This window comes from Niallia sp. Man26, assembly GCF_022049065.2.
GTDB lineage: Bacteria > Bacillota > Bacilli > Bacillales > Cytobacillaceae > Niallia.
The window spans coordinates 361,029-1,283,774 of the sequence record NZ_CP095743.1; the positions used below are offsets into that span (position 1 = coordinate 361,029).

At 39.3% G+C, this 922,746-nt stretch carries 869 protein-coding genes, 15 tRNA genes, 6 rRNA genes, 4 pseudogenes, 11 riboswitches and 3 other annotated features (2 of these 908 running past the window's edge); of the genes and pseudogenes, 671 read left to right on the forward strand and 223 right to left on the reverse strand.

The genetic code is table 11. From position 1 onward, the window contains the following. The 24 genes from guaA to purD form a co-directional block, all read left to right on the forward strand. A protein-coding gene (gene guaA / locus L8T27_RS01935; RefSeq protein ID WP_233318968.1) for a glutamine-hydrolyzing GMP synthase crosses the window boundary here: on the forward strand, window positions 1-1,162 show its 3' portion. It extends 389 nt beyond the left edge of the window; 1,162 of the gene's 1,551 nt are visible here — the last part of the coding sequence; its start codon lies off the left edge, out of view; the stop codon is at window positions 1,160-1,162. 180 nt (window positions 1,163-1,342) lie between these two features. After that, a riboswitch (purine riboswitch) is annotated at window positions 1,343-1,445 on the forward strand. A gap of 131 nt (window positions 1,446-1,576) precedes the next feature. Beyond that, window positions 1,577-2,905: an NCS2 family permease gene (locus L8T27_RS01940; RefSeq protein WP_233318967.1), complete on the forward strand. Its 1,329-nt coding sequence runs from the start codon at window positions 1,577-1,579 to the stop codon at window positions 2,903-2,905. A gap of 119 nt (window positions 2,906-3,024) precedes the next feature. Further along, complete coding sequence (glcT, locus tag L8T27_RS01945; RefSeq protein ID WP_233318965.1) at window positions 3,025-3,867, forward strand: glucose PTS transporter transcription antiterminator GlcT; 843 nt, start codon at window positions 3,025-3,027, stop codon at window positions 3,865-3,867. A gap of 191 nt (window positions 3,868-4,058) precedes the next feature. Beyond that, on the forward strand, window positions 4,059-6,122 hold the full coding sequence (gene ptsG, locus L8T27_RS01950; protein ID WP_233318962.1) for a glucose-specific PTS transporter subunit IIBC: 2,064 nt from the start codon (window positions 4,059-4,061) through the stop codon (window positions 6,120-6,122). 346 nt (window positions 6,123-6,468) lie between these two features. Then, window positions 6,469-8,017 (forward strand): 16S ribosomal RNA (locus tag L8T27_RS01955). Window positions 8,018-8,343: 326 nt separating this feature from the next. After that, window positions 8,344-11,278 (forward strand): 23S ribosomal RNA (locus L8T27_RS01960). 190 nt (window positions 11,279-11,468) lie between these two features. Continuing rightward, a 5S ribosomal RNA gene (rrf, locus tag L8T27_RS01965) occupies window positions 11,469-11,585 on the forward strand. Together the 16S, 23S and 5S rRNA genes form the textbook arrangement of a ribosomal RNA operon. 180 nt (window positions 11,586-11,765) lie before the next feature. Beyond that, the gene (locus L8T27_RS01970) at window positions 11,766-13,001 is read left to right on the forward strand and encodes a sugar ABC transporter substrate-binding protein (protein ID WP_237942209.1); all 1,236 of its coding nucleotides are present in this window, start codon (window positions 11,766-11,768) and stop codon (window positions 12,999-13,001) included. Window positions 13,002-13,101: 100 nt separating this feature from the next. Further along, window positions 13,102-13,989, forward strand: coding sequence for a carbohydrate ABC transporter permease (locus L8T27_RS01975; RefSeq protein WP_233316171.1), 888 nt, complete (start codon window positions 13,102-13,104; stop codon window positions 13,987-13,989). Window positions 13,990-14,005: 16 nt separating this feature from the next. Next, window positions 14,006-14,836, forward strand: a complete 831-nt coding sequence (locus L8T27_RS01980; protein ID WP_237940612.1) for a carbohydrate ABC transporter permease — start codon at window positions 14,006-14,008, stop codon at window positions 14,834-14,836. A 167-nt stretch (window positions 14,837-15,003) separates the two neighbouring features. Further along, entirely contained in the window at window positions 15,004-15,564 is a 561-nt protein-coding gene (locus tag L8T27_RS01985; RefSeq protein WP_233316175.1) for a DUF2179 domain-containing protein, read from the forward strand. Continuing rightward, entirely contained in the window at window positions 15,542-15,739 is a 198-nt protein-coding gene (locus L8T27_RS01990) for an NETI motif-containing protein (RefSeq protein ID WP_237940614.1), read from the forward strand. Before L8T27_RS01985 ends, L8T27_RS01990 begins: the two co-directional genes overlap by 23 nt. A 107-nt stretch (window positions 15,740-15,846) precedes the next feature. Continuing rightward, a riboswitch (purine riboswitch) is annotated at window positions 15,847-15,947 on the forward strand. A gap of 127 nt (window positions 15,948-16,074) precedes the next feature. Beyond that, window positions 16,075-16,563, forward strand: a complete 489-nt coding sequence (gene purE, locus L8T27_RS01995; protein ID WP_233316177.1) for a 5-(carboxyamino)imidazole ribonucleotide mutase — start codon at window positions 16,075-16,077, stop codon at window positions 16,561-16,563. Further along, the gene (gene purK, locus L8T27_RS02000; RefSeq protein ID WP_237942211.1) at window positions 16,550-17,704 is read left to right on the forward strand and encodes a 5-(carboxyamino)imidazole ribonucleotide synthase; all 1,155 of its coding nucleotides are present in this window, start codon (window positions 16,550-16,552) and stop codon (window positions 17,702-17,704) included. Before purE ends, purK begins: the two co-directional genes overlap by 14 nt. A 3-nt stretch (window positions 17,705-17,707) precedes the next feature. Beyond that, window positions 17,708-19,000: an adenylosuccinate lyase gene (purB, locus tag L8T27_RS02005; RefSeq protein WP_237940615.1), complete on the forward strand. Its 1,293-nt coding sequence runs from the start codon at window positions 17,708-17,710 to the stop codon at window positions 18,998-19,000. Between the two features lie 111 nt (window positions 19,001-19,111). Continuing rightward, window positions 19,112-19,831, forward strand: a complete 720-nt coding sequence (gene purC, locus L8T27_RS02010) for a phosphoribosylaminoimidazolesuccinocarboxamide synthase (RefSeq protein WP_233316181.1) — start codon at window positions 19,112-19,114, stop codon at window positions 19,829-19,831. Further along, window positions 19,824-20,078, forward strand: a complete 255-nt coding sequence (gene purS, locus L8T27_RS02015) for a phosphoribosylformylglycinamidine synthase subunit PurS (RefSeq protein WP_144456273.1) — start codon at window positions 19,824-19,826, stop codon at window positions 20,076-20,078. Before purC ends, purS begins: the two co-directional genes overlap by 8 nt. Continuing rightward, window positions 20,075-20,761, forward strand: a complete 687-nt coding sequence (purQ, locus tag L8T27_RS02020) for a phosphoribosylformylglycinamidine synthase subunit PurQ (protein ID WP_233316183.1) — start codon at window positions 20,075-20,077, stop codon at window positions 20,759-20,761. The genes purS and purQ overlap by 4 nt, the downstream gene beginning before the upstream one ends. Beyond that, the gene (purL, locus tag L8T27_RS02025) at window positions 20,745-22,961 is read left to right on the forward strand and encodes a phosphoribosylformylglycinamidine synthase subunit PurL (protein WP_237940616.1); all 2,217 of its coding nucleotides are present in this window, start codon (window positions 20,745-20,747) and stop codon (window positions 22,959-22,961) included. The genes purQ and purL overlap by 17 nt, the downstream gene beginning before the upstream one ends. Continuing rightward, window positions 22,946-24,358, forward strand: coding sequence for an amidophosphoribosyltransferase (gene purF / locus L8T27_RS02030; protein WP_233316187.1), 1,413 nt, complete (start codon window positions 22,946-22,948; stop codon window positions 24,356-24,358). The genes purL and purF overlap by 16 nt, the downstream gene beginning before the upstream one ends. A gap of 91 nt (window positions 24,359-24,449) precedes the next feature. Continuing rightward, complete coding sequence (gene purM, locus L8T27_RS02035) at window positions 24,450-25,484, forward strand: phosphoribosylformylglycinamidine cyclo-ligase (RefSeq protein WP_237940617.1); 1,035 nt, start codon at window positions 24,450-24,452, stop codon at window positions 25,482-25,484. A 13-nt stretch (window positions 25,485-25,497) separates the two neighbouring features. Beyond that, window positions 25,498-26,067 (forward strand): phosphoribosylglycinamide formyltransferase, encoded by a 570-nt coding sequence (purN, locus tag L8T27_RS02040; RefSeq protein WP_237940618.1) that lies wholly within the window; start codon window positions 25,498-25,500, stop codon window positions 26,065-26,067. A gap of 48 nt (window positions 26,068-26,115) precedes the next feature. Next, window positions 26,116-27,651 carry a bifunctional phosphoribosylaminoimidazolecarboxamide formyltransferase/IMP cyclohydrolase gene (gene purH / locus L8T27_RS02045; RefSeq protein WP_233316191.1) on the forward strand — a complete coding sequence of 512 codons (1,536 nt, stop codon included), beginning with the start codon at window positions 26,116-26,118 and terminating at the stop codon, window positions 27,649-27,651. A gap of 24 nt (window positions 27,652-27,675) precedes the next feature. Beyond that, window positions 27,676-28,932 carry a phosphoribosylamine--glycine ligase gene (purD, locus tag L8T27_RS02050; RefSeq protein ID WP_233316400.1) on the forward strand — a complete coding sequence of 419 codons (1,257 nt, stop codon included), beginning with the start codon at window positions 27,676-27,678 and terminating at the stop codon, window positions 28,930-28,932. Window positions 28,933-28,966: 34 nt separating this feature from the next. On the opposite strand, the gene L8T27_RS02055 is transcribed toward purD, so the two are convergent. Together L8T27_RS02055 and L8T27_RS02060 are read right to left on the reverse strand one after the other, a co-directional pair. After that, entirely contained in the window at window positions 28,967-29,857 is an 891-nt protein-coding gene (locus L8T27_RS02055; RefSeq protein WP_233316401.1) for an SDR family oxidoreductase, read from the reverse strand. Between the two features lie 203 nt (window positions 29,858-30,060). Then, window positions 30,061-30,420 (reverse strand): YgaP-like transmembrane domain, encoded by a 360-nt coding sequence (locus L8T27_RS02060; RefSeq protein WP_233316192.1) that lies wholly within the window; start codon window positions 30,418-30,420, stop codon window positions 30,061-30,063. Window positions 30,421-30,559: 139 nt separating this feature from the next. Here L8T27_RS02060 and L8T27_RS02065 point away from each other — a divergent pair, with 139 nt between their 5' ends. From L8T27_RS02065 to L8T27_RS02105, 9 genes are all read left to right on the forward strand, one after another. After that, window positions 30,560-32,305, forward strand: coding sequence for an adenine deaminase C-terminal domain-containing protein (locus L8T27_RS02065; RefSeq protein WP_233316194.1), 1,746 nt, complete (start codon window positions 30,560-30,562; stop codon window positions 32,303-32,305). Between the two features lie 234 nt (window positions 32,306-32,539). Next, window positions 32,540-33,592 carry a DUF3048 domain-containing protein gene (locus L8T27_RS02070; RefSeq protein ID WP_237940619.1) on the forward strand — a complete coding sequence of 351 codons (1,053 nt, stop codon included), beginning with the start codon at window positions 32,540-32,542 and terminating at the stop codon, window positions 33,590-33,592. A 31-nt stretch (window positions 33,593-33,623) separates the two neighbouring features. Continuing rightward, complete coding sequence (locus tag L8T27_RS02075) at window positions 33,624-33,941, forward strand: YerC/YecD family TrpR-related protein (protein ID WP_237940620.1); 318 nt, start codon at window positions 33,624-33,626, stop codon at window positions 33,939-33,941. Window positions 33,942-34,184: 243 nt separating this feature from the next. After that, complete coding sequence (gene pcrB, locus L8T27_RS02080; protein ID WP_233316197.1) at window positions 34,185-34,874, forward strand: heptaprenylglyceryl phosphate synthase; 690 nt, start codon at window positions 34,185-34,187, stop codon at window positions 34,872-34,874. 54 nt (window positions 34,875-34,928) lie between these two features. Beyond that, window positions 34,929-37,136, forward strand: coding sequence for a DNA helicase PcrA (pcrA, locus tag L8T27_RS02085; RefSeq protein WP_233316198.1), 2,208 nt, complete (start codon window positions 34,929-34,931; stop codon window positions 37,134-37,136). A gap of 22 nt (window positions 37,137-37,158) precedes the next feature. After that, the gene (ligA, locus tag L8T27_RS02090) at window positions 37,159-39,174 is read left to right on the forward strand and encodes an NAD-dependent DNA ligase LigA (RefSeq protein WP_233316200.1); all 2,016 of its coding nucleotides are present in this window, start codon (window positions 37,159-37,161) and stop codon (window positions 39,172-39,174) included. Window positions 39,175-39,179: 5 nt separating this feature from the next. Continuing rightward, complete coding sequence (locus tag L8T27_RS02095) at window positions 39,180-40,349, forward strand: CamS family sex pheromone protein (protein ID WP_237940621.1); 1,170 nt, start codon at window positions 39,180-39,182, stop codon at window positions 40,347-40,349. A gap of 127 nt (window positions 40,350-40,476) precedes the next feature. Continuing rightward, complete coding sequence (locus tag L8T27_RS02100; RefSeq protein ID WP_233316204.1) at window positions 40,477-40,914, forward strand: YueI family protein; 438 nt, start codon at window positions 40,477-40,479, stop codon at window positions 40,912-40,914. A gap of 216 nt (window positions 40,915-41,130) precedes the next feature. After that, window positions 41,131-41,559, forward strand: a complete 429-nt coding sequence (locus L8T27_RS02105) for an organic hydroperoxide resistance protein (protein ID WP_233316206.1) — start codon at window positions 41,131-41,133, stop codon at window positions 41,557-41,559. Between the two features lie 78 nt (window positions 41,560-41,637). Here the strand turns inward: L8T27_RS02105 and L8T27_RS02110 are convergent, their stop codons facing one another. After that, window positions 41,638-42,075, reverse strand: a complete 438-nt coding sequence (locus L8T27_RS02110) for a MarR family winged helix-turn-helix transcriptional regulator (protein ID WP_233316208.1) — start codon at window positions 42,073-42,075, stop codon at window positions 41,638-41,640. A gap of 205 nt (window positions 42,076-42,280) precedes the next feature. Between L8T27_RS02110 and gatC the strand changes: the two genes are divergently transcribed. From gatC to gatB, 3 genes are read left to right on the forward strand one after another with little or no spacing between them, the layout of a single operon-like run. Next, window positions 42,281-42,571, forward strand: a complete 291-nt coding sequence (gene gatC / locus L8T27_RS02115; RefSeq protein WP_233316210.1) for an Asp-tRNA(Asn)/Glu-tRNA(Gln) amidotransferase subunit GatC — start codon at window positions 42,281-42,283, stop codon at window positions 42,569-42,571. Between the two features lie 12 nt (window positions 42,572-42,583). After that, complete coding sequence (gene gatA, locus L8T27_RS02120) at window positions 42,584-44,041, forward strand: Asp-tRNA(Asn)/Glu-tRNA(Gln) amidotransferase subunit GatA (RefSeq protein WP_237940622.1); 1,458 nt, start codon at window positions 42,584-42,586, stop codon at window positions 44,039-44,041. A 12-nt stretch (window positions 44,042-44,053) separates the two neighbouring features. Next, entirely contained in the window at window positions 44,054-45,481 is a 1,428-nt protein-coding gene (gene gatB / locus L8T27_RS02125) for an Asp-tRNA(Asn)/Glu-tRNA(Gln) amidotransferase subunit GatB (RefSeq protein ID WP_233316213.1), read from the forward strand. Between the two features lie 133 nt (window positions 45,482-45,614). Here the strand turns inward: gatB and plsY are convergent, their stop codons facing one another. Together plsY and L8T27_RS02135 are read right to left on the reverse strand one after the other, a co-directional pair. Further along, window positions 45,615-46,232: a glycerol-3-phosphate 1-O-acyltransferase PlsY gene (gene plsY / locus L8T27_RS02130; RefSeq protein ID WP_233316215.1), complete on the reverse strand. Its 618-nt coding sequence runs from the start codon at window positions 46,230-46,232 to the stop codon at window positions 45,615-45,617. Window positions 46,233-46,382: 150 nt separating this feature from the next. Beyond that, the gene (locus L8T27_RS02135) at window positions 46,383-48,053 is read right to left on the reverse strand and encodes a hypothetical protein (RefSeq protein ID WP_233316217.1); all 1,671 of its coding nucleotides are present in this window, start codon (window positions 48,051-48,053) and stop codon (window positions 46,383-46,385) included. Window positions 48,054-48,272: 219 nt separating this feature from the next. Between L8T27_RS02135 and L8T27_RS02140 the strand changes: the two genes are divergently transcribed. The 17 genes from L8T27_RS02140 (at window position 48,273) to L8T27_RS02220 (ending at window position 69,781) form a co-directional block, all read left to right on the forward strand. Continuing rightward, complete coding sequence (locus tag L8T27_RS02140) at window positions 48,273-48,836, forward strand: RNA polymerase sigma factor (protein ID WP_233316218.1); 564 nt, start codon at window positions 48,273-48,275, stop codon at window positions 48,834-48,836. Further along, on the forward strand, window positions 48,833-49,321 hold the full coding sequence (locus L8T27_RS02145) for an anti-sigma factor family protein (RefSeq protein WP_233316220.1): 489 nt from the start codon (window positions 48,833-48,835) through the stop codon (window positions 49,319-49,321). The genes L8T27_RS02140 and L8T27_RS02145 overlap by 4 nt, the downstream gene beginning before the upstream one ends. Beyond that, on the forward strand, window positions 49,318-50,409 hold the full coding sequence (locus L8T27_RS02150; protein ID WP_233316222.1) for a hypothetical protein: 1,092 nt from the start codon (window positions 49,318-49,320) through the stop codon (window positions 50,407-50,409). The genes L8T27_RS02145 and L8T27_RS02150 overlap by 4 nt, the downstream gene beginning before the upstream one ends. 43 nt (window positions 50,410-50,452) lie before the next feature. Beyond that, entirely contained in the window at window positions 50,453-51,394 is a 942-nt protein-coding gene (locus L8T27_RS02155; RefSeq protein WP_237940623.1) for a hypothetical protein, read from the forward strand. 203 nt (window positions 51,395-51,597) lie between these two features. Beyond that, window positions 51,598-52,545, forward strand: coding sequence for a diacylglycerol kinase (locus L8T27_RS02160; protein ID WP_233316227.1), 948 nt, complete (start codon window positions 51,598-51,600; stop codon window positions 52,543-52,545). A gap of 178 nt (window positions 52,546-52,723) precedes the next feature. Next, the gene (gene rlmD / locus L8T27_RS02165; RefSeq protein ID WP_237940624.1) at window positions 52,724-54,091 is read left to right on the forward strand and encodes a 23S rRNA (uracil(1939)-C(5))-methyltransferase RlmD; all 1,368 of its coding nucleotides are present in this window, start codon (window positions 52,724-52,726) and stop codon (window positions 54,089-54,091) included. Between the two features lie 707 nt (window positions 54,092-54,798). Continuing rightward, on the forward strand, window positions 54,799-56,118 hold the full coding sequence (locus tag L8T27_RS02170; protein ID WP_237940626.1) for a sugar ABC transporter substrate-binding protein: 1,320 nt from the start codon (window positions 54,799-54,801) through the stop codon (window positions 56,116-56,118). Between the two features lie 157 nt (window positions 56,119-56,275). Further along, entirely contained in the window at window positions 56,276-57,568 is a 1,293-nt protein-coding gene (locus L8T27_RS02175; RefSeq protein WP_233316402.1) for a carbohydrate ABC transporter permease, read from the forward strand. Then, on the forward strand, window positions 57,565-58,404 hold the full coding sequence (locus L8T27_RS02180) for a sugar ABC transporter permease (protein ID WP_237940629.1): 840 nt from the start codon (window positions 57,565-57,567) through the stop codon (window positions 58,402-58,404). Before L8T27_RS02175 ends, L8T27_RS02180 begins: the two co-directional genes overlap by 4 nt. Before the next feature lie 169 nt (window positions 58,405-58,573). Further along, entirely contained in the window at window positions 58,574-59,623 is a 1,050-nt protein-coding gene (locus L8T27_RS02185; protein ID WP_237940631.1) for a LacI family DNA-binding transcriptional regulator, read from the forward strand. 84 nt (window positions 59,624-59,707) lie between these two features. Continuing rightward, a complete protein-coding gene (locus tag L8T27_RS02190; protein WP_237940633.1) occupies window positions 59,708-61,459 on the forward strand; it encodes an alpha-glycosidase in 1,752 nt (583 codons plus the stop codon). Between the two features lie 348 nt (window positions 61,460-61,807). Further along, window positions 61,808-62,599 carry a MurR/RpiR family transcriptional regulator gene (locus L8T27_RS02195; protein ID WP_237940635.1) on the forward strand — a complete coding sequence of 264 codons (792 nt, stop codon included), beginning with the start codon at window positions 61,808-61,810 and terminating at the stop codon, window positions 62,597-62,599. Between the two features lie 157 nt (window positions 62,600-62,756). Continuing rightward, on the forward strand, window positions 62,757-64,235 hold the full coding sequence (locus L8T27_RS02200) for a PTS fructose transporter subunit IIC (RefSeq protein WP_237940637.1): 1,479 nt from the start codon (window positions 62,757-62,759) through the stop codon (window positions 64,233-64,235). Continuing rightward, entirely contained in the window at window positions 64,228-64,677 is a 450-nt protein-coding gene (locus L8T27_RS02205; protein WP_233316241.1) for a PTS sugar transporter subunit IIA, read from the forward strand. The genes L8T27_RS02200 and L8T27_RS02205 overlap by 8 nt, the downstream gene beginning before the upstream one ends. 1 nt (window position 64,678) lies before the next feature. Then, window positions 64,679-67,288 (forward strand): glycoside hydrolase family 38 N-terminal domain-containing protein, encoded by a 2,610-nt coding sequence (locus L8T27_RS02210; protein WP_237940638.1) that lies wholly within the window; start codon window positions 64,679-64,681, stop codon window positions 67,286-67,288. Window positions 67,289-67,802: 514 nt separating this feature from the next. Further along, the gene (gene kdgT / locus L8T27_RS02215) at window positions 67,803-68,792 is read left to right on the forward strand and encodes a 2-keto-3-deoxygluconate transporter (RefSeq protein ID WP_237940640.1); all 990 of its coding nucleotides are present in this window, start codon (window positions 67,803-67,805) and stop codon (window positions 68,790-68,792) included. Between the two features lie 41 nt (window positions 68,793-68,833). Next, complete coding sequence (locus L8T27_RS02220; RefSeq protein WP_411411481.1) at window positions 68,834-69,781, forward strand: sugar kinase; 948 nt, start codon at window positions 68,834-68,836, stop codon at window positions 69,779-69,781. Between the two features lie 57 nt (window positions 69,782-69,838). On the opposite strand, the gene L8T27_RS02225 is transcribed toward L8T27_RS02220, so the two are convergent. Next, the gene (locus L8T27_RS02225) at window positions 69,839-70,603 is read right to left on the reverse strand and encodes an IclR family transcriptional regulator (protein WP_237940642.1); all 765 of its coding nucleotides are present in this window, start codon (window positions 70,601-70,603) and stop codon (window positions 69,839-69,841) included. 286 nt (window positions 70,604-70,889) lie between these two features. Between L8T27_RS02225 and L8T27_RS02230 the strand changes: the two genes are divergently transcribed. The 9 genes from L8T27_RS02230 (at window position 70,890) to L8T27_RS02270 (ending at window position 80,270) form a co-directional block, all read left to right on the forward strand. Beyond that, window positions 70,890-71,795: a phosphate ABC transporter substrate-binding protein gene (locus tag L8T27_RS02230; protein ID WP_233316246.1), complete on the forward strand. Its 906-nt coding sequence runs from the start codon at window positions 70,890-70,892 to the stop codon at window positions 71,793-71,795. Between the two features lie 74 nt (window positions 71,796-71,869). Next, the gene (gene pstC / locus L8T27_RS02235; RefSeq protein ID WP_233316247.1) at window positions 71,870-72,793 is read left to right on the forward strand and encodes a phosphate ABC transporter permease subunit PstC; all 924 of its coding nucleotides are present in this window, start codon (window positions 71,870-71,872) and stop codon (window positions 72,791-72,793) included. Next, the gene (pstA, locus tag L8T27_RS02240) at window positions 72,793-73,680 is read left to right on the forward strand and encodes a phosphate ABC transporter permease PstA (protein ID WP_233316248.1); all 888 of its coding nucleotides are present in this window, start codon (window positions 72,793-72,795) and stop codon (window positions 73,678-73,680) included. Before pstC ends, pstA begins: the two co-directional genes overlap by 1 nt. A gap of 18 nt (window positions 73,681-73,698) precedes the next feature. Further along, window positions 73,699-74,526 (forward strand): phosphate ABC transporter ATP-binding protein PstB, encoded by an 828-nt coding sequence (pstB, locus tag L8T27_RS02245; protein WP_237940643.1) that lies wholly within the window; start codon window positions 73,699-73,701, stop codon window positions 74,524-74,526. An 11-nt stretch (window positions 74,527-74,537) separates the two neighbouring features. Next, on the forward strand, window positions 74,538-75,311 hold the full coding sequence (gene pstB / locus L8T27_RS02250) for a phosphate ABC transporter ATP-binding protein PstB (RefSeq protein ID WP_233316250.1): 774 nt from the start codon (window positions 74,538-74,540) through the stop codon (window positions 75,309-75,311). A 15-nt stretch (window positions 75,312-75,326) separates the two neighbouring features. Next, window positions 75,327-75,986 carry a phosphate signaling complex protein PhoU gene (gene phoU, locus L8T27_RS02255; RefSeq protein WP_233316251.1) on the forward strand — a complete coding sequence of 220 codons (660 nt, stop codon included), beginning with the start codon at window positions 75,327-75,329 and terminating at the stop codon, window positions 75,984-75,986. Between the two features lie 139 nt (window positions 75,987-76,125). Then, the gene (locus tag L8T27_RS02260; protein WP_237940646.1) at window positions 76,126-77,925 is read left to right on the forward strand and encodes a methyl-accepting chemotaxis protein; all 1,800 of its coding nucleotides are present in this window, start codon (window positions 76,126-76,128) and stop codon (window positions 77,923-77,925) included. A gap of 172 nt (window positions 77,926-78,097) precedes the next feature. Continuing rightward, complete coding sequence (locus L8T27_RS02265) at window positions 78,098-79,294, forward strand: 3D domain-containing protein (protein ID WP_237940648.1); 1,197 nt, start codon at window positions 78,098-78,100, stop codon at window positions 79,292-79,294. A 157-nt stretch (window positions 79,295-79,451) separates the two neighbouring features. Further along, window positions 79,452-80,270: a MetQ/NlpA family ABC transporter substrate-binding protein gene (locus L8T27_RS02270; protein WP_233316254.1), complete on the forward strand. Its 819-nt coding sequence runs from the start codon at window positions 79,452-79,454 to the stop codon at window positions 80,268-80,270. A 367-nt stretch (window positions 80,271-80,637) separates the two neighbouring features. Here L8T27_RS02270 and L8T27_RS02275 read toward each other — a convergent pair whose 3' ends face one another. The 3 genes from L8T27_RS02275 to L8T27_RS02285 form a co-directional block, all read right to left on the reverse strand. Beyond that, entirely contained in the window at window positions 80,638-81,930 is a 1,293-nt protein-coding gene (locus L8T27_RS02275) for an ABC transporter substrate-binding protein (protein ID WP_233316255.1), read from the reverse strand. Between the two features lie 88 nt (window positions 81,931-82,018). Next, window positions 82,019-82,846 (reverse strand): carbohydrate ABC transporter permease, encoded by an 828-nt coding sequence (locus tag L8T27_RS02280; RefSeq protein ID WP_233316256.1) that lies wholly within the window; start codon window positions 82,844-82,846, stop codon window positions 82,019-82,021. Next, window positions 82,846-83,814: a carbohydrate ABC transporter permease gene (locus L8T27_RS02285; protein WP_237940650.1), complete on the reverse strand. Its 969-nt coding sequence runs from the start codon at window positions 83,812-83,814 to the stop codon at window positions 82,846-82,848. The genes L8T27_RS02280 and L8T27_RS02285 overlap by 1 nt, the downstream gene beginning before the upstream one ends. 245 nt (window positions 83,815-84,059) lie before the next feature. On the opposite strand from L8T27_RS02285, the gene L8T27_RS02290 reads away from it, so the two are divergent. The 6 genes from L8T27_RS02290 to L8T27_RS02315 all read left to right on the forward strand — a co-directional run bounded on the left by L8T27_RS02290 (window position 84,060) and on the right by L8T27_RS02315 (window position 92,923). Continuing rightward, window positions 84,060-85,877: a cache domain-containing sensor histidine kinase gene (locus L8T27_RS02290; protein ID WP_237940653.1), complete on the forward strand. Its 1,818-nt coding sequence runs from the start codon at window positions 84,060-84,062 to the stop codon at window positions 85,875-85,877. Next, on the forward strand, window positions 85,874-87,472 hold the full coding sequence (locus tag L8T27_RS02295) for a response regulator (protein ID WP_233316259.1): 1,599 nt from the start codon (window positions 85,874-85,876) through the stop codon (window positions 87,470-87,472). Before L8T27_RS02290 ends, L8T27_RS02295 begins: the two co-directional genes overlap by 4 nt. A 205-nt stretch (window positions 87,473-87,677) precedes the next feature. Further along, on the forward strand, window positions 87,678-89,348 hold the full coding sequence (locus L8T27_RS02300; protein ID WP_237940655.1) for a glycoside hydrolase family 13 protein: 1,671 nt from the start codon (window positions 87,678-87,680) through the stop codon (window positions 89,346-89,348). Window positions 89,349-89,466: 118 nt separating this feature from the next. Next, on the forward strand, window positions 89,467-90,069 hold the full coding sequence (locus tag L8T27_RS02305) for an SAM-dependent methyltransferase (protein WP_237940656.1): 603 nt from the start codon (window positions 89,467-89,469) through the stop codon (window positions 90,067-90,069). Window positions 90,070-90,249: 180 nt separating this feature from the next. Further along, window positions 90,250-92,295: a bifunctional diguanylate cyclase/phosphodiesterase gene (locus tag L8T27_RS02310; protein WP_233316262.1), complete on the forward strand. Its 2,046-nt coding sequence runs from the start codon at window positions 90,250-90,252 to the stop codon at window positions 92,293-92,295. Window positions 92,296-92,689: 394 nt separating this feature from the next. Continuing rightward, window positions 92,690-92,923 (forward strand): excisionase family DNA-binding protein, encoded by a 234-nt coding sequence (locus tag L8T27_RS02315; protein ID WP_233316263.1) that lies wholly within the window; start codon window positions 92,690-92,692, stop codon window positions 92,921-92,923. Window positions 92,924-93,027: 104 nt separating this feature from the next. Here the strand turns inward: L8T27_RS02315 and L8T27_RS02320 are convergent, their stop codons facing one another. Next, window positions 93,028-93,339 carry a winged helix-turn-helix transcriptional regulator gene (locus L8T27_RS02320; protein ID WP_233316264.1) on the reverse strand — a complete coding sequence of 104 codons (312 nt, stop codon included), beginning with the start codon at window positions 93,337-93,339 and terminating at the stop codon, window positions 93,028-93,030. 154 nt (window positions 93,340-93,493) lie between these two features. Here L8T27_RS02320 and L8T27_RS02325 point away from each other — a divergent pair, with 154 nt between their 5' ends. Together L8T27_RS02325 and L8T27_RS02330 are read left to right on the forward strand one after the other, a co-directional pair. Further along, window positions 93,494-94,345 carry a VOC family protein gene (locus tag L8T27_RS02325; RefSeq protein WP_233316265.1) on the forward strand — a complete coding sequence of 284 codons (852 nt, stop codon included), beginning with the start codon at window positions 93,494-93,496 and terminating at the stop codon, window positions 94,343-94,345. A 156-nt stretch (window positions 94,346-94,501) separates the two neighbouring features. Further along, window positions 94,502-95,344 (forward strand): STAS domain-containing protein, encoded by an 843-nt coding sequence (locus tag L8T27_RS02330; RefSeq protein ID WP_237940658.1) that lies wholly within the window; start codon window positions 94,502-94,504, stop codon window positions 95,342-95,344. A 74-nt stretch (window positions 95,345-95,418) separates the two neighbouring features. Here L8T27_RS02330 and L8T27_RS02335 read toward each other — a convergent pair whose 3' ends face one another. Further along, window positions 95,419-96,111: an aspartate/glutamate racemase family protein gene (locus L8T27_RS02335; RefSeq protein ID WP_233316267.1), complete on the reverse strand. Its 693-nt coding sequence runs from the start codon at window positions 96,109-96,111 to the stop codon at window positions 95,419-95,421. Window positions 96,112-96,224: 113 nt separating this feature from the next. On the opposite strand from L8T27_RS02335, the gene pdxR reads away from it, so the two are divergent. The 4 genes from pdxR to L8T27_RS02355 all read left to right on the forward strand — a co-directional run bounded on the left by pdxR (window position 96,225) and on the right by L8T27_RS02355 (window position 102,505). Next, the gene (pdxR, locus tag L8T27_RS02340) at window positions 96,225-97,613 is read left to right on the forward strand and encodes a MocR-like pyridoxine biosynthesis transcription factor PdxR (protein ID WP_233316268.1); all 1,389 of its coding nucleotides are present in this window, start codon (window positions 96,225-96,227) and stop codon (window positions 97,611-97,613) included. Between the two features lie 87 nt (window positions 97,614-97,700). Next, a complete protein-coding gene (locus tag L8T27_RS02345) occupies window positions 97,701-98,741 on the forward strand; it encodes a SepM family pheromone-processing serine protease (protein ID WP_233316269.1) in 1,041 nt (346 codons plus the stop codon). Between the two features lie 173 nt (window positions 98,742-98,914). Further along, window positions 98,915-99,109, forward strand: a complete 195-nt coding sequence (locus tag L8T27_RS02350) for a Loki-CTERM sorting domain-containing protein (RefSeq protein ID WP_233316270.1) — start codon at window positions 98,915-98,917, stop codon at window positions 99,107-99,109. A 657-nt stretch (window positions 99,110-99,766) separates the two neighbouring features. Then, on the forward strand, window positions 99,767-102,505 hold the full coding sequence (locus tag L8T27_RS02355; RefSeq protein WP_237940659.1) for a tetratricopeptide repeat protein: 2,739 nt from the start codon (window positions 99,767-99,769) through the stop codon (window positions 102,503-102,505). Between the two features lie 42 nt (window positions 102,506-102,547). Here the strand turns inward: L8T27_RS02355 and L8T27_RS02360 are convergent, their stop codons facing one another. From L8T27_RS02360 to L8T27_RS02370, 3 genes are all read right to left on the reverse strand, one after another. Then, complete coding sequence (locus L8T27_RS02360) at window positions 102,548-104,200, reverse strand: glutamine--tRNA ligase/YqeY domain fusion protein (RefSeq protein WP_237940660.1); 1,653 nt, start codon at window positions 104,198-104,200, stop codon at window positions 102,548-102,550. A 199-nt stretch (window positions 104,201-104,399) separates the two neighbouring features. After that, the gene (locus L8T27_RS02365) at window positions 104,400-104,717 is read right to left on the reverse strand and encodes an AzlD domain-containing protein (protein WP_237940661.1); all 318 of its coding nucleotides are present in this window, start codon (window positions 104,715-104,717) and stop codon (window positions 104,400-104,402) included. Next, entirely contained in the window at window positions 104,707-105,438 is a 732-nt protein-coding gene (locus L8T27_RS02370) for an AzlC family ABC transporter permease (protein WP_237942213.1), read from the reverse strand. The genes L8T27_RS02365 and L8T27_RS02370 overlap by 11 nt, the downstream gene beginning before the upstream one ends. 105 nt (window positions 105,439-105,543) lie before the next feature. Here L8T27_RS02370 and L8T27_RS02375 point away from each other — a divergent pair, with 105 nt between their 5' ends. Next, on the forward strand, window positions 105,544-106,092 hold the full coding sequence (locus L8T27_RS02375) for a helix-turn-helix domain-containing protein (RefSeq protein WP_237940662.1): 549 nt from the start codon (window positions 105,544-105,546) through the stop codon (window positions 106,090-106,092). On the opposite strand, the gene L8T27_RS02380 is transcribed toward L8T27_RS02375, so the two are convergent. Together L8T27_RS02380 and L8T27_RS02385 are read right to left on the reverse strand one after the other, a co-directional pair. Continuing rightward, on the reverse strand, window positions 106,073-106,291 hold the full coding sequence (locus tag L8T27_RS02380; RefSeq protein ID WP_237940663.1) for a hypothetical protein: 219 nt from the start codon (window positions 106,289-106,291) through the stop codon (window positions 106,073-106,075). The genes L8T27_RS02375 and L8T27_RS02380 overlap by 20 nt on opposite strands. 110 nt (window positions 106,292-106,401) lie before the next feature. Beyond that, the gene (locus tag L8T27_RS02385; protein ID WP_233316404.1) at window positions 106,402-107,580 is read right to left on the reverse strand and encodes an MFS transporter; all 1,179 of its coding nucleotides are present in this window, start codon (window positions 107,578-107,580) and stop codon (window positions 106,402-106,404) included. Window positions 107,581-107,963: 383 nt separating this feature from the next. Between L8T27_RS02385 and L8T27_RS02390 the strand changes: the two genes are divergently transcribed. The 29 genes from L8T27_RS02390 (at window position 107,964) to L8T27_RS02530 (ending at window position 139,352) form a co-directional block, all read left to right on the forward strand. Further along, complete coding sequence (locus tag L8T27_RS02390) at window positions 107,964-109,313, forward strand: aspartate kinase (RefSeq protein WP_237942215.1); 1,350 nt, start codon at window positions 107,964-107,966, stop codon at window positions 109,311-109,313. A gap of 468 nt (window positions 109,314-109,781) precedes the next feature. Further along, a complete protein-coding gene (locus L8T27_RS02395) occupies window positions 109,782-110,987 on the forward strand; it encodes an amidohydrolase (protein WP_233316276.1) in 1,206 nt (401 codons plus the stop codon). A 50-nt stretch (window positions 110,988-111,037) separates the two neighbouring features. After that, on the forward strand, window positions 111,038-112,252 hold the full coding sequence (locus L8T27_RS02400) for a M20 family metallopeptidase (protein WP_233316277.1): 1,215 nt from the start codon (window positions 111,038-111,040) through the stop codon (window positions 112,250-112,252). Window positions 112,253-112,277: 25 nt separating this feature from the next. Continuing rightward, on the forward strand, window positions 112,278-113,303 hold the full coding sequence (locus tag L8T27_RS02405) for an ABC transporter ATP-binding protein (protein ID WP_233316278.1): 1,026 nt from the start codon (window positions 112,278-112,280) through the stop codon (window positions 113,301-113,303). Further along, window positions 113,300-114,313, forward strand: a complete 1,014-nt coding sequence (locus tag L8T27_RS02410) for an ABC transporter ATP-binding protein (RefSeq protein WP_233316279.1) — start codon at window positions 113,300-113,302, stop codon at window positions 114,311-114,313. The genes L8T27_RS02405 and L8T27_RS02410 overlap by 4 nt, the downstream gene beginning before the upstream one ends. A 20-nt stretch (window positions 114,314-114,333) precedes the next feature. Continuing rightward, window positions 114,334-115,284: an ABC transporter permease gene (locus tag L8T27_RS02415; RefSeq protein ID WP_233316280.1), complete on the forward strand. Its 951-nt coding sequence runs from the start codon at window positions 114,334-114,336 to the stop codon at window positions 115,282-115,284. Between the two features lie 16 nt (window positions 115,285-115,300). After that, window positions 115,301-116,227: an oligopeptide ABC transporter permease gene (gene opp4C / locus L8T27_RS02420; protein WP_233316281.1), complete on the forward strand. Its 927-nt coding sequence runs from the start codon at window positions 115,301-115,303 to the stop codon at window positions 116,225-116,227. Window positions 116,228-116,275: 48 nt separating this feature from the next. Then, window positions 116,276-117,898: an ABC transporter substrate-binding protein gene (locus tag L8T27_RS02425; RefSeq protein ID WP_233316282.1), complete on the forward strand. Its 1,623-nt coding sequence runs from the start codon at window positions 116,276-116,278 to the stop codon at window positions 117,896-117,898. A 219-nt stretch (window positions 117,899-118,117) separates the two neighbouring features. Next, complete coding sequence (locus L8T27_RS02430; RefSeq protein WP_237940664.1) at window positions 118,118-119,848, forward strand: ABC transporter ATP-binding protein; 1,731 nt, start codon at window positions 118,118-118,120, stop codon at window positions 119,846-119,848. Next, entirely contained in the window at window positions 119,841-121,691 is a 1,851-nt protein-coding gene (locus tag L8T27_RS02435; RefSeq protein WP_237940665.1) for an ABC transporter ATP-binding protein, read from the forward strand. Before L8T27_RS02430 ends, L8T27_RS02435 begins: the two co-directional genes overlap by 8 nt. Window positions 121,692-121,882: 191 nt before the next feature. Then, window positions 121,883-122,581: a GTP pyrophosphokinase gene (locus L8T27_RS02440; protein WP_233316285.1), complete on the forward strand. Its 699-nt coding sequence runs from the start codon at window positions 121,883-121,885 to the stop codon at window positions 122,579-122,581. A gap of 205 nt (window positions 122,582-122,786) precedes the next feature. Further along, on the forward strand, window positions 122,787-123,926 hold the full coding sequence (locus L8T27_RS02445) for a DEAD/DEAH box helicase (RefSeq protein ID WP_233316286.1): 1,140 nt from the start codon (window positions 122,787-122,789) through the stop codon (window positions 123,924-123,926). Between the two features lie 130 nt (window positions 123,927-124,056). Then, window positions 124,057-124,293, forward strand: a complete 237-nt coding sequence (locus L8T27_RS02450; RefSeq protein WP_233316287.1) for a hypothetical protein — start codon at window positions 124,057-124,059, stop codon at window positions 124,291-124,293. Between the two features lie 37 nt (window positions 124,294-124,330). Then, window positions 124,331-125,455, forward strand: a complete 1,125-nt coding sequence (locus L8T27_RS02455; RefSeq protein ID WP_233316288.1) for a GerAB/ArcD/ProY family transporter — start codon at window positions 124,331-124,333, stop codon at window positions 125,453-125,455. Between the two features lie 39 nt (window positions 125,456-125,494). Continuing rightward, complete coding sequence (locus tag L8T27_RS02460; RefSeq protein ID WP_233316289.1) at window positions 125,495-126,613, forward strand: GerAB/ArcD/ProY family transporter; 1,119 nt, start codon at window positions 125,495-125,497, stop codon at window positions 126,611-126,613. Then, window positions 126,610-128,208: a spore germination protein gene (locus L8T27_RS02465; protein WP_233316290.1), complete on the forward strand. Its 1,599-nt coding sequence runs from the start codon at window positions 126,610-126,612 to the stop codon at window positions 128,206-128,208. The genes L8T27_RS02460 and L8T27_RS02465 overlap by 4 nt, the downstream gene beginning before the upstream one ends. Next, window positions 128,205-129,401, forward strand: a complete 1,197-nt coding sequence (locus tag L8T27_RS02470) for a Ger(x)C family spore germination protein (RefSeq protein WP_237940666.1) — start codon at window positions 128,205-128,207, stop codon at window positions 129,399-129,401. Before L8T27_RS02465 ends, L8T27_RS02470 begins: the two co-directional genes overlap by 4 nt. 94 nt (window positions 129,402-129,495) lie before the next feature. Further along, a riboswitch (TPP riboswitch) is annotated at window positions 129,496-129,605 on the forward strand. 144 nt (window positions 129,606-129,749) lie between these two features. Continuing rightward, entirely contained in the window at window positions 129,750-130,364 is a 615-nt protein-coding gene (locus tag L8T27_RS02475) for a thiamine phosphate synthase (RefSeq protein ID WP_237940668.1), read from the forward strand. Then, entirely contained in the window at window positions 130,345-131,466 is a 1,122-nt protein-coding gene (gene thiO / locus L8T27_RS02480) for a glycine oxidase ThiO (protein WP_233316293.1), read from the forward strand. The genes L8T27_RS02475 and thiO overlap by 20 nt, the downstream gene beginning before the upstream one ends. 3 nt (window positions 131,467-131,469) lie before the next feature. Continuing rightward, a complete protein-coding gene (gene thiS, locus L8T27_RS02485) occupies window positions 131,470-131,673 on the forward strand; it encodes a sulfur carrier protein ThiS (RefSeq protein ID WP_233316294.1) in 204 nt (67 codons plus the stop codon). A gap of 5 nt (window positions 131,674-131,678) precedes the next feature. Beyond that, window positions 131,679-132,446, forward strand: coding sequence for a thiazole synthase (locus L8T27_RS02490; protein ID WP_233316295.1), 768 nt, complete (start codon window positions 131,679-131,681; stop codon window positions 132,444-132,446). Beyond that, the gene (locus L8T27_RS02495; RefSeq protein ID WP_233316296.1) at window positions 132,443-133,447 is read left to right on the forward strand and encodes a ThiF family adenylyltransferase; all 1,005 of its coding nucleotides are present in this window, start codon (window positions 132,443-132,445) and stop codon (window positions 133,445-133,447) included. Before L8T27_RS02490 ends, L8T27_RS02495 begins: the two co-directional genes overlap by 4 nt. A gap of 149 nt (window positions 133,448-133,596) precedes the next feature. Next, window positions 133,597-133,968, forward strand: coding sequence for a lmo0954 family membrane protein (locus L8T27_RS02500; RefSeq protein ID WP_311315973.1), 372 nt, complete (start codon window positions 133,597-133,599; stop codon window positions 133,966-133,968). Between the two features lie 21 nt (window positions 133,969-133,989). Then, the gene (locus tag L8T27_RS02505; RefSeq protein ID WP_233316297.1) at window positions 133,990-134,637 is read left to right on the forward strand and encodes a PspA/IM30 family protein; all 648 of its coding nucleotides are present in this window, start codon (window positions 133,990-133,992) and stop codon (window positions 134,635-134,637) included. Between the two features lie 130 nt (window positions 134,638-134,767). Beyond that, a complete protein-coding gene (liaF, locus tag L8T27_RS02510; RefSeq protein ID WP_233316298.1) occupies window positions 134,768-135,505 on the forward strand; it encodes a cell wall-active antibiotics response protein LiaF in 738 nt (245 codons plus the stop codon). After that, complete coding sequence (locus L8T27_RS02515; RefSeq protein ID WP_233316299.1) at window positions 135,502-136,548, forward strand: sensor histidine kinase; 1,047 nt, start codon at window positions 135,502-135,504, stop codon at window positions 136,546-136,548. The genes liaF (L8T27_RS02510) and L8T27_RS02515 overlap by 4 nt, the downstream gene beginning before the upstream one ends. Further along, window positions 136,545-137,177 carry a response regulator gene (locus L8T27_RS02520; protein ID WP_237940670.1) on the forward strand — a complete coding sequence of 211 codons (633 nt, stop codon included), beginning with the start codon at window positions 136,545-136,547 and terminating at the stop codon, window positions 137,175-137,177. Before L8T27_RS02515 ends, L8T27_RS02520 begins: the two co-directional genes overlap by 4 nt. A 196-nt stretch (window positions 137,178-137,373) precedes the next feature. Beyond that, window positions 137,374-138,702, forward strand: a complete 1,329-nt coding sequence (locus tag L8T27_RS02525) for a polysaccharide biosynthesis protein (protein WP_233316301.1) — start codon at window positions 137,374-137,376, stop codon at window positions 138,700-138,702. A 98-nt stretch (window positions 138,703-138,800) separates the two neighbouring features. Continuing rightward, window positions 138,801-139,352, forward strand: coding sequence for an RNA polymerase sigma factor (locus L8T27_RS02530; RefSeq protein WP_237940672.1), 552 nt, complete (start codon window positions 138,801-138,803; stop codon window positions 139,350-139,352). A 21-nt stretch (window positions 139,353-139,373) separates the two neighbouring features. On the opposite strand, the gene L8T27_RS02535 is transcribed toward L8T27_RS02530, so the two are convergent. Then, window positions 139,374-139,610, reverse strand: coding sequence for a hypothetical protein (locus L8T27_RS02535; protein WP_233316303.1), 237 nt, complete (start codon window positions 139,608-139,610; stop codon window positions 139,374-139,376). A 146-nt stretch (window positions 139,611-139,756) separates the two neighbouring features. Here L8T27_RS02535 and L8T27_RS02540 point away from each other — a divergent pair, with 146 nt between their 5' ends. Then, entirely contained in the window at window positions 139,757-140,692 is a 936-nt protein-coding gene (locus L8T27_RS02540) for a magnesium transporter CorA family protein (protein WP_245399831.1), read from the forward strand. Window positions 140,693-140,780: 88 nt separating this feature from the next. After that, window positions 140,781-141,284: an acyl-CoA thioesterase gene (locus tag L8T27_RS02545; protein ID WP_237940674.1), complete on the forward strand. Its 504-nt coding sequence runs from the start codon at window positions 140,781-140,783 to the stop codon at window positions 141,282-141,284. Between the two features lie 145 nt (window positions 141,285-141,429). On the opposite strand, the gene L8T27_RS02550 is transcribed toward L8T27_RS02545, so the two are convergent. Then, a complete protein-coding gene (locus L8T27_RS02550; protein ID WP_349238807.1) occupies window positions 141,430-142,341 on the reverse strand; it encodes a DMT family transporter in 912 nt (303 codons plus the stop codon). A 105-nt stretch (window positions 142,342-142,446) separates the two neighbouring features. Between L8T27_RS02550 and L8T27_RS02555 the strand changes: the two genes are divergently transcribed. Further along, entirely contained in the window at window positions 142,447-143,880 is a 1,434-nt protein-coding gene (locus L8T27_RS02555; protein ID WP_233316305.1) for an aminotransferase-like domain-containing protein, read from the forward strand. Beyond that, window positions 143,880-144,155, forward strand: a complete 276-nt coding sequence (locus L8T27_RS02560; RefSeq protein WP_192486536.1) for a hypothetical protein — start codon at window positions 143,880-143,882, stop codon at window positions 144,153-144,155. The genes L8T27_RS02555 and L8T27_RS02560 overlap by 1 nt, the downstream gene beginning before the upstream one ends. A 32-nt stretch (window positions 144,156-144,187) precedes the next feature. Here L8T27_RS02560 and L8T27_RS02565 read toward each other — a convergent pair whose 3' ends face one another. The 3 genes from L8T27_RS02565 to L8T27_RS02575 form a co-directional block, all read right to left on the reverse strand. Then, window positions 144,188-144,826 carry a Bax inhibitor-1/YccA family protein gene (locus tag L8T27_RS02565; RefSeq protein WP_192486535.1) on the reverse strand — a complete coding sequence of 213 codons (639 nt, stop codon included), beginning with the start codon at window positions 144,824-144,826 and terminating at the stop codon, window positions 144,188-144,190. A 69-nt stretch (window positions 144,827-144,895) separates the two neighbouring features. Then, a complete protein-coding gene (gene mscL / locus L8T27_RS02570) occupies window positions 144,896-145,294 on the reverse strand; it encodes a large conductance mechanosensitive channel protein MscL (RefSeq protein ID WP_192486534.1) in 399 nt (132 codons plus the stop codon). A 34-nt stretch (window positions 145,295-145,328) separates the two neighbouring features. After that, entirely contained in the window at window positions 145,329-145,598 is a 270-nt protein-coding gene (locus L8T27_RS02575; protein WP_192486538.1) for an acylphosphatase, read from the reverse strand. A 233-nt stretch (window positions 145,599-145,831) separates the two neighbouring features. Here L8T27_RS02575 and L8T27_RS02580 point away from each other — a divergent pair, with 233 nt between their 5' ends. Further along, window positions 145,832-146,959 carry a DUF4309 domain-containing protein gene (locus tag L8T27_RS02580; RefSeq protein WP_233316308.1) on the forward strand — a complete coding sequence of 376 codons (1,128 nt, stop codon included), beginning with the start codon at window positions 145,832-145,834 and terminating at the stop codon, window positions 146,957-146,959. A gap of 53 nt (window positions 146,960-147,012) precedes the next feature. On the opposite strand, the gene L8T27_RS02585 is transcribed toward L8T27_RS02580, so the two are convergent. Then, window positions 147,013-148,245: an aminopeptidase gene (locus L8T27_RS02585; protein ID WP_192486532.1), complete on the reverse strand. Its 1,233-nt coding sequence runs from the start codon at window positions 148,243-148,245 to the stop codon at window positions 147,013-147,015. 291 nt (window positions 148,246-148,536) lie between these two features. On the opposite strand from L8T27_RS02585, the gene pgmB reads away from it, so the two are divergent. After that, window positions 148,537-149,202 carry a beta-phosphoglucomutase gene (gene pgmB / locus L8T27_RS02590; RefSeq protein WP_237940676.1) on the forward strand — a complete coding sequence of 222 codons (666 nt, stop codon included), beginning with the start codon at window positions 148,537-148,539 and terminating at the stop codon, window positions 149,200-149,202. Between the two features lie 36 nt (window positions 149,203-149,238). On the opposite strand, the gene L8T27_RS02595 is transcribed toward pgmB, so the two are convergent. Then, window positions 149,239-149,676 (reverse strand): MerR family transcriptional regulator, encoded by a 438-nt coding sequence (locus L8T27_RS02595; protein ID WP_192486530.1) that lies wholly within the window; start codon window positions 149,674-149,676, stop codon window positions 149,239-149,241. A gap of 197 nt (window positions 149,677-149,873) precedes the next feature. On the opposite strand from L8T27_RS02595, the gene L8T27_RS02600 reads away from it, so the two are divergent. Further along, window positions 149,874-151,064, forward strand: a complete 1,191-nt coding sequence (locus tag L8T27_RS02600) for an MFS transporter (protein WP_192486529.1) — start codon at window positions 149,874-149,876, stop codon at window positions 151,062-151,064. Window positions 151,065-151,092: 28 nt separating this feature from the next. Here L8T27_RS02600 and L8T27_RS02605 read toward each other — a convergent pair whose 3' ends face one another. Further along, a complete protein-coding gene (locus L8T27_RS02605) occupies window positions 151,093-153,183 on the reverse strand; it encodes a DNA topoisomerase III (RefSeq protein ID WP_237940677.1) in 2,091 nt (696 codons plus the stop codon). A 162-nt stretch (window positions 153,184-153,345) separates the two neighbouring features. Continuing rightward, window positions 153,346-153,504 carry a hypothetical protein gene (locus tag L8T27_RS02610; protein WP_233316311.1) on the reverse strand — a complete coding sequence of 53 codons (159 nt, stop codon included), beginning with the start codon at window positions 153,502-153,504 and terminating at the stop codon, window positions 153,346-153,348. 142 nt (window positions 153,505-153,646) lie between these two features. Between L8T27_RS02610 and L8T27_RS02615 the strand changes: the two genes are divergently transcribed. The 5 genes from L8T27_RS02615 (at window position 153,647) to L8T27_RS02635 (ending at window position 158,014) form a co-directional block, all read left to right on the forward strand. Next, a complete protein-coding gene (locus L8T27_RS02615; RefSeq protein ID WP_192486527.1) occupies window positions 153,647-154,024 on the forward strand; it encodes a DnaJ family domain-containing protein in 378 nt (125 codons plus the stop codon). Between the two features lie 219 nt (window positions 154,025-154,243). Continuing rightward, window positions 154,244-155,044, forward strand: coding sequence for a flagellar motor stator protein MotA (motA, locus tag L8T27_RS02620; RefSeq protein WP_192486526.1), 801 nt, complete (start codon window positions 154,244-154,246; stop codon window positions 155,042-155,044). Beyond that, window positions 155,037-155,855: a flagellar motor protein MotB gene (gene motB / locus L8T27_RS02625; protein ID WP_237940679.1), complete on the forward strand. Its 819-nt coding sequence runs from the start codon at window positions 155,037-155,039 to the stop codon at window positions 155,853-155,855. Before motA ends, motB begins: the two co-directional genes overlap by 8 nt. A gap of 135 nt (window positions 155,856-155,990) precedes the next feature. After that, a complete protein-coding gene (locus L8T27_RS02630; RefSeq protein WP_192486524.1) occupies window positions 155,991-157,088 on the forward strand; it encodes a carbohydrate kinase in 1,098 nt (365 codons plus the stop codon). Between the two features lie 14 nt (window positions 157,089-157,102). Then, window positions 157,103-158,014 (forward strand): pseudouridine-5'-phosphate glycosidase, encoded by a 912-nt coding sequence (locus tag L8T27_RS02635; protein ID WP_192486523.1) that lies wholly within the window; start codon window positions 157,103-157,105, stop codon window positions 158,012-158,014. Between the two features lie 93 nt (window positions 158,015-158,107). Here L8T27_RS02635 and L8T27_RS02640 read toward each other — a convergent pair whose 3' ends face one another. Next, window positions 158,108-158,434: a helix-turn-helix domain-containing protein gene (locus L8T27_RS02640; protein ID WP_233316312.1), complete on the reverse strand. Its 327-nt coding sequence runs from the start codon at window positions 158,432-158,434 to the stop codon at window positions 158,108-158,110. 664 nt (window positions 158,435-159,098) lie between these two features. Beyond that, a riboswitch (cyclic di-GMP riboswitch) is annotated at window positions 159,099-159,184 on the forward strand. A 39-nt stretch (window positions 159,185-159,223) separates the two neighbouring features. Here L8T27_RS02640 and L8T27_RS02645 point away from each other — a divergent pair. Beyond that, window positions 159,224-159,343 (forward strand): anti-repressor SinI family protein, encoded by a 120-nt coding sequence (locus L8T27_RS02645; protein ID WP_311315909.1) that lies wholly within the window; start codon window positions 159,224-159,226, stop codon window positions 159,341-159,343. Window positions 159,344-159,561: 218 nt separating this feature from the next. Here L8T27_RS02645 and L8T27_RS02650 read toward each other — a convergent pair whose 3' ends face one another. Then, a complete protein-coding gene (locus tag L8T27_RS02650; RefSeq protein WP_233316313.1) occupies window positions 159,562-159,885 on the reverse strand; it encodes a helix-turn-helix domain-containing protein in 324 nt (107 codons plus the stop codon). Window positions 159,886-160,218: 333 nt separating this feature from the next. Here L8T27_RS02650 and treR point away from each other — a divergent pair, with 333 nt between their 5' ends. The 3 genes from treR (at window position 160,219) to map (ending at window position 162,410) form a co-directional block, all read left to right on the forward strand. After that, window positions 160,219-160,929 carry a trehalose operon repressor gene (treR, locus tag L8T27_RS02655; RefSeq protein WP_237940681.1) on the forward strand — a complete coding sequence of 237 codons (711 nt, stop codon included), beginning with the start codon at window positions 160,219-160,221 and terminating at the stop codon, window positions 160,927-160,929. An 80-nt stretch (window positions 160,930-161,009) separates the two neighbouring features. Next, window positions 161,010-161,525 carry a type 1 glutamine amidotransferase domain-containing protein gene (locus L8T27_RS02660; RefSeq protein ID WP_237940683.1) on the forward strand — a complete coding sequence of 172 codons (516 nt, stop codon included), beginning with the start codon at window positions 161,010-161,012 and terminating at the stop codon, window positions 161,523-161,525. Window positions 161,526-161,651: 126 nt separating this feature from the next. Continuing rightward, complete coding sequence (gene map / locus L8T27_RS02665) at window positions 161,652-162,410, forward strand: type I methionyl aminopeptidase (RefSeq protein ID WP_233316316.1); 759 nt, start codon at window positions 161,652-161,654, stop codon at window positions 162,408-162,410. Window positions 162,411-162,434: 24 nt separating this feature from the next. Here map and L8T27_RS02670 read toward each other — a convergent pair whose 3' ends face one another. Continuing rightward, window positions 162,435-162,659: a DUF1128 domain-containing protein gene (locus tag L8T27_RS02670; protein ID WP_233316317.1), complete on the reverse strand. Its 225-nt coding sequence runs from the start codon at window positions 162,657-162,659 to the stop codon at window positions 162,435-162,437. Window positions 162,660-162,851: 192 nt separating this feature from the next. Between L8T27_RS02670 and L8T27_RS02675 the strand changes: the two genes are divergently transcribed. The 3 genes from L8T27_RS02675 to L8T27_RS02685 all read left to right on the forward strand — a co-directional run bounded on the left by L8T27_RS02675 (window position 162,852) and on the right by L8T27_RS02685 (window position 164,668). Further along, the gene (locus L8T27_RS02675; RefSeq protein ID WP_233316318.1) at window positions 162,852-163,325 is read left to right on the forward strand and encodes a low molecular weight protein-tyrosine-phosphatase; all 474 of its coding nucleotides are present in this window, start codon (window positions 162,852-162,854) and stop codon (window positions 163,323-163,325) included. 35 nt (window positions 163,326-163,360) lie between these two features. Next, window positions 163,361-163,735: a YtxH domain-containing protein gene (locus tag L8T27_RS02680; RefSeq protein ID WP_233316319.1), complete on the forward strand. Its 375-nt coding sequence runs from the start codon at window positions 163,361-163,363 to the stop codon at window positions 163,733-163,735. 111 nt (window positions 163,736-163,846) lie between these two features. Then, window positions 163,847-164,668 (forward strand): YihY/virulence factor BrkB family protein, encoded by an 822-nt coding sequence (locus tag L8T27_RS02685; protein ID WP_233316320.1) that lies wholly within the window; start codon window positions 163,847-163,849, stop codon window positions 164,666-164,668. Between the two features lie 222 nt (window positions 164,669-164,890). Here L8T27_RS02685 and L8T27_RS02690 read toward each other — a convergent pair whose 3' ends face one another. From L8T27_RS02690 to L8T27_RS02700, 3 genes and pseudogenes are all read right to left on the reverse strand, one after another. After that, the gene (locus L8T27_RS02690; RefSeq protein WP_282581414.1) at window positions 164,891-166,816 is read right to left on the reverse strand and encodes a heavy metal translocating P-type ATPase; all 1,926 of its coding nucleotides are present in this window, start codon (window positions 166,814-166,816) and stop codon (window positions 164,891-164,893) included. A gap of 206 nt (window positions 166,817-167,022) precedes the next feature. After that, a pseudogene (locus tag L8T27_RS02695) lies at window positions 167,023-168,197 on the reverse strand (MFS transporter). A 145-nt stretch (window positions 168,198-168,342) separates the two neighbouring features. Further along, window positions 168,343-168,762: a pyridoxamine 5'-phosphate oxidase family protein gene (locus L8T27_RS02700; protein WP_197974718.1), complete on the reverse strand. Its 420-nt coding sequence runs from the start codon at window positions 168,760-168,762 to the stop codon at window positions 168,343-168,345. A gap of 254 nt (window positions 168,763-169,016) precedes the next feature. Here L8T27_RS02700 and cax point away from each other — a divergent pair, with 254 nt between their 5' ends. From cax to L8T27_RS02715, 3 genes are all read left to right on the forward strand, one after another. Further along, on the forward strand, window positions 169,017-170,081 hold the full coding sequence (gene cax / locus L8T27_RS02705) for a calcium/proton exchanger (protein ID WP_192486428.1): 1,065 nt from the start codon (window positions 169,017-169,019) through the stop codon (window positions 170,079-170,081). Between the two features lie 409 nt (window positions 170,082-170,490). Then, window positions 170,491-171,102: a YczE/YyaS/YitT family protein gene (locus L8T27_RS02710; RefSeq protein WP_192486427.1), complete on the forward strand. Its 612-nt coding sequence runs from the start codon at window positions 170,491-170,493 to the stop codon at window positions 171,100-171,102. Window positions 171,103-171,299: 197 nt separating this feature from the next. After that, on the forward strand, window positions 171,300-172,025 hold the full coding sequence (locus tag L8T27_RS02715) for a YfkD famly protein (protein ID WP_396953811.1): 726 nt from the start codon (window positions 171,300-171,302) through the stop codon (window positions 172,023-172,025). Window positions 172,026-172,070: 45 nt separating this feature from the next. On the opposite strand, the gene yfkAB is transcribed toward L8T27_RS02715, so the two are convergent. Further along, window positions 172,071-173,195 (reverse strand): radical SAM/CxCxxxxC motif protein YfkAB, encoded by a 1,125-nt coding sequence (gene yfkAB, locus L8T27_RS02720; protein WP_192486426.1) that lies wholly within the window; start codon window positions 173,193-173,195, stop codon window positions 172,071-172,073. Window positions 173,196-173,298: 103 nt separating this feature from the next. Between yfkAB and L8T27_RS02725 the strand changes: the two genes are divergently transcribed. The 6 genes from L8T27_RS02725 (at window position 173,299) to L8T27_RS02750 (ending at window position 178,636) form a co-directional block, all read left to right on the forward strand. Further along, window positions 173,299-173,790 (forward strand): YtxH domain-containing protein, encoded by a 492-nt coding sequence (locus L8T27_RS02725; protein ID WP_237940685.1) that lies wholly within the window; start codon window positions 173,299-173,301, stop codon window positions 173,788-173,790. A 203-nt stretch (window positions 173,791-173,993) separates the two neighbouring features. Then, a complete protein-coding gene (locus L8T27_RS02730) occupies window positions 173,994-174,179 on the forward strand; it encodes an SE1561 family protein (protein ID WP_192486424.1) in 186 nt (61 codons plus the stop codon). A gap of 134 nt (window positions 174,180-174,313) precedes the next feature. Beyond that, window positions 174,314-175,849, forward strand: a complete 1,536-nt coding sequence (locus tag L8T27_RS02735) for a fumarate hydratase (protein WP_282581415.1) — start codon at window positions 174,314-174,316, stop codon at window positions 175,847-175,849. Window positions 175,850-175,967: 118 nt separating this feature from the next. Next, window positions 175,968-176,726, forward strand: a complete 759-nt coding sequence (gene pdaA / locus L8T27_RS02740; protein WP_237942223.1) for a delta-lactam-biosynthetic de-N-acetylase — start codon at window positions 175,968-175,970, stop codon at window positions 176,724-176,726. A 97-nt stretch (window positions 176,727-176,823) separates the two neighbouring features. Further along, window positions 176,824-177,684, forward strand: a complete 861-nt coding sequence (locus L8T27_RS02745) for a DNA-3-methyladenine glycosylase family protein (protein WP_237940687.1) — start codon at window positions 176,824-176,826, stop codon at window positions 177,682-177,684. Between the two features lie 136 nt (window positions 177,685-177,820). Then, window positions 177,821-178,636 carry a DUF1385 domain-containing protein gene (locus L8T27_RS02750; protein ID WP_248574468.1) on the forward strand — a complete coding sequence of 272 codons (816 nt, stop codon included), beginning with the start codon at window positions 177,821-177,823 and terminating at the stop codon, window positions 178,634-178,636. A 30-nt stretch (window positions 178,637-178,666) separates the two neighbouring features. On the opposite strand, the gene L8T27_RS02755 is transcribed toward L8T27_RS02750, so the two are convergent. Next, window positions 178,667-178,996, reverse strand: a complete 330-nt coding sequence (locus L8T27_RS02755; RefSeq protein ID WP_233316325.1) for a DUF3139 domain-containing protein — start codon at window positions 178,994-178,996, stop codon at window positions 178,667-178,669. A gap of 334 nt (window positions 178,997-179,330) precedes the next feature. On the opposite strand from L8T27_RS02755, the gene abnB reads away from it, so the two are divergent. The 10 genes from abnB to L8T27_RS02810 all read left to right on the forward strand — a co-directional run bounded on the left by abnB (window position 179,331) and on the right by L8T27_RS02810 (window position 190,629). Beyond that, the gene (gene abnB, locus L8T27_RS28615) at window positions 179,331-182,033 is read left to right on the forward strand and encodes an arabinan endo-1,5-alpha-L-arabinosidase AbnB (RefSeq protein ID WP_282581416.1); all 2,703 of its coding nucleotides are present in this window, start codon (window positions 179,331-179,333) and stop codon (window positions 182,031-182,033) included. Between the two features lie 146 nt (window positions 182,034-182,179). Then, a complete protein-coding gene (gene rlmD, locus L8T27_RS02770) occupies window positions 182,180-183,571 on the forward strand; it encodes a 23S rRNA (uracil(1939)-C(5))-methyltransferase RlmD (protein WP_192486419.1) in 1,392 nt (463 codons plus the stop codon). Between the two features lie 244 nt (window positions 183,572-183,815). After that, entirely contained in the window at window positions 183,816-184,616 is an 801-nt protein-coding gene (locus L8T27_RS02775; RefSeq protein ID WP_237940691.1) for an SDR family oxidoreductase, read from the forward strand. A gap of 110 nt (window positions 184,617-184,726) precedes the next feature. Continuing rightward, window positions 184,727-186,658: a BglG family transcription antiterminator gene (locus L8T27_RS02780; RefSeq protein ID WP_237940692.1), complete on the forward strand. Its 1,932-nt coding sequence runs from the start codon at window positions 184,727-184,729 to the stop codon at window positions 186,656-186,658. Window positions 186,659-186,725: 67 nt separating this feature from the next. Further along, window positions 186,726-187,151: a transcriptional regulator GutM gene (locus tag L8T27_RS02785; RefSeq protein ID WP_237940694.1), complete on the forward strand. Its 426-nt coding sequence runs from the start codon at window positions 186,726-186,728 to the stop codon at window positions 187,149-187,151. Between the two features lie 21 nt (window positions 187,152-187,172). Further along, window positions 187,173-187,718: a PTS glucitol/sorbitol transporter subunit IIC gene (gene srlA / locus L8T27_RS02790; protein WP_233316330.1), complete on the forward strand. Its 546-nt coding sequence runs from the start codon at window positions 187,173-187,175 to the stop codon at window positions 187,716-187,718. A gap of 19 nt (window positions 187,719-187,737) precedes the next feature. After that, window positions 187,738-188,739: a PTS glucitol/sorbitol transporter subunit IIB gene (srlE, locus tag L8T27_RS02795; protein WP_233316331.1), complete on the forward strand. Its 1,002-nt coding sequence runs from the start codon at window positions 187,738-187,740 to the stop codon at window positions 188,737-188,739. A 60-nt stretch (window positions 188,740-188,799) separates the two neighbouring features. Then, window positions 188,800-189,159, forward strand: a complete 360-nt coding sequence (locus L8T27_RS02800; RefSeq protein WP_237940696.1) for a PTS glucitol/sorbitol transporter subunit IIA — start codon at window positions 188,800-188,802, stop codon at window positions 189,157-189,159. Window positions 189,160-189,262: 103 nt separating this feature from the next. Then, a complete protein-coding gene (locus tag L8T27_RS02805; RefSeq protein ID WP_233316333.1) occupies window positions 189,263-189,934 on the forward strand; it encodes a transaldolase family protein in 672 nt (223 codons plus the stop codon). Window positions 189,935-189,957: 23 nt separating this feature from the next. Beyond that, entirely contained in the window at window positions 189,958-190,629 is a 672-nt protein-coding gene (locus L8T27_RS02810; RefSeq protein WP_237942227.1) for an HAD family hydrolase, read from the forward strand. Window positions 190,630-190,831: 202 nt separating this feature from the next. Here L8T27_RS02810 and L8T27_RS02815 read toward each other — a convergent pair whose 3' ends face one another. Beyond that, a complete protein-coding gene (locus L8T27_RS02815; protein WP_233316334.1) occupies window positions 190,832-191,602 on the reverse strand; it encodes an SDR family NAD(P)-dependent oxidoreductase in 771 nt (256 codons plus the stop codon). Between the two features lie 414 nt (window positions 191,603-192,016). Here L8T27_RS02815 and nirB point away from each other — a divergent pair, with 414 nt between their 5' ends. Genes nirB through L8T27_RS02840 form a run of 5 tightly spaced genes read left to right on the forward strand, consistent with a single transcriptional unit; the run spans window position 192,017 to window position 197,754 of the window. Then, window positions 192,017-194,422: a nitrite reductase large subunit NirB gene (gene nirB / locus L8T27_RS02820; protein ID WP_237940697.1), complete on the forward strand. Its 2,406-nt coding sequence runs from the start codon at window positions 192,017-192,019 to the stop codon at window positions 194,420-194,422. A 33-nt stretch (window positions 194,423-194,455) separates the two neighbouring features. After that, entirely contained in the window at window positions 194,456-194,773 is a 318-nt protein-coding gene (nirD, locus tag L8T27_RS02825; RefSeq protein WP_233316336.1) for a nitrite reductase small subunit NirD, read from the forward strand. Between the two features lie 3 nt (window positions 194,774-194,776). Further along, on the forward strand, window positions 194,777-196,252 hold the full coding sequence (gene cobA, locus L8T27_RS02830; RefSeq protein ID WP_237940699.1) for a uroporphyrinogen-III C-methyltransferase: 1,476 nt from the start codon (window positions 194,777-194,779) through the stop codon (window positions 196,250-196,252). Next, on the forward strand, window positions 196,207-196,941 hold the full coding sequence (locus tag L8T27_RS02835; RefSeq protein ID WP_237940701.1) for a sirohydrochlorin chelatase: 735 nt from the start codon (window positions 196,207-196,209) through the stop codon (window positions 196,939-196,941). Before cobA ends, L8T27_RS02835 begins: the two co-directional genes overlap by 46 nt. 12 nt (window positions 196,942-196,953) lie before the next feature. Further along, window positions 196,954-197,754 carry a formate/nitrite transporter family protein gene (locus tag L8T27_RS02840; RefSeq protein ID WP_233316339.1) on the forward strand — a complete coding sequence of 267 codons (801 nt, stop codon included), beginning with the start codon at window positions 196,954-196,956 and terminating at the stop codon, window positions 197,752-197,754. Window positions 197,755-197,828: 74 nt separating this feature from the next. On the opposite strand, the gene L8T27_RS02845 is transcribed toward L8T27_RS02840, so the two are convergent. From L8T27_RS02845 to L8T27_RS02855, 3 genes are read right to left on the reverse strand one after another with little or no spacing between them, the layout of a single operon-like run. Continuing rightward, window positions 197,829-198,587: an ankyrin repeat domain-containing protein gene (locus L8T27_RS02845; protein ID WP_481858856.1), complete on the reverse strand. Its 759-nt coding sequence runs from the start codon at window positions 198,585-198,587 to the stop codon at window positions 197,829-197,831. A gap of 33 nt (window positions 198,588-198,620) precedes the next feature. Beyond that, on the reverse strand, window positions 198,621-199,850 hold the full coding sequence (locus L8T27_RS02850) for an amidohydrolase family protein (RefSeq protein WP_237940702.1): 1,230 nt from the start codon (window positions 199,848-199,850) through the stop codon (window positions 198,621-198,623). A 7-nt stretch (window positions 199,851-199,857) separates the two neighbouring features. Then, complete coding sequence (locus L8T27_RS02855) at window positions 199,858-201,087, reverse strand: amidohydrolase (RefSeq protein WP_237940704.1); 1,230 nt, start codon at window positions 201,085-201,087, stop codon at window positions 199,858-199,860. A gap of 172 nt (window positions 201,088-201,259) precedes the next feature. On the opposite strand from L8T27_RS02855, the gene L8T27_RS02860 reads away from it, so the two are divergent. From L8T27_RS02860 to L8T27_RS02870, 3 genes are all read left to right on the forward strand, one after another. Beyond that, window positions 201,260-202,033, forward strand: coding sequence for a DeoR/GlpR family DNA-binding transcription regulator (locus L8T27_RS02860; RefSeq protein ID WP_233316342.1), 774 nt, complete (start codon window positions 201,260-201,262; stop codon window positions 202,031-202,033). 98 nt (window positions 202,034-202,131) lie between these two features. Next, entirely contained in the window at window positions 202,132-202,587 is a 456-nt protein-coding gene (locus L8T27_RS02865) for an AraC family transcriptional regulator (protein ID WP_237940705.1), read from the forward strand. A 230-nt stretch (window positions 202,588-202,817) separates the two neighbouring features. Continuing rightward, window positions 202,818-203,213 (forward strand): VOC family protein, encoded by a 396-nt coding sequence (locus L8T27_RS02870; RefSeq protein ID WP_237940706.1) that lies wholly within the window; start codon window positions 202,818-202,820, stop codon window positions 203,211-203,213. Window positions 203,214-203,486: 273 nt separating this feature from the next. On the opposite strand, the gene L8T27_RS02875 is transcribed toward L8T27_RS02870, so the two are convergent. Beyond that, window positions 203,487-204,890 (reverse strand): MFS transporter, encoded by a 1,404-nt coding sequence (locus tag L8T27_RS02875; RefSeq protein WP_237940707.1) that lies wholly within the window; start codon window positions 204,888-204,890, stop codon window positions 203,487-203,489. Window positions 204,891-205,159: 269 nt separating this feature from the next. Here L8T27_RS02875 and L8T27_RS02880 point away from each other — a divergent pair, with 269 nt between their 5' ends. From L8T27_RS02880 to sspO, 4 genes are all read left to right on the forward strand, one after another. Next, complete coding sequence (locus tag L8T27_RS02880; RefSeq protein WP_237942229.1) at window positions 205,160-207,529, forward strand: polyprenyl synthetase family protein; 2,370 nt, start codon at window positions 205,160-205,162, stop codon at window positions 207,527-207,529. A gap of 366 nt (window positions 207,530-207,895) precedes the next feature. Next, window positions 207,896-208,117: a YdbC family protein gene (locus L8T27_RS02885; protein ID WP_233316346.1), complete on the forward strand. Its 222-nt coding sequence runs from the start codon at window positions 207,896-207,898 to the stop codon at window positions 208,115-208,117. Between the two features lie 228 nt (window positions 208,118-208,345). Then, the gene (locus L8T27_RS02890) at window positions 208,346-209,557 is read left to right on the forward strand and encodes an MFS transporter (RefSeq protein WP_237940708.1); all 1,212 of its coding nucleotides are present in this window, start codon (window positions 208,346-208,348) and stop codon (window positions 209,555-209,557) included. A gap of 71 nt (window positions 209,558-209,628) precedes the next feature. Next, window positions 209,629-209,763, forward strand: coding sequence for a small acid-soluble spore protein SspO (gene sspO, locus L8T27_RS02895; RefSeq protein ID WP_233316348.1), 135 nt, complete (start codon window positions 209,629-209,631; stop codon window positions 209,761-209,763). A 35-nt stretch (window positions 209,764-209,798) separates the two neighbouring features. Here the strand turns inward: sspO and L8T27_RS02900 are convergent, their stop codons facing one another. Further along, on the reverse strand, window positions 209,799-210,959 hold the full coding sequence (locus tag L8T27_RS02900; RefSeq protein WP_237940709.1) for an endonuclease: 1,161 nt from the start codon (window positions 210,957-210,959) through the stop codon (window positions 209,799-209,801). Window positions 210,960-211,150: 191 nt separating this feature from the next. Between L8T27_RS02900 and pepF (L8T27_RS02905) the strand changes: the two genes are divergently transcribed. From pepF (L8T27_RS02905) to L8T27_RS02970, 14 genes are all read left to right on the forward strand, one after another. Continuing rightward, window positions 211,151-212,962, forward strand: a complete 1,812-nt coding sequence (gene pepF / locus L8T27_RS02905; RefSeq protein ID WP_237940710.1) for an oligoendopeptidase F — start codon at window positions 211,151-211,153, stop codon at window positions 212,960-212,962. Between the two features lie 116 nt (window positions 212,963-213,078). After that, window positions 213,079-213,693 (forward strand): acetate uptake transporter, encoded by a 615-nt coding sequence (locus L8T27_RS02910; RefSeq protein WP_237940711.1) that lies wholly within the window; start codon window positions 213,079-213,081, stop codon window positions 213,691-213,693. A 167-nt stretch (window positions 213,694-213,860) separates the two neighbouring features. Beyond that, window positions 213,861-214,034 (forward strand): hypothetical protein, encoded by a 174-nt coding sequence (locus L8T27_RS02915; protein ID WP_233316352.1) that lies wholly within the window; start codon window positions 213,861-213,863, stop codon window positions 214,032-214,034. 773 nt (window positions 214,035-214,807) lie between these two features. Further along, window positions 214,808-215,779, forward strand: coding sequence for an ABC transporter ATP-binding protein (locus L8T27_RS02920; RefSeq protein WP_233316353.1), 972 nt, complete (start codon window positions 214,808-214,810; stop codon window positions 215,777-215,779). Window positions 215,780-215,803: 24 nt separating this feature from the next. Continuing rightward, entirely contained in the window at window positions 215,804-216,808 is a 1,005-nt protein-coding gene (locus L8T27_RS02925; protein WP_233316418.1) for an ABC transporter ATP-binding protein, read from the forward strand. An 85-nt stretch (window positions 216,809-216,893) separates the two neighbouring features. Beyond that, complete coding sequence (locus L8T27_RS02930; RefSeq protein WP_233316354.1) at window positions 216,894-218,627, forward strand: peptide-binding protein; 1,734 nt, start codon at window positions 216,894-216,896, stop codon at window positions 218,625-218,627. A 229-nt stretch (window positions 218,628-218,856) separates the two neighbouring features. After that, on the forward strand, window positions 218,857-219,819 hold the full coding sequence (locus L8T27_RS02935; RefSeq protein WP_233316355.1) for an ABC transporter permease: 963 nt from the start codon (window positions 218,857-218,859) through the stop codon (window positions 219,817-219,819). A gap of 12 nt (window positions 219,820-219,831) precedes the next feature. Beyond that, the gene (gene opp4C / locus L8T27_RS02940; RefSeq protein ID WP_233316356.1) at window positions 219,832-220,752 is read left to right on the forward strand and encodes an oligopeptide ABC transporter permease; all 921 of its coding nucleotides are present in this window, start codon (window positions 219,832-219,834) and stop codon (window positions 220,750-220,752) included. Between the two features lie 134 nt (window positions 220,753-220,886). Further along, window positions 220,887-222,554 carry a sensor histidine kinase gene (locus L8T27_RS02945; protein WP_233316357.1) on the forward strand — a complete coding sequence of 556 codons (1,668 nt, stop codon included), beginning with the start codon at window positions 220,887-220,889 and terminating at the stop codon, window positions 222,552-222,554. Continuing rightward, on the forward strand, window positions 222,551-223,300 hold the full coding sequence (locus L8T27_RS02950) for a LytR/AlgR family response regulator transcription factor (protein ID WP_237940712.1): 750 nt from the start codon (window positions 222,551-222,553) through the stop codon (window positions 223,298-223,300). The genes L8T27_RS02945 and L8T27_RS02950 overlap by 4 nt, the downstream gene beginning before the upstream one ends. A gap of 152 nt (window positions 223,301-223,452) precedes the next feature. Continuing rightward, window positions 223,453-224,685 carry an L-lactate MFS transporter gene (locus tag L8T27_RS02955; protein ID WP_233316359.1) on the forward strand — a complete coding sequence of 411 codons (1,233 nt, stop codon included), beginning with the start codon at window positions 223,453-223,455 and terminating at the stop codon, window positions 224,683-224,685. Between the two features lie 261 nt (window positions 224,686-224,946). After that, the gene (locus L8T27_RS02960; RefSeq protein ID WP_233316360.1) at window positions 224,947-225,606 is read left to right on the forward strand and encodes a 5-bromo-4-chloroindolyl phosphate hydrolysis family protein; all 660 of its coding nucleotides are present in this window, start codon (window positions 224,947-224,949) and stop codon (window positions 225,604-225,606) included. Next, window positions 225,603-226,682: a toxic anion resistance protein gene (locus tag L8T27_RS02965; protein WP_237940713.1), complete on the forward strand. Its 1,080-nt coding sequence runs from the start codon at window positions 225,603-225,605 to the stop codon at window positions 226,680-226,682. The genes L8T27_RS02960 and L8T27_RS02965 overlap by 4 nt, the downstream gene beginning before the upstream one ends. 18 nt (window positions 226,683-226,700) lie before the next feature. Further along, a complete protein-coding gene (locus L8T27_RS02970; RefSeq protein WP_237940714.1) occupies window positions 226,701-227,180 on the forward strand; it encodes a GNAT family N-acetyltransferase in 480 nt (159 codons plus the stop codon). Between the two features lie 41 nt (window positions 227,181-227,221). Here L8T27_RS02970 and L8T27_RS02975 read toward each other — a convergent pair whose 3' ends face one another. After that, entirely contained in the window at window positions 227,222-227,743 is a 522-nt protein-coding gene (locus L8T27_RS02975) for a QueT transporter family protein (RefSeq protein ID WP_237940715.1), read from the reverse strand. Window positions 227,744-227,750: 7 nt separating this feature from the next. Beyond that, window positions 227,751-227,795: riboswitch (PreQ1 riboswitch) on the reverse strand. 178 nt (window positions 227,796-227,973) lie between these two features. Here L8T27_RS02975 and L8T27_RS02980 point away from each other — a divergent pair. The 13 genes from L8T27_RS02980 to L8T27_RS03040 all read left to right on the forward strand — a co-directional run bounded on the left by L8T27_RS02980 (window position 227,974) and on the right by L8T27_RS03040 (window position 241,570). Beyond that, window positions 227,974-228,801 (forward strand): SAM hydrolase/SAM-dependent halogenase family protein, encoded by an 828-nt coding sequence (locus tag L8T27_RS02980; protein WP_282581418.1) that lies wholly within the window; start codon window positions 227,974-227,976, stop codon window positions 228,799-228,801. A gap of 136 nt (window positions 228,802-228,937) precedes the next feature. Further along, complete coding sequence (locus L8T27_RS02985) at window positions 228,938-230,191, forward strand: M20/M25/M40 family metallo-hydrolase (RefSeq protein WP_233316364.1); 1,254 nt, start codon at window positions 228,938-228,940, stop codon at window positions 230,189-230,191. A 217-nt stretch (window positions 230,192-230,408) separates the two neighbouring features. Next, window positions 230,409-231,410, forward strand: coding sequence for an efflux RND transporter periplasmic adaptor subunit (locus tag L8T27_RS02990; RefSeq protein ID WP_233316365.1), 1,002 nt, complete (start codon window positions 230,409-230,411; stop codon window positions 231,408-231,410). Further along, window positions 231,410-232,111: an ABC transporter ATP-binding protein gene (locus tag L8T27_RS02995; protein ID WP_245399834.1), complete on the forward strand. Its 702-nt coding sequence runs from the start codon at window positions 231,410-231,412 to the stop codon at window positions 232,109-232,111. The genes L8T27_RS02990 and L8T27_RS02995 overlap by 1 nt, the downstream gene beginning before the upstream one ends. Further along, window positions 232,108-233,286 carry an ABC transporter permease gene (locus L8T27_RS03000; RefSeq protein ID WP_237940716.1) on the forward strand — a complete coding sequence of 393 codons (1,179 nt, stop codon included), beginning with the start codon at window positions 232,108-232,110 and terminating at the stop codon, window positions 233,284-233,286. Before L8T27_RS02995 ends, L8T27_RS03000 begins: the two co-directional genes overlap by 4 nt. A gap of 116 nt (window positions 233,287-233,402) precedes the next feature. Next, window positions 233,403-234,092, forward strand: a complete 690-nt coding sequence (locus L8T27_RS03005; protein WP_237940717.1) for a response regulator transcription factor — start codon at window positions 233,403-233,405, stop codon at window positions 234,090-234,092. Next, a complete protein-coding gene (locus L8T27_RS03010; RefSeq protein WP_237940718.1) occupies window positions 234,031-235,566 on the forward strand; it encodes a sensor histidine kinase in 1,536 nt (511 codons plus the stop codon). Before L8T27_RS03005 ends, L8T27_RS03010 begins: the two co-directional genes overlap by 62 nt. 44 nt (window positions 235,567-235,610) lie before the next feature. Beyond that, a complete protein-coding gene (locus L8T27_RS03015) occupies window positions 235,611-236,135 on the forward strand; it encodes an acyl-CoA thioesterase (protein WP_237940719.1) in 525 nt (174 codons plus the stop codon). A gap of 317 nt (window positions 236,136-236,452) precedes the next feature. Then, window positions 236,453-237,649 carry a branched-chain amino acid ABC transporter substrate-binding protein gene (locus tag L8T27_RS03020; protein WP_233316370.1) on the forward strand — a complete coding sequence of 399 codons (1,197 nt, stop codon included), beginning with the start codon at window positions 236,453-236,455 and terminating at the stop codon, window positions 237,647-237,649. A 160-nt stretch (window positions 237,650-237,809) separates the two neighbouring features. Beyond that, window positions 237,810-238,787: a branched-chain amino acid ABC transporter permease gene (locus L8T27_RS03025; protein ID WP_233316371.1), complete on the forward strand. Its 978-nt coding sequence runs from the start codon at window positions 237,810-237,812 to the stop codon at window positions 238,785-238,787. Window positions 238,788-238,796: 9 nt separating this feature from the next. Then, window positions 238,797-240,068, forward strand: coding sequence for a branched-chain amino acid ABC transporter permease (locus tag L8T27_RS03030; protein ID WP_237940720.1), 1,272 nt, complete (start codon window positions 238,797-238,799; stop codon window positions 240,066-240,068). Next, window positions 240,069-240,845, forward strand: coding sequence for an ABC transporter ATP-binding protein (locus L8T27_RS03035; protein WP_233316373.1), 777 nt, complete (start codon window positions 240,069-240,071; stop codon window positions 240,843-240,845). Window positions 240,846-240,859: 14 nt separating this feature from the next. Further along, window positions 240,860-241,570, forward strand: coding sequence for an ABC transporter ATP-binding protein (locus tag L8T27_RS03040; RefSeq protein ID WP_237940721.1), 711 nt, complete (start codon window positions 240,860-240,862; stop codon window positions 241,568-241,570). 44 nt (window positions 241,571-241,614) lie between these two features. Here L8T27_RS03040 and L8T27_RS03045 read toward each other — a convergent pair whose 3' ends face one another. After that, entirely contained in the window at window positions 241,615-242,673 is a 1,059-nt protein-coding gene (locus L8T27_RS03045; RefSeq protein WP_233316375.1) for a lactonase family protein, read from the reverse strand. 228 nt (window positions 242,674-242,901) lie between these two features. On the opposite strand from L8T27_RS03045, the gene L8T27_RS03050 reads away from it, so the two are divergent. Together L8T27_RS03050 and L8T27_RS03055 are read left to right on the forward strand one after the other, a co-directional pair. Further along, window positions 242,902-243,969, forward strand: a complete 1,068-nt coding sequence (locus tag L8T27_RS03050; RefSeq protein WP_237940722.1) for an ATP-grasp domain-containing protein — start codon at window positions 242,902-242,904, stop codon at window positions 243,967-243,969. A 224-nt stretch (window positions 243,970-244,193) separates the two neighbouring features. Then, on the forward strand, window positions 244,194-244,376 hold the full coding sequence (locus tag L8T27_RS03055) for a hypothetical protein (RefSeq protein ID WP_233316377.1): 183 nt from the start codon (window positions 244,194-244,196) through the stop codon (window positions 244,374-244,376). A 305-nt stretch (window positions 244,377-244,681) separates the two neighbouring features. Here L8T27_RS03055 and L8T27_RS03060 read toward each other — a convergent pair whose 3' ends face one another. Both L8T27_RS03060 and L8T27_RS03065 read right to left on the reverse strand, forming a co-directional pair. Next, window positions 244,682-244,807, reverse strand: coding sequence for a YfhE family protein (locus L8T27_RS03060; protein ID WP_233316378.1), 126 nt, complete (start codon window positions 244,805-244,807; stop codon window positions 244,682-244,684). Between the two features lie 61 nt (window positions 244,808-244,868). Continuing rightward, window positions 244,869-245,768: a TIGR01777 family oxidoreductase gene (locus L8T27_RS03065; protein ID WP_237940723.1), complete on the reverse strand. Its 900-nt coding sequence runs from the start codon at window positions 245,766-245,768 to the stop codon at window positions 244,869-244,871. A gap of 96 nt (window positions 245,769-245,864) precedes the next feature. Here L8T27_RS03065 and recX point away from each other — a divergent pair, with 96 nt between their 5' ends. Both recX and L8T27_RS03075 read left to right on the forward strand, forming a co-directional pair. Beyond that, window positions 245,865-246,674, forward strand: a complete 810-nt coding sequence (gene recX / locus L8T27_RS03070; protein ID WP_233316380.1) for a recombination regulator RecX — start codon at window positions 245,865-245,867, stop codon at window positions 246,672-246,674. Between the two features lie 90 nt (window positions 246,675-246,764). After that, window positions 246,765-247,079 (forward strand): YfhH family protein, encoded by a 315-nt coding sequence (locus tag L8T27_RS03075; RefSeq protein ID WP_233316381.1) that lies wholly within the window; start codon window positions 246,765-246,767, stop codon window positions 247,077-247,079. A 41-nt stretch (window positions 247,080-247,120) separates the two neighbouring features. Here L8T27_RS03075 and L8T27_RS03080 read toward each other — a convergent pair whose 3' ends face one another. Continuing rightward, window positions 247,121-247,270, reverse strand: coding sequence for a small, acid-soluble spore protein K (locus L8T27_RS03080; RefSeq protein WP_233316382.1), 150 nt, complete (start codon window positions 247,268-247,270; stop codon window positions 247,121-247,123). A gap of 107 nt (window positions 247,271-247,377) precedes the next feature. Between L8T27_RS03080 and L8T27_RS03085 the strand changes: the two genes are divergently transcribed. After that, window positions 247,378-247,647 carry a YfhJ family protein gene (locus L8T27_RS03085; RefSeq protein ID WP_233316383.1) on the forward strand — a complete coding sequence of 90 codons (270 nt, stop codon included), beginning with the start codon at window positions 247,378-247,380 and terminating at the stop codon, window positions 247,645-247,647. 38 nt (window positions 247,648-247,685) lie between these two features. On the opposite strand, the gene L8T27_RS03090 is transcribed toward L8T27_RS03085, so the two are convergent. Next, window positions 247,686-248,666, reverse strand: a complete 981-nt coding sequence (locus tag L8T27_RS03090) for a metal-dependent hydrolase (RefSeq protein ID WP_233316384.1) — start codon at window positions 248,664-248,666, stop codon at window positions 247,686-247,688. A 268-nt stretch (window positions 248,667-248,934) separates the two neighbouring features. On the opposite strand from L8T27_RS03090, the gene mutY reads away from it, so the two are divergent. After that, window positions 248,935-250,023, forward strand: a complete 1,089-nt coding sequence (mutY, locus tag L8T27_RS03095; RefSeq protein WP_237940724.1) for an A/G-specific adenine glycosylase — start codon at window positions 248,935-248,937, stop codon at window positions 250,021-250,023. Between the two features lie 39 nt (window positions 250,024-250,062). Here mutY and L8T27_RS03100 read toward each other — a convergent pair whose 3' ends face one another. Then, window positions 250,063-250,287: a hypothetical protein gene (locus L8T27_RS03100; protein WP_233316386.1), complete on the reverse strand. Its 225-nt coding sequence runs from the start codon at window positions 250,285-250,287 to the stop codon at window positions 250,063-250,065. A gap of 116 nt (window positions 250,288-250,403) precedes the next feature. Here L8T27_RS03100 and fabL point away from each other — a divergent pair, with 116 nt between their 5' ends. Then, entirely contained in the window at window positions 250,404-251,147 is a 744-nt protein-coding gene (gene fabL / locus L8T27_RS03105) for an enoyl-[acyl-carrier-protein] reductase FabL (RefSeq protein ID WP_233316387.1), read from the forward strand. A gap of 28 nt (window positions 251,148-251,175) precedes the next feature. On the opposite strand, the gene L8T27_RS03110 is transcribed toward fabL, so the two are convergent. Next, entirely contained in the window at window positions 251,176-251,790 is a 615-nt protein-coding gene (locus tag L8T27_RS03110) for a TetR/AcrR family transcriptional regulator (protein WP_233316388.1), read from the reverse strand. Window positions 251,791-251,976: 186 nt separating this feature from the next. On the opposite strand from L8T27_RS03110, the gene L8T27_RS03115 reads away from it, so the two are divergent. The 6 genes from L8T27_RS03115 to L8T27_RS03140 all read left to right on the forward strand — a co-directional run bounded on the left by L8T27_RS03115 (window position 251,977) and on the right by L8T27_RS03140 (window position 257,111). After that, window positions 251,977-252,714, forward strand: a complete 738-nt coding sequence (locus L8T27_RS03115) for an SDR family NAD(P)-dependent oxidoreductase (protein ID WP_233316389.1) — start codon at window positions 251,977-251,979, stop codon at window positions 252,712-252,714. Window positions 252,715-252,753: 39 nt separating this feature from the next. After that, window positions 252,754-253,539: an SDR family oxidoreductase gene (locus tag L8T27_RS03120; protein WP_233316390.1), complete on the forward strand. Its 786-nt coding sequence runs from the start codon at window positions 252,754-252,756 to the stop codon at window positions 253,537-253,539. A gap of 242 nt (window positions 253,540-253,781) precedes the next feature. Beyond that, complete coding sequence (locus L8T27_RS03125; protein ID WP_233316391.1) at window positions 253,782-253,958, forward strand: gamma-type small acid-soluble spore protein; 177 nt, start codon at window positions 253,782-253,784, stop codon at window positions 253,956-253,958. 281 nt (window positions 253,959-254,239) lie between these two features. Next, on the forward strand, window positions 254,240-254,500 hold the full coding sequence (locus L8T27_RS03130) for a YgaB family protein (protein WP_237940725.1): 261 nt from the start codon (window positions 254,240-254,242) through the stop codon (window positions 254,498-254,500). A gap of 185 nt (window positions 254,501-254,685) precedes the next feature. Continuing rightward, entirely contained in the window at window positions 254,686-255,216 is a 531-nt protein-coding gene (ntdP, locus tag L8T27_RS03135) for a nucleoside tri-diphosphate phosphatase (RefSeq protein WP_233316393.1), read from the forward strand. Between the two features lie 146 nt (window positions 255,217-255,362). After that, window positions 255,363-257,111, forward strand: coding sequence for an ABC transporter ATP-binding protein (locus L8T27_RS03140; RefSeq protein ID WP_282581419.1), 1,749 nt, complete (start codon window positions 255,363-255,365; stop codon window positions 257,109-257,111). A gap of 42 nt (window positions 257,112-257,153) precedes the next feature. Here the strand turns inward: L8T27_RS03140 and L8T27_RS03145 are convergent, their stop codons facing one another. Further along, on the reverse strand, window positions 257,154-258,242 hold the full coding sequence (locus tag L8T27_RS03145; RefSeq protein ID WP_233316394.1) for an FUSC family protein: 1,089 nt from the start codon (window positions 258,240-258,242) through the stop codon (window positions 257,154-257,156). Between the two features lie 300 nt (window positions 258,243-258,542). Beyond that, complete coding sequence (locus tag L8T27_RS03150) at window positions 258,543-259,841, reverse strand: glutamate-1-semialdehyde 2,1-aminomutase (protein ID WP_237940726.1); 1,299 nt, start codon at window positions 259,839-259,841, stop codon at window positions 258,543-258,545. A 176-nt stretch (window positions 259,842-260,017) separates the two neighbouring features. Between L8T27_RS03150 and L8T27_RS03155 the strand changes: the two genes are divergently transcribed. The 28 genes from L8T27_RS03155 (at window position 260,018) to L8T27_RS03290 (ending at window position 278,919) form a co-directional block, all read left to right on the forward strand. Next, entirely contained in the window at window positions 260,018-260,428 is a 411-nt protein-coding gene (locus L8T27_RS03155; protein ID WP_233316396.1) for an ion channel, read from the forward strand. 71 nt (window positions 260,429-260,499) lie between these two features. Beyond that, a complete protein-coding gene (gene bcp / locus L8T27_RS03160; RefSeq protein WP_237942232.1) occupies window positions 260,500-260,964 on the forward strand; it encodes a thioredoxin-dependent thiol peroxidase in 465 nt (154 codons plus the stop codon). A gap of 335 nt (window positions 260,965-261,299) precedes the next feature. Further along, entirely contained in the window at window positions 261,300-261,743 is a 444-nt protein-coding gene (gene perR, locus L8T27_RS03165; protein WP_245399835.1) for a peroxide-responsive transcriptional repressor PerR, read from the forward strand. Between the two features lie 217 nt (window positions 261,744-261,960). After that, the gene (locus L8T27_RS03170; RefSeq protein WP_233316423.1) at window positions 261,961-262,836 is read left to right on the forward strand and encodes a nucleotidyltransferase-like protein; all 876 of its coding nucleotides are present in this window, start codon (window positions 261,961-261,963) and stop codon (window positions 262,834-262,836) included. A gap of 301 nt (window positions 262,837-263,137) precedes the next feature. Continuing rightward, window positions 263,138-264,686, forward strand: a 16S ribosomal RNA gene (locus L8T27_RS03175). A 418-nt stretch (window positions 264,687-265,104) separates the two neighbouring features. Next, a 23S ribosomal RNA gene (locus tag L8T27_RS03180) occupies window positions 265,105-268,039 on the forward strand. 132 nt (window positions 268,040-268,171) lie between these two features. After that, window positions 268,172-268,288 (forward strand): 5S ribosomal RNA (rrf, locus tag L8T27_RS03185). Window positions 268,289-268,298: 10 nt separating this feature from the next. Next, window positions 268,299-268,373 (forward strand) — tRNA-Asn (locus L8T27_RS03190). A gap of 5 nt (window positions 268,374-268,378) precedes the next feature. Beyond that, a tRNA-Ser gene (locus L8T27_RS03195) sits at window positions 268,379-268,470 on the forward strand. Between the two features lie 19 nt (window positions 268,471-268,489). Beyond that, window positions 268,490-268,564: transfer RNA gene (locus L8T27_RS03200), tRNA-Glu, on the forward strand. Window positions 268,565-268,583: 19 nt separating this feature from the next. Beyond that, window positions 268,584-268,659, forward strand: a tRNA-Val gene (locus L8T27_RS03205). A gap of 9 nt (window positions 268,660-268,668) precedes the next feature. Continuing rightward, a tRNA-Met gene (locus tag L8T27_RS03210) sits at window positions 268,669-268,742 on the forward strand. Between the two features lie 3 nt (window positions 268,743-268,745). After that, window positions 268,746-268,822: transfer RNA gene (locus L8T27_RS03215), tRNA-Asp, on the forward strand. A 21-nt stretch (window positions 268,823-268,843) separates the two neighbouring features. Continuing rightward, window positions 268,844-268,919 (forward strand) — tRNA-Phe (locus L8T27_RS03220). An 8-nt stretch (window positions 268,920-268,927) separates the two neighbouring features. Next, a tRNA-Tyr gene (locus L8T27_RS03225) sits at window positions 268,928-269,011 on the forward strand. A 9-nt stretch (window positions 269,012-269,020) separates the two neighbouring features. Beyond that, window positions 269,021-269,094 (forward strand) — tRNA-Trp (locus L8T27_RS03230). A 13-nt stretch (window positions 269,095-269,107) separates the two neighbouring features. Beyond that, a tRNA-His gene (locus L8T27_RS03235) sits at window positions 269,108-269,183 on the forward strand. A 44-nt stretch (window positions 269,184-269,227) separates the two neighbouring features. Further along, a tRNA-Gln gene (locus L8T27_RS03240) sits at window positions 269,228-269,302 on the forward strand. Between the two features lie 4 nt (window positions 269,303-269,306). Next, window positions 269,307-269,381 (forward strand) — tRNA-Gly (locus L8T27_RS03245). A 10-nt stretch (window positions 269,382-269,391) separates the two neighbouring features. Continuing rightward, window positions 269,392-269,465, forward strand: a tRNA-Cys gene (locus L8T27_RS03250). Window positions 269,466-269,477: 12 nt separating this feature from the next. After that, window positions 269,478-269,558 (forward strand) — tRNA-Leu (locus L8T27_RS03255). A gap of 595 nt (window positions 269,559-270,153) precedes the next feature. Further along, window positions 270,154-271,011 carry a type II toxin-antitoxin system SpoIISA family toxin gene (locus L8T27_RS03260; protein WP_237940728.1) on the forward strand — a complete coding sequence of 286 codons (858 nt, stop codon included), beginning with the start codon at window positions 270,154-270,156 and terminating at the stop codon, window positions 271,009-271,011. A gap of 79 nt (window positions 271,012-271,090) precedes the next feature. Continuing rightward, entirely contained in the window at window positions 271,091-271,312 is a 222-nt protein-coding gene (locus L8T27_RS03265) for a hypothetical protein (protein ID WP_233319442.1), read from the forward strand. A 64-nt stretch (window positions 271,313-271,376) separates the two neighbouring features. Beyond that, window positions 271,377-271,529, forward strand: coding sequence for a hypothetical protein (locus L8T27_RS03270; RefSeq protein ID WP_233319440.1), 153 nt, complete (start codon window positions 271,377-271,379; stop codon window positions 271,527-271,529). A 341-nt stretch (window positions 271,530-271,870) separates the two neighbouring features. Next, window positions 271,871-275,638 carry a SpaA isopeptide-forming pilin-related protein gene (locus L8T27_RS03275; protein ID WP_237940729.1) on the forward strand — a complete coding sequence of 1,256 codons (3,768 nt, stop codon included), beginning with the start codon at window positions 271,871-271,873 and terminating at the stop codon, window positions 275,636-275,638. Between the two features lie 60 nt (window positions 275,639-275,698). Next, window positions 275,699-277,192 (forward strand): SpaH/EbpB family LPXTG-anchored major pilin, encoded by a 1,494-nt coding sequence (locus tag L8T27_RS03280; protein ID WP_237940730.1) that lies wholly within the window; start codon window positions 275,699-275,701, stop codon window positions 277,190-277,192. Window positions 277,193-277,252: 60 nt separating this feature from the next. Next, window positions 277,253-278,083: a class C sortase gene (locus tag L8T27_RS03285; protein WP_233319433.1), complete on the forward strand. Its 831-nt coding sequence runs from the start codon at window positions 277,253-277,255 to the stop codon at window positions 278,081-278,083. Then, window positions 278,080-278,919 (forward strand): class C sortase, encoded by an 840-nt coding sequence (locus tag L8T27_RS03290; RefSeq protein WP_248574469.1) that lies wholly within the window; start codon window positions 278,080-278,082, stop codon window positions 278,917-278,919. The genes L8T27_RS03285 and L8T27_RS03290 overlap by 4 nt, the downstream gene beginning before the upstream one ends. Window positions 278,920-278,933: 14 nt before the next feature. Here the strand turns inward: L8T27_RS03290 and L8T27_RS03295 are convergent, their stop codons facing one another. Further along, window positions 278,934-281,132 carry a choice-of-anchor I family protein gene (locus tag L8T27_RS03295; protein ID WP_237940733.1) on the reverse strand — a complete coding sequence of 733 codons (2,199 nt, stop codon included), beginning with the start codon at window positions 281,130-281,132 and terminating at the stop codon, window positions 278,934-278,936. Window positions 281,133-281,424: 292 nt separating this feature from the next. Here L8T27_RS03295 and L8T27_RS03300 point away from each other — a divergent pair, with 292 nt between their 5' ends. Further along, entirely contained in the window at window positions 281,425-287,553 is a 6,129-nt protein-coding gene (locus L8T27_RS03300; RefSeq protein WP_237940735.1) for a lamin tail domain-containing metallophosphoesterase family protein, read from the forward strand. Window positions 287,554-287,586: 33 nt separating this feature from the next. On the opposite strand, the gene L8T27_RS03305 is transcribed toward L8T27_RS03300, so the two are convergent. Then, window positions 287,587-288,381: a formate/nitrite transporter family protein gene (locus tag L8T27_RS03305; RefSeq protein ID WP_233317389.1), complete on the reverse strand. Its 795-nt coding sequence runs from the start codon at window positions 288,379-288,381 to the stop codon at window positions 287,587-287,589. A 423-nt stretch (window positions 288,382-288,804) separates the two neighbouring features. Between L8T27_RS03305 and L8T27_RS03310 the strand changes: the two genes are divergently transcribed. Beyond that, window positions 288,805-290,280: an MFS transporter gene (locus L8T27_RS03310; protein ID WP_237940737.1), complete on the forward strand. Its 1,476-nt coding sequence runs from the start codon at window positions 288,805-288,807 to the stop codon at window positions 290,278-290,280. A gap of 234 nt (window positions 290,281-290,514) precedes the next feature. Continuing rightward, a tRNA-Gly gene (locus L8T27_RS03315) sits at window positions 290,515-290,588 on the forward strand. Window positions 290,589-290,787: 199 nt separating this feature from the next. Here L8T27_RS03315 and L8T27_RS03320 read toward each other — a convergent pair. After that, the gene (locus tag L8T27_RS03320; protein ID WP_237940739.1) at window positions 290,788-291,453 is read right to left on the reverse strand and encodes a B3/B4 domain-containing protein; all 666 of its coding nucleotides are present in this window, start codon (window positions 291,451-291,453) and stop codon (window positions 290,788-290,790) included. A 96-nt stretch (window positions 291,454-291,549) separates the two neighbouring features. Here L8T27_RS03320 and queG point away from each other — a divergent pair, with 96 nt between their 5' ends. The 9 genes from queG to L8T27_RS03365 all read left to right on the forward strand — a co-directional run bounded on the left by queG (window position 291,550) and on the right by L8T27_RS03365 (window position 301,183). Then, window positions 291,550-292,683 carry a tRNA epoxyqueuosine(34) reductase QueG gene (queG, locus tag L8T27_RS03325; RefSeq protein ID WP_233317386.1) on the forward strand — a complete coding sequence of 378 codons (1,134 nt, stop codon included), beginning with the start codon at window positions 291,550-291,552 and terminating at the stop codon, window positions 292,681-292,683. A gap of 107 nt (window positions 292,684-292,790) precedes the next feature. Further along, window positions 292,791-293,663 (forward strand): amidase domain-containing protein, encoded by an 873-nt coding sequence (locus tag L8T27_RS03330; RefSeq protein WP_237940741.1) that lies wholly within the window; start codon window positions 292,791-292,793, stop codon window positions 293,661-293,663. A 74-nt stretch (window positions 293,664-293,737) separates the two neighbouring features. Next, window positions 293,738-294,223 (forward strand): tRNA (uridine(34)/cytosine(34)/5-carboxymethylaminomethyluridine(34)-2'-O)-methyltransferase TrmL, encoded by a 486-nt coding sequence (gene trmL, locus L8T27_RS03335; RefSeq protein ID WP_233317384.1) that lies wholly within the window; start codon window positions 293,738-293,740, stop codon window positions 294,221-294,223. Window positions 294,224-294,353: 130 nt separating this feature from the next. Then, on the forward strand, window positions 294,354-295,103 hold the full coding sequence (nfsA, locus tag L8T27_RS03340; RefSeq protein WP_233317383.1) for an oxygen-insensitive NADPH nitroreductase: 750 nt from the start codon (window positions 294,354-294,356) through the stop codon (window positions 295,101-295,103). Window positions 295,104-295,277: 174 nt separating this feature from the next. Next, complete coding sequence (locus L8T27_RS03345; RefSeq protein ID WP_233317382.1) at window positions 295,278-297,173, forward strand: PrkA family serine protein kinase; 1,896 nt, start codon at window positions 295,278-295,280, stop codon at window positions 297,171-297,173. Between the two features lie 238 nt (window positions 297,174-297,411). Next, window positions 297,412-298,587 carry a sporulation protein YhbH gene (yhbH, locus tag L8T27_RS03350; protein ID WP_233317381.1) on the forward strand — a complete coding sequence of 392 codons (1,176 nt, stop codon included), beginning with the start codon at window positions 297,412-297,414 and terminating at the stop codon, window positions 298,585-298,587. A 114-nt stretch (window positions 298,588-298,701) separates the two neighbouring features. Further along, window positions 298,702-299,259, forward strand: coding sequence for a sigma-70 family RNA polymerase sigma factor (locus L8T27_RS03355; RefSeq protein ID WP_233317380.1), 558 nt, complete (start codon window positions 298,702-298,704; stop codon window positions 299,257-299,259). Further along, window positions 299,252-300,808, forward strand: coding sequence for a hypothetical protein (locus tag L8T27_RS03360; protein ID WP_237940743.1), 1,557 nt, complete (start codon window positions 299,252-299,254; stop codon window positions 300,806-300,808). The genes L8T27_RS03355 and L8T27_RS03360 overlap by 8 nt, the downstream gene beginning before the upstream one ends. Before the next feature lie 39 nt (window positions 300,809-300,847). Further along, window positions 300,848-301,183, forward strand: coding sequence for a GNAT family N-acetyltransferase (locus L8T27_RS03365; protein WP_237940745.1), 336 nt, complete (start codon window positions 300,848-300,850; stop codon window positions 301,181-301,183). 58 nt (window positions 301,184-301,241) lie between these two features. On the opposite strand, the gene L8T27_RS03370 is transcribed toward L8T27_RS03365, so the two are convergent. Then, complete coding sequence (locus tag L8T27_RS03370) at window positions 301,242-301,448, reverse strand: DUF5348 domain-containing protein (RefSeq protein ID WP_233317377.1); 207 nt, start codon at window positions 301,446-301,448, stop codon at window positions 301,242-301,244. Window positions 301,449-301,633: 185 nt separating this feature from the next. Here L8T27_RS03370 and L8T27_RS03375 point away from each other — a divergent pair, with 185 nt between their 5' ends. After that, the gene (locus L8T27_RS03375; RefSeq protein WP_237942234.1) at window positions 301,634-302,155 is read left to right on the forward strand and encodes a uridine kinase family protein; all 522 of its coding nucleotides are present in this window, start codon (window positions 301,634-301,636) and stop codon (window positions 302,153-302,155) included. Between the two features lie 96 nt (window positions 302,156-302,251). Here L8T27_RS03375 and L8T27_RS03380 read toward each other — a convergent pair whose 3' ends face one another. Continuing rightward, window positions 302,252-302,398 carry a hypothetical protein gene (locus L8T27_RS03380; protein ID WP_233317376.1) on the reverse strand — a complete coding sequence of 49 codons (147 nt, stop codon included), beginning with the start codon at window positions 302,396-302,398 and terminating at the stop codon, window positions 302,252-302,254. A gap of 44 nt (window positions 302,399-302,442) precedes the next feature. Next, window positions 302,443-302,820 (reverse strand): hypothetical protein, encoded by a 378-nt coding sequence (locus tag L8T27_RS03385; RefSeq protein WP_233317375.1) that lies wholly within the window; start codon window positions 302,818-302,820, stop codon window positions 302,443-302,445. A 272-nt stretch (window positions 302,821-303,092) separates the two neighbouring features. Here L8T27_RS03385 and L8T27_RS03390 point away from each other — a divergent pair, with 272 nt between their 5' ends. Next, complete coding sequence (locus L8T27_RS03390; protein ID WP_233317374.1) at window positions 303,093-303,359, forward strand: DUF896 domain-containing protein; 267 nt, start codon at window positions 303,093-303,095, stop codon at window positions 303,357-303,359. Window positions 303,360-303,421: 62 nt separating this feature from the next. Here L8T27_RS03390 and L8T27_RS03395 read toward each other — a convergent pair whose 3' ends face one another. After that, window positions 303,422-304,036, reverse strand: coding sequence for a cupin domain-containing protein (locus L8T27_RS03395; RefSeq protein ID WP_233317373.1), 615 nt, complete (start codon window positions 304,034-304,036; stop codon window positions 303,422-303,424). Window positions 304,037-304,352: 316 nt separating this feature from the next. On the opposite strand from L8T27_RS03395, the gene L8T27_RS03400 reads away from it, so the two are divergent. The 4 genes from L8T27_RS03400 to L8T27_RS03415 all read left to right on the forward strand — a co-directional run bounded on the left by L8T27_RS03400 (window position 304,353) and on the right by L8T27_RS03415 (window position 305,979). After that, window positions 304,353-304,625: a CD3324 family protein gene (locus tag L8T27_RS03400; protein ID WP_233317372.1), complete on the forward strand. Its 273-nt coding sequence runs from the start codon at window positions 304,353-304,355 to the stop codon at window positions 304,623-304,625. Between the two features lie 109 nt (window positions 304,626-304,734). Continuing rightward, window positions 304,735-305,382, forward strand: coding sequence for a FusB/FusC family EF-G-binding protein (locus L8T27_RS03405; RefSeq protein WP_237940747.1), 648 nt, complete (start codon window positions 304,735-304,737; stop codon window positions 305,380-305,382). Window positions 305,383-305,474: 92 nt separating this feature from the next. Further along, window positions 305,475-305,669 (forward strand): spore coat protein, encoded by a 195-nt coding sequence (locus L8T27_RS03410; protein ID WP_233317370.1) that lies wholly within the window; start codon window positions 305,475-305,477, stop codon window positions 305,667-305,669. 16 nt (window positions 305,670-305,685) lie between these two features. Then, the gene (locus L8T27_RS03415; RefSeq protein WP_233317369.1) at window positions 305,686-305,979 is read left to right on the forward strand and encodes a spore coat protein; all 294 of its coding nucleotides are present in this window, start codon (window positions 305,686-305,688) and stop codon (window positions 305,977-305,979) included. Between the two features lie 517 nt (window positions 305,980-306,496). Here the strand turns inward: L8T27_RS03415 and L8T27_RS03420 are convergent. Continuing rightward, window positions 306,497-306,736: a hypothetical protein gene (locus L8T27_RS03420; RefSeq protein WP_233317368.1), complete on the reverse strand. Its 240-nt coding sequence runs from the start codon at window positions 306,734-306,736 to the stop codon at window positions 306,497-306,499. Window positions 306,737-306,889: 153 nt separating this feature from the next. Here L8T27_RS03420 and L8T27_RS03425 point away from each other — a divergent pair, with 153 nt between their 5' ends. From L8T27_RS03425 to L8T27_RS03445, 5 genes are all read left to right on the forward strand, one after another. Then, window positions 306,890-307,477: a hypothetical protein gene (locus L8T27_RS03425; RefSeq protein ID WP_237940749.1), complete on the forward strand. Its 588-nt coding sequence runs from the start codon at window positions 306,890-306,892 to the stop codon at window positions 307,475-307,477. Window positions 307,478-307,632: 155 nt separating this feature from the next. Continuing rightward, window positions 307,633-308,028: a YbaN family protein gene (locus L8T27_RS03430; RefSeq protein ID WP_233317366.1), complete on the forward strand. Its 396-nt coding sequence runs from the start codon at window positions 307,633-307,635 to the stop codon at window positions 308,026-308,028. A gap of 103 nt (window positions 308,029-308,131) precedes the next feature. Beyond that, window positions 308,132-308,608: a VOC family protein gene (locus L8T27_RS03435; RefSeq protein WP_237940750.1), complete on the forward strand. Its 477-nt coding sequence runs from the start codon at window positions 308,132-308,134 to the stop codon at window positions 308,606-308,608. Window positions 308,609-308,678: 70 nt separating this feature from the next. Beyond that, window positions 308,679-309,590 carry a phosphotransferase gene (locus L8T27_RS03440; protein ID WP_237940751.1) on the forward strand — a complete coding sequence of 304 codons (912 nt, stop codon included), beginning with the start codon at window positions 308,679-308,681 and terminating at the stop codon, window positions 309,588-309,590. A 380-nt stretch (window positions 309,591-309,970) separates the two neighbouring features. Then, window positions 309,971-310,417 carry a DUF6376 family protein gene (locus L8T27_RS03445; protein ID WP_233317363.1) on the forward strand — a complete coding sequence of 149 codons (447 nt, stop codon included), beginning with the start codon at window positions 309,971-309,973 and terminating at the stop codon, window positions 310,415-310,417. 107 nt (window positions 310,418-310,524) lie between these two features. Here the strand turns inward: L8T27_RS03445 and L8T27_RS03450 are convergent, their stop codons facing one another. Continuing rightward, entirely contained in the window at window positions 310,525-310,908 is a 384-nt protein-coding gene (locus L8T27_RS03450) for a helix-turn-helix domain-containing protein (protein WP_233317362.1), read from the reverse strand. Window positions 310,909-311,081: 173 nt separating this feature from the next. On the opposite strand from L8T27_RS03450, the gene L8T27_RS03455 reads away from it, so the two are divergent. From L8T27_RS03455 to L8T27_RS03490, 8 genes are all read left to right on the forward strand, one after another. After that, entirely contained in the window at window positions 311,082-311,309 is a 228-nt protein-coding gene (locus L8T27_RS03455) for a helix-turn-helix transcriptional regulator (protein WP_233317361.1), read from the forward strand. A gap of 235 nt (window positions 311,310-311,544) precedes the next feature. After that, a complete protein-coding gene (gene proC / locus L8T27_RS03460; RefSeq protein ID WP_233317360.1) occupies window positions 311,545-312,357 on the forward strand; it encodes a pyrroline-5-carboxylate reductase in 813 nt (270 codons plus the stop codon). 234 nt (window positions 312,358-312,591) lie between these two features. After that, window positions 312,592-312,675: riboswitch (cyclic di-GMP riboswitch) on the forward strand. Between the two features lie 138 nt (window positions 312,676-312,813). Further along, on the forward strand, window positions 312,814-314,391 hold the full coding sequence (locus L8T27_RS03465; protein WP_237940752.1) for a GGDEF domain-containing response regulator: 1,578 nt from the start codon (window positions 312,814-312,816) through the stop codon (window positions 314,389-314,391). Between the two features lies 1 nt (window position 314,392). Further along, window positions 314,393-315,442: a HEAT repeat domain-containing protein gene (locus L8T27_RS03470; protein ID WP_233317358.1), complete on the forward strand. Its 1,050-nt coding sequence runs from the start codon at window positions 314,393-314,395 to the stop codon at window positions 315,440-315,442. Between the two features lie 61 nt (window positions 315,443-315,503). After that, window positions 315,504-316,856 carry a glycosyltransferase family 2 protein gene (locus tag L8T27_RS03475; protein ID WP_233317396.1) on the forward strand — a complete coding sequence of 451 codons (1,353 nt, stop codon included), beginning with the start codon at window positions 315,504-315,506 and terminating at the stop codon, window positions 316,854-316,856. Then, window positions 316,853-320,110 carry a hypothetical protein gene (locus tag L8T27_RS03480; protein WP_237940753.1) on the forward strand — a complete coding sequence of 1,086 codons (3,258 nt, stop codon included), beginning with the start codon at window positions 316,853-316,855 and terminating at the stop codon, window positions 320,108-320,110. Before L8T27_RS03475 ends, L8T27_RS03480 begins: the two co-directional genes overlap by 4 nt. Before the next feature lie 12 nt (window positions 320,111-320,122). Next, the gene (locus tag L8T27_RS03485) at window positions 320,123-320,491 is read left to right on the forward strand and encodes a response regulator transcription factor (protein ID WP_233317356.1); all 369 of its coding nucleotides are present in this window, start codon (window positions 320,123-320,125) and stop codon (window positions 320,489-320,491) included. After that, complete coding sequence (locus tag L8T27_RS03490) at window positions 320,481-323,342, forward strand: ATP-binding protein (RefSeq protein WP_282581420.1); 2,862 nt, start codon at window positions 320,481-320,483, stop codon at window positions 323,340-323,342. The genes L8T27_RS03485 and L8T27_RS03490 overlap by 11 nt, the downstream gene beginning before the upstream one ends. 47 nt (window positions 323,343-323,389) lie before the next feature. On the opposite strand, the gene L8T27_RS03495 is transcribed toward L8T27_RS03490, so the two are convergent. Then, window positions 323,390-323,962, reverse strand: coding sequence for a YitT family protein (locus tag L8T27_RS03495; RefSeq protein ID WP_233317355.1), 573 nt, complete (start codon window positions 323,960-323,962; stop codon window positions 323,390-323,392). Between the two features lie 170 nt (window positions 323,963-324,132). Between L8T27_RS03495 and L8T27_RS03500 the strand changes: the two genes are divergently transcribed. Then, window positions 324,133-325,104 carry a LacI family DNA-binding transcriptional regulator gene (locus tag L8T27_RS03500; RefSeq protein WP_237940754.1) on the forward strand — a complete coding sequence of 324 codons (972 nt, stop codon included), beginning with the start codon at window positions 324,133-324,135 and terminating at the stop codon, window positions 325,102-325,104. Window positions 325,105-325,132: 28 nt separating this feature from the next. Here the strand turns inward: L8T27_RS03500 and L8T27_RS03505 are convergent, their stop codons facing one another. Beyond that, window positions 325,133-326,131, reverse strand: a complete 999-nt coding sequence (locus L8T27_RS03505) for an inorganic phosphate transporter (RefSeq protein ID WP_233317353.1) — start codon at window positions 326,129-326,131, stop codon at window positions 325,133-325,135. A 15-nt stretch (window positions 326,132-326,146) separates the two neighbouring features. Beyond that, on the reverse strand, window positions 326,147-326,764 hold the full coding sequence (locus L8T27_RS03510) for a DUF47 domain-containing protein (protein ID WP_233317352.1): 618 nt from the start codon (window positions 326,762-326,764) through the stop codon (window positions 326,147-326,149). Between the two features lie 281 nt (window positions 326,765-327,045). On the opposite strand from L8T27_RS03510, the gene L8T27_RS03515 reads away from it, so the two are divergent. From L8T27_RS03515 to L8T27_RS03530, 4 genes are all read left to right on the forward strand, one after another. Further along, a complete protein-coding gene (locus L8T27_RS03515; RefSeq protein WP_237940755.1) occupies window positions 327,046-327,552 on the forward strand; it encodes a GNAT family N-acetyltransferase in 507 nt (168 codons plus the stop codon). Window positions 327,553-327,559: 7 nt separating this feature from the next. Further along, window positions 327,560-328,402 (forward strand): SDR family oxidoreductase, encoded by an 843-nt coding sequence (locus L8T27_RS03520; protein WP_396953794.1) that lies wholly within the window; start codon window positions 327,560-327,562, stop codon window positions 328,400-328,402. Window positions 328,403-328,484: 82 nt separating this feature from the next. Continuing rightward, complete coding sequence (locus tag L8T27_RS03525) at window positions 328,485-329,309, forward strand: aldo/keto reductase (RefSeq protein WP_237940756.1); 825 nt, start codon at window positions 328,485-328,487, stop codon at window positions 329,307-329,309. A 198-nt stretch (window positions 329,310-329,507) separates the two neighbouring features. Beyond that, a complete protein-coding gene (locus L8T27_RS03530) occupies window positions 329,508-329,762 on the forward strand; it encodes a GlsB/YeaQ/YmgE family stress response membrane protein (RefSeq protein ID WP_233317348.1) in 255 nt (84 codons plus the stop codon). A 48-nt stretch (window positions 329,763-329,810) separates the two neighbouring features. Here L8T27_RS03530 and L8T27_RS03535 read toward each other — a convergent pair whose 3' ends face one another. Further along, the gene (locus L8T27_RS03535; RefSeq protein WP_233317347.1) at window positions 329,811-330,737 is read right to left on the reverse strand and encodes an RluA family pseudouridine synthase; all 927 of its coding nucleotides are present in this window, start codon (window positions 330,735-330,737) and stop codon (window positions 329,811-329,813) included. 155 nt (window positions 330,738-330,892) lie between these two features. Between L8T27_RS03535 and L8T27_RS03540 the strand changes: the two genes are divergently transcribed. Both L8T27_RS03540 and L8T27_RS03545 read left to right on the forward strand, forming a co-directional pair. Then, window positions 330,893-331,279 carry a DUF5365 family protein gene (locus tag L8T27_RS03540; RefSeq protein ID WP_233317346.1) on the forward strand — a complete coding sequence of 129 codons (387 nt, stop codon included), beginning with the start codon at window positions 330,893-330,895 and terminating at the stop codon, window positions 331,277-331,279. A 126-nt stretch (window positions 331,280-331,405) separates the two neighbouring features. Beyond that, entirely contained in the window at window positions 331,406-332,953 is a 1,548-nt protein-coding gene (locus L8T27_RS03545) for a bifunctional GNAT family N-acetyltransferase/carbon-nitrogen hydrolase family protein (RefSeq protein WP_233317345.1), read from the forward strand. A gap of 56 nt (window positions 332,954-333,009) precedes the next feature. Here L8T27_RS03545 and L8T27_RS03550 read toward each other — a convergent pair whose 3' ends face one another. After that, the gene (locus tag L8T27_RS03550) at window positions 333,010-333,255 is read right to left on the reverse strand and encodes a YhdB family protein (RefSeq protein WP_233317344.1); all 246 of its coding nucleotides are present in this window, start codon (window positions 333,253-333,255) and stop codon (window positions 333,010-333,012) included. A 175-nt stretch (window positions 333,256-333,430) separates the two neighbouring features. Between L8T27_RS03550 and L8T27_RS03555 the strand changes: the two genes are divergently transcribed. Together L8T27_RS03555 and L8T27_RS03560 are read left to right on the forward strand one after the other, a co-directional pair. Beyond that, window positions 333,431-334,423, forward strand: coding sequence for a M14 family zinc carboxypeptidase (locus tag L8T27_RS03555; RefSeq protein WP_233317343.1), 993 nt, complete (start codon window positions 333,431-333,433; stop codon window positions 334,421-334,423). A 28-nt stretch (window positions 334,424-334,451) separates the two neighbouring features. After that, window positions 334,452-334,781, forward strand: a complete 330-nt coding sequence (locus tag L8T27_RS03560) for a DUF3889 domain-containing protein (protein ID WP_233317342.1) — start codon at window positions 334,452-334,454, stop codon at window positions 334,779-334,781. Between the two features lie 29 nt (window positions 334,782-334,810). On the opposite strand, the gene L8T27_RS03565 is transcribed toward L8T27_RS03560, so the two are convergent. The 5 genes from L8T27_RS03565 to corA all read right to left on the reverse strand — a co-directional run bounded on the left by L8T27_RS03565 (window position 334,811) and on the right by corA (window position 339,662). Further along, window positions 334,811-335,791, reverse strand: a complete 981-nt coding sequence (locus L8T27_RS03565; RefSeq protein WP_233317341.1) for a DUF2705 family protein — start codon at window positions 335,789-335,791, stop codon at window positions 334,811-334,813. Beyond that, on the reverse strand, window positions 335,784-336,695 hold the full coding sequence (locus L8T27_RS03570; RefSeq protein WP_233317340.1) for an ABC transporter ATP-binding protein: 912 nt from the start codon (window positions 336,693-336,695) through the stop codon (window positions 335,784-335,786). Before L8T27_RS03570 ends, L8T27_RS03565 begins: the two co-directional genes overlap by 8 nt. Next, window positions 336,688-337,479 carry an SGNH/GDSL hydrolase family protein gene (locus L8T27_RS03575; RefSeq protein WP_233317339.1) on the reverse strand — a complete coding sequence of 264 codons (792 nt, stop codon included), beginning with the start codon at window positions 337,477-337,479 and terminating at the stop codon, window positions 336,688-336,690. The genes L8T27_RS03570 and L8T27_RS03575 overlap by 8 nt, the downstream gene beginning before the upstream one ends. A gap of 171 nt (window positions 337,480-337,650) precedes the next feature. Continuing rightward, complete coding sequence (locus tag L8T27_RS03580; protein ID WP_396953795.1) at window positions 337,651-338,520, reverse strand: YitT family protein; 870 nt, start codon at window positions 338,518-338,520, stop codon at window positions 337,651-337,653. 191 nt (window positions 338,521-338,711) lie between these two features. Next, a complete protein-coding gene (corA, locus tag L8T27_RS03585) occupies window positions 338,712-339,662 on the reverse strand; it encodes a magnesium/cobalt transporter CorA (RefSeq protein ID WP_233317337.1) in 951 nt (316 codons plus the stop codon). A 146-nt stretch (window positions 339,663-339,808) separates the two neighbouring features. On the opposite strand from corA, the gene L8T27_RS03590 reads away from it, so the two are divergent. Further along, window positions 339,809-340,435: a nitroreductase family protein gene (locus L8T27_RS03590; RefSeq protein WP_233317336.1), complete on the forward strand. Its 627-nt coding sequence runs from the start codon at window positions 339,809-339,811 to the stop codon at window positions 340,433-340,435. A gap of 159 nt (window positions 340,436-340,594) precedes the next feature. Beyond that, window positions 340,595-341,296, forward strand: coding sequence for a response regulator transcription factor (locus L8T27_RS03595; protein WP_233317335.1), 702 nt, complete (start codon window positions 340,595-340,597; stop codon window positions 341,294-341,296). A 38-nt stretch (window positions 341,297-341,334) separates the two neighbouring features. Here L8T27_RS03595 and L8T27_RS03600 read toward each other — a convergent pair whose 3' ends face one another. The 3 genes from L8T27_RS03600 to L8T27_RS03610 form a co-directional block, all read right to left on the reverse strand. Beyond that, a complete protein-coding gene (locus tag L8T27_RS03600; RefSeq protein ID WP_248574470.1) occupies window positions 341,335-342,711 on the reverse strand; it encodes a hemolysin family protein in 1,377 nt (458 codons plus the stop codon). A gap of 441 nt (window positions 342,712-343,152) precedes the next feature. Then, window positions 343,153-344,451 carry a hemolysin family protein gene (locus tag L8T27_RS03605; RefSeq protein ID WP_237942237.1) on the reverse strand — a complete coding sequence of 433 codons (1,299 nt, stop codon included), beginning with the start codon at window positions 344,449-344,451 and terminating at the stop codon, window positions 343,153-343,155. Between the two features lie 178 nt (window positions 344,452-344,629). Further along, on the reverse strand, window positions 344,630-345,187 hold the full coding sequence (locus L8T27_RS03610; RefSeq protein WP_233317394.1) for a GNAT family N-acetyltransferase: 558 nt from the start codon (window positions 345,185-345,187) through the stop codon (window positions 344,630-344,632). A 260-nt stretch (window positions 345,188-345,447) separates the two neighbouring features. Here L8T27_RS03610 and L8T27_RS03615 point away from each other — a divergent pair, with 260 nt between their 5' ends. Then, window positions 345,448-346,716 carry a methyl-accepting chemotaxis protein gene (locus L8T27_RS03615; protein ID WP_233317332.1) on the forward strand — a complete coding sequence of 423 codons (1,269 nt, stop codon included), beginning with the start codon at window positions 345,448-345,450 and terminating at the stop codon, window positions 346,714-346,716. A 159-nt stretch (window positions 346,717-346,875) separates the two neighbouring features. Beyond that, window positions 346,876-347,331: a helix-turn-helix transcriptional regulator gene (locus tag L8T27_RS03620; RefSeq protein ID WP_233317331.1), complete on the forward strand. Its 456-nt coding sequence runs from the start codon at window positions 346,876-346,878 to the stop codon at window positions 347,329-347,331. Between the two features lie 51 nt (window positions 347,332-347,382). On the opposite strand, the gene L8T27_RS03625 is transcribed toward L8T27_RS03620, so the two are convergent. Beyond that, window positions 347,383-347,685, reverse strand: a complete 303-nt coding sequence (locus tag L8T27_RS03625; protein ID WP_233317330.1) for a hypothetical protein — start codon at window positions 347,683-347,685, stop codon at window positions 347,383-347,385. A 236-nt stretch (window positions 347,686-347,921) separates the two neighbouring features. On the opposite strand from L8T27_RS03625, the gene L8T27_RS03630 reads away from it, so the two are divergent. From L8T27_RS03630 to L8T27_RS03640, 3 genes are all read left to right on the forward strand, one after another. After that, the gene (locus L8T27_RS03630) at window positions 347,922-349,208 is read left to right on the forward strand and encodes an MFS transporter (RefSeq protein ID WP_237940759.1); all 1,287 of its coding nucleotides are present in this window, start codon (window positions 347,922-347,924) and stop codon (window positions 349,206-349,208) included. A gap of 418 nt (window positions 349,209-349,626) precedes the next feature. Further along, window positions 349,627-351,393: an ABC transporter ATP-binding protein gene (locus tag L8T27_RS03635; protein ID WP_237940761.1), complete on the forward strand. Its 1,767-nt coding sequence runs from the start codon at window positions 349,627-349,629 to the stop codon at window positions 351,391-351,393. Then, window positions 351,390-353,390, forward strand: a complete 2,001-nt coding sequence (locus L8T27_RS03640) for an ABC transporter ATP-binding protein (protein ID WP_233317327.1) — start codon at window positions 351,390-351,392, stop codon at window positions 353,388-353,390. Before L8T27_RS03635 ends, L8T27_RS03640 begins: the two co-directional genes overlap by 4 nt. 61 nt (window positions 353,391-353,451) lie before the next feature. On the opposite strand, the gene L8T27_RS03645 is transcribed toward L8T27_RS03640, so the two are convergent. Continuing rightward, on the reverse strand, window positions 353,452-353,655 hold the full coding sequence (locus L8T27_RS03645; protein ID WP_233317326.1) for an alpha/beta-type small acid-soluble spore protein: 204 nt from the start codon (window positions 353,653-353,655) through the stop codon (window positions 353,452-353,454). 274 nt (window positions 353,656-353,929) lie between these two features. Between L8T27_RS03645 and L8T27_RS03650 the strand changes: the two genes are divergently transcribed. Then, on the forward strand, window positions 353,930-354,169 hold the full coding sequence (locus L8T27_RS03650) for a hypothetical protein (RefSeq protein ID WP_233317325.1): 240 nt from the start codon (window positions 353,930-353,932) through the stop codon (window positions 354,167-354,169). Between the two features lie 38 nt (window positions 354,170-354,207). Here L8T27_RS03650 and L8T27_RS03655 read toward each other — a convergent pair whose 3' ends face one another. The 8 genes from L8T27_RS03655 to L8T27_RS03690 all read right to left on the reverse strand — a co-directional run bounded on the left by L8T27_RS03655 (window position 354,208) and on the right by L8T27_RS03690 (window position 362,514). Beyond that, the gene (locus tag L8T27_RS03655; protein WP_233317324.1) at window positions 354,208-355,305 is read right to left on the reverse strand and encodes an ABC transporter ATP-binding protein; all 1,098 of its coding nucleotides are present in this window, start codon (window positions 355,303-355,305) and stop codon (window positions 354,208-354,210) included. 161 nt (window positions 355,306-355,466) lie between these two features. Continuing rightward, window positions 355,467-356,093: a metal-dependent hydrolase gene (locus L8T27_RS03660; RefSeq protein ID WP_233317323.1), complete on the reverse strand. Its 627-nt coding sequence runs from the start codon at window positions 356,091-356,093 to the stop codon at window positions 355,467-355,469. A gap of 122 nt (window positions 356,094-356,215) precedes the next feature. Continuing rightward, a complete protein-coding gene (locus L8T27_RS03665) occupies window positions 356,216-357,115 on the reverse strand; it encodes a PucR family transcriptional regulator (protein WP_237940762.1) in 900 nt (299 codons plus the stop codon). A 175-nt stretch (window positions 357,116-357,290) separates the two neighbouring features. After that, window positions 357,291-357,461, reverse strand: a complete 171-nt coding sequence (locus L8T27_RS03670; RefSeq protein WP_233317321.1) for a hypothetical protein — start codon at window positions 357,459-357,461, stop codon at window positions 357,291-357,293. Between the two features lie 42 nt (window positions 357,462-357,503). Beyond that, entirely contained in the window at window positions 357,504-358,688 is a 1,185-nt protein-coding gene (locus L8T27_RS03675) for a YheC/YheD family endospore coat-associated protein (RefSeq protein WP_237940764.1), read from the reverse strand. Beyond that, on the reverse strand, window positions 358,685-360,049 hold the full coding sequence (locus L8T27_RS03680; protein ID WP_233317319.1) for a YheC/YheD family endospore coat-associated protein: 1,365 nt from the start codon (window positions 360,047-360,049) through the stop codon (window positions 358,685-358,687). The genes L8T27_RS03675 and L8T27_RS03680 overlap by 4 nt, the downstream gene beginning before the upstream one ends. Beyond that, window positions 360,027-361,121, reverse strand: a complete 1,095-nt coding sequence (locus tag L8T27_RS03685) for a YheC/YheD family endospore coat-associated protein (protein WP_237940766.1) — start codon at window positions 361,119-361,121, stop codon at window positions 360,027-360,029. Before L8T27_RS03685 ends, L8T27_RS03680 begins: the two co-directional genes overlap by 23 nt. Further along, window positions 361,114-362,514, reverse strand: a complete 1,401-nt coding sequence (locus L8T27_RS03690) for a YheC/YheD family endospore coat-associated protein (protein ID WP_233317317.1) — start codon at window positions 362,512-362,514, stop codon at window positions 361,114-361,116. The genes L8T27_RS03685 and L8T27_RS03690 overlap by 8 nt, the downstream gene beginning before the upstream one ends. Before the next feature lie 284 nt (window positions 362,515-362,798). Here L8T27_RS03690 and L8T27_RS03695 point away from each other — a divergent pair, with 284 nt between their 5' ends. Next, complete coding sequence (locus tag L8T27_RS03695; RefSeq protein WP_233317316.1) at window positions 362,799-363,152, forward strand: YlbF/YmcA family competence regulator; 354 nt, start codon at window positions 362,799-362,801, stop codon at window positions 363,150-363,152. An 84-nt stretch (window positions 363,153-363,236) separates the two neighbouring features. Here the strand turns inward: L8T27_RS03695 and L8T27_RS03700 are convergent, their stop codons facing one another. Next, window positions 363,237-363,434 (reverse strand): alpha/beta-type small acid-soluble spore protein, encoded by a 198-nt coding sequence (locus L8T27_RS03700; RefSeq protein WP_233317315.1) that lies wholly within the window; start codon window positions 363,432-363,434, stop codon window positions 363,237-363,239. A gap of 211 nt (window positions 363,435-363,645) precedes the next feature. On the opposite strand from L8T27_RS03700, the gene L8T27_RS03705 reads away from it, so the two are divergent. The 10 genes from L8T27_RS03705 (at window position 363,646) to L8T27_RS03750 (ending at window position 376,546) form a co-directional block, all read left to right on the forward strand. Continuing rightward, window positions 363,646-364,512 (forward strand): Cof-type HAD-IIB family hydrolase, encoded by an 867-nt coding sequence (locus L8T27_RS03705; RefSeq protein WP_237940770.1) that lies wholly within the window; start codon window positions 363,646-363,648, stop codon window positions 364,510-364,512. 162 nt (window positions 364,513-364,674) lie between these two features. Then, window positions 364,675-366,171 (forward strand): coproporphyrinogen III oxidase, encoded by a 1,497-nt coding sequence (locus L8T27_RS03710; protein WP_237940771.1) that lies wholly within the window; start codon window positions 364,675-364,677, stop codon window positions 366,169-366,171. Between the two features lie 193 nt (window positions 366,172-366,364). After that, window positions 366,365-367,663 (forward strand): NCS2 family permease, encoded by a 1,299-nt coding sequence (locus L8T27_RS03715; protein WP_237940773.1) that lies wholly within the window; start codon window positions 366,365-366,367, stop codon window positions 367,661-367,663. Window positions 367,664-367,787: 124 nt separating this feature from the next. Beyond that, window positions 367,788-368,687 (forward strand): ABC transporter ATP-binding protein, encoded by a 900-nt coding sequence (locus tag L8T27_RS03720; RefSeq protein ID WP_233317311.1) that lies wholly within the window; start codon window positions 367,788-367,790, stop codon window positions 368,685-368,687. Then, complete coding sequence (locus L8T27_RS03725) at window positions 368,680-369,924, forward strand: ABC transporter permease (RefSeq protein ID WP_233317310.1); 1,245 nt, start codon at window positions 368,680-368,682, stop codon at window positions 369,922-369,924. The genes L8T27_RS03720 and L8T27_RS03725 overlap by 8 nt, the downstream gene beginning before the upstream one ends. Window positions 369,925-370,043: 119 nt before the next feature. Then, a complete protein-coding gene (locus L8T27_RS03730) occupies window positions 370,044-370,913 on the forward strand; it encodes a S66 family peptidase (RefSeq protein ID WP_233317309.1) in 870 nt (289 codons plus the stop codon). 65 nt (window positions 370,914-370,978) lie between these two features. Further along, a complete protein-coding gene (locus L8T27_RS03735) occupies window positions 370,979-372,193 on the forward strand; it encodes a metallophosphoesterase family protein (RefSeq protein ID WP_237940775.1) in 1,215 nt (404 codons plus the stop codon). 3 nt (window positions 372,194-372,196) lie between these two features. After that, window positions 372,197-375,193, forward strand: coding sequence for an AAA family ATPase (locus L8T27_RS03740; protein ID WP_237940777.1), 2,997 nt, complete (start codon window positions 372,197-372,199; stop codon window positions 375,191-375,193). Between the two features lie 52 nt (window positions 375,194-375,245). Further along, window positions 375,246-376,214, forward strand: coding sequence for a 3'-5' exoribonuclease YhaM (yhaM, locus tag L8T27_RS03745; protein ID WP_237940779.1), 969 nt, complete (start codon window positions 375,246-375,248; stop codon window positions 376,212-376,214). 44 nt (window positions 376,215-376,258) lie between these two features. Then, entirely contained in the window at window positions 376,259-376,546 is a 288-nt protein-coding gene (locus L8T27_RS03750) for a sporulation YhaL family protein (RefSeq protein ID WP_311315889.1), read from the forward strand. A gap of 38 nt (window positions 376,547-376,584) precedes the next feature. Here L8T27_RS03750 and L8T27_RS03755 read toward each other — a convergent pair whose 3' ends face one another. Beyond that, entirely contained in the window at window positions 376,585-377,469 is an 885-nt protein-coding gene (locus L8T27_RS03755; RefSeq protein WP_233317305.1) for a peptidylprolyl isomerase, read from the reverse strand. A gap of 358 nt (window positions 377,470-377,827) precedes the next feature. On the opposite strand from L8T27_RS03755, the gene L8T27_RS03760 reads away from it, so the two are divergent. After that, entirely contained in the window at window positions 377,828-377,911 is an 84-nt protein-coding gene (locus tag L8T27_RS03760) for a YjcZ family sporulation protein (protein ID WP_060670486.1), read from the forward strand. A gap of 52 nt (window positions 377,912-377,963) precedes the next feature. Next, window positions 377,964-378,056, forward strand: coding sequence for a YjcZ family sporulation protein (locus L8T27_RS03765; RefSeq protein ID WP_127736325.1), 93 nt, complete (start codon window positions 377,964-377,966; stop codon window positions 378,054-378,056). 101 nt (window positions 378,057-378,157) lie between these two features. On the opposite strand, the gene L8T27_RS03770 is transcribed toward L8T27_RS03765, so the two are convergent. From L8T27_RS03770 to L8T27_RS03795, 6 genes are all read right to left on the reverse strand, one after another. Next, the gene (locus L8T27_RS03770; protein WP_233317392.1) at window positions 378,158-378,337 is read right to left on the reverse strand and encodes a hypothetical protein; all 180 of its coding nucleotides are present in this window, start codon (window positions 378,335-378,337) and stop codon (window positions 378,158-378,160) included. 157 nt (window positions 378,338-378,494) lie between these two features. After that, complete coding sequence (locus tag L8T27_RS03775) at window positions 378,495-379,040, reverse strand: DUF3267 domain-containing protein (RefSeq protein WP_233317304.1); 546 nt, start codon at window positions 379,038-379,040, stop codon at window positions 378,495-378,497. A gap of 187 nt (window positions 379,041-379,227) precedes the next feature. After that, window positions 379,228-379,797 (reverse strand): HTH-type transcriptional regulator Hpr, encoded by a 570-nt coding sequence (locus L8T27_RS03780; protein WP_233317303.1) that lies wholly within the window; start codon window positions 379,795-379,797, stop codon window positions 379,228-379,230. A 526-nt stretch (window positions 379,798-380,323) separates the two neighbouring features. Next, window positions 380,324-380,686, reverse strand: a complete 363-nt coding sequence (locus tag L8T27_RS03785) for a YtxH domain-containing protein (protein WP_233317302.1) — start codon at window positions 380,684-380,686, stop codon at window positions 380,324-380,326. A 122-nt stretch (window positions 380,687-380,808) separates the two neighbouring features. Further along, window positions 380,809-381,888 carry a 3-phosphoserine/phosphohydroxythreonine transaminase gene (serC, locus tag L8T27_RS03790; RefSeq protein ID WP_233317301.1) on the reverse strand — a complete coding sequence of 360 codons (1,080 nt, stop codon included), beginning with the start codon at window positions 381,886-381,888 and terminating at the stop codon, window positions 380,809-380,811. Window positions 381,889-382,143: 255 nt separating this feature from the next. Beyond that, a complete protein-coding gene (locus L8T27_RS03795) occupies window positions 382,144-382,563 on the reverse strand; it encodes an HIT family protein (RefSeq protein ID WP_233317300.1) in 420 nt (139 codons plus the stop codon). Between the two features lie 615 nt (window positions 382,564-383,178). Between L8T27_RS03795 and L8T27_RS03800 the strand changes: the two genes are divergently transcribed. From L8T27_RS03800 to L8T27_RS03815, 4 genes are all read left to right on the forward strand, one after another. Continuing rightward, the gene (locus tag L8T27_RS03800; RefSeq protein ID WP_237942239.1) at window positions 383,179-383,919 is read left to right on the forward strand and encodes an ABC transporter ATP-binding protein; all 741 of its coding nucleotides are present in this window, start codon (window positions 383,179-383,181) and stop codon (window positions 383,917-383,919) included. Continuing rightward, window positions 383,912-385,129, forward strand: coding sequence for an ABC transporter permease (locus L8T27_RS03805; RefSeq protein WP_237940780.1), 1,218 nt, complete (start codon window positions 383,912-383,914; stop codon window positions 385,127-385,129). The genes L8T27_RS03800 and L8T27_RS03805 overlap by 8 nt, the downstream gene beginning before the upstream one ends. A 105-nt stretch (window positions 385,130-385,234) precedes the next feature. After that, the gene (locus L8T27_RS03810) at window positions 385,235-385,954 is read left to right on the forward strand and encodes an EcsC family protein (protein WP_233317298.1); all 720 of its coding nucleotides are present in this window, start codon (window positions 385,235-385,237) and stop codon (window positions 385,952-385,954) included. A gap of 108 nt (window positions 385,955-386,062) precedes the next feature. Beyond that, the gene (locus L8T27_RS03815) at window positions 386,063-386,719 is read left to right on the forward strand and encodes a phosphatase PAP2 family protein (RefSeq protein WP_237940782.1); all 657 of its coding nucleotides are present in this window, start codon (window positions 386,063-386,065) and stop codon (window positions 386,717-386,719) included. 218 nt (window positions 386,720-386,937) lie between these two features. Here the strand turns inward: L8T27_RS03815 and L8T27_RS03820 are convergent, their stop codons facing one another. Both L8T27_RS03820 and L8T27_RS03825 read right to left on the reverse strand, forming a co-directional pair. Then, window positions 386,938-388,362, reverse strand: a complete 1,425-nt coding sequence (locus L8T27_RS03820) for a recombinase family protein (protein WP_237940784.1) — start codon at window positions 388,360-388,362, stop codon at window positions 386,938-386,940. Between the two features lie 12 nt (window positions 388,363-388,374). Further along, window positions 388,375-389,028, reverse strand: coding sequence for a LexA family protein (locus tag L8T27_RS03825; RefSeq protein ID WP_237940786.1), 654 nt, complete (start codon window positions 389,026-389,028; stop codon window positions 388,375-388,377). Window positions 389,029-389,225: 197 nt separating this feature from the next. Here L8T27_RS03825 and L8T27_RS03830 point away from each other — a divergent pair, with 197 nt between their 5' ends. The 17 genes from L8T27_RS03830 to L8T27_RS03910 all read left to right on the forward strand — a co-directional run bounded on the left by L8T27_RS03830 (window position 389,226) and on the right by L8T27_RS03910 (window position 399,318). After that, complete coding sequence (locus L8T27_RS03830; RefSeq protein ID WP_237940788.1) at window positions 389,226-389,459, forward strand: helix-turn-helix transcriptional regulator; 234 nt, start codon at window positions 389,226-389,228, stop codon at window positions 389,457-389,459. A 52-nt stretch (window positions 389,460-389,511) separates the two neighbouring features. After that, on the forward strand, window positions 389,512-389,679 hold the full coding sequence (locus L8T27_RS03835; RefSeq protein ID WP_237940790.1) for a hypothetical protein: 168 nt from the start codon (window positions 389,512-389,514) through the stop codon (window positions 389,677-389,679). Window positions 389,680-389,873: 194 nt separating this feature from the next. Then, complete coding sequence (locus tag L8T27_RS03840; protein ID WP_237940792.1) at window positions 389,874-390,086, forward strand: hypothetical protein; 213 nt, start codon at window positions 389,874-389,876, stop codon at window positions 390,084-390,086. 231 nt (window positions 390,087-390,317) lie between these two features. Then, entirely contained in the window at window positions 390,318-390,506 is a 189-nt protein-coding gene (locus L8T27_RS03845) for a hypothetical protein (protein ID WP_237940794.1), read from the forward strand. Further along, the gene (locus tag L8T27_RS03850) at window positions 390,490-390,723 is read left to right on the forward strand and encodes a hypothetical protein (RefSeq protein WP_248574471.1); all 234 of its coding nucleotides are present in this window, start codon (window positions 390,490-390,492) and stop codon (window positions 390,721-390,723) included. Before L8T27_RS03845 ends, L8T27_RS03850 begins: the two co-directional genes overlap by 17 nt. Continuing rightward, on the forward strand, window positions 390,707-390,904 hold the full coding sequence (locus L8T27_RS03855) for a hypothetical protein (RefSeq protein WP_237940798.1): 198 nt from the start codon (window positions 390,707-390,709) through the stop codon (window positions 390,902-390,904). The genes L8T27_RS03850 and L8T27_RS03855 overlap by 17 nt, the downstream gene beginning before the upstream one ends. Beyond that, window positions 390,905-391,606: an AAA family ATPase gene (locus L8T27_RS03860; RefSeq protein WP_237940800.1), complete on the forward strand. Its 702-nt coding sequence runs from the start codon at window positions 390,905-390,907 to the stop codon at window positions 391,604-391,606. After that, a complete protein-coding gene (locus L8T27_RS03865) occupies window positions 391,606-392,082 on the forward strand; it encodes a DUF669 domain-containing protein (protein ID WP_237940802.1) in 477 nt (158 codons plus the stop codon). The genes L8T27_RS03860 and L8T27_RS03865 overlap by 1 nt, the downstream gene beginning before the upstream one ends. An 85-nt stretch (window positions 392,083-392,167) precedes the next feature. Further along, the gene (locus L8T27_RS03870; protein WP_237940804.1) at window positions 392,168-394,510 is read left to right on the forward strand and encodes a phage/plasmid primase, P4 family; all 2,343 of its coding nucleotides are present in this window, start codon (window positions 392,168-392,170) and stop codon (window positions 394,508-394,510) included. Between the two features lie 301 nt (window positions 394,511-394,811). Beyond that, entirely contained in the window at window positions 394,812-395,240 is a 429-nt protein-coding gene (locus L8T27_RS03875; protein ID WP_237940806.1) for a hypothetical protein, read from the forward strand. Next, the gene (locus L8T27_RS03880; RefSeq protein ID WP_237940808.1) at window positions 395,241-395,786 is read left to right on the forward strand and encodes an ERCC4 domain-containing protein; all 546 of its coding nucleotides are present in this window, start codon (window positions 395,241-395,243) and stop codon (window positions 395,784-395,786) included. It abuts the gene before it with no gap. Between the two features lie 180 nt (window positions 395,787-395,966). Further along, entirely contained in the window at window positions 395,967-396,167 is a 201-nt protein-coding gene (locus L8T27_RS03885; protein WP_237940810.1) for an XtrA/YqaO family protein, read from the forward strand. A gap of 236 nt (window positions 396,168-396,403) precedes the next feature. After that, the gene (locus L8T27_RS03890; protein ID WP_237940812.1) at window positions 396,404-396,667 is read left to right on the forward strand and encodes a hypothetical protein; all 264 of its coding nucleotides are present in this window, start codon (window positions 396,404-396,406) and stop codon (window positions 396,665-396,667) included. Window positions 396,668-396,746: 79 nt separating this feature from the next. After that, window positions 396,747-397,196, forward strand: a complete 450-nt coding sequence (locus L8T27_RS03895) for an ArpU family phage packaging/lysis transcriptional regulator (protein ID WP_245399838.1) — start codon at window positions 396,747-396,749, stop codon at window positions 397,194-397,196. A gap of 64 nt (window positions 397,197-397,260) precedes the next feature. Continuing rightward, complete coding sequence (locus L8T27_RS03900; RefSeq protein WP_237940813.1) at window positions 397,261-398,244, forward strand: hypothetical protein; 984 nt, start codon at window positions 397,261-397,263, stop codon at window positions 398,242-398,244. Between the two features lie 473 nt (window positions 398,245-398,717). After that, window positions 398,718-399,104 (forward strand): hypothetical protein, encoded by a 387-nt coding sequence (locus L8T27_RS03905; RefSeq protein WP_237940817.1) that lies wholly within the window; start codon window positions 398,718-398,720, stop codon window positions 399,102-399,104. A 16-nt stretch (window positions 399,105-399,120) separates the two neighbouring features. Continuing rightward, window positions 399,121-399,318, forward strand: coding sequence for a hypothetical protein (locus tag L8T27_RS03910; RefSeq protein WP_237940819.1), 198 nt, complete (start codon window positions 399,121-399,123; stop codon window positions 399,316-399,318). Window positions 399,319-399,458: 140 nt separating this feature from the next. Here the strand turns inward: L8T27_RS03910 and L8T27_RS03915 are convergent, their stop codons facing one another. Then, a complete protein-coding gene (locus tag L8T27_RS03915) occupies window positions 399,459-399,635 on the reverse strand; it encodes a DUF8096 family protein (RefSeq protein ID WP_237940821.1) in 177 nt (58 codons plus the stop codon). A gap of 66 nt (window positions 399,636-399,701) precedes the next feature. Between L8T27_RS03915 and L8T27_RS03920 the strand changes: the two genes are divergently transcribed. The 18 genes from L8T27_RS03920 to L8T27_RS04005 all read left to right on the forward strand — a co-directional run bounded on the left by L8T27_RS03920 (window position 399,702) and on the right by L8T27_RS04005 (window position 414,290). Beyond that, window positions 399,702-400,445 (forward strand): hypothetical protein, encoded by a 744-nt coding sequence (locus tag L8T27_RS03920; RefSeq protein ID WP_237940823.1) that lies wholly within the window; start codon window positions 399,702-399,704, stop codon window positions 400,443-400,445. A gap of 46 nt (window positions 400,446-400,491) precedes the next feature. Continuing rightward, window positions 400,492-400,785 (forward strand): HNH endonuclease, encoded by a 294-nt coding sequence (locus L8T27_RS03925; RefSeq protein WP_237942243.1) that lies wholly within the window; start codon window positions 400,492-400,494, stop codon window positions 400,783-400,785. A gap of 4 nt (window positions 400,786-400,789) precedes the next feature. Continuing rightward, a complete protein-coding gene (locus tag L8T27_RS03930) occupies window positions 400,790-400,999 on the forward strand; it encodes a hypothetical protein (RefSeq protein ID WP_237940824.1) in 210 nt (69 codons plus the stop codon). An 86-nt stretch (window positions 401,000-401,085) separates the two neighbouring features. Further along, a complete protein-coding gene (locus L8T27_RS03935) occupies window positions 401,086-401,451 on the forward strand; it encodes a P27 family phage terminase small subunit (protein WP_237940826.1) in 366 nt (121 codons plus the stop codon). Continuing rightward, the gene (locus tag L8T27_RS03940; RefSeq protein ID WP_237940827.1) at window positions 401,448-403,145 is read left to right on the forward strand and encodes a terminase large subunit; all 1,698 of its coding nucleotides are present in this window, start codon (window positions 401,448-401,450) and stop codon (window positions 403,143-403,145) included. The genes L8T27_RS03935 and L8T27_RS03940 overlap by 4 nt, the downstream gene beginning before the upstream one ends. Before the next feature lie 16 nt (window positions 403,146-403,161). Further along, on the forward strand, window positions 403,162-404,370 hold the full coding sequence (locus L8T27_RS03945) for a phage portal protein (RefSeq protein ID WP_237940828.1): 1,209 nt from the start codon (window positions 403,162-403,164) through the stop codon (window positions 404,368-404,370). Beyond that, window positions 404,351-405,049, forward strand: a complete 699-nt coding sequence (locus L8T27_RS03950) for a head maturation protease, ClpP-related (RefSeq protein WP_237940829.1) — start codon at window positions 404,351-404,353, stop codon at window positions 405,047-405,049. The genes L8T27_RS03945 and L8T27_RS03950 overlap by 20 nt, the downstream gene beginning before the upstream one ends. Beyond that, window positions 405,042-406,280: a phage major capsid protein gene (locus L8T27_RS03955; protein ID WP_237940830.1), complete on the forward strand. Its 1,239-nt coding sequence runs from the start codon at window positions 405,042-405,044 to the stop codon at window positions 406,278-406,280. The genes L8T27_RS03950 and L8T27_RS03955 overlap by 8 nt, the downstream gene beginning before the upstream one ends. A gap of 12 nt (window positions 406,281-406,292) precedes the next feature. Beyond that, the gene (locus L8T27_RS03960) at window positions 406,293-406,550 is read left to right on the forward strand and encodes a hypothetical protein (RefSeq protein ID WP_237940831.1); all 258 of its coding nucleotides are present in this window, start codon (window positions 406,293-406,295) and stop codon (window positions 406,548-406,550) included. 2 nt (window positions 406,551-406,552) lie between these two features. Continuing rightward, window positions 406,553-406,843 carry a head-tail connector protein gene (locus L8T27_RS03965; protein ID WP_237940832.1) on the forward strand — a complete coding sequence of 97 codons (291 nt, stop codon included), beginning with the start codon at window positions 406,553-406,555 and terminating at the stop codon, window positions 406,841-406,843. Beyond that, a complete protein-coding gene (locus L8T27_RS03970) occupies window positions 406,840-407,139 on the forward strand; it encodes a phage head closure protein (RefSeq protein ID WP_237940833.1) in 300 nt (99 codons plus the stop codon). The genes L8T27_RS03965 and L8T27_RS03970 overlap by 4 nt, the downstream gene beginning before the upstream one ends. Beyond that, window positions 407,132-407,491: an HK97 gp10 family phage protein gene (locus tag L8T27_RS03975; RefSeq protein WP_237940834.1), complete on the forward strand. Its 360-nt coding sequence runs from the start codon at window positions 407,132-407,134 to the stop codon at window positions 407,489-407,491. Before L8T27_RS03970 ends, L8T27_RS03975 begins: the two co-directional genes overlap by 8 nt. Further along, on the forward strand, window positions 407,488-407,805 hold the full coding sequence (locus tag L8T27_RS03980; protein ID WP_237940836.1) for a hypothetical protein: 318 nt from the start codon (window positions 407,488-407,490) through the stop codon (window positions 407,803-407,805). The genes L8T27_RS03975 and L8T27_RS03980 overlap by 4 nt, the downstream gene beginning before the upstream one ends. A 2-nt stretch (window positions 407,806-407,807) precedes the next feature. Continuing rightward, window positions 407,808-408,392: a major tail protein gene (locus L8T27_RS03985; protein WP_237940838.1), complete on the forward strand. Its 585-nt coding sequence runs from the start codon at window positions 407,808-407,810 to the stop codon at window positions 408,390-408,392. 9 nt (window positions 408,393-408,401) lie between these two features. Then, window positions 408,402-408,746 carry a hypothetical protein gene (locus L8T27_RS03990; protein WP_237940840.1) on the forward strand — a complete coding sequence of 115 codons (345 nt, stop codon included), beginning with the start codon at window positions 408,402-408,404 and terminating at the stop codon, window positions 408,744-408,746. A 237-nt stretch (window positions 408,747-408,983) separates the two neighbouring features. Beyond that, window positions 408,984-411,803 (forward strand): hypothetical protein, encoded by a 2,820-nt coding sequence (locus L8T27_RS03995; RefSeq protein WP_237940842.1) that lies wholly within the window; start codon window positions 408,984-408,986, stop codon window positions 411,801-411,803. Next, window positions 411,793-412,596 carry a distal tail protein Dit gene (locus L8T27_RS04000; protein ID WP_237940844.1) on the forward strand — a complete coding sequence of 268 codons (804 nt, stop codon included), beginning with the start codon at window positions 411,793-411,795 and terminating at the stop codon, window positions 412,594-412,596. The genes L8T27_RS03995 and L8T27_RS04000 overlap by 11 nt, the downstream gene beginning before the upstream one ends. Window positions 412,597-412,607: 11 nt before the next feature. Beyond that, window positions 412,608-414,290: an SGNH/GDSL hydrolase family protein gene (locus L8T27_RS04005; protein ID WP_237940847.1), complete on the forward strand. Its 1,683-nt coding sequence runs from the start codon at window positions 412,608-412,610 to the stop codon at window positions 414,288-414,290. Between the two features lie 34 nt (window positions 414,291-414,324). Here L8T27_RS04005 and L8T27_RS04010 read toward each other — a convergent pair whose 3' ends face one another. Further along, the gene (locus L8T27_RS04010) at window positions 414,325-415,410 is read right to left on the reverse strand and encodes an acyltransferase family protein (protein WP_237940849.1); all 1,086 of its coding nucleotides are present in this window, start codon (window positions 415,408-415,410) and stop codon (window positions 414,325-414,327) included. A gap of 142 nt (window positions 415,411-415,552) precedes the next feature. Here L8T27_RS04010 and L8T27_RS04015 point away from each other — a divergent pair, with 142 nt between their 5' ends. The 7 genes from L8T27_RS04015 to L8T27_RS04045 all read left to right on the forward strand — a co-directional run bounded on the left by L8T27_RS04015 (window position 415,553) and on the right by L8T27_RS04045 (window position 420,809). Then, window positions 415,553-417,451, forward strand: a complete 1,899-nt coding sequence (locus tag L8T27_RS04015) for a phage tail protein (protein WP_237940851.1) — start codon at window positions 415,553-415,555, stop codon at window positions 417,449-417,451. Continuing rightward, window positions 417,451-417,624: a hypothetical protein gene (locus L8T27_RS04020; RefSeq protein WP_237940853.1), complete on the forward strand. Its 174-nt coding sequence runs from the start codon at window positions 417,451-417,453 to the stop codon at window positions 417,622-417,624. Before L8T27_RS04015 ends, L8T27_RS04020 begins: the two co-directional genes overlap by 1 nt. 102 nt (window positions 417,625-417,726) lie before the next feature. After that, a complete protein-coding gene (locus tag L8T27_RS04025; protein WP_237940855.1) occupies window positions 417,727-418,545 on the forward strand; it encodes an SGNH/GDSL hydrolase family protein in 819 nt (272 codons plus the stop codon). A 333-nt stretch (window positions 418,546-418,878) separates the two neighbouring features. Then, on the forward strand, window positions 418,879-419,175 hold the full coding sequence (locus L8T27_RS04030; protein ID WP_237940857.1) for a hypothetical protein: 297 nt from the start codon (window positions 418,879-418,881) through the stop codon (window positions 419,173-419,175). Between the two features lie 113 nt (window positions 419,176-419,288). Further along, a complete protein-coding gene (locus tag L8T27_RS04035) occupies window positions 419,289-419,630 on the forward strand; it encodes a hypothetical protein (RefSeq protein WP_237940858.1) in 342 nt (113 codons plus the stop codon). 11 nt (window positions 419,631-419,641) lie between these two features. Further along, a complete protein-coding gene (locus L8T27_RS04040) occupies window positions 419,642-419,881 on the forward strand; it encodes a transposase (RefSeq protein WP_237940861.1) in 240 nt (79 codons plus the stop codon). 124 nt (window positions 419,882-420,005) lie between these two features. After that, a complete protein-coding gene (locus tag L8T27_RS04045) occupies window positions 420,006-420,809 on the forward strand; it encodes a glycoside hydrolase family protein (RefSeq protein ID WP_237940862.1) in 804 nt (267 codons plus the stop codon). A gap of 207 nt (window positions 420,810-421,016) precedes the next feature. Here L8T27_RS04045 and L8T27_RS04050 read toward each other — a convergent pair whose 3' ends face one another. Beyond that, a complete protein-coding gene (locus tag L8T27_RS04050; RefSeq protein WP_237940864.1) occupies window positions 421,017-421,553 on the reverse strand; it encodes a hypothetical protein in 537 nt (178 codons plus the stop codon). Between the two features lie 357 nt (window positions 421,554-421,910). On the opposite strand from L8T27_RS04050, the gene L8T27_RS04055 reads away from it, so the two are divergent. Further along, on the forward strand, window positions 421,911-422,177 hold the full coding sequence (locus tag L8T27_RS04055; protein WP_237940866.1) for a hypothetical protein: 267 nt from the start codon (window positions 421,911-421,913) through the stop codon (window positions 422,175-422,177). 38 nt (window positions 422,178-422,215) lie between these two features. On the opposite strand, the gene L8T27_RS04060 is transcribed toward L8T27_RS04055, so the two are convergent. After that, entirely contained in the window at window positions 422,216-422,575 is a 360-nt protein-coding gene (locus L8T27_RS04060) for a YhjD family protein (RefSeq protein WP_237940868.1), read from the reverse strand. A 3-nt stretch (window positions 422,576-422,578) separates the two neighbouring features. After that, window positions 422,579-422,908, reverse strand: a complete 330-nt coding sequence (locus tag L8T27_RS04065) for a YolD-like family protein (RefSeq protein WP_237940869.1) — start codon at window positions 422,906-422,908, stop codon at window positions 422,579-422,581. A gap of 112 nt (window positions 422,909-423,020) precedes the next feature. Here L8T27_RS04065 and L8T27_RS04070 point away from each other — a divergent pair, with 112 nt between their 5' ends. Both L8T27_RS04070 and L8T27_RS04075 read left to right on the forward strand, forming a co-directional pair. Further along, window positions 423,021-423,239 (forward strand): WYL domain-containing protein, encoded by a 219-nt coding sequence (locus L8T27_RS04070; protein WP_237940871.1) that lies wholly within the window; start codon window positions 423,021-423,023, stop codon window positions 423,237-423,239. A 2-nt stretch (window positions 423,240-423,241) separates the two neighbouring features. Continuing rightward, window positions 423,242-423,502 (forward strand): YolD-like family protein, encoded by a 261-nt coding sequence (locus L8T27_RS04075; RefSeq protein ID WP_237940873.1) that lies wholly within the window; start codon window positions 423,242-423,244, stop codon window positions 423,500-423,502. A gap of 31 nt (window positions 423,503-423,533) precedes the next feature. Here L8T27_RS04075 and L8T27_RS04080 read toward each other — a convergent pair whose 3' ends face one another. Beyond that, the gene (locus L8T27_RS04080) at window positions 423,534-423,944 is read right to left on the reverse strand and encodes a hypothetical protein (RefSeq protein WP_237940875.1); all 411 of its coding nucleotides are present in this window, start codon (window positions 423,942-423,944) and stop codon (window positions 423,534-423,536) included. A gap of 198 nt (window positions 423,945-424,142) precedes the next feature. Further along, window positions 424,143-424,346 (reverse strand): helix-turn-helix transcriptional regulator, encoded by a 204-nt coding sequence (locus L8T27_RS04085; RefSeq protein WP_237940877.1) that lies wholly within the window; start codon window positions 424,344-424,346, stop codon window positions 424,143-424,145. A gap of 189 nt (window positions 424,347-424,535) precedes the next feature. On the opposite strand from L8T27_RS04085, the gene L8T27_RS04090 reads away from it, so the two are divergent. The 4 genes from L8T27_RS04090 (at window position 424,536) to L8T27_RS04105 (ending at window position 427,000) form a co-directional block, all read left to right on the forward strand. Further along, a complete protein-coding gene (locus L8T27_RS04090; protein WP_237940879.1) occupies window positions 424,536-424,718 on the forward strand; it encodes a hypothetical protein in 183 nt (60 codons plus the stop codon). A 202-nt stretch (window positions 424,719-424,920) separates the two neighbouring features. Further along, window positions 424,921-425,241 carry a hypothetical protein gene (locus tag L8T27_RS04095; protein ID WP_237940881.1) on the forward strand — a complete coding sequence of 107 codons (321 nt, stop codon included), beginning with the start codon at window positions 424,921-424,923 and terminating at the stop codon, window positions 425,239-425,241. Between the two features lie 15 nt (window positions 425,242-425,256). Next, window positions 425,257-426,435: an FtsK/SpoIIIE domain-containing protein gene (locus L8T27_RS04100; protein ID WP_237940883.1), complete on the forward strand. Its 1,179-nt coding sequence runs from the start codon at window positions 425,257-425,259 to the stop codon at window positions 426,433-426,435. Next, window positions 426,365-427,000 carry a replication-relaxation family protein gene (locus L8T27_RS04105; RefSeq protein ID WP_481858857.1) on the forward strand — a complete coding sequence of 212 codons (636 nt, stop codon included), beginning with the start codon at window positions 426,365-426,367 and terminating at the stop codon, window positions 426,998-427,000. The genes L8T27_RS04100 and L8T27_RS04105 overlap by 71 nt, the downstream gene beginning before the upstream one ends. Here L8T27_RS04105 and L8T27_RS04110 read toward each other — a convergent pair. The 3 genes and pseudogenes from L8T27_RS04110 to L8T27_RS04120 form a co-directional block, all read right to left on the reverse strand. Further along, a pseudogene (locus L8T27_RS04110) lies at window positions 426,995-427,873 on the reverse strand (hypothetical protein); the annotation flags it as partial. The gene L8T27_RS04105 and the pseudogene L8T27_RS04110 sit on opposite strands and share 6 nt — an antisense overlap. Before the next feature lie 9 nt (window positions 427,874-427,882). Next, window positions 427,883-429,319, reverse strand: coding sequence for a recombinase family protein (locus L8T27_RS04115; RefSeq protein WP_237940887.1), 1,437 nt, complete (start codon window positions 429,317-429,319; stop codon window positions 427,883-427,885). Window positions 429,320-429,476: 157 nt separating this feature from the next. Further along, on the reverse strand, window positions 429,477-429,899 hold the full coding sequence (locus L8T27_RS04120; protein WP_237940889.1) for a helix-turn-helix domain-containing protein: 423 nt from the start codon (window positions 429,897-429,899) through the stop codon (window positions 429,477-429,479). Between the two features lie 442 nt (window positions 429,900-430,341). Between L8T27_RS04120 and L8T27_RS28620 the strand changes: the two genes are divergently transcribed. From L8T27_RS28620 to L8T27_RS04130, 3 genes are all read left to right on the forward strand, one after another. Continuing rightward, entirely contained in the window at window positions 430,342-430,464 is a 123-nt protein-coding gene (locus L8T27_RS28620) for a hypothetical protein (RefSeq protein ID WP_267913438.1), read from the forward strand. A 15-nt stretch (window positions 430,465-430,479) separates the two neighbouring features. Then, entirely contained in the window at window positions 430,480-430,629 is a 150-nt protein-coding gene (locus tag L8T27_RS04125) for a hypothetical protein (RefSeq protein ID WP_233316634.1), read from the forward strand. Between the two features lie 351 nt (window positions 430,630-430,980). Further along, window positions 430,981-431,841 carry an STAS domain-containing protein gene (locus L8T27_RS04130; protein ID WP_233316635.1) on the forward strand — a complete coding sequence of 287 codons (861 nt, stop codon included), beginning with the start codon at window positions 430,981-430,983 and terminating at the stop codon, window positions 431,839-431,841. Window positions 431,842-431,949: 108 nt separating this feature from the next. On the opposite strand, the pseudogene L8T27_RS04135 reads toward L8T27_RS04130, so the two are convergent. Further along, a pseudogene (locus L8T27_RS04135) lies at window positions 431,950-432,402 on the reverse strand (hypothetical protein); the annotation flags it as partial. A gap of 282 nt (window positions 432,403-432,684) precedes the next feature. Between L8T27_RS04135 and liaF (L8T27_RS04140) the strand changes: the two are divergent. Genes liaF (L8T27_RS04140) through L8T27_RS04150 form a run of 3 tightly spaced genes read left to right on the forward strand, consistent with a single transcriptional unit; the run spans window position 432,685 to window position 435,177 of the window. After that, complete coding sequence (gene liaF, locus L8T27_RS04140; protein WP_233316636.1) at window positions 432,685-433,482, forward strand: cell wall-active antibiotics response protein LiaF; 798 nt, start codon at window positions 432,685-432,687, stop codon at window positions 433,480-433,482. A 13-nt stretch (window positions 433,483-433,495) separates the two neighbouring features. Next, window positions 433,496-434,542 (forward strand): sensor histidine kinase, encoded by a 1,047-nt coding sequence (locus L8T27_RS04145; RefSeq protein ID WP_233316637.1) that lies wholly within the window; start codon window positions 433,496-433,498, stop codon window positions 434,540-434,542. Then, complete coding sequence (locus L8T27_RS04150) at window positions 434,539-435,177, forward strand: response regulator (protein WP_233316638.1); 639 nt, start codon at window positions 434,539-434,541, stop codon at window positions 435,175-435,177. Before L8T27_RS04145 ends, L8T27_RS04150 begins: the two co-directional genes overlap by 4 nt. Here the strand turns inward: L8T27_RS04150 and L8T27_RS04155 are convergent. Together L8T27_RS04155 and L8T27_RS04160 are read right to left on the reverse strand one after the other, a co-directional pair. Next, a complete protein-coding gene (locus L8T27_RS04155) occupies window positions 435,174-435,692 on the reverse strand; it encodes an antibiotic biosynthesis monooxygenase family protein (RefSeq protein ID WP_237940891.1) in 519 nt (172 codons plus the stop codon). The two genes, L8T27_RS04150 and L8T27_RS04155, sit on opposite strands and share 4 nt — an antisense overlap. Window positions 435,693-435,822: 130 nt before the next feature. Beyond that, window positions 435,823-436,446: a spore coat protein gene (locus L8T27_RS04160; RefSeq protein ID WP_237940892.1), complete on the reverse strand. Its 624-nt coding sequence runs from the start codon at window positions 436,444-436,446 to the stop codon at window positions 435,823-435,825. 390 nt (window positions 436,447-436,836) lie between these two features. Here L8T27_RS04160 and hemE point away from each other — a divergent pair, with 390 nt between their 5' ends. The 6 genes from hemE to L8T27_RS04190 all read left to right on the forward strand — a co-directional run bounded on the left by hemE (window position 436,837) and on the right by L8T27_RS04190 (window position 444,493). Continuing rightward, complete coding sequence (hemE, locus tag L8T27_RS04165; protein ID WP_237940894.1) at window positions 436,837-437,880, forward strand: uroporphyrinogen decarboxylase; 1,044 nt, start codon at window positions 436,837-436,839, stop codon at window positions 437,878-437,880. A 34-nt stretch (window positions 437,881-437,914) separates the two neighbouring features. Next, entirely contained in the window at window positions 437,915-438,856 is a 942-nt protein-coding gene (gene hemH / locus L8T27_RS04170; RefSeq protein WP_233316642.1) for a ferrochelatase, read from the forward strand. A gap of 174 nt (window positions 438,857-439,030) precedes the next feature. After that, window positions 439,031-439,606 (forward strand): TetR/AcrR family transcriptional regulator, encoded by a 576-nt coding sequence (locus L8T27_RS04175; RefSeq protein ID WP_233316643.1) that lies wholly within the window; start codon window positions 439,031-439,033, stop codon window positions 439,604-439,606. A gap of 66 nt (window positions 439,607-439,672) precedes the next feature. Further along, on the forward strand, window positions 439,673-441,880 hold the full coding sequence (locus L8T27_RS04180) for a YhgE/Pip domain-containing protein (protein ID WP_237940896.1): 2,208 nt from the start codon (window positions 439,673-439,675) through the stop codon (window positions 441,878-441,880). A 206-nt stretch (window positions 441,881-442,086) separates the two neighbouring features. After that, a complete protein-coding gene (gene lplA, locus L8T27_RS04185; RefSeq protein WP_233316645.1) occupies window positions 442,087-443,076 on the forward strand; it encodes a lipoate--protein ligase in 990 nt (329 codons plus the stop codon). Window positions 443,077-443,215: 139 nt separating this feature from the next. Then, the gene (locus tag L8T27_RS04190; protein ID WP_237940897.1) at window positions 443,216-444,493 is read left to right on the forward strand and encodes a M48 family metallopeptidase; all 1,278 of its coding nucleotides are present in this window, start codon (window positions 443,216-443,218) and stop codon (window positions 444,491-444,493) included. Window positions 444,494-444,615: 122 nt separating this feature from the next. Here L8T27_RS04190 and L8T27_RS04195 read toward each other — a convergent pair whose 3' ends face one another. Continuing rightward, window positions 444,616-444,852, reverse strand: coding sequence for an IDEAL domain-containing protein (locus L8T27_RS04195; RefSeq protein WP_237940899.1), 237 nt, complete (start codon window positions 444,850-444,852; stop codon window positions 444,616-444,618). A gap of 209 nt (window positions 444,853-445,061) precedes the next feature. On the opposite strand from L8T27_RS04195, the gene L8T27_RS04200 reads away from it, so the two are divergent. Beyond that, window positions 445,062-445,559, forward strand: coding sequence for a competence protein ComK (locus tag L8T27_RS04200; protein ID WP_233316648.1), 498 nt, complete (start codon window positions 445,062-445,064; stop codon window positions 445,557-445,559). Window positions 445,560-445,597: 38 nt separating this feature from the next. Here the strand turns inward: L8T27_RS04200 and L8T27_RS04205 are convergent, their stop codons facing one another. Beyond that, the gene (locus L8T27_RS04205) at window positions 445,598-445,960 is read right to left on the reverse strand and encodes a YhjD family protein (RefSeq protein WP_233316649.1); all 363 of its coding nucleotides are present in this window, start codon (window positions 445,958-445,960) and stop codon (window positions 445,598-445,600) included. A 221-nt stretch (window positions 445,961-446,181) separates the two neighbouring features. On the opposite strand from L8T27_RS04205, the gene L8T27_RS04210 reads away from it, so the two are divergent. From L8T27_RS04210 to L8T27_RS04240, 7 genes are all read left to right on the forward strand, one after another. Beyond that, window positions 446,182-448,167, forward strand: a complete 1,986-nt coding sequence (locus L8T27_RS04210) for a S9 family peptidase (protein WP_237940901.1) — start codon at window positions 446,182-446,184, stop codon at window positions 448,165-448,167. 284 nt (window positions 448,168-448,451) lie between these two features. Then, entirely contained in the window at window positions 448,452-449,396 is a 945-nt protein-coding gene (locus L8T27_RS04215; protein WP_233316651.1) for an LCP family protein, read from the forward strand. Between the two features lie 141 nt (window positions 449,397-449,537). Next, window positions 449,538-450,164 (forward strand): TVP38/TMEM64 family protein, encoded by a 627-nt coding sequence (locus L8T27_RS04220; protein WP_233316652.1) that lies wholly within the window; start codon window positions 449,538-449,540, stop codon window positions 450,162-450,164. 31 nt (window positions 450,165-450,195) lie between these two features. Next, entirely contained in the window at window positions 450,196-450,750 is a 555-nt protein-coding gene (gene lepB, locus L8T27_RS04225; protein ID WP_233316653.1) for a signal peptidase I, read from the forward strand. A 137-nt stretch (window positions 450,751-450,887) separates the two neighbouring features. Further along, window positions 450,888-454,385, forward strand: a complete 3,498-nt coding sequence (gene addB / locus L8T27_RS04230; RefSeq protein ID WP_237940903.1) for a helicase-exonuclease AddAB subunit AddB — start codon at window positions 450,888-450,890, stop codon at window positions 454,383-454,385. Continuing rightward, entirely contained in the window at window positions 454,372-458,097 is a 3,726-nt protein-coding gene (gene addA / locus L8T27_RS04235; protein WP_237940905.1) for a helicase-exonuclease AddAB subunit AddA, read from the forward strand. The genes addB and addA overlap by 14 nt, the downstream gene beginning before the upstream one ends. 112 nt (window positions 458,098-458,209) lie before the next feature. Next, window positions 458,210-458,518, forward strand: a complete 309-nt coding sequence (locus L8T27_RS04240; protein ID WP_233316656.1) for an HNH endonuclease — start codon at window positions 458,210-458,212, stop codon at window positions 458,516-458,518. A 19-nt stretch (window positions 458,519-458,537) separates the two neighbouring features. Here the strand turns inward: L8T27_RS04240 and L8T27_RS04245 are convergent, their stop codons facing one another. Genes L8T27_RS04245 through L8T27_RS04270 form a run of 6 tightly spaced genes read right to left on the reverse strand, consistent with a single transcriptional unit; the run spans window position 458,538 to window position 460,584 of the window. Beyond that, window positions 458,538-458,756, reverse strand: a complete 219-nt coding sequence (locus L8T27_RS04245; protein WP_233316657.1) for a spore germination protein — start codon at window positions 458,754-458,756, stop codon at window positions 458,538-458,540. 45 nt (window positions 458,757-458,801) lie between these two features. Continuing rightward, a complete protein-coding gene (locus tag L8T27_RS04250) occupies window positions 458,802-459,251 on the reverse strand; it encodes a spore germination protein GerPE (RefSeq protein ID WP_233316658.1) in 450 nt (149 codons plus the stop codon). A 2-nt stretch (window positions 459,252-459,253) separates the two neighbouring features. Next, a complete protein-coding gene (locus tag L8T27_RS04255) occupies window positions 459,254-459,433 on the reverse strand; it encodes a lipocalin/fatty acid-binding family protein (protein ID WP_233316659.1) in 180 nt (59 codons plus the stop codon). Beyond that, window positions 459,430-460,062, reverse strand: a complete 633-nt coding sequence (gene gerPC, locus L8T27_RS04260) for a spore germination protein GerPC (protein ID WP_233316660.1) — start codon at window positions 460,060-460,062, stop codon at window positions 459,430-459,432. Before gerPC ends, L8T27_RS04255 begins: the two co-directional genes overlap by 4 nt. A 24-nt stretch (window positions 460,063-460,086) precedes the next feature. Further along, entirely contained in the window at window positions 460,087-460,329 is a 243-nt protein-coding gene (locus L8T27_RS04265) for a spore germination protein GerPB (RefSeq protein ID WP_233316803.1), read from the reverse strand. Window positions 460,330-460,362: 33 nt separating this feature from the next. After that, window positions 460,363-460,584, reverse strand: a complete 222-nt coding sequence (locus L8T27_RS04270; RefSeq protein ID WP_144451981.1) for a spore germination protein — start codon at window positions 460,582-460,584, stop codon at window positions 460,363-460,365. A 230-nt stretch (window positions 460,585-460,814) separates the two neighbouring features. On the opposite strand from L8T27_RS04270, the gene L8T27_RS04275 reads away from it, so the two are divergent. The 12 genes from L8T27_RS04275 to L8T27_RS04330 all read left to right on the forward strand — a co-directional run bounded on the left by L8T27_RS04275 (window position 460,815) and on the right by L8T27_RS04330 (window position 470,486). Beyond that, on the forward strand, window positions 460,815-461,711 hold the full coding sequence (locus L8T27_RS04275) for a fumarylacetoacetate hydrolase family protein (RefSeq protein ID WP_237940907.1): 897 nt from the start codon (window positions 460,815-460,817) through the stop codon (window positions 461,709-461,711). Window positions 461,712-461,777: 66 nt separating this feature from the next. Next, on the forward strand, window positions 461,778-462,119 hold the full coding sequence (locus L8T27_RS04280; protein ID WP_233316662.1) for a YisL family protein: 342 nt from the start codon (window positions 461,778-461,780) through the stop codon (window positions 462,117-462,119). Between the two features lie 118 nt (window positions 462,120-462,237). Continuing rightward, window positions 462,238-463,344 carry a sensor histidine kinase gene (locus L8T27_RS04285; RefSeq protein WP_233316663.1) on the forward strand — a complete coding sequence of 369 codons (1,107 nt, stop codon included), beginning with the start codon at window positions 462,238-462,240 and terminating at the stop codon, window positions 463,342-463,344. Then, window positions 463,341-463,985: a response regulator transcription factor gene (locus L8T27_RS04290; RefSeq protein ID WP_233316664.1), complete on the forward strand. Its 645-nt coding sequence runs from the start codon at window positions 463,341-463,343 to the stop codon at window positions 463,983-463,985. The genes L8T27_RS04285 and L8T27_RS04290 overlap by 4 nt, the downstream gene beginning before the upstream one ends. A gap of 76 nt (window positions 463,986-464,061) precedes the next feature. Next, window positions 464,062-464,541 (forward strand): DinB family protein, encoded by a 480-nt coding sequence (locus L8T27_RS04295; protein WP_233316665.1) that lies wholly within the window; start codon window positions 464,062-464,064, stop codon window positions 464,539-464,541. A gap of 152 nt (window positions 464,542-464,693) precedes the next feature. Then, window positions 464,694-465,626: an ABC transporter ATP-binding protein gene (locus tag L8T27_RS04300; protein ID WP_233316666.1), complete on the forward strand. Its 933-nt coding sequence runs from the start codon at window positions 464,694-464,696 to the stop codon at window positions 465,624-465,626. 11 nt (window positions 465,627-465,637) lie between these two features. Beyond that, window positions 465,638-466,903 carry an ABC transporter permease gene (locus L8T27_RS04305; RefSeq protein WP_233316667.1) on the forward strand — a complete coding sequence of 422 codons (1,266 nt, stop codon included), beginning with the start codon at window positions 465,638-465,640 and terminating at the stop codon, window positions 466,901-466,903. Next, on the forward strand, window positions 466,900-467,988 hold the full coding sequence (locus L8T27_RS04310) for an ABC transporter permease (RefSeq protein WP_233316668.1): 1,089 nt from the start codon (window positions 466,900-466,902) through the stop codon (window positions 467,986-467,988). The genes L8T27_RS04305 and L8T27_RS04310 overlap by 4 nt, the downstream gene beginning before the upstream one ends. Before the next feature lie 117 nt (window positions 467,989-468,105). Then, a complete protein-coding gene (locus tag L8T27_RS04315; RefSeq protein ID WP_233316669.1) occupies window positions 468,106-468,696 on the forward strand; it encodes a DJ-1/PfpI family protein in 591 nt (196 codons plus the stop codon). Between the two features lie 15 nt (window positions 468,697-468,711). Further along, entirely contained in the window at window positions 468,712-469,182 is a 471-nt protein-coding gene (locus tag L8T27_RS04320) for a DinB family protein (RefSeq protein ID WP_237940909.1), read from the forward strand. 46 nt (window positions 469,183-469,228) lie between these two features. Then, window positions 469,229-470,080: a pentapeptide repeat-containing protein gene (locus tag L8T27_RS04325; protein ID WP_237940911.1), complete on the forward strand. Its 852-nt coding sequence runs from the start codon at window positions 469,229-469,231 to the stop codon at window positions 470,078-470,080. A gap of 100 nt (window positions 470,081-470,180) precedes the next feature. Beyond that, a complete protein-coding gene (locus L8T27_RS04330; protein ID WP_233316672.1) occupies window positions 470,181-470,486 on the forward strand; it encodes a DUF3243 domain-containing protein in 306 nt (101 codons plus the stop codon). Between the two features lie 32 nt (window positions 470,487-470,518). Here the strand turns inward: L8T27_RS04330 and L8T27_RS04335 are convergent, their stop codons facing one another. Beyond that, entirely contained in the window at window positions 470,519-471,421 is a 903-nt protein-coding gene (locus tag L8T27_RS04335) for an ArsR/SmtB family transcription factor (RefSeq protein WP_233316673.1), read from the reverse strand. A gap of 250 nt (window positions 471,422-471,671) precedes the next feature. Between L8T27_RS04335 and L8T27_RS04340 the strand changes: the two genes are divergently transcribed. Beyond that, window positions 471,672-472,160, forward strand: a complete 489-nt coding sequence (locus tag L8T27_RS04340) for an NUDIX hydrolase (protein WP_237942245.1) — start codon at window positions 471,672-471,674, stop codon at window positions 472,158-472,160. Continuing rightward, on the forward strand, window positions 472,157-472,654 hold the full coding sequence (locus tag L8T27_RS04345) for a GNAT family N-acetyltransferase (protein ID WP_237940913.1): 498 nt from the start codon (window positions 472,157-472,159) through the stop codon (window positions 472,652-472,654). The genes L8T27_RS04340 and L8T27_RS04345 overlap by 4 nt, the downstream gene beginning before the upstream one ends. 42 nt (window positions 472,655-472,696) lie before the next feature. Here L8T27_RS04345 and L8T27_RS04350 read toward each other — a convergent pair whose 3' ends face one another. Beyond that, complete coding sequence (locus L8T27_RS04350; protein ID WP_233316675.1) at window positions 472,697-473,260, reverse strand: DUF2777 domain-containing protein; 564 nt, start codon at window positions 473,258-473,260, stop codon at window positions 472,697-472,699. 243 nt (window positions 473,261-473,503) lie between these two features. On the opposite strand from L8T27_RS04350, the gene asnB reads away from it, so the two are divergent. Continuing rightward, on the forward strand, window positions 473,504-475,360 hold the full coding sequence (asnB, locus tag L8T27_RS04355; protein ID WP_237940915.1) for an asparagine synthase (glutamine-hydrolyzing): 1,857 nt from the start codon (window positions 473,504-473,506) through the stop codon (window positions 475,358-475,360). A 27-nt stretch (window positions 475,361-475,387) separates the two neighbouring features. Here asnB and L8T27_RS04360 read toward each other — a convergent pair whose 3' ends face one another. Then, complete coding sequence (locus L8T27_RS04360; protein ID WP_237940917.1) at window positions 475,388-476,344, reverse strand: AraC family transcriptional regulator; 957 nt, start codon at window positions 476,342-476,344, stop codon at window positions 475,388-475,390. 276 nt (window positions 476,345-476,620) lie between these two features. Between L8T27_RS04360 and L8T27_RS04365 the strand changes: the two genes are divergently transcribed. Together L8T27_RS04365 and L8T27_RS04370 are read left to right on the forward strand one after the other, a co-directional pair. Continuing rightward, window positions 476,621-478,615 (forward strand): glycoside hydrolase family 127 protein, encoded by a 1,995-nt coding sequence (locus L8T27_RS04365; RefSeq protein ID WP_237940919.1) that lies wholly within the window; start codon window positions 476,621-476,623, stop codon window positions 478,613-478,615. Between the two features lie 70 nt (window positions 478,616-478,685). Continuing rightward, window positions 478,686-479,771 (forward strand): annotated as a pseudogene (locus L8T27_RS04370) (DNA alkylation repair protein). Between the two features lie 39 nt (window positions 479,772-479,810). On the opposite strand, the gene L8T27_RS04375 reads toward L8T27_RS04370, so the two are convergent. The 5 genes from L8T27_RS04375 to L8T27_RS04395 form a co-directional block, all read right to left on the reverse strand. Continuing rightward, on the reverse strand, window positions 479,811-480,713 hold the full coding sequence (locus L8T27_RS04375; protein ID WP_233316680.1) for a DMT family transporter: 903 nt from the start codon (window positions 480,711-480,713) through the stop codon (window positions 479,811-479,813). 112 nt (window positions 480,714-480,825) lie between these two features. Continuing rightward, the gene (locus L8T27_RS04380) at window positions 480,826-482,586 is read right to left on the reverse strand and encodes a glycoside hydrolase family 13 protein (RefSeq protein ID WP_237940921.1); all 1,761 of its coding nucleotides are present in this window, start codon (window positions 482,584-482,586) and stop codon (window positions 480,826-480,828) included. Between the two features lie 126 nt (window positions 482,587-482,712). Beyond that, a complete protein-coding gene (locus L8T27_RS04385) occupies window positions 482,713-484,116 on the reverse strand; it encodes an L-cystine transporter (RefSeq protein ID WP_233316682.1) in 1,404 nt (467 codons plus the stop codon). Window positions 484,117-484,355: 239 nt separating this feature from the next. Then, window positions 484,356-485,225, reverse strand: coding sequence for an SDR family oxidoreductase (locus L8T27_RS04390; protein WP_233316804.1), 870 nt, complete (start codon window positions 485,223-485,225; stop codon window positions 484,356-484,358). A gap of 120 nt (window positions 485,226-485,345) precedes the next feature. Continuing rightward, window positions 485,346-485,837, reverse strand: coding sequence for a YajQ family cyclic di-GMP-binding protein (locus tag L8T27_RS04395; protein ID WP_233316683.1), 492 nt, complete (start codon window positions 485,835-485,837; stop codon window positions 485,346-485,348). Between the two features lie 134 nt (window positions 485,838-485,971). Here L8T27_RS04395 and L8T27_RS04400 point away from each other — a divergent pair, with 134 nt between their 5' ends. Then, window positions 485,972-486,847: a CvfB family protein gene (locus tag L8T27_RS04400; protein WP_233316684.1), complete on the forward strand. Its 876-nt coding sequence runs from the start codon at window positions 485,972-485,974 to the stop codon at window positions 486,845-486,847. 30 nt (window positions 486,848-486,877) lie between these two features. Here L8T27_RS04400 and L8T27_RS04405 read toward each other — a convergent pair whose 3' ends face one another. Beyond that, window positions 486,878-487,009 (reverse strand): DUF3941 domain-containing protein, encoded by a 132-nt coding sequence (locus tag L8T27_RS04405; protein ID WP_233316685.1) that lies wholly within the window; start codon window positions 487,007-487,009, stop codon window positions 486,878-486,880. A gap of 102 nt (window positions 487,010-487,111) precedes the next feature. Then, window positions 487,112-487,966 carry a DegV family protein gene (locus L8T27_RS04410; RefSeq protein ID WP_237940923.1) on the reverse strand — a complete coding sequence of 285 codons (855 nt, stop codon included), beginning with the start codon at window positions 487,964-487,966 and terminating at the stop codon, window positions 487,112-487,114. 190 nt (window positions 487,967-488,156) lie between these two features. Between L8T27_RS04410 and L8T27_RS04415 the strand changes: the two genes are divergently transcribed. Then, window positions 488,157-488,981: a YitT family protein gene (locus L8T27_RS04415; protein WP_233316687.1), complete on the forward strand. Its 825-nt coding sequence runs from the start codon at window positions 488,157-488,159 to the stop codon at window positions 488,979-488,981. A 17-nt stretch (window positions 488,982-488,998) separates the two neighbouring features. Continuing rightward, a complete protein-coding gene (locus L8T27_RS04420) occupies window positions 488,999-489,715 on the forward strand; it encodes a BsuPI-related putative proteinase inhibitor (RefSeq protein ID WP_237940925.1) in 717 nt (238 codons plus the stop codon). A gap of 42 nt (window positions 489,716-489,757) precedes the next feature. On the opposite strand, the gene L8T27_RS04425 is transcribed toward L8T27_RS04420, so the two are convergent. The 3 genes from L8T27_RS04425 to L8T27_RS04435 all read right to left on the reverse strand — a co-directional run bounded on the left by L8T27_RS04425 (window position 489,758) and on the right by L8T27_RS04435 (window position 491,079). After that, window positions 489,758-489,943, reverse strand: coding sequence for a DUF3813 domain-containing protein (locus L8T27_RS04425; RefSeq protein WP_233316689.1), 186 nt, complete (start codon window positions 489,941-489,943; stop codon window positions 489,758-489,760). After that, on the reverse strand, window positions 489,944-490,096 hold the full coding sequence (locus tag L8T27_RS04430; RefSeq protein ID WP_233316690.1) for a hypothetical protein: 153 nt from the start codon (window positions 490,094-490,096) through the stop codon (window positions 489,944-489,946). 164 nt (window positions 490,097-490,260) lie between these two features. Continuing rightward, window positions 490,261-491,079: a Cof-type HAD-IIB family hydrolase gene (locus tag L8T27_RS04435; protein ID WP_245399840.1), complete on the reverse strand. Its 819-nt coding sequence runs from the start codon at window positions 491,077-491,079 to the stop codon at window positions 490,261-490,263. 302 nt (window positions 491,080-491,381) lie between these two features. Here L8T27_RS04435 and L8T27_RS04440 point away from each other — a divergent pair, with 302 nt between their 5' ends. The 13 genes from L8T27_RS04440 (at window position 491,382) to clpB (ending at window position 507,730) form a co-directional block, all read left to right on the forward strand. Further along, window positions 491,382-492,167 carry an alpha/beta fold hydrolase gene (locus tag L8T27_RS04440; RefSeq protein WP_237940927.1) on the forward strand — a complete coding sequence of 262 codons (786 nt, stop codon included), beginning with the start codon at window positions 491,382-491,384 and terminating at the stop codon, window positions 492,165-492,167. 146 nt (window positions 492,168-492,313) lie between these two features. Next, entirely contained in the window at window positions 492,314-492,622 is a 309-nt protein-coding gene (locus L8T27_RS04445; RefSeq protein WP_233316692.1) for a metal-sulfur cluster assembly factor, read from the forward strand. A 91-nt stretch (window positions 492,623-492,713) separates the two neighbouring features. Next, complete coding sequence (moaA, locus tag L8T27_RS04450; RefSeq protein WP_237940929.1) at window positions 492,714-493,715, forward strand: GTP 3',8-cyclase MoaA; 1,002 nt, start codon at window positions 492,714-492,716, stop codon at window positions 493,713-493,715. A gap of 16 nt (window positions 493,716-493,731) precedes the next feature. Beyond that, window positions 493,732-494,982 (forward strand): molybdopterin molybdotransferase MoeA, encoded by a 1,251-nt coding sequence (locus L8T27_RS04455; protein WP_237942247.1) that lies wholly within the window; start codon window positions 493,732-493,734, stop codon window positions 494,980-494,982. Between the two features lie 238 nt (window positions 494,983-495,220). Continuing rightward, the gene (gene argC, locus L8T27_RS04460; RefSeq protein ID WP_233316806.1) at window positions 495,221-496,255 is read left to right on the forward strand and encodes an N-acetyl-gamma-glutamyl-phosphate reductase; all 1,035 of its coding nucleotides are present in this window, start codon (window positions 495,221-495,223) and stop codon (window positions 496,253-496,255) included. Window positions 496,256-496,267: 12 nt separating this feature from the next. After that, entirely contained in the window at window positions 496,268-497,509 is a 1,242-nt protein-coding gene (argJ, locus tag L8T27_RS04465; RefSeq protein ID WP_237940931.1) for a bifunctional ornithine acetyltransferase/N-acetylglutamate synthase, read from the forward strand. Between the two features lie 13 nt (window positions 497,510-497,522). Then, a complete protein-coding gene (gene argB / locus L8T27_RS04470; protein ID WP_233316696.1) occupies window positions 497,523-498,293 on the forward strand; it encodes an acetylglutamate kinase in 771 nt (256 codons plus the stop codon). Further along, window positions 498,294-499,451: an acetylornithine transaminase gene (locus L8T27_RS04475; protein ID WP_233316697.1), complete on the forward strand. Its 1,158-nt coding sequence runs from the start codon at window positions 498,294-498,296 to the stop codon at window positions 499,449-499,451. Window positions 499,452-499,530: 79 nt separating this feature from the next. Beyond that, window positions 499,531-500,610 carry a carbamoyl phosphate synthase small subunit gene (locus tag L8T27_RS04480; RefSeq protein ID WP_233316698.1) on the forward strand — a complete coding sequence of 360 codons (1,080 nt, stop codon included), beginning with the start codon at window positions 499,531-499,533 and terminating at the stop codon, window positions 500,608-500,610. Continuing rightward, window positions 500,603-503,713 (forward strand): carbamoyl-phosphate synthase (glutamine-hydrolyzing) large subunit, encoded by a 3,111-nt coding sequence (locus L8T27_RS04485; protein ID WP_237940933.1) that lies wholly within the window; start codon window positions 500,603-500,605, stop codon window positions 503,711-503,713. Before L8T27_RS04480 ends, L8T27_RS04485 begins: the two co-directional genes overlap by 8 nt. Beyond that, window positions 503,710-504,657: an ornithine carbamoyltransferase gene (argF, locus tag L8T27_RS04490; protein ID WP_237940935.1), complete on the forward strand. Its 948-nt coding sequence runs from the start codon at window positions 503,710-503,712 to the stop codon at window positions 504,655-504,657. Before L8T27_RS04485 ends, argF begins: the two co-directional genes overlap by 4 nt. Window positions 504,658-504,834: 177 nt before the next feature. Beyond that, on the forward strand, window positions 504,835-505,014 hold the full coding sequence (locus L8T27_RS04495; RefSeq protein ID WP_127735956.1) for a YjzC family protein: 180 nt from the start codon (window positions 504,835-504,837) through the stop codon (window positions 505,012-505,014). Between the two features lie 118 nt (window positions 505,015-505,132). Then, window positions 505,133-507,730, forward strand: a complete 2,598-nt coding sequence (gene clpB, locus L8T27_RS04500) for an ATP-dependent chaperone ClpB (protein ID WP_237940937.1) — start codon at window positions 505,133-505,135, stop codon at window positions 507,728-507,730. A 50-nt stretch (window positions 507,731-507,780) separates the two neighbouring features. Here clpB and L8T27_RS04505 read toward each other — a convergent pair whose 3' ends face one another. Then, window positions 507,781-507,975, reverse strand: a complete 195-nt coding sequence (locus L8T27_RS04505) for a YjzD family protein (RefSeq protein ID WP_233316702.1) — start codon at window positions 507,973-507,975, stop codon at window positions 507,781-507,783. 220 nt (window positions 507,976-508,195) lie between these two features. Here L8T27_RS04505 and L8T27_RS04510 point away from each other — a divergent pair, with 220 nt between their 5' ends. The 3 genes from L8T27_RS04510 (at window position 508,196) to L8T27_RS04520 (ending at window position 510,860) form a co-directional block, all read left to right on the forward strand. Continuing rightward, the gene (locus L8T27_RS04510; RefSeq protein WP_233316703.1) at window positions 508,196-508,936 is read left to right on the forward strand and encodes a lipase family protein; all 741 of its coding nucleotides are present in this window, start codon (window positions 508,196-508,198) and stop codon (window positions 508,934-508,936) included. A gap of 143 nt (window positions 508,937-509,079) precedes the next feature. Further along, the gene (locus tag L8T27_RS04515) at window positions 509,080-509,850 is read left to right on the forward strand and encodes a hypothetical protein (protein ID WP_237940939.1); all 771 of its coding nucleotides are present in this window, start codon (window positions 509,080-509,082) and stop codon (window positions 509,848-509,850) included. A gap of 44 nt (window positions 509,851-509,894) precedes the next feature. Further along, the gene (locus L8T27_RS04520) at window positions 509,895-510,860 is read left to right on the forward strand and encodes a BMP family ABC transporter substrate-binding protein (protein WP_237940941.1); all 966 of its coding nucleotides are present in this window, start codon (window positions 509,895-509,897) and stop codon (window positions 510,858-510,860) included. A gap of 75 nt (window positions 510,861-510,935) precedes the next feature. On the opposite strand, the gene L8T27_RS04525 is transcribed toward L8T27_RS04520, so the two are convergent. Beyond that, window positions 510,936-511,301, reverse strand: a complete 366-nt coding sequence (locus L8T27_RS04525) for a hypothetical protein (protein ID WP_233316706.1) — start codon at window positions 511,299-511,301, stop codon at window positions 510,936-510,938. Window positions 511,302-511,555: 254 nt separating this feature from the next. Between L8T27_RS04525 and L8T27_RS04530 the strand changes: the two genes are divergently transcribed. From L8T27_RS04530 to L8T27_RS04575, 10 genes are all read left to right on the forward strand, one after another. Continuing rightward, window positions 511,556-512,494 (forward strand): beta-ketoacyl-ACP synthase III, encoded by a 939-nt coding sequence (locus L8T27_RS04530; protein WP_233316707.1) that lies wholly within the window; start codon window positions 511,556-511,558, stop codon window positions 512,492-512,494. A 53-nt stretch (window positions 512,495-512,547) separates the two neighbouring features. Further along, the gene (gene fabF / locus L8T27_RS04535) at window positions 512,548-513,786 is read left to right on the forward strand and encodes a beta-ketoacyl-ACP synthase II (protein WP_233316708.1); all 1,239 of its coding nucleotides are present in this window, start codon (window positions 512,548-512,550) and stop codon (window positions 513,784-513,786) included. Window positions 513,787-514,044: 258 nt separating this feature from the next. Continuing rightward, window positions 514,045-514,467 (forward strand): Fur family transcriptional regulator, encoded by a 423-nt coding sequence (locus tag L8T27_RS04540; RefSeq protein ID WP_233316709.1) that lies wholly within the window; start codon window positions 514,045-514,047, stop codon window positions 514,465-514,467. A gap of 261 nt (window positions 514,468-514,728) precedes the next feature. Then, the gene (locus tag L8T27_RS04545) at window positions 514,729-515,478 is read left to right on the forward strand and encodes a DUF2268 domain-containing putative Zn-dependent protease (protein WP_237940943.1); all 750 of its coding nucleotides are present in this window, start codon (window positions 514,729-514,731) and stop codon (window positions 515,476-515,478) included. A gap of 171 nt (window positions 515,479-515,649) precedes the next feature. Then, complete coding sequence (locus tag L8T27_RS04550; RefSeq protein WP_233316711.1) at window positions 515,650-516,675, forward strand: ABC transporter ATP-binding protein; 1,026 nt, start codon at window positions 515,650-515,652, stop codon at window positions 516,673-516,675. After that, window positions 516,675-517,664 carry an ABC transporter ATP-binding protein gene (locus L8T27_RS04555; RefSeq protein WP_233316712.1) on the forward strand — a complete coding sequence of 330 codons (990 nt, stop codon included), beginning with the start codon at window positions 516,675-516,677 and terminating at the stop codon, window positions 517,662-517,664. The genes L8T27_RS04550 and L8T27_RS04555 overlap by 1 nt, the downstream gene beginning before the upstream one ends. 25 nt (window positions 517,665-517,689) lie before the next feature. After that, entirely contained in the window at window positions 517,690-519,387 is a 1,698-nt protein-coding gene (gene opp4A / locus L8T27_RS04560; RefSeq protein ID WP_233316713.1) for an oligopeptide ABC transporter substrate-binding protein, read from the forward strand. A gap of 39 nt (window positions 519,388-519,426) precedes the next feature. Then, window positions 519,427-520,392, forward strand: coding sequence for an oligopeptide ABC transporter permease (opp4B, locus tag L8T27_RS04565; protein ID WP_233316714.1), 966 nt, complete (start codon window positions 519,427-519,429; stop codon window positions 520,390-520,392). 12 nt (window positions 520,393-520,404) lie between these two features. Then, a complete protein-coding gene (gene opp4C, locus L8T27_RS04570) occupies window positions 520,405-521,319 on the forward strand; it encodes an oligopeptide ABC transporter permease (protein WP_237940946.1) in 915 nt (304 codons plus the stop codon). Between the two features lie 279 nt (window positions 521,320-521,598). Then, a complete protein-coding gene (locus L8T27_RS04575; protein WP_233316716.1) occupies window positions 521,599-522,348 on the forward strand; it encodes a YjbA family protein in 750 nt (249 codons plus the stop codon). 65 nt (window positions 522,349-522,413) lie between these two features. Here L8T27_RS04575 and trpS read toward each other — a convergent pair whose 3' ends face one another. Beyond that, window positions 522,414-523,403, reverse strand: coding sequence for a tryptophan--tRNA ligase (gene trpS / locus L8T27_RS04580; protein WP_237940948.1), 990 nt, complete (start codon window positions 523,401-523,403; stop codon window positions 522,414-522,416). A 112-nt stretch (window positions 523,404-523,515) separates the two neighbouring features. Then, window positions 523,516-523,733: a binding site (T-box leader), on the reverse strand. A gap of 546 nt (window positions 523,734-524,279) precedes the next feature. Between trpS and L8T27_RS04585 the strand changes: the two genes are divergently transcribed. From L8T27_RS04585 to pepF (L8T27_RS04640), 12 genes are all read left to right on the forward strand, one after another. Then, a complete protein-coding gene (locus tag L8T27_RS04585) occupies window positions 524,280-525,896 on the forward strand; it encodes a peptide ABC transporter substrate-binding protein (protein WP_233316718.1) in 1,617 nt (538 codons plus the stop codon). Window positions 525,897-525,989: 93 nt separating this feature from the next. Further along, window positions 525,990-526,925: an ABC transporter permease gene (locus tag L8T27_RS04590; RefSeq protein ID WP_233316719.1), complete on the forward strand. Its 936-nt coding sequence runs from the start codon at window positions 525,990-525,992 to the stop codon at window positions 526,923-526,925. 2 nt (window positions 526,926-526,927) lie between these two features. Further along, window positions 526,928-527,845 carry an ABC transporter permease gene (locus L8T27_RS04595; RefSeq protein WP_233316720.1) on the forward strand — a complete coding sequence of 306 codons (918 nt, stop codon included), beginning with the start codon at window positions 526,928-526,930 and terminating at the stop codon, window positions 527,843-527,845. Between the two features lie 12 nt (window positions 527,846-527,857). Further along, entirely contained in the window at window positions 527,858-528,925 is a 1,068-nt protein-coding gene (locus tag L8T27_RS04600; protein WP_245399841.1) for an ABC transporter ATP-binding protein, read from the forward strand. Window position 528,926: 1 nt separating this feature from the next. After that, window positions 528,927-529,862 (forward strand): ABC transporter ATP-binding protein, encoded by a 936-nt coding sequence (locus L8T27_RS04605; protein ID WP_233316722.1) that lies wholly within the window; start codon window positions 528,927-528,929, stop codon window positions 529,860-529,862. 132 nt (window positions 529,863-529,994) lie between these two features. Beyond that, window positions 529,995-531,197, forward strand: a complete 1,203-nt coding sequence (locus L8T27_RS04610) for a putative glycoside hydrolase (protein ID WP_237940950.1) — start codon at window positions 529,995-529,997, stop codon at window positions 531,195-531,197. Between the two features lie 12 nt (window positions 531,198-531,209). After that, window positions 531,210-531,785 carry a GNAT family N-acetyltransferase gene (locus tag L8T27_RS04615; protein WP_233316724.1) on the forward strand — a complete coding sequence of 192 codons (576 nt, stop codon included), beginning with the start codon at window positions 531,210-531,212 and terminating at the stop codon, window positions 531,783-531,785. Window positions 531,786-532,284: 499 nt separating this feature from the next. Further along, window positions 532,285-532,680, forward strand: coding sequence for a transcriptional regulator SpxA (gene spxA, locus L8T27_RS04620; RefSeq protein ID WP_233316725.1), 396 nt, complete (start codon window positions 532,285-532,287; stop codon window positions 532,678-532,680). 421 nt (window positions 532,681-533,101) lie between these two features. Beyond that, window positions 533,102-533,761, forward strand: coding sequence for an adaptor protein MecA (gene mecA / locus L8T27_RS04625; RefSeq protein WP_233316726.1), 660 nt, complete (start codon window positions 533,102-533,104; stop codon window positions 533,759-533,761). A gap of 192 nt (window positions 533,762-533,953) precedes the next feature. After that, entirely contained in the window at window positions 533,954-535,471 is a 1,518-nt protein-coding gene (gene cls / locus L8T27_RS04630) for a cardiolipin synthase (protein ID WP_237940952.1), read from the forward strand. Window positions 535,472-535,538: 67 nt separating this feature from the next. Beyond that, window positions 535,539-536,711: a competence protein CoiA gene (locus tag L8T27_RS04635; RefSeq protein WP_237940954.1), complete on the forward strand. Its 1,173-nt coding sequence runs from the start codon at window positions 535,539-535,541 to the stop codon at window positions 536,709-536,711. Between the two features lie 165 nt (window positions 536,712-536,876). Next, on the forward strand, window positions 536,877-538,694 hold the full coding sequence (gene pepF / locus L8T27_RS04640) for an oligoendopeptidase F (RefSeq protein WP_237940956.1): 1,818 nt from the start codon (window positions 536,877-536,879) through the stop codon (window positions 538,692-538,694). 36 nt (window positions 538,695-538,730) lie between these two features. On the opposite strand, the gene L8T27_RS04645 is transcribed toward pepF (L8T27_RS04640), so the two are convergent. From L8T27_RS04645 to L8T27_RS04665, 5 genes are all read right to left on the reverse strand, one after another. Further along, a complete protein-coding gene (locus tag L8T27_RS04645; RefSeq protein WP_233316730.1) occupies window positions 538,731-538,910 on the reverse strand; it encodes a hypothetical protein in 180 nt (59 codons plus the stop codon). A 279-nt stretch (window positions 538,911-539,189) separates the two neighbouring features. Further along, window positions 539,190-540,065 carry a ClpXP adapter SpxH family protein gene (locus L8T27_RS04650; protein ID WP_233316731.1) on the reverse strand — a complete coding sequence of 292 codons (876 nt, stop codon included), beginning with the start codon at window positions 540,063-540,065 and terminating at the stop codon, window positions 539,190-539,192. Window positions 540,066-540,083: 18 nt separating this feature from the next. Then, window positions 540,084-540,467 (reverse strand): globin domain-containing protein, encoded by a 384-nt coding sequence (locus tag L8T27_RS04655; RefSeq protein WP_233316732.1) that lies wholly within the window; start codon window positions 540,465-540,467, stop codon window positions 540,084-540,086. A gap of 272 nt (window positions 540,468-540,739) precedes the next feature. Next, entirely contained in the window at window positions 540,740-541,399 is a 660-nt protein-coding gene (locus tag L8T27_RS04660; protein WP_237940958.1) for a lytic transglycosylase domain-containing protein, read from the reverse strand. Window positions 541,400-541,437: 38 nt separating this feature from the next. Then, window positions 541,438-542,022, reverse strand: a complete 585-nt coding sequence (locus L8T27_RS04665; protein WP_233316808.1) for a CYTH domain-containing protein — start codon at window positions 542,020-542,022, stop codon at window positions 541,438-541,440. 156 nt (window positions 542,023-542,178) lie between these two features. Here L8T27_RS04665 and L8T27_RS04670 point away from each other — a divergent pair, with 156 nt between their 5' ends. From L8T27_RS04670 to L8T27_RS04685, 4 genes are read left to right on the forward strand one after another with little or no spacing between them, the layout of a single operon-like run. Beyond that, the gene (locus L8T27_RS04670; protein ID WP_233316733.1) at window positions 542,179-542,547 is read left to right on the forward strand and encodes a UPF0738 family protein; all 369 of its coding nucleotides are present in this window, start codon (window positions 542,179-542,181) and stop codon (window positions 542,545-542,547) included. Between the two features lie 52 nt (window positions 542,548-542,599). After that, window positions 542,600-543,232, forward strand: coding sequence for a GTP diphosphokinase (gene yjbM, locus L8T27_RS04675; protein ID WP_245399842.1), 633 nt, complete (start codon window positions 542,600-542,602; stop codon window positions 543,230-543,232). Window positions 543,233-543,264: 32 nt separating this feature from the next. Continuing rightward, complete coding sequence (locus L8T27_RS04680) at window positions 543,265-544,059, forward strand: NAD kinase (RefSeq protein ID WP_233316735.1); 795 nt, start codon at window positions 543,265-543,267, stop codon at window positions 544,057-544,059. Next, complete coding sequence (locus L8T27_RS04685) at window positions 544,037-544,981, forward strand: RluA family pseudouridine synthase (RefSeq protein ID WP_411229524.1); 945 nt, start codon at window positions 544,037-544,039, stop codon at window positions 544,979-544,981. The genes L8T27_RS04680 and L8T27_RS04685 overlap by 23 nt, the downstream gene beginning before the upstream one ends. A gap of 300 nt (window positions 544,982-545,281) precedes the next feature. On the opposite strand, the gene prpE is transcribed toward L8T27_RS04685, so the two are convergent. Beyond that, entirely contained in the window at window positions 545,282-546,019 is a 738-nt protein-coding gene (gene prpE / locus L8T27_RS04690) for a bis(5'-nucleosyl)-tetraphosphatase PrpE (protein WP_237940961.1), read from the reverse strand. Window positions 546,020-546,266: 247 nt separating this feature from the next. Here prpE and mgtE point away from each other — a divergent pair, with 247 nt between their 5' ends. The 4 genes from mgtE (at window position 546,267) to L8T27_RS04710 (ending at window position 551,136) form a co-directional block, all read left to right on the forward strand. Further along, on the forward strand, window positions 546,267-547,628 hold the full coding sequence (mgtE, locus tag L8T27_RS04695) for a magnesium transporter (RefSeq protein WP_396953797.1): 1,362 nt from the start codon (window positions 546,267-546,269) through the stop codon (window positions 547,626-547,628). A 43-nt stretch (window positions 547,629-547,671) separates the two neighbouring features. Then, the gene (locus L8T27_RS04700; RefSeq protein WP_237940963.1) at window positions 547,672-549,522 is read left to right on the forward strand and encodes a monovalent cation:proton antiporter family protein; all 1,851 of its coding nucleotides are present in this window, start codon (window positions 547,672-547,674) and stop codon (window positions 549,520-549,522) included. A gap of 118 nt (window positions 549,523-549,640) precedes the next feature. Beyond that, entirely contained in the window at window positions 549,641-550,414 is a 774-nt protein-coding gene (gene fabI / locus L8T27_RS04705) for an enoyl-ACP reductase FabI (RefSeq protein WP_237940965.1), read from the forward strand. 200 nt (window positions 550,415-550,614) lie between these two features. Further along, window positions 550,615-551,136, forward strand: coding sequence for a CotO family spore coat protein (locus L8T27_RS04710; protein ID WP_233316741.1), 522 nt, complete (start codon window positions 550,615-550,617; stop codon window positions 551,134-551,136). Between the two features lie 285 nt (window positions 551,137-551,421). On the opposite strand, the gene L8T27_RS04715 is transcribed toward L8T27_RS04710, so the two are convergent. Next, the gene (locus L8T27_RS04715) at window positions 551,422-551,919 is read right to left on the reverse strand and encodes a CotY/CotZ family spore coat protein (protein WP_233316742.1); all 498 of its coding nucleotides are present in this window, start codon (window positions 551,917-551,919) and stop codon (window positions 551,422-551,424) included. Between the two features lie 211 nt (window positions 551,920-552,130). Here L8T27_RS04715 and L8T27_RS04720 point away from each other — a divergent pair, with 211 nt between their 5' ends. From L8T27_RS04720 to spoVIF, 7 genes are all read left to right on the forward strand, one after another. Then, window positions 552,131-552,484, forward strand: coding sequence for a DUF1360 domain-containing protein (locus L8T27_RS04720; RefSeq protein ID WP_237940967.1), 354 nt, complete (start codon window positions 552,131-552,133; stop codon window positions 552,482-552,484). 377 nt (window positions 552,485-552,861) lie between these two features. Further along, window positions 552,862-553,338 (forward strand): sporulation protein, encoded by a 477-nt coding sequence (locus L8T27_RS04725; RefSeq protein ID WP_233316744.1) that lies wholly within the window; start codon window positions 552,862-552,864, stop codon window positions 553,336-553,338. A 13-nt stretch (window positions 553,339-553,351) separates the two neighbouring features. Next, entirely contained in the window at window positions 553,352-553,825 is a 474-nt protein-coding gene (gene spoVAC, locus L8T27_RS04730) for a stage V sporulation protein AC (protein WP_233316745.1), read from the forward strand. Then, window positions 553,826-554,839, forward strand: a complete 1,014-nt coding sequence (gene spoVAD / locus L8T27_RS04735) for a stage V sporulation protein AD (protein WP_237940969.1) — start codon at window positions 553,826-553,828, stop codon at window positions 554,837-554,839. A gap of 17 nt (window positions 554,840-554,856) precedes the next feature. Next, window positions 554,857-555,213, forward strand: a complete 357-nt coding sequence (spoVAE, locus tag L8T27_RS04740; protein ID WP_233316747.1) for a stage V sporulation protein AE — start codon at window positions 554,857-554,859, stop codon at window positions 555,211-555,213. 126 nt (window positions 555,214-555,339) lie between these two features. After that, the gene (locus L8T27_RS04745) at window positions 555,340-555,465 is read left to right on the forward strand and encodes a YjcZ family sporulation protein (RefSeq protein WP_233316748.1); all 126 of its coding nucleotides are present in this window, start codon (window positions 555,340-555,342) and stop codon (window positions 555,463-555,465) included. A gap of 135 nt (window positions 555,466-555,600) precedes the next feature. Then, entirely contained in the window at window positions 555,601-555,855 is a 255-nt protein-coding gene (gene spoVIF / locus L8T27_RS04750; protein WP_233316749.1) for a sporulation-specific transcription regulator SpoVIF, read from the forward strand. A gap of 35 nt (window positions 555,856-555,890) precedes the next feature. Here the strand turns inward: spoVIF and L8T27_RS04755 are convergent, their stop codons facing one another. Beyond that, a complete protein-coding gene (locus L8T27_RS04755; RefSeq protein WP_237940972.1) occupies window positions 555,891-558,197 on the reverse strand; it encodes a UvrD-helicase domain-containing protein in 2,307 nt (768 codons plus the stop codon). A 146-nt stretch (window positions 558,198-558,343) separates the two neighbouring features. On the opposite strand from L8T27_RS04755, the gene L8T27_RS04760 reads away from it, so the two are divergent. Further along, entirely contained in the window at window positions 558,344-558,592 is a 249-nt protein-coding gene (locus tag L8T27_RS04760; RefSeq protein WP_233316751.1) for a hypothetical protein, read from the forward strand. Here L8T27_RS04760 and L8T27_RS04765 read toward each other — a convergent pair whose 3' ends face one another. The 3 genes from L8T27_RS04765 to L8T27_RS04775 form a co-directional block, all read right to left on the reverse strand. Beyond that, on the reverse strand, window positions 558,593-559,267 hold the full coding sequence (locus L8T27_RS04765; RefSeq protein WP_237940974.1) for a DUF421 domain-containing protein: 675 nt from the start codon (window positions 559,265-559,267) through the stop codon (window positions 558,593-558,595). Between the two features lie 101 nt (window positions 559,268-559,368). After that, a complete protein-coding gene (locus L8T27_RS04770) occupies window positions 559,369-559,881 on the reverse strand; it encodes a 2'-5' RNA ligase family protein (RefSeq protein WP_233316753.1) in 513 nt (170 codons plus the stop codon). Between the two features lie 164 nt (window positions 559,882-560,045). Beyond that, window positions 560,046-560,771 carry an alpha/beta hydrolase gene (locus L8T27_RS04775; RefSeq protein ID WP_233316754.1) on the reverse strand — a complete coding sequence of 242 codons (726 nt, stop codon included), beginning with the start codon at window positions 560,769-560,771 and terminating at the stop codon, window positions 560,046-560,048. Between the two features lie 202 nt (window positions 560,772-560,973). Between L8T27_RS04775 and L8T27_RS04780 the strand changes: the two genes are divergently transcribed. Both L8T27_RS04780 and nrdG read left to right on the forward strand, forming a co-directional pair. Then, entirely contained in the window at window positions 560,974-562,818 is a 1,845-nt protein-coding gene (locus L8T27_RS04780; RefSeq protein ID WP_237942249.1) for an anaerobic ribonucleoside triphosphate reductase, read from the forward strand. Then, a complete protein-coding gene (gene nrdG, locus L8T27_RS04785; protein ID WP_233316756.1) occupies window positions 562,815-563,297 on the forward strand; it encodes an anaerobic ribonucleoside-triphosphate reductase activating protein in 483 nt (160 codons plus the stop codon). Before L8T27_RS04780 ends, nrdG begins: the two co-directional genes overlap by 4 nt. A 45-nt stretch (window positions 563,298-563,342) precedes the next feature. On the opposite strand, the gene L8T27_RS04790 is transcribed toward nrdG, so the two are convergent. Next, window positions 563,343-563,864 carry a DoxX family membrane protein gene (locus tag L8T27_RS04790; RefSeq protein ID WP_233316757.1) on the reverse strand — a complete coding sequence of 174 codons (522 nt, stop codon included), beginning with the start codon at window positions 563,862-563,864 and terminating at the stop codon, window positions 563,343-563,345. Between the two features lie 194 nt (window positions 563,865-564,058). Further along, complete coding sequence (locus L8T27_RS04795) at window positions 564,059-564,664, reverse strand: TetR/AcrR family transcriptional regulator (protein WP_237940976.1); 606 nt, start codon at window positions 564,662-564,664, stop codon at window positions 564,059-564,061. Between the two features lie 185 nt (window positions 564,665-564,849). Between L8T27_RS04795 and L8T27_RS04800 the strand changes: the two genes are divergently transcribed. Further along, window positions 564,850-565,608 (forward strand): SDR family oxidoreductase, encoded by a 759-nt coding sequence (locus L8T27_RS04800; RefSeq protein WP_233316759.1) that lies wholly within the window; start codon window positions 564,850-564,852, stop codon window positions 565,606-565,608. 40 nt (window positions 565,609-565,648) lie between these two features. On the opposite strand, the gene L8T27_RS04805 is transcribed toward L8T27_RS04800, so the two are convergent. The 4 genes from L8T27_RS04805 to L8T27_RS04820 form a co-directional block, all read right to left on the reverse strand. Beyond that, the gene (locus L8T27_RS04805) at window positions 565,649-566,377 is read right to left on the reverse strand and encodes an amino acid ABC transporter ATP-binding protein (protein ID WP_233316760.1); all 729 of its coding nucleotides are present in this window, start codon (window positions 566,375-566,377) and stop codon (window positions 565,649-565,651) included. Beyond that, on the reverse strand, window positions 566,364-567,821 hold the full coding sequence (locus L8T27_RS04810) for an amino acid ABC transporter substrate-binding protein/permease (RefSeq protein WP_481858858.1): 1,458 nt from the start codon (window positions 567,819-567,821) through the stop codon (window positions 566,364-566,366). Before L8T27_RS04810 ends, L8T27_RS04805 begins: the two co-directional genes overlap by 14 nt. Before the next feature lie 460 nt (window positions 567,822-568,281). After that, window positions 568,282-568,578: a spore coat protein gene (locus L8T27_RS04815; protein ID WP_237940978.1), complete on the reverse strand. Its 297-nt coding sequence runs from the start codon at window positions 568,576-568,578 to the stop codon at window positions 568,282-568,284. A 22-nt stretch (window positions 568,579-568,600) separates the two neighbouring features. Continuing rightward, entirely contained in the window at window positions 568,601-568,804 is a 204-nt protein-coding gene (locus L8T27_RS04820) for a hypothetical protein (protein WP_233316762.1), read from the reverse strand. A 271-nt stretch (window positions 568,805-569,075) separates the two neighbouring features. Between L8T27_RS04820 and fabI (L8T27_RS04825) the strand changes: the two genes are divergently transcribed. Further along, the gene (gene fabI, locus L8T27_RS04825; RefSeq protein ID WP_233316763.1) at window positions 569,076-569,855 is read left to right on the forward strand and encodes an enoyl-ACP reductase FabI; all 780 of its coding nucleotides are present in this window, start codon (window positions 569,076-569,078) and stop codon (window positions 569,853-569,855) included. Window positions 569,856-569,898: 43 nt separating this feature from the next. Here the strand turns inward: fabI (L8T27_RS04825) and L8T27_RS04830 are convergent, their stop codons facing one another. From L8T27_RS04830 to L8T27_RS04845, 4 genes are all read right to left on the reverse strand, one after another. Then, on the reverse strand, window positions 569,899-571,746 hold the full coding sequence (locus L8T27_RS04830) for a DHA2 family efflux MFS transporter permease subunit (RefSeq protein WP_282581421.1): 1,848 nt from the start codon (window positions 571,744-571,746) through the stop codon (window positions 569,899-569,901). A 9-nt stretch (window positions 571,747-571,755) separates the two neighbouring features. After that, window positions 571,756-572,406 carry an HlyD family secretion protein gene (locus L8T27_RS04835; protein WP_233316764.1) on the reverse strand — a complete coding sequence of 217 codons (651 nt, stop codon included), beginning with the start codon at window positions 572,404-572,406 and terminating at the stop codon, window positions 571,756-571,758. Then, window positions 572,403-572,855, reverse strand: coding sequence for a MarR family winged helix-turn-helix transcriptional regulator (locus L8T27_RS04840; protein WP_233316765.1), 453 nt, complete (start codon window positions 572,853-572,855; stop codon window positions 572,403-572,405). The genes L8T27_RS04835 and L8T27_RS04840 overlap by 4 nt, the downstream gene beginning before the upstream one ends. A gap of 258 nt (window positions 572,856-573,113) precedes the next feature. Further along, window positions 573,114-573,968 (reverse strand): manganese catalase family protein, encoded by an 855-nt coding sequence (locus L8T27_RS04845; RefSeq protein WP_233316766.1) that lies wholly within the window; start codon window positions 573,966-573,968, stop codon window positions 573,114-573,116. Between the two features lie 247 nt (window positions 573,969-574,215). On the opposite strand from L8T27_RS04845, the gene L8T27_RS04850 reads away from it, so the two are divergent. After that, window positions 574,216-575,547 carry a GntT/GntP/DsdX family permease gene (locus L8T27_RS04850; protein ID WP_233316767.1) on the forward strand — a complete coding sequence of 444 codons (1,332 nt, stop codon included), beginning with the start codon at window positions 574,216-574,218 and terminating at the stop codon, window positions 575,545-575,547. Window positions 575,548-575,604: 57 nt separating this feature from the next. On the opposite strand, the gene L8T27_RS04855 is transcribed toward L8T27_RS04850, so the two are convergent. After that, window positions 575,605-576,450 (reverse strand): MurR/RpiR family transcriptional regulator, encoded by an 846-nt coding sequence (locus L8T27_RS04855; RefSeq protein ID WP_233316768.1) that lies wholly within the window; start codon window positions 576,448-576,450, stop codon window positions 575,605-575,607. A gap of 149 nt (window positions 576,451-576,599) precedes the next feature. Between L8T27_RS04855 and gnd the strand changes: the two genes are divergently transcribed. Beyond that, window positions 576,600-577,496, forward strand: a complete 897-nt coding sequence (gnd, locus tag L8T27_RS04860; RefSeq protein WP_237940981.1) for a phosphogluconate dehydrogenase (NAD(+)-dependent, decarboxylating) — start codon at window positions 576,600-576,602, stop codon at window positions 577,494-577,496. Between the two features lie 32 nt (window positions 577,497-577,528). On the opposite strand, the gene gntK is transcribed toward gnd, so the two are convergent. Beyond that, window positions 577,529-579,073 carry a gluconokinase gene (gntK, locus tag L8T27_RS04865; RefSeq protein ID WP_237940982.1) on the reverse strand — a complete coding sequence of 515 codons (1,545 nt, stop codon included), beginning with the start codon at window positions 579,071-579,073 and terminating at the stop codon, window positions 577,529-577,531. Between the two features lie 489 nt (window positions 579,074-579,562). Between gntK and L8T27_RS04870 the strand changes: the two genes are divergently transcribed. The 5 genes from L8T27_RS04870 (at window position 579,563) to melA (ending at window position 584,662) form a co-directional block, all read left to right on the forward strand. Continuing rightward, entirely contained in the window at window positions 579,563-580,867 is a 1,305-nt protein-coding gene (locus L8T27_RS04870) for an ABC transporter substrate-binding protein (protein WP_237940984.1), read from the forward strand. 69 nt (window positions 580,868-580,936) lie between these two features. Continuing rightward, window positions 580,937-581,809 (forward strand): carbohydrate ABC transporter permease, encoded by an 873-nt coding sequence (locus L8T27_RS04875; protein ID WP_396953793.1) that lies wholly within the window; start codon window positions 580,937-580,939, stop codon window positions 581,807-581,809. After that, window positions 581,796-582,683 carry a carbohydrate ABC transporter permease gene (locus L8T27_RS04880; protein ID WP_237940986.1) on the forward strand — a complete coding sequence of 296 codons (888 nt, stop codon included), beginning with the start codon at window positions 581,796-581,798 and terminating at the stop codon, window positions 582,681-582,683. Before L8T27_RS04875 ends, L8T27_RS04880 begins: the two co-directional genes overlap by 14 nt. Window positions 582,684-582,735: 52 nt before the next feature. After that, on the forward strand, window positions 582,736-583,326 hold the full coding sequence (locus L8T27_RS04885; protein WP_237940987.1) for a YesL family protein: 591 nt from the start codon (window positions 582,736-582,738) through the stop codon (window positions 583,324-583,326). Window positions 583,327-583,360: 34 nt separating this feature from the next. Continuing rightward, on the forward strand, window positions 583,361-584,662 hold the full coding sequence (melA, locus tag L8T27_RS04890) for an alpha-glucosidase/alpha-galactosidase (protein WP_237940989.1): 1,302 nt from the start codon (window positions 583,361-583,363) through the stop codon (window positions 584,660-584,662). Between the two features lie 40 nt (window positions 584,663-584,702). Here the strand turns inward: melA and L8T27_RS04895 are convergent, their stop codons facing one another. Then, window positions 584,703-586,247: a glycosyltransferase family 2 protein gene (locus tag L8T27_RS04895; protein WP_237940991.1), complete on the reverse strand. Its 1,545-nt coding sequence runs from the start codon at window positions 586,245-586,247 to the stop codon at window positions 584,703-584,705. 363 nt (window positions 586,248-586,610) lie between these two features. On the opposite strand from L8T27_RS04895, the gene nagA reads away from it, so the two are divergent. From nagA to L8T27_RS04955, 12 genes are all read left to right on the forward strand, one after another. After that, window positions 586,611-587,807 (forward strand): N-acetylglucosamine-6-phosphate deacetylase, encoded by a 1,197-nt coding sequence (gene nagA, locus L8T27_RS04900; RefSeq protein ID WP_237942255.1) that lies wholly within the window; start codon window positions 586,611-586,613, stop codon window positions 587,805-587,807. Beyond that, window positions 587,807-588,559: a glucosamine-6-phosphate deaminase gene (gene nagB / locus L8T27_RS04905; RefSeq protein ID WP_233316776.1), complete on the forward strand. Its 753-nt coding sequence runs from the start codon at window positions 587,807-587,809 to the stop codon at window positions 588,557-588,559. Before nagA ends, nagB begins: the two co-directional genes overlap by 1 nt. Then, window positions 588,556-589,272 carry a GntR family transcriptional regulator gene (locus L8T27_RS04910; RefSeq protein WP_233316777.1) on the forward strand — a complete coding sequence of 239 codons (717 nt, stop codon included), beginning with the start codon at window positions 588,556-588,558 and terminating at the stop codon, window positions 589,270-589,272. The genes nagB and L8T27_RS04910 overlap by 4 nt, the downstream gene beginning before the upstream one ends. Window positions 589,273-589,276: 4 nt before the next feature. Beyond that, window positions 589,277-590,197 (forward strand): N-acetylmuramic acid 6-phosphate etherase, encoded by a 921-nt coding sequence (gene murQ / locus L8T27_RS04915; RefSeq protein WP_233316778.1) that lies wholly within the window; start codon window positions 589,277-589,279, stop codon window positions 590,195-590,197. A 71-nt stretch (window positions 590,198-590,268) separates the two neighbouring features. Further along, window positions 590,269-591,717 (forward strand): N-acetylglucosamine-specific PTS transporter subunit IIBC, encoded by a 1,449-nt coding sequence (gene nagE, locus L8T27_RS04920; protein ID WP_233316779.1) that lies wholly within the window; start codon window positions 590,269-590,271, stop codon window positions 591,715-591,717. A gap of 440 nt (window positions 591,718-592,157) precedes the next feature. Then, complete coding sequence (locus L8T27_RS04925) at window positions 592,158-592,502, forward strand: DUF2294 domain-containing protein (protein ID WP_233316780.1); 345 nt, start codon at window positions 592,158-592,160, stop codon at window positions 592,500-592,502. A gap of 235 nt (window positions 592,503-592,737) precedes the next feature. Continuing rightward, window positions 592,738-593,781, forward strand: a complete 1,044-nt coding sequence (locus L8T27_RS04930; RefSeq protein ID WP_237940992.1) for an ABC transporter substrate-binding protein — start codon at window positions 592,738-592,740, stop codon at window positions 593,779-593,781. An 18-nt stretch (window positions 593,782-593,799) separates the two neighbouring features. After that, window positions 593,800-594,735, forward strand: a complete 936-nt coding sequence (locus L8T27_RS04935) for a nucleoside hydrolase (RefSeq protein ID WP_237940994.1) — start codon at window positions 593,800-593,802, stop codon at window positions 594,733-594,735. Window positions 594,736-594,750: 15 nt separating this feature from the next. After that, window positions 594,751-595,572 (forward strand): ABC transporter permease, encoded by an 822-nt coding sequence (locus L8T27_RS04940; RefSeq protein WP_233316783.1) that lies wholly within the window; start codon window positions 594,751-594,753, stop codon window positions 595,570-595,572. Between the two features lie 6 nt (window positions 595,573-595,578). Next, the gene (locus L8T27_RS04945) at window positions 595,579-596,367 is read left to right on the forward strand and encodes an ABC transporter permease (RefSeq protein ID WP_233316784.1); all 789 of its coding nucleotides are present in this window, start codon (window positions 595,579-595,581) and stop codon (window positions 596,365-596,367) included. Window positions 596,368-596,382: 15 nt separating this feature from the next. Next, a complete protein-coding gene (locus L8T27_RS04950) occupies window positions 596,383-597,444 on the forward strand; it encodes an ABC transporter ATP-binding protein (protein ID WP_233316785.1) in 1,062 nt (353 codons plus the stop codon). 13 nt (window positions 597,445-597,457) lie between these two features. Further along, window positions 597,458-599,167: an adenine deaminase C-terminal domain-containing protein gene (locus tag L8T27_RS04955; protein ID WP_233316786.1), complete on the forward strand. Its 1,710-nt coding sequence runs from the start codon at window positions 597,458-597,460 to the stop codon at window positions 599,165-599,167. Window positions 599,168-599,231: 64 nt separating this feature from the next. Here the strand turns inward: L8T27_RS04955 and L8T27_RS04960 are convergent. Together L8T27_RS04960 and L8T27_RS04965 are read right to left on the reverse strand one after the other, a co-directional pair. Then, a protein-coding gene (locus L8T27_RS04960; RefSeq protein ID WP_237940996.1) for an IS3 family transposase occupies window positions 599,232-600,562 on the reverse strand; the annotation gives its coding sequence in 2 pieces (ribosomal slippage) (window positions 599,232-600,175 and window positions 600,175-600,562; 1,332 coding nt in all). 136 nt (window positions 600,563-600,698) lie between these two features. Then, entirely contained in the window at window positions 600,699-602,192 is a 1,494-nt protein-coding gene (locus L8T27_RS04965; RefSeq protein ID WP_233316787.1) for a peptide MFS transporter, read from the reverse strand. Window positions 602,193-602,482: 290 nt separating this feature from the next. On the opposite strand from L8T27_RS04965, the gene L8T27_RS04970 reads away from it, so the two are divergent. The 4 genes from L8T27_RS04970 to L8T27_RS04985 all read left to right on the forward strand — a co-directional run bounded on the left by L8T27_RS04970 (window position 602,483) and on the right by L8T27_RS04985 (window position 603,542). Beyond that, the gene (locus L8T27_RS04970; protein WP_233316788.1) at window positions 602,483-602,599 is read left to right on the forward strand and encodes a DUF4023 family protein; all 117 of its coding nucleotides are present in this window, start codon (window positions 602,483-602,485) and stop codon (window positions 602,597-602,599) included. A 129-nt stretch (window positions 602,600-602,728) separates the two neighbouring features. Further along, window positions 602,729-602,890, forward strand: a complete 162-nt coding sequence (locus L8T27_RS04975; protein WP_237940998.1) for a hypothetical protein — start codon at window positions 602,729-602,731, stop codon at window positions 602,888-602,890. Window positions 602,891-602,966: 76 nt separating this feature from the next. Continuing rightward, complete coding sequence (locus L8T27_RS04980; RefSeq protein WP_233316790.1) at window positions 602,967-603,176, forward strand: hypothetical protein; 210 nt, start codon at window positions 602,967-602,969, stop codon at window positions 603,174-603,176. Window positions 603,177-603,266: 90 nt separating this feature from the next. Then, window positions 603,267-603,542 (forward strand): YqhV family protein, encoded by a 276-nt coding sequence (locus L8T27_RS04985; RefSeq protein WP_233316791.1) that lies wholly within the window; start codon window positions 603,267-603,269, stop codon window positions 603,540-603,542. Between the two features lie 59 nt (window positions 603,543-603,601). Here L8T27_RS04985 and metG read toward each other — a convergent pair whose 3' ends face one another. After that, a complete protein-coding gene (metG, locus tag L8T27_RS04990) occupies window positions 603,602-605,242 on the reverse strand; it encodes a methionine--tRNA ligase (protein ID WP_237941000.1) in 1,641 nt (546 codons plus the stop codon). Between the two features lie 526 nt (window positions 605,243-605,768). Between metG and L8T27_RS04995 the strand changes: the two genes are divergently transcribed. The 3 genes from L8T27_RS04995 (at window position 605,769) to L8T27_RS05005 (ending at window position 609,564) form a co-directional block, all read left to right on the forward strand. Next, entirely contained in the window at window positions 605,769-607,178 is a 1,410-nt protein-coding gene (locus tag L8T27_RS04995) for a glycoside hydrolase family 1 protein (protein ID WP_233316793.1), read from the forward strand. Between the two features lie 78 nt (window positions 607,179-607,256). Beyond that, complete coding sequence (locus tag L8T27_RS05000) at window positions 607,257-607,958, forward strand: GntR family transcriptional regulator (RefSeq protein ID WP_233316794.1); 702 nt, start codon at window positions 607,257-607,259, stop codon at window positions 607,956-607,958. Between the two features lie 454 nt (window positions 607,959-608,412). Continuing rightward, a complete protein-coding gene (locus L8T27_RS05005) occupies window positions 608,413-609,564 on the forward strand; it encodes a M20 family metallopeptidase (protein WP_237941002.1) in 1,152 nt (383 codons plus the stop codon). Between the two features lie 58 nt (window positions 609,565-609,622). Here L8T27_RS05005 and rpe read toward each other — a convergent pair whose 3' ends face one another. The 3 genes from rpe to pepT form a co-directional block, all read right to left on the reverse strand. Continuing rightward, the gene (gene rpe / locus L8T27_RS05010; protein ID WP_237941004.1) at window positions 609,623-610,270 is read right to left on the reverse strand and encodes a ribulose-phosphate 3-epimerase; all 648 of its coding nucleotides are present in this window, start codon (window positions 610,268-610,270) and stop codon (window positions 609,623-609,625) included. A gap of 221 nt (window positions 610,271-610,491) precedes the next feature. Then, the gene (locus tag L8T27_RS05015; RefSeq protein WP_233316797.1) at window positions 610,492-610,959 is read right to left on the reverse strand and encodes a hypothetical protein; all 468 of its coding nucleotides are present in this window, start codon (window positions 610,957-610,959) and stop codon (window positions 610,492-610,494) included. Window positions 610,960-611,124: 165 nt separating this feature from the next. Further along, window positions 611,125-612,354, reverse strand: coding sequence for a peptidase T (gene pepT, locus L8T27_RS05020; protein WP_233316798.1), 1,230 nt, complete (start codon window positions 612,352-612,354; stop codon window positions 611,125-611,127). A 180-nt stretch (window positions 612,355-612,534) separates the two neighbouring features. Between pepT and L8T27_RS05025 the strand changes: the two genes are divergently transcribed. The 14 genes from L8T27_RS05025 (at window position 612,535) to L8T27_RS05090 (ending at window position 626,807) form a co-directional block, all read left to right on the forward strand. After that, window positions 612,535-613,131 carry a thioredoxin fold domain-containing protein gene (locus tag L8T27_RS05025; protein ID WP_233316799.1) on the forward strand — a complete coding sequence of 199 codons (597 nt, stop codon included), beginning with the start codon at window positions 612,535-612,537 and terminating at the stop codon, window positions 613,129-613,131. Window positions 613,132-613,362: 231 nt separating this feature from the next. Continuing rightward, a complete protein-coding gene (gene isdC / locus L8T27_RS05030) occupies window positions 613,363-614,022 on the forward strand; it encodes a heme uptake protein IsdC (RefSeq protein ID WP_233316800.1) in 660 nt (219 codons plus the stop codon). A 42-nt stretch (window positions 614,023-614,064) separates the two neighbouring features. Then, entirely contained in the window at window positions 614,065-614,526 is a 462-nt protein-coding gene (locus L8T27_RS05035) for an NEAT domain-containing protein (protein ID WP_237941005.1), read from the forward strand. 89 nt (window positions 614,527-614,615) lie between these two features. Beyond that, on the forward strand, window positions 614,616-617,780 hold the full coding sequence (locus L8T27_RS05040; RefSeq protein WP_248574473.1) for an NEAT domain-containing protein: 3,165 nt from the start codon (window positions 614,616-614,618) through the stop codon (window positions 617,778-617,780). A 68-nt stretch (window positions 617,781-617,848) separates the two neighbouring features. Next, on the forward strand, window positions 617,849-618,730 hold the full coding sequence (gene isdE, locus L8T27_RS05045; protein ID WP_233317182.1) for a heme ABC transporter substrate-binding protein IsdE: 882 nt from the start codon (window positions 617,849-617,851) through the stop codon (window positions 618,728-618,730). A 15-nt stretch (window positions 618,731-618,745) separates the two neighbouring features. After that, window positions 618,746-619,729: a FecCD family ABC transporter permease gene (locus L8T27_RS05050; RefSeq protein ID WP_237941007.1), complete on the forward strand. Its 984-nt coding sequence runs from the start codon at window positions 618,746-618,748 to the stop codon at window positions 619,727-619,729. Continuing rightward, a complete protein-coding gene (locus L8T27_RS05055) occupies window positions 619,719-620,489 on the forward strand; it encodes an ABC transporter ATP-binding protein (protein WP_233317180.1) in 771 nt (256 codons plus the stop codon). The genes L8T27_RS05050 and L8T27_RS05055 overlap by 11 nt, the downstream gene beginning before the upstream one ends. A gap of 16 nt (window positions 620,490-620,505) precedes the next feature. Then, window positions 620,506-621,258, forward strand: coding sequence for a class B sortase (srtB, locus tag L8T27_RS05060; protein ID WP_233317179.1), 753 nt, complete (start codon window positions 620,506-620,508; stop codon window positions 621,256-621,258). 8 nt (window positions 621,259-621,266) lie between these two features. Further along, window positions 621,267-622,214, forward strand: coding sequence for an ABC transporter substrate-binding protein (locus L8T27_RS05065; protein ID WP_237941008.1), 948 nt, complete (start codon window positions 621,267-621,269; stop codon window positions 622,212-622,214). Between the two features lie 2 nt (window positions 622,215-622,216). Then, a complete protein-coding gene (locus tag L8T27_RS05070; protein WP_411410690.1) occupies window positions 622,217-623,215 on the forward strand; it encodes a FecCD family ABC transporter permease in 999 nt (332 codons plus the stop codon). Then, the gene (locus tag L8T27_RS05075; protein ID WP_237941009.1) at window positions 623,215-623,988 is read left to right on the forward strand and encodes an ABC transporter ATP-binding protein; all 774 of its coding nucleotides are present in this window, start codon (window positions 623,215-623,217) and stop codon (window positions 623,986-623,988) included. Before L8T27_RS05070 ends, L8T27_RS05075 begins: the two co-directional genes overlap by 1 nt. Window positions 623,989-624,000: 12 nt before the next feature. Then, window positions 624,001-624,333, forward strand: a complete 333-nt coding sequence (gene isdG / locus L8T27_RS05080) for a heme oxygenase (RefSeq protein ID WP_233317176.1) — start codon at window positions 624,001-624,003, stop codon at window positions 624,331-624,333. Window positions 624,334-624,547: 214 nt separating this feature from the next. Beyond that, window positions 624,548-625,429 carry a helix-turn-helix transcriptional regulator gene (locus tag L8T27_RS05085; RefSeq protein WP_233317175.1) on the forward strand — a complete coding sequence of 294 codons (882 nt, stop codon included), beginning with the start codon at window positions 624,548-624,550 and terminating at the stop codon, window positions 625,427-625,429. A gap of 100 nt (window positions 625,430-625,529) precedes the next feature. Beyond that, the gene (locus L8T27_RS05090; protein ID WP_233317174.1) at window positions 625,530-626,807 is read left to right on the forward strand and encodes a glycoside hydrolase family 27 protein; all 1,278 of its coding nucleotides are present in this window, start codon (window positions 625,530-625,532) and stop codon (window positions 626,805-626,807) included. A 38-nt stretch (window positions 626,808-626,845) separates the two neighbouring features. Here the strand turns inward: L8T27_RS05090 and L8T27_RS05095 are convergent, their stop codons facing one another. Continuing rightward, window positions 626,846-627,955, reverse strand: a complete 1,110-nt coding sequence (locus L8T27_RS05095; protein WP_282581422.1) for a GntR family transcriptional regulator — start codon at window positions 627,953-627,955, stop codon at window positions 626,846-626,848. 354 nt (window positions 627,956-628,309) lie between these two features. On the opposite strand from L8T27_RS05095, the gene L8T27_RS05100 reads away from it, so the two are divergent. From L8T27_RS05100 to L8T27_RS05205, 22 genes are all read left to right on the forward strand, one after another. After that, complete coding sequence (locus L8T27_RS05100; protein WP_237941010.1) at window positions 628,310-630,544, forward strand: glycoside hydrolase family 127 protein; 2,235 nt, start codon at window positions 628,310-628,312, stop codon at window positions 630,542-630,544. 263 nt (window positions 630,545-630,807) lie between these two features. Continuing rightward, on the forward strand, window positions 630,808-632,511 hold the full coding sequence (gene araB / locus L8T27_RS05105) for a ribulokinase (RefSeq protein ID WP_233317172.1): 1,704 nt from the start codon (window positions 630,808-630,810) through the stop codon (window positions 632,509-632,511). Then, a complete protein-coding gene (araD, locus tag L8T27_RS05110) occupies window positions 632,495-633,220 on the forward strand; it encodes an L-ribulose-5-phosphate 4-epimerase (RefSeq protein WP_233317171.1) in 726 nt (241 codons plus the stop codon). Before araB ends, araD begins: the two co-directional genes overlap by 17 nt. A gap of 20 nt (window positions 633,221-633,240) precedes the next feature. Beyond that, the gene (gene araA, locus L8T27_RS05115) at window positions 633,241-634,734 is read left to right on the forward strand and encodes an L-arabinose isomerase (protein ID WP_233317170.1); all 1,494 of its coding nucleotides are present in this window, start codon (window positions 633,241-633,243) and stop codon (window positions 634,732-634,734) included. 186 nt (window positions 634,735-634,920) lie between these two features. Continuing rightward, a complete protein-coding gene (locus tag L8T27_RS05120) occupies window positions 634,921-636,411 on the forward strand; it encodes an alpha-N-arabinofuranosidase (RefSeq protein ID WP_233317169.1) in 1,491 nt (496 codons plus the stop codon). 4 nt (window positions 636,412-636,415) lie between these two features. Then, window positions 636,416-636,688: a DUF6171 family protein gene (locus tag L8T27_RS05125; RefSeq protein WP_233317168.1), complete on the forward strand. Its 273-nt coding sequence runs from the start codon at window positions 636,416-636,418 to the stop codon at window positions 636,686-636,688. 44 nt (window positions 636,689-636,732) lie between these two features. Then, window positions 636,733-638,241, forward strand: coding sequence for an arabinosylfuranosidase ArfA (gene arfA / locus L8T27_RS05130; protein WP_237941011.1), 1,509 nt, complete (start codon window positions 636,733-636,735; stop codon window positions 638,239-638,241). Between the two features lie 43 nt (window positions 638,242-638,284). Next, on the forward strand, window positions 638,285-639,331 hold the full coding sequence (locus tag L8T27_RS05135; RefSeq protein ID WP_233317166.1) for an aldose epimerase family protein: 1,047 nt from the start codon (window positions 638,285-638,287) through the stop codon (window positions 639,329-639,331). Between the two features lie 45 nt (window positions 639,332-639,376). Next, on the forward strand, window positions 639,377-640,615 hold the full coding sequence (locus tag L8T27_RS05140) for a sn-glycerol-1-phosphate dehydrogenase (RefSeq protein WP_233317165.1): 1,239 nt from the start codon (window positions 639,377-639,379) through the stop codon (window positions 640,613-640,615). A 508-nt stretch (window positions 640,616-641,123) separates the two neighbouring features. Continuing rightward, window positions 641,124-642,593, forward strand: a complete 1,470-nt coding sequence (gene iolA / locus L8T27_RS05145) for a methylmalonate-semialdehyde dehydrogenase (RefSeq protein WP_237941012.1) — start codon at window positions 641,124-641,126, stop codon at window positions 642,591-642,593. 84 nt (window positions 642,594-642,677) lie between these two features. Further along, on the forward strand, window positions 642,678-643,496 hold the full coding sequence (iolB, locus tag L8T27_RS05150; RefSeq protein ID WP_233317163.1) for a 5-deoxy-glucuronate isomerase: 819 nt from the start codon (window positions 642,678-642,680) through the stop codon (window positions 643,494-643,496). Between the two features lie 18 nt (window positions 643,497-643,514). Then, on the forward strand, window positions 643,515-644,510 hold the full coding sequence (gene iolC / locus L8T27_RS05155) for a 5-dehydro-2-deoxygluconokinase (protein ID WP_233317162.1): 996 nt from the start codon (window positions 643,515-643,517) through the stop codon (window positions 644,508-644,510). Between the two features lie 11 nt (window positions 644,511-644,521). After that, window positions 644,522-646,432, forward strand: coding sequence for a 3D-(3,5/4)-trihydroxycyclohexane-1,2-dione acylhydrolase (decyclizing) (iolD, locus tag L8T27_RS05160; protein WP_237941013.1), 1,911 nt, complete (start codon window positions 644,522-644,524; stop codon window positions 646,430-646,432). A gap of 15 nt (window positions 646,433-646,447) precedes the next feature. Then, entirely contained in the window at window positions 646,448-647,362 is a 915-nt protein-coding gene (gene iolE, locus L8T27_RS05165) for a myo-inosose-2 dehydratase (RefSeq protein ID WP_237941015.1), read from the forward strand. Beyond that, the gene (locus tag L8T27_RS05170; protein WP_233317159.1) at window positions 647,359-648,780 is read left to right on the forward strand and encodes a sugar porter family MFS transporter; all 1,422 of its coding nucleotides are present in this window, start codon (window positions 647,359-647,361) and stop codon (window positions 648,778-648,780) included. The genes iolE and L8T27_RS05170 overlap by 4 nt, the downstream gene beginning before the upstream one ends. Before the next feature lie 62 nt (window positions 648,781-648,842). Next, the gene (gene iolG, locus L8T27_RS05175) at window positions 648,843-649,880 is read left to right on the forward strand and encodes a bifunctional inositol 2-dehydrogenase/D-chiro-inositol 1-dehydrogenase (protein ID WP_237942257.1); all 1,038 of its coding nucleotides are present in this window, start codon (window positions 648,843-648,845) and stop codon (window positions 649,878-649,880) included. A 90-nt stretch (window positions 649,881-649,970) separates the two neighbouring features. Further along, window positions 649,971-650,846 carry a sugar phosphate isomerase/epimerase family protein gene (locus L8T27_RS05180; RefSeq protein WP_233317157.1) on the forward strand — a complete coding sequence of 292 codons (876 nt, stop codon included), beginning with the start codon at window positions 649,971-649,973 and terminating at the stop codon, window positions 650,844-650,846. Window positions 650,847-650,860: 14 nt separating this feature from the next. Beyond that, window positions 650,861-651,706 (forward strand): sugar phosphate isomerase/epimerase family protein, encoded by an 846-nt coding sequence (locus tag L8T27_RS05185; RefSeq protein ID WP_233317156.1) that lies wholly within the window; start codon window positions 650,861-650,863, stop codon window positions 651,704-651,706. Between the two features lie 36 nt (window positions 651,707-651,742). Beyond that, window positions 651,743-652,612 (forward strand): class II fructose-1,6-bisphosphate aldolase, encoded by an 870-nt coding sequence (gene fba, locus L8T27_RS05190; protein ID WP_237941017.1) that lies wholly within the window; start codon window positions 651,743-651,745, stop codon window positions 652,610-652,612. Window positions 652,613-652,808: 196 nt separating this feature from the next. Continuing rightward, complete coding sequence (treC, locus tag L8T27_RS05195) at window positions 652,809-654,482, forward strand: alpha,alpha-phosphotrehalase (RefSeq protein ID WP_237941019.1); 1,674 nt, start codon at window positions 652,809-652,811, stop codon at window positions 654,480-654,482. A 30-nt stretch (window positions 654,483-654,512) separates the two neighbouring features. Next, window positions 654,513-654,980 carry a PTS sugar transporter subunit IIA gene (locus L8T27_RS05200; protein ID WP_282581423.1) on the forward strand — a complete coding sequence of 156 codons (468 nt, stop codon included), beginning with the start codon at window positions 654,513-654,515 and terminating at the stop codon, window positions 654,978-654,980. A gap of 117 nt (window positions 654,981-655,097) precedes the next feature. After that, window positions 655,098-655,913, forward strand: a complete 816-nt coding sequence (locus L8T27_RS05205) for a histidinol-phosphatase (protein ID WP_233317153.1) — start codon at window positions 655,098-655,100, stop codon at window positions 655,911-655,913. A gap of 37 nt (window positions 655,914-655,950) precedes the next feature. Here L8T27_RS05205 and L8T27_RS05210 read toward each other — a convergent pair whose 3' ends face one another. After that, window positions 655,951-656,919: a Gfo/Idh/MocA family protein gene (locus tag L8T27_RS05210; RefSeq protein ID WP_237941021.1), complete on the reverse strand. Its 969-nt coding sequence runs from the start codon at window positions 656,917-656,919 to the stop codon at window positions 655,951-655,953. 280 nt (window positions 656,920-657,199) lie between these two features. On the opposite strand from L8T27_RS05210, the gene L8T27_RS05215 reads away from it, so the two are divergent. Next, entirely contained in the window at window positions 657,200-658,876 is a 1,677-nt protein-coding gene (locus L8T27_RS05215) for a methyl-accepting chemotaxis protein (RefSeq protein WP_349238809.1), read from the forward strand. A gap of 73 nt (window positions 658,877-658,949) precedes the next feature. On the opposite strand, the gene L8T27_RS05220 is transcribed toward L8T27_RS05215, so the two are convergent. Next, window positions 658,950-659,297 carry a hypothetical protein gene (locus L8T27_RS05220; RefSeq protein ID WP_237941024.1) on the reverse strand — a complete coding sequence of 116 codons (348 nt, stop codon included), beginning with the start codon at window positions 659,295-659,297 and terminating at the stop codon, window positions 658,950-658,952. A 173-nt stretch (window positions 659,298-659,470) separates the two neighbouring features. Between L8T27_RS05220 and L8T27_RS05225 the strand changes: the two genes are divergently transcribed. The 4 genes from L8T27_RS05225 to L8T27_RS05240 all read left to right on the forward strand — a co-directional run bounded on the left by L8T27_RS05225 (window position 659,471) and on the right by L8T27_RS05240 (window position 662,793). Continuing rightward, on the forward strand, window positions 659,471-660,493 hold the full coding sequence (locus tag L8T27_RS05225) for a C45 family autoproteolytic acyltransferase/hydrolase (RefSeq protein ID WP_237941026.1): 1,023 nt from the start codon (window positions 659,471-659,473) through the stop codon (window positions 660,491-660,493). Between the two features lie 125 nt (window positions 660,494-660,618). Beyond that, a complete protein-coding gene (locus L8T27_RS05230) occupies window positions 660,619-661,833 on the forward strand; it encodes a Bcr/CflA family multidrug efflux MFS transporter (protein WP_233317148.1) in 1,215 nt (404 codons plus the stop codon). Window positions 661,834-661,971: 138 nt separating this feature from the next. Next, window positions 661,972-662,406, forward strand: coding sequence for a MarR family winged helix-turn-helix transcriptional regulator (locus L8T27_RS05235; RefSeq protein WP_233317147.1), 435 nt, complete (start codon window positions 661,972-661,974; stop codon window positions 662,404-662,406). A 90-nt stretch (window positions 662,407-662,496) separates the two neighbouring features. Beyond that, entirely contained in the window at window positions 662,497-662,793 is a 297-nt protein-coding gene (locus tag L8T27_RS05240) for a putative quinol monooxygenase (protein WP_233317146.1), read from the forward strand. 42 nt (window positions 662,794-662,835) lie between these two features. On the opposite strand, the gene L8T27_RS05245 is transcribed toward L8T27_RS05240, so the two are convergent. Next, window positions 662,836-663,228 carry a tautomerase family protein gene (locus L8T27_RS05245; protein WP_233317145.1) on the reverse strand — a complete coding sequence of 131 codons (393 nt, stop codon included), beginning with the start codon at window positions 663,226-663,228 and terminating at the stop codon, window positions 662,836-662,838. A gap of 164 nt (window positions 663,229-663,392) precedes the next feature. Between L8T27_RS05245 and safA the strand changes: the two genes are divergently transcribed. The 3 genes from safA (at window position 663,393) to L8T27_RS05260 (ending at window position 666,390) form a co-directional block, all read left to right on the forward strand. Then, window positions 663,393-663,983, forward strand: a complete 591-nt coding sequence (gene safA, locus L8T27_RS05250; RefSeq protein WP_233317144.1) for a SafA/ExsA family spore coat assembly protein — start codon at window positions 663,393-663,395, stop codon at window positions 663,981-663,983. A gap of 270 nt (window positions 663,984-664,253) precedes the next feature. After that, window positions 664,254-665,138, forward strand: a complete 885-nt coding sequence (locus L8T27_RS05255) for a cation diffusion facilitator family transporter (protein WP_233317143.1) — start codon at window positions 664,254-664,256, stop codon at window positions 665,136-665,138. A gap of 94 nt (window positions 665,139-665,232) precedes the next feature. After that, window positions 665,233-666,390, forward strand: a complete 1,158-nt coding sequence (locus tag L8T27_RS05260) for an ROK family transcriptional regulator (protein ID WP_233317142.1) — start codon at window positions 665,233-665,235, stop codon at window positions 666,388-666,390. A 41-nt stretch (window positions 666,391-666,431) separates the two neighbouring features. Here the strand turns inward: L8T27_RS05260 and L8T27_RS05265 are convergent, their stop codons facing one another. From L8T27_RS05265 to L8T27_RS05275, 3 genes are read right to left on the reverse strand one after another with little or no spacing between them, the layout of a single operon-like run. After that, window positions 666,432-667,916: a UDP-glucose--hexose-1-phosphate uridylyltransferase gene (locus tag L8T27_RS05265; RefSeq protein ID WP_233317141.1), complete on the reverse strand. Its 1,485-nt coding sequence runs from the start codon at window positions 667,914-667,916 to the stop codon at window positions 666,432-666,434. Continuing rightward, entirely contained in the window at window positions 667,913-668,914 is a 1,002-nt protein-coding gene (gene galE, locus L8T27_RS05270; protein ID WP_237941028.1) for a UDP-glucose 4-epimerase GalE, read from the reverse strand. Before galE ends, L8T27_RS05265 begins: the two co-directional genes overlap by 4 nt. Before the next feature lie 15 nt (window positions 668,915-668,929). Then, window positions 668,930-670,099 (reverse strand): galactokinase, encoded by a 1,170-nt coding sequence (locus L8T27_RS05275; protein WP_233317139.1) that lies wholly within the window; start codon window positions 670,097-670,099, stop codon window positions 668,930-668,932. A 264-nt stretch (window positions 670,100-670,363) separates the two neighbouring features. Here L8T27_RS05275 and L8T27_RS05280 point away from each other — a divergent pair, with 264 nt between their 5' ends. The 9 genes from L8T27_RS05280 to L8T27_RS05320 all read left to right on the forward strand — a co-directional run bounded on the left by L8T27_RS05280 (window position 670,364) and on the right by L8T27_RS05320 (window position 684,019). After that, window positions 670,364-671,356, forward strand: coding sequence for a galactan degradation operon transcriptional regulator GanR (locus L8T27_RS05280; protein WP_233317138.1), 993 nt, complete (start codon window positions 670,364-670,366; stop codon window positions 671,354-671,356). A 186-nt stretch (window positions 671,357-671,542) separates the two neighbouring features. Further along, a complete protein-coding gene (gene ganS / locus L8T27_RS05285) occupies window positions 671,543-672,820 on the forward strand; it encodes an arabinogalactan oligomer ABC transporter substrate-binding protein GanS (protein ID WP_237941030.1) in 1,278 nt (425 codons plus the stop codon). 89 nt (window positions 672,821-672,909) lie between these two features. Then, complete coding sequence (gene ganP / locus L8T27_RS05290; protein ID WP_237941032.1) at window positions 672,910-674,166, forward strand: galactooligosaccharide ABC transporter permease GanP; 1,257 nt, start codon at window positions 672,910-672,912, stop codon at window positions 674,164-674,166. Window positions 674,167-674,169: 3 nt separating this feature from the next. After that, window positions 674,170-675,021 carry a galactooligosaccharide ABC transporter permease GanQ gene (gene ganQ / locus L8T27_RS05295; RefSeq protein ID WP_233317135.1) on the forward strand — a complete coding sequence of 284 codons (852 nt, stop codon included), beginning with the start codon at window positions 674,170-674,172 and terminating at the stop codon, window positions 675,019-675,021. Window positions 675,022-675,052: 31 nt separating this feature from the next. Continuing rightward, window positions 675,053-677,116 carry a beta-galactosidase GanA gene (locus L8T27_RS05300; RefSeq protein WP_237941034.1) on the forward strand — a complete coding sequence of 688 codons (2,064 nt, stop codon included), beginning with the start codon at window positions 675,053-675,055 and terminating at the stop codon, window positions 677,114-677,116. A 131-nt stretch (window positions 677,117-677,247) separates the two neighbouring features. Continuing rightward, entirely contained in the window at window positions 677,248-679,986 is a 2,739-nt protein-coding gene (locus L8T27_RS05305) for a glycosyl hydrolase 53 family protein (protein WP_237941036.1), read from the forward strand. A gap of 273 nt (window positions 679,987-680,259) precedes the next feature. Further along, window positions 680,260-681,843 carry a PTS sugar transporter gene (locus L8T27_RS05310; RefSeq protein ID WP_237941038.1) on the forward strand — a complete coding sequence of 528 codons (1,584 nt, stop codon included), beginning with the start codon at window positions 680,260-680,262 and terminating at the stop codon, window positions 681,841-681,843. A gap of 123 nt (window positions 681,844-681,966) precedes the next feature. After that, window positions 681,967-682,986 carry a threonine aldolase family protein gene (locus L8T27_RS05315; protein ID WP_237941040.1) on the forward strand — a complete coding sequence of 340 codons (1,020 nt, stop codon included), beginning with the start codon at window positions 681,967-681,969 and terminating at the stop codon, window positions 682,984-682,986. A 118-nt stretch (window positions 682,987-683,104) separates the two neighbouring features. Continuing rightward, window positions 683,105-684,019, forward strand: coding sequence for a dihydrodipicolinate synthase family protein (locus L8T27_RS05320; RefSeq protein ID WP_237941043.1), 915 nt, complete (start codon window positions 683,105-683,107; stop codon window positions 684,017-684,019). 157 nt (window positions 684,020-684,176) lie between these two features. Here L8T27_RS05320 and L8T27_RS05325 read toward each other — a convergent pair whose 3' ends face one another. Then, window positions 684,177-684,575, reverse strand: coding sequence for a (deoxy)nucleoside triphosphate pyrophosphohydrolase (locus tag L8T27_RS05325; protein ID WP_233317129.1), 399 nt, complete (start codon window positions 684,573-684,575; stop codon window positions 684,177-684,179). A gap of 421 nt (window positions 684,576-684,996) precedes the next feature. After that, a riboswitch (ZMP/ZTP riboswitch) is annotated at window positions 684,997-685,077 on the forward strand. Window positions 685,078-685,199: 122 nt separating this feature from the next. Here L8T27_RS05325 and L8T27_RS05330 point away from each other — a divergent pair. The 12 genes from L8T27_RS05330 (at window position 685,200) to L8T27_RS05385 (ending at window position 699,262) form a co-directional block, all read left to right on the forward strand. Continuing rightward, window positions 685,200-686,399, forward strand: coding sequence for a phosphoglycerate dehydrogenase (locus L8T27_RS05330; protein WP_233317128.1), 1,200 nt, complete (start codon window positions 685,200-685,202; stop codon window positions 686,397-686,399). Between the two features lie 231 nt (window positions 686,400-686,630). After that, window positions 686,631-686,831, forward strand: a complete 201-nt coding sequence (locus tag L8T27_RS05335; protein WP_233317127.1) for a hypothetical protein — start codon at window positions 686,631-686,633, stop codon at window positions 686,829-686,831. A 114-nt stretch (window positions 686,832-686,945) separates the two neighbouring features. Next, window positions 686,946-688,151: a M20 metallopeptidase family protein gene (locus L8T27_RS05340; RefSeq protein ID WP_237941045.1), complete on the forward strand. Its 1,206-nt coding sequence runs from the start codon at window positions 686,946-686,948 to the stop codon at window positions 688,149-688,151. A gap of 153 nt (window positions 688,152-688,304) precedes the next feature. Beyond that, complete coding sequence (gene pduL / locus L8T27_RS05345) at window positions 688,305-688,871, forward strand: phosphate propanoyltransferase (RefSeq protein WP_237941047.1); 567 nt, start codon at window positions 688,305-688,307, stop codon at window positions 688,869-688,871. Window positions 688,872-689,010: 139 nt separating this feature from the next. Then, entirely contained in the window at window positions 689,011-689,979 is a 969-nt protein-coding gene (locus L8T27_RS05350; RefSeq protein ID WP_237941049.1) for an SIS domain-containing protein, read from the forward strand. 104 nt (window positions 689,980-690,083) lie between these two features. Next, window positions 690,084-690,902 (forward strand): PfkB family carbohydrate kinase, encoded by an 819-nt coding sequence (locus L8T27_RS05355; protein ID WP_233317123.1) that lies wholly within the window; start codon window positions 690,084-690,086, stop codon window positions 690,900-690,902. A gap of 72 nt (window positions 690,903-690,974) precedes the next feature. Next, window positions 690,975-691,685, forward strand: coding sequence for a GntR family transcriptional regulator (locus L8T27_RS05360; protein WP_233317122.1), 711 nt, complete (start codon window positions 690,975-690,977; stop codon window positions 691,683-691,685). A gap of 474 nt (window positions 691,686-692,159) precedes the next feature. After that, entirely contained in the window at window positions 692,160-692,942 is a 783-nt protein-coding gene (locus L8T27_RS05365) for a transporter substrate-binding domain-containing protein (RefSeq protein ID WP_282581424.1), read from the forward strand. A gap of 313 nt (window positions 692,943-693,255) precedes the next feature. Further along, complete coding sequence (locus tag L8T27_RS05370; RefSeq protein ID WP_233317121.1) at window positions 693,256-694,170, forward strand: proline dehydrogenase family protein; 915 nt, start codon at window positions 693,256-693,258, stop codon at window positions 694,168-694,170. Between the two features lie 54 nt (window positions 694,171-694,224). Further along, entirely contained in the window at window positions 694,225-695,793 is a 1,569-nt protein-coding gene (gene pruA, locus L8T27_RS05375; RefSeq protein WP_237941051.1) for an L-glutamate gamma-semialdehyde dehydrogenase, read from the forward strand. A 193-nt stretch (window positions 695,794-695,986) separates the two neighbouring features. Further along, window positions 695,987-697,450 (forward strand): sodium/proline symporter PutP, encoded by a 1,464-nt coding sequence (gene putP / locus L8T27_RS05380; protein ID WP_237941053.1) that lies wholly within the window; start codon window positions 695,987-695,989, stop codon window positions 697,448-697,450. A 144-nt stretch (window positions 697,451-697,594) separates the two neighbouring features. Continuing rightward, window positions 697,595-699,262: a sigma-54 interaction domain-containing protein gene (locus tag L8T27_RS05385; RefSeq protein ID WP_237941055.1), complete on the forward strand. Its 1,668-nt coding sequence runs from the start codon at window positions 697,595-697,597 to the stop codon at window positions 699,260-699,262. Window positions 699,263-699,315: 53 nt separating this feature from the next. On the opposite strand, the gene L8T27_RS05390 is transcribed toward L8T27_RS05385, so the two are convergent. Next, a complete protein-coding gene (locus L8T27_RS05390) occupies window positions 699,316-700,155 on the reverse strand; it encodes a TetR/AcrR family transcriptional regulator (RefSeq protein ID WP_237941056.1) in 840 nt (279 codons plus the stop codon). A 101-nt stretch (window positions 700,156-700,256) separates the two neighbouring features. Here L8T27_RS05390 and L8T27_RS05395 point away from each other — a divergent pair, with 101 nt between their 5' ends. The 12 genes from L8T27_RS05395 to L8T27_RS05450 all read left to right on the forward strand — a co-directional run bounded on the left by L8T27_RS05395 (window position 700,257) and on the right by L8T27_RS05450 (window position 715,571). After that, window positions 700,257-703,346 carry an efflux RND transporter permease subunit gene (locus L8T27_RS05395; protein ID WP_233317116.1) on the forward strand — a complete coding sequence of 1,030 codons (3,090 nt, stop codon included), beginning with the start codon at window positions 700,257-700,259 and terminating at the stop codon, window positions 703,344-703,346. Window positions 703,347-704,286: 940 nt separating this feature from the next. Beyond that, entirely contained in the window at window positions 704,287-705,615 is a 1,329-nt protein-coding gene (locus L8T27_RS05400) for an ABC transporter substrate-binding protein (RefSeq protein ID WP_233317115.1), read from the forward strand. Window positions 705,616-705,674: 59 nt separating this feature from the next. Further along, a complete protein-coding gene (locus L8T27_RS05405; protein ID WP_233317114.1) occupies window positions 705,675-706,622 on the forward strand; it encodes a carbohydrate ABC transporter permease in 948 nt (315 codons plus the stop codon). A 15-nt stretch (window positions 706,623-706,637) separates the two neighbouring features. Further along, window positions 706,638-707,474, forward strand: coding sequence for a carbohydrate ABC transporter permease (locus tag L8T27_RS05410; RefSeq protein ID WP_127735451.1), 837 nt, complete (start codon window positions 706,638-706,640; stop codon window positions 707,472-707,474). A gap of 20 nt (window positions 707,475-707,494) precedes the next feature. Beyond that, window positions 707,495-708,757 (forward strand): arabinan endo-1,5-alpha-L-arabinosidase, encoded by a 1,263-nt coding sequence (locus tag L8T27_RS05415; RefSeq protein WP_237941058.1) that lies wholly within the window; start codon window positions 707,495-707,497, stop codon window positions 708,755-708,757. Between the two features lie 3 nt (window positions 708,758-708,760). Continuing rightward, window positions 708,761-709,399 (forward strand): YesL family protein, encoded by a 639-nt coding sequence (locus L8T27_RS05420; RefSeq protein WP_233317112.1) that lies wholly within the window; start codon window positions 708,761-708,763, stop codon window positions 709,397-709,399. 9 nt (window positions 709,400-709,408) lie between these two features. Continuing rightward, window positions 709,409-710,380: a glycoside hydrolase family 43 protein gene (locus tag L8T27_RS05425; RefSeq protein ID WP_396953773.1), complete on the forward strand. Its 972-nt coding sequence runs from the start codon at window positions 709,409-709,411 to the stop codon at window positions 710,378-710,380. Window positions 710,381-710,677: 297 nt separating this feature from the next. Further along, window positions 710,678-711,658, forward strand: a complete 981-nt coding sequence (locus L8T27_RS05430) for an aldo/keto reductase (protein WP_233317110.1) — start codon at window positions 710,678-710,680, stop codon at window positions 711,656-711,658. A 204-nt stretch (window positions 711,659-711,862) separates the two neighbouring features. Further along, window positions 711,863-713,383, forward strand: coding sequence for a glycine betaine uptake BCCT transporter (locus L8T27_RS05435; RefSeq protein WP_237941060.1), 1,521 nt, complete (start codon window positions 711,863-711,865; stop codon window positions 713,381-713,383). An 83-nt stretch (window positions 713,384-713,466) separates the two neighbouring features. Then, window positions 713,467-714,204 carry a tRNA pseudouridine(38-40) synthase TruA gene (gene truA, locus L8T27_RS05440; protein WP_233317108.1) on the forward strand — a complete coding sequence of 246 codons (738 nt, stop codon included), beginning with the start codon at window positions 713,467-713,469 and terminating at the stop codon, window positions 714,202-714,204. Between the two features lie 186 nt (window positions 714,205-714,390). Continuing rightward, window positions 714,391-714,636, forward strand: coding sequence for a YuzB family protein (locus tag L8T27_RS05445; protein ID WP_233317107.1), 246 nt, complete (start codon window positions 714,391-714,393; stop codon window positions 714,634-714,636). Window positions 714,637-714,677: 41 nt separating this feature from the next. Beyond that, on the forward strand, window positions 714,678-715,571 hold the full coding sequence (locus L8T27_RS05450; RefSeq protein ID WP_237941062.1) for a pirin family protein: 894 nt from the start codon (window positions 714,678-714,680) through the stop codon (window positions 715,569-715,571). Between the two features lie 84 nt (window positions 715,572-715,655). Here L8T27_RS05450 and L8T27_RS05455 read toward each other — a convergent pair whose 3' ends face one another. Continuing rightward, window positions 715,656-716,282 (reverse strand): helix-turn-helix transcriptional regulator, encoded by a 627-nt coding sequence (locus tag L8T27_RS05455; RefSeq protein ID WP_237941064.1) that lies wholly within the window; start codon window positions 716,280-716,282, stop codon window positions 715,656-715,658. Window positions 716,283-716,528: 246 nt separating this feature from the next. Here L8T27_RS05455 and L8T27_RS05460 point away from each other — a divergent pair, with 246 nt between their 5' ends. Both L8T27_RS05460 and L8T27_RS05465 read left to right on the forward strand, forming a co-directional pair. Beyond that, window positions 716,529-717,149 (forward strand): superoxide dismutase, encoded by a 621-nt coding sequence (locus L8T27_RS05460; protein WP_233317104.1) that lies wholly within the window; start codon window positions 716,529-716,531, stop codon window positions 717,147-717,149. 68 nt (window positions 717,150-717,217) lie between these two features. After that, window positions 717,218-717,757: an NADPH-dependent FMN reductase gene (locus tag L8T27_RS05465; protein WP_237941066.1), complete on the forward strand. Its 540-nt coding sequence runs from the start codon at window positions 717,218-717,220 to the stop codon at window positions 717,755-717,757. 46 nt (window positions 717,758-717,803) lie between these two features. Here the strand turns inward: L8T27_RS05465 and L8T27_RS05470 are convergent, their stop codons facing one another. After that, the gene (locus L8T27_RS05470; protein ID WP_233317102.1) at window positions 717,804-718,763 is read right to left on the reverse strand and encodes a ribose-phosphate diphosphokinase; all 960 of its coding nucleotides are present in this window, start codon (window positions 718,761-718,763) and stop codon (window positions 717,804-717,806) included. A gap of 209 nt (window positions 718,764-718,972) precedes the next feature. Here L8T27_RS05470 and L8T27_RS05475 point away from each other — a divergent pair, with 209 nt between their 5' ends. The 4 genes from L8T27_RS05475 to L8T27_RS05490 all read left to right on the forward strand — a co-directional run bounded on the left by L8T27_RS05475 (window position 718,973) and on the right by L8T27_RS05490 (window position 724,036). Then, complete coding sequence (locus L8T27_RS05475) at window positions 718,973-719,656, forward strand: response regulator transcription factor (RefSeq protein ID WP_237941068.1); 684 nt, start codon at window positions 718,973-718,975, stop codon at window positions 719,654-719,656. Then, window positions 719,657-720,673, forward strand: coding sequence for a sensor histidine kinase (locus tag L8T27_RS05480; RefSeq protein WP_237941070.1), 1,017 nt, complete (start codon window positions 719,657-719,659; stop codon window positions 720,671-720,673). Window positions 720,674-720,758: 85 nt separating this feature from the next. Continuing rightward, on the forward strand, window positions 720,759-721,442 hold the full coding sequence (locus L8T27_RS05485) for an ABC transporter ATP-binding protein (RefSeq protein WP_233317099.1): 684 nt from the start codon (window positions 720,759-720,761) through the stop codon (window positions 721,440-721,442). Continuing rightward, complete coding sequence (locus L8T27_RS05490) at window positions 721,439-724,036, forward strand: ABC transporter permease (RefSeq protein ID WP_237941072.1); 2,598 nt, start codon at window positions 721,439-721,441, stop codon at window positions 724,034-724,036. The genes L8T27_RS05485 and L8T27_RS05490 overlap by 4 nt, the downstream gene beginning before the upstream one ends. A 39-nt stretch (window positions 724,037-724,075) precedes the next feature. On the opposite strand, the gene L8T27_RS05495 is transcribed toward L8T27_RS05490, so the two are convergent. Beyond that, window positions 724,076-724,672, reverse strand: coding sequence for a YflT domain-containing protein (locus tag L8T27_RS05495; RefSeq protein ID WP_233317097.1), 597 nt, complete (start codon window positions 724,670-724,672; stop codon window positions 724,076-724,078). Window positions 724,673-724,868: 196 nt separating this feature from the next. Next, window positions 724,869-725,126, reverse strand: a complete 258-nt coding sequence (locus tag L8T27_RS05500) for an excalibur calcium-binding domain-containing protein (protein WP_233317184.1) — start codon at window positions 725,124-725,126, stop codon at window positions 724,869-724,871. Window positions 725,127-725,429: 303 nt separating this feature from the next. Between L8T27_RS05500 and L8T27_RS05505 the strand changes: the two genes are divergently transcribed. The 4 genes from L8T27_RS05505 to L8T27_RS05520 all read left to right on the forward strand — a co-directional run bounded on the left by L8T27_RS05505 (window position 725,430) and on the right by L8T27_RS05520 (window position 728,863). Next, a complete protein-coding gene (locus L8T27_RS05505; RefSeq protein WP_233317096.1) occupies window positions 725,430-726,344 on the forward strand; it encodes a LysR family transcriptional regulator in 915 nt (304 codons plus the stop codon). A gap of 109 nt (window positions 726,345-726,453) precedes the next feature. Further along, window positions 726,454-727,569, forward strand: coding sequence for a 5-methyltetrahydropteroyltriglutamate--homocysteine S-methyltransferase (locus L8T27_RS05510; RefSeq protein WP_237941073.1), 1,116 nt, complete (start codon window positions 726,454-726,456; stop codon window positions 727,567-727,569). 110 nt (window positions 727,570-727,679) lie between these two features. Then, entirely contained in the window at window positions 727,680-728,351 is a 672-nt protein-coding gene (locus tag L8T27_RS05515) for an HAD family hydrolase (RefSeq protein WP_233317094.1), read from the forward strand. A gap of 23 nt (window positions 728,352-728,374) precedes the next feature. After that, a complete protein-coding gene (locus L8T27_RS05520; RefSeq protein WP_233317093.1) occupies window positions 728,375-728,863 on the forward strand; it encodes a methylated-DNA--[protein]-cysteine S-methyltransferase in 489 nt (162 codons plus the stop codon). A 16-nt stretch (window positions 728,864-728,879) separates the two neighbouring features. Here L8T27_RS05520 and L8T27_RS05525 read toward each other — a convergent pair whose 3' ends face one another. Beyond that, a complete protein-coding gene (locus L8T27_RS05525) occupies window positions 728,880-730,592 on the reverse strand; it encodes a methyl-accepting chemotaxis protein (RefSeq protein ID WP_237941075.1) in 1,713 nt (570 codons plus the stop codon). A gap of 360 nt (window positions 730,593-730,952) precedes the next feature. Here L8T27_RS05525 and L8T27_RS05530 point away from each other — a divergent pair, with 360 nt between their 5' ends. Next, window positions 730,953-731,648 (forward strand): glycosyltransferase domain-containing protein, encoded by a 696-nt coding sequence (locus tag L8T27_RS05530; protein ID WP_237941077.1) that lies wholly within the window; start codon window positions 730,953-730,955, stop codon window positions 731,646-731,648. Window positions 731,649-731,695: 47 nt separating this feature from the next. On the opposite strand, the gene L8T27_RS05535 is transcribed toward L8T27_RS05530, so the two are convergent. Next, the gene (locus L8T27_RS05535; RefSeq protein ID WP_237941079.1) at window positions 731,696-732,940 is read right to left on the reverse strand and encodes an MDR family MFS transporter; all 1,245 of its coding nucleotides are present in this window, start codon (window positions 732,938-732,940) and stop codon (window positions 731,696-731,698) included. Window positions 732,941-733,275: 335 nt separating this feature from the next. Between L8T27_RS05535 and murQ (L8T27_RS05540) the strand changes: the two genes are divergently transcribed. The 3 genes from murQ (L8T27_RS05540) to L8T27_RS05550 all read left to right on the forward strand — a co-directional run bounded on the left by murQ (L8T27_RS05540) (window position 733,276) and on the right by L8T27_RS05550 (window position 736,691). Then, complete coding sequence (gene murQ / locus L8T27_RS05540; protein WP_233317089.1) at window positions 733,276-734,193, forward strand: N-acetylmuramic acid 6-phosphate etherase; 918 nt, start codon at window positions 733,276-733,278, stop codon at window positions 734,191-734,193. Between the two features lie 120 nt (window positions 734,194-734,313). After that, window positions 734,314-735,675, forward strand: a complete 1,362-nt coding sequence (locus L8T27_RS05545; RefSeq protein ID WP_237941081.1) for a PTS transporter subunit EIIC — start codon at window positions 734,314-734,316, stop codon at window positions 735,673-735,675. After that, a complete protein-coding gene (locus L8T27_RS05550) occupies window positions 735,672-736,691 on the forward strand; it encodes a MupG family TIM beta-alpha barrel fold protein (protein ID WP_237941082.1) in 1,020 nt (339 codons plus the stop codon). Before L8T27_RS05545 ends, L8T27_RS05550 begins: the two co-directional genes overlap by 4 nt. 190 nt (window positions 736,692-736,881) lie before the next feature. Here L8T27_RS05550 and L8T27_RS05555 read toward each other — a convergent pair whose 3' ends face one another. Beyond that, window positions 736,882-737,352: a hypothetical protein gene (locus L8T27_RS05555; RefSeq protein WP_233317086.1), complete on the reverse strand. Its 471-nt coding sequence runs from the start codon at window positions 737,350-737,352 to the stop codon at window positions 736,882-736,884. Between the two features lie 171 nt (window positions 737,353-737,523). On the opposite strand from L8T27_RS05555, the gene L8T27_RS05560 reads away from it, so the two are divergent. The 3 genes from L8T27_RS05560 (at window position 737,524) to thrS (ending at window position 741,720) form a co-directional block, all read left to right on the forward strand. Next, window positions 737,524-738,285 (forward strand): GNAT family N-acetyltransferase, encoded by a 762-nt coding sequence (locus L8T27_RS05560; protein WP_237941083.1) that lies wholly within the window; start codon window positions 737,524-737,526, stop codon window positions 738,283-738,285. 25 nt (window positions 738,286-738,310) lie between these two features. Then, window positions 738,311-739,210 (forward strand): PhzF family phenazine biosynthesis isomerase, encoded by a 900-nt coding sequence (locus L8T27_RS05565; protein ID WP_237941084.1) that lies wholly within the window; start codon window positions 738,311-738,313, stop codon window positions 739,208-739,210. Between the two features lie 71 nt (window positions 739,211-739,281). Further along, window positions 739,282-739,501, forward strand: a binding site (T-box leader). A gap of 32 nt (window positions 739,502-739,533) precedes the next feature. After that, window positions 739,534-739,742 (forward strand) — a binding site (T-box leader). A 55-nt stretch (window positions 739,743-739,797) separates the two neighbouring features. Further along, entirely contained in the window at window positions 739,798-741,720 is a 1,923-nt protein-coding gene (thrS, locus tag L8T27_RS05570; protein ID WP_237942259.1) for a threonine--tRNA ligase, read from the forward strand. A gap of 81 nt (window positions 741,721-741,801) precedes the next feature. Here the strand turns inward: thrS and L8T27_RS28625 are convergent, their stop codons facing one another. Beyond that, complete coding sequence (locus tag L8T27_RS28625) at window positions 741,802-741,927, reverse strand: hypothetical protein (RefSeq protein WP_267913469.1); 126 nt, start codon at window positions 741,925-741,927, stop codon at window positions 741,802-741,804. A gap of 187 nt (window positions 741,928-742,114) precedes the next feature. Between L8T27_RS28625 and L8T27_RS05575 the strand changes: the two genes are divergently transcribed. Beyond that, window positions 742,115-743,128, forward strand: a complete 1,014-nt coding sequence (locus tag L8T27_RS05575) for an asparaginase (RefSeq protein ID WP_233317883.1) — start codon at window positions 742,115-742,117, stop codon at window positions 743,126-743,128. Window positions 743,129-743,169: 41 nt separating this feature from the next. Here L8T27_RS05575 and L8T27_RS05580 read toward each other — a convergent pair whose 3' ends face one another. Then, window positions 743,170-744,375 carry an MFS transporter gene (locus L8T27_RS05580; RefSeq protein ID WP_233317881.1) on the reverse strand — a complete coding sequence of 402 codons (1,206 nt, stop codon included), beginning with the start codon at window positions 744,373-744,375 and terminating at the stop codon, window positions 743,170-743,172. Between the two features lie 237 nt (window positions 744,376-744,612). On the opposite strand from L8T27_RS05580, the gene L8T27_RS05585 reads away from it, so the two are divergent. Together L8T27_RS05585 and L8T27_RS05590 are read left to right on the forward strand one after the other, a co-directional pair. Next, entirely contained in the window at window positions 744,613-746,592 is a 1,980-nt protein-coding gene (locus L8T27_RS05585) for a methyl-accepting chemotaxis protein (protein ID WP_237941085.1), read from the forward strand. Window positions 746,593-746,810: 218 nt separating this feature from the next. Then, entirely contained in the window at window positions 746,811-748,370 is a 1,560-nt protein-coding gene (locus L8T27_RS05590; RefSeq protein ID WP_237941086.1) for a histidine kinase N-terminal 7TM domain-containing diguanylate cyclase, read from the forward strand. A gap of 32 nt (window positions 748,371-748,402) precedes the next feature. Here L8T27_RS05590 and L8T27_RS05595 read toward each other — a convergent pair whose 3' ends face one another. Next, window positions 748,403-749,605 (reverse strand): MFS transporter, encoded by a 1,203-nt coding sequence (locus tag L8T27_RS05595; protein ID WP_237941087.1) that lies wholly within the window; start codon window positions 749,603-749,605, stop codon window positions 748,403-748,405. A gap of 331 nt (window positions 749,606-749,936) precedes the next feature. Between L8T27_RS05595 and L8T27_RS05600 the strand changes: the two genes are divergently transcribed. The 21 genes from L8T27_RS05600 to L8T27_RS05700 all read left to right on the forward strand — a co-directional run bounded on the left by L8T27_RS05600 (window position 749,937) and on the right by L8T27_RS05700 (window position 777,035). Further along, on the forward strand, window positions 749,937-750,896 hold the full coding sequence (locus L8T27_RS05600; protein ID WP_233317871.1) for a S8 family peptidase: 960 nt from the start codon (window positions 749,937-749,939) through the stop codon (window positions 750,894-750,896). A gap of 142 nt (window positions 750,897-751,038) precedes the next feature. Beyond that, complete coding sequence (locus tag L8T27_RS05605) at window positions 751,039-751,965, forward strand: TRM11 family SAM-dependent methyltransferase (RefSeq protein ID WP_237941088.1); 927 nt, start codon at window positions 751,039-751,041, stop codon at window positions 751,963-751,965. A gap of 106 nt (window positions 751,966-752,071) precedes the next feature. After that, entirely contained in the window at window positions 752,072-755,248 is a 3,177-nt protein-coding gene (locus tag L8T27_RS05610; RefSeq protein WP_237941089.1) for a DEAD/DEAH box helicase, read from the forward strand. 22 nt (window positions 755,249-755,270) lie between these two features. Next, complete coding sequence (locus L8T27_RS05615) at window positions 755,271-755,555, forward strand: DUF3219 family protein (protein ID WP_233317866.1); 285 nt, start codon at window positions 755,271-755,273, stop codon at window positions 755,553-755,555. A gap of 20 nt (window positions 755,556-755,575) precedes the next feature. After that, on the forward strand, window positions 755,576-756,571 hold the full coding sequence (locus L8T27_RS05620; RefSeq protein ID WP_233317863.1) for an LLM class flavin-dependent oxidoreductase: 996 nt from the start codon (window positions 755,576-755,578) through the stop codon (window positions 756,569-756,571). 288 nt (window positions 756,572-756,859) lie between these two features. Then, window positions 756,860-758,626 (forward strand): sensor histidine kinase, encoded by a 1,767-nt coding sequence (locus L8T27_RS05625; RefSeq protein WP_233317862.1) that lies wholly within the window; start codon window positions 756,860-756,862, stop codon window positions 758,624-758,626. Then, entirely contained in the window at window positions 758,605-759,390 is a 786-nt protein-coding gene (locus tag L8T27_RS05630; protein WP_233317860.1) for a response regulator transcription factor, read from the forward strand. The genes L8T27_RS05625 and L8T27_RS05630 overlap by 22 nt, the downstream gene beginning before the upstream one ends. Window positions 759,391-759,521: 131 nt before the next feature. Then, the gene (locus L8T27_RS05635) at window positions 759,522-760,799 is read left to right on the forward strand and encodes an extracellular solute-binding protein (RefSeq protein WP_233317891.1); all 1,278 of its coding nucleotides are present in this window, start codon (window positions 759,522-759,524) and stop codon (window positions 760,797-760,799) included. A 60-nt stretch (window positions 760,800-760,859) separates the two neighbouring features. After that, complete coding sequence (locus L8T27_RS05640) at window positions 760,860-761,738, forward strand: carbohydrate ABC transporter permease (protein WP_233317859.1); 879 nt, start codon at window positions 760,860-760,862, stop codon at window positions 761,736-761,738. Between the two features lie 18 nt (window positions 761,739-761,756). Further along, entirely contained in the window at window positions 761,757-762,653 is an 897-nt protein-coding gene (locus tag L8T27_RS05645) for a carbohydrate ABC transporter permease (protein ID WP_233317857.1), read from the forward strand. 22 nt (window positions 762,654-762,675) lie between these two features. Beyond that, window positions 762,676-764,796, forward strand: coding sequence for a glycoside hydrolase family 52 protein (locus tag L8T27_RS05650; RefSeq protein WP_237941090.1), 2,121 nt, complete (start codon window positions 762,676-762,678; stop codon window positions 764,794-764,796). A 20-nt stretch (window positions 764,797-764,816) separates the two neighbouring features. Beyond that, window positions 764,817-765,449: a YesL family protein gene (locus tag L8T27_RS05655; RefSeq protein ID WP_237941091.1), complete on the forward strand. Its 633-nt coding sequence runs from the start codon at window positions 764,817-764,819 to the stop codon at window positions 765,447-765,449. Window positions 765,450-765,851: 402 nt separating this feature from the next. Further along, window positions 765,852-766,814, forward strand: coding sequence for an ABC transporter permease (locus L8T27_RS05660; RefSeq protein ID WP_233317849.1), 963 nt, complete (start codon window positions 765,852-765,854; stop codon window positions 766,812-766,814). A 12-nt stretch (window positions 766,815-766,826) separates the two neighbouring features. After that, window positions 766,827-767,696 (forward strand): carbohydrate ABC transporter permease, encoded by an 870-nt coding sequence (locus tag L8T27_RS05665; protein ID WP_233317848.1) that lies wholly within the window; start codon window positions 766,827-766,829, stop codon window positions 767,694-767,696. Between the two features lie 83 nt (window positions 767,697-767,779). Continuing rightward, window positions 767,780-769,408, forward strand: a complete 1,629-nt coding sequence (locus L8T27_RS05670) for an ABC transporter substrate-binding protein (RefSeq protein WP_237941092.1) — start codon at window positions 767,780-767,782, stop codon at window positions 769,406-769,408. Window positions 769,409-769,470: 62 nt separating this feature from the next. Continuing rightward, the gene (locus L8T27_RS05675) at window positions 769,471-770,160 is read left to right on the forward strand and encodes a DUF624 domain-containing protein (RefSeq protein ID WP_237941093.1); all 690 of its coding nucleotides are present in this window, start codon (window positions 769,471-769,473) and stop codon (window positions 770,158-770,160) included. A gap of 26 nt (window positions 770,161-770,186) precedes the next feature. Further along, window positions 770,187-772,199, forward strand: a complete 2,013-nt coding sequence (locus L8T27_RS05680) for a beta-galactosidase (protein ID WP_237941094.1) — start codon at window positions 770,187-770,189, stop codon at window positions 772,197-772,199. A 62-nt stretch (window positions 772,200-772,261) separates the two neighbouring features. After that, window positions 772,262-772,933, forward strand: a complete 672-nt coding sequence (locus L8T27_RS05685; RefSeq protein ID WP_233317838.1) for a GntR family transcriptional regulator — start codon at window positions 772,262-772,264, stop codon at window positions 772,931-772,933. A gap of 67 nt (window positions 772,934-773,000) precedes the next feature. After that, a complete protein-coding gene (uxuA, locus tag L8T27_RS05690) occupies window positions 773,001-774,110 on the forward strand; it encodes a mannonate dehydratase (protein WP_233317836.1) in 1,110 nt (369 codons plus the stop codon). Then, the gene (locus L8T27_RS05695; RefSeq protein ID WP_237941095.1) at window positions 774,094-774,939 is read left to right on the forward strand and encodes an SDR family oxidoreductase; all 846 of its coding nucleotides are present in this window, start codon (window positions 774,094-774,096) and stop codon (window positions 774,937-774,939) included. The genes uxuA and L8T27_RS05695 overlap by 17 nt, the downstream gene beginning before the upstream one ends. A 35-nt stretch (window positions 774,940-774,974) precedes the next feature. Continuing rightward, window positions 774,975-777,035 carry an alpha-glucuronidase family glycosyl hydrolase gene (locus tag L8T27_RS05700; RefSeq protein WP_237941096.1) on the forward strand — a complete coding sequence of 687 codons (2,061 nt, stop codon included), beginning with the start codon at window positions 774,975-774,977 and terminating at the stop codon, window positions 777,033-777,035. A 240-nt stretch (window positions 777,036-777,275) separates the two neighbouring features. On the opposite strand, the gene L8T27_RS05705 is transcribed toward L8T27_RS05700, so the two are convergent. Continuing rightward, on the reverse strand, window positions 777,276-778,457 hold the full coding sequence (locus L8T27_RS05705) for an ROK family transcriptional regulator (protein WP_237941097.1): 1,182 nt from the start codon (window positions 778,455-778,457) through the stop codon (window positions 777,276-777,278). Window positions 778,458-778,718: 261 nt separating this feature from the next. Between L8T27_RS05705 and xylA the strand changes: the two genes are divergently transcribed. The 3 genes from xylA to L8T27_RS05720 all read left to right on the forward strand — a co-directional run bounded on the left by xylA (window position 778,719) and on the right by L8T27_RS05720 (window position 782,628). Then, complete coding sequence (gene xylA / locus L8T27_RS05710) at window positions 778,719-780,050, forward strand: xylose isomerase (RefSeq protein ID WP_237941098.1); 1,332 nt, start codon at window positions 778,719-778,721, stop codon at window positions 780,048-780,050. 76 nt (window positions 780,051-780,126) lie between these two features. Further along, window positions 780,127-781,623, forward strand: coding sequence for a xylulokinase (gene xylB / locus L8T27_RS05715; RefSeq protein ID WP_237941099.1), 1,497 nt, complete (start codon window positions 780,127-780,129; stop codon window positions 781,621-781,623). A gap of 21 nt (window positions 781,624-781,644) precedes the next feature. Next, window positions 781,645-782,628 carry an aldo/keto reductase gene (locus L8T27_RS05720; RefSeq protein WP_233317826.1) on the forward strand — a complete coding sequence of 328 codons (984 nt, stop codon included), beginning with the start codon at window positions 781,645-781,647 and terminating at the stop codon, window positions 782,626-782,628. A gap of 48 nt (window positions 782,629-782,676) precedes the next feature. On the opposite strand, the gene dpsA is transcribed toward L8T27_RS05720, so the two are convergent. Continuing rightward, complete coding sequence (gene dpsA, locus L8T27_RS05725) at window positions 782,677-783,537, reverse strand: dipicolinate synthase subunit DpsA (protein WP_233317824.1); 861 nt, start codon at window positions 783,535-783,537, stop codon at window positions 782,677-782,679. A 256-nt stretch (window positions 783,538-783,793) separates the two neighbouring features. Here dpsA and L8T27_RS05730 point away from each other — a divergent pair, with 256 nt between their 5' ends. After that, complete coding sequence (locus L8T27_RS05730) at window positions 783,794-785,386, forward strand: ATP-binding protein (protein WP_237941100.1); 1,593 nt, start codon at window positions 783,794-783,796, stop codon at window positions 785,384-785,386. Between the two features lie 57 nt (window positions 785,387-785,443). Here the strand turns inward: L8T27_RS05730 and L8T27_RS05735 are convergent, their stop codons facing one another. Then, entirely contained in the window at window positions 785,444-787,414 is a 1,971-nt protein-coding gene (locus L8T27_RS05735) for a methyl-accepting chemotaxis protein (RefSeq protein WP_237941101.1), read from the reverse strand. 295 nt (window positions 787,415-787,709) lie between these two features. On the opposite strand from L8T27_RS05735, the gene L8T27_RS05740 reads away from it, so the two are divergent. From L8T27_RS05740 to nadD, 4 genes are all read left to right on the forward strand, one after another. Further along, window positions 787,710-788,507 carry an NUDIX domain-containing protein gene (locus L8T27_RS05740; RefSeq protein WP_233317817.1) on the forward strand — a complete coding sequence of 266 codons (798 nt, stop codon included), beginning with the start codon at window positions 787,710-787,712 and terminating at the stop codon, window positions 788,505-788,507. Between the two features lie 130 nt (window positions 788,508-788,637). Then, on the forward strand, window positions 788,638-789,204 hold the full coding sequence (locus tag L8T27_RS05745) for a cysteine hydrolase family protein (protein WP_237942261.1): 567 nt from the start codon (window positions 788,638-788,640) through the stop codon (window positions 789,202-789,204). A 4-nt stretch (window positions 789,205-789,208) separates the two neighbouring features. After that, on the forward strand, window positions 789,209-790,660 hold the full coding sequence (locus L8T27_RS05750) for a nicotinate phosphoribosyltransferase (RefSeq protein WP_233317814.1): 1,452 nt from the start codon (window positions 789,209-789,211) through the stop codon (window positions 790,658-790,660). 18 nt (window positions 790,661-790,678) lie between these two features. Next, complete coding sequence (nadD, locus tag L8T27_RS05755) at window positions 790,679-791,293, forward strand: nicotinate (nicotinamide) nucleotide adenylyltransferase (protein WP_233317811.1); 615 nt, start codon at window positions 790,679-790,681, stop codon at window positions 791,291-791,293. Between the two features lie 54 nt (window positions 791,294-791,347). Here nadD and L8T27_RS05760 read toward each other — a convergent pair whose 3' ends face one another. The 3 genes from L8T27_RS05760 to L8T27_RS05770 form a co-directional block, all read right to left on the reverse strand. Beyond that, a complete protein-coding gene (locus L8T27_RS05760) occupies window positions 791,348-793,354 on the reverse strand; it encodes a metallophosphoesterase family protein (protein WP_237941102.1) in 2,007 nt (668 codons plus the stop codon). A 100-nt stretch (window positions 793,355-793,454) separates the two neighbouring features. After that, entirely contained in the window at window positions 793,455-794,270 is an 816-nt protein-coding gene (locus L8T27_RS05765; protein WP_237941103.1) for a hypothetical protein, read from the reverse strand. A gap of 103 nt (window positions 794,271-794,373) precedes the next feature. Then, window positions 794,374-795,279, reverse strand: coding sequence for an AraC family transcriptional regulator (locus tag L8T27_RS05770; RefSeq protein WP_233317801.1), 906 nt, complete (start codon window positions 795,277-795,279; stop codon window positions 794,374-794,376). Window positions 795,280-795,449: 170 nt separating this feature from the next. On the opposite strand from L8T27_RS05770, the gene L8T27_RS05775 reads away from it, so the two are divergent. From L8T27_RS05775 to L8T27_RS05830, 12 genes are all read left to right on the forward strand, one after another. After that, complete coding sequence (locus L8T27_RS05775; protein WP_245399847.1) at window positions 795,450-796,157, forward strand: ThuA domain-containing protein; 708 nt, start codon at window positions 795,450-795,452, stop codon at window positions 796,155-796,157. A 25-nt stretch (window positions 796,158-796,182) separates the two neighbouring features. Then, window positions 796,183-797,214, forward strand: coding sequence for a Gfo/Idh/MocA family protein (locus tag L8T27_RS05780; protein ID WP_233317796.1), 1,032 nt, complete (start codon window positions 796,183-796,185; stop codon window positions 797,212-797,214). Window positions 797,215-797,243: 29 nt separating this feature from the next. Then, complete coding sequence (locus tag L8T27_RS05785; protein ID WP_237941105.1) at window positions 797,244-798,212, forward strand: sugar phosphate isomerase/epimerase family protein; 969 nt, start codon at window positions 797,244-797,246, stop codon at window positions 798,210-798,212. Window positions 798,213-798,236: 24 nt separating this feature from the next. Continuing rightward, a complete protein-coding gene (locus tag L8T27_RS05790) occupies window positions 798,237-799,295 on the forward strand; it encodes a Gfo/Idh/MocA family protein (protein WP_233317789.1) in 1,059 nt (352 codons plus the stop codon). 352 nt (window positions 799,296-799,647) lie between these two features. Further along, the gene (locus L8T27_RS05795) at window positions 799,648-800,265 is read left to right on the forward strand and encodes an SGNH/GDSL hydrolase family protein (protein ID WP_233317787.1); all 618 of its coding nucleotides are present in this window, start codon (window positions 799,648-799,650) and stop codon (window positions 800,263-800,265) included. Between the two features lie 20 nt (window positions 800,266-800,285). After that, window positions 800,286-801,284, forward strand: coding sequence for an L-glyceraldehyde 3-phosphate reductase (mgrA, locus tag L8T27_RS05800; protein WP_237941106.1), 999 nt, complete (start codon window positions 800,286-800,288; stop codon window positions 801,282-801,284). A gap of 97 nt (window positions 801,285-801,381) precedes the next feature. Next, on the forward strand, window positions 801,382-802,605 hold the full coding sequence (locus tag L8T27_RS05805; RefSeq protein WP_237941107.1) for a sugar efflux transporter: 1,224 nt from the start codon (window positions 801,382-801,384) through the stop codon (window positions 802,603-802,605). Between the two features lie 456 nt (window positions 802,606-803,061). After that, on the forward strand, window positions 803,062-803,502 hold the full coding sequence (gene psiE / locus L8T27_RS05810) for a phosphate-starvation-inducible protein PsiE (protein WP_396953772.1): 441 nt from the start codon (window positions 803,062-803,064) through the stop codon (window positions 803,500-803,502). A gap of 37 nt (window positions 803,503-803,539) precedes the next feature. Then, window positions 803,540-803,968, forward strand: a complete 429-nt coding sequence (locus tag L8T27_RS05815) for a MarR family winged helix-turn-helix transcriptional regulator (RefSeq protein WP_233317776.1) — start codon at window positions 803,540-803,542, stop codon at window positions 803,966-803,968. 124 nt (window positions 803,969-804,092) lie between these two features. Next, window positions 804,093-805,712 (forward strand): MFS transporter, encoded by a 1,620-nt coding sequence (locus L8T27_RS05820; RefSeq protein ID WP_237941108.1) that lies wholly within the window; start codon window positions 804,093-804,095, stop codon window positions 805,710-805,712. A gap of 20 nt (window positions 805,713-805,732) precedes the next feature. Next, a complete protein-coding gene (locus tag L8T27_RS05825; protein ID WP_233317771.1) occupies window positions 805,733-806,368 on the forward strand; it encodes a biotin/lipoyl-containing protein in 636 nt (211 codons plus the stop codon). Window positions 806,369-806,509: 141 nt separating this feature from the next. After that, complete coding sequence (locus L8T27_RS05830) at window positions 806,510-807,787, forward strand: MDR family MFS transporter (RefSeq protein WP_237942263.1); 1,278 nt, start codon at window positions 806,510-806,512, stop codon at window positions 807,785-807,787. Window positions 807,788-807,802: 15 nt separating this feature from the next. Here the strand turns inward: L8T27_RS05830 and L8T27_RS05835 are convergent, their stop codons facing one another. Further along, the gene (locus L8T27_RS05835) at window positions 807,803-808,567 is read right to left on the reverse strand and encodes a DeoR/GlpR family DNA-binding transcription regulator (protein WP_237941109.1); all 765 of its coding nucleotides are present in this window, start codon (window positions 808,565-808,567) and stop codon (window positions 807,803-807,805) included. A 315-nt stretch (window positions 808,568-808,882) separates the two neighbouring features. Then, window positions 808,883-810,427 carry a DHA2 family efflux MFS transporter permease subunit gene (locus L8T27_RS05840; RefSeq protein WP_233317768.1) on the reverse strand — a complete coding sequence of 515 codons (1,545 nt, stop codon included), beginning with the start codon at window positions 810,425-810,427 and terminating at the stop codon, window positions 808,883-808,885. 264 nt (window positions 810,428-810,691) lie between these two features. On the opposite strand from L8T27_RS05840, the gene L8T27_RS05845 reads away from it, so the two are divergent. The 8 genes from L8T27_RS05845 (at window position 810,692) to L8T27_RS28630 (ending at window position 816,920) form a co-directional block, all read left to right on the forward strand. After that, window positions 810,692-811,588 carry a TetR/AcrR family transcriptional regulator gene (locus L8T27_RS05845; RefSeq protein WP_233317766.1) on the forward strand — a complete coding sequence of 299 codons (897 nt, stop codon included), beginning with the start codon at window positions 810,692-810,694 and terminating at the stop codon, window positions 811,586-811,588. A 144-nt stretch (window positions 811,589-811,732) separates the two neighbouring features. Then, complete coding sequence (locus L8T27_RS05850) at window positions 811,733-812,584, forward strand: GRP family sugar transporter (protein ID WP_233317765.1); 852 nt, start codon at window positions 811,733-811,735, stop codon at window positions 812,582-812,584. A 16-nt stretch (window positions 812,585-812,600) separates the two neighbouring features. Further along, window positions 812,601-813,386, forward strand: a complete 786-nt coding sequence (gene gdh / locus L8T27_RS05855; RefSeq protein ID WP_237941110.1) for a glucose 1-dehydrogenase — start codon at window positions 812,601-812,603, stop codon at window positions 813,384-813,386. A 124-nt stretch (window positions 813,387-813,510) separates the two neighbouring features. Then, window positions 813,511-813,951: a MarR family winged helix-turn-helix transcriptional regulator gene (locus L8T27_RS05860; protein ID WP_237941111.1), complete on the forward strand. Its 441-nt coding sequence runs from the start codon at window positions 813,511-813,513 to the stop codon at window positions 813,949-813,951. Between the two features lie 115 nt (window positions 813,952-814,066). Then, the gene (locus L8T27_RS05865) at window positions 814,067-814,516 is read left to right on the forward strand and encodes a hypothetical protein (protein ID WP_237941112.1); all 450 of its coding nucleotides are present in this window, start codon (window positions 814,067-814,069) and stop codon (window positions 814,514-814,516) included. Window positions 814,517-814,654: 138 nt separating this feature from the next. After that, on the forward strand, window positions 814,655-815,683 hold the full coding sequence (locus L8T27_RS05870; RefSeq protein WP_233317756.1) for an NADH:flavin oxidoreductase/NADH oxidase: 1,029 nt from the start codon (window positions 814,655-814,657) through the stop codon (window positions 815,681-815,683). 119 nt (window positions 815,684-815,802) lie between these two features. Then, on the forward strand, window positions 815,803-816,678 hold the full coding sequence (locus L8T27_RS05875) for an NAD-dependent epimerase/dehydratase family protein (protein WP_237941113.1): 876 nt from the start codon (window positions 815,803-815,805) through the stop codon (window positions 816,676-816,678). Window positions 816,679-816,785: 107 nt separating this feature from the next. Further along, window positions 816,786-816,920 (forward strand): hypothetical protein, encoded by a 135-nt coding sequence (locus L8T27_RS28630; RefSeq protein WP_267913467.1) that lies wholly within the window; start codon window positions 816,786-816,788, stop codon window positions 816,918-816,920. A gap of 32 nt (window positions 816,921-816,952) precedes the next feature. On the opposite strand, the gene L8T27_RS05880 is transcribed toward L8T27_RS28630, so the two are convergent. After that, complete coding sequence (locus L8T27_RS05880) at window positions 816,953-818,311, reverse strand: amino acid permease (protein WP_237941114.1); 1,359 nt, start codon at window positions 818,309-818,311, stop codon at window positions 816,953-816,955. A 262-nt stretch (window positions 818,312-818,573) separates the two neighbouring features. Here L8T27_RS05880 and L8T27_RS05885 point away from each other — a divergent pair, with 262 nt between their 5' ends. The 4 genes from L8T27_RS05885 (at window position 818,574) to L8T27_RS05900 (ending at window position 823,339) form a co-directional block, all read left to right on the forward strand. Continuing rightward, complete coding sequence (locus tag L8T27_RS05885) at window positions 818,574-818,867, forward strand: Dabb family protein (protein WP_233317750.1); 294 nt, start codon at window positions 818,574-818,576, stop codon at window positions 818,865-818,867. A gap of 494 nt (window positions 818,868-819,361) precedes the next feature. Next, complete coding sequence (locus tag L8T27_RS05890; protein ID WP_127735207.1) at window positions 819,362-819,793, forward strand: helical membrane plugin domain-containing protein; 432 nt, start codon at window positions 819,362-819,364, stop codon at window positions 819,791-819,793. A 39-nt stretch (window positions 819,794-819,832) separates the two neighbouring features. Continuing rightward, on the forward strand, window positions 819,833-821,017 hold the full coding sequence (locus tag L8T27_RS05895; protein WP_233317748.1) for an NAD(P)/FAD-dependent oxidoreductase: 1,185 nt from the start codon (window positions 819,833-819,835) through the stop codon (window positions 821,015-821,017). A gap of 227 nt (window positions 821,018-821,244) precedes the next feature. After that, window positions 821,245-821,396: riboswitch (cyclic di-AMP (ydaO/yuaA leader) on the forward strand. 116 nt (window positions 821,397-821,512) lie between these two features. Continuing rightward, entirely contained in the window at window positions 821,513-823,339 is a 1,827-nt protein-coding gene (locus tag L8T27_RS05900; protein WP_237941115.1) for an APC family permease, read from the forward strand. Window positions 823,340-823,379: 40 nt separating this feature from the next. Here the strand turns inward: L8T27_RS05900 and L8T27_RS05905 are convergent, their stop codons facing one another. Continuing rightward, on the reverse strand, window positions 823,380-824,153 hold the full coding sequence (locus tag L8T27_RS05905; RefSeq protein ID WP_237941116.1) for an acetoin reductase: 774 nt from the start codon (window positions 824,151-824,153) through the stop codon (window positions 823,380-823,382). Between the two features lie 190 nt (window positions 824,154-824,343). Between L8T27_RS05905 and L8T27_RS05910 the strand changes: the two genes are divergently transcribed. Beyond that, entirely contained in the window at window positions 824,344-824,829 is a 486-nt protein-coding gene (locus L8T27_RS05910) for a nitroreductase family protein (protein ID WP_233317741.1), read from the forward strand. A 37-nt stretch (window positions 824,830-824,866) separates the two neighbouring features. On the opposite strand, the gene L8T27_RS05915 is transcribed toward L8T27_RS05910, so the two are convergent. Then, window positions 824,867-825,211, reverse strand: a complete 345-nt coding sequence (locus tag L8T27_RS05915; RefSeq protein WP_233317739.1) for a helix-turn-helix domain-containing protein — start codon at window positions 825,209-825,211, stop codon at window positions 824,867-824,869. A gap of 179 nt (window positions 825,212-825,390) precedes the next feature. On the opposite strand from L8T27_RS05915, the gene L8T27_RS05920 reads away from it, so the two are divergent. From L8T27_RS05920 to L8T27_RS05930, 3 genes are all read left to right on the forward strand, one after another. Continuing rightward, window positions 825,391-826,389 (forward strand): asparaginase, encoded by a 999-nt coding sequence (locus L8T27_RS05920; RefSeq protein ID WP_233317737.1) that lies wholly within the window; start codon window positions 825,391-825,393, stop codon window positions 826,387-826,389. Then, window positions 826,359-827,246 carry a YitT family protein gene (locus L8T27_RS05925; protein WP_233317735.1) on the forward strand — a complete coding sequence of 296 codons (888 nt, stop codon included), beginning with the start codon at window positions 826,359-826,361 and terminating at the stop codon, window positions 827,244-827,246. The genes L8T27_RS05920 and L8T27_RS05925 overlap by 31 nt, the downstream gene beginning before the upstream one ends. 330 nt (window positions 827,247-827,576) lie before the next feature. Then, on the forward strand, window positions 827,577-830,570 hold the full coding sequence (locus L8T27_RS05930; protein WP_237941118.1) for an SH3 domain-containing protein: 2,994 nt from the start codon (window positions 827,577-827,579) through the stop codon (window positions 830,568-830,570). 34 nt (window positions 830,571-830,604) lie between these two features. On the opposite strand, the gene L8T27_RS05935 is transcribed toward L8T27_RS05930, so the two are convergent. Next, entirely contained in the window at window positions 830,605-831,726 is a 1,122-nt protein-coding gene (locus L8T27_RS05935) for an NAD(P)/FAD-dependent oxidoreductase (RefSeq protein ID WP_237941119.1), read from the reverse strand. 422 nt (window positions 831,727-832,148) lie between these two features. Between L8T27_RS05935 and L8T27_RS05940 the strand changes: the two genes are divergently transcribed. The 4 genes from L8T27_RS05940 to L8T27_RS05955 all read left to right on the forward strand — a co-directional run bounded on the left by L8T27_RS05940 (window position 832,149) and on the right by L8T27_RS05955 (window position 836,357). After that, the gene (locus L8T27_RS05940) at window positions 832,149-833,435 is read left to right on the forward strand and encodes a coiled-coil domain-containing protein (RefSeq protein WP_237941120.1); all 1,287 of its coding nucleotides are present in this window, start codon (window positions 832,149-832,151) and stop codon (window positions 833,433-833,435) included. Window positions 833,436-833,771: 336 nt separating this feature from the next. After that, window positions 833,772-834,743 carry a metal ABC transporter substrate-binding protein gene (locus L8T27_RS05945; protein ID WP_237941121.1) on the forward strand — a complete coding sequence of 324 codons (972 nt, stop codon included), beginning with the start codon at window positions 833,772-833,774 and terminating at the stop codon, window positions 834,741-834,743. 109 nt (window positions 834,744-834,852) lie between these two features. Continuing rightward, a complete protein-coding gene (locus L8T27_RS05950; protein ID WP_233314692.1) occupies window positions 834,853-835,560 on the forward strand; it encodes a metal ABC transporter ATP-binding protein in 708 nt (235 codons plus the stop codon). Continuing rightward, on the forward strand, window positions 835,506-836,357 hold the full coding sequence (locus L8T27_RS05955; RefSeq protein ID WP_233314691.1) for a metal ABC transporter permease: 852 nt from the start codon (window positions 835,506-835,508) through the stop codon (window positions 836,355-836,357). The genes L8T27_RS05950 and L8T27_RS05955 overlap by 55 nt, the downstream gene beginning before the upstream one ends. Window positions 836,358-836,402: 45 nt before the next feature. Here L8T27_RS05955 and L8T27_RS05960 read toward each other — a convergent pair whose 3' ends face one another. The 5 genes from L8T27_RS05960 to L8T27_RS05980 form a co-directional block, all read right to left on the reverse strand. After that, complete coding sequence (locus L8T27_RS05960; protein WP_237941122.1) at window positions 836,403-837,365, reverse strand: D-2-hydroxyacid dehydrogenase; 963 nt, start codon at window positions 837,363-837,365, stop codon at window positions 836,403-836,405. Window positions 837,366-837,479: 114 nt separating this feature from the next. Beyond that, window positions 837,480-838,283 carry a phosphonate ABC transporter, permease protein PhnE gene (gene phnE / locus L8T27_RS05965; protein WP_237941123.1) on the reverse strand — a complete coding sequence of 268 codons (804 nt, stop codon included), beginning with the start codon at window positions 838,281-838,283 and terminating at the stop codon, window positions 837,480-837,482. After that, window positions 838,280-839,098 carry a phosphonate ABC transporter, permease protein PhnE gene (gene phnE, locus L8T27_RS05970; RefSeq protein WP_237941124.1) on the reverse strand — a complete coding sequence of 273 codons (819 nt, stop codon included), beginning with the start codon at window positions 839,096-839,098 and terminating at the stop codon, window positions 838,280-838,282. The genes phnE (L8T27_RS05965) and phnE (L8T27_RS05970) overlap by 4 nt, the downstream gene beginning before the upstream one ends. Further along, window positions 839,095-839,865 (reverse strand): phosphonate ABC transporter ATP-binding protein, encoded by a 771-nt coding sequence (gene phnC / locus L8T27_RS05975; protein ID WP_233314687.1) that lies wholly within the window; start codon window positions 839,863-839,865, stop codon window positions 839,095-839,097. Before phnC ends, phnE (L8T27_RS05970) begins: the two co-directional genes overlap by 4 nt. Window positions 839,866-840,109: 244 nt before the next feature. Further along, window positions 840,110-841,036: a phosphate/phosphite/phosphonate ABC transporter substrate-binding protein gene (locus L8T27_RS05980; protein ID WP_233314686.1), complete on the reverse strand. Its 927-nt coding sequence runs from the start codon at window positions 841,034-841,036 to the stop codon at window positions 840,110-840,112. 339 nt (window positions 841,037-841,375) lie between these two features. Here L8T27_RS05980 and L8T27_RS05985 point away from each other — a divergent pair, with 339 nt between their 5' ends. The 6 genes from L8T27_RS05985 to L8T27_RS06010 all read left to right on the forward strand — a co-directional run bounded on the left by L8T27_RS05985 (window position 841,376) and on the right by L8T27_RS06010 (window position 847,635). Then, the gene (locus L8T27_RS05985) at window positions 841,376-842,935 is read left to right on the forward strand and encodes a bifunctional metallophosphatase/5'-nucleotidase (RefSeq protein WP_237941125.1); all 1,560 of its coding nucleotides are present in this window, start codon (window positions 841,376-841,378) and stop codon (window positions 842,933-842,935) included. Window positions 842,936-843,081: 146 nt separating this feature from the next. Further along, window positions 843,082-843,798, forward strand: coding sequence for a gamma-glutamyl-gamma-aminobutyrate hydrolase family protein (locus L8T27_RS05990; RefSeq protein ID WP_233314684.1), 717 nt, complete (start codon window positions 843,082-843,084; stop codon window positions 843,796-843,798). A 214-nt stretch (window positions 843,799-844,012) separates the two neighbouring features. Further along, the gene (locus tag L8T27_RS05995) at window positions 844,013-845,944 is read left to right on the forward strand and encodes a BglG family transcription antiterminator (RefSeq protein WP_237941126.1); all 1,932 of its coding nucleotides are present in this window, start codon (window positions 844,013-844,015) and stop codon (window positions 845,942-845,944) included. A gap of 24 nt (window positions 845,945-845,968) precedes the next feature. After that, a complete protein-coding gene (locus L8T27_RS06000; RefSeq protein ID WP_233314682.1) occupies window positions 845,969-846,313 on the forward strand; it encodes a PTS sugar transporter subunit IIB in 345 nt (114 codons plus the stop codon). A 153-nt stretch (window positions 846,314-846,466) separates the two neighbouring features. Then, window positions 846,467-846,733, forward strand: coding sequence for a phosphocarrier protein HPr (locus L8T27_RS06005; protein ID WP_233314681.1), 267 nt, complete (start codon window positions 846,467-846,469; stop codon window positions 846,731-846,733). Between the two features lie 116 nt (window positions 846,734-846,849). Next, the gene (locus tag L8T27_RS06010; RefSeq protein ID WP_237941127.1) at window positions 846,850-847,635 is read left to right on the forward strand and encodes an ABC transporter ATP-binding protein; all 786 of its coding nucleotides are present in this window, start codon (window positions 846,850-846,852) and stop codon (window positions 847,633-847,635) included. A gap of 57 nt (window positions 847,636-847,692) precedes the next feature. On the opposite strand, the gene L8T27_RS06015 is transcribed toward L8T27_RS06010, so the two are convergent. Beyond that, the gene (locus L8T27_RS06015) at window positions 847,693-847,998 is read right to left on the reverse strand and encodes a hypothetical protein (RefSeq protein ID WP_233314679.1); all 306 of its coding nucleotides are present in this window, start codon (window positions 847,996-847,998) and stop codon (window positions 847,693-847,695) included. A 274-nt stretch (window positions 847,999-848,272) separates the two neighbouring features. On the opposite strand from L8T27_RS06015, the gene L8T27_RS06020 reads away from it, so the two are divergent. After that, window positions 848,273-848,785 (forward strand): NfeD family membrane protein, encoded by a 513-nt coding sequence (locus tag L8T27_RS06020; protein WP_233314678.1) that lies wholly within the window; start codon window positions 848,273-848,275, stop codon window positions 848,783-848,785. 48 nt (window positions 848,786-848,833) lie between these two features. Then, window positions 848,834-850,321, forward strand: a complete 1,488-nt coding sequence (locus L8T27_RS06025) for a flotillin lipid rafts scaffold protein FloT (protein WP_233314796.1) — start codon at window positions 848,834-848,836, stop codon at window positions 850,319-850,321. A 240-nt stretch (window positions 850,322-850,561) separates the two neighbouring features. Here the strand turns inward: L8T27_RS06025 and L8T27_RS06030 are convergent, their stop codons facing one another. Genes L8T27_RS06030 through L8T27_RS06040 form a run of 3 tightly spaced genes read right to left on the reverse strand, consistent with a single transcriptional unit; the run spans window position 850,562 to window position 853,528 of the window. Then, the gene (locus tag L8T27_RS06030; protein ID WP_233314677.1) at window positions 850,562-851,440 is read right to left on the reverse strand and encodes a glycine betaine ABC transporter substrate-binding protein; all 879 of its coding nucleotides are present in this window, start codon (window positions 851,438-851,440) and stop codon (window positions 850,562-850,564) included. A gap of 4 nt (window positions 851,441-851,444) precedes the next feature. Continuing rightward, window positions 851,445-852,290, reverse strand: a complete 846-nt coding sequence (locus L8T27_RS06035) for an ABC transporter permease (RefSeq protein WP_233314676.1) — start codon at window positions 852,288-852,290, stop codon at window positions 851,445-851,447. Next, window positions 852,290-853,528 carry a quaternary amine ABC transporter ATP-binding protein gene (locus L8T27_RS06040; protein ID WP_233314675.1) on the reverse strand — a complete coding sequence of 413 codons (1,239 nt, stop codon included), beginning with the start codon at window positions 853,526-853,528 and terminating at the stop codon, window positions 852,290-852,292. Before L8T27_RS06040 ends, L8T27_RS06035 begins: the two co-directional genes overlap by 1 nt. A 351-nt stretch (window positions 853,529-853,879) precedes the next feature. Between L8T27_RS06040 and L8T27_RS06045 the strand changes: the two genes are divergently transcribed. From L8T27_RS06045 to L8T27_RS06060, 4 genes are all read left to right on the forward strand, one after another. Beyond that, a complete protein-coding gene (locus tag L8T27_RS06045; protein ID WP_233314674.1) occupies window positions 853,880-854,419 on the forward strand; it encodes a GbsR/MarR family transcriptional regulator in 540 nt (179 codons plus the stop codon). Window positions 854,420-854,662: 243 nt separating this feature from the next. Continuing rightward, window positions 854,663-854,764, forward strand: a complete 102-nt coding sequence (locus L8T27_RS06050; RefSeq protein WP_233314673.1) for a YjcZ family sporulation protein — start codon at window positions 854,663-854,665, stop codon at window positions 854,762-854,764. Window positions 854,765-854,801: 37 nt separating this feature from the next. Continuing rightward, window positions 854,802-854,939 carry a YjcZ family sporulation protein gene (locus L8T27_RS06055; RefSeq protein WP_233314672.1) on the forward strand — a complete coding sequence of 46 codons (138 nt, stop codon included), beginning with the start codon at window positions 854,802-854,804 and terminating at the stop codon, window positions 854,937-854,939. Window positions 854,940-855,285: 346 nt separating this feature from the next. Continuing rightward, complete coding sequence (locus L8T27_RS06060; RefSeq protein WP_237941129.1) at window positions 855,286-858,828, forward strand: CheR family methyltransferase; 3,543 nt, start codon at window positions 855,286-855,288, stop codon at window positions 858,826-858,828. 9 nt (window positions 858,829-858,837) lie between these two features. Here L8T27_RS06060 and L8T27_RS06065 read toward each other — a convergent pair whose 3' ends face one another. Further along, window positions 858,838-859,443, reverse strand: a complete 606-nt coding sequence (locus L8T27_RS06065) for a hypothetical protein (RefSeq protein WP_233314670.1) — start codon at window positions 859,441-859,443, stop codon at window positions 858,838-858,840. After that, on the reverse strand, window positions 859,440-860,117 hold the full coding sequence (locus L8T27_RS06070; RefSeq protein WP_233314669.1) for a cobalamin B12-binding domain-containing protein: 678 nt from the start codon (window positions 860,115-860,117) through the stop codon (window positions 859,440-859,442). The genes L8T27_RS06065 and L8T27_RS06070 overlap by 4 nt, the downstream gene beginning before the upstream one ends. Window positions 860,118-860,259: 142 nt before the next feature. Here L8T27_RS06070 and L8T27_RS06075 point away from each other — a divergent pair, with 142 nt between their 5' ends. Beyond that, window positions 860,260-860,607 carry a hypothetical protein gene (locus tag L8T27_RS06075; RefSeq protein ID WP_233314668.1) on the forward strand — a complete coding sequence of 116 codons (348 nt, stop codon included), beginning with the start codon at window positions 860,260-860,262 and terminating at the stop codon, window positions 860,605-860,607. Window positions 860,608-860,643: 36 nt separating this feature from the next. Here the strand turns inward: L8T27_RS06075 and L8T27_RS06080 are convergent, their stop codons facing one another. The 6 genes from L8T27_RS06080 to L8T27_RS06105 all read right to left on the reverse strand — a co-directional run bounded on the left by L8T27_RS06080 (window position 860,644) and on the right by L8T27_RS06105 (window position 864,961). Next, window positions 860,644-861,417, reverse strand: coding sequence for a TatD family hydrolase (locus tag L8T27_RS06080; protein ID WP_237941130.1), 774 nt, complete (start codon window positions 861,415-861,417; stop codon window positions 860,644-860,646). Continuing rightward, window positions 861,401-862,162: an ABC transporter ATP-binding protein gene (locus L8T27_RS06085; protein ID WP_237941131.1), complete on the reverse strand. Its 762-nt coding sequence runs from the start codon at window positions 862,160-862,162 to the stop codon at window positions 861,401-861,403. The genes L8T27_RS06080 and L8T27_RS06085 overlap by 17 nt, the downstream gene beginning before the upstream one ends. Beyond that, window positions 862,163-862,924, reverse strand: a complete 762-nt coding sequence (locus L8T27_RS06090; protein WP_237941132.1) for an ABC transporter permease — start codon at window positions 862,922-862,924, stop codon at window positions 862,163-862,165. Then, entirely contained in the window at window positions 862,924-863,214 is a 291-nt protein-coding gene (locus tag L8T27_RS06095) for a thiamine-binding protein (protein WP_233314664.1), read from the reverse strand. Before L8T27_RS06095 ends, L8T27_RS06090 begins: the two co-directional genes overlap by 1 nt. Then, window positions 863,214-864,215, reverse strand: a complete 1,002-nt coding sequence (locus L8T27_RS06100; protein WP_233314663.1) for an ABC transporter substrate-binding protein — start codon at window positions 864,213-864,215, stop codon at window positions 863,214-863,216. The genes L8T27_RS06095 and L8T27_RS06100 overlap by 1 nt, the downstream gene beginning before the upstream one ends. Window positions 864,216-864,372: 157 nt before the next feature. Beyond that, window positions 864,373-864,481, reverse strand: a riboswitch (TPP riboswitch). 72 nt (window positions 864,482-864,553) lie between these two features. Beyond that, window positions 864,554-864,961, reverse strand: coding sequence for a YkvA family protein (locus tag L8T27_RS06105; RefSeq protein WP_233314662.1), 408 nt, complete (start codon window positions 864,959-864,961; stop codon window positions 864,554-864,556). 159 nt (window positions 864,962-865,120) lie between these two features. On the opposite strand from L8T27_RS06105, the gene L8T27_RS06110 reads away from it, so the two are divergent. The 8 genes from L8T27_RS06110 (at window position 865,121) to L8T27_RS06145 (ending at window position 874,169) form a co-directional block, all read left to right on the forward strand. Then, complete coding sequence (locus tag L8T27_RS06110; RefSeq protein WP_237942265.1) at window positions 865,121-865,837, forward strand: NAD-dependent deacylase; 717 nt, start codon at window positions 865,121-865,123, stop codon at window positions 865,835-865,837. A 114-nt stretch (window positions 865,838-865,951) separates the two neighbouring features. Further along, a complete protein-coding gene (locus L8T27_RS06115; protein WP_233314661.1) occupies window positions 865,952-867,535 on the forward strand; it encodes a peptide chain release factor 3 in 1,584 nt (527 codons plus the stop codon). 538 nt (window positions 867,536-868,073) lie between these two features. Next, a complete protein-coding gene (locus L8T27_RS06120) occupies window positions 868,074-869,144 on the forward strand; it encodes an amino acid ABC transporter substrate-binding protein (protein WP_233314660.1) in 1,071 nt (356 codons plus the stop codon). An 87-nt stretch (window positions 869,145-869,231) separates the two neighbouring features. Further along, the gene (locus tag L8T27_RS06125; protein WP_237941134.1) at window positions 869,232-870,404 is read left to right on the forward strand and encodes an amino acid ABC transporter permease; all 1,173 of its coding nucleotides are present in this window, start codon (window positions 869,232-869,234) and stop codon (window positions 870,402-870,404) included. A gap of 9 nt (window positions 870,405-870,413) precedes the next feature. After that, window positions 870,414-871,616 carry an amino acid ABC transporter permease gene (locus L8T27_RS06130; RefSeq protein WP_237941135.1) on the forward strand — a complete coding sequence of 401 codons (1,203 nt, stop codon included), beginning with the start codon at window positions 870,414-870,416 and terminating at the stop codon, window positions 871,614-871,616. A 16-nt stretch (window positions 871,617-871,632) separates the two neighbouring features. Continuing rightward, window positions 871,633-872,412, forward strand: a complete 780-nt coding sequence (locus L8T27_RS06135; protein WP_245399848.1) for an amino acid ABC transporter ATP-binding protein — start codon at window positions 871,633-871,635, stop codon at window positions 872,410-872,412. 201 nt (window positions 872,413-872,613) lie between these two features. Then, window positions 872,614-873,066, forward strand: a complete 453-nt coding sequence (locus L8T27_RS06140) for a hypothetical protein (RefSeq protein ID WP_311315870.1) — start codon at window positions 872,614-872,616, stop codon at window positions 873,064-873,066. A gap of 112 nt (window positions 873,067-873,178) precedes the next feature. Beyond that, window positions 873,179-873,347, forward strand: a riboswitch (yybP-ykoY riboswitch). A 54-nt stretch (window positions 873,348-873,401) separates the two neighbouring features. Beyond that, window positions 873,402-874,169 carry a TerC family protein gene (locus L8T27_RS06145; protein WP_233314656.1) on the forward strand — a complete coding sequence of 256 codons (768 nt, stop codon included), beginning with the start codon at window positions 873,402-873,404 and terminating at the stop codon, window positions 874,167-874,169. Between the two features lie 112 nt (window positions 874,170-874,281). Here the strand turns inward: L8T27_RS06145 and L8T27_RS06150 are convergent, their stop codons facing one another. Next, window positions 874,282-874,476 (reverse strand): alpha/beta-type small acid-soluble spore protein, encoded by a 195-nt coding sequence (locus tag L8T27_RS06150; RefSeq protein WP_237941136.1) that lies wholly within the window; start codon window positions 874,474-874,476, stop codon window positions 874,282-874,284. A gap of 201 nt (window positions 874,477-874,677) precedes the next feature. Here L8T27_RS06150 and L8T27_RS06155 point away from each other — a divergent pair, with 201 nt between their 5' ends. The 3 genes from L8T27_RS06155 (at window position 874,678) to L8T27_RS06165 (ending at window position 876,447) form a co-directional block, all read left to right on the forward strand. Beyond that, window positions 874,678-876,033 carry a TrkH family potassium uptake protein gene (locus tag L8T27_RS06155; protein ID WP_237942267.1) on the forward strand — a complete coding sequence of 452 codons (1,356 nt, stop codon included), beginning with the start codon at window positions 874,678-874,680 and terminating at the stop codon, window positions 876,031-876,033. A gap of 112 nt (window positions 876,034-876,145) precedes the next feature. Next, window positions 876,146-876,304 (forward strand): hypothetical protein, encoded by a 159-nt coding sequence (locus L8T27_RS06160; RefSeq protein WP_233314654.1) that lies wholly within the window; start codon window positions 876,146-876,148, stop codon window positions 876,302-876,304. 2 nt (window positions 876,305-876,306) lie between these two features. After that, window positions 876,307-876,447 (forward strand): hypothetical protein, encoded by a 141-nt coding sequence (locus L8T27_RS06165; protein WP_233314653.1) that lies wholly within the window; start codon window positions 876,307-876,309, stop codon window positions 876,445-876,447. Window positions 876,448-876,480: 33 nt separating this feature from the next. Here L8T27_RS06165 and L8T27_RS06170 read toward each other — a convergent pair whose 3' ends face one another. Next, window positions 876,481-877,506 (reverse strand): acyltransferase family protein, encoded by a 1,026-nt coding sequence (locus L8T27_RS06170; RefSeq protein WP_233314652.1) that lies wholly within the window; start codon window positions 877,504-877,506, stop codon window positions 876,481-876,483. 359 nt (window positions 877,507-877,865) lie between these two features. Here L8T27_RS06170 and L8T27_RS06175 point away from each other — a divergent pair, with 359 nt between their 5' ends. Both L8T27_RS06175 and L8T27_RS06180 read left to right on the forward strand, forming a co-directional pair. Continuing rightward, window positions 877,866-879,737 carry a PAS domain-containing protein gene (locus tag L8T27_RS06175; protein ID WP_233314651.1) on the forward strand — a complete coding sequence of 624 codons (1,872 nt, stop codon included), beginning with the start codon at window positions 877,866-877,868 and terminating at the stop codon, window positions 879,735-879,737. Window positions 879,738-879,841: 104 nt separating this feature from the next. Further along, entirely contained in the window at window positions 879,842-880,423 is a 582-nt protein-coding gene (locus L8T27_RS06180; protein ID WP_233314650.1) for a DUF2087 domain-containing protein, read from the forward strand. Window positions 880,424-880,451: 28 nt separating this feature from the next. Here the strand turns inward: L8T27_RS06180 and L8T27_RS06185 are convergent, their stop codons facing one another. After that, complete coding sequence (locus L8T27_RS06185; RefSeq protein ID WP_233314649.1) at window positions 880,452-881,240, reverse strand: carbon-nitrogen family hydrolase; 789 nt, start codon at window positions 881,238-881,240, stop codon at window positions 880,452-880,454. A gap of 186 nt (window positions 881,241-881,426) precedes the next feature. Here L8T27_RS06185 and L8T27_RS06190 point away from each other — a divergent pair, with 186 nt between their 5' ends. Together L8T27_RS06190 and L8T27_RS06195 are read left to right on the forward strand one after the other, a co-directional pair. Then, window positions 881,427-882,599 (forward strand): pyridoxal phosphate-dependent aminotransferase, encoded by a 1,173-nt coding sequence (locus tag L8T27_RS06190; RefSeq protein WP_237941137.1) that lies wholly within the window; start codon window positions 881,427-881,429, stop codon window positions 882,597-882,599. A gap of 375 nt (window positions 882,600-882,974) precedes the next feature. Beyond that, on the forward strand, window positions 882,975-883,235 hold the full coding sequence (locus L8T27_RS06195; RefSeq protein WP_233314647.1) for an aspartyl-phosphate phosphatase Spo0E family protein: 261 nt from the start codon (window positions 882,975-882,977) through the stop codon (window positions 883,233-883,235). 446 nt (window positions 883,236-883,681) lie between these two features. Here the strand turns inward: L8T27_RS06195 and L8T27_RS06200 are convergent, their stop codons facing one another. Continuing rightward, window positions 883,682-885,169: a PAS domain-containing sensor histidine kinase gene (locus L8T27_RS06200; protein WP_237941138.1), complete on the reverse strand. Its 1,488-nt coding sequence runs from the start codon at window positions 885,167-885,169 to the stop codon at window positions 883,682-883,684. 252 nt (window positions 885,170-885,421) lie between these two features. Between L8T27_RS06200 and L8T27_RS06205 the strand changes: the two genes are divergently transcribed. Further along, window positions 885,422-885,865 (forward strand): MarR family winged helix-turn-helix transcriptional regulator, encoded by a 444-nt coding sequence (locus L8T27_RS06205; RefSeq protein WP_237941139.1) that lies wholly within the window; start codon window positions 885,422-885,424, stop codon window positions 885,863-885,865. Between the two features lie 201 nt (window positions 885,866-886,066). Further along, complete coding sequence (locus L8T27_RS06210; RefSeq protein ID WP_237941140.1) at window positions 886,067-887,764, forward strand: M3 family oligoendopeptidase; 1,698 nt, start codon at window positions 886,067-886,069, stop codon at window positions 887,762-887,764. A 65-nt stretch (window positions 887,765-887,829) separates the two neighbouring features. Here the strand turns inward: L8T27_RS06210 and L8T27_RS06215 are convergent, their stop codons facing one another. Both L8T27_RS06215 and L8T27_RS06220 read right to left on the reverse strand, forming a co-directional pair. Continuing rightward, window positions 887,830-888,102 (reverse strand): DUF2642 domain-containing protein, encoded by a 273-nt coding sequence (locus L8T27_RS06215; RefSeq protein ID WP_237941141.1) that lies wholly within the window; start codon window positions 888,100-888,102, stop codon window positions 887,830-887,832. A 138-nt stretch (window positions 888,103-888,240) separates the two neighbouring features. After that, the gene (locus L8T27_RS06220) at window positions 888,241-889,371 is read right to left on the reverse strand and encodes a CamS family sex pheromone protein (protein ID WP_237941142.1); all 1,131 of its coding nucleotides are present in this window, start codon (window positions 889,369-889,371) and stop codon (window positions 888,241-888,243) included. 267 nt (window positions 889,372-889,638) lie between these two features. On the opposite strand from L8T27_RS06220, the gene L8T27_RS06225 reads away from it, so the two are divergent. Then, window positions 889,639-890,157, forward strand: a complete 519-nt coding sequence (locus tag L8T27_RS06225) for an SF0329 family protein (protein WP_237941143.1) — start codon at window positions 889,639-889,641, stop codon at window positions 890,155-890,157. Between the two features lie 36 nt (window positions 890,158-890,193). Here L8T27_RS06225 and L8T27_RS06230 read toward each other — a convergent pair whose 3' ends face one another. After that, on the reverse strand, window positions 890,194-892,341 hold the full coding sequence (locus tag L8T27_RS06230) for an ATP-dependent Clp protease ATP-binding subunit (RefSeq protein WP_237941144.1): 2,148 nt from the start codon (window positions 892,339-892,341) through the stop codon (window positions 890,194-890,196). Window positions 892,342-892,588: 247 nt separating this feature from the next. Between L8T27_RS06230 and L8T27_RS06235 the strand changes: the two genes are divergently transcribed. Continuing rightward, a complete protein-coding gene (locus L8T27_RS06235; RefSeq protein WP_233314636.1) occupies window positions 892,589-893,629 on the forward strand; it encodes a YkvI family membrane protein in 1,041 nt (346 codons plus the stop codon). 27 nt (window positions 893,630-893,656) lie between these two features. On the opposite strand, the gene L8T27_RS06240 is transcribed toward L8T27_RS06235, so the two are convergent. Together L8T27_RS06240 and L8T27_RS06245 are read right to left on the reverse strand one after the other, a co-directional pair. Then, entirely contained in the window at window positions 893,657-895,018 is a 1,362-nt protein-coding gene (locus tag L8T27_RS06240; RefSeq protein WP_237941145.1) for a PFL family protein, read from the reverse strand. A 17-nt stretch (window positions 895,019-895,035) separates the two neighbouring features. After that, window positions 895,036-895,311 carry an ACT domain-containing protein gene (locus L8T27_RS06245; protein WP_233314633.1) on the reverse strand — a complete coding sequence of 92 codons (276 nt, stop codon included), beginning with the start codon at window positions 895,309-895,311 and terminating at the stop codon, window positions 895,036-895,038. Between the two features lie 246 nt (window positions 895,312-895,557). Then, window positions 895,558-895,633: riboswitch (glycine riboswitch) on the reverse strand. Window positions 895,634-895,820: 187 nt separating this feature from the next. Here L8T27_RS06245 and L8T27_RS06250 point away from each other — a divergent pair. Continuing rightward, the gene (locus L8T27_RS06250; protein WP_233314632.1) at window positions 895,821-895,925 is read left to right on the forward strand and encodes a DUF6254 family protein; all 105 of its coding nucleotides are present in this window, start codon (window positions 895,821-895,823) and stop codon (window positions 895,923-895,925) included. 53 nt (window positions 895,926-895,978) lie between these two features. Here L8T27_RS06250 and L8T27_RS06255 read toward each other — a convergent pair whose 3' ends face one another. Next, window positions 895,979-896,152: a YkvS family protein gene (locus L8T27_RS06255; protein ID WP_233314631.1), complete on the reverse strand. Its 174-nt coding sequence runs from the start codon at window positions 896,150-896,152 to the stop codon at window positions 895,979-895,981. Between the two features lie 448 nt (window positions 896,153-896,600). Between L8T27_RS06255 and L8T27_RS06260 the strand changes: the two genes are divergently transcribed. The 4 genes from L8T27_RS06260 (at window position 896,601) to L8T27_RS06275 (ending at window position 900,374) form a co-directional block, all read left to right on the forward strand. Further along, entirely contained in the window at window positions 896,601-896,795 is a 195-nt protein-coding gene (locus L8T27_RS06260) for a hypothetical protein (RefSeq protein WP_233314792.1), read from the forward strand. 451 nt (window positions 896,796-897,246) lie between these two features. After that, entirely contained in the window at window positions 897,247-897,513 is a 267-nt protein-coding gene (locus L8T27_RS06265; RefSeq protein WP_127735011.1) for a phosphocarrier protein HPr, read from the forward strand. Further along, window positions 897,513-899,231, forward strand: coding sequence for a phosphoenolpyruvate--protein phosphotransferase (ptsP, locus tag L8T27_RS06270; RefSeq protein WP_237941146.1), 1,719 nt, complete (start codon window positions 897,513-897,515; stop codon window positions 899,229-899,231). The genes L8T27_RS06265 and ptsP overlap by 1 nt, the downstream gene beginning before the upstream one ends. A 264-nt stretch (window positions 899,232-899,495) precedes the next feature. Further along, window positions 899,496-900,374 (forward strand): NAD(P)-dependent oxidoreductase, encoded by an 879-nt coding sequence (locus L8T27_RS06275; protein ID WP_233314628.1) that lies wholly within the window; start codon window positions 899,496-899,498, stop codon window positions 900,372-900,374. A 43-nt stretch (window positions 900,375-900,417) separates the two neighbouring features. Here L8T27_RS06275 and L8T27_RS06280 read toward each other — a convergent pair whose 3' ends face one another. Both L8T27_RS06280 and L8T27_RS06285 read right to left on the reverse strand, forming a co-directional pair. Next, window positions 900,418-901,566: an aminotransferase A gene (locus L8T27_RS06280; protein WP_237941147.1), complete on the reverse strand. Its 1,149-nt coding sequence runs from the start codon at window positions 901,564-901,566 to the stop codon at window positions 900,418-900,420. A 129-nt stretch (window positions 901,567-901,695) separates the two neighbouring features. Beyond that, on the reverse strand, window positions 901,696-901,863 hold the full coding sequence (locus tag L8T27_RS06285) for a hypothetical protein (protein ID WP_237941148.1): 168 nt from the start codon (window positions 901,861-901,863) through the stop codon (window positions 901,696-901,698). A gap of 319 nt (window positions 901,864-902,182) precedes the next feature. Between L8T27_RS06285 and L8T27_RS06290 the strand changes: the two genes are divergently transcribed. Together L8T27_RS06290 and L8T27_RS06295 are read left to right on the forward strand one after the other, a co-directional pair. After that, the gene (locus L8T27_RS06290) at window positions 902,183-903,484 is read left to right on the forward strand and encodes an MFS transporter (RefSeq protein WP_233314624.1); all 1,302 of its coding nucleotides are present in this window, start codon (window positions 902,183-902,185) and stop codon (window positions 903,482-903,484) included. A 457-nt stretch (window positions 903,485-903,941) separates the two neighbouring features. Further along, complete coding sequence (locus L8T27_RS06295) at window positions 903,942-904,847, forward strand: chemotaxis protein (protein ID WP_233314623.1); 906 nt, start codon at window positions 903,942-903,944, stop codon at window positions 904,845-904,847. Between the two features lie 57 nt (window positions 904,848-904,904). Here L8T27_RS06295 and L8T27_RS06300 read toward each other — a convergent pair whose 3' ends face one another. Further along, complete coding sequence (locus tag L8T27_RS06300) at window positions 904,905-905,372, reverse strand: YkyB family protein (RefSeq protein WP_248574475.1); 468 nt, start codon at window positions 905,370-905,372, stop codon at window positions 904,905-904,907. 281 nt (window positions 905,373-905,653) lie between these two features. Between L8T27_RS06300 and L8T27_RS06305 the strand changes: the two genes are divergently transcribed. Next, window positions 905,654-907,789 carry an EAL domain-containing protein gene (locus L8T27_RS06305; RefSeq protein WP_237941150.1) on the forward strand — a complete coding sequence of 712 codons (2,136 nt, stop codon included), beginning with the start codon at window positions 905,654-905,656 and terminating at the stop codon, window positions 907,787-907,789. 97 nt (window positions 907,790-907,886) lie between these two features. On the opposite strand, the gene L8T27_RS06310 is transcribed toward L8T27_RS06305, so the two are convergent. Further along, a complete protein-coding gene (locus tag L8T27_RS06310) occupies window positions 907,887-908,594 on the reverse strand; it encodes a C39 family peptidase (RefSeq protein WP_237941151.1) in 708 nt (235 codons plus the stop codon). Window positions 908,595-908,803: 209 nt separating this feature from the next. Between L8T27_RS06310 and L8T27_RS06315 the strand changes: the two genes are divergently transcribed. Together L8T27_RS06315 and L8T27_RS06320 are read left to right on the forward strand one after the other, a co-directional pair. Then, complete coding sequence (locus L8T27_RS06315; protein ID WP_233314616.1) at window positions 908,804-910,021, forward strand: EAL domain-containing protein; 1,218 nt, start codon at window positions 908,804-908,806, stop codon at window positions 910,019-910,021. A gap of 175 nt (window positions 910,022-910,196) precedes the next feature. Then, entirely contained in the window at window positions 910,197-910,817 is a 621-nt protein-coding gene (locus L8T27_RS06320; RefSeq protein WP_237941152.1) for a DUF3993 domain-containing protein, read from the forward strand. Between the two features lie 57 nt (window positions 910,818-910,874). Here L8T27_RS06320 and L8T27_RS06325 read toward each other — a convergent pair whose 3' ends face one another. Continuing rightward, a complete protein-coding gene (locus tag L8T27_RS06325; RefSeq protein WP_233314614.1) occupies window positions 910,875-911,108 on the reverse strand; it encodes a glutaredoxin family protein in 234 nt (77 codons plus the stop codon). A 265-nt stretch (window positions 911,109-911,373) separates the two neighbouring features. On the opposite strand from L8T27_RS06325, the gene L8T27_RS06330 reads away from it, so the two are divergent. The 6 genes from L8T27_RS06330 (at window position 911,374) to L8T27_RS06355 (ending at window position 915,481) form a co-directional block, all read left to right on the forward strand. Then, window positions 911,374-911,610: a YkuJ family protein gene (locus L8T27_RS06330; RefSeq protein WP_127734982.1), complete on the forward strand. Its 237-nt coding sequence runs from the start codon at window positions 911,374-911,376 to the stop codon at window positions 911,608-911,610. A 121-nt stretch (window positions 911,611-911,731) separates the two neighbouring features. After that, window positions 911,732-911,875, forward strand: a complete 144-nt coding sequence (locus L8T27_RS06335) for a hypothetical protein (protein WP_233314612.1) — start codon at window positions 911,732-911,734, stop codon at window positions 911,873-911,875. A 69-nt stretch (window positions 911,876-911,944) separates the two neighbouring features. Beyond that, complete coding sequence (gene cbpB / locus L8T27_RS06340) at window positions 911,945-912,379, forward strand: cyclic-di-AMP-binding protein CbpB (protein WP_233314611.1); 435 nt, start codon at window positions 911,945-911,947, stop codon at window positions 912,377-912,379. A 133-nt stretch (window positions 912,380-912,512) separates the two neighbouring features. Further along, window positions 912,513-913,427 (forward strand): transcriptional regulator CcpC, encoded by a 915-nt coding sequence (locus L8T27_RS06345; protein ID WP_237941153.1) that lies wholly within the window; start codon window positions 912,513-912,515, stop codon window positions 913,425-913,427. A gap of 114 nt (window positions 913,428-913,541) precedes the next feature. Continuing rightward, entirely contained in the window at window positions 913,542-914,252 is a 711-nt protein-coding gene (gene dapD, locus L8T27_RS06350) for a 2,3,4,5-tetrahydropyridine-2,6-dicarboxylate N-acetyltransferase (protein ID WP_233314608.1), read from the forward strand. A gap of 95 nt (window positions 914,253-914,347) precedes the next feature. Beyond that, window positions 914,348-915,481 carry an N-acetyldiaminopimelate deacetylase gene (locus L8T27_RS06355; protein WP_245399849.1) on the forward strand — a complete coding sequence of 378 codons (1,134 nt, stop codon included), beginning with the start codon at window positions 914,348-914,350 and terminating at the stop codon, window positions 915,479-915,481. Between the two features lie 60 nt (window positions 915,482-915,541). On the opposite strand, the gene L8T27_RS06360 is transcribed toward L8T27_RS06355, so the two are convergent. Then, entirely contained in the window at window positions 915,542-916,399 is an 858-nt protein-coding gene (locus L8T27_RS06360; RefSeq protein ID WP_237941154.1) for a mechanosensitive ion channel family protein, read from the reverse strand. A 275-nt stretch (window positions 916,400-916,674) separates the two neighbouring features. Between L8T27_RS06360 and L8T27_RS06365 the strand changes: the two genes are divergently transcribed. The 5 genes from L8T27_RS06365 to L8T27_RS06385 all read left to right on the forward strand — a co-directional run bounded on the left by L8T27_RS06365 (window position 916,675) and on the right by L8T27_RS06385 (window position 922,300). Next, window positions 916,675-917,217 carry a peroxiredoxin gene (locus L8T27_RS06365; protein WP_237941155.1) on the forward strand — a complete coding sequence of 181 codons (543 nt, stop codon included), beginning with the start codon at window positions 916,675-916,677 and terminating at the stop codon, window positions 917,215-917,217. 60 nt (window positions 917,218-917,277) lie between these two features. Further along, a complete protein-coding gene (locus L8T27_RS06370) occupies window positions 917,278-917,736 on the forward strand; it encodes a TlpA family protein disulfide reductase (RefSeq protein WP_233314604.1) in 459 nt (152 codons plus the stop codon). A 198-nt stretch (window positions 917,737-917,934) separates the two neighbouring features. Continuing rightward, a complete protein-coding gene (locus L8T27_RS06375; protein ID WP_237941156.1) occupies window positions 917,935-919,680 on the forward strand; it encodes an ABC transporter ATP-binding protein in 1,746 nt (581 codons plus the stop codon). 22 nt (window positions 919,681-919,702) lie between these two features. Beyond that, window positions 919,703-921,529 carry an ABC transporter ATP-binding protein gene (locus L8T27_RS06380; protein WP_233314601.1) on the forward strand — a complete coding sequence of 609 codons (1,827 nt, stop codon included), beginning with the start codon at window positions 919,703-919,705 and terminating at the stop codon, window positions 921,527-921,529. Between the two features lie 111 nt (window positions 921,530-921,640). Beyond that, window positions 921,641-922,300, forward strand: coding sequence for a potassium channel family protein (locus L8T27_RS06385; protein ID WP_233314599.1), 660 nt, complete (start codon window positions 921,641-921,643; stop codon window positions 922,298-922,300). Between the two features lie 40 nt (window positions 922,301-922,340). Here the strand turns inward: L8T27_RS06385 and rnjA are convergent, their stop codons facing one another. After that, window positions 922,341-922,746, reverse strand: partial view of a ribonuclease J1 gene (gene rnjA / locus L8T27_RS06390; RefSeq protein ID WP_233314598.1) — the 3' end only. Its footprint extends 1,262 nt past the window's final position; 406 of the gene's 1,668 nt are visible here — the last part of the coding sequence; its start codon lies off the right edge, out of view; its stop codon occupies window positions 922,341-922,343.

Here is a 922,746-nt window from a genome sequence, read left to right on the forward strand (position 1 = left end):
GCAAATCGTGTGGATGAGCCACGGAGATCTTGTAGTCGAGCAGCCTGAAGGATTTACAGTAGACGCAATTAATCCTTCTTGCCCAATTGCTTCTATGAGCAACGAGGAAAAAGGTCTTTATGCTGTTCAATTCCATCCTGAAGTGCGCCATTCCGTATACGGAAATGAACTGTTGAAAAACTTTGTTTTCGGTGTATGTGGATGTAAAGGCGACTGGTCAATGGAAAACTTCATTGAAATCGAAATGGAGAAAATCCGTCAAACAGTTGGAGACAGAAAAGTTCTTTGCGCACTTAGCGGCGGGGTAGACTCCTCTGTTGTTGCTGTTCTTATCCATAAAGCAATCGGCGATCAGTTGACATGTATCTTCGTTGACCATGGTCTATTGCGTAAAGGCGAAGCAGAAAGTGTTATGAAGACTTTCACAGAAGGCTTCCATATGAACGTAATCAAAGTGGATGCTAAAGAACGTTTCATGTCTAAATTGGAAGGTGTCAGCGATCCAGAGAAAAAACGTAAAATTATCGGTAACGAGTTCATCTACGTATTTGATGATGAAGCAAGCAAGCTTGAAGGAATTGACTTCCTTGCACAAGGAACGCTTTACACAGATATTATCGAAAGTGGTACAGCAACTGCACAAACGATTAAGTCCCACCATAATGTTGGCGGACTGCCAGAAGATATGCAGTTCGAACTAATCGAGCCATTAAATACATTGTTCAAGGATGAAGTAAGAGCATTAGGTACAGAGCTAGGAATAGCTGATGAAATCGTTTGGAGACAACCATTCCCAGGACCGGGTCTTGGTATCCGTGTATTGGGCGCAATCAGCGAAGATAAGCTGGAAATCGTTCGTGAGTCTGACTACATCCTGCGTGAAGAAATTAAAAAAGCAGGCTTAGACCGTGATATCTGGCAATACTTCACAGTTCTGCCTGACATCCGCAGTGTTGGTGTAATGGGTGATGCGCGCACATACGATTACACAATCGGAATCCGTGCAGTTACATCTATCGATGGTATGACATCTGACTGGGCACGTATTCCATGGGAAGTGCTTGAAGTTATTTCAACAAGAATTGTTAACGAAGTGGATCATGTTAACCGTGTCGTTTATGATATTACAAGTAAGCCACCTGCTACTATTGAGTGGGAATAATAAAGGTTGCCTAAGGGAACGGTCCCTTAGGTAATTTGGTATAATAATTTCCAAATTAATCTAATAGAAATATCCAAACACGAACATTAAGGGGTAAAAAGTAAGCGAACGTTTACAAAAAAATATCCTCTTAATGTTCGTTTTTTGTATTGACGAAAAGAAAACATGCTGATAAACTAAATTTGCAACTAAAGAAATACTCGTATAATTATGGGGGATATGGCCCAAAAGTTTCTACCGAGCTACCGTAAATAGCTTGACTACGAGGTTGTGTATATAAAGGGATACGTATTAGAACTTTTATTCTTTATTATCTAATCCCTGCTATATTTCACAAACCCTAGTCAACGCTCCTACGATAATGGAGTGTTTTTTTGTTCTTATTGAATTGGAACATGAAAGGGGAAAAAAAGAATGAAAAAGTTTTTCAAATTTGAGGAACTGGGAACGAATTACCGTAAAGAGTTTGTTGGTGGTTTTACAACGTTCCTAGCAATGGCATATATATTGGCGGTTAACCCATTTACATTAACACTAGGAGATGTAGCAGACTTGCCGGATGCGCTTCGTATGGATTACGGTGCAGTGTTTGTGGCAACTGCATTAGCTGCAGCAGTTGGATCTCTTATCATGGGATTGTTTGCTAATTATCCAATTGCACTTGCACCAGGTTTGGGTTTAAATGCGTTTTTTGCATATACAGTTGTTTTAACACAAGGTGAGCCATGGGAATACGCTTTGGCAGCAGTATTTATTTCAAGTTTCTTCTTCCTGCTGTTGACGATTACCGGTCTTCGTGAAAAATTAATAAATGCAATACCAGTTGAGTTAAAGCTTGCAGTTGGAGCGGGAATAGGTTTATTCATTACATTCATCGGCTTGCAAAATGCTGAAATCATCGTCGACAATCCTGCAACATTAGTTCATATCGGTGATTTGTCAAAGCCTAGCACACTGCTGGCAATCTTCGGGATTTTCGTAACAATCATTTTAATGGTTAAAAAAATTCATGGCGGCGTATTCTACGGAATGATAATTACAGCTGTGGTCGGAATGATTTTTGGTGTTATTAATACGCCATCAGGTGTTGTATCAGCAGTGCCAAGTATAGAGCCGACTTTCGGTAAATTGTTCTCCGCTTTCGGAGACGGAGCATTCTATACACAAAGCATGCTTGTTGTTATTCTTACATTCTTATTCGTAGATTTCTTTGATAATGCTGGAACATTGGTTGCTGTAGCGAACCAAGCAGGATTAATGAAAGACAATAAATTGCCAAGAGCAGGTAAAGCATTGTTTGCAGATTCTATTGCTTCAATGGTAGGTTCTATCTTCGGAACTTCAACAACGACTTCTTTCGTTGAATCATCTGCTGGTGTTGCAGCAGGAGCTCGCTCAGGTTTTGCATCAGTTGTAACAGCAGGATTTTTCTTGCTTTCCCTGTTCTTCTTCCCGCTATTGGAAGTAGTTACATCTGCTGTTACTACACCGGCGCTAGTTGTTGTCGGAATATTGATGGTATCGTCTCTAGGGAAAATTGATTGGACTAAGTTTGAAATTGCAGTGCCTTCTTTCTTGGTAATCGTGTCAATGCCTTTAACATACAGTATTGCAACAGGTATTGCTGTTGGATTCATTTTCTACCCGATTACAATGCTGTTAAGCGGCCGCAGAAAAGAAATCAATCCAATCATGTATATTTTCTTTGCCATCTTTGCACTATACTTTGTTTTCCTTCAATAAGGAATAAGATTTTAAAGGCTGCTATTTTTAGCAGCCTTTTGTTATTTTTTCGTTGACTTACAAGTTCGACTTTAATAACATTAAATTACCTAGAAGTCTGTCGAAGTGAGGAAAAAATCATGCCAAATTTACTAGTGAAAAAAGCGCTTAATAATAATGTGCTTATTGGTGAGCATCCTTCATATGGAGAAGTTGTGCTAATTGGAAAAGGAATAGGGTTTAACAGAAAGAATGGTGACTCTATTGACGCGGATGTAGTTGAGAAACTTTTTGTTCTTCGCAATGAAAAAGAACAGATAAACTACCTGAAACTCCTTCCTCAAGTAGACAACGATTTGCTAGATGTTATTATTTCTTCTATAGAGCTTATTAAAAGCAAAACAAATGCGATGCTCAATGAGCATATTCATGTTGCGTTAACAGATCACATCATGTTTGCAGCTTCGAGATTATCAAATGGGCTTGTGCTAAATAATCCCTTTTTGATCGAAACGAAGGCTCTATATCCTTTTGAATATAAGATTGCTGAGGATGTAGTAAAGCTAATTAGTGAACAGACAAAAATTAATTTGCCTGTAGGTGAAATCGGTTTCATCGCTCTTCATATCCACAGCGCAATGATGAATAGAAATCTTTCTGAGGTTAACCAGCATTCTCAATTAGTGACACATCTTGTCAATTTAATTGAAGAACAGCTGGAAATCGAAATTGATAAAGACAGCATTGATTATATGAGACTAGTGCGTCATCTTCGTTTTACGATTGAAAGAGTTCATAATGGGGAAAAAGTGGATGAGCCAGAAAAAATAACTTCTCTATTGAAAGATGAATATCCGCTGTGCTATAATCTCTCATGGAAGCTCATTAAAGTGATGCAACAATCATTAAAGAAACCTGTATTTGATGCGGAAGCTGTGTATTTAACAATGCATCTTCAGCGACTTCAAAAAAAGGTTAAATAGTTATTATCTTATAAACGTGTTACTGATTCGATCAGGCATGAGTGAAAAAGATGATTGAACGGAGTTATTTAGGGCAATATATCCCTGAACAGCTTTTTTCAGTTACTTTTTACTCATGCCTTTTTGTTTTGCCTTTTGATAACGCTTTATGGGCTAGAAGAATTTTTTTAATAAAGTAGGAGGAAAAACGAATGTTTAAAAAGATTTTCGGTGTTTTGCAAAAAGTCGGAAAAGCACTTATGCTTCCGGTTGCATTATTGCCAGCTGCTGGTATTTTGCTTGCGCTAGGTAATGCGCTTCACAATGAAGCATTGCTAGATCTTGCTCCATTCTTAGATAATAGTGGAGTATCGATGGTAGCGTCCGTAATGGAAAACGCGGGTAATATCGTATTCAGCAACTTGCCGCTGTTGTTTGCAGTTGGTGTTGCAGTAGGTTTATCTGGCGGTGAGGGTGTTGCTGGTCTTGCTGCAATTATTGGTTACTTAATTATGAACGTAACAATGGGTACTGTTAAAGGCTATACAGCTGAATCTGTTAACGGTATCGATATTGCTAACGTACTTGGTATTCCAACGCTTCAAACAGGGGTGTTCGGCGGTATCATCGTAGGTATACTTGCTTCTATGCTTTATAACAAGTTCTATGAAATAGAATTGCCATCATATTTAGGGTTCTTTGCTGGAAAGCGTTTTGTGCCGATTATTACGGCAGGAAGTGCTGTTATCTTAGGTTTGTTAATGGTATTAATCTGGCCTCCAATCCAAACTGGTCTAAATGCATTCTCTCAAAACATGGTTAATGCAAACTTGACTATTTCAGCATTGATTTTTGGTATCATTGAACGTTCATTGATTCCATTCGGATTGCACCATATCTTCTACTCTCCATTCTGGTATGAGTTTGGACAATACACTACTGCTGCTGGTGATGTAGTACGTGGTGACCAACGTATCTTCATGGCTGAAATTAAAGATGGTGTACAAAACTTGACTGCTGGTACATTCATGACAGGTAAATTCCCGTTCATGATGTTCGGATTGCCAGCTGCAGCTCTTGCTATTTATCATGAGGCACGTCCAGAAAGAAAAGCAGTTGTTGGTGGTTTGATGGCTTCTGCTGCATTAACTTCTTTCTTAACAGGTATTACTGAGCCTTTAGAATTCTCATTCTTATTCGTAGCACCAGTTCTATTCGGTATCCACGCAGTATTTGCGGGTCTATCATTTATGACAATGCAACTGTTGGATGTTAAGGTTGGTATGACTTTCTCTGGTGGTTTAATTGACTATATTCTATTTGGATTAATTAACCCACAAACAAATGCTTGGATTATCATTCCGGTTGGTTTAGTGTTCGCAGTTATTTATTACTTTGGTTTCCGTTTCGCAATCCGCAAGTTTAACTTGAAAACTCCAGGACGTGAAGATGAAACTGAAGAAGAAGAAACTGCAGGCGGCACTACTAGCGACCTTCCATATGAAGTACTAGAAGCAATGGGTGGACAAGAAAATATCGCTCACCTTGATGCATGTATCACAAGACTTCGTGTGTCAGTTAATGACATTAAAGATGTTGATAAAGATCGTTTGAAAAAGCTTGGTGCTGCTGGGGTACTTGAAGTCGGCAATAACATTCAAGCAATATTCGGTCCTCGTTCTGAAACAATTAAAGGTCAAATGAGAGATATTATGAGCGGTAAAAGACCGCGTCCAGCTGCAAATGCTTCAATGGATAAAGAAGTGAAGCAGCAAATTGAAGAGGTAAATCCAAATGCTCTTAAAGGTGATGTTGACGGTGACGATTCACTTGTATCACCAATTAAAGGTCAGTTGGTGCCAATTACAGAAGTTCCAGATCCAGTGTTCGCTGGTAAAATGATGGGTGATGGCTTTGCAATCATTCCATCTGAAGGTACTGTTGTATCTCCTGTTGACGGGAAAATTGTAAACTTGTTCCCGACAAAACACGCAATTGGTATTATGGCAGATTCAGGCCGTGAAATCTTAATCCACTTCGGTATCGATACAGTGAAACTGAAAGGGGAAGGATTCGAAACTCTAGTAGGGGAAAATGACGAAGTTAAAAAAGGTCAGCCTCTATTGAAAGTAGACCTGGACTTCATTAAAGAAAATGCAACATCAACAACAACGCCAATTATCTTCACTAATTTAGCTGAAGGTGAATCTGTACAGATTAATAAACCAGGCGATGTTGATTTGAATGAAGAAGATATTATTTCTATCGTGAAATAAACTTTTTGAGAACCCGGCTGTTATTGCTGGGTTCTTTTTTATATATATAATAGAAGAAAGTGTTTTATGAATGATTTTTTTTAAAAGTTATGTTGACTATTGGGTTAGATGGTGATATTATATGAAAACAGCGTCTTTGAGGAACATCTTGTAAAAAAATAAGCTGTTGACTTTGAAGAAAAATGCTGGTATTATTTAAAAAGTCACTTCTAACAGTGATTTAAAATTGCTCTTTGAAAACTGAACAAACAAAACGTCAACAATAATCGTTTTTATAACTTGCGTTATAAAAATGAAAACAAAGTAACAAAAAGCTAGAGTTTAGCAAATGAGCTAATCTTACTCTTTATCGGAGAGTTTGATCCTGGCTCAGGACGAACGCTGGCGGCGTGCCTAATACATGCAAGTCGAGCGGACTTAAAAAGCTTGCTTTTTAAGTTAGCGGCGGACGGGTGAGTAACACGTGGGCAACCTGCCTGTAAGACTGGGATAACTTCGGGAAACCGGAGCTAATACCGGATAATCCTTTTCTACTCATGTAGAAAAGCTGAAAGACGGTTTACGCTGTCACTTACAGATGGGCCCGCGGCGCATTAGCTAGTTGGTGAGGTAACGGCTCACCAAGGCGACGATGCGTAGCCGACCTGAGAGGGTGATCGGCCACACTGGGACTGAGACACGGCCCAGACTCCTACGGGAGGCAGCAGTAGGGAATCTTCCGCAATGGACGAAAGTCTGACGGAGCAACGCCGCGTGAGTGATGAAGGTTTTCGGATCGTAAAACTCTGTTGTTAGGGAAGAACAAGTACGAGAGTAACTGCTCGTACCTTGACGGTACCTAACCAGAAAGCCACGGCTAACTACGTGCCAGCAGCCGCGGTAATACGTAGGTGGCAAGCGTTGTCCGGAATTATTGGGCGTAAAGCGCGCGCAGGCGGTCCTTTAAGTCTGATGTGAAAGCCCACGGCTCAACCGTGGAGGGTCATTGGAAACTGGGGGACTTGAGTGCAGAAGAGAAGAGTGGAATTCCACGTGTAGCGGTGAAATGCGTAGAGATGTGGAGGAACACCAGTGGCGAAGGCGACTCTTTGGTCTGTAACTGACGCTGAGGCGCGAAAGCGTGGGGAGCAAACAGGATTAGATACCCTGGTAGTCCACGCCGTAAACGATGAGTGCTAAGTGTTAGAGGGTTTCCGCCCTTTAGTGCTGCAGCAAACGCATTAAGCACTCCGCCTGGGGAGTACGGCCGCAAGGCTGAAACTCAAAGGAATTGACGGGGGCCCGCACAAGCGGTGGAGCATGTGGTTTAATTCGAAGCAACGCGAAGAACCTTACCAGGTCTTGACATCTCCTGACAATCCTAGAGATAGGACGTTCCCCTTCGGGGGACAGGATGACAGGTGGTGCATGGTTGTCGTCAGCTCGTGTCGTGAGATGTTGGGTTAAGTCCCGCAACGAGCGCAACCCTTGATCTTAGTTGCCAGCATTTAGTTGGGCACTCTAAGGTGACTGCCGGTGACAAACCGGAGGAAGGTGGGGATGACGTCAAATCATCATGCCCCTTATGACCTGGGCTACACACGTGCTACAATGGATGGTACAAAGGGCAGCAAAACCGCGAGGTCGAGCCAATCCCATAAAACCATTCTCAGTTCGGATTGTAGGCTGCAACTCGCCTACATGAAGCTGGAATCGCTAGTAATCGCGGATCAGCATGCCGCGGTGAATACGTTCCCGGGCCTTGTACACACCGCCCGTCACACCACGAGAGTTTGTAACACCCGAAGTCGGTGGGGTAACCTTTTAGGAGCCAGCCGCCTAAGGTGGGATAGATGATTGGGGTGAAGTCGTAACAAGGTAGCCGTATCGGAAGGTGCGGCTGGATCACCTCCTTTCTAAGGAAAAATGGAATTCGTTCCATTCACAGATTGTTGATGATTTTGTTGTTCAGTTTTGAGGGAGCAATTCCTCAAAACATCAGGGTAATGATTAACATCATTAGCCGAATTTGTTCCTTGAAAACTAGATTATGAATAGTAAGAACCAAGAAAGAAACCGAGTAATCGCCATCTTAGATTCTCTATTATTAGTAGAATTTTAGGGTAAAGAGAAACGAGCAGGTCGAGGAAGCGACTAAACGAGCACCGGAGCGTACGACAGTACGTGAGGAGCGGAGTGAGGGAGCTGACGAAGAGATGCGAAGTTTATCTTTAGCCGAATAAGTTAAGTTAGAAAGGGCGCACGGTGGATGCCTTGGCACTAGGAGCCGATGAAGGACGGTACTAACACCGATATGCTTCGGGGAGCTGTAAGTAAGCTTTGATCCGGAGATTTCCGAATGGGGGAACCCACTATCCGTAATGGGATAGTATCGTTACTTGAATACATAGAGTAACAGAAGGCAGACCCGGGGAACTGAAACATCTAAGTACCCGGAGGAAGAGAAAGCAAACGCGATTCCCTGAGTAGCGGCGAGCGAAACGGGATTAGCCCAAACCAAGAGGCTTGCCTCTTGGGGTTGTAGGACACTCTACATGGAGTTACAAAGGAACGGGGTAGATGAATAGGTCTGGAAAGGCCAGTCATAGAAGGTAAAAACCCTGTAGTCGAAACTTCGTTCCCTCCTGAGTGGATCCTGAGTACGGCGGGACACGTGAAATCCCGTCGGAAGCAGGGAGGACCATCTCCCAAGGCTAAATACTCCCTAGTGACCGATAGTGAACCAGTACCGTGAGGGAAAGGTGAAAAGCACCCCGGAAGGGGAGTGAAATAGATCCTGAAACCGTGTGCCTACAAGTAGTTAGAGCCCATTAATGGGTGATAGCGTGCCTTTTGTAGAATGAACCGGCGAGTTACGATTACATGCGAGGTTAAGTTGAAGAGACGGAGCCGCAGCGAAAGCGAGTCTGAATAGGGCGTAATAGTATGTGGTCGTAGACCCGAAACCAGGTGATCTACCCATGTCCAGGGTGAAGTCCAGGTAACACTGGATGGAGGCCCGAACCCACGCACGTTGAAAAGTGCGGGGATGAGGTGTGGGTAGCGGAGAAATTCCAATCGAACTTGGAGATAGCTGGTTCTCTCCGAAATAGCTTTAGGGCTAGCCTCAAGGTAAGAGTATTGGAGGTAGAGCACTGTTTGGACTAGGGGCCCCCATCGGGTTACCGAATTCAGACAAACTCCGAATGCCAAATACTTATCCTTGGGAGTCAGACTGCGAGTGATAAGATCCGTAGTCAAGAGGGAAACAGCCCAGACCACCAGCTAAGGTCCCAAAGTATACGTTAAGTGGAAAAGGATGTGGAGTTGCTTAGACAACCAGGATGTTGGCTTAGAAGCAGCCACCATTTAAAGAGTGCGTAATAGCTCACTGGTCGAGTGACTCTGCGCCGAAAATGTACCGGGGCTAAACGTATCACCGAAGCTGTGGATTGACATCTACGATGTCAGTGGTAGGAGAGCGTTCTAAGGGCGTTGAAGCTAGACCGTAAGGACTGGTGGAGCGCTTAGAAGTGAGAATGCCGGTATGAGTAGCGAAAGATGAGTGAGAATCTCATCCACCGAATGCCTAAGGTTTCCTGAGGAAGGCTCGTCCACTCAGGGTTAGTCGGGACCTAAGCCGAGGCTGAAGAGCGTAGGCGATGGACAACAGGTTGATATTCCTGTACCACCTTATGAATCGTTTGAGCGATGGGGGGACGCAGGAGGATAGGGTAAGCGTGCTGTTGGATTAGCACGTCCAAGCAGTTAGGCTGGTAATGAGGCAAATCCCATTACCGTGAAGGCGGAGCTGTGACGGCGAGGGAAATATAGTACCGAAGTTCCTGATTCCACACTGCCAAGAAAAGCCTCTAGCGAGATTCAAGGTGCCCGTACCGCAAACCGACACAGGTAGGCGAGGAGAGAATCCTAAGGTGAGCGAGAGAACTCTCGTTAAGGAACTCGGCAAAATGACCCCGTAACTTCGGGAGAAGGGGTGCTCTTTTGGGTGCAAGCCCGAGAGAGCCGCAGTGAATAGGCCCAGGCGACTGTTTAGCAAAAACACAGGTCTCTGCGAAGCCGTAAGGCGAAGTATAGGGGCTGACACCTGCCCGGTGCTGGAAGGTTAAGAGGAGGGGTTAGCGTTCGCGCGAAGCTCTGAATTGAAGCCCCAGTAAACGGCGGCCGTAACTATAACGGTCCTAAGGTAGCGAAATTCCTTGTCGGGTAAGTTCCGACCCGCACGAAAGGTGTAACGATCTGGGCACTGTCTCAACGAGAGACTCGGTGAAATTATAGTACCTGTGAAGATGCAGGTTACCCGCGACAGGACGGAAAGACCCCGTGGAGCTTTACTGTAGCCTGATATTGAATTTTGGTACAGCTTGTACAGGATAGGTAGGAGCCTTGGAAGCCGGAGCGCCAGCTTCGGTGGAGGCATTGGTGGGATACTACCCTGGCTGTATTGACATTCTAACCCGCACCCCTTATCGGGGTGGGAGACAGTGTCAGGTGGGCAGTTTGACTGGGGCGGTCGCCTCCTAAAAAGTAACGGAGGCGCCCAAAGGTTCCCTCAGAATGGTTGGAAATCATTCGTAGAGTGTAAAGGCACAAGGGAGCTTGACTGCGAGACCTACAAGTCGAGCAGGGACGAAAGTCGGGCTTAGTGATCCGGTGGTTCCGCATGGAAGGGCCATCGCTCAACGGATAAAAGCTACCCCGGGGATAACAGGCTTATCTCCCCCAAGAGTCCACATCGACGGGGAGGTTTGGCACCTCGATGTCGGCTCATCGCATCCTGGGGCTGTAGTCGGTCCCAAGGGTTGGGCTGTTCGCCCATTAAAGCGGTACGCGAGCTGGGTTCAGAACGTCGTGAGACAGTTCGGTCCCTATCCGTCGTGGGCGTAGGAAATTTGAGAGGAGCTGTCCTTAGTACGAGAGGACCGGGATGGACGCACCGCTGGTGTACCAGTTGTCTTGCCAAAGGCATAGCTGGGTAGCTATGTGCGGAAGGGATAAGTGCTGAAAGCATCTAAGCATGAAGCCCCCCTCAAGATGAGATTTCCCATAGCGTAAGCTAGTAAGATCCCTGAAAGATGATCAGGTTGATAGGTTTGAGGTGGAAGCGTGGTGACACGTGGAGCTGACAAATACTAATAGATCGAGGACTTAACTAAAACGAAAAGCTAAAAGAACAGCTTAAATCGATAGGATGTTGGAGCGCACGAGAAGCAGTCGCAAGACTGTGCACGAGTGAGTGAAACAGCCGTACGATTTGGCTTCTGCAGCTGGACATGAATGATTACTCATTCTTTCTTCTTACAACATAATCTAGTTTTGAGGGAATAACTCTCAAAATACAAATAGTCTGGTGGCGATAGCGAGAAGGTCACACCCGTTCCCATACCGAACACGGAAGTTAAGCTTCTCAGCGCCGATGGTAGTTGGGGGCTCTCCCCCTGTGAGAGTAGGACGTCGCCAGGCACCTTAAAAAAGAGACAGCAGTCATTTTGACTGCTGTCTCTTTTTTTATTTTGTTTCTTTCAAGTATCGGTTCCTTTGTAATTTGTTTAAAGAAAACGCTTGCAAGATATTAGAAACTAGTTTATCATTTCCTTATCGAAACGTTTCGATAAATCAGATTAGGAGGAATCAATGATGGGCTTGAAAAAGAAGTGGTTTATTTTCGGCATTACAGCTTTACTGGCACTTGGTTTAATGGCAGGTTGTTCACAGAAAAGCAGTTCAAGTGATTCTGATGTATTAACAGTCTGGGGTATGGGAGATGAGGTAAAGCAGCTTCCAAAAATGGCAGAGGAATTTACGAAAGAAACTGGGATTGAGGTTAAAATACAGTCGATTCCGTGGGTGAGTGCTCATGATAAGCTGTTAACGGCAGTCGCCTCTAAAAAAGGACCGGATGTACTGCAAATGGGCACAACATGGATGCCTGAGTTTCAGGCAGCGGGAGCTCTTGCTGATATGGGGGAATACTTGGATAAATATCCGAATTTAAAACCAGACAACTTCTTTGAAGGTTCTGTTGAAACAACTCTTTTCGATAATAAATATTATGGTATTCCTTGGGCTGCGGAAACCCGTGTCCTTTTCTACCGTACGGATATTCTTGAATCCGTTGGATATAAAAAAGCACCACAGACTTGGGAAGAGCTTAAGAATGCTGCTAAAAAGTTATCTGAACGCGGTGAAAACATGTACGGACTTAATGTAGATGCAAAGGAACAAACCTTGGCATTTATGTTTGCAAGACAGAATGGATCTGCTTTGTTGTCTGAAGGGAAACCACAGTTTAATGAACAAGCGTTTAAAGACGCAGTTTCTTATTTAAATGATTTTATTCAAAAGGGTTATGCTCCAAAGCAGGATTTAGGTATGGATGTCTCCCAAACATTTTCAGGTGATGCCATTGTTCCGATGTTTATAAGTGGGCCATGGATGGTCAAGGCAGTGAACGATACAGTTGAAGGTATTGAGGGGAAATGGGCAACCGCGGTTCTTCCAACTGGCGCGGATAATAATCTGTCTAGTTTGGGCGGTTCGAATCTGACCATTTTTGAACACTCCAGTAAAAAGGATGAAGCAGCTCAGTTTATTGATTTTATGATGAAAAAGGAAAATCAGCTGAAATGGCTGGGACTGACTAATGCTATGCCAACAGTGAAATCAGCCTGGGAGGATGATAGATTAGCAAAAGATCCATTATATGAAGTTTTCGGTCAACAAATGGAGGCTTCCCGCTCGATGCCTTTAATACCTGAGTTTGAGGAAATCGCCCAAAATTACTTAAAGCATTTTGAACAAATCTATTTAGGTGGAAATAATGTTGAGAAGGAAATGGAAGCCTTTAATAGAGAGACAGAGGAATTGTTAAATAAGTAATAGATGAGTGAGGGTAGCTTAAACGGGAAGTTTACTCAGCAAGCATTTATTAGCAGCAGTTTAACATACCCTCCTTCATTTACAAAAGGGAGTGCTAGTTATGCGGAATTTTGTTAATAAAAGGGCGCCTTATTTATTCATTTCCCCTGCCTTAATTTTATTAATGATGTTTTCTTTAATACCTATTGTCGTAGCTTTTGTAATCAGTTTTACAGATATTAGCTTAATAGGCTTGGCAGATTGGTCACAAATTAACTTTGTTGGTATTGATAATTATATAGATATTATGACAGATCCTCTCTTTTTAAAATCTATTGGTAATACGTTATTTTATGTCATTATTGGTGTTCCGCTGGTGATTATATGTTCCTTAGGAATAGCTGTATTAATCAACTTTGGCGAGAGTAGAGTCTTTCAATTTTTTCGGCTGATTTTTTATACTCCATCCATTACAAATGTTGTTGCCGTAGCTGTTGTATGGAGCTACTTATATAACCCCAGCTTTGGTTTTCTTAATTATTTATTATCATTGGCAGATATCCCCCCAGTTCCGTGGCTTCAGCATCCAGTTGTTGCTAAAATTTCACTAATAATTTTAGCCCTTTGGCGTGCAATTGGAACAAATATGATCATATTTTTGGCTGCTCTTCAAGGCATTCCAAAAGAGTATTATGAAGCTGCTTCTTTAGATGGAGCTAACAAACGGCAGCAGCTGATTAAAATTACTGTGCCTATGCTGAAATTTGCAATCTTCTTTGTGACAGTCACGACGATGATAGGCTGGCTCCAGTTTTTTGAGGAACCGTTTATTATGACGAATGGAGGACCTCTGGACAGTACTACTTCTGTATCTTTATTTATCTATCGCAATGGCTTTCAATTTAGTAAATTCGGCTATGCAGCAGCAGGATCTTTCCTACTATTTATAGCGATAATAATTGTCACCTTGATTCAATTCCGTATGCAAAAAGTTAAGACGGAGGATTAAATAGAGGAGGGATAAAATGAATACAGCACATAAAAAGACAAAAGCTAGCAAATGGGTTGTTGCCATCATCCTTACTGCAGGCGGTATGCTTATGGTGCTTCCTTTCATTTGGATGTTGTTATCCTCATTAAAAACAGACACAGAAATCATGCAGTTTCCACCAACGATTTTACCGCAAGATCCCACTATGGATAACTTTAAAGAACTATTCTCTGCTTTTAACTTCTTTGTTTATTTTAAGAACACAATGATTATCGTTCTTTGTTCATTTGGAGGACTTTTTCTTAATGCGATGGCAGGCTACGGTTTTGCTAAATACAAATTTAAAGGAAAAAACTTTCTTTTCTATTTAGTGCTTGCAACGATGATGATTCCTGGACAAGTCACGATGATTCCGGTGTATTTAATCTTGAATGCGATGGGATTAACGAATACAATGGCGGGAATAGTCCTTCCTGGCTTAGTAGGTGCATTTGGCATATTTCTGTTTCGGCAGTTTATGTCTACAATATCAAATGAAATGTTTGAAGCTGCAAGGCTGGACGGAGCTAGTGAATGGAAAATCTTTTGGAGTATAGTTCTTCCTGTTTCGCGCCCTGTTCTAGCAGTACAAGGCATACTGACTTTCATTGGAGCCTGGAATTCGTTCTTATGGCCGTTAATTGTCGCCAATGATGAAAAATATTATACACAATCTGTCGGGCTACAGCTGTTAAAAGGGCAATATGCAAGCAATTATGCCTTACAAATGGCTGGTTCAACCTTCATGATTATTCCCATTATCATCGTATTTTTAGTTTTTCAGAAGTATATTTTGCAAGGCTTCAATGTTTCTGGAATGAAGTAATAATAATAAATAATATGAAAAAGGCTTAAAAGGAGATTTTCCTTTTAAGCCTTTTCTATTTTAAATACTCATACATATAAATAGGAAGAGATTTGTTTACAATTAAAAATTAAGGTAATTATAAAAAGAAACGCACAATTAAATGCTGAAAAAAGGGTGATGGATTAATGCTGGAAAACAGTGTTACAATGGTCGTAATCATATTAGTCATTAATATTGTATATGTGTCATTTTTTACAATCAGGATGATATTGACTTTAAAAGGGCAAAGATATTTGGCGGCTTTTCTCAGCATGATAGAAGTAGTTATTTATGTCATCGGCCTCGGGCTGGTATTAGATAATCTTGATCAGATTCAAAATCTAGTGGCTTATGCTGTAGGTTATGGAATTGGTGTTATCGTAGGCATGAAAATAGAAGAGAAGCTTGCGTTAGGATACATAACAGTTAATGTTATTACGAAAGAATATGATAGAGATTTACCTAAGGCCTTACGGGAAAAGGGTTATGGAGTTACGAGCTGGGCTGCACATGGCTTAGAAGGAGACAGAATGGCTCTGCAAATACTGTCGCCGAGAAAATATGAGCTGCGCCTCTATGATACAATAAAGAACTTAGACCCAAAGGCGTTTATTATTGCATATGAGCCAAAGACAATCTATGGCGGCTTTTGGGTAAAGAGCGTAAAGAAAGGAAAGTTATTTAATGGGCAAAAAGATGAAGTTTGAAGTACAAGAAAATGAAACGATTGATCAGTGTTTAGATCGGATAAAGAGTGAAGGCTACACTCCTGTAAAAAGATTAGAAAAACCGATTTTTAAAGAAAATGTAGTTAATGGACAGAAATCTTATGAACCTGTAGCCAGCCAAATAGTGTTTGAGGCGGTTAAGCTGGAACTGTAAATCACGAACAATAAATATGATATTAGTATAATTGTTCGATTTTTATGTTGACAACGGGTGAAAATGCTTGTTAATATGGTATTGTGTTAATAAATAATATAAATGACAAACTAAATTTTAATAGCCCTCATATATAATGGGAATATGGCCCATAAGTTTCTACCTGGCTGCCGAGAACTGCCGGACTATGAGGGAAAGCAATAGAACGCCAGCAGAAGGGATTGGTATTTTTCCAGTCTTTTCAGGTTATTTGAGCTCTGGACGGATGCTTTCTCTCTATGTAGTAGAAACATCTGGGCAGGGCTTTTTATATGTAATAATTCAGGAGGAGAAATATGACTGCTCAAATTGGCGTTATTATGGGAAGCAAATCAGATTGGGAGACAATGAAGCATGCTTGTGACATCTTGGATATGCTGGAAGTGAGTTATGAAAAGAAGGTTGTATCTGCACATCGCACCCCTGATTTAATGTTTGAATATGCCGAGAGTGCTAGAAGCCGGGGACTGCGTGCTATTATTGCAGGTGCTGGCGGTGCCGCTCACTTACCAGGGATGGTTGCAGCAAAAACGACATTGCCTGTGATTGGAGTTCCGGTCCAATCAAGAGCGCTTAACGGGCTTGACTCTCTGTTATCAATTGTGCAGATGCCAGGCGGTGTTCCTGTTGCTACAGTGGCAATTGGTAAGGCTGGTGCGACTAATGCAGGCTTGCTGGCTGCCCAAATAATAGCTGCCTTTGAACCAGAATTAGCTGAAAGAATTTCCTCTATGAGAGAGAAAACTAAAACCGAGGTTATAGAAAGTAGTGATGAACTTGTCTAACTCAGTGATTCTTCCAGGTCAAACTATTGGTATAATTGGTGGTGGGCAATTAGGCAGAATGATGGCATTGGCTGCAAAAGCGCAAGGGTATCGAATTGCTGTGTTGGATCCAACAGAGGACTCACCATGCGGTCAAGTGGCTGATTATAAGATTGTGGCTGCATATAACAGTATGGAAGGCATTAAACAGCTGGCGCAGGTGAGTGATGTTATCACATATGAATTTGAGAATATTGATGCAGAAGGATTGGAATGGCTGCAAACACATGCATATGTACCGCAGGGATCTTCCGTCCTGGAAATAACGCAGGACCGAATTAGCGAAAAATTAGCCATTCAAAAAGCCGGCGTTAAGGTTGCTCCATTCGAGGTAATCGAGGAGCCTGAAGACTTAAAAAAGGCACTGGAAACGATAGGTATTCCGGCTGTTTTGAAAACAGCAAGAGGCGGTTATGACGGTAAAGGTCAATTTGTAATCACTTCAAGCGCTGAAGTACAGGAAGCAGAGAAGCTGCTGACGCAAGGCATATGTGTTCTGGAAAAATGGATTCCTTTTGAAAAAGAAATCTCTGTTATTGTGACAAGAGGCACTAATGGAGAATCAACTGTCTTTCCAGTGAGTGAAAACATCCATATTAACAATATACTTCACCAATCAATTGTGCCTGCCAGAATAAGCGACCATGCAAAAGAGGCTGCGATTCAAAAGGCAGGAATTATCGCTGAACACCTGCAGCTAGTCGGCACATTGGCAGTGGAAATGTTCTTAAGCAAGGGTGACGATATATATATCAATGAATTGGCGCCAAGACCGCATAACTCAGGACACTATACGATAGAGGCATGTGAAACATCACAATTTGAGCAGCATATTCGAGCAGTTTGTGGAATGCCGCTGGGAAGCACGAAGTTATTGAGACCAGCAGTAATGGTTAATATATTAGGTGAACATCAAGCTCCTATTATCAACGTACTTCCAGAACTGCAAGACTGGAAAGTCCACCTTTACGGAAAGCTAGAACCAAAGGAAAAGCGCAAGATGGGACATGCGACGTTGCTGCGTTCGTCTGTTGAAATTGCCCTTGATGAAATAGACAGGTCCAGTATTTGGAGCCTGCAAACAGAAAAAATCGGAGGATAAGATATGATTGATCGTTATACGAGACCAGAAATGGGAAATATTTGGACTGAGCAAAATCGTTTTCAAGCATGGCTGGAGGTTGAAATCCTTGCATGTGAAGCATGGGTGAAGCTAGGTGAAATACCTGAAGAGGATGTTAAGAAAATCCGCGAAAACGCGTCCTTTGACATTGCACGAATTCAAGAAATTGAGCAGGATACACGTCATGATGTTGTTGCGTTCACAAGAGCTGTTTCCGAAACATTGGGAGAAGAGCGCAAATGGGTTCATTACGGATTAACATCAACTGACGTAGTGGATACAGCATTATCTTACTTAATCAGACAAGCAAATGAAATTATTTTAAAGGACTTGGAGAACTTTATTGAAGTCTTGAAAAATAAAGCAATTGAACATAAATACACAGTCATGATGGGCCGTACACATGGTGTCCATGCAGAACCGACAACATTTGGGTTGAAGCTGGCATTATGGCATGAGGAAATGAAGCGCAATCTAGAACGCTTTAAAGCTGCAGCAGCAGGTGTAGAGTTTGGAAAGATTTCAGGAGCAGTTGGAACATATGCCAATATCGATCCATTTGTGGAGCAATACGTATGTGAGCAGTTAGGTTTGCAACCAGCACCGATTTCCACACAAACATTACAGCGTGACCGTCATGCAGACTATATGGGGACAATCGCTCTCATTGCAACATCAATCGAAAAGTTTGCTGTTGAAATCCGCGGACTGCAAAAGAGTGAAACTAGAGAAGTGGAAGAATTCTTTGCTAAAGGGCAAAAAGGTTCTTCAGCAATGCCGCATAAGCGTAATCCGATTGGTTCAGAAAATATGGCAGGTCTTGCTCGTGTTATCCGCGGCTATATGATGACTGCTTATGAAAATGTTCCGCTATGGCATGAAAGAGATATCTCTCATTCTTCAGCTGAACGAATTATCATTCCAGATGCAACAATTGCTATCAACTATATGTTAAACAGATTCAGCAATATTGTTAAGAACTTAACTGTATTCCCAGAGAACATGAAACGCAACATGGATCGCACATTAGGATTGATCTATTCGCAACGAGTACTATTAGCCTTGATCGATAAAGGACTTACAAGAGAAGAGGCTTATGATACAGTTCAGCCGAGAGCAATGGAATCTTGGGAAAAGCAAGTTCCTTTCCGTGAACTAGTAGACAATGACCCAACTATCTCATCTAAGCTGACTAAAGAAGAAATTGATGATTGCTTTGATTACCATTTCCATATCAAGCATGTTGATACTATCTTTAACAGATTGGGACTTTAATAAATTTGGCATAAAAGCACCGTGGGGCGCTTTTATGCCGAATACCCTAATTTAGCAAGTTAATCTTACATTCGTTTTATCCCTAATTTTTTTGATAAGGAGACTCTTCAAATGGAAAAGAGAGCTTTATTGTACGAAGGAAAGGCAAAAAGAGTTTATGGAACGTCTGATGAAAATATCGTCTGGCTTGAATATAAAGATTCTGCAACAGCATTTAACGGTGAAAAGAAGGCAGATATCACAGGTAAGGGCCGTTTAAATAACGAGATTACGAGCTTGCTATTTTTAAAGCTAAAAGACATGGGCATAGAATCCCACTTTATCGAAAAACTGTCAGAAACAGAACAGCTAGTGAAGAAGGTTTCCATCATTCCATTAGAAGTTGTTGTTAGGAATTTAGCTGCTGGGAGCTTTTCAAAAAGATTAGGAATAGAAGAGGGGCAGCCATTATCAAAGCCTCTTGTTGAATTTTATTATAAAGATGACTCTCTAGGAGATCCGATTATGACGGAGGATCATATAGAAGAGCTAAAGCTTGCGACAGAAAAAGAAGTTGCAATATTGAAAAAAAACGCTCTTGAAGTGAATAAAGCATTAAGTGCTTTCTTTGCAGAGTTAGGCATCCGTCTTATCGATTTTAAGCTTGAGTTCGGCAAGGACAGCAATGGAGAAATAATGCTAGCTGATGAGGTTTCTCCTGATACATGCCGTTTATGGGATATAAAAACAAACGCGAAATTAGATAAGGATGTATTTCGTCGCGATTTAGGAAATTTGACAGAAGCATATGAGAATATTCTAGCTAGATTAGGGGGAAAACAGCATGTTTAAAGTTAAAGTATATATCACATTAAGAGAGAGTGTTTTAGATCCACAAGGAAATGCAGTGAAAGGGTCTCTTCATTCCCTTAACTATCAAGAAGTAAATGATGTACGCATCGGGAAGTATTTAGAGCTTACTCTAGAAAAATCGGATAGAAATGTAGATGAGCTTGTAAAGGAAATGTGTGAAAAATTGTTGGCCAACACTGTAATTGAAGATTACACATATGAGGTTGAGGAGGTTGTTGCACAGTGAAATTCGCGGTAGTCGTATTTCCAGGGTCCAATTGTGATGTCGATATGTTGCACGCAATAACGGATGAATTGGGAGAAGAAGCAGAATACGTATGGCATGACGCAGATAGCTTGGAAGGTTATGACGGAATTTTACTGCCTGGCGGATTCTCATACGGTGACTATCTTCGCACCGGCGCCATTGCAAGATTCAGCAATGTCATGAAGGAAGTTGTAAAAGCAGCCGAAGCGGGCAAACCAGTATTGGGTGTCTGCAATGGATTCCAAATTTTACTGGAGGCTGGACTTTTGCCAGGAGCAATGAGACGGAACGATCAGCTTAAGTTCATCTGCCGTCCTGTTGAACTGAAGGTCGAAAACAACAGCACAATGTTCTCCAATGCATATAAAGAGCAGGAAGTCATCACTGTTCCTATCGCCCATGGAGAAGGAAACTACTATTGTGATGAAAAAACGTTAGCTAGATTACAAGAAAACAAGCAAATTGTATTCACATATAATGGCGAAAATCCAAATGGAAGCCTAGAAAATATTGCAGGAATCACTAATGAAAAAGGAAATGTCCTTGGCATGATGCCGCATCCAGAAAGAGCAGTTGATGAGCTGTTAGGCGGAGCGGATGGCCTAAAGATTTTCCAATCAATCGTTAAACAGTGGAGGGAAGCAAATGTCGTTAATGCTTGAGCCAAGTCCAGAACAAATTAAGTCAGAGGAAATTTACAAACAAATGGGTGTTACGGACGAAGAATTCGCTATGGTCGAAAAGATTCTTGGCCGCAAGCCTAACTACACAGAAATTGGACTGTTTTCAGTTATGTGGTCTGAGCATTGCAGCTACAAAAACTCTAAACCAGTGTTAAGAAAATTCCCGACATCTGGTCCGCAAGTGCTTCAAGGTCCTGGTGAAGGTGCAGGGATTGTGGATATCGGGGATGGGCAAGCAGTGGCCTTCAAAATTGAAAGCCATAACCATCCGTCTGCAATCGAGCCGTATCAAGGAGCTGCAACTGGAGTGGGCGGCATTATCCGCGACGTTTTCTCCATGGGAGCAAGACCGATTGCTATTCTGAACTCTCTTCGTTTTGGCGAATTGGATAATGCTCGTACAAAGTATCTTTTTGAAGAAGTTGTTGCAGGGATTGCAGGTTACGGAAACTGTATCGGTATTCCGACAGTGGGGGGAGAAATTGCCTTTGATTCATCCTATGCAGGCAACCCGCTTGTAAATGCGATGTGTGTTGGTTTAATTAACCATGAAGACATTAAAAAAGGCCAGGCACATGGAGTTGGCAACACGGTAATGTACGTAGGAGCAAAGACAGGCCGTGATGGTATTCATGGGGCAACATTCGCATCAGAAGAGCTGACAGAGAATTCAGATGAAAAGCGTCCGGCAGTTCAAGTTGGCGACCCGTTCATGGAGAAACTTTTACTTGAGGCATGCTTGGAACTGATCAAATCAGATGCTCTAGTCGGTATTCAGGATATGGGTGCAGCAGGACTTGCGAGCTCAAGTGCAGAGATGGCAAGCAAAGCTGGATCTGGAATTGAAATGAATCTTGATTTAGTGCCGCAGCGTGAAGTGGGCATGACAGCTTATGAAATGATGCTGTCAGAATCTCAAGAACGTATGCTGATTGTTGTTAAAAAAGGCAGAGAGCAAGAGATTAAGGATCTATTCGATAAATATGATTTGGAAGCAGTTGCTATCGGTGTTGTTACAGATGATAAAATGCTGCGACTTCTTCATAAAGGGGAAGTAGTTGCGAACGTACCAGCTGATGCTTTGGCTGAGGATGCTCCTGTTTACCAAAAACCTTCTGCAGAACCGCAATATTTCCGTGATTTCCAAGCAATGGAGAACACAATCCCTGCAGTTGATAATTTTGGAGAAGCACTTGCTAATCTTCTTAAACAGCCGACAATCGCTTCAAAGGAATGGGTTTATAACCAATATGACTATATGGTTCGCACAAGTACAGTAGTTGCACCAGGATCAGATGCTGCTGTTGTCCGTATTCGCGGAACGAAAAAAGCGTTAGCGATGACGACTGACTGTAATGCGCGTTATCTTTACCTAGATCCAGAAACAGGCGGGAAAATTGCTGTTGCAGAGGCTGCTCGCAATATCGTCTGCTCAGGGGCAGAGCCATTGGCAATTACAGACAACTTAAACTTTGGTAACCCTGAAAAGCCAGAAATATTCTGGCAGATTGAAAAAGCTGCTGACGGTATAAGTGAAGCATGCTTAGCACTTAATGCACCGGTTATTGGCGGTAACGTGTCCCTATACAATGAAACAAACGGAACAGCAATCTATCCGACACCAGTAATCGGAATGGTTGGTCTGATTAAAGATACAAATGATATAACAACACAAAGCTTTAAAGCAAGCGGAGATCTTATTTATCTTCTTGGTGAAACGAAGGATGAATTCGGAGGAAGCGAACTTCAAAAGATGCTTGAAGGCTCCATTTCAGGAAAATCACCTGAATTAGACTTAGAAGTAGAAAAGAGCCATCAAGCTGCAGTGCTTGCTGCTATCAGAGCAGGGGTTGTTGAATCTGCTCATGATCTAGCTGAAGGCGGCTTAGCAGTTGCAGCTGCAGAAAGCTTGTTTGGACCGAACGGTTTGGGTGCGAAGCTTGATTTGGAAGGCAACCCTGTTTCTGCTCTATTCAGTGAATCTCAATCACGTTTTTTGCTTTCTGTTAAACCAGATAACAAAGAAGAATTCGAAAAGCTAGTTCCTGCAACATTGATTGGAAAAGTAACAGACGACAATATTTTTGCTGTTAGCCAAGGGGAAAATATCCTAATTAAGGAACAGGTGGAAGTGTTAGAAGCCGCCTGGAGAGGAGCTATTCCATGCTTGCTGAAATAAGAGGGTTAAATGAAGAATGCGGAGTCTTTGGTGTTTGGGGCCATAACGATGCTGCGCAGCTTGCTTATTACGGGCTTCACAGCCTGCAGCACAGGGGACAAGAAGGTACAGGAATTGTTACAACAGACGGGAAACAGCTAAAAGGCATTAAAGGGGAAGGACTTGTTGCAGAGGTCTTCACACAGGATGCCATGAAGGAATTGACAGGAAAAGCTGCAATCGGTCATGTTCGTTATGCAACAGCAGGAGGTGGGGGCTATGAAAATGTCCAGCCCCTTCTGTTTCATTTCCAAAGCGGAAGCATGGCACTTGCTCATAATGGAAATCTTGTTAATGCTAATGCGCTCAAAAGCCAATTGGAAGCGCAAGGCAGCATCTTTCAGACTAGCTCTGATACAGAGGTACTTGCTCACTTAATTAGAAGAGGCGGTTTTTCTGCCTTTAATGAAAGAGTGAAAAATGCTTTGACAATGATTAAAGGGGCATATGCATTCTTAATCTTGACAGAGACAGAGCTGATGGTTGCTCTAGATCCAAATGGTATGAGACCACTTTCTTTAGGAAAACTGGGGGATGCTTATGTTGTTGCCTCAGAAACATGTGCATTTGATGTTGTCGGTGCAGAATTTATCCGCGATGTCCTGCCGGGAGAGCTTTTGATTATTGACGATAATGGTTTCCGTTCTGAGATGTTCTCAGTGGCTTCCAATATTGCAATGTGTACGATGGAGTATGTGTATTTCTCAAGACCAGACAGCAATATCAATGGTATCAATGTTCATACTGCCAGAAAAAACTTAGGGAAAAGACTGGCTTTTGAAGCGCCAATTGAAGCAGATGTCGTAACAGGCGTTCCTGACTCAAGTATTTCTGCAGCAATTGGCTATGCAGAGGAAACAGGCATACCTTACGAGTTAGGCTTAATTAAGAACCGATATGTAGGACGCACCTTCATTCAGCCATCCCAATCATTGCGTGAACAAGGGGTGAAAATGAAGCTTTCAGCAGTCCGTGGTGTCGTTGAAGGCAAACGTGTCATCATGGTGGACGATTCTATCGTTAGAGGAACAACAAGCAGAAGAATCGTGTCCATGCTTCGTGAGGCTGGTGCAACAGAAGTGCATGTATTAATCAGTTCACCACCTATTAAAAACCCGTGTTTTTACGGAATCGATACATCTACAAAAGAAGAGCTGATTGCATCGAGATACTCGGTTGATGAGCTTCGGGAAATCATTGGTGCTGACTCTCTCATTTTCTTGAGCACAGAAGGAATGGTAGAAGCAATCGGCAGAAATGAAGAAGGGGAGAATAGAGGTTCCTGCTTAGCTTGCTTTACAGGCAAATATCCGACAGAAATCTATCCTTCTGCACTGCAATCATATGAAAAGGTGTAAAAGTAAACAGAAGTGAAAAGCGGCATATGGGTGTGTCGCTTTTCCATTGAAATGCACATAAGAGATGTCTTTGAATAGTAGGAGGATACGTATGGCTGAAAGCTACAAACAAGCAGGAGTTAATATCGAGGCAGGCTATGAAGCAGTTTCGAGAATGAAGAAGCATGTAAATAAAACAATCAGACCTGGTGTAATGGGAGGTCTTGGCGGTTTCGGAGGCATGTTCGATCTGTCAGTATTAAACCTGAAAAATCCAGTGCTGGTTTCTGGAACAGATGGGGTAGGTACAAAGCTGATGCTTGCATTTATGCTTGATAAGCATGATACAATCGGCGTAGATGCTGTGGCAATGTGTGTAAATGATATTGTCGTACAAGGAGCAGAACCTATTTACTTCCTTGATTATATTGCGTGCGGCAAAGCAGAGCCTGCAAAGATTGAAGCTATTGTAAAAGGGATTGCAGATGGCTGTGAACAAGCTGGCTGCGCATTAGTCGGCGGGGAAACTGCTGAAATGCCAGGGATGTACAGCGAAGAGGAATATGACCTTGCTGGATTTGCTGTTGGTGCTTGTGAGAAAGAACGTGTCATTACAGGGGAAAATATTAAGGCTGGAGATGTTCTGATTGGTTTGGCTTCAAGCGGAATTCACAGCAATGGCTATTCTCTTGTCCGCAAGCTTTTCTTTGAAAAAGCTAATATGTCTTTATCTGATTATGTAGACGAATTAGGCTGTACGCTTGGAGAAGAATTAATCAAGCCGACGAAAATCTATGTAAAATCAGTTCTGTCTGCTCTTCAAAAGTTCGAGATTAAGGGATTATCCCATATAACAGGCGGAGGTTTCATTGAAAATATTCCTCGCATGCTTCCAGAAGGATTAGGGATTGAACTTGAAGAAACTAATTGGGAAGTGCCTCCTGTTTTTAAGGTGATGGAAAAAATAGGAGATTTACAGCGCAAGGAAATGTATAATATTTTTAACATGGGCACAGGAATGGTTCTTGCTGTGGACAGCGATGCGGAGCAAGATGTTCTAAAGCATTTTCAGGCAATCGGCGAAAAGGCATATACAATCGGCAAGGTAACAGATGATGGGGAAATCAACATCATTCTGAAACAATAACGGAGGAACAGACATGAAAAATATTGCTGTTTTTGCGTCAGGCAGCGGCTCCAATTTCCAAGCACTTGTAGATGCTGCAGAAAAAAATGAGCTGCAGGCGTCTATTAAATTACTAGTCTGTGACAAACCTAAGGCGTATGTTGTAGAAAGAGCTGCGAACCACAATGTTGATGTGTTTACATTCACAGCCAAAGATTATCCTTCAAAGGCGGAATATGAACAAGAAATACTTCGGAAACTAAAAGATTACGAGATAGAGTGGATTATCCTTGCAGGTTATATGCGTTTGATTGGAGATACACTGCTTCAGGAATTCCCTGGTAAGATAATAAATATCCACCCGTCCTTGCTTCCTAATTTTCCTGGCAAAGATGCTGTCGGCCAAGCGCTTGCAGCAGGTGCAAAGGAAACAGGGGTAACGGTTCACTATGTGGATGAAGGAATGGATACAGGACCGATTATTGCTCAAGAGGCCGTCGGTATCATAGAAGGAGAAACGAATGAAAGCCTTCAAGCGAAAATCCAAAGCATCGAGCATGGACTGTATCCGAAGGTAGTTCAATCATTAGTCCTTTCCAATTGAGTAATTGCAGCAATAGACTACTATATGAAACAGGGGGAAATAAAGGAAATGAAAAAGCGTGCATTAATAAGTGTTTCAGATAAAACAGGAATTACAAGCTTTGCAAAAGAGCTTCATGAATTAGGATTCGAGCTGATTTCTACAGGTGGAACAAAAAAGGCCATTCAAGAGAGCGGCATCCCAGTACTTAGTGTCAGTGACGTAACTGGATTTCCGGAAATCCTGGAAGGCAGGGTAAAAACTTTAAATCCGTATATTCATGGCGGTCTTTTGGCGAAATTTGACGAACCTGGACACCAAGCACAGCTTGAGGAGCATAAAATTCAGCCAATCCAGCTAGTTTGTGTGAATCTTTATCCTTTCCAAGCAACAATTGCGAAGGAAGACGTAACAGTGGAGGATGCCATTGAAAATATTGATATCGGCGGTCCAACAATGCTTCGCGCTTCTGCAAAAAACCATCAATATGTAACAGTTGTAGTGGACCCAAGTGATTATACAACGGTTGTCGATGAACTAAAGCAAGATGGAGAAGTGAAGTTTGAAACAAGAAGAAAGCTTGCTGCTAAAGTGTTCCGTCACACTGCTGCTTACGATTCCATGATTTCTCAATACATGAGCGATCTTTCAGGTGAAGAAAATCCTGAATCATTGACTGTCACATATGAACTGAAGCAATCTTTAAGATATGGAGAAAACCCGCATCAAAATGCAGCGTTTTACCGTAAGCCTTTAGGTTCTGCATTTTCTATTGCGAATGCAACACAGCTGCATGGCAAGGAGCTTTCTTACAATAATATCAATGATGCAGATGCTGCAATTCAAATCGTCAAAGAATTCACAGAACCAGCAGCTGTTGCAATTAAGCATAGCAACCCATGCGGAGTTGGAACAGGCGAGGATATTTTCACTGCGTACACAAGAGCATTTGAGGCAGATCCTGTTTCTATTTTCGGAGGAATTGTCGCATTGAACAGAGAGGTTGACGCTGCAACAGCTCAGAAGCTGCATGAAATCTTTTTAGAAATCGTCATTGCGCCATCTTATTCAGAAGAGGCTTTAGAGATTCTTAAAGGGAAGAAAAACATTCGTCTGTTAACTATTCCATTCTCTGCAGGCAACAAGAAGGAAATGAAATTTACGACAATTGAAGGCGGCTTGCTTGTTCAAGATTTCGACCATTTTACATTGGATGATGCAACAATCACTATCCCAACTGACAAAAAGCCGACAGATGAAGAATGGGAAGCACTGAAGTTTGGCTGGAAGGTTGTTAAGCATGTGAAATCGAATGCGATTGTCGTTAATAATCAGGAAATGACTTTAGGAGTAGGTGCAGGTCAAATGAACCGTGTTGGTTCAGCAAAGATTGCCTTGGAACAGGCTGGAGAAAAGGCAGTTGGAGCAGTATTGGCTTCCGATGCGTTCTTCCCAATGGATGATACAGTCGAAGCAGCAGCAAAAGCTGGAGTCACTGCAATCATTCAAACAGGCGGCAGTATCAGAGATGAAGATTCCATCAAGAAAGCAAACGAGTATGGAATTGCCATGGTATTGACAGGAGTAAGGCACTTTAAACACTAAAAGCTTTGATGGAGGATGGAAATGATGAAGGTACTCGTAATCGGCCGTGGTGGAAGAGAGCATACGATTTGCACAAAAATTAAAGAAAGCAAATTAGTTGAAACTATCTTTGTAGCACCAGGCAATGTAGGAATGACAGATGTTGCCGAACGCGTTTCAATTGAAGAGACAGAAGTAGATAAGCTTGTTGAATTTGCTCTAGATAATAAAGTGGACCTGACGGTAGTAGGACCTGAAGTTCCTTTGCTGTTAGGTGTTGTTGATAAATTGGAGGCTGCTGGGCTGAAGGTTTTCGGACCAAGGCAAAAAGCAGCAGAAATTGAAGGCAGTAAATCCTTTGCGAAGGATTTAATGAAGAAATATGAGATCCCGACAGGAAAGTATGAAACATTTTCTGATTATGAGCAAGCTAAAGCATATATATTAGAGCATGGGGCGCCGATTGTTATTAAGGCAGACGGCCTTGCAGCAGGCAAGGGTGTAACAGTTGCAATGACATTGGAAGAAGCTTTGGCAAGCATTGAAGAAATGCTTGTCGGTGCGAAATTCGGTGATGCATCTGCGACTGTTGTTATTGAAGAATTCCTGGCTGGTGAGGAGTTTTCCTTAATGTCCTTCGTCAATGGGGACACAGTCATTCCATTAGAGATTGCTCAAGACCATAAAAGAGCATATGATGGTGATCAAGGACCGAATACTGGCGGCATGGGAGCTTATTCTCCTGTTCCTCATATCGATGAGAAAATCGTGCAGACTGCCATTGAAACAATCGTTAAGCCGACTGCACAGGCAATGATTACAGAAGACAGATCGTTTACGGGAATCTTATATGCCGGTCTTATTGCTACAGAAGAAGGCCCAAAAGTGATTGAATTTAATGCTCGCCTCGGCGATCCAGAAACACAGGTTGTTTTGCCTAGGATGAAATCTGATTTAGTTGAAGTGCTGCTTGCTATCCTTGAAGGAGAGACTCCTGTTATAGAGTGGCACGATGAGGATATGCTTGGTGTTGTCGTTGCAGCGAAAGGATATCCAGAAAGCTATGGAAAAGGTGCTGTCATCAAAGGTTTAAACACGATGGAGGATGTATCTATTTTCCACGCTGGCACAAGTTTGGACGAAGACGGTAACTTTACAGTGGACGGCGGCAGAGTATTGCTTGTTGCTGCTAAGAGCAAAACAATTAAGGCTGCCCAAGACAAGGTATATAAAGAGTTAGAAAAGCTGGAAAGCGATGGAGTTTTCTACAGAAAAGACATCGGCTTTAAAGCAATTAAATAATATGAAAAAAGATCCCAGTTGGGATCTTTTTTTGTTAGGCTAGTTCAATACCGCCTGTAATTCCATATACTTGTGCTGTTACGTAGCTTGATTCCTCAGATGCAAGGAACACATATACGGAAGACAATTCAACAGGCTGTCCGCTTCGCTGCAACGGTGTATTTTGACCAAATTGTGGAATTTTGTCACTAGGCTGTCCTCCAGTAACCTGCAATGCTGTCCAAATTGGACCTGGTGCCACCGTATTTACACGAATGCCTTTTGAGGCAACTTGTTTAGCCAACCCGCGTGTAAATCCGGTAATCGCAAATTTAGTAGAAGCGTAATCAAGCAGGTTCGGGCTTGGATTATAGCCTTGAACAGAAGTAGTCGTAATAATGGAAGCCCCTTTTGGCAGAAGTGGCAACGCTGCTTTTACAACCCAGAACAATGAAAATACATTAATTTCAAATGTGCTTCGAAGCTGTTCTGTCGTCAAATCAGCAATATCTTCAACTGCTTGCTGCTTGCCTGCTACTAACGCCAGCACATCAAGACCGCCGAGCTCATCATATGCTTTTTTAACTAATTCACCACAAAAAGCCTCATCACTTAAATCACCAGGGATAAGAACAGCTTTTCGTCCTTCCGCTTCAATCAGTTCCTTTACTTCTTCTGCATCGGGCTGTTCTTCTGGCAGATAATTGATTGCGACATCTGCCCCTTCTCGAGCATAAGCAATAGCAGCTGCACGGCCGATACCAGAATCTCCTCCGGTTACAAGAGCTTTGCGGTTTGTCAATCTGCCATTTCCTTTGTAGCTTTTTTCTCCGCAGTCAGGCACTGGCTCCATTTTTTGCTGCAGTCCTGGCGGGTCCTGATATTGCTTAGGGAAGTCTCCTGTAAAGTATTGTTCTAATGGATTGTTTAGATTAGACAATGCAATCTCTCCTTTTTGTTTTATTTCCGTTTACTCTTTTTTCATGCTTCTCTATTTGGATTCCCAATCATACACAACAATAAACAATACTTTGGTGAAAAATTACAAAGAGAAATAAAAGTAAGAGGTATGGATAATGAGTCTTTTGCATATTATTTACGAATACAATAAGAAGCCTGCAGGCTAGCAAGGCTGCAGGCATTAGTGGTTTATTTTTTCATATCCTCAGGTGAAAAGATGGTTGCAGGATTAAATTCGCTCATGATGTTTTGAATGTCCGCAGGAGAAGCTTTTTCACTATCCTTAGGTTTTTCCTTATTTTCCTTGTGGGCAGTGTGCTCATTGTCTTTTTTAGGTGTATGTCCCTTACTGTTGTCAAATAGAGCAACAATCGGACAATAACGCACAATTCCTTCTGCGATTTTCATTCCAGCAAGCATAGCTATCCATAAATAGGATTGCTGATTAGGTCTTTTTGCGAGCTTAGCTGTGCTCCAGGCTAAAAAGGTAAAGCCAAGTGTGATGCGAATCATTGCATTTATCAAGCTGATATTTTGCTTAGGGTTCATAATAAAAACAGCCTCCTTAGAAAATTTAACGCAATAGTAATATTAGAAAAATCTTTCTGTGATAAAATGATTTTAATGATAAACATTTCCATTTTTTTAAAATAAAAACAAAAGCTGCAAATACAAAGGGGAGAAAACAATGTTAGAGCAACGTTACCGTTGGAAAAACAAATTGTTAAGAAAACATGTTTCCGTCCTAAATGGCGAAATTGCGCCATCCATCATATTGCAAAACGCAAAATATCTTAATCAGATTTTGCGAAAATGGATTTGTGCAAACATTTGGATATACCAAGATAGAATCATTTATGTCGGGCAAGAGATGCCTGGAAATGTCCGCGGCAGTGAAATTATTGATTGTGATGGTCAATATTTAGTGCCGGGCTATATAGAACCGCATTCCCATCCTTTTCAAATATATAATCCCCTTACACTTGCTCAATATACATCTCAATTTGGAACAACAACGCTCATAAATGATAACCTTCTATTGGCTTTGCAGTTAGAAAAAAAGAAAGCGTTTTCTTTTATGAGTCAGATGCGGAACCTTCCAACGTCAATGTTTTGGTGGTGCCGGTATGATTCTCAGACAGAGCTTGCAGAAGAGGAAAAAGTATTCTCCCACAGCAATGTTAAAAGCTGGCTTGAGCATGATGCTGTCATTCAAGGTGGGGAGCTTAGCGGTTGGCCGCAACTGTTGGATGGTGATGATATGATGCTCCATTGGATTCAAGAGACGAAACGGATGCGAAAGCAAGTAGAGGGACATTTTCCCGGAGCATCGGAAAAAACATTAGCAAAGCTGATGCTGCTTGGAGTTGACAGTGATCATGAGGCAATGACAGGCAAGGAAGTGCTTGACCGGCTGATGCAAGGTTATATGGTCAGTCTCAGATACTCATCTATACGCCCTGATTTGCCAAAGCTTGTCAAAGAAATGAAGGAGCTTGGAATCAGCCAGTTTGATAAATGCATGCTGACAACAGATGGGTCTCCGTCCTATTTTTATGAAAGCGGGCATATTGACCAGCTTATCCGCATAGCAATGGAACAAGGAATTCCTTCTGTGGATGCCTATAATATGGCAACCATAAATATTGCAAGATACTACAATATTGAGCACCTGCACGGAAATATTGCGACTGGCAGAGTCGCTAATATTAATTTCCTAAAGGACATCGCTGATCCAACACCTCACTCTGTTTTGGCAAAAGGAGTCTGGGTAAAGCGGGCAGGTGAGATAGTGACAGAGGCGTACCCTTCCATTGATTGGGTGGAATTTGGTTTTGAGCCATTAAAGCTGGACTGGGAATTGACTTATGACGATATGCAATTCTCCATGCCATTCGGAATAAAGCTTGAAAACTCTGTTATCACAAAACCATACTCCATTTCCATTGATGTATCTGGTGAGGCGCTTTCCCAAAATCATGATGAGTGTTTCTTTATGCTGTTAGGAAGAAACGGAAATTGGAGAATAAACACACTTCTTAAAGGATTCTCGAAGGAAATAGGCGGTTTGGCAAGCTCTTATACAGGCGATGGAGATATTATCCTCTTAGGAAAAAATCAGAAAGACATGATAAAGGCTTTCAATAGGATGAAAGAGATAGGCGGAGGAATTGTCATATACAAGGACGGCCAATTGGCTTTAGAGCTGCCGCTGCCTTTAAAAGGTGTAATGGCTGATATGTCTGTTAATGAATTGATTAAGACAGAAAAAAAGTTATTACAATATATTAAGGATGCTGGCTTTCCTTTTGACGATCCAATATATACGCTTGTTTTCTTTTCCGCTACCCATCTACCGTATATAAGAATTACCCAGAGAGGTTTATATGATGTCATGAATAAAAATGTACTCTTTCCGTCAATAATGCGTTAAAATATAAAAGAGATCCTTTTATAAATGAGAATATTCTGATATATGTATAAAAAGGCAACAATATAGCAATAAAATATTGATTGTAGCCCGTGTAACAGCAAATCAATCTGGTACGTATTCTTAGTAAGTGCAGCCTTTTTAGCCTATTTTTACAGAGAACCACTGTTTGCCTTCAGCGTTTTTCCGCCCATTCTTCCTAGCAGGTTTAAAAAAAACGCGCTATTAGGAGGATTTATGAAAAAGAGCATAGTATTGTTTTTGGCGGCAGTTTTTCTTTTATTGACAGCATGCAGCAAAGAACCGGAAAGTGTAGGCACACATGATGAAAATCATCAGGGCGGTGATGCTGGCAAGGACGAAGGCAGTGTGGAGGATTTAGGGTATACATTTCCTCTGACAGGCCTGTCTGCAGATGTGAAAAGCAGTGAGCGAGCAGTCAGCGTTATGGTGAATAATCATCCGAAAGCAAGGCCGCAGACTGGTTTAACTGATGCTGATATTGTATATGAGGTTCTGGCTGAAGGAGAGATAACAAGGTTTCTTGCCATCTATCAGAGCAAGGCTCCAAAGCTGATTGGGCCTGTCAGAAGCGCAAGAGACTACTATATTGAACTTGCTAAAGGTTATGATGGCCTTTATATTGCGCATGGTTATAGTCCGGAAGCAAAGAGGCTGTTGACAGAGGGCTTTATTGATAATCTTAACGGTATGCAGTATGACGGAACATTGTTTCAGCGTTCCGCTCAAAGGCAAGCGCCTCATAATTCGTATATCAGCTATAGCAATATATTAAAAGGGGCGCAACAAAATAATTATGATATGGATGTATCACCTAGACCGCTCACCTTTTTAAATGAACAAGAGGTAAACCAAATACAAGGGGAAGCAGCGAATAAAATATCCATATATTATGGTTCGAACCCACAGTACAATTCTTTATTCTATTATGATAAAGACACTGAAAAGTATATCAGGTATTCAAACGGCGAAAAAACCGTGGATTACGAATCCGGCATGCCTGTTGCCGTAAGCAATGTGTTCATTTTGGAAGCAGAACATCACACAGCCGACAGCAAAGGCAGACGAGATATAGATTTGCAATCTGGTGGAGATGGCTACTTGCTTCAAAAAGGCAAGTGGAATAAGGTTGAATGGAAAAACATAGATGGCCGGCTTCTTCCGTTTGACGGTGACCGGCAAATAGGACTTGTTCCCGGAAAGACATGGATAAATATCATACCTTCTGATCCTGGATTAGACGCAGCCGTTTCATTAGAGACACAATAAACTAATATATGTAACCGATGGAGGTCATGAAATGCAAATTGATAAACTAAGAGGGAAAGAGCTGGATCAGCTATTTAAATCCATCCTTTCATTAGAGAATTTAGAAGAATGCTATCAATTTTTCGATGATTTATGCACAGTTAATGAAATTCAATCACTTTCACAGCGTCTTGAGGTTGCAAGAATGTTGCGAGAAGGAAATACCTATCATAGCATTGAAAAAGAAACTGGTGCTAGCACAGCTACAATCTCCCGTGTGAAAAGATGCTTGAACTACGGCAATGACGCCTATGTTATGGCATTGGACAGAATTCAAGAAGACAAGACTTCGGAAGAAGAAAGTGAATAAGATATTTTCCTGAGCAGGCAATGATTGCCTGCTTTTTTGTTTAGTTAAAAAAGCTGAGCTTGCTGAAACATTGTCTCTTACAAAATCGTCCTATTATAAAGCAGAACTACGTGAAACTTATTGTTATTCATAACGAAATATCCTGCAAATATTTACATGCATAATTCCCGCCTTTCATTTCTTTTTTGTAACATACACAAATGCTATAATGATGTAATGGAAGTTAGAATGGAGGATTTTTGCATGTACAATGTCCGTGAGTGGCGTCACGTTTTTAAATTAGATCCGAATAAAGAAATTTCAGATGAACATTTAGAGAAAATAGCTGAATCAGGAACAGATGCGATTATCATTGGCGGGACAGATGGGGTTACGCTTGAAAATGTGCTGAGCATCATGTCCCGAGTCAGAAGATATACAGTTCCTTGCATACTAGAAATATCAACAATCGATGCTATTACTCCCGGTTTTGATCTTTACTTCATACCAACTGTCTTAAACAGCAAGGATACAAAATGGGTGACAGGTCTGCATCATGAAGCAGTAAAGGAATATGGTGAGATTATGAATTGGGAAGAGATACTTGTCCAAGGCTATTGCATCTTAAACAGTGATTGCAAAGCAGCTAAAGCAACAGATGCGAATACCGACCTCGATGCCCTTGATGTTGCTGCATATGCAATGATGGCAGAGAAAATGTTGCACCTGCCTATTTTTTATCTTGAGTACAGCGGTTCTTACGGAGACGTGGAGGTTGTCAAGGCAGCGAAAAGAAATCTGACCGATACTGTCCTTTTTTACGGCGGAGGAATAAGATCACTGGATGACGCGCAGAAAATGGCGCTCGAGGCAGATGTAGTGGTTGTTGGAAATATTATTTATGATGATATAGCGGCTGCTTTAAGCACCGTGAAAATAAAGAATCTGCATTGATTACAAAAACGGAAAAAGGTATTATAGAATATATGTTCTTATGGCGGTGAGATAATGCAATTTTTAACAGATAAAATATTAAATGGTTTAAATCCTGAACAGCAAAAGGCTGTTAAGGCAACAGAAGGCCCGCTTCTTATAATGGCAGGAGCAGGAAGTGGAAAGACAAGAGTGCTTACACAAAGAATCGCTTATTTGATGGTTGAAAAAGGGGTTAATCCATACAACATCTTAGCGATAACATTTACGAATAAAGCAGCAAAGGAAATGAGACATAGGATTGCAGGAGTGCTTGGCGGCGCGAGCGAGGATATCTGGATTTCCACATTCCACTCCATGTGTGTCCGCATCCTGAGGAAGGATATCGACAGAATCGGCTATAACAGAAACTTTACGATTTTGGATACGACAGACCAACAGTCTGTAGTAAAGCAAATTTTAAAGGAAAGAAACATCGATCCGAAGAAACATGATCCTCGGGCGATATTGGCAAGCATCAGCTCTGCTAAAAACGAACTGATTACACCAGAGGAATATGCAAAAACAGCAGGGGATTATTTCGCTCAGATTGCCAGTGATGTATATACCGAATACCAAAGACGTTTAAGAAAGAACCACGCTTTGGATTTCGATGACTTGATTATGCAGACAATCCACTTGTTCCAGCGTGTACCGGAAGTTCTTGAATTTTATCAACGCAAGTTCCAGTATATTCATGTAGACGAGTATCAAGATACGAATAGATCTCAGTATATGCTTGTAAAACTGCTTGCAAGCAGATTCCGCAATCTTTGTGTTGTAGGTGATTCTGACCAGTCTATTTATCGTTGGCGCGGGGCGGATATTGCCAACATCCTTTCATTCGAGAAGGATTACCCGAACGCAACGGTGGTCATGCTTGAGCAAAACTACCGTTCTACGAAGAAGATTCTTCAAGCTGCCAACAAAGTTATTGAAAACAACACAGGCAGAAAAGATAAAAATCTGTGGACGGAAAATGAAGATGGAAATAAAATTCATTACTATCGTGCAGACAGTGAGCAAGGGGAAGCACAATTTGTGATTGGTAAGATCCAAGAAATCAGAAGAGAAACCTCAAAAAAACTGGCTGATATTGCGATTCTTTACCGTACAAATGCTCAATCTCGTGTAATGGAAGAAATGCTTCTAAAATCAAATATTGAATATTCCATTGTCGGGGGAATAAAGTTCTACGATAGAAAAGAAATTAAAGATACACTTGCTTATTTAAGACTGATTGCAAATCCCGATGATGATATTAGCTTGCAAAGGGTCATAAATGTGCCGAAACGAGGGATTGGTTCAAGCTCTATCGATAAAATCGCTAATTTTGCAGCAATGCATGATATGTCTATGTATGATGCGATTGAATCAGTTGAGCTAATTGGATTAAGCCCAAAAATCACAAAATCAGTAGCAGAATTCCACAACTTCATCCGTAAGTACAGTGAAATGCAGGAGTACTTGTCTGTAACGGAGCTGGTGGAGGAAGTGATTGAAAAGTCTGGTTATCTAGAGGCGCTGAAAGCAGAGAAATCGATTGAATCCCAAAGCAGAATTGAGAATATCGAGGAGTTCATGTCTGTTACGAAAAACTTTGAGGACACGAATGAAGACAAGTCTTTAATTGCCTTCCTGACAGATTTAGCTCTTGTTGCAGACATCGATAAGCTTGATGATGACGGCAATCAGGCAGATGCTGTTGTACTAATGACGCTCCACTCGGCAAAAGGACTGGAGTTTCCAGTAGTATTCTTGATTGGTCTGGAAGAAGGAGTTTTCCCGCATTCCCGTTCCCTTATGGAGGAAGTGGAAATGGAGGAGGAAAGAAGACTTGCCTATGTTGGGATTACAAGGGCAGAACAGCAGCTGTTCATAACAAACGCTCAAATGAGAACATTGTTTGGTCGTACGAATATGAATCCTCCTTCCCGTTTCATTAAGGAAATACCAGAAGATTTATTAGAAGGAGTTCCAGAAAGAAAGAGCGAATCGAGATTCAGTGCCAGACCGGCAGCACCTGCAGCAAGAAAAGCAGTTATACGCCCTGCGGCAAGGACAACAGGTGGAGAGGATATTGGCTGGAATGTCGGAGATAAGGCGGTTCACGGTAAATGGGGAACCGGTACGGTAGTAAGCGTTAAGGGAGACGGAGACTCCAAGGAGCTTGATATTGCATTCCCAAGTCCGGTAGGCATAAAGAGACTATTGGCGAAATTTGCGCCGATCCAAAAAGGCTGATGAACGAGAAAGGAATGGAAGTATGGATCTACAAGCAGCAGAAAAAAGGGTAAAGGAATTGCATAACCTTTTAAATAAATATAACTATGAATATCATGTACTTGATAATCCCTCTGTTCCCGATGCAGAATATGATGCTCTTTTAAAAGAGCTTGTTGATTTGGAACAAACATTTCCTGAATTAAAGACAAGCGACTCTCCTTCCCAAAGGGTTGGAGGGGAAATTTTGGATATGTTCTCAAAGGTCCAGCATGAGACACCGATGCTTAGTCTTGGGAATGCCTTTAATGAAGCTGATTTACGTGATTTTGACAGAAAGGTGCGCCAAGCAATTGGAGACAACTTTTCTTATGTTTGTGAGCTGAAGATAGATGGACTGGCTGTGTCGCTTCGCTATGTAGATGGATTGTTTGAACTGGGAGCGACACGCGGTGATGGCACTACTGGGGAGGATATTACAGCGAACTTAAAGACAATTCGCTCCATCCCTCTTCGGTTAAATCAGCCTGTAAGCATTGAAGTGCGAGGCGAAGCCTTCATGCCGAAGAAATCCTTTGAAGCACTGAATAAAGCAAAAGATGAGAACGGAGAAGAGCCGTTTGCCAACCCAAGGAATGCGGCAGCTGGCTCTCTCAGACAGCTTGATCCGAGGATTGCGGCTTCCCGAAATCTTGACATCTTCCTTTATGCGATTGGAGATCCTGGAGAAACAGGTGTGCGATCTCACAGCCAAGGACTTGATTTGTTAGATGAGCTAGGCTTTAAAACGAATAAAGAAAGACAGCGTTGTGCAACAATTGAGGATGTACTTCAGTATGTGGAAGGCTGGCAGGATAAGCGCCCTCATCTTCCATATGAAATCGATGGAATTGTTATTAAGGTTGACAGCTTGGAGCAGCAAGACGAGTTAGGTACTACTGCGAAAAGTCCAAGATGGGCAATCGCCTATAAGTTCCCTGCTGAAGAGGTTGTCACAAAGCTCCTTGATATCGAGCTAAGCATCGGACGAACAGGTGTGTTGACGCCGACAGCGTTGCTTGCCCCTGTTAAGGTGGCGGGGACTACTGTCAAACGGGCATCTTTGCATAATGAAGATTTAATTCGCGAAAAAGATATTAAAATCGGCGACAGTGTTGTTGTAAAAAAAGCGGGCGACATTATTCCTGAGGTCGTGAATGTTCTTGTGGAAAGACGAACAGGCGAAGAGCAGGACTTTATCATGCCGACTGAATGTCCTGAATGCGGCAGTGAACTGGTAAGAATTGAAGGAGAAGTGGCTCTGCGCTGCATTAATCCTAAATGTCCTGCCCAAATAAGAGAAGGGCTAATCCACTTTGTGTCCCGCAATGCCATGAATATTGACGGACTTGGCGAAAGGGTTGTTAGTCAGCTGTTTTCTGAAAAGCTGATTGAAGATGTTGCTGACCTCTATAAGCTTACATATGAGCAGCTTATTAATCTGGAAAGAATGGGCGAAAAGTCTGTGACGAACTTGTTGAATGCTATTGCTGCATCTAAAAGTAATTCCTTAGAGAGGCTGTTGTTTGGGTTAGGAATTCGTCATGTTGGAGCGAAGGCTGCTAAGACGATTGCGATGGAATTCAGCAATATGGACGCATTGGCTAATGCGAGTGTTGAAGACTTAAAAGCAATTAATGAGATAGGCGATAAAATGGCTGATTCAATTGTTGCATTCTTCGAGCAGGAAGAGGCTGCAGAGCTGATTGAGGAGCTTAAAGCTTCTGGAGTAAACATGGAATATACAGGTGCAAGACCTGTTGCACTTGAGGATTCAGACAGCGTGTTTGCCGGAAAAACAATTGTTTTAACTGGTAAACTAGAGCAGCTTTCCCGTAATGAAGCGAAAGAAAAAATCGAGCTTTTAGGCGGGAAGATTACGGGAAGTGTCAGCAAAAAAACAGATCTCGTAATCGCCGGTGAGGATGCAGGCAGCAAATTGACGAAAGCAGAACAGCTGGGAATTGAAGTTTGGGATGAGGATAAGCTGTTGGAAGAACTAAAGGTTAAAGGTGTGTAATGTTGATGAAAAGAAGCTTTTTATTTATAGCCAGTCTCGTTTTTCTACTTACTGCCTGTGCCCCCAACTTCCAGAAAGAAGAGGAAGTAAAGAGTGAAACAGGCGATAATGAAACGGAGACAGCCATCCTGCCGAAATTCAAAATATCGGATGAGTATTACAGCATGAGTCTTCCTTTCAAAACATCGGAGGCGAGAGGGCTTGTCGTCAATAATTTAAATTCAAGGTACGACATCAGTGAGTTTGAGAGCGGTTTGATGCGAGTTGCCCAAAACACATTCAGTACAGAAAACTATTATTTTCAAGAGGGGCAGTATTTGAATAGTTCAACAGTTGCTTCATGGCTGAACAGAAAGTACACAGCGAAGGAACTGAAAGATAAGAAAATGTCTGAAAGTGACAATGTCGGGTTGAATCCTTCTGATGAAGATAAGAGCCAAGCAGAAAGTGGAGAGATGGATCCGATATATCTTGCACATATTCTCGAGCATGATTATTTAGTGAAAAATGAAGAAACAAATAAATTGGAGCTGGGCGGTGTGACAATCGGCCTTGCACTAAATTCGGTTTATTATTATCAGGAAAAAAATAACGGATCTACAAAAAAGAAAGATATTAGTCAGCAAACACTTCAAAGAGAAGGGAAGAAAATTGCTGCAGAGGTTATCAAAAGGCTCAGAAAAATCGAAGGCTTAGAAAATGTACCAATCAACATCGCCTTGTTTGAACAAAAAGAGACGTCCTCTGTTGTACCAGGCAATTTTATTGCTTATGCGAATGCAGGAAGTGGAGAATCTTCTTTAGGTGAGTGGAAAAGTATAAATGAGAAGTATGTGATTTATCCGAATAATGATAGCCAGTATAAAACAGAAAATGCTGCCTTCTCAAAATTTCAAAATGATATTGAAGAATATTTCCCGAATTTCAATGGTGTAATCGGCAAAGGATTTTATATAAACAATAAGCTGCGGAGCCTCAGCATTGAGATGAAGATACAATTTTATGGAGCGACAGAAGTCATCGGTTTCTCCCAATATGTAGCTGGGAAAGTGATGGATCGTTTCAAAGACACAAACCAGGCAGTACAGGTTAGCATAACTTCTGCAAATGGAGAAGAAGCACTGATAGTCAGAGATGCAGGTCAGGATGAACCGTTCGTTCATATTTATCAGTAAGGTATAAAGATTATCCCAATACGGGGTAGTCTTTTTTATTTTCCTTTTTTTGCAACAATTTCAATGACTGTAGGTGGAATTTTTTTAGTATAGTGGTAAAGAGTATCTATATAAGGAGTTGGAAAGAATGACAAATCCAAATTTAGATGATTACCTGCAGCAAGGTATGTACGGCACTAAAGAAACAAAGCCTGAAGAAAGAAGGCAGTTTCTCGGAACAATCAGGGAAAGGATTGTTCTTGCTTTGAGGCAGAGCCAAGTAAGAGAACCAGATGTCTATAAAGAGGCAGAGGAAGCTATTAAAGGCAATAAGGGGGCAAAACTTTATTTAAACGGCCACTTGGATTATTCCTATTTGTCTAAGTACTTAAAAATCGCCAATCAGCAAAACATGGAATATACAATTGTAACAAATAACGATTATAACAGTGATATCGGTTTGCTGATAGCATATGACCATGCAGTAGACAAAGAAGATATTTATGTAACAGAAAATTCAGCAGAAAAGAAGGCAGACGAACCGAAAGAGAAAAAAGGATTTTTTGCTAAGCTCTTCAAAAGATAATAAGGTTTATGGCGAGAGGGAAAAGAATGCTGATTCTTTTCCCTTGTTTCTTTAGATGAGGTTTAAAAGGGACAGGCACGTGATATACAAAAAACAACAGGATATTTCGTTTATTTATGGGAAATGTAAAAAAAGTAAGTTATATAACTTGTAATGTAAAATTAAATTGTGTACAATACAATTGTGTAAAACATTATTTAATTGGAGGGTTTAACTATGTCAGAAACATTGTTCACTACATCTGTAAAAGCGGTTGGCGGAAGAGAAGGAAGAGTAGAATCAGAGGATTATGTCATTCAATTAGAAACAGCAATGCCTGGCACACCAAGAGCAAAACAGCTTGAGGATGCAACTAACCCAGAGCAGCTGTTTGCAGCAGGCTATGCAGCTTGTTTCGATGGAGCTCTTCAGATGATCGCAGGAAAAGAACGTGTGAAATTTGAATCAGAAGTGACAGCAAGTGTCAGCCTTATAAAAGATCCAACAGACCAAGGTTTTAAACTTGGTGTTAAATTGTCTGTCAAAGGTACTGGCGTAGATAAAGCTACTTTAGAAGATCTTGTTCATAAAGCACATAATTTCTGCCCATACTCTAAAGCAACTAGAGGCAATATTGACGTTACACTTGAAGTTATTGCTGCATAATAAATCAAAAAACCATCGCCTACATGTGATGGTTTTTTTATACCTAAAAAGAAGCGCCTTTTTAAAGACGCTTCTTTTTTATTTGGCAAGCTGCTGTAAAAGATGAGCCAGGGAATTTTTTAACTGACTAAATTCCTGTGGTTCTTTATTAGAAAGCTTGAATATTTCTGCTGGAATGCAGGCTGCTTTTTCTTTAAGGCTTTTGCCTTGTTCTGTTAACGATACCATAACAGAGCGCTCGTCTTCTTGGGAACGTTCCCTCTTGATAAGACCGTTCTGTTCCATCCGTTTTAACATTGGAGTTAATGTGCCTGAATCAAGGTACAGCTCTTCTCCCATGCTTTTCACACTTAGCACCTCATGCTCCCATAATAACAGTAGAACTAAATATTGAGGATAAGTCACATCAAGATCCTCAAGCAAAGTTTTGTATTTTTTAGTCATTTCTCTTGAACTGGCGTAAAGCAAAAAACAGAGCTGATTTTCCAGTTTAAGCATATCTATTTCATTTGCCATTGTAGTTCACCAACTTTAAAGTATCTTAATAATATTACTATTGTAATCCAATTATAGCTTTTTTCCTAATGAAGTAAATTGGGGCAGCCTTATAAAGGCAAGATTTTTGGAAGGATAACAAATACTTCATTGTTCTTGTTGCCTTAATAGAGGCTTGTTTGATATCATCAGATTATTGCATGGAACGTACTTGGAGGTGACAATTATGTCAAGGATTACAAAAGAAGAAGTAAAGCATGTTGCAAACCTTGCGAGGCTTGCGATTACAGAAGATGAAGCTGAAAAATTTCAGAAACAGCTTGATGCAATCATTTCATTTGCTGAGCAGTTGAATGAGCTGGATACAGAAGGTGTTGTACCAACATCCCATGTGCTCGATACGAAAAACGTATTGCGTGAAGATGTTGCAGGAAAAGGCCTGCCAATCGAGGATGTCCTGCGAAATGCTCCAGAGCATCAGGACGGCCAGATCAAGGTGCCATCAATTATTGAGTAAGGAGGGAAGAGGATGAGCTTATTTGATCAAAAAGCGGCAGATTTACAAGAAATGCTGCTTAAAAAAGAACTTTCTGTTACAGATTTGGTGCAGGAAGCATACACGAGAATTAAGGACGTAGATGAAAAAGTACAAGCCTTTATGACATTAGATGAGGAAAATGCCTTTAATCAGGCGAAGCAGCTTGATGCAAGATTGGCTACAGGTGAAACGACAGGTCCACTGTTCGGTTTGCCAATCGGGATAAAGGATAATATTGTCACTAAGGATTTAAGAACAACATGTTCTAGCCGCATATTGGAGAACTTCCAGCCAATCTACAATGCGACAGTTATGGAGAAATTACATAATGCAGGCACGATTACAATCGGGAAGCTGAATATGGATGAGTTCGCGATGGGGTCATCAACAGAAAACTCCTATTATATGAACACAAAGAACCCTTGGAGTTTAGATAGAGTGCCAGGTGGTTCATCAGGCGGATCAGCAGCTGCAGTTGCTGCAGGAGAAGTTCTGTTTTCACTTGGATCTGACACAGGCGGCTCTATCAGACAGCCGGCTGCCTATTGCGGAGTTGTCGGCTTAAAGCCTACATACGGACGTATTTCACGTTTTGGTCTTGTGGCATTTGCGTCTTCTTTAGACCAAATCGGACCGATTACAAGAACAGTTGAAGACAATGCCTTCTTGCTGAAAGCTATTTCAGGAGTAGATCCGATGGACAGCACATCAGCAAATGTGGCAGTTCCGGACTTTACGAAGAGCTTAACAGGTGATATTAAGAACTTGAAAATCGCAGTGCCAAAAGAATACTTAGGCGAAGGTGTAAGCGAGGAAGTGCGTCAATCTGTGCTTGATGCTCTTAAGGTGTTAGAAAAGCTTGGAGCAACATGGGAAGAAGTATCATTGCCACACAGCAAATATGCGTTGGCAACTTATTATCTGCTGTCTTCTTCAGAGGCTTCTGCTAACTTGTCCCGCTTTGACGGAATCCGCTACGGCTACCGTGCAGAAGATGCAGGAAGCTTAATTGAACTCTATAAAAAGACTAGGGCAGAAGGCTTCGGAGATGAAGTGAAACGCAGAATCATGCTTGGAACTTTTGCATTGAGCTCTGGTTATTATGATGCTTACTATAAAAAAGCACAAAAAGTCCGCACACTTATTAAGAAGGACTTTGAGGATGTATTTGAGAAATACGATGTAATCGTAGGACCTACAACCCCAACACCAGCATTCAAAATCGGTGAAAATGTGAATGATCCATTGACGATGTATGCAAATGACATTCTGACAATTCCAGTAAACCTTGCTGGAGTGCCTGGAATCTCTGTTCCTTGCGGATTCACAAACGGATTGCCGCTTGGCTTGCAAATTATCGGTAAGCACTTTGATGAAGAAACTGTTTATAAAGTGGCATATGCATTTGAACAAGCAACGGACTATCATAAGCAAAAACCAACGCTGTAAGGGGTGAAATAAATGGAATTTGAAACAGTCATAGGACTTGAAGTCCATGTGGAATTAAAAACAGAATCGAAGATATTTTCTGCAAGCCCGAACCATTTTGGGGCTGCACCAAATACAAATACGACAGTTGTCGATTTAGGTTATCCAGGCGTATTGCCGGTCTTGAACAAAAAAGCTGTCGATTACGGTATGAAAGCGTCAATGGCATTGAACTGCCAAATTGCAACAGAAACAAAGTTTGACCGTAAAAACTATTTCTATCCAGATAATCCGAAAGCATATCAAATTTCTCAGTTTGATAAACCAATCGGTGAGCATGGCTATATCGATATAGAAGTGGACGGTTATAAGAAAAGAATCGGAATCACACGTGTTCATATGGAAGAGGATGCTGGAAAGCTGAACCATGGTGACGGTTATTCTCTAGTCGACTTTAACCGCCAAGGAACACCTTTGATTGAGATTGTTTCAGAGCCTGATATCAGAACACCAAACGAAGCATATGCATACCTGGAAAAACTGAAATCAATCATCCAGTATACTGGAGTATCTGACTGTAAGATGGAAGAAGGCTCTTTACGCTGTGATGCGAATATTTCCATTCGCCCTGTTGGACAAGAAGAATTCGGAACAAAAACAGAATTGAAGAACTTAAATTCATTTAACTTTGTTAGAAAAGGTCTTGAATACGAGGAAAAGCGTCAGCGTGAAGTTGTTCTTGGCGGCGGTGTGATAGAGCAGGAAACACGTCGTTATGATGAAGCAGCAAATACAACAATATTGATGCGTGTTAAGGAAGGTTCAGATGATTATCGATATTTCCCAGAGCCAGACTTAATGGACCTATATATCGATGAAGATTGGAAAGCTAGAATTCGTGCGGAAATTCCAGAGCTTCCTGATGCTCGTCAGAAGAGATATGTAGAAGAATTAGGCTTGCCTGAATACGATGCTAATGTATTGACTGTTACGAAAGAAATGGCAGATTTCTTTGAAGCGACAGTAAATGCTAAAGCAGATCCTAAGCTTGCCTCTAACTGGATTATGGGTGATGTATCAGCATACTTGAATGCAGAAGGAAAAGAGCTGGCAGATGTTGCACTGACTCCAGAGAGTCTTGCAAGCATGATTAAACTCATTGAAGATGGGACAATCTCCAGCAAAATTGCTAAGCAAGTGTTCAAAGAGCTGATTGAAAACGGCGGCGACGCAGAACAAATCGTTAAAGATAAAGGATTAGTGCAAATTTCGGATGAAGGAGCTCTCCTTCAGGTGATTTCCGAAGCATTGGACAATAATCCGCAATCAATTGATGACTTCAAGAACGGCAAACAAAAGGCTGTCGGCTTCCTTGTTGGTCAAATCATGAAAGCAACAAAAGGACAGGCTAACCCGCAAATGGTCAACAAGCTGCTTGTTCAAGAAATAAACAAAAGATAATGTAGAAAAACCAAGAGCTAACTGCTCTTGGTTTTTTCATTTATTTCGACATTTTCTCTGCATATTTCCCAGGAAAAGTGTTCTCTTGGCAATTTTCGAACTTTTTTTGCAAAGCTTGTCCTAATGAAGATACTTAGCTAATCTTTTTCGGTCCGATGCGGTCTTTTTTTATTGTTTTATCATTTATTTTCGGTTCAGTGTGATTAAAGAAATTAATAATATTGGATCTGTGCAAGTATATAAGCAGTAAAAGATAGATGATAAATATAAGTTCATGTTCTAAAGTAGCATCGAATAGGGCATACAGCAATATCGTAATTCCGACAGATATGCTGCCGAGGAATACATATTTAGTTATCCAGATAACAGCGATAAATGTTAAGTAGACAACCAAGAACATAACAGGATTTGCGACAATCAGCATACCTGCTGTAGTGGCGATGGCCTTTCCGCCACGGAAGCCTGCGAACACAGGGAAACAATGGCCGATTACAGCCGCCAAACCTGTGTAAATCGGATCGATATCCTGGTGCAATAAAATTGGAAGAGCTGCAGCTAGTGCACCCTTGCCGATATCGAAGATGAGTACGGCGAGACCAGCTTTTTTCCCAAGAACGCGAATAGAGTTCGTTGCTCCTGGATTAAAGCTGCCGTGCTTTCTTATATCGATACCAAAAAACATCTTACCTATTATAATGGCAGCTGGAATAGATCCTATTAAATATGCGATTAATATCGTATACAAAAGCATTCTCCTTTGACGGTATGATAAATATTCCCATTTCCTATGTTAGTATATGCAAGCAGAAAAGTATACTTGTTCCTGAATAACATGATTTTAAAAAAACGGCAAAAAAGCCGCCAATTTTAATTGATAGGCGGCTCTTGTGACAAATATAGTCTATTCAAATCCTGCCATGACAAGTTCTTGGACACTGACAACAACCTCTTCTGTATCCATATATTTCACAGAAACATTCATCCCTTTTTCTAGGAAGATGCTGTAAGGGAAATCATTAGATGACACTTGGAATATTCGTTTATCTTTATCTACCATAAAGCGGACGACAGTGCTGCCTTCCATTTCTGATTTATAGACATTGCTGATTGTCCCTTGTAATTCCTTCATATCAGCCAAATCGGTAGGAACTGTGTTATCGTCCTTTAGCAATGTAGCAATTGCATATTTATAATCATTAAATAGCTTTGATTTTTCATTGCTGTAGCTGTAAACCTTCTCATCCTTGGCGTTGACAAGAACAATTTGCCTCAGCACGTTGTTGCTGTCCATCAAAGGAACTACCCATGTAAACTGGCCATAGATCGTATAAAGTATAGGCGTGCCAGCTTCATATTTTTCCGCTCTGAATGTCTTTTCCGCCACATTGATGGCAGACTTTCCATTTAACGATCCATTTGCATTCTCATAGAATGTGAGCTTGCCATCTCTGGCATTTATGAGAGAGTAGCCGACCATGCTGCCGCTGTCTGATTTAGGACGAGTGAAATCTGTAAACCAGTTTAACGCAAGATCCTTATTGAACACTCCGTTCACTTCATCTATGTCTTCCCATTCTGTTGGCACCTTTATATCTTCTTTAGAGAAAATAGTATTCCAGAAGCCATGCACATATTTTCCATACCATTCATTCCAATCTTCCGCTACACTTGTTGGGATGACATGATCGATAAATGCAGGAATCTCGTTCATCTTATAATCTTTTATTTCCCCGCTTTCTGGGTCAATAATATAAATGCCCTTTACATCGACAATTTCCCTAAATTTATTGTAGTCCCCATATGGAACAACATAATAGGGCTTATCATTATCATCGGGTTCAAAGCTTGCTTCGAGCAGGACAGAGTCCTTGTGTTTTTTTCTTACAAGACGCTTTAAGTCTTCGTTGAAATAGGCAGATGGAACATAAGTCATTTCTGATTTTACTAAAACGGCATCTTTATTTTCATCCTCTGCACTCATTTTAACGAATCCAGGAACAGGCACATCTTTCATCCATTTAAAGAAGCCTGTGTATTCAATGGGCGTTACCCAATAAAGATGATCGTCGATTTTTTGCAAAGTAGATTCCCCGAGGTCATAGTAGGAGGCATGTGACAGCTCCCCAAGCTTTTTTTCACTTCGATACCTTGCGTATTTTTCCGGAACCACAGCAATATGCTGTTCATCTGTAGATTCTTCTTGCTCTTTGGCAACAGTGGCCTTTGCTGCTACAAAATCATACTTATCATTAGCTATTGTCAAAGGATAAACAAATTGGAAGTAAGCACTTGCGACCAGCATGGCAATCCCGAGAAAGCTTGTGTAATAAAATCCTTTTGCTTTCCGATAAATGATGTCAGCCAAAAAGAACAGCGCTAAATAAAATAAGCTAAACTTAATTGCAGCCTGCACAGAATAATCGATAAGCTGGAAATAAGTTAAAATAAAGATGATAATCGCTCCAAGTATGACGCGCAGAAGCTGTGTGTATAAAAAAACTTTACTGCGATAATAAGCTTTCCAAACAATTGGATTAAGCGTTAACGCGAGCAATGATAATAAATATATCATTAACATAAACCTCCTTATGATAATTGCTTCCATTGTAATACGGAATGTTCCCCATAATAGTTTCATAAATCATTCCTAACTTAATCCGACAAAAAACATCTTTATAAGATCAGAAAAATGTTACTATAAAAAAGTATGACTCGCTGGAAAGCTTATTAATTGAAAAAAATATAACATTGGTGTAGGGGTTGAGCATTTTATAACGTCTATTATGTGAACATGTTTAGAAGGGGGGAGAGAATAATAGCAGATCAAGAGTTGATTGAGTTAGTCAAACTTGGAGATGATGATGCATTTAGACAGCTCGTCGAGAAGTATCGCCAAGATGTATTTCGCACAATTTACAGCATCCTGAAGGATCAGAAGGAAGCTGAAGATGCTGCACAGGAAGTATTCCTTAAAATTTATTACTCTCTCCCTAAATATGAAAACCAAGGATTTAAGACTTGGATAACGAGAATTGCTGTCAATCATTCGATTGATGTTAAGCGAAAACAGCAAAGAAGAAAAGAGGACATTACAGAACAAATCGAGCTGGATACAGGAAAAAAAGACAATGTAGTAGCAGAAGTGCTCATTAGGCAGCAGCGCAAGCTGTTAAGAGAAAAGCTCAACGATATTCCAGATAACTACCGTGATGTTATTTATGGCTACTATATTGCGGAAAAGAGCTATCAGCAATTGGCAGAAGAGCAAAATGTTCAAGTCAAAACAATTGAAACAAAACTGTACCGGGCAAGAATCTGGTTGAAGAAGCATTGGAAGGAGGAGGATTTCTTATGATAACACACTATTCTTTTGAACAATGGCTAGAGTATGCAAAGGATGAACTGGACGAGGGTAATCGTTCACAAATGGAAGACCATCTATATGGATGTGATCATTGTCTTGATTTGTATGTCCAAGCAGTAGAAGCACAAGAACAGGAACTACCGTCTATTTCGGATGTGGAAGGCTTCACAGATCAAATCATGCAAAAAATTACACAGGAACAGGCAGAATTAATGGATATACCTGTTGTAAAACCGAAAAAGAAAAAATCATTCTATCAATCCTCTATCTTTCACTACGCAATTGCGGCCAGCATTACACTAGTTTTGATGACGACTGGAGTTTTCCAATCGATTATCAAACATACTGAAAGCATTCAGAAGGCAGAAATGCCAATGAAACAGGAAGAGGTAAAAGTAGGCTTTGTTGATAAAACATTTTCTTGGCTAAATACATTTGATGGGAGTATGAGTATGAAGGAGGAAAAGAAAAAATGAAAAACCCGTTTGCCGCATTTATATTAGCTTTCTTTCCGGGAGGCGGACTATTTTACATTGGAAACCGGATAAGAGGGTCCTTGTATGGAGCAGCTGTATTCGGACTGGCTGTATTCTCGATATTTCTGTTTAGCATGTCTGGATATATGGATGGGGTTGTTGCAGCCGTTATTTTTATTGGCTTTCTCATCTATTGCATAAGCATTTTGGACACTTATATTACAGCTAGCCGCTATTTTAAAAGACAGGTTCTCCCAAGCAGTCAGACAGGTGATGGAACGGAGAGAACAGTGCTTGTAAATACAATAGAATCACAGCGTTTTTACACCATTGTTTTATCCTTTGTGCCTGGTTTAGGACATATTCAATTAGGATTGATGTACCGAGGGATAACACTATTGTCCACTTTCTTAGGGCTGATTATCATGGTGCTGTTTGTTTCCATATTGACAGGTGCAGGAGAGTTTCTGCTGTTTCTTGCTATCCTGCCGGTCATTTGGGTATATGGATTTTTTGATGTGATGCAGCAGTTTACCAAAAAGCAAAATGGAGAGGAATTGGTTGACCAGACGATTTTCCAAGACTTTGAAAAAAATCGTGAAGACGGAAAGAAAAGCAAAATCATTGCCACTTTTTTATCCATTTTTCCAGGAGCCGGCCATCTTTATTTAGGGTTGCAGCAAAGGGGGCTGCAGCTGATGGCAGCATTCCTGTTTGCAATCTTTTTAATCAATGAGCTTTACTTAGGGATTTTCCTATTTCTAATTCCGATTATTTGGTTCTACAGCTTTTTCGATGGACTCCAAAAAGCATCTAAAATAGGAGAAGTGGAGCTGGAAGATACACCTGTTATCGCCTATTTGACCAATTATCAAAAATGGGTTGGAGTTGGACTTCTTCTTGTAGGCTTCTATTACATGATCGTTAATATCCTGCTTCCTGCCTTTTCTTCAAGGCTGAAGGTATGGCTTGGAATTGATTTGCAATTCTTGTTCTATCATTATTTCCAGACAGGAGTAGTCTGCATCATTCTTATTCTAGGCGGATTGCGGGTGCTTGTCGGCAATAAGAAAAATACAGACAAATAAGCAGTCAGCAAAAAAAGATTGCATAAAGGGGGAGAAGCACGGAATGAGAACATGGAGAGTTGGAACATTTTCGATGGGGTTGTCACTTTTGTTTCTGGGGGTTTTCTTGTTATTGTCGCAAATATTGGATTGGAATATCACAACGGCATTAAAGCTGTGGTGGCCTGTCATTCTTGTAGTCCTTGGGTTGGAAATCCTTGTGTATCTGTTCCTTAGCAAGCAAGAGAAGCCATATTTGAATTTTGACCTTTTCAGCATCGTTATCGTTGGGATATTAGGTACAGCAGGGGTCATCATGGTTTTTTTGCAGACTTCAGGCGTTATGGATTTAATTCAAGATGAAATTAAAAAGGAAGCAATAACATTGGACCTTCCAGCCTTTAACCAAGATATAAGCAAGGATATTAAAAGAGTCGTAGTAGAAGGTGACGGCATAGAGCAATTTAGAGTCGAAGGAATAAACGAAAGAAATGTCTCCATGTTTGGTACATACAGACAAGACAGTACAATCGAAAAGATAGAAAAAGCAGAGGATTATCTTACCATTACGGATAAAGGAGATACACTGTATATTAGGGTGAAGGAGCGTCCGCATCAAACAGGATTGTATGAAGATTATTCAAGTTTGGATGCTACTCTGCTTGTGCCGACAGATGTCCAACTGGAGCTTGCTGATCTTTGGAGCAATATTTCTCTTAATCCAAGAAATTTGAACAGTGATTGGAAAATAGCAGGTACAGGGGAGATCGGATTGGATATTAGAGAGACAGATAATGTTCGTGTCTCCGTCCAAAATACGGACATATACAATAAAGAGGACCAGAATTGGAAGTTTGCTAAGCTGGATAATGACATAGACGGGAACGCGGATTCAGCTAGTGAAATGGAAGTCACAACGCCTAATGCTACCCTTGAAAAAGGAAAAGCGGAAAATCATATATATGTATCCAATAGTGACACATTGATCTTAAATAATATGAAATAAGAATTTAATCAAACGTTTGTTTAATTTTATAAAACAGGCAAAAGCGGTTGGAACGCCTATTATTAGGGTATAATTGATAGCAGATTTCTAAATCCTGCAGAGCATTTTTCGCAGGATACTAAATATTGCCTAATGAAGTAGTTTTCGTATATGATGTTAGATGGTAGAAACAAGTCATGAAATTATGAAATAGGATGATGGGTATGAAAAGGGCTAGAATTATATATAATCCTACATCAGGCCGGGAAGCTTTTAAGAAGCATTTACCGGAGGTGCTGAAAAAACTGGAGAACGCAGGGTATGAAACATCCTGCCATGCTACGACAGGTCCAGAGGACGCTACAACAGCGGCAAGGATTGCAGTAGAAAGAAGATATGATCTTGTTGTTGCTGCAGGCGGTGACGGGACGATTAATGAAGTAGTAAATGGGCTTGCAGAGCAGGAGTACCGGCCGAAGCTTGGGATTATCCCAGTGGGAACGACTAATGATTTCGCAAGAGCCTTGCATATCCCCCGAGATATTGAAGCTGCTGCCGATATAATTGCAAAAGGAGACACAATTCCTGTTGATATCGGACGGCTGAATGAAGATAAGTACTTCATCAATATTGGCGGCGGAGGCAATTTGACAGAGCTTTCTTATGAAGTGCCAAGCAAGTTAAAAACAATGCTTGGACAGCTTGCCTATTATTTAAAGGGTATGGAAAAGCTGCCTTTCATTAAAGCAACGAAAGTAAAGATAGAATACGACGGCAAATTGTTTGAGGGAGAAGTCATGCTGTTTTTAATTGGGCTGACTAACTCTGTCGGAGGGTTTGAGAAACTTGCGCCAGGCTCTTCCATTAATGATGGTCTATTCTCTTTGCTAATCTTGAAAAAGGCAAATTTAGCTGATTTTATTCGAATCGCTACATTGGCTCTGCGCGGAGAGCATATTAATGATCCAAGCGTTATCTATGTTAATGCCAACCACATTAAAGTAACATCAGAGGAAAAGGTTCAACTAAATCTCGACGGTGAATTTGGCGGGGTTCTTCCAGCTGAATTTGTTAATTTGTACAGACATTTTGAAGTGTTTGTTCCAATAGACAGTATCCGTGATGAGGACCGTCCTGATAAAGAGACAGCAGTAAAAGAAACAGACGAGTAAAGCTATAGAGTGAGGATGACTCACTCTATCCACCACTCTTTTAACCCCCAAAAAAGCCCCTTTTTTCCATTGTTTTCAACTGACCAAAAACGAACAAGGATTATAGATTACAGGAAAAGTATGATACAATTTGTTCGGTATACTTTTTAAAAGATAAATGTAGCAAAGGAAGTAGACAATGAGCAGAACATTGCCCGTTCAAAAGAACGATATAATAGATATAGTATTTGAAGATTTGACACATGACGGCTCTGGTGTAGCAAAAGTTGAAGGTTATCCACTGTTTATCCCCAATGGACTTCCTGGAGAAAAAGCAAAAGTTAAAGTTATTAAAACGAATAAGAATTACGGCTTTGGCAGAATGCTCGAGCTGGAGGAAAAAAGCCCTTACCGAGTGGAAGCACCATGTCCTATTTATAAAGAATGCGGCGGCTGCCAGCTTCAGCATCTTAATTATGAAGGCCAGCTTATAATGAAGCATAAGCATGTCCAGGACGTTCTTACAAGAATCGGGAAAATAGACGCTGTTGTACACCCGACTATCGGGATGCGTGAGCCGTGGCGCTACCGCAACAAAGCACAAGTGCCGATAGGAGAGCATGAAGGCGGATTGATAGGCGGTTTCTATCAGCAGCGCAGCCACCAAATTATCAATATGGAAGCTTGCCTTATTCAACAAGTGGAAAATGATGATGTCGTAAGAGCAGTGAAAGAAATCTGCCAAAAACACGGAGTAAAGGCATATAATGAAGAGCGTCACAAGGGTGAGCTTCGTCATATTATGGCCCGCCGCGGGTTAGTTACCGGTGAAATTATGGTTGTTCTTATCACCAGAACAAATGAAATTACTAACAAAAATAAAATTGTGGATGAAATTGCACAAGCTGTTCCAGGCTTAAAATCAATTATCCACAATGTGAATAACAAAAAAACAAATGTAATTATGGGAGATACGACTAAGGTATTATGGGGACAAGAAACAATCACTGATTATATTGGTGATGTTAAGTTCGCTATTTCTGCCCGTTCTTTCTATCAAGTGAATCCAGAACAGACAAAGGTTCTCTATGAAAAGGCGCTCGAATATGCTAATTTGCAAGGAGAAGAAAGTGTTATTGATGCCTATTGCGGTATAGGCACCATTTCCTTATTCCTCGCTAAAAAAGCGAAAAAGGTATTCGGTGTAGAAATCGTTCCCCAAGCAATAGAAGACGCAGGCAAAAACGCCTTGCTCAATGATATCCACAATGTGGATTTTGCTGTCGGCAAAGCAGAAGAAGTTATCCCCAACTGGTATAAGGAAGGGAATACAGCAGACGTGCTCGTAGTCGATCCGCCAAGAAAAGGCTGTGATGAAGCACTATTGCAGACAATCATTGACATGAAACCGAAAAAGGTCGTATACGTTTCCTGTAATCCGGCAACATTAGCAAGAGATTTACGCGTCCTTGAAGACGGCGGCTATAAAACACTTGAAGTACAGCCTGTGGATATGTTCCCGCAGACAATGCATGTAGAGGCTGTTGCGCAGTTGGTATTAAAATAGAATGCTTCCCGGGTTTCTTTCATGAAATCCGGGATTTATTTTTTTATGCATCTAATTTTAAAGTGCGGGGGAGCTATATGTAGAATTTAAAAGGGGAACTATTAACAGCATAAATAGCAACTAGACTTAGGGATTAATGTGTAAGGATGAAACTATTTATTTTTTTATGGAGTTATTGCTTAAAAACCATTGTTTCTTTCCAATTTTTTTAGTTGGAGCTATTGCCATCACTATCACCGCCTTGAGTTCATATACGATAAGTAAAGAATTAATCACCTGTGCATCAAGAAATGTGCCCCATTTTTCTCTTAGTCTTATCTAATGATTCTTGCGTTCTATATCTATCTTCACTATCTCATAACCATTTCTCCTCCTCTATGCTTCCGTTAATGAGTAGTTGATTATTCTGTGAACAACAAGATAACTTAAAGGGAAGCCTCTAGTTAAAAGTCGAAATTCCTCGAAAAATAAAGCTATTCAGTTATTGACAGAGCCTATACAGCAACTTATAATTAACCTGTAAATTGAAAGGGTTTTCACTTTTGGGTTATCACTTTATGTGATATTTTTTTGATGTATTGATAAAACGTTTAATCATTTTTTACTTAAATATATAGTTGGTTTTATTCCTATATTTTTTACATAATGATAAAACGTTTAATCAATTTTTTTATGCTGCAAAATTATATAAAAGGTGGGGAAAATGAATGAAAAAATCTTTGTCAGTAATACTAGTTTTCATGTTGATTGTGTTGGCTGCTTGCAGTAAACCTGGCAGCAGTTCAACGGGAGGAAATGAAGCAAGTTCTGATTCTTCGAATGACTCTAAACAGGAAAACAGCGCAGAGATAGAACCGGAGGATGGAGCCGAGCTGGTGATGTGGACAAATGGAGATGAAGAAGCAGAATGGTCCAAATTTGTTGCAGAAAAGTACACCGATAAATATGGGGTTCCTGTCAAAATTGAAGAGGTGAGCCATGTGGAGGCTGCCGGGAAACTGGAAACAGACGGACCAGCAGGGCTGGGTGGTGATGTATTTACCGGGGCACATGATCATGTAGGGACAATGAACGCAGCAGGACTAATTTATGAAAACTATTTTGCTGATGAATATAAACAGCGTTTCATGGAAGGAGCCATCACTGGAGTTTCTTCAAAGACAGATGAGGAGATGAAAGTTTATGGATATCCAGTTGGTATTGAAACAATAGGATTATTTTACAACCAAGATTTATTAGATGAGATGGGCTTTAAGCCGGCAGAAACGATGGATGAGCTTATTGACCAATCAAAGCAATTTATGGAAAAGAATCCTAAGTCATACGGATTTATGGTTGAGCCAGGCAACTATTATTTAGTGCATGGGTTTCTTGGAGGATACGGCGGTTATATCTTTGGTGAGGATAATACAAATCCAGAGGACATTGGTTTGAACGGGGAAGGCGGACTTAAAGCTGCAGAGCTGATGACAAAAATACATAATGAAATTCTGCCGCTTAAAAAAGAAGACATTACTGGTGATGTTATCAGTTCCCAGTTTAATGAAGGAAAGTTGCTGTACTATATAACAGGTCCATGGGCAGTAAAAGGGCATCAAGATGCTGGAATTAACTTTGGTGTTAAAACAATGCCTTTATTGGACAATGGGGAACATCCTCAAACCTTCTCAAGTGTTAAATCATTATTTGTAAACGCATACAGCAAATATCCAAAGGCTGCAACATTACTTGCACAATTTGCAACCTCTGACGAAATGCTGCTGGAACGTTATGAAATGACAGGGCAATTACCGCCTGTAAAAACATTGATGGAGAATGAAACAATTAAAGCAGATGAGATGAATGCTGCTTTCTTGGAGCAAGCGCAATATTCTATATCAATGCCTAACATCCCAGCAATGCAGCATGTGTGGGCAAGTATGGAAGTCGCATTTACAGCATTATGGAATGGCCAGTCTGAACCAAAAGAGGCCCTTGATAAAGGTGTTCAGCAAATTAAAGATGCAATTGCTTCACAAACTGAATAGACATGTGTTGAGCCAATGCCTTCTTGGGATTGGCTCAACAGCATAACTAAGGAGGGAATGATAAATGGCAACACCAGAACGGAAGCTGAATGAGGGTCTGTTGACAAACAACGAAAAGGAGGCACCGCCTGTAAAGAAACAGTTCTTTACAAAACCTATGCTTGCAGCAGGTTTATCTGTTCTTTTTATGGGCCTCGGACAGCTCTATAATAAACAATACTTAAAGGGATTAACTTTTCTGTTGCTAGAATTGTATCTTCTTATTTTTTGGACAGTGCCCTTCCAATGGGCGATGTGGGGTCTCACAACTTTAGGAGAAACTGTTCAGACCAGACAAGGGTTTGAAATTATTCAAGGAGACCATTCCATCTTTTTAATGATTGAAGGGATATTGTTTCTGATTTCATTCTTGCTGTTCCTGTGGTTTTATTATTTAAATATTCGCGATGCCTACAAGGTTGCTGCTAAAGCAGAAAAAGGCATCAAGCCTAATAATGCGAAACAAATGCTCAAAAACATTTGGGATAATGGGTTTCCTTATATTCTTTTGACTCCCTCTATCCTCTTTACCGCCTTCTTGACCATTTTGCCTTTGCTGTTCGGAGTATTGATTGCTTTTACAAACTACTCAGCACCAAACCATTTGCCGCCGAAGGCTTTAGTGGACTGGGTAGGTTTTGACACGTTTGTTCAACTTTTCAAAATGAAAACATGGAGCGCTACATTTTATGGTGTGTTTTCTTGGACAGTTATCTGGGCTGTTCTAGCGACGATTACAACTTATTTTCTGGGACTTGTTTTTGCTGTTTTGATATCCCAAAAAGGAATAAAACTGAAAAAGTTTTGGAGAAGTATATTTATCTTGCCATGGGCAATTCCACAGTTTGTATCCATTTTAATCTTCCGCAATATTTTTAATGGAGAGTTTGGACCAATTAATAAGTACTTAATGGACTGGGGAATTACAGACCAGGCAATTCATTGGCTTTCAGATCCAATTTTAGCAAAGCTTACACTGGTTATTGTAAACATGTGGTTTGGCTTTCCGTTTTGGATGGTGCTGATGAGCGGTGTTATGACAAGTGTGGATAAGGAAATTTATGAAGCTGCAGAGGTGGATGGTGCTTCTTCTGTACAAAAGTTTTGGAAAATTACAATGCCGCTTATCATGTTCTCAACAGCTCCACTGGCAATCATGTCGTTTGCGAACAATTTTAATAACTTCAACATTATTTACTTAATGACACAGGGTGGACCAGTTAATACTGATTACTCATATGCAGGTTCCACAGATATCTTAATCAGCTGGATTTATAAACTGACATTAGATAATAGCCAGTTTGCTGTTGCATCTGTTGTGTCTATCCTGATTTTCATTATTATCGCGATATTCTCCATCTATAATTTCAGGAAAACACGAGCATTTAAAGAGGAGGATATGATGTCATGATAGGGATATCTTTAAGAGAGAAAATAAGCAAATTTTTCACTTATACTATTTTAGTCATTACAGCCATTTTCGTCTTGTATCCTGTTATTTGGATTATAACTGGATCTTTAAATCCCGGGGATTCACTATTTTCTACAAGTCTCATTCCAGATTCCTTATCATTAAAACACTATGTTTATTTATTCAATGAAACAGATTATTTAAATTGGTATAAAAATACGCTGAAAATTGCTTTTTGGAATATGATTTTATCTACCTTCTTAGTAGTAACAGCAGCATACGCCTTTTCCAGATTCCGCTTTCCAGGCAGAAAGCAGGGGCTGATGACCATGCTTGTCTTGCAGATGTTTCCAGGATTTATGGGAATGATTGCAATCTATATGCTGTTATTGCAGCTTAATCTATTAGACAATCATTGGGGATTGATTTTAGTTTATGCAGGTGGTTCAATTCCATTTAATGCATGGCTCGTAAAGGGTTATTTTGATGGCATGCCGAGAAGCCTGGAGGAAGCAGCAAAGATAGATGGTGCCAGCAATGTGAAAATTTTCTACAAGATTATGATGCCGCTTTCCAAACCAATCTTAGTTTTTGTGGCGGTAACTAACTTCATCGGACCATGGATGGATTTTATTTTTGCCAGATTAGTATTGCGCTCAAGCGAGAAAAAAACATTGGCTATCGGACTTTTTGAAATGGTGACTGGGCGCGGGAACAGTGAATTTACTACATTTGCAGCTGGAGCAGTTCTAGTGGCAGTGCCAATTACTATTCTGTTCTTTATCTTCCAGGATCAGCTGACAGACGGCCTAAAGGCAGGAGCTAATAAAGGTTGATTCCTTTAAAACTGCGCTCATATGGATAAAAAAATAGCTTCTTCTTAGATTGGGAATCTTAGTTATTTATAGGTTTGGCGTGATAAAATACAATTACTCTATAAAGATGGAATGATACAAACCAATTTAAGAACAGCAATTGATTTATATATATGAGAGGAAAGCCATAATGGAGAAACCAACAATTAAAGATATAGCAAGAATGGCTAATGTTTCAATAGGCACTGTTTCCAATGTAATAAACGGAAAAGGAAGATACTCTGTTGAAACAAAGAAGAAAATTGACAAAATCATTAAAGAACTAAACTTTATGCCAAATGTGGCAGCAAGAAGCTTAAAGGATAAATTAAACCCATTAATTGCACTGGTTGTGCCATTTGCCGATAAAGGAGAAGTCTTTGTTAATCCATTTTTTACACAGCTCATTTCTGGTGTTGAAAGCGGAGCAAGAGACAGGAATTTTCATGTGATTGTTGCTGCGGTCAAAGATGAACCTCAATTATCTGTTTTGCTGGAGAAGCAAATAAATGGTTTGATTGTTTTTGGTGCAAATGAAAACCAAGTAATACTGGAAGAGATAAAAAAGCTGAGACTGCCGACGGTTTTTATGGACAGCTATCTTTCTGATCCTGAGCTTTATCAGTTAGTGATAGATGACGAATTGGGAGGATACTTAGCAACGAAATATTTAATCAGCTTAGGGCACAAGTCAATCAATGTTATTGCTGGCAATCTTGATCCTATCGGCAATCCGGCAGAAAAGACAAAAATGAATACAGTCGGCCATTTGCGGCTTTTTGGTCATATAAAGGCATTAGAAGAAGCAGGAATTGAGTTTGAACCAAGCTTAGTTTTTCCACATGAATTTTCAGTAGAGGGCGGTTATACAGCCGCACAGCAAATTATAAAACAAAAGGGGAATTCGACTGCTGTATTTGCTTTTTCAGATATGACAGCCATGGGAGTTATTAAAGGCTTTTATGATCTCGGTGTCTCTGTGCCAAATGATTTCTCTGTAGTAGGATTTGATGATTTGTACTTCTCGGAATATTTAACACCAGGATTGACAACTGTTAGACAGGATATTTATGGAAGAGGTCATTCTGCTGTAAAACTTCTCATCGATCAAATAGAGGAAAAGACTATGGAACACAATCGCAAAATAATTTCTCCAGTCAGTCTAAAGATTAGGCAAAGCACGGCTTCGTTCAATAGCTAATCTTATAGGAGCAAAAACGTAGAAAAGCTTCTGTAAGGCACACTGACGCATATCCCCTTATCCTAAAGGGAGGGATAACTTGTTATGTTAAAAGAAGCGATTTTCCATAGACCTATAAATAATTTTGCTTATGCTTATGATAAAGAAAAACTGCATATACGTCTCCGTGCTAAAAGAAATGATTTAACGAAAGCCTATTTAATTTATGGTGACCCATATGAGTGGAGCGAGGATGGCTGGCAAAATCGGACAAAACCGATGCATCTGGAAGGAACAGACGAATTATTTGATTATTGGTTTGTGGAGATAAAGCCGGAATTCCGCCGTTTGCGGTATGGTTTTGAGTTATATTCAGGGAATGATTTACTCATTCATGGAGAAGGTGGCTTTAAAAACCATTATCCGAAGGAAATAAGCTTTTACTACTGTTTTCCATTTTTAAATGAGACAGATGTCTTTCATGCTCCAGATTGGGTGCAGGATACAGTCTGGTATCAAATTTTTCCTGAGAGATTTGCAAACGGAAATCCTGAATTAAATCCAAAAGAGGCACTAGCTTGGGGAAGTGAAGAGCCAAAGCCAGACAGCTTCTTTGGCGGAGATTTTGAAGGAATTATCGAACACATAGACCATTTAGTTGACCTAGGGATAACGGGAATTTACTTCACACCTATCTTCCAATCCTTCTCCAATCATAAATATGACACAATTGACTATATGGAGATTGATTCCCAATTTGGTGATAAAGAAACGTTTAAAAGATTAGTAGAAATCTGTCATCAAAAAGGCATTAAAGTGATACTGGATGCTGTTTTTAATCATAGCGGCCTCTTTTTTGCTCCGTTCCAGGACGTTTTAACAAATCAAGAAGCATCTGTTTACAAAGACTGGTTTCACTTTAGAGAATTTCCTGTAAAACCATTGCCAGTTCCTAATTATGATACATTTGCCTTTACGCATATGATGCCTAAACTGAATACAGAAAACCACGAAGTAAAAGAATATTTGCTGGAAGTGGGCCGCTATTGGATAAGAGAATTTGATATTGACGGCTGGCGTCTTGATGTGGCAAATGAAGTGGACCACCAATTTTGGCGTGAGTTTAGAAAAGCAGTGAAAGAAGTAAAACCAGATGCATATATCCTCGGTGAAGTTTGGCATGATTCCATGCCTTGGCTTCAAGGAGACCAATTTGACGCAGTAATGAATTATCCTTTTACAGAAGCAGTGTTAGGCTACTTAGCAAAGGATGAGCTCCATGCAGAGGAATTTGCAGAAAAAATTACAACTGTTCTTACAGCCTACCCCAAAAATGTTAACCAAGCTGCATTTAATTTGCTAGGCAGTCATGACACACCAAGAATATTAACAGTCAGCAATAACAGCAAAGAAAAGTTAAGATTATTGTTCTTATTTCAGCTGTCCTTTATGGGAAGTCCTTGTATTTATTATGGAGATGAAATTGGTCTGACTGGAGAAAATGACCCTGGCTGCCGCAAGTGCATGGTGTGGGAAGAAGCATACCAGGATCGTAATCTGTTTGAATTTGTTCAAAAACTGATAGAGCTTCGAAAAAACATAGCTGCTTTTGGCAGCAATGGCGACTTTCAGATACTTGAAGCAAACCGGCAGACAAACCACATCGTCTACAAAAAACAAACCAAGACAGAAACGCTTCTTATAACTATCAACAACTCTAATGACTCGATTGCAGTGTCTATTCCATATGATTTTACGGACAAAAATCCTGTAGATCTATGGAGTGGCACGCAAATGGAAGAGAATTCGAGGATTAATTTAGATCCATATGGGTTTTCTATAATCATGCTGAAATAAAATAATATTGAAAAGCTTGTGGATAAGCTATCAACACTTAAATGAAATTAGTTGAAAGTCTCCTGTTGTGGATGGGGGGCTTTTTTTTGTGGATATCTTCTTATTAATTAGAAGATATCCACAATGTAATCAATAGTTTCTATTTTCTCTAAAGGGATAAATTATAAAAGTGTCATTATTTTGTCAAAAAGCAATAGTTAGCAATTAGAAAAGGAATAGTATACTTTAAAATAATAGAATTTCTCCTCTATAAGAAGAATTAGCCGAATAGACTGATTTTCTTCATAGAGGTTTTTTAGTGTGGCTATAGGTTTCTAAGGGACACATATCAAGAAGAGGGAGGTAGAAATGAATATAGTAATTAATAGAATTAATGAACATTTAAGAAGACTATCACCAGCACATAAATCACTTGCTAACTATATACTGGATAATCCAGATCAGGTTGAAAGCATGACAGCAAGAGATTTAGCTAAAAGGACACATAATGTTCCAAGTACAGTAATTTCTTTTTCTAAAAAAATTGGTTTTAAAGGATTTAACGAATTAAAATTTCAATATTTAAATGATGAGCAAAATAATCATTCTATCAATGAAGAAATCATTTATTCTTTTAAGAAAGCGGAGCAAGTGACAAAGAATCAAGCTTTTATAGATGCTGTTCAGCTGTTAATTTCTGCACGTAAGATATTTATTATGGCGTTTCAGATGTCCCAAATACCAGCAAAAGACTTTTATTTTAGAATGAGAAAGATAGAGCCAGCAAAAATGATTTTCTTTGATTCGTATGCAGATCAATTCCGAATGGCGTCTCTCATGGAGGACAAGGATGTTATTCTAATTGTATCTAACAGTGGTGAATCTGATGAAATACTTGATATTGAAAGAGAGTTAAGTAAAAAAAACTGTAGGCAAATATTAGTGACGAATGGAGTTAATAGTTCTCTAGCTAAATATGCAACTATTGAATTAAGCATTGGTTATTTAGAGGAAAATCCAATTCTGTTTAAGGAAGCTCCTACAACAGCTAGATATGCTTTAATTTATCTGTTAGAGAAACTATATTTAAACATTCTTCATGCTAATTATGATGAATCATTTCAGCGAATAAAAGAAACGAGTCAGTTCTTTAAATATTGATATGGTATTAGACAAATGATAAAATTTGTCTTTTTTTTAAAAGGAGTGCGAACAAATTTCCAAAAGTTATTAAGCCATTGAAAATCTGTTTCTATGTCTGTACTATCTATTTTAGAAAGCGCTTTCTAAAATCTCTTGATTCAATGGAGGAGTAAACATGGCAGTTAAGTTTTTTGTTGCAGTGACTGGTTGTGCAGCAGGGATAGCACATACGTATATGGCGCAAGGGGCGCTGGAAAAAGCAGCAGAAGAATTAGGAATAACAGCAAAGGTTGAAACTCAAGGAACAATTGGTACAGAGAACGAATTAACAGAGCGAGAAATTGAGCAGGCTGATGTAGTTATTATTGCAGCAGATATCCATGTTGATAAAAGCCGTTTTGTAGGGAAAAAAATACTTGAAGTAGATACAAATCAGGTATTAAAAGATGCAAAGAGTTTGATTGAAACTGCTTCAGAAAAAGCTGTGCTATTCAGTGGAAAAGGAATGAAAGTCGGAAAGAACATGGAAGTGGGTTCATCATCAAACAAAGTGGTCAAGTTCCTAATGTCAGGCTTAACGGACATGATTCCTATTGCAATAGCGGCAGGGTTACTGCTAGCTTTTGCCAATACATTTGCTTTTCAACCAGATCCAAATAATGCTGATCTAGTTGTCTGGGGATTCTCCGATGATGCGAAGGGAATGTTTTTCTCAAAGCTATTCGATTTAGGGAAAATAGGCTTTACTTTAATGATTCCAATATTTGCGGCAGGAGTTGCTAGAGCAATTGGAGACAAGCCAGCTGTTGCTCCTGCTTTTATTGCAGGATATATGATTAATGATGCAGGGTTCTTAGGAACAGAGACAGGGGCCGGCTTTTTGGGAGCGATTATTGTTGGCTTTGGCGTTGGCTACCTTGTCCGTTTGCTGAAGAGTATCCCTTGGCCAAATATGCTTAAACCTGTTGTGCCTATTTTGATTATCCCACTCATCTCAGCTTTTATTTCGTTTATTGTCATCTACTACTTAATCGGACAGCCAGTAGCTTTAGGTATGAATTCTCTCTATACCTTTATTAATGATATTACAAAAAATTACGCTGCTGCTCCTATCATATACGGAGCAATATTAGGCGGCATGATGGGAGTGGATTTAGGAGGTCCAATCAATAAAACAGCAATATTAGTTTCCCAAGCGATTTTTGTTGATACGATGGCGCAATTTGGGCCAGATGGGGTTAATGCCATTCCGCAAGCAGCGGCATGCTCTGCGATTGCAGTAGCGCCACTAGGAGCAGCGTTTGCTACATGGCTGTTTAAAAAATATTTTACGACAGATGAACGCGCACTGGGATCTTCAGCGTTTGTTATGGGGATTGTGGGCATTACTGAGGGAGCAATACCTTTTGCAGCAGCACATCCTAGTCTAATCATAGCTAATACAATATCATCAGCAATTTCAGGGGCATTTATTGCTGCTGTTGGAATACAATTTTACGGCGGAATTGGTTCACCGCTAGGAGCCTTTATAGGGTATACAACAGGTCCAACCCTTGCCTGGCTATGGTGGATTTTGATTATTTTATTTTCTGCATTAATTAATGCGGTACTGTACAGAATGACATTAAGAAAGCGGGTAATTGTAAATGGCTGAGATTTTTAATGAGAATAATATTTTTATAGTTGAAGACAATTTGGAAGATAAGGAACAGTTATTTAAACTTATTGCAAATGATGCATATAATTTGGGATATGTAAAATCAAATGAGGAATGCTTTAGGGGTCTTTTAACACGTGAAAGTCAACAGACTACAGGATTTCAAGATGGATTTGCTATACCTCATTGTAAAGATCAAACTGTACAAAATCCAAGATTATTAATATACAAAACCTCACCTATTCCGTGGAACAGTCTTGATGGACAGGCAATCGTGTTTTCTTTTGTTCTGTTGATACCTGAAGATTCTGCTAAAGAGCATTTGCGATATTTAGCTAAAATTTCAAAGTCATTAATAGATGAATCATTTCGGCAAAGATTGAAAACAGCTGATAAAATAACCATTCATCAATTAGTTTGCAGGAACTTGGAGGTGTAAAATGAGTAAAGTTCATATCGTTAACCATACTCATTGGGATCGGGAATGGTATTTTACAACAGCAGATGCTTTAGTGTTAAGTGAGAGTTGTTTTACACAAGTTCTAGATGAGCTAAACAATAATAAGGATGCAATGTTCTGTTTGGATGGGCAAACGTCTATTTTAGATGATTATGTAAGATTAAAGCCTGAGCGTGCCAAACAAATTGAATCCTTTATAAAGCAGGGACGATTAGCTATTGGCCCATGGTATACGCAGACAGATGCTTTTTTTGTAAATGCAGAGTCTATTATCCGAAATCTTACTATTGGTATTAGAGACAGTCTGAAGTATGGGGGATACATGAACGTAGGCTATTTGCCAGATACATTTGGATTTAACGCACAAATGCCTACTATTTTAAAGAATTGTGGCATCGACAACATTGTTTTTTGGAGAGGTATTAATTTTAAAAAACATGCTATTGGACCCTATTTTAATTGGCAGGGTCTTGGAGGCCAAGAAATAATTGCTGTTAATTTAGTAGACGGGTATGGTGCAGCGGCACATCTTCAGGATACAGATGAGTATATTGCAAAGAGACTAGTTCCAGTTACAAATAAACTAAAGCAATTAACGGACAGTGATGAGATTATAATGGCGTCAGGCGGAGACCAACTGGATATTATTCAAGATTTGCCTCAGAAATTAACAACTATAAATAAACAAACGAAAGACTGCTATGAAGTAAGCACATATGCACATTTTCTTGAATACCTCAGGCAACAAAAAAATCTGAAACTATACATCGGTGAACTTAGAGAACCTTGCGAATCCCGTGTGCATAAGTCGATAGGTTCAGTAAGATATGATATTAAGCTTAATAGCTTTTTGCTGGAGCAAAAGCTTCTGTACCGTGTTGAACCCATGATGGCTATTGCTAGGGCAAAGGGAATTCATATTGGAGAAAAATTACTTTCAGTAGCTTGGAAAAAGTTACTTGAGGGCCATGCGCATGACAGTATGGGAGGATGCATATCAGATGATGTAGCAACTGATGTACTTCATCGCATGAAAGAAGCAAACGAAATTGCTGACGGCATCGAAAATATGATGAAGAAGCGGTTATCTGAACAGATGCAGTTAACCGAACAAGAGTTATTGATTGTTAATACAACACCTTTTCCATTTAGTGGTTTAAGAATCATAGAATTTATGAGTCCTTCAAAAAATATTAAACTAGTGGACTGTGAGGATGCTGTTATACTAGAGGCAATCTATTATGAAGGTAGGAGTAACATCCTCTTAGAAACACCGAAAGGACCAAGGTATATACAGGAAGAACCTTACTACATGCTGAGGGTGCTAGCTCCTATTGAGATACCAAGTATGGGCTATCGTGTCATTAAATACGAAAACTCTAATCATTCACTATTAGAGTTGGAATCATCTAGTGATACGTCTATTGCTAATAAATATTGCAAAATTTTCTTCGAAGAGGACCAACTCAAGCTAACTACTCATTTTGGTAAAACTATCGACAGCTTTATAGAGTTTGAAGACTGTGCAAATGATGGAGATACTTATGACTTCTCTCCGTTGAAAGGCGATATACCAAAACTACTTTCATTAGAACTTAAAAAAGTTAGGAAATCTTCACTTATGGAAATGATGACATTAGAAGGTACTTTTCATTTACCTCTAAATTTAAAAGAGAGACTCAAAGAAAATGGTAGAACAGGTACGCTTTCTATTAAGTTGCAAATTAGCTTGCTGAAAGACGTAGATCGGGTTGAGTGCGTATGTATAGTAGACAATCAAGTATATACCCATCGGTTGCGTGCAAAAATTAACACAAATATAAAGGCAAAAGAAACAATCTCATCGGTGCCCTTCGGTTTCATTAATCGTCCAGTTTTAAACGGTGATCCAGTAGACTGGGAAAATGAATATGTGGAAATCCCAACAGATATAGAACCTTACGATGCTTCTGTAGCAGTGGAGAGCAACGAATATCATTTCACTGTGTTCAGCAAGGGGATGAAGGAATATCAATTTATTGAAGATTGTTTTTACCTGACATTATTTGCATCGACAAGTCAGCTAGGGAAACCGGACCTGCTTTATAGACCTGGACGTGCTTCTGGAGATACAACAAAAAAAGGGCATGTAATGATTCCAACCCCAAAAGCAGAACTGATTGGAACACACCAATTTAACTTTGCTTTTCGAATTGCAGAAGATAAGTATGATGAGGATTCTACTGCAAAGTGTTGGGAGGACTACACTGTAGAGCATATAAGCTATCAATCTCAAACACTAAATAAGTTTATTCATCGTCTCGATAATAAGCTTCAGCCTCGTGAACAAGGACAACAGCTATCCTATGTTTTTTCATTATTGGAAGTACCTAAAGACAATCATTTCAGCAGTTTGTCCCCGTCTCTGTATGAAGATAATGCATTTTTATTACGGTTGAAAAACCCAACAGATAAATTTAAACGTCTAACCGACTATAAATTTCCAAGTTTTACAAAGATAGCTAAAGTAAATTGTATTGAAGAAATACTAGAAGAGGATGAGTATATTATTCCTCCATATGATATGTTGACTCTTAAACTTTGGCTGTAAACATTTAAAGTGAAAAGCATAGTTTATGCCATTGGAGAGAGTTTAACTGTAACCATTAGACCAATACATTAACTCTGAAAAAAATCTCATATATGAAAAAACAATATCACCGAAAACAGATATTGTTTTTTTTGTCGAATTTCCACTTTATTTTGCCAGATTATTGAAATATAAATATGTAAGCGCTATAATTATATTATGGAACAATGTACCACATCGTGGAACGTTAAAAGAGGTGATGGATAGAGAAATTATTTTTTACCATTAAAAATGTAAGCGTATTCCAACTATTGAAAAGCAGCAGTATGACTTTAGCAGTAATGTTTTTCTGGCTTTATCTATCGTTAACTACTAAACAAGCAAGAAGAATTGGATGACGCGTTTAATGGTATTTGGAAAGGACTAAAATCCTTTTACAGAACTGTATAAGCTATTAGACTACATAATTACTTATATTATATGCAGCGTCTTTTTCGATTGCTTAATTACCTATATGGAAAGGTAAGGATGCCGAATGAAAATCATGAAGTCGATTGAGAAGATTCCAGGGGGCCTAATGCTGGTTCCGTTGTTTTTAGGAGCTATTATTCATACGTTTGCACCAAAATCAGGAGAGTATTTCGGTTCATTTACGAATGGGCTGATGACAGGTACAATTCCCATTCTTGCTGTTTGGTTTTTCTGCATGGGGGCAGGGATTAATTTAAAGTCGACAGGAGTAGTTTTGCGGAAATCAGGAACGCTGCTGGTGACAAAGATTGGGGTTGCATGGATTGTTGCCCTTTTGGCCGGAGCATTTTTGCCGGAAGGCGGAGTGCAGACAGGCTTTTTTGCCGGGTTTTCGATTCTGACACTTGTTGCGGCGATGGATATGACAAATGGTGGTTTATACGCGTCGATGATGCAGCAATATGGAACAAAGGAGGAGGCTGGGGCATTTGTTTTGATGTCGCTGGAATCCGGTCCTCTTGTGACGATGCTTATTCTTGGTTCAACTGGAATAGCGTTTGAGCCTCAGGCATTCGTCGGAGCGGTGCTTCCATTTTTGATTGGATTTATTTTAGGTAATCTAGATTCTGATTTCAGAAATTTTTTCAGCAAAGCTACACATACGATGATTCCGTTCTTTGGATTTGCGTTAGGTAATACGATTGATCTTGGCGTTATTGTGAAAACTGGCTTTGCCGGTATTTTACTAGGCATTCTTGTCATTGTTGTTACAGGCATTCCGTTAATGCTGGCTGACAAATATATTGGCGGAGGAAACGGAACGGCCGGAATTGCTGCATCAAGTACTGCTGGAGCAGCGGTTGCTAACCCGATGATTATTGCTAGCATGAAGCCTGAATTTATGCCAATTGCCCAGTCTGCAACGGCACTGGTCGCTGCATCTGTAATTGTTACGTCTATCCTAGTGCCGATATTGACTGCTTCCTGGTATAAATATATGCAAAAGAAAAATAAAACAAGCAGCGGTAGCGGCTTGGACTCACGGGCAATTTAGGAGCAGTTTCTTCCTATATATATAGAAGGAGTTGGTGAATGATGAGCAGGATTGTCACTGTAGGTGAACCGATGGCCCTTTTTGCTGCAGAGTATGAGGGGCTGTTGGAGGAAGCAGAGAAATTTAGTCGGTTTGTAGCAGGCGCAGAAGTAAACTTTTCAATTGGAATGGCTCGGCTAGGTCATCAAGTAACTTATATAACTAAGCTTGGAAATGATCCGTTTGGTAAAAATATTCAAACATTTTTAGAAAAGAACAATATTGATACTAGTTTTGTTTCCTATGATGATAAGCATGTTACAGGTATGCAATGGAAGCAAAAGGTTGTTAAGGGAGATCCAGAGGTGTTCTCTTTAAGAAAAAACTCAGCAGCCTCAAATATGGATATTCAATCAATCAGCTCCTTGCAGTTTGAGGATTTCGATCATCTGCATTTAACAGGCATTCCTCCCGCTTTATCTCCAAGCTGCCGGGAGTTGGTTTATGAATTGGCACAAAATGCTAAGCGATCAGGAGTACCGATATCGTTTGATCCTAATATTAGACCAGCTCTCTGGCCGGATAAACAAGAGATGGTTAAAGTGATTAATAACGTTGCAGTACTAGCAGATATTGTCTTCCCGGGAATGGAAGAGGGAAGGATTTTGACAGGCAGAGAAACGCCAGAGGGAATAGCCCAATTCTATCATGATGCTGGAGTAAAGACAGTAGTCATTAAACTCGGACCTCAAGGTGCTTTTACAAGCTCATTAGATAAGAGTTTCTATACAAAAGGCTTTAAGGTCAGCAAGGTGATTGATACGGTAGGGGCAGGCGATGGATTTGCGGTTGGGGTTACAAGTGCATTGCTGGAAAATCTGCCTTTGGAAGAAGCCATTATAAGAGGTACAGCCATCGGCGCACTTGCCGTGATGTCCCCTGGAGATAATGATGGACTGCCGGACAGGGAAAATCTGAATGCCTTTATGGAACTTAAATTAAACAGATAAACATAAAAAAAGAGCAATGGAATGCCTTGATAGGCAATCCTTGCTCTTTTTTTATGTTTATGAGCTGATCCAGCCGAAGTGCCGGGAAATTTCTGTACTGTATTGCTTTACTTTATCAACCAAGATGTCATTAACAGCATCCATTGTAACCCTTGTACTAGGGCCTGAGATGCTAAAGCTTGCGATAATGTTGCCTTCATGATTGTAAATAGGAGCGGCAATACAGCGTAAGTCTTTTTCATTTTCGATATTATCCAGTGCAAAACCTTGCAATTTCACCTTTTCAATTTCTTCTCGAAGACTTTCCTTTGAAGTAATAGTGGCAGGTGTCTTGCTTATGAATTCGATTTTGGACAGCAGTTCTTCCTGGATATCAGAATCAAGCCCTGATAACAGTACCTTGCCGACCGCTGTACAGTACATTGGCGCCCTGCTGCCGATACGGGAAAACATACGGATTGTTTGAGTGCTTTCAATCTTGTCCACATAAAGGACTTCTTCGCGATCTTTAATACATAGATGGATTGTTTCGTTTACTTCATTTGACAATTTAGAAAGAAAAGGCCTTGCTGTTTGGACGAGGGTATTGCTGTTTAAGAAGTTCCTAGCGAGAAACAGTGTCTGCAAACCTAATTTATATTTGTCCGTATCTGCATTCTTTTCCACATAGTTCATGTTTGTCAATGTTGCTAAGAGCCGGTGCACAGTGCTTTTGGAGAGTCCAACCTGTTCAGACAGCCGGGCGATTTGAAGTCCGTCTGGATATTCAGCCAGTTTGTTTAAGATGGTTAATGCTCTTTCAAGTGATTGAACGTTTGACATAGTTTTTACCTCTTCATCTAAGTCGGAATAGGACCATTTAAATCTATATTACGCCACATCCAATCTTTTGTAAATTAACGGATTAGCAGTAAAAATGACGGAAACAGGGATATATTTTAGGTTTTTCCTACTATAAAAATAGGTCTATAACCACTTTTTCGACAAATATGCACAAAAAACCCGCCTTTACAAAACCTTTACAAATGATTCAAACAGCATTAATAGTTTTCCCTTATTCTAATTCTTGTAGGACAAATCCAACATATCCTTAGGGGGAATTAAAGAAATGAAAAGTTTGAAAAAGCTAAGCCTGCTTCTGCTAGTTGCAGCACTAATGGCGTTCATTGCTGCATGCGGAGGAAATAACGACACAAGTGGATCTAACAATGATGATAATGGTTCAGAAGAAGAAGCACTGTCAGGCACTTTGACAATTTCAGGTTCATCTGCAATGCAACCATTGGTAGCAGCTGCTGCTGAAGAGTTTATGGCTGAGAATCCAGAAGTTGATATCCAAGTTAATGCTGGTGGTTCTGGTACAGGCTTATCACAAGTTTCTGAAGGTTCCGTTGATATTGGAAACTCTGACGTTTTCGCTGAAGAAAAAGAAGGAATTCCTGCTGATGAGCTAGTTGACCACAAAGTTGCTGTAGTTGGTATGACAGCTGCTGTTAACCCATCTGCTGGAGTTAAAGATATAACTAAAGAAGATTTAATTAAAGTATTTACAGGTGAAATCACTAACTGGAAAGACCTTGGCGGAGCTGATCAAAAAATCACTCTAGTAAACCGTCCTGATTCTTCTGGTACACGTGCTACTTTCAATAAATATGCATTAGACGGCGCTACACCTGCTGAAGGAGTTACAGAAGACTCTTCAAACACAGTTAAGAAAATCATCTCTGAAACAGAAGGAGCTGTAGGTTACCTTGCACTTTCTTACTTCACTGATGACACTGTAACACCACTTGCAATTGACGGTGTAGAAGCTACAGATGAAAACGTAAAATCTGGTAAATTCCCAGTTTGGGCTTACCAACATGCTTATACAAAAGGTGAACCTACTGGACTTGCTAAAGCGTTCCTTGACTACATGGCTGCTGATGAGCAAAAGCAATTGATTGAAGATCAAGGTTACATTCCTGGTGGCGACATGGACGTAGAGCGTGACGCTGAAGGAAATCAAAAATAAACGAAATAAGTAGGGGGCAATGCCAAGTTGGCGTTAGCCCCATTATGACGTAAATTAGGGGTGCTTCAAAAATTATGGAAAAGTCATCACTTCCTGTTAGGGAAAGATTAATTAAATCTAATAAAACAAGGCTTAATGGTGAGGTACGGGGTAGAGTTTTAGTAACATTATGTGCAATTATTATGATTTCTGCGACAATTGCAATCACAATTTTCCTAAGTACAAAAGGTTTACAGTCTTTCATTAAAAACGGTGTAAGTCCGATTGAGTTCTTAACCAGTACAAATTGGAATCCTACCGATCCAGAAAGCCCGATGTATGGGGCGCTGCCTTTTATCTTTGGTTCTTTCGCTGTAACAATGCTTGCGGCACTAGTTGCAGCACCACTTGGAATTGGAGGAGCTATTTTCATGACAGAAATCGCTCCGTCATGGGGGAAGAAGATACTTCAACCGGTAATTGAATTGCTAGTTGGTATTCCTTCCGTTGTTTATGGGTTCATAGGGCTTACAGTATTGGTGCCTTTTATCAGAGAGCATGTAGGCGGACTAGGTTTCAGCTTATTGTCTGGAACAATAGTTTTAGCAATCATGATCCTGCCGACAGTTACGACTATTGCAACAGATGCGATGGCAACATTGCCTAAATCATTGCGAGAAGGATCTTATGCACTTGGTGCAACAAGATGGCAAACAATCAGGAAAGTGCTTGTGCCAGCTGCACTGCCATCTCTTTTAACAGCAGTTGTTCTAGGTATGGCAAGAGCGTTTGGAGAAGCTTTAGCAGTTCAAATGGTTATTGGAAACACAAGAATTATTCCTGAAAGCATCTTAGATCCAGCCGGAACATTGACAACAATCATTACATTGAATATGGGTCATACAACATATGGAAGTATTGAAAACAATACTTTATGGTCAATGGGTCTGATTCTACTAATTATGTCATTCGCATTTATCTTGCTAATCCGTTATCTGTCATCTAGGAGGAAAATTTAATGAACAGCAGAGTTGCAGATCGTATCGCAACCAGTGTTTTTGTTGCGATAGCTATTGTTATTGTATCCGTACTTGTCGGATTGTTTTCATATATTTTGTTTAATGGCGTCAGCCACATCTCTCTTGATTTCCTGACTAATCCTTCCAGTAATGTTCGTGCAGGGGGCGGAATCAGAGATCAATTATTCAATTCATTTTATATTTTGTTTATCACAATGTTAATCACTGTTCCGCTTGGGGTTGGCGGCGGAATCTATATGGCAGAGTATGCAAAACCAGGTCGAGTAACAAATACAATTCGTACTTGTATCGAGGTGCTTGCATCACTTCCTTCTATTGTTATTGGTATGTTCGGTCTATTAATGTTTGTTAACTTAACTGGATGGGGCTATTCAATCCTTGGTGGTGCGTTGGCACTAACAGTGTTCAACCTGCCTGTTATGGTACGTGTAAGTGAAGATGCACTACGTTCTGTACCGCGTGATCAAAAAGAGGCTAGTCTTGCATTAGGAATTACACATTGGCATACAATTAAAACGATTCTGTTACCAACGGCATTTCCATCTATTCTAACAGGCGCTATTCTTGCTTCAGGAAGAGTGTTCGGAGAAGCAGCTGCTCTATTATTTACATCTGGATTATCAACACCAAGACTGGATTATGCAAACTGGAATCCATTCGTTGAAAACTCACCACTAAATATTTTCAGACCTGCAGAAACCTTAGCTGTTCATATCTGGTCTGTTAATACACAAGGGCTGATTCCAGACGTTGAGGATATCGCAAACGGTGCGTCCGCTGTATTGATTCTGTCTGTGCTGATTTTTAACCTAGGTGCTCGTATAATCGGAAGTTTAATCCATCGGAAACTTACAGCATCTAAATAACGATTAAGGATGATGAAAATGAATACAAGTACATTGCCAAGAACTGCCGTCCTTAACAGAGAACAGATTTCTGAAACGTCAGTTACAAATAAAGAGTTAATCCTTCAAGTGAAGGATTTAGACATATATTATGGAGAAAAACGTGCAGTAAATACAATTTCAATGGATATTGAAAAAAATTCAATCACAGCACTAATTGGACCTTCTGGCTGTGGTAAGTCGACATTCCTTCGCAGTATTAACAGAATGAACGACCTTATCCCTGGTGCTAAAGCAAAGGGAGAAATCCTGTACGAAGGCTTAAATATCCTTGGCGATAATATTGATGTTGTTGCCTTAAGAAAAGAGATCGGAATGGTATTCCAAAAGCCGAATCCATTCCCGAAATCAATCTATGAAAATATCGCTCATGCCTTGAAATTCTCTGGTGTTAAGAAAAAAAGTGAACTGGATGTTATTGTTGAAGAAAGTTTGACGAAAGCAGCACTTTGGGATGAAGTAAAAGACAGACTTCATAAATCTGCTTTATCATTGTCAGGCGGACAGCAGCAACGGTTATGCATCGCCCGTACAATTGCTATGAAACCATCGCTTATGCTTCTTGATGAGCCTTCTTCTGCTCTTGACCCTATTTCAAATGCGAAGGTCGAGGAGCTGATTGTAGAATTGAAGAAGGAATACTCCATTCTTATCGTTACGCATAACATGGGGCAGGCTTCGAGGATTTCGGATAAGACAGCTTTCTTCTTGAGCGGAGATTTAATTGAATTTGACGCGACAGAAAAGATCTTTACTAACCCATCTGTTAACAAGACAGAAGAATATATTTCCGGCCGATTTGGATAAGGAGGACTATCATGTCAACTGTTGTTGCGCAAGCACCTGTATTTGAAATAAATGACTTAAACCTTTGGTATGGTGACCACCATGCATTAAAAAATATCAATTTTCCAATAAACCGTAATGAGGTTACAGCTATTATCGGTCCTTCCGGCTGCGGAAAATCAACATTCATCAAAACGTTAAACTTGATGATTAACATGGTACCGAGTGTTAAGATGTCTGGGGAAATCAACTATAAGAACAAAAATATCATCAATAAAAAAATCGACCTCGTCGATCTTCGTAAAAATGTCGGAATGGTGTTCCAAAAGGGAAATCCATTTCCGCAGTCCATATTTGAAAATGTGGCTTATGGTCCGAAGATTCACGGTGAAAAACGAAAAAAAGCATTAGAAGAGATTGTGGAAAAATCACTTCGTGACGTTGCACTTTGGGATGAGGTAAAAGACCGTCTGCATAGTCCTGCTATGGGGCTATCTGGTGGACAGCAGCAGCGCCTTTGTATCGCAAGAGCTCTTGCGACAAAGCCGGATGTGCTGTTGATGGATGAGCCGACATCTGCACTTGACCCGATTTCAACATTGAAGATAGAAGAGCTGATGCTTGAACTGAAAGAAAAATATACAATTGTTGTTGTTACACATAATATGCAGCAGGCAGCACGTGTATCTGACAAGACGGCGTTTTTCTTAATGGGAGAGCTTGTTGAGATTGATGAAACATCTAAAATTTTCTCAAGACCAGCTGACCAAAGAACTGAAGACTATATTTCCGGACGTTTCGGATAAATTGGGGTGCGATGAATGAACACTAGGACGAATTTTGACAGCAATCTTAAAGAATTGAAGCAAAGCCTTTTAGATATGGCAGAGGAATCGGAATATGCCTTAAAGAAAGCAATGGCATCCTTGATTAACCAAGATTTGCAAAAGGCGGAAGAAGTGATAGAAGGAGATAACAAGATTGATGAGATGGAAAATAAAATCAATGATCAGGCAATCTTGTTAATCGCAAAAGAATCACCTGTAGCAACAGATTTAAGAAAGATTATTGTTGCCCTCAAAATTTCGTCTGAAGTCGAGCGGATTGCCGACATGGCTGTTAACATCGCCAAATCAACGATTCATATTGGCAAGGAGCAGCATATTAAAGACATAGTAGAAATCCCGCAAATGATGGAGAAGGCTTTAAATATGCTGAGAGAATCCTTGACAGCATTCTATACAGAGGATACGGTTATTGCCAAAGCAAGCGCAGAAAAGGATGACGAAATTGATGCTATGTACGGCAGACTCATCCAAGAATTAATGGGCTATATCCGTGAAAACCCGTCTGAAACAAAGCAGGTAACACAGCTTGCATTTGTTTGCAGATATATTGAAAGAATCGGTGACCATGTCACAAATATTGCCGAGAATGTCATCTATTTAGTGACAGGAAAAAGATACGATTTGAATAATTAATCAGCAGAGTTTTCTGCTGGTTTTTTTTATGTAATTAATGTGTAAAATTTCTGTAAATTTGTAGATAATGAGCGCTAAATCCTGCATATTGGTAAGTGGGTATATTGTCTTATTTATCATTATTTGCAGGAGGAAAGTCATGTCTGGTAAATGGAAATGGAAGCTGAAAACTAAGAAAAAAAGTAATACTGCCAAGCGGGCATGGTTTAAGAAAAAAAGTCTTGAAAAGGTGAAAAACATCTTTAAATGGAAAGACATTCAAATCCGTTCCAAGCTTTATTTACTGTTCGGTTTTAATGCCATTCTTTTCTTTGCTACAACTGTTATTGTCATTTTCCTGCTCAACATGGTTTGGGCAAAAACAGTCGATATTAAGAATCAAGGCGAAAAGGCGGCAGCAATTGAGGAGATAGGCTCACTTATCAGAGCAAAGGATATTCGGATTGCAGACTATATCACCTTCTTAAAAGAAGATGATATTAAAAGCTATCGGGAACTTCGGAATGAACTAAATGTATCGCTAGAAAGCTTAAATGAGACATTGGACAATAAGGAACAGCAGCAGCTGACAAAGAAAATAGAGGTAAATAATAAACGAATTGATGAGCTGTTCATCAGTGTTGTCGCACCTGCTGTTGTCAGGCTCGATGAACAGATATATACAGATGCGAGGATGGAAATAGCTCAGCTTCGCGAGGAAAATGCAGCAACACTTCAGGATTTAATCCAGGATGTGGAAGCAGACAGGAATAATACGATGCAGAATATGGAGCAAAGTATGACGCTGTTTGTTTGGCTGATAATCGGCGCCGCAGCTTTGTCTGCGATTTTCAGCGGCGTGTTTGTCTTCTTTGTATCCCGGTCACTTAAAAACAACTTGGCAAGGATTGTAGGAAGGGCCAAACGGGTCGCACAAGGTGACTTGGAGGAGGATGTGTCCACTTATGATGGCAAGGATGAAATAGGCCAGCTGGAGAAGGCAATCAGCGGTATGGTTGACAGCTTAAGGAAAATGGTGAATGGCATTGGAACTGCAGCTGTCTCTGTCCATAAGAACAGTGAGGAGCTTGCTCACAGTTCATCCAATGTGAAACATTCCAGTCAGCAAATTTCTGAAACGATGGCAGCACTGTCAGTCAGTGCAGAAAAACAGGGAGAAGGGACAGGCCAGCTGATCGCTGCATATAATTCTTTTAATACCCAGCTAGGAGTGGCAGCAGATAATGGAGCAATGGTGAACGAAGGCTCAGCAAAAGTACTCTCTGTGACACGGAGCGGCCATGAATCGATGAAGGAATCTATTAAACAGACGAATATTGTTTATGAAATGATCAGAAACACATATGAAGAAGTGCTGGGAATGGAAGAAAAGACAAGAAATATTCATACACTTGTTGAGTCCATTAAAGGGATTGCGGCTCAAACCAATCTATTAGCATTAAATGCGGCAATTGAGGCAGCTAGAGCTGGTGAGGCAGGCAGGGGTTTTGCGGTAGTCGCAAATGAGGTCAGAAAACTCGCCAATCAAGTGGAAGATTCGTTAGTAGAAATAAACAGTACTGTAATAGCTGTGCAAAATGTTTCTGAAGCAGTTTCTCGCTCTCTTAAGGACGGTTTCCAAGAATTAGAGGATGGAACGGCGAAAATAAGGAAAACTGGCGAAGGGCTTGAAACGATCAAATCAGAGGTAGAAGACATGGTTTGTAACATTGCTGTAATATCCAACACACTCGCAGACTTAATGGCTGGCTCAAAGGAGATAAAAGCGGGCGTGGAAGAAGCTGCAGAAGCCTCCCAAACCTTTGCTGCAGGAGCAGTTTCTTCGTCTGGATCGCTTCAGGAGCAGGATTCTGAGCTTGAACATATCTTTGCGAGGACGAATAAGATGCTGTCAGAAGCTAATAATCTATCTGCCCTTGTTAAGAATTTTAAGATGTAATCTAACTAGGCAGCTTGGTAAATAGTAGTATTTTTAATAGGAATTAAACCCATTTATAGCAGTATGTTCTAGCATGTAAGCGTTTTTTAAAGGAATTGACTTGCGAATTTAATAGAATTGTAATTTAACACCCCCTTTCATATGTTATAACTTAATGGAAAGGGGTTTTAAGATGAGTCTGATAAAAAAGATGATGGTTTTATCATTAATATGTGCTTCATTCTTTTCAACTACATTGATGGCACATGCAGAAACGAGTCAAGAAACACTTACAAATGGTAAAAGCAAACTAGAAGAGAAAGATAAATTGCTCGACGAAAAAGAGCAAGAACAGCAGCAGGCATCAAAAGAGCTTCAAGCTGTTCAAGACGAGCTGAAATCTACAGAAAGCCAATTAGAGGCAAGTAAAAATGAGATTTCAAGCATCGAAAGCAAGATAGAAGAAACGAAACAAAAGATAGAAGAGAAGAAAGAACAGATAGTTGTTTTAGAAGATAAAGTATTAGAACGTAAGGATGTTATGAAAGATAGACTCGTAACCTTACAAAACACAGATAAAACAAACATAATTATGGAAGTTATACTTAATGCTCAAGATTTATCCGATTTCTTAGATCGTGCAGCAGCTGTATCAGCTTTCTATAATGGAGATAAAGACCTTCTGGAACAGCAGCAGCAGGATCTTGAGACGATTGAAGCAGAGAAAAAGGATATTGATGCAAAAGAAGCAGAACTGCAGGAGAGTTATGAGTCTTTAGCTGAAAATCAAGCAGCTCTAGAAGAGAATCTCGAAAAAAGACAGGCAGCTGTAGAGAAGGCTAATAAGGAATACGAAAGCATCTCGAAAGAAATTGAGATTGCGGAGTCAGAAAAGGTAGCAATTCAAGCAGATTTGAAGAAAGCCGAAGAATCAATTAAGAAGCAGCAACAAGAGGCTGAGGCTCGCAAAAAAGCGATTGTACAGCAGCAAACAGCAGTTTCTGCTGAAACAACGGAGGCGCCGAAATCTTCCTCTTCATCTGCATCAAAATCAAAAGGTAAAAACAATTCAAGTTCTTCTTCAAAAGAAGAAAGCAGCAGTTCAAAGACAATCTATGTCTCTGCAACAGCGTACAGCCATGAGAGCACGAAGTCTGATTATACTGCGCTAGGGTATAACATTAAAAAGAATGCGAACATGAAGCTGATTGCGGTTGACCCGTCTGTTATTCCACTAGGTACTAAAGTATGGGTTGAAGGCTATGGAGAAGCAATTGCAGGTGACACTGGCGGTGCCATTAAAGGTCACAAAATTGATGTTCTCATGCCTAACAACAAAAAAGCGAAGGCCTGGGGTCGAAAAACAGTAAAAGTGAAAATCCTTGACTAATAAAGTTTAGGTGCAAAGCTCGCGCTTTGCACCTTTTTTGTCTTTGTATGAAATTTAGGAATATTTGAGAATTATTCTCAAAAATAACTGATTCATGCTATAATTACTTCTGGTCATGGAGCCAGAAAATAATGGAGAAAGACAGAGGGGTATATAAATGAAAAAAATCATGATGTTTATTTTGTTTAGTGTCCTATGCCTTGCAGGATGCGCAAGCAATGCAGATAAAGAAGAGCCAAAGGAAGAGAAAAAGGAACAGACACTTAAAGTGGCTTCCTTAATTCCTCCGATGACAGACATATTGGAAATAGCAAAGCCGCTGATGAAAGAGGAAGGCATTAATTTGGAGATTGTTGTTCTTAACGATAATGTTCAACCAAATAATGCCCTGCAAAACAAAGAGGTCGATGCTAACTTCTTTCAGCATGTTCCTTATATGGAGCAGTACAATCAAAACTCAAATGCAGATTTAGTAGCAGTACAGCCAATCTACCATGCAGTATATGGAGGATATTCTCCTAAGTATAAATCATTGGAAGACCTCCCGGATGGAGCTACTGTTGCAATTGCGAATGACCCGACAAATATCAGCAGATCTCTTGCGCTTATGGACAAATACGGGCTGATTAAGTTAAAAGATGGTGCAACTAGTACGACTGCAACAGAAGCAGATATCGCTGAAAACAAACATAACTTTGAAATCAAAAAAGTAGACTTACTTATGCTGGCACGTGTCTATGAAGATACAGACCTTACTATCATGACGCCTGCTTATGCAGAACCGCTAGGCTTAAAGCCGAACAAAGACGCTCTATTAACAGAAGGAGTAGAGTCTGCATTTGCCATCACGCTCGTAGCACGAGAGGATAATGCCGATTCTGAAGCAATCAAGCTTCTAGCAGAAAAAATGACTGGACCTGAAGTGAAGAAATTCTTAGAGGAAGACTATAAAGATTCAGCGTTGCCAGCATTCTAATACAAAAAAAGATCCAGCTAATTACTTAGCTGGATTTCAAATATATCTATTTCAAGGGGGAACTTGAAAAAGAGTTAGTGTCTTAACATATTCTTATTGTACCCTCTAATTATGAAGAAACTATGACAAAACTATCAACTTTTCATAACAAGTTTGTGAAGCTTTGAAGACTATAGGTTAATTAAAAAAGCAGTGTGTCTCTGTGAGGGAGAACACTGCTTTAATACTATCGTTTAATTAACGGAGCAAACTAGGGAGGATTTTCCGCTGACTGCCCTTTATATCATCTTTTGTATTCATACTTAGTCTACATACGAAAAAGCAGTGTTTCTCATAAAAGAAACACTGCTTTTTATTGCTGCTAAAGTTATTTCTTCAGCTTATTCCAAGTTTCATCAAGTGCTTTCATTGTTTCTTCTCTTGTACTTTCTTTGCCTACATAAGCTTGCAGGCTAGAACCAAATTCTTGGCCAGCACCGTCTGGATATTTCATGAACTGCCAAGTGTATGTTTTGCCTTCTTGAGAATACTTTTGAATCTCTGCGCCTAATGGACCGATATCATCAGCACTTGCTTCAATTGTTTTGAATGCAGGTACATATTTGAAGTCTTTTACTAACATTGTTTTAGCTGTATCAGAAGTAACAGTCCAGTTTAAGAAATCTAGAGCCGCTTCTTTATCAGCATCTGGAGCGCCATTGTGAACAACCCAGTTAGTTGGAACGTCTACCATCAATTTGTCTGATTGTGCTTCATCATCGCTAAGCGGCATTGGAATAAAGCCGACTTCCATATTAGGGCTCAATTTATCCAGCATCGGCTGAATCCAGTTTCCTTGTTGAATCATTGCTGCTTCACCTGTAGCGAATAAAGTGACCTGTGTATTATAGTCAGTTGTTAAAGGATTTTTGTTACCATTATCCAGTGTCAAGTCCAATAGATCAAAGTACTTGTTAAAATACTCATTGCCCTCAATCTTGCTCGTGCCATCATTCAAGCCTTTAATGAACGCATCTGCATCATCTTGATAAGCAAAAGGTACATTCAAGCCGTGGTTTGCAAGCACCCACCACTCGCCATAGCCGATTGAGAAAGGAGTAATGCCCGCAGATTTTAGTTTCTCTGCTGCTGCTTCTAACTCAGTGAAAGTAGTAGGAAGGTCTGTGATGCCTGCTTTTTTGAATAGCTCTTTATTATAAGCGAAGCCGTAACCTTCTAAGTTTACTGGCTGACCGTAAAGTTTCCCATCAATTGTCATTGGAACTAAGGCACTTTCATAAGCATCCTTCACCCATGGCTGATCAGATAAATCCTCGAGCTTATCCTTCCAAGTAATTGCTTCCTGGTAGCCGCCATTACCAAAAATATCTGGAGCTTTATTAGAAGCAAATTTAGCTTTCAGAGCAGCTGCTCCGTCTGCACCGCCTCCGACAGATTCGATATTAAAGGATACGTCAGGATGTTCTTTTGTATATGCATCTGTTAATGCTTTTAATTGATCAGCAATTTCAACTTTCCCGTTGAATATATCAACAACTACTTTTCCGTCCTTGCTGCCTGAGCTATCAGAAGCAGTTTCATTAGAACATGCTGTTGCAAGAAGAAGTGTTGCTGATAATACACCTGCTGCTAGTGAATATTTTTTGAATTTAAAACCCATTGGTTTCCCCTCCTGAATTTTAGGAAAAATTTTATATGGATCTCCATCCTTTAAAAAGGATGGAGGCTGATCCCGAATGTAGCTGTGCTTATTTGATAGAACCGCTTGTGATACCTTTGATAATATGTTTTTGCATCGCAAAGAAGAAAATCAATAATGGAATGATGCCGAGCATTAATGCGGCTAGTGCTAGATCCCATTGCTTTGTATATTGGCCAAAGAAGAAGAAGGTAGCCAAAGGAATTGTCCGCAATTCTGGATTCTGCAAGACAAGGGATGGAAGCAGATAATCATTCCAAATCCATAAGCTGTTAAGGATAACAATTGTTACAGTGATTGGCTTTAACAGCGGGAAGACGATGCGCCAGAATAAACCGAAACGTGAACATCCATCGATAATTGCAGCTTCTTCTAATTCCACTGGTATTCCTTTAATGAATCCGTGATATAAGAAGATAGTCATACCTGATCCAAATCCTAAGTACATGATGACAAGCCCCCAGATGCTGTTCAGCAAGTTCAGGTTGCCGGCTGTCTTAATTAATGGAATCATGATGGATTGGAACGGGATAATCATTGCAGCAACAAAGGACATAAAGATGATATTAGAAATTTTCTTTTTAGTCCTTACAAGCATATACGCAGCCATTGAACAGAACACAACTAATACAATATTGCTTGCGATGGTGATAATTAAAGAGTTGCTTAGTACCTTTAAGTAATCAAGCTTTTCAAATGCACTTACATAGTTTTGGAACTGAAGCACCTTAGGCAATGCTGATGTATTCGTCAAAATTTCAGCAAATGGCTTTAAGGAGTTGGCGATTACATAATAGAATGGTACGAGAAACACAAGTCCAATCAGTATCGCGAATATTTCCAGAATAAAGGTTTTTCCAGTATATTTGCTGCCCATTAGGATTCAACCTCCTTCTTCTTAGACAGTGTAACTTGAAGGACAGAGATTGTTGCCACAACAAGGAAGAATATTAATGCTTTTGCTTCGCCAATTCCGTAGCGGTTGTTAACAAATGCTTCTGTGTAAATGTTAAGCGCTAACATTTCTGTTGACTTAAATGGGCCACCATTTGTCAGGGACAGGTTTGCGTCAAAGATTTTGAAGGAAGACGCAGTTGTTAAGAACAGACAGATTGTTACCGCTGGCGCAACTAAAGGTAAAGTGATATGACGCAATATTTGCCATTTATTTGCTCCGTCAATCTTAGCTGCTTCAATAAGCTCTTGCGGAACATTTTGTAATGCAGCAATGTAAATAATCATAATATATCCAGCACCTTGCCAGACGCTGACAATAACAATTCCCCAGAATGCGGTATTTGCATCTCCGAGCCATGCCAGCTCAAAGAGCGGAATGCCAGTTAACTCTCCAATTGAAGCGAAGCCTCTTACAAAGATGAACTGCCAGATGAATCCTAGCAATAAGCCTCCAAGAAGATTCGGCATGAAGAAAACTGTCCGAAGAATATTTCTTGTTTTCAGCATTTGTGTAACTAAAAGTGCTAAGCCGAAGCCAATTAAATTCGTCAATACAATGGCGACAATTGTATACTTTGTCGTCAGCAGGAATGACGCTTGAAATTGCTTATCCTCTGTAAACAAGTATTTAAAATTATCCAGTCCAACCCATTTTACTTGTCCTGTAATGCCGTTCCAATCAGTAAAAGAATAATAGATTCCGGTAAAGAATGGGATTAAGACAATAATGGTAAAGGCGAGAAACACAGGACCCACAAATAGTGTGAACAGCCCTGCATTTTTCAGTCTCTTTTTCTTGGCTGTTGTAATAGGCTTTTTGGTATTTCTGTTAATAGGTGTAACAATAGTGGAATTATTATGTTCCTCTAATTTATTTTGGTTGTTCACTTTCCGCACCTCCTGTATGTATAATGTAAGTTATAAAATGATTTTATGAAACGGCTTACATTGACGACAAGGGTGGAAAATATTAAACCGCCCTTTTTAGGCGCGGTGATGATAATAGAGATATATTAAATAGGAAGAGTGTGCACAAAGCAGATAAAAGTTGCTCATACTTCCACACTTATGCTCGTACATATAGAAGGGAGGGCAGGTCAGGAGAGAACACCTTTGAACTGCTGACCAGATTAATGAGATGGGGAATCCGGAAAAAACTGATACTGCTGCTGATGATAGCGACCATTCTTCCTTTTGGAACGGGGATTATCATCACCTATTATTATACGATTGACTCTATTAAGGAAAGGTCTGTCACAACTAACTATGACTTTATTAAAAAGGGAGAAGAGGAGCTTTCTGTTTATTTAGAGGATATTGCGCAGATGTCTTCTGTATTGTACCGGTATACTCCTTTCATGAATGTGCTTGTAAATGGGATTGAGGATGACAGTTCTGTTAATGAGGAGGAGGTAAGACGACTGCTGGCGTACTTGTTTAACACAAGAACAGAAATTGAACAGATGCATCTGTACATTGATAATGGGAAAGATTCTTATACAAATTATCATAGTAAAATCAGCGGCAGGGTAAAGTATGAAAATGTTTTTGACCATCCGTACTATGCGCAATTTAAGACAAACAAGGCGGACTATTCTCTTATTGAAGCACCGCATGAAATTTACAGCTATAATAATATCTCTGAAATTCCCAATTCAGAGAAAAATAATGTCTTAAGCTTTCATAATATAATCCGCAATATACCTGCAGAGGATTTCCTAGGTTATTTGTCGATTGACATCAATCTTTCGAGGATTGAGAGCATCGCCGAGCGCCTGTACACAGCAGGAGAAGAGGATTTATATATTGTTGATGACAAGAAAAAGATTATCTATTCTTCAACCAAAGAGGAAATTGGCAATGGAATGACAGAGGCTTGGTATGAAAAGATGCTTGATACGCGTGCAGAACAAAGCTATGAGTGGGAAGATGACGAGTTTTCCGGTGTAATCGTATTCCAGAAGTTCTCAGTTCAAGAGAATGACTGGTATATAGCAAAACGTATTCCGTATGCAATTTTATACCAGACTGCAAGAGAAACGGTTGTTATGAATAGTTTAATAGGAGTTATTGCTTTGGCAATCGTGCTGTTGGTCACATCACTCGTATCGGTAAAGGTGACAGCGCCGATTAAAGTGCTGATTGCCAATATGAAAAAAGTTGAAAGCGGTCAGCTGGAAGCAGACTTCGATTCTTTAGGCAATGACGAAATCGGGATGCTTGGGAAGCACTTTAAATCAATGATCGGAAAAATTAACTTGCTGATTGATAAAGAGTATAAGTTAGAAATCGAAAATAAGGCGTCACAGCTGAGGGTATTGCGGTCTCAGATAAATCCTCACTTTTTGTATAACAGCCTACAGTCGATAGGTACACTTGCATTAAAGTCGAAGGCAGCAAATGTATACTCCTTGTTGACATCCTTATCGAATATAATGCGGTACAGCATGAATATGCAGGAGGATATTGTTCCATTTTCGATGGAAATAAAGCATGTACAAGCATATTTATCGCTGCAAAAGCAGCGCTTTGATGAACAGTTTGAATTCAATATCCATGTATCACCAGGCCTTGGAAATATCCTTGTCCCGAAAATGATTTTGCAGCCAATCGTTGAAAACTGCTTTAAACATGGGTTTGCAGATCAAGTTAAGCTGGCAACAATCACTATTCAAGCTTCGTTATTGAACGATTATATTGTTTTGTCGGTCAGTGATAATGGTAAAGGAGCTAGCATGGAGGAGCTTCAGGAAATCAGGCAGAAGCTCTATAAGAAGGGGAATATAGCAGAACCTGGACAAAGGGAATCAATCGGACTTAAGAATATTTATGAACGAATCCAGATTTATTATGGAAATCAAGCTGAGATGATTATCAGCGGTAAGGAAGATCAAGGATTCATGGTAGAAATATATATTCCAAAGATAATTAATGGGGTGCAGGAACAATGAAAGTTTTGATTGTGGATGATGAAAAGCATGTCAGGGAAGGCATTCGGCTTCTTGCAAATTGGGAAGAGAACAATATTAATGAGATCTATGAGGCAAGCAATGGGGAAGATGCAATCGAGCTTATTGAACGCTACAAGCCAGAGTTGATTTTTTCTGATATGAAGATGCCGAAAATGGATGGAACGAAATTGCTGGAATGGATTAAGCAAAATCAGCCGACTAGCAAGACTGTCGTCATTACAGGCTATGATGACTATGATTACATGCGAAAAGCCATTCATTTCAACAGCTTTGATTATTTACTAAAACCTGTAGATCCAGAGATATTAAATAATACCCTGAAGAATGCCGTGGAAAGATGGAACGAAGAAGAAGTGGACAGGAAAAGGAAGGTGAATTCAGATCAGCTTATTAATAAGATGAAGCCAGCATACCGGGACAGAAAGCTGACCCATTTTTTAACAAGCAGATCTGTCAATGAAGAGGTCTTACGCGAATTCCAATTCTATTTAGCAAGTGAATACAGGGTTGCTGTTATGTGCATCACAGAAAAAACAATTGAACAGTTTAACAGAGACAGGGAGTTAGCTTACTTTTCCATCTTGAATATTATCACGGAGGCACTTAGTGAAAGAAGGAGCGGGATTGCGTTTCGCTATCTGGCTAATAAAGGTGAAATCGCGATTATCCTGTGGAATAAATCGGAGGATGTTGACCCTTTACTCACAGAAATTTATAAAAAAATTCAGCATACATTTGAAGTTTCCTGTCCGATTGCAGTTGGCGGTCCTGTCGGGGAGCTTGCGAAATTAATGGACTCTTATGAGGCGGGGAAAGAGCTGCTATATTCCATGAATGTTTTAGAAAAGCGTGCAGTTAGGGTGTACAGCGGGTCTTTGCTGCCAAAGCTAGAATGGAAAAGTTTAATGAAGCACAACTCAGCGATTAAAATGGCGATGCAGACAGGAGAAATTGGTGCTTTTCGAGAATTATTAGAGCAAGTTGCAGCAGAATATACCGAAAATGGATTTCTATCATGGAAGCAGCTTTTACATTTTGAGAAGGAATATAGAGTCGTCGGAGAACGGTGGTATAAGAACTATCAAATAGCTTTCCCGGAGGCATGGGAAAGTGCTGAAAACAGAACAGATAGCTTTTTTGAGTCAGATGGAAGCTTTCAGCTAGAAGCATATAAAACATATATAAAAAGAGAAATTGCTGTGTTTCTGAAAAAGGTGAAGCGGGCTTCTGCAACGAAAGAAAGCAGCATCATCTACGAGATTGAAAAGTATTTGCACGCGAATTTCAACAGAGATGTCAAATTACAGGAGCTTTCCGAACGCTTTTTTATCAGCAGGGAATATATCTCAAGAAAATTTAAAAAGGAATTCCAAGTAACCATTACGGATTACTTAACGAAAATCAGGATTGAAAAGGCTAAATCCCTGCTTGTAAACAGCTCGCTAAAGATATATGAGATTGCCAGTATGATAGGCTATCAGGATGACAAGTACTTCCGCAAGCTGTTTAAGAAAACAGTTGGTGTCACTCCAAATGAATATAGAGATGCACAAATCACCAATACGTTAAAGTAAATTAAAAGTAACGTCTATATTGTTTTAATCACTAATATAAGGGTAAAGGGAAGTTCAATATATTCCACCCTATTTGCTCAATGTAAGCAGTTTCAATCTGGGGGATATGCTTTAAAATATAAAGGAAACATATCAATTATTAAAAAGGCTTTTTTGTAAACTAGCAGAGTGTTTGGACTTTTTAAAATAGATGAGGTGCATATAGATGAACAAAAAATGGTGGAAAGAATGCGTAGCCTATCAAGTATATCCGCGAAGCTTCATGGACAGCAACGGCGATGGAGTGGGAGATTTAAAGGGAGTTACCTCCAAGCTTGATTACTTGAAAGAGTTAGGCATTGATGTTATTTGGCTATCCCCGATGTTTAAATCACCGAATGATGACAATGGTTATGATATCTCAGATTATCAGGATATTATGGAGGATTTCGGTACGATGGAAGACTTTGATGAGCTTCTTCACGAGGTACACGCTAGAGGGATGAAGCTTATACTTGATTTGGTTATTAATCATACGAGTGATGAGCATCCTTGGTTTATTGAATCTCGTTCATCTAAGGACAATCCAAAACGAGATTGGTATATATGGAGAGATGGCAAGGATGGGAAAGAGCCGAATAACTGGGAATCGATTTTCAGCGGCTCTGCCTGGAAATATGATGAGGAAACAGAGCAATACTTCATGCATATATTCTCGGGGAGACAGCCTGATTTAAACTGGGAAAACCCTGAGGTGCGGGAAGCTCTCTATAACATGGTTAACTGGTGGCTTGATAAGGGGATAGACGGTTACCGGGTTGATGCTATTTCTCATATTAAAAAAGCACCAGGCTTGCCGGATTTATACAATCCTGACCATTTGGAATATGTTCCGAGTTTTCCTTACATGATGAATGTACACGGAATTGATGAGTTCTTAACAGAATTTGCTGATAAAACAATCAAAAACTATGACATTATGACAGTCGGAGAAGCAAATGGTGTCGGCCTTGATGATGCGGACAAATGGGTAGGCGAAGAAAACGGTTATTTCAACATGATATTTCAGTTTGAGTTCTTAAGTTTATGGAATAAAGATGATGAAGACAAAGTCGATATTATTGCCTTAAAAAAGGTGCTGTCCAAATGGCAAAAGGGTTTAGAAGGCCGAGGCTGGAATGCTTTGTTTATCGAAAATCACGATCAGCCGCGCAGGGTGTCTTCCTGGGGAAATGATAAGCGCTATTGGAAAGAGAGCGCGAAAATGCTTGCATCTATGTATTTCTTAATGAAGGGAACACCATTTATTTATCAAGGTCAGGAAATTGGCATGACAAATGTTCAATTCCCTTCTATTGATGATTATGATGATGTTGGCATGGTTAACTTCTATAAAGTGGAATCGGAAAAGGGAGTTCCTCACGAGGATATTATGAAGGTTGTCTGGAAGCAGGGCCGTGATAATGCCCGGACGCCGATGCAATGGAATGCAGAAAATATGGCTGGCTTTACAACATCAAACCATACATGGATAGGAGTAAATCCTAATTATCTGGAAATCAATGTAGCTAATCAAGAGCAGGACCCTGATTCCATCCTTTCGTTTTATAAAGAGCTGATTAAACTGAGAAAAGGAAGCCCTCTGTTCACTTACGGAAGCTACCAGCTTTATTTGGCGAATCATCCAAGATTATTTGTATACACTAGAACTTTAGGTAAAAGAAAGGCTATCATTATTAATAACTTCAGTGATAAGCCGACCATTTTCAAGGTTCCATCAGAGCTTGTGTATCAATATTCTGAGCTGGCTTTAACTAATTATGAGGTTAAGGATAAAAAGCTCCGCAAGAAAACAGCTCTTAAACCATTTGAGACAAGAGTATACTTTATTTCATAACTTGCTTGCATAAGGAAGGCTTAGCCAAAGAGGGCTAAAGCCTTTTTTTGTTTGTATATAATATGTTTATGTGTATAGTTGGTTGTAGGATTAAACAGTTAAGAAAGGAGCGGGGAGAATGAAGGGAAAAGATTATGACAAAATACTGCGTATCAAGACAGAAGGAGAGCAGGCAGGCTTCAACAGCTCCTTCCATTACCACCGTTATGAACCGACACCATATGGGTATTTGACAGCATTTTTTGAGGAGTACAAGCTAAAAGAAGCAGATCGTATTGTTGACTTCGGATCGGGGAAAGGGAGACTGCTATTTTTGCTTCACCATTTATTCCAAACCACAGGCATTGGTATCGAGATGAATGAGCAGTTCCATACAGAGGCTATAACCAATAAATCGAGCTATTTTGCTAACAAGAAAAAGCAGGGAGAGCAAATACAGTTTCTCTTATGTAAAGCAGAGGATTACGCAATCCATCCTAATGATACTATCTTTTATTTCTTTAATCCTTTTTCTGTGCAGATCTTTCGGAAAGTCATCAATAATATTTTACTGTCTGCAGAGCAGCATGCCCGAGCTATCAGAATCATCTTATATTATCCATCAGATGAGTATATTTACTTATTAGATGAGCACCCGTCCTTTGTGAGGGAAGCTGAATTTTTCGTGCCTGCAGTGCATGAGGATTTGAGAGAGAAATTCCTTGTTTATAGCCATACGTAAAGAGAAGTACAAAGTTATCAAAATTGGAAGAAAATGCTGTAGCTACATCTCTTGTAGAACAAACCATTATCCTATATAGTCATAGATAAATAGTATAAAAGTCGTAGGATTAAAGTTTGTAATGGCAAAATAAACTACAATACTATTAATCTGTTGAATCCATCAAGAGGGAGAATTAATATGTTCACATTGCCAGATAGCAGTAAAGTAGTTTATTTAGAAGGCCATTATTCCATGCCTGTAGTAGCATTATCGATTATTATTGCGTGTATTTCAGCTTATACTGCTATATCAATTAATGAGCGTATAAGGTACAACAGCTTTTTCCATCGTTATGTATGGCTGACCCTTGCGTCCTTTACAATGGGATTCGGAATTTGGTCCATGCATTTTATCGGAATGAGTGCCTTGATGCTGCCAACCTCGATGCACTATCACCTCGGTTTGACTGTCCTATCTGTATTGCCTGCAATGCTTGCATCTTTTCTGGCATTCTATATGACAAGTTCTGGGAGTAAGTCTGTCACATCGATTGTCATCTCAGGAATTGTTATGGGTTTAGGGATTTCACTCATGCATTATATTGGCATGATGGCGATGATTATGGAGGATGTGCAATATACGTATCGGCTTAATTATTTTATTTTATCCGTTCTAATCGCGATTATTGTTTCATTTGTCTCATTATTTATTTTTGCGCGGATGAACAGATTTATGAACAACTTGGTGTTAAAGCTGATAACAGCCATCATAATGGGCCTTGCTGTTGCGAGTATGCATTATACAGGCATGTATGCAGTTAAATACTATGTTGATGCAGATGTACAGCTGAATAACAGCATGCATGAAATGAATGTTGGCTTCTTGATTCTATCCGTTGCTGCCGGGACGTTTGTTGTGCTGTTTATTTCTGGTTTATCGGCATTGCTTGATCGGTATGTTGATTATCGCCTCAATTATTTTGACTCGCTCACAAGGCTGCCGAACAGAAGACAGTTTGAGAAAATAATTCATACTCCAGGAAATATTAAAGGACTTGCTGTTCTTCATATTCATGATTTGGAGAAATGGAATAACACATACGGCTTTGAGTTCGGTGATGAAATCATCCGCTATATTGAACAGATTACTGTTAAGCTGAAGCCGAAGACAGTTGCCGTCTATCGTATTGAGGGTAACAGGCTTGGGTTTATCAGCACAAGCAAAGAGGATAATAAAAAAATGGAAGAAATGGCAAAACAAATTTGTGCTATTCTTTCATCTGCTCTTAATATCAATGACAGAATGATTATGATTAAGACTGTTTTTGCGATATCACTTGTTGAAAAAAAACGTGATGAAACACAAGTTTATGAAAATGCCCTTGCTGTTTTGAATCATCATTCTGTTAAATATGAGCATGAAGTAATCACATATGATCCAGCCATTCATGTTCAGTCCTTCCAGACAACACTAATCGCAGATGTGGAAGAAGCGATGAGCAATGATCAGTTTTACCTCGTGTATCAGCCGAAGGTGGAAATGCATTCAAATAAGATAACAGGACATGAAGCTTTATTGCGCTGGAATCACCCGATTTACGGATTCCTGTCACCAGCTGTCTTTATTCCGATCTTAGAATCTGCTGATAAAATGTTCGATGTCACAGACTGGGTCATAGACAGAGTATGCCGCCAGATTGCGGAATGGGAGAAAAACGGAACAAGAAAGCCTGTTTCTGTTAATATCCCTGGCCCCTATGTAACATCGCCAAGGCTGATGTCCTACTTAGAGGACCGTGTTACAAAGTATGGGTTTAATCCAGAGCTTCTGGAGCTTGAAATGACGGAAACGAGCGCGGTTGAGAATATTGAGGGTGCTATTCAAGCAGTCCATGCATTCCGTAACTTCGGCTTTTCTGTGGCCCTAGATGATTTTGGGACAGGAGTTTCCTCCTTATCTTATCTCAAGAGATTGCCAGTCACTACATTGAAAATCGACAAATCATTTGTTGATGGAGTTCCAGGCTCACGAAAAGACTCTGAAATTATGAAAGCAATCATTGCTTTAGGTAATTCCCTGCATTTAAATATTGTCATTGAAGGGGTAGAAACAGAGCAGCAAGTAACGTACTTGTCCACTGTGGATGGGTGCAAGGTGCTGCAAGGGTATTATTATGCCAAGCCAATGGTGCAAAGTGAACTGGAGGATTGGTGTCACAATTTCACGACGAAAACGGCTATATAATAGGAAGTGTATATTTTTAAAGAGGAGTTTCTTTATTTGTTGCAAAACAAAAAAAGAAGCTCTTTTTTTGAGGAAAAAGAGGACTTGTTAGTTAAATCATATTCGCCTTACAGATTTCTTCTGTTTTTCGGCTTTGCAAAGAAGGAACAATAAAAAATCAGTGAGAAAATCCCGATTAATTCCGCTAGAAATAAACCATTAAGGATTGTGCTTAACATTTTGCATCCCTCCGATATGATTGCTTCTTACACCTTTACTATACCCAGAAAGCATGTAGCTACCGTTAATGTATTATTAAATTAAAGTAATGAATGTATATTATTTATGAAGCATAAGTATTTGTTTGTTTAGCTAGAAGCAGGCATGCTATAGTAACAGATGAGGAGTGTTAACAATGTACTTAACAATTGAAGAAACGGCTGAATATTTATCTGTGTCTGTGTCTTATGTGGAAAATCTAGTACTGCAAGGAAAAGTTCGGGTGCTGCATGATGAGGACGGGAATGTATTAATCTATAAAGATCAGTTTAAAACCCATTTTAAACAGCTGGAAAAGTATCAGCTGCTTATGCAGGAACTAGCGAACGAACCGATACCGGAAGATAAAGATATTAAGGATGAAGACTAGGTATTCATAAATAGAAAGAAGGCGAATGGATAATAAGACCATTCGCCTTTTCTTCATGTACTTAATCCTCTATTGGGAATACTATACTCATTGCTTGCTTCGTTTTAAGCTTCCAGCCATTCTTGAGACCATTTTTCAATTTCTTTCATTAATGGCTGCAGGGAACGGCCTTTTTCAGTCAGAGAGTATTCTATGCGCACAGGAATTTCCGGGTAAACGTCCCTGATGACAATTCCTTGTTTTTCTAATTCTTTAAGCCTTTCTGAAAGAAGCCGCCCGCTGATTCCAATAGATGATTCAATGGTGCAGAAGCGCTGAGATCCATTCAGCAGCTGATAAATAATTAAACCAGTCCAACGCTGACTTAACAGTCCCATGGCTTTTTCAAACCTTGGGCAAATGACGGATGGATTCATGATATTTCACTCCTTTTTTTTATTATACAATAGTTATTACCTTAAGTAAAAATATTATCATTTATAAATTACTTACTTTACAATCATTGTTTATTAAAATATAATTACTTACATAAAGTAAGTGAGGTTAACAAAAATGACAGGAGGAGTTCCCTTGAGTTTTCACGAGTATCCTAATTTATATGTAGAGAATGTTACGTTAAAGGTTAAAAATTTGCAGAAGATGATTACCTTTTATAAGGAGATTATCGGGTTTCAAGTACTAGAGCAAACAGACAGTAAAGCAGCTTTAACAGCAGATGGAAAGACAGCGCTTCTTTATTTAGAAGAATTGAAAGAGGCAGAAGATAAGCGACGTCGCACAACTGGCCTGTATCATTTTGCTTTGCTTCTGCCGACAAGAGAGGATCTTGGCACACAGCTGCAGCATCTGTTAGAGAGCGGTTATCCATTGCAAGGAGCTTCTGACCATAATGTAAGTGAAGCACTTTATTTAGGTGATCCAGAGGGGAATGGGATTGAAATTTACCGTGACCGTGCTGCAAACCAATGGGCATGGGAAGATGAGTTTGTAAAAATGGACACACTGCAGCTGGATGCGCAAGGTGTGCTAGATGCTGGTAGAAATAAACAGTGGCTTGGTTTGCCAAGAGACACAAAAATGGGGCATATTCATTTACATGTGGCTGAATTGGCAGAGACAGCGGATTTTTATGTGAAGGGATTAGGCTTTAATATTGTGCAAAAATATGGAACACAAGCCTTTTTCATTTCTACAGGCAAGTACCATCATCATATTGGCTTAAATACATGGAATGGTGTCGGTGCACCTGCACCGCAGGACAATAATCCAGGCTTAAAATACTTCGACTTGAAGGTTCCGAGCAAAGAAGCAAGAGATGAGATTGCAGCAAGACTTGAGGGCATGGATGCTGAAATTACAAAGACGAACGATGCTTACTATGTAAAGGACCCTTCTGGGAACACAATTCGCTTAGTTCTATGATTAATATTTAAAAATTTGTGATTAAAAAAATTGCCTAATTCCCACTTTATTATTAAAATTTTAAATAGTGATTACTACAATAGGAAAATATTAAAATTGGACGGTTTTTCCTTTGAAAATTTCCAATCATAATTTTTTAGAATAGGTGGGAATATTTTGCAAAAGAATGAAAAGCTTTATAAGTATTTTCTTGAAAATGCTGACAGATTGACAGATGATTGGTATGCAAACTTGGACAGGACTGATCCTAACGGAGTTTATGCATCTGAAGATCCAGAAATCATTAAAACATTAAAAAAGCAAAATAACGACTTTCATTACTATTTAGCAAAAGTATTTATTGAGGAAGAAGAAAAATTTCTTGAGGAGTTCCGTGAATGGGTTGTAGCCATTGCCTCTGATAAGGAGCATTTAGAGACACCTATCCATTTTATTATTAGGGAGTTTATTCGGACTAGAGAGCAATACTTTCAGCTCGTCGAGGAATTTAAGCAAAAAAACGATATACCAGAAGAACGGATTACTATTTGGAATCGCAGCATTGTGCGGATTTTTGATATTGTTATCCTGCAGTTCACGGAACAATTCCATGAAAACTCGATTAAACAGCTTCGAGCACAGCAGGAAATGATAAATGAACTCAGTTCACCTGTTATATTGCTCAGTGAAAACCGTGCCTTGCTTCCGCTTGTAGGTGATATCGATACAGCACGGGCTGCTGCTATTTTGGAAAATACAATTAAACAGTGTGCTGAGAAGAGGGTAACACAGCTGTTTATAGACTTGTCTGGGGTTATTATTATCGACACAATGGTTGCTCATCAAATTTTCCAGCTGATTAACGGCTTGAGCTTGATTGGAGTTCACTCCACACTGTCTGGAATCAGACCAGAAATCGCGACAACTGCCATTCAGCTAGGATTATCCTTTAATGATATTTCGATTGCTTCCACATTAAGCAAAGCAATCGCTGAGGACAAAGAATTCTTTAACGAGTAATAGCAATTATTTTTTTCTTTATATGGTAAAAACCACACCGTATTGCCTTCTAATAAATACGGTGTGGTTTTTTATTATTTGCCAAATGAAAAGTCAACAGCCTCTTTAGAATGAAGATAGGTTGTATTAAATAAAGGAATGTTTATATCTTCGTCTTTAATTAATAGAGGTATTTCTGTACAGCCTAAGATGATTCCTTCTGCACCTTCTGCGATAAGCTTACGAATGATATCCAAATACCTCTCTTTTGACTCTGGCAAAAATTGTCCTTGGCATAGCTCGTCAAAAATGATGGAGTGAACATCCTCTCTGTCACAAGCTTCCGGGATGATTGTTTCAATTCCGAAGACCTCAAGGATATTGCTGTAGAAACCTTGCTCCATTGTGAATTTTGTTCCAAGTAAACCGACTTTTTTAAGCCCTTTGGCAGTAATGCTTCTTGCTGTTGATTCAGCGATATGAATGAGAGGAACCGAAACGGCTTCTTTCACCTCATTTGCCACTTTATGCATTGTGTTCGTACAGATAAGAATTACATCTGCACCGCCTGCTTCTAATGTTTTGGCAGCATCAGCAAGCTTCTGGGCTGCTAAGTCCCATTTTCCTTCCCGTTGCAGAATGGCTATTTCCTCCATATTAAAGGAATAAAGCAAGCATTTTGCTGAGTTTAATCCCCCTAATTCTTCCTTAACTAATGTATTGATAATATGATAATAGTCTGCTGTTGATTCCCAACTAAGCCCGCCGATCAGTCCGATAGTTTTCATTGTTTTCTCCTTCGTTGTATAGTTTTCCACAGCATAACATGCTATTCTGGTATATAGTAGGACCACAATTTATAAACTTTTATAGTGCCAGAGCATTTCGAGGTGGCTAATTTATGATATTCATTACAGTAGACAGGTCAAGCCCTATCTCTTTAACGCAGCAAATTTACGAACAAATCAGAAGTAGCATTCTTGGCAATACCTTAAAAGAAGGACAAAAGCTATTGTCAACAAGAGAGCTTTCAGCAACAATCGGCGTATCACGGAACATCGCTATGGAGGCGTATGACCGATTAATAGCGGAGGGTTTTTTAGAAGTTAAGCCAAAGGCAGGCACCTTTGTATCAAAGGGTACAGCGCTGACTACCATCAAGCATATGGAGCATGAGGGTCCTAAGGACCAAGCCTTTCCTTATGAAAAACCATATATTGATTTTCGCGGCGGGAATCCGGCGACCGATTATTTTCCACGGAAAAAGTGGGGCCAGCTCACAAAAGAAGTATGCATCGACTCTCCCCAGCATATATTCGGTTACAGTGATCCTCGCGGAGTGCCAGAGCTTCGGAATGTACTTGCTCAGTATTTGCGAAAAGCTCGGGGAGTAAAGTGTGATCCAGATCAAATTATCATTACATCAGGTGCGACCCAGGCATTGCGCCTTATTACTGAAATGATGCTGACTTCTGATGGATTTATCGCCTCAGAGGACCCGGTAGCAGATGAAATGAGGAATATTTTCTCAGTGGCAAAAGCAAAAGTATATCCAGTGCCAGTTGATGAAAATGGAATTATTCCTGAGCAATTGCCTGAAGCTGCGCCGGATTTCCTGTTTGTCATTCCTTCCCATCAATTTCCTTTAGGAGGAATATTGTCTATTCAAAGACGGTTGATGCTGATTGAGTATGCTCGAAGAACAGGCTGTTATATCGTGGAAGATGATTATGACAGTGAATTTACCTATGAAGGTGCCCCTGTTCCATCGATGCAGGGTATTGATCAGGAGCGTGTCCTGTATGTTGGTACGTTCAGCAAAATATTATCCCCAGCTTTGCGAATAGGATACGTCGTTTTGCCACATCCATTATTGAGAGAGTTTCAACAGCTGAAGTGGTTTAATGACAGGCATACATCGTCAATCGAACAATATGTGCTTGCCCGCTTTATGAAAGAGGGACATTTTGAGAGGCATATTCGCAAAATGAAAAAAATTTATCAAGAGCGCAGACAGGTGCTGGTTGATGCAATCAATAGCTGCTTTGAGGATGCCAAAATTATCGGGAAAGCAGCAGGGATGCATTTAGTGGTAGAATTTCCGGGCGTTTATTTCACTGAGGACAAAATGAACAGAATGAAGGAAGAGGGTGTTTGCATCTATCCAGTCGAGCAATACAGCATGCGTAAAGGAAGTCATGAGCATCTTGCTGTGCTAGGATACGGAGGTGTAGCACCAGAAGAAATACGAAAAGGAATCCTTATCTTGAAAAGGGTGCTTTCGTTTTAACATCATTTTTTAATGAACCTTTATCCTTTTTATGTTATAAAAAGGATAGCAGTCATTAGAAAAGAAAGTAAGGAGTTATATTTTGCGATGAAACAAAAAGGGACAAACAAAAAATTAAAAATAAGCCTATTTATACTCATGGGGATATTGCTAGTATTATTCTTTATTCCTACTCCTTATTACTTGAACCAGCCTGGTTCCATTGAATCGCTCGCGGAGAAGGTTACTGTCGAAGATGGAGATAAGACAGAGGCTGGCAGTTTGAACTTGACGACTGTCTATTCTATTAAGGCAAGTAACCCTTACATACTCCTGTATGGCTTGTTGGCTCCACATACAGAAATTAAAGAAGAAGAAGAAGTGAAGGGCGATCTTTCGGATCAGGAATATAACTCACTTCTGCTCCACATGATGGACACCTCTAAACAAAATGCGATTATTGCCAGTCTGCATGCTGCAGGGGAAAAGGTAGAATATCAATATAATGGTGTGTTTGTTGCAGGGGTGCTGGAAACATCAAAAGCAAAATCGGTTATCCATGTTGGCGATATTATCCATAAAGTAGATGGAAATGAATTCACACAAGCCACCGACTTAATTGCTTATTTAAAAGGCAAAAAAGCTGGAGATAAAGTAGAAATTGAATACACACATAACAATAAAGACAAAAAAGCAACAGTGGAAATGATTGTGCTGAATAAACAGACAGGCCAAGTGGGAATAGGGATAAGTACGGAAAATAATATGTCTATTGATCCCTCTGTTAATGTAAAGATAAACAGCGATAATATAGGCGGTCCGTCAGCAGGTCTGATGTTCTCATTAGAAATTTACAATCAATTAGAAGATGATGATTTAACAAAGGGCTATAAAGTAGCCGGTACCGGAACAATGGATGCAGAGGGTAATGTCGGTCAGATTGGCGGCATCAAGCATAAAATTGTCGCTGCACATAAAGCTGATGTAGACATATTCTTCTATCCAGAGGATAACTATAAAGATGATACGAATGAAAAGGAAATTAAAGAAGAAGTAGCAAAAGAAGGCTATGACGACATTAAAATCGTGCCAGTCAGCACATTGCAGGATGCAATAGATTATCTGGAGAAGCTCCCAGAAAAAGAATAATTCAAGAGTTAAGCGGGTGTAACAATGCCCGCTTTTTTTATATGCTTTTTTAAAGGGATAAGTTGAGGGAAGCTAGTTTAAAAAGCCAAGATTAGGGAATGTTATGTACATGGATACATAGAACGGAATGTATTGCTTCAAGAGATTTTGGAGAATACAAAGGAGGTTTTATCATGAATGATTTTTTAGATGGAATATTTAGTGTATTTTATGGAGTATTTGGTTTTCCGTTGGCAATAATCTTCATTATTATTGTCGTTGCTGCAGTAATTCAAATCAGAAAGCGCCGCCGCCGAAAAAGAGAAGACTGGTACGGCCAATCACCAGTAGAGAAATTTGATGAAAATGATAAAGGGAAAAATAAGTAAGGTTGGGACATAAGTGTGTAAAACCGTGTGAAAACCGAACTATTTAATTGTTTTTTTTGATTAAATAGTTCGGTTTTTGTTTTTTTAGTTTAAATACAATAATTAAAAAATCATAGTGGAATGGAGCGGCGGACACTCGGGACACCTGCGGGAAATAGAGGAAAGGATGAGACCCCGCAGGCGAAGACGAGGAGGCTCATCTTCCTCCCCGCGGAAAGCGAGTGGCTGGAGCGCAATGAAACGAACTGATTTTAAAGCCATAATCTATTTAGTCACAAGCTTCATTTTTTAAATTTAGATGTAATTTATTATTCGTTTTTAAATAGGTTATCTTTTCTTTCATCTCAACATCTATATGCTGTTAACCGTAAAAGGAGAAAGGGTATATAGGCACTAGAGGAAGGCTCGCTTATTTTAGTAAGCTATTGTTATAGAAACAGCCCTTTTAGTAAATGTTTTGTAACATAAATGAACAATTGCCGAAATGTACGGATGGAACGTCTTTGCTACAATAAAGAGAAGTATGGACTTATAGTTATGAATGCTGTCTTATTTGCATAATATTACAGTTGAATAGATACAAAGATATCGGGACTAAATGATTATGAGGATGAGGAAAAAGGTCATCATCATTCCAAAGATTAACAGGGGGAAGTTATGACATTAGAAAAGAAGTTAATTAATAAAACCTATTATGAAAGTTTTACCGTCGATCGGGAAGAGCCGCCAATCGAAGTGCTCGGCCAATTATATATCGCAGAGCAAAGAAAAAACGTTCCGGATTTAACGTCAATCCGATATGCACAGGGAGAGCTGTACTTCCACGTACATGATTATGAATCAGCAATATTCAAGTGGGAAAATATCTCAAATGAGCTCGAACCATGGGCGAAGAAAAACTTGGCTGACGCTTATATGGAATTAGGAGAGTTATCGACAGCAGAAAGTATTTATAAAGCTGTGTTAACTGATTCTGAACTATTAAGCACAGAGATTTCGATGCAGCTTTTTGCGTTATATATCGAAAAAGGCAATCATGATATGGCGCATCACACTATTAAAAGCTTGCTTGCAACAAACCCTGACTATGCCAACATGACACTTTTGGCGAAAACTTATTTTGAAGAACATGAAGCATGGGGAGATGCAATTGAACTAGCTGTTAATGAAGGAGAAAGAACGAATTCATTAAAATGGTATGAAGCATTGATTCAATATGCAAAAATCGGCGTTATTGCAGAGTACGAGCCAAACTATTTTAGGCAAAGCATCAGAAGTGTTGCCGAGCTGGATCAAAAACTGTTTGAGCAATTAAGTGTAGCATTCTGGGAAAATTATCGAAATAGTCCTTTTTACTTGGCATGGTTGTGGGACTACAACCAGTTGTTTCAACAGCTTCAATGGGAGAAAGAAGAAGAGTGGACAGAGCTTCCTAGTATGCTTGAAGACTCTTATTTGCATTTGATTAGCTCTGTTTATCCAATTAAGGAAGTCAGAGGACTTATTCCAGATATATTGAGCAATTTATTGGTAACAGCTAATAATCAGGATAGCATAATTGCGGCATCTGCTGTGCTTGCATGGAATGATATGTTCCCTGGTACAATTGAGGCGGAGTTTATCAACAGCGCAGAGCATTTAATTAATACTGCAGAGGCTGTTGTTGACTTGGCAGATATCATGCAATTGCTTCAGTCTATTACAGATTGGGCGGAGAATAATGATATCATCATCGACAAGAAATTCTCACAAAGAGTAGTGGAACAGATTCCTGCTGAAAGCCGTCAGCTTCTAATTATCGGTTCACCTGGAAGCGGCGTAAATTCTTGCATTAATGAACTTGTTGGGGAAACATTATTGTCAGAAGGCACAAATAGCCTTATCTCCATCCATGATCATGACTATTTAGAGATGGAGGAACTGACTGAAGAAGGAATCCGCCCTATTGATACATTAAACGATTTTTATGAAGAACAGCTTTCAAAAGATAGACATGGAGAGGAAACCCGCATCTTCCATTTATATACTCCATCCCATCTTTTGCATGAGAATAATTGGGCAATAACAACACTTCCTTTCCCTCATCAGGAGAGGTATGCAGATTACGCTTTACTGGCAGACAGCCTTCTTTTTGTCATTAATGAAAGATCGCTATTTCAGTCAAGTGATTATGAGAGACTGCTTGAATGGAAGGAAAAGGCTCCTCATTTAACGGTGCAGTTCTTAATCTACGCAGATGAAGCAGAAAACGAGAAAGTGGCAGCAAAAAGACTGCAAAAGGCAACAGCAGCAATTGATCAATATTTTCCAAACAGTGCTGTTTTCCTTTATTCAAAGGAAAATGACCGCAGTGTGCAGCTAAATGATATCAGCAGTTTTTACAGAAGACATTTTGCAGAAAGAAATATAGCAGAAGAGCGGACAACAAAAAGCATTGCCATCATTCAGGATTTATTATCTAATCTATTTGATAAGCGCTTGGAGATGGAAGAAAGTCTTTATACGACACTTCGTATGTACGAAGAAATAGTCAGCAAGCTGTCTGGTGCAAATAATCAGCTGGCAGATATGGAATCAGAAAAAACTCGTATTATCGTAAATGCTTTTGATGAAATAAAAGAAAGCACAACACAGGAAATCCTTGAGGAAATTCCGAAGATTTTACGGAATTGCAAAAACTTCATTAAGGAAGACAGCGACTTTGGTAAGATTCATGTTGAGCTTAATGACAGAATGAATAGTGAGATTGACCAATATGTTCATAACGCATTGCTGCCAAAAGTATATGGCAAGATAAATGAATGGATTAAGCTGTCACAGGAACAATTGGAGGAAAGCCAAAACTTCTTAAATGAATTATGTGAAGGCTTTAATGGATTGTATGAGGAAAATCAATTGACACTCAGCTGTGATTTCTCCATATTAGATGATTGGAGAAGAGATGCACGCAGGCTGACTGGCGGCATTAAGCTTGATAAAGCTAATATTTTGCTTCGTCTTAAGCCTTCCCAAGTATTGCTTAAGAGTGCAGGGAAGCTGCTTGGCAGCATACCGCAAAACAAAAAAATGCTTTATACAAGATATCAGAAATATATTGAAACAGAGGATTTCACGGAAGTTGCTAACAATATTGCAGATGCATTCCTTCAGCAGTTTGACTTCTATGAGAAGGGATTAGCAGGGGATATTCATATCTTCTTCAGCAATCCATATGATGTGCTGCAAAAGACAATGGAAGAAAAAACTGTCGACATTCAAGAGTATCAAGACTTGCTGGAAAGACTAAAGAATAATCCGGAAATGTTCCACGATCCGCTTCGTTTATTCGAACTTCGTCTGCTTCAGTACGACTGGCTCACTAGTCCAGGAAAGCTGTCTTACAGTAAACATCTATAATAAAAAAAACACAGCACGCATTGCGTGCTGTGTTTTTTTATTTTACAGCTTAAAGGAGCTCTTTAATGAAACAATTCGGTTAAATACAGGTTTTTCAGATGTTGTATATTTCGGATCTGCACTGAAATATCCATGTCTGAAAAATTGATATTTATCGTATGCTTGTACATCCTTCATATTTGGTTCAATGAAGCCTTGGACAATTTCAAGAGACTTCTCGTTAACATAGTCAAGGAAGGTTTCTCCTTCTGCCATTTCCTCCGCTTCTTCGTCTAAAATAAGCGGCTCATACAGGCGGAACTCAGCAGGGATGGCATTCGTCGCTTCCACCCAGTGCAATGTTCCTTTTACTTTTCTGCCTGTAAATCCAGATCCGCTTTTTGTTTCTTGATCATACGTACAGCGAAGCTCGATAACATTTCCTTCTTCATCCTTGATTACTTCCTCGCATTTAATGAAGTAAGCGTGTTTTAAGCGAACTTCGTTACCAGGGAATAGACGGAAATATTTCTTTGGAGGGTTTTCCATGAAATCTTCCTGTTCGATATAAATCTCACGAGAGAATGGAATTTGACGTGTTCCCATCTCTGGATTCTCTGGATTAATTTCTGCCTCCAGCATTTCAACTTGCCCTTCAGGATAGTTGGTAATAACTACTTTCAATGGGTTAAGTACGCCCATTGTACGAGGCGCTTTCAATTTCAAGTCTTCACGTACAAAGTGGTCCAGCATTGCTGAATCAACTGCACCAGAACCTTTTGAAATACCAAGCTCTTTACTGAATTCTTTAATCGCTTCAGGTGTTACGCCTCTTCTTCTCAAGCCGGAGATTGTCGGCATGCGAGGATCATCCCAGCCGTCTACGTATTTTTCATCCACTAAAAGCTTCAGCTTTCTTTTACTCATTACCGTATTCGTAATGTTTAAGCGGCCGAATTCAATTTGTTGCGGCGTGCTGTCCATTTCACATTCTCTAATAACCCAATCATACAGCGGACGTTGATCCTCAAACTCTGTTGTACACAATGAGTGTGTTACACCTTCAATAGCGTCCTCTAAAGGATGGGCAAAGCTGTACATAGGGTAAATGCACCACTTGTCACCTGTATTATGGTGTGAAGCATGTGAAATACGGTAGATTACTGGGTCACGTAAATTGATATTTGGAGAAGCCATATCAATTTTTGCACGCAGAACTTTTTCTCCATTGCCAAACTTACCATCTCTCATAGCTTGGAATAGCTCTAAGTTTTCTTCTACTGAGCGGTCCCTATGCGGGCTGTTTTTTCCTGGCTCTGTCAATGTTCCTCTATACTCACGAATTTGGTCTGCATTTAAATCATCTACATAAGCAAGACCTTTTTTAATCAGTAGGATGGCACGGTTGTACATCTCCTCGAAATAATCAGATGCAAAAAACAAGTTATCCCATTTGTAACCAAGCCATTCTACATCTTCCTTAATTGCATTTACATATTCAATATCTTCCTTCAAAGGGTTTGTGTCATCAAAGCGCAAGTTTGTTTTCCCTTTAAATTCATCTGCCAGTCCAAAATTAATGAAGATTGACTTGGCATGACCGATATGCAAATAGCCGTTCGGCTCTGGAGGGAAACGAGTGATGACAGTATCGTGTTTGCCTGTCTCCAAATCTTCCTTCATGATATTTTTAATAAAGTTTGAATTGTTCTCCACTATATGGCCACCTTTCTTTTATGTATAAAGATAAATGTGCTAAGTTTTACCATTTAGCACATTTTGCAGAAATGATACAGCAAAAAGATTTCTTCTTTTAATTATATCAATAATATATCCAAATTTTTATTATAAACTTCCTAGTTAAGAAACGAAAGTCCTAGAATTGTTCTTTTTAGGTGGAAAATAGAAGTTTCTGTTAAAAAAAGAACCGGATAGCAGCCATCAAGAACACACCTGCAAGCACTGTAGTAAGCAAGCTTTTCGTAAATAATGCTATCAGAAGTGTTGGAATGGAAGCAGCCAATACAGTCCAGTCTACATGTAATCCACCACTGGAAGAGGATAAAAGATTTTCTACAATTAAACCTGTGAAAATACAAACTGGCAAATAGGAAAGCCATTTTTCCACAGGCTCAGGAACAGTGAAATTCCTTACGAGTATAAATGGCAAAACTCTCGGAATGATTGTTACTACCATGCAGGCAAGCAAAAGCAGGAGATATTCACTTGTCATTATTTGTCACCACCCCAACTGTTGCTGTTATAATTGTTGCTACGATGACGGCAAGACTGCTCGACATAACTGCTGACAGGAGCACCATTAACACTACCATTACTATTATCAGAAATAGATAGTGCCTTAGTTTGGAAGCCTGAACTGTTTGAAGCTGAAGAATCAGCAAGGCAATAAACATAGCAGTCAAGGCATAATCAAGTCCAAAAATCTCAGGATCAGGGAACCATTTGCCTGCATATGCGCCGACAGTACAGGAAATAATCCAAACTGTATAGGCTGTAATATTTAGACCATTCATCCACCGGTCTGTTATCGGGATATTTTTAGCAATCTTTGTAATGGCAACACCAAAGGACTCATCTGTTACAAGACTGCCAATACCGATGTTTTTCAATAAAGAATATTGTGTAAATTTAGGTGCTAATGCAGAGCTGAGCAGTAAATGTCTTAAGTTAACAATAAACGTTGTCAGCACAATCGCACCAGTTGGACTGCCTGCAGCAATCATCGCACAGATAATAAACTGCGCCGAACCAGCATAAACAAGCAGAGACATGAAAAATACAGCCGCTATGCTTAAACCGGAAGAGACACCAACCACACCCATCGCTAAGCCAATACTAATATATCCCAGCAATGTGGGAATGCAGTCCTTTACCCCATCTAAAAAGGAAAAGGAGTTTGCTTCCTTCTCTACGTAAACTTTTGAAGATTCCAGGATGATACCCTCCTACGTTGTTTAATATATTATATGAATGTATGTTATAATGTACAGTATATAAAAGCTAGAATCATAAATCAATGAAAATTTAAGGAGCGTATAATGGAATCTATTACAAATGTTATTGGGCAAAATCTTGAAAACCTGCGCAAAACAAGAGGTTATAGTCTGGATAAAGCAGCAGAGCTGACAGGTGTCAGCAAAGCAATGCTAGCCCAAATAGAAAAGGGGAAATCAAATCCAACTGTTTCAACATTATGGAAAATCGCAATGGGGCTGCAAGTTTCATTTTCTTATTTCATGACGGAAAATACAACGACTGTAAAGAAGGTGTTATTTAAGGAGATTGAGCCGTTTCGAGATGATGCGAATCAATATCGGCTGTTTTCACTGTTCCCGTTTCATCCTGAGAAGAAATTTGAAGTCTACACTGTTGAAATGGATGGAAAGACAGAGCATTTTTCGGAAAAGCATGCAGGGGAGGAGTATGTGATTGTTGGAGAGGGAAGTGTTGCTGTCGTTATTGGTGATGACAAATACTATCTTGAAAAAGGGGATGCCCTTTCCTTTACATCTAATCGAGATCATCTGTACATTAATACTGGAGACACCTTGGCGACACTTTTCGTTCTCATTTATTATCCGGAATAAAAAAAGAACCATTCTCCAAATCGCCGGATGAATGGCTCTTTTTATGTTTTTTCGCTTTACTGGACAGCAGTTCAGCTTTTGTTTTTGTTGTTTTTGTCATATGGTTGATGGTGCCCCAGCTTCCTCTTTTAATAGCAGGGTTGAATCCTGTTTCTCGGAGCTGTTTTTCCCGTCTTTTTTTTGCAGCAGATTTAGCCATTTTTTAAATTCCTCCAATAAATAGAATAGGTATACTCTTAAAGCTTTAGCCTTGCTTTTAGAGTATACCTATTATTATATACATTTTCTTATGAAAGATGCTAAGTTAGGTTATGACATGGATTGTTTTGCATATTTTGGATGGCGGTGCAGCATTGTTATTAAGAAAATGCCGCATATTAGCAGCAGGCTGCTTGTTGTAAAGAAAACAGCTGAAAAGCCGTAATGTGCTGCTATCAATCCGCCGAAGGTTGGTCCAATCACATTTCCAAGGAAGCGCAGGCTTGTTTCGTATCCCATCACTTCGCCCTGCATAGTAATCGGAACCTCCTGCCTTATATAGGCTATCCTTACTGGTATAAGTCCGCCAATGGATACGCCGAGAATAAAGCGGATAATCAACAGCTGCCAATATTCATGAACAAATCCGCCTGGCAAGTAGACTAATCCTGCTATAAATAACAAGATGACAAGTATCTTTAGATAGCCGTTACGATCACCAATTTCTCCCCATTTTCGAGCCATCAGCAAGTTTCCTAACCCAGCTGCTGAAAAGGCGATGCCGGAAAATAAGGCGATGCTCTCTGGACCATGCAGCTTACTTACATATAAAGAGAGGATCGGCTGAATGCTGAAATGGGCAATCTGAATAACAGCAGATATTAGCAGTACTGTAATAAATATTGGGTTTTTTAGTATATAGGCCAGCACCTCTTTTGACGAATAGTGCTTTTTGATGCCATCCTTCACAGGAAGGATGAATTCCTTTGTGGTGAAGACCAAGATAACGGACAGAAGGATAGCAAAAGAAGTATATCGGAAGGTTGCAGAGTAACCGAAGCTGTCAGCAATTGCTCCTCCAAGCAAAGGACCGATGAGGGAGCCTGTAATACTTCCGGTCTGCAAGGTGCCGAGAACCTTTCCAGCCGTTTTTTTAGGAGTTTGTGTAGCGATAAATGCCTGTGACATCGGAATAAAACCTGTAAAGAAGCCTGTGAAAAAGCGGAGCGCGAATAACTGCCATACGGAAGTGACAAAGCTCATTAGAAAGATGGAGAGTCCGAGACCGAAACCTAACGCAATTAAGATTTTCTTTCTGCCATACTTATCCCCAATCTTTCCCCAAATAGGAGAAAATAAAAAAGCGGCAATGAAGGTGACTGAAAAACAGAGACCTGACCAATGTTGAACATATTCCTCTGAGAAATTTCCCATTGACTCAATATAAAGAGATAAAAAAGGTAACACCATTGTCATGCTGCCGCTAATAAAAAAGTTAGCGAACCACATGATTGTTAAATTTCGTTTTGAATACTGTTGATAATCGTCCAAAAATAACACTTCTTTCCGAAAACAATTTCGTTTTTCTAAATATTATCTTAACGCAATTCATACAAACAAGGAAGCCTTTAGCTTTACAAAAATATTGGAAATGTGCTAGTTCATTTTATTTTTTTAAGAATATTCAGCATTTGTATTCCTTAAAAGAACAAATGTATTTTACGAGAAGAAAACACTTGCTTCTTTAGTGCAAAAAAGCAATAATATGTTTAGTATTAATAATGGAAAATTTAAAAAATACCCTTAAGCGAGATGTTCCGCTGTTTATGGGAATGATAGCGAGGGAATTGACTAGCATAAACAATATACTTGATTCAATGGGAGATGGCGGCATGAAGGTAGTTAAGTTTGGGGGAAGCTCATTAGCTTCAGGACAGCAACTGGAAAAGGTACTGCAAATCATTAAGGCAGATAATGAGCGCAGAGTTGTTGTAGTGTCTGCCCCAGGGAAAAGAAATAATGAGGATACGAAAGTGACAGATTTGCTTATCAGCTGCGGTGAGAAGGTTTTGGCAGGAAAGGATCCAGGCGAAGAGGTAGAACAGATTATCGAAAGGTATGCAGATATTGCCAGAGAGCTTGACCTTTCCAGTGACATCATCACACAGATTAAGGGAGATTTCCTGGAGCTGTTAGCAGGTAGCACAGAAAATGCCCATTCCTTTATGGAAGCAGTAAAGGCGAGCGGGGAAGATAACAATGCTAAATTGGTTGCGAATTTCTTAACAGCAAGAGGCTTAAAAGCAGTATATGTAAATCCAAAGGAAGCAGGGCTAATCGTGACAGATGAGCCAGGTAATGCCCAAGTGCTGCCAGAGTCTTATGACCGCTTATATTCGCTGCGTGACTATAATGACATTATTGTGTTTCCAGGATTTTTCGGATACAGCAAGTCTGGTGAGGTTGTCACATTCTCAAGGAGCGGCTCTGATATAACTGGTGCAATCTTGGCAAATGGCCTCAAGGCTTCTGTATATGAGAATTTCACAGATGTAGATGCAGTCTACTCCGTAAATCCAGCTATTGTGGCTCAGCCAAAGGAAATCAGTGTCCTTACATATCGGGAGATGAGGGAGCTTTCTTATGCCGGCTTTTCTGTCTTCCATGCAGAAGCTTTAATTCCTGCTTATCGTGCGGGAATTCCGGTTCATGTAAAGAATACGAATAATCCTGCCGTTCCTGGTACAAAGATTGCAGCAAAGCGGGATAATGATAATGGACCTGTAGTAGGAATTGCGAATGATAAAGGTTTTTGCTCCATCTATATCAGCAAGTATTTAATGAATAAAGAGATTGGCTTTGCTAGAAGAGTTCTCTCTATTCTTGAGGAATATGGAATCTCTTATGAACATATGCCTTCAGGTATTGATGATTTGACAATCATTTTGCGTCAAGACCAGCTGCTCCATGTGAATGAATCAGAGCTGCTTGACCGGATAAAGGAAGAACTGCATGCAGAAGAAGCTGTCATCGAGCATAATCTGTCATTAATTATGGTGGTTGGAGAAGGAATGCGCCATAATGTCGGAACAACATCGCGGGCAGCGGCAGCGCTGGCACAGGCAGGAGTTAATATAGAAATGATTAACCAAGGTTCGTCTGAAGTCAGCATGATGTTTGGCGTAAAAGAGCATTTTGCCAAGAAGGCTGTGAAAGCATTATACGAAGAGTTTTTTCAATAAAATTTACACCTGCTGCTTTTATTAGCAGCAGGTTTTTTGTTTGCTCTTAAGTTTTGATGATTTGGAGTAGGACAAACAAATTGTGAGAAAAAAATTTAAGTTGAGATGAGTGTTAGATTTTCTGACATAAATTTAGTTTATAGTAGAAAATGAAAGCGGAAACAATGTTGTGGTAGGTAGAACGGGGGAAAAATAAGTGCAAATACAATAATTAACTATTAATTCTGTTTATTATGATAATTAAAAAAACTTAGTATACTATTCCGAAAATTGAAGTTAATTTATAAGAAATAGAATACTTGCTAGGAAAAAGAAAGGAGGAATTCGCTAATATTACCAGTAATAGAGAGTGGCAACTCAACTAGAAAAGAGTGAATAAATATACTTTTTAATTTGTAATTATTAAAACCTCAAAAAACCTTTTGGAAAGATGTAATTAAAATTCTTCATTATATTAGGAGGGAACGTATGTTACAAAAATGGCATGAAGAGCTGGAAACAATGTTCGATCAGATGGTGGAGTGGAGAAGACATATGCATCAGTATCCTGAGCTGTCATTCCAGGAGGTTGAAACTCCAAAGATGATTGCAGATATCCTTGAGGGATTCGGAATAGAAGTGAGGCGCAATGTTGGGGGCAGAGGTGTAGTAGGAAAAATCTATGGAGCGAAACCAGGGAAAACGATTGCCTTGAGGGCAGACTTTGATGCATTGCCAATTCAGGATGAGAAGGAAGTGCCTTATAAGTCAAAGGTCGCTGGTGTAATGCATGCTTGCGGGCATGACGGCCATACTGCCACATTGCTTGCCGTTGCAAAGGTACTGCAGGATAACAAGGAAAACATCGCCGGTAATATAGTGCTTTTACATCAGCATGCAGAGGAGCTGTCACCAGGCGGTGCAAAGGCAATGATTGAAGATGACTGCCTTGCAGGAGTTGATGTAGTATTCGGAGCACATCTATCCAGTTTAAGTGAGTTAGGCAAGTATTATTGCAAGCCAGGCTATTCCCAGGCTGCAGCAGATGCATTTGAAATCACAGTAAGCGGAAAAGGCGGACACGGTTCATCGCCACATGAAACGGTCGATGCTATCGCTGTCGGCACAGCTCTTGTTACACAACTGCAGTTCATTGCAAGCCGCAGAGTAGATCCACTGAACCCTGTTGTACTGTCAATCGGTTCCTTCCACAGCGGCAATGCTAAAAATGTTATTGCTTCAAAGGCAACATTGACTGGAACAGTAAGAACACTCGATAAAGACTTACGTGTATTTATGGAAGAGGAAATACGCTTAATGGCAGAGAGTGTTTGTGAAAGCATGCAAGCATCTTGTGAAGTGAATTACATAAAAGGATATCCTGCCGTTTATAATCATGAAGAGGAAGTGGCTGTTTTTGAGAAGGTGATTGCAGACAGCCTAGATAAGGAAATGGTCGTTCGATCTTTGCCAATTATGGGAGCAGAGGACTTCTCCTATTATCTGCTAGAAAAACCAGGCATGTTCTTCCATACTGGTGCAAGAATAGAAGAGGCACAAAGCTATCCGCACCACCATCCAATGTTTGATTTTGATGAGAGAGCCATGATAAATGCCGGCAAAGCTTTCTTGAGTATTGTAGAGCACTATGTTGCTATTAAGTCACAAGAGGAAGTGGCGGAAACTGTTCTTTAAGATTTGTAGTCAAGCTGATAATTTAAATAGTGGATGGGAGAGATGCTGCAATGTTAAGCAAATGGTATGAAGAAATTGAAGCGATGTATAGCAAAATGGTGGAGTGGAGACGTCATTTTCATGAAAATCCCGAGCTTTCCTTTCAAGAAGTAAACACTAGCAAAATGATCGGTGATTTACTTGAGAGCTTCGGAATTGAAATAAGAAGAAATGTTGGCGGAAATGGGGTTGTTGGAAAAATTCGGGGGGCGAAACCGGGGAAAACCATTGCTTTGAGAGCTGACTTCGATGCATTGCCAATTCAAGACGAGAAGGATGTTCCCTTTAAATCGAAGGTAGACGGAATCATGCATGCATGCGGACATGATGGTCATACAGCCACATTGCTGGCAGTGGCAAAGGTGCTGAATGACAATAAGGAAAGTCTTGCAGGCAATATTGTGCTTTTACATCAGCATGCAGAAGAGCTTCCGCCAGGTGGAGCTATTGCCATGATAGAGGATGGATGTCTTGATGGAGTAGATGTTGTGTTTGGGGCACATCTTGCTTCAGGAAATGCGCTTGGAGAAGTGCTATATGGAGTCGGACCTGCTTCTGCTGCAAGTGATACCTTTGAATTGAAGATTCAGGGCAAAGGCGGACATGGAGCTTCTCCGCACCAAACAATTGATTCTATTGCAATTGGAGCGCAGATTGCTAACCAATTAAAGCATATTGTCAGCCGCCGTGTTAATCCGCAAAAACCTGCTGTTATCTCAATCGGCTCCTTCCATGCAGGTAATGCTGGGAATGTCATTGCAGACACTGCAGAAATAACTGGCACAGTCCGTACTTTTGACGAAGATGTTCGTGACCTTATTGAAAAAGAAATGGATGAACTGATTAGCGGTGTTTGCAAGGCATTTCATGCAACCTATGAATTTGATTATTCAAGAGGCTATCCTTCCACTGTGAATACACAGGAAGAAACAGATATTCTTGTAGAGTGCATTACAGCTAATTTACCAGATCAGAAGCTAGTGGAAATCGTGAAGCCAGGAATGGGCGGAGAGGATTTTGCTTATTATCTTCAACACAGACCAGGCTCATTCTTTTCTGTCGGTGCTAGAAACGAAGAAATCGGTGCTGTTTATCCTCATCACCATCCAATGTTTACATTTGATGAGAGAGCAATGCTTCATACAGCAAAAATTTTCTTGAGTCTAGTAGATTATTATCTGAATCCTGAAAAGGCTGATGCATTAGTAGAATCAACCACTATTTAACTGAAATTCAACTGGAGGGGGAAGAATGGGGAACAATATTTTAGAAGTGGATAAACTGCAAACGGCTTTTAAAACAGATAAGGGGGAAGTCATTTCTGTCGAAGAAGTGACTTTCCAGCTAGAGCCTGGTGAGACAATCGGGATTGTCGGTGAATCAGGCTGCGGTAAGAGTGTTACTTCTTTATCTATCATGAGACTTCTCGGAACACACGGCTTCATAAAAAAGGGCTCTGTAAAGCTGAATGGCAAAGATTTAACACAAATTTCAGAGGCTGATATGAGAAAGGTGCGCGGAAACGAAATTTCCATGATCTTTCAGGAGCCGATGACCTCCTTAAATCCGGTATTCACAATCGGAAACCAAATGGTTGAATTGATTCGTCTGCATATGGACTACAATGCGAAAGAGGCAAAAAGCTATGCAGTAGAAATGCTTCAAAAGGTTGGGATACCGAGAGCAGAAGTAATTATTGATGAATACCCCCATGCTCTATCAGGCGGAATGAGACAGCGGGTCATGATTGCGATGGCATTATCCTGCAAGCCAAAGCTGTTGATTGCAGATGAGCCGACAACAGCCCTTGATGTCACAATTCAAGCGCAAATACTGGAACTAATGAAAAGCTTAAAAAAGGAATCGAACACTTCCATTATGATGATCACACATGATTTGGGCGTTATTGCTGAAATGGCTGATAAGGTGATTGTTATGTATGCCGGCCAGGTGGTGGAGGAAGCGGATGTATTTACATTATTCGATGAACCGAAGCATCCATATACAAAAGGTTTAATCGATTCCATCCCTCATTTAGAATACGATTCAGATGAGAAGCTGTATTCTATCCCTGGGTCTGTACCGACATTGCAGCAAATGCCAAAGGGCTGCCGTTTTCATACAAGATGTCCTTATGCAATGGAAAAATGCATTGCAGAAAGACCTCCCCATGTAGAGGTTGATGGCAAGAGTGAGCATAAAGTAAGATGCTGGCTTTATGATGAGGCAGGCAGCAAGACAAGCACACATACTAGTGGAAGTGAGGTAAATGTATGAGTAAGATAACTTTGCCTGAAAAAGACGGAATATTAGGACAATTATCCGATCCGTTGTTAGAGATTAGAAACCTCAAAAAATATTACCCAATTAAAAAAGGTGTGCTGTCGAAAACAGTCGGTCATGTAAAGGCTGTTGATGGGCTGGATTTCTCCATCTATCCTGGTGAAACCATCTCACTTGTCGGTGAATCGGGATGCGGTAAATCAACGACAGGAAGAGCAATTGTTAAGCTGGACCCTCCGACAGATGGGAGTGTGCTGTTCGAAGGAAAAGATATGGCAGATTTAAGCAAAGGGGAATTGCGAAAAATCCGCACTCAAATGCAAATAATTTTCCAGGACCCTTATTCCTCCCTTAATCCGCGCAAAAGAATCGGCGATCTTTTAGCGGAGCCGCTGTTGGCACATAAATTAGCTTCAAAGGAAGAGGTGAACAAGAAGGTAGATCAGATGCTTGAGACAGTGGGATTAACTAAGTTCCATAAGGGGAGATATCCTCATGAGTTCTCAGGTGGCCAGCGGCAAAGGATTGGTATCGCAAGGGCACTGATGCTGAATCCAAAATTGATTGTTTGTGATGAGCCTGTATCTGCACTTGATGTTTCTATCCAGGCACAGGTGCTGAATCTGCTCAAGGACTTACAGAAGGAGTTCAATTTAACTTACCTTTTCATTGCCCATGGCCTTGGTGCAGTCAAATATATCAGTGACAGAATTGCGGTTATGTACTTAGGGAAAATCGTTGAGCTCGGCAAAACCGGTGATATCTTTGCAAGGCCAAAGCATCCGTATACACAAGCGTTGTTAAGCGCCTACCCGATTCCAAATCCGCATTTGCGGGATAGAGAGCGGATTGTGGTGGAAGGAGATGTACCGAGTCCGGCTAATCCTCCAAAGGGGTGCAGATTTCATACGAGATGTCCGTTTGCGGCTAATATTTGCAGAGAGCAGGAGCCTGTTTTGAGCGGAGACAGCCATACGGTTGCCTGTCATTTTCCACTATCATAACAAAGGGAGGGAGCTCATAAATGCTACAGTACATTATCCGAAGAATATTAATTGCCATTCCAGTATTGTTTGGGGTGACGGTATTTAACTTTGTCATCATTAATATGGCACCCGGAAACCCTGTTGACATGTACCTCAATCCAGATGCAACAGAAGCGGATGCAGAAGCAAAGAAGGAGGCGCTCGGACTTAATGATCCTATCTATGTCCAATACTTCCGCTGGCTTAGCAATCTGCTTCACGGAGATTTTGGTTTTTCTTATACAACCTATGAACCAGTGCTCGATCTTATTTTAACAAGAGTGGGGCCAACGCTTCTCCTCATGGGGGCAGCACTTGTCATTGCCTATATTATTGCTATTCCGATTGGGATTCTCAGTGCGACAAGACAGTATTCTTGGATTGATTATTTAACGACAACATTTTCCTTTTTAGGTGTTTCCATCCCAAGCTTTTTTCTAGGACTCGGAGCGATTTATGTGTTTGCGTTAGTGCTAGGTGTCCTCCCTACAGGTGGAATGTTTACACTTGGAAGTGACGGAGGCTTTATGGATACACTCGTTCACCTCTTGCTGCCGGCACTCATATTAGGAACAGGGATAGCAGGCAGCACAGTCCGATACGTTCGAAGCAGCATGCTTGAGGTGCTGGGACAGGATTATTTAAGAACAGCCAGAGCAAAAGGGCTTAAGGAGTTCATTGTCACAAATAAACACGCTTTGAAAAATGCCCTTATTCCAATAATCACGATTATAGGTATGGAAATACCAGTGTTAATAGGTGGTGCAGTTGTAACAGAACAGATCTTCCAGTGGCCCGGGTTAGGACAATTGACAATCCAGTCAATCAGCTCCAGAGATTATCCGACATTAATGGCGATAAACTTCCTGGCTGCTTTTGCTGTACTGTTCTCCAATCTGCTCACAGATATTCTTTATTCTGTCGTCGATCCGCGCATCAAATATAGCTAAGGGGGGAGGAATTAGGATGAGTATACCAAATGTAAAGCTCGATACAGAGCTGCCAATCAATCAGCTGCCAGTTGCAGTCAAAGAGGAGCTTGGCAATGAAGAAAGCTATCTAAAGCTAATTACGAAACGATTTTTTAAACATAAGCTGGCTGTTGTCGGTTTAATCATTTTCAGTTTCATTGTGCTTTTAGCAATATTTGCTCCGCTGATTGCCCCGCATAATCCTTATGCTGTTGAAGGGGAATTCGCTGCGGCACCAAGCGCTGAACATATTCTTGGGACAGATGAAGTAGGCAGAGATTTATTTAGCCGATTGATATATGCTGCCAGAGTTTCTCTTTCAGTAGGCGTCGGTGCTGTTGTTATCTATGTAGCCATCGGTACTATTTTAGGTGCGATCGCTGGATACTTTGGAAAATGGGTAGATATGGTCATTATGCGTATTACAGATGTCTTCATGTCGTTCCCTTATTTGATGGTCATTCTAGTTTTGGTAAGCATCATGGGGCCAAAGCTCATTAATGTTATTCTGGTTTTAGGCTTGCTTGGTTGGCCGTCGATTGCACGGCTTGTTAGGGGGAGCGTCCTTTCCATTAAGGAGATGGACTATGTGAAGGCAGGTGTTGCTCTAGGTTTTTCTACACCAAAAATTGTTTTTCAGCATATCTTGCCAAACTGTATTGCCCCAATTTTAGTAAATGCAACCTTCGGGATTGCTTCGGCAATTATTATGGAAGCTTCTTTAAGCTTTCTCGGCATGGGTGTTCAGCCGCCTACAGCGAGCTGGGGGAATATGCTGACAGAAGCACAATCAATAACGGTATTGGCATCACAGCCATGGCTTTGGATTCCACCGGGCATTATGATTTTGCTTTCCGTGCTTTCCATTAACTTTATGGGCGACGGACTGCGAGATGCAATGGACCCAAAAAGCCTGAAGTAAGTGATGGGAATATATATACACAGTCTAAAGATAAATGGGGGAAAACAGATGAAGAATGTATTCAGAAAAGGATTAGGCTTAATCGCGATTGCAGTCCTGCTTTTATTGTCAGCATGTTCAGGTGCAGCAAACAGCGGCACGAATGCAGGGGGCTCCAAAGACAACACGATGTATATCGGACTAGTAAATGCTCCAGTCAGCTTCAACCCTATTAATTCATCTGATATTGCTGCTTCATGGCTTGAAAAATTCATGTTTGATACGTTTTTAGAAATGACTGGGCCGCTGGAATTCACTCCTAAGCTTGCAGATTCATTTGAAACAGAAGACAATCAAACATTCACCATTAAGCTGAATGATAAAGCAGAATGGTCTGACGGAACGCCAGTAACAGCAAATGATGTTGCGTTCACGATGAATCTTGTGGCAAACCCTAAAACAGAAACAGCAATCGGCACATATTTGACAATCATTGACGGATTGACCGAAAACGGCAAGTTCCCAGATGGTGTTACAGAAATTCCTTCCTTAACAATTGTTGATGATAAAACAATCCAATTTAAGACAAAAACACCAGTAGATCCAAACATGGTTAAAGAACAGCTTGGCTCTAAATTTATGATTCTTCCAGAGCATGTTTTAAAAGATGTAGCTCCAGAAGACTTGCAGAAGGATCCTTTCATGCAAAAACCGACAGTAACAAATGGGCCGTTTAAATTCGTGAAATATGCGAAGGACCAATATGTGGAGTATGAAAAGAATGACAACTACTATTTAGGTGAAGTAGAGCTTGATAAAATGTTCGTTAAGATTATGCCTGCAGCAAACCTTGTTGCACAGCTTCAAACAGGTGAGATTAATATGAATGCTGCCGGCGGTATCGGCAAGATTGCTGTACAGGATTTCGATACAGTGAAGGGCTTTGAAAATGTAACAACAAAAACAGATAAAACATATGGCTATCAAAATATGATGTTCAACACAGAAAAAATTACTGATCAAAAAGTCCGCCAAGCAATTGCTTATGCGATTGACCGGGAGAAAATAGTTGATCAGCTGTTGAAGGGTGAAGGAGAGATCGTTGATGGACCATATACATCAATTAGCCCTTACTTGGATAAGGATTTAGCAACATACACATATGACCCAGAAAAGGCAAAACAATTGTTAGAGGAAGCTGGATGGGATTTCAACAAAACAATTGATTTTGTTGTACCGATTGGCAATAAAGTTCGTGAGCAGTCTGCTGATATCATTGCCCAAAACTTAGAGGCAATCGGCTTGAAACTCAATACAACAACTTATGATTTCCCGACAATTATGTCAAAAGCAAAAGCAGGCGAATTTGATTTGCTGCTTATGGGATTCACGAATACAATCGATCCTGATGTGACTACTGTTTATGGTAGCGGCGCTACAAGCAACTATACTAACTACAGCAACCCTGAAGTTGATAAGCTGCTTCTAGCAGGAAAACAAGAGCCTGATACAGAAAAGCGTAAAGAAATTTACAATCAGCTTCAGGCAATCTGGAGCGAGGAATTGCCAGTCTTCACCCTTTATTCCGATTTTGATTTTGGAGCAGTATCAAAAGATGTTGCTGTCGGAGAACCGAAAGTATTTGGCTTCCATAATGAGATGTATAAATGGTCACTGACAGGAGCAGAATAATAAAAAATTAATTTAAATTTAAGGCGGGGGCTGTAGAATAATTCTACAGCCTTTTTACCGTAAACTTAGCGGAGCTGCTCCTGCCTAAAAAAGTGCTGAGATAGGTATAAACTTATGTTTTCTATTTTGGGGAAAAGAGGTATGATAATAGCAATATTTAGTTTTCCTAAAGAATTTAAAAACGGTTACATTGTTTATACAAAAGGCGGGAGGAGAAACATGGCAAAAATATTTAAAAGACTTCGGACATATCAAGTCAGCATCGCTGTTGCATTAGTTCTGATGCTGACAGAACTTGCAGTAGAGCTTGTCCAGCCTCTTATTATGGCAAAGATTATCGATGATGGATTGGCACATCAAAATACGGACACTGTTATTTTTTGGGGAAGCATTCTTGTCGGTATTTCCCTGCTTGCCTTTGCAGCAGGAATTATCAACACATTTTATTCAGCCCATGTCAGCCAGAACTTCGGCTACAGCCTCCGCAAAGAGCTCTATTCAATCATTCAATACTTTACATTTGCCAACAGCAGCAAGTTTTCCAGTTCTTCCTTAATAACAAGGCTGACAAACGATATTACACAGCTGCAAAATATGATTTTTATGAGCTTGCGTTTCCTTCTCCGTTCTCCCTTATTAATAGTCGGCGGAATCATCATGTCCTTTGCTGTCAACGCCAGGCTTGCTTTAATACTTGCAGTGACTATTCCTGTTATCATCCTGATGTTTATATGGGTAATCCGTAAAGGCGGGAGGCTGTTTAAGAAAGTACAGAGTAAATTAGATTTCGTGAACAATGTAATGCTTGAAAACTTAACCGCCGTTAAGCTGATAAAGGCATATACTCGAAAGCGTTTTGAGAACGATCGGTTCACTGTTGCCAGTGATGATTTAAAACAAAGCACAGAAAAAGCGTTGCGTGTAATGGAAATCACTGTTCCGCTCTTGCTGTTTATCATGAATCTCTGTATAATTGCCATCCTTTGGCTGGGATCAGGCCAAATAGCTGCTGGTGAGACACAGGTGGGGGATGTTGTTGCCATTATCAACTACTCATTAAGAATTACCTCTTCTCTATCTGTCATCACAATGCTCATTATGGTGATTTCCCGCTGTAAGGCATCAGCTGACAGGCTGCAGGAGGTTTTTGAGATGGAAGAAAAGGACAATGATAAAGCGAATCCTTCTCAGCAGCAAAAGAAAATTACCGGAAAATTAACATTCCGAGATATTGCCTTTGCTTATCCGAATACAAAAGTAAATGTACTGGAGAAAATCAGCTTTACTGTACAGCCCAATGAGGTCATTGCTGTCATGGGAATTACCGGAGCAGGAAAAACATCATTATTTCAGTTAATACCAAGACTCTTTGAACCGACTAAGGGTGCTGTTTATATGGATGACACAGATATCACTGATTATGATCTTGATTCCTTGAGAAAGCAGATTGGCTATGTGCCGCAAGTTTCCTTATTGTTTACAGGAACAATAAAGGAAAATATCATGTGGGGAAACCCTTTTGCTTCTGATGAGATGATAGTAAAGGCAGCTAAAGATGCACAAATACACGAGACAATTATGAAGCTGCCGAAGAAATATGAGACAAGAATTGGCCAAAAAGGCATTAATTTGTCTGGCGGACAAAGGCAAAGACTGTCTATTGCAAGGGCACTCGTAAGAAATCCTAAAATATTGCTTTTGGACGACAGCACAAGTGCGTTAGATTTGCAGACAGAAAAAGAGCTGCTTCAGGCAATCTCCACATATAATGCGACTGTACTTTTAATTACTCAAAAAATTTCAACAGCACGAAAGGCAAATCGGATTCTTCTGATGGAGGAAGGGAAAATTCTTGCCTATGCCCATCATGAACAGCTGTTGAAAGAAAACAAACTTTACCTGCAAATAGTTGAGTCACAGTTAGGGAAGGAGGAGGCTAGTCATGTTTAAGACCCTGACCGATGCTTTTTTGTATCCTAAGCCGGAAATAGGTAGGAAGGCTACAAAGAAAAAGGCGAAGGCAAAACCCCGAAACATGAGCAGAACCCTGTATCGTTTATGGCGGTACATGGCTGTCCAGAAAGGCCTACTCTTTGTTGTGCTGTTTCTTGTAGCCGCAAGCTGCTTGTTAGGTTTATTAGGACCTTATCTTGTCGGTAAATCAATCGATCAATATATTGTAAACAAAGAATTTACCGGGCTTGGCACGATGCTGCTTATACTCGGGGTCATCTACTTCTTTTATTCTGCCAGCCTATTTTTGCAGAACTATTGGATGATTGGCATATCCCAGTCAACGGTGTACAGACTTCGCACTGACCTTTTTGCACAGTTTCACCAGCTGCCGATTGCCTATTTTGATAAAAGACAGCATGGAGAGCTGATGAGCAGGGTGACAAATGATATTGAGAATGTCAGCTCCACACTCAACAGCTCTGTTATCCAAATATTTTCGAGTATTCTAACACTGATTGGAACGGTCTCCATCATGCTCTGGCTCAGTCCTCTCCTCACCGTACTGAGTTTAACGATAATACCTGTTATGTATTTTGGGATGAAATGGATAACGGCAAGAACAGGAGTGCTCTTTAAGGAACAGCAGAATAAATTAGGGAATCTAAACGGTTTTATTGAGGAATCCATTTCAGGCCAGCGAATTGTTAAAACCTTTTCCCTAGAAGACAGGATGATTAGTGACCTTGTTGATAAAAGTGAAAACTTAAAAAATGTTAGCTATTGGGCCCAAGTTTATTCTGGCTTTATTCCAAAGCTGATGAACATGCTCAATAATATCAGTTTTGCACTGATTGTCGGTGTCGGCGGACTAATCATTTTAAAAACAGGAAACATTTCTATCGGAGTTATCGTCATATTTGTTGAATACTCACGGCAGTTCACCCGCCCTCTGAATGATCTTTCCAATCAGTTCAACACATTATTATCTGCAATAGCTGGGGCGGAAAGAGTATTTGAAGTGCTTGATGAACAGAAAGAGGAGAAGGATGAAAACACAGCCTTTTCTCTTGAAGCTGTAAAGGGTGATGTTGTTTTTTCAAATGTGTCTTTTGCTTATGAAGAAGATAAAGGCATTTTGAATGGTGTTTCTTTCCATGCTAAACAAGGTGAAACGATTGCCCTTGTCGGTCCTACTGGAGCAGGAAAAACGACGGTCATTAACCTTCTGTCGCGATTTTATGATGCCACAGAAGGTACAATCAAACTCGATGGCTATGACCTTACCACTATTAAACGAGAGAGCCTACGCTCCCATATGGGCTTTGTTCTCCAGGATGCTTATTTATTTTCAGGGACAATTAGAGAAAATATTCGTTATGGAAGGCTGGATGCAACCGATAAAGAGATAGAGGAAGCAGCCATGCTTGCAAATGCCCACAGCTTTATCAATAGTCTGCCGGACGGATACGACACGGTTTTGGCAGCAGATGGGAACAGCATCAGCCAAGGACAAAAACAGCTGTTGTCAATTGCTAGAGCAATCCTTGCTGACCCTAAAATACTTATACTTGATGAGGCAACGAGCAGTATTGATACAATAACTGAATTGAAAATTCAAGAAGCGCTGCAGGTGCTGATGAAGGAGAAAACCTCCTTTGTTGTTGCTCATCGATTGAACACAATAAAGCATGCCGATTGTATACTAGTGCTTAATAATGGTGAGATCATTGAAAAAGGGTCGCATGATGAGTTATTGCTGAAAAAAGGCTTTTATTATCGACTGAACCAGAACCAGTTTCAGACAAATTCTGGCGAAAATGGAGCTGAAGGTCTTTAAAATACCAAGAAAAGGGGAATTGACTGACCGGTCATTTTTCTCTATAATAAAGACAGGTGCCTGTCACCCTTAACATTTCGAAGAGGTGAATGGTTGAAATGAAAACAATCGATCAGATTATCGAACTTTTGAAGAATATTGGAGTCAATGCAGAAAAGGTTTATAGAAAACCAAAGGAGACTTATTGATTTATGGATCGCTCTAACAACAATGAATCACTGCTTTCTCTAAACGATTGGAGCTTAGACGACCTTTCAAATGAACTGATAGAGTGGAAAAACAATTTAATCGTCTATCGCTTTGCTTTAGAGGAAGTTAATACAAAACTGAAAATATTAAATGAAGAATTTCAATTTATCCACAATCACAATCCGATTGAACATATTAAATCACGAATTAAGGATCCGCGCGGGATTATGGTAAAACTTAACCGCAAAGGTCTCGACATTACAGTTGAAAATGCGAAAGAGCATATTCACGATATAGCTGGTGTACGAATTACCTGCTCTTTCATCTCTGATATTTATGACATTTATGAAATGCTGAAAAAACAAAGTGATATAAAAATCGTAGAAGTAAAAGATTATATTGAGAACCCAAAACCAAATGGTTATAAAAGTCTCCATTTAATTGTTAAAATTCCTGTGTTTTTGAGCAATGGAATGGAAGAAGTATATGTAGAGGTACAAATAAGAACAATAGCTATGGACTTCTGGGCAAGCCTTGAGCATAAAATTTATTATAAATTTGATAAAGGCATACCAAACCATTTGCTTGCAGAACTGAAAGAAGCAGCAGATGCGGCCCATGAACTCGACGTTAAAATGAAAAAGATTAAAGATAGAGTTGATATTTACCAAACAGTTGGAGATGCTCAAACCCTCGTCTAAATTAAAAAAGAAAGTCTGCATTTCTCAGCAGACTTTCTTTTTTTCTTAAACTGCTGTTTCGATGATTGCATATCTATTTTTACGAGAATAATTTATAATAAGGAGATGCTTTTGTATTTGAACCTTTAGATGTTCTAATAAACATAATCCTTATAACAAAAAGGAACAGTAAAAAGCAGCAGCTGCAATGAAAAAGGAGAATAAAATGAGTAACCAAACCCTTTTAAATAAGATGAAACCATTTATAGAAGAAAACTGGGCTAAACAAGGTTTTCAAAAACCAACAACTATTCAAGACAAGGCTATTCCGGAGATTTTAGATGGCAAGGACATCATCGCTGAATCGCCAACAGGTACGGGAAAAACATTGGCATACTTGCTGCCGGTATTAAATAAGATTAACGCAGAATCCAAGGCTATGCAGGCAGTAATATTGGCCTCTTCTCAGGAGTTGGTTATGCAAATTCTGGCTGAGGTTCAAAAATGGGGAGAGAACAGCGGTGTGAGATCTGCTTCGTTCATTGGCGGAGCTAATGTAAAAAGGCAATTAGAAAAGCTGAAGAAAAATCCTCATCTTGCTATTTGCACACCTGGAAGGGCTTTGGAGCTTATTAAGCAAAAGAAGCTAAAAATGCATGAAGTAAGAACAATTGTCCTTGATGAGGCTGATCAGCTTCTCGTTCCAGAGCATATTGAATATGTACGCCAAATCATTAAAGCGACACAGAAAGAGGAAAGACAGGTTGTAATGTTCTCAGCAACGTTGACAGACAGAACAGAAGCGCTTGGCAAGGAACTGCTTTTAGATCCAGCAGTTATTCGAGTTAAAAAGGATACTACTATTGAAGCAGCAGATGTGCAGCATATATATTTTCAGGCAGAGCATCGAGACAAAATTAAACTGATGGAGAAAATCTCTCGTCTTGAAAATGCAAAGGTGCTTGTTTTTATTAAGGACATTGGAAATTTAGATGTGCTTCATGAAAAATTAGCCTTCAAGGAAATTAAAACGAGCAAGCTCCATAGTGATCTTAACAAGATGGACAGGCAAAAATATACAAGACTGTTCCGGTCTGGCAAAACGAGTATGCTGCTGGCAACAGATGTTGCAGCACGCGGGCTAGATATCCAAAATATAACCCATGTTGTGCATTTTGATTTTGCAAAAGACAAGACCCAATATATTCACCGTTCCGGCCGAACAGGACGATTCGGTAAAGAAGGTACAGTCATCAGCCTTGTAACAGAAAGAGAAGAACGGGAATTGAAGCAAATGCTGAAAGAATTAAAACTTCCCCTCAAACGCAAAGTTTTTTATCAAGGTGAAATTACAGACGTACAATAAAATAATCAACTCAAATGCCGCTAAAAAATTAGCGGCATTTTTTTATTTTTATGCCTGCAAATTTTTACTACATAATATTGGAGAATTTTCACAAGATAAGACAAGAATAATATTTTGCAGGTGAATTAATATGGTTACATTTGTTTATTTATTGCTGATTGGCATGATGGGAAGCCTTACCCTGATTTTAGATATGTTCGTATTTCATGACAGCCTAAAGAATTGCTTTATGAACATATATAAGGCTGAAGTTGGAGCAGGAGCAATCACTATTGTCTTAACAGCAGGCTTTGGCTTTATCTGGTCTGTAGTGGTTGATTTCAGGAGGCTGAAAAAGAAGCTGCAGGGAAACAAAACCAATGCTTGAAACTATTTATGTTAAAAACTAAAGGAAGTGGAGTCCAATGCTCAAAGAGAACATTTCTTTAAGCCAATTAGCAGCATTAGTATTCAATTTTCAAATTGGCAGCTCCATTGTTTTCGGACTTGCATTAGACGCAAAAGAGGATGCATGGATTGCTCTCTTTATTGCATTTGGCTTTGGGATTTTCATCACTATGTTTTATTTATATTTAAGCTCACTGCTTCCTGGGAAAAATTTGTATGAGATGTTTGAGTACTGCTTTAAAAGACCGATAGCAATATGTATTAGCTTCGTGTACATCATTTATTTCTTGTACTATGCTTGCCGGATTATAAGAGACTTTGGAGAATTGATATCTGCGACGGTACTGCCGACCACTCCCATTGAATTCAGTACTTTTACACTGCTACTTGTGATAGGTTATGTGCTCTATTTAGGGATTGAGGTGCTGGCAAGGACATCTGAGATATTCACACCATATGCGATTATTTTTATGGTCCTATTAATTGTGTTTTTATATTCGGGGAAAAACCTGGATATGACAAATGTCAAACCTGTTTTAGGAGAAGGATTCAGCCCTTTATGGAAGGTGATTTTTCCTTATGAACTCGTACGTCCATATGGCCAGCTGCTTATTTTAACATTCATCCTTCCGAGTGTATCCAGATTAGATCAGAGCGCCAAAGTCGTAATGTCCAGCATGATTATTTCCAGCCTTTTGCTGATAGCATCATCTATGCTGATTATTCTGGCGTTAGGTCAAAATATTGCTCTTCGTTCTAATTTCCCGCTGTTGAGCGCTGCCCGTCTTATCTCTATTGGGGAATTCATTCAGCGGGTTGATGCAATCGTTGTTTTTACAATGGTGCTAGGGACATTAGTGAAAAGCTCTATTTACATATATGGAGGATTGAAGGGACTAGAGTATGTATTTTCGATTCCATTTCGCTTTTTTGCAATTCCCGTTTCATGTTTAATTTCACTATTCTCGATTTTTATTGCAAAAGGCTATTCCGATCATATTAACGAAGGACTGCTTTCCAATCCTTTCTTGCTGCATGTACCGCTGCAATTTGGGCTGCCTGCATTGTTATTAGTTATCCTGCTCTTTAAAAAATGGAGAGGGAAAAACAATGGCAAACAGATGAAGGAAAGGAATATGTAAAGTAATTTGCTGTGCAATAATCCATAAGGTGTTGAGCGTATGCTAAAGGAAAATATTTCATTAAGCCAATTAATCACATTAGTTATAAATTTCCTGCTCGGCAGCGCTATTGTAGTCGGAGTAGGGTTAGAGGCGAAGCGGGATGCATGGATGGTCGTAATTGCAGGCTTTTTTATCGGAATCCTCATCATGTCTGCTTATTATTTTTTACTGTCTTTGCAGCCTGGAAAAAACCTCTTTGAAATAATGGAAATTTGCTTTTCCAGACCTGTAGCAGTCGTTATGTCTCTCGTATATATTTGCTACTTTTTGTATATAGCATGCCGGGTAATTAGAGATTTTGGAGAGCTGATTTCAGCAGCGATTCTTCCGTTAACGCCCATTGAAGTTACAGTAGTTCTGCCTGTCCTTGTCATAGGTTATATCCTCTATATGGGGATTGAAGTGTTGGGACGAACCTCTGAAATCTTTACACCATATACATTTGCCTTCATGCTCTTGTTGTTTATTTTCTTGTATGGGAGCGGAAATATTGAGCTGGACAATCTTCAGCCAGTTGCTTCAACCGGTTTTATGCCAATCCTGAAAGCAATCATTCCCTCTATCTCTGTTTTTCCCTTTGGGGAGCTGATTGCATTCACAGTGGTCCTTGCAGATGTGACGAACTTCAAGTACAGCAGGAAAGTAAGCCTTATGGGTGTTACCATTGCTAGTTTCCTGCTGCTTCTGTCTGTGTTTTTAATCGTCACATCTTTAGGGGAAAACATCGCTCTTCGTTCCAATTTTCCTCTGCTTAGTGCAGCGAGGCTTGTGAGTATTGGTGAATTTATTGAACGGATTGATGCATTAGTCGTCTTCATTATCATGCTCGGAATTTTAATTAAGAGCTCTGTCTTTATTTATGGCGGTCTCAAAGGATTAGAGTATGTATTCAATAAGCCATACCGGTTTTTTTCTATCCCAGTTGCCTGCATCGTCTCGATCTTCGCTGTTTTTATTAGTAATGACTTTGCAGACCATATAAAAGAGGGTCTTTATGTGGATATATTTATCTTACATCTGCCATTGGAATATGGGTTCCCAATTTTAGTGCTGGCCACATTACTGTTTAAAAAGTGGAGGAAAGACCGAGGCTCAGGCAAGGAGGCAAAAGCATGAAGAAGTTCTTGAAAAAACTGCTTTCCATCAACAGCAAAAAACAAATACCTTCTAATACGAAACCGACAAAAGCGGAAGAAATTGAAATGAAAGAAATCAGCTTTGAAACCGTGAAGGACGAGATTAAAAGGATTTTTGGCAATACAGCAGATTTAAAGGCAGATGATGTATTAGTAGGTAAGTCAGAAGCGATTATTTTTTATTTAGACACGGTCATCAATACCGACTTTCTCAAGGATATGCTTGGACAAACTTTGGAAAGTCCTGTTGAACAGGATATTAAGATTACGAGTGAAGAAGAATTGCGAGCATTTGGGAAAAAAGCTTTTGGTGTGTCAGGCTATAAACTTATTAATACAATCAGTGAAATGACAGAGACAATTCTTGAGGGAAGAATTGCTGTTGTTATAAAAGGGATACCGGCTGCACTCACTATCAGCTTCATCAACAGTGAAGGAAGAACCGTTTCGGAGCCGACTACACAAACAGTTGTAAGAGGTCCAAAGGATGCATTTGTTGAGGACATATCAACCAACATTAATTTAATCCGGAAAAGGATAAAAAACCATAATCTCCAGTTTGAGAAATTCAAGGTAGGAAATGAAACGAGAACGAGTGTGTATGTCGGCTCCATAAAAGGGGTTGTGAATGAAAAGATATTAGAAGAGGTGCGGAAACGAATAAAAGATATTAATATTTCCGCTGTTTTTGAATCTGCGAACATAGAAGAGCTCATTCAGGATAAATCGGCGACTGTCTTTCCTCTGGCTTTGAATACAGAGCGGCCGGATTCAGTCTGCTCAGCGCTTTTGGATGGAAAAATCGCTATCATAACCGACGGGACACCGTTTATTTTGCTGGTGCCTGCCGTACTGACAGATTTCTTTATTTCATCTGAGGATAATTACCAGAATTATTTCATGTCCAGCTTTATCAGGATGATCCGATACCTGTCGTTTATGATTGGTTTGCTGATGCCTTCTGCCTATGTAGGAGTATTAACCTTCCACCCAGAGCTTTTGCCGACAACTTTGCTGTTAAGCGTAATTGCCCAGCGGGAGGGTGTGCCGTTCCCGGCAGTTATTGAAGTATTTATTATGGAGATAACCTTTGAAATTCTCCGTGAGGCCGGTGTCCGCATGCCAAGGGCAGTAGGTCAGACAGTATCCATCGTTGGAGCATTGGTAATCGGGCAAGCTGCAGCAGAAGCGGGAATCATTTCTAATATTATGGTAATTATTGTAGCGATCACAGCGATTGCTAACTTTGTCTTTCCGAATTACAGCTTTGCGAATGCCTCCCGGTTGATACGGTTCGTGCTTATTATTGTTGCATCGATACTCGGATTGTATGGAGTATTACTTGTGCTGATATTTATGGTTGCCCACCTTAGCTCGCTCCGTTCCTTTGGTGTGCCGTACTTGGCGCCAGTTGCACCGTTTATTGTCGAGGATCAAAAGGATATATTTATTCGCACGCCAATCTGGTTTCAAAATAAGCGGCCTGCCTATTTAAGTCCTAGCAGCACAGATAAGCAAAAGCCGCAAGGTTCACCATCTCCTCCTAAACAGACGAAAGGAGGAAGCGGGGATTGAAGCTTTATGGAAAACTGCTTATCTCCATTATGATTGTTTTCCTTTTGAGTGGCTGCTGGGATCGGAAGGAACTGTCAGAAATTAAACTCGTTTCAGGGATGGCGGTTGATAGAGGAGATGACGGCAAATATAAAGTGACGGTAGAGGCATTAAATGCAGCAGAATTGAATTCACGGACGAGCGGAGGCAATGCTCCTGCATTAGTAGAAACGATTGAAGGAGAGACCTTATCGGAAATCAGTCATCAATTCAGCCAGTATTATGCTCAATACCTTGTTTTTTCTCATATGAAGCTCCTCGTTATTGGAGAAGATGTAGCAAGGACTGGGATGATTGATTTTATTGATTATTTAGAAAGAAACAGGGAGCTTCGTGATGACTTCAAAATTCTAATTGCAAAGGACACGAAAGCGTCCGATGTGTTAAAGGTGACAAATCTCTACAGGAAATCCTCTTCTCTGAAGTTGTCGACACAGCTTGAAAACATGTTCCAAGACTGGGGCGGAGATCCGGATATGAGAATAAATGACTTTATCAATGACATCACTTTAGAAGGGAAGGAAGCAATTTTAAATGCAGTAGTTGTACAAGGAGACAAGAAAGTTGGAGCAACTGTTGAAAATATGAATAATGTTACACCAGAAGCAATCGTACTAGTTGATTCCCTTGCGGTTTTTGACAAAAAGAAGCTAGTCGGCTTTTTGCCAATAGAGGACACTCGAGTGTATTTATGGATAACAAATAAATTTCAAAATACAACCTTGACAGTACAATGCGGGGATGATGAATATAGTGCTGTGAGAATTATCCACTCAACAACAGATGTCCAGACGAAAATGGATGGAGTAATACCTGAATTCAACATCAATATTAAAGCAGAAGGCTATATTGAAGGCACACAATGCTTTAAAGCATTGGATAAAATAGAGACCTTTCAAAAGTATGAAGACCTTGTCAGTAAAGATGCATCAGAAAAAATTAAAAGCACAGTCGAAAAAATGCAAAATGAATATGGGCTGGATATATTTGGATTCGGAGAAATGATGAGAAGGCAGCATAATGACCAGTTTGCAAAGATAAAGGACGACTGGAACAAATACTTTTCAGAGGCCAAAGTAAATGTGGACTTTGAGTTCATCTTAAGAAGGACAGGAATCAGGTCAGACAGTTTCCTTGACGAAGTAGAGAAATAACGAAAAATAATAATGATTCCCAAAATTTAATATAATTGCTTGAAATATGAAATAGATATGATATTCTGTATGTACAAACGAAAATTAAATGAGAAATCATCACTAGGGGATCCCTTGATAAGGGCTGAGAATAAAGTAGCTACTTTTAAACCCTCATAACCTGAACAGGTTCGTACCTGCGTAGGAAAGTGGAAGATTGTTTTGTTATGTACTTTTTACTGTTCATACAATCAAAAGCCACTTTCCTATGGGATAAAGTGGCTTTTTTTATTGGAAAAAGGGAGGATTGGAGGGATGGCTACCAATTAAAGTTGAGTAATTTCATAGGTAAAGGTGGTTATTGATGAAATGAAGCTTATTGCCATAACAAATGATGCTTATTCAGTAGAGGAAACATGCACTAAAATACTGGAGATTCATGATTATGTTGATTTTATTCATATAAGAGAAAAGTCTAAATCGATGCTGGAGATATATTGTCTTTGTAAACAGCTTTTGGCAGGAGGGGCAGATAAACGAAAAATAGTTATCAATGGAAGGGAAGAAATCCTGCTTTTAGCCAATATGCTTCATGTTCATCTTCCCGAAAAGGGGTTTCTGATTGAAAGGACGCGCCGAAGGACAGCATGCCAGCTCGCCGGGAAATCAGTACATAGCCTTAAGGCAGCACTAGAAGCAGAAAAGGAAGGGGCAGATTATATTATTTACGGACATTGCTATGAAACGGACAGTAAAAAGGGGATGCCTCCTAATGGAATAAAGACATTGCAAGAAATCAAGCAGGCAGTCAAGCTTCCTGTATATGCAATCGGCGGGATAAGTGAGGACAAAGTGGCTGGGCTGTATGAATGCGGTGCTGATGGGATTTGCGTTATGTCAGGGATTTTTGCTGCAGAAAGTCCAAAGCTCGCCGCAAAAAAGTATCAAGAAAGGTGCAAAGAGTATGCAAACACGAAAATTTGAAGCTGCTGTTATTGGCGGCGGCATTATCGGCAGTGCAATTGCTTATCATCTATCCAGTGAAAACATTCAGACTGCCGTATTCGAGGCAAATGAGATTGGCGGGAAAACAACAAGCGCTGCAGCAGGAATGCTGGGTGCCCATTCTGAATGGGAGGAATTTAAAGAACTGTATCCATTTGTCGCAGACAGCCACAATTTATATAACCAGTTGTCGCTGCAGTTAAAAGAGACTTGCGGGATTGATATTGAATTGAAAAAGGGAGGGATTCTTAATCTAGTCTATTCAGAGGAGGAAAAGAAAAAATTTAATTCTGTTCTTCACTTACCTTCTGTTTCATGGCTGTCTGCAGAGGAAGTTTGGGAAATAGAGAAGCATGTTAGCCAAGACATCTTCGGTGCTGTATATATGAAAGACGATGTCCATGTCACGCCGATATCTGCTTGTAACGGATTCAGCAAAGGTGCCTATCAGCTAGGTGCACAAATCTTTGAACATACGATTGTGCTTGAAGTGGAGCGATTTGGCAGTGAGTATCTTATAAAAACTACGAAAGGTGATTTCTATGCGGAAAAAGTAATCATTGCCTCTGGAGTATGGACAAATAAGTTTTTTGCTAAATTTGGACTTGGAAATGCCTTAGTTCCTGTTAAAGGCGAGTGCCTCTCTGTTATCAATGACCGATTGCCTTTGAGCAAAACTTTATTTCATGAAAAGAGCTATATTGTGCCAAGAAATAATAATCAGCTAGTAATAGGTGCAACACAGAAATGGAATGATTGGAATGAGTTGCCGAGCTTTGGCGGCATACAGGAAATCATGGAGAAGGCACGGAAAATGATGCCAGAGCTTGCATTAATGCGCCCAAGCAGGTTTTGGGCAGGGTTAAGGCCGCAATCCTTCGACAAAAGACCTTTTATCGGTGAGCATCCTGAAACCACAGGGTTATACTTTGCTGCTGGCCACCAGAGAAACGGCATCTTAATGGCACCAGCAACAGGGATGATGATAACAGATTTAATAATGGGAAGAAAGGTGAATGAGCTTTGGCTGAAGGCATTCAGAATCGACAGAGCAGAGCATTCCCAAATGGAGAGGGTGTAAGAAATGAATATACAGCTAAATGGGAAAAGCATAGATGTTCCTGATGATATAGGAACATTGCAAGATTTACTAGTTTGGTATGGTTTGCAGGATCGAATGGTTATAGCTGAATTAAACAGAGAAATTATTAAGAAAGAAACCTATCAATCTACAGCACTTACAGAGAAGGATATTTTAGAGCTTATTCATTTTGTCGGAGGAGGATGAAATAAATGATGAAAATAGGTAACCGTACATTTCAGTCAAGATTATTGCTAGGAACAGGTAAATATCCATCATATGATATCCAAAAGGAAGCAGTAGCAGTATCCGGTGCAGAAATATTAACATTTGCACTCAGAAGAATGAATGTGTTTGAAGAATCTCAGCCTAACTTCCTGGAGAAATTGGATTTGACGAAATATGCCTTGTTGCCGAATACGGCTGGAGCAAAAAATGCAGAAGAAGCAGTACGAATTGCGAAGCTTGCAAAAGCTTCAGGTCTTTGTGACATGGTGAAAGTAGAAATAATCGGCTGCAGCAAAACACTGCTGCCAGATCCTGTTGAAACATTGAAGGCTTCAGAGAAGCTGCTTGAATTAGGATTTACTGTTTTGCCTTACACTTCTGATGATGTGGTGCTCGCTAAGCGCCTTGAGGAATTGGGAGTCCATGCTGTCATGCCAGGTGCGGCACCAATCGGCTCAGGCAGAGGGATAATTAATCCGCTAAATATCAGTCTGATTATCGAGCAATCAAAAATCCCTGTAATTGTCGATGCTGGCGTTGGTTCTCCAAAGGATGCAGCATTTGCCATGGAGCTTGGGGCAGACGGAGTGCTACTTAATACGGCAGTTTCCAATGCAGAAGATCCTGTGAAGATGGCAAGAGCCATGAGCCTGGCGATTGAGGCAGGAAGACTAGGCTTTGAAGCGGGGAGAATGGCGATGAAGAAATATGGAGAAGCGAGCAGCCCGGCAAGCGGACTGGTGACCTCATGATTGGCAAATATAAAAAGCAAGAGCTGTTTATTGGGGAATCGAGTCAAAAGAGATTGCAGGAAAGTCATGCCGTTATTTTAGGTGTGGGGGCACTCGGTTCATCGACAGCAGAGATGCTGACAAGAGCAGGCGTTAAAAAGCTGACAATCATCGATAGAGATTATGTGGAATGGAGCAATTTACAAAGACAACAGCTTTACACAGAGGAAGATGCAGCATTAAAGCTGCCAAAGGCAATTGCTGCAAAACGGAGACTAGAACAGGTAAACAGTGATGTGCAGATTGATTGCCGGGTTGAGGACATAACAGGCAAGAATATAGAAGAAATGATTAAGGGAGCTTCCATTATTATCGATGGAATGGATAATTTTGAAACAAGACTTATCATCAACGATGCTGCTGTAAAAATGAATATACCATATATATTCGGTGCCTGTGTCGGCAGCTATGGGCTGACATACCCTGTCATTCCTGGTGAGTCACCGTGCTTGCACTGTATTATCGAGCAGCTCCCAGCACAAACAGAAACATGTGACAGTGCTGGAATTATCAGTCCTATTGTCCAGCTTGTCGCAGCTTTTCAGGCTGCATACGCGCTGAGGGTTCTCTCAGGCAAGGCAGTCGAACCGATACTCGTATCCTATGATATTTGGAGTATGCAAAAGGCAGAGATTCATGCCGATAAACTGAAAGACCCTCATTGTCCCGCATGTAGCCAAAGGTTATTCTCCTATTTGGACACAGGTAATCAAACGAAAACAGATATATTATGCGGCAGGGATGCCATTCAAATCCGGCCGGGAGTTTCACAAAGCTTTGATTTGGATGCCCTTGCTAAAAGCATTCAGCATGTTGTTGAACATATGATTGTTAATCCCTATTTACTCGCTTGTGAGTTTGAAAAGCACAGGGTTGTCCTATTTAAAGACGGACGTGCCATTATCCATGGCACTGATGAGCGCTCAAGGGCAAGAGCCATTTACAGCAGACTCGTTGGCTGATTAATGCCAGCCTAAAGACCTTTTGAAGAGAAGGTCTTTTTTTTATGCCGCCAGAAAGCTGAGCATCCACTAAGCCTCAAGTCTTAGAGAGAAATCAAGCGGAAGCACGTTATGAAAAAACGTGCTGAAAGCTATGATAGGAGTATGAAATGAAAGGAGAGATTGATGAAATGAAAAAAGTAGGTTTAGTTCTTATCGGGGCGACAGCGGCAATTATCCTTCTGTCACAGTTAGGCCCTCTAGTTGGGCTGATTATAAGCGGAGCATTGCTGTACCTTGTGTTCAAGCAATTTTTAAAGGCAGGGCATACAGGAGCGAAGATAGGATGGGGAGCATTAGGCATCATATTACTCTGTATCACTGCAAGTAATCTTCCTGCAATACTTGGTTTAGCTGCAGCGTACATCCTGTTTTTAGTAATTAAAAAGTGGAAAAAGCCGAGTGTCACAGAAAAAATCAATACCTCTGATGATCCGTTCCAGAATTTTGAGAAGCAATGGTCTGAACTTAACAAAAACTAAACAGAAAAGAGGAAAATAATTATGGCAAAACTATTAGAAAGAATCAAAAATGCAGTAATGGCAGATATCAATGAAGTGCTGGATAAAAAAGAGAACAAGAACCCTCTTGCTCTGCTCAATCAATATTTAAAAGAATGTGAAAAAGAGACAGAAAAGGTAAAAGGGCTTGTAAAGCGCCAATATGTATTGAAAGAAGCGTTCACAAAGGAGCTTAAAGAGGCTGAGGAGCTAGCAGCAAAACGTAAAAATCAAGCAGAAATCGCATCAAAAGCAGGGGAAGAAGAGCTGTTTGCCTTTGCTCAAACAGAGCAGCATCATTATGAAGAAAGAATTGTCCGCTTGATGGAATCACTGAAAATCACAGACCAGCAGACAAGTGAGCTTGAGGCAAAATACGCCTTGATGAAGCATAAGCTAAAGGATATGAATATCCGCCGCCTTGAACTGATGGGCAAGGAAAACATGACAAGAGCTTCCTATACAATTGATAAAGTTACAAATGAACAAGGAAAAGAAGGTCAACCAACAAGATTCGATGAACTGGAAACATATATTGAAGGCTTAGATAAGAAGATTACGAACAATTATTACCAGCATACAATTGATGAAAAAATCGCAATCCTAGAAAAAAAGCTAGAGGAAAAGAAAGATGAAACTTTCACATCTTGAAAAAAATGATATTCTTAAAAGGCGTAGGTTTTTTATACGCCTTTCCGAGTATAGATAAGACGGGAATGAAATTATATCTATAGCCGGAAGGGCGTAGCCACCATGAAGGGAAAGGAAGGAGGAGCTTTCATTGTTTGAAAGAATTAAGAAGGATTTTGCTGGCTGGTTTGTAGTTGTTGCCGGGTTCCTGCTTCTATTGGAAATTTTCGTTTTGCATCCAGGATTAATCTTTTCCTTTCTGATTTCCATCGGTCTGATGTATTACGGAAAACGGGGATTAAAGGGGAAAACAGGAAAGTTGATGTTTTGGGCTGGATTGCTCGTGCTGCTGATTAGTGTGCTCAATATGTTTACAGTGAAGTTCCTGTTATTCAGTCTCCTCTTTTATTGGTTTGTGCAGTTTATCCAGAACAAAAACAATAAAGAGGTAATCAAACCAATTATTAAGGAAAAGAAAGAAGGGGACGGAGAGGATATAATCATTAAAAAGGAGCCGATGTTTCGCAACAGGCTGTTCCATCGGAATGAAACTCCTGATCATGTTTATGAGTGGAAGGATATCAATATTCAAACAGGTGCAAGTGATACGATTATTGATTTGAGCTATACGGTACTGCCGCAAGGGGAAACAGTCATCTCCATCCGGAATCTTGTCGGCAATGTCAAAATATATATACCATATGATTTGGAGGTCAGCATCAACCACTCCGTCCTGTTAGGCTCTGCCTCTATCTTCGATGAAGTAAATGAAGGGAATGCCTTCAATCTGAATGTAATCAGAAGCAGCGCTGCCTATGACCAAGCGGAAACAAGAGTGAAGATCATCACCTCTTTTTTAGTCGGAAATTTAGAGGTGAAAAGAATATGAGCATCATACAACGGCAAATTATATGGGGAATAAGCATTGCATTAATTTTGCTGATTTTCACTTCTGCTGTCTTTTTGCTCGTGTTTCCGCCGGACAGCTGGAGTGATATTTGGGATAAACAGGTTCTTGATATTCCTTTTGTCTTGTTCGTCGTTAGTGCAGATGTGGCGATTGGGCTCTTTTTTGGAGTGTTGAGCGGTTACTCATGGAGAAAGCAGTTTAATGCTCTTGATGGTATGATTCACAGCGGGGAAAAGAATAAGGAGCTGGACCGGGAAAGCTCAGGCTTTTATGAAGAAATACATTCTTTAGGGACCAAAATAACAAGTGTGCAAAACAAGCTGAAGGAGCAAATTAAACTATCGCAGAAGCTTGTCACAGAGCAGGCTGAGAATCAGCATACAAGAGTTCAAGCTGTCATTGCTGATGAACGGAACCGCCTTGCCAGAGAGCTTCATGATTCTGTGAGCCAGCAGCTTTTCGCTGCCTCCATGCTCTTATCTGCTATCAACGAAAGAAGACAGCCTGATGGTGATCCTGTTGAAACAAAGCAGCTAAAGCTTGTTGAAGAGACCATTCACCAGTCGCAGCTGGAAATGCGGGCACTGCTGCTGCACTTAAGACCTGCGGCATTAAAGGATAAAACCTTAAAAGAGGGCATAATGGAGTTATTATCAGAGCTTTTGCAAAAAGTGGAAATGCAAATTACGTGGAAGCTCGAGGAATTTATATTGGATAAAGGTATAGAAGACCATTTATTCCGAATTCTGCAGGAATCTGTCTCAAATACACTCAGGCATGCTAAAGCAAGCAAGCTCGATGTGCAGCTGCTACATAGAGAAGAGTACGTCATCTTAAGGGTTATGGATGACGGCATCGGATTTGATGTGGAAGAGAGCAAAACAGGTTCTTATGGTCTGCAAAATATGCATGAGCGGGCAGCTGAAATCGGCGGCCAGCTGAAAATAATCAGCTTGCAGCAGCAAGGGACACGGCTTGAGGTGAAAGTGCCGATGATTTTAGATGAGGAGGAGAAAGGATGATAAGAGTTCTGTTTGTCGACGATCACGAGATGGTCCGGATAGGCGTTTCCTCTTACTTATCAGCACAAGCGGACATTGAGGTTGTCGGTGAAGCTGACAATGGAAGAACGGCCATAGATATGGCTTTAGAATTACGCCCTGACATCATCTTAATGGATTTAGTCATGAAGGAAATGGACGGGATTGAAGCAACAAAACACATTATCGAAGCGTGGCCGGAGGCGAAGATCATTATAGTTACAAGCTTTTTGGATGATGAGAAGGTATATCCAGCATTGCAGGCAGGAGCGACCAGCTATATGCTGAAAACATCGAAGGCAAGTGAAATAGCAGATGCCGTCCGCTCCACCTTCAAAGGACAAATTGTCCTCGAGCCGGAAGTCACTGATAAGATGATGATGAAGATGCGGGAGAAGCCGCAAAGCTTACTTCATGACGAACTAACAGCAAGAGAGATGGAAATACTGCTGCTCATGGCCGAAGGAAAAAGCAACCAGGAAATAGCAGATGCATTGTTCATTGCTATCAAAACAGTTAAGACCCATGTGAGCAATATTTTAAGCAAGCTTCAAGTACAGGATAGAACACAAGCCGTCATTTATGCCTTTAAGTACAGGCTAGTTGAATAAAAAATCCGCGAGGGAAACCTTGCGGATTTTTTGTTTTTATTCGGATAAAAGGTGTTAAAGTCGGTGTTTAGGTCTTTTAAACAAACGTTTGATTAATAATAAACTTTAAAACTTGTAAATATATTTTTATAACTTGTCTCATATGATGAAAGAAAAGCAAATAAAAATAATCCATTTTTATTGTAAGGAGAGGTCCATGAGTTCATTTTATAAAGGTACGTTCCTACTGATTGTTACGGCGTTTTTTGGCGAATGCATTGAATTTTTAATCAATATGGTAATGGCAAGAGAACTGGGGGAACAAGGACTGGGGCTTTTTATGACTATCCTGCCGACGATTTTTCTTATTGTTCTGCTTGCAAGCTTTGAGCTGCCAGTCTCTATCTCTAAATTTATTGCAGAGAAAGACTCAGTCTATCATCACAGCATGCTTCAGCAGGTGATAAAATGGACAATCATCTTTACGATTGTACTGACTGTTATTGCTGGTTTTGTTATCCCATTTATTCCTATTTTCAAAGACTATCATCCAATATTAAGATGGCTTGTGCTGTTGCTGCTGCCGATAATCTCCTTTACTTCGATTGCAAGAGGATTTTTTATGGGGAAACAGCAGATGGGGAAGATTGCTGCATCTAATTTCTTGCGTAAAATTGTTCAGCTGGGAATGCTCGTCTTCTTGTTCCAATGCTTTTCTTTTGATTTGGAGACCTCTGTCCTAATCGCTTTTTGTACGATTGTAGGCAGTGACTTAGTTGTGTTTTTATATTTGCTTCATATGTTCTTTGTCCAATATCAGCGCATTAGAAAAGGAAACAATGAGAACATGGGCGGCAAGGCTATTTGGAAGGACCTATTAAGTGTATCTATTCCAACAACAGGTCTGCGGATTTTTCATGCATTGTCCCATGCTGTCCAGCCGTTTCTAATAAAAGGGGCATTAGTGTCATCTGGAATTACCGCTGCCAATGCAACAGAGCAGTTTGGGATGCTTGCAGGAATTGCGTTAACTATCGGTTTCTTTCCGGCATTCATTGCTCATTCCTTTATGACCATGCTGATTCCGACCGTTTCAAAGGCTTATGCAGACAGAGACTACTTGCATTTGCAGAATTTGCTTAAACAGGTGATGCTGATAACTCTTGGGTACGGATCCGTTGCTGTAAGCATCTTCTACTTCTATGCAGAACCGCTGACAATGAAATTCTTTCACTCATCACAAGCAGCTTCGATTGTACAGTTACTGTGGCCGTATTTCTTCCTCCATTATTTTACGATTCCAATGCAGGCATTCCTGATTGGGTTAGGCCTTTTAAAGGATGCCGTTTTCCACTCTATATGGGCTACAGTGTTTTCGTATACCGCCATCTATTATCTTGGCTCGTTAAGCCATTTGCAGATGGGAGGAATAGCAATCGGCATGAATTTAGGTGCAGTTATATTAGCCCTGCTCCATTATTTGACCATTTGCAAAAAAATCGGCTTTTCGATTTGGCTTTCACCAGGTAAACAAGTACATCAATAAAAATTTCTTTTAAAAAAATTTTTTTTGAAAAAAGTGTAGGGGTTGAAGGATGCCGTTTCGTTTATTGTATAGGAAAGCGTCCTAGGGGAAGGAGGACAATGATGAAACCCCTAAACAATAAATATTCAGGTGATTGTAAAGAAACCTGTTATGAAGAAATAATTAAAGAACATGGAAATGCTATATATGCCTATATTTTTTCATTGGTCAAACATAAAGAACTAGCTGAAGACATTTACCAGGAAGTACTCATATCCTCTTATCTGTCGTTTTCTTCCTTCGAAGATTACAGCAAAGCAAAAAGCTGGCTGTACAAAATAGCAATAAATAAATGCCGTGATTATTGGAGAAAAGAAAAGACATCGAAGAAGTTCTGGGAGGAGACCGTATATACATACGTAAGGGATACTTCTGTTTCCCTGCCGCCAGAGGATACAATTATGAATAAATGTGCACATGAGGAAATGATTGATACATTAGAAGAGCTGCCGCCAATGTATAAGGAGCCACTTCTATTATTCTATTATCATAACAATACACTGCTTGAAATTAGCGACAAAACAAAAACGCCCCTTTCAACTGTGAAAACACGAATGAAAAGGGCAAAAGAACAGCTTCGTCCTAAAGTAAATAAACTGGTTTCCATTTAGTATGGAAACCTTTTTTTATCTTCAATCTTCCCGCTGCTTGTTATAATAGTTAACCGAATACATGGCACCTTCACTGACCATATTGTTATCCCCAATATCTTGCGGATCAGGATTGCCGGTTTTTACCATAAGTGGCTCGTCCTGTTTGGAGTTAAACTTCTGAGTGACTCGCTGCATCATTTCTTTCCCTTTTGAGGTAAAAAGAAGGTAACTCCCAACTCCTGCACCAACAACAGCTAATGTACGCATCGTTTTCATTATTCATCCCTCCGATAAGTTTGTCCAAAATTTTTACTAGTCTTTATTTACCCAAGAGTAGCTGAAGGGAAACCTGCCTATACATTTAAGTTTTTTTTCCACCAAATGAGGGAAAGATAAGAAAAAACGTGATCGGAGTGATCTTTTTGAAAAAGTATCACATGAGCAACTGGGTATGGTATGCACTTGAAAAGATGGAAGAGATCGATCAAATAGAGGCAGAACTGAATTTACAGATGGAAGACTGGGGAAAAATCATTAATGAGAAAAAAGGTAACTATTTAGAGATGGACACCTCAATAATTGGCAAGGAATCATTGAGCGGGTCCCTTATCTATAATCGAAAGATCGAGGAACGAGGCGATTATGAGCTGTTTTACTTCTTTATATGCGGCAATACGCTTATAACATTGGACTATCATGATAACAGCCTCCATCTAAAAGACAGGACTACTATTATTCGTGCGGCAAAAAACGCAGAGTCCTCTGTTGATGGCTTTATGGTGATACTTGGCAATATTATGACAGACATTTTGTATCATATTGATGCATATGAGGAAAAGCTTGATGAGCTAATTTGGGATGTAAAAGAAAAAAACAGTACAAATACATTAGATAAGATTTATCAGTCTCGCCATGAAATACTTATTTGGAAAAACGTAATGATGCCGTTTTTAGAGCTGAAGTTTGCGATAGAGGAAGCATTTGGTGATGCTGTGAATAATGGCAGAGATTATAAGCGTGTTTCTAAAAGAATTCAAAGAGGCCTTACTTTAGTAGATGAATATGAAAAGGAATTAAATAATCTCGTCCACTTTGAAGAGGTTGTTTCCCAGCACCGCGGAAATGAAATTATGAAGACATTAACGGTTTTTACTGCCCTTTGCACGCCAATCATGGCACTTGGAGCATTATGGGGTATGAACTTTAAATACATGCCTGAGCTTGATTGGAAATACGGCTATGCTATTTCCCTAGCCTTAATCGTCCTGACTACTGTCATTATTTATGCTTATTTGAAAACACGGGGCTGGATGGGCGATCTTTTAAGAGCCAAAAAGAAAAATTCTTTTTTTCAGTAGCATGAAGGCACAATAGACGGCAAATAGTAAATTACATATAATAATATTAGTAAGTTATTATCCGCGAAAGCTACTCTAAGGAGGATATATGGAAGGTTCTAAATATTGCAGTGAGTCGCTCGTTATAAAAACGAGCCTTGTTTTCCCTACAGATACGAACACATACGGTACTTTGTTCGGAGGGAAACTGATGGCATACATCGATGATACGGCTGCTATTGCTGCCATGAGACATGCAAGAAAACATATTGTAACAGCCTCGACAGATTCAGTCGATTTTCTTCATCCAATTCAAGAAGGAAATTCAGTTTGCTTAGAAGCATTTGTCACTTATACAGGAACATCCTCTATGGAAGTGTTTGTAAAGGTGACAGCAGAAGACTTGCTGTCAGGGGAAAAGAATCTCTGTGCTCTCAGCTTTTTAACTATGGTCGCTATAGATGAACATGGCAAACCGACAGCGGTGCCGCAGGTTGTCCCGCAAACAGAAGAAGAAATCAGTCTGTTTGAATCAGGTAAAGTGCGGGCCCAGATGAGAAGAAACAGGAAAGCAGAAACACAGGAGCTTGCTCGGAAATATAAGTCAAAATGACGTTAATCTGCCACTCAAAAGGCATGACCTGACAGGTAATGCTGTCGAAATTGGCAAATTATTTTCCAGGAAATGATGATATTTCTGGAATGATGTCTTTTTTGCCTTTCATTGTCTTATCTAGGCGAAATGTGAAATGGCATCCTCATTTAGAGGATGCCATTTTTTTTATTGAAATTATTTGCATAATTTTCTCGAGGTTTACTAAAACAAGGCTGCATAAAATCAGCATTACCCCAATAAGCATGACTGGATGAACAACTTCCTTATAGAAGAGGCGGCCGATAGTTAAGGCGATTAGCGGCGACACGTACAGCCATGTCGAAGGTAGAAACGCATTCGTTTTTGCTACAAGATAATAATAGATTGTATGGGCAATCATGGACCCTGCTACAGTTAAATAAACAATAGATAAAAAACCCGGCATTGTTATAGCAGGTGCTGTTTCTCCAGTGAATAAGGATAAAAGCAGCAACAGCAGCCCTCCGTATATCATTTGTACAGCATTTAAAGCCATTGGGCTTTCTACTTTGAAGGTTTCAACGGTCTTTCCAGAATAGATGGAGCCTGCTGCATAGCCAATTTGACCAATAAGGATGATTCCACACCCGATAATCCAATGGATGTCCCAAGCAATCGACAATCCTGGCAGAAAGAGACATACTACCCCGAGAAATCCTAATAGGACACCACAGATACTTGCTTTAGTAATTTTAACCCGCAAAAGGGCAGTCTGAATTAGGATAATCATGATTGGTGCTGAAGCAGACAAGACGGCTGCAATTCCTGAGGAAATAAATTGTTCGGCCCAATATAGACAGGCAAAGGTAATGAAAGTTAAAGATAATCCTGTAAGCATAAGCTCTTTGCGCCAAAGGAGCTTCCATGTCGTCTTTTTTCGGGCAAGCAATAATACGTAAAGAACGGCACCTGCTGCCATAAAGCGTATTCCAGCCGACAGGAATGGTGGAAAGCCTTCGTCGACACCTACCTTGATAGCTAAGAATGTTGTTCCGAAAATAAAACACATCAGACTGTATAAAAAAATGGTCATCATAATCCCTCCTGCCCTAATTGTAAGCCAGACAGGACAGACCAGATGAATTCATGTAGAACAGATTTAAGGAAATGGTACAATAATAATAAGTAGGAGGGGTTGGAAATGGTTATAAAATCGGAACATACTGCACTATACAAGCAAGTTTATGAATATATGCTGACCCGTATTCAAACAGGAGAGTGGGAAAAAGACAGACGGCTTCCCTCGGTAAGAAGTCTTGCAGAGCTGTTGGGGGTTCACCGTTTGACCATCTTAAAAGCGTATCAGCTTTTAAAGGAGGAAGGTCATGTTTATGCAAAGGACAAAACAGGCTATTATTGTAAAAATAGTAATCTTTTAAGCGGGCCAGGAGAACAGCCTGCCATCTACTCTTATATACAGAACAGCATCTTGTCAGATATTCATCGTGAGCAAACCTTTTTTAAATTTTCTGCTGCTGTCATTGACCCGACTTTATTGCCAAACAGATACCTATCTCAGCATGCAAAGGAGATATTCGATAAATATCCTCATTTGCTAGGCACATATGCACCCGTAAAGGGAGATGAAGAACTGATTGCAGGTTTGTCAGCTTATTTTCAAAAGTATGACCGATTGTACATACATGAGGATTCAATTATTATCACATCCGGAGCACAGCAGGGCATTGATATTATTGCCAAGGTATTCGTTCAGGCACATGATCATGTGCTGATTGAAAGCCCAACATACAGTGGAGCAGCAGATATATTTGTAAACAGAGGCGCAAAACTAATTCCTGTTCCGATAACCTCAGCAGGTTTTTGTCTTGAGGAAGTAGAATTACTTATGAAGAAGCACAAGCCAAAGCTTTTCTATACAAATCCAACTTTTCATAATCCGACAGGCTATACGGTTCCGACTGAGCAAAGAAAGCAGCTGGCAGAGCTTGCCGAAAAATATCAATGTATTATTTTAGAAGATGATTCTTTCCATGAAATCTATTTCCACGAACCGCCGCCGCCGCCGATTTTCTCTTATGATACAGGAGGATATGTCATCTATTTACGAAGCTTTTGCAAATACATGGCTCCAGGATTAAGAATATGTGCGATGGTTGCCCATCCGAGTTTAACGAAATGGCTCATTAAAGGAAAGGCGCTCGCAGATAACGGAACACCATTGCTTAACCAAAAGGCCTTTTTATTTTATCTTACTTCGGATAGAGTCCGTACACATATGGAAAAACTGAGGATAGCTTTGCAGATAAGAAAGGAGACAATGGAAGAGGAACTAAAGGGTTATTTCAAATGGGACAGTCCAGGCGGAGGTCTTAATTTATGGGTTCGCCTTCATGATGCCATTGATAAAACCGCGTTGAAAGACAAGGCGCTTGAAAGTTCTGTTTCCTATGTACCAGGTTATATTTGTGATCCTCTTGAAAGAGATATTCCATATATAAGGCTCAGCTACTCCTACTTAAATGAGCAGGAAATCAAGAATGGAATGGAGCTTCTAACGAATATTTATGATTCCTTGACTAACGGAATGGATGATAAACCGAACAGGAGGTTATAATGGCAGAACTGGCTTATTATGTTGTGACAAGAAGAATTGAGTTCAACATGCAGGTTATAGATGAAGTAGAAAAATGCTTGATTCTATCGAGTGACAAAATCAAGACTGAAAATGCAGCCTTTTATTTAGAATCTGTTTATGACATATCTGTTAAAAAAACAAATAACCTCTATCAAATTCTTTATTTGCATACAAATAAAGGTGTTTTCTCTTTTATTGTTAAAGAAGATCCAGCTGACTTCATCCGTCAAGTGAAGGGGAAATTAAGAAAATAAAAAATGCTGCCGAAAAGCAGGCAGCATTTTTATTAGTCCTTGCTTGAGAGAATCCCAAAAATTCGCAAGATGTTGATGAATAGGTTAACAAAATCCAAATACAGATTCAATGCCATTAATGGAACCTGCTCTGCAGTTACGCCATAATGCTTCATTCTGTTAAAGTCGTACAGCACATATCCACTGAATACAAGCACGCCGATAAAGGAATAAGCAAGCATTGCTGTTGAGCTGATTGGCCAGATTATGTTGAAAATTCCAATGACGATTAATGCCAGCAAGGCTGCCATCAGCATGCCGCCAAGGAAGGACAGGTCACGTTTTGTCGTTGTTGCATAAACAGCCAGTCCAGCAAATACAATCGTTGTTGTTCCTAATGCCATAATGACAACATTCGCGCCTATTGTAGAAACATAATGGGACACGATTGGATATGTTGTAATACCTGAAATAAAGGTAAAGGCATAAAGGAAGGAGTATGACATAGACTTTCCTCTTCTCAAGAAGAAAGCGATAAAGAGCAATACGAGCTCCAATATAGCCAATGGTAAAAACAGAGAAGCTGGAACGAAATTCCCTGCTAAAGTACCGATAGTAGCAATTCCTAATGATAAGGCAAATGTCCTTAACACGGCAGGTAAATGATCCGTTTTCATACTATGTGTGTACATAAAGTCACTCCATTGATATTATTTTAATATTTTTACGTTTAATAGAGGAGAAGGTTTCAAAAAAAAGCATTAATTTTCTTCTTCTCTGACGCGATCCTTCTTTAAAAGATCGCGGATTTCCATCAACAGCTCTTCCTTCGCATCAATGGAAGGGGCTTTTTCTTCAGCCATTTCTTCTTTCTTCTTTTTAAACTTGGAAAGCAGCTTAATAACCATAAAGATGGAGAAAGCCACAATAAAGAAATCTAGAATTGTCTGGATGAATTGTCCGTAAAGCACAGTTGCTTTACCGTATGTTATTTTAAGATTTGTTAAGTTAACACCGCCGAGGAGGACCCCGACAATAGGCATAATAATGTCATTTACGAGAGAGCTGACAATCTTGCTGAATGCTCCGCCGATGATAACACCGATTGCTAAGTCAATCACATTGCCTTTGACCGCAAAGGCTTTAAATTCTTTCCACATTGTTAAACTCCTAACTTTATTTTCGTTTTTAAATCTAGTAACGGATGCTGAATGAGCGGAAGTGCTCAGGCTCTTGCTCCGTAATATCGACATGATGGACAGCCGCAAAGCGGTTTCCCTTTTTTATGTCGTCTATAAAAGAGGCTAGTGTCTCCTTTGGTCCTGAGATAACTGCTTCAACAGAACCGTTGTCTTTGTTTCTGACCCAGCCGTTTACATTATATTCGATTGCTTTCATTTGTACAAAATAGCGAAAGCCGACTCCTTGAACCTTTCCAGTGATGGCAAGATGATATTGAATCATAATAATTATTCCTTCCATTATTGTTTTTAGGAATGCTAACTATAGGATAACATAAAAGTGAGCTCGGCCAAATCGAGACTTGGCATATGTTGAAATTGCCAATTCAAAAGGTTTGCAAAGATGGAAAAACCTAGATTTGTAGAAAGGAAGCCATTTTGTTAATATTAATAAGTACGTCTAATAAAGCAAATTAAATAAAGCAAATTACGTGTTTTTAAAATCAGGAGAAAATAATGAAACCATATATATACATTAGCATGCTTATACTGTGTGCTGTTTTAATTGTCGTTGGGACAATCCAATATAGTATTAACAAGAATAAAGAGAGTGAAGCTTCTGCTAAAGCAAGTGAAACTAAAAAAATCAATTGGATTATAGAAAATGCCATTTCGTCTATAACAATCAAAGAAGATAATGAAGTATATGAAGCATACTTGATCGGCGATGAAACAGAGAAATATACGCTAGAAGAAGACAATTTTCTTGGTGACAAGGATGATACCATTGTCGAGGGGGCTTTTTCGCTGTATTTAACAGCAGAGTCAGAAGATGATACAAAAGAATATAAACAAGTGATTAAGCTCAGAAATCCGCTTATCTTTAACACAAAAAATAAAAATATCAGTACTTATACTGTAAATAAACATAGTATTATTGCAATCTATCAGACGAAGTCTAAGGATAATACAGTTGCCTCTTTGTATGCAGTTGACGATGGGGAGCTTACATCCCTTACTACAACTGAAATTCCAGTGTTAAAACGGAAAATAAAGAGCATCCAGCAAAATTACTTGCAAACAGCAGAAAAAAAGCAGGATAACGTATATGAAGTGACTTCATGGACATTAGATTCAGGCCGTCTTCAGCTCAAAGAGGCAGACAAGACGTCCATTGACAATGAAAAGGCTATAGAGAGATGGGTGGAGGAAGAAGACTATTATTTGCCGTTCAAAAATCTCACTATATCCAAAGATATTTTGACTATAGCAGAACAGGGGATGCTGATGGGAAGCCAGTATCCGATTGGTACAAGTATTAGCGAAATAACAAAATCAAATGATGAATATATAAAAACAGAGCAAAATGATGGATTAATGATGGTCGAATATCCAGAAGTTACCTACTATTATGATGGGAAGACAAAGCAGGTAAACTCTATCGCCATTCCCGGCATGCGTTTAAAGGCCGACATGTCTGCAGTCAATAAGGCATTAGGCAAGCCGGAAGCCATCGCGGCAAACAAAGAAAATAACGGTTATATTGCCACATATTCGGCTAACCATTATGAAATGAAGTTTATTCTTGACAGCAATCAGCATGTCCAGTCGATTCAGCTTGTGAAAAAACAGGACAGCAAATGAAAAAGAACCTAGCAGGTAGCTCCTGCTAGGTTCTTAATGTTGAGTTGGTTATATTAGAAAGCCCAATCTCCGTTACGGAAGACAGCTTCTGTTTTACCGTCAGCTGTAATACCGTCAATATCCATTTTGTCAGAACCAATCATGAAGTCTACATGCGTGATGCTCTCATTTAGGCCTGCAGAAGCTAATTCTTCGCTGGACATTGTTTTTCCGCCTTTAATACAGAATGCATAGGCGCTGCCGATTGCCAAATGGTTTGATGCGTTCTCATCAAACAATGTATTGTAATAAAGGATATTAGACTCTGAAATAGGGGAACGATGGGGCACAAGCGCCACTTCACCTAAATAGTGGGAGCCTTCATCTGTTTCCACAAGCTGTCGTAAAATTTCCTCCCCTTGTTCTGCCTTTACATCCACAATTCTGCCGTCCTTGAACGTAACCGAAAAGCGGTCGATGATATTTCCGCCGTAGCTTAGCGGCTTGGTGCTTGAAACAGTACCGTTTACACCTGTTTTGAATGGAACTGTGAACACTTCTTCTGTCGGCATATTTGCCATGAACTCGAAGCCTTTTTCATTAACACTTCCAGCTCCGCACCATAGATGGTTTTCGGGAAGCTCAATTGTTAAGTCTGTTCCAGGTGCTGTATAGTGCAGCTTTTTGTATGACTTGCTGTTTAAGTAATCTACTTTTTCATGAAGATTTTTATCGTGCTGCTTCCATGCCTCGATTGGTTCGTCTTGGTCCACTCTTGATGCTTTGAAGATAGCATCCCACAGCAGGTCAACACGCTTTTCTTCCGGCTCATTGGCAAAAACAGTGTTAGCCCATGCGGCAGAAGGAACACCGATTACTGTCCAGCTGACCTTATCTGATTGCACATATTTGCGGAAAGTGCTTAATGCCTTTCCAGAAGCCTTTTGGAAGTTGGCAATTTTTTCAGTTGAAATGCCTTTAAGCAAATCAGGGCTAGAAGAGAGGACTGACATGAATGCAGCTCCGTCTTTGGCAAGCTCTTCTGTTTCTTTCGCTCTCCATTCAGGATATTCTAAAAATGCTTCACTTGGTGCAAGCTCGTACTTCGTTCTTGTAACGATGTCGTCCGTCCAATTTACAACGACATTTTTAGCGCCTGCTTCATATGCTTTTCTGACAACAAGACGAACAAATTCAGCTGCATCGATTGTTGTATTTACGACTAAAGTCTGTTCCGGCTGAATATTGACGCCAACTTTCACTGCAAGTTCTGCATATTTTTCTAAATTTTGTTGAAATGTACTCATGACCCATTCTCCTTTATTAAGAGCTAGTATGTAATGATTGCCTATTTTGGAATTTTAGAAAAGCCGTTCCACTTTATCAGTATAATGTATGACATAGGAAATCCTTTCATCCATTGTAGCTTGTTTATACATATAAATAAACTGATTTGTCTAATAGTTGCAGATTTATTTGTTGATGAAAGCTATGTTCCGATAATGCTTTTGCACAAACTCACTCTTATAATCGCAACAGAAGGTGTCACCTCCAGGTTTTTGCTATAATATAAAGACTATTACGATTCGGAGGAAATCATGAACCCATCTTTAAAAGCTGTTATTTTTGATTTTGACGGAGTTATTGCTGATACTGTGCATCTTTATTATGAGGCAACAAAAAGAGTTGCTGATGAGCTGAAGGTGTCCTATACAATGGAAGATAATCTTCGTTTTCAGGGGATACCAAGAAAAATATTAATGGACGAGCTTGCCAATAGATGTGCAAGAGAAGTGACAGAGGAGGAGAAACTGTTGCTTGGCAATAAAAAAGGGGAATACTACCGAGAACTGATTACCGGCTTTACGAAGGACGATATGCTTCCAGGCATGTATGAATTCTTGTTTAGTCTAAAGGAATCGGGCATCAAGATGGGGATTGCCTCCTCAAGCTCCAATGCTCCATTTCTTTTAGAGAAATTCGGTATCAAGGATTGGTTTGGGTGTATCGTTGATCCTCATAAGCTGAAAAAAGGCAAGCCAGACCCAGAAATATTCCTTACAGCAGCAGATTGCCTTGGTATTCCCTATGACTGCTGTGCTGCAGTGGAAGATGGTGAGGCAGGATTGCAGGGCATTATGGCGACACCAATGTTCTCTGTGAGCATCGGAAGATCAGTTGAATTAAAGCAGGCGGAGTGGAATGTGCCAAGCACGGATCATTTGACCCTTGATGAACTGCTGCGCAGGTTTGCAAACAGATAAAAAAAATCCAGCAAGCATAGACTTTGCTGGATTTTTCTATTTATTGTCTTCCTCGGCCCACTTCTTTAAAGCAGCTTCAGCTCGGTTCTTCAGTGACAAAATATCTTCCTCTACTTTAAGGATATTTTGCTTTTTTTGTTCAATCAGCTTCAGTTGCTCTAATGTTGTTTCTAAAATTTTCTCTAGCTTTTCTCTTTGCAGATTCGTTCCCTTTACTTGGCGGTAATCTAGTTTTTGCAGCTCTAAAGCATCACTTAAGGCAATGAAATCCTGGAGTTCCTGAAGAGAAAAACCGAGAACATCCTTAGCATTCGTTATTTTTTTTAACAGTGACACATGTTCTTCTGTATATAAACGGTATCCGCCATCGCTTCTTTGTGGAGAAGGAATTAATCCTATCTGCTCATAATAACGAATGGTCCGCTTCGTTAATCCGCTCATTTTTGCTACATCATCAATTTTTAGCAGTTCCATAGCTCTTGCTCCTTTTAGATAATGCTCCCATTCAGGCAGCAGTATTGCGTTAAATCTTACTAATAACTTTGGCATATTAAAAAGAAAAGAGCAAGTGATTCACTGACAAACATTAACGTTGACGTAAACGTTAATTAGGTCTATACTTTTATTTGGATTATTAAATGTATTAAATTATAAAAAGAAGGTTGATATGAATGAGCAGGGAGACTGTTACGTCATTAGAAACACCAAACAAGCAGCCGCTTGTTATATGGGTCATCTTTTTTGCAACCATCATTTCCTTTATGGGACTTGGGCTGGTTGATCCAATCCTGCCAGCGATTGCTGTGCAATTGGATGCGACACCAAGCCAGGTGTCTTTATTGTTTTCCAGCTATAACTTGATTACAGGAATTGCTATGCTGATTACAGGAGTGGTTTCAAGCAGAATTGGTATAAAGTGGACGTTGTTGACAGGAATTTTGTTTACAATTGTCTTTGCTGGATTAGCTGGATCGTCTAACGGTATTTGGCAGATTGTCGGTTTCCGCGGTGGATGGGGACTTGGGAATGCTTTATTTATCGCAACAGCGTTGTCCGCTATCGTAGGCCTGTCAACTGGTGGAACGGCAAAAGCGATAATTTTATATGAGGCAGCCATTGGACTGGGGATCTCAGTAGGACCTCTTCTAGGAGGAGAATTGGGTTCCATTTCGTGGAGAGGCCCATTTTTCGGTGTAAGCATATTAATGATTATTGCGTTTTTGGCATTATTGCTGAAAATGCCTAAATTAGAAAAGCCGAAGGTAAAAAGCTCTGTATTAGATCCGATCAAGGCACTTAAATACCCAGGCTTATTTCGGTTAGGCCTGACTGCCTTTTTATACAATATTGGATTCTTTACATTGATGGCGTACTCACCATTCGTAATGGAATTAGATGAACATGGTTTAGGATATGTCTTCTTAGGGTGGGGATTATGTCTCGCAATTACATCAGTCTTGATTGCGCCAAGGCTGCAGGAAAAATTCGGTACAATTAAATCCATGACTGCTATGCTGCTGTTATTTGCGCTGACTTTACTTACGATGGGTATTTGGACAGACAGCAAGGAAGTGGTTATCTTATCTGTTATTGTGGCAGGTCTTTTCTTAGGCACAAATAATACACTGATTACTACAGCCGTTATGGAGGTTGCTCCTGTTGAAAGAGCTACAGCCTCAGCTGCTTACAGCTTTGTCCGCTTTTTTGGTGGTGCGGTTGGTCCATGGCTTGCAAATAAATTGGCAGAGGTTTATTCACCTCATGTGCCGTTTATAGTTGGAGCAGTGTTTGTATTGCTTGCGATGGTAACTGTTGCAACAGGCAGAAAACATCTTCATCACGTGGACCGGATTTCTCATTAAAAAAAGTAGACCATAGGGTCTACTTTTTTTATTTATCTTCATCCTTATTCATAGCGGCCTTTAATAAATCACCAAGGCTGTTACCGAAGCTTTCATCCTTCGTATACTTTTGCACAAGTTTGCGTTCTTCCTTTTTGCTGACGGATTTTTTACGGTCAGCAGCCTTTTCAACTACATTACATGAGCGGCATTGGAAGTATGTTCCTGCTACTCCGTTATGAATTTCCATTTTCTTATGGCATTGCGGGCAACGCTTGTTGGAAAGCTTAGGGTCCTTCCGTTTGCTGAAATTGCAATCCATGCTTGAGCAGACAAGAAGTTTGCCGTTTTTCGTGTTTTTCTCTTTCAAGAAAGATCCGCACTCAGGACATTTTGATCCAGTCAGATTTTGGATTTTATAGGCTTTATTGCTATTTTTGATTTCCAAAATAAACTGCTTTGTCTGTTGCTTGATTTCCTCCATGAATTTATCTGGATTTGCTTTGCCTTTTGCAATATCTTCTAATTTTTTCTCCCATTGTGCTGTCAGCTCAGGCGACGTCAAGTCATCATTGACAAGTTCAAGGAGTTGTTTACCTTTTTGAGTTGAATAAAAGCGGCCGTTTTGTCGTTCTACAACCTCTGTGGCGACAAGACGCTCAATAATTTCTGCTCTTGTTGCTGGTGTACCAAGTCCGAATTTCTCCATTTTCCCGAGGATATCAGCCTCACTGTAGCGAAGCGGCGGCTCTGTCCACTTTTGTTCGCTTTTTATAGAATGAACACGGACCTCCTCACCTTGCTTCACGGAGCTTAGCAGAGGATTGTTTGCAATTTTTGCACCTGTTAATACTTTAAAGCCTGGTTCGATAACATTCGTATCGTGGATGACAAATTGATGTTCGCCAATTGTCAGTGTTGTCGCAATAACCTCATATCTATGCTTCGGATAGAACAGGCATAAGAATCTTTTCACAATTAAATCGTAAATTTTCTTTTCGTCTCCATCAAGCTTGTGTAGGAATACTGGCTGTTCTGTCGGAATGATGGCATGGTGATCAGAGACCTTGTCATTATTAAATATATTAGGAGCTTCCACTTTGCCTTTTTTAACAAGCAGCTTTTGAGTTTCTTCTTTATAAGCGGCTGACACGCTTTGCAGTCTGTCAAACATCGTATCCTTCATATCTGTCGTTAAGTAGCGGGAATCTGTCCTTGGGTATGTCACTAATTTATGCTGCTCATACAGCTTTTGAAGGACATTTAATGTCTTTTTCGCTGAGAAGCCGAAAATCTTATTCGCATCGCGCTGTAGTTCTGTTAAGTCATACGGTAGCGGATGGTGTTCTGTTTTCTCTTTGCGTGTCATGGAGACAACTTTTGCTTGTTTATCTTTTGTACTGTTAATAATGGCTTCCATTTGTTCTTTTGAGAAAACTCGCTTTTCGCCATTCTTTTCATAGTGAGCAGTTGATTCACCGATTCTTGCACTAATTGTCCAATATTCCTTTGGAACGAATGCTTGAATTTGTTTCTCTCTTTCAATAACTAGAGACAGAGTAGGTGTCTGCACTCTTCCTGCAGAAAGCGGGTCATTAAACTTTGTTGTTAAAGCTCGGGATACGTTTAAGCCAATCAGCCAATCAGCTTGTGCTCGGCAAACAGCGGAAGCATAAAGCCGGTCGAACTCTTTGCTTGGCTTTAAGCTGCGGAAACCGTCAAGGATAGCTTTGTCAGTCTGAGAAGAAATCCAGAGACGCTTCATCGGTTTTTGGAAGCGGATTTTATCCAATATCCATCTCGCAACTAATTCTCCTTCACGCCCAGCATCTGTTGCAATGATGCACTCTTTAATGTCTTTTCTTTTAGCAAGCTGTTCAATCGCCTTATATTGGTGGCTAGTTTGCTTCATAACTTTAAGATCCATCTTTATAGGAATAATTGGCAAGTCGTCTAAATTCCAAGTTTTATATTTAGGGTCATAATGCTCTGGCATCTTTAATTCAATTAAATGGCCTAATGCCCATGTCACAATATATTTGTCTGATTCTATATAGCTTTTCGCTGTCTTTTGGCATCCGAGAACTCTGGCAATCTCTCTGGCCACACTCGGTTTTTCACAAAGTACAAGTGATTTCATATTTGCTCCTTCCAGCACCTGTTTTTCTAATAAACAAGCTAAGTTAGCTTGCAATTTTTAGGTCTTATCAACAATAGTATACCATTTGTTGTAATGGAAGTGATAAAAGGGAGGTTGGTTATGAGGGAAGGGCAGCCGGCAAGGAGCCGGCTTGCCTAGCAGTCAGTCTTCTTCTATACGATTTTTAAATGCTTCTTGTGTGACGATAAATTCCTCGTCTTCAGGTGCATCCTCTGCATGTGTATGTTTTCTTACACCCTCTGGAAGCGGACCAGGATGATGTTTTTTCTTATGTTCGAAATCTTTTCCTCTTGCCATCATTACACCCCTTTCTTTTCTTTTATATTGTCCTGAAAAATAAGAATTCCTATTCTTGTACGAAACAATTTTTAAATGGATATTATCGAGCATTTTAAGATAGGTTGTAAGTTATAATAAAAATAAAGGAAAGGATGTGCAAATCATGGATTTCTCTACAATCGTTTCGGAAGACAAGATAAAAAGAGCGTATCAAGAAGGTGAATTTAATAATTTGCCGGGATTTGGTAAACCGCTGCCTAAAGACAGCTTGGCAGCAGTGCCAGAGGAACTGCGCATGGCTTACCGGATTTTGAAAAACAGCGGCTTTTCTCTGGAAGAAAATGAACTAAAGCAAGAGCTGCTTACAATAGAGAATCTCTTGAAGGCATGTGCTGATAAAGATGAAGCGGCCGAATTGCAGACGAAATATAACCAGAAGCAGATACAATTCCATAAAATGATGAAAAAACGGACAGGGAACAGCCATTCAAAACTTTTCGGCAGCTACCAGCAAAAGGTAGAAGATAGGCTGACCCGCTAAGTTCATACTCTGATGATGCTGAAATAGGCATCTTTTTTTTGTGTTTTTACAGTGTTCAAAAAAAGTTCACAAAAATCATATAAATAAAAATCACTTTTTTTCTAAAAATTTGCTGGGAAATGTCGAAGAAAAGGAAGAGAAAGTAATCAAACTGTAATGAAACAAAAAAGCAATAGTAATAAAAGATAGAAGAAATAAACTGTAAGATAGGTGGTTTTTATGGATAAAACATCATTAATTGGTATCATACTAGCAATCGTTGCAGTAGGGGTCGGAATGGTCTTCAAAGGGGTAAGTCCTTCCGTGCTTGCCAACCCAGCAGCCCTTCTGATTATCGTATTAGGGACTATAGCGGCAGTTGTCATCGCCTTCCCTACTAGTGAAATTAAAAAGGTTCCTAAATTATTTGGCATCATCTTTAAGGAACAAAAGGTTCCAGATACGAAGGAATTAATCCGCATGTTTTCTGAGTGGGCACAATTAGCTCGTAAAGAAGGTCTTTTGGCATTAGAATCAAAAACTGACGAAGTAGAAGACCCATTTTTGAAAAATGGCTTGTCTATGTCAGTAGACGGACAAAGTGCTGAGTATATTCGTGATGTTCTATCAGAAGAAATTGAAGCAATGGAAGAGCGCCATCAAGCTTCCGCATTAATCTTTACACAAGCAGGAACATATGCACCGACACTTGGAGTGCTTGGGGCCGTTATTGGTCTTATTGCTGCACTAGGTTATATGGATGATTCAGAAGGATTGGGACATGCAATTTCTGCTGCGTTCGTTGCAACAATGCTTGGTATCTTTACAGGGTACGTATTATGGCATCCATTTGCCAATAAGTTGAAAAGAAAATCAAAAATTGAAGCGAAACAAAAATATTTAATGATTGAAGGTATCCTTTCTATCCTAGAAGGGGAAGCACCACGTGTTATCGAACAAAAACTAGCATCTTATTTGCCGATTTCTGAAAGGAAAAAATTCCTAGAAGAACTGGAAGGCAGCGTGAGCGCTAATGAGTAAAAAAAGAAAGAAAAAGGAGCATCATGAGGAGCATGTAGACGAATCATGGCTTGTTCCATACGCAGATTTGCTGACACTACTGCTGGCATTGTTTATCGTTCTTTATGCAATGAGCTCTGTTGATCAGAAAAAGTTTGCTGCATTGGCAGAAGTTTTTAATCAAGAATTTCAAGCAGGTACTGGTATCTTTGAATATCCAAGTCCTACTCCTGTAGAAGTAGAAGAGAAGTCTGACTTAGATGAGAACAATAAAACCGAAGGTGACGCTGCAGAAGAAAAAACCTCTGCTAATAAAGAAGTGTCAGAAGAAGAGTTAACCGAAGCTCAGCAAAAGCAGGATCAAGAAGAATTGCAAGGTATTCAAGATAAAGTTAATAGTTATATAGAAAAGAACAATTTGGAGGACAAGCTGGAAACCTCGTTAACAGATGAAGGCCTGCTTGTTTCCATCAGAGATAATGTTCTGTTTGCCTCTGGTAGCGCCAATATCCGCGGAAAAGACGAACATCTAGTTTCCGAGATTTCTAAACTATTAGTTATGGAGCCGCCGAGAAGCATCATAGTCAGCGGACATACAGACGATGTGCCAATCAAAAATTCTGAATTTGATTCAAACTGGGATTTAAGTGTTTCAAGAGCAATCAATTTCATGAAGCTGTTAATGGATAATAACAAGCTGAACCCAAGTTCCTTTAGTGCAAAAGGCTATGGAGAATTCAAGCCAATTGCCAGCAATAAAACAGAAGAAGGAAGAGAAAAGAACAGACGTGTTGAAATCTTAATACAGCCGAGAACCGTTTCAGAAGACTAGAGATAGTCTTCTTTTTTTTGTGAAAAAACAGTGAATTGGAAAAATTAGAAATTAAGACTTGTTCTCTAATTAACAAAAGTTTATAATATAAACAAAAGTTTAAAAAGCTGATACATACTGTTCGGGGGTGAAAATATGAATGAAAAAGAGATTACCATTTTGCAGCTTATCCAAGAGAACCCTTTTCTAACACAAAATGAACTAGCAGAAAAAACAGGGTTATCCAGATCAGCGGTTGCCGGGTATATTTCTGCTTTAACACGTGAAGGAAAACTTCTTGGGCGTGCTTATGTTTTGCCGCAGAAAAAAGAAGTTATTTGCATTGGTGGAGCTAATATTGACAGGAAGATTCAAGTGGAGGAAAGAATTAAGTTTGGAACCTCCAACCCTGCCAGCACCAGTCAGTCCTGTGGCGGGGTTGCCCGGAATATTGCGGAGAATCTTGGCCGGCTTGGAATGGACAGCTCCTTATTGACTATGGTTGGAGCAGATCATGGCGGGGATTGGATCATCGATTATACGAAGCTCTATGCTGATATGAAGCCGACTATTATCTCAGAAGAGTATGCAACAGGCACTTACACTGCTCTTCTTGATGTAGAAGGGGAGATGACTGTCGCTTTAGCTGATATGTCGATATACGACAGTATGACACAAGACGTTATTGAAAAACGCTGGGGGCATATTGCGTCATCTGAATTGATTATATTAGACACTAATTTCCCTGCAGACGTGCTAGAGCAAATCATTGTCAGATGCAGGAAGGAAAATCTCCAGCTTTGTGTTACTCCAGTTTCTTCTCCTAAAGTGAAGAAGCTGCCAAGTGACTTAAGAGGGGTGACATGGCTGATTGCCAATAAGGACGAGGCAGAGGCATTGTCAGAAATGAAAATCTATGAAGAAGGAGACTTCTTTAAAGCAGCTGAAATCATCATGAAAAAGGGTGTTGAACGGGTTGTAATTACCCGTGGTGACAAGGGCTTAATATTCTTTACGAAGCTTGGAGAAGCCGGTGTTATTTTGCCGCCTCCTGTTGAGGTTGCAGATGTAACAGGTGCAGGAGATTCTTTAGTTGCCGGAATCATGTACTCGTATTTAAAAGGATTAAATACGGAAAACTCCTGTAAAATTGGGGTTGCCTGCTCATTAATGACACTGCAATCACATGAAACAGTCAACCCGTTATTAAATCAGAAGAAATTGCAAGACACGTTCAAAAAATACTTTGATTAAAGGAGATATTATAAATGAAAACAGAATGGCTAGAGTATTCAGTAGAGGTATTAGAAGCAAAGAAGAACAATAAAGCGATTGTAGCCCTTGAGTCGACAATCATTTCACATGGTATGCCTTATCCGCAAAATGTGGAGACAGCGAAAGAAGTAGAGGATATCATCCGCAAAAATGGAGCAGTTCCAGCAACGATTGCCATTATTGACGGAAAGATTAAAATCGGGCTTTCAGATGATGAAATTGAATTTTTGGCGAAAAGCGATGATATTGAGAAAGCAAGCAGAAGAGATTTGCCATATTTGATTGCCAATAAGAAAAATGGTGCAACTACTGTTGCTGCGACAATGATCTGTGCTGAGCTTGCCGGGATTGAAGTGTTCGTTACAGGAGGCATCGGGGGAGTCCACCGTGAGGCAGAACAGACAATGGACATATCTGCTGATTTGCAGGAATTGGCTCAAACAAGTGTGGCAGTTGTGTGTGCAGGAGCAAAGTCAATCCTTGATATCGGCTTGACACTTGAGTATTTAGAAACATTTGGTGTGCCGGTTGTTGGATATGGCACTGAAATATTGCCGGCATTCTATACAAGAACAAGCCCATTTAATGTAAACTTCCGTATTGATGAGCCAGGTTTGGCGGCTGACATGATTCGTACGAAATGGGAGCTTGGCTTAAAAGGCGGTGTGGTAATTGCTAATCCGATACCAGAAGAGGATGCAATGGAAGAATCCTATATAACGAACATCATTGAAACTGCATTGAATGAAGCAAAAACAAACGGCATCAGCGGGAAAAATGTTACACCATTCTTGCTTAGCAAAGTAAAGGAACTGACAGAAGGATCAAGTCTGACAGCTAATATCGCATTAGTGAAAAATAATGCTGAGGTCGGCTCTAAGATTGCTGTTGAACTAAATAAATAATAAATGACTGGCAAAAGGCTATATGGTGCTTTCTTTAACAGGGAAGCTTCCATATGCCTTTTTTTTTAGGAAACGATTCCAAAAGCCTTGTCATTAATCTGCAGATGTCTTCTTGAATTTAATGAATTCTAAGTAGCATGAGAATTCTTCCTTTGTAATTCCTTCTTTTATAGCATCTTCTACTAAATTAATCCATTCTGAATCTAAGTATTCCGCCCCGTTAGAATTTGTTTCGAGGAGTTCTTCCACATGAGTATCAAGCGTGGTAGCAAGCTTTGAAAGGACCTGTAAAGAGGGATTCTTTTGGATGCCTCGCTCAATATAACTCAAATAAGACTTCGAAACACCTGCACGGTCAGATAGCTCGTTAATGGAATAGCCTTTTTCTAACCGCAGTCTTTTTAGTGCAGCACCAACCATATAGAATAATCTCCTTATGTATTATTAAACACATTTTCATTATAACGAACGAATTGTTCAATAAAAAATACAAAAAAGCTAGCATTCACGAGAAAATTCGAGAAAAAGAACGATAACCGTTCTCTAAAGAGAAAAAATAGCGGATTTTAGAATTTTCCAAAATGAGATAATTGAACTATACTAAACTCATTGGTTCGATAAAAAGAACGAAAAATCATTTAAAAAGAACTAATTTTGTTCATTCATAAAGCATATATTTGAAACTAATAGGTTAGCAGGTGGATTATGTATAGAAAAAACTGCGATAAGTGCAACAGACCATCTTACAGCAGCGCAGAAAGAGGGGAATGGTTCTGTCCGGTGTGCAACAATGACCTGACAAAATACCCATTTTTTGATGCAATGACCTTTGAAAAAATTCATATTAATTACTCTTTTAAAAAAGTATTGTCGTCCTATAGAAACCAATATATTAAAAAAGAAACCAGAGGATTCATGGGGGAGTTCGACAAAATATAACAATTCCCCACAAAATTAACGTTATATTGTAATAAGAAAAGGTATTGTTGTAGAAAAAAGTAGAAAAATATTTGGTAAAATGTATAAATTTCTTACAAAATTTTGCACATATGAAAAAAGAAAAGATATATAATTAAATGCATAAAAGATTGAAGGGCAAACCAATTCGAAAGATTGGGACGCAAAGTCACGGGTCTAATGTTTCTGAACAATGACAGCCGGACTGCCAAAGTACAAAGAAAAGTATTTTTGGGAGAGGGGCATAATTAAGTGATTGAAGAAAAATTAATGGTAGAAGAACTAGACACAGAATGGATTCAGTTAATGAAGGAAGCTAAAAGTATCGGGCTGGACATACAAGATGTGCGCAATTTCATCCATAACGATTAAGAGATTGCTTAATTAATATAGTATCCTAATGAGAACTCTGTACACCCTAAAGACAATATGAATGCATTCATTTAACTGCGCTTATAATTATTATAATATTCAGAATATTTAAGGGCAAGAAAGTTATTTCTGCTCCCTTTAGGTGCATGTGTAAAATAAAAAAGACACAAAATATTTGTGTCTTTAAGTAATCTTATTTAAGCGAACTGTGAAAAGTTCTATTTTTTTTGTTCAATTCTCCATTTATTATACTCAAGGAATTCGCGAAACTCAGATTTGGAAACGCCTGAGTCCATTGCCTCTTTAACAATTTTCAGCCATTCTGAATCAAGATCATCTTTATTTTGCTGTTCATTAATTAGATGATCTACAGGAACATTAAAAACAGTAGCTATTTTTTCTAAAAACTGTATGGATGGATTTGACTGGAGATTCCGCTCCAAGGAACTTAAATAAGATTTTGCAACACCTGCTTGTTCAGCAAGTTCTGACAAGGACATTCTTTTTTCTAAGCGAAGTTTTTTTACACGATCACCGATCATACAGTCTCACACACCTTATCACTATATGTAATAATATCATAACAAATATAATCCAAAAGTTCCATATAAAGAACGAATTGTTCGATGGTTTTGTTAATATTACCAAAAAAAATTCATAAAATATACAATTATTCCTTATTTGCTGGTAATTTTAATGCTTCCACTTTTAATAAGAGCAGTGTTTATAAAGTGTCATCGTATCCAATACCCTGTTCTGTTAGCATTTAAACCTTTTTTTATTATTATTTTATTTTTTTCGTATTTAGACAAGCTCGTATAAAAAAGGTAGAATAAAGGCGAAGATAGAGGAAGATTTGAGCGATGGTGATAAGGATGAATAAATACCTAATTATATTTGAAGAAATAGAAACAGCAATTAGAAACGGCAGTTATGCCCCAAACAGCATATTACCTTCTGAGAATGAACTGGCTGAACGCTATAACACTTCACGCGAAACAATTCGCAAGGCGTTGAACATTCTTGCTCAGAAGGGATATATTCAGAAATTGCGCGGCAAAGGGTCGCTTGTCCTGGATATGCAGAAACTGCAATTCCCAATATCCGGTCTTGTAAGCTTTAAAGAACTAGCAGAGAAAATGGGCTCCAGTTCGGTGACACATATTGAAAGCTTTGAAAGAAAGAACCCGTCACCTGTTCTTCAAAAGGAAATGAACTTGAAGAAGGATGAATCCATTTGGGAAGTTTTACGTATAAGGGAAATTAATAAAGAAAAGATTATCCTGGATAAAGACTATATTATTGAAAAATTTGTACCAGGTCTGACAAAGGAAATATGCAGACGCTCTATTTTTGACTATATTGAAAAGGATTTAAAATTGAAAATCGGCTTTGCGAGAAAGGAATTCACGGTGGAAACACCTACTGAGGAGGATTATCGCCTTCTTGATTTAGAGGGGTTTCAGGCCATTGTGGTCGTTAAAAACTATATTTATTTTGAAAACGCTGCCCTTTTTCAATATACAGAATCCAGACACAGGCCAGATAAGTTTCGATTTGTAGATTTTGCAAGAAGAAATGAATAAAATTTATTAAAGGATGTTTTATCTTGTCCAATAAGGGAACTTTATCTCTGAAATCAAAAATAGAAGGAGATGTTCCCTATATGAGTAAAATTGCAACATTAATAACTAATATGTTCGAGGATTCAGAGTATACGGAGCCGGCAACATCCTTCAAGGAAGCTGGCCATGAAGTAGTAACAATTGAACTCGAGGCCGGCAAAACGGTGACAGGCAAACAGAACAAAGCTGAGGTTAAGATTGATAAAGGCATTGATGAGGTCTCTGCAGGTGATTTTGATGCTTTATTTATTCCTGGAGGATTTTCTCCTGACCAGCTGCGCGGTGATGATCGTGTTGTTGCGTTTACAAAAGAATTTATGGACAGCAAAAAGCCAGTATTTGCAATCTGCCATGGTCCGCAGCTGTTAATCACAGCAAAGACATTAGAGGGCAGAAATGCTACCGGGTATAAATCTATCAAAGTCGATATGGAATATGCTGGTGCAACATATAAGGATGAAGAAGTTGTTGTATGTGGCGGACAGCTTGTAACAAGCAGAACGCCAGAAGATATTCCTGCTTTCACAAGAGAATCATTAAAGCTGCTCGAAAAATAAAGGTTTTTTAAAAAAGTGCCTGTTAGTTTACTAGCAGGCATTTTTTTTCGTTTTTGCTTATAATCTTGATAAAGATATGCAATAAAGAAAATAATAACATGCAACTAAAAAAGGAGAATATAATTCATGATTGTACTGAAGTCAATGAGAGAAATCGAAAAGATGAAAGCGGCTGGCCGAATTTTAGCTGCCTGTCATAAAGAGATTGCAAAAATGATAAAGCCTGGGATTACTACAATGGAGATAGAAAAGTTTGTTGAGGGTTTCTTAAAGGAAAGAGGTGCTACGCCTGAGCAAAAGGGCTATCGTGATTACCCTTATGCCATTTGTGCAAGCATTAATGATGAGGTTTGTCACGGATTTCCTAGAGAGGAGGAGCTAAAGTCTGGTGATATTATCACAGTTGATATGGTTGTGAATTTACATGGAGGCTTGGCTGATTCTGCGTGGACATATAAGGTTGGAACAGTATCTGATGAAACGGAAAAGCTGCTGGAAGTTACAAAAAAGGCTTTGTATATTGGAATTGAGCAAGCGAAGATTGGCAACAGGATTGGTGATATTGGCGCTAGCATTCAACAATATGCAGAAGAAGAGGGATACTCTGTTGTAAGAGATTTCATCGGCCATGGTATTGGTGCTGTTATTCACGAAAAACCTGAGGTGCCTCATTTTGGCGAGAAAGGTAAAGGACCGCGAATTAAAGAAGGCATGGTTTTCACCATAGAGCCAATGATTAATATCGGAGCATATCCTGTCAAAATGGACGCAAATGGCTGGACTGCCCGGACAAAAGATGGTACATACTCCGCACAATATGAACATACAATAGCCATAACGAAGGACGGGCCGATTATCCTGACAGACCAGGAAGAAGGTATATAAAAAAGAGAAGGATAGCCTTCTCTTTTATTTTTTGCGGAGATTTCCCAATTCTTCTGCTAATGCTTGCATTTCATTCGGGCTGAAGGAATCTCTTTTCATGATATGATCATAAATTTCCTTCAGTTCTGTATACATTTCTTCATCGAAATGTGTTGGTTTAATCGCTCCAAGGTTCAGTACTTTCAGTTTTTCTTTTATTTGTTCAATCATGTATTCCACATTTTCAGTCGATTTAACATCTAAATTCAAAAGATATCTCTCCTTTATGCAGGCCTTGATTCATATTTAATCTATGTCCCACTTTTTTTTCTATCTTTTCATGTGTAAAGAGAAATGTCAATTTAATTTTGCCTTTTCAATTGGAAGTAAATTACGATAAGCTAAAAACAAAACATCTAAATGAAATGATGTATGTTCTAAATAAGTTGGAGGGAAAATAGGATGGAAGTTCGTGTGTTATTTATTTGCTTAGGAAATATTTGCAGATCACCAATGGCAGAGGCAGTATTTCGGGATCTTGTAAAAAAAGAAAATTTGCAGGACAGCATTACATGCGATTCAGCAGGAACTGGTGGATGGCATATAGGTAATCCGCCGCATAGAGGTACAAGGGAGATTCTAAAAAAGAATCTAATAAGTGATGCAGGAATACTAGCAAGGCAGCTTCATACAGCTGATTTGGAAAGCTTTGATTATTTAATAGCGATGGATAACAGCAATCGTGAAAATATCAGGCTTCTAAATGAGCAGCTCGAGGAAAATAAAGTTCATTTGTTGATGGATTTTGCCGAAATTCGGGTATATGATGAAGTGCCTGACCCTTATTATACAGGCAATTTCGATGAGGTATTCCAGATGGTAACGGTGGGCTGTCAAGGCTTGCTTCAGGATATTAGAAGTAAATACCATTTGTGATTGCCGCTAACTTTTAAAAGGAAGGAAGATGCATAATGGCACAGCTTAGCTTAGTAAAAGGACTTTTATTGGGCGGTTTGATAGGAGCTTCGTTGAGTATGCTTGATAAACGGACAAGGAAGGCTTCCATGTACAATATGAAGCGCTTAACGACTTCAATCACTGACTTTGACACGATGTCTTCGAGCATTACAGAAACTTCTGAGAAGGTGAAGCAAACAGCAGAGAAGGTCTCCAATGATGTGGCTTTCATTTTGGATAAGGTAGAAGAATTGAAAGAAGTTACACCGACAATTGCAAGCATTGTGAAAGAAACGAAGGAAGCATTTACTACTGATGGTACTCAGGAAGAGTACAAGCCACAAGGTTTGACTTCCAGCACGCAGTATTTGCCGCAGTATACACACTAAACAGCTTATATGCCTAGTGAGGGGATAAATGCTGATAAAAGGTTTGTCCTTGCATGAAGTAGGGGAAAAGAACATTATTAGCTAAACCGATATATAGGCAGGTGGAGTTTTATGGGAGAGGCAATGGGCTTTGTTAAGCAGCTGGCAGTAAAAATAAAAAATGATGATGTATTTGATTTAGCGGCACAGCTCGCATATTACTTTTTGCTGTCGATCTTTCCGCTGATCATTTTCATGATGACGTTATTGCCGTATTTACCTATCACAAAGGATGATTTATTAAACTTAATTTCAACCTTTGCTCCAGGGGAAAGTATGGATATTATTGAAACAAACCTGGAGCAGGTTCTGAACAGAAATGGGACATTGCTGTCCTTTGGTATCATCGCAACAATCTGGTCTGCTTCAAATGGTTTAAATGCTATTATCAAGGCATTTAATAAAGCTTATGAAGTAGAAGAAACACGTTCCTTTATCGTTGCAAGAGCGATGTCTGTTGTACTGACATTAGGTATGATTGCTGTAGTGGTTATTGCACTGCTGCTGCCAGTATTCGGCGAACAGATAGGAGTGTTTTTATTTTCTCAGTTTAGTTTATCGGATGAGTTTTTAAGTGTTTGGCGAGCACTGCGATTTTTAGTGACTCCAGTAATTTTATTCATTGTATTTTTAGCATTATATTGGGTTGCACCAAATAAGAAAATCACTTGTGTGAGTGCTGTTCCAGGCGCTATTTTTGCATCAGTGGGCTGGGTTGCAGTTTCATTAGGCTTTTCTTTTTATGTAGGCAACTTCGGTAATTATTCGGCAACATATGGCGGGATTGGCGCCATCATTGTATTGATGATCTGGTTTTATTTGACAGGCATCATTATTATTATCGGCGGTATCGTTAATGCCATTTTCACAAGCCGTAAAAAGAAGCCTTGCTAAACTTGGCATACTTTACAGTGCTAACCGGTTTTTACCTATCATAAAAGCTGTTCGTCATCACACACTAAGCTTGGGGAAACTATTACTGAAGAGGTGATAACGAATGGGCAAAAAGACTAAACAAAACAGTAAAAGTAAGCCGAAGCATAAAACATCTGGTTCTTCAAATGGACAAAATGGTTATCACTAAATAAGTAAAGGCAGCCAATTGGCTGCCTTTTTTTAGCCTCTTAAAAGACGGAGGCTGTTTAATATAACAAGAATGGTGCTGCCTTCATGGCCAATCACCCCAAATGGAAGGTCTACTGCTTGAAGAAGATTTGATATTACAAGCAGCATAATTACAGATATCGAAAATATAATGTTCTGATTAATTATAGCATTCATTCGTTTTGACAATTTTATCGCTTCAGCAATCTTTGGCAAGTCATTTTTCATTAAGACAATGTCAGCTGTTTCAAGGGCAACATCTGTGCCGCCACCCATGGCGATACCAACATTTGCTGTCGCTAATGCCGGGGCATCATTGATGCCGTCACCGACCATCGCCACAATCGGATAACGCTCCTTAAGGTTTTTTATATGACTAACCTTTTGTTCAGGAAGGCATTCTGCAATATATTCCTGAACATGGCTTTCTTTGGCGATTGTATTCGCTGTTCTTTCATTGTCACCTGTAAGCATGATAGTATGAATTTGATAGTCCTTTAATAATTGAATGGCAGCTTTAGCCTCTGTGCGGACAATATCCTTTAAGGCGATGCAAGCGATAATCTCATCTCCAGCTTTGACGAACACAACGGTTTTCCCACTCTCTGACAACTGATTAAAAAGAGTAGGGTTAAAGCTTAGAGCACTGTCTTGACCAACAAATTCTGCCTTCCCGATTTTCCATTCTTTATCGTCTAGTTGTGCAGTTACACCAAAGCCAGACAGATTTTGAACACTATCAAGCGTAAGGAGCGGCTTATTGATGGTTGCGGCAGCTTTTTCGACAATTGCTTTTGCAAGCGGATGAGTAGAGTGATTTTCAATACTTGCAGCATACAAAAGAATTTCTTCCTCGGAATATCCTTGTTTAACGTGGATATCTGTTACTGTAGGCATTCCTTTTGTAAGTGTTCCAGTTTTATCAAAGGCAATAGCCTGCACTGCACCTAAAGTTTCTAAATGAATGCCGCCTTTAAATAATATTCCGTTTCGTGCTCCGTTAGATATAGCGGATAAAGTAGCTGGCATGATGCTTGCAACAAGGGCGCAAGGGGATGCGACCACAAGAAGAATCATTGCTCTGTAAAATGTTTCATTCCAGCTCCAGCCTAGTACGAAATGAGGCAGGAACATCATAATAACAACAATGCTCAAAACGACCTTAACATAAGTGCCCTCAAACTTTTCAATAAATGCTTGCGAAGGAGACTTTTCACTCTGCGCTGACTGAACTAGAGCGATAATCTTTTGAAAGAGTGTCTCATGTGCATTTTTCGTAATTTCTACTGTGATAGAGCCGCTTATATTCACTGTTCCCGCAAAAACCTCATCAGAGCTGTCTTTTATAACAGGCAGTGATTCCCCCGTAATTGCCGCTTCATCAATAGAAGTTGTTCCAGATAATATTCTTCCATCAGCCGGCACTCTTTCACCTGGTTTAATCAATATTCTGTCATGGATGGAGAGTTCAGCGACAGGAATTAATTCTGTTGTACCGTCAGTATTTAATTTCCAGGCTTTTTCAGGCTGTAGATCCATCAATGCAGATATTTCTTTATGACTTTTATTCATCGTGTATGTTTCCAGTGCTCCGCTAACTGCAAAAATAAAGATAAGAATGGCACCCTCTGTCCAATAGCCAATTATCGCAGAACCAACTGCAGCAAAAACCATCAGCATTTCCACATTTAATTCCTTATTGGCAATGGTTTCTTCAATGCCTTCTTTTGCTTTAGCAAAACCGCCGATAATAAAGGCGAGCACATAGGAGATAACAGATAATGTTTGTTCCTCCTGATGGGCCATAAACCACCCAGTTAAAATGAGTAGACCGCTTATACCTGCCGCAATTAGTTCAAGATGCGGCATAATCTTTTCGGAAAATAGGGAAGGTGATTCAGAACCCTTATGTGCAAGTGGTTTCGTTTCCGTCAACATATTTATTCCTCCTTTAGTTTTATCATCTGTACATGAGAAAGATAATCAGCTTCATTACCCTTAAAAAACACGAAAGCTGCCACCTGTATAGGTGACAGCAAAATTTATGCAGGCTCTCATATAGAAAAATAGAGGTTCCTGCTGTTCGTTACTATTTAGTTATTCCTATCCTAACATAAAACGGAAGCACTTGGTATACTTTTGCCTTAATTTGGGACTGAATTTACTTCTTTCTGGATTTTCTGACTGCCAGAAATAAAGATGATTAAGCCTAGGATTAATAGCATTATGCTTATGACGATGAAATAGCTAAGATGATTCACATATTCTATAAATAGTCCGCCTAGATAAGGGCCTGTCAGACTGCCGATGCTGAATGCCATCCCGCACAAAAGATTTCCTGTCGGCAATAAACTCGACGGAACTAAATCAGTCATATAGCTGACACCCAAAGAGAAGGTAGAGCCTACTGCCATACCTGCGGCAAACAGACAGATAGCGAGACCAATAAAGGTATGTTCCACCATGCTTGCTGTCAGGAAGCAGGCAAAGCCGACAAAAAGGATTGTAACTAAAGTTCTTCTTCTGCCAAAACTATCACTTAAAATACCAAGGGGAAACGAAACACAATCGCCCCTATCGCAAAGCAGGTTAATAAAATAGAGATTTCAGAAACCTCGAAATTTAGTCTGAGTCCGTAAACAGGAAAACTTGAATTTAGGCTTGATTCCAGAAAACCATATGCAAGCGGTGGAAGAAAAGCAGCCCAGGCATATTTTAAAGCAGCAGAAAAACGGGAAATCGTCTCTTTGAAGTTATTAGCTTCAGCTGTCTGCTCAGGGAAATCGTTCTTTAAAAACAAAGTGAAAATCCACGCTGTGAAACAAAGAGCAGATGAAAGCATAAAAGGAAATGCTTCATTTACTTTCACTAATGGTGTCATTAGTGGTCCTACAGCGAATCCAATTCCAAAGAAAACTCCATATAAGGAAATATTCCTGCCTCTGTTCTTTTCAGAGGATACAGTAGTGATCCATGTTTGTGTAGCGAAATGGAGAGAGTGGTCGCCAATGCCGATAAATAGACGCAGTAAAAACCAAAACCAGAATGTTTTCCATAGTGGAAACAAAGCCAAGGAAATAATGACGAGCAATCCGCCGAAAACGATAGCTGGTTTGTACCCGTATTTGCGAAGCGGGTATTCCATAAATGGTGAGATGAGCAGGATGCCGATATATAAGCCTATCGCATTTAATCCATTCATGCTGGAGGACAGGCCGTCATTTTCAAAGATGACAGCAATCAGCGGAAGCAGCATTCCTTGACTAAAGCCAGAGATGGAGACAATGCTGATTAAAATCGCAAATTTATTTTTAGTCATTATGTAAAATACTCCTTATGGTGGTAGAAAAAATTTAGTATCCCTAAATGATGGTAACTTAAAAAGGGAAGTATTGGCAACAAGAAAATTATCCCTATAATGAAGAAAAAGCTGCCGCAGAATTTGCGGCAGCTTTCTTATCTTATTACAGCTCTAAAACCTCTGCTTTAGAACTAGAATCAGCGAAATAGCGGATTTTTTGCGGCTTCAAGTGGAGCAGCACATAATTTGGATCATCTGGACCGCCCAGCCATTTGCTAAGCTTGTCACTCCAATATTTTTCTTTTTTCTCTTTAGAATCTTCAATTGTAGCTGTTGCCTCAATTTCACAGTAGGCACCAGAAAATCCAGCATCCTGAACACCAAGCAGTATATGGACATTAGGGTTTTGGCCGAGATCATCGACTTTATGTGTTTCCTTATTCGTTGCTGTATAAAGAGTCAATTCATCGTGAAAGAACAGCATAAACCGGCTGTACGGCTTATCGTCTTGTATGGTTGCCAATGTGCCTATTTTGTGATTATCGAGCAGTTCCAGTATTTTTGATTGTAATGCGTCATTCATTATAAAAAAACTCCTTTCCATTCTTAGTTAGTATGGGTGGTTTGTCTATATTTTATATACCCTATTATCTATTGAAAAAAGCTGATTTTGTTGGTATATTATGGAATGGTTTAGATAAAGCTGAAATATATTGGTCTGTAATGCGGATTATAAAGGAGTATTACAGCCTAAAAAGAGGAGAAGTTTTTAAAAAATGTTTAGGAAATTTATAAACAGGGGAATGTTAATTGTTAAAAATAAAAGGAGTGGGGAAAATGGTGAATAAAATCTTTACCGTGGCAGTCCTCATCGGCGTTCCAATATCTATTATTGGTTCTTTGCTGCACTGGCCGAGTATTGTAATGTTTATCGTGTACTGTCTAACAATCATTGCCCTCTCTAGCTTTATGGGAAGAGCAACTGAAAGTTTAGCAATTGTCGCTGGACCGAGAATCGGCGGGCTGTTGAATGCCACGTTTGGAAACGCAGTCGAACTGATTATTGCAATTTTTGCTTTGAGAGAAGGACTGACAGAGGTTGTTTTAGCTTCCTTAACAGGATCCGTTCTTGGAAACCTGCTTCTTGTTGCAGGGCTGTCATTCTTTATTGGGGGCCTTAAGTACAAGGTCCAAACATATAATGTGTTTGATGCAAGACATAATTCTGGCTTGCTGATGTTTGCTGTTATCGTAGCCTTTGTTATTCCAGAGGTCTTCTCCGTATCAATGGATGACTCAGAAACCTTAACGTTAAGTGTGGGAATTTCCATTATCCTTATTTTGTTATATTTAGCAGCACTATTCTTTAAGCTTGTTACACACAGGGGAGTATACCAATCTGAGAACAAAGAAGGTACAGAAAGCAGCCATCATGAGGAGCCTGAGTGGACCGTGAAGCGCAGTGTCCTAATACTTGCACTTGCCACATTAGCGGTAGCCTATATCTCTGAAAATCTTGTACATACATTTGAGATTGTAGCTGAATCATTCGGATGGTCAGAGCTGTTTATCGGGATTATTATTGTCGCGATTGTCGGAAACGCGGCAGAGCATGCTTCGGCAGTGCTTATGGCGTATAAAAATAAGATGGACATCTCTGTTGAAATCGCAATCGGTTCAACCTTACAGGTTGCGATGTTTGTGGCACCGGTGCTTGTACTGCTGTCCCTTTTATTCCCGACAAACTTGTCCCTTGTTTTTAGCCTTCCAGAATTAGTATCCATGGCATCAGCTGTACTGCTCATGATTATTATATCGAATGACGGAGAAACAAACTGGTTTGAAGGAGCAACATTGCTTGCTGCCTACTTGATTATGGGAGTAGGATTCTACTTGTTGTAAGTTTTTTCGCCCTAAATAAACAGAAAACCCGTCCAGCTTTCTTTACAGCTGGACGGGTTTTTTTAGAAGGCATTCTCCTTTAAGTTTAAATGAAAAGATAAGTATATAATTGTGTGCTTATGTGTTCTTGGACAAAATCAAGTCGCTTCCATTAAGACCACCACCAATTCTTTTTAAGTAGACAATACTGTACTTACTAAACTGATGCTTTGCCAAAAATGGTCTATCCTCCTTTTGTAATAAGCGATTTGATTAGCTGCCCTCCTTTTGTTTGATAAGCTTAGTATAATATAAATTTAAATAAATGTAAATATTCTGATAATTTATTTTTTACATTTTTGTACAAGTTTGCTGTGACGTGGGCATAAGTATAAAAGACGAGCATTAAAACGGGAGGGGAGTTAGGAGAATGGCGATGGTTTACCGCAGTCTTTTTTATGGTATCGGACTATTGATTTTGTCATTCGGCGCGACATTGACAATCAAGGCAAACTTAGGGGCAGGGCCATGGGATGCTTTAAATGTAGGCTTGTCAGCATTGTTAGGTTTGACAATTGGCAGCTGGATAGTTATTATCGGCATCTTGCTGATATTTGTCAATGCACTTCTATTGATGAGAAAACCTGAGCTGCTGTCATTATTCACTGTGTTCATTTTAGGTTTTTTCGTAGATTTTTGGATGGCGCATCTTACGAATGTCTTTAATTATTTTCTTTTCCTTAATCAGCTGCTTCTGCTTATTGCTGGACTCGCTATTATCGGCTTAGGGATTGCTACCTATTTGCAGGCAAGCTTTCCGCTGAATCCGATTGATGAGTTCATGGTCAGCCTGCAAGAGCGATTTGGACTTAATATCATGGCTTCCAAGCTGATCGGCGAGGTTTTGGCATTAGTATTTGCTTTTTTAGTCAACGGACCAATTGGGGTCGGGACAGTGATTATTGCTCTTGGAATCGGACCTGCCATTCAAGTGTTTCATCCGCTTTGCTGTGGAATAATGGACAAATTAGCGCTTAAATAAAGATATGCAAAAAATTGTTTTTGACAGGAAGCATAATCTAGGCGAACTCCGAAAAAAATAACAGTAAATATTACTGTTATGTTTGAAAGGAGTTCTTTAATTTGTTGAAACGAATTGGTATTATTCTACTAGCTTTTCTAATGATGCTGCCTAACATTGCGCCAGCATTTGCAGAAAAACCGAAAGACAAGCAAGATATGCCAAAATCAAAACTGGTTGCCATTCCGAATTCAGCTATGAACATCACAAAGGAAAACACATATCCGAATCCTTCGCAGGACTTGCCGAAGCTGCAGCCGAGTGAGCTGACACAGACGCTTATTGATTCTTCAAGGGTGAAAATTGAAAATCCTGACTTAATTCGCATGCTGAATGAGACAACGGTCAACAGCACACCATTTGCGATAGGATATAAGGCGATTGTCTATTTGGGTCAATGGCCATTAAATTATGAATCAACAGAAACAGCCCCTAACTGGGAGTATCAAAAGATAAACACAAACTTTTATGACAACAGAGGCGGAAAAGCGCCATATCAAATACACTATGTGCAAGAGTCTCAGAAAATCATCAGAGGCGGCCTGACTGCAAAAATTCCGAATGCAGAGGAAGTCAAAAAAATGATGATGCTCAAAGCAATGCAGAACTCCGGGCTGCCGCTTGCTTTTGAAACAGTGATAGGAACTGGCACGAAAAAAGACCAGATTTATAATATTCCTGCCAAAAGATTAGGCTATTTATATGGATACGCACCTGCTGTGAATGAAAAAGGAAAGGTCACTTATGGAGAAGTGTATTTAATGCTGAAGGGCGGAAAGAAATCAATTGTCGTTAAAAATGTAACGTCCCAAGGTATTGGTGCATGGATTCCAGTTCAAGATCATGTTTCCTTCGGATTTGTGGCCAGCGAAAAGCCGAAATAAAAAAAGTGAGCAGCATTAGTTCAGACTAATTAGCTGCTCACTTTTTTAACGTTGAATTAATGCTGCTTTTTTCGAGAAATCAATATCTCGGTAATAGCTGTTTTTAACAAGCACATTTGGACCTAAACATTGCACACTTGGGCAGTGGCAGTTAAGGGAAGATGCTAAATCTGTTGCCAGCCATTTTTGGAATATATCTTCCAGGTTATCTGTTTGAATATTACCTAATGGTGGTGTATCCCCAAAGTCTGTAACGATAACATCTCCTGAGAAGATATTAACATTCAGACGGGAACGGCCGTCAGGATCGTTGCGGACAGTAACATTTTTACTTGCATACAGGCGTTTCAGCAGCTCTTGATCTTCTTTTGTACTGCTGCATGGATAAAATGGCAGTGTTCCAAACAGCATCCAGACATTTTCATCTCTTATGTCTAGCAAGTGATGGATGCTTTGACGCATTTCCTCCAGTGTTAATGTTTCCATCGTTGAAGCGAAATCAGATGGATACATTGGATGTATTTCATGGCGTTGGCATTTCATCTCATCAACAATTTGACGGTGAATATGCTCTAAGTAAGGAAGTGTCTGTTTATTCAGCATCGTTTCTGCAGAAACGACCACACCTGCTTCCACTAATGCCCTGCTGTTAGTAATGATATTTTTGAAAAGTTTGCCTCTTTGTTCGTAAGACGGCTTTCTTGCCATCATCGCAAAGCCTCGTTCAGCAAACTCCTCTTCCGTACCCCAGTTATGAGATATATGCAAAACATCTAAATATGGAATGATTGGTTCATATCTGTCAAGACCTAGTGTCAGATTGGAGTTAATCTGTGTCTTTACACCTCTGCTATGGGCATATTTGAACAGCGGAACAACATAGTTTTCGACAGATCTGCGGCTCATCATCGGCTCACCGCCTGTGATGCTCATAGAGCGGAGATGAGGAATCTCATCAAGTCTCTTTAAAAGCAGATCAATCGGCAATGCATTCGGGTCTTTCGGCTGAAGGGTGTAGCCGACAGCACAATGCTCACAGCGCATATTACATAATGTTGTTGTCGTAAATTCTATATTGGAGAGTGTCAGCCCTCCATGCTGAGTTATATCCATATAAGCTTCCCAAGGATCATTCTTAGGGTTTACAATCGGATTTTTTTGAGAAATCATGATATTGCTCCTTTAAAAAAATTGCGAAATAAAGCGCCCGCTTGTTTAAGTATTCATTAGACGGGAAAAGACAAGTAATGATAATAAAAAGGGAGATGATCTTATGTCTAATGAAAACAAGGGAAACAGTAAACTATTGGCTGGAATCGTCATTGGAAGTGTCATTGGGACAACATTATCCCTCATGGACCGTACAACAAGGACAAATGCTAAGGTGAAAGTGAAGCAGTGGAAGGAATCAACCAACCAGCTTGTGCATGAGCTGAGAGAAAACCCTAGTCAGGTAAAGCAAGATACTAGTGAAAAACTGCATTATTTAAGTGATACAATGCGAGAGGTTATGAATGACAGCCAAACAATGTTTCAGCATATTCAAAACACAATCAATGCAAGGACACAAGATTTAAAAGAAATAGCAGGCGATTTCAAGCAGCTTTACTTTCAATCGAAACGCCAATATCAGTCTATCCAACATAAATTGCAACAGACAAAAGAACAGATTGGCATGAACGGAAACTCATCCAGTGACAATCAGCTGTTGCCAGTAGTCGCACAGGACCACTCCCTGATGGAAAGGGAAAAGGCTACCCTATAATTATGTGAGCAGACGCACGTATAGTATAGTTTAACATAAAAAAAGTCACCTATAATGCCTATAGGTGACTTTTTTTAGAAAGGAAAGAGAAGCACAGGTGTAAAATCAGCGGAATTGAGCAAACATATAGAATAGAGGAAAAAGATTGCCGGAAGCTAATATTTTCGGTACGATGGATATGAGAGTGAAAGGAGAGATTTTTGTTGGGCAGTTCGATTACAGACAAAAATGAACAAGTTGATTTTTTAAAAACGAGATTAAATATGTTTCTTGATGTATTGGATGCGATTGATCCAGAAGAAGCGGAGCTTGAGGATATTGACCGCTTGATTGAAATGATTGACGATATTGAATCGAAATGCAATGAATTTAAACATAGAGACATTTAATTAGCGAAGAGCTCCAGTTGGGGCTTTTTTTGTTAGTATTTATGTAAACGATTTCAGTACACTGTTCACAAACTCCGATGTAAGAGTATAATTTAAGAGAAAGATCGTTAAAAGGGTTGAGGGGGAGAAAATTAGTGAATATCAAGAATTTAAAAACAAGCATTTATCAGTTGATTGAAGAAACATCCACAAATCTTCCAAAAGATGTCCGCCGCGCTATTAAAAAGGCAGCGCTAAGGGAAAACGCAGGAACAAGATCGGCAATGAGCCTTGATACAATTCAAGCCAATATAGGCATGGCAGATATGGAAGTATCGCCCATTTGCCAGGATACCGGTCTGCCTACCTTTAAAATTAAGACACCAGTCGGTACAAATCAGCTTGAAATAAAAGCTGTAATCTATGAGTGCATGGAATTGGCGACACAAAGGGGGAAGCTTCGCCCGAATTCTGTTGATTCACTGACAGGAGATAACAGCGGCAACAACCTAGGAGCAGGAACGCCTGTTATTAAGTTTGAACAATGGGAAAAAGACTACATAGACATTGGCCTTATTCTTAAAGGTGGAGGCTGTGAAAACAAGAATATCCAGTACAGCCTGCCTTGTGAGCTTGATGGTCTTGGCCGAGCTGGCAGAGACTTGGACGGTATCCGTAAATGCATCCTCCATTCTGTTTACCAGGCCCAAGGGCAAGGCTGCAGTGCAGGCTTTATCGGTGTCGGCATCGGCGGCGACCGCTCAAGCGGCTATGATCTGGCTAAGGAGCAGCTTTTCCGTTCCGTAGATGATATCAATGAAAACGCAGAGCTTGCAGCCTTAGAAGAGTATATTTTGGAAAATGCTAATAAGCTTGGAATCGGTACGATGGGGTTTGGCGGTGAAACAACCTTGCTTGGCTGCAAGATTGGTGTGATGAACCGTATTCCAGCAAGTTTCTTTGTCTCTGTCGCTTATAACTGCTGGGCATTCCGCCGCTTAGGAATTAAGATTGACGCCATATCAGGCAGTATACTTGCGTGGAAATATGATGATGGAGAGAAAATAAACTTTGCAGGCAAACAAGAAGCTGATTCACAAGAAGAGGATAAAGTTATTAAGCTGACAGCACCAATAACAGAAGCAAAAATCCGTTCCTTAAAGGTCGGCGATGTAGTTGAAATCAGCGGAATGATGTATACAGGCAGAGATGCAATCCATAAATATTTGAGCACAAACGATTCACCAATTGATTTAAATGGACAAATTATCTATCATTGCGGTCCGGTTATGCTTAAAAGTGAAGATGATGTATGGCATGTAAAGGCAGCAGGACCAACAACGAGTATTCGTGAAGAGCCGTATCAAGGCGATATTATGAAAAAATTCGGCATCCGCGCTGTTATGGGTAAAGGCGGAATGGGTCCCAAAACCTTAAAAGCATTAGGCGAGCATGGCGGTGTTTATTTAAATGCAATCGGCGGAGCTGCTCAATATTACGCTGACTGCATTAAGTCTGTTCAAGGTGTTGATCTGATGCAATTCGGCATACCGGAAGCAATGTGGCATCTTCAAGTCGAAAATTTCCGTGCCGTTGTAACAATGGATTCACACGGCAATTCCTTGCACGAGGATATAGAGAAGTCATCATTGGAAAAACTTTCTCAGTTCAAGGAAGCTGTCTATAGTTGATTGTTTAATTTACCAATCATACTCCCTCTGTCACAACAAATAATAAGCTTAGATAGCTTATAAAGGAGGGAGAAAGGTGAAGCAGTTTAAACTAATATGTGCTTTTTTTGCATTATTTATGCTAGTACAGCATCCTGTGCTGGCGAACGTTTCCAACCAGCCTCAGCATTGGGGCTTCAAAAAATCAAGCAATGAGCAGCCGGCAGAAGCAGGGCAGCCGCTTGATCAACTTCTCCAGAAATATGGAGCATTTTATAAGGACAGCCCCGATGAGAAGGTATTGTACTTAACTTTTGATAATGGCTATGAAAATGGCTATACAGGGAAAATCCTTGATGTGCTGAAAAAAGAAAAGGTACCAGCAACCTTCTTCGTAACAGGACATTACTTACAAAGCGCCACAGATTTGGTGAAACGAATGGCTGATGAAGGGCATATTATCGGGAATCACTCGTACCATCATCCTGATTTCACACAAGTATCTGATTCTAGACTAAAAGAGGAACTGGATAAGGTGGCGAAAGAAACAGAAGAGATTACAGGCAAAAAAGGGATGCAATACTTACGGCCTCCCCGCGGTGTATTTAGTGAACGTACTTTGAAGCTTGCTAAAGATCTCGGCTATACACAAGTGTTCTGGTCTTTAGCGTTTGTTGACTGGAAAACCGATCAGCAAAGGGGCTGGCAATACAGCTACGACAATATGATGAAGCAGGCGCATCCTGGCTGCATAATGCTTTTGCATACTGTATCAAAAGATAATGCAGATGCGTTAGAAGCTGCGATTAAAGACTTAAAGAAAAGAGGCTATACTTTTAAAAGCCTTGATGACTTTATGGAAAAGCAGCAAAAAGCTAAAGAGAAAAGTCCGAATTAAATCGGGCTTTTTTCTTTTTTTGTAAAGATTAGTTAATGCATAGAACTTCCACATATATCCATGCTATAATGAGTGGAAAACAGAACAGGTGATTCTATTGCATATTCTTCCAGTTGCAGGACCATATAATTTTGATCTTGTGTTAAGCCGATTAGCGTTAGATCCGTTGCAGCAAATAGATTTTCAGGAGAGGTCTGTTAAAGTTCCGCTTGTTATTGGTCAAAAGCAAATGGTTACAACTGTAAAAGCGATTGGCACAACAGAGAAGCCAGCATTCCAAATAGAAGGCTATACGGACGAATTTGAAGAGAGTGTTATTCGAGAGCTGACGCGGATTTTTCAATGGGAAAGCTCTCTTATCGAGGTGCATGAACATTTCCAGCACACACAATTACACGAGCTGTTTAACAGCCATTTCGGAACACCGCTTGTCCTTGATTTCCATCCATATAACTGTCTTGTGAAGTGCATTATCCATCAGCAGCTTAATTTAAAGTTTGCCCATATATTGACAGAAAGATTTGTGAAAACATATGGATTTGAAAAAGACGGAGCATGGTTTTACCCGGAACCAGAACGTGTTGCCAGCCTTACAGTGGCAAACTTAAGAGAGCTGCAATTCAGTACAAGAAAAGCTGAATACATCATTGATATTTCGAAGGAGATTGCTTTAGGAAGACTGAATATAGAGAGTCTGCATGATAAAACAGAGGAAGAAATTATGAAAGAACTGATAGTGTACAGAGGAATTGGGCAATGGACAATTCAAAATGTGCTTCTGTTTGGGCTAGGAAGGAAAAATCTGTTCCCGATTGCAGATATCGGCATCCAAAATTCCTTAAAAAAGCTGCTTGGCTTAAAGGCCAAGCCGACAAAAGAGCAAATGGAGGCAATGATTCCGGCTTGGGAGCCATATTTAAGCTATGCTTCTTTATATTTATGGCGAAGTATTGAATGATTTCATGAAACCAACGGATAAGCCTTTACGTCTATAAAATTAGACAAACATGATTATGCTAACACATGTATTGTGCAATTCGGGAATATATTATATAAAGGAAGAGAAAAAAATCTTGTGAAAAATGGAGACATTTATGAACTATGGAGGAAAAGCGCTTTTTAATGGCGTAAAGTTTCATTCAAAAAATGTTAGTGTTAAATCAATCCGAAAAGATGGCAAGATTACGACAACCCACCAAATAAAGGGGAGGGAAGAAGAGGATATAGATGACTTTGATATCGATAAATATTTAAAAAGAGTGCCGATAGTCAGAGGTATGTGGTTTTTCATCACATCATTCCTTGATACATGGAAGTCGTTTTTGTCTATATTAGCTTTTGGGTTTACGTTTCTTTTTGTCATGTCCAAAGGAAGCTGGTCAATCGGAGGTTTAAGTGCAGCAGAGATCGAAACAGCAGTTATACTACTTATAATTTTATACTTACTGATCTACAAGCTCACACCGCTCGGAAAGTACCATGCTGCCGAACATATGGCAGCCAACTGTTTTAATAGAAGAGAAGACCTTACATTAAAAAATGTGCAAAGCCAGTCCCGCATCAGTGAAGACTGCCATTTGAATCTTGTCATTTTTATTGCGCTCTTCAGTGTAACGGTTTGGCTTATTCCCTATTCTAATCAAATCGACGGTATTGTTGTGTTTTTCGTTGTACTGGCACTTGCATATGAGCTGTACATCATCCGAAACAAGCATGTGAAGAAGCTGTTGAGACCGATTTATTTTATCGGATATGGTCTGCAGTACCTTCTTTTCACAACGAAACCTGCCGCAGAACATCTTGAAACAGCTATTCAGTCACTAAAGAAAATGGCTGCACTCCAAGAAAGCATGGACAAAGAGGAAGCCGCTAAGAAGGGAACTGAAATAGTGTTTCATCCAGCTAAATAAAAATGAAAACAGCTCAAATGAGCTGTTTTTTTATTGAAGATGCTTGCCTTCATATTCATTGTTGCTGTTATCATACGTATTAATAAAGATTGCTTCTTTATGTCTATATATAAATTCATAGTTTAAACCCTTTTCATCTTTAAATACGACAGTGACGTAATAATGACCTGATTTTTCATCATACCACGGTTCTATTTTTTTGATGTTTTCCTCAAGTTCTCCGTTAGCCTCTAAATATTGCAACACAGCTGTTTCAGACTTTTTTTCCATCCAAGAAAATCCGTATAATTCTCCATATAGGTAGACAGAAAATCCGATTATTACAAGCGAAACTAAAAAAACAAATAAATTTTTAGCCAATATTACAACACCTCCATTTTAGTGTAATTTTACTCTTTTATTGTTAGATTGTCTATTTAATGGTAAAAAAACCTAAAGAAAAAGGTGGTTTCTTGATAATTCATTCGTATAAGTTCCTTGTTTTATTCGTAAATATGTACGAACAATTATAATTGATATATTGACACGTACGTATATGTGTAATACGATAATCAAAGTTATGAAAGTGTTTACATAATAGAGCTAAAGCAAGAGGGGATAAGCTTTCGTAGCAATAATAGAGAAACCGTATTGGCTTAAATGGACAAGTATAAATGCTACTCAACAAAGCTGACACGGCAGGGAGGAATTCACAATGAAAAGGAATGGATCTCGAAGGTTTTTGATGTTTTTCTTGGCAGTTGTTCTCGTAATTCCGCAGTTTTTTCTTTTAAGCACAAATTCAGCAGTAGTTAAGGCTGCCACAGAGCCGGTCTTTAAAAGGGCTTCTGTTCATGACCCTTCTGTTATTGAGGCAGACGGGGAGTTTTATGTTTTCGGTTCTCATCTTGCCTCTGCAAAAACGAAGGATTTTATGCAATGGGAGCAAGTCTCCTCCACTGTGTCTGCAGAAAATCCTCTGTTTGAGAATGTTTTAGAAGAGCTGAAGGAAACATTTGATTGGGCAGAGTCCGATACACTCTGGGCAGCAGATGTTATCCAGCTTGAGGATGGAAAATATTATATGTACTATAATGCCTGTAAAGGTGATTCTCCCCGTTCAGCACTTGGTGTTGCCGTTTCTGATAGTGTAGATGGACCATACAAGGATCTTGGCATTATCTTGAAATCAGGCATGTGGGATGAGGAAAGCGAGGACGGCACGATTTATGATGCGACAAAGCATCCGAATGCTGTTGATCCTGATGTGTTTTTCGATAAAAACGGCAAGCTTTGGATGGTGTATGGCTCCTATTCCGGCGGGATTTTCATCCTTGAAATGGACCCGGTAACAGGCAAGCAGCTTCCAGGCCAAGGCTATGGGAAAAAGCTTCTTGGCGGCAATCACAGCAGAATTGAAGGCGCCTATATTCAATACAGCAAGGAAACAGATTATTACTATATGTACTTGTCGTTTGGAGGATTGGATTCGACTGGCGGCTACAACATGAGGGTCGTCCGTTCAAAAACTCCAGATGGTCCGTATTATGACGCGGCAGGCAATGATATGACGAATGTAAAGGCAGATCCGACATTGCCATTATTCGACGACAAATCAATTGAACCGTATGGCGTTAAGCTGATGGGCAGCTACCTGTTCAAACGAGAGATTGGGGAAAGCGGAACAGGAATTGGCACAGGCTATGTCTCACCAGGACATAACTCTGTTTATTACGATGAAAGCACAGATGAACAATATTTAATTTTCCATACCCGTTTTCCTGAAAGAGGAGAGCAGCATGAACTTCGTGTTCACAAAATGTATATGAACGACGAGGCTTGGCCTGTTGTGTCTCCATATGAATATGCTGGTGAAAGCCTGCAGGATGTAGCTGCAGCGGATATATCCGGCGACTATAAGTTTATTAACCATGGCAAAGATATTTCAGCAGACATTAAACAGTCTGTTTTAATAAGTTTGAACAATGATGGAAGCATTACCGGTCAGGTTTCAGGTACGTGGAAGGAACAAGGTTCTAATAAAGCAGAGCTGACGATTGACGGTAAGGTATACAATGGCGTGTTTGTCAGCCAGTGGGACCCAACTTCGAAATCGAATGTAATGACATTTACAGCTACATCAGATGAAGGTGTATCTGTCTGGGGCAGCAAAGCGGAAAGTAAATCAGATGAAGAAATAGTCGAGGCAGTGAAAGCTGGTCTTGATTTAGGTGATACAACAGCGGTTATCAGCAACTTGAAGCTTGTAACAGAAGGGCTGCGCGGTGCGGTTATTAGCTGGAGCTCCTCCAATGAAGAGGTTGTCACAAGTGAAGGAAAAGTCACAAGACCGACTAATGGAGAGGCTGTTAAAGTGACATTGACGGCAACAATCACAAAAGGGGAAGCTACGGCTAGTAAAGCCTTTGAGATTACGGTCTTGCCAGAGGAACAAGGCAAACTTGCTGCACACTATGCGTTTGAAGGCGATTTAAAGGACAGCACAGGCACGCAAGCAGATGGACAGCCAACAGGAAATCTCATTTCTAACACAGGTGGTACAATTTCTTACACAGAAGGTAAAACTGGCCAAGGTGCAATTTTTGACGGTGCATCAGGCGTACTATTGCCAAAGGGACTGATTTCCAGCAATAAATACAGCGTATCCTTCTGGCTGAACCCTGAGCAGCTTACTAATTATACGTCTGCGTTTTTTGGAGCCAAAACAGATGCAAACTGGATTAGTTTTGTACCGAAAGGCAATGATGCTGTCAGCAATAACAGCATGATCTGGTCGAATAGCGACGGTTGGTATGATGCAGATGCAGGCACACAAATTCCCGTCAATGAATGGTCTCATATTGCCTTTACTGTTGATAACGGACAAATCAATATTTATATCAATGGCGAAAAAGCATTCAGCGGCACAGAATTCTTTAATGTTTTCACAGACAAAAATGCCCTGTTCGCTCTAGGTGTGAATTATTGGGACACCCCATTCAAAGGGCTGATGGATGAAGTGCTTGTGTATGATTCTGTTGCTTTGACAGAAGATGCGGTTAAGGACTATTACACTACTGGAACAATTCCAGTAGTTGCGGAACCAGAAACACCAGCTCCAGATGATGAAGAAGAAATAGACAAGCCGGATGAGAACGGCACGCCAAGTCCAGAAGATGGAACAGATAAACCGGACGATAACGGCAGTCAAGAAAGTGGCGGCAATGACACGAATGATAACGAAGAAGGAAGCAGTAATACGACGGAAGATGGTGAGAAGGACAGTGTGAAAGGGGAAGGACATGGACTGCCTAATACGGCAACAAATTCCTTCAATTATTTACTGGCAGGTATTGCCATGATTGTGATTGGTGCATGTGCGTTTCTTTTTAAAAAGAAAAGGGCTAGAATAGAATAAGAAAAAAATCCCTCAAAGAATTCATTTTGAGGGATTTTTATTTGCAGGATAACTAGATTATCGAATAAAGAAGTATTAGTATAAAGGTTGCAGATTAGACTGATTATAATGAATAAAAAATAGAACCTAATTACAGGAGCAAAAGAATGAATGATATTAAACAAACAAGCACGGTAAAAATAAAGCTAGGACAAACCTTCCCACTGACAATTAAGCGGCTCGGAATTAACGGAGAAGGTGTCGGTTATTTTAAACGGCAGGTCGTTTTTGTCCCAGGCGCCCTTCCAGGGGAAGAGGTTGTTGTTGAGACAACAAAAGTTATGCCGAAGTTCTCAGAGGCAAAGGTCAAAAAAATCCGCAAAGCATCACCATTCCGTGTACAGGCACCTTGTCCTTTTTATGAACAATGCGGCGGCTGCCAGCTTCAGCATTTGGCTTATGATCAGCAGCTTCGCGAAAAACGCGATATTGTTATTCAATCACTTGAAAGACATACTAAGCTGAAAATTGAAAATCTCGAAATCCGTCCGACAATCGGTATGGAAGACCCATGGAATTACCGTAACAAAAGCCAATTCCAAATCGGCCAGCAAAAAAACGGCAAAGTGATCGCAGGGCTTTACGGTATTGATTCCCATCGCCTTGTGCCAATCCAAAACTGTATGGTTCAGCACCCGCTCACTAACAAAGTGTCAGAAGAAGTCCGCAACATCTTAGAAGAGCTACAGGTGCCAATCTATAATGAACGGACCCAAAAAGGCATCGTCCGTACCATTGTAACAAGAGCAGGCTTCCAATCAGGAGAAGTACAGGTCGTCTTAATCACGACCCAAAAAGAAGTGCCGCGCAAAAAGCAAATTATGGCGGAAATTCAAAAACGTCTGCCTGAAGTGAAGTCACTCGTGCAAAACATTAATGGCAACAAAACATCCTTAATATTTGGCGAGAAAACGATTCATCTAAGAGGAGAGGAAGTTATCCAGGAAACACTCGGTGACTTGAACTTTGAGCTGTCAGCCCGCGCCTTCTTCCAGCTGAATCCAGTGCAAACAGTCAAGCTGTACGACGAAGTTAAAAAAGCAGCCAGACTGACAGGCAAAGAGAAGATTGCTGACGCCTATTGCGGAGTCGGAACAATCGGCTTATGGCTTGCAGACGGTGCCAGCGAAGTCCGCGGCATGGATACAATCGAAGCAGCCGTTCTCGATGCCCAAAAAAATGCCGATAGACACGGCATCAAAAACGCCACATACGTAACCGGCACAGCTGAGCACTGGCTTCCAAAATGGGTCGAAGAAGGCTGGCGCCCAGACGTAGTAGTAGTCGATCCGCCAAGAACCGGCTGTGACCGTAAGCTGCTTGACGCCATCAAAAAGGTCAAGCCGAAAAAGTTTATTTACGTATCCTGCAACCCATCAACATTGGCGAAGGATATTGATTATTTGAGCAAGGATTATAAGGTAGAGTATTTGCAGCCTGTGGACATGTTCCCGCACACAGCGCACGTTGAATGTGTGGCACAGCTCGTATTAAAATAACAATCACATAAAGCAAATCAGACCCTGCTTTCGTAAAATAATTTGCGATTGTAGGGTTTATTTTAAGTATTGTTTCACTAACAAAATGCCTAATTAACCATGTATTTAATTAAACAGAGTAATAATACAGACTTTTTCACTTTTGTGTGAAAAAGTCTGTATTAAATTATTTTAGTATTCCTCCTATACTGAAATCAGTGATAGAAAGTGCTTTCAAAACACAAATGTGGAGGAGGAATTACTAATGAGTGATACATGGTTAAATTTAAAAGGAAAAGTTGCGATTGTAACAGGCGGTGCCTCTGGTATTGGTTTGGAAATTACGAAGGGACTTTTAAATAATGGAGTTAAAGTTGTAGTTGCAGATTTAAATGCAGAAGAAGGAGCTAGAGAAGATGGTTCTTATTTTCTAAAATGTGATGTGACAAATAAAGAAAGTGTTGATAACACTGTTTCTAAAACAGTTGAAATGTTTGGCACTGTAGATATCTTAGTAAATAATGCTGGTGTTAACTTGCCAAGATTGTTAGTGGATGATAAAGGGGAAAGACCGGAGTATGAATTGAGCGAGGGTGATTTTGACTTTATGGTAGCAGTAAATCAAAAAGGTCCTTATCTTTTTGCTCAAGCTGCTGCTAAGGAAATGTTAAAGCAAAAGAAAGGTGTCATTATTAACGTTTCGTCTGAAGCTGGTCAAGAAGGTTCTGCTGGGCAAAGCTGTTACTCTGCTACAAAAGGTGCCGTTATTTCTTTCACTCGTGCATGGGCAAAGGAACTTGGAAAGTTTAATATCCGAGTTGTTGGTATTGCTCCCGGTATCATTGAAACAACAGGTTTAAGAACAGATGCTTATAATGAAGCGTTAGCATACACTCGCGGCGTTACTGTAGATGGATTATCCACAGATTACAGCAAATCCATTCCTCTTGGAAGAGAAGGCAAACTAACAGAGATTGGCGATTTGGTAACCTATTTAGCTTCCGATCGTTCCAGCTATATCACGGGTACAACATTGAATATTTCAGGAGGAAAATCTAGAGGTTAACAGTGAAGTCAGAATGCCTTTAATGATTGTTTAAAACGAGGTTGACTGTCATTCACTTTAAGTTTTTCTAACCTGCTGTTTTGGCATTCATTTAGCAAAGAGGTGGTAGAATGTCTGACTTTACATTAGAGGATAAAGTAATTCAGATTATAGAATTATCGCAACAAAGAGACTATAGCTCTTTAGAGTTTTTAGCAGAAGCTTTAGGAGTAGGAACTAGATCTGTCCGAAACTATATCAAGAAGGTAAATGAGGAATTAGAGGGCATTGCATGTCTTGATAACAAAAGAGGCAAAGGCTTCTGGTTATCCATACAAGATCAATCTAGCTTTGACCTTCTAATGAATCACATCAGCTCTAAAAAAAATTTAATGGATTCATCGAAGCGCCGTATAGCTTATATCATTGAAAGGCTTATTAATAATGAGGTCATAATCACTTTAGATGAGCTGGCTTACGAGATGAATATAAGCCGAACCACACTCGTAAATGAATTGAAAAAAGCTTCTGTATCGTTGGAAGCCTATAATCTTAAAATTCATGGTAAACCAAATACAGGAATTAGCTTAGATGGTGTCGAGCTGGATATTCGCTTTTTTATCATCAATAATGTCTTTGAAATGATTTACAGGTCCTATCCATTAGATCAAGACATCGAAGAAGAAATAACAACAATTGCTGCCCGCCACGATTTCGAATCTAGTACACAAAAGCGATTGATGGAATTTGTAATAGTAATGCTCGATCGACTGTTGAAAAATCAACCATTAAAAAAAGTAAAGGACAGTCATTTAAAGCTCAAGCATACGCATGATTATCAAATCGGTTTAGAGATTGCCGCCGTCATTGAAAAATGTCTTCCAATCACAATCCCGGAAAGTGAGATAATTTTCATTACTATTCCAATCGCGGGGAGAAGGACGCCAACAAATAATCGCTCAATAGAAAATATTGCAATACCAGGTGAGATTAAGAGATTACTAGAGTTAATTGTCGAAAATATTGGCTTCAAAAAAGATATTATCGAAGAAAATGAATCATTCTTTATCGATTTGCAATATCATTTAACATTTATGATTAACCGATTAATGTTTGGTTTGCGAATAGAAAATCCGATGTTAATGGATGTCAAAGAAAAGTATCCAGTAGCTTTTCAAATGGCAAAGATTGCAGGGGACATCATTAACAAGGAATATGATTTAGATGTTTCAGATGATGAACTCGGTTACATCGCTTTCTATTTTGGGGTGTTCATTTCGCAGAGTGAAGTGAAGGTTAAAAGCATTAGAAAAGCAGCAGTTATCTGTGGAACAGGAAGAGGAACAGCTAAGCTAGTCTCCAATCAGCTGCAGCGCATCCTCAATAAAGAGACAGAATTAAAACTTTTCTCAGAAACAGAGGTAACAAAAGAACTTCTAAATGAGTTTGATATTATCTTTTCTACAGTAAAACTTTCTATTCAAACTAGCAAACCGGTTATTTTGATAAATGAAATCTTTGATGAACAAGCTATTTCTCGAAAAATAGACGAAGTAGCATATATGCAAGCGTTTAGGATAAAGGCTGATTCTAATTCGCATTCATCCATTTTAAATCATTTAATAAGCAAAGAAAGCTTCTTCCTTTTAAATAGTAAGGTTGATTATCATGATAACTTATACACGATGGTGGATGAACTGGTTAAGACCGGACACTTGGATCATGAGTTCATAAACCGACTTAAGGAAAGAGAGAAAAAAGGATCAATGGTATTTGATCGTTACATTGCAATACCACATACCTTTAATTATCAATCTGATCAAATTAAGCTGGCACTAGGAGTTTTCCCCGATACAGTAATCTCTGATGGAAAAGATATAAAACTTATGTTCTTATTAGGCATTCCAGAACAACAATCTGAAATGACCGAACATCAGCTAGTGAGTGTTTATGATGAAATTATTCGAATAGCAAATGACGAAAAGGTGATAAACCAGCTAGCTAGTGCAGCAAATTATGAGGATGTATCAGAATGTTTAAAAAAGATTAGTAAGTTTAGTTAATCGTTATGCAATATTTTGTAAGCGTTTATCTTTGCAGCTGGAGAATTTAATGAAAAGGGGTAAGGAAATGTTTTTAGGATTTATTATATTGATTGGTATTGCATGGCTGTTACAAAGTATTTTTGGTTTTCTACAAATTAAACATTTCAATAGGAAGTATAGTGAATTAAGGCGCTTAGGCCGTGTAGCTATTGGCAAAAAAACCGGTATGTTCAGAGCAGGAACGGTTGTTATGTTCGCCATTGATAAGCGAAATAACATTATAAAAGCCGCTAAAATGCAAGGAGTTACGGTGTTTTCCCGAGTGCGAGAACTAAAAGGGTTTGAAGGGAAAAATCTATTGAAAATTTCAGATGGAGATTATAAAGGTATAAACAAATTAACAAAGTATGCAATAGAAGATGCTTTAAAAAGCTACGATGTTATTTCTAAAGGCGGAGAGTTAAGAGTTAAAAAAGGCTGGATTGATTATCTAATTCCTAAAAAAAGCTGACAGAAAAGGAGAGATTAGTATATGGATATCTTAATTAAAGGCGCAGAGAAATTTATGGACTTGTTCCGGCATGGGGGCGAGACATTTATAGGAATGGTAACAGATATTGTTCCTTTGTTAATCATGCTGCTGGTTGCGATGAATGCACTTGTCCGTTTGGTTGGGGAAGAAAGGGTGGAGAAGCTGGCAAGAAAGTCTGCGAAAAACCCATTTACCCGCTATTTTATCTTACCGATCATCGGTACATTTATTTTAGCTAATCCAATGACATTATCATTAGGCAAGTTCTTGCCTGAAAAATATAAGCCAAGCTATTACGCAGCTGCTTCCTATTCATGCCACACTCATAACGGGTTATTCCCGCATGTTAACCCAGGAGAATTATTTGTTTTCTTAGGTGTTGCAGCAGGGATTACGGCACTAGGTTTTGATACTGCAGAATTAGCTCTTCGTTATTTCCTAGTTGGGATTGTAACGAACTTCTTGCGAGGCTGGATCACAGATTATATGACAGCCTATGTAGCTAAACAACAAAATGTAAAATTAAAAGATACTGTTAAACTATAATAAATGGTGGTGAAGGAAAATGAAAACATATCAAGCTATTAAAATATCAAAAGGTTCAGGCGGATTTGGCGGACCATTAGTCATTACACCAACAGAAGAAAAAAATAAGGTTGTGTATATTACAGGTGGCGAAAAACCTGATATTGCAGATAAAATTGCTGAATTAACTGGTTGTGAATTAGTGAATGGTTTTAAAACAAGTGTTCCTGAAACAGAAATGGCATGTGTCATTATTGATTGCGGCGGAACATTGCGTTGTGGTTTATACCCGCAAAAACGCATACCAACAATTAATATAATGCCTACAGGTCAAAGTGGTCCATTGGCGAAACATATTACGGAAGACATCTATGTGTCAGGTGTAAAAAAAGATAATATCCAGCTTGCAGACGGGGAAGTGCTGCAAAACACAGCGAATACTCCTGCTGAGAAAACGGAAGAAAAAGAATATAAATATGATTCCAGCAAAAAAATTAGTGAGCAACAGAAACCAAAAGGTTTAATGGCAAGAGTTGGCATGGGAATGGGGAATATCACAAGTGTTTTCTATCAAGCAGGCCGAGATGCAATTGATACCGTAATTAAAACGATCCTTCCATTTATGGCCTTTGTTGCCATGCTAATTGGAATTATCTTAGAAACAGGCATTGGCGATCTTTTTGCAAGTATTTTATCACCATTTATCGGTAATGTTTGGGGATTGATGGCGATAGCACTTGTTTGTTCCTTCCCGCTGTTATCACCATTTTTAGGACCTGGTGCTGTTATTGCTCAAGTAGTAGGAACGCTAATTGGTGTAGAAATCGGTAAAGGCAATATTCCACCACACTTAGCACTTCCTGCATTATTTGCAATCAATTCACAAGCTGCAGCCGACTTTGTTCCCGTAGGGTTAGGATTAGCTGAGGCAGAGCCTGAGACAGTGGAAGTCGGAGTGCCGGCTGTGCTGTATGGCAGGTTTTTGACAGGAGCGCCAACCGTTTTTATCGCTTGGCTTGCTAGTTTTGGACTTTATGAATAACCATATAACAACACAGTTTGAATAGCACAAAAAATTTTAGAGTAAAAGGAGTAAAAAACCATGCAAAAGAAATATGAAACAGTCATTAATAAAATAGGTCCTTCAGTATCCGCATTTCTTGGCGACAAAATGTTGATTCTTTTTGGAGAAAATGCACCAGCAGAACTTGCTGATTATTGCTTATCCATTACGGTAAATAATATTGACAATGAAATAAAAGCAGGAGATACACTTCAACTAGGGGATAAAAACTATATAATTACATCGGTCGGAGATGCTGTGGAAAAAAACCTGACAGCCCTAGGACATATCACTCTCAAATTTGATGGATCGGAGAATCCAGAATTACCAGGAACGCTATATTTAGAAGACAGTGAAATAGCTGATGTGAAGCAAGGCGACATCATCCGAATATATTAATTATTTTTTGTCAGTAAAGTTTATAGCTTAACATTTCTAGGTAATCAGATAAATGGTCGTCGGAAGTTAAGCTATTTTATTTTTTCCTAAAGGGAGTGGAAATATGAAACTATTCATTGATTCTGCAGACATAAACAAAATTAAAATGCTTACTGAATACTATTCTATTGACGGCGTAACCACAAACCCAAGTATTATCGTTAAAGAAGGCAAACCTTTTTTACCTTTACTAAAAGAAATCCAAAGCAGTCTAGGCGTAGAGAAGGAACTTTTTGTGCAAACAATTGCTGACAAGGCAGAAAACATAGTGGAAGAAGCAAAGTACATTCAGAAGTCATTACAAGGGAATATAGTAATCAAGATACCTGTGACAAGCGAAGGCTTAAAAGCAATTAAATTGTTGAGCGGCATTGGAATTCGGACATTAGCAACAACAGTTTATACTCCCTTAAATGCATACTTAGCTGCCAAAGCAGGTGCAAACTATGTAGCTCCATATGTGAACCGAATTGATAACTTGACAGGCAACGGTATCCAAGTTGTCAAAGATATAGTAGAAATATTCGTAAAATCTAATTTTAATTGTGAAGTATTAGCAGCAAGTTTTAAAAATACCCAACAAGTACTAGAGGTTTGCCTAGCAGGAGCACATGGGGTTACAGCTTCTCCAGACATTATTGAAGCATTTCTTAAAGTTCCATCTATTAAAGAGAATGTAGAAACATTCAGTAGAGAATGGTATGAATTATACGGAAATAAAAGCCTTTTGGATTAAGTGGAAAGAAGGGGAAGCAGATGATAAAAGCGATTGTTTTTGATTTTGACGGATTAACGATTGATACAGAATACGCTTTATATGAAAGTTTTTGTGATATTTTAGAAATGGAACCAGGAAAACTGCCAATAAGTGAATATGCTGTCCATATTGGCACTGATTCTAGCAGCCTTTATAATTTTATCCTAAGCCAATCGAATGGGCTTTTAACAAGAGACGAAATCATCGAAAAATCAGCTGTTTTACATAAAGCAAAATTGAGTAAGCCTTTTGCACGAGATGGAATCGAGGATTATTTGAAAGCAGCTAAAGAGCTAGGGTTAAAGATTGGCTTGGCATCAAGCTCTTATAGGGATTGGGTTGAACATTTTTTAAAGGAGTTGAACATCCTTCATTATTTTGATGTTATTCAAACAAGAGATGATGTCAAAAAAGTGAAGCCAGATCCAGAGCTTTATAAAAATACAATCAAGCTTTTAGGAGTTAATCCGCAAGAAGCAATAGCATTTGAAGATTCAGCTAATGGTTCTAAAGCTGCACTTGCAGCCGGTCTAAACTGTGTAGTAGTTCCAAATAAAATTACAGAGCATCTTCCATTCGAGAATTATCATTTGAAATTAGCGAGTATGGCAGATAGATCACTGCAAGAAGTGATAGAGAGTATGGAGAAATCTGTTAACTTGCTAGAGAAGTAAAAAGACGACACTTTCAGTTATGATAAGATAATGTTTTTACAATTAATAATGATAAAAAAATAGACCAACACCTGTAAAAGCTTTGCAGGGGTTGTGTCTATTTTTTTTTCCAAAAGTGAAGTTTAAGTGAATTATAATTCCATGTAATTAAAATAATAGCCAGCTCCACAAAAACGAGGAACTGACTATTTCTCTATTTAAATCACAAAGCCCCCATACCACCATCAACCCGATACTGCACACCTGTAATAAACGCACTTTCATCCGAAGCAAGGAATAGAACGAGATTGGAGATGTCCTCGGATTCTCCGTATCTTCCTAATGGAATTGATTTTTCCATGTCTGCTTTCGCTGCTTCAGCTTGTCCTGGTGCGAAGCCTTCTTCTAATGAGCGCATCATTCTTGTGTTCACTGGGGACGGGTGAACGGAATTGACACGTACTTTGTATGGAGCAACTTCTACTGCAGTGGCTTTTGTTAGGCCGACGACTGCGTGTTTAGATGCAATATAAGGTGTTACGTTCGGGCTGCCGCTTAGTCCGGCTACAGAAGAAGTATTGATAACACTTCCGCTTCCTTGTTCCTTCATGACGGCTAACACATGTTTTAGTCCTAAGAATACGCCGCGAACGTTAACGGCAAGAACTTTGTCTAAGTCTTCTACTTTTTGTTCTGTGATTGGAGCTACTTTACCTTCGATTCCTGCGTTGTTAAAGAAGACATCTATTCTGCCGAACTTCTCGACAGTTTTCTTTACATAGTTTTTCACATCTTCCTCTTGGGATACGTCTGCTTGTATAACGATAACTTCTCCGAAGGCTTCTAATTCTGCTTTTGCCTGATTAAGAGGTTCTTGAAATAAATCTACTAGAACTACTTTGGCACCTTCCTCTAAAAAACGTTTTGCTGTTACTTTCCCAATTCCGCCTGCTCCTCCAGTAATAAGGGCTACTTTGTTCGCTAATCTTGACAAAATGATAACCTCCTCTAAAAAATAACGCTTACAATTTGCTGCGCTAAATATTGTGACAATTGTGTGAATAATAAACCTCTATTTATTATAGGCTAACATGGCGCAAGATTTCTAATGAAAAGCCTTATTTCAATAGTGTTTAAAGGCTTTTTCGGCGTTGGAAATTTTTATTAGGTTAACGGTATGAAAGTAGTTGTCATAAAATCGTCGAATTTTTAAGTCTTTTCTACCTAATGAAGCAGATATAATGGAACTATAAAAGATGCATTTCCACTACTTCTTTATAAGGTTTTGTATTTAGGGGGGAATATTCAATATAGTTTTGAAAACTTATAGTTTAAGTGTAACAACTATATATGTGATTTATTTCACAATCATATCGATTTTCTAGTCCTTATCTTGGAGGGGAAGACAATGAAAAAGAAATTAGTCATGATTGGAAACGGCATGGCAGGAGTCCGAACTGTTGAAGAAATACTAAAGAGAAATACTGATAGCTTTGATATTACCATTATTGGAGATGAACCTTATCCAAACTATAATCGCATTATGCTTTCAAATGTTTTGCAAGGAAAGACGACGGTCGATGATATTTACATTAATGACTGGAGCTGGTATGAGGAAAATCACATTCACTTAATAACGGGAGAAAAGGTTATTAAGATTGATAGAAATAAAAAAGAACTAGTCACAGATAAAAACCAACTCATTAACTATGATGAGCTAATTATTGCTACAGGATCGAGTGCCTTTATCCTGCCGATTCCCGGAAGTGAATTAGAAGGAGTTATCGGATTTAGGACGATTAAAGATACAGAAAAAATGCTGGAAACAGCTCAAAACTATAAAAAGGCTGTTGTTATTGGCGGTGGCTTATTGGGATTAGAAGCGGCAAGAGGGTTAATTGACCGTGGCATGGATGTCCATGTTGTTCATTTATTGCCGACCTTAATGGAGCAGCAGCTGGATGCAGCAGCAGCGAATCTCTTAAGAAAAGATTTGGAAGCACAAGGTATGAAGTTTTTGATGGAAAAACAAACAGCTGAAATTTATGGAGAGAACCGTGTGCAAGGCTTAGCGTTCACAGATGGATCATCTGTTGAATGTGATCTTGTTGTGATGGCTGTCGGGATTCGTCCGAATATTGCAATTGCTAAAGAAGCTGACTTAGAAGTGAACCGCGGAATTATTGTTAATGATTATATGGCAACATCTGATCCTTCTATCTATGCAGTCGGAGAATGTGCGGAACATAACGGGATAGCATATGGATTAGTTGCACCTCTTTATGAGCAAGGTACTGTCTTAGCTGATTATATAACAGGGAGACAGAGTGAGGGCTATCAAGGAAGTGTGCTTTCTACTCAGCTGAAAGTAGCCGGCTGTGACTTATTTTCAGGTGGAAAGATCCATGAAGATGAAAATACGCAAGCAATTATTGTTCATGACCAATTTGCAGGATTATACAAAAAAATCTTAGTAACAGAGAATAAAATCGTGGGGATTGTTCTTTACGGAGACGCTTCTGACGGCAATCGCCTGTTTAATATGCTGAAAAAACAGGCAGACATCAGTGAATACACAAGCTCGTCTGTTTTGAGTAAAGCGGGTCAGGAAAGAGAAGAAGATTTAGTTGCAAGCATGAGTGCGGAAGATACAGTGTGCGGCTGTAACGGGGTAACAAAAGGAACAATCATCCAATCCATTCTAGAGCAAGGACTAAGCACATTTGAAGAAGTGAAAGGCTGTACAAAAGCAGGCGGATCTTGCGGCAAATGTAAACCAATGGTAGAGAGTATTTTAGCACATACCCTTGGAGACGGTTTTGATGCATCTTTGCAGAAGACAGGAATGTGCAGCTGTACAGCATTAACTCGTGACGAAGTAGTCGCACAAATAAAAGAGAAGCAGCTGAAATCACCGAAGGAAGTGCGAATGGTTCTTGAGTTTGCAAGTGAAGAAGGATGTTCTAAATGTCGTCCGGCTTTGAATTACTATATGCGCATGCTGTTCCCGGAAGAATACGAGGATGATAAAGCATCAAGATTCGTGAATGAAAAGATGGAAGGAAATATTCAAAAAGATGGTACATTTTCTGTTGTCCCTCGGATGTATGGCGGAACAACGACGGCAGACGAATTAATTAAACTGGGCGAAGCAGCGAAAAAGTATAATGTTCCGTTAGTGAAAATTACAGGTGCAAGCCGCATCGGACTGTACGGAGTGAAAAAAGAGGATGTACCACATGTATGGGAGGACTTAGGAATGCGTTCTGGCTATGCTTATTCTAAATCACTTCGAAACGTCAAATCCTGTGTCGGTTCAACATTCTGTCGTTTTGGGACTAAGGACTCTTTAGGGCTTGGCATTAAACTTGAACAAGCGATAGAGATGGTGGATACGCCGCATAAAATGAAGATGGGAGTTACTGGCTGTCCGCGTAACTGTGCTGAAGTGCTGACAAAAGACTTTGGGGTTGTTTGTGTAGAAAATGGCTATCAGCTGTATTTCGGCGGAAATGGAGGCACCGAAGTTCGAGAGTGTGACAGCTTAACTACTGTTAAAACAGAAGAAGAGGTTATAACATTTGCAAAAGCATATGTACAATATTACCGGGAAAATGCGAATTACGGAGAAAGAACAGCTCCATGGGTAGAGCGCACAGGCGCTGATAAGGTGAAAGAAACACTATTAAATGAAGAGAATGTTAAACAGTTTGTAAGCCGTTTTGAAAAGGCGCGATTAACATATAAAGAGGCTTGGTCTTCCATATTGAGTGATGAAACGAAACGAGAAATGTATGAAGTAATTAAAGGATAATCGTTAAGGATAAAAATGGAGGGGGAAGTAAAAATGACAGCAACAAAAGAATGGACGAAAATTATGAAAAAAGCGGATCTGCCAGTTCAAATCGGCAAAGAAGTGCATCTGAAAGGAAAATCAATTGCTTTATTTCATCTTTCTAATGGTGAAGTAAGAGCGATAGAGAACCGCTGCCCACATCAAAACGGCCCTTTGGCAGAGGGGATTGTGTCTGGAGAGTATGTTTTCTGCCCGCTGCATGATTGGAAGATTTCTTTAGTTACAGGGCTCGTGCAAAAACCAGACGAGGGCTGTGTAGAAGTATATGAAACATTAATAAAAGACGACGAAATTTATGTAATGGTGTAAAAAATGAAAACAAACAAGGGGTATGTAGCATTTGTGGGAGCAGGACCTGGAGATATTGGCTTGATTACTGCAAAGGGGATGGAGTGCTTACGGAAAGCGGATGTTGTTTTGTACGACCGTCTCGCCAATCCGCGGCTTTTACGCTTCACAAAGAATGACTGTGTTTTCATATACTGCGGAAAGCTGCCAAATCATCATATTATGCGGCAAGAAAAGATTAATGAAACATTAGTAAGGGAGTCATTAAAGGGAAAATATGTAGTCCGGTTAAAAGGCGGTGATCCTTCTGTTTTTGGCAGAGTCGGCGAAGAAGCAGAAGCAATTGCCAAATACAATATACCGTTTGAGATAGTGCCTGGAATAACAGCAAGCATTGCCGCGAGCATCTATGCAGGCATTCCAGTAACGCACCGCGATTACAGCAATAGTTTTACGATTAGAACAGGGCATAGATGCAAGAAAAATGAAGGTTTAACATCCTTACCTAAGCAGGAAGCGGCAGGAGAAACACTAGCGTACTATATGGGGGTACAAGGCTTGCCGGACATCTGCGAGCAGTTACTATTAGAAGGCTATGCTAGTAATACAAAGGCAGCTGTTATTGAATGGGGGACTTTAGGAAAACAGAGGGTGGTAGAAGGCACATTAAAGACAATTGTTGAAAAGGTAACGGAAGCAAATGTGAAAAACCCTGCTTTAACGATAGTTGGTGATGTGGTCAAGCTGCGGTCAAGCATTGCTTGGTTTGAGAAAAAACCTTTTTATCAACGAAAGCTGCTGATTGCAGGTGACCAAGAAGAAAGCATGCTTGAAAGGCATTTTACAATCAACGGAGCAGAAGCTTATGCATTTCCTGCTTTACTAACAATCCCTCATTCCTTTTCAAATGAAGAATTGCAAATAGTGATGGAAGCTGAAAGATTAATTTTTGCTTCTCCGGAAGGAATAGATATCTTATTCTCCCAGCTGTTTAAGGCTGGGTATGATATAAGGAATCTTCCGCGGCGGATTGAACATCTGTCTGAAAAAGTCCGTGAAGAGCTACAAAAAAGAGGAGTGCACAGTAATAAGGCATCCTTTGATAGAAGCAAAGCGGTTTTAATTGGTGACATGCAGGCATTAACTGAAAATACATTTTCGAATAATTTGCTCGTAATACCAAGTCATCATGTGGATATCGATACTAGATTTGATGAGATAAATGAACGATTATTGACAGAAGATGCTTGGGAAACTGTTGTTTTTTCGAATAAACGCTCAATCGATCTCTTTCAGCAAGAATGGAATTATTATACTAAAAGAGATCCTAAGGAATTGTCTTTTGCTGCAATAGGTCAATCAGTAAAAAAATATGCATTACAAATGGGATTCAGGCGTGTAGATGAGAAGGTCCAGCAAGAATTAGATAAAAAAGAATGGATGCGTGATCACGAATGGACGCAATTGTATACATTGGACATGGCAGCATTAAGCCTATAGGAAACAAACAGTTTACAACGTTTGTTGAAGAAGTAAAAAAAGAAGTGAATATACAGGTTCAAGAAGTTGCCTTTTTAGAGCTTGTTTCACCATCAATTTCTGAAACAATGAAAAAGGTAATTACAGGCGGAGCAAAAGATATCTTAGTAGTTCCTGTTTTGCTGTTTGCGGCAACTCATTTTAAGAGAGATATTCCAGAAGAGCTAGCTGAAATGAAAGTGATATTTCCAGAGGTAAACTTCTATGTTTCTAGACCATTTGATGTTCATCCCAAAATGATAGACTTAGTCATAAAACGAATTCAAGAAAAACGAATCGACAATGAAGGAAGTATTCTAATTGTCGGCAGAGGCAGCAGTGATCCTGAACCAATTCTGAAGCTGTTGGAAATGAGCCATCATATTTACCGCAGATTAGATGCACCTGTCTATACTGCCTTTTTAACTGCTGGTAAGCCGGACTTTGTTAATGAGTTGAATAAACTTCAGCAAGAGTACAGCAAAATTTATATTGTCCCATATCTATTATTTACAGGTATGCTGTTAAAAAGAATGGAAAGTGCTGTTGCGAACAGCCGCCAAGAGGTCATTCTTTGTGATCCGCTGCAATACGACTCACGCCTGAAGCAGGTGCTGTTAGAAAGGATGCAAGAGCAAATAATGGCTGAACGGGGAAATGAAGCAAGATGAGGAGTGTTTAACATGAAAGATGTAATTACAGCTTTTAGTAACACTGCATTAATGAAGACAAATGCACTTAATGCAAACAAAAGTAAGTATATAGTAGGCTCAATGCTTGCTGGTTTTTTCGTTGGATTAGGGATAATTCTTATTTTTACAATTGGCGGTATGCTGGCTCCAGCTGAGTTTGCTGGTACAAAAATTATCATGGGAGTCTCCTTTGGTATTGCTTTGAGCTTAGTGATTATGGCAGGCGCAGATCTTTTTACTGGCAATAATATGGTGATGACAATTGGGATGCTGGAAAATAAAGTGACCTGGAAAGACACGGGCAAAGTATGGGGATTCAGCTATATCGGCAACTTTATCGGCTCTATCCTTGTGGCATTATTATTCAGTTATTCTGGTTTAGCTATTGGCGGTGTAGCTGATTTTGTAACAAGTGGAGCAGCAGCAAAGATGAATGCTCCTTTTATGGAATTGCTTATCCGCGGCATTCTTTGTAATATATTAGTTTGTTTAGCTGTATGGTGCTCCGTCAAGCTCAAGGATGAAACGGCTAAATTAATTATGATATTTTGGTGTCTCTTTGCATTTATCACTTCTGGCTTTGAACATAGCATTGCAAATATGACGTTGCTATCTATTGCGTTAATCATCCCGCATCCTGAGACAGTCTCTTTTGGGGGGATGTTTGCTAATTTGCTGCCAGTAACACTTGGCAATATTATCGGAGGCGCTGTTTTTGTAGGTGCTGCGTATTGGTATAATATTTCAGAAAAGACACAAGCGGTTGTTAAGTCTTTTAAGAAGGAAGCATAATATAATATTATGTGAATTTATTCACAAAAAAACAGGAAGAGGGCAAGTTATCCAATTATAACTTGCCCCTCTTCCTATTTTTTAGCGCCTGCATCTATAAGAATATCTTTTATCTCCGTAAAACCTAGCTCCTTTGCATGTTGAAGGGGAGTAACCCCATTCGAGTCAGGGATGTTAACATCTGCTCCATGCTTTATTAATAATTGAATTGTTTCCTGTTGATTTTCCCCGCCATCACTAAGCACAATTGCTTCTAGCATAGCTGTCCAGCCAAGATTATTAACATGGTTAACATCTATATCCGTGTTGTCGAGAAGCTCTTTAATAACATCCACATAGCCGTGCTCAGATGCAGGAATTAATGCTGTTCCGCCAAATCTATTTACCAGCTTTGGATCTGCTCCAGCATTTATAGTCAGCTTAACAATTTCTAAATATCCTTCTGCCCCAGCATACAAGAAAGGGTTATTTTTCATATTATCTTGAATATTAACATCAGCACCATTTTCAATCAGAAGCTTTACTGTTTCTGGATCATTGTTGTAAGTAGCAACCATTGCTGCAGTCCGGCCCTCTTGATCGACACTGTTAATATCGATTCCCTTTTCTATGAAACTCGTAATTTCAGATATATTGCCAGTCTCCACTGCTTGAAAAAACTGCTCTTTTTCTTGATTACTCATCGGTTCTTCTGAGTCAGCCTCCTTATGTTTCATCATTGTTTCTTCTGAGTTGTTCTCTTTGTCCTGGTTAGCCGTTTTCTGTTGTTCTGGAGCTGGTTGACAACCAACCAAAATGATTGTGGCTAAAAATAAGATTAATAGAGTTCGCAAAAAGAATTTTCCCTCCTTTATCCTTTGTCGGTATTAGCGGGAAAGAGACCCTGATAGCAATGTTCCTTTATAAAAGACTGCTTCTCTAGTTGCCCGTCTTGCCACTGCTTCAGCACTGCATGATGCTTTAACAAGATTCATATCAGCATCATCTCCAACAATTGGCCAAACTTGTTTGCCTTGCTTATTTAACGGTGTTTTTCCCCCAGTCGCAAACCGCAGTGACTGTGATAAAGACCATTCATCCACATAGCCGTAAAGCTCTGCGAGACGGCCAACCTTTTCTAAATTATCGCCGTTGCCAAACGGGGACCAATGGTCAGTAAGGCTGTCTGTGCCTAGTAATACTGGAACACCTTTCTTTGTTAATAATGGAATAGGCATGATTAATTTACCAATAGGGACTGTTGTAGTCACTGCGATTCCAAGATGAGCAAAGCGCTCGGCCAGTTCAGCAGCTTTTATATCAGGAACACCGGCAAATCCAAAGGCGTGGCTGACGGTTACTTTGTTGTGCAAACCTGCTTGCTCCGTTAAATCAGCCAATCGATTCATTGTAAACAACCCTAAATGGTCTCTGTCATGGATATGGATATCCACCTCTGAATTAGTATCAACGGCCATCTCTATAATCGTATTCAACGATTTTTCTATATTCCCGTCGACTGAATGCGGATCCACTCCGCCAACATGTGTAGCACCATTTGTTAGTGCTTCTTTGACAAGACTCGCTACACCAGAATGAAGCAAACCATGCTGAGGGAAAGCAACAATCTCATGTGAAATCTTTCCCGAGAAGGAAGCAAGAGCTTCTAGTGAAGCTTCTAAATTTTTCAGTCCGATGACAGGATCAATGTTAACATGGGTGCGGACATGGGTTGAACCGAACCCAATCAGTAAATCTAAGATTTTCATTGCTCTTTCTTTGGCAGTCGGCAGCAGTTGAGGCAGCAGTTCTTTTTCCTCTGCAAAGCGATCAAAGATGTTTTTTGCTGGTGTAACAGCTTTCCATGGACCGCCATAATAAGTTTTATCAATGTGAATATGCATTTCTTTAAATGTTGGCAGCATTAGAGATTTTCTTGCATCATACTTGATAACATCATCACTAATGAATGTTGACTCAGGAACAATCTCAGCAAATTTTCCGTTTTCAATGAGAATATGGAAAATGGATGTGTTTGTGCCAGTAACTATATCGTCTTTAAATTGATATCCTGTTTCTAAACGGACATTTTTCAGCCAATAAGAAGAATGTGTCATCTATGAATCATCCTTTCGTAAATCCACCTGCTACTAATTTTCCTTTATACAGAACTGCTGGGCGGTTTGATCTTCTGGCAATTGCTTCAGCAGAGCAGCTTGCTTCTGTAAAGACAATGCTTGCCTCATCGCCGATTTTCGGCCAAACCTGCTGTCCATTTTTGTTCAATGGTGTAATTCCGCCTGTTATAAAACCAAGAGTTTCTGCAAGCTTTTGTTCTGTTGATCTGCCGGAAAGCTGGGCTAATGTGCTGGCTCTCTCTAAAATATCTCCATTGCCAAAGGGCGACCATGAGTCAAAAATATTGTCACAAGCAACTGCAACTTGAACTCCTTTATCATGAAGAAAGCTGACGGGGGGGATGGTTCTGCCAATTGGTACACTAGTAATAATGGAAATGCCAAGTTCAGCAAGCATCCGTGCCATTTCATCAGCTTCCCCTTTACCCATGTCTCCTAATGCAAAAGCATGGCTGATGGCCACTCGTCCATGCCAGCCGGCCTCTTCTGTCAGTTTTGCCAGCCTTCTAATTGTCGCTAACCCAAGCTGACCAGGATCATGTAAATGCAAATCAATACCTACATTTTCTTCCACAGCAATATCCATCATCTGCTGTAAGGATTTTTCCATATTTCCATCAACATTGGCAGGGTCAACACCACCCACTAAGCCTGCTCCATTGCGGACAGCATCTCTTACTAAATCTGCGCAGTTATTCAATAGCAAGCCATGCTGTGGAAAAGCAACAATCTCGTAAGATAATTTCCCTTCATATTCTGCAAGTGCTTCCTGAACCTCAAAGAAGTTTTTTAGGCCTGCTTCTTGATAGATATCCACATGTGTGCGAATATGTGTAGAACCAGCTTGTAGCAGAACTTCAATAAGTGCTTGAGCCCTTTCTTTTGTTGTCGTTGGAAGGGTGGGCAACACGTTTTTTTCAAGTTCAAACCGTTCAAAAATGCTTGAAACAGGTGTAACTGCACGCCATTTATCTCCAAGTAATGTCTTGTCTAAATGAACATGCTTTTCAACAAAGGAGGGTAAAGCTAATAAATTATGAACATCTTTTTTTGGTAAATGATCGTCCAGCAACGTATCAGCAGAGATGATGTTGGCGATTTTGCCATTTTCGACAAACAGGTGGCAGTTTTCCGTTATTGTGCCAATAATCGCCCCATGTTCATAGCGATAACCTTTTTCTAAACATACATTTGTTAGCCAGTAGGATGAAGACATTGTGTCACCACTTTCTTTGTGATAATTAGTTAAGGAGAAATAAGTTATACATAGTTGTTTACAGTAATCATAACGAACTAAAAATGCATATTCAAGCAAAAAAACTTAAATAAAATGCGATATTTTGCAAATTGACTTAAAAAAACTTATAATAAAAGAACGAGGTGAAATAATGTTACAAGATGAAAGACTCGAAGCAATTGTCCAATATTTACATGTAAATGAGAGAGTTGATATAGAAACAATCTGTGAAATGAATCATGTATCTAAAGATACAGCACGAAGAGATTTAATACTGCTAGAAGAAGCAAAAAAAGTAATTAGAATCAGAGGCGGAGCAAAAAGAGCACAATTATCCAACGAGGTTTATAATTTCGATGAGCGTGCAGAAATGGCACTAAAAGCAAAAAATGAGATTGGCAAACTAGCAGCCACATTGATTCGTGATGGAGACCATCTTATTTTGGACGCATCAACAACAGTACTCGCTTTAACAAAATACTTAACAAGCCAGAACCATAATATTGTAACGAACTCAATGGATGTGGCCAATGAATTATTAGTAAGAGAAAACATCCGCATTAACCTGTTAGGCGGAACTCTGTCAAAGAATCACCGTGCTATATACGGATCACGGGCAATGAAAGATATTCAAGACTATAAAGTGAACAAATGCTTTATCGGAACTTGCGGTATATCTGAAACTGGTCTGTCTACATCTATTGAAGAGGAAGGTCTTCTTAACCGTGAAATGGTAAAGTGTGCTGATACAGTTATTGTCCTTGTAGACTCTACGAAGTTTAATAAAACCTTTTTTCAAAAAGTATGCGGCTTAGAAGACATCGACATAGTCATTACGGAAAAAGAAATACCGAAAAATATGCTTGAACTGCTAGAAAAGCATAATATCCAAGTAATCGCTGCTCCTGACGAGCTCGGAAGGTAAAAAAAACGAAAACTTTTTAAATTCCAGTTGTTTTCCATTTTAGTACATTATACGATGTGTTCAGACATCGATGTACTTTAATTGGAAAGGGATATGAAATGAAACTTAGAATCGAAAACATGCCGTCTTGCCTAGTAGCCTATATGAGACAAATTGGTCCGTATGGACGTAGAAACGAACAATTAATGAAGAAGTTCAAAGGCTGGCTGAAGGCTAATAACTTACTGAATCAGAAATCTAGCATTCTCGGTATTGCCCAAGACAATCCACTGTTAACTGCACCACAAGATTGCCGATACGACACATGCTTAATTGTCCCACAAGGGTTTGTAACAGATAGGGAGGAAGTCAAAACTGGGCATATGAGTGGAGGGAAGTACGCAGTCTTTAAAATTGCCCACACTGCAGAAGCTGTTCAAAAGGCTTGGGTTGAATTTCCTTTAGTATTAGATGAACAAGGGTTAAAGCATGATGAAACGAGGCCTGTGTTGGAGAGGTACAGCCTTGAGCTTGTTGAGGAGCATTATTGTGAGTTGTGTGTTCCGATTCGGTGAGGGTGGCAGAAGCATATAATCTTCCCGTAATTATTGTTTATCTCTGGAGTCTATTAAAGGGATAACGGGATTACCCCAATAAATCATTTATTGGGGTTTTAAAATTGCCCTTTCAACTAATAATAGAGGATGAAAAACTTTTCAAGACTCTGCATTTTGAATAGGAAAAATTATAAGAAATACGGAATTAATAATAGCAGTCTCATTTTTAATATACCTAGGAGGAAACCATGGGAAGATTAGTACATTTCGAGATTCATGTAAGTGATATGGAGCGGGCAAAGAAGTTTTATGGAGAGGTCTTCGGCTGGACGTTTCAGGATTGGACGGGATATGCAGGAATGCCTTACTTTGGAGCAGTAACAGGGACAGAGGAAGAGCCGGGAATAAATGGAGCACTAGTGCAGCGGCAAGGTTCAGCTCCTGAAGGAAATCAAGCTTTAAACGGCTTTGCCTGTACGATGGGAGTAGGAGATTACAATCATACTGAAGCAATCATTCTCGAAAATGGCGGCGCGGTTGCTTTGCCGAAATACGCCCTGCCTGGAATGGCTTGGCAAGGCTATTATAAGGATACAGAGGGGAATATTTTTGGGATTCATCAGCCAGATGAAAATGCAAAATAAAATAATAAAAATTGCTGCTCCAATAAGGCGGATAGAGGTAACTTTATTTGCTTTATGGGTTTTTTTATTGGTGTGAATTTTTGGAGCTTCATTAATGGGGGTTGCTGCTTTTCAAAAATGGGACATAGCAGCTCGGGATTCGATGGTGAATTTAGGTAGTGGATATTACTAAGTGGCAGGACAAGTAATTTTTAACATTTAGTCAGAATAGCTAAGCTTAAAAAATATGTAATAAAAAAAGGCAACGAACTAGCCGTTGCCTTCATCTGTTGCCTATCTGCTCCCAACCTCATCTGTCACCTTTAACACCACATTATCACGCGATGCAGCACCGAGTCGGTCGAAGCTGCCGTATTTCTCTCTCACCAATAATAGGACAGCTCCTCCAAGAATGCTCGGAATCGCAAAAGCCATAAAGGCGCTTTTCGGTTCGAGATTTGTTGCCAGCAGCAGGCCGATAACGGTCGGGGCAAGAATGGAGCCAATCCGGCCGAATCCTACTGTTATGCCGACTCCTGTAGAGCGGATTTCCTTCGGATAAAACTCAGAAATATACGGGTTTGCCAGGTTTTGGGTTCCGCCTGTGCAAGCTCCTCCTAGTGCGATTAATACGTACAGCAGGATTACATTTGATGTCAGGCTTAATGCAACGAAGCAGACTGCGCCGATCAGCAGCATGGATACTAACACGTTGCGATGGCCGATTTTGTCAACGAGATAGCCGCCAAGCAATGAGCCGATAATTTGGCCGACACTTAACACAAGTGTGAAGGAAAGGGCGGATGTTAAGCCATAGCCGGATTCCTGCATGATTTTTGGCAGCCATGTGTTTAGGCCTGATACCATTAAGAGACTGCAGACTACGAAAATCCAGAAAGCGAATGTGCTGATTGCACGGCCGTTTGAGAACAGCTTTTTGATTGGTGCGCCGCTTTCGGCTTCTTTTCCTGTTGTACTTACATAGTTATCTGTTGCTTGATAATTGCCGTTTGGGTCTACTTGATTCAAGATGTTTGCTACTTTGTCATTTTGCTTGCGCAATAAGTAGTACGATACTGATTCAGGGAATTTCTTCATGAAAATTGGCAATGTGAATAATGGCAGAATGCCAAGCCAATATAATATTCTCCAGCCGAAGTCCTCCAGCAAGTACATGCCCAGCAGCGATGCTAAGATTCCTCCGACAGAATAACCGCAGTACATTGTTGCAACAATTAATGCTCTATTTTTCTTAGGGGAATAGTCGGTCATCATAGCAATAACATTTGGCATCAGTCCGCCCATTCCGATTGATGCGATGAATCTCATGATTGTAAAGATAGTAACCGAAGGTGCCAATCCAGAACCAAGTGTAAATACACTGAACAGGAACATACAGATTGCCAGCACCTTTTTCCGGCCGATAATATCAGCTACAGGACCGAGAATGAAGGAACCGAGCATCATTCCGACAAGGGTATAGCTCCCGACAGCTCCTGCTTCGACAGGTGTCAGGTTAAAATCCTCCATCATTAATGGCAGGCCAACACCGTACATGGCTATATCAAAACCATCAAATGCAATTGCGTATACACACCATAAATAAACTAATAAATGAAAGCGATTGAACTTGCTTGCCGCAATTACATCAGACGGGTTGATGCTGCGTGTTTTAAGCGTAGTTGATTTTGTTGTCATTCTTTGTTCTCCTTGTTATGTAAGATTGTGCTTGTATAATAGCATGTTAAAGCAAGTATAGAGTAACTGTTAATTTAGATAAGTGGATATAGCGAAAAGCTATAGCGAAGCAATGAATTTTACATAGTCTGGATATGGTAAGGCTTTCAATTCACCCCTAACAAAACGGGTATTTTTGCTAGGTACTCCTTTCTGGTTATAAACCTGTTTTTCTAGTACTATATTATTAAGTAGATAGCTAAATGAAAAGATTTGAGGTACTTTACCGTATGAATAAGGAGTTTACAATTAATGCCGAGGTTTGTTTCTCTAAAGAGGAGCAAAAGGCGTCTCTATATTTTCAGGAGCTTTATGGGCAGGTTGCAAAAAAGGCTTTTATTCCTATCCTCACTAATGATATTCAACAATGGAAGCATAATCATATTCACCATCCTTCTCTTTTCTCCTTTTTTTCAAGAAGCAAGGGCAAACAATCACCGTCAGGATATCTGCCCTATATTCAGTGGCTTAAGCACACAGGCAAGCTTGATAATTATCTCGATCGGAGCATTTCCTACCTCTATATGAGGGACTTGGGCAAATCTTTAGAATCACAGGCAACGCTTAGAGGCATAAGTCGCTCTGTTGAAAGTTTAAAAAAGCATCTCACTGGCAGTAATGATAAAAAAATCGGGGTATTCAGCATGGCTGGCTTATACCGGTTTGCGGAAAAGGAAGGAATAGAACCGACAATGATTTGGCTTATGGCTAAGCTTGAGTCCGTCTCCATTCATATTCCAGAGGGAATGGATGCAGCAAATGCACAGCGCAAGCTCATCAAAATTATTGCTGGTGTTATCATGCATGTTCTTGACGATTTGCCTGAAGATACTGCTCAGGCTGTCCGCTCCCAAAGACTTGGAGAAGCAATTAGGCTTGGTTACTCTTATGGCTTAACTTATCCGTTTATTGATGACCTTTTCGATGCGAAGATATTGTCGCCAGATGAGGAAAGACGATATGCAGGTTTAATCCGTACGGCACTGACAACAGGCAGTGTGCCTGAATTAGGTGACTGGTCTGGTGCCAATGCAGAATTGATTGCATATGTTCATACTGAACTGCGGGAAGCATTTGAATATATTAAGACCAATCAGCGTGAAGAAACGATTCAGCCATTTTTAGAGCAGGCATATGTGTTTTTCCATTCACAGGAGATTGATCGTGACAAGGACCTTTCCAACAGCGAATATACAAATGAAGAGTTGTTTATTCCAGTCATCTTAAAATCTGCGTCTTCACGGCTGATTGTCAGGTCTGTGATTAGTGCGGAGCTTGAAGAAGGCTTTGAAAAGCGGTCGTTTTTCTATGGTATATACAATCAGCTTGCAGATGATTTTGCTGATATGTTTGATGACTGGCAGGAAGGAGCTGTGACTCCGTATACGTATTATATGAAGCATCATACTGTACGCCCTGACTTAGTCAATCCGTATGAATTGTATTGGACAGTGATATCCCATTTGATTCACAACGTCTATCATTCAGATAAAAAGACATGTGAGGTCATATTAGACAGGGCCATTAATGGCTTGAAACGGTTTAAGAAAAAGTGGGGCAATGATAAATATAATGAAACAATGGAGCTTTTTGCCTCTCGTATGCCAGAGTTTAATCGTCTCATTCAAAAGATGGTCAAGAAGGCTGATGATGTTGATTTCTTTGATAAGCTTTTAAGAGATCATATGGTTGAAAATCTCCAAAGGGATAAGAGGGAGCGGGAGGAGTTTTTTGAAAAGGTTAAAGAGGTCCGAGGTCAAATTAACAGCGCACTTGCGATTACAAAATCAGCTGACGGTCCGCATCATGAGCCTCTTACTGATGGGGCGAACTACAGTCTTATTGGCGATGGTAAACGGTTAAGACCAATTATGACATGGTTTATGGGCACACAAGGCTATGGCTTGGACGATAAAGCACTGATGCCGCTATTGCGTTCCTTGGAATATATGCATACAGCATCATTGATTTTTGATGATCTGCCGTCACAGGATAATGCCAATATTCGCAGAGGGAAGGAAACATTGCATCAAGTTGCTAATACGGCGGTTGCTGAATTGACGGGCCTTTTTCTGACACAAAAGGCAGTTGAGGAGCAGACCTCAATCGACTCCTTCGATTCGCGGGCAGTACTGCAGCTGATTAAATATTCATCTCAACGAACGGCGGATATGTGTAAAGGTCAGGCGATGGATCTTGACTCGAAAGGTAGACAGCTGACTCTTGCGGAATTGAACAAAAAGAGTTTTTACAAAACAGGCATGGCATTTGAGGTTTGTTTATTGATGCCGGCTATACTTGCACAAGCAAGTGAAGCGGAAATGGACATTTGGAAAAAATTCTCCTACCATGCAGGCATCGCTTTTCAAATTAAGGATGATCTCCTTGATGTGGAAGGTAATACTAGTTTGCTTGGCAAACAGGCTGGCATTGATGCAGACAACAACCAGACAACGTTTGTATCTATACTCGGGATTGAAGGAGCGAAAAAAGCAATGTGGGAGCATTATTGCCTTGCTGTGGAGTCATTAGAACAGGCCCCCCGAAATCCGGCTTTCCTAAAGCACTTATTAGACTACTTTGTAAATAGAGATCGTTAAAGGCTGCAAAGCACTCTTCCAAGAGTGCTTTTTTTTGAACCTATTTTTAAAAAATTAGTCGAAAAACTATAGGAATACGCTTACAAAACAGTAGAGGTGAACATATGATGTATTAATAATAAAAGGAAGGGGGAATAAATGATGTTTCCTGAAGCTCTTCCTTCTTTAGTTTGGATACTCTACTATTTATTTATTGTGCTGACAATGCGTCATTAAAGCCAAGGACAACCTTTTCTTAGGCGGGTAAGAGCCCGCCTATTTTATTTGCATGTAAATAAGCGCCTAAATCTTTACAGAAGATATATAATATAAGAATATATATGTTAAATAATTTAAGCATTCATATACATATTAGGAGGTAGTTTTGTGGCAGAGATAAAATTTGAAATCACCGAGCATATTACAGTCCTGTCTGAATCGCCGAAAGGCTGGACGAAAGAGCTGAATCTAATTAGCTGGAATGGAAGGGAACCGAAGTACGATATTCGGGACTGGGCTCCAAATCATGAGAAAATGGGCAAGGGGGTTACCCTTGATTTGGACGAGGTATTGAAACTGAAAAAGGCTTTACAGGATTCAGAGTTATAATATTATGTAAGGGAAATGTACAGACAGCTCTGTACATTTTTTTTACACGAAAAATTTTCACAAAATAGTTGAAAAGCTTCTAAAGGTAGGCAGAGTAACCATTGCAGCAGCCTTTTCTTCGTGAAACATAAATTTCGGGAATGAAAGTAATTCCTATATATGTTATTATTGAGAATATTGAAACTACTCATCGGATATACTCTGATGCAGCTTAGGAGCGCGAACGGCATGTTAAGGTGGAAGCGTAATTTGCTTGTTTTATGGGTCGGAGTGTTTTTTACGGCAGCGAGTTTTTATATGGTCATCCCGTTTTTGCCGATTTTCCTGCTGGAGATTAATGTTCATGACCATACAGAATTATGGGCAGGCATTTTGTTCAGTTCGGCTTTTTTTGCAGGAGCGCTTTCCTCGCCGTTTTGGGGCAGGATAGCAGATAAGTATGGCAGAAAGCCAATGATAGTCAGAGCAGGCTTCGTTTTATTTATTATCTACACATTAGCTGCTTTTGTGACTAACCCATATGAGTTATTGGTTTTACGAATATTGCAAGGGCTTCTTTCCGGCTTTATTCCAGGGGCAATTGCTTTAGTCGGGACGAATACACCGACAGAGAAAGTAGGTTACGCTTTATCGATGATCTCCACCGCAAGTGCTACAGGAGGAATAGTCGGTCCGCTGCTTGGCGGACTGCTTTCAGAGCTAGTCGGCAACAGGCTGGCATTTGCGAGTGCTGGGTTCATCGTTTTCCTTGCAACATTCCTGATTATATTTTTGGTGAAGGAAGAGAATTTCAAGCCTAGCAAGGAAAAGGGCTCTGTCAAAAATGACATTAAGGTTGCGTGGTCAAACCGTCCGCTTATGCTTGTCATGCTGTTGACAGTCGTCACTTCTTGCTCAATCCTTTCGATTGAACCTATTTTGCCGCTGTACATTGTTGATCTTGGCGGCTCTAAAGAAAATGCTTCTTTGCTTGCGGGGGTTGTTTTCTCTTTGCCTGGGATAGCTAGTGTATTGTTTGCTCCGTACTGGGGGAAATGGGCTGATAAGATCGGCTTCAACAGAATATTATTTATCGGCCTCCTTGGAGGCGGATTAGGCACATTTTCGCAAATCATTTTCCAAGATATTTGGGGTTTTTCCATTACCCGCTTTATCTTCGGCATTTTCTTCTGCGCCGTTTTCCCTGCATTGAACGGACTTGTCGTTAGATCAACTTCAGAGGATTTCCGCGGCAGAGCTTTTGGTTTGAACCAGACGGCCAACCAAATTGGCGGTATGATTGGTCCAATGGTTGGTGGATTTTTAGGAGGTATTTTCCCTGCATATAGTGTTTTCATTTTGACAGGCGTTATGCTTCTGGCAGCAGCAGCGATTGCTTATCAGAAGGATGACAGCCTAAAGCAGACTGTATTTAAAAAAGTCATGCATGGTAAAGGATAATCGCACCCACTGCTTATGCTGTACATAATAATAAAATTTGTTACGTACAATAAGCTTTGGGGGTGAAGATTATGACTACAAAAAAACGTGATAAGCAAGAAGACATAAAAGGGAACTTTTCAAAAGCTTACGACCATGAATTCGCAAATGAACCATTGTCTGCAGCAGAAAAGCTTAATAATAAGAAAACAAAAAAACGTCAATAACAAAACGGGCCGCTGTTTGCCGGCCCGTTTTGCTTTTACCAAATAACTTCTACCCACTCAGGGTGATCAATAAATGGATTGCGGTTATGCTGATAATCTTGATAAATTACTTCATTCCTGTTTCTTTCAAAATCGTCAACAGGATCAAGTTCGTTCCAGCGCTTCAATGTGGACAGTTTGCCATGGAGCGGGGCAGAACCGTTATTCACACTTTCTGTTACCTCTAAGTCAAGTTCGCCGCTATCACCTTCATAGCGCACAGCCATATAAAATATCATACGTGCAATGTCGCCTTTAACTTCATCCCGCGGTTCCCAAGAATCGCTGTCAGCATATGTATCTGGCGCTTCTTTTTGGGCAGTTCCTCCATCATCAAAATCCTTGTTGCCACGTGATGAATTAACGGAAACATCAGTAGGTCGCAAGTGATGCAGATCTGTTCCTGCTCCCATTGCTGTGCCAAAGTCACCATGGGATTTCGCCCATACATGCTCTCTGTTCCATGAATCGACACCGCTGCCGTTAGTCGTTTTGCTTTGCGATCTGCCTGTATAAAGCAGAATGACGTTATTGCTGTTGTTAGGGTTTTCATCTGTATGACGCAGCGCATCCCAAACCGCGCTGTAGGAAAGCTCTGTATGATCATCAATAATCTCATGTAAAGCAGTTTTTAAAGCTTCGCCAGTTTTACCTGAGGCACTGTTATAGTAACCTTCATAGTTCTCAGAAGGTGTAGGTGTGCTTCCTGTATCTTCTTCAGGCTCTTCGGGCAATTCCCCTGCAGCACTTATTGACATAGCTGTTACATTTTTTAAACCTGGATGAGAGAAGTAGGCGGCAGTGCTGCCAGTCACTTTTATTTTCGTGCCAATTAATTCCGGATTCGTTTTTAGTCCAAAGCTTCCTCGAAAGGAGGAGGGAATTTGAACATAAAGCATGGAGCCAGTTGCTTTCTCTGCTGGACTGTCTGCGAGTGCTAGGGCATAATCGTCAGAGAAGCTGCTCGTCTGAATGGAGGAAGCTGAAATGGGCTTTCCGACTATGTAACCTTCTACTGTCTGAACTGACCCGTTTTGAGTTTTAATTGCATTCGTTACGGAAAGAGTGGCTGCTCTCGGTGAAACTGTGAAATAAGACGACACCGCTATAGCAGCGATTACTGCAAGCAAAACAAAAATTTTTGAGCTTTTTTTCATTTTCTGCCTCCCATACAAAAATTAAATGCTCTTATAAAATAACATGTTTATATGGAGTAAGTTGTAGAAAAGTGTAAAGAATTTGCTATTATAAATTAATTTAGTAAATTATTTGAAAATTTACAGTTTTCTTATATAATAAAGTTATTCGTTTCGAATGGCGAAATATATGAAAAAGGGGAGAAGCTTACATGAATAAGCTGCAAGGTAAGACGCTGGCAAGGAAGGATGTTTCTGTTGAAGAAACGTGGAACTTAACCGATTTATTTCCTTGTGAAAAAGCATGGAAAATGGAGCTCGATGCTATTACCCAAGACATGGAAAAGTTTGCTGAATATAGAGGAAGTCTTGGAAACAGTGCGATAAATTTACTTCAGTGCCTTCTTGAAAGGGATTCATTATCTGAACGGCTTTCCCGTGTACTTACATATGCAAGCTTGCTTCAATCCGCCGATGGGACAGACCCTAATAATCAAGCAAATGAGGCGATTGCGGCATCTGTTTATGCTGCTGCACGCGCAAATAATTCCTTTATTGATTCAGAAATACTTGCTCTATCGGAGAAGAAAGTCCGTGAGTTTATGAATCAAGAAAGCGGGTTGCAGGATTACAAAAAAACACTGGAGGATTTATTTGAGGCAAAAGCTCATATACTTTCCCCAGAAACAGAGGAAGCCTTAGCTGCATACAGTGAGATTCATGAAGCTCCTTATATGATTTACCAGCGCAGCAAAACATCAGATATGAGCTTCTCATCTTTTACAACAGCAGATGGAACAGAGTATCCTTTAACATTTAATTTATATGCAAAGTATGAGGAGTCGCCTGATACGGAAATTCGCCGTAATGCCTATGACGCTTTCATTCAAACATTAAATCAGTACAAAAATACATATGCAGCTACATATGCAACAGAAGTGAAGAAGCAAGTGGTTGAAGCCAGATTGCGTAACTATGATTCTGTTACAGATATGCTGTTATTTGAACAGCAAGTAACAAAGGAAATGTACCATAACCAGCTTGACACAATATTAACAGAGCTTGCTCCTCATATGCGCCGCTACGCCGCATTAAAAAGACAAGCACTAGGTCTTGATAAATTGCTGTACAGTGATCTAAAAGCTCCTCTTGATTCAGACTTTAATCCAGAAGTGACATATGATGAAGCAGCAGAGCTTGTGCTTGAAGCACTGCAGGTAATGGGGCCGGATTATGCAGAAATTATGAGACAAGGACTGGAGAACCGCTGGGTAGACAGAGCAGATAATATTGGCAAGCGATCTGGCGCCTTTTGTTCAAGTCCATATGGAGCACATCCGTATATTATGATGACATGGAATAATTCCATGCGAAATGCATTTACTCTTGCACATGAGCTCGGACATGCAGGACATTTCGTTTTGGCAGGACAGAATCAGTCCATTTCTAATACACGTCCATCACGTTATTTTGTGGAAGCACCGTCAACCATGAACGAAATGCTGCTCAGCAGACATATTTTAGAAAAATCGGATAATGACAGAATGCGTCGTTGGGTTATTCTCCAATCACTCGGGACATACTACCATAATTTTGTGACACATATATTGGAGGGAGAGCTGCAGCGCCGTATTTATGAACTTGCTGAAGCAGGAACACCGATAACCGCCAAACTGTTATGTGAACAAAATCTCGAGCTGCTTGCAGCATTTTGGGGCGACAGTGTGGAGTTGGATGAGGGAGCAGGATTGACTTGGATGCGCCAGCCGCATTACTATATGGGTCTTTATCCGTATACGTATTCAGCAGGTCTGACAGCTTCCACTGCTGCTGCGTTAATGATTCAAAAAGAGGGTCAGCCTGCTGTAGATCGTTGGCTTGCGGCTCTTAAGGCAGGGGGAACAGTAAAACCTCTTGAATTAATGAAGCTTGCAAATGTAGATATGTCGACACCTGAACCTATCAGTACAGCGGTTGCTTATGTTGGCAGCTTAATAGATGAACTCGAACAAAACTTTTATTAAAGTTTGAACATCCTTGCAACTATTGCAAGGATGTTTTTTTATGAAAAATAGGATTGACACACTCCTGCTAATCTTATACATTACATAAGTATGTTTTTTTATTATAGGAGGAATTTATGAGCAACAAGAACTATACCCAAGTAAAAATGGTGACGGCAGATCCATCTGCACTTGGACTATTCGGTCTGGCAATGGTGACATTGGTGGCATCTTCACAAAAACTTGGTTTAACAGAAGGGTTATCTTTTATTCTGCCGTGGGCGTTCTTTTTGGGTGGATTGGCTCAATTGATCGCTGCTTTGCTTGATGCGAAGCATAATAATATTTTTGGAACAACTGCTTTTGCAGCATTTGGTCTATTCTGGTTTGGCGTAGGCTTTTCCTGGTTAATCCAACTTGGAGCGTTTGGCGAGGTATTGGCGCAAAATGTTGACCCTAAACAGCTGGGCTTTGCATTTATCGGCTATTTAATTTTCAGCCTTTTCATGACAATTGGGGCAATGGAAACACACAAGGTATTATTCTTTATCTTTGTTTTTATTGATATATTATTTATTGGATTGTCCTTAAGTTCTTTTGATGTGATGTATGAAGTGACACATATGATTGCAGGTGTGGCAGAGCTTTGTATTGCCCTGTTATCCTTCTATGGATGTGGCGCGATTGTGCTGAATACTCATTTTGGAAAAACGGTACTGCCAATCGGAAAACCTTTTGGCGTTTTTAAATAAGATTACGAAAAAGAGTCTATCTATAGGCTCTTTTTTTTCTCAAAATAATTTATCTATATTAAAGCAATACCTAGAGGATTTGTTGGCATTTCTAATGGAAAATTCTATAATATTTCGTTAAAATAAGTAATTGGCGATATAGTGACATGCTGATGATGGAGGTATATATGATTAGTGAGCTTCAAAAAAACATAAAAGACCTTTCGGAAGAGGAAGCAAAATCTTTGCTGCTGCAAACGGCTCTTTATTTGCAGATGATGAAGGACGCCGACCTCATTTCACAACAGGAAATCATGAAGGAGCTTAGCGATGATATTATGGATAAGCTTATGTCCCGATAATCATCTCTTAGTTTACATACATACTGCAATAATCCAAAACTATCTCCTCCCCCTATCTATGAAGGAGGCTTTTTTGGCTTCCTTTTCCCCGTTAATCATTTAAATAGATAACAATAAAAAGGAATAATATTATTCACCTGAACGTTTTTTTACACATATTTAATAATGTTTGGACGTATTTATAGTTAAATTTCTTTTTTAATATATAAAAAGGATAATTTAATTATTTTAAGTTTAGAAAGACTAAATGGTATTTTAGTAGGAGTTTTATTGTTATATCAATATATTTTATCGGTTTAGTTGTGGGCATTTGTTGTCCACCCTAAAGAAACAATTGTCTTTATTAATTGTCGATTTTTGTTTCTCGTTCAGTTACATCAAGTTTTCACTATAATTATATTAGTTGTTAGTTGCGCAGGATTTAAATCATGAATGGATAGCTGTTTAGAATAGTTATTATATTTGTATACTGTATTTCGTTTTAGAGAGTTGTATCTACAATAGTAGAAATGGAGGAAAACAGTGGGGATTTCTACTAAAAACCTAGATGATTCTACAAAAAATCTATTTTTCTGAAAAATTTGTCTTTACAAGAATAATAGAAAGGTATTATATTATTTATCAAAACGGTTTCTATTTTCAGAATAATTTTTTTAATTAAAAAGTTCCCTCAATTCAAAATTGATTATCAGATTTCATCCTACCAATTTATTACTACCCAAGAAATTAAACTTAAAACACATTAATTCAAGGATTTTAGCAGAGGTGAGTATATGACTAAACATGCGTTATTAGAAGTGGAAGGTTTAAAAACGTATTTTCAAGTAGATAAACACAGAGTTGCAAAAGCTGTGGATGGCGTTGATTTCTCTATAAATCCTGGTGAGACAGTGGCGCTGGTTGGTGAGTCAGGTTCAGGCAAAAGTATAACCTCACTGTCTATAATGAAGCTCGTCGGAAAGCCGGGAAAAATTAAGGGAGGGCAGATTCGCTTTAACGGCGAGGATATTGTCCCCTTTTCTAACAAACAGATGGCAAAGCTGCGGGGCAGTGAGATTGCCATGGTATTCCAAGAGCCGATGACCGCATTAAATCCAGTCTTCACGATTGGAAATCAGCTTATGGAAACAATTCGCAAGCATAAAAAAGTCTCAAAGGAAGAAGCGCGAATCAGAGCCGTTGAGCTATTAAGAATTGTCGGCTTCCCAAGGGCTGAAGAGACAATTAATGAATATCCTCACCAACTTTCCGGAGGGATGCGTCAGCGTGCGATGATTGCTATTGCCATTTCATGTGAGCCGAAGCTGCTGATTGCCGATGAGCCGACAACCGCTCTTGATGTAACGATTCAAGCGCAAATTCTTGATTTGTTAGATGAGATGAAGAAAAAGTTCAACATGGCAGTACTGCTGATAACGCATGACTTAGGTGTCGTAGCTGAATATGCTGACAGGGTCATGGTCATGTATGGCGGACAGATTGTTGAACAGGCGGAAGTAAACAAGATGTTCATTGAGCCGAAGCATCCGTATACGAATGGACTTCTGGAAAGTTTGCCGAAATTAGAGGATGACGTAAGCAGACTTGGTGTTATTAAAGGGACAGTACCGCCTGCCTATGATTTTCCTGTTGGCTGCCGCTTTTCTGACCGCTGTAAACATGTAATGGATAAATGCCGTGTTAGCAATCCTAATCTTCTAGATGTGGAACAAAACCATAAGGTGCGCTGCTACCTGTATGAATAGGAGGAATAAAATTTTATGTCATTAATGGAGCAAGATTTACGAAAAAAGACAGAAGAGGATTACATACTTCAAGCGAAAAACATAAAAAAATACTTTCCAATTAAGGGCGGAGTCCTAAAGCATACAGTTGGCAACGTTAAGGCGGTCGATGATATTTCATTAAATGTTATCAGAGGGGAAACGCTTGGACTTGTAGGTGAATCAGGCTCTGGAAAATCTACGCTAGGACGAGTTATTCTAAGACTCCTTGATCCGACAGAAGGCAGCATTGTCTTTGAAGATAAGGATATTTCAACTTTAAACAACAGAAAGATGCGCCCCATTAGAAAGGATATGCAGATTGTATTTCAAGATCCATTTGCCTCATTAAATGGAAAAATGAGTGTTCAAGAGCTGATTGAAGAGCCGCTGCTAGTTCAGACGAACTTAAACCGACGTGAGCGGGAAGAAAAAGCAATCAGCTTACTTGAGAAGGTAGGGCTTCGGGCAGATGCGAAATCGAAGTATCCTCATGAGTTTTCCGGTGGACAAAGACAGCGGATCAGCATCGCGAGAGCACTAGCGCTGAATCCTAAATTCATTGTCTGTGATGAGCCAGTTTCTGCATTAGATGTTTCCATTCAGGCACAGGTGCTTAACTTGATGGCAGATCTTCAGGAAGAATTCAATTTAACCTATCTATTTATTGCCCATGATTTGAGTGTTGTTAAACATATAAGTGACCGTGTCGCAGTCATGTATTTAGGAAGGATAGCGGAATTGGCACCGAAAAAAGGTCTATATGAAACACCGCTTCATCCATATACACAGGCGCTTTTATCCGCAGTTCCGACAACGGATGTAACAAGAAAGAGAGAAAAGATTATCCTCAAAGGGGATTTGCCAAGCCCGTCCAATCCACCGACAGGCTGTACATTCAGAACACGCTGTCCGAAAGCGCATGAAAGATGTGCAATCGTGCGCCCTGATTTGACGGAAGTGTCAGAAGGCCACTTCGTTGCTTGTCACTTATACACGAAGGAAGACTGAGTATTCTGCCGTTTAAGGAGGTGGTGTGTCGATTTTGAGTTTGGTTTGCTTTTTCTACAGATAATTATTTTAAGGGGGAAAGACGTTGAAAAAGAAAAATTGGTTACTTGTATTAGGCTTTACCTTAATATTCGGGATCTTGGCGGCGTGCAGCAACTCAAGCGACGACACGAATTCTGAGCCTGGCGAAGCAGTTGATGGAGGCACGGTAACTGGTGCGATGGATACAGCTCCTGCTGGTTTATTCAACCCAATTTTCTATGCTGATGCATATGAAAACAATATCTTAACTTTAACGCATGAAGGATTATTAGGACAAGATAAGAACCTTGATTTTATTCCGAAATTAGCAAAAGACTGGGAATTTAACGAAGACCAAACAGAAGTGACATTCCACTTAGAAGAAAACGTGAAATGGCATGATGGCGAGCCATTCACAGCAAACGATGTTGTATTTACATACAAATCGATTGCAAGCCCTGGTTATGTAGAGGCTGGCGGTCTGCGTACACAATATGTTTCAAGACTGTTAGGCTATGAGGATTTCTCTACTGGCAAAACAGATGAATTCCAAGGTGTTGTTGCAGTTGACGACCACACTGTAACATTCAAATTCGCTGAGCCGAATGTATTGGCCCTTTCTGATTCAAGCTTCCCAATCATTCCTGAGCATATCTTTAAAGATGTTGCCATTGCTGACATGCCAAAAGCTGAAGGCACAACAAAAGCAGGCAAAATTGTTGGTACTGGTCCATTTAAATTAACGGACGTTGTAGAAGGCGAGCAATATGTTTTAGAGAAAAACGACGACTACTGGCAAGGTGCACCTAAACTTGACAGCATCGTGTGGAAGGTTGTAGACCAATCTGTCATCCTAGGTATGCTTGAAAGCGGTGAAGTGGACTTTGTAGCAGATCCAACTGGTATCCAGGCTGCAGATTATGAGACAGTTGCTGCAAATGAAAATGTTGAAATTATTGAACAGCCAGATTTCGGTTACCAAGTATTAGGTATGATGGTTAACCATCGTGAACAAGGCGACACATCTATCGATCCATCAAAATGGACAGAAAATACGAAGCTATCCGATCAAAAAGTCCGTCAGGCAATTGCTTATGCTGTTGACCGCGAAGCGATCATCAACGGATTGCTGTACGGCAAAGGGGTAATTCAAAACTCTCCTATCGCAACACAATTCTGGGCATATGATGATACAAAGCCTAACCAATATGCATTTGATGCAGAAAAAGCAAAATCACTATTAGATGAAGCAGGCTATAAAGATACAAATGGCGACGGCTTCCGTGAAGATCCAGATGGAAAAGAGTGGGTGTTGAACCTGAACTATCCATTAGGAAACCAAATTCGTGAAAAATCAGCACCAATCATTCAAGAATATCTTGAAGCTGTCGGAATCAAAATTGACTTGCGTCAGCCAAAACAAGCTGCTGCATACTTTGAAGACCTAGAAAAGAATGCACAAGATTGGGATCTATACTTGCTTGGCTGGAGCTTAGACAGCACAGACCCAGATCCGAGCGGCTTATGGTCTGCTAATGCTGCTTACAACTATTCTCGTTGGAATAACCCTGAAGCAGAACAGCTGTTAAAAGACGCATTTACACCACCAGATGCGTTTGAACAGGATTACAGAAAAGAGAAATACAGCGAATGGCAAGTGAAGTTCTCTGAAGATCTTCCAGCATTAATCCTGTATGCTCAAAACAGCTTATGGGCGCATAACAAACGTCTTCAAGGCATAGATGTATTGCCGTACTCATTCTTGAACAACACACATTTATGGAGTGTGACTGAGTAATTAAAGGTTAATTAGATGGGGCTTTCGTATTTTGGGAAATTCCGCATATTAACAGGAAATTTACTTATATGCGGGGCCTGTTCCTTAAAGAAAGCCCCTTTTAAATTCTTGTTAATTTGGTTCATTTCGTGTGGTGCTGCGGTCTGTACGAAATGAACCAAATAATGGTTCAATCCGGCTGCAACTTTAGCAGCTTTATATTTACATCATAAGAAATGGAGGGGGAGCAATGTATAAGTATATTATTCGTCGCGTATTAGTGTTCATTCCAATGCTATTCGCTTTGACTGTCATCGTGTTTGGCTTAATGCAGGCGGCTCCTGGCGATCCCTTTACTGGAAAGCTTGATCCGAATGTAGACCCAGAAGTATATGAACAGCAAAAAGAAGCTTTAGGGTTGAATGACCCAATTTATGTGCAATATTTCCGCTGGTTAGGAAATATGCTTCAGGGGGACTTTGGGGAATCAATTGTGTATAAGGGACGTGAAGTAACTGACTTGCTTGAATCACGAGTTAGCAATACACTCACGCTAGGAACCTTTTCTTTATTTATTACGATTTTATTTTCCATTCCGATCGGGATTTACTCAGCAAGAAAACCATATTCAATACTTGACTACACAGTAACAACCTTCAGCTTTTTTGGGCTTGCTATTCCGAGTTTCTTCTTCGGTTTGGTGGCAATTTATTTCTTCGCCATCCAGCTCGGCTGGTTCCCGTCACAAGGAACGGTCTCGAGTCCGAATCTGCAAGGAGCAGAGCTTTTCTGGGATAAAATCCATCATTTAATCCTGCCTGGATTAACATTAGGTTTAGGTGGAATGGCTACATATACTCGCTATATGCGCTCAGAGGTGCTCGATGTGCTGTCAGGAGATTATATCCGTACAGCCAGAGCAAAAGGAATGACAGAAAATACAGTATTGTACAAGCATACATTAAGAAATGCCTTGATTCCGATTGTGACATTGCTTGGATTTGAGATTGGCGCCATTTTAGGGGGAGCCATCATTACAGAGGGTGTATATCAATATCCTGGTCTTGGGACATTGTTCATTAACTCTATTTCCAGCAAGGATTATCCTGTCATCATGGTCATTGCTTTAATGATCGGCTTCTTTACATTGCTGGGAAATCTGCTGGCAGATATCGGCTACAGTCTTGTTGACCCGAGAATTCGATACGAGTGAGGTGAATGAACAATGGAACTGAAACAACAAACGATCGAAACAGAACCAAACTTACCTTTAAAGGTAGAAAATAAAAAAAGTAAAACTCCTGGCCAGATTGCACTCGGCAGATTTTTAAAGAATAAATTAGCAGTGCTTGGTGTTATTGTTTTAACGATTATTATCCTTGCCGTCATTTTCGCACCGCTGATTACAGACCAAAGTCCAACTAAGTCAAATTTGCTGTTGGTTGAACGGGGACCAAGCGCTGATCACCCGCTCGGCAATGATGGCTCAGGAAGGGATAATCTTGCTCGTCTATTATATGGAGGACGAATTTCTCTTATCGTAGGATTCTCTGCGATGGTTTGTACGTTAGTAATTGGTGTGCTGTTAGGCTCCATTGCCGGCTACTATGGCGGAATTGTTGATGCGATCATCATGCGTATCGCTGATATCATCATGATGCTTCCATTTATCGTTATTGCTTTAACAGTAGTTTCTATTATGCCAAAGGTGTCAATCGGCAGCTTCGTTGCAATCATTGCGATAACCTCGTGGCCGAATTTAACGAGGATAATCAGGGGAACGTATTTGTCCTTGAGGGAGCAGGAATTTGTTCAAGGAGCAAAGGCAATCGGCGCAAGCGATTTCCGCATTATTTTTAAGCATTTTATTCCGAATGCTATTGGGCCGATTGTAGTTAACGCTACATTGATGATGGCAACTTATATTATCATTGAATCTGCCATGAGCTTCATCGGTTTTGGAATACCGCAGCCAACACCAACATGGGGGAATATGATTTCTGAAGCACAAAGCATCCGTATTTTACGGAACAGCCCTGAAGCATGGATACCGCCAGGACTTTGTATATTTGTCACGGTACTTTGCATCAACTTTATTGGAGACGGTCTTCGTGACGCACTTGATCCAAAAAGCAATAAGCGTTAATGAGGAAAACCTGCTAATGATTTGGCAGGTTTTTTCTTTTATCTGGAAACAGATGAAGCTAACCTTGTTTATTGCTAATATATAATAGAAGAAAATACATACATAACATAATGGCATCAAGAGGAGGATTACAGATGTATGCGTCAATGGAAATTCAAATGCTCATTCAATTAATTGAGAGGGCAGCATTACTGCTTATTACGCTGTTTTTTTTATCAAGAGTGCCGAAATTTAAGGAAACATTGCAGAAGGAAAATCATTCTCCAACAGAATTGACGCTGATTACGATCATATTTTGCGCCTTCGCTTTGTTTGGCACGTATTCGGGAATCGAGGTAGAAGGTTCGATTGTTAATATCCGCATTATTGCAGTTATGTCCGGCGGGATTTTATTTGGACCGTGGGTCGGAATCATCACTGGAATTGTGTCAGGTGTTCATCGTTATTTAATTGATATAGGCGGGGTCACCTCTGTGCCTTGTTTAATAACAAGCATTTTGGCAGGGATTGTTGCGGGCATTATTTATTTCCGTGTAAAGAAACAAAAGAGATGGGTATACGGAATCATTGCTGGTATGATTTGCGAAATGCTGACAATGGTGCTTATTCTTGTGATGGCAGAACCGTTCTCTCTAGGTGTGGATATTGTTGCTAAAATCGCTCTGCCGATGATATTAGGACAAGTCAGCATTGGCTTTATCGTCTTGATGATTGCGAGTGTTGAAGGAGAGAAAGAGAGAATTGCTGCAAAGCAGGCACAGCTGGCATTAGGTATTGCTAACAAAACCTTGCCGTATTTTCGGTCTATCAACAGTGAATCGCTTCATAAGATCTGCAAGATTATCCAGAAGGAGATTAAAGCAGATGCTGTGGCTATCACCGATACGATGGATGTTCTTGCATATGTCGGCTTTGGTGAAGAAAAATATAAAAACGGACATGAAATTATCAGTGGCTTAACGAAGGAAACGATAAGCAGCGGCAAGATAACAATCCGCAATAATATTGCAGACCATCATACACCGCAAATTCATTGTTTGCTAATCATCCCTCTTGAAGAAAGAGGAGTGGTAACTGGTACATTAAAGATTTACTACCGCAAAGCATATACTATCACTCATACACTTCAAACGATGGCGATTGGGCTTGCCCAAATAATTTCTACATTAATGGAGGTTTCCAGAGTCGAACAAATAAAGGAAGCAGCCAATAAAGCTGAATTGAAGGCATTACAGACAAAAATCAATCCACATTTTTTGTTCAATGCGTTAAATGCAATTGCTTCAACTACAAGACGAAATCCCGAAAAAGCTCGGGAATTGATAATCAGTTTATCTGGATATATGAGATATAACTTAGAGGTAGGAGATGAATTAATTGACATTCATCTTGCTTTACAGCAAGTCCAGGATTATATCGATATTGAAAAGGCTCGGTTTGGCAGCAAGCTGCAAGTTGAATACCATATAGATGATGTTCACATTAAAGTGCCGAGCCTTCTTATCCAGCCATTGGTTGAGAATGCCGTTGTCCATGGAATATTGAAAAGAAAAGCACCTGGCCTTATCACTATTTCAGTTGAGGACAAAGAGGAAACTATCAGGGTCAGTGTGGAGGATACAGGTGAAGGAATTAAACAGGAAATCATTGATAAGCTGTACCGCGGCGAAATGTCATCCAAACAAATAGGTCTTTCCAATGTGCATGAAAGAGTGAAGCTGATTTATGGAAAAGGACTTGTGATTGAAAGATTGAATCCTGGTACAAAAGTATATTTTGACATAACAAAGGAGAAACAATGAGAGCAATAATTGTAGAGGATGAAATTCCAGCAAAAGAAGAGCTGGAATATTTAATCGAAACACATAGTGGTATTGAAATTGTTGGTGCTTTTGAGGATGGGCTTGATGTCCTTAAGTTTTTACAGGAGGAGGAAGTAGACGCGATATTTCTTGATATCAATATCCCATCACTTGATGGCATGCTCCTTGCCGGCAATATCAGTTTGTTTGCAAAAAAGCCGTATATTATTTTTACGACAGCCTATAAGGAGCATGCAGCGCAAGCTTTTGAGCTTGAAGCGTTCGATTATATTTTAAAACCTTATGATGAAAAAAGAATTGCCGCAATGCTGAGAAAGCTGGAGACAGCTTTTGAGAAGGACTATGGCAAAGAGGTTGACAAGGGAGAAAAGGAGCCTGCTGCAGATCAAGGAGCCAGCAGGAGAATCAATCTCCGTAAAAATGAAAATATTATCGTAACAGATGTGAACGATATTTACTATGCTTCTGCAAGTGAGAAGGTGACGATTGTCTATACGAAAACAGATGAATATATGATGCCGATGAGTATTTCAGAATTTCATGCAAAGCTTCCTGAAGATTTGTTCTTTAAATGCCATCGCTCGTATACAGTCAATCTTACAAAGATCCATGAGATTGTCCCTTGGTTTAATCATACGTATATTTTAAGATTAAAAGACATTAAAGGAGAGGTGCCTGTAAGCAGAAGCAAGGTAAAGGAATTCCGACAAATTATGCAGCTATAAATGCAATTCATTCCGAAATCTTTGCAATTCATTCTGAAAACGATTTTATGAATAGTTTCGGAGGTATAATCCTCCTATAAAGAAAACGCTTAAATCTTAAGTTAAGAGTTTTATATAGGAAGAACCGAAACGAGGAAAAGAGGAGATTTCAGATGAAAAACCGCACAGAAAACCGGCTGTTAATTGTCATCGGTACAATCATTGTTCAAATGGGTCTTGGTACAATATATACGTGGAGCTTGTTCAATCAGCCGCTTGTTGATGCATTTGGCTGGAAATTAAGCTCTGTTGCTATCACCTTTTCTATTACTAGCTTCGCATTGGCATTTGCGACATTGTTTGCAGGGCGCCTGCAGGATAAATGGGGAATTCGCCGCCTAATCGCTGCATCAGGTATATTGCTCGGCGTAGGGTTGATTCTTAGCTCTCAAGCTTCATCACTCGGAATGCTTTATGTGCTTGCAGGAGTGGTTGTCGGCTTTGCCGATGGTACAGCGTATATTACAACATTATCGAATTTAATTAAGTGGTTCCCAGAGAAAAAAGGTCTTATTTCAGGTATTTCAGTAGGAGCATACGGAACTGGAAGTCTTGTGTTTAAGTATATTAATGGACATTTTATAAGTGCATACGGTGTAACGTCAGCCTTCTTATTTTGGGGTATTATCGTTCTGATTATGGTAGTCGGCGGCTCTTTCCTAGTGAGAGAAGCAAAGGTTACTTCAAGTGCAGCAGCAGGAAATGTTGCTACAAAGGATTATACAGTGAAGGAAATGCTGAAGACAAAACAGGCATACCTGCTGTTCGTCATTTTCTTTACAGCATGCATGAGCGGACTATACTTGATTGGTATTGTTAAGGATATCGGTGTTAGTCTTGCAGGTCTCGATGCAGCAACTGCTGCAAATGCAGTAGCATTAGTTGCAATCTTTAATACGACAGGCCGTATAGTTTTAGGAGCGCTGTCAGATAAAGTCGGCAGATTGAAAGTTGTTTCAGGTGCATTATTCGCAACGGCAATTGCTGTAGCAACATTGAGCTTTGTTCCATTAAACTTCCCGATATTCTTTGCTTGTGTTGCGGTTATTGCCTTCTGCTTTGGTGGAAACATTACTGTATTCCCTACGATTGTAGCAGACTTCTTCGGATTAAAGAATCAAAGCAAAAACTACGGTGTAATCTATCAAGGTTTTGGCATCGGTGCATTGGCCGGTTCCTTTATTGCAGCACTTTTAGGAGGATTTATTCCAACCTTCATTATCTTGACGATTCTCTGCATTATCTCCTTGGTAATTGCATTCACAATCAAACCGCCATACCAAGGTAAAGCGGAAAGAAAATCTAATCAGAAGCTGCCTAACATGCAGCCTTCACACAAGTACTGATATGTAAATAGTTGCTAATCCCTCTAAAGATATTTCTTTAGAGGGGTTTTTTGCATGTTTTTGAGAGAGTTCGTATATGCATAAGGAAAGGAGCTGTTTTATGATAATTACGTCTTAAGTCTTAGATGCGATTCCTTTTTAAGTCTATGGAAAAAATATTGCTTATCCGTTATTGTATAAGCATAAGAGTAATATAATTGAAACCTTTTTTTCACATAGTTCGTATAAAAATAAAAGACGTAAAGTCAGGAGTCGATCAAATTGAACTCATTTTTGCTTTTTCTCATCCGAACGGGTGTTGCGCTGCCAACAGGGATATTGACTTGGTTTGTTAGCATGTTTGCATTCAATCAAGGTTTCTTCCTATCAGTCATATATGCGGTAGGCCTCGGGACTGCTGCTTATTTCCTAGCCGATGGAATCAGCTCCCACAGATTTTTAAAGAAGCATGCTTTGACAAGAAAAGAGTATAAGTTTATTCAAAAACAGCTTAAAGAAGCAAACAGCAAGATATCGAGGCTTAATCGGGCGATGTTACAAATCCGCCATTTGCCGTCCATAAAGAAGAGAATTGATTTTATCAGGGTGACGAAAAAAATATACCGATTGACAAAACAGGAGCCGAAAAGATTCTACAAGGCGGAAAAGTTCTATTATTCCCATTTGGATTCTGCTGTAGAAATAGCGGAAAAATACGCTTTGCTTTCTGCCCAGCCAAAGAAAAATTATGATTTGCAGGAAACGCTGACTGAAACGAGAATTACTTTAGAGAAGCTGTCATTCACACTGGAGGAGGATCTTCATGAGATTCTTGCAGATGACATCGATGACTTGCATTTCGAGATGGATGTAGTTCGTCATACTTTGGACAGCAAGAAATTAGATAATAAGCCAATTGATGAAAGCAGGAGGTTAAAATGACCGAAAGGGATGAAATTCAATTAAACGAGAGCTTGCAGAATAGTCCTGCAGAAAAGGCGAATTCACATCGCCTTTTTCCTGTTTTATCTGAACAAGAGCAGCTTGAAGCGAAAGCGCTTGCCGATAGCCTCGATTGGTCCAGTCATCATGCCCTGATAAATTTCGGACATGATGCGCAAAAACGGCTCCTTACTTTTTCACAGACGATGATTGACCATGTCCAAAGAAAGGATGTAGGAGAAGTAAGCAGTATTATGAAGGATTTAATGGTGCGGCTTGATGACATCAATCCTGATGAATTATCGGTTAAAAAGAAGGGGCTGTTTTCTCGTCTTTTCGGCAGAGCAAAGTCTTCTGTGCAGGAGATACTGTCTCAATATCAAAAAACAAGTGCTCAGATTGACAGGATTAGCGTAAGGCTTACAAGAAGCAAAAATTTGCTTATCTCAGATATTCATTTGCTGGAGCAGCTTTATGAAAGCAACAAAAAGTATTTCCATGATCTAAATATACTGATTGCAGCTGCAGAAACAAAGCTTGCAGAGGTAAAGGAACAAATAATCCCAGACAAGAGAAAGCTTGCATTAGAGCTTCAGGACGAAATGAAAATGCAGGAGGCAGAGGATATGGAGGACTTTGCTGAAAGGTTGGAGAAACGCATCTACGATTTAAAAATCAGCAGACAAATTACCATCCAGACAGCACCTCAAATCAGACTGATTCAGCAAACAAACCAGACCGTTGTGGAGAAAATCCAGTCTTCCATTATGACAGCAATTCCCCTGTGGAGAAATCAACTGTCCATTGCATTGACATTATTGAGGCAAAAGCATGCAATGGAAACAGAAAGCAGTCTCCGCAACGCCACAGGTAATATTATTGAAAAAAACACAGAAATGATCCGTATGAATGCAAGCGGCAGTCAGGGGCAAATCCTAGAGATTGCTGAACTGAAAGAAACTCAGCAAAAGCTTTTGTCTGCAATTGAAGAAACAATCGCCATCCAGGTAGACGGCAGCCAAACAAGACAGCAGGCGGAACACGAATTAAAAACGGTCATTCAGCTCGATAAATAGCAGGCAGGAGTGGTAAAGATGGAAGCAAAGCTTAAGATCGTTCCATGCACTGATGCGAATCGGAGACTTTTAAAAAATTACCGCTTGAAAAAGGGGCAGGAGCAGTGGACGGCCATGCCTCTTGCTTCAATGGAACAATGTGACACAGATAAAGATAGATATCCGTTTCTGCTGCTATGGGATTTGCAGCTTGCAGGTTTTTTCGTTCTGCATAAAGGGAAAGGTGTGATGGAATACCACAGCAATAAGAACGCCATATTGCTGCGCGCCTATTCGATTGAAGCAAGTTACCAGGGTAGAGGATTTGCTGGAAGCATGCTAAAGCAACTTCCTGAGTTCATAAAGGGCTCATTTCCTTCTGCAGATGAACTGATTCTTGCCGTTAACGAGGACAATGAGGCTGCACAGCATGTTTATGAGAAGGCAGGCTTTGCAGACAGAGGACTGCGTGCTGCCGGAAGTGCCGGCCACCAGCTGGTTTTACACAAGAACATATAAAAAAAATCACCCTAAAATCTTTAAGGTGATTTTGTTATATTTTAATCTCTTGATGGAGAATATGTTCTTTTCGTTCCATTTATCAAGGAAGCAAAATCAACTCGCTTATTGATAACGTAGATGATCGGAATCCCGACTGCAAGGACGACAAATTCGCCGACTGCTGTTGTAAGCCATGTTGCCCAGAATGGAAAGTCCAATGCTAAATGCAATTCAAAGGCAATAATAAACATCGTGAAGGTAAACACGATAGTATTAATAATCATACGCTTAACAATGTTTTTTACATAGCGACCAACTACTATGGTAATAAGCAAACTGATAATAGACTGGCCAACACCAAATATAAGGTCATAAGGAACCATTGGCGAAAAGAATAAATTAGCTAGAAATACTCCAGCAACTATTCCGTAAATGTATTTCTTATTGAAGACAACAAGATGATTAAACATTTCGGATAAGCGAAACTGGACATTCGTAAAGCCGAATGGAGCAATTGCAACAGTGACAGCAATGTACAATGCTGCAATCACACCGTTTACTGCAAGTGTTTTTGTATTCATTTTTTTCTCTCCCTTAGTTTTTTTACGTGGGATGGTTACGAACCACGATATGAAAATATTATAAAACCAAACAATAATCCTACATTAAAAGGGTATGTGAGTCAATATAATTTTATCCTAATATAATTAATAGCCCTACGCACTGTGGTGTGCATAATATGTTTTCTCTTCACACATATAATAAATATTAGCCAATTGTAAAATGCAGCTTTGAGAGGAATGGTGATTTAGTGAAAGCATTAGTATTGCAATCTGACTTTGGTTTAAGTGACGGAGCCGTTTCAGCTATGTATGGAGTGGCCAATTCCGTTCAACCTGATTTGCGCATTTTTGACCTGACACATGATATTCCGCCTTTTAATATATGGGAGGCTTCTTATCGCCTTCTACAAACTGTGTCTTACTGGCCGAAAGGAACTGTATTTGTTTCTGTAGTAGATCCAGGCGTTGGATCAGACAGAAAGAGTATCGTTGTAAAAACTTTAGAAGGCCATTACATAATCACGCCTGACAATGGCACGATTACACATATGCTTCATGCAATAGAAGAAGTTCGCGTGCTTGATGAAACAAAGAATCGCCTTCCAAACAGCGGTGAGTCATACACTTTTCATGGCAGAGATATTTATGCCTATACAGGTGCGAGAATTGCTTCAGGACAAATAAGCTACCAAGATATCGGACACTCCACAGAAAAGGAAGCAGTTGTAACATTGCCTGTTGTAAAAGCGGTACTGGCTAATAATGAGCTTAATGGCATTATTGAAATACATGATAATCGGTTCGGAAATATATGGACGAATATCCCGGCGTCTATGGTAAAACAAAGCGGAGTAAAATATGGAGATACATTAACTGTCACAATAAATTATAATAAGGAAGAAATCTTCAAGGATAAAGTTCTTTTTGGTCATTCTTTTGCTGACGCTGCTATTGGCGAACCTATTGCCTACTTGAATTCTCTTCATTATTTCAGTCTCGCTATTAACCAGAAGTCGATGGCAAACAGATATAATTTAGGAACAGGCAATGAGTGGAGAATACTAGTAGAGAAATAAATAAGATAACCAGACGCGTTTATAGCGGTCTGGTTTTTTTGTTTTTATAAAAGAAAGATAGTATTTATAGAAAATTTAGAATATAATAAAAATATTCTATTTTGTAAAACGAAATAAATGAAAGAAGGGGTAATTTTTGAGAGAACAAGTTGCTGCTGTGAAAACGAAAGGTGTATTTGATCAATTGCTGGAACATTCCCTTGTGCAAAAAGGGCTGGAGTATTTGCTAAAGGATGCAGATGCAACGCTGGAGGAGCAGATTGAGCTCACAAAAATACCGGCGCCTTCTTTTATGGAAGCGGAAAGAGGCAGGGTTTATAAGGCGAAGCTGGAGCTTCTTGGTCTTGACGATATTCAGGAAGACAGACACGGCAATGTGTTTGGAATTCGCCCTGGCACTGGTAAAGGTCCAAGAATTTTCGTATGTGCTCACTTGGATACTGTTTTTCCGAATGGGACAGATATAGTTGTCAGAAGAGAGAATGGCAAGGTGTTTGCTCCGGGAATTTCTGATGATGGCCGCGGGCTTGCAGCTGTACTAACACTGGTGCGAGCATTTAATGAGACAAACATTCAGACAGAAGGCGATATTATTTTTGGAGCAACAGTGGGAGAGGAAGGACTCGGCGACTTGAGAGGAGTAAAGGGCTTGTTTGCGGACAGGACGGATATAGACGGCTTTATTTCCATCGAGCCTGGGCATCCGGAGCGCATTACCTATCTCGGGACAGGAAGCCATCGTTTCCACATTACTTATAAAGGATCAGGAGGCCACAGCTTTGGCGACTTTGGTATCCCAAGCCCGATTCATGCACTCGGCAGAGCAATCAGTAAGATCGGTGATATAAAAACGCCTGACGAACCGAAAACAACCTTTAATGTCGGTACGATAACAGGCGGCACTTCAGTAAATACAATTGCCGAAGAAGCCAGCATGATGCTTGATATGCGTTCTAATTCTGCAGAAGAGCTTATTCGTCTCGAAGAGCAGGTCATGGATATTCTCCACAACTCGGCAGAAGAGGAGAACAATCGCTGGAACAGTGAAAAGACAGCGATTGAAGTGACAATTAAGCAGGTAGGTGACAGACCGGCAGGCGCACAAAGCCCAGAAGGAGAAATTGTGCAGACAACGATTGCTGCAGCAGCTTCTCTCGGTTTGAACCCTGTGCTGTCACAAGCCTTCAGCACAGATTCCAATGTACCGATCAGCCTTGGCATTCCTGCTGTGACATTAGGTGGCGGTGGCAGTAACAGCGGCGGTTTTCACACTTTAGAGGAGTATTTCGATCCAACAGATGCCCATATCGGACCGCAAAATATCTTTTTGACGATATTAGGACTAGTAGGAATGAGAGATGTAACAGCACCATTACTATCAAAGAAATAATAGATAAAGCAGAGAACTAAGTTTCTCTGCTTTTTTTGAGTGTAAAAAGCCGTTCCTAAAAATTTTTTGGGAAACTTTTAAAAAATATTTCCCTCGACTTATTCCTGACACATTTCTTTTATATTCTATTACTTGTAAGAGGCACAAGCCTATTGGAACTAAGAAAAAATGCAAGTTAAGCATATAAAATATAACAAGAAAGAGGATGAGAAGAAGGATGAAGAAAAGCATAAAGAAATGGATCGTTAGCGGAGTTATTGTTGTAGTAATTGGTGGAGGTTTTGGTTCCTACTTTTATTTCACAAAAAATGATACGCAGCAAGTAGCTGCACAGGCAACGACACAAACCGCTGCTGCAGAAGTTGGAGATGTAGAAATTAATGTGAGCGGAACTGGCAGCATAGCAGCTATTAATACAGAGGCAGTAACCTCTGTCGGCAATGCAACAGTCGATGAGGTGAATGTAGCAGTTGGAGATGAAGTCGAAGAAGGAGATGAACTTGTTACATTTGAAGATGATACGCTTGACCCGATTACAGCTTCTTTCTCTGGTGAAATTACGGCGCTTAATGTAGAAGAAGGCGACAGTGTTTCAATGGGAACAGAAGTATTGACAGAAACAGACTATGATAATTTAGAAATGGTTGTAAATGTGGACGAGCTTGATATTTCTAAAGTTGAGAAAGGACAAGAAGCTACGATTACAGTAAGTGCTTTAGAAGACAAAGAATTTACAGGTGAAGTAACGAATGTTGCAAAAGAGGCAACTTCATCTGAAGGTTCTAGTGTGGCAAAATACGAGGTAACAGTAAAAGTTAAAAAACCTTCTGGATTATTAGTTGGGATGACGGCAGAAGCAACTATCACAACGGACAGTAAAACAGATGTAGTAACAGTTCCAGTCGAAGCAGTACAAAAAGAAGATGATGAATATTATGTTCTAATCCCGTCTGGATCTTCAACAACTGAGGAAGGTTCAACAGCAACAGCAACAACAAAGCAGACTGTAGAAGTAGGTTTGGAAAATGAAGATGTTGCTGAAATTACAAGTGGATTAGAAGAAGGAACTACAGTTGTTCTGCCAACATTTGAATCAAGCAGTGACAGCAGCAGCCAGCAGGGCATGCCAGGCGGAGGGCAAATGCCATCAGGCGGACAAATGCCAAGCGGAGGGCAAATGCCATCAGGCGGCTTCGGCGGCGGAGGTGCTAACCAGTAATGATTGAAGAAAATAGAATTGTAGAAATTAAGAACTTAAATAAGCAATATACACTTGGCGGAGAAACGGTCAAGGCACTGGATAATGTGAGCTTCTCTATTAATAAGGGCGACTTTATTGCCATCATCGGTCCATCAGGGTCAGGCAAATCGACCTTGATGAATATGATCGGCTGTCTGGATACACCAGATTCTGGCGAATACTTCCTTGATGGGCAAAATGTCTTTCAATTAAAAAGCAAACAGTTAGCAGATGTAAGAAACCATAAGATTGGCTTTATCTTTCAGTCATTCAATCTGTTGACGAAGCAATCGGCATTTGAAAATGTAGAACTGCCGTTAATTTACAGAGGAATGAACAGCAAGGAACGAAAAGAAGTTGCTTTGACTGCTTTAAAAAAGGTAGGATTGCTGGAACGTGCTGGCCATAGGCCGACTGAATTGTCAGGTGGCCAGCAGCAGCGTGTGGCGATTGCCCGCGCTCTTGCCGGCAACCCGCCGATCCTGCTTGCGGACGAACCTACAGGGGCGTTGGACAGTAAGACAGGAGTAGAAGTGATGAAGCTAATCAAGGATTTGAACAAGCAAGGACATACAATTATATTAATCACCCATGATCTTGAAATAGCGAAGCAGGCTAAGAGAGTCATCCGTATTCAAGATGGAAGACTCAGGGAGGAAAAGGAGGTAGGAGTTTCTTGAAATTAGGGCAAGCAATAAAAATATCATTTAAGAATATAACCATGAACAAGCTTAGAGCTGTTCTGACGATGCTTGGAATAATTATCGGAGTTGCTGCTGTAATTGCCTTGACCTCTTTAGGAATGGGTGCTTCCCAATCGGTTTCAGAAGAGGTTTCCAGTCTTGGCAGCACAACTGTTTCCGTATCACTGTCTGGCAATTCAAGCGATGAGGAAGTCGTCACATATGATGAACTCATGTCCTTTGAAGATTTATCGGAGGTAGAAGCAGTAGCACCGACGGTTTCTACTAGCAGTACATTGAAAAACGGTACAACATCAAGCGAAGGTGTTACTGTAACAGGGATTAACAATTCCTACGAAGATGTAAATGACATTACGGTCCGCTCTGGGCGCAGCATTATGGATATTGATTTGGATAACCGTAATAAGGTCGTCGTGTTAGGCGCCAATGTTGCTACAGAACTGTTTGGTTTTTCAAATGCTGTTGACCAGACTATTAAAATAGATGGCACAACTTTTAAAGTAATTGGTGTGCTAGAGGAGCAAGGTGAAGAACTGTCAGGCTCTGTTGATGATCAAGTATTGATTCCTTTTACAACAGCACAGCGCTTTATCGGGCAAACATATGTAACATCAGCTACAGTTAAAATGACATCTGAGGATACTGTTGAAATTGGAATGGCAAAAATGGAGCAGGATTTATACAACCAATTCGGCGGTGACGAAACATCCTATTCTGTCCGCAATCAATCTTCTGTATCTGATGCCCTTGATTCTGTCAGCAATACAATGACATATCTGCTTGCAGGTATCGCAAGTATTTCCTTAATTGTCGGAGGAATTGGCATCATGAACATTATGCTTGTATCTGTTACAGAAAGAACAAGGGAAATCGGGATAAGAAAAGCAATTGGAGCGAAGAAAAAAGATATCATGTTACAATTCTTAATTGAAGCGGTTGTTTTAAGTGCATTTGGCGGAATACTCGGTGCCTTGATTGGACTTGGAAGTGCTGAGGTGCTGTCAAGCATGCTTGATATGACAATGCAGATCACTTGGTGGATTGTCGGAGGTTCGGTAACCTTCTCTATCTTAATAGGGATAATATTCGGCATCTTCCCTGCTAACAAAGCATCAAACTTAAGCCCGTTAGAGGCCTTGAGGTATCAGTAATATTTAGGGTCAGGCTTTTGCTAGTATAGTAAAAGCCTGACCCTCTTTTCATAGGTGATAGTTTTTTATCCCTTTATTCTTGTATAATGAGTAAAAAACAAAAGGACTAATTAGAGATGAAGCATATATTAATTGTTGAAGATGAATTGGCAATAAGCATGGTGCTTGGAGCTTACCTTGAGAAGGAAGGTTTTGCGGTGAGCTATGCATACAATGGACAAGAGGCGTTAGATAAAATAGAAGAAACAGTGCCGGCATTGGTTCTTCTTGATGTTATGATGCCCCATATGGATGGCTGGGAAGTGCTTGGCCATATCCGCAAAAAAAGTGCATGTCCTGTCATTATGCTTACTGCACTTTCCGATACAGATCAAAAGCTGAAAGGCTTTGACACAGGAGCGGACGATTATATAACGAAGCCATTTGTAGCGGAAGAGGTAATAGCAAGGGTGCATGCTGTTTTGCGCCGCTCCCCGCAATATCAGGCAGAGGAAGATGTCACTTATTATGGAAACTTGAAAATAAATAATCTATCACACCAAGTGTTTTTAAATGGAATTGAAGTTCCGTTTACACCGAGAGATTTGTCTGTACTGCTCTTTTTGGCTGGCAACCCAAACCAGACTTTCACAAGAGATCAGCTGCTGGACCACGTATGGGGCAGTGATTATGATGGCAGTGACAGGGCGGTGGATTTAGCGATTAAAAGAATTAGGAAATTATTGAATGGATGGGATGCAGAATATGGGGAAATTAAAACATTACGCGGACTCGGCTATCAATTCTATATTCAAGAAAAAAAATAAAGAAAAAACACCCCTTCTATATTATTGGACAAAACGATATTTATTTACATTAATAGTCGGACTTGTCATCATCGGAGTAGTTTCCATTCTCTGGATCCGCCATAATGCCTTGGTGAACAGGCTTGAATTGACGAAGTTCGTTGCCCAAGAAATAGCAGGAAGAGCAGGCGATGAAGATTTAGAAAATATCTGGGACGTCAGGTTTCCATTTATGCAGGACAGGCAGGATTCGCAAAGCATCTATCAGCCAATGAGCATTTATATTAAGGCTGAATCAGGTGAGGTAAATCTCCTTTCTCCTATGCAGGACATGGCGCCGAACAGCCCTCAGTCAGAAATGAAGGAGCCTGCTCCAAATAATACGGATCAAGCATCTGCGATTGAAGATTTGGATATGGTGGAAGATTTAACTGTGGAGACAATCACCTTAAGCGATAACAGAAAGGCATCTGTTGTAATTGCCCCTATCTTGAAAGGCGATAAGTTGGCGGGAAACGTGTATATTATCCAGCCCCATGATCAGCTCCGCATTAATACAGAGGAATATCAATTACTTGGTCTTCTTCTGACAGGTCTTGCCATCCTTGGGTGGCTTGTAATCTACTCTTTGTCAAAGAAGCTGGCAAAGCCTGTGGAGGAAGTCGCAAATGCGGCACAAAACTTAATGAATGGCAATTATGATATTCGACTCAACGAAGATGTTCAGGAAAAGGAGCTGCATCAGCTCGTATTATCCTTTAATGAAATGACGAAGAGGCTGCAAACATTAGAGGGACTGCGGACACAGCTTCTCGCAGGTGTGACGCATGAGCTGAAAACACCAATTACTTCTATTAGCGCCCTCGTTCAAGCTGTGAATGATAATATTATTACAGATGACAGAAAAAAAGAGTTTTTAGCGATGAGCTTAAAGGAAGCGAAACGGCTGCAGAGCATGGTGGAGGATCTCCTTGATTTTAACAGCTTTAGTGCAGGATCTATTAGAGTCCATTTCGAGAAGACAAATATTCAAGCAGCTGTTAAAGAAATTATCTATCAGTGGGAAATTGTCCATGCAGATGCGTTAAAAGATGTGAAGGTAACCTATACTAGTATGGAAAAGCAAGTGTTCGCCAATATCGACAGTGTCCGCTTGCAGCAAATCGTGGTCAATCTGCTTAATAACAGCCTTCATGCCATTAAAGGCAAGGCTGATGCAGAACTGTCAGTCAGCCTTAAATATGACAATGACAACGTCTTAATTACGGTCGAGGATAATGGATATGGTATTCCTGTTGAGGAGCAGCATTTTATTTTTGAGCGCTTCTACAGGGGAAAAAACAAGAAGGACGTAGAGCGTGGACTAGGATTAGGATTGCCATACAGCCTGCTTTTGGCAAAAGCGCTTGGAGGGCTTTTATCTTTACAAAAATCCAATGGTTCTACTACAATGTTTTTATTGAAATTGCCATTATGGAAAGAAGAAAGCAACTAAAATATTTATCTTCCCGTCATGAAAGGCATCAAAAGGAGTGCAGCATGTTGAATATGCCCAAAGAGAAATTTTGCAAAGATTCATTAGTAGTAAAGACAAGCAGAATCTTTCCGATTGATACAAATAATCATAATTCTTTATTTGGCGGAAAGCTGATGAGCTATATTGACGATGTAGCATCAATTAGTGCTTCAAGACATTCTAGAAGCAATGTCGTTACAGCTTCCACCGATTCCGTTGATTTTTTAATTCCGATAAGGCCGACTGATTCGGTTTGCCTTGAGTCTTATGTCACACATACAGGCAGATCCTCAATGGAGGTATTTGTGAAAGTGGTGGCAGAAAATTTAAAAACAGGTGAACGCAAGCTTGCCGCAACGTCATTTTTGACATTTGTAGCTCTTGATGAGGAAGGAAAGCCAACAAGGATTCCACAGGTAGTTCCTCAATCTGAGGAAGAGCATATGCTTTTTAATACAGCAGAACAGCGGGTTAGAGTAAGAAAAGACAGAAGAGAGCACAGCAAAGCATTTGCGAAAGTGGTTAAAACAGATGCTCCGTGGATTTAAATGAAAAACAGAAGGCGAAATAAGCCTTCTGTTTTTTTGTGTTTAACAATGTTGATAAGCACAATGGGAAGCTTGTTTTATTAAATGGAAAGAAGTAAAGAAAAAAAGACCAGTTATTTCGAGAAATAAAACATATGTCTGGAAATAAAAAAAATTTGAAAATATGCCGTTAGATTATCTGACAATATGAAAGACACTTGTTTCATCCGAGATTATAATCCTTACATAAGTATAGCTAATGATGGCACATCTGCCAGAAGAGGTTATCTGTTTGCAATACCGCTTTAAAAAAGTACATAGCAAATAGGAGGAGAACTATGTTATCCAAAAAGGCATTATCAATCGCAATGACAGCTACTTTAGCACTTGGGTTTTTAAGTGGATGTGCTTCTTCCAGCTCTGACTCCTCAGGAGACAGTGATGGAGGAAAACAGGTAATTAAGATTGTTACACAATCACCTCTATCTGGCGGAAGTGCCACATTAGGGGAAGCGATCAAGCTGGGAGCACAATTGGCAATCGATCAGCAACAGGACAAATTCGCTGATTTGGGCTTCGAGCTGAAGCTGGAGGCACAAGATGACCAAGGCGATCCGAAAAAAGGGGTGGCTAATGCTCAGCTGGTAGCAGCAGACCAAGCGGTGCTAGGTGTTGTCGGCCATTTAAATTCAGGTGTGTCCATCCCAGCATCTGAAGTGTATGAAAATAATAAACTTATCAGTATTTCTCCTGCAAGTACAGCAACAGATTTTACGGACCGTAACTTGGAGACAGTCAGCCGAGTAGTTGCCCGTGATGACTTCCAAGGCCCAGCTGGTGCTGAATATGCGATAAACACATTAGGAGCAAAGAAAATATTTATTATTCAAGACAAAACCGCTTATGGCTCAGGATTGGCTGAGGCCTTTAGAGGTGCTGCAGAGGAGATGGGAGCTGAAATTGTAGGATTTGAGGGAATCACGGTCGGGGAGAAGGACTTCAATGGAGTTCTAAATCAAGTTACTTCTAAACAGCCGGACATGATTTATTATGGAGGGCTGTATGCCGAGGGTGGCATCCTTGTAAAGCAAGCTCGTGAAAAAGGCCTAGATATTCCATTTATGGGTGGAGACGGCCTTGATTCATCTGCATTTGTTGAAATTGCCGGTGACGCTGTCAAAAACACATTCCTGACATCTGTTGCAGGCGATACGACAAAAACAGAAGAAGGCACAAAGTTTGCGGACGACTATAAAGCAGCCTTTAATAAATCAATTGAATCATATTCAGCATATGCTTATGACAGTGCCGGGGTTTTGCTTGCAGGCATTGAAAAAGCCATTGAAGAAAATGACGGCAAAATGCCTACACGAGAGGCAGTGACAGAGGCAGTACGCGGAACACAGGATTATAAAGGTGTTGTAACAGAGGTAGGCTTTGATGAAAAAGGAGATAACAAGTACGCTAAAATATTCATTTATAAATTTGATGAAGCTTCTTACCCGGCAACATTAGACGGTGAGATCTCTCAATAAGCCTTGCAAATTCTTTTAAAAGATGTGCCAATCTTCTAGAAAAGGACGGCATATTTTTAGAAAAAGGGTATGAGTGTTCATACCCTTTTTCGTTTCAATTACTACATAGGGGACTGCCCTTATCTTTCAATAAAAAAACTATAAAAGTGTGGGGAAGAATATGCTGACAGAAGTGTTGCAAACATTGCCGCAAGTTTTAATTGACGGTCTTGCTTTAGGAGCGGTTTATGCCGTTATCGCTTTAGGCTATACGATGGTTTACGGGATTTTAGAACTGATTAACTTTGCTCATGGCGAAATTTTCATGACAGGAGCATTTGTCGGAACAGCAGTGCTGATTGTATTGACAAGCCTTGGCTGGACCTCCATGCTTCCGGCGGTCTTGTCTTTAATTATTATGCTTGTCATCACAAGCTTGATTACGGGATTAATGGGGATGGGAATGGAAAGAGTTGCTTACCGTCCGTTAAGGAAGGCTCCCAAATTGATTGCCTTGATATCCGCAATCGGTATTTCCTTTCTTTTGCAGGATATTGTCCGTTTTATCACAGAGCTGTACAAAGGCAACTATATCCTGAACACTCCTTCCTTATTCTCAGGGCAGCATCAAGTGGGCTCCCTTTTAGGTGCTAACAATGCGAGCTTCAAAACCTCTTTTCTTGTTGTTATTATTGTTGCTGTTATTTTAATGGTTGGTCTTGACTTCTTTGTTAACAAAACTAAATGGGGGATGGCAATGCGAGCTGTCGCCCAGGACAGGGACACTGCATCACTCATGTCTATCAATGTGAATAAAGTTATTTCTGTCACCTTTTTTGTCGGATCTGCATTAGGCGGTGCGACAGGAGTACTATTTGCTGTCCAATATGGGACGATTGATCCTTATATTGGATTCATTTTAGGCTTGAAGGCTTTTACTGCAGCAGTACTTGGCGGGATTGGCAATATTCGCGGTGCAATGGTAGGGGGTTTGCTTATTGGTCTAATTGAAATGTTTACAGCCGCAAACCTGTCGGTCATTACAGATGGAATATTAGGTGCAGAATACAAGGATGTTGCAGCATTTGCCATACTGATCATTGTGTTGATATTTAAACCAGAAGGCTTATTTGGCAAAGCCGTAGCCGAGAAAGTGTAGGTGGGTAAAATGGCAAATTTCATGACCACATTAAAAACAAGCAAACTTGCCCAAGGCATTCTCTTTTCCTTCTATGTATCTGTAACAAGTGCAAGCCTTTATCTTGCCCAGAAATCTGTCACAGCTTTTTTGCTTTTGCTGCTTTCATTGCTAATTCTCTATTTCATGAACTTCGGCAATAAGTGGAAATGGGCAGCAGGATTAGTTATCTTAGGTTTCATCCTTCCATATGCGGCAAGTCAGGGACCAACATACCAATCTTATATGGAAGTAGCAACAATGGTCGGGATTTATGTATGCATGGCCCTTGGTTTAAATATTGTCGTTGGTCTAGCTGGTCTCCTTGACCTAGGATTTGTTGCATTTTTTGCAGTTGGTGCTTATACATATGGGATATTTGCGACAGTACAGGCTTCTAACTTCATGCCGTTCGGTGAATATCCTCTTTCAGGTAACAGCTTTTGGATATTTATTATTATTGGCTTGTTTGTGGCCGCATTGTTTGGTGTCTTATTAGGAATACCAGTTCTTCGTGTGAAAGGTGATTATCTAGCAATTGTCACATTAGGCTTTGGAGAAATCATCCGGATTGTCTTTAATAACCTTGATAAGCCTGTCAATATAACGAACGGAGCAATGGGTCTTGCCAGCATCAGCCCGCCGGAAATATTTGGTATAACTCTTATCTTTCCTAATCAATATTATTATGTTGTTCTAGTAATGTTTCTTTTTGTCATTTACGCTGTGACAAAACTAGAGCATACGAAGCTGGGACGGTCATGGAAAGCAGTCAGAGAAAATGAGATTGCCGCACAGGCGATGGGGATCCCCCTTGTAAAAACAAAGCTGACTGCATTTGCGATTGGAGCCTCCTTTTCAGGGATGATGGGTGTTGTTTTTGCCGCAAAACAGATGTTTATTGATCCGACAAGCTTCACATATCTGGAATCGACAACCATTCTGGTGATGGTCATCCTTGGTGGGATGGGCAGTGTGCCTGGTGTTATTTTAGGAGCAGCAGTTGTCACTATTCTTAATTTGCAAGTACTGACGGAAATTACAGGCTGGCTCAGCCAAGTTGTTACTATTCCTGATGCATTATCGCCTGTTAAAATGCAGCGTTTTATCTTTGGAATATTGCTTGTAGTTATGACATTATACCGTCCGCAAGGGCTGATTCCAGCAAAAAACATCCGGTTTGATGTAAACAAACTGAAATCTCCGGAAAAGGTAGACACAAACCTGGAATCAAAAATACCAGTCGCAAGGAGGGATATATAAATGAATATTCTTGAGGTGACAGGCTTGACGAAAACATTCGGCGGCTTAATTGCGAATGCTAATATTGATATGGCGGTGGAAAAGAATACAATTACAGCAGTTATCGGTCCAAATGGGGCAGGTAAAACAACTTTTTTTAATATGATAACAGGAGTCTACAAGCCGACAAAAGGTTCAATTATGTTGAACGGTAAGCAAATTGCCGGTTTAAAGCCGCATGTTGTTGCCAAGCACGGAATTTCAAGGACATTTCAAAACATCCGCCTTTTCAGTGAGATAACAGTGCTAGAGAATGTTCTTATTGGGATGCATAACCGAATTAAGGGAAATATTATCGGCACTTTACTGCAGCTGCCGAGTGCAAGACAGGAGGAGGAGGAAGCTAAAAGGGAGGCATACAGACTGCTTGAATATGTCGGCCTTGCAGATGCAGTGAATGAAAGTGCCGGAAATCTGTCTTATGGTGCGCAAAGAAGGCTGGAGATTGCCCGCGCCCTTGCAACAAATCCAAGTGTACTGCTTTTAGATGAACCAGCTGCAGGCATGAATCCAAAAGAGACGGCCCTCTTAACTGATTTAATCCAGGATATATGCGCAAAGCTCGACTTGACTATCATTCTGATTGAACATGATATGAAGCTTGTTATGGAAATTTCTAATCATATCATCGTTTTAGACCATGGAGAAAAGATTGCTGAAGGTAGGCCTGAGGATATCAGATCCAATCCGAAAGTAATTGAAGCATACTTAGGAAAAGGTGCCGTATCACTTGCATAAGGGGAGGAATTAACATGGATAAAATATTAGAATTAGTCGAGGTAGAGGCATCTTATGGAGGCATCCAAGCATTAAAGGGCATCAGTCTCCATGTAAACTATGGAGAAATTATTACATTAATCGGCAGCAATGGGGCTGGAAAATCTACGACATTAAAGTCAATCAGCGGGCAGGTACCTGTCAAAAGAGGAAGCATTATTTACAAGGAAAAGAAGATTACTAACATTGCTGCACATAAAAGTGCGATATTAGGAATTTCCCAAGTTCCAGAGGGAAGAAGGATATTTCCTAAGCTGACAGTGAAGGAAAACCTGCTTATTGGCGCCTTTGCTGTAAAGGATAAGTCACTGATTGAAACAAGAATAAAAAAAGTGTTTGAGTATTTTCCGAGACTGAAAGAGCGGATAGACCAGAAAGGAGGAACGATGAGCGGCGGTGAGCAGCAAATGCTCGCAATTGGCCGTGCCTTAATGATGCAGCCAGAGCTGCTGATGCTTGATGAACCATCCATGGGTCTTGCGCCTATTATTGTTGAACAGATTTTTGAAATTATTAAGGAGCTTAACCGAGACGGAATGACGATTTTATTGGTAGAGCAAAACGCTTTTCAGGCACTGCAAATCGCAAATAGAGGTTATGTCATTCAGACCGGGGGAATTGTTCTGGAAGGATATGGGGAGGAACTTATTTCTAACAAACAAGTTCAAGAAGCATACTTAGCGTAAAAAAAACCAAAAGAGATTGAAATCTCTTTTGGTTTTTTACTGCATTAATAGTTCAAGAATTTTACACAAACTGGTTCTGGAGCATGAATTTCTGATTGAAGCAATGTCAGCTTGCCTGTTGCTTCATCTCTTTCAAACAATGTAAGTGTGTCCGATTGCTCATTTGAAGCTACGATGAACTTTTCAGTTGGATCAAGCACAAAATCACGAGGCCAGTTTCCTTCTGTTGAAGTATGCTCGATAAAAGTCAATGTTCCTGTTTCGCTGTTAACGCTAAAAAGGGCAATAGAGTTATGGCCGCGGTTTCCAGCATAGACAAACTTGCCGTCAGATGATAGGTGAATTGCGCTACCTTGGCTGTTTTCAGTAAAGTCGATCGGCAATGCAGAGATATATTGCAAATCTTTCAATTCGCCTGTTTCGCTGTTATAAGATAATGTGATAACTTCATTGCTTAATTCAGTCATCACATAAGCGAATTTGCCATTCGGGTGGAATGCAATATGTCTTGGTCCGCTTCCAGGTTTAACTGATAGGCTGCAAACTGTTTCCAATTGGCCGTCTGTCAGCTTATAAGTTTCAACTTTATCGATACCAAGGTCAACAGAAACGACAAAACGCTCATCTGGTGTAAAGCCTGTGAAGTGCATATGCGGCTTTTCTTGTCTCGCTGTATTTGGACCAGTGCCTGTATGCTCAACTTTTGCAGCCAATTCTTGAACAGCTCCATCAGTATTTAGTGGGTATGCCTCGACTGTTCCTTTATGGTAATTTCCAGTAAGTGTATAGCTTTTGTTTTCATCTACGCTAACATGACAAGGGGAAGCGCCTTCAGTGAACTGCTTGTTAATGAATTCAAGCTTTCCAGTAGTAGGGTCAACACTATAAGCGGCAACTCCTCCAAGTGAGCCTTCCTTACCTACAGCATATAGGAACTTATTATCTTTAGAAATTGTTGCGTATGTCGGGTTCTCTAATTCTGCAGCCAGTTCTACATTCGAAATTTTCTTTTCCTCTGTATCAAGCACGAAGGAATAAATTCCTTTACTAGTTGACTTTGTATATGTACCTACATATCCTATAAACTTCTTTGAATTTGTCATGAACAAGTCTCCTTTAAAAGATTTAAATATATTATAGCAAATTGTAAGCCCACTCACTAATAAAGAAACTTCTAAAATGCAAATAGAGAGAAAATTCAAACGTACAGCAGTGTAGAAAAGGCGTAATATCAAGCCTTCTTAGTCTAGCGTATAAATAAAAAAATCATGAGCATACTAGTAGTTTGAGAGAGATAATTGCAATGTTTGTATTATGGAAAGGATAGAGAAATGAAGAAAAAAATATGGTTTAATCATTGGTTCACAACAGCTGCTCACTTTATTGACATGATCAAATACAATGCTGACGGAAATGATTTTGAGGTGTATGGCACCTCCATTAATGAGCATGCATTATATTTAAGCTACTGTGATGCAGCATTTATCGAACCAGATATTAGCGGGGAAGATTATATTGAATTTTGTTTGCGCTTTTGCAAAATTCATCGCATAAATATATTTGTTCCACGAAAAGAGAATGTACTTATTTCAAAAAATCTCCACAAGTTTGAGGAGCTTGGCGTAAAGGTTCTTGTATGTCCTGATTCTTCACTGATGGAGGTTCTTGATGATAAGGAAGCTACATATAAGCTGATGAGTGAGCATCCGGTACTTAAAACCGCGGTGAACATACCTGATTATGAGATTGTTAACACTGCTGAGGAATTCAAGAAAGCATATTTTACATTAAAAGAAAAAGGTCATAAAGTCTGCTTTAAACCTGTTATTGGAGAGGGAGGGAACGGCTTCAGAGTTATTCAGGAAAAGCTTGATTCCATTGATGAGCTTTTCTATCAAGGGATTAGTGCTAATATATCCTTGGATTCAGCGTATCAAATATTGATGCAGCAGGAATCCTTTCCGCCTTTGATGGTGCTAGAATATTTAGATGGATATGAGTACAGCATTGACTGTCTGTCGTATGAAGGTAAATTGATGGCTGCTATCCCAAGAAAAAAGGGAAAAGGCAGGCTCAGGGAGCTGGAGGACAATCCATTGCTCTTAAAGCTGGCAAAAGAAATAAATGAAGCCCTTAAAATCCCGTTTATCTATAATATCCAAGTGAAATATCAAAACGGTATACCGAAGCTGCTTGAAATCAATCCAAGAATGTCAGGCGGCCTTCATTACAGCTGCTTAGCAGGAATTAATATGCCATACAGGGCAATAAAGCTTTTAATAGAGGGAAGAAAGGCAATTAAATATTTTCAGCCTCACTTTGGTATTAAATCAAGCTATTTAGAAAAGGAAATAGTGTTAAAAGATAATGCTTTCTACACAAAAATTGTGCATATGTAAGGCAAGAAAAACCTCGGTTAAACTGGGGTTTTTTTCAAAATAACAAACGGTTCTTTATAAGAAACAAAAGTTATTGACATAACGAACATATCGACGTATTATTAATTTATTAACACTTTATAACAAACAACATTTGTTCTTTATAAAGAAATTGTCTGTAAAGGTAATATTTTTTTGCTTATAGGTTCTTTATAGAGAACAAAAAATACTTGGGAGGAATACCAGTGGATGCCATTATCCAAACACTAAAAATGCGATATTATGCAAGGCTTATCAACAAGTACTCACAAAAATCAAATAAAGCGGCATTAGGTTTAGATAGAAATCTCTATTTCCAAAAGTACTGTTACTATCAAGATAAACTGAGAATGCTTCAGGAAGAGATATCTGCTGGCAGAAGTATTTAATATATTCATTTAAATTTACTGCAATTATACTAATTATTTAAGAAAACGAAATCCACCAGCAATTGCTAGTGGATTTTTTCATGTTTAGACCCTGTGGAAAAAGAGCGTACTTATTCACTTACTTATACACATGCGAAAACTATAGGAGAGTGGTATTCCACAGATTTATTCACAATATCCACAGTTTTAATGTGGTTATCCTAGTGGATTTGTGGATAAGTTGGGATATGTAAGCATAAAAAATGAAAATGCTTTCATAAGTTAGAAAGTTATCCCCAGCTTTACCATGTAATGTATTTATTGACTTACTGTTTTCCTTGGTCGGATTGTCTGCTTGCAGCTCTATCCGCCATTTTAAATTCATGCTGATATGTGACCTCTTGCATGCTGGAAAGCTTTGGTTTCCCTTTGAATGCTTTTTTCTTATCCATTGCTGACATCCTTTCTAAATGAAGATAATGTTATTGTCTCCATTCTTGTTGGAAAGATACATCAGCAGAGGCTGGCGATGGCAGAATCTATCGTCTCATATGTAAAGGTATAGCCATGTTTAGTCAAGACAGAGGGAAAAACATGCTGCCCTTCTGCAACTAGCACACTCATTTCTCCTAATGCCAGCTTAAGAAAAGGAGCTGGAACTGGCAGCCAATGCGGACGGCCGAGCTGTCTGCCTATCGCTTTACCTAGAATACTCATCTTAACTGGAGCTGGTGCTGTGAAATTAACTGGACCTGAAATAGAATTATTATTTATAATAAACTCCATTGCGGCAACAACATCTTTAATATGTATCCAAGATGCCCACTGGTTTCCACTCCCTAAATTTCCGCCGGCAAATAACTTATAGGGAAGAAGCAGTTTCGGAAGAGCTCCCCCTTTTTCTGAAAGCACAAGACCGAAACGACAAAAAACCGTTCTGATGTCCTGCTCTGTTGCATGAGCAGCATGTGCTTCCCACTGTTTTACAGTATCTGCAAGAAAATCATTGCCTAGACTGGACTCTTCTGTAAATTTCATGCTTAAGGAAGTTCCATAAACACCGATTGCACTGGCGTTCATCCAAAGCTTTGGTCTGTTTGGAAGCTCTCTGATGATAGATAGAAGTCTGTCTGTTGACTTTACCCGGCTTTTGACGATTCTTTCTTTTCGTTCAGATGTCCAGCGGCCACTGTTTAGTGATTCACCAGCAAGATTAATAACAATATCGATAGGTGCAGGAAGTGCAGCAGAAGAGCTTGTTAATGCATCATCCCAGTTAACAAAAAATAATTGTCCGCTGTTCTCCCGATTTTTGCTTCTAGTCAAACAATAGATAGCATGACCTTTTTGCGTTAAACTCTTTATTAGAGCATTACCGATCAAGCCGGTTCCGCCAGCAATCAGGAAATTCATTGTGTAATCCTCCCTAAATATTTTCTTTTTTATTATAATATTGACATGTATTTGAATCCTAGCCAGACGACTTATAGAGAAAGGGGGAAAAATGGGATGAAAATCAGTAAAATTACGAGGCAGAAAAATTTAAGCGACCGATATAATCTTTTTACGGAAAAAGCCGGCAAGGAAGAGTATGCATTCAGTGTTGATGAATCAATCCTAGTGAAGTATCAGCTCCGCAAAGGGATGGAACTTGATCCTCTTTTATTAAATCAAATACAGTACAGTGATGAAATCCGCAAAGGCTATCATACAGCTGTTAGATATTTGACAAGGATGAAGAGAACAGAAGCAGAGGTCCGAACACATTTGCGCACGAAAATCGAGGAAGACACAGTCATCGCAGAAGTCATTCGCAAGCTCTACGAAATGAAGTTTCTGGATGATGAGGATTATGCTTATTCCTATGTACGAACACAAAAAAACACTTCAGATAAGGGTCCTGAACTAATTAGAAGAGAATTAAGAGAAAAGGGACTGGGAGATGAATTAATTAGCAAAGCGTTAGTGGAGCTTCCTTTTGATGTTATGCTCGCAAACGCCGAAAAAATTGCTGCCAAGGCTTTAAGCAGCAATAAGAAGAATTCCTTTAAAATGGCCAAGCAAAAGGTAGAGCAGACTTTGACTAGAAAGGGTTATCCAGGTTCGGTTATTAAGGAAGTAAAGCTTTCCTTAGACGAGACAGGTGAAGAAGATGAGCTCGCTGCATTACGCGTTCACGGCGAAAAAGCTCAGCGTAAATTTTCCGCATATACAGGCTATGAATTTAAACAGAAGATGAAGCAGTTTTTATACAGAAAAGGCTTTTCCATTGAGTTAATTCAAAAATATCTGGACGAATTGGAGAGCTTTGAAGATTAACACGTAACACGCTAGTTCATTTTTTTTGCTGAAAGCATTTTTGTCATATAAAATAAAGCAAGATAGAAGGAGAAGGGGGAACTGAAGCAATTGCAAACGAAAAGGTACAGCTTGATGTCTGAATATGAATTACGGTCTGAAATCGCCCAGTTAAATGATAAGGCCAAAAAAGCAGAACAACTGGGCATCGTCAATGAATTTGCCGTGCTCGAACGGAAAATCGTAATGGCAAAAGCATATTTGCTCGACCCGAATCAATTTAAACAAGGTGAAGTGTATGAAATTGAGGGAGATCCTGGCGTGCATTTCACGATTAATTATATGAATGGTATTTTTGCGTGGGGCACGCGAGATAATGGTGAAGGGCAAGAAGAAGGCATCCCCATCTCCTTATTGAAAAAATAAGAGGCATAAGAGCGGGCAACCGTTCTTATGCCAATTTCTTCTTATTGTTTATGTCTATGTGATGAGGCATTCATTCTTTCTTGCGGATGGGTATTAATTGTGCCATCTGCTCTCTTAGATGCATACTCTGGTTTTGCTCTTGGCTCACCTTCAAATTTGTTCTCATTTATATTATCTACCCCTTTAACCATTGGGCTGTTCCTCCTTTATAGTTCATAATATATACTTGCACATCAATAGTATTTGTATCAGTTAAACAAACTATAAGCGTTAATTATAAGGAAAGAAGGTAGTTTTCATGTATGATTATCAAAAAAAACTTGTGGACAGATTGCTTGAGATAAATGAAAGTATAACAGTTATTCAGGCACAGACATGGGTAGAGCTGCTGTGGGAGGATTTTGAAACAACATATGCTAAGGCGGGAAGAGATTATAAAGGAGCAGAAATGACGGAGAAGGTTGTAAGCCAATGGATAGAAAATTATGGTCCAAATCTCCATGAATTTGTAGCGGAAAATCCGAAGTATAAAGACTTTCTTGCTGAAAATAAGCGAAGCTTCCATTAAAAAAATCCAGCAGATGCTGGATTTTTTGTGCAAGCAGATTAGTTTGTTATTATGTCAAGTTTCTTCTGAAGCTTCTCTTCACTAAATATCCAGCCTGTGTACGAGGAAATGATGTTCAGATTTGTATCGAGATGGACGACAGCGACAAATGGATAATGCCCATTGCTGCGGTAGCGCAAATCAATAAATCGGACCTGATATTGATCCTCTAGCTCTGTAACTTCCCAGCGATATACTGGGGAGAAGGAAAGGAAAGCAGACAGGTTGCTGTCTGTTTTTGCTGCTTCCAGCACAGGTGTGGATGGAATGGCAATCCGCTTAAATTGGTCATAAATTTCAATTTTATAGTTATGTGCTCTGCCGACATAAAAATACTCATCTGTCATTACGGCGACACGCCAATGGCCATATCTCATCGTTGGAGACAGGATGATAGTGTTTGCATCAGGTATGACTTCTTTTACTTTATGCTTCACCCTTCTTTGGGCCAGATAGCGGAGTATATAGTAAAAAAACAACACGATATATAACACGAGGAAAGTATATCCAGGTGGTGCTCCGAAAGCCCAAATAAACAGACCAACTACGTGCAAAGCAAAAATAATTGGATCAAATGTATTGATGAAACCGAGTGCTACCCATTTAGAAGAAAATGGTCTTAAAGCTTGTGTCCCATATGCATTGAAAATGTCGACGAATACATGGAGGAACACGGCAATAAATGTCCACATCCATAAATGGAGCAAGTTAGCTTCAGGAAAAAACGGATATAAAACAGCTACAATTATTAGCGGCCATAGTACCACAGCAGGAACTGAATGAGTTATACCTCTGTGATTACGAATATATACTGCGTTATTTCTTAGTTTTAATATAGTATCGACATCAGGAGCTTGAGAACCGGCTAATGTTGCAATCATCACGCTTATTGTTGTCGCATGGCTTCCTGCAACTGCTGGATCAAGAGTCGCCAAGCCTCCTAGCGCTAATCCCATTACTACATGTGTCCCAGTATCCAAAAATAAATTACCTCCCTGATTTTGCATAAGCAATTAATGGATAATGCTCTAATAATTTCTATAAAAAATAGCTTTATTTTTTTAATCAGTAAAGATACACTTTGATTTTAGACTAACTGAAAAAATTATCTCTGTTTACTTTGTGAAAGAGAAACATTATCTATACCTTATCATTGGGATTGTTTTCATAAAAGCCCAAAATGGGTTAGAAGAACACATTTTATGTTATTCCCCATTTCACAAAATATTAACATGGTGGAGGGTAAAAGTGAAAGAAGAAGCAAAAAGCCAATTGGACATACAGCAATTTAGAGATGACTTACTTAATTGGTTCATAGCAGAACAGCGTGACCTTCCTTGGCGCAAGGACAAGGATCCATATAAGGTTTGGGTTTCAGAAATCATGCTTCAGCAGACGAAGGTGGATACTGTTATTCCATATTTTAACCGGTTTATTGAACTGTTTCCGTCCATTAATGCATTGTCAGATGCAGAAGAGGAGAAAGTGCTCAAGGCTTGGGAAGGACTTGGATATTATTCTCGTGCTAGGAACTTACATAGTGCTGTGAAGGAAGTACGAGAAAAGTATGGTGGTGTTGTTCCGGATACTCCAGCAGAAATAGCAACATTGCGCGGAGTGGGCCCATATACTGCCGGTGCGATTCTCAGCATTGCCTACGGTGTACCAGAACCAGCCGTAGATGGAAATGTGATGCGGGTTTTATCGAGAATTCTGTCGATATGGGAAGATATCGCTAAGCCAAAAACACGAAAAACCTTTGAGGAAGCTGTGAGGATGTTAATATCTCATGAAAATCCGTCCTATTTTAACCAAGCATTGATGGAGCTAGGAGCGCTTATTTGCACACCAACATCTCCTTCCTGTCTATTATGTCCTGTCCGTGAGCACTGCCAGGCTTTTATGGATGGCACACAAGGTGAATTACCAGTAAAGACAAAGAGTAAAAAACAGAAGACAGTTCAGCTAGCTGCAGTCATATTAGCAGATGAAAATGGCAGAACCTTAATTCACAAACGCCCAGATAAAGGATTGCTTGCCAACCTTTGGGAGTTTCCTAATATGGAAATAGTGCAGACACTTACAAGTGAAGCAGAGCAGTTAAAGGCAGAGATGTTGAGCAGATATGGAGCAACTATTGAAGTGGAGGAAAGCATCACAAGGATTGAACATGTTTTCTCACACCTTATCTGGCAGATTACGGTATATAAAGGGAAGCTTATCAAGCTTGAAGAAGAAACAAACACATTAAAAAGAGTGAATGCCAAGGAAATTGAACCATATCCTTTTCCGGTATCACATCAGAAAATGCTCAAATTTATCCCTGAAGCAGAATAAAAATGCCTGTCCCTTATTTTGGGAGAGGCATTTTTTATTTTAATCATAGCTGACTTCTGTGCCATGGGTCCAATCGGCTTCCTGCCTTTTCAGCCCGCCGCGATTTTCGATTTCCTCGATAATTTTTCTATGGATAGAGACACCTTCCACATTCAAGTATTGGGTCATTTGCTGCAAGGAATGATGAAAGTAGGCGAGTTCGCTGTCTTTCCATTCAGATTTATCAATCATTGCCAGTTCAGTCATATCTCTGCCGACATACATATAAGCACCTTCTTTCCCTTATTATCTATAAGTATTGTGTTGTTGTTGATTGCGAACTATGCATGGAACAGGTAAAATGTGAAGCGAAATAATGACGGAAGGGATTGGTAAAAAGGATGGAAAATAAAGTAGCTTTAATTACAGGCAGTTCTAGAGGGATTGGAAAAGCAACAGCACTGAAGCTCGCAGCAGCTGGTTATGATATCGTTATAAATTATGCAAGAAGCAAAAAGGCTGCAGAGGAAACGGCAGAGGAAATCAGAGCACTCGGCAGAAAGGCTCTTATAGTAAGGGCGAATGTCGGCGATGTGGACAAGATTAAAGCGATGTTTACTGAAATAAAGGAGGAATTTGGCAGACTGGATGTATTTATTAACAATGCCGCATCTGGAGTACTGAGACCAATTATGGAGCTTGAGGAATCACATTGGGATTGGACGATGAATATAAACAGCAAGGCGCTGCTGTTTTGTGCGCAAGAGGCAGCAAGGCTAATGGAAGACGGCGGGAAAATTGTCAGCATCAGCTCATTAGGATCCATCCGATATTTAGAGAACTATACAACAGTAGGTGTGAGCAAGGCGGCAATGGAGGCATTGACAAGGTATTTAGCTGTTGAACTGTCACCAATGAATATTGTAGTTAATGCTGTTTCTGGTGGAGCGATTGATACAGAGGCATTAAAGTCATTCCCAAACAGGGAAGAGCTGTTAAATCATTCTGCAGAAAGAACGCCTGCAGGCAGAATTGTAGAAATAGATGATATGGTGAATGCTGTCATGTTTTTAGTTAGCGATGATGCAAGTATGATAAGAGGGCAGACAATTATTGTCGATGGAGGAATCTCTTTATTAGTATAAGGAAAAGGACCGGGGCTTCCGGTCCTTTCTAATGTTTATGAGCTAATTTGCCAATAAACTCAAACGATTGAATATGAGTCTTGGTCAGTTCAATTACTTCTTTGATGAATTCTTCTTGTGATTCCTTGAAGCCGTCCCGAATCCAATTTAATATTAGCCCGTAGAAGCCGTAAGCCGTATAGCGTTTAAAATAATCCATGTTAACAGGAATATGGTTAATTGTATCAAAGATGAATTGCTCTTTATAGATTTTCAAAATAGTCTGCGGGAAGTTAGTATGTAATCCTGGTAATGTATCTTCATACTTTATCAGCTCAAAAAAATTACGGTTTTTGTATATGTAAGCAACGATACTGAAAGACTGCGGATTAAGCTTTTCTGTATAAAATTTATGGCCATGCATGTATGGTTTGCCGACTGCTGCTTCTAAACCTTCCAGCTTTGAAACAAGCAAATCTTCTGCCAGTTCTATTTTATCAGGGTAGTGAATGTAAAAAGTGCTGCGGTTATAGGAGGCATGGTCCACAATGTTTTTAACTGTGACAGCGTGATAGCCTTTTTCTTTTATAAGTTCTATTAATGCTTGCTTCAGATGTTCTCTCGTCCGGTTTTGCCGATTTGTTGCCGGATGTTCTTGATCCATGAAAAAAACCTCCCTGAAAATAGACAGATTTATCGCAAGTGTCTAACTAATAGTCACTTAATGATATCTTAATGATTGTTAATTGTGAACAAAAGAGTAAAATTTAATTTGTAATTAAGCATATTCATCAAATAGTCTAGTACTTTTTATAGGAATATGTAAGCATATTTTTTAGGGGGATTTACAATGGGAAAATTACAAGATAAGGTTGCAGTAATCACAGGCGGCGCGTCTGGTATTGGCGCAGCAACAGCACGTTTATTTGTCTCAGAAGGTGCTAAAGTTGTGCTTGTAGACCTAAATGAAGAAAAAGGAAAGGCCTTCGAGTCAGAATTGAAAGCGCTTAACGCTGGAGCTCTGTTCGTTAAAGCTAATATTACAAGTGAAGATGAGGTTGCTAATATCTTCAAGCAAACGATAGATGCATTTGGCAAAGTTGATATTGTTTTCAACAATGCAGGTATTGGCCGTGTTCAGCCTTCACATGAATTGGACTATTCCGAATGGCGCCAAACAGTAAATGTAGATTTAGATGGTGTTTTCTTAGTGGCACGTGAAGCTATCCGCGAAATGTTGAAAGCTGGAGGAGGCACGATCGTCAATACAGCTTCCATGTACGGATGGGTTGGTTCACCAGGTTCTGCTGCCTATAATGCGGCAAAAGGTGGCGTTGTTAACTTAACTCGCTCTCTTGCATTAGAATATGCTGAACAAAATATACGTGTAAATGCGCTTTGCCCTGGATTTATTGATACACCAATCATTCCAGAAGAAAGCAAATTAGCACTCGCTGCAGCAACACCTGTAAAACGTCTCGGCAAAGCAGAAGAAATGGCAAAAGCTGTCTTGTTCCTAGCTTCTGATGATTCTTCTTATATGACAGGGAACAGCTTGATAGTAGACGGCGGTTATACTGCACAATAATTCAATTACGGCTTAAACATGAAAAGGGGGAAGAGGACGATGGAAAATCGTTTTGATGGCAAAGTTGTGTTAATTACAGGCGCTGGCTCTGGCTTAGGACAGGCTTCCGCTCTGCAAATTGCGAAAGAAGGAGCTAAGCTGTCCCTTGTGGATTTAAATACTGCTTCTTTAGAAGAAACAAAAAAACAAGTGCTTGCAACAACACCAGAAGCAGAAGTTTTGCTTATTACAGCAAATGTAGCCGACGAGAAGGCAGTTGAAAGCTATGTAAACGAAACGGTTGCTAAATTCGGCAAAATTGACAGCTTTTTCAATAATGCTGGTATTGAAGGTAAACAGGATCTTACGGAAGATTTCGGTCTAGACGAGTTCCAAAAAGTCGTTAGCATAAACTTAAATGGTGTATTTTATGGCTTGAAATACGTATTGAAAGTTATGAGAGAACAAGGCTTTGGGTCTGTTGTTAATACTGCATCTGTAGGTGGAATCCGCGGTGTTGGAAACCAATCCGGCTATGCAGCAAGCAAACACGGCGTTGTCGGCTTAACTCGCAACTCAGGAATTGAGTACGGCCAATATGGAGTCAGCATTAAAGCGATCGCGCCAGGTGCAATTATGACACCAATGGTAGAAGGATCATTAAAGCAAATCGACCCAGACAACTGGGAAGAGGTCGGCAAACAATTTGTTGAACCAAACCCAATGAAGCGTTTCGGAAAACCAGAGGAAGTTGGCTACTTAGTTGCATTCCTGCTGTCTGATCAAGCTAACTTCATCAATGCGACTGTTATTCCAATTGACGGCGGACAGTCCTACAAATATTAATATTAAGATATAAGCTTCCATTTTCGCTTGCGATTGTTTTCCAGCTAAGTTTCAATAGCCCCCCAGGTTAACAGCTTTACTATGGAATAATTGCAAAAGATTTAACAGCTTAATTAGGATCTTAGTAGAATTTAAAGCACGAGTTAATCTCGTGCTTTTTTATATGGATTTTATTGAAATTAAAAAAATAATGGATAGAACTTCTGCATCCGGGACAAATTATATTCGTGGAGGTGATAGTAATGGCTAAAAAAGCAGGTAGCACACAAACTGGTACTAACATCCAAGAAGTAAAACAACAAAACGCTTCAGTAACTTCTGGTCAACAATTCGGTACAGAATTCGCTAGCGAAACTGACGTACAAGAAGTAAAAAGACAAAACGCTCAAGCAGAGCAAAACAAATCTAAAAACTCATAATTATAGCTAAAAGATGAAGGCACTTTTCTTAGAGGAAAGTGTCTTCTCTTATTTCTCCTAAAAAAATCCTCGTATACTCCTAATGGAAAGTTCGACAAAACCTCTTGTTAGTCTACAGAAGTAGTCAAAGGAAATAGGGACTTGAAGTGGAAATAATCAACAGAGCAAAAAAAACACCAAAATTTAAAAGTCAGCAGTGAAGAGGGAATAGTAGAATATCTTTTTTAAAATGAGAGGTAATTAAATCCTTGCTAAAAATATGAATTAGGATGTGTATGTTCATGAACGTGTTCAATGGATTAGTAGGAGAACAGATGAAGATTATGGAAAAGCTGCTGTACTTGCAAAGTGAGCTGGAGCGGTGTGAGGAAATAGAGGCACAATTGCAGCAATTGCAAAAGGAAACAGAGCTGAAGGAAGTGCAGGTTGAGATCCTGAGTATGGAGATGGAGCTGAAAGAGATTCAGCGAATATTTGAAATGCAGACAGAAAAAGTTATCAAGGTTTACCAGCAAAACGAAATGAATTTAAGCTCCATTTGATAGGTAACATTAAATATTTCTTATCCCTTCTGCAATTTCAATGGTTCTTTTGTTTTAAATTTTTCTATTAACCGTTATAATAATAGAAAAAAGAGGAATTGTTCTTTGTTGCCTTGATTGGGAATTAGAATATTTAAATGTAAGTAGGTTGCAAAGCGTCCGCAAAATGAAAGTAGGGGAGAATAATGGGCGTACCTATCGAGGGTGAACCAATACAAATTCATAGCTACAAACATAATGGGCACATCCATCGAATCTGGGACGAAACAACGATACTTAAAGGGACGCAAAATTTAATAATAGGCGGTAACGATCGGACAATTGTTACAGAATCAGACGGCAGAACATGGGTCACCCGTGAACCGGCAATATGCTATTTTCATTCCCAATACTGGTTTAATGTAATTGGAATGATAAGGGAAGACGGAATCCATTATTATTGTAACCTTAGTTCGCCATTTATTTATGATGGAGAAGCAGTGAAGTATATTGATTATGATTTGGATATTAAAATTTTTCCAGATATGACTTTCAACCTCCTTGATGAGGACGAGTATGAGCGTCACCGTGCGGAAATGAAGTATCCAGATGCGATTGACCGTATCTTGAAATCGCATGTTAATCAATTGATTCAGTGGATACGCCAAAGAAAAGGTCCCTTTGCACCAGATTTTATTGATTTATGGTATGAAAGGTATTTAACGTACAGAAGTTAATAAGTAAGGAGGAATAGCTTGTTGAGAGTTCAGCAAGCTTTTTCTTTTGTTTTGATTTGTGCTAGTGGTAAAATAACATCTTGTTTGGAAGCTTTGTTCTAATTACTTATTTACATAACAACTTTGGAAAGGAAAGAGGAGAGAATGTGGACAGTATTAAAAGATATTTGCATTTCGTAAAACCTTACCGAATGCAAATTATAGGAACTATCATCATTGGTATCATCAAATTCGCTATTCCTTTGCTCATTCCGCTTTTGCTTAAATTTGTCGTTGATGACATTATTAACGCAACAGACTTGGATAAACAAGAGAGAATAACAAGCCTTTTGAAGATGATGGGTATAATGTTAATCATCTTTGTCATCATTAGGCCGCCTGTTGAATATTACCGCCAATATTTTGCCCAGTGGACGTCGAATAAAATACTTTATGACATTCGTGATCAGCTGTTTTCTCATTTACAGAAACTGAGCTTGAAGTATTATTCAAATACAAGGGCAGGGGAGGTTATCTCCCGCGTAATTAATGATGTGGAGCAAACGAAGAACTTTATCCTGACTGGCCTGATGAACTTATGGCTTGATGGTGTTACCATCTTAATTACGATCGGAATAATGCTGACGATGAATGTGAAGCTGACGATTATCTCGATTATTCTTTTGCCGTTTTATGCGTTATCTATCAGACATTTCTTCGGAAACTTACGTACGCTGACAAGAGAGAGATCGCAGGCTTTAGCAGGAGTGCAAAGCTTCTTGCATGAAAGAGTGCAGGGAATCTCGGTCATCAAAAGTTTTGCAACAGAAGATCATGAACAAAAACACTTTAAAAAATATAATAGTGCATTCTTGGAAAAGGCAACAGATCACACACGCTGGAATGCAAAAGCATTTGCTGTGGTTAATACGATTACGGATATTTCACCATTAATCGTAATTGCCTATTCAGGCTATCAAGTAATCAGCGGTCAGCTGTCTTTAGGGGCTATGGTAGCTTTCTTTGCATACATTGAAAGGCTGTATAATCCGCTGAGACGAATGGTGAACTCTTCCACTACACTGACACAGTCAATCGCATCAATGGATCGTGTTTTTGAGCTGATAGATGAAAAGTACGATATTCAAGATAAGGAGACAGCTGTCCCATGTGTGGATGTTAAAGGGGATATTAGTTTTCAGAATGTCGATTTTGCCTACGATCAAAAGGATGACCGTGTCTTAAAAAATATCACTTTAAATATAAAGCAAGGAGAAACAATTGCTTTTGTAGGGATGAGCGGCGGCGGTAAATCATCACTGATCAGTCTGATTCCGCGCTTTTATGATGTTACTGGCGGCAGTATTCTTCTTGACGGAAAAGATATCCGCGATTTTCAAGTAAGAACCTTAAGGGATAAAATCGGAATGGTTCTCCAAGAAAATATTCTATTCAGTGAATCAATCAGAGAGAATATTATGATAGGAAAGCCAGATGCAACAGAGGAAGAAGTAATCGAAGCAGCAAAGGCTGCTAACGCACATGACTTCATCATGCAGCTCCCAGATAAATATGAAACAAAGGTTGGCGAAAGAGGAGTAAAGCTAAGCGGCGGACAAAAGCAGCGTGTTGCCATTGCCCGTGTATTCTTAAAGAATCCGCCAATTCTCATTTTGGATGAAGCTACGTCTGCTCTTGATTTGGAAAGTGAGCAATCTATTCAAGAAGCGATTGAGAAACTGGCAAAGGAAAGGACGACATTAATTGTTGCCCATAGACTTTCGACCATCACTCATGCAGACCGCATTGTCTTAATTAACAATGGGGAAATTGTTGAGGATGGCAGCCATGAACAGCTGATGAAGCTTCAAGGTCATTACTTTAATCTGTTTCAAATACAGCAGCTTGGAGTATAAATAAAAGAAAGGATGTCCTTGAATCAAGGACATCCTTTCTTTTTATTCTTCTATCTTAACTTCCGGTTCATGCTTATGATGTACTTGAATCGTGGTGATTAGTGTATCTAAATGCTCCACATTTTCATCATATTCAATGATTGCAGAAATGATTTGCATTGCATGGTACTGCACCATTTCCTCGTCGTGTTCACATATACGCTCATCAACTGTTTCGCGGTAGTGGTTGATAAGCTGGTAGAATAGTTCCTTCCTGTCAAGGGTGATATTCCCTTCCTCAAAGGTGACATTCGGTTTCACTTTACCAATGAACTTCAGCATCACATGCTCATGATGATGGATCAGACAATCAAGCTGCTGCTGGATGATATTTTGAAAATTCTCCGGCAATGATTTAAGCTCATTTTCAAAACGGTGCAATTTCTTTAAAGTATGGAATGATCTTTTAAGCGTGTTAATCATTTGCCTGTATATAACAAGCTTTCTCGCTTTAAGAGGCGTATTCCTCTTAAAATAGTTTCTTTCTTCTTTATACATTAAGTACAACTGGTCTATTTTAATAATCCGGTCAGAAATCTTGTCGATATCATTCTTTAGTAGACTATGTTCAGATGCATGCCTAATATTCAGGCGTATCCACTTTGTAACTTCTTCACTAATATCAGAAATGCTGTTATACAGCTTGTTTTCATATTTTGGAGGCAAAAATACGAGATTTACGATAAACGCTGATAGAATCCCCAGCATTATAGTTGAAAATCGTATAATCGCAAATGTAATAAAGTCATCTGTCGTCGTTTCCATAATTGCAATCAACGTTACTGTTGACAAAATGATTGTTTTTTCTAGTTTAAGCTTTAAATTAATCGTAATTACAATTACCGCGGCAAGACCAATGATAAAGATATTGTTGCCGAAGCTGAGTACGAAAACAACAGCGATAATTGCGCCTATAATATTACCTTGTATTTGCTCTATAATAGATAAGTAAGATCGATAAATAGTAGGCTGTATCGCAAAGATTGCGGAAATTCCTGCGAATACAGGTGTTGGCACTTGCAGTGTTTGGGCAAGCAGCAACGCTAAAACGATGGCGATTCCTGTCTTAAGAATGCGCGCTCCTAAAGTCATATAGAAATAATCCTCTCTCATACATTTTAAGTAGCCTAGTATATCTATACTTTAAACAAATTATAGAAAAACTAAACAATAATGTACTATACAGTGATTGACTGTTAACATCAATAGTCATTTAATGATTATATGATTTTTTCATGAAAAATTAATGAAATGTAATGCTGCGGAATATGCTTTGTTGGATTTTAGCAGGTTGCAAAAGTTTTTACAGGAGAATTTAAACGTTGTATCATGCAGATTTATGTGATTTATAAAACAGAGAGCAATATAACTGCTCTCTGTTTTAGATGGTTTTTATAGTTCTTTCGCCAATGCTTCAAAAGCATTGTTGACAGCATGGATTGTTGCCTCAATATCCTCTTGGGTATGAGCAATGGTAATAAACCATGCTTCATATTTTGAAGGTGCAAGCATAACACCTTGTTCTACCATTAACTTAAAGAATTTACCGAATAATTCACCATCAGTGTTTTCGGCCTGCTCATAATTCATAACCTTTTCGTTCGTGAAGTAAATAGTAAGTGCGCCTTTTAGACGGTTAATAGTAATCGGCACCTTATGCAATGCAGCCGCATCAGCAATCCCTTTTTCAAGCAAAGCACCCAATCTATCCAAGTGCTCATATACGCCTTTTTGTTTCAGCACTTCAAGGCAGGCAATTCCTGAAAGCACAGAAGCAGGATTTCCGGCGTGTGTACCAGCTTGGTATGCGGGTCCAATCGGTGCCACTTTGTCCATAATTTCCTTTTTGCCTCCATAAGCTCCGATTGGAAGACCTCCGCCGATGATTTTCCCTAATGCTGTTAAATCTGGCTTTACTCCTAGTAAATCCTGGGCACCGCCGTATGTAAAGCGGAAGGCAGTGATTACTTCATCATAAATGACAAGAGCTCCAGCATTATGGGTATATTCGTTAATTAATTCAAGGAAACCTTCAACAGGCTCGACAATACCGAAGTTACCGACTATTGGCTCGACAAGGACGGCAGCAATTTCTGGTCCCCATTTCTCAATTGCATCCTTGAAGGCATCGATATCATTGAAAGGAACAGTGATAACATCAGCGGCAATCACAGCAGGTACGCCAGCTGAATCTGGTGTGCCCAGTGTAGATGGACCTGAACCTGCTGCAACAAGGACAGGATCGGAGTGGCCGTGATAACAGCCTGCGAATTTAATAACCTTGTTTCTGCCAGTATAGGCACGTGCCACCCTGATCGTTGTCATGACCGCCTCTGTTCCAGAGTTCATGAATCTGACTTTCTCCATAGAGGGAATAGCTTCTTGAAGCATTTTAGCGAATGTCACCTCATGCGGTGTCGGTGTCCCGTACAAAACGCCACTTTCTGCTGCTCGAGTGATAGCTTTTGTTATATGGGGATGAGCATGTCCTGTAATGATTGGGCCGTATGCTGCCAAATAATCAATGTACTGGTTTCCATCCACATCGAAGAAATAGGCTCCTTGTCCTCTTTCCATAGCGACAGGAGCTCCGCCGCCAACTGCTTTATACGAACGAGAAGGGCTGTTGACTCCCCCGACGATTACTTTAAGTGCTTCCTCATGTAATCTCTCAGAATTATTATGTTGCATGATATTCCTCCTAAATCTTCTATCATTATTAAATGATGTTCTTCATAATTTTAGCACTTTTTTTCAGAAGATAAACGATAAAGCTATTGTAAGTACTACTTTGCCTGATGCTCTGGTCTTTATGTAGAAAGACAAGCATACATTTTTAAAAAGAAAAGCAGATAAGGGGGAGGAACGTGTTTTTTTATTTTCTGTTAGCTATGATTATTTTTTTTATCATGATGAGCTTGCGAACATTGTTCGTTCCTTATCGTCTGAAAGAAAAATGGGTTTCTTTTGAGAACTTTATATACTTATTCTTTGTTTATATCACCATTATGATAGGATTTGGTTTAATCTACACACTCCTTCAGCTCAACGGGGTAGAGGTCTACAATGAAAGTGAACAAATGTATGACTCTTCCCTGCATTTTATAGATATGCTTCAAACAGGGATATATTTCAGTGGCATCACTCTTTTTTCAGTCGGCTTCGGCGACTTGGCGCCAATCGGGTTTGGAAGATTGATTGTAGTAATAGAAGCACTTATCGGCTATACAATTCCTGCGGCATTTGTGGCAAGAGCAGTTCTTGATATGGACAGCTAAAAGGGATGTAAGTTGAAAAAAAATGCTCCTTTCGCTAGGCTATTATTAATAATAGTATTGGAGGAAGAATGATGAGTGTGATTATAGGAGAGAAAGCACCTGATTTTACATTAGAAGCAAATAATGGAGAGACAGTTAAATTGTCAGATTTTATTGGGAAAAATGTTGTTTTATACTTTTATCCGAAAGATATGACACCTGGATGTACAACAGAAGCGTGTGATTTCAGAGACAGCCATGCTATCTTCGAAGAGCTTGAGGCAGTTGTCCTTGGAGTAAGTCCTGATCCTGTCAATAAACACAGAAAGTTTATTGAAAAACACGGCTTGCCGTTCCTGCTTCTTGCAGATGAAGATCATCAAGTAGCAGAAAGCTACGAAGTCTGGAAGCTGAAGAAAAACTTCGGGAAGGAATATATGGGTATTGAACGTTCCACCTTTCTTATCGACAGAGAGGGTAGACTTGTCCGTGAATGGCGAAAGGTCAAAGTGGCCGGTCATGTAGAGGAGATTGCTGAAGAACTGAAAAAACGATAAGCTTTTCTAGCCTAATTTATTACGGCTGAGGCTTTTGTCCATTCCAATATACAAGTTGTGAATACATTATATTAGGGCATACCTCCTCAGATATATGTTGCAGACCACGATGGTTGGTCTGCCTTTTTTTATTTAGGAAGATAAGAGCATTATATATGGCCAATCGAATATAATAAGAAGTATAGAAAAAGAATCATTCTAGTTTTAGACAAATGATAACACAATATCACTCTGATTTACGTCTATTCCGCCATTCTTATTGACAAAAGCATGATTTTGTTAGTACACTAATTATAAACATTATAAAATAAGAATACTTTTTAGAAATGGGGTGCATGTCTGTGGAACATAATGAGTTACAGGAAGCTCTTGATAAACTAAAAGAAACAGGAGTGCGCATTACCCCGCAGCGTCATGCGATACTTGAATATTTAATAAGCTCAATGTCACATCCGACTGCCGATGAAATTTACAAAGCACTGGAAGGCAAATTTCCAAATATGAGTGTGGCCACTGTTTATAATAATTTAAGAGTGTTTAAAGAAGTGAGTCTTGTAAAGGAATTGACATATGGTGATTCTTCAAGCCGCTTTGATTTTATCACTTCCCATCATTACCATATCATATGTAAGGATTGCGGGAAGATAGTGGATTTCCATTATCCTGGACTGGATGAGGTAGAACAATTCGCCAGTCATGTCTCAGGTTTTAAAATCAGTCATCACCGCTTAGAAATTTATGGAACATGTCCTGAATGTGCAAAAAACGAAGCGCACTAAGCAAGTATAAAGAGGATGTCTCTTTTTGAAATTGCCCACCAAATGCCGGCGGGGGATTTAAAAAATGATGACTCCTCTTTTTGTCTTTTATGTGCGCATTAGAAAAACGTATCATAAAGTTTGCCGGGGATTATTGTCCGATTTAGTGAAAGGCAGGAATTTTAGAACAATATATCGAAAGTATAATTAACGAATTTTTTATGATGGGGGAGCAATGATGGAAGACATTCTTCGTCCGATTTATCAAGAAAGAGCGAGCCAAGCGAACACACTTGGCGTTCTGATGATAGAAAAAAGACAAAAAGAAATGACGGTAACAGATACATTTGACTCGGTGATGCTAATCATCGTAAAAGAGGCGGAAAAGCCAATTTTCATTAAGCATTATACGTATACAGATAAAAAGGCAGCACTTCATGTCATCACAGAGACTCAGTTGAAAAAATGGATCCTGCTTGGGACAAATAAAAAAATCTTTGAATGGCTGTACAATGGGAGAGTTATATTTGACCGCAATGAGTTTGTCTCGCAGCTCAAAAGTGAGTTAAAGGATTTTCCTGTCTCTGAAAGAAAGCGGAAGATGGGTGTGGAGTTTGCCAAGCTTATCAGAAGATATATGGATGGAAAGGCATTTTTTGAGAACAAACATTATCTTGATGCATATAATGATGTCGTTCACTCCTTGCATCATTTAGCAAGGCTTGCGGTCATCGAAAACGGGTTTCACCCCGAGGTGACTGTTTGGAGTCAGGTTAAACAGATTGAACCAGAGATTTATAAATTATATGTTGAATTGATTAACAGTGAAGAGCCTTTGGAAAAAAGACTTGAATTGTTGTTTTTGGCAAGCGAGTTCCTCATCCATTCAAAGACAAAAATGAGCATTCAGCATATTTCAGATATACTGGAGGAGAAAGAGTATTGGTCATTTAATGATCTTATGGAGAATGAAGAGCTTTTTCTTGTATATTCTGTTGATTTAGGAATGCTTGTTGAATATTTAATTGAAAAACATTTTATTGAAGTGGTGGATGTGGAAACGAAAAGTCCTAAGGTTTATCACCGCTATTATAAGGTTTCGAAAAAAGATTAAAGTTTTTTTAGAAAAAGTATTGACGCTAACTAAATAACTTGTTATATTTATATCCGTCGCTAAAACAACACAAAATGTTGCTGAAACGGCGGAAAAGTTTTTTTAAAAAACAGTTGACACGAAAAAGGTCAAATGTTATATTAAGAAAGTCGCTTCTGGAAGAATGAGGAAGCAGACGAGATTGCTCTTTGAAAACTGAACAAACAAAACGTCAACAATAATCGTTTTTATAACTTGCGTTATAAAGATGAAAACAAAGTAACAAAAAGCTAGAGTTTAGCAAATGAGCTAATCTTACTCTTTATCGGAGAGTTTGATCCTGGCTCAGGACGAACGCTGGCGGCGTGCCTAATACATGCAAGTCGAGCGGACTTAAAAAGCTTGCTTTTTAAGTTAGCGGCGGACGGGTGAGTAACACGTGGGCAACCTGCCTGTAAGACTGGGATAACTTCGGGAAACCGGAGCTAATACCGGATAATCCTTTTCTACTCATGTAGAAAAGCTGAAAGACGGTTTACGCTGTCACTTACAGATGGGCCCGCGGCGCATTAGCTAGTTGGTGAGGTAACGGCTCACCAAGGCGACGATGCGTAGCCGACCTGAGAGGGTGATCGGCCACACTGGGACTGAGACACGGCCCAGACTCCTACGGGAGGCAGCAGTAGGGAATCTTCCGCAATGGACGAAAGTCTGACGGAGCAACGCCGCGTGAGTGATGAAGGTTTTCGGATCGTAAAACTCTGTTGTTAGGGAAGAACAAGTACGAGAGTAACTGCTCGTACCTTGACGGTACCTAACCAGAAAGCCACGGCTAACTACGTGCCAGCAGCCGCGGTAATACGTAGGTGGCAAGCGTTGTCCGGAATTATTGGGCGTAAAGCGCGCGCAGGCGGTCCTTTAAGTCTGATGTGAAAGCCCACGGCTCAACCGTGGAGGGTCATTGGAAACTGGGGGACTTGAGTGCAGAAGAGAAGAGTGGAATTCCACGTGTAGCGGTGAAATGCGTAGAGATGTGGAGGAACACCAGTGGCGAAGGCGACTCTTTGGTCTGTAACTGACGCTGAGGCGCGAAAGCGTGGGGAGCAAACAGGATTAGATACCCTGGTAGTCCACGCCGTAAACGATGAGTGCTAAGTGTTAGAGGGTTTCCGCCCTTTAGTGCTGCAGCAAACGCATTAAGCACTCCGCCTGGGGAGTACGGCCGCAAGGCTGAAACTCAAAGGAATTGACGGGGGCCCGCACAAGCGGTGGAGCATGTGGTTTAATTCGAAGCAACGCGAAGAACCTTACCAGGTCTTGACATCTCCTGACAATCCTAGAGATAGGACGTTCCCCTTCGGGGGACAGGATGACAGGTGGTGCATGGTTGTCGTCAGCTCGTGTCGTGAGATGTTGGGTTAAGTCCCGCAACGAGCGCAACCCTTGATCTTAGTTGCCAGCATTTAGTTGGGCACTCTAAGGTGACTGCCGGTGACAAACCGGAGGAAGGTGGGGATGACGTCAAATCATCATGCCCCTTATGACCTGGGCTACACACGTGCTACAATGGATGGTACAAAGGGCAGCAAAACCGCGAGGTCGAGCCAATCCCATAAAACCATTCTCAGTTCGGATTGTAGGCTGCAACTCGCCTACATGAAGCTGGAATCGCTAGTAATCGCGGATCAGCATGCCGCGGTGAATACGTTCCCGGGCCTTGTACACACCGCCCGTCACACCACGAGAGTTTGTAACACCCGAAGTCGGTGGGGTAACCTTTTAGGAGCCAGCCGCCTAAGGTGGGATAGATGATTGGGGTGAAGTCGTAACAAGGTAGCCGTATCGGAAGGTGCGGCTGGATCACCTCCTTTCTAAGGAAAAATGGAATTCGTTCCATTCACAGATTGTTGATGATTTTGTTGTTCAGTTTTGAGGGAGCAATTCCTCAAAACATCAGGGTAATGAGTAGCGAGCAGATCAAGGAAACGACTAATCGAGCACCGCAGCGTACGACAGTACGTGAGGAGCACAGAGAAGAAGTTGACGCAGAGATGCGAAGTTAATCATTAGCCGAATTTGTTCCTTGAAAACTAGATTATGAATAGTAAGAACCAAGAAAGAAACCGAGTAATCGCCATCTTAGATTCTCTATTATTAGTAGAATTTTAGGGTAAAGAGAAATGAGCAGGTCGAGGAAGCGACTAAACGAGCACCGGAGCGTACGACAGTACGTGAGGAGCGGAGTGAGGGAGCTGACGAAGAGATGCGAAGTTTATCTTTGGCCGAATAAGTTAAGTTAGAAAGGGCGCACGGTGGATGCCTTGGCACTAGGAGCCGATGAAGGACGGTACTAACACCGATATGCTTCGGGGAGCTGTAAGTAAGCTTTGATCCGGAGATTTCCGAATGGGGGAACCCACTATCCGTAATGGGATAGTATCGTTACTTGAATACATAGAGTAACAGAAGGCAGACCCGGGGAACTGAAACATCTAAGTACCCGGAGGAAGAGAAAGCAAACGCGATTCCCTGAGTAGCGGCGAGCGAAACGGGATTAGCCCAAACCAAGAGGCTTGCCTCTTGGGGTTGTAGGACACTCTACATGGAGTTACAAAGGAACGGGGTAGATGAATAGGTCTGGAAAGGCCAGTCATAGAAGGTAAAAACCCTGTAGTCGAAACTTCGTTCCCTCCTGAGTGGATCCTGAGTACGGCGGGACACGTGAAATCCCGTCGGAAGCAGGGAGGACCATCTCCCAAGGCTAAATACTCCCTAGTGACCGATAGTGAACCAGTACCGTGAGGGAAAGGTGAAAAGCACCCCGGAAGGGGAGTGAAATAGATCCTGAAACCGTGTGCCTACAAGTAGTTAGAGCCCATTAATGGGTGATAGCGTGCCTTTTGTAGAATGAACCGGCGAGTTACGATTACATGCGAGGTTAAGTTGAAGAGACGGAGCCGCAGCGAAAGCGAGTCTGAATAGGGCGTAATAGTATGTGGTCGTAGACCCGAAACCAGGTGATCTACCCATGTCCAGGGTGAAGTCCAGGTAACACTGGATGGAGGCCCGAACCCACGCACGTTGAAAAGTGCGGGGATGAGGTGTGGGTAGCGGAGAAATTCCAATCGAACTTGGAGATAGCTGGTTCTCTCCGAAATAGCTTTAGGGCTAGCCTCAAGGTAAGAGTATTGGAGGTAGAGCACTGTTTGGACTAGGGGCCCCCATCGGGTTACCGAATTCAGACAAACTCCGAATGCCAAATACTTATCCTTGGGAGTCAGACTGCGAGTGATAAGATCCGTAGTCAAGAGGGAAACAGCCCAGACCACCAGCTAAGGTCCCAAAGTATACGTTAAGTGGAAAAGGATGTGGAGTTGCTTAGACAACCAGGATGTTGGCTTAGAAGCAGCCACCATTTAAAGAGTGCGTAATAGCTCACTGGTCGAGTGACTCTGCGCCGAAAATGTACCGGGGCTAAACGTATCACCGAAGCTGTGGATTGACATCTACGATGTCAGTGGTAGGAGAGCGTTCTAAGGGCGTTGAAGCTAGACCGTAAGGACTGGTGGAGCGCTTAGAAGTGAGAATGCCGGTATGAGTAGCGAAAGATGAGTGAGAATCTCATCCACCGAATGCCTAAGGTTTCCTGAGGAAGGCTCGTCCACTCAGGGTTAGTCGGGACCTAAGCCGAGGCTGAAGAGCGTAGGCGATGGACAACAGGTTGATATTCCTGTACCACCTTATGAATCGTTTGAGCGATGGGGGGACGCAGGAGGATAGGGTAAGCGTGCTGTTGGATTAGCACGTCCAAGCAGTTAGGCTGGTAATGAGGCAAATCCCATTACCGTGAAGGCGGAGCTGTGACGGCGAGGGAAATATAGTACCGAAGTTCCTGATTCCACACTGCCAAGAAAAGCCTCTAGCGAGATTCAAGGTGCCCGTACCGCAAACCGACACAGGTAGGCGAGGAGAGAATCCTAAGGTGAGCGAGAGAACTCTCGTTAAGGAACTCGGCAAAATGACCCCGTAACTTCGGGAGAAGGGGTGCTCTTTTGGGTGCAAGCCCGAGAGAGCCGCAGTGAATAGGCCCAGGCGACTGTTTAGCAAAAACACAGGTCTCTGCGAAGCCGTAAGGCGAAGTATAGGGGCTGACACCTGCCCGGTGCTGGAAGGTTAAGAGGAGGGGTTAGCGTTCGCGCGAAGCTCTGAATTGAAGCCCCAGTAAACGGCGGCCGTAACTATAACGGTCCTAAGGTAGCGAAATTCCTTGTCGGGTAAGTTCCGACCCGCACGAAAGGTGTAACGATCTGGGCACTGTCTCAACGAGAGACTCGGTGAAATTATAGTACCTGTGAAGATGCAGGTTACCCGCGACAGGACGGAAAGACCCCGTGGAGCTTTACTGTAGCCTGATATTGAATTTTGGTACAGCTTGTACAGGATAGGTAGGAGCCTTGGAAGCCGGAGCGCCAGCTTCGGTGGAGGCATTGGTGGGATACTACCCTGGCTGTATTGACATTCTAACCCGCACCCCTTATCGGGGTGGGAGACAGTGTCAGGTGGGCAGTTTGACTGGGGCGGTCGCCTCCTAAAAAGTAACGGAGGCGCCCAAAGGTTCCCTCAGAATGGTTGGAAATCATTCGTAGAGTGTAAAGGCACAAGGGAGCTTGACTGCGAGACCTACAAGTCGAGCAGGGACGAAAGTCGGGCTTAGTGATCCGGTGGTTCCGCATGGAAGGGCCATCGCTCAACGGATAAAAGCTACCCCGGGGATAACAGGCTTATCTCCCCCAAGAGTCCACATCGACGGGGAGGTTTGGCACCTCGATGTCGGCTCATCGCATCCTGGGGCTGTAGTCGGTCCCAAGGGTTGGGCTGTTCGCCCATTAAAGCGGTACGCGAGCTGGGTTCAGAACGTCGTGAGACAGTTCGGTCCCTATCCGTCGTGGGCGTAGGAAATTTGAGAGGAGCTGTCCTTAGTACGAGAGGACCGGGATGGACGCACCGCTGGTGTACCAGTTGTCTTGCCAAAGGCATAGCTGGGTAGCTATGTGCGGAAGGGATAAGTGCTGAAAGCATCTAAGCATGAAGCCCCCCTCAAGATGAGATTTCCCATAGCGTAAGCTAGTAAGATCCCTGAAAGATGATCAGGTTGATAGGTTTGAGGTGGAAGCGTGGTGACACGTGGAGCTGACAAATACTAATAGATCGAGGACTTAACTAAAAAATGATTACTCATTCTTTCTTCTTACAACATAATCTAGTTTTCAGGGAATAAATTCGCTGAAAAACTTTTAAAAAAGTGTTGCAAAAACCTAATAGATAAGTTATAATAATACTTGTCTTGAAAAAAAGGTCTGGTGGCGATAGCGAGAAGGTCACACCCGTTCCCATACCGAACACGGAAGTTAAGCTTCTCAGCGCCAATGGTAGTTGGAGGTTCTCCTCCTGTGAGAGTAGGACGTCGCCAGGCATACCATTATTCCGCAGTAGCTCAGTGGTAGAGCACTCGGCTGTTAACCGAGCGGTCGTAGGTTCGAATCCTACCTGCGGAGCCATATATGGAGAGCTGTCCGAGTGGCCGAAGGAGCACGATTGGAAATCGTGTAGGCGGGTAACCCTGTCTCAAGGGTTCAAATCCCTTGCTCTCCGCCATTATCACTCAACATAATATGGCCCATTGGTCAAGCGGTTAAGACACCGCCCTTTCACGGCGGTAACACGGGTTCGAATCCCGTATGGGTCACCATTTTAAATATACCAATTATGGAGGATTAGCTCAGCTGGGAGAGCATCTGCCTTACAAGCAGAGGGTCGGCGGTTCGATCCCGTCATCCTCCACCATAAAATCATCGCGGGGTGGAGCAGTCTGGTAGCTCGTCGGGCTCATAACCCGAAGGTCGCAGGTTCAAATCCTGTCCCCGCAATCTGGTCCGGTAGTTCAGTTGGTTAGAATGCCTGCCTGTCACGCAGGAGGTCGCGGGTTCGAGTCCCGTCCGGACCGCCATTTTTTCAAAAAAAGTATAAAGGCTCAGTAGCTCAGTCGGTAGAGCAAAGGACTGAAAATCCTTGTGTCGGCGGTTCGATTCCGTCCTGAGCCACCATTTATGTCGGAGGGGTAGCGAAGTGGCTAAACGCGGCGGACTGTAAATCCGCTCCTTCGGGTTCGGCGGTTCGAATCCGTCCCCCTCCACCATTTGAATACAGGGGTATAGTTTAAAGGTAGAACAGAGGTCTCCAAAACCTCCGGTGTGGGTTCGATTCCTACTACCCCTGCCAAATGAATAACATGGCGGATATGGCGAAGTGGTTAACGCATCGGATTGTGGCTCCGACACTCGTGGGTTCGATTCCCATTATTCGCCCCATATATATTTATAATAATTTTTGATAATCCTGAATATAATGTTATTGGGCTATAGCCAAGCGGTAAGGCAACGGACTTTGACTCCGTCACTCGTTGGTTCGAATCCAGCTAGCCCAGCCATTATGCGGAAGTAGTTCAGTGGTAGAACATCACCTTGCCAAGGTGGGGGTCGCGGGTTCGAACCCCGTCTTCCGCTCCATTATTGTCAAGGCGGCATAGCCAAGTGGTAAGGCCAAGGTCTGCAAAACCTTTATCACCGGTTCAAATCCGGTTGCCGCCTCCAAAAAATTATTACGCCGGTGTGGCGGAATTGGCAGACGCGCACGACTCAAAATCGTGTTCCTCTGGAGTGCCGGTTCGACCCCGGCCACCGGTATCAATTAAGTAAACCAGCTCCTAGTTTAATAGGAAGCTGGTTTTTTTGTGTACATAAACAAGTAAACTAAATATACATATCTTCATAGAAAGAACGATCTTATTGTATATGACACTGAGCTTTCAGATTTTATTGCAAGAAAATGCAATGTACTCAAGCTGACAAATCCAACTCCAATTTTTTCAGATCTTGTCCTTAAGATTATGTATAACACTTTGGAAAGGGTAAATGTCACGTCTCCAGAAATAAGAAAGCTGCATGTGGACGAATTGCAGAACAAGAAAAACTAAGCAGCAACTCATAAGAAAAAATTCTGTGTTTTGCTATCTTTAAACCTCTTTTTCGAATGTATCTACAGTCTGACAGAGAACACATTATTCCCTAATTTTTGTGTAATAAAGAATTCAGAAGATAATCTAGCAAATATGTCCTATTTTTGGTGTTTTTGGTTATAAAGGGCAGTTTTGGTTCCAAATAAATCCAGATATTTGGTAGAATTACTATAACACTATAAAGTTATTAATAACCTATACCGCTAGAGCACTATACTTGTCCAGTCTTCAATCACTGCTCAAAAGAGGGGAAGGAAACAGGGATGATGATTAGAAAAGATTCACAGAAGCTTATAATCAAGGTAGCATTTCCGCTTGTTGTTTTCGCCCTTATAGTGTTGATGAAAAATTATTGGGGCAATGAGGCTGTTGCTTTTTTGCAAGGGAATAAATGGAGTTTATTAATTGGATTTACGGCTACTATGTTATATATTAGCTGGGCGTTTCCGATTTTTTTCCGAGAGTACAAGCAGAACTTGAGGCGGACATGGTATTTTTTATTCATTGTTGGCATGATATTGCTGCTGATGGATATGGGATTTAAGGAGAGCGAATGGAGGAGCTACGCATTAATGGCTCTTATGTTTGTTTTTGTAGACTTGGCAATATTTATCACACCGAATATAAAACGAATCGGGGTAGCAGAAGTAGAAAGCATCAATGAAGTAGAAAGTATTAATGATGAAATGAAAAAGGTAATCATTCAGACGAAAAGCAGAAGTAAGCAGTTCACAACCATTTTAGACAGTATTGCCACCTATTCGTTTGGAACGCAGGATTGGACTGACATAGAAGACTATCGTATAAGCCTTGAGGACTTCCTGTATGCTTATGGCGAAGTATGCAGACAGGATATTACCGTTTTCTGCAAGGAGGATGATATCATATTTTCTGCTGAAGTCGGGACCACTCTCGGGATAGAACTGGAGGAAGATCAGCTGAATCGCTTAAATGAAGAGACAATTGTGCAATTAGACAATAAAACGGTACTTATTCCTTTCACGAAATTAATCCATCCTGTCGTTATTTCTGTTGAATCGGAAAAGGAGCCCTTGCTGCAAATTGATTTTGACTATATCATTGACCTTGCAGTAATTCACTCCTGGTACAAGGAGCATTAAAAACGGGCGCTCTTATAGGTGGAAGATTCATGAATATAATGATAAAATGGAAGTATAAACAAGGAAAGGAACAGATATCATGGAGGACAAAGATTACACGATGCCTGCAGTCAGAGAAGCTGGTCGGATAAGAAAGAAAAACCAATCACCTCTTATTGTTAAAAAATCAACATCATCTCTTCCACATGTTCCTACAGCATTATATACAAGGGAATTGTTCGAAAAGAGTGATGAAGTGGTCAATCACTTAAAATACAACAAGACTGCCAGAGGAACAAATATAATCCATCTGCATGATTAAGAAACACATATTTTGCCTATACAGTAAATATACTAAGCTTATGATAATAACAGCGTGGGGGAATATGATGACATCAAAGAAAAGAAAAAGTCCCTTTTTACTGGAAAAGCCAAGCGGAAAGCTGCCGAAAGGCGATCTTGAGCAGGATGTCTTATTGGAGCTTAATGCCGAGCTGAAATACAAATTACGACAACTAAAGATGAAAATACTTGATTAACATATAAATATCACAAGAAATAACAGCTTGACCTCAACAGGTTAAGCTGTTTTTTTGTATGTTAAAATTTCACTTCCTATTTTTGTCACAAAATATACAAGATTTCTAATCCCCCAAGTATCTATTTTTAATTAATTACATACTCACCTTAATTTTCCTTTATCTTCCTATTTTGAGATGGATAAAGACTATTATAATCAGCATTCTTCTATTACTATTCCAAAATAGAAACTGACCGTTCCACGAAAGAAACACATTAACTGAATAGCTCCTTTAAAATTTGCATGTATCTGTTATTTTTTTTGTGAACTTCTCCCTTTCATTAAAGCAAGGAGGCAAAAATGAAAAGAGCAATAATTTCAAATAAGTTATTTTCGCTGCTATTGATAATTTCGCTAATCATTACAATGATTCCGATGGAGATATATGCAGTTGGAGATATAAATGCTAGCAATGACCCTGCAGGCGAACAGCTGGAGACTGAAGGAACTGAAAATGACTTGAATCAAAATTCAAATGAAGCAGAACCGGTAGAGACAGATACAGATAAGGAAGAAAGGGAGAAAGAGCCAGCCGTTAATGCTGGTGATAATGCAGACGACAAAGAGCTTGTAAAGGAAGGAGAGAAAAAGAAAGAACAGCCTACGGCACAACAAGAGGATGACGAACCCGCCTCAGAGCAAGAAACAGCAAAAGAGGAAGCACCAGTAGAAGAAACACCAAAAGAAGAAACATCTGCACCAACAAACCCAAAAAGCTATATGCAAAGGGCCGATAATGGAACAGATGCAGGTTCATTCGGGCTGATTTACCTTACGAAGTTCACCAAAGTGAATGCTGGTGGATTTGGCGGCATGGCATTGGACTATGACAAAAACATCTGGACATGGGGATGGAATTATTTCTTCCAACTAGGCTTGAATATTTCTGATATGTTCAAGAGTGTGGGCGGAATGACAAAAATCACTGAGTTCATGAAGGATGGAAAGATAATAACCGATGTGAAATTCGATGATACGCTCTCCAATTGGCATACTCGTATTGCTTTATCCACTACAGGTGATGTGTACGTATGGGGATTGGGTGCAGCCGGGGAGATGGGAAATGGACAAGTAGGTATAGGGGTATCTATTCCTACTGCTGTAGAAAACCTGCCTAAAATTAAAACAATCTTTACTAATGCAGGCGTACATGCAACAACAATATTTGCAATAGCTGAAAATAATGAGCTGTGGTGCTGGGGTACAAATAAATATGGCCAATTGGGGATTGGCGACGCAGCGGAGATGCAGCCAACTCCTGTAAAGGTTCAGTTGCCTAGCGACATGGGGTCAATTGTCAAAATTATCGGAGGCGATGGTCAAACCCAAATATTGGATGATAAAGGCGACATTTATATGGCCGGTTGGCAATACGGAGGTAGACAAGGAGACGGCAGCGAGTACTCAGAAAAAGATAAAGAGAATTCCCCACAAGTAAACATATTCACAAAGCTCGAAAAACCAGCTGGCATGGGTAAGGTAACAGATATATCCTCAGCTGTTGGACTGAATACAGCTTTGGATGAAAATCACAAAGTATGGCAATGGGGTATGTTTGATTACAGTCGAGAAGATAATCTTATCATACAAAAAATAATAAGTTTTCGTCCGGTAATTCTTGAAATTGATGAAGGAGAAGCTGGTTATACCCCTATTCCCCAATCGTTATCATCAGGTGACCTAGTTCATTTTTTTATTGATCAGTATGGAAAAACATGGGCATGGGGTTACAACTACTTTTATGGATTTGGAAAGGAAGGGGGCTCACTGACTTCAGAGGAAGATCTTACAAAAGTGGCTCAGCAATGGCCGAAGCAAATTGGAGATGGCGATACACAGCTGTATGATTCAGATCCTAAGCTGCCAGTCTATCTTACTGGGGACAGTCAAACAGGTATTGCAGCAAATGATTATTTTGGGTATTCCATTCCTGATAGTATAAACCATCCTACCATTTATGATGAAAAATATATGCTTAAAGATTCTAAAGGCAATGTATTGGACAAAGATGGGATTACTAAAATTGCTTATCAGGCGGAAACAGAAGGAAGCTGGTTGAAAGGCTTTTATTATAAGCTGGACAGAAATGGAGACAAAACTACAGAGATTGGCACGCCGGTAGTCGATCCAGTGGAAAAACCATGGATTGACACAGCGTTTAAGGAAGTTCCTTATGTGCAGCAAATCGACTCTTTTTTATCGCAATATATGATACTGGATCGAGATGGAAATATATTTACTTGGGGATCGAATGAAGGCAGGGGGATAATTTCTTGGGGTTCTGATTACAATCCCAAGTATGACAGAGGTGGCAGTGTAGAGGAAGGGCTTTATGAAGAAGCGGTACATGAAGTCATGTATATGCGCGGCCAGCCGAGAATGGGAATAGCAACTGTAAAACCATCTAAACCAGCTAAAAAGGTTTATAAGGAAGCAGGAGAAACCAATGTAGATACGGCAAAAATCACAGTTGATATACCGGCGTCATCCTTTAATGAGGAGCTGCCGTCATATGTTACTAACTCGATTACGAGCATCAAATATATCGTTGTTCCATATGAGAGGAATATGGATATGGATGATGAAATCAGTCCTGAAGAATTCAAGGAGCTGTATGCAGACAGCGACTTTGAAAAGGGAGAGTTACTTGAAGAACCGGTCTTAGCTGAGACGGAAGATACATCGAAGACTTTTGAATTGGAAATCACAGATAACAGCATGATCTATTTTCTTATCGAGGATGAGCGTTATCGAGTGACACGGGAAGACGGGTCGACACAACATCATATGACTACCTATATTCCAGCAACATATATTGCTGACAATATTTATACGAAAACAGTGCTGAAACATGTTGGATTGGGAACTGAAGATGGACAAGAGGATATCCAAGTTTATAATGCAACAGACGACCATGTCAGAAACGTTACGAACGATGAGGAGTTTTATGGTCTTCCCTTAGGTAAGGACGGTTATGTAATCGGCACAGATGAAGCTGGCAATACGATTGAATCAGAGAAGCCAACTTTTGGGTATGACAAAGTCAGGATTAAGAGTTATGAAGCCGCTGGCAATGAAGGCATCCCTGAAGGAGTTATGCCATACTGGACATTTATAAATCAGAATCAGGAAGCGGAATATACATTAAATCACCTGAAATACTTAAGCGCTGATGATAAATTTTTCATCCATGATTTTTATTATGAGAAGAATCTTGACTACTGGCCGGCAGTCAGCGGCAAGAAGGTTTGGGATGATGATAATGTTCCAGCCTTACGGCCTGAGAGTCTGCAATTGAAGCTGTATAGATATAAACGGGATATCAGTTTAAATGCTGACGGAACATTTACTGGCACTGGTGAACTTATGGAAGAATCAAAAGAATTGGTGGATGAATTGACCGTAGAGGAAAATGATAACGGCGAATGGCTATTTGACTTTGGCAGACATCAAGGCTTTCAATACGGCTATCGGGTCGAGGAGGATTATAACGGGCCTTATCAGCTAATGGGTATTGAATATCAAAATCTAGGTCCAAAAGAAGATCCAATTCAGGATTTGACTAATATTCTTATCACAAACGAGCTTGGCCAGTTTAGTACGATGAAGCTTCAAAAAACAGATGAAGAAGGCAGTTTAATAAAGGATGGCAATGCTGTATTTGAATTAAAAGCAGCCGGTGATGGGATAATTTTAGATGAAAATCAAGAGCTTGCTGACAGCTTAACACTGGAGACTGATAATGGAGTTATTCTCTTCCCGAAACAAGCTCCCGGCACTTACAGCCTGAGGGAAACAGAATCTCCAGATGGGTTCAGGCTGCTTCAAGGAGAAATTACGATAGTGATAGATTCAGAGGGAAAGATGACAGCAGCATATGGTAACGAGACTATAGATGTGGTCAGTGAAACACAGCAGGACGGAAGCGTCATCTACTCCTATGATGTAATTAATTATCAAAAGGGCAGCTTGCCGTTAAGCGGAGGAATCGGAACAATCGCCTTCACGCTTGCAGGAGCACTGCTTATATTTGGTGCCATTTATTTTTCGCGAAGAAGAAGCACATAATCTCTTATACTAAAAAAAATCCTCGCGTAGTAAATTTATAAATTAACAGGAGGAATAAGAATGAAGAAAGTAATGAAGCTTATTTTCGCATCACTTATTATTACAGCATTAGGTTTAGGAGGCTTTACTGTTGATGCAGCGTCCACCATTGACCCGAATAAAACAGGTAGCATAACGGTTCATAAATTAAGCATGGGGGAAGAGTCAATAACGTTTCCGGGGACTGGGGTAGAAGGAGCGATTCCAGATGGAACAGAGCCGCTTCCTGGTGCAGAGTTTGAGATAGTTCAAACACATAAGCTAGATGAAGCTACAGGCAATATCGTAGCACTTGGGAATTCAGACACTGCTTATACAGACACTCTTGTAACGAATAGTGAGGGGATTGTATTATTTGATGATCTGCCGCTGGGAAGGTATGAAATGAAAGAAATTTCGGCACCGCCTGGGCATGCAGCAGATACAACCACTTATCAAATCGACATTCCTTTAGTCGGTGAGGATGGAGATTTATTCTATCAAAATGGCGAACTTGTATATGATGTTCATATTTATCCAAAAAATGAACCATTTTCTGCAGATAAATCGCAAAGACCAGCTAGTGAAGGCGAGTACAGGGCACCGGAACAAAATAATCCAATGTCTATAGCTGTAGGTGACAGCATCGATTACAAAATTAATGCTAATGTACCTGCAGATATTGCTGGGAATGTTAAGGATGAGCAAGGAAATGACATTCGTAAATATAAGGAAGCATCTGTGATTGATATACTAGATTCGCGTTTGACATATGCAGAGAATACAGGAGTGCTTTCCATCATTAGAGATGGTGAAGCTATCGATCTGGTGCAAGGAAACGATTATTCTATTGTTTTTGACTCTGGTTCAAACACTTTAAAGGCAGTAATGAATGCTGATGGAATGCTGAAGTTAGCAGCAGGAGATCAATTGGAATTTAGCTTTTCCGTAAAGGTTAATGAACAGGCCATAGATGATATAAGGCCAATTGAAAACAAAGGTAATATTGTATTAACAATCCATGATGGAACAGAAAACACAGTAGATACAAATGGAGTATACACAGAAACACAAGAAGGCTCTATTGAGTTAAACAAAGTCGATTCTTTAAAGAAGGAACCTCTTGCTGGAGCCAAGTTTCAATTATATAAAGCACTTGGTGAAGATGAACAAGCTCCTGATGAGGCAATTACAATTGACGGCATAGTGGCGGTGCCACTAAGTGCTGAGCAAACAACAGATGGAAACGGAAAAATTAATTGGCGACAGCTTTCAATCGGCACATATTTTATTGTCGAAACAGAAGCACCGTCAGGCTATAACAACCTAACTGAACCAATTAAGGTAAAAGTAGAAAGAGAAAGTTCTGCTACTTCTGAATTAGAGCTTCACCCAACCCTGCAAGTAGAGAACGTCAAAAAAGGCATTATCCCGCAAACCGGCGGAATCGGGACAATCATTTTCACAGTCATTGGATTGGTACTTATGATTGGTGCAGCATTCCTTCTGAAAAATAGAAAAGGCGATACAGCTTAAAAGTTAAAAGAAGAATGTGGGAGCTGATTCTCTTGCATTCTTCTTTTTAGGAGGTGCAGCATGAGAAGAAAGCTCCTTGTAGCAATCATATTTTTAATCGGTGTGGGAGTTTTTACTTTTCCCCTTATTTCTAATTGGTATAATAACAGGCTTCAATACAATATGATTGAAGGCTATGAGGATAAGGTGGGCGGGTTATCTGACAAAATAAAAGAAAAACGCCTGCAAGATGCAGAGGCATTTAATAACAGATTAGCATCTGGAAGCATCGCTTATCTCGACCCATTTTCAGCAAGTTCCAAACAGAAGGAGGGAGGAGCTGTTAAGTATCCGGAAGGCTTTTTGGAAGGAGAAGTAATCGGCGCTGTTGAGATTCCGAAAATTTCTGTAAAGCTGCCGATTCTTTTAGGTGTGTCAGATAAGATACTGGCTAAAGGTGTCGGATATTTGCCGTCATCCTCTTTGCCTGTTGGCGGAAAAGGCGTTCATACTGTCTTAACTGGTCATCGAGGTTTGCCTACAGCTGAGCTGTTTCGCAATTTAGATAAGCTAAATAAGGGCGATGTCTTTTATGTGAAAAGCTTAGGAAGGACTTTAGCTTATAAAGTGGATCAAATAAAAGTTGTTGAACCGGAACAAGTGGAGGATCTTGCAATCATAAAAGACAAAGATTATACAACATTAATAACATGCGAGCCTTATATGATTAATACACATCGCATGCTTGTCAGAGGGCATAGAATACCATTCGTATCAGCAGATGAGGCAATGGATATCGAGTCATTTTTCATGCGCTATTTAGAGTATATTATCTCGCTGGCACTCATTTTATTGATCATTATCATTCTGATTATCAGGGACAGAAGAAAGGCAAAAAGGGATACGGAATGATGCTGAAAAAAATAATAGGAATGACAATATTTCTTGTTGGTTTATGTATTCTTTTATATCCGCAATGGATTATTTTCTATAACGACTTTAAACGTGATCGAGCAATAGCTTCCTATTATGAGCAAGCAGCAGCCAGCAAGTTTGCGGTGGAGAAGGAGTCTGCCAGTATATTAAATGCAGAGATGGAGAATTGGGGAGATGGGCAAATTGATCCGTTTGGTGAAGATAAAGCAGATCAACAAGGAGAAGCAGGAGATGAAATCATCGGTTATTTAGAACTGCCGAAAATCGGTGAGAATCTGCCGATTTATATGGGAGCGACAGATGATCATTTGAGCAAGGGAATTGGTATTATCCAAGGGACATCGTTGCCTTATGGCGGTGTTAATACCCATTCTGTATTAGCAGGCCATCGAGGCTATAAATATTCACGGTTTCTACGCAATATAGATGATATGGTAACAGGAGATATTTTCTTTGTTCATATATATGGAGAAAAACATGCTTATAAAGTTTATGAGAAAGAAACAATATTGCCGACGCAAACGGACAAGCTGGACTTAATTCCAGATAAGGATATTATAACACTATTAACATGCCATCCATACGGAAGCAGCACTTATCGCCTCTTAGTAAAAGGAGAACGCACAACGGTGGAAAAGGAGAAAATAAAGAAAGAAAACCAATATTTTGATAAAGCTGCTTTCTTTCAATACCGTCTGATGAACCGTGCAATAGTTGTGATTGGTACAATTATGATTGCGGCAATTTTTATCGCCTTTTTCAGGCTGATTTTTACCTCCATTAAAGAAAGGAAAAATCCCCCTTTGTCATAACAGGGGGATTGCGCTTATGCTAACTTTCGTTTTGCAATAAAGTAAAGAATTCCGCCGCCGGCAAGAATGATACCGCCATACAATAAGAAGCTGTAATTGCTTGTTGCTGTATCAGGCAGTGCATTGCCATCGTTGTTGTCGTCATTTCCAGCTACAGTCTCGACAACCTCTGTATTATCAGACTCATTGCTGTTATTGTCACTGCTGTTCTCAGTGCTAGAGTTATCTTGATCGTTTTGTGAAGAGGTTTCTTCGTCAGGAATCTTGCTGCCAGTCTCAGTATCTGTGTCTGTATCTTGGTCAGCATCATTTTCATCATCAGCTACAACTGGTGCAGTAACTGTAATAACACTAGTTGCCTGGTGTTTTTTATCAGCCGTTTCTACAGTAATTGTCGCAGTTCCTGGCGCTACAGCTGTGACTAGCCCTGTTTCATTTACTGTGGCAATATTTGCGTCAGAGCTTGTCCATGTTAATTCTTTACTCTCTGTTGTGTTTGCTGGTTTAACGGAAGCAGTAAGGGCTAAAGTTTTGCTAACTTCCAAGGTGGCTTCTGTTTCAGTTAGAGCAATCTCTTCAATCGGGATAACCTGTTCTGTTTGGTACTCGTTAACTGATACAGTACCACTTACCTCATTGCCGACAAGTACAAGAGGTCTGCCTGTAGGACTATCTGCTGCTTCAATAAACTCAAGTCCTTCTGGTGCCACATCTCCGGAAACAGCACTAGAGAAATCTCTCGTATTTAAATAGTTAGCAAAAGACGGGGAAGAAGGATTAGAGATATTATAGGTCATGTAACCGCCGATTCTTTCAAGTCCGATAAATGCATATAAATCATTACCGATCTGACCGACTTTAACATCTTCAGGCTCAGGTCCTTTTTTGGCACTTCTTTTCTCAAACACATTATCATCATTTGACCAGTTAAATACATCAGGATATTGGGCTGCTGTAATATCCTCAAAGTCGCTGCCGCTGTCGTATACTAGCTCCATCGTATCTGCTTTCCAAATGGAGAAGGAACGGCCGCCGAGTGTATATATTGCATCTGTGCCTCTGTCTGTTAGCACTTCTAACTTGTCATAGTCTCCTGAATCCTTCATATCCTGGAAGGCTGCTTCTGCTTCCTCTTTTGTAAAGCCTTTAAATAGGGAAGTATCCAAAGTAATGGAATCTTTTACTTTTTTGAAGTCTTCAATATTAACAAATTCTTCCCACTCTGTCGCGTCACCTTCATTTGCAGTAAGCAGATACTCTACACCGCCAATTTCTGTTTGTGCAATGGAGTCAGGCATATAAGCACCTAGAATCGGCAATTGTTTAATCTCAATTTTATCATTGCGGGCTGCATCCAAGCCATTTCCTTCTACGGAATGGTCTTTGTATCCTAGTGATTTAACAGATAGCACCTTGCCTGTTTTTACGTCGATGGATGCAACTGCGTTATTTTCTTGCAGAGTTACATAAGCTTTGCTGGCATCCTTATTCAAAGCAAGATATTCTGGCTCAAGATCATGGACTGCATCTGCTGTCGTTCCATTATTGCGGATATGTACATCTTGATCAATAACACTTGTATCGTTAAATTTTACTTGTTGTACTTCCTTTGTGTCGTAATTAACGATAGTGACAGAACCTTCTGGATCAACTCCGTTTTCAAGCCCTTGTCTTGGCTCTGCTTCGTCTGCAGTCAAGATGAAATTCCCATCATCTGAAATCTTAACCATATCAGGCTGTACACCAGCTTCAAATGTTTCCTGCACTTCTCCATCATAGTTCATGACAACGATTCGTCCATTTTTCGTATAATCCGCATCTTGAACGGCAGCAGCTATAATCTTTTTATCTGTGTTAATATCTATGCTTGTTAAATCTCCATATTGAAAGGAGTCTGAATTGACTACATCAGCAATGTTAATAGACTTTTCCTTTTGTAGGTTCTGTACTTCTGTGGAGTATAAACCTGACATGTTTACAACATCAATTGTCTGGGCTTTGCCATTAATAACATAAAATTTCTCATTATCCTTATTGTATTGGACGATTTCGGCAACGCCGCCATCCTCATCTGTAATGCCAGTACTGTAACTAGCAATTTTTTTCACGTCTAAGCTGCTGTCAGCAAGTGTGATGGATGGGTAGGCAGAAAACAACATTAAGCCTGTCAGTGATAATGTGGAAATTCCCTTTAATTTTTTTGATAGCTTCATTTTTCCTCTTGTTCCTCCTCTATATAATTGGGTCTAAAGATAGAATAGCTTTCTACTATGGTATAAATATCTGAATTATGTAATTTTTTTGTTTTCATTTTGTAAATAGCGAATAACGCAGATGGGACATGGGGTTACTGCAGAAATTCGGTCAAAAGGAAAAACTCTGCTAACATTCCATTTACATATATCCCCTTTTCTTTACAATTATTCACAAATTGTTAAAAGCAGTTTAAAAACTTTTTATTATGATGGACGAGGGAAGGAAAATGAATAAGCAGAGGAGGCAAATATGATTAGTCGCAAGAGGGGAAAGACGAGTAAGAAATGGATGTTGCTTGTGCTCATGGTTGTGTTCTTTTTTTCTACTATTTTTACAAGCAGCCGCCCTGCAGTATCGTACGCAGCAGAACCTTTAGAACCTCAGCAAGCGCCATCATCACCTGATGAAGAATCAGAAAAAAGCACAGACAGCTCCAGTGAAACAATCGATAAGGAGCAAAATGAAGCACCTGCTAATTCAGAAGATGAAATAACAGAAGAAAAGCCTTCAGAAGAAACGGAAACAAAAGCAGCAGAGGAGCCTGTTGTAAAACAAGAGGAAGAAACGAAAACAGAGACTCCAGCTGAAGAAGTAACAGAAAAGCCTGCTGCAGAAGAACCGAAGCAGGAGGATGTGGAACAGCCGCAAGCGGAAACTTCTGAAGAAGATTTCAGTAAGTACCCCCAGCTGTTAATAACAGAAATTTCTCCTGATTCTAAAGGGACTGATTCCTATGAGTATGTGGAAGTGTACAATAATACGAATCAGACACTTAATCTTGGAAGCTATGCCTTTTACTATCAATTTACAGATGGCAGCCAAGGTGATAAACTTCTCAGTTTGCCTGACAAGACAATTGCCTCAGGAGAAACCCAAGTGATTTGGTTCAATAAAGATGATTTAAACATAAGTGATTTTAATAAGCATTTTCAAACAGCTTTAACAGAAAAGCAACTTCTTTCTTTTAAAGGTGATTTCACTGGATTTGCAAACGGTGGAAATCGTGCAGTTGCGATAAAGAGCCTTACAGGAACCGAAATCATTTCTGCGAACTACTTGCCTGGAGAAACTGACAATACCGGGTTAACAGTTGCATATCGTTATCCTGCTAATGGTACAGTCATGGACAAGCTGAAAACGAAAGCTGCTCCAACACCTGGTACCTTATTGGAAGATCAAGTTCCAGCTAGTCAAGTGGAGATTAGTCCTCCAGCTGCTGATAATGAAGCTCCGCAAATTTCACATAGCGCAGTTAAAAGCAGCAAACAGGGTACAGCCATTAAAATTGCAGCAAATATCGCAGATAATATGAAAATTCCGTCGGCAACTCTTCATTATAAACAAGAAGGGGAAGACACTTATCAGTCTATGCTCATGAGCAAGGATGCCAGCAGCATCACCGGCTTTTCTGCCGTAATTCCAGAGGAAGCTGTCCAAGCCAATATTCATTATTACATAGAGGCGACAGATGGAACATCAACTGCCAAAACAGAGGAATATGTGATTGAAGTAGCTAAACAGGAAGATACATATAGCTCCATACCGCTTCTTCTAACTGAATTGGCACCGAACTCAAAAGGAAGCGGCACAGACTACTATGAATATATTGAACTTTATAACAATACAAACCAGCCAGTATCATTGAAGAACTACTCATTTGCCTACCGCTACACAGATGGCAGCAGGGAAGATGTTAGTTTTAAAGTGCCTGATGCAGTTATTAAACCGCAATCAACGGTTGTGCTTTGGTTCAATAATGGTGATAAAGCCTTGGCTGATTTTAACAGTCAGTACGGCACAAGTTTAACAGAAGAAAACCTGCTGTCCTTTACTGATTCTTTCCCAGGATTCGCAAATGGAGGTAATCGGGCGATCATTATCAAAGATCGTGGCGGAAATGAGCTTGTTTCTGCGTCCTATTTGGGAGAAGAAACTAATAATGACGGCAAGGTAATCCAATACTTGTTCCCGAAAAGCGGAACGGAAATGGAAAAGCTTGAGGTTCTAGCAAGTCCTAACCCAGGCAGTTTGAAACAAGGCCAAGTGCCGACAAAACCAGTTGAGCTTGATCAGTCTGACGATTCGAATCCGCCAACTATCAGCCATGAGGCAGTCAGCAGCGGAGAAGCCTTCGCCGATATTGCTGTTGAAGCTGTTGTGAAGGATGATAAGTCAAAACCGTTTGTAACATTGTACTATAAGTCAGAATCACAGAATGAGTATCTTTCTTTATCTATGACAGAGGATACAAAGGAAGCTGGCAAGTATAAAGCAGTTATACCTGCTGAAGATGTAGATTCTAATATAACGTACTATATTGAAGCAAGTGATGGAGCAAACAGTGCGGAAACAGACAAATTTACCGTTGCGGTCAAAAAGGTTAGTACGGATTATTCGAAAGTACCAGAGCTGTTTGTGACAGAATTGGTGCCTGACAGCTCGAATGTTAATTCAGCAGATGGCTATGAATTTATTGAAGTCTATAACAATACGAATAAACCAGTAAACTTTAAAGATTATAAGATTCAATACCGATATGGAACAGATCCTGCAAGTGATGTTGTCTGGCCATCGGTTCCTGAGGATGTTGTTATTCCGGCGAAAGGGACATTGGTATTCTGGATCATTAATAATGCTAATGGAGATAAGACGGTTGCCGACTTTAACGCTAATTACGGGACTAATCTTATGGAAAACAAAGATATTGTCCGCATTCAGAGTGATGGAATGGCGAACAGTGATTTAAGGGGAATTGCCGTTGCAACAAATACACAAGAAGAGATTAGTGTAGCTTACTATAATGACGTTCTCGGTGTGGATGATACTGCCGCTAACAAGGGGATTTTGTATAAATATCCGCAGGACGGCTCCACAACTGCAATTAAGGTAAGCAGCGGTGAAAAGTTAGGAACTCCAGGAAGTGTGGAAGCAAGTCAAGTGCCTGGCAAGCCAGTTGCTGTGGAGGAAGATACAACACCGCCGACAATTGAAAATACGACAGCACTAACAGAAACAGGAATAGAGGATATTACAGTTTCCGCAAAAGCAAATGATAATAACGGGGTAAAAACAGTTGCTGTTTATTATCGGACAAATGGTGAACAGGAATATGAGCGCCTTCTGTTGAAAAAGGATGGCAATGATAATCTCTATACAACGAGCATTTATGCTGCCAACTTTATTGCTAAAGAGTATGTCGAGTATTATTTGACTGCATCCGATGGTGTGAATGAAGTGCAGACAGAAAAGCAGCAAATCAAGATTAATAACCCGGAAAATGCAGAAGAGCTTCGCCTTAATGTAAAGGATGGCAGCATTGTCAGCGGCAATGTTCTGCTGAAAGGAACGTCGAGTAATCATGACGCTGATAAAGTAAAGCTTTTTATTGATGGAAAAGAATTGTCAGCAGCAATGAACCCGTCACTTGAAACACAAGCCTATTTGGCTGTTGAAATAAGCAGTCTGAATATGTATTTCAAAAATGCAATCACGATGGGTGATGAAATTATCCAGCTGCTTGATAAGGATAATATGTCATATTGGAAGACGTTTACGATTCCGATTGATGCTGAAAAACTGAAGCAGGGAGTCAATGAAATCACAGTCCGTGCCGGAAATAAAGCATCGCCGTTCCAGCTCGAAGAAAGTGAAGAAAACAGGGATGATTATTCATTGCGTAATGTCAGACTTGTGCTTGCAGACGGAACTATTTTAAGAGACCCAGAGAAGAGTGATCCCAATAAGATTTATGATATGGGAGATGACGGAACGTATCGTCCTTTCGAGCATTTCCATTTTACACTTAATAGTGAGCAAACTAGCGCTGCTGCCTATAATTGGGACAGTAAAACAGTTGGTGATGGAAAGCACACTATAAGTGCGAAGGATGGACAAAATGAAAAGTCTGTTTCCATCTTGGTGGACAATACGGCACCTGCTATTGAAACAAACATGAAAAAGCAAGAATACAGAGGAGCCTTTACCATTAATGCCAGCGCAAGTGATGAAATTGCTGGAGTAGAATCGTTCCAGATGATGCTTGATGATGAAATAATCGAAGCTCCATATGAAACAGCGTCATCTAAACTTTCTCCAGGAGAACATGTATTATCTGTTACGGCAGTAGATAAGGCAGGCAATATTGCCGAAAAACAAGTGACTTTTACAGTGAATGATGAAAATCCAACAAAGCCCGAGCTTGTATCACCTGCAGATAATGCAGAAACTGTAAAAGGCAATCCACTGTTAAAAGTGAAGGTTGCAGATCCGACGAACGATAAGCTGGATGTTTCCTTTTATAAGGGCTTTAAATATTCAGCAAGTAGCAGCAATGTAAAAGCCTTTCAGCATGCGAGTGACACAGAGCCGCCAGCCGAGCAAAAGCCAGCAGGTGAGAAAGCACTGTCTGACAATGAAATTGCGTCGGTTTCAACGCTTGACGGAAAATATTTGACGACAGATTCTGATACACAATTCCCATATCATCGTTTTGATGTCGAGCTGGATTCATCAGTAGGCGAGGAAGATTTAGTGGAGCTAGAGTGGAGCGGAAAATCGCTTGAAGGCCGAAAAGTATCTATGTATGCGTGGAGTTTTGTTGAAAACAAATGGAAGATGCTCACATATAAGATAGCTGGCAGTGCTGACTTTGAATTAAAAGCAAATGTAGCTGTCAAAGAGTTTGCGAAGGATTCCAAAATTAATGTTATTATTCAGGATGAAATCCCAAGCTCTCCAGATGAGTATGATTATACGTTTGTATGGATGTCAGACACACAATATTATGCGGAGAGCTACCCGTATATTTTCAAGCGCCAGACAGAGTGGATTGCTGAAATGAAGGACCAGCTGAAAATAAAGTATGTGTTCCATACTGGTGACCTTGTTGATGAAGCAGATAAAGAGCAGCAATGGAAATATGCCGATGAATATATGCAGGTGCTTGATGACAACGGCATTCCGTATGGTGTTTTGGCAGGAAATCATGATGTAGACCAGCTGTCGAATGACTATAACGAATATTATAAATGGTTCGGTGCAGACAGATTCAGCAGCAAGTCTTATTATGGAGATTCCTACAAAAACAACAGAGGACACTATGATTTAATTTCATCTGGCGGCAATGATTTTATCATGCTGTATATGGGCTGGGGCGTTGATGATGAGGATATTGCTTGGATGAATAACGTCCTTAAGCAATATCCAGATCGCAAAGCAATCCTTAACTTCCATGAATATTTACTTGTTTCTGGGAACAGAAGCCCGATTGGTGAAAAGCTGTATGAAGAGGTTGTAAAACCAAACAAAAATGTACTCGCAGTATTAAGCGGTCATTACCATGATTCAGAAACACTTATCAGTGAAGTGGACGATAATGGTGATGGAACAGCTGACAGAGAAGTGTACCAAATGCTTGGTGATTATCAAGGAGGTCCTGAAGGAGGTCAAGGTTATTTAAAACTACTTCACTTTGATCAGGACAATAACCGAATTATTGTTAACACATACTCACCATATTTAGATGATTATAATTTCTATGATCCAGCAGAATATCCAGGTAAAGATGAGCTTGTTATAAACATGGACCTGGAAGCAGAGAAAAAGCGGGTTGCAACTGATTATTTCGCTGTTAATGTTTATACGAATGACGAAATCGGCAAACAGGAAAATGTCGACAGCGGCAAAACGGCAGAAGTCGAGTGGGAAGGGCTTGAAGAAGGTAAGGAATACGCCTGGTATGCTGTTGCAGCAGATGATTATACAGGAAAAGCTGTATCAACTATTTGGACTTTCATAAAAGGTGCAAAAGAGGACGATACAGGAACTCCTGAGGAACCTTCTGATGGAGATAACGGAGAAACGCCAGGAGACACAGATCCATCTGATGGAGATAATGGAGAAACGCCAGGAGACACAGATCCATCTGATGGAGATAATGGTGAAATACCAGGAGATACAGGTCCATCTGATGGAGATAATGGAGAAACGCCAGGAGATACAGATCCATCTGATGGAGATAATGGAGAAACGCCAGGAGGCAATTCATCTGACGGAGATGTTGATGAAACACCAGTAAATGCAGATCCATCACATGGAAATAATGGAGCAGCCCCGCCAGCTGCTAATCCGTCCAATAATAATAGCAACATTTCAGGAAGCACAACTACAAGTGGAAATGTCAAAACGGACACAGATAATCACAAAGGAAGCAATAGCCAGTATGTAAGATCAGCGAATGATAACAGCGATAATTCCTGGCTGCCAAATACAGCTACGTCGAATTATACTATTCTTTTGATAGGCGCAGCTTTAGCTGCAACTGGCATAGTTATTTATGCACACATTAGAAGAAGAGCTAAAATCGTTCAAAATCGTTAAGAAAGAAAGCAAGCCTCATAAGCAGGCTTGCTTTTATTTTTCTTCTATATCTTCATCCATAAATGGCTTATTCACATAATAGTACATCACGCCCATAAAACCGACACCTCCGATTAGATTGCCTAACGTAACAGGGATAATATTGCGTATAATCCCAGGCAAAGTAATGGCAGGGTTTTGGTCAAGTATTAATGAAATAGAGAAGGTTGCCATATTAGCAATACTGTGCTCATATCCAGAGATGAAGAAGCAAAAAACGAATAATATCATGGCGAATATTTTCGCAATATCCTCCTTTAAAGCCATTGGAATAAAGAAGGCGAGACAGACGAGCCAGTTACAAAGAATGCCGCGAAAGAAAAGCTCGCTTATAGGTGCTTCAATTTTCGTCTGAGCTGCATGCAGTAGAAATTCATTGACCTCATGGGATTTGAATAAACCTGTCAAATAAATAAATACTGCGAAAAAGACAGCGCCGCATATATTGCCGGCATAACTTGTTCCCCACACTTTGAATACATCAAGCCAGGCGATTTTTTTCCGCAATGCAGCATACGTATAATAGAAGGTATTGCCTGTGAACAAGTCTCCTCCACCATATGCTATCAGGATGATAGCAGCCCCGAAAACGAGTGCTGCAGCAGGATATGCGAAGGGTGAGCCTTCTGCATAAAAGAAATTTCCAGTCTTAAAGGCAACAATTACACCAAAACCGATAAACATGCTTGCTACAACAGCACGCATAAAAAATCGAAACTTGCTTCGCTTAAATATTTTCCATTTCTTTAGTGCCAGTTTTTCCACTTGATAAAGAGATGCGCCTTCCATCGCTGATTCCTCCAAATATAATCTGTTGGTATAGTATTAACACTATAAGTACGTTTGATAAACATATTATGAATGGTGCATAGTTAATTTACAATAGATATTTGTGAAAAAAATCACAATATATAATACTGTTCAAAGAATGTTCAATTTTATAAGAATAATAGGTGATTTTCAGGAAATAGTAGTTAATTTTATTCATATAAATATACAAAAAGTATGCAAAAGTTTTCTGAAAATAAAATTAATTCAATATAGTCATTTAATTGGAATGGCCCAAAAAACCTTGATATAGTAATATTTATAACGGTTGGCACATTTTGTCGATATTTTCATGTTATATTTTCTTACAAGTGTATAGACTTTATATTTATTCATGCCTTACAATATAAGTAAAGATATTTTGAGTAGGGGAGTGAAGAGCTGATGGCTTCTGATTATCGAATTTCCATGCTAGTTATAGATCAGCCGGGAGTCCTGGCTCGTATATCCAATTTATTTGGAGCACATGAAGTTAATATAGAAAGTATTCAAACAAAAAAATACAAAGAGGCGACTAGAATCAGAATCGCGAGCAATGCGGAAGAGCATCAGGTTCAGAATCTGATTGTAGGTCTGCAAGGCTTGATGGACGTTGTGGATATCGACGCTTCTGAATTGCAGAGGTCTGCCTTCCAGCAAAGACTGCTTGAACGCACTAGCTCTATTCAAGTGATGCGTGAGCAGCGCATGCTGAGCAGGAAGGTTTCCTTCTGGCTTGTTGCTTGCTGTTTGTTCCTGACGCTCTTTGGCACAAATATTCCGGCTTCCCTTTATACACTCTATCGCCAAGAGTGGGGATTATCATCCGGAATGATAACTTTAGTGTTTGCCATTTATGCGTTTACGGTTATCCCAGCCATTATCGTGGCCGGACAGCTCTCTGATCAAATTGGGAGAAAAAAGGTCCTTATACCAGGAATACTGTTTTCCCTGATTGGAACTGCGTGCTTTACGGTTGCTAATGGACTAGGCATGCTTTTGATTGCAAGACTGTTTCAAGGCTTATCTGTCGGAATATTAAATGGTGTTGCGGTTGCGGCGTTAACTGAATTAGACGAAAAGAGAGATAAAAAGAAAACGGCCCTTATTTGTGCCCTTGCTGTAACGCTTGGAAATGCGATTGGCCCGATTCTGTCTGGATTGCTTGGCGACTTTGCGCCATATCCTTTGCGATTATCATACTATGTGCATTTACTGTTTATCCTGCCATGCTTTGCAGCTTTATTCTTTTTGAATGAAAATGCACGCCCTGGCCTGCAGCCGGTTAAGCTGAAAAAGCCTTATGTACCGAAATCAATAGTGAAGGCATTTATTTTGGCATCATTTACGTCATTTATCGCTTGGTCTATTATCAGCATGTTTATGAGCTTAATTCCTTCTAATCTATCAAGCTTCACACATGTGTCTTCGCTGACTGTTTCCGGCATTGTTGTTGCATTAGGCTTAATCGCAGCAGCAGTAAACCAAATACTGCTGAAACAATTCTCATTGCAGACGATGATTTCAGTCGGTTATATATTATTGGCGTTAGGCTTAATTTTATTAGTAATTACTATCGCCGCAAAATCGCTGACATTGCTTCTTATTTCTGCTGTGCTGATCGGCGGGGGGAACGGACCTGCCTATGCAGGAAGCCTTGCGTTAATTAATGAAAGATCGCCTGCAAAAATTAAAGGCAATATCGTCTCAACTTTTTTTGTCATCACGTATTTAGGTGTCAGCCTGCCTGTAATCGGATTAGGCTTTCTGTCCCAGCAGTTAGGTGTGGGCGGTGCTGTTAATTTGTATGTACTCATCATGGGAGTGCTGCTGCTGTTGACAGTTGCTTTCGGATTAAAAGAGAAAAAGAATATATTTTAGGAATGTAAAAAGACCGAACAAAAAATGTCCGGTCTTTTTCTTTATTTCTGGTACTAATTACAGAATATCTTCATACTATAGTAAAAAGTTAGTCCTGATGAGTTAAATATTACGCATGAATGTAATCTTCGTAAAAAAAATGTCGAAAAGTGGTTGATTTTTTAAAACTGCAGTTATATAATAAAAAACGTGTTAAAAATAAGTTGTCTTTTTGTAAAGCAGCTTGTTAAAAATGCGGGTGTAGTTTAATGGTAAAACCTCAGCCTTCCAAGCTGATGTCGTGGGTTCGATTCCCATCACCCGCTCCATACATAGTCACAACGCAGTGTTTCGTTTCAAAGAAGAACGAAGCATTGCGTTTTTTCATTTTGGGGAGCTTTTTATTTTCCTGTGGATAACTCTCTGATTTATTTTAACTGTGGATAACTTTTTGTTTTTACAGATAAACTTTATGGTTAAACTGCAAAAGAGGTATGCACAAGGACTTTCCTTGAACATACCCCACTATTATTCTACAATTTTAAATTGTGCCTGCCCTCCGTGAACTTGGACAAACATATCCATTAAGGAAGCAACCATACGCTCGGCTGTTTCCTTCGGGGTGGAGGCTTGAAGATAAACGAACTGGACAGCGTCTTTTGTATCGAAAGTCACTGGAGCTCTGTTTGAATCGACAAACGGGCTGCCGAAGGGACCTGCATCATCTGCGCTGATAATTAAGTTATCAAGAGAATTGGCTCTGCCGTTTAGACCTGTATACTGTTCACTTTCTTTTCCAATTCTAAAGGTAATATCGCCGGATAGCTTCGATAGGTCATAAATGCCAATCGGCACTCCATATTGAAGGGAAAAGAAATTGTTTAAATCGATGCTGCTGTTGATAGGCTGCAAATAATTCTGTTTATGTACCCGTCTGAATAGTGCTTCAGCAGAATGTCGGTAGCGGTTCGGATCTTTCCCGGCAGTTTTAAAGATTTGGCGCCATTCCTGAACGGACGGAATATCCTGGACTTTTTTCTCTAACAGATCAAAGTAGATGGATTCTTGGAAAAGCTGCAAGCGGCCCTTTACCATTTGCGGTGATTCACCGACTTCAATCTGGTTATAGAAAATAGCGCCAATTTTGAAACCAGCTATGAGGGAAGAGAGTTCTCTGTCAATTGAAATATCCAATAATAAGTACCTCCAATAAATAAAGTCTATATGTTATGCTATTATTTTAGCGATAAATGAGTAAAAAAACCAATGAAGAAGAAAGGAGGGAGCAGTATGGACTACGATCAACTGAAGCAGGATATCATTAATTACAGCAAAACAATTGGAATTGATAAAATCGGCTTCACTACTGCAAGTACCTTTGAAGAAATGAGAATCAGATTGATAAGGCAGCAGGAGCTCAATTTTCAATCAGGCTTTGAGGAGAAGGATATCGAAAAAAGAGTGAATCCCTCCCTCCTTTTAGATCAGCCAAAATCAATTATTTCCATTGCTTTAGCATACCCTTCCAAAATGAAGGAGCGTGTCTCCAGCAAAAAAGGAGCAAGACGAGGAATATTCTGCCGTGCTTCGTGGGGAACAGACTACCATGTTGTTTTGCGGGACAGGCTTTCTAAGCTGGAAAAATATATTATGGACAGAGTTCCTGATGCATTATGCAAATCAATGGTGGATACAGGGGAGCTTGTTGACCGGGCTGTCGCTCAGCGTGCAGGAGTCGGCTGGTCAGCGAAAAACTGTGCTATTATTACTCCTGAGTTCGGTTCGTACGTATATTTAGGCGAAATGATTACTAATCTGCCTTTCACGCCAGATACGCCAATGGAAGACCAATGCGGTGAGTGCAATAAATGCATCGATGCATGTCCAACAGGTGCGCTTATTCAAGGCGGGCAGCTGAATGCCCAGCGCTGTATTGCTTTCCAAACACAGACGAAAGGGTTTTTGGCCGAAGAGTTTCGGGAGAAGCTAGGCAATAGAATTTATGGATGTGACACATGCCAGACGATTTGTCCAAAAAACAAAGGCATGGATTTTCATAATCATATCGAGATGGAACCAGATCCTGAAATTGCCAAGCCGCTCCTTGTGCCGCTGCTGACTATCAGCAATAAGGAATTTAAGGAGAAGTATGGACATATATCCGGCTCTTGGAGAGGTAAAAAGCCAATTCAGCGCAATGCGCTTATCGCACTTGCCCATTTCAAGGAAGATAGTGCAGTTCCAGATATTATCGGTGTAATGAAAAATGACCCGAGACCTGTCATAAGAGGAACTGCAGCATGGGCGCTTGGGAAAATTGGCGGTGATGAATCACGTCAGGCTTTAACGACATTGAGCAATAAGGAAACAGACCCTGAAGTGCTGCAAGAAATGCAGGATGCACTTGCGCGGCTGTCATCATAAAGCAAAAGGAGTGACTCATTTTAGTCCTCCTTTTTTATTTACTGCATTTTTCAGGCAAGGTATTGCATCCTTTTTCATAAGTATAAGCATGGAAAGGAGTGTATAACTTGAGAACTCAGTTGCTAGAGTTAATGGAGAAAAGAATGCAGCAGTGCGTTGCTGATGCCAGGGGTTCTGTTTTGGATGAAAAGATGGAAAGAAAGACGAGGCTTTTTGATAAGCGCAAGGCTGAAATTGTTAATGTGAAGGCTCGTGGAAATATTTTAACTATTGAAAAGCAGGAAGAAACAGAGGAAGTGGACTATCTGGTACATTTTCAATACTTTATTAAACAAAAAGATCATTTCTATGTAGAGGAAGAAATCGAAAACAGGAAAGGGATCTTTTATAAAGGAATATTAATAGAAGATAAAGAAATAATCGCACCAATTCAAGCGGATGAAGCAAAGCTTTTAACAAATGAGCAAGAAGAGCGTGAAGGAACATGGAGATATACGTATGACAGGCTGAAAGCAGTCCAGTATGCAGAAAAATGGTGGAACAGCTATAATCCTGCTTATCATAAATTTGAGGTGGATTGCACCAATTATATATCACAATGTGTTCATGCAGGGGGAGCGCCAATGAGGGGCTATCCGAACAGAGGCAGCGGCTGGTGGATGCAGAACAACAGCTGGAGCTACAGCTGGTCTGTCGCAAATGCTTTTCCACGGTTTCTCGAATCATCCAAGCAAGGTCTTCGGGCGAAGGTCGTTAGTGATGCGTCTGAACTAAAGCTTGGTGATGTTATTTGCTATGACTTTGAAGGTGATGGTAAATATAACCACACGACAATCGTTACAGGGAAAGACAGTAATGGAGAACCGCTAGTTAATGCCCATACGTATAACAGCAGAATGAGATATTGGGGTTATGAGGATTCAACAGCATATACGCCAAATATAAAATACCGTTTTTTCTCGATTGTCGACGGACAATAAAGAAAGCAAAATCATTATTTTTTTGCCGGCAAGGTGTATAATAAACAATGAACTAATTGACAGAGGTGACAAGATTGGCTTTACATATTGTATTATATCAACCACAAATTCCATCTAATACCGGCAATATTGCAAGAACTTGCGCAGGAACAGATACAGTGCTTCATCTTATCAGGCCATTAGGGTTCTCGACAGATGACAAGATGCTGAAGAGGGCAGGCTTAGATTACTGGCAACATGTCGATATCCGTTACTATGATTCCATCGAGATTTTCTTTGAGGAAAATAAAGGCGGGGAATTTTTCTATTTAACGAAGTTCGGAACGAAGCCTCACTCTTCCTTCGATTACAGTGACAAGGACAAAGATTATTATTTCATCTTCGGCAGAGAAACAACAGGCTTGCCGAAGGATATCATCGAAAATAATAAAGACAGAGCATTGCGGATTCCAATGACTGACAATATCCGCTCCTTGAATTTATCGAACACAGCAGCAATCCTTGTGTATGAAGCGCTACGTCAGCAGGATTATCGTGATTTAAATAAGAAATATGAGTAATATTTGAGGGATAAGCCTTATGGTTTATCCCTTTTTTTATGGGCAGGCTAAGAGCAGATTATTATTAGATGTAGGTTTCTTTTATTATAATGAATATAGACGAAAATACAAAAAGATGGAGATGTATAGGATGAATAATGTTATTGAAACGATGCTGAACCATCGTTCTGTAAGAAAATTCAAGGATGAAGAATTAACAAAAGAACAAATTACAACGATTGTAGAAGCAGCTCAAAGTGCTTCAACATCAAGCTTCATTCAAGCATACAGCATTATCGGCATAACAGATAAGGAAAAAAAGAAAAAGCTTGCCGAGCTTGCTGGAAATCAGAGCTATGTTGCTGAGAACGGTCATGTATTCGTGTTCTGCGCCGATCTTCACAGACATAGTGTGGCTGCAGAAATGGAAGGAAAGGATGTATCAACTTCCCTTGAAAGCACAGAGAAATTTATGGTCAGCCTAATTGATGCAGCCCTTGCTGCCCAAAACGCAGCGCTTGCAGCAGAATCAATGGGACTTGGTATTTGCTACATTGGGGGAATTCGCAATCAATTGCCAGAAGTGGTTGAGCTGTTAAAAACACCAGACAGAGTGCTGCCATTATTCGCGATTGTCGCAGGTTACCCAGATCAGCATACAGATATAAAACCAAGAGTACCTTTCCATCATGTATATCATGAAAATGAGTATGAACAAGACTTGGACAAATACAAACAAGAGCTGGTGGAATACAACGACATCATTTCAGCTTATTATAAAGAAAGAACAAACAATGAAAGAAGCGATACATGGACTGCCCAAATGATAGGCATGCTAGATAAAAAATCCCGCCTGTACATGAAGGAATTCGTGGAAGGTAAAAAATTTGATTTGAAATAAAGATAAAAAAGGAATTCTTAGCCCGAGAATTCCTTTTTTTACGGGCATTTCTTCCCGTTAATATATGAGTCAAAGCTAGGCTTTAAAAACAAACCTTTCTTTTTAAGCATGTTCATTCTCCTGCCTGCATAGATTATATTAATCGTCTCTGATAAAGTGACAGGGGAGGTCCATATGAGTATATTAAAAAAAATCGAGATGTATAGACAGGAAGAAGACTTGCTTAAGTGGGAAGGAACATTTGCTGAGTATTTGGAGATCTTAAAGGAAAAGCCATGGGTAGCTCAATCAGCGCATTCACGTGTATACAATATGATCAAGGACGCTGGCATTGATGAAGTAAATGGGAAAAAGGAATATAAATTTTTCTCGAATCAGCTATTTGGTTTAGAGGATTCATTAGAAAGCTTAGTAGAAGAGTATTTCCATCCTGCGGCAAAACGTCTAGATGTCCGAAAACGGATTTTGCTGCTTATGGGGCCAGTCAGCGGCGGTAAATCAACACTTGTAACCATGCTGAAAAGAGGATTAGAAGAATATACGTACACAGACAGGGGAGCTGTATATGCAATTAAAGGCTGCCCAATGCATGAAGACCCTCTTCATATGATTCCGCATAATTTACGCAAAGACTTTTATGACGAATATGGAGTTCGCATTGAGGGGAATTTATCTCCATTGAATTTGATGAGACTGCAAGAAGAATATAATGGAAGAATTGAAGATGTTTTAGTGGAACGGGTTTTCTTCTCTGAAGATAAACGTACTGGTATCGGTACATTTAGCCCGTCTGACCCGAAATCTCAGGATATCGCTGATTTGACAGGCAGCATTGATTTTTCCACAATTGCCGAATATGGATCTGAATCTGATCCGCGCGCCTATCGCTTTGATGGAGAATTGAACAAAGCGAACAGAGGGATGATGGAGTTCCAGGAAATGCTTAAATGTGATGAGAAATTCCTATGGCATTTGCTTTCTTTAACACAAGAAGGAAATTTCAAAGCAGGCCGTTTTGCCCTTATTTCAGCTGATGAGCTGATTGTGGCACATACGAATGAAACGGAATACCGTTCCTTTATTGCCAACAAGAAAAATGAAGCATTGCATTCACGTATCATTGTAATGCCAGTGCCATATAACTTGAAGGCGTCTGAGGAAGAAAGAATTTACGAAAAAATGATTAGAGAAAGTGATGTTTCAGATGTCCATATTGCTCCACATACATTAAAAATCGCGGCAATCTTCACGATATTGACTCGCTTGAAGGAACCGAAGAAAGGCGATATTGATCTTGTAAAGAAAATGCGCCTGTATGATGGTGAAAGTGTGGAGGGCTTCAGCTCCGCGGACATTAAAGAATTGAAAAATGAATACGGCGATGAAGGCATGAGCGGGATTGATCCACGATATGTAATCAACCGGATTTCATCAACAATCATTCGCAAGGACATCACAACGATCAATGCTTTAGATGTGCTTCGTTCCTTGAAGGACGGCTTGGATCAGCATTCATCAATTACGAATGAATTGCGTGAAAAGTACTTGAACTGCATCTCCCTTGCCCGCAAGGAATATGATGAAATCGCGAAAAAAGAAGTACAAAAGGCGTTTGTTTACTCTTATGAGGAATCAGCTAAAACGCTTATGGATAATTACTTGGATAATGTGGAGGCATATTGCAACAAGAATAAACTTCGTGATCCGCTTACAGGGGAAGAAATCAATCCTGATGAAAAACTAATGCGTTCAATTGAGGAACAAATCGGGATCTCTGAAAATGCGAAAAAATCATTCCGTGAAGAAATTCTTATCCGCATTTCTGCATATGCCCGCAAAGGGAAAAGATTTGACTATAATTCTCATGACCGTTTGAGAGAAGCAATTCAAAAGAAATTATTTGCTGACTTGAAGGATGTCGTTAAAATTACGACTTCCACTAAAACACCTGATGAGCAGCAGCTGAAAAAAGTGAATGAAGTTATTGCACGCCTGATTGATGAGCATGGCTACAATTCTACATCTGCTAATGATTTGCTGCGCTATGTCGGAAGTCTATTAAATCGCTGATGATGATGAAGGAGAAGGAACGGGCAATGGACTTGTCTGTTCCTTCTTTTATCCATATAGAAAAAAGTTATATTGTCATTCGACCAAATTAGCGAATTATCTAAATTATTAGTAAATTATTTAAGCGTCATGCATAGGATAGAGTAATCACTAATTTTTTGGAAGATGGTGCCCGAATTAGTTTATGCATGAAACCAGAAAATGGTGCTGAAAAAATTTATTTTTAGGAGGGGTAAGGATGACAAAACATGAAAATAATCACCAGTTTGTAATTTCCCAAGAAGATTGGTCCCTCCATCGTAAAGGCCATGACGACCAGCAAAGACACCAGGAAAAAGTGCAGGAGGCTATCAAAAATAATCTGCCCGACTTAATTACGGAAGAAAACATCGTGATGTCTAATGGAAGAGAAGTAGTGAAAATACCAATACGTTCTTTAGATGAATATAAAATCCGCTATAATTATGATAAAAATAAACATGTTGGGCAAGGAAACGGAGACAGCCAAGTTGGCGATGTTGTGGCTCGCGATGGAAATGGCGGCCAAAAGGGACCTGGCAAAGGCCAAGGAGCCGGCGATCAGGCAGGAGAAGATTACTTTGAAGCTGAAGTGTCCTTAATGGAGCTTGAGGAAGCACTCTTTAAGCAATTAGAGCTGCCTAACCTAAAGCGAAAAGAGCAGGATCAGATTGTTGTCGAAAACATTGAATTTAACGATATTAGGAAAACAGGGCTGATGGGGAATATTGATAAAAAACGGACGATGATGTCTGCCTTTAAACGGAATGCAATGAACAACAAGCCAGGCTTTTATCCAATATACCCTGAAGACTTAAAGTTTAAGACATGGAATGAAGTTACAAAGCCAGAATCAAAGGCAGTTGTCCTTGCAATGATGGATACGAGCGGCTCGATGGGACTTTGGGAAAAATATATGGCGAGAAGCTTTTTCTTCTGGATGACAAGATTTCTCCGCACAAAATATGAGACGGTGGAAATTGAATTTATCGCCCATCATACAGAAGCAAAAGTTGTAACAGAAGAGGACTTCTTCTCTAAAGGAGAAAGCGGTGGTACTATTTGTTCTTCTGTATACAGGAAGGCCCTTGAATTGATTAATGATAAGTATGATCCAGGCAGATTTAACATTTATCCATTCCACTTCTCAGACGGCGACAACCTCACATCCGACAATGCCCGCTGTGTCAAGCTTGTCGAAGAATTGATGGAAGTCTCCAATATGTTTGGATATGGAGAGGTGAATCAATACAATCGCCACAGCACGTTGATGTCCGCCTACAAAAATATCTCAAACGAGAAGTTTCGTCATTACTTGCTGCGACAAAAGGCAGATGTCTTCAATGCGATGACGAGCTTTTTCCGCAAAGAAGAATCTGGAAAGATGTATGCGTAATGGATTAACACAGCTCTTTTTGGGAGCTGTGTTTTTTGCTGTAAATGTAGCAGAAATAAAAAATCTGCAACCATACCTTTTCAGCATCGTCTAAAGTTTGAAAGGGTGTAAAGAATGTTAGAGAAAAATAATAAAGATAATCTGGATGGGAAACATTCCAGCAGGGGGGAAATAATCGAGTGGTTAATGAACGAATATGGTCAAAGTGTCGTTAGGTTAGCATTCACCTTTGTGAAAAAGCAACAAATCGCTGAGGATATCGCACAGGAGGTATTCATTAAATGCTATCAGAACCTGGATACTTTTCGAAAGGAATCTTCCTATAAAACTTGGATTTATCGTATTACAGTGAATTTATGCAAGGACCGGTTACGAAGTTGGAGTTTCAGAAACATAGTGTTAACAGAACTGCTTTCAAAAAGTTCGATCACTAATCATACTCCAGAATCAGAAATACTGCATGTGGAAAACAGGCAGGAATTATCAACGAAGGTATTATCACTGCCAATTAAGTACCGTGAAGTTATTATTCTATATTATTATGAAGAGTTTTCCTACAATCAAATATCAGAATTGCTTGGTATTAGCATACAGACAATAAAATCGCGATTACATAGGGGACGGCTTTCTTTAAAGAAAATGATAGGTGAAGGAGGAAAAATCGATGGATAAAATGTTAAAGGATTTAAAAGAAACGATGGATAACACAGTCTTGAAAGAATTAGACTTTACTGAAATAAATAAGTCTAAAGTAAGGAAAAAAATCTCCAACGCTAACTTTGCAAAAGCAAAAAATACGAGGAGTCTATATCCGCGAATTTTGAGTCTTAGTTTTACTTGCATTTTTCTAATAGGTATAAGTTATTTTATGATACATACACTTAACCAAAGTGAAGAACCTATATCCAGCCACAGTGATAAAAATAATGTTGGTAAAAATAATTCCATTATTACTCCTCCTCATCAAGATGAAAATTATGAAGATATGAAAAAAGAAGATATATTAAGTAAACTTTTAAATACAGTAGATAATTTTCAAACGGCTTCCGGTGCATATGAGATGTTTGATAGATATTATGACGGTTCAACTAGTAACAATAACGTGGAATATAAGTTTAGTCTAAAAGAAGAAATTGGTGGATATGAAAAAATATTTAATATTCCTGATGAGTTTATAACAGATGATCCAATTACAACGAACGAAATCTTTTTTAATGACGAAACCATTTGGAATATAGATAATGATCGGAACACATACAGTACAAGTAATTATGAAGTGACACCAAAGAGGGAGACAGTTGAGCCGAAAGATGTATTTTCGATTCCAATAAATAAGCTATATGATTCTGAAGAGAAATTTAGAGAAATTCCAGCAATAGGAGATGTATCTCTGTTTCCATACGAGATAGCAGCGGAATATTTAAGATCTAGTAATGTTTGGGAAATTGAGAGGCAAAATGAAGAGCTGCTTGGTCATAATACGATTGTTTTGCATGGAGAAATAAATGAGGCTAATAAAAATATTATGCAGCCAGATAAAAAGAGCTTTCGTTTTTGGGTGGATAAAGATACAGGAATCTTAGTAATGTATGAATTTTACGATGAAGAAGGACAATTGATCAGTTATCTTCATCCGAAAGAATTATCAGTAAATGTAACAATTGATGCAAAAGAGTTTATACCTAAGTTAGAAAATTATAATTCTATGCAACATTATTCGGATATTCAATATGAGGACCCTAAAGAAAAAGATATTAGTATTGTAGAGAGTGCTGATACCAATGTGGAAGAGGTTGAGTCCGTTTTAGTCACTTTGCGGTCAGAGGTGCCTTTTCTGTATGAATTTACGAGATCAGATGTAAAGATTTTCTCAGCAAGTTTGGAAAGATATAAAGAATTTAATCAAGCGTATTTAACTTACAGTTATAAAAAAGTAGGAAATGACCTTGGCTCTGGATCGCAAGTGCTATATGTAAGAGCATATCCTGAAGAATCAGTTGTAAGTTCATTAAATGATTTTAATACAGAGAAGGGCAATAAAATCGATTCGTTTACTTTGAACGAGATTAAATGGGAAGTGTATAAAATTAAAGATTCTAAAGAGGCGCATTTTATAGGCGTGTCGGGAGATTATGAATACGAAATGATCACTCAGGATGTTTCTGTTGCGGATGCAAAGCGTTTACTGAAAACTTTCAAAAAGAGTGCACCAAATAAATAGATGATTTAAAAAGCTAATAAGACTTGGAGGATAATAGAGTTGGATATCGAAATAAAGACCTTTACGGAAAGAAAAATCAAACCGATTGATGTTTTGAGCCTGTATAACGAAACAGGCTGGCTGCAAGGAAGACTGGATTTAGATATGGAAGAGATATTATACAAAGTGCCATCAGTTGGTGCTTGGAAGGGTGATACGCTTATTGGCTACGCTAGAGCAGTCTCAGATGGGCATTATAAAGCATATATTGAGGATGTAGTTATACATCGTTTATATATGAAGAAAAGTATTGGGATCAAGTTGGTTTCAAAACTATTGGACGAGCTTTCATGCAATCAGTTTATCTTGCGAAAAAGATTAACTGCCTTTTTATAAATAAACGGTTTTAAACTAGGCACCTAATACTAGTGCCTAGTTTTTTAAAAAACACAAATTAAACTACATTAGGATACTTAGCCATTAACCCTTGCAAAGCAATATCTGGATAACCGACTAAATAATAGTCCTCATGATTATGATGAACAGTTGTTTTTACCCATTGGTTTTGAATGAAAGCTTCAATGTCGTCATCTGTTGTAAAATATTCTCCATTAGGAAGTGCGTATCTGCCTTGTTCATTCTTCGATAATTCTGCATACATAAATATCACATCCTTTTTGCTATCAGCATTAACAATTTATTCGCTTCATAAACTAACAGTAACGGCGGGTTTTTAACATGATGAAAAGTGGTGATACAGTGATTTTTTATACTAAAAACGGTGAATTCAACAAATATAGACAGCTGCTAACGATAATTGATTCTACACCAAGAAAACAATCCACAATGTTAATAGGAATAGACGGTTGTGGAGGATCAGGAAAAACTACCTTTGCAAACTTGATGAAGGAAGCTTGTTCGTCTGTAACAGTTGTACATATGGATGATTTTTATTTACCATCCTCACAAATAATCAAAGCACAACCTGCTAATAAGCCAATTGGTGCCGACTTTGATTGGAAACGTGTATTAATTAATATCCTTATACCTGTTAGTCGAAACATAGAAGGAGCTTATCAACGATACGACTGGGAGACAGATAGTTTGGCAGAGTGGCATAACGTGCCCGTCGGTGGCATTGTCATCATAGAGGGAGTTTATTCCATTCGCAAGGAACTAGCCAATATATATGATTTAACTATCTGGGTTGATTGTCCCCGTGAAATCAGGTTAAGACGAGGACTTAATAGAGATGGTGAAGAGGCTAGACAGTTATGGGAGAATAATTGGATGGTTGCAGAAGATTTATATGTTAAGCACCATCAGCCGATGGAAAGAGCGGATATTGTGGTTAAGGGTTTTAAGTAAATAACAGTAATGCAGACAAGCATGCTAACGCTATGTAAATATTGCAAAAGAACCTTAGTGAAAAATCACCAAGGTCTTTTTTGCTATGAAAGGCTATTACTTCTGTTTGCCTGTTTTAGCTGCTTCTGTATTCGGAACAGACTGTGGAGAATGGGAATTTGCAGTACCTCCATTTGGCGGCCCATATGTATGAGCTTTATCAGTGATTTTAGCACCTTCAGAGAAATCATCCTTTGTTTTCATTTCTTTCACCTCCGTTTTTATTATGTGATTTCCTCCTTAGATTATTAATTGGATTTATATTCCGCATGATAAGAGTTTGCTCCTGCGTGAACTGATAATAAGGTGTCAGCATAACCCACAAGCCTGTTGATTACTTCGTCTGCGATTGCATACACAAGTGGGTGAAGCTCATTGTTAAAGAGTTTATCATCATCAAAAATAATAGTTGTATTAATAAATATTTCTTTATTTCCGTATAAGTTATAATGAATAATGGCTTTTCCTGCAGCTCCGCCAGTATTAGGATCAGCATAGTTTTTCATAAATAAATACCATTCTTCAGCAGTAGCAGAGCGGAAGTTTTTCGTGAACTTTAAGGAGTCTAGTTCCTCCTCTATTTCTTTTTTCAAGTGCAGGTCTACGACCGTATTTTCTTCTTTCATTTATAATCCCCCTTCTTACAGACCTTCAAAATGTTTCCTCTCATAGTTTGATCATTAACTTTCGACTTTAGTATGGATGGTTTGTACAAAGGGAGTCATAATTTAATTGAAGGAATATATTGACAAAACATTATTTGTATTATAATATTATCTTGAATTCGAGATAATATAAAAATGTAACCAAATAAGAATACTTTATTTTTTGTATTTTATCTCGAATTCGAGATAAATGTTAAACTAACATTAATACATCAAATCTGGAGGTTAAAAAAATGCGAGAAACTTTGAATAGAATAAATGAATTAGCTAAAATCTCTAAAACAAGGAATTTAACACAAGAAGAAACAAACGAACGCCAAGGACTTATTAATGAATACATTAAAACGTTTCGTGGCTCTATGGACAGCATTCTTTTAAATACAACGATTATAGATCCATTAGGAAATGATGTAACACCAGAAAAATTAAAAGAAGTGCAAGCACAAAACAAAGTGGCAATCAGTAATGAGCAGACAATTGGCAGAATATATTCAAACTAAAGTAAACAGCTGCCAGCAGGCAGCTGTTTTATTAGTGGTATCTATATTAACATTTTTTTAGTTTATAATTTTACATTCTTGCCGCTAATATTGATAACAATTTCTTCTTGTTTTTGTTTGGTTCTCTCCAGTTTAGGTGGGCCAATTTCAACAGCCTCTTTAATAGGACTTAAAACATCTTCTATTTTTTCAGCATTAACTCCATAGGATAGTTCATAAACCTCTGGCGGGGTAAGCCGTAACATATTTGATCCTAATGCTGTTTCAAATTGGTCATTGTTAAAGAAGAGATGCATATGCAAATTTTCAGAAGCTGCAGTAATCCAATGCCACCAGCCCATTGGAATAAACACAACCTGACCTGGTTTAGCATTATAGGTATGGAGTTTATTAGTATCTGGATCAACAATGGAAATTTGTGCTTCACCAGAAATGATAACATCCAGCTCCCAAGCATTTGGATGCCAATGTGGTTCGCGAATATTTCCCTTTGAAAGATAAACATCTGCAAAAGCACCGCCAACCATAGCAGGCAGCTGGGTGGAAGTTACTTTATAAATAATATTATCTTGGTTTTTTTCGTACTCCACATTATTTTTTGAATCAAAAAAGAGATTAGGAGTTCCGCTTGTTTTCTTAATATTTGTATTATCAGGGACAAGTCCTGACTTTCCCATTTCTACTACCTCCTCTGCAAAAAAAGGCTACTGTAAAGATATGTGCAGTGAAGATAAATGGTGATTGTCCGAATTAAAAAAACAGAAACAAACCAAACGCCTATTGAAATCCGTTATAATAAGGTTTAAAGGGAGGTGCTTACATATGGATAATCATAAAAAATTATCTAGTACTTCATCCACTCATGCAAAGCCTGTTATTGGGAAGGCGATTCTTTGCATGGGGCGAAACATTTAATTATATCGCTTAACACGCTTTTCTAATATTATGGCTTTGCACCTTATTTTTTCAATATCAATAAGGGGTGGAGCACAAATGAAATATACGAATGCGAACAAAGTTTTACCTGAAAAGCTTCTCTTAGAGATCCAAAAATATGTTCAGGGGGAAACATTATATATACCTAAACAGGAAACTGAGTATCAAAAATGGGGAAGTTCAAGCGGAGGAAGGCAACATTTTGACCGCCGCAATGCTGAAATAAAAAACTCGTTTAGGAATGGCAGCAGTATTGCTCAACTGGCCGAGGCATATTATCTTTCCACTGAAACGATTAAGAAAATTGTTTACTCAAATAAACGGCACTGATGATTTTCATCAGTGTTTTTTTATGTAACAAATGCTTCTAAGTTATTCTTTCCATTTTAGAATTCTGCTTTTTTCTATAAAATAAACAAAAGAAATGGAGTGAACATAAATGGAACCGTTTATTAATAATGAACAGCTGAACTTTATAAAAAACCAGGTTGCTTTAATTAATGACAGTATGAAAAAAAATGTCCCAGCAAAGGTTTTAGCTGCTGTAGTTGATGTAGCCAACAGCAAAATTCACAGCCTTTTTCCGAGTGCTTCATTAGAACAACAAAGCATGCTTAATCTTTCCAAATTAAAGACAGACAAAGAGTTTGACCGATATATTGAGCAGCTTTCAGCCTGCTTATTAGCATTTCCAACTGTGCAAGAGCAGGAGCTGAAAAAAATGTTTCCAAAGCAGAAAAAGTTAAAGCTGCCTGATTTATCTAAAATAGACTATAGCCGACTAACATATTTAAGCTGGAATGATTTACGATCGAATAAAAAATTTATTGTTTATGAGTTAGATGGAAAGCTGGTCGGTATAGAAGGAAGATTTATACCAACTAATAAAAAAAATCTTTGCTCCTTTTGTAATTGTTTTGGGGAGATTTCCTACTTCTCTACTATCACTAAAGCCAAAAAATCTAAAAATCCAGATTACTACAAGGCTATTGGTAATTTTGTTTGCACAGACAGCATGGTTTGCAATCAAAAAATCACAAGTGCCGAATACTTGACCGCTTTCCTTCACGAATCGTTAAGAGCATAAAACAGTAAATATATTTATGGGAAAATAGTTTATGCTCAGCTCCTTCCGGTTATATCAAATATATAAGACAGGATGAGGGAGGAGGAGTAAACATGGCTTCAGAAAAATTAGCAGTACATGAAACGCTAGAATTACATGAAGTGCTTACTTTGAAACAAAGCTGTCTCGTGAAATCTTATGCATTGCAATCCCTTGTGGAGGATGACACCTTAAAAATGATTTTGAGCAATGATGTGTCCAGTTCTGAGAAAGCAATTAAGGAGCTGCAAGCTATCTTATCAAAATAAAGGGAAGGTGATTAGAATGGGTATAGTTGATAAATTAAAAACTGCAGGAAAAATGCGTGATGAATTGATTGCAACAGAGCTGCTGGTTTCAGCTAAATCAACTGTCAGAACGTATGCCGTGGCCTTAACAGAAACTGCTTCGCCGGAAGTACGGGAAGTATTAAAAAAGCAGCTAGATGAAGCAATTGATAACCATGCGAAGATTGCCAATTATATGATGAAAAATGGTATGTATTATGCCCATGATGTAAATAAACAGCTTGAGCATGATAAAGAAAAAATAGAAAAATCACTGGAACTAGTGAATTAAAAATATGGAAAGACCCATGACTGCATTGGAGCAGACATGGGTCTTTTTAATTGTTAAAATTGATTGCTGTATATGGATAAATGTAGAAATATGTCGAAGATTATATCTATCCTAAAAATATCAAGAGGGACCGAGCTGTCGTCCAAAATGAAATCATAAGTTCCTTCAGGCAGTTCCTCGCCAACCATATAGTGTATAAATTCTATCTCCCTTTGAGAGTTTAATTGGAACTTCTATTCCTGCCTTTGTTTTTTGGTCCCACTGTATTGATTCAATCGGTTCACCGTCTGCATTGCGAATATCTAACAAGACTGATGTAGAGAATAATCAGAGAGAGGATACTCCTGTTACATTAAAAAAGGTAGATGAAGAATCTACCAATTGAAGCTGAATTTTAAAGCCTCTGATGACGAAATTCATCAGAGGCCTTTTTGAATGGAGTATTATTCATATTGTAAAATCCTTTATTTCTCTTTAGAAACTCACTTCACATGGAGAAGAAAGGTCTATTACTTCTTTACTGTAACCAAAAAGAAACAAGGACAAAAACAAGCATAGCTGCTAGAAAGGAGCCGAGCAAATAGCCAGCATACCGAACAGGCTTTGGAAACGTGCTTACATCATAATCTTTCACAGGAAAACGATCACCAGTAGCTCTCTGTGCTTCCTTTAATTCATAAGGAACAAATATCTCATCGTTATTAACAGTATTAATATAGTTTGTTTCATCCATTTGTGTCTCATGGATTTGTTTCATCTTATTGCCTCCATTCTAAATAAGGAAATGGAAATAACTGTGCCTTAATTGTGACAGAAAATCTATATTATAGCAATTATCTTCCTTCTAAGGGTGTATTTAGGTGGAGATTGGGGATGTTAATGACAAAAAGTATAATTGCAGGTGGTATAGATGAAGCTTGAGCAACAGCAGATGGTTGATAAAATGAGGGAAATGACAAACAAGGCGGATGCATTTCATACAGAGTACTGGAGTAAGTTCGCTGATTTTCAGGATTGGCATTTTTGGCTGAATATTGTCTTTTTAGTAGGACCGCTTATTGTATTACTCATATGGCTTGATCGGCAATGGATTTTTCAAATTTTATTTTTTGGTTTTGCGATACATGCTATGATGAACTATTTAGATTCTATTGCAGTTGTAAAGGGCCTCGTGACTCATCCTTATCCGCTGATGCCATTGATGAATATTAACTTGTCTATCAACACTTCCTTTATTCCCGTCACATTTATGCTGACATATCAATATTGTATAAACAGAAAGAAAAATTTGTATATTGGCGGATTATTCGCAAGCATTGGGACAGGCATTGTGCTTGGTGGCTTTGCTCAGGCAATTGATTATCTTCAGATGTATAAGTGGATGAATATTTGGTTTGTATTTGTATTTGATTATTTACAGTTTGTCACAGCTGTATTGCTGGTAAAGTTTTTTCAGTACTTGCGTGATAAAAAGAAAAAGAAAAGCTACCGCTTTTGAATTTCCTTATTTATCCACATAAATGTGAAATTTTCGTATACATTAAAAAAGAACAGTTAAGACAAGGCTATGCCTGCACTATAATAAGGGTATAGAGGTAGAAAGCTGTCTTGCATAATTCTGTAAGCTATTTGAAAGGAGTTAAAGAGAAGAAATTGAAGCAATTATATAAATGGATTTATATTGTATTAGGTACCGTTTTTTTAGGGATTGGCCTTGTCGGCATCTTTCTCCCTTTACTTCCGACAACTCCATTTCTGCTGTTGACTTCCTTTTTCTATACACGAAGCTCAGAACGGCTTAACGCCTATTTCCGCTCAACAAGATTTTATGAGGAATATGTAAAAGGGTTTAAAAAAGGTGAGTTGACGAAGAAACAAAAAATAAAAATACTGGTCACCTGCTATATCTGTATTGGGATAAGTGCTTATTTCGCTCCGCATATGTATATGCGCATTATTCTCGGCTGCATTGCAATTGTCCAATTAATCTCTATGTTTATTATTAAAACTAAGACAGTTGAACCGAAGGATATCATCATAAAAAAATAGATGTTAAGAGCTGAGAAGAGTAAGATTCCAGCTCTTTTTTGTTTTAACAATAATCGTATGGGAATAAATAGAAATAAATACTTGTAAAAAAGGGGAGATAATAATGGCTGTAATTACCCATATCGGCCTAGCTGTAACAGATTTAGATAAAGCGATTGATTGGTATGAAAAGGTTCTAAATTTTAAGCTGATAGCCGGTCCGTATTCCTTTCAGCAGGAGAAAGAGGATGCTTATAATATGACAAATGACTTGCTCGGAAACCATATAAAAAAAATGCGCAATGCTCATTTAATAGGAGAAAACCAAGTTGGGATAGAACTGTTTGAGTTCCAGGTGCCGAAAACAATAAAAAGGGAAAGAGATATTCAGGAAGCTGGCTTTTTTCACCTTTGTATTATTGCTGATAATGTAAAGGAAAAGGCTGCTGAAATACAAAAGAGCGGCGGAAAGATCAGGAGCAGTATGTGGAATACTTGGGCAGGCAAGCCGTATTATTTAGTTTATTGTGAAGATCCATTTGGGAATATTATTGAACTTTATTCCTATAGTACGGAATTGATGTATGGTAACAAAGATTAGATATTTAGTGGATTATACAATAAACTAATAGTACAAGAATTTCTAAGGCGATATCTTTTGAGGTGAAAAAATGGGGAATATTTGGGCTCCTGAGGTTGTGGTTGAAAAAGAGCTGGCAATGGCTTTAATTAATAAACAGTTTCCTGAGTTATCTATCCAAAGCATTAAGGAAATAGGTGAAGGCTTCGACAATACGATATATGCAGTGAATGACATATATGTCTTTCGATTTCCACGCAGGGAAATCGCGGGAGAGCTAATGGAAACAGAGGCTGTCCTGCTGCCAAAAATACAGCAATTATTGCCGATAAAAATACCAGTGCCGGTTTTTTTCGGACAAAAGTCGCAAGACTACAGATGGTCCTTCTTAGGTTACAGCTATCTTGAGGGCAAAATGCCGCATAAATTAACACAGGAAAACCGAACTAAGCTCATCGGGCCACTAGCAGCGTTTTTAAAGGCACTACATTCTATTTCTATCAAGGATTTAAAGGGAGTGCCAGTTCCATATGATAAACTGGGCCGTCTGGACATAGGGAAACGGAAAGCTGGAATGATGGAAAAACTCGAGGCTTTGTGTCTGCTTGATAACAGTCAAGTTTTTGAAAAGGCGAGAGACTATTGCCAAGGAATAGAGCATATTGAAGTCCCATGTGAGCATGTGCTAGTGCATGGTGATCTACATTTAGGTAATATGCTTGTAAACGAAGGTAAGGAGCTGACAGCCATTATCGATTGGGGCGATGTCCATATTGGCCACAGGGCAGTTGACTTAGCGATTGTTTACAGTCTTATACCAGCAGAAGAAAGGGAGGCTTTTTATGCTGTCTATGGCAAAACAGACAGTGTCACATTGGAGCTTGCCAGATTTAAGGCTGTGTATACACTTGTGTTACTGCTCGCATATGCTTTAGATAAGAAGGAACTATTATTATATGAAGAAGCAAAAACAAGCCTTGCTATCGCATTGAGCTCATCCTAAAACCTTGCCTTATTTGACTGGTAACGCAGAAATATTATATAATTAAGCTAATAATTGAATGAAAGTAACCTTTTGTCAAAAGGGGAGTAACTGTACAATAAAGTCGTCAATACAGGTCAGCAGACCTCGGCTTTATTGGCAACATATGTTGTTTGTGAGACCTTTGCCATTTATTTGGTGAGGTCTTTTTGCTGTGCCTTTTTAACTGCTCCAAACAAAACGATGGTTAGGGAAGGAGGCGGGTCTGCATGTCGACGCTAAAAAAACTTATGAAAAATTATCTCCAAAAAGAAGGAGTGAAAATTCTTAAGAAAAAAGGCTTACCTTTGTTAAAGAAAGAATGGGAAAAAAGAAAAGGAAAAAAATAAGGAGTGATTTTTATGAAAAAATTATTGCTGGCTCTCCCGATCATGCTGTTGGTAGCAGCAGGATGCTCACCAGTGGAAGAGACGAAAAATACTATTAATTATGTTAATGAAGCAACAGAGTATGCTAATGAAGCAGCGGCGTTCGCAGAAGACCTTCCGGCTAAGGCGCAGGAAGCAGTTACAAATCCGGAAACAGTTGAACAGCTGGAAAGCACATTAACTGATTTTGAAAAACAAATCAGTGAGTTCAATCAAGTGGAAGTGCCGCAAGTGATGGAAGATTTGCATGGACAAATTAGTGAGCAAAATGAAAAAATCCAAACTCAAATTGAAGAATATACAAAAGCAATTGAAGATGGTACCTTCCAGCCAGAATTCCTTCAGAATAGCGAGTTGCTAAACTCGCTGCAGGATATACAAAATATTTATGAAAATATCCAAAAGCTTGGTAATGAATAAAATGAAAGAGGTGCAGTCGAGCGACTGCACCTCTTCTTCTTTTTTGTTAGAGAGAAAAGGATAAATATTTTGAGGGATAAAGAGGGAACTCCAACTTCTTCTGAGGGCTATTGTTTTTTTTCTTCCTGCATAAACGACCAAAAGCGGTATAGTTGGCCGGCCACTTTTGCTGGTTCTTCCTGAAGTGCTTTATGGAGGGCAGGGTGTCTTTGAATGGCGGTAATTATATTATAATCTTCTACAGCTACTGCCAAGCGGTTATCGCTGCCGTATCGCGAAGCTGTTTCCATAACGGCAGATCTTCCTAGAAGGTAATCTGTGCTGACATCAAAAAAATCAGCGAGTTTTTGGAGTGTCTCTGTGTCTGGTTTGCGATTGCCGGTCTCGTATCCAGAAATGGACACTTTTGTCACGTTCATTGCATCCCCTAAAGTTTGCTGTGATATATTAGCCGATTTTCTTAAAGCTCTTAATCTTTCAGAAAAACTCAAATTATTCTCCCCTCCATTTCCATATGATGGTTCTATTATAAGTTAACTTATTGCTAACAGTAAATGTTCAAAAATAAGTTAACTAAAAAGATAGTAAAAGATTGAAGTTAACCTTAGGTTTACGTATAATAGAGATAAAGATAACGGTTTCGACTAAGAAAGAGGTGAGAGGGTTGACTAGACTTAAATTGCGGTATGTTAGAAAGGAGCATGGCTATACTTATCAGCAAATGGCCAGCAAACTAGGCATCACGAAGTCCTACTATTGGCAAATAGAGAATGGCAAAAGAGGTTTATCGTATGAGAATGCGATAAGAATAGCTAAAATATTTCATAGAAAACCAGATGACATATTTCTTCCAGAGAACAATCATGTAAGCCGTCTAGCAAGTGATGACTAAAGCTTATGACAGGTTAGTAGACTTTCTTTGGTGGAAATATGTTTTTTTTTTATTTATCGAGCTCGTTTATTTTATTATTGCATGAATCTGTGCATTTTTGAACCATTTACTTGCATAATATCATCATTAAATAGCCACCTTTCCTCTTCTTATCACAATTTTCCGAATGGGATTGATTTTCTCTCTTTACTGTGTAAAAGTATAGAGTATAAATAGAGGAGGACGGTTCGTAAACATGAATAATAAGAAGATTAGTTTCATTGGCAGCGGCAAAATGGCGCAGGCTATTTTTGGCGGTATGCTAAAGTCAGGATTTACAAGACATGAGGATTTAATTGCAAGTGCAAAAACGGCTGCTACGTCGGAAATGATATCTAAACAATATGAGATCAAAACAACAATTGATAATAAGATTGCAGCATCGTATGGAGATATTGTCGTTCTTGCGGTGAAGCCATATTTATATACAGAGGTATTACAGGAAATCAAGGAATCTATACAGGAGAATGCTATCATCGTGACGATTGCAGCTGGTGTTGATCTTGCTTATATGGAAGAGCAATTATCAAGTGAAAGCAAGATTATTAGAACAATGCCAAACACACCATCTCTTGTAGGAGAAGGAATGAGTGTTGTTTGCCCGAATGGCAATGTCACGGAAGAAGAAGTACAGTATATTGTTGACTTGTTCTCTTCCTTCGGCAAGGTAGAGGTAATGGAGGAGCGCTTGATGGATGCTATTCCAGCTATTAGCGGTTCATCGCCAGCATATGCCTTCCTTTTTATTGAAGCATTGGCAGACGGCGGTGTCAGAAGCGGAATTCCGCGAGATACATCCTACAAGCTCGCGGCCCAGGCTTTATTAGGGGCTGCAAAAATGGTGCTGGAAACAGGCAAGCATCCTGGCATCTTGAAAGATGAGGTATGCACACCTGGGGGAACAACCATTGAAGCGATAGCTACGCTAGAGCAAATGCAGTTCAGGGGAGCAGTTATGGCTGCAATGGACAGATGCACCGAAAAAAATAAAGAATTGCAGAAAAAATAAATGTCAGGTCGTTCGGAATAGGTAATATGTTGTTCTTCTGGACGAACATTTAATTAGAAATGCCAAGGTGGTGAGTCTTTACTAACTTCTTGGCATTTTTTCGTATAAAAAATAGGTCATTATTCCTTAATATTTTCCATATTTCAGCCTTTAAAGTTAGAATCTCATTCTGTATAATAAACATTAATCATTATCAACAATACCAATATTACTAGCTTATTTATGAACATAATAGACCATTTGGACCGCGAAGAAAAACAGCTTTTATTTGGGCACTTAAGCTGTTTGGAGCGATTAGTGCAACCGGCCTTTATTCATGAGTTGGGCTGGTTTTTTTTTGCTTTTGAGGGGAAAGCTAACCAGATAAAAATATAGAGATAACAGGAGAATGCGTAAGGGAATATTTTTAAAGAGGTGTGGATTTTTGATAAATACAAAGGAATATTACTTAAGAAAATGAAGGATCAGCTTACAAGCTGGTTTGATAATAACGAGATAACATTGATTGAAAACAGAGATGTATACAGGTTTTTGCATTCAATCAAAGGGACGTCTGGCACGTTGGAGCTTGATATGCTTTACGGTATTGCTTCAGAGCTGTTGGCAAAGGTAGAGAATAGAAAAGACTCATGGTCCATTCAGGAACTAAGGGATTTCTTGAGCGGGCTGATGGAAATCAGTTATGAATATGAGCATTTCCATGAAGAAATTGGCAAGCCTCCTGCTTTACGTGAAGGGGACGCACCGCTTATTCAAATTATTGATGATGATATTTCTTTGCTTATTTTCCTGAAGGATAAGCTCGAAAGCAAGGGCTGGATGGTTATTGCAAACACGACAGCGGATAAGGCAATTGAGCAGTATTATAATATGCATCCTGATTGCATCATCATTGATATCAACCTTCAGGATCAATCTGGTTACGATGTGCTCAGTGTTATCCAAAATCATACAAACCGGGCATTTATTCCGAAAATTATGTGCAGCATTAAAACAGACAGAGACTCAAGAATTGAAGCATATAGAAATGGCGCAGATGATTTCATGGAGAAACCGATTGATGTGGAAGAATTTTTAATTCGTGTGGAACGCCATCTCGAAAGGAAAAAGATATTTGATCAATCGGTTTTGATAGACGAATTAACCCAAGTTTATAACCGCAAATTTCTTAAAGATTCGTACAATCGTTTTATCAGTGATATGGGAAGGCTGAATGCAAATGGAACAATCGCTGTGATTGATATCGATTATTTTAAACGAGTTAATGATACATACGGGCATATTGTCGGTGACAAGGTGCTGATGGAGTTCGCTCAATTTCTGAAAAAGAGTATTAGAAGTACAGATACACTGTTCCGTTATGGCGGGGAGGAATTTGTTATTCTGTTCCAGAGAGCGACAGAGACGGAAATAAAAGACGTATTGGAGCGCATGCTTGATAAGTTCTCACAAGTTGAATTTACAGACGGAGAGAAAACCTTTAGTCTCACATTTTCAGCAGGAGTGTATCGAATTGAAAATACAGAGATTGGTTTGCAGGCAGCAATAAAAACAGCAGATGAAGCTTTATATTTGGCTAAGGAGAATGGCAGGGCGAGGGTTGAAACAGCTAATAAACGCATTATTTCAAAAGCAACAAAGCTTTTGAATGTATCCATTGTTGATGATGATACACTGATTCGCTCCATCTTAATTAATATTTTCAGTTCTTTGGAGCTTGATAATATTACCCTTGATGTAAAAGCCTATGAAGATGGGATGCAATTCCTTGATTCTGACAGGCTCGCACAAAACGGCATTCATTTCCTAGTTCTTGACGGCATCATGCCAGTCATGGATGGTCTGGAGATACTGCAAATCGTGAAAAAATCTCAGTACCGTAACAATGTTAATGTGCTTATGCTGACAGGCAGAAAGAGTGAAAATGATATTGCGGAAGCATTGAAGCTGGGAGCGGATGATTATGTAACAAAGCCTTTCAGTCTGACAGAACTTCAGGCAAGGATTGTCCGCCTCATTAAAAGGATGGTTTAAAGTGGCAAAGGAAATTATGTTATTAGTTGTTGTTGCAGTTGGTTCCATCAGTATTTTGCTAATCCTCCTTGCTTACTTAATAGCAAGGAAGCTTCTTGAAAACAACAGGCGGCAGCAAATAAATGATTTAAAGGAAAAAATAGCCCAGGATGTCTTCCTGTTCTTACAGGACAGAAGCTATGAGCTGTCCTTCTCTGCTGATTCAAACATAGAGAAGGAAGCACTTGAGGAGCTCCTTACAAAGTATTCAGACATACTCGAGGGAGATCAGGAAAGACAAAGCTTAAGAATTCTTGCAGCAGCTAATCTGACAGGTTATTACCGAAAAAATGTAAATGCAAGGAAATGGAGCACTCGTATGAACACACTGTATCATATTGAGAGCTTTCAGCTGGTGGAGCTGAAAGAGGAATTAATTAAGTTGGCTGAACAGGAAAAGAAGCGGTCGAAAGAGGAAAAAATCCAGATTTACCGCATCCTTGCTTCTTTTCAATATACCGATATTTTTATGCTGATTAATAAGCAGGAATACTTAGCAGAAAAGGATTATCGAAGCATATTAACAAGACTGGAAGCACCAATTTTTGAAGAGATGATTGCCCGGTTTGATGAATGTGTGGAAGAGCTAAAACTGGCAATTCTCGATGTGATGGGTGTTAAAAAGGATTTGGAGCATATTACTTTTTTAGAAAATGTTTTTCAAACCTATGAGGGAGAGCTGAGGCTGAGAAGCTTAAAAGCAATTTCGAACATAGGGATTGTTCCTAATATTGATAACTATTTTCCTTTATGCCAATCAAGTGTGTGGCAGGAAAGAATGATGGCGGCAAGACTGCTTGGCTTTGCCAAACAAGAAACAGCCTTGAAGCTATTAAAGGAACTGCTGCATGATCAGTCATGGTTTGTAAGATCTCAGGCGGCAGAATCAATTATGAAATATAAAGATGGTACAAAAGTGCTTGAAGAGGTGCTTCAGCATTCAAAAGATGCCTTTGCTCGGGATATGGCCTGGGAGTGGGTCAATAAAGGAATTTTAAAAGGAGCTAATTAAGTTGGTTTTAGAATGGTGGAAAAATGCGGTATTGTTTTTTGGCGGTTTTATTTCTATATATATGATTATTATCATCACGTTTTACACAGCTATTCTTATCGTATCAATGATGCAGCTTAGACGAGAATATCAGCTTAATAGAAAGCAGTCTTTTGAGGATATTGCTGACGGTCTGTATACAAAGCCTGTTTCGATAATTGTGCCTGCATATAATGAAGAAGCAGGAATTATTCCGAGTGTCCGCTCCTTATTGAGCATTGATTATCCGCAATATGAAATCATTGTTGTAAATGATGGCTCTAAGGATCAAACTTTGCAAAAAATGATTGAGTATTATGATATGGAAGAGGTTCAAAAGGTAGTCCGCAAACAGGTGGAGACGAAGCCAATTAAGGCTATCTACCAGTCAAAGCTCTTGCCGAGACTATTTCTTATCGATAAAGATAATGGCGGAAAGGCTGATGCTTTAAATGTCGGCTTGAACTTTTCGAACTATCCTTATATATGCTCATTGGACGGAGATTCGGTTTTAGAAAGTGATGCTTTCCTGAAAGTTATGAAGCCGATTATGGACAGCAATGAGGAGGTAGTTGCTTCAGGAGGAAGCATCCGAATTGCAAATGGCTGTAAGATCAAGGACGGAAATATATTGGAGATCGGTTTATCGAACCATCCCCTTGTTATTATGCAGATTATTGAATATTTAAGAGCATTTTTAATGGGCCGCATTGGGCTTAGCAGGCATAACCTGCTGTTAATCATATCAGGTGCCTTTGGTGTATTTTCGAAGCAATGGGTGATTAAGGCTGGAGGTTACCAAACAAATACAGTAGGGGAGGATATGGAGCTTGTTGTCCGTATTCACCGAATTATAAAGGAGTCTAAGGTCAATAAAAGAATTGTCTATGTGCCTGATCCTGTCTGCTGGACAGAGGTTCCAGAGGATATAAAGTTCCTGAGGAGACAGAGAAGAAGATGGCATAGGGGATTGTTTGAAAGCCTTTGGAATCATCGCAAGCTGACATTTAATCCGAAGTATGGAAGCATCGGAATGATTTCCTTCCCTTATTTTTGGCTGATAGAGTTTTTAGGTCCAATCGTAGAAATATTAGGATATCTATATACAGTAATCGCGATTTTCTTTGGCGGGATTTATTTGGAATTTGCGATTCTTATATTTTTGCTTTCTTGTATTTATGGATCGATTTTTTCAATGGCAGCAGTCTTGCTCGAGGAATGGAGTCTTCGCAAGTATCCAAAAGTGTCCCATTTATTGAAGCTGTTTTTCTTTTCCCTGACAGAATCTTTATGGTACAGGCCGATGACAGTATTTTGGCGCTGTGAAGGGATTTGGCAGCTCATTAAAGGTGAAAAATCTTGGGGGGACATGAGTCGTAAAGGAGTATCTAAATGAAAAGAAGGAATACATTGCTTTTTTTTCTGTTTGTCATGATTGGGCTTGCGGTACTATTAAGTCCTTTTTGGCTCTGGCAGTTTAAAGGGACAAAGGAACTGAATGTGCTGATTATGGATAAGACTGTTCCTGATAAGACATACAGGGAGCATAACGGCCTTGTTTATATATTAAACAATCAGAAATATGTGAAGGCTAACAAAGACAAATACTTCAGTCAAAGTGATTATAAAGGCTTTAAACCGAGCGGAGACAACAGCTATAAAATCAGCGAACTCCCTGATGATTTAAGTGATTATGATGTTTTGTATTTGACAGATCAGTATGGAGTCTATGAAGAAGAATTTTATGGAAGCAATAATCTTGGGGAGAGATCGGATAAATTATATGGCGGATTGGAAATAGAGGATGTAGAAAAAATAGAGAATGCTCTTTTCCAATCAGACAATAAAACACTTATTGCTGAATTTAATACGTTTGCAAGTCCTACAAGTGATGAGGCAAGGGAGAAAATCACCAATCTGCTTAATGTATCGTGGAGCGGCTGGATCGGCAGGCATTTCGACGATTTAGATGGTGATGAGGTACCTGTTTGGGTAAAGGATAACTATAAAAACCAGAACGGCAAGGAATGGAGCTTTACAGGCTCTGGACTTGTACTGATTAATAAGGATGATTATATTGTCGTCTTAAATAACAAGGACTTAACAGACAGTGGTGTCGCATTTTCCACTACCGAAAAAGGTCAATCTGTCTTAAAGGAAGAGCTGACATCCACTTATGATTACTGGTTTGATATTATCGCAGCAAAAGATCAAAAAGAGGTGCTGGCCCAATATAAGCTTCCAGTTTCAGAGACTGGTAAAGAAAAGCTGGAAGGTTACGGAATTCCAAGCACTTTCCCGGCAATCGTGCAAAATGCCAATACACAATACACTTCCTATTATTTTGCAGGAGATTATGCTGATGAAGCAGAAGTTCCAAGTTTATATCAAACAGTCGGCTTTGATTTATGGAAGAAATATGTCACATACAGAAATTCCTTTTACTGGAATACTTATGTGCCGCTTATGAAAAACCTGCTGAAGGATGGACTTCACAATAATAATACAGAAGGCAGTACTATAGAGACAGTAAAGGCTGACGGAATGGTAACGAACAGTCGGACAAATGCTGAATATATTCAAGTTCAAAAGGATGGGAAATGGGAAAATCTCATTATTAAAGGGGTAAATATGGGGATTTCAAAACCAGGCTCCTTTCCAGGTGAAACATCCATTACAAAAGATGAATATTACCGCTGGTTCAAAGAAATCGGTGCGATGCATGCTAATACAATCAGGGTGTACACGCTTCATCCACCAGGTTTTTATCAAGCCTTGTATGAATATAATCAAAGTGCAAAAGAGCCTCTGTATCTTATCCACGGTTCTTGGGTGAATGAAGATGTTCTTACAGAAAAGCAGGATGCTTATTCAGAAGAAGTAGTAGCAGATGCGCAGTTAGAAATTAAAAACATGATTGACATTATTCATGGAAATGCTGATTTGCCAAAAAGGGCTGGGCATGCTTCAGGAAAGTATGAGTATGATGTTTCCAAATATGTGCTAGGATTTATGCTTGGAACAGAGTGGGACCCTGATGTTGTTAATCATACCGATGAAGAACACAGTGGCTTAGGACAATACAAAGGCACTTATTTCGAGACAAAAGCTGCATCTCCGTTTGAGATTTGGGTTGCAAAGTTAATGGACTATGCAGCAGATTATGAAGCTAAGCAATATAAGTGGCAGCATACGATGAGCTTTACGAACTGGGTGACAACAGACTTGCTTGACCATCCTGCAGAGCCGAGTGAGGATGAAGATAAGGCGGTTGTTGATCCCAACCATATAACTAAAACAGATGATTTTCATGCTGGCCTATTTGCGGCTTATCATGTTTATCCGTATTATCCAGATTTCTTGAACTATGAAAAAGGCTATTCGACATATAAGAATAAACAAGGCGAGCAAAGCAATTATGCAGCCTATTTAAATCAATTGCGAAAGGTTCATAATATGCCAGTGTTAGTTGCAGAGTTCGGAGTGCCAGCATCTAGGGGCAAAACTCATGAGAACGTTAATGGCATGAATCAAGGCTTTATTTCAGAAGAAGAACAAGGAAATATGGATGCGAGTCTGTATCAGATGATTCTTGATGAGAAGTATGCAGGCGGACTTGTGTTTACATGGCAGGATGAATGGTTTAAGCGAACATGGAACACGATGGATTATGATAATCCGAACAGAAGACCGTTTTGGTCCAATATCCAGACAAATGAGCAGCATTTCGGTCTGTTAAGCTTTGATCCTGGTAAATATGAGCCAACCATCTATATTGATGGCAGCACAGAGGATTGGGAAAAGCTGAATGTGTCGCCACTGTATACTACTGCTAATGCTGATAATAAGGAAGAAAATGATATTCAAGATGTGAGTGTCACGTCTGATGAACAGCAAATCAGCTTTAAATTCACTTATAAGGAGCCGGTTGACTTAAACGTTGATCACACATATCTTCTATTAGATACACTTGCAGATCAAGGGCAAATGAGCACAGTTCTTGATGGCAAGGAAAAAGTGAACACAGATTTTGGTGTCGATTTTGCTGTTAAGATTGGGGAACAGAATGATTCGCATATCCTGATTGACAGCTACTATGATTCTTATTATTTCCACTATGGGCACTTGCTGAATATGATAAAAAAAGAAAGCTATGCAAGTAAAAAGAACAACGGTGTGTATCATCCAATCAGACTTGCGCTTAATAAAGAGCTGGAAATACAAGGGGAAAAAATTCCGTTTAACTCCTATGAAACAGGAAAATTATTATACGGAAACGGCAATCCGGAAAGTAAAGATTTCAATAGTCTGGCCGATATTAGTGTAAGTAAAGATAAGAAAACAATCGAGCTTCGCCTGCCGTGGGCTTTATTAAATGTGAAAGACCCAAGTCAGAAGGAAGTATTGGCAGACTTATGGAAAAAGGGCATGGAAGGCAGCGAAACCATTGACGGCATTTATTTTGCGGTTGTAATGGAAAAAGATAAAAAGATTGTGCAAACATTGCCTGAAAGAGGCAGTGACAACACTATTCATCAAGAAGACACTAAACTGTTTGAATGGGAAAGCTGGGAAGAACCAGCCTATCATGAACGATTAAAAAAATCCTATTATATACTGCAAGAGGCCTTCTCCAAAATAGGGAATTAGGGAGAGAGAAATATGAAAAGAATATTATTAGCTGAAGATGAAGATGTATTGAGAATGCTGATAGTAGATACACTGGAAGATGAAGATTACGTGGTCGATGAAGCACCAGATGGAGAAGAGGCTCTCCAGCTTATCGCAAAAAATGACTATGATCTGTTAATACTTGATTATATGATGCCGATTATGACAGGGCTGGAAGTAATCCAAAAGGTTAGAGCGGACGAAGAGAAGAAGCATCTGAAAATAATGATGCTGTCAGCAAAAAACCAGACAAATGAACAAAACCATATATTAGAAGCTGGAGCAGATTACTTTATGGCAAAGCCTTTCAGTCCGCTCGCACTATTAGACAAAGTAGGGGATATTCTTGATGAAGATTAATTCCTATATAAGAAAAAGCATATCAAGGCAATTTATGGCCTTAATATGCTTTTTCATTCTACTGTTTATTATTGGAGGGCTTGTGCTGGTTTATTGGCAAAACTCTGTAAACAATGAGTATGTAAGTAACCGAGAAGAGCTTGTTGAAAAACAAGCGTTAGTCAGACAGCTAGAAACAAGGCTCAATGATGCAATGTTTAATGTGAGAGGATATTTCGCTTACAATAACACAGCCTTAAAAGAATCGGCAGAAAGTCAGCAGGCTGAGATCGAAAAGCTGATAGAGCAGTTTGACCAAAGGCTTGAAACAGAAGAAGACACACTCTTTTCAACAGAGCTGGCGTCGTTTTATCGGTTTTATTTTGATGAAACAATGCCAGAAGCAATAGCTTACTTTGAAAGCGGAGATAGAGAGGAAGTTGCTGCTATTGCCAATAATGGTGCGACTGAAAGGGTTAATTCTTTTCAAGGAGAAATGGCTGATTACCTACAGTCTGTTTCGAACTCGCTGAGCGGTGAGGTAAGCAAGCTGACTACTCATATCGCCATCCTGCAAGTCGGTTTTCTAATTTATATCATTCTAGTTCTTATCGCAGTATTGCTTATCGGCAGAGTGATGGTCAAGAGGATTGGGAAACCATTGACTGATTTTGCAGTTGCAGCCAATGAAGTGGCAAAGGGAAATGAAGCAGAAATTAAGCATGATAAGAAAAGGCAAGATGAGCTGGCTACATTATCTGTTGCCTTTGAGCGGATGTATGTGAGCATACAAGAGAAAGAGCAAGATTTGCTTGCACAGAACGAAGAGCTCGTTGCACAGCAAGATGAACTGCAGGCACAGCAGTTTGAATTAGAAAAAATGCTTGAGACTGTACAATCCAATGAAGATGCTTTATTGCGCAGAAACAAGCTTATTAACGGCCTGTCGAGCTCTCTTGATAAGCAGAAGGTGCTGGAGAGCATCATCATAAATATGTGTGATGTTATTAAGGCAGACAGGGGTATTATCGTAGAAGCAGACAGTGGAGATTTTGCTGCATTTGGCATATCAAATGAAGGAGCAGAGCAATTTAAGAACCATCTTCATACAGGGATGTATCATCGTCTGGAAAAGGAAAAGCTTAGCTTTACAATCATCAGAGATTTAGATGTGTCAGAAAAAGGCTATCATCTTGAAAAAGGCAGGGTGCATGATCTTTATATCCCAATCTTGTCTGCTGCCGGCAGTATTACAGCAATCATGATGCTAAGCAGGTTTGCTTGCGGCTTTACAGAGCTGGAAATGGATGAATTCAGCACATTAGCTAAACAGATTGAGATATCATTGGATAAGATTCACTTATTCGAACAAACAGAGAAAGACAGATTGCTAAACACAGATATTTTAAATAATGTTCAAGAAGGAATTCAATTAATAAGTCCAAATGGCGATATTATCCATGCTAACAGCAAGTTCTATGAGATCATGACAGGAAAGGGAATGCTTGATATATTTGTCGGCCAAAAGTGGCAGGAATGGACAGGGCAGCTGAAGGAAAAATTAGAGGAAACAGACGATCTGATTGCTTATATTAGTAAGTCTATGAGAGATTCTTCTGCAGAGTCATTCACCTATAAATTGAAGGAAGATAAGATAGTTAAGGTTTATAGTGAACATTTATACAGAGGCGATGAGAAATTCGGGACTGTTCTCGTATACAGAGATATTACAATGGAATATGAAGTAGACAAGATGAAGTCTGAATTTGTAAGTACGGTCAGTCATGAGCTGCGCACACCTCTTGCGAGCATTTTAGGTTTTACAGAGCTCATTATTAATCGTGATTTGAAACCAGAGCGTCAGAAGAAGTATTTGAACACGATATACGGAGAAGCGAAAAGATTAACAGCCTTGATTAATGACTTCCTTGATGTACAGCGCATGGAAGCAGGCAAGCAGACATATGAGAAAAAATATATTGAAGTGCTGCCAATCATGGAAAGAGTTGTGGAAAACCAAGCGGTCAATGCAACTAAACACCATATAACAATTCATAATACGGAAAAGAATTCGTTCATACTAGGAGACCGGTCTAAAATCGAGCAGGCTTTCACTAATATTGTGAGCAATGCCATTAAATATTCTCCTGAAGGCGGAACTATTGATATCAGCCTCTATCAGGAAGATGGCATGCTGAAAGTAGCTGTGAAAGACCAAGGGTTAGGAATACCAGAGTCAGCTCATGATAAGCTGTTTACAAAGTTCTACAGAATTGATAATTCGGACCGCCGCAAAATTGGCGGAACTGGATTAGGTCTTGCGATTGTAAAGGAAATCATGCTAGCACATCAAGGAGATATCACAATAGACTCAGAATATGGAAAAGGCAGCACCTTCACAATGAGCTTTCCGATTGTGGAATGGAATATGGAAACTTCGGAGAAGGACGCAGTCGCAGATGAAAAGGTCCGTTATAAAGTTATGGTCGTTGAAGATGATTACAGCTTGGCTGAGCTGATTATTCAGGAATTGCAGGAAAGCGGCTTCCAAGTTTATTATTCCAAAAATGGAATGGATGGAATTAAGAAAATGGAGGAAGTACAGCCAGATGCGCTCGTTCTAGACATAATGCTGGAAGACAGCAGGATGGACGGATGGGATATCATGAAAGCAATGAAAGATTCTGAGTATCTGAAAAACATTCCAATTGTCGTTTCTACTGCCTTGGATGAGAAGGAAAAGGGCATTGCATTAGGCGCAATTGATTACTTGGTGAAACCTTATCCGCCAAGTCAGCTTTCCCGGGCTATTATGCAAACATTGCTCAAAATGGGCAAGATTGGGCAAGTGCTTATCCCGGAAGAACAATAAAGTTTTAAAAGAAGCCTGCACATATGTGTGCAGGTTTCTTTCCATGCTTAAACAGTTTTCACTTTCTTAGTTAGCAAACTAGTAAATAGGGCCACAGAGATAATTGTTAAAAACGAAGCGGCTAAAATAGGAAGACCGACGATTCTTAATCCACCTAATAAAACAAGACCATCAATAATAAAGATGATAATGCCGACAGGGAATTTAAAAATACTAGACAGCATTTGGGCAAGCATGTCTGTTCCGCCTGTACTTGTATCGAAGCGAAGCATAATGCCAATACCCACTCCAATGATACTGCCGCCAATCACAGAACTGACTAAAATATTGGTGGAAAATGTGTCGCGCATAAAGGAACAAACGTCAATCATTCCAGAGGAGATGAGAAAACCCAATAAACCGTAGGCGATATATTGCTTATTATAAAACCAAATAATGATATAAATCGGGATGCTGATAAGTATCATAGATAAGCCTGTCGGGATATCATAATGATAATGTAAGATGAGGCCAATGCCAATTAGACCCCCATCAAGAAGATGATGAGGGACTAAAAAGCCGTTAACACCAATCCCGATAAGAAGGCTGCCGATTAATATGGCGCTGATTTTTTCTGTCATTTGAAAATCACCCTAACTGCGTTCATACTATTAATAAAATATATGGACGAGTTGTCTGAAATAGAAGGGGAACTTCTGAAACACATTAAAATCCCCATTGAAAATTTCAGCTAGCCTTGGTATTTTATAGGTGACCGTTTAGATCAAATTGTATGGGAGTAAGAGAACGAATGGGAAATATAAAAAAAATCGCAGAATTATCAGGAGTGTCTGTTACAACCGTATCAAGAGTATTAAATAATCATCCTTATGTTAAAGAAGAAAAAAGAAAAGCAGTTTTAGAGACAATTGATAAATTAAATTACAGCCAAAACTTGAATGCTGTTCACCTGTCGCGAGGAAAAACAAGCATGATAGGTGTAATGGTGCCATATATTACTGTTCCATACTATGGAAGCCTGCTTGACGGTATCGGGGAAGAGGCGCTGAAAAATAACTATAGCATCAATTTATTTCAGACGAACTATGATGTGAACAAAGAAAAGGAAGCGCTTGAAAAACTAAAAAGCAAACAAGTGGACGGGATGATTATCGGCTCCCACACTGCTAATATGGACATTCTCCGCAAATATGCAAGTGACCATCCGATAATAGTCTGTGAAAAGGTAACAGAGGAAAATATCGCTGCAGTCTATATTGACCATTACAGTGCATTCAGGCAAGGTTTAGAATTTTTGCATAGCAATGGATACAAGCACATAGGCTACTGTGTCAACAGGGCGACAAGCGCCAACAGCAGGCTGAGGGAAAAAGCCTTTTATGAAGGCTTGCAGAAGTTAGGTTTGGCTGCAGAGAAGGAATGGGTATTTGACAGCTGCCTGTCAATTGAAGATGGAAAAAGAGTCGTTAAAAAACTGTTGGAATTAAAGGATAGACCGGATGCTTTGCTTGTATCGAGCGACCAAGTAGCAGCAGGCATAATAACAGAAGCAAGAAAGCAGCAGATGAACATTCCAGAGGATTTGGCATTATTAAGCTATGATAACCATCCAATATCTGAAGCCCTCGAGCTTACGACAATGGATTTGCCTATTGTCGAAATGGGCAGGCGTTCCTTTCAGCTTTTTCAGCAGCTGCAAGACAAGAAACAGGAAATGCCAATTGAACTGAAGGCCAAGCTTGTCGTTCGTTCAACTGTATAGAAAAAGAGGTCCATATCGGACCTCTTTTTTATAGGAACAGATTCAAAACATAATAACATAATGCTGCAACAGTTGCGGAAATCGGAAGAGTGATTACCCAAGTGATCAGCATTCTTTGAGCTGTACCCCATTTTACTCCTTTAAGACGGTGTGATGCACCTACCCCAAGAATAGAAGAGGAGATAACATGTGTTGTGCTGACTGGCAGGTGGATGTATGTCGCTCCAAAGATAATCATCGCACCAGTAATGTCTGCTGCAACCCCGTTTACAGGACGGATTTTCATAATGTTTCCGCCGACAGTTTTGATGATTCTCCATCCGCCGACAGATGTTCCTAGACCCATTGCTGCCGCACAGGCGAATTGAACCCAATGTGGGATATCGCTTGTTGTTAAATAGCCGTTAGCAATAAGAGCCATTGTGATGATACCCATTGCTTTTTGAGCATCGTTCGTACCATGTGTATATGATTGCAATGCCGCAGTGAAGATTTGGAAAATCCTAAATCTGCGGTTCGTTTTTGTTAAGTTAAGATCCTTAAAGAAGATCTTGAATAATGTATAGACAATATAACCCATTACAAAAGCGATAATTGGCGAAAGAATCAGGGCTTGAATAATTTTCATAAATCCATTATAGTTAAGGGCTTCAAAGCCAGATGCGGCAATCGCTGCACCAGCGATGGAACCGATAATTGCATGGGAGGAACTGCTTGGTATTCCGAAGTACCATGTCAATAGATTCCAGAAAATCGCAGCGATTAAAGCTGCCAATATTACAGTCGAACCATTTTCTAATTGGAAAGGATCTACAATATCCTTCGTGATAGTCTTTGCTACACCAGTGAATGTCATCGCACCAACGAAGTTCATTATTGCCGCCATGATGATGGCATGCTTTGGCTTTAACGCTTTTGTCGATACAGAAGTCGCAATTGCGTTTGCTGTATCATGGAAGCCATTGATAAAATCAAAAGCCAATGCAAAAAAGACAATCAAAATTGTTATAAATAAAATCATATCCATTTTTGTTAGGACTCCTTACGCATTCTTCATAATGATGCTTTCAAGTGTGTTGGCAACATTTTGGCAGTAGTCAGCAATGTCTTCTAAGTTTTCGTAGATTTCTTTGTATTGAATGATGCGAATTGGATCTTTTTCTACTGAGAACAAATGCTTAATTGATTGGCGAAGGATGCCGTCACATTTTGATTCTGTATCTTTAATACGAATTGCATATTCTCTGATTTTTGGAAGTTTTTTCGTTGATAGAAGTTCAACTGATTTTTGAATTTCTACTCCACAGCTTTTAATTGCTTCAACAAAACGAATCATGAATTCGTCAGCTGTTGTGATATTGTACATCTCAAACAAAGCAGCACAATGCTCAAGTCCGTCAAGAACATCATCCATGCTCATAGAAAGTGCAAGAATATCTTCCCTTTCAATAGGAGTGATGAAAGCTTTATTTAACTCAGTAATTACATCATGGATGTATGTATCACCTTTTGTTTCAATTTCTTTCATGGTTTCGGAAAACGTTTTTAAGTCGCTTACGTTAGTGATTTTGTAATCTGCGAAATAGTCAGCGCCTTCCTTTAAGTTCGTTGCAATATTATTTAAAAGTACAGCGAATTTATCTTGTTTTTTGAAAACCATAATTGTTACCCCCGATTTAATTTAGACCCCAAAATAGTCAAGCCTTACATAGTTTATAGGAAAATTGTCGAATCTTAAAGTATTTAGACGAAAAATTTACAAAAACTTAATAATTGGTTTACAAAAAATATAAATTGGAACCTTATGTTATTTACATTCTTTATACTGTATTTACAAATCTTTTCTTTGTTTTACTGTTATTGTTAAACATTAAGCTTGTCACAATACCTCTGATATGGAATAGAATATATGATTTAATATTTGCCATTGGAGTGAGTGATATGTTGGAAAATGATATGATATTTATTAGGAAAACAACTGAAGAGGATTTACCGTATATTTTGAGAACAGAAAGTGATTCGGAAAACTCTCCGTTTATCCAGCAATGGACAGTCGATGAGCATATAGATGCAATCGTGCAGGATCAAAACCTTCTTCATTTAACTGTTATTAGTAAAGATTTAGAGGTGCCTGTCGGTTATTTATTAGTCAATGGCTTACTAAACGAAAACAACAGCATAGAATTGAAAAGAACCGCTTTTTCTCATAAAGGGAGAGGTTATGGAAGACAAATGCTGCTGTTACTTAAAAGTTGGGCATTTACTCAGCAAAATGCGAACAGACTGTGGCTTGATGTGGTGGAACATAACAAAAGGGCCAAGGATTTATATAAATCAGCAGGATTTCACGTAGAGGGGCTGCAGCGGGAAGCCGTCAAAATTATGGGGCGGTATGAGTCCATTTATTTAATGTCTATTTTGAAGGAAGAATATGATAACGGCTTATAAGGGGGATATAATGGCAAAGACAGTTCTAGTAACAGGAGCGAGCAGCGGTTTCGGATTCATCACAGCATTAGAGTTTGCTAAAGAGGGTTATGAAGTCATTGCAGCAGTTCGTAATAGGCAAAAAGGGGCCAAGCTAATAGAAGTAGCGAAGAAATTGGAGGTGCATGAACGAATTGCCTTGGAAATACTTGACGTTACGTGCACAGAATCCATTACAGCATTGAAGGAAAAGGTCGAAGCACAGGGGAAGCTTGATATTCTTGTTAATAATGCTGGTTTTGCGGGGGCAGGCTTCGCAGAGGAAATTTCGCTGCAAGAGTACAAGGAACAAATGGAAACAAACTTTTTTGGTGCTATTGCTGTAACGCAAGCTTTTCTTCCAATGATGAGAAGCAACAGATACGGTAAAATAATCATGATGAGCAGCATAAGCGGCAAAATTGGTTTCCCTGGCTTAAGTCCGTATGTATCCTCAAAGTTTGCCCTGGAAGGCTGGAGTGAGTCGCTTAGACTAGAACTCCTTCCTTTTTCGATATATGTCACATTAGTAGAGCCTGGTTCTTATAAAACAAATATTTGGACTGAGGGGAAAAAAATTACAGAAAAATCGCAGCTCGCAAGCTCCCCGTACGCCAGTCAGCTGGAAAGTGTTGAGGCTTATTTAAAACAGGGAGAACATAAGTATGGAGATCCACTGGAGGTTGCCCGTAAAATCGTTGTGATAGCAGAAACGAAAAAGCCAAAACTGAGGTATCGTCTTGGAAAAGGTGTGGGAATGACTATCTTCCTAAAAGAGCATCTGCCTTGGAAATGGTGGGAAAAAACAGTTCTATATATGTTGCGAAAATAATACATATAGGTAGTAACTAACTTAATGCAGCAATCATAATTGCTGCAACCATTTTTATGTCTTCATTCTTTTGGAGGTGTCTATGAATATCCATCATAATTTGAAACTGCATAATGGGATAGAAATGCCTCTTATCGGTCTTGGCACTTATAATCTTGGAGGTGGCAGGCCGACAGTGGAAACGGTCAAGGCAGCACTTGATCTTGGGTTTCGGTCAATTGACACTGCTTCCTTCTATAATAATGAACTAGAGGTTGGTGAAGGAATAAAAGAAAGCGCTGTCTTTAGGAAGGACGTTTTTGTAACAACGAAGCTCTGGAATGATGAGCATGGTTATGATGCTGCGTTAAGAGCTTTTGAAGCTAGTTTGCGAAGACTGGATATGGACTATGTAGATTTATATTTAATACATTGGCCTGGCAAGGATAAATATATCGAGACTTGGAAAGCCTTTGAGCGTTTGTATGGAGAAGGGGTTGTTAAGGCGATTGGCGTCAGTAATTTTCAAGAACATCATCTAAGCAAGCTTTTCTCCACCTGTAATGAAAAGCCGGCTGTAAATCAAATAGAATTGCATCCCCGCCTTACTCAGGAGAAATTAAGAGAATACTGCAAGAAGCTAAATATTAAAGTGGAAGCTTGGTCACCACTGGCCAACGGCAGGCTGCTGAACGAACCGACAATCAATTATATTGCCAAAAAACATGGCAGGACACCAGCGCAAATTATATTAAGATGGCATGTTCAAAATGACATCATTGTCATACCAAAAACATCCTCGATAAAGCGCCTTGCAGAAAACGGAAATATTTTTGATTTTCGCTTAAGCATGGAAGAAATGAATTTAATTGACAGCCTAAATATGAATGAACGAATTGGCCAAGATCCAGATAAAATGATTTTTTAATCTAAAGTATATAAGAAGGTGCAAGCTGTTTTGACGGCTTGCACCTTCTTGTTATACTGCTAGGTTTAAAAATAAAAACATGTGGTAAATATAGAGTACAAGCAGATAGCATAAAAGAATTACAAACAAGCTGCAGCTAATGTTACCTTGCTATCGCAATTTTTACTTAACAAAATGGAACTAAAAGGAGTGTTTAAGATGGGCTTTATTTGGTCTTTAATTATAGGTGGTATTATCGGTTGGCTTGCAGGGCTGATTGTCGGGAAGGATATTCCAGGAGGAATTATCGGTAACATTATCGCCGGATTTGTCGGTGCATGGTTAGGGTCATTAATTCTAGGAGATTGGGGTCCAACACTTGCTGACTTCGCTATCATTCCAAGTATCATTGGAGCAGTAATTCTAGTGTTTGTTTTAAGCTTTATTTTGAGAAAGATGCGCAAAACAGCGTAAATATAACTAAAAAACGGGATAAAGGCAGAGTGCCTTTATCCCGTTTTTTTATTCTCCGAGCAGCGTAAGTGCATTTTCAGGAAATACTGGCGGATCATCAAGGAAAGGAGCATATACTGTTAAGCTTTCCCCTGTAATCGGATGTGTCAGCTCAAGCCTTGCTGCATGCAAAGCCTGCCTGCTATACACAGGTGTTCCGCCGTACAGAATATCTCCTGCAAGAGGATGGCCGATGGAACTTAAGTGGACGCGGATTTGATGCGTTCTGCCAGTATCCAGACTGCAGGAAACTAATGATAAATCTTTTTCAGGAAAATAAGCAAGCTTTCTGTAGTTGGTGACAGCGGCTTGTCCATTTTCTGAGATCCTTCTTCTTGTAGCATGATGACGGTCTTTACCAATTGGCTTGTCAATCTTGCCTTTTTTTCCTTTAACATATCCGTGAACAAGAGCTAAATAGGTTCTTTTTATTTTCCGTTCCCGCAAAGCATAATCTAACATATTTCCAATTAGTTCATGCTTGGCAAATAATATACAGCCTGTTGTATTCCGATCTAGTCGATGAATATGTTTAAGCTGTCGTTCCTCTCCATTCATTAACAAATGAAATGCTGCCCCGTTTGTAAGGGAGGAAACATCTTCTAAGGAATTAGGATGGGTATCTATCTCTGCAGGTTTATTTATGATTAATAAGAAGTCATCTTCATACACAATGTTTAGCTCCATATAGGTAGGTTCTATATTAGCAGACTGCGAATCAAACATCTTAATGGATAACGTATCACCAGTAGTTAATGTTGTGAGCCAATTTGTGATTATTTTATTGTTCAGCATTACTTTTTTTTGCATCTTGAAAAGATGCACTTGTTTTTTAGATGCAAGCATTACCGTGCGGAATAAGTCCTCAAGAGACATATTCTTCCATTTAGCAGGTATAGCCAGCTGCATCCATTCTCCTTTTCTTTCGAAATGCATAATTAAACCTCCATTAGTGCTGGTTTTGGCAATTATTAATAATCTTGCATAACCCATCATATCATGGTTTTAATTACCACGGAAAACTGGATGTGGTCTATGTTATTCTATTGATAATACTTTATGTATATTTTTAAAGAGGGTGGTAAAATCCAATGAAGGTAGCTTATGCTTCAACACCTGCACAGGAAGAGCAAATAAACGAACTTATACAAACTTTTTATACGTCCATTTTCCCCGACTTTTTTTCTGACGATGAAATTAACAAGTTCTCACGTTTGAATGTACTGCGTTTAACACAAGAGCAAGCCTATATGCTTAGCACCCTAAAAAACTCCTACCAAGTTATAGCAGCATTGCAGACCATTATTTCTATCGTCGAGAATGCGGAAGAAAGTGACCAATATGATTCATTATTCGAAAAGAATGTCGAGATTTTAGATGAGTTCGAGTTATTTTTCCCTTTCCGTCTGGATAATTTCACAAAAAAAGATAAAAGCCTAAGTATTTATGTAGAGGCAGCCAATGAACATTTAATATAAAGATGCCGCAGGATAAGCCTGCGGCTCTTTTTTTTGCATATACATAATATTATGTTCATAACAAGATTATCTTACAGGGAAATAGGGAAATGTAGAATTAAAAAGTGGAAAAAGGGAGCAGCTTAAATGACAAAACTAGATTTATCCAAGTTTGAAAAGCGGTTGATTATCAGAAATACAGAATATAAAGATATAGACAAAATTATGCAGCTTCAGGCAGAGTGCTTTCCTGGCATGGAACCGTGGACGAAAGCCCAGCTAAAAAGCCATTTGGATTTATTTCAGGAGGGGCAATTTGTTGCTGAATATAATGGAGAAATTATTGGGTCATGTTCTAGCCTGATTATCAATTTTGATGAGTATGATGACAGACATACATGGGATGATGTTACAGACAAAGGGTACATAACGAATCATAATCCAGACGGCTATAATTTATATGGTATTGAAGTTATGGTTGATCCAAAGTATAGAAGAATGAAAATAGGTCATCGCCTCTATGAAGCGCGCAAAGAACTGGTACGCCGCCTAAATTTGAAAAGCATCATTATTGGAGGCAGAATCCCGAACTTTTATAAATATGAAAATGAAATGTCTGCGAGAGAGTATGTGGAAGAAGTTATCCATCACCGGATTTACGATCCTGTATTATCCTTCCAGCTGATTAACGGTTTTACGATGATGCGCATAAACCCTAATTATCTGCCGGATGATAAGCAGTCCAGCAAATATGCGACGTTAATGGAGTGGAATAATGTTGAATATTTGCCGCAGTCAAAGCGTTTTTTCAAAAGCAGTTATCCTGTCAGAATCTGTGTAGTTCAGTATATGATGCGGCAAATTGACAGCTTTGAGGACTTTGCTAACCAAGTTGAGTATTATACAGATGTTGCATCAGATGCCTCATCTGATTTTGTTGTATTTCCTGAAATTTTTACAACACAGCTTATGTCTTTCCTTGACGAGAAGATACCGATAAATGCTATCCGTAAAGTGACGCAATATACAGAGCAGTATATAGAGCTGTTCTCCAGTCTTGCGATCCGATACAATATTAACATTATCGGGGGCTCCCATTTTGTGCAAGAAGACGATGAAGAGATTTATAATATCTCGTATTTATTTAGACGAGATGGAAGCATTGAGAAGCAATATAAGCTTCATATTACTCCGAATGAGCAGAAATGGTGGGGAATCAGCCAAGGTGATCAAGTTCGTGTATTTGACACAGACTGTGGTAAAATTGCGATTCTGATTTGTTATGATATTGAATTTCCGGAGCTTGCAAGGATTGCGACAGATATGGGCGCAAAAATCATCTTTACACCATTCTGTACAGAAGACCGCCAAGGATATTTACGTGTCCGCTATTGTGCTCAAGCAAGAGCTGTGGAAAACCAAATTTACACTGTTATCGCAGGGACTGTCGGTAATTTACCGCAGACCGAAAACATGGATATTCAATATGCCCAGTCTGCGATCTTTTCACCATCTGATTTTGAATTTGCAAGAGATGGAATTGTCGGTGAGACGAATTCGAATATTGAAATGGTCATGATTGGCGATGTAGATTTAGAAGTGCTTCGCCGTAAACGGCAAAATGGTACAGTAAGACATTTGAAGGACAGAAGAGACGATCTTTATGAAATTAATTATAAACATAAAAGATTTTAATGAAGTAAAAAACCGCGGAACCCTAACCGCGGTTTTTTTTTTGGTGGAATTCTTTTTTACATCATTGTTGTGTGAATGTCATATCCGCTTACATTGTCGTTGGCATGGTCAATGTAGCGGAGCAAAGAATATAAATGATTCTCGATTACAGTATAATCATGTTCGAAATTATAGGCGTGCAGGAAATGTTCAATTTTTTTTGAAAGAAAATGATCCTTAGTGCGCACCATTAATATTAAAAGATTATCCCATTCTGAACGATGGGTGTAGTACAGTGCACGATCATAATCGACTTTATTCAAGCTGTCCGCCTCCTTTTGTTTGAAGGAGATACTTATAGTATATAGCTGATCTGAACAAAATCTCATTCTAAAACTTGGCTATGTTGAATTATCAGGGTTTTCTTTTTTTACCTGTATAAAAAAGCTGAATAAAAATCTGTAATTGATAAAAAATAAAAGGGAAAAGGAGGGCAATATGAAGAAAATAACCATTTTTATGCTTTGCCTTGCACTTTTCCTTCCATCTTCAGCTAAAGTTTTAGGAAAGGAGCTAAGCAGGGAGGAGCAATACACATATGATGAATATCAGCGAGATATATGGAAAATGAAAAGCAGATACAAAAGGCAATTGGAAGTACATACAATTGGCTATTCAGAATATGGGAGAAAGCTGTACGGAATAAAAGTTGGAAAAGGTGAAAAATCCATTCTGATTAGCGGAGCGCATCATGGCAGAGAGTGGATCACTGCTCTTTTAATGATGAAAATGATTGAAAATCAAGTACAGCAGGAGGATTTGTATAACCGTATGGGAGAGTATTCTATCTGGTTTGTGCCGATGCTCAATCCAGATGGTGTTACCATCCAGCAGGGAGACCTGCAGAAGTTTCCGCTGTTTTCACGTATTTCTTTAAAAAGGATGAATGAAGGATCGAAAGACTTCACCCGCTGGAAAAGCAATGGAAGAGGAATTGATTTAAACCGTCAATATCCGGCAGGCTGGGATGAGTTGAAGGGTGAAAGTCCGAAGCCTTCTTATAAGAATTATAAAGGCAAAAAACCGCTTGAAGCAAAGGAGGTTCAAGCGATCGTAAGCTTGACGGAAAAAATCAAGCCGACAATTGCTGTCGCTTATCATTCCTCTGGCCAAGAGATTTATTGGGAATACAACAATAAGGAAAACACAGAAAGAGACCGAGCTATTGCTGCAAAATTGGCAGAAACAACAGGCTATGACCTCGGCACTCCTGATGTGGACGCAATTGGCTCAGGTTATACAGACTGGTTTATCAGCACCTATCATTTGCCTGCATTCACCATTGAAATTTGTCCTTCTGTTGAAGAGACAAATCCGCCAATGGACACATTCGGTGAAGAATGGAAGCGGAATGTTCATGTTACGTCTGTTTTGCTCGAGGAAGCAAAACAATTGGAAAATGTACATAAAAAGAATCTAGACTACAGATAATAGGAAAAAAACCAAACGGAGGATTACTATGAAAAATCGGGCTTTTCCTATTTTAGTTGCTTCTATTCTTATTATGGGATTTTTGTTTCCATCCCATAATATAGCAGTCCAGAAAGTGGATTATGAAAAGTATGGGAGCATTGCCATTGCTGTAGTCAAAGCAGATTATCCTGAACAAGCTGTTACAGACTATAAATACATGGGCCGAAAGAAAATATCGACAATGGAAGTGGAAGACAGCTTTCAGTTCATAGTGAAGGAAAATAGCAAAGAGAAAACAGTTCAAGTGACAATTAAACATGATATAAAGAATGATAAGTTTATTTCTTTAACGGTAAGCGAACCTGAGCAGCCATAAAAAAAATCTGGGGGGAACCCAGATTTTTTTTAATAGACATCCTTTTTTGTAAAAGTGAAAAAGGAAACAGCTAATGCCGCAATTCCCCAAACTGCCAATACTGTTAACGAAAACGGCAAGGACATGCCTTCAATAGGCGGGATATTTCCTTGCAAATAATCGGTTAGCCTCAAGTTCACCATAAATAAATATTTGGCAGCTTCCCATGATGATGCAATATTAGAGATGATGGTCCCAGAAATTAAAAAGGCAAGCATCACTCCCATGCCAGCAGCTGTACTCCTGACAAGAATAGACAGCATAAAGGAAAGGGTCCCGACAACAAGGGAGACAAACCAGGCTAAACCAAACACCATCAATATATACTGCCATTGAGGAACGAGATGGACTCCTGCAGTATTAAGCTCTCCAGCTTGGACCGTAAATCCAGTCAAGATTGGAGCAGTCCAGCCTACATAGCCAAAGAACAGTCCGCTGATAAGATAAGAAAATAAACCGAACATAAACAAGATGAACGAGATGGACAGCACCAATGTGATGTATTTGCTGAGCAATATTTTCCAGCGGCGGACCGGCCTTGTTAAGAGCAGCTTTATGGTGCCGATGCTCCTTTCAGATGAAACTAGGTCGGCTGCGACAATCATCACCATTAACGGCAGCAAAAGCTGCATAGAGTTATCAAGAAACACTCGCAGAAATGTTGGCGCCCCAGGCTCCTGCGGATTAATATCATGATCAAGATAATATTGGGATTGACTGATTCGGACTTTTAGCTGATTCCGCCATTCGTCAGAAATCCCGCTTGAGCCTATTCTATTTTGAGTGTCGATAATGGATTGCTGCAAGGTTGTCCGCCAATCCACATCTCCTAATCGTTTCTTTAAGTTTTCCATTTCGCGAAACTGTGCATATGTGAACATAGCAATCATCACGGCAATAATTAAGGTAACAATATACAGCCTTTTGCTCTTAACAAGCTTAAGCATTTCGTTATAGACAAGATTACTCAATCGTGCCACCTCCTGTCAGTTCAAGGAAGAGATGCTCTAAAGAAGGAATTTGTCTATTCATTTCAATTATATTAACATTCGCCTCAAACAACATTTTGCTCCACTTGCTTGCCTCTTCTTCTAAAAAAGGCGTAATGACGTTTTCGCCGTCAATTTTGACAGAAGGAGAGACGCTCTTTAATAGATCAATACCAACATCCATAGGAGTAAAGCGCCAAATAATTCTTTCTTGTGCAGTAAGCAAGGATTGAACAGACTCTGTATGAATAATCTTGCCATTCAAGATGATTGAGACTCTGTCACAAAGCAGCTGGATTTCACTGAGGAGATGGCTTGAAACTAAAACACTTAAGCCTTCCTTTTCCGCCAAAAAGCGGATAAATTGTCTCATTTCTCTTATGCCGGATGGATCTAAACCATTTGTCGGCTCATCAAGTATTAAAACTTTAGGTCTGCTTAAAAGTGCCTGCCCGATGCCAAGTCTCTGTCTCATCCCGAGTGAGTAGGTTTTTACCTTATCATGAATTCTGTCTTTCAAACCGACAAGCTCGATGATATCTTCAATCCGTTTATCATCAACCCCCTTTAACATGCGCGCAAAAAATTGCAGGTTTTCCCAGCCGGTTAAGTAAGGATATAGCTCTGGATTTTCTACAATGCAACCAAGCCTTTCCATTGCTTTAGAAAAATCCTTTTTAACATCATAGCCGCAAATTTGGATGGAACCAGAGGTTGGCTTAATCAAACCGACAAGCATTCGAATTGTTGTTGTTTTTCCGGCTCCGTTTGGTCCAAGAAAACCAAATACTTCTCCGCTTTTCAGTTCAAAGCTGATATCTTTAATAATCTTTCTTTTCCCAATCGTTTTCGTCAGGTTTTTAACTGCCAGTGTTGTTTCACTCATTTTCTTCTACCTCCCAGGAAATTAAGGAAGCGACTCTGTCTGCCATCAATTCGTATCCTTGTTTGTTCGGATGGAAATGGTCTGAATAAAGATAGGTTTGGACATTCTGCTGAAAAATATCATATGTAGGAACAAAGATTGTCTTCGCAAAAGCTGCACTCGTTTCCGCACTTTCATAATTCCAGTCCCGGACAATTTTAGAGGTAAGCTCACTATCTTCCAAATCACTGAAAGGATTATAGAGACCAATCAGGTAAATTGGTGTCTTCTCATTTGTCGCTCTAATTGTTGTCAAAATATCCTCTAAATTCTGATTATAGGTTGCAGATAATTTGGAAACAGTACCATCATCAAAATGGGATAGTGTTTCTCCACCCTGGAATAAATCATTTCCGCCTATCGTAATAAAAATGATGTCGGCATTTTTAATTTGCCGCTGTATTTCCTGCTGCTTGACCTGGGCCGAGAGCTCTGTAGAGGTTTGGCCTTTAATACCATAGTTTTTTAGTGTAATGTCTTCATCTGTTTTATCAGACAGCTTGTCTTTCAGATAGCCGATATAGCCTTTTCCTGCCTCATCGCCAGTTCCCCTTGTAAGAGAATCTCCTAGAGCTAAAAGCTGTACCCCTCCAGATGGTGCTGCTTCTGCAGGTTTATTGGATGTGTCTAATTCCTTCTTAGAGCCTTGGGCATAATCGACAAGCACCCAGCCGAGACCAAACATCCACATCAAACAGACGAGCAAAGAAAGCGAAGTAATATAGATGGTTGCCTTCTTTTTCAATATGTCTCCCCCTTTTTCATTTTTAAGTTCTTATGTCATATTTTATCGATGCTTGTAAGCGGAAGCAAACAATAGCTAGTTTTAAGTGTTGACAAGTAAAAGATTAAATAGACGTTATGGATGTTAAAGCAAAAAAAGAGTCAGGCAAAAGCGCAAGACTCTATTTCTATGTTAATGAATGTCCTTTTTCTTAAAGCGTCCGCCTCGAACCTCTGCAATATTAGCTACTGCAAGGAAAGCAGTTGGGTCCAGCTCCTCTACAATCAGCTTCAGCTTCGCTTCTTCCAATCTGTTGATGACACAGAAGATGACTTTCTTATTATCGCCAGTATAGGCACCTTCACCTTTCAGATAAGTTACCCCCCGTCCTAATCTTGCGATAATTGTCTCACCAATCACTTCAGCATTATCGCTGATAATCCAGGCTGACTTTGATTCATCGAGTCCAGCTATGACAATATCGATCACTTTAAAGGCAATAAAGTAAGCGATGATGGAATACATTGCACGATCCCAAGTGAAAACAAAACCTGCCGTAATAAAAATAAAAAAGTTAAAAAACATAATAATTTCTCCGACAGAAAAGGGAAGTTTCTTACTGAAAAGAAGTGCGAGTATTTCGGTGCCATCCAATGAGCCTCCGAAGCGAAGAACGATGCCAACGCCAACACCAAGAATAATTCCGCCGAAAACAGTTGCAAGCAGTAAATCTTCTGTAAATACAGGTACATCATGAAGCAGAATGGTTGTTATGGAAAGAACCGTTATTCCTAATAATGTGGAAAGGGCGAATGTCTTCCCAATTTGTTTATAACCGATGTAAAAAAACGGAATATTCAAAAGGAAGATAAAGAAGCCTAGCTTAACGGATAGCAAGTGGGAAAGGATAATGGAAATACCGACAATTCCGCCATCAAGGATTTGATTAGGAACAAGAAATTCTTCAATGCCAATTCCCATCATGACACTTCCTAAGATAATAAAAAGTGCTCTTTTCAATAGAACGCTTTTAGGCAGCACTTTATGCTGCGGTTTTTCCATATTTATAGATGTTTCAAGCTGTGGTGATTCCATTCAGTTTCCTCCAATCAATATAGTGAATTTTAAGAATTATTAAAATTTAAAAAGGGCAAATATAAAGGGGATACTCTAAATAGAGGGGTTAGTATTATTTTATCATACAGATGTTTAGTTGGCATATTCTAAAGCTTCAAGAAGAAGCTTGGCTGGCTTTATTTAAACCAGCCTTTTCGTTTGAAGTATAAGAACATGCAGCAAGCTATCAGAACCATTGTTCCTAATAAACTAAAGTAACCATATTTCCAGTTTAACTCAGGCATATACCGGAAATTCATGCCGTAAAGGCCAGCAAGAAAGCTCAGTGGCATGAATATGGTTGTAATCACTGTCAGGATTTGCATAATGCGGTTGGACTGGTGGGCATTATAAGACAGGTAGCTGTCTCTAATATCAGCAGTCATTTCTCTGTTAGATTCAATTACTTCTGCCAGCTTCAATAAATGGTCGTAAATATCTGAGTAGTATTCCCGTTTATTAGAAACAGCTGTTAATCTTTTTGTGTTTAACAATGTATAGAGGAGATCTCTCATCGGCACAACTGTATGGCGCACAGATAATAATCGATGCCTTGTTTCATAAAGGTCGTCTAATAATACTTCCATTGATTTGTTTTCAGGGTTTTCGTCAATTTCATTCAGAAAATCTTCAATTTCATAAATAATGGGTATATAGTTGTCAACAAGTCGGTCTAATAATTCATAAAGTACAGTGAATTGACTCCACTTAGCTGGCTTTTTTTCACCTAAGAGCTTTTTGGCCACAAATTGGACTTCGATGGAAGGTTCCTTATGAAAGCTGACGATATAATTATCACCTATAAAAAGATTAAGTTCTTCTTTCGCATATGTTTTAGCTTCAAGACTGTGGGTAACCAAAAAAGTATACTCGTCAAAATAGTCTATTTTAGGACGCTGCAGATTATGGAGGCAATCTTCAATAGATAGGGGATGGAATTGAAGAGGCTCCCGTAAATATTCAATTTCACTATCCACAGGGCTATTGAAATCAATCCAATACCACTCATAATTGCCTTCCTGCAAGTCCTCCATAGTCAGGCCAGTTTCTAACGTATTCTGTTTTGTTAATGCGATAATGTCAATCATTTTTTCTCCTTAATACTGGGAGCAAGGATATACCTTATGTCCATAATAATAATAGTGTATATATTATCATATTCTTGACGAAAAAACTTTTCAAGGTTATTATTTCATTAGTTAGTTACAAAAAGTAAGTAAAATGGAGGGTACCAATGACTACAGAAATTAGCAGTGAACAGTTTATGGATATATTAAAAGCACGCAGAGCCGTGAAAGTTTACGACGAGAGCTATCAATTATCAAAGGAAGAAATTGAAGAGCTTCTTGAGTTAGCAGGTAGAGCGCCGTCTGCTTGGAATCTGCAGCATTGGCATTTTGTTGTTTTTCATGGAAATGAAGCACAAGAAAAACTTCTTCCGATTGCTTTCAACCAACAACAGATAACACAGTCATCTTGTGTTATCGCTGTGCTAGGTGATTTAGAAGCAGATAAAAACGCAGAAGAAGTATTCGGGAAAGATATGGAAAAAGGCAGAATAAAAGAAGAGCTTGCTGATGTTATTAAAGGCCAGATTAAAGGAGCATACTCTAACGACGTATATCCTAGAGATGCAGCTAACTCTAATGCTTCCTTGGCTGCTATGCAGTTAATGATTGCAGCAAAAGGCAAAGGACTGGATACATGTGCTATCGGCGGTTTCAACCGCGGGAAGTTTGTGGAAGAGTTCCAAATCTCTGAGCGCTATTTGCCGATAATGCTTATCACAGTCGGAAAGGCAGCTGCTCCTGGTAGAGAAACAGACCGCTTGCCATTAGAAAAAACAACTACTTGGATTTAAGGAAAAAACCGGACAGATGTCCGGTTTTTTGTCTATATGCCCATTCTTTTATGAGGCTATACATAACGATTTTTTGCATCAGAAGTAATGCTTAAATGCTTTTTTTGCTATAATAGTGATAATTAAATCGCATGTTAATGCCTGTGAGGATGAATGGATATGAAAATACTTGTTATAGAGGATAATGAAAGTGTATGCTCCATGCTGGAGATGTTTTTTCTAAAGGAAAACTATGAAGGCGTATTTATACATAATGGTAAAGAAGCGCTAGATTATTTTATGGAAAATCAGGAGTGGGATATCATCATTGTCGACTGGATGCTGCCTGGAATGGAGGGCGTGACAATCTGCAGGAAAATAAGAGAGGTCAGCTCTGTTCCAATTATCATGCTGACTGCAAAAGACAGTGAGTCAGATCAGGTGCTCGGACTGGAGATGGGTGCAGATGATTATGTGACGAAACCATTCAGCCCATTGACACTGATGGCGAGAATTAAAGCTGTTACCCGCCGTTATCAGAAGGATGCTGTCAGCAAAGTGGATTCTAATTTCCTGACAAGCGAACATTTTAAAATCAGCAAAGAAACGAGAGAAGTAATCTATAATGGCAAGACACTTTCCAACTTGACTCCGAAGGAATTTGATCTGCTTTATTATTTGATAAGCAATCCGAAACAGGTGTTCACTCGAGAGCAGCTGCTTGACAGAGTATGGGGTTATCAGTTCTATGGAGATGAAAGAACAGTGGATGTTCATATTAAAAGGCTCCGCAATAAGATTGGCACAAAAGAACAGCCGTTTATTCATACAATCTGGGGAGTAGGATATAAGTTTGACGAAAGTGCCGGCAATGGAGAATAAAAGAAAAATAAAAGAGGAGGGATTTGTCCCTCCTCTTTTTATACGATTTCTGCTTCTGATGGGGAAACAGCTGGCTGAGCTATCTGCCTTTGGCTGGAGCTTTCAGGAAGCTCCTCAAGCTCGCGCATCTTCATTACTTCCACATATTTAATATGGTGGTCTTCCATTTCAATTATTTTAAAGCTGTAGGAATCGAATGTCAGGATATCTCCTTCTGTTGCATCATAATCAGAAGTCAAAATCCAGCCACCTAATGTATCAATATCCTCATCATCCATCTCAATGGACAGCAGGGAGTTGACTTGTGTTATCAACAGCTTTGCATCGAGGATAAAGTGGTTTTCCTTCACCTTTTGAATGCTTGGAATCTCATCCATATCAAATTCATCGCGAATATCACCGACAATCTCTTCAATGATGTCCTCAACTGTTACTAAACCTGAGGTTCCGCCGTATTCGTCCATTAATATCGCCATATGAATTCGTTCCTTCTGCATTTTAACGAGCAAATCATGGATTGGAACGGTTTCAATGACTCGGATAACTGGACGAATATAGGAATCTAGCTTTTTCGCGCTTAAATCTTTTGAACGAATCAATGCGGTCATAATTTCCTTGACGTTAATCATGCCGACAATATGATCCTTGTCACCATCTGTAATAGGGTATCTTGTAAACTGTTCACCTTGAATGACGTCCATTAGGTCATCAAGGTTGCTTTCTTGTTCCAATGAGATGATCTCTGTACGCGGAACCATAATTTCCTTTGCGATGCGATCATCAAAATCGAAAATCTTGTTTACATACTTAAACTCTGATTGGTTTATTTCGCCGCTTTTAAAACTTTCAGAGACAATAATGCGAAGTTCTTCCTCCGAATGGGCTAAATCATTTTCAGAAACAGGCTTTAATCCAAACATGCGAGTAATGATTCTTGCAGATCCGTTTAAGACCCAAATGAATGGGTACAGCACCTTATAAAAAGCAATCAATGGTCTTGCTGCCATTAAGGTAATTAATTCTGCTTTATGAATAGCGAATGTTTTTGGAGCCAATTCTCCCACTACTACATGAAGAAACGTAATAATGGCAAATGATATGGAAAAGGACAAGATTGTCACAGCTGCTTCCGGAATGTGAATAAAATGGAATAAAGGTAACAGAATGTCATGAATTGTTTCCTCACCAAGCCACCCGATGCCAAGTGCTGTAATGGTGATACCCAATTGACATGCCGATAAATATTCATCAAGGTTTGTGATGATTTTTTTTGCGGCAATGGCATTTTTGTTGCCTTCCTCCATTAACTGGTCAATTTTAGAACTGCGCACTCTGATAATAGCAAACTCTGAAGCTACAAAAAATGCAGTAAAAGCAATCAAAATGGCTATAATAACCAAGTTAAATATGTCCAATAAGTTTCCTTATCCCGCAATAGGCGAGTAAGGAGTCACCTCCTGATTAATACATGATATTAAATTTTCAAATGGCTAATTGACATGTCTATATTTCTGGATCCTTTTTTAAAATGAATGTGATCTAGTCTTAGTTTGTATGAAGCTGATTGTAGGTTCTAGGATATGATCAATCATTTTAGGAAAAGAATCAGAAGTTCTTTTTAGATTTACGATCCCATCGTACCACCTCAATCTTTCCGTTAGATATAATAATAATTATACTTTAAGCCAAACTGCGCAGTCAAACGATGCAATTTTTCAATTTTCAGTTTATTGAATGATGGCTAAAGCTCTTATTTATCATTTTATGTGAAAGAGAAAAAAATATGTTTAAGCATTGTTTGTCTTTTTGCTCAATATTTAGTGCGGTCTTTAAGCTTTGACCGCACTCTTATGTAGTTATTTTGCCTTTACCACTTCTATAGAAGAAATGTGATCGTTTTGTACTTCGGCTACTTTGAATATATAGCCTTCATATTCAATAGAATCTCCTAAACTTAACTCAGAGCTGACAGAAAACAGCCAGCCGCCAATCGTGTGCATTTCGTCATTTTCAATGGAAATGGAGAGAAGTTGGCTCACATCATTTATATGAAGTTTAGAATCCATTCGATAATGGTTTTCGCCGATTTTCTCGATGGAAGGCTTTTCGTCTACATCGAATTCGTCCATAATATCTCCGACTATTTCTTCTAAAATATCTTCGACAGTAACAAGCCCTGCTGTCCCGCCAAACTCATCATGAAGAATGGCAATGGAAGTCCGTTCCTTCTGCATTCTTATTAAGAGCAGTTGGATTGGTATTGTTTCCATCACATGAATAATCGGTTGAATATACGTTTTTAATGGAGAATTATCCATGCAGCTGTCTCTAATACAATCAGTCAATATTTGTTTTGCATGGATAAAGCCGACAATCATATCCTTATTCCCGTCTTTCATAATCGGAAATCTTGTGTAGCGATTAGAGCTGATTGCTGTAATGGCCTCATTTAATGGCATGTCCTCTGATAATGCTACCATTTCTGTTCGCGGCACCATCACTTCATGAGCAAGTCTGTTATCAAACTCAAAGATTCGTTGGACATAACGATATTCCGTCCTGTTTATTTCTCCATTTTGATAGCTTTCCTTCAAAATAAGCTGAAGCTCTTCTTCTGACAGTGCGTTGTCATTCGTATCAGTGCTTTTGACCCCATATAAGCGGGCTACTAGTCTAGCTGCATGATTCAATACCCATATAAAAGGGAAGGTGATTTTATAAAACAAAATGAGAGGTTTCGATAAAGACAAGGTGACTCTTTCCGCATAACGGATAGCGATAGATTTAGGAAAGAGCTCCCCAATGACAACATTAATATAAGTGACAACAGAAAACGCCAGCACAAAGGAAATAATATGTGCTGCAGAATCTGGCAGCTGTAATTTTGCTACAACCGGCGCCATAATTTTCAGCACAGTCGGTTCACCGAGCCAGCCTAAACCCAATGAGGTTATGGTGATTCCGAGCTGGCAAGCAGATAGGTAGCTATCCAAATGGGTCGTGATTGTTTTGGCAGAAGCTACGTTCTTATGTCCAGCTGCCTCCAAAGAATTCAACCGGCTTGGTCGCACTCTGACCATGGCAAATTCGATTGCAACAAAAAAGGCAGAAAAGGCTATTAGTACAAGTATGAGAAGAAGATTGGAAATAATCACTGCGCTCAACACCATTCGTTATTGTCTTTGCTGCTACTCCTAAACTAATTGTTAGTCTGCACTAAATGCAGAATTCTTAGTAAGAATTTAAATAGCATTATTTTTTAAATAGCGCATTTCCAATAATTTTAAACATTTTAGTATTTTTAGAAGAATTCAAAAGGGGAAAAGGAGGGGATTAGGTACGGCGATTTAATGCTGTCCAATCTCGCTCTAGCATGCTGTACAAATATAAATCATGGTAATGATCATAAAGCCATTCTCCGTCCCTAAGGATACCTTCCTTTTTGAAGTGAAGTTTCTCAGGTATTGCTTGACTTTTGAAATTGTTAACTCCACAGCGTATTTCAATTCTGTTGAGGTTTAAATAATAAAAAGCGTGATTTAAAACAGCAACGACACATTTAGTCATGATTCCTTTTCCTTGGACAGCTTCTCCTAAATAATAGCCGATGCTTGCTTGGCGGCTCATCCAGTCCAGCTGCTGAAGAGATATCATACCGATAAGTTTGTCTCTGTAAAAAATTCCGGCCTGGAAGCCATTGTTATCTGCAAGCTGTTTATGCCAGTCAGGAATGATCGACTGGTATTGATAAGGAGAGATAATATGATCAATCCAAGGAAGCCATTCCTTTAAATAGGCACGATTCTGGTCAACAAGCTGAAAGAGCTCATTGCTATCCTGCATATGAAGCATGCGGATGTGGATTTCATGATCGACAGCTAAATGAAATATATAGAATCATTCCCTTCTATGAATGATAATTAATTCCCTTTAGCTTATGCCAAACTAACGTTTCTTGTTATCAGAAATGCTTTAAATTCCAACGAGAATAGGCGTTTTGACTAGAAAAGGAATATTGAAAAAAATATAAAAAATAGCTTAATATTCTCCTATATACGCCGATAGACATAGTAAATGAGTAGTTATTTTATCCTATGTTGTTAGCGCTTTTATAAAGCGAACTAGTTTGCTGTGAAGGGAGATAGATTGTTGTGAAAAAGAAAAGTTTATTAGCTAAAATGGTGGCACTTGTATTCCTAGCTGTCCTAGTTGGTGCAGCTGCAAGTGGAACGGCAGTATATTTGTTAAACAGCGGGTTTGAACAGTCTGTTCTCTTGATTGGAGCTGTTGCATTAATTCTTGCTGTCGTACTTTCTGCTGTATTCTACATAGTCTGGAGAAGGAAGTTTGTTGTATTAGCAAATGTAAGCGAATCCTTCATGAGGCTGTCTGAGGGCAATATGAATATCAATATGCAAGCTCATTCATCAAAGGATGAGGTAGGGATACTTTGCAATGCGATGGAGAATTTAAAAGATCAGCTTGAATATTTACTGAATGAAAGCAGCAATATTAGTAATTTAATTTTAGAATCATCTGCTGAACTATCAGCTGTTGCTGAGCAAACATCTGCAAGCTCAGAGGAGATAGGCAGAGCGATGGGAGAAATCGCCCATGGTGCAGGAGAACAGGCTGCAGCATTAGAGGATGTAAATAAGGAAATGGGCAGACTGAATAATTCTATTAACAAAATGAATGAAAAGAATGACCAAATTGATAATGCCGCTCATAGCTCAGAAACGGCAACTAAAAAAGGGCAAGAAATGATAAACCAACTGAAAAAATCAAATGAATTGGCAAAGAAAGCGACAGATGAGGTAAGTGTCGGAATTTCAAGCCTTTATACAAAAATCCTTGATATTTCAAAAATCACGGTCACAATTGACCAGATATCCGAACAGACAAATCTGCTTGCATTAAATGCCAGCATTGAAGCGGCTCGTGCCGGAGAGCATGGCAAAGGATTCTCTGTTGTTGCCAGTGAAGTAAGAAAGCTGGCAGAAGGAACGAATCTGGCGACAAAGCAAATTCAGGAAATGATTCAAGCGATAGAAAAGGAAACTGAAAAAACGGTTCAAGCATTATTTGAAACAACCTCTCAATCAGAAGAGCTGAATAATGCCGTCAATGGGACAGAAAATGAATTCACAAACATATCGGCTGCTGTTAATGAAACAATCCATGCTGTTAAGGATCTGGGAAATGAGCTTGCATCCGTGGTAGATCAAAATAATCATATTTTAGAATCTGTTACTGCAATATCTGCTGTTTCTGAAAGTGCAGCAGCTGCAGTTGAAGAGGTATCCTCATCAACAGATGAACAAATTGCTGCAATCAGTAATGTGACAAAGGCAGCAGAAGCAATGATCAGTCGCGGCGAGCAGCTGAAGGATATCTTAAAAAATTACAAACAGCATTAAATATACTGGCCTGCTGCAAAATGTGCAGCAGGCCTATTCTAGGTTAGTCAAGCAAGGTTTATAAATGATTAGGCTAAAAATTGAAATTTGACTTATATAAGCTTATAATATAGATATCGGTGTAAAATTACACATAACTAATAAGGGAATGAATGCATTTTGACAAGAGAAGAGATTATTTTTAATGTATCGGAAAAAATGCGGTTAATACGAACGGAAGCAGGTTATACCCAGGATAAGATGGCAGAGGTTATTGGCTTGTCTAAAAAGACATTAGTTCAGATTGAAAAAGGACGACTATATGCAGGCTGGTCGACTGTTGTTGCTGTGTGTGCGCTTTTTAGGGAAACAGAAACAGTGCGTTTCCTTTTTGGGAATGAGCCATTGGAAGTGCTAGAGACAGTTGCGCGCGACGGCATGGATTATCGGAAAGAAAAGACGCTCGGAGGCAAAGTATGGTGGCGTGAAGTCGACCGGAAAAACGGCTTTATTTTTCAGCAAAACATCATTAGCCAGCATTACAGAATTATTGATGAAGATCATTTTCGCATCTTTTCAAGCTTTGATGAAAAGGAATCAATGGAAAGATTTCAAGAATTATCGACAGCACAATAATTTGCCAACAAAAAGCTTGAAATGATCAATCATTTCAAGCTTTTTGTTCTTTTAATATTCTTCTGTTAGATTGTTTCTGTTATATGACTTTACGAAGGGATTTTCACCATTGGAAAGCAGGCTCTTCCAAAAGGTGTTTGCTTGAGTTCCCTCCAGCTTAATTTGGATATCTTGTCTTGCGCCTGCCGTTAAGAAAAAAGAAACAAGCTTTGGAAGGCTGGTCGTCTCCACGACGTGTTTTTTGCAGAGCAGCTGACATTTCACATTAAATTTCTTTGTTGCCTCGTAGAAAGATAAAATATCTTTCACCGTCATATTTTCATGAAGTGTAACCTTTTTCAAAAATGTCTCCATTATCCTTGCTCCTTTTTTTTAGAATTTTATATTTGAAGTATCGTCCATTATTTTTTTGTTATGTAACAACAAGTACCCGCATCTGCTCGAATTAAACGTTCAGATGTGAAAACACGACTTAAATACTAAACGAACTCCGACTTAAGGCTGAAATCAAAACCATCTACTGGCTATTATCGAAACTACCAGAAAAAGGTAAAATGGACCTTATCACATAAGAAGATGAGGGATGCAAAGTGAAGCAATTTTCAGAGGTATTCAGCAATAAGGATTTCAGGAAGTTATTTATGGCCAACATTACTTCGCAATTAGGCGGTTTAGTTGGGCTGACTGCGTTTATGTACTATATTCTGGACCGGTTTACGAGCCAGCCTGCATATGCATCTGTAACAGAGCTGATGTATTCTGTGCCTACACTGGCTGTGTTTTTGTTTGTCGGTGTAGCTGCAGACAGGCTGGACAGACAAAAAATTGCTTATACATGCAATTGGGTAGCAGCTTTTTCTTCACTATGCCTGCTTGTGGCAGTTGCCATCGGATGGATGCCGCTCATCTTTTTTATTCTGTTCCTGAGAAGCGCTGTTCTTAAGTTCTTTTTTCCGGCTGAGCAAGGGCTTATGCAGGGGATTTTAAAGAAGGATGAATATACAATAGCAGCAGGGCTTAATCAATTCGTGAACAGTATTTTCATGCTCTTTGGCAATGCTTTAGGAATCTTTGTTTATTGGACATTAGGGATATATGGAGCAATACTGATAGATGCAGGAGCTCTGTTAATTGGCAGCCTGCTTATCAAGCTGACGCCTCTTAGTGAAAATATTAGAATGCCAAATGGAGAGCACCGCATTCAGGATTTAAACTTAAAGATTGTCTGGCAGGATTTTAAACGAGGTTTTACGTACATTCTAAATAACAAGCTGCTGCTTGCGCTTATTTACGGGTTTATTGCATTTGGAGTTGTTAATGGCGGTTTTAGTGTAATGCAGGTGTTCATTTTAAAATATAAGCTTTCTCCATTAAACTATGAGGAAATGTCGATATATTTAGGAATTGTCTTTGGCAGCGGCATCTTGATTGGAAGTCTGGCAGCATCATTGCTTGCTCAAAAGGTCAAGCTTCATAAGCTCATCATTACTGGTGTACTGTTTGTAGCGATATTTACTATCGCAGCATCTTTCGCCGCTACCACAGCAGTATTTATGGTGTTCTATTTCTTTATTGCTTTAGCATTGCCACTGATTAATATTGCAATCGGAGGGTGGATGCCTACCATTATTGCGCCTGAAATGATGGGCAGAGTACAGGGCTGGATAAACCCGCTTATGATGCTTGCACAGTCGATTACATTAGGTGTTATTACGATCGGCTTTCCTGGTGTAATTTCTATTGAAGCTATATTCTGGTTAGTGGGAGCCTGCTTTATTGTCGTTGGCATCTATTACAGTCTAGTGCTCCCAAAGCTTGCGAAAACCTCGGGAGAAACTGCAAAGAGGGAAGCGGTTGTGCCTGCCCATGAAGGGTAATTTGTCGAAATATTGGCAATTGACTTTAGTATAGGAGCATGTTAATCTTCTATTATATTATATTGGAAAATTAATGAAATGAAGGGAGGCGACTGACATGAGAAACAAAATCAATCTAAATCGTAATAAATTTCATATGTCAGTGGCCTTCGCTTCTGTTAAATAATTGATGCATTAACCATAATTGCCATTTTGTGGCTGTTACGGCCGTTTTATGAGCATCAAAAAGAGACAGAAACGCATGTAGCGGGTCTGTCTCTTTTTTCGTGGCGAGAAATAGAGGAAAACCTCTTTTCTATAGATACTTAAAAATTTAAGGAGGAAGATGTTAATGATTGTAATGAACAGAAGTCATGGAGCAAATAGAAAGGATATAGAAAGCGGCTAGTAAAGTTAGCTTAGAAGAGGAGAGAACAGCATGTTTTCCATATTATTAAAATTGAAGTGGTTTTTTAAAGAACATTGGAAAAGATATACGGTTGCTATTGTCCTGTTAATCATTGTTGGTGTAATTGATATTTTACCGCCGCAATTGCTCGGGATGTTTATTGATGAAATAAATGTCGGGACTCTGACAAAAGCAAAGACAGCCCAGTATTTGCTGGGTATTGCGGCAATTACAATCAGCTCTTATGTGATAACTTATTTTTGGATGTATAAGCTGTTTGGAGGGGCTATAGTGCTTGAGCGGAAGCTGCGGAGCAACTTCATGGGACATTTATTGAAGATGACTCCGACATTTTTTGAGAAGAACCGTACAGGCGATTTAATGGCAAGAGCGACAAATGACTTGAAGGCAATCAGCATTACAGCAGGATTTGGTATATTGACACTCATTGATTCAACAGCGTTTATGATTACAATTCTTATCACAATGTGTCTTTTAGTAAGCTGGAAGCTCACACTTGCTGCCATTTTGCCACTGCCGATTATGGCAATTATGATGCAAATATATGGAGATAGAATTCATAAACGATTTATGGAGGCTCAGGATGCTTTTGGTGATTTAAATGACCGCGTGCTGCAATCCATTGCTGGGGTCCGAGTTATTCGGGCATATGTATTAGAAAAGGATGACGAAAAAGAATTTCACCACATGACAGAGGATGTTTACAATAAAAACATTCGAGTTGCGAAAGTGGATTCACTGTTCGAACCGACAATCCGTATTCTTGTAGGGCTAAGCTATATTATCGGTTTAGGCTATGGATCTTATCTCGTCTTTCAGCAGCAAATAACGATTGGGCAGCTTGTGAGCTTTAATGTTTACCTCGGTATGATTGTGTGGCCGATGTTTGCAATCGGTGAGCTGATGAATGTTATGCAACGGGGAAATGCTTCATTAGACCGGGTGCAGGAAACATTAGATTATAAGCCTGATGTCTTAAACCATGGTGACAGTAAAGCAGTAGCTGTTCCTGATACGATCGTGTTTGATTCTGTCCAATTTCAATACCCATCTTCGGCTGTGAAAAATCTCGATGATATCGATTTGAAAATCACAAGGGGAGAAACAATTGGTGTTGTTGGGAAAACGGGAAGCGGAAAGACAACGCTTATTAAGCAGCTGCTCAGAGAGTATCCAAAAGGAAAAGGGGAGCTTTCTGTCAATGGAATAAGCATTGATGATATCAGCTTGGATAAACTTCGCGGCTGGATTGGATATGTGCCACAAGATCACGTCTTATTTTCAAAAACAGTGAGAGAAAATATTCTGTTTGGCAACAAGGAAAACGCATCGGAAAGTCAGCTAAAAGATGCGATTCAGTTGGCATCGTTTCAGCAGGATATTGAAATGCTTCCTGAAGGATTGGAAACGCTTGTAGGAGAGAAGGGTGTTGCATTATCAGGCGGTCAAAAGCAGCGAATATCCATTGCGCGGGCGTTAATTAGAAATCCTAGGATTCTTATTTTGGATGATTCGTTGTCAGCAGTCGATGCGAAAACAGAGCAGAATATTATCCAAAACATCAAAAAAGAACGTGCAGGAAAAACAACAATTATTACCACCCATCGCATGACAGCCGTTCAGCATGCTGATCAGATTATTGTCCTTGAGGATGGAAAAATCGTCGAGCGCGGCTCACACGAACAGCTTATGCAAAAAAATGGCTGGTACAAAGAACAGTTTGAAGTCCAGCAAACAAAAACCGCACAGTCTGCAGGACAGGAGGTGCAAGCATGAGTACTGGCAAAAGATTAGTGCAGTATGCCTTACAGTTTAAAAAAATAATTATCTTTGCCTTAATTATGCTGACAATTGCAGTTATAGCAGATTTAGCAGGACCTTTTATCGCAAAAAAAATAATTGATGATCATATTATGGGAATCGAAAACAGCTGGTATGAAACGTCTTCAGGTGAAGGGGCCGTGCAGTATAAAGGCAAATATTATACGAAAGAGAAACCACAGGCAGCCGATGATGCTGATGCAAGAGTATTGCAGGCCGGAAAGGATTTTTTGTTTATAGAGGAGGAAATTTCCTTTGACGGAGAGAGAAGCTATGCCGATGGAATCTTGACTATCTCATCAGGAAATGAAGTGGCCAAGTACGAGGCTGACCGTCTCAGAGTTGAACAGGTTTTTGCCTTTTACAAACCGGAAGTTCCATCGATTATTAAGCTGCTTGCCTTTTATTTCGGGCTTGTTATCGTTGCTTCTGTGTTTCAGTATGGACAGCATTTATTTCTGCAGAAATCTGCAAACAGAATTATTCAAAAAATGCGGGAAGATGTGTTTGCGCAAATCCAGCGCCTGCCAATTAGGTACTTTGATAATTTGCCTGCAGGCAAGGTTGTAGCAAGGGTTACAAATGATACAGAAGCAATAAGAGAGCTGTATGTGACCGTTCTTTCCAACTTTTTCTCAAGCGGAATTTATATTATTGGCATTTATGTTGCCTTATTTATTCTTAATCCTACGCTTGCGGCAATCTGCCTCATCCTATTGCCGATCCTTTATGTATGGATGATTGGATACAGACGCTTTGCGGCTAAATATAATCATGTGATAAGAGCAAGAATAAGCGACATTAACGGTATGGTAAATGAATCGATTCAGGGGATGAACATTATTCAGGCTTTTGGTAAAGAAAAGCACACAATGGGTGAGTTTGAGACGTTGAATGAAGAACATTTCCGTTACCAGAACAAGATGCTGAATTTAAACAGCTTGACTTCCCATAATCTTGTAGCAGTATTGAGAAACCTAATCTTCGTAGCATTTATCTGGTTTGTTGCAGGTCAGACATTAAGCGTGTCTTCTGCGATATCATTAGGTGTTCTTTATGCATTTGTTGATTACATTAACCGCTTGTTCCAGCCTGTGCAGGGAATTGTCAATCAACTGGCAAATCTTGAGCAAGCACTTGTTGCCGGGGACAGAGTATTTGAACTGCTTCGTGAAGATGGCATTGATGTGGCAGAGCCTAGCACGGAGAGGTACAAAGGCAATGTTAAGTTTGATCATGTTAACTTTGCATACAAGAAAGAAGAGTATGTTTTAAAAGACATTTCCTTTGAAGCAAAGCATGGAGACACTGTTGCGCTTGTCGGTCATACCGGTTCAGGTAAAAGCTCTATCATGAACTTATTGTTTCGATTTTATGATATTCAATCAGGAACGATAACAATAGACGGCAAGGATATCTCCAAAATGCCGCGGCAAGATTTAAGGAAGCATATGGGAATCGTACTGCAAGATCCATTTTTGTTTAAAGGAACGATTGCCTCCAATGTGACATTAAATAATCCTGCCATCACGAGAGAAATGGTTGAGAAAGCATTAAAGGATGTCGGTGCAGACAGGGTTCTGAAAAATCTTGAAAATGGATACGACGAGCCTGTTATTGAAAAGGGAAGCACATTGTCAAGCGGACAGCGTCAGCTTATCTCCTTTGCCCGGGCTCTTGCCTTTAATCCGGCGATACTCATATTGGATGAGGCAACCAGCAGTATTGATACAGAAACAGAACAAATTATTCAGCACGCGATGGAAGTGCTCAAAAAAGGCAGAACCACCTTTATCATTGCACATCGCCTTTCGACTATCCGTAATGCGGATCAAATTATTGTCCTAGATCATGGGGAAATAGTTGAAAAAGGGAATCACGAAGAATTAATGAACCTAAAAGGAAGATATTATCAAATGTACCAACTCCAGCAAGGTACGAAAGCAGGTTAATTAGGTAAGCCCCCATTTTAAAAAATGGGGGCTTTGGCCATTTTATATTAAGTTGTGCAAATTAGAATTGAGAACCGCCAAGTTGACGTTCAGCCATTTGAACTAAGCGTTTAGTGATTTCTCCACCAACTGATCCGTTAGCACGAGAAGTAGTTTCTGCACCTAAGTTAACACCGAACTCTGATGCGATTTCGTATTTCATTTGATCTAGAGCTTCAGATACTCCTGGTACTAAAAGGTTGTTAGATGAATTGTTGTTTGCCATTGTGTTTCCAGCTCCTTGTAAATTAGTTTTTTTTTGGTTGGACCAGCTGGATTTGCACCAGCAAGTAAGAGAATCTTACTACCGCTTGGTATGGCCCAATGCTTTGTCGCTGCTTGTAATCTTATTATGGTCTGTGGCTGTGTTTCTATGCATTTGTTTTTAGATGAAATTTATTCCAATTTTTCTGCTTGTTTAAAATAATTCCTAAAGAATAGTTTCTTCTTGACCAACAAAAAATAAACGGAAATATGAAAGGTTTTAATGAGGTGAAGGAATGAATATTTGCCCTTTATGCAATGGCTTTGAACAACTGAACAAAGTCTGTGCCGATTGCGGACAGCAGGTAGAGGACAAGGGAAGAATTATGGATTATTATGATGACTATAGTGCGTATATGCCAATTGACCAAATGAAGCTGGAGAACGGCTATCCCGATTTGGAACAGCATTTATGTCCCCATCTTGTCCTATGCCCGTCATGTGAACGTGAGGATTTAGTTTTTATTCAGGAATAGAAAAAAGGAAGGGGAATTCCCCTTCCTAATCTTTGATATTAGCGGATACGGTTTTCTGAGTCTTTGTCAAAGAAGTGGCCTTTGTTCATATCAAAGCCTAGTTGAACAGTAACTCCTGCTGCCAAGTTAGCTCTTGAATCAAGGCGAGCAACGAACTCTTTCCCAGCAAGCGTTGAGTATACTAAGCTTTCCGCACCAGTCAATTCAAATACGTCAACTCTTGCATCAAAGCTTGTATTTTCAGAGCTGCTCAAGAATAATAGCTCATCGTGAATATCTTCTGGTCTGATGCCGAAGATTACTTCTTTGCCGATATAGTTTTGCTCACGAAGGATTTTCAATTTGCCTTCAGGGATGACAAAGGATGCATCGCCAATGACTAATTTATTGTCCACGATTTTTCCAGTAAAAAAGTTCATTGCTGGAGATCCGATAAATCCGCCAACGAAAACATTTTCAGGTTTTTCATAAACTTCTTTCGGAGCACCAACCTGTTGGATAACGCCGTCCTTCATAACAACAAGTCTTGAAGCCATTGTCATCGCTTCTGTCTGGTCATGCGTAACATAAATAGTAGTAGTTTGCAGTCGTTGATGCAGCTTGGAAATTTCAGCACGCATCTGTACACGAAGTTTTGCATCAAGGTTGGAAAGAGGCTCATCCATCAAGAACACTTTTGCATCACGGACAATGGCACGGCCAAGGGCTACCCTTTGGCGCTGACCGCCTGATAATGCTTTTGGTTTTCTTTTCAGGTACTGCTCCAAGCCAAGAATTTTTGCAGCATTATTCACACGTTGTTCAATTTCTGCTTTTGGAAATTTTCTTAGCTTTAATCCGAATGCCATATTATCATAAACAGTCATATGTGGATACAAGGCATAGTTTTGGAATACCATGGCAATATCGCGGTCTTTTGGAGCAACATCGTTAACACGCTGTTCATCAATAAAGAAATCTCCTTTTGAGATATCCTCCAAGCCTGCAATCATACGCAATGTCGTAGATTTACCACAGCCTGAAGGCCCAACAAATACGATAAATTCCTTATCTTCAATATGTAAATTAAAGTCGCGAACCGCTTCTACTTTTTCATCATAAATTTTATAGATATTTTTTAAGACTAACTCTGCCATCTTTTTCATACCCCCTGCGATTTGATATATATAATGTAACATGTTTGAGAACGTTTTCAAATTGGCGGTTTGCATGAAAAAAACCAGTGTTGTTTTGAGCAAGTTGCACTAAAGCGCTTTCTTTTTATAAAAAAAGAGAGGAACTGTTTGTCCTCTCCTTGTCAAAATTCCTTCGATGAGAAGGGAAGAAATAATTTAACTCCTCTTCTGTTAAATGGGAAAATCGACATATCTGCTACAAGATGGCTGATATAAGCTAATACACATGTCCAAAACACACCATCAATTTGCAGAGATTGTGCAAAATGAAACGATATGTAGGCAAAATAAACGGTTCCAATGATGGAATGTGTATAGCTTCTATGCGGTACGAATGAAGCAATCAATATAAAGACAGCCAAAAGGATAAGCCAGTATTCCTGAAGGGAAACCCCGCCAAACAAAACACCAGCGCCAGTGATTGTTAACATATGCCGCTGCTTAATTAAACTAGAAACGAGTATGATGGCAATCCCTGCACCAATGCTGAATAACAGCTCTGACGCGCTTCCGGCATAAATACTGTATAAAATCATCAATGCTCCAACTGCTTGGGCAATGGATCGAAACACCTTATGGGAAATCGTAATTTTGTTGCTTAGCTTGCCGTCAATGTCCATATCAGGCATCAGTGCCGAAATACCGCCAATCCCGACTAAAAGCAATGTAGTGGAAGGGGAGGCATCAAAATAATTCGCCGCTGCGAATCCAACCCCTGCGCCAATACAAGAATGTGCTGTACCTTTCAACTATAATCCTCATTTCTTTCTAGCATATAAACTAGCATTCTAGTGCTCTATTATATGCCAAGAAAAAAGAGTTTACCAGTTAATAAATGGAAACATACGTTCTTGTGAAAGATTTGTTTCTTCTAAGCCTTTTTTTGGCTGAAATATAGGCAGGCTAAATAGGCGGTAAAGAAGTTATGATAATTTTTTAAAGGCAATCCGGTTTTTTCAGTGAATTTGTCTAATCTGTATTGCAATGTATTGCGGTGGATAAATAGTTTTTTTGCTGTATTTGTATTATGTCCGTTGTTTTCAATGAATGTTTTAATTGTTAACAGCAATTCCTTATCTTCCCCTAAGATAGAGAACCAGTTTTTAAATGGCTCCAGCTCATGCTGATCAAGCCTGCTTATTAATAGATGAGGAAGGATTGTTTCAAAGGATAATACTCTTTCAGAAGAAATCACAGATAAGCCGGCTGTGAAAAAATCCCGTTCCTGAGTAAAGACGGTAGGACTTTCCATTATGAAGGGCAGGATTTTTCCAATATAAAAGGTTATCGTAAAATAAAAATCGGACTGCAGGGCTTCAGCAAAAGAGGAATATTCCTCATCCTCAAGAAAGTGCCCGTCTCGCTCTAAAATACTTCCTCTATTAGCACCATTCCAAATAATGATGCTGCTGCTGTGAATAAATCCTTTGAATACAGTTTCTACAGCTTCTTTATCAATAGGAGTGTTATTTATTTGAAATTGTATAACCCGGAAATTTTTACATACTTTTTCTGGCATGTTACCGCCGAAAAATAAGAATTGGCTCCATTTAAAGTCCTCTGTATTTTCCTTGTTGTTTTCCGGTAAATAATGCTGAAAAAGCGTTTTTAATAAATCAAGTTGAGAATCGTTCATCTCATTTTTTTGAAAGCCAAACCACCCATTTTCCCCTTCAATGTGAAACCAATGGTAGTCAATTAGCTGTGGTTGAGAAGGAGGTGCAGACTGCTCTACCGCACCTGGAAAATAGGTTAATAATTTTTGTTTCATCGTCATTCCTCCATTTAGAGATGAAAGCGTTTGAAAAAGTAAGCAAGTACGATTGCTTCTTTTTACCTAAAAACTGGGCTGTGTAAAGTGTAATCGTTACCATTATCTTATTATAGTTACAGAAAAACGGCAATCAAAAAAACACAGTCTAATAATGACTGTGTCGAATGAAAGCTCATTTATTAGGGGGAGCTTCTTCTCCAAGTTCCCTTGCTTCTTCAATATTTGTGCTAGTATCGTGACGAAAGACTTTTCCGCCAGACATCCCTTCGTTTATCATTCTGTCGATGTCTAAATAAGCTTCTTTTTTACCTTCATATTGCAGGTCATCGTTTTTATTTCCCATAAATATCCCTCCTGCCGTTAGAATGTGTCAGGAAGGTGTATTTCATTCTTGCTGTTTAAAGCCAGCAAGCTCATAAAAAAGCTGGGCTAGCTGTCTGCAACGGTTCGTTTCAATTTCTGGCTCATCAAATAACATCGGTTTAGAGTTTACTTCAAAAATATAATAATTGCCTTGTTTATCCACACAAGCGTCAATGGAAAATTCTCCGAAAAATCCATGCTGGCTTGATAATAATGCTCCGCAATGTTCAATAGCAAGCTTAATAAAGTGATCATGTTTTTTTGTTCGCACAGCTTCATATGGAATGATTTTTCCACCTGCAGGCACATGTGTTGTGACATCTTGAAGGGAGGACTGTCTTATACCAACTCCCGTTAAGCGGTAATTACCGTCGAGATAAGTAGCCAGTATTCGAAAATCAAAGCGTTGTCCATCGAAAACATCCACATCTATTTCTTCCTGAACAATATATTCCTTAGAAGTCCATTGTGGTAAATAATCCTCGATAATTTCCTGTAATGTATGAAAGCTTCTTGTCCCTTGAATGTCTCCGAGGAGGAAGGAATTATCAGGATTTCTAGTTAGCCTGTATAAATCCTTGCCTTTAGAGCCTGAAGCAGATTTAACATAAATGGAACCATGTCTTTGGAGGAAATCAATCAGTTCTTGTTCAGATTGAAGCAGTGCGGTTTCAGGGAGAAACTTTGCTAATATTTCCTGTTGCTTTAATGCTTGATATAATGCAAATTTATGAATGAAATGCGGATTGAAAAATGGTATGTCAAAGCTTTTGATGATAGAAATAGCTGCTGCGAAATGATCGCCATCCTCTGTTTTGCGGAAAGGCACACGATTATATATAACATGGGGAAGAGGGGTTGTTATAGGAAGCCATTTATCTTTAGCTGTGACATACGTAAAACCGTCAATTTTAGTGTTTGTCAGTCTTTCAGGAGGAAAGACGACAATCATTCCCCCAAAAGAATCTAGTTCTCTTTGCAGCTTTTCAAATAAAGACCGGTTGCCGATTAGCTTGTTTTTGGAATTGTAGGAAGTCAGTATGCCGACAATGGGGCCTGCATTGTTTGCCTTGTAGATCATTTTAAATGGCTGGAACTCTTTAAGGAAAGGGAATAAAGGCAGCAACGGAAGCTGATTGCTTCCGAAGGTTAATCCAGGCTGATTAAAATGCCAACTCTTTGCATTGCCATCATAGTAAATATTCATTTAAATATATCCTCAGGCTTTTTAATGCTCTGCTCATACAAGTAGATGGCATATTCTAGCGACATTCTTCTTGTCAGTAAGTCGTCTTTTTTAAGTGAACTGTGTTTAAAGATGCTTCTTCCAGGCTTAGAATTTGCTTCAAAAAGCCAAACTCTTCCTTTACGGTCTACTCCGATATCAAAGCCAATCTCTCCGATTGTTCCCTCCGTGTACTTCTCAAGTGTCTTAGATATTCTTAATGCAGAATTGATAAGCTTCTCTTTAAGCTGTTCCTTATCCTTGTCAACATCTAAGAGCTCGTCAATCGATTTAACAATACCGCCGCTATTCATATGTGTAGTTGCACTGCCTGCACCGGCAATTTTGGCGGCAATTGCGGTGACTTCCCATTTACCTTGTTTATTCTTATTAGTATGAACTCGGAAATCAATCGGTTTTTTCTCTGAGCGCATAAGATGAATGCCTTGTTGGACGAGAAGATTATTAATATTTGTTTTTGCTGTAATATGCTGTATCAGCTTTTCTAATGTATCGAATTTAAGCAGTCGTTTTTCTCCGCTCGGTTCTTTAAAACGTGTATAGTAGTTTTCGTCTTTCTTATTATAGATGACTTGATAGATTCCTTTTCCCAGGCTGCCATTCTTCGGTTTAATGTAAATATGCCCATAGTTGCTCAGCATTCGTTCTACGACAGAAAAAGAAGTGAAGGGAAGCGTTTCAGGCAAAAAATCGGCAATGCTGTTTTCTTGAAGCAGACGTTCATATATATCAAGCTTGTTAAAGAAGCCTGGATTATACCACGGAATCATATATTCCTGTTGAAGACGGTACTTTACCTTCTTTATTTTTGGCAAACTCTCTGTACGGCGATTAGGGATACGATCATAAATAACATCTGGAAACGGAACTTCAAACCGTTTCCAGCCATCATGATAAAACAGTCCGTTAATTGTGCCTTTATCCCAATCAATATGCTGGGCTCCAAATAAAAAGGCGGTGACACCTGCTGTGTTTTGGACAGCTAACAGCTTTGAAAAGATAATAGTGCGTTCACCGATTGGTTTGACCTCGACTGAGCTGAAGCCAGAGGTGAATATTCCAACAAGCGGACCGATATACAAGACATCTTTATCGTAAAAAACATGTAAGATAGGAAGAGTTGGCGGTATCTTTAAGGCTTGTATTAAATCTTCACTTATTCTAATTACATTGCCTCCGAATTTTTGGACAGCAATGAAAGCTTCTACCTTCATTGTTCCGAAGGCAGCCCGCTTAAGATTACTTGGTATTGATGCATCTGCAGGAAGGTAGATTGTATTAGTGCAATCATTTATCACTTCAATAGAGTAAAGTTTTTTCATTGCTGTTCCTCCTCTGTCCATCTCGCAGCATGGCTGCATAGGCTAGCGGTGCTTTATACAGCCTTTCACTCAAGTCTGGGTATGCCAGGAGAATGACTTTTCTGCCAGGCTTGCTGTTGACGTCGAGTATCCATAACGAGCCATTTTCGGTAATACCTATATCAACTCCTAACTCGAAGAGGGCAGGAAAGGATTGTTCTAATATAGGTGGGAGGCTAGAAAGAATGTCGTTTATTTCATTCTCAATAAAACTCTTCATTTTATAGGGAGCTGTATCAAGCCATTGTTTAAAAGGAATTACTTCTGCTCCTGCACTAAGATTGGAGATGATTCTGTCTTTGGCGCCAAGTCTTATCCCCTTTTCAATGATTTCCCATTTGTTTTGCCCATTTTTTTGCAGCAGTGCTCTAATATCAAACGGCTGTTTATCCTGATTGCATAAAGGTAAATAGCTTTGGCTAAAATAATCATTTTTCTGAAGCAGAGTAGTCAGCCAGCGTGAGAATTTTTCTTTATCTTTAAAGATATGTTCCACATGTCGCTCTTTTTTATCTGTTCTGACAAAAATGCGCTTATGTTGTTCTTTAATAAAATAAATGCCGTTTCCCTGTGAGCCGTTAATTGGTTTTAAGATAATCGGATTAACAAATCGCAAATCTTCTAATACTTCATCAGCTGAAATTACTTGTTTTGACTTAGGAATATAAGGGGCCAGCTTAGAAGCTTTCAATACATCATACAGCTTCAGTTTGTTTGGGAGCCCATTGCCAATAAAGACAATATCCTTTTTCTGTTTCAGCCACTCAACGATGTTTTTGCATTGTCTAGAATGAGAATTTTCTTGGTAATAGCAGCGGTCATATAAAAAGGAAGGGACGGGAAAGTCTTGTGTGAGCCAGCAGTTCTGCTCACTATCGAAAATCTTGCCAGATACCTTTTCTGTGAGAGGATTGTAGCTTGAAGGTACGAAATGATAAACATCAAAGGCCAGCGATTTTCCCAGTTTAGCAATTTCCGTGATATAGCTTTTTTCATTTTCTAATGAGAGTGACATGATTCCAAAACTAGACATCTTGTTGTTCTCCTTTTTTTATATGTGGAAAAGAAAGGCTCAAACAATATTCCAGTAATGCCTTTGTAGAAGGCCTTCCTTTATTTGTTGCCGAATCAAGATTTTTAGACGGTTTAGAATTGACCTCGATAATCCAAAGCCCGCCATGTATGTCAATGCCCATATCAATTCCGAGCTCGCCTAAGTCTCCGGTCATTTGCGACGACAGGGCCTCAGCTGTCTGAAGAGATATCTCTTTAAACTGTTGCTCCACCTGCTTAGCAGAAGCTTCACCAACTAATGCTTGAAGCACAGATTTTGATGAGATCATTTCTGCACCTTGATACAAATTAGCGACAAATGCTTCTGGCTGGGCACATCTGGCGACAATAGAGGTTATCTTCCATTGGTGCCGTATATCCTTATGGCAGAGAATTCTAAAATCAAGGGAACGATTATGATATTGTTGAAAGTTAATGCCTTCCTGACAAATATAAGCGCGTTTTTTAGTCAATTGAGAAAGCCATCTCCATAATTTATTAAATGAAGAAAAGAAGCGGATTTTTCCTTTTTCTTTACCAGAAGAAACGCTCGTTTTCCATGCATGTTCCTCGCGGCGTATCTGGATAATTTGCCGGCCTTGACTGCCATGAATCGGCTTTACATATAAAGTGCTGAATAGATTTAACATTGCTTCCAGTACCTCTTTAGAGAGCAGGTTCGTTTCTGGAATATATTTTTTTAATGCAGGAAGTTTGTTTAAGATTAAGGAGGTATCATATTTAGAAAAGAATTGTGCATTAAAGATAGGAATATTTCGTTTTTGCAAATCCTTTTTTAGGTCGTTAAATTGCGTTGATGCTTCTGCCTTACGTATATGAATGCGATTATAAACAACATTGGGATATGGCAGGGCCGTCTTTTTCCAGCTGTCCTGCTGGTAAGAATAGCCTTCGACATATCCTTCTTTCCAATCATAAAGGCTGCATACATAAAGAATTCCGCCAAGGCGTGACAGCTCTTGCTGAAATTCCTCGCAAAACTGATGAATGGAACGGAAAGAAGGTCCATCTTCCGCAGAATCATGTGCAGGAGCATCTGTCAAAATGGCTATTACCGGCCCAAGTGTTAATGTCTGGCTCTGTTTATTGAAATGACTGAGCAGTGTTAAATCTTGATTTGGCACTGCTAATGACTGAAGCAAGCTGTCACAGAAAAATATCGCTTGCTTATCCTCATGTACAGGTTCAACTAGGACAGGAACTGCCGTGCTACCTAAGTTAAGCAGAACAGGATTATTGCGATCTATTTCCCAATGATGAACTAAGGAGTGGCTCAAACGTAGTACCGTCTCCTTGTTTGCTGGGAAGGAGGAATTTTCTTTCATATACAGGGGAAGCAAATTTAGTTTCATCGCAATTCCTCATTTGTAAGGTGAATTTTTTAGTTTAATTTTTCTTATAGGCTAAAGCTGATATGGTATCGTATGTTAAATGGAATGATTTGTGCATGTATCTAAAGGGATGAAGGGTACTGCAGACTTTTTGTGTGCATTGTTGAATTGCATGTGAATTTATATAATTGTCCGGTCTTAACAGCGAACACTTGTCCAGTCTTAAATGAAATAAAGGGTCTTATTGGCAATATGAAGCATAGTTTGATATAGTGGAGACAATTGTTAAAAAGGAGTTGTTAATAATGGCAGTAAACCTTCATGATTCTGCTTATGAACTAGAAAAAGCTATTCGTCAAAGTGATGAATATACAAACTTAAAAAAAATGTATGACTTGGTTAATGCTGACCCATCTGCAAAGGCCATGTTTGAAAACTTCCGCAACATTCAAATGCAGCTGCAGCAAAAACAAATGTCAGGGATTGAAATTACACAGGAAGAAGTGGAACAAGCCCAAAAGACAGTGGCATTGGTTCAGCAGCATGAGTCTATCTCCAAACTGATGGACGCAGAACAGCGTATGAGCATTGCTATTACTGAGCTTAACCAAATTATTATGAAGCCACTTGAAGAGCTTTATGGAGCTCCGCAGCAATAAAATAGCAGAAATACATAAGTGCCCAAAGCTATGCTTTGGGCACTTTTTCCATATTATAATGTTGCTTATTTAAACTAGCTTACATTAAAACTGAGTACCAGACAGCTGCTGCTGAGCCATTTGCACTAAACGCTTCGTGATTTCTCCACCAACAGAACCGTTGGCACGAGCAGTTGTTTCAGCACCAAGGTTTACTCCAAACTCAGTCGCAATTTCATATTTCATTTGATCTAATGCTTGAGAGACTCCAGGTACTAGTAGTTGATTTGAATTGTTTGACATTGTTGTTTCCTCCTTTAGTGATTGTCGGTGTTACAGTCAATAGTTTGTAACAGACAGAGATATCTATGCAGTTTACGAGTCTGTAAATGTTTCCAGCAACAAGCATAGATTGCATTGGTTAAAACGGATAATTCGTGAAAGCCGGTTCTAATACAGGTGGTTTTTTCATACATGTTTATAAAGACAAAACAACCTGAAATGGGGGAACAAGATGATTTATCGCTTATTAGCTTTAAATATTGATGGGACTCTTATCCAATCAAATGGACGTCTGAGCAAATCCACGAAGGATGCAATTGAATACGTTCAGCAAAAAGGAATATATGTAACATTAGTCACATCAAGAAGTTTGCCTTCCGCAAGAAAGGTTGCCAAAGCATTAAAGCTGAATAATTATATTGTGACACATCAAGGTGCACTTATTTCAGACAATGCCGAGCAAACATTGTACGTAAACAGGCTGACTGATGAACTTACATATGAAATTGTCCGTTTCCTAGAAGGGTTTATTTGTCAGATTAGAATCGTGCATGAGAAATTTTCTTTAGCGAATAAGTCTAGGCTTAACCATAATATGCTTGCTAAAACAGTGTTTAACTCTGGCGATCCTGTGTTTTATTCCCATCAATTTGTAGAAGTTCTTAGTGAAGTTTTGCTGGAAGAACCTGTCAGCGCTCCGAAAATTGAGGTGTATTTCGAAGACAAGAAAGATTGTTTAGATGCTAAAGAGGTTTTAGACAAGATGTTTGATGAAATCAATATTGTCCAAATGAATGACCTTCGCTTAGAAGTGCTGCCTGAAGGTGTTAATAAGCTCAACGGGCTGCTGTACTTGGCAGAGCATCTCGGTATTAACAGAAGGGAAGTAGTAGTAATTGGCGACAGTCTTGATGATAAAGATATGATAGAAGCAGCCGGCCTTGGAGTAGCTATGGGAAATGCGCCAAGTGAGCTGAAATTTGCAGCCGATTGGGTGACAAGATCCAATAACCAGGACGGAGTTGCTTACATGGTAAAGGAGCATTTTCGTAAACAGCAGCCTATTGAGTTTCTGCGCAAAATGAACATTATTAAATAGCAATTATTATACTCATCTTAATAAACCAAAAAATTCCTTAGAGCGTAAGGAATTTTTTGTTTTTCTAGCCAATATTTTGACCTGGCTGGTCACTTTTTGTAGACTGAAGTATAATGGAATTTTAGAAGCTATTAACTATGATAATTAAAGGTGAATATAAAAATGAAATCAATTTCGATAAGCGGGTTACATGACGACCGACTAATCAGACCATTAGAGCATATCGGCAACTTGTTTTTTGAAGATACTAAGGTTGCTTTCGCTGAAGACGAAGCAGATATTTTAATACGTTTTGATGTTTCAGAAACAGACGACCGGTTTTTTGTTGAAGGAAAAATAGACGGCAAGTCAGCATTCGATTGCGAAAAAGCTGTAGCCGGTCTTGATGAAAAGGAAAGATTTAAGGAACAAAAGAATGCCATTTCACAAGTTTTCCTAAAGGTATTACAAGATTATACTGGCATGATTCAAAAATGGGGAATTTTGACGGGAATTCGCCCGACAAAGCTTCTTCATAAGCATATGCAAAACCAAACGCCAATCGAAGAGGCGCATCAGGCATTAAAGGATGAGTATTTAATGTCGGATGAGAAAATCGATCTCATGCAGCGCATTATAAACAGACAGCTTGCGGTTATTCCAGATTTATATGATTTGAAAAGAGAAGTAAGCATTTATATCGGGATTCCATTTTGCCCAACTAAATGTGCGTACTGTACGTTTCCGGCTTATGCTATAAACGGCAGACAAGGTTCCGTATTTTCCTTCTTAGGAGGTCTTCATCATGAAATAAAGAAGACTGGAGAATGGCTGAAATCTAAAAATATTAAGATAACGACCGTCTACTATGGTGGAGGAACTCCTACAAGCATAACTGCTGAGGAAATGGACATGCTTTATGAGCAAATGAATGAATCCTTCCCGGATGTGCAAAACATCAGAGAAATAACGGTAGAAGCTGGCCGGCCAGACACCATTTCTCCTGAAAAGCTGGAAGTACTGAATAAATGGAATATTGATCGCATCAGCATTAACCCACAATCGTATACACAACAAACATTAAAAGCAATCGGAAGGCATCACACTGTTGAAGAAACGATTGACAAGTATCATCTAGCCAGACAGCATGGAATGAATAATATCAATATGGACTTAATTATTGGCCTTCCTGGAGAAGGTGTGGAAGAGTTCCAGCACAGCCTTGATAAAACGGAAGAACTATTGCCGGAATCACTGACTGTTCATACATTGTCATTTAAACGGGCTTCTGAAATGACGAGAAATAAAGCGAAATATAAAGTTGCTGACAGAGATGAAATCCAAGAAATGATGAGAATGGCTGAAGTTTGGACAGACAAATATGATTATGTGCCATATTATCTGTACAGACAAAAAAATATTCTTGGCAATCTGGAGAATGTAGGATACTCCAAGGTTGGCCAGGAAAGCATTTATAACATCATGATGATGGAAGAACTGCAGACAGTAATTGGTCTTGGCTGCGGTGCTTCAAGCAAATTTATCCATCCAGTAACAGGAAAAATCACTCAGTTCTCTAATCCGAAGGACCCTAAAACATATAATGACAGCTTTGAAGAATATACAGACAGAAAATTAGCGCTGTTAGAAGAACATTTTTCAGCAGAAAAATCGATTTAATACAAATAAAATTAGCGTTATTGAAGGAAGATAGAAAGAGCAGGACACTGCTTTTACTGTCTTCCTTTTTTCGTAGACTAAAGAAAACGCCAGCAACTTCTAAATAAAAGGCGAAGAAAAAGATTGCGTTTTTGTTAGAAAACGAATAATATAAAAGAGTTGTGTAAAAATGTTCGTTTTTTCGGAGGTATACATGTTTAAACTTAAAGAGAACAATACAAATGTGAAAACGGAAATAACAGCCGGCTTCACTACTTTTTTGACAATGGTCTATATCGTTATCGTTAACCCTGCAATCTTATCTAGTGCAGGCATTCCTTTTGACCAAGTATTTATGGCAACAATAATTTCTGCTGTCGTTGGTACACTGTGGATGGCGGTATTTGCTAATTATCCAATTGCTATAGCTCCAGGTATGGGCTTGAATGCTTACTTTGCCTCTTCAGTTGTCGGAAGCCATGGAGGAATTGATTATACAATTGCCTTATCTGCTGTATTTGTTGCAGGAATAATCTTCTTAATTCTTTCTTTAACAACTTTCAGGGAAAAGCTGATAGAAGCTATTCCAGAAAACTTAAAGCATGGTATCACTGCTGGTATCGGTTTGTTTATCGCTTTTATTGGTTTAAGACAGACACAAATAATAGTCGATAATAAAGAAAATCTTGTTGGACTTGGTGATTTTCAGTCACCTTCAGTCATTCTTTCATTAGTAGGTCTTGCGATTACCATTATATTATTTGCTATGAACGTAAAGGGAGCGTTGTTCTTTGGAATGATCGCAACAGGCATTATTGCTTTCTTTACAGGCCAGCTGTCATTTGATGGTTTTGCAGCTGTTCCTCACTTGCCAGAAGGACTAATTATCACAAATCCTTTCTCAGCAATCGGTGATGTTTTCCAGCATAGCTTATATGCAGTTGTGTTCTCCTTCTTGCTTGTGACAATCTTTGATACGACTGGTACGATGGTCGGTGTTGCTGAACAAGCAGGATTAATGAAGAATAACCGTCTTCCTAAAGCTAGACAGGCTCTGCTTGCAGATGCTATCGGAACTTCTGTTGGTGCTATGTTCGGGACAAGCCCGACGACTGCATTTATTGAGTCGACTTCTGGTGTTGCAGCAGGAGGAAGAACAGGACTGACTGGTGTCACGGTTTCTGTATTGTTTATTATTGCTGCTTTCTTTGCACCGCTTGTCAGCGCTGTTTCTGGCTTGTCTGCTATCACAGCTCCTGCCCTCATTATTGTCGGAAGCTTAATGATGGGAGCAATTGCACAGGTGCGCTGGTCTGAATTTGATGAAGCTTTCCCAGCTTTTCTTGTGATTTTGAGCATGCCGCTTACTTCAAGTATTGCAACAGGAATTGCACTAGGATTCATATCTCATCCGTTGCTGAAATTAGTGACAGGCAAGGGTAAATCTGTACACCCACTCGTTTATATATTCGCCGTATTATTTTTATACCAGCTCGTCTTTTTATCTCACTAGAGCATAAAAAGTCCCATGAAGTTTATTCTTCATGGGATTTTTTTTATTTTTGTCCAATCTTTACAGTTATTTGTGAAACCTTCAGCATATCTTTTCGTATGAATGAAAGAAGGAGGAGATCGGAATGTCATTAGAAATAAAAAATGTTACAAAAAGATTCGGTTCATTTGTTGCAGTCGATAATATATCCTTATCAATTCCAGAAAATGAAATGTTTGGATTTTTAGGAGGAAACGGTGCTGGCAAAACGACAACCTTTCGCATGCTGCTAGGCATATTAGATATTAGTGAAGGGACCATTACTTGGAACGGGAAAAGCATCAACTATTCGACAAGTCCAGAAATCGGTTATCTGCCTGAAGAAAGGGGACTTTATCCGAAATTAAAAGTAAAGGACCAGCTTATTTACTTAGCAAGATTGCGAGGAATGGATAAAAAGGAAGCGTTGACAGAATTGAAAGGATGGCTGGAACGCTTTAAAATATCCGATTATTTAGAAAAAAAGGTGGAAGAACTGTCAAAGGGTAATCAGCAAAAAATTCAATTCATCAGCGCTGTGCTTCATAAGCCGAAGCTGCTGATTTTGGATGAGCCGTTCAGCGGTTTGGATCCGGTTAATGTGGAGCAGCTGAAGACCGCCGTCATTGACTTAAAAAATTCGGGAACGACAATTGTATTCTCTAGCCACCGGATGGAGCATGTGGAAGAAATGTGTGAAAATCTTTGTATTATGCATAAAGGAAAGCCAGTCGTCCATGGGGGCTTAAAGGAAATTAAACGCAGCTTTGGGAAGAAAAATGTTGTTATTCATGCTGATTTCGATTTGGCCTATTTAATAAAGTTTCCTGGTGTTGTCAAGCTGAAGCAAACGACAGAAGGCGCTGCTCTCCAGATTGAAGGCGAGGAAATCGCGGAAAATATATTAAAGGATATCGTAGGAAAAGGCTTCGTCCGGAAATTTGCGTTAGAGGAGCCGACTTTAAATGATATTTTTATCGAAAAGGTAGGTGCTTCACTTGAATAGTTTCTGGATTATTTTATTGCATACGTATTGGACAAAGGTAAAGACAAAATCCTTCATCTTCACAACGGTTATTACATTGCTGCTTATTTTAGGCTTAACAAATCTCCAGTCCATCATCCAAGTGTTTAACGATGATGATATAGACAAGATTGCAGTCATCGACAACACAAAAGAACTATATTCATCTGTTGCCGCAATGTCAGAAACCCTTAACGAAGATATTGTGCTAGAGGATTATGTAGACGGTGAAGCGGAAGCGAAACAAAAGGTGGAGGACGGTACGTATCAAGGATTGTTAATTCTTGATTATGATAAGGAAAATCTGCCGCAGGGATCCTTCTACAGCATGGATATTACAGACTCCTCGACAGCAACCGGTATTGAGACATTGGTTCAGGCTGTAAAGAGCCAGCTTGCTGCAGCACAGTTAAATCTCAGCAGTGAACAGCTTGAAAAGCTTAATGAGCCTGTTGAATTTGAACATATTGCTCTTGAACAAAATGCAAAATCAGAAGAAGAGCTGAACCAGGCAAGAGGGCTTGTCTATGTCTTATTATTCCTTATTTATTTTGCAGTCATCCTTTATGCTAATATGATAGCGATGGAAGTAGCGACAGAAAAATCATCTCGGGTTATGGAAATTTTAATTTCCAGTGTGTCACCGATTAAGCATATGTTCGCAAAAATACTTGGTATTGGCTTGGTGAGTATAACACAATTAGTGGTGCTTCTAGTGGTTGGCTATTTTTCGGTTACAAATAATGAAGATATGAGCACACTTGATGGCTTTCTAGGCTTCAGCGGCATACCTGCAGCCACCATTATTTATGCTGTTTTGTTTTTTGTGCTTGGTTACTTTTTATATGCCACACTTGCAGCATTCCTCGGTTCTCTTGTCAGCCGAATCGAAGATGTTCAGCAGATGATTACCCCAATGACTTTAGTTGTCGTGGCAGGTTTTATGATTGCGATGTTCGGTTTAGGTAATCCCGATACGACATTCATTACGATTACTTCGTATATTCCGTTCTTTACGCCAATGCTGATGTTTATGCGTGCAGGCATGCTGAGCCTTCCGGTATGGGAACCGATCTTAGGAATGCTTATATTGGCCGTTTCTATCATCCTCTTAGCAGTCTTTGGCGGCAGAGTTTATAAAGGTGGAGTGCTGATGTACGGCAAATCGAATTCCTTTAAAGACATTAAAAAAGCACTGCAACTGACGAAAAAAGAATAACATCACAAGACTCACGAAATTCGTGAGTCTTTTTTTATTAATAGCAGAAAAATATTTGGCGATTTCAGAGTCAATTCCGTACAATTAACAGTAGTCTTTTAGAAAGAAGGAATGTCAGGATGAGTATTTTACATAAAGGTGATAAAGTCGGATTTATTGCGTGCTCTGACGGCAGAGACCGCTCCAAATCAAACATATATTTAACATTAGAAAATATATTGGCACAGTTTAGTGTTCATGCCGTTTACGCGAAAACCTTTTATGCTGTCGGTAACACGCCATTCAGCGGTACACCAGAGGAAAGAGCAGCAGAATTAGCGGAATTATACCAAGATAAGGAAATAAAGGCCGTTTTTGATTTGTCAGGAGGAAATGCTGCCAACGAGCTGCTCCCATCTATCAATATGGAAGTAATTAAAGAAAATCCAAAGCCTTTTGTCGGCATGAGCGACCTGTCTGTCCTTAATAATGCCCTGTTTACATTAACTGGTGTTCCTAATCTTCATTATCAAACAACCAATTTACTGGGACCAGACAGTGCCTTTCAAATGGAATTGTTTACGAAAGTGTTTTTGGCTGACTGGCACAATCCGAATGAATTAGTAACATTTCCTTATACATGGCTGCGAGGAAGCAGTATGGAGGGTACTGTTATTGGCGGAAATGCAAGATGCTTCTTGAAACTGGCTGGCACTCCTTATATGCCAAATCCAGAGGATAAGCTGCTTTTCCTGGAAAGCCTCGGTGGTGGACCGGCTGCGATTGCCTCTTATATTGCTCAGCTTACCCAGCTTGGTTTTCTTGAGAGATGCAATGGCATCCTGTTAGGTACCTTTACGGAGCTAGAGCAGAGTGCAGGCATGCCGACAGCAGAGGAGCTAGTGCTTGCTGCCACAGAAAAGTTTGGAATTCCTGTGGCAAAAACAGCTAAGTTAGGGCATGGGTACGACAGTCACTGTCTTCCGATTGGAATGAAACTTCAGTTATAACTTTTTTTAGAACGTGCATTCGTATTTTAAGGATGATAATATAAAAGAAAAAGGAGGTGGTCATTATGGAGGAGATAACATTTATACATTGTGCAGACCTTCATTTGGACAGCCCTATGCTCGGGTTGAAAAATCTGCCTGCGCCTATACGAACACAGCTGCGGGAAAGCACCTTTACGTCGTTCAAAAGGATTGTTGATACTGCCATTGCCAAGCGGGTCGACTTCGTTCTTATTGCCGGGGATATTTATGATGGAGAAGACAGAAGCTTGAGAGCGCAAATATTTTTCCGGAAAGAGATGGAAAGACTGAATACCTCTGGCATTGAGGTATATATCATCCATGGAAACCATGACCATTTAAGCGGCAAGTGGCTGGAGATTAACTTTCCGGACAATGTGCATATCTTTCCTTCCGAGGTCACTGTCTTTGAGCACAGAAAAAACAATGCGACAGTTCATTTATATGGCTTCAGTTATGAAGCGAGACATCTTTATGACAGAAGAGTAAACAGCTTTGAAAAAAAGGCAGGAGCAGATTACCATATTGGCATACTGCATGGCAGTTTGGAAGGAAACAGCGAACACAGTCCATATGCTCCTTTTAACTTACAGGAGTTAGCTTCAAAGGAGATGGATTACTGGGCATTGGGTCATATACATAAAAGAGCAATACTGCAAGCAGAACCGCCGGTAGTGTATGCAGGAAACATTCAAGGAAGGCATAAAAAGGAAACAGGAAAGAAGGGCTGCTACTACGTAAAACTAAGCAAGCTGGCTGCAGAGCTAGAATTTATCCCGACAGCGGCATGTTTATGGAAATCAGTTGAAATAGATGCAGCTGCAGCCAAAAACGTTGATGAGCTTTTGCGCTTATGTCAAAGCGCGCAAAATATCGAAAGAGACAATGGAGTACCTGTAATCATGTCCATTAATGCTGTTAACGCAGAAAAACTTGGCAGCTTCCACGCAGGAGAACTGCTGGAAATCCTTCAAGCTGACGAGTTGGAGGAATCGGATTTTGTGTGGGTGTCGAGCTTATCGATAACAGAACGCAGCAGCTGGGATAAAGAGCAGCTGCAAACAGAATCTGCTTTTTTTGCTGAGCTTTTTCAAGCTGTTACAGACTACGATTCAATCGCAGAAGCTGTTGCGCCGCTTTATCGTCACCCAGGTGCCTACCGATATCTTTCAGAATTAACGGAAACAGAGAAGCAAGAGCTAGCAGTAGAAGCGGAGCGGGTGCTTCTTCACATGCTGAACGGAGCAGCCAGGGGGTAAAATATGCGGATTAAAACAATAACTATTTACGGGTATGGAAAACTAGAGAATATAACGTATAATCTGGATGCAGATCTTCAAGTATTTTATGGAGAAAATGAAGCAGGCAAGTCGACGATCATGAGCTTCATCCACAGCGTTCTGTTTGGGTTTCCTTCAAAGGTTCAGACAGAGCTCCGCTATGAGCCGAAAAATCAAGCTAAGTATGGCGGTAAATTAACAGCATGGTTTCCTGAACATGGTATGGCAACAATTGAGCGTGTTAAAGGAAAAGCAGCCGGTGATGTTACTGTCATTTTGGAAAACGGCCGAAAAGGGCAAGAGGATTTGCTAGGTGAATTACTGCAGAGAGTAGATAAAGGTCTCTATCAATCGATTTTTTCTTTTAATCTTGATGGCTTGCAAAATATCCACGGACTAAAGAGCGAGGAGATTGGAAGATTCCTGTTTTCAACAGGTGTAATCGGTTCTGATCTAATAGCAAGGACAGATACAGAGCTGCAGAAAGAGCTGGATGCCCGCTTTCGACCAAACGGAAAAAAGCCAGTCCTAAACGAACTGCTGGTGTCTTTAAAGGATGCTCACCAACAGCTGAAAAATGCAGAAAAAACAAATGAGCAATACAGCGGGCTGCTGCAAAGAAGAGAGGAGCTGGCCCAAGAGCTGGAAGCAGAAGAAGACAATGCTGTCAGTCTAAAGGAAGACATTAATAAACTGGAGAGCTGGTTAGAAGCGGCTCCAATAGTAGCACAAACAGAGCTTTTAGAGCGTAAAGAGGAAAAGTATGCTGATTTGACGTTTCCCAATGCTGGTATGGACAGATGGGACCGAATCAAAGACCGAATCTTAACAGTCCAAAGCCGAATTCAGCATGTGCAGAACAAGATTAAAGGATTAGAAGACAAAGACAGGCAACTTCAGCCTAATGAGGAGCTGTTAGCAGCTGCTGGAGAAATAACAGAGGCTAGCGGGAAAATGCCCGTCTATGAAGAGCTTCAAAAACGAAAGAACCAGCTGTTGAACCAGTTATCCTTATTGGAGAAGGAAATGGAAGTTTTGCAGGCGAAATTGCATGTGCCAATAACAGAAGAGGATATTTCTGATATTAATACGAGCATCTTTATGAAGGAGCAATGTGCAAATGCAGATGCCTTGCAAAAAAGGCTTAAGGCCTCCAGATTAGAGCTTGATGCGAGATTAAAGGAAGAACAGCAGCAGCTCGAAAGCATGGAAAGGGAAACCGCTGAACTGAAAAGTCGACTGCTTTCAGAGGATAAGCGCAAAGAGCTAAAAACGCAGCTTAAAGCAGCGGAAAACATAAGCTGGCATAAAGAAAAGCTTGCAATTCTACAGAGGGATATCGAAAGCGTCCAAAAACAGCTTGAGGCTAATCGGAAAGTCCATCTTGCAGCTAATATGCAGTTTCTGTTCGTTCTAATCATGCTGATTGCAATCGGGCTGGCAGGTGCAGCTGAACAGCTCCTATACTTAATGCTTGCAGCCTTGTTAGGCAGTATTGCAGCCATTCTTTTCTTTTTTAATAGAAGGAAGGCAACGAAGAAAGAACGGTCAGAGCTGCAAAGAAAAGCAAAAGAGCTAAAGCGGGATAAGGCTGGCATGAGAGAGGAAACTGGCGGTTTTGAATTGCCTGATGCATTTTCAGCCAAGCATGCCTTAGAGAAGGATAATCAAGCAAGAGAAAGCTACAGCTTACATCTAGTAAAGCTGGAGCAGCAAACGAAGGCGTATGAGAGAATATTAAGCGGCTATGAAAGCTGGGAACAGCAATACAGGGAGCATCAAACTGTTCTTACAGAACTTGGCGATACATTGAGGATACCTGCTTCTCTCGCATATGATTATATTTACGATGCTTATTTGCTGTTAGACGAATGGAAGGTAAAGCTTAAGGATAAAAGGGCGGTTATTGAGGAAATAACGGCAATAGAGACAGAGTTAGAACATATTGAAGCGCGAATCTCCAAACAGTATGAAAAATTCTTCTCCTTTAAAGCAGACTCACTTGCTCAAATGTCTATCCAGTTAATGAATGCTGTGAAAGAAGAAAATGAAAGAAAGATTTATTGGCAGGAGAACAACCGGGCGTTAGAAGAATGCAGGCAGGAGTTGCATGGGTTAGCAGGAGAGCTGTCGGTATTTTCCGCTGAAACCGAAGCGCTGCTCGACATTGCTGAAGTGAAAACAGAAGAGGAATACCGGAAAAAGGGAGAGGTATATGCAGAAAAAATCGAGCTAGAGCAGAAGCTTTCCACACTAAAGCAAAAACTGGAGCATTTTCGTCTAACACAGGAAGATATCGAGTTTCTTCGCACAATCGATGAGCCGGAACAGGAGCAGTTACTGTTAACTGAAAGGTTAGCGGAAACAAAAGAAAGAATAAAGCAGATTATGAAGGCCAGTGCTGAAAATCAACTAACCATAAGTCAAGCCGAAAGCGGCGGAACGTACACAGAGAAATTGCATCATTTCAAACAGCTGCAGGATGAGTTTCAAGAGGAAGTAAAGATATGGGGAAAATTTGCTGCTGCCAAGCACTTCTTGACACAAACAGTCAATGTCTACAAAGATAAGCAGCTCCCAGTTATGCTGCATAAGGCAGAGGAGTATTTTGCTATTTTAACAGACAATCAATACGTTAGAATTTTGCCGAAGGAAGAAGGCATCGGCTTTTTGGTGGAAAGGGAGGATAACACCTTTTTTGAAGCAAAAGAGCTGAGCAGGGGAACAGCAGAACAGCTTTATGTGGCGCTTCGACTTGCCTTGACACAGACATTTTATCAGAAATATCCGCTGCCGATTATTATCGATGACAGTTTCGTCAATTTTGATAATAAACGGACGAAGAAAGTGCTTGAGCTTTTAAAAACTTGCAGAAATAATCAGCTGCTCTTTTTTACATGTCATACCCATCTATTGGAGCATTTTCCTGATGGTCAAATACATTCTCTGCTGCTGCACTCTTTAGAGCGAGACCGTTAATATAGATAGTGTTATACTAGGAACGAATAGATTAAATAAAAGATTGTACAAGATGAAAAAGGAGCGAAAAGCCTTGGATAAAAAAGGAATCCTACACTATGCGGTTGGGGACCAGTTTGATTCACATTTATTAATAAAAAGTTCAGCGAGAGCAATGGCCAGCAATGGCAAACCTTTCTTAACATTAATTTTTCAGGATAAAAGCGGAGAAATAGAAGCAAAGCTGTGGGATGCTACTGATGAAGATGCACAGTCTTATCAGCCCCAAACAATTGTGAGAATAAATGGAGACCTCCAAAACTACAGAGGCAGGCTGCAGCTAAGAATACGCCAAATAAAGGCAGCATCCCATGAGGATAGTGTACGCTTATCTGACTTTATTGAAACAGCACCGCTTGAAACAGAAGAAATGCAGGCGAAAATTAATCAGTATATCTTTGATATGAAAAATCCTAACATCCAGCGGATTACAAGACATCTCGTGAAAAAGCACCAGCAAGCATTTTTAGAATATCCGGCTGCAACAAAAAATCATCATGAGTTCGTTTCAGGACTTGCTTATCATGTTGTTAGCATGCTTGATTTAGCTAAGTCTATTGCCACTCTTTATCCGAGCCTTGATACAGACCTGCTGTACAGCGGTGTAATCCTTCATGACTTAGGGAAGGTGCTTGAACTGTCAGGTCCAATTTCAACGACTTATACAGTGGAAGGAAACTTACTTGGACATATTACAATAATGGTAAATGAAATTGGCAAAGCAGCCGATGAACTTAGTATTAAAGGTGAAGAAGTAATGGTCCTTCAGCATCTGGTGCTTTCACATCATGGAAAAGCAGAGTGGGGCAGCCCGAAAGCTCCACTGATTAAAGAGGCAGAAATTCTTCATTATATAGATAATCTGGATGCTAAAATGAATATGCTAGACAGAGCGCTTGAACGTGTTCAGCCAGGCGAGTTTTCAGAAAGAATCTTCCCATTGGAAAACCGTTCCTTTTACAAACCTTCTTTCCATAAATAATAATTTAATCCTATGGTCTCCTTTTAATAAAGGAGGCCTTTTTTTTGTTTAGTGAGGGCTTCTGCGAAAAGGTGAATATTCTAGTTTATCTAGCATATGATGTAGTAATTAAGAGGAAGGGAGTTAATAGTATGTTTGAGATTCCGATGTGGGTTCTGTTTGTATTAGGAGGTATTGCTGTAAGTGCATTTATGGCTGTTAAGACAGGAAAAGAGGACAAGCAGCAAGAGAATGAATATATCGAAAAGGAAGGAGAAGTATATATTAAGAGGATGGAAGAGGAAAAACAAAAGAAAAGCGGAAATACTCAAGAACGCGCATATGAAAATTAAAGGGAAACTAGAGTATATCTCTAGTTTCCCTTTTTTTGTTAACTGCCTGAAGTTGTGTTTGTTGAACCGCTTGTAGACGTTGCATCAAGCAAGGACTCTAAGTCCTTATCCTCGATTTTTACATCTGCATCCTTTAGTTCTTTTTCCATGGCACTGTTGATTGTATCAGATGTAAGCTTGGACACTTTTAATTCATATTCCATGTCATCCTTTACATCTTCATATTTGCCTTTTTTCTTTTTATCTGTTACTTGAATTATATGGTAGCCATTTTCTGTTTTGACTGGATCACTGATTTCGTCTACATCCAGCTTGTATGCTGCCTCTTCAAACTCAGCAACCATTGTGTTAGCACCGAACCAGCCTAAGTCACCGCCATTTTCTTTAGAAGCAGTATCTGTAGAATATTCCTTCGCTAGATCTTCAAATTTTTCGCCATTATCAAGCTTCTTTTTGACTTCTTTTGCTGTTTTTTCATCAGCAACAAGAATATGACGAGCTTTAATTTCAGGCTTATAGTCATCGTAATATGCTTTAATTTCATCTTCTGTTACATCAACTTCTTTAACTGCGGCTTTTTCTTGAAGCATTCCAGTCTTAATCATCGAACGCAGCTCATCTTCATCCTTATAACCATATTGCTGAAGGGCCAATTCGAAGTTATCGCCAAGCTGTGATTTAATGCTATCAACTCTCTCGTCTAACTCTTCATCGGATACGTCATACTTATCTTCAAGTACTTTCTCATATAGAAGGGACTGCAGTACAGTCGTACCGTATTTTTCCTTCATCGCATCGTAGAGTTCATCTTTAGTAATATCACCTGCATCTGATTTTACAACTGCGTCTGAACCACCATTGCTGCATGCGCTAAGTCCAATGATGCCAGCAGCGAGAGAGATGGATAGTAGCCTTTTTTTCAAGTTAAACACTCCTAAGTTAGTTTTATCTGTAACATCCATCATTACTATATCATAAATTTTCAAAAGAGCAAAAATCCCTTTTAATGCAAAAGAAAAACGATAGGCAAAAGCAACAAATTAAAAATTGGGTAAATGTCCTGTTCCGTTTTTAGGTCCTAGACATATGATACATTGAGCTTGAAAAACAGCTTAAAGAATTAGCCGGTGGCTTATTCGTGCTGAATTGTGCAAAGGGTCAGGATGGGGGCAGCTTAGTATGCTGCATGTAACTGACTTTTGGCAAGCAAGTCTTTAGTCTTATTAGACTTAAACCATTTATCAAAAGGATACAGTAGCAGCCTTAAAAGGAGGTGTTACTATGGGTCATGCATACGGCGGAGGATTTGCGTTAATCGTAGTACTTTTCATTCTTTTAATTATTGTTGGCGCTGCTTGGCTGTAAGAGCCAAAGTAATGCAGAACATGAATTCAACTGATAGAAAGGAGGAGTCTTCATGTCAGGTACAGGTGCATACGGCGGAGGATTTGCATTATTAGTGGTGCTATTCATCTTGCTTATCATTATCGGAGCAAGCTGGGTATACTAATACTCTCTAAGAAAATAAAAGCAGCGATGAATAATCATCGCTGCTTTCCTTCCAATAAAGGGATATGAAGCACCTTGTTAGGAGCATATTGTCCGTTTATGTCAACTAAATAATAAATCAACATAGGAAGAAATCAAAAGAATCGTTATAAGGACATTGATTGTGCGGAAAACCTTCGGCTGTTTCTCTTCCGGGATTTCCTTTTGTGCGCATAGTGCATTTGTCATTCTATTAATATTATATAATATTAATATGGCTAAGATAATAAAAATGGAGATCATCATTGATTCCCTCCTTAAAACAGAATTATTGTATGATACTTACAATATCAAATTAAGGGATAAAAAGATAGTATTATATCCTATGATATGTCAATTAAATACATGCATCCTTTTCCTTTATTATCTTATGTCCTGACCGCAAGTGTTGCCTCCAGCATTAGCTGACATTGCTGACCAAAATTTCAATGCCATCTTCATTTTCTTCTACATAGCATGACCTTGGAGATTTCCATAAGCTTTTTATGCGAATAAAATCAGGTACACACATCCCGAAATGATAGGCAAACAAAATTAAGAAATAATGGACATAATGAGGAAACAGGAAACAGCAAATGACCAATGCAGTGTTAATGACGAGCATCGGCATAATCAAAGCAAATATAAACTGAATTTTCCCGATTGGGTCTGCTGCCCTAATACATATTAACGGAAAAATACCATAGTGTATATCAATTGATTTTTTTATTTTTTTGCCTAAATGGACAACCGGCAGAAAGTGCAGCAATTTATGAGCAGGATAAACGAGCAGAAATGCTGCCATAAAAGGTAAAAAGTAGTTGTCATTTAAACTGTTATACCCAAAAAATGCAATTGTCGGAGTGTAAAGGAACAAAAAAGAAAAAACCATTGTTAAGGAAGACATAAAAAGTATGCGTTGAAAGCCGTACTGTTTATGAAAATTAATTGTCTTCCAGCAGTTCATAAAGTAATCACCCTCCAAAAGGAGAAATTTTCTAGTTTAATAAAACTCACCTTGCTACTTTACGACGAATAGGGCAAAAAATCAATAGTTGTTTTTGATTATTTACTGGTGTTTTAAAACAAAAAAAGATAAGACTCTGTCTCATCTTTTTTTTGCCCTTTATTCCATTTTTACGAGTATATGTGGATTACTTCATAGGCGCCGGTTCTTTATGTTTAAGCTGCCCATTTTGTTCAACGAATGAATCTTCGATATTGTTGAAGGAGTTTTCGAATATTTCCATGAAGTTGTCTCCATAAATATTCTTGACGATTGTCATCATTTCCAGCAATTCTGGAAATTTTCCATATAAGTTTTTGATTGGCAATGCAGCTGAATATGCTGAGCTGTTGTCAGGATTGTATTCCTCCATGATATTAAGGAACAATTGCTCACCTTTTTCTGTGAGACAAACATAAGTGTTCCGTTTATCATTTTCTTTTTTGGAGAACTGCAGCAGTCCTCGTTCTTCTAATTTCTTAGAGAAGTTAAAGGCTGTTGAGACATGCATTACCCCAAAATTGGCCACATCTGATATGGAAGCGCCATTTAACTGATAAGCTATCCATAAAATATGATGTTCATTGATATTAAGATCATACGGCTTAATCCAATTTTGCCAATCCTTTTCAATTGATTTCCATAGTGCTTTACTGAGTTGTCCTACTCTTTGAGTAAACATTAAAGCTTCCTTCATCGAGCATTCTTTTTCATTCATCCCCAAATCTATTCACCTACTTTTCTATATTTATAATCATTATGCCAATAAAACAAAAATTAATAAAGAAAAAATAAGCGAAATTTTTAGAAATAAGCATATTTTTTGAAAGAAAACGTTTTATTGTATAATTATTTCTAAAATTAAATAAAAATTCACCCTTTTTCTACCAGCATTATACACTGTAACTTTCTGGAGTGAAAGAAATATTAAGAAGACCGAACTGCTTGAAATCAAGGTTTTAAACATCAGATTTTAAAATCTGAAAAATAGTTTCATATTGAAATATTTCTATACTCTAAAAACAAATCGAGAAAGAATGAATAGAGAATAAGTTTTTTAAAAAGTCAGAATATGTACTTTGTTATACTTTTCTTACATGGATTTTTATATTTACTATACGCGTATATTTATTTTTCCAAATTTTAGATGTTTTTATGTAAGGAAATTTAACATTACTCAGGAGGAGATGAAGGGGTTTAGCAAAAAGAGAGGTAAACTATGTTAGTTTTCCTCTCTTTGTGTGTTATTGTTGCTTTTTTAAGTCGTTTTCTAATTCAGTTACTGTTTGTTCAATTTGGTTTAGTTCGATTTTCAGCTGTTCTTGATGTGGTTGAATTTCTGTTTTCCATTGCTCGAGCGATTCTTTTATATCTTCCACGAAGGTGCCGATGACATTTTTCCCTTCTTTGCTGGCAGTAGCAATGCTGTCTTTAATTTCTATAAGGTCTTCTTTTAAATCTTTGAATTCCTTTAGAAATGCTTTGCTGTTGTCCACACATGCTTTTCTTGCCTCTTTACCCGATACAGGGGTAGTGAATAAGGTTGCTGCTGCAGCTGCAAGCCCGCCAATGATAAATCCTGATAGAAATGTTTTTCCACTCATCATGTTCACCTCGTCTTTTTTTTCTAATTATAGCCTATTTTAGGTTAGGTTTGCATATATATGTCATTACCCATAGAAAGGCAAAAAAAACAGATAGGCGAAACCTATCTGTGTAAAGCCTTGTTTTAAGCGTTTTGCTGGAAGTCTTTCATAAATTGAGCTAAAGCCTCAACATGCTCTAATGGAACAGCGTTATAAATGGAAGCTCTGCAGCCGCCAACAGATCGATGGCCGTTCAGTCCCACAAATCCAGCAAGTTTAGCTTCATCCAGGAATTTTTTTGTCAGTTCATCAGATTGCAACGTGAACGTTACATTCATCTTAGAGCGGCTGTCTTTAACGGCATGGCCTTTGTAAAAACCTTCGCTGTTGTCAATGACATGATAAAGTGTTTCCGCTTTTTGGTTATTAATTGCTGCGATTCCTTCAATACCGCCTTGGTTTTCCGCCCACTTCAGCACAAGTGATAATAAATAAATAGCCAAAGTTGGAGGTGTATTGAATAAGGAGTTGCTGCTGGCATGTGTTTCATAGCTCAGCATCGTAGGAAGCTCTGGGTTCTTTTTAATGAGCTCCTTTTTTATGATAACAACTGTAACACCTGATGGTCCTAGATTTTTTTGTGCACCAGCATAAATGATATCGAAGTTTTTGATATCAAGTGGTGTACTCAAAATATCGCTGGACATATCAGCAATCAATGGAACCTTCAACCCAGTCGGGAATTTATGCCATTGAGTTCCGTATATAGTATTATTCGTTGTAATATGAAGATATGCCGCATTCTCAGGAACTTCTATTTCTGCTGGATCAGGAATATACGTATAGTTATCATCTTTGCTTGAAACTGCAGTCTCTGTTTTTCCTACTTTTGCAGCTTCTTTAAGTGCTTTCTCCGCCCAGACGCCAGTAAGTGCATAATAACCTGTTTTATCATCTGCCAGAAGATTCATTGGCACCATAGTAAACTGCAGGCTTGCACCACCTTGGAGGAAGAGAATTTCATAATCATCCGGTATAGAAAGCAGGGATGCAAGCAGAGATTTTGCTTCATTATGGACTGCTTCATAGTCTTTGCTGCGATGGCTGAGCTCCATTATGGACATGCCTGTATTGTTGAAATCCATCCAGCTTTTTTGTGCCTCCTGCAATACCCATTCTGGCAATGCTGCAGGACCAGCATTAAAGTTATACGCGCGTTTCATGTTTTTTCCTCCTTGTGCTTTTACTACGATTTTGATTGGAAGTTTACCCTTATACTATCAAATTGTGAAGATTTGTACAGATAAAAAAAGCAGCCTTAAAGCGAATTTCACTGCTTCAAAGCTGCTGTTGTTACATTACGAAAATAATATATGTGTTGGAATACTCGAAAATCCAATGTGTAAATCATTGATAACGATTTCATGAAGCTATTGGATAATAGCTTTTTTATGTAGAAATTTTTTAAAATTTTCTGTTTACAGCTTTTCTTTAATGTCATTTGCAATTTGGGAAAGCTGTTCATCAGAATATGCGTCGAAGTTCGTTTTCCAAACGGCTCCAAAGCCATCGCCTTTTCCGTAGCGGGGAATAAGGTGCATATGATAATGGAATACAGATTGACCTGCTTTTTCACCATTATTATTAAGTGTATTCAGCCCTACCGGCTCAAAAGCTGCTTTTAATCCGTTTGCGATAGAAGGGACAACTTCAAATAAGTTTTTAGCAATTTCAGGCGTTAATTCATAAAGATCTTTTACATGCGTTTTCGGAATAACTAAAGTATGGCCCTTTGTTACTTGGCTGATATCTAAAAATGCAACAACATGCTCGTTTTCGAATACTTTTTTGGCAGGAATTTCCCCTGCAACAATCTTGCAGAAAATACAATCACTCATTAACAATTTCTCCTTTTCCTGTTCATTTTTCTATTTATTTTATCATAGAGAGGAAATTCTAAAAACAAAAAACAGAGACAGGATCAAGAGATCCTGCCTCGTTGAAGAGGAACTTCTTATTGCGCTCGATTAAAGGTCATTCTCTTTGATAAACACCTCATTTAATAATGAATTGTTTTCTATGAGAAAAATCGATCATTGTTCAAACGAACCATCCCCTTAAATTAGGTCTTTATATGCGTTAACGTATAAAGAATAGATGACAGTCTGCGACACCACACCTCATTCCGTAATGGAATTTTTAACTACTTGGATAAGCAACTATTGGTGTATTGATCTTCTGGTATACTTAACAAATAATGCAAGCTAACCATCCCCTTGTTTTGAACGAATGGAAGTTTCAGTTGATTATTTAATCTAAATAATCTTTTGCAAACACCTCATTTTTATTATTGAATTGGTTCAACAATATTTAAGTGGTGCCCCTCTTCAATAATTAGAATGTCCGTTATGGAGATATATATACACAAAAAAATAAAAAGCCAAGGAAAAATTTCAAATTAACGCTGTTTGTTGATAAACTATAGGTAATACATAAGTGGAGGTACGTTATTGATGACGCTTTTGGAAGTGAAGAATTTAACGGGGGGTTATACCCGTAACCCGGTTTTAAAAGATATTTCCTTTTCGATTGCTTCAAATGAGATTGTTGGCCTGATTGGATTAAACGGGGCGGGAAAGAGCACGACAATACGCCATATAATCGGGTTAATGGAGCCGCATAAAGGAGAAATAAAAATAAATGGCAGCAGTTTTGAAAGTGACAAGGATGCTTACCGCAAGCAGTTTACATTTGTTCCAGAAACACCGATTTTATATGATGAGCTGACATTAGAGGAGCATTTAAGAATGACGGCGATGGCATATGGTATCTCGGAAGAGCAATATAAAGCAAGAATGCCAAAGCTTCTTAAAGAATTCCGAATGGAAAAAAGATTAAAATGGTTTCCAGCTCACTTTTCCAAAGGGATGAAACAGAAGGTGATGATTATGTGTGCCTTCCTAGTTCAGCCTTCTTTATATATCGTCGATGAGCCCTTCGTTGGACTTGATCCTCTTGGAATTCAATCGCTCCTTGACATGATGAAGCGAATGAAGGAAGAAGGAGCAGGCATCCTTATGTCGACACATATCCTTGCCACAGCGGAGCGATATTGCGACAGAATCATCATTCTTCATGAAGGCAAAATTAAATGTGCCGGGACAATGGAGGAGCTAAAGCAGGAATTCCAAATGCCAAATGCAACCCTGGATGATATATATATCCGGCTGACAAAGGAAGAGAGCCATGATTGAATTCAGTGAGAAGCAGCTGTGGAGAGACAGGTTAAGCTCTACAGTGAAGGAATATGTTCGCTATTTACGCTATATTTTAAATGGGCATCTAGTTCTAGTCCTTGTATTTTTATTAGGGGCGGGTTCTTATTATTATCAAGAGTGGCTTAAAGGGATTTCTAAAGGTTTTCCGGCTGCGATAATCATGAGCCTGTTGCTCGCATTACTCGTAACAAAAAGCCCAATTTATACGTTTTTAAAGGATGCTGACAGAATCTTTCTGATTCCTGTCGAGTCAAGAATGAGGAAATACTTTATCAACTGCATGCTGGTCAGCTTTATTTTCCAAGTTTATATCCTTTTAATGGGTCTTGGCATTTTAATGCCGCTGTATGCCAGTGTGAACGATGGGCAGTTTAATCGTTTTTGGTATTTCTTCCTTATTTTAAGTATTGTAAAAGGTGTAAACTTACTAATACGCTGGCAAGTTCAGCATTTTGTTAATGCGAGTCATCATACAACAGACACACTTATCCGTTTTTGCATAAATTTAGTTATCTTGTTTTTGCTTTTCTCTAATGCCTCGCCTCTGTTTGTGCTGGCTGTCCTTGTAATCCCTGTTCTACTGCTTGTCTATTATCAGAAGGCAACAAAACATATGGGTATTAAATGGGAATATTTAATCGCACAAGATGAAAAGCGTATGGCTGGTTTTTACCAGTTGGCAAATATGTTCACAGATGTGCCTCATCTGCGGAACCGAATTAAGAGAAGGAAGCTTTTAGATGTTTTCGTATCCAAAATAAGCTATAAGCAAGAGCTTGTATTCAGCCATCTGTATTGGCGGACCTTCTTCCGTTCAGGTGATTATTTAGGTCTGTCCGTCAGGCTAACAGTTATAGGCGGAATTGCGTTGTTTTTCCTTTCCTTTGGAATGGGACAAGTGTTGCTTGCGGTCTTGTTCTTATATTTGACAGGTCTTCAGCTTATGCCATTGTGGAACGCCTATCAAGATAAGTTATGGATCAGTCTTTATCCGCTGTCCATTGATATGCGTAAATCTTCCTTTAAAAAGACAATCAGCACTGTTCTTTACTTGCAAGGGATTATATTGTCAGCTGTTGTAGCATTAAAGGGAGATTTCACGGCAGGTCTTATGACGCTTATCGCAAGTGTTGTTTTCACCTTTGTCTTTGTCTCTCTCTATATGAATAAAAAACTTCAGGCATGATGTCTGCTTTAAAAACTCCAGCTAGGAGTTTTTTTTGCGAAGTTTACGGCATAGGGAACAATTAAATGAATAATACGTATGTATAGGTTAAAGGGAGTGAAACAGATGAAGGACTATGAAAGCAATGTCAGACAAGAAGTAAAGGACTGGAAAAGACGTATTCTAAAAAGACCTACCATGCTTAATCGAGTATCTAAAAAGGCACAGACCAAAATGAATGGTTATATTCCTCAAAAGGTTCATCAAGTCATAACGGAAGCAATTAAGCAGATGATAACAGGCACACTTGCCGGCACAAATAAAATAACGAAGAAACCATCGTCCTCTGAAAGAACATTAAAAGCATTGGATGAAGAGATGGACAAAAAAATCACTCAGTTTCAAAAAGCAGCAGCAGTAGAAGGAGCGGGAACTGGAGCAGGTGGTATTCTTGTCGGATTGGCTGATTTTCCGCTGCTGTTAGCAATAAAGATGAAATTCTTAATGGAGTCAGCATCATTGTATGGACATGATCCAGAGGAGTATGAAGAAAGAGTGTTTTCGCTGTATGTCTTTCAACTTGCCTTTTCTAGTGAAGACAGAAAACAGGAATTAATAGAAATTATTGAAAATTGGGATGCAAAGAAGGAAGAAGTGCTAAAGCTAAATTGGCAGGAGCTTCAGCAAGAATACAGAGATTATATCGATTTCGTGAAGATGCTGCAGTTAGTTCCAGTAATTGGTGCTGCTGTTGGAGCAGTGGCTAATTATAATCTTTTGGAACAGCTTGGGGAAACGGCAAAAAACTGCTACAGAATTAGGCATTTTAACAAAAATCACGAGTGATACCCTCATATTGGGAGGAAGCAAAATTACCTGTAAACCATATTTCCACGAAAAGAAAGATTTGATAAAATAGGCAATAAAAAGCAATCTTTACTTACGGAGGAAAAAATGACCATCAGGAAATCGAAAACAGCTTTGGCTTTAGTGGCATTATCATTGTTTATTTTTATTTATTTTGTTTCTGTAATAGCAAAAGGAAAAGACTTGTTTTTTGATGGAAGCATCCAAAAGACTATAATGGATTTATTCCCTGAAGGCACTCATTCTTTCTTTGAATTTATCTCAGCATTTGGTGATAAAATAGGCATTGGTGCAATCGCGATAATTGTTCTAGTATGGCTATGGATAAGAAAAAAGGATTATTTAGGAATGGCAGCCTTTGTGCTTAGCGTTGGTCTTGGCAATGAATTCAACAAAATCGTTAAAGACGCAATCGCCCGCCCGAGACCGCATTTTCATGATATTGCCGACGCAGACAGCATGAGCTTTCCAAGCGGCCATGCAATGGTTGGCTTTGTCTTATATATGTTTATCGCCTACCTAATCGCAAGGAAATTAAAAGGAAGCACACAAAAATGGCTAGTTACCGCTGCCGCCTTTCTGTTTATCCTGCTGATAGGAGTAAGCAGAGTAGTCCTCGGCGCCCACTTTCCATCCGATGTAATCGGCGGCTACGCATTAGGGCTAATTTGGCTGTATTTGTGGATTGCTCTTTATGAAGTGCTACAGGTAAAACTTACTAAGCGAGTAAAGATAAGAACATAATTTTTTAGCTTCTTACAAGCAGAAGCTCCATCTATCCTTCACATAGATGGAGCTTTTTTTATATCAGTATTATGGCCACAATCGTCGTAACGAATAAGCCGACAGCAACGGGGATAAGATTCCGTCTTGCAAGCTCGAACGGATCGACGTTACAGATGGCAGCAGCGGGGATTAGGGCCCAGGGAACTAGTGTACCTCCGCCGACAAAAGACATTTAGTTATTTAGCAGAAACAATAATTATTTTTCTTGATGCCCCTGTACCTCGTTTATATTCATCTTCCGTATCTATTACTAATTGATTGAAGATTGTACTTATAATTTGTTTTCTTTCTTGATCATTAGCATCATTCCAAAGAGAATGGATATTTTCCAAAATTACTTTTATTTCTTCAGTATCAGTATTGTTTGCTTTTTGATAATTATAGATTTCTTCAGTAAGTTGCTTTTCTTGCAGACGAAGGTTTTCAGTTTTTGCGATTAATTCATTAATACTTATAACATCATTTTCAAACATAACTTTTTGCTTTTTCATTAGCTTTTGAATAAGTTTCAGTTCATTTTCCAATTCAGTTATTTTTTGTTGAGAGATATTATTTAAAGTGGTATCACCAATTATTTGCTTTGTTATTACTTCAAGCGAACTAAGTACAGTTGAAACTAAGTTATCTTCTTTGATAATATGGCTAGTACATTTCTTTCCTGCTTTTTTACCAGAACAACGATAAGTTTTAACTCCTTGAGACCCCTTATGCCCTGACATTGACGAGCCGCATCGCGCGCATCTAAGAACGGATGAGAAGTAATAATTACTAGTCTCTCTCTTCCCACCAAAAGTTCTTCTTTTATCAAGTATATCCTGCAATGACCAAAATTCTTCTCTGTGAACTATACGGCTGTGTTGCCCATCATATAAGGTTTGTTGGCGGGGAGGTTTCTTGGAGTCTTTTGGGTCATTGAAGGTTAAATAGCCAGCATATATGGGGTTATTAGCAATGTCTCTAACGGTATCGACATGCCAATCTCCACCTTTTCTTGTAGTAAACCCTTGTTCAGTTATTTTTTTTGCAATTGAGTAAAATCCTAAAGTTCTTGAAAGGTGGAAAATATACTTGATTAATGGCTCTTCATCTTCATTAATTTCTAATTCTTTATTAACAATTTTATATCCATAAGGTGCCATGCCACCTTTCCACTTTCCTAACTTTGTTTTCTTTTCCATACCTAATTTAACTCGTTCTGCCGTATTTTCTCTTTCCCACTGTGCGATAGCTGCTACTAAAGTGATAAATAATCTTCCCATAGCATTAGTAGTGTCGTATACCTCAGTAGCACTTTTAAACATGCAATTATGTTCATCAAGGATTTTTAATATTTCATAAAGATCTAAAACAGAACGAGTTAATCTATCTAGTCGATAGACCAGTAAGACATCTATATTTTCATTTTTTATTCGATTCATCATTTCTTTAAATTGAGGTCTGTTAAGATCTTTTGCAGAGTATCCATCATCAATAAAAGTATCAATTAAGCTCCACTCTTGAGAGACACAATAAGCTTCGAGTCTTTCTATTTGTGCAGCAATGGAATAGCCGTGTTTAGCTTGTTCGTCTGTAGATACCCTAATATAGGCTACACACTTCATGAAAAACTCCTCCTAGAATTTAATGTCAAGTGGTGCCATATACCAGACTAATTTTCCTTTTATTGAAACTGGGCAATGATCCATGTCTTTATCACTATAGAATTGTGTTTTGTGTTCTGGATTATAACTTAGAGGTTCTAAAGTGACTCCATCTTGATGTTTAAATACTCTTTTTAAAGTTGCATCATAACCATTGACTGCTACAGCAGCAATATCTCCATTACTTATTTCAATAGTAGGATCTAATAAAGCTAATGCACCTTCTGGGATAACTTTATTCATACTGTCACCAATAACTTCTAATAAGAATGCATCAGGATATGTTTCTCCAACTTCTCTAGGAACATTTACAAGGTCTTGTACCTCAATCATTTCTAAAGGCACACCAGCTGAAATTGAACCTAACAAAGGCATCTTAATTGAATCAATACCATGAGGGGCAGAAGAGCCAATAGAAGTAACATTATCTTTTTTATCCTCAATAATATCACTCTTTAAGATCCCGAAATGATCTGCAATCTTTTGGATTGTCCCCATTCTTGGAGTTTTAAGTTCACTTTCCCAAGTAGATACTGCTTTATCAGAAACGCCAATTATGTTAGCTAACTGTTCTTGGGTAAGATTATGTTGTTCTCTCAACCTTTTAATATTTTTACCAATACTCACTTTAATGACCTCCGACCTAATTTATATCCTTAATTCTATACTAAAAGTAGAATACATTCAATAGAATGTCCAAAAAATTCTACTTTTAGTTAGAAAATAAACACAAAATGAATATTTTTTTATAATTTTGTTTGTTGACATTCTACTTTTAGTAGAGTAATATGTGGTTGTGAAGCGAAAGAAGTGAGGTGAGATACATGAATATCACTTTAAAGCAAGCTAGGTTACTCAAAGGGTTAACTCAAAAAGAGGTTGCTTCAAAATTAGGTGTACACGTGCATACTTACAGTAAAATGGAGAAATGTCCTGATGATGTTACTGTAGGCGATGCCAAAAAGATCAGTGAAATTTTAGAGTTTAGTTACGATTTTATTTTTTTTAACGCCAACTCTACTTTTAGTAGAATTAACGGCAGTAACTCTACTTCCTAAAGTAGAGTTGTCCTAACTGTCCACCTGCATAGCTTTAATTGAGGTGATTTATATGGGGATAAGTAAACATTTACTTACAGAAGAAAAGGTGAAGAATCTTAAGCCGATTGTTGAGAAAATTTTATCAAGAAAATATGGGAAAGAAATAAAGTTTTTAAATTTAACAATCGGCGACATCACCATACAATGCAACGAAAAACCTGTAAAAGAGATTTCATAACTTAGGAGGTGAGTTTAATGAAAATCAGACCAGCCGAATGGTTAAGACTAGCTCCGGTAGATCGTTACATTCTAATCTGCCAAGCAACTGTGAAAGGAGCAGTTAAATAAAATACCGACATAGTCGGTAATCTTTTACCCACAATGCAGAAATTGTTGAAAGGATTTAGTTCTACTTTAAGGAGGTGATACATAGTGATCGGGAAAGTAACTGTTTGGAAAATGACAGAAGAAGAACGTTTGGCTTATATAGCTAAGCATCCAATCGTACCGTACGAAGGTACTGGAAAAACTTTCGCCCAAACATTTTCTGAAAAGTATTACGAAAAAATGAGAGTTACTGCCGCAAAAGGTGGTCAAAGAACAAAAGAAAAATGGGAGAAAGAAAGGTTGAAATCAGATGAGTAACGAAAACCCAGTTGCCTATTGTTCTAATCAAAGCTGTACATGGCCAATCTACAGAGGCGATAAAGTTTGGAGATGTGGCAAGAAATTGTTTTGTCACAGTAAATGCCTTACGGAGTATTTGTCAGAAATAAAAAAAACCCACGCGACAACGTGAGTCACAGAATAAATGAAAAGTTATAGTCAAAACAATCATATTTCAAAATTAAATAAAAATCAACAGGGGGAGAATAAATGCCTTATTTTGATGCCAAAGATAGAACCGTTTTTAGCCCTGTGAATGATAAGCTTGAGCCACTTTTCAAATTCTTGGAGCAACATCAGCAGTCCATGAGTGGCAGTAACTTTTACGAAGACCTTGTTGAAATATATGAATATCTAGACCAAGTTATGCAGGAAACAAAAAATGACAGTAATGTCTAATATCCAATACTTAATCTATAGCTATATCAATAAATGTTTTGACGAATATGGGTTCCTTCCACATGAGGATGACATTTATGAAAGATTTCAACGTCATTTTGACAATGGAGTTCCATTTGATATAGCTGTGGAAGAGATAGAGAATTTCGCCAGAATACACGATTTAACAGATATTGAAATCCGTTGGGAAGGTGACTTATTTGAAGATAATCATTGAGGAACTTACAAAGTCTCAACGATATCACAAAAGACAAATGGAGGATAACCTTCAACAAATAAAAAACAAGGAAGAATCCATTGAAATATTAAAGGTTGCAAATGAAAAGCATGTAGCAGCAATTTCTGAGATTGATAGTTATATAGGAAAACTGCAGGAGCACGGAAAGGATGGGAGCTAATTGCAAGTATCAAACGCTGCTGAAATAACAACGAATAATTCAACGTATTTGATTTACGGTAATCCAGGAATGCGAAAAACATCTACAGCGAATTATTTAGAAGGAAACACTCTTTATATACCAATAGACAAGACACAAGCTCCATTAGCAGGTAATTCAAATATTGATATTGTTCAATTTGATACCTATGAGGCATGGACTAATTGGAATCAGCTTATGAAGGATTTAGCCTCAGCTGACTTATCGAAATATGACAATCTGTTTTTCGACAATATTTCAGAATTAACAAGATCTATGCTTGCTAACTTAGGAAGAGACGGAAATAACAATCGTGTTCCTTCGCAGGCAAATTATCAACAAATTGATTTTTTTATTATCGACAGTGTGCGCTTTATTCAAACCTTAGGTAAACGTGTTGTATTTACAGCGTGGGAAACCACTGATAAGTGGGAATTACCAAGTGGTCAAGCTGTCAATCGTGCATATCCAGATATCCGAAGTAAGATTCTAAACAACTTTATGGGCTTATGCCAGGTAGTTGCCAAATCGGTTATCAACGAAGAAACAAAAAACTATGGGTTTATTTTAGAGCCTTCACCTTACATCTTTGCAAAAAATCAATTGGATAAACGTAAGGCAAGTGCTCACGAAGATATTTTTAAAGTTGGTTACGTACCAGAAAAACAAGGGGGAAATAAATAATGTCATTCTTTAAATTTGATGAAACTAATGCAAGCACAGGATTTGAATTGGTAGCAGAAGGCAAGTATGAGGTTGTCGTTGTAAATGCAGTTGCTGGGGTGACAGGAGCAAAGAAACCAAAATTAACAGTAGATTTTGAGATTCGTAGTGATGTTCCTCAAAATCATCAAGGAGCAAAAATTCTATACAACACATTTACTTTTGAGCATGAAGTTGCTGTAAGAATTGTTAGCTCATTCATCAAGGCATGTGGCTTCCCGAATAACCATGAATTTAAATCAGCTGATGATATGGCAAATCAAGTTATCAATAAGAATTTAAATATCACAGTAAGACACGAGGAGTATGAAAAAGTAGTTGATGGAGAAAAACAGAAACGTACTGCTGCTAAGGCAAAATATTACAACGTATCTGAGGTAACTCCAGTAATGCAAACAGGTGGAATCAACATCGGGGATGGCGATCTGCCATTCTAATAAAACTAAATAGAGAAGTTGGTATTGTACTAGCTTCTCTTTTTTATACCCAAAAACAGAGAAAAAACGTTAATCGGAGGGCGAAATGAAAGAAAATCCATACAATTTTAACGAAATCCCTGCCGAACTAAAAGCCCTGCCTCAATGGATTTTATGGAAATCGGAACTAAGAAATAACAAGCCAACAAAGGTTCCTTATCAAGTAGATGGAGAAATGGCTCAAGCAAATAATCGCCGTACATGGAGTACTTTTGCTACAGCAGTGAAGTTTTACCTTGAAGGAAATTATGACGGGATTGGATTTGTTTTTAGTCGTCAGGATAACTATATCGGGATTGATATTGATAAGTGTGTTGTGGATGGTAAGCCGAATACCTTCGCATCTGAGATTATCGATACTTTAGATAGTTACACTGAATTTTCTCCATCAGGTAAAGGGATTCACATCATTATCAAAGGGAACCTTCCACAATCTGTTTTAGGGACTGGAAGGAAAAATACAAAACATGGTTTGGAAATTTACTCATATGGCCGTTACTTTAGTTTCACTGGTAATCGCGAAAATTCTAATGAGGTTTATGAACGTACAGATGAAATTGCAGAAGTGTTTGAACAATACTTCGACGATAGCGACATTCAAGGAAGAGTAAACCTAGCTGAATTTGAAAAGGATGAAATCAAAATTTCAAATGAAGCGTTATGGGAAAGAATGTTCCGAAGTAAAAATGGTGATGAGATTCGTTCCCTATACAATGGCAATCTAATTAATGGAGATCATTCAGCAAGTGATTTGGCTTTATGTAATCACTTAGCTTTCTGGACAGGTAAATCATCCATACGCATGGATGCAATGTTCAGAGAAACTGGTCTTATGCGTGATAAGTGGGATGTTATCCACTTTAGAGAAACAAACGAGACATATGGTGAAAGAACTATTGGTACTGCTATTTCTTCTACTGCTACAACCATATTAGATAACAAAGAGCAGTTTAATGAATTTTCCTTTGAGTTTAATACTGGTGCTGCAGAAGAAAGTGTTGAGGAAAAGCCGAAAAAGAAATTCAGATTAACGGAGCTTGGGAATGCAGAGCGAATTGCCTACGAATATGGCCATGTTATCAAATACGTTTCCGATATGGGCTGGCTTTTATGGGACGGTAAACGCTGGAAAGTGGATACAAAAAAAGAAATCGAACGAATTACAGCTAAAGTGCTGCGTAATCTTTATCGGTCAGAAGATGAGGCTGAAACAAAGTGGGCGCGCATGTGTGAACGAAGAAACATTCGAATGAACAGCATAAAGGATTTAATGCCACTGGTTCCAGCTGAACGTGAAGATTTTGACCGTCATAAATTCTTATTCAATGTTGAGAATGGAATTATTGATTTGAAAACAGGTGAGTTGCAGCAACATGATCGTGAACTAGGATTAACCAAAATCACAAATGTAGAGTTTGATGAAACGGCAAAGTGTCCGACTTGGATTACATTCTTAGAACAAATCTTCATGGGTGATAAAGGGTTAGTCGACTATATGCAACGACTTGTAGGTTACTCATTAACTGGAGATATATCAGAGCAATCTATGTATTTCTTGGTCGGTGGTGGATCTAACGGTAAATCGACATTTGTAAATACAGTTAAAAAGTTAATGGGTGACTATGGTTCGCAAACAAAATCAGATACTTTCATTAAGAAAAAAGATACAGGAGCAAATAATGATATTGCCAGATTGGTGAATGCGCGATTTGTCTCAGCTGTAGAGTCAGAAGAAGGCGAAAAGTTACAGGAATCACTTGTTAAAACAATTACTGGTGGAGAGCCAATATTAGCACGTTTTTTGAGACAAGAGTACTTTGAGTTTATCCCAGAATTTAAAGTTTTTTTTACAACAAACCATAAACCAATAATCGGTGGTGTTGATGAAGGGATATGGAGACGCGTAAAGATTATTCCTTTCACTTTGAATTTAAAGCCTCATGAGCGTGATAAAAAACTTGAAGAAAAGTTGTCATTTGAAATGCCAGGTATTTTAAACTGGGCGCTTGAAGGCTGCTTGAAGTGGCAGCGTGAAGGTTTGATTGAACCTCAAATCGTGGTGGATGCTACAGGAAACTATAAAGAAGAAATGGATATAATAGCTCCTTTCTTAGGTGAAGTTTGTTACATTGATGAACCTAAAAATGAAGCAGTAAAAATTGAAGCAAAAGAATTGTATACAGTTTATGACAACTGGTGCTTTAAATCAGGAGAAAGAACATTAGGGAATAGATCGTTTTATCGAATGTTAGAAACGAAAGGCTTTGGAAAAATGAAGGGAGCCGGAAATAAGACGTTTCTTACAGGAATTACCTTAAAAGAACGGATACCAGTTACTAAAGGTGTTATCGAAAATCAACAAAACAGCTTTTTTAAGGTCACTCAATAACTATTTTGTTAGTTTAATAACTTTTAATAACTTTCTAGAAAGTCAGTTGTATCAAGGGTTTAAGTTAACTTTTATTGTTATTTAGTTATTTTAGTTATTGGGTTTTCAATTAATTTAAAAAAATAAAAAATAAATATATATATATTAGGAGCAGTAATACCCAATCACCGATAACGAAAATAACTTTTAGCTTGAATCCCTTGGGGCTGTAAGCTTTGGAGAGATTTTCTTTAATAACTTTTAGTTAATAAAGGCATAAAATGAGGATTTATAATAACTGCTTAGTAACGAGGTGAGTATATTGCAAGTTTTAAGAATTCTAAGTCTGATTTGGAAATCAGGAGCCAATATTTATCTTGATAATACGGATAACCGTATTGCGATAAAACAGCAAGATTTAATTCCAGCTGAAGTAATGCAAGCAGCTGAACAGAACTTTCAACAAATTGATGATTGGTTTAAGTCCTGGACAAACGAAAGTAATGAGAAAGTCACACTCATGAAAATGGTTCATCAAATTTGTGGATGGCAGCATAACGAGAAATTAAATGATTGGCTTTGTACAGAAGTAGAGTCATTGGACATGTTTAACGACTGGATGATCGTACTTGCTAACAATGGATGGAAAGACATATATGACGATTATCGGCAATTTGAAAATAATGAATCGAATGGAATGGCACAAGAACTTTACAACCGTGCTGTTACATATGCAAGGAAGGTGCAGTAATTGATTTCATATCATTACACAGATACGGAATTAAATAAAATACTAAAAACACTCACGATTGTTATAGATACTCGTGAAAATGTAAATGGCCATATCTTGGAGTATCTTCGCCAGAAAGAAATTCCGATTAAGATTCAAAAATTAGATACTGGTGATTATGGCTGTATGATTCCTAAGAATGAAGAATTAGGCATTACACGAGATATCTTTTTGAACAGTCGAGTTGAACGTAAGGCACATATGGATGAAATCACAGGCAATTTACAAAAGGATACACAAACAGCCTTTGAAAATGAATTAATCCGTTCAAAGGAAATACCATTCACTCTAATTGTGGAAGACATCCACGGCTATGAAAAAATGCTTAAAGGTGACTATCGCTCAAAGTATAACCCAAAAGCATTGTTAGGTAGATTGAACACATTTAAAGCAAAATACAATTTTGAAATTGTTTATCTGGACCAGAAATTCAGTGGCAATTGGATATATCACCATTTTTACTATCAAGCCAAACATTATCTTAAGACAGGTATATTTATATTTTAATACTTATACCAATAAGTGGGCTAATATGAGAAAACGGAGCGACCATAAGTAAGATTAGACCATTAGGGAACAAAAGGGCCAAACAGAGTTATGTTTTTTAAGAATTAGGTATAGAAAATTTATATTTATTGTTATAGTAGGGAAATTAGAGGGAAGATAGATTTGGGGGCAGATTCATAAATGAGACTAAATCCTCTTAAAATCGATGCTAGTAAAAATATACTAGAAATTGATATAATGGAACAAAAAGGAATGTGTGTTATTATTATAAGTGATGGAAAGGCGAAACTAGCTGAATTACCTATCCATGGGGAGACTAAGATCATTACTCATCAAGGAAAAGTAAAAAGAGTTAGGTTTGATGAGGGGGAAGACTTCTGAATACATTAAAATCAATTTTAACAAGTGCTACTTTTTTAACAATTGTAACTAATACTACATTTTTAGCAATTGCTACATTATACTTAAAACATTTATTCGGTAGAAATATCCAAAAGCAAAAAGGAAGAATTGACAGCAAACTTGAAGAGCTTAAGAGCGAATTACAACTTAAGAGTTCAAAAGAACAAGAGTTATTAAATAGAAAAAGAGAAGTTTATATTGAATTAGTTGACTCTATGGCTATTTTCATTGAACCGAGGGTACCTGAAGAAAAAAAAGATGAATATAAACAGAAGTTTTTAAAAGCTTATGATACTGCGTGGTTATGGGCCAGTGATTCTGTAATAAATGCAATGTCAGCATACATGCAGTTGAAAATTGATAATATTTCAGGCGAAAGAGAAGAATCTGCATTTGCCAATTGTGTTTTAGAGATGAGAAAAGATATTTTGGGATCATCTGATGTAGAAGTACAAGACTATAAATTTATTTATTTTTGAGTTCTACCAGAAAACTGGAGACACTTGGCGATGCAACAGTGAATTCGTTGAGTGTCTTTTTAATTTGGGGTGAAAAATATTGAAACAAATTTCATTTGAATTACCTGAAATAGATCGTGAAGAAACAAAAAAAGCAGTTGAAGCCGCATTTGAAAAGTATCAATTTTATTTATTAACAGTCCCAGATGAAAAACTTCCTAAAGTAACAGCAACTTATTCTTTAACTCCTCCTTCTAGTACGAATGAATTCCATTCTTCAACTGAAGATATTGCAATTAGAAGTATTGACTTTGAAAGAGAACGGGATAGATACATTGAGTGGATAAGAAGGGCTGTTAATCGCTTATCCAATAAAGAAAGAGAAATAATTATAAAGCGTTATTTGCAAGGTGAAGAAGTATTTGATTATGAAGTATATAATGAATTAGGTTTTGGGGAAAGAAAATATTATAGATTAAAAGCTAGAATTTTTTATAAACTTGCTTTTTTATTACGGATTGAAGTATATAAAATTAAAGGACGTTCATAAGAACGTCTTTTTTTGTTTTATTTTTTGAGAATTTGATTTAGAATAAAAAATTGAGGTGAAAAAAATGGAAATAGTAATTAATGAAACTTATAAAGTAAGCACATCACTTGCACTTTTAATCTTAATACTTCTAATTATCGTACTTATGTTACTTAGAAAAATTCCTTATTTGAGTAAAAAAAAGGAATCAGACAGCTCTAAAGATATTAATGATTGGGTTGAGAAAAAAGATTTATTTTATTGGATAATAATTATTTGTCTAGGAGCTATAAGTTTATTTACATATGATTATAGTGGGAATAAAGATGCAATAAGTCACTGGGGATTCGCTGGAACTATTGTTTCAATAATCTTAGCAGTAGTTGCTTTAATATTTACCTTTTACCAGACATTTTCAAATAATAATTCCGCAACAATTATAGAAGATGCGGCAAAAAAAATAAAAAAAGCCACTGATGGTTTTGATACAAATGAAATAATTAAAGCTGGCACGATAATATCTGATATCTCAGAAAATCTCCAACAGCAAATTAGACAATTAAATCAAGAAATGGTTTCAATAAGAGCAGATCAAACAACAAGTTTCAAAAATATACAAAAATTATTTGAACAACAACTCCAACAAAATAATAATAAAAATGAGGTAGGTATATATATAGAATTAGAACCAGGGGAGTTTATTAATAAAATCTATTTTGAGCTACCTGGTATTTTACAATTTATGATTTATAGCATCTACAGTTTTAATAAAGAAAAGATTAATCTAACTCGGAATATGGAGGAAAATTTTCTTTCAGGAGTTTGTAACATAACTATAACATCGGAATCAAGCGAATTTATACAGGGGTATGCTAAGGGTCTTTATTTTTCAGCATTGATAAATTCTATTATTTGGTTAGAATTTTTTGGCTTAAGAAAAACGGATAATGGTCCAATTCTTCCTCCTGTTATTATTAATGATTTAGATAACCTAGATATACAAAAGGATTCAGATATTGATGATTTAGATTTAGCATTTTTGAAGAAATTTATAGAGGAAAATAAATAAGAAATTGTCAGTTTAAAGGCATTTTTTTGACATGAAGGGAGCAGAATATTTGTTATTAATCATGATATAATGATATTAGGTAAAAAAAGTTTTTTAGTGACAATAATTACATGTAATTACCAATAATTTGCTCTTTTTTTAGTTTTGAGAATAAAGGGAAAGTTAAGGCTGCAGGACTTATGGAGTTTATGCCAAAGAAAGAGAAATTTAAGTTTTATCAACAATACCAGGACTTAGTAGTAGATGAAAACGAAAAGTTTATTTTCTTAAAACCTCAGATGAAATGCCGAGTTAAATTCCGTAATTATACGAAGGAAGGAAAGCTTAGGATACCATCCTTTGTTGAATATATTTCTTAAAACGTCTCCTTATGAGTGGGCGTTTTTTTATTGAGTCGATTTTTGGGTTTTAAAAAAGGAAAATGTCTTTATGTGTAGAAATAATAGATGAAACCACATAAGGAGGAAGTTAACATGAATGATGATTCTAAATTAGTTGCTGGGAAGATTCTAGGTGAAATTTACCGAGTTCAAAAACAACAAGGTATATGCAGTGTCTCCGATAGTACAATTTTCGGTTTACTAAATGGTTTTCAAGAAGCAATTGAGTCTGAGATTGATGGACTTAATTTTGTTAGTAAGGGGCAAGTCAGTGTTGTTTGTGATGCGTTAGAACCATATTTCAAAGAAGAAGTTCCTCTAGATGAACTTAATTTTCTTGATTTTAGAATGGAATTAGAAAGAAAAGGTATTAGTCATGGGAGGTTAATTGATATCCTAAAATATCTTAGAGCTTCGAACTCTTATTCACGGGAAATTGATAAAATGGGTAATTACAGTATGAATTCTTCAGATATTTAATAAAAGAGGTGTGTAAATGGAATATGATGTTTATGTAGATGTAGAAGCTGTAGTTGGAAATGGTACTTATTCTGATACTGCCAAATTGGATATTGTTAAGTTAATGATGGAAGCAGATATTGTCACTATAAGAAATACTTCGGTTGCAGTAGAAAAAGTTGAAGTTACTTCTGATGGAGTGATTAGATTTTATGGTGAAAGAATCGAAGTTTAAAAGGGCATCCCAAAGGATGTCTTTTTATTTTGTAGAGAAAAGCGCAGTTGCTCACCATCTCTTTATCAAAGGGATAAGTGAGCAACAAAAGTAGTAGAAAGCTGCTCTGATCTTTAAAGAGAAAATAAATTATTCATTAATTAAATACTTTTCTTCATACCACATTTACGGCATTCGCGAATATAAATAAAATTCTTAACCGAACTTTTAAACTGAGCATTACCGCAATTATCGCAGCGACCGCTGTTGACATCAGGGTATTCCTTATAGTCATACACAATAGTTGTGTCATAACCGTTATACTTATCTTCACTCATAGCTAATCACCTTCTAATTAGTTTTAGCTTACTTATAATAGCAGAATATTTAAATGGGTGAAAGGTATGTCATTCGTAATAGAAAACAAAAAGTTCTCTATAAAAGAAGGTGTTTATCATTTTTTGTCGAATATGTTGGTAGGAGGTGAATTTATGGAAACTCTTTCTTCATTACAGGCTAGAGATTGGATTGCGATAGGGAGTTTGTTATTTACAATTTTTGCTTTTGGAGTAACACAGTATTTAAGTGCTAGAAGTCAAAGAAAAACCAGAGAATTAGCAGTAAGAACTTATTTTTCGTTTTCTAGGATTGAAAGGAATATTGACTTGACTACAAAAGAAAAAGGAGTAGAAAAGGGAAGAATTCTTACTGTTGGTGACTATAAAGTCTTTAAGGACGCATTAATTAATAATAAGAAGATTAATGGTGTTAATCCGGATAAAATTAGTTATCTCCAAATACAGAATCTTGGTCCAAGTTATGCTTTAGATTGTAGGATAAAGGTTAAAAGTGTTGGAGGAAATGAGTCTGATCTCTGGGAAACTAAAGCCTATCTAAGTATTATAAATAAAGATGAATTTATTTATATACCTTTGAATAGTGCTAAGTATTACCCATTTTATAAAACACTTGAAGTTGAAATAACTTATAAAACGCAAGCAGGCGAATCTCTGTCAATTTATCAATCAAATGATAATCCTAAACATGTTTTGTATAAGATATCGACATATGGAAATAAATCTGAATTATTATCATTTCAGACAGAGAAAAGTTCTGGTAATTGGGTAGGTGAAGAGTCGTCAATTTAAATATTGGCGACTTTTTATTTTAAATAATTATTTAAAGAGGTAATTTATAATGAAACTCTATGCAAAAAAATTTTATAACTCTGGTGCCTGGAAGAAGTGCAGAAATGGATACTTTCAATCAAAGTATGGCTTATGTGAAAGGTGTGCTGCACCTGGTAAGATAGTCCATCATAAGAAGTACATAACACCAGAGAATATCAATGATCCAAACATTACATTGAACTGGGATAACCTAGAGCTTGTATGCCAGGACTGTCATAACAAAGAACATCATGAGCTACATGGTGTTACTGCCTATGGATTAATATTTGATGATAACGGAAACTTAGTGAGGAGGTAATGATATGAAACAATTAGATAACAAAGTCAATGAAGTACAACTTGGCATCCTAACAAAGGAAATACTTAAAGAGATGATACCTAACATGTCTGACATGGAACTCAATCATACTTTAAAGAAATATAAATATTACAACACATTGAAGTCTGGATATATTTACAGTGAAGAGTATGTTAAGCAAAACAAACTTACACCGGTAGCCCCCCTAAAATAATTTTAATGCGCTTTACAGATAGACCGATGAGTGCAGGTTCCGCGAATAAACAGGCCATTTTCACATGAGGGGGGGTATCCATATTTATGGCGAAATTAACAAAGGTTAAGCAAGATGAATTGATAAAAGAAGAAGTAAAGCGGTTTGAGCAAATTTTTGAGTTTATGGCGGAAGATAAGAAGCGGTTAGCGAAAAATTTGATTGAACGAGTGGCTTTTATGACAATTACTCTTCAGATACTAGAGGATCAGATTAAAGAAAAAGGTCCAACTTATCATTTTAAGCAAGGTGCACAGGAGATGATTGTGGAAAATCCAGCTCAGAAGTCGTATAACGCTATGATTAACCGATACACCTCCGCATATGATAAGTTGCTTGGCCTGCTGCCTAAAGAGGGACTAACAGTAACTGACGAAAGTGATGGATTCGAAGAATTCGTGAATGAGAAATGAAGAAGCAACTGATTAAATATCCTTTGGCTTACAATCCAATCATTGATTACTACAATAAAATTGAATCAGGTGAGGAAATTGTAGGTGTAAAGGTTAGAAGAATTTATAAAAAGCTTGTGGACGATATTTATGATCAAGGCTCTGAGTATGAATATAGCTCTAAGAAAGCCAATCATGCTATTGAGTTTATAGAGAATTATTGCAAGCATAGTAAAGGGAAATGGGCAGGACAAAATATTGAGTTGGAGCTGTGGCAGAAAGCATTTATTGCGGCCATCTTCGGCTTCATCCACAAGATAGACCAGACGAGAAAATATCGTGAGGTCTTTTTGGTCGTTGCAAGGAAAAACGGGAAATCCACATTATCGTCAGGAATCTGTTTATATCTACAGGTCGCAGATGGAGAAGGTGGGGCAGAGATTTATGCGGTAGCAACGAAAGAAAAACAGGCTAAAATCGTTTGGTCAGAAGCTAAACGGATGGTCAAGAAGTCTCCGGCATTGTCCAAGCGTATAAAAACTTTGGTAAAAGAGCTGCTTGCAGACTTTAATGACAGTACCTTCCAGCCTGTGGGTTCTGACAGTGATACATTGGATGGTTTGAACGTTCACGGGGCTTCCTTGGATGAAATACATGCTTGGAAAGACAAAAATTTGTATGACGTTATTGTGGACGGCACATCTGCTCGGGAACAGCCACTCATCCTTATGATTACAACAGCCGGCACTGTCCGGGAATCGGTTTATGACATGAAATATGAGGAAGCGGAAAGGCTGCTGCTAAGCTTTGATGATGATAATGAATATACTGATCCAACATTCTTACCAGTCATTTATGAATTGGATAACAGAAGGGAATGGACGGAAGAAAAGAATTGGAAAAAGGCAAATCCAGGTTTAGGTACTATTAAAAAGAAAGATAACCTTGCTGCAAAAGTAAAGAAAGCAATGGCCAATCCTTTATTAGTTAAGAACTTATTAACAAAGGATTTTAATATCCGAGAAACATCAAGTGAAGCATGGCTAACATTTGAACAGTTAGAAAATAAATCAACCTTTGATGTTGAAGTCTTACGTCCTAACTATGGGATTGGTGGAGTCGATTTATCGAAAACCACTGACTTAACTGCAGCAAAGGTTATTTTTATGCGGCCTGATGATTCAAATATATATGTCTTACAAATGTATTGGCTTCCTGAAGAGCTTATAGAACAAAGGTCAGAAGAGGATAAGATACCTTATAATCGCTGGCATGAACAGGGATTGCTCAGGTCCAGTCCAGGTAATAGCATTCATCCTAAATTAGTTACAGAATGGTTCTTGGAAATTAGAGACCAATATGGCATTTATCTTCCGTGGATTGGATATGATGCTTGGTCAGCAGACTACTGGGTTGAGGAAATGCAAGGATACTTTGGTAAAGAGGCTATGATACCTGTTTATCAAGGGAAGAAAACTTTATCTGGCCCGATGTATCTCTTAGCAGCTGACTTAGAGGCAAATCGAGTTATTTATAACAATAATCCTATTGATAAATGGTGCCTATCCAATACTTCTGTCGATATTGATAAGAATTTAAACATTCAACCAAGCAAAGCAAACAGCAGTAGAAGAAGGATTGACGGAACAGCTGCGTTGCTTAATTCATATGTCATTCTTCAGGAAAAGAAAAATGATTACTTTAATCTAATTTAAGGGGGTGATTAAACAAATGGCATTCTGGAATAAAACAAAAAGGCAAAATGCTGCCACTTCATCTGGGGTTAAGGTTGAATTGGTTACAGATCAAGGGAACGGTTTTTATTCCTGGCATGGCGAACTATACCGTTCCGATATTATACGTTCTTGCATAAGGCCCACAGCAAGGGCTATAGGAAAACTGGTGGCTAAACATATTCGTGAGGATTCAAGTGGTTTGAAGGTTAATCCAGAAGCATACATGAGAGTGCTATTAGAAGAACCTAACCCTTTAATGAGTGGCCAAATGTTTCAGGAAAAACTGATTACACAGTTAATGCTGAATAATAATGCTTTTGCTCTAATTGTAAGGGATGATTACGGATATCCTTATCAAATCTATCCAATCCCTTGTATATCAGCAGAGGCAATTTATAAGAATGTAGAGCTTTATATAAAGTTCCAACTGAAAAATGGAAAGATATTTGAATTTCCTTATCGGGATATTATTCATTTAAGGCAGGACTTCCACAGTAACGATATTTTCGGTGAACAAACTGCCATTGCAATTAATGATTTGATGGATATTATTTATACCACTGACCAAGGAACTGTTAAAGCTATTAAGAACAGTAATGTAATAAAATGGTTGTTAAAGTTTAAACAAATTCTTAAGCCAGATGACGTAAAAACAGCTGTTAAAGATTTTATCGCTAGTTATATGTCAATTGATGGGGAGTCTGGGGGAGCTGCGGCTTCCGATGCCAAGTATGATTTAGAGCAAGTTAAACCAGAAAGCTATGTACCTGATGCGAGATCTTCTTCTCAAACATTGCAAAGGGTATATAGCTTTTTTAATACAAACGAAAAGATTGTACAGTCCAAGTATACAGAAAATGAATGGATATCGTTTTTTGAATCTACAATTGAACCAATTTCTCTGCAAATGAGCAATGAGTTCTCAAGGAAGTTGTTTTCTCCAAAGGAAAGAGGTTTTGGAAACAAGATAATTTTCGAAGCATCAAACTTGGCTTATGCAAGTATGCAAACGAAGTTATCCCTAGTTCAACTTGTGGATAGAGGGGCTATGACTCCAAATGAATGGAGAGCAATTCTTAACTATGCTCCATTACCAGGTGGTGATGAACCAATTAGAAGGCTGGATACAGCTGTAGTTAATCAGGCGAAAAATAATAATCATCAAAAGGAGGTGATAAACAAAGATGGCGAAGGTGAAGGTTAAAGGAACCATTGTATCAAATGACCAAAAGTGGATTTATGACTGGTTCGAAATGGATGCAACAAGTCCAAAAGATATTAGTAATGTAATAGATCAGATAGACTCCAATGAAGATCTTGAGGTTGAAATAAACAGTGGCGGTGGTTCGGTTACGGACGGTTCAGAAATATATACCGCGCTGAAGAATTACAAAGGCAAAGTGAATGTGAAAATTGTAGGATTAGCGGCTAGTGCTGCATCTGTTATCGCTATGGCTGGGGACAATGTTCAAATATCTCCAACAGCCCAAATTATGATTCATAATGTTTCTTCTGTTTCTCGAGGAGATTATAGGGACATGCAGCATGAGGCAGAAGTGCTTAAAAACTATAATACTTCCATCGCAAATGCTTATATGCTCAAAACAGGGTTATCACAAGAGGAGTTATTGGGCTACATGAATGAAGAGAAGTGGTTTAACGCTCAAGAAGCAAAGCAGCTGAAGTTTGTGGATGAAATAATGTTTGATGAAGGCAATCAGTTGGTTGCTTCCATTCATAATGGAATGGTTTTACCACCAGCAATAATAAATAAGATTAGAAATTTTGTTAAAAGTGAGCAGCCTCAAAATACAGATGAGAAAAGACTGTACCAGGCTAGATTAAATTTATTGAAATTGAAAGGGGAAAATGTACATGAATAAGACAGAATATCTTGCAAAACGTAAAGCATTATTAGGGGAAGCAGAAACGCTGCTGAATGAAGGGAAACTTGCTGAGTATGAAGCAAAGGAAAACGAAATCAAGGCATTGGATGAGCAGTTTGACAAGGTAGCTCTTGCACAAGCAAATATGAATGCGTTGAAAGCAAAGGCAATTGATAATTCTGTAATCATTCCGGAAGAAAACGGACAAGTCATTGCTTCAACTGAGCCAGTTAAAAAGAATAATGAAAAAGAAATCTATCTAACAGCATGGACGAAAACAATGATGGGGCAAAAACTAGCTCAAGACGAGCAGACTGTTTTTGAGAATGTAAACAATAAATTTCAAAACGCTATGCAAACAACAGAGCAGCATACTTTGCTGATTCCTGAAACAGTTCGTGATGGTATCTGGAGAGAAGCTGGCGAGATGTACCCGTTGTTGGGTGATGCCACTATGACTTTCGTTCCTGGCGATTTAACAATCCTTAAGGAAACAAACTCTGGTGAGGATGCTGAATGGTACGATGAGGAAACAGAAGTTAAAGACGGCGAATTTTCTCTAGGTGAATTGAACCTTACTGGTAATGAGCTTGCTAAAGCTATTCCTATTTCTTGGAAACTACGTAAAATGTCTGTTGCTGCTTTCATTCCATATATTCAAACATTATTGGCTGAAAAGGTCGGCGCTGCAATGGCTAAAGCTATTGTAAAAGGAAAAGGAAAACCTGGTGTATCTGATACATTTAAACCTCAACCAAGAGGTATTTTGACTGTCTTAGAAGCACAAGGAGAGACTCCGCAGATTGTAGAATACAGCAGCACTGATAAATTGTCTTACGATAAATTAACTCAGGCGATGGGAAAATTAAAATCTACTTATAAAAACGGCTCTGCAATTTATGCTACAAGCTCTACTATTTGGGGCAGCCTTGCAACCTTAAAAGATGCGCAAGGTCGTCCATTGTTTGTGCCTGATGTAACTACTGGCGGGGTTGGGCGTATTTTTGGTTTGGCAGTTAAAGAGGACGATTCATTAGCTGATGGTGAAATCTTGTTTGGAAATGTTTCAAGAGGATATGCTATCAACGTCAATGAAAATATGTCCATCTATACAGAGGACCATATTAAGAAGCGTTATACAGACTATATGAGCTATTCAATTGTGGATGGAGATGTGTTAACTACTAATGCATTTGCTTTCATTCGTGAAGCAACACCAACTGTATAAGGAGTGATTTAAATGGGAAATGTCATTAAAAAATTCAGAGATAAAGAAACGAAAAAAGTATTTAATCCAGGTGATCTGTATGAGCATAATAATGCCGAACGGGTCACTTTTTTAGTGGAAAAAGGTTATTTAGAAGGTGCAAAAGAGCCAAATTTAGAGTTCCCTAAACATACTGGCGGCTCCTGGTATGAACTATCCAACGGAGAGAAAATCCAAGGTAAGGATGAAGCCATTGTTGCGCAAAAGGAATTATACGAGCGGGGTGAATAACCTTGCTCGAAGAAGTAAAACAGGCGTTACGTGTATCGCATAATGCTTTAGATTCAGACATTGAGGATATTATTGCAGCTGCCCGATTAGACTTGAAGCTATCGGGCATTTCTGCTTTAAAGGCTGATGCAGAAACTGAAGTAGATGCTTTAATAAAACGTGCAATTATTGTTTATTCAAAAGCAAACTTTATGGCTGATGTACTTATAGCAGAAAAGTACCAGCAATCTTATAACTCCTTAAAAAGTCATCTTGCTTTATCCAATGAATATAAGGCGGTGCCTACTGTATGAATGATGTTCTTTACCTTCCGGTTATTACAGTAGAGAAAGACGAATTAAATCAGGAGATAAATAAAACTGAATACACCAAACTTGTATTCTGCGAAAAAGAAAGTGCAGGTAGGAATGAGTTTTTTGCAGCTGGTCAAAACGGACTTAAGCCACAATACGTCTTCATCATCAACACGCTGGAATACAACGAAGAGGCCTCAGTTAAATATAAGGGACAGGTATTCAATATTTATCGCACTTATGAACGTAAGGATGAAACCATTGAACTTTATTGTGAGGTGAAGTCAGGTGGTTAGTATCAATAATATCTCACAGGAAATCATGCGGCAGCTTGGTATATACACCGAGGAAGTAAAGGGCAAAATCAAAGTTTCTCAAGAGGAAATTGGTCGAGAAGGTGTAAAGATACTTAAACGAGATAGTCCTAAACGTGCTGGAGAATATCGTAAAGGTTGGAGATTGAAAAAGACAAAGGATAAAGTAATTATCCACAATGCTACTCATCACCAACTCACTCACTTATTAGAAAAAGGGCATGCAAATGCTATCGGAGGCGGTAGGACCCCTGCTCATATCCACATTTCCCCTGTGGAAGAAAAGGTTGTAGATGAGTTCTTAGGAAGAGTGGAGAGTGACATTCAATCATGACACTTGTCGAATTAAAAGACTTACTTGAAACTACTGGTTATCCAGTGACTTATTCACATTTTACTGGAGATGCCCCAAATCCACCTTATATCTGTTTTTTAGAAGAGGATTCCAATAACTTCTTTGCTGACAATAAAGTATACCAAGAAGCCAGAAATATCCGTATTGAGTTATATACCGTAAAGAAAGATCAGGCAGCCGAGAAGAAAATAAAATCTATTCTAGATGAGCATGAAATAGCTTATCAGACAGATGAAAGTTATATAGATTCAGAGCAATTATTTATGAAAATTTTTGAATTGGAGATGAGGTAAGTATGGAAAATAGAGTTACCTTTGGTTTAAAAAATGTACATTATGCAACTTACACTATTGCAGCTGGTGTTATTACATTTGACAAACCAAAAGCTATTCCAGGAGCTGTAGAAATGACCAATGAACCTAGAGGAGACATGGTGGAGTTTTATGCGGATGATATCCTTTATTACTCTGCACCTAATAACCAAGGGTATGAGGGTAATTTAAATATAGCTAATATCCCACAAGATTTTGCTGTGGACTGCTTAGGAGAAGAATTGGACGAAACAGATGGTGTGTTAACAGAGTATGCTGACGCAAAACCAAAACCATTTGCTTTGTTGTTTGAATTTGATGGAGATGTTAAGGCTACTCGTCACGTAATGTATAACTGCACAGCGAACAGACCGAATGTAAACTCTACAACTAAAACGGATTCTGTCGAGCCGAATGCTAACGAATTAACATACATTGCAAGCCCGATCCAAATGAATAAACGTCCTATTGTAAAAACGAAGACAACTGATAAAACAACAGATGAAATTTACAACGGCTGGTATGAAAACGTGTATGTAAAAGGACAAACAGCAATCCCAGAAGTGTGAGGTGATTAAATGGAAAAGACTGTAATGATTGATGGGAAGCAAGTCCAATTTAAGAGCAATGGTGCAACACCTTTAAAATATAAAATGCAGTTCCGTAAAGATTTCTTTGCTGAAATCTTAAAACTTCACAAACTAGGAAAATTGAAAAACCTCGATGAAATAGATGATGATGTATTAGGCACTTTAGATTTTGAGGTCTTTTATAACATTGCTTGGACTTTTGCTAAAACTGCAGATAGCAGCCTGCCAGACCCAGAGACATGGTTGGAATCCTTTAATGAATTTCCTATATTCGATTTTATCTCTGAATTGCAGGAAATGATTATGGCGAACATTCAATCAAAAAAAAAATAGATGAACAAGGCCAAGAGTCAGGTGATGGAAACAGTGAAGGTATTACCACTGAGACATATCTGGCTCTTTGTTATAAATGTAAGTTAACTCGACTAGATCTTGAAGATATGACAATAGGTATGTGTATTGATTATATAGATGAATACATTGAAATGAGTAATCCGAAAAGCAAGAAAAAGGATAAGCCAAGGAAAGCAAAACAAACTGACTTTGATAGCTTTTAAGTGAGGTGAGAACATGGCAAGTCGCATAAAAGGGATTACGATTGAGCTCGGAGCAGATACAACCAGCCTTGAGGGTGCTTTATCTGATGTTAATAAGAAATCGAAACAACTCCAAAGTGAATTAAAAGATGTAGAAAAACTTCTTAAATTTGACCCCAATAATGTGGAATTACTGGCACAACGTCAGCAACTTCTTACAGATTCAGTGGAAAACACTCGGAAAAAGTTAGACCAACTAAAACAAGCAGAGGCACAGGTTCAGCAACAGTTTGAACGTGGAGATATTAAAGAAGAACAATATCGTGCCTTTCAACGTGAACTACAAGATACTGAACGTACTCTTCAAAGGTTTCAAGATTCTTTAGATGGACTGCAAAGAGAACAGGAAAAGGTTGGAGAAGGTACCCGTAGACTAACGACGTTGTTTGAAGCTACTGGAACAGCTGTGGAGGACTATTCAGATGTGTTAGGGCAAAGGTTAGTCAGAGCAATTCAGAATGGTACAGCGACTAGCAGAGACCTAGAAAACACCTTCCAACGCATAGGAAGAGAAGCTATTGGCTCTAATGGAGATATAGAGCGCCTCAGAAACACTCTTCGCACTGTAGATAGCGGAAACTCTATTCGAAACGTCAGAACTGAACTTCAACAATTAGAGAATGACGCCAGACAAGCTGAAACTTCAATTGAGGATTTAGATTATGACCTTGAAAATGTCGCTGGTGCATTGATTGCAGGCGGAGGGATATCGGGAGCCATTGAAAGTGCTTTGGAAAGCTCTAGTCTCGATACAAAAATAGAATTGGCTTTTGATATACCAGAAGAGTCAATACAAACAATAAAAAATGCTATCTTAGACGTTAATGCTGTTATTGAGGATGAAGAGGCTGCAGTCGCAGGTGTAAGAAGGCAGTGGGCTTTAAATAAGGATGCGACAGATGAAGCAAACTTAGCTGTAATTCAAGGAGCAACAACTATTGCAAAAACATATGAAGGTATTGATTTTACAGAATTAATTCAGGAAGTAAATGAAATTGCTTCTGAACTGAAAATTTCCGACAAACAAGCTGTAGCCTTTGCTAATTCATTATTAAAAATGGGTTTTCCACCTGAACAGATCGATATTATAGCTGAATATGGTCAACAGCTGCAAAGAGCTGGATATGACGCAACTGAAATCCAAGGGATTTTTGCTGCCGGTGTGGATACAGGTACTTGGAATATAGATAATCTTTTGGATGGGCTAAAAGAAGGGCGTATTCAAATGGCTGAATTTTCCTCAGCTATGTCAAAAGATCAAAGAGAAATTGCTTCCTCGGTAGAAGGAGGAATTGATAAATTTGACGAGTGGGCATTAGCAATTGCTGAAGGTGGAGAAAAAGGTTCAAAAGCTATGCGGGAAATTGCGGAAACCATAAATGAAATGGAAGGCACTGCAAAGAATGATTTAGGGACTTTGGTATTTGGTACAATGTTTGAAGACCAAGGACAAAATATAATAGATACTATACTAAATGCTGACTCTCAGGTAACTAATTTAGGTAATAATATCAAGGAACTTAATAAATCGACTGCTACATTAAATGCAGATCCAGCAGTTAAACTTCAGAAAGCTTTTGCAGATTTGAAGATTGCTTTGCAACCGTTGTTAACACTAATTGCAGACATAATTTCTAAATTCGCTGAATGGGTTAGTAATAACCCTGTACTAGCAGCAACTATTACTGCTATAAGTGTAGCTATAGGAATATTATTAGGTTTAATATTTGCTTTAGCTCCAATATTTGCAACTTTAGCTAGTGCTGCCGCGGTGGCGCAGGTCGGAATTGGTGCATTAATGGCTCCTTTTACGGGAATTGTTATTATAGTAACTGCAATAATAGCAATTATAGGTCTCCTAATAGCTGCCTTTGTAGCTTTATATCAAAATAATGAAGACTTCCGAAACAAAGTCCAAGAGATTTGGACAGCGATAAAGGAAGCCTTTTTTATTGCCTTGGATTATATAAAGAACCTTGTTACAACCATAATGACTGAGGTATCAACTTTCTTTGGAGAAGTCCTAGGAAGAATAAAAGCTTTTTGGGATGAAAATGGACAGCAGATTATGGCTATTGTTGACATGTTTATGAATAATACAAAGGCTGTTATTGAAGGTGTTATGGGTGTTATTAAAGGAATCTTTGAGGTGATTTGGCCATTAATTGTGGGGACTGTCCGATACGCTTGGGAGACCATACAGTTAGTTGTGAAAACGGCCATCGACTTAGTACTTGGCATAATTCAAACAGTACTTAAATTAATAAAAGGTGACTGGGAAGGTGCTTGGGAATCCATAAAGCAAACTTTCGAGAATATATGGGATAACATTACTTCTTTCCTTGAAGGAATTGATCTTGCGGGAACGGGAAAACAGATCATGCAAGGTTTAATTGATGGCATAGCTTCAATGGGAGACGCGATTTGGGACAGCGTAACATCCATTGGACAAAGTATAAAAGATGGATTTACGAGCTTCTTTGATATCAACAGTCCATCGCGGTTGATGCGTGATGAGATAGGTAAGTATATCGGAGCGGGACTTGCTGTTGGTATGGAACAATCTACAGCAAGGATAGCAAGAGCTTCTGATTCAATGAAAGAAGCTGCTTATCCTGATTTATCTAAAGGTTCAACTACCAATGCAAGCAATAATACCTTTAACTTTAATGGCATGTTAAATGGAGCTGTATTTAATGTTAGAGAAGAAGCAGATATTGATAAAATAGCAACGAAACTAAGAGATCGCACTGTAACTGCAGCAAGAAAAGGAGGGGTGATATTTGCCAACTAAACTTGATAACTATACATTTGAAGACTTTGGACTTATTGAAGAGTTTGGCCATGTTCATCCCTCCACACCTGAGTTTAATGAGCAAACCTTATCAATTCCGGGGAGACCAGGGCTATTAAGTTTAGGCACTCAAATAGGTGCAAAGCAGTTTAGTTTACCAGTAAAAGTTTTTGTAAGAGATAGGTACGAAAGGCAACGAAGGAAAAATAAATTCGTTGCTTTTTTATTTGATGCATATAGGCAGCCGAGGGAATTTAAATTGTCATTCGACTATGAGCAAGACAAGTATTATATGGCTAAGATTTCTAGTCAATTCACACCAGAGATGCTGTTTCAAATGGACCAATTTGAACTGCCTTTAGTTGCAAATGATCCCACTAAGTATTTCTTTATAGATGCGGATTTAATTAGAATGGGAAGTCATATACCTGTTCGATCTCATGTGAAGCCTGGTGCAAGGCATTCATTTGGCATTACAAGTAATCAAACAATAAAGGTTATTAATGACGGTACATTAGCTTTACGCCCACGAATTACCATTTCGGGTACGGCCACAAGCTTAACCATAAAAAATACAAGAAATAATCATTCATTCAAGATTACTAATATTGTTTCAAGTAAGCCTGTTGTTGTGGAGGGAGAAACTTACATGGTAACAGAAGGCGGTACCGATACCTTTTCTAAATTAGTCGGTAAATTCATTGATTTGTTACCAGGAGATAACAGTTTAGAAATATCAGGTGAAAATATGAATTTAGAAGTTAATTTTAAATATAAATCTCAGTTTATATAGGTGGTGAGAAAATGGTAGATGCTCCTAAAATTTTAGATACAGATTATTTAGATGAAGCATATCCGAAGATTAATAAAGCAATCGATAATGCAAATGAAGCAATAAAAACTGCTAATTTAACACTGAACGAGTTCAATAAACCTATAGAACCAAGTCGTATAGACGGAGTAGAGGCATTGACTCCTAGTGCAAACTTATTGACTGCTTCTTTAGTAACTACAGGGAAAAGAATTGCAACTGCTGCAAACTTTCCAGACGGTGGAGAAGTTTATGTAAGTGATTCTAATTGGGGATATACAGATTATATCGCTGCTGCCGCAAACGATATTTTTACGAATAAAGGTGGATTATCAGTTAATGCCGTTAGCGCTATGTTTTATGATGTAAATAAAAAGCCTATTGCAGCTAGTATAAACACAATAGCATGGGTTTCGCCTTTAACGATAACTACGCCTAATGATTCCAGAATCAAATACGCACGGTTTAATTTAGTCATAAATAATACACCTGCATCTTCCCAGATGATTGTTAAGGGAAGTACTTACCCTTCTGATTTCATCGAAAATACCGGCGGAACCTATCTGGTAAGTTGGTTAGGTTTGAAAAATAACATTATCACTATGCCTAAATTAAGCGCTGAGTTACAGACAATAATAAACAATTTAAAAAGTGAGATACGCAAACTTTATTTTCCTAGAAAAGTATATGGAATAGTAGGTAGGCCTGTTAAAGTTTATTATCGCAGTGTCGTCTCGGCACCAAATCTAAATAGTTTGTTTTATAAATCTTCTTACAAAGACGGTATATTTAAAATAAGAGAAGATCATTACGTAAGAACTGAGTACTCTAGCGGAGTCAGGCCAGATACCTTCTTTATCTGCGATGCTAATACAGGAAAACAAATAGACACAGTTACTTTTAATATTGTCCACACTGACCCGGCTACGAAAGTAAATCCTTCTACAGAAAAAAATATAATTTGTTTTGGGGATAGTTTTACCCAAGCCGGTTATTTTTCAAGGGAAATCAATGATTATTTAGTTACTCAGCGAGGGTGGAGCAATTATAAGTTTATAGGTAGGAAAACCTCGTTCGGAGTCAAACATCAAGGAATGGGGGGGTACGCAATTCATGATTTCGTTATACCTCCAGAACAAATGCGGACAGGATTTACCGAAAATCCATTTAGGAACCCTACTACCTTAAAGTTAGATTTTAAATACTATATGTCTAATAACGGATTCACTGGGGATATTGACTACATGTTTTTGGAACATGGGGTAAATGACTTGCTCGCATATAGTAGGACTCCTGAACAGATAGTATCTGACTTGAAATTATTCATAAACCAATTACATTTAGACTACCCCAATTGCAAAGTCTTCTTGTGTGGATTAGTTCCCGCAAGTCCAATCAACGATTTTTACAATGCTTATATGCATAATATAGATGTATTAAATATTAATAAAGCATATGACGATTTTTCTGTGGAGACGAATTATAGTAGTTTTGTAACCTACGTTCCGGTAGCAGCAGGATTTAACGTTGAGTACGGGTACCCATATGAAATGCAACCAGCATACCGAAATGCAACAGAGTTGAAGAAAGTTTTAACAGATTATCTACATCCGAATGAACCAGGTTATTGTATGGAAGCGGATCAGATGATTGCTGCGTTTTTAGCTGAGTTATAAGTAATAAATAAGATACAGCTAAAGCACTTGATAATTACTCAAGTGCTTTAGCTGTACTAGCTTTATTAATTTTTATTTTAATGGTTGTTAGTGAAGTTAGCCTTTTATAGTTTAATGAAAATAAAATTCCTAAGAATATTTCTATTAACATTACTAAAGACGTTGAAGATATCAATAATGGAACAGTGATAATTGCAAACGCTAATACAACCCATAATAGTTTGCTTTCAAAATAACTTTCAATGTACTTATTTAAGCGTGGCAACAACTTTACTCCAATAAGAGATAACATTGTAACTAATAACCAAATTATAATATAGTTCACTTTAAATAAATGAAGCCAAACAAACGTATTAATGAAAAATAAATGGATAAACAGAAAAAGAAAAGAATTTTTACCTAAGAAAATAAGTAGGTTGTTAGGGCTGTATTTCTGTTTTTTTCTAAATAAATAAAATGATAAGAATATGATTACTAACGATAAGAGAAAATAGCCAATTGACATATCATATTTTACAATTAATTGGTCACCTTTATTAATTAGATAGTATATAAATAATAATAATGTAGAAATGCCTGCAAACAGGAGGTTAAATGAATTTCTTATTCTGTATGCAATAACCCCTGTGAAAAATGTGAATATCCAAGGGAAAAATGCAAATCCACCTTCATTAAAAATAAATTGTTTTAGAGGAAAATCATAGATTCTATTTGAAGTATAGAAATGAATAATAAAAACAACGACTGTTAATAAAAGATAGAAAAATAAATTTGGCTTAATATATTTCTCAATTAAATAAATGGTTAATACACCAAGTGCAATAATTTGTGGTACGTCAGAGTTTAGATTTTTCCATAAATCAGGGTGCCAAATAGCATTGTATGAGAATCCTAAAATTGCAAAAGATAAATAAAAATAAAATAAAGAAATGAAATCCTTTCTTTCAATTTGGAAAATTGTTGTTACGCCAGATACAGCGAAGAATAAAACTGGTGCAAATCCACCAATACTTTGGAATGTCCTAATAGCACCTGAGAATTCCAAAGGTGTATGTGCAAGTATCATTAGTAAACAACTAAAGCCTTTAATTGCGTCTAGTGAATAATCGTATTTTTTCACACATGTACTCCTTTTTAACTATTTCATTTTACTTAGATATTTTTAACATTAAATTTACTTAATCTCAAGCAAAATTTTAAGTGAAGAAAGATATCTGTCTGTATTATAGTTAAATTAATTTATCCTGGAGCTGGAGGTAATAATGTTAAAAGTTAAAAATCATAATCATGATTCAGTAGCATACCTTGAAAATGCATATACTATAAGTTACGAAAAGACGTTCAACCAAATATGGGGAGCGTCTTTTTCATTGCCTTTAAATGATTTGAAGAACAAATATTGTAATGCTCTTCATTACATCGAGATTGTGGATGAAAATGAATATATAGGTCTATTTAGGATAATTCCAAAGGCAACAGTGAAGAACGAAAATACAAAAGAAGTTCAGTATACACTTGAACATGTACTTGCTAACCTGCTTGATAAGAGCATTTTTGGTTACAAGCAGACAACTAATCTATCCACACGAGAAAACTTGCAATTGTTAATAGATCTTCAAGAAGTGAAGCATTGGAAACTGGGACAGGTGGACTTTACAAGGTATTTCTCCTACAAGTGGGAAAATTCTAATCTCCTGTCTGCCATCTTCAGTATTCCGAAGGTATTCGATGAGGAGTATCGCTGGTCATGGGATACTACATCATTTCCCTGGACCCTTAATTTAGTTGCTCCTGAAACTGAACCAACATGTGAGATCAGAGAAAGATATAACTTGATTGACTTGCAAGTCGAAGAGGATCCAATGGGGATTTATAACAGGATTTATCCTTTGGGTTATGGAGAAGGAGACAACCAATTAACAATTAAAAAGGTTAATAACGGAATCCCTTATGTAGAAGATGCTGCGTCTATAGTTGAACATGGATTGAGGGAATATATCTGGGCAGATACACGATTTGAAGACCCTAACAGTTTAATGGCGAGTGCTAAGGCGTTACTTAAAGAGTGGAAGAAGCCAAAGGTGAGTTGGAATATAACAGCTGCAGATTTATCAAGAATAACCGGTTTGGCAAAAGATAAATTCAAAGAAGGAAAAGTAGTCCGAATTAATGTGGACGACTTTCCTGTAACTGATTTACGAATTAAAAAAGAAAATAAAGCAGACGCAAAAGGACAACCTTGGAATGTTAGCTTAGAGCTTGGAAATCTTAAGGGAGACTTAGCCACTACTCAAACCGATTTGGAACGTAGGCAGCAGATAAACGAGTTGTATGCCCAAGGAGCTACTAATATTTCAAACTACTCATACAACGATAATGCAGATTCAGAAAATCCAGCGGAGATAATGGTTTATTTTCCTGAAGAAATTGTCAGGTTAAATAAAGCGATACTTTCCTATAAAACTGAGTCTTTCAGGACATATGGGAGGGCGACAAAAGGCGGTGGCTCCACTGTTAAAGCTTCCACAACAGGGGGTGGAGGCTCAACTGTAAAGGCATCTACAACAGGCGGTGGTGGAGGTACGATAAAAAGTAGTACAACTGAAAGTGGAGGTGCTACAATTCAATCAACATCCACAAAAACATTTGCACAAATGAACCTTCAAACCGGAGTACCTACTAATGCTGTACCAGGAGAAGAATCAGACGAAGGCTATCCTAACTATGGTTATCATCTTCATGAAGTTCAAATTAATGGTGAGCATTTTGAACACAGTCATGATGTAACTTTGCAAGCACATAGTCATGGTTTTAGTTTTCAATTAGAACCACACTCTCATCCATTTGAATTTACACTGGAAGATCATACGCATCCTTTTAATTTTACGTTAGAGGATCACACGCATGATTTGGAATTTGGGATATATAAACTGGATAAAATGCCTGCAAAAGTTTCTATAAAAATTGATGGCAATGCTGTGCCTATAACTGCTTTGAATGGGGACAACATCAATATAATTCCTTATTTATCTAAGGATAGTTCAGGTAAAGTGAATAGAGGTTGGCATACAATCCACATTACTCCAGACGATTTAGGAAGAATAAATGCACAAATATATACTCAATTCTTTATCCAAAGCAGAGGGGAAGGGGAATTTTAATGATTAAATTGAAAATCAAGACACATAGCGGTAACGAGTATGAAGTGGATGTAACAGATTACAATGCAGCAGAAACCAATGAAAAACTGAATACAAATGAGATTAATACTGTTGCCTTTGGGGATATTATACTATCCAGAATAGATATTAAATCGATTGTTCCTCATTATTAGATTTTATTAACTGTTAATTTCTAAAATATATTACAAATAATACCTCAAAAAATAAAAAAAATGTATAATGAATTTATTATATTTTATTTTGGGGTGTAATAAATGAAAAATGTTATTAAAATAACTTTTCTAGTACTAATTTTAATCGGACTTTCTGCTATAGTATATGGGAAAATTCAGTATGACAATAACATAAAATCAGCTGGAGAAGTTGCACAAGCAAACTATGAACAGTACCTTAAAGACTCTGCGGAGAAGAAAGAAAAAGAATTAGCAGATAAAAAGGCAGAAGAAAAGAGAATTTATGAAAGTCACAAAGGAGACACTTTAACTTATTATCCCATGGGAGATAGTTTAGCTGAAGGTGCATTTGCAACCAAAGAAGAAACAAAATATGTAAGTGTTTTGACAGATTTAATTGAAGAAAAGTTAGGATATGTGGTTCAGTTAGAAAATGGAGCTGTTAGAAGTGGTACAGGCTTAAAAAATGGTGCATTACCCAATATACAAAATCTTATAGCTTTAGAGCCTGACCTTGTTACAATTCAATTTGGAAATAACGATTATATTGAAAAGTTTGAAGACTCATATTCCACCAATGAAGAATTCAAAGAGAGATTGGAATATTTAATTGATGAGATACAAACAAATTCAAAATCTACAAAGATAATCATAGTAACAACATGGAATAGTGGTGGTACATCTTTAGAACTTGATCGAATAATAAATGGCGTTGGAAAGTCTAAAAATGTTGAAGTTGCAAATATACAATCAGTTTGGCAATATAGAGATGATACTTACGGCCCGAAGGGGTATAAGGTATACAATGGGGGGGAAAGTGATGGATGGCACCCCAATGATAAAGGTCATGCTGAGATAGCTACAAAAATATTTGAAAAAGCATATGAGTTACTTAAATAAGGAGTTCCCTATAAGGGAGCTCTTTTTTTACACTTTCAAGAAGGATAAGCCAGTCTGAAGAGAGTGTATCAAATTTCAGTCCTTACTTACATGTTATTAGTTGTGTAATAAAGCGGGTAAAGTGAATTAACAAACAATAGGAGGAGTTCATTTGTGGAAGAAAATTTTGCAGTAGGTTTTAGTGTTGCAACTTTAATTAGTATCCCGTTGTGGATTTCACTCTTTGGGTGGATAAAGTTAATATTTTAATGAAATATATTGGTTAGATTTATTGCTAAAAGGATTTTCCCTTTTTCTGTCGAATATTAGCAGAAAAAAGGAGGTGTTTACCTTATGGCCGCTCTTATAAGAACTACTTATATTGATACAACAAAAGTACAAATAAAGCAATTTCCGTTGAATAGCCAGTTATTAGGCGTAAGACTTGATGGGAATTCAGTAAAGATTTCCTATATTGAAGATAACAGTCAAGATGGTGTTTGCGATATAGAATTCCGGATGTATCTACCAAATGATGATGAAATTGATTTTGATTTTAAATCATACTCATTTATGGGAGTATTAAAATTAGATGAATTAGAGTATCATGTTTTCTGCAAAAATGTTAATCAGATTGTTGATTTACGATGAAAAAGAATAGTTAATATTTAAAGAGATTCTTCATTAACAGTGAAGGATCTTTTTTTATTGCCTTTTAAGGAGGTGAATCCATTTGTATATAGAGATAAAAGGGGGATGGGAAAATGCCAACACAGGAGGTACCAATAACTATGGAGGAAAAAGTTGAGAATCATGAGGAAAGGATAAAAGCACTCGAGGATTATCAACAAATACAGGAGAAATTGAATCAAGAAATCAAAACGCAATTACTGGCTACGGAGAACACTGTTTTGAAAGAGTCTGGTAAACAACAAGAGATGACACAAAAGCTTCTTGATCATGTTCTTGAAGAGGATAAGGAAGACAGGAAGACTTCAAGAGACAGAAAGACATATACACAACAACAATTTTGGAAAGTAGCGGGACTCATCTGTGGAAGCGGAAGTGTCCTTTATTTGTTGTTGGAAAATTTATTAACTAGATAGGAGATGCAAGTGTGGAAGAATTAACTGTAGCAGTATTTATTGCTGTAATTATTGCGTTGGTTGAGCTTTTAAAACGCAGCTTAGATTTACCTACAAAGATGGCTCCATTGGTATCTGCAATTCTTGGATTGCCTATAGGTATTTTATATTTAGATGTTGACCTGAAGACAGGGATTATTTATGGTCTGATAATTGGCCTTTCAGCTGGTGGATTATATAGCGGAGTTAAAACAATAACCAAGTCAGAGTAGCCGTAATGGCTGCTCTTTTCTATTGGAGTGATCATAGTGATTAAGAAAATTAAAGCTTTCCTTGAATTATTGAAAGAAGATCCTGACATCCTGGACGAAAAATATTAATGGGAGGGAATGTACATTGGAATTATCAACAAATGGTTTGAATTTAATTAAATCCTTTGAAGGTGTTAGGCTTACAGCCTATAAAGCCGTTTCAACAGAAGAGCATTGGACCATAGGATATGGACACTATGGAGCAGACGTTAGAGAAGGACAAACTATTACAAAGGCACAAGCTGATAAATTTTTAAAAGCAGATGTTGCACGCTTTGAGAGTGCTGTAAACAGTAATGTAAAAGTAGCCTTAAATCAAAATCAATTTGATGCGCTAGTATCCTTCACATATAACTGTGGAGAAGGAGCGTTAAAGAGAAGTACTTTGCTCGAGTTGTTGAACCAGGGTAAATATATAGAAGCTGCAGATCAATTTGATTTGTGGAATAAATCTGGTGGTAAGGTATTGAACGGGCTAGTTAAACGTAGAGCGAAAGAAAAAGCATTATTCTTAACAGGTCTTCCACAGGCAAAAAAAGCAGAAGTTACTTCAGCTAAAACATATAAATTAACTTCTGGCAAAAGTGCCTATGTTAGTGCAGCTGATGCAAAGTCTCAAAAGAATAAAAAAGGTGCTGTAAAAGCCGGTACTTATTATGTATTTAACGAATTTCAAGGCATGATTAACCTTACCAGTAAAAAAGGAGTAGCTGGAAGTTGGATTGATCCTAATGAGGATAATCAAGAATATTATGTAATAAAAAGTGGCGACACTTTAACTAAGGTTGCTAAAAAATATAAAACGACTGTAGCATCTATAAAGGCTTTGAATCCATCCATTAAGAACGTCAATTTGATTTATGCTAACCAAAAAATTAGAGTGAAGTAATAATCATGCCTTACTCTTCAGGGTAGGGCCTTTTTTTATTTCTTAATAGGTCCTTTTACTTGGGTGTAGGTATATATTACTATATAATAATATTGCTGGTTAAGTTTAAGTATTATTGCAGGCCTTATTCTTATGTAATCTTTACGGGTAAGGTCTTTTTTTACTTTAGAAAAAGTTAAAAACCCCTGATTAAAGGGGCTTTTGCTATTACGTTTCATATTGAAGATCACTTATTTTAAAATATCCATCTTCCTTAATAATCTCGAAATACCAACTATCTTCACCATCTGAGTAGCCAACTCTTGCAAATACTCGAACAAAATCCTTTTCTTTATCATAATCTATGCCTTGTAAATACCAACTTTTTAATTTAGTTTTATAAAAATCTGAGTAAAAAGGAAAGTTTTTTTCACCGTTCACTGCAGTTAACCATTCTTCTTGTTTTTCAAAAGTAAACTCTTTAGATATATTAGCCTGCATTGTAGCTGTATCTCCCTTTTGTGCAGCGTGAATGAAGTCATCTATAATTGTAGTTAAATGTTTGGAATTTTCATCAACCTCTTTATACGTGTCTAACTCCATTTCCAGTTTTTCTTTTTTATCTACTAATTTGTTATAATCCTCTATCAATGTCTTATTTGTTTCTTTGAGTTTATTTACTTCAGTGTTCGTTGTTTCTGATTGAGAACAACCGGCCATTACTAAAAAGACCATAAGTAATAAAGATAATTGTAGCTTTTTCATTAATTCTTCCCCTTCTTGTTGAATGTATTAACTAGGGAATTATACCATTAAAAGGCATTAATATTAAGTAATACAGCTTAATTTAAGTCAAAATTAATTCGTTAAAAGGAACAAAGTTTTTTATGTCGAAATATAAATAAACAATAAGGAGGAATGCTTTATGAAAGATCCAGGTAAAATAGGAATAAAAAATAAAAAAGACCCAGGCGGAGTTGGCCGGGAATTTGATTTACCACGTGGTGGCTGACCTTACTTTTTAGTAAGGTTTTTTTGTATGGAATATAGAATTAGCTTGGGTAAATATCCCAGTAACCTTTGTGCTTATGTTATAATTTAACAGATACGAAAGGGGATATTATGAAAAATATATTTGGTGTCTTAACAGTTATTTTCTTTATTATTCCAGTGGTAGTATACGGGATTTCTTTCTTCGGAAGGGACCTTTTCTCTGGTACCGTAATGATTGCTATTTGTATTGTTTTACCTATTATTGGTTTAATCCTTGGTATTTTAAGCAAAGGCAAAGGACTTAAATTAACAGGTATTATCGGAAATAGCCTTATCCTTCTAGTTACAGGTGTTATCCCACTAGTTGTCAGACTACTTTTCTGGAATCAACCTTAAACTACGCCAAAAACAACGCGGAATTTCTACGTTGTTTTTTACTGTATATCCTTATGTAAGTAATAAGATAATAATTTCTGCGTGTTATTCTTCAAATTAGCATTAAAGAAGCGATGTTCCTCGTGATAACCCTTGTAGTAAATATTATATTCAGTGAATACTCCATCATTATTCCCCCGAATAACTTTCATCTTGAGTTTTCTCATTTCATCATTGATTTTCTTCAAGTCTATTTGAACCTTCAACATTGTGTGCTCAATTAAATCTAGATAGACTAACTTAATTTTAAATGGGGTTATTTCAGTAACCTTACGGTCGTATTCCAATACTGATAGTACTAAGGGTAAATAGATGGATTGTTCCACTAACTTTAGGTCTTCATCCAAAATCTTTGTCATAGCTTACACCTTCTGGACATCCACAATTATTTGAAATGGAATTTTATGAATCAAATCATTCTTATCTTTAATCCGGAACTCTTTTTTTATGTAATCGATAAAGTGTGTATGGCCGATTATGGACTCGATAAAACCTTTCTTAAATAATTTAAACTCCAATAGCAAGTTATACTCCATAGCTTCATGTATCAGCATTTCAATCTCAGTTAACCTATCCCCATCCAATATAGGTTGACTTACTTTCTCCCAATTTATTAACTCCTGTTTTACTGCTGCCACATGTTCAGGAAGCATTATTGCTGTCCATTTAATATTTCCACGGTCCCTAATCACGACATCCATCTCCTTTATATATCTAAAATAATATCAGAACAATCGTTCGTATTCAATGTTGTTTTAGAACAATTGTTCGTATATAATATATCTCAAAAGGGAGGTCTTATTGATGAAAGGTTTACTTAAAAGAGCTGTAGAAAGTAATGAGGTATTAGAAATGATTTATCAAAACAATAAAGGTGAATTCAGTCAACGTAGGATTCAGATTATTAAAGTAAGTGAAGAGTCCTTTAGTGCCTATTGCTTTACACGTAAACAGCAGCGCACTTTTAAGTTATCTAACGTTTTATCAATGGGACCAATACGGAAAGTAATGAGAGGTGCGTAATTATGGAATTAGCAAAGCCTAAGAAAGTTAAGAAACCCGCAAGACCAACAAGAGATGAATTTGAATTAGAGGAAATCGCCAATACCTTAACGGAAGCATTTGAGGAAAAGAATGAACTAAGACTAACTGTGTGGAAGAGAGAAGATCCAGTAAGAGGTAAAGTGGTTAAGATGGATAGTAATACAAAATTAATACATATAGAAAATTTTAGTGAAACAATTAAGGTTAAATTTATGGATATTTTATATGTTCAGAGAGTTTAAAAGCCCAACTCGATTGAGAAGGGCTTTCATCTTATTCATTCGTAGCATCAATGACAGCTGGATGGATATATAAGCTCTCTGCAACGTCAGGGTAATTATCTACATCAAAATTCTCCCAAACAATCTTATTATTGGTTTCTCTTGTTAATAAAACTCGAATACCATCATCATCAGACTCTTTGCCGTATTTATCTACAAATGTAGTTTTAACTGTAACCATAGCTTTTTGTATATCTTTATCCTTAAATATTAAAGGGAATACGTTTTTTGTTTCCAATAACATTGATTTCTCTAAATCTTTATTTGACAATGTCTGATCCCCATTAATAATTACCTTCGTATAGTCACCAGTTTCAACCGTTACTACAGTCTCTTTACCTTCATTTGTTTTCTTTCCTAATTTTTCATTAATTTCTTTAGTCAATAATTCATCAGGATTCAATTTTTCTTCTGTTTTTTTAGATTTATTCTCTGGCTTAACTTCTGTACTAGCTGTTTTTGAATTCGAATTAATCTTTCCATCATCAAGAAAATCTTGAAGCGCCCAAAAGGCTCCTAATACTACTACTATGCCTACATAAAACCACCATTGCTTAAAAATGCTCTTTTTTTCTTTAAGTCATTCAAAAGTTGTTTCCCCCTAATTCTCTTCTTTATACTCATATAGATCTTCTACAGTTACCCCTAATAATCTGGATAGTTTAAACGCATCTTCTAAAGATGGTCTGGACTTGCCGGAACACCACGCAGATATTGTATTAGTGGAAACTCCCATATAGTCCTTAATTTCTTCTCTATTATGCGAAGACAGCTCTATATATCCTTTGATTTTACTTACTAACATAAATTATTGCCTCCATTAAAGGTATCAAAATAACTATTCTGCAAATATGTGGATTTACCTTTCATTAAAATTTTATGATTAATCACTAAAATTTTGTGATAGACAGGCATCAATAGTGAAAATACCCATATAGTATATCAACTACGAACTACAATGTAGTCTACTAAGTAAATTTCAGGAGGAAAACGAATGGATCCTATAACATTTGGAACGGTTCTTATTGGCTCAGCTGGTGGATCTCTATTGGTTGTCACTGCATTAGAAAAGATGAATATTACCATAAATGAAGGCATGATAAAGCTAGTTTTAGAAACAGTTAAGTTTGGCGGAATTCTGTGGTTTATTAACCATATCAGCAAGATTTTCTTCTAAGTAGTATGCATTGCAGTCTACTATGTAGGGGTCTATGTATCTGTCACTTGGTGAATTTGACAATGTAGTGTGCAAAGATTGATAGATTAGTATTTAAAACTTGTACATCTTACTTCTTATTGAGAGCGACTGATATGTTTATCAACATATCTCTTTTCTTCGCTGCTTCTCAGCTCAATAAAGATTGAAAGGAGTTTTGAAAATGAGTGGTTTTAATCGCATTATTGAATCGATATTTCAAGGATATAAAGAAAGTAAAACGGTTGTGGATAGAAAACATGAGTGTAAATTTGATGAGTTAGGTTATACGCCTTTTCTATTTAGTGATAAATATTTGAAGGAGTTATACCTCGAATTAGAGAGTGAAGAAGATTATGAAAGGTTGATTAATTATATGGACCGTTTTGACCTATATGGGAATGGCTATAAATTTTGCGACCAATTGTACATTCACACTAAAGATGATTATGAGAAGTTGAAGAAGAAAAAAGATAAAAACGATGACTGGTTGAATTGGGTTTAAAAAAGGAGGAATAACATGATTGAACTATTCGCAATTCCATTAGCTATTGCTGGTGCCGCACTGATACCTAAAAGAAAAATGAAGGATGAGGATAAAATTAACCAAATATTCATCAACAGACGAGTAGGAATCAAATCAGGTGAAACAATTAAATACCCCAAGCTAATCCGCAAACATACCGATTCTAAATCTTATTCCACATACCTGTACTCACTCCCGTTAGGAATCCCATCAGAAGCCATTGAAGGCTTATTACCAGTATTAAATGATGGCCTTAATAAAGAGGTTGATTATGAATTCGACGGCTTATTAAAGCTGCGTGTGTACCACGAAGAACTACCGAATAAGTGGAATTATGACAAAACTTTAATTAAACCAGGAACATGGGAAGTCCCGATTGGCAGAAACCATACAGGTATTCTATATCATGATTTTGAAAAGTACTGCCACTTACTAAACGGCGGTGTTACCCGTTTTGGTAAAACAGTATTTATGAAGGGGATTCTTAACACTTTGATAATGAATAACCCTGATGACATAGAGATTTACATTCTAGATCTTAAAGCAGGATTGGAATTCTACAAATATAAAAAATTATTTCCACAACAAGTAAAAGAAGTAGCCTGTGATGTATTTGAATCAGCTGAGGTACTAATGAAATTAACCGAGGAACTTAAACAAAAAGAAACAATGTTCAGGGAAAAAGGATATACAAACATAATTGATACTCCTATAAAGAAAAGGACATTTATCTTTGTGGATGAAGGAGCAGAGCTTTCTCCTAATATTGTTAAAGACAGAGCTTCAAAGAAATATGCTGAGTTCTGCCAGGCAGCACTATCTGAGATTGCTCGTATTGGTGGAGGTATAGGATATAGACTTATCTACGCTACTCAGTATCCAACAAAGGAAGCAGTCCCAATGCAGGTGAAAATGAACATAGTTGCTCGTATATCATTTATCTGTGCAGCAAGAATGGGTAGTATGGTGCTATTGGATGATGCAGGAGCTGAAGACCTACCGTCCATTCCAGGCAGAGCCATTTACCTTGTGGAGAAAAAAAGAACCGTACAGGTGCCTTACATTGACGATAGTATGATTCTTAAAATGATGGAGGAGAACGATGATTTCAACTCAAAGCCGAATAGAAAGATTATTGACGACGATAGACACATTGGGCGTAGTGAAAATTAAACATCTCCAAAGAATTCATGATTTAAAAAGCTATAGAAACGCATGCAGAGTAGTCCAACAGTTGAAACCATATATAAATGAGTCCTTCCACAATAGAGAGAAGATTATCTATTTAAATAAAGCGGGAAGGGAACTTATAGGAGCAACCAAAGAAGGGAAGAAAACTTCTCAAATAGATCATGATTTGTTAAGAAATGAAGTGTATTTACATTTTGATTGTCCGATTGACTGGAAAAATGAATTTATTAGCGAAATTGAAATGGTTACTGTTCCAACATTAGAAATGAAAATTAAAGGACTGAAACCTGCAACTAAGAGAAGGATAGTGAGTGATGCTGCCTTTATAAGAAATGGATACATTCATTTAGTCGAAGTTGATAACACGAGGGATATGATCGATAACAAAAAGAAGATACAACGGTATGAAGAATTAATGCCATTGATAAAAAATGCAGTTCCAGTATTGTTATTTTTCACAACAACTGAAGATAGGAAAAATAAATTAGAGAATTGGTGTAAAGGGAAGGGTTTTAGATATCAAGTCAAGACCTTTTCTGAATTATAGATGAAATAAAATGTCTTTTGTTGGTAAAGGAGTACCTCCACCAACCCAAATCGCTGCAATCTGCCCAAGCGCTGTCAAAGTGCTAATACCAGTGCCAATCGCGTGGGCAAATAAGCCGGCAATGGAACCTGCAAGGGAAATGCCTGAGAAGCCGGAGCCGTCCAGACCTGTGATGACACCTACTGCTGTTAAAGTAATGGCGCCTATTTCTTTTGTAAGTGGAACGGTTGAGGCTAATGCGACACCAAGGTCATTGACGAGTCCTAGTGAGGAATCGGGAAGATGGTCGCCGACGATTGAAGTGAACCCAGAGTCGCCGAGATAGAAAAATGCGGCGATTGGAATAACAGGACCAAACACTTTAAAGCCAAACTGGAACCCTTCAATTAAGTAGCTTGTTGTTTTTTCAAGTCCTTTGTTTTTATAGCTGACAAGGGTAATAAGAACAAGGATAAAAATAGACGTTCCACCTACCAAGGCTGTAGCATCACCGCCTTGGAGATTGAGTATATACATTGCAACAACATCAAGCACAAAGAGAATGGGGATTAGAATGGAGAAAAAACGTTTTTGTGTCTTGGACAGTAAATAGCTCTCTTTTTTTGGAAGGATTGTTGTCTCAGAGCTGGTAACGCCTGTTTTATGTGTAAGCTTGCCGCTTTTTATATCTCTTTTTATTAAGAAAAATGCAGTGAGTGTTGTCACAAGCCCCATGACTATGACAAGGGGAATGCTTGCTTGCATGACAGATTCGACAGAAATGCCTGCTGCGTCTGCTGTCAGCTTTGGTGCTGCTTGAATGACATAGTCACCGGATAAGGCAATGCCATGACCGAACAGGTTCATTGCCATTGCAACTGGTATAGCCATCAAAGAGTCCTTTTAGTTAAGCTTGAAGTGTTTAATAATGATAGAGGGAGTTTTGCCGGGAGCTCTGCGGTAGTTGGCAGGCACATCTATTGTTATCGTTTGGAACAGGTCATTTATAAAGCTTTTCTTTTCAAAATCACTCGCTGTCACCCACATTTGAGGGAGGTTACTAAATAGAGATAGAACAGAGTGATAATCTAATGGAGCATATTCCTCCACCATGCTGTTAAGTTCTTCAGAAAGTAATGCTTCTTTCTTCGTATCCTCTTGAGTCATTTCTAGATACTCTTCTTGCGAAATAACGTTATTGCCTAATGCCATCAACCAGTTTTTTTTGCGAGTCCTTATGGCAGCCAGGTCTTTTTTAAATGTATCTATCATTTGTGATTGGTCGTGTGGTTGTTCAATAGGGTAATTTTTTAAATCTTCTTGTGAAAATTGTAGATAACGTTCTGAATCATCTGCTGACAGGTTGTGGAATAATTCAGTTGTTAGTACTTTTTCTGTAATCATTGGGAGATTGCAATTGCCGCCGTTCTTTTTAGTAATACATATATAATGCTTGCTACCACGGGATTTTTTTGTGTATCCAGATAAGGAACTGCCACATCTTGCACATCGTAACACTCCAGAGAAATGAAAGGGAGAAGTAGCTTTTTTTCCTTCTTTTGCTCTTTGCTGCCTGTACCGTTGAGCAAGATTGAATGTAGTCTCATCAATAATGGCTGGATGCTTAACATCATCAGAAATAATCACATCTAAATCGGAATTATTTCCCCATCTAAGCTTACCCATGTACACAGGGTTATCTATCATTTTTCCTATTGTTCGTATGTCCTTTTTAATCCCTAAGTGCTGGAGATATAAGGAGATGTTACGCATGCCATTACCACTATTATAAAGTCTGAAAATATCCTTTACGAAGCAAGCTTCTTTCTCGTTAATAACAAGCTCTCCATTTTGATAGCTATATCCAAAAGGGGCTTTCCCGCCATTACGTTCGCCTAATAAAGCTTTTTTGGTCATATTAACAACTACACGTTCTGATATTGTTTCACGTTCCCACTGTGCGATGGCAGCCACTAATGTTATTAAGAAGCGGCCAATTGCTGTGGTTGTGTCGAACGGTTCTGTTACCGACCTAATCGCAATATTATTCTCATCAAAAAGTTGAAGAAGATCATCTAAATCTCTAACAGATCGGACAAGACGGTCAAGCTTGTAAAAGACGACCACATTAAATTTATGCTCCTTTGCATCTGAAATTAATCGCTGAATTTCCGGGCGGTTTAAGTTCTTTGCACTAACACCTTCTTCTACAAAAATATCGTATAATTCCCATCTTTGTGACTTGATAAAGTTAATACCATGATCCTTCTGTGATGCAATACTGTAGCCGTCTCGAAATTGCTCGTCTTTGGATACTCGAGTGTACAATGCTGCTTTCATTAGTGATTTCCTCCTTCTTTTCAGCGCATTTTTTCACTTGAAAAGATAAAAAACATGCTTATCATTAATTTAATATATGATGGCAGCTTATTTAGTATGGCTGGTGCTGTAAATGGTTTAGGGAATATCACCGTAAAATAAAAATAGCACCTGGAAGCTAAATCGTCCCAGGTGCGTTATTACTTTCTGCTTTACGCTCTTTCGCAAGTTTTACAATCATTTTAAAGTGTTCTTCCACTATTTTTACATCTTGCGGAGATAGAATTTTCCATTGTTCTATGTCAAAAAGTCTCATTTGCTCAAAGCCATATTGTTTTATTAATTTGTTTATTTCATTTAAAGAATAATTATTTTCAGCTGTAAAACTTTTTGTATTATCGGATCTGCCATGAAGATAATCGGTAGATACTTCGTAAAAGTCAGCTAATTTAGTTAGTATTTCTGAGTCAGGTTCCCGATTACCTGATTCATATCCGGACAGAGTATTATTTTTCACGCCAATTTTTTCAGCAACAAACTTTTGTGATAAACCACTCTTTTCTCTTAGCAAACGCAATCTTTTTCCCATTATCTCACCCATGGCCAACCCTCCTTTAGTATCAATATTAGACTAATTTTTTAAAAACGTAGTGAAAATTCACAAAAAGAGAAATATAATATTTATATTCGCAAAGTGAGAAAAATATAGGGCGTATTAAGTTTGCATAACGCGAAGAGGAGGTATGGAAGACTATCACAAAAGAGCTAGAATAGTAAGAATGAACAATATATAAGTTATGAAAGCAGAGAAGTTTCGAATGGAAGAACCCAATGAAATTTACCATTATGGAAAAGGGAACGAAAATTCTATAAAAATTTTGTATTGTCCCTGAGTATTTCAGTGGTAAAGTTCGCGAAATGAGAAAAGTCGATGATTATTAAAGCTCTATTATTTTGTCCAATAATACGAACTTTATTACTAAGATTGCTTCCTAACATAATAGACAGCCTGTTGCTCATAAAATGTAAGCGGAGGCGATCTTATGATAAAAGTTCCGGCAGAAAAATTAGCAGCCGCAGTAAATAAACATCTGCTGCCAGGCGTCATTCGAAGTCTTTCGAAAAAACAAAGTATGAAGAAGGATGATGGCCAAAAAGGTTCGTAAAATGGAGGCACATGCATGAGTAAAGATAGATTATGTTTAAACGAAGGATGTAAAAAGAAACCTGACCTTTATGGATACTTTTGCAGCATCGAGTGTGAAATAGAGTATACAGACCAGCTCAATAAACGAAATAGTGAAGAGCCGCCAAAAAAAGAGGTTACATAACCTCTTTTTTACAGTGCTAAGATATATTAATTGTAAGCAAACATAAATATAAACGGTTAGGCATCCTTTTAAGGGTGCTTTTTGGTGTGAATTTTAATGTTTGATGGATTATTAGGTCTTTAGAAGGGTATGTGAATTATTAGTTTGTAATGGAGCAATAGGAAATAACGAGTTAATAAGTCTATCTAAAGAAAATCTGCAATTATATGTGAGAATAATTCTTTACTTTAAAAAACTTTACTCATCATGAAAGGATGATGTACTAGCCGTGAGTTATAATAAATGATTTAATATAAATCCCGTGGTAATTAAATAACTAATAAAAATATACTAAATATTAGGGAGCAGTAAATGGATATTTTTGAATATAATAATGATTTGAAAATTTTTAAGAATTTTGATGAGGCAGCTTCTACTATTCTTAAAATGATGAGTAAATTTATAGATATTAATACACTATTTATCGCAAAAAATGATAATCAATCAAACGAAATTGTGAAAGTTTTAAACAAAGATAATATTTTATTGGAAGAAGGGGAAACCACCCCTTTTAATGAAACTTTTTGCAAGTTAAGTGTAGATTATGGTCGTAAAATTCTTGTGATTAGAGATATTACGAAAAGTGATGTAACTAAATCATTAGCGGTTACAAAAAAATTAGGAAGCGGCTGTTTTATTGGTATTCCAATTTATACAGGAGATGGAGAAAATTACGGAACAATATGTGGGTTAGATACTAAAAACTTTAAATTTGAAAATGAACATATCGAGCTGTTTGAGACAATGGCATCGTTGTTATCCTATGTGCTTGATTTGGATAATGCAAACAAACAAATACAACAATTATCTGCACCATTTGTCCCTTTAACGAAAGGTGTAGCCATACTGCCGATTATTGGCTTAATACGGGAAGAAACAGCAGAAAATATCATTTTGTTAGCTTTAACGAAAAGTCAGCAGCTTTCGTTGGAATATTTAATAATAGATTTATCAGGTATTAGTCAAATTAATAATTTGGAAAGCAGCTATTTACTAAAAATTGTGGATCTTTTAGGGCTGATTGGTGTCAACCCAATACTAACTGGTTTGAGTCCTGATATAGCTTTAAAAGCAACGAAAACAAATATCAACTTCCAAAATATACCGATTGAAGCTAATCTTGAGCGAGCATTAAAGAAAATAGGCTTCACATTAAAAAAAATGGAAGGTTAGCTATATATAAACTTAAACACTAGACAGCCTTTAAGTTGTTAGACGTCAAATCTAATGATTTAGGGGTGTTTTTTTATATAAAATCCGCTGCTTTAAGCACCTTTTGTTGGCCATTGCAACTGCAATCGCAGGAAGACCTACTCTGACAGCAACAGGAAGAAGAACAGCCCCAATCAGTGCGACTGCAGGTGACGGCCAGAAGAAAAAGGAAATAATCATCATAAGTAAGCCGATGACCCAGTAGGCTAAACTGGGGGTTCGTATCCATTTTGCAAACGGTGAAATCATCACATCATTTATTCCGGTTTTGGTGAGGATTTTACTCATAGCGACAATGATGGAGATGACGGCTATGGTTGGTAGCAATTCTGTTATGGCATAAATGAAACTATTAAATATCGTGCTGATAGAGCCGCTTAAAGAACCTGTAGCAGTAAGTGCCAATAAAAAAATTCCGACAATGCACACGATTGTAGTGTCTCTTCTCATTATCATGAAGCCTATAATGAATAGAATAAATAAAACGTAAATCCAATGAAGTGCCGTTAATTCTATACCCATTGACGAAGACTCCCTTCTAATCCGACATGAAGCTTAGGCAAATGACTAAGACCGGATTTAATTACAGATTATGAAGGAGGATAGGATTGGGTGATTAGAGAATCATTTTCTTTTATAGGAAGAAAATGGTATCTCTAAAATCTCCTTCTCTAGTTGGAGAAAAAAACGCCGCAGGATTGAACAATTAAAGAGAGATTAGTAGTACAATAATGCTATTGACTGGAAAAATTTCTTAAAAACTAGCAGTTATTTGCTAGTTTCAATATAGAAGGTAGGGTACATATGGGGAAATCTTTAGCACAAATCATGTTTTCATTCTGCTTGCTTGTTGTCGGCATAGTCCTTCTTCTTGTTAACCTTGGTGTCATTTCCTTGGAAATAAAACAGCTTTTTGTCGTATTATACCCATTTCTGCTGCTTGTTTACGGAGTTGTATTGTTAATCAGCGGTATAAGAAAAAGAGCGACTAATACTTTTCTGGCCATTTTCATCCTTGTTTTTGCCGGGTTATTATGCCTTGACCGGCTGCACTTATTTACATTTGCTTTTATGGACTTTTGGAAGCTGTGGCCGCTTATAATGATCATTGCTGCTTTAAGTATGATGTTTAAGAAGTCAAAATTTCTTGTTGTCACTAATGTAAATTGGGCGAAAGAGGATAAGGTTTTCGGAAAACCATCAATCCATATCAAGCAAAAGCCGGAAGGAAAGAAAAAAAGAGCTTTTTCTCTAGTAGGAGACGTCAAAATCAATACAGAAAATTGGCCTGCTGAGCCGATGACAATGCATAATACAATCGGTAATTACTTTATTGATTTCAGCAAGGCATATATACCAGATAAAGAAACACATATAGAAATCAGTGGATGGATAGGCGATGTTAAGATTATTATTCCTGATAATCTGCCAGTGCGGATTGAAGGGGAAGTGAAAATCGGTGACTTACAAATCTTGGAGCAAAGCAAGGATGGCTTAGGAAATAAACTAGTCTACAAGTCTCCTGATTATGATGAGGCTGTTAGAAAACTCAGCTTGCATATTTATTTAAATATCGGCGATGTAACAGTAAAGAAAGTGTAGAGGTGCTAATCTGATGTGGAGAGAAAGAAAAGGTTTTCTGTACGGGCAGTTTTACAGCTATTTTATGACTAGTGTTATTAGTTCTTTGCTGCTGTTTATTGGTATGCAGCTCTATTTATTTTTAAACCCGCAAGCTCCGTTTTCTACGACCGTTATACTGCTTATATTCGCGTGCAGTTTCACCTTTACTACTGCAGTCGGCATTTATTTCTCTATTAAAGCAAACAGCATCATTAATAAAGAGTGTGCAAATATCCTACTGTTTGTGTCAGCATTAAGCAGAGGAAAGTATACAGAAAGGATAGCGGCTGAAGAAAACGGTATGCCAGAAGATATAAGGGGTGAACTTAACCGATTGGCAGTTCATATGAGTGAACAAGCAAATTCTCTGCAACGCCTTGCTGATGAAAAAATAAACTTGGCACAGACTGCTCATACCGCTGCCGTCATGGAGGAAAGACAGCGGTTAGCAAGGGATCTTCATGATGTAGTCAGCCAGCAGTTGTTTGCACTAAACATGATGTCATCAGCTGCCTTCAAAGTTTTTGATTCTAATCCGGCGCTTGCTAAGAAACAGCTGGAGGAAATCATCGGAATTGCGGGCAAGGCACAAGGGGAGATGCGGGCATTATTGCTGCACTTACGGCCGATTGAACTTAGCAATGACAGCTTATGTGACGGTATTATAAAGCTGATACAAGAGCTGAAGGGAAAAACGAGTTTACAGTTTGCAGCAAGCATTGATGAAATAGATGATTTGTCGACTGCTGGGCAGGAGCATCTCTTTCGCATAGTGCAGGAGGCGCTGTCAAATGTGCTGCGCCATTCCCATGCAAGCAAGGTGCAAATTATCTTGGAAGACAAAAGCAACTACGCTTACTTACATATTAGTGATAATGGACATGGCTTTGATCTTTCTGTAGAAAAAATCACTTCCTATGGTTTGAAAACTATGCGTGAAAGATGTGAAGAAATCGGCGGTGTCATGGAAATACGATCTAAAGTTGGGAGCGGGACATATATTGACATTCGTGTTCCTTTAAAAGGGGGGAAAGCATGATTAAGGTAGCTGTAGTAGATGATCATGATATGGTAAGAAAAGGTTTGATTTCGTATTTGCAGACAGAAAAGGAAATAGAGCTTGTCTTTGAAGCGACTGGCGGACAGGAAGCAGTCAAGCTTGCAGTGATGAAAAAGCCGGATGTCGTTTTGATGGATTTATTAATGGAAAAAGGAAATGGAATTGAAGCGACAAAAGGGATACTGAAGGAATATCCTGGCTGCAAAATAATCATTATTACAAGCTATTATGATGAGGCACAAGTTATTCCAGCCATTGAAGCAGGGGCGTTCAGTTATCTTTTAAAAACAGCAAGTGCTCATGAGATTGTCCAGGCAATTCGTAAAGCAGTTGCCGGAGAAACAGTTATTGAACCGAAAGTAGCAAGTGTTATGCTGAAAAAGCTGCGGCCGAGTGAAAAGAAACGGCATGATGATTTAACAGAGCGGGAGCTTGAGGTGCTGATGTGTCTTGGAGAAGGAATGACAAACCAAGAAATCAGTGAGGAGCTTTACATTGGGGTTAAAACCGTGAAAACACATGTAAGCAATATTCTTGCAAAACTAAATGTATCCGACAGAACACAGGCAGCTGTTTATGCTAACAGGAATGGAGTTATCAAAAAAAGGAGCTAAACTGCTCCTTTTTCGGCAATCGTAAGCTCGAGCAAATAGGCCTTGCCGTTGAACATAGTATGCTGGAGGATTCCGCCGTTTGTCGGATCGCCTGTGATAGGTGAATCAGGATTCTGGTGTTTCTGCTTCCAGACGATAAAGTCACGTCTTTCTGCCCAAAGTGACAGGATGATATAGGTATCTCCTTTTACAGGGCGCAGCAACCGGTATGCACTTATTTGCTGTCCCATTTGTTCTAATGACCGCTTCATATTCTGCTCAAATAATGGCTTATGCTCATCTGTGACAGGAATATGATTCATAACGGCAAATCTTTTCCCGGAAAAATCTCCGTTGCTTCCTGCTGTCTCATATTTTCTCGGGACAGCAAAGATAGACGATGACAAAGTTTCATGCACTAATAAAGCGCTGTCACTGCCTAGTACCTGCATCGCAATCAGAGATTGCTGATCAATTTTGGCAGCGTATTTCTTTACTAAAAAATCATACGTCCCGCTTGCTAAATAAATATTCATAGCAGCCTCCTTCGTGAGTTTCCTTTTGAAAAGTGCGTTTTCATGCTTCAAGGATACTATACTTCGCATGTTAAAGAAACAAAAAAGCAAGGGCTGTTTGCTTGTAGTTGCAAACAGCCTTGTCTTCGTATTATTGGTACAGTTGGTTGCTTTGGCCTACAGTTGGATTTTGGTTCATCATATACCCGTTCATTTGCTGGTCTGTTTCTGGGACAAGCAAGTACATTGATCCCATTTTTTGAACAGCCATTTCATCTGCTGGTTCTAATACATAATAGCCCTTTTTAACCATATACTGCCACATGTCATAGGCATGGGAGCAGCTCATCATGAAAGCTGTCTGGCAAAAAGAGCGTATTTCTGGATTTGCCATTTCCATTGCATTCCAAGCATATTCTCTGCCGGCACGCTTTAAAGTAAGCAGGTAGGCAGTGGCCATTTCTCTGTCATTCATATTCTCTACAAGCGTTCTCGGCTGAACAGGAGGAGCTTGCGGGGCAATCATTTCTGTAAATTGATTCATCTTCGCTTCTTCCTTTAATAAAGGAAGCTCCTTCGTTGCACCTTCTCTTTTATTGAGGAATTCAACCTTCATATTATAATCGCGAATATGAAGCGGGAAATGCCTTTGCAGGATGGATTTAAACTCTGGATCTTGGACATGCTGCAGCATATATCCCATATTTGTGATGCTGTTGACACAGCTCAATGTTAATTCATTCAATGCATTTGCTTCATGTGCGGCTATTCTCATTTGTAAGCTCCCTTGGAATTTAATTGTATTGGTGTAATACTTTTTTATAATGGCTGACTAAAAAAGAAATATACGCAAAATTTACTTGGTGGCGTTTGGGTTAAAAGCGAAATGGGAATAAGATAGAAGATGTAAATTAGTCTATTTTGTGACAATTTATCAAGTTTTGTATACAACGATAGTGAAAAAGTTATATATTTAATTTATACATCCAAAAGTACTGTAGATTAAAAGGAAATAGTGAGTGTCTGTAAAAAGACATTCTTTTTTATTGCTTTTTTATTTATAAATATTATAATCTAATAATGATTACAGTTAAATTATTTTTGAATTTATGATTTATATATTACAATGGAAAACATAAGCAATGGAAAGGTGGACATATTAAGAATGAGCAAGGAATTGAAAGATACATTCATTAAGGCGGCAAAAGGGGAAAAAACGGACTTCGTACCTGTCTGGTATATGCGTCAAGCTGGGCGTTCCCAACCAGAATACAGAACGATTAAAGAAAAGTATTCTCTTTTTGAAATAACCCATCAGCCAGAACTTTGTGCATATGTTACAAAGCTGCCTGTCGATCAGTACAATGTCGATGCGGCGGTACTATACAAGGATATTATGACACCTCTTCCTGCAATCGGCGTTGATGTGGAGATTAAATCAGGTATTGGCCCTGTTATTGATAATCCTATTATATCAATGGAAGACGTAGCAAAGCTCGGTGTGTTAAATCCTGAGCAAGATATTAAATATGTGCTGGACACAATTAAATTATTGACAGAAGAGCAGCTGGATGTACCGTTAATCGGCTTTTCAGGAGCGCCATTTACACTAGCCAGCTATATGATTGAAGGCGGACCTTCAAAAAACTATCATAAGACAAAAGCTTTTATGTACTCACAGCCAGAGGCTTGGGCTTTATTGATGGAAAAGCTGGGAAGCATGGTCGTTACATATGCAAAATCCCAGATAAATGCAGGAGCAAGTGCTATTCAAATTTTTGATTCATGGGTAGGTGCACTGAATGTAGCGGATTACCGTACTTTCATTAAGCCGGTCATGGAAAAGATATTTACTGATTTAAGAAGCGAAAACACACCGCTTATTATGCACGGTGTTGGTGCTAGCCATCTTGCCCTTGAATGGAACAGCCTCCCGTTAGATGTTGTAGGGCTTGATTGGCGACTGCCTATTAAAGAAGCGCGGGACTTAGGAGTGACGAAAGCAGTTCAAGGCAATCTTGACCCAGCGGTACTACTGGCACCATGGAATGTCATTGAAGAGAGAGTGAAGGAAATACTGGATCAAGGCATGCAGCAGGACGGATTTATCTTTAATCTCGGTCATGGTGTATTCCCGGAAGTAGACCCGGCTGTCTTGAAAAAACTGACAAGCTTTGTGCATGAGTATTCAGCTGCAAAAAAAGCCTAATAGACAATCAAACTATAGAAATGAGTGATAATAAATGAGCAGAAAAAAAATGGGGCTGTTAGTAATGGCCTACGGAACTCCATATAAAGAAGAAGATATCGAAAGATACTATACACATATTAGACATGGCAGAAGACCAACTGATGAGATGTTGGAAGACTTGAGAAGCCGCTATGAAGCAATAGGTGGAATTTCTCCGCTGGCAAAAATTACGCAGGAGCAGGCTGAACGACTCGAAGCCCATCTTAATTCCATTCAAGAAGATATTGAATTTAAGATGTACATCGGTTTGAAGCATATTGAACCATTTGTCGAAGATGCTGTTAAAAGCATGCATGCTGACGGAATCACGGAAGCGGTAAGTATTGTATTAGCACCACATTTCTCCACATTCAGCATTAAGTCATATAACGGCAGAGCGAAACAAGCAGCCGAAGAGCTTGGCGGGTTAACTATTCACAGTGTTGAAAGCTGGTATGATGAGCCGAAGTTCATCGAGTATTGGTCTAAAAAGGTTCAGGAGACTTTCAGCAAAATGTCAGAAGAAGAAAGAAGCAATGCTGCTTTAATTGTTTCAGCGCACAGCTTGCCTGAAAAGATTCTTCAATACGGTGATCCTTATCCAGATCAATTGAAAGAAACAGCTGATTTGATTGCAAAATCTGCTGGTGTTTCTAATTATTATATCGGCTGGCAAAGTGCTGGTAACACACCAGACCCTTGGCTTGGCCCAGATGTTCAAGATTTAACAAGAGATCTTTATGAAAAACATGGATATAAAGCATTTGTTTATACGCCAGTCGGTTTTGTGGCAGACCACCTTGAAGTGCTTTATGATAATGACTATGAGTGCCTTGTTGTTACAAAAGATATCGGTGCGTCTTACTACAGACCAGAAATGCCGAATGCACAGCCTGAATTTATTGATGCGCTGGCAACGGTTGTTTTAAACAGCTTGTCTGTTCACTCTAAATAAGTAATTTTTTAGCGGCTGATATTTTTCTTAGAAAAATTCAGCCGCTTCTTGTTGCACTAGTTTTTTTGATATGTTATATTCATAACTGTACTAAATGACCAAATTTCTCATTTGGTCATTTTTAGTTTTTAATAGAAATACAGACTTATTTTTCATGACTTGAGGTGAAGCATTTTGGCTATGGATCGGAAGAAGATGATACTGGAAGCTGCTGCGAAGTCCTTTTCTATGTTTGGCTATAAAGCAACAACGATGGACCAAGTGGCGAAAATAGCAAATGTCGGCAAAGGAACTATTTATACGTTTTTCAAAAATAAGGAACAGCTTTTTGATGAGATTATCACAGGGCTTATTTTGGAAATGAAGGCAGAGGCAGACGCCTCCTTTGATCCAGGTTCTAGCTTTATGGACAATGTTCATCGGACACTAATTCGGATGCTTGAATACAGAAAAGAGCATCAGCTTACGATAAAGTTGTTTGAAGAGCAAAAGGAAATGGGAACATTAGAAGTGAAGGAAGTACTTAACCGCCTGGAAAACGCTATTCTTAGCTATATGAAGGGACATGTACAAGAAGCTATCAGTAAAGGAGAAATACAGCCTTGTGACCCTGAGCTGACTTCATTTATTATCTTTAAAATGTATATCTCCTTAATTTTTGATTGGGAAAAAAACCATCCCCCCCTTCAGTCAGAGGAGATCGCCTTAACTGTTGAAAGGTCCTTATTAAAGGGATTGTCTACTAGATAGTCCTCTTTTTTTAGAAATAAAAATGACCAAATGAACAAAACGGTCAGTAAAATGGAGTGGTTTTCAATGAAACAAAATTTATTAAAAGCAGAGCTGACCTCAATATTCAAAAATCGGATGAAGCTTATTTCCATCTTGGCCATTATATTTATTCCGATATTATATGCAGGAATTTATCTATGGGCGTTTTGGGATCCATATGGACATTTAGAGAAGCTCCCAGTTGCTGTCGTTAATGAGGACAGCGGTGCAGAAATGAATGATGAAAAACTGGAGGTCGGCAAAGATTTAGTCGACAACCTGAAGGAAAGCAAGGATTTCGACTTTCAGTTTGTAGATAAAGAGGAAGGTTACAAAGGGTTAGAAAATCAGAAATATTATATGCTGATTGAAATACCAAAGGATTTCTCTGAAAATGCAACGACATTGCTTGATGATAATCCGAAAAAATTGGATTTAAAATATGTCTCTAATCCAGGTTTTAATTTTATCTCCTCCCAAATCGGCAATTCAGCTGTTGAAAAGATAAAGGAGGGTGTCGGCAAGGAAGTAACAGAGACATATGCTGAATCTGTTTTTGAAAATATAAGCAAAATGGCATCAGGGCTTGAAGATGCGAGCACTGGAGCAAAGGACCTTAGTGACGGAACAGATAAGGTCAATAAAGGTACACAGGAAGTTTATAAGAATTTGCAAACACTTGCCGAGAAATCGGTTGAATTTACAGATGGAATCAATACAGCCAATTCTGGAGCAAAGGAGCTTCTGACTGGAGCAGAAAGCCTTTCAGATGGATTAGGTCAGCTGCAAGACGGCCATAAAGAGCTCGCTGATGCAGCAGCTAAGCTGCAAGGCGGAGACCAATCGATTTTAAATGGTATCACTTCAACAAAAGAAGGAGCGGAAAAGCTACAAAGCAGCATCCCTTCGTTAAAAGCAGGAACAGATGAGTTGAAAACAGGCGCAAACTCTCTTACTTCAGGACTGCAGGAGTGGAGCAGCAGCTCTGAAAAGTTAGCTGACGGAGCCTTGCAAGTAAATGAAGGAGCAAAACAAGTGCAGGAAACAGTAAATTCCATCCTGCCAATGCTTGACGGGTTGCCTGAGGATAAGAAGCAAGAAGTTCAGGCAGCACTTCAAAGTCTTGTAGACGGCAGTGGCCAAATTGCGACAAACACGCAAGCTCTTCAGCAAGGAGCAGATAAATTGGCTCAAGGAGGACAAAGCTTATCTGCCGGCTTGAATCAGTTAAGTGACGGAGAACAGCAGCTGAAAGCTGGAGCTCAGCAGCTTGCAGATGGAACTGCACAGCTGGAGGATGGCTCTAAACAGCAGGTTGCAGGCCAGGAGCAGTTTATTGCAGGCATGAATCAATACTCTACAGAGTTTTCTAAAGCTGCAAGTGGTTCTAATGAACTTGTGACAGGAGTTAATTCATTGCTGACAGGTATGAATCAATTGTCTTCAGGTTCTAGTGCTTTATCTGAAGGGACTAGTAAGCTAGAATCCGGATCGAAGGATCTTGCAGATGGAACTGCTTCCTTATCAACAGGCAGCAAGGAGCTGTCAGATAAGCTGGCAGATGGTGCTGATGATGCAAGCTCTATCCACTCTGATGATAAGACGTATGATATGATGGCAGAACCAGTTACTGTGTCAGATGAAAAAGTTTCAGATGTTCCTAACTACGGAACAGGATTGGCTCCTTATTTCATCTCATTAGGATTATTTGTTGGTGCATTAATGCTTTCTATCGTGTTCTCATTCAATGAGCCGGAAGGAGTTCCTAAAAACGGCCTGCGCTGGTTCTTAAGTAAAGCGGTCATTCTTGCTGGGGTGGGAATTCTGCAGGCACTTGTAGCTTCATTTGTGCTGCTTAAGGTGCTTGGAATGGAAGTGCAGAGCATCCCATTATTTATTCTGTTTACGGTTATTGCGAGTCTCGTATTCTTTTCTATCATTCAGTTCTTTGTGACAATTTTGGGGAATCCAGGACGTTTCATCGTTGTCCTTCTTTTGATTTTCCAATTGACAACAAGCGGCGGAACATTCCCGTTAGAGCTTATACCTGATTTTATGCAGCATATCCATGCATTGCTGCCAATGTCTTATTCAGTATCAGGCTTAAGGGCGGTCATTTCGACAGGAGACTTCGACTTTATGTGGCATAATGCGAGGATTTTGGCAATGTACCCAATCTTCTTTATTGCTGGTACGCTTCTATACTTCATAGTTGCTCATAAACGCCAGTTTGCAGAGACTGCAGCAGAATAAACCTGTGAGTTAAGGCCGGGCAAGGAGCCCGGCCTTTTCTTTGAGTTAGATAGTAGGTTTTAGATTCCTGACTTTACCACAAGAAAAAAGGATACAAATAAAGTGCTAATTCGACGAATTTTAGTTATAGTATAAAGGGGCTAGTTTATTCTTTTAATAGAAGATATGCTATATTTAATCAGAATAACGGAAAAGAGGGTGTACATATGCTGTTTATTGATAATAAGGGCATTACAGATCCGCGCATTAACTTGGCGATTGAAGAATATGCGCTGAAAAATCTCGATATTAATGAAACATACCTATTATTTTATATAAATGAACCATCTATCATCATCGGCAAAAACCAGAACACAATTGAAGAAATTAACACAGAATATGTCGAGTCAAACGGAATTCACGTAGTCAGAAGGCTTTCTGGCGGCGGGGCTGTTTACCATGATAAAGGTAATTTGAACTTCAGCTTTATCACAAAGGATGACGGTGACAGTTTTCATAATTTCCGCAAATTTACAGAGCCTGTTGTCAAGGCACTGCAAAGCATGGGTGTTGATGCTGAGTTAAGCGGCCGCAATGATTTGCTGGCAGAAGGCAGAAAGATTTCTGGGAATGCCCAATTCTCCACAAAAGGGAGAATGTTCAGTCATGGCACCCTGTTGTTCGATTCAGAAATGGATCATATTGTTTCTGCATTAAAAGTTAGAAAAGATAAAATCGAATCAAAAGGGATTAAATCTGTCAGAAGCCGTGTTGCTAATATTACAGAATTCCTGAGAGAGAAAATGGAAATTGAAGAATTTAAACGCCTTATCTTGGCTTACCTGTTTGAAGGGGAAGAAAATATCCAGGAATACGTTCTAACAGAAAAAGATTGGGAAAACATCCATGCTCTTTCAAAGGAACGTTACCAAAACTGGGATTGGAATTATGGAAAATCACCAAAGTTCAATTTGCAGCATTCCCATCGTTTCCCTGTTGGACAAGTTGATGTCCGCTTTGATGTCGCAAAAGGAATCATTAAAAACTGTAAAATATATGGTGATTTCTTTGGAGTCGGCGATGTTTCTGACATTGAGAACAAGCTGATTGGTTTGCGCTATGACCGCAGTGAACTAGAAAAGGCTCTTGAGGAAACATCAATCAAGCATTATTTCGGCAATATCACGAAGGAAGACTTCCTTCATTTAATATATTAATCCGCTGTACTGGGTTTATTAGCCCAGTGCTTTTTTTGTTTAGCGGTGTTGTTTAGTCCATTTAAAACTTCTTGTTCTAAATGTCGTCTTTTAGTCTTATTAATAGTAACAAGGGTTGTACAAGGCAAGGAGGGGAATAATGGCAAGAAAAATAGGTTTTTACTCAGTATTATTATTCATCATGTACGGCTTATTTTTTTATTGGTATTTGTTTTATTTCGCAGATTCAAAGCTCCCTTTTGAATACCAAGGATCCGCCGCAGATCCATCCACCTTTCTGAATAGCAGAGAGCTGGGATTAAGTGAGGAATATTCTAAACTAAAGAACTTTTTATTCTTTATTTCCACTCCCTTTGAATGGCTGATCTATCTGTTTATTCTGCTGTTTGGCTTCTCAAAAGCCTTCCGCAAATGGGGAGAGGAGTCAGGAAAATATAAAATCATCCAAAAAGCGATTTATTTGTTTTGGCTCCATTTAATGGCTTATGCAGTTTCCTTTCCTTTAAGCTATTTGGGCTATAAGCTTTCACGAGATTATCATATTTCCACACAAAGCTTTCCTTCGTGGATGAAAGACGAGCTGATAGATTTTTGGGTCAATTATGCAACTGTTTTTGTTATTTTTACCGTCCTGTATTGGCTGATGAGCAAAAGCAAAAAGCGCTGGTGGCTTTATGCGTGGCTGCTGTCTGTCCCATTCACATTGTTTATGACATTTATCCAGCCAGTCATCATTGACCCGCTGTATAACAACTTTACTGCCTTAAGTGATGAGAAGCTGGAGGAGAAAATCCTCGCATTGGCTAAAGAGTCCAACATCCCTGCAGAGCATGTGTTTGAGGTGAATATGTCAGACAAAACCAATGCCTTAAATGCCTATGTAACGGGAATTGGCAGTAATTCGAGAATCGTACTTTGGGATACTACACTTCAGGAACTGAAAGACAATGAGATTCTGTTTGTCATGGCCCATGAAATGGCACATTATGTTGAAAAGCATATTTACTTTGGAATCGGTTTGTCTCTTGTGCTGTCATTTTTCGGCCTTTATCTCATTTACAGGCTGATGAACCTAATTATTAATAGGTGCGGTCCTGCTCTAAAAGTTTCTAAGGTTGAGGATATTCAATCCTTCCCTTTAGTCCTACTGCTTATTTCGATGCTGCTGTTTATTGCAAATCCGTTTGCTAATGTTGTTTCGAGATATGAGGAGAAGAGGGCAGACAATTATGCAGTTGCTTTAACGGAAGATCCTGAAGCAGGAATAACAACCTTTCAAAAGCTTGCAAAAACCGGCCTCAGCGAAGTTAATCCGCCATTGCTTGTTAAAGTATTTCGCTACAGCCATCCAACGATGCTTGAAAGAATATCTGCCTTGGAAGAGAAGAGTATTTTAATCAAGAACAATACTGACTAGGCAAAAAAAAAACGCTTATCTCTAATGAAGGGATAGCGTTTTTTTTATATGAGTAAAATCACAAAAAAAGGCATCTATCAGGAATGCTTAACAAGTCCTAAATAGATGCCCTACTGCGGAATTTAATTATCGAAGCGCTTACATAAATCCGTATATAGTTTGCTCAGCCGAATAAATTCAGCTTCATTTCGTTCGTCTATGGCGTGATCAATTTGAGTCATTAAACTGGCTTTCTCTAAATTCCATTGAATTTCAGTAAGAAGCATGTCGATGTAAAGTTCTTTCACATAAGTCTCTTTCGCTTTGTGTCTATTCATAGCACTTAACTTAGTTAACTCTGTGTACGACTTTTCATTCATTGGACTCACCCCTGATGCCTTTTTAATATTATATGGCAAAAATAAGAAAATATCAATAAAATAATTTAAAAATTTTGAAAACAAAGCGGATTTTTGAACTATTTAAGACGATTCGCTAACCGCTTACATTTCTAGGAATTGAAATGCTATAATGCAACCGATGTAAGTTAATACAGCAGTGCTCTAATTACCAGAAAGGAGAAACAATAATGGCTGAAAAACGGAAAAATATCGACCTGTATGAAGTGAATTATCACACGCTTGCAATCCTGCCTGAATTACAGAAGAATGGCGAAGTTTATTCTAAAATATATGAAGGAGCCAATATTTATATGTGCAAACTAGCGCCAGGTAAAATAATTAAGCGAAGCTGTGAGTATTTCGGATGCACATATGAGGGGAAACGAAAGGGTACGAGGGCATTGATGAATTATCAGCATAAATTGCCGATATCCATTGATTCGAAAAGCACTATTTATGCATTTCCCACTCATTCTCCTTCTAACCATGCATGCATGTGGTTTTTTCTTCATCATATTTCAGACAGAGTAGTAGAGGGAGAAGGTAAAACGACTGTTATATTCCGCAATGACCGAAGACTTTCTATCGATGTATCTTTCCATACCTTCAATAACCAAATATTAAGAACAAATTTGCTGCAAACAAAAATCCGCCACAATCAGGAAGACAGTGAAAATCCGTTGTAAAGTATGTATACCCTGTAATAAGACAAGTTAAACTGCTCTCATCCGGTATGCCGCTTGTACAGATAATATTCCAATAGCTCTTGGACACGATTGCGAAGCCTTGGGTTGAAATAGTTATGATATTCTTCGTAACCATTGTATAGGAATAAATACATCGTGAAGGCTTCATCCCTTTTTACCTCTTCCACCTTCATCTTATGCTTTTGCATATATTCCTTTGTTTCCCGAAGTTCTGTATGAATTGTCTTCATCGTAATTTCCACAAGGTCAATATAAGGCTGCTTTAGTTTAAAACTGCTCTGCTTGATTGTCAGGAGGTCGCGGTTTAGAACGGTTAACAGCATGGGAAGATAAATGGCTTGCTCCATAATATATCTATCCTTCTCCGGTATGCGCGTCATAGTCAATCTTCTCCTTGAAATCTTTATAAGAACAAATGTTCTATTTAGATAGTACAATATTTGCCTGATCCTTTCAAGCTGTGTAAAATAAAAAATCCTGCAGCTCTTTTTTTGGCCTTCTCTTATTTTCTTTCAAAAAAGAAATTAAATGCAATGCTCCTGAAGGAAATTTATTTCTAATGTCGAAATAAGATATAGCTAATAAAGGGAGGAATTGTGACATGGGAGAATCGAGAAAAGTAACGTCTGAGGATTTATACAAATTAAAATCAATTGTTGATCCGCAAGCAAGCCCGGATGGGAAGGGATTTCTATATGTAGTGACAGGCATTTCGGAAGACAAGGATGCTTATTACTCCAATATCTATTATCAGAGCTTAGAGGACAGCAGCAAAAGCTATCAGTGGACGTTTGGAGAGCATCGCAACACATCGCCAAGATGGTCGCCAAACGGCGAGGAAATCGCATTTGTTTCGAATCGAAGCGGAAAAAACCAAATTTACGTGCTGAACAAAAACGGCGGAGAAGCAAAGCAGCTTACATTTGTGAGCAATGGTGCTTCTAACCCTGTTTGGTCTGCTGACGGCAGTGAGATTGCGTTCCAAACGAGCATTGGTAAAAAGGAAAGCCTTCAGGATAAGGAAATTACCGAAAAGACGGAAGAGAAACCACAAGCATTAGAAGTGGATATGATGAAATATAAATCAGACAGTGCAGGCTTTTGGAATGGCAGTTACAGCCATATCGCAATCGTAAATAAAGAAACAGCAGAACTGAAGGAAGTCACTTCAGGAGAAAATGACTATTACTTAGAAAGCTGGTCTCCAGATGGAAAGTATCTTGCTATTACAGCAGATGAAAGTGAGGATAAAGACTTCAGTTTCGAATCGGATGTATATCTGTACGCCTTAGAAACGAAAGAATGGAAGAAAATCACAGAAAGCAATGGCCAATTTGGAAGAGTAACTTGGTCGCCTAACAGCCAAAAAATCGGCATTATTGGCAGCGGTAGAGAATACGAAAATGCTACCTTGTATAAAATCTGGGTTTATGATTTGAACAGGGAAGAGCTCCGCTGCTTAACAGAAGATTGGGATGTGAATGTCGGCGATTTTGCGATTGGAGATTTTCAGCAAGGAGCAGTTACACCAGGAATTCTATGGGGCGAGGATAATAATAGCTTTGTTTTTCTTGCGACAGACCATGGTAATACTATTGTTTATTTTGGCAATGAGGAGGGAGCAATCTATCCAAGTCTGATTGACAATCAGCATGTGTACGGGCTGTCTACTGGCGGAAGCTTAAAGCAGGCGATTGTTGCAATCAGCAAACCGACAGAACCAGGTGATTTATACAGCCTGAACTTAGAAACAGGCGGAACAGTTAAACTGACAGATGTGAATAAGGAATTTACAGAAACACATAGCTTTGCACCAGCAGAACCAATCGAGCTGACATCAAGAGACGGCTGGCAATTACATGGCTGGGTGATGAAGCCTGCTGATTATAAGGAAGGAGAAAAATATCCTCTTGTTCTTGAAATTCATGGCGGTCCGCACGCAATGTATGCTAATTCCTATTTTCATGAGTTTCAAACACTTGCAGCAAATGGTTATGCCGTGCTGTTCATTAATCCGCGCGGAAGCCACGGATATGGTCAGCATTTTGTCGATGCGGTTAGAGGCGATTATGGCGGCAAGGACTATGAGGATGTAATGGATGCTGTTGACTACGCATGTGCAAACTTTGATTTCATAGATGAAACCCGCCTTGGAGTAACAGGAGGAAGCTATGGCGGATTTATGACAAACTGGATTGTCGGCCATACAAATCGCTTTAAGGCTGCAGTTACACAGCGTTCGATTTCCAACTGGATCAGCTTCTATGGTGTTAGTGATATCGGCTATTATTTCTCTGATTGGCAAATTAAAGCAGACTTGAATGATATCGAAACATTATGGAAGCATTCACCGTTAGCATACGCCAATAATATTGAAACTCCGCTGTTAATTTTGCACGGTGAAAAGGACTTCCGTTGTCCAATTGAGCAGGCAGAGCAGTTGTTTATTGCACTTAAAAAGCAGAAAAAGACAACGAAATTTGTCCGCTTCCCAGAATCCAATCATGAATTATCAAGAAGCGGCAAACCAACATTGCGCATTTCCCGTTTGAATTATATTAATAATTGGTTTATTGATTATTTGTAATATAAAGAATCGCTTGCCCTAATAGGCAGGCGATTTTTTTATGCGAAATAAGCTTTGATGAGAAAAGAGTCTTTTAATATTAAAATCATCTTAAGTTCCTTAAATGTAATTAAAAATATGGAAATTAAATGTTTGCATATCTATTTATCTGATATGATAATAGATAATACGTATCCTTTATACGTAAGAGTATTTTATTCTTTTAAGGGTAACAATGGAAAAGAAACTTATGTTTATCATAAAACGTTAGAATAGATAAAAGCTAAGAAAGGAAACAATGGAGGATGGAGCGATCAGAGTATAGACAAACCAGAAAGAAAAAAAGAAAGCTGAGAAAAGGCAGAGTCTTTTTCTTGTTTCTTGTTTTGTTGATAATATTTGCGGCTGTATACATATTTGTTCAATATAATGCCGGGAAAAAAAAGGCACTGGAAAATGGTGCAATAGAAAAGGTTGAATATGAATTTAATGGGGAAAAAGACCAGTATGGCGGGACAAATGTCCTTTTATTAGGTAGTGATGCTAGAGAAGGAGATACAAAATACCGCACAGACACGATTATGGTAGCCCAGTTTCATCCGGACAAGGGCACATATAAACTAATTTCCTTAATGCGTGATATGTATGTTGATATACCTGGAAACGGTCAGGGCAGAATTAACACAGCTTTCACAATTGGCGGACCAGAGCTGTTGCGGCAAACAATCAAGGAGAACTTTGATATAGACCTTCAATATTACGCAATTGTCAATTTCCAAGGATTTGAGGCACTTATTGATGAGACATTCCCAGATGGGGTGGAGATAGACGTCGAAAAGAGGATGTCAGAGAATATTGGGGTAACATTGGAGCCTGGCCTGCAAAAGCTGAACGGAAAGCAGCTGCTTGGTTATGTGCGCTTTAGACATGATGCTATCTCTGATTTCGGTAGGGTAGAAAGACAGCAAAAAACCCTTGAAGCACTTGCTTCACAAATTTCAGGGGTGCAGACAGTTGCTAAACTCCCTAAATTGGCTGGTGTTATGATGCCGTATATTAATACGAGCATGAGTACAAAAGACATCTTGTATATTGGGTCTGATTTAATTCGCAATAAAGACCAAGAAGTAGAGACATTGAGAGTTCCTGTTGATGGGACTTATCAAGATCTTCGAGTCAATGGTTCTGCTGTGCTTGATGTAGATATAGACACAAATAAAGAAGAAATACATGAGTTTTTATCTAAATAAAGGGAGACTAAAGCAAATATACTGTATTTAGGGACGATAAGCGGATTTTTGTTAAGTAACCTTAGCGCTAACTAGCGTTTCGTATTGGTCTGCTGAGAAACATAAACCTGCTTGAAATGATATGCCAAGGAGTTTTCGTTTATGGATATAGCTACAATAAAAGAATGGTTTACACTAGATAATATCATGCAATTAATAGAGAGCTACCGGGCGTTCGGTCCGTTGCCAGGCATTTTGCTGCCTTTACTAGAATCGTTTGTCCCTTTTCTGCCCCTATTTTTGTTCATTTTGGCAAATGTGAATGCCTTTGGGTTTTGGCTCGGCTTCCTGTTTTCATGGATAGGAACTTGCGGAGGGGCGCTGCTCGTATTTTTGCTTGTTAGAAAATATGGACAAAAGAGGCTTTTGCGCTTTATTCGTAACCATAAAAAAGTGCAAAAGCTCATGGTTTGGATAGAGAGACATGGGTTTGGACCGCTGTTTATCTTGCTGTGTTTTCCTTTCACCCCGTCGGCTTTAGTAAATATTGTGGCAGGTCTCTCCCGTATCCGTGTAAAACAATATTTTCTTGCTGTTGTGGCAGGCAAGCTAGTCATGATCAGCACCATAAGCTTTATTGGTTATGACTTGAAGTCGATGATTACACATCCGATACGGACAATTCCAGTTGCAATCGCGATTTTTATCCTATGGTATGTAGGAAAAAGAGTCGAGGCAAGAATGAATGTTACGGCAGAAAAAGAAAGAGAAAGAGAACATGGAAATTAATGTTCCAAACAATGCATGGAGGAGATAGCATTTGAAAGAAGCAATAAAAAGAGAAAGCATAGAATGGATTAAAGCATTTGCTATCGGAATCATCATCTTTGTTATCATTCGCGCATTCTTTTTCTCCAATTATGTGGTTGAGGGCGAATCGATGATGCCTACATTGCAGGATGGAGATAAATTAGTCGTTAATAAGATTGGCTATAAAGTCAGTGATTTTCATCATTTTGATGTGATTGTTTTCCACGCGAATGATAAAGAAGACTATGTAAAAAGGGTGATAGGTGTTCCAGGGGATAAGATTGAGTATAAGGATGATCACCTGTATATTAACGGAAAAAAATATGAAGAGAATTTTTTGGATGCTTACCGTAGTCAAGTAAGTGCTGGAAAGCTGACAGGGGATTTTACCCTTGAGGAAATTACTGGAGAACAAGCAGTGCCGAAAGGAAAGCTGTTTGTGCTCGGTGATAATCGGCTGGGCAGCTGGGACAGCAGACATTTTGGTTTTATAAATATCGATCAGGTAGTCGGCAAAGTTTCTTTACGTTACTGGCCGCTCCGTGATACTCAATTTTCCTTTTAAGAATGGGCTCTTTTAGAGCCTTTTTTTTATGGAATAACCGTGAAAATATTGGCAAGTGGAATCCAAGTACTCTTTCATACGGAAACATTTGTTTCTATGATATTATAAAGAGAGAAATTAAGTTCGAGGAGGCAATTATGTCTGTTAGATTATTATCCGGACGATCAGGCAGCGGAAAGACTGCCTTTTGTATAGATTCGATTCGGGAGAAGCTGTTCGCAGATCCTGAAGGCAATCCAATTATTTACTTAGTGCCAGATCAAATGACATTTCTGTCAGACCAAAGCTTGGCTGCGAGCGAAGGGCTTGGCGGCATGTTCCGTGCCCAAGTTTACAGCTTTACAAGACTTGCGTGGAGGGTTTTGCAGGAGACTGGAGGCATCTCGAGACAGCATATTAACAGCGTCGGAATCAGCATGCTCATCCGCAGCATTATCGAAGAAAAGAAAGAAGAGTTGTTCCTGTTTAAGAAGGTGGCAGACAAGAACGGCTTTATTGGACAAGTCGAACAGCTTGTAACAGAATTCAGAAGATATTGCGTTACACCAGAGGAGCTTGACAGCAGGCAGCAAGACATAGAGGGAGCTGGAGATGGCGACAAGGCTCTTTTGGACAAACTGCATGATTTGGAAATTATTTATCAAAGCTTCGAGGAAAATATGCTGGGCAAGTATATTGATGGAGAAGATTATTTCCGCCTCCTTGCAGAGAAAATCAACAGCTCTGAATATTTAAAGAAAGCAGAAGTTTTCATTGACGGTTTCTACAGCTTTACACCGCAGGAATATTTAATTATTCAGGAGCTTATCCAGGTTTGTGAGAATGTAACGATTACTTTTACTATGGACAAGCCTGACCGAAACAGTTTTGCAGATGAATTAGACCTTTTCCGGATGTCAAAGGAAACTTACGCAACTGTTTATGAAATGGCAAGACAAATCGGTGTGGAAGTAGAGGAGGAAAATTTTGCTGAAGTGCATAAAAATATGCACCACTCCCTTCAACATATCGAGGCACATTTTGACAGCAGGCCAGCTCTCCCGTTTTTTGGAGAAAGTGCTGTGTTGTTTGCAGAAAGCGTTAATCCGAGGGCAGAAATAGAGGGCATTGCTCGGGAAATTAAAAAGCTTATTAGAAAAAAAGGCTACCGCTATCGTGATATTAGTCTCTTATCCCGGAATACGGTAGAATACCAAAATATAATAGAAACTATCTTTGCCGATTATGAAATTCCTTTTTTTATTGACCAGAAAAGAACGATGCATTTCCATCCGCTTGTCGAGCTGATTCGCTCTACCTTGGAAATAATAGAAACAAACTGGCGGTACGAGCCTGTTTTCAGGGCAATTAAGACAGAGCTGCTGTTTCCAATGCATATGCAAAAGCGCAACATCAGAGAAAATGTGGACAAGCTAGAAAACTACTGCTTAGCATATGGAATAAAGGGAGAAAAATGGACGAGCAAGGAACGCTGGAAATATAGAAGATTTCAAGGGCTAGAATGGGATCAAGGGGTACAGACAGACAGTGAAAGACAAATGGAGCAGGAGCTGAATGAGCTTCGCCTTTCATTGGCTGCACCGATTACACGGCTGGCCACCAGGCTGAAGAGAGCAAAATCAGGAAGAGCAAAATGTGAGGCTCTATATCTCTACTTGGAAGAACTAGAGGTTCCAGAAAAAATGGAATTATGGAAAGTGGAGCTTGAAGAGCAGGGGGAGCTTGTTAAAGCAGGTGAACACGACCAAGCGTGGAACAGCATCATAGACCTTCTCGATCAATTTGTTGAGATTTTAGGAGACGAGGAGATAGCAAGAAAACAATTTGCGACCATATTGGATGCTGGGCTTGATACCCTTAAGTTTTCTTTAGTTCCGCCAGCAATAGATCAGGTGCTTATTGCTGATCTTGAGAACTCCAGGCTTGGCACCATAAAGGCTGCCTTTGTTATCGGGATGAATGAAGGGGTTTTTCCTGCCAAGTTTACAGATGAAGGGATTTTTGCAGACAGTGACAGGGAAAGTCTTGTAGAAGCTGGAATGAAGCTAGCACCTACAAGCAAAACTAGATTGCTTGATGAAGAGTTTCTTGCATACAAAGCATTTACAACACCGTCTGACAGATTGTATTTAACATACCCGCTGGCAAATGATGAAGGCAAATCTCTGCTGCCATCTGTGTATGTAAAACGGATGCGCGATTTTGTGCCAGAAGCAAAAACGCTCTACTTTATGGCTGATCCTAAGGATCTTTCCAGTCTCGGACAGCTCGATTATGCAGTTGATATGAGAACAAGCTTGTCTTACTTAAATGGCCAGCTGCAGCTGAAGAAAAGAAATTACCAAATTTATGATTTTTGGTGGGATGTTTATAACACCTATATAGAAGACCCTAAATTCCAGCCAATCGCGAAAAAAGTGTTCTCAAGCTTAACCTATCAAAACAGGACGAGTGAGCTCACAGAAGAAACGAGCAGCGATTTATATGGGGAAAGCATAACAGCGAGTGTTTCACGGATGGAATTGTTCCAGTCATGTCCGTTTTCTCATTTTGCCACACATGGCTTAAAGCTTAGAGAGAGACAAGTGTACAGACTTGAGGCGCCTGCTATTGGAGACTTATTTCATGCTGCCTTGAAATATATTGCTGAAACAGTGCTTCATGAAAATATGATGTGGTCGGATTTGACGAGACAGCAATGTGAGGTTCTAGCAAAAGATGCTGTCGAAATGCTTGCTCCTAAATTGCAAAATGAGATATTGCTGAGCACAAACAGACATCACTATATTAAGAGAAAGCTGGAGCAGATTATTAGCAGAGCTTCTTTCATCCTGAGCGAGCATGCCAAATACAGCGGCTTTGCACCGATTGATTTGGAGCTGGAATTTGGGCCGAAAGGCAAGCTTCCGCCAATGGCCTTTTCGTTAAAGAATGGCACGAAAATGGAGCTTGTCGGCAGGATTGACCGTGTTGACAAAGCTGAGCTTGATAATGAAGTATATTTGCGTGTAATCGATTATAAATCAAGTGCACATGAACTCAATATGAATGAAGTATATTACGGCCTGTCTTTGCAAATGCTGACATATTTAGATTTGATTATTTCCAACAGCAGCATTCTTGTTGATAAAGAAGCAAATCCTGCAGGAGTGCTATACTTCCATGTCCATAATCCAATCTTGAGCAGCAAGAAAATCTTGACGCTTGATGAAATCGAAGAGGAATTGTTTAAAAAGTTTAAGATGAATGGATTAATGCTTGGAAAAGAGGAAGTTATTAAGCTGATGGACGGCAGTCTTGAAAAAGGCGATTCACCTATTGTTCCAGCAGGTGTGAAAACAGACGGAACATTAACGAAACGTTCTAAAGTTGCAAGCAGGGAGGACTTTTATTCCCTTCAGAAATTTGTTCGCCATAAATATGTGGAAACAGGCAATAAAATAATTGGCGGCAATGTTGATATTTCTCCGTATCAATTAAAAGAAAAATCACCATGTACATTTTGTTCATTCAAGTCTGTCTGTCAGTTCGATGAAGGTCTTGAATCAAACCAATATCGAAAGCTGCAAACCTTCTCGAAGGAAGAAGCACTTGATTTGATCAGAAAGGAGGCAAACACACATGAAGAGTATTGATATACCGCCGAAACCGCTTGATGCGACCTGGACAGATGATCAATGGAAAGCAATCAGCTTGAGTGGAAATGATATTTTAGTGGCAGCTGCGGCAGGATCAGGAAAAACAGCCGTTCTTGTAGAAAGAATGATACGCAAGATTGTTTCTGATAATCCAATAAATGTTGATGAGCTGCTTGTTGTTACATTTACTAATGCATCAGCGGCAGAAATGAAGCATCGTATTGGAGATGTGCTTGAAAAGGAGATAAATGCTAATCCAAAATCACAGCACTTGAAAAAACAATTAGTTCTATTGAATAAGGCCCATATATCAACTATTCATTCTTTTTGCTTAGAAGTAATCCGCAAATATTATTATATGATTGACCTGGACCCTGGCTTTCGCATTGCTGATGAGACAGAAGCACAATTGATGCGGGATGAATGTGTGGAAGATTTATTTGAGGAAGAATATGGACAAAGTGAAAATTCGGCATTTTTTGATTTAGTTGATGCCTTCACAAATGATAGAAGTGATGATGCACTTCAGAAAATCATACAGGAAGTGTATGATTTTTCACGGGCAAATCCTTCTCCGTCGGCGTATTTGGAGTCTTTAGCAAATATGTATGACATCGAGGAAACGGCGGCAATTGAAGACCTTCCATTTGCAAAAGAGCTGCTTGCAGATATAGGGCTTCAATTGGACGGAGTTCGGCAGCTTTTGGAATATGGATTAGAATTGACGAAGCGTCCTTTCGGTCCTGCGCCAAGAGCGGGCAATTTTGTTGATGATTTACATCTTTTGGATATTATTCAAAGGGCGAAAGACGACTCATGGAAAACGATGTATGACGCGATGCAAACATTGAAATTCTCAAGAGCTAAGGCATGCAAAGGGGATGAGTATGATCCTGCTTTAATTGAAGAAGCCCAAAAGGTCAGAGATAGAGCGAAAAAAATATTGCAGGAGCTGCAGAGTGAATTATTCGGCAGGCTGCCTGAAGGTTTTATAAAAGACATGCGAGAAATGAAAGTCCATGTGGAAACATTGACGAGACTTGTAGCTTCCTTCTCCGATCGTTTCCAAAGAATGAAATCGGAAAAAGGCTTAGTCGATTTTGCTGACTTAGAGCATTACTGTTTGGAGATTTTACGTGAGCCTGAAGCAAAAGAGCTTGTGCCGTCTGTGGCAGCAGTGCAATACCGCAAGCAGTTTAAGGAAGTGCTGATAGATGAGTATCAGGATGTCAACATGGTGCAGGAGTCCATATTGCAGCTTGTTACAGCAGACAGTGAAACAGCGGGAAATCTGTTTATGGTTGGCGATGTAAAACAATCTATCTATCGATTCCGGCTTGCAGAACCAAACCTGTTTTTATCTAAATATAATCGTTATCAAGCAGATGAGAATACAGGCTATAAGATTGACCTTGCCAGAAATTTCCGAAGCAGAAAAGAGGTTTTGGACGGTACAAACTATCTGTTCAAGCAGATAATGGGGGTCAAAGTCGGCGAAATTGAATATGACAAAGATGCTGAGTTGGCAAAGGGAGCTGCTTATCCAGAGGATGCTGCTTTTCCAATTGAATTGGCTCTTGTTAACCAAAATTCTGCAGCCACGACTGAAGAAGGTGACGGAGAGACTGGTGAATTCGATGCACAGGAAATGGAGCAGTCTCAGCTTGAAGCACGGGTGATTGCCCAAAAAATAAGAGAGCTATTCGATCACAAGCAGGAAGTATATGATGCAAAAACGAAATCGTACCGTCCAGCTATGTATAAGGATATGGTGATTCTACTTCGTTCGATGACATGGGCGCCAGCCATCATGGAAGAATTAAAGCAATTTAATATTCCGACATATGCTAATTTGACGACAGGCTATTTCGAATCAACGGAAGTCAACATCATGATGTCATTGCTTAAAGTAATAGACAATCCATATCAAGATATTCCGTTGGCTGCTGTGCTCCGTTCCCCTATAGTCGGGTTAACAGAAGAAGACTTGAGCAGAATTAGAATTGAAAAGAAGCAAGGAGCATTCTATGATGCTGTTAAAGCATATATGAGTGTTAACAAAAATGACGCCTTGCAGGAGATGCTTGCACCATTCTTTGAATTATTGAATGAATGGAGAACAGAGGCAAGGCGTGGAGCTTTGTCAGATTTGATTTGGAGGCTCTATAGAGATACGCATTTTTATGATTTTGTCGGCGGATTGCCTGGAGGCAATCAGCGCCAGGCTAACTTGCGGGCATTGTTTGACCGGGCCCGTCAATACGAGGCAACCTCTTTCCGCGGGCTTTTCCGCTTTTTACGGTTTATTGAACGGATGAGAGACAGAGGGAATGACCTGGGGGCAGCCAGGGCCTTAACAGAGCAGGAAGATGTTGTCCGAATCATGACAATCCACAGCAGCAAGGGACTGGAATTTCCGTTTGTTTTCCTTGCTGGCATTGGCAGAGAATTCAACACAATGGATTTGCGCAAGCCGTTCCTGCTTGATAAAGATCTCGGGTTTGCGACAAAGTATATTCATGCTCAAAAACGAATCTCTTACCCGTCTCTTGCACAAATAGCATTTACGAAGAAGAAGCGAATGGAGCTTTTAGCAGAGGAAATGCGGGTGCTATACGTAGCGCTGACAAGAGCGAAGGAAAAATTAGTGCTGATCGGCTCTGTTAAGGATATCGAGAAGTCTAAACAAAAATGGGCACAAGCTGCTGGACATTCCAATTGGCTGTTAAATGAGTTCGACAGAGCATCTGCCCGCTCTTATTTAGATTGGATTGGGCCAGCCCTTGTAAGACATAAGGATGCATCTGGCATACATCTGGAAACATGGATGGAAAAAGGAGAAGTGTCTGTCCATCCTTCAGCATGGGAAATCCGAATTCTTCAAAAAGAAGATATTCTTAAACTTACTGTAGACGATTTGGAAGAACAAGAGAGCTGGCTGGAAAAGGTGACAAGCGGAAAAGTGATGGACATTTCCTCTGAATATAAAGAGCAAATCCAAAAAACTCTCGCCTGGAAGTATTTGTACCCGCATGGCACAATATATCGTTCCAAACAGTCCGTGTCCGAGTTGAAAAGGCAAAGTGAACGGTTGGATGAACAAAGCGGCACAGAAATTCAGCCACGTCGCAAAACGATTTGGAACAGACCGAAGTTTATGCAGGAGAAAAAGCTGAGTCCTGCAGAAAAAGGAACAGCCATGCATATGGTGATGCAGCATATCCGATTGGATGAAGCTATAACAGAAGACAGTATCAGGCAGCTTGTTGATGAAATGCAGACAAAGGAGCTTCTGACACCAGAACAAGCAGAGGCAATTGAAGCAGGGCAGATTGTCTCCTTCTTCCAGTCAGAACTTGGAGAGCGCATGCGTAATGCAAAAAAGCTTGTTCGTGAGATTCCATTCAACATTGCCTATCCGTCAAGCTCTGTGTATAAGGATTGGCAAGGAGAGAACGAGCCAATTTTAGTCCAAGGTATCATCGACGTCTATTTTGAGGATGAAAAAGGCACAGTGCTGCTTGATTATAAAACAGATTCTATTCTAGACCGGTTTAAAGGCGGATATATGGAGGCCAAGCCAGTATTAGAAGCGCGCTATCGTGTTCAAATTGACTTGTATGCTGATTCACTGGAGAAAATTCTTAAGAAAAAAATCGATGAAAAATATTTATTCTTCTTTGATGGAGCGAATATCTTACCGATGTAAGACAAAAAGGCTGTCCGAATTATATCGGGCAGCCTTTATTATTAGTTTTTTTTATGAATTGCTAATTTATTGGGGTAAGAAATCACATGCTAATAGGCAGGAGGGAAGTAAAATGGCAAAAGCGAATAAAAAAATTGGAACATGTGAGTTATGTTTAAGAGAAGATGTAGAGACGACAGCCCATCATTTAACACCTCGGGAAATGGGCGGGGCATTCTTAGGCACAGCTGATTTATGCATTCCTTGCCATAAACAAATCCATGCACTGTATACAAATGAAGAGCTGGCAGTAAGATTGAACAAGGTTGAATTGCTGCAAGATGATCCTAAGATAGCGAAGTATTTGGCTTGGATAAAAAAACAGCCTTCTACAAAATTGCAGAAGGTGAAAAAATCAAAGGACAGAAGAGGGAGAAAATGAGGCTTCTTCCCTTTGTCTGTCAGTTATTGGCTGTTGTCGGCTGGTCAAGCAGACTTGTGTCTACATAATTCGTTGCGCTTAATCCATTGTTGGTAATAATAAATGCTCCAGTGTTTGATGCCCCGGAACCTAAAGAGACTTTCGAATTTCCCTTTGGGGAAATAAACAAGGAATCACCGAATTGAACAATCCCTTCTCCGACGTTAACAATTTGAACAGGTCCTACAATAGCAGGCAAAAGAACCTCCTCCTTTATTTATATAGTAGCCTGGCACCAAAAAAATCATCTGCCGTTAACAATAGCGGTTCCAGGTGATGAATGTATTTCCTCAAGGGGGATGATAGTTTGATTATTTAACTCCTCAGAGTGATTCTCTAGCTGTCTTATATGCTTTATCCTCGTTTCTGCATAAATATGACGGGTGCTTCCGACTTGAAGCAGGGATGAGGCTGAGACGGCAGTAATATCAAGGTTTTTCACTTTAATAACCGGCTTTATTTGATGGTACATTATATTGATGCTCTCAGTGATAGGAGGAATGGGAATTGGTTCGGAAAAAATCGGATATTGGTCAAAGGAACCTTCTCCGCCGAAGAAAATCTTCTTCTCTCGTTGTACAGCAAGTGCCCTCGAAAACGCTTGATAAAAAGAGATATCACCAAATTCTAGTGTAGATGAAAATGATGCTATATTTAGACGTATATGATTAACAACAGAAGTCCTTGTAAGCATATTTATCCTTTAGGGAACAAAGGGACAAATGGTCCGATAATCAGTGATTCTGCAGGTGTGTCAAAAGTGGACGCAAGCTGAATTGTCTGAACGTCGCCGACAATGCAGACAGATGAACTTGATACACCGATGATTTTAATATCACCAACTGCCAGCTCTCTATTATAAACCTGAAAGTTCATTCCTTGTTCCTTCCCTTCATATTGTCTGGAATATTGCTTAAGAATATTTTGACACCATTTTCAATTTCCTGCTTTAATGCTTCTATAATCGTTTCATTTTGCTGTTGTGTATCCTCTGCTTTTTCACCGCCGGTTCTTTGCTGTAAATAATATTGGATTCTTGTAGGCAGCTGCTTTGTAACATCTTCCTGAATGAAGGAAATATAAGCTTCATCCTCCTCCAAGCCTAGTTCGGCTTGTTTTTGGACAATTATCTCAGGAAGCTCAAGCTGGATATAGGAGAGGAGTGTTTCTTCCAGTTCCATCGATCTTGTCATCATTTGTTTAGGGTCTATTGGATATAAAGGACCGCCAGGCTGAACAGAATTACCTGGATTAATTGCCAGTTCTTCGATTTTTTGCAAATCTGCTGGATTTAAACCGATGTTCAGCGTCCCATCCAATGTTTCCACTTTTAGCTGATCAAAGCTGTATTCAATGCGATCGACTCGAACGGAAGGCCTGTTTTTCAGTTCGGTTATTTCTTTGGTCATTTCGGTGACAGCTTGCTCCAATGATACGATTCTTTTTTCCAGGTATTGCAGATAGGATTGCATCTGATCGCCATAATGGTAGAATTGTTGGGACATCCTTCGTACCTCCTTCATCTGTCTTTAAGGTGCTGTCAATGGAACAGAAGGTGACATGACGACACTGTCGTCTGCCACATTAACACCAGTAAACGGCTCTGATTCTTCAACGGGACTTGGAGCAGCCTCGGTGAAGCCTCCGGTATTATATAGATAAGAATTAGGCTTTATGATACCAGAGCTGCCAATCTGAAAAACGGAAGAGTTTGTAATACCGCCGATTTTTATGGTGTTTATTGTTATAGATTGTTGAATGAAAAAATTCATCATTATCACCTTTTTCAAAGTCAGAAAATCAATTTAAGCATTCAGGAAATTTCCTTGATCAATGCCATCATTGTCTGTTGTGTTCGTGGCACTTCGGTAATTAGTTATATTCAACCCATCACCAGTGTTGAAGGAACCGGAACCAGAGAATGTTTTGGCATTAGAAATCGGCATGATTTTATAGACATCGCCAATATTAAAGATGGAGCTGCTTCCTATGGAAATAACCTGTGCGACTCCTACAATAGCTGGCATAATCAACATCCTTTACATAAGATTCTTAACATTCTATGTGGGGGTTCTGTGGAGTGTGATACATTAGCCCAGCAGTTGTTAGCCTTCTCTCTTTTTAGCCTATTCAACAGCAAGGTTGGCCTATGCCTGTTGCTCCACTTTAATGTGATAGATTTGAATAGTATTATCTGAAAGTTTATAATTAACATAAATATTAAACTATAAATCTTTTGCAAAGGGATGGAGATAGTATGAAGTTTGCGACAGTATTACTGCAAGGCAGACAAGTTGTTGCGGTTTTAAATGAGAAGAATAAAACGATAATTCCGCTTAATGATGCAGAAGAACAGAGAACAGGCAGCCGTCCTTTTCCAGATGACTTGATTCAATGTATAGAGATGGGAAATGACTTTATTGATAAAGCAAGAGAGGCGACTAATTGGGCCAATGAGAACAGCAGCAATTTAGTTGAATTGGATGAAGTGAAGCTCCTTGCACCAATACCAACACCAAGGAAAAATATATTTTGTGTAGGGAAGAATTATGAGGAGCATGCAATTGAGATGGGGAGTAAGGATGATATACCTGAGCATGTGATGGTGTTTACGAAAGCCCCGACTACTGTAATCGGACCAGATGAAACAGTTCCTGACCATTCAGATGTATCAGAGCAACTGGACTATGAAGGAGAGCTTTGCGTAGTCATCGGTAAAAAGGGTAAGGCGATTCCACAGGATAAGGCGTTGGAGTACGTGTTTGGCTATACGATTCTTAATGATATTACCGCAAGGGATTTGCAGGCAAGGCATAAGCAGTTTTTCATCGGAAAAAGCTTGGATGGCAGTGGACCGCTTGGACCAGTAATTGTGGAGAAATCAGCTATTTCAAATCCAAACAAACTGAATATCTCGACTAAAATCAATGGAGAAGTCAGACAAAATTCCAATACAGCTCACTTTATCTTTCCTATAGAAGAAGTGATTAGTGTTTTATCAAAAGGCATGACGCTTGAGCCAGGAGATTTGATTGCAACTGGAACACCAGCTGGAGTCGGCAAAGGCTTCAAACCGCCGCGATTTTTGAAAGCTGGCGATACGATAGAAATAGAAGTAGAAGGAATCGGTGTCCTGCGCAACACGGTTGGATAAGATTTGACGGAAACCATTTTATAAACAGCAAGAAACGTGCATCCTATGAAAGAAGGAGGTGGGCATATGTTTGGCCAAATCCACTTTATTTCATGGATGCTCACATTAGTTCTTTTTGTTGCAGTCTTGTTTTTAAGAAAAACAGACCAAAAAAGAACGAGAAAAATCGTACATATGATTGCAAGGCTTTTGTATATCTTTATCATTGTTTCCGGTGCTATTATGCTGTTTCGTGTAGAAACTTTTACTGCCCTGTACATGCTGAAGGCACTTGTCGGGTTTTGGGTCATCAGCATGATGGAGATGATATTGGTCCGGCTTGAACAGGAGAGAAAGGTCAGAATCCTGTGGGGGCAGTTTGCAGTCGCTCTTGTGCTTGTATTGTATATTGGGTATGCTGCGTTATAATGTTTAAGGAAGGCTCTGCTTAACAAAAAAAGCAGAGCCTTCTTTTTGTTCCAGTATTGACCATGAAAAGAATTATCTGGTAAGTTATCAGTAGATTACGTGAATGGGAGAGAGTTTATTGCAATCATTTTATGTAAAGCTTGCGCTATTAATTTCTATGTGGGCAGGGGCGCTATTTGCATCGTATGAAAACAAAAATGTATTTTACATCTATTTATTTTCCTGCAGCATCCTGCTTGCTCTTTATTTTCTTCTACCCCTTCTTCGCAGAAAGGTTTTTATCTATTTGGCTCTTCTCGTTTGGATACAAGGGTTAATCTTTTTTGGAGAGGGCCAAAATCCTCTTTACCTTTATGCACTATCTTTCTTTTACATACTGGAAATGAATCAGGAGATGGCGGGAAGAATTAGCGGTGTGGCGCTCCTTGTGATTTCCTGCTTGAACTGCTTGTCAGGATATGCTTTGTATAATTATCCACTCTTGCTTGTGCTTGCTGTAAATGGATTTGCAGGGCTCGTGCTTTACTATTTTGGCGAAACGAACAGAGAGTATAGGCATATTAGAGAAGCATATGCCTCCTTATTAAATGACTTCAGGGTGCATAAGCGGAGAGCTTTTCAGAATGAAAGGACTGCGAGAGCGGAAGAGAGAACAATGATAGCAAGGGAAATGCACGATGCTGTTGGCCATAAGCTGACAGCGCTTGTTATGCAGGTTGAAGTAATGCGCCGAGAACTTCCTGGCAGTTCTTATTCCATCATTAAGGAAATAGCCTCTGAATGTCTGGAGGAAACGAGAAGAGCTGTCCGCCTCATGCAGGCAGAGGAACTTCAGGGGATTTCCGCACTTGTTCATTTAATCAAAAAGCTGGAAAGTGAGAATGCTGTCCATGTTCATTTTACAGCTAAACAAGGAGCGCTTCACGCACAGCTCAGCAATATGAAAAATGCAGTTCTTTATCGGACGATCCAGGAAGGGCTGACAAATGCAATGAAGTATGGAAGCACGAGAGATGTTTTTATTTCAATTGGAGTGTCGCCAATCGGCCACCTTACATTTGAAATAAAAAATGCTTTTAACCATAAGCATCCCATACACAAAGGGTTCGGTCTTGACAACATGTCAAGAAGGCTGGAGGAAGCGGGAGGAAAGCTTGCCATCCAGCAGCTGAATCAACAGTTTATCTTGGCAGGAAGTCTGCCGACAGAGGAGATAAAAAAATGATTAACGTAATGATTGCAGAAGACCAGGCAATTGTCAGGAATGGACTGAAAATGATAATTGAACAGGATGCTGATATTTTGGTGGCAGCTGAAGCGGAGAATGGCAAGGAGGCGCTCTGTTTGCTTGAAACTGTTCCTGCCATAGATCTTATCTTAATGGATGTCCGCATGCCTGTTATGGATGGACTTGAAGCAACAAAGCAAATAAGGGGGCGCTATCCGCATATTAAGATACTAATCTTAACTACTTTCAATGATGAGGAGTATGCAATTAAGGCTTTCCGAGAAGGAGCAAATGGGTTTTTGCTGAAAAACGCTGATAGTGCTGCCCTTATTAACAGCATTAAAAGCTGTCTTGCTGGGGGCATGAGCATACATGCGGACGTTGCAGCAAAGGTCATGCCTAAGCTGCTGAAGGAAACGAGACCCTATATGCAGACAGACCTAATTGATACCCTTACAGAAAGAGAAATAGAAGTCGTTAAGCATGTCGGACTTGGGAAAACCAATAAAGAAATAGCAGGAAATATGTTTTTGTCTGTCGGTACGGTAAAGAATCATCTTACACAAATCCTGCAGAAGCTTGAACTAAGGGATAGAACACAATTGGCTATCTTTGCTGTGAAAAATGACCTTATATAGCCATAGTTTTGGTTTAACAGAACTAAAAATGTTATGATGATTTAGTGTGTTACATAAATGTTGAAGAGGTGTTTATATGTACAGAAAAACAGAAGATTTTATTGCAGACTGGACTGCTTCTGCTCACGGAACAGTACAAGTATTAGAGTCACTTACAGATGAGAAGCTAGGTCAGGCAATAGTTGAGGGTCACAGCACACTTGGCTGGCTTGGCTGGCATTTAGCTACAAGTCCTGCTTTTTTTGCAGGAGTTGCCGGTATTAAGGTAAGACCTGCTACAGATAAAAAAGCAGAAAATATCACTGCAGCTGAAATAGTACAAGCTTACAAAACGATTGCAGCTGATATCGCTGAAGCTGCAAAGTCTTTAACAGATGAAACACTTAGCGAAACAGTCGACCAGTTTGGAAAACCGATGACAAAAGGTTCTGTTCTTGGATTGCTGATTCAACATCAAGTTCATCACAGAGGACAAATGACGGTTCTGCTTCGTCAAGCTGGCCTGCCTGTTCCAGGTGTACTTGGACCAACAAAGGAAATGCAGGCAAAAGGCTAAATCAGCCTAAAAAACGTCTCTATATAATAGGGACGTTTTTTTATGGAGAAAAAAATGACTTAAGTCACTTAGTAAGCAGCACATAAAATGACCTTTAGGTATAGGAAAAAACTTGTAAAAACATTATGCTGTCATTAGAAAGGATGATGACAATGCTTGAAGTGATTGATTTATCCAAACAGTTTAAACATAACAAAGTGGTCAATTCTGTTAATTTGTATTTGGAAAAGGGAGAGACAGTCGGTCTTCTTGGTCCGAATGGTGCTGGGAAATCAACGACAATTTCGATGATTTCTTCCCTCCTTGCGCCAAGCGGCGGTGATGTTCGGCTGCATAATGTAAGCATATTAAAGACACCGGAAAAGCTGCGCAAAATACTTGGCGTTGTCCCGCAAGAAATCGCCTTGTATATGGAGCTGACGGCAAGAGAAAACCTGATCTTTTTTGGCAAGATGCACAAAATTCCTAAAAGTGTGCTGCAGTCAAGGGTGGACGAAGTGCTGGATATTATTGGATTGAAGGACAGACAGAAGGACCTTGTGAAGACATTTTCCGGAGGAATGAAAAGACGGCTAAATATCGGGGTAGCCCTTATTCATGAGCCGGAAATTATCATAATGGATGAACCGACAGTCGGCATTGACCCTCAATCGAGAAATCACATATTAGAGACAGTAAAGCGATTGAACAATGAAAAGAATATTACGGTCCTTTATACGAGCCATTACATGGAGGAAGTAGAATACCTATGCAATCGGTTGTACATTATGGATCATGGCAAGATTATCGCTTCAGGCTTAAAGGAGGAAATCAAAAATATCCTGTCTGCAGAAACAGCGATTAATATTCATGTCGAAATGATTAAGCATCCCTTTGTGGAGGTGTTAAGGAATCTGCCTAATGTTCAGCAGCTCTCTATTAATCAATCAACTATTACTATAATTGTGCCGAAGGAAATCCAGCTATTGAAAGATATCTTCCGTCTGGCAGAGGAGCACGAGGTGAATGTGCTTGCAGTCAATATTGAAACACCAAGCCTGGAGGATGTGTTTTTGCATTTGACAGGGAGAAAGCTTCGGGATTAGGAGGAGAGTACATGTTCTGGCATATGGTAAAAAAGGAAATTCTGATGATATGGAGAAGACCTAGGGAACTGGTGGTTCTCCTCTTAATGCCTTTTATATTAATTACAATATTAGGAAGTGCACTGGGCACAATCATGGATGGAGGAGAAGAGTCTGGCAGCTTACATGCAAAGCTGTTGGTCGTCCTAAAAGACGATACTGTAAACGCTCAAAAGGAGACAGTATCTGAAATAGAGGCTTCCACTGTAAGTCCGGAAGAGAAAAAGATGCAAATGGATACTGTTTATGCAGTAGATCCTGTTTCAACTTTTATGCATGAGATAAAAGAAAATAAAGAACTAAAGAAACTGGTAACCATGACCGTAGTTGAGGAAGAAAACAGTACTTCAGCAGAGGAAAGTGAGTATACAGGGATTTTGACAATTCCATCGGGCTTTACAGAACAGTTTTATCAGAAATTACTTTATGGCAAAGAAATTTCTGCAGAGTGGAGCTTTAAAGAGACAGACAGCACATCTCTGGCAGCGACTGTGTTAAAAGATATACTGGTGAGCTATCAGAAAGAGCTCTCTTATATGAATATATCTGCCGAATTGAACAGTGAGTATACACCGACAAATAGCTCTGCTGTCGGAAAGCTAGAAAATGTCACGAAGAAAAAAGTAGTGGATTCCTTTTCTTATTATGCGATAGGAATGTGTGTCATGTTTGTCTTTTTTGTAGCTTCTACTGTAGCAGGCTTTGCTTACCAGCAGAAAGAGTCGTATATGTACCAGCGCATCCTTCTGGCAAATGTGTCGCCATATACCTTTTTCTTTGGCATATTTGTATCAACATTTTCCCTTTCCTTTATACAGCTGCATTTATTATTTGGATTATCTGCATTAGTATATGATGTTGTGTTTGCCAGCTTTATTCATTATTTTGTTGTGACATTCTTGTTGAACATACTGGCAGCAAGCTTCGCTGTGTTTACGGCAGCTTTATCATTCCGAGCAAATTCCAACAATGTGCCTACATTGTTTACTAATATGCTGATTCCTATCCTTGCCTTTGCTGGCGGAAGTTATTTTGATTTGAGTGCTAGTGGGGGATTCATGGAGACACTTGGTGAGTTTTCTCCATTAGGGGCTGCAATTACAGCCTATTTAAAAGTATATCAAGGCTACAGCCTGATGGATATAGCTGGGCAAATGGAAGCGATTCTCCTCTTTAGCGGTATCTTACTGCTTGTTTCAGTTGTGTTATTGATGAGGAAAAGAGGTGCTTTAGCATGAAGGGGATACTTTGGGGGAAATTCAGAAAATTTCTGCGCAGACCTGGGTCGTTTCTCATTACCGCAATTATTTGTGCTGTCTTTGCTTATTTACTCGGCTCCAGCTCATTCACAAAGGTAGAGATACCTGTGTTTGCTAAGGATACTGTAAAAGCAGAGGAAATAGTAGAAGAATTAAATGAAAGTGACAGCTTTCAGTTTAAATTATTATCTGAAAAAGCAACATTGGAACAAATTGAAGAGGGAAAGGCAGATCTTGGGGCAGCGCTGGAGGACGATTCATATACCATTTATCAGGCTGCAGAAACGGAAACTTCAATGGCAGTGCACCGCTATTTAGAAGAATATTATCAAAATCATTCTAAACAAGCACAAATCTTCAGCAGCGCCCAGGATAAAAAGGAAGCGGAGAGAAAAATAGCAGAAATATCGGAAAATCCGCTGCTGCCAATAAAATTTGCCAAATCACAGGAAGAGAGCAGCTATGATCAATCTCTTCAAGCATTATTTGGATTTACCTTATTCTTTAGTATATACACCGTAGCAAATACGGTTGTAGAAATATTGCGTGATAAACAGAACGGCATATGGGACCGATTTATCTTGTCCTCCACAAGCAAAACACAGCTTTATCTCGGCCATCTTCTTTTCAGCTTTCTGTTAGGATATTTACAAATAATGCTTATTTTTCATATATTTAAATTCGGTACAGGTGTTGACTTCAATGGTAATTTTGCCGTAGTGTTCGGTGCTGTTATTCCGTATTTATATGCGATTGTTGCATTAGCCATTCTGCTGACAGGGCTAGTCAAAACAGTAAGTCAGTTTAATGCCTTTATTCCCTTGATTGCAGTGAGCTTTGCGATGCTGGGCGGAGCATACTGGCCACTGGAAATCGTTACATCTGACTTTTTGCTGTTGCTGTCCAAATTTGTGCCTGTCACATATGGGATGGAGCTGTTGAAGAAAGGTGTAATTGACGGTGCAGGACCAATGGAGTTGCTGTATCCTGTCGGCATTCTTTTACTGATGGGAACATTAATGCTGGGAATAGGTATACGGCTTATTGAACGAAGACATATTTAAGCACAATCCCCTCCTTAAAGGAAGGGTTTTTTTAAGGAGAAAAATAGCTCTAAAAAAGAAGGAAATAGTTGTCAAATGTTGAAGTATTAAAGACTTAGGAAGGGAGAAATCTTTCCCATGAAGAAGCGAACTGTAGGTATTCTTTTATTTAATGAAGTGGAAGTCCTTGATTTTGCCGGACCATATGAAGTCTTTTCCTTATATGCCCCACCAGAAGAGCATGATAATCATTACTTTCATGTAGTGACCATTTCAGAGACAGGAGAGCTTATTAACGCTCGAAATGGTTTGAAAGTAAAGCCTGATTACAGCTTTTCAAACCATCCCCAGGTTGATATTGTCATTGTGCCAGGTGGAAAAGGTGCTGAAGTCCATGAAATACATAATCAAAATGTCATTGCATGGATAAAGCAGCAATCCATTCAGGCAGAAGTGATGGCCTCTGTATGCACAGGTGCACTGCTGCTGGCTAAAGCAGGCTTACTGGATGGCAGAAGCGCAACAACTCATTGGATGGACATAGACAGGCTGGAGGGAGAGTTTCCACTTGTAAAGGTTAAGCGCGGTGTCAAGTTTGTCGATGAAGGCGACGTCATTACATCAGGAGGGATAGCAGCCGGTATTAATATGTCCTTTCATCTTATTAGCCGGCTTTATGGAAAGGAAGCAGCGATAAATACAGCCAAAAATATGGAGTATGAGTTGTAGCAGAGGTGCAAAGGCATGAATAAATATTGTGGAGCAGCCTTAAATCAAATCCGGATTGCGGTCGATTCAATAAAGGAACTGATGATGTCTTTATGTGAGGAAGACCTTACTTTTAGGCCTACGTTAACGAAGTTCTCCATTGGCGAATTATTAGAGCATCTTTCATTGATATGTGAGGCAGATTTATTGATTGCCTCTGGCATGTCAAAAGAGGAGATGGAGAGTTTTTATGTTGAACATAAACTTAGCAGTCTCTCAAAAATGGAGGCAGCTATTGATCATTCATTCTTATTGCTTAAGAGCACATATGAAGGCTTTTCTGATGAGCAATTATTCGAGCAAATCAAGTCGTATTGGGGCACGGTTTATACGCGGTATGAGTGGCTGTTGGAAATACTGGCTCATATTTATCATCATCGTGGCCAATTACATGCCATGCTTGTTCATATGTATAGAAAGGAACCACCAATAGCACTTTTTGAATAAAAGTGCATTAGGGCTAATAGAAAGTAGATTATTAGGAAGTGGAAAAATGAAAAGTGGGATTCAGGAAAAAATAGATTACTATAGTTCATATAAGCCAGATTGTGAAAACTGTTTTGGTTTATGCTGTGTAGCTTTGCCGTTTGGTAAATCGGCGGAGTTTGCAGAAGACAAGGAAGGAGGGAAGCCTTGCAAAAATCTCGGGGAAGATTACCTGTGCGGCATTCACCAGCATCTCCGCCCGAAAGGTTATAAAGGCTGTACAGTATTCGAGTGCTTTGGTGCCGGTCAGAAGGTTTCGCAGTTCACCTTCAAGGGAGTGACTTGGCGGGATTCCCCCGCTGTTGCAAAGGATATGTTCAAGGTTTTCCCAATCATGCAGCAGCTGCATGAAATGCTTTGCTATTTAGATGAAGCACTTCAGCTAAAATCTGCAATAGGATTAAAAGCAGAGCTTACAAATGCCTTTAAGGAGACGAAAAGGCTGTCGGAATTAGAGCCAGCAGAGATTATGGAGCTATATATTCCTGCACATCGGGCTGTGGTTAATGAGCTTCTAATACAAGTGAGTGAGCTTATGAGACAAAAGGTGACTGAAAAAACCAAGCTTCAAAAAGGACGGAAAAAGAAAAAAGGGAGCGACCTGATCGGAGCGAATCTGCGCAATCAAAATTTGCGGGGAGAGAGCTTCAGAGGTGCATGGTTAATCGCAGCAGACTTACGAAATGCTGATTTAAGAAATGTTGATTTTATTGGTGCTGACTTACGCGATGCTGATATTAGGGGAGCTGATTTAACTGGCAGTATTTTTCTGACTCAAATTCAGCTCAATGCCGCAAAAGGAGATAGTCATACTAAGATTCCTCGCACACTATCTAAACCAGCTCATTGGTCTTGCTAAATTTCTAGTAGATAGTAATATATTCCAATAAAATAATAATAGTTTTAACAGGCTTACATTGGGAATATAGAAACTAACACTAGAAAAGGAGTGAGTCATAATGGAAAACAAAGTAGAAACAAAAGTAAATGATAAGCTTCAGAATATGAGTAGTGAAAAAAAGGATGAAATTTTATCAAGCTTTGAAGGATTTAAGGAATACCTTTCCGACAAGGTGGAAAAAGCAGATAAGCTAGGCTTAAATGAAGAACAGATTGCAAAAGCTGCCCAGAAGGTAGGAGACTTTTTAGCTGCAAAAGAGGAGCCTCGCAACAGAGAGGAAAAACTTCTTCAAGAGCTTTGGAAAGCAGGAAATGAAGAGGAACAGCATAAACTGGCTCATATGCTTGTAAAGCTTGTGAGCTAATGAAAAAAAACCGCCAAAAAAGGCGGTTTTTTTCATAGATAATACAATTTAAAGTTAATATCTTGGTCATGGTTGCCGAATTTTTTCCCGAATACAGTCGCGCCCCCGACATGCTCGGCATCTTCCTTCACTTCTATGCGGAAGGTCCATCTGTCTGTGCTTGTATCTAAATCATCGACTGTGATGCCTGACATAGGGTCTCCATCGATATATGTGCCATGGTTGGTGATGCGGATAGTTTTGAGCAGCCCGTACTGGTTGATATTATGAGGCCACCAATCAGGAGTGAACTTTCCTCTTGTATCAGCAAAATCTCCAGGACTTCTCCATGTTCCTAATTCAATTCCATTCAATGAAAAGGTAATATCTGACGGCCATACATCATTGGCGAATGGGAATTCAGAACAAATTTCCAAGCTAATTTCAAATTGCTGCAGCTTTTCATCTTTTTTCAAGAAATTGGCAATATTATATTGCACAAACCCTTGAGTGAACCAAATAATTTCTGCATCCATTCTCTTTGGATCCATAAAGTAGCGGGGCTCATCGACACGGCCGATAAATTCTTTATCTGTTGCTAGTCCACATGTCGGCTTTAAATCATAATCGGTATAATGTCCAATTGGCACAGCAGTTTCATAGGATGCAAACGAGTGAAATATCTTTTTGGGAAAATTTATTTCAATATGATCGACCTTTAAAATCGAAATCTTTTGCAGTCCAGATTTTCCTGGCACTCTTTCTGTCTTAATTAAACCAGCATCTTCTAATTTTTTTATATGCTTTGTCACAATAGCACTGCTGATTTCTAATTCCTCGGCAATTTCTTTAATGTTCATTTTATTTTTGCTGAGGAGTTGAATAATCTTGATGCGAACTTCGCTGGCTAGTGCTTCATAAACAACTAATGAGGAATTGTCGATCCCTAGTTGCATGGAAATCCCTTCTTTCGAAACGAATGGTTAATTAAATCTATATTATCTTTATAAAAATAACATAAAGATTAATTACTGTAAATATATTGAGATTTATAATTTAATAATAAACTGTTTTGTTAATTTAATAATATTTGAACAATGTTAAATTTACTATTTCATTTATTTTAGTTAATAGAAGAAAGGGAATGTCAAAAAAGAGGGGAAAAAAGGGGAAACCCAGAATAATAAAAGAATTGGGGGGAGTATGATGGAAGAAAACGCCAAGTTTCATAGAGCTTTTGGTGTATATGGTATATGCCTTGATAGTGAATACTTGCTTGTTATCCACAAGAGTCAAGGACCGTATCGCAACCGCTTCGATTTGCCTGGGGGAAGTTTGGAGGAAGGGGAAAGTTTAGCAGAGGCAATAGACAGAGAGTTTCTAGAGGAAACAGGTCTTGAGATTTGTCACAAAGAAAATATTGGAATCACGGATTTCATGTTTCCCTGGAGATGGAGAGAATTCACACATGTTCATCATATAGCTGTATTTTATGAAGTGAGGAACTTTAGTGGGGTTATCACTGCCCCAGAGCAGTTTGTTGGACAAGATTCCCTTGGAGCTGTATGGATGGACCTGAACGAGTTAACGATGGATAATTCCTCTCCGCTGGTTATGCAGGCAGTAAACTGGACGAAAACGCGGAGTTTCCCTTTAAAGGTGAACAAGCTACAGGTTTGGGAGGTAAAGAAATGAAGTTGCGTAAAGCAGTTACAGCTGATGCGAAAGGCATTGCGAAGGTACATGTTGACAGCTGGAGAACAACTTATAAGAACATGATTCCTGACGCCTTTTTAGAGCAATTATCTTATAAAGAGCGGGAGCAAATGTGGATATCAGCTATTCCAGGCGGCCATGTTTATGTTGCGGAAACCGGGGCAGGCAAGATTGTCGGTTTTGCGTGCGGCGGCAAGGAAAGGAGCGGCAAGTTTGTAGGGTATGATGGCGAATTATATGCTGTTTATTTGCTTGCAGAATACCAAGGGAAAGGAATTGGCAAAAAGCTCGCAGATGCTGTAAAACAGCATCTACAGGGTATGGGCTTAACTAGCATGATTGTGCTTGTACTAGAAGGCAATGGAGCATGCCGGTTTTATGAAGCCATAGGAGGAAAGCAAATCGGCAGGATGGAGGACAAAATTGGCGAAAAAACAGTTTATGAGCTCGTTTATGGCTGGGAAAAAATATGACGCAAAAAAACTTCAGCAGATATTCTGCTGAAGTTTTTTTTCTTAAGAGGACAGCTTTTCGATAATCATCCGTTTGCCAGTATTCAAGGTAAACTCAAATCTGTCGGTAATTTTCTCATTATAATAGAAATGATGATTGACACTGCACAGGCCTTCCTGATTATCAAAAATCATCATATTCACACCATTTTTTCGTTTGTCATCTCTTAAGAAGGTTAATTGGTTATAACAGTATATACAGTCATAAATAGAGAACTTCATGGAATTCAGGGTGGTGATGAACTGATAAAAGCTGTCATCGCTGATCTCGTCAAGAAGACGTTCTAACGAGAATACAAGATGTTTGCGAATCCTGATTTTATCTTCAGTGCACATCCCATAAATCGAGCCAGAGCTGTTGATTCTTCCTTCATCCAAAAGGATTCCTTTTCTCCATTTGTTAAAGCAGAATAATTCCACTTCTTGATGAATATATTCATCTAGCATGGTTGCTTCTTCTGTTTCATCGTCGAAAAATATCCATTGGTCATTGATGTATTCGACTGTTCCTTGTGTAAAAGCACGGGTTTGGTACTCTATAAGCTTTAGTCTCTGCTGATTGTTCATTTCTTTGTAAACCTCCCAATTACTTCCCATAAATTCTTTTTAGACATTAAAGTTCAAATTTATAACTGAATGCCATTATTATTTTTGTTTTAGTTTTTAGGTGAAACTGCCATGCAAAGATCTAAAATGATGCAGCAGGAATGATTTATTAGATTCATTTATCAGGACAAATAACCATTTTTCTAATCATGCATACAATACTCCATACTGATTGGTATCTAATCACAATTCCACGAAGAAAGGATGATCATCATGTGTGGAATCACAGGTTGGGTTGATTACAGAAAAGATCTGAGAAAAGAAGAGGATACTTTGTCTGTTATGGCAGAAACGCTGGAAAAAAGAGGTCCAGATGATACAAATGTATGGAGTGCCCTTCATGCAGGCTTTGGCCACAAACGTTTGATTGTGGTAGATCCCCTTTGTGGAATCCAGCCGATGACAAAAGTAAAACAAGATTTTGATTATACGATTTGTTATAACGGTGAATTGTACAATACGGAAGACATACGCAAAGAATTACTAATAAAAGGATATTCATTTAATGGCCATTCTGATACAGAAGTTTTATTGGCTTCTTACATGGAATGGGGCGAGGATTGCTTACAATACTTAAATGGAATTTTTGCTTTTGCGGTTTGGGATGAAAAAAGAAATTCACTGTTTATCGCCAGAGACCGCCTTGGTGTTAAGCCGCTGTTCTATGCAGAGGTTGGATCAGGCTTACTATTTGCTTCGGAAATCAAGGCTATACTTGCCAATCCTCAAGTGAAGGCAGAATTAGACAGAGAAGGGTTGGCGGAAGTATTTGCACTTGGACCGTCCCATACACCTGGATCAGGGGTTTTCAGAGGCATTAAGGAATTAAGACCTGGGCATGCCTTGAAATTTTCGCAGGATGGCTTGAAGATATGGCGTTATTGGAATGTGAAAAGCGAGCAGCATGAGGATACGTTTGAAGAAACAGTTGAAAAGGTGCGCTTTCTGTTCAAAGATGCTGTAACGAGACAGCTAGTATCAGATGTGCCGTTAAGCACTTTCCTTTCTGGCGGGGTCGATTCCAGTGCGATTACAGCTATTGCTGCAATGGAATATGAAAAATCAGGCAAAGGACCGCTGCACACATACTCCATTGATTATGAAGGCAATGACCAGTTCTTTAAAGCAAATGAATTTCAGCCTAATTCTGATGGTGTTTATATTAAGAAAATGACGGACACTTTCGGTACGATTCATCATAACTGCATTATCACACAGGAAACGCTTGCCCAATTTCTCCATGAGGCTGTTACTGTCCGTGATCTGCCGGGAATGGCTGATGTTGATTCTTCCTTGCTGTGGTTTTGCCGTGAAATTAAAAAAGACTTTGTCGTGAGCTTGTCAGGTGAATGTGCGGATGAAATTTTCGGCGGGTATCCATGGTTCCGGAGAGAAGCAGATCTTGCAAGAGGAGGATTTCCATGGATGCGTTCAATCAAGGAGCGACAAGGGTTGCTAAAACAAGAGTGGAGCAGCAAGCTGCAGCTTGAGGATTATATGTATGATAAATACAATCAAACTATTGCTGAAACACCAAAATTGGAAGGCGAAAGTGCAGAGGATGCAAAAAGAAGAGAGCTGTTCTATTTGAATCAACTGTGGTTCATGACAACTCTATTAGAAAGAAAAGACCGAATGAGCATGGGGGCGAGTCTTGAAGTCAGGGTGCCATTCGCAGACCATCGATTAGTAGAATATGTATGGAACGTACCTTGGGAAATGAAAAACTACAAAAACAGAGAGAAGGGGCTTCTCCGCAAAGCACTTGAGGGGATTCTTCCAGATGAAGTACTCTATCGCAAGAAAAGTCCTTATCCAAAGACACATAACCCTGTTTACACGAAAACGGTCACAGATATGCTGACAGGAATTTTGGCAGAAAAGGATTCGGCTTTATACGAATTCTTTGATTATAACCAGCTCAAGGAGATTATCAATACTGGTGGCTCAGCCTTCAAAGAGCCTTGGTTCGGTCAGCTTATGACAGGTCCGCAGCTTCTTGCGCACTTGGCACAACTTCATTATTGGTTTAAAGACTATAATATTAATATTGTAGATTAATATTAAGCGGGAGCAGATGCTCCCGCTTTATTTTGTGATTATTGCTGTTCTCAAGTGTGGCGGCATAGGAATGTCAGGATCGACAGACACTGTGTTCGTATACGTCTTAGTGTAGGCATCACGAAATTTACTTGGGGTAATTCCTTCATAGCTTTTAAATAATTTCATGAAGTATTTCTCATCATCGAAACGCAGCTCAAAGGCAATTTCTTTGATTGTTTTATTCGTTGTACAAAGGAGTTCTTTTGCTTTATTAAGCTTTAATGTATGGATATAACGAATTGTGCTCATACCGATATTCTTTTTAAACAGCCTTGTCAGATGATCAGGGTTCATGGAAAAAGTGTTAGCAACTTCTCTTACATTAAGGGGTTCGTGAATATTGACTCTAATCCATTCAAGTATTTGGGTGAACTTTTGCGTCTTTTCACTTATCGTATTTTGATGGAGCAGCTGTTTGCTGTATTGTTCAGTAAGCTCAATTAACAACTCTGTCAGCAAGTAGTCGACAGAGAAGGTGCTGTAGTAGGAGGCATTTGCTATATCTAAAATTTGCTTCATTAAGATAAACGGTTTATCACTGTATGAAAGACTAAAATAATCAGGCAAAAAAACGGCATTATTAATTGCATGCCTATGTGCTTCTATATCACTTGCCAACAAATGGCTAATAAATTTCTCAACTGGATACATATCTGTCTCACAGAAAGGAATAAAGTGCATCCAAAAAAAGCTTGCTCCTTTTTGAGAAGGAGCATATCCATAGTAGTCAATTTCTGGTGGTATAAGCAGAACATTCCCCTGCTTGACTTCATACTGATGGTGGCCCACTTGGATGTAAACAGATTTGTTTAAACCAATAATAACCTCAAAATCCTTCTTCAGCCGCATTTGTTTATGCTGCCAGTCGTCACTGCTGACAAAACGGCCGCATTTGTAATAAGCAAGCGGTCTTTCAATGTTGAATTTCCAAAGCTGGTCCATCTACATCTCGCTCCTTGCATATTGTTTTTTCTACCAAATGTCGTTTTTGTTCACCTTATTGTATTTTTACATAAAGAGTAAGCGTTAACAATAATGTTAGCATAAATGCCAGTAGATAACGACAGGCAATCTACGAAAATATCTTGTGAAAGTTATTTCTTAGAAGTCGGATTTCACCACTAAATCTACTGTTTTAGCAGTTTTTACTCACCCTTAAAGCGATTACAATAGGGGGGGATGTACGTAAAAAAGCTGTAAAAAGCAGGAGGAATAAGAATGTCAAACAATGTGCAAGCAGACAAGTCGATACATGTGAATAAGGTAATAATTAACGACCAATTTTGGAAGCGATATGCCGACATTGTGAAAACAGAAATGATTCCATATCAATGGGAAGTGCTCAATGACAGGGCTGATATAACAATCGAAAAGGAGCGGAATGACCAAAACATTCCTTCTGAAAAAAGTCATGCCATCGAGAACTTCAAGATTGCTGCAGGGCTGAAGGAGGGCAGGCATTACGGCTGGGTATTTCAGGACAGTGATGTATATAAATGGCTTGAAGCAGTGGCTTATTCTATTGAGCAGGAGCATGATCCACAGCTGATTGAATTGGCTGATGGTGTTATTGATTTATTGGCACTTGCCCAAGAGAAGGATGGCTATTTAAACACATATTTTACAATTGAGGCTCCCGAACGGCGGTTTAAAAGGCTCGCCGAAAGCCATGAGCTGTATTGTGCCGGTCACTATATGGAAGCAGCTGTAGCTTATTATAATGCAACAAAAAATGAAAAAGCCCTCACCATTGCCTGCAAATTGGCGGACTGTATTGATGCAAGCTTTGGTAATGAGGCAGGAAAAATAAAAGGCTATGACGGACACGAGGAAATCGAACTTGCCCTTGCTAAGCTGTATGAACTTACAAAGGAAAAGCGGTACTTAAATCTTTGCCAATTCTTTTTATACGAGCGAGGACAGGATACTAGTTTTTTTGAAAGACAATGGCAAGAGGAAGCTGGCGAGAATGCGGTGATTGGGGGAATGAACCATTTGCCGCTAAGCTATTATCAGGCACATAAGCCAATCCTTGAGCAAGAAAGTGCGGAGGGGCATGCAGTTAGGCTTGTGTATTTATGTGCAGGCATGGCGGATGCTGCTTTTTTAAGCAAAGATGAAGAAATGCTGCAAGCCTGCAAAAAATTGTGGAAGAGCATTACAGCTAAAAGAATGTACATTACAGGCGGAATTGGCTCAACCGTTCATGGAGAAGCATTTACTAGTGACTATGATTTACCGAATGATACGATGTATTGCGAAACTTGTGCTTCCATCGGTCTGATTTTCTTTGCGCAAAACATGCTGAAAAACGAAGCTGACAGTACGTACAGTGATACATTAGAAAGAGCACTCTATAATGGTGTGATCAGCGGAATGGCTTTAGATGGGAAGCATTTCTTCTATGTTAATCCCCTTGAGTCTAATCCTGAGAACAGCTTGAAGGACCCGGGAAAAAGCCATGTGAAGCCGACAAGGCCAGCTTGGTTCGGATGTGCTTGCTGTCCGCCTAATCTGGCCCGCCTGCTTGCATCCATTCATAAGTATTTGTACTCACAAAAAGGCGATTGTCTTTATGCAAATTTATATATTGCCAATAAGGCAGAAATCGATTGGAATGGTAAGCAGATAGAGATTACGCAAGAATCAAACTATCCATGGGAGGGAGAGGCTAAGTTTCAGTTTCAGCTGGAAGAGCCAGCTGAATTCGGCTTTTGCCTGCGCATACCAGCATGGTCGAAAACGTATAAAGTTACTGTTAATGGCATCGAAATAAGTGACAGCTTGATGAATGGTTATATGGTGATACGAAGGACTTGGGAAACTGGAGATGAAATCTGTGTCACCTTGGATATGAGCATCCAGGAATGGTCAGCAAATCCTCATGTTAAAGCAGATTTAAATAAGATTGCCATCCAGCGCGGCCCAATCGTCTATTGTATGGAGGAAGCAGACAATGGGAAGTGCCTTCATCTTTTCCGCCTGCCAAAGAACAAACAATATCATTATCGGTACGATTCAGAACTGTTTGGTGGAGCGGGACTCATTGATGTTACAGCAGAAAAAAGAGTTGTGGAGCAGGAATGGGAAAGTCAGTTGTACAGCCAAGGGATGGCGGAGCTTTATGAAGCAGCATCTCTTACACTGATTCCTTATTATGCTTGGGCAAACCGCTCGGTTGGGGAAATGCAGGTTTGGCTTGCTAAAGAATGAAGGAAGCTTGAGAATTTGATATTTAGGCCGCTTACTTATATGATTAGAAAAAAGAGTTTAAGAGGTCTTTATGGAGCCATTAAAAAATATTTATAATTTGCAGTTTATCACTAAACTAGAGGATGTTATTACATTAAATTACCCTGCATTCGAAAGGGAAGCGTTCCGCACCAAGTTGTTTGAGGCTGATTGGGAGGAGCTAGCACTTAAGGAAAGGATGCGCCAGATTACCTTGTCGCTTGCTCCGTTTTTGCCCCAGGATTACAAGCAAACAATCGAAATCTTGCGCAAATGCGCTCCGTCCTTTACTGGATTAGGCGGGATTATTTTCCCCGATTTTGTGGAGCAATACGGGCTGGAGGAATGGGAGCTTTCTGTTGAAACCCTTGCCTTCTTTACAGAATTCTCTACGTCAGAGTTTGCAGTAAGGCCTTTTCTTATCAAGAACTAGACGAGAATGCTTGCACAGATGGAAGAATGGGCTGAAAGCGAGAATGAGCATATTCGCAGGCTTGCAAGTGAGGGCTGCCGTCCGAGACTGCCATGGGGACTGTCAGTGCCTGCTCTAAAAAAAGATCCTACTCCTGTTTTGGTTATTTTGGAGAAGTTAAAAGAAGATGAAGCATTATATGTCAGAAAGAGCGTAGCCAATAATTTAAATGATATTTCGCGAATTAATCCTGATTTGGCAGTAACTATTGCACAGAGCTGGTATGGCAACAGTCAAAAAACGGATTGGATTGTGAAACATGCAAGCAGGTCGCTGCTCAAGAAGGGTGATCCTCGTGTATTGCAAATCTTTGGATATGAGAGCAGTGACAGCTTAAGCTTGGCGGACTTTACGATAACACCTGAAAAGCTTGCATGGGGTGAGAATATTGCTTTTTCATTCACTTTAATATCGAGGATCGAAACACCACATAAAGTAAGAGTAGAATATGCCATAGATTATGTGAAAGCAAACGGCACTCGCAGCAGGAAGGTTTTTCATCTTTCTGAGCTGGAGTGGAGGGGCAGCATGAAGAAAACCTTCGCAAAGAACCATTCCTTTAAAGACTTGACGACAAGAAGACATTATCCTGGTGTTCACCGTATTGCCATTATTGTCAATGGAACAGAGAAGGCTGCCCTTGAGTTTGAACTTATACAAACGTAAAAAAACTGGAGAGCCTCCAGTTTTTTTAATTTCAATCTGCTATATTGTTTTTTCATGCTGAACTGGCTTCGGTTTCTGCTGTTGCAGAAGGAAGTAAAAAACACCTGCCAGCACTAATAGTCCGCCGGCAATTTGTGAACCGGAAAGTCTTTCATTTAAAAGAATTACAGCAAGAATGGTTGCTCCGACAGGTTCTCCTAAAATACTCATCGAAATAGTTGTCGCATTTACATAGTTTAACAGCCAATTGTTAATTACATGACTAAGTGATGGGACGATTGCAAGCAGCAAGAAGATGCCCCATTCCTTTGGCGGATAGCCTGTAAATGCTTCCCCAGAAGATAGATTAAAAATAGTCAGCAGCATGGCAGCAAATAAAAATACAGTGGAAGTGTAAACCCAATGGGACACCTTTTTCACAATAGACTGGCCAATTAACAAATAGCCGACAACTGCTATCACGCTTAAGAAGGAAAGTAAATCGCCAAGCAAGCTTGCCTTGCTTAAGCCAATATCGCCCCAGCCAATCATCATGGCGCCGATTATAGCAATCCCCATTGTCATAATGGCGCTTGACGTTGTCCTTTCACGGTAAAGGAGAAATCCTCCCGCCAATGACACGAGCGGTTGAAGAGCAAGAATGATAGTAGAGCTAGCTACTGTTGTCAGCTTCAAAGAACCGAACCACAGTGCAAAATGGAGAGCAAGGAAAGCTCCTGAGAACAGGAGGAACCACCAGTCTTTTTTTGATAGTTTCTTAAATTCTTTTCTGTTTATATAGACCATTGGAAGCATCAAAATTCCTGCGAGCCACATGCGGTACATGCTCAGTATTGTTGCTGGAGCATCCGACCATTTGACAAAAATAGCAGAGAAGGAGATAGCTATAATGGAAATTGCCAATGGGATGGCAATTGATTTTGTGCCTGTTGTCTGTTCCACAATTTACCCCCTTCATTACATAATAAGTAAATGATAGTACTATCTATTCAGTTAAACAAGAGGTTTTTTCCAAGTTTAAGAAGCTGGATGAAAGGGCGATGAGTTCAGCCAGCTAAATATAAAAATGGAGAAGAATATTTTCATAAGCACCGAGATTCACGTTTAAATGTTCTGATTCGGCAGCATATTCCTGACATGTTAGTGGCATTGTTAACTTTTTTCCCTTTAGTGAGAAAGGCAATGGATAACTTACTTGGTCTGGACTGTTATTCATCACAGTCATAAATATTTCATTTTCGTTCCTATGGCAATAAGCAATGCAATTATTTAGGACAGGAAGGAAGGCAAAGCTTGCGTTTCCCGAGAGGATAGCAGCAGACTTTCGAATCGAAATCAGTTTTTTTAAATATTCCTTTATTTCCACGTTCTGTTTTTCTTTATCCCATTCCATGCATTTTCTGCAGCCAGGATCGCTTCCGCCATCAAGACCAATTTCATCGCCGTAATAAATACATGGTGTGCCAGGAAAAGTGAATAGAAAAGTAAACAGCTGCTTAACTCGTTCAGGTCTATAATGGGACTCCTGCATAACCCGAGGTGTGTCATGGCTGCCGATAATGTTAAAGAGGACTTTATTAACATTGTCTGGATATGCATGGACAATGGAGGTCATATCCTCGACGAATCCTTTAGCAGAAATCATGTCATAAGCAAAAAACTGCAAAGACTTGGAAAGCAAGGGATAGTTCATAACAGAATCAAATTGTTCGCCTCTCAACCAAGGCATGGAATCATGCCAAATTTCTCCTAAGATGAAACAATCTGGTTTTACCGCCTTAACACGCTTCCTGAATTCCCGCCAAAAGGCATGATCGACTTCATTGGCAACATCTAGCCGCCAGCCGTCAATATCACATTCCTTGATCCAATATTCAGCAACATGCAGCAAGTAATCTCTTACCGCTTTATTAGCTGTATTGAACTTTGGCATATCCTCATAGAAGCCGAAGGTCTCGTAATGAAAGCCAGAGCTGTCCTTTAATGGATATTGATGGACATGAAACCAATCCTTATAAGGAGATCTCTCTCCATTATTCAGCACATCCTGAAATGGCGGAAACATATAACCACAATGATTAAATACAGCATCAAGCATGACGCGAATTCCCCGCATATGGCACTCGCTCACAAGTTGTTTTAAAATGCTGACATCTCCGAAATGGGGATCAATCTGCAAGTAGTCAATTGTATTATATTTATGATTGGAATTGGCATAGAAGATCGGTGTTAAGTATATGCCTGTAATTCCTAAATCCTGCAGATAATCTAATGAGTCGATGATGCCTTGCAAATCTCCGCCGAAATAATTCGTCAAGCCAGGTGCCTCTTGCCCCCAAACAGCGGTTTCGATTGGATTTCTGTCAGGATCGCCATTGCGGAATCGTTCTGGAAATATTTGGTACCAGATTGTTTCTCTCACCCAATCTGGCGGTGTGAATAGTTCTGTTTCATGTATATAAGGCAAGCAGAAGTAATAGCCTGGATCTTCGGGCAAAAAAGGAAAGAAGCCCTTTTCTGTAAAGGTAATCTGTTCATCGCCTTCTTTGATAATGAAACCGTAGCGAAGCCGTTTAAGACTATCTGTAACAGAGGCTTGCCAGTAATCATGAAGCTGATCAGAGCCTGTCTTTTGCATCTCAAGCAATGAATTTTGCCATCTGTAGTTGCTGGTTTTATATTGGTCGCCATAAATCAAGGTGACAGCATGGACGTTGTCTTTTTTTGTCCGGAGGCGGATATGGAGTATATCTTCCTTGTAAAGATAGCAGAAATTATCTCCAGTCCGATGATAGATGGAAGCCAAATCAATCATTTCCCCACACTCCCTTTCCTACAAGTCATTTTCAACAGTGTAGCCAATTTGCAGAAAACCTATAAGGGAAAAGAAGGCGAAAAAAAAACCAGACATTGAACATTCAATGTCTGGTTAATTTACTCTTTAAACAGCTGTGCTGCTTGTAGGAGTATTAACATCAATATCTTTATTATAAGTATCAGTGTCCAATTCACCTAGTGCTTTACTTGCAACAACTCCAGAAACCATTGAGCCGCTCACATTTAAAGCAGTACGTCCCATATCGATTAGCGGTTCAACAGAAATCAATAATCCAGCCAATGCAACAGGCATATTTAATGTAGACAGAACGATTAATGTAGCGAATGTCGCTCCGCCGCCAACACCGGCAACACCAAAGGAGCTAAGCATAACAACAAGGATTAAAGATGTGATGAAACCAGGTGATAACGGGTCAATCCCTACAGTCGGCGCAATCATAACAGCCACCATAGCAGGGTAAATTCCTGCACAGCCATTTTGTCCGATAGAAACACCAAATGAAGCAGAGAAGTTAGCGATTGCTTCAGAAACACCAAGTTTAGATTTTTGAGCATCAATATTCAAAGGCAGTGTTCCTGCACTTGTGCGTGAAGTAAAGGCGAATGAAAGCACAGGAAGCACCTTTTTCACATATTTTGCTGGACTTAATTTTAAAGCAGCAAGGATAATCAAATGAACGATAAACATTGCTATTAAAGCAACATATGATGCAATTACAAATTTACCAAGTTTAACGATAGCATCAAGATTGCTGCCTGCCATTGTTTTTGCCATTAAGGCAAGAATTCCGTACGGAGTTAAACGCAATACTAGTGTAACGATACGCATGATAATTGTGTAGACAGCTTCGATCATTTTCTCGAAGAATGCTGCCTGTTCTGGATTTTTACGTTTAATGCCAAGCAATGCCACACCTATAAAGGCTGCAAAGATTACAACAGCAATCGTTGAAGTAGGACGAGCACCAGTTAAATCTGAGAATGGATTAGCTGGCAAGAATTCAAGAACTTTTTGTGGAATAGTTGTGCTTTCCACTTGTGTCAAGCTTTCCTCAAGCTGCTGCCCACGAAGAGTTTCAGCATCACCTGAAGTAATGTCAATTGCTTTTAAGTCAAATCCGACTGCAGAAGCAATCCCAATTCCTGCAGAAATTGCAGTAGTCAATAATAATGTTCCGATAACAAGACCGCTGATTTTCCCAATATTGCTTGCTTTTTTCAAACGAGTAAAAGCAGAAATAATGGAGATGAACACTAGCGGCATAACAATCATTTGCAGAAGCTTCACATATCCGCTTCCAATAAGACTGAACCAGTCATTTGATTGAATTACTACTTCTGAAGTAGGTTCATATATTAATTGAAGAATGATACCAAATAAAACACCAAGACCTAAGCCGGTAAATACACGCTTTGAAAAGGATACGTGTTTCTTTTGCATGTAGTATAAAACGCCAAGCAAAACTAGTAAAACGACAATATTAACAACGGTTAAAAATATGTCCATTGTAGTTTCCCCCTATAATTATGTATAAGTTCATTTAAATCCTATCGGTTAAATAGGAATTACTAAAAGTACAATAACATGATTATATGTAAAAGTAAATAAATAAAATTAAATAATTTAGTTAAAATGTCTAAACAGTGAAAACTTTTATTTTGAAAGAAGAGGTTTTCCAAAGTACCTTGCCATAAATAAATTTTTTACAACCATATAAAAAAGGAACACAGATGTGTTCCTTGCATTTACCCGTTTACAACATATCCGCCATTGACGTGCATGATTTGGCCGCTGACGTAAGAGGAGTCTTCACTTGCTAAATAAACATAAGCTGGAGCGAGTTCATTTGGCTGGCCAGCTCGTCCAAAGGGTGTATCTGCGCCGAATTGGGAAACCTTTTCGCTGTCAAATGTTGATGGAATCAACGGAGTCCAGATTGGACCTGGCGCGACACCATTCACCCGAATGCCATCTTTTGCAAGTGATTGGGATAAGGAACGGGTGAAGGAAGTGATTGCACCTTTAGTTGATGAGTAATCAAGCAGTGTTTCATTTCCTTTATAGGCTGTGATCGAAGTTGTATTGATGATGCTGTCGCCAGCGTTTAAATGCGGCAACGCTGCTTTTGTTAAAAAGAACATAGAGAAAATATTTGTGCGGAACGTTTTCTCCAATTGGCTAGCTGTTATGTCCAGCAGACTGTCCTGTGGATGCTGCTCAGCGGCATTATTAACGAGTATATTTAATGATCCGAATGCATTAATTGTTTCTGCAACAACCTTTTGGCAGAAATCTTCTTCACCGACATCCCCTGCTAAGGTGATGCATTTAACACCTTCTGCTTCGACTAATTCCTTCGTTTTTTCAGCGTCGTCATGTTCATTTAAGTACACAACAGCAACATTAGCTCCTTCTTTTGCATAATAGATGGCAACAGAACGACCAATCCCGCTATCTCCGCCAGTTATGATTGCCGTCTTGCCTTTAAGCTTACCAGAGCCTTTATAGTTGGGGCTCACATCCGTTGGTAATGGATTCATTTCAGTTTGAATACCCGGCTGCTGATTTTGATGCTGTGGTGGAAATGTTTGGTTTTGTTGGCTGTTTGAACTCATCATAAACAACTCCTTTTTTATTTCTTTGTTTGTTGTCTATTTTTCCCTTATAGACAAGGATAAACATGGAAAATTCAGGAGATAAAAAAAGCCTGACCAAAAAAATGGTCAGGCTGTGTTTTAGCGATAGTTTACAAATTGAACGTCAATTGTAAGTTTTGCTTCTTTAACAGCTGCGATGATTTTTTGCAGATCATCGCGGCTTTTTGCTGTTACACGGATTTGGTCGTCTTGCTGCTGGCTTTTAATTTTCAAGCCGCTGTTTTTAATAAGAGTGTTGATAATTTTAGCATTGTCTCTGTCAATCCCTTGAACCAATTTCGCTCTCTGACGGACCGTGCCACCAGATGCTCCTTCGATTTTTCCGTAATCCAAGTTTTTAATAGGAATGTTGCGCTTGAACATTTTGCTGATCAGCACATCTTTTAGCTGCTCCAACTTATATTCGTCGTCGGATAGTAGAACAAGCTCTTCCTTTTCTAATGTAATATTGCTTTTGCTGCCTTTAAAGTCATAGCGTGTTTGAATTTCCTTCATTGCGATTTGTACCGCATTCGAAACCTCTGCCATATCTACTTTTGAGACAATGTCGAATGAACTTTCTTTAGACATAGAAATACCTCCTGGTTAGTATGGGGCTTTCACCCATTTCCTTTTATGTCTGTATTATAGTAAAATATAGCAGTTGTAACAACTTTAGGGTACAAAACAGTTTACGATAGATATAATTCAAGGAGGACAATATAGTGTCTTTAAGAGATTACATAGGCCGAGTAGAAATATTGACGGTCGCAAGGGAAGCAACATTTGGATATTTTCTTACACTGGAAGAAGAAGGTGAAGATGTTCTGCTTCATTTTAGTGAAACAGATCAGAAATTTGAAATTGGGGATGAGGTCCGTGTATTCATTTATACGGATTCACAAGGCAGAGCGTGCTCAAGCACAAATATACCGTCCATTTCAGTTGGAGAATATGATTGGGTGAAAGTAACGGATATTAAAGAAGGGCTTGGCTGCTTTTTTGATATTGGATTGAAAAAGGACATGCTTCTTGGCGAGGATGATCTGCCTGTTCATGAAGAAGTTTGGCCGGAAGTCGGGGATTTGCTCTATATTACATTAAGGGTAGACCGCAATAATTTCCTTTATGTTAAGCCTGCGACAGATCCTGTTATTGAGAGCATTTCGACTAAGGCTACACGAAAAGACTATAATAAAAACATTCACGGCCATATTTACAGAACAGCAAAGGTTGGAAGCTGGATTTACACGGCTGAAGGCTTTAAAGGCTTTATCCATGAGTCAGAGCGTAAAGTAGAGCCGCGTCTTGGAGAAAAGGTAAATGGCCGTATCATTGATGTGAAGGAAGACGGTACAATCAATGTGTCCTTATTGCCACGAAAAGAGGAAGCACTTGATGAGGACTCAAAAACAGTGCTTGCATATCTTGAGCAAAGAAAAGGTCAGATGCCATACACAGACAAAAGTATGCCAGAGGAAATCCAAGAGAGATTTGGGATGAGCAAAGGCTCCTTCAAGAGGGCTCTTGGCAGATTGATGAAGGAAAATAAAATCTACCAAGAACATGGATGGACACACTTGAAGAAAGAAGACGAATAAAAAAGAGCAGCCATGGGGCTGCTCTTTTTCTTATAGATGATCTGTCTTTTTGCTATATTGGTGTTTGCCCAATTTGCGATTTTTCTCGCGAAGCAAATTCTTTTGCTCTAAGCGGGCGTTATTGTCTTTTGGCTTTTTATTATTATCAGAAGTATTTGGCATGTCTGTATACTCCTCCATTCATTAGCTGTTCTGTAGAACATTATTAGTATGACTGAAAGGAGAAGGGAGTATGCAGGCACAGCCTTACTGGATTGATTTGTCTTACTTGCTGTTTAGGAAGAACAATGCAATCGTTCCTGCACCAGTATGGGAGCCGACAGCGGCTCCGATAGAGGATATGTACACATCATTCGGCTGGAAACGCTCCATAATGGTATTTTTGAGTTCGGTTGCAGTCGCTAAATCATCAGCATGGCTGATTGCAATTGTCTGTGTGTTAAGACTATTTCCGCGCTCCTCCATCACATCAAGCATGCGGCGAAGCAGCTTCTTTTTACCGCGGATTTTTTCAAGCGGAACAAGCTTGCCGTCTTCCACATGAAGAAGCGGTTTGATTTGCAGCAACCCTCCGACAAAAGCAGATGCTTTAGAAACGCGGCCGCCTTTAGCTAAGTACTCTAAATCCTCCACAGTAAAGAGATGCTCCATATGTTCACAAAAAAAGCGCGCTCGAGCTTCAGCCTCTTCTTGAGTTTTGCCAAGACTGCGCTGTTTTACGCACTCTTGCACAGCAAGCCCTGCTCCAAGAGAAGCACATTTGCTGTCAATGATAGTGAGGTGGAAGTCAGGATAAATCTCTTTCACTTGCTCATAAATCATCTTAGCTGTTTGAAAGGTGCCAGAAAGCTGCGAAGAAAAGGCAACATAAATGCCGCTTTCGCCGTTTTCAGCCATTTCCGTAAAAACATCCTCAAAAAGGGATGGAGAGACCTGGGAGGTCTTTGGTACTTCACCGTTTCTAATCGCGTCATATACAGCATTCGGCTGGATTGTCTTTAAGTCTTCATACTCTTTGTTTTCCAAATTTACCTTTAATGGAAATAGAATGACATCATTATCGTCATAATAAGAAAGAGGCAGATCACAAGCACTGTCCGCTAATATTTTATATGTCATAAGCTCATCTTCTTTCTGTGTTTTTTTTCATTATATGACTTTCACTTAGTGAAAATTATGGTATATTGATTGCTGGTATGTATACATATGCATTATTTAGGTGTTGCATACTATTAGTTTATAGAATCTTTTTCAAAAAAACAATGAATCCTAAAAAGCTTAGGAGCAAATATAGTACTGGGGGATTATTATGTATTGGACATTAACGAAGAAGTTAGTTGTAGTAATTGTTGGGGCTCTTTTGAACGCTGTTGCAATGAACTTTTTCTTAATACCTGCAGATGTTTATGCAAGCGGGTTTGCCGGTGTGGCACAGCTTATTTCAAGTATTACACCTATTACGACAGGAATATTGCTGTTTATTCTCAATGTGCCTATTGCCATACTAGGCTGGATTAAGGTTGGGAAATCATTTACATGCTATAGCTTTCTAAGTGTTGCATTCATGTCTTTATTTCTTGAACTTCTTCCGGTTTATTCCTATTCAGATGATATACTGCTGAATGCTGTCTTTGGCGGTGTTATTGCAGCTGTCGGTGTCGGGATTACGTTGAAAATCGGTGCATCCACAGGCGGAATGGATATTGTAGCAATGATTCTTTCGAGAATGCAGGACAAGCCTGTCGGCACATATTTTTTTACATTAAACAGCATTATCATCATAACAGCAGGGTATCTTTATGGATGGGAAAAAGCTCTGTACACCCTTGTTACACTGTACGCATCCACAAGGGTGATTGATGCGATACATACAAGGCATCAAAAATTGACAGCGATGATAGTCACAAAAAAATCCGATGAATTAAAAGTGGCAATTCATGAGAAGCTAGTAAGAGGGATTACTATGGTTCCAGCAAAAGGAGCCTTTTCCAATGAAGATAGGGATATGATGATGATAGTTGTTACACGGTATGAATTATATGACTTGGAAAAAACCATTAAAGAGGTAGACCCGCAAGCATTTACTAATATCGTGCAAACAACAGAAATATTCGGCTTCTTCAGAAAAGAATAAAGGAGGTAGTCGGTATAGTGCTTCGTGTCATAATTGCAGCAGCACTCGCTTTTAGCCTTTTTTCCTTTGGCGGTGATCGAATACATGCAGAGGGAAATAATCTGCAGTTTGAGATTTCTGCAAAACCGAATAAAGACTATGCGGAAATCAGAATGACTGTTTTAAACACTGGGGATAAAGCCGTTAAACTTGTTTTTTCCTCCTCGCAAAAATATGAATTTTCGATTAGAGCAAAGGGAGGAAAAGAAGTTTACCGTTATTCAGCAGATAAGTCCTTCCTCCAAGCACTGCAGGAGCTAAAGCTCAAATCCAATGAGTCACATACATGGGTAGAGAAATGGAATTACCGAAAAAATAACGGTGAGCTAGTACCGAGTGGCGAATATGCTGTTAAAGCAACCTTGTTAGGAAAGAAAAACAAGGGAGAGACCATAACGGCCAAGACAACTTTAGTTGTTCCTTTCGTTACGGATATTAAGACTACCGGCCAAAAGGGAATATATACAATAGAAGGAATTGCTCATACGAAAGAGCGGTTAACATTTACAGTAGAAGATGGACATAAAGAATTATTGTCAAAGCAGCCTGTTGCCGTTACAGACGTTGGGAGTTTTAAGGTGAATGTGAAGATAAAAACAGAAGATTTGCCGAAAAATGGGACATTGCTTCTTTATTTTCAAGAAGTAAATGGAAAACAAAGCGATCCAGTAATATTGGAACGGTTTCCTTCATAATTAACAAGCTAGCCTCCATTAGTGGATGGCTAGCTTATTAGCTTAACGGGATTCTAGCTGCTCAAGCTCCTTTTGCAAATCAGACAGCTGCTCTTGTTCAGCACTCGTCGTATTGGCATAGGCGGAACTTAATGCATTTTTGGCTTTAGCAATCATCTCACTATCACTGCCACTAGACTTCGCCATTTCTACTGCTTGTCGTGCTTCTTGAAATAATCGGTTTCCCATTTAAAGTCCTCCGTGAGTAGATTCGTTCGAATTAGCCATTTTATAGCTTTCGGCCTCTGCATATGTCATATGATATGGAATACGTTGATCATGCTTAGATACTGAGTCTACACCCTGTTGTACGAAGCGTTTTGATTTATTTCGTTTTCCCATAGCAGATAATCCCTCCGCAAGTTGTTTTTTAGAGACAGCGCGATCATTTCATGGTGGAAACAGCTGCAAACTGCTTCTATAAAATAGTATTGGTCAAAGCAGCAATTAAATAGGCGGTAATGTTAACCAAAAAAAAGAGCCTGTTACCAGGCTCTTTGTATTTATCATAGTGCTTGTAAATTTAAATAATCATTTAAAAACACAGCGATGCCGTCTTCTTCGTTTGTCAATGTTATATGGTTAGCCCGTGATTTTAATTCCTGCAAGCCATTTCCCATCGCTACGCCGACTCCTGCATATTCAATCATCTCAAAGTCATTATCTTCATCACCGAAAGCAATAATATTCTTCTGCGGAATATTGTAATAATCAGAAACCTTTTGCAGTCCGACAGCTTTGCTGAGGCCTGTCCTGACAATTTCGATTATATGGTAAGGATCTCCCCAACGACGGTGGTCAATTAAATCGGCATGAACATCAGTTAAATGCTTACGTATTTTAACTACATCCTTTTCTTCGGCATGGATAAGCAAGCATGTTGGCGGTGCTTCTAAGAATTCCAACAAATTGCCTGTAGTCGTTTTCGGATTTCCTAATGAGAAGATATCAAGCAATTTATCATCATGATAATGAAAATATATATCATCGATTACTTCTGCAACGATATTATGATAGTCAAAATTATCACAAGCCTCTACAATGTCTTTCACAGTAGCGATATCTAATGGAGAATGATAAACGCCCCATTCTTGTGAGCGAGGATGGTGGATGAAAGCACCGTTAAAATTGACAATTGGTGTATCCAAATCCAATTCTTTATAGATAGCTTCACTTGCCCGATAAGGTCTTCCAGTTGCAATCATTACAATATGACCGGCTTCTTTTGCTTTTGCGATTACTTTTTTTGTTAAAGGGGAAATCGTCTTATTGTTTTTAAGTAATGTTCCATCAAGGTCTAAAGCAATTAGATGTTTTTCTGTCATAATTTCTCCTTAAATGTTTGTTTATATTATTTATAAAAAGTTAATGGTGAGTCACCATCAGCTTTTTAAGTAGCAATATTTAGTAAATAGAAAGACTTCGTGATAAACTTAATAATGCTAAGTCTTAGTTTATACATATCGTTGATGATTGGAATATATGCATTTATTGTAATGCTCAAATGTTAAGAATCAATAAAGAACTTGTATAGCTAACCATAAAAGCTTGCTAGCTTGCTTTTAATTATATGTTAACGCAATAAAAAAGGATTTTCAAAAAAATATAAGCAAAGGAAGGCATATAAATGATTATTATCGAAAAAATAAAAATTAATGACGTACCAATCCTGCATATTGTCGCAAAAGAAAGTTATGATCAGCCCCTTCCTTTTATCCAATTTATACATGGCTTTACGAGTGCAAAGGAGCATAATCTCCATTTTGCTTATAACCTAGCAGAAAAAGGATTTCGAATTGTTCTGCCTGATGCCCTTTATCATGGCGAAAGAGAGGCAAATCTGTCAGGAATGCAGCTGAATATGCAGTTTTGGGATATTGTGCTGCAAACAATCGAAGACATTGAGCATGTTAAGCATTATTTTGAAGCAAAAGGACTTATACAAGAAGATAAAATTGGTCTTGTTGGAACAAGCATGGGCGGAATTGTTACATTAGGTGCCTTAAGCCGCTATCCATGGATTAAAACTGCTGTTTGTCTGATGGGGATGCCGTATTATGAGAAGTTCGCAAATTACACGATTCAGGAAGTAAAGAAACGGGGTTATGAGCTTCCACTTTCTGAAGAGGAAATTGATAGGCTTTTGAAAAGGCTTGGAGAACTTGATTTAAGCAAACAGCCTGAAAAGCTGGAAAACAGACCGTTGCTGTTCTGGCATGGAAAGAAGGATGAAACGGTGCCATATATGTATTCCCGCCAGTTTTATGAAACAATTCTTCCATTATATGAAGAAACACCAGAGAAACTATCTTATATTACGGAAGAACATACAGGCCATAAGGTGAGCAGAAAGGCGATGCTGAGAACGATTGAATGGTTTGAGGAGTTCCTGCAAAATCAGGCCTCCTTGTAAAAAACGGTTATTTTAGCTCTAGATTATGCGAATTCTTTTTCTCTCTAGTTAATCTCTGTTATGATAAGATAGAAGTATGTAAGAAGGAAATAAGATCCAATAGATGGGGTCTGTTATATAAAGAAGTATAAAGGAGTGGGTGTAAAATGGAAGAAGCATTAAAAGATAATATTATGGGTGCATTAGAGCTTGTAATCGACCCAGAATTAGGTGTGGATATTGTTAATCTTGGTCTAGTATATGACCTTGACTTGAATGAATCAGGGGTGCTCACAGTAACGATGACACTTACAGCAATGGGATGTCCGCTTGCAGGAGTAATTGTTGATCAAGTTAAAGCAGCATTGACAGACATACCTGAAGTAAAGGAAACTGAAGTAAACATTGTCTGGACGCCAGCATGGACGAAAGACAGAATGTCAAGATATGCAAAAATCGCATTAGGCGTGCAATAAGAATGTCGTAAGGGAGAGATGTCTCCCTTATTTTATTATATTTTTTTGGAATATTCGGCGAATATAATAATCCGGAGGTGACTGTCATCAAATGAAGGATTTGCTTAATAGGCCGCTCAGAGATTTGAGAATAAGTGTGATTGACCGTTGTAATTTGCGCTGCAGTTATTGCATGCCTGCAGAAATATTTGGGAAGGATTATGCCTTTCTGCCGCAAGGAGAACTGCTTTCATTCACTGAGCTGGAGCGGTTGGCCAAGACTTTTGTGTCACTTGGTGTGGAGAAAATCCGCCTGACTGGAGGGGAGCCTTTGCTTCGGAAGGATCTCCACTTGTTCATCGAAAAACTCATGCAGATTGACGGACTCAAGGATATTGCTTTAACGACAAATGGAATTTTTTTGCCGCGGCATGCTAAAGCACTTAAAGAGGCGGGCTTACAACGTGTTAATATCAGCCTAGACAGTTTGAATGATGAGCTGTTTGGGAGTATTAATGGCAGAAATGTTGGTACCAATCCTGTTAAAAAGGGGATTGAAGCAGCTAAAGGAGCCGGGCTTGGAGTTAAGATCAATATGGTCGTCAAAAAGGGACTGAATGAGTCAGAAATTATTCCGATGGCGAAGTTTTGCCGAGAAGAGGAGATTGAGCTGCGTTTCATTGAATATATGGATGTTGGCAGCACGAATGGCTGGAAATGGGATGAAGTTGTTTCAAAAAAGGAAATCATAGATATATTAAAAACAGAGTTTGAATTAATAGAAGCAGAGCCTGATTATTATGGGGAAGTGGCAAAAAAGTATTTATATAAAGGAAGCAGTACATATGTCGGATTCATTACTTCTGTGACAGAATCTTTTTGTTCAAGCTGCACAAGATCACGGATATCAGCAGACGGAAAATTATATACTTGCCTGTTTAATGGTAATGGTCATGACTTAAAATCCTTCATAAGAAACGGCGCTGCAGATGAGGAACTGCTGAATTATATTAAAAGTATATGGCAAGCAAGAGCAGACAGATATTCTGATTTGCGAACAGCTGAGGCAAAGGGAAGCAACAGTAAGATAGAAATGTCCTATATTGGCGGTTAGAGAAGAGGGAAATGAGATGGTGGAAAGAAGAACTCCGATAGCGGTGGAGGAAGCAGTAAAGAAAGTAATGGATTGTAAGCTGGCGGGGAAAACGGAATATGTTTCGATCTTTGACAGCAGTGACCGATTTCTGGCAGAAGACATAAAGGCCGACCACGATATTCCAAGGTTTGATAGAAGCGCATATGATGGATATGCATTTCTATCAAAGGCTAGTGCTTGCTGTACAGAGGAAAATCCACTCATTTTGGAAGTAATCGACGAAATTGGTGCAGGGTATGTATGCAAAAAAAACATCGGCAAGAACGAGGCTGTCAGAATCATGACAGGAGCAATGCTGCCTAAGGATTGTGATGCTGTTGTCATGCTGGAGGATGTGGCTGAATCTTCAGTTGACGGCAAACCGTATATTACTGTTACTAAGCAAGTGCAAATGGGGGAAAACATCTCTTTTAAAGGGGAGGATGTACAAGAGGGCGAAGTCCTTGTACAAAAAGGAACGAAAATTAACCCTGGTATTGTTGCTCTGTTGGCAACATTCGGCTATGAGCAAGTACCTGTTGCGAAAAAACCAAAAATCGGCGTTTTCGCAACAGGAAGTGAACTGCTTGAGGTTAATGAACCTTTAGAGGAGGGCAAAATCAGGAACAGCAATGCTTATATGGTAATGGCACAAATTAAGCAGGCTGGAGCTGAAGCTGTATATTTTGGGAAGCTTGCAGATATATTGGAAGATAGCTATGAAGCTATTAAAGAGAGCTTAAATGCTGTCGATATTCTAGTGACAACGGGAGGCGTTTCTGTCGGTGATTTTGATCTGCTGCCCGTTATTTATCAGAAATTAGGAGCAGAAGTGCTTTTTAACAAGATTGCCATGCGCCCAGGCAGTGTGACTACAGTGGCAAGCCTTGATGGAAAGCTTCTGTTTGGCCTTTCTGGAAATCCATCTGCATGTTTCGTCGGCTTTGAGCTTTTTGCCCGGCCAATTGTCAGAACGATGCTGTTTGCAGAAAAACCGCATTTGCCAACTGCGACTGCCATACTGACAGCGGATTTCCTGACTTCCAATGCGTTCACAAGATTTATTAGAAGCAGAACCTTCCTGGATGAAGATGTATTATATACTGGCCCAAGCGGGACAGATAAGTCCAATATTGTCAGCAGCCTTAGCCATGCTAATGCGTTGACTGTCCTGCCAGGAGGACAAACTGGCTACAAGGCCGGAGATCGTGTGCAAGTGATAATGTTAGAAGGAAATATTAATTGATAAATAACGTTAAAACACCTGTTCTTTTTAAGAATAGGTGTTTTTCTTTTTTTATGTAAAAAGAAAGGGCAAGACAACACCATGGCACATATCATTAGTAAAGAAAATAGAAAATTAATTCTTTTTTGAAAAACGGTTGATTTTATAATGCTAAGTTTTTATAATAAGAGAATCGAATATTAATATTTATAAATAAAAATGATTAAATATACAGAGTTTCCTGTAGAAGGAGGAAATGATGAAAGCTGCAATTATCGGCACAACTGGATATGGCGGAGCTGAATTGATGAGGGTTTTAGCTAATCACCCTGAATTTTCTATTCACTCTGTCCATACAACAAGGGATGAAGTCCCTGTATGGAATGAATATCCCCATTTATATGGCATCGTTGAAAATAAATTAGAAAAAGTAGATTCCTCTCTTATTGCAGAGAATTGTGATGTTGTCTTTTTTGCTACGCCGTCTGGTGTATCAAGCAAACTTATTAGTGATTTTGCAGATAAACCAATCAAGATCGTTGATTTATCTGGTGACATGCGTCTTCGAAATTTAGATGATTATCAGAACTGGTATAAAAAACAGCCGGCTTCTAGTGAAGTGGTCAGCAAGTTTGTCTATGGTTTGTCTGAGTGGAATAAAGAAAAAATCGCAAAGGCAGATTGGTTATCTAATCCGGGTTGTTATCCGACTGCAACATTGCTTGGGTTAGCACCTGTTATTAAAGAAAATCTTGTTAAGCCGGACAGCATCATAATTGATGCGAAATCAGGAATCTCTGGTGCAGGCAGGACACCGTCTAGGGGGACTATGCTTGCAGAAATGAATGAAAATTTAAAAATATATAAAGTGAATGAACATCAGCATATTCCTGAAATAGAGCAGCAGCTGACAGACTGGAATGACTCTATCCGTCCTGTTACTTTTTCGACACATTTGCTTCCTGTAAACAGAGGAATTATGGCGACTATTTATGCTTCTCTAAAGGAAGAAAATACAGCAGAGCAAATACATGAACTGTTTATGGAGGCATATAAAGACAAACCTTTCGTGCGGGTGAGGCCAATAGGTAATTATCCTTCCATTAAAGAGGTTAATGGTTCCAACTATTGCGATATCGGCATTCATCTTGATGAAAGAACTAAAAGACTAACTATTATATCAGTAATTGACAATTTAATGAAAGGCGCTGCAGGGCAAGCAGTACAAAACGCGAACATTATGTTCGGCTTGGATGAATGTACGGGCTTGAATTTTGTGCCGATGTATCCATAAGGAGGAGTATTTATGCAGGTTGTATCAAATGGAGAGCAAACCTCTCAAATAAAAGAACTAGTGAATGGCAGCATTGTCACACCAGCTGGTTTTAAAGCGGCAGGTTTGCACGCTGGGCTGCGTTACAATAAAAAAGATTTGGGAGCGATTGTGAGCGAAGTACCTGCAAGCTGTGCAGCAGTTTACACAATGAGTCATTTCCAAGCAGCGCCGCTAAAGGTGACACAGGAGTCTATTAAATCAGAAAAGCTCATTCAAGCAGTTGTTGTTAACAGCGCCTGTGCAAATGCCTGTACTGGTGAAAAAGGCTTAATTGATGCTTATAAAATGCGCGAATTGCTGGCAAATCATCTCGGAACAAAACAAGAGTATGTAGCTGTTTCCTCAACGGGTGTTATAGGCGAATACTTGAAGATGGATAAAATCGAAGCAGGAATCAGTCAGCTTATCTTTGGAAATACACAAGAGGATGCAGACAGTTTCCAAGAGGCTATTTTAACAACAGATTTAGTCATGAAAAAATGCTGCTTTACAGCTGAAATTGGTGGCAAGACAGTTACTATCGGCGGAGCTGCCAAAGGATCTGGCATGATTCATCCTAATATGGCGACAATGCTTGGCTTCCTGACAACAGATGCGAATATATCTTCAGATGTGCTGCAGACAGCATTAAGTACAGTGATTCCAACATCCTTTAATCAAATCACTGTTGATGGAGATACATCCACAAACGATACAGTGCTTGTAATGGCGAACGGATGTGCAAAAAATGAAGAGCTTACTTTAGACCACCCTGATTATCCTGTATTTGTTGACTTGTTATCTGCTTCATGTGAAAGTCTTGCAAAGCAAATTGCCAAAGATGGCGAGGGTGCTACGAAATTAATCGAAGTAAATGTGAAGGGCTGTAAGACAGAGGAAGAAGCAAGAGTTATTTCTAAACAGATTGTCGGTTCCAACCTCGTGAAAACAGCGATGTATGGATCTGATGCAAACTGGGGCAGAATCATTACAGCTATCGGCCAAACGAAAACGGATGTAAACCCAGCTTCTGTAGATATTGCAATCGGACCGATTACTATGCTGAAGAACAGTGAGCCGCAAAGCTTTTCGGAAGAAGAAGCAATTGACTATTTGAGCAAGGACTATATTCAAGTTCATGTTGATTTGCATAATGGCGACAAACAAGGAACAGCATGGGGATGCGACCTGTCCTATGATTATGTCAAAATCAATGCAAGCTATCGAACATAGGAGTGTGCACGTGATGAAGACAATACTTATTAAATGTGGAGGAAGCGTCATTGATCAGCTTTCCGAAGGATTCTTCACCAGCATAAAAAAACTGCAACAAGATGGCTTTCACATTATATTTGTCCACGGCGGCGGCCCTGACATCAATGAAATGCTTGATTTATTATCTGTAAAAGCCGAATTTCATAATGGGCTGCGAAAAACAACAAAAGAGGCCCTTGCAGTTGTGGAGATGGTCCTTTCTGGAAAAACCAACAGGAAACTGGTCGATTTATTAAGGAAGAATAATCTTTATGCAGTCGGCTTAAACGGAACGGATGACAACTGTCTTACAGCAAGTATTATCGATGAAGAAAATCTTGGGTTTGTTGGCAATGTGGAGGAAGTAAACAATAAGCTAATCTTAAGACTGTTAGAAGAAGGCTATATTCCAGTTGTGACTCCCCTTGGAATTACAGCAGAAGGCATTAAGCTGAACATTAATGCAGATTATGCTGCTTCAGCTGTTGCTAAAAGCTTAAAGGTTGAGCAATGTCTTTTTGTAACAGACGTAGACGGCATTATCATTGATGGAGATATTGCCAGTTTAATAGGAAAAGAAGAAGTGCTGCAGTATATTGAACAAGGGCAGATTACAGGAGGTATGGTCCCGAAAGTTACTTCCGCGTTAGCTGCTATTGACAGTGGCTTAAACAGTGCCATGATCGTATCAGGAAAAAAAGAATTTTATGCAGATGAGAGATGGAACGGAACAAAAATTGTAGCGAAAGCGGAGGTTATGTAAATGAGTCATTTATTTCCTACTTATTCTAAATGGGAAATTGAGCCAGCATCAGCTAAAGGAAGCTATATGTACAGTACAGAAGGTAAGAAATATTTGGATCTTACTGCAGGTATCGGTGTTTGCAATCTCGGCCATTGCCATGAAGAGGTAAAGGCAGCAGTTGAAGCACAACTGGAAAAATTCTGGCATGTTTCTAATCTTTTCCCGGTAGAAATACAGGAAAAAGCAGCCGAAGCATTGGCGAAAGCAAGTTCAATGGATGCAGTATTCTTTGCCAACAGTGGTGCAGAAGCAAATGAAGCAGCAATCAAGCTTGCAAGAAAAGCTACCGGCAAAACAAAAATTATCACATTTGAGCAGTCCTTCCACGGCAGAACCTTTGCAGCAATGTCGGCAACAGGGCAAGAGAAAATTAAGCATGGCTTTGGTCCAATGCTTGAAACGTTCGTATATGTGCCATTTAACGATATAGATGCATTAAAAGCTGTGCTGACAGATGAAGTTGCGGCAGTCATGCTTGAGATTGTTCAAGGTGAAGGCGGCATTCATGTAGCTAGTCAAGAATTTCTGCAAGAAGCAGAAGCGCTAGCAAAAAGCAAAGGTGCATTGTTAATCATAGATGAGATTCAAACAGGAATCGGCAGAACAGGAAAACCATTTGCATTTCAGCATTTTTCCTTAAATCCCGATATCATCACATCGGCTAAAGGGTTAGCAAATGGCCTTCCAGTCGGAGCAATTGCAGCGAAACAAGAATTAGTAGAATTTTTTGGACCTGGAAGTCATGGCACTACATTTGGAGGCAATCCTCTGGCAATGGCAGCAGCGACAAAAACAATGGAGATTATTTTTGAAGAAAGCTTTCTGCAAGAAGTAGAGCAAAAAAGCGAATTTCTTATTAGCCTGTTAACAGAAAATCTGAAGGAAAATACAGCGGTAAAGGATATCCGCGGATTAGGTTTGATGATAGGAATTGAACTTGAAGTACCTGTAGCCAATGTGCTTAGTGACTTAAGAGAATCGGGCTTGATTGTTCTGAATGCAGGAGAAAAGGTAATACGACTTTTACCAAGCTTGAATATAACTACAGAACAGTTAAAGGAAGCAGTAGAAATATTAGCAAGCAAACTAAAAATTTACAGCAATATTGCAATTTAAGATGTATTTTTTTGCAGTGTGATGTATAATTATAAGAAATTTAAAATAAATATACAAGACTTATAGAGGTGTGCTAAAGATGGAAGGATACTTGCATTTAAGCAATGGAGCGAAATATAAAGGAAAATTCGTTACAAACGCAATGGAAGAAATTTGTGGAGAAATCGTCTTCTTTACAGGAATGACAGGATATCAGGAGGTTTTAACAGATCCTTCTTATAAAGATCAAATCATCGTCTTTACGTATCCGCTTATAGGAAACTATGGCATTAACAAAGAAGATTTTGAGAGTAAAAAGCCGCATGTTAAAGGTGTAATCGTTTATGAAGCAAACAAGCAGGCTTATCATTATCAGTCACAACATTCACTTGCTGAATATTTGGAAAAATGGGATATTCCTTTGCTGAGCCATGTTGATACAAGATCAATCGTGAAGAACATCCGTACGGAAGGCTCCATGCCTGCCATTCTTTCAGGAAACGGGGAAGTTGATAAAGCAGGCTTCTCATTAATAAAGGATTCGAAGGTACCGAAAGTGTCAGAAAAGGCACAGCAAACATACAGCGAAGGCGACTACCATATCGTGCTGGTCGATTTCGGCAAAAAGGAAAGCATGCTCGATGCCCTTGTGGAGAGAGGCTGTAAGGTAACCGTCGTACCTTATGACACAGCATTTGAAGCAGTTAAGAAACTGCAGCCAGATGGAATTTTGTTGTCAAACGGACCTGGAGATCCCAAAGAGCTAACGAGTGTATTGCCGACTATAAAACAGTTAATTCAAGCTTATCCTACATTAGGAATTTGCCTTGGTCACCAGCTGGCAGCATTAGCTCTTGGCGGTGACACAACAAAGCTGTCATTCGGACACAGAGGGGCAAATCATCCTGTTTATGATAAGCGAAATAACAAAGTGATTATGTCCTCACAAAACCACAGCTATGTGGTGGAAGAAGGCAGTCTAGCAAACACTGGCTGTGAGGCAAGATTCTTTAACTTGCATGATAATTCTGTCGAAGGTATGACACATAATGTGTATCCTTTGCAGACAGTGCAGTTCCATCCGGAAGCAAATCCTGGACCTTCAGAGGGCCATTATATATTTGATGAATTTATAGAAAATGTTAAAGCAAACAATGGGAGAGTTTTTGCATATGCCTAAAGACAACAGTATTAAAAAAATATTAGTAATTGGTTCAGGCCCTATTGTTATTGGGCAAGCGGCAGAGTTTGATTATGCTGGCACACAAGCATGCATGGCATTAAAGGAGGAGGGCTACCAGGTCATCCTTGTCAATAATAATCCAGCGACCATCATGACAGATCAAACCTTTGCAGATTCGATTTATTTCGAACCGCTTACTCCAGATGTATTGGAAATGATTATTGCAAAGGAACAGCCTGATGGCTTGCTTGCAACATTAGGCGGGCAAACAGGTTTAAATCTTGCCTTCCAATTAAGTGAACAAGGAATCCTTGAAAAATACGATGTTAAGCTGTTAGGAAGCTCGATCGAATCCATTAAAAAGGGAGAGGATCGTGAAGCATTCCGCCAGCTCATGTATGAATTGAATGAACCAGTTCCAGAAAGCAAAATCGTTCATTTAGTAGAAGAAGCAATTGAGTTTGCGGAAGAAATTGGATTCCCCATTATCGTACGCCCTGCTTACACTTTAGGAGGAACAGGCGGCGGAATTGCTGACGATATGGAGGAGTTTAAAAGACTTGTCAGCGGCGGTCTTAAAGAAAGTGCCATCGGCCAATGTCTAGTGGAAAGAAGCATTGCTGGCTTTAAGGAAGTCGAATATGAGGTAATGCGTGACAGCATGAATACATGTATCACGATTTGTAATATGGAAAATATTGACCCAGTCGGTATCCATACAGGTGACAGTATCGTTGTTGCCCCTTCACAGACATTGACGGATGTAGAATACCAAATGCTTCGCTCTGCTTCTATTAAAATTATTTCTGCCTTAGGAATTATCGGCGGCTGCAATATTCAGTTTGCTCTTGATCCGAACAGCAAGAAATATTATTTGATTGAAGTCAATCCACGGGTCAGCAGATCGTCAGCACTTGCTTCAAAGGCGACAGGGTACCCGATTGCCAGAATGGCAGCGAAATTGGCGGTTGGTTATACACTTAATGAAATCGTGAACCCAGTTACAGGAGATACGTTTGCGAGCTTTGAACCAGCTCTTGATTATGCAGTTGTTAAATTTCCAAAATGGCCATTTGATAAGTTCCCAAGTGTTACTAGAAAGCTGGGAACACAGATGAAGGCAACTGGAGAAGTAATGGGAATTGACCGCAATATTGAAAGAGCGCTGTTAAAAGCAATTCGATCTTTGGAAATTAAAGGGAATGATTTGACTGTTCCCGGAATAGCTGCTGCAAGTACAGATGAATTGTATGAAAAGGCTAAAGATCAAACAGATGAAAGATTTTTTGTGTTGTTAGAATTGCTCCGCAGAGGAGAAACGATGGAAGCAATCCATCACTTAACGAAAATCGATTTGTTCTTCCTACAGATTTTCCATGGGCTTGTAAAGATGGAGAAGGCTATTCTGTCCACTTCTCTTGAAGAAGCAGGAGAAGAAGCATTGCAGTTATGGAAAGAAAAAGGATTCAGCGATGCATTCCTTGCAGCAGCATGGCAGTGTACAGAACAGGATGTGCGCAACAAACGCAAAGCTCTCGGTATATTGCCTGTGTATAAAATGGTTGATACATGTGCAGCAGAATTTGAAGCAAAAACGAACTACTACTATTCCACTTATTATGGAGAGAACGAGCAGACAGAAAGCAGCAAGCGTAAAGTGCTTGTTATCGGCAGCGGTCCGATTCGCATCGGTCAAGGGATTGAATTTGATTACTGCTCTGTTCATGGTGTATTTGCTTTAAAGCAGGAAAATATCGAAACCATCATCATCAATAATAATCCAGAAACGGTGAGCACAGACTTTGCGACAGCAGACAGATTGTATTTTGAACCACTGACAATCGAAGATATTATGAATGTCGTAGATTCAGAGGGAATTAAAGAAGCAATCGTTCAGCTTGGCGGACAGACTGCCATAAATGTGGCAAAAGGATTAGAAGAATACGGTGTGAAAATTCTCGGCACAGACAGCAAAACAATTGATGTTTTAGAAGACAGAGATCTGTTTTATCAAATGCTTGATGAAGAAAGCATTCCTCATATCGAAGGAGATATTGCCTTTGACGAAGCAGGCTTGCTAACTGCTGTGAATAAATTGACTTACCCTGTCCTCATTAGACCTTCCTATGTTATCGGTGGAAAAGGGATGGAAAGAATCAATAATGACGATGATTTGAATGCTTATCTGCAAACAGACATTCCTTATCCAGTCCTTGTTGATCAATTCCTAGAGGCGTATGAAGCAGAATTGGATTTGGCAGCAGATGGAGAAAACATATGTGTTCCAGCAATCATGGAGCATATCGAAAAGACAGGTGTCCATTCTGGTGACAGTCTTTCGATGCTACCGGCCCAAACTCTGACAGAGTCTGTACAAGACAAAATGCTGACATATGCGAAAAAGATTGTCGGCAATACAAAATACAAAGGTCTTATGAACATTCAATATATTATTGATGGCGAGAAGGTATATGTATTAGAAGTAAATCCACGTGCAAGCAGAACCGTTCCAATTGTCAGCAAGGTGACAGGTGTCCCATTAGTTCAAATTGCGACAAAAATATTGCTCGAGAAATATAATTTGTCAGAAGAAGAGAAAACCTTCAAGAATGATCTCGACTTTGTCTGCATTAAATACCCAGTTTATTCAAATTATGCTCTCAAAGGACTTGATTCCAAAGTCGGTCCGGAAATGAGATCTACTGGGGAAGGAATTGCTCTTGCAGATTCAATAGCAGAAGGCTTGAAAAAGGTATTCCATCCGACATTGAAAAAAGTCGAGAATAAACAAATTATCATAAAATCTGACAACTTCGACATTGCTATAAAGCAAAAGGCAGAGGCAGTTGGATTAACAGTAAAAACAGCAGAGGAAGCTGGACCGCTGTTGGCTGAAGACCAAACAGTCGCGTTTTATAACCCAGAAAATGGAGCAGATGACAAGCTTCTCCGTGAAACAGCAACAAGAAATCGTCTAATTACATTTACACAACAGGAAAGCTTAGAGGCATTCATTGAGTCCTTTAAAGCAGACTCTATTTCTGTCCAATCTATTAATGAATGGCATAATAAATCGAAAAAGGGTGTGAGCACCGTATGATATTAACGTCACTAACAGACTTGAAGGGCAAAGACTTACTCACATTGGCTGAATACTCTTCAGAGACAATTGTCGAGCTTGTTAATAAAGCGAAGGAATTGAAAGAAGCACATTTAAATGGAGAAATAATCACACCATTAAAAGGAAAAACGCTTGGAATGATTTTTGAAAAGTCCTCAACAAGAACAAGAGTTTCCTTTGAAACTGGAATGTTTCAGCTCGGGGGGCAGGCCCTTTTCTTAAGCTCCCGCGACTTGCAAATTGGAAGAGGAGAACCTATTTCTGATACGGCAAAGGTTTTATCTCAATATGTGGATGCGATTATGATTAGAACATTTGCACATGAAACGGTCGAAGAATTGGCAGAACATGCTACAATCCCTGTCATTAATGGATTAACAGATCTTCATCATCCATGCCAAGCGCTGGCTGATTTGCTGACTATTCTTGAGGTGAAGGGGACTCTGCAAGGGCTGAAGCTAGCTTATATTGGCGATGGAAATAATGTCGCACATTCGCTCATGATTGCTTGCGCAAAAGTTGGAATAGATATCGCTGTAGCAACACCAGCAAATTATGAGCCGAACGAGGAAATTGTTGCTTTAGCAAAAAGCTTTGCAATGATAAGCGGGAGCGCCGTTTCCATTGTCCAAGATCCAGTGGAAGCAGTGAAAGATGCAGATGCTATCTATGCAGACGTTTGGACCAGCATGGGTCAAGAAGAAGAAAACGAACAAAGACTAAAGGATTTCCAAGGTTTCCAAGTTAATAAAGAGCTCGTCGCACATGCTAAAGCTGATTACATGTTCCTTCACTGCCTGCCTGCACACAGGGAAGAGGAAGTAACAGCTGAAATCATTGACGGACCGAACTCGTACGTATTTCAAGAAGCAGGGAACAGAATGCATGCCCAAAAAGCATTGCTTGTTGAATTATTGAGTTAAGTTTCTAAAGCCTATTTCGATAGGCTTTTTTCTTTATGCTTATTATCTCCATTAAACTAATAATAAATTAGCGTTAATGAAGTTAATAATTTCCGTTATTAGCTTGGAAAAACGGGAAATAATAATAATGCAGTTCATGAAAGACACTGTGGATCTTTAAAGCTTAGGAGGGTTTATATGGGACAAAATAGACAGTTTCGACCAGGGCAGAAAGCCCCGAATAACGGTGTATATATAGAAATCGGTGAAACAGGAAGTAATGTCAATAATCCCCAAAAACTGAAATTGAAAGCTGGAGATCGTTTCCCAGAAACATCGAACCATAACCGCCTTTGGTCATACCAAAGAAGGCCGTAACTAAGCCGGGTTTAATGAATAAAAAATGGCCATCCGATCATTCGGATGGCTTTACATATGGAGAAGAAATACTATAATAAAAGTAAAGGTCAAATATGGTCAAAAGAGGTGCTTTTTTATGAATCCTGAGATGATGACGGAAAGAGTGCAACAAGCTTTTAGTGATGCCCAAGCATTCGCCCTTAAACAGAACCATCAAGAAATAGATGATATTCATCTATTTCTGGCAATTTTAGAGCGTCCCGATAATTTGCTGGATTCTGTATTGCAAAAACTGGATAAAGACACAGAGTTGGTACGGCAGGAGCTTTTGAAGGAAATTGATAAGAAGCCTAAGGTTACACTTAGCGGTAATCAGTCTAGTTCCATTTATATAACCAATACACTACAGCAAGTCCTGCATGAAGCAGAAAAAGAGCAGGAAAAATGGAGTGATGATTATCTTTCAGTCGAGCATATACTGCTCGCTGTCTTTGCTGTCGGAAACTCGGCAGTGCGCAGTCTATTTGATAAAATCGGCATAAACAGCCAACAGGTCAGAATAAAAATTAAAGATATAAGGGGGAGCCAAAGAGTGACTAGTAAAAACCCAGAAGCATCTTATGAGGCCCTTTCCAAATACGGCAGGGATCTTGTAGCAGATGTGAAAGAAGGAAAAGTGGACCCTGTCATTGGCAGAGATAATGAAATTAGGCATGTTATTAGAATTTTATCGAGAAAAACAAAGAATAATCCAGTATTAATCGGAGAGCCTGGCGTCGGCAAAACGGCGATTGTCGAGGGTCTTGCTCAGCGAATTGTAAGAAAGGACGTACCTGAAGGACTGAAAGATAAGACTATTTTCTCGTTAGATATGGGTGCCCTTATCGCTGGAGCAAAATTCAGGGGAGAGTTCGAGGAGCGGCTTAAAGCGGTCCTGCAAGAAGTGAAAAATAGTGAAGGCAGAATCATCCTGTTTATTGATGAGCTTCATACCATTGTCGGCGCAGGAAAAACAGATGGAGCAATGGATGCGGGAAACATGCTTAAGCCGATGCTTGCAAGAGGTGAGCTTCATTGCATCGGGGCGACAACCTTAGATGAACATCGACAATATATCGAAAAAGATCCAGCATTAGAGCGAAGATTTCAGCAGGTTTTAGTTGCTGAGCCGACGGTAGAGGATACAGTATCTATTATTAGAGGTCTGAAGGAAAGATTTGAAATACACCATGGTGTTTCTATTCAAGATAGAGCAATTATCGCTGCAGCAACCTTATCAGACCGCTATATAACAGACAGATTCCTTCCGGATAAAGCAATTGATTTAATAGATGAAGCTTGTGCGATGATTAGGACAGAGATAGATTCTATGCCAATTGAAATCGATGAGCTGACAAGAAAAATCATGCAGCTAGAGATTGAAGAAGCTGCCTTAAAAGGGGAAGAAGACCCGCTAAGTAAGGAAAGGCTGCTTGTGATAAACAAGGAAGTCTCCAATTTGCGTGAAAAGGCAAATGCACTTCAGGCTAAATGGCAGCTTGAAAAAGAAGGTCTGTTAAATGTTCAGGCGAAAAAAGAAGAATTAGAAAGAAAACGCAGAGAATTGGAAGAAGCAGAAAATAATTATGACTTAAATAAAGCAGCCGAACTCAGACACGGCAGCATCCCTGCATTAGAGAAAGAATTAGAGCAGCTTGAAAATAAGACCAGCACAAAAAAAGGAGAAAGGCTGCTTAGGGAAGAAGTAACAGAGCAGGAGATATCTGCAATTGTAGCGAGATGGACAGGAATTCCTGTTACTAAGCTTATGGAGAAGGAGAGAGAGAAGCTTCTTCGTCTTGAAAGCATCCTGCATGAAAGAGTGGTAGGGCAAGCCGAGGCTGTTAAGCTTGTCAGTGATGCTGTATTAAGAGCACGAGCAGGCATCAAAGATCCAAATAGGCCGATTGGTTCGTTTTTGTTCCTAGGACCGACAGGTGTCGGCAAAACCGAGCTAGCGAAAACGTTGGCCTCCAGTTTGTTTGACAGTGAAGAACAAATCATTCGGATTGATATGTCGGAATATATGGAAAAACATGCTGTTTCCCGTTTAATTGGAGCACCTCCAGGGTACGTTGGATACGAAGAAGGCGGACAGCTAACCGAGGCAATCAGAAGAAAGCCTTATAGTGTCGTATTGCTGGATGAAGTGGAAAAAGCCCACCCAGAGGTTTTCAACATCCTGCTCCAAGTGCTTGATGATGGAAGAATCACCGATTCACAAGGAAGGGTAGTTGATTTTAAGAATACGGTCATTATCATGACCTCTAATATTGGCTCCCATCTTCTGCTCGAGGGCAAAGATTCCGATTCCATTCCTGAGCACATCAGAGATGGTGTCATGAATCAATTAAAAGGACATTTTCGCCCTGAATTCTTGAATCGGATTGATGAAATTATTTTATTTAAGCCATTGGCATTAAAGGAAATAAAAGAAATTGTCTTAAAGCTTATCAGTCAATTGCAAAGCAGACTTTCTGACCAGCATATCAGCATAAGCATGACAGACCGTGCCGGTGAATATATTGCAGTAAATGGCTTCGACCCTGTATTTGGAGCAAGGCCGCTCAGACGTTTCCTGCAAAGAACGGTTGAAACAGCATTGGCAAGAGAAATAATCGCAGAGAAGGTCAAGGAAAACGATCACGTTGAAATTGACGCTGCAGAGGATGGCATCTTCCTTACAAGAAAATAAAATAAAAAAGGGTGAAAGCAGCTGCTTTCACCCGATAATTAAGCTAGAGATTAATGCGAACCTTCCTCATGACTCGGTTCATCATTTGGCAATACAGCAGCCAAAAGGAAAATGACAACAGAAAAGACAACTGTTAACACTACTCCCATAGAGAAGCTGTAAGTTATTCCGTTCATAGAACTAATAACATATGTAAGCATTTGCGCTAATAGGAATGTCCAAAAAATCGTTACGATATACCGCATACAATCACCTCACACTTATTTTTAAGGTCTGTTCTAATAGTATCATACAGGGCCAAAATAATAAATCATATATAATCTCCTTTTTTTCTTAAATAACATAAAAAAATCATTTATCGCTTCTGTCATACTTAAAACATGAAATACTTGGGCAAACTCCCTTACATTTTGCTGAAATGGTCATACATTAGTAAAAGGAAAACCTAAAAAGGAGTTTTGAGAGATGGAGAACCGGAACTTCCAACTGGATACCGAATGGAATATGATACATTATCCAACACAGCAGCCTAACGGTTTCGGTATCTTAATTATTGGTGACGACAGACATTTTGTAGATGCAAAGAATAGCTTTTGGGTACAGAATGAAGGGAAGAAATCAATTATTGATTCATTGCGAAATAAAGGATACACCATTTTTTATTCTAATCTCTATGGAAAGAACTGGGGAAGCGAAAGATCTTTAATGCTTGCTAAAAGACTGTATGAGCATATGATTCGCTCAGAAATCCTCAACCCGAAAATACATTTAATTGCAGAAGGAATGGGAGCATTGGTTGCGATAAAGCTGATGATGGAAATGAAGGAAAATATCCGTTCAGTCGTCTTGTTCAACCCTATTCTGTCTTTAAGTGAACATCTTGAGAAAGAAAAGGAGCATAAATTTTTCTTTAAAAAGCTTTGTAATGAAATAGCAGCTGCCTATGATAAAAATGCTAAAGTTATCCCTGACTTTATAAAAGAAATAAAAGAAAATCATCTAGAAGAGACAGATACCCCTGCGAAAATCATCCATATACTTCATAACGGCAAATCCTATTACCAATCCCAGCTGCTGAAGGAAAGAATTAGAAAATGGGATCAAGAAGAGCTGCCCATCTTCGTATCTTATGTTTTGCCAGAAAAAAGGAGTGCAATCCCCGGGCAAATTATCCGCTTTTTTGGACAGTATGAAAAAACCCTTTAGCTGTCCCTTTTTTTACGTTAGAGAGGCTGAAGCGATTAGTTTCAGCTTCTTTTATTCTAAGATAGCAGCTCTTTGATGATAATCATGATTGCTCTTATCTCTGCATAAGATACACTAACCTGACTTCAAGGAGGCTTCTTTAGATGGAGAATGCAGTAATTGTCGGTACATACCAATTTATCGGCTTTCACCTTTGCCGCTCTTTATTGGAAGATGGAGAAACTGTTTATGGAGTATCTTATCCAAATCTGCAACTGGAAGATTCCGAAGATAAGCAGCTAGAAATAGGAAGGAATGCCAATTACGAAGAAATAGGCTGGGAAGAGAAATTTAAGGGAAACAGCGGCAAGATTATTTATGATTGTTATGACATACTAAACAGCGATAAAATAATCAGCCAAATAAAAAATGATTTGCATATAGAAAGCAATATTCAGGATTTGACAGATAGAAAGCATGAATTAATCTTTCTAGGTAATGTGCTGGATTTCACCCGGCATGAAGAAGAACTCTTTCCAATGCTGAAAAGTATTGGTATTCCTTTCAGGTTTATCTATTATCCGACCGTGTATGGACCATGGCAGCCAAAGGAGTTTTTATTTGTTCAATTATTAGAAGACTGTAATGATATAGAATTAAGCGAGCTGGAGTATAAGGAAGATGCTATTTTTATAGATGATGCAGCAGCTGCAACGAAAAAGCTGATGATGGAAACAAGCACAGCCTGTCTTTTCTTGACGAGCGGCATCAAAAATCATTGGATGCACGGTAAAAAAGCAATAAAAGAGTTTCCGGTAAAAATTCCGCGCTATCAGATTCCTTCCTGCTTACAGTCGTATACAGTTGATAATAAAAACAATATTGCAGATAACTTGGAAATGCAAAGAAGACATATTAAGATGTATAAGTGGTAGTGTAGTAGTTTATATGAAAAATTGCGTGAAAGAAAGGCGTTCAAATGAAAAAAATGAAGCTAATGCTGTCCCTTTTCATCCTGCTGAGCACCTTTTTTCTTGCCTCCTGCGGACAAGCCGAAAAAAAGGGGCAATTGAAAAGTGTAGGATTGCTCGTGACTGGAACGGTTACAGACCAAGTCTGGGGCACGAAAGGATATAAGGGGCTGTTAAATATACAATCACATTATAATGTGGATGTTTATTATAAGGAGTATATTGATTCCCTTGCCCTTGCAGAAAGAGCGATCGAGGAATTCGATCAAAAAGGGGTAAATCTCATCTTTGGGCATGGCAGTGAATTTGCGGATTATTTTAATATTTTGTCTGAAAAATATCCTGACATCCATTTTATCAGCTTTAATGGCAGCGCTAAAAATGATAATACAACTAGCGCCTCGTTTGAAGGCTATGCGATGGGCTTTTTCGGAGGAATGGTCGCAGGCCATATGACAAAGACCAATACAATCTCTGTTATTGGAGCCTTTGACTGGCAGCCTGAGATACAAGGATTTATAGACGGAGCTAAGTATGAGAATAAAAATGTGGAGGTTCTGACTGATTTTGTACAGGGGTGGGATAATCGTGAACAGGCACTGAAGCTGCTCGATTCGGCGATTGCCAAAGATGCTGATATTATTTATCCTGCAGGTGACGGATTTAATATCGATATCATCGAACAAGTAAAGGCGAAGGGCCTTTATGCAATTGGTTATGTTTCTGAACAATCTGATCTTGGCAGAATGACTGTTTTAACAAGCACCGTGCAAAATGTATCAAAAATGTTTGATATACTTGCTGGCAAATTTAACGAAGGCAAGCTCGTATCAGGCGATATATCTTACGGAATGAAGGAAAATGTCATCACATTAGGAAAGTTCAGCCCTAATATTGATGCGGCATTTATCCAAAAAATCAATAAGGAAATGAAGCAATATAAAGAGACAGGCAAATTTCCTAATAACCAATGATAAAAAGCTTGCATTTTGCTCTTTGTGGAGGAGGAGATGCAAGCTTTTTCTCTCCAGCAGGAGCTGCACTAAAGGTTAGTCCATCCATTTTTTTAACATTGGCTTAACTTTGTTAATCAGCGGCTTTAGCTCATTAGCAGAACTCATAAATAGCTCAATATTACTAAAAACTAAGTTCATATCTATTTCGTCCAAAAAGTTCATCACTTTGTTATTATCTTCTGGTTGCTGCGAATCCTCCTCGCGCTGTCTGCCATGCTGACCTAAAATCCAGGAATCTCCTTTCGTTCTTTCCCTTCTTTCCCTTCTTTCATATAAAGCATCATCATGCTGTTTTTTACGATAAACCTTTCTGCCAAGCATGAAGTCATAATAGTAATCTTCCTCTGCTTTCACGCTGTCATCCTGTTCATCGACGGCATTTTGAATATCCTCATCCAACGCAGTTCCCCCCTTTATTCCAGGCAATATTAGTTCTTTATGTTTATCTTATGAATAAATTTAAGAAGTTGTTTAGACAGGCGCTTATAAAGTGAAAAAAAGTTGCATACTATATGAGAAATTTGATAAAATTAGTACCAAGTCATAATAATTGATAATAATATATAGAATACGATTGCGTCGAAAAATGCCTTTCATTTTTCAATTTACAAGCAAATAAAGTATAATCGGACATATTAAAGGAGCTGACAGCTTTGAGTACAGGAATTATTGGCCTTGGCCGTGCATTGCCTGAAAGAATCTTGACAAATTTTGATTTGGAAAAAATGGTGGACACGAATGATGAATGGATTCGTACACGTACAGGCATTGAGGAGAGAAGAATTGCAGATGATAATACAAATACATCTGACATAGCATATGAAGCTGCAAAAAAGGCAATTGAGAATGCTAACATCAGCCCAGAGGATATAGACATGATTCTTGTGGCAACAGTCACACCAGATCAGCCGTTTCCGACAGTTGCCTGCATGCTTCAAGAACGCCTTGGCTGTATTAAAGCTGCAGCAATGGATTTAAGTGCAGCATGCGCAGGTTTTATGTATGGAATGGTTACAGCTAAACAGTTCATCGATAATGGAGCTTATAAATACGTTCTTGTTGTTGGTGTGGAAAAGCTGTCGAAAATCACGAATTGGGATGACCGCAATACAGCTGTGCTCTTTGGCGATGGCGGCGGAGCTGTCGTATTGGGAGAGGTTTCAGAAGGACGAGGAATTCTTTCCTTTGAGCTAGGTGCAGACGGCTCTGGCGGTAAGCATCTTTTCCAAGATGAAGAAGACTTTATCCAAATGAACGGCAGAGAAGTATTTAAATTTGCTGTTCGTCAAATGGGTGAAAGCAGTGAAAATGTATTGGTAAAAGCAGGCCTTTCTAAAGAGGATGTTGACTTGCTGATTCCGCATCAAGCGAATATTCGCATTATGGAAGCATCCAGACAGCGTTTGAATCTTCCTGAAGAGAAGATGTCAAAAACAGTTCATAAGTATGGAAATACAAGTGCAGCTTCGATTCCAATCTCACTTGTGGAAGAGTATGAGGCAGGCAAGCTTAAGGACGATGACGTCATCGTTATGGTAGGCTTCGGCGGCGGCTTGACATGGGGCGCAATCGCTCTGCGCTGGGGCAGATAATTAAAAAATTTTAACACTTAGAGTGTATGAATAAATCAAAGGAGATTACAATCATGAGTAATAGAAGAGTAGTCGTTACAGGTATTGGTGCAGTAACGCCGGTTGGTAATGATGCTGAAAAAACATGGGAAAATATCGTGAATGGAGTTTCTGGCATTGGGCCGCTTACGAGAATAAATGCAGATGAATATCCTGCAAAAGTAGCAGCACAAATCAATGACTTTAACGCAGAAGATTTCATGGATAAGAAGGATGCAAGAAAGATGGATCGCTTTACTCAATATGCTCTTGCTGCTTCTTTAATGGCTGTGAAGGATGCAGACTTGCAAATTACCGAAGAAAACTCAGCACGCATTGGTGTTTGGATCGGTTCAGGAATCGGCGGTATGGAAACATTCGAAAATCAATACGAAATTTTCCAAAAGAGAGGCTATAAACGTGTTAGTCCGTTCTTCGTGCCAATGCTTATTCCAGACATGGCAACAGGACAGGTTTCTATCACGCTTGGTGCAAGAGGGGTTAACTCATGTACAGTAACTGCTTGTGCAACAGGAACAAACTCAATCGGCGATGCCTTCAAAGTTATTCAGCGCGGTGATGCTGATGCAATGATTACAGGCGGAGCAGAAGCGCCAATTACAAAAATGTCAGTTGCAGGTTTCTGTGCGAACACAGCACTTTCCACAAACCCAGACCCAAAAACAGCGAGCAGACCGTTTGATGCAAACCGTGACGGATTTGTTATCGGTGAGGGTGCAGGTATTCTAGTGCTGGAAGAATTAGAGTATGCACTTGCAAGAGGAGCAAAAATCTACGCAGAAATCGTTGGTTACGGCTCAACTGGTGATGCATATCATATCACTTCTCCAGCTCCTGGCGGAGAAGGCGGTGCACGTGCGATGAAAATGGCAATCAATGATGCAGGCTTACAGCCAGAAGAAGTATCATACTTGAATGCACATGGAACAAGCACAGCATATAACGATAAGTTTGAGACAATGGCTATTAAAGAAGTCTTCGGAGACTATGCTTATAAATTGCCAGTCAGCTCAACTAAATCAATGACAGGACACTTGTTAGGGGCTGCAGGCGGAGTTGAAGCGATCTTCAGCATTCTTTCCATTAAAGACAGCGTAATTCCTCCAACAATCAACTATGAAACACCAGATGCTGATTGTGATTTAGACTATGTAGTAAACAAGCATAGAAAACAAGAAGTTAACGTGGCAATGAGCAACTCATTAGGCTTTGGTGGACATAACGCAACAATTATCTTTAAGAAATATCAATAATAATAAAACAGGCTAGCCTTTAATAGGTTAGCCTGTTTTTAATTTATGTTAATAATAATTATTATAAATTAAAATTGACTATAATTAAAAAATGTATATAATTAAATATAGAGTATAAAAAGTTTTTGCGGATAATAACAATTATGAAAATCTTTATTTCTAGAACTAAGTAAGCGCTTGCTTAAGAAGTTAGCTCTTTTCTCATTATGACAGACTGATTATCAATTTAACATCGCTTGTTTAGCAAAGGAGGATAATATGTTAAGTATCGAAAAAGCAATACAGGCATTAAAGGAGAAAAATATTCGCTTAACACCTCAAAGACATGAACTAATAAATATTCTTTCCAAAGGAAATAAACATTGGACAGTAGAGGAGTTATATCAGCTGTTAAATGAGTCCATGCCATCTGTAAGTATTACAACAGTTTATAATAATATAAAGTTATTTTGTGAGATAGGTTTAGTGAAAGAAATTCAGTTTGGAGAATCATTAAGCAAGTATGAATGGAAACAAGAAGACCACTATCATATCGTCTGCAGTAAATGTGGAGAAATGGTAGATGTATGGTACCCAGCTTTAAAGGAGGTAGAAGTATTTGCCCAATCCATATCGAAATTCAACATTAGCTCCCATAACCTCCAGTTCTACGGAACATGCAGCAGCTGTGAACAGAAATAAACAATCTGGGCAGCAGGTTTGTCCTGTATGTAAACAGCCAATCCAAAGATTAAAGCATTCCATCCTTTGCGGCTGCGGATTCAAAATGATCGTAGATAAACGAAAAAAAAGCATTTGAATTAAAACTCTGCACAAAAGATGTGCAGAGTTTTTGTTTTCATTAACTGGTCTTATGAATGAACACCATATGATTTGTCAGAACATAAACTATAACGTTATATTCTCAGTCTGTAGAGGGAAAGGGGGAAATGATTTGGGGTAGTGAACACAAGAGAGTGGCTCGATGAAAAATTTTATAAACCAGTTGCGATTTGCAGTGAGCTTAAAGGCGCCTTCGAAGGAGAGCCGTCAAGACAGGTATATCAGCATCTTGCCAATTTTGGGATGTATAAGCCTTCAAGAAAAACAAAAGAAATATATGATTCACTTGTTAAAGAAGATGTATGGGCGAAGTGTGAACGAATTTACTTAAAATACAAAAGCTTATGGAAAGGTCCTGATATTCCTATTTATATTTTTCCTTTTAATCAATCTTCCAGAAGAAGTGACAAGAAATCAGGGCTGTCATTTCCTGATATGCTATTCCTCTTTATTGGAGATATAGAAGATGAAAAAGAGCTGGAAGCCTTAATAATTCATGAATATCATCATGTTTGCCGAATACACTATCAAAAAAAGGATGTCGATGAATACACTCTTCTGGACTCAATAATTATGGAAGGGCTGGCAGAGCATGCTGTTAAAAACCACTGTGGAGAGAAGTATAATGCAGATTGGTGCCGTAAATATAAAGAGGATGAATTAGAGGGCTTCTGGGAAAAGCATCTGCAAGAGAATTTGGATATTAATAAAAGCGAATATTTGCATGATGCTTTGCTGTTTGGTCTAGGAAGCTTTCCAGATATGCTGGGCTACTGCTACGGATTTTATATGATTACTAAATTTAAAAAACAAAAAAGTTTTTCTGAAAAAGCATATTTTGTTTTGAAAAGCGAAGAATTTTTAAAGTAAATACAGCATAAAAATAGAGAGAAACCTTTATACTATAGGGTTTCTCTTTTTCTACACAATTTAGACTTATTCTAATATTTAAAAAAATATTGCAATTCAAATAAATCTGTAATAGTATTTTAACAAATAGATTTTAATGTAATAAAAGTCACAATATGTCAGAGGTGTAAAATGAACGGTAATGCTTCCACATCAAATGATAGTTATTTGCTGGAGGTTAAAAACTTAGAAACCTCCTTCTCTATCGACGGAAAGCTGTATAACGCTGTCGATAATGTATCCTTCCAAGTGAAGCCGCGCCAAATTGTCGGAATTGTTGGAGAATCTGGGTGTGGGAAATCAGTCCTTAGCCTGTCTATTATGAAGCTTCTTCCTAAAGGAGCAGGAGTTATCCGCTCAGGTGAAATTATCTTTGATGGAGTCCATCTTGAAACAATGGGAGATAAAGAGATAAACAGTATTAGAGGCAGTGACATTTCCATGATATTTCAAGAACCAATGACCTCATTAAACCCTGTTTTCACAATAGGCTTTCAATTAATGGAGGTATTGTTAAATCACCACGATATCACCAAGAAACAAGCAAGACAAAAGAGTATCGAATTGTTGAAAAGCGTAGGTATATCAAGGCCGGAAAAACTGGTAGATGAATATCCGCATCAGCTTTCAGGCGGGATGCGCCAAAGGGTGATGATTGCGATTGCCATCGCCTGCCAGCCGAAGCTTTTGATTGCTGACGAGCCAACAACCGCACTTGACGTAACTGTTCAAGCTCAAATCCTTGATCTCATGAAAGAAATTCAAGCAGAGAACGATATGTCTGTGATTCTAATCACCCATGATTTAGGTGTAGTTGCGGAAATGTGTGATGAAGTAATCGTCATGTATGCAGGCAAAATCGTCGAGAAGACAGACGTTGATACACTGTTCTACGAACCGAAACACCCCTACACAAAACTGCTTTTGGAGGCTATCCCAAAAATGGACGAGGAAGTCGAGCTGTTGAGCTCCATCAGCGGAATAGTTCCATCCTTAAAAAATATGCCCGAAGCCGGCTGCCGATTCGCAGATCGCTGTCCGATGGCAATGCCCGAATGTAAATACATAACACCGATTCTTGCAAGCACTGAAGATGGACATGAAGTTTCCTGCCTTCTCTATGATCAAAGCAAACCGAAGGAAGGAGTGAACGCATAATGACAGCAGAAACTATTAAGGATAAAGATATTTTATTGGAAGTTAAAAATCTTAAAACTTATTTTCCAATAAAATCCGGTTTTTTTGGCAAAACAGTAGACCATGTAAAAGCAGTAGATGGAATTACCTTTGATATAAAACAGGGAGAAACGTTTGGACTCGTAGGAGAATCAGGCTGTGGAAAATCTACAACAGGAAGAACAATACTTCGATTTTTAAGTCCCTATGCAGGAGATATATTCTTTGGAGATAAAGATATTACAAAATTAAGAGGAAAACAGCTTCGTGATATTAGGAAAGATTTGCAAATGGTGTTCCAAGATCCTTATGCCTCGCTAAACCCTATGCAAATGGTTGGGGATATCATTGCAGAACCTATAAATAATTACTTTAGAAATAAACCGAAGGAAGAAACACAAGCAGAAGTAATGGATTTATTGAATAAAGTCGGCTTGCCAACGGATGCTTATTACAAATATGCACATGAGTTTTCTGGAGGACAAAGACAAAGAATAGGCATCGCCAGAGCACTGGCCCTGAAGCCTAAATTAATTATCGCAGATGAGCCGGTTTCTGCATTGGACGTGTCCGTACAGTCCCAGGTTCTTAATCTGCTAAAGCAATTACAAAAAGAATTTGATTTAACTTTTTTATTTATCGCTCATGATTTAAGTGTAGTAAAACATATGAGCGATCAAATTGGAGTCATGTATTTAGGGAATTTAGTGGAGGTTGCCAATAAAGAAGGCATGTACGAAGAGCCATTACATCCCTACACGAAAGCCTTAATCTCAGCTATACCGGAACCTGACCCTAGAAAGAAAAAGAAAAGAATTATATTAGATGGAGATGTTCCTAGTCCTATAAATCCGCCGACAGGCTGCCCGTTTCATCCGAGATGTCCTGCAGCAATGTCAGAATGCAGCAAAGTAAAGCCTGTATTAAAGGAGGTGAAACCATTACATAAAGTAGCTTGCCATCTATATTAAAAAAGCTTTAAGGGGGAGAAACACAATGAAAAAGAAATGGCTGACACTAACTGCTTTAATGTTAATTCTATCTGCCTTTTTGGCTGCTTGCAGTGGTAATGGAGAGAAAACATCAACGAGCGATGGCTCAAGTTCAACAGGAGAACCACAGGATGGAGGAACGCTGGTTTATTCACTAGATTCCGCTCCAGAGGGTTTGTTTAACTGGTCGTTTTACGGTAATGCAACAGATGCGGAAGTTCTTGATTTCTTTGATGAAAGCTTAATCAGCTATGATGAGAACCTTAAACCGCAACCAAATATTGCTTCTTGGAAAACAGAGGATAACAAAGTTTATACATTTACCTTTAAAGAGGGAGTTAAATGGCATAATGGCGAAGAGCTTACTGTTAATGATTGGGTTTTTGCTTTAGAAACAATTGCAAATAAAGATTATGATGGACCACGATATACAAGTGTTCAAACAATTGAGGGAGCTCCTGCCTATCATGACGGCTCTGCGGACAGCATTTCAGGAATCAAAGTAATTGATGATTACAACATCGAGATTACGTTTGATAAAGCAAGAGTAAACAACTTAGAAAACGTGTGGACATATGCAATGCCAGCGAAGGAGTTTGAAGGAATTGCTGTTAAAGACATGGCAAGTTCAGAGCAAGTAAGAACAAAACCTGTTGGGTTAGGACCGTTTAAAGTGAAAAATATTGTTCCAGGCGAATCAGTTGAATTTGAAAGATTTGATGACTATTTCAATGGCAAGCCTCACTTGGATGGTATTGTCCTGAAAGTAATCGATCCTTCTTTAACAATTGGTGAATTGCAAAATAATACTTTAGATATGACAGCATTCCATCCGAGCATTAAGGCGGATATCGAGGCATTGGATAATGTGAATATTGAACAATATCCAGGGTTGTCTTACTACTATATTGGCTTTAGATTAGGAACTTGGGATGGCAGCAAAAACGTGATGAATGATCCTAAATATCAAGATTTAAAACTTCGTCAAGCAATGTATTATGCGATGAATAGAGATGAATGGAATGAAGCATTCTTCTATGGCGTAGGAAAGACCGTTAATACACCAGTTCCATCAAATCACTGGATTTCAGCAGACAACAGTGAATTGGAGCAATATAAATATGATCCGGAAAAAGCAAAGTCCTTGCTTGATGAAGCTGGATATAAAGATGTAGATGGCGATGGTTTCAGAGAAGATCCAAATGGAGAGCCTTTCACAGTTAAGTTTTCTCATTACGCAACAAATAACCCAACATTTGAAACTCGTGCGCAAGCAATTGTTCAGTATTGGGAAGAGGTTGGTTTAAAAACAGAACTTAGTATGACAGATGTTAACCTATACTATGATCAAATTGAAAAAGCTGATAAGTCCATTGAAGTATTCTTTGGCGGCTGGTCTACTGGAACAGACCCTGATCCATCAGGATTGTGGAGATCAGATGCTCTATGGAATTACTCAAGATGGGTAAGTGAAAAGAGCGATAAATTATTGGATGACGCTTTAGACGTTAGCATTGTCGGTACTGACCAAGAGAAGCGTAAAGAGCTTTATGTGGAATGGCAGAAGCAATTTATGGAAGAATTACCGGCACTTCCAGTTGCAGAGCTAGATGAAATAATGGCGCTTAATAAGCGTGTTCAAGGTGTAACATTTGATGTTTCTGGCATGAACAGACCGAACGAATGGTGGATTCAGCAATAACTAGAATAATAGATTTTAACATAAGGAGAAGAGAGTTACATGTTGAAATATACATTGCGAAGAATATTAGGCATGATACCAATGTTGCTCCTTACTTCTGTTGTGGTATTCTCCCTGGCGAAATTAATGCCAGGGGATTCCCTCAGTGGAGAAATTGATCCTAATAACACAGACCCTCAGTACATAGCTGAAATGAGAGAAAAACTCGGATACAATGATCCAGAATATGTTCAATATTTTCGCTGGGTAACAGATTTTATTAAAGGTGATTTTGGTATATCAACCCGCTATAAAATAGATGTAGCCGATCTCATTACTGAACGGCTCCCTAATACAATTTTCTTGGGAATCACTGCTCTAATTATTACGTATATCCTTGCCTTTACTTTCGGGATGATTTCTGGAAGAAAACCTTATACAATTCGGGACAACCTGATTGCAGGTATAAACTATATAGGTCTGGCAATTCCTTCGTTTGTAGCTGGAGTCATTACTATATATATTTTTGCATTTAAGTTAAACTGGTTCCCTTCGAACGGTTCTGTAGGAATTGGTCTGATGAAAGGATCGTTTGAATATTACATCAGTAAGCTGCATCATGTTTTCTTGCCGGCAATTGTCCTTGGTGCATTAGCAACAGCGAGCTATACACAATTTCTTAGAAATGACATCATTGAAAACAGCAGGAAGGATTTTGTGAGAACAGCTAGAGCCAAAGGAACGCATGAAAATAAGATTTATAATGTGCATATATTACGGAATTCAATGATACCACTAGTTACCTTTTTAGGATTTGATATCGCTGCATTAATAGGCGGTGCTGTAATAACCGAAACAATTTTCACTTATCCTGGTATTGGTCAATTAATGATCCAATCGGTAGGAACAAGAGATTATCCTGTTTTGTTAACATTATTAATGCTATTTTCGTTTTTAACATTGTTGGGCAACCTCATAGCTGATATTTTATATGGCGTTGTAGATCCAAGGATAAGGGTAAGTTAGGAGGAAAGGGAAATGGAAGTAATTACTCCGAAAAATAATAATAACTTAAGCGTAGACATAAAAACGAAAAGCCTTTCTCCATGGGCATTAGCCAGAAGTAAATTCATCAAGAATAAGATTGCAATGGTAAGCCTGCTATTCCTTATCCTTGTAACAATTCTTTCTTTTTTAGCTCCGTATATCACAACAATTGACATAACTAAGGTAAATATAGGGCAAATGTCTTTGGAGCCTTCAGGTGACCATTGGCTTGGTACTGATAAAAGCGGAAGAGATGTGTTTACTCGCTTATTATATGGAGGAAGGATTTCCTTGCTTGTAGGCATATGCTGTACTGTAGCTGTCGTTTTCTTAGGCACATTAGTCGGTTCGATTGCTGGTTATTATGGTGGCAGAATTGATAGTTTGTTAATGCGTTTTACTGATTTTATCATGGTTTTTCCGTTTTTAGTGTTTGTCATCGTGCTCAATGCCATTCTTCAAGGTATTGTTTCAGGCTTATGGGTATTAATCATTGTGATAAGTCTGTTGAGCTGGGGTGGAGTAGCAAGGATTGTGCGCAGTAAAATTCTCTCTGAGAAGGAAAACGAATATATATTAGCTGCCATTTCCATTGGCGGTAAACCGAGTAAAGTCATTATTAAGCATTTGCTGCCGAATGTAATGTCTACCATTATTGTGCAGGCTTCTATCCTATTTGCAAGCATGATTGTTGTAGAATCAGGTTTAAGCTATTTAGGGTTTGGTGTACCTCAAGAGGTGCCAAGCTGGGGAAATATGCTGTCTTCTGCAAATGAACCAGATGTGCTCCAAAATAAACCGTGGATTTGGCTACCGCCAGCCATTATGATTACATTGACTATCCTATCCATTAACTTCATAGGCGAAGGCCTAAAAGATGCCTTCAACCCAAAATCCAAACGTTAATGATTAACAGGTTTACTGTACAATTAGAAAAGGCTATAGATATAAAGGTAATAAGTCTTTCTTACATAGAAAGGCTTTTTTGCTTTTTAAATCTATGGAGAGTTTGTACATATATAAGAGAAATGTATCATAATAATAAACATACTATGAATGGGCGAGTGCAAAGATTACATGCTTTCTAGAAAAGAAACTTATAAGAACAATGACAAAACAGGAATAAATTTACTGCTCGATGCCCATACTGATTGACAAACAGTTGTTGAAGCGAGGGATAATAATATGCAATATCTTCATGATGTTTGGGTTAATTGGTTTGAAGGAGAAGAAAACGGTTATAATGTTTGCCATTTCCACGAATGGAGAAAAGAAGATGGGGTGGAGCTGCTTGATCAGGTGCCGCTCGTAAAGATTGATTCGGTGTTGTTTAACTACATAGAAAATGATTTAGCAGAGCTTCCGAGGCAGCTGCTTGAAGAAATTTACCAAAAAGCTTATCTTCGAAAAAACCATGAAAGAATCCAATTGGATTATTGCTTTGTTGTTTCAGATGGAATAGGGATTTTGGTTGTTGATACACTTGGTTATTCCATTCCGATTAGAAAAAGCAGGATGATACCTAGGCAGGAACAGCTGGCATATGAGTTACTTGAAAGCCAAGAGACTATAAACTACAACTTTCAAACAGACAACGAAGAAAATAAGGAGTTTCATATCCTGTCGCCTGAGCCGCAAATGATGTACGGGCTGACTAGAAAAGAGCGTCAGCTTAAGCAATTGTTGTTCATGGCACTCGATCAGCTGCATTCCTCTGAAAATGTTGCAGAAGTGAGATATTGGTATACAGAATGGAGCCCAGAGAAGTATTTTGATATTCAAAGCCTTGAATTTGAGGATGCTTGGAGTGAGCTGTTTGACTGCACGAAATTTGGCTGGTCGCCAAAGCATGAGACGTTTTGTGAAAACATCATAAAAGGACAGCCCTTTTTTGAGAAGCTTTGGGAATTAGAACATGGACCAAAGGTAAATTAAATAACTGCTTTCTTCTATTATAAGACATAAAAACAGGCTGATAGCTATCTATCAGCCTGTTTTTATTATCTGCGCTTGCGGCCTAAGCCCATAGCGTTTTCCATTTTTTTAACCATTTTGTTTGCTGCTTTATTCGCTTTTTCCGCACCTAAATCTAAAATCTCGTCAAGCTCAGGGGAGTTCATTAATTCATTGTATTTCTCTTGAATTGGACGAAGTGTATCAACAACTACTTCTGCAAGATCTGCTTTAAAGTCGCCGTAGCCTTTGCCTTCATACATTTCCTCCAAGCTTGCAATTGATTTCCCTGAAAGAATAGAGTAAATAGACAACAGGTTGGAAACTCCCGGTTTATTTTCAATATCAAACTTCACGATGCCTTCTGAATCTGTAACAGCACTCTTGATCTTTTTGACAATGGCTGACGGTTCATCTAATAGAGTGATTGTTGCCTTTTTATTAGGATCAGATTTGCTCATTTTTTTCGTCGGTTCTTGCAGTGACATGATTCTTGCGCCGACTTTAGGGATACGAACTTCTGGTATTGTCAGAATGTCGTTATATTTCTTGTTGAATCTTTCAGCAAGATCTCGTGTAAGCTCTAAATGCTGCTTTTGGTCTTCGCCGACTGGAACTAAATCTGTGCTGTACAGCAGAATGTCTGTTGCCATCAATGGCGGGTATGTGAGAAGTGCTGCAGAGACACCTTCTTTGCCAGCTGATTTATCTTTAAATTGCGTCATGCGCTCTAATTCCCCTATATAGGAAATACATTGCATCATCCAAGCACCTTGAGCATGGGCAGGCACTTCTGATTGGATGAATAATGTAGCCTTTTCAGGGTTAATACCGACAGCAAGATACAATGCAGCTAGGCTGCGGATATTGTTTCTTAATACAAGGCGGTCTTGCGGAACTGTGATCGCATGCTGATCAACAATGCAGAAATAGCAGTTATAATCATCCTGTAGCTCCACAAACTGACTTAGTGCGCCAATATAATTTCCTAAAGTAATTGTTCCGCTCGGCTGGATGCCGGAAAAGATTGTTTTCATTTGTTTTTCCTCCATTTGCTGTTTGTACTATATAAAGGTTGGACATAGAAACGTCTTTTTAAGCCTGCAAGGAATTTTTTGCACAAAAAAAGACCACACGTCCCTATACGAACATAGGGACGAATGGTCCGCGGTGCCACCCTAATTGCTTAAAACAAGCCACTTTATCCTTGGTAACGAAAGGAAGTCGCTGAAATGTAATATGCAAGAAGTAGCAGTTCTATTTCAGTGCTCAAAAGTCCATTCCTTATAACTGGCTGTTTGTTTTCACCAGACACAAACTCTCTTTTAAACCATTATATAAGTACTACTCTTTATCAAAGCATAAATGTATTAACTATATATGTATAAATTAAACTAAAAACAAGGAAAAATCAAGGGAAGGCAAGGGATATTTTACGCTTAGAGGCCTAATTGATTCAATGAAGATAAAGAAGGGATAACTTTATCAGGAAAATGTTAGGAAATTTTAATTTTCTAGCTACAAAGTATATCAGAATATTATTCACAGAAAAATCTATAAATTAAATTAATTTAGATTATTCTTAATTCTACAAAATTCTACAAATTTCTTGCAATCTAATAGGTCGATATATATAATTGGTTTTACGAGTGGAAATTAAAAGTGATATTTCAGACTATTTGAAACAATTGGATACTAAAGTTTATTTCCTAATTCATTATTATACTAGCCTAATTGTTTAGTAGTGACGAAGGTTACATAAAGGATTGTTTACTATTGCTGAATAGCGAATAAGTGGGCTTGAATTTACAGACTATTTAGGAAATATAAGTTTATGTATTCTTGCGTTTTATATGGGAAAGATAATTTTTGGAAACTCCACTTGTGGACAAAATATATAAGGGGGTAAAACAATGAAAAAGAGAATGCTTGTACTTCTATCATTAGTACTTGCACTTAGTGCATTCCTTGCAGCTTGTGGCAACGGCGACAGCGGTAGCTCAGAAGAGGCAAAACAAGATTTGCGTCTTAACATCAGATCAGAGCCATTCTCACTAAACCCTGGTTTAGCGAATGATTCTACATCAAGCAACGTATTGCTTCAAACTTTTGAAGGTTTAACTCGTATTGATAAAGACGGTGAGCCTGAGGAAGCAATGGCTGAAGACATTCAAGTTTCAGACGACCAATTAACTTATACTTTCAAAATTAAAGAAGATGCTAACTGGTCAAACGGTGATCCTGTAACTGCTGAAGACTTTGTGTATGCTTGGAAATGGGCTCTTGACCCAGCTAACCAATCACAATATGCTTACCAGCTTTACTATGTAAAAGGTGCTGAAGAAGCTAACACTGGTAAAGGTAAGCTAGATGATGTTGGAGTTAAAGCAATCGACGAGAAAACGCTTGAAGTTACTTTAAACAACCCAACTCCATACTTCACTCAATTAACTGCTTTTTACACTTACTTCCCTGTAAACAGCACAATTGCTAAAGAAAATCCAGACTGGTATAAAGATGCTGGAGATGATTATGTATCAAACGGACCATTCAAAATGACTGAATGGAACCACAGCGAATCCATTAAGCTAGAGAAAAACGAAACTTATTGGGATGCTGACACAGTTAAGCTAGCAACAGTTGAATATTCTATGATCGATGATGCTGGAACTTCTCGCAGCATGTACGAAAACGATGAGTTAGACTGGAATGGTCTTCCATTCGATACTGTTTCAACAGATGCTATTAAAGCACTTAAAGACAGCGGCGAGTTGAAAACTCAAGCAACTGCTGGTACTTACTGGTACAAATTCAATACGGAAGTTGAACCTTTGAACAACGTTCATATCCGTAAAGCATTGACATATGCAATTGATCGTCAATCAATTGTAGACCAAATTACACAAGGTGGACAAATTCCAGCAATGGCAGCTGTTCCTCCAACAATGTTCCCTGAGAACGAAGAAGGCTACTTCAAAGACAATGATATCGAAGCTGCAAAAGCAGAACTTCAAAAAGGTCTTGATGAGCTAGGCTTGAAAGATGCTTCAGAACTTCCAACTATCACTTTATCTTACAACACAGATGAAGCACATGCGAAAATTGCTCAAGCAATTCAAGATATGTGGAAAAATAACCTTGGAATTGATGTAACATTAGGAAACGAAGAGTGGGCTGTTTACATTGATAAACTTCACTCTGGCGATTACCAAATCGGACGTATGGGCTGGTTAGGTGACTTCAATGATGCAATCAACTTCCTTGAGCTATACCGCGATAAAGAGGGCGGTAACAACGATACAAACTGGGAAAATGCAGAATTTAAACAATTGTTGATCGATTCTCAAAAGGAAACTGATGCAGCAAAACGTCAACAAATGCTTAAAGATGCTGAAGCAATTCTAATGGACGAGCTTCCAATCGCACCGATTTACTTCTATACAAATGTTTGGGTACAAAAAGACAACCTGAAAGATGTAGTAATTTCTGGTCTTGGTGATGCTCAATTGAAATGGGCTTATTTCGAATAATATAAGTCAAAAGTAAAAAGGTATATGAAGCTTTTGCTTCATATACCTTCCTTTCTAATTAGAGGTGATTAGAAAATATTGGAGGTTTAAATCATGATAAAGTACTTGACAAGACGTCTGCTGTTTATGTTACTTTCTTTACTGCTTATTGTAACAGCAACGTTTTTCTTCATGAGGTTGGCACCAGGTAACCCTTTTACATCAGAGAAACAGCTGCCACCAGCAATTGAAGCTAACTTAAATGAACATTATGGACTAAATGACCCTTGGTATGTCCAATATGGGGAGTATCTACTTCGCATTGTACAATGGGATTTCGGCCCATCATTCAAATATAAGAGCCAAACAGTTAATGACTTAATCAATGAAGGATTCCCTGTTTCCTTAGTTCTGGGAATGGAAGCAATCTTTATTGCATTAGCAGTTGGTGTATTACTTGGTATTATTGCTGCATTGAAGCATAACAAATGGCAGGATTATACAGCAATGATTATAGCAGTACTCGGAATATCTGTTCCTTCCTTTATTATGGCCGCATTTTTACAATATGTATTCGCGATGAAATTAGGCTGGTTCCCGGTTGCAAGATGGGGAACATTCTCACAAAGCGTCTTGCCTGCCATCGCATTAGCAGCAGGGCCAACGGCGTTCATTGCCCGACTTACAAGATCATCTATGCTTGAAGTGTTGAGCAATGATTATATTAAAACGGCAAAAGCAAAAGGCTTGAGCCAAACTACTATTACAGTAAAACACGCTATCCGTAACGCTATTCTTCCAGTAGTATCCTATATGGGACCACTATCTGCAGGGATTGTAACAGGAAGCTTTGTCATTGAGAAAATATTCGGCATACCAGGTCTTGGATCACATTTCGTCAAGAGCATCGGTAACCGTGATTATACAGTAATTATGGGTGTAACAGTTTTCTATAGTATTATCCTATTAGTATCTGTTCTTCTTGTCGACATATTATATGGACTAATCGATCCACGCATTAAATTAGCTGGCGGGAAGAAAGGAGAATAAGCATGCAGCAAATTTCAAAAGATAAATTCAAAGTTGTCGGTAACAGCAGCGCTGAAGCAGAAACGATTTCCAGACCGAGTCTGTCCTTCTGGAAAGACGTTTTTATGCGTTTCAGAAAGAACAAGCTTGCTATGTTCGGCCTTGTGCTGTTAATTATTTTAATTGTTATGGCGTTTTTGGGACCTTTTCTTACACAATATGATTATCGTGAAAACGACTTAATGAAAGCAAACCAGCCTCCAAGTGCAGAGCATTACTTCGGTACAGATGATCTTGGACGTGATATGTTCGCTCGTATTTGGTATGGTGCGAAAATCTCTCTATTCATCGGGATTGCAGCTGCTATCATTGACTTAGTAATTGGTGTAATCTGGGGGGGAATCTCTGGGTATAAAGGCGGCCGTGTCGATGAAGTAATGATGAGGATTGCAGACGTACTTTACGGAATTCCTTACTTGCTTCTAGTTATCTTATTAATGGTAGTTTTAGGTCAAGGATTAGGAACAATGATCCTGGCAATGAGTATTACCGGTTGGATTAACATGGCACGTATTACACGTGGACAAGTGCTTTCATTGAAAAACCAAGAGTATATTTTGGCTTCAAGAACTTTAGGTGCAGGCTTAACAAGAATCATGGGCAAACACTTGATTCCAAATGCAATGGGACCTATTCTTGTAACATTAACTTTGACTATCCCAAATGCTATCTTTACAGAAGCATTCTTGAGCTATTTAGGATTAGGTTTAACACCTCCTTTAGCAAGTTGGGGAACAATGGCTAATGATGGTATCGCAGCGATGAGCTACTACCCATGGCGTGTATTCTTCCCAGCATTGTTTATCTGTTTAACAATCTTTGCATTTAATGTAATCGGCGACGGCATACGTGATGCACTAGATCCAAGACTACGTAAGTAAGGAGTGAGCAAAATGGAAAAATTGTTAGAAGTAAAAGATTTAAAAGTCTCATTCCATACGTATGGAGGAGAAGTTCAAGCAGTACGCGGTGTTTCTTTTGATTTATATAAAGGAGAAACATTGGCTATCGTCGGAGAATCAGGATCAGGAAAAAGTGTAACATCCCAAACATTGATGAAGCTGATTCCAATGCCACCTGGTCAAATTAAAGGCGGACAAATCCTGTTTAAGGGTCAAGATATTGTTCCAAAAACAGAAAAAGAAATGCAAGCTATCCGCGGTAAGGATATCAGCATGATCTTCCAAGATCCAATGACATCATTGAACCCAACGATGAGAATCGGAACACAAATCATGGAAGTAATTATTAAGCATCAGGATATTTCGAAGGAAAAGGCAAAAGAAAGAGCAATTGAATTGCTGAAGCTTGTTGGAATTCCAATGCCAGAAAAAAGGGTTAATCAATACCCTCATGAATTTTCAGGCGGTATGAGACAGCGTGCAATGATTGCTATCGCTCTTGCTGCAAGACCATCCTTGCTTATTGCCGATGAGCCTACAACTGCATTGGATGTTACAATTCAGGCACAAATCCTTGATTTAATGAAGGAATTGCAAAACAAAATGGATACAAGCATCATCTTTATCACTCATGATCTCGGTGTTGTTGCGAATGTTGCAGATCGTGTTGCTGTTATGTATGCTGGTGAAATCGTTGAAATGGGCACAGTAGATGAAATATTCTATGATCCAAGACACCCATATACTTGGGGATTGCTTGCGTCTATGCCTAGCTTGGATAATGATGGAGAAACGGAGCTTGCTGCCATTCCAGGAACACCACCTGATTTGACAAACCCTCCTGTTGGTGACGCGTTTGCACCGAGAAATCCGAATGCCCTTGCAATCGATTATGAGCAAGAGCCGCCAATGTATCAGGTTTCAGAAACGCATTTCGTGAAATCTTGGCTGCTGCATCCAGATGCTCCAGCTGTTGAACCGCCTGCATCTGTGAAGGAGAAAATCCGTCCTTTATCCACTAACTTTGATAAACCTGTACTAGTGAAGGGGGATTTATGAAATGGCTGAGAAATTACTTGAAATAAAAGACTTAAAGCAGCATTTCAATGTCGGCAGACCAAATTTGGTAAAAGCCGTAGATGGTGTATCCTTTGATATCTACAGAGGAGAAACATTAGGTTTAGTTGGTGAATCCGGCTGTGGTAAAAGTACGACAGGCCGATCAATTATTCGCCTTTATGAAGCAACAAGTGGACAAGTTCTATTTAATGGAGAAAATGTTCACGGAAAAAAATCAACTGCAGATTTGAAGAAATTCAATCGTAAAATGCAAATGATTTTCCAAGATCCATATGCATCCTTGAACCCTCGTATGACGGTAGCTGATATTATCGCAGAGGGCATTGATATCCATGGATTAGCGAAAACCAAAAAAGAACGCATGGAAAAGGTATATGAGCTGCTGAATACAGTTGGGTTAAACAAAGAGCATGCCAACCGCTATCCGCATGAGTTTTCCGGCGGACAAAGACAGCGTATCGGAATTGCCCGCGCACTTGCTGTAGATCCAGATTTCATCATTGCCGATGAGCCGATCTCTGCACTTGACGTATCAATCCAAGCTCAGGTTGTAAACTTGATGAAAAAGCTGCAAAAAGAAAAAGGCTTAACATACTTGTTTATTGCCCATGACCTTTCAATGGTTAAATATATTAGTGACCGTATTGGCGTTATGTATTTTGGGAAGCTGGTAGAGTTAGCTCCTGCTGATGAGCTGTACAACAATCCTATCCACCCATATACAAAGAGCTTGCTGTCTGCTATTCCGCTTCCAGACCCTGAGACAGAGCGCACTCGTACAAGAACAGCGTATGATCCTGCTGTACATCAGTATAAAGAGGGCGAAGAGCTTAAAATGCGCGAAGTAAAACCAGGACATTTCGTATATTGTTCGGAGGCAGAGTATAATCAATATAAACTGCAATTCAAAAGTTAATTCATAACGATCTCTCGATTTGAGATCGTTATTTTTTTTGCTTTTTTTCAGTTAATGGAGAATGGCAAGAACATTTAACCATGAATTAATAGAAACAGGCACATAATAAAAGAAAGATTGTGGAGGTGTCGTATGAAATACATTACTTTTTACTTATCTTTTGCATTATGTGCTTTATTGTTAATACCTAACACAACAGGAGCTGAAAAGCCTGATTTGTTATCAGACCAACAAACGGAGAAGCTTCTAAAGGGTTTTCCTGAAGAAGTTTCTGAAAGGAAGAAAACAAGTCTGACATTTCCTTATCCTGACGCAGTCAGAGGCATTTATGTTAGCGGCAGTGCGGCAGGAAACAGCAATCGGTTTAATCAGCTAATTCAGTTTGTGAATCAAACAGATTTGAACGCGATGGTTATTGATTTTAAGGAGGACAGCGGAAAGCTCGTTTATAAGCCAACAAAAGCTTCATCGTTAGCAAACGCAGGTTCTAATAAAGTGAAAAGTATCCCCGCCATGCTAAAAAAATTGGAGAAAGCAGGCATCTATCCAATTGCAAGAATTGTTGTTTTCAAGGACAGTCATCTGGCACAGCTAAAACCAGAGTGGACATTCAGAAATGGCGAAAAGGTTTGGAAAAATGAGCGTAATGAAGCCTTTATTAACCCTTTTGTGAAGGATGTTTGGGACTATAATGTAGCAGCAGCAATAGAGGCAGCACAGCTAGGATTTCAAGAAGTTCAGTTCGATTATGTCCGTTTTCCTGAAGGTTTTGAAAAAAAAGGCGCTAATTTAAGTTATTCTAAAGGTGATTATGGGAAACTGAATATAAGTGAAGGGCAAAGAAGGGTAAAAGCAGTATCTGACTTTGTTAAATATGCGAAGGAAAAGCTTAAGCCGTATCATGTAAAAGTTTCTGTGGATATATTCGGCTATGCGGCAACACTGGAAGAAGCTCCTGGCATTGGTCAGAACTTCACAGAAATCAGCAAAAATGTTGATGTTATTTCAAGCATGATTTATCCAAGTCATTGGGGTCCTTATTTTGGAATAAAAAAGCCTGACCTTGAACCATACCGCCTTGTAGACGCGTACATGAAAGTAGAGAAGCAAAAGCTGACAAGTTTGCGCAATCCACTAATTTCCCGGCCATGGATTCAAGACTTCACTGCTGTTTATTTAGGAAAGGGAAATTATCAGCCTTACGGAAAAAAGCAAGTGGAAGCTCAAATTGACGCTTTATACGCAAATGGAGTGAAAGAGTTCCTTCTCTGGAACGCAGGCTGTAAGTATACAAGCAACGTGAATTACAAACCGGCGGAATCAAAGAAAAGATAGGAGTTTTTCAATATGCATTGGTATGAGAAATTAAATGAGTATTTTCCGATAGAAGAGATGAAATCACAAGAACATATGGAAGCCTTATTAGCAGATTTTCCAGAAATTTATCATAAGGATGAAGGGAAACACCATGTATTGATGTATGTGGAAGTGGAGGATTTTATTTTCATTGATTATCTGTTTGTTTCTGGAGAGTCGAGAGGACAAGGTTTAGGGCATAAACTGTTAGAAAAACTTAAAGAAAAGGGCAAACCGATTATTTTGGAAGTAGAACCAGTTAACTATAAAGATTCAGATACAAAAAAACGCTTGAAGTTTTACAAAAGAGAAGGCTTCCAGCACGCTAAGACAATTGGCTACAGAAGAAGATCTTTAGCAACAAAAGAAGTTAATGTAATGGAAATACTGTACTGGTCACCAACTAATGAATCTGAAGAACTGGTGTATGATGCACTAGTAAGAACATACGAAAAAATCCATACGTATCGTGACAGTGATTTTTATGGACAGTCATACGATCCGGTTGAACAAGCAGTCCAATTTGATGAGGATAAAGAGAAGCGAGATATATTTGACGAAATTTGACTATAATTGAAAACAGATGGAAAGCGTATGTATGTTTCTATCTTATTTTCAATAACTGATTCTTAATTGAGAATGGATAAAAGAGGTTTATGTAATGGGACAAACGGGTACTTACACTAAGAACAGGAAAAATAAAAGAAAAACAAATGCGCCTAAAAAAAATGAAACCTTTTTACATCTCAATCGTCTATAATAGTAAGCAATTTAAATAGCCTGAAATTCTCAAAAATTTACTGGGAAATAAGGAAAAAGGGCGGGTGATCATTGGCGTAAACACTGAAATGGGCTGCATATTAAAAGAAAAAGCAACTCTAAATAAACCTAAACAAATGATATTTAAAAAAACTATACCAAATTACTTATAATTGGTGTATAATAATTAATATAAATTACTTGATTAAATTAATTACAATTTAAGAATATAACATACTCAAGTATTTATTTGAATTAACTAGTGGTCTAAATACATGTCTAAATAAAGGGAGTGTGAATTTGTAAAATGGTAACATTATACACTTCACCAAGTTGTACATCCTGCAGAAAAGCAAAAGCATGGTTAGAGGAACATGAGATTGCTTATAAAGAAAGAAACATCTTTTCAGAGCCGTTATCCATTGAGGAAATCAAAGAGATTCTTCGTATGACTGAAGACGGTACAGATGAGATTATCTCTACAAGAAGCAAAACATTCCAGAAGCTGAATGTTAATCTTGAAACAATGCCTTTACAAAACTTGTTTGAGTTAATTAAGGATAACCCAGGATTACTGCGCCGTCCGATTATACTGGACGAAAAAAGGCTTCAGGTTGGTTATAATGAAGATGAAATACGCCGCTTCCTACCAAGGAAAGTTAGAACATTCCAATTGCGTGAAGCACAGCGTCTAGTGAACTAAATTGATTATTAAATAATAATATATAGGTCTGGCTAGAAAGCTGCTCTGCAATAATTGTGGAACAGTATAGTCAGACCTTTTTTTCTATAGTAGGAAAAGTCCAAGCTCCTTAAAAGGAATTTGGTTTGAAATTAAATTCCTGAGGTAATAATACTAAATATAGCTTGAAGTGAATACGCTTATAAAAAGAATCTCCTTACTTAGGCAAAAACCGTTTAAATAACCGTGAATATAGGCATACATTGGTTTTTGCTGATTTCAGGATATTTTAATTCCATTTAAAGCGGTTTTGTCATAAAATATAAAGTACAAGGTACAATAGCAGTTGACCTTCTATTTTAAAAAATGAAGCATGGGATAAAACGAATATCTGTATGGGGGTTTAGTCCCTTCCATTATAGCTTGAAGGGAGTGTTGCAAAATGGAAATTGAACGTATTAATGATCATACAGTTAAGTTTTATATTTCGTATATTGATATAGAAGAACGCGGTTTTAAGCGGGAGGAAATATGGTATAACCGAGAAAGAAGCGAAGAGCTTTTTTGGGAGATGATGGACGAAGTTCATCAAGAGGAAGATTTTATTTTGGATGGGCCGTTATGGATTCAAGTTCAAGCATTGGATAAAGGACTTGAAATACTTGTGACAAGAGCACAGCTGTCAAAAGACGGTCAGAAATTCGAAATCTCCATTCCGGAAGACAAGCTGAAGGATCTGCCATTGGATGACCGCTTTGAAGATTTAATGGATCAGCACTTCACAGTCAAGGATGGAGACGATGACTTTGGGGAAAACCTTGAATTCCTTATCGCTTTTAAGGAATTTGAAGACTTAATTTCCCTCAGCAAACTTCATGGACTGGAAGGAATCGATACAAAACTTTACACATACAAGAACGAATACTTTTTGTATGTACAGTTTCTTGATGAAGAAACGGATGAAGAAGAAGTCGACAATGCGTTGAGCATCCTACTTGAGTATGGACAAGAAACGCAGACAACCATACATGTTGTTGAAGAATACGGCAAAGCAATCATAGAAGACGAAGTATTTATGGAGCTAAGAAAATACTTTCATTAAATAAATAAAGAGCCTGTTTAATGGTAAGGCAAGAAATTCACATTATAAAGTCTATATATAGTCATGGATTATCTATATAGTAGAAATTGTAATGGTGAGTTTCACCTTACAGGAGAACAGGCTTTTTATTTTTCATTTAATTTTTTCTCACATAGGGCGTATACATAATTGCAATGATGGCAGGTGTTTAACATGAATCATACAGCAAGGCTGGGAATATTTTTAGGAGCCGCAGGCATATTCGTGTATGTTTTTAATTTTTTTATTACCGTTAAGGGCGGAATTATTGGACAGCTTAGCTTAATTATAAGTCTTTGTGTGATATTTATCGGCTTTGTCATCTTCTTTGAAAACAGGCATCCTACACAAACACTGACATGGCTTGTTGTTCTTGGCAGTTTTCCCGTTGTCGGCTTTATATTTTATCTCCTGTTTGGACGTAATTATCGAAAAGAAAGAATTTATCGTAAAAAGTACTTTCTTGATAAACAGGCATTTTTGCGAATTGAAAGAGAAATTGGCACTGGAACAGAAGAAAGGCAAAAGGAAATGGATCTTCATCAGCAAAATTTGTTCCGGCTAGCAGAAAAAATCGGCAACAGCCCCATTTCATTCGGCACTTCTTCCACTATCCTCACAAATGGAGATGAAACGTTTTCCTCCATATTAGCTGAGTTGAAAAAAGCAGAGCATCATATTCACCTTGAATACTATATCGTGAGGCATGACGACATTGGCCAGCAAATTAAGGATGTCCTAATCGAGAAAGCGAACCAAGGGGTGAAAATAAGATTCCTTTACGATGCAGTCGGATCATGGCAGCTTTCGAAGCGCTATATTAATGAAATGCGGCAAGCTGGAATTGAGATTGTTGCATTTGGTCCAGTTAAATTTCCGGTACTTAACAGCAAGTTTAACTTTCGCAATCACAGGAAAATTATCGTTATTGATGGAAATATCGGATTTGTCGGTGGACTCAATATAGGTGATGAATACCTAGGGAAAAATCAGTCGATTGGCTTTTGGAGGGACACGCACCTTTTGGTGAAAGGAGAAGCGGTCCGGTCGCTACAGCTGATATTTTTGCAGGATTGGTATTATATGACGAATAGCAGCTTTTTGACAAATGATTACCTAACACCGATTACGGAAGAAAACACACATGGCGGGGTGCAGCTGATTGCCGGCGGTCCTGACAATGAATGGAGTGTCATCAAAAGTATCTTTTTTTCGATGATGACATCTGCAACGAAATCAATCTGGATTGCAAGCCCTTATTTTATTCCTGATGAGGACATCCTTTCTGCCATTAAGATTGCTTCATTGAGCGGCATTGATGTACGCATCCTTGTTCCTAATAAGCCGGATAAGCGCATTGTATTTCATGCATCCCGATCGTATTTTCCTGAGCTGCTTGAGGCAGGTGTGCGTATTTATGAGTATGAAAAAGGCTTTATGCACAGCAAGCTGTTAATCGTAGATAATGAAATAGCTTCCATAGGGACATGCAATATGGATATGCGCAGCTTCCACTTAAACTTTGAAGTAAGCGCCTTTTTATACAAAACCCAAAGCACTAAAAAGCTGGCAGATATCTATTTGAAGGATTTGGAAGATGCTGTGCAGCTTGAAATAGATTCATTCGGGAAAAGACATGTCGGTTTCCGCATCCTCGAATCAACATCAAGGCTTCTATCTCCCCTTTTATAAGGGAGGAGCCTTCAGTTTTTTCTAATTAATTGTAAAATTTCATTTTTCAAAGGAGCGTGGCAGTCTATTGTTTACTGCGTTAAATAAGGACGGAAGCATCGTTTGCGCCTTGGATTTTAAAGAGAAAAAGGAGCTTCAGGCAGAAAAAAGAAACAGCATATTCTATTGTCCAGCATGCCGAAGTGTGGTTGTATTAAAGAACGGAGAGAAAAGGCTGCCTCATTTTGCTCACCGTAAGGATGTATCCTGCAGTGGAAGCAGTGAGCAGGAATCATCTTATCATTTGCACGGAAAGCTGCAGATATATAATAGATTGAAGGATTTAGGATTAAAGCCAGTACTAGAGCCGTATTTTCCGTCCATTAAGCAAAGAGGAGATATTGGTGTCATGTGGGACAATTCTTATTATGTCATAGAATTTCAATGTTCTTCCATACCAGTGTCCTGCTTGCAAAAACGGACAAAGCAATATCGAAAAGAAAAGTACCAGCCGATCTGGATATTAGGTTATAAAAATGTGAAACGTTCTAAGAGCTTCTCCCGATTTTCTGCTTTTCAATCCTCATTCCTTGTTCCATTTAAGGGCAAATATATCCTCCCAGCTTACTGTCCATACCAAAAATCCTTCTATATTATGGATAACCCGATTCCCATTTCTAAAGAGAAATTTATTACCTCTATTAACAAGCTTCCACTAGCTGCTGTCACCCTCCGTGAACAAACAATAAATCTTAGCAGCAATTTTCCATACAGTGATTGGCAATCTGCCATTCAAAAACAAAAGAATAACCATATACATTATCATTCAAACGAGAATGACCGCTTTTTGCGATATCTCTACAAAAGTGGTTTGCATCCGCATGTTATACCGCCATTCATTGGCATTCCCTTGAAAGAAGGAATTAAACTGTTAACTCCTCCTTTAATCTGGCAGGCATATTTGTATATTGACTGTTTTCTGCCAGCTAGAAAAATTGTTTCTCTTCATAAAGTTTATGATGCTTTTCTAAGCAGAATAAAAAGGGGGGACATCACAGTCCGCAATCTTCCCAATATTATAGACAGTAATTGGAGGAATACAGTTAATGATTACTTAACAGTGCTTGTGAAAATGAAGGTGATAGAAGAGATTCGGCCAGATTTTTTTACAAGCAGTGAGGAAGCTTGCCTTAGCTCAGACTCCCTGGCAAAACACGAGGAGGATTTTTATTTAAGGTTAAAAGGAGGGAGTTTACAATAATAATAGCCAAACGGAAAAATCATTAATGAAATACAGCAAAGCTACATATGATAAGCTTAGTAAATCACAAAAGTTTAAAAATGAGCAGGAATTTAGTTATAATAGATAGAAAATATCGGGTAGGAAAATTTTTTCGAAATCCGAAGGAAAGATTGGAGGATTTACATGTCTAATGAAACAACTGTAAAAAAACTGCCTTTACGTAATGAAGTTCCAACGGAAGACACATGGAGACTGGAAGACATCTTCGCATCTGATGATGACTGGAATAAAGAATTTGAAGAGGTGACGGCCCTCTCGAAAAAAGCAGGGGACTATCAAGGAAAGCTTGCAGAAAGTGCGGATGTTTTGTACGAAGCGCTTCAATATCAGGATACGCTTTTAAGCCGTTTAGGTAAATTATATACATATGCACATATGCGATATGATCAGGATACAACAAATGGCTTTTATCAAGGCCTGGACAGTCGGATAAAAAATTTATATGCACAAAGTGCGAGTGAACTCGCATACATTGTCCCAGAACTTCTATCTATTGATGAAGCAATCATAAAGGGTTTTCTTGAGGAGAAGGAAGAATTGCGCCTGTACGAACAATCATTGGAGGAAATTAACCTTCAGCGTCCGCATGTTCTTTCAGCAGATCAAGAAGCACTTCTTGCCCAAGCATCTGAAGTATTGGATGCATCTAGCAATACATTCGGCATGCTTAATAATGCGGATATAGAATTCCCGAGCATTAAAGATGAGAATGGGGAAGATGTGGAAGTTACACATGGCCGCTATTCACGCTTTTTGGAAAGTGCAGATCAACGTGTGCGTCATGATGCGTTTAAAGCGGTTTATGATACGTATGGGAAATTCAAAAATACGTTTTCATCTACATTATCCGGAACAGTAAAAAACCATACATTTAATGCAAGAGTGCGAAATTATAAATCAGCACGGCATGCAGCTCTTGCAGCTAACAATATTCCTGAACAGGTATATGAAAACCTTGTGGAAACAATCAATGAGTATTTACCATTGCTGCATCGTTATGTAAAGCTTCGTAAAAAGGTACTTGGTCTTGAGAAGCTTCATATGTATGACTTGTATACTCCGCTTGTTAAGGATGTGAAAATGGAGATCAGCTATCAAGAAGCTACTGAACATATCCTTAAAGGACTTGCACCGCTAGGAGAGGAGTATTTATCCATTCTGAAAGAAGGCTTTGAAAACCGATGGGTTGACGTTCACGAGAACAAAGGGAAAAGAAGCGGAGCTTATTCATCAGGAACATACGGCACCAATCCATATATCCTAATGAACTGGCAGGATAATGTGAATAACCTGTTTACTTTGGCTCATGAATTCGGACATTCTGTTCACAGCTATTATACAAGAAAATCACAGCCGTACCCGTATGGAAATTATTCGATTTTTGTCGCAGAGGTTGCGTCTACATGCAATGAAGCATTGCTGAACGATTATATGCTAAAAACAATCACAGATGAACAAGAGCGCTTATACTTGCTGAACCATTATTTAGAAGGCTTCAGAGGTACTGTATTCCGTCAGACTATGTTCGCAGAGTTTGAGCACCTTATTCATGAAAAGGCGCAAAATAACGAAGCATTGACAGCTGATTTATTTACTTCCGAGTACTATGCGCTAAACAAAAAGTATTACGGCGAGGAAGATATCATTATTGATGAGGAAATCGGCTTAGAATGGTCAAGAATTCCTCACTTCTATTATGATTACTATGTGTACCAATACGCGACAGGCTACAGTGCAGCAACAGCTTTAAGCAAACAAATTCTTGAAGAAGGCAAGCCGGCAGTGGATCGCTATATTGATTTCTTGAAAGCGGGAAGCTCCGACTATCCAATTGAAGTGCTGAAAAAAGCTGGAGTTGATATGACAAGCAAGGACCCAATCAGAGAGGCTTGCAAAGTATTTGAACAAAAGCTCAACGAAATGGAAAGTCTGCTTTCTTAATGTTTAAGGCATGCGGCTATTTAGCCGCATGCCTTTTTACTTATGAAATCCTTTAAACTTCTTGCGATTGTTCATAAACGACAAAAATAGAAAGAGCGCGATAAACAAAAGCGGTGAGCTTATATAAAGGGGGATTATATGCATAAGCCCGAGAATATTCAAAAAGAATGCAAACAAGATGCAAAGCAGCAGGGATACAGGGATAATTGCCTTCATGTTAACTCATCTCCTTTCATTAAGATCAATGCTAGCCTGTCAATAATGTATGTTTCTACATCATTAGTTATGAAAGTTTGTCTATTTTGTGAACAAATATACAAACTTATTGATAAGGATAATGATAATATGATATTATTATGTTGTGAAATTAATCACAAACAAACTTATACCCCTTTGTTTGACCGTGAAAAATTTCTCCCATCCCCTTTGTTAATTAATAAAAAAAGGCCTTGCCTTGAGACAGCAAGCCCTTTTTTTATGTCATCATTTATTTATTTATCCAATATATTTCCAAAACATTCCATACTTTGCAGGAATCTGCTCTACTAACTGTTTAAGCTGCAGCTTTTTCATTTCCTTTTCCATCTCTTGGATAGACTTGTTATAAACAACGGAAAGCTCTTTAGAAGCAACAAGGTTAAAGCATTTTAAGAAAGATTCCAATGGGGGAGGATCTGCTTTTTCTGGGACGATTTGAAGCATTTCTTCAATAATTTGTACATATACCTCATAAGGATAATAGCCAGTAACCTTTATTCCTTCCTCCTCAATGTTTTCGTTAAAGAAAACCAATGTCGGGATTTCGGAAACTTCCATTTCAGAAGTAATTTTTAAATCGCATTGGAAAGCTTTCGCAGCACTTGTTGAGTGAATATCGGAAATAAACTCAACAACATCCAAGCCGACGCTTGCCGCACAATTTTTCAGCACGTCAAATGTAGCAATATTTTGCTTTTCAAGAAAGAGCATTTCTTGCAGTTTTCTTAAAAAACGGATGCCGCATTTACGGCCTTGTAATTCAGCTGCTTTTAATGCGATTGAAGCCAAATATGGAGAGACAATGGGATTTTCGAACCAGAGCGAACCGTCGCATGACATTCCTGTTCTGCTCGCTGTTTGTTCCCAAAGTTCAGCGATATTTTCGTATTTCTTCTTTTTATTCATGTTTAATGTGGCTAATCTTCCGCTCAAAACATGCTTTAAGGAAAAATACTGGCCGTATTCAATCTGAAGCTTTTTAATGATAGGCTCTAAAGCCCAACATTCAGGACATAAAGGATCGACAAACATGTATATTTCAAGGGGTTTGCTATCAGGGCAATTGTCATCGGCTGTTTTCGGGATGGATGTAGACAAATCTTTTTCAATCATGTTTAATCACCTTTATCTTTAGTTTTCCTCCGAATTAATCATGTGTTTTGCTGTCAAAGCAAGTCTTGAAAAAAGTCCTTCACGAATGGAGTCGTCTAGCTCAACTTCATCCATTGCTTCACTCATACAGGACAGCCATGCTTTTGCACGCTTTTCCGTAATGGGAAACGGCAAATGCCGGGCCCTAAGCATAGGATGGCCGTGTTCTTCTGTGTATATTTGCGGCCCTCCTAAATATTGTGTAAGAAACTGCTTTTGTTTTCTTGCAGTTTCTGTTAAATCATCTGGAAAGATAGGAGCTAAATCGGGGTGTTTGCCAACACGCTCATAAAATGCGTCAACAAGATTGCTAAGCGTTTTTTCCCCAATAACATCATATGGAGTAGGCATTTTATTGACCATCTTTAAAACTCCTTTTTGTTTGAAATAATAGGACTTTAAGGAAAAGAATATGAATTATTCCTTTTTATAAGATAAAAAATCACTTAATGCTATTTTACCAATGGTCTTTTCATTGTACAAATAAATAGCTTGTAAAACTTTATTATCACATTTTCCGGTTTATGCCTGTTTAATTTACAGCGTCATTTTTTCATAAAAAAATATCCACTAACAAGTACCGGATAAAAGTGTAAGAAAGCAGGCCGGTGAATGTCGGCCTGCAAGTAAAATTGTTATGCTGTATAATGCTGTGTCACTTTTGCGACATAGTTTTGTGTTTCTTTAAATGGAGGAATTCCTCCATATTTGTTTACATTGCCTGGTCCTGCATTATATGCAGCTAGAGCAAGGCTGACATCGCCATCATACTTTGTAAGCATTTGCTTCAAGTACTTAGTGCCTCCCATAATGTTCTGCTCAGGATCATAAGTGTTATTAACTCCCAAACCTCTGGCAGTTGCAGGCATCAATTGCATTAAGCCTGATGCGCCGGCATAGCTTGTCGCGTTTGGATTAAAGTTGGATTCCACTTTAATAACAGAACTGATCAGTTTTTCAGGAACACCGTATTTAGCAGCAGCCTTTTGAATAATATCATCAAAATCTCCATTGCTGCTCGAATCACTTTTCGCTAATTTAGTTAAGCTGATAGGAAGCAGGGAGCTTGTTGCACTTGTCTGCATTAGATTTGAGCTGGCTGCACTACTAATGCCGGCGTAGCTGCCTAGTGTATTCTGCATGATGCTGTCAGCAGCACCTGTCCCGCTCGATGAAAAACTGCCGAGCAGTTCTTGAAATAAATTATTTGAAGAAGAGCTGTCAGCAGTTCCTGCAGTTGACATGTTCTGTAATGCTTGCAATTCAAATAAAACTTTTAATTGATCTATTTTCATGTAGTTCCTCCATATGACTGGTAAACTGAGTTATCTATTTAAATTCCGTTCTTATATTTTTGCTCGTAAAATCTTCTAACTTTATTTTTGGTCTTTCTTACAGGTATTTGAAAGGATTGAAGGAGCTGTTGGAAATATGCCTGTCCTTCTTTTCTATCGCTTACTTCATATTCTAACTCATAATCTTCTATATTTAAATAAAAACTGTGATCGAAAACTAGTAAACCATTTCCAGTTTCTTTTTCTGCTCGGATAGTAGTGAGAGAACCAAAATAATGAATCTTTTCTGGTGCAATACCTAAGGCCAGCAAAAGTGCTGCAAACTGTTCATCCAAAATTCGGCCTGTCTGAATCATTTCCTCGCCAGCTTCTGCAGACAGCTGCTTGTTCGTTTCAAGCAGCCCGTCCTCATGGGGCTGCTTTAACGTCAACTCGTAGCCAGCCTGTTTTTTGCGGATTCGCAGTGCAGAGCTGCGTTCTTTCAAGGCGAAATCTGCCGTGTCAAAATAATGGTTTTCTTGTTTAAATAACTCATTTTCTTTGACTTGATAATGTTCAAGCAAATTGGTGTATTCTTCTTTAGTCAGCATATTTTTAAATTCTATTTCAATGTTTTTCTCCATCATCCAAATTCCTTTCCCGACTGTTTAACTTTTATGCCTTAAACGGTCTTAAGGCAAGGTTCTAATAGATATTATCTCTTTGTTTGTTTCTGACTGCAATGTTTAGGATAAATTTATCCAATGTGGTAAAATAGTGCATAGTTGGAGGGTGAAAAAATGAAAGAAAAACTACAAGTGCTAAACGCAGAAATGACTGAATCTAATTTAATCTTGAAAGTGGAAGAAAGCTATCCGGTTAACGAGCTTTCTGCAAAGGGGCAGATCTTAGTTGATTCTGACGCTTTCGCCTTTATATATTTAGCTGAAAAAGGGGATCAGTACGTATATATTGTACTCGGCAAAGATATTTGGCCGAGCTTAAAGAAAGGCTTAGAGGCCGAATTACCGGTGTATTTGTCAAACGGACAGAATAACCTTGAATTGGCTGAATGGAAAGAGGAAATGGAATACTTAATTGATAATATTGAAGGCAACGGCAATTATGGAGAAGAGATGGAGGCTAGTGTAACAGCCGTTTTTTCATAATATAAACCGACGTACATAATAGAAGAAACCTATTTAAAATGGGGTGTTATATATGCAGTGGGAGCAATTTTTAGCCCCTTATAAACAAGCGGTTGATGAACTGAAAGTTAAGTTAAAGGGCATGAGGAGACAGTTTGAGCATGAAGAGGAGCATTCTCCGATTGAATTTGTCACAGGAAGAGTAAAGCCGATTGCAAGCATTCTTGATAAGGCCAATGAAAAGGGTATACCTTTAGACAAATTAGGAACAGAAATGCAGGATATTGCCGGCTTGCGTATGATGTGTCCGTTTGTGGACGATATTATAAGAGTAGTAGAATTATTAAGGGCTCGCAATGATTTTGAAATTGTGGAGGAAAGAGACTATATTCTCCACCGAAAAGAGAGCGGCTACCGTTCCTATCATGTCGTTATTAGCTATCCGGTGCAAACAATCAACGGAGAGAAAAAACTCCTGATGGAAATACAGATTAGGACGCTTGCCATGAACTTTTGGGCAACGATTGAACATTCGCTTAACTATAAATATAAAGGGCAATTCCCGAAGGACATCCAAATGAGACTTCAAGGAGCTGCCGAAGCTGCATTCCGCCTGGATAAGGAAATGTCGCTGATCCGAGGGGAGATTCAGGAAGCACAAGCCTTTTTCAATCGAAAAAAGGAGCAGAAAGACAGGAAAAAATGATGGAAATCATTTCAAAGAGGAGCTAATCGAAAATGAAATTTGCCGTAACCTCAAAAGGTGATTCAAAGTCGGATAATTTAGTACAGCGGTTAAAGCAATATTTATTGGATTTTGAGCTGGAGTATGAGGAGGAAGAGCCAGATATCGTCATTTCAGTCGGCGGTGACGGCACGCTTTTATATGCATTCCACCGCTACAGCAGCCGCTTGGATAAAACCGCATTTGTCGGTGTTCACACAGGCCATCTCGGCTTTTATGCAGACTGGACGCCTGATGAAATTGAAAAGCTTGTTATTGCTATTGCTAAAACACCATACAGTGTAGTCGAATATCCATTGCTTGAAGTGACTGTTCAGTATCAGGATGAAGATAAGGAAACACGATATCTTGCCTTGAATGAATCTACTGTAAAAAGCATTGACGGCACATTTGTTATGGATGTAGAAATCAGAGGAGAGCATTTTGAACGGTTTAGAGGAGATGGACTATGTGTATCTACTCCTTCCGGCAGCACGGCGTACAATAAGGCTTTAGGGGGAGCGCTGCTGCACCCGTCTATCAGAGCCATTCAATTGGCTGAAATGGCTTCTATTAATAACCGTGTTTTCCGGACAGTCGGCTCACCGCTCATCATTCCTGAGCATCATACTTGTGTGCTGAGACCTGTCAATGAGCCTGATTTTCGTATCTCCATCGATCATTTGACATTATTGCATAAAAAGGTTAAATCGATTCATTATCGAGTTGCCGAAGAAAAAATACGGTTTGCGAGATATCGGTCATTCCCTTTCTGGAAAAGGGTTCATGACTCTTTCATCTCAGAATAGAATTAGGAGTGCAAGGCATGTGACATTTAAGCTAGACTGGGTTATGGAAGAAGACGGGAAGATAATGCTGAAGGAGTTTCTGAAAGAAAGGTCCATCTCTAAGTCTGCTCTGACGGATATCAAGTTCAAGGGCGGCAGGATTACTGTCAATGAGGTGGAGCAGAATGTCCGTTATATGGTGAAAAGAGGCGATCGGATTTCAGTATTATTCCCTGTTGAGAAGCCGAGTGAGGGCTTGCTTCCCGAAGAAATACCGCTGAATATTATATATGAAGATGACTATCTTCTTATCGTGGAAAAGCCGAGCGGGATGAACACCATTCCTTCAAGAGAGCACCCTTCCGGCAGCCTTGCGAATGCTGTTTTCGGCTACTATGTGAAAAAAGGCATTGCAGCAACAACACATATTGTCACGAGGCTTGATAGAGATACATCGGGGATGGTCCTTATTGCGAAGCATCGTCATGTTCATCATCTTTTGAGTGAACAACAGAAGGCCCGCTTGGTCAAACGACATTATACAGCGTTAGCAGAAGGGCTGTTCTCCAATAAGAGCGGCACCATCAATGCGCCTATCGGCAGGTGTGGAGACAGCATCATTAAAAGGGAAGTAAGAGAGGACGGGCAGACAGCCATTACTCATTACAACGTGCTAACTCAGCTGTCTGATTTTGCCGCTGTTGAGCTGTCTTTAGAGACTGGCAGAACACATCAGATTCGTGTACATATGTCTTATATAAGCCATCCATTAATTGGAGATGATTTATATGGCGGTTCACGCCATAAGTTAGGAAGGCAGGCGCTGCACTGCTCAAGACTTGCCTTTATCCATCCAATCACACAGCAGGAAATGGAATTTTCCGTCAGCCTTCCTGAGGATATGAAAAGGTTATTTACATTAAATAACCAGGCTGGGACATAAATATGTAAATTTGCATAAAAACCGAACTATTTTTATTATTTATTGATAAAAAGTTTGGTTTTTTATGTTTTCGTTTAAATAAAATAATAAATAATCTTAGTGGAATGGAGCGGAGGACACTCGACTCCTGCGGGAAATAGAGGCTCAGCTTCCTCCCCGCGGAAAGCAAGTGGGACGAGAGTGCAATGAAACGAACTAATTTTAAAGCCATATTCTATTTTTATTGTTTCAAAGTTAGATGAAATTTTATTATTCTTGTTTAGATAGGCTTATTTTGTTGTGCCATCCCCTTTATTTATGCTAATCAAATGTCCGGAATTTCTCTGCTATATAAGGCATTGCAGAAGAAACCGATTGAACAGTCATTTCAGGGTAGCTTAGTGCGGATAAATGTCCACCAAAAACAGCTCCTGTATCAATATTATAAGTATTGTTAATGGCACGCACCTCTTTAACAGGAGTATGTCCGTAGACAATCGCTACTTTTCCTGTATAAGATTTAGCCCAATCCCGGCGGACTGGTGAACCGTCAGGATGGCTTTCTCCCGTAATATCACCATAAAGAACGAATGTTTTTACCTTCTCAGAATGCTTGCCAATATAATCTTCCTTAATCCCTGCATGGGCAATAACTAACTTTCCACCATCAAGTACATGGTATAAAGGAGAATGATCATACAGCTTCATGAACTTGTTTTTGATAATTTCCCTGTCCTTTTTTTTCAAGCTCTCCAATTCTTCTACTGTTGTTTCCAATCCATGCTTAATTTGCACCTTTCTTCCTAAAAAATAACGGTAAAGCTTGTTGCAGTGATTTCCTGGCACATAATATCCAAGTTTTTTTTCAATAAGTGTGCAAACAACCTCTATTACACGCAGAGAGTTAGGACCTCTGTCTGTTAAATCCCCGACAAAGGCAAGCAATCTGTTCTCTTGATGAACGGGATAGCCTAAATCCCATGTATAGCCAAGCTTTTCTGTTAATGCTTGCAGTTCTTCATAACAGCCGTGTATATCACCGATAATATCCAGTTTCATATTTGTCCTCCCAATTCAATCCTTCGTACCAATTATCTTTTGTAGGGAAACAAAATATTATAAGGTCACAATCTAAAGTTTTACATGTAAAAGAATGGGGAATATATATTAGCTGTCTCCTGTTTCCTTTAGGTTGTTTGTAAAGGTATCATAATTTTTTTATTGGAAATTAGTGAGATGGACGACAAACTCTAAGAGATTTGTTAGTATAGAGAGAAACTTTTGAAAGGAGTATGTTTTGAAAGAGATAACGAGCAGCTATGAAGAAAAACTAGAAGAAATCCTCCATTCTTTACAAAATGAAAACTTACAAACATTCAGAGAAGCATTTTTAGAGCTGCATCCATATGATCAAGCTTCATTTTTTAAGGAATTGGAGAAAGTAGAACAAGAGAGTGTATTTCATTTTTTATCACCTGAGGAGATTGCAGAGTTATTTGAGCATCTCGATATGGAAGACCATGATTACCAGGAGCTGTTTGCAAGACTGCTGCCTTCCTATGTGGCTGACATATTCACACATATGTCAGCAGATGATGCAGCAGATATCCTCATCGCTTTGGAAAAGCAGCAAGCACTTAGTTATATCGCCCTTATGCCGCTTGAAGAGGCAAGCAATGTCAAGGCACTAATGGATTATGAGGAGGAAACTGCAGGGAGCATCATGACACTTGAATATGTCAGCCTGTATTCTCATATGACAGTTCATGCTGCAATGGCCTTGCTTAAAGCGGAAGCACCTAATGCGGAGACAATTTACTATATTTATGTGGTGGATGAACAGAAGCATCTTGTCGGAGTAGTATCCTTAAGGAATTTAATCGTAAGTGATGACAGTACAGTGATTGCTGACATTATGAATGACAGTATCTACTCTGTTTCTGTCACTCAAACCCGTGAGGAAGCAGCAAGGAAGATGCGGGATTATGACTTTCTTGCATTGCCTGTCATTGATTTTCAAGGGAGGCTGCTCGGCATCATCACGATTGATGACATTGTCGATGTATTGGAGGAAGAAGCAACTGATGATTATTCAAAGCTTGCGGCTGTTTCTAATATGGACTATGTTGATCAACATCCCGTTTCTGCTGCAAAAAAACGATTGCCGTGGCTGATTATCCTGTTGTTCTTAGGAATGTTTACGGCAAGCTTAATCGGCAGGTTTGAGGAGACGTTAAACAAGGTTTCTATCCTTGCTGTTTTCATTCCCTTGATTGCAGGGATGGCAGGAAACACGGGGACACAGGCACTCGCAGTTGCAGTGCGGGGCATTGCGACAGGAAACCTGGAGAAGGAAAGCAAGTTCAAGCTGATCATGCGCGAAGCGGGAACAGGACTAATAACAGGTGGAGTCTGTGGAATACTTGTAACATTGGTCGTTTATATTTGGAAAGGCAATATTTTTTTAGGGCTTTTAGTTGGTGCATCTATTTTAGGAACACTAATTGTAGCGACAATTGCAGGTTCTATAATCCCTCTATTGATGAATAAATTAAAAATTGATCCTGCCGTTGCATCTGGACCATTTATTACAACTTTAAATGATATTATCAGTATCCTCATTTATTTTGGAATGGCAACGATGTTTATGGGATTGTTGACCAGTTAAGTTATTTTAGAAAGAAAAAAGCAGTTATCAAGGAGGAAATAAAATGGAACACGGCGCTTCTGTAATGTCCTTAATGATTGTAATCATTGTGGCATTATTGACACCGATTATTTTGCACCGCCTAAAGCTAAATGTTATTCCTGTCGTGGTTGCAGAAATTATCATGGGGCTTATTATTGGAAAAAGCGGTTTTAATCTTGTCGAGCAGGATACTTGGCTGGAGACTTTATCAACATTAGGCTTTATTTTTCTAATGTTCTTAAGCGGGCTGGAGATAGATTTTAAATCTTTTTCCAGCAATAAAAAAAGAGAGACACTGCCGAATGGGAGGCTTGAACCGAAGCCGTTCTCAACATCTGTCATCATCTTTGCCGCTATTTTTGCGTTATCGGTTATTTTGAGTTATCTATTTGTCCTTGCAGGCTTTGTAGATAGTATTTTCTTAATGACTATCATCATTTCTACTATTTCACTTGGTGTGGTTGTGCCAACATTAAAAGAAGCAAATATCATGAAAACGGCAATAGGGCAAATCATCCTGCTTATAGCAGTCATTGCTGATTTAGCGACAATGATATTGCTGGCAGTTTTTGCTTCGATTCATGAAAGCGGCGGTAACACTTGGCTGTTACTAATCCTATTTGCAGCAGGGGTGTTATTATATTTTGCAGGCAGACGCTTCAAAAACAAAAACACTTCAGATTCGATGTCAAGAGGAACAGTGCAAATCGGAACAAGGGCAGTGTTCGCATTAATTATTTTCTTAGTAGCGCTGTCTGAAACTGTCGGTGCAGAAAATATTCTTGGTGCTTTCTTAGCAGGGGTGCTTGTGTCGCTCTTGTCCCCGAATGAAGAGCTTGTGCATCAATTAGATTCCTTTGGCTATGGCTTTTTAATTCCGATATTTTTTGTAATGATTGGTGTTGACATGGATTTATGGTCACTATTTACAGATCCTATGCTTCTTTTATTTATACCGCTCTTATTGCTTGCTTTGCTAGCAAGCAAGATGCTGCCTATTTACTATTTGAAAAAATGGTATGATAACAGGACAATAGTAGCATCAGGGTTTTTATTAACATCGACATTGTCTCTAGTAATTGCAGCTGCAGCGATTGGGGAAAGAATGAATATAATAACCTCGCAGATGAGCGGGATATTTATTCTTGTAGCAATTATTTCCTGTATTATCACACCGATTGTTTTCAAAAAACTTTTCCCAAAGGAAACAGCAGGAGAAAGGGCAGTAAATATTTCAATCATCGGTGTGAATCAGATTACTATGCAGCTATACCAAGAGTTAAAATCCCCTTACTATAAGGTGGAATTCTATCATAAAAAACAAGAAAAACATGATCTGCAAATTGCAGATTCTCTGTTTGAAATCACAGAGCTGGACAATTATACCGAGGAAGTTATCAAGGCTACAAACATTTCGGCAGCGGACATTGTAGTAGTTTCTACTGGCGATAGCAGTGAGAATGAAAGAATGAGTCTTTTATTAAAGCAGGCAGGGATTGATAGGGTTATTTGCAGAATGGAAGATCTCGATAAAGAGGCCTCTTTGCAACAGGAAGGAATTGAAGTGTTTTCATCCTTTACATCAACTAAAGCACTGCTAAAAGCGATGATTCAATCTCCGAGCATCCTTGCTTTGTTAGGGAATAATGAAACATCTTTACATGAAATTACAATTAGGAACAAGGGGTTTGAGGGAATGACATTAAGAAAGTTCCCGTTCACTGGAGATGTTATTTTTGTACGAATTTTCCGTGGAAGAGATTCCGTTATTCCCCATGGAGACACCGAGCTGCAGCTACATGACCATTTAATTGTAACTGGTTCTGAAGAATATGTCAGGGAGCTGAAAAGAAACCTAGAACGTGAGTACTAAGTGGCAACGGAAAAATAAGCCAAATGACTACGGTAACAGCACTTTTCTTTTTGAAGATAGTATAGTAAAATTAGTACTAGGTACTAATAACTTGTAATATAATTTAGGAGGATAAATTATGAGCTTTTCATTAAAGGGCAAAACCTATGTTGTAATGGGTGTTGCGAACAAAAGAAGCATTGCATGGGGGATTGCTACATCTCTTCATAAAGCAGGTGCCCGTCTAGTATTCACATATGCTGGAGAAAGACTGGAGAAAAGTGTTCGTGATCTTGTAGCAACACTTGAAGCAAGTGACAGCATCGTTTTGCCATGTGATGTTACGAATGACCAGGATATCGCACAGTGCTTCCAAACGATCAAAAACGAAGTTGGAACTTTTCATGGAATTGCTCATTGCATCGCTTTTGCAAACAAGGAAGAATTGCAAGGGGATTACATGAATACAACAAGAGAAGGCTTCTTGCTTGCGCATAATATCAGCTCTTATTCTTTGACTGCTGTAGCGAAGGAAGCTAAAGGTTTGATGACAGAAGGCGGAAGCATTGTTACATTAACATATCTTGGTGGAGAACGTGCTATTAGAAACTATAATGTTATGGGTGTTGCAAAAGCTTCACTTGATGCAAGTGTCCGTTATTTAGCATCTGATTTAGGCAAGGACGGCATCCGTGTTAACTCTATTTCAGCAGGTCCGATTCGCACACTTTCTGCAAAAGGTATCAGTGACTTTAACTCAATCTTGAAAGAGATTGAAGAACGCTCACCGCTAAGAAGAACAACAACACCTGATGAAGTGGGAGATACGGCTGTATTCTTGTTCAGTGATATGGCAAGAGGAATTACAGGCGAAAACATCCACGTAGATTCAGGCTTCCATATTATTTCATAAGCAATAAATAAGCGCTGACCTAAAATGGGTCAGCGTTTTTTGTTTTGCAGAATAGAGCAGCACCATGATGAATATCTTTTTTAAAGAAATACCTGACACAAACTCCTTGATTAACATTAAAGCATGCCCCAGCATAGATTAAGATGAAGTAGGCAAAAAAACCTGCTGTATATTATGTATTAGGAGGTGACTTTAACTTTATGAGGAAAAAAACAGCAAGAAAAGCTTCACCTCTCTTGTTTCAGCATACTCCTTTTCCTGCTGAAAACATGCAAAGCACATTCTCTGCTCGTAAAGCGCAAACACGTAAGCGAAGAGAGGAAATAGAAAACGCAGCATTGCAGGCTGCTAAAACTAAAACAGAAAAACAAACCGATAAAGAGCATATCGGTATGATTGAGTCTCCAGGGGCTGTTCGGGATAAAATACATGACTACAATGTAGAGCAGGCGGAACAACAAGAAAGCCAAGAACGGAAACCTGCATTCCGCAGGCTGAAAAGCTTTAGGGAGATGGGGATAGAGGAAAGGCTGACATATCTTTTTAACTTTCCGAAACAGCTTCCTCCTGTTGCATGTATCCTAACGGTTGAAGAAAACCAGCAAATAAGAGGATTTATAACTGGCAAAGATGACAAGAAAGTGTCAGTAAAGTTGATGGATGGCGAGGAAATCTCCCTTTTTACGAAGAAAATTACAGATGTTAGAATGGTCGGTATTTAAGCATCGGCTCAGGAAAAAAACGCACTGTTAAAAGTGCGTTTTTTTTTGCACTTATGTAGCTTTCTTTAGTCTAGGGAATTAAAGAAAAGGGAGCCAGCACCTATTACCAGTAATAATAGGGAATAGGCAACAAGAGCAATTTGCGTAGAATGATTTGCTTTGTGGAAAATCTTTATCAACACTCTCACCTCCGAAGTAAGATAAGATGAAGTTTCCTATATTGCAAAAAAAATAAACAACCAGCCATATAAAATGACTGGTTGTAGGGTGTAAATTACGCTTATATTAATCACAGATGTCTAAATCAACGTCAGCAATGCATTGTACGGCACAGAAGCATTTCAAGTCAACTGTAATGCAGTCGCTTGTGCGACGGAATCCATCCACTTCACAGACTTTGCCAAGGTCAATGCCTTTTGGTCCTGTGATATCAAGTGTTTCTCTGCCAGAGTGAGTGTTAGTAATTGGTGCAAGCACTCTCAATACTGCACAGCAGTTGTCAAACACATCTTCTACGCGGAAGAAGATAGACACACATGCACAGTCATCTCCTCTGAAGAAAGCATGGAAAGGTGATCCGTCAGCTGTTTTTAGAACAAATACACGAGTATCTGCTTTACTGCGTTTTGTTGGGGAAACAAGTGAACCTAGTGGCTCAGAAAAGCAGTTTGTTTCACATTCGCAGTTGTCTTCTGCACTATCTTGAATATCTTTAATGGCGCGAACCACTTCGCAAACACAGCTAGAAGTACCGAAAACATCATCTTTTTTTCCACAACCCATAATTGATTTCCTCCTTGTTTGTTTCTTTCTTTGTGATACTACACTACTAACATATTGCCAAAGACCGTTATGGGTTACGGACAAACGCCTTTTTTCTTGAAATTTAGGCATATGCCCAAATTTCCAAGTGTGTTTAGATGTCTGTCATGAAAATAGGCACTGAAAGACTGCTTTCTTCATATTAGTGTGTGTATAGAGGAGGGTAATAAAAGTGAATATAGAGTGGATAGAACTGCTGCTGTTAGTGTTAGCCACATTTCGCCTGACTAGATTATTAGTGTTTGACCGCATAACGGAATTCCTTCGCATGTTAGTGCTTGATGAAAAGCTTGAAAAAAATGAAAATGGTGAAGATGAGATATATTATGTTCCAAAGGACGGTTTGGTTAGAGGCTTTTTAGGGGAATTGATTAGCTGTTATTGGTGTACTGGAGTTTGGTCAACTGGCTTTCTTGTCCTATTGTATTATTTCCTTCCAAGCATTTGCACACCAGTTGTACTGATACTTGCCATTGCAGGGGCTGCTTCTATAATCGAGGCTATCGTGCAGAAATTGACGGAATAACATTGAAATTCATTTTCTATATTTAGGCTAGTTGTTTACACATAGACAAAAAGAGCCTCATACAATATGGTAGACATATTCTAATGTCATTCTAAAAAAACGGGAGTGCTTGTAATGATGAAAAAACTGACAAAAAAAGAAGAAGCACCTGCTGCTATTTCCCGGAAAAAAAAGGTGAAAAAGAAAGGCTGCGGCTGTGGGAAAAAAGTTAAAACAAATGGCTAAAAGCCAAGAAAGAAGAGCGGATCTGCCGTTCTTTTTTTTGTCTTTACAAAAATTGGGGCTGTATGCTTCCTTTTTTTTTTCATAAAAAACAGTAAAAACGAAAAAAATAAACAAAGGAAAAACATACATCTTTTACATAGGAAGGGACAAATATGACACATCAAAAACGTTTTTTTGTATTTTTTATTTTCATGTGCTTTCTTCTGGCCGGTTGTGAAGAATCATCTCCTTCCAGCCGGACCGCTTTATTCAAAAGGGTTGATCCTGCTCCATTAACAGTTACCAAAAATCCAGATCAGCTTGAACAAATATTAGTGCGTCAAGTAAAAGATGAAGCAAGTTCGGTTAAATCCATCTATGACGTAGCGGTGATTAAAGGCCAAAAGGAAATTCTGGTTGCTTATAAAGTAAAGCATATGTCCAGGTTTAGAATGAAGGGCATTGAGAGTGACTTGAACAAAATCTTAAGTGATAAGTTTCCCGACCATACATTCACTGTATCAAGTGACTATAAGATATTTCTAGAAGCGATAAGGCTTGGGGATAAGATGAAGAATGCCGATTACAGTGAAAAAAATGCGGATAAGCGGCTTAAGCAAATAATCAATCTCACCAATGAACTAACATAAGGAGAAGGTATTAATGGCGAAGAAAAAGAAAACACCACAGCAAAAACAGTATGAACAATTAGAGAAAAAATACGAAACGAAAAGACCAGTAGTAAAGAACTGCATAAAGGCTTTTTTTGTCGGAGGCTTTATTTGTATGCTCGGACAGCTGCTGTCTTTTATGTATATTTATTTTTTCCACTTTACAGAGCAAACTTCCGGAAACCCTACAAGTGCCACAATCATATTCCTGTCTATGCTGCTCACCGGATTTGGCATTTATGACCGGCTTGGCCAGTTTGCCGGAGCTGGAAGTGCAGTGCCGGTTTCAGGGTTCGGGAACAGCATTATTTCTGCGGCAATAGAGCATCGGACCGAAGGCTTTGTATTAGGTGTAGGAGGAAATATCTTCAAATTAGCAGGCTCCGTTATTTTATTTGGTGTCTTTGCTGCCTTTGTTGTTGCTTTAATTAAAACGCTTATTCTAATGGCCAGGGGGGTTATGTAATTGCTTAAAGGAAAACAGTCATGGCTTTTTGACAATCATCCTGTCATACAGTCTACAGGTGTAGCAGGCGGTCCATTTGAAGGGAACGGAAACTTAGCGAAGGATTTTGATATTTTGCATGAAGACTTATGGATGGGCAAGACATCTTATGAGCAAGCGCATAGAGTGCTTTTGGAGGAAGCAACAGAGACTGCTTTAAAAAAAAGCGGACTGTCTGCAGAGGATGCCCAATTTTTTATTGCAGGCGACCTTATCAATCAAATCACACCAACCAGCTTTGCTGCCCGTGACCTGAAAGTGCCTTATTTCGGCTTGTTTGGCGCTTGTTCTACCTCGATGGAGGGGCTGGCAATGTCTTCTTTTATAATCAACTACAAAGGTGCTAAGAATATCCTTACAGGTGCTTCGAGCCATAACGCAGCTGTTGAAAAGCAGTTCCGCTATCCAACAGAATATGGCGGTCAAAAGCCGCCGACAGCACAATGGACTGTCACAGGCGCAGGCGTTGCTTTGTTAACAGAAAATGACGGAACGCATGAAAATTGCCCGTACACGACGTCAGCAACAATAGGAAGAGTAATGGATATGGGTTTAATTGATCCATTTAATATGGGCGGGGCAATGGCTCCAGCTGCTGCTGATACTATTTGTGCCCATTTCAATGACTTAGGTGTTGATGCATCTCATTATGATTTAATTGTTACTGGTGATTTGGGTAAAATTGGCAGAGATTCTGCACTCGCACTTCTTGAGGAAAAAGGAATTCATATTGATAAAAATAAATTTAATGACTGCGGTTTACTTATCTATAAAGCTGATCAGCCAGTCCAATCAGGCGCTAGCGGTCCTGGATGTTCTGCGACTGTATTATACGGTCACTTGTTGAACGAAATGAAAAGAGGTGTTTATAAGCGGATACTTGTCGTGGCGACAGGTGCATTGTTATCTCCGCTTACGGTTCAGCAGGGAGAATCTATTCCATGTATTGCTCATGCAGTATCAATCGAAATATAGAAGGGAGGAAATTGAGTATGCTGCCAATGTTTTTTTGGGCATTTGTAATAGGAGGCTTGATTTGTGTAATTGGCCAGCTAATGTTTGATGTGGCCAAGCGTACACCAGCACATACTTTAACGACTTTAGTTGTGGCAGGTGCTATATTAGATGGACTAGGTCTGTATGAGCCGTTTGCCGACTTTGCCGGTGCTGGTGCAACTATTCCTATTACGAGCTTCGGTAACGCACTGGTTCATGGTGCTATGCAAGAAGCAGAGACACATGGGTTAATTGGGGTACTCACAGGAATGTTTGAGGTTACCAGCTCAGGAATTTCAGCCGCAATCGTCTTCGGTTTTATTGGCGCTTTAATTTTTAAACCAAAGGGTTAAGAATTCTTCCGTTTCATCCGCTAATAGTCAATCGTACAAATTCACATAGCTTAGGAGCTTGCCTATACACAATACCTCAATTTCCATATGCTATTAAAGAATAAAGGAGAAGTGAGGTGAAGGTGTATGTGTTTCGGCGGATATGGATATGGAGGCGGCGGCTATAGCGGCGGCGGTTATGGTTCTTCATTTGCTTTGATCGTTGTACTTTTCATTCTATTGATTATTGTTGGAGCTAGCTTCTACGCTTAATAATTAGTAAATGAACGAAAGGATAGGCTTTCCATGGGAAAGCCTATCCTTTTTAATTTTTTTAACTGAAAATTTTCACCTTTTACTTTTACCTACATACTATGTAAAGTAGCTCAAGAAGGAGGAAATACAGGTATGAATAACAACTTCTTTAAGAATATAGAATCAAAAACAGGTGTGAATATGAAAGACATTTTTGACCTGGCTAATTCATTACAAAATGCAAACTTCAAAGATGAAAACACAGTAAGAGGGGTCATTCGCCGAGTATCCCAAATCGCTGGCAAACCTGTTCCTAAAGAAACAGAGGACAAAATTGTTCAATCCATTGTTAAGGATGGGAAACAGCTTGATTTCAACACACTATCCAAGATGATTAATAAAAAGTGATTTGGCGGGTAACCTCTTGTCTAAAGGTTACCCTTTTATTCTTTATTCTTGTGTATTGGTGCCAGTCTTAAAGCAGATAAGAACCGGGATGCTTTTGCTTTTCTTCCCCTCAAGTGCATCGGAATGGATACATACAGCTCTGCCATTGATCTTGTCATCGCAACATATAATAGTCGCCTTTCTTCTTCCATAGGCAGATTGTCGCCATTTCGGAAGGCTTCCAATGCATAATCGTGAGGAAGGGAACCGTCAACACCGCCTAGAATATAGACGATTTTATATTCAAGTCCTTTGGCACGATGAATGGTTGTCAGGCTGATTGCATTTTTTGTATCTTTATATTGTTTTTTCAGTTCTGCGTTCATGGCAATCATATGGTCTGTATAGGCAACAAATTCAGCAATGGTGCCAAACTTTTTAGCGACAACTTTAAGATCTCGAAGATCGTCAGAGCCTTTATCCCATTGATTTCCTTCATTTCCCCGTTTTTTAATGAACTCTTGGAAGCCGAGTTCTTTTTCAATAAAGGCAATGGCCTCTAAAGGGGGAGTTGATTTTAGTTTTTTCAGAGCGTCTGGAATTTTTTTTAGTCTCGATTCCTGAAAGGCAAATCCGGTTTTAATTTTTGCGAATCCGTCAGCCAGGCTGCAATCTTCCAAAATACTTAATGCTTTTAAGTCTTGAAGCACACTTTTCTTGAGAAATAATGTCGGCAGCAAACTGTTAACAGCATGCTGATCATCTGGGTCAACAGCAAGCTTTAAGTAAGCAATCATGCTTTTGACGATAAAGCGGCTGTAAAAGGAACCAGAATCCTGCTCGAGTCTAAATGGAAGACTTGAGGAAGACAGTCTTTCAAACATTGCCCTGCTGTTTGTATTAGTTCTAAACAGAATGGCGAAGTCCGTCGGTTCTGCCCCTTTTTGAATTTTTTCTAATATGTCTGTGACTATCATTGTTGCTTCTTCCTCTTCATCATAAGGATAGAAGAGGAGGGGATTTTGTCCAGTATAGGTCGCAGCCATTTTTTTGGGACGTCTGTTTTTGTTTGCTTTTATAATATCATTTGCTGATGATACAATTTCATTAGTAGAGCGGTAATTATTCTTCAGATAAATAATTTTGGCGTTTTTAAAGTCCTTTTCATAATCCAGCAGGTATTTCGGGTCACTGCCTCGAAATGCATAAATAGCCTGATCATCATCTCCAACTGCATAAATACTTTTCGCTCGTTGGGACATCAATTTTATCCATTCATACTGGACTTTATTAATGTCTTGAAATTCGTCTAGCAGGAAATAGGAAAATCTGTTTTGGTATGTTTCAAGTATTTTAGGATTTTCAAGGAAAAAGTAATATCCGCCGACAAGCATATCGTCAAAATCATATTGGCCTTTGTTATGCTTTGTCTCTTCATATTTTTTGTAAAGTGGCAATACCTTCTCTTCCCAATCAGAAGCAGGCTTAATTTCATTTGGAAATTGCAAAGAATTCTTCCATGCTCCAATCAATTGAAGGGCAGCATCATATGGGAATTCTTTCATATCAATTCCTAATTCTGTGCCAATTTCTTTTAGGATTAATTCTTTCTGCCAGTTGCTGCTCAGCAAATTGGTCCTTTTCCATTTATTTGGTTCGTGAAAAAGGAGTATTTGATACAGGATACTGTGGAAGGTCCCTGAAACAATCCGGCTGATTACCGTTTTGGTCATGTCAGGATACTTCATAAGCCGTTCTTTCATTTCTAATGCAGCTTTGCTCGTAAATGTTACTAGCATGATGGAGGCAGGATCAATTTTCTTCTCATGGATGAGATAGGCAGTTCTCGCCGTCAGAACTCGTGTTTTTCCGCTTCCGGCACCTGCAACAACCAATACTGCTTCCTCATCTGTTGTGACGGCATTGCATTGGGATTCATCAAGCTTGACGCCACTAAGGGAAAGAGCATGAAGATAACTGTCTGGCGCGTTATAATCAGGTCTGCTCACCTTAGCAGCAGTATCTGTAACAGTTTGGATGATTTTAGGCTGTTTAAAGCTAATTTCTTCAATCGGTGTTGAAATGCTTCGAGATTTAGGAAAACGAAATCCGTTTCTTTCTTCATATTCAACAGCAGCAGCTGCTTCACTGACAGCTGGAGTAATATTTTGCTGGCAAGGCTCTGAAGTGGAAGCATGGTAAAAATGCGGTTTTGCTTTAATACCCAAATAAAGCTTTACAGCCTCACCGCAGACTGAGCAAGCAAGAAGGCCTTTTTTTCCAGCTTCATGCCAAGTCTGCCAGTCGCTTCTCGTATCAGCATATAAATGTATCAATCTATCATAATAGTAGGCTGTTTCCATAGTTAAACCTCATTTTCATACAATACTTCTTTTTTTAACGTACTTATTATCATAGCAAAATAAAAGAGTATATAAAAGGGAAGAAGGAAGTTTAACAAAACCATTAATTGGGTATGGATAAAAAAATCAAGTAGGAGGCAATTCGTATGGGTTATATTCTTCCAGTAAATAACTATCAATATGAACAGTATGTTAGACAGGATATCGCGCAAAAAATTAGACCTGTTAAGAGCCAAAAGGTTTTTGCACCTGCTGTTATTTCCAATACATATGAGAGATTTGACCAGCCCTATTCTGCACATAATAAAGAGGCTTCCAAAAGGAGAATGGAAGATGCGGAGAAGCTCATTGCCGAACTGACAGGAAAAGGTCGGCAATTCAACAAGCTTGTCTAATTAATAGCTTTGAACATATAAAGGAGCATCTTCCTGCCATTCAGCATACAACACTGTTTTAGGAGAATGAATTCCTATTTGAGCTAATTCTGCGTTTAGCTTTTTTTCATCCCAGCCGACAGTAGTCAAATTTTCCTCGATGATTTCTCCATCTAGTATGAGACTTAAAGGCAGAGTGCTGTCTTGGACATTCAGCTGCATTTCTGTCCGGGAGGGACTTGTATATGCCTGTTTTTTAATCGTGTTAACCGTTCCATCTGTTTCTAAAATAGCATAATGGCATTCTTGGATGGAGAAAATATCCTTGGAACGGAGAAGATGCTGAAGCTGGTTCAAATCGAGATGGTTTTTCTTCAGTTCATCATAATCTATCTTTCCTTTTTGGATGATGATAGATGGCTTTCCTTCAAGTAAGCTGCGTGAGCTCCGGAACTTTTGTGTCAAAAATTCTGTCAGGAAGATTAAAAAACCCCAAATAATGACAGCATATAATATTTCCTTTATGCCTGTATTGTCATCATACATTGCGTTTCCGACTAATTCCCCAATAACTAGCACACAAACAAAATCGAACGTTGTTACTTGGGTTATAACGGTTTTACCGAGTATTTTAGTAAAGAGAAGAAGTGCAATAAATCCAAAAACAAGCTCTGAACCAATATGCAGGAAATCCATAAGTTTATCATCCTTTCTCCTCCGTTATTCTAGACAAGAACAATAGAAAATAAACAAAGGGGAATGTCGGCTGACATTCCCCTAAAAATTTGTAAGTTCTCTTATTCATTATTACCGAGACGGAAAGTCTCAAATACAGTCCAAGAGCCGTTTTCCAACTCATACAAGAGATGAAAGCGGTCCGTACTTTCCTCATGGCTGAAACTGCGCATTCTTAAGCTGCTGTATAGATCGAGATGCTCATCGTTAGACAGCTGCTGCCCAAGTGTTACGTGAGGAATGAAAGGATGCTCCTCGGGCACACCGATTGTGTTAATGATTTCCGTATGTAGATCCTCTAAATCGGAATTTTGTTCGATCTTTAAATAAATAACATTATTAACAGGCTGAAATGTGCTTATTTTCAAAACTTTAATCGCGATGGAATGGTAATGGCTCGCCACCTTTTGCAACTTGGCACTGATTGTCTTAATTTCATCATTGTCTGCGTTGAATTCGCCTACTAGCGTGATGTGAGGCGGTACTAAAGCGTATTTCGGATCATAGCGTTTACGGTAAGAATTAGCTAAATCTTGCAGCTCTTTTCCTGGAAAAATAGCGATGCCATATTTCATGGTTGAAACCCCCATTTCTTCTCTTCAATAATGTATATTCCTTAAGACAGGTATTCATTGCCTTACAAGCAGTTTTGCAGTATCTGTAAGATATTATAACAAATTTATAAATTGATGTTCAAAAATATCTGTTTTTTCATTATTTTCATATATAAAAAATTGTTCTAACTGCTATACATATGTAACAGAATAGTCCTCAAATAAGGCTGCCAATATTTCCATGTATGATTTCCTTCGTATTCTTCGTAATGATAATCGGCATTAGATTCGTGCAGCAGTGTAGCCAAGTTCCGGTTTGGTTCAAGGAAGTCCTCGATTGTGTTGCTGGACGTTTTAACTGCTGTTTCCTCGCTTCCTATTATATGGAATATTTCGAGAAGATGAAAGGTCTGAAAGGCGTTTACTTCAGATAACACTTCCTCGTTAACATATGGAGACTGAAGCATCACTTTGCCGAATGTATGTGGATATTTCAAGGCTGCTCTAAGCGAAACGGTTGCTCCAAGGGAATCACCGATAAGTCCTCTGCCGAGCCCCATTTGGTATGTCGGAAATTCACTATCCAAAAACGGGACAAGCTCATGTGCGAGAAAGCGGATATAGCTTTGTGATTTTTCGCCATCTGGGTGATATTTTGACCTTCTGTCTGCAACATCCGCATATGGAATACCAACGATTATTGTTCCTTCTATGTCGTTATTCAACTGCAGTTCATCTGCAGTTCTGCCAATCCTGCCAAGCTGGAAATAATCTTTCCCATCTTGGGCAATCAAAAGCTGGTATTTATATAAATCAGAATAGTTTGGTGGTAAATAGACGAGCAGCTGAATTTCTTCATTCAAAGCATTGCTGTAAAACATGATTTCTTTAATTGTCCCTTGAGTAGACATAATATGCTCCTCCATTTTTTATTATTATTTACGTTTAGTTTAGCATAAAATCCCTTTTCCTTGCAGATTCTCCGTTTATTTTCATAAACTGCTAATTCACTATATATTGTGTACATTCGGTGAACAAACCTACTATATGTTGATGTTTTTAGAGACGGTTATTTATAATGAGGAAGAATTGAGTGTAGAGGGAGAGAAGGAAATGGGTACATATGAAAAATTAATGAATGAATTTGCTGATATAACAACAGGGGAGCGCATAGACCTTATCCAAGAAAATGCCAACATGGACGGTGTTTCTCCGATGAGCCATATGATGCATTTTGCTTCTGCTTCAACAAAGCATTTTACAATCGAACAACTTTTGTCAGAAGAAGCGAAAAATGCGTATTTAAGCGGTTATATCCATATTCATGATTTAGACTTTTATGCGTCAGGAACGGCTACATGCTGCCAAATCCCAGTCGGCAAGATTTTAAAAGAAGGCTTTAATACGGGCCATGGATATATGAGAGAACCGAAGAGCATTATGAGCGCCATGGCGCTGACATCAATAATCCTGCAGGCAAACCAAAACCAGCAGCACGGGGGACAAGCAGTGCCTTTGTTTGATTATGACTTGGCTCCATATATCAAGAAATCCTATATGCGCCATAAAAACCGACTTGAAGGGCTTTTTTCAAGTGTCAAGCAAAGGGATGAAATTGCCTGGAAATGGACAGAGGAAGAAACCTATCAGGCATGTGAAGCGTTTGTGCATAATTGTAATAGCATGCATTCAAGAGGAGGGGGGCAGACACCGTTTGTCTCTGTTAATCTCGGTACCGACATATCAGTGGAAGGAAGATTGCTTACAAAAAGCTTGCTGCTTGCTGTAAAGGCAGGATTAGGGAAAGGGGAGACGCCAATTTTTCCAATTATCGTCTTTAAAGTAAAGGAAGGTATCAATTTCAGCAAGGAAGATATAAACTATGATCTTTTTCAGCTTGCAATCGAGACAACAAGCAAAAGATTGTTTCCGAATTTTCTTTTTCTGGACGCACCGTTTAACAAAGAACATTATGACGGCACACCAGAGTCAGAAGCAGCAACAATGGGCTGCAGAACGAGAGTGATGGGTAATATTCATGGGTCAGCCAGCTGTATTGGCAGGGGAAATCTGTCTTTCACAAGCCTTAACCTACCCCTTATCGCACTGGAATCCAACACTGTTGAGGATTTTTTTACACGCTTGGACAGTTATATACATATTGCCATTGAGCAATTGTATGATCGTTACGAGTATCAAGGGAATAAAAAGGCAGCAAACTTCAAATTTTTGTTCACTCAAGGAGTTTGGAAAGGAGGGGAGGCGCTTAGCCCTGAAGATAATCTTGAAGAAATCTGGAAACAGGGCACGCTGTCTCTTGGGTTTGTAGGCCTTGCTGAAGCTCTGGTTGCCTTAACAGGCTTTCATCACGGAGAATCAGAAGAGGCTTATAAGCTTGGGTTGAAAATTGTTGCTCATATGAGAAAAAGAACAGATGAAGCAACGAAAGCTAAGCAAATGAACTATTCTCTTATCGCCACTCCAGCTGAATCGTTTGCAGGCAAAGCGCAAAGAGAAGTCAGAAAAAAATACGGAATCATAAAGAGGATTACTGACCGGCCTTATTTCACAAATAGCTTTCATATCCCCGTTCATTACAAAATTATGGCAATTGATAAAATTGAAAAGGAAGCGCCATTCCACCCGTTGACGAACGGAGGCCACATCACTTATTTAGAATTGGATGGGGATGCAAGCAAAAACCTTATAGCAATGGAGCAGATTGTCCGGGCAATGAAGGAGGCCGGCATTGGATATGGAAGCATTAATCATCCTGTCGATCGGTGTCTTGCTTGCGGGTATAAAGGGGTTATAAATAACAGCTGCCCTAGCTGCAATATTGCGGGAGAGGAGAATTTTGAGCGTATCCGGAGAATTACAGGCTATCTCGTCGGGTCACTAGATAAATGGAACTCAGCTAAACGGTCGGAAGAGAAGGACCGAGTGAAGCATAGATGAGAGTGCTAAATATTATACAAGACAGCATTGTAGACGGCCCGGGACTGAGAAGCACTGTTTTTTTTGCCGGCTGTCCTCATCGATGCAAGGGGTGCCATAACCCGAACAGCTGGAACAGAAGAGGCGGTACAGAGATGGAAGCTGCTGATATTTTTAATATATTGATGGCCAATCCCTTTAATGATGTCACCTTCAGCGGCGGGGAGCCTTTTTATCAGAATCATCATGAGCTCCTCACACTTGCATCAGAACTGAAAAGGAATGGAAAAAATATTTGGTGTTATACTGGATATAAATGGGAACAATTAATTAGCTGCGCAAGCAGCAAAGCCGTTTGCGAATATTTAGATGTTATTGTAGATGGCCCGTTTATTATGGAGAAGAGAGATTTAAATCTGCAGTTTATGGGAAGCAGCAACCAGAGACTGATTGCTGTTTCCCGCAGCTTGGCAGCGCAAGAACCCATTCTTTTTGAATGATAAAAAAGGCATGTGCTTTTCGCACATGCCTTTTAGCTTCTATATTTACGCTCTTAAATTTGGAGATAACGGCTTTTCTTCTTTGTCTTTCATGATGTACTTTCGCAAGATTGGCAGCACCCATCTGTCTAGGCCATAGTAGCCTGCATTTGCGCCAGCAAACATAATGATCATTCCCATGAGTATATCTGTTGGGTTATGAGAAATCGTACCTGCGAGAATGAAAGAGAAATTCATCACAACTCCAAAGAATGTAGCTGCAGTTGTCAGACAGCCAAGAATTAAGCCTAACCCTACCAGCAATTCGCCAATCGGAATTAATACGTTAAATAGTCCAACATTAGGAAGTGCAAATCCTTCTATAAAGCTCGTATACCAGCCGTAAACGGCACCGTCAGGACCTGTGACAGGATTTTTAATCGCATTTGTTAAAAATCCGCTTGCATCAAAGCCCTCGCCAGTCAGTTTTCCGAAGCCGGATTTAAACCAAGAATATCCAAGGAATAAACGAATAACAGTTAAAACAATGGCAGCAATCTTATTTTCTCTAATAAAGGCATTAATCATAGTTTTCATCCTTCCTTTATTTCAATATTTCTTACAAGTTAAATATAGCAAAAAAAGAGGGAAGAAAATGATTATTGTGAAATAGTTCACAAAGAAGCCAAGATATTGTGTCTGATATTTGAACATTTATTAAAGAGTGTGTCAGAAATCACTGTAATGTGATTAAGGAGAAGCTCCCAGTTACGAAGGGAGCTTTACTCGATGCTTGGTTTTATTACAGAAGCTGTTGTATTTCTATTGATGATTAGCAATAATTGCTCTGCCATATAGCTTGAGCTGTATTTAAAACCGCCTTTAATCCATTCAACGAGCAGACCAAAGAGGGCGTAGGCAGAATAACTAGCAGCTAGTTCTTTGTCTATGGGGGAGTCCGCTACAGGTGTATGAAAATCTTGGAGCGATAATTCCTTTAGAATTTCACACAGTCTATACTGGAAACTATGCAGCAATTCTGCATGGATAATCAGCTTATAAAAGTTTGCGTTTTTTTGGACATGGTCGAACAATTTAATGGCATTTGCCGTCAGTTTACTTACTTCAAAGATTTCGGAATTTTTATAAGGCTCCCGGTAAGAAGCAACCAAATCAGTAATAATGTCATCAATAATTTCATTCAGCAAATCTTCCCTATAAGTATAATGCTTATAGAAGGTGCCGCGATTCAAGTCTGCTAGCTGGACGATATCTGTTATGGTTATTTCCTTAAAGCTTTTTTCCTGCATAAGGGAAAGAAATGCTTCTTTTAGTGCTCGTTTTGATTTAATCACTCGCCTATCAAGGTATTCATTTTTATTAGACATATTCCACCTCTAATGTTCATCAAAAAGGATTTGGCAGCAGAAAGCCTGCGATTTGTTGACTAATAGACAAATTCCACTTTATTTGCTGATTGTCCTTCATCGTTTAGTGTCATTATACTATAAGTGTAGTAAAAATTCGCAGTGTTGAAAGCGTATTCTAACAGTTTATATATGGGGGTATCTTAATGAGACTTGAAAACAAGGTTGCAATCGTAACAGGTGCTGGTTCTGGTATGGGAAAACAAATTGCTCTTCTTTATGCAAAGGAAGGAGCAAATGTGGCTGTATCAGACATTAATTTGGATGCAGCAAATGCAACAGTAGAAGAAATAAAAGCAAATGGCGGCAATGCATTCGCAGTATCAGCGAACGTGGCAAAAGAAGAGGACATACAAAATCTTATAGATACAACAGTGCAAAACTATGGAACGCTCGATATTCTTGTTAATAATGCTGGAATTATGGATAATTTTGAACCTGCAGGCGATATTTTGGACGAGAATTGGGAAAGAGTATTTGCCGTCAATACAACAAGTGTTATGAGAGCAACACGGAAGGCGCTGCCGATTTTCTTGGAAAAAGAGAGCGGTGTGATTATCAATGTAGCTTCAGCTGGAGGCTTGCAAGGAGCAAGGGCAGGTGCTGCTTATACAGCTTCTAAGCATGCTGTTGTCGGCTTCACTAAAAACACTGGCTTCATGTATGCCCAAAAGGGAATTCGCTGCAATGCAATAGCTCCAGGAGGCGTGGAGACTAATATCAGTGCTTCAATGACAAATGTTAACCCATTTGGAATGGGCAGAGTACAACCGGGGCTAGGTGTAAACCCTCGTATCGGCAAGGCGGAAGAAGTCGCAACTGTTGCTCTATTCCTCGCATCAGATGAATCAAGCTTTGTTAATGGAACAGTGATCACTGCAGATGCAGGGTGGACAGCATTTTAATAAAAACAGGCGTACCAGAAGGTACGCCTGTTTTCTTAGATTAAAGTACTTTGTTTAAGAAGTCTTTAGTCCGTTCGTTTTGCGGATTACCGAAGATCTCCTGTGGAGTGCCTTGTTCGACAATATAACCGCCATCCATAAATATAACTCTGTCTGCTACTTCTCTTGCAAATCCCATTTCATGTGTCACGATAACCATAGTCATGCCTTCTTGTGCCAATTGCTTAATAACATTGAGCACTTCTCCAACCATTTCAGGGTCAAGGGCACTTGTTGGTTCATCAAACAGCATAATATCTGGATTCATTGCAAGCGCACGGGCGATAGCCACCCTTTGTTTTTGACCGCCAGATAACTTCGCTGGGTTTTCTGGAGCCTTATCCTTTAATCCAACACGATCTAAAAGCTGAAGGGCTTTTTCTTTTGCTTCTGCCTTGGTTGCTTTCTTTAATTCGACAGGAGCAAGTGTAATATTCTCCAGAACACTCAAGTTTGGAAAGAGGTTAAAGTGCTGGAAAACCATTCCGATATTTTCTCTTACCTTGTTAATATCAGTGTTTTTATCTGTCAGCTTTTGGTCGTTAACAACAACTTCTCCGCTTGTTACTTCCTCCAGCATATTCAAACAGCGCAGCAAGGTACTTTTTCCAGAACCAGAAGGACCGATAAGGCAAACGACTTCACCTTCTTGGACCTGCACATCAATCGATTTTAAAACTTCAAGGTTTCCATATGATTTTTTCAGATTGGTCACTTTAAGCTTTGCCATTTTTAATCCTTCTTTCTAAAACATTTGATACTTTAGTTAGTATTGTAATAACAATTAAGTAAATCACGCCGACGATAATCCACATTTGGAATGATTCCAGATTTCTTGCAATGATGATTTTACCGCTTTGTGTCAATTCGTTTATGCCAATAATAGACAGAATCGATGTATCTTTCAGTGTTATGACAAACTGGTTAATAAATGCCGGAATCATCAATTGAATAGCTTGTGGAAGAACTACCTTCATCATAGCTTTTCCATAAGGAAGTCCTAAACTGCGGGCAGCTTCCATTTGGCCTTTATCTACAGATTGAATACCGCCTCTGACGATTTCAGCCATGTAAGCACCAGCATTTAAGCTTAATGTAATGAGACCTGCAACAAATGCAGTGATTCGGAAATCAAATGCAGCCGGTATACCAAAGTAAATGAAGAATACTTGGACAATCAATGGTGTTCCACGGAAAATATCAATATAAATCATTGCAATAGTGCTTAAAACTTTACTTTTTGCAATTCGCATTAAGCCAAAGACAATTCCCACTATTGTTGCAATAATTAAAGAAACAACAGTAAGGATTAATGTCATTTTTAATCCTGTCATCAAGCTTGGCATGCTTTCTTTTAGAAGTCCGAAAAATCCAGTGTCTTCTGCAGCAGCAGTGTCAGAGCCTGTTTCCAAGTATTTATCCATGATTTTCTGGTATTCACCAGATGCTTTTAAGTTTGCAAGTCCTGCGTTAAACATTTCTAAAAGTTCCGTGTTTTGGCCTTTTGAAACAGCAAATCCGTAAGAAGCGCCTGCTTCTTTTTCAGTCACTGTTTTTAAGCCATTGCCTTGTTTAATTCCATATGCTAATACAGGGTAGTCATCAAATACAGCAACGGAATTTCCTGTTTTTACATCTTCGTACATATTTGCAGAGTCATCAAAAGTAACAATATTAAAGCCGTATTCGTCTTTAATGCTTTCAGCGAAGCTTGCACCTTCCGTTCCTGTTTTTACAGCGACCTTTTTGCCTTTTAGGTCATCGTAGGAAGTAACAGTGTCATTATCTTTACTAACAGCCATGATGATTCCAGAATCAAAATATGGATCAGAGAAATCAAATTTCTGTTTTCTTTCATCGGTAATGCTCATTCCCGCAATAACTGCGTCAACTTGCTTTGATTCTAATGCCTGAACAGCAGCATTAAACCCAAGCGGTTTAATTTCGTATTTAAAGCCTTGGTCTTTTGCAATTGCTGCAACAAGGTCCATATCAATTCCAACGAATTCACCACTCGTATCTTGGAATTCAAATGGAGCAAAAGTAATATCTGTAGCAATCTGATATGTTTTTTCTGCAGCCTTCACATTTGTTAGTGGAGAAAGCATGCTTAAGGTAGTCAGTAAAACTACAAAGAACAAAATTAACTTTGGAAATCTTTGTTTTATCTTCATTCATATAGCTCCTTTTGTACTTTTTCTGTGTTGGGAAATTAGGATAAATAAATCCTTTTTAATAAACATTTGTTTGTATGTAAGATAATCTGACATAAAACATAATTAAAATCATACTAAATAAACGCAAAATTGTACAGATATGATTTTTAATTGAGTATAATTTACCTTTTTATTAATAATTGCATTAGTTCTTTCATACAGCTTGTTTTCTGATATGAAAGAGGTTTCATACCTAGCGATGAAGAAGGTGACGGCAAAATTTCTTCCATGATAGTTTTTTTTGTTTGGCGTTTGCTTGATAAAAGAAATGCTTTTTCTAAGTCGTTTTATTTTTTCTTACAATGGTGTATCTAATGCCTGTAATTGAAAAAAATTTTCTATAGCTTTTTAAAGAGGGAAGGGGAATGGGGGTGGATGCTTAAAAGCGTACATGTTTATGCACGCTTTTAAGATAGGTTTACTTAAATTGATTGTCTGGGTGAAGATTGTTTTGCATGAGTTCTTGTACTTTGTTGATTTGATCTGTTGAGGCAATCTCTGTTTTGTACCAGCCTTTGTCATCCATGATTGAAAAGAGCTCGTATTGGTTGGAGCTGGCATTGGCATAGGCTCCTTCGTAAATCTCTCGCAGTCCTTGATGCTTTGTCTCGAGTATAACGTTATTGATGCTATGGCAGCGGCCTTTTTCAAGCTCCAAACAAAGCTGGAGCAATTCCCGGTCTGTCAGTCCGCGTCCTTCGATATTGTTTGGCATAAGATCATTCCTTTCCCATAAGCTATTGAATATTTTGCGTCCTGTTAAAATATTGGGATAGGTCGGCAATCTTTAACTGGTGCTTTTCTGCCATTGCTTCCAATATGTTTTTTAATGTTTCATCCTCACATTGTGTTGCACACCAATTTAATGTTTTAGCGGTAATTGCTTCTGCACGTATCTCATCCTCAATAAATGCCAGTTCCTTCATTGTTAGTTCGGTCAAAGCTTACTTCACCTCCCACAACCATATATGCTTAGTATTGTTTCGGTACAGCTGTTTTATCCTTGTTTGCAGATAATGGCTGTTTATTACGAAGATATTCGGATTTAATAACATGCTCTTACGCTATATGAGCCATAATATAGGCATCGATCCGATTACGATAGAAGGGGCTTATTTAAATTAGATTTGTTTATGCTATAATAGTATTAGAACCAAGTACTAAAACTAGGTGTAATATTATGAATACGACTTGTCGAACTAGGGGGACAATATGGAAGATTTATTAAAGCTAAAAGGCAAAAATATCGTCATTATGGGCGTTGCAAATGAACGGAGTCTAGCTTGGGGTGTGGCTAAATCATTATTTAAAGCAGGTGCAAATCTGATATTTACATACCGTCTTGACCGCTCTCTTGCTAAGTTGAACAAATTGCTGGCAGATAACAGCTATAATGCCGATTTGATTGTGCAATGTGATGTTAATAGTGATGAAAGCACAAAAAATGCCTTCCAGGAAATTGGGGAAAAGGTTGGCGTGATCCATGGAATCGTCCACTCTGTTGCGTTTGCTCATTCGGAAGATTTAAAGGGAGATTTCATTAATACTTCAAGAGAAGGATATGCATTTGCACAGGATACTAGCAGCTATTCATTAGTTGCTGTTGCAAGGGAAGCGAAGCCCTTCATGACAGAAGGCGGATCTATCACGACAATGAGCTATCTAGGAGCAGAACGTGCTGTAGGCGGATATAATGTGATGGGTGTTGCTAAAGCAGCACTAGAATCTTCTGTGAGATACTTGGCATTAGACATGGGTAAAGATAATATCCGCGTTAATGCAATCTCTGCTGGAGCAATCCGCACACTCGCTGCTAAAGGTGTCGGTTCATTTAATGAAATTCTTCATAAGATTGAAGATACTGCGCCATTGAAACGGAATGTAACACAGGACGAAGTTGGTGACATGACATTAGCTATGATCAGTGAGCTGTCCAGAGGGGTTACAGGCGAGATCATTTATGTAGATTCAGGCTATAACATTCTAGGGTAATATAAAGCAAAAAAACGAGGCTATGATATAGCCTCGTTTTTTATTATTTAGATTTTGTTCTAGGCGTTGATCTTCTAATGAAAAATGCTAAAAGAAGAGCTAGTGCCGAGATACCTGTAGCAACGATAAAGGCATCGTTAATTCCGTCAATTGTCGCTTGCTGAACTGCTTTCCCATAAATAGAGGATACAGCCAGTGCCTGACCAGAGCTTGTCGGAATGCCAGCTAATGCTGCAAAGCCTTGACCAAGCTGTGCCATTTTTTCGGCGATAAATGGATTATCACTTGTAATAATATTGCTGTAATTAGCAGTATGGTATGTGGATCTGTTTGTCATTACGGTAACAAGGAATGCTGTCCCAATACTTCCTGCAACTGTTCTTGCAGTATTAGAAGCAGCTGTACCATGACTTGTTAAATGCATAGGCAGCTGATTCATTCCTTCTGTCATAACTGTCATCATGATAAACGACATTCCGAACATGCGGAAAATATAAAGCATCATGATATGTGCATAAGTTGTTTGCATCGTCAATTGGGTAAAGCCCCATGTTGTCAAAACAGTAATGACAAGTCCAATAACTGCGAGCGGTCTTGCCCCGAAGCGGTCAAACAGCTTACCGGCAATCGGCGACATGATACCCATCACGATAGCACCTGGGAGCATTAATAGGCCAGAATCCAATGCTGTAAAGCCGCGGATGTTTTGCAGGTAAACAGGGAGCAAGATCATCCCAGCAAACATTGCCATATTAACAACCATGCTTACTACTGTAGTTAAAGCATAAATATCATATTTAAATACTCTTAAATCAAGCATCGGTACATCTGTTGTGAATTCACGCCATACGAATAGAACTAAGAACACAATCCCGATGAAAAGAGATAAGACAACTACACTGCTGTCCCAGCCATCGTTTCCAGCTTCACTGAAACCGTACAGTAAGAAGCCCAACCCGATAGAGGAAGTAATAAAGCCCCAAAGGTCAAATTTAGGATTTGTACGCGGTGTAACATCTCTCATCCAAATGGAGGCGATAATTAAATCGATAATACCAAAAGGAATGACTAGATCGAAAAGCACCCTCCAAGAATAGTGTCCGATAAGCCAACCTGAAAGTGTCGGTCCGATTGCAGGGGCAAAGATCATGGCAACACCCATGATACCCATTGCAGTTCCTCGTTTTTCAGGAGGGAAAATAGTTAAGAATGTTGTCATTAGAAGCGGCATAATGACACCTGCTCCGGCTGCCTGAATAACGCGTCCAACCATCAGCATGCTGAATCCGGTGGAGACAGAACAAACTAATGACCCTATCGTAAAGGCACTCATTGCAAGGATTAATAGTTTCCTTGTACCAAGCTTGCTGATTAAAAACGGAGTAATTGGAATGAATATACCGTTTGTCAGCATATAGCCTGTTGTCAGCCACTGCACAGTGCTTGTTGATACATTCAAGTCGTTCATAATATGCGGGATGGCAACATTCAATAATGTTTGGTTCAAAATCGCAACGAATGCGCCGAGCATAACTGCAGCAATAATTTTGCCTTTACTGCCTTCAAAATCAACCTTCGCTTTTTCTTTTACTGTTTTTTCTACTTCAGGTATTTCTTCTTCGCCAGGTTTTTCGGCATCATCTACATCTACGACATACTCTAGGCTTGGCTCTGTAATCGCAGATTTTGCTAATGTATCATTTATGGCATCATCCATCGGACTCTCTTCAGCGATGGAGCTGGTTTGCAATGTTTCTTTATTAAGGATTGGTTCATCCTTTTCATAATTTTTTGCCGGTTTTGGCTTCCTGCTTTGTTTCCTAATCAGGTAATTGATGGTGAGGAGCAATATAATGCTGATCACTGCATAACTTGCGATATATATCGTCATCGTCATCACCTACTTATGAATTCGCACAGTTACATTCATACCAGGTACTAAATCTAAACCACCATAGTTATCAATCGAGATTTTTACAGGAATGACTTGCGTTTCTTTTGTGTAGTCGCCTGAAGAATTGCTGCTAGGAAGCAAAGAGAATGTGCTTGATGTTGCTAAGCCTAAAGAATCGACTTTACCAGTAAGAGTTGTATCTGGATATGCATCTACATAAAGATCGACATCTTGACCGACCTTTACATCATTTAAGTCCGTTTCATCAACATTTGCTGTAACCCAAAGATTGTTCATATCATATGCTTTAGCAAGAGAAGTACCTGCTGCTACGAATGAGTTTTCTACTGCTGAAGATTGGACAACCGTGCTGTTAGCAGGAACGTTTACATTGATTTTTGAAGTTCCAGTTTCTGTTGTTACTTCAACTGTACCGATTTTTTCGTTTTTGCCGAATTTTTCTCCGACATCACCGCTCCAGTTCGTTAATTTACCTGTTGCAGGGGAAGCAATGCTTACTTGCTGTCCAGCGATTTGGGCATTATCTGTTGAGATATACGAAACTGATTTGTCATAGAAATAATAGCCGGTAAAACCGCCGCCTACTAAGACAACTAGTAGGATGATGTTAATAAGTATCATGCGTCTTGCATTCATTCTTGAAAGTCCTCCTTAGAATTGAGAATCGTTAAGATTTTGTTGTTTAATTCAAGCAGTTTTTGTATATCTTCGTCTGGGAATTGCATTATTTCTTTTATTTTGCGGGCAACGACAGAGTCAGAATGCATCAGTGCTTCTAATTTTTCATTTCCTAGCTTTGTCAGATGTAGATTGACAGCTCTTCTGTCGGTTGTTTGAGTTGTCCGTTCAATCATATCCTGCTGCACAAGGCGGTCAATCACACCGCTGACAGTACTTTTTGTCAGACGTAATTTGTCTGCAAGCTCGCCTAAGCTTATATTCGGCTGAAATGAAACCCGATATAAAGCTTTTAGCTGAACAGCAGTCAAACCCATCCGGTCTGCATCTTCCTTTAGGAGCTGATAGTAAGCCTTGCTTATTCTTGCGTACGATCGAATCAGCTCATTGTTTAAAGCTTCTTTCACGCCATGCCTCCTTTTCCCTTATGAAATAAACTACCCAACCAGACATAAAAAATGCTGGAATTAATACCTTGTCAAAAATAGTTCGTATACGAACTATATCGCAAGAGCTATCTTCGCATAATTAATTAGGAGTATCATTAAAAGAAGTTAAAAAAATGATGAGAAAATAATGAGTGGAAAGTAGCTATATTAAAATAGAAGGAAAGCGGTTTATTAAACAGAGGAAAGACCCTTTTCAAAGGAAAAGGGCCATAGAAATCAACTGTTTAAATCATATAATCCTGGGCTGTGCTCATTTGGCATATCAGGAAGTTCAGGGACAGGATAGCCTTGAGGAGGCTCAACGACTTTAAGCTCTCCTTTATTTCTGCTTGGTGACTCACCTTGGAAAATCTCGCCGATTCTAGTGTCATCAAGACGGAAGTTGAATTGAGCATTATGGAAGCCTAAGTCTACATACTTGCGGCATTCAGGGTACTTATTGATGTCATAGTTTGGAACTGGGAATAGTTTTGCCCAGTTTACGCCTAATGTTTCAAGTGCTTTGGCGAAGGCATTTTGGTGTGCGTTGTCACGAACAATTAAAAATGCCAAAGTTTCACGGAATGTTTTGTTTGAGCTCATTTCATATAAACGTGATTTTTGCAAAACACCTGTTGACTCAAGAACTAAGTTATCAAGAAGATCAGCAACTAAGTTCCCGTGGCTGTATACATAGTTTCCTGTCCATGGGTTTCCACCGGCATCAACTGGCAGAGAAGCCTGTGCACCCATTATATAATGATGTGGGTTAACATTTTCTGTTGCAACATGAAGTGGTGCATTGCTTTCGCCAACAGAACCTACACCTATATCACCTGAACCATTGAGCAGCTGATTAATAGTTGTCTGAACGAGCTCCACATGGCTTAGCTCTTCAAGGAATACACCACGAATCAAGTCGCGATATTGTTTAGCTTTTCCACGGAAGTTAGCACTTTGGAAAGAGAACTGCATCATTGTTCTCATTTCTCCAAAACGCCCGCCTAATGCTTCTTGAAGGACTTTTGCTGCGGCTGGGTCTGGTTTATCAGGAACAATTACATTTATTAAATCTTCTTTATAGAAATACAAGATGATACCTCCAATGGTATTTTTTTAATTTTTATCATTTTTTATTGTTGATTAATTTTCTTTTTTTATTCCACCCTTTTTAGAAACGAACCAAAAAGGGGATAGTAAATATATAATGAACAATCGAAATTGTTAAAATATTTTTTTCGAAAATAATAGTTGATGAAAGAAATTTTTTTTCGTATAATAAGTACATAGGAAATGAAAACACTTACAAATAAACAACTTTGACTAGGAGGTACATCATATGGATGCCTACTTATTAATTATCACACTAGTTTCAATCGTCCTTGTTATATTAGGAGTTTCCCTGTTTAAATGGCATGCATTTATCAGCTTAACAGTTGCAAGCTTATTTCTAGCCATTTTCTCAGGACTATCTTGGGATAAAATTGTAAGCGCTTATGAGACGGGCGTAGGTGGCGTATTAGGTCATTTAGTCGGGATTTTGGCGCTTGGAACAATACTTGGAAAAATGCTGTCCGAATCTGGGGCAGGGCTGCAAATTGCAAACTTCTTTGTTAGAGTTTTTGGAGAAAAGAAACTGCCATGGGCAATGTTCTTCTCTGGGTTTATTATCGGAATTCCCGTTTTCTTTGAAGTTGGTATTTTAATACTGCTTCCACTTGTTATCTCTATACAGAAAGCAACAAAGAAAAACATTCTTTTGATTGCTTTGCCAGGTATTGCTGGTTTGTCAATCGTTCATGGTTTAGTGCCGCCGCATCCAGGTGCTATTGCGGCAATCGGAATCTTTGATGCAAATCTAGGAAAAGTATTGCTTTACTCACTTATCATTGCACTTCCAGCCGGGATTGTCGGCGGACCGCTGTTTGCTAAATATATTTATAAACGTGTTGTACCACAAGGCGAGCCAGAATTAGTTCGTGTGGAAGAAAAAGACGAAAAGGCACTGCCAAGTGTAGGTATTTCTTTCTTCTCTATCTTGCTGCCTGTTATTTTAATGATTATCGGAACTGCTGCACCATATATGAAATTCTTGCCTGGTGAAGTTCAAAAAGCACTAGCATTTATTGGAAGTCCATTGGTTTCACTGCTGCTTGCTGTATTCTTTGCATTCTATTTCCTTGGCTTCAAGCAGGGAATAGGCAAGGAAAAATTGAAAAAATTCACAGAGGACTGCATCTTGCCAGTCGGATCAATCGTGTTAATCATCGGTGCTGGCGGAGCATTTAAACAAGTGCTGATTGACAGTGGTGTTGGTACTACAATCGGTAATATGTCTGAAAGCTTATCTTTGTCTCCATTAGTTTTAGCCTTTATGATTGCAGGACTTATCCGAATTGCGACAGGGTCTGCGACAGTTGCTTTAACAACTGCAGCAGGAATTGTGTCTCCAATAATTGCAGGTATGTCTGGAGTTAATGTGGAATTGCTTGTATTAGCAACAGGAGCAGGTTCCTTAATGTTCTCTCATGTCAATGACGCTGGTTTCTGGATGGTGAAGGAATATTTAGGATTGTCAGTAGAGGAAACATTCAAAACTTGGACAGTTCTTGAGACGGTTCTTTCATTCGTTGCCTTTGCAGGAGTATTGATTTTGGATCTGTTTGTATAATAAATAAAGAAAAAGGGTGCCAACCTTGAAGCTGTCAAGGTTGGCACCCTTTTTATGTTACATTCTCGTATCGGAGATAGCATTTCTGATTTTCTTTAGTGACTTATTGGCTGTATCTTTATTTAAAATCATCATATTAACATACAGAGCATCAATCAGGCTTAATTGAGCAATCCGGGAGGAAAGGGCCTCAGACCTGAATTCTGTTTCCTCTGAGCTTGTAAACAGTGCCACATCTGCATGTTGAGCGATTGGTGATTTTGGATATCCTGTAATGCTAATCGTTTTGGCGCCATTGGTTTTTGCTGTTTTTAAGATATTGATTGTATCTTTGTTCGTACCGGAATGGGAGATGACGACAGCTACATCACGATCAGAAAGCTGGGAGGCAGACATCAGCTGAAAATGTGAATCAATGAATGTAAACGCTTTTATTCCTGTGCGCACAAATTTATGAAATGCATCCATTGCAATGACTGCTGATCCTCCAGTTCCATAAAACTCTACACGCTGTGCTGCAAGCAAAAAATCTGCCGCTTTTTGTATGGACGAACCGTTTACCAGCTGCAAAGTATTTTCCAATGTGCGAATATTCGACATAAACACCTTTTCTGTCACTGTTTTCACATTATCCTGTTCATTTATCTCTTCATGGATATGCTGGATAGGCTCAATGATTTCAGATGCGAGCGCGATTTTCATCGCTTGATAGCCTTTAAAGCCTATTCGTTTGCAAAATCGAAATACAGTTGCATCTGCAACGTTTAAATCCTCTGCAAGCTCATTGATTGTACTGTGAATAATTTTTTCAGGGTTTTCTAATATATAATCTGCAATCTTTTTTTCTTTTTCACTTAGTCTTGCATAATAGGAGCGGATTTTTCCTAAGCAGTTTTGTGCCATATCATTTGATTCCTTTCGACATATTATAAGTATAGTATAGCATATTCAAAATTAGAAAAAATATTTTTTAATACGCTTTCATTAATGAAAAAAATTTCGTATAATAAAGATGAGAGAGAAAATTTTTTTCATGAGGGAGCGTTATAAAAATGAATATTGGATTAATAGGTCTAGGAAAAATGGGATTCAATTTAGCAGAGAATTTATTGGATCATAATTATAGTGTAACAGCTTTTGACTTAAATGTAAGCGCTGTAGAAAAAATTTCAGCAGCTGGTGCCCTTGGTGTAAAGACAATAGCAGATTTAGCTGCTAGTTTGCCAAGTCCGCGGGTGATTTGGGTAATGGTACCATCAGGAAAAATTACCGAGGATGTTATCTTAGAGCTTAGCGAGCAATTAGAAGAAGGGGATATTATCATAGAAGGTGGCAATTCCCATTATCAGGACACAAAAAGGAGAGCAGCTGAGCTGAAAACAAAAGGCATTCATTATCTTGATGTAGGCACTAGCGGGGGAACAAGTGGAGCTAGAAACGGTGCGTGCATGATGATTGGAGGAGACAAAGACGTCTTCACAAGTGTGGAAGGCCTTTTTAGAGATATTTGTGTGGAGAATGGTTATTTATATACAGGAGAAATTGGCAGCGGCCATTTCTTAAAAATGGTTCATAACGGAATTGAGTATGGAATGATGCAGTCAATTGCAGAGGGGTTTGAATTGCTTGAGAAAAGTGAATTCAACTTTGACCATGAGCAGGTTGCGAAAGTTTGGAATAATGGCTCTGTCATCCGCTCATGGCTGATGGAATTAACACAAAATGCCTTCTCGAAAGATCCAAAACTTGAAAGCATTAAAGGAGTAATGCATTCATCAGGAGAAGGAAAGTGGACACTGGAAACAGCACTTGATCTGCAAGTGGCGATGCCTGTGACTGCGATGTCGCTTATGATGCGCTACCGTTCGTTAGAGGAGGATACATTCACAGGAAAAGTCGTAGCTTCATTAAGAAATGAATTCGGAGGCCATAGTGTAGAGAAGAAGTAAAAAAAGCTGCAGCTAATTGCTGCAGCCTCTTTTTATTTAACCCACTTGCGCTGGAAGTCAGCGATATACTCATACTCATTATTAAGCAATCTGGAGATACGGATAAAGATTGGTGTTAAATCTTCATAGATGACAACATTCTCTTTGATAGGCTTATGAGCATGTGTGCTGCCGACAAGCTCTTTCATAATGCTGAAATCTTCAATTTCTCCAAGTCCATACATGCCGAGAACGACTGCACCAAGGCAAGAGCTTTCAAAGCTTTCAGGGACTGTCACTTCCTGATTAAAGATGTCAGCCATCATTTGCCTCCAAAGCTCAGACCGGGCAAAACCGCCAGTAGCCTGGATTTGCTTCGGCTCACCGATTACCTCCTGCAAAGCAAGCATTACTGTATACAGATTTAATATAACGCCTTCAAGCACAGCTCTCACCATATGTTCTTTCTTATGGTGAAGACCAAGTCCAAAGAAGGAGCCTCTTGCGTTCGAATTCCAAAGCGGAGCTCGTTCCCCTGCTAAATATGGATGAAACAGAAGTCCGTCTGCTCCAGGAAGAACGCGGGAAGCAATCTTCGTTAACACTTCATACGGATCAATGCCTAGACGCTTTGCAGTCTCCACTTCTGATGAAGCCAGTTCATCACGAACCCATCTGAACGTCATTCCGCCGTTATTGACAGGACCGCCGACTACCCAATGGTTTTCTGTGAGGCAGTAGCAGAAAGTCCGCCCTTTTGGATCTGTCACAGGTTTATCTGTTACAGTTCGGATTGCACCGCTCGTGCCGATTGTGACAGCTACCACGCCAGGATCAATAGCATTTACACCTAGATTGGATAGAACTCCGTCATTGGCTCCAACGATAAAAGGAACTTCTTGAGAGAGACCGAGCTCTAAAGCAAGCTCTTCCTTGAGACCTGTGACAGCGTGTGTTGTCGGAACAGGTAAAGGCAAATGGTCTGGAGTTATTCCAGCAATTTCAAGTGCTTCTTTATCCCAGTCAAGCTGTTCTAGGTTAAACAAACCTGTAGCAGAAGCAATGGAATAATCGACAATGAATTCTCCAAAGAAATGATGAAAGATATATTCCTTTATACCAATAAATTTAGCAGTTTTTGTGAAAATCTCCGGATGATCAGCTCTAAGCCAAGCGATTTTTGCAAGAGGAGACATCGGATGGATTGGAGTGCCTGTGCGCTTGTATATTTCCATCCCATTTAACTCATTCTTAATTTTATCTGCCCATTCAGCTGAACGGCTGTCTGCCCACGTGATGCATTTAGTCAGGGGTTTGTTTTTATCATCGAGAGCAATTATACTGTGCATCGCAGCACTGAAGGAAACAAGCTTTAATTTCTCCAGCTCGACATTACCTTTTTTCAATGTAGTCTTGATTGCTTCTTTCGCAGCAGAAAGTATTTCATCAGGGTCTTGCTCGGCAATGGCAGGTGCAGGGCTGTAAAGCGGGTATTCAACATGATGCATGCTGATTACCTTGCCAGCTTCGCCGAATAATACAGCTTTTGTGCTTGTCGTTCCAATATCAACACCTAAATAGAAGGAATCCTTAAACATTACGAAATCTCCTTTATCATAAAATCCTTAAATATAAATTAAGAGTAAACGGTAACAAAAAAAATTTCTAGAAAACATAAACTTGTTAGAAAAATTTTTTCTTCTCTTTTATTTTAAAGCATCTTTTTTATTTTTGGAACTGTTTTCATTAAAAGAATAAAAGAAACAGGACAAGAAATCAAACATCACGGCGACAAATATCCCTTCGTAACTCGAATTATAGGGAAATTTTTGTAAGGGATATTCTTGAAAAAGCGGAAGCGGGCACTTAGACTAAAACTTGTAATTGGTAGCGGTTACATATTGCGCTATTAGGAATGATCCCCGTCTGACATCATAGAAATACAAAATTTTTTCTTTAAGTTTGTAAGCGGTTGCAAGTTTGTCTGATGTTTTAAAGAGATGAACGTGTTAGACTCTGAGTTTATTTAAGGGAGTGGGGTCCTCTTAGATAGTCAGAAATCAAACAGAGAAAAGAGGGGAAGAAACATGAAAAAAAGCAAGCTGATTTTGTTAACAATCGTCATGATTTTAGTGCTTGTGCCAATACTGCAAGCCTGCAGTTCCAAATCAGGCACTTCGGGGTCAGACGATACAGTCCAGCTCACCTTCTCAGCATGGGGAAATCCAGCTGAGATAAAGGTGTATCAAAAAGCGGTCGATGGATTCATGAAAGAAAATCCAAATATTAAAGTGAAGTTAGTACCAATCCCAAGTGATGGGTATATTCAAAAGCTGCAAACACAGCTGCAAGGAAGCCAAGCACCAGATGTATTCTATGTCGGTGACGGTGATATTTCCAAAATTATTGAAACAGGCAAGCTTGCACCGCTCGGTGAATTTATGAACAGCTCGGAAAGCTATGCAAAACCAGATGAATTTGCAGAAGGGTTATGGGGAGCGGCTAAAAAAGACAATGAGATTTACGGCATCACAGTCGATTGCAATCCGATGCTTATATATTACAATAAAAAGCTGTTTTCAGAGCTTGGAATTAAGTCTCCTCAGGACTATTATGACGAAGGCAAATGGAACTTCGAAGCGATGAAGGAAGTGACTGATGCCCTGCGTGACGGCGGCAAATACGGATTAATTGTTGATAACTCATGGAATACTCTTTTCAGCTGGATTTGGGCTAACGGCGGGGAAATTTACAACAAAGAGACTGGCGAATTCATTCTCGATCAAAATGAAAAAGGAATTGGCGCAATGAGTTTCTTGGAGCAAATGATTAAAGGAAAGAACTTCACTTATTCAGGTTCTCTGCCGAAAGGTCAAGGCTCTGAGGCGATGTTTATGTCAGGGCAAGTTGGCATGGTTACTGCAGGCAGATGGTTCACACCACTTTTCCATGAAAATAAATCATTAGAATGGGATTATATTTCATGGCCATCTAATACAGAAAATAAGCAAGAGCCTGTTGCCATTCCGACTGCATATCTAGCTGCTAATAAAGATTCAAAAAATAAAGAGGCGGCGATGAAATTTGTTTCTTACTACACATCTAAGGTAGGGCAAGAGCAGCGTCTTAACGGTATCGGAAATGCAATTCCTTCTATCAATGGTATTGATGAAGCAATTACTAGCTCCAATGTTCCAGAGCATGTCAACTATATTATTGAAGCAAGGGAAAAAGGCTATGCAAACGCAATTCAATCCACCATTCCTGGGTTGGATAAGGAAGTCAATGACATTATGGACTTGATGTATCTTGGCAAAGATGATGCCCAGACAACAGTAGATAAACTGACGAAAAAAGCGAAAGAAATGATTGAAGAACATAAAGCGGAATAAAAAAGTAAATGGAGGAAGGGGAAGGAATTCCTTTCCCCCTTCTATTTTAAAAAAAGTGGGTGAACGCTGATGAGAGGCCGACAAAATCTTTGGGGATATGCATTTTTAGCTCCGCAATTAATCGGATTAATACTATTTTCATTGATTCCAGTTATCTTCACATTAACATTGAGCTTTATGAAATGGGACGGGTTTGGCGCTAAAGAATTTATTGGGTTAGCTAACTATATCGATCAATTTCAAGATGCCGACTTTTGGAAGGCCTTAGGAAATACGGTTTATTATACAATTTTAGTCATTCCTGTCAGTATCGCTTTGTCATTAGCGGTTGCAATTGCTCTCAATAAAATTAAGGGCAAAAATTTCTACAGACTTTTTTATTTTATGCCTGTTGTTACAAGCTCTGTTTCTATCGGGGTTATCTGGATGTGGATTTTAAATGGAGACTTCGGCATATTAAATCAAATTCTAGCAAACTTTGGAATTAAAGGACCAATGTGGCTGACAGACACAAACTGGGTCATGCCATCGATTGCTATTCTAAGTATCTGGTGGGGACTAGGACATAATATGGTTATTTTTTTGGCAGGCCTGCAGGGGATTTCTAAATCCTATTATGAGGCGGCAGAAATAGACGGAGCAACAAAGTGGCAAAAGCTTCGCCATATTACCTTGCCTCTGCTATCACCAACGACCTTCTTCATTGCTATAATGGCAATTATTTCTTCTTTCCAAGTTTTTGATCAGGCTTATGTTATGACAAGCGGAGGACCTGCTAAATCGAGCTACACGTTTGTGTATCATATTTACGAAGCCGCCTTTGTTGATTTCAAAATGGGTATCAGCTCGGCAGCAGCAATGGTATTGTTTGTCATCATACTCGCATTTACGCTAATCCAATTCAAAATGTCGAAAAGGTGGGTGCATTATGAAGATCAATGACGTACCGGTTAATACAGCCCCCAAGCCTGTGGTTCCATTGCCAACAAAGAAAAAAATCTCTGTTCTGCGCATATTGCTCCATCTTGTCCTAATTGCTGGTGCCTTTTTGATGGTTGCACCTTTCCTTTGGACAATAAGCAGCTCACTGAAAGATATGTCGCAAATTTTCCTTGTGCCGCCGAAATGGTTCCCTAATCCTATTAATTTCCAAAACTATCCCAATTCCTTAACAGCCATGCCATTTGCAAAAGCTTATTTTAACAGCTTCTATATAACAGCAGTTGTTGTGCTTTTAAACTTGCTGACTTGTTCCATGGCTGCATTTGCTTTCGCAAAAATGCGCTTTTGCGGTTCCAATCTGCTGTTCATTATGTTCTTGGCAACAATGATGATACCGAAGCAAGTGACGATGGTGCCATTGTACTTAATTATGGATGCCTTTGGCTGGATTGATACACATCTATCCTTAATTGTTCCAGCTGGCTTGTTTAATGCATTCGGGGTGTTTTTATTGCGGCAGTTTATTAGAGGGATACCGAATGAACAAATCGAGGCAGCTGTATTAGATGGGGCAAACCCAATTCGGATTTATCGAAGCATCATACTGCCATTGATCAAACCAGCACTTGCTGCCTTCGGAATATTTGCCTTTATGGGAATATGGAACAGTTTTTTAGAGCCGCTGATTTATTTAACTTCACCAGAAAACTTCACTGTTCCGCTGCTCTTGAATACCTTTAAAGGCTTATATTTTACAGACTGGTCCTTGATGATGGCTGGAACGACCATTTCCATTATTCCAGTTATTATTGTCTATATTTTTGCCCAAAAACAAATTATTGAAGGCATCGCCTTAACGGGCTCTAAAGGCTAAAGTCATTGATGGTTAGAACTATCCTTAATGAGGTGATCTTATTAACAAGCTGATGAATGCGTGCACATGGTTATACCGCCTGCTGTATGCTAATCTTCTCTGGCTGCTGTTTACAGCCGCAGGACTTGTCCTGTTTGGAATTTTTCCTGCAACTGCAGCCATGTTTTCTTTAACGAAACAATGGCTCGAGGGAGCGGGAGATGACCATATGTTCCGAGAGTTTATGCTAAAGTTCAAAGCGTATTTCATCCAGGCAAATATTTTAGGGGCAATCGTTCTATTTACTGGTATCTTGCTGTATGTTGATTTCCAGTTTTTTTTACAAGCAGAGAGTACTATTTTTGTAGTTTTCAGATATACTCTACTGACTATTGCATTTGTTTATATCATTATGCTTCCATACTTATTTCCTCTATTAGTGGAAAAGAAACAAACTATAAGGGAAGTGCTGAAAAGTATGCTGTTTATGAGCATTACCCGGATTGCACACAGCGCAATTATGGTGATCGGCACTATCACGATTTTTGCTGTTTTCAGCCGATTCGCCGGCTTCTTCTTGTTATTCCTAGGAAGCACGATAGCGCTGTGGCTGACTTGGAATGTTAATACAGCATACAGGAACATACTGCGTAAACAAGCATAGCGGTTTTATAGAAGAATAGAGGGGAGAAAAACATATGTCCAAAATTACTTTCATCGGAGCAGGAAGCACTGTGTTTGCAAAAAATGTACTAGGAGACTGCATGATGGTCCCTGCACTGGAAGGTTTTGAGTTTGCTCTGTTTGATATTGATGAAGGCCGCTTGAAGGATTCGGAAAATATGCTGAACAATTTGCGTAACAACTATAATTGCTCTATTACGATAAAAGCTTATTCCAATCGGAAGGAAGCATTAAGAGGAGCAAAATATGTCATAAATGCCATCCAAGTTGGCGGGTATAAGCCTAGCACAGTTATCGACTTTGAGATTCCGAAAAAATACGGTCTGCGTCAAACAATTGCAGATACTGTTGGAATTGGCGGTATTTTCCGCAGTTTACGGACTATTCCTGTCATGCTTGAGTTTGCGAAGGATATGGAAGAAGTTTGTCCTGATGCCTTGTTTTTAAATTATACAAACCCAATGGCAGCACTTACTGGTGCGATGCTCCGTTATACGAATGTTAAGACAGTCGGACTGTGTCACAGTGTTCAAGTTTGTACATCCCATCTTTTAAAGTCTTTAGGGATAAAAGCCAGTAATGTAGAGGAGAAGATTGCCGGGATTAATCATATGGCATGGCTTTTGGAAGTAAAAGCAGACGGGCAGGACTTATATCCAGAAATAAAGAGGCGTGCGAGAGAAAAGCAATTGCAAAAGCATTCGGACATGGTCCGGTTTGAATTGATGGAGAGATTTGGTTTTTATGTGACTGAATCATCAGAGCATAATGCTGAATATCATCCATATTTCATTAAGAAGCGCTATCCTGAATTAATTGACCGCTTTCAAATTCCGTTGGATGAATATCCGCGCCGCTGTGTTCAGCAAATCGAAAACTGGGAAAAAATGCGCAAGGAGCTTGTACATAACAGCAATCTAACACATGTGCGCTCTCATGAATATGGTTCAAGAATTATCGAAGCGATGGAAACAAACAACCCTTTCAAATTTGGAGGCAATGTTTTAAACACAGGCGGCTTAATCAGCAACCTGCCTGAAAAGGCATGTGTCGAGGTGCCGTGCCTTGTTGATCGCAACGGGATATTGCCATGCTATATAGGCGAGCTTCCAGAGCAGCTAGCTGCATTAAACAGAACTAATATCAATACACAGCTGCTGACAATTGAAGCTGCTGTCACCCGGAAAAAAGAATATATTTATCAAGCAGCCCTGCTGGACCCTCATACTGCAGCTGAACTGTCTATTGATGATATTGTTGCCATGTGTGATGATTTAATTGAAGCACATGGAAGCTGGCTGCCGAATTACGAATGAAAAATGGATGCATCTATTATGGATGCATCCTGTTTTTTCTTTATTTAATTTTCAAAGCAAGATTTTGATTAACAGTACAATAGAAATGACAGTTTTTACTCTGCTGTTTCTTTAAGCTTTCTATAGATGCCGGGATATGCAATTGCACCTTTTGATAGTCATTGTAGCGCAAATAAAGATTGTACACTGATTTTGGAAGAGCGCTTAGCCACTCGAGCGGAATGGCTATTATTCCTTCACCATTTTCATCGACGGATGCAGGAAGGCTGAATTCTGATGCTGCGGACTGCCTGTCCCGTAAAAGAAGTTCTTGGATCGCTGCATCAACACCTGTTGCCTTCAAATGAAGGCTAATATGGTCCGTGTTAGGGGTGCAGTTGGCAAGCTCTGCATGAGCTGGAAGCTCGATATATTTATAGGGCTCTGCTAATGGTGACACCATAAAGACTTGATCATCTTTAAAATGAAAGTTCTTTATTTTTGTATTCGCATGCCAGCGGGTGAGTTCTTCCACTTCCTTATAGCAACCGTTTTTAAAAAGCTGATAGCATGCTTTGTTAATAGGCTTAAAGAAATGATCGCTAATGTCATAATCTAAACTCTTAGCTGTCCTTAATGTTTTTTTCATTGTCCATACATAGGCTTTCCTTTTCAAATAGTCATTTGCTTTATGCTTTACTGAAGATTTTTCACTTCGCAAAGTATGGTAACGGTTGATAAAGCCGGTAAAGCAGTCAAATTCATATAATCTGTTCAGTATCATCTTTTTTATAACAGGATCAAGTTCTTTGCCCTTAAAGTAGCGAATCACCTTTTGATTACATTTCATCTTATGTAGGACATTCGTTCTTGAAGTTAAGGAATCTTTATTTTCGTTTTGTCTGTTTAAATAGTAAATGACATCTTTTGTTGTTGAGATGGATTTACAGCATGCGAGCACATCCATAAAAAATTGCTTATCTTCGGCAAATTTCATGGCAGGAAACTTTAGGCCATTTTCTTTAATAATGCTCGTTTTCATCATTCTTGCTCGTGGTCCTAAGTGATGAAAGATATGGGGGATAGAAACTGGCGGAACATTCCTTCGCTCTGTGCTTGATTCATGCTCTCCCACGATTGCTGTACCGTCTGTCCGTATTTTCACAGTTTTACCCACGATATAATCATCATTTGTTTCTTTAAGCACATTATAAAGCTTTTCAAGCCCGGATAATTCAAACCAGTCATCTGCATCAAGGAATGAAATATAGGGAGCCTTAGCAAGCTTTATACCTAAGTTTCTTGGGTAGGCAGGTGTCCCTGTATTCTTCTTTAGGAATGCTAGCTTAATATTTGGATGTTTCTTGCTGTACTCAAGCAGAATGGAGCGGGTATTATCTGTTGAACCGTCATCCACGAGGATGTATTCAATTTTTTCTCCTAATGTTTGATTCAAAACAGAATCGATTGTTTTTTTTATAGTGGCATCATTGTTGTATACAGGTGTAACCACCGTTACAATGGGGGCTGCAGTCTGGTTGGGATGCTGGAAAAGCTCATAATCGCTGGCAGTTTTAGTTTTCGGCCGAAAAAAGAGTAGATTCATCTATCATCCAAACTTTCTTTAATGTATTTATTTGAAGCTATTAGTTAAACTAGTGCTATCACCATTATGAAATATTTAGTATAAAACTATACATTTTTCACGAAATTATGCTAGTTTTAGAAATAAAATCCAAGGGAAAGGGGAGAATAAAATAGAAGTATTGACAATATAAAGGGCAGTCATTTATAATCTGCTTGTAAGCGGTTTCGATTGATCGCTAAAAAAATAGGTCAGATAATCTAACAAAAACCAAGCATTATTTTTAATATTTGCTAGAATTGGTTTATATTGAATTAACTGGTCTAGACATCTAGTTATATAGTTGATAAATCATTTTCAGTTAGAAGGGATCATGTTATGACAATGAAGGAACAAGGTGAGCTTTTGCTTCTTAAAGACTTAACCATTTACACAGAAGAGGGAGTGCTCTCAGATGGTTATTTGCTTATGGAGAAAGGAAGGATTCATTCTTACGGAAAATTAGAGGGGCTTGAGAAGACAGAGAACGTGCAAACAATATCATTCCCTAAAGGAAGCAAGCTTATTCCAGGGATGATTGACATTCATATTCATGGGGCGAAAAATGCCGATGCGATGGATGGTTCACACGATGGACTAAAGACGATCGCCGAAATCCTGCCATATGAGGGAACAACAAGCTTTTTAGCGACAACGATGACACAAGGGCAGGAAGAAATTGAATCTGCGCTTACGTGCATTTCGGCATTTATAGAAACAGACAACAAACCAGGCCAGGCAGAAATTCTGGGCGTTCATTTAGAAGGACCATTTATTAATGAAAAGAGAGCAGGAGCACAGCCGCTCGATGCAATTAAAACGGCAGATATTGAGCTTTTCCAAAGATGGAATCAACTGGCTGGTAACCAGATTCGACTGGTTACATTAGCGCCTGAGAAGGAGAATGGGCTAAAGCTTGCAGCTTACTTAAAAGAGAATGGTATTGTCGCGTCAATGGGACACACAGATGCTGTTTATGAGGAAGTAGTTGAAGCCGTACAAGCAGGAATGAATCATGTTACACATCTATATAATGGCATGAGAGGTTTCCATCATAGAGACCCAGGCACAGCTGGAGCTGTCCTCCTTCATGATGAGTTAACAGCAGAGATGATTGTAGATGGAGTTCATATCCATCCAGAAATCGTCAAACTGACCTATAAACAAAAGGGGAAGGATAAAATCATTCTGATAACAGACAGCATGAGAGCAAAATGGCTTGAGGATGGTGTTTCCTCACTAGGCGGTCAGAAAGTAATTGTAAAAGACGGCAAAGCGTTGCTCGAAAATGGGGCTCTTGCTGGAAGCACTTTAAAGATGAATGATGCACTCACCAATATGATGGCTTTTACAGGCTGTTCGTTAGAGGATGTCATCACAATGGGTGCTTATAATCCAGCTAAACAAATTGGCGTTTTAGATAGAAAAGGCAGTATTAAAACAGGCAAGGATGCAGATTTAGTCGTACTAGATGACAACAATAAAGTAATCTTAACCATTTGCAGAGGAATAATCGCAGCAAAATCCGGAGGTGCAGAATAATGAAATGGATCGAAGTAGATAACTATGAAAAAATGAGTGCGCAGGCAGCAGATGCCATCATCAGACTTGTGAAGGAAAAGCCTGATGCTATTCTTGGTTTGGCAACTGGCGGAACACCTGCTGGGACATATAAACGTCTTGCAGAAGACTTTAAGCAAAACAAAACATCCTATGAAAACATCAAAACTGTTAACTTAGACGAATATGTGGGCTTAGAGGCAAATAGTGAACAAAGCTATTCCTATTATATGGATAAGCATCTGTTTGATCATATTGACATTAAAAGAGAAAATGTTCATCTTCCAAAGGCGGAAACACCGCCATATGAACAAGATGCCGCAGAATATGAGGAGCTGATCGACAAATTAGGAGGAGTGGACTTACAAATTCTTGGTATTGGCGAAAATGGCCATATTGGCTTCAATGAGCCGGGCACATCATTTACCTCGAAGACAAGTGTTGTCGAATTGGATGAGTCAACAAGAGAGGCAAATGCAAGATACTTTGAAAATCGCGATGACGTACCGACACATGCGATTTCTATGGGGATCTCTACCATCATGAAAAGCAGAAAAATTATTTTGCTCGCTTCAGGCAGCAAAAAAGCGCCGATCTTATATAATCTTTTCCAAACAGAGGTGACAGAGGATATTCCTGCATCTATTCTGAAGCAGCATCCAGATGTAACAATAATTGCAGACAGTGAAGCTTTGGCAATTTTGAAGGATAAAGAAGGAAGTGTGTATCGTTGATTATTAAGGATTCCCATATTCCAATCTATTTTCAGCTGGAAACGGAAATAAAGGAGCTTGTAAAGGGCTTAAATCCTGGGGACCCAATTAGTTCTGAAAGAGAATTTGCAGAGAAATATGACATCAGCAGAATGACTGTCCGTCAAGCTATCAATAATCTTGTCAATGAAGGTATTTTAGTTAGAAAGAGAGGCAAAGGAACCTTCGTTGCAGCACAGAAGGTAGAGCAGCCTCTTTCCGGCTTGACGAGTTTTTCAGAGGATATGCGTTCAAGGGGGATGAAGCCGCAGACGAAAATCCTTTCTTTTCAACAAATCAGTTCTGACAAAAATATTGCTGCAAAGCTGAAAATAGAAGAAAACATGCCGGTATATGAAGTGAGCCGTCTAAGGCTAGCAGATGAAAGTCCAATGGCGCTGGAGGTTTCTTATTTACCGGCCCATATTATCACTGACCTGACCGAAAAAACCATTCACGCCTCCCTTTATGATTATATTGAAAAGGAGCTGCAGCTTACAATCAGCCATGCATCACAAACGCTGGAGTCATCCCTTGCTCAAGGAAATGAATGCAATTTATTAAAAATTGAGGAAGGCGATCCTGTGCTGCTTATTGAACGCTACAGCTATTTGGAAAATGGAGCGGCCTTTGAGTATGTTAAATCCATTTACAGAGGAGACCGCTATAAATTTGTCATCGATATGAAGAGGTGAAAATATGAGCGAATTAAGAGGAACAGAGCAGCGCAATCCACACAGTCTTCATTTAGATGAATGGTCAACACTAGAGATTGTTCAATTTATGAACAAGGAGGATGAAGGAGTTGCTCAGGCAGTCCGTGGAGCACTGGCAGAAATTAGCCTTGCCGTCGATGGGATTGCTGACAGATGGAAGCGCGGCGGCAGATGCTTTGTTGTTGGGGCAGGGACGAGTGGCAGACTGGCGGTAGTTGATGCAGTAGAGCTAGTTCCGACGTTTTCAATCGCGCAAAACAGATGGGTGCCTCTCCTTGCTGGCGGATATGAAGCAATGTGGAATTCCCTTGAAGAAACAGAGGATGATGATAACTGGATTATTGCTGCACTGAACAGCCACTCTCTTGCAAAGGACGATGTGGTGATAGGGGTAACAGCCAGCGGGTCAACACCTTTCGTTCTCGCTGCTGCAAAACTTGCAGCTCAAGTCGGTGCGATGACAATTGGAATCAGCAACAATGAACAAACTGTTTTATCCTCTATATGCGAAATCGGGATAGAGGCGCCAACAGGACCTGAAGTGATTAGGGGATCAACAAGGCTGAAGGCAGGCACAGCTCAAAAAATGATTTTGAATATGCTGTCAACAGCAACGATGACAAAGCTCGGCAAAGTATATCAAAATGAAATGGCAGACATGAAACTGATTAACAAAAAGCTTGTGGACAGAGCTGTGCAGATGCTGATTAACATAACAGATACAACAGAGGAAGAGGCGCGGGCTGCTCTTATGAGTGCAGACCTTAACTTGAAATCAGCAGCATTTTTGATTCTGACAGGTGCAGCAGCTGAGGAAGCAGCGGAATTCTTAACACAATCAGAGGGGCATTTAAAAAAAGCGATTCAGCTTTATTTCCAGGACGTAAAGGAGGGGAGGGCTTAAACGAACAAAGAAGATTAATCTAAGCTATTATATATAATTTTTTTACTTTGAAAAACTAAAGGGGTAATAGTATGAAAGCTTATTTGCAAAAACTTGGTCGAGCTTTAATGCTGCCTGTAGCTGTATTGCCAGCGGCAGCGATTTTAATGGGGATAGGTTATGCAATCGACCCTTCTGGATGGGGAGCAGACAGTCCAACAGCAGCTTTTCTAATAAAGGCTGGTTCTTCCATTCTTGACAATATTCCATATTTATTTGCAGTTGGGGTTGCATTAGGATTATCTAAGGATAAGGATGGATCTGCTGCGTTAAGCGGTTTAGTAGCATTTCTAGTTATTAAGACATTGTTATCCACAAATTCCGTTGCGATGCTTCAAGGAGTTAATCCAGAAGATGTGAATATTGCCTTTACAAAAATTGAAAATGCCTTTATTGGGATGCTTTCTGGTATAGTCGCATCGATTATGTATAATCGCTTCAGCAAAACACAGCTTCCAGCCGCATTTGCATTTTTCAGCGGCAAAAGGCTTGTTCCAATTCTAAGTGCTGTCAGTATGCTTGTAGTTGCTGTTATCTTATTATTCTTATGGCCGGCTATCTACAGCGGATTAGTATCATTTGGAACACAAATCAGTAAGCTAGGAGCAATCGGAGCAGGTTTATATGGTTTCTTCAACAGACTGCTTATCCCGACAGGTCTCCATCATGCGCTGAATGCCGTATTCTGGTTTGACTTAGCAGGTATTAATGATATCGGGAACTTCTGGGCTGGCAAAGGGGAAAAAGGTGTGACCGGTATGTATCAAGCAGGCTTCTTCCCTGTTATGATGTTCGGATTGCCAGCAGCTGCTTTGGCAATGTACCATACAGCTAAGACGAAAAGAAAGAAGCAAGTCGCATCCCTTATGCTTGCAGCAGGAATTGCGGCATTCGTAACAGGTGTAACAGAGCCAATTGAATTTGCCTTTATGTTTGCAGCACCTGGATTGTATTTAGTTCATGCCGTGCTTACTGGTTTCTCACTGGCAATCGCGTCCTTCTTCCATTGGACGGCCGGGTTCTCCTTCAGCGGTGGCTTAATTGATTTTATTTTAAGCTCACGGCTGCCTTTGGCAAACCAGCCGTATATGCTGATTGTTCAAGGGTTGGTTTTCGCCGTTATTTATTATACGCTGTTCCGCTTTTTAATCACGAAGTTTAACTTGACGACACCAGGACGTGAGGAAGAGACTGCTGAAGAAGCAGCGGTAACAACACAGACTGGTGATAACAAATTTGCTGCAATGGCTTCACAAATATACGAAGGTTTAGGCGGAGATGAAAATGTCGCTTCTGTCGATAACTGTGTAACAAGATTAAGAATTGAAGTGAAAGACATGAATGCAGTAAATCAGAATAAAATCAAAGCGACGGGAGTGCCGGGAATTAATATCGTCGGCCCAACTAGCATTCAAGTCATTGTCGGCACACAAGTGCAGTTTGTTGCAGATGAAATAGAGAAAATCAGACACGAAGACTAACAGCTGTCTCTTAAAATACGAACAAATCCCGATTAAAAGGTAATCGGGATTTGTTGTATGTTAATGGAGGCGTAACTCCTGTTATAAATAATCTTAAGAGTGATATTCACAAGAATTCTGCTCTTTTATTAAAAAAGTAATTTTCTAAATAATTTTATAATGATATGATATGTAACAAGATTAAAGAGATTTGGTTAAAGTGAAAACTGGTCAGATATTCTGACAAGTGTCTCGTTTTTTTACATGAAAAGAGGTAAACTAACGCAAAAGAGTGTTTTTTTTCTATTTAATAGGGAATGTTGTTTTTGGATATAGTTCGTATTTTGCTTGGATTTTATTATTTTAGAACTGTTTTTTTATAATTTTTTATTTAAAAAGCGCACATTTTGTTGTAAATAAATAAAAAGGTATGTATAATACAGGTATAAACAGTTTGGCAGGTGATTATCATAGATTCGAATGAAACGAAAAGATTACTTTCTCAAATCTATAATAAAGTATCAAAGGAATTGTTTGGTGCTGGTACCACATTGCTGAAAGTAACCATCGATCAAAACGTAATAACCTTGCAAGCCAAGCATCCGAGGGCTTCCCGATCAGCTGCACTGGAAGGGGAAGTGCCGAGCTTAAAGCTAGAGGTGGATTTCCATCTGTCTCTATTGTTTAAGAAAAAGTTCAGGCAGCAGCTTGAGGAACAAACAGGCTGGAATATTGAAGCTTTATTAAGAGATTACGATTCATTCACTCAATTTGCTTTTACAAATATCGTCTTAAATACTAAATAATGAGGATTTTTGCTTGGATTTATCTGAGTGAAACGCCAAAATATAAGACTAAGATAGTTTTCCCTTTGTTTATCAAAGAAAAGACAATCTTAAGTAGAAGAATGATTCTATTTAAGATTGTCTTTTTTTGTTTTGCTTCGCGCCTTTAAGGCGGGCAGGATAAAAAAAGGGAGTATTATACAGCATTTATTATAAAAAAATACCTAATAGAAATGAAAATGGAGGAGCATAAAAAATGAAAAAAATAGTTCAAGCATTTGCAGCATCATCTTTACTGTTATTGGCAGCTTGTGGTTCTAATGATTCAGGCAGCAACGAAGGAAAAGAGAAACTTGTTGTATCGACATGGGGCTTTAATGAAGACTTTTTCCGTGAAGAAATTTATAAGCCTTTTGAAGAGGAAAACAATGTAGAAATCGTTTTAGATACAGGCAATAATGCTGATCGTCTCAATAAAATCAAGCAAGGCAATTCAGATGTAGATGTTATTTTCTTATCAGACTACTATGCACAGCAAGGCATTCAAGATGGATTATTTGAGACGATTGACCGCGAGAATATTCCTAATGTTGACAAAATCTATGATGTAGCGAAAGCTCCGCTAGGGGAAGAATACGGACCAGCGTACACAATTGCTCAGTTTGGAATTGCTTATAACCCTGATGAGTCTCCAATTGAAATCACTTCTTGGAAGGATTTATGGAGTGCAGATTTAAAAGGGAAAATTACCATTCCAAGCATCACTTCTACAACAGGTCCGATGATGGTTGATTTAGCATCACAGGTGAGCGGTCAAGAAACATTTAACGAAGATGCAGCTTTCACATCCTTGAAAGAAATTATGCCAAGTGTTGTGAAGGAATACGGACAAACTTCTGAATATGTAAACATGTTTGCACAAGGCGAAATTGCAGCTGGACCAATTATGGAAATGTATTTTGCTGACTTGAAAGAAGCAGTTCCAAATGCAGAATTTGTAACACCGGCTGAAGGTGGTTATGCAGTAATGAACACAATGAATGTTATTAAAGGAACAGATCAAAAAGAGCTTTCTGAAAAATTCATCAACTACATTCTCGGTCAAGAAGCTCAAGAGAAATCAGCAAAAAATAAAGTGGATTCTCCTGTAAATATTGATGTTGAGCTGACAGAAGAGGAAGCTGAGGGACTAACATATGGAGAAGACTTGATTAACAGTCTTCACACAATGGATATGAAATTCGTTAATGAGAACTTGAGCAAGTGGATAGACCGCTGGAACGGTGAGCTTATTCAATAAGAGTAGGAGGAACTTGGAATGCCTGAAAAGCTGATACTTGATGTGGATACAGGGATTGATGACGCGATTGGCATTTTGCTCGCCGTTAAAAGCAAAAACTTTGACCTGTTAGGTATAACGACAGTGAGCGGAAACGTCTCCTTGAATACCGCGACTATTAATACATGCAAAATACTTGATTTGCTTGGTAGTACAGAAATACCGGTTGTTAAGGGAGCAGAGTCTCCCTTGTTTAGAAAGCCGGTTTTTGAACATCGTATTCATGGAGAGGATGGCCTTGGCGGAGCGTTAAAGGATATCCCTGTAAGCAATGAGATAAGCGATGGCTTTGCACCAGACTTCATAATCAATTCAATTTTAAGTTTTTCTGGAGAGGTTACCTTAATCTGTACCGGTCCTCTTACCAACTTGGCATTGGCTGTGAAAAAATGTCCTCAAATTACGAAGCATGTCAAAAAGGTGATTTTCATGGGCGGTGTAGTAAGAGGTGTCGGCAATATTACCCCAACAGCTGAGTTCAATGCTTATGTTGATCCAGAGGCTGCAAAGATTGTCCTTCAGGCTGGCTTTCCGTCCATTGTACAGGTTGGCTTGGATGTAACTAGAAAGGCATTGCTTACTAGAGATCATATTCAACAGTTGAAAGATGAAAAGCTTGCGAGCTATTTAGATGAAAGCACAAGCGATTATCAGCAAAAGTACTACTCCCGCTATAATGTGCATGCATGTGCCATGCACGACCCGTTAGCGGTCGGAATTGCCATTAACAGCAAGCTGGTGGTAACAGAGAAGCATTATGTGGATGTGGAAACAAAGAGTGAATTATGCGATGGTCAGTTTGTGTGTGATTTCCAAAACCGCTTGAACAAGGAGCCTAATTTAGAGGTATGTCTTGAAGTGGATACGGAAGCCTTTTTTGAAATGTTTATTGAAACTTTAAATTCTAAAAACTAAACAGGGAGTGATGAGATGAAGAAAAGATATCTATACCTGTTGCTTCTACCAGGATTGCTGTTTTTAACTGTCTTTATGGTTATCCCAATCTTGTCGATGATTGGTACAACCTTTCATGATAATGGAACAATTAGTGTAAAAGGATATATCGATTTTTTTAAGGATGATTATTTCATCAAGATTTTACTGACTACCTTGCGTGTCAGCTTGTTGACGACGCTTATCTGTATCTTGATTGGCTTTCCGGTCTCTTATTATATTTCTAAACTTCAAGCTCGGAAAAAGGCAGTTTTCCTGCTGTTAACTATTTTTCCGTTGTTGACAAGCCCTGTTGTCCGCTCATTTAGCTGGATGATTATTATCGGGAAAAACGGAGTTCTGAACAAGATTTTACTAGGAGCCGGGCTTATCGACCAGCCGCTTGAAATTTTGTATACACCAACAGCTATTATTATTGGTTTAGTGCATTTATTCCTGCCTTTAGTAATTGTTACACTTGTTGGAGTAATGGAGAATATCGAAATGGATTTACTGCAGGCAGCAGAGAGTCTTGGGGCATCAAAACTCGGAGTCTTCTTGAAGATTGTTGTGCCGCTTTGTGTGCCAGGGCTGGTAATCGGCAGCATTCTCGTGTTTGTCGGCAGCTTTACAGCTTATACGACGCCAGCATTGCTAGGCGGAAAACAAAGGGTTATTTCGACGTTTTTATATCAAAATGCGATTACATTAAATGATTGGAAGCTAGCATCCATTGTAGCAACAATCATGATTGTGGTGACCTTTATTATTATTTCCATTATGAATGGAGTAGCAAAAAAACTTAATCCGAAGGGGTAGAGGTGTATGCAGGAAAAGAATAGAGGGTTGGCCCTGTTTACCTTCCTCGTTTTTGTTTTTTTACTAGGGCCTTTGCTTATTATATCAATTACTTCATTTGAGGGCGGAAGCATCTTGAAGTTCCCTCCTGAAGAGTATTCGTTTAAATGGTATGAAAATATTTTTCAAGTAGAAATGTTCTTGAGCACATTCAAGACATCTATCCTTGTTTCCATTGCCGGAAATATTTTAGCATTATTACTTGGCGTGCCAGCTGCATATGCGTTAAGCAGATTTGACTTTGCGGGTAAGGGAATTATCAATGGGATTTTTGTTTCGCCAATTCTTATTCCGGGAATTGTGTTAGGTTTTTCCTTCTTACGTTATATTGTGGTTGCATATGAGCTGCCGATCTATACTTCCCTATTTATCGGTCATACTGTCATCATGCTGCCGTTTGTTATTCGTGTTATCTCGTCAAGCTTAACAAACTTTGATTTTTCGATAGAGGAAGCTGCACTTAGTTTAGGAGCAAGCAGAATTGGCACCTTTTTCTCGATAGTTGTCCCGAATATAAAATCAGGCATAATTGCAGCTGTAATGATTGCCTTCTTAGAGTCATTCAATAATGTTGATATCTCTGTTTACATGACAGGACCAGGTGTGAGCACATTCCCAATCCAGATGCTGTTGTATGTAGAGAACTACTTTGACCCTACTGTTGCAGCTATATCTGTACTGTTAATGATTATTACTGCATTGTTCATGTTTATAGTAGAACGATTAATGGGATTATCCTATTTTACAAAAAGATAGAAGGGATTGTTAAATGTGGCTTTGTTTACATTACAAGACATATCTGTAGCTTATAACAAAAAAGAAATTCTTAAGGATTTCAATCTTGAAATCGAAAAGGGGCAGCTTGTATCCCTGCTTGGACCAAGCGGCTGCGGCAAGACAACAACGCTTCGTCTAATTGCCGGTTTCCTGCAATCAAATAACGGGAAGTTCTTGTTTAAAGATAAAGATTATACAAAGGTTCCTGTTAACAAAAGAAACTTTGGGTTTGTGTTTCAAAACTATGCTTTGTTCCCCCATATGACTGTTGCTGATAATATTGCCTTCGGTCTTCGTTTGCGAAAGGTTCCGAAAGCAGAAGCTGTGAAGCGAGTAGAGCGCATGTTGGAAATCGTCAATCTAGAAGGATACGGTAAAAGATACCCTGCAGAGCTCTCAGGTGGACAAAGACAACGGGTCGCAATCGCAAGAGCACTTGTCATTGAACCGGATATTCTCCTTTTTGATGAACCATTAAGCAATCTCGATGCTAATTTGCGTGTCAATATGCGTGTTGAAATAAGAAGAATACAGCAAGAGCTTGGAATAACAACGGTATACGTTTCTCACGATCAAGAAGAATGCTTCTCTATTTCTGATCAAGTAGCCATCATGAATAAAGGCATCATCGAGCAATTGAGCGATCCTGCAACCATTTATAAATATCCTGCAACAAAATTTGTCGCTGATTTTATCGGCTTCAAAAACTTTATTGAGTTTGATAGAAGAGAAGATAAAGGGGATATAGTGGAGCTGTATAAGAATGGCAGTATGTTTACTGTTGAAAAACATTCCCATATGACGCCAGCTAAAAAGGTTGGAGCTGTCCGGCCAGATGACTTCCTGCTTGCAGAATGGAACGAAACACAAGTCCTTCCTTCTAATGGCATACCAGGAAAAATAAAGATTACAACATTCCTCGGCAGAAGCTATCAATATGTTGTCAGCACACCAATTGGTGAATTTACTGTTAATAAAGAGATGACAGCACCATTTAATGTCGGACAAGTTGTAGTCCTGATTATTCCAAAGGATCAGATGGTGCTTGTAGAGTAGGAGGGGTCAAACAATGAAAGTAGATATGCTTATTAAAGAAGCAATGGTTTTTAACAGCTATTTCAAACAGTTCACAAAAGCAAATGTCGCTGTTAAGGATGGCAAGTTCTTTTATATAGGTGCAAAAGGCAGTGAAACGTTTACGGCAGAGAAAATAATAGAAGCTGCTGGCATGTATCTTGTTCCAGGATTGATTGATATCCACCTCCATATTGAAAGCACGATGGTTACTCCAGCGACATTTTCATACGGTTTGCTAAAAAATGGGGTCACCACGATTGTACCTGAGCCTCATGAAATGGCAAACGTGTTTGGAATAGCAGGTGTAAAAGAGATGATCAAGGCAAGCAAGAACTGTCGTTTGGACATGTTCTATGCTATTCCAAGCTCGGTTCCTGCAACTAGTATGGAAACTACTGGCGGAGCAATTGAGATAGAAGATATCGAAGAATTGCTGCAGACAGAGAGAATAAAATGCCTTGGGGAAATCATGAATTATTATGATGTTATTTCCAAACCAGGCGGAAAAACAAACAAGATATTATCATATATGTCAGAGAATTATCCTGAGCTTATTATTGAAGGACATGTTCCAAAACTCCTTGATCTCGAATTACAGAGTCTGGCATTTGCAGGAGTTACATCCGATCATACCCATCAAACAGTAGCAGGGATGAAGGAGCGTATAGCAATAGGGATGTTCCTTGAAATTCAAGAAAAATCAATGACAAAAGAAGTTATAGATTATTTAATTGATCAAGATGTTGATGAGCATTTCTGTTTTGTGACAGATGATGTAATGGCAGATTCCCTGCAAAACAGAGGGCATTTAAATGTTCTCCTGAAAAAAGCTATCGCAATGGGCATGTCTCCTGAGAAAGCGATTTATGCTTGTACTTATACACCAGCTGCCCGCATGCGAATGTATGACAGAGGCGTAATTGCACCAGGCAAGCTCGCAGATTTTCTGCTAATTTCAGAGTTAGAAAGCTTTCATATCCAAGAAGTATATAAAGAAGGAACAAAGGTCTATGATGAGACAATTCCTTACGTACAGGAAGAAAGCAGCCAAGCATTTCCGAGCAGCTTCTACGAAAGTGTAAATCTAAACAAACTGGATGAAGATGCTTTTCAAGTGAAGCTTATGAAAAATGATGGCAAAGTAAAATGCCGAATAATGAATGTGAAAAACGGCTCTACCTTCACAGAAGAAAAACATGATGATTTAAATATAGAAGCGGGTATGCTGCAGTGGGAGGAAAGTGAATACGGACTTCTTGCTACATTTGAACGCTATGGCAAGAACGGCAATAGTGCAAGAGGGCTTATTGGCGGGGATGTCCTGAAAAGAGGTGCTGTTGCCACAACTTATTCACATGATAACCATAATCTCCTTGTCCTAGGTCAAAATAAAGAGGATATGGTGATAGCAGCGAATGAAGTAATAAAGCAGCAAGGAGGAATCTGCTGTGTTCATAATGGCGAAATTCTTGCAAATGTGCCGTTGCCTGTTGGCGGTATTCTTTCAGAAGAGCCTTTATCTATCATTTCTAAGCAGGTAGAACAATTAACAGCAACACTCCAAGCGCTTGGCTATGAACATTATAATGCGATTATGTCGTTAAGCACTTTATCGCTGCCAGTAAGTCCTGCATTAAAAATTACAGATCATGGCTTAATTGATGTTAATAAAGGGATGGTTGTTCCTTTAGTGGTTAAGTAAGCAATAAAAAAAGAACTAGATTTAAATAAAGTGTACCCTTTGTAAAGGACATTTTATAAAAAGTCTATGCTGCTGTAAGAAGATGATCTCTGTATTGAACAGGGGTCATCTTTTTTAAGTTCCATTGGTATCTATAGTAATTGTAATAAATCATATATTGTTTGATTTCCTTTTTTACTTCATCTAAACTTGTACATGTTTTAATAGAGGCTTCATCTTTAAGATGGCCAAAGAATGATTCTTGGGGGGCATTATCCCAACAGTTTCCTCGTCTTGACATAGATTGGCGTAACCCTAATTTTTTTACTGCTTTTTGAAAGATAGGACTTGTATAATGAACACCTTGATCGGAATGAATGAAAGCATCTTTTGCACACGTAAAGTTTCTGTTCTTCTTTAACTTCTTGAGAGTGACTGTTGCCAATTCCAAGGTCATTCTATCCGATACATGATAGGCTAGAATTTCACCAGTTGAACTGTCCTTAACTGCTGATAAATAGGCTCTTAGCCCTTTGCCGAAGGAAAGGTATGTGATATCAGTCAGAAGCACTTTCCCTGGAATCCCTTGCTTAAATTGTCTATTTAAAAGGTTTGGTACAACACGGTGTTCCATTGTAGCTTTCATCATTTGTCTATAAGGATTTGCCTTTCTAATCGGACAAATAATATTGTATTTCTTCATAATTCTTCGTATACGTTTTAAATTATAGACAACTTTAAATTGACCCGCCAAAGTCATTTTAATTTGGCGTGCCCCTTTCTTACGATTCTTGAAATGAAATGCTTTTAAGATGATTGCCTTCACTTCTTCATCCTGTTCATCTTTTCTCTTTCTTTGTTCGTGTGACTTTTGAGAAAAGTAATTATAGTAGCCACTTCTTGATACACCTGAGATATCACATAAATAACTCACCATATGCTTCAATTGGTATTTTTCAATTACCGAATGTATGAGGCGATATTTTTGGAAAGGAGGGAGAACTACTTTTTCATCCTCCTTTCTGCCAAACGAATCTTTTTTAATAGTTCGTTTTCTGCCTTTAATAAATTATTTTGAGCTTCTAGTCTTGCGTATTTCTCTTCCATGCTAAGTTCTCTTTCACTAGGTCTTCCTGAATTCTCGTTTCTGGTATCTTGTAACCCAGATACCCCATTTTCACGATAGTTAGCACGCCATCTCTTTCCCGAAGAACTAACTCGAGGCATACCAATAATATCTATATCGAACCCGCATTCCTCAAATATTACCCTTGGTAGCTTACCTTTTTCGTTTTCTGCGATAAAAATATGTTTAAACTCTTCCGTATAAGTGATTCCTTTTGCACTTACAGATTTAACGTACTTATTAGCTGATAGTAGTTTTATCTCTTTCTCTGTAAAAATCCTATTACTCATAAAAAATCTCCAGTCCCATGTTGTTTTTTCTCTAGTTGTGTTTCTTTATTATACAAAAAAGCACCCTATAGGTAGACTTTTTTTAGTGTCTACTCTATAGGGTACATTTTAAATGGATCTAGTTCTTTTTTTATATTTATTTAATGCCCTTCATTTTGCCTTGAATCATTGGTGATAGAAGGAATAATACAAGAGCTAGTACAATCGAGCAGCCACCGATGATGCCGAAGTACAACATTTCAGTTTTTTCTGAATAGAACTTAACAATTTGTGCATTCAATCCTTGTGCTGCGGCATTAGATAAGAACCAAAGGCTCATCGTTTGTGCAGAAAATGCAGCCGGCGCTAATTTTGTTGTTGCTGATAATCCTACAGGAGATAAGCAAAGCTCTCCAATTACAACGATAAAGTAGCTAAGCACAAGCCATAAAGGATTAACAAGCGAGTTCGCTCCGCCAAAATAAGCTGGAAGCAGGATTACTAGGAAAGAAAGACCTGCAAACAGCAATCCTATTGAGAATTTCTTTGGGATAGAAGGCTGGCGGTCACCAAGCTTAACCCATAGCCATCCTATAATTGGTGCAAAGATAATGATAAACAGCGGGTTCAATGATTGGAATAGTGTTGGCGATAAGTGCAAGCCAGCAAATTCAAGCTGTGTACGTTTATCAGCATATCCTGCAAGAATTGTAGAACCTTGCTCCTGTATTGCCCAGAACATTACAGATGCTAAGAACAATGGGATATAAGCAATCAAACGAGAACGTTCGTCAGATGTTGTTTTTGGACTGCGGTACATTACCGTAATATAGATTGCTGGAATCAAGAATCCAAGGATACCGACTACAATAGCAAAAGTGTCAAATGTAAGAAGGCCTGTTGGAATAGTAATGGCTAAGATGATAGCAAGAACAACGATTCCAATACCAATAATAGAATAAACCTTTTTCTTTTCAGTAGCTGAAAGAGGATTTGCAACAAGGGTACCTGCCAACCCAAGGTTTTTCTTTTTTGTAAACATAAATACTAATAATCCAATAAGCATACCGATTGCAGCAAGACCAAAGCCTAAATGGAAGCTTGTGTTCATGCCGACTTCACCGACAATCAGCGGAGAAAGGAATCCTCCAAGGTTGATACCCATGTAGAAGATACTGAATCCTGCATCGCGGCGATTGTCTTCCTGTGAATAAATTTCACCGACAATACTTGATACGTTTGGTTTCAATAAGCCTGTACCAATAACGATTAGCACCATTGATACGAAGAACATGCTGATGCTTCCTGGTACTGCTAAAACAATATGACCAAGCATGATGAAAATACCGCCATAAAATACTGCTTTAGAAGTACCAAAAATTCGGTCAGCTAACCAGCCGCCAATGATTCCTGACATATAGACAAGTGAACCGTAAATAGACGTAATGGCAAATGCAGTAGTTTCAGGAATGCCTAGTCCGCCTTTTGAAACTTCATAATACATGTAGTAAACAAGGATAGCTTTCATTCCGTAGTAAGAGAATCTCTCCCAGAACTCTGTGAAAAACAGAGTGAAAAGTCCTTTTGGATGACCAAAAAAACCCTTTTGCGGAACACTGTCCACAATTTTCTGTTTATTTAAGTCTAGCATTGTTTTAACCTCCTCTAGTATTCTAATATAATACTGAAAAAACAGATGTTTTGTCAAAAAAATTTTTAATATATCGAACGATATTGTTCTGTAAAGGATTAAACAAGTTTTTCCATTTTTATAATCAAAATAGTTTTATATAGTTTTAAGTAGAATTTTGTTATTTTATTATATCTATATATAGTTTTTAGGTATAATTTGGAATAATTAGAAATGTAGTGAAAAGGAATGGAAATATGTACATTCGGTTAAATTAACAAATGTTTGTAAATTTAAGGAGGTTAAAAAACATGAAGGATACAAGTGAGTTTGTACAAACATTAAAGGAAAACAGTAAAAAACAAGAGAAAAACAAACATAAAGGAAAAGGCCATCCAGAAAGCAGCCTTCCTAACAAACAGCATTGATGTGAAAGCTGCCTGTTTTAATAAATGGGCAGCTTTTTTTCTTTCTGCCAATTCTAATTTTCCCCCAACTAGCACCTTTTTAAACGAAACGCATAACTTAACAAGGGCTGTTTAAGGAGGGAGAACAGATTGAAAATTGAACGTGTTGTCACTTATTACGGTTATGATCTGCTTATTAATGAAGAACTACATAAGAAATGTTTAAGTTGTCAAAAGTGGTATGCTTTTGCAGAGGAATTAGGCTTTTGTCCAAACTGCATGAAATCCATTAGAGAGAATAAGCGTATGTAAATGGAAGCATGTTTTCCTAAATATCGGGTATTCTACTTATTAGACAATTAATGTGTGGAAGGGAGTACAAGAATTTATGAAGGAAATGACTGTTTACTTAAAGGAAGCAACAGAAGCACAGCCAATTAACTCATTAGAAGCAGCTTTAGTTACGACAGAAGGGATAGAGAGAGCCCTTGTTGATGTTTCGGACGGAGAAGTCAAAATTGTTTATGATGAAAACCAAATAACAAAGGAAACAGTACTAGAGAAGATAAAAGAGCAAGGGTTTCATTCTATAAGCTGACACTAATATAACTTAAGTAAAGAAAACTGTCCTATTAGTCTAGTAAATGCATATAAATAAAGTAAGTTTGCATGCTAATAGGAGGAGCTTATGTTTTCTTTAATCGGTAAGGCCGTGTTAGGAATGGCGTTGCTCAGACTGCTGTCAGGATGTATTGAAATAACAGCAGCAGTATTGATGCTAAAGTCCAATCAAATAGAAAAAGCCTTAATTATCAATAGTTCTCTTGCAATTGTCGGTCCGCTCATCCTGATTGCCACGACATCAATCGGCCTTTTCAGTATTGCTGACAAAATTTCGTTCGGGAAGATGCTATGTGTGCTAACAGGAGTTGGCTTTATCTTGTATGGTGTTAAGGGCAGCTGAATAATAATAAACCTGATAGACTTCTATCAGGTTTATTTTGCTTTTTGTTTATAGCAGCTCTAGCTGGTTGCTGTCTGGTTTTTTATTTTGTCTGTTTCTTCCTCTATAGAAACAACATCAATTCGTTCAAATAACGGCTCTATATCCTTTATAAAAGCAGGTATCTTTTCCGTGTATTCCCAAGACCATTTTTCAAGCTGAAATAGAGATTTAAGTTTGTTTGAACTAAATGGTAAAAAGGGATGGAGCATCTGCCCGATATTTATTAACAGGATGCAGCAATCATAAATCGTCTGACGGCATGATTCCTCGTCTTCCTTGATATCAATCCAAGGTTTCCTATTATCAAAATATTTATTCGAATATCGAATAAGCTCAAACAATGATTGAAGTGCCTGCTTTATTTCTCCTGCTTCTATTTTTTCAGCCACTAGTATGTAGCTAGTATTAATTTGCTTGCGGACTTCTTCGCTTGTCTCCCGTTTTTCCACATTATTTGAATAGTATTTACTGATGAATTTCACAGTCCGATTCACAAAATTACCAAAGCTGCCGAGAAGCTCACTGTTATGGCTGTAGATGAATTCGCGCCAAGAGAAATCAGCGTCCCGCTTTTCAGGAGCATTGATTGTAAGAAAATAACGAATAGAATCTGGGTGATATTTCTTGATTAAGTCAGGAATCCAAACAGCATAGTTTTGGCTTGTAGAAATTTTCTTTCTCTCCAATGTCATATATTCATTGGAAAGAATATAGTCCGGCAGTGCTTTGATGTTTAAGCCAAGAAGGAGAGCCGGCCAAATAATAGTATGAAAGGGAATATTGTCTTTCCCATGCACATAATAAGACACAGTATTCTCATTCCAGTAATCTTCATGCTTTCCTCCGGTTTTGTGAGCCCAGTGTTTGCTTGCTGAATAATATCCAGCAACAGCCTCCACCCAAACATATATTTTTTTATCTTCATAGTTAGCGATTGGAACACTCACACCAACAGGCAAGTCTCTTGTTACAGCTCTGTCGCGCAGTCCTTCTGTTAAATATCTTTCTGTCAAAAATCTGGCATTGTTTCTCCATGTCTCATTCTTTGAAGAGCTTTTCAGCAGTTGCTCAAGCTGCTGCTGAAAGGAGCTTAAGGAGAAGTAAAAGTGCTCCGTTGTTCTAACAGTAGGTTCATGCTGGCAAAGCTTGCATTTTTTATCATGAAGCTCCAATGCTTCTAAAATGGCAGAGCAATGATCACATTGGTCTCCCCGTGCCTTATTACCGCAGGCTGGGCAGATGCCTTCAACAAAGCGGTCTGGCAGAAATTGAGCACAGTTTATACAGTATGCCTGCTCGACCTCTTTTTTATATAGATGACCATTTTTTTGTAAAGCTAAAAATAGCTCCTGAACGGTTTTATGATGATGGTCTGCATCTGTTCTTGTATAAAAATCATAGGAAAATCCTAGTGCTTCAAAATCATGTGCAAATTCCTGATGATACCTGTCTGCGATTGTTTTTGGCTCAACGCCTTCTTGGTTTGCCCGAACTGAAATGGGAGTACCATTGCAGTCACTGCCTGAGACATAAAGTACTTTTTCTCCTTTTTGCCGGTAAAATCTTGCCAGAATATCACCGGGCAATAAACTTGCGATATGGCCGATATGCAATGAGCCATTTGCATATGGCCAAGCTCCTCCAATAAAAATAGTCATCCTGCATTCCTCCTAAAAAGTTTTGGAAAAATGAACAAAGCTGCAAAATAAAAAGCCCCGCCCTTTTCCATAAGAAAAGGACGGGGCTCTATGCCGCGTGTTACCACCTTTGTTCACTGCTTGCTCACACAAGTCAGCCTCTGCAAGTACACCCAGCTTAATAAAAGCCTTCATACTGTGACATGGATAACAAGTGTCAAATCTTGCCGCAGCCTACTAATTAATATGTTCAGTGCGGAGCTCAGAGTCCATTTTTCTAATAGATATCAATGCTTCCTTGCAGCAGGGTGGAAGCTCTCTGTAAAAGATAATCTATTGTACTTTCCCTCATCAACGCTACATTTTATATGATTGGATATATTATAAGCTTTGTAATTACCAAAATCAACCATAAAAGAACAAAAGAAGAAAATTAAAATAAAGCGTTTACATTATTAATGAAAGCATTTACAATATAATTGTACCAACAAATATAAGACGTTCTAATAAATAGATGGTTAACATTAGATAATGGAGGTTCCATATTATGAAATTCCCTAAAGATTTTTTATTCGGTGCAGCATCGGCTTCTTACCAAGTGGAAGGTGCGTGGAATGAAGACGGTAAAGGTGTGACTAACTGGGATATCTTCTCTAAAATACCTGGAAAAACATTCGAAGGAACGAATGGCGATGTTGCAGTTGACCATTATCATCGCTACAAGGAAGATGTACGATTAATGGCTGAAATGGGATTGGAATCCTATCGCTTCTCCATATCTTGGGCACGGATTATTCCAGATGGTGATGGAGAAATTAATGAAAAAGGAATTGAGTTTTATAATAATTTAATAGATGAATGCCTAAAGTACGGAATTGTCCCGTTTGTGACTCTTTACCATTGGGATCTCCCGCTTCCATTAGAAGAGGATGGCAGCTGGACAAATAAACGCACAACAAATGCGTTTGCTAAATATGCGGAAGTTTGCTTTAAAGCATTTGGAGACAGGGTTAAGCATTGGATTACATTTAATGAAACAATTGTTTTCTGTACGCTAGGGTATTTAAACGGTGCTCATCCGCCAGGATTAGTGAATGCGCATAAAGAATATTTCCAGGCGACACATAATGTGTTTCTTGCCCATGCGATGGCAGTGAAGAAATATAAAGAACTAAAGCAATACGGGGAAATTGGTATTACGCATGTATTCAGTCCTGCATTCGGCGTGGACAGCAAGGAAGATAATCGGTTTGCTGCTAATCATGCGAATTACTACCAAACATATTGGTACTATGACCCTATCCTTAAAGGCGAATATCCGCAATATGTATTGGATGCACTAACGGAAAAAGGACTGACGCCAGATTGGACAAACGAGGAGCTTCAGCTTTTGAAAGAAACAGCTGGCTTCAATGATTTTATCGGGCTTAACTATTATCAACCGGCACGTGTTGAAAAAATTCAAGGGTCAGCTGAAGCAGTTGAAATCAGCCGAGACAATGCGACAGGCAGGCCTGGAAACCCATCCTTTGACGGGGTCTACAAAACGGTCATGATGGAGGACAAAGTGTATACAAAATGGGGCTGGGAAATCTCTGCAGAAGGATTTCTTGATGGCTTGCGAATGCTAAAAGAAAGATATGGAGATGTAAAACTGTATATTACGGAGAATGGTCTTGGTGACGAAGATCCAGTCATTGAGAATGAAATTGTCGATGTCCCAAGAATTAAATATATTGAAGAGCATTTAAAAGCAGTAAAAACAGCAATTGGAGAAGGTATCCATTTAAAAGGATACTACGCATGGTCTGTAATTGATCTTTTAAGCTGGCTGAACGGTTATAAGAAACAGTATGGATTCATCTATGTGGACCATAAAAACAATCTGGCAAGAAAGAAAAAGCTTTCCTTCCATTGGTACAAGCATATTATTGAAACAAGAGGAGAAGAGCTTTAATTGTAGTCTGTAAGTATTTAAAAGGGGTATTCTTCTAGGTAGAAGTCTGCCCCATTTTTATCGAGAGGAGAAAAGCATATGACAGTCAAATACCAAATGGTTGCCAGTGCCCTCGAGAATGATATTCTAAAAGGGAATTTCCAAGCGAACGAAAAGCTCCCGACAGAAGAAGAGTTGATGCATAGGTTTCAAGTCAGCCGTAATACCATTCGAAGAGCATTAAAAATATTGGCAGATGAAGGCTATGTCTATCAAGTGCAAGGTAGCGGTCTTTTTTTGAGAGAGTTTTCCAGGCCTGGCTGTATAACGATTCGAAAAATGCGGGGGCTCACTAGTGAGTTGGCCGGGGCTGATATGAACAGCTCTATCATTGAATTGTCACTCGTGCTGGCTGACAGCAAACTGGCTGCTAAAATGAAGTGTAAGCCTGGTGATTCTCTTTACTATATTAAAAGACTTCGCTTCGTAAATGGCGAGCCTCTTGTTTTAGAAGAAGCTTACTACAATAAGACATTGGTACCATATTTGAATACAGAAATTGCTGAATCATCTATATATCGATATATAACAGAAGACTTAAGACTAAAGGTAGGGTTTGCCGATAAACTCATTTATTGCGAGAAGCTTTCGAAAGAGGATGGTCTTCATTTAAGTTTGCCAGAAGGAGACCCTGCCTTAGTTGTGGAAAATACCGTTTTTTTAAATACAGGAGTTGTATTTAACGTTTCTCTAGAAAAATATAATTATGCTTCAGCAAGACTGCTGGCATTGACGTTTTAAAGAGGAGGCCGCTTATAAAGCGGTTTTTTTCATTATGAAAAAGGGGGGAAGTACGTTTGACCCTTATTGACAATAAATTTTTTGGCCCTATACTATTGTATATCGGTTAATTTTTCTGAATAGTATGTAAATTATTGATGGGCCATACACGTAAATCAAAAGATATTTAAAAGATTTGCCTAGTCCCCAAACAGGAAGATACTTGCATATAATAATAATGAAGAGGGAGTGTCAAAGTTTATATAAAAGCATTTTACCAGCAATAGAGGTTAGTATGCTGACTTATTATCATTGCTGGGTATCGTAAAATTATAACAATACTTGTCTTTAAAAACGGCACACTTATCGTGACGAAGATAAGGGGAGATTAACAAATAAAGAGAAGTAAGTTTTAAAAGAGCATCGAAAAAAAATATAATGGCTAAAAGCATGGATTATCAGGGGGAACACTATTATGGAGGAATATTTAAAAGAAAGGGAAAAAGAGATGATTGAGCTGCTCAAGAATCTCGTAAATATTGACAGCGGAAGCTATGTAAAAAAAGGAGTCGACCAAATTGCAGACATCTTAGAGAGTAAGTTTGCAGAGGCTGGCTTTGTTTCAACCATAAAAAAAGAGAAGAAAACAGGAAATAATCTTGTTTTGCGTCATAAGGATGCTAGAGATCCGAAAGTTATTATTGTTGCCCATATGGATACTGTCTTTCCGGAAGGCACTGCAAAAAAACGCCCGTTCCGAATAGAAGGAAACAGAGCATACGGCCCTGGAGTTGTTGATATGAAGGGCAGCCTTGTATCTGTTCTGTATGCAGTTAAAGCACTAAGAAGCATTCATTCTTCTGCACTAAAAAATGTGGAAATAGTCTTAAATAGTGACGAAGAAATCGGTTCAGCTAATTCAAGAAAGCTTATCGAACAAACGGCAAGAGGGAAGGATTATGCCCTAATTGTGGAGCCAGGCAGAAAGGATGGTTCGATTGTATCTGCTCGAAAAGGCGGGGGACGCTATACGATTATGGTCAAGGGAACCAGTGCACATGCAGGTGTTGAGCATGAAAAAGGGAGAAGTGCAATTGAGGAGCTGGCATACAAAACCATTAAGCTTCAAAAACTGACTAAATACCAAGAAGGAATAACTGTTAATGTAGGAATGATTGAAGGAGGAACATCCATCAATACGGTTGCTTCATCTGCGAAAGCTGGAGTGGATGTTCGTCTTGTTAATATGGAACAAGCTCCTCTTATTGATAAGCAAATCCGCGAAATCTGTGCTGTTTCTGACGTGGAAGGCACTGAGATTGAGGTGAAGGGGAGCATAAGCAGACCGCCAATGGAGAAAAACAGTCAATCAGTTCAACTATTAAAAATAATTAAAGAAGCTGGCAAGGAACTTGGAATTGAAGTCAAGGACACCTTTACCGGCGGAGGCTCTGACGGAGCATTTACAAGCTCGATGGGAATTCCGACAATAGATGGACTTGGACCAGTTGGAGGAAATGCCCACAGTGAGGAAGAATATTTGGAGTTGGATACTTTCATTGAGCGGACACTGCTTCTTGCAACAGTATTAACAAAACTGACCGCCAAAGTGAGAATGACAGCGTAAGCTAGATAATGCTTAACACAAAAAAAGCGAATCAATGATTCGCTTTTTTTTGTGTGTATTATTCGCCGCGCACAGCTTTAATGGCTGCAGCTCTGTCTTCACTGTCATAAATAAAGGAACCGGCAACAAGAACATTTGCACCTGCTTCTTTGCAAAGGACAGCTGTTTGTTCATTTACACCGCCATCTACTTCGATTTCAAGTCCTGGATTGAACTGATCAGCAAGTTTACGAACTTCTGTTATTTTTGGCAATACGCTCGAAATGAAAGCTTGTCCGCCAAAGCCCGGGTTTACCGTCATGAGCAATACCATTTCAACATCTTGAATTACATGCTTAATCATCTCAACTGGTGTGCTTGGATTTAGAACAACACCTGGTTTTGCGCCATGCTCTTTAATGAGCTGGAGTGTGCGATGAAGATGAGGACATGCTTCTGCATGTACTGTGATAATATCTGCACCAGCTTTAGCAAATGCCGGGATATATTGGTCTGGATTTTCAATCATTAGGTGGACATCCAATGGAAGTGTTGTAACCGGTCTGATTGCACTAACAATTAGAGGGCCGATCGTGATATTTGGAACGAAATGGCCGTCCATAACGTCAACATGGATATAATCTGCTCCGCCGCGCTCCACATCTTTTATTTCTTCTCCTAGTCTTGCAAAATCGGCAGACAGGATGGATGGTGCTATTTTAACCATAATAATTGCCTCCACTTATGTAATAATTTGCAGCAAGCTTTCCATTACGTCGCCCATGACTTGGACAAAAAAGCTTTATATGTCTTCTTAGAAAATTATAACAGAGCCTACAAGAAAATTGAAGTATACGGAAACACAGCCCATTGAGGAAGAAAGACAGCAAAAAGACCTAATATCCTCCTAGCTTAAAAGCAAGAGATATTAGGTCTTTTGAATGGATATTACATAGATTGTTCGATTGCTGTTTTTACGTCCTCTGGAGAGTTCTGATAGCCTTCGGATATGCATTGTACAAGTAATTCCTTGTTTTTGTATTGTTCAGGCTTGTTCTTATTATAGTAATAACGTACACATTCTTCTTCTTTAAAGAACGCTTTCCCGATTTTTAATAATGCAGTGACTGGTAGAGCACTAAAGGCAGGCGCGTTTGCTGCTTCAGCTGGTTGAGCCTTAACTTCTTTAACTTCTTGTGTGGATGCTTTTAATTCTGCTGCAGGCGCTTGTCCTTGGCCTTCATGATGGAATTCTTGAACCACTTGATTAATTAAGTTTTCCTGAGAAACAAGCTGCTTTAAAAGCTTTTTCTTTACACGTTTCTTTTTGGACTGCAATCCAAAGGTTTGGAGGATATAATGCTGCAGCTCAGTGTTTTCTGCTAATTCTTCATGTGTTTTGTAAATCGAATTCATTGCTTAACTCCTTTTTTTGCTTCTATCTATTTGCATATCTTATTCGAACAAATTTTTTGCACTTGTACTATTATATACTAATCTATGAAAAGTACAAAATATCCTTCGTGTTGCGAAGTAATGCTCACGAAAAAAGAGGAGGGCAGAGGCCCTCCTTTTAAGTATTTAAGCTCGTTCTTCAAACAGTCTTGCAATTTCAACAATAGTATTAGTTGCTTTTTGCATGTTATCTACTGAAATATACTCATATTTACCATGAAAGTTTTCTCCACCTGTGAAAATATTAGGTGTCGGCAGCCCCATATAGGAAAGCTGGGACCCGTCTGTTCCTCCGCGAATTGGTTCAATAATCGGTGATATTCCAAGGTTTACCATTGCTTCATGTGCAACTTCCACGATTTCTTTAACAGGTTCAATTTTTTCGCGCATATTATAATATTGATCCTTTAGGTCTAGGACTACTGTCTTTTCTCCATACTTCTTATTTAATTGAGCTACAATCTCAGATAAATTTGTCTTTTTCTCTTCAAACAGTTTTCTGTCAAAATCACGGATTATATATGCAAGCTTCGTTTGTTCCACATCACCTTCAAAAGATAGAAGATGGTAAAAGCCTTCGTAGCCGGATGTTTTTTCAGGGGCTTCTTCAGAAGGCAAGCTGTTTTGTAATTCCATCGCGATTTTCATAGAATTGACCATTTTTCCTTTTGCTGTGCCAGGATGGACATTTGTACCATTTACCGTGACTTTTGCCCCGGCTGCATGAAAGCTTTCATATTGCAGCTCGCCTAATGGACCGCCGTCCACTGTATAAGCAAAATCTGCTGCAAATGCTTTGACATCAAACTTATGAGGCCCTCTTCCTATCTCCTCGTCAGGAGTAAAGGCAACCCTGATTTTCCCGTGCCTAATATCAGAGTTCTTTAATGTAATAAGGGCAGTCATGATTTCTGCAATGCCTGCTTTATTGTCAGCACCTAAGAGGGTTGTTCCATCTGTTGTAATTAACGTATGACCTTTGTAGTTTGCAAGCTCTGGAAAATCAGCTGGAGATAATACAATATGTAAATCAGAATGAAGGACAATATCCCCGCCGTCATAATATTCTACTATTTGCGGACGGACATTTTTCCCAGTAAAGTCAGTTGCTGTGTCCAAATGGGCCAGAAAGCCGATAGTTGGGACACTTTTCTCTGTATTGGCAGGCAGTGTTGCCATAACATAGCCATTTTCGTCTATTGTCACTTCTTCCATGCCAATTTCTTGTAATTCATTCACAAGCTTTTTGGCTAGTGTCAGCTGTCCAGGTGTAGAGGGGCATGAAGTGCTTTCCTCGTTTGATTGTGTGTCAATGACAGCATAGGATATAAAGCGATCAATGATAGAATTTTTCATTATTTCATCTCCTTATTAGCATCTAATGCGATTTTACCATATAAATATTTCGCCTGTCTTAATTTAAAAAAGGGTTAACAAGCCGTTTGTCACAAATATGTCAGAATTGACTGGCAAAAGGATGTCTAAAGGCTTTTTCTGTTCGCTACAATAGAAATATCAAAACGAAGGGAGCGGAAGATGAATAAAAAGGTTAAAGGGCTAATTTTTTCGGCAGTGGTTATATGCTTAGCAGGGCTGCTTGTTATGCTGATACAAACGAACGGACCGAAAGCAATAAAGGACATTAAAAAAATTGCGGCTCAAGAGACATACACGCAAGCTGACAAGGAATATATTGTTTACTTTTGGCAAGAGGCATGCTCTTACTGTAAACAAATAGAAAATGTCGTCCTTGAATACACAAAAACTGGAGAAACTCCACTTTATATCGTTGATATGGGCGATAAGGAAAATGCAGTCAGCTGGTATGATTGGCAAGAACATCACAACAAGTACGACAAAGTGATTGGTAGGGTGGAGGATGGGAAGGAAATTCTCGATGATGCCATAAATATCAATGATTTTATAAATGACAAGGATATAGCTTGGTCTATTCAATCGAGGGATGATCATAAATTGTATGCTGTCCATCAGACTGCATATGAAAATCAAATGCCAAAGTCAGCCTCCGAACTAGAAATAGCAGGGACGCCAACCATGCTGAAGATAAAGGAGGGCAAGCTCGTCGATTATCGTGTCGGTGTGGAGGAAGTGGCTAAATTGCTGAAGAATTAACTAATTAAGAAAAGCAGTTGCGAAAAAACCACAACTGCTTTTTTCACAGCTTATTATCAACTAAATGAGAATAATATTTTCTAATTGAGAAAAAACCAATTGACAATGAGAATCACTTTCATTTAATATGAACCTAGGGCAGGTTGTGCCTGAAATAGGTACAGGAAGGGGGGCGCTGAAAATTCGTATTTTAGCTTTACCAATATAACTATATAGAGGGGAGAAATATACTTGCTTAAACAGAAAGTTGCAATAAAAATAGTTGCAATATTAGCAATATTCACATTTCTATCTGTTGGTTTCAGCACTAAATCTTTAGCTGCATCACTAGCAGACGGCGAGTACTCCATTAATTACTCTGTATTAAGAGCAGATAATGACTCAGCCTCAATGGCTGATGGCTATTTCCAAAAACCGGCGAAATTGATTGTCGAAAATGGAGCTCTTAAAGTCCAAGTAGGTATTTCTACTTCAGCTATTACAGAGTTTAAAGTAGGAGGACAAAACGTTACCGAAATAAGTAAAAATGGTGAATCCAGTGTTGTTCAATTTAACATCAACTCACTTCAGAATCCTACAAATGCAGAGATTCATGTTATTGTGGAAGACCAGAATTACGACCATTGGTACACGATAAGATTTGATTTTGATGAAAGTTCAGCAAATGCTCTTTCTTCACAATCTAATTCATCCACTTCAGAAACATCAAATTCAACCTCTGAGACAGCAGCAAGTTCAACTGAACAAGACACAACAAAAGAAACAGCAGCCAAAGTGGAAAACCCAAGAACTTCTGATCAATCAGAAATCACTGTCTTCACTGTATTAATGGTTGTATCCCTTGGGATTATCGTATTTTATGTTGTAAACAGAAAAAAGCTAGTTAAATAGTTTCTAATAAGAGTTACAAATTCTACTAAAAAGGAGAAAAAGATGAAAATGAAAACTGCAAATATAGCACTTGCGTTTCTTGTAACAGTCTTTTCCGTTGTTAGTACAGTAATTCCTTTGGATAACAAAGCTTATGCTGCCGAGTCAAGCAGCCGTTCAGTTGTAGCAGATGGGGAATATAGTATCGGTTACACGGTATTGCATGCAACAAATAATGTAGCATCAATGGCCGACCAATATTATACAAAACCAGGAAAGCTAATCATAAAGAATGGTCAGGCTAAAGTCCAAGTAGAATATAGCAATTTAATTACAGAGTTTAAAGTAAATGGTACGCCGGCAACAAAGATAAGTGAAAGCGGCGGCAAAATTAAGGCTGAGTTTCCTGTTGCTGATATTGAGGGTTTAACAGCTGCAGAAATTCATGTACAAGTTCCAGCGATTAGTTATGACCACTGGTATACAGTGAGGATTGACTTTATTACTACTGGATTGTCCAACTAACAGCCGATTTAGTTCAGAATCAAGAAGCAGAACTAAATAACTACATGAAAAGAGCTACATATTCTACTAAAAAGGAGCAAAAGAACAGAATGAAGGCTGCAAAAATTGCACTTGCGTTTCTTGTAATAGTCTTTTCCATCGTAAGCACTGTCATTCCTTTGGATAATAGAGCTTATGCTGCCGAATTGAACAGCAGTACTGCTGTGGCAGATGGGGAATATAGTATTGGCTATACTATATTGCATGCAACAAATGATGAAGCATCAATGGCCGACCAGTACTATACAAAGCCTGGAAAATTAATCATTAAGGACGGACAGGCTAAAGTTCAGGTAGAGTACAGTAATTACATTACAGAGTTTAAAGTTAACGGCACTCCTGTTACAAAGATAGGCGAAGCTGGAGACAAAACTACGGCTGAGTTTCCAGTTGCTGATCTGGAAGGACTGACAGAAGCTGAGATTCATGTCGAAGTTCCAGCAATAAGCTATGATCACTGGTATACAGTCAGATTTGACTTTGATACAGCTTCTTTACCTGTTCAAACAGAACCAAGTGAAGAAGCAGAAGAACCTGCAACAACACCAGAAAATCCAGGTGAAGAAGCAGAAGAACCTGCAACAACACCAGAAAATCCAGGTGAAGAAGCGGAAGAACCTGCAACAACACCGGAAAATCCAGGTGAAGAGCAAGAAGAGCCTGTAACAACACCGGAAAATCCAGGTGAAGAGCAAGAAGAGCCTGTAACAACACCGGAAAATCCAGGTGAAGAGCAAGAAGAGGCTGTAACAACACCGGAAAATCCAGGTGAAGAAGCAGGAGAGTCAGAGGAAGAAACCCCTGCTGCACCACAGGAAGATATCGTGTACGAAGACGGTGAGTATGAAGTCGACTATACAGTGTTGCATGGAACGGCAGAGGAGAAGTCGATAGCAGATAACTACTTCACAAAACCAAGTAAAGTTATCGTTAAAGATGGAAATATTACTGTGCAGACGGAGTACAGCAGCCTGATTACGGAATTCACTGTTAATGGTGAAAATCCGACGATTATCAGCAATGATGGCACAAAAACAGTTGCTGAGTTCCAGCTAGCATCTCTCAACAGCATTACAGAGGCGCAAATACATGTTGAGATTCCAGCAATTAATTATGATCATTGGTACAATGTAAGGTTTGATTTCAACACAGAAAACTTGCCTGTATTGGAAGAAAAAGAACCACTTGCAGATGGCACATACACAATCGATTACAAAGTCTGGAAGGAAAATGCAGATGAAGCTTCCAGCATGGGCAATTACTTATCAAAACCAGCGAAGCTAATTGTTGAAAATGGAAAAACATATATTCAACTAAATCTGTCTTCCAGCAATTTCGTAACAGGCTTTAAAGCAGAAGTGAATGGAGAATATGTGGATGCTGACGTCATTTCAGAAGACGCTGCAGCCAATACAAAAGTGCTTCGTTTTGAAGTTCAGGATTTAAGTGGAGAAACAAACATCCAATTAGCCATGTCTTATGGAATGAGTCATGTAGTCAGAATGGTGTTTGATGAAGGCAGTGTTGTTGTAAGTGAGCCAGAAGAAAATCCAGAACCTTCGCCAGGTGAAGGAGAAGAAGAACCGCTTGCAGATGGCACATACACAATCGATTACAAAGTCTGGAAGGAAAATGCAGATGAAGCTTCCAGCATGGGCAATTACTTATCAAAACCAGCGAAGCTAATTGTTGAAAATGGAAAAACATATATTCAACTAAATCTGTCTTCCAGCAATTTCGTAACAGGCTTTAAAGCAGAAGTGAATGGAGAGTATGTGGGTGCTGACGTCATTTCACAAGACGCTGCAGCCAATACAAAAGTGCTTCGTTTTGAAGTTCAGGATTTAAGCGGAGAAACCAATATCCAATTAGCCATGTCTTATGGAATGAGTCATGTAGTCAGAATGGTATTTGATGAAAGCTCCATTTCTGTTGATGATGAAGGAGAAAATCCAGGCACAACGCCAGGTGAAGGCGAAGGAGAAAATCCAGGCACAACACCAGGTGAAGGCGAAGGAGAAAATCCAGGCACAACGCCAGGTGAAGGCGAAGGAGAAAATCCAGGCACAACACCAGGTGAAGGTGAAGGAGAAAATCCAGGCACAACACCAGGTGAAAGTGAAGGAGCAAACAGTCAATTTGTAGATGGTGAGTATCAATTAGATTACAGCATTTTACATGCATTGCAAAATGAAAAATCAATGGCAGATCAATATTTCACAAAGCCTGGTAAAGTGACATTAAAAAATGGTAATGCAACTGTTCAAGTAGAATTCAATGACTATATTACAGAGTTTAAGATTAACGGTAAAGAAGCTGAAATTATTAGCCAAAGTGCTGGGAAAACAGTTGTGCAATTTGCTGTTGCTGATTTGACTGGACTAACTAGTGCAGAAATTCATGTTGAAGTTCCGGCAATTGGCTACGATCATTGGTATACCGTTCGCTTTGACTATGATACTAGCAAACTGCCAACAAAATCCGGAGATAATGGAAACGGTACAGGCGGGAACGAAGAAGGAAATGGCAATGGAAATGAAGAAAAGCCTGAAGAAAATCCAGGCAATGTAGATGAAGATAAAGAAGATGGCAAAGGTGATAAAGGCGAAAATACTGTCTTAAAGGATGGAGAATATACGGTTGATTATTCTGTATTACATGCAAGTAATAATGAAAAATCAATGGCAGATTCTTATTTCGTTAAGCCAGGAAAACTAATTGTGAAGGACGGCAAAGTAGTTGCTAGACTGACAGTTAACACAGAATTTATCACTGAATTCCTTGTAGGATCTAAAGCTGTAACGGTAATCAGCAAATCTGGCAATTCCACAGTAGTAGAATTCCCTGTTGCAGATTTAGCTAATCCGACTGTTGGTAATATTCATGTTGTAATTCCTGAGTTGAATTATGATCACTGGTATGAAATCCGCTTCTTATTTGATGTGTCAGATCTTCCGGTCGAAGGAATTGACAATGATTTTGACCAGATTAATCACGAAGACACTAATGCAGAAGATGGTACTACAGACAATGGTGAAAATCTTGAATTTAACCGAGATGGAGACACAACAGCTGATGAAACAAAAACAGCAGAAACTACCAATAAAGTTATCAATGCAAAAACTGGAGATACAGCACAAATAGCATTATATCTATCATTACTGCTTATTTCCCTTGCCGTGTTGGTAAGAAAATATCGCAAACGCTCATTTTAAGATATTCTGCGAGATTGAGCAATCAATCTCGCGGAAAATGTATTTGCTTTAACTCAGGGAGGAGAAATATGAAATACGTTAAGACATGTTTATTTGTATGCATATGTCTTCTGCTTGCAAGCTGCTCTAATAACAGTAGTGATGTGTCCAGCAATAAGCCGGCAGAAAAACAACCGGAAGAAACAGTTGTTGCCACTACATTAGCAGTTGCTGAAATCATGGATAAGCTGGAAGTAGATTTAGCAGGAGTGCCGACAACACAATATACTCTGCCTGAAAGGTACAAGGATGTAACGGAGGTTGGCAATCCGATGAGTCCTGATATGGAAATCATTAAATCTCTTAACCCTTCAGAAGTTCTGTCTGTAACAACTTTGGAATATGACTTGAGCGAAAAGTTTGAGAGCATGAATATTCCGGCCTCTTTTGTGAATTTGGAAAGTGTCGATAATATGATTCAGTCTATCACAGAGCTTGGCGAAAAATATGAAAAAACCGATAATGCAAAGAAGCTTGTTGACTCGATTCAATCAAAGGTTGCAGAAATGGAGGAGCAGACAAAGGATAAGGAGCAGCCAGTTGTGTTGATATTGCTTGGTGTGCCTGGTGCCAGTTATCTTGTGGCAACAGAAAATTCTTATGTCGGCAATTTAGTGGAAGTAATGGGCGGGAAGAATGCCGTTGAAGATCAGGCCGCAGAATACATATCTGCAAATACGGAGTTTCTACAGCAAACCAACCCAGATATAATTTTACGCTTATCACATGGGGTGCCAGACCAAGTTGCCAAAGAATTTGACAAGGAATTTGCGGAAAATGATATTTGGAAACATTTTAATGCAGTGAAAAATGGAAGAGTGTACGACTTGGAAGAGCCGTTATTCGCTACAACTGCTAATTTAAACATCACGCAGGCATTAGACCAGCTATTGGAAATGATGTATGAGTAGCAAAGGAAGAGATACATGAATAAGAAAATTATCAGTTTTATTATCGTAATTATGGCGCTGATTGGAATAACTGTTTACTCTGCTGCAAAGGGGAGCATCTCCGTTAGTTTAATGACATTGGTAAATGGAGTTCTGCACGGTAACAACGAAGAAGTTAATGTCATTGTCGATCTCCGTTTTCCGAGAATTATCGTCGCCCTCCTTACAGGAGCGATTTTGGCAGTTTCCGGTGTTCTTTTTCAATCTGTCATGAGGAATCCACTGGCAGATGCAGGAATTATGGGGATTTCAGCCGGTGCAAGCTTTTTTACGTTATTTGGATTGTTATTTTTGCCAACGCTGTTCATCAGCAGCACCCTATTTGCCTTTTTAGGAGGAGCGGTATCTTGCTTTATTATTTATATGCTTTCCTGGAAATCTGGATTGAAGCCTTTAAGGGTTATTCTGACAGGTATCGCAGTGAGTGCTATGTTCACAGGGTTGAGAGAAGCTCTCATTAATATTTGCGCCTATTTTAATATCACTGTTGGAGCATCGAACGCATCAAATTTAACAATGAAAACTTGGGAAGATGTTGAGTTAATTGTCCCCCTTGGATTAATAGGTATCCTGCTCGCGTTACTAGTAAGCCCATGGTGTAACCTGCTGAAATTACAAGATAAGAAGGTTGTCCAATTAGGAGTTAATATTCAGCTTGTCCGGATTATTATTTCTGTGATTGCTGTATTTCTCGCATCTGTGGCAACATCTATCGCAGGTATTATTATCTTTGCCGGATTGATTATTCCCCATATATCAAGACAGCTAGTCGGGACAAATCATCATATTCTTATTCCTTTTTCGGCATTGGCAGGAGCTTTTCTGATATTAACTGCCGATACGTTTGGAAGACTTTTGATTGCTCCCCTAGAAATTCCTGCCTCGACAATCATGGCAGTAATAGGCGGTCCATTTTTGATCTTTTTGCTGAGGAAAGGGGATAAATTAAATGGAGTTTAAAGGCCTGTCTTTCTCCTATGACCAAGGAAGAGCCTTTATGGAGGAATTAGAAGGAAGGATAGAAAAGCATAAAATAACGACAATCATTGGTCCAAATGGCTGCGGAAAATCAACCTTGTTATCACTTTTAGCAAGAGGTCAAAAACAAACTGCTGGTGCCATCACCTTGGATGGTAAGGATATACATTCCTATAAAGCGAAGGATTTTGCCCGAAAAATTGCGATGGTTAACCAAACAAACCACATCTCAGAGGATATGACAGTCCAAGAGCTAATACAGTTTGGGAGAATACCTTATAAAAAGATTTGGAAACAGGACAATGAGGAAGATACAGATGCAATAGAGTGGGCACTTGCATGCACCAAACTGCAAGACTTCAAGGATACACCTGTGAGTGCATTATCCGGAGGGCAAAGACAGCGTGTCTGGATAGCGCTGGCACTTGCACAAAAAACAGAGATATTATTTTTAGATGAACCAACAACCTATTTGGATATCTATCATCAACTAGAATTACTGTCATTAATTAAAGAATTAAATACTGTTCACGGCATTACAATCGTTATGGTTCTCCATGATATGAACCAGGCGCTCCGATACTCCGATTTGGTCATCGTTATGAAGGATGGGGCAATAAAAGCTTATGGGCGTCCGGAACAAGTGATTACACAGGAAAAAATAAAAGAAATTTATGATGTTCATATAGTCGTTAATGAGGATGACGAAACAGGTTTATATATCGTTCCGTTGAGCATTTGAGAAAGGAAGGGAAACAATGAGTGCAAAGCTGATAATCCAACGAATAATTACCATCATGGCCGTTCTAGTCTTTGTTTACTCAGTCTATAAACTAGTTCCTCCTTTATATGATTACTACACCAACAGAAAAGTGCTGGAAACGGTGCAGGAAATCTATAAACCTAATCAAACGTCGGACGAAAGCTTACAGCCAACATCCATCCGCTCCTCATTTGATCCATTGCTGGAAATTAATGAAGATATGGTCGGCTGGATAACAGTTGATGATACAAAAATAAATTATCCTATCCTACATTCCTCTGATAATGAATTTTATCTGACCCGAAATTATAAAAAAGAAGAAACACGTGCTGGCAGTATCTTTTTGGATTACCGAAATGATAAAAAGCTTGAAAACAATAAAAATACCATAATTTACGGACATAGAATGAAGGATGGTACGATGTTCAGCGGTTTAAAGAAATATTTAAATGAGTCCTTTTTTGAAAAACATAAAAAAATTCACTTAGATTCTTTATATGAAGGCTATGAACTGGAAGTCTTTTCTGTTTATCAAACTACAACGGATTTCTATTATATTGAAACAGATTTTTCTGCAGACAGTGAATATCTTGATTTTGTTGATTTATTGCAGGAGAAATCTTTGTATGATACAGAAATGGAGTTTAGTCCGGAAGATCGAATTGTTACATTATCAACATGTGATTATGCGATTGATTCACTGGAAGGAAGGCTGGTTGTTCATGCCAAGCTGGTGAAAAGGAGTTGATACAAATCTTGCTTAACAAAAAAATAGGAAAGTATATGTCTATATTGAGTATAGGTTTCCTGCTTGCAGCATGTGGAAAAACAGGCGGAGAAACAGCAGAGTCGAGTGCTGATTCTATAGCTGTTACTGATTTTGCAGACCGTACTGTAACATTTACGGAAGCACCGGAAAAGGTAGCGGCTTTGGGCAGTGGAGATGTTGATTTAATGCATGCATTTGGAGTAGAAGTAGTTGGGAAACCAACACTTTCAGACGAAAGCAAGCTTGAAATCGCAAAGGACGCTGAGCAAATTGGAACAACACATGAAGTTAACTATGAAAAAATCGCACTGCTTCAGCCGGATGTTGTGTTAGCAAATGTTGGCTTTAATCAGGAGGATGTGCCGACAATTGAAGGGCTAGGTACGAAAGCAGTTTTGACAGAAGCAAACTCTATTCAAGATATTAAAAAGCAGATTACTCTTTATGGAGAAATGCTGCAAAGTACAGATAAAGCTGATCAGTTGATAAAGGAATTGGATGCAGACTTGAAGGCTGCTAGTTCTGCTTTAAAAAATTCGGAAAAACGTGTGCTTCTTGTTTATGGTGCACCAGGCACGTATATGGCAGCATTGCCAAATTCATTAAGCGGTGATTTCTTAGCAGCGGCAGGAGGGATAAATGTAGCAAGTGATTATCCTGCCTTAGAAAAATTCCCGCAATATGCACAAATAAATACAGAAAGAGTTGTGGAAGCAAACCCGGATGCCGTTCTCTTAATTACACATGGTGATGCAGAGGAAATTAAACAAGGCTTTCTAAAAGAAATGAAACAAAATGCTGCTTGGAATACATTAGATGCTGTTAAAAATGACAGAGTAGAAATCTTGCCTGCCGATTTATTTGGCACAAATCCAGGTACAAGAGCAGTTGACGCTGTGCAATACTTGGTTGAATTGTTAAATCATTTGGAGTGAGCATGTTGGAATATGTAGAAAGAAAGAAAAAACGAATGGCAGTCCTTGTGAGTCTCCTATTATTGCTGCTTATTGCCATATATGCAGGCTTATCATTTGGCGCAGTTTCTGTGTCCTTTAAGGAGTTATGGAGTGTGCTCGCATCAGGTGGAGAAGGTGTGTATGAAAAAATTGTATACAATCTCCGTCTTCCGAGAGTTATTGTCGGCTTATGTGTTGGAGCATGTCTAGCTGCATCAGGAGCATTGCTGCAAGGGGTAATGAGAAACCCGCTGGCAGATCCAGGTATTATCGGAGTTTCGTCTGGCGGTGGCTTGTTCGCTATCATCACAATGGTTATATTTCCACAGTACAGCTATTTATTGCCGTTTATTGCATTTATCGGGGCCTTTTTAACAACCGTTTTGATTTATATGTTTGCTTGGGATAAAGGCGCATCACCGGTAAAGATTATACTGGCAGGTGTGGCAATGAATGCAGTGCTTGGAGCAATTATGAATGGAGTAATGGTCTTGTACAGCGACAGAGTCCAATCTGTAATTGGTTGGCTGTCGGGAGGGTTAAACGGGAGAAGCTGGTATCATGTTGATATCATCTTGCCGTATACAATCATTATGCTGCTTGTCAGCTTGCTCGCCATTAAACCTGTTAATATATTGATTTTAGGAGATGATGCAGCGAAATTATTAGGACAAAATGTAGAGTTAATTCGCATGCTGATTATTCTGCTCGCCTCTTTTTTAGCAGGGATTGCCGTCAGTGTTGCCGGTTTGATTGGGTTTGTTGGATTGGTGGTTCCCCACATCATACGCCTTCTTATCGGAGAAGATTATCGGTTTTTGCTGCCTTTTTCCATTATTGGCGGAGCAGCCTTAGTTGTCATTGCGGATACGGCAGCACGAAGCTTGTTTGATCCAATTGAATTGCCTGTCGGTATCTTGCTTGCAGCACTAGGTGGTCCTTTCTTCATCATTTTGCTGCGTCGAAGGAGGATATTGTAATGACAGTGTTAAAATCAGAGGATTTGAGGTTTGCGCAAGGGAAATTTCGTCTCCATGATATTAACCTTGAATTTCCACAGGGAAAAATGACAGCAATTGTTGGTCCCAATGGTTCAGGGAAATCGACACTATTAAAACTTTTTGCACGGCTCTTAAAAACAGACAGCGGCAATGTGACATTGGACAATCAGCTCATTCATAAATATAAAAGAAAAGAGTATGCAAAGAAAATTGCCATGCTTCTGCAGGCAAAAGAAATAATGCCAAATATTACGGTGAAAGAATTAGTTGCCTATGGGAGAGTTCCATTTCAAAAGCTTGCCGGAACTGCTTCAGCAGAAGATAAAGAGATTATTGCGTGGGCAATAAAAGAAACTGGGTTAGAAAAAATGGCCGATCGTATGGTAGGACATTTATCTGGCGGGGAAATGCAACGAGCGAGGATTGCCATGGCGCTTGCCCAGAAAACACCGGTTTTATTGCTTGACGAACCAACTACTTATTTAGATATTACCCATCAGCTGGAGCTGATGAAACTTTTAACAAGAATAAATAAAACGTATCAGATTACTATCATTATGGTATTGCATGAGCTGCAATACGCAGGGGCTTACAGTGATAACTTGATTGTTATGAAGGATGGCGCAGTCTATCAAACTGGAAAACCGCAAAGTATTTTAACAGCTCAATTGCTAAAAGACGTGTATGAAATTGATGCAAGAATAAAATTTGAAAATAATTATCCTATTATTATCCCAAACTACGAAATTTAGGAGGAAGAAAATATGTATATTGTAACAAACACGGTAAAGGTTAAAGAAGGATTTGCAGAAGGATTTATCGAGAGATTTAACAGAACTGGAAAAATTGAAGAAAAAGCAGGATTTATCGGATTAGAAGTACTGTTGACTGCTGGGACAACAGATTATGAGGAAATTACTATCGTCACTAGATGGGAAAACAAAGAAGGCTTCTTAGGCTGGGTAGGAAGTGAGGAATTTAAAGAATCACACGCACATAGAGGCGGTGTTCCTGAATTCATTATTGAAAACAAAACTACAAAATATGAAGTGAGAGTGCAACGGAAGCCGATTATTAAAGAGGTTGCTGGCAACTAATGAGGAAAAAGAGGAGCTGTCAAGGCTCCTTTTTCTTTTGTCTTTAAGCTATCTGTCATTGGCAGTAAAAGCAATCATTTCTCTAAGGATTGAAAACGCTTTAAAAAAGTGGTGGAAAATTAGGTAATGTTGTATGATAATAGACAATAAGTCTAATAAAGGAAATTATCCTGCACATAAATTTAAGCGCTTACATTTTTTTGGAGGAGCAACCATGTCAAATAATAAACAGGAAGTATATGGTTTTCGGTTTTTAGACACATTGAATCAATCATTTTATCAGCTGTTTGCTGTAGGAAACCAAAGTATTACAAAGGAAGCTTATCATTGGAATGGATTAACACGTAAAGATGGTCCGCTTTTTTTGTTCCAATATACACTCGAAGGCTGTGGTTACATTGAAATAGAAGGAACTCTCCATAAATTAGAAAAGGGAACCGGCTTTATGGTCGAGATACCAAGCGACCATCGTTATTTTTTTCTGGAAAATAATTCGAATTGGGAGATTCTATTTATTATGTTCCGTCCTACCAATATTGAAGCAGAATGGCAAAGGGTCGTGTCTAATATTGGCTCTGTTTTTTCTATGTCAGAGGACAGCTCGCCGATTCGTTTCTTAAAAAGGATTTTTGCCAGTGCTGCGAAAAACCACATAACAGATGGCTTTCGGGCCTCTGCGATTGTCTATGAGTTTGTTATGGAACTGTTCAGACATCAAGTATCTGCGAAAAAGGCAAAACAGTCATGGCCCCTGCCAGTAGCAGAAGCTGCATCTTATATGGAGGCATCTTACCAGTGCTTGCAAAGCTTGGAGGAAATAGCGGATAAAGTTAATCTTTCCAAGTATTACTTTACAAGACTATATAAAAAAACAACAGGATACACACCTATTGAGTACTTAACAAAGATTAGGATGGAAGAGGCAATCAGGCTTCTAAGAGAGACGGATATGACAATGGAGGCAATTGCTCAGGAGCTTGGCTACTCGACGGGCAGTTATTTCATTAAAGTATTTCATCAGTGGATTGGCATTTCGCCAGGTGAATTTCGTTTGGCGACAGAACATGCTTATTTACATCAATTAAAATTAGATTAACATAGCAATATATTACATATATAAGCAAAAAGTTATCGTAGATGTGCTGTATGCGTTTCCTTTAAGATTAACTTATAAATCGCGAAGGATGTGAATAGTAATGAATCATCATCGTTTTGCCCAGACTCCTCCACTAGGATGGAACAGCTGGGATTGTTACGGCGCTTCTGTAACAGAAGAGGAAGTTAGAGGAAACGCTGAATATATGGCAACGCATTTAAAGGAGTCTGGATGGCAATATATTGTTGTAGATATCCAGTGGTATGAGCCTGGTGCGAACTCCTCTATGTATCGTCCATTTGTTGAACTGGAAATGGATGAGTTTTCCCGCTTAATTCCTGCAGTCAATCGGTTTCCTTCCGCTGCCGACGGAAAAGGTTTTAAGGAGCTTTCGGATTATGTACATAGCCTTGGCTTAAAATTCGGCATTCATATTATGAGAGGGATACCAAGGCAAGCTGTTCATCAGAATACGCCTATTTTAAACTCTGTTCATACAGCCCGCGATATTGCTCATCCTAATTCTATCTGTCCATGGAATACTGATATGTACGGAATAGATGCGAGCAAGGAAGGGGCACAAGCATATTATGATTCGCTGTTTAAGCTGTATGCTGAATGGGGAGTCGATTATGTAAAGGTCGATGATATTGCTGCATCAAAGCTTTACAACACACATGTGGATGAAATCGAGCTGATCAGAAAGGCGATTGATCATTGCGGCAGAGACATGGTTTTAAGCCTTTCGCCAGGACCTGCTCCATTAGAGTTTGCAGACACATTGCGTGATAATGCGAATATGTGGAGAATGACAGATGATTATTGGGACCAATGGGAGCTTTTGTACGATATGTTTGATAGATGCGAGAAGTGGAGCGGTCTTTCGGGACCAGGCTATTGGCCGGACTGCGATATGCTGCCATTAGGGCATATTGGCATTCGCTCCGTTGATGGAGGGGGAGCAGACCGCTGGACAAGATTTACAAAAGATGAACAGGTTACGATGATGACTTTATGGTCGATTTTCCGTTCACCGCTTATGTTTGGCGGAGAGCTTCGGGATAATGACAGCTGGACACTGTCATTGCTTACAAATAAAGATATGCTGGAACTAAACCAAAAAGGTTCTCACAGCAGACTTTTGTTTAGAGAAGACAATAAAGTTGTCTGGACTGCCAATGGTCCTGAAGATGCTGTTTATGTTGCTCTATTCAATATTGGTGAAGCACATTGTGAAATAGAGGTTTCTTTAGAGGAATTAGGGGGGGACAGTTCTTCTACAGTGAAGGATGTTTGGAGCAATGAAGCCACTTCCAATAAAGAAAAAATCCAAGTAACTCTTGCACCCCACAGCAGTAGACTATATAAAATAACATAATAGCAAAAAGGCTGAACATAATCGTTCAGCCTTTTTGCTTATTGTTTTACGACAGGAACTGCCGCAGTTGAATCTCTGATGATTATTTCTGGTTCATAGACAATCGATGGGGCAGGTTTGCTTTTCTTTTCAACAGCAGCGACAATCCACTTGGCCGCCTCTTCACCCATTTTCATTTTTGGATGGGTAATAGAGGTTAGTTTGACTTCTGAAGCTTCTGTTAAAAAAGAATCGTCAAAGCCTAGAATGGAAATGTCATTAGGAATAGATAAGCCCATTGTGCGCAAAATGCTGATTGCTTTAATCGCAAGCTGGTCATTATAGCAAACAATCGCAGTCGGCCTGTCTTCTCTTTTTAAAATTTCCTGCAAAGTTTCCAAGGATTTGTCTTGGTCTTCTGTTGTAAAGTTAATGATCATATCCTGAAAGAAAGGAACGGAATGATCTTTGTATGCTTGAATGAAACCTTTCATCCGGTTGACACCTTGCAAATCATCTGTTTTAAAAAGGCCGATGATTCGTTTATGTCCAAGCTTAATTAAATGCTCTGTAGCGATATACCCACCCTTTTCATCATTGACGATTATATAAGGCGGGGCAAGCTGGGAGTAGAACTGATTAATCATTAAATACGGAATCTTATTTTGCTCTAATTCCAAATAATAGCTGATATTAGGGTTGAAATTACTGCTTTTTGTCGGTTCAACAATCAGGCCGTCAATATTGCTACCAAGCATAGTCTGCAAGCTTTGCTTTTCTTTTTCAATATCATTATCCGTACATGCAAAGGTTAAGGAGTAGCCTTTTGTCGATAAATAAGATTCAATGCCTTTGATAATAGAAGGGAAGATGTAATCAGAAATATAAGTGGTAATTACCCCGATATTCTTTGTGCGTTTCACTGCTTGACCAGCAGAATTTGTACTTGTATTTCTGTCGGAGCAGAACGTTCCGGCACCTTGTTCTCTATACAGCCATCCTTCATGAACCAAATCTCCAATTGCTTGGCGAATGGTATGGCGGCTTACGCCAAACATTTTGACAAGTTCATTTTCAGAATGAATTTTTTCTCCTGGTTTTACTTTGCCTGTTGTAATCCATTCGGTAATTTGTTCTTTTACCATGTTGTATTTTGTTTGTTGTGCCACACTATCACCACTTTCTCGCGTTTCCATATCTGTAACTTATACGTACAAAATTAGATATAGAGATATCGTACCAAAAAACACCGAAAAAAACTATCATTAAATTTTTTACCTAATGCACTTGGAGAAAACACCTTTCAGCTTATAGGAAAGAGGGTGTTTTCGTACAAGTGAATGTATGCAAGTTGTTCTCCATTTCAGCGAAAAAGAATAATACATGTCTAGAAATGTAAAAGGAATTCAGTTGACATGTACGAACAACTAGCATAAAATTTTTATTATAGAATGCGCTTACATATAAGGATGCTTAAATTGCAGTTACTGCTTATAAATAAGAGATAGGGAAGTGAAGCTAAAATGACAGTTGAAGCTTTTCATTTAAGGCAAGTGAGAATTACGGATGGCCCGTTTAAACATGCGATGGAATTAAACAGAGATTATCTGTTGCAGCTCAAACCAGATAAGCTATTGTCCAGATACAGACAATATGCAGGGTTAGAGCCGAAAGCAGATCATTATAAGGGCTGGGAAGAACAAGGAATTTCCGGCCATACGCTTGGACATTATATTTCTGCATGCTCTATGATGGCAGCTGCAACAGGTGACAGCAGATTTAATGAAAGAACAGCATATATAATTGACGAACTAGCGCTTTGCCAACAAGCGGACGGAACAGGTTTAATTTGTGGCATACCGAGAGGGAAAGGGATTTTTCAGGAAGTAAAAGAAGGCAAAATCTATTCTCAAGGCTTTGACTTAAATGGAGGATGGGTGCCTTTATACACCATGCATAAAGTGTTTGCTGGTTTAAGAGATGCGTATATTTACACAGATAATGAAAAGGCGCTTCAAGTGGAAATAAAGCTGGGACTTTGGCTTGAGGACATGGTTAGGGGTTTGTCTGAAGAGCAGATGGATGAACTGCTTAAATGTGAATTCGGGGGAATGGCAGAGGTTCTTGCTGACTTGGCAGTCCATACTAGTGACGACCGATTTTTTGCTCTTTCAGAAAGATTTTATCATAAAGAAGTATTAAGTCCATTAGCAGATAGAAGGGATGCTTTAGCTGGAAGGCATGCTAACACACAAATACCGAAAGTGGTCGCTGCGGCAAGGCAGTACGAAATCTCCGGCAACGAAATGTACAAGGAAATTTCTGAGTTCTTTTGGGACACTGTCGTTCATGAGCATTCCTATGTAATTGGAGGTAATTCACTTAATGAGCATTTTGGCGAAGCTGGCAAACTGAATGACCGCCTCGGTGAAAATACGTGTGAAACATGCAATTCATACAATATGCTGAAGCTTACAAAGCATCTTTTCAAGTGGAAACCTACAGCTGAAGAAGGCGATTACTATGAGAGAGCTCTTTACAATCATATACTTGCATCACAAAATCCGCATGATGGTAGTGTCTGTTATTTTGTGTCACTTGATATGGGCGGACATAAAAAATACAACTCTAAGTTTGACAGCTTTACATGCTGTGTAGGATCTGGGATGGAAAACCATGCGAGCCATGGCAATGCCATTTATTTTCATGATGAAAATAAACTGTATGTTAATCAATATATACCTTCTCGTCTTGACTGGGATAACCTGGGGGTTATTGTCGAGCAAAAAACAGAATATCCACAGAATGGCAGAATTAGAATAGAACTGTCTTGCCAAGAGGAAAAGGCTTTTTCTCTCTATTTAAGATATCCTTACTGGGCGGTTAGTGGAATGGAAATTTCCATAAACGGTGAACAGTACCAGCATGATAATCAGCCTGCGAGTCTTATTGAAATAGAAAGAGTTTGGCAGGAGGGAGACGTGCTGGATATTCATATACCAATGACACTTCGCAAGGAAGCAATCCTGGATAATCCAGACAGAGTCGCTTTTTTACACGGGCCGATTGTGCTTGCAGGAGATTTAGGGGAGATAAGTGACGCACAGGTTACGAAGGATTTATTATTTACACCGGTCCTTGTGACAGATGATGATCCAATTCATGCAATAGTCGCTACTGCTGATGCAGAATACAGGCTGGATGGCATCGGCAATCCTCGTGATGTGAAGCTATTGCCGTTTTACCTTCTGCATGACAGAAGTGCGACTGTTTATTGGGATGTGTTTACAAAAGATAAGTGGCAGGAAGCGGAGAAAGCTTATAAAGAAGCGCTTCAAAAGGAACAAGCGCTGCAAGAAAAAACGCTTGATTTCGTTCAGCCTGGAGAAATGCAGCCAGAGCGCGACCATCAGTTTGAAGGAGAGCATGTCGGAATTGGAACTGTGTCTAACCGGAAGTACCGCGACACATGGCCGAATGGGCATTTCAGATTTAATCTGACAGTCTTGCCAAACGAAAATAATAGTCTTATAGCAGCTTATACAAAAAATGAATGGAACAGCATGAAGGAATTTGATGTGTTAGCAGATGACAGGAAGCTTGCCGACGGAAAGATTGAATGGGAAGAAATGAGTCAATTTGTATACGTTAAATATGAGATTCCTAGTGTGGCAACAGACAGAATTTCCATTACATTCCGGGCACATCCAGACAAAAGGGTGCCGAAAGTTTTTGAGCTAAGGACAATAAAGGGCTAAATCATACAAGTTGAAAATAAATAAAAAATTTTCAAAAAAGAGATTGAAATAATTTCAATAGATGTTAGAATTACATTATAGTTATACGTACAAGTTGATAAAAGTTATCTGGTTGTAAGGATGAATGAGAAATGTTTATGAACAGAGACAACAGGCTTCTTGTACGTATAAAGATTTTAAAGAAGTAAAGGAAGAACTAGACAGATACATTTAAATATCTCAATTTTGAAAACGCATACTTTAGCTAGGAAGGAGAAATACACATGGCAAAGTACTCAATAGGAGTAGATTATGGAACCCAATCAGGCAGGGCGGTTCTTGTAGAGGTAGGAACAGGCAGAGAGGTAGCTACTGCCGTTAAGGAATATACACATGGTGTAATGGACGAGTATTTACCTGACGGAAAGACGAAGCTGGAACATGACTGGGCCCTTCAGCATCCTGCTGATTATTTAGAAGTTTTGCAGATTACGATACCAGAGGTTTTACAGAAAGCTAATGTTTCAAATGAAGATGTTATTGGGGTTGGGATTGATTTCACTGCTTGTACGGTCCTGCCGATTGATAAGAACGGCATTCCGCTCTGCTTCTTGCCAGAGTTTAAGCAAAATCCTCACAGCTACGTGAAATTATGGAAGCACCATGCAGCTCAAGATGAGGCAAACCGTCTGAATGAAATTGCTGCACAGCGGGGAGAAACATTTTTACAGCGCTATGGCGGAAAAATTTCGTCTGAATGGGCAATCCCGAAAATCTGGCAAATTCTTAATGAAGCACCAGATGTTTATGATGCCGCAGATCAAGTGCTAGAAGCAACTGATTGGGTTATTTCCGAATTGACAGGAAAGATTGCGCGAAACAGCTGTACTGCAGGCTATAAAGCAATCTGGCACAAACAAGAAGGCTACCCAAGCAAAGAATTCTTTAAGGCGCTAGATCCACGCTTGGAAAATGTTGTAGAAGAGAAGCTGTCTACAGATATTCATTCCATTGGTTCTAAAGCAGGGGAAATCACAGAAAAAGCTGCAAAATTAACAGGCTTAAAACCGGGGACAGCAGTTGCAGTTGCAAACGTGGACGCCCATGTTGCTGTGCCGGCAGTAGGAATAACAGAGGCAGGTAAGCTGCTGATGATTATGGGTACATCAACATGCCACATCTTGCTTGGTGAAACAGAGGAAATTGTACCAGGAATGTGCGGAGTGGTCGAAGATGGAGTTATTCCAGGCTTTCTAGGATATGAAGCCGGCCAATCTTGCGTTGGAGACCATTTTGAATGGTTCACAGAAAACTGCGTACCGGAAAGCTACCAGAAGGAAGCGGAAGAAAAGGGCTTGAACATCCATCAGCTGTTGACAGAAAAAGCCAGCAAGCTGAATGTTGGGGAAAGCGGACTGCTTGCTCTTGACTGGTGGAACGGGAACAGATCAACACTTGTTGATGTTGACCTGACAGGAGTATTGCTTGGTGCCACTCTTTTAACAAAGCCGGAAGAAATTTATCGTGCCTTAATTGAAGCAACTGCATACGGCACAAGGATGATTGTGGAGACATTCCGTAATAGCGGGGTGCCAGTCAATGAGGTTTACGCAGCAGGAGGCATCGCGGAAAAGAATACCCTTATGATGCAGATTTATTCAGATGTATTGAACATGGATATTAAAATTTCAGCATCCTCCCAAACACCAGCTCTTGGAAGTGCAATGTTTGGTGCTGTCGCAGCGGGTAAGGAGCGCGGGGGTTATGACCATATTAATGAAGCGGCTCAAGATATGGGAAGAATTAAGGACCATATCTATCAGCCTATTGAAAACAATGTCAACGTTTATGAGAAGCTTTTTGATGAATATTCCCGCCTATATGATTATTTTGGTCGCGGTGAAAATAATGTGATGAAAACACTCAAGCAGATTAAAAAAGAAGCTGCACTTGAGGGCAAGGAGGGAAACTATGTTAGAGAAGCTTAAGCAGGAAGTATTAGAAGCTAACCTGGCGCTGCCTCAGCATAATTTAGTAACTTTCACTTGGGGGAATGTAAGCGGTATCGACAGAGAAAGCAATCTTGTAGTCATTAAGCCAAGCGGTATCCCTTATTCACAGCTGAAAGCAGAAGACCTCGTTGTCACTGATTTGGATGGAAATATTGTGGAGGGGAATTTAAACCCTTCCTCTGACACACCGACACATCTTGCTTTATACCGTGCATTTCCAGAAATCGGCGGGATTGTACATACACATTCGCCTTGGGCAACAAGCTGGGCTCAGGCAGGCAGAAGAATTCCTGCATTAGGAACAACACATGCGGACTATTTCTATGGTGAGGTGCCTTGTACAAGAAAGCTGACGGAAGACGAGGTCAACCGAGCTTATGAGCTGGAGACAGGCAATGTCATCATTGAAACAATTCGAAAAGAGGGCATTGACCCGAAAGCACTCCCAGGGATATTGGTGACAGGCCATGCCCCGTTCTGTTGGGGAAAGAATGCAGATAATGCGGTCCATAACGCTGTCGTCCTGGAGGAGGTAGCTAAAATGGCCCTTCATACATTGCAGTTAAATCCAGATGTGGAGTGGATTGATCAGTATTTGCTTGATAAGCATTACTTAAGAAAACATGGTGCGAATGCCTATTACGGACAAAAAAGCGAAGAAACAAAACAAAAAACATCCAAATAAAATAACTAGGAGGAATTAATGTGTTAAATACAAGAGAGTACGAATTCTGGTTTGTTACGGGAAGTCAGCTGTTATACGGTGAAGATGTATTAAAGCAAGTGGAAGAGCATACGAAGACAATGGTAAACGGTTTAGATTCCTCGTCTTCTTTAAGCTATAAATTAAGATTTAAGGCGGTTGTGAAAGATGCTGATTCAATCAGAAGACTTGCTTTAGAAGCAAATGCTAATGAATCCTGTGCTGGTATCATCACATGGATGCACACTTTCTCTCCATCTAAAATGTGGATTGCCGGTCTTTCGGCCTTGCAAAAACCTTTATTGCATTTTGCTACACAATACAACAGAGATATTCCATGGGAATCCATTGATATGGATTTCATGAACCTTAACCAATCAGCACATGGTGACAGGGAGCATGGTTTTATTGGAAGCAGACTGCAACTGAACAGAAAGGTTATTGTCGGACACTGGGAAAATGAAGAAATCCGCGGACGAATCGGCAGCTGGATGAGAACTGCTGTTGCTTTCTCTGAAAGCAAAGCTTTGAAGATTGCTAGATTCGGAGATAATATGCGTCAGGTTGCCGTGACTGAAGGCGACAAAATTGAAGCGCAGATTAAGCTTGGCTGGACAGTGAACGGCTACGGCATCGGAGATCTTGTAGCGAAGATGAATGAAGTAACGGATGCAGACCTCGACGCTTTGATGGCCGAGTATGAAGAAAAATACGATATCGTACCAGCAGGTTTAGAGGAAGGCTCAATCAGAGACTCCATCCGCGAACAAGCAAAAATTGAATTAGGTATGAAAGCATTCCTGGAAGAAGGAAATTATACGGCTTTTACAACAACATTCGAAGATTTGCATGGTATGAAGCAGCTGCCTGGTCTTGCTGTGCAAAGACTGATGGAACAAGGCTACGGCTTTGCAGGTGAAGGAGACTGGAAAACAGCAGCGCTTGTCCGCTTAATGAAAATAATTGCCGGCAATGAAGGAACATCCTTTATGGAAGATTACACATATCATTTCGATCCAGAAAATGAAATGGTTCTCGGCTCACATATGCTGGAGGTATGTCCGACAATTTCGGCAACAAAACCGAAAATCGAGGTTCACCCGCTAGGTATTGGCGGCAAGGAAGATCCTGCCCGCATCGTGTTTGATGGAAGAGGAGGATTAGCATTAAATGCTTCTATCATTGACCTTGGCCACCGTTTCCGTCTGCTTGTAAACGAAGTGGATGCGATTCAGCCAGAAGAGGAAATGCCGAATTTGCCAGTGGCAAGAGTGTTATGGAAAACGCAGCCATCATTAAGCCAAGCAGTAGAAAACTGGATTCAAGCAGGCGGAGCCCATCATACATGCTTCTCTTATGTTGTATCAACAGAACAGCTTAGAGACTTAGCAGAATTAGTAGGTATTGAACTCGTTGTTATTAACAATGACACAAACTCTATTTCATTTGAAAACGAGCTGCGCTGGAATGATGTGTATTACCGTTTGAAAGGATAAGAAAATTCATCTATTAAGACGGAACAAAACAACAGCATGATAAGTCAGAACTTCCATGACAATTCTAGATTTTTTTAGAACAATGGAGGTTCTGACTTCAGCTCTTTTATCACAACGATAAAGATTAGCGGGAATGTTAACGAAGTACATATTCTGTAAGCGAATCAATAAGGAGGAGAAGATAGCATGGGGAATACGGTAATCATTAACGCGGACGTAAAAAAAGGAAAAATTAATAAAAATATTTACGGTCATTTTGCAGAGCATTTAGGCAGATGTATATATGAAGGAATATGGGTTGGAGAGGAATCGCCAATACCGAATACAAAAGGAATAAGAAATGATGTATTAGCAGCGCTAAAAAAAATTAATATTCCAGTCTTAAGATGGCCAGGCGGCTGTTTTGCAGATGAGTACCATTGGAAGGATGGAATCGGCCCAAGAGAAGACCGCAAACGAATGGTTAATACACATTGGGGCGGCGTCGTTGAAAACAACCATTTCGGAACACATGAATTTATGCTTCTGTGCGAGCTGTTAGGGACTGAACCGTATATCTGTGGAAATGTTGGCAGCGGCACTGTCCAAGAAATGTCAGAATGGGTAGAATACATGACATTCGAAGGAGAATCTCCAATGGCAAATTGGCGCCGCGAAAACGGCAGAGATGAACCATGGCAGCTGACTTATTTTGGCGTCGGCAATGAAAACTGGGGCTGCGGCGGAAATATGAGACCAGAATATTATGCGGATCTTTATCGCCGTTACCAAACATATGTCAGGAACTACGGAGATAACAAAATTTATAAAATTGCAGGCGGAGCAAATGTCGATGATTATAACTGGACAGAAGTGCTCATGAAAAATGCCGGCCACTTGATGGATGGGCTTAGCCTTCATTATTATACAATTCCGGGAGACTTTTGGCTTGGTAAAGGCTCAGCACTAGACTTCCCTGAGGATGAGTGGTTCATTACGATGAAGAAAGCCATTCATATGGATGAGCTCATTACAAAGCATGGCAATATTATGGATAAATATGATCCTGATAAACGTGTTGGCATGATTATTGATGAGTGGGGCACATGGTTTGATGTAGAGCCGGGAACAAATCCAGGCTTCTTGTATCAGCAAAATACGATTCGTGATGCACTCGTCGCAGCACTGCATTTTAATATTTTCCATCAGCATTGTGACCGTGTCCAAATGACGAATATCGCACAAACAGTGAACGTGCTGCAAGCGATGATTTTGACAGAAGGCGAAGAAATGATTCTTACGCCGACATATCATGTTTTTGATATGTACAAAGTCCATCAAGATGCTGAGCTTTTAAGTGTGGATGCGCAAATTGGCAGTTATGAACATAACGGAGAATCCCTTCCGCAAGTAAGTGTGACTGCATCGAAGGATTCTGCTGGCCAGGTTAATGTGAGCTTCTGCAATATCGATCATGTAAACGGCAGCTCATTCGAATTGGATTTACGCGGACTGACCGAGGCGAAAGAGGTGTCTGGTACAATCCTGACAGCAGATGCAATGAATGCTCATAATACATTTGATGCGCCAGAAACAGTTAAGCCAGCTGCATTTACAGATGTGTTAGTAAACGGAAGCAAGCTGTCTGTGAATATTCCACCGATGTCTGTAGTGACATTGGCTATAACAGGAGCTTAAAAACATGATGCAAAAGAATGCATGCAAGGGCTGTGTCGAGAGTGTAATAGTTTCAGAGGAAGTCATTGAGGAGCTGCTTAAAGAGGCAGCAGAAACACCGGAAAAGCTTGTGCTTGATTCAGTCTATCAAGAAAGGCTGAGCATTTGCCGAGACTGCACTTCTTTACAATACGGGACGACTTGTGCCTATAGCGGATGTATTGTCCGCTATAGAGCAAAGTTTAAAAGAAAAGCATGCCCGAATATCGGAAACCCTAAATGGTCTAAAGTTGTATAAAGCTTATCTTTAAAAAACTTTCAAGAAGAAAGGAAGTAAAGCACATGACAGCGAATAAAGCAAAGATGATTCTAGAAAAGGATTTTAAAGTTGGAGAAATTGACAATCGGATTTATGGCTCATTCATTGAACATCTCGGTAGGGCTGTGTATGGAGGTGTCTATGAACCGAATCATCCGGAAGCGGATGAGAACGGTTTCAGGAAAGACGTTATCCATTTAGTTAGAGAACTTCAAGTGCCCCTTGTCCGCTATCCAGGCGGTAACTTTGTGTCCGGCTATAATTGGGAAGATGGTGTTGGTCCTGTTGAAAGCCGCCCGCGCAGATTGGATCTGGCTTGGAGAACGACAGAGACAAATGAAGTAGGTACAAATGAATTCATGAAATGGGCAAAACTGGTAGGTGCAGATGTAAACATGGCAGTCAACCTTGGGACAAGGGGAATTGATGCTGCCAGAAATCTTGTTGAGTATTGCAACCATTCAGGAGGTTCCTATTACAGTGATCTTCGTGCTGCGCACGGGGTGAAGGAACCATACAATATTAAAACATGGTGCTTGGGAAATGAAATGGATGGTCCTTGGCAAATCGGCCATAAGACTGCAGCAGAGTATGGAAGAATTGCTCAAGAAGCAGCCAAAGTGATGAAATGGGTCGATCCGTCCATTGAGCTGGTAGCCTGCGGCAGCTCTCATCGCAATATGCCAACATTTGCAGATTGGGAAGCAACAGTGCTTGACCATACATATGACCATGTTGATTATATTTCCTTACACCAATATTACGGAAATCAGTCTAATGATGTAGCCAATTATTTGGCTTTATCACTCGAAATGGATGACTTCATCTCCTCTGTCATCTCGATTGCAGACTATGTAAAAGCAAAAAAACGAAGCAAAAAGAAAATAAATCTGTCCTTTGATGAGTGGAATGTCTGGTACCACAGCAATGAAAACGACAAGTTGATCGAGCCTTGGAGCATCGCGCCGCATCAGCTTGAAGACGTTTATAACTTTGAAGATGCTCTGCTTGTAGGCTGTATGCTGATTACGATGTTAAAGCATGCAGACAGATTGAAGATTGCTTGTTTAGCACAGCTTGTAAACGTTATTGCGCCAATTATGACAGAGGATAATGGGCCAGCATGGAAACAGACTATTTTCTACCCGTATATGCATACATCTGTTTACGGAAGAGGAGTATCCTTGAATCCAATTATCTCCAGCCCGAAATATGACAGTAAGGACTTTACAGATGTCCCATTTTTAGAATCAACAGCCGTATATAACGAAGAACAGGAACAGCTGACTATCTTTGCTGTGAATCGTCATTTAGAAGAAGGTCTCCTGCTTGAATGTGATATTCGCAATTTTGAAGGGTATCAAGTTGTCGAACATATCGTTTTAGAAAACGATGATATCAAGGCGGAAAACAGTGCCGAAAAACAGCGCGTAGAGCCGCATACAAATGGGAATGCCGAATATAAAGACGGAATTATTACAGCTGTTTTGCCAAAGCTGTCCTGGAACGTAATCAGGTTAGAAAAACGATAATGCGCTATTAAACTAATAGCTGCTAGCGGAAGGGATAGATTATATGAACATAACAGTAGAAGCATATGGGAAAATCGGCGATAAAGCCGTAGATCAATACAAACTGACGAATGATAACGGAATGGATGTTACGTGTATCAACTACGGCTGCATTATTACAAGCATAGTAACACCAGACAAAAATGGCAGCTTTGAAAATATTGTTCTTGGATACGATTCACTTCAAGAATACGAGCAGGATTCCTACTTTTTAGGAGCGGTTGTCGGCAGGATAGCAGGCAGAATTAAAGGAGCTGGTTTTGAACTGGATGGCAAGCAGTATACACTTGCCAAAAATGACGGAGCAAACCATCTGCACGGAGGAGTAAAGGGCTATAACAGAGTCGTTTGGCAAGCGGAGCCAATAGAAGAGGACGGGGCAGTTGGCGTTAAGTTTACTCATACAAGTCCTGATGGTGACGAAGGCTATCCAGGTGAGCTGAGGCTAACAGTATCCTACTTGCTCAATAATGATAACGAATTAAGCATTACTTACGCAGGTACAGCAGATCAAAAAACAATCGTCAATTTAACAAACCACTCTTACTTCAATTTAAGCGGAAATCTTAAAAGAGATGTCCTAAACCATAAGCTGACAATAGCTGCTGACCGTTTTCTGGAATTGGATGGAGAACTGATTCCCACAGGTGTCCTAGCAAACGTGGAAGATACAGTTTTTGACTTTAGGGAAGGACGACTTATTGCGTCTGGTGCTGAATCAAGAGATGAACAAATATCACTTGCAGGTGGCGGCTATGATCATCCATTCCTTTTGAATAAAGAGAAGACGGACGAAATTCTGTTAACGGAAGAAGAGTCAGGCAGAACTTTGACAATCAGTACAGATGAAGCTGGTGTTGTGTTATATACTGGCAATCAAATTGACGAGTCCAGCAGATTTTTTGAAGTTCCGGCAAAACGATACCATGGACTTTGCCTAGAAACACAAGGACTTCCAGATGCAATCAATCAACCTGAATTTCCGACATGGGTAATGGAGGCAGACGAGGAATTTAAAAGAAAAACAACTTACACTTTTGGAACATTATAATAAATAAACACGTGGACTTGGCGGGTGTTAGAGGAGGAGTTTGCAATGGAAAATTTTGTTGCCGAAATTCATGATCTATTTAAAACATGCAGCTGCGGAAATCATCATAATGACATACCGATTGAAACAATTATGGCAGAGAACGGAGCTCTGAACAAAGTAGCTTCCTTCCTGGCTGAAAAGTCTTTTGGCAGTCCGAAAATCGTTGCTGACAGCAATACGATGACTGCGGCGGGAGATAAATTGACAGAGCTGCTTAACTCAGCAGGTTTAGCGGTAACATCCTGTGAAGTAACTCCAGATGAGAACGGAGATGTAGTAGCAGATGAAAAGGCACTTGTTCAAGTGCTGCTTGAAACAGGGAGAAACAGCGATTGTATGATAGCAGTCGGTTCAGGGACAATTCATGATATTACCCGCTTTTGCAGCGCTACATTAAATATACCATTCATTTCTATACCTACTGCACCTTCCGTTGATGGATTTACTTCACTGGGAGCGCCGCTCATTGTTAGGGGTGTGAAGAAAACATTTCAAATGACATCACCTATAGCAGTATTTGCTGATATTGATGTCTTAAAAAAGGCACCGAAAGAGATGATTGCAGCAGGTGTCGGCGATATGATTGCCAAGTACACGTCTCTAGCTGATTGGAAGTTTGAGCGTTATGCAGCGGATGTTCCTTATTGTGAGCTTTCTGCTGAATTAACTCAGCTCGCATTGGATGAATGTGTTGCCAATATCGAAAAAATAGCGAAAGCAGAGGACGAAGGCATCACCATCTTAATAGAAAGTCTTATCAAGTCAGGCATCGCCATGCTTGTCTTCGGGCAATCACATCCAGCTTCAGGAGGAGAACATCATTTATCTCATTATTGGGAAATGGACCTTTTGAAAAACAATCGTCCCCAAGTCCTGCATGGAGCGAAGGTTGGCGTTACTACTATATTGTTAAGCTCCATATATAAGAGTGAGTTTCTTAATGAACTGGACAATATATTAGAGAATGGCGAAATACAAGAAAAGCATGGTAAAGTGTTGGCTAATTTAAGAGAGAATAAAGACAAAGTGAAAGAAATACTTGAAGCGATACCTGATCCTGAAAGCACTAAAAGGCTGATTGAAAATTTAGGTGGGCCAGTTTTGCCAAATGAACTAGGCATCTCGGAGTCATTAGTGCACGACAGTCTAAAACATGCCCACCATCTTAGAGACCGTTACACAGTCTTGAAGTTTTTGAATGTAGTGTTACAAACAGAGTATGATTTTGCGGCAAAAGCATAATACAAAAAAACCTGCTGTTTAAAACAGCAGGTTTTTTTGTATTATGAATGGTTAACTTTTGAATATCTATCCAAAACTGTTGTGAAAATAAGTACCAAGAATCATTTTCAATAAAAACAAAAATAAATAGAGGAAAACACCTTTATTTGTAAAATATTTAGGTTGGTAGACAATTTTTTCAGTATTTACAGCTCTTATTCACTATTAATAACAAAAATGCACCAGAGATAGACAGGAAACCTATCCTTTTTATCTCTTTATCTCCAAAAATATGAAAAAATAAAGAGGAAAACGGTTGACTGAAAGCGTTATCCGTATTATGATGTAATCATAAATTATCAAAACATAACCAAAACATAACAACAAGATGATGATAGTATGAATAAGTTTTCCCAATATATTTATGAACTGCAGTATCAGCAGACAGAATAAAGTGAGAAGGGAAGCAATACAATCAACTTATTAGCTGTTCAAACAGCCGAAATAATATCTGGAGGAGGAAATGAAGATGTCTACAGTTACAGCAGAAAAACTGAAAAACTATATTAATGGTGAGTGGGTTGAAAGCAATACTTCTGTTTACGAAGAGGTATTTAACCCTGCTACAAAAGAAGTCATCGGTCGTGTTCCTATTTCCACTAAGGAAGATATTGAGCAGGCAACAGAAGCTGCAAAGGCAGCATTTGAAAAATGGAAGAATGTCGCGGTGCCAAGAAGAGCTAGAATATTATTCAACTATCAGCAGCTGCTTATGAAAAATAAAGAAGAGCTGGCAAGGCTGATTACAATTGAAAATGGAAAAAACTTAACAGAGGCTTTGGGAGAAGTACAAAGAGGAATTGAGAATGTAGAATTTGCAGCAGGTGCACCAACATTAATGATGGGTGACTCACTTGCTTCCATTGCAACAGATGTTGAAGCGACAAACTATCGTTACCCAATCGGTGTAGTCGGCGGAATTGCACCATTCAACTTTCCAATGATGGTGCCATGCTGGATGTTCCCAATGGCAATTGCTCTTGGCAATACTTTCATCTTAAAGCCATCTGAGAGAACACCGCTGTTAACAAGAAGATTAGTAGAGTTGTTCACAGAAGCAGGATTACCTAAAGGGGTATTCAATGTAGTTTATGGAGCACATGATGTTGTAAACGGCATCTTGGAGCATCCTGAAATTAAAGCAATCTCTTTCGTCGGCTCAAAGCCGGTTGGTGAGTATGTTTATAAAAAAGGTTCAGAGAACTTAAAGCGTGTTCAAGCACTGACAGGTGCAAAAAACCATACAATCGTCCTGAATGATGCTAACTTGGAAGAAACAGTCACTAATGTTGTTTCAGCTGCATTCGGTTCAGCTGGTGAACGCTGCATGGCATGTGCTGTCGTTACAGTAGAAGAAGGCATTGCAGATGAGTTTATGGCTGCATTAAAAGCGAAAACAAGCAGCATCAAAATTGGAAACGGCTTGGAAGACGGTGTGTTCTTAGGTCCTGTTATCAGAGAGGAAAATAAACAAAAAACATTAGGTTATATCGAAAAAGGTATTTCCGAAGGCGCAAACTTGATTGCAGACGGTCGACAAAATGCTCCAGAAGAAGGATATTTCGTTGGACCAACAATCTTTGATAATGTCACAACAGATATGACAATCTGGAAAGAAGAAATATTTGCTCCTGTATTGTCCGTCATCCGTGTGAAAAACTTAAAAGAAGCGGTCGAGATTGCGAACCAGTCAGAATTCGCAAACGGTGCATGCCTATTTACATCCAATGCATCTGCCATTCGCTACTTCAGAGAAAATATTGATGCAGGTATGCTTGGCATTAACCTGGGAGTACCAGCTCCGATGGCATTCTTCCCATTCTCAGGCTGGAAGTCTTCTTTCTACGGTACACTTCATGCAAACGGCAAGGATAGTGTAGATTTCTATACTCGCAAAAAAGTAGTTACAGCAAGATATTTGGCACCGACTTTTGATTGATAGATAGAATGAGAGTTTTTGTGAATTTTTTGGCCTCGATCAGAGTGGAAAACTCTGATCGTAAGGCTTAAGGAGGAAAAACGTATGAGTCAACTGCTGCGAAAATTTCAGCATACGGAAGCAATCGATGGTGTAAAAGTTATTCATAATGTTACGCAAGAAAACTCCCCGCTAAAATATGTTGGTTTTAAATTAATTGAATTATCCCAAAATGCTCAATACAAAGAGACGCTCGGTTTAGAAGAATGCTGCATTGTTGCTGTAACAGGAAAAATTACTGTCAGTGACGGCACAGCTGTATTTGAGAATATCGGCACTCGAGACAGCGTGTTTGAACGGATTCCAACAGACAGTGTCTATGTTTCTAATGGGAATGAATTCACAATCTCTGCAAACAGCAGAAATGCTAGAGTAGCCCTATGTTATTCCCCTTCTGATGAGGCAAAGCCAACGAAGTTGATTAAAGCAGAAGAAAACAGTGTAGAGCATAGAGGGAAATTTAATAACCAGCGCCTTGTCCATAATATCCTTCCCGATTCGCATCCTGCAGCCAACAGCCTTCTCGTTGTTGAGGTCATCACAGAAACTGCGAATTGGTCAAGCTATCCGCCCCACAAACATGACCAGGATAATTTGCCAGAGGAATCATTTTTGGAAGAAACATACTACCATGAAATCGATCCAAGACAAGGATTCCTGTTTCAACGCGTATACACTGATGACCGATCATTAGATGAGACGATGGCAGTTGAAGATGGTGATGTAGTAATTGTGCCTAAAGGTTATCATCCTGTTGGTGTGCCGGATGGATATACATCTTACTATTTAAATGTCATGGCAGGACCGACAAGAATTTGGAAATTCAATAATGATAAAGACCATGAATGGATTTTAAACCGCTAAATTAGGAGGATGCTACCAATGAAATATGAATTCAATTCAGATAAAGAGTTTGACTTAATAGCAATCGGCAGAGCCTGCATCGACTTAAATGCAGTGGAATATAACCGTCCAATGGAAGAGACGATGACATTTTCCAAGTATGTAGGAGGATCACCGGCAAATATAGCAATTGGCAGCAGCAAACTAGGCTTAAAAGCTGGCTTTATCGGAAAAATTGCTGATGATCAGCATGGCCGCTTTATCAAGAGCTATATGCAAGGTGTTGGCATAGATGTTTCTAACATAGTGACAGACACAGAGGGACATAAGACAGGCCTTGCCTTTACAGAAATCAAAAGTCCTGATGAATGCAGTATCCTCATGTACCGTGATGATGTAGCAGATTTATATCTTGAGCCTTCTGAAGTAAACGAAGAATATATCAAAAGAGCAAAGCTGCTGCTTGTATCTGGAACAGCTCTAGCTGCAAGTCCTTCTAGAGAAGCTGTAATTAAAGCAGTCCAACTAGCTAAGAAGAATGGCGTTAAGGTAGCGTTCGAACTAGATTATCGTCCATATACATGGAAATCACAGGAAGAAACAGCTGTTTATTATTCTCTTATTGCAGAGCAAGCGGAAATTATTATTGGTACACGTGATGAGTATGATGTGATGGAAAACAGGAAAGATGGCCGTAATCATGAAACAGTGCAGCATCTTTTTGGCCAAAGTGCTGAATTAATTGTCATTAAGCATGGTGTTGACGGATCATACGCTTATGTGAAATCAGGTGATGTCTTCAGAGCGCAAGCGTATAAGACGAATGTATTAAAAACCTTTGGAGCTGGAGATTCCTATGCATCTGCCTTCTTGTATGCATTAATTTCCGGCAAGGAGATCGGCGAAGCTCTGAAATACGGAAGTGCGTCCGCTTCTATTGTAGTAAGCAAGCACAGTTCATCTGAGGCGATGCCGCAAGTGGAAGAAATTGAGGAACTGATTGCGAAAAATGAAAAGATTGAAGCATCAAGATAGGAGGCAAAAGAATGGAAACGATTCGTTTGACAACTGCACAAGCGCTGGTCAAATTTTTGAATCAGCAGTATATCCATGTTGATGGTAATGAGTTTCCTTTTGTAGAAGGAATCTTCAATGTATTTGGTCACGGAAATGTATTAGGAATTGGTCAAGCCCTGGAACAGGACCGAGGACATTTAAAAGTGATTCAAGGTAAGAACGAACAAGGGATGGCACATGCTGCTATTGCTTACAGCAAGCAAATGCTCAGACAGAAGATATTTGCTGTTTCCACTTCTTCAGGTCCTGGCTCAGCAAATGTTATTACGGCAGCTGCCACAGCGCACGCTAATAATATTCCTGTTTTATTTATTCCGGCAGACACTTTTGCATCAAGACAGCCAGACCCTGTTTTGCAGCAAATGGAGCAAGAGTACAGCATTGCAGTAACAACAAATGATGCATTTTTGCCAGTTTCCCGCTACTGGGACCGCATTACTCGCCCGGAACAGCTGATGTCAAGTTTGCTGCGCGCATTTGAAGTGATGACAGATCCAGGGAAGGCTGGCCCGGCAACGATTTGTATCGCTCAAGATGTCGAAGGGGAAGCCTTTGATTATGATGTGAAGTTCTTTGAGAAAAGAGTGCATTATGTTGACCGGAAAGCCCCTCATGAGCGTGAGCTCGACGGTGCTGTCAAGCTGATCCAATCCTCTAAAAAGCCGCTTATTTTAGTAGGCGGAGGCGCTAAATATTCAGAGGCAAGAGAAAGCTTAATCGCATTTTCTGAAAAATACAACATCCCGCTCGTTGAAACACAGGCAGGCAAATCGACAGTAGAAAGTGACTTCAAAAACAATCTTGGCGGTATGGGTATTACTGGTACTCTTGCTGCTAATAAAGCAGCAAAAGAAGCAGATCTCATTATTGGTATTGGTACAAGATATACCGATTTTGCGACATCCTCCAAAACGGCCTTTGATTTTGCTTCAGCTAAGTTTTTAAACATTAACGTAAGCAGAATGCAAACATATAAATTTGATGCATTCCAAGTCGTAGCAGATGCAAAAACAACACTCGACCGGTTATTCCCGCTTCTTGAAGGCTATGAAAGCGAATTCGGAAGCAGAATCGGCCAATTGAAAGATGAGTGGCTTGCAGAAAGAGAGCGATTAGGCAAGGTTGAATTCAACCGTGAAGCATTTAATCCTGAGATTAAAAACCACTTTTCACAAGAAATTCTGAATGAATATGCTAACGCTCTTAATACAGAGTTAGCCCAAACAACAGCATTGCTAACTATTAATGATAGTGTTGCAAAAGACAGTACGGTTATCTGTTCTGCTGGTTCTCTGCCAGGCGACTTGCAGCGCTTATGGCATTCTAGTACCCCGAACACATACCATCTTGAATACGGATATTCCTGTATGGGCTATGAAATTTCTGGAGCATTAGGTGTGAAATTAGCTGATCCATCAAAAGAAGTTTACTCCTTTGTCGGAGACGGAAGCTTCCTCATGCTGCATTCAGAGCTTGTGACATCACTGCAATATAAGCAAAAAATTAATGTTCTCTTGTTTGATAATTCAGGGTGGGGCTGTATCAACAACCTGCAAATGGATCATGGCAGCGGCAGCTTCGATTGTGAGTTCCGCGATGCTGATAATCAGATTATGAACATTGATTACGCTAAAGTTGCAGAAGGCTATGGAGCAAAGGTTTATCGTGCCAACACAGTCGAGGAATTGAAAGCAGCTATAGAAGATTCGAAAAAACAAGATATTTCTACCTTGATTGAAATGAAAGTGCTGCCAAAGACAATGACAGACGGCTATGACAGCTGGTGGAATGTTGGAGTGGCTGAAGCCTCTAACATGGAAAGTGTCCAAAAAGCTAATGACTCCAGGAAGGCGAAACTTCAAGAAGCAAAACAATATTAAAAGGGGAGAATGGGGATGGGGAATCAAATCTTATGGGGTATTGCACCGATTGGCTGGCGCAATGATGATATTCCCGAAATTGGTGCCGGCAATACGTTGCAGCACTTGCTTAGTGATATTGTAGTTGCAGGTTTTCAAGGAACAGAAGTAGGCGGCTTTTTCCCAGAACCGAGTGTCTTGAATAAGGAGCTTGGTTTGCGAAACTTAAAGATAGCTGGGAAATGGTTCTCAAGTTACATCATCCGAGACGGCATGGATTCAGCGGCAGAAGCGTTCCATGAGCATTGCAAATATTTACAAGAAGTGAATGCGTCTGTTGCTGTTGTGTCTGAACAGACCTACAGCGTGCAAGGCACTTCAGAAAATGTATTTTTGACAAAGCCCTTCTTTACCGATCAAGAATGGAGACTGTTGTGCAGCGGCTTGAATGAGCTCGGTAAAATTGCTGAAACTTATCAATTGAAGCTTGTCTATCATCATCATATGGGAACAGGGGTTCAGACATTAGCGGAAATAGACCGTTTGATGGATCATACAGATGCCAATCATGTACACCTTCTTTATGATACTGGCCATATATTCGTATCTGACGGAGATTATATGACATTGCTTATGAAGCACAGAGACCGTATCAAGCATGTTCATTTTAAAGATGTCAGAGAAAATGCGCTTACTGAATGCAGTAAGGAAGGCTTGTCCTTTCTGCAAGCCTTCCTTCGGGGCATGTTTACAGTACCTGGGGATGGCTGTATTGACTTTACAGAAGTGTATGCCTACTTGCTTGAGACGAATTACAGCGGCTGGATTGTGATTGAAGCAGAACAAGATCCCGCAGTCGCAAATCCTTTAGAATATGCTCTTATCGCCAGAAATTATATAAATAAGAAATTGCTTGTCCAAACATACACGGAAAAGGGGAATGTTGTATGACTACAAGCAAGGATACCCATAAAAAACACTTGAAGAAAATCACCATTATTTCAACATTCGGGGGGCTGCTGTTCGGTTATGATACAGGCGTCATAAATGGGGCCCTCCCCTTTATGTCAGAAGAAGATCAGTTGAATCTTACTCCCTTTACAGAAGGGCTTGTCACAAGTTCTCTCTTGTTCGGAGCTGCTTTTGGAGCAATGTTTGGCGGCAGATTATCTGATCATCATGGCCGGAGGAAGAATATTCTTTATCTTGCTATCTTGTTTATCTTTGCTACATTAGGCTGTACTTTTGCACCAAGTGTAGAATTGATGGTTACCTTCCGCTTCATTTTAGGTCTTGCTGTCGGCGGAGCTTCGGTAACAGTACCTGCTTTCCTGGCAGAAATGTCGCCTGCTGAAAACAGGGGAAGAATGGTTACGCAGAATGAGCTAATGATCGTATCAGGGCAGCTGCTCGCATTTACTTTCAATGCTATTTTAGGAAATACACTAGGTGATACAGCTCATGTCTGGCGATATATGCTTGTCATTGCATCCCTTCCTGCTGTATTTCTATGGTTTGGAATGCTCGTTGTCCCGGAAAGTCCGCGCTGGCTTGCTTCTAAAGGCAGAATCGGCGATGCACTGCGCGTGCTGCAAAAGGTAAGAGCAGAAGCAAGAGCACAAGCAGAACTGAAAGAAATTGAGAAATCGCTTGAAGATCAGTCTCAAATGAAAAAAGCGACTTTTAAAGATTTGAATGTTCCATGGGTTCGAAGAATTGTGTTTATTGGTTTGGGGATTGCTGTTGTACAGCAAATAACAGGCGTTAACTCAATCATGTATTATGGAACAGAAATCTTAAAGGATGCTGGTTTTGAGACAAGAGCAGCTTTAATAGGAAATATTGCAAACGGTATCATATCGGTTGTTGCTACGTTTGTCGGAATCTGGCTCCTAGGTAGGGTCGGCCGCCGTCCAATGTTGATTACAGGTCAAATCGGCACAACCATTGCCTTGCTGTTAATCGGAATCTTTTCTCTTACGATGGAAGGATCACCAGCATTGCCATATATCGTCTTATCCTTAACTGTAACCTTTTTAGCCTTCCAGCAAGGAGCTATCTCACCAGTGACTTGGCTCATGCTTTCGGAAATTTTCCCGCAAAGGCTTAGAGGACTTGGAATGGGAGTGACAGTGTTTTGCTTGTGGATCACGAACTTCTTAGTTGGCTTGCTGTTCCCTGTATTAATGGCAGGAATTGGACTGTCCACAACATTCTTCGTTTTTGTCGGATTAGGAATCATTGCGATTGCGTTTGTTAAGAAGTATTTGCCGGAAACAAAGGATCGCTCCTTAGAGCAATTAGAACAGGAATTTCGCAACTACGGGAAGAACCTCTCAGATGATGATGCAATACCAGAAGCGAAATAAGTTTTTTTGTAAGCGTATACCAAAGGATAGAAAAGAAACTAATCGAAAAGAGGATGAGAGATATGACATTGAATATCGGGGTAATTGGCACAGGTGCTATTGGGCGTGAACATATTAAAAGAATTACAAACACACTGTCAGGCGGAAAAATCGTAGCTGTTACAGATGTAAATCAAGAGTCGGCAAAACAGGCTGTTGAGCAATATGGTTTAGATGCTGTCGTTTATCCAGATGATGTATCATTAGTTGCAGCAAATAACGTGGATGCTGTTTTTGTAACAAGCTGGGGACCTGCCCATGAAGCAAGTGTGCTCGCAGCTATTAGTGCAGGTAAATATGTGTTTTGTGAAAAGCCTTTGGCAACAACAGCAGAAGGCTGCATGAGAATAGTAGAAGCAGAAATGAAGCATGGCAAACGACTAGTGCAAGTTGGATTTATGCGCCGTTATGACAGCGGCTATGTTCAGCTGAAAGAGGCAATTGATAATAAATTTATTGGAGAGCCATTATTAATTCATTGTGCTCACCGCAATCCGGAAGTTAACGAAATGTATACAACAGATATGGCAATCTCAGACACATTAATACATGAAATTGATGTTCTTCATTGGCTAGTAGATGATGACTATAAATCTGTGCAAGTTCTATTTCCAAGAAAATCTAAATACGCACATGAAAACTTAAGAGATCCACAAATTGTCCTATTAGAAACACATTCAGGCATTATCATAAATGTAGAAATCTCCGTTAATTGCCAGTATGGCTATGATATTCAATGTGAGGTAGTTGGTGAAGACGGGATTGTGAAGCTTCCTGAATTCCAAAGCATCACATACCGCAAAAATGCTACATTAGGTTCTAATATATTAGTAGATTGGAAGCAGCGCTTTCTTGATGCCTATGATACAGAGCTTCAGGATTTTATGGATTCTATTAAAAAGACTGGAGAACCAAACGGCCCGACAGCATGGGATGGCTATATCGCTCAAGTGACTGCAGATGCATGTATTAAATCCCAGCAATCAGGCGAAAGAGAAGAAGTTGTTCTAGCGGATAAACCAGATTTCTATAAAAAAGGATTATCAGCAGCAAGTCTATAATTTATAAGTATAAGTTTCTGCATGGTTGAGGGGATTTATTTTCCCCTCACAAGCATATTTATAATTTTCAAAGGGAAGAGGTTAAAAAATATGAGATTAGCATACGATCCATCACACTTTAGGGATAATACAGGTTTAAAGGAAACAATCGACAATGTAGCAAGACTCGGCTACGAATATGTAGAGCTTTCTCCGCGCAAGGATTTCATCTGGTTTTACGAATATCCAAAAGTTGATAAGCAGCTAATCAAGGATTTGAAGCGATACTGTTCAGATGCAGGGGTGAAAATTTCATCTGTTTTGCCTGTACAGCAATGGTCTTCCCCAAATGAATTAGAACGGCAGGCTGCTGTGAGGAACTGGAAACGATGCATTGAAATCACATCTGATTTAGGTGTTGATTTAATGAACAGTGAATTTGCCGGCGATAAAACCCGCCCAACCGAAAGTGAAGCATCCTTCATTCGCTCCATGGATGAGCTTATGCCTATTTTCGAAAAGGAAGGAATTGCCCTTAATCTGCAATCACATCCTCATGACTTCATTGAATTGAATATTGAGGCTGTTCGAATGATTCGCGCGTTAGATAAGGATTGGATTAAGCTTGTTTACTCTGTGGCACATGCTTTCTTTTATGATGACGGCATCGGCGATATCGGAAAACAGCTGGATGAGGCAAAGGACTTGCTGGCACATGTATTGATTGCAGATACGCTGAACCATAAAGCAGCATTTGGCTTGCGCTATATCGTCAATCCGCCGAATGCTAATGTGACTGTTCATCAGCACTTGAACCCAGGCGAAGGCGAAATTGACTTTGATACACTATACCGCAAGCTGAGAGAATTCAATTTCAACGGCATTATCACAAACTCTGTTTTTGCTTATCCGGATAAACCAGATTGGTCCAATGAAGTGACATTGAGATCCATTAAAGAAGGATTAGGATTATCAGCAGTTAAATAAGGAGGATTGTCAGAATGAAAATAGGATTAAATCAAGGGACAACATTGGAAAACTCAAGCTTAGAGAAGGATTTAGAGCTTTGTGAGAAATACGGCTATGACTATATAGAAATCAGATCAATCGACCAGCTGAAAGACTACTTAAAAACACATACACTTGAAGATTTAGCCCAGTACTTTCAAACTCATCATGTAAAGCCGCTCTCATTAAATGCACTAGTGTTCTTTAATAATCGCACAGAGGAAGAATATGCAGCATTGCGTGAAGAGTTTCAGGAAATGCTTGAGATTTCAAAAGTAATTAATTGTAAGAATATTGTTGTAGTACCGCTTGTTTCTGAACAGAAAATTCTGCGTAAAGACATTATCAACAGCAGTGTCGAGACTTTACGAGATTTGTCTGACTTGGCAGAGCCATATGGAGTGAAACTAGCAATTGAATTTATCGGCCATCCACATGCCACTATCAACACATTGGAATTCGCCAATGAAGTGGTCAAGGAAGTCGACAGACATAATGTTGGCATCGTGTTTGATACATTCCAATATTATGCGATGAATTCTACGCTGGAAAGCTTGAAAAACACAGATTCTGAAAAGATATTTATCTTTCATATTAATGACGTCGAAGATTATCAGCCTGGTATTTTAATGGATGTTGACCGAGTATGGCCAGGGCATGGAGCCATTGATTTAGACAGCATTATCCCTATCTTAAAGAATAAGGGTGTAGACCATGTGTCTGTTGAACTCTTCCGACCAGAATACTATCAGCTTGATGCGGAAGAAGTTATCAAGACTGCAAAGGAAACAACACTTCAAGTGCTTGCTAAGCATTTTGAAGCGGAAAAAGCTCTGTAAGTTTTAGGGGGAAAATAAATAGATGGAGGTGTAGCAATGGCGATTGTTTCGATGCATGATATGTTGAGAAAAGCGAAAGAAGAAAAGTATGCTGTCGGTCAATATAATATGAACAGCTTTCAGTGGGTTCAAGCAATTCTGCAGGCAGCAGAAGCTGAGCAAGCACCTGTCATTGTTGCCGCTTCCGACCGGTTAGTTGATTATTTGGGAGGCTTTAAAATAATTGCAGCAGGTGTATCTGCATTAGTAGAAGAATTAGAAATCACTGTGCCTGTAGCTCTCCATTTAGATCACGGCAAAAGCGTAGCAAGATGCAAGCAAGCGATTGATGCAGGCTTTAGTTCAGTCATGATTGACGGCTCCCATTCACCTATTGAAGAAAATATCAGGATGACAAGAGAAGTCGTTGATTATGCTAGGAACTTTGGTGTTTCTGTCGAAGCAGAGGTAGGAACGGTCGGCGGAAATGAGGATGGTTTAATCGGAGGTATTTCCTATGCAGATCCAAATGAGTGTTTGCAGCTCGTCAATGAAACTGGTATTGATGCACTGGCAGCAGCATTAGGATCTGTTCATGGACCGTATAAAGGAGAGCCAATCCTTGGCTTTAAGGAAATGGAGCATATTTCTCGGATTACAAATGTTCCGTTAGTCCTGCATGGCGGGTCGGGAATTCCGCTCCATCAAATCCAAAGATCGATTGAACTAGGTCATGCAAAAATAAACGTTAATACAGAATGTCTGCAGGCATGGGCTCAGGCTGTACGAGAGCTTCTCGTCCAGGATGACAAAGTATATGATGCGAGAACGATACTTGCACCTGGGCAAGCAGCAATCATAGCAACGGTGAGAAGCAAAATGAAAGAATTCGGAACAAGCCGGAAAGCTGTAAAGCTCGAAGCGTAAAGGAAATATGTAAATATTGGATGAAGACAAAGCTTATTGTGAAACCTAATCACAATAAGCTTTTTTGATTTTGTCAGAAGAAATCAAAAATGAAAACGCATTATTTTTTAATTGACAACATGTATATACATGTTATCATAAATATATAACCTGTATATACAGGGTTCATAAATGTAAATAATGGCGGTGTATATAGATGAATCAAACATGGTGGGAAAAGGCAGTTGTATATCAAATATATCCGAAAAGCTTCAATGATACTACTGGTAACGGTGTCGGTGATATTCAAGGCATTGTGGAAAAATTGGACTATTTGCATGAGCTTGGTGTAGATGTCATATGGTTAACACCAATTTATGCTTCTCCTCAAAGAGATAATGGCTACGATATTAGTGATTATTTCTCCATTCATCCTGAATACGGGACAATGGAGGATTTCGATGTATTGCTGAGTAAGGCTCATAAAAAAGACATTAAGGTTATTATGGACATTGTCGTGAATCATACGTCAACAGAGCATGAATGGTTCAAACAGGCGGCTTCCTCGAAAGATAATCCGTATCGAAATTATTATATTTGGAAAGACGGTAAAGAAGATGGAAGTGCACCGAATAATTGGCAGTCAAAGTTTGGCGGAAATGCATGGCAATATGATGAAAAAACAGGGCAGTATTATCTTCATTTGTTTGATGTCACACAAGCTGATTTAAACTGGGAAAATGAAGAAGTTCGCCATAAAATCTATGAAATGATGAACTTTTGGTTTGAGAAGGGCGTCGATGGCTTCCGCCTTGATGTTATCAACTTAATTTCAAAAAATCAGCAATTTCCAGATGACAATGTGGGGGACGGAAGAAGATTTTATACCGACGGACCAAGAGTGCATGAATTTATTCATGAGATGAACAAGGAAGTCTTCTCAAAATATGATTCTATGACAGTTGGCGAAATGTCATCTACAACATTAGAGCATTGTATTCAATATTCCAACCCGACACGGGAAGAGCTTAGCATGACTTTTAATTTTCATCATTTAAAGGTTGATTATCCGAATGGAGAAAAGTGGGCGCTGGGCGATATGGATTTCCTTTCCTTAAAGAAAATATTATCTGATTGGCAGACAGGCATGAATAAAGGCGGAGGCTGGAATGCGCTGTTTTGGTGTAATCATGATCAGCCCCGGGTCGTTTCAAGATATGGCAATGATCAAAAATACCATAAGGAATCAGCGAAAATGCTTGCTACAGTCATTCACATGATGCAGGGAACGCCTTATATTTACCAAGGAGAAGAGTTTGGGATGACAGACCCTAAATTCGATTCTATTGAAGATTACCGGGATGTTGAATCAATCAATATGTTTCAACTATTAAAGCAAGCGGGAAAAACAGAAGAGGAAATCCTCGAAATATTAAGACGTAAATCTCGTGATAACTCAAGAACTCCTGTACAATGGAATGCAGAGGCAAATGCTGGCTTTACAACAGGAACACCGTGGATAAATACAGCTAGAAACTATCATGAAATAAATGCAGAAGCAGCCTTAAAGGATTCTGATTCGGTCTTCTATCATTACCAAAAGTTGATATCATTGAGAAAAGAGTACGATATTGTTACAAATGGCGATTATGAGCTATTGCTTCCAGATCACCAGCAGCTTTTTGCATATGTTCGTTCCAATGATAACGAAAAGCTGATTGTGGTTAATAATTTTTATGGAGAGCCTATTTCATTCGAATTGCCTGACACATTAGAGGTTGAAGGTTATACAAAAACCATGCTGTTATCTAATTACTCTGACTCAAAAGAGGATCTAGAAAATATCGAATTACGTCCTTATGAATCAATTGTGTTTTATTTAAAGAAATGACGTTCGTCCTAAATTCATGGAGGTGCTAGTATGTTCAAAAACCTGTTTAAGAAAAACCAGTCAAATGCAGATGAGAATTCCTTTATTCTTCCATTAGAAGGAAGACTTCTTCCTATTGAAGAAGTGCCAGACCCAGTCTTTTCCCAGAAAATGATGGGAGACGGTGCAGCCATTGATCCAACAAATGGCACACTAATCTCACCGGTTAATGGAACAGTTATTAATGTTTTTCCTACAAAGCATGCCATTAGTCTGTCAGATAACAACGGCAGAGAAATTCTCATTCATGTAGGATTGGATACAGTTACTTTAAAAGGGGAAGGCTTCACATCCTTTGTTACGGACGGTCAAAAAGTGAAGCAAGGTGAGAAATTAATGGAAATAGATTTTGAGGCAATTAAGGACAAGGTGCCGTCTGTTATTACACCAATTATTTTCACAAACCTAAAGGAAAATGAAAAGGTAGTTATAGAGGATAACCAGATAAAAATTGTGTAATTGATGCGGGCATGGAGAATTCTCCATGCCTTTTTTTATAGTCCGCCTCACATGACAGTACGATTCAGATTCGTATATACTTAGTTTACAAGATAAAAAGCAAGTGAGGAGAGGCATATGAACAGCATCTTATTTGATTTGCATACACACCATGACAGATGTGGCCATGCAATTGGTAAAATCGAAGAGTATATTCAGGCAGGGATTGAGAAAGGGCTGCATTATATTGGCATATCAGATCATTCTCCCTTGTTCTTTCATAAAGAAGACCAGCCGTTTCCACGGTACTCCATGGGGAAAAGTGAGTTTGTTCACTATGTGGAAGAGGTCCTAAAGCTGAAGGAAGCCTATAAGGACAAAATTCATGTTCTGCTTGGAGTGGAAAGTGATTATTATCCACATCTTCTTCATATGTACAAAAAAGAATATGATAAATATCCATTTGATTATATTATCGGTTCTGTTCATTATGTGAATGGAAAGAGTATTTTTGATAAAAGCAGATGGCCAGGGCTTACTGCGTCACAGCAAGTTCAAGAGAAGGAAGATTATTACCGATTAATTCAAGGATCAGCCAAAAGCGGTGTTTTCCAAATCCTTGGTCATATTGATGCAATGAAAGGTTATTATCCTGCCTTTTCAGCCATTGAAACACCAATCTTAGATGAGACACTGAAAATTATTGGCGAATCAGGTGTATCCATTGAAGTGAACACATCAGGAAAAATGAAGGATGTGGGCGGCTGGTATCCAGCTGATGACATGTTAGAACGTGCCTTTTATTATAATGTCGATATAACATTTGGATCCGATTCTCATCATCCTGACCGAATCGGCGATGATTTGTTCGCTGTCCAGAAGAAGCTGAAACAGATTGGATATCAAGAAATGGTCTATTATGTTGGCCAGAAAAGGCAAACAGCACCACTATAAAAGAGAGAGGAATGCAGAACAACTGCATTCCTCTTTTTTATTCAAATGGATAACGTATACCCCATTGATTGCGAACATCTGTCATAATTTCCATCACATCAACCGTTAATGGCAATGTGCTTTCCTTTTCTTTTTCTGCAACAAATCGCTCCATATCTTCAATTTCATAATGCAAAGCTTTACTGCTCTCGCCTGCTTCCACCGTTTCTTGTGCACCATCTAAATAATGAATGGTTGCCTTATCGGCTCTAGGAAAATCAGGAACCATGATATAGCCGTTGTCGCCAGCGATAATGCCAAGCTTTTGTGTTCTGGCTCTCATTGCAAGTGTGACGACAGCCATTTCGTCTTCTTTGTTTTTTAGGATAATTCCTGACTGTTCATCTGCACCTGTTGAATATTTATTAACGGTTGTCAGAATCTCATGAGGCTGGCTTGAAAGAAAGGATCTAGCAAATGAAAGAGCATATGTACCGATATCAAGCAACGCCCCGCCTGCCAAATCCATATTAAAATAACGGTTTGTAGGATCATCTTCCTTAGAGCTGCCAAACAGCACATTAACCATTTTCAATTTGCCGATACTGCCTGAAGTGATCCGATGACGCAATTCTTTATACAGCGGCATATGGTAAATAGTCATTGCTTCTGCTAGTACAAGCTGTTTGTCTGCAGCTAGCTTTACTGCAGCAAGAAGCTGCTCAGAGCTAACCGTAATTGCTTTCTCACAAAAGACATGTTTATTGTTTTCTAGGCTTTTCATAATGAATTCATAGTGGTTTGAGTGCGGGGTTGCAATATAGACAACATCTATTTTGTCATCGTGAAGCATTTCCTCATAACTTCCGTATGCCTTTGCAACATTATATTGCTTTGCAAACTGCTCTGCTTTTTCTAATGTTCGTGAACCGACTGCATAGATGCTCCCGTGCATGTCATTTAACGCTCTTGCAAAATCAGCAGCGATACTGCCAGGTCCAAGGATTGCCCAATTTAATTTTTTCATCTACTGTCACCTCTTAAATAGTTTCATAGCCCGAAACCTATATAGAATAATTCCCTATATTATTCCATTGTAAACCATTTACGTAAGTGATTACCAATCCTGTAACTTGAATTTTAAACGAAATATTATAACTAATTTGTACATTATTTGCAAGAATAATAAATTTTATAAAGTGCTAATGTTTAAGGTAGAGTTGGACGATAGAGCAAGTAGGGGAGATAAATATAAAATGAGGAGCGAAAGGCATGAAAGTGATAAAAAACAGTAAATTTCTATTAAAATATTAATGATCATTATATTCAGTGCTATATCATTAATTACAGTCGGAATTTATGCTATTAATGGTATGAAAAACATGGCTGACGGATCTGAAGAGATGTATAATGACCGCCTAATACCAAACACATGGGTGGCTAAAATAGTAAGCGACGATCAGGCGACAGATCGGTTTGTTTTAGAGCTGATGTTAAATGAGGATGACTCAAGAAATAGTCAGCTTAATGAAATGTACAAGAAAACAACTGACGAAATAGATCAGTATGTAAGCAAATTAGACCAGCTGGATTTGTCTTCAGAGGAACAGACAGCGCTTGATCAATATAAACTGTCACTGACTGAAATCAGTGAAACAACAAATGAAGCTTTAGCATTAGCATTGGACAATAAAAATGCAGAAGCATATCGTCTTTATTCTGAAGAAGTAATAAGAAAACGGGAAGAAATGACAGATTTGCTCGAATCATTACAAAAGGCAAATGAAGACCAGGCAAGTAAAATCGCACAGGAAAACAAAGATAATTACAGTACAACGCTTGTGCTTTCCATCAGCATTATTGCGGTATTTCTAGTGCTGTCTGTATTATTCGGTCTCTATATTTCACGGACAATCACAAATCCAATTAAAAAGCTAAAAGGTTTAATGGAAAGTGGAGAAAATGGCGATTTCTCTCAAAGATCTGACTATGCATCGAAGGATGAAGTAGGCTCTCTGTCTTTAAGCTTCAATAGTATGGCTGACGGAATCAAAGAGCTTGTGGAAACAATCGGTGAAACATCTCAAGCTCTCGCTTCCTCTTCTGAGGAATTAAGTGCAAGCTCAGAGGAAAGCAGCAAAGCGAGTGAGCATATCTCAGAGACGATTCAGGAGCTTGCATCAAGCTCAGAGAATCAAATGAGATTAATGGCATCAAGCTCAGAGGGAATTAACAATGTAACGGCAAGCACGGAAAAAATCTCCGAAAACGCAGAAAAAGTAGCGCAAACAGCCTCCTCTACAGCTGAAGCGTCAAAAGAAGGGCTGCAAAACATTGAGGAAGTAACAGCTCAAATGAATTCGATTAATACAAATGTTGGGAACTTAGCTATGTCTATTGATACGTTGGAAGGACGTATTAAAGAAATCGGCGAAATCACAAAGGCAATTACGGACATCTCTTCACAGACAAACTTGCTTGCACTTAATGCAGCTATTGAAGCTGCAAGAGCAGGAGAGCAAGGCAAGGGCTTTGCTGTAGTAGCCGATGAAGTAAGAAAGCTGGCTGAACAGTCTGCCCAATCTGCAGAGCAGATCACAAGTCTTATCGGTCAAATTCAAGGGGATACAAGAGTTACGATTCAATCTATGTCAAGTGCAAAAAATGAAGTTGATTTAGGCTTAAACATTGTAAAAAATGCAGGAGAATCCTTCGGTAAAATAGAAGTGTCTGTTCTGGACTTAGTCAGCTTGTTTGAGAATGTGTTCATTTCATTGAAGGAATTGAAGGAGAATACAGAAGTTATTAATGTATCGGTAATGGAAGTAAACAGCATGGCAGGGGAAGCGGCAGCAAATACTGAAAATGTGTCCGCTGCGACAGAAGAGCAAGTGGCGTCAATGGAAGAGATTGCAGCATCGTCGTCTTCTCTAGCAAATCTTGCCGAAAGCTTGCAAGAACTTATCCGGAAGTTTAAAGTGTAAATCACGTATCCCCTAAAAAGGCAAAGGCAGCAACGCTGCTTTGCCTTTTTTTATGCGTCCATATTCAGGTCAATTATACCTCTAGTATGGCAGCATTCTCAAAACCAGTGTTTTTAATGATACGATTAAATTGCATTTTAAGCATGGGGCTTTTGTTAATAATGAGAATCATGCTTTTGCATCCTGTTTCCTGGTAAACACGGAAACAGCGCTCCATATATGGAATCATTGCCTGTGTCAGCACATCAATATCTAAACAGTTAATTCTTAATGTGTGCTCACAAGATGGGATGCAATTTACCTGTAAAGCGTATTCAGCAAGAAACTCCTCTACCTTTTCAGGTGTAAAAGTCCCCGCAATAATCATATCAATTGATTTGGCTGAGGGATTCACTGTAATTTCAAATTTTCCACTGTTCATGTCCCTAGAATCTCCTTATTAGATGATGCAGCCTCCTCTTAAAACGAAGAAAGTTTTTATTTCTGTTCTCAATGAGCAAAAATTGACAGGTCTCATCAGTCTGTCGGATATAAACTAATTATAATAGCAGTGCAAGCTTGCTCTGCTACAATTTTAATTTAGGGGGCATATAAATGACAACTTTCAAGGCTTATATTTGGCAGCTGAGAAAAAGTTCCTTTGAAATCGGTCAGGATTATGGAGTTTTCTTGAAGAAACAGCCAGATTTGCTGACTATGTATAAACATGTAACAAAAGAAACGATTGATTGGCGCAATATGGAAGCCATCTATAGGGAACTTGCTCCACATCTTCTAGAGGAGCTTCAAGGTGTGGCAGAAAAGCTAGAAGTTAGCTATACATCGGCTGCAGCCTGTTTTAGCGGTTATGATGTCCCAAAGACAAAAGCAATGGGCTGTACAACGCTCATTGATAATGGTGTTTATACAAGAAACTATGATTTTTCGCCCCTTTTATATGATGGCATTTTTTCCATGATTCAAACCAACAGTCAGTACGCTTCAGCGGGGTACAATTTACAGCTGCTTGGAAGGCATGACGGCGTAAATGAAAAAGGGCTTGTAATTGGTTTGCATTTTGTCAGCAATGAAGGATATAGAAAAGGAGTTTCCCCATGGGTAAGCTGCAGAATAGTGCTGGATAACTGTTCGACCGTGGAGGAGGCTGTCTGTTTATTAAAATTAATTCCTCATGCGGCTTGCTATAATTTCTCCATTGGTGATGAAAAAGGAAATATGGCAACTGTGGAAACCTGTCCCGAAAAAGTTGAAGTTCTTTGGGGGAATGGCTCACTAGCATGTACAAATCACTTCAAGCATAAGAAGATGACCACAAAAAACCGTACAAATATAGCGGGATCGCTTCAAAGGCAGACTCATTTGGCGAAATTGATGGGAAGCAGCTGGAATCAGACTAAATTATTTGAGCATTTCAGTGAGGACACATCTCCGCTGTTTTTCACAGATTATCAGGACTTCTTCGGAACCATTCATACTTTCTCTTATGCTTTCGATCAAGGCTTAATTAAGACTGCTCTTGCTAAAAGCGCTCATCCGTTAGTACTTGATTTTAAAAAGTGGGTGGGGGGAGATGACATTGTTGAGTCAGTGCTGACAGGGGAAATCAACGAAGGTTAGCATAATCCTTAGTATATAGAAATATTTTATCTAAAAATAACGATTTCAGCTATTCAAAGGGAGGATATCAAGTTATGATAGAAGCTAGCAAAAGTTAATTAAAAATATAGGAAGGTGGAAAGATTTTGTCCGATGTACTGGAAAGAAATAAAAGGCTGCGTTTAGCATTCCTGCTTGGTTCACTGGCTATTTTAGGTCCGCTTACGATCGATATGTACCTGCCATCCTTCCCGACCATTGTGAAGGATTACGGCACGACAGCCTCCCTAGTTCAGATTAGCTTGACTACCTGTCTGCTTGGCTTAGGAGCTGGCCAGCTAGTAATAGGGCCGATGAGTGATGTTATAGGACGGAGAAAACCTTTAGTCATTTTCCTGATTGTTTACTTAATCGCTTCTGTCATTTGTTCTTTTGCCCCAAATATTTACTTCTTTATTGTAGCACGCTTTGTCCAAGGCTTTTCAGCAGCCGGCGGGATTGTTATCTCAAGGGCGATTGTCCGCGATGTATACAGCGGCAAGGAATTGACGAAATTCTTTGCGTTATTAATGCTTGTTAATAACTTGGGACCAATCTTAGCACCTGTCGCAGGAAGCACGATACTCAAGTTTGGCGATTGGAATGTTGTATTTCTTGTGCTTGCATGTGTAGGAGTAATCCTATCACTTACTGTTTCTTTGCGTCTTAAGGAAACATTGCCTCCTGAGAAACGAGTGCCGAGTAATATAGGGCAAATTTTGCGGAATTTCGGGACGCTTCTAAAGGATCGCCAATTCAGAGGATATGCACTTACACAAGGCTTTATTGTAGCAGGGATCTTTGCCTATGTTTCAGGGACACCGTTTGTTTATCAAAATATTTACGGCGTTTCGCCAACAACATTCAGTCTGCTGTTTGGAATGAACGGAATTGCTTTAATGATTGGCTCCCAGCTTGTCGGAAGGTTTGCAGATACTGTTTCTGAGAGGACTTTCCTGCAAATTGGCCTCCTTATTGCCAATCTTTCAGGTATTACCTTATTCATTGCCCTGTTGCTTCATGCCCCATTGCTAGCCATTGTTATTCCCATTTTCTTTTTTGTGTCGTCCATTGGAATTATTTCAACAACATCTTTCTCATTAGCGATGGAAACACAAGGTCATATTGCAGGAAGTGCATCTGCATTGCTCGGTTTGCTTCCATTTATTTTAGGATCCATATCCGCGCCGCTAGTAGGTATTGCCGGCGAGCAAACAGCCCTTCCGATGGGTGTGATTATGTTTTTAGCGAGCTTTTTGGCGCTGCTGTCTTATTACGGCTTTGTAAGAAGGGGCAGCCGTGTGGTTGGCTCACCACAGTAATTTGTACAGATGATAGATAAGCCGCTTCTTAAACAGAAGCGGTTTTTCGAATTAATTCTTTGACAATTGGAGAAAATAGGTTTATATTTGATGTATCAATTATTGACATGTCAACTAATTGTTTGGAAGGAGAATACCATGAGTAATGATTGCCTCATACAGCTCCAGATTTTTTATCAGCTGCAAAAGCTGAATAATAATGTAAATACAAAGTTTGAGTCCTGTTTAGGCTCCAGTCCGACAAGGATTGAGATCTTGCATTGCCTCTATAATGCTGATGAGATAAGCCAGAGTGCCCTGCAGAAGGAAGTTAACATTGATAATGCAGCAGTTACAAGGCATTTAAAACAGCTTGAAGCAGCAGGACTAATATCGCGCCGTAAAAAAGCGGAGGATAACCGTGTCACGTTAGTTAGTTTAACAGAAGGCGGCCGGGAGGAAATTACCGTTTCCCTTCAGGCGAAAAAAAGCTTTATTGAACAGACGTTAAACGGTTTTAGTTCAAGCGAGCAGGAAACATTGCTTGATATGCTCTCCCGCTTGAGTAAAAATGTGTCTACGGTTGAAATATAAGATAGCTTAGATACAGTTTAAGTGCGGCTGCCTGCCTTAAGCAAGTCAGCTGCAGCCGCTTATTATACAAATTATAAGGAGGAAATAACTATGTTCATTATTCACGCAAAAATGAAATTACAAGAAGGTAAAGAAGCAGCATTTTTAAATGAGGTACAAGCTTTAGTTAAAGCATCACAAGCAGAAGAAGGAAATGTTGCCTATAATCTTGTGAAAAGTGTAGAAGAAGAAAACACTTATTTAATGATTGAAGGCTGGAAAGACCAAGCTGCTATCGAAAGCCACAACAAAAGCAGCCATTTCCAAGGATTTGTTTCTAAAGCAGGCGAATATTTAGCTGCACCGCTTGAAGCAGAATTATACCATGCAGAGAAAATCGAAAGATAACAACATAACAAAAAGGGCAGAGAATCCACTCTGCCCTTTTTATTATGTCAACTTACCAGTCAAAAATTGTGCTTCTCCAAACCCAAAGCTCCAATCCTCATCATTGTTTATCGTAAAGGATACCATAACGTCATTTGGGGTAATCCCGCATTGGCGTTCAAGTTCATCTGTCAGGCTTTTATAAAATGTCTGTTTCTGATCAGGGGTGCGGTATCTGCTTGTCACACTTATTATGAGGACATTTTCACTTCTCGAAAAACCAAGCCCTGTATCCTCAATGACCATTTCATATGATTTGTGCTGGGAAACAATCTGATATCTGTCTCTTTCTGGCACCTGAAATGCCTCTACCATGACACGGTGAGATACATCAAGTATTTTTTTGATTTCTGTCTCAGATCTTCCTTCATACATATCGAAGCGTATTAACGGCATATTATCCTCCCCAATGTTTATGATTTAATATACCATAATATTATCATTAATTAACCAAGATGTCACCAAGATATTATCTTTTTTTCTGGAATAAGAATCGGGATATTTTTTTGAATATTTTTACCGGAAAAGACGCATCTTATCTTCGATAAGGAGGTGAAAACATGAAAAAACTAGTAATGGCGCTTCTGTGTTTATTTGCTGTTCCTACAATGGCTTTTGCTGATACATATACAGTCAAAAGCGGAGATTCTATGTGGAAAATAGCTGTTAAATATCAAATAGGCTTAAGGGAAATTATTGGGGCTAACCCTCAAATTAAAAACCCAAGCCTTATTTACCCTGGCCAAAGCTTAAACATTCCGAATATCGATTCTGTTAAAACAGTAGAACGTGAAGTAATTAGATTATGTAATATCGAAAGACAAAAAGCAGGCCTTGCTCCTTTAACAGAAAACTGGGAATTATCGAGAGTAGCAAGAGACAAGTCGATGGATATGGCACAAAAGAATTATTTCAGTCATACGAGTCCAACTTATGGATCACCTTTTGACATGATGAAAGCATATGGAATCAGCTATAGATCAGCTGGTGAAAATATTGCTAAAGGACAGACAACGGCGCAGCAGGTCGTAAATTCCTGGATGAATTCAAGCGGCCATAGAGCAAATATTTTAAGCAGCTCCTTCACTCAAATAGGTGTAGGTTACTATGCAACAGGACATCATTGGACTCAAATGTTCATTTCTAAATAAGCCTTTGGTTATTGCCGCCAACTTACTAAAAATAGCAGGCGGCAATAATCCCTCTTATATCTAATTAACGATTCCTCTGTTTAAATTGAAGAAAATTTCCAATAATGAATGGTGTCTCATCTTTTTGGCTTTCCGTCATATAAACGGTTAACGTATCTGTATTTTGGCTAGGTGAATAGTTGTGGTAATGACCAACAATTTTTCTCTAGACCCATAAGGTTCGCGTTTGTTAAGATACAAAGGTGATTTTTTTAGAGGGGAAGTATTGCTTTGTCGACAAGAGAACGAATTGCGAAAAAAGTAGCTTGGATTAGCGTTATAAGCAATGTAATATTAACGATAGGAAAACTGGTAGTCGGCTGGGCGGCAAACAGTGACGCTGTGTTTGCAGATGGTATTCATTCAGCTGCAGATGTTTTTGCTTCTGTCATTGTATTGTTTGTTATTAAAATAGCAAACAAACCGGCAGATCTTGAACACCCATACGGACATGGAAAAGCGGAAATCATTGTTTCTGGAATTGTTGGAATTGTTCTGTTTGCGGTGTCTTTATATGTTGTTTATGAAGCAATCATCGGCCTGTTTCACCCGATTACAGCTCCGAATATACTTGCTATGTGGATTGCCATTATTTCATATGGCGCAAAGGAATACTTATACAGGTACAGCATGAAAATTGCTAATGACCAAAAAAGTAAAGCAATCGAGGCAATCGCGTATGATCATAAAGCTGATATTGTTGCAAGTATTGCAGCAGCAGCTGGTGTTATTCTCTCCATTATAGGAGATAAGTTCGACATCAAGCTTTTGCTGTTTGGCGATAAAGTTGCGAGTATTATTGTGGCATATTTGATTTTCAGAATATCGAGGGAAATGCTCAAAGAAGCTTTTGATATTCTGCTTGAGCGCAATATTGATTCTGCTATCTTAAGTGATTATGAGCAAATCATCTCTTCTTTTTCAGAGGTAAAAAGAATAGACCGGCTCAGAGCACGTGAACATGGTCATTATGTGCTTGTCGATTTGCGGATTTCTATCGATCATGACAAGACAATCAAGGAGGGGCATGATTTATCGAGAGAAATAAAGCAAAAGCTGATGAAAAAGCATGATAATATTGAAGAAGTGCTTATTCACTTAAATCCTTACTATTAAAACAGCCTGTGGACGCCTAAGTATGAAGGCGGCCACAGGCTGTTATGGTATAATGAAGGATATATAGAAGGACTTTTAGATGGAGGATTTTTTTGTGGAGCGTGGCAGTTTTCAATGGATGAAGTCTGTTAACAAGACAATCATCCTTAATAAAATCAGGATGTCAGAGCCGATTTCGCGAGCGCAGATTGCGAAGGAAACAAGCCTTACTCCGCCGACTGTCAGCAGTATTGTCAAAGAGCTGATGACAGAAGGGCTTGTGGTGGAAAGTACGCTTGGCGAATCGAGCGGCGGCCGCAAACCGACAATGCTGCATATTAACAGCACAGCTTTTTTTGCAGTTGGAGTGGATGCGGGACCAGAAACAGTTGAGTGTGTGCTTACAGATTTAACAGGGAAGATCTATGATCGCAGCACAGCAAAATTGCAGTTGCCAATTACGAATGAAGCGTTTATTGGAACGTTAAAGCAAGCTGTAATAAATCTATTTCTTTGTTCCGGCATTGATAAGGAGCAAGTTATTGGGATTGGCATGGCTATGCACGGTGTAGTTGATGTCGATGCAGGAGAGGTGCTTGTTGCTCCGAATATAAGCTTACGCAATATACGTGTTAAAGAGCTTTTCGAGGAAGAATTCGGCATGACGATAAGAGTGGAAAATGATGCAAGGGCAATGGCATTAGGAGAGTCATGGTTTGGCGGGCATGGTGGTGTGAACAGCATGGTGGCAATAAATATTGGCAGAGGTGTCGGTGCCGGACTTGTTTTGAATGGCAAGCTCCATCACGGGGCACAGGGAATAGCTGGAGAATTCGGCCATATGACGATTGATCTCCATGGTGCAGTATGTGAATGTGGAAATCAAGGCTGCCTGCAAACATTAATAAGCGGCAACGCAATAGAAGAGCGCTCGATTGGTATTTGCGGCGAGCGGATAAGTGGTGAGGAGATATTCGCTTTAGCGCAGGCAGGCAGCGAGGTTCATGCCGACTTCCTTTCGCAAATCGGCGAAATGATTGGAATCGGCTTGACGAATTTAATTCATTTGCTCAACCCTGATAAAATTGTGCTGGGCGGAGGCGTCATGAAAAGCGAGCAGTATTTGCTGCCTGCCATCCAAAGAAAAATCGAAAGAACAGCATTGACGAAAGAAGCAGCAAAAACAGAAGTGGTGGCAACGAGCTTAGGAGATGATGCTACTGTATTAGGAGCCGTGTCCTTGCTGCTTGTCGAGCTGTTTGACCAAAGTTAAAAAAGCTGAACCTGCACTTAGGTTCAGCTTTTTTTGTACGTTTAGTTTAATATATCGAGGAAGCGCTGAAAGGATTGCTTTTCTTTAAAGACACCAGCATCTTCAAGCACTCTCACGAATTTTTTGCCTAACTCTTTTTTGACAATCTGTTCTGCTTCAGAAACAGTGGAGATGATCCCGTATTCTTGAACAATAGCATCAGCCCATTGCTGATGATAATCTTTAACCGTATTTTCTTTCCCGAGTAAAAGCTTTGTGATTTCACCAAGCTCCTCTTTTAAGCGGGGCGGAAGGACTGCCAGCCCCATCACTTCAATCAAGCCGATGTTTTCTTTTTTGATATGATGCACATCAGCATGAGGATGGAAAATACCGAGCGGATGTTCAGCTGTTGTCCGATTGTTTCTTAAAACAAGGTCAAGCTCAAAGGACCCGTTTCGAACTCTGGCAATCGGCGTAATGGTATTATGAGGCACAGCTTCTGTAAATGCATGAATATGTGCTGCTTTATCAGAATAGCCTCTCCAAGATTTTAGAATTAGCTCTCCAGCATTGACAAGCTCTATGCTGCTTTTCCCTCTCAATCGAATCACTGACATCGGCCATTTAAGGACAGACGCAGTGACGTCAGGAAAATTATTTAAGGGAAATTGGAAGCTGTCCTCTGCTCGAGTCATCGCGAATTCATAACAGCCGCCTTGATAATGGTCATGACTGAGAATAGAGCCGCCGACAATCGGCAAATCTGCGTTAGAACCGATGAAATAATGAGGAAATTTCTCGGTAAAATGCAGCAGTCTTTCGAATGCTTGACGGTCAATTTTCATATCTCTGTGTTCGTCTGAAAAGACAATGCTGTGCTCATTATAATAAACATAAGGTGAATATTGTAAGTTCCAAGTTTCACCTGCAAGCTCAATTGGAATAATCCGATGGTTCGATCTGGCAGGATGGCCGATACGGCCGGCATAGCCTTCGTTTTCTTTGCAAAGCAGGCATTTTGGATAATGAACATCCTTCTTCATCGCACGTTCCCGCTTAATTTCCTCTGGATCTTTTTCAGGCTTGGACAGGTTAATGGTAATATCCATAACGCCGTATGCTGTATCAATTTTATAGGAAATATTATTTTTTATTCTGTTCATTTGTATATAGTTGCTGTTCTTACTTAATTGATAAAAGTAAGCTGTTGCAGCTGTCGGTGCTTGTTTATATTTATCGTAAAACGTCTCCCTAACCGCTGAAGGACGAGCTACAAAACAATTCATTAAATTGGCGGCGAAAATGTCCTTCATATCCAATAAGTTCTCGATAATAGCTTGATCAGTGGCATAGGAAACAAGCCAGTCGATTACATCATGAATAGAAAGGTCATCAGAAAGTTTCTCGACAGCAGATTCTTCTGGAAAAGCTTCCAGTTTAAAAAGCTGTATTACTTGATTTCTTACATAAATGACATCCGCAGCTTCAATCAACTCTGCTTCCTTTGCTTTTTGGACAAGTTTGTCTATATAAGCATAAATCATCTGGCCACTTCCTTCTTGTATCCGTTCGGATGGGACAAGTGCCAGTTCCAGGCATCCTTCATAATCTGCTCAATGGAAGTTCTTCTCGGCTTCCAGCCAAGAACTTCTTTTGCTTTAGCAGAACTTGCAATTAAGGTGCTCGGATCGCCGGCACGGCGCGGACCGATAACAGCAGGGATTTCTTTGCCTGTTATTGTACGGGCTGTATCGACAAGCTCCTTAACAGAGAAGCCTTGGCTGCTGCCAAGATTGAAAATATCACTTTTGCCGCCTTGTTGTAAATATTGTACGGCTAGTAAATGGGCGTCAATGAGATCCTCCACGTGAATATAATCTCTTATGCATGTACCGTCCGGAGTGTTATAGTCATCACCATATATGGTAACAAATGGGCGCTTGTTCAAGGCAGCCTGCAGAATAATCGGGATAAGATGTGTTTCAGGATCATGGTCTTCTCCAATTTCCCCTGTTTCTCTTGCTCCTGCTACATTGAAATAACGCAGTGATACATACTTTATGCCGTAAGCCTTGTCAGCCCATTCTATCATTCTCTCCATAGCCCGCTTCGTTTCTCCGTAAGGATTAGCTGGATTCGTTGCCATATCCTCTGTAATAGGAACTGTGTCCGGCTCTCCATAAGTTGCTGCGGTCGAGGAGAACACAATATTCTTTACGTTAAACTCTACCATTGCCTCAAGCAGCATTTGTGTACCGTGAACATTGTTATCATAATATTTAAGCGGGTTCTCCATTGATTCGCCGACAAGAGAGTTGGCAGCAAAGTGAATAACTGCCTCAATTTCTTCCTGTGCAAAAACAGAACGGAGGAAATTCATATCACGAATATCTCCCTCATAAAATGATGCATCAGGATGGATAGCCTCTTTGTTGCCAGTCTCTAAATTATCGATAATAATTACTTTTTGTCCACGATCATGCAGCTGATGCACAGCGTGCGATCCAACATAGCCTGCTCCGCCTACCACTAAAATGCTCATAAATAACCCACCTTTTTAAATTTCTTTTGCTCCGTCGCCGATAGTCGCTTTATAAAAGGTTGCTTCATAACCAATCTTCTTTAGATAAATTTCATTAACATTCTTTTTGAAATCCTCTGCTTTATCTTCTTCCACAATCGCAATCGCGCATCCGCCGAAGCCTGCACCAGTCATACGTGCCCCGATAACGCCAGCTTGATTCCATGCTGCTTCGACAATTGTGTCCAGTTCAGTTCCAGTCACTTCATAATCTTCTTTTAAGCTAACATGTGATTGATTCATCAGCTCACCGAATCTATTAAGGTCGCCATTGTTTAATGCGGACAGCGCTTCCAATGTTCGCGCATTTTCATAGACAGCATGCTTTGCACGCAATAGATTAACTGGGTCTTTAATAAGATGTTTTGCATTATCAAATTCCTCAACCGTCAAAGCACCTAAGCTTTCAATGGACAGCTCTGTCTGAAGATCACTTAAGGCGGCTTCGCATTGGGAGCGGCGCTCATTATACTTTGAACCAGCAAGGGTGCGCTGTTTATTTGTATTGATGATCATGATTACATGGTTTGCCAGCTTAATCGGTGCATACTTATACTCTAATGTTTGACAGTCTAGCAAAATAGCAGAATCCTTCTTACCCATTCCAATTGCAAACTGGTCCATTATCCCGCTGTTAACTCCAATATAGCTGTTTTCGACTTTTTGCCCAAGTTTTATCATCGGTATGCGCTCAATTGGAAGGTCGAACAGACCTTGAAGGAGTACACCTGTCACAAGCTCGATTGAAGCAGAAGAAGAGAGGCCGGCGCCGTTTGGAATATCGCCGTAAAACAAGATATCTGCACCCGTATCGATTGAAAAGCCGGCTTCTCGTAAATGATGAATCATGCCTTTTGGATAATTTGCCCAGTCATGAGCCTTATCGTATGCTAATGAAGACAGGTCACATTCAATGATACCGCTATCAGAAAAGTTAACAGAATAGAAACGAAAGACAGAATCATCCCGTTTTGTAGCTAGTGCGTAAGTTCCATAAGAGATGGATGCAGGAAAGACATGGCCGCCATTATAGTCTGTATGCTCACCAATCAGATTGATTCTGCCTGGAGCAAAGAACTTCCGAGGCGTAGTATCTGTAGAAAAAATAGACTGATATGTTTCAAGTAAAGGATAGTTAGTATTCATAATAGCCTCCTGTTATCGACTGTTTTAACTTTGTTAATTAATTTAATTAAGTCTATGTTCAGATTACTACTATTCTGCAGAGGACGCAATAAAAAATATAGTGATTTTTTTAAATTCGTGGCATTTTGAAAAAACAGTTTACATCATCATTATTATTTAATATAATTTAGTAAAAAATAAGTAAAAAAATTTACTGATTAAAAAGAGCTATTAAAGTTCATTACATAGATGAAAATGGTGAATGATAAGGCATGGAGGTAAAAGATGGCTACCATTAAAGATATCGCAGAAGAATCAGGGTTTTCGGTTTCGACGGTTTCCCGTGTATTAAATAATGATAAAAGTTTATCTGTTCCAGATGAGACAAGAGAAAAAATTTATGAAGTGGCAGAAAAGCTCAATTACCGAAAGAAAACAGTAAGACCGCTAGTTAAAAACATTGCTTTTTTATATTGGCTTACAGACACAGAAGAGCTTGAAGATATATATTTCAAGGAAATGCGGATTGAGATTGAAAAATCAGCAAAGAAAGCAAATGTTGAAATGTCTACATATAAAATATCAGAAGGAATCATTAGCATACCAGATACAATAGAAGGATTTATTGCTGTCGGTTCTTTTACAGAAACAGAATTAGCTTATTTAAGAAAGATTACCACAAACGGGGTATTTATTGATACTACTCCTGATCCGGATCATTTTGATTCTGTTCGGCCTGATTTGGCGCAAATTACGAAAAAAACGATAGATTTCTTAATGGAAAAAGGACATACGGAAATTGGCTTAGTCAGTGGTACTTATCATAACCCCAATACAGATAAGGATGAAATGGATGTAAGGGAAAAAATCTTCCGGGAAATTATGGCGGAAAGAGGGCTTTTAAACGAAAGCTACATTTTCTGCAGAAGAGGCTTTTCTGTGGAGAACGGCTATACTTTGATGGGCAGAGCCATTAAAAAGCTTGGTGACGATATGCCGACGGCGTTCTTTACCGCTGCTGATCCAATTGCGGTGGGCTGCCTGCAGGCATTGAATGAGCACGGTATATCCATACCTAACAGAGTCAGTATTATCAGCATAAATAATATCAGTATTGCCAAATATGTATCGCCGCCGCTGACTACTTTTCATATTGATATGAAGGAAATTTGCAAAAACGCCATCACCTTATTGTTAGAGCAGGTAGTGGAGAAAAGAAAAGTGGTTAAAACCTTATATTTAGGCTCAGAGCTTATTATAAGAAGAAGCACGAATTAAGCTAAAAGCAGCACTGTAAAGAGTGCTGCTTTTTTTTGTGAAGAAAAATAATTTCGTAAAAAAATTTACTTAATAAAGTAAAATAATTGTTTACATATTTCTTTACCGGTGCTATATTGATTTTAGTGAAACGCTTTCACATCAATTGGTGCAATTAGGAAAACTATTGGAAAGGATGTCCTATATATGAAAAAGTCTAAAAAGTATTTAAGCCTGATTGGAGGCATCGCTTTAACTTTATCACTGGCAGCCTGCGGACCTCAAGACAGCGAAGGTTCAAGCGGACAGAAAGCTTCATCTAATAAAGACTACGATCTATTAGTCTGGGAAGATATTGAAAAATCAGAAGGAATTAAAGATATCGTTGCTAAGTTTGAAGAAGAAAATGATGTTACAGTAAAAGTAGTGGAAAAACCGTACGCACAGCAAATCGAGGATTTACGCCTTGATGGTCCTGCAGGAACTGGTCCAGATGTTTTAACAATGGCTGGCGACCAAATCGGAACAGCAGTTACGGAAGGACTTATTAAAGAGCTTGCTGTTGATGACAGCACAAAATCCATCTATACAGAGTCTGCTCTGCAGTCACAAATAGTGGACGGAAAAGTATACGGTTTGCCAAAAGCAGTAGAAACGACAGTGCTTTATTATAACAAAGATTTGATCTCAGAAGAAGAACTGCCAAAAACATTGGATGAATGGTATGAATATTCCAAGCAAAACACATCTGGAGACAAATACGGATTCCTTGCTTTATTTGACCAAATTTACTATGCACAAAGCGTGTTAAGCGGCTACGGCGGTTATATTTTTGGTGAAGATGAAAGCGGTGCTTATAAGCCTGATGACATTGGTTTAAACAATGCTGGGGCATTAGAAGGTGCACAATATATTCAGAAGTTCTATAAAGAAGGACTGTTTCCAGCTGGAATTATCGGCGAACAAGGAATCAATGTGCTAGAGTCATTATTCACAGAAGGAAAAGCTGCTGCAATTATTTCCGGACCATGGAATGTTGAGCCATTTAAAAAAGCTGGCATCAACTATGGTGTTGTGAAATTGCCAGAGCTTTCTAACGGTAAAAATATGAGTGCATTCATCGGCGTGAAAAGCTACAATGTCAGCTCTTATTCTCAAGACGCAGAGCTTGCAAAAAAGCTGGCAGTATATTTGACTAATGAGGAAAATTCAAAAACAAGATACGAATTGACACAGGAAGTACCGGCTGTACAGGCATTAGCTGATGATCCGGCTGTGAAGGAAAGCGAAATAGCAAAAGCAGTTGCTGAACAGTCGCAATTCTCTGAATTGACACCGAATATTCCGGAAATGAATGAAGTTTGGACACCGGTTGATGCTGCCCTGCAGACAATCGCAACAGGCAAAGCAGAGCCAAAGGATGCCTTGAATCAGGCAGTTGAGACAGTTAAAGGTCAAATTGAAGCAAAGCATAGCAGCAACTAAAATTTACTGACAGTGCCAAACAAAAATTGTTTGGCACTGCATAATTCCGGCTCATTACATAAAGTAAGAATAATCAAGGGGTGAAAAAGGTGCAACATCGCAATAAAGCTCTTATTCTATCAATTATTCCAGGAGTTGGGCAGTTCTATAACAAGCAATGGGTAAAGGGTCTGCTGTTGCTTTTAACAGGCATAATGTTCTTTTTAGTATTTGGAGATTTGCTTAATATGGGTTTCTGGGGAATCTTTACTTTAGGAACAGAAGTACCTCGTGATAATTCTATTTTCCTTTTAGCAGAAGGAATCATTGCCATCATAGTTACATGCTTTGGATTAACGGTATATTATTTTAACTTAAGAGATGCTTATAGAAACGGAAAATTACGTGATGAAAACATGGAATTAAGTTCATTGAAAGAACAATACCATAATCTGGTTGCGCAAGGATATCCGTATCTTGTGAGCGGACCTTCTTTATTCATTTTAATTTTTGCTGTTATTTTCCCAATCCTTTTCAGTTTCGCGTTAGCCTTTACGAATTATGACTTATACCATTCTCCGCCGGCACATTTGACAGATTGGGTCGGATTGAAAACATTCGCTGAAATTTTCACAGTAGATATATGGCGTTCGACATTCTTCGATGTGCTTGCATGGACGGTTGTGTGGACAATTGTTGCCTCAACTGTGCAAGTTAGCATTGGTATTGGGCTGGCAGTCCTTGTTAACCAAAAGGAAATCCGCTTTAAGAAATTTTTCCGCACAATTCTAGTATTGCCTTGGGCAGTGCCAGGTTTTGTTACGATTTTGATTTTTGCAGGATTATTCAATGACAGTTTCGGTGCAGTCAACAACGATATTCTTGCAGCATTAGGCATAGGGCCGATACCGTGGCTGACAGATGCTAGCTGGTCAAGAGTTGCCTTAATCTTAATGCAGGGCTGGCTTGGATTCCCATATATATTCCTAGTAACAACAGGTGTGCTTCAGTCTATTCCAGACGATTTATACGAAGCAGCAACGATTGATGGTGCGAGTATTTTTGCAAAGTTCAAGCATATAACAATGCCGATGATCTTAATCGCAATGGCGCCAATCATCATTACACAGTTTACGTTCAATTTTAATAACTTTAATATTATCTATCTATTTAATGGCGGCGGCCCTGCAGTGCCTGGTTCAACAGCGGGCGGCACCGATATTTTAGTATCGTGGATTTATAAGCTGACAATGCAATCAAGCCAGTACTCTTTGGCTGCCGCATTAACGATTCTGCTTTCTGTATTTGTTATTGCGATTGCTCTATGGCAGTTCAGACGCACAAATTCATTTAAAGAAGGAGCGTAAGAGATGAAGACAAACATGAAGCAAAAAAGATTCTTTCGGCTCCTTGTCTCCTATGGCATCTTAGCTTTTATGACAGTAATCATCATTTATCCTTTGCTTTGGACAATCGGAGCAAGCTTTAATCCTGGCAACAGTCTTATTAGTACGTCCATTATTCCGAGCAATCCGACATTGGATCATTATAAAGAGCTGTTCGCAGGCAAAGAGAGTCTGCAATATGCCAACTGGTATATGAACTCGCTAAAAATCAGTGTCTTTACCATGATAGGAACGGTTATCAGCGTATCGTTCACAGCATATGCGTTTTCTCGTTTCCGTTTTAAAGGCAGAAAAAATGCACTTACAGTGTTCTTGCTGCTGCAAATGATTCCGCAGTTCTCTGCATTGATTGCCTTGTTCGTTTTAGCTCAGCTTCTTGGGCTTATGAACAGCCATTGGCTTTTGATCTTACTATATATTGGCGGACAAATACCAATGAATACGTATTTAATGAAGGGCTATATGGATTCCATTCCGATGGATCTTGATGAAAGTGCCAAAATTGATGGCGCAAGCAATACAAGAATTTTTTGGCAAATCCTCATGCCGTTATCAAGACCGATGATTGCCGTTGTAGCAATGAATGGATTCACAGGACCGTTAGGAGATTTCGTTTTGTCATCAACTATCCTGCGCACACCGGAATCTTACACATTGCCGATTGGACTCTATAATCTTGTTAATGAAGTGATGGGTGCAAGCTATACAACATTCGCTGCAGGAGCCATTTTAATAAGCATTCCAATTGCCATCATATTTATTCTGCTGCAAAAGAACTTTGTATCAGGTCTGACTGCAGGTGGAACAAAAGGTTAACTAAAAATAAGGAAACAAAAAGGAGACTTTTATGGCAAACAAAGAGAAAACATTTGTTACAGATGCTAAATTTATGCTGCATGGCGGCGATTATAACCCTGATCAGTGGCTGGACCGTCCAGATATTTTAGCGGATGACATTAAGCTGATGCAGCTGTCCCACACAAACACTTTCTCGCTTGGGATATTTGCGTGGAGCGCCTTGGAACCAGAGGAAGGTGTCTACCATTTTGAATGGCTTGATGAGGTGATAGAAAGAATTCATGGTATTGGCGGCAAAGTGATTTTGGCTACGCCAAGCGGTGCAAGACCTGCATGGATGTCCCATAAATATCCGGAGGTGCTGCGTGTTGACGGCGCTAGAAGGAAGCAGCTCCATGGCGGGCGCCATAATCACTGCTTCTCTTCTAGTGTTTATAGAGAAAAAACACAGCAGATTAACAGATTGCTTGCTGAAAGATACGGCAGCCATCCGGCTTTGCTGATGTGGCATATTTCCAATGAATATGGCGGGGAATGTCATTGTGATACCTGTCAGGAAGCCTTCCGACAATGGCTGAAGAAAAAGTACGACAATAACTTGAAGGCTGTCAATGATGCTTGGTGGGGGCCGTTTTGGAGCCACACATACAGTGACTGGTCACAGATTGAATCTCCTTCTCCAATCGGTGAGAATGCAGTGCACGGCTTAAACTTGGATTGGCGCCGATTTGTGACAGACCAGACAATTGACTTTTTTGAGAATGAAATTGTTCCAATTAAAGAGATTTCACCAGATATTCCGATTACTACAAATTTGATGGCAGATACATTTGATTTGATTCCATTCCAAAGTCTTGATTACAGCAAGTTTGCGCGTCACGTAGATGTGATAAGCTGGGATGCATATCCTGCTTGGCATAATGATTGGGAAACAACAGCGGATTTAGCGGTGAAGGTTGGCTTCATTAATGATTTATTCCGCAGTTTAAAAGAGCAGCCGTTTTTGCTGATGGAGTCAACACCAAGTGCTGTCAACTGGCATAAAGTCAATAAAGCGAAACGTCCAGGCATGCATTTGCTTTCTTCTATGCAGATGGTTGCCCATGGTTCTGACAGCGTTTTATACTTCCAGTGGCGCAAATCGCGTGGGTCGTCAGAGAAGTTTCACGGTGCAGTTGTTGACCATGATAACAGCCCGGATAACCGGGTGTTCCAGGAAGTTGCCAAGGTCGGTACAACGCTGGAAAAGCTGACCGATATTGTCGGTACAAATCGTGTAGCAGATACAGCCATCCTGTATGATTGGGAAAATAACTGGGCGCTGAATGATGCGCAAGGCTACGGATTAGACACGAAGCGCTATCCGCAAACATTGCAGCAGCATTATCGCACATTTTGGGAGCAGGATGTTCCAGTTGATGTGATCACAAAGGAAAACGATTTTTCTAAATACCGTCTGTTGATTGTGCCGATGCTCTATTTAGCAAGTGAAGAGACGATTGCCCGCTTAAAAGCGTATGTAGCAAATGGCGGTACGTTAATCATGACATATATAAGCGGAATCGTGAATGAGCATGACTTAACGTATATGGAAGGCTGGCATCAAGATCTGCAAGACATGTTTGGCCTAAATCCAATTGAAACAGATACACTTTATCCGAAAGATGCTAACACTGTCCATTACGAAGGAAAGGATTATGTACTGAAGGATTATGCAACCGTTGTAAATATTGCCTCTGCTAATGTGGAAGGTGTGTATAAAGAAGATTTTTATGCAAACACAGCAGCAGTAACAAGCAATGCTTATGAGAATGGGAAAGCTTACTATATTGGCGGCCGATTAGATGATGAGTTTCATCGTGCTTTCTACGGCAAGCTTATTGAAGAATTGTCATTAAAGCCAGATTACGCGATAACACATGGCAGCGGAGTATCTGTTCAAGCAAGACAAGATGAAGGTAAAGAGTATCTCTTTATTATGAACTTTACAGAAGATACGCAGCCAGTTGTCCTTGGCAGTGAAGTAAAGGATGTTATTACTGGTGAGCAGCTTCATGGCAGTATAAAGCTAGATAAGTATGAAGTGAGAATAGTAGAGAAAGTAAAAGGCTAATTTTTAGGAAGAGAATGCGAGAACAGCAAGGAGTATCATGCATCATTTTAAAAAAATGAATGTATTAAGCACTGTGCTGTAACTCGTATTCTCTTTTTGTTGTAAAATTCTCCAATTAGAAGGTGATGTTGATGAAAAAGAAGTGCGGTAAATGGAGGAAAGTACTTCCTTTATTGTATGTATTGATATTAATGATAAGTCTAATGCCGACAAACACTAAAGCAGCAGAAAACAGCTATGCAGTGAATGGTGGAATGGAAACAGACTTCTGGACAGATGGTTCTTGGAGCTTTCAAGATTTAGATGATAGTCAGGTTGAGGTACATCATTTTGCTTATGCAGAAGATACTTGGATAAAACCTGCTGAAGGACAGTATGCTTTGAAATTCTGGATAAAGGACAATGCCAGTGCTCAAACCTTTAAAGTGAAGCAAACAGCTGCCTCACTTCCTGCCGGAAAGTACGAATTAACCGTGCAAACGATGGGGGGAGCAGATAAAGAAGCTGGACAGGTAGCGTTATTCGCAGGTTCAAGCAAAACAAGTCAGGCAGCTACAAAAGGCTATAACAACTGGGAGACACAGTCATTGACGTTTGAACTGTCTCAGGATACAGCAAACTTTGAGTTTGGCGCTGAAATTGCAGGACAGCCGAATACTTGGGGTTATTTGGACGGCTTTTCTCTGAAAAAGGTCGATGGCAGTGCAACGGAACCAGTGGAAAGTGATATTTTCGTTGAAAAAGTTGAGGGCTTAAACGATAACTTTATCAAGGGAGTCGATGTTTCCAGCATTATTACCCAAGAAGACAGCGGTGTTACATATTACAATGAAGCAGGACAAGAGCAGGATATTTTCAAAACATTGGCAGATTCAGGCGTTAATTATGTACGTGTCCGCATCTGGAATGATCCGTATGATGCAAGCGGAAACGGATATGGCGGCGGAAATAATGATTTGGAAAAAGCAAAGGAAATAGGAAAAAGAGCGACAGCGAATGGAATGAAGCTGTTAGTAGACTTCCATTATTCGGATTTTTGGGCAGATCCTGCTAAACAGCAGGCACCTAAAGCTTGGGCCAATTTAAGTCTTGAAGACAAGAAAAAGGCGTTGTACTCGTATACGAAGGACAGTTTGCAAGCATTGCTTAACGAAGGAATCAACATCGGCATGGTCCAGGTCGGCAATGAAACGACAGGTGGATTTGTGGGCGAAAAGGACTGGACAAAAATGTCTGAGCTGTTTAATGAAGGCAGCAAGGCAATCAAGGAAGTGGATCCTAACATCCTGACAGCCTTGCATTTCACTAATCCGGAAACAGCAGGCCGCTATGCATCAATAGCAAAGACACTCGATGATAACAATGTCGATTATGATGTATTTGCAAGCTCTTACTATCCATTTTGGCATGGGTCATTAAGCAATTTAACATCTGTTTTGAAAAATGTCGCAGACACATACGGTAAAAAAGTAATGGTCGCCGAAACATCCTATACATATACAAGTATTGATGGAGATGGCCATGAAAATACAGCACCAAAAAGCTCTGGACAAACATTAAATTATCCTGTCACTGTTCAAGGACAAGCAACAGCGGTCCGGGATGTGATAGAAGCGGTCGCTAATGTGGGAGATGCAGGCATCGGCGTGTTTTATTGGGAGCCTGCCTGGATACCAGTCGGCAGCCCAGATAAGTTAGCACAAAATAAAGCCATATGGGAGAAATACGGTTCTGGCTGGGCGTCAAGTTATGCTGCAGAATATGATCCCCATGATGCCGGAGCGTGGTTTGGCGGAAGTGCAGTCGATAACCAGGCATTATTCGACTTTAACGGAAAACCGCTCGCTTCGTTAAATGTGTTTAAATACGTGAACACAGGAGCAGTTGCCCCAGTTAAAATAGAGAAGCTGACAGACGTTACAATTGAGGCAGCGGCAGGGGAAGACATCAAGCTCCCTGAAACCGTAACAGCTGTTTATAATGATGGCACAGAAGGGCCGATTGCTGTCACTTGGGATGAGCAAGCTTTAATCGAGGCAATTAATGCAGGCATCGGTGAGTATGTTATTAACGGGACAGTAGAGGGCGGTTTGTCAGTTAAGGCAAATCTTACAATTAAACCGGAAAACTTTGTGCAAAATCCAAGCTTTGAAGAGGCAGATAAAAGCATGTGGAAAATTACGTATCCGAATGATTTAGCACCACATGCCGATTTTCTAAAAAATCCCGCAGATGCTAAATCTGGTGAACATTCTTTGCATTTCTATTCAGCAGACCGTGTAGACTTTACTGTTGAACAGACAATCACAGGACTGACTCCAGGCTACTATGATGCTTCCATGTTCATTCAAGGCGGAGATGCAGCTGCTGCCAATATGAAGCTGTATGTAAAAACGAATGATAAACAATATGATGTGCCAACTAATGTTACTGGGTGGAATATTTGGGCAGATCCTAAAATCAGCGATATTCTTATATTGAATGGAACTGTTACGATCGGTGCAAGCATTCAGGCGAACGCTGGCGCATGGGGAAGCTTGGATGATTTCTCCTTCGTAAAAACTGCTGATTACGAGGAAGCTGTAGAAGAGGAGGAGCAGCCACCGCCTGCACAGGATGATCAAGCAGAGGACTCAGATGAGCAGGAGGAAGTTTCAGCAGGTGAAGAGATAAACAATGAAACTCCTGTAAAACAAGAGGAACCAAAACAAGAAACAGAAAAGCATGAAACAAATAAGCAAGTGAAAGAGGAAAACACACACCAAGAGCAAAAAGGCAACAGCCTGCCTGATACAGCTACAAGCATTTTTAACTTCTTGCTGTTAGGTTCTGTTCTTTTAGTTAGCGGCGCAATTTTGTATAAAATATAAAAGCAAGCCTGTCACTTTTTGAGAGAAGTGACAGGCTTTTTTGATTTTATTTAATAAAAAAGGAGAATATTACTAGTTTAATTATATATTTATTTATTTCGGCAAAGGTGTACAAGTTATGACACTTTTATGAATTTAAATACTTCTAAATTATCAAAAAATAACTAGAGAATTTAACCTGTATATGTTATTTTAGTATGGTAGCACTTTACCAAACTACCAAACTAAAGAAGTGTTTATTTATACATATATTAAATAAAGGGATGATGTGCAATGAAGAATATTGTCATTATTGGCAGCAGCGGCGGAAATCTGTTTAACCTCGGCGGCGCAAAACCAGTACAGCTATTGGAAGAAATATTAAAACAAGCACATGCAGCTGGATTGAATGTAGCTAATATCCAGTTTATCGCTGCGAAAGAGTCGATGGATACAGCAAAGGACCATACGAATGCGGCTATTTACGGCTATAAAGACAATGAGGTGCTATCTTTGTTTGAGGCTTCTTTAAAAGAGGTTAATCTTGAAGCAGCAAAGCTTGATAACATGATTGCAGCAAGTATTAGAAAAGGGGAAGTGGACGGCATCATTGCGATGAGTGCTGACACAAAAGCTGTTAACAAGGAGACTTTAGCTGCCGCCATTGAGAGAAAGCTGCCAATTGTCGGTACAGGAGGAACCTCTATGGCTGCAATGACAGCAATGGGCGCCAATGTTATTTCTTCCTCTGGTACGACAGGATCAACAAGCAGAACAAGAGCCATTTCGTTCATATCCTCCTTGTGTAAGCATTGGAACATAAAATTTAATCCCATCATCGGCTCATACGAAAAGACGCAAGCAACAAATACAGCTCCGTGGAAAAACATTAATATAAGGGGCATTATGGTTTCATCACTGCCAGGCTTTATCGCAATGGCGCTTATTCTCGCTATTAGCCAGATTCCAGCGCTGAAAGGATTAAGTGACATATTTGATTTAATGATAAATGCCTTACCAGTAATGCTTGCAGTTATAGCGGCTAAACAGGTTTCTGAACTGGATGAAGTGTCTATTATCGCGGGTGTTATTGCTGGGATATTGTCTGTTCAAGGCGGTATTATTGGCGGAATAATCGGCGGGATTGCAGCAGGTCTTCTTGTACAATTTTTCTTCCGCAAATGCATACAGTGGAAATTCCCAATCACGACTGTCAATATTGTCAGCGGCGGTTTATCGGGACTAATTGCTGGCTTATTCGTTTACTATTTAATCGGTCCGATTGCTTTACAGGCTGGCAACCTTATTAAGGATGTTATTGAACAAGCGGTTGCTTTTAATCCGATACTTGCCGGTGTACTAGCAGGCGTGCTCATATGGCCTGCAATTTTAGGCGGGGTTTATCATGCAGCAATCTTGCCAATTGTGCTGCTCGAAATGGAGAAAACAGGAAACAGCTTTTTAGGAGCTGTCGATATGGTTGGCTTAGTAATGGTGGCTGCAGGAATTAATCTTGCGAACATCGTTGCGCCAAGAGACAGAGGAGAGAGTGCTGTAGCTGCACCGGGCTTTTTAATCAATATGGGCTTTGGGACATTTGTAGAATCAGCGTATCCGTTCATGTTCTCCAATAAAATCGTCTTTGGCGGAGCACTTGTTTCAGCAGGAATTGGCGGAGGTCTTGTCGGCTTATTCAATGTAAGAGGAACAGCTTATGTTCCATCCTTTACAGCACCATTCCTTTCCAATAACATTGCAGGTTTTATTATCGCAATGGTTGTTCCCCTTGTCGTTGCTTTTCTGATTACACTAACTGCAAATAAGCTATCTTCCAAAAAGAGAACAGGAAAGAAACGGGAAGATGAAGTTGCAGTTTAATTGAAAGAAATCCCATTTTAAACAATGGGATTTTTTTTATTTAGGAAAACGAATATAATTAGTGTAGATATCTATTTTTAACTAGGCAATATGTTTATTGTATTGCCAGACTGGAGGCAAAAGATGTACAGCTTTAAAAATGATTATAGTGAAGGTGCCCATCCAAATATATTGCAAGCACTAATAGAAACAAATCTTGTACAAGAAGCTGGTTACGGAGAAGACAGCTACACAATACAAGCGGTGAAACTTTTAAAGGAAAAAATGGGCCATGCAGATGCAGATATTCATTTGCTCTCTGGCGGCACACAAACAAATTTGACAGCGATTTCTGCCTTTTTAAGACCACATGAAGCGGCAATTGCTGCAACTAGCGGTCATATTTTCGTTCATGAAACTGGAGCAATTGAGGCCACAGGGCATAAAGTTGTTGCCATTGATACAGAGGACGGCAAGCTGACACCAGCACATATTCAGCAAGTGTTGGACGAACATACTGATGAACATATGGTTAAACCAAAGCTTGTTTACATATCCAATTCAACAGAAATTGGCTCTATTTATTTAAAGAGTGAGCTAGAAGCGCTGAAAAGCTTCTGTGACAGCCATAATCTTTTGCTATTTTTAGATGGAGCCAGACTTGGTTCTGCATTATGTGCAGACGGCAACGATCTTCAATTAAGCGACCTGCCCCACTTAGTGGACGCATTCTATATCGGAGGCACGAAAAACGGTGCCTTGCTTGGTGAGGCGCTTGTGATTATTCGTGATTCCTTGAAAGAGGATTTTCGTTATCATATTAAGCAAAAAGGAGCACTGCTTGCTAAAGGCAGACTTTTAGGAATTCAGTTTTTAGAGTTATTCCGTGATAATCTTTTCTTTGAGCTTGCTGAACATGCTAACAACATGGCAAGTCTTTTACGAACAGGTCTGCATAAGGAGAATATTGATTTCCTTATTGATTCTCCAACCAATCAACTGTTTCCGATTCTGCACAATGATCAGATCAAAAAGCTGCAAGACAAGTATGCTTTCTTAGTGTGGGAAAAAACGGATGCAGATAAATCAGCAATCCGCTTAGTAACGTCTTGGGCGACGAAAGAAGAAGCTGTCATTCAGTTTTTGAAAGATATAAAAGGGTAATAACAAAGTAAGCATGAAGACTTTTTTCATGCTTATTTTTAGTTATATGTAAGGGTTTACAATTGGGAAAATCTGCTGGTATAATCAGATTACATTATTAGGTAAAGGAGGAAGCAAATTGAACAAATTCAAGGGAATTATTCCACCTGTTTCCACGATTTTTGACGAAGAAGGCAAGCTGAGTGAAGTGGAAATGGCACAGTTGATTGACAGGCTGATTGAAGCAGGTGTTGACGGCTTGTTGTTTCTGGGGACTGGCGGGGAATTCAGTCAGATGTCTAGGGAGGAAAGATTACAGACAGCTGAGTTTGCGGTGAGGCATGTAAAAAGGAGAGTGCCTGTGTTAATTGGCACTGGCAGCACCAATACAAGGGAAGCGGTAGAATTAAGTGTACATGCCCAAAAAATAGGGGCAGATGGCGTTATGGTCATCAATCCTTTTTACTGGAAGCTGACTGATGACAATCTATATGGTTACTTCAGCAAAATTGCCCAGTCTGTTGACATTCCTGTTCTCCTCTATAACTTTCCTAACCTTACCGGCCAGGATTTAAGCCCTGAGTTTGTGGCCCGCCTTGTCGACGATCATCCCAATATTTCTGGCATTAAAGAAACCGTTGATTCTATCGGGCATATCCGTGATATGATAATGCAAGTAAAGCGTAAACATCCTCACTTTTCTGTTTTATGCGGTTATGATGACCATCTCTTAAATACGCTTCAGCTTGGCGGAGATGGAACGATATCTGCAAGCGGCAACTTCGCACCGCAAATTTCCATCGGCATTTACCGTGCCTTTTTAAACGGCGACCTTGTTAAGGCCTCCATCCTTTATAAGCAGCTAGCTATACTTCCGCAGCTTTACAAGCTTGACAGCCCATTTGTAAATGTTATAAAGGAGGCAATAAAGCAATGCGGCCTCGACATTTCTACATATGTTCTGCCACCGTCAGCACCACTTAATGAAAAGAAGATTTCACAAGTTAAGGAGATTTTAGCAGAAGCGGGAGTTTTACCTGCGGCAAAATCATAAAATTCCGTAACAGATGAACAATTGGTTCATCTGTTTTTTTGTTTCTGTGTATAAACAAAGTGATATCTTAAAAATGATGGTCCTATTGCCAGCTTTCTATCAATCAAGTCGCTTAATTTCAGACCTAATTTCCAGAATAAAGCCTTAATTAATATTGTCAGATGTATTCATTTATCAATTTATGTACTGCTGGAATATCAGCTGGAGCCCATTTTAATGATTCAAGATTCTCTCTCTTTAGCCAAATTAATTTAGAATGTTCCTTTGCATTTGGGCTGTCAGAAATAATAGTTGCCTTTATGCAAGTTAGGGTAATAATAAAGCTCTCATATTCATGCGTATTTTCGTGAAATAAATCGGTCGCTTTTATTTGGCAGCCAAGTTCCTCCATGATTTCTCTTTCTAATGCTTGAAATGCATTTTCACCAGCTTCTATTTTTCCTCCAGGAAACTCCCAGCTGTTCGGAAGAGACATAACAGGTGAACGAAGGGCACATAATATTTCGTTTCGTTCGTTTTCTATAATTGCTGCAACTACATGAACTACCTTTTTCAATATGAGTATCCTCCTGTAACTCGAATGGTACCATAATAGCATTTTTTTCGAGTAAGAGCATGCTTCATCTAAAAAGCATTTGGCAGTTAAAATGGCAGCATAAAGGCTGGTCCAAAATTAAAGGAACAGCATACTTTAATGAAGAGATGCCTTTACACTGTTTTTCCGCGATAGAAATCCTCAAAGAAGATATCTTCGACTAATTAGATTAAAAATAGACATAGCTCTCTCTGTAGAATAGAGGCGTAGACTGATTTATACAAAATAATCTGTTAGTGAGCTTATTCTTTAGAATCCTGATTAATAGAAATATAAAGTTATTCCAGTAAAATGGCTTGGGATTTGGAAAATAATAAACTTGGTGAATTTTTAAATAATCATTGAATCTTATTGGAGAATTTGTTAAATTAGAAGAAATCAAAAGGCTGTGTGTGACTGGCGAAACGCGGGATTAACCGTAGGGGAGCACATAGTGTCGATGCCGTTCGCCTGGGCAGAGGTAAGGGAATAAAGCTTTCTCTTTTTCCTTTGCCTCTTTCTCTTTATTGGAAGAGATTTTGGGCTGTTTTTGGTCAAATAGCAAAGAATTTTGCAAACTATTTTATGGGAAGAGGAGCAACTTACATGAGCACAACCCTTTTAGACAAAGTAAAAACAATCAAAACCTTGAATAATATCGCAGGCAGCGGATTGAACGTATTTAAGAAAGAGAATTTTATCATTGATAATGACAGTGAAAATCCTGATGCGATTGTAGCTCGCAGTTATAATATGCATTCTATGGAATTTGGGAACAAATTAAAGGCGATTGCTCGTGCAGGTGCAGGTGTTAACAATATTCCTGTTGAAAATTGCACAGAAAAAGGAATTGTCGTTTTCAATACACCTGGAGCAAATGCAAATGCAGTAAAGGAAATGGTTCTGACTTCCTTAATGGCTTCTTCTCGTAATCTGTTTGATGGTGTTGCTTGGGCGAAAAACCTGAAAGAAGAAGGCGACCAAATTCCAAAGCTTGTTGAAGCAGGTAAAAAGCAGTTTGTCGGTAAAGAAATTAAAGGAAAAACACTTGGTGTTATCGGTTTAGGAGCGATTGGAGCACTTGTTGCCAACGATGCTCTTGATTTGGATATGGATGTAATCGGCTTTGACCCATTCATCTCTGTTGATACAGCATGGAATCTTTCTCGAAATGTACAGCGTGCGATGACAATTGAGCAGCTGTTTACAGAAAGCGACTATATTACTGTTCATGTACCATTAACTAATGATACAAAAGGGATGTTTAACAAAGAAGCATTCAGCATCATGAAGGAAGGTGTTCAAATTCTGAACTTCTCCCGCGGAGAGCTGGTAAATGAAATCGATATGGCGGTTGCTCTTGAAAATGGCGAAGTCGGCAGATATATCACTGATTTTCCAAATGAAAATGTATTGAAAATGAAAAATACAATTCCTGTGCCTCATCTAGGTGCTTCAACACAGGAATCAGAAGAAAACTGTGCGATTATGGCTGCACGCCAAGTGAAGGATTACTTGGAAACAGGGAATATTAAGAATTCCGTTAACTTCCCAAATGTATATCTTCCTTATACAGGCAAGCAGAGAGTCGCAGCATTCCATAAAAACGTGCCGAATATGGTTGGACAAATCACGATGGCAATCTCTGGATACAGTTTGAATATCGCTGACATGGTTAACAGAAGCCGTGGTGAATATGCATACACGATGATTGATATTGACAATGAGGTGGCTGGCGATATCATCCCTTCATTAGAAGCAAAAATCCGTGAAATTGAAGGAATTGTAACTACTCGTATAATTTAAGATAATAGCTCTCACTTTGATGTGGGAGCTTTTTTTATTATAATAAAAATTAATAGTTTAAATAATTTTAATTTTCTTATAATTATTTGACTAGAAAGATCTCAAAAAGTATAATGAAACCATTATTTTCTAAGGTTTGTTTAATGTCAACGTGAATCATATTAGAGGAACAAGCAGGCCTTCTACATAAAATAGCAGGAAACGCCCACCCTAAAAAGGTTGGGAGGTGCAATGATGGGAAATGACAAAATGCCTGATTTTAACAGCCTTGATGATCGTCTTATTGGAGATGGCTTGAACCAAGCAGCTTTTTCAATGAAAACAAATCTAGATCCAAAAGACCCTTTAGAGGACAATCCGTATTTTGATAAAACGAAGGAATATAGCAAAGAAGAACTAGAGAAATTTAGAAAGTTTTTCGGCGGCCGATAAAAATGAACTCCTGTGCCAAGGCATGCAGCCTGCTGCCTTGGTATCTTAACTATATAAGCATAGGTGTAAATTTAAATTTCAGAATTTACTGAATAATAAAAGGGAGGAATAGATATGCTGGAGAACTGGAACGAACAATTGGAGGAAATGTATAACAAGATGGTGGAATGGAGACGGCATTTTCATCAGTATCCAGAGCTAACTAACCAAGAATACAAAACATCTAAACTGATTGCAGACATCTTGACTGATTTTGGTATTAAAATCCGAACAAATGTCGGTGGGATGGGAGTTCTTGGGTATATTTACGGAGCGAAACCTGGTAAGACAATTGCACTGCGGGCCGATTTCGATGCATTGCCGATACAGGATGAAAAGAACGTACCATATAAGTCGAAGGTTGATGGTGTCATGCATGCATGCGGCCATGACGGGCACACAGCTACCTTGCTGGCAGTTGGCAAGGTGCTGAATGAAAATCGAAAAAATCTTGCAGGAAACGTCATTCTTCTGTTTCAGCATGCAGAGGAAGGCGGAGGCGGTGCCGAAAAAATGATAGCAGACAATTGCCTTGAAGGAGTAGATGCAGTGTTTGGCAATCATTTATGGAGTCTTTATCCTACAGGGGAAATAGCATATACGAAGGGGTATACAACCGCTGCTGGCGATGGTTTCTCGATTAAGATTAAAGGCAAAGGCGGTCATGGATCATCTCCTCATGATACAGTTGATTCTATTGCGGTAGCAGGCCAGCTTATTAACCAGCTTCAATATATCGTCAGCCGCAAGGTGAATCCACAGAAAACAGCTGTACTAACAATTGGTTCCATTCATGCAGGGAATGCTGCAAACGTCATTGCTGATTCTGCCGTAATGAAGGGCACGGTGAGAACATACGAAAAGGAAGTACAACAGCTTGTAAAAGAAGCAATGGAAGAGGCGATTAAAGGCATCTGCATGAGTTCGAAAGCAGATTATGAATTCAACTATAAGTATGGAATGCCAAGTGTATATAATCATCCTGCTGAAACGGATATTTTTGCAAACACCGTTAAGACCTCCCTGCCTGAGTTAGTAATAAAAGAAGTACCTGCCCTCCTTGTGAGTGAGGATTTTGCATTATATCTAGAGAAGAAGCCGGGGATGATATTTTTTACAGGAGCAGGAAACGAGGAATTGCAAGCAATATATCCACATCACCATCCAAAGTTTGATTTTGATGAAAAAGCAATGCTTTATGCCGGAAAAGCAATGCTTGCTATCAGCCATTATTATTTAGCAGAAATACCGTCAGGATGTGCGGCAGTTACGGTAAAATAAGGATAACCTACCTTTTATCCATACAGGAGAAAAGGTTTTTTTTATTATAGGTTTATGGCAGACATATTGGGGCGATACAGGATATGATTAATCTTGATTAAACTGCTTTTATTAGGGAAAGGTAAAAAAAACGTATAAAGGAGCTGGCAGAAAATGCAAATCCCGATCGGTGTATCAAATAGACATATCCATTTAACAAAAGAAGATGTAGAAAAGCTGTTTGGAGAAAATTATGAGCTGACAAGTAAAAAAGAATTATCACAGCCTGGAGAGTTTGCCGCAGAAGAAACGGTGACTATCAAAACGGATAAGTCTGAAATTAACAGGGTGCGAATTCTTGGTCCAATCCGTACGCTGACACAAGTGGAAATTTCAAAAACAGATGCCCGCCAGCTGGGCATTAATCCACCCATCCGCCCTTCCGGCAAAATTGAAGGAACACCTGGCATTACGATTATTGGTCCTCATGGAGAAATCACAATAGATAAAGGGGTTATTATTGCAGAGCGGCATATTCATATGACACAACAGGATGCTGACAATTTTGGTGTAAGTGATGGACAATATGTTAGTGTAAAAACGGACGGGGAAAGGGAGCTTATTTTCAATAAAGTATTAATCAGAGTTAAGGATACTTATGCCTTGGACATGCATATTGATACAGATGAAGCAAATGCTGCAGGAATTCAGACAGGGGATAAAGGGGTATTAATAAAATAGTTAAAAAACACGGTCTTTAGGGACCGTGTTTTTTATTAGAAACGAAAAGGTTGACGAAAAAGCAATATGTCGCTATTATTTGTATTAATAATACGTTTTAATACGTATTTTAAAATGGGCGGATAGGGGAGAGATAAAATTGAATATTAAGGAAATCATTAATGAAATACACACAAAAAAGGAAGAAGGAATGAAAGATATTTATTTAGTGGCCTGTGGAGGTTCTTTAGTCGATATGTATTTATCTGAATATTTCCTCAAAAGTGAAGCGAAAAGAACGAGAGTGTCCCTATACACGAGTAATGAGTTTGTGCATGCGGTGCCTAAAGCGCTGGGAAGTCATTCACTTGTTGTTGTCTGCTCCCATGGAGGCAATACGAAAGAGTCTGTGGAAGCAGCAAAAACGGCAAAAGAAAAAGGTGCATCGACTATTACATTGACACATAATGAAACAGGTGCATTAGTCGAATATGGAGACTATAATATTCTTTATAAATGGGGAGAAGAAACAGACGTAAAAGACAACCCAATGGCAATTATTTTTGCCATTGCCGTCGAGGCTTTACACAGTATAGAAGGTTATGATGCTTATCATAAAGTAATAAAAGGGTTAGAGCAAATCAATACAGTTATTGCAAAAGCACGCATACAAGTAGCAGAAAGAGCAAGAGCCTTTGCTAAAAAATATGAGCATGAGAATATGTTCTATGTTTTGAGCAGCGGTGCTTCATACGGTCATGCCTACGGGTTTTCCATTTGTTCTTTAATGGAAATGCAATGGGTTCATGCTTCAGCCATACATACTGGGGAGTATTTTCACGGTCCATTTGAAGTAACAGATAAAGAAACACCATATATTTTACTTATGAATGAAGGCAGAACGAGAGCTTTAGATGAAAGGGCGCTTAGCTTCTTGAAGCAATATGGAGAAAAGCTAGAAGTGGTTGACTGCAAGGAATTAGGGATTAATACAATTGATGATGAGGTTGTCGAATTTTTTAATCCGATTGTTTTCTACAGTATTTTAAGTGTGTACCGAGCAGAATTGGCAAAAATCAGACAGCATCCGTTAGAAACAAGAAGATATATGGGCAAGGTTGCGTACTAAAGTCGTTTTCTTCAGCTGTTTTTACACAATTGATTAAAAATTGAGCAGTATTGTATAATTGGCGTGGGTTTTATACAGGTGATGTGATGGGGGAGAGGATTGCGGTGAAAGTATTAGGGATTGGCGATAATGTTGTCGATAAATATACATATAAAAGAATAATGTATCCAGGAGGAAATGCTCTGAATTTCAGTGTTTATGCGAAAACGCTTGGCGCTGATGCTGCTTATTTAGGGATATTCGGCACAGATGATGAGGCACAGCATATTAGAAATGTACTGAAGGAATTAGCAATTGATACAAAACGCTGCCAGGAAGTCGAAGGAGAGAGCGGCTATGCATTAGTCGGACTAGAAAACGGTGATCGGGTGTTTTTGGAGAGCAATGATGGCGGAATAAGGAAGTATCATAAGCTCCAACTAAATAAGGAGGATATAAAATATATCCAATCCTTTGATTTGCTGCATACTAGCAAGTACAGCTATTTGGAAAAAGAGATGCCGAATATTAAAGCTGCAGGTGTACCAGTTTCCTTTGATTTTTCTGATGATTTCACAGAGGAATACTTGCTTGAAATTGGGCCATTTGTTGACTATAGCTTTCTTTCATGCAGCCACTTAACAGAAGAGGAAGCAAAGGCTGTCCTAAAGAAAATGGTATCACTTGGAAGCACACTTTCTATAGCAACAATGGGAGCAGAAGGAGCATTGCTGTATGATGGAGTAAGCTTTTACAAGCAAATACCGAAACTAATCGAGGCTGTTGATACATTAGGAGCTGGAGATTCCTTCCTGACAGCATTTTTGCTGCACTACTTACAACAAGAACAAGATGGTTTGGAAACTGCACTTGCTAAAGCTGCCGAATTTGCGGCAGCATCTTGTCTTGTAGAAGGTGCTTTTGGTCATGGCAAAGCTTATTAAGTGGAAAAGATTTATTTATTTTTAAGTCTTTGTTATTCTTGGAGTAAATGAATAGAATAGGTGATAACTAATATGATTAAGCAAGAGAATCGTGTCCCTCTCTATATACAGCTGAAAGAAACGCTGCGCACAGCTATTACTGCCAATCGCCTTAAAGCTGGTGACAAGATTCCGACAGAGGTGGAGCTCAGTGACAAGTATAATATCAGCAGAGTTACTGTCCGCAAAGCGATTACCGAATTGGTGGAAGAAGGCTATCTTGTAAAAAAGCAAGGCAAAGGGACATTTGTTCAGACACAAAAGATTGAAAGAAAGATTCTTCATTTAAAGAGTTTTACCGCTTCTTGTGAAGCACATGGCCTGAAAGTAACAAGTAAGGTTATCAAAAAGGAACTGATTGATCCAGATGACAATGAAAAAGAACGGTTAATGCTAGACGATGATGACCAGCTGATTCATATTCAAAGGGTCAGATATGCAGACGATCGTCCGCTCATGCTCGAAAATAATTTCTATTCCTTTAAGCGGTATAAATTTTTGCTGGAAGAGAGTCTCGACGGCTCCCTTTATGAGCTGTTAGAAGAGAAATACGGTATTAACCTAAACAATGCAGGAGAAACTTCCTTGGAAATTGTCAGAGCATCTGACCAGGAAGCGCCGCTGCTTGATATTACAATTGGAGAACCGCTTTTCTATTTGGAAACAGTCGTTTCTGATACTGCTGTCCCTGTTTATTTAGGAAGACAGTATATTGTCGGCGAACGATATAAGTTTTCGTTTTAAAGCCAGCTTGCAACCTTCATAGAGGAGGTTGCTTTTTTGTATTTTGCTGCTAAACGGTTGCCCACGCTCGAGGTCATAAGTCGCCGATAAGCAGGCGCCCTGCACTTTTCTGTCCAGTTCCGGGTGCCATCGGCTCGAGGTCATAAGCCAAGCTGTCCAAGAAGGTGGAAGAGCGCCACCTTCTAAGGCCATCTCGTCTTATGCAAGTCGCCGATAAGCAGGCGCCCTGCACTTTTCTGTCCAGTTCCGGGCGCCATCGGCTCGAGGTCATAAGCCAAGCTGTCCAAGAAGGTGGAAGAGCGCCACCTTCTAAGGCCATCTCGTCTTATGCAGTCGCCGATAAGCAGGCGCCCTGCACTTTTCTGTAAATTCTAATAATATATTGACTATGCTGGTGGAAAGTAGTATAAATAAATAAAACGTCATGAAACGTATTAAATAATACATATGATTGTTGAGATGGAGGGGTTCTTTTTGAAGAGGAGATTTGTGGGGATGGTTATGCTGGTTGTTTGTATGCTTGGTTTAGCTGCATGCGGGAAGAGTGCGGCTGGTGGAGAGGAAGGTAGTAAGCAATTGGTGATGGGAACTTCAGCTGATTATGCTCCGTTTGAGTATATTGATACGGCAACGAGTGAGGAGATTATTGGGTTTGATGTGGATCTTGCGAAAGCGCTTGGTGAGAAGCTTGGCTATGAAATAGTCATTCAAGACATGGATTTCAGTGGTTTGATTACATCACTGCAATCAGGTAAGGTTGATTTTGTTATGGCTGGTATGGAAGCGACTCCTGAGCGCAGCAAGAATGTGGATTTTACTAATCCTTATTTTCGAAGTGATATTTCTATGGTAGTAGCCAGTGATGGAGCTGTTCAGACTTTTGAAGACATTAAAGGGAAAGTAGTGGGAGTACAAGTTGGTTCCATACAAGCGGAAAAGGCAAAAGAACTGCAAAAAGAAGTTGATTTCACTGTGGAGACAAGGGATAGAGTGCCTGACTTAGTGGAAGAGATTAAAAGCGGCCGTTTTGAAGGAGTTTTAATGGAAGATGTTGTTTCCAAAGGATATATAAAAAACAATGATAATCTGAAAGTTATCTCTGTCCCGAATAATGAAACTGGCGGCGCTTCTATTGCCTTTCCAAAGGACAGTGAGCTGACAGAGAAATTTAATACAGAATTGGCAGAGATGAAAGAAAATGGTGAAATGGATCAACTCGTTTCTAAATGGTTTGGCGGCGTTAAATCAGTAGATTAACAAGTAGCAATATATTATAGAAGAAACTAGGGGAAAAGAGGATGCAGATTAGTCTGCATTCTCTTTATTTTTATAGGCGAGAATGGAGGAATTTAGTAAAACATATATTCATTGTAAAAAATAAAAAAATGTGTTAGATTTTCTTACTTTTTTATACAATTCTGAATAATTATATTATATAATCAACTTAAATAAACAACATTGTCCAAACAAACGAAGTGATTGAACACTTTTGTTCAAAAAGATGAATTTTCCACATTCAATATGAATAAAATGGAGCAAGAGGCTTGAGTACAAGGAGGATTGACGTAAAATGGAAGCGCTTATGCGGAATATGTTTCAGTCATTAGCAAAAAATCAGCCAGCCAACAGACTTGCGAAAAAATATGGGCTTCGTTTAGGTGCAGCAAGGTTTGTTGCAGGAGAATCAATCGGAATGGCAATTGATGCGGTAAAAAGATTAAACAAACAAGGTAAGGTCGTAACTCTCGACCATTTAGGTGAATTTATCTCAACAGAGGCAGAGGCAGTAGAATCTGCTGCGATGTGTATTCAAACGTTGGACGCCATTGCTGAAGCGAAGGCAGAATCAAATCTTTCTCTGAAGATGACTTCCCTCGGATTAGATATCAGCAGGGAGTTATGTATGAAAAATATGCGTAACATTCTCGACCGGGCGAAGTCGTACGGAAATTTCGTGAGAATTGATATGGAGGATTATGGTCATTGTCAGGAATCAATCGACATATACAAGGAGCTTCGTCAGGAATATGACAATGTCGGAATTGTTCTTCAGGCCTATCTATACAGGACAGAAGGAGATATTGCTGATCTGCATGATCTGTCTGCTAATCTTCGGCTAGTGAAGGGAGCGTATAAAGAGTCACCGAATGTCGCTTTTCCGGAGAAAAAGGATGTTGATAACAACTTCAAAAAAATTATTGAACAGCATTTGCTTAACGGCAACTATGCAGCTGTAGCGACACATGATGAGGCGATGGTCGAGTATACGAAATCCATTGTAAAACAGCATGGTATTCCAAATGACCAATTCGAGTTTCAAATGCTGTACGGCATTTGTGAAGAGCTGCAAGACAGACTTGTGAAGGAAGGCTACAAGGTTCGGATTTATGTTCCTTACGGTATCGATTGGTTCGGTTATTTTATGAGGAGGCTTGCAGAAAGGCCGGCTAATGTTTGGTTTATCGTCAAGAATTTCTTTAAGTAAGCTTAAAGTTTAATAGTTTTATCCAAAATATACAAAAAAGGAGACTGAATTATTATGACGACAACTGCACCTTACACAACTTTCAAAAACGAGGCATTAACTGATTTTACAGCAGAGGAAAATAAAACGGCAATGTATGCAGCAATAGCTAGGGTCAAAGAGGGGCTTGGGAAGAAGTATCCAATTGTGATCGGCTCGGAAAAACTTTTTGTTGAGGAAGAAACAGTCTCAGTGAATCCAGGAAATGTGGACGAAGTAGTTGGCACTGTAAGCAAGGGATCTACTAAGCTGGCAGAAAAAGCTATGCAAACAGCATTAACAGCATTTGAAACGTGGAAAAAGGTAGCTCCGGCTGAACGTGCAGCCTACTTGTTCAAGGCTGCTGCATTGATGAGAGAGCGTAAGCATGAATTTTCCGCCTACCTTGTTTTGGAGTCAGGGAAAAACTGGGTAGAAGCAGATGCTGATACGGCAGAAGCTATTGATTTTCTGGAGTTTTATGGAAGAGAAATGATTCGTTTGAGCGAGACGAGTATTCATCAGCCGCTTACGCAGATTGCTGGTGAAGAAAATAAGATTACGTATATTCCGCTAGGTGTCGGCATTGTTATTTCACCGTTTAATTTTCCATTGGCAATTATGGCTGGAACGACTGTTGCTGCTATCGTCTCAGGCAACACGGTTATTTTGAAGCCGGCTGATGCTACACCGGTTATTGCTGCTAAGTTTGTCGAGTTGATGGAAGAGGTAGGCTTGCCTTCTGGAGTATTAAATTATTTGCCTGGTGATGGTATTGAAGTTGGTGAGTATTTAGTTGAGCATCCGAAAACACGCTTTATCTCGTTTACAGGTTCAAGAGCAGTTGGCTGCAGAATTTATGAAAAAGCTTCAAAAGTTCAAGATGGTCAGCTTTGGTTAAAACGTGTGATTGCTGAAATGGGTGGAAAAGATGGTGTGGTTGTTGATGAAACAGCTGATTTAGATGCTGCTGCAGCGGCAATTGTTGCTTCTGCTTACGGATATCAAGGCCAAAAATGTTCTGCAGGCTCCCGTGCAGTTATCGTAGAGTCTGTCTATGACGAAGTGGTCAGCAAGGTAGTACAATTGACAAAAAATCTTTCAATCGGCTTGCCGGCAGAGAATCATCCGGTAGGACCTGTTATCGATCAAAAATCATTTGACAAAATAATGGGCTATATTGAAATTGGCAAACAGGAAGGAAAATTGCTTGCTGGAGGAAAGAGAGCGGATGGAAACGGGTTCTATGTGGAACCGACAATCTTTTCAGATGTTGATCCACAGGCACGTATCATGCAGGAGGAGATATTTGGACCTGTGCTTGCGATTGCAAAAGCTTCCGATTGGCAGGAAGCGATTGACATTTATAACAATACGGAATACGGACTGACAGGTGCATTTCATTCGCAAGATGACAGCAGAATAGATTATGCCCTTGAAAATATGCATTGTGGAAATCTTTATGTAAATAAAAAATGTACAGGTGCACTTGTAGGTGCCCATCCATTCGGCGGATTCAATATGTCTGGGACTGATTCAAAAGCTGGCGGCTATGATTATTTGCTATTATTTACGCAAGCGAAGTTGACATCTAGAAAAAAATAATATAAAAATAATAGACTAGGAGATGTACTTTTTCATTGTGCATCTCCTGTTTAAGCGAAAAACATATAAAAATACATATTCGCTTAAATATTTATTGATTTTTGCTTATAAAAGAATGAATATTCGAAAATTTGGCAAAGGATCAAAATGGGGATAAAAGGACTTCTTAGATTAGAGAATGGAGGATGGGGACTTGAATACACAAATTTTAATTTCGATTGCTATTTATATGGCTGGAATGCTTGTTATTGGCTACTTCGCCTATAAACGTACATCCAATCTAGAAGATTATATGATTGGCGGAAGGTCGCTTGGTCCTGCTGTTACAGCATTGAGTGCAGGAGCAGCTGACATGAGCGGCTGGCTGCTTATGGGGCTTCCGGGAGCAATGTACACCCAAGGGATAAGTGCCTCATGGATTGCAATCGGCTTGACGATAGGAGCTTATTTAAACTGGCTATATGTAGCTCCGCGCCTTCGGGCATACACAGAAGTGGCCAATAACTCTATGACTATTCCAGCATTTTTGGAAAATAGATTTAAAGATAAGTCCAATATATTGCGTCTGACATCAGGGTTAGTCATCATTATCTTTTTTACGTTTTATGTTTCATCAGGAATGGTGTCAGGCGGGGTTTTATTTGAAACTACATTCGGCTTGCATTATCAAACAGGACTTTGGATTGTAGCTGCAGTCGTCATTGCCTACACATTGTTTGGCGGATTTTTGGCAGTAAGCTGGACAGATTTTGTGCAAGGATTGATTATGGTTGTTGCATTAATACTTGTACCAATCGTGACCATTATGGAGGTTGGAGGTCTAGGATCCGGCTTTGACACAATAAAAGAAATTGATCCAAAGCTGTTTGATATTTTCAAAGGGACGACTGTTCTGGGCATTATATCGTTGGTTGCTTGGGGACTTGGTTATTTTGGTCAGCCGCATATTATCGTACGGTTCATGGCGATTTCTTCGGTGAAAGAAATTAAAAAGGCAAGACGTATTGGAATGGGCTGGATGATCTTTTCTGTCGGCGGCGCCATGTTTACAGGTTTTTTAGGTCTTGCCTATTTCTCTCAGCAAGGATTAGAAATAAAGGATGCGGAAACAATTTTTATTAAATTGAGTGAAATACTGTTTCATCCGCTCATTACCGGCTTCCTCCTTGCTGCAATACTGGCAGCTGTTATGAGTACGATTTCTTCACAGCTGCTCGTAACAGCAAGCTCCCTGACAGAAGATGTTTACAAAACATTCTTCAGACGCAAGGCAAGTGAAAAGGAGCTGTTGTTAATCAGCAGACTTGCCGTGCTTATAGTATCTATTGTTTCTGTACTTCTTGCTTTTAATAAAAACGGGACGATTCTCTCCCTTGTAGGATATGCGTGGGCAGGCTTTGGTGCATCCTTTGGCCCGGTCATTCTGCTGAGTCTTTCCTGGAAAAGAATGAACAGATGGGGAGCCCTCGCTGGAATTGTCGGCGGAGCGGTGACAGTTATCATCTGGGCAAGCATAGACGTTCTGAAAGAGAATCTTTATGAAATAATCCCAGGGTTTATTGTCGGTCTGCTAAGCATCTGGATTGTCAGCCTGCTTACAGAAGCACCGAACGCTAAACAAGTGGAGAATTTCAACGAATATAAGCAATCTGTATAACAGTCCGTGACTAAAGAAAAAGCTGATTTTGTAAACACACAACAATCAGCTTTTTCTTTTCTATGTATTTTCTTTATATCTAGCAGTAGAAAGTTAAGCCTTTGGTATGGTAAAGTTAGTAAAAAAGCTTGAAAGGGTAATAGTATGTTCGAACATGCACAAATACAGCTTGACCGCTCTTTTGCGGTTGCAGATAAACAGACGCCGATAGCTGAGATAAAATCGAAACTTCTTGAGTATAATTTTGTCGTTGTGACAGGCGGAACATACTTTATAATCGGCAATTATGAGTACGAAATAATCGCGTTGGCTCCACCGACTGCTCCAATAGGTGAGTGGCTCAAGCGGCTTGAATGGATTCCGTCCTTCGCAGCATTTGCAGAAAGGCTCCCGTATAAAGCTGATTGGCGCCGTCCTGCACTGTGGCTGGAGGATGGGATTCCCGCTGGGATTATAACGGAAAGTACTTGGGTAAATATGCTTGAAGCAGAGCGCCGGCAAACTACTGCTTATTTTCATACATTGGCTGAAACGATCAACGATTCGGTAACTGCTGTTGATGAGGAAGGAATTGTTGTTGGCTGGAATACAACAGCAGAGGAAACCTATAAAATAAAAAAAGAGCATATTATCGGAGCAAAACTCGCTAGTCATTTTAGTGATGAATCACTTGTACTAAAGCGCATTCTAAACGAAGGCTATCCAGTGAGAGGGCAGTATCACAGACCTAATGCGGATACTCATGTGCTGATAAATGCAACACCAGTCATTTTGGATAATAAGATTATAGGCGGGATTGCCTCAGAGCATGATATTACAAAAATGATCAGGCTTAACGAAGAGCTGGACTCTGCGTCGACATTGCTTGTTCAGAAAATAAATCCGTTTTTATCCTTCGACAGCGGAAGTCCGAAGTTTCAGGAATCGCTGAAAGTAGCGCAAAAAATGGCTCATGCAGACATCCCTGTTTTAATTACCGGCGAGGCCGGCTCAGGCAAAGAAATGCTTGCCCAAGCGATTCATTACGGCGGTTCAAAGGCTACTGGTTCATTTGTTAATATCAATTGTTCCGTTATTCCGCCAGGGCTGTTAGAAATTGAGCTTTTTGGCATTGAAAAAGCATCGTTTACCGATGAAAAGCAAAATGTTATCACAGGAAAAATCGAACAGGCTGCAAATGGCACTATCTTTATTGAAAATATTGACAAGATGCCGTTGGCCCTGCAAGAAAAACTGCTCCTGTACTTAGTGGAGAATGCCTTTTACCGAGTGGGAGGGCAGGAAGTGATTTCCTCTTCCACAAGAATAATCGCCTCAGCGTCAAGGTCTGTGGAAAGTCTTCTCAAAGATGGAGAACTGAATGAGAAGTTATTTTATAAACTGTCAGTCATTCATATTTATATTCCCCCGTTAAGAACGAGACGTGAGGATATTGCAGCACTTGTTGAAAGATTTTTAGAGGAATTCAGTGTCAAATATACTAAGCCTGTTCCTGTTGTTGATGAAGAAGCAATGGCTTTGTTTGTAAACTATGAATGGCCAGGAAATGTGCGGGAACTGCGAAATATAATTGAACGAATTATCATTTTGCATGATACGAACAGAATTACGCTAGCTCACTTGCCAGATAATCTTATCGAGAACAACGAAGTGGATAATTCCTTCCTATCTTCTCATGCAAAGATGGATGAAGCGCAAGAAATAGAAGAAGCACTCAAGAAAACATATGGCAACAAAAGTGCAGCGGCAAATCTGTTAGGAATTTCCCGGGGAACGCTTTATAATAAAATAAAAGAATACGGATTAAGCTGATAAAAAACACGAAGCAAAGAAGAACAAATAGTCCTTCTTTGCTCCGTGTTTTTTTATGTCTCTAGCTGGAAGAAACGCCGCAGCAAATACGCAAGCCATTTTCCGTTATGGATATGGCGAATGTTTTCAATAAGCCCATTAATAACAGCAGGGCTCATTGTCTGGTTGTTAGCCTGCTCGATCAACAAATGAAGAGACTCCTTGGCATATTCCCCGTTACAAGCTTCAGTATTCGAGTTTAGAAGCTTAACGATTGTTTCCTTATCTAATGAAGCGTCTTGCGGTAACTCTATCAGATAAGATAATTCCTCCGTTATAAAAGGTATTGTTTCATGAATGGCAAGCAGGTTTGTTTTCTCTGCTAAAGATTTTGACAAAAGGCAGACATCTAAAGGGAGCTTTGTAAATACAAATAGTTCAGAGTAAGTTTTTAAAAAGCCTTTGATGCAATACAGCAAATCATATTTCACCTGGTCAGCAGATTTTCCGAAAACTTTTTCTATCAAGAGCAGAATTGTGCTGTTTATCAGCTTATCATAGTGATGTAATTTCTTAATAAGATCTGGGCTGACAGAAAAATTATGCTCGTTCATAAATATCTTTCCACGATCAGAATCTTTTTTAAAAGTGGAAAAAACCGAGTGATAAAAGTTATACAGGAAATTGTCATCTACAGGCGTATGTTTGACTTGGTAGTCAAGATTAGAAACTAACTGCTTCATGGCGTCGTCAATCAGTTCGAGAATCAACTCATCCTTTGATTTAAATGATAGATAGAATGCCCCTTTGGAAATCCCGCAGCTTTCTGTTATTTGCTGAACGGAGGTTGTGGCGATTCCTTGCTTGGCGAACAATTCTAATGCAGTGTCCATAATTAATTGTTTTTTAACCATACTCTATTTTAGCTCCTAGCTATAAATAATTTGACAAATGACTGGCTAGTCAGTATTATATGTAATTAGTTCGACAAAGTCAATAAAGGGTAGGTGCAAAAGTGAAAGGGATAGTTAATTTCGTACTGAAGAATAAACTGGCGGTTTGGTTATTGACCATTATTATCACAGCTTCAGGTATTTATTCTGGTACACAAATGAAAACGGAGACGATTCCGGATATTTCGATACCGTACTTAATGGTAACGGGTGTATATCCAGGAGCAACTCCTGAACAAGTAATGAATGATGTATCGATGCCGATTGAACAAGCAGTGGAAGGACTAGAGGATGTTAAGGCCGTCTATTCTAATTCCAGCTCAAGTGTGTCAAGCATACAAGTAGAATATGAGTATGGCATTGACATGGATGAGAAAAAGAGACAGCTTGAATCTGCATTAGATAATGTAACACTTCCAGAAGATGTGGATGCACCGACTGTGTCTGCAATCAGCATGAATATGATGCCGGTTGTTGCATTGTCCATAAGCAGCACAGAAGAGGATATTGTTGATTTGACATCAACAGTGGAGGATGTAATCCTTCCTGATATTGAAAAGCTTGATGGTGTTGCTTCAGCAACTATTTCCGGCCAGCATGTAGAAGAAGTTGACTTCGCCTATAATAAAGAGAAATTGGCTGAGCTGAACCTGACAGAAGATGACGTAAAACAAGTTATTCAAGCAAGCGATATGGCTACATCTTTAGGTCTTTATGAATTTGAAGAAGGTGAAGAGGCTGTATCTGTTGACGGAAAGCTTACATCAATAGATGAATTGAAAGATATGATGATTCCGGTAACACCGACTGCTGAGAACCCTTCACCATTTGTGAAGCTTAGCGATATTGCTACAATTGAGGCTGTCGGCAAGGAAGAATCAATTTCCCGTACAAATGGGGAAAACGCGATTGCTATCCAAATCGTAAAAGGCCAGCAAGCTAATACAGTTGATGTAGTAAACGCTGTTAAGGATCTTGCTGAAGATGAAAAAGATAAAATTGACGGTTTAGTCATTGACGTAACACTTGACCAAGGACAGCCAATTGAAGATTCTGTCCATACTATGATTGAAAAAGCAGTATTCGGCGGATTGATCGCAGTTCTAATCATCCTGCTGTTCTTGCGTGACATTAAATCTACCATTATATCGATTGTTTCCATTCCGGTATCCATTTTCATGGCATTTTTGCTTCTGCATTGGATGGATATCACACTGAACATTATGACGCTAGGAGCCATTACAGTAGCTATTGGTCGTGTAATTGATGACTCCATTGTTGTAGTTGAAAATATTTACAGACGTTTGCATTCTAAAGAAGAGAAGCTTACAGGGCGTGCGTTAGTGCGTGAAGCAACAATTGAGATGTTCAAGCCGATTCTTTCGTCTACATTAGTAACTGTTGCCGTGTTCGCGCCACTTATTTTCGTGGGCGGTATGGTTGGTGAACTGTTTGTGCCGTTTGCATTGACGATGACATTCGCTCTTGGTGCATCATTGATTGTTGCCGTTACAATCGTACCAGCTCTTTCACACTTCTTATTTAAAAAGAAATTATACAGTGAGAAGACAGAAAGCGGACATAAAGAAGTTGGAAAGCTCGCTTTATGGTATAAAGGATTATTAGAAAAAGCATTAAACCATAAAATCATTACGTCTGCCATTGCAGTAATACTTCTTGCAGGAAGCTTGGCACTTACGCCATTGATCGGATTCAGCTTCATGGGCAGCGAAGAAGAAAAAGTCATGTACTTGACGTATACACCAGAAGCTGGTGAAACAGAGAAGCAAACAGCAGATAACATTCAAGTTGTTGAAGATGAAATGCTGAAGCGTGATGATATTGATACAGTTCAAACATCTATTACCGACAGCAGCAATGCAGACATGACCGCTGCGATGATGGGCGGCGGCGCTGGCGGCGGACTTATGTACTTGATCTTTGATCCAGACATGAAAAACTTCTCTGAAGTAAAAGAAGATATTGAAACATATATTGCTGATATTGGCCAGACAGGAGAATGGAAGAGCCAAAACTTCACTTCTATGTCAGGATCTACAAATGAAATCAGCTATACGTTCTATAGTGAGGATTTAACTAAGCTTAATGAGTCAGTAAAAGAAGCTGAAGATATTATGAAGGATAATGACGGTCTTAAAGATGTATCTTCAAGTGCAGAAGCAGCATATGTAGAACATACATTAAAGGTTGATCAGGAAAACCTTCTGCAGTACGGATTGACTACAGGTCAAATCGTTATGGCATTAAGCAATCAAGGTTCAGATGAAGTTCTGACAACTGTTGAGAAAGACGGAAAAGAGCTTGATGTTATTGTAAAACAAGAAGAGAAAGCTACTCCGAAATCACTTGATGAATTGTTGGATACAGAGATAGCAACAGCAACTGGAACGACAATGAAGCTTGAAGATCTTGTGGAAATTGAAGAAGGAACAACACTCAATACACTTGATCGAAGCAAGGGTGAGTATTATGCGACAGTTACTGGAACTATTACAACAGATGATATTTCTAAAGTGACAGCTGAAGTAGATGAAAAAATCAATGATATTGACTTGCCTAGCGGCGTAACGATGGGCGTAGCTGGTGTGTCTGCTGACATGACAGAAACGTTCACACAGCTTGGAGTTGCGATGATTGCTGCAATTGCGATTGTATACTTCATCCTTGTTGTTACCTTCGGTGAAGGTGCTGCACCATTCTCCATTCTATTCTCGTTGCCATTCGCAGTGATTGGCTCGTTCGTAGGATTGTTAATTGCAGGTGAAACAATCTCCGTTTCCGTAATGATGGGTATGCTCATGTTGATAGGTATAGTTGTAACAAACGCGATCGTATTAGTAGACCGAATCATCCATATGGAAAGAGAAGGTATGAACTTGCGTGATGCGATTCTGGAGGCAGGCGCAACCCGACTTCGTCCTATCCTGATGACGGCAATTGCCACAATCGGTGCATTGATTCCACTTGCAATCGGTAACGGCGGAAGCGGAATTATCTCTAAAGGCCTTGGAATTACCGTAATAGGCGGTTTAACAAGTTCGACATTGTTAACACTTCTTATCGTTCCAATCGTCTACGAAATTCTGTCTAAAATGTTTAAGAAAAACCGCAAACAAGTCGAAGAAAATTAATCGACAGAGGGCAGCCGTGATTGGCTGCCCTTTCTTTATTTAATAGGATGAAAATAGGTGCGGAGTGGTGAGTGTCATACGGGATTTGTAGATAAGTCCGAGGGCTCACACGAGATAGGGCGGAGTATTTTGGCACTAGCTGTGTGAAGGTGAAACCATGCAGCGGAATTCAACAGTCTATGCTAAGCTAGACGCTCTTTTTTTTGCTAAAATTCGTGCTATTAAGACAAAAAGCAACAACAGAAAGGAAATCAATGGTACTTATCCTTTTCATTATGAAAAAATAGAGTAAACAGCTAAAATAACTCTTGATTTTAATAATTTAATTAATTAAGTTGTTTCGAAAACCACAAAATTAACAAAAGTATAAATAATTAAACCTTAGTTTACGGAGTATAAAATATTAGTTAACATTTTTGTTAATTAAGATATAAAAATATATTGTTAAATTTATATAAAAGTTATTGACAGCGTTTTCAGCTTATTGTATAAATAACATGTAAGGTATTTTCTTATAAAAAGGAGGCTCTGATCAAAGTTTAATAGAGCAATTAATTTATCGATTACGTTTTTATATAGTTAATATCAAATACATAAGCAGAAAGAGAAAGGCAATATAGTGATGTGCTAAGAATGATGATTCTCAAGCATTCTCCTTAAAACAGCACAAAACATTTACTGTGCCTTATCGGTACTGTTTGAAAAGTTGCACGTTTATTGCTATATGAACAAATCGATAAAATGCGGCATAAAACTTGTTTTGGTTATAGGGAGAATACAATATATATTTTTCCTGCTGTTTTCTTATCTGTTGCACCAAATGGTTAAGAGGGAGTGGGTTGACGAAAGTGTCAGGATAATCCACTGGATCTTCTGGATTTAAATTTTTACTAAGAGTATATACATGGCAGTACAAAAAATAATTGGGGGAGTACTGATTATGAAGAAACTGAATTTAATGCTGGCTATTTTGTTGGTTGCAAGTATGTTTCTAGGTGCATGTTCAAGCAAAAGCAGCGGAAATAGTGATGAAAAAGAAATTACTTTTATGTTTAGAGGCGGCGAAGATGAAAAAGCGGCTTATACTGCAGCCATCAAAAAATTTGAAGAGCAGCATGAAGGTGTTAAAGTAAAAATCATCAATACAGATGCTGACCAATACTCTACTAAACTATCTGCAGCTGTATCTGGCGGCAATGTGCCTGATGTGTTCTATCTTGATTCAGGAAGCATTGCAAACTATGTAGATAATGGAATTATCAGAGACATTACCGAGGATGTAGAAAAAGCAGATTTCGATTTGAACAGCTTATGGCAGTTTGGAGTAGACATTTACCGCTATGATGGAGATACAGCAGGTAAAGGAGCACTTTACGGATTACCGAAGGATGTTGGACCTTTTGCTTTAGGATATAACAAAGATATGTTCGAAAAAGCAGGCATTCCAATTCCAGACAAAGATAAAGCGTATACATGGGATGAATTCCTGAAAGTCAGCCAGGAATTGACACAAGATACAGATGGTGACGGAGAAGTAGATCAATGGGCGAGCGGATTTAACGCAACATGGTCATTACAGTCATTTGCATACAGCAATGGCGCTTCTTTCCTAAATGAAGCAGGAGATAAAGTAACAGTGGATACTCCTGAATTTGCAAAATCTCTGCAATTCTTCTCAGATTTGTCAAACAAATATAATACAACGCCAAATTCATCTCAAGCAGAAACATTGGATACTTACCAAAGATGGATGAATGGCGAGCTAGCTTTCTTCCCAGTAGGTCCTTGGGATATGAGCACATACGCTAAGCTTGACTTTGAATATGACTTAATGCCATGGCCGTCAGGTGATGCTGGCAAGTCTGTTGCTTATGTTGGTTCATTAGGACTTGTAGTTTCTGAGATGACTCAATATCCGGAATTGGCTACAGAGTTAGCTATCTACTTATCAGCTGATGAAGAAGCACAGCAAACATTGCTTGATGCACAAGTTCAAATTCCAAACCTTGTCGATATGGCGGAAGAATGGGCTGCTGATACAGAGTCAGTTCCAAACAACAAACAAGAGTTCCTTGATATTGTCCAAGATTATGGTGTGCCTTATCCAACATTTGCGACATACAATTCCCAATGGTTAGATGAGTTCTGGACAAATATTACACCAGTTGTTCAAGGCAAAAAGACGGCAGAAGAATACTTGAAAGAAATTCAGCCGAAAATGCAAAAGCTTCTAGATGAAGCAAACGAACAAGCGAAAATGTCAAAATAATAGATTAATAGGCATCTGTGGCAAGTCGCAGATGCCTATTGCTAAAAGGGGTGAAAAGCATGTCTGGCATTAATCCGGTTGTCGGTACTAAAGATGTAAAGCCGACAAAACCAAAAAAGCAAAAATCCAGCGCACTATATAAGCAGGAACATCGAGTTGCCTTTTTATTCGTACTCGCTCCTGTTATAGGTTTCCTATTATTCTCTGTATATCCGTTTGCCTACTCCATATACGCTTCTTTTACCGATTGGAATGGGTTAAACCGCATGAATTTCGTCGGCTTAGATAACTTTGTTAAACTGTTCCAAGATCCGTACTTTTACCAAACGCTCTATAATACGGTCTTTTATATGATTGGTATTCCAATTGGCCTTGGTTTGGCATTGCTGTTGGCTATTGCGCTAAACAGGGGCTTGCGCGGCACTACATTTTTCAGAACGGTTTACTACATACCAGTTATATCTTCCCTTGCAGCCATTTCCATCATGTGGGCATGGGCATATAATGGGGATTTCGGTTTAGTTAACCAAGTGTTGGAGATTTTCGGAATTCAAGGGCCGAACTGGCTTGAGAATAAGTCAACAGTTAAGCCGGCCATTATTTTAATGGCAGTATGGAAAGGTCTAGGATATTCTATGCTGTTGTATTTGGCTGCTATTCAAAGTGTTTCTAAGTCATTTTATGAAGCAGCAGACTTGGATGGAGCTAACTCATTCCAGAAGTTCTTGAACATAACCTGGCCGATGGTTAAGCCAGTTACATTCTTCTTAGTTATCACAAACATTATCGGCGGTTTCCAAATCTTCACGGAAATCAATATTATGACACCGACTGGCGGCCCTGAATACAGTGCTGCATCCATCGTTTGGTATGTATGGCAAAAAGCCTTTAAGTATTATCAAATGGGTTACGGTTCTGCCATGTCATTGATCTTGTTTATCTTCATTTTCATCGTGACAGTCATTCAATTCTACTTAAATAGAAAATCAGATTATAGCTTGGACTAGGAGGTGTGTTAGTGAATGAAAAAGCAAAAGAGAATTACAGACATAATCGTTTATGTAATCCTGTCGCTTGGTTCAATCTTGATGATTGGTCCTCTGCTTTGGATGATTTCTACTTCGTTAAAGGATAAAACAGGTGTATTTGCCTTACCGCCGCAATGGATACCAGATCCTTTCCAGTTTGATGCCTACACGAAGCTGTTTCAGCTGGACACTTTAGGATATGGGATAAAAAATACCATTATTGTTTCATTGTCTGTAACAATAGTTGGAACCATTACATCAAGTATGGCTGCGTTTGCCTTTGCAAAGCTGAGAATGCCATTTAAGGATTGGATATTTCTAATTTTGTTGGCATCTATCATGATTCCATATCCAATTATCATGATTCCACAGTTCGTTATGTTCTCAAAAATCGGTTGGGTTGATACACTCCTTCCGCTTATCGTGCCAGGATTGTTCGGTAATATCACGATGATTTTCTTCCTGCGGCAATATTTGGCCAATGTGCCATACTCGCTTATTGAAGCCGCGAAGGTGGATGGAGCCGGATACTTGCAAATATTCTTTAAGTTGATATTCCCGGTCATTCGCCCTGCGGTCGCAGCACAGTTTATTCTTTGGTTTATGGGTGTTTGGAATGACTATTTGGCGCCATTAATTTATTTGAACAGCCCAGAGAAGCAGACATTACAGGTTGTTATCGCGAATTTAAAAGCAACCTATGCGATACAGACAGATTATCCGTTAATCATGGCTGGCTCCGTTGTTTCCTTGCTGCCTGTGCTGATTGTATTCCTGATATTCCAAAAGCAAATTATCGAGTCAGTTGCTTTATCTGGTGTAAAAGGATAAAGGTTAAGGGGGCTTATTAGTTGAAGGAGAATACAAAAAGATGGTTGGAGACTATTCAATCCTATCAATGGGGTACACTTGGGGCACATGACCCTACAATCGTAAAGGAAGATGGCATTTACTATATGTTTGCAACAGACACCTTCTTTGAGGAAAAGCCTACACAAGGGGTGCCGATTAGGAAATCTAATGATCTTGTCCACTGGGAGTTTGCAGGTACTGCATTGGCAGGAATTCCGACAGAGGCGAATGCTTGGTCGAATGCCCGCGGCCTGTGGGCGCCGGAGGTTATTCGTTATAAAGACAAATATTATATGTATTATTCTGCTTCAACATTTGGCAGCACAGTGTCATGCATTGGTCTTGCAACTGCTGAGCATCTTTTGGGGCCATGGAGCGATCAAGGAATTGTTATTAAAACAAATCCAGACTTAGCCAAACATAATGCGATTGACGCTAATATTGTTGTGGATAAGGATAGAAGGTACTGGATGTGTTATGGCTCTTTCTTTGGCGGCATTTATATGACCGAGCTTAATATGGAGACAGGACGTCTAAAAAATGAACAAGATTATGGCACGCTGCTCGCAAAGCGTCCTAAATCTGTTGATACAGCAATTGAAGGTGCTTTCATCTATTATCATGAAGAATTGGATTATTATTACTTGTTTACTTCCTATGATAGTTTGAATGACAGCTATAATGTGAGGGTGGCAAGGTCAAGGGAAATAACAGGACCTTATTTAGATATAAATGGGAACAGTATGTTAGAAACAGAAACCCGGCCGGACTCTATTGGTGTAAAGCTTGTTGGCAGCTATCAATTCAAGGAGGATATCAGCTGGATTGGTCCTGGCCATAACTCTATTTTTACAGAGGGCAAGAAGGATTACATGGTTCACCATGTACGGATTGAAGAACGTTCTCCGTATCACTTTGCTTTCATTCGGGAGATATTTTGGCTGAACAATGGCTGGCCTGTTGTTTCTTCTGAGCATTATGAAAAAATGGATGCGCATTCGTTGTCAGATAAAGATTTGCTTGGAAAATGGGAGATTATCGCTTTTGATGATACAACTACGATTAAGGAAAGCGAGTTTTTTAACATAAACGAAAGCAACCTGGCAGAGTTCGAGCCATTGGGAGAACAGCAATATCTTCATAAAAAAAGTGGTACTATATTCATTGTTTTTACATGCAAAAACTGGAAAGAAGATAAAGAAGGAATTGGGTTCTCCGGATTAACTCCAAACGGAAACACAATTTTTGGAAAGAGGGTTTAGTATATGGCGTGGTCAAATAAAATCATGATTTATCTGGATAAAGCGGTAAATATCATTTACTTGAATCTGCTTTGGGTTGCTGGCGTGTTGCTTGGACTTGGCTTTTTTGGGGTGTTTCCTGCCACATATGCCTTATTTCATCTGCAAAAAGATGAGGCATATAAAGCGGATTATCCGTCCTATCTGCAAATTGCCAAAAGCTTTTTCACTGCATATAAGAAAGGCTTTATGAAAATGAATGGCTTAGCCCTCATTTATGGAGCGATTCTTTATGTGCTGTGGATTGATATGCAGCTTGTCAAACAAATGGCTATTGGATTGGCAGTGCTCTATTATCCGCTTCTCTTTATCATGATTTATGTTTTGGCTGCCATCGTTTATACATTCCCTGTTGCCATACATACGGAAGGGACATTTAAGCAAAAAGCGAAATTGGTGCTGGCTTTGCCGCTGCTTATGCCATTCCAAAGTATTTTCAGTCTGCTGTTTTTCTTAGTACTGCTGGCAGCAGCTTATAAATTCAGCATTATTCTCCCACTATGCTTCGTTAGCATCTATATCATCTGCATTGAAAGGTTCATATCAGGTGAATTAGTGAAAAAAGGAGCTATTAAAGGAGAAATAATCAAAGAGAACATTTAAAGGGAGATAATGACGATGATTGAGACAACATCTAAATATAATAATCCAATAGTTTTACAGCGTGCAGATCCTTGGGTTTATAAGCATACAGACGGTTATTATTATTTCACAGGCTCTGTTCCTGGTTATCAAGAAATTGAAGTGAGAAGAGCAAAAAGTTTGAATGATCTTGAAAACAGTGAGAAGGCGACTGTTTGGAGAGCACATGAAGAAGGGCCGCAAAGTCAGTTAATCTGGGCACCAGAGATTCACTTCGTGCAAGGCAAATGGTATGTTTATTTTGCGGCAGCACCAAGCAGCCATCCGAAAAACCATATTTTCCAGCATCGCATGTTTGCAATTGAATGTGGTGATGAAAATCCTCTTACAGGTAAATGGGAGGAAAAAGGGCAAGTGAAAACACAACAGGAAAGCTTCTGTCTTGACGCTACCGTGTTTGAACATAATGAAAAACTGTACTATGTTTGGGCACAGAAGGAGCCTGCTATCCCTGGAAACTCTAATCTGTATATTTCTGAAATGGAGAACCCATGGACATTAAAAGGCAAACAGCTTTTGCTGACAATCCCTGAATTTGGCTGGGAAAAAATCGGTTTTCTAGTGAATGAAGGTCCAGCAGTAATAATCCGCAACAATAAAATTTTTATCACTTATTCTGCAAGTGCAACAGATGGAAACTATTGCATGGGTATGCTTTGGGCAGATGCAGATGCAGACCTTTTAGATGGCTACTCGTGGACTAAATCGAAAGAACCTGTTTTCAAAAGTGCGCCAGAAAACGGTCAATTTGGTCCAGGCCATAACAGCTTTACTGTAAGTGAAGACGGTCAAGAAGATATCCTCATTTATCATGCCCGTCCATATACAGAAATGGATGGAGATCCGCTCGATAATCCAGATCGTCATGCCAGAGCACAAGTGTTTACTTGGGATGAGAACGGTTTCCCTGTATTCGGAAAACCGATAGCTAATAATAACTAAAGGTAAGCAAAAAGACAACTAGAAGACCTAGTTGTCTTTTGCCTAGTATCTTGTGTAAATCGATTACAAGAAATTGCATAAAAATAGTACCAGCTCCACCTGCGCTAGGTACCGATGATGACCACGAATGTCATCCAACCTAAAAACAGTATAAATGAAAACGTTTACAATGTCAAACGAAATAACCATATGTCAATGGAAAAATAATCAATGGATAAAAAAGCCATAATCTTTGTCCAAATGCCCATAACGGTTATATACTTATATATAATTCTTTAGAAAGAAGGTGCACATACTTTGGAATATGTTAAATTAGGCAATACTGGCATGGATGTATCTCGACTTTGTCTCGGCTGTATGAGCTTTGGAGTCCCAGAAAGAGGCAGTCACACTTGGGTATTAGATGAGGAGGGGAGCCGTCCGATTATTCAGAAGGCCCTCGAGCTTGGCATTAACTTCTTCGATACAGCAAATGTGTATTCAGATGGAACAAGTGAAGAAATTGTGGGAAGAGCATTAAAAGATTTTGCAAACCGTGATGAAGTTGTCCTTGCTACGAAGGTTCATGGCCGAATGCACCAAGGTCCTAACGGTGCAGGACTCTCCCGCAAGGCAATTATGAGTGAAATCGACAATAGTCTAAGAAGGCTAGGAACAGATTATGTGGACCTTTATCAAATACACCGTTGGGATTATGACACTCCTATTGAGGAAACGATGGAAGCCCTTCATGATGTTGTTAAGGCAGGAAAGGCACGTTATATCGGTGCATCCTCCATGTATGCTTGGCAATTCTTAAAGGCACAGCATGTTGCCGAAAAAAACGGCTGGACAAAATTCATCACCATGCAAAATCATCTTAACCTATTGTACAGGGAAGAAGAACGGGAGATGCTTCCGTTATGCAAAGAAGAAAAAATCGGCGTCATACCGTGGAGTCCTTTAGCAAGAGGCAAATTAACTCGCAACTGGGAAGAGACAACAGCCCGTTCTGAAACGGATGAGTTTGGCAAGTCACTTTATGCTCAAACAGCGGCTGCTGACAAAATAGTTGTTGAACGGGTAGCACAGATTGCAGAAATACATGGAGTATCACGTGCCCAAATCGCACTTGCTTGGGTATTGCAAAAAGAGACAGTCGCATCTCCAATTATTGGATCAACGAAAATGTCTCATTTAGAGGATGCAGTTGCAGCGCTCGCAGTAACATTATCACAGGAAGAAATTGCCCAGCTTGAAGAACCATATATTCCTCATCCTGTATTAGGATTTAAATAAAATATGAAAGAAACCATTCTTGTTGATGGTTTCTTTTTTTAGTGTAAGGGAAATGAAATACTGATAATAAGAACATACTAACACTACCTATACGAGAAAAGCTTACTTAGCAAAAGGTTTAACTTACTAGATAAAGGGTATAAGGCTAAGGTTGATTTTCTTTTCAAAAGGCATAAAGGGAAAAGTTGGGAGTAATTTATTTTTATGAAAAAAGTTTCAATAGTATTTTATATTTCGACAGCATTATTGCTGCTGCTTGTTCTCGTTGGGATTGCAGCACCATCTCTGCTTGAGAATTTAACAAACTCGGTACAAAGCTTTATTACAACTAGTTTTGGCTGGTATTATTTAATTGTTGTATCGTTTTTCCTAGTTGTCTGCCTCTATTTATTAGTTAGTCCAGCAGGACGCATCAAGCTTGGAAAACAGGATGATAAGCCTGAGTTTTCGAGAATATCTTGGCTTGCCATGCTGTTTAGTGCAGGCATGGGGATTGGACTAGTGTTTTATGGGACAGCAGAACCGATAAGCCATTATGCGATAAGTTCACCAACTGGAGAGATAGGGACAGATCAAGGCATGAAGGACGCAATGAGATATACCTTTTTCCATTGGGGCATTCATGCATGGGCGATTTACGGGCTTGTTGCCCTTTGTTTAGCATACTTTACTTTTCGCAAAGGGAATGTTTCATTAATTAGTGCCACTATAAAGCCTATTATTGGTAAAAGGTCAGACGGGATTGCAGGTAAAGCTGTTGACACGATTGCTGTTATTGCCACCGTACTCGGAGTTGCTACAACACTTGGTTTTGGAGCGGTTCAAATCAATGGAGGACTTTCCTTTGTATATGGTGTACCTTCAAGTATAATGACACAATTCATTATTATATGTATTGTAACAGCCTTGTTTATTTATTCAGCATTGAGCGGTCTTGGAAAAGGAATCAAAATCTTAAGCAATGCCAATATGATTTTAGCTGGTATTTTGTTTTTGCTGTTATTTCTCGTTGGGCCAACCTTGTTTACATTAAATCTATTTACAGATACTTTAGGATCATATCTACAAAATCTCGTGAATATGAGCTTCCGTATTGCTCCTTTGAACCAGGAGAATAGAACATGGATTAACAGTTGGACGATTTTTTATTGGGCGTGGTGGATTGCATGGTCGCCATTTGTTGGTGTCTTTATCGCAAGAATCTCGAAAGGAAGAACAATCAGAGAGTTTGTTGCATATGTATTGTTCATTCCAGCAGTAATTGGTTTTCTTTGGTTCTCGGTATTCGGAGGGACTGCGATGCTGTTGGAGCATGATACACCTGGATTAATTTCTGGGCTGGCAACAGAAGAATCATTATTTGGTGTGTTAGAGAATTATCCATTAAGCAGAACCCTTTCTATCTTGGCGATTGTATTAATTGCTGTGTTTTTCATCACATCTGCTGATTCTGGAACCTTTGTTCTTGCGATGATGACTACTAATGGCTCTCTTAACCCGAGTAATCGTCTAAAGGTAATTTGGGGAGTTTTATTAGCAGCAATGGCACTTGTGCTCCTTTATTCTGGTGGCCTGCAAGCATTGCAAAATACGATGATAATAGCAGCATTGCCGTTCTCGATTATAATAGCGTTAATGGCAATAAGTTTATTGAAGTCAGTCAATCAGGAAGTTAAGGAGTTCAGGCTCGCTAATTTAAAAAGTAAAAGCAATCCTAAAGGATAGGATTGCTTTTTTTTCATAAAAAGTTGTGCTTCTTGTTCAGACAAGCTACACTTTAGAAAGATTATGAAAAGCAAGGAGATACTATGAACAATTATAAAATGATCATTCAATATGATGGCGGCAGGTACAGAGGATGGCAGCGCCTCGGCAACGGAGACAGCTCCATCCAAGGGAAAATCGAAAACGTTCTGACTGAGATGGCTGGTGAAGAGGTGCAAATAATTGGCTGCAGCAGAACAGATGCTGGCGTCCATGCAATGGAGCAAATTGCGAATTTTAAAATAAAAACTTCGATGAGTGAGTTACAAATAAAGGCGTATTTAAACAAATATTTGCCGAACGATATAAGTGTTCTTCATCTAGAAACAGTTCCTGACCGTTTTCATGCCCGCTATAATGCGAAGGATAAAACATATTTATATAAAATTTGGAACGAGGAGCATACGAACCCTTTCATGCGCAAATACAGCATGCATGTCGACCAAAAGCTCGATATCTCGAATATGAAAGAAGCGGCCAGCCATTTTTTGGGAAGTCATGATTTCACTGCTTATTCTAATGCGAAAAGCAAAAAAAAATCAATGGTCCGCGAAATATACGCTATATCGATAGAAAAAGAAAACGGGTTTCTCCATATAAGAGTAAGAGGCGATGGCTTTTTATACAATATGGTAAGGAAAATCGTCGGCACATTAATTGAGGTCGGTTTAAATACAATAAAGCCTGATCAAATTCCTGCTATCATTGAATCAAAAGAAAGAGTCCAAACAGGCCTAATGGCAGAAGCAGCCGGCTTATATTTAGAAAAAGTTGAATTTTAATGTTCGAAAGGAAGCTATGATTATTAGCTTCCTTTTTTTGCCTTGATAAGCATAATGATTGCTTTTTACGTAGGATTGGAGTAAGGTTATGTTCGTTAATTATACCAATTGGTATAAAAAGTGAACTTATTTTATCTTATTTATATAGATTTTTATTTTATTAGGTGATTAGGGGGGAAACAAACAATGGGGATTGTAGTTGTGGAAATATGTGATGGCAGCTTAATCACTGCTGTCCCGCTTGAGGAAATCCTCGAATCAGAATATCCAGAAGTAGCAGTGATTGAGAATACCTGTCTTTCTTTCTGTGGCATGTGTGCAAAGAGACCTTACGCTATCGTTAACGGTAAAAGAATTTTTGCGAAAACTGCTGAAGAATGCGTAGCATTAATTAAAAACCAGATTGAAGCAGAGTTAGCATTATATGCTTAACATCAGAAGTACTGGCATATAGTGAAAAAGGGGTGGGAGAAATGGAAAAAGAGTTAGTAGATCAACAAAAAGAGGTTTTTCAAAGGGATGTTAAGGAACATTGGTATGTTCAATATGAGGAAGCAGAATTCCCAGCCATTCAGAAAGGGTGGGTGCTGCCTGTAGAAAGATGGAAGGATTTTGACCCATTTATTTTAATGGCAGAGGATTGGTTTAAAAGGGGAACATTCTCAGACCATCCCCATCGCGGCTTCCAAACCATCACATATGTTGTAGACGGAAGATTAGAGCATATTGATAATGGCGGAGGACGAGATATTCTTGAACCTGGGGATGTGCAATATATGAATGCTGGCTGGGCGGCTAGACATGCAGAAGAAGGGGTGGGCGATGATATTGCTCATACATTGCAGTTATGGCTGAATCTGCCGAAGAATCTAAAGCACAGTGAGACATTTTATCAAAATGTATATAGTGAGGATGCGCCTACTGTTGATTTCAATGGCGGAAAAATAAAGGTGTTTTCAGGAGATATCGCAGGCGTTCAAGGTCCCCTACATTCTCTTGTTCCTATTACATTGTCAGAAATAACTTTAGAAGAGGGAGCAAGCTATGTTCATCACATGCCAGAAAACCATAATGCTTTTTTATATGTGTTGTCAGGTGATATGGATTTTGGTATTAATCGTGTGAATTTACAAAAGCATGGTACAGCTACATTGACTTATGCAGAACATGGAACAGCAGACAAGCACAAGCTGAGTGAACTTACCGTTAAAGCAAATCAACGAAGATCAAAGGTGCTTATTTATTCAGGAGCACCAATAAACGAAGAAATTGTACCATACGGTCCATTTGTTATGAATACGATGGAGGAGATAAAACAGGCCTTCCGCGATTTCCATCACGGGGAGTTCGGACCGCCGGCTAAATGAGCGAAAGGAGCATAGCTAGTGCTATGCTCCTTTATATTTACTAAAAAAGGAGACAACCTCCGTATGTCACAGAGGTTGTCTTTTTTAAAACTTAACAAGAAATCTGCAGTGGCTGTCGCCATCTGTTCTGCAGCAAGACCTGCTGATATTTTCTGTATTGAGGACATCTTTAAACATTTCTGTTTCACATTTGCAGGCAATTTTAAATTCCTTCGCAACCTCAAGAATAGGGCAATTATATTCAATCAGCTCATATGTGTTTTCCTCGAGCTGGTTTAACTCTGCCATATAGCCTTTTTCATTTTGGATTTTTGTGATTTCCTTCATCTTTTGAAGTGAATCCTTACTGTCCATTCTGACAGCATATTCGTGAATAAGCCGAGCCTCTCTTTTCTCAAATAAGCGCTGAACGGAGCCATCGCCATACAGCTCCTCGATATCCCGCAAAAAACCAATGCTGATTCCTTCATAATTTTTCGGGAAATGCATTTCAGCCTTTTCTGTTAGAGAGTATAATTGCATCGGTCTTCCCATGGATTGCTTGAATTCCTTCGTTTGAATCATACCATCCTTTTCCATGATAGTAAGATGCTTGCGAACAGCCATATGGGTAATTTCAAGGCGCTTAGTTAAGTCACTAACAGTGAGTGAGCCTTCTTTTTTTAGAAGATGAAGTATTTTGTCTTTCGTATTTTTTTGTTTTGTGTCCATCTATATAACCTCCATTAACCAGTTGGAGTAATCCTTCCTTGTGAACGACAAGCAAAGCAGCCGATTTTATTAATTATACCATAAAGTATAAAATGTTAACATTTTTATGATTAACAGCATAGAATGGGCAGATAAGGTGAAAAAAGTGGAAAAAATCAATTGCAATTTTGTGGTTGATAGGTTATTCTTTAACTATACTTTTTATACTAATAAGTATAAATACTACATATTTAGGGGGATTACAAAATGTCAAAATATGAACTGCCAGCATTAAACTATGATTTTTCTGCATTAGAGCCTCAAATCGACAAAAGTACAATGGAGATCCATCACGGCAAGCATCACCAAACATATGTGAATAACTTAAATGCTGCTTTAGAAGGAAAAGCTGATTTACAAGAAAAATCTCTAGAAGAATTGTTAAGTAATTTAGATTCAGTGCCAGAGGAAATTAGAACTGCTGTAAGAAATAACGGAGGCGGCCATCTTAACCATACTTTGTTCTGGGAAGTAATCGCACCAGCAAAAGAAGGAAATGCGCCTTTAGGGGAATTGGCTGAAGCAATTACAGAAGCGTTTGGAAGCTTCGATGAGTTCAAAAAAGCGTTCGCTCAAAGTGCGACTACTCGCTTTGGTTCAGGCTGGGCATGGCTTGTTGTTAATGAAGAAGGAAAGCTTGCAGTTACTAGCACTCCAAACCAAGATAACCCAATTATGGAAGGCAACAATGCAATCCTAGGCTTGGATGTTTGGGAGCATGCTTACTACTTGAACTATCAAAACAGAAGACCTGATTATATTTCCAGCTTCTTTGAAATTATTAATTGGGATGCTGTTGCAGAAAAATACGCAAGCTTTAAAAAATAAGCTTGAATTGTGAGATGTCCTTTTTAGTGAGGGCATCTTTTTTCAAAAATAAAAGGGAGGCAATCAAGATGAAGCTTGTCGGTATCTCCGGTTCTCTTGTCGGAACCAAAACAGCAAAAGCAGTCTATGAAGTGCTAGCAGCAGCAAAATCTGCTGACCCAAGCATAGAAACAGAGCTGATAGACCTTAAGGAATTTGAGGTTGAATTTGTAAAGGGAACTCCGCTTAGCTATTACAAGGACGACACGATAAAAGTAGTGAAGACTGTATTGTCTGCAGATGCTTTAGTTATTGGCAGCCCTATTTATCAGGCATCTATACCAGGTGCTTTAAAGAATCTGTTTGATCATTTGCCTGTTGATGCTTTTAAAGGAAAGGTAACAGGTATTGTTATGACTGGCGGTACGGATAAGCATTTCTTAGTGGCAGAACATCAGCTAAAACCCATTCTCAGCTACTTAAAGGGACTTATCCCGACAACGAATGTGTTTGTTCATAATGATGATTTCAATCAGGATAATGAATTGGCTAGTAGCGAAGTGTCAGCTAGAATAAAGAGCTTAGCGAGTGAGCTGATTGCACTGCAAAAAGGCTATGCCGGGAAATAAAAAAGAGATGTAGGGGGAATACTCCCAAACATCTCTTTTTTTGAACTTATTTAAAAAGCACGCTGACAGGCTTTTGCTCGTAAACCCGAGAAATAGCGTCGCTTAATAACGGAGCGATTGTCAGCTGTGTGATTTTGCTGATTTTTTTCTCTTCTGACAGCGGAATGCTGTTTGTAACAATCAATTCTTTCAGATGTGACTCTGTAATGTTTTCGATTGCCCGCTCTGACAGCACAGGATGTGTGCAGCATGCGTAGACTTCCTTTGCACCATTATCAAGGAGTGCTTTTGTAGCGGTTGTGATTCTGTATGCTGTGTCGATAATGTCATCGACGATAATCGCTGTTTTTCCTTCAATGTTTCCAACGATATTAACTTCACGAGATTCTCCAAAATCCCTAGGGCCCCGTTTATCAATGATAGCAATTGGAGCTTTCAGGCGGTCTGCCAATTCCCGTGCTCTAGTCGTGCTTCCATGATCTGGTGCAACAACAACGACATCATTAGCAAACTCTTTTGTTAGTAAGTATTGCGCCAATATCGGCATTGCGACAAGCTGGTCAACTGGAATATTAAAGAAGCCTTGTGTTTGCGGTGCATGGAGGTCCATTGTAATGACGCGGTCAGCTCCCGATTTCTGGATGAGGTTTGCAATCAGCTTCGCAGTGATTGGTTCCCTCGGCTGAGCTTTTCTGTCTTGGCGTGCATACGCATAATATGGCATAACAACATTGATGCATTTGACAGAAGCCCGTTTAAGGGCGTCAATCATAATAAGCAGCTCCATAATACTTTGGTTTACAGGGTCGCTTGTCGGTTGAATAACAAATACATCACAGCCGCGCACGCTTTCTTCTATATTGATTTGAATTTCTCCATCACTGAATTTTTTAACAGAACATTTTCCAAGCTCTGTTCCCAAATTTTCGACAATTTCTTGTGCTAGCTCTGGATTGGCGTTTAAGGAGAATACTTTTAACTTAGATCCTTTATATGTATTTGGCAACTCGGTTTCCTCCTATAACAGTTCATTATTAGTAGTATGTGCAGCGTTTTCAAAAAAACTGCCTCTATAAAGTATTGTAGGGTACTGGATGTGTCAATGCAACCAGTTATGTGAATATTTCCTCCTAATAGTCTTCTTTGACTAAAACTGTCAGCATCAACTAAGATAATAGGAGGTTATGGCGTATTTTGGCAAGGGATGTGTATAAATTGAAAATTTTATTAGTGGAAGATGATAGAACAATCGCAGTTGGCCTTGAATACAGTTTAAATCAAGACAATTACGAAACAATTGTTTGTCATACTGCAGAAACGGCCAAACAAACAATGCAAGATGGTCTGGACCAAATAGATTTATGTATCTTTGATTTGTCATTGCCAGATGGCAGCGGCTATGAACTATGTGAATTCGTAAAACAGCGCTGTGACAAGCCTGTTATTTTTTTAACAGCATTAGATGATGAAGTGAATGTAGTTATGGGACTGGATATGGGAGCAGATGATTACATAACAAAGCCTTTTCGCGTTCGTGAATTACTTTCTAGAATTAAATCGGTGTTACGCAGATATAACAAGCATGCACAAACAAGGCCTGTTATTGATATTAATCCTATTTCTATTAATACATTGGAAGGCAAGGTATACAAAAGTGGGGAAGAAGTATTAGTGACTGCGTTAGAATACCGGTTACTCCTAATATTGGCTAATCATGCCGGCCAAGTGCTGACAAGATCTCAGCTGCTTGAAAGGATTTGGGATGTAGCCGGGGACTTTGTCAATGACAACACATTGACGGTCTATATTAAAAGACTGAGAGAAAAGCTAGAGGATGATCCACAAAAGCCGGAACTTATTAAAACAGTTCGAGGCTTAGGATACAAGGTTGGTGATTAAATGCTTCGCAACCGAGAATTGCTTATTAACTTACTGATCCTTTCTGCCATAGCTCTGATGTCTACTATATTTTTCTATTTGTTTATTTCTCGAGCTGCCGCGATTTATGTATTTGCAGTTAGTCTGCTTTTCATAAGTGTCCAGGCTGTGTTTACCTATTGGCGCTACCGGGAAATCGCCCGTCTAAGTAGCTATTTGCGTAGAATAACGAATGGAGACTACCAGTTTGACATAAGAGATAATCATGAAGGAGAGCTGAGCATTTTAAAAAGTGAGATATATAAAGTCACATTAATGCTCTCCCAGCAAGGCTCTTCCTTAAAAAAAGATAAGTCAACATTGACAGATGCCATTTCGGATATTTCCCATCAATTAAAGACACCATTAACCTCGATGATGGTTATGGCAGATTTATTAAGCAGTAAAAACTTAGACGAGGAAAAACGAAATGAGTTTACAAGAAATATTCGTATTCAGCTTGAGCGGATTGACTGGCTCGTATCCTCTTTATTGAAGCTGTCCAAAATAGACGCCGGTTCTATTTCCTTTAAGCAAGAAAAGGTATCTGTTGTACAAATGCTTGAGAAAGCTGCTGAAGCTGTTCTGATTCCTATGGATATTAATCAGCAGACATTAAAGCTTTCAGGCAAAAAGGATGTGAGCTTTCAGGGAGATTTAAATTGGACGGCAGAAGCACTTCTAAATATCTTGAAAAACGGGGTTGAACATACGGCAGAAGGCGGGGAAATTGCTATTTCCTTTATGGAGAATGCTCTGTTTACTGAAATATCCATATATGATAATGGGAAGGGCATACCAAAAAAGGATCTTCCCTACATATTTAAGCGTTTTTATAGAGGAGCTAATGCCGGCGAAGATAGTGTTGGGATTGGTCTTGCCATGTCATACAGTATCATTTCCGCGCAAAACGGAGATATAGAGGTATCAAGTAAAGAAGGCAAGGGCACAACATTTACTATTAAATTTTATAAGCAATCCACAAAAAGCGTTAAGTGACTAAATTGTCACTTTCCTAGTCACCGCTATGTCATTTTAGGCAGATAAACTAGCAATAAATCAACATATGAAAGGGGTACTGAATATGGAAATCTTAAAAATAGAAAATCTGTCTAAAGTGTACGGAAAAGGAGATACGGAGGTGAAGGCGCTTGATGATGTGTCTTTTACTGTAAAAAAGGGAGAATTCGTTGTAATAATTGGCCCATCTGGTTCAGGTAAATCAACATTGCTTCATCTCCTTGGCGGCGTAGACAGACCAACAAGCGGAAGAGTATTAGTTGATGGAACCGATATATATGGATTAAACGAAACGAACTTGGCGATTTTCAGAAGAAGGCAAATTGGTCTTATCTATCAATTCTATAATCTGATTCCGATTTTGACTGTTGAAGAAAACATTACATTGCCCTTATTGCTGGATGAGCATCAAGTGGACGACAATAAATTGGAGGATATCATCCGGGTTCTTGGCCTTAAGGACCGCCTCAAGCACCTGCCAAACCAGTTATCAGGAGGTCAGCAGCAGCGTGTTTCCATCGGTCGTGCTCTTATCAGTAATCCAGCTATTGTACTGGCAGATGAGCCTACAGGAAATCTGGACAGCACAAACAGCAAGGAAATAATGGAATTATTGAAGATGTTCAATAAAACGTTTAATCAAACCTTGATTGTCATTACTCACGATGAAAGGATTGCCTTGCAGGCAGACAGAGTCATTGCGATTGAAGATGGAAAGGTCGCCAAGGATGAGGTGATTCGTCCGTGAATATTATTCAAAAGCTTACAATAAGACATTTAAAGGAGAATAAGCGGCGTACGATTGTTACTCTTATTGGTGTCATTATTTCCACGGCAATGATAATGGCGGTCGCAACACTTGGTGTTTCCTTTCTCGACTTGATTATCCGCCAGTCCATTTCTCAGGACGGGGAATGGCATTTGAAATATGAGGATGTTAATCAGACCCAAATAACGGAAATAGAAAAGGATGACACTACGAACAAGCTTTTCCTTTCAAAGGATTTAGGATACTCGGAAATAAAAAACCCCGCAAACGCATACAAGCCATATATTTTTTATAAGGCATTTAATGAAGCCGGTTTTAAAGCTTTTCATATAAAACTTAGTGAAGGGCGCCTTCCTGAAAATCCTAATGAAATTATCCTTTCAAAGAGTATGACAGATAAGGCGGAATTATCCTATAAAATTGGAGACAAACTTACAGCAGACATTGGCCAAAGAGCTGAAATCGGGAATGAGCAAGGCGCCAAGGAGTTGACACAGCAGTTTAGCATTCTTATGGATGAGCAGGGAAAGCGGACGGAAGGTGTAATAAATACTACTGAAAAGTCCTTTACGGTTGTTGGCATCATGGAAGACCCGACCTGGGCGTATACATGGGAGCCAGGCTATACTGCGATAAGTTATATCGATTTTACTTCACTTGCCAAAAATGATAAAGCAAATGCAGTTATCGTTTTAAATAAAGTAACAAGCTCTCTTTTCGATGATGCAGAGGCACTTGCGAAAAGGTTAAATATAGACAAAATCACCTATAATGAAGAATTGCTGCGCTACTATGGTATAACAGATAATGACAGCTTACGAACAACATTTTTTGGTACAGCTGCCGTCATCATTGCTGTTATTATTATTGGTTCTGTTGCATTAATCTATAATGCATTCGCAATCAGCGTGTCAGAGCGGGCAAGGCACTTAGGGATGCTTTCAAGTGTGGGAGCAACAAAAAAACAAAAAAGAAATGCTGTGTTTTTTGAAGGTGCAGTGATAGGAGCAATCAGTATCCCAATTGGGATTCTGGCGGGAATTGCTGGTATAGGTGCAACATTCCTATTCCTAAATTCGTTCATTGAAGGGGCTTTAAACGTTACAGTGAAATTGAAGCTGGTCGTTACACCTTATTCTATATTAGCAGCTGTAGCACTGTCTGCGTTTACTATTTTTATATCAGTCTATTTGCCTGCTCGCAGGGCCTCTAAGATTTCTGCTATTGATGCGATTCGCCAAACACAGGATGTGAAGCTAACAGGTAAAGCAGTGAAAACATCCAGGCTCATTAGAAGGTTGTTTGGAATAGAAGGAGAAATAGGCCTGAAGAATTTAAAGCGGCATAAACGCAGATATCATGCCACTGTCTTTTCATTAATAATCAGTATTGTACTGTTTTTGTCTGTGTCGTTTTTTACATCAAATATAAAAAAATCAGTTCAGATGTCACAGGAAAATGTTAATTTTGACATTCAAGTATTTAGTTCGCTACAAAAGGAACCGAGTGATTATCTGCCCTTAACGAAGCTTGCGTATGTCACAGACAGTACAATTACAAGAGAGCTGTATGCTTTAAGCACGAGGATTGATGAATCCAAAATTGCAGCTGAACTGAAGGAAATGGTAAAAGAGGACAAGAGTCTTCTTACAGACGGAAAGTTAGCTTATGCCGTCCATCTTGTCAGTCTTGATGATAAAAGCTTCCAAAGTTATGCAAAGGAAGCTGGTGTTTCCTTAGAAAAGCTTCAAGCAGAAGATTCCTATACGGGAATTCTAGTAAATCAAATTACTTATCAAAACCCTGATACTGGAAAGTTTGTAGAAACGAAAACGGTTCATGCAAAAGAAGGAGAAAATCTGGAGTTGTACTATAACGACGGGGAGGAAGAATCAAAAGTTAGTGAGGTACAGATTGCTGGTATGACGAATAAGCTCCCCCGTGGTATTCATACAACAGGAGTAGGCGGCATTGATATTATCGTCTCAGACAAGACGTTAACCGATCTCTCAAAGAACGAGCAGATGAAGGATTTTATCGAGACATCACTTTATTTGAACAGCTCTGATCCACTTGCAACACAGAAAGAACTAGAGGACATTATACAAGCAGATATGTATGTTTATAATGTTTTCCAAAACAAGGAGAAGAACGAACAGTTGCTGTTGTTTATATCTGTTTTCACGTACGGTTTTATCATCCTCATCTCGCTTATTTCAGTAGCGAATATCTTTAATACTATCAGCACAAGCATAAATTTAAGAAAACGGGAATTTGCCATGCTTCGGTCTGTCGGAATGACACCGAAAGGCTTTAACAAAATGCTGCAATATGAAAGCATGTTTTATGGGATGAAAGCATTGCTTTACGGTCTGCCAATCAGTATTGGTGTTATGGTGCTTTTATATATGTCTATCAGACAGACATTCGAGTACGGCTTTGCTTTGCCATGGTTGAGTATTCTCTATTCAATTGTTGCTATTTTTGTCATTGTAGCTTCTGCCATGATGTACTCTACTAGTAAGGTTAAAAAGGAAAACATCATTGATGGATTAAAGCAAGAAAATATCTAAAAAAGCGCCGGATTTGTTTTGTCAAATCCGGCGCCTTCGTTATTCTTTTGTTAAGTGTTCATTGCGGGGGAAGGAACGTTTATCAAGAATAACTTCATCCGCCGCATCCCTGTTTGTAGTTCCTTCGCCGCGCCTTTCTAAAATCGGTGTATCTGGTGTATCTTGAAATACGGGATTTCTACGTTCATAGTCTTCATTAGGTCCAAGGGAAATATTCATCCCCTGTTCTTTCCCATTTAATGGGGGCATTTCTGGATAGTCGGTAGAGATATTAGCATTAAACTCTTTTGCCTCTTTTTCAACTGCCAGCAAGAATTTTCCTTGTTCCAGTTCAGTGGAAAATTGATCAAGCTCTGCTGCCGGAATATCCAAGTTTGCTGCTTTCGTATTTTCATTTGTGCCGAAACCAAGGTCTTCCATTGTAAAATAGCTTTTCAATTTCTCAAAAAAACCAGCGGATTCATTTGTATCACCAGATGCAATGCTTGCGTCAGTATTAGCTTCCAAATAATCAGTATCTGTTCTGTTCGTCACGACAGAAAAATCCTCTGCAACATATCCTTTATTCGTCAGTCTTTCAATTGCGTTAATGGTCTCTTCTGGAGTCTCGTAAACAGCTACAATACTTTTTGCCATTTTTATTCCCTCCTTGAAAAATCGAATAAACATCTATGTTCATCCTTTTCCCCTCATACAAAGATATAAACGGAAAGATGATTTTACCAATTAAGGAATGAAAAGGTTATGTTATTAGAAACGTGATTTTTACAGTCTCTTTAAGCGATCACAGGAAAAAACCAGAACAATTCGAAAGAGTTCTGGTTTTTATCATTTAACGTTCGCAAGCAATCAAATCTTTATCTCTGTCGCTTTTTTTGTTGGCATCATAAAGAGCTTTAGAAACGTATGGCTTGTATTTTGTTTTCCCGCCTTTATTTTTCACATTGGCAGCACGGGCCACTCCGCCCTTGTATTTTTTGTTGAGCTCTGTGCAGTTTTTATAGGTAACTACTTTTGTGGCAGCTTCTGCCTCGTTAACCGTACTAAGTGTGAAGGTAAAAAGCAGACCTGCTGCTATAGCAGCTTTCATGATTGACTTCATAAAGATTCTCCTTTGAATGTTACATTAGAATTAGCGTATTTATTGGGAAAAATAGTTATTATTTTCTAATATACTTCCAATCCCTATATGATAGTATCTTAATCCTCTTATACTAGCAATAAAAATATGATATTATGTATAAAATTAATTTCTAAGAAATTAGTCAAGGGAGGATCGAGTGCTTAAGGACTTAAGGGGACCGCGGGAAATGGAGCCTGACGTTGGCATGCTTTTTGCCTTGGTTATGGTATAAAAAGAATTCTAGATAAGACATAAAGGGAGGAACTTTTCATGACACTCCAGCAATTGAAATATGTGGTGGAAATTGTACTGTGCGGTTCAATAAATGAAGCGGCAAGACGTTTATACATGTCACAGCCGAGTTTGTCAAAGGCAGTTAAGGAGCTGGAAAAGGAGCTCGGTTTTGAGATTTTTCTGCGGACCTCAAAAGGAATAACCTTATCAAAAAACGGGGCTGAGTTTCTCGGTTATGCCCGTCAAGTAGTGGAGCAGTCGGAGCTGTTAGAGCGCAGATATTTTAACAGCGCACCTTCTCAGCAGCTGTTCTCTGTTTCCACACAGCATTATGCATTTGCTGTCAATGCATTTGTCGAAATGATTAAAAAACATGGTGCAGATGAATATCAATTTACGTTGAGAGAAACGCGGACATATGAAATTATTGAGGATGTTAAAAACTTCCGCAGTGAAATTGGCATTCTGTATGTAAGCTCCTTTAATGAAAAGGTCATGCTGCAAATGCTAGAACAGGAAGGGCTTGATTTCCATTCTCTTTTTGAGGCAGGGCCCCATATTTTTGTGAGTGCCCAAAATCCTCTTGCGAAAAAGTCATCTGTAACGCTCGGGGATTTAGAAGCATTTCCTCGTCTGTCCTTTGAACAGGGAGAGTTCAATTCCTTTTATTATGCGGAGGAAATATTCAGCACGATTCCAAGAAAGAAATCGATACAGGTGAGTGACAGAGCGACATTGTTTAACTTGCTGATTGGCTTAAACGGATATACGATTTCTACTGGTATATTAAGCTCTGATTTAAATGGATCTGATATTGTATCGGTTCCCCTTGCTGAGGAGGAAACAATTTCTGTCGGATGGATTGTTCATAAAAAAACGAGACTTAGCCGGATTGCTAATCTTTATTTAGAGGAGCTTAAAACATTCGTAGATTTTTATGCGAATAAGTGATATAGCTTTTAGTTATAACGGACGATTACTTTTATCAGTTACTCTATACCCTTTTAATTATGCTAATATACAGACAATAATGAGGACAAAGGGAAAAGAGGGAAAGTACATGCAAACGATTGATAAATCAACACAGAAAAAAGCACCATTTCGTGCAGATCAAGTAGGAAGCTTACTTAGATCGGAGGCAATCAAGCAGGCTCGTCTCCAAAGAGCTGCTGATGAAATTACAGCTGAGCAATTAAGAGAAATAGAAGATACAGAGATTGCAAGAATTGTGGAAAAGCAAAAGGAAGTTGGCTTGCAAGCTGTAACAGACGGTGAATTCCGCAGAGCATGGTGGCATTTCGATTTCCTTGAGGACCTTCAAGGCGTGACAGGCTATCAAGCAGGATCAGGCATTCAATTTAAACAGAAACAAACAAAATCACGTTCTATTAAAGTTACTAGCAAGCTTGGGTTTGACAAACATCCATTTTTGGAGGATTTTAAATTCTTGCAGCAAGCAGCAGGTGATCATACAGCAAAAATGACAGTCCCAAGTCCAAGCATGCTGCATTTCCGCGGTGAGGTGGACAGTGCTGTCTATCCGGACCAGGATGAGTTTTTTGCAGATCTTGCGCAAACTTATAAAAAAGGACTGCAAGCATTTTATGATGCCGGCTGCCGTTACATACAGCTTGATGATACATCATGGGCTTATCTATGCTCAGAAGAACAGAAGGAACAGCTTCGCGCAAAAGGATTGGATCCTGACTATTTAAGCAGAAAATATTTAGAAACATTAAATGCAGCAGTTTCTGACCGTCCAGATGATTTTAAAGTGACTATGCATATTTGCCGCGGGAATTTCCGTTCCACATGGATTTCTTCTGGAGGCTATGAGCCGGTTGCAGAAAAATTGTTCGGCCATCTGAATATCGATGGATTCTTCCTTGAATACGACAATGACCGTTCTGGAGGATTTGAACCGCTTCGCTATGTGAACAGACCTGACTTAAACATTGTATTAGGATTGATTACATCTAAATTTGGCGAACTAGAAAGCAAGGATGTCATTAAGCGCCGAATTGAGGAAGCGTCTCAATATGTTGACTTAAATCAATTAGCTTTAAGCCCGCAGTGCGGCTTTGCTTCAACAGAGGAAGGCAACCTGCTTACAGAAGAGCAGCAATGGGACAAGCTGCGCCATGTTGTGGAAATTTCTAAAGACGTGTGGAAGTAATAGTTAATACAAAAAAACTGGTTGAAATTAATTCAGCCAGTTTTTTATTGTTTTACAATAGGATAAAGCAGTAGTCTATAATGGAAGAAAAGGAAGGAGCTAAATGCTTCATGATAAAAGCTGTTTTGTTTGATTTAGACGGAACTTTATTGAATAGAGACGAATCAGTCCTTCGCTTTGCTGACCGGCAATATGAAAGATTGAAAAAGTGGACAGGACATATACCGAAAGATACGTATATTAATAGATTCATCGTATTGGATGCGAAAGGGTATGTGTGGAAAGATAAAGTATACAGGCAGCTTGTTGAAGAATTTTGCCTGACTGGCATTACCTCACAGGAACTGCTGCAAGACTATTTAGATGAGTTTTCCTACAGCTGTGTTCCTTTTCCTAATGTAAAAGAAATGCTGGAAGAGCTGGCAGCAGCAGGGTATAGACTTGGAATAATTACAAACGGATTTGGTAAGTTCCAAATGGGAAATATAGAGGCATTACGTATAAGAGGCTATTTTGATGCTATATTGATATCAGAATGGGAAGGTGTAAGAAAACCTGATCCTGCCATTTTTTTGCGTGCACTGCAAAGAATGGATACAGTTCCTAATCAAAGTATATTCGTCGGTGATCATCCGCAAAATGATATTGCTGCAGCTAGTCATGTTGGCATGGTGAGTGTATGGAAAGAAAATGCGCAGTGGAGCGGGGGAATTGCTGATTATACAGTGACGGATTTAGGTGAGATCCCAAACTTACTTCATGATTTAAAAAATAATTCCTAGAATAGTTGTTGGGAGGCAATTATATGAATGAAAGGTTTATTATCGACTATCAATCGCCAATCGGCCTTATCGAAATAACAGGTACAAAGGCTGGAGTATATTCTGTTTTGTTTACAGAAAGAGACAGCTTGCAATATCCGCTGACAGAGGACATACCGAAACCATTAACAGACTGCTATGAGCAGCTTGATCAGTATTTTAATGGCGAGCTTGAAACATTTAGTTTTCCCTACATTATAGAGGGAACTAATTTTCAAAAAAATGTGTGGACAGCATTAATGGACATTTCCTACGGAAATACGGGTTCCTATAAAGAAATTGCCGTCAGTATCGGCAATGAAAAAGCAATCAGGGCTGTCGGCAGTGCAAATGGCAGAAATAAGCTATGTATTGTTATCCCTTGTCACCGGATTATCGGCAGCAACGGAAGTTTAACCGGATATGCAGGTGGGTTATGGAGGAAGGAATGGCTGCTTGACCATGAAAATAAAAAACATGTCCCGAAGCAATAAGCTCGGGACATGTTTTTTATATTTTAAACTGCTTAATGATTGTTTGCAGATCATCTGCTAAAAGAGCAAGTGCCTGGGACGAAGAAGTGATTTCTTCCATAGAAGCAAGCTGTTCCTGTGTAGCAGCAGAGATATTTTGGGTGATGGCAGCTGAATCTTTCGCGACACCACTTACATCAAATATCGATGCATGGACAGTTTCGGTTCCTTTTGCAAGCTTATTCAAGGCTTCTGATATATCTTCAATTTGGGATACAACACTATTTACGGCAGTTTCGATTTTTTGGAAAGAGGTGCCGGCAGAATGAACAACATTCAGTCCTGAATGAACCTCGTGAGATGCTCTTTCCATTGTTTCCAATGTATGCTCAGTATCCTTTTGAATTAATTGAATCAATTTTGAAATTTGTTCTGTTGAATTAGTTGATTCCTCTGCAAGCTTTCTGACTTCATCTGCGACAACAGCGAAGCCTTTGCCGTGCTCACCAGCTCTAGCCGCCTCAATGGCAGCGTTTAATGCCAACAGATTTGTTTGCGCTGAAATGCCAGTGATAACATTTGTGATTTCTCCAATTTCATTTGAACGTTCCTTCAAGCTTCTGACAGCTTCTGATAAGCTGTTAACATTTGCATAAATAGAATTCATTTGTGTGTTAACTTCTGCAATTGCTTCGTTTCCTTCAGTAGACACTTGAGATGCGTGCAGAACATCTTTTGTTATTTTTTCCGTGTTATCAGCAATTGTTTTCGTATAAGCTGTTATGTCACTGATAATATGTGCACTGTCTTCCACCTTATCTACTTGTTTGTCTGTTCCAGCGGAAAGCTCTTGTACAGTAAGAGTTATATGCTCGCTTGCTTTGCTGTTTTCCTCCGCGCTAGCACTTAATTCCTCTGAAGCGGCTGCAACCTGCTGAGAAGAATCATATACAGTGCTGAATACAGATTGCAGCTTTGATGTCATATGATTAAAGGACTCTGACAGCTGACCAATCTCATCACGTGATTGATAACTGCCTTTTACTGTGAAATCTCCGTTTTCAGCAAGAGAAAGAAGCTCTTTTACTTCCTTCACAGGATTGATAATCATTCGTCCAATCAGAATACTTAATCCGATTAGCAGCAGTAAGCCGACAATGATGACTGCAGCAACAAAAATCGTAACTGTTTTTAAGCTATCTTTGCTTTTGCTGTAAATATTTTCTGCATACTGTGTTTTTGTGTTTGCAAGTTCTTTAAGCGTATTATTAACCTTCGCTCTGTTTGGTTCTACTTCTTTTAAGTAAAGGTCATAGCCTTCTTCATTTTTGTTGGCAAGGGCCAATTCGACAACCTTATCTCTTGCGGCAGATAATGCAGTGATTTGTTCTTTAAACTGCTCGAGCAGTTTTTGTTCATCAGACATTAAGTTTCCGCTCTCAATTTCCGCAACAAGTGCATCAATTTCTTCCCAAGCAGAAGTAATTTCCTCGTGCAATTCTTTATTTTTGCTTTCGTCAGTCGTCAGCAGCAATTCTAATGTATATGCGCTGCTCGCCCTTGTATTTATCCTGATCTGCAGCATGTCTGTTACTGGCAGTAAATTCTCCTTGTACATAATCTCTGTGTCCTTTGCCATGACACGGATATAATTTAATCCTAAAAAGCCGACTGATCCGAGTGCAAGAGCACTTACTAAGATGATAATGAACAGCTTCTTTGTAATAGATAAGTTCTTAAGCAGTTTCAATGTATATTCTCCTTTTAAGTAAGATAAATTCCTGAAGCTAATACATATATCGACAGAGTTAAATTAAAATATAGAGGTGTAATTTTTCCTCTTTTTTCCTTAAGGCGATTGTCCATGCATGGAGTTCCTTCTTCTTGAATAAATACTTGTAAGGGGTGAAAAACTGGAGGAATTTGAAAAATAAAAAAGAAGTTTCGCTCTGTGAATAAACGGTTAATTACTAGAATCAGTATGAAAAAAAGATTCTGGAATAAAAAGGCTACATAATAGTGCAAAAAAATCAATTATGCTATAATAAGTGATTAATTGAATATTGAGAAATTTTTCGTTGTTTTTAGTAGAAAGGGAAGGAGAAGGCAAATGAAAAAAAGGGTGGTAATCTATACAGCGATAACGAAAGGCGATGACGAATTAAAGGAGCCGGCAATTAAATCTAATCAGTGTGACTATATATGCTTTACAGATGATCCAGCACTTATTTCATCTACATGGCAAATAAGGCCTCTTCCTCCAAGCGACTTGGATATTGAAAGGCAGTGCCGGCAGGTTAAAATCATGCCGCATTTCTTTTTGCCTGAATATGAATTCAGTATTTGGGTAGATGGGAGTATGGAGATAACTGGAGATATCGATGAGCTGATTGAGCAGTACTTTCTGCTAGGCGACAGACCGCTGTATACCTTTAAGCATCCACTAAGTGACTGCATTTATGAGGAAGCGAACGAGTGTATAAAGCAAGGGTGCGACAATGAAGAAATTATCAGGGATCAGCTGGCGAAATATAAAGAGGAGTATTACCCTAAACATAACGGCTTGATTGAAAGCAGTGTAATCCTTCGAAAAACACATTCTCCTGACGTGATGCAATTAATGGAGCAGTGGTGGAAGCTGGTGAAGAATTTCAGCAGAGCAGACCAGCTTAGCTTCAATTATGCAGCATGGGTATCAGGATTCTTTTATGGATATTTGCAAGGAGACAGCAGAGGAAACAGTAAATATTTCCGCCATGTTCACACAGCAGCTGTGCTGGAAATGGAGCTGCCTGAACTAGTTTAATAGGTAATTTTTAAGGGAGGCATGGATATGCCTCCCTTTTTGTTGCTTTAAGCGGGCAGCTTTTTCGATATGAGCTTGAATACATAGAAGTAAAGGAACACACTAACAAGTGCTGAGAGAAAGATTAAACCGAACACAAGGATAGGCATCATCCAGTCTGCAACAATTACAGCAAAGGGAGCTAAGAACCTGCCAATGGTAAATTGCAATTTAGAGGCTCCCATATATAAGCCGCGCGATTCTTGGGGTGCATATTCACTCACAAAATTATTCATCACAGGAGAGCGAATAATTTCTCCGAAGGTAAAGATAACGGTAAACAGCATTAAAAGCCAAATATTTGTTGTCAGCCCGACGGCGAACATTCCAATGCCTGCTAAAAAAGAGGAAAGCATAAAAATATCGCGGTCTTTCCAATCTTTAAGCCATTTGGCAGATGGAAGAACAAAGAGGACAAACATCAGCCCGTTTAAGCCGAGCATCCAGCCGAAGGCTTCTGTGCCAGACAGTGTAAAGGACCAGTCATTGACTGACAACACCGTTTGGAGGTGCACAAACTCTGTCACATAAATTGCTAAATAAAGATCAAGCTGCATAATAGCTATAATCGCAAAAACTCCTGCTGCAATATAAAGCACAAATACTTTGTCAGAGAGTAAGGTCCTGTATGCTTTCCACTGGTTAAGGAATGTATTCCAAATACCTCGAGAACCTTGATGACTATTTGCAGCTGCCGGCACAGTTTCTTTTATGGCATAAAAGATGGCAACACTGTAGATGGCCATAATGAGCATACAGGCCCATAGTAATTCTGTTCTGTACTGGAAAAAAAGGGTTGCCCCGATTGCAGGTCCTAATACAGCTCCAATATTGTTAGCTGTGATAAAGACAGCAAATACTTGACGCCTATTCTTCTGTGTAGTCAAATCCGCTACCATGGCATCACTTGCAGGACTATAAATTGCCCCGCCGATTCCGATGCCAATAAAACAAAGATAGTCTAGCCAGTGGGAGGAGGATAAGGCAAAAACAGCAAACATGAGCGCTTTTAAGCAGCACCCTGTAAGCATTATAGGCTTTCTCCCAAAACGGTCGGCTAAATCACCGCCAATCATGCTGAATGCAATTGCTGTAAGGGGAGGAACTGTCATAAGCAACCCTGCTAACTGACTGCCAAGTGCGCTGCTGAAGTAAACAGCGATAAAGGGAAAATACATCCAGTACAATAAGTTGAAAAGAGCTTCTCCAAAAAGCCGTATTTTTAAATTGGCATTCCATACAGTTATGTTCATTTCATTACCTTTTCCTTTTATTTAGTTTCCGGCCGGTATATTTATCCTAAAATAATAAAAAAATTAAATATAGACTTATATTTTGATTTATTTTATAATAATAGTATGAAAATTTAGAATCTTCATCTCTTCGTTTAAGTGCGATAAAAATCGAACATATGCTTCATTTAGCTGTACGGTACTTTCCAAATGAACATAAGAAACTAGCCATCTATGCTAGTTTCTTTTTTTTATGACATAAATTGAACTAATGTTTTATAAAAATAAATTAATTATTGAAATTAAGTTTCAATAATCCTATAATAAAATGGTAACCAAGAATGGAGGACTAACGTATGGATCAGAAGCTCAAGTTACTAACTACAGAATCTCGAAATGATCAAACAATGCATATAGACACAGCAAAGACGATAGATATCTTGAAGCTTATGAACGAAGAGGATCAAAAGGTTGCCCTCGCAGTACAGCAAGTGCTTCCAGATGTTGAAAAGGCTGTTCAATTTGCCTGTGAGTCTATTAAGAATGGCGGCCGCCTTATTTATATTGGGGCCGGCACAAGTGGTCGACTTGGTGTTTTGGATGCAGTCGAATGCCCGCCGACTTTCAGTACTGCCCCAGGGTTAGTTCAAGGGATAATAGCCGGAGGGGAAAAGGCATTTGTCACTGCTGTTGAAGGAGCAGAGGACAAAGAGGAGCTTGGAGCACAAGATTTAAAAGATATTAGCTTAACAGCCTATGATACAGTGATTGGAATTGCTGCGAGCGGACGTACTCCATATGTAACAGGTGCGCTCTTGTTTGCGCGAAGTGTTGGAGCGAAAGCAATCGCGCTCTCATGCAATAATCAGTCCGTTATCAGCGAGGCTGCTGACCACAGTATAGAAGTGGTCGTAGGGCCGGAAGTGCTCACTGGTTCGACAAGACTAAAAGCAGCAACCGCACAAAAGATGATATTGAATATGATTTCAACAGCTACAATGATTCAGCTTGGGAAAGCCTATGAAAACTTAATGGTAGATGTGCATGTGAGCAATTATAAATTAAAAGAAAGAGCAATTAACATCATCTGTAAAACTACAGGGGCAAGCTATGATCATGCTAAAGAGGCACTGGAAAACGCCCAAAACGAAGTGAAAACGGCAATTGTGATGCTAAAAACGAATAAAGAATACAAAGAAGCGAAGGAACTTCTCGGCACAGCGGGCGGTTATGTAAGAAAAGCGGTTAACTTAGCAGGTGGCAAGGAAGAATAGCACAACTACGCTACCGAGTGAATAATATTGAGACGGCAACAAGGCTGTCTTCTTATACGAGAAAATTAAAGCGGTTTCATTTTTAGTTGTTTCAAATGAGAATAAAGAGGGGGAACTAAAATGTCCGGGGAAAATCATGTTTTAGCGCAAAAAATCTTAGAACAGCTGGGCGGTCCTGCTAATATAGCAGCTTATACACACTGTATGACTCGCCTGCGTGTAACGCCTGTTAATTTTGCTGTTGTAGATAAAGAAGCAATAAAAAAAATCGCTGGTGTATTAGGGCTGGTTGAGGATGAGACACTGCAAATCATTATAGGACCTGGGAAAGTTAATAAGGTTACTGAAGCATTTGGAAAGCTTCTATCCTCATCAGGCGAAGTAAATCTAGAAGAGCTAGCAGCACAGAAAAAGTCAGAGTTAAAAGCGAAAAACGCTACTCCTGTCAAACTGTTCTTACGAAAAATCGCCAATATTTTCATTCCGCTAATCCCCGCCCTTGTAGCATCAGGATTAATTACAGGAATTACGAAAGCTGTTGTACAAGGCGGCTGGCTTGCGGCAGAGTCGCAATTTGCGCTGATATTAACAGTGATCGGAGGCGGCTTATTTACCTATCTAGGCATTTTAGTCGGCATAAATGCAGCGAAGGAATTTGGCGGTTCACCTGCATTAGGGGGAGTTGCCGGCATTTTAATCATTAATCCGTCTGTCGCTGGAATAACTCTTTTTGGAGAAGAACTGCTGCCTGGACGGGGCGGATTAATTGGTGTTTTGTTTGCAGCCATCTTCATTGCCATTGTCGAAAAACATGTCCGCCGCTTTGTGCCGCAGTCCCTTGATATTATCATAACTCCAACAGTAGCTTTATTAATAACAGGAATTATCACCTATCTCGTGTTCATGCCAATCGGGGGCATTATCTCAGATGGAATTACAAAAGGCTTGCTCGCTGTTTTGGATATGGGCGGAGTTGTAGCCGGCTTTGTGTTAGGAGCTGCATTTTTGCCGTTAGTTGTAACAGGCTTGCACCAAGGGTTAACTCCTGTTCATCTTGAAATAATAAATGCAATTGGGGATGATCCTCTGCTGCCGATTTTAGCAATGGGCGGAGCAGGCCAGGTAGGTGCAGCATTTGCCATCTATTTAAAAACGAAAAAAACACGCTTAAAACGAGCGATTGGCGGTTCCTTGCCGTCCGGTTTGCTCGGTATCGGGGAGCCGTTGATTTTCGGGGTGACACTTCCCCTTGGCAGGCCATTTTTGACAGCTTGCCTTGGAGCAGGAATAGGCGGCGCATTTCAAGCTTATTTTAAAGTTGCTACCATTGCTGTCGGCGTTTCCGGATTACCGCTTTCCTTTCTAGTTCATGCCGAACAGATTTTACTATACTTGGCCGGGTTAATCATTGCTTATGCAGCAGGGTTTGCTTTCACATTTTTATTTGGATACAAGGATGAAATGGCGAGTGAATTCGAATGATTGGGATTTCCTTTTATTTAAATGATCCTCTCGCTGAACAACGATTAATAGAAGCAAGTATGCAAGGAGTTAAAAAGGCATTCACCTCATTGCATCTTCCTGAGGAACAGGGGCATCTTGCTAGCAAGGTAAAAAAACTGCTTGCAACAGCCAAAGCTAATGGAGTCGAGGTTTATGCAGATGTGTCTCTGAAAACCCCCAGCCATTTAGGAATAGCAAATTTAGAACAATTGAGGGATCTTGGCATAGCAGGAATTCGACTTGACGACTTTGATTCGCATAGGATTATTAAGCTGTCAAAGCAATTCCACATTGCCCTTAATGCAAGTACAATTTCAAGGATAGAGCTTAAAAGTTTGCTTGCAAATGGACTAGAGAGTGAAAGGCTGATTGCTTGGCATAATTTTTATCCTCGCCGTGAAACTGGCTTAGATGAAAACTTCTTCAAGAAGCAAACCGCTTTATTTAAACAATATAATATTCCAGTATGTGCCTTCATACCAGGAGTAGGGGAAAAAAGAGGCCCCATCTTTGAAGGGCTTCCAACGCTGGAAAGCCATCGTGATATAGATCCCTTTATAGCAGCAGTTGAGCTGTTGAAGGTGGGAATAGATGATGTGTATATAGGAGATCCAGCATCAGGTAAGGAACTTTTAGCGAAGCTGATGAAATTTCATTCAGATCGCATCCTCCCACTTCGTATATATTCCTCCGTTCTCCAAGGGGGAATTTATCGCATCCGTCCCGATTTTGCCCGCGATGTGCTGCGCTTAATGGATACAAGGAATGATGAATCTGCAGCTCCTGAATATACAGGGGAGCGGCTTCGGGGAATGATTACAATGGACAATGACTTATATGGGCGCTACCGAGGGGAAGTTCAAATTGCCTTACGAAATCTTCCTGCAGATGAACGGGTTAATGTCATTGGTCAGGTTATCGAGGAGGATCTCGAGCTACTGTCACATATTCAACCAGGTCAACAGCTGGAGTGGAAAGTATTGGGGTCATACTAGAGCGAGTACAGAGCAACATGTAACAAAATAATAGTGAGCTTGTGCCCTGTTATATTTTTAACAGGGTTATTCTTATGTTTTAATAGAGTAATAATTGCTAATTTTATGATAAACTAAAGCAGTAAAGAAATAACTTACAGGAGTTTTCAATAAAAAAGAATGCAGCTTAGCTTGGACAGCAGCATTCTTCCTAATGATTGCTTCTGTTTTTTAGCAGCCATGCTTTTGCAGCAAGTCCAACTGCTAAACCGGGTATGACACAGAGAATCGGCATAAATATCGGTCCAATCAAGATGCCGAATAAGGTCCATCTCTGTGAATAAATCAGCCCGATGGTTACAAAAATCGTACATGATACGTAGGGAAGAAAGGCGTAAGGTGGAGTAGAACCTTCCTTATATGTATCTCTTACAGCATCCCACATGGCAAAAAAATACAGACATGGATAAAACATAAGCCATTGAAAGTGAATATATTCCGTTGCTTTATCAAAATGACCATTGAAGCTGGAAATGATCGCAAGATTAAAATTGGATTGGCGGTTAATGACCATTTCCATCAAAATAAAAAGCAGTGATTTTAAGATTTTGTGATTTAACAGCTGGCCAAAGCCAGGAAAAGCAATCGACCATAACAATCTTTCCAATGTTACTTTATTCAATTTAGGATCAGCCTGCTTCCTATTTGTATATTGGTAATTGGTATATAGAAAAAACAGTAACTTGTCATAATGCCGCTGTTTCTTATTATTACACATAGCATTTTAAATATTAATTTTTTTACAGAATTTGTATAATTTTATCGCGCGAATATTAGAGGTAGGTGCAGAAGTTTGAAGGAAATAACATATATGGACATACATAAAGAAGGAGAAGTAGTTCTTGATACTGCTAGGTTTCGCCATTATCATGATCCGAAGATGCTCAGTCGTTATGACAGTAATTTTATTGCATTTAAGGAAATGCCAAATAAGAAGGAATTCAGCGATACAGAAAAATATCTACAGGAATATCATGTTGCAAGAGGGCAAAAACATGTAAAGTTTGTGTTTCCGCCGAATGAAAAGCTAGATGATTCATTATTAACTAATCTTTCTAGTGAAGGCTATGACACTGGATTTACGGAGTTGTATAAAATAAATCCGCGAGATTTTCCAGGATATGAGATGCAAAAAGAAATAGAAATTGCTCATGTCGGAGCAAATCAGCTTGAGGATTTTTTAACATTAAACTATCAGCAAGACCTTGTCTTCGGGAGTGCGTTTGCGTCAATGAAGCAGGAAAATAATCGGAGTCACTTTAAGGATTCTGCTTTTGGGCAGGTTATCGCTTATTATAATGGAGTGCCTGCTGGCGGATTAGTAGCAATCCTGAAAGAACAAACAGTCGAGATTGATGGTTTGTTTGTGCTGCCGGAATTTCAACGAAAACAAATCGCGGCACATCTCCAGCAATTTGTGATGAAGTCCTTTCCCGAAAAGACGGTTATACTGCTTGCAGATGGTGAGGATACACCAAGGGAAATGTATAAAAAGCAAAATTATGAATATGTCAGTTTTCAGTATGAAACAGTGAAGGTATTTGAAGAGGATTAAATCTATTGCAAAGGGGATGAGCAGCGTGAAATCAGTTAAAGTTTTTCATTATGATGCATTCAGCACCATGCCGGACAAAGGCAATCCTGCTGGAGTGGTTTTCACAGGAGATTTATGCAGTAAGTCGGAAATGCAAGAGATTGCCTTTAAGGTTGGATTTAATGAAACAGCATTTATTGCCAGCTCTGACAAAGCAGACCTGAAGATAAATTACTTCACACCTGGCCATGAAATGGATTTATGCGGACATGGGACGATCGCCTGTTTATACGGCCTTTACGAACAGAGATTATTGCCTCCGAAAGAGGAGTTAACAATAGAAACCAAAGCTGGCATACTACCGATTAAACTAAAGGTAGATAATTCAGGAAGAATGTACATAACGATGAAGCAAGCACAGCCAAAGTTTATGGAATTTCGAGGTTCCCAGAAAGAGCTAGCCTTGGCAATTGGTTTAAAAGAAGATGATTTATCGGAAGAGCTGCCAATTATGTACGGCAGTACAGGAATATGGACACTGCTTATCCCTATCAGGAGCTTATCTGCGTTTAAGAAGATGAAGCCGGACAATCAATTGTTCCCGAAAATTTTGACAGAGAATCCAAAGGCATCCTTGCATCCTTTTTGCCTCGAAACAGAACAGGAAGGCGCTGATATGCATGCCCGCCATTTTTCTTCGCCATTTTCTAAAACAGTGGAAGATCCTGTCACAGGCACCGCCTCTGGAGTGATGGGTGCTTATTATGCTTCTTATATTAAAGAGCAGGCTAAAAAGCCATTGCATTTAATAATAGAGCAAGGTTTGGAAATGAACCGTGCAGGCACAGTGTTAGTAACGGTGTCAGAGGGAGATAACGGACTTGGCATAGAAGTTACAGGAACAGCAGTGTATGTGAATGAAATGGAAATAAATATTGGTCATTAAAAAAAATGGGCTGGAAAAAATAAAATAGATATTGCAACGTTTGGGAATATACGGTAATATGTTAAATAATTATTAAAGCGAAGATAAGGACATGAGTTGTTTAAAAAAGTTGACAGAGAGGGAAGTGCAAGCTGGAATCTTCCTAACAGATTTTAACATCTTACCACCTTTGAGCTGTGTTGGGGAAATATAGTATCCAATGCCGTCAATGCTGCGTTAAAGCACAATAAGCCGCAAAGTTTTTGCGGGAAATTGGGTGGAACCACGGGTATAAGCACGCTCGTCCCTTGCTAGAGGGATGTAGTGTGCTTATTTTTTTATATAAAAAAGTGATGAAAAGGACATGAATTATTTTTACGGTCTACAGAGAGGGAAGTGCAAGCTGGAAACTTCCTGGCTTAGGAAAATGATTTACCGCCTTGGAGCAGTGCCTTAGAAAAGGTACCGTTAGCTGCGTTAAAGCACAATAAGCCGCAAAATTTTTGCGGAAAATTGGGTGGAACCACGGGTATAAAACGCACTCGTCCCTTGTTAGAGGGATGAGTGTGTTTTTTTTATACAAATTTTTAATAGGAGTTGATTGATTGATGAAGAATCAATGTATCAGAGTGAAATTTCCGGATGGGAAATGGAAGGAATATAAAAAAGGAGCTACAGCAGGGGAGATTGCAGAAAGTATTAGCTTAAGTTTGTGCAAAAAAGCAGCAGCGGCAAAAATAAATGGTCAGCTGCTAGATTTAGCTACTCGACTGGAGGAAGATGCCGAGCTTTCGATTATCACTGTTGATTCTATCGAAGGGCTAGGAGTTTTGCGCCATACTGCTGCACATATTATGGCACAGGCATTGAAAAGATTATATCCATCTGTCGAGTTAGCAACAGGTCCGGTCATTGAAAATGGTTTTTATTATGATGTGAAAAGCGAGGTACCGTTATCACTTGGTGACTTGTCAGCTATCGAAGCAGAAATGAGGAAAATCATCGACGAAGATTTGCCGATTGAGCGTATCGAAGTTTCCTTTGATGAGTCAGAAAAAATTTGGCGCGAAAGGAAGGAATCCTACAAGTTAGAATTATTGAGTGCAATACCAAGCGATGAAATCATTTCCATTTATAAGCAAGGAGAATTTATGGATCTATGCCGTGGTCCTCATCTTCCGCAAACAGGGATGTTGAAGTTTTTTGCGTTAACAAATGTTTCTGGAGCCTACTGGAAGGGAGATAGTCAGAATGAAGCCCTTCAGCGTGTATATGGAACAGCATTTGCTCATAAACAGGACTTAGCGGATTATATGCACTTTTTAAAAGAGGCAGCGAATCGGGATCATCGTAAATTAGGAAAGCAGCTAGGCTTATTTATGTTTTCTGAAGAAGCTCCAGGCATGCCGTTTTATTTGCCTAAAGGGCAGCGGATTCGCAATGAGCTGGAAAAATTCTCAAGAGAATTGCAGCAGGAATCGGACTATGAGGAAGTACGCACTCCTTTTATGATGAATCAAAGACTATGGGAACAATCAGGACACTGGGATCATTATAAAGATAATATGTATTTCTCTGATGTCGACAATCAATCCTTTGCACTGAAACCGATGAATTGTCCTGGTCATATGCTTGTTTACAAAAATAATTTATATTCATACAGAGATTTGCCAATCAGGCTAGCTGAGTTCGGCCAAGTTCATCGCCATGAATACAGTGGCGCCTTGAACGGGATGCTTCGAGTCCGTACATTTTGCCAAGATGATGCCCATATTTTTGTGCGGGAGGATCAAATTCAAACAGAAATCAAAGACATAATTGCGCTGATTGATAAAGTATACAGCACATTTGGATTTGATTATAGTGTGGAGCTGTCAACAAGACCGGAGGATTCTTTAGGAGATGACAGCCTTTGGGAAGCGTCAGAGCATGCCCTTGAACAAGTGCTGGATAATTTAAACATCAACTATGTGGTAAATGAAGGCGATGGAGCATTTTATGGACCGAAGATTGATTTTCATATTAAAGATGCATTAAACAGAAGTCATCAGTGTGCGACAATTCAGCTAGATTTTCAAATGCCGGAAAAGTTTGATCTTGTCTATATAAATGAGAACAATGAAAAGGTTCGGCCAGTTGTTATTCACAGGGCAGTTTATGGAAGTCTGGACCGATTCTTTGGCATTCTAATTGAACATTTCAAAGGAGCTTTTCCAGTTTGGCTTGCACCACTCCAAGTGAAAATCATTCCCGTTTCACATGTACATCTGGACTACTGTTTACAAGTTCAATCCGCCTTGAAGCAAGCTGGTATTTCTGTTGAATTAGATCAGCGGGAAGAGAAGCTAGGCTATAAAATCCGAGATGCCCAGCTGCAAAAGATTCCTTATATTCTTGTATTAGGTGACCAAGAAGCGCAAGCAGGAACTGTAAATGTCCGCAAGTTTGGCAGCAGGGACATAAAGGAGCAATCGCTCATGCAATTTATCGATGCTGTAGGCAAGCAAATAAAAGATAGAAGCTTATCATAATTTCATAAAAAAAGCCTGTCTTGCTAGTCTATACGACTAGTTTGACAAGGCTTTTTTTATATTTCAGGCAAAGAAGTATCTTTAAACACTTGGAACCGCAAACAGCTTCAAAAAGCCGTTCAGCTTATAGGCAGAATGATTTAATAAATAATCTAATCTCGTTCGCAGCCTGATAATTGTATAGATAATGGTTACAAGTATCGCCAAGAAAATCCCTCCTGAATATGGTTCTGCCATTTAATTATGGCTTTTTTAGTGTTTCAACATATAAAAATATTATTCGTACCAATAAATTAGAGAGCAAAGAAGAATTTTTATAATATTTCGACACAAAAGAGTGAGCTTGTATTAAAATGACTATACACAGGCATTAGAGAATGGAGGCGTATGGAAGGTGGAAGCACCGATTTTAGTATATAGAGGCACATATATTGAAAGCACACATGATATTCATATAGCTGTAGTCAATAGAGATGGAGAATTGATTTACTCCTATGGAGATCCGAACAGATTGACATTTCCACGGTCATCCATGAAACCGTTCCAGGCTATTCCCCTTATAGAAACTGGTGCAGCAGACCGCTTTGCTTATGATGGTTCTGCACTTGCACTAAGCTGTGCTTCACACAGCGGTGAGAGCTATCATCGCCACACTGTCCTTGATATTTTAGACAAGCTTGGTTTGAAGGAAGATGCCCTCCAATGTGGGACACATACACCTTGGGATATGGCGAGCTATAAAAAATTACTAACAGCAGGCAAAGATGTTACACCAGTTTACAGCAACTGCTCTGGCAAACATTCTGGCATGCTGGCAACAGCGGTCCATATGAACGAAGACATTGCATCCTACCGCGAGATTACCCACCCTGTTCAGCAGCGGATTCTTGAGGCAATCGAAGCAGTATGCTCCTATCCAAAAGAGCAAATCAGAATCAGTGTGGACGGATGCGGGGTGCCTGTCCATCAACTGCCTTTACTACATGCAGCACTTGGTTATGCGAGGCTTGCCAAACCTGATGCTTCAAACAAAAGAGAAGGCGCTCTTGAAAGAATAAGGGATGGGATGATAAATTATCCGGAAATGGTTGGCGGAACGAAACGGTTTGATACAGATTTAATGAAAGCATTTGGAAATCAGATTGTTTCAAAGGCAGGAGCAGAAGCGGTTCAATGTCTTGGTTTAACGATGGAGGGAATCGGCATTGCTGTTAAAGTGGAAGATGGAGGGACAAGAGCTGTCAGTGTTGCCACAATGGAAGTGCTCAGGCAGTTAGGGGTAGGTAATGAGCAAATTTTTAAACAGCTGTCTAAGTATATAGAAGCGCCTGTTTATAATGCAAGGAAGGAAAAAATCGGCGCAGTGAAAGCGAACTTTGTTCTTAAGAAAACGCAGGGGGAAATATAAATAAACAAGGAGACAGGATGCCCCTGTCTCCTTGTTTGTTATTATTTGCTTTGTGCTGGTGCTGCTGATCGAAGGAAGAAGGATACCCCAAGACCAATCAATAAAAACACACTAAGAATGATGAAAGACATTGTCAGCATTCCTGTTTTTAACAGCTGTACAGATACGATTGGACCAGCACTTGCTCCAAGAAACAGAATGAAAGCATTAAATGAGATAGCTGTTCCTCGCGCATTGCCTGCTTTTTGGCTGATTAAAGATATAATGACAGGTGAAACTACTGCAATTCCGGTCACAAACAAAACACTCATAATGACAACTGCAGGCAGAGAGGTGCAAAAACCTAACAAGAATAATCCAGCAGCGGAAAGGCCAAGGCCAGCTCTCATGACGTTCAATGCCCCAAACCGCTTGGAAATGGATCCGACAAAAAAAGCAATAAGCATCCCAATAATTCCAACTGCTCTTACATACAAAATCTGGTCACTAGATAAACCGAATTTCGGAGAGGATAAATAGCTGCCCAAAATAGTGTACATACCAACTAATGTAAATAACAGCATGAACGTAACCGAGAAGCAAAGCAGGAGCTGTGGCTGATAAAACAGCTTTTTTATCTGCTTAAACTTGCTCCAAATATGCTCGGTTGATTTTTCCTGCTCCTCTTTCGGCAGAGCTATAATGACAAGCACGGCAGAAAACAGATAAACAACACCTAAAATAAGAAAGATTGCATTCCACCCGAGCAGTTCATTAATAATGCCGCTAAAAAGCTGCCCGATGATGCCGGCCATCAATAATCCAGTACTGATAAAGCCAACGACTGTGACCCTTTTATTAGGTGGAAACATTTCGCCTGCATAAACAAGGGAAATGGGTGCAAATGCAGCAGCAACAAGTCCTTGTATTGCCCTTAAAACCACGAGCGCATGATAGGAATGGACAAAGCCAATCATAAATGTAATAACAGTTAATACACTGATGCTGACTACCATAAGAACCTTTCGTCCATATTTATCGGAGATAGGTCCATACAGTAAGCAGCCAAGAGCATAACATAAAGAAAACGAACTGCCTATCCAGGATGTCTGGTCTAAAGTAATGTGGAATTCCTCTGAGAAGACGGAGGTTAAGGGAATGGTAATGTACATACTTGTTAACAAGGTAAGTCCGCACCAAAATAGAATAAATGTTATAAAGGGATAATTCCTTTTTTGACTTGCCTCGTTAATAATTGCGTGACTCAATTTCAGCGCTCCTTTTATTGTTAGTTCTCTCCTAAAGATGAGGAGATGATGAAATCCATCTGATTATATAGCCTTTCTAAAAGGTATGCAATGATAGGGATTTTATCCGAGTTCTCAAAGAATGAATGATTACCAGAGACTTAATAAAAGAAATAGGAATATTTTCTTATATATTTGCCAAATTACTTGTCGATATAGGGGGTAGAAAGATATAAAAAGTTAAGGACAGGAGACATCATGGGGAATTTAAAGAGAATAAAGAAGATGAAAATGACGATTCAAAAGAAGCTATTAATCACCTTTTTGCTGTTAGTCATTATACCTGTACTAACAATAGGAGCAGTCTCCTATTTCAGTGCAAACAAGGCGATTTCAGACCAAATCTCGTATGCATCAGAGGCGAGTGTAAACTTGTTAAACGAATATATAGACAGTACAGTAGAGCCAAAGGTGAAAGATGCTGAATTTTTTGCTGAAAACATTGCGGTAAATAAAAACAGCGTAAAAGAGAATTCAGATTTACGCAAACGGCTTGATGAATATGCATCCCTCCATCCCGAGACTGCCAGCATCTATGTAGGCACCGCGAATGGAGAGATGATTCAATACCCAGTTAAAAAGCTTCCGGACGGTTATGACCCAAGGGAAAGAGATTGGTATAAGAATGCAGACCCAACAACAGAAACAGTGATTTCTGATGCTTACTTATCAGCTTCCGGAGAAATGGTTGTTACCATCTCCAAAAAGCTTGCTGATGGATCTGGTATCCTTGGCATAAATTTAAAGGTTGATTCGATAAAAGAAGTTGCTCAAAAAGTGACAATCGGTAAAGAAGGCTATGGCTTTATCCTTGGGAGGGGAAAACAATATATTTATCACCCATCGAAAGAGTCCGGCTCTGAGGCAAAAGACAGCTTCATGTCTGCACTGTATGAAAGTGAATCAGGACATCAAAACTATGAGCTTGATGGTGAGCTGAAAAGCATGGCATTTACAACGAACAAATTAACTGGCTGGAAAATTGCCGGGACGATGTATAAAAGTGAAGTGGATAATGCATCAGCATCTATTGTAAAGTCATCGTTAATTATTCAGATTTTTGCTATCCTAGTTGGCATTGCTGTTGCAATTCTTGTTACACGTTCAATCATCCGCCCGCTTCAGAAGCTGAAGAATAGTGCACAGGTTATCAGCAAGGGAGACTTAACAGCGCCGATTGAAGTGTCTTCACATGACGAAATTGGCGAGCTTGGCACAGCATTTTCCGATATGAAGGAATCACTGCGGGGGCTGATTTCACAAGTAGATTCAAATACAGAGCAGGTGGCAGCAGCAGCTGAAGAGCTGTCAGCAGCTTCAGAAGAAACAAAAACAGCAACTGTTCATGTTGCCTCCTCTATTCAACAGATTGCAAGTGGTGCAGAGGTGCAGACTACTGGCATGGAAAAAACAGCAGCAGCTATTGAAAAGGTAGGACAAGGCATAAATACAATTTATAATAATGTGGAAATGGTCAATAAGGAAGCAAGATTGACAGCAGATCATGCAATAGAGGGCGGAGAGTCTGTCAAAAAAACAGTGGACCAAATGACCACTATTTATAACCATGTGAGCGAATCAGATCAAATGATAAAATCATTAAACGATCGCTCTAAGGAAATAAATGAAATAAGCAATGTAATCAGCGGAATCGCTGAACAGACAAACCTGCTTGCACTTAATGCCGCAATTGAAGCAGCAAGGGCTGGAGAGCAAGGCAAGGGATTTGCTGTCGTGGCTGAGGAAGTAAGAAAGCTTGCAGAACAGTCGCAAACATCTGCTAAACAGATTACTGGTTTGATTAAAGATATTCAGACAAGTACAGAACAGACTGTTGATAAAATGAAGCAGGCTGCTGAAAGTGTTGAAACAGGAATCGAGGTTTCACAAGAAGCAATCGTCAAGTTTAATGCCATTATTGAAGGAATCAAAAATATGGCACCAAAAATGGACGAAGTCTCTCATATCGTTAAAGGTGTTAATGGAGAAATACAGTCCGTCACTGCGACTTCATTTAACTTAGCAAATATCGCTAAAGAAAACACTTCTGCATCAGAAAGTGTTGCAGCAAGCACAGAACAGCAAATTGCTGTCCTTGAGGAAGTTACAGCTTCAGCTAAATCACTTGCAAACATGTCAGAGGAACTGCAAGAGCTGATCCGCAAGTTCACTGTGTAATTAGGCAAATAAATCCAATTGTTGGAACGGTTTTTCTTTCAGCTAAGAAAAGCTGCTGTACCAATGATAAGACCGCTTTTGTCACAAAACAGAAGCGGTCCTTTTTTTCTATCCTTATTGCCGGGATATAGAATATAATGGAGAAAGGAATGCATCGCCATAAGGAACCAAAAGGCTGTTGCACCAATCTTTAGAAAAGATGGAGAAGAAAACTTAAAATGTCAAATGAACTATTCCTTTTTTCCTTTATTGATATTTGCGGTGGGTTATTGAGCGCTTTGCTATGCATTTACGCCTTTTTTAATATACGCCATGCTCCTGGGGGCATCTTCTATATTTTAGGGACTTTTTGTTGCTCGCTGTTTACGTTCTTTTATGTTTTTGAACTGAACAGTCAATTACTAGAGCATGCAAAAATCTGGCTGCGACTAGAATATTTAGTTTTGCCCTTCATCCCTGTCTTTACATTATTTATGTGCATGGAGTATGTCGGAGTAAAGTGGAACCGGCATTTGTATTACTTTTTTTTCGGTCTGCCACTGCTGACAATACTTGTTCACTATACAAATGATTTTCACCATTTTTACTATAAATCGATGAGTATGGACACATCTGGACCTTTCCCTGTTTTGAGCTTAGAAGGAGGACCATGGTTCTATGTTCATTCCTTTTTCCTGTATGCCTGTGTGTTAGGGAGCATTGTCCTCTTGCTTGCGCAATTTAGAAAGGGCAGAGCAAGCCGCTTTAAGTGGCAGATAGCCACGATGACTGCAGGACTATTTGTGCCTGTGCTAGGGAGTGTTTTGTATTTAACTGGTTTAAGTCCAAATGGCATTGATTTAGGACCAATATCAATGAGCATCTCTTTTATTTTCCATGGTGCCGCCATTATATCCTTGCAGATGTTCAGCGTTGCACCAATTGCTAGAGAAAAGGTGTTTGACAGTATGGAGGAAGGGGTTTTAGTTTTAAACCATAACAACATAATTGTAGATTTTAATCCAATTATGCAGCAGATGGTGCCGAAAATCAGCCGTGCCATTGGCAAATCGATTAACGATATCCTCAAGGACAGTCAAACGCTGTTAGGTATTATCTCTAAAGGAGAAAAGCGCGATTATAAACAGGAAACTGCTTATGGAGATATTCATTATCAAATTAAATTCACCCCAGTATTGCACAGAAGTAAGCATCTCGGTCAAATCATCACATTTGTAGATGTGACAGATAGAATACATCTGCAAGACCAGCTGAAAGCAATCGCAAGCATAGATGGGTTAACAGAGGCTTATAACAGAACCTTCTTTCTGCAAAAAACGGAAGAGCTGCTCGATAAGGGGTATTTGAAAAGCTTGAGCATCATCATGTTTGATGTGGACTATTTTAAAAAAGTAAATGATACTTTTGGTCATAAAGCAGGAGATACCATCCTAAAGCAAGTGGTTAAACTGGCTAAAAAGCATATGAGAAGATCTGATATTATTGGCCGGTATGGCGGTGAGGAATTTATCATCTGTCTGCCTGATGCTTTCATGCAGGAAGCAATTGTTATTGCCGAAGCAATTCGCAGAGAAATCGAAAGAACACACGTCGATGTAGATGGAAAAGAAATCAAGGTGACGACAAGCTTCGGTGTTGCAAGTGCTGCTGCTAACGACCAAAAAAACAGCAAGCTTATCGCCTCCCTTATGGATGAAGCCGATATGGCACTATATACAGCGAAAAATAACGGCAGAAACTGTGTTCGGTCATTTGAAGACCCGGTTGTCATTCACTAAAAAATGTATCCTGTTAACAGGATACATTTTTTTTATGCAGGGCTTTTCTGCCGATATATTTGGCTTGCCCACAACAAATACATTCCCCCGAAGAAAATATATAAAAGCCCATTGGCCGCACCTAATGCTCGCGGTTCAAATACTTCAAGCAGCAGACCTGTAACGAACATGGATAAACCTAAGCTTGTATTGCCGATTGTGGCAGATAAGGCAAAATAACTTCCTTGGTGCTTTTGCGGCATGGTTTTCATCACAACTGTATCAAGCAATGCATTTCCGACACCTCCAAAAACCGTCAATATCCCAAACAGGACGGCAATCATTGCAAACGAGTTCACCTGGCTTACAATCAACAGAATAATTCCCTCAATGATCATCGCGAGATAAGCAAACAATAAGAAGTTTCCCTTAATTAATCGAGTGAAAAAGGGGCTGATAATAAAGCCAACTCCCAAGACGCTGTATAGAATGCCTACTCCTAGATCTGCAGCAGGAAAGGTGTCTATCGCATAGATGCTTATAAGGACATTTTCTATCCCGTTAGCTAAAGGTACAAAAATATCAGCACTTAACAGCATGATAAATAAGGAGGAAGAGAAAATTACGGCTATAAGCTGATTACCTTTCTCCTTCGTTGCTGGCTGATGAGCTGTATGCCGAACAGCATCATCTATTTTTGCAATTCTGCTTATAAATGCTGCTGCAGTCAAGAAGGATAAGATATTGACAAAAAAGGCAGCTTTTTGGCCAAATAGCAGGGAGATGATTCCGCCGGAAAATGCGCCGATAACAAGGACGAAGCCCAACTGGACTTGTTCCCACCCGTTTACTGCTTTCATACTTTCCCCATTTATTAGTGCTGGAATGCTTGCCTTCCGCACAGGCGCATAGAGGGCTTCACCGCTGGCCAAAAGAAACGAGGCAACATAAATAATCCATATATCTTCTTTGCTGTTTACAAATAGAAAGGATATGGCAATGAAAGCCCGGACTATGTCTGTATAAAGCAAAACTTTTTTTCGAGACCATTTAGCAGCAACCATACTGCTAAGTGGCCCAAATAGTAAGAATGGCAGCATGCGCAAAGCCAGTGTTATGCCTACAGACATACCCGATGCAGACAATTGTAAAAGAAGCGACAGAGAAGCTACTTGACTGAATCTGTCTCCGATGCCATTGATAAGGCCAGAAAAAAACAACTTCTGATATTCCTTTTCTTGCGACAGAATAGACATGATTGATCACCTTCTAATTAGATTGATATCTAATTAGATGATAATCTAATTTAAGTAACTTGTATAGATATAATGATTAATAAATTTAATAGCAGCCATAAAGCCTTATCTTTCATCCGGAAATTTTTTACTGCATTCCCCTCCAAAAGCCTTGCTGTTCCTAGTAATTGTTGGGTTTTTGGTGATTCATTTCTAGTAGGGGAGGATAACAGCATCCGTATATTTTCGCGAAACATGTGTTCTTATATGAGTCGAAAGGCACTTTTTATGAATATACTAAATTGTTAAACTATTTGGTGTAAACTACTAATCCTACAGGAGGGATCATATTATGAGACCAGAAGTGAAGGTAATACCTTACAAAGTGGAGCAAGTGGTACAAATGGCGAATGAGGTGCCGACAGGAATTCAGCAAATTCAAGCACCTGCATTATGGAACAAATCAAAAGGAAAGGGTATTAAGGTTGCAATCCTTGATACAGGCTGTGATACGACACATCCTGATTTGCAGGAACGTATTATCGGCGGCTATAACTTTACAGACGATGATAATTCAAATCCAGATATTTATAGTGATTATAATGGACATGGCACACATGTAGCCGGAACAATTGGAGCAGTGGAAAACAACGATGGAGTGGCAGGTGCTGCACCACAAGTGTCTCTTTTAATCGTAAAGGTTCTTAATGGACAAGGTTCAGGGCAATATGATTGGATTACTAACGGAATTCATTATGCAATTGAACAAAATGTTGATATTATTTCCATGAGTTTAGGAGGACCGGATGATGTCCAAGCACTTCATGATGCTGTGAAAAGGGCGGTTGACAACCAAATTTTGGTCGTTTGTGCGGCTGGTAATGAAGGAGATGGACGTGAGACGACTGAAGAGCTGGCATACCCTGCAGCATATAATGAAGTAATTAGTGTTGGTTCTGTCGATTTTACAAGAAACTCCTCCGAATTCTCCAACTCTAACAGAGAAGTGGACCTTGCTGCACCTGGAGAAAATATTCTGTCCACATATCCAGGCGGCCAATATGCCAGACTTAGCGGTACATCTATGGCAGCACCTCATGTAAGCGGCGGACTTGCCCTAATTAAGGCAATTGCAACGGATGAATTTGACAGACCTCTGACAGAACCGGAGCTGTATGCACAGCTCATCAAACGGACTGTTCCACTAGGATTCTCTCCAAAACTGGAAGGGAATGGGCTTCTTTATTTAACAGCCCCAGAGAAGCTCGCAGAAGCAATCCAGTCAAGTGTGACGAAAATGCTGTCTGTCTGAGTATGATAGAAAACAAGACGCTTCCTTTACGGAAGCGTTTTTTTGTTGGCAGTCAGAAAGAAGTTTAAAGCAGCTGTTTAATAGTAATACATCTCTAAGTCCATTATAATAGCAACATAAAACGTAAAATGAGGGTTATTAATTGAAAACACAAGAATTTATATACACGATTTCTTATCACGAGGATGAGGCAGATGTTTGCCAGCTGGAGATGCGCTCGCTTTTTTCAGCAGAAAATATTACGAATTTCGTGGAAAGCACACTCGAAATTGATCCAAGCAGGAGCCCGTTTATCAAGGGAAGAATCGATATTAAAGCAGCAAACGAAAGCTTTGAAGAGCTGCTGACAGATGTTCAGAAAATCGGACTGGAGGAAGACTCCTATAAAGTTGTGTTTATTAAAGGAACTGGAAATATTCCCTTTACCGAGAGAAAAAGAATGGAAAGAGTCGCAGGCGCTTGTATTAAAGGTAATGTGAATCTGCATAACCCTGACAAAATATATGCCATTATGTTTGGCAATGGCAGCTGGATATTTGGCGATTATCAGGAAAGCACATCCGTTTGGCTTGCACATCAAGGCAAGCCGAATCAATATTCAACAGCGTTAAGCACAAGATTGGCAAGAGCTGTTGTCAATATTGCCGTACCACATCCTTCAGGAACTAAGGCAATTGATCCTTGCTGTGGTATCGGAACGGTGCTCATCGAAGCATTGTCAATGGGTATCGATATAGTTGGCAGTGATATAAATCCACTTGTTACAGGCAAGGCACGAGAAAATATTGCTCATTTCCAACTGAACGGAGAGGTTCTGTTACAGGATATCAAGGATGTGACAGGAAAGTATGATGCCGCTATTATTGATATGCCTTATAATCTTTGTTCTGTTCTTCCATATGAAGAGAAGCTGTCTATGCTTAAGAGTGCAAGACGATTTGCGAAAAAGGCTGTTATCGTATCAATTGAAGAAGTAGACGATGCAATTCTTCAAGCAGGATTTACAATTGTCGACCGCTGCATTGCTAAAAAAGGCAATTTTAAAAGGCATGTTCTAGTATGTAGCTGATGGTTATTTTTGGTGGTGCACAATGTTTGTTGCCTATATCTCTACAGTGTTAGAATAAAAAATATAATATATAAGTTACCCTAAACTTGAAGAAGGAGAAAGCCAAATGAATGTAAAGCTTACGAAAAACATCATAAAAGAAATGTGTGGCAATGTCTCCTTCAAGCGAGGGGATTCTTTTGTGAGAAATAAAAAAGTCACATTTCAACTCTTTCATTCACATACATGCAAAGCGATTGTACATGGAGCAGATGATTTTATGGTGAGTATAAAAGCAGATGCTGCAGGGAAATTGGAGGCAGAATGCTCTTGCCCCAAACTGGCGTCCTTTCAAAAGGACTGTCAGCATGTGGCCGCTGTTTTGCTTGCTGTTTATGAGCAGCAGCTGAAAAAAACTGCTCCGCAAGTGGTGCAGGGTGGTGAAATGCTCGCAATGGAGCTTTTGTCCATTTTTGATGGTGCGCCTGCAAGAAAGAGCGCTCATCAGCGCCATTTTGAGAATCGAGATATTCAGAAGGCTGAGTTTATTTGTCATGTAACGGAGTCTCACGGGAAAAGAAAAACCTTTGCAGTTGAAATGACCATAAATGGCACAGCCTTGCCGGATATTTATGCGTTTTTACAGGCATGGAAAGTAGGAACCCCTTATACAGATGGAGAAATTTCCTATAATCCAGCTACACAATGCTTTTTGAAGGAAGCCGATGATGTGTTAAGCGGGCTGTTTGCAATCGGTGAGGATGAAAAAGTCAATCAGACAGCAAGCGGTGCCGGAATTGCAGGAGAAGAAAGACAGCTGTTGTACTTATCGCCTTCTTCCTGGCCTACTGTTCGTCGCCTGCTTTCGAAGGCACCATATGTACAATTACAGCATAGAGGCGAGTTATTTTCTGATTTCCGCCTTTCCAACAACCAGCTGCCGTTAACATTCTCATTCGAGCATGAAAACTCAGGTTCCCATAAGCTTGCTATAGCAGGAATGAACCATATAGAATTACTGCCCTTATATGATTCGGTAGTAGCAAACGGAATAATATATGAATTAGACAGCCAGGATATGCAAAGGCTGTCCGAATTAAAAGGCATGCTGGAGCAGACTGGCACAAATCAAATTCCAATCCGCCCGAACCAGGCGGAATTTTTTCTTGAAAAGGTAGCGCCTAATTTAAGAAAACTCGGCAAGGTGAATATAAGCAGCCAATTTGTGCGGACGCCGCTTGAAGCAAAGCTGTATTTGGACCGTGTCAACAACCGGCTGTTAGCAAGCCTGGAGTTTCACTATGGGCCTGTAATGCTTAATCCTGTTGAAAACAGGGATATACCTGCAAAAGGCTTTTTTGTCAGGGAAGAAGAAAAGGAAAATGAGATCCTTAAAATCATGAAAAACAGCTCGTTTGCACAAACTGACAGCGGCTATATTCTTTATAATGAAGAGCTAGAGTATGAATTCTTATATAATACTCTCCCAGAGTTGAAGAAAATGGTGCAAATATATGCAACAACAGCAGTGCGCAACCGAATCTTTAAAGGCAACAGCTTCCCGAAATTCAGAGTGAAAATAAAAAAAGACCGCATTAATTGGCTGGAATTTAAGTTTGAAATGGATGGCGTACCAGAAAGAGAAATTAAAGAGCTGCTGTCTGCACTTGAAGAAAAACGAAAATACTACCGGTTGAGAAGCGGATCACTCTTGTCTTTACAGACTAGAGAATTCGAACAAATCCAGCATTTTTTAAAGTTTCCAGAGCTAGAGCTGAAGGAGGAAGTTGATATTTTTGAACTTCCCGTTACAGAAGGTTTGTCGTTATTTTCAGATGGAGAGCAGGGCATTATCGAGCTGGACAAATCGATGAAAGAGCTTATGCAAACAATCCGTCAGCCAGAAAAAACAGACATTGAAGTGCCTGCCAAGCTGCAGCAAGTCTTGAAAGAATATCAGAAAACAGGATTTAAATGGATGAAAACCCTTGCTAAATATGGGTTTGGAGGAATATTGGCAGATGATATGGGGCTTGGGAAAACATTGCAAAGCATCACATTTATCGCCTCAGAGCTTTCCAATATCAGAGAAAGAACACAGCCTGTATTGGTAGTTTGTCCATCATCCTTAACATATAATTGGCTTCAGGAAATAGGGAAGTTTGCTCCTGATATTCAAGCACTTGTGATTGACGGCGCTGCTGCTGACAGGAAGCAGCTGCTGAAAGAGCTTGCTGGCATTGATGTTGTGATCACTTCTTATCCGCTGCTGCGCAAGGATATTCATTTGTATGAAACAATCGCCTTTCATACGGCATTTTTTGATGAAGCACAAGCCTTTAAGAATGCAGGGACACAGACGGCAAAGACAGTGAAGCGAATTCGTGCAGACCAGCGCTTTGCCTTGACAGGAACTCCGGTGGAAAACTCACTTGAAGAGCTTTGGTCATTATATTATATTGTTTTTCCGCAGCTGTTCAGAACATTGAAAGAGTATGCGAATTTGTCGAAAAAACAAATCTCGCAGAGAATTAAGCCATTTTTGCTGCGCCGTCTTAAAGAGGATGTCTTAATGGAACTCCCTGGTAAGGAAGAATGGGAGGAAGCTGTTGATTTGCTGCCAGAACAGAAGAAGCTTTATGGTGCATATTTAGCAAAACTTCGCCATGATACACTTAAACATCTAGATAAAGCAACACTTCGAAAAAATCGCATACGAATTTTAGCAGGCTTGACGAGATTGAGACAAATCTGCTGCCATCCTGCCTTATTTGTCGACGGCTATAACGGTAAATCGTCCAAGCTGGAGCAGCTTATGCAAATCATAGAGGAGTCAAAGCAGGCAGGCAGGAGAGTACTGATTTTTTCTCAGTTTACTAAAATGCTCGAATTGATTGGAAGAGAACTCGCAATAGAAGGTCTGCCGTTCTTTTATCTGGACGGAAACACTCCCTCTGAAGAGCGAGTTGACTTGTGCCGCCGCTATAACGCTGGCGAAAGAGATTACTTTTTAATCAGCCTGAAGGCAGGTGGAACAGGCCTCAATTTAATGACAGCAGATACAGTCATCCTTTATGATACTTGGTGGAATCCTGCTGTTGAGGAGCAGGCTGCTGACCGCGCCCACCGGATTGGTCAGGAAAACGTCGTCCAAGTAATCAAGCTGTTAGCAAAAGGAACCATTGAAGAGAAAATACATGAGCTGCAGGAAAAGAAACGGCATTTAGTCGATGAAATAATCAATACAGACGAAGCGGTGCTCTCTTCCATTACGGAAGAGGAGTTGCGAAGCCTGCTTCTGTGAAAAAACGAAGGGAATGGTAGAAATGGCAAAACAAATCAAGCTGGATGATACTATAATCCAAGTAAAAAGCTATACAGAAGAGATCCAAAATGATCTGCATTCAATCAAAATTATATTTGATGTAGCAAGCGACGATTATCATGAAATTACTACCCTTCTTTATAAAGGAGCATTCCATGTTACAGTCGCAGAAAAAGATTTAGCATTTCACGCTGCTATCCAGCAATATTCCACCTCTATAACCAATCTATATGAAAAAGGAAATACAGGTGAATTTACGTTAACTCTACTCGAGACAAGGAACTAACTTAGAAAGAAGGCATCGCCATGAGATTAGGAATATTAGATCAATCGCCGATTTCCACTAATCAAGAGGCACAGGATGCTTTAGCTGCCTCTGTTAAATTGGCGCAAGCCGGAGAGGAATTTGGATATGTTCGATATTGGCTTGCTGAACACCATGATTTGCCAGGCCTTGCTTGTTCGGCACCAGAAGTGATGCTGAGCTATATCGGCGCTAACACAAGAACCATCCGCATCGGCGCTGGTGCAGTGCTGCTGCCTTATTATCGTCCGTATAAAGTAGCAGAAGTGTATAACATGCTGGCAACCTTAATGCCCAATCGCGTTGATTTAGGAATTGGACGGGCACCAGGAGGTTCTGCAGAAGCAAGCAATGCATTATCCCCAAACTTCCTCCAGCAGGTTTGGGCAATGCCTGACAGCATAAAGGAGCTGCTCTTATATTTGGATGATGAATATAGTACAAATAATGAGCATGCAACATTATCAGCAGCACCAGTTCCGAAAATCCCGCCTGTACCATGGCTGCTTGGCACAAGCAAAAAAAGCGCAATCTTAGCAGGCCAGCTCGGGCTTTCCTACACATTCGGCCATTTTATGAGCGATAAAGACGGCCCGGAAATTGTCCGGCAATATAAAGCTGCCTTCAAGGAACGAAAAGAGGGACAAAAAGCAGGAACGATTGTCGCCGTAGCTGCCTTTTGTGCAGAAACTACAGAAAAAGCGGAAGAAATCGCCTTAAGCTCCTTCATATGGTCACTGCAAAGAGCAAAAGGAGCAGGAGAAGGAGTCCCTTCAATTGAAGAAGCAAAAGCATACAAGCTAACCGATGAAGAAAGTCAAACACTTGCTTCCATGAAAAATAAAGCTGTTATTGGGAACCCGAAAGAGGTTAAAGAACAACTTTTAAGCTTAAAAGAAGCGTACGGTGCAGATGAAATCATGATTGTCACAATCACATATAATCCAGTTGATAAGATCAATTCATACAGATTGATTGCAGAGGAATTGTTATCTTAAGAAAAGGAGGCGCGTTAGTTTCGCGTCTCTTTTCTTTTTTTGTCCAGCTAATTTTCTGGCTGAATTATGATACTCTCTATATCCTCCTGCTTGAAAAGATAGTATAATTCGGATTAAGAAAGGGCTTACAAAAGATTGAAGAAGCAGAAAGCTAAACTTAATAATAAATAGATTTGCCTAGTTTGTATATTGGATAAACTAAGTAGGTTAGTAAACTTGTAAAGGAGAGAGGAAATAATCAATTACGGCTTATAAGTGGAAGAAACTTCGCAAATAAGGGGGAAGTATATGCTTAGGTTGTTAAAAAACTGGAATACGATGCGAAATCAAATATTAATTGTTTTTCTATCTGTCATGTTTATTGTGTTATTAATTGTAAGTATCTTAATATTCAACCAAGTATCGTCTCTGTTAAAAAACAACGCAGAAAAACAAATCAAACAAGTGGCTGTGGAGGCTAATGGAAGACTTGAATCACTGTATGAGCAGATTAACATGGCTTCAAAGCTTGTTGTTACAAACGACAAAGTGCAAAAGCTGCTGACGAAGGAATATGACAAAAAGGAAGTGCCATTTTTAGAGCTGCAGCAATTGATGGGAACAGTTAACACCATTACAGCAAACTCTGATGGCATTTTTTCGTTCCAGCTTTTCACGAATGAAGAGCATCGTATCCTGCCTCTTGATGACGCAAATGCTCCCCTTAAATTAAGGGATATCTGGGTGGAGATGGCAAAGAGAGAAAAGGGAAGACTAGTTTGGATCGGTGAGGATCCGAATGACCCTAATTATTTTCTTGCAATCAGAAGAGTTAATTTAATGGACAGGAATTATGCAAATGGCGGATACATCCTCATCAGCATTTATAAAGAGTATTTTCAGTTCGTCAACAAGGATTTAACTAATAAAACAAACCAGTATTCCTTACTGCTTGATAAGTCTCTTGAGCCGATTATAACCGATTATGATAAGCCGCTTCCGTCCATCATACATAATGAAAAATCAACTGTACAAATAAATAGTCGGGATTATATGGCAACAAGAGAGGTATCGGAAATCACTGGCTGGACAGTCCTTATCTTAACACCTGTAACTGCCTTAACAAGCGGAATTTCTGTTCTCCGTTCAAGTATCTTAATCTCAGGGTTGATTGGTCTGCTCGTTTTTTTTATTTGCTCGTTATTTCTGTCTACCATTATTACAAGACCAATAAACAGGCTGACAGAAACGATGAGACATGCTAGTAGTGAATCTCTTGCGTTAAACCCAAAGTTGCCTTCTGTTAACGAAATAAATGAATTGAATAGTACCTATAACCAGCTTGTGAATGAGACAAACCATTTGATAAAAATGGTATATCAAAAGGAAATTATCAGAAGCCGCAGTGAATTGAAAGCTATTCAAGCACAGATTAACCCACATTTTCTCTTTAATACGTTGAATGCCCTTCATTGGTCGCTGGAGGACAAAATGGAGGATGAGCTTGCAGAGACTGTCGTTGCAATGTCCAATCTCTTTCGTTATACAATTACGAACAGTCCAGATGACGAATGGGTTTACTTGAAGGATGAACTAAATCATATCAACGATTATATGGAAATCATGAAAATGCGCTTCGGAGACGATTTAAAATGGCGCATAGAGATGGATACAGTATATGAACTGGTTAAAGTGCCTAAATTCTTGATACAGCCATTAGTAGAAAACTCTGTTATTCATGGTGCAGGAAACAAAATAGGAGTTTGCACCATTATCATAACTGTTACATTAGCAAGCAACAGACAAGGTTTGTTGGTTACTGTAGAAGATGACGGTATGGGAATCACCGAAGAGAATCTAGAGAAAATCAAGACAGGGATGGACATTGGAGGGATTACCTCCATTAACGGCAAAGGAATGGCGATTTCTAATGTCCATAAAAGGCTTAAGCTCTATTATCAGGAGGATGGACAGAAAGGACTGGAAATAAAGAGTAAGCGAAACAAAGGGACAGTTGTTTCCTTTGAAATTCCGATTGTAGGGGGAGACCAGGAATGTATACAAAAACTATCCTAATTGTTGATGATGAACCAATGGCAAGGCAGGGAATAAAGAGGACGCTTGATGCTTGGGCAACTGAAGAATGGCAAATACTTGCAGCATCAAATGGGATTGAAGCGATTGAGCTTGTCAAAAAACACAAGATTCATATATTAATAACAGATATTCGTATGCCCCAAATTACCGGCATTAAACTTTTGCAGGAAATAAAAGTACAGAACTTAACACCTGTAGCTATTGTCATCTCTGCCTATTCTGAATTTGAATACGCACAGGAAGCACTCCGTTTAGGTGTCATTAATTATTTGCTCAAGCCTGTCAGCAAAAAGAAATTGATTGATGCAGTGGAAGATGCCATCCAAAGAGAAACAAAGCAAACAAGAGCAGAGATAATGGAAAAAGTTATGGACGAAAAACTCCTCAAAATCAACATGAAAGAAAACACAGCAAAGGAACCAGTCAGAGAAGCTGTCCGCTATATTGACAAAAATTTAAAGACAGAGCTGAGCTTAAAGTTAGTTGCTGAGCATGTCCATTTAAATCCAAGCTATTTAAGTGTCCTTTTCAAGGAACAGATGAAGGTAACTTTCAGTGAATATATAACAAGACGCAGAATTGAACATGCTAAAGAAATACTGATTGCTACTAATCAACCAATCACAGATATTGCGGAGGAATGCGGCTATAAAACTTCTAAGTATTTCATTAAGATTTTTCGTGAGTTAGAAGGTGTCACACCAAGCATGTACAGACGGACAAATAGTGTAAGAGCTTTCTGAAAAAAGTAGTATTATTCCTAATGACAGTGACCTTTCAGGGTAATAAGTAAAGGTGGTAGACTAACTAGTGTAAAGAAACTAATAAAAAAGGGGGCAATACAGTGTTTAGACGCAAATCTATTTTCGTAATAATGTCCATTTTCATGATAGTTGTCTTAGCATTAGCAGGTTGTTCTTCGTCTACAAATGAAAGCGCTTCAAGCGATGGAAAAACCGTCATTAAATTTATGCATCTATGGCCAGAAGGATCTTCAAAGGCACAGTACACAATCGTCAATAACATCATCAAGCAATATGAAAAGGATCATTCAGATATAAAAATCCAAACAGAAATTCTTGGAAATGAACAATACAAGGATAAAATCAAAGTTTTATCCGCGTCAAACGAACTTCCAGACGTTGGGGTAACATGGGCTGCTGGCTACTTAAAGCCTTTCGTGGAAGGAAATATGCTTGCACCATTAGATGATAAAATCGAAAGCGATTTTAAAGATTCGTTTGTTGCAGGGACGACAGAAGCATATGCAGTAGATGGAAAAACATATGGTTTGCCACTAGAGCTTAATATTACACCAGTCTACTATAACAAAGAAATCTTCGAGAAATACAATCTTGAAATCCCAGAAACATACGATCAGTTTTTAGAAGTAGTAAAGACTTTAGTAGATAAAGGGGTTACACCTATTACGCTTGGAAACAAGGACAGATGGACTGGATCGATGTGGTATATGTATCTTGCTGACCGTATTGGCGGGCCAGAGGCATTGGCTAATGCCATTAACCGGTCTGGAAGCTTTGAAGATCCAAGCTTGCTTAGTGCGGCTGAGGAAGTGAAGAAGCTAGTTGATATGGGAGCATTTGTGAAAGGCTTTAATGGTTTATCAAATGATGAGGCAAAAGGCTATTTCATGAATGAACAGGCAGCCATGTATTTGATGGCGACTTGGGAATTGCCGAACTACACAACAAGCCCTGATGTAACGGATGAGTTTAAGGAGAAGGTGGGCTACTTCAAGTTTCCGACATATGATGGCGGTAAAGGAGATATCAACAGCTATGTAGGCGGACCTGGAGTCGGGTTGTTTGTGTCAGAGAACTCAAAGGTGAAGGAAGAAGCAAAAGATTTTGTTTCCTATCTTGTCAAGGAGTGGGGCAAGCATTCAGTCACAGATGCTGGAGTGATTCCTGCTACTGTTGTTGACACTTCCAATACAGACCTTGACCAAATGTATATTGATATACTCAATGATTTAGGCACTGCTTCCAACTTGACTTTATATGCAGACGTACAAATGAGTTCAAGTGTTGCACAAGTCCACTTGGATATGATTCAATCCTTGTTTGGCGGTCAGGCAACTCCAAAAGAATTTGTGAAGAAACAGGAAGAAGCTTTAGCGGAAGAAGAGTAAGCAAGCGGGGGCAATTTCTTTTTGCCCCTAAACTAAAGTCAAAGGAAGGAGGAATAGGTAATGAAAACAGTCATGTCCAATAAAATCGCGATTTGCTTATACGTGCTGCCTGCCTTGCTCCTAATACTTGTGCTGATATATATTCCGATTGTCCTGACAGGTTATTACGGGCTGATGGATTGGGATGGCATCGGGGCAATGAAATTTATCGGGCTGGATAATTATGTACAGCTCATAAAGGATAAGATGTTCTGGACCAGTACGTATCATTCTGTCTTATTGGCTTTATTTTCAGCAATAAGCCTAATATTCTACTTAGTCATTTCTATTATCCTTGCCAGCAGGATTAAAGGAGCAAATCTGCTTCGGAAAATTTATCTAATTCCAATGCTGTTATCGTCTGTTGCGATTGCCCAGCTGTGGCTGAAAATATTTGATCCGACAAATGGGATGCTTAATAAATTGCTAGAGCTGCTCGGTGTAGAAAATACACCAATATGGCTGGCAGATCCTAATCTTGTACTTATCGCTATCTTTGTTCCGATTATTTGGCAATATGCAGGCTTTTATATCATTATCTACTATGCCGCATTAAAAAACGTGCCGGAGGAAGTGATTGAAGCGGCAAGAATTGATGGTGCAACACCATTGCAGATAGCCTACAGAATAAAGCTGCCGCTCATTTCAGGTGTTATTAAAGTAACGATTGTCCTCGCCATTGTCGGCTCCCTAAAATATTTTGACCTTATTTATGTCATGACAGGAGGCGGACCAAACGGCTCCAGTGAAGTAATCGCATCCTATATGTACAAAGAGGCCTTTAAGACATATAACTTTGGCTATGGCAGTGCGATTGGCTTTGCCTTACTTATCTTATGCCTTGTTATGACATGGCTTATCCAAAAATTAACGGCATCAAAAGACGATGTCCAGTATTAAGAAGGGAGGAGTGAAGATATGAGTGAAATTACAGCACAAAAGAGAACGAAGACCATTCCTCACACTTCGCCTAAAACAAAAGGCTCGATAAGCTCGAAAGTAGGCTTTGGGTTTCTTTATCTGATTCTAGGTATTATTGCTGTATTTCAAATCTATCCGCTAGTTTGGCTGTTCTTTTTTTCCTTGAAAACAAACCAAGAAGTATTTGGTTTATCTCCATTTGCTCTGCCGAAGGACCCGCAATGGGGTAATTACGTAAAGGTCTGGACACAAGGAAATATCAGCCTGTATTTCTTTAACAGTGTTTGGATAACGGTTGTAGCAGTAATGTTAACTGTAATCTTAGCAAGCTTTGTCACCTTTGCGATCACAAGGATGTACTGGAAACTAAGCAAGCTTGTTCTCGGACTGTTTATGGTAGGCATTATGATTCCATTGCATTCCACACTTATTCCATTATTCAGCTTCTTTAACAACTTGCATCTAATTGATAATCCTATCTCCATCATTATTTCATATACGGCTTTTAATCTGCCATTAACAATTATGATTCTATTAGGCTTCTATCAAACACTTCCTAGAGAAATCGAAGAGGCAGCCGTGATGGATGGCTGCTCCATACACAGAATCTTTTTTCAAATCACCTTGCCAATGACCACCCCCGTCATGGCAACAATCATTATCATCAACATGATTTATAACTGGAATGAATTTGTATTCGTAAATACTTTTATCAGTTCAGATAAGTGGAAGACATTAACGGTTGGTGTCAATAATTTCGTCGGTCAATATTTGACAGATTGGGGAGCGATTGGGGCAACGTTAATGATCAGCATTATTCCGATATTAATTGCGTTCATCGCATTGAGCAATCGTATTGTTGAAGGATTGGCAGCAGGTTCTGTCAAAGGATAAAAAAGAAAAGGAGCTGTGATTTATGCCGGAAAATATGTTTTTTAATGCACATCACTCCCCAATTGGGGCATTCGCAAGCTTTACACTCGGATTTCCAGCAGCAGGCGGAGGGCTTGATTTGGAACTGGGCCGTTCACCAAAAAAGAATGTTTATATTGGTGCGGAAAGCTTAGATAAAGAGGGGATTTACGAGGCATTTCCGTTTTTTGATTATCAGGAAGATGACGAAAGCAAACGCTATGATATTGAAAATATGGACCCTGATCCAGACAAGCCAAATATTATTTTCCCGTTTTCAAAGGAGAAGGTAACAAGAGAATTTAAGCTTGGAACAGATACATGGAAAGCAGGGGACTTAACCTTCAAAGTTTATACACAAGTAGAATCTGTACCAGAACCGGGGAAGGGCAATGAGAAGGAAATGAAGAGGATTCTTCTTCCGGCAGTCCTCGCAGAATTGACGGTTGATAATACAAAAGGAACAAAAGCTAGGCGGGCGTTTTTTGGGTATGAGGGCAGTGACCCGTACAGCTCTATGAGGCGGCTCGATGATACGATGGACGGAATCGCTGGAATCGGCCAAGGCAGGCTGACTGCAATCGCCGCAAGTAATGCAGATATTAACTCCGCTATGCATTTCAGCATGGAAAATATCTTGACGACACCGCAAGAAGAAAACTGGACATTTGGATTAGGTCCGCTCGGTGCACTAGTCGCAGATGTTCCTGCAGGAGAATCGAGGACATACCGGTTTGCTGTCTGTTTCTATCGCGGTGGAATTGTTACTGCCGGCATGGATACATCTTATTACTATACGAAGTACTTTAAAAATATCGAGTCTGTCGCAGCCTACGCGTTGGAACATTTTGATGAGATTGCAAAAAGAGCAGAAGCTGCGGATGACCGCCTATTAGCTGCTAACCAGTTATCTGCAGACCAGCAGTTCATGCTGATTCACTCGATTCGCAGCTATTATGGTTCCACACAGCTCCTTATTTGTGACGGTGAGCCGTTCTGGGTTGTCAATGAAGGGGAATACAGAATGATGAACACCTTTGATTTAACTGTTGATCAAATATTTTTTGAGCTGAAAATGAATCCTTGGACAGTAAAAAATGAGTTAGATATGTTTGTGAAGCGCTTCAGCTACGAAGATAAAGTCCGGTTCCCTGGCAGTGATACGGAATACCCTGGCGGCATCAGCTTTACACATGATATGGGTGTTGCCAATACAATCTCCCGTCCGCATTACTCTTCATATGAACTGTATGGGCTTGACGGTTGTTTTTCCCATATGACACATGAACAACTTGTAAACTGGATTTTATGTGCTGCTGTTTACGTGTCACATACAGCCGATGAAGCTTGGCTAAAAGAGAATATGGAAATGGTGGAGCGTTGCTTTGAAAGCATGGTAAACAGAGACCACCCAATTCCAGAAAAGAGAAACGGCTTGATGGGACTGGATTCCTCCCGAGTAATGGGCGGGGCTGAAATAACCACATATGACAGCTTAGATGTCTCGTTGGGGCAAGCGCGAAATAATATTTATCTCGCAGGGAAAATTTGGGCATCTTATGTCGCCCTTGAAAAAATATTCAAGGAACAGGGAAAAGAAGACTTGGCAAAGCAAGCAGGCCTACAAGCAGAAAAATGTGCAAATACGATTGTGGAGAATGTGACAACAGAAGGCTATATCCCAGCAGTAATTGGAGAAGGCAATGATTCTAAAATAATTCCAGCAATTGAAGGGCTTATTTTCCCATACTTCACAAACTGCCAGGAAGCGCTTGAAGAGACAGGACGGTTCGGCCCCTATATTCAGGCATTGAAAAAACACCTAAAAACAGTAATGACAGAAGGAGTTTGTCTGTTTGAAGACGGCGGCTGGAAAATATCTTCAACAAGCAGCAACTCATGGCTCAGTAAAATTTATTTAAGTCAATTTATCGCAAGAGAAATCCTTGGCTGGCAATGGGATGAAAAGGGAGCGAAAGCAGATGCCGCTCATGTTAAGTGGCTGACACATCCCGTTCTTTCCGTATGGAGCTGGAGCGACCAGATTATTGCAGGGGAGATTGCGGGCAGTAAGTATTATCCGCGCGGTGTGACAAGCATTCTTTGGCTTGCAGAAAGCAAGTAAGAATAATAAGAGGTGGGAATATGTGGGCGAAATCGATGGGAAAGCTGTTCACTGTTTGTGAGTGGATCACTAGAGGTGCTTACCTTAATATCTTATGGATGGCATATACAGCTGCAGGTTTGTTTGTATTCGGGTTCATGCCTGCGACTACAGCTATGTTTGCGGTGATAAGGAAATGGCTGAGAAGAGAAAAGGACATTCCTGTCTGGAGGACATTCCATGATGTGTATAAACAAGAATTCATTAAAGTAAATATATTAGGAATTATCCTAATATTACTTGGCATGATTCTTTGCTTGGACTATTGGTTTCTCCAGTTTACAAATGGTGTAATAAAAGGGATGATGACAGGACTGTTACTTTTGCTGTCAGCTGTTTTTCTAACATTGCTAGCATACTTTTTCCCAGTTTATGTCCACTATGACTTGAAGCTTGGCGACTATCTTAAATATGCTCTAATCCTTGGAGCGTATCATCTGCATGTTACATTATTCATGCTAATTCTTACAACAGTGACAGTTAGTCTTTTGTTATATATGCCTGGCGTTATTCCATTTTTCGGAGGTATTTCACTTGCCTGGATTTGGATGGCGGGAGCGAATTACAGCTTTATACAGATTGAGAAAAGAGGAAAGAAAAGACTGGCTGTTTAATGAAGCAGCCAGTTTTTTTAAAGGTAAATTAGAACAATGGAAAATTTCAGAAAATACTTAGTTTGTGCATTGCACTAACTAAGTAACGGTGCTATACTAAAACTACATTATTAATGAAACCGCATACATTTCTGTAATAGCAACGTTTATCAAACACATAATTAAAACTCCGCAGCATTTGCTCGCATCCTGACGGCTCTAAAACATCCTATGAACATTAATCACCAATCTACTTAAATAAAGCATTTCTCACTAAAATAACATTTATTAAACAGATCTTGCTGACGGCAAACTACCATACTAGTATTCCGTTTAGTTAGTTTGTGAACACTTTAGTTTATGAATGTATTCATTTTTTGAGTGCACAGCTTTATTCCATCCTAAAAGATGAGGGGGATTTTAATGGAGACAGAAATAGTGAAACGAACAAAAAAGGCATCAGTTAAGACGAAAAAAAGCAAGATAAAGATATCCCTTATTGCGATTCGCAAGGATTGGCAGTTATATTCCCTGTTGATTTTGCCCATTATTTATCTTTTGATTTTTAAGTACGGCCCAATGCTTGGAAATGTGATTGCCTTTAGAAGGTATATGCCAGGTGGAAAAGTTTACGGGGAAGAATGGGTTGGGCTTTACTACTTCAAGATGTTTATTAATGATCCAGTTTTTTGGAATGTTTTTAAAAACACATTCATTTTGGGTGGTTTAACCTTGTTGTTTTGCTTCCCAATGCCAATTCTGTTTGCATTGCTTCTAAATGAAATCAAATCAACTAAATTTAAAAGATTTGTACAGACTGCATCCTACTTGCCTCACTTCTTATCAATTGTCATTATCGCGGGAATGATCCTGCAATTGACAGCACTTAATGGTTCTATTAATTCTATTGTTGAGTTTTTTACAGGTGAAAAGGTGAATTTTATCCAAAGTGCAGAATGGTTTCGCACGATATATATTAGTTCAGAGATATGGCAAGGAATGGGATGGGGAGCGATTTTATATTTAGCTGCACTGACCACTATTGACCAGTCACTTTATGAAGCAGCGAAAATCGATGGAGCAAACAGGTGGAAGCAAACGCTCCATATCACAATACCTGGAATATTACCCACCATTGTTACTTTATTGATTTTAAATACTGGCAGCTTTCTAGCGATAGGCTTTGAAAAAATTCTCCTTCTTTATAACCCTTTGACATATGAGACATCAGATGTGATTTCTACCTACTTATATCGTGTCGGTCTTGAATCGAATAATTTCAGTTATGCGACAGCAATTGGGTTATTTGAATCAATAATTGGGTTGGTGCTTGTCTTGACTGCCAATTCGATTTCACGAAAATTAACAGAACGAAGCTTATGGTAGGAGGGAAAAAGCATGAAAGAATCCAAGCAATACAAGATATTCAAGGTATTTAATGTGTTTGTCCTGTTGATAATTGTCTTTTGTACCCTATATCCATTTATTAATGTTATTGCACAGTCATTCAGCAGTGAAGCGTACATTAATGCAGGTAAAGTCAGCTTGCTACCTAAGGGCTTTAATATGGAAACATATAAAAAAGTTGTTTCCGATAAAATTTTCTGGATCAACTATAAAAACACGGTAGTTTATACCGTTGTAGGCACATCCATTTCCATGTTTTTAACAACCATTTTTGCTTATGCCCTTTCGAAAAAAAGGCTTGTAGGCAGAAAGTTTCTCACTGTTTTTGCCGTCTTCACCATGTTTTTTAATGGGGGCTTGATTCCAAATTATGTCTTGATTAATAGTTTAGGTTTCAATAATACAATGTGGGCGATTGTAATACCTGGAGCAATCAGCATTTATAATATGCTGATTATGAAATCCTTTTTTGAAAACATGCCAGAGGAACTCGAGGAAGCTGCATCCATCGACGGGTTAAACACTTACGGAATTCTCCTGAAAATTATATTGCCTCTAAGCAAAGCTGTTATCGCAACAATGATTTTGTTTTATGCAGTTTCGTATTGGAATTCCTGGTTTTCCGCTTTCCTCTATTTAGACAAAAAAGAGCTGTTCCCAGTGACCATTTATTTGCGGAATATGATTGCAGGAGCAACGAGCAGTATGGCAACAGGGGCAACATCAGCAGATAATTTGACGCAGATTTCTGCAAATATTAAATCAGTTACAATGGTGCTCACCATTTTACCGATTCTTACTGTCTATCCTTTTGTACAAAAATATTTTGTTTCTGGCGTCATGTTGGGCTCTGTCAAGTAATGCTAAAGCGGTCTTTAGTGCAGTGAGCTTGTTGTATAAAGAATTCAATGCACTTTTTAATAAATAGATGGGGAGGAAAAAAAATGAAAAAAAGCTTAAAAAGATTAAGGCTGTTGTTTGCTTTATTATTGGTGTGTGTCATTGTTATTGCCGGCTGCTCGAAAGATAACCCTGCCAGTTCAGATGGAAAAGTATCTTCTAAAGGGGCGATGGAATCCTATCAGGCTGGAGAATTATTTAAAGCAACAGAAGAGTTTGATTTATCGATTCTTTATTCTGACCATCCAAACTACCCTTATAAAAAGGATTGGTTGTTTTGGGAAAAACTAAAGGAAATGACAAATGTTACATTAAAGCCTACAACTGTTCCGATGAGTGATTATCCGCAAAAAAGAAGCTTATTAATGAGTTCTGGTGATTCGCCGTTAATCATTCCGAAAACCTACCCTGGAGAAGAATCAGCTTTTGTTTCATCAGGAGCAATATTGCCTGTAAGCGATTATATTGATATGATGCCTAATTTTAAAGAAAAAGTGCAAAAATGGAAACTTGAAGATGAATTGGAAGGCTTGCGGCAGAATGATGGGAAATACTACTTATTACCAGGCTTGCATGAAGAGGTTTGGCCAGATTATACCCTTCTTATGAGAACAGACATATTGGAGGAAAATAATCTCGAGATTCCTACGACATGGGATGAATTATATGAAACGATGAAAAAGCTGAAGGAGATATATCCAGATGTTATCCCGTTTTCTGATCAATTCACTTTCAACAGTACATTAAATGTTGCTGCTGCAGGCTTTGGCACAAAAGCAGGATGGGGATTTGGCAATGGATTAAGCTATGATCAAAGTAAGGATGAGTTTGTTTATGCTGCAACGACAAATGAATATAAAGATATGCTTACCTATTTTCATAAATTAGTAGAAGAAGAGCTGCTGGATAAAGAAAGCTTTACACAAACGGATGACCAGGCCATTCAAAAATTTGTGACAGGAAAGTCATTTATCATCAACGGCAATTCACAGACAATTAATTTGCATAGGGTAGATATGGATAAAACAATTGGGAAAGGAAAATATAAAATCCAAAAAATCACTGTTCCCGGCGGACCGGCTGGCCAATTGATGGGAGGCTCCAGGCTTGAGAATGGTGTGATGATTTCTTCGAAAATAAAAGAAAGCGATTACTTTAAAGCGATCCTACAGTTTATAGATTGGCTGTACTACAGCGATGAAGGGCAGGAATTTGCAAAGTGGGGAGTGGAAGGCACGACATATACGAAAAGTGATGGGACACGCAAGCTTACGGAAGATGTTAATTATAACGGTTTAAATCCGACTGGCACAAAGGACTTGCGTGTTGATTACGGTTTCTCAGGCGGCGTGTTTGCATATGGAGGGACGACAGAACTTCTTCATTCTATGATGAGTGAGGAGGAGATAAAATTCCAAGAAAACATGGCTAATACAAAAAAGGTGATACCGGCAGAACCGCCAATTCCTTATACGATTGAGGACCGGGAAAAAGCGACACTATTGAGCACACCTTTAAAGGATTTCACTGATCAAAATACACTTAAATTTATAATAGGGTCACGCAGTTTGAGTGAATTTGACCAATTTGTAAAAGAATTGAAAACACAAGGGTTGGACCAGTATTTGGAACTTTCTAATAAAACGTATCAAGATTATAAAAAGAACAACTGATAACGATTGCTGCCTCACCAATATTATTGGAAGAGGCAGCTTTTAAAAAGGGGGGCAGAGAGTTGGAAGGGAAGAAGGAATTTGGCGAGGGTATACTGTTTACCTTTACGAACTATGTCTACTCACTGCTTTTAGCCAATTTTTTATTTGTTTCAGTCAATGCTGTTTTTATTTTTTTCTTTATGGCATTAGAGCCTTCATTTTCAAACATTCTTATCTATATGATTGCACTGATTCCAACAGGACCCGCCATATCAGGATTGCTGTATGTATTGGAAAAGTTGTTGAGAACAAAAGAGGCTATTACTGTTTCGGATTACTTCTATGGTTATAAAACAAATATTAAGAATACGTTACTTCTATGGTGCATGATACTCGCCGTTTTTAGTGTTTTATTAATAGACCTGCAATATCTAAATCAGACAGCTTTACTAATAGAGCAACTAATTTCCATTGTTCTTTATATCCTGTTTTTACTTGCTGTTTTAATAAGCATAAACATGCTTATTCTTAATGCAAAGTTTGAGTTCAGAAAAAAAGATATTTTCAAACTGTCCATTTTTTATAGTTTTGCACATGTAAAAGCATCGCTTGGAAATATTTTTATTCTGCTGTTAATTGTTTTCGTCACAATGCTGACATCTGATTTTATCCTATTGTTTGTTGCAAGTATTATTGGCTTACTTCTTATCAAGAACGCCCGCCGATTGCTGACAGACGTGGAAGCTACGTTCATTAAACGAGATAAATAGACTTTAAAGAAAGGTAGGTATTAGTCATGCAAAAAGTTCTTTACGGAGGCGATTATAATCCGGAACAATGGTCTCAGGATGTATGGTCAGAAGATATGAAGCTGTTTGAAGAAGCTAATATTGATACATTGACTGTCGGTGTTTTTTCTTGGTCCATCATCCAGAAGGATGAAAATACGTTTGATTTTACTGTTTTTGACAAGGTGATGGAACTGCTTCAGAAAAAGGGCAAAAATATTTGTCTTGGAACGGGAACAGCAGCGCATCCACCGTGGCTGGCCAAAAAATATCCCGAAGTGACTCGAGTCGATTTTGAGGGAAGAAAGCATAAGTTTGGACAGCGGCATAATTCTTGCCCGAATAGTCCTATCTATCAAAAATATTCACGTTTAATGGCAAAGAAAATGGCGGAAAGATACGGCCATATGGATATTAGCGCCTGGCATATTAACAATGAATATGGTGGTACCTGCTACTGTGAAAATTGTGAAAAAGCATTTCGTGTTTGGCTGAAACAAAAATACGGAAGTCTTGAAAAATTGAATGAAGCTTGGAATACGATTTTTTGGTCTCATTATTTTTATGATTGGGATGAAATTGTTGCTCCTAATGCTTTAAGTGAACATTACGGCAGAGAAAATGTAACAGCTTTTCAAGGCATAACATTAGATTATATGCGCTTTAATTCTGACAGTCTCTTAAACAACTTTTTAGGTGAGAAAGCAGAATTAAAGGCAGTAACACCTTCCGTTCCTGTAACAACAAATTTTATGGGGATGTTTAGACCTCTAGATTATTTTAAGTGGGCAGACCATCTTGATTTCATTTCATGGGATAATTATCCGCCTGACATGCACTCAGAGGCAAGGATGGCTTTGACACATGACTTGATGAGGGGCTTGAAAAAAGGCAAGCCTTTTTGGCTGATGGAACAAACACCGACAACGACAGCATGCAGGGATATTAATCCTGTGAAAAGGCCTGGAGTAATGCGCTTATGGAGTTATCAGGCTATTGCCCATGGTTCTGATTCTGTTCTGTTTTTCCAAATGAGACAATCAAAGGGAGCCTCTGAGAAATATCACGGTGCGGTTATTAACCATGCCAGTCGCAACGATACAAGGGCTTTTAAAGAAGTGAAGAAGTTGGGGGAAGAATTGTCTGCTGTTGGAAATCAGTTTATTTCAGCAGAAACAGCGGCAAAAGTAGCATTCGTATTCGATTGGGACAGCTGGTGGTCAGTGGAAATATCAGACGGTCCTACGCGTTACATGAACTATCAGCAAACAATGATTCATTATTATCAGGCCTTTTTTTCGCAGAATATTGCTATTGATATGATCAGCATTGATGGTGATCTTGAGAAATATGATGTTGTTGTAGCACCGTTACTGCACATGATTAAAGATGACTTTCATAAAAAAGCAGAGCAATTCACTGCCAATGGCGGATGCTTCATCACAACCTATTTAAGCGGGATTGTTGATGAAAATGATAATGCTATTTTGGATGATAATCCGGGATTACTGAAGAACTTGCTTGGAATCCGCATTGATGAGACAGATACATCGATGCCAAACGAAAGGAACTCCCTTGTTGTCAGCTATGGCGACTGGAAAGGTAATTATGACTGCAGCTTAATTTATGATGTTATTCAGACAGAGGGTGCGGATACTATTGCCGAATATGGGCAGGATTTTTATGCAGGCATGCCGGCTGTAACAAAAAATAAATTTGGAAAGGGAGAAGGCTGGTACATTGGCAGCCAACCAAATCGGCAGTTTCTTGAGAAGCTATTTGCATCAATACTAAAGTCCAGAGGAATCAGCTGTATGATTCAGGCTGATTCTGGTGTTGAAATAACAGAGCGCAAGAAGGATAACTATATCTTTTCCTTTGCTATGAACCATGGGGACGAAGAAAAAGAAATCATTATAGATGATGCCAGCTACTCACTTTTAGATAAAAAAATATACAAAAGCGGTGACAAAATAACGATTGATGCAAAGGACGTCATCATTTTAAGACGCGAGATCTGACATTAAGCAGAAATCTGGATTCCTATAGTTGGCACCACAGCTAGGAAGATAGGAGGAAACCTATGCCGGTTAAAAAAGGCACTGGTTCAACAAGAGACTTTTCTTACCAGATATTAAAAACAAAAATACTCAATCTGGAATTAAAGCCAGGCACAAAAATCTCTGAAAAGGAGATAGCAGATGAACTCAGTGTAAGTAGAACACCTGTGAGAGAGGCTTTTATGATGCTTGCCCAAGAAGACCTTCTTGATGTCATACCTCAGATTGGCACAATTGTTTCAAAAATAAACTTGGAGTATGTAGAGGAAGGGCGATTTATAAGAGAAAAAATAGAAAAAGAGATTGTTGCACTTGCGTGTGAGCTATTTCCTGATGAGTACAAAAACAAGCTGGAAAAAAATATTGCCTTACAAGAGCTTTGCGCCAAACACAACAACCATCATGAACTGTTTGAATTGGATGAGGAATTTCACCAGTTAATCTTTAAGGGCTGCAGAAAGGAAAGAACATGGAGAATGCTGGAGTTACTAAATAGCCATTTTAATAGATTAAGGCTTTTAAGGCTCACAAGTAATTCTAATTGGGAAATTATTATTTATCAGCATAAGAAAGTCTTTCAGTTTATAACCGAGAGTAAGAAAAAAGAGGCAATGGAAATAATGGAGCAACATCTTCGCCTTGTTGTAATTGAACAAAATGACCTTAAAGTTAAGTATCCCGATTATTTCATATAAGTGAATTTATTGGCAGTGCTGATTATCAGCAGCATATAGAAACTTTAAAAGCTTGGAGGAAAAAAGTGTGAAAGTGACATTTAGGTGGTTTGGGGCAGAGGATGACAGTGTTTCTTTAGACCATATTAGGCAAATTCCCGGAGTGGAGGGGATAGCTGGAGCTTTATTTGACATTCCTGTCGGGGAAGTTTGGCCATTGGAAAAGCTGCTGGCATTAAAACAAGAAATCAACGGCAAAGGACTTCAGCTTGAAGTAATTGAAAGTGTGAATATTCATGAGGACATTAAACTTGGCCTTCCCTCGCGCGACAAGTATATAAGCAATTTTCAAGAGACAATCCGCAACTTAGCAGCAATTGGTGTAAAAGTGATTTGCTATAATTTTATGCCAGTTTTTGATTGGACACGAACAGATCTTGCTAAGGAGCTGGCTGATGGATCCAATGTACTTGCTTATGAAAAAAATAAACTTGCTGATATGGACCCCTTCTTCCTTGTCAAGAAAATAGCTGATGGTTCAAAGGGATTTTCACTTCCAGGCTGGGAACCAGAGCGTCTTGCCAAGCTTGAGGAACTGTTTCGCTCCTATAGTGCTATAACGGAAGAAGACCTGTTTGCACATTTGAAATATTTTCTGGAGAAAATTATTCCTGTTGCAGATGCCTGCGGGATTAAAATGGCCATTCATCCAGATGATCCGCCATGGCCAGTGTTTGGGCTGCCTAGAATTGTTGTCAATAAAGAGAATTTAGAGCGGATTGTCAAACTTGTCGATAATCCAGCAAATGGACTCACCATCTGTTCAGGGTCATTAGGGGCTAATCCAGCTAATAATATTCCCGAAATTATGGCTCATTTTTTGCAGATGGATCGTGTTCCATTTGTACACATCCGAAATGTGAAGATATTCGAAAATGGTGACTTTGAGGAGTCCTCCCATCGAAGTGCAGATGGTTCTCTTGATATTTGTGAAATTGTAGAGGTTCTTCATGACGGAGGATTCTCCGGTTATTTCCGTCCAGATCACGGTCGCATGATATGGGGGGAGCAGGCTCGGCCAGGTTATGGCTTATATGACAGGGCTTTAGGAATAATGTATATTCTGGGCATTTGGGACAGTCTTGAACAAAGAAAACAGAATATAAAAAGGAGTGCATTAAATGCTTCCAATATATGAGGGATTAACTGGTAAAGTAGCAGTTGTGACTGGAGGCGGAGGCGTTCTTTGCAGCTGTATGGCCAAAGAGTTGGCGAGACAGGGAATGAAGGTAGCGATACTTAATCGTACGTATGAAAAAGCGGCAGCTGTTGCAGATCACATCATAAAAAACGGTGGAGAGGCGATTGCGGTACAATGTGATGTTGTCCAAAAAGAGGATGTAATACAGGCAGAGAAAAAGGTGTTTTCGGCATTTGGAGCTTGCGATGTACTCATTAATGGGGCAGGAGGGAATCATGCCAACGGAATTACCTCTAAAGAGACATTACAGCTTGAGGACCTTCAGGATAAAACATTGACTAGCTTTTTCGATTTGACCTTGGAAGGTTTTTCATATGTTTTCGATCTTAACATTATCGGGACATTGATTCCAACGCAGATTTTTTCGAAAAGAATGGTTGGCAATAAAGGCACTATCATCAATATTTCCTCGATGAGCGCACCAAGTCCAATGACAAAAGTGCCTGCATACAGTGCAGCAAAAGCAGGCATAGAGAACTTTACGAAATGGCTCGCCGTTCACATGGCCGAAAGTGGTGTCAGAGTGAATGCTATTGCTCCGGGATTTTTTTTGACAAAACAAAATGAAGCACTTTTAAAAAATGATGACGGCAGTTATACAGAAAGAACAAACAAAATCCTTGCCCATACACCGCAAAAAAGGCTTGGCAAACCGGAGGATTTATTAGGCACCTTGTTATGGCTTGTGGATGACTCATCAAGCGGGTTTGTAACAGGCATCAGTATCCCAGTTGACGGCGGATTTATGGCGTATTCAGGTGTTTAGGCTAAGATGTATGAAACTTGAGAGGAGAGCTAAGTATGGGTGCTTCGCAGACTAGTGAAAAGGATTATGCAGAATATTGCTGCTGGCTTCAATATGAAAGAAATCCAAAAGTAAAGAGAGCTTTTTTTACGAATATTAATGTGTCCGAATACAGTAAAACAGATGTAACACAAACAGCGGTTGAAGAGCTGTACAGAGGCTTATCAGCCATTGTCGGCACCCCGCCTGCAATCAATCAAAGACAAACATCCGCCATTGTTTTAGCAACAATAAACAGCCCTGAGTTACCAGCGGAAATAGATGTAGCGCAGCTGAGCTCTCAATTGAATGAAGAAGGATTTTGCATACGGATGGACAATAAGGAGGAATGCTTATATTTAATCGGCAAAACAGATAAGGGTATTCTTTATGCCGTATTCCATCTATTGCGAATGCTTCAAACTTGTACAAATATAAACATGGAAACAATAGAGAATCCAACAAACGAATTTAGGATGATTAATCATTGGGATAATATGGATGGCTCAATCGAGAGGGGCTATGCAGGAAACTCTATTTTCTATAAAGATGATCAAATCCTAGCTGATTCAGAGAGAATAAAAGATTATGCCAGACTTTTAGCTTCTGTAGGCATTAATGCCATAGCTGTAAATAATGTCAATGTACATAAAACAGAGACAAAGCTAATAACAGATCAATATTTGCCGGAAGTGGCGAAACTAGCATCAGTTTTTAGGAAGTATGGAATTAAAACATTTTTGAGCATTAATTTTGCCAGTCCGATGGAGCTTGGCGGCTTACCCACTGCAGATCCATTAAATCCGCAAGTGCAAAACTGGTGGAAGGAAAAAGCGCAAGAGATTTACAATGAAATAGCAGATTTTGGTGGCTTTCTCATTAAAGCGGACTCTGAGCACCGTCCAGGTCCATTTACTTATAACAGAAATCATGCAGATGGTGCTAACATGCTTGCAGAAGCTTTGCAGCCATTTGGCGGTATTGTAATTTGGCGCTGTTTTGTTTATAACTGCCTTCAGGATTGGCGGGACAGAAAGACAGACCGGGCTCGTGCCGCATATGATCATTTTAGGCCGCTAAACGGTATGTTTTTAGATAATGTAATACTGCAAATCAAAAATGGGCCAATGGATTTTCAAGTGAGAGAACCTGTTTCGCCACTGTTCGGAGCAATGCCTGACACGAATCAAATGCTAGAGTTTCAAATTACGCAGGAATATACAGGGCAGCAGAAGCATGTATGTTATCTTGTTCCCCAATGGAAGGAAGTACTGGATTTTGACACCTATGCGAAAGGGCAAGAATCTTTTGTCAAAAGATCTGTCGATGGCTCCCTTTATGGAAACAAGCATGGTGGAATAACAGCAGTAGCGAACATCGGCGATAATTGGAACTGGACGGGACATACCCTTGCACAGGCTAATTTGTATGGTTACGGCCGCCTTGCCTGGAACCCTGACTATTCGGAGGAGATGATTACAGAAGAATGGGTAGCTCAGACATTTGGAACGGATGAAGCAGTTATGCTGCAGGTATGCGATATGCTGCGTAAATCGTGGAGTATATACGAAGCATATACCTCACCCCTTGGAGTCGGCTGGATGGTAAATCCCGGCCATCATTATGGGCCGAATATTGACGGATATGAGTATTCGGTTTGGGGAACCTATCATTTTGCTGACTGCAATGGAATCGGTGTCAATCGTACAGCTAAAGACGGAACAGGCTACACGTCCCAGTACTTTAAGGAAAACTATAAACTATATGAATCTATGGAAACATGCCCCGATGAGCTGCTGCTTTTCTTTCACCATGTTCCCTATAAGCATGTGCTTCAATCTGGTGAAACGGTAATTCAGCATATTTATAACACCCATTTTGAGGGGGTTGAACAAGTAGAGAGGCTGATGCAAGACTGGCAAAAGCTAAAAGGGAAAATTAATGAAGAGAGATTTACAGGAGTTCTCCACCGATTAAGTGTTCAGCTTTCTGATGCCAAGGAATGGAGAGATATTGTCAACTCCTACTTTTTTCGCAAATCAGGGATTGGCGACAACAAGCATAGAACCATTTATTAGAAAAGTATTCGACTTAGGCTTGGAACAAAGTTGCGTAAAGGAAATTGATGCAAATTCGTAGCAAGCATTCGGGAGAATGAGATTTCCTGATAAAGATTATTCCCAATTATCATAATAACGTCTGTGCACACAGGAGACGGGTGTTACTATGATATGTTTTGAAATGGAATATGGATGTTTTGCCGCAAATAAGCTGTAAAAAAAAGCGTGAACCGTTTTTGGTTTACGCTTTTATCGTGTTTAGCTTTGAAGCTGTGCCTTCAGAAATGCTTCTGCTGAAAAAGCAGACGCTCCTAATGCAGACACTGGCAGAGACAAATCGGAGAAATCAATTCTGATATCTGTCTGGTTAAACGGGGAAGTATATGCTTTGATAACTTCCTTTACCTTTGGTTCAAGCCACTGTTTACAGGAAGCAAGCCGATTTCCGATAATGATTTGTTCAGGATTGAAGGCATGGATGATATTAATGATGCCGACAGCCAAGTTCTCACCAATTTCTTCTAATATATTTATTACTTGTTCGTCCTCTTTTTTTGCGAGCAGTAAAATATCATCTAAACAAATGTCACTTTCCTTTTTAAGATTCTTGCTGTTTGCTTTTGATAGTAAAGCCTGTTCTGAAGCGTAAAGCTCCCAGCAGCCTTTGTTGCCGCATGTACATTTGGCTCCGTTTCGATCAATCGTCATATGCCCGACTTCACCAGAATAGCCGTTAAATCCGCTGTAAAGCTCACCGTTAATGATAACTCCTGCACCAATACCAATGCCGGCGCTGATATAAATCAAGTTATCAGCATGCTGACCCGCACCAAACCGCTTTTCTCCGTAGGCACCAGTGTTCGCTTCGTTTTCAACAATTACAGGTACTTGAAAGATTTTCTCCAGTTCTGATTGAAAATGAATATCGTGCCAGCCTAAGTTTGGGGCAAGCAAAAGTGTTCCTTTCTTATCGACGATACCGGGTGCGCCTACTCCAATCCCAACAATACCATAAGGAGAGGCTGGGGCAGAGCTTATTAAGGCGGTGATAATTTCCACTAGTCGGCTCATTGTATCTTCATAGGAAATATTTTTGTATGCTACATTCTTTTGTACAATAATATTGCCGCTGAGATCTGTCAGGACGCCAAGTATATAATTGACACCGAAATCTAGACCAATTGTGTATCCTGCCCCGTGGTTGAAGTGGAGCATTACTGGTCTCCGGCCACCGCTTGATTCGCCTGGACCTGATTCATTAATAAATTTTTCCTCTAACAGCTCCGCTACAAGCGAGGAAACGGTTCCTTTATTAAGGCCAGAACGCTGTGCGATATCTGCACGAGACAGTGGAGTATGATTGATAATTTGTGAAAGTACGAGTGACTTATTTTCCTTTTTTACAAGCTGTTGGTTCCAAGTGATTGGCATAAACGTCATTTAGCCCCCTTTTTGTCAAAAATAATATTCCCATTTTATCATTAATAACGGAAAACATTAATAATATTGAATTAAGTTTATCTAATAAACAAACAAAGTGCAACAAACTTAGTTTATTCAATAGACAAACTAAGTTTGTGCTGATATAATAGCTTCATAGCTAACAAGAAGATAGAGAGAGAAATGAATATAGGACTTTCTTTTTCTTTTATTTTGTAAGCGATATCAAAATCGATAATTTTAATGAGGAGGCAGTTAACAATGGCGTATTTTGAAAACATCAATCAAATCAGGTATGAAGGTCCAGCATCGAAAAATCCCTTTTCCTTTAAGTACTATAATCCAGAAGAGATAGTAAATGGCGTTTCCATGGAAGAGCAGCTCCGTTTTTCGGTAGCTTATTGGCATACATTCACAGCAGATGGAACGGACCCGTTTGGAAGCGGTACAGCCATCCGCCCTTGGAATCACTTAAAAGGTTTAGATTTGGCAAAAGCCCGTGTGGAAGCAGCTTTTGAATTATTTGAGAAACTGAACGCTCCGTTTTTCTGCTTTCATGATTCTGATATTGCACCAGAGGGAAATACATTAAAAGAAACATATGATAATCTTGACCCGATTGTAGCGATGATCAAGGAATATATGAAAACAAGCAAAACGAAATTACTTTGGAATACAGCTAATATGTTTACACATCCAAGATATGTGCACGGTGCAGCAACTTCCAATAATGCCGATGTGTTTGCGTATGCTGCAGCAAAGGTGAAAAAAGGCCTTGAAATTGGCAAGGAGCTTGGTGCAGAGAACTATGTGTTCTGGGGCGGCCGCGAAGGTTATGATACATTGCTGAACACTGATATGAAACTGGAGCAGGATAACTTAGCCCGTTTCTTCCATATGGCGATTGACTATGCACAGGAAATCGGTTTTGATGCTCCATTCTTAATCGAACCAAAACCAAAAGAACCGACAAAGCATCAGTATGATTTTGATGTGGCGACAGGATTGGCATTCCTGCAGAAATATGATCTTCAGGATCACTTTAAGTTTAATATTGAAGCAAACCATGCGACGCTTGCCGGTCACACTTTTGAGCATGAATTGAGAGTAGCGAGAATTAACGGCATGCTTGGATCTGTTGATGCTAACCAAGGTGATACATTGATTGGCTGGGATACAGACGAGTTCCCGACAGATTTATACAGCACCACTTTAGCCATGTATGAAATCTTGCTGAATGGCGGACTTGGCAAAGGCGGTTTAAACTTTGATGCGAAGGTGCGCAGAGGCTCTTTTGATGCGGAAGATCTTTTCCATGCACATATTGCAGGGATGGATTCCTTTGCAATCGGCCTTAAGGTTGCCAATAAGCTAATTGAGGATAGAGTTCTAGAAGACTTTATTTCTGACCGCTATGCAAGCTTTAAGGAAGGAATTGGCCTTGATATCGTCGAAGGAAGAACTAACCTCCATAAACTGGAGCAACATGCTCTTGCAATTGGTGAAGTGACAAATAAGTCTGGCCGCCAAGAACGCTTGAAGGCGATTGTGAATCAATATTTGTTGGAAACATTAGCGCAAGTACGCGTATAAAAGAGAGAATGTGCTGGGGATCATACCAGCACATTTTTTAACAGGTAAGGTAAATGACTAAATGAGGTGATCTGACATGAAGTATTGCTTTGGAGTAGATTTAGGTACAAGTGCTGTAAAGATTTTACTTGTTGATAAAAACGGAAATGTCGCTCATGAGGTATCAAAGTCGTATCCTTTGATCCATGAAAAATCAGGCTACAGTGAACAAGACCCTGAGGAGTGGGTGAACAAAACACTTGAGGGCTTCACTGAAATCATAGAAGTGTTCGAAGGGGAGAAAGAGGATATTGACGGGATAAGTTTCTCAGGTCAAATGCATGGCCTTGTCCTGCTCAATAAGGAAAATCAAGTATTGCGAAACGCGATACTTTGGAATGATACGAGAACAACAGAGCAGTGCCGGTTAATTGAGGAAAAGGCTGGTGAAAAATTGCTTTCTATCACAAAAAATCCGGCATTAGAAGGCTTTACTTTGCCGAAACTGTTATGGGTTAAGCAATATGAAGAAGATCTTTTCAAACAAGCCGCTGTTTTCATGCTGCCAAAGGATTATCTCAGGTACAGGCTCACTGGCAGCATACATACAGAATACTCCGATGCTGCAGGCACTCTTTTGTTAGATATAAGTAAAAAAGAATGGAGTGCAGAGCTTTGTGAATTGTTCGGCATTGATGCTAGTCTTTGTCCGCAGCTTGTTGAATCACATGCACTTGTTGGAACTGTCACAGCAGAAGTTGCGGAGAAAACAGGGCTGTCTCCTGAATGCAAAGTGTTCGCCGGCGGTGCGGATAATGCTTGTGGAGCAATCGGCGCAGGTATTCTGGCGAGTGGGAAAACACTTTGCAGCATCGGCACATCTGGTGTTGTGCTTTCCTATGAAGAAAAAGCAGAGAAGGATTTTCAAGGAAAGGTACATTACTTCAATCATGGAGAGGAAAATGCCTATTATACGATGGGAGTGACATTAGCAGCAGGTCACAGCTTGAGCTGGTTTAAAGATACTTTTGCCGAGCATGATGGTTTTGAGGAAATGCTGGCAGAAATAAATCTTGTTCCAATTGGGTCAAACGGACTGTTATTTACCCCATATTTAGCAGGTGAGAGAACACCATATGCAGATGCATTGATTCGGGGCAGTTTCATAGGAATAGATGCAACACATAAACGCCGAGATTTTGTTCGTGCTGTACTGGAGGGTATTACCTTTTCCTTAAATGAATCAATTGAGATTTTTCGAGAGCACGGTAAGACAATCGACACAATTATCTCAATTGGCGGCGGAGCCAAAAATGAAGCGTGGCTGCAGATGCAGGCAGATATCTTTAATGCAAAAGTCCTGAAGCTATCAAGTGAACAAGGGCCAGGGATGGGAGCGGCCATGCTTGCAGCAGTTGGAGCAGGGTGGTTTTCGTCATTAGAGGAGTGTGCGAACACGATGTTGCAGACTGTGAAGGAATATGAGCCTATTCAAGAGAATGTAAAAAGGTATGAAGAATTATACCGAATCTACAAGAAGGTCTATGGTCAAACCAAAATGCTGTCTGAAGAGTTAACACAGTTTCGAAAATAATGGAAACAAGGAGGCTCTAATATGAAGTATAGAGAGCTGGGGAAAACAGGTCTGAAGATAAGCGAGGTCAGTTTTGGAACATGGGCGATTGGCGGTTCATGGGGGAAAACGGATGATGAAGAGGCACTGAAATCGCTTGACAGGGCAATAGGGGAAGGGGTGAATTTCTTTGATACGGCCGATGTCTATGGGAATGGACACAGTGAGGAATTGCTGGCTAAGGTGTCTAAGGGGAAGGAAGAGGATATTCACATTGCGACAAAATTTTGCCGAGGCGGAGATATTCATGCAGCCGACACCTACACTTATGAAAATGTTCGAACCTTCTGCGAAAACAGCTTGAAGCGCTTGAACAGAGAAGCAATTGACTTATATCAGATTCATTGTCCGCCCCTTGAAATCCTTCAGGACGGTAAAGTTTTTGCAGTGCTGGACCGTTTGAAGCAGGAAGGGAAAATAAAGCATTATGGTGTCAGTGTTGAAACAGTGGAAGAGGGATTGCTGTGTCTTGAGCATGAAGGGGTAGATTCACTGCAGGTTATCTTTAATATCTTCCGTCAAAAGCCTCTAGAGAAATTGCTGCCAGAAGCAAAGCAGAAGGGAACGGGTATCTTAGTTCGCCTGCCGCTGGCAAGCGGCCTGTTAACAGGCAAATTTACGCAGGGGCACCGCTTTGAAAAAGATGATCATCGCGCATTTAATGAAAATGGGGAGTCCTTTAATATCGGAGAGACTTTTAGCGGACTCGGTTTTTCAAAGGGTGTTGAGCTCACGGAGCAGATTGCGTGGATTGGTGATAGACGTCAATCGATGGCATCTGCTGCCTTAAGATGGATACTTGATCATGAGGAAGTGTCCTGCATTATCCCAGGCTTCAAAAATGAAAACCAAATTCTTGCAAACTTAGCAGCGCTGGATGAAGCACCTTTTACACAGGAGGAAAAAACGCGGCTTAACCATTTTTATCAACAGAACGTAAAAAACAGCATCAGAGGACCGTATTGAAGGAAAAGGGGCACTGCCCCTTTTTTATTATTTTCCTAACTTTATAGATTATTCTAGTATGATATCTGCAATAATCTCACCAGCTGTAACGGGTGCAACCTTTGCCGGCAGTCCAAGGGCATGGATTGCAGATATTCCTTTTTCCTTTGCATAAGCAAAATCGGTTCCGCCAGGCCGAGAAGCGAGATCGATGATTAATGTTTGGTCTGACAGCTTATCAAGCAGCTGTTTTGTCAAAACATGAAAGGGAACAGTATTAATCAGAATATTTTGCTGGTCAAGCTCATCAGGTAAATGTTTAAATAAGACAGGTGTTAAGCCCATTTCCTGAACACGTGCTCTGTCAGCAGACTCTCTTACAGCAACACTGACAACAGCGCCGAGATTTGAAAAGAGACGGGCAACAGTCATTCCTACTCTTCCAAACCCAAGAACTAATACATGAGAGCCATGAATCGTGTAATCCGTTTCTTCAATGGCGATTTTTAAAGCTCCTTCGGCAGTCGGGATAGAGTTTAAGATAGCAACATCATCTCTTGCAAAAATAGCCACAATGTTTCGTCCGGTTGTTTTTTTTATGTATTCTAAAAAGGGAGTGATAATGCCAGAATAAATGCAGCAGTTTTCCTTTGTTTTGCGGAACATATCCTCCGTCAAATAAATGTCTTCACTGGAAAACTTGGATTCTGCTTTTCCATCATTGCCGATACCTGGGATAGGCAAAAGGATGCTGTCCAAACTGCTGAAGTCAACTTCTGAGATATGCTGTTTGCATACATTGGCATACTCAAGCTGTACATTTTCAAAACCTGTTAATATAATCTGTCCAGCTGATTTGGCAAGCTTTTCGATTACATGCAGCTGACGCTGATCACCGCCGATAATCAGAATTGTATGTTGGTTAATCATCTAATCCCTCCTGAAAATTAAATTAGCACACTACTAATAATAATAGCCAATTGTAAAAAATAGTCCTGTAGTTATGATAATATATATTTTCATAGAACAAAGTTTTTTCAAATTTTTGTTAGAAATTATAGAATTTATCATCTCCATGTGGGATTTTTTTTGTTATGATATAATTTTAGTGAAGTGTGAGAAAAGCACTATTTATTGTGATAAATTAACATTTAATATAAAAGGATGGAAACAGGAGCAATTTATAATGGAGAAAGCAGCTATTGATTTTAATTTAATGAAAGCTAAGTTCCGCGAAAATGGCTTGCAGCCTACCGCTATTACTGTTTTTTCGGAAAGATTAAATGAAGAGGAATTATTACAAAAGCATATGCAGTACCAGGAAATCTTGGATGTGGTCATCTATTTTCTCGATAAATTCCTCGATTCGTTAAAAGAGATGCCTATAATCGCTTCTGTCTGTGATGCAGAGGGGTATCTGTTAAAAAATCTTGGTCATGAGCAGAGCATGCGGGATGCTGAAGCTCTCGGAATTAAAGAAGGAGTTCGCTTTACAGAAGAGGATTGCGGCATTGATGCGATTTCCTTGACGTTAAAGCACAAAAAAAGTGTAGAAATCGTAGGAACTCAGCATTACCATGAATATCTCCATCGTAAAGCCTGCTATGCTGTGCCGATTATCGACTGGACAGAGGATAAGGTTCTTGGAACGATTTCCATTATGACTGATATCGAGCATGCAAGCCCTCTTATGCTGACCCTTTTGTCAACGGTCAACCAAACGATTGAACGGGAAATTGATTTAATCAGACAAAACCATGAGCTGAACATATTAAACAAAATAATTATGGATACAACAAGAAATGGAATATTGGTTGCCGCTCAAAGCGGAAAGCTGATTGCCTTCAATGCATATGCTGAACATATAACAGGCTGGAAAAAGGAGAACATTATTGGTGCAAGCCATTTAACCCTGGAGTATTTCGGTGAATATTTGCAGAATGTCTTGTTAACAAAAAGGCCGTATACAGATATAGAAATAACCTTTACACGGGAAAAAGATCAGGAAGCTCTAATTTTTTTGCTTGATTGTTTTCCTATTTTCTTGAATAACGGCACACTTGTTGGAGCTTTTGCCCAATTCAGAGATTATACCGAAAAGAAGAATACAGAAAAGCTGCTGCTAAATTCAGAAAAGCTGACAGCTGTCGGCCAAATGGCTGCAAGTGTTGCACATGAAATCCGCAACCCGCTGACAACTATTCAAGGTTTTATTCAATATTTGGAAAAAGACTTTCGGGAAAAGTCGCATTATGACCTTATCATGTCAGAGCTAAAGCGCATTAACTTTATTGTTAGTGAGTTTCTGATTTTGTCCAAGCCGCACGCTGTCCATTTCATTAATCAGGATTTGCAGAAAATTATGGATGAGACAGTTTCTCTCTTTCAGGCGAGTGCAAACATGAACAATATACTAATAGAAAAAAACTATGCTCAAGATAATATCTTTGTCCAATGTGATGAAAATCAATTAAAGCAAGTCTTCATGAACGTCTTCAAAAATAGTGTAGAAGCATTGCCTTATGGGGGAAATATTAAAATTCGCACAAATGTGACAGAGGATAAAGAAGCGATTATTCAAATAGAGGATAATGGGATTGGCATGACACCAGCACAAATAAAAAGACTCGGCCTTCCGTTTTATACGACAAAGGATACTGGCACTGGCTTAGGGTATATGGTGATCATTAAAATCATTGAACAGCATCAAGGCCATCTTCATATTGAGAGTTCTGTGAATAAAGGAACGACAATTGAAATCAGGCTCCCGCTTAGTTAATATAACAAACTATAATAAAGACCGCCGCAGATTGCGTATCTGCGGCGGTCTTTATTGTTAATATTTATATTGCTTAATTATTTCATGAAGTTCATCTGCCATGACAGACAGAGTGTGAGAAGCTGACGTAATCTCCTCCATTGCTGCAAGCTGCTCTTGTGTAGAGGCAGCAACTTCTTCTGATGAGGCTGCATTGCTTTTGGCAATATCTGAAACTTCATAGGCCGTTCCTTCCACTACTTGAACAACTGTAAGCATAGTCTTAATCGTGTCAGCTACAACGTCCATTTTCGGATTGATATCTTTCATACTGGAAAGAATATCGCTGAATTTTTGAATGGCATCCTCCGAAACAGACAACCCGCTTTGCACATTGTCAACAACGGTAGACATTTTTTGCACAGTATTTTCTGTGTCCTGCTGGATTGCCTTAATTAATTCGGAAATCTGGCTTGCTGAATTCTGAGACTGTTCAGCGAGTTTGCGAACTTCTTCTGCTACAACAGCAAAACCTTTCCCAGACTCACCAGCCCGAGCTGCTTCTATAGCAGCATTCAAAGCAAGGAGATTTGTTTGCTCTGATATTGCTGTGATAACACCAAGTATGGAGCCAATTTCTTTAGAACGGTCATACAAGGAACGTATTACTGTATTAGAATCTAATACAGAGGCATGAATTAGGTTCATTTGATCGACAGTCTGCTTAACAGAATGGCCGCCTTCTTCTGCTTTTTCTGTAGTTGCTCTCGTTAATTCCGAAACAGCTGCAGTACTTTCAGCAATAGATGCTGTACCAGCAGAGATTTTACCTACTGACATAATATTTTCATCCATTCCAGCTGTCTGCTTTTCTGCATTGCTTGCTACCTCTTGGATGGCATCTGCGACTTGTTCTGTTGCTTCACTTGTTTGGACTGCGCTTGCATTCAGCTCTTCTGCTGAGGCGGCAACATGTACTGCATTTTGTTCAACGTTTCTTAACAAACCGCGCAAGCTTGTCTGCATGTCAATGAAAGTCGCAGTAAGGTCGGCGATTTCATCATTTGATTTTACGTGAATTTCTTCTGTTAAATCACCGCTGCTGATTTTCTGTGCTGTTTGTTGCAGTGATTTCACTCGAATAACAATCGATCGTACAATCAGCATGACGATGGCTGCGCCAACAATCACTGCGGCAGCAATCACGAGGAAGGTCGTGTTTAGGATTGGGGCAGCAGCGTCCTCTGTTTCAGATGAAAACATTGTGCCTGCCACTTTCCAGCCTGTCAGCTTATTTGTTGTGAAATACATAACGCTTTTTTCGCTGTCAGCAGTATAATTTATAATACCGCTATCTGATTCGAACATCTTCTTATAATAGCTTTGCTCCGCTTTAGCACCAGCCTCCTCAAGCGGATTCACAATGAACAGTTGCTGTGTATCAAGCAGGATAGCATAACCATCCTCACCGATATTTACGCTTTTTGCTGTTTCCTCGAGTTTTTGAATGTTGATATCAATCGCGACAACACCGCTTGAGTCAGCAATCTTTTTCGTTACTGTTACAATCATTTCTCCAGTGCTTGCATCTTTATAAGGACTTGTAACAACAACATCATTATTGTTCATACCATCTTGATACCATGGTCTTTCACGCGGGTCAAAATCGCTTGGCAAATCCGTTTTAGGATATGAGATCATCTGACCATCCGTTGTGCCAATATAGATGGTTTGCACCTCCGGATGTAAGCCGATATATTGAGTAAACTTTTGCAATGCTTCAGAATTATCTCCGCCTTCATACATATCAGTATTCAGCAGATCAGCAAAAAAGCTTGCATCATGTATCTTTGGGGAAAGGGTATTGTCTATATTTGAATTAAGAAGCTTTACATTTTCTTCCGCACTTTTTAATAAACTGTTTTCCAGTTCATGTTTTGCGCTGTTATAGGAAAGGAATCCTACTAATACTGTTGGAAGTAAAAGAATAACAGCAAAAGCAGTGTATAGCTTAGATCTTAAATTCCATTTGAAGTTCATTTTTTTCATGATGCTTCTCCTTAAGTGAAATTTAGATTACTTGCAACTATTTAACGTTGTTAAGCAATCTTATTAAGATTTATTTCGGCACATCAACATTATAGTTAAGCACTGCTTCTGAAAAATTTTAATTAGTGCCAAAATTCCTAAAATGAAAATGCTTTATTTGTAAAAATTTTAATTTTGTGGATATAAAATAAATGATCTGATTTTAGGCTTGCATTTGGAAGGAAAAGGAGTTATATTATCATTAACAAGTAATTATTGAATTACAAATTACTGATTGATAAGAGGGTTTATAAGCATGAAATATAAAACAGAAAAAGAAGTTCTGGCAAACTATGATTCGGCAAAGTACCGAACTCCAGACGGCTATACTGCTGATATTGCCATTTTCACAATCGTCTCAGAAAGAAAAGAAGAAAAGGCACCTCCAATAATGACATTAAAACTGTTACTCATAAAGCGGGCAGACGCGGATAACGACGGAAACCCAAATATTGAGGGCGGAAAATGGGCTCTTCCTGGGGGCTTTGTTGATGCAATCAAAGGAGAAACAGCTTTAGAAGCTGCGAAAAGGGAATTAAAGGAAGAGACAAATGTTGATGGTTTGCATATTAAGCATTTTGGTGTGTATGACAATGTCACAAGAGATCCACGGGGCTGGATGATTTCCAATGCTTTTTACGCCATTGTTCCTGAGGAATATATTCAAAAGCGCGAGGCGAACGATGACGCAGCAGAAGTGGAGCTGTTTGATATGGAAGAGGTAACTCAGTTGAAATTAGCTTTTGATCACGAAAAAATTATTGCAGATGCCCATATGTTTATAAAACGTGACATGATTACCACAACTGCAGCAAAAAGCTTCTTGCCAAAGGAATTTACATTGTCTGAGCTGCAGCGCGTTTTGTTGACGGTAGGAGAAGACCCTAGAATCTCAAATGATTCCGTTTTTTTCACAAAGGCGCCAAAGCTTCCGTTCATTGAAAAAGCATTAGATGCAGACGGAACGCCGAAAAAAACGAAAAGGAATTCATTCAGACCATCACAGCTGTATGTTTTTAATGATTTTGAAATAGTGGAATCCATTTATCATTAATATCTGAAAAGAAGGAAAGAGAGCAGCTTTCCTCCTTCTCTTTAAGGTTAGTAATTTGTAAATTGTTAATTACAAATAACTTTAAAATTCTAAATCAGCAAATTTTTAGTTAAGGGAGGAATAATCTATGGTGAATAAGGCGTTAATAAATATTGACTATACATTCGATTTTGCTGCCGTGGACGGGCGATTATCTTGCGGGGAAAAGGGGCAATTAATAGAAAGAGAAGTTTCAGCCATTACGGAAAGATTTATACAAAACGGTGATTTTACAGTGTTTGCAATTGATGTTCATGAATTAAATGATCATTATCATCCAGAGCGAGCATTGTTCCCCCCACATAATATTAGGAACAGTGCGGGCAGAAATTTATTCGGCAGTTTACGGGAAGTTTATGAAAGAAATAAACAGTCTCCACATATTTATTATCTAGATAAAACAAGATATTCAGCATTTGCAGGGACAGATTTGGAGTTGAAATTAAGGGAACGAGGGATAACAGAACTTCATCTTGTTGGGTTATGCACAGATATATGTGTGCTTCATACGGCTGTTGATGCATATAACAAAGGCTTTAGCATAGCAGTTTATGAGGATGCAGTTGCCTCCTTCTCCCAACAAGGGCATGATTGGGCAATGGAACATTTTAAAGCGGCATTAGGAGCTACGATAATCAAGGGAAAAGGAGTGTGTTAAATAAATGAAATATTCAGATGACAGTTTAATGCTGCATACAGACTTATATCAAATCAACATGGTGGAAACATATTGGAAGGATAATATCCATGAACAAAAGGCAGTGTTTGAAATGTACTTCCGCAAGCTTCCTTTTGGTAATGGCTATGCAGTCTTTGCAGGGCTCGAGCGGGTTTTACAAGTTATTAAAAACTTTCATTTCTCTGATACAGACATTCAATATTTGCGAGAATACGGCTATGCAGAAGATTTTTTAAGCTATCTCAGCAAGCTAAGCTTTACTGGTGATATTTACTCGATGAAAGAGGGGGAAATTGTCTTTGGAAATGAACCGCTGCTGAGAGTGGAGGCCCCTTTGGCAGAAGCTCAGCTTTTAGAAACAATTCTCTTGAATATCGTAAACTATCAAACGTTGATTGCGACAAAGGCCTCCCGCATTAAGATGGTCATTGGAGAAGATACTGCAATGGAATTCGGCACAAGAAGAGCACATGAGCTTGATGCTGCTTTATGGGGTACTAGAGCAGCCTATATCGGCGGGTTTTCGGCAACAAGCAATGTCAGAGCAGGAAAACTTTTTGATATTCCAATTGCCGGAACTCATGCTCATGCACTTGTGCAAGCATACCGGGACGAATACAAAGCTTTCAAAAGCTATGCCAGCAGTCACAAGGATTGTGTCTTCTTAGTAGACACTTATGACACCTTGCGTTCAGGTGTGCCTAATGCGATTAAAGTAGCAAAGGAATTTGCAGGCCGCATAAACTTTAAGGGAATAAGATTAGACAGCGGTGATTTAGCGTATTTATCAAAACAGGCCAGAAAGCTTCTTGATGATGCAGGGTTCAAGGATACACAAATCATTGCTTCAAACGATCTTGATGAAAAAACAATCATGAATGTTAAGGCGCAAGGAGCAAGAATCGATGTGTGGGGAATCGGGACAAAGCTTATTACCGCATACGATCAAGCCGCATTAGGCGGTGTTTACAAGCTTGTATGTATTGAGGAAGCGAATGGACAGATGACAGATACGATAAAAATATCAGCTAATCCTGAAAAAGTGACTACACCAGGGGAAAAAAGACTGTACCGAATCATTAATAATGGAAACGGCCATGCAGAAGGGGACTATATTGCTCTTGCTAAAGAAGAGGTGCACAAAGAAAGACTGAAAATGTTCCATCCAGTTCACACATATATAAGCAAATTTGTGACAGATTATACAGCTAAGGAACTTCATGTAGCTGTTGTCAAAGAAGGAGAAGTCTGCTATGAACTTCCGCCTCTCCAAGAAGTGCAAAGCTATGCGAAGAGCAGTCTGAAGCTATTTTGGGATGAGTACAAGCGGATGTTGAATCCAGAGGAATATCCTGTTGATCTCAGCCAGGAATGCTGGAACAATAAAATGACACTTATCAAAAAAGTGCAAGAGGAAGTCGAAAACAGTTTGTAAGGAAGGGAGAGCTTTACAATGGGGAAAATCGGAATATATGGGTCATCTTTTGATCCTGTCACGAATGTCCATTTGTGGACGGCGAGCACTGTCGCACATCGCTGTAAGCTTGATAAAGTTATTTTCCTGCCTTGCTCAAGCAAGCGTCGTGACAAACAGTTACATGTTGAAGATCAGCATCGCTGGAGGATGCTGGAGCTTGCAATTGATAACAATCCTAAATTTGTCGCAGATGATTATGAAATGAAACAAGAGGCGTGGAATATTTATACGTATAACACGTTGAATCACTTTAAAGAAGTATTTCCTGAAGATGATATTTACTTTATTATGGGTGCAGATTTGCTCGTTGATATCGGCAAAGGAAAGTGGACGAAGGGCGAGGAGCTAATTTCAGAAAATAAGTTCATTGTAATGGCAAGAAACGGCATTGATATGCTGCAGGCAATAAGTCACTCGCCTATTTTAAGAAATAATGATGATGGTACGACATTTCACCTTCTTGATAAAGGGCTGGCTATGGAAATCAGCTCTACCTACATTCGCGAGGAATTGGCAATGGGCGGAGAACCGCGCTATTTACTGCCAGACTCCTGCTACAGCTATATTAAAGAGAATAGGCTATACGAATAGGTAAAAGCAGCCGTATGAAACATCAGGACGAAGATGTTTCATACGGCTTCCATCCTATAAAAAGCTGTTATTAATTTCGCAGCCTGTAAATTCAATCAGACCAATATTGTTAGTCGTCTTAATGAGAAAGCCATTTTCTAACGTCTCATGTCGGATTGTTTCCTTCCATATACAAGCTGTGCTTGGTTCTCCCTCACTCAAGAGTTGACTGTGATCATAATAACGATGCGTAATATTCTTTTTGATAACTTGATTGCTTAAGAATAAAGATCCTTTGATTGCAAGATTGGCCAGTCCGCGAAATGATTCATTTTTAATCGGACTGCTTGTGTATTGGTGAATAGTTCTCTTGTCATGAGGAAAAAACTCGACCTCCGATTTTAAGGCGAAAGCCATATGTGCATCACCAGAAAGAATAACACACTCAGAAGGGTTCCACTTAGCTATTCTTGTATGAAATTCATGGAAACCGCGACTGTTGAATTTCCACCATTCTAAGTCCATTGTCTCCTGCAGTTTTGGGATATTTTTTGAAACAGGCAGGACAATCTTTTTTAAGAAAGTCTCAATCAGGTCGACGCCGTATAAAGGAGTTGCAGACAAAAGGATAAGAGGTTCCCCTTCTTGCCAGCCAGATTCATTAAGGCTTGATTCAAGCTGGTCCCATGCGTCCTTGTTAATCAGATTGGGGCCGTTTGTCCGGCTGGTAAGGAATGGTGTTATCATCCGTTGTTTTGTGTCAGGATAGAAGCGCTGTGTTCTAGTATCGAGGACAAGTGTAATTGGAGTAGACGGGATCGTATAATGCCAGTTGGCATAGGTCCACATTGAAGAAATCCAATTCTCATATGGAGTTGTTTTATAATTTAAGCCTTGAAGACGGGAATTAATAACAGCTAAAAAAGGGGCAGAAAAAGAATCAGGTGCATTGCCCCAGCCTTGGAAAGCCCAGTAGGCGGTCAGTCCATTTGCGACGGAATGACGGCCAAGAGGAGCAGACCAAACATTTTCCATCCAGTCAGCGGAAATGTTCCAGTCATCTGTTATATCATGATCATCAAAGATCATATAAACAGACATGTTGGCCAACACTCTGCGAATATGAGGCGTGGATGCTGCAAATTGTATCAGGCTTTTGGATTGTTCTTCATATTCTTTCCGTTTTGTGTGCAAAGCTTTGTCTGACTGTAATGATTTGTCGACAAAATACTTATTTTCAGCTAACAGATGATCCAAATTAGGGATTGCTGCTTTTTGTCCGGCTGCTTGCCAAAGAGCGGGACTCCAGCTCAAAAGGTACATCGCTGCATATTCCCCTAACGATAACAAATGATTTGCTGCTTTTCTGGAGGTAAAGCCGCACAGCTCTTTTGTCAGTTCCCCACGACCGTTCACTTGATACATTTTTGTGCTGTATTTTTGGTCAAGCTCCAAAGCTAAATCTTGGAGAGGTTCCTTCTTGCCGATCAATATTTCTCCAAGACTTTGAATGAATGGCGTGATTGGGTCTGCGACATCATCAGCATAGATTTGATCTCCAAGAAGGAAGAGAGAGGATGGCCTTACTTGTAAATCAGACCAGAATTCTGTAAGCAGGCTGTCTCCTTTAATTAATGCATCATTGCCTGTTCCATGCAGCTTTTGGCAAGATCCGTACATAAAGGTGCTTTTATTTTCGGGAATAAAAAAAGAAGGCAATGGATAATCACCGTATACAATGGAATACGGATTATGTGAATCAAGCATTTGGTAGTCACCAAGATGCCATTCTTTGTTTCCATCGCTAAAAAATACATTATAGCCAAGCAGCTGTCCTGTTGGAAAGCTACCTTCTGCTGGTTCAGCCTTCATTAAATATATAAATAAGTTTTTTCCCATTTTGACAAGGGTTGTTTCACTATGAGAACTTATACGTTCTAGAAAGCAAGCATCATTAGACTGCTGAACAGCAAACACTTCGGTTCTTGCTTCCATTGGCTTGCTTAATGCAATCCAGCAGTACAGCTCTTTGCTTTCTGTTCTTCTTAAGATCGGTCCAGCGAGGATATCAGGTAAATGCAAGATAAATCACCGCCCCCTTTTTTGTTATAGGCTATTCACCTAGCACAAAAAGGTGATAACGAAAGGGTGACAATAAATGCCACCCGCTTTCTTTGCATTATTAATAGAAAGAAGTGCTAATAGAAGCACTGCTCGTTGCTGCAGTATTCGTGCTTGAACCTGGCTTCCAGTTAAAGGGAGGCAGTGAGCTTCCAGACAGCTGTATACTGTTTGGGAAGGCTTCAGAGATAGTTTCACTAGTAACACTTGATGAACTGTCAGCATTGCTCTGCTCTTCATTTAGTTCTTGCAGTATGCTCTCGAAAATGTTAGCAATCTGTTCATCCGAGGCCGATTCTAAATCGAAGCCTGCAAGCTGGCCAGACAGATCACTAGATAATGAATCTGTAATAATGGAAGCTTCCGCAGTATCCTCCGTGTTTAAGCTGCTGATTATATTGGAAAGGAATTGACTCATCTGGGCAACAGTGTATTCCTCGCTCATTTGTGAAATCACTGGTGGAGGCATTGTTCCTATAGACATCACCCTTTGAGGCTTAGCACTTTCCAAAGTGTCTGATACTTGTTCAAAAAGGGAGGAGATTTCGTCTTCTGTACTTTCTTCTGTGTCAAATTCTGATAAGAGACTGCTGATGGTTGTATATGCTGTTTGCAAGCTGTCTTGCAGGGGAGTATCTGTCAAGCTGCCGCTCTCTTCTGCCTTCGGTTGCATATTTTTTAGAAATGCTGTTTTTTGTTCAATTGTTAATGCTGGTAAGTCCTTTGTGCTTGTGACGGGCACCTCGCTTCCTTGGCTGCTTGCTGTGAGCATATCTTGGAATGAAGCGATAGAGTCATCTTGAGCAGTGACTGTTTGCACTGCTGATTTTTGCAGCATTTGCAAATAAGCAGAAGCATTACTTACTGATATGGACATAAAAAAACTTCCCTTCTAATAAAAATTCGGAATCTAGTAGTATAGATAAATCCGTATTAATAGTAGAGAGGAAAGCTTAAGATATGCTTAAATTTCTTTTTGTTTAAACTGCAGCATTTTGCTGCATGCGAAGACGATATTCCTTTGGAGAGCAGAGATTATGACGTTTGAACAGCTTATAAAACTGGGCAATATTGCTTATGCCAACATCAAAACTGATTTCCATAATGCTTTTTTCACTTGTTAACAGCAGCAGCTCTGCTCTTTTAATTCGTTTAAGATTCACATAGTCTATAAAGGAAATTCCCATGCTTTTTTTGAAATACTTAATGAAATAGTGATAGCTTAAGTTTAAGATAGAGCAGGCTTCCTCGACAAAAAGCTTATCTTTTAGATGATCTTCAATATAATCTAGCACTGGCTTTAACCGGGTGAAGCTTTCCGCATCGGCAAATTTCAGCAAATTTTGCTCGTCGTTTCTAATGAGCAGCAGCAAAAGCTTTTTTATGGCCGAATTGATGGCAATCTCATATCCCTTTTCCTTTTGCTGTGCCTCCATATAAATCTCCATAATCAGGCTGTATACCTGTTTTTTTACTTGTTCATTTTTTTCAAAAATATAATTTAAATGCTGCAGCGGTGTTGTGACCTCAGAAAAGCAATGCAAATAGGGCAGGATGCTCTGGTCAAAATGCTTCACTAAGTCTACTTGAAACACAATATAGCGCAGATTTCCTTTAGAAGGTTTACATGTCCGGTGGGGCTGGGATGCACCCATAATATAAGTGTCCCCACTTCCAATCACAGTGGATTGATATTGGTGCTGAATCGCTAAATTGCCCTCCATGATTGCGAGAAATTCGACTTCCTTATGAAAATGCCATGTCTCCTGCTCGATAAGCGCAGTATAATCCGGCTCATCATTAATTTCCCAAACCTTTAAAGATAATAACGGATTTTCATAATGAACCACTTCATTAACAGGTTCTTCATATGTATTTTTAACCATTCTCTAAGACCCCCGACAAAAGATATAAATGCATCATCCATTATGGAAGTGTATTTTTTTATTTTCGATAAATGACACAATTGAATAAAAAGAAGCCAATTTTGAGCATTTATTAAATCGCTTTCATTTTTTATAATGATACCATAAATCGGTATTGGAGTGTGGCTAACTTGATAACTATATGGAACGAAAATCGCCATGAAAAAATAAATCCTGTTGTAGCGGAAATTTACCCTGATGGTATACACGGCTGTATTGACAGCGTTCTAAAAAATGCAGGCTTTGATACAAAAACGGCAACCTTGGATGATCCGGAGCACGGCCTGACAGATGAGGTGCTGGAAAACACAGATGTTCTTGTCTGGTGGGGGCATATTGCGCATGGAGAAGTAAAGGACGAAATTGTAGAAAAAGTGCATAAGCGTGTTCTAGATGGAATGGGACTTATCGTCTTGCACTCCGGCCATTTTTCGAAAATATTCAAAAAGCTAATGGGAACAAGCTGTGATTTGAAGTGGAGAGAAGCGGCTGATAAGGAAAGGCTGTGGGTAGTTGCTCCAAGTCATCCGATTGCTGAAGGAATCGGTGAATATATCGAGCTAGAAAAAGAGGAGATGTATGGCGAGCATTTTGATATCCCAGCACCAGATGAGCTGATTTTTACAAGCTGGTTTACAGGCGGAGAAGTGTTCAGAAGCGGCTGTACATACCAAAGAGGGAACGGAAAAATATTTTATTTCAGACCGGGACATGAAACGTATCCTACATATCATCAGAAAGACATTCAACAAGTCATCATTAATGCAGTGAACTGGGCGAAGCCGGTTGCCAGAACACGTCCTGTATACGGGAACAGTCAGCCTTTAGAAAAGTTATAGAAAAAAATCATAGGGGGAAAAAAACATGAGTACATTAAAAATTGGTGTAATTGGCTGCGGGAGCATCGCTCAGCACAGGCATCTGCCTGAATACAGCTGGAATAAGAATGTGGAGATAGTCGCTGTTTGTGATATTAATGAGGAGCGCGCTCTTGAGATTGGCAAAAAATATGGTGCAAAAGCATATACAGATTATACAGAGCTTCTTGCTGTTGCAGAAATCGATGCGGTAAGTGTATGTACACCAAACTATCTGCATGCACCAATTTCTGTTGCTGCATTGAATGCAGGCAAACATGTGCTGTGCGAAAAGCCGATGGCAACCTCATCTGAAGAAGCAGCCCAAATGATAGAAGCAGCCAAAAAGAGCGGAAAAAAATTAATGATCGGGCATAATCAGCGTTTTGTAAAATCACATCAAAAAGCTCGTGAACTAATTAAATCAGGTGAAATTGGCAAATTATACAGTTTCCGCACAGCATTCGGCCATGGTGGTCCGGAGCAATGGAGCGTGGACGGCAAGGGAAGCTGGTTCTTCCAGAAAGAAAAAGCATTCATTGGCGCAATGGGAGACTTAGGTGTTCATAAAACAGACCTTCTCCGCTATATTCTAGGGGAGGAATTCGTTGAGGTTGGAGCCTTTGTGGAAACAAATGCGAAGGATTTTGCCGATGTGGATGATAATGCTGTGTGCGTATTGAAGACAGAAAGCGGAGTAATCGGAACATTGGCGGCAAGCTGGGCTTACACGAGCAAAGAAGATAATTCGACGGTGATTTACGGTGAGAAGGCAATCTTAAGATTGGAAGATCATCCTCAATACTCTTTAATCGTGCAGTATGCTAATGGGGAAACAGTAAACTATGAGCTTGGTAAAATCCAATCAAATGATGAAGGCGGCCAAAATGCAACAGGTGTGATTGATCATTTTGTCGCTTCCATTCTAACGGACAGTGAACCTTTGATTACAGGAGAAGAAGGCAAAAAATCTCTGGAAGTTATATTAGGTGCGATTAAATCAAAAGAGACAAAGCAAATCGCAACAATAAATCAATAAAATATATAGATTAGAAGGAGAGAATGGCAATGAAACTAGGAGTCTTTACAGTCCTGTTTGCGGATAAATCGTTTGAAGAAATGCTTGATGCAGTAAAGGAAGCCGGCCTGCAGGCTGTTGAAATCGGCACAGGAGGCTATCCGGGCAATGCACACTGTGATTTGGACACATTGCTGGAGGATGAAACAAAGAGGCAGGAATATATAAAGAAAGTCGAAGACAGAGGATTAATGATAAGTGCGTTCAGTTGTCACGGCAACCCAATTTCTCCTGAGAAGGAGTTCGCGTTGAAATCTCATGAAACTTTGATGAAAACAATCAAGCTTGCCTCCCTTCTAAATGTGCCTGTTGTTAATTGCTTCTCTGGAACAGCTGGTGATCATGAAGGAGCGAAGTTTCCGAATTGGCCAGTCACTCCATGGCCAACTGAATACAGTGATGTGAAAACATGGCAATGGGAGGAAAAGCTGATTCCTTACTGGAAGGAAGTAGGACAGTACGCAAGTGATCACAATGTGAAAATTGGTCTTGAACTGCATGGCGGATTCTTAGTTCATACTCCATACACACTTTTGAAGCTGCGCGAAGAAACATGTGATGCAATCGGCGCCAACCTTGATCCAAGCCACTTATGGTGGCAGGGCATTGATCCTGTGGGAGCCATTAAAATATTGGCAAAAGCAAATGCAATCCATCATTTCCATGCTAAAGATACGTATATCGACCAGGATAATGCGAATATGTATGGATTGACAGATATGCAGCCATACGGAAATGTACAGTCAAGGGCGTGGACTTTCCGGTCTGTCGGCTGCGGCCATAGTGCTGCAGAATGGTCTGATATGATGAGTGCATTGCGCACATACGGCTATGACTATGTTGTCAGTATCGAGCATGAGGATCCACTTATGTCTATCCGTGAAGGACTGGCAAGAGCTGTATCAACACTTAAGTCAGTTGTTATCGAAGAAGCACCATCTCAAATGTGGTGGGCATAAATACCAATTTAGGAGGATTTAAGCATGACTTCATATAAAGTAGGGATCGTAGGGTGTGGCAATATTTTTCCGATGCATGCACAATCAATCGTAACAAGAGAAGATGCTGAGCTTGTTGCAGTTTGTGATGTAAAAAAAGACCGGGCAGATTCAAAAGCGGCCATTTATAATTGTGCCAGCTACACAGACTATGAAAAGATGTTTGAGCAAGAGTCTCTCGATGTTATCCATATTTGTCTGCCCCATCATTTGCATGCGCCTGTTGCCATTGCTGCAGCAAAAAGAAAGATTCATGTGCTGACAGAAAAGCCGATGTCTATCAGCTTAGAAGATGCAGAAGAGATGGTAGCAGCACATCAGGAAAATGGCACAACATTAGGCGTTATTTTCCAGAATCGTTATAATCCAGGCTCTCAGCTTATTAAGAGGATGCTTGTAAACGGTGAATTGGGTGCGATTAAATCAGGAAAATTATCAGTAACATGGGATCGCTCTGATGAATATTATCAAAAAAGTGATTGGAAAGGTACGTGGGAGAAAGAAGGCGGCGGCGTTATTATCGACCAGGCGATTCACACATTAGATTTGATGAGATGGTTCATTGACAGTGATATTAAATATGTCGATGCAACCATCAGCAACAGAGCTCATGAAATAATTGAAGTAGAGGATTCTGCTGAAGGAGTAATTTCCTTTCAAAACAATGTTGTAGCAGCTTTTCATGCCATCAATTACTACACATATGATGCACCTGTGGAAATAGAGCTGCATTGTGAACAAGGAATTGCTAAAATGGTTGCAGACCGTGCAACTGTTCGTTTGATGGATGGCAGAGAGTTTATCGCTGACAATAATCCGCAAGAAACATTCCATTATGATAATGGTGCAAAGGGCTATTGGGGTGTAAGTCATGTCAAGCAAATCAACAATTTCTATGAGTCTCTAAAATCAGGAGCAGCCCCTGATATTACGGGAACAGATGCATTAAAAACACAAAAAATGATTTGTGCTATCTATGAATCTGGCAAGAAAAGAGAAAGAGTTGTATTCCAACAAAATACATCGCAAAAAGAATTGGCTTAATAGACGAACCTTTGTGAAGACTCAAAGGTAGCTGAAACACTCTGCAATGACATTTGCCAATAGCTATACTAAATTAATTGACTTGATTAAATGAAAGTCAAAAAACAAATTTAGCAGCCATTGTCCAAGCAGAACGTGAATAAATATGAAGAGGATTCCTGATTGGGGGTCCTCTTTCTTAGCTGTCAACAAAAAAAACATGTTTTTCAATTTTTGTAAATAGAAAAAAAGGGTTTGCAAATAGAATAAGAGAATGCTAGTATTGGTGCGAACAATGTGATGAAAGCGTTTGAACTATTAATATATACATGTAGAACACTTAAACTTTTGTGAGGGAAAGAGGTTGGTCAGCTTGAACAAAAAGGATCTATTGCTGTTCATTGGTGACAGCATTACAGAAGCAGGCAGATATGAAGATCCGGAACAGATTGGTTTCAGCTATGTCCGTTATATTAGAGATTATATGGCGATTAATCGGCCAGAGTCTCTCCCAACAATCATCAATAAAGGGATTGGCGGCAATAGAGTCCCTGATTTGGCGGAGCGCTGGGAAGCAGATGTACTGAATCTAAAGCCAGATTATGTATCGATATCAATTGGCATCAATGATGTATGGCGACAGCTGGATTCCCCGCATCAAGAGTCATTGTCGCCAGAACAATTTAAAGAAGTTTATGCTAATTTGATTGAGCAAGTTCGCGCCCGCACAAATGCCAAAGTCATTTTAATGGAGCCGACTGTAATCGAAGAGAATGTAGATGCCCAAGGAAACAGGCTGCTCATACCATATGTAAAAGCAGTACAGGAACTGGCTGAAAGCTATAATGCCGTGCTTGTGCCAACACATACAGCATTTATTGCATATCTTCAAAAAGAGAATCACCAAGTGCTGACAACAGACGGTGTTCATATGAATACAGCTGGAAATATGCTGATGGCACAAACATGGCTTCAAGCCGTCTTAAACTAAATCGAAAAGGAGATAACGAAATGGTGTATACAGCGAATGAAAACCGTTATGAATCGATGAAATATAATCGAGCTGGAAACTCAGGTCTTTTGCTCCCAGCCATCTCTTTAGGGCTTTGGCATAATTTTGGCGGTGTGGATACATATGAAAATGGCCGGGCTATTTTAAGGAAAGCATTTGATTTGGGCATCACCCATTTCGACCTGGCAAATAATTACGGGCCGCCGCCTGGAACAGCGGAAGAGATGTTCGGAAAAATGTTAAAGGATGATTTTGCGCCATATCGGGATGAAATGGTTATTTCCACTAAGGCAGGCTATCATATGTGGCCAGGTCCATATGGTGACTGGGGCTCAAAAAAATATCTTGTTTCCAGTCTTGATCAAAGCTTGAAAAGAATGGGACTTGAGTATGTGGATATCTTTTACTCGCATCGTCCAGATCCAAATACGCCTTTAGAGGAGACGATGTCGGCTCTTGACCTCGTTGTTCGGCAAGGGAAAGCTATGTATGTTGGAATCTCTAACTATAGTGCAGAACAGACTGCAGAAGCAGTCAAAATTCTCAATCGCCTTGGCACTCCGCTGCTTATTCATCAGCCGAAATATTCTCTTTTGGACCGCTGGATAGAAACAGGGCTTCAAGACGTATTAGCAGAAAACGGTGTTGGTTCGATTGCCTTTTGTCCGCTGGCACAAGGTTTGCTGACAAGCAAATACGCAAACGGCATTCCGGAAAATTCAAGGGCTGCAAAACCACAAAGCTTCCTGAAGAAAGACCAGGTTACCGAGGAGTTGGTAGATCGCGTGATGAAATTGAATCAAATTGCATCAAACCGCGGTCAAAGCCTTGCTCAAATGTCTTTAGCATGGGTTCTTCGCCATGGGAAAGTTACTTCTGCTCTCATCGGTGCAAGCCGAGTTAGCCAAGTTGAAGAAAATGTCGCAGCACTGAACAACTTAGATTTTTCGGAGAAAGAGCTTGCAGATATTGATTATATTTTAACTGCTTCCTTCTAGCAGTTACAAAATAACATTGCTGTCTAAATGGCAGCAATGTTTGTTTGCTAAAGACAGAATACAACTGTATTGATAGAAAAAAGGAGAGGAAATCATCATGATAAAAAAACTGTTGTTTGTGTGGAGAATCCCATCATTTCCAATTCTTTTTTTAGCGAATTTCATATTTGGCTTGTCTATGTCATTTTTTGCCCCATTCTCTTCCCTTTTTGGAATTGATGAGGTTGGAATGAGCAATATCGGATTTGGGGTATTTATGACAATTATGGCAATTGGCGGTGTCGTAATCAGCACCATCATTGCCAAAAAATCAGATGCACAATTAAGCAGAAAGAAAATTTTATTATTTACAAGCTTTACAGGCATGCTCGGCTATATAGGCTTTGCCTTTGTCCGGGATTATCTCTTTTTGGCAGTGATAGCCTTTGTTCTGCTTGGTTCGGCAGCTGCCTCTGTGCCGCAGCTGTGGGCCTATGCGCGGGAGGCGCTGTATCATTCTGATGTTCCGAAAGAACAGGTGCCGTTTGTAATGAATGTTTTCAGGATGTTCTTTGCTCTTTCCTGGACAGTAGGACCTGCAGCAGCAGCATGGCTGCTGGCAATAATAGACTTCAAAGGATTGTTTCTGTTAGTTGCAGCAAGCTATGGAATAGGAATGATTGTAATACTGCTTTTCTTGAAGGATATTCCGAAAATTGTTGGTGAAAAGAAGGCTGCCCCTACCGGGGTGAGCTCTTATGTCCGGAAGCCTCATATATTCGGAAACTTGGCTGCTGCTTTGCTTTTAGCAGCTGCAACATCAATTCATATGTTGAATGCTCCGCAATTTGTTACTAAAGTGCTTGGTGGCAGCGAGTTTGATGTTGGGTTAATATTCAGTGTGCCGCCGATTTTTGAAGTACCAATGATGATTGCTGTCGGAATCTTGGCTACAAAGCTTGATAACAGTCTGCTCATAAGGATAGGCTTTGGCATTGCTGCCATTTATTTTACTCTATTCTTTTTTGTTGGCGAACCTTGGCAGATCTATCCACTGCAAATATTAAGTGCTGCACAAGTTTCCATTACTTCAGGAATTGCCATTTCTTATTTTCAGGATTTTATTCCTCAAGCACAAGGAACGGCAACAACACTGTATATGAATTCTACCCAAATCGGCAACACGGTTGGTTATTTGCTGTTTGGCGTTTTAGCAGAAGCGATGAGCTATGGCAATGTCATTATTATTTATGCGATTTTCGCCATTGTTGCCTTACTATGTCTAATCCTTTTCGGAAAGGAAAAGCAAAAAGCACAAACAGCATCGTTTCGGATGGAATAAAGTTTTATGAAAAAGGCAGAGACATAAGTATGTAAATTTGTGTAAACACCGATCTATTTAATCATGTATTGATTAATAGATCGGTTTTTGTGTTTTAGTTTTAATACACTAATTAAAAATCTTAGTGGAATGGAGCGGAGGACACTCAACTCCTGCGGGAAATAGAGGAAAGGATGAGACTACGCAGGCGAAGACGAGGAGGCTCATCTTCCTCCCCGCGGAAAGCGAGTGGCTGGAGCGCAATGAAACGAACTAATTTTAAAGCCGTATTCAATTTAGTCACAAGCTTTATTTTTCAAATTGTAATTTTATTAATCGTGTTTAGACTGGTTATCTTTCGTTTTATCTCAACCTCTTTTTTATAGCCAAATAAAAATTGCAGTAAACTCATAGTAAAAAAATAAATTTATGTATAAAATAAAAGAATCGTTTGAAATTATCCTCAAGCTAGGAGGAGTGTTGTTGGAGTCTCGAAAGGAAAAAGAGAAAAAACAAGTAAAAAAACAGCATTTGCTGCTTGCCAATATCTTGCAGCAAATTTTGAATATTTCCTTGATTTTGCTTGCGTTAATGCTAAGTGTTTTATTATGCAAAGAAATCATTTACTTTGTCGGACATGCAATGGAGCTCCATCAGATAAGCAGCAATTATGAACTGCTTGAAAGAATATTGGTGTTCTTTTTGTACTTTGAGTTTATTGCCCTCATAGTGAAATATTTTCAAGAAAGCTATCACTTTCCATTAAGATACTTTCTTTATATCGGCATCACTGCAATGGTCAGACTTATCATTGTCTACCACGATAATCCATTGCACACACTGCTGTATACCTGTGCTATTCTTGTATTAGTTATCAGCTACTACATAATCTCGGCAGCATCATCAAGGAAACATTAGAAATAGTAAAGAGAAGCTTCAAAGGGGGAGGATGCAAATGAATAGTTCACTTCAGTCGATAGAATATGAAGTTGCACTTCTGGTTCGTTTAATTACGGCAAGCAATCCAAAGCTTGGGAGTCTTGATCGATCCGAATACTTAATATTAAGTGAATTACAGCAAAAAGGGCCGATTGGAATTAATGAAATAGCACACCAGCTGCTGTTAAATATCTCAACTGCCAGCAGACAGGTTAGTAATCTCGAAACGAAAGCTTATATTAAAAGATACCCTGATGCGAATAATGGACGGATAAGCCTGATTGAAATAACAGAAGAAGGACTTGAGGTTCTAAAACGAGTGCAAAAGGCACGCCGTACAGTGTATGGGGATATCTTAAAAGACTGGAAACAGGAAGAAATCGGCCAATTGGATAAATTAATTAGTCGCCTTAATGCTGATTTTAAGAAGTGGGGGCAAGATTAAAAGGGATTCTTACAAAGAGTCTCTTTTTTTCTGCCGTAAAAAAAGATTGATTATTTATTTATATATTGTATAATACAACTTGTTATATACAATATATAAATAACCACAAAAAGGGGGAGGGAAAATGAGTCAGCAAGTTAATACATCTGCATCTGAATCAGAGAAGGTGGCAGTTCCTCCATATTTAATCATTTCCATCTTGACAATATTCGCCATCGGTTCACAGTATTTTTCCAATCTTTCTTATATATTAAACCAAGGTGTGATACAAAATGGTTTGCAGCTTGGAACAAGCAGCCTATTGCTGCCTTCGACCTTATCTAATCTTGGGTTTGCATTTGGTGTGCCTATAGGACCAGTGTTGACAAGGAAATTTGGTTTACGAAAGAACTATTTGCTGTTTACATTTATTTTTCTGATTGGCTCCATTATGGCAGTCCTTACAGAAGATTTATTGTTTCTTATCATCGGGAGGGTTGTCCAAGGAATCAGTGCAGGATTTTTGTTTTTAACGATCTTGCCTGCCAGTCTAAAGTCGTTTCCTAATAAAATCAGGAACACGTTTTTGCTGATGATCATCACAGGTCTGTTCGGTGCTAGCGCTTTAGGTGCTTTATTTGGAGCCGTATCCTTACAGGCCGACGCTTGGCGCTGGCTGTTTGTGCTGAATGTTATAGCTTCTGTTCTGTGTTTATTGGTTGGCTTTTTCGGTTTGCCAAAGCTAGAGCAGAAAGAAGAGCATTTGCCACAGGACAAAACAGGCATATTCCTATGGACGGCTTTGCTAGCGGTGCTTGCCGTTCCATTATGTAATTTAGTGGACAAAGGCTTTTCATCAATCTATGTTTGGCCATTTTTACTAGCAGCTTTCATACTGATGTGCCTATTTATTGTTGTTGATAGAAAGGCCGAAACCCCATTAGTGCCATTTAGAACATTAAAGGCATCAAAGCCTATCTCAGGCACAATCATGGCCATCGCTTCTCATCTGGCATTAGTTTTTGCAATTGCTGGTATTAATGGGTTCTTACGCAATAATTTAGATTTGCCGTTTGTATACTTGTCCCATTTTTATTTCTGGTTTTTCGTCGGTATAGTTGTGACAGCTGTTCTAAAAACGGTTTTATATGACAAATTAGGAGCAGGTATCCTTGGTATTATTGGTTCAATTGCCGTTATTTACGTAAGCATTCAATGGAGAACAATTGATTCAGCAACCTCCTTGCATGAATTATATTTTCAAGTCGCCTGTCTAGGAGCGGGGGTAAGCATGGTATTAGTGGGTGGAGCATTAGGAACTGCTCTTGCAGGAGACATTCACCAAGCCTCCATGCGGTCTGTCACGTTACATTCTATGCGTAACTTTGCCGGTGCCATTGTTTCCCCGTTACTCGCATGGTTTTTAACAAAGCAAAACGCCGTCAATTATGAAATGATTCGCTGGAGCCTGCAAAGTGACAGTTCAGAGTTTAAATTGGAAATGGCAAATTGGACGCGTCGTTTAATGGGGCAGGGGAATTCTGTTGCAGATGCAAAATCATTGGCATCTTATGAACTCGTTGTTCATGCCAAAAAATCTGCTATTTTAGGAGCCTACCATCAGCTTTTCACAATACTGCTAGTTTTAGGTGTAATTATGCTGCTTTCTTCCATCGGTAAAGTTGCCACAGGCAAGGGCAGATCACTTGTTCAAAAACCGTCAAAGGAAGCTGTAAATCACAAGGCGGAAAACATTAGAGTCTAATCAAGATTGGAGAGAAACAGATGAGCAAAGGGAAAATATTATTAATAAACTTCATCGGACTTGTTGTTATATTAGGTCTGATTGCTTTAGGAGCTTATTTTTATTATCAAAACAAAAATTATGTAAAAACAGATGATGCTGTCGTTTCAGCAGATATTACGGAGATTGTGGCGCCAACTTCAGGGGTTCTAACGAGCTGGAACGGGGAAGCTGGAAAAGATTTAAATAAAAAGGAATCAGTAGGAAAGGTAAGCAGTGGGAAGACTGCAAGTAACGTAAACAGTATGGAGGCTGGAACGATTATTAAAAATGAAGCAAAGGCAAATGAGCTTGTTCAAGCAGGGCAGGTGCTCGCTCAAACAGCAGATATGGATCATATGTATGTTTTAGCGAATATTAAGGAAACCGAATTAAAAGACATTGAGATTGGTGATAATGTTGATATAACCGTGGACGGTGATTCAGATGTAATGTTTGACGGAAAGATAGAAGATATCAGCTATGCGACAAACTCTGTCTTTTCTGCATTGCCTTCGCAAAATGCAACAGGGAATTATACGAAAGTGACACAAAAAGTCCAAGTGAAAATTTCCATTCAGAATCCGACAAAAAAAGTGCTGCTCGGTATGAATGCAGAGGTAAAGATATCTATTTAAGAAAAAGGGCAAATCCTAAGAAACTAGCTTAGGGTTTGTCCTTTTTCGTTTTCTTAATATAGTAAAATTAACTTGAGGATGCATGTAAAAGATTGGTATTATAGAAGAAGATTATAGAAAGAGAGAATGCTTCGTATGAGTATGCGTCTAAGAGATTGGGATCAGAATTTAAAGATCCGCCTTGCAGGGGAATCTGTTGTTAATATTACATTTTGGATGTTCTTCCCTTTTTTAGCTATATATTTTACTGATTCCTTCGGAAAATCAACAGCTGGCCTGCTGTTAATATTATCTCAAGTTGTTTCCTGTGCAGCCAATTTGCTCGGAGGCTATTATGCAGATAAATACGGCAGGAAAAGAATGATGGTGCTGTCAGCATTTGCCCAAGGAGCTGCATTCACCGTTTTTGCCTTCTCAAGCTCCCCTTGGCTTGACTCAGCACTGCTAGGGTTTGTGTGCTTTACTGTTGTAAGTATGTTCGGTGCAGTGTATTGGCCGGCAAGTCAGGCAATGATAGCGGATGTAGTGGAAGAGAAGGATCGCAGCGATGTATTTGCGATTTTTTATACGTCGACAAATATTGCAGTCGTGATTGGCCCTATTATTGGCGGTATTTTTTTCGCTGATTACCGATTTGCATTACTGCTGATGGCCGGCGTGCTGAATCTTGTTCTCGGCATTGTTCTTCATTATAAGATCACAGAGACTGCACCCGTTTCCAAAATGCAGGAGAGCGGGCAAGCAAGTAATTGGATTTCTGTGCTCGGCGATCAGCTTAAAGATTATAAGGTAATCATGAATGACCGCATTTTTTTGCTTTTCATCATCGCAGGCGTGCTTGTCGGACAAACCTTCATGCAATTAGATCTCCTGTTTCCAGTGTATATAAATGAAGTGGTGACAGACCAGCCTTTGCTTCAATTCGGTAATTGGTCTTATGTGGTGGAAAGCACAAAGGCATTTGGTCTTGTGCTCGCAGAAAACGGCTTGTTAGTCGCTATCTTTACAATTACAGTTACAAGATGGATGAGTAAATACAAAGAACGGAATGTGTTTATCATATCTTCGTTTATTTATGCCGCTTCTGTGCTGTTATTTAGCCAAACTTCATGGATTTGGGGGCTGCTGCTGGCGATGCTTGTGTTTACGCTGGCAGAGTTGATGACAGCTGGCATACAGCAAGGGTTCATTTCCGAGCTTGCACCAGCTGATAAAAGGGGGAAGTATTATGCCGCTGCAAGTCTGCGCTACACCTTCTCGAAAATGATTGCACCATTGTCCATTCCGATGAGTGCATGGGTGGGCTATACGTGGACATTCTTCTTTATCAGCTTGTTAGCCATATTAAGTGGTGTAATTTATTACCGGCTATTTGTTAAATTCGAACAAAGAAAAATGGAAACAGCTCCTAAATGGTAATTTAGGAGCTGTTTTTTATGCTTCTTTTTGAGCAATGACAAGCTTAATATTGTTTTCACTTGCGAATGCCTGATATTCCTTTGGAGGCTCGGCACCTGTTATTAAGTAGTCAATATCATGCAGAGTGCAGTATGTCATTAATGCATATTTATCAAACTTATGATGGTCAACAAGCAAGTAAACCTCAGCACTTCTTTCGACAACATTCTTTTTAATTTCGCTTTCTAATGGGGAGGAGTTTGTGACACCATTACTGATGGAAATCCCTGTTGATGCCATAAAGGCCTTATTGATGTTATAGGATTTGATAACATCTGTGCTTTGGATGCTTGCAAAGGATTTCGTTTTTCTTTCTAGCACACCGCCAAATGTTATAATATGAAGATTTTCATATGGCAGTGCTTTAATGATGAAATCGAGATTATTTGTAATAATGGAAAGCTGTTTTGTTTTAAGGTACTCCAGCATTTCCAATGTGGTTGTGCCTGAATCAATAAAAATTATATCACCGTCTTGAACGAACTCGGCTGCGTTCTTACCAATCAGCATTTTCTCATCCTTATTGCGTATTTGCCGATCGTTAAAAGAAACGAGTGTCGCATGGTTAACGGCAACCCCGCCATAGACTTTTTTAAGCTCTCCTTCTTCAACAAGCTCCTGTATGTCTCTGCGAATCGTATTTTTAGAGACATTAAATACTTCTACCAGTTCATCTAAAGAAACAGTTTCATGTTCATGCACATAATCCTGAATTTCCTTGATTCGTTTATTCTTCAGCATTTTTCTAGCCACCTTTTATTATTCCGCTATCTTTTATTTAAGTCTGTCTATTATCAAAGCTGCCCTGAAGTTACTTGAATACATTATTAATCCTGCATCCGCAGTTAAAATATGAAAGTCTAGTAACAGCATTTTTTTATTAACTTAGCTAAATTATACCAAAAACTAACCAAGAGTTCACCATAAAAATTAGAAATTTTCTTGTTCGTCACGAGCAAATCTAGGGGGGGATTCAGTTTGGAAAAGGAGGTTGATATATTGATATAAAAAAACCAAGCTGATCATAATCACAGCTTGGCTTTTTGTATCTATTTATTAGTTTTCTGCAAGTTTTGCAGAAGTTTTTTGCTGCACTTTGTTTGGATTGCTTTGAATATCTTCAGCAGGTGTTGCTCGTTTCATAAAGAATGACAGGATTAAAGCAAGAACAACGACGCCGACAGAAATAAGGAATGCATCATTAATTCCTTCCATCATTGCTTTCATCGCAAGCTGCTCTTTAGCTGCCGCAAGTGTTGCCGCATCTGGCTGTACTGTGCTGTTAGCCATAGATTTCATTGCATCTTCTGCCAATTCATTTGCATGTGTTGTAGTGCGGTTGGACATAATGGTGATCATTAATGCAGACCCGATTGCGCCAGAAACTTGCTGCAATGTATTGTTCATTGCTGTGCCGTGCGGATTCAAACGTCCAGGCACTTGATTTAAGCCGTTTGTCATTACTGGCATCATAACCATTGACATCCCGAACATACGGAAAGAATAAATGATGATTAGAGTTGTATAAGATGTGTCCATTGTTAATTTGCTGAACATATATGTTGTAACAGCTGTGATAGCCAACCCGGTTACTGCTAAAATACGGGCACCATATTTATCAAAAAGTTTACCAGTAATTGGCGACATAATTCCCATAATGATTGCCCCAGGTAAAAGCAGCAGTCCTGAATCTAGTGGAGAGATACCTCTAACTGTTTGAATGTACATAGGCATTAACAGCATCGCAGAAAACATGGCAATATTAACTACAATAGAAATCGCTGCTGATAATGCAAATAACGGATATTTAAAAATCCTGAATTCAAGCATTGGATTTGGAATTTTAAGCTGTCTTACAATGAAGAGAACTAAACTTAGGAAACCAATAATCAATGTTCCATAAACATACGGGCTGTCCCAGCCTTTGTTGCCGGCAGTGCTGAATCCGTACAGCAGACCGCCAAAGCCTAATGTTGACAGAATGACAGAAAGGGTGTCGATAGAAATATCTACTTTATCCTTTTTATCCTTTAATTTCACAATGGCAAGTACCAAAACAAGAATGGCAATTGGTGCGATTACACGGAATAAAACATGCCAATGGAAGTGCTCTACGATATAACCAGACAATGTCGGACCAATTGCTGGTGCGAAAATCATAACTAAGCCGAATACTCCCATTGCACTTCCGCGTTTTTCAACAGGGAAGCTTGTAAGCAGGAAGTTCATCAATACTGGCATCATAATCGCAGAACCAGAAGCTTGGACCATACGTGCTGCCAACAGAACCGGGAACGATCCTGAGAAGCCTGCCACAAGTGTACCAATGGTAAACAATGACATCGCTGTGATAAACAGGCGTCTAATGGAATATCTTTGAATTAAAAAAGCCGTTGTCGGAATCATAATTCCGTTAACGAGCATGTAGCCTGTAACGAGCCATTGCCCGACAGAAGCATCAATATCAAAGTCCTTATTAATAGAAGGCAATGCTATATTTAATAATGTTGAGTTTAAGATAGCAACAAAAGCCCCGGCCATCAGAATGGCGATAATGCCATATGGTGGCTTTTTCGTATTTTGTGTTGCTGTGTTGTTCATGAAATGTTTTCCTCCTTATGAACCTTTAGTTCATTTTTTATACAATTGTTCTAGGCTTAAATAATAATATACTGGCAGTATAAATTTTGCAATAAAAAATGTTTAGGTTTACTAAAAAATAAATTTTGTTGGATTATTTTTCCTGTTGGATAGCGAGAGCGAGGCTTAATGGTAACGTTTTCTTTGCTGATTTCTTGAAATTATTTACCGAATAGGTTAGTATGTTTTTTGAACTGTCAGTATAATTTCCCTAAGGTGATGAATATGAATAATCGGAAAAAGCATGTATTGAATAAAGCTCATGAGCTATTTATTGAAAAAGGATTCCAAGCCACATCCATTCAAGAAATTCTAGAAAGTAGCGGAATCTCGAAAGGAACCTTTTACAACTATTTTTCAAGTAAAAATGAACTGCTGATTTCTATTTTTAAGGATATATACACTGAACTTGGCGAGAAGCGCAAACAGCTTATGATTGGTCAAGATAAAGCTTCATTGGCAATTTTTATTCAGCAAATTGAATTGTTAATTAACACGAACAACCAGTATAAGATTATCTCTCTTTTTGAAGAAATTTTATTTACGAATGATCCGGAGCTCAAGCAATTTTTGAACAGGAGGAGAATTCAGGAATTAAACTGGCTGTATAAGCGGCTAATGGATATTTGCGGAATTGATAAAAAACCGTATCTGCTTGATTGTGCCGTCATGTTGACTGGCAACCTTCATAATATGATCTTTTTCTATTCGTTAGATCAACAGCGGCAAATAGATGTTCATAAAATTGTACAGTACAGTGTTAATAGAATAATTGCGATGACAGAGGATGTTGCGAAGACTGGCGAACGAGTGCTTGCTCCTGAATTGCTGTTAAAATGGCTGTCAGACAGCGCCGAAAGTGACAGGCATACAGATAGTAAAAATATTTCCTGTATGATTGAATCTTTAAAGCTAATGGTTAGAAACAGTGTGCAAAATGTGGAAGATCAGAAAAAATATGAGGAATTAATCGATTTTGTGGAGGAAGAGCTGGCAGAGCCGGAAAATCGCCGCAAGCATCTTGTCGATATGGCAATAGGTGAGTTAAAATCTTCAATCAGCGACAGTGAATGCCATAAAGCAGTTTGTTTACTAGAAGAAAAAGTGCTGACAATGGAATAAGCAATGGAGTGGCCTGAAATCCGCAAATCGAGATTTTAGGCTTTTTTTTATTAAGTTACTTGCTTTATTAATAAATATGCTGATTAGATTTTGCACGATTAGGGAAATTTAAACGATATAACAAGAAAGTGGGTTTGATTTAAAGTGGAGTTTTTTTTAGCAATTCTTCCTGCTCTGTTTTGGGGCAGCATCGTATTAATTAATGTGAAAATAGGGGGCGGGGCATACAGTCAGACATTAGGTACAACAATTGGTGCACTTCTTTTCTCTGCTGTAGTTTATTTGATTGCAAGACCGGAGCTGTCCCTTCTTATTCTTATTGTCGGTATATGTTCAGGTATCTTTTGGGCAATTGGGCAAAGCAATCAATTTAAATCAATTGAATATATTGGGGTTTCAAAGACAATGCCAATTTCAACTGGTTTGCAGATTGTATCAACAACCTTGTTTGGTGTCCTAGTATTTCGTGAGTGGACAACTGCTACTACCATTATTCTTGGCATTATTGCCATTCTTTGTATATTAGCAGGGATAATTTTAACTACATATGATCAGAAGAGAAGTGCAGATGAGTCTGCCAAACTGAAAAAGGGGACAGTTACCTTACTGATTTCTACTTTAGGGTATTTAGGCTATGTTGTAATCGCAAGACTGTTTTCTGTTGATGGCTGGTCAGCACTCTTCCCTCAGTCAATCGGAATGGTGATTGGCGGACTTGTTATTACATATAAACATAAGCCATTCAATCTTTATGCATTAAAGAATATATTGCCTGGTTTGTTTTGGGCAGCTGGAAATATGTTTTTGTTTATTTCGCAGCCAAAGGTCGGCGTGGCAATCAGCTATTCTTTATCCCAGACAGGTGTAGTTATTTCTACCCTAGGCGGAATCTTCTTATTAGGAGAAAAGAAAACAAAGCGCCAGCTTGTCTTTGTTGCGGTTGGGATTATCCTCATTATTGCAGGGGTCATCTGTTTAGGCATCGCGAAAAAATAACAAGGAGGAACTTTCCGTGTATACTGACTTAAAAGGTAAAGTAGTGGCAATTACAGGAGCATCGACGGGCTTGGGCCGTGCAATGGCAATCAGATTTGGTAAAGAGGGGGCTAATGTTGTCATCAATTATTTTTCTGATGACAACGAGGCATCAGCTGTCAAAAAAGAAGTCGAAGAAGCAGGCGGACAAGCTGTCATTATTCAAGGTGATGTCACAAAGGAGCAAGATGTCATCAATCTTGTTAAAACTGCGCATGACCACTTTGGAAAGTTAGATATAATGATAAATAATGCAGGAATTGAGAATCCAGTGCCATCCCATGAGATGACATTAGACAATTGGGAAAAGGTAATCGGCACAAATTTGACTGGTGCGTTTCTTGGCAGCAGGGAAGCGATAAAGTATTTTGTTGAGCATGATATTAAGGGCAATGTAATCAATATGTCAAGCGTTCATGAAATGATTCCGTGGCCGACATTTGTTCATTATGCAGCAAGTAAAGGCGGGGTGAAGCTGATGACAGAAACACTTGCCCTTGAGTATGCTCCAAAAGGAATACGTGTAAATAATATCGGGCCTGGTGCCATTAACACTCCTATTAATGCAGAAAAGTTTGCCGATCCTGCCAAGCGAAAAGATGTGGAAAGTATGATACCATTAGGCTATATAGGAAAGCCGGAAGAAATCGCTGCCGTTGCTGCTTGGCTTGCATCTGATGAGTCCAGCTATGTGACAGGGATAACTTTGTTTGCAGACGGCGGTATGACAAAATATCCGTCTTTCCAGGCTGGGAGAGGCTAAAATAGTTAACAAACAACACTGATATCCTCTGCATTGACCGTTATACTCCCTGTTGATAGAATGGGAGTTAGTATTTTATAGGAAAGAATTCGGGTTTTGTTATAAGGATATAGGTGGAGATACAATGATGGAAAAACCGGCAAATTCATATACGGAAAGCTGGCTGGCATTATCAAGCTTACAAGGTGCAATAGCGACGGAGCTTGAACATGTCCTGCAGCATCAGCATAAGCTTTCACTTAGAGAGTTTTATGTGCTTCTTTATTTGTCAAAAGCACCAGAGCATAAGCTTAGACTTCAACAGCTTCAAGATATGGTGGGCTTGAGCCAAAGTGCCTTATCAAGGCTTGTGACAAGACTTGAAGCGAAGGAATGCGGAGCCCTGCAGCGACATCTGTGCACAGATGATCGGAGGGGAATTTACACCGCATTGACTGAGTATGGTAAAGACAAGTTTGTGAAAGCAAATGAGACTTTTTCTAACACACTGGCAGCTATACTGGAAAAGACAGAAACAAAAAATGACCTTAGTTCCATATTGCAAATGATGATTGGAAAGAAGTAAAAGCTGATAAGCACATGTCCGCTTTTACTTCTTTCCTTTTTTTATATTTTGTTGTAACTTTTTCCATTCAGTTTTCGCCCTATTAGAAGAAGACAGACTAAGGGGATGTGCTCGTTTGCGAAGGATAATCTTACTGCTTTTTTTCTTTGTATTGCTAATAGGCTGTTCAAACATTCAGCCTGCCATGAATGAACCACCTAGTCTTTTTATTGTTATGGACGATATCCGGCATGAAACGAAGCTTGGCAGCTACTGCTGGTCAAATGGCGGAAGCGGTGTTTGTGCAGATACAGCTGGACCGTTGGAGCTGCTCAAGGATGAAACACCGAAAAAGGTCAAAGCTAATCAAAGGATAAAATTTGAATTTGATTATGAAAATCCTTCTGAAGGGAGCTTACAACAAATACAGTCTGAAAATAAAGAAACAACAGTATTAAAAGCTGGTGGCCAAATGAAGGCTCCGCAAGAAGCGGGAATCTACTATTTTGTGTACTCTGCTTTGTGGACAGATGAGGATAGTCCTAATGGAGATGCACTATATGCTTTTGCTATTGAAGTGGAATAGGTTTGGGAGAAAACGGGTATCTTGTATGTGGAAAAAAAGAGAGAGCTATTTCAAGTTATTTTATTTGACCATCTAGAACAGGAATGATAATTTATATGCATGAGCATGCATTTTGAAAAAGAAAGAAGGAATATAACGATGGAACATTTATTTTCTCCATACTCTTACAAAAGCTTAGAGCTAAAAAACAGAGTTGTTATGCCGCCAATGTGCCAATATTCTGTGACGAAAAAGGACGGAATTGCAACAGATTGGCATTACGTTCATTATGTAAGCAGAGCAATCGGTGGTGCGAGTTTAATCATTATTGAAATGACAGATGTTGAACCAGACGGAAGGATTACTGACTATGATTTAGGATTATGGTCTGATGAGCAAATTGCTCCACTTGCAAGAATAGTGGATGCTTGTCATCAACACGGTGCGAAAGTGGGCATTCAAATTGCTCATGCTGGTCGCAAAGCAGAAGATGCAGAGCTTCCAGTCGCTCCATCGCCAATTCCATTTGACGAAAACTCGAAAACACCTAGAGAGCTAACAACAGATGAAGTAAAAGGGATGGTAGAGAAATTCCGTGCTGCAGTGGAGCGTGCTGTAAAAGCGGGCGTTGACACAATTGAGCTTCATGGTGCACATGGCTATTTAATTCACCAATTCCAATCAAAGCTGACAAATAAACGGGAAGATGAGTATGGTCAAGATCGTACGAAATTTGGTGTGGAAGTTATCAAAGCAGCTAAGAGTGCTATGCCGGAAGATATGCCTTTAATTTTGCGCATTTCTGCGAAAGAATATGTGGAAGGCGGCTACGAGGTGGAAGAAAGCATCGAGTTTTCGAAAGCGTATGTGGATGCAGGTGTGGATATATTCCATATAAGTGCAGGCGGAGAAGGCCCGATTGCAGCAGCAGGAAAACCTGGCACACATGTTGCTTACCAAGTGCCGTTCGCACGAGCATATAAACAGGCATTTAATCTTCCTGTCATTGCTGTAGGCAGATTGGATGAAGCAGCTCTTGCTAATTCAGTTATTGGAAATGAAGATGCAGAACTTGTTGCAGTTGGAAGAGGAATGTTAAGAAATCCTTACTGGGCATTAGAAGCAGCTGCTCAGTTAAGGAAGGAAACAGCAATTCCACAACAATATGTACCAGGGTTCCCAAGATAATTATTCAAAAAGGTGCATAGCTATATGCATCTTTTTTCGTGCAGAAAAAGGATACGCTTCCTATTTGTAGAATAATATAGTGGCATTACATAGGAAGTATCATCAGTGGGGGGATATTAGTGGAAAAAGCGCTTGTGATCGGTGGAACAAGGTTTTTTGGTGTGCATCTTGTAAAGTCATTATTAGACATGGGTGTTCATGTAACAGTAGCAACTAGAGGGACGGCGGCAGATCCCTTTGGAGACGAAGTGGAACGAATTTTCTTTGACCGCTCTGATTTAACGAACTTTAAGGAATCATTTAAAGATACAAAATGGGATGCTGTTTATGACCAGATTTGTTACTCCTCAGAAGATGCACTTAATGCAATAGAGGTTTTCAGCGGAAAAACGGAACATTACATACTAACATCCACATTATCTGTGTATGACTCTTACAAGCAGCTTTTAAAAGAAGAAGATTTTAATCCATATGAATATCCAATCGTTATAAAATCCGTCAAAGAGGTGACATATCAAGAAGGAAAAAGACAGGCAGAAGCTGTGTTTTTCCAAAAAGCCCCTTTTAAGACGGCAGCAGTAAGAATTCCCATCGTACTTGGAATCAACGATTATACTAAAAGACTTGAATTTCATACAGAAAAAGTGGCAGCCGGGGAAGAAATCTATTTCCCTAACATTCAGGCAGCAATGGGATTTATTGATGAAAAGGAAGCGGGAAACTTTATTGCCTGGGCTGGAGTAAAGGGGATAGAAGGGCCAGTCAATGCATGTGCTGACGGCATCATTCACTTGTCTGAACTAATAGCAATAATTGAAAAAAGCACTGGAAAACAAGCGGTTTTAGCTAATGAGAAGCAGGACAATAATGCATCTCCTTATGGAATTGACTCATTTTGGGCAATGAGCAATGATAAAGCTAAAGGGATGGGGTATCTATTCTCGAATTTGCAAGAGTGGCTGCCAAGCCTTATAAATAGTATAACAAAAAAGTAAAGTGAATAATTGGAAACTAGCCAACCCTGTGCGTATGGTTAGTTTTTTTGCGTAAAGGAAACTTTTTTAACATAATGCATATAAATGGTATTAAAGGAGTGATTTAAATGAATCGAAGCGGACGAGTTGAAAAGAAGATTGCTGCATATTCTTATATTTGCAAAACATTAGGAATTATTAATGAAGCAGAAATGAAACAAATCCAAGCTGGCATCTCTAATAAAAAACGGCAAAATCGCTAAAAGAGGAAAGCTTAGAACGCTTTCCTCTTCATTTAGGTGGTTTCAGGTGAGGACTTTTTATGTTTTAAATGTACGATAAAGGTTGCAATCCCAATCAGTAAAACACAAGCAAGACTTATAAAGAAGCCAGTTCGAATACCTTTTTCTAACACTGTCCCGCTGACAGCAGCAAGAATAAGAAGCAGTCCGATTATTGCCTTTGTCTTATCCCATCCTTTAGGCTTCAAAACTTTAAAGGAGGAGAACAAAATAAATGCCCAATTGTACAGTAACAGTATCCCGGCTGCAGTTGTAATATACTCAAATATCTTCCCTGGCAATAGTAAAGCAGCTAGAACGGATGCAAATAATCCTATTGCTCCTAAAGTTAATGAGGGAAGGGGCAGTTTATGAAATTTCTTTAGCTTCTTTTCGAAAATTTTAGGTGCATCGCCACCTTTAGCCATTGTAACAAGTAATTTAGTTACACCGAATAGCGATGCAGTCATCGTTGAAAACCCAGCAATAATGATCGCCCCATTAAAAACATGAGGGAAAAAGCTGAGCGGATAACCTGCGAGTGCTGTTACAAAAGGACTTTCCTTCTCATTAAATTTATCAAGTGGTACAAGCAATACTGCTAAAGCTAAAGACAGAACATAGATAATCAGCAAAATGATGAGCATATTAGTACCAGCTTTTGGTGCATCCTTCTTGTCCTTAAGCTGCATCGCCATCATTCCAATAACTTCTATCCCTCCATATGCATAAAAGGCATAGATAAGAGACGTCCAAAATCCTTTATAACCTTTTGGGAAAAAAGCATCAAGGCTTTTAGGGGTCTGCATAGCATGATCTCCGCCATGAATCCAGCCAAATAAAGCTGCAGCTCCTAAGATGATAAACATAACAATCGCTGCTGTTTTTATAACAGCTAAATAATTCTCAACCTTATCAAAGCCGTCTGTGCCCAAGAAAACGACAAATATCGATAATACAGCAAAAATACAAGCAAATACCCAAAGAGGTATTTTGGGAAACCAAAATTGTGAAAGAAGAGACAGGGCGGTAAGCTGGCTGCCCATAATAAGAATATTGGAACCCCAATAATTCCAACCGCAGCTAAAGCCGGCCCAAGAACCAAAAGCCTTGTTAGCGTAATAACAAAAGGACCCTTCCTGGGGATCTTCTGCTGTCATTTTTGCCAATAAATTAAAAACAATATAAGTTCCAATTGCCGCAATCATGAAAGATAATACAATCGCTGGACCTGTTTCAATGATTCCCAGGCTGGAACCTACAAAGTAGCCAGTGCCAATCGTACAGCCGACACCAACAAGTGATAATTCATACCATTTTAAATTACCTTGCTTATTTGAATCCTTCTGATTGTCTTTTTCTTGGCTGCTCATAATAACTCCTTCTTAAATAATAATAAAAATGGTTATATGTCTTAACTTAGTATGTATCGTTTTCATTGAAATATTTGCGGAGCGCTGATTTTCATCATTGATGGAAAAATATGTGTAAAATTAAGCGGCAGACCCTGTCTAAGCACTACAAAGGACTCAGGAAAAATAAGTCCATTTACATAACTTTGCTAAAAAATTTGCTGCTTGTTTAAAATTCCGCTAAAATGAGAACGAAAAAAGTATGCCAGAAAGAGGTTCAAGCATGATAGATCATATTGTCCTTGTCAAATTTAGTGAAACAACAACAGAAGAACAGCTGCAGGAAGTGATTAAAAGGTTCCGCGCCTTAAGAAACAAAATCATGGGAGTTGTAGACCTGCAGGCAGGACTGAACTTCGCCCAAAGCAGTAAAGATTATCAGGTAGTCCTGAAGGTTCGTTTTGAAGACAGGGAGGCCCTTGCATTATATGGACCAAATCCCGAACATCAAGCAGTAGCAACATATATTCGCGAAGTCGGCAGAGTCGACAGCATCGTCGTGGATATTGAAATATAAAAGAAAAACAGGCCGAAATTGGCCTGTTTTTTGTATTAGATGGATCAAAAGAAATTATCTCCACACATTAAAAATAGAATGCATAGCGGCAGGTTGATACGTGAAGACTATGATTAAATCGACAAATATTTGTAAAAAGTTCTCACTGAAGCATAACTAACGTATTTATAATAACAACGCATGACATCAAGGTTTTTTCCTGGTAGGTAAGAGCAAGGATTGGATGGAGTCGCTGTGACATATCTCACACAAAACAAAAAAATCTTTAAAATTTTGCGGTTCTCACATTTATTTTTAATAAAAAAGTGGTATTATATTAAAGGAGTTAATGAAGGGTTGTTGTAGAAACTTTAGAATTACTAGTTTTGTATAACTACATACCTTATTATCAATGTATCCAAATTATTAGTCTACGAACTATTGTGCAAAAATGCACAATAGTTTGATATTCAAAAAAACATTAGGAAAATGCCAATAGCAAAGGAGAATCAGTTATGTCAGAAACAACTACACAAACAAGTGCTGAACTGACAGCTACATCTACTAATAGCCAAGACTTATTGGATCAGCTTTTAAAGCCTGAGGTACAAGAGTCATTGACTACTTTAATCGAACAGCTGCCAAAATTAACAGAAGTCGTTAATACATTGACAAGCTCATATGATCTTGTTCAAGGCCTATCAAAAGATGAGGTCTTCATGAGTGATATGGTCAATGCAACAACTGAAATGCTTGAACCAGTCGTTCATTCAGCAAAAGGTATGGCTTCAGCTGTAATTGAAGCGAAGGATCGTGCTGAGCAAAGCAATGAAACAATCGGTGTATTCGGATTGCTTAAATTACTAAAAGATCCTCAAGCTCAAAAAATGCTGCGTTTTACACAAAGCTATCTTCAAATCTTGAACGAACGCGACCAACAAAAATAAGTTCAACAATTGAATAGAACGAAGGACGGAGGATATACCATGGCAAAAAATATAGTTATTTTAGGTGCAGGCTACGGCGGTCTATTGGCAGCTCAAAATGTCCGCAAATATTACACTAAATCACAAGCGAATGTAACGGTAATCAATAAATATCCAACACACCAAATCATTACGGAATTGCATCGCCTTGCAGCAGGAAACGTTCATGAAAAGGCTGTAGCAATGCCTCTTGATAAGCTTCTTAAAGGTCTTGATGTTGATATTAAGATTGCAACAGTTGAATCTTTCAACGTAGATAATAAAGAAGTAATCCTTGCAGGCGGATCTAAGCTAAGCTACGATGCACTTGTTGTTGCATTAGGAAGCGTAACAGCTTACTTCGGTATTCCTGGATTGGAAGAAAACAGCATGGTTTTAAAATCAGCTGAAGATGCAAACAAAATTTTCAAGCATGTGGAAGAACGCATCAGCGAATATGCTAAAACGAAAAAACCAGAAGATGCTACTATTCTTATCGGCGGCGGCGGATTGACTGGTGTTGAACTAGTTGGTGAACTAGCTGACATCCTGCCTGCAATGACAAAGAAATACGGCGTTGACTATAAAGAAATCAACCTATCTCTTGTTGAAGCAGGACCAAAGATTCTTCCTGTTCTTCCAGATGATTTAATCGACAGAGCTACTAAAAGCTTGGAAGCTCGCGGCGTTAAGTTCTTGACTGGACTTGCAGTAACAAATGTAGCAGGCAATGTTATTGACTTGAAAGATGGTCAAAAAATCGTTGCTAACACATTTGTATGGACTGGTGGGGTTCAGGGTAACCCTCTAGTTGGTGTTTCTGGTCTAGAAGTAAACCGCGGACGTGCTACAGTTAATGACTTCTTGCAATCAACTTCACATCCTGAAGTATTTGTTGCAGGAGACAGTGCTGTATACTTCCCAGCTGATGGAGATGGCCGTCCAGCACCTCCAACTGCACAAATCGCATGGCAAATGGGTGAATTAATCGGGTACAACCTTTTTGCTTACCTTGAAGGTAAAACACTAGAAGGATTCAGCCCAATCAACTCTGGTACACTTGCAAGCCTAGGCCGCAAAGACGGAGTTGCTATTGTTGGCGGAAGCTCTACACCGCTTAAAGGCATGCCTGCATCATTGATGAAAGAAGCTTCTAACATCCGTTATCTTTCACATATTAAAGGCTTGTTCAGCTTAGCATACTAATATCTTTTCTAAAGGAAGGGTTGTCTTAACGACAATCCTTCCTTTTTTATTTTTTATTTTATAAAACGATGAATTAACGAGAAAAACAGCAAAAAACAGAGAATTGGTTAGATGAGGACGAGTAATTTGCATTGCCTGCGTCTTTTAGCGTTTTTTTGTTCTTTTTTGCTCTTTTTCCTTCATTTACTTTTTATCTTTTTGGGAGTAATATCTTCAAGTAAATAATATTTCGTAAATCGCTTAATCCATTTTTGGAGCGGGGGACCCAATTTTTATGTGCCGTGATAATGGCGCTTGGGGTGAATCCTATTGCAGGAGGGGCAACTCTCAGATGTCCCAACCCGACAGCTAACTCCGCAAGCGTTTAGAGAGAGGAATAATCTGATGTTCGATTTGACACGATCGACCACGGGGTATCCTCGTGGTTTTTTTGTGTGCAAAAATTGGGATATCGCCTACTTGGAAAGACATTTTACGAGAAAGCTGGAGGGTAACATGAGCGGTTCAATTTTGAAACGAATTTTAATTGGGAAGCCACTAAAAACAAGTGCATTGGGGGAGCAAAAATTAAATAAGCTTAAAGCATTGGCGATTCTTTCTTCTGATGCACTTTCATCGGTTGCATACGGAACAGAACAAATACTGCTCGTATTAGCAGGTATTGGTATTCTCGCATACTGGTATTCTATACCGATTGCCATTGGGGTACTTGTGCTGCTTGTAGCACTGATATTATCATATCGTCAAATCATCTACGCATATCCTCGCGGAGGCGGTGCTTATATTGTTTCAAAAACAAATCTAGGGGAAAATGCCGGCTTGATTGCAGGAGGCTCCTTGCTCGTTGATTATATCCTGACTGTTGCTGTAAGTGTATCAGCAGGTACAGATGCAATTACATCAGCATTTCCTAGCTTACATGAACATAATGTGCTTATAGCCAGCTTGTTTGTTATATTAATTACTATTTTGAACTTAAGAGGAGTCACAGAATCAGCATCTATTCTGGCTTATCCAGTGTATCTGTTTGTTATCGCGTTAGTGGTTCTGATTCTTACAGGTTTATGGAAAATGGTCACAGGTGATGTTGGCAACGCGGTGCATACACCAATTGGTACAGCTGTTCCTGGATTGAGTATTTTTCTATTATTGAAGGCATTCTCATCTGGATGCTCAGCGTTAACAGGGGTCGAGGCTATTTCCAATGCTGTACCGAACTTTAAAGAGCCTTCAGCAAAAAATGCAGTCCGAACATTAACGCTGATGGGAGTTATACTGGGAGTGCTCTTTTCCGGTATTACCTTACTTGCCTATTGGTATGGGATTTCGCCAAAAGCAGAAGAAACGGTTGTATCACAAATCGCTTCAGAGGTGTTTGGCCGGAATGGATTTTATTATTTCATTCAAGTAACGACAGCGCTTATTTTAATATTAGCTGCTAATACTGGCTTTGCTGCGTTTCCGTTGCTTGCAGTCAACCTTGCTGTTGATAAGTATATGCCAAGAATTTTTACAATTCGTGGTGACAGATTGGGCTATTCGAATGGAATTGTTACATTAGGAGCGGCATCTATTCTATTAATTATTCTTTTTAAAGGGAATACAGAAATGCTTATTCCGCTGTATGCAGTAGGTGTATTTATTCCATTTACACTATCCCAAAGCGGAATGATTAAAAAATGGTGCACAGAAAAACCGAAAAACTGGAAGTGGAAAATGAGGATAAACTTGGCTGGGGCATTAATAACACTAACTGTGCTGCTTATTTTATTCACGACAAAGTTTTCTCAAGTATGGTCTGTGCTGATATTCCTACCGATAATCGTCTTTATCTTTCATAAGATTAAAGGGCATTATGAGGATGTTGCCAGCCAGCTCCGTATGGATGAACATCATAAAGCAGAAAAGCCAGAAGGTAATATTGTTATTTTGCCTGTTGCTGGGATAACGAAGGTTGTCGATAATTCTTTAGCATATGCAGAAACGATTGGACAGACGATTATCGCTGTATATGTTGCCTTTGACAGAGAAAGCGAAAAACGGATGGAGGAGAAATGGAAAGCATATAGACCGGATATCCGCCTTGTGACAATCCATTCCCAATATCGCAGTTTAGTGAGACCATTAAGGAGATTCATAGATGTAATTGAAGAAAAAGGAGCAGAAAATAACCATAGTGTCACGGTTATTATTCCACAGTTCATAACGAAAAAAAGCTGGCACAATATCCTGCATAATCAATCCAGCTTGCTTCTTAAAGCCCATCTTCTTTACAGACGAAATGTTATCGTAACTACTGTGCCTTTCCGGTTTAAAAAGTAACAGAGAGAAGGGGGCTCATAAACATGAGCCCCCCTTTTTATTAGCCGTAAAGAATACCGCCGTCGATTAATACTGATTGTCCTGTCATATAGTCTGAATCTTTAGAAGCGAGAAAGGATACAAAATTGGCTACATCTTCTGGTTCCTGTGTGCGGCCTAATGCTATAGATTTAGAGAATTGTTCAAAGGCTTGCCCTTTTTCGAGATTCATATACTCAACCATGCCCTCGTCAATTCTGTCCCACATGCTGGTGCCGACAATGCCTGGGCAATATGCGTTAACTGTTATTTTGGCAGAAGCGAGTTCCTCAGCAGCAGCTTGTGTCCACGCTTTGACTGCAAATTTAGTGGCAGAATAAGCACCTAGTAAGGAATAAGCTCTGTGCCCTGCGATGCTGCAGGCATTAATGATTTTTCCGCCAGTTCCTTGTTTTTTCATTTGCACTGCGGCTGCTTGGATACCGTACAAGGTTCCGAACACGTTGACTTCAAAAATTCTTTGTAAATCCTCTTCCGAAATATTAAGAATAGAATCAACTTGATCTATACCTGCATTGTTTACAAACACATCTAGCTGTCCGTATTCTTGCACCGTTTGTTCTACTAATGCTTCTAGCTCTTGTTTTTTGCTGACATTTGCTTGAATTGCAATCGAATCGATGCCTTTCTCTATCAGTTCGATGCTGGTTCTGTTTGCACTTTCTTCATTAATGTCACTGACTACAACCTTGAAACCATCTTTGCCAAGGCGTTCTGCAATCGCTTTGCCAATCCCCATTCCAGAGCCTGTGATTACTGCTACTTTTTTATCCATAATGCTACTCCCTTCTATTACTAGTTAATTACCATCCTAATTCCCTGATAGAAAGGCAGTGAAACAAGCAAAACCTTATTTAACAGATTTCCTGGGAAATTTGTCGACAGGATAAAAGTAGTTAAAATAACAGAAAAAACTTGCATTCATGTATAATAAAAGAGACTAAAAAGCAAAGGGGATATGAGAGATGAGTTTGGCTACAATTATTAAGGAAAGAAGAACCTTTAAGAAGTTTAAAACAGAAGCTATTGATTTGGAAACAATTAAAGAGCTGCTGCAAGTATCAGCATTTGCTCCAAACCATAAATTAACAGAACCGTGGGAAATCGTATTTATCGGGGAAGAAACAAGGGCTAAGTTTAATCATAAAATCAATTTCGGAGATGCGCCAATTTTATTTGCTGTTTTATCTCACAAAGGAAAGACTGCTTTAGAAAGGGAAGAAAATACAGCTGCGGTGTCTTGTTTTATCCAAAACTTTCTATTGCTGGCATGGGAGAAAGGAATCGGAACTTTTTGGAGTTCTGTAGGCGCTTCTGAGAACGGTAGAAATATTTTAGGTGTGACAGAAGACTATGATGTGATTGGTGTAATTGCAGCTGGGTATCCTGATGAGACGAAGGACGCAAAGGAAAGACAATCGATCGAATTAAAAGTAAAACATTTGAATTAGGGATTTAAAAAACTTGATTTTATTAAATCAGGTTTTTTTATTGAGCAATTTCTTCCTTATCCAGCTGTCTTCTGACTGTTGTAAATGCAACGATATTTGCAATTTCTTCTTTTGTAAGCGGCTTTCCATCTACTGTCAGCACAAGGTTGTCCATTTTCGGAATAGACCCAATTTCTACTTTTGTTGTCTTATTCTTGCGGGAAAGAATTACATCAACAGAAACATCAAACAAGTCTGCTATTTGAATGAGGGCTCTTAATGATGGCTCGCGGTAGCCAGATTCATAGCCGGCATAAGTGCTTTTAGCAATTCCTAAAAGTTCAGCTGTTTCAGCTTGAGACCAGTTTTTGTTTTTCCTAAGTTCACTTAATATTTGCAGCAACTTTAATTCCTCCTTTTACTCTATATTTGGAGTATAGCATGTCAATCCTCGTTTTAAAAGAAAAAATACGCGAATTGAATACATATATTGCTTTATTAATAGGAATGGTACTATAATACAAATAAATAAATACGCGTAACGCATATAAAGAAATGATGGAGGAAGTAGGAGGAACACTCATGAAAAAAATATTGCTGCTTGCAACAGGTGGTACAATTGCTTCTGTAGAAGGAAATGAAGGGTTAGTTCCTGGCATGTCTGCGGAGCAGTTATTAGAGCATTTTGAAGGAGATTCTCAGACTGTTGATGTCACATGTGAAATACTGATGAACAGAGACAGTACGAATATGCAGCCAGAGCATTGGAAAGTGATTGCTGAGGCAATCAGCAACAATTATAACTTATATGATGGTTTTGTGATAACACATGGAACAGATACGATGGGCTATACTTCTGCAGCATTATCATACATGCTTCAAGGATTAGACAAGCCAGTTGTTATTACAGGATCTCAAGTTCCGATCAGCTTTAAACAGACTGATGCAAAGAAAAATGTGGCAGACAGTATCCGTTTTGCAACAGAAAACATCGGCGGGGTATTTGTTGTCTTTGATGGCAGGGTTATCATTGGCACGCGTGCAGTGAAGATGAGAACGAAAAGCTATGATGCTTTTGAGAGTATAAATCATCCGTATGTTGCATCCATTCAAGACAATCATATTCATTATTACTGGAAGCCTGGCAAAGCAGAAGGTTCTTTTAAGAAGGATACTAGCCTGTGTCCAGATGTGTTTCTGTTGAAGCTTCATCCAGGTACGAAGCCGGAAATATTCGACTATTTAAAAGACAACTATAAAGGCATTGTTATTGAAAGCTTCGGCAATGGGGGCCTGCCTTTTGAGGGAAGAAACCTGCTTCCTAAGCTTCAGGAAATGGTAGAGTCAGGAGTGGCTGTCGTCATCTCCACCCAGTGCCTAGAGGAAGGACAAGACTTGTATTTATATGAGGTAGGAAGAAAGGTTGCGCAATATAATGTTATCTTATCGGCGGATATGAACACAGAAGCTATTATCGCCAAGCTGATGTGGGTATTAGGAAAAGCAGATAATGTTAAAGAAGCAAAAGAATGGATGGAGAAGCCGATCGCATGGGATCTTTCAGTGGATTGGGAAAAGTGAAGGTAATTTCGTTTGAGAAGACAGCAAGCTATATTTGGCTCCATATAGGGGTATTGCTTATGGCCGTTAATATTCATTATTTTATGGCGCCAAACCAGTTTGCTTCTGGAGGACTCGGAGGTTTGAGCATTGTCCTTCAAGCGGTGTTCCCTAATATGCCTCTTGGCGGGCTGATGGGTTTGCTCAATATAATATTCTTCCTGTTAGGGTTTGCGTTTTTAGGGTTTCAATTTGGCCTTAAAACAATCTATGCTAGTTTTTTGTTAACGTTTTTTGTTTGGGGATTAGGAGAACTAGATCCTGTAAGTGCACCGTTAAGTCATGATCTTTTCATCCAGCTTGTTGTCGGTACTTTAATCGCGGGCTTTGGGTTAGTGCTTGTATTAAAGCAAAATGCATCTACTGGTGGGATGGACTTAGTTGCCATGATACTCAATAAATATTTTTCGATTGAAATAGGCAAGGCCGTACTTATGGCAGATTGTCTTATTTCTGTGGCTGCACTGTTTGTTTTCGGTGTGGAAAAAGGATTGTACGCCTGCTTTGGAGTTTTCTTGAGAGGAATTGTAGTGGATTACTTCCGCAACCAGCTGCAAATGACAAAAGAGGTAGTTATCATTAGCGAGAAATGTGAATTCATTAAGCAGTATATTATTGAAAACCTTCATCAAAGCGCAACACTGCACTCTGCCAAAGGGGCATTTTCTAATGACGATAAAGAAGTTATTACGATTGTATTAGAAAGACAGGATTATATAAAATTAAAAAAATTTATCTATAAAATTGATAAGAGAGCATTCATTACTGTACATAATATGAACGAAGTGATGGGCAGTAATTTTAATAATGTTGTTTAAACAGGCATGTAACAGGGTAAGTATTTCTACCCTGTTTTTTTTATGTCTTTTTGAGGGGTCAGCTTGATTTTTAGGGATTTTTTGTCTGCTGGCAGTGGAAAAACACGGAAAAATATCTTAATAACTGAAAAAACCATCCGATAATACATAGTATAAAAAGCATTTCTTCATTGTGATAAAACGTGACTATAGTATTATATACGTATAATCGCATAAAGAATAATATAGGTAATATACAGTAAATATATGAGAACAAATTACATAATGAAGTTTTGTAGGTCAATAGAATCATATTGTTGGATGTGATTCTAGTAATAAGGAGGTTTTAGGATGAAAAAAGTAATTGTGCCAGGTGTGTTTTTTACGGCATTATCAGCACCTGTCCTTATTCAAGAAGCACAAGCAGCGTCAAATGAGGCTGTTGTAAAGTATGTCAATGTAGAAAGCAACTCTTCCCTTAATGTGAGAAAAAGCGCGTCATCTAGCGCGGCTGTAGTAACAACGTTAAAAAAAGGAAAAGAAGTAACTGTTCTGTCTGAAAGCAATGGATGGGCAAAAATATCTGTTGATGGGAAGACTGGCTATGTAAGCACTGCCTATCTTTCTGAAAAAACTAGTAACTACATAAAATATGTGTCTATTGATCAAAATTCTACTCTGAATGTGCGAAGCGCACCGAATACTTCTTCGTCTGTTGTTACAAAAATAAAAGTGAACACTAGTGTGGAAGTTTCCTCAACATCTAATGGCTGGTCAAAAATAAAAGTGAACGGAAAGGAAGGATACGTAGCTTCTAAGTATTTAGCTGACAAGGTAACAGCAGTAAAGGATAATTCTTCGGAAAGCTCTTCTTCCAAACCAAACACAGCTGCTGAAGCAAAAACAACTACGATGTATGTCAATGTTGACCAAGGTTCAAGCTTAAACATGAGAAACAAGGCTTCAAACAGCGGGTCTGTAATCGTGAAGCTTGCCAGGGGAGTGGCGGTAACATCTTACGGAGATTCTAATGGCTGGACAAAAATAAACGTTTATGGAAAAGAAGGATATGTTTCCACACAATATCTATCAAAAACAAAACCTTCAACATCTACTGCTGACAGTGGTTCAACCAATGTTGTGAAAACTACAACGAAATATGTAAATGTTACAAAGGGTTCCTCATTAAATATGCGTTCTAGCGCCAGCACAAGCGCAAGTGTAGTGTCCAAGCTTGCAAGAGGGACAAAGGTGACAGTAACTTCTGAAGCAAACGGCTGGGCGAAAATTACAGCAGGCGGCAAAACAGGCTATGTGAGTACAAGCTATTTGTCCTCATCAAACCCAGACAGTCAAAGCAGCAACAATGGCAACTCCGGCAATACAGATACAGGCAAAGAAACAGCTGTAACAAAGTATGTGAATGTGGATAAAAATTCAACGTTGAATATGCGTTCAAGCGCCAGCACAAGTGCAAGTGTAGTGTCCAAGCTTGCAAGAGGGACAAAGGTGACAGTAACTTCTGAAGCAAAGGGCTGGGCGAAAATTACAGCAGGCGGCAAAACAGGCTATGTGAGTATAAGCTATTTGTCCTCATCAAACCCAGACAGTCAAAGCAGCAACAATGGCAACTCCGGCAATACAGATACAGGCAAAGAAACAGCTGTAACAAAGTATGTGAATGTGGATAAAAATTCAACGTTAAATATGCGTTCAAGCGCCAGCACAAGTGCAAGTGTAGTGTCCAAGCTTGCAAGAGGGACAAAGGTGACAGTAACTTCTGAAGCAAAGGGCTGGGCGAAAATTACAGCAGGCGGGAAAACAGGCTATGTGAGTACAAGCTATTTGTCCTCATCAAACCCAGACAGTCAAAGCAGCAACAATGGCAACTCCGGCAATACAGACACAGACAAAGAAACAGCTGTAACAAAGTATGTGAATGTGGATAAAAATTCAACGCTGAATATGCGTTCAAGTGCCAGCACAAGCGGAAGTGTAGTGTCCAAGCTTGCAAGAGGGACAGCTGTTACGGTTATTTCTGAAGCAAACGGCTGGGCAAAGGTGACAGCAGGCGGCAAGACTGGCTATGTTAGCAGCAGTTATTTATCTGCAAGCAAATTGGATGACAGCACTGGCTCTGAGTCTAAACCTGATACAGGTACCGGTACTGATACAAGCACTGGCAACGGTGAGCAAGGAACAACAAAGTATGTAAATGTCGACCAAGGATCAAGTCTAAATATGCGCAGCAAGCCATCTACTTCTGGAGCGGTTGTTGCAAAATTAGCAGCAGGTACAGCGGTCATTGTCTACTCAGAAGCAGATGGCTGGGCAAAGGTGACTGCTAATGGTCAAGAAGGCTATGTCAGCAGTTCCTATTTAACGACTAAACAAGCGGAAACTCCAGGTGTGAGCATTGGGGATACAGTTAAGACATACGTAAACTATGATATGACATTGAATGAAATGGCTGATATCCAAATGAAGGCAAACCCGCAAACCGATAAGGTTTACAATGTCTATATAAGAGAAGATGCTATTGCCTTTAAATCCTCTGATTCGACAAAAGGAACTGTTTTAGGAAGCGGATGGAGATTAAGAGGCGGTGCAGGTACAGAATACCAGGTCGTCAATTCTGTTCAAAACGGTCAAGTGCTGACAGTCACTTCAAAAGTGAAGGGTTCGGACGGTTATTATTGGTATAAAGTAAACAGCACACAATCATGGGTAAATGCAAGCAAAGAAGATACTACGTATTATTTGGATCCAAATAATTTCCTTAACACCACTGTGCAGTCCATGCAGTTTCTTAAACTGTCGGCTAAAGCTGACATTAATGACGCAGAAGTGAATGAACGCATTCTTGCGGGGAAAGGGGTTTTGGCTGGAAAAGCTTCCTCGTTTATCACGGCAGCGAATGCTTATGGTGTGAACGAAATTTACTTAATTTCTCACGCCTTGCTGGAAACTGGCAATGGTTCATCTACATTAGCGAAAGGTGTCCAAGTGAACGGCAAAACTGTTTATAATATGTATGGAATTGGCGCATATGATGGCAGTGCAATTTCAAGTGGTGCTCAATATGCATACAATGCAGGCTGGTTTACACCTGAAGCAGCAATCATTGGTGGAGCTAAGTTTATCGCACAAGGATATATTAATGCAGGACAGGATACGCTTTACAAAATGAGATGGAATCCGGGCGCTGCAGAAAGCACTGGGAATGCAACACATCAGTATGCAACAGATATCGGCTGGGCGTCAAAACAAGTAACCCAAATTCATAATCTATACAGTCTGTTAAACTCTTATACGCTGAAATTGGAAATACCAGTGTATAAATAACAAAAATGCTGACCCAATTATTTGGGTCAGCATTTTATTTTTCACTGATAAATTCATCCAACGCGTAATCTGCTGCGGGGATATCCAGCTCTTTATCTAAAGCAAGCTTAGCAAGCTGCTGGCCGAGATAAGGTCCCATTGTTAGTCCTGATGCACCTAGACCGTTTGCGAAAATAACACTGTCCTGCCCAGGAATTCTTCCGAAAATAGGCAAAAAATCTGCGGTGAATGGCCTAAAACCTACTTTTGCTTCCAAAAATGTACTGTTTAACAGTCCTGGAGCAAACAATAGCGCTTTTTCCATTATCTCTTTCATGCCGCCCGTTGTCAGCCTGTAATCAAGGGCTTCATCATTTTCATGGGTTGCTCCAATTACAATGCGGTTCCCATTTAAGGAAAGGATATACTGATCATGTGGCGGCATTACAACAGGCCAATCGTCGCTGTTTACTTCAGGCATTTGCAAGTGAATAATCTGACCCTTTTGAAAGCTTAAGTCAATTGCCAGCTTTAATGGCTGAAGAAGCTCATTCGCCCATACGCCGGCAGTAATAATAACTTCATCTGCCAGAATTGTTTCATGTGCTGTTTTAATGCCGATAACAGTGCCGTTTTCCATTAGCAAGCTGCAATCTGTTTGAAGAAATATCGCATCTAGTTTTTGAGCAGCAGATAGCAGAGAGTTTCTTAATGCCCAGCCATCAACTCTGGCAGCACCGCTCACATAAACAGACTGGTAGCCGTCCGCTAAAGGAGGGAAGAGCCTCTTTGATTCTTGTTCTGATAGAATCGTAACATCTCCTATTTCTGGTGCATCTTCTTTGCGTTTTAAAGTTCTTTTTACCATCGCTTCTAGTTTGTCTATATTATTGTGCGGGCTGATAGCCCCGACTTTTTTATAGCCTGTGTTAAATTCCCCGCTCGCCTGCAGCTCTTCCACTAAAGCGGGATAATATCTGGCTCCCTCCATCGCAAGCCTGTACCAACGCTTGTTGCGTCGCTGTGATATCCATGGACAAATAATTCCCGCTGCAGCTTTTGTTGCCTGTCCAGAATCCTCTCTGTCCACAATAGTTACTAGCGCACCTTGCTTAGCTAATTCATAGCCAACAGACGCTCCTAGAATTCCAGCGCCTATTATTACTGTTTTTTTCATTATAGTCCCTGCCTTACTAGTTATTAAAATGTGCAAAGTGTTACGTTTATGTGACATAACCTAATATAGGTTGCAGACTGTCCACAAAAAAGCGTACTATTATTTTAAGCTTTTACTAGGATAGATTTCAATCCATGCTATTTTAGGTACTGTATTTCAAGAAAATTACTAGATTAATATAAAATTGAAATATAACTGTAACATTCCTATTACTTAAATGACAAAATGTGATGCTATACTACTAATTGTTGGCGAAAGTTGTACAAAGAATAGAAGTTTCGTCGAAAACTAATCGAACGGCTTACAAAAATGGGCCTTTCCTAATATAATGATGGGGTAACCCCATAAACTTTACTAACTACATAAATTACTAGACAGATAATAATAGAACGTACATTAGACCAGTGCAGGGGGAAAATGAAATGTTAAAAAAGAAATTAGTAGTTTTAAACACAACAATTATGCTTGGACTTGGAAGCTTAGGTATTCCGGCAATCAGCGCAAAAGCAGAAACATCTGCATCTATTGCAAGTGAGCGTACTGCATTACAGGATAAAATTTCTGATGCTGAGTATAAAATTATTGAAGCGCAAGAGAAGCTTGCTGACTTAAATGCACAAATCAAACGTGTAGACAGTGCCGTTGAAGATAATAAAGAGCAAATTGAAAAGACAGAAAAAGATATTAAAAGCACGAAAGAAGAAATTGCTTCATTAGAAAAAGAAATTAAAGACCTTCAAAACAGAATTGAACAACGCAATGAAATTTTAAAAGAGCGTGCTCGCACATATCAAGAGAATGGCGGAAGCGTTGATTATATCGATGTTTTGCTAGGATCTGCTAGCTTCAAAGAGTTTGTTGACCGCGTTGGTGCTGTTGCAACAATCATGGAAGCGGACAAAGATCTTATCCAAAGCAATGAAGCAGATAAACAAGATTTAGAGAAAAAGCAATCAAGCGTTGAAGAAAAGCTATCAGGCTTAAAAGATATGCAATTAGATTTGGAAGAAATGCAAAAGCAAAACCTTGCTAAACAAGAGGAAAATGAAAAAGCGAAAGCTGAATTAGAAGAGAAGCAAAAAGAAAATGAAGCGGCTAAAGCAGAGCTTGAAAAGGAAGATAATTCTCTTGCAGCTAAAGAAGAAGAAATCAAGAAAATGATTAAAGAGAAAAAACAAGAGGATTTAGACAATTTAATCAGTACAACAACTCAAGCAACTTCAAGCTCAAGTTCTGATTCGAGCTCTAGCTCTAGCTCAAGCTCTTCTGCTAAGAAAAGCACATCTACAGCAAAGAAAAGCAGTTCAAGTGAACAAAAAGCAACAGGTGGAAAATCTGCTGTAATTACTGCAGGCTATAAATATATTGGAAACTCAACATATAAATTCGGTGGCGGAAGAACTGCTTCTGATATTGCAAATGGATTGTTTGACTGTTCTGCATTCGTAAGCTGGGCTTACTCTCAAGGCGGATACAGCATCCCTGCAAGCACTGATGCATTGAAAAACTACGGAACACAAGTTTCTTACAGCGATATTCAACCTGGAGATTTAGTATTCTTTGATACTTACAAAAAGGACGGCCATGTAGGTATCTATATCGGCGGTGGCAAGTTCATCGGATCTCAAAGCTCTAACGGTGTTGAAATTGTTTCTATGTCTAACAGCTACTGGAAATCTGTTTTCAACGGAAGAGTAGTACGTATCTAATTTGAACTATTAATAGAAAGCATTACTCGGTGGTTAGAATCATTGGGTAATGCTTTTTATTCTTCATTAAGTATATACCCTTATTTTTAAGCAATATTCAAATATTGTTTAAAAATTTTAAAAATGGCAAGAATGATCATAGCAGACAGAAAAGAGTTAATTAGTTTATAAAAAACTATTGATTTATTCATCCATATAGTTTAAAATCAATAATCGTAATCGTTCTGATTTGAAATAATCTTTTATATTTATAGTTTACATGTTTTATAATCACTTATAAATCGTAATCAATCCGAAATAATCACAGATCATAATGAAAGAAAAGGAGCAGATATAATGTTAAATACATATAAAATACTGATTATGTCGCTAATTGTCCTTGTTATCGCGGCAGGATGCAGCAATGGCAATGGAGAAACGAGTGAAGAGAAAGACAGCGATAAGCTGAAAATTATCACTACTTTTTATCCAATGTATGAGTTTACGAAGAATGTAGCCGGTGATAAAGCAGATGTTGAGCTGCTGATTCCATCGACTATTGAACCACATGATTGGGAGCCAACTCCAAAGGATATCGGTAACATCCAAAATGCAGATTTATTTGTTTATAACAGTGATGATATGGAAACGTGGGTTGCTGATATTGAAGCAAGCATCAATAATGACAAAGTATCTGTTGTTGAAGCAAGTAAAGGCATTGAATTGATGGATGGTGAAGAAGAAGAGCATGAACATGAAGAAGAAGGACATGAAGAAGAAGAACATGAACATGAGCATAGCCATGAAGCTGATCCCCATGTTTGGCTAAGTCCAGTTTTAGCGCAGCAAGAAGTCCAAACAATTACGGATGCAATCGTCAAGGCAGATCCAGATAATAAAGAGTACTATGAAACAAAAAGCAGCGAGTATATCGAACAGCTGAAAGCACTTGATGAGAAATACAAAACAGAGTTAGCAGATAAAACGTCAAATGAATTTATTACACAGCATACAGCATTTTCATACTTGGCAAAAGAATATGGACTTGTTCAAGTGCCGATTTCAGGGATTTCTCCTAGTGAGGAACCAAGTGCTGCCAAATTAGCAGAGCTTAAAACATATGCCCAAGACCATAAGATAAAAGTGATTTATTTTGAAGAGCTCACTTCTAGCAAAGTGGCTGATACTCTTGCAAAAGAGCTTGGGGCTGACACAGAAGTATTGAATGCATTAGAAGGTTTGAGTGATGAGCAGCAAAAAGCTGGTGAGAATTATATTACAGTTATGGAAGATAACTTAGAGCAGCTGAAAAAATCTCTTTTTGAGTAAAGATATGCTATAATCATTAAGGCGTATGTGAAGCATGTCATCACATACGCTTTCTATGTGAAAAAGAGGATAGTTAAATAGATAATAAAAAACGAAAGGGGAGATTGAGATGGCACTTGCTTCTATTAGAAATATAACATTTGGTTATGAACATCTGCCCTCATTAGAAGATGTTTCTTTCGACTTAGAAAGCGGAGAGTTTGTCGGAATCACCGGCCCGAATGGTGCGAGCAAATCGACGCTGTTAAAGCTAATACTTGGCTTGTTGAAGCCTTGGAGTGGAAATGTTGTTTTAAGCAAACAGAACAGTCAAGGGAAAAAATTGACGGTCGGCTATGTTCCGCAGCAAATATCATCTTTTAATGTCGGCTTTCCGAGCACGGTCTTAGAACTTGTTCGCTCTGGAAGATACCAAAAAAAGAAATGGTATAAGCGGCTTCAGGAAAATGACCATAAGGCAGTCCAAGTTGCATTGGAAATGGTCGGCATGTGGGAGCACCGTAATAAAAAGGTAGGAGATTTATCTGGCGGTCAAAAACAGAAAATCATTATTGCTAGAGTACTGGCATCAGAGCCGGATTTGCTCGTATTAGATGAACCGACGACAGGTATGGATGCTGAAAGCCGCAAAGGTTTTTATGAGTTTATGAGGCATCAAGTTGTATCCCATAACCGAACTGTCGTGATGGTAACACATGAGCAGGACGAAGTAGAAAGCTACTTAGATAAAATAATTCATATTGAGAAAGGAGAGAAGGGAGGATGGAGATGTTTGACCTTGAATTCATGCAAAGAGCATTTTGGGCAGGCGGATTAATTGCTATCATTGCACCGATTATTGGTGTGTTTCTTGTGTTAAGAAGACAGGCCCTGATGGCAGACACTTTGTCCCATATCTCGTTGGCGGGTGTGGCAATCGGCTATTTCTTTCACACTAATCTGACTTTCTCAAGCATTCTTGTTGTTGTGGCAGGTGCTTTAGGAATTGAATATATGAGACGGGCATATCACTCTTATTCAGAGGTTTCTGTTGCTATTTTGATGGCTGCAGGTTTATCCTTTGCCCTCTTTTTAATGAGTATTTCAAGCGGGGGAATGTCGACGAGCATGGATCAGTACTTGTTCGGAAGCATCATCACAATCAGCGAGCAGCAAGTTCTTGTGTTGGCTGCAGTAACTGTTATTATATTGCTATTTTTCATCATTTTTAAACGGTCTATGTATTTAATGACGTTCGATCAAGATACAGCAACAGCTAGTGGTGTGAATACAAATCTGTTATCGATATCATTCAGTATTTTAACAGGAATTGCGATTTCGGTGATTATTCCAACAATCGGTGTGCTGTTAGTGTCCGCATTGCTTGTATTGCCAGCTGCGTTTGCAATCAAGCTCGCAAAGGGTTTTAAAATGGTGTTCATCGTGGCAATCCTTATCGCCTTGTTCAGTATTTTCACTGGTCTTTTCTCATCCTATCAATTAGGAACTCCACCAGGAGCGACAATTACATTGCTGCTTGTCATACTATTAGGTTTTGGTTTCCTTATTCAAAAAATAGTGCTGCACTTCATGCGCTACCATAAACAAAAGGAATACCGAAAAAACTTCGGATAAAATAAGAGAAGGAGCTTTCCAAAATGAAAGCTCCTTTTCGTATACTTAATAGCCTTTCTTGTAATCTACAACATTGATTTCTAATTTCTTTTCAGCAAGGAATCTTTTTAAGTTCGGGATGAATATATCTTCGACTACTCGTTTATCATAATGCTCTGTGGAACCGGAAGTGTGTGGAGTAATGATGACATTATCCATTTCCCATAAAGGGCTCGACTCTTCTAATGGTTCTTTCTCAAATACATCCAGGCCGGCTCCTAAAATTTCTCCTGCAGAAAGAGCGGCTGCCAAGTCAGCCTCTTTAATGATTTCTCCTCTTCCAATATTGATAAGGAAGGCACTGTTTTTCATAAGTTGAAACTGCTCTTTTGTAAACAGATGGTAAGTATCCTCTGTTAGGGGAAGCGTGATAACAACGTAGTCACATTCAGGCAGAACTTCATTAAGCATATCTGTTGTGTACATCTCATCAACATAGTTCTCTGGTTTACCTGAATGGCGGATACCGATAACTTTCATACCAAAAGCTTTTGCTAATTTAGCTGTTTCTTTTCCGATTGCTCCGACTCCGATTACACCAACTGTTTTGCCATGCATCTCTAGCTTAATATCTGCTCCATCCCACTTTTTCTTTACTTGGTTTTTAATATAAGTATGTATATTGCGGGTTAATGACAGCATCAGTGCGAAAACAGTCTCGGAAATAGGAAAGCTATGAACGCCATTCGCGCTTGTTATCGTGATGTCTTTTCCTTCTAAATCTTTTAACGGAATGGAGTTAACACCAGCACTCCATGTTTGAACCCATTTCAGCTCATCAAGAGCATTCATGCTACTGTCTTCAAAGAATTTTCTCCAGCCAAGTATGATCGTTGTATCTTGCACATGTAGCTTCCATTGCTCCGGCTCGTTTGTCATAATAATATCCCAATCAGGTATTGCTTCTTGAATTTGTTTCACTAAGTTATCCTCTATTTGGCGAGTGATAAGCAGTTTTTGTTTTTTCATCCTATTGCACTCCTTTATTGGATAATAAGTATATTGTAACAATATACAAAAAATTTAACATCTGTTAGATGTAAAAAACCAGCAGACACCTTCATGTACTGCTGGTTTTTCCAATTAAATAATTCTTTTGCGCAAAAAACTGGAAATGGCGTCGATAATGGTAACCATTACGATAATTCCTAACAAGATGATTCCAACTCTGTCCCAATCCCTTGAATTTAACGCGAAAATCAAAGGTGTACCGATACCGCCTGCCCCAATGACACCAAGGATGGCAGCAGCACGAATGTTAATTTCAAATCGATATAAAGTATAGGATAAAAATCCAGGCAATACTTGTGGAAGCACAGCGAACCACAATACTTGCATGCGGTTTGCACCTGTCGCTGTTAATGCTTCAGTCGGACCCATATCAAGACTTTCGATTTCTTCTGAGAACAGTTTTCCGAGCATTCCGATGGAGTGCAATCCTAATGCAAGAACACCAGCAAAAGAGCCAGGGCCTACTGCCTTGATGAACAGAATAGCCATAACAATTTCAGGGAAGGTACGGATAAAGCTCAGCACGAATTTTCCTGAGGATGTAATTGCTTTGCCTTTGCTCATATTGTTTGCTGCCCAGAAGGCGAAGGGAACACAAAGAATTCCAGAAATAAAGGTACCAAGAATGGCAATAGCTAATGTATCCAGAAGGCCGCGCAATAAATCCTCGCCTTCAGGCAAATATACATAATCCCAATCAGGATGAAAGATTCCGGAAAAAATTGCTTTTGAGATTTGTCCTGCTGTTTCTTTAATATCATTTACAGGCATGCCGGCAAAAGCCCAAATATACACTAATGCGAGCAAGATAAAAATGACTGTCCTAAAAAGGTATTTTTTCTTTGGCTTATTAACTTTAGTGGATAGTTGGCTCATAATAATTTCTCCCGTAATTTCGTGCTAATATAATCAATCACTAACACAACAACTAACGTCATGATAATGATGGAAGCAGTCTTATCGTATTCAAGGAATCCAAGCGTTTTATCGTAATATTCCCCGATTCCACCAGCGCCGACCAGTCCAAGGATGGCAGCAGCCCGGACATTTACTTCAAATGTATATAAAACATAGGAAGTGAAATGAGCAGTTACTTGAGGAATAACACCAAAAAACACCCATTGCACCTTATTTGCTCCTACTGCTGTCATCGCTTCAAGCGGACCTGGGTCAATAGACTCGATAGCTTCATACAGCAGCTTTGCAACTAAACCAATAGAAAATATAGACAGTGCGATAATACCTGGAAGGGCACCAAGACCGAAAATAGCAACAAATATACTGGCAAGAAGCAGATCAGGTATTGTCCGGATTAAGTTAAGGATAAACCGGAATGGATAGACTATCCATGAGTTACGGATAATATTGCTCGCACACAGCAATGCAAGCGGGACAGCAATGATTGCTCCAAAAGTGGTGCCGATAACAGCCATACGGATTGTTTCAAGCATCGGCTCTAATATGTTCTCGAAATAATGCCAGTTTGGCGGCCACATTTGTACAAGCAAATCAAACATGTTAGGAAAACCGATTGTTAAGTCAGCAATGGAAGATTCTGTTTTAAAGGAGCTCCACCACAGTAAAGCCACTACTAAAATGATCGTGAAAATCATCTTTGTTTTGGCAGGCGGTTTTGGGGCATTTCTTAGCCCTGCTTTTGGTTCATTAATGTTCGGTTCGTTTATGCTCATACTGGTTCACCTAACAGCTCGTCTTTTTTGATTGGTCTGCCGTAAATTTCTGCAAACACTTCATCTGTGGCAGCTTCAACAGGTCCATCAAAGACTACTTCACCTGCCCTTAAACCGATAATTCTAGTCGCATACTCGCGGGCAAGATCAATGAAGTGAAGGTTAACTACTGTTGTAATGCCATCTTCTTCATTAATTCGCTTTAAGTCGTCCATTACTTGTTTTGTTGTTAATGGGTCAAGGGATGCGACCGGTTCATCCGCTAATATTACTTGCGCCTCTTGTGCGAGGGCGCGTGCAATCGAGACACGCTGCTGCTGTCCGCCTGAAAGCTCGTCCGCACGAGAATAAGCTTTTTCTAAAATATTAACCCTATTTAAGGCGTTTAAAGAAAGTTCGACATCATCTTTTGGAAAAGCCCCGAGAATCGTTCGGAATGTGTTATGATAGCCAACACGTCCGGATAGTACATTTTTTAATACGGTAGAGCGTTTTACAAGATTGAAGCTTTGGAAGATCATGCCGATATCACGGCGGATTTTTCGGAGGCCGGAGCCTTTTGCTGCAGTGATGGATTTGCCGTCTATCAAAATTTCGCCTTCTGAAATTTCATGCAAACGATTGATAGAACGGAGGAAGGTTGATTTTCCGGCACCAGAAAGCCCGACAATTACAACGAATTCACCTTTTTCAATCGTAATGTTAATGTTATTCAAACCCTTTGTACCATTCGGATAAATTTTCGTAACATTTTTAAACTGTATCAATTGCCTACCAACTTTCTCTTAATTTTAGAAAAAGAACCTAAACAACAAGCTTCTTTTTTCTACTAAACAACGGAATTTACTAACTCCGATGCTTAGTAGAGAAAATAAGTCCAACCACCTAGTATTTTTACTAGATGGTTGGTTGAATAGATTTATAGTGATTAAAAGAACTTGAATTGCATGTATGTAAAAGAATTTTCTTTAAACATTTAGAAATCCACGCACTTTTGTCCTAATATATATACTATTCAGTCTTTACTTTTTCTGCATATTCACGTACAACATCGAAATTGCTGTCATCAGAAACAACATATCCTTCATGTGTGTAAATTTCTCTTATGATTTCATGGCCTTCATCACTTTTACCGATGGCAATAAATGCATCTTGTAATTTCTTTTTCCATTCGTCTGTCATGTCAGAGCGTACAGATACTGTATCGTTAGGAATTTCCTCTGTAAAAGAAATAACCTTTGTATCCTCAAACACAGTTGGGAAATCTGCTTTTACAATGTTACGAGCATCTTGGAAAACAGCTGCAGCATCCACATCACCATTAAGTAGAGAGATGATTGCTTGGTCATGACCTTTTACTGTAATACCTTGTACATCTTTAAGTGGGTCAAGATCATTATCCATTAATGTAGCCGCAGGCCATACATACCCAGCAGATGATGTAACATCTTGGAATGCGATTTTTTTGTCTTTTAGATCAGCAACGGAGTCGATGCCAGAATCGTTTTTCACTACGAAAATAGATTTATAGAAATCTACCAATTCGTCTTTTTCTGAACCATCATCATTAATACCTTTACGTTGTGCTTGAAGAATTACATCAGCAGCATCTTTTTCTTTAGCTAATACATAAGCTGTTGGAGGCAAAAAGCCAACGTCAACTTGTTTAGAAGCCATTGCTTCAATAATTGTGTTGTAGTTAGTAGAAACACTTACTTTCACTGGAATGCCTAGTTCATCAGATAGCAAATCTTCAAGCGGTTTTGCTTTTGCTTCAAGTGTATCAGCACTCTGAGAAGGAACAAACTGAACGGTTAATTCCTTTGGTTCATATCCCTCTGACGCGTTTGAGCCAGTTTCATTTGATGATCCACAGCCAGCAAGAACACCTGCTGCTAACGACAAAGATAGACCGAATGTTGCAATTTTTTTGAACATTATTTTACCTCCGAAAGATGTTATGTGTTATTACATGTAAAAATATAGCATATAAAATTGTAAAATAGTGAAAATTTTGTATAAAAAAATTATTATTTTTTTGTAAATAGTAACTATTGAAATATTCTGATAATTATTGTAAAACTAGTTATGTCGGCGTTTTTGAAAGAACAATGAATGGACAAATGTTTATTATTTTCCAGAAAATATTATTGTGAAATATCGCACTAAATAGATAGAATGCTATTTTCTGAAAAAAAAGAAAGAAAAAATGATACTCTTCTACTATAATAAAGCATGCAAGCGAGTGTACGATTAAAGATATAGGAGTGGAGAAATTTGACAGATACAAATGTAACAATACTATTTACTAGCGATGTGCACGGGAATATTTATCCTCTTCTTTATGGCAATAACCAGCCGGCAAATGTTGGTCTCGGAAAAGTAGCAGCTATTCTTGCAGAAGAAAGGGCCAAAAATGAGCATACAATTGTTATAGACAATGGGGATTTAATTCAAGGAACACCATTAACTTATCATTATGTGCATGCATTAGCTGATAAAAAAAACCCAATGATCCAAATATTAAATAAGCTCCAATATGATGGCGCAGTTATAGGAAATCATGAATTTAACTATGGACTCGATATTCTCCGCAAAGCAGCCTCAGAGTCAGAGTTCCCTTGGTTATGTGCAAACATAATCGATGAAACGGCAAATCAACCTTTTCTTGGCAAGCCATACATAATCAAGAACGCTGGCAATATCAAAATTGCAATACTTGGCATTACTACACATTACATACCAAATTGGGAAAATCCATCAAATATAAGCGGACTTCGCTTTCATGATGCATTAGAAGAAGCAAAGTATTGGGTCGAGAAAATAAAAGCAGAAGAGCAGCCTAATTGCATCGTTGTTTCCTATCATGGCGGGTTTGAAAAAGATATAGACACAGGAGAGCCGACAGAAGCTCTTACTGGGGAAAACCAGGGCTTTAGCATGTGTGAACAAATCCAACATTTAGATGTACTGATAACAGGTCATCAGCACAGAACACTGACAGGCAACATCAATGGTATTGAAGTTATTCAGGCAAGCAACAATGGCCAGCTAGTCGGTAAAATCACGTTAACGTTCACTGAAAATGGAAAGCTTGCAGCAAAGAAATCTGAGCTGCTTTCGACAGAAGGAGTCGAGGCAGATCCTGACATTTTGGCGCTTGCTACTAGCTATGAACAAAGCACACAACAATGGCTGGATACACCGATAGGCTTTATCGACGGAGATATGACTGTCTGTGATCCAATGGAAACCCGCTTGTCGGACAGCCCTTTAATTGAATTTATTAATAAAGTTCAAATGGAAGCAGCCGGTGTAAAAATCGCTAATACAGCACTGTTCAACAATGATTCACCTGGCTTCAAGCCGAATGTGACAATGAGAGACATTGTTTCTAATTACATTTATCCAAATACGCTGAAGGTTCTGGCCATCTCTGGCGAAGATATAAAGGATGCATTAGAGCAAAGCGCGAAATACTTTGAAGTCGACGAAAACGGTAATCCAGCCGTAAATAAGACATATCTATATCCAAAACCGCAGCATTATAATTATGATATGTGGGAAGGAATTGAATATATATTAGATATTTCTAAGCCAGTCGGACAAAGAGTCACGAAGCTGCAATATGCAGGCAAGGATATAAAGAAAGACGAACAGTTTGAAGTAGTTATGAATAATTATCGGGCCGGCGGGGGCGGTAACTACTTCATGTATCAGAATAAGCCTGTTTTAAGAGAAGTGCAGTTTGACATGTCTGAGCTTATCGCTGATTATATTACGGAAAGAAAAACGGTCAAGGCAACATGCGACCATAACTGGAAAGTTGTCTGGTAAGAGGAATACATCTTCATAACTAGGAAAGAAGCATTGGCAGCAATGCTTCTTTTTCATACAGTAATATTTCATTGACATTCCTTTTTTACTGCTATAGTCTTAATATTAAAAAATTAATTTGTACTATTGGAAAGGGATGAGAAGCTTTGGCAAACAGGCCTGTAATCGGGATAACAGGTGCGTATGTCCTTCATAATAAATTTATGGAGGGGACATATGTTCATCATGATTATCAAAAAACAATCCATGCAAATGGCGGACTTCCGGTCATTTTGCCTTTTGTCAGCGCAGAGCTGGCAGAAGAGATGGTCGATCATTGCGATGCGATTCTGTTAAGCGGCGGAGAGGATGTAGATCCTCAGTTTTATCATCAAGACCCACATCAAAAATTGGCAAGCACGATTCCCTTGAGAGATGAAGTTGAACTCGCGCTTATAAAAGCAGCGATGGAGAAGCAAAAGCCGATACTGGCTATTTGCCGCGGTGTTCAGATACTTAATGTTGCTTTAGGTGGTACATTGCTTCAGGATATTCCAAGCCAAGTTAGTGACAGCATTCAGCATACCCAAACAGCAGAGCGCAGCAGAGATACTCATTGGACAAGCATTGATGCGAGCAGCAAACTTTATGAAATAATGGGAGTAGAGTCGGAAAGAGTCAACAGTCTCCATCATCAGGCAATAGACAGGCTCGCAGAAGAATTGATCGTGACAGCAAAAAGCTCTGACGGCATTATTGAAGCAGTTGAACATAAGGATTATGGTAATTTTTTATTAGGAATACAATGGCATCCAGAGTCGATGGCTTCCACCAATGAAAGAATGAATCGGATTTTCACTGAGTTTATCGCTGCGGCAAAATAAACATTAGTTTAAGCCGATAGAGGGCAGCAAACAGCAGCCCTCTTCTGGTTTATTCTTTTAGAGAGCATGACAATTGTTTATTTCCCCTTTTTTATAGAGAACATATGAGAAAAGTGCTAGTATGTTAAGTAGATGAAATATTGTTTTATTGGTAAAGCAAACTTGAAAGATCGTAAACCCAAGCGATTGAAAAGAGTATACTGGGGTGAAATAGATGCTAGAAAATCGCACAGGAAATCTTTTAAAGCAGCTAATGGCTGCAGAGGACCTAATAACAAGTGAACAATTATCGAGAGTGCTTCATGTTACATCAAGAACCATACGCAATGATATGAAGGAACTGGAATCATTGCTAGCGGCAAATGGCGCGAAAATTAAATCTGTGAGAGGACAAGGCTATAAATTAGTAATTGAAAGTGACCAGCTTTTTCGGAAATTTCTGCAAGAAAGTTTTCATAAGGGAAAAGACGATATTATTCCGACGCTGAAAGGCGGAAGAGTTCACTACATTATTAACAGGCTTTTGCTGACAGATAAAAACTTAAAGCTGGAAGACTTGGCAGAAGAGCTGTTCATAAGCAAATCGACGATCCAAAATGACTTGAAAGAGGTGAAAGAGCTTCTTTTAGTTTATGATTTAAAAGTCGAGAAGACAGGAAACAGTGGACTAAGAATAAAAGGGGATGAAGTTAATCTTCGCTTTTGCATGTCAGAATATCTATTTAATAGAAAGCTTGATCAGACAGAGCTGACATATGATCCAGCAGCCCTCTTAGTAAATGAAGAGTTAGCAGCTATTCGCAATATCATTCTCGAAGAAATCAGGGATGCTGGCATCACCTTATCCGACATTAGCTTGAATAATCTCGTTGTTCATATTGCAATTGCTTGTAAGCGTATACGGGAAGGGAATTATATTTCCGCCATTCCGAAAGAAAAAAATGAAATACTAAAGGAAAAAGAGTATGCAGTTTCTGAAAAAATTGTTCGAACAATTGAAGAAGAGCTTAACGTAGCATTTCCTGAAACAGAAATTGCTTATATCGCCATCCACCTTCTAGGCACAAAATTGCTGACTCATCATGAGCTAACAGATGGGGAAGTGCTTGAATTTATTGATGAAAGCATCATGGATTTGACCAAAAAAATACTCGCTGAAACGGACGAAAAGATGGACCTCGGCATTAAAGAAGACAGAGAGCTGTTTACAGGATTGTCTTTGCATTTGAAGCCAGCGATTAACAGATTTCGTTATAAAATGAATTTGAGAAATCCGTTGTTAGACGATATTAAATCTAATTATCCTATTCCTTTTGAAGCAGGAGTTGTGGCTGCAGGAGTTATTAATAAGGAATTAGGCTATGACATTCACGAAAATGAAATTGCCTTTTTGGCTCTGCACTTTGGAGCAGCAATGGAAAGAAAAAAAGTCAGCAGTAAAAAGAAACGGTGCATGATTGTCTGTGCATCAGGAGTGGGAAGTGCCAATCTGCTTTATTATAAGCTGAAGTCTCAATACAGCTCAGAACTTGAAATGATCGGAACAACAGAGCTTTATAAGGTGAAAGAAATCAATTTTGCAGAAATTGACCTTATAATCAGCACGATTCCCATTAAGGAAGAAGTGCCTGTTCCTGTTATTGAAGTAAATACGATTCTTGGAGACAGAGATTTTGAGAAAATCAATGGAGCATTATATTCTAAGAAGGCAAAAAACAAAGCTGATTCTTCTATTAGAAGCGAGTTAGTCTTCTTACAGCAGCCTTTTGATAAAAAGGAAGAGGTATTTGCCTTTTTAGAGGCAGAGCTTTTGAAGCTAGGCTTAATTGACGAAAGCTTTATGGATAATGTGAGAAAGCGCGAAAAAGTGTCACCGACATGTTTTGGGAATTTAGTCGCCATCCCGCATCCAAATACGCCGCAGACTGAGGAGACTTTTTGGGCCTTTTGCACATTGCAAAAGCCAATTGACTGGGGCGGAAAGAATGTTCAGTTTGTTTGTCTGTTAAGTGTGCAAAAGAACAGTACAGGAGATTTTCAGGAAATGTATGACGTGCTGGGAGATGTTCTTGACAGTCCTGCCATTATTCAGCATATGCTGAAATGCAAAAGCTTTTCAGAATTTAAGGCTGTTTTTCCTTCATAAGAGAGTTAAGGGTGTGAGGATATCATGAGAATATTATTATGCTGTGCTGTCGGCATGTCTACAAGCTTGCTTGTGCGCAAAATGAAGAAATATGCAGAGACCAATAATATAGATTGCACTATCTGGGCGATTCCTGCTGAAGCGATCAACCATCATTTAGATAAAGCAGATGTTATTTTGCTTGGACCGCAAGTTCGGTTTCTGCTCCGTGATGTTACAAAAATGGCAAGCAAAAAAGAAATTCCTGTTTCCATCATTAATACGGTGGACTATGGAAAGTTTAATGCAAAGGAAGTTCTTGACCTTGCTGTGAAACTGGTTTCAGAAAAGAAAAACAGCGGGCTGGCCTTTTTGGATGGCCAGCAATAAGCTTTCCAAACACGCAAAAAAACATGAATAGTTTTCTGACTTTATCAAAAGATAGAAGAAGAACGGAAAAGAAAAGAAAAAAAGTTAGTATTAACATTGAAAATCAGCTAAAATAGAAAGGTAACACATATTTTTATTTGGAGGTATTTTACCATGAGCGAAAAAACTTTTACTATTATTGATGAAACTGGAATACATGCAAGACCAGCTACATTATTAGTAAGCACTGCAAGCAAATTCAAATCAGACATGCAAATTGCATATAAAGGCAAATCTGTAAACTTGAAATCCATCATGGGCGTTATGTCACTTGGTGTACCAAAAGGCGGAGAAATTACTATTTCTGCTACTGGTGAAGACGAAGCAGAAGCTGTAGATGGTTTGGAAGCAGTTCTTAAAAAAGAAGGCCTAGTAGGCTAATCCAAACAAAATACATACTAAAAGCCCCCTATACATTAGGGGGCTTTTAGTTTTCATAAGAATTATTGTCCAAATATTCCGATTATCATGTAAAATGGGAATGGGAGGGAAAACTAATGGTTGTAAAGGCAGAAGGTATTGGACTTAAAAGGAATGGGAAATGGATTTTAAAGGATATTAATTGGGAAATTAACCGCGGAGAGCATTGGGTGCTATATGGCTTAAATGGAGCAGGAAAAAGTGCGCTGCTTAATATGATTTGCGCTTATTATCATCCAACAGTCGGAAAGCTGACTGTGCTTGACAAAGAATTCGGTGCATCAGAGCTTGGTGCTAATTTAAGAAAAAGAATCGGCCTTGTATCGAGCAGGCTGCAGCAAAATCTTTATGTATCAGACAGTGCCTATGAAATCATTTTGAGCGGTGCTTATGCAAGCATCGGTTTATATGAAACACCTACAGATGAAGTCAGGGCTAAAGCAATCCGCCTTCTTAGAGAGCTAGGCTGTTATGAATATGCCGACAGGGCATACTCCAGCTTATCGCAAGGAGAGAAGCAGCGTGTTTTAATTGCCCGTTCACTTATGCTCGACCCAGAGCTCATAATTCTTGATGAGCCGGCGACCGGCCTTGACTTTTTAGCAAGAGAGCAATTGCTTGAAACAATTCAAACCTTGGCGCAAATGGAAGCGGCCCCGACGATTATTTATGTGACACATCATCTGGAAGAAATTTTGCCAGTATTTTCTTCCACATTGCTTTTGAAGGAGGGGACTGTTTTTGCTAAAGGAAAAACGGAAGAAATTATGACAAGTTCTAGCTTAAGCGAGTATTTCTCCTTTCCTGTCGATGTTATCTGGAGTAATGGACGGCCGCTTTTGGCAAAACATGTAACTCAATGACTTAAGAGATGGAATAAGGCTGGCCAAATTTCTGGCCAGCCTAAATCATGTGCATGGTTAATCCCAATCCTCGTAAACAACAACACCGCCAGTTAAATCAATGGTGTTTCGTTCCCCTTTATATAATAGCTTTCCGTTTTCCTCGACAATCAGATTCTCATAAGTAAATACTTTTTTGCCAGTTGGAAGGGTAATGATTACTTTGTCTCCTAGGTTTTGGTCATTGGGCTTATCTGCAAAAAATAGCTCTGTGAAAATAAAGCCGCCGATAAAAAGAAGAAGTAAGACACCACAGCTAATAAGGTATAATTTTTTTTTCCCCTTTTTATGATCCTGGTTTGCATGTTTTTCTAATCGATTCATCTTTTCCTCCATACTTGCATTGTTCAATAAATATTTAAAAATTCCCTTATTAGTAAAATATGAGATTTTCAAAAAAAGATGATTAATAATCGTAATTTAGAAAGATAGTAAATAATAAAAATGTGAATGATTAAAAAAATTAATAAATAGTGAAACTTCTCCGCGCTTTCTTCGTAAATAAGTTATCAAAACATTTAGAAAGGATAGGTGGTGAATGGTTTAGTTTGGGAGAGTGTTTTTTATAAATAAAACTTTAGAAAGTGAATGATGCTAAATGGAGCTATTCGGAGTTAGTATAATATCCATTTATCTCGCTGTATTAGTGATTTCAGCGGTGCTCATTTTGTTCTCCATCTTTTTTTCCGATATTATTCATGCAGATATCGGCATCCTTAATCCTACATTATTGCTTTCCTTTTTGACGATTTTGTCAGCATGCGGATATTTATTAGAACGCTATAGCGATATGAACAGTCTGTTAATTCTTGGACTGTCGGCGATAGCGGCCTTAATTGCGGCAAGTTGCTTCCACTTTTTTGTATTAATTCCATTATCTTCTGCAGAGGAGTCGCTCGTGTACAATGAAGAGTCTTTAAAGGGAAGAATCGGAAAAGTAATAACTGCAGTTCCAAAGGATGGTTTCGGGGAAATAATGATTGAAAGCACAAGCGGACATATTTCAAAGACAGCGGCCAGTTTTTACAATGAAGTTATCGAAAATGGAACAGAAACAATTGTGGTGGAGGTGAGAGACCGGATTTGCTATGTCGTCCCGTATGACGGCTGAAATGATTTACTTACAACATAAGGGAAAGAAGGAGGAACAATGATGGGAATTGCTCTAGAAATTTGGATTATTATCGGAATTGTACTTATTTTGTTTATTGCGTTAGTAGGTATTTTTATCGCTAAATATAAAACAGCAGGGCCTGATGAAGCACTTATCGTTACAGGCAGCTATCTAGGTTCGAAAAATGTTCATGTAGATGAATCAGGAAATAAAATTAAGATTATTCGCGGCGGCGGTACATTTATTTTGCCTGTGTTTCAGCAGTCAGAGCCGCTAAGCTTGCTGTCAAGTAAGCTAGATGTATCCACACCAGAAGTTTATACAGAACAAGGTGTTCCTGTTATGGCTGATGGTACGGCTATTATAAAAATTGGCGGATCAATTGGCGAAATTGCAACTGCAGCCGAGCAGTTCCTTGGAAAATCAAAAGGAGATCGGGAAAATGAAGCAAGAGAAGTGCTGGAAGGTCATCTTCGCTCGATTTTAGGGAGTATGACAGTCGAAGAAATCTATAAAAACAGAGATAAATTCTCTCAAGAAGTGCAGCGGGTTGCGTCACAAGATTTGGCAAAGATGGGCTTAATGATTGTTTCCTTTACAATAAAGGATGTAAGAGATAAGAACGGCTATTTAGATTCTCTTGGTAAGCCTAGAATTGCCCAAGTGAAAAGAGATGCAGACATCGCTACAGCTGAGGCAGACAAAGAAACAAGAATTAAAAGAGCAGAAGCAGATAAGGATGCGAAAAAGGCAGAATTGGAGCGGGCTACTGAAATAGCAGAAGCGGAAAAGGAAAATCAGATGAAAATGGCTGATTTCAGAAGAGACCAGGATATAGCGAAAGCTCGTGCTGACCAGGCATATGATTTGGAAACTGCACGTTCTAAACAAGATGTAACAGAGCAAGAAATGCAAATTCGCATCATTGAAAGACAAAAGCAGATTGAACTGGAAGAAAAAGAGATACTAAGAAGAGAAAAGCAATATGATTCGGAAGTGAAAAAGAAAGCCGATGCAGACCGTTACGCAGTGGAGCAGTCAGCAGAAGCAAATAAACGCAGACAGATGGCAGAAGCCGATGCCAATCAATACAGAATTGAGTCACAAGCGAAGGCAGAAGCCGAAAAAGTTCGTGTCGATGGATTGGCTAAAGCGGAAGCTGAGAAAGCAAAAGGGGAAACAGAAGCAGAAATCATCCGCTTGAAAGGTTTAGCAGAGGCAGAGGCGAAGCGGAAGATTGCGGAAGCATATGATATGTATGGCCAGGCAGCTATGTTAGATATGGTGTTGGAGATGCTTCCTGAGTATGCGAAACAAGTGGCAAGCCCGCTTGGCAACATCGATAAAATTACAGTTGTCGATACAGGCGGAAACGGCAGCTCTGGTGCAAACAAAGTATCAGCATATGCGACTGATTTAATGGCAACAATGCAAGAATCTTTAAAAGCATCTGCTGGGATTGATGTGAAGGAGCTTCTGGATAATCTTTCAGGTAAGAGAGTCGACGCGCTCCCTTCAGAAGTAAAGGAATAAGATGAAAAGGGTATCCTGATTCGAGGATACCCTTTCGTCTGTAAACAAACTTTAAAGAGGAACTGTATTCATTCTATAAATAATCGAAATGGATGGGGACTACAGAAAAAACTGCTCGCTTTGAATGCATCATATCATTTAAATGTCCTGCTAATCTTTAAAGCAATATTTATTCTTAATTCCTTTTTTTCTTAGCAAACTAAAAGGGCATCCTATTTTTTAGGATACCCTTTTGATGGATTATTCTGCTTTCAAGTCTTCAATAGAATCAATATCCATATAACTTGGAACTACAAAACCAAGCTTTGTGCCTTCTAGGTTTGCACCTAGATCTTCAAACTTGCCTTTATACTTAGTAGCATAATCTTCATGTGTTATTGGCAGCCAGCCTGCAACATGTGCATCAAGGCTTCCATCTGCAACTCCAGTCCACATTGGACCTGCTTCAACTTGGCTTAATGTAACGTCATAACCTAGGTCAGTCAAAACTTTGCCGATAACATTTGTACTGGCAATTTCACTGTCCCAAGCAACATAGCCAAGCTTAATTTTATCGCCATTTACTTTTGAAACGCCCTTCGTCCATTCACTTACAACATCGGCATTATCTTTCACCCATGCAGCAGCTGCATCTTCAGGTTGTGTTCCATCATAAATTTCCATCATAACTTCGCCCATTGCATCTGTATCCCAATGGAAGTTATCAAGCACTTGATATGCTTCTGGCATATCTTCTTTTAAACCGTTGCGAACAATTGTATGAATGTTTTCATCTTCGCCGAATGAACCTTTAGGATCATCTAAATATTTCAGATCATATGCATTAAACATCCAATGCGGAGTCCATCCTGTAATAATGATTGGCTCTTTTTTATCATAAGCTTTTTTTAATGTGGCAGTCATTGCCGCACTTGAACCTTCGACAATTTCCCAGTCAGACAAATCATAATCTTCCTTGGCTTTGTTTGCTGCCTTCATAATTCCTGCACCAGGGTCAATTCCGATAATTTCGTGATCTACCTGCTCTGCGATGGGAGCATTCTCGTCTGCTTTAGAACCGCAGGCAGCAAGAGCGAAGACTAATGCTGCTGTAAATACTAATGTTATTAATTTTTTCATGTGTTTAAATTCCCCCTCGTTTTTTTGTACCAAGATTTTGTGTAATTCTATCAAGAATGATTGCAACCACTACAATTGCCAAACCGGCTTCAAAGCCACGTCCGATTTGGATTTGAGTAACTGCTCGGTAAACGTCAGCACCTAACCCAGGAGCTCCGACCATTGCAGCGATTACTACCATGGATAGCGCAAGCATAATACTTTGGTTAATACCGGCCATTATTGTCGGCATGGCAAGGGGAAGCTGAACCTTCAATAGTTTTTGTGCTGTGGTGCTTCCGAAGGACTCGGTCGCTTCCGTAATATCAGCAGGTACTTGCTGAACACCAAGAATCGTTAATCGAATAGTAGGTGGCATGGAGAAGATAACAGATGCTACTACACCAGGAACGACTCCTATATTAAAGAAGAAAATAGCAGGAATTAAATATACAAATGCTGGCATTGTCTGCATAAAGTCTAGTACAGGAACAACTATTTGCTTCACAGTATTTTTTTGCGATGCCCAAATTCCAAGCGGCACCCCTATGATAATCGAAATAATGACAGCTGACAGCACAAGTGCTAATGTGTCAAGCATTGGATCCCAATACCCAAGATTATCAACTAGAAATAAACCAACTAAAGTAAATAATGCGATTTTCTTATTTGCTAATTTCCATGCAATCAATGTCATAAGAATAATAAAGATATAGGAAGGGATAAAAGCAAATACAGCTACCAATGAATCTACTACAACTTCAAGACCTTCGCTGATACCGTCGAATGCTACTGCGAATGTGGTAGTCAGCCAATCTACAAATGTGTCAATCCAATCTGCAACCGGAAGTTTTGGAAATAGATTTTCCATTAGTTAAGCACCTCCGTTTTTTGTGTTTCAATCATTTCTAATGAACTGTTAATATTTTCATTATTGCCGGCAAGTGCACCGATAACAGCACCTCTGACAAGCATGCCTTTCAAGCGATGTTCCCCGTCTGTTACTGCAACAGGTATACTTGCAGTTGAAACTTTATCGAAGAGGTCAACCAGCAATGTTTCCCCGCTTACTGTTACTGTCTCTTCCAATATTTCATGCAGAGGTATGTTGCTTTCAACCGCTTTTTTAGCTGCATCTGCTGTTACAGCACCAAGCAGCACTCTTTTTTTATTGACTACATAAATGCTGGATATTCCGAGGTCTCTCATCATTTGGAGAGCAACACGAGGCCCTTTGTCTACGTTAACAGCTTCTGCACGTTTCATAACATGGTTTGCTGTTAATACTTTCGAAAGATCAACATCTTCGACAAAACGCTCGACATAGTCGTTAGAAGGATTCATTAAGATTTCCTCTGGTGTACCTACTTGGACAATGGTTCCGTCCTTCATTAAGGCGATACGGTCACCAATACGTAAAGCTTCATCTAAATCATGTGTAATAAAGATGATTGTTTTTTCCATATTTGATTGCAAATCAAGTAATTCATCCTGCATATCTTTACGGATTAACGGGTCAAGTGCACTAAAAGCTTCATCCATCAGCAATACGTCTGGATCATTTGCAAGTGCTCTCGCAAGACCAACCCTCTGCTGCATTCCGCCGCTGAGCTGATCTGGATATTGGTTTTCATAACCTTCTAAGCCGACTAGTTTAAGAGATTCTAAAGCACGCTGTTTTCTGGCAGCTTTATCGATCCCTTGTATTTCCAAGCCAAACTCTGTATTTTCCAGAATCGTGCGGTGCGGAAGAAGAGCGAACTTTTGGAATACCATGCTAATCTTTTCTCTTCTGACTTTACGTAGTTCTTCCTTAGACATTTTCACAATGTCCTTGCCATCAATGTAGATTTTCCCTAGTGTGGGATCAATAAGTCTGTTCAGCAAACGGACTAGTGTTGATTTACCGCTCCCTGATAATCCCATAATGACAAATATTTCGCCTGCTTTAATTTCAAAGCTTGCTTTGTTAACACCGACAGTTGAACCTGTCTTTTTTAATATTTCCCCTTTACTCTCACCCTTTTGGAGAAGGGAAATGGCTTTTTTGCTGTTTTTACCGAAGATTTTTGTAACATCTTCAATTTTCACTTTTACGTTGTTTTCCATTCTTTCACCTCGTTTTTTCGGGAACCGTCAAGCTGGCACTCCATAAGTATAGTATTAATTAACTTATTCTCGCAAAGCTTATATTCAGTCAAATTCATTCATTCTGTACGTACAGAAAAAACTGTACGTACTGTAATAGAAGTTTCCTTACAATTCCTCTTAAATACTGCCGAATGCTATTGTGATTGTTTCTTTACAAATTTATTAATCATGATAATCTATAAAGGAATAATAATTAATTTGAACAAACGTAGATGCGAAAAAGTGGAGAGTTGCCACAAAGATACAAAGCATCAGTTTCTCCGTTTTTCTTCTATATAATGAATGATGAAATTGGATGTGAATATAGCAATGGAAGGTAAAGAACAACTGGAAAGGGCTCGAGAAAGAGTAATTGACGTAATTGCTCAAAATATGGACTTGTATGGCGTAACAGATTCAATCGGCAGACTATATGGAATGTTAATGTTTCAAGAGCAGCCAATGACACTGGATGAAATGAAAGAAGAGCTCGGCATGAGCAAAACGAGCATGAGTACATCTGTCAGAACTTTATTGGAATTGAAGATGGTCGATAAAGTATGGAAAAAAGGGGTAAGAAAGGATCTATACAAGGCAGAAAGTGATTGGTACCAAAACTTTGTTGATTTTTTTGCAATTAAGTGGAGAGCGGCTATTTCGGAAAATGAAACCGAAATGAAAAAATCACTGACTGAATTAAACAAGCTATTGGACCGGGAAGATGTCGACGAAGAAGTAAAAGAAATGGCGAAAAGCGACATCCAAAAACTCGAGTACGCTCTAAATTACTATGATTGGCTCGAAAGATTTGTAGACAGTCTGGAATCAAAGGAAATCTTTAAGCTTATACCTATGAAGGAAACAGAATAACAAACTAAAAGGCCTCTCTATAATTTAAGAGAGGCCTTTTTAGTTTTTCAGAAAAAATATTTCACTAAGAGAATGTTGATTGGAACGAATAGGTGAGACAGCAGCTGTGCTCCTTTTAGCAATGAGAAAGAGTGCGTGTGCCTGCTTGTACTAGTCAAAAACCTAAAAAATGTGCATTTGACTATCGCACATTCTGGGGGTTTTGAATAGGATATATGGAATTTAAAAAAGGAGGAGTTAATTATGGGTGAAGTAGGATACGGCGGAGGTTTCGCTCTATTAGTAGTTTTGTTCATCTTGTTGGTAATCATTGGCGCTTCTTGGGGCTACGGCGGACTTTACTAAGAGATAAAAATAATTAAATTATAAGGAGGAACACTATATGTACGGATATGGTGGATGTGGTTATCCTAGCTACGGTTATTCATGCGGAGGACATGGTTACGGCGGAGGTTTCGCGTTAATCGTTGTTTTGTTTATTCTTTTGATTATTGTAGGTGCAGCTTGCTTTAAATGGTAAGTATATGGAGTAAGCCTGATTCCAGACGTGGAATCAGGCTTTTTCGATAAAAAAAATAAAAAAAACGATAAAAAATGTTTAGAGCCTAAAAATAACGGGTAAAGAATACTAAAAAAAATTTTTGAATTAGGGACGTGAGGGGACATGCAAAGAAGATGGGTTATTTACCGTTTGACAGCACAGGAAAAATTCAATTAAAACATAGTTACATATCATGAATAAACCATTGTCACTTTTTACCATATATTACAATAGGTGTTGGAGTAGTATAATTATAGACATATAACATAGGGCATCAATTTATATCTTAAAAATACATATATTCTTTATAGAATCGGGGGAAATTATGACTGAAAACATCTCTACCCATTCATCGGAGCATACTGATAGGATGAATGACTATTATGTGGTCGGAATTGGGGCTTCGGCTGGCGGACTGGAAGCAATTGAACAGTTTTTTGCCAATATGCCTTCAAACACAGGTATGGTCTTTGTCATTGTACAGCACCTTTCATCCAAGTATAAGAGTTTTATGCCGGAGTTGCTCGCCAAAAAAACGAACATGAATATTTTACGGGCGGCAAAAGGAATGCAGTTGGTTCCTAATACGATCTATTTAAATCCTCCGAATCAGTTCTTAACAATTAAAGAAGGAGTTTTTGAGCTGGAGGAATATGAGAAAGACAAGCATTATAACTTTCCAATCGATACATTTTTCAGGTCGCTTGCCTATGAAAAGCAGCAGAAGGCAATAAGTATTGTTTTTTCAGGTAATGGAACAGATGGGACAGAAGGTATTCAGATCATAAAAGAGAATGGAGGAATTGTGTTTGTTCAGGAAAAAGATACAGCTAAATTCCATAACATGCCAAAAAGTGCAATCACTTCAGGAGTTGCTGATTATGTAGAAGCTCCTTCTGACATTCCTGTAATCATCCAGACAATTACAGATCCATCCAGCTTAAATTATAGTGAAGAGTCACTTAAGCATATCTTTAATATTTTGCTGAAAAAAACAGGTATTAACTTCTCCTATTATAAAAAAAGCAGTGTGCTGCGCAGAATCGAAAGAAGAATGAAGGTAATTAAAGATCCGCTGCATTCATTAGATGCGTACCGTGATTATTTGTTTAAGGTTCCAGAGGAGATTGATTTACTGCAAAAGGATCTTCTTATCGGTGTAACTCAATTTTTCAGAGATCCAGAAGCCTTTAAGGAAATCGAGAAGCTGATACCAGAGCTTGTAGAAAGAAAAATAAAAAATGGTGAAGAAGAAATCCGGGTGTGGACTGTAGGCTGTTCAACAGGACAAGAAGCGTATACAATGGCTATGCTTATTGATCAATATATCGAGACAATTGAAGATTCAATTGATTTTCGTATTTTTGCAACAGATGTTGATAAAGATTCTATAAAGACGGCTAGCCAAGGGATATATGATAGTGAACTGTTAAGCGAAATTCCGTCATACATAAAAGAAAAATACTTTGAGCCTGCCGGTGAAAAGTACCAAGTTAAGAAAACAATCAGAAAGAAAATTGTGTTTGCTCCCCATAATATTTCAAAAGACTCCCCTTTTGTAAATATTGACTTAATCAGCTGCCGCAATATGATGATTTACTTCCAGCCTGAATTGCAGCAAAGAATCTTGTCGCTTTTCCATTTTTCCCTGATTGAGGATGGAATACTATTTTTAGGATCAAGTGAAACAGTTGGCAAGCTTTCTGGCTTTTTTGAGCCTATCCATTCTAAATGGAAAATCTATCGCAACAAGCAAAGTGATAAATGGGATTTGAAGGAGCCTGCAATTCATTCCAAAACTAAGGCGAAGGAAACCACAAATTCCGATGTGCATGTACCTACCACATTCTTTGATGCACTGCCAGGACGAAAGGTAGACTTGCTTTATCAAAAGCTTGTTAATGATTTTATTAATCCATGCATCATTTTAAATGAGCAGAATGAAGTGGTGCTCACCTCGAAAAAGGCGAATCGTTTTTTATCGGTTCCGATTGGTGAAACGAATTACAGTATTTTTAAAATGGTTCCAGCTCATCTGTCGGTCATTATTGGAACAGGTTTAAAAAAACTAAGAGAAAACGAATCAGAAGTAACGTATAAAAATGTGCTGTTAGTCATTGACAAGGAAGAAAAATATTTCGACTTAACGATTAAAAGATTTCTTGATAAAGATGCTCTTTCGATTCTTTTGTTTCATGAGGAAGAAGAAAGTAAAGGAATTATTTCCTCACCTATCTATTTTGACCATGACAGCACAATCAGTGAAAGGGTCATCGATTTAGAGCAGGAATTATTCTATACGCAACAGAATCTGCAGACAACAATAGAGGAGCTTGAAACGTCCAATGAAGAGCTGCAATCAACGAATGAAGAGCTGATTGCCTCTAATGAAGAGCTGCAATCGACCAATGAGGAGCTGCAATCTGTCAACGAAGAGCTTATAAATGTTAATAATGAATACGAGAATAAGATTGCCGAGTTAACCGATTTAACGAATGACTTGGATAATCTATTAATAAACACAAATATAGGAACGATCTTTTTAGATAAAGGTTTCAACATTAAATTATTTACACCAGAAGTGCAGAAAATCGTCAATGTGCTGGACATGGATATTGGCCGTCCGTTATTTCATATCTCCCATAATTTAGAGCACGGTTCCTTACTTGAGGACGCAAAGGAAGTATTGAAAACGACATCTAAAGTGGAAAGAGAAATTCGCAGCTATGACGGCAACTGGTATGGCATGAAGGCAATGCCTTACCGCACGAGCGATAATATTGTCGATGGTGTTGTTATTACTTTTACCGATATTACAGAAATTAAAACCTATAATCAAAAGCTGAGTCTGACTTCCAGCGTGATTGAACAGAGTCCGACAAGCATTATTATTACCGATAAAGCTGGTAGAATTGAATATACAAATGAGCGCTTTAAGCTTCAGACTAAGCAAGAACTCGATTGTATAGGCCTGCATATATTAGATGTGTACGAGCAATACTTAAATGCAGAGGGATTTCTAGCAGTTTGGGAAGCTATTAAAGCAGGCAATGATTGGGAAGGGAATATTACTTACCGTTTGGATGATGGTATTGAAAGATGGGAGAATGTCAGTTTTCATCCGATTAAAGATTCGTATGGAAATTTAGTTAATATTCTTCGCACATCTGAGGATATAACGGAAAATAAAAAATCAGAAGCCATGCTGAAAAAATCAGAAATGCTTTCTGCTGTCGGCCAGCTTGCCGCAGGTATTGCCCATGAAATTCGAAATCCATTAACTTCACTGAAAGGCTTCTTGCAGCTGATGATGCAGAGCAATACATATAACAAGGAATATACGGAAGTGATGTTCTCAGAATTCAATAGGCTGGAGTTGATTATCAGTGAATTCCTAGTATTGGCAAGACCGCAAGCTGTTGCATTTAAAGAGCAGCAAATAGAAGGAATTCTAGAAGATGTCAATGTATTGCTGAGTACTCAGGCAATCTTAAAAAATATCAGTCTTGCACTAGACTATGAACTGAATATGCCTCCTGTTTATTGTAATGAAAAAGAGTTGAAGCAGCTGTTTATCAACATGATTAAAAATGCAATGGAAGCAATGGATTCAGAAGGTGCAATCTCTATTTCTGCCCGAATGGAAACAGAAGGTCAGCTTCTTGTCAAAGTGTCAGACCAAGGGAAGGGAATACCGAAGGAGCAGCTAGAAAGAATGGGCGAGCCTTTCTTTACAACAAAGGAAAAAGGAACTGGCTTAGGATTGATGATCAGTCAAAAAATCATTGATAACCATAAAGGCACACTGACTTTCCATAGTGAAGTAGGAGTAGGTACAACTGTTGAAATGAGATTTCCTGTCAAATGAAAAAAACCCTTAGTAAAGGGCTTTTTTCATTTCATCAACAAGAGACTTTATTTCATACAGCTCATCATAAATCATTTCCGAATATTCCCCTTTTCCATCTTCAATAATGAGCGGGGAAATAACACCGAGCAGGTCAACTATTGTGGAAGTTGACCTTTTAACTTTATCCAGCTTTTTCTTTGTATCGAGATTTTGAAGATGATCAAGACTTTCTTTATCCTGCTTTAAGACTGGAGGCATAATTTTTATATCCTGCCCAGCCTGCAGTTTGAGCAATGCTTCTCTTAGCTGGTTTAGCTCATAGGAAAGATTGATATATTGGCTGTCTATGAAATGACAAACGATATAATAATGTTTGTTAGCTGAATCATATGTATATTGAATCTGACATAGAGCCAAACCTTCACTTGTTTTCATATTCGCTTCCATCGATGTTTTTCCATGGCTGTCTGTAAGAAAGGCAATCGTTTTTTCGCGGCTTTCAAGATCAACGAGCTCCAGAAAACTATCAGCAGCAAAAAACCTCGCCTTGCTTGCATTAGATCTTGCTAATATGGAATAGCGGTCGTTTATTAGGAAGAATGGCATTGGCATCAAAGATAAATCTACCATCATAAAGAGTCACCTCTTGCAGAATGAATAAAGCTGCTTTCTTCATTGTAATCTTTAAGCCAGTATTTCAACTGTGATTGTTCTGATATAAAGATGGTTGCAGGACTTGCATATGGTCTTAAGTTATAATCATGAAGCAGTCTGCTTCCGACAATTATTGCAGGCTGTGGTGTTAGCTCTTCAAGCTGTTCAATATATGGGCGGAGAGTTGGAATTGAATAAGACATCGACAGGGACATGCCAATTACATCAGGCTTCCATTTCTGTGCCATATAAACAGCGTGTTCAAGCGGAAGGTTAGCACCGAGGTTTTTGACATCCCAGCCAGCTTCTTCGAAGGTCGAAGCTACCATTTTTAGCCCTAGCGTATGGTGTTCCCCTTCTAGGCAAAATAATAATGCCTTTTTTGCTAGTGCATCGTTCTTTTGGATATTCAGCATAAAATGAGAGAGTATGATTTCGCAAATACCTGTAGCTAAATGCTCATCTGCAACACTTATTTCGTTTTTTTGCCATAATTCTCCGATATAATTCATGGCAGGTGTAATTAATTCATCGTAAATAAAAGAAGTATTATAGCCTTGATAATCAAGTTCCTGAATAATTGCCATGCTTTTTTGTATATTGCCTTCAAGTAAAGCGCCAGCAAGCTCTTTAGCCGAAACGAAATGCGTCACTTTGTATTGTCACGTCCAATCTGGAGTATTGTCTTCGTTATGAATGAAGTTTCGAAATTGTAGTAAATAAATTATACTATAAATACTGGATCAGTTAACTAGAAAATCATAGAAGGGATAAAGAGATAAAGAGATGAATCTTTTGGATAAAGAAAAAATCGTCGAAAAACTGTTTGTTAAGTTTTATGAACAGTATCCTGATTTAGTAAGGTTTGGAGAAAATGGGAGAAAACGAACAAGAGAGGATATAAACTATCATTTTCAGTATATGGAAACGGCCTTTTCTCTTCAAAATAAGCAGATATTCCATGATTATATCATCTGGTTAAGTGAGGTCCTTGAGACAAGAGGAGTAGGTAAGCATTTACTTTATATAAACTTGGAGTGGATTGCTAGTGAGCTTCGCGAATTAGAACAGACAGATGAAATAATCTTTTATCTGGAAATCTTGGCTGAAGGGATGGTAATCATTAAAGCAGGCAGTCAATAATGAAGGAAAACTCCAGCAGATTTGCTGGAGTTTTCCTTATTCGATATTAAAATAGAAAGCTTTCGTATTAGCCAATAGTTGATTATATATTTGTTTTGCTGGCATATTCTTTAGTTTTGATAGTTTCTCCATTGTGTGATGAATCATGGCAGGCATTGTTTTATGGTTATGAAAAGGGCCTTCAAAGGGCCATGGTCCATCGGTTTCTGCCATGATCTTTTGCAGAGGATATTGTGCCGCAATACGTTGGATTTCCTCTTCATAAACAATATCAGGTGTAAAGGAGATATAGCACCCGTTTGTCTTCATCCGCTCTAATGTAGTTTCGCTTCCTTTGAACCAATGAAAGTGGGCTTCCATATAGCTGTGTTTTTCTAATAATTCCAAAGCAAGCGGTGCTTCATCATAAATGCAGTGCAAAATGATTGGTTTCTTCACTTCCTTGGCGAGCAGGATAAATTGCTCAAGTACTTCAAGATACGGCTCAAGAGGATAACTTTGTGGGTCTTTTTGTCTTTCATAATGAGGAAGACCAACTTCGCCTATTGCAATCATATCTTGCTGATGCAGCTTAATCCATTCAAATAAGTCTGCGAAGTCTCTATCCTTTAGGAGCGGCTGTTCTGGATGAAAGCCGAATGCCGGGTGAACGAAAGAGAAATTTTTGCTTAATTGCCGATTGCGGATGGAGGAAGCTTTGTCCATTGATACAGCAATAAGAGCAGCTATTGATTCATCTCTTTGGATATTGGCAATTTCCTCCTCGGAATATTGGTCAAGATGAATATGAGCATCAATTATTCTGTTCAATCTGCTTTACCTCCGAAGGTTTAAGTTTATAATAGATATCTTTCTTCCATTCTAAGAATTCCTGATTGAGCCAAAGATCGTCTGCTCTCGGCCGAGGAAACGGCACCGTTGCTTCCATAAGCTTATCGTTCGGATTAGAAGGAAGGATATAAATTCTATCCGACAGATACAAGGCTTCATCAATATTATGAGTAATAAAGAGAACCGTTCTTTTATCCATACTCCATAACGATAAGAGCCATTTCTGCATTTCCAATCTCGTCAGCTCATCAAGGGCGCCGAACGGTTCATCCAAAAGAAGCAGTGGCATCGGACTCATTAAGGCTCGAACAAAGGAAACACGTTGTTTCATCCCTCCTGACAGTTCAGCAGGAGTGGCATTAGCATAGGAGGATAAGCCTGCTTTTTTGAGCATATCCAGTGCAAGCGCCTTATCCTTTTTGCCGTTAATTTCTTGGGTAATCAATACATTTTCCAATACAGTCCGCCAAGGAAATAAGGAGGGTGCTTGAGGCATATAGCTGATATGGCCTTTTTGTCCAGTAATATCCTTGCCGTTTTGCATGATGTTTCCTGCATCAGGCTTTAGCATCCCGCCGATGAGATGGAAGATGGTGCTTTTACCACTCCCCGATGGTCCTAATATAGAAACGAATTCTCCTTCTTGAACCGTCATATTTAAATCTCGTAGAACAGGTTTTTTTTCAAATGACATGCTTATATTTTTTAATTCCAGTTTGCCCATTTACTTCTCCTCCTTGCTTTGGCCGCGGATGCACCATTTCTCAAGCAGTTTAATGACAACGAAAAAGAGCAAGCTTAATGCCATAATAGCAAAAATCGCCACAAATACACGGTCTGTGCGGAATGATTTGGATGCCATAGTCATATATACTCCAATTCCTTCTTTCGAACCAAGCCATTCAGAGATAACGGCACCCATAACACTATAGGTAGCTGATATTTTTAATCCAGAAAAAATCGACGGCAGGGCATAAGGCCACTCCAGCTTCCAAAACATTTGCCGTTTTGTGCTGCCTGACATTTGCATAAAGTGTTTAAGCTCTGGAGATGTTTGTCTGAATCCGTCAAGACAGGCTACTGTAATCGGAAAAAAGCATACGAGTGTAATAACAATTAGCTTCGGCATAATACCAAAACCAAACCATACTACAAGCAGTGGTGCAAGCACGATAGTTGGAATGTTTTGAGACAGAATCAGCAGAGGATACACAGCTTCCCGGAAAAAAGCCACCCGATGCAATGTGACAGCAATCAGTAGTCCGACTGCACTACCAATCAAAAACCCAATAACAGACAGCTTTGTAGTGGCAATCAAGTGAACGAAAAAAGTATCCCAGCTTGCATTCGCTTCCGTGAGTATCGCCGAAGGAGAGGGAAGCAACCAGTTCTCGATATGAAAAAACCTTACAGCAGCTTCCCAAAGTCCAAATAAAAGAAGGAGAACCAGTAACGGTCTCCAAAATGTTAATAAAAATTTATTCATTAGCGATATTTCCCCGTTAAGTCTTCCATTGTAATTCCGTCAGGCTGATAAAGAACTTTAATTTGGGTAATAACATTGCTCGATCCAATGTCTGTCATCTTTTTGTTCATGGAGCTGATAATTTGAAACAGCTCATCCATGTCACCTTCCATCGTTGTTTCTAACGGATGGACTTCATATTTAACACCAGAATCTTGAATAATTTTAATTGCCTCATCCACATAGGGAATTACATTTTCCCCGTTTTTTGTTTTTGGAATGATTTGTACACTAATTAATGCATTTGCCATTATTCGTCTCCTCCTTCAGGCAGAAATTCGTTTGTAAATGCTTTGTCTGCATCAAGCTGCTTTTCTAACAGCTTATTGTCATACATCCAATCAGCATAGTTCTTCCAAACAGACAGCTTTTGTTCCCCCCAGCGAGGTGCGTCATCTTGGTATTTAGATGCCAGCCACTCTTGGCTTTTTTTCACTAGCTCCTCATCTAAATCTGGTGCATGCTTTAACAGGATGGAAGCTGCATCGTCCGGGTTATCTATTGTGTATTCATAGCCCTTTGTTGCTGCTTTAAGGAAAGCTTTGACGGTTTCTGGATTATCTGCAATCATACTTTCGTTTGTGGAAAGTACAGGTGTGTAATAATCAAGCTTATCACTGTAATCAGTTAAGTAAATCATATTAATCTTTTCGCCGCGAAGCTCTGCCTCCACTCCGGTCCAGCCGTAATAAATCCAGGCGAAATCAATGTTTTGCTTCATTGCCGTGAAATAGTCAGCATCTCCGATATTAACAATATCAACATCTTTAACATCCGTATTTTCCTGCTTCATCAGGGATGAGATGACAGAAGCTTCAACTTCTGAACCCCAGCCTCCATATGTTTTACCTGCAAAATCCTTAGGTGATTTGATGTTATTTTCTGCAGGTGAAGCAAATCCGGATGTATTATGCTGAATGATTGCTGCGATTGATACGAGTGGCACACCTTGAACTCTTGCTTGTGTAATTCCTTCTTGATAGCTAACGCCAAAGTCTGCTTTTCCGGATGCGACTAAGGAATCAGCACCAGCTTCACCAGGTGTGATGATATCAACATCAAGTCCTTCCTCTGCGAAATAACCTTTTTCCTCTGCTGCATAAAGTCCTGTATGATTAGTGTTTGGTGTCCAATCCAGAACAACAGTGATTTTTTGCTTTTTGTCTTCCCCTTGCTCCTTGCTGTTTTCTGATGTGTTGCTGCAGCTTGCTAAAAGCAGGACTGCGGCAAAAGCCATTAAAGCTTTTTTCATAATGCTTCCTCCTGTAGTAAGAAAAAAAGTTAGGAACCTGTAACGAAGTAGGAAAGTTGCTGCACTATAACGTTAAGTTAAAAGTGAGCCGGCAACTGTTATAAAAACGAAAAAAAAGTTCAAGTTACATGAACCTGAACGCTTTAAATACAAAGGTATGTAAAGAATGTCCGTTTCCTACGCTGGCATTAACCAGATCAGGTTCAAAGGGTTTTTATCTTTCGGATAACTCTCAACCAGCAACACTGGTTCCCCTAGTAATTCTTTTTTTCTCATTCTGTTTTCCTGCTTATTATAGCAGATATATAAGACTTGTCCTATATCTTCCATCATATAAATCAAATTTGGCTGTTTTTCTTCCATTTTTCAAAAGCAATCAGCTCCTGATTAACAGCAGAAAGGACGTATTTTAAGACAAGTGCATCGTCGACAATTCCAATGCCAAAGATAAAATCCGGAATAATATCTAATGGAGACAAAAAATATAATAATCCTGCAACAATCAGCACCATTGATTTCTTGTTAATTTGCCGATATGTGCCGTTTTGGTATGCCTTGACTAACGAAAGCAGTAACTGAAGCTTGTCCCAAAGAGACGATAGCCACTTTCTGTTAGAGGTTGCTTTTGGAACAGCCTTTTTTAACAGCTCTGTTAGTCTGGAAGGCTGTTCCACAAGTGCAGCCGCTTTTTTTTCATGTTTTTTATATCCTGTTTCTATTTTATCTTTTTTAAATAACAACATCATCAACTCCGTATAAAGTGTACTGTATAAATAATGTTTGCTTCTTTACCATTCATTAAACATTTCCCTTTATATAGGAGATAAAACTAATAAGGAGAAATTTACTTTCTTTTCGTATGGTTGTTACAATGAAAGTAAAGATTAGAACTGGAGCTGATCATGATGTTGGAAGAATGGATTAAAAATGCAAACCATCTTGTCGTTTTTACCGGTGCAGGTATGTCAACCGAAAGTGGTTTGCCCGATTTTCGGTCTGCAGATAAAGGATTATGGACAAATGAACAAAAATCATATTTATCAAGCACAGATGCACTGAACCATCATTTAGAAGATTTTATCGCCTTTTACAGGGAAAGAGTATTAGGAATTTCTGAATTTAAGCCGAATAAGGGCCATTTTCTGTTGGCAGAGTGGGAGAAAAGAGGTTTGTTAAAAGGGGTTATAACCCAAAATGTAGATGGATTTCATTTTCTTGCAGGAAGTAAAAAGGTGTATGAGCTGCATGGGACTCTGCAAAAGCTCCATTGCCAAACATGTAAAAAAACATATTCGTGCAACGAATATCTGCATGAGGTTTATGTATGTGAATGCGGCGGCACATTGCGTCCATCCATTGTTTTATTTGGAGAAATGCTGCCGGAAAAACCGTTTCTTCTTGCAGAAAAAGCAGCTATTGCATCAGATGTGTTTATCGTGCTAGGCTCTTCACTGAGTGTGTCACCAGCGAATCAAATCCCCTTGCTCGCTAAGCAGACGGGAAGTAAATTAATAATTATTAATAACGAAGAAACAGAGTTTGATTACCTTGCTGATCTCCTAATCCGCGAAGCAATCGGCCAAACGCTTGAATGTGCAGAGGCAAAGCTTAACAGCATATAAAAAAATGCAATCTTTGCAAAAACTAGGGTATGGGGAAGGGATTGCAAACTTTTGTGTATCGAGCTATTATTAAGAGATGAGCATAAATGAAAGTGCAAAAGAGAGGAATAAAACATGTCTAAAACATTTCAAGATGAGGTATTGTCCCGACGTACCTTTGCAATAATATCCCATCCGGATGCCGGTAAAACAACGCTTACGGAAAAATTACTGTTGTTCGGCGGAGCAATTCGCGATGCTGGAACAGTAAAGGGGAAAAAGACCGGGAAATTTGCAACAAGTGACTGGATGGAAATTGAAAAGCAAAGAGGTATTTCCGTAACATCAAGTGTTATGCAGTTTGACTACAACAATGCGAGAGTTAATATTTTGGATACACCAGGACACCAAGATTTCAGTGAGGATACGTATCGAACATTGACTGCCGTTGACAGTGCTGTCATGATTATTGACTCTGCAAAAGGGATCGAGGAACAGACATTAAAGCTGTTCAAGGTTTGTCGTATGAGAGGGATTCCAATTTTTACATTCATCAATAAGCTTGACCGTCAAGGGAAGGCGCCATTAGAGCTTCTTGCGGAGCTAGAGGAAGTAATGGGAATTGAGTCGTACCCGATGAACTGGCCAATTGGTATGGGGAAAGAATTCCTAGGTATTTATGATCGTTACTATAACCGAATTGAGCAGTTTCGTGTAGAGGAAGGCGATAAATATATCTCGTTAAATGAGGATGGGGAAATTGAGGGAGAACATCCGATTAAAAAGGATTCCCTGTATGACCAGACGCTAGAGGAAATCATGCTGCTAAATGAAGCAGGCAATGAATTTTCAGCAGACAGAATTAACAGCGGAGATTTGACACCAGTATTTTTCGGTAGTGCTTTAGCGAACTTCGGCGTACAGACTTTCTTGGAAACTTATTTGGATTTTGCGCCATCGCCGCAGCCAAGAAGCTCTACTGCAGGAAAAATTGATCCGTTGTCAGAAGAATTCTCAGGATTTATCTTTAAGATTCAGGCAAATATGAACCCAGCACACAGGGATAGAATTGCTTTCTTAAGAATTTGTTCAGGTAAGTTCGACAGAGGAATGACTGTCAATTTGCCAAGGACAGGTAAGCAAATTAAACTGGCCCAATCCACTCAGTTTATGGCGGATGACAGAAGCACTGTCAATGAAGCGGTAAGCGGTGATATTATTGGATTGTATGATCCAGGATTTTACCAGATTGGCGATACATTGACAGTAAACAAAAACACCTTCCAATATGAAAAGCTTCCGCAATTTACACCAGAGCTTTTCGTGCGTGTCACAGCTAAAAACGTCATGAAGCAGAAGCATTTCCACAAAGGAATTCAACAGCTTGTTCAAGAAGGAGCAATCCAGCTATATAAAACAGTAAAAACAGAGGATTATCTTCTTGGTGCAGTTGGACAGCTGCAATTTGAGGTGTTCGAGCACCGCATGAGAAATGAATATAATGTAGATGTGCTTATGGAGCATGTTGGTTCTAAAATTGCCAGATGGACAGTGGATGAGGAAGTAAACGAAAACTTATCAAGTGGCAGAAGTCTGTTGGTTGAAGACAGATATGGGAAAAAAGCATTCTTGTTTGAAAATGAATTTGCGTTGCGCTGGTTCCAGGATAAAAATCCTGATGTTAAACTTTATAATCCAATGGATTCAGAAGAATCCTAACAAAAAAAACAGGCGATTATCTTAATCGCTTGTTTTTTTGTATCTAAATGTTAGTTTTCTTAACTTGTTATGGGAGTTGTAGCGAGGTAAACAAATGTTTAAAAGGAATATTTGGTATTTTTTTATATTAGTATAATATCAATGTTGGTTGATGGTGTAAGTGTATCCTAAAAAAGAAAGGATTTCTATTAAATTACTTGAAACTATACTATGGTAAATGGATTATTTCGCTTAGCTAAAATTAAGCATAGCAAGGTTTTTTGTTGTATTTATATAATTTCTAACTGTTTAGATTTTTTAAAAAAGTTAAAACTTTCTAAAAAATAATTGTAATCGACTAAAATTTAGGTATAATAAAACCATGTTGTAATAAATAGTAACAAACCTATGTTATATATATTAACATTTGAAGAGAAGGACAATTTTGGTATGAGTATCATTTTAATTAAGGGAAAAGTCTCGGATAGTAAGGTTAATTATCTGAATATTCTTTTAAGTTAAGATGATATTTTTATAAAAAAATATAGGGGGAACAAGGATGAAAAAGAATCTATCAGTAATATTCAGCATGCTGTTAGTGCTTATATTAGCATTGGCAGGGTGCTCGGGGAATTCGGAAGAATCCAATACGAATGCAGATGAGAATTCAAAGACGTCAAGCTTGTTAGATACGGTCATTAAGAGGGGAACGCTGAAAGCTGGAGTCAATGACGCCCTTCCTGGATTTGGATACATAGATTCTGATGGGAAAAACACTGGATTTGATGTTGATTTTGCGAGAGCAATTGCAGCAGGTGTCTTAGGAGATGCTAGCAAAATCGAATTCCGTCCATTATCAGCGACGGACCGGTTTACAGCATTACAATCGAAAGAAGTTGATGTGTTAATCCGCAATTCTACTTGGACAACAAACAGAGACGCTGAAGTTGGGTTAAGTTTTGCACCGGTCACCTTCTATGACGGTCAAGGAATTATGGTTCCGAAAGACAGCGGCTGGACTTCTTTAGAAGATTTAGAAGGAAAAACAATCGGTGTTGAAACAGGAACTACAACTGAATTGAATCTTGCGGATCAAATGAAGGCTGCTGGAGTAAGCTATACCCCGCAAACATTTGATAATGCAGATGCAGTCATTGCCGCATACGAATCTGGCTCTATTGATGCGTGGACTACAGATAAATCTGGTCTAGTGTCACGTCAATCAATGCTGCAAGATCCTGATGCACATATCATTTTAGATGCTACTCTTTCGAAAGAGCCTTTAGCACCAGCAGTCCTTGATAATGATGAAAAATGGAAAGATGCTGTAAGCTGGATTGTTTATGCAACAATTCAAGCAGAAGAGTTTGGTATCACTTCTGAAAATGTCGATGAATTCCTGGAGAGTGAAAATCCTGAAATTCAGCGCCTGCTCGGTGTCGGCGGTAATAATTTAGGAGAACAGCTAGGATTATCAAATGATTTTGCGTACCAAGTAATCAAGCAAGTCGGCAACTATGGAGAGATTTATAACAGAAACCTTGGCCCAGACACTGTGTTCAAGCTTGAAAGAGGGCAAAACGCATTATACAGTGATGGCGGACTGTTATATTCTATCCCATTCCGTTAAAAAGATGATGATTTTATAACAGTTTGGAAGGCCTGCTGATATTGCTTTTCTAGCAGGCCTATTCTTTTAGCTAAGGGAGGCATACAAATGGAGAATAAAAGAACTGCAGCAACCCCCCTGTGGAGAAACAAAAAGATGTTACCAATACTTATCCAATTACTATTTGTGGTAATTGTCGGATTTGCTATTGTCTTTATGGTTCGGAATGTTCAATCTGGCTTAGAGCAAATCGGATTGAAGATAGGGTTGGATTTTCTAAATCTGAAAGCTTCTTTTCCGATTGCAGAATCGCTGATTTCCTATACACCTGAGGACCCTTATAGCCGAGCAATTGTTGTTGGCTTGTTAAATACCCTGAAAGTGTCATTTTTTGGAGTAATTATTGCATCTATACTTGGAGTTCTTATGGGAATTGCCCGGCTATCCTCTAACTGGCTTATTCGTAGTCTTGCAACTGTATATGTGGAGGTGTTCCGTAATACACCATTATTAGTGCAAATTTTCATTTGGAACTTTGCAGTATTCTTACCAATGCCAAAAATTGATAACGCAGCGTCAATCGGTTCCTTCTATTTTTCAAATAGAGGTGCAGCTATTCCTTGGTTTACAACCTATGATAATACACTCATATGGATTGGTGTAATTGTCGTATTGGCAGCAGTTTCCATTTTTTTGTTTAAAAAATTGACATCGTTAACTATTAATAATGGTAAAAATACACATCCACTCTTAACTGCTATTGGCTTTTTAATTTTCGGCTTTATCATCTCTTATTTCTTATTAGGCAATGGGCCATTTGGTATTTCCGTTCCGGAATTTGATGGCAATGCTTTTGTCGGAGGTACATCCTTATCTATAGGTTTCTTGTCCATGCTTGTCGCCTTGTCCATTTATACATCAACATATATAGCCGAAATTGTACGTGCCGGTATCCTAGGTGTTCCGAAAGGACAGACAGAGGCAGCCAAAGCCCTTGGCTTTAAGAGCCCTACAGCATTAAGATTAATTATTTTTCCGCAAGCAATTCGCATTATCATTCCTCCGTTGACGAGCCAGTACTTAAACTTAATCAAAAACTCAACCTTAGCGATGGCTGTTGCTTATCAGGATATTGTTGGAATCGGCAATACAATCATTAATCAGACAGGGCATACATTTGAAATCATCCTTATTATGATTGCTGTTTATTTACTGTTCAGCTTAGGGACTTCACTGTTTATGAACTTCTTTAATAAAAAATTCCAGTTGGTTGAAAGGTAGTGATGCAAATTGGATAATGTACAGCTTAATAACAGTGAAAGAAGAGTAGAATCAACTTCGCTCAGCAGGCTAGTAAAAGTACAGCTTTGGCTGAAATCAAATCTCTTTAAGGATTGGAAAAATGCGATACTCACCATAATTGCTGCGATGTTTACGGGTGCGATCATCGTCAAAGTTGTTGGATTTCTAGCAAGCAGTGACTGGAGTGTAGTAAGTGCAAATCTGCGCCTCTTAATGGTTGGTCAATTTCCGATGGAGGAGATTTGGAGACTTTGGGTCGGAGTAATCCTCATCTCGATATTATTTGGGACATCATGGGGATTATGGCGAGGTGTCATTGGGCATGTAGCCATTACCTTGTCAGTTATCATGCTTATTTTTGCGGTTGTCCCTTACACAGAACCTATTACAAAGGCCTATTTAGGTGTCAGCATCGCTGCCATTTATTTATGCTATGCCCTTGGCAGAAATCTTTCTGTTTTAAAAATACCAGTATTAATTCTTTGGATTCTCATTATACCGATAGCAGTTGGAATTATTAACGGATTTGGCATCCTTGAGCCGGTGAGCACGAATGTTTGGGGCGGGTTTTTGCTTACACTCGTGCTCGCATCGGTCGCAATCATTTGCTCCTTTCCAATAGGACTTTTACTTGCTGTCGGCCGAAGAAGCAAGTTGCCTGTCATCAAATATACATGCATTGTTTATATTGAAATCATCCGTGGCATGCCGTTGATTATGGTGCTGTTTATTGGGCAATTGCTGCTCCCGATGTTTCTTGGCGGCGAAATCCAAATGGATAATGTTTTACGAGCAATGATTGCCTTCACACTTTTTAGTGCTGCGTATTTGGCAGAAAATATCAGGGGCGGGTTACAGTCTATTCCCCGCGGCCAGTTCGAAGCAGCTCAAGCATTAGGATTAAATAATTTTAAATTGATGGTTTTTGTCATTTTACCGCAAGCCTTAAAGGCGGTAATCCCCGCAATGGTCGGTCAATTCATTTCTATATTTAAAGATACATCATTAGTTGCCGTTATCGGTTTAGCAGATTTTCTTGGTATGGCCAAAAAAGTCGCAGCAAATCCAGAGTACTTAGGTAAGTACATGGAATTATATGTGTTCATTGCATTAATGTATTTCATATTCTGCTACTTAATGTCACATGTCAGCAAAGCTTTGGAAAAATCACTAGGGGCAGGCAGCCGCTAATAGGGGAGGACTAACAATGGAGAGTGTATTTTCTGTAGAAAAGCTTTCAATACCGGTAGAGCAAAGAGAAGATATCATCAAAGTGAAGGGTTTGAATAAATGGTATGGCGACCATCATGTTTTAAAGGATGTTGATCTGCAAGTAAAGCAAGGAGAGGTGATTGTTATCCTCGGACCTTCTGGCTCTGGCAAGTCTACCTTTATCCGGACAATCAATGCGTTAGAAGAGTTTCAGAAGGGTTCTATTATGGTGGATAATATTGCCTTGACAGATGATTTGAAAAATATTGAAGAAATAAGAAAGGAAACAGGCATGGTTTTTCAGTCCTTTAACCTATTTCCTCATATGACAATATTAAAGAATATTTCTCTGGCACCGATATGGGTGCGGAAATGGAAAAAGAAAAAGGCAGAGCAAATTGCGATAGAGCTTCTCGAAAGAGTAGGTATACCAGAGCAGGCACAAAAATATCCTGGTCAGTTATCCGGCGGGCAGCAGCAGCGTGTGGCTATTGCTAGGGCATTAGCGATGCAGCCAAAGATTATGCTGTTTGATGAACCGACATCAGCACTTGATCCAGAGATGGTAAAAGAGGTCCTTGATGTTATGAAGACACTAGCAGAATCTGGGATGACTATGCTTGTCGTTACACATGAGATGGGTTTTGCTCGTCAGGTGGCTGACAGAATCATTCTTTTTGATAAAGGGGAAATCGTCGAAATGGGCAAACCGGAGGATATTTTCGATAATCCACAGCATGACCGCACAAAACTATTTCTTTCACAAATCCTGTAAAAAGAGCCAAATACGGCTCTTTTTTTTCGGTTATTTTTATCGTTTCAGCTGACAGTTTATTGCTCTTGTAAATTTCTTTTCAGCAACATGAACGGATACTGTATAAAAAAATGCAGTTTAGCTAAAAATGAAAAAATGAAAAGGTATATAAGAAGTAGATGGTGATAACCTATGAGGGACCTAAGTAAATTAGAGGCTGTTATGTGGAGCATAGCACTCCCTGGCTTCAGTCAACTATTGATGAAACAGTATTGGAAAGGTACTCTTTTAGTGGTGCTGGAATTTATTATTAATGTGCAAAGTAATTTCAATTATGCAATCATGCAAAGCTTTTTAGGTAATTTTGAATCTTCCATAGAAGCCCTTGATTTTCAATGGATCATGTTTTATCCCTGCTTATATTTGTTCGCAATGTGGGATGCATATAAGTCGACCATGAAAGAACAGGATGAATATGCATTTTTGCCGTTTGTATTTTGTGCTTATTTTGTTACAGTAGGGGTTATGTATTCGACGCGGTTTAAGATATTTGGTATTTTTCCAGGTCCTATATTTACACCGATGCTCTTTTTGATTCCAGGTATTTTAAGCGGTTTTTTAGTGAAGTATGCAATATTGTATTTTAAAGGTCAGTTCAATCCGAATAAAGAATAAACAACGATACTAACTTTCGAAAGTAAAAAATAGTCAGGTCTTGTTTATTTTTTTTCGGTTTTTGATTGTCAAGAAAGAATCTTTCGTATATAATAAGCATATATCAATCGTATATCTACTCAAAGGGGAGTAGCTTTTAGGATATTTTATCCTAAAACAAAGTCGTCAGTTCGTGGTCTAGTACCATCGGCTTTGTTGGCACTATTAAAAAGTGCTTAGCAAGACCTTTGCCTATTGGCAGAGGTCTTTTTTGCGCTTTTTTGTACATATAAGACAATCCTGTCAATAGGGGGATACCTGTGGGTATACAAAAACTATTGATAGGAGGAGAAAATATGGATTTTGCATTACTGTTAGAGTATGGTTGGGTGCTCCTGATTCTAGTAGGGTTAGAGGGGATACTGGCAGCTGACAATGCGGTTGTTATGGCAGTTATGGTTAAGCATTTACCGCCAGAGCAGCAGAAAAAAGCATTGTTCTATGGTTTGTTCGGTGCATTTATATTCCGTTTCGCGAGTTTGTTCTTAATTTCTGTTCTAGTAGACGTTTGGCAGGTTCAAGCGCTTGGTGCTATTTACTTACTGTATATTTGTATCCACAATTTATATGGAAAGTTCTCACCAAAGGAGAAACAGGAGAAAGAAAAGGAAAGGAAAAAATCTGGCTTCTGGATGACTGTTTTGAAAGTAGAACTTGCTGATATTGCCTTTGCAATTGACTCTATGCTAGCAGCAGTTGCATTAGCAATCACGCTGACACCAACAGGCTGGTTTGATATTGGAGGCATTGACGGAGGACAATTTACAATCATGCTATTAGGTGGAATCATCGGACTAGTTATCATGCGTTTTGCAGCAAACTCGTTCGTAAAACTTCTGCAAACAAGACCTTCCCTGGAGACAGCAGCCTTTTTAATTGTCGGCTGGGTAGGTGTGAAGCTGGCTGTATTTACATTGGCACATCCAGAAGTTGGTCTTCTTGATCAGCATTTTCCTGAGTCGAAAGTTTGGAAATTCTTCTTCTGGTCTGTATTGTTAATCATTGCAGTAGGCGGCTATATTATCTCTGGTCGAAAAGCACAGAAAACGGTGGAAGATAACTAAATGTTAAAAAGGAAATAATGTTTGCTTTAAAACTTTGCAGGTGCCAAAGTGAGCAATCATTATTTCCTTTTTTATTTTTTCTTTGAGCATTGATAATTTTAAGGTATAGTTATTATTGAGTTTTGCCAGACAGCTCTGCTTGAGCTTGCTGAACTAGGCGTTTTGTAATCTCTCCGCCAACAGAACCATTGGATCTGGCAGCTGTTTCAGAACCTAAATTAACGCCGAACTCTTGAGCAATTTCATATTTAATGCTATCTAAATATTGTTCAATACCAGGAACTAATAATTTGTTTGAACTAGCCATAATGTCAGGGACCTCCTTGATAAATAAAATACAGAACTTATATACCGTTAACAAAAGGCTATTATGCTGATAATAGGTAAGTTGTTTGGCAATATTAATTTCTGTACTTATAATATGCGGGGTTTTCATTCATTTCATGAGTGGTAATGTTTGTGTAATGGGGAGATAAGAGGAAGAGCAATAGAAGGGATTTGTATGGACATGAAAAGAACGGTAAGGGATTTGCTGAATAAATTTACCCCGGCCCAAATTATTACAGGATATTATTTGCTGGCGGTCAGCGTATCTGTCTTGTTGTTAAGCATACCAGCTGTTCATAAAGAAGGTGTGCATGTTTCCTTTATGGACACTGTTTTTACGGCAATAAGTGCAGTGAGTGTCACTGGTCTGACTGTAATAAATATATCCGATACTTATAGCACATTAGGCATTTTCATATTGATGTTTGTCCTTCAATTCGGCGGAATTGGAGTCATGACTTTAGGAACGTTCTTTTGGATGCTGCTCAGGAAAAAAATCGGTTTAAAGGAGCGGCAGCTGATAATGCTTGACCATAACCAATCACATCTTTCTGGACTGGTCCAGCTTATCAGGGAAATCATCAAGCTGATCTTAATTATAGAGCTTGTTGGGGCAATCGTGCTGACACTGCAGTTTCATCAATACTTCCTATCATGGAAGGATGCAATCATTCATGGACTGTTCGCCTCGATTAGTGCAACAACGAACGGGGGATTCGACTTAACAGGGACCTCCCTAATGCCTTATAAAGATGATTATTTTATTCAGTTGGTACATATTATTCTAATCACCCTTGGTGCGATTGGATTTCCAGTTTTAATTGAAGTGAAGAATTATCTATTCCCGAAGAACCCAGGAAAAGTTTTCCGGTTTTCTCTATTTTCGAAATTGACATCTTTAACATTTGGACTGCTGTTATTTTTTGGTACTCTCAGCATTATTTTGATTGAATCAACAAATTATTTTGCAGGAATGACTTGGCATCAAATCTTTTTTAATGCATTTTTTCACTCGGCTTCAACTAGAAGCGGTGGGCTTGCGACAATGGACTTGAATGACTATTCACTCGGAACACTGGTGATTTTTTGTATTCTGATGTTTATCGGTGCATCCCCAAGCTCTGTCGGTGGGGGAATTCGGACAACTACGTTTGCATTAAACTTAATGTTCATTTATCATTACGCGAACGGCAATCGGCATATTAAAATTTTTAAAAGAGAAATCCATGAAGAGGATATTATTAAATCGATGGTCGTCACAATTTTAGCTTTTGCCTTATGCTTTACCGCAACAGTTATTTTGTGCATCACCGAAAGTGCTCCGCTCATAAAAATATTGTTCGAGGTTTGTTCTGCATTTGGAACAACAGGCTTATCACTTGGTTTAACTCCTGATTTGTCCAATGTAGGCAAATGTGTCATCATGGTACTTATGTTTATTGGAAGAATAGGGCTAACTTCCTTTATCTATATTATTGGAGGAAAAGAGAAAAAGGATAATTTCCATTATCCAAAAGAGAGAATAATCATTGGCTAAGGCGTATTCCGCCTTGGCTTTTTTTATGGTTGGATTGTCATATCATGGTACGGATACGTTCCTGTAATTTGCAAAAAATAGGTTTGTACCATCCATTAAAGGAGACGATCATATGGCGAAAAGAAAGGCAGAATTCAATGCTGTTGAAAAATACAGCAAAACTCCTAAAAAGAACATCCAGGAAACAGAGTTCTCCGCTGAATTCATTCGCGGCGAGGACCCGATGAAGAATGCTAATCGAAACTCCAAGCATGGAAGAGAGGGGAGATAATAATGGCAAAAAAAGCGAATAAAAATAAAAAAGAACAAGCTAATGTAGAATTTGGCCAGGAGTTTGGCGATCTTAATGCAAGCAAACTTTATGATACAGGGGCTTTGACTAAAGACAAAGTAAAAAGCGGCAAAAGAAAATAACGGTATTGTCATAAGCTAAAAAGAGAAGCCTCTTTAAAAGAGCTTCTCTTTATAGCTTGTTTTTGTAGACCATTTTTGCATTTTAGTTGTCCTGAATTCTATAAATGGCTGTGCTAGTGATGCTACCAAGTTGGTTGACAGTACTAATGTTAGCAGAAAAGCCATTAGCACGATGAGAAAATAAGATTTCGGTGTAGTGAACGCTTCCTGCAAATCAGTTGACCGAAAAATCCGGATAAAGAAACCGTGTAATAAATAAACATAAAGCGTGTTTTTACCAAATCGAGTAAAGAAATATTGCTTCTGCGGCACACAGGCAAAAAAGCAGAAAATCATTAAAAAGCTCAATAAGTAGAAACCAAGTCTGACTAGTATTGCTTCAAACGAAGAAGAAGCTAACACATCATATGGCTTCGATCCTAATAGCCATTGGTGATTTATATCTGGGAAATTATAAAATACAGCAAAACAACTCACGAAAATAAGAATGGCTCCTATTTTGAAAGGCTTTGCTCTGACCCACTCAAAATGTTTTTTGTTCATATAATAGCCTAATAAAAACAAGGGAAAGAATACAAATGTTCTTGTAAGGCTCAAGTAGCTGGAAGTCCAATCAACAAATCCGATTGCAAGGCCGAAAAACATTGCTATTGACAAGCCATAAATTGGCTTCAGCTTGGAAAAGCCCAGCAATAGCATATTCCAGAAAAATAAGCTGATTAAAAACCAAAGTGACCAATGCGGACTTAATGGATCAACCGTTAAGCTTGATTTTCCGTAAAGATAAAAATAAAAGATACTGTATATAACCTGAAAGATAATATATGGTAATATCAGCTTCTTTACATACTTTTGTACATAACCTTCCTCGTAAATCCCTTTCGCAAAAAATCCGGAAACTAAAATAAATGCCGGCATATGGAAAGTGTAAATGACTTTATACAAACTATAAATACTATTGCTGTCACTATTAAAAGATTGAATAAAATGACCGAATACAACGAAAAAAATCAACAGAAACTTTGCATTATCAAAGTAATAATCTCGGGTTTGCTTCATATTGTTCTCCCTTCTTTGCAAGCTAACCTTTTAGCAGCAATGCCATTTCCAAATATAGTCAATCGGAAAACGTTTCAGGCAGATGATTGGCTGTTTAGCCACTATTATTTATAGCACATATAAACAATAGCTAAACTGTTTTTCGCAAGTTGTTAACTAAATATCTACTTATTAATAAAAGTGAAATATTTTTGTAAATAAACTTTTTTAATTGTAAATTTAAGGTTAATACAAGCATCTGAAATTTTCCTTAACTTGGTTGACTAACTTTATGATTAATTTATTTTGTAACTGTAAAGGATTTTCTCGAATTTTGTAGAATAAATAATGCACCAAGTTTTACGAGAGGCGGGAAATCCTTGTCTGGTGAAATCTATACAAAAGAAATGCAGCATATCCAGCAGCTGAAAAAGAAAATCAGCTTTTTGGAACAAGAGAATAAGCGGCTGAAGGATGAAAAGAATTGCAGAGAAATGGTCGAGGAGCTGAAAACAGCGGCCTTTGAGAATTCCAGTGAAGGAATGGTCATACTGGACGAAAAGGGAGTAATCCTGGAAGTAAATTATGCAATAAAAGATATATTTCACATCCACAAAAAAGATATGGTTGGGCGTAACCTTACTCACTATCTTCCGCAAGAGTACAGAGATGATTTGAGGAACTGGATCAGCTTACAGTCTTTCGAAAAAGACGCAAAAACAGCTGTTCTGTCAATGGCAAATCCCGCGAGAGACTCCTTTTCTGAAATCCATATATCCAGAATAACTAAGTATCCATATTTTTTAGCTGTTTTAAAAGATGTCACGTATTTGCGCAATTTAGAAAGAAGGCAACGAAAGGATGCTGCTTTATTTCACGATTTCTTTACAGAAGCACTAGATGGAATCGTTCTATGGAAGGAAAACGGCGAGATTGTCTCAGCAAATAAGGCAGCTTTGGCTATCTTTGAAAGCAGTCTGGAAGAAATGAAACGGAAAAAAATCAGTGATTATGTCTATAAAAAGGACGACAGCTATATTCATATTATTAAAAGCTTATGCAGCAAAAACTCCCATCGGGATGAGCTGATGTTTTTGATGCCGAATGGGCAAAAAAAGCTGCTAGAGTTCACAACAAAGCTTCATTCTGTTGAAGGTCTTCATATGAGTATTTTTCGCAATATTACAGAACGCTATAATATGGAACTGGAGCTGCTTGACAGCAAAAGCATGTTTGAAACAATTTTTGAGGAAGTATTTGATGGTGTTATTCTATGGGACAGGGATTATAACATAAGTGATATTAATAAAGCCGCATTGCGAATGCTTCAAAAGGATAAAGAAAGTTTGCTTGGCTTAAACCTGATTGATTATTTGCCAGAAGGGAAATCAATTGGAGAAGAGATTAAGCCAAAACTTCTTTCATTAAGAGAGGAAGGGCAGAACAGAGGTATCTATACTGCCTCCTTTAACGGAGATGATTGGACACAGCTGGAATTTCGGAACAAGTATAATATATATTCTGGCTTTAGCATAACGGCTCTAAGAGATATAACAGAGAACGCGATACTCGAGGAGCAGATAAGAAAGTCCTCCACCCTTCATGTTATCGGGGAGCTTGCAGCTGGAATTGCCCATGAAATCAGGAATCCAATGACTGCATTAAAAGGATTCATACAATTACTGGAAAGCAGCAATGACAGTGAAAAGCATCCGATGTATTTCACTGTTATTAAATCAGAGCTCAGCAGGATTGAGACAATCATCAATGAATTCCTGCTGCTGTCAAAACCGCAAAACGTTAAGTTTGTTAAAGCGGATTTGCAGCAGATTATGAATGAGACACTAGACCTTCTCAATGCACAAGCGGTCTTATATAATGTTCAATTTACAAGAAATTATACAAATTCCCTTACAGAAATGTTTTGTGAACCAAACCAATTAAAAAAAGTCTTTATTAATATTGTCAAAAATGCGATTGAGGTGCTTGAAGTAGGAGGAGAGATCAAGACAAGCATAAAGTCCACTCCGGAATATTTTCATATCACAATTGAAGACAATGGCAATGGGATGAGTAAAGAGAAACTAGCAAAGCTCGGAGAACCATTTTATACAACGAAGGAAAAGGGCACAGGCTTAGGCTTGATGGTTTCCTTCAAAATTATTAAAGAGCATGCTGGGAAAATTGAAGTAGAGTCGGAAGAGGGGGAAGGTACGAAATTTCATATTTATCTTCCGCGCAAAAAGCAATGAAGCTCAAATCAACATAATTTTACGTAATAAAAAGACTTCTTGACAGCACAGAAGTCTTTTTATTATTATCTAATTAGATGATTATCTAATTTAGGAGTGGTTATATGCAGTTAGACAGGCTGGTCGCTTTCCACAAAACAATCGGTGATCCAACAAGAATCAGAATTATTGCTTTACTAGCAGCAAAGCCGTGGAATGGTACTGCTCTTGCAGGCAAATTAGGATTGACAGCACCTACTATCACACACCATTTAAAGAAACTGCGAGAAATAAATGTAGTGTATGAACGAAGAGAAAAAAACACGATTTATTTTTATTTAAATAAATCAGTCATTTCCCAACAGGCAGAAGCGCTTGTTAAATTGTCTCTATTGGAGAAAGGAGAGCAGTCGTTGGATATGAATAGGAATAATGAAGAAGCAGCTAAGATTATCGAGAATTTTATCGGTTCAGACGGAAGGCTTAAGAATATCCCTGCACAAAGAAAGAAGAAATTAATCATCTTTCGCCATATCATAAAGGGGCTTAAAGAAGGCATAAAATACGAAGAGAAAGAATTAAATGAATATATCAAAAGGTTTTTTGATGATTATGCGACGATTCGCAGAGAATTTATCATTAACCATTTCATGTATAGGGAAAATAATATTTATGAATTGAACCCGGAGGAAATGTGGGCAAAATGATAGGGATAGAATCATCCATCCCTATTTCTTATCCATAATATTCTGGTCTTCTATCAGAGAAAATTGGAATCATGTTTCGTACCTCGGATACTTTAGCTAGGTCGATGGTCCGTGCTAGGATTTCACTGTTTTCTCCTGCTTCTCCGACAATTTCTCCCCATGGATCAATTATCATACTATGGCCTGCGAACACATTTGCAGGATCAGAACCGCTTCTATTGCATGCGACCACATAGCACTGATTTTCAATAGCTCTGGCAATTAAGAGTGCTCTCCAATGAGCAAGCCTTGCAAGCGGCCATTCTGCTGATACAAACAGCACATTAGCTCCTTTGGAAGTGTGTGTACGGACCCACTCCGGAAATCTAATGTCATAGCAAATCAGACCTGCTGCCGTTTCTCCATTCAGCTGAAAGAGCCCAGTTGCTGTTCCGCTTTGTAAATAAAGATGTTCATCCATGAGTTTAAATAAATGGAGCTTGTCGTAAGTATGTATTAACTCTCCTTCTTTATTAATGACAAGAAGTGTATTAAAAATCCCATCCTCCTTTTTATTGGCAACAGAACCTCCGATAATGTGAACTTGATAGCTCCTAGCGAGATGTTGCAAAAAGCTGATTGCCTTCTCTGCATGTTTATCTGCAATAGTGTCAAGATGTGGCAAATCATAGCCTGTCGTCCACAATTCTGGCAGAATGACAATATCTGTCTGCTTTCCTGCACAGGCTTCTTTAATCCATTTTTCAGCAGCAAGAAAATTCTGCTTTGGATCACCAAAAACAATATCCATTTGAATGATGCTTATGTTCCATTCCAGAAAAATCACCCTCTATTCATCTTGAATTTTATCGCTTATAATGAAAAACAACATTTACGTTTACTTCCCTTGCTTCTTTTATAACATAAATAATTTGAATATTATATATTTTCTAGGTGAAGTGCATCAAGAAAAAAGACGACTGTATTAAAATACGTGTATTAATTTAGAAAGAAGGTAGAAGGAATGAAGGAATATCGTCAATCAGCCTTGTTAGACAGACTCCCAGTTCAATTTTTTGCATCTCTTGTAGAAAAGGTAGCGTCGTACACCGAAAAGGGCTGTGATGTAATTAATTTAGGTCAAGGCAATCCTGACCAACCAACACCTGAGTATATTGTTAAAAGCCTGCAGAATGCTGCAGAAAAGCCAATCAACCATAAATATTCCCCTTTTAGAGGCTATCCTGCCTTAAAAAAAGCGGTTGCTGAATTTTACAAGCGAGAATACGCCGTAGATTTGGACCCGGAAACAGAGGTGGCTGTTTTGTTCGGAGGAAAAGCTGGTTTAGTGGAAATACCTCAATGTCTTCTTAATCCAGGTGATACGGTGCTGCTGCCAGACCCTGGCTATCCTGATTATTTGTCAGGTGTGGCACTTGCACAAGGTGAGATGGTAATGCTGCCTCTTGAAGAGAAGAATCAATTTCTTCCAGATTATAGTAAGCTTTCTAATTCTGTGCTGGAGAAAGCAAAATTGCTGTTCTTAAATTATCCCAATAATCCGACTGGGGCTACGGCGACGAGTGAATTCTTCCAAGAAACAGTATCTCTAAGCCTTGAACATGATATTTGTGTAGTTCATGATTTTGCTTATGGAGCAATTGGATTTGACGGAAAAAAACCAATCAGTTTTCTCTCCGCCCCGAAAGCGAAGGATGCCGGCATTGAAATCTACACCTTATCGAAAACATTTAATATGGCAGGATGGAGAGTAGGCTTTGCAGTAGGAAACAAAAGTATAATCTCTGCACTAAACCTTTACCAAGACCATCTGTATGTCAGTTTGTTCGGAGCAGTACAAGAAGCAGCTATCACAGCTCTGACCAGTTCCCTTGAGGAAGTAGACAAGCTAAACAGCATGTATCAACGAAGAAGGGATGTCTTCATCAATGGATTAAAAAGTATCGGCTGGAAGGTGGAGGCGCCGAGCGGCTCGTTTTTTGCATGGCTGAAGGTACCTGACGGCTATACTTCTGAGCAGTTTGCAGACTATTTATTAGAGAAGGCTCATATTGCTGTAGCGCCAGGAACAGGATTTGGAGAATATGGAGAAGGATATGTCAGAGCAGGCTTGCTCACATCAGAAGAACGGCTTTTAGAGGCTGTAGAACGGCTCAGAAAGCTGGCTAATGAATAACTTGCAAAAACCCGTCGTAAAGTAAAGCAGGCGGGTTTTTCCTTTTCTGAAAGAAAACGTCGAAAATAAAGGCTAAATAATGTAAAATTTTGTATGGTGATTTAGCGATAAAAAGCACTTAAACAATAATATTTTTCAAAAACAAAATGAAAGCGCTTCATGTTTTTGGGGGGTTATGGAGGTTTTTGAAGGTTTATTTGTCGAAAATCCAGTTATTTTTTGACTATTCTAATTCCAAATACCTATTTTAAAGAAAAAAATGTCTAATATTGCGATTCTATTTACTTTTATTTATTTTCTTGTAATAATTCATCAAGTAAACGTGAATTTGTCTTTACAAATAATTAATATAAATACGATTAGGAGGAAAAGAAAGTGCAACCGAGGAAACAAGAATTACTGCTTGCTATCCAAAAGAAGAGAGAGGTGATGATTGAGGAAGCACAACGTTCAGGGTATACGAGTGAGGAAACAGTCCGATACAGTCAGGAACTCGATGAGCTGATTTTTCAGTATCAATTGCATGTGCGGCTGCAAAAGACAAAGATGAATTTTGTGAAAAAATCCTATAAATCAATGATCGTATGGCCAAAGCATCTCGTCTACCAGCACAAAAAGATTTCAGAGATACTATGAAACATTTACAACATTGCCTTCCATTTAAAAAAGAATACGTTAATGGCTGAAAGTCAATATCCTTTCTTCTCGCCTCCTTGGGACAATCTGTTATATTCCAAATATAAAAGACAACGAGAGTTTCTTGTAACAAATCAGGTAAAGTCATTTCGATTTTGCGCCATGCATTATTTTATCTGGAAAAGTAACGATGTTTTTGTACATAAGGAAAGTTTTCTTTTATTAAGAAAAACAGCATGAAGGATGATGACAAAACAAAACCTTCGATTAATGCTGAAGGGTTATGGACAGTTTACGCATTTAAGATTAGCATCTATCACTATATCCCTTCTAAGAGTTTTTAATAAAGTATGAAAGCAAGAGCCATCGTCGCCTCGCCTCATTAAGAAATGTAGAAAGCCCTTATATAGATAAGGACTTTTTGCTAAAGGCTCTGATATGTTTTGTTATGAATTTAACGGCAGGATAATATCCACTTTCGTACCTTTGTTTTCCACACTTGAAAGATATATCTCCCCATTGAATGATTGAATAATTCTTCTGCATACGACAAGACCTAAGCCTGTTCCAGATGACTTGGATGTATAAAACGGTTCAAACAGCTTTTTCAGTTCTGTTTCAGGAATACCTACACCAGTGTCATATACCGTAATGCTGACACGATTATTCAATTCTTTTAATTTAATTGTCAGTGTACCGCCGTTTTCCATTGCTTCTAATGCGTTTTTCGTAATGTTTAGAATGACCTGTTTCATTTGATCAGCATTGCAATATACAAACAGCTTTTTTTTGGCAATTTCAAAATGACATTCTACGTTATAAAGATTTGCCTCTGAGAGGATCAGGGGCTTTAATTCTGTAACAATGTTTTCAATGTTTAAAAGCTGTTTTTTAAGTTCTGTCGGTTTGCCCAAAATCAGAAACTGGCTGACTATTTCATTAATTCTATTAATCTCTTTTTGAATAATCGAGAAGTAGAATTGATCTTCCGCATCCTTATGCTTTTCACTTAACAGCTGTACGAGGCCCTTGATGCCAGTTAAAGGATTTCTAATTTCATGTGCAGAACTAGCGGCCATATTGCCGACCAGTTCGAGCTTATGCAGTTCATTTTCTTTATTTTCTTGGTCTGCTTTCTTTTTGTGATGATAAAGAATGATGACAAAATACAGTAAATGAAAACATATAAAGAAGATGAGCAGTAAAGGCCAGTTCTTTGTTATGATTTTTTTGGTTTTAATTTCTTTTTGCTCTACAATTATCTTCCAAGGTAAGCTGTTCATAGGCAAGGCAATTGTGGAGCTGCTTAGAGATATTGGTTTATTCATACTTAATATAGTTTCTTTTTCTTCGCTAATAACGGCAATATTGCTTTTGGGTGTGAGCATTTCCATCACATTCGATAAATAATCGACCCTTAAATAAGCAATAATTAAGTTCACCACATGCTGCTGATCATCTAAAACTGGCTTGGCAAGACCGATTACTTTTTGTCCATCGACAAGGTAATCTGTTTTGTTTGAGACGGTTGCAATTTTTGCTTTAATGGCTTCTTTTACATAATCTTCTTGAGGGATAGCCATTTCTTCAATTTTCCTGTCTGTTCCAGCAATTCTATTGCCAGCAGGATCGAGTATGTAAATTCCTCCATACATTTGCTCCTGTAACAGGAGCTTTTTCAGGAAGATATTTTGTTTAGCTTTATCCCAATTACCTGAAGAGGATTCCAGCATGATGCTGACAGTATTCAATGAGTTAATCGTTTTATTAATAAAATTATCCCATTGCCTTTGATGAACAGAAGCAATTCTGTATGCATTTCTCTCATGCTTTGCGACTTCTTCCTTTTCTTTTGTAAACAATAATATCCCTGCTGCCAGAAGAAACGGGAAGATGGCAACAGTTATATATATTAATAATTTTTTAACAATCATACACATCTTCTCCATTAAAAATAACCAATTTATGTTTTAAGTAGATTTGTTTCTAAACTTATAATATACCATAAATTCCAAAAGAAGTAAGCAACTAGATGCCTATCTTTCGATTAAACAAATTGTCTGTAAACAATCCTGTTGATTCATTCGGAAAAAAAGGGTATGGTAAGAAGAGAAATTGACAAATACAAGGAAAAAAAGTATAATTAATTTGAATTCGAGATATTTTTATATAAAGGAAGAATAAATATGGGCAATGAAGAAACAAATCAATCATTAAAATTATTTATTGTGCTGTCAAGAGCATATCGAGCAATTAACGAAAACGTCAATAAACTTATTCACACATATGGATTGAATCCAACAGAATTTGCTGTTTTAGAACTGCTGTATCATAAAGGTGATCAGCCTTTGCAGCAAATTGGCGGAAAAATTTTATTGGCAAGCGGAAGTATCACGTATGTTGTGGATAAACTTGAGGAAAAAGGCTATTTGAAAAGGGTTGCCTGTCCTACTGATAGAAGGGTGACAATTGCATCCATTACCGACAGCGGAAAAGAAATGATCGAAACAATCTTTCCAAGCCATGAACAAAGAATTCATGATCTAATGTCTGAGCTTTCCACTGAAGAAAAGGAAACCGTCATACAGCTTGTAAAAAGATTAGGTCTTTCTGCCAGCGGAAAAAAATAACCAATTTGTTTAAAGAGGGGAGATACCCCTCTTTTTTTTATACTAATAATATATTAGTATAAACTAGTTTTACTAAGAATGCAGGAATATAGAGGCTCGCTGTATAATAAGAATAGTTGGATAAGAAATTAGATTTATTTCCGTTATACAACTATAATTATGAAAGCTTTGCGAAAAATAAAATAGCTTGGAGGAACATACGTGAAATTTTCAGCATTTACATACGAAAGACCAGATGTAACTAGCATAAAAAAAGAGATGGGCGCATTATTAGAAACCTTTAAAACTGCTGAAAATCTCGAACAGCAGATTGCAGTAATTGAAAAAATCAATAAGATCCGCAACAATGTTTCCACACAGTTTAATATTTGCTATATACGCCATTCGGTTGATACTGCTGATGAATTCTATCAACAGGAGCAGGATTATATTGACGAAATCTCTCCTGAAATAGAAGGGTTAGAAACGAAGTATTACGAGGCACTTGTGCAATCGAAATTCAAGGATGAGCTTGAAGCGAAATGGGGCAAACAATTATTCGCTTTAGCAGACGCTCAGCTGAAAGTCTTCTCCGAAGAAGTAATGTCTTTGCTGCAGCAGGAAAATAAGCTTTCAACAGAATATACAAAGCTAATGGCTTCTGCAAAGATTCATTTTGAGGGTGAAGAAAGAACATTGGCACAAATGGAGCCTTTTACTGAATCGAAAGACCGTGCTGTCCGGAAGGATGCAAATGAGAAGAAGTTTGCCTTTTTAGCGGAAAATGAAGCACAGCTTGACCGGATTTATGATGATATGGTTAAGGTCCGCACCGAAATCGCAAAGAAATTAGGATACAATAATTTTGTTGAGCTTGCTTACTACCGTATGTATCGCACAGATTATGATGCAGAGATGGTTGCTAAATTCAGAGAGCAGGTAAAGGAGCATATTGTTCCCCTTGCATCTAAGTTAAAAGAAAGACAGAAGAGCCGAATTGGCGTAGAAGAACTAAAATTTTATGATGAGCCGTTCAATTTCTTATCAGGTAATGCAGCGCCTAAAGGTGATTCAGAATGGATCCTTGAAAATGGCCAAAAGATGTACAATGAATTGTCAAAAGAAACAGGCGAGTTTTTTAAACTGTTAAATGAAAATGAACTGATGGATTTAGTCGCTAAAAAAGGAAAAGCCGGCGGAGGGTACTGCACTTTTATTGAGGATTATAAGGCGCCGTTTATCTTTTCTAACTTCAATGGAACTTCCGGTGATATCGATGTATTGACACATGAAGCAGGACACGCATTCCAGGTGTATTCAAGCGGTGCTAATTTTGATATCCCAGAATACTACTGGCCGACATATGAAGCGGCAGAAATACATTCAATGAGCATGGAGTTTTTTACATGGCCGTGGATGGACCTGTTCTTCCAGGAAGATGCAGATAAATATAAATTTTCCCATTTAAGCTCCTCCTTGCTTTTCCTTCCATACGGAGTGTCTGTTGATGAGTTTCAACATTGGGTTTATGAAAATCCGGAAGCAACACCGAAGGAAAGAAAGCAGGCCTGGAGAGAAATTGAACAAAAATACTTGCCGCATAAAGATTATGATGGAAATGACTATCTAGAAGGGGGCGGCTTCTGGCAAAGACAATCCCATATTTACACATCTCCGTTCTATTATATTGATTATACGCTTGCCCAGATTTGTGCCTTCCAATTCTGGAAGCGATCAAGAGAGAATCAGGAGGAAGCTTGGGCTGATTATGTGAAACTATGCCAGCTGGGGGGAAGCCTGCCTTTCACAGAACTGGTGAAGGAAGCAAACCTGATATCTCCATTTGAAGATGGCTGTGTGGAATCAGTAATTGGAGAAATTGATGCATGGCTTCAATCTGTTGATGACAGCAAGCTTTAAAGAGGAAAAGAAGACCACATCATTATGATGTAGTCTTCTTTTTTTAAAGACGTTTTAGAAATAATCTATGGCTTTCCGACAAAGTAAACGATGTGCGGATAGCGAATATGATAATGAGCATCGCCGGCAGTTAATGGAATATGGTCAATCGCGACCCCGCTCCATACTTCATCTAATGCTCCCATTGTTATAATAACGCGCAGGTTTTTGTCTAATAGGTGATCAAGAAACACAGGCTCTGCTGAGACAGTATAAGCAGGGGATAATTGCTTCATTATATCGGGAAATTGTTTAGAAAATGTATAATGGAAAGGGGCAGTTTCGTTTGCTGTTGCCATTGCTGAAATGGCTGCATTAATGAATCAACTCCTTTATTACTAATAAAGTATGTTAAGCATTCATAAAGGTGCTAAAGTCAGAGAATGAAATATAGGCAAAAAAAACCGGCAAGGAATACTCCTTGCCGGTTTTTTCGTTTACTCATATATTTCTGTTTTAATTTCTTTTTCAGAAGGGTCCCATATCATAATTGCTTTTGATTCTTCATTTGTTCCAGACAGTTGAACAGTAATCGGTAAATAATCCGGAAGTATTTGTGATTCAATTTTGCCGCCGACATACTCTATCATGGCTGTTGTTTCAGAAGAGGTGATATTAGGTGCTTCAATATCAAGGGTAATATTGGACAGCTCGTCTTCTTCATAGAGAAGCTTTCCGGTCATGATAATGTTCAATGATTTAAACTGTGTTTGTATATCTTCTTCCAGCGTCGAAAGAACATTCGATAACGAGCGGTCTAAGCTTTCAAATGTACTCGAAGGGAAGGCGATATACTTTCTGTTAATGTCATTCCATTTAGCAATAGTATTGTCGTTTTTGTCAATATAAGAGGAAGCTAAAAACTTACCTGGCACGATATTGCCTTTATTTGTTTCTTCATAAAGAGTTAAAAATATTGGAACATCTGGGATATCGCTGTTCGCTCTTATTCTCTTCAAAATCGTTTCTGCAATTTTTTTCCCTTGTTCTTCGACTTCGTTTTTACCGTTTTCTGTTTGATCTACCTTTATTTCGTCTGTATAAACCAATCCTGCAGCATCTGTTGCTCGAATATAATAGATTTTATTTAAGGAAACAGCTAAAGAGATGCCTTGAATCTTTCCTTTGCTATTCACATAATCTTGTTCGAGCACATGTGAAAGCACCTTCGGATTTTTCTTTTCGTCCTTTAATATGTCGCCAGTATCTGTTAACGATGGGTTTAAGCCATTTTTGTCATCTGACTTTCTTGCAATCCAGCTGTTTATCGTTGCTGAATCCAAATATTGCCCTTCTTGCAGATAGTAGTTATCTGTTGGAAATTGGTCTGTTGATAAATCCATCAAGCCCATTTCCAACTCTTTAATGTCGACTAGATTATCGACATTGTTTACTATTGCGCCTCTTGCAATATTTACTTTAACGGGCTCTGCAATTCTGTAAATTTCTTTGTTTTGTATGACAGTAGTTGGAACAGTTTCTTCTGTGCCTCCATTGCCAGTGTCGTTATTACAAGCAGCGAGCAGTGTCACTAAAACCGTACTCAGTAATAATTTCTTGTATTTCATTAAAGTAGCTCCTAACCAAGTAAAAATATGTAGAAAAAATGAATACCATTTATATGGTAACATGTTAATGTCTTATTAAATTACAAAAATATAGAGTGTAAAGCCAATGTTTATTCTACCATGTAGATTTTCTTTAGTAAAATGATGTCTGATTTGTAGGGGAGCTAAATGAAAATAGTATCTCACCTTCTGGATATTACAGCTCTGTTTTTGTTGTATATGTTAAAATGAAGGAAAAAGATGTAAATTATCCGTTGGAGGTTTAATATGTTTGCACCGAAATGGAGTAAAGTAAAAAAGCATTTACAAAGCTTTATAAGTCCATCCTTAATAAACAGAGTCGATTTTTTGATTATCAATTATCGTAAAGTCCATGATAACTTAGGAAGAGCGGTTATTACGGTGGATAAAAAAGAAGTATGGAATATGTGTACAATAACAGCTGAGCGAAAAAAATTAGAGAATGTCAGAACATCAGTTAACGTATATTATTTAGATGGTTTTGTCAAAACAACAGCGAGAGGGGACTTTGCTCATAAACGCATGAAGGAGGAGAGCTTTGCCCAAGCTGATTTTTTTGATGGGCTGCAACAATACTTCAGCACACAAATTCACGTATCCTTGCAATCAAGCAATATGCTGATAAAAATCTTAGCTCTGCTTGATAGACGTGTCGGTAAAAGGACGTTAATACGCCTTTTTGACACTATCCAAACAGAATCGGAACTTGTGCAATTCTTTTACAAGCTAAGATGTGAAGCTTGCGGGATAAATGTTTATAAGTAAAAAAAACGCTCAGAAATGTTCTGAGCGTTGAAGCATTTATTGGACAACCGTGCTGCTGTTCACTTGTTTAATGATGATGTTATCATCTTCTAATACGGCAGTAAGTTCGCCAGCCTCTGGTTCATCTAAGATAAAGTCAGCAAGGCTGTCTTCGAGATGCTCTTGAATGACTCTTCTTAGCGGGCGTGCACCAAAGTCTGGGTGTGTTCCCAGTTCTACCAGTTTTTCTTTTGCTTCAGCAGTAACAGTCAAAGTGATATGCTGTTCTGCCAGTGCATCTGAAAGGTCTTCTAATAATAAATCAGTAATTTTTAGCAAATGTTCTTTTTCTAATGATTTAAATTCAACGATTGCATCAAAGCGGTTTAAGAATTCCGGTTTAAAGAAATTGCCTAATGACTGAAGCAGAGTGCTTTCTTCTAATGCAGCGTTATTCTCAAAACCAACGACGATTCGTTTATGGCCGATGCCGGCGTTGCTTGTCATAATGATAACACTGTCTTTAAAGCTTACTGTTCTGCCTTGGCTGTCAGTCAATCTGCCATCCTCTAAAATTTGCAGGAAGATTGACTGAACGTCTGGATGTGCTTTTTCAATTTCGTCTAACAGAATGATGCTGTACGGATTGCGACGTACTTGTTCTGTTAACTGACCTGCTTCTTCATGGCCGACATAACCGGGAGGAGAGCCGATGATTTTGCTGATGCTGTGTTTTTCCATGTATTCACTCATATCTAAGCGAATCATGCTGTCTTTGCTTCCGAATAATTCATTCGCTAATGTTTTTGTTAATTCCGTTTTACCAACACCAGTCGGTCCGACGAATAAGAAGCTTCCAATTGGTCTGTTTTTAGATTTCAAACCTGCACGGCTTCGTTTAATTGCTTTCGCCACTTTTAGAACAGCCGCTTTTTGACCGATGACTTTAGCTTCTAAATTATCTGCCAAGTTTTTCATTTTTTGCTGTTCATCCTGTTGCAGCTTGCCGACAGGAATGCCAGTTTTCTTCTCAATCAGCTCTTGAATCAGCGTAACATCTACAACAGGTTTTTCTGTATTTGGATTATTTAATGCTTTTTCAAGCTCCTGTTCCTCTTTGCGCAAGCTTGCAGCTGCTTCATAGTTTTCTTCTTTTAACACAGCCTCTTTTTGTTTAGCAATCTCTGCTAGACGGTTATCAATTTCCTCTGTATTTGTGTAGCTTGAAGCTAAGTTCATTTTAGAGCCGGCTTCATCAAGCAAATCAATTGCTTTATCTGGCAAGAAACGGTCTTGAATGTAGCGGTGTGACAATTCTACACATGCTTTAATTGCTTCATCTGTGTAAGCTACTTCATGGAATCTTTCGTATTTATCTTTAATTCCCTCTAGTATGGCAACAGCTGCCGAAACAGTTGGCTCAGCCACTTGGATCGGCTGGAATCTTCGTTCAAGTGCAGCGTCTTTTTCAATTTGGCGATATTCCTTTAACGTTGTTGCACCAATGATATGCAGTTCGCCCCTAGCAAGAGCCGGCTTAAGGATATTTCCAGCATCCATAGAGCCTTCAGCTGATCCAGCTCCCACCAGCTGATGAATTTCATCAATAAAGACGATAACATTTTTTCTTTCTTGGATTTCCAGAATAATTTGCTTCATACGTTCCTCAAACTGACCGCGTATGCCTGTGTTTGTTACTAAGGAAGCGACATCAAGCAAATAGATTTCTTTGTTTTTTAATTTCTTAGGTACATTGCCTTCTGAAATTTTAAGCGCCAAGCCCTCTGCGATTGCTGTTTTACCAACACCTGGCTCACCAATCAGGACTGGGTTGTTTTTATTTCTTCTATTTAATATTTCAATCACTCTGTCGATTTCATTCTCGCGGCCGATAACTGGATCAATCAGACCTGCATGAGCTAAATGATTTAAGTTTTTTCCGAATTTATCTAAAATACCATTTGTTTTATGAGATGGAGCTTCTTGATTTTCTTTGCTTGCCCCTGATTGTTGAAAGTTTTGATTAAATGATTTAAACAATTCATCAAAAGGGGAAGATTGTTGGAAAAACATTTGGTTAGATGTCATTTTTTGTTTTTCTTTTTGATAGCAGCTGTGGCATAGATTTACATTGTTTTCTTCATTATTTAGAACAAAACGCAGGCTCACATTTGCATGGTTAGTTTGGCATATTTGACATTTCATATAAAAATCCTCCTTTTGGAATTTGATCAATTTTGACCTTTTGTAATTATGATTATACTTTGACCTTTTTTGACTTTCAACTATTTTGCCTGATGAAATTATTGGAAATTTAATGGTCCTTTTAAAAATCCACCTAAGAAAAAGGAAAGATTACAGACACTTTAGCGGAAATAAAAGCAGATTACAAAGAAAATGCTCGTCATTGTTTGTCCATTTTGTCATATAGATTAGATAAGGAGGGAAATATGTGAAAAACAAATGGAGTGGAGCCTTTCAGCTTGCAGCTGTATATGTAGGTACTGTTGTGGGAGCTGGTTTTGCAACAGGTAAAGAAATAGTAGAATTTTTCTCTCAGTTTGGCATGATCGGTTTGTTTGGGATACTTGCCTCTGGTCTAATATTCTCTTATTTAGGCTCAAAACTAATGAGAATATCGGTAAAAATAAAAGCGAGATCATATCAGGAATTTACAATATTTCTGTTCGGCAGAATAGCAGGAAGTCTAGTCAATGTCTTAATGCTTATCATGCTTATTGGAGTATGTGCTGTCATGCTGTCAGGGGCAGGAGCTGTCTTTGAAGAGCAGCTTGGGTTAAGCAAATCTTTTGGAGTTATCTTTACCATAATTCTTTCATTAATTGTTATGCTTGTTGGTATGAAGGGATTATTTGCGGTTAATACATTTGTAGTACCTATAATGATAACTTTCAGCTTCATTTTGTTTTCTTTGTCGATTCAGCTGCCTGGCTTTATGGATCGTATTGATGATTACACAATGGTGGATTGGAAAGGGCTGACATCTCCATTTTCTTATACAGCATTAAATCTTTCTTTGGCGATTGCTGTACTTGTTCCGGCAGCTTCAGAAATAGGGGATGATGAAACAGTAAAATGGGGTGGGATAATCGGTGGTATTGCTTTAATGTTTATCCTTCTTTCGAGTCATTTTACGTTAATTATGCTCGAGAATATCGACAGCTACGCGATTCCGATGGCGTCTATTATGAGAAATCTGGCTCCAAATCTTTCTTGGATATATATTCTTGTCATATATGGGGAAATCTTCACTTCTGTCATAGGCAATGTTTACGGGTTGGAAAGGCAATTGAACCAGTATATAAAAATCCCGGGCATCCTCATTATTGCCTTAATCTTTGCAGTATCTTATTTGATCAGTTTCATTCACTATGGAACACTGCTGTCTTATCTATATCCGCTTTTTGGGTATATAAGCCTTGTTTTTTTACTGCTGTTATGGGCAAAGCCGATTCCACAAAAAAATGTCTGACTCCAAAGAGCCAGACATTTTTACTTGTTAGTTAATAAGTGCTTGCAGTGGGGAAGGGATGCGGCCGCCGCGGTCAACAAGCTTTTGAGAGCTGTACGGATTAACACCCATAACTGGAGCTCTGCCAAGCAAGCCACCGAATTCAACCATTTCGCCTTCTTTTTTACCAGGTACAGGGATTACACGAACAGCAGTTGTTTTTTTGTTAATCATTCCGATTGCTGCCTCATCAGCGATAATTGCCGAAAGGGTGGCAGGTGAAACGTCTCCTGTAAGTGCAATCATATCAAGTCCAACAGAGCAGACACATGTCATTGCTTCTAGTTTTGACAATGTTAAGCTGTCATCAAGAATTCCGCGAATCATACCATTGTCTTCGCTGACAGGAATGAACGCTCCGCTCAAGCCGCCAACATAGGAGCTTGCCATTGCGCCACCTTTTTTCACAGCATCGTTCATAAGTGCAAGTGCTGCAATCGTTCCGTGTGTACCGACACGTTCAAGACCGATTTCTTCCAATATATCAGCAACACTGTCATTAATAGCATTCGTCGGTGCTAAAGACAGGTCCATAATTCCAAATGGAACCCCTAGGCGTTCTGCTACCACTCGACCAATCAGCTCACCAGCACGGGTAATCTTGAAAGTTGTCTTTTTAATAATGTCAGAAACCTCTCCTAAATCTGCATCAGGATATTTTCGCAATGCATTAAGCACAACACCAGGTCCGCTGACGCCAACATTAAGAACAACTTCTCCTTCACCAGCTCCATGGAAAGCACCAGCCATAAATGGATTGTCCTCAACAGGATTACAAAAGACAACTAGTTTTGCACATGCTAATCCGTTTTGGTCTTTCGTCCGTTCCGCTGCGTTTTTAATGATAATTCCCATTTGTTTCACAGCATCCATATTGATTCCAGTCCTTGTAGTAGCAACAGAGATAGATGAGCATACTCTTTCTGTTACAGCAAGCGCTTCAGGCAGTGCATCAAGCAGTGTTTGATCACCTTTTGTGATGCCTTTATGAACCAATGCAGAGTAGCCGCCGATAAAGTCAACATTCAAGTCTTTTGCTGCTTTATCCAAAGTTTTTGCCAGCTCAATTGCTTGTTCTACTGTTGCATTTCCAAGAATTTCAGCAATTGGAGTAATAGAAATCCGTTTGTTGATGATAGGGATCCCATATTCTTTTTCCGCTGCTTGGGCAACCTCTGTAAGCTTGCTTGCATAAGTAGTGATTTTTTTATAAACAGCGCTGTTCATTTTATTGAAATCAGAGTCAGCACAATCATACAGGCTTATCCCCATTGTAACTGTACGGATGTCCAAATTCTCCATTTGGACCATATTGATGGTTTCCATCATTTCATTTAATGCAATTTTCACTTTTTTTCCCTTCTTTCTTAGACACGGTGCATGGATTGGAATATGTCTTCTAATTGGATATTAATTTTTAAACCAAGCTGATTGCCCAATTCATCCAGCTGCTGGCGCAACTCATCGAGATTTTCTTTTTGAGTAATATCGACTATCATCATCATCGTAAAAAAGTCCTGTAAAATCGTTTGGCTAATATCCAAAATGTTGACATTGTTTTCTGATATGATAGTAGTCACCTTGCTGATAATTCCTACTTGATCTTTACCTACTACACTTACAACTGCACGTCGTTGCTGCATGATATCACCTCATTATAATGATGGTCTTTTGTTAAGAACGCCTTACAAAGTTTTAGTTGTTACTGCATATTCTGCTGCTACCCCCTAAAATTATGTAAGCTTAAGGTAGTGGTTCTTATAAAAAAGACAATTACAATTTGTACACGTTAAAAGAGAGAAAACGTTCCTTCCTAAAACAAAAAAGAGATTGGAATTCCTCCAATCTCTAGTCCAAAGAATAACGAATACACTATAAAAGTATAGATCAGTTACTCTCCTGTCCTTTTACCTGAGATTGTGAATCCTTCGGTGCCTTGAAAAAGGTCTCTCCAGAAGCTGCTCCTGCCATAGTGTAATCCATGACATTCAACGCACGCTATTCGTATATAAAATTATATTTGTGATGTTATCAGTTTTTTTTGATTTGGTCAACAACATTTCTTCCAGCAAGAATTACTGGCAAATAGGTTGACGCTGGATAATTTTAAAAACTCCGCTCATGCTAACAATAGCAAGAAAGGAGGTGCACTATGTCTAAGGCAAAACGAGAAGAAGAAAGAGAGTGGACTGTCCGTAAGCAGAAACAGAAGCCGCACGGAAAGGTCAAAACAAAAAAAGAGCTTGCTGAAGAGTAGAAGCTACTTATACTTAGAGTAAATAACAAGAAGCCGGCTATGCCGGCTTCTTGTTATTTAATTATTTTATAATTTTTATGATTAACGACCGTACGTTGTTCCAGCTCAAGGTCGCGATAATTATCCATATATGTCAAATCTACTATTACCGAATTCTCATTTACTTTTTCTACAATTCCTTGCAGGCCTCTAAATTCAATGATATTGCCAACCTCAGCTCTCTTCATTTGTACTCTCTCCTTATACGCCAAATTTATATAATTCTGTATTTTTAGTTTGCACTAAAAAAACTTTCCCGTAAAGAAATATGGATATATGATGAACAAAGAAGGCATTTGTTTATATCCATTTCGTGCAGTTTAAAATTAAACCGCTTACCTTTTGGGGTAATCCATTAATCGATGCAGTTAATCTAGGCTAACTTTTGCATCTTAGAAGTAGGATATTAGGCTTATGCACACGTTCAACAGCTTGGACAAAAGTTTATTCGTATGAATGAAGTTATTATAACATAGTTTTCAGTAATTGGTAATTATATGCACATTCATATCTTATAGACATTGTATGCAAGGATGAACAAATTTGTTTCCAGCAATCATGTGTGATAATAATATTTATATGTGCATTGTTTAAAGAAATGATAGGTAATAATGAAAAGGCAGGTAATTGGATTATATGTTGCAGGAAGAAGTTATACATGTGTTAGAGCAATTAAAATCTGGAGAACTTAAGGAATATAAAGTAAGCAAAGCCGATTTTCTCGCTTTCCGTCTCGAACTCGTTAAGAGGGAGGATTTTAAGCATTACCGGGGAATTGCTCAAAGAGGCGGCGATGTTATTTATCAATACCTCGAAGAACCGAGAAGCTAGTTGGTAGGAAAAGACTAGTTGTAGGTAATTGGTACGAGGTATGTGCGTACAAAGCTTTTTTATGTTTGTGCGATATTTTTCATTGTCTCATCGGAAAAGAAATGCTATCCTACTTTTGAGATGTCTTTTTTAAAAATAACTTAAATGCCTGATAATTATCATTAATTTACATTTTTTCTTATGCTTTTGGAAAAAACTATAATGGTCAAATAATATATATAAAAATGTTGATTTTACAGTAAACACAACAATCCAGCAAGTCTTGTACGCTTGATGGCTATTCGGACAAGTTTAAAATTTACATCTTTTATACTTTCAGTTTACAATAGTAGCTATTAAATTATATATTAGTTATGGATAAACAATTTTCTTGACTATTATATAGGGTTGTTTAAGTTGAAAAGGCTTAATGCATCTTATTTATTATTTGAATGAAGGAGTTTGATTTTTAATGGTAGAAAAACAATTTAAAGTTATCGCAGATACAGGGATTCATGCCCGTCCAGCAACTCTTTTAGTACAAGCTGCAAGCAAGTTTGACTCTGAAATTAACTTAGAGTTCAAAGAAAAAAAGGTTAACCTTAAATCTATCATGGGTGTTATGTCTCTTGGAATCGGCCAAGGCGCTGACATTAAAATCATTGCAGAAGGCAGTGACGAAACAGAAGCTATTAACGGTTTAGAAGAAACATTGAAAAAGGAAGGACTTGCTGAATAATGAGTTTTTTACAAGGAATTGCTGCCTCTAGTGGAATTGCCATTGCTAAAGCATATCGTTTAGTAGAACCGGATTTATCTTTTGAAAAGAAAACAGTAGAAGATGCTGCTGCTGAAATTAACCGTTTCCAAGCTGCTCTTTCTACTTCTAAGCAAGAGTTGGATGCTATTCGTGAAAAAGCGAACAAAGAATTAGGTGCTGATAAAGCAGCGATCTTTGAAGCGCATCTTTTAGTATTAAGCGATCCAGAATTAATCGCTCCAATTGAAGACAAAATCAACACAGAATCTGTAAATGCAGAAGTTGCTTTGAAAGAAACAACAGATATGTTTATCAACATGTTTGAATCAATGGATAATGAGTACATGCAAGAGCGTGCTGCTGATATCCGTGACGTTACTAAAAGGGTTCTTTCTCACTTGCTAGGTGTACACTTGGCTAACCCAAGCATGATTTCAGAAGAGGTTGTAGTGGTAGCGGAGGACTTAACTCCATCTGATACAGCTCAGTTGAACCGTCAATTTGTTAAAGGCTTCACAACAGATATCGGCGGAAGAACTTCTCACTCTGCTATCATGGCTCGTTCTTTGGAAATTCCTGCAGTAGTTGGAACGAAAAAAGCGACAGAAGAAATCTCAAACGGTGATTTAGTAATCGTTGACGGATTGAAAGGTGAAATCCATATCAATCCAACTCCAGAAGTAGTAGAAAGCTACAAAAAAATTGCTGCAGAATATGAAGAGCAAAAAGCTGAGTGGGCTAAGCTTGTTAACGAGCAAACTGTCAGCGCTGATGGTGTGCATGTAGAATTGGCTGCAAACATCGGTACTCCAAACGATTTAGAAGGTGTTACTTCTAACGGTGGAGAAGCAGTAGGTCTATACAGAACAGAATTCCTTTACATGGGCAGAGATCAGCTTCCAACAGAAGATGAGCAGTTCGAATCTTACAAAGCTGTTCTTGAAGGAATGAAAGGTAAGCCGGTTGTTGTTCGTACATTGGACATTGGTGGAGACAAAGAGCTTCCATACCTTGAACTTCCTAAAGAAATGAATCCATTCCTAGGATTCCGTGCAATTCGTCTATGTCTAGAAGAAACTGGAATCTTCCGTACGCAATTAAGAGCATTGCTTCGTGCAAGCTCATATGGAAACTTGAAAATCATGTTCCCAATGATTGCAACATTAAACGAATTCCGTGCTGCTAAAGCATTGCTTGAAGAAGAAAAAGCAAACTTGACTGCTGAAGGTGTAACAGTTGCTGATAAAATCGAGCTTGGAATTATGGTTGAGATTCCTTCAACAGCTGTATTGGCAGACCAATTTGCGAAAGAAGTTGATTTCTTCAGTATCGGTACAAATGACTTGATCCAATACACAATGGCTGCTGACCGCATGAACGAAAGAGTTTCTTACCTGTATCAGCCTTACAACCCATCCATTCTACGTCTTGTTAAGATGGTTATTGATGCTGCGCATAAAGAAGGCAAATGGGCTGGAATGTGCGGAGAGATGGCTGGAGACGAAACAGCAATTCCGTTATTGTTAGGTTTAGGATTGGATGAATTCTCTATGAGTGCGACATCTATCCTTAAAGCAAGATCACAAATTCTTAACCTGTCTAAAAAAGAAATGGAAGAGCTTGCTGAAAAAGCATTGCAAATGTCCACAACAGAAGAAGTTATGGAAGCAGTTAAAGCTGCAGCAAAACTTTCTTAATCAGGCAGAAAAAATAAATAAATTTTTTAATAAAAAAAGTGAGGATTCATGTTTAGAATTGCTTGCAGCGGGTAAAAATAAACTAAGCACAGGCACTTAAAGTTTTTTAAGTTTGCTAAGCTATTCTCATTTTCCCCTTATTGACTGACTAGTAGCCTAGTCAGTCCTTTTTTTGCTTCTTTTTCTCATGTCCTGTTAATGAATTATTTTAAGCCTGTATGGTATGATTGAGGAGCAAACGAAGAAATTGGGAGGGAGAATGGAATGCTTTCTAAAGAAAATACGGTAATTGGATTTATCGGCATCGGTGTAATGGGAAAAAGCATGGCGCGCAATCTCATGAAAAAAGGGTATTCTGTTGTGGTGTATAACCGCACGAAGGAAAAAGCAGCAGATTTGCTGCAGGAAGGCGCAGCTTGGGCTGCAAGTCCGAAAGAAGCAGCGGAAAAAGCTAATGTTATCATTACGATCGTTGGCTACCCTAAAGATGTGGAAGAAGTGTATTTAGGGGAGAATGGAATCATAACAAACGGCAAAGAAAATACATATGTGATTGATATGACAACATCAACTCCAAGCTTGGCTAAAAAGCTTTTTGAAGAAGCTAAGAGCAAAAAGATGCATGCATTAGATGCACCTGTTTCTGGCGGCGATATTGGCGCTAGGGAGGCTAAGCTGTCGATAATGGTCGGAGGAGACAAGGAAGCCTTCCATGATATGCTGCCAATTTTCGAAATCTTGGGAACAAATATCGTTTACCAAGGTCCGGCAGGCTCTGGACAGCATACGAAGATGTGCAATCAGATTGCCATTGCTTCGAATATGATAGGAGTTTGTGAAGCGATTGTTTATGCTGAAAAAGCAGGCTTAAACCCGGAAAATGTTTTGAAAAGCATTTCGACAGGAGCAGCGGGCAGCTTTTCGTTGACTAACTTGGCTCCGAGAATGATTAAAGGAGACTTTGACCCAGGTTTTTATATTAAGCATTTTATTAAAGATATGAAAATTGCCATGGAAGAAGCAGAAAAAATGGGCATGGAAACACCAGGCTTGACGCTGGCTGAAAGCTTGTACAGCAGACTGTCTGCTTTAGGTCAAGACGAGTTGGGCACACAGGCATTATATAAATACTGGCAGCAATAAAAAAAGGAACTCTCCTTAAGCACAGGAGAGTTCCTTTTTTTGTTTAATGGGAGGCTAAATATGCTGCAAGTCTGTCACATGCCTCTTTTAATGTATCAAAAGAATAAGCGAAGGAAATGCGGAAATAGCCTTCTCCTAAAGCTGAAAAAGCGCTGCCTGGAACAACTGCTAAATTGGCCTTTTCCACTAAATCCAAGCAAAAGTCAAAGGAGCTTGTGCCTGCTACAGGTATCTTAATGAAAAAGTAAAAGGCGCCGTCAGGGTTTATCACTTCTAAGCCCATATCTGCCAGGCGGGAGTAAAGATAGTCCCGTCTTTTTTTATACTCCTCTTTCATTGCTAAACTGTCATTAATGCCGACAGTTAATGCCTGTAATGCTGCTCGCTGGGAAACAGATGACGCGCATGTCACGTTGTATTGATGAACTTTCAATATTTGCTGGCAAATGCTTTCAGGAGCAAACAGAAAACCAATTCTCCAGCCTGTCATGCTGTGAGATTTAGATAGACCATTAATCACAATCGTTTTTTCTCTTAAAAAACTGCCGATGGATATATGATCAGCATCAAAGAGTAGTTCGCTGTAGATTTCATCTGCCAGTACGAATATATCTTTGTCTTTAAGCAGTTCAGCTATAGCCAAAAGTTCCTGCTTGTTAAGGCTGACACCTGTCGGATTGCTTGGATACGGCAAAACGATGCATCTAGTCTTATTTGTTATGTATGGTGCAATAAGCTCTGCAGTAAAGCGAAACCCATTGTCTTTAATATCCACATAAACTGGATTTGCCCCGCAAAGGCGAACTATCGGCTCATATCCAGGATAAACAGGTCCTGGAAGTATCACTTCGACACCTTCGTCTAATATGGTCCGGAAGGCTATATCGATTGCTTCACTTGCGCCTGCAGTTACAATAACCTCTGATTGGGGATTATAGTTTAAGCCGTATTTTTGGTTGACAAAGTTACTTGCTGCCTCTCTGAGTGAAAGATCTCCTGCATTATGAGTATATGTCGTAAAATCCTCATCAATTGCTTTTTTGGCAGCTTCTTTAATATGATCTGGTGTAGGAAAATCAGGCTGGCCGATTGTAAGGGAAAGCATGTCTTTTTTGCCTGCAACCATGTTGGAGAATTTACGAATTCCGGATATTTCAATATCCTTTACTTTTTTGTTTATCAAATATTCCATGTTTTCCACCTTATTTTTTATTTTCTGCTTATTATTAGTATCATAACAAATCCGTGTTATCTTGAAAACATTAGCCTGACCATAAAAAAAGAAGCACTTTGAAAAAAGCGCTAAAGTTTATTGCAAAGATTAATAACCGTAGTCCCAATCTATATCATTTTTGAGAAAAACGATGTCTCCATCCGCGGGCGTAAGAATGAAATTTATTTCCTCTGTGACAGAAGTGTCTGCAATTTGTATATTTTCAACAATGATGATAGATGAATCAAGGTTAAAGAAAATGGCTGTACTATTCATCGGTTTACTTCCCCCCTTATACGCTCCATCTTAAGTTACTGATGCCCTATACAATATCCTATTCGCAAAGGATATTTTCGATTAGATTTTAGCTCGAAATTCACAAAGTTGTGCTTTTTTAAAGCGTATGGCAGAACACTTAAAGTTTTACGATTACAGTTTATTTACATAAAAAGGGTTGTTTCCTTTAATTTCAGCAGATAAGATGGAAAAGGAGGAGGTTATTACCATAAATGTATGGATAATGGGGGTAATCTTCATTTCCTTTCATATAATGATAAAACAAGTTCTGTTTGATTGAAGGAGGTCAATTTATAGAATGGAACAACGAAAAATCCAAACGAAAGATTTACGAGGGCCCGCACTGTATTTTTCATTGCCAATACTCGCTTGGGCTCTATATGATGCAGCAAACACGATATTTTCTTCCAATATTAACACGATATTTTTCCCTTTATATTTAAAAGAGGTAATTGGCTCAAATGAGGTTCAAGACCAAATAGCCAGCACGTTAATATCGTATTCTAACGCACTAGCTAGCTTTTTGTTAGTTTTATTCTCCCCTTTGTTTGGCGTGCTTATGGATAGAACAGGGAGGAAAAAGAAATATATTATCATTTTTACGATCATAACAGTTATTTCAACTGTTCTGATGGGAGTTTTCGGAGGAATCACATTCCAAGACTCTATCATAGGCATACCTATGTCATTATTTATCGTTATATTATTATTCGTTTTTGCAAAGTTTACTTACCATTCTAGTCTTGTATTTTATGATGCGATGATTTCAGATCTTGGCACAAAAGAACAGCTGCCGCTTATTTCTGGATTTGGTGTGGCAGTTGGATATATGGGGACATTGATTGGCTTGCTTGTATACATATTTGTTGGAGATGATAACTTTCATCAATCATTTATCCCGACAGGCTTGCTGTTTTTATTATTGTCTCTACCGCTTTTCTTTATTATTAAAGATACTCCAAAACAGACTGCAGAAAAACAATCCTTTCTGTCTGGCTATAAGGAAATCTATGAAACATTTAAGCAAGCAAAGAGCTACCGTAATATCTTTACTTTTATGATTGCTTATTTCTTCTTAAATGATGCAGTGGCTACGACAATTGCGATGATGGCTGTTTATGCACAAGCCATAGTTGGGTTCTCTACGGGCAAGTTTATTGTTTTATATTTAGTCTCAACACTATCAAGCATAATAGGCTCTTTTATTTTTGGTTACATTGCAAAAAGAATCGGTGCTTATCAATCAATCAGAATTGTGGGGTATCTATTAGTTGCTGCCTTAATTATCGCAACAGCTGCTTGGAATGAGCTGATGTTCTGGATTGCTGGAAGCATGTTTGGTATTGCTCTTGGCAGCATGTGGGTTACTTCTAGAACGTATATCGTTGAAATTACCCCCGAGGAAAAAAGGGGCCAGTTTTTTGGTTTATTTGCCTTCTCAGGTAAAGTTTCCTCTATTGTTGGTCCTCTTCTATATGGAAGCATCACCTTAATTTTTGCTGATTTAGGAGATACTGCGAGCAGGATGGCATTAGGGTCACTAATCATCCTAACTATAATAGGTTTGATCGTGCACGGAAAGGTACAAACAGATAAATAACGAACAAATAGGCTGAAACATAAGGACGTCAATCTCTAATCAAAACCAAACTATTAACGATTAATAATTTGGTTTTTTGCATGAATATAACAATGAAAAGTCTTAGCAGAATGGAGCGGAGGATACCAGACTTCTGCGGGTAAAAGAGGACACTTTAGCTTCCTCCCCCCGAAAAAAGCGATTGGACGAGAGCTAATGAACCGAACAATTTATTCGTATTTAGATAGGCTATCTTTTGTTTTGTCTCATCTCCTGTTGGGTTTATGAGACACATCTGTGCAAATTATTTTTTTAGCACTCTTCATAGATTTTAAAAGCGGCCGATATAAAAAAAGAATCAAGGCAAAGCTTTCATCTGAACAAACTTTTGCCAATTATAAAATAAATGTTTAAGTTTACAATAATTGCAACGATATAACGAGTAAGCAGATTATGTTTAGTAGGAAGGACGAAAATAATGAACAACGATAAAGGAATCTTACTAGAGACAGGTACAAATGAATTAGAGATTGTAGAATTTGGTGTAGGCAAAAATAAATTCGGGATAAATGTTATTAAGGTAAAAGAAATTATTAACCCTGTACCTATTACGTCAATTCCCCATGCCCATCCTAATGTTGAGGGCATTATGGAATTGAGAGGAGAAGTGCTGCCAGTCGTAAACCTTGCAAATGCTTTAGGTTTGCCGCCTTCAGAGGAGCCGGAGAAAGATAAATTTATTGTTTCTGAGTTCAACAAAACAAAAATTATCTTTCACGTACATAATGTCTCCCAGATACATCGTATCTCTTGGGAAGACATTGAAAAGCCTTCTGAAATGTACCAAGGTGCAGAAAGTCAAATCATTGGTGTAATTAAGCTGAATGGCGAAATGATTTTGCTTCTTGACTTCGAACGCATTGTTGTTGATATTAATCCAGATTCAGGTATTAATGTTCAGCAAGTGAAAAGATTAGGAACACGTGAAAGAAGCAATAAACAGCTTATTGTAGTCGAAGATTCACCATTGCTAAGAAAACTGCTTGAGGATACGCTAGCAGAGGCAGGCTATGAGAAGGTGCATTTCTTTGAAAATGGCCGAGAAGCATTGGAACATTTGCAAGGAGTCATTGATTCTGGCAAAAAGATAGAAGATGTTGTCCAATTGGTGATTACAGATATTGAAATGCCGCAAATGGATGGACATCATTTAACAAGAAAGATTAAAGAGGAAGCTAAGCTGAGCCATCTTCCAGTTATCATTTTCTCTTCCTTAATTACGGAAGATTTAAGACATAAAGGGAAACGTGTCGGAGCGAATGCACAAGTAAGCAAACCAGAAATAGCGGAATTAATTCTGTTAGTTGATGAGTATATTATCTAAAAAAGAAAGACTGCATGAATGATGAATTCTTGCAGTCTTTTTGCTATATGCATTTAACTAATAGCTTTCCCCAAGTCTTTTGAAAACAGGCTTAACATATCGTTTGCTTGGCGGCTTGTTTTGATCTTGGTTGTCTTCTTTTAAACCAGTATATGAAATCAACAGCTTTTTTGCCTGGTTAAGAGAGAGGGTAGATTTTGGATTCCTGACGTTTTGGTTTAAAGAACCAAGATGAGGCAATTCTTCAAAATCTTTTTTTGTTGGCGGCAAGTGAAAGGTATATTCCCCGCATTGAACCAGGATATCAGACTGCTGCTGGCTGTTTCTTGGATTGCTGGAAAAGTGAAGCCCTACCTTTTTTGCTTTCCCTTCACTCAGCAGTTTTTGCAGACTTGCCTGTTTCAGCTTATAAAGAAATTTCGGATCTGTTGCTGTTTTAGCATGGCGATTTACTACTGAAATGGATTGAGAGAGGTTTTCGATCGTTGGATGCAGTTGCGGCATTTTTGATGGATGCTTGTGCATTATCTATAAACTCCTTTCTAGTAGAGAATGAATACAAGCTATTATACTATTTTTCCAATAGAAAAGGAATCCTAATCTAAAAGCGTCTTTTATAATGGAATGATTCCTTTTTAAAAGGTTATTATAAACATTTCTTACTAATTGCCGATAATTATACTAAGAAAAACGTAGATATATTATTGATTCCATTATTGTAGACGAACAGCCTGGGATTTATACATTTTAGCGCATGGCTAATTTTGAACGAAAAGCAATAAAAGAAGTAATTAAGGATGATACAAATGAACGGATTTTTTGAGAGTATTAAGGACGAACAGCATCTAGACCCTAATATGAAAATAGAGAGAATCATATTTGAAATCATTTTTAATCATGTTAATGATCTGGTATATATCATGAAGGCAGAGCCTGGTCCTGTTTTTCGCTATGTATTTGCCAATAAGGCAGGCTATATTCACGCGAAGCTCACACCTGATTATATCGGGAAATCATTGCAGGATGTTCTGCACCAAGGTGTATATGGTGGCCTGCAGCTAGAATATGAAAAGGTGTATGCGGAAAAAAACATCCATGTATTCTCTGATGAAGTTATGTTGCCAGAAGGAATTAAAAGATATGGTGAATCTGTCTTAACACCTATACTGGATAAAAATAGGGATGTTAAATTCATCGTTTCTGTTACTAGAGATGTGACAAAACTGCAGGAAGAAAAGCAGAGACTGATTGAAAGAGAGCAGGAAATTCGTTCCATCGTCGATCATAATCTAGACGCCATTTTAGGGATTGATTTAAACGGCTTGGTCCAAACGATTAATCCGGCAGCTGAAAAGTTAATGGAATATCCTTTAGACAAAATAAAAAACAGGTCAATCTTTGATTTAATAGAAGAAGTAAGCTATACATCCTTTAAGGATCAAGTTAGGAAATGCAGGTTGACTCACCTATCTCGGTCACTCGACAGCATGCTGAAAATGAAGAATGGCCAAGTACTTAATGTTCATATTAAAATCATCCCCATTCTAATTAGTAGTACTGCAAAAGGGATGTATATCATTTTAAGAGATATGTCTGAGAAAACAGAGACTGCCGAGAAAATTAGATATATGGCTTTTCACGATCAACTGACAGGTCTGTATAACAGACGCGCTCTTCTGGAAGATTTAAATATTGAAATAAACAAGGCGACTAAAACCGGCCAAGAAATCGCGCTATTGACAATTGACCTTGATCGGTTTAAATACATTAATGACACATTTGGCCATATTGTCGGCGACCAGATATTGATAAAGGTTGCTGAAAGGCTGTTAGAATTCAATAACCAAGATTGCCATGTTTACAGGCAAGGCGGAGATGAGTTCATTATTATGCTATCTAACACAACAAGGCAGAAAACGAGCGCCTTTGCTCAAGCAATTTTGTCGAGGTTTGCCAGCTCTTTTTATCTAAATTCACAAGAATATTATATAACGCCAAGTATCGGCATCAGCATGTATCCTAACGATGGGAAGGATGAAGATACACTTATCAAAAATGCGGATGAAGCACTTTTCCGAGTGAAGGAAAGAGGAAAAGCTCATTCTCAATTTTACCGGTCTGATATGAATGTCGCTTTAACAAATATCGTAACATTGGAAACTAACTTGCGAAAAGCGGTGCAAAATAAAGAACTGACCCTTTTTTATCAGCCGCAGATTGATTTAAAAACTCAGAGTATTAAAAGTGTTGAGGCGTTGCTGCGCTGGGATAGCCCTGTCCTTGGAATTATTTCTCCAGGTGAATTCATACCTCTTGCAGAGGATACTGGACTTATCATCCCAATTGGCAACTGGGTGATTGAAACAGCTTGTCAGCAAATCAGCAAATGGTTGAAGTCATTTAATGATGGTATTCGAATTGCCGTCAATATTTCACCAAAACAGTTTGAACAGCCGAATTTTGTTGATATTATCAAAACAGCCATTATAAAAAATGATATTCCGCCGCACTTGCTGGAAATTGAAATAACAGAAGGGGCTATGCATAATTCTAAAGATGCTATACCTATCCTTCGGAAATTAAAGGAGCTTGGGGTCATTATTTCTGTTGATGATTTCGGGACAGGATACTCCTCACTCAGTTATTTAAAACAATTTCCGATTGATATTTTAAAAATTGACCAATCATTTGTCAGAGATGTGCTAGAGAATGTAAAGGATGCGGCTATAATTACAACCATTATCCACTTAGGAGAGAATCTGGGCATGGATGTCATTGCAGAAGGAGTAGAAAGCCGGGAGCAGGCTGATATTTTAAAGGCAGCTAACTGTCATAAAGCGCAAGGATTTTATTATTCCAAGCCGCTCCCTGCTGAGGAAGTTGAACGTTTTTTACAAACAAAAATCAGCATTAATAACAGGAATGAACTACCTGGTTTGTGAATAAAATGATAGTGGATTATAGGAAACATAGGCAGGGAATCTGGCTATTCTCTTGTTTTTAACGGCCATCCTTGGATATTTCCGAGGATGGCATTCTTTATCTATAGCTGACAGCTCTATGCTTTAATGCTGCCCAAGATTCAATAAATCGTGACTTGCTTACTTTTACTTTTTTTCTTCCTGACAGTGGATCGTTTAAATAAACATATTTATCATCATACCCAACGAGGACAACAGCGTGCAAATCAAGCGGTGTTTTGATTGTTCTGCCATTATGCTGCCATGATTCCCATCTGTCTGGTAGTCGGTAGTCTCCAGTAGTCCATACTACAACGGGGTATCCGTCAGAAACATGCTTTTCAACAGCGGAAAAAGAAAGGTTAGTTAAATTAACGGCCCTTTCAGGCAAATAATTATTTACTAAATCTTCTATTGGCTGGTCAAACACAGCGTAGCCGCTCGTTTTGCCTGTCATATCTCCTACAAACCCTACAGCCGGGTCACCCCAGCTTATGATGTCCCCTCGTTTTTTAACAAGAGGGTCAGTATCCTTAGATACCTTTTTATATAAATCCATTTTCGTTACTTTCACCCCAGCATATTGCAGTACCATAGCAAGACTTGTGACTTCACACCCATATTTAAGCTCAGGGTTTTGCTTGATCAGCGGCACATTAAGCATGATGGACCTTTTCTGCGTGGAGGCAGCGTGTGTTTTTTGACTTAAGGCAAATTCCATTCCTATTTGTGATTGTTGGAAGCAAGTGATAAACACCAACAGAGATAAAAGTCTAAATATACGCATTAGCAACCTACTTTCGATTGCCGGCTCCTATGGTAATTAGGATATGTGTTTATTTCCTGTTTATAAGTATCAACACTTTCCAGTTGAATGAACGATTTGCTTATATGCTCAATATTCAAAATAAATACGTTTCATGGCTATATTAAAGGGAAAAAGTCTAAATTTTTATGGTATAATAAGTCATTATTTATAGGGAGGCTGATCAAAATATGGACGCTTTAGATATTTTGACAGATCTAGATAATGTCATCCCTTATTTCCAAGCCATTTTTAGTGCTGACGAACATACCGTTATTGGATATGAAGTATTAGGAAGATATACTGGAATAAATGGAACAGAAAGCTTAGGCCCGTTTTTTTTAGATGAGTCGATTCCAGAAGAGTATAAAAATGAAGTAGACAAAGTAGTGCTAACAAAAGCATTAGACAGAGCGATAGAGCTTGATGATAATTTCCTGCTATTTATCAATCGTGATGCAGATCTTCTTATGTATGATGACGGCGAGGATTTCTTGCAAATGCTTATGTCTTATGAAGAAAAAGGCTTTGATTTAAATCGGATTGTACTGGAGATATCGGAACGAAATTATACCGGACAATCAGAGCATCTCGATCATTTGCTTGTCTACTATCGAACATTTGGAATTAAAATCGCTATTGACAAAATGGGAAGCGAAAGCAGTTATGTTGACAGAATTGGAGAACTGGCTCCTGATATCCTGAAAATTGACCTTTTGGCTCTTCGTTCCACTTCCACTTCCCATATGTACCAGAATGTTCTCTATTCCTTATCAATGCTTGCTCGAAAAATAGGGGCGAACCTTTTGTTTGAGAATATTGAAATGGTACATCAGCTGCAATTTGCTTGGAAAAACGGCGGCAGATTTTATCAAGGCTTTTATTTGCATCATCCAGAAGAACATTTTGTGGAACCAACCATCCGGCAAGCCAAATTAGGGGCAGAGTTTCATGAATTTATCTCTTATGAAAAGAAAAAGCTGACATCAATCCTTCAATTAACAGATAAATTTCAAACGAAACTTCATGAGTTGCTGCAGAAATATCGTAAATATTCAAGCTATGAAGAACTGTTAAAGAACTTGTCTAACGAGTTGACAGATGTAGCCTTTAGAATGTATGTCTGTAATGAAGATGGATTTCAAAAATCAGCTAATATTTTTTATGATAACAGCAATTGGGTACTGCAAAGGGAGTATGTTAATAAAAACTGGAGCTGGCGCCCATATTTTCTCGAAAATATCATTAAGATGCAAAATGAAAAAAAGGGCATCTTATCGGACTTGTACAGTGATATTGAAACAGGCGGGACAGTCAGAACATTCTCCTATCCTCTTGATGCTAACGAATTTCTTTTTATTGATCTGTCCTATAACTTCCTTGATAAGATGGAAGTGCTTATTAATTAGACCCGCTATGGGTCTTTTTTATTTTGGGTGTCAATCTTTAGTTATTTCGGTTGTTTTTCGGGTATATGTATAATATCGCAGAAAATTGTCAAAGCATTACAGAATTTAACGAACGAAAAATCGAATACTGTGAATAGATTATTGTTATCATTAGAAAGAGAAAGGGGAGACGGCAATGAAGAAAACGATGCTTTGCATTTTTTTATTAATACTTGCCTTTGGAAATGCCCAATTTACCTATGCTATGGAGAAGGACAAGCTGTCTGAAAGAAAGGATGTACTCTTATTTTTAGAGGAAGCCTTTCATGCACAGGTACATTTAAGTGAAAAGCATAGAGAACTCTCTGAAGTTAACGCATTGTTAACACCATATTTTTCTGACGATTATATTAATAAGTTTCTAAAAGCAAATCTAGTCAAAGAAAACGGAAAGTATATAATCTACGGCAGTGATTTTGCACCATACTATATTCCGTACTTTCAGTTTTCAGAAAATACAGAAATAGATATTCATTCTCAAAAGATTTATGTATACGAATATTTTGAATCACCAGATGATGGCCCCCTATATTATGAGGACCACTATGAAGGAATGCTACTGGAGAAAATAAATGGTCAATGGAAAGTATCAAAGCAGCTTTCCGATGAAGAAATAACGAAGTATTTGTCAAAGAATGCGAAGAATGAAAATAGTGAAGTGGAAAAGGTGTCTAGGTTGAACAAACTTGCAGACTTACAAGTTTTCGCACAATTAAAAGTCATCTTTAGTCTTCCTTTTGCACAAAATGGACGATAAATAATGGGAGTTGTTTGCATATTAAAAGCTGTACCTTGTTGGTACAGCTTGCTTTCTTTAAAATTTAAGAACCTCTTGCAGCTTGTCATGGTCAAAACCGGCAATAACTGTTTCACCGATTACAAAAGTAGGAGTAGAAAAGCATTGATATTTTTGCACAAGCTCTTTTCTAGCTTTGGCATCTTTCTGAATATCCCTCAAATCCAGTTCAAATCCCTTTTCCCGTAAAAACGTCTTCGCATATTCACAAGGCGGGCAATCAGGCTGTGTATACATCGTTATTTTTTTCAAAAAAAATTGCCTCCATCTATCTGAAAATTTCGCTATCTATAATAAATATATTGCCTAATCATAGCACATTTTAAGGGTCTGAGAAAAAAGATTTGCTCATTCTTCAATTTTACTTGGACAAACACTCCGCAATATTTTATTCTGTTATTATTGGCATTTACACAAAGCAAGAACGCTTGCTTTAATTTAAAGGGAAAGTGTATAGAAACATGCTAATAGTTAAACCTATAAGTAATATATGGGTTTGTTTGAAAGGAGAGAGAGCATGTCACAGCTTCAAGGCATATTAACACGTTTAAAAAATTTACAAGAACAATCAACAGGGGGAGAACCTTCCCAACGTTTTTTTGAGGTAAACGGCGAAAGAAAATGTCAAGTTACATTCCATCCTAAAACAGAAACGTATGAGTTGGAAGTATACAATGATAAAGAAAAGCCAAAAAGATATCAATTTGACAATATCGATATGATTACAATCGAAATCTTTGATCTTATTCAATAATCATTAAAAAGGAGCCGTATTCTTACGGCTCCTTTTTCTGTCATTAATCCTTGCATAATTGCTTAAATAAATTAACAGTCTAATAACAGAGTCACTCTAAAAGAAAGGAGATGGAGTTTGCATGCAGATTGCAGTAACATGCCCTGAATGTCAGCAACAGGAGTTGTTAGAGAATGTACTGACAGCCCAATCAAATCAGAATGTCATCTACACTTGTCCTAACTGTGGTTTTAATCAGCGCAATATCGAAACGAGCAAGGGTTAAATGAGCAAATGGCCGAAAACTATGGTAAGATAGTGGAGTAGAAAATAAACTATTGAGGAGTTTTCGGCTATGACCAGCATACACAACGGAGAATTTTTAGACATTACGGTGAAAGAATTAATGATTCCTTCAGAGCGTGTTGCCCATGTGCAAGTTGGTAATAATTTAGAACATGCCCTTTTAGTACTGACAAAAAGCGGCTATTCTTCCATACCGGTTTTAGATCCCTCCTACAAGCTCCATGGTTTGCTGAGTACGCCCATCATTATGGACAGCATACTCGGACTTGAGCGGATTGAATTCGAAAAGTTAGAGAGCATAAAAGTGGAAACAGTAATGAACACAGTTGTTCCTAGAGCAAATTCAAATACATCATTCAAGGATATGATGGAACTTTTAACGGATAATCCCTTCATTTGCCTGGAGGATAATGAAGGCTATTTTGATGGCATTTTGACAAGAAGGTCTGTGTTAAAAAGGCTGAATACGTTTTTGGAAATATAGAGAGTTTTTTCATGGCTTCGTTTTAACGTGCTTCCTTAAAGTTATTCCCCCTACGTAACACATCTGTTTATTCCATCTAATTGCAATACTGCTTACCCGGCAAAAAGAACAACAGGAAAAAGAAGGGAAATATATGTCAACAATATCTGAGCTGCAACTATTAAAGGTCCTTGCCCAAGAGATGAATATGAGAAAAGCTGCAGAAAAGCTGTTTGTGTCTCAGCCTGCCCTTTCACAGCGGCTGCAAAATATTGAGAAAGAATGGGGCGCCAAATTGTTTATCCGATCCCAAAAAGGGCTTTCTTTAACGGCAGCAGGAGAACTTGTTGCGCAGTTTGCAATAGAAACAATAAACAAGGAAGATAGTGTAAAAGAGTCCATCCATGCGTTAAAGGGAGAAGTTCATGGAACTTTAAGTATTGCAGCCGCCAGCATTGTCGGACAGAACTGGCTGCCTGGAGTGCTGAAGGAGTTTATTAAGACATATCCCCAAGCTAAAGTATCATTGATCACTGGCTGGAGCAGCGAGATTTTAAAATCGATGACTGACGGCAGCATTCATCTTGGCATTATCCGGGGAAGTGCTGATTGGAAAGGGGCCAAAAAGCATTTGTTTGACGATCCCCTATATTTGGTTGACAGCCAAATTTCCAGTTTGGATCAGCTGATGGATACTGACAGGCCGTTTATTCAATTTAAAAGCGATTCGAGCTATTATGAGGAAATCCAGGAATGGTGGCACAGACAGTTTCCTGCGCCTCCCAAAAATACAATTTATGTCGATCAAATCGAAACATGCAAGCAATTGACCTTTAACGGAATAGGCTACAGCATACTTCCAGCCATCGCTCTTAAAGAGGCGAATCAAAACCTCTTTCAAGTGCCTTTGCTCGATGAAAAAAATCAACCGATTTTCCGAAGCACGTGGCTGATTGGCTATGAGGCGGCGTTTCAATTAAAGCAAGTGCAGGCATTTTTTGAAATTATTGAAGAGTATGTAGCTGGAGAAAAGCGGGCGATAAGAGAAGGAAATATTCACCCGCAGTGAATGGCTAAAAGGCAGGCAGAAAGATAGACTAACCGTTATTTTTGCTTGTCTTCTATGCTTTTGTTTGGTAAAGTAATGCTTAGTGTTATATATACATATTGGAGGTAACTAACAATGAAAATGATGGATGCAAATGAAATTATTTCATTTATTGCAAATAGTACAAAATCTACACCTGTAAAGGTTTATGTTAAAGGAAACTTATCTGAAGTTAACTTTGGCGAAAAGATTCAATCTTTCATCAGCGGAGATGCAGGGGTTGTATTCGGTGAGTGGTCTGATATCAATGAAGTGATTGAAGCTAACAAAGGCAGCATCACTGATTTTGTAATCGAAAACGACCGCCGCAACTCAGCGATTCCTCTATTGGACATGAAAAATATTAAAGCTCGTATTGAGCCAGGCGCAATTATTCGCGACCAAGTAGAAATCGGTGATAATGCTGTTATCATGATGGGTGCTGTAATCAATATCGGCGCAAGCATCGGTGAAGGTACAATGATCGATATGGGTGCGATTCTTGGTGGACGAGCTACTGTCGGAAAAAACAGCCACGTAGGTGCAGGCGCAGTTCTTGCTGGTGTTATTGAGCCGCCATCTGCTAAGCCGGTTATCGTTGAAGACGATGTTCTTATCGGTGCAAACGCAGTTGTAGTTGAAGGTGTTACAGTTGGAAAAGGTGCTGTCGTTGCAGCAGGAGCAATCGTTCTTGAAGACGTTCCGGCAAATACATTGGTTGCAGGAGCTCCAGCACGCATCATCAAAGAAATCGATGAGAAGACAAAATCTAAAACAGAAATTATGCAAGAGCTTCGTAAACTATAATGTTAAAAAAAGCGTGGAAACTTCATTCCGCGCTTTTCCTTTTAGCCTGCAATTTATAAGCAGGAGCTATATTTACATTAAGCTGGAGGAGAGAAATGGTGGCAAATACAGACTATGTACAAATCAGAAGAGAGCTGCACCAAATCCCTGAACTTGGGTTTCAAGAATTCAAAACACAAACATATCTGTTAAATTATATTCATGCATTACCTAGCGAGCGGATTGAAATAAAGACTTGGAAAACCGGGATATTTGTAAAGGTGAAAGGCAGAAAGTCTGCAAGACTTATCGGTTATCGTGCGGACATTGACGGTTTGCCGATTACCGAAGAGACAGGCCTTCCCTTCAGCTCTAGTCATGAGCAGGCAATGCATGCATGCGGACATGATTTTCATATGACAATTGCCCTCGGTGTATTAACAAATATAGTGGAAATTCCAATTGATGATGATATGCTGTTTATTTTCCAACCGGCAGAGGAAGGGCCCGGCGGTGCTGAACCAATGCTGAAAAGTGACATCATGCAGGAATGGATGCCTGATATGATCATGGCCCTGCATGTGGCACCAGAGTATCCTGTCGGCACCATTGCAGTGAAACCTGGTCTCTTGTTTGCCAATACTTCAGAGCTTTTCATCGATCTGAAAGGTAAAGGCGGGCATGCTGCCTATCCGCATCAGACGAATGATATGGTTGTAGCGGCTTGTTCCTTAGTAACACAGCTGCAATCAATTGTAGCAAGAAATATCGATCCTCTAGACAGTGCTGTCGTCACAATCGGTAAGATTACTGGAGGCACAGTTCAGAATGTTATCGCAGAGTCAGCGCGATTAGAAGGGACGATGCGGACGCTTTCTGCTGAATCCATGACCAAGGTTAAGGATAGAGTTAAAGCGCTCGTTAAAGGAATTGAAGCAGGGTATGAATGTGAATGTACAATCGATTTTGGAAGCGGATATTATCAAGTTTATAATGAAGAAGCAGTCACGAAAGAATTTATGGACTTTATTAGACAAAACACAACGATTGAGCTGATTGAATGCAAAGAAGCAATGACAGGTGAAGACTTCGGTTATATGCTGAAGGAAATCCCTGGTTTTATGTTTTGGCTTGGTGTCCATTCTCCATATGGTCTTCATCACAGCAAACTGAACCCAGACGAAGATGCATTGCAAACTGCTATTACTATGATTACTTCCTACTTACAGTTTAAAGGCAATAACAACTGAGCAAAAAAAATCCTCAAAGACTAAAGTGTGCATTTCAGTCTTTGAGGATTTTTAGTTTATTTACTTATTGCTGTTTTCTAAAGCTAAACTTGCCGGTGATGGCAATTTAACTCCTTTTTCCTCCAATGTTTCCTGAACTCTTTGCCGCAGTATTCTTTCGACACCCCATTGCTCATTATTAAGTGTTTTGGCAATAATGCGGATAGTCAAGCTTGTCCCAGCAAACGATTGAATACCAATAACATTCGGACCATCTGTGATTACATCACTTTCCTTACGGATAGTATCACAAACATCCTGGAGTATTTCCAAACAAGCCGGGATGTCATTGTCATTAGAAATAATAACGTCAACAAGTGCCTGCATATCTCCCCTAGAGTGGTTACTTAAAATTTTAATTTCCCTGTTAGGTATGAAATGAAGGGTGCCATCTGGAGAACGGAGCTGTGTTGTTCTTAGTCCGACTTGTTCCACAGTGCCTGAGAAGGTGCTTGTAGTAATAGAATCACCGACATCGAGCTGTTTTTCTAATAAAAGAAAAAAACCTGTGACAATATCACTGACAAGTCCTTGGGCACCAAAGCCGACGGCAAGACCAACAATACCAGCACCAGCAAGGATAGCAGTAGCATCAATCCCGAATGTTTGAAGAACAGTGACTGCCAAAATAAAAATAAGGATATAGGACAAAATATTCTTGGTTAAACTTTCTAATGTTGAAGCTCTCCCTGTTGAGATGGAATGCTTCTTCATATAAGAATCAAAAAGCTTGGATATAAATAATAAGCAGATTTTTTTGATGATAAAATAGAGACAGAATATCAGCAGCAGCTTAAGTAAAATTAATCCTGTGCTGACAAGGAGATTTGCCCAATTAAAGTTTATAAAATAATCTTGCATATCTGTAATTGTATTCATACTGCACTTCCTTTATATGTATTGCTGCCATTAAAAACTTTTTTAATGTATTCCCTAAAAAATAAATTGTAAACTTTTTGGCTGACTAATTATTCCTAAGTATTTTAACCGATTTTTGTAAAAATATTATTAATAATTATTATTAATTTATATTTAATATTACGTGTATTTGACTGGTGAAAATATAGTGTTTATAATTAGAATAATAAGATTATTCTGTTCGTCTCGTTACTAAGTATTCTCAATTAAATCAGTTTTTTTGGAGGTAATTAATAATGCCGGAACGTATGGTAGGCAAGCAAGCGCCAAAATTTGAAATGGAAGCAGTATTAGCAAATAGAGAATTTGGAAAAGTTAGTCTCGAAGAAAATATGAAAAATGACAAATGGACAGTACTGTTTTTTTATCCAATGGACTTTACCTTTGTATGTCCCACTGAAATCACTGCACTTTCTGCCCGTTATGACGAGTTTGAAGATCTTGATGCAGAAGTAATTGGTGTTTCTACAGATACAATACATACTCATTTAGCGTGGATTAAAACAGATCGTAAAGAAAATGGGCTAGGGGACGTAAACTTCCCGCTGGCAGCAGATACGAATCATGTAGTATCAAGAGAATACGGCGTTCTGATTGAAGAGGAAGGGATTGCTCTGCGCGGTTTATTCATCATCAGCCCTGAAGGGGAATTGATGTATTCAGTTGTGAATCATAATAATATCGGCCGAGATGTTACTGAAACATTGCGCGTACTCCAAGCACTGCAAACAGGCGGACTTTGCCCGGCTAATTGGAAGCCTGGCCAAGCTACTCTGTGATCTGGTTAAAGAATAAGAGAATATATACTTAATGGAGAACCAATTGGGGGAGAAATCAAAATGAAACTACGAGAGCAGATGCCTGAATTAACAGGTGCCACAGCATGGCTGAACAAAGAACAATCAAAAGCCGATTTGATTGGTGACAAACCAACTTTGATTCATTTTTGGTCTGTAAGCTGCTACTTATGTAAAGAAATAATGTCCCAATTCAATGCGTTTAGGGACGAATACAGTGAAAAGCTTCATTTTATCGCCGTGCACATACCAAGGGTAGAGCAGGATTTAAATATGGATACAATCAAAGCAACAGCTGAAGAATATGGCATAACACAGCCAATTTTTATAGATAATGAGCATAAACTTGCTGATGCCTTCGAAAATGAGTATGTCCCTTCCTATTATGTATTTGATCTGACCGGTGAATTGAGACATTTCCAGGCTGGCGGAAGCGGTATGAAAATGCTGGAGAAACGTGTGAATAGAGTGCTTGATGAGCCGATTAAGAAGGGTGATTAAGCAAATTTAAAAAGCATAGATTTTAATCTATGCTTTTTATTATGCAGTAAAAAACTTTGAATCATTTTGTTTTCAAAAAATTGCTAAAAATCTTATAAAAGCAGTAGATTAATATTTCGAAAACCGTTATATTAATAGTGCAACTTTTTTTGCTCTTAAAAAATGGAGTCTGTTAGGGAAGAAGAGGGGGAGCGGTATTTGGAGACATTTCAGAAGTTAAAGTCGTATTATTTGCCGTTTAAAAAGTATTTTATGGTTTCGATTTGTTTTTTAATTGTGGTGACTGGCATTACCGTTGTGTATCCGATTATTTTGCAGATCACCATCGATGAAGTCGTATTGCAAGGCAAGTATGATTGGATACCGTATTTGTCAATCGGATTTATCGGGGTGATGATTATTAAAGGAATTGCAACATATATTTACCAGTACACAGGTGATATGTTCGGTATCAGCTCTGTGTACTTATTGCGGAATGGGTTATACAAAAAGCTGCAGTATTTGCCTTTTTCCTATTATGATAATGCAAAAACTGGTGATCTGATGTCGAGGCTGACAGCAGATGTAGAAGGATTCCGCTTTTTCTTATCAGCAGGCTTCTCTGAGCTGATCCGTTTTATCTTGTTAATCGCAGTAAGCTTTACTGTAATGCTGAATTACTCTGTATCTTTAACGTTTGTAACTTTGGTAACGCTTCCGTTTTTAGCTGTAGTTACATACAAGTTCGATAAAGCAGTTCATCCTGCGTTTAGAGGAATCAGGAAATCCTTCGGTGTCCTCAATACAAAGGTGCAGGAAAACATCAGCGGCATTAATACAGTGAAATCACTTTCCAGAGAGGATTTTGAGGTCGGAAAGTTTAATAGAGCGAACGGTGACTATAAAGATCAATATTTATTCACTTCAAGTATTTGGTCAAAATACTTCCCATTAATGGAGTTTCTGGGAAATGCCAGCATTGTCCTGCTTATTTCTTACGGCGGATATTTAGTTATTGAAAACAAGCTGCAGCCAGGTGAACTTGTGGCATTTTACAGTCTGCTTGGGTATATTATGTGGCCAATTATGAACTTGGGATTTGTTGTTAATCAGTTTTCCCAGGCAAAGGCCTCTGGTGAAAGACTTTTAGAAATTTTGGAAAAGGACTTTATTATCGAAGATAAACAGGATGCTAAATATGCACAAAAGCTGGTTGGGGAAGTGGAATTCCGCAATGTCAGCCTTAAGTATGCAACAAAAGAAGGTTTTGCCCTACAGGACATCAGCTTTTATGCACAACCTGGCAAAACAATCGGCCTGATCGGCGGAACAGGCTCCGGCAAAACAAGCATTACCCAGCTGCTGACAAGATTTTATGAAGCAACAGAAGGCGTTGTTCTTGTTGACGGGCATCATGTGGAAGAGTATGAGATTGAGTCGCTTCGGGGCAATATCGGATTAGTGTCACAAGAATCGTTTTTATTCTCCTCTTCTATTAAGAGCAATATTGCATATGGCAAACCGGAAAGTACAATGGAGGAGATTATCCATGCTGCTAAACGGGCTCAAGCACATGATTTTATTATGGAGCTGCCAGACGGCTATAATACAATGCTTGGGGAGCGCGGTTTAGGACTGTCTGGAGGGCAAAAACAGCGTATCGCTATTGCGAGGGCTATTTGTATTAACCCTAGTATTCTTATTTTAGATGATGCAACAAGCGCAGTTGATATGCAGACGGAATTTACTATTCAGAAGGAACTGAAAGAAGTAATGGACAATAAAACGACCTTTATTATTGCCCATCGGATTTCGTCTATTAAGCATGCTGATGAAATAATCGTGCTTGATGAAGGGCGGATTGTAGAAAGGGGCTGTCATGAGGAGCTAATTACCCAAAATGGGCAGTATCGAAGAATATATGATATTCAATTCCAAGATAAAAAAAAGATAATAAATGCTTAGGGAAGCAAGGGGGTAAGAAACTTTGAGTAAACAGAAAACGGAAAATAAAGATACCCTAATTTTAAACAGGTTTGAATATACGACAGAAGAAGTAATTGAAAAGCCGTTTAACTGGAAGCAAATGTGGCGCTTGCTGAGCTATATGAAACCATATCAAAAAAATCTATTGCCGTTGTCCATTATCACTGTTTTGATAACAACAGCTGTAAGGCTGATAATTCCAATCCTGATTGGTGTTTATGTCCTCGATCAAGCTATCACAAATAAGGATGGCAGCCAGTTGACAACATTTGTACTGCTAATCGGAGCGATGTATGCCGTTTCCTATGCAGCCAATTTCTATCGAATCAAATGGATGAACGAATTAGGTCAAAAGGTAATCTATGATTTGCGAAAAGGCCTATTTACACATGTGCAAAAGCTGTCACACCGGTTTTTTGATGAGCGGTCTGCCGGTTCTATACTTGTTAGAATATTAAATGATATTAATTCCCTACAAGAGCTATTTACAAATGGTGTTATCAACCTATTAATGGATATCATCTTACTGATTGGAATTTTTGTAATCCTGCTAACATTAAGTCCAGAACTGGCTTTAGCTGTATTAGTGGTCATTCCTGTCATGTTCTTTATCTCTACAGCGTTAAGACGGAAAATCAGGAAATCATGGCAAATTGTTCGGCTTAAACAATCTAAGCTGAACTCGCATTTAAACGAGAGCATTCAAGGAATTAGGGTTACCCAAGCTTCTACTCAAGAAAAGCCAAATATGATGTTCTTCGATGGCTTGAACAATGAAAACTTTGAGAGCTGGAAAGATGCTTCTAAGCAGAATGCTATGTTCCGTCCGTTTGTGGAAATTACCAATGCCATTGGTACAGCAGTACTCATCTGGTATGGAGCGTATTTAATCCAGCACGGAATGACAATAGGTGTTTTTGTTTCCTTTGCGTTTTATTTAGGAATGTTCTGGGAGCCAATATCCCGACTAGGCATGGTATATAACCAGCTTTTAATGGGAATGGCTTCCTCGGAGCGGATATTTGAATTTTTGGATGAGAAGCCTAATGTTTCAGAGGCGGACGATCCTGTCACCCTTCCAGAAATGAAGGGGCAAGTTTGCTTTAAAGAGGTGGAGTTTGCTTATACAAGTAATCGCAAAGCTTTAAATGGAATTAATTTGACCATTCAAGCTGGTCAGACAGTTGCTCTTGTTGGCCATACAGGTTCTGGAAAAACCACTATTGCCAATTTAATCAGCCGCTTTTACGATCCGACAAAGGGAGAAATTTTCGTAGATGGTATCGAAATAAAAGACATCTCACTGAAATCGTTACGAAGTCAGATCAGCATTGTGCTGCAAGACACGTTCATCTTCTCAGGAACCATTATGGAAAATATTCGCTTCGGCCGACCTGATGCAACAGATGAGGAAGTGATTTCTGCGGCGAAGGCAATCGGAGCTCATTCATTTATAGAGGCATTGCCTAAAAAGTATGAAACAGAAGTAGAAGAACGAGGGAATATCTTATCTGTCGGCCAAAGGCAGCTTTTATCCTTTTCAAGAGCACTTTTGGCAAATCCACGCATATTAATTTTAGACGAAGCGACAGCAAGCATTGATACAGAAACGGAAGTCAAAATCCAAGAAGCATTAAAGACCCTACTAAAGGGAAGGACTGCTATCATGATAGCACATAGACTTTCTACGATTCGAGATGCGGATAAAATAGTTGTTCTTGACCACGGCAGCATAATGGAAGAAGGCTCACATGAACAATTGATGGAACAAAACGGTATATATTATCATCTCGTAGAAGCGCAATTTAAGATGTTAAATGCAGTATAGATCTTAAAACGAAAATGGTATTCCTTTTAGTGACAGTATGGGTATAGCTGGTAAAATAGTAGCTGTTCCTTTATTATTATAGAATAAGGTACTAAAACTGGAGGAAATACAGTGAAAAAGGAATTTGCAGTAATCGGACTTGGCCGCTTTGGCGGAAGCATATGTAAAGAATTAATGGAGCTTGGTATGGAAGTGATGGTCATTGACAAAAATGAGGAACGTGTCAATGAGTATGCTAATATTGTGTCACATGCAGTTGTCGGCAACTCTGTAGATGAAAATGTACTGAAAAGCCTAGGCATTCGAAATTTCGAGCATGTGATTGTGGCGATTGGCGACGATATCCAGGCGAGCATTTTGACGACGCTTATCTTAAAGGAGATGGGTGTCAATAACATTACCGTTAAAGCCCAAAATGATTATCATGAAAAAGTGCTAAAGAAAATTGGCGCAGATTCAATTATTCATCCAGAGCGGGATATGGGGAAAAGAATTGCCCATAATATCGTTTCTAATAATGTCCTCGATTATCTCGAGCTGTCTGACGAACATAGTATTGTCGAAATCAAATCAAGCAGCCGTTTGGCGGGACATACAATGGTTGATCTTGATATCCGTGCCCGCTACGGTATTACAATTGTAGCTATCAAGCGAGAAAATGATATCATTGTTTCTCCGCAAGCGAATGAACCGATAAAAGAGGATGATGTTCTCATCGTAATTGGGGCCGATTCTGATATTAACCGGTTTGAGAAAAAAGTAATGTCCTAAATAAAGAAAAGAGGTCAGCGATTAAGCTGGCCTCTTTTTATTAAACTTCCATAATGATAGGAAGTATCATTGGTCTTCTTTTTGTTTTTTCGTATAAGAATGGAGATAGGGTATCAATAATCTCGTTTTTAATTTCAGACCATTGCGTTGTTTTACGCTCCATTACTTTGTTTAAATGCTTGTTAATCAATGATTGCGCATCGTTGATTAAGTCGCCAGATTCTCGCATGTATACAAAACCTCTGGAAATAAGGTCAGGTCCAGCGGAAATCTTGAAGTCCTTCATATTAATGCTCACTACGACAACAACAAGGCCTTCCTCTGAAAGAATGCGGCGGTCGCGCAAGACGATATTGCCGATATCCCCGATGCCGCTTCCATCAATGTAAACAGAACCGGACGGAATTTTCCCTGCTACCTGTGCTGTATCGCTTGAAAGAGCAAGC

Coding starts and splice junctions, on each gene's coding strand:
- L8T27_RS01940 (WP_233318967.1), top strand. CDS start 1,577: ATGAAAAAGTTTTTCAAATTTGAGGAACTGGGAACGAATTACCGTAAA.
- glcT (WP_233318965.1), top strand. CDS start 3,025: ATGCCAAATTTACTAGTGAAAAAAGCGCTTAATAATAATGTGCTTATT.
- ptsG (WP_233318962.1), top strand. CDS start 4,059: ATGTTTAAAAAGATTTTCGGTGTTTTGCAAAAAGTCGGAAAAGCACTT.
- L8T27_RS01975 (WP_233316171.1), top strand. CDS start 13,102: ATGCGGAATTTTGTTAATAAAAGGGCGCCTTATTTATTCATTTCCCCT.
- L8T27_RS01980 (WP_237940612.1), top strand. CDS start 14,006: ATGAATACAGCACATAAAAAGACAAAAGCTAGCAAATGGGTTGTTGCC.
- L8T27_RS01985 (WP_233316175.1), top strand. CDS start 15,004: ATGCTGGAAAACAGTGTTACAATGGTCGTAATCATATTAGTCATTAAT.
- L8T27_RS01990 (WP_237940614.1), top strand. CDS start 15,542: ATGGGCAAAAAGATGAAGTTTGAAGTACAAGAAAATGAAACGATTGAT.
- purE (WP_233316177.1), top strand. CDS start 16,075: ATGACTGCTCAAATTGGCGTTATTATGGGAAGCAAATCAGATTGGGAG.
- purK (WP_237942211.1), top strand. CDS start 16,550: ATGAACTTGTCTAACTCAGTGATTCTTCCAGGTCAAACTATTGGTATA.
- purB (WP_237940615.1), top strand. CDS start 17,708: ATGATTGATCGTTATACGAGACCAGAAATGGGAAATATTTGGACTGAG.
- purC (WP_233316181.1), top strand. CDS start 19,112: ATGGAAAAGAGAGCTTTATTGTACGAAGGAAAGGCAAAAAGAGTTTAT.
- purS (WP_144456273.1), top strand. CDS start 19,824: ATGTTTAAAGTTAAAGTATATATCACATTAAGAGAGAGTGTTTTAGAT.
- purL (WP_237940616.1), top strand. CDS start 20,745: ATGTCGTTAATGCTTGAGCCAAGTCCAGAACAAATTAAGTCAGAGGAA.
- purF (WP_233316187.1), top strand. CDS start 22,946: ATGCTTGCTGAAATAAGAGGGTTAAATGAAGAATGCGGAGTCTTTGGT.
- purM (WP_237940617.1), top strand. CDS start 24,450: ATGGCTGAAAGCTACAAACAAGCAGGAGTTAATATCGAGGCAGGCTAT.
- purN (WP_237940618.1), top strand. CDS start 25,498: ATGAAAAATATTGCTGTTTTTGCGTCAGGCAGCGGCTCCAATTTCCAA.
- purH (WP_233316191.1), top strand. CDS start 26,116: ATGAAAAAGCGTGCATTAATAAGTGTTTCAGATAAAACAGGAATTACA.
- purD (WP_233316400.1), top strand. CDS start 27,676: ATGAAGGTACTCGTAATCGGCCGTGGTGGAAGAGAGCATACGATTTGC.
- L8T27_RS02060 (WP_233316192.1), bottom strand. CDS start 30,420: ATGAACCCTAAGCAAAATATCAGCTTGATAAATGCAATGATTCGCATC.
- L8T27_RS02065 (WP_233316194.1), top strand. CDS start 30,560: ATGTTAGAGCAACGTTACCGTTGGAAAAACAAATTGTTAAGAAAACAT.
- L8T27_RS02070 (WP_237940619.1), top strand. CDS start 32,540: ATGAAAAAGAGCATAGTATTGTTTTTGGCGGCAGTTTTTCTTTTATTG.
- L8T27_RS02075 (WP_237940620.1), top strand. CDS start 33,624: ATGCAAATTGATAAACTAAGAGGGAAAGAGCTGGATCAGCTATTTAAA.
- pcrB (WP_233316197.1), top strand. CDS start 34,185: ATGTACAATGTCCGTGAGTGGCGTCACGTTTTTAAATTAGATCCGAAT.
- pcrA (WP_233316198.1), top strand. CDS start 34,929: ATGCAATTTTTAACAGATAAAATATTAAATGGTTTAAATCCTGAACAG.
- ligA (WP_233316200.1), top strand. CDS start 37,159: ATGGATCTACAAGCAGCAGAAAAAAGGGTAAAGGAATTGCATAACCTT.
- L8T27_RS02095 (WP_237940621.1), top strand. CDS start 39,180: ATGAAAAGAAGCTTTTTATTTATAGCCAGTCTCGTTTTTCTACTTACT.
- L8T27_RS02100 (WP_233316204.1), top strand. CDS start 40,477: ATGACAAATCCAAATTTAGATGATTACCTGCAGCAAGGTATGTACGGC.
- L8T27_RS02105 (WP_233316206.1), top strand. CDS start 41,131: ATGTCAGAAACATTGTTCACTACATCTGTAAAAGCGGTTGGCGGAAGA.
- L8T27_RS02110 (WP_233316208.1), bottom strand. CDS start 42,075: ATGGCAAATGAAATAGATATGCTTAAACTGGAAAATCAGCTCTGTTTT.
- gatC (WP_233316210.1), top strand. CDS start 42,281: ATGTCAAGGATTACAAAAGAAGAAGTAAAGCATGTTGCAAACCTTGCG.
- gatA (WP_237940622.1), top strand. CDS start 42,584: ATGAGCTTATTTGATCAAAAAGCGGCAGATTTACAAGAAATGCTGCTT.
- gatB (WP_233316213.1), top strand. CDS start 44,054: ATGGAATTTGAAACAGTCATAGGACTTGAAGTCCATGTGGAATTAAAA.
- plsY (WP_233316215.1), bottom strand. CDS start 46,232: ATGCTTTTGTATACGATATTAATCGCATATTTAATAGGATCTATTCCA.
- L8T27_RS02135 (WP_233316217.1), bottom strand. CDS start 48,053: ATGATATATTTATTATCATTGCTCGCGTTAACGCTTAATCCAATTGTT.
- L8T27_RS02140 (WP_233316218.1), top strand. CDS start 48,273: ATGTTTAGAAGGGGGGAGAGAATAATAGCAGATCAAGAGTTGATTGAG.
- L8T27_RS02145 (WP_233316220.1), top strand. CDS start 48,833: ATGATAACACACTATTCTTTTGAACAATGGCTAGAGTATGCAAAGGAT.
- L8T27_RS02150 (WP_233316222.1), top strand. CDS start 49,318: ATGAAAAACCCGTTTGCCGCATTTATATTAGCTTTCTTTCCGGGAGGC.
- L8T27_RS02155 (WP_237940623.1), top strand. CDS start 50,453: ATGAGAACATGGAGAGTTGGAACATTTTCGATGGGGTTGTCACTTTTG.
- L8T27_RS02160 (WP_233316227.1), top strand. CDS start 51,598: ATGAAAAGGGCTAGAATTATATATAATCCTACATCAGGCCGGGAAGCT.
- rlmD (WP_237940624.1), top strand. CDS start 52,724: ATGAGCAGAACATTGCCCGTTCAAAAGAACGATATAATAGATATAGTA.
- L8T27_RS02170 (WP_237940626.1), top strand. CDS start 54,799: ATGAAAAAATCTTTGTCAGTAATACTAGTTTTCATGTTGATTGTGTTG.
- L8T27_RS02175 (WP_233316402.1), top strand. CDS start 56,276: ATGCTTGCAGCAGGTTTATCTGTTCTTTTTATGGGCCTCGGACAGCTC.
- L8T27_RS02180 (WP_237940629.1), top strand. CDS start 57,565: ATGATAGGGATATCTTTAAGAGAGAAAATAAGCAAATTTTTCACTTAT.
- L8T27_RS02185 (WP_237940631.1), top strand. CDS start 58,574: ATGGAGAAACCAACAATTAAAGATATAGCAAGAATGGCTAATGTTTCA.
- L8T27_RS02190 (WP_237940633.1), top strand. CDS start 59,708: ATGTTAAAAGAAGCGATTTTCCATAGACCTATAAATAATTTTGCTTAT.
- L8T27_RS02195 (WP_237940635.1), top strand. CDS start 61,808: ATGAATATAGTAATTAATAGAATTAATGAACATTTAAGAAGACTATCA.
- L8T27_RS02200 (WP_237940637.1), top strand. CDS start 62,757: ATGGCAGTTAAGTTTTTTGTTGCAGTGACTGGTTGTGCAGCAGGGATA.
- L8T27_RS02205 (WP_233316241.1), top strand. CDS start 64,228: ATGGCTGAGATTTTTAATGAGAATAATATTTTTATAGTTGAAGACAAT.
- L8T27_RS02210 (WP_237940638.1), top strand. CDS start 64,679: ATGAGTAAAGTTCATATCGTTAACCATACTCATTGGGATCGGGAATGG.
- kdgT (WP_237940640.1), top strand. CDS start 67,803: ATGAAAATCATGAAGTCGATTGAGAAGATTCCAGGGGGCCTAATGCTG.
- L8T27_RS02220 (WP_411411481.1), top strand. CDS start 68,834: ATGAGCAGGATTGTCACTGTAGGTGAACCGATGGCCCTTTTTGCTGCA.
- L8T27_RS02225 (WP_237940642.1), bottom strand. CDS start 70,603: ATGTCAAACGTTCAATCACTTGAAAGAGCATTAACCATCTTAAACAAA.
- L8T27_RS02230 (WP_233316246.1), top strand. CDS start 70,890: ATGAAAAGTTTGAAAAAGCTAAGCCTGCTTCTGCTAGTTGCAGCACTA.
- pstC (WP_233316247.1), top strand. CDS start 71,870: ATGGAAAAGTCATCACTTCCTGTTAGGGAAAGATTAATTAAATCTAAT.
- pstA (WP_233316248.1), top strand. CDS start 72,793: ATGAACAGCAGAGTTGCAGATCGTATCGCAACCAGTGTTTTTGTTGCG.
- pstB (WP_237940643.1), top strand. CDS start 73,699: ATGAATACAAGTACATTGCCAAGAACTGCCGTCCTTAACAGAGAACAG.
- pstB (WP_233316250.1), top strand. CDS start 74,538: ATGTCAACTGTTGTTGCGCAAGCACCTGTATTTGAAATAAATGACTTA.
- phoU (WP_233316251.1), top strand. CDS start 75,327: ATGAACACTAGGACGAATTTTGACAGCAATCTTAAAGAATTGAAGCAA.
- L8T27_RS02260 (WP_237940646.1), top strand. CDS start 76,126: ATGTCTGGTAAATGGAAATGGAAGCTGAAAACTAAGAAAAAAAGTAAT.
- L8T27_RS02265 (WP_237940648.1), top strand. CDS start 78,098: ATGAGTCTGATAAAAAAGATGATGGTTTTATCATTAATATGTGCTTCA.
- L8T27_RS02270 (WP_233316254.1), top strand. CDS start 79,452: ATGAAAAAAATCATGATGTTTATTTTGTTTAGTGTCCTATGCCTTGCA.
- L8T27_RS02275 (WP_233316255.1), bottom strand. CDS start 81,930: ATGGGTTTTAAATTCAAAAAATATTCACTAGCAGCAGGTGTATTATCA.
- L8T27_RS02280 (WP_233316256.1), bottom strand. CDS start 82,846: ATGGGCAGCAAATATACTGGAAAAACCTTTATTCTGGAAATATTCGCG.
- L8T27_RS02290 (WP_237940653.1), top strand. CDS start 84,060: ATGAGATGGGGAATCCGGAAAAAACTGATACTGCTGCTGATGATAGCG.
- L8T27_RS02295 (WP_233316259.1), top strand. CDS start 85,874: ATGAAAGTTTTGATTGTGGATGATGAAAAGCATGTCAGGGAAGGCATT.
- L8T27_RS02300 (WP_237940655.1), top strand. CDS start 87,678: ATGAACAAAAAATGGTGGAAAGAATGCGTAGCCTATCAAGTATATCCG.
- L8T27_RS02305 (WP_237940656.1), top strand. CDS start 89,467: ATGAAGGGAAAAGATTATGACAAAATACTGCGTATCAAGACAGAAGGA.
- L8T27_RS02310 (WP_233316262.1), top strand. CDS start 90,250: ATGTTCACATTGCCAGATAGCAGTAAAGTAGTTTATTTAGAAGGCCAT.
- L8T27_RS02315 (WP_233316263.1), top strand. CDS start 92,690: ATGTACTTAACAATTGAAGAAACGGCTGAATATTTATCTGTGTCTGTG.
- L8T27_RS02320 (WP_233316264.1), bottom strand. CDS start 93,339: ATGAATCCATCCGTCATTTGCCCAAGGTTTGAAAAAGCCATGGGACTG.
- L8T27_RS02335 (WP_233316267.1), bottom strand. CDS start 96,111: ATGAAAACTATCGGACTGATCGGCGGGCTTAGTTGGGAATCAACAGCA.
- pdxR (WP_233316268.1), top strand. CDS start 96,225: ATGATATTCATTACAGTAGACAGGTCAAGCCCTATCTCTTTAACGCAG.
- L8T27_RS02345 (WP_233316269.1), top strand. CDS start 97,701: ATGAAACAAAAAGGGACAAACAAAAAATTAAAAATAAGCCTATTTATA.
- L8T27_RS02350 (WP_233316270.1), top strand. CDS start 98,915: ATGAATGATTTTTTAGATGGAATATTTAGTGTATTTTATGGAGTATTT.
- L8T27_RS02355 (WP_237940659.1), top strand. CDS start 99,767: ATGACATTAGAAAAGAAGTTAATTAATAAAACCTATTATGAAAGTTTT.
- L8T27_RS02365 (WP_237940661.1), bottom strand. CDS start 104,717: ATGACAAGTGAATATCTCCTGCTTTTGCTTGCCTGCATGGTAGTAACA.
- L8T27_RS02375 (WP_237940662.1), top strand. CDS start 105,544: ATGGAATCTATTACAAATGTTATTGGGCAAAATCTTGAAAACCTGCGC.
- L8T27_RS02380 (WP_237940663.1), bottom strand. CDS start 106,291: ATGGCTAAATCTGCTGCAAAAAAAAGACGGGAAAAACAGCTCCGAGAA.
- L8T27_RS02385 (WP_233316404.1), bottom strand. CDS start 107,580: ATGTGGTTCGCTAACTTTTTTATTAGCGGCAGCATGACAATGGTGTTA.
- L8T27_RS02390 (WP_237942215.1), top strand. CDS start 107,964: ATGAAGGTAGTTAAGTTTGGGGGAAGCTCATTAGCTTCAGGACAGCAA.
- L8T27_RS02395 (WP_233316276.1), top strand. CDS start 109,782: ATGTTACAAAAATGGCATGAAGAGCTGGAAACAATGTTCGATCAGATG.
- L8T27_RS02400 (WP_233316277.1), top strand. CDS start 111,038: ATGTTAAGCAAATGGTATGAAGAAATTGAAGCGATGTATAGCAAAATG.
- L8T27_RS02405 (WP_233316278.1), top strand. CDS start 112,278: ATGGGGAACAATATTTTAGAAGTGGATAAACTGCAAACGGCTTTTAAA.
- L8T27_RS02410 (WP_233316279.1), top strand. CDS start 113,300: ATGAGTAAGATAACTTTGCCTGAAAAAGACGGAATATTAGGACAATTA.
- L8T27_RS02415 (WP_233316280.1), top strand. CDS start 114,334: ATGCTACAGTACATTATCCGAAGAATATTAATTGCCATTCCAGTATTG.
- opp4C (WP_233316281.1), top strand. CDS start 115,301: ATGAGTATACCAAATGTAAAGCTCGATACAGAGCTGCCAATCAATCAG.
- L8T27_RS02425 (WP_233316282.1), top strand. CDS start 116,276: ATGAAGAATGTATTCAGAAAAGGATTAGGCTTAATCGCGATTGCAGTC.
- L8T27_RS02430 (WP_237940664.1), top strand. CDS start 118,118: ATGGCAAAAATATTTAAAAGACTTCGGACATATCAAGTCAGCATCGCT.
- L8T27_RS02435 (WP_237940665.1), top strand. CDS start 119,841: ATGTTTAAGACCCTGACCGATGCTTTTTTGTATCCTAAGCCGGAAATA.
- L8T27_RS02440 (WP_233316285.1), top strand. CDS start 121,883: ATGGATCGCTCTAACAACAATGAATCACTGCTTTCTCTAAACGATTGG.
- L8T27_RS02445 (WP_233316286.1), top strand. CDS start 122,787: ATGAGTAACCAAACCCTTTTAAATAAGATGAAACCATTTATAGAAGAA.
- L8T27_RS02450 (WP_233316287.1), top strand. CDS start 124,057: ATGGTTACATTTGTTTATTTATTGCTGATTGGCATGATGGGAAGCCTT.
- L8T27_RS02455 (WP_233316288.1), top strand. CDS start 124,331: ATGCTCAAAGAGAACATTTCTTTAAGCCAATTAGCAGCATTAGTATTC.
- L8T27_RS02460 (WP_233316289.1), top strand. CDS start 125,495: ATGCTAAAGGAAAATATTTCATTAAGCCAATTAATCACATTAGTTATA.
- L8T27_RS02465 (WP_233316290.1), top strand. CDS start 126,610: ATGAAGAAGTTCTTGAAAAAACTGCTTTCCATCAACAGCAAAAAACAA.
- L8T27_RS02475 (WP_237940668.1), top strand. CDS start 129,750: ATGAAGCTTATTGCCATAACAAATGATGCTTATTCAGTAGAGGAAACA.
- thiO (WP_233316293.1), top strand. CDS start 130,345: ATGCAAACACGAAAATTTGAAGCTGCTGTTATTGGCGGCGGCATTATC.
- thiS (WP_233316294.1), top strand. CDS start 131,470: ATGAATATACAGCTAAATGGGAAAAGCATAGATGTTCCTGATGATATA.
- L8T27_RS02490 (WP_233316295.1), top strand. CDS start 131,679: ATGATGAAAATAGGTAACCGTACATTTCAGTCAAGATTATTGCTAGGA.
- L8T27_RS02495 (WP_233316296.1), top strand. CDS start 132,443: ATGATTGGCAAATATAAAAAGCAAGAGCTGTTTATTGGGGAATCGAGT.
- L8T27_RS02500 (WP_311315973.1), top strand. CDS start 133,597: ATGAAAGGAGAGATTGATGAAATGAAAAAAGTAGGTTTAGTTCTTATC.
- L8T27_RS02505 (WP_233316297.1), top strand. CDS start 133,990: ATGGCAAAACTATTAGAAAGAATCAAAAATGCAGTAATGGCAGATATC.
- L8T27_RS02515 (WP_233316299.1), top strand. CDS start 135,502: ATGAGCATCATACAACGGCAAATTATATGGGGAATAAGCATTGCATTA.
- L8T27_RS02520 (WP_237940670.1), top strand. CDS start 136,545: ATGATAAGAGTTCTGTTTGTCGACGATCACGAGATGGTCCGGATAGGC.
- L8T27_RS02525 (WP_233316301.1), top strand. CDS start 137,374: ATGAGTTCATTTTATAAAGGTACGTTCCTACTGATTGTTACGGCGTTT.
- L8T27_RS02530 (WP_237940672.1), top strand. CDS start 138,801: ATGATGAAACCCCTAAACAATAAATATTCAGGTGATTGTAAAGAAACC.
- L8T27_RS02535 (WP_233316303.1), bottom strand. CDS start 139,610: ATGAAAACGATGCGTACATTAGCTGTTGTTGGTGCAGGAGTTGGGAGT.
- L8T27_RS02545 (WP_237940674.1), top strand. CDS start 140,781: ATGGAAGGTTCTAAATATTGCAGTGAGTCGCTCGTTATAAAAACGAGC.
- L8T27_RS02550 (WP_349238807.1), bottom strand. CDS start 142,341: ATGATGACCATTTTTTTATACAGTCTGATGTGTTTTATTTTCGGAACA.
- L8T27_RS02555 (WP_233316305.1), top strand. CDS start 142,447: ATGGTTATAAAATCGGAACATACTGCACTATACAAGCAAGTTTATGAA.
- L8T27_RS02560 (WP_192486536.1), top strand. CDS start 143,880: ATGGCAGAACTGGCTTATTATGTTGTGACAAGAAGAATTGAGTTCAAC.
- L8T27_RS02565 (WP_192486535.1), bottom strand. CDS start 144,826: ATGTACACACATAGTATGAAAACGGATCATTTACCTGCCGTGTTAAGG.
- mscL (WP_192486534.1), bottom strand. CDS start 145,294: ATGTGGAAAGAATTTAAAGCCTTTGCGGTCAAAGGCAATGTGATTGAC.
- L8T27_RS02575 (WP_192486538.1), bottom strand. CDS start 145,598: ATGATTCAATATCATCTTGCCATCACTGGAAAGGTTCAAGGAGTCGGC.
- L8T27_RS02580 (WP_233316308.1), top strand. CDS start 145,832: ATGAAACCATATATATACATTAGCATGCTTATACTGTGTGCTGTTTTA.
- L8T27_RS02585 (WP_192486532.1), bottom strand. CDS start 148,245: ATGAGTACATTTCAACAAAATTTAGAAAAATATGCAGAACTTGCAGTG.
- pgmB (WP_237940676.1), top strand. CDS start 148,537: ATGAACCCATCTTTAAAAGCTGTTATTTTTGATTTTGACGGAGTTATT.
- L8T27_RS02595 (WP_192486530.1), bottom strand. CDS start 149,676: ATGGAACTGCTAAAAATTGATGATGTAGCAAAAATGAGCGGATTAACG.
- L8T27_RS02600 (WP_192486529.1), top strand. CDS start 149,874: ATGAGCAGGGAGACTGTTACGTCATTAGAAACACCAAACAAGCAGCCG.
- L8T27_RS02605 (WP_237940677.1), bottom strand. CDS start 153,183: ATGAAATCACTTGTACTTTGTGAAAAACCGAGTGTGGCCAGAGAGATT.
- L8T27_RS02610 (WP_233316311.1), bottom strand. CDS start 153,504: ATGATGGCAAGAGGAAAAGATTTCGAACATAAGAAAAAACATCATCCT.
- L8T27_RS02615 (WP_192486527.1), top strand. CDS start 153,647: ATGGATTTCTCTACAATCGTTTCGGAAGACAAGATAAAAAGAGCGTAT.
- motA (WP_192486526.1), top strand. CDS start 154,244: ATGGATAAAACATCATTAATTGGTATCATACTAGCAATCGTTGCAGTA.
- motB (WP_237940679.1), top strand. CDS start 155,037: ATGAGTAAAAAAAGAAAGAAAAAGGAGCATCATGAGGAGCATGTAGAC.
- L8T27_RS02630 (WP_192486524.1), top strand. CDS start 155,991: ATGAATGAAAAAGAGATTACCATTTTGCAGCTTATCCAAGAGAACCCT.
- L8T27_RS02635 (WP_192486523.1), top strand. CDS start 157,103: ATGAAAACAGAATGGCTAGAGTATTCAGTAGAGGTATTAGAAGCAAAG.
- L8T27_RS02640 (WP_233316312.1), bottom strand. CDS start 158,434: ATGGTTGGTGCTGCACTAAAAAGACTGCGGTTAGAAAAAGGCTATTCC.
- L8T27_RS02650 (WP_233316313.1), bottom strand. CDS start 159,885: ATGATCGGTGATCGTGTAAAAAAACTTCGCTTAGAAAAAAGAATGTCC.
- treR (WP_237940681.1), top strand. CDS start 160,219: ATGAATAAATACCTAATTATATTTGAAGAAATAGAAACAGCAATTAGA.
- L8T27_RS02660 (WP_237940683.1), top strand. CDS start 161,010: ATGAGTAAAATTGCAACATTAATAACTAATATGTTCGAGGATTCAGAG.
- map (WP_233316316.1), top strand. CDS start 161,652: ATGATTGTACTGAAGTCAATGAGAGAAATCGAAAAGATGAAAGCGGCT.
- L8T27_RS02675 (WP_233316318.1), top strand. CDS start 162,852: ATGGAAGTTCGTGTGTTATTTATTTGCTTAGGAAATATTTGCAGATCA.
- L8T27_RS02680 (WP_233316319.1), top strand. CDS start 163,361: ATGGCACAGCTTAGCTTAGTAAAAGGACTTTTATTGGGCGGTTTGATA.
- L8T27_RS02685 (WP_233316320.1), top strand. CDS start 163,847: ATGGGAGAGGCAATGGGCTTTGTTAAGCAGCTGGCAGTAAAAATAAAA.
- L8T27_RS02690 (WP_282581414.1), bottom strand. CDS start 166,816: ATGTTGACGGAAACGAAACCACTTGCACATAAGGGTTCTGAATCACCT.
- L8T27_RS02700 (WP_197974718.1), bottom strand. CDS start 168,762: ATGAATGACGCATTACAATCAAAAATACTGGAACTGCTCGATAATCAC.
- cax (WP_192486428.1), top strand. CDS start 169,017: ATGGTGAATAAAATCTTTACCGTGGCAGTCCTCATCGGCGTTCCAATA.
- L8T27_RS02710 (WP_192486427.1), top strand. CDS start 170,491: ATGGCGATGGTTTACCGCAGTCTTTTTTATGGTATCGGACTATTGATT.
- L8T27_RS02715 (WP_396953811.1), top strand. CDS start 171,300: ATGCCAAAATCAAAACTGGTTGCCATTCCGAATTCAGCTATGAACATC.
- yfkAB (WP_192486426.1), bottom strand. CDS start 173,195: ATGATTTCTCAAAAAAATCCGATTGTAAACCCTAAGAATGATCCTTGG.
- L8T27_RS02725 (WP_237940685.1), top strand. CDS start 173,299: ATGTCTAATGAAAACAAGGGAAACAGTAAACTATTGGCTGGAATCGTC.
- pdaA (WP_237942223.1), top strand. CDS start 175,968: ATGCTAGTACAGCATCCTGTGCTGGCGAACGTTTCCAACCAGCCTCAG.
- L8T27_RS02750 (WP_248574468.1), top strand. CDS start 177,821: ATGAACTATGGAGGAAAAGCGCTTTTTAATGGCGTAAAGTTTCATTCA.
- abnB (WP_282581416.1), top strand. CDS start 179,331: ATGAAAAGGAATGGATCTCGAAGGTTTTTGATGTTTTTCTTGGCAGTT.
- rlmD (WP_192486419.1), top strand. CDS start 182,180: ATGAATGATATTAAACAAACAAGCACGGTAAAAATAAAGCTAGGACAA.
- L8T27_RS02775 (WP_237940691.1), top strand. CDS start 183,816: ATGAGTGATACATGGTTAAATTTAAAAGGAAAAGTTGCGATTGTAACA.
- L8T27_RS02780 (WP_237940692.1), top strand. CDS start 184,727: ATGTCTGACTTTACATTAGAGGATAAAGTAATTCAGATTATAGAATTA.
- L8T27_RS02785 (WP_237940694.1), top strand. CDS start 186,726: ATGTTTTTAGGATTTATTATATTGATTGGTATTGCATGGCTGTTACAA.
- srlA (WP_233316330.1), top strand. CDS start 187,173: ATGGATATCTTAATTAAAGGCGCAGAGAAATTTATGGACTTGTTCCGG.
- srlE (WP_233316331.1), top strand. CDS start 187,738: ATGAAAACATATCAAGCTATTAAAATATCAAAAGGTTCAGGCGGATTT.
- L8T27_RS02800 (WP_237940696.1), top strand. CDS start 188,800: ATGCAAAAGAAATATGAAACAGTCATTAATAAAATAGGTCCTTCAGTA.
- L8T27_RS02805 (WP_233316333.1), top strand. CDS start 189,263: ATGAAACTATTCATTGATTCTGCAGACATAAACAAAATTAAAATGCTT.
- nirB (WP_237940697.1), top strand. CDS start 192,017: ATGAAAAAGAAATTAGTCATGATTGGAAACGGCATGGCAGGAGTCCGA.
- nirD (WP_233316336.1), top strand. CDS start 194,456: ATGACAGCAACAAAAGAATGGACGAAAATTATGAAAAAAGCGGATCTG.
- cobA (WP_237940699.1), top strand. CDS start 194,777: ATGAAAACAAACAAGGGGTATGTAGCATTTGTGGGAGCAGGACCTGGA.
- L8T27_RS02835 (WP_237940701.1), top strand. CDS start 196,207: ATGGACGCAATTGTATACATTGGACATGGCAGCATTAAGCCTATAGGA.
- L8T27_RS02840 (WP_233316339.1), top strand. CDS start 196,954: ATGAAAGATGTAATTACAGCTTTTAGTAACACTGCATTAATGAAGACA.
- L8T27_RS02850 (WP_237940702.1), bottom strand. CDS start 199,850: ATGACACATTCTTCTTATTGGCTGAAAAATGTCCGTTTAGAAACAGGA.
- L8T27_RS02855 (WP_237940704.1), bottom strand. CDS start 201,087: ATGTCTTCATCCTACTGGCTAACAAATGTATGTTTAGAAAAAGGTTAT.
- L8T27_RS02860 (WP_233316342.1), top strand. CDS start 201,260: ATGTTACAAGATGAAAGACTCGAAGCAATTGTCCAATATTTACATGTA.
- L8T27_RS02865 (WP_237940705.1), top strand. CDS start 202,132: ATGAAACTTAGAATCGAAAACATGCCGTCTTGCCTAGTAGCCTATATG.
- L8T27_RS02870 (WP_237940706.1), top strand. CDS start 202,818: ATGGGAAGATTAGTACATTTCGAGATTCATGTAAGTGATATGGAGCGG.
- L8T27_RS02875 (WP_237940707.1), bottom strand. CDS start 204,890: ATGACAACAAAATCAACTACGCTTAAAACACGCAGCATCAACCCGTCT.
- L8T27_RS02880 (WP_237942229.1), top strand. CDS start 205,160: ATGAATAAGGAGTTTACAATTAATGCCGAGGTTTGTTTCTCTAAAGAG.
- L8T27_RS02890 (WP_237940708.1), top strand. CDS start 208,346: ATGTTAAGGTGGAAGCGTAATTTGCTTGTTTTATGGGTCGGAGTGTTT.
- sspO (WP_233316348.1), top strand. CDS start 209,629: ATGACTACAAAAAAACGTGATAAGCAAGAAGACATAAAAGGGAACTTT.
- L8T27_RS02900 (WP_237940709.1), bottom strand. CDS start 210,959: ATGAAAAAAAGCTCAAAAATTTTTGTTTTGCTTGCAGTAATCGCTGCT.
- pepF (WP_237940710.1), top strand. CDS start 211,151: ATGAATAAGCTGCAAGGTAAGACGCTGGCAAGGAAGGATGTTTCTGTT.
- L8T27_RS02910 (WP_237940711.1), top strand. CDS start 213,079: ATGAGCAACAAGAACTATACCCAAGTAAAAATGGTGACGGCAGATCCA.
- L8T27_RS02915 (WP_233316352.1), top strand. CDS start 213,861: ATGATTAGTGAGCTTCAAAAAAACATAAAAGACCTTTCGGAAGAGGAA.
- L8T27_RS02920 (WP_233316353.1), top strand. CDS start 214,808: ATGACTAAACATGCGTTATTAGAAGTGGAAGGTTTAAAAACGTATTTT.
- L8T27_RS02925 (WP_233316418.1), top strand. CDS start 215,804: ATGGAGCAAGATTTACGAAAAAAGACAGAAGAGGATTACATACTTCAA.
- L8T27_RS02935 (WP_233316355.1), top strand. CDS start 218,857: ATGTATAAGTATATTATTCGTCGCGTATTAGTGTTCATTCCAATGCTA.
- opp4C (WP_233316356.1), top strand. CDS start 219,832: ATGGAACTGAAACAACAAACGATCGAAACAGAACCAAACTTACCTTTA.
- L8T27_RS02945 (WP_233316357.1), top strand. CDS start 220,887: ATGTATGCGTCAATGGAAATTCAAATGCTCATTCAATTAATTGAGAGG.
- L8T27_RS02950 (WP_237940712.1), top strand. CDS start 222,551: ATGAGAGCAATAATTGTAGAGGATGAAATTCCAGCAAAAGAAGAGCTG.
- L8T27_RS02955 (WP_233316359.1), top strand. CDS start 223,453: ATGAAAAACCGCACAGAAAACCGGCTGTTAATTGTCATCGGTACAATC.
- L8T27_RS02965 (WP_237940713.1), top strand. CDS start 225,603: ATGACCGAAAGGGATGAAATTCAATTAAACGAGAGCTTGCAGAATAGT.
- L8T27_RS02970 (WP_237940714.1), top strand. CDS start 226,701: ATGGAAGCAAAGCTTAAGATCGTTCCATGCACTGATGCGAATCGGAGA.
- L8T27_RS02975 (WP_237940715.1), bottom strand. CDS start 227,743: ATGAATACAAAAACACTTGCAGTAAACGGTGTGATTGCAGCATTGTAC.
- L8T27_RS02990 (WP_233316365.1), top strand. CDS start 230,409: ATGAAGAAAAGCATAAAGAAATGGATCGTTAGCGGAGTTATTGTTGTA.
- L8T27_RS02995 (WP_245399834.1), top strand. CDS start 231,410: ATGATTGAAGAAAATAGAATTGTAGAAATTAAGAACTTAAATAAGCAA.
- L8T27_RS03005 (WP_237940717.1), top strand. CDS start 233,403: ATGAAGCATATATTAATTGTTGAAGATGAATTGGCAATAAGCATGGTG.
- L8T27_RS03010 (WP_237940718.1), top strand. CDS start 234,031: ATGGGGAAATTAAAACATTACGCGGACTCGGCTATCAATTCTATATTC.
- L8T27_RS03015 (WP_237940719.1), top strand. CDS start 235,611: ATGTTGAATATGCCCAAAGAGAAATTTTGCAAAGATTCATTAGTAGTA.
- L8T27_RS03020 (WP_233316370.1), top strand. CDS start 236,453: ATGTTATCCAAAAAGGCATTATCAATCGCAATGACAGCTACTTTAGCA.
- L8T27_RS03025 (WP_233316371.1), top strand. CDS start 237,810: ATGCTGACAGAAGTGTTGCAAACATTGCCGCAAGTTTTAATTGACGGT.
- L8T27_RS03030 (WP_237940720.1), top strand. CDS start 238,797: ATGGCAAATTTCATGACCACATTAAAAACAAGCAAACTTGCCCAAGGC.
- L8T27_RS03035 (WP_233316373.1), top strand. CDS start 240,069: ATGAATATTCTTGAGGTGACAGGCTTGACGAAAACATTCGGCGGCTTA.
- L8T27_RS03040 (WP_237940721.1), top strand. CDS start 240,860: ATGGATAAAATATTAGAATTAGTCGAGGTAGAGGCATCTTATGGAGGC.
- L8T27_RS03045 (WP_233316375.1), bottom strand. CDS start 242,673: ATGACAAATTCAAAGAAGTTTATAGGATATGTAGGTACATATACAAAG.
- L8T27_RS03050 (WP_237940722.1), top strand. CDS start 242,902: ATGAAGAAAAAAATATGGTTTAATCATTGGTTCACAACAGCTGCTCAC.
- L8T27_RS03060 (WP_233316378.1), bottom strand. CDS start 244,807: ATGGATAAGAAAAAAGCATTCAAAGGGAAACCAAAGCTTTCCAGCATG.
- L8T27_RS03065 (WP_237940723.1), bottom strand. CDS start 245,768: ATGAATTTCCTGATTGCTGGCGGAACCGGCTTGATCGGTAATGCTCTA.
- recX (WP_233316380.1), top strand. CDS start 245,865: ATGAAAATCAGTAAAATTACGAGGCAGAAAAATTTAAGCGACCGATAT.
- L8T27_RS03080 (WP_233316382.1), bottom strand. CDS start 247,270: ATGGTTAAAGGGGTAGATAATATAAATGAGAACAAATTTGAAGGTGAG.
- L8T27_RS03085 (WP_233316383.1), top strand. CDS start 247,378: ATGTATGATTATCAAAAAAAACTTGTGGACAGATTGCTTGAGATAAAT.
- L8T27_RS03100 (WP_233316386.1), bottom strand. CDS start 250,287: ATGTATGTCGGCAGAGATATGACTGAACTGGCAATGATTGATAAATCT.
- fabL (WP_233316387.1), top strand. CDS start 250,404: ATGGAAAATAAAGTAGCTTTAATTACAGGCAGTTCTAGAGGGATTGGA.
- L8T27_RS03110 (WP_233316388.1), bottom strand. CDS start 251,790: ATGGATCAAGAACATCCGGCAACAAATCGGCAAAACCGGACGAGAGAA.
- L8T27_RS03115 (WP_233316389.1), top strand. CDS start 251,977: ATGGGAAAATTACAAGATAAGGTTGCAGTAATCACAGGCGGCGCGTCT.
- L8T27_RS03120 (WP_233316390.1), top strand. CDS start 252,754: ATGGAAAATCGTTTTGATGGCAAAGTTGTGTTAATTACAGGCGCTGGC.
- L8T27_RS03125 (WP_233316391.1), top strand. CDS start 253,782: ATGGCTAAAAAAGCAGGTAGCACACAAACTGGTACTAACATCCAAGAA.
- L8T27_RS03130 (WP_237940725.1), top strand. CDS start 254,240: ATGAACGTGTTCAATGGATTAGTAGGAGAACAGATGAAGATTATGGAA.
- ntdP (WP_233316393.1), top strand. CDS start 254,686: ATGGGCGTACCTATCGAGGGTGAACCAATACAAATTCATAGCTACAAA.
- L8T27_RS03145 (WP_233316394.1), bottom strand. CDS start 258,242: ATGACTTTAGGAGCGCGCATTCTTAAGACAGGAATCGCCATCGTTTTA.
- L8T27_RS03150 (WP_237940726.1), bottom strand. CDS start 259,841: ATGCAACATAATAATTCTGAGAGATTACATGAGGAAGCACTTAAAGTA.
- bcp (WP_237942232.1), top strand. CDS start 260,500: ATGAGTGTGATTATAGGAGAGAAAGCACCTGATTTTACATTAGAAGCA.
- perR (WP_245399835.1), top strand. CDS start 261,300: ATGTCTGTGGAACATAATGAGTTACAGGAAGCTCTTGATAAACTAAAA.
- L8T27_RS03170 (WP_233316423.1), top strand. CDS start 261,961: ATGGAAGACATTCTTCGTCCGATTTATCAAGAAAGAGCGAGCCAAGCG.
- L8T27_RS03260 (WP_237940728.1), top strand. CDS start 270,154: ATGATGATTAGAAAAGATTCACAGAAGCTTATAATCAAGGTAGCATTT.
- L8T27_RS03265 (WP_233319442.1), top strand. CDS start 271,091: ATGGAGGACAAAGATTACACGATGCCTGCAGTCAGAGAAGCTGGTCGG.
- L8T27_RS03270 (WP_233319440.1), top strand. CDS start 271,377: ATGATGACATCAAAGAAAAGAAAAAGTCCCTTTTTACTGGAAAAGCCA.
- L8T27_RS03275 (WP_237940729.1), top strand. CDS start 271,871: ATGAAAAGAGCAATAATTTCAAATAAGTTATTTTCGCTGCTATTGATA.
- L8T27_RS03280 (WP_237940730.1), top strand. CDS start 275,699: ATGAAGAAAGTAATGAAGCTTATTTTCGCATCACTTATTATTACAGCA.
- L8T27_RS03285 (WP_233319433.1), top strand. CDS start 277,253: ATGAGAAGAAAGCTCCTTGTAGCAATCATATTTTTAATCGGTGTGGGA.
- L8T27_RS03290 (WP_248574469.1), top strand. CDS start 278,080: ATGATGCTGAAAAAAATAATAGGAATGACAATATTTCTTGTTGGTTTA.
- L8T27_RS03295 (WP_237940733.1), bottom strand. CDS start 281,132: ATGAAGCTATCAAAAAAATTAAAGGGAATTTCCACATTATCACTGACA.
- L8T27_RS03300 (WP_237940735.1), top strand. CDS start 281,425: ATGATTAGTCGCAAGAGGGGAAAGACGAGTAAGAAATGGATGTTGCTT.
- L8T27_RS03305 (WP_233317389.1), bottom strand. CDS start 288,381: ATGGAAGGCGCATCTCTTTATCAAGTGGAAAAACTGGCACTAAAGAAA.
- L8T27_RS03310 (WP_237940737.1), top strand. CDS start 288,805: ATGGCTTCTGATTATCGAATTTCCATGCTAGTTATAGATCAGCCGGGA.
- queG (WP_233317386.1), top strand. CDS start 291,550: ATGGACTACGATCAACTGAAGCAGGATATCATTAATTACAGCAAAACA.
- nfsA (WP_233317383.1), top strand. CDS start 294,354: ATGAATAATGTTATTGAAACGATGCTGAACCATCGTTCTGTAAGAAAA.
- L8T27_RS03345 (WP_233317382.1), top strand. CDS start 295,278: ATGAGTATATTAAAAAAAATCGAGATGTATAGACAGGAAGAAGACTTG.
- yhbH (WP_233317381.1), top strand. CDS start 297,412: ATGACAAAACATGAAAATAATCACCAGTTTGTAATTTCCCAAGAAGAT.
- L8T27_RS03355 (WP_233317380.1), top strand. CDS start 298,702: ATGTTAGAGAAAAATAATAAAGATAATCTGGATGGGAAACATTCCAGC.
- L8T27_RS03360 (WP_237940743.1), top strand. CDS start 299,252: ATGGATAAAATGTTAAAGGATTTAAAAGAAACGATGGATAACACAGTC.
- L8T27_RS03370 (WP_233317377.1), bottom strand. CDS start 301,448: ATGTATGCAGAATTATCGAAGAATGAACAAGGCAGATACGCACTTCCT.
- L8T27_RS03375 (WP_237942234.1), top strand. CDS start 301,634: ATGTTAATAGGAATAGACGGTTGTGGAGGATCAGGAAAAACTACCTTT.
- L8T27_RS03380 (WP_233317376.1), bottom strand. CDS start 302,398: ATGAAAACAAAGGATGATTTCTCTGAAGGTGCTAAAATCACTGATAAA.
- L8T27_RS03385 (WP_233317375.1), bottom strand. CDS start 302,820: ATGAAAGAAGAAAATACGGTCGTAGACCTGCACTTGAAAAAAGAAATA.
- L8T27_RS03390 (WP_233317374.1), top strand. CDS start 303,093: ATGCGAGAAACTTTGAATAGAATAAATGAATTAGCTAAAATCTCTAAA.
- L8T27_RS03395 (WP_233317373.1), bottom strand. CDS start 304,036: ATGGGAAAGTCAGGACTTGTCCCTGATAATACAAATATTAAGAAAACA.
- L8T27_RS03400 (WP_233317372.1), top strand. CDS start 304,353: ATGAAATATACGAATGCGAACAAAGTTTTACCTGAAAAGCTTCTCTTA.
- L8T27_RS03405 (WP_237940747.1), top strand. CDS start 304,735: ATGGAACCGTTTATTAATAATGAACAGCTGAACTTTATAAAAAACCAG.
- L8T27_RS03410 (WP_233317370.1), top strand. CDS start 305,475: ATGGCTTCAGAAAAATTAGCAGTACATGAAACGCTAGAATTACATGAA.
- L8T27_RS03415 (WP_233317369.1), top strand. CDS start 305,686: ATGGGTATAGTTGATAAATTAAAAACTGCAGGAAAAATGCGTGATGAA.
- L8T27_RS03420 (WP_233317368.1), bottom strand. CDS start 306,736: ATGAAACAAATCCATGAGACACAAATGGATGAAACAAACTATATTAAT.
- L8T27_RS03425 (WP_237940749.1), top strand. CDS start 306,890: ATGAAGCTTGAGCAACAGCAGATGGTTGATAAAATGAGGGAAATGACA.
- L8T27_RS03435 (WP_237940750.1), top strand. CDS start 308,132: ATGGCTGTAATTACCCATATCGGCCTAGCTGTAACAGATTTAGATAAA.
- L8T27_RS03440 (WP_237940751.1), top strand. CDS start 308,679: ATGGGGAATATTTGGGCTCCTGAGGTTGTGGTTGAAAAAGAGCTGGCA.
- L8T27_RS03445 (WP_233317363.1), top strand. CDS start 309,971: ATGAAAAAATTATTGCTGGCTCTCCCGATCATGCTGTTGGTAGCAGCA.
- proC (WP_233317360.1), top strand. CDS start 311,545: ATGAATAATAAGAAGATTAGTTTCATTGGCAGCGGCAAAATGGCGCAG.
- L8T27_RS03465 (WP_237940752.1), top strand. CDS start 312,814: ATGAAGGATCAGCTTACAAGCTGGTTTGATAATAACGAGATAACATTG.
- L8T27_RS03475 (WP_233317396.1), top strand. CDS start 315,504: ATGATTATTATCATCACGTTTTACACAGCTATTCTTATCGTATCAATG.
- L8T27_RS03480 (WP_237940753.1), top strand. CDS start 316,853: ATGAAAAGAAGGAATACATTGCTTTTTTTTCTGTTTGTCATGATTGGG.
- L8T27_RS03485 (WP_233317356.1), top strand. CDS start 320,123: ATGAAAAGAATATTATTAGCTGAAGATGAAGATGTATTGAGAATGCTG.
- L8T27_RS03490 (WP_282581420.1), top strand. CDS start 320,481: ATGAAGATTAATTCCTATATAAGAAAAAGCATATCAAGGCAATTTATG.
- L8T27_RS03495 (WP_233317355.1), bottom strand. CDS start 323,962: ATGACAGAAAAAATCAGCGCCATATTAATCGGCAGCCTTCTTATCGGG.
- L8T27_RS03500 (WP_237940754.1), top strand. CDS start 324,133: ATGGGAAATATAAAAAAAATCGCAGAATTATCAGGAGTGTCTGTTACA.
- L8T27_RS03505 (WP_233317353.1), bottom strand. CDS start 326,131: ATGGATATGATTTTATTTATAACAATTTTGATTGTCTTTTTTGCATTG.
- L8T27_RS03510 (WP_233317352.1), bottom strand. CDS start 326,764: ATGGTTTTCAAAAAACAAGATAAATTCGCTGTACTTTTAAATAATATT.
- L8T27_RS03515 (WP_237940755.1), top strand. CDS start 327,046: ATGTTGGAAAATGATATGATATTTATTAGGAAAACAACTGAAGAGGAT.
- L8T27_RS03525 (WP_237940756.1), top strand. CDS start 328,485: ATGAATATCCATCATAATTTGAAACTGCATAATGGGATAGAAATGCCT.
- L8T27_RS03530 (WP_233317348.1), top strand. CDS start 329,508: ATGGGCTTTATTTGGTCTTTAATTATAGGTGGTATTATCGGTTGGCTT.
- L8T27_RS03535 (WP_233317347.1), bottom strand. CDS start 330,737: ATGCATTTCGAAAGAAAAGGAGAATGGATGCAGCTGGCTATACCTGCT.
- L8T27_RS03540 (WP_233317346.1), top strand. CDS start 330,893: ATGAAGGTAGCTTATGCTTCAACACCTGCACAGGAAGAGCAAATAAAC.
- L8T27_RS03545 (WP_233317345.1), top strand. CDS start 331,406: ATGACAAAACTAGATTTATCCAAGTTTGAAAAGCGGTTGATTATCAGA.
- L8T27_RS03555 (WP_233317343.1), top strand. CDS start 333,431: ATGAAGAAAATAACCATTTTTATGCTTTGCCTTGCACTTTTCCTTCCA.
- L8T27_RS03560 (WP_233317342.1), top strand. CDS start 334,452: ATGAAAAATCGGGCTTTTCCTATTTTAGTTGCTTCTATTCTTATTATG.
- L8T27_RS03570 (WP_233317340.1), bottom strand. CDS start 336,695: ATGAGTGAAACAACACTGGCAGTTAAAAACCTGACGAAAACGATTGGG.
- L8T27_RS03580 (WP_396953795.1), bottom strand. CDS start 338,520: ATGGAAAAACCGCAGCATAAAGTGCTGCCTAAAAGCGTTCTATTGAAA.
- corA (WP_233317337.1), bottom strand. CDS start 339,662: ATGATTGACATTATCGCATTAACAAAACAGAATACGTTAGAAACTGGC.
- L8T27_RS03590 (WP_233317336.1), top strand. CDS start 339,809: ATGACTACAGAAATTAGCAGTGAACAGTTTATGGATATATTAAAAGCA.
- L8T27_RS03595 (WP_233317335.1), top strand. CDS start 340,595: ATGAAAATACTTGTTATAGAGGATAATGAAAGTGTATGCTCCATGCTG.
- L8T27_RS03625 (WP_233317330.1), bottom strand. CDS start 347,685: ATGGAGACATTTTTGAAAAAGGTTACACTTCATGAAAATATGACGGTG.
- L8T27_RS03635 (WP_237940761.1), top strand. CDS start 349,627: ATGTTTTCCATATTATTAAAATTGAAGTGGTTTTTTAAAGAACATTGG.
- L8T27_RS03640 (WP_233317327.1), top strand. CDS start 351,390: ATGAGTACTGGCAAAAGATTAGTGCAGTATGCCTTACAGTTTAAAAAA.
- L8T27_RS03645 (WP_233317326.1), bottom strand. CDS start 353,655: ATGGCAAACAACAATTCATCTAACAACCTTTTAGTACCAGGAGTATCT.
- L8T27_RS03650 (WP_233317325.1), top strand. CDS start 353,930: ATGAATATTTGCCCTTTATGCAATGGCTTTGAACAACTGAACAAAGTC.
- L8T27_RS03655 (WP_233317324.1), bottom strand. CDS start 355,305: ATGGCAGAGTTAGTCTTAAAAAATATCTATAAAATTTATGATGAAAAA.
- L8T27_RS03665 (WP_237940762.1), bottom strand. CDS start 357,115: ATGAAACAAAAATTATTAACCTATTTTCCAGGTGCGGTAGAGCAGTCT.
- L8T27_RS03670 (WP_233317321.1), bottom strand. CDS start 357,461: ATGGGAAATAAAAACGATGACCTGCAATATGAAGGTAAAAAAGAAGCT.
- L8T27_RS03675 (WP_237940764.1), bottom strand. CDS start 358,688: ATGAATATTTACTATGATGGCAATGCAAAGAGTTGGCATTTTAATCAG.
- L8T27_RS03680 (WP_233317319.1), bottom strand. CDS start 360,049: ATGAAAAAACTTTACTCTATTGAAGTGATAAATGATTGCACTAATACA.
- L8T27_RS03685 (WP_237940766.1), bottom strand. CDS start 361,121: ATGTCTAGTTTTGGAATCATGTCACTCTCATTAGAAAATGAAAAAAGC.
- L8T27_RS03690 (WP_233317317.1), bottom strand. CDS start 362,514: ATGAAACTAAATTTGCTTCCCCTGTATATGAAAGAAAATTCCTCCTTC.
- L8T27_RS03695 (WP_233317316.1), top strand. CDS start 362,799: ATGGCAGTAAACCTTCATGATTCTGCTTATGAACTAGAAAAAGCTATT.
- L8T27_RS03700 (WP_233317315.1), bottom strand. CDS start 363,434: ATGTCAAACAATTCAAATCAACTACTAGTACCTGGAGTCTCTCAAGCA.
- L8T27_RS03705 (WP_237940770.1), top strand. CDS start 363,646: ATGATTTATCGCTTATTAGCTTTAAATATTGATGGGACTCTTATCCAA.
- L8T27_RS03710 (WP_237940771.1), top strand. CDS start 364,675: ATGAAATCAATTTCGATAAGCGGGTTACATGACGACCGACTAATCAGA.
- L8T27_RS03715 (WP_237940773.1), top strand. CDS start 366,365: ATGTTTAAACTTAAAGAGAACAATACAAATGTGAAAACGGAAATAACA.
- L8T27_RS03720 (WP_233317311.1), top strand. CDS start 367,788: ATGTCATTAGAAATAAAAAATGTTACAAAAAGATTCGGTTCATTTGTT.
- L8T27_RS03730 (WP_233317309.1), top strand. CDS start 370,044: ATGAGTATTTTACATAAAGGTGATAAAGTCGGATTTATTGCGTGCTCT.
- L8T27_RS03735 (WP_237940775.1), top strand. CDS start 370,979: ATGGAGGAGATAACATTTATACATTGTGCAGACCTTCATTTGGACAGC.
- L8T27_RS03740 (WP_237940777.1), top strand. CDS start 372,197: ATGCGGATTAAAACAATAACTATTTACGGGTATGGAAAACTAGAGAAT.
- yhaM (WP_237940779.1), top strand. CDS start 375,246: ATGAAAAAGGAGCGAAAAGCCTTGGATAAAAAAGGAATCCTACACTAT.
- L8T27_RS03760 (WP_060670486.1), top strand. CDS start 377,828: ATGGGTCATGCATACGGCGGAGGATTTGCGTTAATCGTAGTACTTTTC.
- L8T27_RS03765 (WP_127736325.1), top strand. CDS start 377,964: ATGTCAGGTACAGGTGCATACGGCGGAGGATTTGCATTATTAGTGGTG.
- L8T27_RS03770 (WP_233317392.1), bottom strand. CDS start 378,337: ATGATCTCCATTTTTATTATCTTAGCCATATTAATATTATATAATATT.
- L8T27_RS03775 (WP_233317304.1), bottom strand. CDS start 379,040: ATGAACTGCTGGAAGACAATTAATTTTCATAAACAGTACGGCTTTCAA.
- L8T27_RS03780 (WP_233317303.1), bottom strand. CDS start 379,797: ATGAATGAAAAAGAATGCTCGATGAAGGAAGCTTTAATGTTTACTCAA.
- L8T27_RS03785 (WP_233317302.1), bottom strand. CDS start 380,686: ATGATGAGTGGAAAAACATTTCTATCAGGATTTATCATTGGCGGGCTT.
- serC (WP_233317301.1), bottom strand. CDS start 381,888: ATGAAACGCGCGTATAACTTTAATGCTGGTCCTGCAGCATTGCCAGAA.
- L8T27_RS03795 (WP_233317300.1), bottom strand. CDS start 382,563: ATGAGTGATTGTATTTTCTGCAAGATTGTTGCAGGGGAAATTCCTGCC.
- L8T27_RS03800 (WP_237942239.1), top strand. CDS start 383,179: ATGACGCTTTTGGAAGTGAAGAATTTAACGGGGGGTTATACCCGTAAC.
- L8T27_RS03805 (WP_237940780.1), top strand. CDS start 383,912: ATGATTGAATTCAGTGAGAAGCAGCTGTGGAGAGACAGGTTAAGCTCT.
- L8T27_RS03810 (WP_233317298.1), top strand. CDS start 385,235: ATGAAGGACTATGAAAGCAATGTCAGACAAGAAGTAAAGGACTGGAAA.
- L8T27_RS03815 (WP_237940782.1), top strand. CDS start 386,063: ATGACCATCAGGAAATCGAAAACAGCTTTGGCTTTAGTGGCATTATCA.
- L8T27_RS03820 (WP_237940784.1), bottom strand. CDS start 388,362: ATGAAGTGTGTAGCCTATATTAGGGTATCTACAGACGAACAAGCTAAA.
- L8T27_RS03830 (WP_237940788.1), top strand. CDS start 389,226: ATGAATATCACTTTAAAGCAAGCTAGGTTACTCAAAGGGTTAACTCAA.
- L8T27_RS03835 (WP_237940790.1), top strand. CDS start 389,512: ATGGGGATAAGTAAACATTTACTTACAGAAGAAAAGGTGAAGAATCTT.
- L8T27_RS03845 (WP_237940794.1), top strand. CDS start 390,318: ATGCCTTATTTTGATGCCAAAGATAGAACCGTTTTTAGCCCTGTGAAT.
- L8T27_RS03850 (WP_248574471.1), top strand. CDS start 390,490: ATGACAGTAATGTCTAATATCCAATACTTAATCTATAGCTATATCAAT.
- L8T27_RS03865 (WP_237940802.1), top strand. CDS start 391,606: ATGTCATTCTTTAAATTTGATGAAACTAATGCAAGCACAGGATTTGAA.
- L8T27_RS03870 (WP_237940804.1), top strand. CDS start 392,168: ATGAAAGAAAATCCATACAATTTTAACGAAATCCCTGCCGAACTAAAA.
- L8T27_RS03885 (WP_237940810.1), top strand. CDS start 395,967: ATGAGACTAAATCCTCTTAAAATCGATGCTAGTAAAAATATACTAGAA.
- L8T27_RS03890 (WP_237940812.1), top strand. CDS start 396,404: ATGGCTATTTTCATTGAACCGAGGGTACCTGAAGAAAAAAAAGATGAA.
- L8T27_RS03900 (WP_237940813.1), top strand. CDS start 397,261: ATGGAAATAGTAATTAATGAAACTTATAAAGTAAGCACATCACTTGCA.
- L8T27_RS03905 (WP_237940817.1), top strand. CDS start 398,718: ATGAATGATGATTCTAAATTAGTTGCTGGGAAGATTCTAGGTGAAATT.
- L8T27_RS03910 (WP_237940819.1), top strand. CDS start 399,121: ATGGAATATGATGTTTATGTAGATGTAGAAGCTGTAGTTGGAAATGGT.
- L8T27_RS03915 (WP_237940821.1), bottom strand. CDS start 399,635: ATGAGTGAAGATAAGTATAACGGTTATGACACAACTATTGTGTATGAC.
- L8T27_RS03920 (WP_237940823.1), top strand. CDS start 399,702: ATGTCATTCGTAATAGAAAACAAAAAGTTCTCTATAAAAGAAGGTGTT.
- L8T27_RS03930 (WP_237940824.1), top strand. CDS start 400,790: ATGAAACAATTAGATAACAAAGTCAATGAAGTACAACTTGGCATCCTA.
- L8T27_RS03935 (WP_237940826.1), top strand. CDS start 401,086: ATGGCGAAATTAACAAAGGTTAAGCAAGATGAATTGATAAAAGAAGAA.
- L8T27_RS03940 (WP_237940827.1), top strand. CDS start 401,448: ATGAAGAAGCAACTGATTAAATATCCTTTGGCTTACAATCCAATCATT.
- L8T27_RS03945 (WP_237940828.1), top strand. CDS start 403,162: ATGGCATTCTGGAATAAAACAAAAAGGCAAAATGCTGCCACTTCATCT.
- L8T27_RS03950 (WP_237940829.1), top strand. CDS start 404,351: ATGGCGAAGGTGAAGGTTAAAGGAACCATTGTATCAAATGACCAAAAG.
- L8T27_RS03955 (WP_237940830.1), top strand. CDS start 405,042: ATGAATAAGACAGAATATCTTGCAAAACGTAAAGCATTATTAGGGGAA.
- L8T27_RS03960 (WP_237940831.1), top strand. CDS start 406,293: ATGGGAAATGTCATTAAAAAATTCAGAGATAAAGAAACGAAAAAAGTA.
- L8T27_RS03970 (WP_237940833.1), top strand. CDS start 406,840: ATGAATGATGTTCTTTACCTTCCGGTTATTACAGTAGAGAAAGACGAA.
- L8T27_RS03980 (WP_237940836.1), top strand. CDS start 407,488: ATGACACTTGTCGAATTAAAAGACTTACTTGAAACTACTGGTTATCCA.
- L8T27_RS03985 (WP_237940838.1), top strand. CDS start 407,808: ATGGAAAATAGAGTTACCTTTGGTTTAAAAAATGTACATTATGCAACT.
- L8T27_RS03990 (WP_237940840.1), top strand. CDS start 408,402: ATGGAAAAGACTGTAATGATTGATGGGAAGCAAGTCCAATTTAAGAGC.
- L8T27_RS03995 (WP_237940842.1), top strand. CDS start 408,984: ATGGCAAGTCGCATAAAAGGGATTACGATTGAGCTCGGAGCAGATACA.
- L8T27_RS04005 (WP_237940847.1), top strand. CDS start 412,608: ATGGTAGATGCTCCTAAAATTTTAGATACAGATTATTTAGATGAAGCA.
- L8T27_RS04015 (WP_237940851.1), top strand. CDS start 415,553: ATGTTAAAAGTTAAAAATCATAATCATGATTCAGTAGCATACCTTGAA.
- L8T27_RS04020 (WP_237940853.1), top strand. CDS start 417,451: ATGATTAAATTGAAAATCAAGACACATAGCGGTAACGAGTATGAAGTG.
- L8T27_RS04025 (WP_237940855.1), top strand. CDS start 417,727: ATGAAAAATGTTATTAAAATAACTTTTCTAGTACTAATTTTAATCGGA.
- L8T27_RS04030 (WP_237940857.1), top strand. CDS start 418,879: ATGGCCGCTCTTATAAGAACTACTTATATTGATACAACAAAAGTACAA.
- L8T27_RS04035 (WP_237940858.1), top strand. CDS start 419,289: ATGCCAACACAGGAGGTACCAATAACTATGGAGGAAAAAGTTGAGAAT.
- L8T27_RS04050 (WP_237940864.1), bottom strand. CDS start 421,553: ATGAAAAAGCTACAATTATCTTTATTACTTATGGTCTTTTTAGTAATG.
- L8T27_RS04055 (WP_237940866.1), top strand. CDS start 421,911: ATGAAAAATATATTTGGTGTCTTAACAGTTATTTTCTTTATTATTCCA.
- L8T27_RS04060 (WP_237940868.1), bottom strand. CDS start 422,575: ATGACAAAGATTTTGGATGAAGACCTAAAGTTAGTGGAACAATCCATC.
- L8T27_RS04070 (WP_237940871.1), top strand. CDS start 423,021: ATGAAAGGTTTACTTAAAAGAGCTGTAGAAAGTAATGAGGTATTAGAA.
- L8T27_RS04075 (WP_237940873.1), top strand. CDS start 423,242: ATGGAATTAGCAAAGCCTAAGAAAGTTAAGAAACCCGCAAGACCAACA.
- L8T27_RS04085 (WP_237940877.1), bottom strand. CDS start 424,346: ATGTTAGTAAGTAAAATCAAAGGATATATAGAGCTGTCTTCGCATAAT.
- L8T27_RS04090 (WP_237940879.1), top strand. CDS start 424,536: ATGGATCCTATAACATTTGGAACGGTTCTTATTGGCTCAGCTGGTGGA.
- L8T27_RS04095 (WP_237940881.1), top strand. CDS start 424,921: ATGAGTGGTTTTAATCGCATTATTGAATCGATATTTCAAGGATATAAA.
- L8T27_RS04100 (WP_237940883.1), top strand. CDS start 425,257: ATGATTGAACTATTCGCAATTCCATTAGCTATTGCTGGTGCCGCACTG.
- L8T27_RS04105 (WP_481858857.1), top strand. CDS start 426,365: ATGATTTCAACTCAAAGCCGAATAGAAAGATTATTGACGACGATAGAC.
- L8T27_RS04115 (WP_237940887.1), bottom strand. CDS start 429,319: ATGAAAGCAGCATTGTACACTCGAGTATCCAAAGACGAGCAATTTCGA.
- L8T27_RS04120 (WP_237940889.1), bottom strand. CDS start 429,899: ATGGGTGAGATAATGGGAAAAAGATTGCGTTTGCTAAGAGAAAAGAGT.
- L8T27_RS28620 (WP_267913438.1), top strand. CDS start 430,342: ATGATAAAAGTTCCGGCAGAAAAATTAGCAGCCGCAGTAAATAAACAT.
- L8T27_RS04125 (WP_233316634.1), top strand. CDS start 430,480: ATGAGTAAAGATAGATTATGTTTAAACGAAGGATGTAAAAAGAAACCT.
- L8T27_RS04130 (WP_233316635.1), top strand. CDS start 430,981: ATGGATATTTTTGAATATAATAATGATTTGAAAATTTTTAAGAATTTT.
- liaF (WP_233316636.1), top strand. CDS start 432,685: ATGGGGAAATCTTTAGCACAAATCATGTTTTCATTCTGCTTGCTTGTT.
- L8T27_RS04145 (WP_233316637.1), top strand. CDS start 433,496: ATGTGGAGAGAAAGAAAAGGTTTTCTGTACGGGCAGTTTTACAGCTAT.
- L8T27_RS04150 (WP_233316638.1), top strand. CDS start 434,539: ATGATTAAGGTAGCTGTAGTAGATGATCATGATATGGTAAGAAAAGGT.
- L8T27_RS04155 (WP_237940891.1), bottom strand. CDS start 435,692: ATGAATATTTATTTAGCAAGCGGGACGTATGATTTTTTAGTAAAGAAA.
- L8T27_RS04160 (WP_237940892.1), bottom strand. CDS start 436,446: ATGAGAATAGCCGCACATGAAGCAAATGCATTGAATGAATTAACATTG.
- hemE (WP_237940894.1), top strand. CDS start 436,837: ATGAGCAAGGAATTGAAAGATACATTCATTAAGGCGGCAAAAGGGGAA.
- hemH (WP_233316642.1), top strand. CDS start 437,915: ATGAGCAGAAAAAAAATGGGGCTGTTAGTAATGGCCTACGGAACTCCA.
- L8T27_RS04180 (WP_237940896.1), top strand. CDS start 439,673: ATGAAACAAAATTTATTAAAAGCAGAGCTGACCTCAATATTCAAAAAT.
- lplA (WP_233316645.1), top strand. CDS start 442,087: ATGCTGTTTATTGATAATAAGGGCATTACAGATCCGCGCATTAACTTG.
- L8T27_RS04190 (WP_237940897.1), top strand. CDS start 443,216: ATGGCAAGAAAAATAGGTTTTTACTCAGTATTATTATTCATCATGTAC.
- L8T27_RS04195 (WP_237940899.1), bottom strand. CDS start 444,852: ATGAATGAAAAGTCGTACACAGAGTTAACTAAGTTAAGTGCTATGAAT.
- L8T27_RS04200 (WP_233316648.1), top strand. CDS start 445,062: ATGGCTGAAAAACGGAAAAATATCGACCTGTATGAAGTGAATTATCAC.
- L8T27_RS04205 (WP_233316649.1), bottom strand. CDS start 445,960: ATGACGCGCATACCGGAGAAGGATAGATATATTATGGAGCAAGCCATT.
- L8T27_RS04210 (WP_237940901.1), top strand. CDS start 446,182: ATGGGAGAATCGAGAAAAGTAACGTCTGAGGATTTATACAAATTAAAA.
- L8T27_RS04215 (WP_233316651.1), top strand. CDS start 448,452: ATGGAGCGATCAGAGTATAGACAAACCAGAAAGAAAAAAAGAAAGCTG.
- L8T27_RS04220 (WP_233316652.1), top strand. CDS start 449,538: ATGGATATAGCTACAATAAAAGAATGGTTTACACTAGATAATATCATG.
- addB (WP_237940903.1), top strand. CDS start 450,888: ATGTCTGTTAGATTATTATCCGGACGATCAGGCAGCGGAAAGACTGCC.
- addA (WP_237940905.1), top strand. CDS start 454,372: ATGAAGAGTATTGATATACCGCCGAAACCGCTTGATGCGACCTGGACA.
- L8T27_RS04240 (WP_233316656.1), top strand. CDS start 458,210: ATGGCAAAAGCGAATAAAAAAATTGGAACATGTGAGTTATGTTTAAGA.
- L8T27_RS04250 (WP_233316658.1), bottom strand. CDS start 459,251: ATGCTTACAAGGACTTCTGTTGTTAATCATATACGTCTAAATATAGCA.
- L8T27_RS04255 (WP_233316659.1), bottom strand. CDS start 459,433: ATGAACTTTCAGGTTTATAATAGAGAGCTGGCAGTTGGTGATATTAAA.
- gerPC (WP_233316660.1), bottom strand. CDS start 460,062: ATGTCCCAACAATTCTACCATTATGGCGATCAGATGCAATCCTATCTG.
- L8T27_RS04265 (WP_233316803.1), bottom strand. CDS start 460,329: ATGAATTTTTTCATTCAACAATCTATAACAATAAACACCATAAAAATC.
- L8T27_RS04270 (WP_144451981.1), bottom strand. CDS start 460,584: ATGCCAGCTATTGTAGGAGTCGCACAGGTTATTTCCATAGGAAGCAGC.
- L8T27_RS04275 (WP_237940907.1), top strand. CDS start 460,815: ATGAAGTTTGCGACAGTATTACTGCAAGGCAGACAAGTTGTTGCGGTT.
- L8T27_RS04280 (WP_233316662.1), top strand. CDS start 461,778: ATGTTTGGCCAAATCCACTTTATTTCATGGATGCTCACATTAGTTCTT.
- L8T27_RS04290 (WP_233316664.1), top strand. CDS start 463,341: ATGATTAACGTAATGATTGCAGAAGACCAGGCAATTGTCAGGAATGGA.
- L8T27_RS04295 (WP_233316665.1), top strand. CDS start 464,062: ATGTACAGAAAAACAGAAGATTTTATTGCAGACTGGACTGCTTCTGCT.
- L8T27_RS04300 (WP_233316666.1), top strand. CDS start 464,694: ATGCTTGAAGTGATTGATTTATCCAAACAGTTTAAACATAACAAAGTG.
- L8T27_RS04305 (WP_233316667.1), top strand. CDS start 465,638: ATGTTCTGGCATATGGTAAAAAAGGAAATTCTGATGATATGGAGAAGA.
- L8T27_RS04310 (WP_233316668.1), top strand. CDS start 466,900: ATGAAGGGGATACTTTGGGGGAAATTCAGAAAATTTCTGCGCAGACCT.
- L8T27_RS04315 (WP_233316669.1), top strand. CDS start 468,106: ATGAAGAAGCGAACTGTAGGTATTCTTTTATTTAATGAAGTGGAAGTC.
- L8T27_RS04320 (WP_237940909.1), top strand. CDS start 468,712: ATGAATAAATATTGTGGAGCAGCCTTAAATCAAATCCGGATTGCGGTC.
- L8T27_RS04325 (WP_237940911.1), top strand. CDS start 469,229: ATGAAAAGTGGGATTCAGGAAAAAATAGATTACTATAGTTCATATAAG.
- L8T27_RS04330 (WP_233316672.1), top strand. CDS start 470,181: ATGGAAAACAAAGTAGAAACAAAAGTAAATGATAAGCTTCAGAATATG.
- L8T27_RS04335 (WP_233316673.1), bottom strand. CDS start 471,421: ATGCAACTAGGGATCGACAATTCCTCATTAGTTGTTTATGAAGCACTA.
- L8T27_RS04340 (WP_237942245.1), top strand. CDS start 471,672: ATGGAAGAAAACGCCAAGTTTCATAGAGCTTTTGGTGTATATGGTATA.
- L8T27_RS04345 (WP_237940913.1), top strand. CDS start 472,157: ATGAAGTTGCGTAAAGCAGTTACAGCTGATGCGAAAGGCATTGCGAAG.
- L8T27_RS04350 (WP_233316675.1), bottom strand. CDS start 473,260: ATGAACAATCAGCAGAGACTAAAGCTTATAGAGTACCAAACCCGTGCT.
- asnB (WP_237940915.1), top strand. CDS start 473,504: ATGATCATCATGTGTGGAATCACAGGTTGGGTTGATTACAGAAAAGAT.
- L8T27_RS04360 (WP_237940917.1), bottom strand. CDS start 476,344: ATGGACCAGCTTTGGAAATTCAACATTGAAAGACCGCTTGCTTATTAC.
- L8T27_RS04365 (WP_237940919.1), top strand. CDS start 476,621: ATGTCAAACAATGTGCAAGCAGACAAGTCGATACATGTGAATAAGGTA.
- L8T27_RS04380 (WP_237940921.1), bottom strand. CDS start 482,586: ATGATTGATTTGGCTTCCATCTATCATCGGACTGGAGATAATTTCTGC.
- L8T27_RS04385 (WP_233316682.1), bottom strand. CDS start 484,116: ATGGACATATTTTTAACCGTTGTTAATATTGTCGTTTTACTAGTTTTG.
- L8T27_RS04390 (WP_233316804.1), bottom strand. CDS start 485,225: ATGAGTTCAAACAGCCAACAAAACCAAACATTTCCACCACAGCATCAA.
- L8T27_RS04395 (WP_233316683.1), bottom strand. CDS start 485,837: ATGTCTAAAGAAAGTTCATTCGACATTGTCTCAAAAGTAGATATGGCA.
- L8T27_RS04405 (WP_233316685.1), bottom strand. CDS start 487,009: ATGCCAAATACTTCTGATAATAATAAAAAGCCAAAAGACAATAACGCC.
- L8T27_RS04410 (WP_237940923.1), bottom strand. CDS start 487,966: ATGACATATAAAATATTAGCGGACAGTGCTTGTGATCTGCCTCTTTCT.
- L8T27_RS04415 (WP_233316687.1), top strand. CDS start 488,157: ATGTATTGGACATTAACGAAGAAGTTAGTTGTAGTAATTGTTGGGGCT.
- L8T27_RS04425 (WP_233316689.1), bottom strand. CDS start 489,943: ATGGGAAACCGATTATTTCAAGAAGCACGACAAGCAGTAGAAATGGCG.
- L8T27_RS04430 (WP_233316690.1), bottom strand. CDS start 490,096: ATGGGAAAACGAAATAAATCAAAACGCTTCGTACAACAGGGTGTAGAC.
- L8T27_RS04435 (WP_245399840.1), bottom strand. CDS start 491,079: ATGACAGAAAAACATCTAATTGCTTTAGACCTTGATGGAACATTACTT.
- L8T27_RS04440 (WP_237940927.1), top strand. CDS start 491,382: ATGATTATTATCGAAAAAATAAAAATTAATGACGTACCAATCCTGCAT.
- L8T27_RS04445 (WP_233316692.1), top strand. CDS start 492,314: ATGGAAGAAGCATTAAAAGATAATATTATGGGTGCATTAGAGCTTGTA.
- moaA (WP_237940929.1), top strand. CDS start 492,714: ATGAAGGATTTGCTTAATAGGCCGCTCAGAGATTTGAGAATAAGTGTG.
- L8T27_RS04455 (WP_237942247.1), top strand. CDS start 493,732: ATGGTGGAAAGAAGAACTCCGATAGCGGTGGAGGAAGCAGTAAAGAAA.
- argC (WP_233316806.1), top strand. CDS start 495,221: ATGAAAGCTGCAATTATCGGCACAACTGGATATGGCGGAGCTGAATTG.
- argJ (WP_237940931.1), top strand. CDS start 496,268: ATGCAGGTTGTATCAAATGGAGAGCAAACCTCTCAAATAAAAGAACTA.
- argB (WP_233316696.1), top strand. CDS start 497,523: ATGAAGACAATACTTATTAAATGTGGAGGAAGCGTCATTGATCAGCTT.
- L8T27_RS04475 (WP_233316697.1), top strand. CDS start 498,294: ATGAGTCATTTATTTCCTACTTATTCTAAATGGGAAATTGAGCCAGCA.
- L8T27_RS04480 (WP_233316698.1), top strand. CDS start 499,531: ATGGAAGGATACTTGCATTTAAGCAATGGAGCGAAATATAAAGGAAAA.
- L8T27_RS04485 (WP_237940933.1), top strand. CDS start 500,603: ATGCCTAAAGACAACAGTATTAAAAAAATATTAGTAATTGGTTCAGGC.
- argF (WP_237940935.1), top strand. CDS start 503,710: ATGATATTAACGTCACTAACAGACTTGAAGGGCAAAGACTTACTCACA.
- L8T27_RS04495 (WP_127735956.1), top strand. CDS start 504,835: ATGGGACAAAATAGACAGTTTCGACCAGGGCAGAAAGCCCCGAATAAC.
- clpB (WP_237940937.1), top strand. CDS start 505,133: ATGAATCCTGAGATGATGACGGAAAGAGTGCAACAAGCTTTTAGTGAT.
- L8T27_RS04505 (WP_233316702.1), bottom strand. CDS start 507,975: ATGCGGTATATCGTAACGATTTTTTGGACATTCCTATTAGCGCAAATG.
- L8T27_RS04510 (WP_233316703.1), top strand. CDS start 508,196: ATGGAGAACCGGAACTTCCAACTGGATACCGAATGGAATATGATACAT.
- L8T27_RS04515 (WP_237940939.1), top strand. CDS start 509,080: ATGGAGAATGCAGTAATTGTCGGTACATACCAATTTATCGGCTTTCAC.
- L8T27_RS04520 (WP_237940941.1), top strand. CDS start 509,895: ATGAAAAAAATGAAGCTAATGCTGTCCCTTTTCATCCTGCTGAGCACC.
- fabF (WP_233316708.1), top strand. CDS start 512,548: ATGAGTAATAGAAGAGTAGTCGTTACAGGTATTGGTGCAGTAACGCCG.
- L8T27_RS04540 (WP_233316709.1), top strand. CDS start 514,045: ATGTTAAGTATCGAAAAAGCAATACAGGCATTAAAGGAGAAAAATATT.
- L8T27_RS04550 (WP_233316711.1), top strand. CDS start 515,650: ATGAACGGTAATGCTTCCACATCAAATGATAGTTATTTGCTGGAGGTT.
- L8T27_RS04555 (WP_233316712.1), top strand. CDS start 516,675: ATGACAGCAGAAACTATTAAGGATAAAGATATTTTATTGGAAGTTAAA.
- opp4A (WP_233316713.1), top strand. CDS start 517,690: ATGAAAAAGAAATGGCTGACACTAACTGCTTTAATGTTAATTCTATCT.
- opp4B (WP_233316714.1), top strand. CDS start 519,427: ATGTTGAAATATACATTGCGAAGAATATTAGGCATGATACCAATGTTG.
- opp4C (WP_237940946.1), top strand. CDS start 520,405: ATGGAAGTAATTACTCCGAAAAATAATAATAACTTAAGCGTAGACATA.
- L8T27_RS04575 (WP_233316716.1), top strand. CDS start 521,599: ATGCAATATCTTCATGATGTTTGGGTTAATTGGTTTGAAGGAGAAGAA.
- trpS (WP_237940948.1), bottom strand. CDS start 523,403: ATGAAAACAATCTTTTCCGGCATCCAGCCGAGCGGAACAATTACTTTA.
- L8T27_RS04585 (WP_233316718.1), top strand. CDS start 524,280: ATGAAAAAGAGAATGCTTGTACTTCTATCATTAGTACTTGCACTTAGT.
- L8T27_RS04590 (WP_233316719.1), top strand. CDS start 525,990: ATGATAAAGTACTTGACAAGACGTCTGCTGTTTATGTTACTTTCTTTA.
- L8T27_RS04595 (WP_233316720.1), top strand. CDS start 526,928: ATGCAGCAAATTTCAAAAGATAAATTCAAAGTTGTCGGTAACAGCAGC.
- L8T27_RS04600 (WP_245399841.1), top strand. CDS start 527,858: ATGGAAAAATTGTTAGAAGTAAAAGATTTAAAAGTCTCATTCCATACG.
- L8T27_RS04605 (WP_233316722.1), top strand. CDS start 528,927: ATGGCTGAGAAATTACTTGAAATAAAAGACTTAAAGCAGCATTTCAAT.
- L8T27_RS04610 (WP_237940950.1), top strand. CDS start 529,995: ATGAAATACATTACTTTTTACTTATCTTTTGCATTATGTGCTTTATTG.
- L8T27_RS04615 (WP_233316724.1), top strand. CDS start 531,210: ATGCATTGGTATGAGAAATTAAATGAGTATTTTCCGATAGAAGAGATG.
- spxA (WP_233316725.1), top strand. CDS start 532,285: ATGGTAACATTATACACTTCACCAAGTTGTACATCCTGCAGAAAAGCA.
- mecA (WP_233316726.1), top strand. CDS start 533,102: ATGGAAATTGAACGTATTAATGATCATACAGTTAAGTTTTATATTTCG.
- cls (WP_237940952.1), top strand. CDS start 533,954: ATGAATCATACAGCAAGGCTGGGAATATTTTTAGGAGCCGCAGGCATA.
- pepF (WP_237940956.1), top strand. CDS start 536,877: ATGTCTAATGAAACAACTGTAAAAAAACTGCCTTTACGTAATGAAGTT.
- L8T27_RS04645 (WP_233316730.1), bottom strand. CDS start 538,910: ATGAAGGCAATTATCCCTGTATCCCTGCTGCTTTGCATCTTGTTTGCA.
- L8T27_RS04650 (WP_233316731.1), bottom strand. CDS start 540,065: ATGATTGAAAAAGATTTGTCTACATCCATCCCGAAAACAGCCGATGAC.
- L8T27_RS04655 (WP_233316732.1), bottom strand. CDS start 540,467: ATGGTCAATAAAATGCCTACTCCATATGATGTTATTGGGGAAAAAACG.
- L8T27_RS04660 (WP_237940958.1), bottom strand. CDS start 541,399: ATGAAAATAGATCAATTAAAAGTTTTATTTGAATTGCAAGCATTACAG.
- L8T27_RS04665 (WP_233316808.1), bottom strand. CDS start 542,022: ATGGAGAAAAACATTGAAATAGAATTTAAAAATATGCTGACTAAAGAA.
- L8T27_RS04670 (WP_233316733.1), top strand. CDS start 542,179: ATGAAAGAAAAACTACAAGTGCTAAACGCAGAAATGACTGAATCTAAT.
- yjbM (WP_245399842.1), top strand. CDS start 542,600: ATGCAGTGGGAGCAATTTTTAGCCCCTTATAAACAAGCGGTTGATGAA.
- L8T27_RS04680 (WP_233316735.1), top strand. CDS start 543,265: ATGAAATTTGCCGTAACCTCAAAAGGTGATTCAAAGTCGGATAATTTA.
- L8T27_RS04685 (WP_411229524.1), top strand. CDS start 544,037: ATGACTCTTTCATCTCAGAATAGAATTAGGAGTGCAAGGCATGTGACA.
- prpE (WP_237940961.1), bottom strand. CDS start 546,019: ATGAAACTGGATATTATCGGTGATATACACGGCTGTTATGAAGAACTG.
- L8T27_RS04700 (WP_237940963.1), top strand. CDS start 547,672: ATGGAACACGGCGCTTCTGTAATGTCCTTAATGATTGTAATCATTGTG.
- fabI (WP_237940965.1), top strand. CDS start 549,641: ATGAGCTTTTCATTAAAGGGCAAAACCTATGTTGTAATGGGTGTTGCG.
- L8T27_RS04710 (WP_233316741.1), top strand. CDS start 550,615: ATGAGGAAAAAAACAGCAAGAAAAGCTTCACCTCTCTTGTTTCAGCAT.
- L8T27_RS04715 (WP_233316742.1), bottom strand. CDS start 551,919: ATGGGTTGTGGAAAAAAAGATGATGTTTTCGGTACTTCTAGCTGTGTT.
- L8T27_RS04725 (WP_233316744.1), top strand. CDS start 552,862: ATGACACATCAAAAACGTTTTTTTGTATTTTTTATTTTCATGTGCTTT.
- spoVAC (WP_233316745.1), top strand. CDS start 553,352: ATGGCGAAGAAAAAGAAAACACCACAGCAAAAACAGTATGAACAATTA.
- spoVAE (WP_233316747.1), top strand. CDS start 554,857: ATGCTGCCAATGTTTTTTTGGGCATTTGTAATAGGAGGCTTGATTTGT.
- L8T27_RS04745 (WP_233316748.1), top strand. CDS start 555,340: ATGTGTTTCGGCGGATATGGATATGGAGGCGGCGGCTATAGCGGCGGC.
- spoVIF (WP_233316749.1), top strand. CDS start 555,601: ATGAATAACAACTTCTTTAAGAATATAGAATCAAAAACAGGTGTGAAT.
- L8T27_RS04755 (WP_237940972.1), bottom strand. CDS start 558,197: ATGGAAACAGCCTACTATTATGATAGATTGATACATTTATATGCTGAT.
- L8T27_RS04760 (WP_233316751.1), top strand. CDS start 558,344: ATGGGTTATATTCTTCCAGTAAATAACTATCAATATGAACAGTATGTT.
- L8T27_RS04765 (WP_237940974.1), bottom strand. CDS start 559,267: ATGGATTTCCTGCATATTGGTTCAGAGCTTGTTTTTGGATTTATTGCA.
- L8T27_RS04770 (WP_233316753.1), bottom strand. CDS start 559,881: ATGAAATATGGCATCGCTATTTTTCCAGGAAAAGAGCTGCAAGATTTA.
- L8T27_RS04775 (WP_233316754.1), bottom strand. CDS start 560,771: ATGTCTACTCAAGGGACAATTAAAGAAATCATGTTTTACAGCAATGCT.
- L8T27_RS04780 (WP_237942249.1), top strand. CDS start 560,974: ATGGGTACATATGAAAAATTAATGAATGAATTTGCTGATATAACAACA.
- nrdG (WP_233316756.1), top strand. CDS start 562,815: ATGAGAGTGCTAAATATTATACAAGACAGCATTGTAGACGGCCCGGGA.
- L8T27_RS04790 (WP_233316757.1), bottom strand. CDS start 563,864: ATGATTAATGCCTTTATTAGAGAAAATAAGATTGCTGCCATTGTTTTA.
- L8T27_RS04795 (WP_237940976.1), bottom strand. CDS start 564,664: ATGTCTAATAAAAATGAATACCTTGATAGGCGAGTGATTAAATCAAAA.
- L8T27_RS04800 (WP_233316759.1), top strand. CDS start 564,850: ATGAGACTTGAAAACAAGGTTGCAATCGTAACAGGTGCTGGTTCTGGT.
- L8T27_RS04805 (WP_233316760.1), bottom strand. CDS start 566,377: ATGGCAAAGCTTAAAGTGACCAATCTGAAAAAATCATATGGAAACCTT.
- L8T27_RS04810 (WP_481858858.1), bottom strand. CDS start 567,821: ATGAAGATAAAACAAAGATTTCCAAAGTTAATTTTGTTCTTTGTAGTT.
- L8T27_RS04815 (WP_237940978.1), bottom strand. CDS start 568,578: ATGCCAAACAATATCGAAGGACGCGGACTGACAGACCGGGAATTGCTC.
- fabI (WP_233316763.1), top strand. CDS start 569,076: ATGGAAGATTTATTAAAGCTAAAAGGCAAAAATATCGTCATTATGGGC.
- L8T27_RS04830 (WP_282581421.1), bottom strand. CDS start 571,746: ATGACGATATATATCGCAAGTTATGCAGTGATCAGCATTATATTGCTC.
- L8T27_RS04835 (WP_233316764.1), bottom strand. CDS start 572,406: ATGAATGCAAGACGCATGATACTTATTAACATCATCCTACTAGTTGTC.
- L8T27_RS04850 (WP_233316767.1), top strand. CDS start 574,216: ATGGATGCCTACTTATTAATTATCACACTAGTTTCAATCGTCCTTGTT.
- L8T27_RS04855 (WP_233316768.1), bottom strand. CDS start 576,450: ATGGCACAAAACTGCTTAGGAAAAATCCGCTCCTATTATGCAAGACTA.
- gnd (WP_237940981.1), top strand. CDS start 576,600: ATGAATATTGGATTAATAGGTCTAGGAAAAATGGGATTCAATTTAGCA.
- gntK (WP_237940982.1), bottom strand. CDS start 579,073: ATGTTTAAGGATTCCTTCTATTTAGGTGTTGATATTGGAACGACAAGC.
- L8T27_RS04870 (WP_237940984.1), top strand. CDS start 579,563: ATGAAAAAAAGCAAGCTGATTTTGTTAACAATCGTCATGATTTTAGTG.
- L8T27_RS04875 (WP_396953793.1), top strand. CDS start 580,937: ATGAGAGGCCGACAAAATCTTTGGGGATATGCATTTTTAGCTCCGCAA.
- L8T27_RS04880 (WP_237940986.1), top strand. CDS start 581,796: ATGAAGATCAATGACGTACCGGTTAATACAGCCCCCAAGCCTGTGGTT.
- L8T27_RS04885 (WP_237940987.1), top strand. CDS start 582,736: ATGAATGCGTGCACATGGTTATACCGCCTGCTGTATGCTAATCTTCTC.
- melA (WP_237940989.1), top strand. CDS start 583,361: ATGTCCAAAATTACTTTCATCGGAGCAGGAAGCACTGTGTTTGCAAAA.
- L8T27_RS04895 (WP_237940991.1), bottom strand. CDS start 586,247: ATGAATCTACTCTTTTTTCGGCCGAAAACTAAAACTGCCAGCGATTAT.
- nagA (WP_237942255.1), top strand. CDS start 586,611: ATGAAGGAACAAGGTGAGCTTTTGCTTCTTAAAGACTTAACCATTTAC.
- nagB (WP_233316776.1), top strand. CDS start 587,807: ATGAAATGGATCGAAGTAGATAACTATGAAAAAATGAGTGCGCAGGCA.
- murQ (WP_233316778.1), top strand. CDS start 589,277: ATGAGCGAATTAAGAGGAACAGAGCAGCGCAATCCACACAGTCTTCAT.
- nagE (WP_233316779.1), top strand. CDS start 590,269: ATGAAAGCTTATTTGCAAAAACTTGGTCGAGCTTTAATGCTGCCTGTA.
- L8T27_RS04930 (WP_237940992.1), top strand. CDS start 592,738: ATGAAAAAAATAGTTCAAGCATTTGCAGCATCATCTTTACTGTTATTG.
- L8T27_RS04935 (WP_237940994.1), top strand. CDS start 593,800: ATGCCTGAAAAGCTGATACTTGATGTGGATACAGGGATTGATGACGCG.
- L8T27_RS04940 (WP_233316783.1), top strand. CDS start 594,751: ATGAAGAAAAGATATCTATACCTGTTGCTTCTACCAGGATTGCTGTTT.
- L8T27_RS04945 (WP_233316784.1), top strand. CDS start 595,579: ATGCAGGAAAAGAATAGAGGGTTGGCCCTGTTTACCTTCCTCGTTTTT.
- L8T27_RS04955 (WP_233316786.1), top strand. CDS start 597,458: ATGAAAGTAGATATGCTTATTAAAGAAGCAATGGTTTTTAACAGCTAT.
- L8T27_RS04965 (WP_233316787.1), bottom strand. CDS start 602,192: ATGCTAGACTTAAATAAACAGAAAATTGTGGACAGTGTTCCGCAAAAG.
- L8T27_RS04970 (WP_233316788.1), top strand. CDS start 602,483: ATGAAGGATACAAGTGAGTTTGTACAAACATTAAAGGAAAACAGTAAA.
- L8T27_RS04980 (WP_233316790.1), top strand. CDS start 602,967: ATGAAGGAAATGACTGTTTACTTAAAGGAAGCAACAGAAGCACAGCCA.
- L8T27_RS04985 (WP_233316791.1), top strand. CDS start 603,267: ATGTTTTCTTTAATCGGTAAGGCCGTGTTAGGAATGGCGTTGCTCAGA.
- metG (WP_237941000.1), bottom strand. CDS start 605,242: ATGACTATTTTTATTGGAGGAGCTTGGCCATATGCAAATGGCTCATTG.
- L8T27_RS04995 (WP_233316793.1), top strand. CDS start 605,769: ATGAAATTCCCTAAAGATTTTTTATTCGGTGCAGCATCGGCTTCTTAC.
- L8T27_RS05000 (WP_233316794.1), top strand. CDS start 607,257: ATGACAGTCAAATACCAAATGGTTGCCAGTGCCCTCGAGAATGATATT.
- L8T27_RS05005 (WP_237941002.1), top strand. CDS start 608,413: ATGGAGGAATATTTAAAAGAAAGGGAAAAAGAGATGATTGAGCTGCTC.
- rpe (WP_237941004.1), bottom strand. CDS start 610,270: ATGGTTAAAATAGCACCATCCATCCTGTCTGCCGATTTTGCAAGACTA.
- L8T27_RS05015 (WP_233316797.1), bottom strand. CDS start 610,959: ATGAATTCGATTTACAAAACACATGAAGAATTAGCAGAAAACACTGAG.
- pepT (WP_233316798.1), bottom strand. CDS start 612,354: ATGAAAAATTCTATCATTGATCGCTTTATATCCTATGCTGTCATTGAC.
- L8T27_RS05025 (WP_233316799.1), top strand. CDS start 612,535: ATGAATAAAAAGGTTAAAGGGCTAATTTTTTCGGCAGTGGTTATATGC.
- L8T27_RS05035 (WP_237941005.1), top strand. CDS start 614,065: ATGAAAATGAAAACTGCAAATATAGCACTTGCGTTTCTTGTAACAGTC.
- L8T27_RS05040 (WP_248574473.1), top strand. CDS start 614,616: ATGAAGGCTGCAAAAATTGCACTTGCGTTTCTTGTAATAGTCTTTTCC.
- isdE (WP_233317182.1), top strand. CDS start 617,849: ATGAAATACGTTAAGACATGTTTATTTGTATGCATATGTCTTCTGCTT.
- L8T27_RS05050 (WP_237941007.1), top strand. CDS start 618,746: ATGAATAAGAAAATTATCAGTTTTATTATCGTAATTATGGCGCTGATT.
- L8T27_RS05055 (WP_233317180.1), top strand. CDS start 619,719: ATGGAGTTTAAAGGCCTGTCTTTCTCCTATGACCAAGGAAGAGCCTTT.
- srtB (WP_233317179.1), top strand. CDS start 620,506: ATGAGTGCAAAGCTGATAATCCAACGAATAATTACCATCATGGCCGTT.
- L8T27_RS05070 (WP_411410690.1), top strand. CDS start 622,217: ATGTTGGAATATGTAGAAAGAAAGAAAAAACGAATGGCAGTCCTTGTG.
- L8T27_RS05075 (WP_237941009.1), top strand. CDS start 623,215: ATGACAGTGTTAAAATCAGAGGATTTGAGGTTTGCGCAAGGGAAATTT.
- isdG (WP_233317176.1), top strand. CDS start 624,001: ATGTATATTGTAACAAACACGGTAAAGGTTAAAGAAGGATTTGCAGAA.
- L8T27_RS05085 (WP_233317175.1), top strand. CDS start 624,548: ATGTCAAATAATAAACAGGAAGTATATGGTTTTCGGTTTTTAGACACA.
- L8T27_RS05090 (WP_233317174.1), top strand. CDS start 625,530: ATGAATCATCATCGTTTTGCCCAGACTCCTCCACTAGGATGGAACAGC.
- L8T27_RS05100 (WP_237941010.1), top strand. CDS start 628,310: ATGACAGTTGAAGCTTTTCATTTAAGGCAAGTGAGAATTACGGATGGC.
- araB (WP_233317172.1), top strand. CDS start 630,808: ATGGCAAAGTACTCAATAGGAGTAGATTATGGAACCCAATCAGGCAGG.
- araD (WP_233317171.1), top strand. CDS start 632,495: ATGTTAGAGAAGCTTAAGCAGGAAGTATTAGAAGCTAACCTGGCGCTG.
- L8T27_RS05120 (WP_233317169.1), top strand. CDS start 634,921: ATGGGGAATACGGTAATCATTAACGCGGACGTAAAAAAAGGAAAAATT.
- L8T27_RS05125 (WP_233317168.1), top strand. CDS start 636,416: ATGATGCAAAAGAATGCATGCAAGGGCTGTGTCGAGAGTGTAATAGTT.
- arfA (WP_237941011.1), top strand. CDS start 636,733: ATGACAGCGAATAAAGCAAAGATGATTCTAGAAAAGGATTTTAAAGTT.
- L8T27_RS05135 (WP_233317166.1), top strand. CDS start 638,285: ATGAACATAACAGTAGAAGCATATGGGAAAATCGGCGATAAAGCCGTA.
- L8T27_RS05140 (WP_233317165.1), top strand. CDS start 639,377: ATGGAAAATTTTGTTGCCGAAATTCATGATCTATTTAAAACATGCAGC.
- iolA (WP_237941012.1), top strand. CDS start 641,124: ATGTCTACAGTTACAGCAGAAAAACTGAAAAACTATATTAATGGTGAG.
- iolB (WP_233317163.1), top strand. CDS start 642,678: ATGAGTCAACTGCTGCGAAAATTTCAGCATACGGAAGCAATCGATGGT.
- iolC (WP_233317162.1), top strand. CDS start 643,515: ATGAAATATGAATTCAATTCAGATAAAGAGTTTGACTTAATAGCAATC.
- iolD (WP_237941013.1), top strand. CDS start 644,522: ATGGAAACGATTCGTTTGACAACTGCACAAGCGCTGGTCAAATTTTTG.
- iolE (WP_237941015.1), top strand. CDS start 646,448: ATGGGGAATCAAATCTTATGGGGTATTGCACCGATTGGCTGGCGCAAT.
- L8T27_RS05170 (WP_233317159.1), top strand. CDS start 647,359: ATGACTACAAGCAAGGATACCCATAAAAAACACTTGAAGAAAATCACC.
- iolG (WP_237942257.1), top strand. CDS start 648,843: ATGACATTGAATATCGGGGTAATTGGCACAGGTGCTATTGGGCGTGAA.
- L8T27_RS05180 (WP_233317157.1), top strand. CDS start 649,971: ATGAGATTAGCATACGATCCATCACACTTTAGGGATAATACAGGTTTA.
- L8T27_RS05185 (WP_233317156.1), top strand. CDS start 650,861: ATGAAAATAGGATTAAATCAAGGGACAACATTGGAAAACTCAAGCTTA.
- fba (WP_237941017.1), top strand. CDS start 651,743: ATGGCGATTGTTTCGATGCATGATATGTTGAGAAAAGCGAAAGAAGAA.
- treC (WP_237941019.1), top strand. CDS start 652,809: ATGAATCAAACATGGTGGGAAAAGGCAGTTGTATATCAAATATATCCG.
- L8T27_RS05200 (WP_282581423.1), top strand. CDS start 654,513: ATGTTCAAAAACCTGTTTAAGAAAAACCAGTCAAATGCAGATGAGAAT.
- L8T27_RS05205 (WP_233317153.1), top strand. CDS start 655,098: ATGAACAGCATCTTATTTGATTTGCATACACACCATGACAGATGTGGC.
- L8T27_RS05210 (WP_237941021.1), bottom strand. CDS start 656,919: ATGAAAAAATTAAATTGGGCAATCCTTGGACCTGGCAGTATCGCTGCT.
- L8T27_RS05220 (WP_237941024.1), bottom strand. CDS start 659,297: ATGAACAGTGGAAAATTTGAAATTACAGTGAATCCCTCAGCCAAATCA.
- L8T27_RS05225 (WP_237941026.1), top strand. CDS start 659,471: ATGACAACTTTCAAGGCTTATATTTGGCAGCTGAGAAAAAGTTCCTTT.
- L8T27_RS05235 (WP_233317147.1), top strand. CDS start 661,972: ATGAGTAATGATTGCCTCATACAGCTCCAGATTTTTTATCAGCTGCAA.
- L8T27_RS05240 (WP_233317146.1), top strand. CDS start 662,497: ATGTTCATTATTCACGCAAAAATGAAATTACAAGAAGGTAAAGAAGCA.
- L8T27_RS05245 (WP_233317145.1), bottom strand. CDS start 663,228: ATGCCGTTAATACGCTTCGATATGTATGAAGGAAGATCTGAGACAGAA.
- safA (WP_233317144.1), top strand. CDS start 663,393: ATGAAAAAACTAGTAATGGCGCTTCTGTGTTTATTTGCTGTTCCTACA.
- L8T27_RS05265 (WP_233317141.1), bottom strand. CDS start 667,916: ATGATTTATGCTTATATAGACAAACTTGTCCAAAAAGCAAAGGAAGCA.
- galE (WP_237941028.1), bottom strand. CDS start 668,914: ATGAGCATTTTAGTGGTAGGCGGAGCAGGCTATGTTGGATCGCACGCT.
- L8T27_RS05275 (WP_233317139.1), bottom strand. CDS start 670,099: ATGAATACTAACTATCCTTTACTTGAAACATATCAGTCTATTTTTTCT.
- L8T27_RS05280 (WP_233317138.1), top strand. CDS start 670,364: ATGGCTACCATTAAAGATATCGCAGAAGAATCAGGGTTTTCGGTTTCG.
- ganS (WP_237941030.1), top strand. CDS start 671,543: ATGAAAAAGTCTAAAAAGTATTTAAGCCTGATTGGAGGCATCGCTTTA.
- ganQ (WP_233317135.1), top strand. CDS start 674,170: ATGAAGACAAACATGAAGCAAAAAAGATTCTTTCGGCTCCTTGTCTCC.
- L8T27_RS05300 (WP_237941034.1), top strand. CDS start 675,053: ATGGCAAACAAAGAGAAAACATTTGTTACAGATGCTAAATTTATGCTG.
- L8T27_RS05305 (WP_237941036.1), top strand. CDS start 677,248: ATGAAAAAGAAGTGCGGTAAATGGAGGAAAGTACTTCCTTTATTGTAT.
- L8T27_RS05310 (WP_237941038.1), top strand. CDS start 680,260: ATGAAGAATATTGTCATTATTGGCAGCAGCGGCGGAAATCTGTTTAAC.
- L8T27_RS05315 (WP_237941040.1), top strand. CDS start 681,967: ATGTACAGCTTTAAAAATGATTATAGTGAAGGTGCCCATCCAAATATA.
- L8T27_RS05330 (WP_233317128.1), top strand. CDS start 685,200: ATGAGCACAACCCTTTTAGACAAAGTAAAAACAATCAAAACCTTGAAT.
- L8T27_RS05335 (WP_233317127.1), top strand. CDS start 686,631: ATGATGGGAAATGACAAAATGCCTGATTTTAACAGCCTTGATGATCGT.
- L8T27_RS05340 (WP_237941045.1), top strand. CDS start 686,946: ATGCTGGAGAACTGGAACGAACAATTGGAGGAAATGTATAACAAGATG.
- pduL (WP_237941047.1), top strand. CDS start 688,305: ATGCAAATCCCGATCGGTGTATCAAATAGACATATCCATTTAACAAAA.
- L8T27_RS05360 (WP_233317122.1), top strand. CDS start 690,975: ATGATTAAGCAAGAGAATCGTGTCCCTCTCTATATACAGCTGAAAGAA.
- L8T27_RS05370 (WP_233317121.1), top strand. CDS start 693,256: ATGGAAGCGCTTATGCGGAATATGTTTCAGTCATTAGCAAAAAATCAG.
- pruA (WP_237941051.1), top strand. CDS start 694,225: ATGACGACAACTGCACCTTACACAACTTTCAAAAACGAGGCATTAACT.
- L8T27_RS05385 (WP_237941055.1), top strand. CDS start 697,595: ATGTTCGAACATGCACAAATACAGCTTGACCGCTCTTTTGCGGTTGCA.
- L8T27_RS05390 (WP_237941056.1), bottom strand. CDS start 700,155: ATGGTTAAAAAACAATTAATTATGGACACTGCATTAGAATTGTTCGCC.
- L8T27_RS05400 (WP_233317115.1), top strand. CDS start 704,287: ATGAAGAAACTGAATTTAATGCTGGCTATTTTGTTGGTTGCAAGTATG.
- L8T27_RS05405 (WP_233317114.1), top strand. CDS start 705,675: ATGTCTGGCATTAATCCGGTTGTCGGTACTAAAGATGTAAAGCCGACA.
- L8T27_RS05410 (WP_127735451.1), top strand. CDS start 706,638: ATGAAAAAGCAAAAGAGAATTACAGACATAATCGTTTATGTAATCCTG.
- L8T27_RS05420 (WP_233317112.1), top strand. CDS start 708,761: ATGGCGTGGTCAAATAAAATCATGATTTATCTGGATAAAGCGGTAAAT.
- L8T27_RS05425 (WP_396953773.1), top strand. CDS start 709,409: ATGACGATGATTGAGACAACATCTAAATATAATAATCCAATAGTTTTA.
- L8T27_RS05435 (WP_237941060.1), top strand. CDS start 711,863: ATGAAAAAAGTTTCAATAGTATTTTATATTTCGACAGCATTATTGCTG.
- truA (WP_233317108.1), top strand. CDS start 713,467: ATGAACAATTATAAAATGATCATTCAATATGATGGCGGCAGGTACAGA.
- L8T27_RS05445 (WP_233317107.1), top strand. CDS start 714,391: ATGGGGATTGTAGTTGTGGAAATATGTGATGGCAGCTTAATCACTGCT.
- L8T27_RS05450 (WP_237941062.1), top strand. CDS start 714,678: ATGGAAAAAGAGTTAGTAGATCAACAAAAAGAGGTTTTTCAAAGGGAT.
- L8T27_RS05455 (WP_237941064.1), bottom strand. CDS start 716,282: ATGGACACAAAACAAAAAAATACGAAAGACAAAATACTTCATCTTCTA.
- L8T27_RS05460 (WP_233317104.1), top strand. CDS start 716,529: ATGTCAAAATATGAACTGCCAGCATTAAACTATGATTTTTCTGCATTA.
- L8T27_RS05465 (WP_237941066.1), top strand. CDS start 717,218: ATGAAGCTTGTCGGTATCTCCGGTTCTCTTGTCGGAACCAAAACAGCA.
- L8T27_RS05480 (WP_237941070.1), top strand. CDS start 719,657: ATGCTTCGCAACCGAGAATTGCTTATTAACTTACTGATCCTTTCTGCC.
- L8T27_RS05485 (WP_233317099.1), top strand. CDS start 720,759: ATGGAAATCTTAAAAATAGAAAATCTGTCTAAAGTGTACGGAAAAGGA.
- L8T27_RS05495 (WP_233317097.1), bottom strand. CDS start 724,672: ATGGCAAAAAGTATTGTAGCTGTTTACGAGACTCCAGAAGAGACCATT.
- L8T27_RS05500 (WP_233317184.1), bottom strand. CDS start 725,126: ATGAAAGCTGCTATAGCAGCAGGTCTGCTTTTTACCTTCACACTTAGT.
- L8T27_RS05505 (WP_233317096.1), top strand. CDS start 725,430: ATGACACTCCAGCAATTGAAATATGTGGTGGAAATTGTACTGTGCGGT.
- L8T27_RS05510 (WP_237941073.1), top strand. CDS start 726,454: ATGCAAACGATTGATAAATCAACACAGAAAAAAGCACCATTTCGTGCA.
- L8T27_RS05515 (WP_233317094.1), top strand. CDS start 727,680: ATGATAAAAGCTGTTTTGTTTGATTTAGACGGAACTTTATTGAATAGA.
- L8T27_RS05520 (WP_233317093.1), top strand. CDS start 728,375: ATGAATGAAAGGTTTATTATCGACTATCAATCGCCAATCGGCCTTATC.
- L8T27_RS05530 (WP_237941077.1), top strand. CDS start 730,953: ATGAAAAAAAGGGTGGTAATCTATACAGCGATAACGAAAGGCGATGAC.
- L8T27_RS05535 (WP_237941079.1), bottom strand. CDS start 732,940: ATGAACATAACTGTATGGAATGCCAATTTAAAAATACGGCTTTTTGGA.
- murQ (WP_233317089.1), top strand. CDS start 733,276: ATGGATCAGAAGCTCAAGTTACTAACTACAGAATCTCGAAATGATCAA.
- L8T27_RS05545 (WP_237941081.1), top strand. CDS start 734,314: ATGTCCGGGGAAAATCATGTTTTAGCGCAAAAAATCTTAGAACAGCTG.
- L8T27_RS05550 (WP_237941082.1), top strand. CDS start 735,672: ATGATTGGGATTTCCTTTTATTTAAATGATCCTCTCGCTGAACAACGA.
- thrS (WP_237942259.1), top strand. CDS start 739,798: ATGAAGAATCAATGTATCAGAGTGAAATTTCCGGATGGGAAATGGAAG.
- L8T27_RS05585 (WP_237941085.1), top strand. CDS start 744,613: ATGGGGAATTTAAAGAGAATAAAGAAGATGAAAATGACGATTCAAAAG.
- L8T27_RS05590 (WP_237941086.1), top strand. CDS start 746,811: ATGTCAAATGAACTATTCCTTTTTTCCTTTATTGATATTTGCGGTGGG.
- L8T27_RS05595 (WP_237941087.1), bottom strand. CDS start 749,605: ATGTCTATTCTGTCGCAAGAAAAGGAATATCAGAAGTTGTTTTTTTCT.
- L8T27_RS05600 (WP_233317871.1), top strand. CDS start 749,937: ATGAGACCAGAAGTGAAGGTAATACCTTACAAAGTGGAGCAAGTGGTA.
- L8T27_RS05610 (WP_237941089.1), top strand. CDS start 752,072: ATGAATGTAAAGCTTACGAAAAACATCATAAAAGAAATGTGTGGCAAT.
- L8T27_RS05615 (WP_233317866.1), top strand. CDS start 755,271: ATGGCAAAACAAATCAAGCTGGATGATACTATAATCCAAGTAAAAAGC.
- L8T27_RS05620 (WP_233317863.1), top strand. CDS start 755,576: ATGAGATTAGGAATATTAGATCAATCGCCGATTTCCACTAATCAAGAG.
- L8T27_RS05625 (WP_233317862.1), top strand. CDS start 756,860: ATGCTTAGGTTGTTAAAAAACTGGAATACGATGCGAAATCAAATATTA.
- L8T27_RS05630 (WP_233317860.1), top strand. CDS start 758,605: ATGTATACAAAAACTATCCTAATTGTTGATGATGAACCAATGGCAAGG.
- L8T27_RS05635 (WP_233317891.1), top strand. CDS start 759,522: ATGTCCATTTTCATGATAGTTGTCTTAGCATTAGCAGGTTGTTCTTCG.
- L8T27_RS05640 (WP_233317859.1), top strand. CDS start 760,860: ATGAAAACAGTCATGTCCAATAAAATCGCGATTTGCTTATACGTGCTG.
- L8T27_RS05645 (WP_233317857.1), top strand. CDS start 761,757: ATGAGTGAAATTACAGCACAAAAGAGAACGAAGACCATTCCTCACACT.
- L8T27_RS05650 (WP_237941090.1), top strand. CDS start 762,676: ATGCCGGAAAATATGTTTTTTAATGCACATCACTCCCCAATTGGGGCA.
- L8T27_RS05655 (WP_237941091.1), top strand. CDS start 764,817: ATGTGGGCGAAATCGATGGGAAAGCTGTTCACTGTTTGTGAGTGGATC.
- L8T27_RS05660 (WP_233317849.1), top strand. CDS start 765,852: ATGGAGACAGAAATAGTGAAACGAACAAAAAAGGCATCAGTTAAGACG.
- L8T27_RS05665 (WP_233317848.1), top strand. CDS start 766,827: ATGAAAGAATCCAAGCAATACAAGATATTCAAGGTATTTAATGTGTTT.
- L8T27_RS05670 (WP_237941092.1), top strand. CDS start 767,780: ATGAAAAAAAGCTTAAAAAGATTAAGGCTGTTGTTTGCTTTATTATTG.
- L8T27_RS05680 (WP_237941094.1), top strand. CDS start 770,187: ATGCAAAAAGTTCTTTACGGAGGCGATTATAATCCGGAACAATGGTCT.
- L8T27_RS05685 (WP_233317838.1), top strand. CDS start 772,262: ATGCCGGTTAAAAAAGGCACTGGTTCAACAAGAGACTTTTCTTACCAG.
- L8T27_RS05695 (WP_237941095.1), top strand. CDS start 774,094: ATGCTTCCAATATATGAGGGATTAACTGGTAAAGTAGCAGTTGTGACT.
- L8T27_RS05700 (WP_237941096.1), top strand. CDS start 774,975: ATGGGTGCTTCGCAGACTAGTGAAAAGGATTATGCAGAATATTGCTGC.
- L8T27_RS05705 (WP_237941097.1), bottom strand. CDS start 778,457: ATGACGTTTATGCCAATCACTTGGAACCAACAGCTTGTAAAAAAGGAA.
- xylA (WP_237941098.1), top strand. CDS start 778,719: ATGGCGTATTTTGAAAACATCAATCAAATCAGGTATGAAGGTCCAGCA.
- xylB (WP_237941099.1), top strand. CDS start 780,127: ATGAAGTATTGCTTTGGAGTAGATTTAGGTACAAGTGCTGTAAAGATT.
- L8T27_RS05720 (WP_233317826.1), top strand. CDS start 781,645: ATGAAGTATAGAGAGCTGGGGAAAACAGGTCTGAAGATAAGCGAGGTC.
- dpsA (WP_233317824.1), bottom strand. CDS start 783,537: ATGATTAACCAACATACAATTCTGATTATCGGCGGTGATCAGCGTCAG.
- L8T27_RS05730 (WP_237941100.1), top strand. CDS start 783,794: ATGGAGAAAGCAGCTATTGATTTTAATTTAATGAAAGCTAAGTTCCGC.
- L8T27_RS05735 (WP_237941101.1), bottom strand. CDS start 787,414: ATGAAAAAAATGAACTTCAAATGGAATTTAAGATCTAAGCTATACACT.
- L8T27_RS05740 (WP_233317817.1), top strand. CDS start 787,710: ATGAAATATAAAACAGAAAAAGAAGTTCTGGCAAACTATGATTCGGCA.
- L8T27_RS05750 (WP_233317814.1), top strand. CDS start 789,209: ATGAAATATTCAGATGACAGTTTAATGCTGCATACAGACTTATATCAA.
- nadD (WP_233317811.1), top strand. CDS start 790,679: ATGGGGAAAATCGGAATATATGGGTCATCTTTTGATCCTGTCACGAAT.
- L8T27_RS05765 (WP_237941103.1), bottom strand. CDS start 794,270: ATGTCCATATCAGTAAGTAATGCTTCTGCTTATTTGCAAATGCTGCAA.
- L8T27_RS05770 (WP_233317801.1), bottom strand. CDS start 795,279: ATGGTTAAAAATACATATGAAGAACCTGTTAATGAAGTGGTTCATTAT.
- L8T27_RS05780 (WP_233317796.1), top strand. CDS start 796,183: ATGAGTACATTAAAAATTGGTGTAATTGGCTGCGGGAGCATCGCTCAG.
- L8T27_RS05785 (WP_237941105.1), top strand. CDS start 797,244: ATGAAACTAGGAGTCTTTACAGTCCTGTTTGCGGATAAATCGTTTGAA.
- L8T27_RS05790 (WP_233317789.1), top strand. CDS start 798,237: ATGACTTCATATAAAGTAGGGATCGTAGGGTGTGGCAATATTTTTCCG.
- mgrA (WP_237941106.1), top strand. CDS start 800,286: ATGGTGTATACAGCGAATGAAAACCGTTATGAATCGATGAAATATAAT.
- L8T27_RS05805 (WP_237941107.1), top strand. CDS start 801,382: ATGATAAAAAAACTGTTGTTTGTGTGGAGAATCCCATCATTTCCAATT.
- L8T27_RS05815 (WP_233317776.1), top strand. CDS start 803,540: ATGAATAGTTCACTTCAGTCGATAGAATATGAAGTTGCACTTCTGGTT.
- L8T27_RS05820 (WP_237941108.1), top strand. CDS start 804,093: ATGAGTCAGCAAGTTAATACATCTGCATCTGAATCAGAGAAGGTGGCA.
- L8T27_RS05825 (WP_233317771.1), top strand. CDS start 805,733: ATGAGCAAAGGGAAAATATTATTAATAAACTTCATCGGACTTGTTGTT.
- L8T27_RS05830 (WP_237942263.1), top strand. CDS start 806,510: ATGCGTCTAAGAGATTGGGATCAGAATTTAAAGATCCGCCTTGCAGGG.
- L8T27_RS05835 (WP_237941109.1), bottom strand. CDS start 808,567: ATGCTGAAGAATAAACGAATCAAGGAAATTCAGGATTATGTGCATGAA.
- L8T27_RS05840 (WP_233317768.1), bottom strand. CDS start 810,427: ATGAACAACACAGCAACACAAAATACGAAAAAGCCACCATATGGCATT.
- L8T27_RS05845 (WP_233317766.1), top strand. CDS start 810,692: ATGAATAATCGGAAAAAGCATGTATTGAATAAAGCTCATGAGCTATTT.
- L8T27_RS05860 (WP_237941111.1), top strand. CDS start 813,511: ATGATGGAAAAACCGGCAAATTCATATACGGAAAGCTGGCTGGCATTA.
- L8T27_RS05870 (WP_233317756.1), top strand. CDS start 814,655: ATGGAACATTTATTTTCTCCATACTCTTACAAAAGCTTAGAGCTAAAA.
- L8T27_RS28630 (WP_267913467.1), top strand. CDS start 816,786: ATGAATCGAAGCGGACGAGTTGAAAAGAAGATTGCTGCATATTCTTAT.
- L8T27_RS05880 (WP_237941114.1), bottom strand. CDS start 818,311: ATGAGCAGCCAAGAAAAAGACAATCAGAAGGATTCAAATAAGCAAGGT.
- L8T27_RS05885 (WP_233317750.1), top strand. CDS start 818,574: ATGATAGATCATATTGTCCTTGTCAAATTTAGTGAAACAACAACAGAA.
- L8T27_RS05890 (WP_127735207.1), top strand. CDS start 819,362: ATGTCAGAAACAACTACACAAACAAGTGCTGAACTGACAGCTACATCT.
- L8T27_RS05895 (WP_233317748.1), top strand. CDS start 819,833: ATGGCAAAAAATATAGTTATTTTAGGTGCAGGCTACGGCGGTCTATTG.
- L8T27_RS05900 (WP_237941115.1), top strand. CDS start 821,513: ATGAGCGGTTCAATTTTGAAACGAATTTTAATTGGGAAGCCACTAAAA.
- L8T27_RS05905 (WP_237941116.1), bottom strand. CDS start 824,153: ATGGATAAAAAAGTAGCAGTAATCACAGGCTCTGGAATGGGGATTGGC.
- L8T27_RS05910 (WP_233317741.1), top strand. CDS start 824,344: ATGAGTTTGGCTACAATTATTAAGGAAAGAAGAACCTTTAAGAAGTTT.
- L8T27_RS05920 (WP_233317737.1), top strand. CDS start 825,391: ATGAAAAAAATATTGCTGCTTGCAACAGGTGGTACAATTGCTTCTGTA.
- L8T27_RS05925 (WP_233317735.1), top strand. CDS start 826,359: ATGGGATCTTTCAGTGGATTGGGAAAAGTGAAGGTAATTTCGTTTGAG.
- L8T27_RS05930 (WP_237941118.1), top strand. CDS start 827,577: ATGAAAAAAGTAATTGTGCCAGGTGTGTTTTTTACGGCATTATCAGCA.
- L8T27_RS05935 (WP_237941119.1), bottom strand. CDS start 831,726: ATGAAAAAAACAGTAATAATAGGCGCTGGAATTCTAGGAGCGTCTGTT.
- L8T27_RS05940 (WP_237941120.1), top strand. CDS start 832,149: ATGTTAAAAAAGAAATTAGTAGTTTTAAACACAACAATTATGCTTGGA.
- L8T27_RS05945 (WP_237941121.1), top strand. CDS start 833,772: ATGTTAAATACATATAAAATACTGATTATGTCGCTAATTGTCCTTGTT.
- L8T27_RS05950 (WP_233314692.1), top strand. CDS start 834,853: ATGGCACTTGCTTCTATTAGAAATATAACATTTGGTTATGAACATCTG.
- L8T27_RS05955 (WP_233314691.1), top strand. CDS start 835,506: ATGGAGATGTTTGACCTTGAATTCATGCAAAGAGCATTTTGGGCAGGC.
- L8T27_RS05960 (WP_237941122.1), bottom strand. CDS start 837,365: ATGAAAAAACAAAAACTGCTTATCACTCGCCAAATAGAGGATAACTTA.
- phnE (WP_237941123.1), bottom strand. CDS start 838,283: ATGAGCCAACTATCCACTAAAGTTAATAAGCCAAAGAAAAAATACCTT.
- phnE (WP_237941124.1), bottom strand. CDS start 839,098: ATGAGCATAAACGAACCGAACATTAATGAACCAAAAGCAGGGCTAAGA.
- L8T27_RS05980 (WP_233314686.1), bottom strand. CDS start 841,036: ATGTTCAAAAAAATTGCAACATTCGGTCTATCTTTGTCGTTAGCAGCA.
- L8T27_RS05995 (WP_237941126.1), top strand. CDS start 844,013: ATGCTAGAAAATCGCACAGGAAATCTTTTAAAGCAGCTAATGGCTGCA.
- L8T27_RS06000 (WP_233314682.1), top strand. CDS start 845,969: ATGAGAATATTATTATGCTGTGCTGTCGGCATGTCTACAAGCTTGCTT.
- L8T27_RS06005 (WP_233314681.1), top strand. CDS start 846,467: ATGAGCGAAAAAACTTTTACTATTATTGATGAAACTGGAATACATGCA.
- L8T27_RS06010 (WP_237941127.1), top strand. CDS start 846,850: ATGGTTGTAAAGGCAGAAGGTATTGGACTTAAAAGGAATGGGAAATGG.
- L8T27_RS06015 (WP_233314679.1), bottom strand. CDS start 847,998: ATGAATCGATTAGAAAAACATGCAAACCAGGATCATAAAAAGGGGAAA.
- L8T27_RS06020 (WP_233314678.1), top strand. CDS start 848,273: ATGGAGCTATTCGGAGTTAGTATAATATCCATTTATCTCGCTGTATTA.
- L8T27_RS06030 (WP_233314677.1), bottom strand. CDS start 851,440: ATGAAAAAATTAATAACATTAGTATTTACAGCAGCATTAGTCTTCGCT.
- L8T27_RS06035 (WP_233314676.1), bottom strand. CDS start 852,290: ATGGAAAATCTATTTCCAAAACTTCCGGTTGCAGATTGGATTGACACA.
- L8T27_RS06040 (WP_233314675.1), bottom strand. CDS start 853,528: ATGGAAAACAACGTAAAAGTGAAAATTGAAGATGTTACAAAAATCTTC.
- L8T27_RS06045 (WP_233314674.1), top strand. CDS start 853,880: ATGGAAGGTAAAGAACAACTGGAAAGGGCTCGAGAAAGAGTAATTGAC.
- L8T27_RS06050 (WP_233314673.1), top strand. CDS start 854,663: ATGGGTGAAGTAGGATACGGCGGAGGTTTCGCTCTATTAGTAGTTTTG.
- L8T27_RS06055 (WP_233314672.1), top strand. CDS start 854,802: ATGTACGGATATGGTGGATGTGGTTATCCTAGCTACGGTTATTCATGC.
- L8T27_RS06060 (WP_237941129.1), top strand. CDS start 855,286: ATGACTGAAAACATCTCTACCCATTCATCGGAGCATACTGATAGGATG.
- L8T27_RS06065 (WP_233314670.1), bottom strand. CDS start 859,443: ATGATGGTAGATTTATCTTTGATGCCAATGCCATTCTTCCTAATAAAC.
- L8T27_RS06085 (WP_237941131.1), bottom strand. CDS start 862,162: ATGGGCAAACTGGAATTAAAAAATATAAGCATGTCATTTGAAAAAAAA.
- L8T27_RS06090 (WP_237941132.1), bottom strand. CDS start 862,924: ATGAATAAATTTTTATTAACATTTTGGAGACCGTTACTGGTTCTCCTT.
- L8T27_RS06095 (WP_233314664.1), bottom strand. CDS start 863,214: ATGGCAAATGCATTAATTAGTGTACAAATCATTCCAAAAACAAAAAAC.
- L8T27_RS06100 (WP_233314663.1), bottom strand. CDS start 864,215: ATGAAAAAAGCTTTAATGGCTTTTGCCGCAGTCCTGCTTTTAGCAAGC.
- L8T27_RS06105 (WP_233314662.1), bottom strand. CDS start 864,961: ATGATGTTGTTATTTAAAAAAGATAAAATAGAAACAGGATATAAAAAA.
- L8T27_RS06110 (WP_237942265.1), top strand. CDS start 865,121: ATGTTGGAAGAATGGATTAAAAATGCAAACCATCTTGTCGTTTTTACC.
- L8T27_RS06115 (WP_233314661.1), top strand. CDS start 865,952: ATGTCTAAAACATTTCAAGATGAGGTATTGTCCCGACGTACCTTTGCA.
- L8T27_RS06120 (WP_233314660.1), top strand. CDS start 868,074: ATGAAAAAGAATCTATCAGTAATATTCAGCATGCTGTTAGTGCTTATA.
- L8T27_RS06125 (WP_237941134.1), top strand. CDS start 869,232: ATGGAGAATAAAAGAACTGCAGCAACCCCCCTGTGGAGAAACAAAAAG.
- L8T27_RS06135 (WP_245399848.1), top strand. CDS start 871,633: ATGGAGAGTGTATTTTCTGTAGAAAAGCTTTCAATACCGGTAGAGCAA.
- L8T27_RS06140 (WP_311315870.1), top strand. CDS start 872,614: ATGTGGAGCATAGCACTCCCTGGCTTCAGTCAACTATTGATGAAACAG.
- L8T27_RS06145 (WP_233314656.1), top strand. CDS start 873,402: ATGGATTTTGCATTACTGTTAGAGTATGGTTGGGTGCTCCTGATTCTA.
- L8T27_RS06150 (WP_237941136.1), bottom strand. CDS start 874,476: ATGGCTAGTTCAAACAAATTATTAGTTCCTGGTATTGAACAATATTTA.
- L8T27_RS06155 (WP_237942267.1), top strand. CDS start 874,678: ATGAAAAGAACGGTAAGGGATTTGCTGAATAAATTTACCCCGGCCCAA.
- L8T27_RS06160 (WP_233314654.1), top strand. CDS start 876,146: ATGGCGAAAAGAAAGGCAGAATTCAATGCTGTTGAAAAATACAGCAAA.
- L8T27_RS06165 (WP_233314653.1), top strand. CDS start 876,307: ATGGCAAAAAAAGCGAATAAAAATAAAAAAGAACAAGCTAATGTAGAA.
- L8T27_RS06170 (WP_233314652.1), bottom strand. CDS start 877,506: ATGAAGCAAACCCGAGATTATTACTTTGATAATGCAAAGTTTCTGTTG.
- L8T27_RS06180 (WP_233314650.1), top strand. CDS start 879,842: ATGCAGTTAGACAGGCTGGTCGCTTTCCACAAAACAATCGGTGATCCA.
- L8T27_RS06190 (WP_237941137.1), top strand. CDS start 881,427: ATGAAGGAATATCGTCAATCAGCCTTGTTAGACAGACTCCCAGTTCAA.
- L8T27_RS06200 (WP_237941138.1), bottom strand. CDS start 885,169: ATGATTGTTAAAAAATTATTAATATATATAACTGTTGCCATCTTCCCG.
- L8T27_RS06205 (WP_237941139.1), top strand. CDS start 885,422: ATGGGCAATGAAGAAACAAATCAATCATTAAAATTATTTATTGTGCTG.
- L8T27_RS06215 (WP_237941141.1), bottom strand. CDS start 888,102: ATGGCAACAGCAAACGAAACTGCCCCTTTCCATTATACATTTTCTAAA.
- L8T27_RS06220 (WP_237941142.1), bottom strand. CDS start 889,371: ATGAAATACAAGAAATTATTACTGAGTACGGTTTTAGTGACACTGCTC.
- L8T27_RS06225 (WP_237941143.1), top strand. CDS start 889,639: ATGTTTGCACCGAAATGGAGTAAAGTAAAAAAGCATTTACAAAGCTTT.
- L8T27_RS06230 (WP_237941144.1), bottom strand. CDS start 892,341: ATGAAATGTCAAATATGCCAAACTAACCATGCAAATGTGAGCCTGCGT.
- L8T27_RS06245 (WP_233314633.1), bottom strand. CDS start 895,311: ATGCAGCAACGACGTGCAGTTGTAAGTGTAGTAGGTAAAGATCAAGTA.
- L8T27_RS06250 (WP_233314632.1), top strand. CDS start 895,821: ATGTCTAAGGCAAAACGAGAAGAAGAAAGAGAGTGGACTGTCCGTAAG.
- L8T27_RS06255 (WP_233314631.1), bottom strand. CDS start 896,152: ATGAAGAGAGCTGAGGTTGGCAATATCATTGAATTTAGAGGCCTGCAA.
- L8T27_RS06260 (WP_233314792.1), top strand. CDS start 896,601: ATGTTGCAGGAAGAAGTTATACATGTGTTAGAGCAATTAAAATCTGGA.
- L8T27_RS06265 (WP_127735011.1), top strand. CDS start 897,247: ATGGTAGAAAAACAATTTAAAGTTATCGCAGATACAGGGATTCATGCC.
- ptsP (WP_237941146.1), top strand. CDS start 897,513: ATGAGTTTTTTACAAGGAATTGCTGCCTCTAGTGGAATTGCCATTGCT.
- L8T27_RS06275 (WP_233314628.1), top strand. CDS start 899,496: ATGCTTTCTAAAGAAAATACGGTAATTGGATTTATCGGCATCGGTGTA.
- L8T27_RS06280 (WP_237941147.1), bottom strand. CDS start 901,566: ATGGAATATTTGATAAACAAAAAAGTAAAGGATATTGAAATATCCGGA.
- L8T27_RS06285 (WP_237941148.1), bottom strand. CDS start 901,863: ATGAATAGTACAGCCATTTTCTTTAACCTTGATTCATCTATCATCATT.
- L8T27_RS06290 (WP_233314624.1), top strand. CDS start 902,183: ATGGAACAACGAAAAATCCAAACGAAAGATTTACGAGGGCCCGCACTG.
- L8T27_RS06295 (WP_233314623.1), top strand. CDS start 903,942: ATGAACAACGATAAAGGAATCTTACTAGAGACAGGTACAAATGAATTA.
- L8T27_RS06300 (WP_248574475.1), bottom strand. CDS start 905,372: ATGCACAAGCATCCATCAAAAATGCCGCAACTGCATCCAACGATCGAA.
- L8T27_RS06305 (WP_237941150.1), top strand. CDS start 905,654: ATGAACGGATTTTTTGAGAGTATTAAGGACGAACAGCATCTAGACCCT.
- L8T27_RS06310 (WP_237941151.1), bottom strand. CDS start 908,594: ATGCGTATATTTAGACTTTTATCTCTGTTGGTGTTTATCACTTGCTTC.
- L8T27_RS06315 (WP_233314616.1), top strand. CDS start 908,804: ATGGACGCTTTAGATATTTTGACAGATCTAGATAATGTCATCCCTTAT.
- L8T27_RS06320 (WP_237941152.1), top strand. CDS start 910,197: ATGAAGAAAACGATGCTTTGCATTTTTTTATTAATACTTGCCTTTGGA.
- L8T27_RS06330 (WP_127734982.1), top strand. CDS start 911,374: ATGTCACAGCTTCAAGGCATATTAACACGTTTAAAAAATTTACAAGAA.
- L8T27_RS06335 (WP_233314612.1), top strand. CDS start 911,732: ATGCAGATTGCAGTAACATGCCCTGAATGTCAGCAACAGGAGTTGTTA.
- cbpB (WP_233314611.1), top strand. CDS start 911,945: ATGACCAGCATACACAACGGAGAATTTTTAGACATTACGGTGAAAGAA.
- L8T27_RS06345 (WP_237941153.1), top strand. CDS start 912,513: ATGTCAACAATATCTGAGCTGCAACTATTAAAGGTCCTTGCCCAAGAG.
- dapD (WP_233314608.1), top strand. CDS start 913,542: ATGAAAATGATGGATGCAAATGAAATTATTTCATTTATTGCAAATAGT.
- L8T27_RS06355 (WP_245399849.1), top strand. CDS start 914,348: ATGGTGGCAAATACAGACTATGTACAAATCAGAAGAGAGCTGCACCAA.
- L8T27_RS06360 (WP_237941154.1), bottom strand. CDS start 916,399: ATGAATACAATTACAGATATGCAAGATTATTTTATAAACTTTAATTGG.
- L8T27_RS06365 (WP_237941155.1), top strand. CDS start 916,675: ATGCCGGAACGTATGGTAGGCAAGCAAGCGCCAAAATTTGAAATGGAA.
- L8T27_RS06370 (WP_233314604.1), top strand. CDS start 917,278: ATGAAACTACGAGAGCAGATGCCTGAATTAACAGGTGCCACAGCATGG.